Origin of the sequence: Vibrio rotiferianus (assembly GCF_002214395.1) — a bacterium.
In the GTDB taxonomy this organism is placed as follows: Bacteria; Pseudomonadota; Gammaproteobacteria; order Enterobacterales; family Vibrionaceae; genus Vibrio; species Vibrio rotiferianus.
Genome location: NZ_CP018311.1, coordinates 860,633 through 1,783,378, shown reverse-complemented (window position 1 = coordinate 1,783,378; position 922,746 = coordinate 860,633). Strand labels below are relative to the sequence as shown.

Genomic DNA, 922,746 nt, shown 5'->3' with positions numbered 1-922,746 from the left:
CTTGTTCATCTACCTCACGCGCCATTGCGATTTTTAATTAATTATTTTCAATAGGTTAAGTCTAAATAAAATCTCATATCTCGTCTTTCATACAGCCGTTAGCACGCGATCTTCGGCTTAATCCGAATATTCATGTGTTTGAAGCTGAGCAACCTTTTGTTGCAAAACGTATACGCGGGATTGTAATCACGTTTTGTATCACTACAATTCCAAACCAAATGAATAAAGAAACGTTTGTATGCCGAAATTAAATTTAGACAGCGCAAGGAATAGCTCTGCACTCTCCGAGAATGAAACCTGCGAAAAAGTACAATCGGCATTAGAACCGAAATACCACAAGCCAGAAAAGAAACTCTGCCTTAGTGCAGGTCTGACGGAAAAGCACATTGCACGTCGTTGGAAAGTTCTAGAATCCATGACGGACAAAGATCTTCTTCTGGATCCTTTCACTCAATCGAATTACAACCAATACGCCAACAACATTGAGCACTTTATCGGCACGGTGAACCTCCCTGTAGGCGTTGCTGGCCCACTTCGCATTAACGGTTTGTTTGCTAATGACGACTACTTAGTTCCACTTGCTACAACAGAAGCAGCCCTAGTCGCCTCTTATAGTCGCGGTGCGAACTTAATTACGGCCGCTGGTGGCGCAAGCACGCTTTTGATCAGCGAAGGCGTCAGCCGTACACCCGTATTTGGATTCCAATCTCTCGCAGAAGCAGCACAGTTTGTTAGTTGGGTGGTTACCCAATATGACATCTTCCGTAAAGAAGCGGAGTCAACTACGACGCACGGAAAGCTAAAAGACATCAACGTCAACATTGAAGGTAATCATGTTTACTTGGTGTTTGAATACGTAACGGGGGACGCTTCTGGTCAGAATATGGTGACCATCGCAACACATAAAGTGTTCCACTACATTCTTGAACACAGTCCTATCCAACCAATTGATGCTTTCTTAGATGGCAATCTCTCCGGTGATAAGAAGGCAAATGCGCATACTTTACGTTCCGTGCGCGGAAAAAAAGTATCAGCGGAAGTGACCATTCCAAAAGCACTTGTTGAGAAATACCTCCATACTACCCCAGAAGCCATGGTTAAATTTGGCAAAATGACCATGGTTGGTGGTTTACTCAGTGGGTCGATTGGTATCAATGCACACTATGCAAATGCTCTTACCGCACTTTACATCGCGTGTGGGCAAGACGCGGCATGTGTTGCCGAATCAGCCGTTGGTATTACAAGAATGGACGTTGACACTGACGGTAACCTGTACGCTTCTGTGACTCTTCCAAACATCATGGTCGGTACGGTTGGTGGTGGTACTGGCTTGCCAACACAGAAAGCGTGTTTGGATATTCTTGGCTTGCATGGGAATGGCAAAGCGAAAGCCTTGGCAGAAGTTGCTGCCGGTCTATGCTTGGCGGGTGAGCTTTCAATTGTTGGCGCATTCTGTGCCGATCATTTTTCTAGAGCACATCATAAGCTCGCCAGAAAAAGTAACTGATTACTTTGTTGTATAGGTAGCACGCGAAGTGCTGCCTACCTTATCCCTCAGCCTAAAAAATGAGCTATCAGCTAAAGTAATTCATGCTTTGGCATGATGGTTTTTGCCCCCAACACGCCGTTAAATAGCCCGCCAATACTTATTGTTTACATAAAATTAATTAATGCTTAGATCACGTTTTTATACGGCTGTTTCAATCTTTTACCTCGTTTTTTTGAACTAACGAGGGCCTTGATTTTAGTATTTGTCTCACGCACCCGCTAAATCTCCGCTTTAGTTTGTCTATACTCGCTTTGAAACAGTATGTTAGCTTTTTCTTAATTAGCTCAAACGATTTTGCTCTTTCATTGTCACTCACTCCCATACGGCTATACGTAGGTAAGAGAGTTTATATGAAACGTCAGAAACTATATCACTTAACCCTATTTTTCTTCTTCGTGCTTTCAGTTGGTTCCATGCAACCCGTTATGGCTGAATTAACACAGCAACAGATTACGCGCACACTATATCAAGCGACTTTTGGGCCTACTCCTCAGAGTAGAGCGCAGCTTGAGTCGCAAGGCTTAAACCTTTGGCTAGAGAATCAACTCAATTATCCACCCACTCTCCACATAAGCTTGTATCAAACCCCATTTACTCGAGGAGCCCAAGCAAATAGAGAAAATTCTTGGTATCAAATTTCAGTAACGTCTCAAGATCAATTAAGACAACGAACTGCGTTCGCACTAAGTCAAATACTCGTAGTGTCTAGGTATGGAAACAGCCTTTCAGGCAAAGCACTAGGACTCGTGACCTACTACGATCTTTTAGTTGAAAACGCATTCGGTAATTATCGGGATCTACTTTATAAAACGGCCACACATCCAGTTATGGGCAGTTACCTCTCGATGATGGGAAGTAAAAAAGCAGATAGTGCGACTGGCTCCCTACCTGATGAAAACTACGCCAGAGAGCTTATGCAGTTATTTACTATTGGCTTATATGAGTTGAATTTGGATGGTACAAAGAAACGAGACTCCGCTGGAAACGCCATTCCTACCTATAGCCAGTCAGATGTGCAAGAGTTAGCTCGTTCACTAACGGGATGGTTGAAATCAGATAGCGCTTTTACAAAACCGATGCGTGTTGTTGACTGGCGCCATGACGATGGCTCAAAAGCTTTTCTTGGGAGCACGATTCCTTCCGGTTTGAACGCCGATGATGAACTAAATCTAGTCATGGATATTTTAATGGCCCATGACAATATTGCACCTTTCGTGTCAAAACAACTAATACAACGCTTAGTAACATCGAATCCAACACCTGACTATGTCGAGCGAGTTGCGTCGGTATTTAATGACAACGGTAGCGGGACAAAAGGCGATTTAGGCGCGGTTGTTAGTGCAATATTGACTGATCCCGAAGCCTTAGGCTTAAGCACGGTACAACCTATTAAATTAAAAGAGCCCATTATAGTTTTTATGAACTTTCACCGTGCTCTAGGGTTTGAGCCAATCGATAATCGCTATTACGGTGCTGTCGGCCTAATGAACTCAGCTAACCAAGGCGCATTGCGCTCGCGAAGCGTTTTCAATTTCTATTCTCCGGATTATGTGCCTTCTGCATCATTTAGCAATGCAGGTTTAGTGGCCCCTGAGTTTGAACTGCTTGATTGGTCTGTTTACACCGATGTGGTGAACACAATGTACAACGAAATACGCCAAAATGGCGGAAGGACTCATGCTCTGGCACTTAATGAGTACTACCAACTGCTTGATGATCATCCTGCACTCGTTACATTAATCGACCAACGACTGCTTGGTGGTGACGCATCAACTGAACTCAAAGAGACTCTGCTCAACGTTCTAGATGCCTACAAATCCAATTACGTTGCCAAAACCAAATTGTCGTTGGCCTTTTTTACCGTGTTATCTAGCCAAGAATTCTTTGTTCAAGATTAGGAGCTCAACATGGATATCTCTCGAAGAAACCTATTGAAAAGCACTGCCTCCCTTAGCGTCCTAGCATCCATGGGCTTGCCGAGTCTGACGCTTGCCTCACCAAGTAATGATTACAGAGCGCTGATTTGTGTATATTTGTCCGGCGGAAACGATGCAATTAACACCGTACTACCTCTGTCTGATTCCCATTATCAAGCGTATAAAGCGGTGAGAAGTAATTTGGCTGTAGAGCGAGATACGATTCTCTCAACTCACTTAACTGCCACCGATAATTATGGAAATGAAGTCCCTCTGGGCGTACATCCAAGCCTTTCATCACTTCAGCCCCTGTTCGAACGCGGTGATGCTAACGTCGTTTTAAACAGTGGTATTCTTGAACGCCCTCTGAGCAAGTCTGAAATAGAACAAGACAAGGATGTACTCCCTACTCACTTATTTTCTCATAACTCTCAAAGGAATAGCTGGTTATCCGGTGGAATGCCCGTTGATTCAAATTTAGGCTGGGCCGGAAGAATGTTGGATGTATTGAGTTCACAGGCTGATGTAACACCGTTATATAGTATCCATGGAGATTCTCTATGGCTCAGATCTGTCGACCATACACAGACGGTTTTAAAACAAGACAGGGTACTTCAACTAACAGCAATTAATAAGAGTGATTTCAACGAGGCATACGCAAAAATACAGGCCATTAAACCTGCAAGTCTTTTCGGTAACCATTTCAATACGATGACAGAGCAATCTATGTTGATGAGCCAACTTTTAGCGAGTGAGCTTAAATCCGTCGAGCCAGTTGCAGGGTTTAGTAAATCAAGCTTAGGGAAACAGCTTAATATGGTATTTAAGCTAATCTCACGCCAGAGCTCTCTGTCACAACAACGACAAATCTTCTTTGTTAAACATACTGGCTATGACGTGCATGATGCTCAGTTAACAAAACATCCTTCGCTTCTAAAAGATCTTTCGGAGAACCTCAGTGCTCTATATCAAGCCCTTGATGAACAAGGGCTTAGTGACAACGTAACCACCTTTACCATGTCTGATTTTGGCAGAAGAATGACCAGCAATGGTAACGGCACTGACCATGGTTGGGGTGGGCATCAGCTCGTCATTGGAGGGGCAGTAAAAAGCGCTCAACCAATTGGTACTTGGCCTGAACTAGTACTAGGTGGTGAAGACGACTATTCCAAAGGTCGGTTAATTCCTAAGATTGCCGCAGACCAAGTCGGTGCTACTTTGGCTCAGTGGATGGGGATCAGTGATGGCGCGGCACTAGATTACGTATTCCCTAACATTCGAAATTTCTCGACATCAAACTTAGGCTTTATGGCTTAATTTACCAAAACACAAAAGATAAAAAAGGGAGCAAAATGCTCCCTTTTGTTTATCGCATGTATTGCTTCGTTTACGCGTCTTCACCGCGAGGGCGTTCGTTACACAACTTGATTGCGCGCTCTAAAAGCTCCAACGCTGTCTTATCGCTTTCTGGTAGCACCGCGTCGCTTTCAGCAACAGGCGTTACACGGTCACCCCATTTCAATACTGCAGCACCCCATGTCAAACCCGCACCGAATGCCGCTAATAGCATGTTGTCGCCTGGTTTAACACGTCCTTGCTCTAACGCTTCACACAGCGCAATTGGCACTGTTGCTGCCGAAGTGTTACCGTAATTTTGGATGTTCACAAAGGCTTTTTCTTGTGGAATACCTGAAAGGTCACACAGCGTTTGGATGATACGGATATTCGCTTGGTGCGGGATTACCACGTCGATTTGATCTGTGGTTAACTCAGAGGCTTTCAAAACCGTTTTCGCCGCTAGACCCATGCCTTTTACGGCACGTTTGAAGATCTCTTGACCTACAAAATTGAAATCCCAGTAACCGTTGTCTTCCGCAAAACGATCCATGCATGTGCCAAACTTAGGCACAGAAAGGATGTCACGCCCTTTTGCATCACAACCAATTTGCGATTGCAGTAGGCCTGTTTCTTGTTCTGTACGAGTCAGAACTACGGCCCCTGCACCATCGCCGAACAATACCGCAGTATCACGCATTGCCCAGTCAATGTAGAAAGAGAGACGTTCAGCACCAATGATGATTGCGTTACGGTAATTGCCTGATTGAATCAAACGTGTACCAGTTTCCAAACCATAGACAAAACCAGTACATGCCGCGTTTAAGTCGAAAGCCGCTGCAGAGCGAATACCAAGGTTTTGCTGAACTTTAGAAGCAATGTTTGGAATAAGAGAGTCAGGAGAGCATGTAGCAACAATGATAAGGTCGATATCACTCGCTTCTACACCTGCACGTGCCATTGCATGTTGCGCGGCTACCGTTGCCATGTCCGACGTGTTTACGTGGCTAATGCGACGGTTTTCGATACCAGTACGGGTGCGAATCCATTCATCTGAAGTTTCAAGGAAAGTGCTAAGGTCGTCGTTAGAGAGCGTGGCTGGTGGAAGACATTTTCCCCAACCGGTAATTTCAGCGTAGTAATTTGTCATCGCAGACCTATTTATTGTTGTATTTTAATGAAATTTCTTAGAACCTGTTCGGGTCCAAATACAGACTTGCCGTCTTATATATCGGCAGGCTAAAAAAGAAGTATACAAATTATGAGGCTGACTGGTAAGTCATGTTTTCATGAAGTTGTCATAAAGGAAGAAGTCATGTCATCGTTTAAAACTCGTTGTCCGTCTTGTGGCGGTTTAAATCGCGTCCCTAATGAGCGAGTTGCGGAAGCTGCAAGCTGCGGTAAATGCAAGAGTGCTCTATTTGATGGTGCCCCAATAGAAGGCACTGTCGATAATTTCTCAGCGCTGCTAGAAAGCAACACGCCAGTCGTGGTCGATTTCTGGGCACCATGGTGCAATCCATGTGTGGGGTTTGCTCCTGTTTTTTCGGATGTCGCGCAAGAACAGGCTGGAAACGCTCGTTTTGTCAAGATTGATACCGAAGCGCAACAACAATTAGCGGCACAGTTCGGTATTCGCAGTATTCCAACGATTATGGTTTTTAAGAATGGTCAGCGTGTTGACATGATCAATGGTGCCCTACCAAAAACTCAATTTGATCAATGGCTAAATCAAGCACTTAGCAAATAAATCCCTTCGCCAGCCTAACTCTTAGGCTGGCGTTTTTATGCAGCATTCCCTCATAGAATATCGATAAATATCTTTTGTCGAAACGACTTAAATATATCGTTTTACTTGCCTATTAATTAGCCTCATATTCGCGCCGAATAACCCCTGATTTTTACTTAACTTATAGGCGCAAAACATTGGAAAACACAGCCATTCCTGCAACATCACCACGAGTCACAGTTCCTGTCGTAGCACTGTCTCTTTATGCAGTGGCATCAGGCTATTTGATGAGCTTGATCCCTCTTATGCTTGGTGAATACAACATCTCTGCTGATTACGCGAGTTGGTTGGCGAGTGTGTTCTATGGCGGTCTATTAGTTGGTGCTATTTTCTTTGAACGTATTGTTCGTAGTGTGGGCCACCGTAAAGCATTTGTCGGCTGCCTAGCGACTTTCTCATTCACCATCGTCGCACTACCATTAGTTCCAAATGGTATCGTATGGCTTGTTGCGCGCTTCATTGCGGGTATGGCAGTTGCAGGCGTGTTTGTGATTGTAGAATCATGGCTAATGTCCGGTGATGAATCTTCTAGAGCAAAACGCTTGAGCCTTTACATGCTGTCTTTATATGGTGGCTCTGCTCTTGGTCAGTTTGGTATTGGTATCCTAGGAGTAAGCGGCGGTGTTCCTTTTGTCGCGATCACTACACTGATCCTAATGGCAATACTGGTTTTGCTGTTCATTGATTGCGAACAACCAAACAGCCATGAATCAACAGCATTATCGTTCAAACAGATTTCTAAACTAAGTCACGCTGCAATCATTGGTTGTATTGTTTCAGGCCTAACTTTGGGTGCGATTTATGGCCTGATGCCAGTAGAACTCGCAAACCGTAAGATCAGCCACCAAGACATCGGTACATTGATGGCGCTCGTGATCCTAGGGGGCATGCTTGTTCAACCTATGGTTACAGCATTAAACAAGTACATGGCACGTACTGTGTTGATGGCGTTTTTCTGTATCTTAGGTATTTTCTCTATCGGCCTGACTTTTGTATCTTCATCAGCGGTAGTACTTGCAGCGGCACTGTTCCTGTTGGGCATGGCAACTTTTGCACTATACCCAATCGCAATTAACTTAGGTTGCGAAGGATTAGACGAGCGTTTCATCGTATCTGCAACGCAAGTTATGTTGTTCAGTTACAGCGTCGGTTCAGTAGCTGGCCCAGTGGTTGCCGATAAATTCATGGGTCAGATGCACGGCTTGTTGGGTTACTTGTTCGCCGCTCTGCTTGCGACTTGTATCTACATGCTAATCGCAGCAACCAAATCAAAGCACCAAATGGCTGCAGGGTTGTAATATCTGCGAAGCAAAATGCAAAAACGAGGGTCTAGCACCCTCGTTTTTTGTTTTCCATCCGCTTATGGCGATTCGAAGCATTAGCAGCAGGCTTTTCTGGAACATCACGTTTCTCGTGTACTAAATGCCGAATTGCTAGAATTGGGTGCTTAAGCAACATTCTAGGCCCAGAGTAACGCATAATAAGTCGCATTTGCTCTTTAGGTTCCGGTTTGTAGCAGTGAATTGGGCATTTATTACAAGTCGGCTTTTCTTCTCCGTAAGGACAACGATCAAGCCGAACTTCCGCATACTCTAATAATCCGCGACATTCTGAGCACAACTCACCATTTGTGCCATGGTTATCTTTGCAATAGATCTCTACCATCGCCTTGACGGTTTTAAACTCTGTGGCGAGCTTCCCCAATAAAATGTCGCTCATTCTTTTCCTCTAGCTAAATCGCCTTTAGCCGCAACTGCTTTAGTTACGGCTTATCGAGTTACAACTTCATGGTATAAAGCTGTAAATTCCGACCATTATCGTAGGTCTGCTCGATGCGCTCAAACTGAAATCCCAATTTTTCTAGCAAACTTATACTACGTATATTGTCATTATTAGTGATGGCAACCAAGTTTTCTATTTTCATATCCTCACGGGCAAAATCCACGACAACACTCGCTGCTTCACTCGCGTAACCTTTGCCATACGCGCTTGGTAAATAGCCATAACCAATATCAAACGCGGTTAATGTATCGCGCTTGACCAAGCCACAGATACCAATTGGCTGTTGGTCATGCTTGGTTTCGACCACCAGCAAGCTAACCCCTTTAAGCTCTTGCATACGAAGCATGTTTTCTTGGATATAGCGCTTGGCTTCGTCTAAGGTGCGAATTTGCTTATCACCGACGAAACGATAAAAATCGGGTTGGTTGTAGAGTTCTAAAATAAACGGTGCATCTTCTACACTGACAAGACGCAGTGTGAGTCGCTCGGTTGTAAGTGTTTTCATAGGGAATCCATTAGGGTTGTAACTTGGCGGAAAAATCACTATCCTGCCCCGCTAAATTAAAGGACCAACACCATGAACCGCAAGAAGAAAATCAATTCGATCTTAAAAGCGAAGTTGAAAAAGCAAAACGCAAAGCTTCATAAGAGCAACAAGCCACGTTACATCTCTAAAGCTGAACGTGCGAAAATGGAAGCAGAAGAGCAAGCCGCTGCGCAAGCTTCAGAAGGAACTGAAGTAACCCAGCCTGCTGACGAAGCATAAAAAAAGCCGCACAACGCGGCTTTTATTTATCCAAATTTAACGTGCTTATTTGTATCTCAGATACAGACTTTAGGGTCTGTTGGCCTTTCGAGCTGATTTTTGCAGCGAATTGTTGGGTATTTATACAAGACAGAGACTTTGTTGTGTAGTTAGCCTACATGAGAAGTCGATAACGCAGTAGAAATGACCAACAAACGCTGCCCAAAGGGTTCGGCTAAAATCGTTTTATGCTTTGTTAAGGAGTATTTGCTTAGAATGACTAGGCGACACACTCCTTGCCTCACCTAAAACGATTTTATCTCGAACAAAAATTAACCGCGAAAGATCAACAGCCCCTAGTAGTTAAGGCTGTAGTTAAGCGTGAACGTACGACCTCTTCCTTTGTAGTCATAAGCAGCTGAGTCATAGTGACTCGCATATAGGATTTGTGCACGTTGTCCCCACACCGTGGTGTAATCCTCGTTAAATAAGTTTTGGATTCCGAACCCAAGTTGGCCAACTGGCAGCATTACGTTACCCAGTAAGTCGAACGTAGTGTAGCCATCTAGCTTGTTGTCGGCTTCATCTTTGTAATCAAACATGGTTTGACTTTGTAGGCGCAAAGAATAGTCGTTTTGATACCAAGCCGCCCACGCATTTGCCTTTGACGTACTCGCCTTACCAGCACTTAAATCTTCCCACTTGCCATCGGTCTTAAGTTCAGACACAACATAATGGCCCGAAGCACCTAGCAAAATATCACTCGTCACCCAATAGTTGATGTTCGCTTCCGCACCATATACGCGTTGCTCATCATCCACACTGGTGATCAACAAGGTTTTACGGTCGTATTTGATCGAGTTATCGGACTGCGAATAGTAACCTGCCGCCTGCAGTGATAACGAATCTGTATCCAAGCGGTAACCAAGCTCATAACTGTCCGTTTTAATACCGGAGAGTTTCGAATCAGATACGTTGATGCTGTCTTTCAGAGCGTAATGGCCGTTTGCATCCGGCGCATCGTAGCTGCCTTGTCCATAGTATTTCGCTGGGTCAGCCAGTTGGAAGCCTTGAGAAAAGTTCGCCCAGATTTGTGAGTCATCATTCAGCTCATAGATAGTGCCTAGATTAAAAAGACTTACCGAGTAATCTGTGCTGCCACCTGGGACGGCATCTGCAGATGTACCTGTTCCTGCAGCGATCTTCTTCTGTACGCTGTAAGCGACAAAATCATCGATCTTGTTATTCATGTACTGATAACGGTAACCCGCCTGAATAGACCAGTCGGCATTTATCTCGTAATCACCTTGAATAAACAGAGCATATGATGAAACATCGACGCCTGGGTAGCGCCCTACTTGCGCATAAGTCTTGTTAACCAAGTTACCTGAGTCATTCGCGATAGTTGGGTCAAACAGCGCCTGGTTGCTATCAAAACGGTCAAGGTACGCATCAACACCATAAACTAAATTGAGAGCATCCCAGCCTTTAGCAAGTGCTAAACGCCCTGCTAATACTTCGGTTTCTTGTTGAGAGGCACTCTGAAAGTAAGGCGTGAAAGTTTGATTCTCGCTTCGGTAAGAAAGTTCGCCAATCAATTGGTGTCCGAATACAGAATCATGGCTGTAATTGGCACTCAGTAAAATACGCTCTGTGCCTTGTTCACGGTCAGATTCAAATCCCTTACGTACATCAACGAAGTCTCGTCCCACAATATACAAACCGTAAGGAGAGTCCTGCTGACTGTCGTAGTATTGTGCTATAAGGCTTAGTTGGCTTTCATCTGACGTTTGAATCTCCGCAGAACCCATTACATCGAGCGTTGAATTATATTGTAAAGAGCCTTGAGAAATATCTGGAGTGACAATGTCACCATTCCCATCATAGAAACCCTGAGTTTCACCATAGACTACTGAGCCGCGAGCAGTAATTTTTTCATTACCGCCAGAGACAGATTGCGCGACTTTGTAATCGAAATCATCGCTGTTATTAAAGCCAGTTGTACCACTTACATAGGTTTCAAAAGAAAGTTCATCCGACGTCGCTTTCTTGGTAACAATGTTAATGACACCGCCCGTTGCACCAGCACCATAAATAGAAGTTGCACCAGAAAGCACCTCTATGCGTTCAATATTAAATGGGTCGATGGCATCTAATTGGCGACTAATGGGACGTGAAGACTGTAACGACACCCCATCGATCATCACCAACATCGCACGACCGCGAAGATTTTGCGCGTAGTTAGTGCGACCACCAGTACCAACGTCTAATGAAGGGATGGTCGCTGACAAGATGTCACCAAGGCTTTTACCTGCTCGGTATTGTTGAGCGATCTGTTCTTGGTCAACAAACCATACCGTGCCTGGAATGTCAGAAATTGACTTAGGCATAATACTGCCAACAACAACCATCTGTTCGTCGGAGTTGCTTTGTTTGTTTGGGTTCGGTTGGTCAGCGAGTGCGTGAAATGCATAGCCACTGCTCATCGCGAGCACGATGAGATTTAGAGAGAACTTCCTTTTTATCATTGTCTTTATCTTTTTATAAATTAAAAGAATCGACAATAATACTCATTCTCAACGGCAGATCTAGCACTGTTACATATGTTTAATAATTGTTAACAAGAAAGGCTTTTTGATTTCACTAGCCGCTTATTTTCTTCTGTCCTTGGGCAGTCTTTACAGAGCTCCCTTCCCTCACATTTATACACGAGACAACAACTCTTGCGAACGAGCTTTAGGGGCTGATCTTCGCTAAGCTTATGCAAAGATGAAACATTACCTTCATCCAACCCTAAAGCTTGTAGCCAAAGGATTCCGTGGGCATGGATGATGTCATTACTAAACTGAGGGAAGTGCTGTTGGAGGCGTATTAAGCATGCCATCACGCCATCTGACATCAATTGATGAGTAAAACCCGGTCGAATACGTATCCATTCACTCATTTGAAGTTGGTAAAAGTCATAAAGTTCACGTATTTGCTTACCCGCCTCGACAATCAATTCTTCGATATCACCATGAATATGCTGCTCATCTTCAAAACGATAACCAGTGACAAACCCATCTTGCACATATTGCCCCATACCCCTTAAGCGCGGCAGCGTATGAAATCCATAGATAGAAATGAAAGCAACAAACATAGGTTGCCAACATAGTAGATCCCAAGTTCTGGTAAGCCAATAAGCTTTGCCCGCCTCTGGATGGGCGTGAGAAAGCGACTCATAAAGAGACTGAACAATTGGGTTGATATTGTTATCGATATGAATGGCACTGGCATCGATCTCACCGATACTGCCATGTAAAAAAGGGGTGACTTCTTTTGAGTAATGGAAGAGTTGTGGGAAAAACTGAGTAGACATCAATGTTCTTAAATGTATTTAGATTTGAACAGAGTTATACGCATGCAAAGTTAGCAATGCAAATAATTATCAATATTACTTGTGTTTTATCACTTTAGTGGCCTAGTAAACTACCGAAGGTACTAAAAGCCCCAGTTTAACTGGGGCTTAGCCAACTGTTTTCTATACTTTAAAGTACTTCAGCTGGTCGTGCAGTACCTCTGAAGCGGCCGCTAAATGTTGGCTTTCTTCAGCGAGCATTTGAGAGGCATGCTTAACTTCATTGGCAGCTAAATGAATCGTACTGACATTTTCCGTCATTTCATTGGCAACTAACCCTTGTTGCTCTGAAGCTGCGGCTATTTGCGAGACCATGTCGTTTGAGCGAACAAGCTCTTCTACCATGTCTCCCAACTGGTGTTGAGTAGATTGTGAGATACCAACACTCTCCTCCACTTTAGCGTTGCTGCGTTCCATTGCTTTTACAGTGCGATCTGTACGTTCAATGAGCGAGTCTATCGTTTGTTGAACTTCATCTGTCGATTGCTGAGTACGACTTGCTAAATTGCGCACTTCGTCGGCAACGACTGCAAATCCTCGACCTTGCTCTCCAGCTCGTGCCGCCTCTATCGCTGCATTCAGGGCAAGTAAATTGGTCTGCTCCGAGACTTCACGGATCACACTAACTACCGCGCGGATATCATTAACCCCAGCTTGCAGTTCACTTACCAACTGATCGGCTGATGCGATCTCTCTTGAAACATCAGAAATCGTCGTCGCGGTCTGCTCCATCGCCTTACCACTCTGCTCAGCATGTGTGGTTACAAGTGAAGTGCTATGAGCAGTGTTTTCTGCGTTATTGGCCACATCAGCAATAGTGGTACTCATTTCAGTCATGGCGGTAGAAAGAAGCTCTAACTGCGCATGTTGGCTATTTACACTTGTTGCGGCTTCTTCACTCGCTTGAGCAATACTCTGTGCCATATTTGATGATTGCAGCGCCGATTCATGGGCAGCAAGTAATGTACCTTGTAGCTGCTCTAACATACGGTCAATTTCATTACTCATTTCACCTAGTTCATCTTTACGACTCGCATTTAGGCGTACTGTCAAATCACCATCGGCGATCTTATGAGTGTTTTTAATTAGGCGTTGTAGAGGCTCAACAATATTGCTCGAAATAACATAGCCCAAAGCGGTCAACGCGATGATAAGCACGAATGCAACTACCGCCTCTTTTATCGCATTAGCGTAAAACACCTCTTGAATATCGGCGACTAAAATTCCTGAGCCAACAATCCATTGCCATTCTGGGAAAAGTTTCACATAAGAGATCTTGTCTTTTAAGTCTCCTTTAGGGCTTTTCCATTGGTAATCTAAGAATCCTGATTGCGTCGTTTTGGCGATTTGTGCCATTTCGCGCCAGTGATACTTGCCTGCACCATCTCTAAAGCTACTCGCATCGACACCATTTAATTCTGGTTTTGTCGGATGCAACACAACTTCTAGAGTGGGTGTGACGACCCAAAAGTAGTTGCTGTTGTCGTATCGCATTTTGGTGATCGCGCCGATCGCTGCTTGCTTCGCCGCTTCTTCACCCATGGTTTGTCTCTGCTCGTAGTAGTAGCTAAGTAAATTAACCACAACTTCTACTTGTGCACTCAGTTTATTCTCTCGTTCTTGTAACGAAGACTTTCTTTGTTCATTCAGGTTATACGCACATGAAGCGATAAGAAGAAGAGCTGAAAAGACGACGAGTGATAAGAGCTTATATTTGATGGAGAGGTTACTCAATTTCATAGACTAGCCTTTTGTTTATATTTTTACTGACGTAGACCGAATCTATTAAATTGAACGCATAAATTCCTGATGCATATCAATCTTTAAGAAAATTGTTACCGCGAAGTATCCAAATACTCTAATAGCTCACACCCATATAACATACAGTTATTAACAACTGGAATATATATTACCAAACAGCCACTTATTGATAAATTTATGTCTTAGATAAAAGACAACAAAACATTCTATTAACTTTATCGAACAGCGCCCCGCGGTCACATTTTGCGCAAATGTTAACAAATGATGTTGAAGCAAAATAAGCTTACGCAAACCTTAGATATCATCCTGATAACACTTTTCGTTCTGAGCGTGAACTGTCCCAAATAACTGAACATTACCGTTTCTTATAAAATGGAATGTGAACAAGGCAAAGTATTTTTTCCTTGAATATAGAAACAATAGATGTCCCTGTTTCTAATAAGGAAATTAAACATGTTGTATCTTGAGTTTCTCTTTTTGCTCGTGATGCTGTATATCGGTTCTCGGTATGGCGGCATTGGTCTTGGTGTCGTCTCTGGCATTGGTTTGGTGATTGAAGTTTTCATTTTCAAAATGCCGCCAACCTCTCCACCCGTCACCGTTATGCTTATCATCCTTGCGGTAGTCACTTGTGCATCCATTCTTGAAGCTGCTGGTGGCTTAAAATACATGCTGCAAGTCGCTGAACGTGTCTTACGTAAAAACCCAAAACGTGTGACTCTCATTGCTCCTTTTGTTACCTATTCTATGACCTTCTTACTTGGTACTGGTCACGCGGTTTATTCCATCATGCCGATCATTGGCGACGTTGCTTTGAAAAACGGTATTCGCCCTGAACGCCCAATGGCAGCGGCATCGGTTGCATCGCAAATTGCTATCACTGCGTCACCAATTTCAGCAGCCGTGGTTTATTACCTCGCGCAACTGTCTGACATTCAACACGAAATCACACTATTGTCGATTCTACTTGTGACGGTACCTGCAACCTTGTTCGGTACTTTGTTGATGTCGCTATACAGCTTAAAACGCGGTAAAGAACTTGAAGACGATGAAGAATACCAAGAGCGTCTGAAAGATCCGGTTTGGCGCGAGAAGATCTTGAATACAACCGCAACGTCTTTGGACGAAGTGTTACCAACTAGCGCACGTAACTCGGTATTGCTGTTCATTCTTTCAATTCTTGTGATCGTCGTTATCGCGATGTGGCCGGAAGTACGTACCATCGTTGACGGAGCAAAACCAATCAGCATGGCAGTGGTTATTCAGATGATGATGCTCTGCTTTGGCGGTATCATTTTACTTGCGACCAAAACCGATCCACGTGATGTACCAAATGGCGTTGTCTTTAAATCAGGTATGGTGGCAGCGATTGCTATCTTCGGTATTGCTTGGATGTCAGATACTTACTTCCAATACGCAATGCCTCAGTTTAAGTCAGGCATCGTAGAGATGGTAACCAACTACCCTTGGACATTCGCACTAGCACTATTCATTGTGTCTGTTGTGGTGAACTCTCAAGCTGCGACAGCGCGTATGATGCTACCAGTGGGTCTGGGTCTTGGTTTGGAGCCAGCGCTGCTTATCGGCCTAATGCCAGCTGTTTACGGCTACTTCTTTATCCCGAACTATCCTTCAGATATCGCGACAGTAAACTTTGATACGTCGGGTACGACTAAGATTGGTAAGTGGTACTTCAACCACTCATTCATGTCTGTGGGCTTGATTGGGGTTATTGGTGCTTGCTGCCTAGGTTACGTGTTAGGACAAATGATTATCCCATCATAAAGCGAACATAGGTAAGAAAGTTTGGGGCGAGTCATTGTACGTTTGCGTACAGCCTGAAGTGACTCGCCCTTTCTTTATTCTCGAAGCCACATGGCTAGTTGAGTCTAAAGAAGAAAATCATCATCGACTGCAACGAAGTGATCGGCACAATCAATCAGTGTTTGAGACGTTAACTTTGGTACACCATACACAGTAACTTTTTTATTGAATCGTTGCTGAATACGTTCCACCAGCATACTAAAGTCCCCATCGCCAGAGACAAGAACGATCTCATCTACTTCCGGCGCTACTTCAATCGCATCAAGCGTGATACCCACATCCCAGTCCCCTTTAGCACTGCCATCTCGACGTTGAATAAACGGTTTAAGCATCACTTCAAAGCCAACGCCACGCAGAATATGGTGAAATTGACGCTGTTTTGGGTCATTGCTCGCAATAGCATAAGCTCGCGCGCTTACCACTTCTTTCCCTTGTGTTGCAACATACCAAAACTGGTTGTAATCAAAATTGCTGCGGTACGCTTCACGACAGGTGTAATAGACGTTTTGTACGTCGACTAAGATTGCGATCTTTTGTTTGCTATCCGAATTCATCTTCTTAATACACTTTATTTGTTTGTCGTATACCCTATGCCACTTTGAACCAAAGCACAATGAGCTAATTCCACTAAACTTACCGTATAACTTGGTATCCGCGTTTCAAGGAGTGAAGCCATGAGTAAGACGATCATTACCCTGTTGCTTTCATGCCTCTTATCAAGTCCAGCATTTGGATATCCAGCGCATGCCCAATACTGGCCACATCGTAGCGTGCTCTATTTTGCCCCCGCAAACGACGATCACGTTAAGCAATTTTTGCTGGAAGCATTGATGAACGAATGCGAATTGGAAGATCGGGACGTCATCACCTTGGTCATAGCGGAAGACGGCTTTACTGAACCTTCTTGGCTAAAAGAAGAGTTCGATTTGAAAATGCTGGCCGCACTCTACGACGTCAAAGCAGGTCAACACACTGCAATTCTGTTGGGTAAAGATGGCGAAGAGAAACACCGCTGGGGTGCAAAGACCGATTGGCAGTTCATCAATAATCTTATCGATCAAATGCCAATGCGGAAAAGAGAGATGCAACAGAAACGCAGTCCTTGCGCCATTTAGTGCTTAGCGGTTAGGGCTTTCGTTATTTGCCGAACCAATCCAATTTGTTGTGCAGCTGCGTTACGCTGCCCACCACAATTAACGCAGGACTTACAGCCTGTTCCGCCATGCTCGATAGCTCATTTAACTTACCTTGGAAAACACGTTGCTCTGGGCGCGTGCCGTTTTCAATGATTGCGCATGACATTTCAGGGTCCAAACCATGTGTAATCAGTTTATCCATGATATGACCGCTTTGCTTCAATCCCATGTAGAACACAAGTGTGTTGTTGGATTGCGCTAGCGAATGCCATTCAATCTCGCGACCATCTTTTTGTACATGGCCTGTAATAAACTGAACACTTTGAGCATGATCGCGGTGCGTTAATGGGATCCCCGCGTAAGCTGTTGCTCCTGCTGCCGCAGTAATACCCGGAACCACTTCATATTTGATACCGAACTCAGCTAATTCTTCGAGCTCTTCACCACCTCGGCCAAAGATAAATGAATCACCGCCCTTCAGACGCACTACACGCTTACCTTCTTGCGCTTTTTGCACCAAGATTTGGTTGATTTGATCTTGAGGCACACAGTGAAAGTCTAATTTCTTGCCTACATAAATCATCTCTGCTGATACGTGAGCCAATTCAAGAATGTCTTTGGACACCAATCGGTCGTACACCACAACTTCAGCCGCTTGAATTGCTTTTAACCCTTTTACAGTAAGTAAGTCTGGGTCACCAGGGCCTGCGCCAACAAGAGAAACAAAGCCGCTGTTTAAGGATGAGTTAACAGTAGTCATATCAACGCCTATCGAAAAATTTAGATATAAAGAGAGACTCTTGGCAAAGAAGCGCTTTTTATAGCCAAATAGCTTATTCGTAGATGGGAACGAGATTCCCTACTCTGTCGTTCCTCCATCTAGGGAATGACAGACTTATCGCTTTGCTTGTCATCGCATTAGATGAGCAGTCTTTGTTGAATTGCTCCTTTTGAGTCATTCCCGAGAGCGACGAAGGAGCGTAGTCGGGAATCTCTCAGTTCAAGTCCAAAGAGAGTCCCGACTCGTTCATTACCTAATATTGGCAATAAACCTCGATTACTTAGCCATTACAGGCTCTGCTTTTACTTCTTCTTCAGCATTGATAGAAGGCGCAGTTTTTGCGTGAGTTAGGTACAGTGGAATACAAGTCATTACAAGACCACCAACGATGTTACCTAGAATGGTTGGAATAAGGTTGAAGTTCAACCAAGTCGCAATACCGAAATCCGCACCTAGAATCATACCTAGTGGGAATAGGAACATGTTTACTACTGTGTGCTCAAATACTAGCGCGAAGAAGATGAAGATTGGGAACCACATCATTGCTACACGGCCAGACACTGAACGTGCTGTCATGTTGCCGATAACGCCTAGACACACCATCAGGTTACAGAAGATGCCACGTACGAAACACGTGATCCATCCGTCCATACCCATGTTTTCAAAACCAAGGCTACGTGCAGTAGAAACAGCAATAAATTTCTTCGCTACTGCGTTTAGTTCTAAAGAGAAGTTACCTGTTAGAGAGATTGCCACTAGGTAAGCTACGATTAGTGAACCGATTAGGTTACCCAAACCTACAAGACCCCAACAACGGAAGATACGACCCCAAGTGATACCAGGACGGTTTGCGAATTTAGCGAGAGGCGCTAGACCGAAAACACCCGTTACGAGATCGTAACCCATAACGCTAAGAATCACGAAACCAACTGGGAAGACAAGTGCCCCTACAACACCAACACCTGTTTGTACGATTGTGGTAATCGCAACAACAACCGCAAGCGATAGGATGATACCCGCCATAGTACCACGAAGCAGAAGATCGCGAGTGCTGGTATTGGTTTTCGCCTCACCCACGTTGATCATGGTTTGTACGAATTCAGCAGGTTTAAAGTCTGTAGACATGAATGTGTCCTTATTCAAAATTGAAAGTTAAAAGTTGAAATTGAATAGTGAAAGACTCGCTGTTCCTCTGTTCCTCAACTGAGAAACAGCGAATCTTTAAGCTATTAAATCTCCATAGCCTTCTTATTTGTCACCTAGCTGCTGCAACAACGATTTGGGCTATGCTGAATATTTAAGCCGCAATCTCTACTTTGCCCTTTGCGACACGTGCTTTGTACGACTTCACGCTCATGCGCTCGTCTTCCATACATGCACCTGTTGCTAGGTTAAAGCGTTGCTTCTTAAGTGGGCTTGCGACCCATAATTGCTCATCGTGTTCAACAATAAGGCCTCGTGACAGTACATTTGACTGAAAAAACGGGTCCATATTGTTGATTGCAAAGACTTCTTCAGTCGCTCGTGGACGGAAGATCGCGACTTGTTCACCCTCAAACAGTGCCACTACACCAGTACCTGGGATGATGTCTTCGATGTTGCAAACTTTTGTAAATGCCATGATCTTTTCTCCCCTTAAACCACTTCTACGTGAAGGATGTCACCTTTCGCTTCAGGATGTTTTTCAGTGAATGTAGCCGGGCGATGCTGCTCACGGCCATCTGTCACGAACATAACATTGTCGTCACGTTCATCAGAGTTCACGAAGTGTGCAAAACGCTTCAGCTGAGTTTCATCGTTGATAGTGTCAGTCCACTCACAGCGATACTCTTCAACCAACTTCGCTACGTCTGCTTCAAGCTGCTCGTTGATTCCCAGTTTGTCTTCCATGATTACTTCACGTAGGTAATCAATACCGCCTTCTAGGTTTTCGAACCATACCGATGTGCGCTGTAGTGGTGCTGCTGTACGAATGTAGAACATCATGAATCGATCGATGTACTTGATCAGTGTTTCTTGGTCTAGGTCACCGGCTAGTAACGTTGCATGACGAGGCTTCATACCACCGTTACCACAAACGTACATGTTCCAACCTGCGTCGGTTGCGATGATGCCCAAGTCTTTACCCTGCGCTTCTGCACACTCACGAGTACAACCAGACACACCAAACTTCATCTTATGAGGTGTACGGATGCCTTTGTAACGGTTCTCGATCATTACGCCAAGGCCAACTGAATCTTGAACGCCGTAACGACACCAAGTAGAGCCAACACACGTCTTAGCCATACGCAGTGCTTTCGCATAAGCTTGGCCTGTTTCGTAACCTGCTTCGATTAGCTTTTTCCAGATTGCAGGAAGGTCATCTTTCTGCGCACCAAATAGACCGATACGTTGAGCGCCTGTGATCTTGGTGTACAGGTTGTATTCAGCGGCAACATCTGCAAGTGCTGCAAGTGCTTGTGGCGTTACTTCACCACCAGCCATACGTGGAATAACAGAGTAAGTACCATCTTTTTGCATGTTACCTAGGAAGTTATCGTTGGTATCGTGCAGCTTAACCAGAGATGGCTTCAGGATGTGGTCACCCCAGCATGAAGCAAGGATAGAGCCTGCTAGTGGTTTACACACTTCACAGCCGTAGCCTTTACCGTGTTTCTCTAGCAACTCTTCAAACGATTTAATTTCACCGATACGCACTAGATGGAAAAGCTCTTGGCGAGAGTAAGCAAAGTGCTCACAAACGTCTGCTTTTACTTCAACGCCCGCTTTTTCAAGTTCAGCGTTTAGCACTGACGTTACAAGTGGGATACAGCCACCACAGCCTGTGCCTGCACCCGTTACCGCTTTGATGTCACCAATAGTGTGGTGCCCTTGTGCAACAGCTTCAGAGATTTTGCCTTTAGTCACGTCGAAGCAAGAACAGATAACCGCGGAATCAGGCAGAGCATCTGCGCCTAGTGTTGGTTTTTCTGCGCCTGCATGAGCTGGCAGAATCAATGCGTCTGGGTGTTCTGGTAGGTCGATTTCATTCAACATTAGCTGTAGAAGATCACCGTAGTCAGAAGTATCACCGACCATCACCGCACCAAGAAGCTTCTTGTTGTCTTCTGATACGATTAAGCGTTTGTAAACTTCTTGCTCTTCGTTCTGGTAAACATAACTCTTACAACCAGGAGTACGACCGTTAGCGTCACCGATAGAACCAACTTTCACACCAAGTAATTTAAGCTTCGCTGACATGTCAGCACCTTCGAACTTGCTGTCGTTACCTACAATGTGGTCAACCGCTACCGTTGCCATCTTGTAACCAGGAGCAACTAACCCGTAGAAGGTTTCATTCCAAGAAGCACACTCGCCAATCGCGTAGATGTTCTCATCAGACGTCTGACAGAAGTCGTTAATGGCGATACCACCACGTGGTGCAACATCCAACTGCATGTCACGAGCTAGCTTATCTTGTGGGCGAATACCTGCAGAGAACACGATGAAATCGGTCTCTAGCTCAGTACCGTCGGCAAAACGCATAACGTTACGTGCATCTTTACCCTCAGGAGCGATTTCAAGTGTGTTTTTGCTCGTATGAACCTTAACACCCATGCTCTCGATTTTTTGGCGAAGTTGATTACCACCCGCTTGGTCTAGCTGTTCAGCCATCAGCTTTGGTGCGAACTCGACCACGTGCGTTTCAACGCCAAGTGCTTTCAATGCACCCGCCGCTTCAAGACCAAGTAGGCCGCCGCCGATAACAACACCGACTTTACTCTTCTTCGCGCACGCTTCGATCGCTTTTAGATCTTCGATAGTACGGTAAACAAAACAGTCTTTACTTTCACGGCCCTTGATAGGTGGAACGAACGGGAATGAGCCAGTTGCCATAATCAGCTTGTCATATTGAATTTCACGACCAGTGCTTGAATGAACGATACGCTTCTCACGGTTTACGTTAATGGCACGCTCGCCAATTAACATATTCACACCATGCTTCTCGTAGAAACCTTCTTTAACCAAAGATAACTCGTCCGCTGTATGGTGAGAAAAGTAAGAAGAAAGGTGGACACGGTCATAAGCGACACGTGGTTCTTCACAGAAAACTGTGATCTCATATTGAGATGCATCCGTTTTTTCGACTAAGTCTTCAATGTAACGGTGCCCTACCATACCGTTACCGATAACGACCAGCTTCAACTTGCTCATAATACTTCCTAAGGGTTAGGTTCTTATAACTGAGCGCATTGTTAAATGTGAAAGAAAATTAATACATGATGTAAATCAATTACGGAATCAAACTACCCTAAAGGGGTAGATGATAAAAAACCTTAGCTACAAGAGGGTTTAAGAGTAAATTTGCCACACATTTATGTAGTAAACCGTCACCACCTAACCAGACTGTTAATAATTTTTAATAAATCAAGTAAAAGTCGTCAAACTAGGTCGTTTTCGAGACACCAATCAGGCAAAAATGAAATTGATAATATTAATTAAATTGATTTGGCAAATAATAAGAATCGATTTCATAGTTTTCACTTTTGTTTATAAATAATCCGCTCAAATTGACTTGTGTCATATGTTGATCTTCATTCCAAATCTAAACTATTGCTTGAAAATCAACAGTCTGAGTTCTTGCTTTTAGCACAACTCTTCTAACCAACAGTAAAAATAGAACGACTAATATGCTCAACAAGGAATTTAGCGAAGCTGCCAACTTGATCTCCACAACCGATCCTAGCAGTCATATCACCTATGTAAATAGTGACTTTTGTGACATAGCTGGGTATGAAGATCATGAACTCATTGGCAACCCACACAATATGGTTCGTCATAAAGACATGCCGAAAGCCGCATTTAAACAAATGTGGGAATATCTCAAAGCTGGTAAGAGCTGGATGGGGCTGGTAAAGAACCAATGCAGTGACAACGAGCACCACTATTGGGTTTCCGCATTTGTAACGCCAATTCGAGATCCTCAAGGTAACGTGATTGAATACCAATCGGTTCGGTCTAAGCCTTCCCAAGAACAAATCCTACGCGCAGAAAGCCTTTACAAACAAATCTCACACAATAAAGCGAAAGTAAGACCTCGCTTCAAGTATCACCTTATAAATGCTATTGGCTTACCTGCCCTTCTGGCTTCCTTGCTCGCTTTAAGCGTGATGTCAGCAAACTGGTTACTGCTAATACCAGCTCTACTTGCGTTACTACTTTGCGGGAATGCTCTCATGCAAAAGAAACGCTTTGACGACCTGTCTGAGCTAACAAAGCAAGCGTATGAAAATGAGTTGATGGAGCACCCATACACGAATCATAAAGATGACTACTCACGCATTGAGTTGGCTTTAATGATGCGCAAAGCTGAGCTAAGAGCAGTTTCAGGTCGAGCGAGTGAAACTTCAGGGAAAATATTGGCATCAGCAGAAGATGAATTCGGCACCATACAGAGTATTGGTCAAAGCCTTCAGCAACAATGTAGCGAGACTGAACAAGTCGCAGCCGCAGTTGAAGAGCTGACTAACTCCATCAATGAAGTTTCAACGGCAGCTACTGACGCCTCTCAACTAACCGAACAAGCAAATGCTGAATCACAGAAAGGTTTAACGAGCATAGAACAGACAATATCTGAAGTGGACGCCTTAGATGAGGAGCTTACTCGTTCGCAATCTATCATTAATCAGCTTTCCAATGACAGCCAAAAAATAGACAGCATTTTGGAAGTCATTACTGCAATTTCCGAGCAAACTAATCTACTGGCCCTCAATGCTGCAATTGAAGCAGCAAGAGCCGGTGAAGCTGGTCGAGGTTTTGCAGTCGTTGCAGATGAAGTGAGAAATCTTGCGTCGAAGACTGGCTCTTCTGCTAGTGAAATTCACTCTATGATTAAGCAACTGCAAGACACTGCCAACCTTGCGGTCGAAGCAATGCAAAAAGGTAATGAACTGTCGAATAACTGCAAGGAGCGAGCTGACCAAACGGGTGAAGTTCTTCGAATGATTTCGGCTAAACTTGACTCTGTAACTGATAGTAGTCATCAAATTGCTACCGCAGTAGAACAGCAAGCTTGTGTGACACAAGAGATCAACCGAAACGTCATCAACATCAAGCAGTTAGCAGACGACACATCAGAGACGTCAAACACTTCAATTGAGCGAACCAGTCAGCTTGTCGACAGTATCGAAGCAATGCAGCGCTTGATGACTCAATTCAATCGCTAATGAAACGAAGGGCCTGAATCATATAAGGCCCTTCTTTTTTGCCTTCAGAAAACATTCCTATATCTATTGCCTAGCTAGAGACATTGTAATAACGCAAAAGCAAAGAACTACTCAGTTTTGAATGCTGTTGTTTTGGGGCCATCGATGCAACAAAGTTAAGGGTGAAACAAAGTTAATGCTTGATACGTAGCGACAGATCAGTTGGTGAATAAAATGGAAAATTTAGATGGAGGCGCCTCCCGGAATCGAACCGAGGTCCACGGATTTGCAATCCGCTGCATAGCCACTCTGCCAAGGCGCCATCTTTGAGTTTCGTAGAGAAACATTTGAAAGGTTGTCTCGGGACTTCCCCCTAGAACAGGCGTGTACTTTAATGATTTATTTCGTTTAGTCAAAGATTAATTTGTTAAAAAAGAACGTTAGCTAAAAAGACCATCAAAATGGCGGCTTTGCATACAAACTCCGTATGCCTTTAGCACTTTGTCAAACCACTAAGCTTCAACTCTCCCGCCAATAACGATTACGACCACTAAAAATCTGCCGTGCTGTCGTGTGAAAAACAAACGAACAAATGCAAAAAGCCCCGTCATCACTGACGGGGCTTAATAATTCTATATATTCGAATGGAGGCGCTTCCCGGAATCGAACCGAGGTCCACGGATTTGCAATCCGCTGCATAGCCACTCTGCCAAGGCGCCTTACCGAATTTTATTGTTCTCATATAATGAGGGATGGTGTCCCGACCGGAATTGATGGTCCGACACTCGGCCGGTCAACTCGACGGAAGGATTTTCAATCCACACACTAAAACTAGCTGATGGTGCCCCGGGCCGGACTTGAACCGGCACAACGCGAACGTCGAGGGATTTTAAATCCCTTGTGTCTACCAATTCCACCACCAGGGCAACGCAATCAATGCGATGGCAACACCACCTGCTCTAACGACCTTTGCCGCGAGAACGAGGCGTACTTTAACTCAATGAATTTTTAGGTCAACCGTTTATTTTATCTTTTTTATTCATATGTTTAAAAAGCAACCCAGCATGATCGCTATTCATACAATCGGTATAACATTTATCCATCAACTTCTGTTTGAGTTTATGGTGTATTCAGCTTTGACACACGTTCTGTTCAGAGTCAGTTACACTTTGTTCACTCAGTGAACACCCGCACAAGCCCTCCATTTAATTGTTTTTATTCAAGTGCTTAGTACCCCCGTCAAATAGATCCCGTCCGCTTTGGGTAGACAAACTGTGCAAAGGCAAACACACCCAAAATAATTATCCACACAAAAACAACCACTTATACATGGAACACTCTATGCTATGACTCCGGTGCAGTATCGAACTTATTTCTGAAAGAACAACGATGCGGTTGTATAGCTCGCTCTATACCCGCCGGAGGTTTTATGAAAGAAACAAACAATACGCGCTGGTACAATATGGACTTCAGTTGTATCAGTTCTCTAAACACAAAACTGATCAAGTTACTCACTTCGCTTTTGGTCTGTTGTGCGTTTTTAGCATCGCATAACGTCCGAGCCGAAGCTGGTCCTCCTTCAGGTCAAGGCGTTCAACCAGTTCAATACAACGGTAATCCTACCTGTGCTGACTTCTATGGAATACCAGACCTCGAAGAATTCAAAATTGAACCTGTTGCAGATGGTGTTTACTCTGATGGTGAGCTAGAAGTTGCAATATCGGTACAAGAAGGGGCCAAAACGTTTTCTTGGGATCAAGGTTCAAGTCCAGTCATCATTCAAGGCATCTTTGTGAAAGGTGGTCCTACTGGTAACTTGTATGAGTATTTTTCCGATGGCATTTTAGTTAGTAGTGATACAGGATTACATTCTCCAGTACGTCGAGGGGATGATTTTTATGGTTTAAGCCACATCTCTTTTTGTTACACCCCTGGTAAACCAGAAATCAAAATCACTAAAGTCTGTACCTTTAACAACATTGTTAACGGCGACTCCTTACAATATGACTACGAGCTGAAAGTCGAAAATACTGGTCAGTTACCTCTTTACGATATTAAAGCAACAGACACCACAGCCGTTGAAGAAGACCTCGATAACGGTGTTCATATGTTTGAACTTGCGACGCTTGGCGTTGGCGACTATCAAACATTTAACGGCACCTTTAGAGTCGCTCAGAATGGTATTACCAACTACGCAGAAGTAACGGCTGCACTTGCTGGTGGTGGAGAGGTTGCAGTTTCAGACAATGCCGATTGGGAATGTCCAAATCAAAACATTCCTGGCGCGCTAACGCTTCAAAAAGAGTGTAACGTGATTGTCGTGAACCGCTTTGCAAACACAGGTATTCATGAGTACGGTCTTGAAGTCAATTACAATGGTAGTGTTTGTAACACATCAGACATTACAATAAATGACGTTGTTGTAATTGATAACAAAGACTCTGATCCTATCCTTATCGGTACACTGACTCCGGGTCAATGTGCAGACTTCGAAGGTGATTATGAGCCTGTACCGGGCGAAAGTGATGGACTGCCTCTAGCGGGTGGAGATGTTCCGCCATTTGCTGACACGGTGGATGCTATTGGTGAAACCGTCTTTGGTGCAACAGTACAAGCAATGACTGCCTATGCTGAATGTACTCTATGTCCAACTTGCCCAGAACCTGTTCAATGTCCTGAATAAAGACTGAAACTGGTAACCCAAAAGAATAAATGCCCGACATATCATATGCCGGGCATTTTAACTAAGTTACTTATTGTTGCCTTTACCTGGCTTAGATCCATTGCCACCACCATCTGATGACTCTTGCAAAGTGATGCTAACCCATGCGGTGGAGCTACTTTGACCGTCGCTTATGGTGTAGCTGAAGCTGTCCGTATTTTTAAATCGCTTTTCTGGCGTGTAACGGAAGGTTCCATCAGACAATAATTCAACTCGACCCTTACTTGGGCTAGTGTATGAAACAATAGAAGCCTTCGTTTCCTCATCAATCACATCGTTAGCAAGTACATCAATGGTTACTGGCTGCTTTTGTGTTAGCACAACGCTATCGTTAACGGCGCTTAACTCGGGAATTGTTCCAACCTCTTCAATCACAGTGTAAGTCACTGTTCCTGTCGCACTAGCACTAGAGTCTTGGCTATGCAAAGCGGTCATGCCGATCGCATAGTCTTTTGTAGTTGCGTTACTCGCTGAAGTCACAGTCAATAGCAATTGGCCAGACTCCCCCGGAGCTAAGGTTAATTGTCCATTTGTAGCTTGCCAACCACTTGGTACAGTCGCGTTCACGGTAAACGTCGTATTCGCACAATCTGCACTATCTTGGTTAGTGACAGCCACTTGATACTGCACACTTTCTCCAGCATAAACAGAACTGTCTGTTGTTGCTGTTGCTTTGAGTATTGGCATATGGGTAGTACAAACCTTATCATCACCACCATTGCCTGGATTTCCAAAATGAATGTTCACTTCAGCCATACCATTTGCAGCACTATTCAAAGTCATGGTGACACCTGAATCCGGGTCAGTGTATGTTCCACCTACTGGCATTGCTGGATCAAACCAATCATTTCGACCAAATACAGCCTTGTACTCAGAATCTGTTTTAAAATGAAGAAGACTACTGCTACGTGCATCACCATCAGTCGCACTGCGGATAATGATGCCATCCGTCACATCACCACGGTAGAAAGAGTACGAGCGACCATCAAGAAAATCATCAAAACCTACAGACTGACGATATTCAATGTAGAACCAACGCATCATTCCTGTCGTTGAATCTAAACCACGAGGCACTTTTAGTGTAATCGGCTGATCACTTTGCACCTCATAATTTGCGATTGAATAGTTACCGTCTTGTGTTACTTCAATTGTCTTGCTTGAATGCTCACCATCTAACCATCCTAACTGCTCTCGTTGGAATGTGTTGAAGTACCCGATATCAGGGCCACCCATGACATCGTAGGTGTCACCATATTCACGAATTTCACATTGGCTACCCAAGGTTTCATCACCACAATCTAAAGCGCGAGAGTGATGCAAGCCAAAGTTGTGTCCAAGCTCATGCGTAATGTTGGTTGCGGAAAAATCTCCGTTAATGTGAGCTCTTGAAGGTATACCTTGTAGGGTTGCAGAGCCAGCGACACCACATGCTGTTTTTGTCATGAGGTAAATAATGCGGTCGTAGTTCGCCAAAGGAACGCCAGCCGCCACCGCTTTATCATCAGCAGCATTTTGCACAGCTGTAAAGTCACAAACCTGATTTGAAAGCGGTAGAGTGAACCAACCTGCCACCTCACCAGATAACCAAGTTTGTTCAAAAGATGCTTCACGGTAGAAATTGTTTATTTCACCGAATACAAGACTCTCGGCTTGAGCGATGCTAATAGGTTGGTCGTTTGGGTTTTCTTGGAAGTTAACCAGTAGAACCAATGTTTTTTGTTCACCTTTCGTAGGCAGCATATCACCTGCGAACGCCGAAAATGTAGAGATACTAAGTAGTGCAGCAACAGAAACTGCAACTTTTCCTTTTGCTCTCAGCGCTAAGCCTGAAACAAAACTTAAGACATTGGTAGAGTTGAATAAATTCAATTTATTAACCTCAAATTTAGCCTTTTAAATATACAAAGACAGAATGCAACTTTAAATTACCGACAGCATTCATCTCCTTTCAAGAAAAGAAAGTAATGAAGTTCAATAATCACAATTAAAAATGACGCTTTGATTTTTAACGTCAATATAATTTAGAACACTATTCTAATTAGAATAATGATTGTTGTAGAGTTTATATAATTACATCTATTAGATTTCGTCCACCTACGATAAATTTAAGTCGTCAAATAAATATACGAGTACAGAATTCATCGCGTAACAGACGCGAGGTTTCATTAGCCCCAAAATAGACTGTGCTTGGGTGATTTAAGGTATTCAACACGCAAAAAGACCGGACATTCCGATACTACGGGATGCACTGATACACACCAAGCCCTGCTCGACTTGGGAATACGCCTGTAATCACAAAGGTAGGTTTCTAGTTCGAATCGCCTAGAAAAACTGACTTATTCCACCACTTTATATCCATTTATTAGAATGACTGTAATTCGTTGTGAATGCGATACTAGCAAACTAATAGATTAAATTTCAACCAACCTAGTTATCAATTTTGATAGTTTTTAAATAACGCTTTGCAAATCATGCCGATGCCGAAAAATAAATTTACTTTACTTAACTCGTTATGAAATTGAAATAATATAAACAATATTATTATGGCACAGATTTAATATTACCTAAATATAAGCCCATAAAAACATTATGTTAGCGTTTAAAATTAAAATTTTTATCAGCAGCAATGGGGATAGTGAGAGCAATATTCTAAAATTAATTACATCTATACCCAAGTAACCTCGAGATGCCCGAGTATACACAGGGAGAACTGAACATGAGCGTTAGTCAAAAGCCAGCTTTTGAATTGATTTTGCACACAGAATCGGATTTAACTTTTATCCTACCCCGCTTTTTCTCTCATGAATTCGGTTACGCCCGGCAGCTTGAGCAAGGGGTTAAAGCTGGTGAGAATGTAGAGTTTAATCATCAATACAGGGTAACATTGCGTCGAATCCGCTCTCTTAGCCAACTCTTAAAAGATGTACTGCCTGCTTTTGAACGTCGCTTATTAGCCTACAACCTCAGAATAATGATGAAGCAAACCAATTACTTACGTGATTTAGATGTCTTTGTTGCCGAAAAATCGTCTTACTTAGACAAACAACTCAAGTATCAAGGCGCACTAAAATCTATATTCGATCATATACAGCATTCGAGGGAGGTAGAGCAAAAACGAGTCTCAGATTGGCTCGAGACAGATTGCTATAGGAAAACATGTGTAATCATTGAAAATAGCCTGCAAAGAGCAAGCGTGCATGAAAGTCTTGAAACAGAAATGGGGACTTTAGAATATGCCAATCAGAAGATTTCGCTACATGCGGGCAAAATCTATAAGTTAAGCCGCAAACTTGGAACACAAAGCTCTGACGACGACATTCATAAACTACGCATAGAATGTAAAAAGCTGCGTTACTTACTAGACTTTTTCACCAACCTGTATCCAAAGAAAGCACACAACCAGAACATTCATCAATTGAAGCTTATGCAGAATCGCTTGGGCGACTTTAACGACAGCGTAACCCAAATTGTGTTTCTATCTAGCCTCAAATCCAAATATGATCTCGGCAAAAAAGGCAAACAAACGATACGTTCCTTGATAAAACAAAAAAAGTGCTTCGCTCTCAACAAAGAGCGAGCGCTTTGGATGTACTAAAACAGTTTAGAAAACGGGTGGAATCAGTCGATTTCTTGTCCGTTTATAAAAAAAATAAGCCGAGATCAACCGATCTCGGCTTATCGTGAACAACTGAAATTACAACTTAAAACGCGATAGCTCTGACTTTAAGTTATTAGCTAAATGGTTTAGTTGTTGCGCTTGTCCAACGGCCTCTGTCGCATCACTTGCCATCACTTCGCTTACTTCACGAACTGACTCGGTATTGGCGTTAATTTCCGCAGTCACCAACGATTGTTCTTCTGCCGCAGACGCTATCTGCGTCGCCATATCGCTGATCATCTGAATAGCATCACGGATTTGTGACAAACTCTCACCAGCTAAATCAACATCGTGAACACTGGTTTTCGCCATATCATGACTTTGTGTCATCACCTTCACAGCACCGTCTGTCGCTTGTTGCAAACGTTTGATCTTATCTTCAATCTCTTCTGTTGAAGCATGTGTACGTTGAGACAACACACGAACTTCATCTGCCACCACAGCAAAACCTCGTCCCTGCTCACCCGCGCGAGCGGCTTCAATAGCAGCATTTAATGCCAGTAAATTGGTTTGCTCAGCAATTTCTCGGATTGTCGCCAGAATGGTTGCAATCTGATTACCGTGCTCTTCAAGCTCGCTAATAATTGAGACCGCACTAGTCAGTTCATTCGCCAGTTCGTTGATTGATGCTTGGCTTTTCTCCATTTGTTTGAAGCCCTGATCACTCAACTCTACTGAATGGCTTGCACTCTTCGCCGTATTATCCGCATTGGATGCAATTTCAGCCGTGGCTGTCGCCATTTCTGTCACCGCCGTGGCGACCATTGTGATCTCATCTTGCTGCCTACTTACGCTTTCATTACGCTTCGTTGCACTTACGTTGGCATGATCGGCGCCTTGTGTCATCGCCGTCGAAACCTCGCTTACGTTTTTCATCATTTGACGTAAGCGATCCACAAATACGTTAAACTTCTCAGCTAATTGACCAACTTCATCTTGGCTAGTGACCTCCAATCGACGAGTTAAATCTCCCTCGCCTTCAGCAATATCAGCCAGAGCCTCACTTACACGACCAAGCTCTACTAACTGACGCGCAACGAACCAAGATGTCGCAATCGCCATGACGATTAGTACAATCAGCCCTGTTGTAATTTGGCTACTCAGCATGTCAAACAGAGGTTGCTCTAACACGCTTTTGTCCATTTCAATCACGAGTAACCAATCCGTATTTTTGATTGGCTCTGCCATCACAACTTTGTCTTTACCATCAACGACAGTGAAGATTGTAGCGAGATTTTGTGACGCTTGATTTAGGCTATCAATGTTTAGCTCAGGTGCAATCTCAGAGACTTGCTTCAAAATAAAGTCTTTGTTTTTGTGGGCTACGACCGTACCTTGACGATCTATCAGAATAGCGTGACCATCACCAGGGACTTCAATCGCCAATACGTCCTGAATAAGCTTATCCAACGCTAAATTGGACGCTGCAACACCAACGATTTGACCACTTTCTATAACAGGGTCAGTAAGCGTTACGACCAAGGTTTGCATGGTGACACTAACATATGGCTTAGTTGTGATTGCTTTGTTCTCCGCCAATGTTTGTTTGTACCAACCACGAACTCTTGGATCGTACCCCGCTTTATTCAATGATGGATCGTGGCGAAACATCTCTCCTTGTTTGTTTCCGTAATAACTAAGGCCAAATCCCCCAGAGACTAGGGTCTGGCGTAAATGAGGAACAATGTCCAATGATGGATCAAGTTGGATCTGCTGCTTCAAACCATGGACAGCCTGCTTTTTGTCATAGAACCAATCGCCAATACCTTTCGCATTCGCTTGCAAGATATTGCGACTCTCACTTTCTATCGCTTGCCAACTATTACCTTGAAAAGTCTTATAACCAATGAAAAGAAGAATCGCAGATGTGATTGCAATTGCCAAAACCACAGAGAAAACCATTTTTCTCTTTAGACTTAATTGCATAAATAGAACCTCTTATAAAACCACTGACAAAAGATAATCCTCTCATCTATGCCACTGATTTTCAGCGATATAAACCCCATATCAATTCAATCAATTACATATAGTTCACTGGTTTGTGATTTGCATTCAATTACAATCGCTTATGAGCATACCAGCCTGTTTAATCATGCATTAGCCAACACCTTAAAGTGGTTAAAATTTACTCACAGTCATATCTTTTTAATATTTCAGTCTTAGAGTTTGTCATTGACACAAACAAAGAAGTCTTAAGTGAAACCTTTAAAACGATACCAATACGAACGCTACGCTGTACTGTGCAATCTCGCTTACCCTAGAGTGTTTAAGCAGACTCGCTATGGGTTTGATCCTAATGGACAGCGAATCATTAAAAACCAGTTTGGTAAAATCATGGCTCGTGTTTTATGGAATAGAAAGCACACAGAAGTTGTCGTGGTGATCAAAGGCTCGCATAGTATGACTGATTGGTTGTTGAACTTCGCAATGTGGACTCGTAGCTGCAAACGCTTAGGACTTCCCTATCGCATTCATGCAGGTTTTTACTATTTGTTATTTCAAGAAAGCCAACCATCACGAAATGAAGACCGTCTCGGTTTAAGCGTCATTGAACGACTAGAAGCCACTGTTGTTCCACTAATACTTCAAGGCAAGCGAATAACCATTACTGGGCACTCTTCAGGAGGGGCGATTGGAAGTGTGTTTGCCGATTACATTGAACGTAAGTATCCAAAAAGCATTAAACGAGTGGTGACATTTGGACAGCCCGCTATTGGCGATTGGATGTTCAAAAATCACTATCGTTTGGGGCACAAAACCTATCGGATCTGCTGCGACATCGATATTGTTACTTTTATGCCACCAATACCGTTCCTCTATTGGCATGTGGGTAAATTGCTTTGGCTCTATAACGGGAGAATTTACGAGAACACACCAACATTAATACGTTTAGGGCGCTCGTTGGTGAGTTGGTTGATTCGCCCTTTCTCCTATCACCTAATGAGCAAGTATATTCGTAACAAAGACTTTTTTGATGAGCGGTAGTCCAGTATGACACTTCATTGGCACGAGGAGCAGAAACGAAAAGAGCCAGCATTGAGCTGGCTCTTTTTGTCTTAGTAAGAATTACAAGGAAGCAATTTCTTTATCAAGTTGGTACTTGTTGTCGGTAACGATGCGCTCTAATACTTCAACACGCTGTTTGAGCTCAGCAACTTGCTTGTTCAAACCATCTCGCTCTTCTTGACTCATCTGGTTGCGCTCGGAAATCTCAAGCGCTCTTACTTCTTTACGATGATTGAGAATCAGCTTAACGATACCACCACCAAATATTGCACCAAATACAATCGCAACAATCAAAACGTCAGCCATAGATTCCTTTCCTTAATCTGCCTATCGATAATGCTCAGGTATAAAGTTACGCATTTGTTTTATGAATATCAAACAAGACATTGATTAAATGCGAACTATTTTCGAAATTGGTCACAACTGTAATTCAGTCTCAAGCGCTATTTAACGCTCACCCACACAGAAACCGAGCCACCGTTTACCGGGAACTCAGCCCAACCATTTGCGTCAGTCCAAACTTCTTCCGTGCGAATTCCAAGCTTATCAACGTAGCGAGTACTTGGTGAACCAGTGTACATCCATTTCGTTCCACCGGGACCATCACTCATAATGACAGCCATTGAGTTCGGATGTTCTGCGTCTCCTTCGCGCGTCCAACCAATCACATCCCAATGATCTAGGTAAGAGTGTTGTTTACCATAGGCGTAATCTTTACGAGCTTTAACTAGCTCTTCAATGTAAGGCACCTTAGCCATATTGATGTCGTGCCCTTTATCACTGTATTGCGCGCCATAGTAATCGGCGTAGAAAACGGATGGGTAACCTTCTTCACGTAATAAGATGAACGCATAAGCGAGCGGTTTGAACCACCAATCGACTGGAGACTCTAATGCTTGTAGAGGTTGTGTATCGTGGTTCTCAACCAATGTTACCGCTTTCACCGGATTGTCCTTCATTAAGGTACCATCCATGATACGGCGCATATCGAAGTTGCCACCAGAGCGTGAAGCGTTATAGAAGTTCATATGTAACGGAGCATCAAACAGTGACATGCTACCAGAAGTCTTGGTAATAAAATTGTGTAGATTGTTGACGTCGTAGTTCCAGTATTCACCGACCGTAAATAGCTCTTTACCCGTTTTCCAACGTAAGTATTCGATCCACTCTTGCAGGTATTGGTATTTGATGTGTTTGACTGCGTCCATTCGGAAGCCATCAACACCAGTCATGTTTAGGTACCATTCACCCCAATCTTTAAGCTCTTGCTTAACCTCTGGGTGATCCATATCTAAGTCTGCGTACATTAGGTAGTCATAGTTGCCCTTTTCAGAGCTGACTTCCCAATCCCATGCTTTACCATCCCCTTTAAATTTGAAGATCGCCTTTTCTTGGCCTGCATCATCCCAATCGACACCATCAAAGTGGTACCAAGTCCAATGGAAGTCTGAATATTTGTCGTTACGACCAGGAAAAGTAAATTCGACCCAAGCTTCGATCCATTTATCGCCCAGTTCAATATTACGGTTATTCCAGTCTACACGCTTTGTATCTACCCAGGACTTGCCATCGGCACCACCACGGTGGTTAAACACAACATCACCATAGATTTGAATGTTGTTGCTATGAGCGGCTTGAACCGCGCTTAGATACTGATCTTTCGTACCGTACTTGGTGCGTACCGATCCTTGTTGATCAAATTCGCCCAAATCATACATATCGTAAACACCATACCCCACATCATTGCTGCCACCAGCCCCCTTATACGCTGGAGGTAGCCAAAGCGCCGTAAAACCATTATCCGATAAGGCCGGCGCATTGTTTTCTACTTGCGTCCACAGAGCTCCGTCATTGGGTACATACCAATGGAAATATTGCATCATAGTTCCATTTTGTGCCGCCATAACTGGCGAACTGAGCAACAAGGTTAAGGGTAAAAGTGTAGGTTTAAGGTTGAATGTTTTCATTATATTTTCTCTCACGTTTTAAGACGAAGTGCGAGCCGACTTGAGGTAAACATGGCAGTTAGCTTTAAACCCCCCAACTAACCGTCTGTTGTACAACAAAAAGCTCGGACTACAATCGAGAAAAAATTATCATTAATCGACCTCTACAATTGTTGAGAGGTGTAACATTTATAAAACCAATAATTAAATAGCATTATTTTTGGAAGTAAGATCAAATAGTCAGGGTGGAGATGGCTGCCAGAGCGACTGCCTTAAGTTTTTGGGCACGGTTTTGTCTACGCCAAAAACGAAAAAAGCCCGTCATAGTGACGAGCTTTCGAAATAATGGAGGCGCCTCCCGGAATCGAACCGAGGTCCACGGATTTGCAATCCGCTGCATAGCCACTCTGCCAAGGCGCCTTACCGAATTTTATTGTTCTCATATAATGAGGGATGGTGCCCCGGGCCGGAATTGATGGTCCGACAATCGGCCGGTCAACTCGACGGCGGGTTATTAAATCCACGCACTCAATTTGCGGATGGTGCCCCGGGCCGGACTTGAACCGGCACAACGCGAACGTCGAGGGATTTTAAATCCCTTGTGTCTACCAATTCCACCACCAGGGCAACGCAATCAATGCGATGGCAACACCACCTGCTCTAACGACCTTCGCCGTGAGAACGAGGCGTACTTTAACGGAATAAATTTTCAGGTCAACAATAATATTTATCTTTTTGATTCATACGGTTAAAAAGCCATCCCCTCCGAACAAAATACACCCAAAAAGTAAAATAGGGAAACCACATACGAGCTATTTGGGGATAGTGGCATCTATACCCCTCTAGTTTCAGTTCATCTGCAAGTGTCCACCTGTAAACCTGCTAGACACCCTATCTTCTTTTAAATTAAATCAATAACCAATTGATTTTGTTCTTTATTATCAACATCGCAACACCTACTGGTGAACACTCTGTAAACCAAATCTAATTAACTGAACAAAATAATATGTAAAAAACCATAAAATCAGTTAGTTACGTTCTGGTTTGTTTCTTGCTGCTAGTCGGTCGCTGACAAGTACTCCCTACGTTACAAACCAAGCAAGTATTTTGGAGTGCTTGTGTGAAATGGAGGGGCAAGCATTACGTGTGTCCAATGATACCAGATCCAGTGTTGGCATCATTGGGCACTCCCATCGCCCTTTAGTCAACTTTCAATAAAAAAGAAGGTAGATGATGGAACATTTAATATATAGCCGACTTAGCAAAACACTCGGCATAGCTATGCTAAGTACGGCGACCCTATATGGGGTAACAAACTCAACGCCAGCATACGGGACACAACAATACATAGCCCCGAATCTGGAAACCGAGCTTTGTATGGCAGATGCATTTTTAGCCGTTGCCAATTCTGAATCGAGCAGAGAAGTGACTCTACCTCAAGATGCATTGAACTGTACCGCCAACGATGTGGAAATTACTAAGTTAGATAATGAGAGTATTTCCGAATGTAATCTTGGGGAAGTCGTAGAATTCTACGCTGATGTCACTATTCGTACCAACGCAAATGAGCGCTACGATACAACATTTTATAACTCACTCTCAGGTCAGAGTCCTCAATCAGTTCAAGTGGCTGAAAGCGATCCCATCGCAATGCCAGGGGGCGGTACAACAGACTACCCTTACTATTGTAGTGTCTTGCTTCCTCTCGCTTCTGAAGCCTTTGGCCCAGCATATAAGGATCTAGACTTCGATGCGTGTGGTGATATCACCAAGGCTAATGGGGTAGATAGTTACACGTTACCACAACAAAAAATCACTATGTTGTGTGAAGACCCTGATGAAGATAACCTAGCTGATTTCAGATACTGTGCTGCGTGGGATAACACAGATGATAATGTCTGTACAACGGACTACGATCCTGTCCCAGGACAAGTTCCTAATACCAAGTCAAAATGTAACTGTGATGTCCTTACTACAAATATCTTTATTAAACCGAAACCTCCAGTAATTACGAAAACCATCGTATCCCCAGACCCTGCTACTCGCACCGAGCCTGGTGGTGAATACACCTTTAATCTCAGTTTCACTAACCCGAATTCTAGAACTTCTTTGTTCCTAAGTGCCGTTAGTGATGAAATCGATATTAATGGTAATGGTACCTATGATGAGAGTTTGAATCTTTGGAGTGCTGGAGCGCCTGCTGGTACCAGTGATGATGTGTATCTAATTAGTAGTAACTGTGAAGTCGGTACTCCTTTGCTCGAAATAGCTCCGAGTGGTACATACAGTTGTCAATTCACTGTGCATATCGTAGATTCCGACCTACCAGATGATCAAAGCCCTGAGTTTTATAAAGACGTCATCAAGATCACAATGGAAGATAAAAATGGTGATCCAGTGACAAATGGTGAAACTTGTCCACCAGGTGTTGGGTTGGCCGCGAATGGGGAATACTGCAGTAATGAAAAAACTGTAGAAGTGACAAACCTACCACCAACAATTACCGTTGAAAAAACTGCAAGCACCAATGAAGTGTTAGAACCTGGAGCATTCGTCACTTTTTATGTAGCAGTGACCAATACCTCAGCAGAATATGACTCACCACTAACATTAACCAGCCTAACTGATACCATCGACGGAATCGAGACCTCTTTAGATGGCGTAGGTACCTGTGCGACAGGCGGTCAAATTGCTTTCGATAGCACATACAACTGTGAATTCACCCAGTTTGTTGGCGGAGACCAAGGAGAATCGGTCACTAACCTTGTTACTGCTAAAGCAATAGACAACGAAAATGACGAAGCCACCCATTCGGAATCAGAGACAGTTTCGATTCGTGACGTCCCATCAGTGGTAGAGTTAATCAAAACGGCCAATCCAACCGAAGTTGATGAAACCGGTGATGATCCGAACTTGTATCGCGATGTCGACTACACCTTTGAATTTACAGTTTTAACCGTAGATTCATTAGGCAATCCTACTGTCGACGATGTTACGTTTGACGAGTTAGTTGATGTGGTTGACGGTGTCAGTACCGATCTAACCAGTCAATGTGACGCGTTACCTGTCACACTATCTCCTGGAGAGTCCGACAGCTGTACCATTACGCTCTCAATACAAGGTGATGCTGGTGATACTCGACTTAATGTCGCCACTATTTATGGTACTGATGAAGACGGATTGGACGTTTATGATGATGATGATGCTACCGTTACATTCTTGAATGTTCCTTTGCAGCTCACACCAGAATTCGCGATGAAAGCAACCGCATTCGTACGTATCGTCAATGGTGGTGTGGATAACATGACCATCACGACAATGAACTTTGATGGCGTAGCCATTGTAGATAATGCGACCGATGATGTTGTTAACCCTAGCTTCGTCATTCAAGATCTAGCCGCTATTAGTAGCTATGATGACATTGTCTCACCTTTCTTCTGTTCAACTGGCGTAGTGATAGCCCCTGGAGGAGAATATGAATGTAGCTTTACGATTAAGCTATTCCCAGGCTTAGATCCAAATGATGGTAGTATTAACTTCTCGTTGAAAGATCTGGATATTGTAGTGGCAGATAATGATGGAAGTTCTGAGAACGCAACCGTTTCTCTTACTATTCAAACAGCTGAACCAGCATTACCTTAGTCGTAACTACAACGCTTGAATACCACGTTAAGTAAAAGAGTATTCATCTGTTAATTTGTAAAGATAATCAAAAGGCGATGAAATACATCATCGCCTTTATTTTAACTAGTCAATCCAAAACGACGACCAGTTGTTATTTATTGCTTAGCTACTGCTGGAATTAGCTTTTCCCCTTTCCTTTATTGTTACCTGGTCCAGAGGAATCATCCATGCTGATAGAAACTGTAGCAGTCGCCGTCATATCTCCATCACTGATGGTATAGCTAAAACTGTCGCTGCCTTTAAAGTTTTTGGCTGGCGTATATAGCAGCTGCCCATTCGTCGTTATTTCAACCGAACCTTTTGACCCTTGGGTTACAGAGCTAACAATCAGTGTGTCACCATCCGGGTCGCTGTCATTCGCTAACACATCGATTAGAGTTGCTTCTTTAGCCGATAGTACAACAGTATCGTTAACGGCAACCGGTTTGCTGTTAGCAGGGTTAGTTATTACATAATTTACGATCACATCGCTGCTAACACCGCTGTCTTCTGAATCCTGAGCATAAATAGCAATACTATATGTACCATCTGCCGCCACTGTCGAAGAAGTTACGTCCAGTTGTACTGTTGCACTCTGCCCAGACGCCAGGGAAACACTTTTACTACTGCTGTTCCAGCCAGATGGTACGTCAGCAGATAGCATATAGGTTTTAGCGTCACAATCCGTACTATTCTGGTTCGTTACAGTCACGTCATAGGTTACTGTACTTCCGGATGTGACATCACCACTATTGGATGACACAGATAATTTTGGTGCAGACTCCGTACAAACTAGTTCCGGTGCGGCTACCGTATAACTACTTTCTGCGCTACTGTTGTAAGCAAGATCAGCAGTATTATATGTATAAGCTATTACTGGATATACACCTTGTTCAGCGGTAATAGCTGACGTCACATTTAGATTAACGGATACCGACTGCCCCGGTGCTAACGTCACCGTGCTAGCGTCTGAACTCCAACCATCTGGGACACTAGGAACAACATCCACTGTTGCTGTGTCACAACTACTACTATCATTGCTCGTTACTGTCGCGATATAACTAACGGTAGTACCCGCCGAAAACTCTCCACTCTGTTTCGCTGACAAAGACACTGAAGGATTTGCCAGAACGCACTGCTCAGCAGGAGCTTCGATAAGATAACTTGCTACAGCACTGCTACTAACGCTGCTATCTGCACTATTTACAGCATTAAATGTAATGTCATAAGAGCCATCAATAGCCACCTCTGAAGAGGTTACTGCTAGAGTCAACGTATCAGTTGTTCCAGGAGCCAGTTCAAGTGTTGTCGCTGTGCTCGACCATCCCTCTGGAACAATCGAAGATACATCGTAAGCTGTTGAATCACAGCCATAACTATCATTATTGGCAACCGTTAGGTTATAACTAATTGTGCTACCTGGCGCTACAGCGGAACTTTCACTCGACATAACTGATACAACTGGATCAGCATAGGTACAAGTTGCTTCAGTAAAACTAACATGAATGCTAGCGCCTGTCGTATCAGCCCACTCCGTAGAAATAGTGATACCCGCAGCAGCGTCAGTAAAACTACTACCCACAGGTAAGGCTGCATCATCAGTATCAAACAAATTGCTTTGTGGCGTCATATCAAGGAGTTGACTTCCACGCGAACTAGATTCCGGAGAACTATGAATTACAACACCGCTTGTAATTCCTGGTTTCGTACTAAGAAAGTCATCAAACCCTATCGCCTGGCGGTATTCAACATAATACCATTGCTTCTCGCCCGTATTAGGATCAACGCCACGCGGAACCTTTACCCCTTTCACAGAGCCCAATAATGAAGTTTCATAAGGTTCAATAACATAACTACCATCAGTATTCGCTTCTACGATGTTCTCCAAATCAGTAGATAGCCAACCGAGCTGTTCCTTATTAAACGCGTTGAAATGTCCTTCAACTCCATAAGCTCCCATAATGTCCATATTGTCACCGTATGTTACTGCCAGACAATCATCACCGATAATATTGTCTTTACAGTTAAGGTATTCAGCATGATGTAAGCCAAAGTTATGGCCCATTTCATGACCAATGGTATTCATGGTAAACGAGCCATTAATATAAGCACGCGTTTGCGTTCCACCTAGAGTTCCCATCCCAGTCCAACCGCAACTATCATTTTTCGGGAATATATAAATCAGGCGTGTATAACTGCTTACATCAACCCCACTCTCTTCGGCCATTTGCTGCGCACTGACATGGATATTCCACGAATCACAGGTAGAGTCTATTGGTAACGTGTAATACCCGACTACCTCACCCTTAAGCCAAGTTTGGCCATCAGAGTTCTCTTTGTAGAAGTCATTTACTTTACCAAAAACTAAATCTTGCGTTTCTGACGTAGTCCAAGGCTGCTGTATGTTGTCCTGAAAGTTTAACAACATGACTAGCGTACTCTGTTCCCCAACCGTGCTTGTTTCTGCAACACTTGCCGTTGTGGTTGTTGAAGAGCTATCCTGAGCCAGCAAGGATAATGACTCCTGCTCTTCACCTAGCACCAATAAGTCAGTGCTTTCGTCACTGTCAGTGATTTTCCAACCGCGAAGGCGAACTTTTGTACCAGAATGAATCGATCTGAATTTAGATAGAGAAGCGCTGTTGACCTTTACAAATCCCTCAGTGGTTTTTAGTACATGCAGCAGGCGACTCTTACTGTGATCTTCATAATCCTCATAGAAAACTTCAAGCTCACCTTCAAGCGTTCGCTCTTGCTCCAATAAGCCTAGCACTTCTTTAGGAATGCCTTTGCGAGATTCTGCTTTCAGAGCAACCTTTGAAATCGCACTAGGGTCTGACAGAGACAACTCGGAAAGTAGCTCTTGACGGCCATTAGCAAGAGAAATCATTTGTTCTAAATAGCGATGTTTGTTTTTCGCCGACGCGCCACGATAATCAGCCATCGCCTGCTTTAGTGCGTTGGTATTATCTTGTGCCTTTTGACGTTTCCCCTTCATCGCAGATGAAACTGATTTTTCTTCTTTAATCACATGCCCATGATGGGATTCATGTGACTGTGCTGTCGTGTTAAATGTCAGAGATAAGAGGCCAATAAGAGCCGTTGTTGATAGTTTGATCGTATTGGATCTATCAACGTTAAAATGGGTATTAAACATACTTAATTTCTTATGTATTTTTATCTTTGATTCTTAATTTTTACGCAGCATAAGTCCGCAATCATGAAGATTGTTTGATAGTTAATTAGCGCACATAGCTAGCCTAAACACATGAATTTCAGTGCATTTAGAAAAATTTTTATATTAAATATTAGCAATAAAATGCTAAAATTATAGCCCCAAAGATATCTAATAATTAGTCAATAAGACGCGATGCCTTTCAAAAACTCAAAAAGCAAAACTCTAAAAGAGTTGTTTATTATTTAAGTTAAACTTGCATTAGTAACACAAGACAAATTATTTATTCGTATGCAATAAACCTACCCCTCTACCCTATATTGTTAGTCACTGGTTGATTTTTGAATGTAAAATCCTACAAACAATGTGATTAAATTTCAATCAAAAATATACAGATTTAGTATCGAGCTCAAAAATGATCACTTAAGACATGAATATATAAGGATATTTTTAACAAAAATCGAACTTCATCAAAAATATGAGATTAAATTAATATTAATCACCTAGGCTGATATGACTTTTTAGCTTTCGATTTGAAAAATAAGGATTTATTTTTCAAAAGTAGAAACTTGAAAAAACAAATGATAATCATCTATGATTTAAGGAGTTGAATGCATATGGTTTCAATTCAACACCAACCTATTCACCTCTAAGCACAACACTGTTGTAGCGTGTCAATATAAAAGTAAATACTTAACTCATTTATATAAAATAAAAAGGCAACCATATTTGGTTGCCTTTTATTAAAATTAAATAGTGTTATTCCTCTTTATCGCTGTTCGATAACTGCTCTAATAACGATTCAAAAACTGCATACTGCTGCGCACCTACCAAGATTTGTGGCGCTACAAGTTGATCATTCTCAACACGACCAATTAAGAAGCTTGGTGTGCCACGGATACCCAAGGATTTCCCTAAGGTCAAATCTTGCTCAACCTTTTTAGCAATGGATTGATCCTTGATGCATTTATTAAATTCTTCCAAGTTTAAGGATAGGTCTGTGGCTGCTTTTTGATAGAACTCCTCTCCTAAATCTTTGATGTTGCTGAACAGCAAGCCTCGCATAGGCCAGTAGGCATTTTGTTGAAGGCTGCATGCAGCCGCGATGGCTGCGCCCATGGCTTTTGAATGAAAACTTAATGGAAAGTCTCGCGCAATATATTGCACTTTACCAGTATCAATATAATTAGTTTTTATTTGTTTAAATGTACTATCAGTAAACCGTTTACAATAAGGGCATTGGAAATCAGAGAATTCTATAATTGCAATTTTAGCTTCACTATTTCCGAGAAGAGGGCGTGTACCATCTTCGGTAAAGTTTGGTTGATTCGGCAAAGTAGGTCGTTCTTTTTTTGGCGGCTTAAATGCCAAATCTTTCATTTCTTTTACTTCATTATTTAACTTCCCTACTTCTTTGGTTAGTTGACTTATCTCTAGCTTTAAAGATTCAATTTCTGATTTCATCTTCTCGCTTTCATCCGGCTGACAGCCAATCAAAAGCGGTAGTAACATTAACGGTATGATGACTCTTACTATTTGTATAAACATCTTACGCCCTCAATATGAAACAATGCAAATATGATATTCGCACTTTTGCTTTCCCTATCAAAAGATTTGCTGATACAGCATTGGCGCAACAGCTTATTAAAAATAAATGGCTAAAATTAAAACCACGATAAATAACAATAAGCTACCTATCCTGACCAAATATTATTATTTATTACATCCCAATAAAATGCTAACACAGATGATGAAACAGCAATTTCTTTCAAATTGCTAAGAAGTATTGTAAAGGAGTCGCAAGAAGTCAATTTGGTCAATAACATTGTAATAGGAAGGCTGTATATACTCATCTTATAAGACAAATATCAGTTAAGGGCATGTTATATAAGTGATTATTACCTATTTAGAAAGGTGATGATTTATTTGAATCACTTTAATTTATATGTAATATCAACCTATACATTTAATCTTGATATGTAGTTATAATTACTTGGCAAATACTGCATGTGAGGAAAATGCAGTATTTGCTCTCGGAGTCAGGCTTTAAACACAGCAGTTACAGTTGCGCTTGTAGCGGTCCATTTTACCTATACCTGGGTTAAAGGTATTGGTCGGATCAAGTTGGTGGTAGAACTTTTGCAACGAGTTTTCTGCTTCATATAGATGCCCTACGTTGTGCTCGGCTGGGTATTTCGCACCACGACTGTTTAAGTGCTCCAACATCAGGTTCTTCATCAACTTAGTGTCAGTGCCTTTCTTAAAGATATAGTCTTGATGGAAGACATAGCACATAAAGTGGCCATAATAGAGAGACTTAACCAGATTCTTAGTCACCTCTTCTGGTAGCGTCTCTAACCAATCCTCATCGTTGCGTCGCAACGCGATATCTAGAGCAACAATATCTTCAACTTCATCACGGTGAATGGTTTCGTAACGAATTGCTGCACCTGCTGCTGCAAAGCGATGTAGATACGCTTTCTTGCCCTCTTCTGGCGTACATTCGAAGAAATCACTATCGTGCTCAGCCGCCCAAACTTCTATGAGGTATTTCTGCGCTTCTGCAATGCCGCCATCGCTCATTTTGAGTACAAGATGGTGTTCGTACTTATCACGGTATTCCAACATGCGCTTAGGAAGGTGCTGTGGGAATAACTTGCTTGCGTAGTAGAGAATAGTATCTGGCAGGTATTTACTGACTAAAGGTACACGCTCTAAGAAGTTTTCAACCTTAGCTTTGAGCGAGAACATCTTAGGTAGATTATCCGTGCCTAATAAATCGATAGATAGGAAGACATCTTTACCGTATTTCTCCGCCATGTTGAAGATGTCACGGTGAAGGTACTCGCCCATTTCTGGCAAGTTTTCAAACTGCGTAAGGAAATCTTTTCTGAGCTTGGTGAGCTTATCTGGATCATTAGTACCTAAATAGAACACCTGCTCTTTCTCTGGGATTGGATAGCTGTCAACTCGAACAGCGAACACGCCCAGTTTACCCGCACAGCCACTCGCCTCGTACAGACGACGTTCGTCGGCATTGAAGCGCGAAGGGATATCAGAGCTAACGTCGCGGACACGTTCGTCATACTCTTTGTCCGATGCCATGCGCTCATCATGAATCACTTTATCTGGATCGAAGTTACCATCTTGGATGTTCTGCAAAATCTCTTCAGGTGTCGAGCCTAATCCTTCAATACCAAGGTGGTTAACAAGATTGAGCTTACCGTCTTTATCGACCTGAGCGAATATGGCTAACTCAGTGTATGCCGGACCACGTTTAACCAGGGCTCCGCCAGAGTTGTTTGCAATGCCGCCCACCACAGTAGCGCCAAGAGAAGAAGAACCAATCACAGAATGTGGTGCTCGATTTACCGCTCGCAGCTCTTTTTCTAGCGAATGTAAACTTGCTCCCGGAAGGCAAACCGCTTGCTTGCCACCGTCTAACAGATAGATTTGCTTCATCTTGGTAATATTGATCACTACGACATCGCGGTCATAATCACTACCACTTGGCGCAGAGCCTTCAGTAAGGCCGGTCTTGGCCGCCTGCATGATGATGATGCAATTGTTCTCCACACATTGTTGAATCACTTTCCACTGCTCTAGCAGAGTATTAGGGAAAACCACCGCCAATGCCGTACCGCTTCCAGAGCGAAAACCGCTGCGGTAATACTTGGTTTTGATTTCATCGGTAAGGACGTTTTCTTCCCCGACAATGGTGACAAATGCGTCGATGAGCTGCTTCTGTTTCATATCCGTATCTCTAGTTATTATGCCCAACCAATATAAGTAGTCCGAATCTGAACGTCCATTCCACTAAAGTCAGATAACTACGCCCAAGTAAAGCAAACCACAATAATCATTCATAAATTCAGTCAGTTACACTTTTCAAAACCACAAATTCAACAAAGAAACTTATCGTTTCCAAAAAGAAACAATAGCAAAGTACATTGTTAACAAATGTGCACAATATCGAAGAACAAGAAAATCAAAAAGGCTGGCAAGGCTTTATATTCCTTACCTTGACAGAATGCTGAGTCAAACCAAAAGCACAACATGTGAGTGCCGATACGTTATGGCAGCGTTATATAGCTGTGACATTGTAGATCAATAAAGAAAATAGGCGAATGGTAGAGTTTTGGATTCAGCGATGAGCCCTATCCAAAGGGTGGTTCATGCCTTTTGAGTAAAGTGGCCAGCTAGAATTGATGGCTACGATTTTGAAAGCACTGATAAAGATGTTCTATAAAGATCTTGATCTTTTCTGGCTGCTGACGTGTATATGGATACACCGCATAGATGCCTAAGCACTTGGCAGTTTCGTCTTTAAACAACTGAATGAGCTTACCTTGCTGCAAGTCTTCATAAACCAGCACACGAGGTACATAAATAATGCCTTGCCCTAGCAAAGCGACATTACGTAACGCAGACGAGTTGTTGGTACATAGATTTCCATCCACCTTAACCTGATAAGCTTCATTATCACGTTTGAAAGCCCACTCACGCGCCCCCGTCTCTTGATAGGCGTAAACCAAACAGTTGTGCTTGGTGAGCTCGTTCGGCGTTTTGGGTTTACCATGTTTGGCGACGTACTTGGGCGATGCACAGACAATCCAGTTTGCATCAACAAGCTTACGCGCTATAAGGCTTGAATCAGGCAAAACCCCTGTACGAATTGCAAGGTCAAAACCCTCATTGACGATATCTGCAAACCGGTTGTCCAGCTCCATATCAATATTGATATCTGGGTACGCTTGGTTGAACTCAGAAATAACCGTAGGAAGGATGAGCTCACCAGAGATGGTAGGCACCGTAATCTTGATATTGCCAGATAAACTCTTACCTAAGCCAACAATCGACTCTTCTGCGGTAACGACGGCTTGATAGACACTACGTGCATGTTCGAAGAAGGATTGCCCTGCTTCTGTGAGCTTGAGCGTGCGCGTTGTGCGATACAGTAGCTGAACGCCAATCTCCTGCTCCAACTTGGCAATACGCTTACTGACGACCGACTTAGTAAGCTCCATTTGTCTTGCAGCTGCGCTGAACGAACCCTGTTCAACTAAATGATAGAAAATGATGTAATCGTCGGTATTTCTCATGTGTCTTCATTGCTTCCTTGTTGAAGAACATATTGTAAGTCGCTTTGAAGCCAAATGCAGATCGGAAAGTCACACTTGTGTGATTACATCCGATTATGGGCTGATAGAAATTGAGAGGGAACCACACAACAGATACAAAAAAACCAGCTTTCGCTGGTTTGATGTTGATGCTCTTCGCATCTGGATACCGCCGTTGCCATACCCATAATTTGGAGCGACACACGAGGTTCGAACTCGTGACCTCAACCTTGGCAAGGTTGCGCTCTACCAACTGAGCTAGTGTCGCAAAATGGAGGCGCCTCCCGGAATCGAACCGAGGTCCACGGATTTGCAATCCGCTGCATAGCCACTCTGCCAAGGCGCCTTTATTTTCAACGCTTCAGAGCCTTGCCCCGTTGCGTTGGTTGCTACTTTACGGATTCAGAAAATATAGTCAAACAAAAAACTGTACTTTCCTGTCTGTTTGCTTTGTTTTAAACCAATCCGATGTTAATTCGACCTAAACCGTCCAGATTTACTCGTTTTGGTTTAAAGCAAATCAAAACAGATAGACAAAAGAAAAGCGGCAATCGGTGCCGCTTTTGTATCTCTATTCTCGCGATCAACCGTTGGCAACGCGTTTGAACAAGCGCCCCACTACATTTGGATGGTAAGACCAAGTGTGGTCGAACATCGACATTAACGCTGGGTTTCCGTACTTCGACAAGCTAATAGCATGGAAGCGGTTCTTCTTCGCTTTTAACGCATCGACTTTTGCAAGCAATTCATCTTGCTGCTTTGGCGCAATGAAGTCTGAGATAACGACCATGTCGGCGTTTTTGTATTTGTCGCTGCTCATCAAATCGATGGATTTAATCAACGTTGGCTCCAAATCCGTACCACCATGGAAGCTGTAAGTTAAAAAGTCGGCAGCTTCACGTAAGCCATCCTGACGAGTTAGCTCGTAAGTAATGTGCTCAGTGGAAAAGATGATCACATAACAATCACGTTGCTCCGCCAGAGCGATTTGCATCAGTGCATAAGCCATAGCCTTAGCACATTGCTCTGGGAAGCCACTCATCGAGCCTGACGCATCAACACAAACGATAAACGGCCCTTTTTCAACGTCCACCGCTTTGTGATCTGGTTTGTGCGCCTTGACTTTACGCAATGTGCGAGACTTACCTTGCGTGCGGTAGTTCATCAAACGTTTATCAACCAAATGCTTGTAGAACACCACTTCCAGTTCTGGATACGCCAAGAACATGGTTTCATTCGGTAGTAATTTGTTGAGATCGTCACTTTCGTGAATACCGACGATGTCGTCGGTCGCTTCGTCACTCTTTTCCTCGACCATTTGCAGCTCTTCTGCTGGAGCACGGTTGAGGTCTGGATCATTCACTTGCCCCGCCATGCGACCAAGTTGTTCAGCGATTTCTTGTAAGCCTTTGTGCTTTTTAAGGAACTCTGCGTGACGCTTCATCACGGTTAAGTCAGTTTTGCTCAACTTGGCTGACGCCATATCCCACAAGCGCCCTACGCTTTCTTCGTCACCAGACTCCGTCACTTTATCCATGCTACGCATGGTTTCCATACGCTGGTAAAGATCGTTGAGGACTTTTTCTTTGTTCTCTTCAAGCTCAGAGACTTGCGCTTGCTTAATGGCCTCAACAAGGCTTTGATACCACTGGTCACAGAAGTAATGAGGGAACATTGGGTTATTCACGCCCTTGTTCTTCTCCATCATGCGGCGTGCTTGCATGTAAAACGCCGAATGCCATTCAAGCTTCTTGATTACGTCATCAATGCGTTCAAAGAACTCTTCTTCATCCCAATAAATAACTTCTTGGTAGAGCGCGAGTTCTTGTTGGAAACGTTCTGTCTCACAGACTTTCGTCATGCGCTTTTTTACATTGCCACGCCACTTTAGTAGATGACTTTTAACAGAAGATTTCATACCTCGATTCTCTGCCATCATCATGACTTGTGAACGTGCCATTAAATCGTTAACCGCACTATCAATGATGCCAGAGTCCGCCACCATGAGCGCTAGGTTGAGTCCGTCTGCACCTAACATGTCGTCTCCTTAAGAGAAAAACTGATGTAAGTTTTTAAAGCGTTGAATGATCTTCTCGCTTTCACCTTGGATAGACTCAAGTCTCTGGCTCACCTGTTGCAGACTCGACTCCATTAGACGTGGTAACTCTGGATCCACGAAACTGTGTGGCAATGCGCCATGGAAGTTGGCTTTAACCTTACGCATGTGGTGCTCAGCTTCACTCAATTGACTTACTGCTTTCTCGCTTTCAGCCAACCATTTTTGGTAAAGCTCAACGTCTAAACCTTGTTGAGTCACTAAGCTCACCAACACACCGCGGTTTGCAATGTCACGGATCACAAGGTTGTTTGCCGCATCGACATCGAAGCGTAGACGGCACATATTGGTGTTTTGGTTCACGTAGCCATACACATCACCATGACCTTCTTTGATCACTCGATCCAGTTCATCTTTTGGTATGTAGACCCAACGGCTGTCGCCCTTCTCTGATTCGGAAACCGACATGTTGCTTTGCAGAATAACCAGCTTAACCAGATTCACTGCTGCGCCTACTTTGTAGGTTTTTGCTTTAGAGGTATCAAAGCTCATGGTTTCTTTGCGAAGCAGACCTGTTGCCGCTTCTGCATTTAGCGTCATGCGATATTTGTCTTCAAGTTCATGTTGAACATCAACCAAAGATTCACGACAGTATTCGATCTCTTGCTCTGCTTCTTGCTGGTCAAAGGCATGTTTTAGTGCGAACTCTTGAATCACACCGCGAACGACATCGCGTGACTCAGGGCTGTTCCACAAACAATCTTGAAGTAGCAGAAGATCAAGTGGGTTGATTTCGTCGCGCCCATTGAAGAACGCACTTGCTTTAAGCAATTTGACCGCTTTCTTCCAACGGCGGTCAGAAACGTACATATCTGTTAATGATGCGTCGCCAAACTCAGACTCAACTTTGGTTTCCAACATAGTTTTTAGTTGGAATAGCTTTTCGAATGCGTTGTCCGTCAGAGTGAGTTTGTCGAGCTGTTGCTGCCAGCGGTGGTATTCTTCGTCTGTGATCGCCAAGCCTTCTGGAACTTGCGCTTCTTGAGACGTACCCACTGTCAGCATGGATTTGAAATTCTGTTTGTCCTGAATGCGGTTTACAAATACGCGCACTAACATACGGTCATAAAGTGCGTCCAAGCCGCTGTCTTCGTCTGGCAGCTCGTTTGATGCCGAAACCAAAAGTCGCATCGGTACACGTTCGATGTCACTACCATTCTTAAACGTCTTTTCATTCACAACGGTCAACAACGTGTTCAAAATTGCAGGGCCTGCTTTCCAGATCTCATCAAGGAAAACCACTTGCGCCGTTGGCAAGTAACCTTGAGTAAGACGGACGTACCGGCCATTATCTTTCAGCTCTTGAATACTCAGCGGACCAAACACTTCTTCTGGTGTTGAGAAGCGAGTCATCAAGTACTCAAAGTAGCTACTGTTATCAAATGCTTGGATTAGACGTTTGGCAATTAAGCTTTTTGCGATACCAGGAGGCCCCAAAAGGAAGACGCTTTCACCGGATAAAGCAGCAAGAAGACATAGTTTGATGGTGTGTTCGCGCTCGTAAACGCCGTCGGTCAATGCTTTCGCCAGCTTATTGATGCGCTCTGAAAGAAGGGCTTTTTCAGCATTTGATGCAAAAGATGGTTGTATCATACGAGCTCCGGCTTCTAAACATCGTTTGTATATTTAATTTTATACATTTGTTATCACTTTGTTACAAGTGCATTTTTTAGTGAATGTCACTTATATCAGACCGTTTATTGACGCGCGCGCGAGCAAACAAAGTTTTCATTTATGGGAGTTAACTCACTGAAAATGCAATCGCTTTCGTATCTAGACTTCATTTTCTACTTTTGTTTCACGTCAAATATGGTTAATGTTCCAAAACACTCTCTATTCTCGGAGAGGTCGTCTTCAAAGCAGAGCTACAAACGACATGAGCAAAACAATTCATACCTGGAAGCAAATTTCTTTGGTTGAAGAAGAAATTAACCTTCCAACTGGTCGGATGATTACACATACCACTATCCAACACCCCGGAGCTGCCGTTATCTTACCGATCACTCCTGATGGCAAAATCGTTCTTGTTAATCAATTCCGCCCCTCTCTTAATAAATGGTTGCTTGAATTGCCTGCTGGTACACGGGAAGGCGATGAAGAGCCCTTACATTGCGCCCAAAGAGAGTTAGAGGAAGAAACGGGATACAGCGCCGAAAAATTCACATCGCTTGGTCAAGTTACCCCTCTTGCTGGTTTCTGTGATGAAATCCAGTACTTGTTTGTTGCAGAACAACTGAACAAAACCAATCGATACGAGTGTGATGATGACGAAGTGATTGAAGTGGTAACATTGTCACGAGAAGAACTCGAACAAAAAATTATTCAAGGCATTATTACCGATGCCAAAACTATCGCTTGCCTAAGCAAAGCTCGTCTTTGCGGTTATATTTAGGTCTTTTCGACCGAGGAGAGAATTATGGACTTTCGATCAGATACCGTTACGCAACCTACCCAAGCAATGCGTGAAGCAATGTTTACCGCTCCTGTCGGCGATGATGTGTACGGTGATGACCCAACCGTTAACGAGTTAGAGCAATTTGCTGCTGAGCTTGCGGGCTTTGAAGCGGCAATGTTCACAACCTCTGGCACGCAAGCAAACTTACTTGGCTTAATGGCGCATTGTGAGCGTGGTGACGAATACCTATGTGGGCAGCAAGCGCATAACTATAAGTACGAAGCTGGCGGCGCGGCGGTACTCGGCTCTATCCAACCTCAACCGATTGAAAACAACCCAGACGGCACTTTGCCGTTCGATAAGTTAGAAGCCGCTATCAAGCCAGATGATGCGCACTTTGCACGTACTCGCCTACTTAGTCTAGAAAACACCATCAACGGTAAAGTGATTCCTCTTTCCTACCTCGCGGAGGCTCGTGAGTTTGTGAACAAACATAACTTGCAGATGCACCTAGATGGCGCTCGCGTATTCAACGCAGCCGTTGCGCTTGATGTTCCAGTGAAAGAGATTGGTCAGTACTTTGATTCAATGACCATCTGTCTGTCGAAAGGTCTGGCTGCCCCTGTTGGTTCACTGCTGCTTGGTAGTAAAGAGTACATCGCAAAAGCACGCCGCCTAAGAAAAATGGTCGGCGGTGGTATGCGCCAAGCGGGTATTCTTGCTGCAGCAGGCAAACTTGCTCTTACCGAACAAGTGGAACAGCTGAAACAAGACCACATCAACGCAAAAACCTTGGCGGAGGGTTTAGCGGAATTGCCTGGTTTCTCTGTTAATCCAGAATTTGTTCAAACCAACATCGTCTTTGCCAAGCTTGATCCACAAGTGGATATCGCTGGTATTGCAGAAAAGATGAAGGAGCGAGGCATCACGATTACGCCAGGAAACCCAATCCGCTTCGTGACGCATAAAGATATTTCGGCACAAGACATCGATACTTTCCTATCTAGCCTTAAATCTATGCTTTAACTTGATTTTGATCATTGAGCTTCCCCTAAGGGGAAGCTTTATTCTATCTCGAAACCAATATTTTAAATTCGAGAACTATCCATGTTTAGATACGTGCTTCTGACGTCTCTTATTCTCTCTTCCTCTGTTGTGGCGAAACCATTCGGTGACGCAGAAAAAGGCAAACTCAAATCACCAAGCTGTGTCTATTGTCACGGCTCGAATGGCATAACGACTAACGACGTTTACCCTAACCTAGCTGGCCAGAATGCTCAGTATCTGTATGATTCAATGAAAGCCTATCAAGACGGGCTTCGTTTAGGTCCTTTGGCAGAGATGATGGCAGCCCAATTACGCATGTTGAATGATGAAGATTTACGCGATGTTGCTGCATTTTATTCACAGCAGACACCTCATTCAGAAAAGTGAATAGTTATGGGACTTGTGAATCGCCACAAGTCCTAACTCCGTTTTCATTCACACAACATCTCACCAAAACAATTAACCATTAAATCATTGATAAACAACCTAACCCTCTCCAGATCAAATTATTGATGAATTTATAGTTCGCAAACTCGGTTAACATTGACTTTTTATTCTATTTTATCGATATTTCATGCTTTCTATAATTCGACGTGAAATAGGTTATGTCCCACACACACGCTCAGCCATCGGAATCGGCGGCAACCCCTAAATCATGGCAGATGCCTGATACCCTCATTTTGATCTTCATTGTTGGTATTCTTGCTGCGATTCTTACCTACTTAATTCCTGCTGGTCATTTCGATAGCCAACAGGTGACGTACATGGTCGACGGTGCAGAAAAAACTCGCACAGTTATCGATCCATCTTCTTTCTCTTATGCAACCGACGAAAACGGTGAATTGGTTTACAACAAGGTTGGACTGTTCGCTTCAGGCGGTGGCATTGGTCTAATGAACTTCCCATTCGAAGGTCTGGTTTCAGGCTCTAAATGGGGCAGCGCGATTGGCGTTATCATGTTCATGCTGGTTATTGGTGGTGCTTTCGGCGTGGTAATGCGCACAGGCACAATCGACAACGGTATCCTTCGCCTTATCGATAAGACCAAAGGTAACGAAGCGCTGTTCATTCCAGTTCTGTTCTTGCTGTTCTCTTTGGGCGGCGCAGTATTTGGTATGGGAGAAGAAGCCGTTGCATTTGCGATTATCATCGCGCCACTTATGGTTCGCCTTGGCTACGACGGTATTACCACGGTAATGGTGACCTACGTTGCAACTCAGATTGGTTTCGCAACGTCTTGGATGAACCCATTCTCGGTAGCGATCGCACAAGGCATCGCTGGTATTCCCGTTCTGTCTGGTATGACTGTGCGTATGGGTCTTTGGGCTGCGTTTACCGCAATTGGTATTGCTTTCACTATGATCTATGCTGCACGTATCAAAGCAAACCCTGAGCTTTCTTACAGCCGTCGTACTGACAAATACTTCCGTCAGCAAGAGCTTGGTGACCACGACTCTCGTTGGAACCTAGGTGACACGCTGGTTATCCTTACGGTTATCGCAACGACGGTATGGGTCGTTTGGGGCGTAGTGGCTAACGCATGGTACATCCCAGAAATCGCGTCTCAATTCTTCACTATGGGCTTTGTCGTTGCGATTATCGGTACGATCTTCCGTCTGAACGGCATGACGCTAAACTGCGCGGCTGACGCATTTAAAGAAGGTGCAGCAATCATGCTTGCTCCTGCTCTATTGGTTGGTTGTGCGAAAGGTGTATTGCTTATCCTAGGTGGCGGTACTACTGATGAAGCGAGCGTACTGAACTCGATCCTGAACAGCGCTGGTGGCGTGATCAGCGGTCTTCCTGACGTTGCTGCGGCTTGGTTGATGTATGTTTTCCAATCTATCTTCAACTTCTTCGTGACTTCAGGTTCTGGTCAAGCAGCACTAACAATGCCTCTATTGTCTCCTCTTGCAGACATCGCTGGCGTTACACGTCAGGTTGCGGTTCTAGCATTCCAACTTGGTGACGGTTTCACTAACGTTATCGTTCCAACTTCAGCGTCTCTAATGGCAACACTGGGTGTGTGTCGTATCGACTGGGGTGACTGGGCGAAATTCTGCTGGCGCTTTATGCTATTACTCTTTACCCTATCGAGCATTGTCGTCGTCGCAGCTCACGTGATGGGTTTTGCGTAAACTGATTACCAAATAAGTAACAAGGCGAGACAAGTTCTCGCCTTTTTTAATTCAAGCCGTATGGCAAACAAGCATCGAAGTAAGATGTTTTGGAGTGACAACTTTAATGGCAACACAATTTCTGGATGACGTGGTTCAAGGTCATCAAGTCATTCAATCTCTTGACGTAACAGACTTGCCTGCAGGCGAGCATAAGTTTTGGTTCCGTATCGCAACTAACGCCCTATCTCAATGGCAACATTTGCCTGTGTTGGTTTTCAAAGGCGAAAAACCGGGTAAGAAAATCATGATCACAGCAGGTGTTCATGGTGATGAATACAATGGTGTTTTAGCAGCTCAAAAGACCGCTCGTGAGCTGATTGGTAAAGACATCGCAGGTACTGTAACTGTCGTTCCGACCATCAACCTAACTGGCATGCTGAACCACAGCCGTGACTTCTTCTCTGCAGATCCTGATGCATCTCCTGCAAACTTAAACCGTTTCTTCCCTGGGGATGCAAACGGCAACGAAGCAAACCGCTTCCTATTTGCTTTGTGGAATAACCTTCTTAAGCCGAACGCAGAACTGGCGATTGATTTGCATACCCAGACCAGTGGTGCTGCGTACCCGCTGTACGTATTTGCCGATTTCCGTATCGAGCAATCTCTGGAAATGGCTCGCCTTATTAACCCAGATGTGATTCTTAACGATCCGGGAGACGCTGGTGTACTTGAGACCGTCTGGAACAACAGCGGTATTCCGAGCATCACCATTGAAGTAGGCATGGGGCGTTACACAGAACAAGAGCTGATCAACCGTACTGTGACTGGCATCTTCAATATCCTCGCTCGTCATGACATAGTGACTGGTGAAGTTGCAGAAATCACTCCTTGCACAGAAGGCAAAGACATCATCAGCATTCGCGCTGAATTGGGTGGTTTTGTACTGCCACAAGTGAAGATGATGGATAAGGTAGAGCAAGGTCAATTGGTTGCGATTCAATACGACAGCTTTGGTGATGAAATTCAGCGTTACACGGCGCCAACAGAAGGCACGGTGCTGAGCCACAACATTGAATCGATCCGCGCACCAGGCTCTTTGGTTGTTCGACTAATTAAGTAATACCTTTGAATTTAATAGTTCCTAATTTCAGTCTGTTAGACTCAAACCAATAACACAAAGCCCTGCACAACTTGCAGGGCTTTTCTTTGTTATTCTCTTCACCATTTCTTCAGTTAGACTTTGCGTGACAATGTCACCAATAAAACCAAAGCTGCACACGACATAAGAACAAATCCAAGGTTTTGGATCATTCCAGCCAAACCTAGACCCGAACCAATCATCAAGTAGTACATTAATCCTAACACTGCCCCGGCACTACCTGCTTGTTGCTTGTAATCCACTAGAGCAGAACTCAGCACATTTGGAATGGCTATACCAAATGACATAACCACGAACAGCATTGGCGCTAAGAACCAAACCGAGTCTTGAAGCATAAACACACCAAAGCCACCGATAGCCAAGAGTGTTGATGCAATCCAAAGTAGATTCGTTTGAGAGCGACCTTTTGCTAACAATGATTTGTTCATCAGACTACCGATTAACGTGCCAATGCCCAATATCACACCACTGTATCCGAACTGCTCCGAATTTAGTCCTAGTTGTTCAAAGGTGAATGCGCCCAGTTGGTAGTATGCGAACAAAGCAATGTTGTAAAGCGCAACCAACAATGCAGATTGCCAGATTTGAGCGTCTTTCAACATTCGTCCTAGCAAAGAACCGATCTCTAATGGCTGCTTCTGAGTTTGTGTTTCAGGCAGCTTTACCGCGTTGTAGCACAGCAGTACAAGCGCCATGATAAACAAAGCAAAGAAGACAAGTTCATAGCCACCGAGTGCTGTTAACTGACCGCCGATCAGCATGCCAACCACAGGGCTAATAGAAATCCCCATACCCATTACGCTGAATACTCTGCCTAGCTCATCACCAGAAAAACTGTCTCTTAACATGGTTTGTGTCACGACTGATCCAACCGCAATACCAAAAGCACTGCACGCTCGTGCCAGCATTACGACATCAAAGCTTTCTGTTTGCATAGCGACCAAAGCAGAGACACCGTAAACCAACAACCCCGCCAACATGGTTGGGCGCCTTCCCCACTTATCTGCCAAGATTCCCCAAACCACCACGCCAATAGCAAACGCAGAAAAATAGATGGATAGGGTTTGCGCCGCTTGGGAATACGTCACAGCAAACGACTGAGCAATATTGCCTAGTGCCGGGCTGTAAATGGTTTCCACAATTTGGGGAAACATCAGCATAACTACCATCAACCCAATAGAAGGTTTCGTTTTCATTTTTACCTCTCTGTCCCACTCCTATAGATGTTTACGTGGGTAATGAACTTAACTTGGAGTGTAGTATAGAAGGCGTTATGCTTTACCCATTAACAACATTAAAACCAAAAACATTAAGATTCGGACAAATGGCAATTATTGACGATAATACTCGATTTGACGCGGACGCGATTGCCGCGAGTGTGGTTGGCATTGCAGCGGATGTTGGCAAACATGATTCGGGAATGCACGAACACCAGAAAGGACAACTGCTCTATGCGCCACAAGGCTGCATGACGTTCGCACTCGATAACTCAATTTGTATCTTACCTCCAACTAAAGCGGTGTGGATTCCGCCGCATACTTCCCACAGAGCCGTCATGACCAACGTTGTTGCGTACCGTTCGCTCTATTTCGATTGCAGTAAACACACTTGCCCAGATGATATCGTGATGATTGAAGTGAACGATCTTTTAAAAGCACTGATCGACAAAATGGCATTATGGGAGTGGGATATTGAAGAAACGAAAACCCAAGCAACGAGCGCTTTGTTTTGGGAAGAGTTTTACCAAGCGAAGCAATTTGAGTTCTCTTTACCCTTGCCCTCTGATAGGCGTTTAACTGGATTTCGCAAGGCGATGACCAAGTGTGATTTTATAGCACCTGAGTTAAACCAACTTTCCCAAACCGTTGGCGCGAGCAGCAAAACCATCACGCGCCTATTCAAGGCTGAGACTGGGATGTCTTATCAAGATTGGCGTCAACAATGGCGACTGCTTAAAGCTATTGAACTCTTATGTGAAGAAAGACAAGTCAGTGATGTTGCACATTGTCTGGAATTCTCATCAGATAGCGCATTTATTGCGTTCTTTAAGAAACAAACCGGACAGACACCACTGAATTTTATGAAACACAGATCGTTGCTATAGGCCGATTACGTCGTGTTTTATTTGGTTTGGTCTACGAGAATTAATTCGTCCAACGCGAAGCCTTTATCTTTAGCTACTTGTTTGAAGCGCTCAATCGTTGCTTTATCGACGGTTGGTGTGCGTGACAGCAGCCATAGATAGTCGTAATTGAAACCAGAGATAAAGGCGTAGTCGTAGTTCTCGCCTAGCTCAAATACGATGTAAGACGAATAAAACGGACCGAAGAAAGACACTTTTAAATGCCCTGTATTTTCATCATCAACGAAATACGCTTTGCCGTCAGCTTGCGTCCATTCTTTATCTTCTTCTGAATAACCTCGGTTGATAACCGTTACGCCACCATCCTCACGGCGCTCGTATTCAGCCGTCACATTCGATAGACCGCGCTCAAAAGAGTGATCAAGGCGCGCAATTTCATACCACTTACCTAGATATGGTTGAAGTTCAAAGTTGTTGACCGGCTCCACGCCATCCGGTTTAGACGTACAGCCAAACAACGTTGCAAGGGACAAAAGTAAAAATGTTTTAAGAGATTTCATACAGCAACCTGAAATTAAACTAGGGTCTGTTGACCTTTTGCGGTTAAATTTTGTTCGAGATAAAAGCGTTTTAATCGCGGCGAGAGGTTTGTAGCCTAGTTATTCTAAGCAAAATCCTCTCAACAAAGAGTAAAACGCTTTTAGCCGAACCCTTCGGGCAGCGTTTGTGGCTCCTTTCTACTGCGTTATCGGCTTATCAGGTAGGGCAACTACATTTCAAAGCCTCTGCCACTTTCTTAGTTTATAAAGAAGGAAGAACCCACAAACTGCTGCAAAAATCAGCTCAAAAGGTCAACAGACCCTAATGCCTGATTTTACTATAGAAGATAAGAAATCGATCAAAAACGAATGTACCTAAATTCTCCACAGGACAGTCCTACGTCTTGGAAACCTTGCAGTGCTTCAAACACATTAAAGTGGCTCACGACGACAACCTTTCGATATTGACGGTAACGCTCCAACACCAACTCTGCCCGCGCTTTTAACTCGTCAACATGTTCGTAGCGGGTATCAGTCATTGGAATACCTGCTTTTAATAGCTCTCGATATTCGTGCCAACGTCGGTCTCTTTCATTTAACGTAATGTAGCCACCATCTTTGTCAGCACGCCACTCTCTTAAGTCATGCTCGATAAACAATGGTAACCCGCGATGGCGATTGAGAATTTCTGCAGTTTGAAGAGTACGCGTATAAGGTGAGCTGATGATGATATCAGCATCGTCAAATACTGCATGATTGAGTTTCTCCTGCAACGCAGGCAAATGTTCTCGACAAAGTGGCGCATAGTCCTTCTCAAGTTGGGTCATCTGCCGCTCATCCGCTAACGTAAAATCTGGCACGCCATGCCTTACGAATACAATGTCCATATTGTGGTGCTCGTCCTTGTTAAATTGCTATTGAGAAATTGGAGTCAGTTTTAGATAGGAGTGCACTTCTCCATTTTTGTATTCAATCGCAGAGTGGATGGAAGGTTTACGATTTCCCACAACAGAGAGCTCATAAGTGTTTTCTCCTTTGTAGATGGTGATATGAAGTACGCCAGCCTCTAGCTCCCAATGTCCTTTGGTGTGAAGACGTCCAAACAAGGTGTATTCATCAAGTGAACCATCCGCATGCAAGTGCACCTCTGTGATGTAGCCACCTGTGCAGCTCTTGATCCAGCAACGGTCTCTCACCTCCTCCAAGCGTACTTCTCTTTTGCTTGCCTTCCATTTTGAGAAACGTTCGGACTCCGCAAACGACGCTTCGATATCGGAATGTTCTTTGATGGGCGCACCTTCCAGCTCGCGAAAGCAAAGCTGAATCCAATTAGTTATTTGCATGGAATGTCCTCAAGGTTTCAATTGCCCTTTTTACGCCTAAACGCGGGCTGCTTAATACTGGAATGTCGACATCAGCTAATGGTGCCGCACCTGACATCGAAGCTTGTGCTAATACTATTACGTCATAATCACGAGCTTTCTGCTCTATTACCGCTTTGATCTTGTCGTAATAGCCTTGATTATCTTGATCGAGAAAGCGTTCCCATGCACCTTCAACCACAAACGTATCTAACTGACAGATACAATTGCCCTCACTCGTCTCAAGTAACGCCAAGCTCGGCTCTATCGTTGTCGATAATGCCGCAAGTAACAACACTCTCTCATGAGTTACGGCTTGATCACCCATTGCGCGGTCGATACGCTGAACATTGATTCCCTGCTCTGTAAGCGACTCAGCAAAGCGACCAATTGAAGAACAGGTGCAAACCACCAAGTTTGCTTGCTGCGAAAGTTCGCGTACTTTGTCTTGTACTGATTGCTTCACCTTAGACTCGTCCGCCCCAGCAACCAAACGTTCCAACAAGTCAGCATCGGCAAAGTGTGCGACTTTTAAATCAGGTGCGAGCTCTGTCATCAGTTCGGAGAAAGGTTGAATGTGTACGGGTGAAGTATGCAGAAAATAAAGGTCGTATGGCTTCATGCTAAGTTATCGATTTTTAGTTCACTTCCGACAACTTAACACAAGGCAATGGGAATTAATGCGATCAGAGTTATTGTTGTGCTTCCCAAAGGTCGAGAAAATACTTGCCATAAATCACTTCCGTTTGCATATGCATAATCAGCAGAAATGCAATCAGGACTAATACGGTGCGATTGAAATAGCGGCTAACTTTGGTACGGACTTTTATGTCGAATATACCGATGTGAATACCAACATAAGCAAAGGGGTAAACCAACAAAACAACGAGTAACCAACCTAGGTAGCCGGATATCGCCATTTCCTCGTAACCGATCATAATACCTCCACAATAAATACGACGGTAACCATGATAGTATTCATCATTTGAATGGGGTGAGTTTTATAAATTCGCAAAGCTGCGAGCCGTTGCCGAAAAGTCACTTAAATAAGTTAGCTATTTATTTATAAAATCCTGAGAAAGCAAAAAATCTTTTGCCATTTTGGGCGAAGTGATGTGGATGAACTCGACAGGAGAACCTTTTAAGTCCTCCTTCAGTTTTAAATAACGCTTCCGATTCTTTCGGTAATTCTTAACCGACCACCAAATAATCGAATCCTTACTCAAAAACGCTTTTCTAAAACTTTCTCTATTGCCAGTTCCTTCCCAGAACTCTTCTTGAGTCCATGCCCTTTTGATAGCACGAGTGACGGAGCGATAAGTGGTGATAGAACGTGAATAGTCGAGCCAGATGATGGTATCGACTCTTTGCCATTTGTATGGTTGCGTTCGGCTGTAGTTCCCGTCGAGTACCCAAGCGTCTTGTTGAGTTACGTCCACGACTTTATCGAAGAACGTCTCATCATCGAGTTCTTTCCAATCGGGAAGCCAGAACAACCTGTCCATTTCTACGTACGTGACACCTAATTTCATTGTGAGCTGCTTTGAAAACGTTGATTTACCGCTTCCACTGCTGCCTACTACATTGATCCTTTTCATTAAATCCTCCTAGGTGACCGTACCAAATTGACAAAGAGCGACGCACTCCAACTATAGGTAAGTCGGGAAAATGCGGAGGCGAGATACTAATGATTACGCTTTAAAGTTCTAGTGTAGGTTCAATAAGATGTGAAGCAACGCGCATAAAAAAGCCTCCAATTAAGGAGGCTTGCAAATGAACTAATTACAACTTATCCCACGCGTCTGACCAATAAGTGGTTTCACCTGGCGCATAAGAAGGGTTTGAACACCACCCCGTGTATGGCCATGGTTTACATTGATACAAGTTGCCATCTGAACCTGTGACAATGTCACCTGCTTCATACGTTTTTCCAGATTCATACGGAGGGTAACTGCTGCCATCAGAAACAATCACAGAGCGTTGAGCTGTCGTAGTCTGATTTGCACTATCCGTTACTCGGTAAACCAAGTCGTAGACACCTAGCACGTTAACATCTACGCTGCCCTCTACACGTACTTGATCAGTCAAATCACCGTCTTCTGCATCCGTGGCTTTTACACCTGCCATTGGGTCAAATGCATCACCAAGCTGGATAGTTGTATCCGCGACACCTTCAAACTCAGGCACAAGGCTGTAAACAACAACTGTTCTGCTTTGCTTGGTTTCATTGTTGTCGCTGTCTTTTACACTGTAAACCAAAACATATGTGCCAACGGTGTTAACATCAACTGAACCTTCAACAGTAATGCTGTTAGTTAGGTCTCCATCTTCTTTATCAGACGCGGTAACACCTGCATACGGATCAAATGAACTACCGTGATGCACGCGAACATCACTGATGCCGCTAAGCACCGGTTCGCCTTCACTTGGCGGTGGTGGAGTCTGCCCGTGGATAAACGGACCGTAATCCTTCACAAATTTTTCACCGTACTCCTGACCATTCTTGTCTGTGCCCATATCCCAGTTCACCGACCATGTCATTACGCCACGAAGTGCCTGCCCTTGCGCTTTAAGTTGGTCAAACGCGTCGTAAAGATCTTGAGGATCTTGTACAAAGCCTGTTGCTGCTGCATCAATGTTAGATGGAATACCGAACACCAATTTGTCATGCGGAATTTTATGGAAACCACGTGTACCGTTCGATAGAGAGTCTGAAATGTAGTAAATGAATTCTTGTTTTAGCGCATCATTGTTTTGCGCGATCCAACCCACACCTTCAACCCAAATACCATCACCACCTTGGTTGTAAAATTGAGGGTTGATCCAATCGTAGTACCCTTCTAATCCAGTGATATAAGGAACGTATTTGCCACCTTCTGTTAAGTATGGAAACTCAGGCGCCATCGTAATTAGGAAGTTTTTACCCTGCTGTTGATAGTGTTCTTTTACAAGACGAAGTGCAGCTGGGATTACGGTTTGGTTGTCTGACGCGGTTACTGCAGATTGCTCTAAGTCGATGTCCAGACCATCAAAGCCGAACTTGTCAGTCAGGCGAATGATCTCTTGTGCGAATGCTTGTTCATCGCCAGTTTTCAGCTCAACGTGTGCGTCCGCACCACCAAGCGCAATAAGAACGGCGCGTCCTTGTTGGTTTAGTGCGCCAATTTGATCAATAAATTGTTGTTCTGAAAGGCCAATATTTGGATCGAGCTTAAAAGTTGGAATACGGCCTTCGCTGGTATTGAACACCTTCATAAAGGAGACGTTAACCACATTGTACATAGGATCAACTTCATCCAGCGTCACGCACGGTGCATTGCCGCCTTTGTAACCAGCCCCGTCGCACCAGTTATGCCAATAACCGACTACGACACCACTATCTGGATTCACCATCTCATTAGCGGATGCTACGTTTGAAAGACCACTTAAACCCAATGCTACTGCTAGATATAGCGCTTTTTGCTTCATCGTGTTACCTCTCATCCATTTTGCTTCATCACAACAATCATTCAGTACTTTGTATTGGCACTTAATGAATTTCGTTTGGATTATATGGCTGAGATAAGAAAACAGATACACTTACAAAGTTATGTTTTTAATGTCTATTTTATAATTGTGATCTTAATTCACGACGCGAAATGAACCGTAAAGCTACGCTCGCAATTAAGCGTGACGTTCTATCAAAATCCTACAAAAACTTAACCAATCTTCTTTTTTTGGAGCTCGCTCGCAACGATTTCATCAGGATTTAACCCTCTGCATATCAAAAGTTTGCACAACGTAGACATTGTGCTTTAACGCCGAGCTTTATAATACGTGCTTGCAAACAGAGGTTAATTTTATGAAATTAAAAACCGTGTCAGCTTGCGCAATCTTGATTTTGCTTGTCGGATGCCAGCAAAAAACTCAAGATGAAGCGACACAGCCAACAACCTCGGCAGATGTATGTAATACACAAGGAAATATGCCAGGTGGGTGGAATGAATTCGATGCTACCCCAGACGCTCAAAAGGCAATGGCCTTTGTCCTAAACAAAATGGAAACTCTCGCTTCGTTTAAACAGATCTTGTCCGTTCATGCACAAATTGTGAGTGGTGTGAACTACGCGATAGAGTTTGAATTGAATGACGGCTCAGTTTGGAACACGGTTGTTTACCGCAACCTTGATGGTGAGTATGCGATTACACAATCACCGAAAGAAGGTCGCTTCTGCGAACAATAAATGCTTCGAGACTGAGAACCAAAAAGCCCCGCTATTTTACACCGTAATCTAGCGGGGCTTTTTGTTTATCAATGCTTATCGCTACCGTTTACCTTTACCGATTAAGAATCAAATGCCATCTGAGACTTCACAGAAACTGTAGAACCAAGTCGCGACGGTTCAACATCAATGCGTTGCGCCATTTGCTCTTTCAGCTCAGATACGTGAGAAATCACGCCAATCATGCGACCCGTTTGTTGTAAGTCGACCAAGGTTTGAATCGCAAGATCCAAAGATTCCGGGTCTAAGCTACCAAAACCTTCATCAATAAACAGCGTATCCAAGCGAATACCGCCACTGTACGACTGCACAACATCAGATAGACCGAGCGCTAATGCCAACGCTGCCATGAAAGATTCACCACCTGATAACGTCGCAACATCACGCGTTTTACCTGTGTAGCTGTCCTCAACTACCAAATCCAAGCCTCGTCCTGCCGCACCTTTGAAGCCTTCAGTTTTACGAGCCAAGATATAGCGGCCTTTACTCATCAGACTTAAGCGCTGTGACGCTTGAATCAACACGTCGTCTAATAACACACCAAGGACAAATCGGTGCAGACTGATACGACTACCCGTTTTACCGCTAGCAACGTCATACAAGGTACCAAACACTTTATATTCGTCTTCTAACTTAGTGTTCTTATCATGTAACGTCGCGATGTCATTGCGGACTTTCTCTAGACGTTCAAACAAAGAGCGCGTGCTATCAAGCTGATTACGCGCTTCAACGTAACTTTGCTGAACACTGTTTAATTTAACGTTAAGACCTTCTAAATCAGGCAACGCCAAGTCTTTCAACGTGGAACTCAAGTCTGCCAATGTTTGTTCTAGCTTGATTTGAGTCTGTTTGAACGCCTCAATTTCTTGCTGCCAAACCTGCATCTCGGCTTCATCAACTTTACATGCTAGGAATTGCGCTTCATCCTCGAATGCACTCGCCTGCAACGCTTGCGCCCAATCAGCTTTGGCTGCGCTCAAACGATCGAGTGCTTCATTCAACCACTGTTGATTGGTTGTCAGTTGGCTTTCAATATTGGCCTTCGCAAGCACCGCTTGTTGCAAATGATTTTGTGCATTTTCTAAAGCGGAATTTAACTCCGCAATCTGTTTTTGAATCGCAACAATGTCTTGCTCAAGAACTTCAAGAGAAGAGTACTTAGCATCTAACGAAGCTGAGAGTTTAGCCAATTGCTCTTGGTTCACTTTTATCGTCGATTCATTTGCTGCCATCTGGTTTTGCAGATCATTGATCTTACCTTCCCCAGTGATGCAACGCTGGTTTAACTCATTGACGCTTTGTTCCAACTGAGCCAAGTTAATCGATGACAATTGCTGTAAACGTTCGTTGAACTGATGCATGGACGTTTGTAACGTGCCTAAATCCATTGATGCGTTTTGACCAAGCTCAACGGATAGTTGCTCAATCTGCTGCTTGCATTGTCCGATTGCGATATTGTGCTGCTCCAACTGATTGCTCAATTGGTTAAGCACAACTTGTCCTTCTCGCTCTATATTTCGAGCGTTTTGAACTTGATCCTTAGTGACCTCTTCACCAACAAATTGAGCGGGTTGAGGGTGTTCTACACTACCGCACACCGGACACATTTCACCGGCTTGTAAGCGCTGAGCCAATACAGCGGCTTGAGCATTGTGCCAGCTCAATTCAAGTGTATCTGCTGAGCGTTGAAGTTCTACATATCGCGCTTTTGCTTGGTCAACCGAAGCTTGTTTACTAGGTGTCAACGCATCCAATTTCGCTAGCTCTTGGTTTAAGCCAGTGAGTTTCTGTAGGTCTTGCATCAAACGTTGTTGCTGTTTTATCTCAGCCTCTACACTGCCAATACTTGCAACATCGACTCGAGCTTGATCCAGTGACTTCTGACCTTGTTGCGCCTCTAGCGTTAACTTCTCTTTCAGAGCGCTATATTTCTTCAGTGTTGCTTCAAACTCGGATTTTTGCGTCAAACCTGCGTTAATGGCTTTCTCTAGCTCTGACTTTTCAACCAACTTTCCTTTCATGCCTTCAAGTTGGTATTGCTGCTCTGTCAGTTTTGGCAATTGTGCGGCTTGTTCTTTCGCGGTTTGCAATGCGCCTTCTTTGGATTTTACCGCGTCATTTGCCACAGTAAGATCTTGAGATAGCTTAGCCACCTTTTGCTCAAGCTCTTGCGTTTGCTTTGAGGCGTTTTGTAACGTGACATAAGGCAACTCAACCTTGCTTGCCTTCTTCGCATTGTCTAACTGCAATTGACGTGATGAGACAGCATCGCTCTGTTCCAAATGTTGCTTCAATGCAATTTCGGCTTGCTCGCGCTTTTTAAACTCATTGCTCAATGCTTCTGCTTTTTGCAGATCAGTTTTGACCGCATTTAATTGCGCCAGAGATTCTTGCTCTTGCTTTTGTACAGATTCAAATTGAACAGATAACGCTTCACGCTGCTCTGTTAACTCCACTTCGGAAGAAACACCAGCAACCTGCAGTGCGCCTCGAATTTGGTTATCAAACTCGTCTTTGGCTTTGCTAATGGCACTCGCTTTGTCTTTCAGCGCATATTCAATCTTCTTGTAGATATCCGTTTGGAATAGCTGACCAAAGATCTCTTCACGCTCTTTGGACGTCGCAAGTAACAACTCTCGAAACTTACCTTGTGGCAGCACCATCACTTGGCGGAACTGAGTTTCGTTCAAGCCAATAATATTGGTCACTTCTGTCTTTACTTGCGTTGTTTTGCTAGTGATGAGCTTTTCTTCGTCCGTAATCTCATACAAAGCTGCGGTATGCTTACGCACCGTCATACCCTCACCACGCGCCTTTGGTGCTTCTTGTTCTGGTGAGCGAATTACTCGATAAGACTTGCCGTGTAAAGAGAACTCTAGCGTCACTTCGGTCAATAACGTTGGCGCTGCCATATCGCAACGCATTTGAATACCCTGGCGCTCATTACCCGTCGTTTCACCATAAAGAGCAAAACAAATCGCATCGAGGATCGAGGTTTTACCCGAACCAGTAGGACCGTTGATAAGAAACAGAGGGTTAGTTCCCAGCTTGTCGAATTCAATCGTTTCTGTTTGAGCAAACGGACCAAAAGCCTGCATTGTCAGTTTAATAGGTTTCATGTTTGGTCCTTACTGAGCTTGCTGAGAAAGTTGTTTGATGATGTCACTGATCGCTTGATCTTGTTCTTGCGATAATTGGCCGTCTTGCGCTTCTGAAAAGAAGTCTCGGAACATATCTATCTCACTTCTCGCCAATTTCGCTTGCGCCATTTCCTGCTCGACACCAATTAACATGCCCGGTTTTTCTAGGTGCAAAACATTTGGGTAAACAGTACGTAGCTTTTCCATTGGGTTTAAGATTGCGTGCTTATCCATCAAACGTACCAGCAAGTAGTCTTCGTTTTTCGGATCCGTTTTGCCCTGCTCTATTACTTGTTCAAGTTCACCTTCAATGATTCGCATCTCATGAGGTGCGGAAAGATCAACATGCTCTGCCGAGACAAACCCGTTTTGGTCGACTTCTACCAGCGTGAAACCTTTCTTTTGGTTTTGCTCACCAAAGCTGTATTTCATCAGTGAGCCAGAATAACGAATGTACTCTTCGCCTTTTTTCTGTGGCTGATGCAAATGCCCCAACGCTACATAGTCGAATTTGAGGAAATGCTCATGACTGACGCGGTCGGAGCCACCAATCGATAGTGGACGCTCTGATTCAGACTCAATGGCACCATCAACAAAACAGTGGCTGACTAATACGTTGCGTTGCTCTGGTTGGAAATGCTCAGTGATTTTCTCGGCAAGTAACTTGTGCGCTTGATCGTGGGTCGAAACGGGTTCTTGATAGGCAAAACGGACTTGTTCAGGATCGTTATAAGGCATGCCATAAAAAGCCACTTGCCCTGCGCTTTCGGTTTCAATAACAACAGGGGTAAGCATGTCTTCGAAGTTACTGATAATGTGAAGACCCGCATTTTTCATCTGTTCTGAACCAAAACCTAGACGCTCTGCACCATCATGGTTGCCAGAAATCAAAATCATCGGCGTGTTTAGCTCACCACAGATGCGCTTTACTACTTTATTCAGTAGTTCAATTGCGATGGTTGGTGGGACAGAACGGTCATAAATATCACCAGCAACCACCACTGCATCAACTGGGTTGTGTTCAATGTATTGGATTAACTGGTCAAGAACCGCTTGCTGATCGTCAAGTAAAGAGACGTTATGAAACTGTCGGCCAAGGTGCCAATCTGAGGTATGGATAAACTTCATTCGAATTCACTTTCTGCCATCAACATGGCGCTATCTTATTATCCCCCTAGGATATCGTGAGTTCGTATGCTTTTCATGTGGTTTATCAAGTAACACAGCAAATAAAGCTATACGTTTTTCAACACTCAAACCCACGTATATGTTGTACCAACTACGTACCCTCTGGGCTCGATATCTAGCTGTAATTGATGAAAGCCCTTTTCGGGATCCCTAATTTGTTTCTCGAATGCATTTATTGCTTTCAACAAACCACCACATACACCAAGAAAGCCCAATTTAGCATCTAGAAATTCGTAGTTCGTTGCTTCCGTTATCCAAGGAACCAGATACTTTATTGAATTTAACCAAAGTGGCTCATTAGCATCGAGAGATAAGGAGAGCGAGGTAAACAAGGAACTACTTCTGAATGATAGCTGCGACACTACCTTGTCAATCGCGCCTTGATTGGTGGAGTTTGCGAGGTCAACTCTAGCAGGCAAACACTCAAGTCCTGTATCACAAGGGAACGCTCTAGCTAAGATGAGCGCACCGTTATTAAGCTTTGTTTGTGCCTGATTGGTAGCTGGCTGTATAGCCAAAATCCAGCAATCGTTTTGCTTTGTTACTCTTTCAATATGAGAAAGCGCTAGCAAGAAAGATGCATTTCCGTATGGATATATTTGAAATTTAGTATCACTTTCAAATTCAACTGTCGCTCTTAGCATTTGCATCGTGGATTGAACTTCATGCTTTTCAGTATCGGCGGGTAAAAGAACAATCAAAGTTCCTTTAATACAGAAATTCTTAAGCTGTTGCGCATAGGAGCTGATAGTTTCGCTCGGTCTACTATCTAAATGGTGCTGCAGTGGATTCATTGACATTGAGATGTTGGGATCAGCAAAGTCGAAGAGCGATTTAATGCTAGAGAATTCGCGTCCATTTAAACATACCATCTGTGCTTCAAAACCTAACGTCAATTTAACCACCAATGAGTACAGTTGGGTTTCCTATAACTATTCGTCCTCCATGGGAGGTTGCATCACCAGCACGAGCTGCTGCTTTTCCGTTGATTTTTACACTAGATGAACCTGCGGAAATACTGTCTGGCGGTCCAACGCATACCAGCTTGTCTCCTTGTCTTGCGGCGGGAATCCCCCCAATTTTAACATTGGGGGATCCCATCACTACAGGCCCACCAACATGAGGGATCTTTCCTGTTTTTTTAGGACAGACATGAAAACTACCAATCACTGCCGAAGGCTTACCCATGACTCCTCCTTAGTTAAGAGAGATTTGACCCGCTTTTAGTGCAATCGCAGATCCATTAATAGATATCTTGCTCCCTTTGATGTTAATTTCTCCAGAGCTAGACATCTCTATTGATGCTCCTCCGACTTTAATTTCAATGCTCTTACCCGCTTTTAAAGCAAGTGACTTCCCGATATCTCCGGAATAGTTCTCGCCCACTTCAACTGACAGGTTTTTACCTATAGTTTGCATCGAATCATTAGTAACCTGCTCGGTTCGACAGTTTTCTATTGAGATTTCGACATTATCTTCAACAAGCATTTGAAAGAGTTTTTCGGCGTGAAGGTAAATATGTTCCTCACCTGGTTTATCATCAAAGCGTAACTCATTGAAGTTGCTAGCACCTTTCTGGATAGAACGCGATTTATAACCGCTTTGTGAACTCTGCTCTGGTAACGAATAAGGAGGTAACTGACTACCGTTGTATAGAGCCCCAGTAACTATTGGTTGATCGGGGTCACCATTAACAAATTCAACTATTACTTCTTGACCAACCCTAGGGTGAAAAACTGCTCCCCAACCATTGCCAGCGATATTCTGAGCGACCCTAATCCAACAAGAGCTGTTTACATCGTACTTGCCTTTCCTATCCCAGTGAAACTGGACCTTAATTCGACCATGTTTATCAATGTATATCTCACCATCTTTATTACCAGTCACAATTGCGGTTTGTAGCCCTTTTATTTCCGGTTTCACATAGTTTACTGCCGGACGCAAAATCGTTGTCGAATCAACGCAAGTAAATGCAACCCTTACCCCTTGAGAGGCGGTACCACCTTGGCCAGTCTGGTTGAAAACAGAAGCTGATAAGACAACAGACTCTAAAACGTACTCTTTGCCTATTCGAGATTTATCTTCATGTTTTTTAAATTTAAAGCACTTACCAACCGTAAAGGTTCGACATGTTGCTTCTCCACCACATAAGTATATGTTTTGTTGAATTGACTCAATTGCATGCATATTCCTAGAAGCATAATGGTCGGCAGTCTCGGACTCTCCCATATATTCAAAGTGCTCACTGGAGGGAATGGTAAATAACGCCGAAGCACCATTTACACTGTTTTTCGGGAAAGCCGCTGGCTTTAACATGTTAAAACCCGTTTTATGGCTTGCTTTCGTAGCAATAGCTTGGCTTTCACTCCAGGCAGATATGTGACTTGCACTGGCAGTACCACTGTCATGGTCTACCATAAATTCCACCCCTGGCTTGTAATAGCTTACATCATCAAATATTTCAATAGTATGAGAAGATTTCGAATGCACAAAGCAGAATGATAGACCCTCTTCAGCCAATATTCTCTTTACAAAGCTTAAGTCAGACTCTTCGTATTGAACTCTATAAGTATATTTTGGGTAACTTTTATTTAACTTGAAGCTGAATGAAACTCCATGTTCCGACAAAACTTCAGAAATAATTTCTTTCAAGTCTTTGTTTTGGAAAACTCTGCAATTAACACGGTATTGACAAAATATAAATTTAGGTTCAATAAAAATTTCTATGTTCTTATAGTTCTCGCCATCATTTTCTTTACTTATTCTTGTTCCAGTTAGTTTTGCTCTTGAAACAACACCATGAAAATATCTTGGTTGAGAAGAAACATCTTTATTATTCTCAAGTGTGATGACAACCTCATTGCCAATAATACTATTTAGTTCACCTTTTTGACCATTAAAGTAGGCATTGGCACGCAATGAGAAAAGCTCTGAAGCCTTTTCTCTGTATTCAAAGGAATTCAAAATAACGGCATCTTTCCCAAAAGGAGTAGATATGCTTATAAAGTTATTATCTTGTGTCGCTTTTTTCATTACATACTTCTTTAAGAATAGCGGGGACATTTGCCCCCGCAGCCAAATTACATTTGTTGACCTTTAACACCACTATAGCCATATACAAGTGGCGCAGAAGTGTTGTTCTTATCATCCGTCGGTGTCACTGTCATCATCATTTCTGTGTAGGAAATAGTGATTGTTTCCATTGGACGGTCATCTTGAATTGATACTGAGTAGTTTGAAATCATTGCATCTGTAAGTTCGATCTTCATGATTTCTTCTACTTTCTCACCCTGCTTCGTGATGTGGAAAACAGCAGGTTTACCTTTACCGATCGTTGCTTCTTTAAACAAATCTGGTGAAGCACGATCTTGAAGTTTAGTGATAGTAAGATCATACAAACGAGTCGCGCTGGCTTCACGATCCATTGCTGTACCAGTGTATGACGAAATCTCACGGCCCACACTCCAGTCAACAGATAGCAGTGTGATTAAATCCTTGTATTGCTCAGCAGTTGCCTCACCTTTAATATCTGCGTATTTAAGATACGTATTAGACTGCATGCTAATCTCCTATAGCATTAATAATTGACATTTAACTATATTAAAATCATATCAGCTAAGTGAAATGATTATTGATTCATGTATCAAAAGGTTAGTTTTAAATACAAACTTTTATAACTTTATTTTGTTATATTTTTAAGCGCTGAATTACTTAAATTTAATTTAATTCGATTCTCTTCTCAGTTTACTTTTTCAATGAAACAGATGTTAAGAAACTGAGACAATTAATTCATCATTGGTATAATCCACAAAAATATCTTTAATTTTCTTATTACTGAGAACTGACGACAATATTTCATTAGAAATTCGAGGAAGAAGAAGGTTTTCCATCATGGTTTGAATGGCCCTCGCACCACTTTCAGATTCATTGCTACTTTCTACTAGATGTAAGATGTAATCATCTGTAACTGTAAGAGTTGCACCATAATGGTCAAAAACTCGCGCTTTTATCTTATTAATCTTTAGCTGACTAATATTAATCAATACTGATTTGCTAAGTGGTACGTATGGTAAAATATTGACTCGCCCTAAAAACGCTGGTTTGAAATCCTTAAGTAAGTCTTCACGTAGCGCTTCTTTTAGTGATTGAGGATCTGGCGCAAGTTCTGGGTCACTAAACAAAGTGGTAGTCGTATCAGAACCTGTATTAGCAGTCATGATTATAATCGTGTTCTTAAAATCAATATCACGTCCTTCGCCATCTTTAATGATTCCCTTATCAAAGATTTGATAAAAAATATCTTGTACTCCAGGATGAGCTTTTTCCATCTCATCAAGCAAAATTACACTATATGGTTTTCTCCTTACGGCTTCAGTAAGAACTCCTCCCTCACCATAGCCGACATACCCAGGTGGAGCACCCAATAGTAAGGAAACTTTGTGCTCTTCTTTAAATTCAGACATGTTGATTGTCGTGACACTATCTTCACTCCCATAGACCTTCTCCGCGATAGCTAGTGCAGACTCTGTTTTGCCTACACCACTTGGCCCGACTAGTAAGAAGACACCATTAGGTTTAGTCTCATCCATAAGTTGAGCTCGGGCAGTCTTTATTACTTCTGCCATAACCTCTAAAGCATGATCTTGCCCAACGACTCTTTCACACAAACTGTCTTTCAGGTTCAGTACCGCTTCAATTTCATCATTTTGAAGTTTACCAAGTGGAATACCAGTCCAGTCTGATATAACTTCCGCAACTAAGGTTTCATTCACATGCGAGAATACAAGCGGATCTGCGCTAAGAGACAGTTTTTCTTCTATTTCCACTAGCTCTCGTCTATCTTCATCTAAACCATCTTCGGTTATCTTTAGACGTAATGCTTTTGCTTGAGAGACCCACTCAACTTCTTCACGCCAACGTTCTTCTAGCGCTATTATTTCTCCCTTTAACACCTCAATTTCGTGACCAACTTGGCCAACGTTATGTCCGAGATCTGAACCAAATAAAGCTTCCTTAGATAACTGGGTGAGTTCTTCTTCTTTCAAGGTTAATTTCTTGCGTTTAGAATCTAGCAATCCTGGCGTTGATGACTGACTCAACGCAACCCTAGAACAAGCCGTATCAAGAACTGAGACTGCCTTATCCGGGAGTTGACGACCATTGATATACCTAGCAGAAAGTTGAACAGCAGAGGCCAAAGCCTGGCTAGTAATATATACATCATGATGGTCTGCCATAACCGTCAGCAAACCTCGTAACATATCAATCGCTAACTCAGTGGATGGCTCGTCAACTTTAACAACTTGAAATCTCCGAGTTAAGGCTGCATCTTTTTCAAAGTATTTCTTGTATTCTGCCCAAGTTGTTGCAGCAATCGTTCGGAGTTCCCCTCGAGCTAAAGCTGGTTTGAGTATATTGGCTGCATCACCTTGACCAGCTTGTCCGCCGCTACCAATAAGTCCATGAGCCTCATCAATAAACAGAATGACAGGATCAACTGATTGATTAACTTCCTTAATTAGATTTTTTAAACGATTTTCAAACTCCCCTTTCATTCCCGCACCAGCTTGCAAAAGGGCTAGGTCAAGAGACTTGACCGATACATTTTGCAAAGCAGGGGGAACATCTTTATCCACTATTCTCTGCGCTAAACCTTCGACCACTGCAGTTTTACCTACACCAGCCTCCCCAGTTAAAATGGGATTGTTCTGCCTACGCCTTAGAAGAATATCTATCATTAACCTGATTTCATCATCTCGACCTATCACAGGATCAATAAGTCCCAGTCGTGCTTGCTCAGTCAGGTCAATGGTAAACTGCTCTAAAGCTCCACCAGCGGTCTGGCTCACATGTGTTTTGCTTTCGGTATGCTCTCCAAGATTTAACAACTTATTTGGATCGATTTGACTTAATTCAGGGCTCACCGCACTCAACATATTAATCAGCGTATCATCAGACAAATAAGCGTATAGCACATGAATACAAGTCAACTTATCTTGCTTGAACTCAATAGTTGCAGCCATAAATGCATTTTGCATAACGGTCACTGTATGTGCAGATAAACCAGGGACTGTTTCACATCCTGTCTTATATTTTTCCAACTGAGTGAGTAATTCATTCAGTACCGTTTGCTTATCTATATCTAACTTGTCGAACACATCTAAATACAGATCTTCTGGGTGCTGAATTATTGCTGTAAGCCAATGGGATAATTCAATACTATGGTGAGTCCGCGAGCTTGCCAATGCCGCTGCTTGTTCCAATGTTTCTTTAGCATGAGGTGACAACCGCTCAACCAACGCTGATAATGATAACGAAGCCATTTTATTTCCCTTTAAATATTAATTGTTATTTCACGATCTTCTGTACGATCATGTATTTTTAAAACAGAGCCAAAACCTAGCTGCCCTTGTTGCTTAGACAGACGCGCTTTAGGAAGCATGCTATGTTGTGTTGTTAGCTTCCAGTGAAGCTGTTTGTGTTCGCCTATGAATGCTGATGCGGCACGCTTGACTGTTTTTAGCCGAGCATGAAATGGAAGGAGCTCGCTCACTTGTTCTGACTTTTCTGGAAGTAGTTCTATTGTTGCACTGGCATTAATATCCCATGCTCGTTTTCCAATTGATGCGCCATTTCCTAACTGAGAAAACTGCCCCTCTGGATTTGAGTTAGATGTTAAACGAGTCTGCTCTTTCGGCTTCAGATACAGCCATTGCCCTTTAAATTCATGAACCTTTGCGTCGCAACTTGCTAAGGATTCGATAATGCTCTTCAACGCATATTTACTTTTAACTGGTGAAGAATGATAACCGCCAAAGTGTTGCGCTAAATGACTATTATCGCTGGAGATTGAATTCAAGCAGTCTGCATAAGGTGACCTTTCCATTCTCGAGTGAGCTCGTACTTGGACCGTTACCTGACTTAACTGCCAACTTCGATAATACAAAGAGAGCAGGCGATGGTTAAAAATGTCGTAAAAGTCGACCATTGCTGAATCGCTCTCTCGCAGCCTCGCTAGTGCAAGCTCACTATAGTGTTGCGGTAGAACGCCCTGCTCTCCTATCAGCCCAATCAAGTTTGTTTTGACTTGTAAACGGTCGTTGCCTCCCCGTTCAACACAACAAACTTGGTTGTTCTCATACCCTAGTTTTGCATTGACTTTCAGATTAATGCGTTCATTTTTTGGTAGAGCATCGGTTCCAATTTGAGCCTCACGCTTTAATACTTCAAACTCAAGAAGGTGAAGAACCTCAAACAAGGGATGCTTAGTTATTTCGTCAAAGAACGGTTCTGCATTCATAGGAGTGGCTTCTCTCCTGTCATCGCTGGCCATAAATGAAAGCGCTTACCGGTCGACTTAAGTTTTACCTCTAGCTGGGTAAAAATGTTGACTTCAGCGTATTGAGAAAAATAAATAGACAGTACACTTCCTAATAGAAAAATCTGCTCTGGCGGTAAAATTTGGTCGGAAATCATCAGCGTAATTCTGATTCCATGCGCAAAGCCTACTTTGCCTCCAGCGCTTATACGTCCCGTGGTCTTCTCGTATTCAAGATGAACTAATGAATCAACTAGCGCCTTTGTTTCTGCTGTACCATTGAAAGCGAAGAGGTTTAGTGTCTGCTTTAATGTAGATAACCCATCTTCGCCAGAAAAATGATTCAGAGTCAAAAGCTTGGTTAACTGCCAACGGGTGCTTTCATCCATTTCTGCTCTAATGGTTGCAGATAAAGAAGTGAGGCACTTCACACTAGAGAAATTGTCATTTACGTCGGGTAAGGCTACTTCGGGAAGCCCGCCACCGAATGGCAACTTTTGAGGAAGGTTTCGATTGCAACATTTAGCTTGGACATACATCAACCAATTTTCTCTACTTTCGGGAGCGAAGATTTGATGCTTTTTGTCAACGAAAGACAAATAGCTTTCTCGCCCAGGTTCATCATATCCCCCTGCCCAGTTCTTATCTTCTCTCCTCATCAGCCAGTATATTTCACCGCTTCCTAGGTAATGGGTATGCTCACCAGAGTAATAACTAGGGAGGTTTTTATATGCTTTATTCCAGTTTCTTAAGGTCACATCAGAGATAGAAACAACTTCTGTGCTCTCTGCATCTTGGTATTGAGGAACCAAATGATAGTCATAATCCGAAGGTGTTAATCGATGGGGCTCCATCGTACTTTGGAACAAATTGATGATTGGTGTACAACCAAGCATGAGACTATCCTCACCCACTTGTTTAGGTAGCCAATCGTCACTTACATCAAAATAGAAATTGATCTCCAACTCATGAGTGCTACCAATCATGTCGTATTGGAGTTTATCTAGCTCAAAAAACATAAATTTTTGAGGAAAATGTAAGTACTCAACAAGCAAACGCGATCCTGAAAAGCTTCTTTTACTATATGGTACAACTCGATCTGAATCGGAGAATCCGACCTCTTTAATACATCTTTTCGAAACGGAATGAACTTCCTTGCCATTAATAACAAATGAAATCCCAATCAAGTGTTGAAATACCATCTGATAAAGTCGCAAAGATAGTTGAGGTTGGCCATTTAGATAGAACTTTAGAGATTCAACACCTAAATCGGCTAATGAACTTTCCTCATCATTTGATGAGAGACAGACCTTTAGCATAGATTGCGCTTTCGATTCCCATCTCGATCCTACCGGCTTTACCGGTGCGTTTTCGAACGAGCTACTCACCACTTCAACTGGAAACATCTTAGTGAGATAACACGTTCTAAACTCGCATTCTTTAAAACCAGGGGCTCCTATTACTACCTTTTCCCCTACCGGTACTTCAAAATGATCTGTGGTAGAGTCAGAGCAACGCATTTTTATGATCGACATTGATGGAATTGGAGCATGAAAATCCGGAAATAGCTGCCCAGCTAAGGCTTCAGTAAACTGAGGATAACTGTTGTCTAAATTCTGCCTGATTCTAGCGGTTAAAAAAGCACAGCCTTCGAGTAAACGTTCAACATGAGGGTCATCTACTTGTTCTTCACTAATTCGTAGCCTAGAGGCAATTTTAGGGTACTGTTCCCCAAACTCCTGTCCCTTATGGCGTAAATAAGCCAGTTCACGATTATAATACTTTAGAAAATCTTCGCTCATTTTGCTTTACTCAGTTTCATTCCTAGGCTGACTGGTTCAATTGCAGAATTAAACGTAACTTTGTGCATGCTTTTGTCGATCAAGCACACCGCTCCAATTCTTAAACTTAGAGAGCGGTCTATTGAGTTATTTTCATTTGCAATGGATACAGATACCTCTTTCAAACGAGGTTCGAACTCTTTAATTGCAGAGCTTACAATGTCACATAACTGCTTTTGCCCATCTTGGCTACTGTATGGCATTGATGAAAAGTCAGGTAAACCATAGTTCAGTATCGAATAACGCAATTCCAACAAATCATCAGGTAATGCCGTCCAACCAATACGGCTGTTAAGCATTGCTTCTAAATCCCTCAATAAGTTATCAAGAACACATTGCTGTGTGATCGGAAAGTCTTTTTCGATTCGAGATGAAGGCTCACTATCTATTAGCTTATCGATTATTGATGCACCGACCATATTCTACTGTGGTACCTCAACCTGACGCTCCAGAGTAGTTAGATTGCAGATTGGTAACGAATCATCACCGACTAGCCAACATTTTTGCCCCTGACCAAGAAAAACTTTTTCCCCAAACGGTTTCCAATCTGTTTCCCGTCCGAGTTTCTGAGCATTACTCTCAGAGTCAATATAGGTTAAAGGCATATGAGCTTCCCCTTCACCTAATCCTTCAATATCAAATTCTATTGGTCGCCAAATGTTTTCTAGGATTGTTTGGGCGGGTCTCAACTCTAAATACACAACACTACTAAGGGGAACTAGGAAGTAATTCCCTTTACTTGAGAAAAGTTCTAGATAGCCACCTAGTCGGTCATCAATATCTCTAACATCTAATGTTTCAGTACCATTGACTACAAATGGTTCAATGGTTCTGTCTGATTCAAGCTTCCGAGATAGTGCTAGGGCTTGCTCAAAATTGGAGCTAGTAAAAGCAAGGTTTAAATCAACCTGAGACTTAGTCATTTGCTCATTTTTTCCAAGGATTTGCGCCGACGCGGCTCCGAAAGCAAAATCCGCACGTGCCTGCGCGGCTTTCACAAGGTGTCTTAGTTGGCTAGCGCCAGCTAGGTATTCTGGAAATAGCTTTATCGACTGCATCAACTGCTCATCTGCGCGCTCATAATCGCCCTTGATGCACAATAACTCTATAAACACGCTGCGAAGGTTTGCATCTTTTGGTTCACCTTTAATATTATCGGTGATCACATTCAAAGCAGAGTCTAGTTCTGATTGTGCTAATAGATCTTTCCATTGCATCTTTTTTTCCTTATGCAGAGTGTTCTGGTGATAACTCTGTTATTAATTTAATACTTGAGACCATTTGGTCTAACTGAAAATGAGGTCTTAGATGGACAATTGAATAGTAGTGTCCCGGGCTGTCTCGTTTTTCACGCACTCTTATTTGAGCTTCATTTAAAGGGTACTTTGCCCTTAATTCATCTGATGCTTCATCAGAGGCTGTTGTGTATTGGTGCAACCACTTTTGAAAATCTCTCTCAATTGCACTCGCATCTTGGTAACTACCAACTTTATCTCTCCCCATCACTTTAATGTAATGAGCAATTCGTGATACACACAAGGTATACTGCAGCATGGAAGTTAACTTGTCGTTCGCTTCAACTGTTTTGTCTTGGTATTTTGTAGATTGATAAATGGAGACATTGGACATCAACCCAACCATATCTGTTTCAGCTACAGGAGAAATTGGAATAAAGCCACAATCTGAAAGCACTTGCTCTTTCTTTTCAGATAACTTTAAATTTAACGGACAACGCTCGCGGTAGTTTTTGGCGTCTAACTTCAGTTTCGAACGTGCTGGAGCAACAACCAAACCCTGGCTATAGTCCCCTTGCTTAACTCCCCTAATATGAGTAAACCAGCCATGCTCTTGGTATGCTCGGATCGCAACTGCAGCAAAGCAATACGCCCCACTTCCCCATAAAAGCTCTTTGTCTGAAAGCTTTACACGTTCTTCGAAGACGAAATGCTCACCTCTCGAACCATCCGGCTGATAGGGTAAACGGAACAAAACATTGGGAGCTGTCATCCCTATAAACTTAGAGTCATCAGAATTTCTAAGTTCTCGCCACTTTAAATATTCAATTTGCTCAAACTGAGATGAAAACTCTTTTATCGATGACAACTCACAAAACCTGTCGACACCAAATATCTCTGGCGAAGCCGAGAAAATGAACGGGCTAAACGCGGCAGCCGCACTTTGAGAGATCTTACGAACCACCGAGATATCTTTATCGAACTTACTGGCATTGTTTCCAAGCTCATAGTCCCCGATCACTACACCAAAAGGCTCACCTCCCGGCATGGAGTATTCATTTTGGTAAATCAATTTGAAAAGTGCAGATTGATCGAATTCAATTGCTTTCAGTGAATCTTTACTAATCTCATCCCAAGTTGCAGCCATTACCTTTATCTTCACCGTATCTACAGATTGCTTGTCTATCTGCTCGCAAAGATATTGCGTTCCAATCCAAGTGCGCTCTAGCTTTTGAAATGTTGGATGATGAATAATTTCATTCAACTGATTTTGTAATAGCTCATCGATATGATTGATAGTACTCATTAGGCTATGACGAAACATTTCCAAGCTCTCAGATTTTGACCCTTCCAACCACATTCGTGCCGAGAGTATTGAATCAGATGAATCTAAAAAATTAGAAAACCAATAGCTGTCTAGTTCTGCATGACCACTGTCGACAAACTCGTGTTTTAACTGAGTCGGTTCAACAAAATTCAATCCAGATTTCGTATTCATGACCTAATAAGTACTCTTCGATTATTAGTAGAGCTTGTGGCGCACTAGGCTAGTTATCCACCTGATTGGGGAATTTTAGCGACTAAACGTAAAGAGGTCGTTAGCTCTTCCATTTGTAGCCATGGCTTTAACCAAGCGACCGCATTGTATGAACCTGGTGCTCCAGGAATCTCTTTCACTTGTACACGAGCATCCGCTAGAGGGTATTTTGCACGGATCTCTTGCCCACCGCCTTCGGACGCATTGACATAACTGAGGATCCATCGATTTAGCCATGATTCAACATCTTCAGCTTCCATGAAACTACCTATCTTGTCTCGCGCCATCACTTTTAAGTAATGTGCAAAACGTGAAGTTGCCATCATATAAGGTAGTCGAGCTGAGATAGCAGCATTTGCTGTTGCATCCGGTGAGTCATACTTAGCAGGTTTTTGACAGGTTTGAGCGCCAAAGAAAACAGCATAATTGGTATTCTTGTAGTGACACAGTGGTAAAAACCCAAGCTTACCTAGCTCCGCTTCGCGCCTATCAGTAATACCAATTTCAGTTGGACACTTCATGTCCGGATCACCATCGTCACTCATAAAGAAGTGAGTTGGTAGATTTTCAACACGCCCACCGCCTTCAGCGCCTCGAATCGCGGTGCAGAAACCGTATTTTGAAAATGCATCTGTCAATTTTGCACCCAACACATATGAAGAGTTCATCCAACAGTAATCATTGTGGTCCGCATTGACGGCGACGCCTGAAACCGCATCTACATCAAACTCTTCAAAACCAAACTCTTCAACGGGTGATGTTGCTTCGCCATATGGTAATCGAGCAAGTACTTTTGGCATGGTCAAACTTACAAAGCGTGAATCCGCACTTTCTCTAAAAGAGCGCCACTGAGTATACTCAAGTGATTCAAAGACTTTCTCAAGATCACGAGGCTTAGAGAGCTCAGTCCATTCATCGAAACCAAATAAAGCAGGTGATGCTGCGGAAAGGAATGGAGAAAAGCCAGAAGCCGCTACGTTCGACATTAGACGAAGTGTTTCGATATCTTCCGGATGATTTGTAAACTCATAGTCACCGATAAGAGCGCCATATGGTTCGCCGCCTGCACTACCAAACTCTGACTCATAGACTTTTTTAAAGATCTGGCTTTGGTCAAACTCAACCGCTTTACTCAAATCTTTGTGCAACTCTTTCTTGGTTGTACTCATCATTCTAATTTTCAATGAAGAGCTTGTCTCTGAGTTCATCACTAGATAGTTTAACCCACGCCAAGAACCCTCTAACTTCTGTAATTCCGGGTGGTGCATGACTTCAGATAACTGCTCCGAAATCTGCTTGTCTAGTAGAGTTATTGCTTCACGAAAAGTAACTGTTAGGTTTTTATTCCACGAGACGGTACCTTTCATAGCTTCTTCAGTAAGAGTTTTAATCAACTCTTCTGCACGAGAAGCTTCCGTTTGCTTAGTTGCTCCAATCGCTTGCTCCAAAAATGAGTAAGACTGCTCTTCTACTGTTGGATCGAGTTGCTTTTCAAGTTCAGTACTCATTATTCAGCCCCCTCTTTACTTGGTTCCTGCTTACCAAGTTTTAGCTCTCCTGCCAACTTCGTAAGGTTGTCGGTATTATTCAGAACATCTTCGAGGATATTTTCCAACTCTTCAGATCGATCGACTTTGGTCATCAGATCTCTCAATTTATTTCTTGTTTCCATTAGCTTACGCAAGGGATAAACTTGATTAACAATTGCCGCGGGTTCAAAGTCTTGCATCGAATTAAAACTCAAATCTACTGCGAATTCCGAGTCGTCATTCGCTAACTTATTCGCAACCTTGAACCGAACAGATGGACTCATTTTCTTTAGCACATCATCAAAATTATCTCGGTCAATTTGAATAAATCGGCGATCTTTAAGAGGCTTTAACTCCGAAGTGTTCTGTCCAGCAAAGTCCCCCATCACGCCTACAACAAAAGGAAGCTCTTTTTTAAGCGTTGCGCCTTCTGTTTCAACATCATAGGTAATGTGAACACGAGGCTTCCTTACTCGTGATAGTTTCGAGTGGATACTCGTCATACCGTTCTCCCTTTATCCTTCATTGTTTTGATTTGCTATGCCAACCTGACGGAAATAGCTGTTTTTTGCATCCCCATCGGAAATTAGTTCCGCCAATAAATCTGGCAGAGGCATTCCACACCAACGAATCACTTGCTCGATGGTGTAAGAAACTGGTGAGTGAGGTTCCGTTTCACGGAAAAAATCCGCGACATTCTGTAACTGATTGATTGCCTGCTCTCTCGAGCGCATATTGGTTGCTAACAGCTCTGTTGAGTCGACCTGAGAAATAATCTCTTCTGGAACATAATCTTGTTCAAGCTCATCGTTGATGGTTTCTGCCTTTCCCCTTTGGCTTGGGTAACGCCCCCCAAGCACATGCTTAAGTGCCGAGAGTATTGAATCTAACTTTTGATATATGTAAGAGCTAGGTGTTACATCACCAACAGCTTTATCTAACGTTTCAGAAAATTTACTAAATGAAGCAATTGCATACTCGAGGTCGGCTATTAAATCGATATAAAACTCATCAGAGGTCGTTTTTACCGTTTCAAGAATCTTAGCCAGTTCAATCGCTCCCCCATCAACCTTATAACGACGCTTATCTTCATCTAATCGTTCTAAGTCTATGGCCTGTTGATACTCCCAATAGGCAAATGCCTGATCAATGCCCATTTCAGTTAAAGGTATAGAAGCAATTGGAAATATTAGCGTGCCTTCTGACTCAATCCCATTTAGACCAATTAGCGAGGAGATACGCGTTTCCATCCCATCTTCATCAGGCATGGGATAGATATCATCCCAGTAAGTATCTACCAACCCGGTTGCTAGCTCATAGCCGATACCCATCCCTCTAAACCCATACAATCGAGTCAGTGCTTCTATTAGCCAAGCGACAAACTCAAGGTCTTTGGCTTGGTTTGACAAGACATCAGGCACCTCTTCCAAGAATACTCGCCATAACCCGCTATGGAGCAATATGGATTCTTCTTCGATGATTGCATTACGCTCTTCATTTCGGGCAAGCATACGTTGATCTTTTAATCGATAGTATGCGGACTGCGGGGAAACATCTTCTCTGGGATCAATTCCGGTAGCCAAACTACCCTTAATTGGCTCCAATGCAGCCTCATACCAATCAAACAAATGAGAGTTGGTACTCATCTAGAGCCTCCATTCATAAAGACAGGAATCGTCGCATCATTGTTACCATCGACTTCCAACTCGACTTTATCGCTACGCGCTTTTACGATCGTACAAGTGACGTTATCACTCGCCCCTCTCACCAAAGCCGAATGCAATAACGCTAGCCCAGCTTGACTCACCGTATCAGCTTGTAGCGTAGCTTTAATCTCTTGGTCACTAAGTTCTTTCGTTAAGCCATCACTGCATAACAAAAATTGGTCACCGTCCAAAAGTTGACCTGAAACCTGATCAATAGTGACATATTCATCAACACCAATTGCTCTAGTGATTACATTCGCTAGCGGGTGTGATTCTGCATCCTCCAACGCTAGTAAACCTTGGTCAACCAAATCCATTACTTGGCTATGATCACGAGTTTTCTGAGTAAAAATATTGTTCCTGAGTTGATAGATTCGGCTATCTCCAACCCACAGGCAATGAAAGTAACCATCATTGATGAATAACAATGTCAAAGTTGTTCCCATTGTTGCCCCATCCAGTTCCGATTGTGCGTATTGATATATAGCCGCGTTTGCTTGTTGTATTGTGACTCTCAAATCATCAATACTGCTTACATCGTCATCAATAATTCGACGCTCAATATGATCAACTAACATCTGGCTTGCGATATCACCAGCGCAGTGTCCACCCATTCCGTCAGCAACAACCCAGACTCTTTTTTCGGTCATATCCAATAAAGCATCTTCGTTGTATGGTCTTACCTTGCCGGCGTGGCTCTTCGCAAATGTAAAATAATTCCAATTCACTCTACTACCATCCCCACTGTTTCCAGTTTCCATCAAGCATCGCTGAAAACTGGCCAATTGAAGGCAAGCCACTTGTAATAACCATCGAGGACTCCACAGCTTGTGACCCCTCAGTCCACCAAAAACACGGATGATTTCCCACTGTGGCGAGCATGTGGTTTAGCAAAACTCGTTGACCGAACAACTCCGAAAATCTAAACACGGCATTCGCGGTACTCGGATCTAACAACTCTGCGATATAGCTAGTTGGCTCTATGCTTTCTAAACCTTCACCTGTTTCTTTTAAATTGTGATGCCACTTATCAAATTGAAACTCATCACCTAATACCTCAAGGGCCAAGCGTTCTGTCGTTTGAGTCCAATCCCGGCTTTCCCAGTAATCAATAGCCCGGCCGCGAACCGGCCTAACTACAGAAAAGTGAAAATAACGTCCAGCGGCATCGACACTCGGAATCAAAGTGCCGATATAAGTAGCATCTCCAATATAATTTTGGTCTAAGGCAAAGTGCCAAATTGGAGCATTAAGAAATAGCTCAACCCAAGTCTCATTCAACTGCTCTTTGCTCACCGCTAACACGGCTTGTTGCCAATCATGAAACTGTGAAACAAACTCAGATGGTAATCCTTCCTTGATAAAATCCCCTTTAGAAGGAATTTTACCAATATAGCCCCAACTTTCGGTTATAAGGTTTGTGGACATCTAAACCTCTCCATATCGTTGGACCAAAATGGATTAAAAGCACTTTTGGGAATCAATTCGAGTTGCACCTTATTTCCTTTCAAATCAATCATGACAATGTTGTCTTTTCTTGACTCCGGTCTTGCTTTCAAAGATTGGTCCAGTAGCTTAAAGATGCCCCATTCACCTTCATAAGTGTGTGATATCTCACGCTTCGAGTCCGGTGGTGTGAATACAATCCTCGTTTGCGCCGTCTTCGATGGCCACGTGAGGTCTCTCGCTCTTGCTGGCCCATGTTTATAAACTAAGTCTTGCTTACCAAGTTCTAATACAAACCTTGTTATATGCTGATCTAGATAAACAGGTTTCATTCCAAAATCGACTTTTAACGAGTTATCTAATTCAAAGAATGATTGTCTAATTTTTTGAGCTCGTTGAAAGACAAGTAACGTTTGTGTTTTCACTCCAATCTCTTTTTCAAACTTCCAACGCCCCTGAGTAGTATCAACAAATGGTTCTAGGTACTCTTGAAAAAAAGCATCCAAAGTACCGCCGTATCCGAAGAAGCGCTTAAAATCTTTCAAGCGAACTTCTTTGTCAGCACTGGGTTTAAAAGGGTATCTTCCTGCAATAGTTTGGTTGTATGCTTTGACGACTCTGGTTTGCCAAAGTCTGTTGAGGTGATCCTTGGAGCCCGACTCTGCAAACTTGACGGATTCTTGGGAAAGCTCACCCAACCATTTATTAAATGGTTTAGGCAATACGGCCTTCGCTGCAGAAAATGAAGACGCTACTTCTTGAGTAAGAGTGCCGTCCAGTATACTTTTATATGCTATTTTTTGATTATTTCCCGAGCTAGACAAATCAGTGAGGTAAGATCTTAGATTCAACATAGCATCTTGGATGTCGCTATAGTCTTTCTCACTTAAATGCAGAATATCAGCAAAGTGTATTTCTACCTCCTTTCCTGGCAGTGATACGGCGAATTCACTTTCATCGGGTAAATAAAGATCTAACTTATCTGCAGTATTCGAAAACTTGACCTTGGCAACTTTAGCCGTAACCTCTGACGCTGCTTTTTGGTTTTGAGTCAACGTCACTTTAGTTAGGCCAACTTCTTTTTGAATGGCTCGTAACAAAGACTCTATCGGCCTTTCGACACCACTTAAAACACGAGCTTGCTCAGTTGCCATTGACAAGGTTGGCGCTTGCTTTAGTTGAATATCTTCTACGAGTCCCTTCCACTCATTAACATAGTCCTGATAATACCTTTGTTGAACCCCTTTAAGGGCAGCATTCTCGTCAATGCTCCTTACTTCTATATCATCACCATATACCCAGTTTTCCTCCATCAAACTTTTCACAGTTCGACCGAGTTGTATTTGGAAAATGCTATGGAATCCATTGTAAGTATAAAAGCCTGGAATACCCTGAGAGAGAGGCTTTCCACTTCGCCTCTCAAACTGCTCTAAACTCTTCGGGCCAAGAACATCAGTGAGTCGAAACGAAGGAACATGACTCTTAGAGAATTGCATCTTCATTCGCTGATAAGCCCTTTCTGGGAGCGACATTTTCGTTAATACATCCCTCGCATCTTTGACGGAGTTTTCATTAAAATTGAGTCCTCGTTCGCTCGCTACTAGAAATTGTTGTGTATGAACACTTAGTCGCTCTCGTAGTGGTTCATTCAGGGCTCCTGGGAACTCTCGTTGAAAATAGAAATCAAACCAATTCATGACTTGCTGCATGTCAAACTTATCTGAGTCAAATAACATTAAGTATATTTTTAATGTTTCATATAAATACTCGCGATGATGCTTGTTGTCATCCATCTCAGATACAAGTGCGCTCGAAATCAACTCTGAAAAGTAGAACGATAGTGCATCTTTATAGGCTTGATTGGCTGACTGAGAAATTTTATCCCCTTGATACAGACCCAATTTGTTAAAAGGCTGTGAATCTGGGTAGTGGTTATCCGCTCCCAGTGGAAGCATCATTATTCGGTCGAGTGTTGTGACTGCATTTATGATGTCTTTATCAAAATCGAGTCCTTCAGCATTAATCATCACCTCAATATCACGGGTTTGTTGATTAACTTCTTTAATAAGATCAATATTCCAGCGATAGCTAAAAAACCATAATAACGACGCACATACTAATAGGCTTAAACAACCGACAAGCACCCCCTTTCTGAGCCATCGATTCTGTTTTTGATAGTGTTTATTAACACTACCTAGCCATTGCTCCTTAAAAATGACCTTTTCAAACAGACCTCTTACGAAATAGCTATGTGATGCTCGCTTAGTCATTTTTAGTGTTAACCGATTTAACCCTAAGCCACTTGCAGATTCATGCATTAGTCGGTCTACAGGTGCCCCCTCTTGAACGGAGCTTACAATAAAAATACCACGGATCATGGCTGGTTCTTCAAAGCTGTTCTGAGCGAAAATTTCTGACAAAAATTCATCTAAATTCGCTTGCATCATCCTTAACTGTTTTGGGAACTCGAATACCAATGCGCGTTTATCTAAGTCATCCTCTGTTTCTAAAATACGAAGCATTCTCTTATCTAAACGCTCTAATAACCCATAGAACTCTTTATTAAACAATCCAATAGAACCGCGCTCATCAATAACTTCCGTTGGAAACATAAACCCCAACAGTTCGTCACGCTCTTCCTTTGTGACATCAGCAAAAAATTCACTGAATCCCGCCACAAGATCTGCTTTTGTTAGTAACACATAAATCGGAAACTGCATTCCCAGCTGATTTTTAAGTTCTTGCAAGCGAGATTTAATTGCACGAGCATGCAAACTTCTCTCTGTTCGTGTCTGCGACATCACACTTGCCAAACTCACAGTAACAATTGCACCGTTGATTGGCCGCTGTGTTCGATACTTTTTGAGTAGTCCGAGAAAGCCGTGCCATGCCTTAGAATCAACCGCAGCCTGACTGTCCTGCGTGGTATATCGACCAGCTGTATCTATAAGAACGGCCTTGTTTGCAAACCACCAATCACAATGCCTAGTACCACCTATGCCCGCTACTGATTCAGCCCCCATAGTACTGGCTAAAGGAAATTCTAATCCAGATTGTTTGAGAACCGTGGTTTTACCTGTTCCCGGAGGTCCAATTAGTACGTACCAAGGTAGCCTGTATAGGCTTCTCTTTCCTTTATGACTGTGAGTTGCTATCTTTACCGCTTGCTCTATTTTATCGCGCATTAGAGCAATTTCCGATGCAGCCTCTTTATCAAACTGACTGTCTACTTCTAACAGGTTTTGAATACTTGCATCATCCTGAGCTTTTTGCCTATGTTGTTTCAATATAGAAACTAACGCCCATACTAGAACAACAGTAAGAATAGTGATTAACCGTTGAAAGTCAGTCTTTAACGGCTCATAAGATGAAATACTAATAAGCGGGCCAACAAACCAAATAAAGATTGAGAAGGCAAAAACTCCTATCAGGCTAATAAGCCACCTTTGGGAAAAAAACCTGCCAATGTCTTTCATATTCATTTTAATGATCCCAATAGTTATTTGGTTAATAACAAATCAATTTCAATACGACGGTTTATTGACCTGTTTGATTCACTGTCATTTTCCACCAAAGGTCTCGCATCACCTACGCCTTCAGGAATTACCCTACTCTTCAAAGCGCCGCTATCTAAAAGTCTGTCTGTTAGTGCTGTCGCTCTTGCAAGCGATAGATGCCAATTGGATGGAAATTTGCTAGTAAATATCGGTTTATCGTCCGTGTGTCCGGTAATCACTATTTTCCCTTCGACAGACTCCAAAGTCTGGCCAATCTTAAAAATGATCGGGTCAATATACTCAACAAGTTCAGCACTTCCAGATTCAAATAAATCTTGAGCTTTAATGGTGATCCTAACTCTATCCTGCAACGAATCTACGGATACGATGCCTTTCTCAATTTCAGTCGCAAGATAGACTGAGAATTTTTCCGCAATTGGCTTAGTGTTGATAATCGTAGATGTAGAAATAATTGATTGGTCTTTAGAAACAAGGTTCATCAGGTTTGAGAAAGTCTTGTTCGACGCCGAGTTGAGAGCATGGTTAAAGTACATAAAAACACATACCAGAATTGCGACTGTTACAGAGCATAATACCCATATAGGTGCACTCTCTGCTGATTGAGAACCACTTGTGACACTTTCGGTTGGGTCGTAAGCCCATTCGATGTTGTTACAACGGCCAAAATTTTTAAGTATGGAAGTAACTTGTTTTCGTAGCCTCCTGTGAGACTCTAGGCCATTTTGCTCTAAACGGTACTGCCCGACAAAGCCAAGAGACATACATACAAACATTAGCTCTAGCAAATCAAGGTTACTTTCTGCGGTATCCATACATTTTTTCAGATTCTCATAAAATGCCTCTCCTCCCTTTGAAGACGAGTAAAAAGATGACAATAAAGAATCATGACTCCATGCAGATTGCCCGCCCCAATTCGTATTTAATACAGCCTCATCAATAACGCAGCAGAGGCTATAACGAGCAATATCTATCGTTTCTAGACTTACTTCCTGTTGACGCAGACGATTCTCATAGTCACGTAACTTTTGAGCTAGTGACTCCTTTAAGTGGTGAATATCCGAATGAGTCGCCGTGGCTCGGATCTGAGCCACTATAGACAAGATCCCATTAGCTTCCGCGAGAACTGGGTTGCTACCATAAGCAACGATACTGTCATTGTTAATATGTTCAGCATTTGAGCTAAGTACTATCGTACTATCCGATGATACCTCTTTCGTTGTCGGTGGTTTCTTTCGACCAGGGCTCGGCTTGACTATTGTTTGTTCCATTCGTGTCACTCTTATTGACTGATACACCAAAGCTCTAATGCAGCGTTGGGAAAGTTACCTGACAGATGTAACGCCATACCACCACTTTCACTGAGTCGTGTCCAAAAATGTCCTTTCTTTATGACTTCAAAGTAAACATAGCCAGTTTGGTAAGCGATTTGACGAGGAACAACCGATAGAGGCGCAACAGAGATACCGTTAATTTGGTTGTTGATAAGATCACGAATTTGCTCCACTGCACCAAATTTCAATTGTCCAGGAACAAGGCGTCGAATTTCTTCAGTATTAATGTCCGCTTTAACTGCTAGTACGAACTGACAGCTTTCGAGCAACTTTTTATCCGGAAGAGGCGCAACGTGTATCCCATATTGCCTTGACTCTAATGGCAGTTTAGTCGCGGTCTGATCCAAGACAACACTTAGGTATTGGCTTATTGTTTGGTTTAAAGATTGGAAGAAACAGCCCAGTTCTAAATGGTCATATTGCTCAACGCTAGGTAAACGTTTGGACTTATTTGAAAATGTCGCCAACTCTCCAAGATAACTTTGTAACAACATTGAAAAATCGACTGGAGTGATGTGATCTAACTCTTTTATATGGCGAAATTTAGCTTCATATTTGTTCAACATCTGCAGCATAATGAAATCAACCGCAGAGGCTGACGCAGCCTTACCTTGACCTAACCTCTGAGAAATTGAGTCAGCTCGGATCTTTGTCATTGCTGTAACGTTGTCTAAACACTCTGTAAGCTGTGAGTTCTTCTTCACATTCAAACTAGGTGGAATGAAATCCTCATCTAAAACAACTTCTCCTTCGAGCGTCACTTCCTTTATTCGACAAAGTGGAATCTCTACATAACCCGCTAATTTTTCATTAGAACACTTGAGTTCGATATTAAACGTTTTTACTTGGATAGTTTCTTCATCTAAACCAGTATTCGAGTCGATAAGTTCGACATCATCAAGAGAAAACCGTTTAATCTCCTCAACATTATCAGGACTTACACTCTTTTCTTGACAGTTTAATTCCGGCAGTACAATTTTTATCAACGTATTCTCCACACCTCTATCTATAGAGACTGGCTTAGGAGATTTGTGTTTGTTTGGACAGTCTATTACCGTCATATCTGGAAAAATGGCAGTCAAAGAATCGATTCTTACTTGTCCGTCTTTCAAGGCTGCTTCTGACAAATGTAAGTTCCATATTCCCCAGTAATAAGGAGATATGTACTTTGCTAAATCCCTAAATTCAGAGGTTAAAGCCCTATCTTGCTGTTGAAAGTGTTGGGGACGCAAAAACATCCCCTCACACCATGCAGTTAAAGAGTATTCAGTCATTTATTATTGCCAATATTTATTTTACTACTAGTGATAAATCATCAATCAAGACTTCATAAGTGTTATAGCCAGTTTTATCTACTTTGATAACTTGTCGCCAATTAGAGTTTTCTATATCCCTGAAAGCTGCAACTAGCCCAATAAACTCTGTTTTAGGGTTCATACTTGCTTGATAGTTTTCCACTGAGTCTGGTGTCAGCGAAAACTCAAATTTATTAACGAGATCTGGACCAAGTACTTTTTCCGGATTTTCATATAACGAAAAGAAATCCTGATTAGAAAAAATAGTATCAGAAGTAAGCTCAAACACATAAAACACAACAGGTGACGGCCTTCCATTTGAGTCCGGATTGATATTATGCGCTGACTTTACTTCAAAATTAGAATAAGGCTTAACAACAAAATTTGCGGCACTACAACCTACAATAATAATTAACAAAAACAATATTAAAAACATTCTCAACATACTAAATTCCTTCTTCTAATGTTCCCCACGCTGTGATGAATCATAATATTTAGCAAAATCATCCAAATAAAAAGGCGTATCACTATTTACTATCTCATCAAAAAGTTGACGGTGTATATTTTGGAAATTTCTCCAATTGGTGACATATTTTCTTGACGGCTTAATCTTGTTAATTAGCGAACTGCCACTTTGATTTGATATTGAGATTGACTCTGGATCCATGAGGGACATAACACCAAGCACTGAACCTTCAACCCCCTTCATCAAAGCGCTCTCATGTTTTTCGATATCTAGAAATGCTTCTCGAATAGCTGCATTGGGATCTATAAAGCTGGAAGTCTGTCTATTATACAAATTGTGAATTGCGTCTTCTAAGTTAGCAGAGAACTTCAATGGGTTATTTTCTTGCTTTTGAAATGCAGTATGGTTAAGCCGATTGTTTTGCTTAAATTGAGCTCGCTTGTGTAGTGTTTCCATCAAACCGAGTAACATCAGAGAAAATGACTCTCCAAGTTGCTTGTACCAGTCTTCTTTGTTGCTTTGAGGTATCAATTGCGGGTTTATACCAAGCCCAGTAATGAATGCGTTTAACTCCTCGCACCCTCCAACATTAATCGATGATTTGTTATCCCGAAGTCCATCTTCTTCAGGCTTATTCTCAATAATATGTGGCGTGTCACTCACATCAAAAAAGTCGTCGGTCAAACCAATATCTAATTGAGTGCTACATTCCTCTTTTGGATTGGTTTCCAGCACTTCTGGTATACTAAAGCCGAAATCATCGTAGTCCGATTTAGCTGTTGGCACGAGAGTCTTGTGGTGCTTTTCAGCTGCAATATTGTCTAACCTAGTTGATACAATTTCGCTCTCAGAAGTGACTTCCACCGTAACTTGGTAATCACCAATAGATAACGTGTCACCATCATTCAAGAGAGCTTCATTCCCTTGCCCGATCGGGCTTACGGCGTTATTAACAAAAATACCATTGGTGGACATATCGCGAATTAAAAATGTGTCACCAAATTTGACTAGTTCACCATGTAAGCTAGATACTACTCGTTCAGGGTCTGGCAAAGTCCAATCACAACCTTCTGAGCGGCCAAATGTAGCTTTAGCATGTTCACTTCCTTCATTAAATTTGAAATCCGTTTCAATCTCTGGAGTAAACTTGTGAAAACTTGTAATGCTTAAAAGCAACATCAAATAAACCTCGCTGAAAATTCACTTAGAAAAAAATAAAATACAATTAAATCAATAACCATATTTAAAACTAAGTAAATAGTTTAGAAAAGAGCACTAATTAATTACACGAGAAGAATAATGAATCATTTTCAACCCAAAGCAATAAGTGAATTTTGAATTACTCCAATAATACAGCAGAGTTCAAAGTTTTGACGCATTAGATTTCATACGTCAAATTTCTGATGTTAGCTTGACCGAGAAATAGGAATCTAATCATTTTTATGTAGATAGGAAATAATATATTTCACTCATCATTATTTATGGAGCAATTTTGATGGCTGACAGTAATAAAGACAAATCTATTATTAATAGATCTGATGGTGATAAAACGAAAGTTGTAAAGAGTCAAAAGAAAGACAACAATAAAGTTAATAGAAGAAATATAAAAACTGAGGGTAACTTCAAATCGAATAGCATTAGAAGTGAAAATTCATCTCAAATTTGCAACGACGTTGAGAATGCAATTAATAATCAAAATCCCACTAAATCTGCATCTACTCTGGATGCTAACCCTCTGCTCGGAAAGGTCATCAAGAATCGATATGAAATTGAATCTCTGATTGGTCACGGAGGGCTATGTGATGTCTATTTAGCCAAGGATATAATCCTTGATTCTTCCGGTGCAGATAACCCTCACGTTGCATTGAAGATCCTTCAGAATGAGTTCGCTGAACAGCCTGAAACTGCCCGCATGCTGATTAGAGAAGCACAACAAACTCAGAAGCTGAGCCATCCCAATATACTTAGAGTCTATGATTTCGGCGTAGATGCTAACGTGTACTTTTTGGTCATGGAGTATGTCGACGGCGAAACACTAGAGCAATTAATTCAACGTTCTAGGCCAAATGGGTTATCTTTTTCTGCCACTATGAGTATTGTTGGGCAGGCACTCAATGCCCTTGATTACGCTCATACGAAAGGCGTTGTCCATGCCGATCTAAAACCTGCTAATATTATGATCACACCTGAAGGCAACGTTAAGCTACTTGATTTCGGAGTATCCAAGACTCACAGGGTACAACAAGATAAGTATGCGGCTAGGCGACAATCTCAAAGTCTTGACACGTTGGGCTACACTCCAAATTACGCATCAAAACGAGTTCTTGAAGGGAAAGAACCAAAGTTTCAAGATGATTTATTCGCTTTCTGTTGCATTATTTATGAATTGCTATCTTGTAAGCACCCTTATAACAGAACCCCTGTCAATGAAGCCTTAAAGAAAAGCCTAAAAGTTGTAAAGCCCAACAACCTTCCATTTAGCAAGTGGCCTGTTTTAGCCTCTATCCTCAATAGTGGCAGTGTGAAAGAAGATGTAAATGCACGGCTACTATTAGCTAAGCTTAATAAGAACCACTTGAAGCTAATCACTCCACTGGCTGCAACCGTAATTTTAGCTATTGGCGCAGCTTATACCTTCCAGCACCAACAAGATAAAATTTCAGAATTAGCGTTAACCTTAAAGAAAAGTGAAGAGGCATTAAGTGAACAGCTAGACTTACTGAAGCTAACTGCTACTGAAGCTAAACAGCTCATTGACAGTGAAGTAACTGTGCACCCTGTTATCAAGGAAGGCTATTTACGCGTACACAAAGAGAGTATTCTCGGACAGTTTGAATCTGAGATTGATAGTATCCTAAACACAAGCAACACTAGCTATCCAAACTATGATCAAATTGAACTTGTGCTATCTAATGCGAGGAGTTACTACCCTGACTCTCACAAAATAGAAGTTTTGTCCGTAGACATTCAATCTAGCAAGCACTCGACCTTGCTATCAATATCCCGACAAATCAATAGTCACCTCGAAAAGTCACGTTACGTCAAAGAGCCCGATGTACGTTCTATTTACGATCTGAAACACGATTTAAATACGATTCATCGTGAGTACCGTTTTGTACCAAGTTCGCTAGCCTCAGAGGTGTTTGGCCAACAATTAACTGAAGCGCTTAAAGAAAAAGACGCAGCCTCTCTCGTTTCTTTGCTAAAAGTTGGCAACACGTTTTTTTCTGGCGTCGAGGAATATAAAGATAAGTTGGTCACGAGCAACCAAATGAAAGACTCTATACTAGAGATGAAGTTGTATATTCAATCTTTAGATTCAAATACGCCACTACCTTTCCCAACTCACGCTGCAAGAATTTTGTATAAAGAGGATTTTGATGGTTTGCATTTCCGCTTAGAGAAAGCAAAGACAACGGTTCATCTCGACAAACTCGTTGACGACCTCAACGTACTATCTAAGCGGTTTCCTGAAAGTTTCGAAGATATCAACGCATTGAAGTTCCAAATTGCTAATAAGTACCTAGACTTCTCAGACATTCTTTTGAACAAGCGTAAGGCTAAAAGTGCAAGGCGAGCAATGCAAAAAGCCAACGCTCTTATGCAACAGATGGAAAGAAGCTAATAAAAGTCGCTCGTTGAGACATCTTCTTAAGTAAAACGTGCTAACTCACTAAATTAAAAGTGATATGTCTTGCCATTATGCAACTAGATTACTACATTATAAGAAGGAGTTATGACACAAAGGATCGCATTTTGAGTATTAAGAAGGTCCAAGTTAGCCAAATTAATATACTGATAGTTGATGATTGTGAAACAGCCAGTCTGTTGATCAAGCATCAGCTACAATCGCTCGATGTGAGTCAATCCAATATAACTTGTGTCAATAACGCTGCAGACGCGTTTAAAGCCGTGAAATCTCGATTCTACTCTTTCATTATTCTCGATTACCATTTGGGGAATGAGCTTACCGGGGTTGAGCTGTTAAACTTGATGCTACGGTCTAAACTGATATCTCACCTAACCGCAGTTCTGATGATTTCAGGCGATGCTCGGCAAGAGACTGTCGCTACCTCACTGTCGGGACACGTTAGGCACTTCCTTAAAAAACCTCTCCAAACCAAAGCGTTATCCCATAAGATACAGCTAGCACTCCAAGAGCAACAGCAAATCTCCGACGTTGAACGAGAACTTAACCTTTTCAGCCACTTAACGTTACAAAAGGTTATCTCTCTAAAATCAAAATATCAAAATAGCATTTGTGTTGAATCCTTAATTATCGACACGCTCGTCAAACATAACCGCCTCAATTTGCTGAAGCACTTCCTACCTTTTTGCCAACACAAAGATCACGCCAGTTTAGTGTGCGCTCAAGCCTACCTACTTAAAGAGGAAGGGTCAGTTTTCCATGCAATTCAATTACTCGCCGATTATGTTGCAAGAAAACCACTCTGCTTGAGAGCAATGGATAATTTAGCGGGGTTGTACGAGTCTCAGCGGCAATTGTCCAACGCGCTGTTACTTGCAGATAGAGCCTTTTCTCTAACACCAAGTAATAGTTGCCGAATGATCAGCGTGTCCAGAATAGCGAGTAAACTACATAAAAAAGAGAAACTATTTGAAATTGGGTTAACCTACGCTGCGCGTTTATCACCAACCGATCCAAACTGGCTGTTCGCGATCAGTTGTTACGTTGAGTTCGTATCAAACCTCTACGGTCAACTCACTAATATTAGAGAGAAAAGAGAGTTACTAACTAAGCTAAATCACTTTTGTGAAATCGCATTTGGCCAGTTGAATCAGAGTCAGAAAGCAGATTTAAGTGCGTTAAAACAGATCATGCAATGCAACTTGCTTTTGAAAGAATCAAGACCTGAAGAGGCACATCAAAAGCTGTTACTTTCTATTAGCCTTTACTATAAAAACTTACTTGCTTGCCCAGCTATAATATTGCGTTTAGCGATACCTTTGATGGAGTTTTTTGGCGAGTTTGAATTACAGAATTCCCTCCAATTTATTTTGGATTACAAGCAAAGTGAACCCGAGGTTGAGTATATAGCTCGTTGTAATAATCGTGGCTCTGGTGATGGTGTATCAATCGAAGAGTTCCCGTTTTCTATTGAAGCAAAACTCAATTACTTAGTTAAGCAACACTCGCACTCAGGTGTGCATGAGACAACGGCAACACTAAAAAGTCTAACCCAACTTGCACTCCCTCCAAACTGGTTGGTTTGGGTTAAGGACTTTTCTTTAGGTTCTCATGCCCCCCAACTCCCCAAACCTTTTAACTTCGATTTCTCATAAAGGAGAATGAATGCCTGATTTTGGAGTCGTGAATCAATAGGTAGGCAGCGATCTGGAAGTAATAACTGGTGTATTCTGACCTACATGAGCAACTATGAAAACGCTTCTATATTAATCAAACAACTACAGAATGTGGCAAACCGGGCTGAACTTCTTGGTATCTCACAACTCGAAAGATAACACCCAGATAAATAATTACCTATTAGGGATAACTTGAGTATTCAGGATACCACAACCTAAACTCTCAATATCGCCATAGGAGGTAACGAGATGGACGATATTCGTTTCAGAGAACTGCTCGCTAAGTTGGATGACTTAAGCGATACTCAAAAAAGATACCTAATAAATAAAGCGCAACTGTCTTTAGAAGACGCGCACAAACACTCGTCAATCATGGATATCCTCTCTCAAGAAGAGTTAAACGCCCTGCTGTCTATAGATAATAGTAAAGATGATTAAGTGAGCCATGCTAGTTTGAACAATGGAAACTGCTATCAATTGGCGATGCAACACAGGCATATTTCACTAAAGGCAATACTACATGCCTGAATCTAACCTACCCCCATAACTTACCTATCTTCCAAAGCATCCAACTGTCGCGAAATGGCAATCCAGTTCAAGTCTATTTTCCTAAGATAGCCTCAGTTCCCAAATTCAGGTTGAAATTCAACGAGGTTTTTATGCTTAAGAAAACACTTATCGCAACTTCTCTTGCTTTTGTTGCTGGCTCACTGACAGCTGCACCAGTGGTTACCACTTCTCAAACCGAAACGGTTGTCGAGCAACCCCAGGTTACCGTGTTCACTAACGTGAATATCTTTAACGGTACCGATAACAAGCTGTATAAGAACCGCTCGGTTGTTGTAACGGGCAATAAAATCACCGCGATCACTGATGGTCATGCCGACGTACCTAGCGACGCTAAAGTCATTGATGGCGAAGGCAGAACCTTGATGCCGGGCTTGGTGGAATCACACATGCACCTTGCATTGCCAAAAGGCTTATTGGGCACAAACGATATGCGTTGGTCGGAAATCGCGGTTCATGCTCAAGGCTTTGGTGAGATGTACCTAAATATGGGTTTCTCAACAATTCGTGATGTTGGAGGTGCCGAAGGCTCATGGACAGACATGGAGCGCGACGGTCGCTTGAACGCCTTCCCTCGTACTTTTGTTTCTGGCGCGCCTATCGCCCCTATTGGTGGTCACTCTGACGTTGGTCTGCAATCTCGTCGCCTAACGGATTCACCTCAAAACCTAGAGATCCTGAATATCATGTCGACACCTGCTGGTGTGGATGCGATTCATGAACAAGGTCGATACAACTTCCGTCAGGGCGCGCAGTTTTTAAAGGTATTCCAATCTGGTGGTGTGTCGTCTAAGTTCGACCCGTGGCAGTACCAGTCATTGCTAGATTCGGAACTGAAAGCGGCCGTTGATATCGCGAACTCATATGGATCTTACGTATCGACACACGCTTATTCAGAAAAAGCGATTAACCAAGCGCTAGATACAGGTGTGAAGACCATTGAGCACGGCTTTATGTATTCACCTGAGCACCATAAACGCTTTAAAGAAGAAGGTGCATTCTTGGTGACAAACCTAACTGCGTTTTCTCCAGAACTTGCGAAGACGCCTGTAGTGCAAGATCCAATGATCCAAGCGAAGCTGCATTCGGCGCAAAAAGCTTTCGACTCTTACGTTGATAACGTCAATGAGGTGAACCCAGACTATCGCGCGTTTAATACCGACTGTGTTGGCGTTGCATCGACCTGTGCAAAACAAATTGCGCATGAGATTTACCTAAACGCGAAGTTCTTTGGAAACTACAATGCACTTAAAGCAATGACTTCGGTCGGCGGTCGAATCCCAGCAGAGTTGATGGAAGATTGGATTAACCCATATTCAGACGGCAAAATCGGTGTGATTGAGGTTGGTGCTTACGCAGATATCTTACTTATTGATGGTAACCCGCTAGAAGACATTACCTTAGTCGGCGGACGTGAGACTTGGTTTACCAACGATGCGAAGCCAGACGGTTCTCACCTAACAGAAATGGATCTCATCATGAAAGATGGTCAGATCTTTAAAAACAAACTGTAATCAAATACAACTCACCTCGCCTTTGCGGGGTGAGTTTTTATCGAACTAAGACGATTTAATCACCGTAAACTCGTTCCTTCCAGCTTGGCTGCACACCGAAAAACCATCTGTCATTTGAGCGATCAATATCAGCCCTCGCCCAGAAGGCAGCCAACTGTTTTCATCGAACAAGTTGGGCGCTTCAATCTGCTTAGAGATGTGATCTTTGAACGTATCTTCATCAATACCGTTTCCGTAATCAGCCACGCGCAGTTCAACTTTTGTTTTTTCCCCTTGAATCACTTCGCATTCTAACTCAACCGTTTTTCCTGCTTGTTCTTGATAGGCATGAATAAAAGCATTGTTCATCAGTTCTACCACGCATAACTCCAAGGCTTGTGTTGCATGAGAAGAGACAGAATGCAGTGTGAGGAACTCAACCAATTCTAAGCTGGCTTGGCGCGAAACCTCTAAAGATGCTTGATACGATTTCTGGAATACCGCACTCGTCGAATTAAGGGCTTGCGATTGTGCACAGCCCAACCATTGCACTTTCAACAAACTCACATCATCGTCGAGTTCTGGTTTTCCTTGCCAGTTTTGCACTTGTTCTAAAACGGCATTGGTTTGTGCTTTTTCTGGCATCGCTTTACTCCCTTCGATATTGGATAGCAGTCGATCAATGCCGTAAAGTTCCTTGCCTTGCTTGGCTTCCAATAAACCATCGGAGAAAAACCAAAGCGCGTCATTAGGCTTAAGTTGGATACTTCCACCTTGGTACATCATCGGTTCCAATGCCCCGACGATGAAGTTGTTGTCGCCAACAAGTTCCAAGCGGTTTTGTTCCGTCTGTTGCCAAACAAATTTAGGGTGCCCTGCAGTGCAATAATTCAGTTCACCAGTTTCGGTGTTCAACACGGCGTATTCGATAGTGAAATAGAGCTTGCTGTTTTGCGTTTGCTGGTAGCGTCGATTAAGCCTTTCAATCACCGCGGCAGGCTTACTGATGCGGTATTCGTTGTCACTCCAATCTAACGTTATCGACTCCGATTTGTTACGTTGTGACAAAGTTTGTTGAATCGAGAACGCCATCAACGCCGAAGAAATACCGTGTCCGGAAACATCGAAGACATAAAACGCGACGTGGGAATCATCAAGCTCCACATAACCCAACATATCCCCGCCAATCTTGGTACAAGGGACATAAGTAAAGCTGAATTGTGCCGTGTGAATCTCTTCTTCCACGGGTAACAACTGCTCCATTAGTTCCCCAGCAGAATCCAAGTCTTGTTGAATAGTTTGATAGGCCAAGTTGAGTTCTTGGTTTTTCGTGGTGAGCGTATTGTGCAGCTCTAACGTACGAAAGCCCGCTCGAATGCGCGCTTGCAGCTCAGCGACAGAAGTCTTCTTATCAACAAAGTCATCGGCGCCTGCATCCATACCTTTGATGATGGAGTCTTGATCGTTACGCGAAGAGAGAAGCACAAAGAAGATGTAACGTGAAAACGCCGACGACTTAAGCTCACGACAAAGCTCAATGCCACTAATACCCGGCATCATCAAATCGCTGAGTACAAACTGAAGATCAGTTCGGTGAGTCAGCACCTCTAAAGCAGACTCACCATCTTCAACGGCAATGACTTCATATCCTTGCTTTTGCAATGCGCTGGTCATGTAAAGCAGAACCGTTTTACTGTCGTCAACCAACAATATGGACTTCATGCGTCTCCTTGCTTGTTTGCGTTATTGCAGCACGCTACTTATGGATTGTTCATCTCTAAAGCGGTTGTAATCTTCTGCTAAAAGTTGGTGTTGATAACGGGTGTAAGATAACGCCTCATTCGAGATGACAATTTGGTTTTCTTTTTCCATCAATTGCCCGCGCAGCAACTCAATTTGCTGATGTTGCTGAGTGTGACTTTGATACATTGCAACGAGTCCGCATACAGACGCTACGAGCAGTGTACACAGCACGCCATTAAGGGTTTTACTTCGAACACGCATAACCTCTCCTTGTCGCTTGGTGTCCTTCATTACTTGATGAATTCCAATAATGATTGGGACGTCTACAAACTAAGAACGTAACGTTCCAAAACGCCGTGAGAGCCAATTGAGGTTGTTTTATTATCAAAGTTAATTATAGGAGAAAGGCAGAAAAAGAAGAGAAAACCTGAGCAAATTGAATATCTTTGCGTTTAAAACGACAAAAAGCAGCAAGTCTACAAAAGCCTTGCTGCTTGGAAAAATCGCGCTAGAAGTTAACCTTTAAACGCTTTACGCACCGATACTTGTTCAAACCAACGCGCAATATTTGGGTAATTTTTGAACACTTCAATACTCAAACCATTTACAGCAAAACCAACAAAAATGTAGCCGGTAATATCTACGATGGTGAAGTTGTCCGTCGCGATATGCTCGCTCTCTGACAGACGCTTGTCGAGAGTTGGTAGGAATTCTAATACGCGAGATTTCGACTCGTCACCCCACGCAGCAACACAGTTTTCACGGTCTTGGTAAATTGCCGTGATATTGCGAAACGCCTGAAAAGCCGTGTACAAACCTTGGAACTCCACCACACGATGCCACATTTCCACCTGAGCACGTTCGAGCTGGTTCGCACCAAACAGAGCCAGATCATTTTCAAACGCTTCATCTAGGTAACGACAAATCGCCACGCTTTCACAGATTGTCGTGCCATCATCCAATTCCAGTAGAGGTACTTTGCCGTTCACGCTTTTCGATTTAAACGCTTCAGATAGGTTATCGCCCTCTCGAACGTTCAGCGCAATTCGCTCAACCTCGCCTCCGATTTCCTTCAGAAAAATGCTAACTCGCTTACAACTTGGAGTCATTGCGGTTTCATAGAGCTTCATTTCACATCCTTTTATCTTTTTCTAACCGATTGGTTAGGATATACTGTAGCCAGTTTATAAACGATCAGTCAAGAACTTCACTATCAAAAATTTTCAAACAGTTGTGGGTCTGTTTGCTGAGCGAGATTTTTGATGCCGTTTGTGAGTTCACATGAATTTGGGGGCTGATACCCAAGAATAGATGGGTATTCATCATATTGGTTCAGTTCGAACGCTATAGGTTCTCTGTACCATCCCTCCAAAGCAATTTAATTACCCGATAAGCAGACCCAGGCAGGTAATTTATGGCAAGAAAAGCCAACTTCGACCGAGATGAAAAGCTTCTCGTGGCTATGGATGTGTTTTGGCGCAAGGGCTTTGCGAACACGTCTATCTCGGATCTCACCGACGAGTTGAACATCAACCGCTTCAGTCTTTACAACACCTATGGTGACAAGCAACAGCTCTACTACGAAGCGCTCGATACTTACTTGAAAAAGGTCTCGCTACCGTCACTGAATGATTTGGAAAAAGACGACGCGTCTTTACCTGAGTTGGAATCGTTCCTTAAATCTTTTGCTGAGCTGCAGCGCAAACGCAACTGTGGGTGTTTTATTCAAAATGCGTTGATTGAGCATGCAGGTGAAGACGATGACGTACTGCGCAAAGGGCATTTCTTATTTGACCATCTTATCGACATCATTGCGGATGCGCTGACCAATGCGCAAAAAGAAACCTTAGTGCCGAAAACGCTGAAACCAGAAGAACTCGCTCGTTTCGTTCTCAACAACATGCAAGGCATGCGCGTACTTGGCAAAGCCAAACGTTATGCCGACTTAGATACGGCGCTTTCCTGCTTGCTGGTTTTGATTAGGAAGTAATATGTCGATTGAAGTGATAGCAGTACGTCTTACCAAAGGCATGGACTTAAAGCTGAGCCTAGCGAAATTGGTCGCGGAGCACGATATCAAGGCAGGCTCGATTGCTTCATGTGTTGGTTGTGTCTCTGACCTCAACCTTCGTTTGGCAGGTGCAGAAAGCACGTTAACCAAACAAGAGCCATTTGAAATCGTCTCTGTGATGGGAACCCTAACGCCTGAACATCAACACGTTCATATATCAGTCTCTGATCGTGAAGGACGAGTTTGGGGTGGGCATTTGCTAGAAGGCACAGTGATTGATACTACCGCAGAATTGATCATCCATTCTTATCCAGAACTTGAGTTTACCAGAGCGATGGACGACTCGACTGGCTATACCGAACTACAAGTGAACCCTTCCAAATAATTTAAAGCTCCAGAGCCATACTGTGGTGTCTCTGGAGCTTTATTCGCTTATCGCTTACGCTAAGAATTTACTCATATCGAGCAAGCTAATATCGAGGATCATTCTTCGACTAAGTAACAAACCTGATTATCGTCGACCGTTACTTGCCACGTTTTTAGACCGTGCGCTTCGTCTTCCAAACACTGCCCGCTCTTTAAGCTGAAATGCTGTTTGTACAGTGGTGATGCAACACACATCTCACCATCGATATCACCGACAATCCCTCGACTCATCACATAAGCCTTACCAATTGGATCCCAATCTTGAACGGCGTAAACACCGCTATCAGGAATGTAGAATAACGCGACATGCTCGCCTTCAATCAACACCGTGGCACCGATGAACGGCATTAGTTCATCAAGCCGACACAATTTCACTTTGGTTAAAGCTGCCATTTACACCTCCTGTTTCACGGGAATACGCTGACCGCGCACACGTTGGTACGGCAAGACTTTGCTGCCCAACGTGCTGTTCAAGAAAGGACGGAAGCGTTGCAATTTTTGAGGATTATCCAACGTACTCTTCCACTCACATTGATAGGTATCTACGACTCGTGCCATTTGTTCATCCAAAGAATCACATAGGTTGAGAGAGTCATCCAGAATCACTTGCTTAAGGTAATCTAAGCCCCCTTCCATGCTCTCCATCCACACAGACGTACGCTGCAAGCGATCAGCGGTGCTGACGTAGAACATCAAAACTCGGTCAATCATGGTGATCAACTCTGATTTGGATAAGTCGGATGCAAACAAATCAGCGTGTCTTGGTCTCATGCCACCATTACCACAAACGTATAGATTCCAGCCGTTTTCAGTGGCGATCACCCCAATGTCTTTACTTTGTGCTTCTGCACACTCGCGAGTACAGCCCGATACGGCAAACTTAAGCTTATGGGGCGCTCGCAATCCTTTGTAGCGGTTCTCTAACTCAATGGCTAATCCGACCGAGTCATCAACACCATAGCGACACCACGTAGAACCGACGCAAGATTTCACAGTGCGCACCGATTTGCCGTAGGCGTGCCCTGTTTCAAAACCAACATCAATCAAGGTTTGCCAGATTTCTGGGAGTTGCTCTAACTGCGCACCAAATAAATCCACGCGCTGACCGCCAGTGATCTTGGTGTACAGATCGTATTGCTGAGCGACTTCGCCTAGCACGATGAGTTTGTCTGGTGTGATTTCGCCGCCCGGAACACGAGGTACAATCGAGTAAGAGCCATCTTTTTGCAGGTTCGCCATAAAGGCATCGTTGGAATCTTGCAGAGATTGATGCTGTGGCTCCATGATGTGTTCATTCCACAAAGAAGCAAACACAGATGCCGCTGTCGGCTTACAAATATCACACCCATGCCCTTTGCCATGCAGTGCAATTAAAATGTCGAAGTCTTTGATCTGTTCCACTTGGCAAATATGGAACATCTCTTGGCGACTTAACTCAAAGTGCTCACAAAGGTGGTTGTTAACCTCTACCCCCATAGCTGCCAGTTGAGTATCCAGTACCGACTTCACCATATTGCTACACCCACCACAGCCAGTACCGGCTTTGGTGTTGGCTTTAAGATCCGTCAGGTTGGTGGTGCCAGCTTGTATCTCGGCAACTAAGTCGCCTTTTGTGACGTTGTGACAAGAACAGATGATGGCGCTGTCTGGCATCTCTCCATCAAGAATTCCGGTATCAAACAGCAGGTTCGCTGCGTGGTCTGGTAGAACCGTTTTGTTCAAATAACACTGTAAGAGCGCATCGTAGTCACTGTTGTCACCAACGAGAATCGCACCGAGCAATTGGGTGCCGCTCGCATCAACCACCAGCTTTTTGTAGATGCCTGCAACCGCATCTTGCAACACCATTTCTTGTGCGCCTTCGGTTTGCATTTGTGCATCGCCGATAGACGCCACATCCACCCCTAGTAGCTTGAGCTTGGTGCTCATGTCTGCACCTTTAAAACCTTCGCTCGGCATCCCAGTCAAGACATCGGCGGTGGTTCTCGCCATGGTGTAACCGGGTGCGACCAAACCAAAGATCTTCTGCTCCCAAAGGGCACATTCACCAATCGCGTATATGTTCTCATCACTGGTTTGGCATTGGTTGTTAATCACAATGCCACCTCGCTCGCCTACTTCTAGCTCAGCCAGCCTTGCTAACTCATCTTGAGGGCGAATGCCTGCGGAGAAGACAATAACATCCACTTCGAGAGGATCTTTGTCTTTAAACACCATACGATGCTTAGCCGTTTCACCATCGCAGATTCGTTCCGTACCCGTTGAGGTGTGAACGGTTAGCCCTAGCGCTTCAATCTTCTCTTTTAGCACTAAGCCGGCACCATCATCTAACTGTACGGGCATCAGGCGAGGCGCAAATTCAATAACGTGAGTCTCTAACCCAAGTAGTTTGAGTGCGTTTGCCGCTTCTAAACCCAACAATCCACCGCCAATCACGGCGCCCGTTCTTGCGCCTTCACATGCCTTTTTTATTTGTGAAAGGTCATCAAGCGTGCGGTAGACAAACACGTTGTCGCGGTCTTTACCTTCAATTGGCGGCACAAATGGGTACGAACCGGTAGCGAGCACAAGTTGGTCGTAACCCAGCACATCTTCACCATCAAGCAGAATGCGCTTTTGCTCTCTGTCGATGCCTGTTACTTGGCTGCCAAGTACGAGTTGGATGCCATGCATGTCGTACCATTCTTGGTTACTCAGCATCAAATCATCATGAGACTTACCCGCAAATAAAGAAGAGAGCTGTACTCGGTCATACGCAATAAAACGCTCTGCACCAATCACGGTAATTCGGTGCTCCAAATGCGCATTTTTCTGCACTAATTGCTCGACAAGGTGTTGCCCGACCATGCCGTTGCCTACCACAACGATGTGGCTCAATGCATTCTTTACTGGAATCGTTAAAGGACTATTCATCGCTGCCTCCTTATGCCGTTTGCGCTGCGGTTTTGGGTTTGTCTTCTTTCGAAGCAGGAATCTCGACTTTGGATTGCTTCTCGTAAAGGAACTTCAGCACCGCTTGTCGACACTTCTGATACTGCGCATCATCTGCCAGTGCTACACGCTCACGAGGGCGAGGTAGATTTACTTCTAACACTTCTCCAATGGTTGCTGCCGGTCCGTTAGTCATCATCACGATTTTGTCAGATAGCAGCACGGCTTCATCCACGTCATGGGTAATCATGATGACGGTGTTATTTAGCTCAGCTTGGATCTTCATCAGTGCATCCTGTAAGTGCGCACGTGTTAACGCATCCAACGCGCCAAATGGTTCATCCATCAGCAAAACCTTTGGTTGAAGTGCCAGTGCTCTCGCGATGCCGACTCGCTGCTTCATACCACCCGAGATTTCATCCGGCTTTTTGTGCGCAGCATGCTGCATTTGAATCAGCTCCAAATAGTGATTCACTTGTTCCTGAATCCACACTTTGCCCTTTTTACCAGCAACTTGTTTTACTGCGAGCTCAACGTTTTGATACACAGTGAGCCAAGGTAATAATGAATGGTTTTGGAACACCACTGCGCGGTCTGGTCCCGGCCCAGCTACTTCTCGTCCATCGACGATCACGCCGCCGTCTGTTGGCATGTGCAGACCTGCGACCAAGTTCAATACCGTTGATTTACCGCAGCCAGAGTGTCCAATTAGGGATACAAACTCGCCTTTATTGATTTGTAAATCGACGTTCTTGAGTGCGATGAACTCGCCATCTGGCGTTGGGAATCGCATCCCTAAACGTGTTAGATCTAATAATGCTTTTTCCATGATCGTTTCCCTTATCTCAACGCTTGTTGTTTATTCCAAGACAGCCACTTTTGAAGTTGCAGCATGCCTCTATCGAGCATCAAACCGATAAAACCAATGGTGATGACTGCCACCATGATGCGACCCAATGACGCTGAACTGCCGTTCTGGAATTCATCCCAAACGAACTTTCCTAACCCAGGGTTCTGCGCGAGCATTTCTGCCGCAATCAACACCATCCAAGCGATACCTAAAGAGAGACGTAAACCTGTGAAGATCATTGGAATGGCAGAAGGTAAAACGATGGTGCGAATGTGCTGCCACCACGAAAGTTGAAGCACTTTGCTCACGTTGATTAAGTCTTTATCAACGCTCGTTACACCCACAGCGGTATTAATCAGCGTCGGCCATAAGCTACACAGCGCCACTGTGATCAGTGAGTTGATGAACGACTTAGCAAACATCGGGTCATCACTCACATAAGTAGCACTCACCACCATAGTAACGATAGGCAGCCAAGCCAAAGGTGATACGGGCTTGAGCAATTGAATGATTGGGTTGAACGCTTGATACAGCCCTTGATTAAGACCAAGCACGATGCCAAGTGGAATCGCGATAACCGTCGCCAGCAGAAAGCCCGCTGTCACAGTCACTAAGCTCGTCACGATTTGGTCGAAGAACGTCGGTTTACCTGTGTAAGGACGAATCTTCACTTCCGCGTCTGGATTCTTGGCTAACTTCGCAGCATTGCGTTTTTCCTGACGTTCGATAAACGCTTGTTCTTTTTCTCGCTCTTGCCAATGGTCATCGACAAGGTTGCTGAACTGCTGAAAAGTTTGCACAGGTCCCGGTAGCGTACCTAATGAGGTTTGCACTTCTCTCGCTGCTAAGTGCCACATTGCCAAAAAGATCAACAAGCCAATGACGGGCAAAAGCACCAACCGACTTCGGTTCACTACCTGCTTCGCAGGAAAAAGGGAAATGACATTACTAGACATACTCACTCCTAAGAAATTTACATCCTTGTTATTGCGGGCAGACTCTCCTGCCCGCTGTATTTTTAGTAGGACTGCTCATCCTAAACTTTGTCTTTTCCTTTAAGCCCGATAGAGAACTTCTCTAGATATTTGTTTGGCTCGCGACCGTCATAAACGATGTTGTCGATAAAGTGTGTTTGTGGCGCACGAAAACCATCTTCAGCACTGAAATCTGGGAAGTCTTTTTTGCTCAACACACCATCTTCAATTAGCGCTTGAGCCGCTTGTTGGTAGATATCTGGACGGTACACCTCTTTTGCCACATCCATGTACCAATCATCGGATTTTTCGCTAGAGATTTGTCCCCAGCGACGCATTTGGGTCAGATACCAAATCGCATCGCTGTAATACGGATACGTGGCGTTATGACGGAAGAACACGTTGAAGTCTGGTACGTCTCGTTTATCGCCTTTCTCGTATTCAAACGTGCCAGTCATTGAGTTGGCGATAACTTCGGCATCGGCTCCCACATACTCGCTTTTTGATAGCATCTTCACTGCTTCTTGGCGGTTGGCATTGTCGTTTTCATCCAACCAATGTGCCGCTCGAATCAAGGCTTTCACTACGCGAATGTGCGTGTTTGGATACTTCTCAGCCCAAGCTTTAGAAACACCAAACACTTTCTCTGGGTTGTTCTTCCAGATCTCATAATCGGTCACGACTGGCGTACCAATGCCTTTGAATACGGCTTGTTGGTTCCATGGTTCGCCTACGCAGTACCCTTTAATCGTGCCCGCTTCCATTGTGGCTGGCATTTGTGGTGGCGGTGTAACACTCAATAGAACGTCAGCATCCAACTGGCCACTGTTATCGCCTGATTCTGGGGCATAAAATCCTGGATGAATCCCACCTGCCGCTAACCAGTATCGCAACTCATAGTTGTGCGTCGATACAGGGAACACCATGCCCATGTTGAACGGTTTGCCTTTATCCAGATAGCTGTCCACAACTGGTTTTAAGGCATCCGCTTTGATTGGGTGAACAGGTTTGCCATCTGGTTGTTTTGGAATGTACTGCTTCATCTGTTCCCAAGTATCATTGGAAACCGTGATTGCGTTGCCGTTCAAATCCATACTGAACGCGGTAATCACTTCTGCTTTTGTGCCGACACCAATCGTTGCGCCCAATGGCTGACCAGCAAGCATGTGCGCGCCAGCAAGCTCACCGTCGATGACTCGGTCTAAAAGCACCTTCCAGTTTGCTTGCGCTTCTAAAGTGACGTACAAGCCTTCGTCTTCAAAAAAGCCTTTCTCATAAGCAACCGCCAGCGGTGCCATATCGGTTAACTTAATAAAACCAAACTTCAGGTCTTCAATTTCTGGCTCACCCAACTCTGCCTTTACGCTGACCGTGGTGAATACCGATAACGAAATTGCTGACACTTTCAGCATCGAACTCCATTTCATTGGTTTGCTCCCATAAAAAAAGCGCCACTACTCCGAAGAGCAGTAGCGCCGTTGCTAAGTCTACAATTACCGCCGTTGATAATTGAGATAAGCGATTCAACAATAAACCCATACCTAGTAATCCAATTACTGTGCCAACTTATTTTTCACAGTAAATACAATGAATTAGTTTATTCTACCGTTTCTTATTCCCTGCTATTGCTTGCTGATAGTGCAACACGCACCACGTTAGAAAATTCACCCTAACCCCAAAGTGGTAGAGCAACTAATCCAACACTTCCAAAGTTGTTATCAAATTCTTGGCAACTTGTGCGAGCGTTTGGCTCGATTGCATGGCTGAATTTCTAAGCGCTTTATAAGCCTGCTCTTCATCAACGCAGTGCATCTTCATCAGCAGACCTTTGGCTTTTTCCACCAGCTTGCGCTCTTCAATCTTATGGGTCAGTGATTCAATTTCCGATTGCATACTTTCGAATTTCGCTCTCACTAATGTCGCATGTTCAATCCAAGGCTGAAGTGCAAACTCACTATCGTGCGGCATGAGCACATAGTCCATTTTTTCCGATAAACGATTGATATCATTGGATGATAATTGCTTTAAGACGATAAGAAGTGGTGCAGATTTTCTGCGACAGAAATCGACGATCAAACGCAGTTCCGCGGTTGGTTGCTGCCATCCAACCACAACGCTTGCCGACGGTTCTCGTTGCATTAGCGTTTCTAGTTGTGCCAATTGGCAGCCAATGATGTTGTCGTAATCTTTGCTCAATAAGCCGGACAATCGAGCCTGCTCTTGGAGGCTATCACAGCACACTATGATGGGTGTTTTTGACGTTGATTGAGTCATGCACATTCCTTGTTTATATCTCACTCACTAAGAGAGACATAACAAGGAATGTGCCAACTAAAGTTGAAGCGTTTTAACTAGAGGCGAGATGTTCTTTGAAGAAGCCCAGTGTGCGCTCCCAAGCGAGTGCAGCTTCTTCCGGAGCGTAGCGTGCTGTTGAGTCGTTGTGGAAGCCATGGTTAACGTTCTCATACATTAGCGCTTGATACTGTGCGTCGGTTGCAATCAATTGCTGTTCATAAGCGGGCCATGTGTCGTTAACACGCTTATCGAGTCCTGCAAAGTGAATCATCAACGGCCCTTTGACTTGCTTTTGGATCTCTTGTGCCGCTGGTGTTCCATAGAAAGGCACACCTGCATCGAGCTCATCGGGCATCACTGCTGCAAGCATATTGACAATATAACCACCGAAGCAGAACCCTACCGCCCCCAACCTACCGTTCCCACCCTCGTGCTGTTTGATGAAATTAGCCGCCGCAATAAAGTCTTGCTCAATCTTGGCTCTGTCCATCTCTTTCTGCATGGCGCGACCCTCATCATCATTCCCCGGATAACCACCAAGTGGGTATAGGGCATCTGGGGCAAAAGCAATAAAGCCGTCTTTAGCGAGTCGCCTAGCCACGTCTTTGATATAAGGGTTCAACCCACGATTTTCGTGAACCACTAACACCGTCGGTGAATTTAAGGTCTTCTTCTGTGGCATCACCAAATAGCCGCGTCCTTCTCCATGCCCGTTTGGGGATGGGAAGGTTTCGTAGGTTGCTTTGATGTCAGGATCGTTAAATGAAACTTGTTCTGCCAGTGCGTAATTCGGAGTTAACGCATCGACCAGTGCTGTCATGCTAAAGCCAAGCACAGCAAGACCACCTAGCCTATTAAGAAACTCACGGCGCGAGATTTTTCCGTGGGCGTATTCGTCGTACCAATCGAAGGCTTCTTGCGGGATAGGATGAGAAGCCTTTTGTTTGGTAGTGGTATGCTTTAGAACCATTATCCATGTCCTCTACGTCTTACCATATGTTTATTTCAAACTCTCAGCGGCGAAACGAAGTCGAACGCGACTGATTCTTGAACGGTGGTTTCACCCCTGATACGGAACGCGGCGGTGAAACACATCACTGGCGAGCTAGGATCTTTTACCTTCTTCAAACAATAGATAATGGATTCAGATTCAACAACTTTGCGTCGTCGGTTTTACATTCATTGACAATAGTACGTTATTGCTGGCCGCAATAGGCTTGCCAGTAAGAAAAGGCACGTTCAAATGCTTTTTCTCTGTCGTGCATTTGTGCAAATAAGACTACTGTCATGGTAGCGAGAACCGTATTCGCCATTTGGTTCATGTCATCTTCTGACGTTCCAAACGGGCAATTTACTGGCATTGGCACCTCAGACAGCATTTGCTCCGTCCAGTAGTGCGATGTCACGCCACTTGTTTGGCTTAGCCATACGGTTTGGCTTACTTTCGGGTTGTATTCTGACTCACCCGATTGTCCTTTAAATGACACAACGGCGTGAGCGGTTTGACCAATCTCATATTCGACTTCAGCATGAAGTTGTTGGAATCCAGGATGGAAGCTACCACGAATACCGACGGTCGCCTGCCCCGGGTTCAGTGCTCGAACCACGGTATTAATCGGCGTTCTAAGCCCATAACGATTCTTCCAACTAATCATGGTTTCTGCTTGAGGTGCAAACGAACTCAGCGGCAGATACACAATGTTTTGTGTTTCTAACACACGCTTCGCGTCTTCTGCTGATTCCGCTTTGTTGATATCAAACTTGTCGAGGTAATCTTCTGCGTGTGAACGACCAGATTGACGGTCGTGATAGCCGTGCATCAGCACTTTATGACCATTATCGGCGAGAATCTTCGCTGCCAACAGGTGCCAAGGCTGACCTGCCGCTTCACGTTTGCCTGCATAACATGGCCAGTCAATGTCTGCACCAATAGCTGGCATGCGGGATTGGAATGCTTTAACAAAGCCAGCGATTTCTTGTTGAGTCTCGTTCTGTACGCGGATCAGCATCAATAACATCGCCATCTGATCGTCGTCGCACACTCCGTTTAGGTATTCATCCATAACTCGAAACGCTTGGTCAAAGTTCAGTGGTTTTCGTCCACGTTCACCACGACCGACTGTTCTGATACACTCCAAAATGCTGCTCATATTCCCTCGTATTCCGTCACTGACTGTACGGTTTCTATTAGTTGTTCGCGCAGTTTGACAACTTCTCCCATCACAATCAATGCTGGGCTCACGCCCTTAAGTGTAATCGATAAATCATTGAGCTGATTGAGCTGTGTAACGTGCACTTGTTGTTGAGGGCTGCAACCATGAGTGATGATCGCGACAGGGAAATCTGCTCTCAAACCGGAGTTGATTAAACCCGTTTGTATTTGCGATGACTTTTCTAACCCCATATAGAAGACTAACGTTTGTCCGCTTTGCATCAATTGGCTCCACGCCTCAAATGCACCTGTTACCACTTGCCCCGTAACAAAGGTAACGCTGCGAGCAACGCCACGATGAGTCAGCGGAATCAAGCTGTTTGCTGAACACCCAATCGCAGCGGTAATACCGGGTATGACTTCGTAAGCGATTGAGTGTTTGACAAGCGCTAACGCCTCTTCGCCTCCACGACCAAATACGAAAGGATCTCCCCCTTTTAAGCGCACAACTCGCCTTCCTTGTTGAGCGAGCGATACCATCAAGTCACAAATTTCTTCCTGACCAATACTAGGTTGTCCGCATCGTTTGCCCACGTAAATCCAATCGGCTTGTGGCGAAGCCAACTCCAAAATATCTTTGTTAACCAAACGGTCGTACAGCAGAACCTCTGCCGACATAATCGCTTTCACAGCCTTCACGGTTAACAAGTCAGGATCGTGCGGCCCTGCTCCAACAATCGAGACAAAACCTTTGTGGTTCGCGTCTAGGTCTACTGAATGGTCTTCTAAAAGTTGGTTCAGTTTGCTTGCTTGGTCATGCTTAGAAAAGCGAGACGAGCGTTCTTGTTCCTGACTAGCTTGTCCCTTCTTAAACCAAGACTTTTGATAAGGCGCTTCCATGTGCTTATCCTCTTTATGACTTACTTTATTTGAATTGCCAGACTTTGCTGGTTCGCTTGCTGTTTGCCCTTCTGACGCTGATGGCTGTCGACCATTTGTTTGATTTGAGAGACGCACGAACCACAGTTAGTACCGCATTTGAGTTTGTTTTGAAGCTGGGTCAGTGACGTGCAGTCTTGTTTCTCCATCGCGTCATGTATTTGTTTATCGGTGACGCGGAAACAACTACAAACCAGTTTGGCACTGCTTTGCGATTGAGTGATAGTAAGCAGTTGCGATAACTCCATCGGCTTGCCAATCAATCCAGTAAAGTTGGTGTAGTCGGTTTGAATCGGTTCACTAGACACCACCAAAACAGAACGTATGATACGAATGTCTCCAACAAGGTCGTAATCCACCGCTAGCCAGCCTTGGGCAATATCTATCGTAATTCTGCGGCTCTTTTCCGTTCGACAAAAACTCTGCTTCTTTGGTCGCTTGTCGTGTGCAAAGCGCCAGATGCCCAAATTACTTTCTGCCTGAAATGCGCTGTAGAGAAACTTGCCGGAATCAAACTGTGTACCGATGAACATACCGTAGGTTTTTACCGCTGCGCCTTGCACTTCAACATAAGACGACTTAAATGCAGGCTGCCCAGAGATAGGGTCTTTTGCGCTGTTTACTATCGCGTTAACACTGCTTTCACCGCCATATCGGCCCGCCCAGTGCATTGACATAAACAGCTCTTGAAAACCCAAACCTTCATCAATGGCAACTTTGGCATAAATACTGGTGTTTGAAGCAGGCTGAAACAGCTTGGTGAGCTGCCCTGCTTTTAAGCAACTTTGAGTAGCGGAGAGTGTGTTCATGTACACGGTTGGTTCTAACTCAGATGCGGCAAGGTGTGCGATATGCCCTGTTCGCGTCATGGTATGCCATTGGTCGCGTTGCCTGCCCGTATTGAGCCACCAGCCTTTTGTTCTCTCTAAGCGTTGAGACAATTCGCTGGTGACGACAAAACGCGCTTTTCCATCTGGGTGTGAATAGAGTCCATCAGCAAAAGGACGCTCTCCTCCCCATTGTGTTGGCACCCACTCTTCGTATTCTTGCTCGGTTAAGTTCGCGTGTTGAGACAGGTCGAGCTTCAAAGGTGAATCGGCATTCATGCCTGTCATCGCCGTATATTCCCTGAATACCGACCGCTCAGAAGTAAATGCAAAACCATTTTGTGTTTTTTCCAATGCACACAGAGCTTGTCCGACTTGGCTTATCGCCCACCAATCTGATTTTGCTTCACCCGGAGGAGTTTGAAACTGACGCTGCCTTGAAAGTCGACGTTCAGAGTTGGTTACCATACCTTGTTTCTCACCCCAACCAGCGGCCGGCAACAACAGATCCGCGTAATGCGCTACATCCGAATCCGCTGTAATATCGGAAACAATCACAAACGGACAAACCTCTAGTGCACGTTTTACCAATTGGTTATCTGGTAAAGAGACAACCGGATTGGTTGCCATGATCCACAGAACTTTAATCTCACCACGTTCTACCGCCTCAAACAGTTCAACAGCTTTTAAACCGGGCTGAGTGGCAATTTCTGGTGAATCCCAAAACGCCTGCACTTGCTTTATAGACTCTGCGTCAAAAGCGCGATGAACCGCTAACTGGTTTGCCAATCCACCGACTTCTCGTCCGCCCATCGCATTCGGCTGACCTGTAATAGAAAACGGCCCGCAACCTGACTTGGCAATTTTACCCGTCGCCAAGTGTGCATTAATGATTGAATTGCCTTTGTCAACGCCATTTTCGGCTTGGTTTACCCCTTGGCAAAACAACGTAATTGCGGTTGGGCGTTGTGCGAACCATTGGAAGAATGTCGTGAGTTTTTCTTCTGAAATGCCAATGGAATACGTTAAATTAGTGACATCGTAACGCAAATCAGAAACTTCTTCTGTAAGTGCATCAAACCCGTCGGTATAGGAACTTATGTATTCAGAATCAATACATTGCTGCTCGATAAGAAACTTGATCAGCCCATTGAATAACGACACGTCTCCATCGTTTTTGATTGGTAGATGCAAATCCGCTTGTTGCGCGGTGACCGTTTCACGCGGGTCAATGACCACCAGCTTGAGATTAGGATTGTTCTCTCTCGCTTGTTGAATACGTCGGAATAAAACAGGGTGCGTCCAAGCGGTATTAGCACCGCAAATTATCAATAGCTCAGTGTTATCAATATCGTCGTAATTGACGGGAACAACATCTTCACCAAATGCTCGTACATGAGCCGCAACCGCCGAAGACATACATAGACGGGAGTTAGTATCGATGTTTGCGCTGCCAACATAGCCTTTCATAAGTTTGTTGGCGACGTAATAGTCTTCCGTCAACAACTGACCAGAAACATACATCGCGACAGAATCTGGTCCAAACTCCACTTTTGCTTGATGGATCTTTCCAGCAATCAGCTCTGTGGCTTGTTGCCATTGCACTTGTTGCCCTTGAGGTCGCTGCTTGGTGACAAGCTTTGGATACAACAAGCGCGAAGGCATATTCAAGCTCTCTGCCAACGCGACACCCTTTACGCACAATGACCCCGCATTCGCAGGATGACACGCATCCCCAACGATTCCTTTCGCATTGACCTCGACACCACATCCAACACCACAATAGGGACAAGTGGTTTTTTTGCATCCTTGCGACATTCCGCCCCCTGATTCTTTCCTTAGAATGACGAGCTACAAGCGAAAAAAAACCTCTCCCGAAACGAGAGAGGCTGCATTGCCTATAAAAGCTCAAAAAAGTAATACCCCAACCGCTTAACCGCCTGCTAAGGGAAAGCGGCGCATCGAGTTAACGATGAACACAATCTAAATTGCAAACCCGATGCCAATTTTACATTGCACTATATTTCAATAACTTAACAGAACCAGCTTTCACTTTATAATTGGTAATGCACTGATTAGGTGCGAGTTTGAATCACAGAAGTGCAAGATTAACGGGCTAATGCCATGACCATTCTCGGCTCTCCGTCACCGAAATAATCTTCTTCTTTTTCCAGAACCTTAAAGCCTAAAGAAGTGTACAACTTGTAAGCCGGCCCATTGTTTGGATCGACAGTTAACTTAATGACAGAGCCGGAACTTGCCTTTGCGATTACATTCACCACAAGCGAACGTGCAATCCCCTTTCCTCGATGCTGACTATCTACCGCAAGTGACAAGATCCAATGGGTGTTTTGCTCATCGCTTGTCGCCATCAGTACATAACCAGCAATTTGATCTTCTTCTTTAGCAATCAACAGACCTTGCGGCCAACAATCAAATGCTTGCCGAAAGAAAAATTGCGGGTAAGCGTGATGACCAAATAATTTCTGTTCTAGCTTAAAAATAGCGTCAATATCTGACTTTTGGGTAATAACTAATTCCATGGTGTTTTAGTTCTACGCTCTGTTCTAAAGTGTAACATCTAAGTTTATTGCTAAAGTTTAATATTTTTCAGTTAGTTAAACTAATAGTTCTTTATCATCTCGAGTCAAAGGTTAATTGTAAAACCACTCTTCATTAATGGAACGGCATTCTTAATGTGGTTTACTTATTGTCATAATTTTGTAGAATGTTTCGAGCACTTATAGATAGAAATAACAATAATAAAGTGCATAACTGGGTCTACTAAAGGCTCGTTACTTACTCGTTAGTTTTCCTATTATTAGAACCATTGAGCTCAGGATAGCTAACCATTTGTTTTTATTATTCTAATTTTAAGTGTAGTTGAGTAATGTCGTTATACAGTCTCAAACAAGGTCGTTCTGCTTTCGACAATAAACTATCCATTTGGCACTGGCTGGGTATTCAAATCCTACTTTTTGTTGCCGTTCAAGTTAGCTTCAGCATCTCTAGCTTTTTTGTCGTGTCTAAAGACAGCGTTCAGGTACTGTCATTCACGGCTGCTTTAGTCGTTTCCGCTTTAATCCGATACGGCTGGAAAGTACTGCCCACTCTCAGTATGAGTTTGCTTTTTTACTATTTGGTTATCTCAGGGCGCCCGAGCAACGTAGCGCTTTTGTTTTCGTCTCTTCTACCTTGTATCCCACTTGTGTTTGCTGCTTTGTATAAAAGGGCATTAATTTCTATTGAAGACTCAAACTATACATTAAAGCTTGGGTACTATGTGCTTATACTCGGCCTGCTTTATCCGGTAGCGAACACCGTCATACTATGGAGTATGAGCCATATATATATTGAGCACTCTCCACTATCTTTTGACTTTTTCTCTTACTCAATACTCAGTGGCGTACTCACTCACATGACCCTAACTCCTCTATTGAGCCTGGGCTTTAGCTATATTCTTGATGGCAATAAGTCTCCTTATCTCAAACTAGATCTCACTATGCTGAGAAATCAGCCTTCTCAACAAGGTTATCGGATATGGCTCATTATTTGTGGGATGATATTGCTTGGAGCGATTACGTCAAATAACTCACTTTTGATCAATACACTCTGTCTTTCTTTGCTTTGTTTAGTGGGAGTCGGACTTGGTAAGTTTGGCCTCATTAGGCCATTTCTCATTGCCTCTATCACTCTATTGATTTGTGTGGAAAACATTGTCAGTCAATACAATGCAGGCCTAATTCAACAAGAGCACCTATACGGCATGCTTTTGGTCTTATTTGTATTATCAATGCTAATATTTCTGCTTGGCGCTCATACAATCAAGAACTTTATAACTGCCCGTAAAGCAGTAGAAAAAGAACGTGTTGATAGCTTTACAGGCCTGTACACACTGTCTCAACTACAAGAGGACATATCACCAAGAAACAATGTGGTTTTGATATACATAGACTTGAAACCCACGCTTTCTAAATTGAACGGCTTGGGCCACCAAGGCCAAGCGCAATTAATGAGACAATTGAGCCAATACCTCGCACAAAACACCGAGTACTTGCAGCGGGCGTACTTACCACCATTTGCAAACGGCTTGATATGTTTCGCGCCACGTCTTCCTTATATTAATACTGAGCTAAAAAAGCTGATTCAATTGCTTGATGACTTCTACTTCTATTTTGAGGATAGTTCGGTGAGTTTAGTGAAACGAACCATTCAGTGTGTCGATATTGCTGAAAGTGACAATGTCGAAGCTTTAGTTTCCAAACTGTGTCAACAACGACCTCAAAGCAATCTAGCCATTAACTGGCTAGACGCGGCAAGCACAAGCAAAAGTAAACTCAACAAGCTCAGCTTTATTCAATCTTGTTTCAGAGAAAACAAGTTTGAATTGTACTGCCAGCCATATCTAGCGTTGAATACGAAAAATACCGGGAGCTATTTTGAAGTTCTACTCAGATTGAACCAAGATGACTCACGCGTGATGTCGCCAGCTGAATTTTTTCCATTAATTCATGAGTTTGGACTTGAGATTGAACTGGACGAATGGGTAATTACTAATACATTTTGCAAATTGAGCCAGAATATCGTCGACTGGGATAACTTAGGGAAATGCTCCATAAATTTGACAGCAAAAGCATTAAACTCTCCGTCACTGGCACACAATATTCGACTGCACGCTGATATATATGGTGTTCCCCTTAAAAAGGTATGTTTTGAGATCACTGAGTCAGATGCACTTCGAAATGAATCCATAGCTATACAGAATCTTTCTCTATTGAGAGAAGCCGGTTGTACTATTGCGTTAGACGACTTTGGTACTGGCTACGCAAGTTTTGACTATCTGCGCCGCCTGCCACTTGATGTACTTAAGGTAGATGGTTCTTTTGTAAAAGACATTGTTAGTAGTGAAAATGACCGGATTATCGTTCAAGCCATCAGCCAAGTCGCTAACAGTATGAAACTTGTAACGGTAGCCGAGTTTGTGGAATCAGAAGCACATATAGAGACGCTAAAATCACTAAATATTCAGTTTGCTCAAGGGTTTGGCGTTGCTAAGCCACTTCCTTTGCAGGACTACCTTAAAAAGTTATCGAACAAAGCTTAATCGCGACATCTAAAACCAAAAAATCATTAAATTTCGCGATATAGTTTCAATTTACACACAAAAAACCAGAACTATATATCTCTTTTTGCAAATTTTCATGGTTCGATAGTTTACACCTTTGCCTTTTCACTAGCACGATTCACCACCACATCAATGTGATAACAATCACTAAAACATATAACATCCGCGCGATTATTATTTTTATAAAGGCGAGTTTTAAGTGAAAGAATCTCGAGAAACGTTAAATTTTAGTGAATTAAACACAACAACTACTTGGACGAAACATGATACTCATTGGGTATTAAGTCTGTTTGGTACCGCCGTGGGTGCTGGCATTCTATTTCTTCCTATTAACTTGGGCATCGGTGGTTTCTGGCCATTGGTAGTTATGGCAGTCCTCGCTTACCCAATGACTTACTTAGCACACCGAGGCCTTGCTCGCTTTGTTCTGTCATCAAAAATCAAAAACGCAGACTTTACCGATGTAGTAGAAGAACACTTTGGGGCGAAAGCTGGTCGTTCGATTTCGCTGCTGTATTTTCTTTCTATCTTCCCAATTCTACTGATCTATGGCGTTGGTATTACCAACACTGTTGACAGCTTTATGGTCAACCAAGCAGGTATGGAGCCGCTGCCACGCGCCCTACTATCTGGCGTATTAGTATTCAGTTTGATTGCAATCATGATGGCCGGTGAAAAAGTGATGCTTCGTGCGTTCGCTATCATGGTTTACCCATTGGTTGCGATTCTGGCATTTTTATCATTCTACCTAATGCCAAACTGGAGCATGCCTGTCATGGATGCACCAGAAATGTTCTCATTTGCGAGCACGATGTGGCTTGCGATTCCAGTCGTTATCTTCTCATTTAGCCACGCAGCGGCGATCTCAAGTTTTGCAAACGTACAACGCCGACATTACGGTGAAGGCGCCGATGTAAAATCAGAACTGATCTTGCGCCGTACAAGTGTCATGCTGATCGCATTCGTGTTGCTGTTTGTCTTCTCATGCGTACTTGCTCTTTCCCCGGAGCAACTGGCAGAAGCAAAAGCACAAAACGTATCGGTATTGTCTTACTTAGCTAACGCGACGGAAAACCCATTCATTGCAACCTTAGGTCCGCTTGTTGCCTTCGTGGCAATTACTTCTTCATTCCTTGGGCACTTCCTTGGCGCACGCGAAAGCCTTAATGGTTTGATCACTAAACATTCTGATATGCCAAAACGACGTGTTGATCACATTAGTGTTGTCGTACTGTTTGTATCGATTTGGATCGCAGCAATCATGAACCCTAGCATACTAGGCATGATGGAAGCTCTATCAGGTCCAGTCATTGCCATGATCTTATTTATTATGCCGATGTTAGCGGTATACAAAGTGAAAGGACTGCAGAATTATCGTGGAAAAGCATCTACATACTTTGTACTAATGACAGGTATTGTTGCAGTAAGTGCGTTGGTTTTTAGCTTGTTGAGTTAAGAAAAGAGACTTAGGCGAGATTTTCAGGGGAATACCTTATTTTTTATTAAGGTAATTCCCTGAATTTTGCTATGGTTTTCTTGTCAGTGATGATTCGTTACTGTCTCATTGAATGAGAGTGAAAACACCTGCGATCATCAGAACTGAAGCAATACAAGTACGACCGATAATGCCGAAGCGAGAAGGTTGAATCATTTCGTTGTGCATAGGCAATCTCCTTTTTGATGGGAACAGCCAGTTTTTCATGGCTTAATAACACTATGTACAAAAACGACTTTCCACACAATACATACCTGTATTAAATATTTATGACAGTCAGATGAAATTTTAGATGTCGAATGACTTACTCGTTTAATCAGTTGAGTCTATCAAGTAATTTCTGGATAATTTGATCGCATAAAGCGTTGCTCATCGAGCATATTTTTGAAGCTCGGCCCCGCATCAAGTTTTACAATGACTTCCTTCTCTTCCATTCTTATTACGTGTCCGGCTAGAGATAATTCTGTATTGTCATGCAGAGAAAGTTCGCCTCTAACCTTGACTCCAACTGCGTCTAAAGAGTGGTGGGCTTTCAATAACCTTAAACCTTGCTCCGATAATTCACTCACTAAGTATCGAGTACCTGATATCAGTAGACTTGGTCTAGCGCAACTAGGGTACTGTAATCGGTAGTAAGCTCTTTGTTGTGTGGCTTTCCCTGCTATTGCCCCAGATAAAGACGTTGTGGATTTGAGCATAACCACCTCCTTATGTTTATGACTGCATCCATTCTACAAGCGTTTTATATTTCCTCAGATTAACTACGTTCAAACTTGGTTGTCGTAACTACTGCAACTTACATACCACAACTTAATTTTCAAGTAATGCAATCTTATAAATGCTATATTACCAATGTCTTTGCACCACTCTCGGTATTAGTCTCTTATAAATGCGTGTACTTTCTTTCTCAAAGCCCTGTTTAGCCATTCTAACTGCTTTTCTAGTGTCATTATCGCTTCCTTCTGCAGCAAAGGAAGGCAAAAAACACTCGTGTTACTTAATGCAGAATACGGCAGCTGAAGACCTGCCTACACTGCAGTTTTACTTTGAGTCGATCGGTAAACCAAGAGCAATCAAAAACACTGCTCTAGAGCAGCCTAACCGTACTTCCCCTCAGGCTCAGGCACTGTATTATTTCGCTCGTATCTACCTAGAACGATATGAAGGTGTTCCAATATCGGATCTGCCTGATATGGTGGCCTTTGGAAACAAGCACCAACTCCAGTGGGTAATCGCCGAAGCTAAACTTAACAAAGCGATAGAATACATAGAAGCGGATGATGTCTGGCAAGGGGAGTTGTTGTTACACGATGTGATCAATATTAGCCGTGAAATTGGTTACAAGGCTCTCCAAGGCCGTGCCTACCGTTGGCTTGGCAACGCTGAAATTCGTCGCTCACAAGTACAAGCAGGTATGAGGCACTATCGTACCGCTTTTGACCTACTTGATGATTCGCATTTTGAGATTCAAGTTGCAATGACACTGAACAATATCGCTTCAGTTTATATCGAGACATCTGACTGGACGCGAGCTGAGAACTACATTAATCAAGCAATCAAAACCTACCTCGATAAAACCAATAGCTTTGACAACAGCCTTTTTCTTGGCATTCTTTATGCGAACAAAAGTGTGATTGAGTTTGCTCAAGAACGATATGCTGAATCAGAGTATTACTTTGAGCAAGCCGTTAACCTAAGCATGGAAACAGGCTCAGATCGCTTAAAACATACCTCACTAGCCAACCTTTCTCAGCTATTGAGTGCAATGGGAAAAACAACAGATGCTCTTGCGCTTGCTCAGCGTTGCTTAGCACTTCCAACAATCAACTCTAATAGTGGTGTAAAAGTCTCTTGCTATGAAGCATTCTCAGAAGCCTATTTAATTCGCAATGAGTTTAACCTTGCTATAGATAGTGCAAACAAAGCACTGGAGCAAATGGAAATAACCTTAGTCTCGGAGTCTCGAGAACGAATGGACATGCTCTTAGTCCTAGTACAAGCAAGTCAAGAATTGAAACAATACGAACAAGCGTTTCATTACCTATCTAAACTCAGAAGCTTGGAAAAAGACTACGATAGCCACGCAGACGGTGAGGAGATGTTGGACATCAAATTCGATCTAGAAGCTAAACTAGCCCAAAAAGAATTGAAACTATTGGAAGCTCAGAATGCTCTACAAGCATCTAAGCTACAAGCCCAGCGATACAGAGAAATTTTCTATTTCTTATCACTCATTGGTATCGCATCTTTAGGGATAAGGTATGTATCTCGAATCAAAAGAGTCAACCGAGAACTCGCTGAGCAAAACGTTATTGATCCTTTAACCCAAGTTCATAATCGTCGCTACTTACCCCATTGGTTGCGTAACATGGCCAACACCGCACCTGAGAGTATGTTTTCTTTAGCAGTCATTGATATCGACTATTTCAAACAGTTCAATGACACGTACGGTCATGATAAGGGAGATCAAATGCTGAAACATGTATCTTCTGTGATTAAGCGTTCGGTCCGATCTAAAGATTTACTTGCCCGCTGGGGAGGCGAGGAGTTTGTTTTAGTTTTTGAAGCCAAAAACATCGACGAATGCTCAAAAACTTTAGAAAGACTAAGGAAAGCAGTTGAAAACGAAAAGCTTAGCATTAATAGTTTAACCCTTAGCGCGACCATCTCGATTGGTGCGATAAAAACAATGAACGTCACTATGCTCAATACTAATTGGGATGACTGTTTTATGGCTGCCGACCAAGCGCTTTACGAAGCGAAACAAGCAGGAAGAAACCAATACAAAATCAATTCTGGTTAAATTATGAAAAAACATCTATTCGTCACGATCATCGCTAGTTTGTTAGTTAGCGCCTGCTCGAACCAACAAGCCGCAGAAATGGGTATGAGAGGCAGTAGTGTCAATGTGTACGCACAGCAAATGAGCAACATGCAACTATGTGAGACGTTGTTTTATAAACGCCAAACAAACCAGACATTGGCAGCAATTGGCTCTGAGTTCAATCGACGAGGCTTAAACAAAAAGTGGTGCGATAAAGAACGCAATAAGTGGTACATCGAAAAATGGGTCGATACGCTGATTACGAAGAAGGAAGAAAGCCACACTGAAAGCGAGGTTACGATACAACCTGCTATATGAGAACCCCACACCTTTAAGTAGCGAGAATAATCGCTACTTTTTTGCGACTTTTCACATCTCTTCCCCATATCCAATATCTAGAATCTTACGTTCTATCAACCCCTAAGCGTTATTACAACGCGATCCGTCGAAAAATGAAAGTAAAGAGAATGTAAACGGTTTTCGTTTCCATTCTAAGCCGCTAGCTTTGTTTAGACCTGTTTAAAGGAGTATCGAACAGGGACAAAAATTCCAAACAAAGACATGAGGTCACAAATGGAAACACGCATTAATCGCCTATTCGCTGCAATGTTAGCAGTAGGCCTTTCACCTGCCGTCTCGGCTTATGATCCGCTCTACTCTGAGCAATGGCACCTAGACAACACTGGCCAAACTGCATTTGCAGCAAACCCTGCCGTTGCGGGTAATGACTTGAACACCAAACTGACACAAGCCATGGGCATTGCTGGTGTTGGTGTAAAAGTTGCCGTTATTGACTCTGGCGTACAGATCGATCACCCAGACCTTGCAGGTAACGTAGTCACAGGTAGCAGAAACTTCGTTGAAGACTCTTCATTCCCAGCCGATTACCCAGTTGATACAAATGGCCATGGTACCGCTGTAGCCGGCTTAATCAGCGCTGTTGGTAACAACGGTGAGGGCGTTCGCGGCGTAGCTTCTCGCTCTTCTCTAATGGGCTTTAACTGGCTCGCAAACCAAACGCTGGAAGGCTGGTTGATTTCTCACGGCGTGGACGCTGCAACCAGCGATGTTCGCGTTTTCAACCAAAGTTATGGTTTTAGCCCAATCTACCCTATTCCATTCGACGAGAACGATCCGCAGTTCAAGCTTGAAATGGATGTAATGAAAGACGTCAGCGAAGGTAATGCTTGGGGTCGTGGTGCTGTCTTCGTTAAATCTGCCGGTAACGGTTACCGCTACTTCAACACTGGCCGTTTTTTCGTGCTTCCTAGCGACTTTTTCGCAGGCGGTGGCAACAAAGGCCTACCAATGCATAACTCGGCACAGTCTTACGACAATGCGAGTTACTACAACCTTGTAACCAGCGCACTTCGTGCTGACGGAACTCGCGCCAGCTACTCATCAGTTGGTGCTAACGTGTGGGTCGCAGCACCAGCAGGTGAATACGGTCAAGACTTCCCAGCAATGGTAACGACAGATCTAGTAGGCTGTGAAGAAGGTCAAAACACCAGTGCAGATTTAGGTATTAACGGCCTGCACGGCGGTACTGAGCAAGATCCGAACTGTAACTACACCAGCACAATGAATGGTACGTCTTCAGCGGCGCCAAACACGTCTGGTGCAATTGCAGCGATTATGTCAACCAACCATGCGCTAACCGCTCGTGATGTCCGTGCGTTACTGGCAGAAACAGCAAGCGTAACAGACAAAGACCACCCAGGTGTTCAACTTGAGTTCGTTAATAGCCAAGGTGACTTGGTAAGCTACGAAGCGATTTCACCATGGCAGAAAAACGCAGCTGGCGTTGACTTCCATACCTTCTACGGTTTTGGCGCAGTCAACCTAGATGAAGCAATGAAACGTGCTCGTATGACAAACAACGTTCTACCTGCACAAGTTATTACACCTTGGGCAAGCAATGCGACGGAAGTGATTGTTCCAGACGCTAACTTAGCGGGTGGCTCTTCAGCGATTGCTGTTACCGATGACATTACTGTTGAGTCAGTACAAGTGAAACTAACACTTGAACACTCGCGTCTACCGGATTTGGCAATCGAGCTGATTTCTCCATCAGGTACACGTTCAGTTCTGCAAACACCACGTAATGGTCTCGTTGGTCAATCTCTGGATTCAACAGTAGCGGGTTATGAAAACCAATTAATGCTTTCTAACCAATTCTACGGTGAAAACGCAAAAGGCGAATGGACACTACGAGCTATCGATACCAACGGCGATGAAGTGTTCTCATTCATTGCATATTTCAATTCTTCAGCTATCTATGATGTACCGATGGCTAACAACGCAAAACCAGGTGTTATCAAAAACTGGTCTATGCGTATCTTCGGTCACTAAGGAGTCATTCACATGAAATTTATGACATTTTCTATTCTGGCTCTATCGACAATGGCAACGGCTGTACAAGCAGAGCAACAATTGGCTCAGCAACCTACACCTGAACTGTTTGTCGCATCTGATGCTGTACAAATTAATGGTCAAGATTACCGAAAACTTTCTGTTGATAGCCTTGCCGAAGCGGCAGAGCTACACGCTGGTGATGAGGTGTTTAAGAATGCGTTTAGTAACGTATCTAAAGCAACGGGCCTTATCTTTGTTACGGTGAAAAGCCCAGCCGATGCTAAGGCAGTAGCTAAAGAGATCAAACTTGACGTCGTCTTTGCTCAAGGTGAATCAGCCGTGTTCAAAGCAGCCGAAGGCCAAGATCTTCTGAGCATTAGCGATTACCTAAATGCTGACAGTCGCGTAAAAGCGTCTAAAATTGAACTAAACAGCGGTAAATACCGTGCACAATAATTCTCTAACAAGAGAAGTTGGCCTATAAAAAATGCCTCAGCACATGCTGAGGCATTTTCTTTTCACTTACGAGAAACGGACAGTTTAAATCTATTGGGTTGAGATCCTACTGAATAAAACTGATTAACTTCTTCGCGATGTCAGTGTTATTTTGCGAACCAACAAACTTATCCGCACCTTGCCCATAAGCAAACACTTGGACGTCAACAGCGGTATGCCCTTTTGTCGTCCAGCCGGTGTAGCTCTTCTCATTAATGATTCCTTTCACTTCCTTGTAGAGGGCTTTAGCTGGTTCTTCACTCAATTTGGCGTATGCCAGCTTTCGGCCCTGATCTTTAGATAATGACCAATCGACCGACTCATTCCATGTCGCGATCATGTCGTGGGATTGCGCAAGAGACATCGCCAAAGGCCATGCGGTTTTGTGAACACCCTTAATCACCTCGGTATCCCACTGATACTGCCCATTCGCACCAATTGTTAAGCCGCCAGTTGAGTGATCAGCGGTGATCACCAATAAAGTATCAGGGTGAGCATCGACATACGCTTTAGCCAATTCAATTGACTTAGCAAAATCATTCATCTCCGCCATCGCACACGCAATATCGTTCGCATGCCCACACCAGTCGATCTGGCTACCTTCAATCATCACGAAGAAACCATTGTCTTGACGTTGTAATAGAGAAAGCGCTTTGTTGGTCATCTCTTCTAGGCGAGTGGGATTTTCATCTAGTGCGAACGGAAATGCCTTATCCGCGAACAAGCCTAAGGCGGGTAAAGTTTGTAGTGCAGGAAGCTGACCAAAGTCGGCAACGTATTGGTAGCCTTGCTGCTTGAACTCGTCAACTAAATTACGGTCTTCACGCTCGAAATAGCGAACACCACCGCCCAAGAGTAGATCGACTGGTAATTTCTCACCCACTTTATTGTCGATGTAATCATTGGCGATATCGTCATAGTTTCGGCGAGATTCATTATGAGCGGCAAAACTTGCAGGTGTTGCGTGGTTAATTTGCGATGTAGCCACCAAGCCAGTGGTCATGCCCTTCTCTTTCGCCATCTCTAACATCGTTTTGATCGGCTTCTTATCCGTATCCACTGCGATAGCACCATTGTAACTTTTGACACCGGTACTCAGCGCTGTAGCACTTGCAGCACTGTCAGTAACGTAAGTCGCATCATCAGGATACGTTTTCGCCATACCAACCAAAATAGAATCAAAAACCGTCGGCTCTATTTCATCTGTATTTGGATCATCATGATAATAGCGATAAGCGGTCGTAAAGGCTGGCCCCATGCCATCACCGATCATATAGATAATGTTCTTCGGCGCGTCACCTGCGTAAGAATGGGTAGCCAAGAGGCTCGCGGTAATTAGGGAGTATTTAAGTCTCATATCTCATCCATGACATAATGCGATGGCACCATAAAGGCACACATCAACTTGAGTATCGTTCTAATTTGCAAACGAATACTATCATGCACTTAGGATGAAACATGGCGTTGCTTCATAGTTTTACAACGCACATCATTTCTTGAACACAATCACTTCGGTCAACAAGTCTGCTTTGTCAGTGTCATTTGGGTTATTAAGGTAACGTTCAATGCCCAAGGGTTTCGTCTTCACTTTGATGCCATTGTACCTTGTGAGATTCATCGCATACGACCATGCATTACCTAAAAATTGATATTCACCCTTGTGTTCCACTGAATAAGTTTCGCAAGTCGGGATAGTTCCAGCAACAAAATCTCCGGTCGCTACAACACCTGTTTGTACTGGTAAACATGTAATGAACTCGAAATAACCGCGTTTCATGTCCATCGAAAGGTAAAAACAAAACAGTTCGCCAGTCACGGGGAGATTTTCTTTGTCTGCCATATCAAACAAACGCGAGACATGCTCTTGCATAACGGAAGGAACCTCTGAGAGCGTTCCGGCTCCAGTCAAACCAATGTAGCTAATCTCATTTTGTTTACGTAAACCAAGATCCGTGAGCTGTGAAAGGATTTGTCCCGTTTCCAGTTGACTTTTAAGCATACGCAAACCACGCTCATAATCCATTTCTATCATGGACTTAACCATAGTTTTAAAGAAGACGAGAAACCATGGAACACGTGATTGCATCTGCCACTCTACAGTACAACCATTAGAAGACGGCATGACAATAAAGGTAACTTTTGCGTGACTTTGAAAAGGGCGAAAGAAGTGTAACTCCATGTCTAGACGATGTTCTTGGGTACTTTCTAGCACGATCGCACCTGTTCCGATACGCTTACCGTTCCACTGATACCCAGAGCCCACTTTACCCTGCTCTTCACTATAAGTTAATTCACAATTAGGCTCTAAAATCAGCCAAGGGGACCACTCCTGCCAGTTTGTATAGTCCTTCAGATAATCAATCGTTTCACTTTGCGTTCTGCTTATTTCGATGCTTTTACTAACCTCATACGAGAGCATAGCCCCTCCTTAGGTTTAGATTCTAATCTCTTTAAGATTATAGATGCATAAGCAAAACGACACCCATTCACTTCTACAAATAGGTATTAAATCGAAAACATTAAATGAGATTAACTGGTACTGACGGGGTAATCTCCGTTTACCAATTCTTGAACAAAACCAGAACCCGCACCAGTATGAGTAATCCATACCTTTTCTTTTGCTCGTGTTAACGCAACATAGAACAAGCGGCGTTCTTCTGCATATGGGAACTTGTCTTTTGATTCACAAAGTGCACCGTCGATATGCACTTGCTTCTTCTTAGCAGGAAACTGTCCTTCATCGACCGAGAGAATGATAACAAAGTCTGCTTCCCTCCCCTTGCTCGCATGACAAGTCATAAAGCGAACATCAAGATTTGGAAAACGCTTCAACCAATCATCGTATAGATCTGGCTTATGGTAATGGTTACGTCCCAACAACAGTACAGACTTGGTTTTCTTCGCTTGTTGATTAAGTTGATCAAGAATCTTCTCAACTTGATTACTCGGTGTAGTATGCACACTCTTCTGCTTACGTTGCTTATGACTATTAAGTGTCTTCGGCAACTGAGATGGGTTCTCTTGCACAAAAGTATTCGCCACATCACCAATTTGGTTGTTAAAGCGATAGGTCGTATCTAGGTGATGCACTGTCGAATGAATGAAGCGGTCCTGGAAGCCTGTCGTCAAATCAACATCTGCTCCGGCAAACTGATAAATCGCCTGCCAGTCATCTCCGACAGCAAACAAGGTCGCACCGGCTTGCTTTTGTGTTGACTCACACAAGGCTTCAATCAGAGCCAAACGATCAGGGGAAATATCTTGGTACTCATCCACCATGATAAAGCGCCAAGGTGATATATATTTACCTTTGCTCACGTAGTCGGTTGCACGACTGATCATGGTTGGAAAATCAACGTGATTAGTCTCTTTCAGCATCTTTTGCCACGCACTAAAACATGGCCAACACAGCGCCAACTCACTGTTCAAACGCGTGTAGTCTTGATGATTAACCAGCCTCTCTTGCACTTGCTTCTTGGTAAGGCCAACCGCCGCAAGCTGTGACAGTTGTTGATCTAGCCAAGCGATCAGTTTTGGGTTTTCTGAGTGACTGCCTAACTCATCGTCACCTTTCAAATAAGCGATCGGCCATTTGTCCAAGTGCTTTTGCCAACGCTTAAAGTTAGTCGGAGTCATCCAGTGTTTCTTGAGCCAATCGATGCACCATGCTGTACGTTGATTGTCATCCAATGCGAGCGGGCTGATCTCTACAGGTTGCGGCTCAACTTGATTTAGAATGCGCAAACCAAGTTGATGGAAAGTATTGACGCGTACGCCTTCTGCAGCCAATCCCACTTTGTCGACCAAACGATCTTTCATCTCTGTTGCAGCATCACGGCCAAACGCGAGCATCAATAGTTCTTCAGCTTGAGCTTGGTGGCTTTGCAGTAAATACGCCACACGTGCCGTCAGTACGCTTGTTTTACCTGACCCAGCCCCAGCTAAAACAAGGTTATGATCATCATTAAGCAGCACTGCATGCTGCTGCGAAAGATTCAACGGTGAAGACTCAATACGGCTAAATAGCACTTCCCAATTTGGGCGTTCATTCTCCAACCATTCATGATTGCGTTTGCTCAATGCGTTAGAAGTGTCAGAAAGCCATGGTTCAATCTCTGCCATACGATTTGGCATACGCATTTTCGCTTCTGCCAAGCTGGTCTTGATTTCAACGAGCTCAGAATTAAGTTGTTCGACCCAATTTTGCACTTTCGAATGCGGTAGATAAGCCGGTAAATGCTGAAGTTGATACAACTCATCTTCCCACTTAGGAAGGTATTCTGCGAGCTTACGGCACTGATTATTGTGCCACTCTTGATATTTTCTAACCGCCTCGACGGCAAACTTGCGACACTGCGGCCACGGCAAACCTTGCACTAACCAGCTCTGTTGCATACTATCTTGTTCATGAGCGAAGAACTGAAGCGAGCTCCAAAGTAGACCACGTTTAACGCTAACTTTGCCATTCCAAATCGTAAATGGTATGTGTTCTTCACTGCCCACCGAACTCAATAAAACACTGTTTTCTTTTATTTCTACCTGGTAATACTCATTTTGAATAAAAAACTGTGCTTTATTGGAGGCAGTAAGCTGCATGAAAGGTGCGCCTTTTAGTATAGAAGTTCTCGTTTTATATCATTTTAGACGCTCAAATTGTAGCGATGGATGAAGCACAAATCGCCTTCTGTCTGTATTCTTAATTAAAAATCACATTACTGTAGAATTTGTATACACGTATCACTTCTTCTTCGACAACCAACACGTTAAGTCAATGACTATTCTGTTGATTTCCTGACCATGTGACGTTTTTTATTAAAATAGGTCATAAACACGTTATAGTGAGTTTGTTAGAATTCTCTCGTTTTCCACCGGCAACGAAAGGCGCATTGTGCAAGCTGCTTTAAAATTACGCCTCTATTGGGCAAACAAAACCATTAATTACAGCATTCTGATTTTAATTACCTTGTTAGGGGTAGTGATTCCTGCTTGGTACTTCGATCAAAATGTACTAATAACTCCCCTTATATTGGGTGTTATTGCAGCCGCATTGGCGGAAAGTGATGATAGCTTCACTGGTAGGATTAAAGCACTAATTCTTACCTTTATTTGTTTTGCTGTCGCCGCATTCTCTATTGAGATTCTGTTCAATACACCTTGGGCGTTTGCTGTTGGTCTGTTTGTGTCAGCCTTTGGCTTTATTATGCTTGGCGCTATTGGCCCCAAATACGCAAGCATTGCATTTGGTTCACTACTGATAGCTATCTACGCCATGCTCGGAGCGCATGAAAGTACCAACATTTGGTTCCAACCATTACTGCTATTGACAGGTGCTGCATGGTATTACTTTATGTCCATGATTTGGCAAATATTCTGGCCCCTTCAGCCAGTTCAACAAAGCCTTGCAACTGTGTTTTTACAAATTGCCAACTACCTAGACGCTAAAGCAAAGCTATTTCACCCGGTCACGAACCTGACGCCACAGCCAATGCGAATTGAGGCTGCAAAACTCAATGCAGCAACAGTAAATGCACTCAATGCGTGTAAAGCCACGTTATTAAGCCGCTCTAAGCGTGGACACATTGACGGCCCGAGTGACCGATTCTTGAACATCTATTTTATTGCACAAGATATCCATGAGCGCGTCAGTTCAAGCCACTATCGCTATCAAGACTTAGCCACAGAATTCGAACGTTCAGATGTATTGTTCCGCTTTAAATACTTACTGGAATCACAAGCTCAAGCTTGTCGTGATATTGCTCATGCTATTCGATTAGGAAACGAATACACCCACACAGACCAATCTATTTTGGCATTGGCGGAGTTACAAAACTCATTAGGGTATTTGGAAGAGCAGCAACAAAGCCACTGGAAGCGTTTGTTGGCTCAACTTACCTACCTCTTCAACAACCTTGCGACGGTAGAGAAACAGTTAAGCAATATCAACAACCCTGATGCAGAACGTTTAGAAGAAGACGTGCTTGATGACACCAACCCACACACGTTAAAAGCGATGTGGCAACGCATTGCTGCCAACCTACATAAAGACTCAATGCTGTTTCGCCATGCGCTGCGCATGTCGATAGCACTGACCGTAGGCTATGGAATCATTCAAGCCTTCGATATTGACCGTGGCTACTGGATTTTGCTCACCACCTTGTTCGTGTGCCAGCCTAACTACAGTGCAACGCGACAAAAACTAACAGCGCGTGTGATAGGCACATTAGCAGGCTTACTAATTGGTGTTCCGCTTCTCACCTTTTTTCCTTCACAAGAAAGTCAGTTAGTATTCATCGTGCTATCAGGCGTGATGTTCTTCGCCTTCCGCATCAACAACTATGGCTACGCTACAGGCTTCATTACCTTGCTGGTACTTTTCTTGTTCAATCAGCTAGGTGAAGGCTATGCGGTAGTGCTCCCTCGCCTCGCCGATACGCTAATTGGCTGTGTGCTCGCGGTGGGGGCAGTTTTAGTTGTTCTACCAGATTGGCAATCGAAACGCCTACACAAAGTGATGTCAGACGCGATAGATGCAAACAAACAATACCTTGGTCAGATCATTGGTCAGTATCGTATTGGTAAAAAGGATAACCTCAGCTACCGAATTGCCCGTCGTCAGGCTCACAATAACGACGCCAACCTTTCTTCTGCCATCAGTACGATGCTGGCAGAGCCGGGTAAATATCGAACAGCTGTGGATGAAAGCTTCCGATTCTTAACGCTTAATCATGCAATGCTCAGCTACATCTCCGCACTTGGTGCGCACCGTACGAGAATTGAAGACGAGGCAATTCATCAATTGGTGCTCGATGCTCACCGCTGCATCCACCAGCACTTAGATGTTCTTCATCAGCAGTTACATCAACATTGTGAAGAGTGTGATTTGTCATCAATTGACGACTCCAACTTGGAACAACGCCTGAATGAATGGCGCGATGAAGATGACCACTCAGCTCGAATGGTGCTTCAGCAATTACATCTTATCTACCGGATGCTACCTGAACTACACTCTCTCGCCTCAAAGTTTGCAGTCAGGGCAAACTAAAACAGCAAATCCTGCGCCAGAAATATTCTGGCGCTTGTAAGTCATTGATGCCCCGAAAAGTCAGAAAATTCTTACCTTCTGCTTACGTCACCTGACAATTTTCGGACAATAAATCACCGTTCAAAATCTACTCTCAAAATCATTAGACGTGTAATCAACTCCACCTAGCCACTATGACAAAGGGGTTAAACATGGCAGTGATAAAGACGAGAGAGATAAAAGAGATGACGACTCAACAATTTAATGAGCTGATGGATAAACTGGATCTACTAAACTCAAATCAATTGAAAACCTTAAAGAGCCAGATTAATCACCAATTGGATAAGACTAGCGCACCAGTACTGTCCAGCGAAGAAAAAGACATGTTGTCAAAGCTCTTTGTCTAATTGGATATAGACATCAACGTTGCAAGTTAGCTCCTACCCAACTATGCTTCATATAGCATATTAGGTGATGGAGGCGGCGTGCCAGTATCAGGGATTAGTACCGGTAACCAGATTATTCAGCTCTCTCAAAAGATGGCTGAGCAAGCCGTGCAGGAAATACAACAATCTGAAATTGCATTAGATGAAACTCTAAGCTTCAACAAAGTAGAATCACTTAACACCCTAACCGACACCACTCTTCCACCTCCTTCAAGCGATGCTATTGACCCTTTAGTATCACTAACTCAAGCCTCGACCTATAACCGAATCGGTGCGTCAGTTGTTGAAAAAAACAATGAAGTAATCGGCAGTTTGCTCGACATTCATGTTTAAAGTTGATTTTGTCTCACTTTTAAGCCGCTTAATTTATAATTTAATAATTATTTACGAAGACATACCTCTTCAAAAACATGAAAATGCATGTTAATAAAGTGTCATTAAAGACATGTCTTCTCTAGACAATCAATTAACGCTAACTATAAGTCTAAGAGAGTTCTTTAATGTTATTAGTAAGTTTTGCTTCAAAGGGGATTCTAAATGACCGCAAAGAACGATTTCATTCCTCAAGGTGTCGAGAAATACGTTGTCCTTAACAGTAAAGGACAGCTCATCACAGTTTCAGAAAAACAGTTCGCTACTGGGAAATACACACTAGTCGGTTATATTGATGACAAAGGTGAAATGGTCGAGGTATTGGAAACGCAAAGCACACAAACCATTGACTTTACCTCGGACGACGTTGACGAATCCAACAGTCTTGATAACAATCTTCTGCCGGACGATGTTGGCGATATCATTGCTGCCATCGAGCAAGGTAACGATCCGACTCAATTTGAAGATATTGCCCCTGCTGCCGGTGAAGGTTTGAGCTCATCAATTGCTGGCGCGGCAACGGTAGAATTTAATAACCCAGAAGCAGACGTCTCAACATTCTTCGAAACCGGATCTCAAGGTACTCCAACACTTTCCCAGACCGAGCAGTTGGACACAGACCTTACCGCAAATGCCTCCCCACAATCTTTCGCTGACATTATCGAATTATCTGAAGATGACAATATTTCTACAAATGTACCAACAGCAATTGACGACGACGGTAGCATCTCGTCTTACCAACTTGTCGATGATGTAAATAAAGGCATTCTGACATTCAACCCTGACGGTAGTTACTCTTTTGACACAAATGGGGAGTTTGATTCTCTCGCTGAGGGTGAGTCCGAGACTCAAATATTCAGCTATATCTCGATTGATGACCAAGGTGCTCCAAGCGACCCCGTGACTATTACGATAGTCGTAAACGGTGTCAACGATGCAGCGAATATTGGTGGCGTAGACTCGGGAGAAGTCGTTGAAGACGAATCTGCCCCTTTCTTAATTGAAACAGGCCAACTAACCATCTCTGATATAGATGGCAGTAATGAAGCCCAGTTCAACCCTAATTCAGTAACTCCAAGTCAAGGGACACTAGGAACATTAACCATCAGTGATAGCGGGCAATGGAACTACCAAGTTGATAACAACTTGGTACAGTACCTAGATGAAGGTGAGACTAAACTTGAAACCTTTACTGTACAGTCTGAAGACGGAACTCAACATACCATCACCGTAACCATCGTAGGTGTGAACGACACTGCTGTTATTGAAGGTGTCGATACTGGCCTCGTCGTAGAAGACGAAAGTACACCGCTCCTCTTAGAGTCAGGCACTCTGACAATTTCTGATGCTGACGGCTCTGACCAAGAATCATTCAGAGTCGATAGCGTTGTAGCTGAACCTGATGTGTTGGGCTCTCTAACCATTGACGCTAACGGCAATTGGAATTATCAGGTAGACAATAGTTTGGTTCAGTACCTAGATGAAGGTGAAACTAAACTTGAAACCTTTACAGTGCAATCTGAAGACGGAACTCAACATACCATCACCGTAACTATCGTTGGTGTGAATGATAGTGCCGTTATAGCGGGCGTTGACACTGGTACGGTCACTGAGGATCAGTCCGATCCCCTATTATCCGATAGCGGGACTTTAACTATTGTAGACTCTGACGGTTCAGCGCAAGAAGGCTTCGATCCCAACAACATCATCCCCGTTCAAAATGCGCTCGGCACATTGAGCATTGATGCTAACGGAAACTGGAATTACAGCGTTCCCAATGCTGACGTTCAATATTTAGACGAGGGTGAAACTAAAGTTGAAACATTCATTGTTTCCACGCTAGACGGAACTCAACATACGATAACCATAACCATTGTCGGCATTAATGATACTGCGATAATTGGTGGCATTGACACTGGCACAGTTACTGAAGATGAGAGTAACCCTTTACTCACCGAAACTGGTGCCCTTACGATTGCTGATGCCGACGGGCAAGAACAAGAAGCCTTTGACCCTAGCAGTGTCGTGCCAGAGCAAGGTAACCTTGGTTCATTAACTATTGATGCGAATGGCAACTGGGATTACCAAGTTCCTAATGCCGACGTTCAGTTTTTAGGTGAAGGTGAGACTAAAGTTGAAACCTTTACGGTTCAATCTGTCGACGGCTCTCAGCATTCCATTACCGTAACAATAATTGGCGTTAACGATTCTGCGATCATTTCTGGCGATGATATAGGCGCGGTTGTAGAAGACACTAGCACCCCTCTCCTTACCGATAACGGCTCTTTACGAGCTAGCGACGTTGATACCAACAACAGTGGCCTATTTAATATTAATAGTGTGTCAGCTGTCGGAGCCGCTCTTGGCAGCCTTTCTATCAATGAGTTAGGAGATTGGCAATATCAAGTCGACAACGCTTTGGTTCAATACCTAGGTGAAGGCGAAACCAAAATTGAGCAGTTCACGGTTCAAACAGATGACGGTACAGAACAAGTCATCACGATCACAATCACAGGTGTTAATGACGGCGCAATCATCTCCGGTGATGCTATTGGTGCAGTCACCGAAGATGAAAGTGATCCTTTATTGACCGACTTTGGCAAACTAGCTGTGACTGATGTCGACCAAGGGCAAGCTGTATTTGATCCAAATGGCATCACGTCTGCGCCAGGTACTCTCGGCGCCTTAACAATTGACCCTGAAGGGAATTGGAATTACCAAGTAAGCAACGCTGATGTGCAATTCCTAGGTGAAGGTGAAACCAAACTAGAGACCTTCACTGTTACATCTATTGATGGCACCGAACATACTGTAGAGATCACTATCACTGGCGTTAATGACAGCGCAGTTATCGGAGGGGATGATATTGGCCAAGTGATTGAAGACAGCGCCTCCCCTACTCTGCGTGATACTGGACTACTAACGATAAACGATGTAGATGGCTCTGATGAGGAGTCTTTCGACCCATCAAGCGTCGCTACTAATCCTTCCAACTTAGGCGTGCTCACTATTACAGCCGCAGGTCAGTGGGTTTATGAAGTTGACAACTCGCTAGTTCAATACCTTGGTAAAGACGAACAAAAAATCGAAACCTTTACCGTTAGTTCATTGGATGGAACGCAGCATGCTGTCACCGTGACTATTATTGGTGTCAACGATGACGCCATAATTGGTGGTGTAGACTTTGGTGAAGTAACTGAAGATGAGAGCACACCATTTTTGCAAGTCGGTGATACGCTTACTATCAGCGACCCTGATGGCACCGATGAAGCTAAGTTCGATCCATCAACGATAGTGCCTCCGGCCAATGCTTTAGGTACATTGACCATTAGTGAGAGTGGCAACTGGAGTTATTCGGTAGCGAATGATGATGTTCAATATTTGAGGTCTGGTGAAAGTAAAACAGAGATATTTACTGTTTCAACAATTGATGGAACTGAGCATCAAATAACCATTACGATAAATGGCCAAGATGATCCTGCAATAATCACCGGTGATGTTGATGTTCAACTCCTAGAGACCGACGCTATTCTAACAGATAGTGGCAAACTAACTGTTCAAGATGTTGATGGGCCAAACGAATTTCAGGTTGTCACCAACCAAGCCGGGAGCTACGGGGTATTTAATATCGATAAAGATGGTAACTGGACATACGTTACCAACGATGCATTCAACAACCTAAATACCGACAGCGTACCACTCGTAGATCAGTTTGTGGTCAAAGCAGCTGATGGCACAGAGCAAACCATCACAATGACTATATCAGGTACAAACGACCTTCCGGAACTTGTGGCTGATGTTGGCAAAATTACTGAAGATGGTATCAGAGACCCGAATACGAATACCGAAACGGGTTACATTATCGACGCACTTGCGAACGATAGCGATGTAGACGACACGGTTCTAAATATTACAAACGCTCAGGTAGTTTCTGTTAATGGTGATCCAAATAACCTCTTAGGTAGTGTTAGCGTTGTTAACAACCAATTAGTGTTCTTCACTAATGATGAATTTGAATACTTAAACGATAATGAGTCAGCCACTGTCGTTATAAACTATCAGGTCACTGATGATCACGGTGGCGTATCACAGTCCACGGTCACCATTACCGTAGACGGGGTCAATGACCCTGCTATTATCGATGGAGATGACACTAAAGTACTTAGTGAAACCGATGCACCATTGCAAACGTCTGGCAAATTGAATGTATCAGATGTTGATAATACTGATGAGTTTGTTCCTCAAACGGGCTATGTAGGAAAGTACGGTACCTTTTCGATAGATGCTCAAGGTAATTGGACGTTTGTTGCAGACGAGGCTTATGATTACCTCAACGTAAACAGTACACCTTTGGTGAGTGATTTTATCGTTAAATCTGTTGACGGCACTGAGCACACAATTCAGGTTACTATCCAAGGAACCAACGACGCTCCAGTTGCTTTTAATAGTACAGAAAATATCGATGAAAATGACGTTCTAAGCAGTAGTGTTCCGACAGCATCAGACGTTGACGGTACAATTACTGCGTACCAACTCGTTGACGATGTTCCCTCCGGTCAAGGAACACTGAGTTTAAACCAAGATGGGACATTCACCTTTGATACAGGCACTGACTTTGACTATTTAGCCCAAGGCCAGCAAACCTCTGTTTCCTTTACATATATCGCTATCGATAACAACGGTACATCGAGTGAAGTCAAGACAGTTACCATCAACATAACAGGTGAAAATGATAGCCCTAGCCAAATTACGGGCCCTCTGGTTGGTAATGTAGAAGAGGATGGAACACAACTCGCCAATGGGCAGCTTGCAGTGGTCGATGCCGATCAAGGAGCATCACATACATGGTCAGCGCTTGGGCAAACAGACTCAACCTATGGTGACTTTGGCATTACTGCAGACGGTTTCTGGACCTACAACCTTGATAATGACAAAGCCCAAGAACTGGCAAAAGGACAAATCATCACTGAGCGCTTTGTTGTTCAAGCAGACGATGGTCTCGGTGGGACGATTAGTCAGACCGTAACGATTACTATCACTGGTGAGAACGATGAACCTACTATCACCAACATTACGACGAATAATAACGTTGAAGAAGACAACGCCCTAGCGAACATGGTTACGGGTGACTTAGGTGTTACCGATGTGGATTTACAGGATGGGCACACTTGGTCAATTGATGGCCAAGAAGCGACATCCGGAACAGCAGCTTCAATAAATGCAACTTTTGGCACTATTACTCTCGACTCCAATGGCGTTTGGAAGTACACGCTAGATGATACCAAAGTCGACTTTTTAGCAAGTGGCGATATTCGTAAAGAAACATTCACCATCAAAGTAGACGATGGCAATGGCGGTACTGATGAGTTTGACTTGGTTGTCACTATCAAGGGTAGCAATGATGTGCCAGATATCTCAGGTACTCTAACCCAAACTGTCGCAGAAGACGCTAATCAGTTAACCGTTTCGGGAAACCTATCTGATTCCGATCCAGACCTGAGCAATACCCATAGCTGGTCATTAGTCGATCCTAACAGTGCCTCGGGTGAATACGGTCTGTTTAGCATTGATCCAACAACGGGAACTTGGAGCTACACGCTAGATAATGACAAAGCCCAAGAGCTTGCCGCAGGTGCTGTTGTTGAAGAACGATTCACTATCCAAGTAAATGATAATGATGAAGGCATAGACACTGAAGTTATCGTTGTCAGGGTCACTGGTACCAACGACGACCCGGTAATAGACACTACGTTAAGTACTGCGACAGATGATCTCGTAGAAGACGTGACTGTAACTGGTGGTGGTACGCTTATCGCAAACGATATTGATACAGAACTCACACCTGACACCCTCACCTGGTCTATCAAAAACTCAGACCAAGGGCTATTCGGTACAGTTAGCATCGATAATAATGGTAATTGGGTTTATAACCTTGATCCTGCGTTATCTAACCGTATGGAGGAAGGCAAAAATTACCAAGACACATTTACAGCTGTTGTTTCTGACGGCAACGGTGGTACAGACGAAATTCCTATTGTCGTTAACATTGTAGGTAGCAATGATGCACCTGAGATTACCGGCAGAACAAGTCGAACACTGACTGAAGATGTAGAAGCATTTCGCCGTGGTCGCCTTTACGATAATGACCCTGATGACAACAAAGACATCACTTGGACAATAGATGGTGCTGAAGGCAAATACGGTACGCTAACAATCGCAGATAATGGTCGATGGACTTATACTCCTTCAACGACACAGTCGCAGGATGACGCTCTACAAGCATTGTCTGAAGGGGAAGTTGGTACCCTTGAAACGTTTACCGTCCATGCAACAGACCAATACGGAGCAACAGATAATGTCACAGTAACCATTACTGTGATTGGTACCAATGATCAACCTTCAATAGTTGTTAACGAACAGCTCAATGGCTCTGTCACAGAAGACACCCCAGACCCGAGCCAGCCGATTACAACAACGGGTGACCTTTCAGTAACTGATGTGGATACGCTTGACACCCACACTTGGTCTTTAAACTCAGATCAAGGTAAGTACGGAACCATATCCATAGATAATGATGGCAAGTGGATATACGAACTTAATAATTCAAACTCGAGCGTTCAAGGACTGTTACCTAACGAGTCTTTAACCGACACGTTTACCGTCACGGTTACAGACAACAATGGTTTAAGCTCTACCACGGAAACGATCACCGTAACGATACACGGTGACAATGACACTCCATCTTTGTCTGGTGATACTGGTAGCGTAGTTGAAAATACAAACAATAGAGATTCTGCTCAAGGTCAATTAGTCGTCTCTGACATTGATGTAAACGACTCTCATACTTGGGATGTTCTCGATACGGATCCAACAGGTGGCCCTGCTGGGAAATACGGTACACTCACGGTGGATCAAAACGGTAAATGGAGCTACTTGTTAGATAACGATAAGTTTGAAACACAGCAAATTCCACCCGGTGAAACGAGACAAGATATTTTCCAAGTTGAAGTAGAAGACTTAAATGGAGCAACTGCTATTATCGACGTGATAATCAATGTCGCAGGTGTTAATAACCCACCAGATATCATCATTACCGATACTTACTCAATTAAAGAAGATGCCATACCTGATACCATTACAGGTACCATCAATTCGGGAGACCCTGATGAAGGAGAGTCACTCACGTGGAGTATCGTCGGTTCAGCGGGCCAGTATGGCACCCTCACATTCATTGACCCAACCACTGGTGAGTTCTCTTATAAGCTAGATAACTCAAATCCTGCTGTGAATGCGCTAACTGATGAAGACATTGCAGGTCTACAAGATGTCATAACCATTCGAGTTGTCGATCAATACGGTCAATCATCGACCAAAGATCTAACCATCAACATCGACGGAACAAATGACGCCCCAAATCTGTCTGGAAACCTGTCTCCGCACACGACAGAAGATACCGTTACTACCACTGGCAATTTATCCTCAGGTGACCCAGATGCTGGTGATACCCACACCTATTCTGTTGATAACGGGGCTGGTAGCTATGGTAGCTTCAGCATTGATTCCGATACTGGGAAGTGGACTTATACATTAGATACAACCCAAGTTCAGCAACTAAACCCAAATCAAAGTTATCAAGAAACCTTTAATGTCACCGTAATTGACAGTAAAGGAGAAACATCGACGAAGCCCATCACGATTACTATTGACGGTGTTAACGACTCTCCAACTATCACTGGCGATTTAAGCGCAACATTTTTGGAAGACTCAACCGATCTCGTTACCGGCAAACTGAACCTGATTGATATCGACGATGGCGATTCACCAACCTTCAATGTCATCAGTGAAAGCACCCCCTCTCAAGGAAACTACGGCACCTTCTCTATTGATGCTCAAGGTAATTGGAAGTTTATTCCGAACGACTCTGCAATCAACAGCCTTGAACAAGGTGCGATCGTCACTGAAACCTTTAACGTAATTGGTAAAGATAGTTTTGGGGCTGTGATCACTGATCAAGTAGTGATCACCATTAATGGCGAAAATGATCCACCAATCATTAGTGGTGATAACACAGGTTATATCGTTGAGGATGATGCAGGCCGCAATGACGGTTCTTTGTCGATAACCGAAGGCCAGTTGACCGCTACAGATGTTGATGATAACTCATCGATTTCCGGCTGGAGTATAGATAGCAGCCAAAGTACAGGCCTTGGTACATATGGTCAGTTTACTATCACTGACGATGGGAAATGGACCTATCAAGTAGTAGGAAACGCCATTCAAGACCTAGATCCAGGCCAAGTAGTTACAGAGGAATTTTGGGTTATTGGTACCGACGACAAAGGCGAAAACTCACAACCTTACAAAGTAACCGTATTTGTCCATGGTTGGGATGACGATGCTGCGGGCGGTGGTGGTGGTAACCCACCCGACCGAATTGTAGACATTACCGAAGGCGATGAAACTGCTGGCCCAACAGAGTCGGTAGAGATCCCTGTTGGTGGTGGTTTAAATAATTCAGCGACAGCAACACCTCATTCAGGCGGTGCATATGGTGAATTAGTCTACGATGACAGCGCCAATAAATGGTTCTATGTTATCGACAATAACAATCCATTAGTAGATGGCTTACAAGAAGGTGAAACAGTCACTGAGGTTTGGCACATTTCAAACAATGGCGTCACCTTCACAGTTGAAGTCACTATCAAAGGTGTCAATGATGCTCCGCAAATTTCTTACCAACCAATCTCGATATCTGAACCAGATGTCATTGGCGAGGTTACCGAAGATGTCACTCTATCTAGCTCAGGAGTGCTAGAAGATAACGACCCTGACTTCAACGACTCACAAGATTGGGTAATTGTCGATACAAGTAATGGCAACAGCGAAGTAACCCAACTGCAAGGTGACTACGGCACACTAACCCTAAATCCTGATACAGGAGAGTGGGAATACAATATCGACAACAACGCCGTTCAACCGTTGAATGCTGGTGACGTTGAATACGATACCTTCACCGTAAAAGTGACCGACGAAAAAGGTGACTCTGATACGAAAGAAATCAAGATTAAAGTAAATGGCTCTGCGGATGATATCACCGTGGATCCTGATGTTATTTTAGAGCTCGATGCGACAGAGGACCAAAACAACACCTTTATCCAGAGTGGCGACCTTACACCTCCAAGTGAACTTGGTAGCGATCCTACTTGGCAGCTTGTAGATGGCTCAGGCACCTATGGAAGCATTACTATCAATCCTGATGGTAGTTATGAGTACACATTAGATAACAACAGTTCAGCCGTTCAGTCACTCAAGGAAGGTGAAACAGTGACGGATACATTTACCGTATTCGTCACTGATCAATATGGTAAAACGGTTGTAGATGAGAATGGCAACCCGATTCCACTAAAAATCGAAGTCGAGGTGACTGGCACAAACGACGACCCTGTAATTAGTGGAGCTACAACGGGCTCAGTCAGTGCCGATAGCACCAGTAACATCACTGGTCAACTTGCAAGTGGTGACGTCGATACTGGCGATACAGCGACGTGGAATCCATTAACCACGGTCAATGGTCAGTACGGTACATTTACGCTTAATTCAAACGGCAAGTGGACCTACGATCTCAACGAAAACCATCCTGATGTCATTGCATTGAACCCGAACGAAACGCTGACAGAGTCCTTTCCCGTATCTGTGACCGATGGTGCCAATGCTACGGATTCAACAAACGTCGTGATCACAATTACAGGTACCAACCAAGCACCACAGATCGCAGGTGATGTCACGGGAGAAGTTCAGGAAGACATTAAAGTGACCACTGGAGAACTGCAATTAACTTCGAATGATGTTGATAATGCTGATTCAGTAACTTTTGCACCAAAAGACCTTTCTGGTACATACGGCCAGTTTGTTCTCGGCTCCGACGGAAAGTGGAGTTACACGCTATACAATGACCCACATATTCAAGCACTGCCTGAAGGCGCTATTGTAACTGAAAGCTTCTTCGTAACTGCGACCGATAGTTTTGGAGCAGAAGTCACTCAAGAAGTTGTTGTTACTATACTAGGCGACAACGATATCCCGACAATCCAAGGTACAACGACGGGAACAGTAACCGAGGACAGCCCTACGCTTGCAACCGGCAATCTCGGAGCGAATGATGTCGACTTTGGTGATGTACTTAGTTATCAAGTCGTCAATTCAGGCACCTTTGGTTCAACCGTAACCATAGATGGAAATACTTGGAAGTACGAGCTCAATAGTGCTCATCCAGATATCAATGCGCTCCCGAAAGGTGGTTCAACAACCGACACTATCTCCATCATTGCCAAAGATGGAAAAGGAAACTCTGTTCCGCTTGATATTACTATTACCATTAATGGTACGAATGATGCCCCTGAAATAGCGGCCATTGCCACGCAAACCGTAGCCGAAGACGATACAAGTCCACTTACAGGAACGTTCGACAGTGGTGACCCAGATATTGGAGATGCCATCACTTGGAGTGTCACCAATTCTGATCCTAGAGGTACTCTAACGATTGACTCAGCTAGTGGAGATTGGAAGTTTACTTATGACAATAACCTTCCTGAAGTACAAGCGCTTGCGGTAGGTGAATCATTAACCTTACAATATGAAATCAAAGCTAAAGATGAGCATGGCTTAGAGGACACGCAAACCGTTACATTTAAGATAACTGGTACCAATGACTTACCTGAAGTTACCCAAGATTCTGTAACAACCGGACAAGTATTTGAAGCTCCTAGCCAAGGTTCAGGAACTGCAACCGGTAATATCAATATCGATGATGTCGATACATCAGACAATCACCTATTCACTTTTGACAACAATGCAGGCTCTCAGACCAAGCAAGGTCAATATGGTGAGCTCACGATTGATAAGAACACTGGTGTTTGGACCTATGTCATGACGCCAGCACTAGTGGAGTCGTTGACTGATACTGACCAAAACATCTTTGATACCTTTACGGTCACTATTGATGATGAAAATGGTGGAGTGATAACTCAAGACGTCGTTATTCAAGTATTTGGCGATAATGATGCACCATTCGTGGTTGACAACCAAACTGATACTTCAGGGGAAGTTACTGAAGATGGTACAACTTCGGAGCAATCTGCGACTGGCACAATCACTGCTGATGATGCAGAAAACCAAGATTTAACGTTTAGCCTAACTTCAAGTCAATCCCAGTATGGTACTTTCTCTGTCAACAATGATGGAGAATGGGACTACGTACTTGACCCAGTTAAATCTCAAGCATTACCTGCAGGCATAACGACTGAACAGTTTGTTGTTTCGATTGAAGACACCGAAGGTAAATCAGTAAATCAGACCATTACTATCACCTTAAACGGAAACGACGATTCTCCAATCATCGAAAATACAAGCGTAGTATCGGGTAGTGTTACGGAAAATGGCACAACATTAGAGCAACAAGCGTCAGGAAAAGTTGAAGCATCGGATCCTGAAGGCGGCTCTGTTACGTTTGAGCTCAACTCCCCTGCTTCGCCTTATGGTACCTTTATTCTACAACCGAACGGAGAATGGACATACACATTAGACCCTGTGCTATCTCAGGCCTTGCCTGGCGGCATAACTGAAGAAGTCTTCACTGTCGTGGTTAAAGATGGTTCGGCAAATGAAACCAACCAACTCATTACCATCACGCTCAATGGTAACAATGATCCTGCGACCGTTGATGGCGTTGCCGCAGGACAGGTCAAAGCGGGCTTTGTCGACCAAGCTTCGGGATTACTAACTGTTGATGACGTGGATACTAACACCAGTAACTTAACATGGTCCGTTGATGATACCAGCGGTAGCTACGGTACACTCTCGTTTGATGATTCAACCTTGACGTGGACGTATACACTCACTCCAGGAGCAGCTGATACACTATCTGCGGGGCAGACATTTAATGAACTGTTCACAATAAACGTTAGTGATGGAACAACCATCACGGCTAAACAGGTCACAGTGACTGTTCTTGGTACTGCACATATAGGTTCATTGGGCTCCGATATTCTCGTCGCATCTAGTTATGACGAGATCTTATGGGGAGGCCCTACTGATGGTTCTGATATTGGCACCTCAGATACCTTCCTATGGAGTGACAATGTACTGGGTACCAGCGCAACACCTGCAGATGACATCATCAAAGATTTCGATGTCAACGCTGATGTTATCGACTTGGAGCAAGTTTTCAATCTGACCGGCGTATGGGATTCAACCACTCTAAGCAACGAATTAACCATTACTGAGGTAGACGGGAATGCAGTACTGCAAATCACACAAACTGATAGTCAGTTACTTCAATCCATTACGCTTGATGGTGTGAGCTTATCGAACTTATACGGTCAAAATGTTGATAACCTATCTAATCAAGAGCGCGTTAGTTCTCTCGTTGAGACAGGTCAACTCGTTGTTTCTAAGACCTTTGGACATGAGGGCAATGACACCCTTAGTGGAACCTCAGGAAATGATATATTGACTTCGGGAGGAGGCATCGACAGCTTTGTGTTCTTACAAGAGAACTCTGGTAGCACTAATACCATCACCGATTATGACCCAAGTGGTGATGAAATTGATCTCACCGATCTACTCCCAGCGAACACCAGTGTGAGTGATTTACTCGACGCAAACTTAATTCAAGTCACCGTCAATGACGATCCTGCACTGCCAGATAGTTCAGCAAGTTCATCTACAACGATTACCGTAGAGGATACTACTGGTGCGGTAACGAATATTACTTTAGAAGGGATTGGTTGGGATACGCTCAATGTGAATAATGTAAGTGACGTAAGCTCGATCACTACCGAGTCGCTGCTTAGCACCTTACATGTTTTAACAGAGCATAATTAGAGCAATTCAGCCCCATAATAAAAATGCCGTTTACATAAGTAAACGGCATTCTTATAAGATATTATTGTATTTCTAAGCGCTGGGGCTTACGCAAAGTTAAACACGTATTTATCCATCATGTTCACCATGCGACCAATCTCAGGCTTGGTAATGGTATCATTTGCACCAAGAGCAAGAGCTTTTGCTCGGTTATCTTCACTCATCAGAGACGAGAACATAACAATAGGCATTTCCTTGAATGCTTCTGTATCACGTAGGCGCTTAACTAAGTGCATACCATCCATTCTCGGCATCTCAACGTCTGTAACAACGGCATCCAGTAGCTCTTTCACTGGCAAGTTTTCTTCTTTAGCAACTTCAATCAAACTCATCAATTTTTCATGAGCTTCACCGCCGTCTTTACAGGTTATAACGTTATACCCTGCCGATGCTAACGTATCTTGAATTAGCGAGCGAATAAACGCAGAGTCATCCACGACCATAACTGTCTTGCTATTGCGTTTGCCAACCATTCTTTGGTTAAGATCCACAGACTTATCACCTGTAACATCGTATTTTTCCATACTCAGTTCAGGGTTGATATCTGCGATAATCTTTTCGAAATCAAGAATCATGATCAAGTTGCCATCTTTACGCACAACAGCCACGACACAATCTTGTTCACCAGCTTCAAGGAACTGGCTTGGTGACTCAACATCATTCCAAGAAATTCGATGAATACGTGAGATGCTGTCGATCAAAAAGCCATTGGTCATCTTGTTAAAATCTGTCACGATAACGAACTTACGCTCAATATCTTGACGAGTTTGAACACCTAACCAGCCAGCAAGATCAACTAAGGGAGTTAACACCTCACGAGATGAGAATACTCCTATCATGTGTGGCTGAGCGTTAGGATAATCCGTAGTTTCTGGTACACGAATAACCTCACGAACCTTAGCTACGTTGATGCCGTAATAGCATGTCTTCGTCGTGCCATCAGGTAATTTTTTCTCTAAATGAAACTCAATAATTTCAAGTTCATTAGTACCACTTTCTGTCAAAATTGTGCTGGTTACGTTACTCATAAAACCACTTTATCCAAGCTGTAGATCGATCAAGATGAACGATGTCTCCCATAAACATCTGGAAGCAATATTTCCAAGTTTCCTTTTTTAGTCCTTACAATAGGTTTTGTAAATAAATAAAAGGATACTTACTGCACACTTCTCTGCATCGCATTGAAATTTGGTCTCATTTTAGACAAATTCGACCTAGTTTGACTAGCAGAGATTAAGCTCTACATATTTATCGGCATAGAGTTATAAAGCTTTACCTATTAATGCGTTTTAACCACCGACTCATTTTCAACGCGGTGTCGATCTCCATAAATACCTTCAGGAGTTCTCACTCCACAACTGATCACCATGGTAATTTGATCGCTACTACGCAATCCCAGTAACTCCTTTACTCTCTTGGAGTCGAAGCCTTCCATTGGACAAGTATCGTATCCTTTGTCTCGCATCGCGTACATGAACGTCATTGCCGCAAGAGAAACACTTTTATGAAGACAAACACGGAGATCTGATTTACTGACCTCTCGCACCATTGGTTTACTGCGTCCTAACCACCAGCTATAAACCTTCCTAACTGCGCCACGGAAGCCAATCGCATCGTTGTTGTAAACCATAGGGATTAATTTTTCGTAATACTTTAGAGCGCGCTTGGCCGCAACGTCGTCACGGCCTTCGAAAGCTTGACGCACAGTCTCTGCGTTGCGCTTTGCGCGCTCTTTCCAGTTATGGGTCGTCGCTACAAATACGACTAACTCATTTGCCGTCTTGGCTGCATTTTGCCCCATACAATAATCGGCCAGTTTCATTCGCTTATCTTCTGAGATCACACGATGGAACTCCCACATCTGCATGTTGCTACTATTTGGGCTCAAAGCCGTTAGTTCAAGCGCTTCGGCTACGTCATCATGGTTAAACTCAGCATTCGCGTCGTACTTTCGAACTGAACGACGAGAATGAACAATAGATTCAAAAAAAGGCTGGCTCATAGTGGACTCAAAAGATGGCTAAAGGCCGATCATGACGCAAAAACAGCGCTCTATTCAAGTGAAACCTGTTTGTCCTCAAAAAATGTACGAAAATAACTTTTGCTCCAATTCAGATATCCATGTAGGCACAATCTGACCTTCACGATTTTATCTTTAATATTCATATAGATAAAAAAATATGCCCCTATATGCAATTTGACCCTCTCGGTAACATAAGTAAACATACCTCTTATCTAGTAACTGCGTTGTTGAGTTTCTTCATGACAAGCCATTTCTCTTGTTCTACTGCTTGGATAAGCAAGTTCCCCACCGATATGCAGTTGGAAGTATCTGATATTTATATTGAAACCATGAATGAAGACATCTATCAACTTCGCATTCACTTTCATAACCCTACCCGTACAATGCCTTTGGTCCACAAGATCAAAGGTGGCTGTGCGCAAATTGGATTGTCATCCATTTCGACCGAAGCTGAAAACGTAGATCGTTTAGGGAAAGTATCCTCTAACACATATCCCATTGCGTTGAAGAAATTAATTTTAACTATTCAGGCTAGTATTGAGCATGTAAAACAATGGAGAAGCCTTCATAAAACGTCCTTTCCCCCTCACCTACATGACTATTTGATCGATACTAATATCACCGTCCTCGAGATAGGTGAGTAGTTTAAGCCATTAGTTTTGTGTATAACTAATGGCTTTACCACGCAACCCTTTCGGTAGGACGTTTTGGCTTCTTGTTGTCGGATCTGGTATAGAGATTTCGTATCAAGCCTTTTGCAACCTGACAAGTAAAAGCAGGCGCAAGCATAGAATCAATGCGATCTTTTAACGTCTGTCCTTATATACCACTAACCAAAAAGCAATATAAAAAATTAGGAAAAAATCATCTCCCAACTTTTGTTGATATAAAAACACTAATTGTGTATAGAAATTAAAGGTAACTACAGTTATTAGAAGCTGTAGTATACGCCAGTTACAACTGTCATCGACTCGTCAGTAGCCCAATCAGCATCACCTTGTTGGTATTCTGCGAATGCTAGGATATTTGACGCAATAGAGTAATCAGCACCTACTACAAAGTTGCTAACATTTCCATTTTCTACATTAGATTCAACGTCAGCTTTAGCGTAAGTTGCATAGATTCGTGTCTTCTGAATGCTGTACGATGCCGCTAGACCGAATGTACTACCTTCCGCATATGCGCTGGTTTCATAGAAACCGAATCCTTCAGTACCTTTAAAGTCTGCATAGGTTGCAGCTAAGTAAAGGTCGTTGACCTCAGTAGACGCCGAAACACCATACAATTCGTAATCTTTATTCGCGTCTGTTTCGCCTTGAACGAATGATGCTCCTACTGATACTAATTCATTAGCGTAGTCTGCTGAGAAGCCAAAAGTAGCATCTGTGTTTTCATCTTCTGCTGTATTAACATCAGCAACAAACGTCATTGGTCCAAATTTTGTCTTTGCAACAATGCCGTTACCCTTTGATTCGCGGTGATGACCACCTGCCGACCCCATGTAGTTACCTTCATTGGTAATATCGTCTTTCTCAATCGCATCTGTAGAGTCAGCTACATCGCCAACTTCACCAATTGCGACACCCCAGCTATCTGATTTAATACCAATGTAGACATCATCAAATTTTGCCGAATTATTAGTACCGTCGTACCATGAGCCAGATTCAATTTCAAAAGAAGCAAAACTTGTTACGTCTTCCGTAAGTTTTTGCTCCACATCCATTTGAACTTTTGCCCAAACATTTACGTCTAGATCAGTCTTAGTTCCTTGAATATCAGTTGTTGCTAGGTACGCATCAACTTCACCTTTTAACGCTACGTTCGTCGTGTCTGTAGAATAAATATCACCTGCAGCTACCGATGTTGCCGAAGTTGCCATTAAGACTGCTAGAATTGTTTTTTTCATTGCCACTACCAAATATAATATTTTCTTCATATGGTCGCCCCATGGCGACAACTCAGTGCAAATATACTACTTATTTAAAACGCAAAAAAATATATATAACACTTGGTCATTAAAAATTTAAATAGCAGACACAAATAATGAAAAATAGGAATTTTTACTAGTTTACTCCACCAAAAAAAATAACAATTTAAAGTGCAAATGATTACAACACAAATAGACATAAAAAAGCCCGAACACATCGGGCTTTTATCTGATTTAAATTTAGAACCTATAATTCATCATCACGCCAAAGAAATGAACATTTGCACTATACTCCCCGGACAATTGACTTTCAAATATCGAGTCATCGAATGTCGTATATTCAATTTTCGGATGACCTCCGTAGAGGAACTCGTAATACATTTGCATACGCCATTTTGATGTTAATTCATATGTAACACCAGTAGCAAATTTCCATATTTCACCAGTCGGAACATCCGGATACTGAATAGTTGGGTCATCTTGAGGCGACGTTTCGTAATATACCCCTCCTTCCAGTCTGAGCTTTGGCTGTATCTGGTAGTGTGAACCTACACTTATTGAATAGGTATCTTCCCACTCTCGCGCTATGGCTGCATCAATATTTGTCAGGGTAACTGTTATTTCCTGTACTTTACTAAAATCACTCCAACCTATACTCCATAACAGAGCAAGCTCAGAATAAATGCTGTGGTAACCACTTATAAGTGCCATTGATGGCATAATGATATTAAACGATGCGTCGGTAGATCGTTGATTACTTTCTAACTTCCCATCCATATCATGGTTCGTTTCCGAACGATAAACTATACCGTATCGGTTATTTTCGTCTGCCTCGTAGTGAGCACTGATTGTGTAGCCAAATTCCAGGCTATCACCGCTTCCTTGCAATGCTGGTAGCGTTGTGTCTCTGCTCCCTGCAAAGTTTTGTTTTAAATACCCAAGTTCACCTACTAGACCAAGGCCAATTGAAAGCTCATCGTTCACCTTGTAGGCAACACTAGGATTTAGTTGAACAGTCATTAAGGTTGCATCTTGCAATAATAGTGAACCTGAAAAGTTAGGGCCATAATCAATTACCGAGCCACCAGCTGAAGCTAACGCGAAGCCGACAGAAAACTTATCGTTAACTGGTTTTACGTAATAAAAAGAGCCTGCTGGCATTTTAGTACCAGCCGACGTCTTTTCAGCTCCACCATCGAAAATCCCCGTAGAGCCAGTATCCGTGTAGTCTATTTGAGAAACCATCCCCTGAAAATTGAATGCAATTGTATCGGTTTCTAGTCGTGTCATTGCCGCTGGGTTGGCAAACGCGGTCTCTGCACCTTCAGCAACCGCTTGTGCTCCGGCACCCGCAGTACTCACACTCATCATTCCCAATTCTGGGAAGATATAAGCACCTGCCATTGCATTTGACGCCGAAAAAATCGACAAGGCGATAAGTGACTTTCTGTTAAGTAACATTTTTGTTCCTATATTTTAATTTTTCTAATGTGCAAACCTTTAGAGATATCACGAACATCTTGTTCACTAATCGTCCCAACTTGATATTTCAATGATAACTTACTAATAATGTAATCATACTGTGCTTCAGACAGCATTCTATTTGAACTATATAATCGACGACTGGCTTGCAAAACATCGATAATAGAACGTGTTCCAACATCAAATCCCGCCTCTGTTGCTTTAAGCGATTCTTTTGCAGACTTTGTAGACTGGGTATGAGCTTTTATCAGTTCAGAGTTCGAAATAATATCATTGTGCAGTTTATTTATGTTTTGCTCTGTTTTTCGAATCAACGAATCAAATTGCTCTTGAGATTCTACGAGTGCAAATTGTGCTTGCTTAACGCTTGAACTAATCTGACCACCTGTATAAATTGGCACATTCATCATAATTCCCACATTCCATGTATCACCATCATCTGTATATGGGTCTAATACATCACCATTACGATAGTTTGTGTGTTGATAACTTGAATTTAATTTTACATTTGGAGCGTGGCCAGAATTCGCATAATCAATTTTAGCTTTGTGTATTTCCATAGAAATTCGTCCAGCTAACAACTGCATGTTTTTTGTCTTAGCTTGTTGAAATAGTTCATCAACTTTAGAGCTAGGTATTCCGTGACTAAATTTATTTGTATCTAATGGAGACAGTTCGCCATATCTTTGATTGGTTAATAACCATAATTCATGCTTTCTATCTTTAACTCGGTTCTTAGCGGTAATTTCGTTCGCCAACATCTGATCATATTCTGCTTGCGCATCATAAACATCGGTAGCAGTAGACAAACCTAAATCAAATCGCTTCTTGGTATGATTAAGGTGTTCTCTAACCGCTTTCTTTTCTGCCCGTGTTAATGTCAGTTTGTCAATAGCCCTAAGAACATTGAAATAGGATGTCGCTACCGACAATATGAAACTCTGCTTAAGGTCATCAAACTGGACATCTGCATAATGAGCATTTAACTCACTAAGAGACAACCTTTGCCAACTTGATTCATCGTAAATCAACTGTTGCACTGCAATAGAGGCGTTACTTCGTTCAATATCATAACTGTCGCCTTCACTAACAACATAACTCGCAGACAAATTTACCTGAGGTAATAGCGCACCAGTTTGTTGCTCAATGTTCTCATGCAATCGTTCCCGCTTTGCGTTTGCTTGATTCAGCATTGGTGAATTGTTCTTTGCGTCTTCGTAAACTTCTTCGAACGTCACAGCAAGGGCTTGACCACTGCAAAGTAAACTTGTACATAGAACACGAGCAATAACTTTATCCATTTCTATTTCCAGTTGTATTAAAAGGCTGCCCAATAACTATTTGGGAGGTTACGGTTAACTGGATCTTAAATGGCCAAATCACTTACCTAAACTCGAAATTTTCCCAGTTGTTGATAAAGGTTCCATGAGCCATGATCAAAGTCACACATAGACTCTGGTTTCGTTTCTAATTAGACGTGATAATAATCAGTGTTAAATTGAATACACGAGTCGAATCTAATGAATGAACTAGAGAGTTTTTCTGAAATCGAACAATTTACTATCGAAATCTCAAAGTGGTTGCTTGACAATGACACTGCTGATTTACCTGAAGCTATTCAATACTCCTTAAAGTCATTCCTACCTTATATTTACGCACAACGTATGACTTTATTGCGTATTAATGAACATAGCCGATTTGAAGCTGCTTTTAGTTCAGTAGCTGATGGTTACCCTTCTGTTTCAATCCCGGAAGTTGGTGCAGCAAGCTCTTATCTTAATCTTATAGCTAAAGGAGAAGTGGTCGCGGTTACCCACGAAAACCTCCACTCTGTCATGCCAGATAAGGATGATCATATTTTAAACAAATCAGGGATTATTTCTCATATAGCAATCCCTATAAAAGTTCGTGGCGGTATTTGGGGTAGTATCAATGCTAGTCGGTACGAAGGAGAGACGGATTGGGACGAAGCAACAGTCCAGCGTATGCAGAGTTTTGGACAGATCCTCGCGGCCACCCATGAAAGGTACTCATACTGGCAAACCATTCAAAATAAAAACATTGAACTAGAAAAGCTTTCTAGAGATCTTATTCGCAACCAAGAAGTTGAACGTAATTTGCTGTCTAGAGAGTTACATGACAACTTTTCTCAAAAAATGGCGCTTTTGACATTTGAAGCTTCGAACTTAGTTGGCCAAGCTGAAAACAGTCAAATTGAAACTAGTTTGCGTGAGCTTCAGCACCAAATCCAGCTCGTCGCCACTGAAATGCAAGCTTTATCGCGTTCATTACACCCTGCAATATTAGACGACTTGGGCCTTACTCCAGCTATAATCGCTGAGTGTCGTAGGATCTCAGAGTTAAAAGACTTCGAAGTACAAACCTTGATCTCCCCTCTTCAAACACTGAACAAAGACCTATCACTCAACCTTTACCGAATTCTGCAAGAAGCACTGAATAACGTAGCAAAGCATGCTAAGGCCTCCGCAGTATTTGTAATTCTAGAAATTAAAGATTCTGTTCTCCACTTCCAAGTTATTGATGACGGCGTAGGTTGTGATCTTGAAGGTTTGCAAACTAAGACTAATATCGGTCTACGAAGCATCACTGAGCGAACACTTCAATTTAATGGCGAAGTTTCATTCAATTCACCTAGTGATGGTGGTTTTTCCGTAGATATTAAGATTCCAAACATACAGGGGTATTATGAGTAGAATAATTCTGGCCGATGACCACCTTATCGTAGCGCAAGGCGTTGCTGGCATTTTAAATAAAGAGCACGATGTTATCGCTATCGCACAGTCTGGGGAAGAGCTCATAGCGCTCGTTAAACAACACAACCCTGAGCTAGTTATTACTGATGTTAGCATGGGCGATATGACCGGAATTGCTGCTTCAGCCGCGATACAAAGGCTTAATAAGGATATCAAGATTATTTGTTTAACGATGCACGAAGAGCAAGAGTACGCTGAAGGGGCGTTCGCTGCTGGTGCTCTTGGCTACGTTTTAAAGAACGAAGCGGCAAATGAGCTTATTCAAGCCGTTGAGACTGTACTCTCCGGGGAAAAGTATCTCTCTAAATCAATTACTATCAACGAAGATAAGCCTCAACTTACTTCTCGTCAGTTAAGTGTTTTAAGGCTACTGGCACAAGGTAAATCGGCAAAGCAAGTGGCAGATGAACTTTTCATCTCATCCCGCACAGTCGAGTTCCACAAATACACTATGATGAAATTGATTGATGTAAAAACTGGCGCGGCTTTAGTTCAGTACGCATTGAGACATGGATTAGTAAAATAAGGCTCTATTTGGTGCTCAGGCGGTATGTCATATCATCGCCTGAGCATCATAAAAATCAAGCTTCAGTTTAAGAAGTCAACGTTATTATTCAGATAAAACTAAACGAAAGCCAATATCCGCCATCATCGCTGTCTGACTAGCAAAATCTCGACTAGTATTCTTTGACAACTCTGCAGGATACGAGAAACTACCACCTCTTACCGATTTGTACGCAAGGTGATGTTCTGAATCTATATCGTTGATCGGGTCACTGAGTGATTCAAAACGATTGTATCCTGCCTCATACGCATCTTGCACCCACTCGCCTACGTTGCCAGTCATATCATACAAACCCAATTCGTTTGGCAATTTAGATCCCACAGGGTGCGCTTTATTCTTCGCGTTACCTTTGTACCAAGCCACATCATCAATGGTATTAGACCCACTAAAACTTAAACCTTGTGACTGGTTGCCACCTTTAGCCGCAAACTCCCACTCAGCCTCGGTTGGCAATCTGAAACTCTTCCCAGTTCGTCTATTTAGATGTTCTATAAAATACTGAACCTGCTGCCACGTAACATGATTCACTGGCATGTTATCACCACGAAAGTAACTCACATCATTACCAACCACATCAAAGAATATATCCTGAGTCATTTCAAACTTTGATATGTAAAAGCTACTCACTGCTACAGTAGTGGCCGGACAAGCAGTGGCATCTTCTTCACATGACTCGCCAAGCTCATAATCGCCGCCGGCAACATGAACCATTTGCGACATAATTTTGTCCCTAAGCGCGATATCCTCTGCTTCCATAAATAAAGAAGTCGAACAGCCCTGTAGGAAGGCGGCAGCCGTCACGGCCATCATTAAATTCTTCATTACTGGTACCTCTATGCAATATATGTATATTTGAAAGCTATAATCAAACTGTACATCATTGATACGAGCGATTCTGCTCGTAGTTTTACGAGAAAGGCCCAACACTAGGTTGGGCCTTTAACATCACTATAGCGGGGGGAAACGCTATTGTGCTTTTTGTTTAGCTTGAAGCTGCTTCATCACTTTTTGAAGTTGAAGCGTATTGTAGTTGATACCTGCTGCACTGAAGCCCTGACCTTTCTGCATTGGGTAACCTTCTAGTGAACCAAAGAACTTCTGTACTTCTTGTGACATAGGAACAAACAGCCACATGTTATCGATCATCCAACGTAGATACATAGGTGAATCATGCGCTGCAGTTTCGTATGGGTCTGCGTGCAAGTTAGTTAGCTCAGGCCAAGCTGGTGCCATACGTACCGCAGATTGCATATTACCTTCCATTTTTGCGAACGTCGCTTTCCATTCATTCCAGCGAAGTGCGTTTAGCTCACCGTTAGCACTAAAGTAGAATTTGGTCGTACGAGGGCCTTTGTCTTCTTTGCCTTCAAAGAACGGTTTAAAGTTGTGACCGTCTAAGTGTACACGCCACTCTTTGTTGTTGAACTTAGCGCCTTTCTTAAGATCACCGACAACATCATCCATACCAGCAGCAGCAGCAAATGTTGGCAACCAGTCTTCATGAGACATCATTGCATTAACTTTTGTACCCGGTTCAATTGTACCTGGCCAACGCACCAACTGAGGAACACGCATACCACCTTCGAAGGTAGTACCTTTTTCACCATGGAATGGTGTAGTACCGCCATCTGGCCATGTAAATCTCTCAGCGCCGTTATCTGTAGAGTAAACAACGATTGTGTTGTCGTCGATACCCAGCTCTTCAAGTTTGTCTAGAAGCAGACCGACATGGTAATCATGCTCTGTCATACCGTCTGGGTAAATACCCACACCTGTGATGCCATCCCATTTGTCTTGTAGACGAGTGTGAACGTGCATACGCGAAGCATTGACCCAGGTAAAGAATGGCTTGTCTTCTTTAACTGCTTTTTCAATAAACTTAATAGACGCGCCTACAAACTCATCATCCGCTGTTTCCATACGTTTACGAGTCATAGGACCTGTATCTTCTACGCGACCATCAGCAAACGCGTGGATAACACCGCGTGGGCCAAAGTTTTTCTTAAATGCAGGGTCTTTAGGGTAGTAGTATGTTTCTGGCTCTTCTTCTGCATTCAGGTGGTATAAGTTACCGAAGAATTCATCAAAACCATGGTTTGTAGGCAAGTGTTTATCTTGATCACCAAGGTGGTTCTTACCGAATTGACCCGTTGCGTAGCCTTTGTTTTTAAGTACATCTGCAATAGTCGGCGCCCAATCTGGAATACCGTGATCAGAGCCTGGCATACCGATTGTTAAAAGACCCGTTCTGAAAGGGTGCTGACCTAAAATGAAAGAAGAGCGGCCTGCAGTACAGCTTTGCTGAGCATAGTGGTGCGTAAACAGTGCACCTTCATTAGCGATACGGTCAATATTCGGTGTTTCGTAGCCCATCACACCGTTGTTGTACGCGCTGATGTTCGAATAACCAATATCGTCGCCCCAAATAACAAGAATATTCGGACGCTCAGATGTAGCGGCAACAGCAGCATGAGCAGTTGCTAGAACACCCAAGCCTACAGTTACTTGTCCAATTAATTTAGACATAATTGTTCACCTTATCAAGATATTAAAATAACCAAACACATGGTTAAAAATGTTTTCGGACTCATTAAACGACGACAAGAGAAACAAACCTACTAGCAAATTTTCTAGTTATCATTTCAGGTTGATCTATCTCATATACCCATACTGGTAATTTTCCCAGTTTTACTTAACCGGACGAATATTCATTCGAAACAACACCCCGTCGCTGATATATTCACAAGTGAAATAAATGACCTTTAATATTAATACTGGGGGCGCGACATGAACGCCATAACAACTTACCTTCACAATGGTAAAGCTAGCAAACGAATGCATGTAATGACCAAGCCAATTGGGGCTGCGTGTAACATCGACTGCACTTATTGCTACTACTTAAGTAAACAAGACCTACTGGAGTATAAGGAAGGCTGCTCCCCTAAAATGTCTTACGAGGATCTTGAATCCTATATTTCTCAGTATATTGAGCAACAAAATACCCCTGAAATAATATTTTCTTGGCAAGGTGGAGAGCCGACCATGCTCGGACTACCTTATTTTGAGGATATTGTTAGACTACAAAAAAAATACGCCCCTATAGGTGTCAAGATCTCAAATGATTTACAGACTAACGGTACCTTGCTCAATGATAAATGGTGTGAGTTTCTAGCCAAAAACAATTTTTTAGTGGGATTAAGCATTGATGGCCCGCAAATGTATCATGATGCCTTCCGTACAAACAAATCTGGGAGAGGCACATTTTCTCGAGTAATGCAGTCTGTTGAATTACTACACAAACACAATGTCAACTTTGCAACGTTGACTTGTATAAATAGTTTAACGAGCAAGCAACCTGTTGAGATTTATCGATTTCTTAGAGACGTAGTTCGTTCTCCTCAAATCCAGTTCATTCCGATAGTCGAACCAAAATCATTTCGTGAAACTGCTCCACAACACTGGAAATCTCGCGAGATGCCAGTAATGGATTCTAAACAAACCGACCCAGCAGAAAAAAGTTCTGTTGTCGAATCTTGGTGTGTAAAAAGTCAAGACTGGGGTACGTTTTTATGCAAAGTCTTTGACGAATGGTTTAACCACGATTTAGGCCGAGTCAACGTACAGTATTTCGAAGCCGCTTTCATTTCTTGGACAGGTCAAGATAGCCCTCTTTGTACGCAGGGAAGTATTTGCGGTAAGGGTTTAGCGATGGAGCCTAATGGCGATGTTTTCACTTGCGACCACTATGTTTATCCAGAATACAAAATTGGCAATGCATACGAAAATAAACTCGATGACATGGCGTTCTCGATGAAGCAGCAACAATTTGGGTTCAACAAAACGAGAACATTAACTCAACAATGTAAAAAGTGTGACTACGCTTTTGCTTGTTATGGCGAGTGTCCAAAAAATCGTTTCGTTCGCTCTCATGACGGTGAGGCTGGCCACAATTATCTATGTTCTGGTTGGCATAAATTCTTTAAACACATCGACCCTTTTATGTCATACATCGTACGAAGCCTAGGATACGAAGTTAAAAAGCAAAGTAACTTCCGATAACTTAAAGGGCCCATTTCCATACAAAAGTACCAGTTAATAAACGCCTCATCACTAGAACATTCGTCAACTCAAAATGGACGACAAGGAGTTGCCGAAGGAGACAGATTCATTGAATGCTCCTCCCTATATGTAATAGTCCGATAAACACTGTTTATCGGATTTTTTGTTTTCAGCCTTAAACCACCTACTTCAACTGGCTAACACGCCCACTTGCTTACCCAAACTACAGTTGTATATCCGCTGAGCTGAGCTTTTCAAACGTTAACGTTGCGGAAGTGCTCCCCTAATTACTTAAGCAGACACATCGTAAAATCATTGAGATATCACGTGATAGGCCGTGTACTATCGTTCGTTGTTAATTCTTTTCCACAACTTTAAGACCGTAGAAACCTTCGCATTATCAGAGCGAGCGGTGGGCAAGAAATGCTGTTCAGACCATTCGTTTACCGCTTTTTCAGGTACACTCCCCCTGATTTCAACGCGCCCTGTTTTCTTCATATTTTGGTTATACAAATGTCTATGCACTTCTCTCCAATCTCTTGATACAAGGCTGCGCATCAGAAAAAAGATTGGTGGTAAATTCTCTTGGTCAAAGCGACAAATAAAGTAACGTACAGAGGCTGTCAATACTGAAATCAGTAATCCGATAACGATACAATGAACCCAGTACTGCATTAACCAACTTTTAGGAGTGTGAGGTATATTTACTTCCAAACCCGTTAATTCTGCGCTTCTTAGGCTCTGCGTTTTAGTATCCCACCACTCTAACTCTATTGGCGGCACCATTAACGTGCCACTATTGTGGACAATATAAGTATGGACGACCGTTTTTTCTGCAGAATACCGCCCTCGGCTTTGCATGTCTTTTGATGTTAAAACTTCGCTATAACTATTAGTGCCAGCCAGTTCAAGTGCGTTAAGTTCTGGCAATAGAGATACTGTTGTTTCATCGGCCTTGATGTGTAGCGTTCTCGTAATGGCGTCACCGACTTTTAAGTCACCCAATTCGTTCCACGTCTGACCAAATTGAACGTCTGTCGAAGCCGGAGTCTGCGATGAGTTAACACCATTTGATTGCATAACCTCAAAGCTAACACTGGGAGTCTGTATATAGCCTTCTGCACTTCCACCTTCCTCCAAAGACACTGAAGCCGCGAGCGTTAGGTTCGGTATATGATAGCGACCACTATCAAGCGGATAGATGGCGAGTTGCCACTCCTGAACTGACCAGGTTTGACCTTGCAGTTTCTCAGTATAATTGGAGGCAAGCTTATCTCTTTGCTGAACAAGGGCTTGACTCAGGCTTAGAGACGTAACTCGAGTGCCTCGAGTAAACCATCTATCGGTAGACACTTTCACAATGAGATCGATTTGCTCATTGACTGCTGCTGCTCTATATAATTGGTTTGCGCGCTTTGTTTGCCCTTCAACTGATAGAAAGACTTCCACTTTCAATTTGCCCTCATCAAACAAAGCCTTTAGGTCAGTTGATGCCGCAGAAAAAGCGGGGAAAAGTAACGCAGCAACTACTGACATTATCTTTAAGTAAGTCTTTTTAGTCGCGTTCATTAGACGATTCCTTCTGCTGCAGCTGTATTGCAAATTTTGTCGCTAAAAAGGCTTGTTGGTTGCCTTCCACTTGCTTCATCCATGCATCGAACATGGCTTTATTCGCGCGCAGCTGATTTGCGCTAAACTTTTGCTTTTGAACCTGTCTCTTGGCCACTTTTTCTTCAGCACCATCGCTTGTTTGTGGCGCATCTCCAAGCTCTTTACTGGATTCGTTTTCTGTATTCGCTTGGCTTTCACTCTGTCGATTGATGTCTTCGATAATTTTTTCGACGATCACCAAGTTCGTTTTTGCAGCTTCGAAATCCGGGTATTGCCTTAGGATTTGCTTATACATCTGCCTGGCAACAACATACTCTCGGAGTTGGGATGCAGAGTTTGCTGCACCTAACATCCCTTGCTTATTGTTTACCCGTAGATAATACGCATTGGCCAATTCAAAGTTCTCAGCTAAGTAGTAAGCTTGCGCTTTATGCTCCGTTGAGACGAATAGCTCGGCGGCTTTTTGGTAATCACCTCGATTAAAGTACCACTGCGCTTGTTGATCTTTTGTCATCCACAAATCAATAAACTCAAAACTACTCTGTGTACTACCGGTATTCTCTGCACTCACGGGTTGAGCATGCATAACGAGGATAAGTGGCAACAAACACCAATGTACAGTCCACCCTTTCCTAAACCACAATAAAAATATCGCCATAATAATAAATACGAGTGGGTACCCCATATCCTTCCATGGCTGAGCCTGCTCTCCGTTGAGCCGAGTATGGTTAGTTATATGTTTCGATAGCCACTTTATGTCTGAGTCGTCACTCGACATTCTGTGATAATCTCCACTGATTTCCGATGCGAACTGCTTTAACCCTTGTTCATCAAACGGGATGTTACTGGTTCTTGTTTGATCCCCAATACCTAAGATCAACACTTTAATAGAGATGTCATCACGCTGTGCCAACGCCGCATAGAACTCTTTTGCACTACTTCCGACTCCGTCACTCAGTAGGACGATCGTCGCAGAAACCGCTTTCAGAGACATTTTGTTTAACTGGTCTTCAATAATACTCACTGCAAGTTCTGGATACTTACCTTGTAGTGGCATAACTGCAGGACTGAGTGACTGAAGTATAGGAACAAATACGTGTTCATCTTGTGTCAAAGGAACAGCAAGATGTGCACTGCCAGCGTAAGCAATTAATGCCTTATTCTTGCTACTGTTTTCTGCCAACAGATCCTGAACTTTGAGTTTTGCTCTTGAAAGTCGATTAGGTTTAACGTCCGTTTCCAGCATCGACTCTGACGTATCTAAAACAATAAACAACGGTGAATGGTCTTCACTAAATGGCGTGGTTTCCCGTTTCCATGTTGGGCCAGATGCGGTGATAATCACAACGATGCTAACCACTAGCCAAACTTTTATCGGTAATTTTTTACGCCAATGTTTATCACGAGTCCCTAAAGCGAGAGCCAAATGTTTCGGTAATTTTTTTTCCCAAGATGGTTTATTACTTTGCTGCCTTAAAGCAACATAAGCCATTAATAAAAAAGGGATTAACGCCAGTAACCATAGAGGGCGTATAAAATGGAAATCTAATAAACTACTCATTTTACTCGCCCTGCCTTTCTCTACCGAACGACACTCGGATCATAAAGTTAACAATGTAGGCAAAGAGGTAAACCCCCAACCCAAGGCAGATAGGCACATGATGTGCGCTTATTTTAGGTTGATAGCTGAAACTTGCGTATTCCGATGGTTCTAGCTTGTTAAGTGTCGTGTAGATCGCTTGCAACTCTTGATATGACATAGCTTGGAAGGACTCTCCACCACTAAGACGAGCAATCTTTTCAAGCTCTTCAACGTTCATTGCAGACTCTCCCACGGTTTCTGGATCTCCAATTGCGATTGTATGTATGCGAACATTGACATCTCTAGCCAGAGTGGCCGCTTCTATTGGTGGAACCTGACTATCCGTATCATTGCCATCGGTGAGTAAAATAATCACTTTCTCTACTTGATTAGATTCGTCTCCATTCTCTTCAAACACTATCGAATCCTTAGCAATCACTTTCATCGCTAAACCCAAAGCGTCTCCGATGTGGGTGCTTTGACCAGCCATCCCCACCTGTGTTTCCTTTACAAGTGACAGCCAGGTTTTGTGGTCCGCAGTAAAAGGCGCTTGCAAGTACGCTCGGTCTCCGAACAAGATCAAACCCAGACGGTCCCCTTCCCGCTTACCTGAAAACTCGCTCAATACATTCTTTAATGCTTCTAAGCGGGAAATGGGTTCATCACTTCCAGGGAGTTTAAAGTCGCTTGTCTCCATTGAGCCTGACAAATCAACGACAACCATTAGGTCTCGCCCTGCCTTAGTAAAGGTTTGAGGCTCTCCCAAAACAACTGGTTTGCATGCCGCAATAACCAACATTATCCATACAAAAACAAGACACAGTTTTTGCCACCACATTGGCGTAAGGACTTGGCCACCAGTTGTTAGACGCTCTCCACTAAGTTCGATGATTCGACGAAAAAAAGGAACTTTTATGGCCTCATCAGACGTGCGAAAAGCGGGAGCATAGCGGTAAATAATCCAAGGTAGCGGAAGTGAAAGTAATACCAAGGGATACTCAAGCTCCATAGCTGCCCCCTTTTTCCAATTCACCTGTTTTTTCGCCTAAATTACTATGATTCAAGATCCAAAATTCGCAGCACTCCAACAAGTGTTGTTTTTCGTAAGAGGTCATCGCTTCCTCACGCTGGCTAGTCAGAATCTTCATCCATTCGCGACCAATAGTTGAATCGAAGTTTGAACGCTTTGAGCACTGACTATCCATCGCTTTGAGCCACTCTCGCCCAAATAGATGAGCTGTGTAATCTGGGTTATCGGTATTCGAAATTGCTCGGATCTTTGTCATTATTTGAAAGGAATCATATTCAAAAGTATGACTTTCAATGTTTGGTAGTCGGGACATGTATTGTTTTCGATAACGATTTTTTACCCAATGGAGAATACTAGAACGCACTCGTAGACAAACATATAGGCACACTGCGAGCAAAACCACCAGCCAGCCAACGGTTTGAGGTGTAAAAGGAATGGATTGTACGATAAGAGGTTCATGAAAGCCTGTCGGCTCTCCTAATCCATATAAAATCAGGTTTCCAAAACCATTGGATGTCAATTCAGAAATAGACTCGCTCATTACGCTCTCTAAATTCAAAGAAAATAACTGCGAAAGGCTTCAATTTCTTGCCCATCGGTGGTTAGTGTTATGAGTGGAAATTCTGCAGTCGATAATCGTTTAGATAACAGCTTGAACTGCTCTTCTACAGCATCGCTGTACTGTTGCAAAACATCATTATTTGTTAGGCCAAATTGACTCAGTTGCAGCTGATGTTGACCATCGGAAATATTCACACCATCCCAGTCGTGAATATTGGCCTCTATAGGGTCAATGACTTGAACGCCAATAATACGATTGCTTTTTTGTAGGTGTTGTATCAGCCGCATTGAACCCGCTTCAAGTCCATACCAATCGCTAATTATAATAATGGTCGTATTGACCACATTACGCTTCTGTATGCACTTAAGTTGCTTTAAGAAAGATTTGCTCTGATCGACAAAGGCGATATCTTCACCTAATCGGTGATTTTGAGTATGTAGCTGTTGAAGTATTCCCTTTGCATGGCTTTCGCCTTTCTTACAAGGAATAAAAATTGATTCTTCATCTCTTGAGATAAGAGTACCTATTCTGTCACCCTTGCCAATCACGGACCAGATACAGTAAGCAGCCACATTTGCGGCGACAACGGACTTCATGGTATCAACACTACTGAAGAACATGGATTCGCGTTGATCGACACAGACTAGTACGTTTTGCTCTTTCTCTTCGCTATACGCCCTGACGTGAGGTTTACCGGTACGCAGGGTAGTTTTCCAATCTATGTGACGAACATCGTCTCCACGCTGGTAGTGGCGGAGTTCTTCAAAATTCAGTCCTCGGCCTCGGTGATTTGATGAGTGAGCGCCAGAGGGACTGCGCGCATTAACTAACTCCGGAAATCGACTCTTTGTATTCGTAGCGCATTTAATTCGATACAACAGGTCGAGTTGGGTGTACACGCGGCAATCATGCTTCAAACCTTCGTATAACGGATTCATAAGAAATTACCCTATAGAGACGTTCGTTAAAAGGTCATCAATCACCATATCTGATGTCACTTGCTCATACATCGCTTCATGGTTCAGCGTTAATCGGTGTCCTAAAACACTATGAGCTACTGCACGGATATCATCCGGCTCAACGTAGTCACGATTATCTAACCAGGCATGCGCTCGAGCACATTTATCTAACGCTATTGAAGCACGAGGGCTAACACCGACCTCTAGCCATTTCGGGAAAGTGGCATTCGGGTACTCTTCACCATATCGAGTTGCGGTAATAAGGTTGACAATGTACTGTTCCATAGTAGGAGCAATACGAACTAGAGAGACTTCTTTCTGCGCCATCAGTACATCTTCAACACTTGCATGCAACGGATTAACTTTATTTGAAGATTGGGCCTGATATTCTTCACTTCTGACTAAGCGAATGATGTCCAACTCAGCTTCTTTTGAAGGAAAATCCACATTTACTTTCAGCAAAAAACGGTCAAGTTGAGCTTCTGGAAGAGGATACGTTCCCTCTTGATCAAGAGGGTTTTGGGTTGCTAACACCAAAAAGAGTTCAGGCAAATTATGGGTTTGCCCCGCAACAGTTACAGTGCGTTCTGCCATGGCTTCTAACAACGCAGCCTGAACCTTTGCCGGAGCTCGGTTCACTTCATCAGCTAACACTAGTTGATTAAAGATAGGGCCTTCTTCAAAGGTAATTGAAGGCTTGCCATTCACTTCACGATAAACTTCTGAGCCAGTGACATCGGAAGGTAAAAGATCTGGCGTAAACTGAACTCTACCTAGTTGAGCATTTATTGCCTTAGCGAGGGTCTGTATTGACCTTGTCTTTGCTGTCCCCGGCAATCCTTCTAACAACACATGTCCTTTAACCAATAAGCCAATAAAGATAGATTTAATCACTTCCTCTTGGCCAATAACTGAACGACAGACCGACTGATAAGTTCGCTGCAAATTATTGTAAGGTTCACTATTGCTCATGTTAAGCCTCCAATTTATCTGCATTAAATTTATATGGTTGAGCGGGACTAAATAACTCGTAAATATACGAGTTTTTATTTACACCAAATAAAAAAGCCACTTCATCAAGTGAAGTGGCTTTTTATAGATTATAGTTAAATACGTTACATAGCGTTTAGGTATGATTTATATGAATGCAGTCTGACAGTTGCTGCACCGATAACATCAATAAATCCTAATAGACTATGAGGCTTCTTCGCTGAAATCCAAGCAGAACCAGTTGCACCAATCGGAATATACTTACCGTCAGGCTCAATAATTTCCAATATCACCGTTCGGCCATGACTACTCGTATTTGCGCCAACGTGTTGGCGTACACTCTGCGGCCCTTGAATAGGAGAGACTGATGATTCGCCAGTACCAGCTGTAAAACTATGCACTCGCGCACGGAAAACTTCACCTGGATACGCGTCTACGTAAAACTCAGCAAACTGACCAGTCTCAACATATCGGAACGTTTGATCTGGGATTCGCATCTCAACAAATTTACGCGATGTGTCATAAATATGCATATTACCCACACGGCTACCATTTGCTACGTTCACCACTGCTACTTGACCATCAAAAGGCGCTGTCACAGTTTTAAGAGATTGAACAAATTCAACTTTCTTGTAGTCAGCTTGTAATGAATCAAGCTGAGAGCGAGCAATTCTCAATTGCGAAGTGTAATTTTCAACATCTCGTTCTTTAAATATTTCCGGAGAAGTCTTAGCACGTTCAAGATCTCGCTCCATTTGAGCAATCGACTCTTCTTGCTTAGTAATCGCTGCAGTAATTTTCGCAAGCTCCGCGACAGAAGTAGTGTCAACGAGTGTATATATAGGGTCACCCTGCTTCACGATCTGGTTATGATCAACAAGAATCTCATCGATCTGTTCACCAAAAATAGGAGATAATACTGCATGAGGCGCTTTTACCGTAGAAGAGTACGTCATATCTACTGGTGCCCATAATCTAGAAAGTATACCTAAGAATACTAAGATGAACACACCACCAGAAATAATCCAAAAAGCACTCTTAAGAGTCCATTTAATTGCTCCTGTAGATACAAGTATCCACATTAACAAAATATAGGGAATCATAATCTCTTTCATTTTAGTGCTCCGACTTACTCATGTTGATATCTTTATTGTCTGTATCATCAAACTTCATACTTGATATACCATCTCTTATCACTTTACTCAGCGAAGAACCAATGTGCTGCCAATTCGCAAACGCAATGATTATTGCTAATACCCACCACGCTTTATGTATTAGTAGACCACATAAAGAAAGCGCAAATACGAGTTGAACGTGAGTACTCTTTTTCTCTTTGGCTTTATGGACGGCTACTTCATGAATCTCCCATAGCAAGTAGGCTACAAAAAGCGCTAACGCTATAGTTACCGCAAACAAATAACCGCTAAAATATTCACTATTTAAAATGGTCATCATGGTGGGATTTGGTGTATTGGTAAACATGCTCATATCAATGTCTTTAGAATTGACCATTCCCATTGGAGCAAGCACATATGCACCGCCTAACATCACGGCCATAAACGCAAAAAACTTTATAAATACCAATATAATGGCCCAAATGACTCGAACTATGCTCTTTAGAACATTCATAACAGCCCTCGCTGGTCTGGCTAAAAAAATAAGAAGTTTATGGAGTGAATGCTATGGGCTATCTCTCTTTGTAACCACCCGAAAAATTACTAGTCCAATGACAAATATAGGGGCCATCTCATTTTTCGATAAAGTGATTCCTGAATATAGATAATTGTTCGAACGCTGTTCAATTGTAGTATGTGATAAAAATTTAAGGACCATCACATGAACATGAACATGAACATGAACATGAACATGAACATGAACATGAACTCACAACATCTCTGCTTAGTCACGCTTTCTTTAAGTTTGCTTGGTTGTAATCAAGCTTCTACCTACCCCCCAACAGGGACATAGATAGTAAACCGTCAACACCAAAAGCAAGCGCAATGGTAGGGGCAATTACCAGCATCCAGCTTCATCGTTATAACGATATGATTAAATTGCTGGTTCAAGAAGAGTTAGAGAATTGGCAGCATGCCCAGCCTGGGCGCAAAACACACTTTATCGATATCAATCTGACTGACGCTGAAAATCAAAAGTTTATAAATGCGATCCCTACCAACTTCACACTAGAACCCAATCAGGTAGATGTACTGATAGAGCACGGCTACCAAACCATCGCAAAAGAAAAAGCATTGCGCCTATCACGTGATACACATAGCCAGTAAAATTACTGGTTATGTCCTGCAAACCGTTAATTCAATACCAATACACCTCTTGATGCGTATAATAAACAAACAATTCGTTCTACAAATATGAATACTGGCATGAATATAAACGTCAATGTACTGAGGATTTTTCATAGTGTTGTTGAATGCGGTGGCTTTTCCGCTGCAGCAAAAAGCTTAGAGTTACCAGTAACCAATGTCAGTAGAAGAATTATTCAGCTAGAAGAAGAGTTAAATGTTTCTCTTTTTAAGCGAACCACTCGTGTCGTTGTACCCACTGAAGCGGGGGAAATTTTCTACCAACGAACGAAGTCGATATGTTCAAACTTAGACAGTGCTATCGAAGAGTTAACCAGCCGCCATACTGCATTAGAAGGAAAAATCCGAATTCAATTGCTTCCCGCAGCAATACCTCTACTTCCTTATCTCAATGAATTCCAGACAATCCATCCAAACATATCGCTTGATCTTGTGGTAGAAAGCCAAAATATTGGATTAATTGAAAATGGTATTGATTTGGCAATTAAAGTTGGGGATCAAAATGATTCTAATTTGAAGTGTCGAAAGTTACTCACAATGAAGCGGGTAATCGTAGCATCGCCTGATTACCTAAAGTCACACACCTTCCCTCAGTCCATTCAGGATATTCAAGATCATAATTGCTTAAGATTTCGCGATTCCGACAATAAAATAGAATCAATTTGGGAAAGTGCTGACCTCGAAACTGAAAAAAGACAGGGTAATTTTGTTTCAAATGATATCAGTTTAATTCATCAAGCAACATTGCTAGGACAAGGCGTTGCATTACTTCCTTGGATTATATGTGAAGAAGACATTAAACAAGGAAAACTCGTACAACTATTGGAGAAAGAGTACACTTTCAATACAGACATCTGGTTATTGTACCCAAATCACCAATATCAATCTTCATCATTAAAAACACTCATTGAGTTTTTAGTGACTTCAGCTCAAGAGTTTCTACCTAGCTAGCGATACGCTAACTAGGTAGAACCTTAATCCATTATAGTTGGCGACTACCATTCGGACCATTGTCTAATTCAGTGACGTCCATAGATTCTGTTGTTGCCCAGCCAACTTGAACACCATTTTCATCAAACAACTTACCAATAGTTTCCAACATACCACCTGGTTTCCCCATAGCTGGCATCAAGTTTGGACAGCAAGGCTCAACTCTGTATTTTTTACCCTTAACCGGAATCTCAAAGTCCCAGCCATATGACACCCAAATACCTGACTCAAGTTTCGTATAACCATTTTGTTTTTGAGTAAAGCCTACATCCGTTTGCTCACGTGTTCCATCAGCTTTGAACCACGTACACATTTGAAGATCATCGTGGAAGAAATTGTACAGGTTGATACGATCGCCGTCCGCAAATAACAAGCCAGTCCATTCCCATTTGATTGAGTTAGGGTCCACCAAGTCACATACTTGATTATCTAGCCAACCGCGACCATCGAACTCTACACGTGTTTCTTTATCACCTTCACGCTTTACATAGTGGCCATGAGAAGGCATGTTTGGACATGAGTAGTACAATGTTGAACCGGCACCTTCACGCATAAAGCCTTCTTTATCTAACGCTGGATCATTATACCAACGAGCTTCCCCTTTAGCGCTAAGCTCAATTACACCTGATTCATCTTGTGCAGTTAAGTGCATGTTGTCTCCATCCCAACTTAAAGTTGCAGAGAAGTTCTCACCAGAGTAACGCCAAGTCTTCGTTTCAACGTCGTACAAATCGTCGTAGCTGATGTCTGTATATTCCTGATGGTAGAAAACTGTTTCACCAGTATCGACATTAGTTAAGCGATAGAATACCGACGTCAGAGGTGCATCCATTTTGTAGTCTCTACCCGTTTCCGCGTTAATTGGCGCATAGAAGCCATGACCACCTGGTTGGAAAATTAGGTAGATGAAGTATCGAGCACCATCTACACCTACTAGGTTACCCGTGTACCAACGCCATTCTAAAAACCAAGTATCTTGGGGAATATGTGGGCCCCACTCTTCTACTGCGTTTCCACGCGTCCAGTTATTAAAATCATATGGCATAGGGTTAGTAATTTTCATAATTGACCTTTATTGTTGTTTCGTTGATTCAGTAAGGTCAGTATTCAAGATAATTCAGTTATGAAAAATATGAAGAAATGGGAAACACTTTCGCAAATAATGGGAACAACGGCTCCAGTATAGTTTTTTGGGGTTATCGCTAGCGCAGAATGGCTTTATTGTCGTGTTTCTAGTTTGTTGCTCTGTAACGAGATTTTGGCATAAGGCTAAGATGCGTAACTGATGTAGCTGGACGGATAGTAACTTCCTTATTTAGTTCTATCGAATTACGCAACAAAGCCATCGCATAGTGAAGGCGTACACTTTTTGTACAAAAAATTTTAATTTCAATCACTTGGATCAATACAGTTGAGGCAGTACGCTATAACGAAATATTTAGCAGACTTACTTTGAGATCTGTCGACGATTTCACTCCGACAAGCACAGTTTTTGTACACCCGGATAGTGAAACAAGCAACTATACAAGGTCAAACCAACTTTCCGTGTTAGAATTACCTAATTATGCGACGACGTAGCTACCTCTTGTGCTTACGGTATTACCGACGCTCTCTTTATATGTCATAGCAAGATTGAGAATTACTAAAGGTTATATATTCAAATGGTTAACAACTCTATCCAGTGGTTTCCGGGCCACATGCATAAAGCCCAAAAAGAGATTGCAGAAGCGATCCCTCAAATTGATGTCATTATTGAAGTGCTTGATGCTCGTATCCCTTTTAGTAGTGAAAACCCTATGATTGCGGAACTCAAGGGAGATAAGCCTGTAGTAAAAGTGCTTAACAAACGCGATCTTGCAGATCCGGAGTTGACTCAAGTTTGGATTGACCACTTCGAGAAAGAGCACAACGTAAAAGCGATTGCCATTACTACCTCTCAACAGTCTGAAGTCCAAAAAATTATGGAGTTGGTACGTAAACTTGCTCCGCATCGTGAAGAAATTGGTAAGAACATTCGTACCATGATCATGGGTATTCCTAATGTTGGGAAGTCGACCATTATCAATACACTTGCGGGCCGTACCATTGCAGTAACAGGCAACCAGCCTGCAGTAACTCGCCGTCAGCAACGTATTAACCTTCAAAACGGAATAGTACTATCTGACACTCCTGGGATTTTGTGGCCAAAAGTAGAAAACCCGCACAGTGGTTTCCGCTTAGCTGCGACTGGTGCAGTTAAAGATACGGCAATGGAATACGATGAAGTAGCCTTCTACACGGTGGAATACCTAGCGGCTCACTACCCTGAAAAGCTAAAAGAGCGTTACCAAATCGACGAACTGCCACAATCGGATATCGAGATCATGGAAGAGATCGGTCGTCGCCGTGGTGCATTGCGTGCTGGCGGACGAGTAGACCTTCACAAAGTATCGGAAATCCTTCTTCACGAACTTCGTCAAGGCACACTGGGTCAAATTACTCTTGAGCTACCAGAGATGATTATTCAAGAGCTAATCGAAGTAGAAATCGAAACTGCTCGCAAAGAAGAAGAGAAAGCGAAACGTAAAGAAGAGCGTCGTAAGCGTTACCTTCGTAATAAGCGATAAAAATACTCTCAAGTACAATTAAAAGCGCGAGTCATCGCGCTTTTTTTGTCACAATGAAACCCAAAATCAACACTAACCAGTTCGCCTATCTGGCCTCAAAAAGTCACCTTAGACTGCCTGTATAAGTAGATTGCATCCCCACAAGCCTATATGCGATTTAGCATAGTTAAAGCCTTAAATATTGAGTTTGCATGGGCTCTCAAACTTATGCAACTTGGGTAATGACACTTCTCTCACAATACGGATCATACACAGTGTCAGCGCTGACGTTTTCTGTATAACGAAGAGAGTATATTATGAGTGACAAAGCTAAAATAAAACCACTTCCTTCCTTTGTTGAGGAGCGTCTGGACTTTTACATCCATGATTTAATAGCAAAAAATCAAAACAAAAAACACCTTGTACTAGGAAAACGCCCAACGGATAGTTCAGTGGTGATGCAAAGTAACGACTACCTATCCTTGTCAAGCAACCGACAGATTCAATCTGACCACCAGCACGCTATATCAGAAGATGATGATAACGTCGTAATGTCGGCGATTTTTTTACAAGATGAACAATCTAAGCCTAAATTTGAACAGCAACTTGCTGATTTTACGGGAATGGAAAGTTGTTTATTGTCCCAATCAGGTTGGGCTGCAAATGTTGGCTTGTTACAAACGATATGTGCACCACAAAATCCCGTCTATATCGACTTCTTCGCCCACATGTCATTGTGGGAGGGAGCTCGTATCGCTGGAGCTGAAATTCGCCCGTTCATGCACAACAACATGAACCACCTTCAAAAGCAAATCAAGCGACACGGTGAGGGCATTATTATCGTTGATTCTATTTACAGCACTATTGGAACCATAGCGCCCCTCGAAACAATCTACGAAATTGCTTCTGAATCAAACTGTGCTCTTATCGTCGATGAGTCACATTCATTAGGTACACATGGCCCTGCAGGAGCCGGGCTGGTAAAAGCACTTGGTTTAACGAGTAAAGTAGATTTTATTACGGTTAGCTTAGCCAAAACATTTGCTTATCGGGCAGGCGCAATCTTGGGCCCGCAAAAGCTATCTCAATCGCTCCCGTTTGTTGCGTATCCTGCTATTTTTAGCTCGACAATTCTTCCTCAAGAAGTTGTCCGCTTGGAATCTACGCTGAACGTTATTAAAAGTGCGGATGACAAACGAAAAGCTTTGTTTGCACGTTCATCATCTTTAAGAACCGGACTAAAGCAGATTGGATTTCAGATTCGTAGTGAATCACAGATCATTGCTTTGGAATGTGGAAGCGAAGAGAACACGGAAAGAGTGAGGGACTTTTTAGAGGAACATGATGTATTTGGAGCCGTTTTCTGTCGACCAGCTACAGGAAAAAACAAGAATATCATTCGTTTTTCTATCAACGCTGATATCACAACAGCTCAAGTCGAACACGTATTGGCCGTGTGCGAAAAGGCTTTCAATAACCCTGAACTAGAATTTGTCTAAATAACTGTTTTAGTACGAATAAGCTCGGAGCTCAGTTCGCTGAGCTCTATATCCAATGAGCAATTTTGTCAAACAATCGAGCTTTATCAGCTGGCTTGACGATAAAATCAGACATGCCTGATGACTCTATCTTTTCAAGTGTCACCGGTGAGCTATCACCTGTATGTGCAATAATTGGAATCGTCGAGTAAGCACACTTCGAACTACGAATCTTGCGCGATGTTTCAATCCCATCCATCACTGGCATTTCAATATCCATTAAAATTAAATCAATACTTTCAGAACTCAAAGCTTCCAGTGCTTGTTCGCCATCTTCTTTCTGAATAACATCAAACCCCTGCTTTTCTAACAACAACGCGGTGAACTTTCGTAGCGATTCATTATCGTCAACGACCATGATAGTCCTTCTGTTATCGTGCTCTATTTCTCGAATAGGGGCCGCAGCAGACTCATAATCAACATCAAACAATAACCGTTCGATCGTCGTGTAAGTGTTTAGTAACCAAGCTTGAGTCTCCATCCAGATAGGGAAATAACCAGCCTTAATTGGACGAGATGGTGAATGCTGCTGGAATAAGTAAACAATTCGCCCTTCTGTAAATGATAGAAGTGATTCAATTCTATCCAGCTGTGTTCCTCGGATATCAATACTTTCAAGGTCGACAAAAATCACGTCATACTCGAACTCGTACTCTTTCTTATTGAAGACATCCAACGTATTAATAACATCAAACTGAAACCCCATGTGACGACTTAAGTCTGTCGCCTTACTCACTAGGATCTTTTGGTTAGATATCAACAGTATTGATTTCAACTTGATTAACTCATCCTTTATTTCTTCTACTACTGGCGAATTAAGAAGAGGAAATGTCAGCGTAAATTGAGACCACTCTCCAAGCTCAGAGACACATTTAATATCACCACCGAAGGAGCGCATGACCTTCTTACAAAATGGTAAGCCAAGCCCATAATTTCCAGATTTACCAGTTGTATAGAAGTCCCTAAAAATGTTTTCAAGAGCATCAACCGAGATCCCAGCCCCATTATCAGTAACAACAATGCGGTTGGCATTATCGTTCGACTCAACGGTCACGTGAATATGGAAGTCTTCTGAACTGCGATGATGAAATGCATTTTTAAATAGGTTGTAAACTACGTACTTTAACAAAGTGTCACTACCTAAAAAGTCAAAGCTACTCCGGATATCGATTGATATTGCCGCCCTATCTGACGCTCGCTTGTAACTGAAACTTTCAATTGCATTTTCAATCACTTGTTGGACATTATGCTTTTTAAAGGTAGCGCGAGAAACTCTATTCTCATCTATTGATGTCAGCAACAAATCGATAGTCTCATTACCTGACTGAATCATTTTCATTGCGTCATCGCTAATCTCGCGCAATAACTCAATATCTTCAATGGACAGTTGATAAGTGTCTTTTTTCTCTTGTTTTGGATCTGGAATAATTGACTGCATCACATCGATGGAAGAGCAAAGCCCGCTTAACGGGTTACGCATTTCGTGAGCAATCCCCGCTCCAAATGACTTAGCTATTGATACTTTCGCTTCATGTTCAACTTGGTTTCTAAAATAAAATAGATTGCCAAAAAGATAGATAAACAAAAAGATCGGAACATGAGTCCAATCCATCGTTATATGCAGGTGAAACCCTTTCGAGGCCCACGCAAAAAACGTAGCCAGAAAAACCCCAACGAACGTTTGGATAAACATCACTCGAGTGATATGGACCAAAAGGATATGCAAAAAAATCGCCGACATAAATGACATAACCCAAACATTGGACCAATCATTCATCAGCAACATATAGAAAAAGAAAAATGGTAAGCAAAGGGTTATAGCAAACTGATAGTACCAATGCATGTTTGCTTTTAGGCGAGAGCTTAATTTGTTTCTAACGATAATCCCGAGAAATAGAAGTGAGCAAAACAAGCGCAGCGGTAAGTTTTCGTATGGCTGTGGGAACAAGTACTCCCATACAATAAAGTACGTCGGAAAGCCAACAAACCCCATCCAACCAACTAACGTCAGATTCGGCTCTGCATACTGGTATACCTTACGCAATGCATCCATACTATCGTGCCAACGACCCATTTAAACCTATTTCATTGAAATTATAGACATAACAACTCTAGAACTAATTATATATCAGTTAATACAGTGATGCAGCGCAGCGCTCTTTCTTTTGTTTGTGACACGTGTTTTCTATTTGAGAACTATTGTTTATTTGAGTGCTTTTTAAGCAGTAATATTAGATGAGAGAAACAAAAAAAGCAGCTCTTGGCTGCTTTGTTGTTGGGGCAATACTCTTAAAAATCAGGAGTAAACGACGTGCTCTTCTATCCCAGACACTAATGACTGAGCATTCGTCCATCGAAACACTTTTTCTAATACTTCACTACCGCCTGGAGCTCGCCAGTTTCGTTCTTTACATTCCTGACCACCAAGATGTCGATAGAACTCGACTGCTTGCGTATTTTGAGACACGACCTCCAAGTAAAGGCCGCTGTCTTTAAAGTATTGTTGATGCCACTCAGCAACAGCTAACAAAAGCTGCTTTCCTATCCCACGACCGCGATAGCCATCATCAACATGCAAAGCCTCAATAAAACTACCACGCTCAAAGTCGTGATTGCCAAACACACAAACAAAACCAAGAAGAAGACCGCCCTCTTCGGCTAAAACGATATGTTGGTTAAATGGTGGATTGGTTAAGCGCGTTTGCCATATCAACAATTTGTCGTCGATGGCTTCACTATCTAAGTAACTGTCACTCAAAACACCACGGTAGTGACGCTTCCAACTGTCCGCATGTAACTGCGCTATGCGTTCATAATCCTTATATTCCGCTACTCGTAATTCCATTACGTATTCCTATGTTTTCTATTGCTTCTCTAGCTAGCGTTGGCATTTTCCACCTCATATACCGCTAATTATTGGTAGATACTTCAAACCTAACGCCTCAGCTCATTGATTAATACTACTCATTATTCATTTAAAAGCAAAATATCCCACTCTAAGCTGCCAATAATGCGACATTTCTTTTAGTGATAGAACTGTCACATCTCGAAACAAAGTCAAATAACTATGATTTGACTTACACGTGTACGCTGATATTCTAGCGTACAGTTGTTAGCTCAAAGTTAGGGGCACATTGTGAAGCATAATAAACCACCACTCATCTGGTTGAATATTTTGATATTTTCTGCCAGTTTCATTCTCACCTTTGTTGTACTACCTTGGTATGCATACCGCTACAGTTTAGGTTGGGAACATCTAATCTGGGGCATTATTGCCTTTAGTTTCACCAACCTCTCTATTACAGCGGGCTATCACCGCCTTTGGAGTCACAAAACCTACGAAGCTCACCCAGTTTTACGATTCATCTTTGCCATCGGTGGTGCTTTCTCTCTACAAAACAGTGCTATGCATTGGTCATCTGATCATAGAGTTCACCACAAACATGTCGACGACAACGACAAAGACCCCTACTCAGCTAAGCGCGGTTTTTGGTATTCACATATTGGTTGGATGCTTCGTGACTACAATCATTCAAAGGAAAGCGAGTACACCAATTGTCGCGATTTGAAGCGCGACAAAATCGTTGTGTGGCAACACAAGTATTATGTTCTTTTGGCTATCGTGACCAACATCGGCTTCCCTCTTGCGCTTGGGCTTATTTACGGCGATATCTGGGGAATGTTCTTGATCGTTGGTGCCGCTCGCCTATTCTTGAGCCATCACACTACTTTCTTCATCAATTCGCTGGCACACGTTTGGGGCAAGCAGACTTTCACCGACAAAAACACCGCTCGCGATAACGGCATTTTGGCATTCTTTACCTTTGGTGAGGGCTATCATAACTTTCACCACATCTTTGAGAACGATTACCGCAATGGCGTCTACTGGTGGCACTACGATCCAACCAAATGGCTAATCAAATCATGTTCTTGGTTAGGTTTGACGACGAAGCTTCGCACGACCTCGACATTTCGTATTGAGAAAGCACGAGCAACTCAATTATTGAAGAAAGCCAAAGAGAAACTAGAGAGTAAGCCAAATAGCCAATCGATTAGAGATCAGCTTCAGAAGGAATTCGATGCACTTGTACACCACATGCAAGAATATTACGAAGCACGTAAAGAAGTGCTGGGTGAGAAAACAGCAACGGTAGTGAAAAAGTACGAACGTTCAGTATCAAAGCTGAAATACGAACAAATTAAGGAAGAATTTGAACGTCAACAACGCAGTTGGAACCTCTTAGTTCGACGCTACGCATAACGTGTAACTCGCGCTTCAATATAAAGACGTCTAAACAAAAGCTCCGTTCATTCGGAGCTTTTTTGTTCAACCAAGCTTCTTTAACGTGATCCAGCTCGAACTATTGTTTTTCCCACTTTTTAATCATTTCGTGCGATTTTTATTCAACAAATTGTTCATATTTTCGTTTCATTAAAAACAACAAAACCAGTACATAACACCTGAAAAACGTAATTTAAACAATATAATCCAACGCAATTATTTATTAATCTATTATTTGTTTTAGATCATGCTAGCTCCAATTTAGTCTCGTGCCACAGGAAAGAATTCTGTAAATTCCCAGACATAAACTGAAACAGTTTCTTTCTTTTGTTCATAATATTTGGAGACAACCCTATGTTAGAGCTCTTAATTGGCTTAGCAGTGACCATTGCTGTGGGTTATTTCATCGTCAAAGGCTATAAAGCTGCTGGCGTGTTATTAACCGCAGGTATTAGTTTGCTTCTTATGACTGGCATTCTTGGCCATGACGTTCTGCCATCAAAAGTAACCTCAACGGGTAATATGGTGACGGACGCACTAGAGTACGTAAAATACATGCTTCAATACCGTGGTGGCGGTCTTGGTATGCAAATCATGCTACTTTGCGGTTTCGCGTCTTACATGACGCACATCGGCGCAAACAATGTAGTAGTAAAACAGTTCTCTAAACCGCTTTCTGTTATCAAGTCTCCATACGTCCTTTTGGTAGCGGCTTACATCGTGGCATGTTTGATGTCTCTTGCAGTGAGTTCAGCAACAGGTCTAGGCGTGCTATTGATGGCTACCCTATTCCCAATGATGACGGCAATGGGCATCTCTCGCCCTGCAGCCGTAGCAGTGTGTGCTTCACCAGCAGCAATCATCCTTTCACCAACATCAGGTGATGTGGTTATCGCCGCTGAAAAATCTGGTCTGGCTCTTGACGTATTTGCAGTTCAAACCGTACTTCCTGTTTCTATTTGCGCAATCATCGTAATGGCAGCGGCGGCCTTCTTCTGGAACAAATACCTAGACAAGAAAGAAAATACTCCGATGGAGAGAATCGACGTATCTGAAATTAAAGCAGATGCGCCAGCATTTTATGCCGTGCTACCTTTCCTACCAATCATCGGTGTATTCCTATTCAACGGCCGCACAATCCCTGGTCTAAGCCTAGATATTTACACCATCGTAGTTGGTTCAATTTTCTTGGGCGCCATTATTCACTACGTTGTGAACAAGTTCGATGGCAAGAAATCTCTTGAAGATCTAGACTCATGTTACGCGGGTATGGCGGATGCGTTCAAAGGCGTAGTAATGCTGTTGGTAGCTGCGGGCGTATTCGCGCAAGGTTTAATGTCTATCGGTGCAATCGACAACCTACTTCACCTAGCAGATAACGCTGGTGCAGGCGGCGTTGCTCTGATGCTGCTCCTAACTGGCCTTACTGTTGCAGCGGCAATCGCAACAGGTTCTGGTAACGCACCATTCTACGCGTTCGTAGAACTTGCTCCTTCACTGGCTGCGAAGATGGGTTTAAACCCTGCGTTCCTAATCATCCCAATGCTTCAAGCATCTAACCTCGGTCGTACTATCTCGCCAGTATCTGGTGTAATCGTTGCGACTTCTGGTATGGCAAACATCAGCCCGTTTGAGGTAGTAAAACGTACATCAGTGCCAGTTCTAGCGGGTCTGATTACCGTGATCATCGGTACTATGGTGCTTGTACCAATGACGGCATAAGTGCTAATCACAATCATCTAGTTCGTAAAAGCTCGGCAGTTTTGTCGGGCTTTTTTATTTCTACTCCATATACCTCGTCATTACCTTTCTCTTCTCTTTGACACCTCGTACTGAATACGCAACACATCCAATAATTACATAATATTGCACATTATAAGTAAGTCTAATTTGCTTAATATCTCAACTACTTATATAAAGTCCAAATACATTCACAAAATGGAACTTACTATGACTTCACTTATTGTTTTTATCATCATCATTTTGCTTATCGCAGTGTTTGCGGTCAGCATTTACAACAAACTAGTGACGCTACGTAATCGCTTTAAAAACAGCTTTGCTCAGATTGAGGTTCAGCTAAAACGTCGTTACGACTTGATCCCAAACCTTGTGAGCACAGCAAAAGGTTACATGGAGCATGAAAAAGAAACCTTTGAGCGTGTCATCCAAGCGCGTAACCAGGCTATTTCTGGCTTGAAAGCAGCAAGTGATGCGCCAGACAGCGATGCGGCAATTAACCAACTGGCACAAGCAGAAGGCATGCTACAAAATGCGCTAGGTAAGTTGAATGTAGTGGTTGAAGCCTACCCAGAGCTGAAAGCCAACGAAACCATGACCCAGCTGCAAGAAGAGCTGACCAGCACAGAGAATAAGGTCGCTTTTGCTCGCCAAGCTTTCAATGATGCTGTTACCAGCTACAACACTTACAAACAGACTTTCCCACCAGTCTTGTTTGCCAATATGTTTGGCTTCCAAGACGGTAAGTTGCTGGAGTTTGCAGACAGCGAAGCAATCCAAGAAGCGCCAAAGGTTGAGTTCTAATGGATTTTTTCGACCATCAAGATACCGCACGTCAGCGTACCGGGCTTTTGGTGTTTCTGTTTTCCTTAGCGGTATTCGTCATCACGGGTTTGGTCAGCGTCCTATCGATTGGTATTTACTACGGGGTGACCGGTGAGCCATTTAATCAACACACTGCCATTAGCTATGTCTTATTGTGCTTTGCGGGTGTCGTGTTGATCGTTGCAATTAGCTCGATGATTCGCCTATCTGACCTATCTTCGAACGGCGGCCGAGGCGTAGCTGAAAGCATCGGTGGCAAGCTGATTTCCTCTAACACGATAGATGCCAAACACAGGCGACTTCTTAACGTAGTGGAGGAAATGTCGATTGCTTCAGGGATTCCCGTTCCTCCTGTTTATGTGATGCAGGAAGAACGAGGTATCAACGCGTTTGCCGCAGGGATGAGTATCGATGATGCTGTAATCGGTGTCACGCAAGGCGCACTAGACACCTTCACACGCGATGAATTACAAGGCGTGATTGCTCATGAGTTCAGCCACATCTTAAACGGTGACATGCGCATGAACACACGTCTAATTGGTGTTCTGTTCGGCATCACTTGCATTGCCCATTTCGGTCATTTGGTGTTAGATAACACTCACCACACCAGTCGCGTATCAAGAAGCTCTTCCGATTCAGATAAAGGTTTTGCGGTAATCATGCTGATCGCGATCGTGTGTTTAGTTCTTGGTTGGGTTGGTACTTTATTCGGCTCGATGATCAAAGCAGCCATCTCGCGTCAACGCGAATTCTTAGCTGATGCGAGTGCAGTGCAGTTTACTCGAAATGACCAAGGGATTTCAGGTGCGTTGAAGAAGATTGGCGGTCATGCATCTGGCTCAAGCCTAAAAGCGAAAGCAAGTAGCCAAATGAGCCACATGATGTTTGGGCAAAGCAGTTTGTCTGGCTTCACTGGCTTATTCGCTACTCACCCGCCTCTCGAAGAACGAATTCGCCGTATCGAGCCAAGTTGGGATGGCAGCTTTTCGCGCGGAAGTCAGCGCCAAACTTCAGCGTTTGAAACTGGACAAGTCAGTGGGTTTGCGTCGGATGCCGATTTTGGCTCTCAAGATCTTAAGACTCGAGTCGAAACGCCAACTTCTTCGGAGTTGAGTGAAACAGGTAGACTGCTCATCAGCCAATTACCACAAGACTTAGTCGATATTGCACGTGAGCCCTACAGCTCTCGCTTTATTGCATTGCTGCTGATCTTTGATGGCAGTGATGTGCAGCGTGAGATGATCAAAGGTCACATTCCTATGGTTTCACACGCAAAACTTTTACCGTGGTTGGACTACGAACTGCCAACATATCTGCGTCTCCCTCTATTAGAGCTTGCAGTCCCTGCCCTCAAAGCACTCAGTGAAGGTCAAAAGAACAGACTATGCCAAGTGCTACGAGAATTATCCCAAACCGATAATCACTACTCACTTGGAGAGTGGTGTGTCATTAACTTACTGGAAAAGCAATTACTTACCTCATTTGCTTTTACTCGCCAGAGTAAATCACTGATGCAATTGATGGAGAGTGTTCATTGGCTCCTGAGAGAGTTAGCCTGGGTAAGTCACTCAGAAAAAGACAAAGCACAATATGCTTTCAACAGTGCGCTCACCTCTTTAGGCCTACCGAAAACTCAGTTGCCAGACGCTAACCAAGACTGGAGATTAAGCCGAGCAGCGTTAGAACTTTTACTACAACTTAATCCTAAACAGCGTATTTTGTTCGTCAAAGCATGTCGTTTAGCAATTGAGTCTGACGGTCAGATCACCGTTGCAGAAGGCGAATTGTACCGAGTGATAGCGTGCTTCTTGGAAGTACCAGAGCCACCGCTTACTGTGACGCTGTAAACACAGAAAGTAAAACGCCAGCGATGATCGCTGGCGTTTTTGTATTCGGCTATAAGTGACGCTGATTAAGCAGCTTTAAAGCGCTCTGGAATCTTAGTGATGCTTTGACGATAGCTGAACCACAAGTAGGTCACGGCTAGTGAGAAGAACAAGTAAGACAAAGCAAACACGATAGGAGAAGTAATCAGCTCTGCTGACATACCCCACATCACGCCAATTACCGTAATCGTCAATTTAGATAACATGCCACAGATCAGTAAGAACAAAGCAAGCTGTGGGAAACGCGAACTACGGAATGCGAAGAAGTAGCAGCTACCTACTGCAAGCGATGCAATAGAAAGACCTAGCATGAATGAATGGATGTGATCTGCTGATGCGACACCTGCAGAAACAGAAGCCATAAGTAATAGGAACAATTTCATAAGTCACCTCACTACAAGTAGAGAAAAGCATCCTTTCATTAATGAAAACTCATTTTGCGCCCTATTTTGCTCATCTATTTAGCAATTACAAGCACATTTTTCGCTCATTTTATGTTCAACCTCCTTTCTCGAATCAAGTTATTACAACCATTTAACATTCTCTAATTTATAAACCCTTTAGATCCTGAACTTACAGAAAACAGTCTCTATTTTACCCACTTTTGTTACAGAACATTAACACTAAAATATTTTGAAACTTTTTGCTTAAACTGTGAGCCAAACACTTAGCTTCACTCTATAAACCTTGTTTCACTTAGGATCTCACTACCAAGTCAACGATTCTTTACGTTAGATCAACATTTTCTTCATATACAAAACCATCCTATTACAAAAATTTTTAATGTTTCAAATTATTTTTAGTCATAAGGGTAAAAAGAGATTCCAATCACACATTTATTGGTTATAATCCGCGCTCATTACGTTGTGTGTTGAAAAACGCAAACTTATTTTGAGCAAACCATATCTTTAAACCGCCCCCTCTTTGCTATCCGCCAAGAGGTATTACTGAGAACAAAAATGAGCAAGATTGATAAAGCTATGCGCATCCTGCTAGCAGGATTCTGTATCAACCTTTGTCTTGGCATCCTGTATGCTTGGAGTGTATTCAACAAAGCACTAGTGACTGAGTCAGGCTGGAGCGCAGCAGAAGCATCTGCACCTTACGCGACTGCAACTATTACTTTCTCTATCTGTCTTCTTGTTGCAGGTATTCTTCAAGACCGTATGGGTCCACGTTTGATCCTAATCCTAGGTACTGTTCTAACAGGTCTAGGCATGATCGCGTCTGGTTTTGTTAACTCACCACTAATGCTGAACATCACTTTCGGTGTGATCACTGGTGCAGGTATCGGTTTTGGTTACGCGTGTCTTTCTCCTTCAGCAATGAAGTGGTTCCACGCATCTAAGAAAGGTATGGTTAACGGCATCATCGCAGCAGGTTTCGGTCTAGCAGCTATCTACCTAGCTCCTGTGACTTCTGCGCTGATCGACAGCATGGGCATCCAAACGAGCTTCCTAGTTCTTGGTGTTGGTATCCTTGCTATCGCTGTTCCTCTAGCAGCAACAATCAACAACCCACCAGCGGATTACACGCCAGCTGAACCTAAAGTAAAAGAAGGTCAAGCGCCTAAGGTTGTGAAGAAGTCTGACGACCTAACTTGGAAAGCAATGCTTAAAACGCCACAGTTCTACTCTCTATGGATCATGTACGCGTTCGCAGCTTCTGTTGGTCTTATGATCATAGGTAACATCACGACTATCGCAAGCGTTCAAGCGAACCTACCAAACGCGGTTTACCTAGCGTCTATCCTTGCGGTATTTAACTCAGGTGGTCGTGTAGCAGCAGGTATGCTTGCAGACAAGATCGGTGGCGTTCGTACTCTTCTTCTAGCGTTCGTTCTACAGGGCATCAACATGGTTCTGTTCGCAACGTTCAAAACTGAGTTCACGCTGATCATCGGTACAGCAATCGCAGCAGTAGGTTACGGTACGCTTCTAGCAGTATTCCCTACTCTAACGGCTGAATTCTACGGTCTGAAGAACTACGGTACTAACTACGGCGTGCTATACACAGCATGGGGTATCGGTGGTGCAATCGGTGCTGCTGTTGTTGGTTTCTCAATGACTAACGGCGACGGTTACACGCTTGCTTACACTATCTCGGCGGCAATGATGGCGGTATGTATCGTACTAGCGTTCATCACTAAGCCACTGACTGAAGCGAAAGTAGCGCAACTGAAAAACGCTTAATCGCCAGTCCAGTTCTATTTATCTAATAGATCTGCAGAAATTGATTCGAAAAAGGCTTAACCTATGGGTTAAGCCTTTTTTATTGTTAGTTGGTTATGGAAAACACCGTCGAACTCGCGCCAGATTACTATCTCGATAACTTCTTTAAACTCACTCAGCACGCTACAGAATGGTACAGCGACTTACTTTGCTCAGATGAGCACCAATGGCTATCCGCATTTGAGAGCTTGAACAAACCCGCACAGTGCCTTCTTGTTCGCCTATACAGCCGTAAAGGTTGCTGGTTTCGCAGCGACAAACTCAACTATCAAGAAATCGAGAATATCCAGTCTGCTTTGGATGAATTGGCAGCTCATGATTTTGTCTCGCTCTCCCCTGACCTAACAACGCAAGAATTAGCAGCGAATCTACTGACCAAGCCTGAGATCGTCACGCTCTACCCTGAGCATCCCAAATCCCTCAAGAAAGAGGCATTAGTGGCATGCCTGAGTGAAGAGCGTTTCGAGCTATTTGAGGCTCTGGATTTCACGGTGATTAAGCTTAACTCCGCACACATGATTGATGTTTTGCTGACGCTGTTTTTTGCTAATACCCATCAAGACCTCAGCCAGTTCGTGCTCGATGATTTAGGCTTACACCAATTCGAACAATACCAGTTAAGTAAAGCACGTCGATTTTTCGAGAGCAGAGAGCAAATCGACCGTCTTATTGAGCTCAGCCAGCTCTCCAACCTTTATTGGCAATGCGAAAGAAAACAAAAAGATAACCTCGATATTCTTATCGAAGCGATGCCAGAACGGGTTGAACATCGCTACGTCGACCGTAAACGTGAGCACATGATTAACGACATTGCCCGTGATTACGAACGCATAAACGAACTTGGGATTGCAATTGCATTGTTTGAAACAACGACACTCGCCCCTAGCCGAGAACGTCGCGCTCGCATGTATGACAAGCTGGAACGAGATGATTTATTTAGTGACATTGTCACCAAAATGCTCGATCACCCTATTGATGTCTCCGAGCTTGAAGTCGCACAAAAGCTTGAGCAACGCGTTAAGCGTAAACAAGGCTTCAAAATCCCGAGAACTACTAAGCCAAAATGCAACGAATATCACATCGAATTGGATCTCTCCCAGCAACGTGTGGAGCTGGCAACCAAAGCGCATTTCGAAAGTTTAGGTTGGACCGTTTTCTATTCCGAGAATACTCTTCTCAACAGCCTGTTAGGGCTAGCTTTGTGGGATGCGATATTCGCACCAATCGAAGGCGCATTCATAAACGCTTATCAGCATCGACCATTGGATTTGTATCACGCCGATTTTGCCGATAAAAGAAAGCAGCTTATCGACAATGCGCTTGAGCAGGTTCAACAAGGGAATACGCAGGCGTTGTTTGATACATACCGAGATAAAGTTGGGATCAGTAATCCCTTCGTCAGTTGGGCATACATGAACGAAGAGTTGCTGTCCCTAGCTCTTGAACATATCCCTAATGACCTGTTGGTCGAACTGTTTAACGTGCAGTTAAGCGACCTAAAACTCTATCGAAACGGCATGCCGGATTTGATTGCATTTAAAGATGGGAAATTTGAATGGATAGAAGTGAAAGGTCCGGGCGATAAACTCCAAGATAACCAATGGCGTTGGATCAAGGAGTTCAATCGCCTCAATGTACCGTTCTCAGTCTGTTATGTAACGGCAGAGCCAAAAGAGCTTTAGCGGTTTACTTTGGCGTTCTTCTGCCCTTTCTTCTCTTTCAATTGATCAATCACGTAGCTTGGTGCGACTTTCTCTAGTTCGCCCAAGCACTCATCTGTTTTCGGGTTGTCGTAACGAACATAAATGTCGCAAACCGCATAAAGCTGCTCTGGCGCACCAGAGATCAAATACGCTTGCTCAAAAGACTTCACCGATTTGTCTAGGTTGTAGTCCTCTTGCAGTACACCATTAAGGTACCAATAGTAGCTGTTATCTTTCGCCATCTTGGCCGCTTTTTCGATTTCTGTCGCTGCATTCTTCTTCTCATCCAGACGCACTAATGTCAGCGCTTTCGAGTAATGCAAAGAAGCATTATCAGGATGAAGCTTAATTGCAGAATCCAGCGTCTTTACTGCATCGGCATCGCGTTGCTGAGCTCGGTAGTTGTCCGCCAAGCTTAACCAGATTTGTGGATTCTCCGGCTGATTGGTCACTAAAACTTGATAGATTTTATCTGCTTTATTCCATTCATGGTGCCAACGATAGACATCCGCTAACAGCAGTTTAGAGCCGTCGTCTTTCTTGTGCTCTAAGTAGCTGATCAGTTCAGCAATCGGGGCTTCAAGCGTTTGCTGTTGCTCGCTGCTCACGTTAGAAAAGTCACGCACTAAGTTGGTCGCAGCTGTAATACGAACCATCGCCTCTGGATCACTCAACAGTGGCTCAATCATGCGCCAGCGATGTTCAATCGTGTAAGGTTCTGCTCCGACAATCGCAGCCTCACGAACTGCAGGGGCTTGGTCTTGAAGGCTGCGTGCAACCGCCACCAGCGCGTTTTGACTTGGGTATTTCGCCAGCTCATGCAACGCTTCAATGCGCTTTTCTACTGGCTGTTTCACGTCTTGTGCTTGATAAGACCACTTCGCAATCACTTGCTGTGGTGACATCTGTGCCGAGTTTGCTTTTTGAGCGCTTGTCACGATCGCTGAAGAGACTTGGTCTGGTGCGAGCAAGGTTTCATCCTGCGCGGCAACAGATTGGCTTGCGGTGAGACCTAAAGCGACAGCTAATAACGTTTTTGAGAATGTCATATCAATCCCCTTAAAATTTGGTTTCGAATACAGGACGCTTCGCCGCTTGTTGGCGTAACACCGCATCACTGAATTTGCCATGTGCCACAGGGTTCCCCGTAGCGCGAAGAATGTATGCCATAGCCTTATCAGTATGAGAGAAGAACTTTTTCCAACCTGCACACAGGTAGTTCAACCCTGGTTCACCCTCTTTGGTGCGAATGAAACGGTTTTTCGGACACTCGCCGTAGCAAGCGAATTGGTAATCACACTGTTGGCACTGCTTGGTTAGCGAGCGAGTCTTGGCAAAGCCAAACTTTTGCTGCTCAGGACCATACGCCAAGGTGTCTAATTTTTCGTGGTGGATGTTGCCAATCTTGTATTCTGGATAAACGTAGTGGTCACAAGCAAAAACATCACCGTTTGGCTCCATTGCCAAGCCTTTGCCGCAAATCTCGCCCAGTGTACAAAGTGGGTTTTTACGTCCCATCCAAGTCTCTACACTTGCTTCGAAGTACTGGACAAACACCTTGCCAATGTCGTGTTGGATCCACTCATCAAAAATTGCGATAAGGAAGTTACCCCACGCCTCATCTGCCACACACCATGGCTCAACCACAGAGTCTTTGTGACCAGGAATAAGACGCTTGTCGCCTTGTTTCAGCTGTTCTTGCGGCTCCCATGTTTGAGGTGCGGTAGTACGGAAGGTTTTCTGTTCTACGATGGGAATAAACTGCATTTGCGGAGAACGCACTTCATCACGCAGGAATCGGTATACCTCAAGAGGATTGCGGCTGGTTAGGTTGTTGACACAAGTCAGCGTTGCGAACTTCACTTCGTGTTTGTGCAGCAGCTCAACAGCCTTCATCACTTGATTAAACGTGCCACGCCCTGCGCGGTTGGTTCGGTAAGCGTTGTGCATCATTTCTGGCCCGTCGATACTCAAACCGACTAAAAAGTTATTTGCTTTTAGAAATGCACACCAATCGTCGTTGAGCAACGTGCCATTGGTTTGTAAATCGTTAGAAATGACCACGCCTTCAGGCTTGTACTTAGATTGAAGCGCAACAATCTTTTTAAAGTAATCCAAGCCCAACATCGTTGGTTCACCACCCTGCCAAGAGAAGATGATTTCCGGCGTGTTCTGTCCTTCAATGTACTGACGAATGTAGGTTTCTAACGTCTCTTCATCCATCACAGGCGTGCAGCCTTTTTTGTACTCAAGTAAGTCCTGTTTGCTGAGGTAATAGCAGTAAGTGCAATCAATGTTACAAGCTGCCCCAATAGGCTTTGCCATGACATGCAAACGCTTAGAGGCTTTACCGTTGAACTGAGGACCTTGAGTAATGTGCATACGTCACCTTTTTCGTTATGAAATGCAGCTGAGAACGCTCATAAGCCTGCCATTCTCACCTTAATGACCTAATCATAAATCCCATTAATACAAGAGGCTTGTTATACCGTTTATAACCTTTTTTCATAGCGTTTATTGCTAATATTTATCGTGACTTTTTTGGCGAGAAACTATTGATGAAATCATTTAAAAGCAAATCGTTAACCGCACTTTCTATTCTATCATTCAGCGTATTAATAAGTGGTTGTGCGACTCAATCACCGCACCCTATCGCGCTCAACATAGATCAAGACATGGTGTTGGTTGAAGGCGGTTCATTTGTCATGGGGTCGGACAGCGACTCCGCCAAGAAGGCAGAAACCCCAGCACGCGAAGTAAAGGTAGACGGCTTCTACATTTCCAAATTCGAGGTCACTCAAGAATTATTCGAATCTGTCATGGGTTCTTCAATGAGTTACTTCCAAGGTGCAGACATCCCGGTTAACAACTTGAGCTGGCAGCAGGCGAATTACTTCATCGAGAAATTGAACGAGCTGACCGGTGAAAACTACCGCTTACCGACAGAAGCGGAATGGGAGTTTGCCGCAAAAGGCGGTAACAAGAGCCAAGGTTTCACTTACGCAGGTTCAAACAACATTGCTGATGTGGCGTGGTATGCCGACAACTCCAAAAACCAAGCTCACCCAGTTGGTCAAAAACAACCTAATGAACTTGGTCTGTATGACATGACAGGCAACGTTGGCGAGTTCGTTATTGATGCTTATGACGACACCTTCTACCGCTTTGGCCCAACCGAGAATCCGAACAACGCTAAAGACGAAAAAGCAGGCCTAGCACACAAGTCCGTACGAGGCGGCAGCTTTGCCTATGATTCTGATGAATCAGAGAATTTCCGTCGAGACTTCGCCAGCCAGTCTATAATTATGTCGGACATGGGACTTCGCCTTGCTAAAGATGCTGATTAAGCACGACTACGCATGAGAAGCGACGTTACTGCCCCTTTGCGCATTCTTACCAATTAACACGTCTCTTGGTTAGGGAAATGGTTAGGGCAAGAGGCTAAATCCACGTTGTTCTTCTCTATACCCAAATGTATACAAACCATACATTCAAACTTAGGTAAATAATAATATGAAGAAACACATCTGTGCCCTTGCAGTCTTATCTGGTTTATCGTTCTCAGCGATGGCTTTAGATTGCGACCCAAACTTATTGCCCTCTTGGAAAGATGGCGCGAGTAAATCTGCGATTGTGAACTATGTTGATCAATCTACTGATGCTTCGAAAAAAACGTTCGTTGCAGAACAGGACCGCATCGCGGTGTTCGACAATGACGGTACGTTATGGTCAGAGAAACCTTTCTACTTCCAGCTGGCCTATGCGCTAGACGAAGTGAAAATCATGGCAAAAGATCACCCAGAGTGGAAGACGCAAGAACCGTTCAAATCAGTATTGAACGATGACATCGAAGGCGTCTTTAAGGGCGGTGAAAAAGCACTGCTTGAGATCGTTAAAGTCACTCACAGCGGCATGACGGTTGAAGAATACCAAGAGAAAGTCGCACAATGGCTGAAAGCCGCCAAAGACCCACGTTTTGGTAAGGCGTATACCGAGCTGACTTATAAACCAATGCGTGAAATGGTGACCTACCTGCAAGAGCATGGCTTTAAGACCTACATTGTCTCTGGTGGCGGTGTGGACTTCATGCGAGTTTGGGCACCAGAGGTCTACGGCATTCCTGCAGAGCAAATCATTGGTAGCGCACTAAAATACAAGTACGATTACAACGACGGTAAACCAACCGTGACCAAGTTAGGTGAAATCCTTACGATCGATGACAAAGCCGGGAAAGTGGATAACATTCAACACATCATTGGTAAGAAACCTGTTCTCGCGATTGGTAACTCAGACGGTGACCACGCGATGATGCAGTGGGCAACCAGTCAACCAAACTCGATGGCGATGATCGTTCATCACACCGATGAAGACCGCGAGTGGAAATACGACCGAAAATCCAGCGTCGGTCACTTAGATAAAGCGATGGATGAAGCCAATCAACGCGATAATTGGCATCTTATTGACATGAAAAACGAATGGTGCACCGTCTACTAACACCATTACCACTTCTTTAAAGCTCCCCTTCTCGGGGAGTTTTTTTATTCATTTTCAAACGTTAGTCTTTTCTTCACGAACACTTCACGACTCTTCACACACAATGCCTCTCATCAAAACGAAGAGGTAAAAACAGAATGAAAAAAGCAGTCCTGACGATTCTAGCAGCAAGCTCATTTTCGGTAGCAGCAGCGCCTTATGTGGGTTTAGAGTATGGATTCGGCACCACAGACCACGATTTTGAAACATCTTTTGAAGCTGACGGTGTGAATCTAAACCCTGAATTGGAAGACGGTATTTTTGGTGGCTTTGTCGGCTACTCGATCAACGACTCTTGGGCAGTAGAACTGGGTTACAGCCAATTTGAACTAGGCGATAGTCGTTCAAAGAACTTAGGCATCGAGAACATTGATGGCAAAGACTACCACCGCGAGATGGAATGGGATTCATCAATCAAAGCAAAACAAATCACCCTTGCTCCTGTGTTTAGCTACGCATTAAATGATAAATGGACCACAAAAGTGAAAGCAGGTCTGAGCTACACACAATACGAATCTGAAGCAGGTAAGTATGAAGAGCATGAGCTGGTTTCAAATGACGATGTGGAAATGAGCAAAACGCTTTTCCACAGCACAGAAAAGAACAACGAGTTTGGTGCCGTATTCTCTGTTGGTGCTGAATACAAGATCTTCCCTCAGTTGACCATCGGTGCTAACGCAAAATACCAACTTGATAGCTATGCAAACACCGCATCAATCAACGTAGGCTCTACATACTATTTCTAATTTAGGAAGCCATAAGCATGAAAAAACTGATTATTACGACAGCATTAGCTCTAATTTCTGGCTCTGCATTGGCTGCCTTCAACGGTCCTGAAACGGCAGCAATCAATACAGTAAAAGAAGCTCAGAAAGCATCTGACGACAGTTATGTACTTTTAACAGGTAGCATCGTTCAATCACTTGGGAATGAAACTTATCTGTTTAAAGATAATACAGGCCAAATTCAAGTTGAAATCGATAATGAAGATTGGATGGGGCAAGACGTATCACCGCAAGACCGCGTTGCGATTCGTGGTGAAGTAGACTCCGACTGGACAACAACACAAATTGACGTTGATACTATTCAAAAGCTCTAACTTTACTGTCAGTAAGCTGAAAGCCACCACACTAGTGGCTTTCATTTTGTGGATTTAATGCACTACTAAGCATGGGCAGTGAGGTGGGAGCACCAAACGTATACTTTGGGGTTGAACCTCAAAACGGATCTTCTTGGATCGATAAGGCTCACCATCAAGGTTTAATGGCAGCGCTTTCGGAAAGTCAATTTCCAACCAACTTGCCTGAGTGTGCTTCACAAATTGGCCTTTTTCAGTTGGGCTCTGAATTTCTTCAAGCACCTGAGGTAGCTCATGGGGCAAGAATGGATGTACTAATGTGATGTCCATTAAGCCATCATCGATCAATGCACTTGGTGCAAGCTCTTGTCCTCCACCAGCGAGTCGGCTATTGCAAAACGCACCGACTAAAATTTCGCCTTGAAAGCTACCCTGCTCAATCGTCAGCGTTCCATCATAAGGTTTAAAGCCCAACGCTTTCACTAGTCCTGTTAATGTGTAAGCGCCTCCACCAAGAAAGTTCTTTAGCTCTACGGGGGTCTCCGCGGTAATTTCGGCTCCAAAACCTGCTGCTGCAACATTCATAAAGTAGCGCTCATTGGCCTGAACGCTATCCACCGCAACCGCGTCACCATTAACAGCAAGTTCTATAGACTCTCGAATCGTGGTGGGGATTTTCGTCGCAGTCGCGAAATCATTCGCAGTCCCCATAGGGATAATGGCCAACTCAGGCCTAGTATTTGAGTTTACCTGGTTGAGCGCTGTGACGGCTTCATTGACAGTCCCATCACCACCCGCGGCAACAATACGTTTAATGCCTTCATTAACCGCTTCTTTAACTAAGCGTTCCATATCCGCAGATTCCCAAGTGACCCGAACTTGCAGATCCACACCTTGCTCTCGCATTCGCATGATCTCACTGCGAAGCTCCGGTGCTCCAGCCTTCTTACCATTTAGAATGGCGCGTATTGCTTTCATACTCTTCCCTACCTAGTATTCGATTACCTTACCAGCTTTTTTGAGCTGAGTTCTCAACCATTGATGAGCACTTTCATTGTTGCGGCTCGAGTGCCAAATCGCACATAAATCGTGAATTTTGTCACTAAAAGGAAGTGGTACCGCCTTAATGTTATAAGTTTTAGAGAAGTGCTTTATCGTTGACAGCGGTAACATCCCAATATATTCAGAGCCATCAATAACAGGTAGCATCTCCATCGCGCCAGACGCACGATATACGATGTTGCGCTTAGCTAGGTCTTCGATATCTTCTTCACTCATCAGGCTCTTGCGTGCATGCCAACGCGAGACCACGACATGCTCCTCTGCCAAGAATTGCTCGACAGAACAGGTGTCATGAATGCGAGGATGGTCTGCACTGCACACAACCATCAAACGCTCAGAAAATACTGGTTCCATCTTGAGAACGGTGCGTCCTCGCGGTGGCATATCAATGATTAAGTCGTACCTTTGCAAACGAAGATCGCTTTCATAATCTTCAGTAAATAAGGGATGCACTTCCAACCCAATATTTGGTGCGCTCTTACGGATTTGACGTAGCAGTTGAGGCATTAACTCATAGCTGGCCACCGAGACACAAGCAATCGAAAATATACGATTAGACACTTTAGGATCGAAGCTACTAGATGCGGATAAAGTAGACGTAAAGTTTTTCAGCGCTGCGACCATTGCCGGATAGATATCTATTGCAAAACTGGTTGGCTCTACGCCCGATGTGCTGCGGTGAAACAGTGGTTCGTCATAGATATCACGCAAACGAGCGAGTGCTTTGCTCACCGCAGGTTGGCTGATATCAAGACGAGCAGCAGCCCTAGACAGGTTCTGCTCTTCATAAATCGCCACGAAAATGGGGATAAGGTTTAAGTCGGTGCTCTTCATTTTGCAAACATAAAACAGGACATGACCTTATTTTAGCTAACAGTATGATAGTTAACGACTCAGAACACCAGATTTGAGCGTCTATGCATGTTTTCGCGAGTTTTAACCTCGCATTGACGAAGAATATTCTGAAAATCGCTCAGGATTTTCCTAGGTAAGGGCTCAAGAATGCACTCGCCTCTTCACCGCACAAGCCGACTTCGACTTCAACGCCACCTTCTTTTAGGATTTCGATACCAAGACCGGCGTTACGAGGGTCAGGATCGAGCATAGCAACCACCACTTTTTTGATGCCGCAAGTCACTAAGGTTTTAGCGCAAGCTGGCGTGCGACCAACAAATGAACATGGCTCTAGTGTTACATACGCGGTGACGTCACTTAGATCACCGTTGTATGCGTTTAGGGCTTCCACTTCTGCATGATTGCCACCAATCGCTTGTGTGTGCCCTTCCGATACGATTTGACCATCTTTCACTAACACACAACCAACAGGTGGATTTGGCTGGCAAGCAGGGAGTGCGTTCCGTGATACTTCCAAGGCACGGAGCATAAATTTTTGATTCATTTGATATGATTCTCGAGAGTCTGTACTTAGGTGGTCGATTTTAGCGCTGGCATATTATCTCTTCCATACAAATCTATACATAAGTAACCTTAAGGTGCTTCGCTCTTTGACAATGACTTGATTTGTTGGCGCACGCAGATTTAAAGCTCTAGTGGGTCTACATCAACTATCGGCAACAAAATATACAAGACCCACAATATTAGCAAAGAGTACCTAGCCACTGATTTTAGCTTTTAGAGGCTATCTTTTTCGCATGTTCCTGCTCCGTAGCTCATCAAGTTGCGGCAAAGCCTTAGGTATGGCCCACTTAAAGCGTTTTGGCTTCAGCGCTTGTATCCCTTTCCAAAGCGCATTCATCAAGCTTGCGTCCTCCTGCCCCTCTTGTAGGCGCTGTGAACGCTTCTGCCAAATATCAGTGTCACTGGCTTTACTCATTTCAAGACCACCCGTGTTGCTTCTCAGCTGCTTATACAAGCTTGCTCGAGCGGCGCCCCATCGATTCGCTTTCACCATTCGTCTGAACACTAACCATGGTGGCGTAGGACGAGAACGATAATAACGGTGAATGCTCAAGGCGGCGATAACGAGAACAAATAGCGTCACTACGCTGCCAATCAACCAGCCAGAATAAGCTCTAACAAAGGATTTGAATGTATGCTTGGCTTTGAAGGTCTTACCCTCAATCACTACCGTTTCCAGCTTTTTACTCTTGCTATTCCACCATTGGAACTTATGTTCAGGCAAGGTGAACTCACCGCCCTGTTGGATCACATACACGCTTTCTTCTATACGACTTGATTGGTAATCGCCACGCGTTTGCTTATCGTCCAAGCGGTTTGGTTGAGGGTAGGCTTGATAACTGGAAGTAGAATCATTGGATAACAAGTCTGGAAGCAACACTGACAAACTGTCTTGTGCATTGATCGTTATGGTGCGAGTGATTGCATCACCGACTTTCAGCTCATCGTTAGACGTTGTCCATTTCTGATCCACACTCACCTTAGTCGCAGTAAACCATGCAGACTCATCACTGAGCAATCCAGAAGGCATAGACGCTTCAAACTTAATTGGCTGCGTATAAAGCGTACCAGCCACTTTCGAACCATCAGGAGCAGAGACTTGCACACCCACGGCGACAGGTGGAATCACAAACTGCCCTGAGGCTTGCGGATACAAAGTTATTTCCCAACGCTGACGAGACCACGTTTGCCCCCCTTTACGCTCGGTATAGTTAGTTGCTAATTGGTTACGCTGCTTCGCAATCACGTTTGGGATTTCTACGCTGCCAATGCGTGTACCACCGGTGAACCAACGAGGCGTTGCAACTTCGATGTACAAGATTACCTGCTCATTCACACTGAACTTAGGTGCTTCCTTCGCATCTGCCCCTGCTCCCTGCTTGCCAACCCATGCTAATAACTCGACATCACTTTCTTTAGGTAGAGACGGGCGCTGCAAGTCTTGAATATCTTGTGCGTTCGCCAAACCAGTAAAAAGCAAAGTAAACATCATCAAGATAGTGCTTAAACGCCCAACCACGGAGTCAGCGCCAAGTTTGAATGTATTCATCATTGTGCTTGCTCCTCTTCTTGTTGTAGTTGTGGCTGCGGCTCCGTTTTCACGGGCTCACGCAGTTGAATTTGGAATTTGGCGCGCAAGAAGTACTTAGGATCGGCCTCTACGCGTTTTAACCACTTATCCGCCAGTTCTTGGCTGCCAAGGATTTCGTTCGCATTGAGTTTCTCTTTCAGCATTAATTCAGCAGCGGTTTTTTCGTCTGCCCCATCCGCCGTTTGCGGGTTGTCACCCAGTTCAAACGACTCTTCCGGTCCGTCTGTTGTCCCCGCTTGGCTTTCACTGGTGCGGTTAATCTCTTCGACAATGCCACCAATGACTTTTAGGTTGTGCTCGACGTCTGGTCGCAATTGCTCACTCAAGGTGTCTCTGTCTGCCAGTGTTTGCAACAAATTACGCGCGGCCAAGTATTCACGTTGACGTGCCAACGCACTCGCAGCGTTGTACAACCCATAGTCTTTTACCGCATCTGATGGATTGTTTTGCATCTCCAAGAAAGCGGTATGAGCCAGTTTGTATTCGCCTGCGTAGTAATAAGCCGTCCCTTTACGCAACGGATCCGTAAAGTGCTTTGCTGCCTCAAGGTATTCGTTATTGTTGAACAAACGCTGGCCTTGTTGATTTGGCGTGAGCCATAAATCCCACCACCATTGAGACGCTTTATCCCAGGCAGTTATCTCTTGCACCACTTCAGGTTTATCCGCTTTGAGCGAGACCGTTTCCGCCATTGCTTTTGGCGTCATAAACAAAGACGTTGATACCATCGCCACCACACACCATTGCACTAGCCAACCTTTGCGGAACCAAAGCATCATGATGAGCGCAATTGGGAACAACAGTTGATAGCCCATGTCTTTCCAAGGCATTGATGATTCGCCATTGAGTTGCATGTTTCGCTCAACAAAACGGTTCAACTTCTCTATGTCGCTGTTGTCGACCGTCACTTCAACAAGGCGTCCACCAGTCGCGCTGGCAAGATTATTTAGCGAGTCCAAATCGACCGGGTTATTAGAAACAATGTCCGAGTTACCCGCTGCCAAGATAAGCAATTGATAAGGCTTGTCTGCAAAGTAGTTTTTGTAAGCGGTAATGGTTGCGGGGTTCACGCCATCCGTAACCAACAGAACCGTAGAACCCGGTTGGCCTTGTAATTGTTGGTCAATCAAAGGCAACGCCGTTTCAGCAAGTTTACCTTCAACTGGCATGATTTCTGGTGTTATCGCCGCTAGAAACGGTTCGAATACTTTGCTGTCCTGCGTCACAGGCATGGCGACATGAGCAGAGCCCGCATACACAACCAACCCAGTGCTGCCACCTTTTCGTGCAGCCAAGAGGTCACGGATTTTTTGCTTTGAGCGTTCCAAACGGCTTGGCGGAAGGTCTTTTTGTAACATTGAATCGTTGTTGTCCAACACCACCAACATGGAGGCTTTATCTTCGCCGAATGGAGAAGCTTGGCGCTCCCACGAAGGTCCTGCACAGATGATGATGGCAATCGCTACTATCACCATAAGCAGCTTGAGTGGTAGTTGTTTTCGCCAACCATAGTCGCCAATCGTTAAGGCTTTACGTAAATGCTCAGGAAGAATGTCTTTCCAGCTTGGCTTGGATTCCTCTCGCCACCTTAACCAAAGCAAAAGAAACATCGGGATGAACGCTAATAGCCACATTGGACGAATAAAATGGAACTGTGTGAAGAACTGTTCTAGTCCCATGCTAGAGAAAGGAGAGTCAAACATGGCGCTCTCCTTCTACGTTGTCTGTTTGTGCAGAACCTTCACTGTTCACTGATAGTCGACGACGCTTAAATGTTGCCAACGAGAACGCGGTTAAATACATCGCAACCACCAAAGCCATTAAGTAATGATGCAAGCTTTGCTTGGGACGGTAAGTGGTACTTTCATAAAGCTGTGGCTCTAACTTACCAATCTCATCATAGGCTTTAGCAAGTTCGTCACGGTTGAGCGCTTCAAACGCCTCACCACCGGATTCTTTGGCAATACGTTTGATCGTACTCATATCTAGCGCAGTTTCACCCACGGTTTGTGGATCACCCATGGCAATCACGTGGATACGTACATCTTTGGCTTTCGCGACTTTCGCCGCATCAATCGGCTCAACGAAGCTTCCGGTATCATTACCATCTGTCAGAACAATGGCGACTTTCTCTTTACTCTCTTCTAAGTCGGTACGCGACTTTTCGCTTTGCTCAAACACCTTAATCGCCAAACCAATTGCATCACCTAAGTGAGTGCTTTGCCCAGCCATCGCCACATCCGTTTGGTTAAGCAGCTCTAGCCACACTTTTTGATCGGGCGTGAACGGGGTTTGCACAAATGCCGCATCGCCGAACAAGATCAAACCCAATCGGTCACCTTTGCGCGTTTTGGCAAAGTCACTCAATACTTCTTTGGCTGCATCGAGACGAGAGATCTTTTCACCGGTTTTGGATGTGAAGTCTTGCTCTGCCATTGAGCCAGACAAATCGACGACGACCATAACATCGCGGCCTAAGCTTTCACGCACCTGTGGCTCGCCAAGTACTGTCGGCTTTGCCATTGCGGTCACGACCAACAGCCAAGAGATGATGAGCGTTGCACGCTGCCACCAGCTCGGAGTGAGTTGGCTTGCCCCTTCTGATGGCGTTTCACCAATCGCGTCCACAAGCTGACTAAAGAACGGCACTTTGATGGCCATTTGTTTGGTGCGGTAAGCTGGGACGAGGAAATACACCACTAAAGGTAGCGGCAAGATGATGAACCAAAGCGGATGCTCAAATTCAAAGCTGCTCATGCCAAGCCATGAGGCAAGAAGATCACCCATGGCGACCTCCTTTTAATGCACGCGCTTTGTAGGCAAGCGTGCGCTTTTCAATGTTGTGAGCGTTCTCATCGTGCTCTTTCACCCACTCAGTTGCGCGTTCAAGAAGTTGTAAACGCTCTGTTTTTTCCAGTCCAATACTTGGGTCAACGATACTTTGCAGCCATCGCTTGGAGACTTCGTCATCAAACATTTGATGCTTGGGGTTAAGCTCATCTAACTTGCGCAGGAACGCAGTATCAAACAAGCGAGCATGAGAGCTATCAAGGTGAATCAAGACGATTTTCAGAATCGAGAACAGCGCTTTCGGCATGCTGGCATCATCTGGGGTCAAACGAGAAATCGCTTCAATGGCTTCTTTACGGTAACGGTTATCCCACCAATGGTGTGCCAGTCGGTATCCGACATACATGAGTACAATCGCACCCACAATTGCAAGGATCTTCCAACCAATGGTTTGTGGCACCCAGCTGACGCTTTCTGGCACCGCGACATCATGCAGCTCACGCAGAATATAAGTGCTTGGAGGCGTGTGTAAGTCTGTCATTTATCGACCTCCAACGAGTTTTTGGAATTGAGTAATGTGGTCACCTGTTGTATCGATTTCGATATGAGGCAGCTTTTTGATCGCCATGAGTTGTGCCAGTGATTGACGTTGTAACTGAGCTTTCTCAACCAAACTGGCGCTGGCTGCATCGACTTTGGCTTTGCTGTCTAAGTTGAGCTGGTAACGACCGTCACCAATCACCCATTTCACTTTCGCCAAATCTTGAGGAAGCGACTGCTCTAAAGGATCGCTTACCATCACCGCGAGGACATCGTTGTGCTGTTGAAGCTGCTTAAGGTGATCAAGATGGTGCTCTTCGCAATCGCGCCAATCACTGATGAAAATCAGCGTGGATTGCTTTAGCTTCATCCGTTTGATGAGCTCAATCCATTTACTGAACGTCACTTTGTCTGAATCTAGCGAGTCCACATTTAAGCGCTGATTGGCTTGAGAGAGTCGTTTCAGTTGAGCGAGCAAATCGTTTTGGGAACGCTGAGCTTTGCTGTGATATAGAGCGGAGTCAGAGGCGATAACAAATCCCACTCGGTCACCGTCTTTCAATACTCGCCAACCACACATAGCCGCGACTTCAGCAGCGACCACAGATTTCATGACCTCGGTAGAGGCGAAAAACATCGCACTGCGCTGGTCTACACAGACAATCACATTACGGTCTTTTTCTTCGGTGTAGCTGCGCACATGAGGTTTGCCCGTGCGCATAGTGACCTTCCAATCTAGGTTTCGGATGTCGTCCCCTAGTTGGTAATGGCGCAGTTCTTCAAAGTTCAAACCACGTCCGCGAAATAATGAATTGTGACGTCCAGAAAGCACACTGCCCGCTTTTAAGTGAGGCAGCAGGCTGAAAGATTCGGCTTGCGCTTGTAAACGCACCAAGCGTGAGTAATCGCAATACAAGCGAGGGTCGAGCCCTTGGGATTGAGGAGCAAGCGTTGGCTTTGCCATAGTCCCTCCTGCTTATCCGATTTCTACACAATCAAGCAACTCTTGCACTACACGTTGATGATCAACACCATCGGCAAGCGCATCGTAAGATAGTGAGAAGCGATGTCCCAGCACCGAAGGCACCATTGCACGTACGTCATCAGGCGTTACATGGTCACGCCCTTGTAGCCACGCATAAGCTCGAGCACATTTGTCTAACGCAATTGAAGCGCGAGGACTTGAGCCGATTTCGATCCATTTTTGTAGCTGGGAATCGGCGTAGCGCTCTGGTTTACGCGTCGCCATCACAAGCGCAACGATGTAGTTCTCGACCAAATCGGAAACAGTAATATTTGGCAGTTGACGTCGCGCTTCAATCACAAGCTCTGGCTCAATGTGTTTTGGCGTCACTAATTCACTACTGGTTTCTGAACCCAGCTCTTCACTGCGCACTAAACGAATAATGTCACGCTCAGCTTCATCTTCTGGGTAGTCGACGGTCACTTTCATAATAAAGCGGTCCATCTGCGCTTCTGGCAATGGGTAAGTACCCTCTTGCTCAACCGGGTTTTGCGTTGCAAGCACCATAAACAACTCAGGCAAGACGTGCGTCTTATCACCCACTGTAATCGTACCTTCTGCCATCGCTTCTAGCAGTGCTGCTTGTACTTTTGCTGGCGCGCGGTTTACCTCGTCCGCCAATACGATGCTGTTAAAGATTGGACCTGGTTGGAAGTGGAGTTGAGGCTTGCCATCTAGTTCTTGGTACACTTCGGTGCCCGTTACGTCAGAAGGTAATAAGTCGGGGGTAAACTGAATACGACCAAAGCTAGTGTTAAGAAGGTTCGCAAGCGACTTCACCGAGCGGGTTTTTGCCGTTCCCGGTAAACCCTCTAAAAGTACGTGACCATTGGTCAGTAACCCTATCACCAAAGCCTGAACCACATGGCTTTGTCCAATGACGCTTTTTTCTGTCTGTTCGATCAATTCATTAATGGCTTGTTGTGCGTGGTTCATGGTGTGCCCTCAAAATGCATAGTTTTTGCTGTGTACATCCTACTCACTAGCCCTATAACTATTGGTTATAAACTTAATACCTAACTAATTTGTAACCATTTATAGCCAATAGCTTATCGCCAATATTAGTTTGAAATAGCAGCTCGTAGTTGCTCAATCACCTTCGGCGGAGCCACCTCAGCAAGCTGCTTAACACATTGCTCAAAAGCAAAAGCTACGGCCCCTTGTTTATAGTTGCGTGCTAACACTTCACACTCGGCGTACAAATGCTGTGGATTTCCACCCACTTGGTAGGCTGTGTTCAGTGCCTTACTTGCCCCAAGTATGTCGCTCTTCTCTAACGACAATCCATACACATACCAATACTGCGGGTTATGCTCTGCCGTTTCAGCCGCTCGTTTCAAATATTGGTTTGCCTTATCACCATCTCCAACACGAAGCCATGCCAAACCAGCGCTGTAAGGCAATGCACTCGACTTTGGCTGAGCTTCAATCCCTGCCATCAAGGTTTCTAATGCTTTTTTGTCGTTACCTTGTGCACGGTACAAATCCGCTAAGTTGGCGTAGCTGTTCTCAAAGTAAGGCTCTATTTCAATGGCTTTTTGATAAGACGTAATGGCTTTACCTGTTTCTCCAAGAGCTCGATAGACATTTGCTAGGTTGGTTCGTCCAAAACCTCGATCCGCATTGAAACGCTGGATTGCCATGTAGTCTTCCAACGGCTGTTTGATCTTGTCGCGTTGCAGCGGATTCATTTCTGGATAATGACGAACCAAAGCACTCGCTGCTTCCGCGCGAACGGACAACACTGGGTCTGTTAGTAATGGTTCAAGAATTTGCCAGCGGTCGCTGAACTCATACCCAAACGACCCAGCAACAGCCCCAAGACGAATCATGTCGCTTTCATGCTTCACCGCGCGAGCCAGAGATACCAAGGTATTTTGACCGGTATTGCCCCCCATACGCTCCAGCGCGGAGGCACGAATAATGTCACTTAATGATGAATCTTGAGCAGAGTACGCTAACGCATCAGGCGCACCACGATGACCAATAGAATCGGCGTAGAATGCCACCGCAAAGTGCTGTTGGTTACGGTATTTCGAATTCGGGAACCACTCGCCTATTTTCTGATCCGCCCACTGGTTGGTTTCGTCTTCATGGCATGATGTACAGACGTTTGGCGTATTGATGTGTTGGCTTAGGTCCGGACGTGGCACATGCCAGCTGTGGTCACGACGCGGGTCAACTTGCATGTAGGTCGTTTCTGGCATGTGACAAGTGGTGCATTGAGACGCCTCGGTATTTGCCTCATGGAAAGTGTGATTTTCCGGCATGTAGTCAGATGCAATATGGCACTGAGCACAAACCGCTTCTTCAGGGATCTTTAACTCTGCGGTATGAGGGTCATGACAGTTGGTACAGGTTACCCCTTTCTCTGCCATGGCAGACTGCAAAAATGAACCGTAGACGTAATCTTCGTCATAGATCTGACCATCGTGATAATAGAGCTCTGGTGCAATTAAACTGAGGCGATATTTATCTAGGAATGAGCCTTTAACGTGGTCGGCGCTTTCATTTAACTGTGTACGACGACTATGGCACTGCGCACAGGTTTGAACTTGGTGCGTCATCGCGATGTCTTTTGGTTGGAGCGTGCTGTGCCCTTCTTCGTAGACCCACTCTTTTACTGCCATGCCTAAATCTCGGTCAAAACCATAGTGGTTCGCTGGCGTGATGGTATTCCCCGATTTTTCCGCTTGTTTGGCAAGCTCGACGTGTTCACTCGCTGGGCCATGACATGCTTCGCAACCGACGTTGATTTCTGACCATGTCGTCGAATACGTATTGGCTGTTGCATCGTAGTTTTTTTCTAGATTGGTTGAATGGCAATCGGCACACATGAAATTCCAATTCTGGCCAGTGTTCGTCCAGTAAAACTCATCTTTTGGGGTGGTATCGGGATAAAGATGGAACCAGCGCTGTCCACCCTCTTGCTTGGTTCTCGAATCCCAAGCGAAAGGGATTAACTGTACGCGTCCGTCTTCGAATTCCACCATGTATTGTTGAAGCGGCTCCCACGCAAAAGTGTAGCTAATTTTGTAGTCGTGCCACTCTCCGTCTGGACCTTGGATATTGACCCAATACTCGTCCCCTTTTCGATAAAAACGGTTTGGCTTTCCTTCGAATGTAAATGTGTGCTCGTTAAAGTCACCCAATATGGACTGTGCATCAGCATGCCTCATCGCCATATCATGATGAGATCCTTGCCACGCTTTGGTTTCTTTTTGGTGACAATCTACACAAGCGTCACTGCCTATGTAAGTTAACGTTGAAGATTGGTTTGATTGCGGCGTTTCCTGTGCAAACAGAGAAAAACTGACGAGCGCTGCAAGACCGATTAAGGCCTGCTTCCAACTTGCCCACTGAGTCATAGCTATCCTTGTATGATTATTTTTATTCTCTGATCAAAGATAGGAGTGTTTTTTCTTTTTAGACAAGCAATTACATGAGTTTTAAGAAAAACTGAAACGAAGCGCAAAAAAAGAGGCTCCGAAGAGCCCCACGTTTAATTGCAATCAATCTATTTATTATGACTTTCTTGCAGTTTCTCCATCACTTGGTCAAGTGAGAAGCTTGCTGCTTTCTGTCTTGGTGGGAATTCTTGGAACGTCTCTAAGAATTTGCCCACATAAGCCTGCGCAGGAACAAGCATGTACGCATGGTCGATCAACCAATCGTAGTAAGTGTTCGACGTAATATCGGCCACTTCGTATGGGTCCATACGTAGGTTGAAGATCTTAGGCACACGTAATGGAGTAAACGGTTCAGCCCAAATTTGCAACGTACCTTTCGCGCGCTGCTCTAGGAATACGATCTTCCAGTTGCGGAAACGCAGTGAACTCAAATCACCATCATCTGTGAAGTAGAAGATTTCTTCACGCGGCCCTTTCTCTTCTTTACCGGTTAGGTAAGGCAGAAAGTTGTAGCCATCAAGGTGGTTTTTGAATGTCTTGTCACCCGCTGTATAACCTTTCAGGAGCTTCTCTTTGATTTGATCATCACCCGCGGCTGCCAAGAACGTTGGCATCCAGTCCATATGGTGCATGATCTCATTAGAAACACTTCCCGGTTCAATTTTACCCGGCCAGCGAACCATTGCTGGAACGCGGAATGCCCCTTCCCAGTTGGTGTTTTTCTCACCACGGAATGGGGTTGTACCTGCATCTGGCCACGAGTTCATGTGTGGGCCGTTATCGGTGGAGTAAAATACAATGGTGTTGTCTTGAATGCCTAGGTCATCCACTTTCTTTAAAAGCTGACCCACGTGGTTATCGTGCTCAACCATACCGTCGGCATAAAAGCTGATGCCCGTTTTACCTAGATTGCCTTCTTTGACGTGAGTACGGAAGTGCATGCGAGTTGCGTTCCACCAGACGAAAAACGGCTTGTCTGCTTTCACCGCGCGATCCATGAAATCAAGCGCCGCGTCTAACGTTTCTTCATCTACCGTTTCCATACGCTTGCGCGTTAGAGGCCCGGTATCTTCGATTTTGCCGTCAGCGAAGGATTTAATAACACCGCGAGGACCGAATTTCTTACGGAATTCTGGGTCTTTCGGGTAATCCACATTCTCTGGTTCTTCCTCGGCGTTCAAGTGATAAAGGTTGCCAAAAAATTCGTCAAAGCCGTGGTTGGTTGGAAGGTGTTCATCTTTATCACCTAAGTGATTTTTACCGAACTGCCCCGTCATGTAACCGAGTGGTTTGAGCATTTCTGCAATCGTCGCATCTTCTGCTTGTAAGCCCAGATCCGCGCCTGGGAGGCCTACTTTACTCAAGCCCGTTCTCAGAACAGTTTGACCAGTTATAAATGTAGAACGACCCGCAGTACAAGATTGCTCACCATAATAGTCGGTGAACATCATGCCTTCTTTTGCGATCCTATCAATGTTAGGGGTTTTGTAACCCATTAAGCCAAATGTGTAGGCGCTAATATTCGATTGACCGATATCATCACCCCAGATGACCAGAATGTTCGGTTTTTCTGCTGCGATACTGCTACTTGTCGCGCCAATAAAAGCTGCGGCAAGAATCGCTAATCGGCGCTTCACGCCATAATTCGCTGTCATATAAACCTCTGTCCGTATTAGAAAAGTACATCCTGCACACAAACATATAGTTCACAAAATAGACTAATGCGAATCCAATGGCATAAATAAACTTGGGCTAAAACTAAGGTCGATAGAGACTCATTGTAAACAAGATTAACGTGACCCAAGTCTCGCTTCAGTTTTCCATACAAAGAGCAAGGTTTGAATATTAAACTTATAAAACAATGAGTTAATTACCTGCATAACTTATGGTTATAAACACTATAAAGCGACATTCTTCAATTGCATCATTAACTTAATAGCCAACGAAGCGTAGGTAGTAACTGTGCTTCTCTTCCAACTTTCAACCAATTTGGAGTTTTTATGGCTAACCAAATGAGCAAGCTGGCTGTCGGTCTCGGCGTACTGGCAACCTCAAGCGCAGCAGTGGCGGCAGACAAACCAAACATCCTTGCGATTTTTGGTGATGACGTTGGTTACTGGAACATCAGTGCGTACAACCAAGGTATGATGGGTTACGAAACCCCGAATATCGACCGTATCGCAAACGAAGGTGCACTATTTACTGATCACTACGGTCAGCAATCTTGTACTGCCGGCCGTGCATCATTCATCACAGGCCAAGAACCGTTCCGTACTGGCTTGCTTACAATCGGTATGCCAGGATCAACTCATGGTATCCCAGACTGGGCACCAACCATTGCCGACCTTCTAAAAGGGCAAGGCTACATGACGGCTCAGTTCGGTAAGAACCACTTGGGTGACCAAGACCAGCACTTACCAACTAATCATGGTTTCGACGAGTTCTTTGGTAACCTTTACCACCTAAACGCTGAAGAAGAACCAGAAACATACTACTACCCGAAAGACCCTGAGTTCCGTAAAAACTACGGTCCTCGTGGTGTAATCAAGTCATTTGCTGACGGTAAGATCGAAGACACTGGCCCAATGACACGTAAGCGTATGGAGCATGCGGATGAAGAGTTCCTAGAAACGTCATTGGCGTTCATGGAAAAAGCCGTAAAAGCAGACAAGCCTTTCTTCATCTGGCACAACACCACCCGTATGCACGTTTGGACTCGTCTACAAGAAAAGTACCAAGGTAAATCTGGCATCAGTATCTACGCAGATGGCATGCTAGAGCATGATGATCAAGTGGGTGTTCTACTGGATAAATTGGATGAGCTAGGTGTCGCTGACAACACTATCGTGATCTACTCAACCGATAACGGTGCTGAGACCGTATCTTGGCCTGACGGCGGTGCAACACCTTTCCACGGTGAAAAAGGTACCACTTGGGAAGGCGGCATGCGCGTTCCTCAGCTTGTTCGTTGGCCTGGTGTAATCGAACCAGGTACTAAGATCAACGAAATGATGGCGCACCAAGACTGGTTACCAACACTGATGGCAGCAGCAGGCGTTCCTGACGTGAAAGAGAAGCTGGCTAAAGGCTACAAAGCAAATGGCAAAGACTGGCGCGTACATATTGATGGCTACAACTTCATGCCTTACTTCCAAGGTAAAGAAGAGAAAGGTCCACGTGAATCGCTACTGTACTTCACAGCAAACGGTGAACTGAACGCAGTTCGCTGGAACGATTGGAAACTGCACTTCGCTACACTAGAAGGTAACATCACGGATGCGGTTCGTTTCGCGCCAAACTGGCCGAAGATCATCCATCTACGTGCTGACCCATTCGAGAAAGCGCCTCACGAATCTGGTATGTACCTACGCTGGATGGCAGACAACATGTGGTTGTTCGTACCTATCCAAGACGTGCTAGGCGAGTTCTTCCAGACGTTGCCGGATTACCCAATGCAGCAAGGCCAAATGATGAACCCTGCATCAATTAGCTACCAATCTCTTGGCCTACAAGGGAAAATGAAACAGCTAGAACAACTTCAGCAAGAAGTTAAGAAAATGAAATAGTTTCTTTTGCTACTACCGAAAAAACCCACCAGCCTTGGTGGGTTTTCTTTTTTTCACTTTTATCCGTTAGCCGCTTGTTCTTTACTAATTGACCGCCCTATACCACACGTTCGCATCACCTCCCTCTCCGATAACGAAACTTCTAATTAGGTCGCACTTTGACGCTCGATTACTAATAACTGATAGCTTTCTCATTCAGCACATTGATTTTCACTAGCTTATTTTTGATAATGATTCGTATTATCAAACAATGAGTAATGCATCAACATGTTCAGCCCAACGTCAGTCGCTACTACTTCTCATCAAAACTGGTCGTCTAGTGCTCCCTCAACTGCTCCTTCTATTTTGTTAGTTGAAGATGATCCCGATCTCAACCTTCAACTCACCGAACTGCTCAAAGAGCAAGGTTACAGCGTGATTTCTATGTTCAGTGGTGACGATGGTGTAAGTGCCTTTCATCAACAAACGTTCGACTTAGTGATTTTAGATGTGAACCTACCCAACCTTGACGGATTTGAAGTGCTCAATGTGATTCGATCGCAGTCACAAGCCCCCGTTGTCATGCTCACCGCTTACGGTGCGGAAGAGTATCGGATTCAAGGTCTTAAATGTGGTGCGGATGATTACATTACTAAACCCTGTAACTTCACCGAGGTTAGCTTGCGTGTCGAAGCGATACTGCGCCGAACCCAACTGACTCAACAACCTAACTCTGCTACAAAACTCAGTGATAGAGAGCTTCTTCTCAGTAAGCAGACGCATTCCGTTACGCTTCATCACCGCCCAGAAATGGAACCTGTTCAACTCACACCGATTCAGTTCAAGTTACTTTGGACTTTAATCGAACATCGCGGTGAAGTGTTAAGTAAACCCTTTCTCTATCAAACCGTTCTAGAGCGTCAGTTCAGTCAATACGACCGTGCTCTTGATATGCACTTAAGCCGAGTACGCAAGCGCCTCATCGCAGAGGGAATGTCTAACGATCGCATCCAAACCGTTCATAGCAAGGGATACATTTTTAAATGAAAAAAATGCTGTTTTGGCGGCTATTTATCGTCTTATCCCTCGGAGTGGTGATCTTTTTCTCTCTGATTCATAGTGCGGCCATCCTCTCTAACGAGAAAATGAGCTATTTAAAGAAGTCTCATCGTCAACAAATTTTAGATTGGGGCAATACCGCACAAACCTTCATTGACCAACAAGATTGGCACGGACTTGATGTTTGGCTAGAAGAACTTGCTATCAAAGAATCAACTTGGGCGACCGTGTTGCAATCCCACCTTGACGTAAAAGGAGGAAACACGCTCAACGAACGTTTTTGGCAAGGTTATGGAATTGGTCGAAGTGTAGAGTGGAAGATTCACCTCGATTTCCCAGATAACCCAATTATGGAAGTCCCACTCTCTCCATTCGGATACCATTTTTTGATTCTATTACCTGATCGAATGCGGCCGGGAACCTACATGTCTCATGCGTTTTGGCTATTTCGCTTTGTCATTCCCTTTCTTTCTCTACTAGCACTGACTGTGTATTTGTACCGTTATGTTATGCGCCCCTTGCAGCAGTTTCATCGTGCCAGTCAAGCTTTCAGTCAGGGCGATTACTCTGCTCGTATTGGGCATACAATGAAACTAGGCAACGACGAGATTAGCCAAGTCGCTCGTACTTTCGACAAAATGGCAGAACGAACGTCAGATGTGATTCAGCACAACCGCAACCTTATTGCGGACATGTCACATGAGATACGTACCCCACTCGCTCGAATTGAGATGGCAATTGACTGCGTAGATAAAAATATCGAACGCGAGCAAATGCTAGAACGAATCAAAAGCGATACTCAAAAAATGCGAGCGACCGCCGAAGACACACTGACCCTTGCGTGGATTGAAAATGAGCAACCAAACTTAAGAACCGAGTCGTTTGATCTCGCCGAGCTGATTGAAATCATCGTAGAAGATGCGCGTTTTGAATACCCAGATAAACAGGTTTCATTGCTGCAAGAACATTCTCTTCCTCTACAAGACTCAAACCAAATGGCGCTGAGCCAATCTTTGGAGAACATCATTCGTAACGGTCTGCGATACACACAAACAAAAGAAACGTTAGACATTCGCGTTCTCACCAAATCCAATCATTATCAAATCTTGATTACCGACTCTGGTCCGGGTATCGACCCTAGTCTGTATCGACAAATCTTCAAACCCTTCTTTAAAGCAAATAACCAAGTTACATCCCGAAAAGGCTTTGGTGTAGGTCTTGCACTCGCCAAGCGCCACATCGAAGCAGTAGGCGGCATGATCACCGCTTACAACGCAGCACAAAAGGGATTGACGATGGATATTTCAGTACCTAAACGACGCTAATTCCGGCTCCTCAAAAGGATTGTAACAGTTGTAAAAGTCGTTTACTCAAAGAAGAAGAATCACCAAAATCCCACTCGATAATAATTCTCATTAACAATGGAGGTTACGGTGTCTGCTTCAACCGTATTTAAGCTAAGCCCACTCACCATCGCGCTTGTGGTTGCATCACAATCAGCGTTCGCCAAGGATGACATTGAAGTGATGGAGGTGCTAGGACACACCCCGGAAGAAATCGATATTACGATAGACTCCGACCAGCTCGCCAAATCACAAGCTCAAGATTTGAATGACATTTTCCGTAAAGATGCAGAAGTGAGCGTCGGTGGCTCTTCTGGTGTTTCTCAAAAGATCTATGTCCGCGGTCTGGAAGATACCATGCTGAATGTATCTATCGACGGTGCAGAGCAATCCGGAAACCTATTCCACCATCAAGGTCGACTCTCTATTGAACCTGAACTTCTCAAGCAAGTTGATGTGAGTGCAGGTACAGGTCGTGCAACAGACGGACCAGGTGCACTCGGTGGCGCGATTAAGTTCACCACTAAAGATGCACACGATCTCCTTGCCGCAGGTGAAACCTATGGTGCGATGCTAAAGGGCGGTTATTACACCAATAATGAGGGTTACAAGGTTTCAGCAAGTTTATACGGAGAAGTCGCTGATCAGCTTGGTCTTCTGGCTTCATTTGGTTACGTCGACGGTGATAACATCGAAGACGGCAAAGGTCAGGAACAACCCTACACAGCGTTAGAGCAACAAATTGCGCTTCTAAAGCTTTCTGGTCAGTTGAATGACGAACATTACTTATCTGTCAGTTACGACTACCGCAATGATGATGGTCGACGTTTAAATCGCCCTCACTTCCAGCCAAGCTTTAAAAATGCGCCTCTCGATCAAGAAACCGATCGTTCTACTTTTACTCTGAATCACAAATACGCAGCAAGCGAACTATTTAATTTAGACACGACTTTCTACTACACCGATAGCCGCTTAGCCCATAAAGATCATCCTCGTTGGGGCACCAGTGATGGTTCGATCCAGACTACTGGCGTAAAGATATTCAACACTAGTAAATTTACCGACCACACCTTGGTCTATGGCTTGGATTACAAGAAAGACAAATCTGAGTTTGAAACCAACTACGATGGAAAAAAGGATGATGAAGAAAAAGGCACAGTCTATGGTCTGTTTGTCCAAGATGATTGGATGCTAACAGAAACCATCATCCTTACCGCAGGTGCTCGTTATGACTGGTATGAGCTTACTGATAACATGGATCAAGATTTTGATTCGAGCGGCTTTAGCCCTAACGTGGGTATTAATTACAATGCGTTGGAAGGTTTGAACCTATTTGCTAGTTATGCAGAAGCGTTCCGTGGTCAACAAATCAAAGAACTGTTTGTTATCGACTACCGCGAAAACGACCCAAATCGTAAGCCTGAAGAAGCACGTAACATAGAGCTGGGGGCAAATTACCAATACGATGATTTCTTTGCTGGCGTCACCTTCTTTGATAACACCATCAAAGACGTGGTAACAAACCAAGGCGCGGTTTACACCAATGTGGGTGATTTAGAAAACCAAGGTATTACCGCTTACTTAGGTTATGCGATTGCTGATGTCTCTGCCCGATTGAGTTACAACCAATCCCGTCCTGAACTTAACGGTACCCCACTATCAGATGAAGACTCTACATTGGGAACATCGATTGGTGATACTTGGGTGCTTGATCTTATCTACCAACCAATGGAAAACCTTGAGTTTGGCTGGAACGCACGATTTGTTGAACGCTTAACCGATGTAGCGGATCCAACCGTTCATCCAGAAAAGCCAGGCTATGGTGTGCACGATGTTTACGCATACTGGATGCCATTAGCTGATGAAGAACTGTCCTTAACCCTATCGGTGAAGAACGTCTTTGATAAGTACTACTTCGACCATGCCTCATACATGGCATACATCGGAAGCCCAGTAGCACAAGGTTATGCGAGCCCGGGGCGTGATTTCCGATTCAATATTACCTATGCATTTTAAGAGCGAAGAATAAAAAGGAGAGGTTACCCTCTCCTTTTTTTATAGCTCTCTTAAAACCCTGAATCCGGCAAAATTTGCGGCAGACGACGGTGAGATAAACAGTTGAGCTTCAGATTTTGCTTTATCCGCGGAGAAGCTCCATGCCCCACCCTTTAATATACCTTTCGGGTCGGCTGTCCATTCCCAAACATTACCTACCATATCGTACATACCCAAATGGTTGGCTGCGAATGACTTAACAGGAGACGCACTTTGGTTTGACCAAGGTGTACCGCCCCAACCTGTGTTTGCTCTACCTACACCGAAATCACTGCCCCACCAGTACGCATCTGTAGAGCCTGCTCGACTGGCGATTTCCCACTCATCCTCAGAAGGTAGACGGTACTTGTAGCCTGTCTGCTTAGATAACCAATTAGCATAGGCATTAGCATCATTTTTACTCACACAAACCACCGGATAATCGGTATTTTGCTTGTAACCAGGTGACTGCCAATTGTTTCCTGCCACTGGCACAATCGTCGCTTCATCAATGGTTGTACAAATATGAGTCAACTCAGCGTCCGTTTTATAACCCGTTGCTGTCACAAATGCGTTGAACTCTTCGACCGTCACTGGGGCAATCCCCAATGCAAATCCTTTAGACAGGGTAACCTGTTTTGCCGCATTTTCACCGACTAAAAAAGTACCAGCGGTAACCACAGACATTTCTGGTGCATTAGTGTTTTTATTGATGTAGTCGGCAAAAGTCTCCCCAGCCTTTGGTGCATTAGATTTTGCAACTAGGTTTGCACGGATTGTTTGATCCTGCCCAATGGTAAATTGGCGGCTAAATGATTTGTAACCCTCTTTCTCAATAGTAATTTGATGAGTGCCACCTGATAGCATCACCTCTATTGGCGTTGAGCCATAGCGAACACCATCAATTGTCACACGATCATCAAATTGACTAGAGCGAATCATCACCGTATGCCAAGCAATCTCGACACTTTGCGATTGCTCCTCTCCTAGTGATGGTGCAAAACAGTACTTTGAATCAAGGTCTAACAACTTACACGCAGCGTTATCGGCAGGCTTTGATGTCAAGCCCACTTTTAAAGTGGTTTTATACCTGTTCTGGTCAAAGAAACGAGACGACCCCTCTGAGTACTCTGATACATGGATATTCAAAGAAGCCGAAGCTTGATTTTGCAACACGATTTGCGATTCTGAAGTGTTGGATATGACATTTGATTTAAATTGCCCAACCGCTTTCTGAATCGCTAAGTTTAATGTTTGCTTCTTACACGCATCCAATGTCATGTCACTGGCACAGGTATTTACATAACTCACTGTCTCTGTGCCGGTTTTTTGAATCTCTTCTCGAAGCAACGCAACTCGAGCTCGTTTTTTCTTCTCGCTTAACTCATGAATCGTCAACTCGACTTGATGTTGAATTGCCTTGGCTTCTGAAAGCTCGTTCTTGATTTCTTCCTGCTTCTGCTGCGATGCTAATAAATCTGACTGCGCTTTTTTAACGTCATTCCAAGCACTTTGGTAATGTTGCTGGCTAGGAGTAATATCAAGCTCTGGTTCATCAATCATCTTGGCATAATCCGCTGATAATTGTGATTTCGCTTTGGCTAGCTTCGTTTCCAAGCTGTTAATCTGCTTTGAGAGCCTGGAGGTCTCAGCAATTTGATTGTCAAATCGCGTTTGGATTTCAGAAACATGTTCCTTCGCATCCTGCAATTCTGAGTTTTTCTCAAACAACGTACTTTGAATAGCCGTTGGAGTCTGGCTAGGCTCAATTTGAGCGAGAGTTGGCAGTGATGCAAGTGAAGGGACCATCGCCAACACAAGAGCAGATAAACCGTAACGCATTGTTCCTACTTATATTTCTAGTTATGACGCAAAACGCCACTTCACCATATGTATGGTAAAGTGGCGATGATTCAATAGCTTTGAAGACTCTTAGCCTTTGCTGTTTTCGGCAAGCTTAACCCAAACCGTATCACGGTTGTTAAGGTAAATTTCACGATTGTAAGTTTCATAGCCTTGCTTGGATACCGTAACTTGGTGCTTACCTTTCGGCAGCATCAACTCAACGGGTGTGCTGCCATAGCTTACACCGTTAATCGTCACCGCATCACCATATTGATCAGAACGAACTGTCAAGTTAACCCAACTTTTAGGTGGCTGCTTCTTACTTGATGTTTTTGTTGTTGCTTGACCATTTAGACAGTAACGAGTTGATAGCCCCAGTAGCTTACATGCTGCCGTCGCTTCCGGTCTTGCCTGAAGTTGCGCTTGAATATGTGTCGCGTAATCACCGTTACCAGAGAAACCACTTTCAATTACTTGGCTTTCCTGTACGTAGATGTTCAGCTGAACTCCTTGCAAATTCTGACGTACAAGCTCTGATTCAGTTAAATCGTTGATCAACTTACCTTTAAAGGTATTCACCGCTTTTTGCTTTGTCAGGTACTGACCTTGACTACTACACTCGCCCAAAGTCATAGAAGGTGAACAGTTTGTTGTATAACGAGTCTCTAAAACGGCACTTTCTCTTAGCTCTGTTTCCAGACGCTTTACACGAGCATCAAAACGCGACTCTTGAAGGTTTGTGTACTCACTATTCATTCTAGCTAACTTATGCTTAAGCTGTGAAAGGCGAGATTCGGATTCTTCTATAGACTGGGTTAGCTTAAGCTGTTCTGTTTGATTATCTTTTACTGCAGCCCAACTCTCTTGGTACTGCTTTTGGAAAGAGACAAGATCTGTATCAGGGTCTTCTAGCAAGCGGGAATACTGCTTATCAAGCGCTGACTTAGCACGGTTTCTTTTAGCCTCTAGCTCTTCACCCGCAGATGCCAAACGCACTTTATCATTCTGTAATTGACGCAGTGCCGATTTTTGCTCGTCATACTTTGCGTCTAAATCTTGAATCTCTTGATGCTTAATTTCGATTTTTTGGTCAACAGCAGCAACAAGGTCTGGCTGAGCACCGTCTTGGGCTAGTACGTAAGTCGAACCCATAGAGCAAGCTAGCGCAATGGTAAGCGCTGAAACTGAACGTGTTTTCATAATTCCCTGCTAATGTAACGCGGCATCAAACTATACGCCGGGGTAATGGCAATTTACCCAATAGACAACTTATCTCTATTTTTATTTTTGAGCTTTATAGAGAAACCGAGGAGTGGTTAAAATTTGTACTTCAAATCCCCAAACCTATCAAGGCATTGTATAACAAAAAGAAATTTAAAATCCTCCACAAAGGCATATTCAAATCACATTTCTGAGCTTTTTATTAACGGTAAATTAAGTATTCCCAAGAAAACCACCGCACGCAGTTGCACATTTAAATGATACATTCAATCGTGAATTTGGAATCAACCCTGCACAATCAAGCCACTTAGGTATAATAAACATACAATAATCAAAACCTTTAGGCTTCGATGAAATATAAACATTTTTTGATATTGAGCTTTGTGACTCTATTTGCTGGTTGTGCAGCCTACGCTGGATTTAACTTCGACACTCTATTTGGGCCTGAGCAAGTTCAACAACGAACAGCTAACATTAATACACCTCAAGCTGACTTCTTCCAGCATGAAGTTAGGCCTATTATCGATAACCGTTGTGTAGTATGCCACGCCTGTTATGACGCACCTTGCCAGCTTAAACTATCTTCTGTTGAGGGTATCGACCGCGGTGCAAGCAAAGCACTGGTGTATGAAGGCACTCGCCTTACTGCTGCTGTTCCAACGCGCTTGTTTGAAGACGCACAGACCACTCAAGAATGGCGCGATGCTGGCTTTCATCCTGTTCTAAATGAACGAGAACAAAGCCCGGTAGCAAACCTAGATGCGGGTTTAGTTGCACGCTTATTGCAGCAAAAAGAGCGCCACCCTTTACCTGACCAAGTTCAATTAGAAGGGTTCGACTTCTCTATCGACCGAGAGCAGACGTGCCCAACTATCGAAGAGTATGCTCAATACGAACAAGACAATCCTACTTGGGGAATGCCGTTTGGCATGCCGAATCTAACGGCAAATGAATATCAGACCCTAATGCTGTGGTTAGAAAATGGTGCAATGATGAACGCTCATGTGCCTCTCTCTGAGCAAGAACAAGCGGAAGTAGATAAGTACGAAACGTTACTGAACAAAAGCTCGCGGAAAAACCAACTTGCAGCCCGCTACATCTACGAACACTTATTTCTGTCTCACATCTTCTTCTCGGAACTAGATGGTGAACAACCTCGCTTCTTCACTTTAGTTCGCTCTGCAACGCCTCCCGGTGAGCCAGTCCAGCGTATTACCACTCGCCGACCATATGATGACCCACAGGTCGAACGCGTTTACTATCGTATCATCCCCGAGCAAGGCACTATAGTGGACAAAACCCACATGCCATTTGCGCTAAACAAACAGCGTATTGAAAACTGGAATAAGTGGTTCATTGATGCCGATTATCAAGTAGCACAACTCCCAAGCTACGCACCAGAAGTCGCAGCAAACCCTATGACTGCCTTCATTGATCTACCAGTGAAATCTCGCTTCAAATTCATGCTAGATAATGCGCAAAACACGATCATGGCTTATATCAAAGGTCCAGTGTGCCGCGGGCAACTCGCATTGAACGTTATCAACGACCGCTTCTGGGTATTCTTCTTAGACCCAGACAAAGCCGACATTCCTGAGGTTAACGAGTTCTATCGCTCACAAGCGGAAAACCTAAAGCTTCCAGGTGAACTTGAGAGCAATACGCTACCAGTAACAAACTGGGTAAAATACTCACGCCAGCAAGCCCGTTACCTAGAAGCGAAATCTGCCTTCATCAACCAATGGTTTAAGAATGGTGAGCACTTATCCACTGACGTGATTTGGGATGGTAACAGTACTAACCCGAATGCGGCGCTTACGGTATTTCGTCACTTTGATAGTGCGTCTGTGGTACAAGGCTTAGTAGGTGAACAACCAAAGACGGCATGGGTATTAGATTATGCTCTGCTTGAGCGCATTCACTATCTGCTTGTCGCCGGGTTTGATGTTTACGGTAATTTTGGCCACCAGCTTATTACGCGTATGTTTATGGACTTCCTACGTCTTGAAGGGGAAAGCAACTTTATCGCCTTACTTCCTGCAGACATGCGCCACCAAGAGCACTCAAGCTGGTACCAAGATCAACCACGTCAATTAAGTGATTTCTTGCAACGCAACGTCGCACCATTTAGTCAACCAACCAGTGTCGTCTACCACACCGATGATCCGAAATCGGAACTATTAGATATTTTGCGCAAACAGGTATCACCTATCTTGTTACCGCGCTACGACATCATTGATACAACATTGAGCATTGAGAGCGAGCAGATCCTATCAAGCATCAATCAGGTTCGTGGAGAAGCGCTGCAATCCATTCCACAAATAATGATGCTAATGGTGGAAAGTGAAACAGGGGAAGACGAATTGTTCACACTGTTACACAACAATGCTCACATCAACATCTCTAGCTTATTTGATGAAGAGAGCAATCGAGATTTTGCTAACGACGACATGACTATTGTTCGTGGTGTCGTTGGTAGCTATCCAGCCGTATTTTTCTCGCTTAAAGAAAATCAGATAAAAGAATTTGTCGATAATTTCAGCAATCTTAAATCAGAGGACGAGTACGTTAAGTTGTTGGATAAGTTTGCGATTCGCCGCAGCTCTGACGAATTCTGGCCATTTAGCGATCGTTTGCATGATTGGTATCGTGCAAAACAACCGATCGAATTTGGTTTACTTGACTATAATCGTTTTGAGAATCGATGATGATTTAAGGGGGTTCTCATGAGTATCCGAGATAACATTGCCGCTCTCGAGCAACAAATTTACGTTGCCTGCTCAGAGGGAGACTACGATACGGTCAATATGCTTGAGCACCAACTCGAATACTTACGTGGCAAAGTGGAGCATCCGTTGGACGATTATCCATACGCCATAGACACTCGGTTTGAGTGGGATGATAATTTGACCAAATAGAAAAAACCTCCGGATTGAGCCGGAGGTTTTTGTTTATCTACTCAAGTAACCCTAAGGCGCTTGAGTACATACCAGTTGAATGCTGTTGTACTTTCGCTATTGAGCTAGGAACCCGAAGTTAGTCCACCATAAGCTCATCAAGAGCGATGACTGAATCATTAATTTGCTGCTTCAACGCGTCACTAGTCTTTGCGTACGCTTCTAACGGCTCTGGTGCAATCTCGATAACTTGACAAGTATTCATCAACGCCGTCAAGCCTAAGCTACCCGCGCTGCCTTTGAGCTTGTGAGCAAGATCTTTTACCGCTCGGCTGTCACCATTTTTATCAGAGGTCTCAAGTTGGCTCAATACATCCGCGCTCGTTTGTCTAAACAGATCGATAATGTGCAGCATTTTCTCTCTGCCCAAAATCTTCATATCAGACTGAATCACGTTAGGGTTAATGATAACCATCGCTGGCTCCTCTGCTATTGGGTCATCAAGGACCGTTTTTTCATTATTTTCTGTCGTTGTGTTCTGCTCTTGTTGAGCCACGCAATTTTGAGGAAGTAAGAGTTGTCTACCTTCCAGCATATCTTGAATCAGTGCCGCAAGCGCTTCTTTTTCCATGGGTTTAGGTAAGTAGCCATCAAAGCCCGCTGCCAAATAGCTTTCTACTTCTTCTGCAAAAACATGAGCAGAAACGGCCACCATTGGAGTTGGCACCAACGCTTTGTCGGCTGGTTTGTTTCTCTCAATACGTTTAAGGCGGTGGATTAAATCAGCACCGTTGCAATCTGGCAAGTTGATATCGACTAATGCAATGTCAAAATCATGCTTATCAATGATCTGTTCTGCGTCTAAGCCAGTCTCTGCCATCATAACTTCGTGCCCCATGCTCTCTAAGAACCCTTCAGCAACGACACGATTGACCGGATTATCTTCTACAACGAGTACTTTCGCGCGGACTTTACAGCGCGCACTTGCGATAGACACGGTTTCTACAGGTTCACTTTCTTCTAATGGAATAGAGAACCAAAACCTACTGCCTTGCCCTTCATCAGAGTCTACATCCAAGCAGCCACCCATCGCTTGAATAATCCGACGACTGATCGCCAAACCTAAACCTGTACCACCCGTTTGATTCAAGCCACCCTCAGCTTGAGTGAAAGCATCGAACAGTGTCTTCTGATCTTTCTTCGCTATACCTATCCCTGAATCAGAGACTTCAAACAGAACTTGGGATTCATCTTCAGGATTTAAGCTGACGTAAATATCAATCTCGCCTTCTTCGGTGAACTTAATCGCATTACCGACTAAATTGCTTAGAACTTGGTTAATGCGAGTTACATCTCCCTTCCAGTAACGGCCTACATCGCTCTCAATGTGGTAAGAGAAAAGAAGCTTCTTCTCTTGAGCCTTGCCGTTCATTAACTGGAAGGTGTCTTCAATCATTTGATGTAAATCGAAACCTAAACTGCGGATCTCCAAATGCCCAGCTTCAATTTTCGAGTAATCCAGTACGTCATTCAAAATCGCCAGCAGCGTTTTACCACTGCGGTTGATGATTTCGGCATAACGTTTCTGAATAGGATTCAAACCCGAATCAATCAACAATCGAGCCGTTCCTAACACACCGTTCATAGGTGTGCGAATTTCATGACTCATTGTGGCTAAGAACGCCGATTTTGCTCGACTTGCTTGCTCAGCTTGCTTGCGGGCTTCAGCATGATTTAGCACTTCTTCATTCAGACGTCGGTTCGCTTGTTTCAACTGAGAGGTGCGATCTTCAACTAGCTCTTCAAGGTGCTCCTTATGTTCCTCTAAATCACGTTTTGCTTTCGCTTCACCTTCAGCGACGACTTTTAAAGCTTGTGCTGTATTTCTTGCCGTAATAATCGCCTGCCCCATATGAGCAAGTTCATCCTTCCCTTTAACCTCTAACTCTACAGCCAGATTCCCTTGAGCGACAGACAACAGTGCCGCAGAGTATTCAGCCAAACGTTTTACGACCGAGACATAAACGACTCGCCATAAGATAAGCACCACGATAATAAGGCCAACGATAGAAATAACAGTAAGCGACCACTGAGCAAACTTCAGTGTGCTAGTGAGCTGATCAACCGCAACAGTAGTAGTTTGATTTGAGTCATCCACCAATTTGTTAACTGTGCTGTTTAGTTCTGAGAATAACTCCAACGTTTTGTGCATTAACTGCTGAGATTGGTCATTATTTTCATATTGTTGCATTAATATGGTGAACACAACCTGACGCTTACCCAGTTCAGTTAGAAGCTGGGCCATTTGCTTCGAACGAGTCGGGTCTTCAACAGCAAGTACGCGACGCTTCATTATCTTCAGGTTATCTTCAAATGCATGCTGAACTTGCTGAATACGATCCATATTTGTTAGCGTGCGGGCTTCTTCAATCTGGTTGAGCATTTTAAAAGCCAACAAATGTAACTCGTGCAAACGTTCAGAGAGGTCTAGATCCACTTCTACCAAAGCATCTAACGCTTGATAAACTTGTTGTTTCTTATTTGCTTCTAGCAAGTCGTAAATATGGGTGACATTCGCTACTGCAATCGTGCTTGTATTTTGCACTTGGGTACGTGTTAGTTGTTCTAACTCCTCACTCAATAAGCGCATTTCCTCAACACGAGTTTCTATTTCCTTAGCGAGCCAAAGCTTGCGTTCTACCGAGACACCAAGATCTGCCAAGTTATTGATGACATTTTGAACATTCGTCTCTAACTTTTCTAAAAGCCCCGCGTCGAACGACTCCCCTCCCAGCTCTTTAATATGGGAAAGTAGTGATTCGAGCTGCTCAAAAAGCACCTTTCCTGCTTCTTTACGCTCTTTTTCATTTTGTGCATTAGAAAGCATTTGAACAGAAGAAATGATACGCGTACTCAGCTCAGAAACCTGACGAGCCTCAATCATTGCAGGGATAGCGGCATCTACGACATTCCTTTCAGTTTTGGCTACCAAAGAAAACCCTGACACCCCAATTAACGCAGATGCCATCACCAACATCGCCATCGCAATAAAAGACAAAAGTAACTTGCGACCGATGCTCGCTGTTGCTAGCAACATATATTCCTTACCTTAATGTTCGTGTTCGGCGTTAGTTTACGTTATATTTTGCAGTGTTTACTTAATCTATGCCAACGAACTTCATTTCATGGTTATAAATCAGCGCTTAATTCGCACAATTTTCGGACATTCTGCCTTAACACTGTCACTTTTCGCTTCAGTGCCAACGTTCGCAGCTGAAAAAATATGTGCCATTTATCCACATTTAAAGGACTCATACTGGCTATCAGTAAACTATGGAATGGTTTCCGAAGCGGAAAAACTCGGTGTCGACTTACGTGTACTTGAGGCAGGCGGTTATCCAAATAAGTCTCGCCAGGAACAACAACTAGCCTTATGCACCCAATGGGGAGCAGACGCTATTATTCTGGGTACTGTCGATCCGCAAGCTTACGAACACAACCTAAAATCATGGGTAGGTAACACTCCCGTATTTGCAACAGTCAACGAACTCAAGCTAGATAATGAGCAAAGCAAACTTTTAAAAGGTGTTGTTGGGGTTGACTGGTATTGGATGGGTTACAAATCCGGGAAATTCTTAGCTCAGCGTCATCCTAAGGGTAGCGGTCAAACCAATATCGCTTTGTTATTAGGCCCAAAAACTCGCGGAGGCACAAAGCCCGTTACCGAGGGTTTCTATGACGCCATTAAGGGTAGCGACATCCATGTTGTTGATAGCTTCTGGGCTGACAACGATAAAGAACTACAGCGAAACATTGTTCAACGTGTTATTGACATGGGTGACATTGACTACATTGTTGGAAGTGCAGTGGCTATTGAGGCTGCAATTAGTGAGTTACGTAGTGCACAAAAGACAGATGAAATTGGTTTAGTGTCTGTTTATTTGAGTCATGGTGTCTATAGAGGGCTACTTCGAGATAAAGTATTGTTCGCTCCTACCGACAAGATGGTCGAGCAAGGCCGTTTATCTTTGATTCAAGCTGCAAGCTATTTACGAAACCAATCGTACGAAAAACAAGCTAGCCCTAAGATAAAAGCACTGACCCCAAAGACCCTTCATGACGAAACAATTGAAGAATCGTTATCTCCGTCAGAGTATAGGCCGACATTCAGCGTTAAAGCGGTTGAATGAAGATCGAAAAACGTGTTCTATAAGTAACAACAAATTACACAGAATAAAATCGATAACGGAAATAACTTGATGCAAAAAACGATTCGCACCATGCCTACCCACAAGCATATTGCATTGGTTGCACATGACAACTACAAACCTGAACTTCTACGCTGGGTGAAACAGAACAAAGAGAAGTTACAGGGACATTTTCTCTACGCGACTGGCACAACAGGCCATATGTTAAGTAAAGAAACTGGCCTTGCAATCAAAAGCATGATCAGTGGCCCAATGGGAGGAGACCAACAGCTTGGCGCTCTGATCTCAGAAGGGAAAATCGATATGCTTATTTTCTTCTGGGATCCACTTAATGCTGTACCACATGACCCAGATGTAAAAGCACTCCTGCGTATTGCAAGTGTCTGGAACATCCCTGTTGCAACCAACAGAGCAACAGCAAAGTTCTTGTTTGAGTCTCCACTACTTAATCAAGAAGTAGAAGTGGAAGTCCCTGATTACGATGCCTATTTAGCGGAACGTACCTAAATAATAAAACAGCGGCTATGTGCCGCTGTTTTTATATCTCGAATAACAAGGGTTAAGGCTTAGGGTAGAACTTTAGTCCTTCTCCTTCGACCATCACACAATCCATCCCTGCTGCGTGAGCTGCTTTTTTACCTAACTCCGTATCTTCGAATACCACACACTCTTCTGCTCCTAAGCCAAGCTGATCTGCGGCCATTAGAAAAGTGTCGGGGAAAGGCTTATGATTTTCTACGTCTGTCGCGGTTACCACAGCGTTAAGCTTCTTCAAGATGCCTGCTTTAGCTAATAGACGCAGTGCACTTTCACGTTGGCTACCTGTACCTACTGCAATTTTCTTATGGCCAAGATGCTCATCCAAAACGATATTCGTGCATGAAATGATTTCACCGTGTTGTTCCATTTCAGCAAACGTGTCCATTTTAAAACGCGACACAACTTTAGGATCGAGAGATAAACCATGCTGGCGGTTCACTTCACCGACAATTTTGAAACTTGGCATTCCCCCTAAACTGTGAAGCCAATCTTGGTGGAATGGAAAGTTAAAACGATCTGCCGTTGCTTGCCAAGCCGCTAAATGCGCCGGCATGGTATCAATTAAGGTGCCGTCCATATCAAAAATCAGGCCTTTGTAGGGGCTTAAATCAATCGTGTTCATCGCTATTCTTCTACTTTTACATTTCAATATGGTAATTTATCAGTCATCGCAGTAACCCCTATTGGCATTTATCAAATATGCTCAAAATTTCGAACTCCGTCACAATTCAAGACTGGGAAATCCAACTTGCTCCCATAAGAGCTCAAGGTTCTGGCGGTCAAAACGTTAATAAGGTATCGTCCGCGATACATTTACGCTTTGACGTACATCATTCCACGCTTCCCCAGTTCTACAAAGATCGCTTACTCGCTATGCCTGACAGTAGAATATCAAAGGAAGGAGTGGTGGTAATTAAAGCGCAAACGTACCGGACACAAGAGCAGAATCGAGAAGATGCACTAAATAGATTAGCTGCCCTGATTCAATCTGCGAGTCATCAACAAAAGAAGCGAATATCGACTAAGCCAACAAGAGCTTCACAACGACGCCGCTTAGATAATAAAACCAAACATGCGGTCAAAAAAGAACACCGAAAAAAGGTGTCATTCTAAAACGTCAAAAGCTAGAGCCATTACATTTAAAGACCAGCATAGGTCTCGATTTTTAGTCAATTATTCAGGATTAACATTATGACTATTAGGCAAAAGCTCTATTCATTGGGCATCATCGCTATTTTAGGTATCATTACCCTCTTAGGCACCTCGTCACATTTTGCTGAACAAAGCAAAGAACTTAACCACGCCATTAAGCTAGTGGGCGACTTAGAAATCAGACTCTTAAACTTACGTCGCAATGAAAAGGACTTTCTATTAAGAAGTAATGCCAAATATCTTGGCAAGTTTGACCAAAACGTCGAGCAGTTTGTCATTGTGGAAAATGAGCTCGCTCATATTTTGCAATCTCATCAACTCCCTTCTAGCCAACAATTTAAGCAAGACTTGCTTACCTATCAGAAAGATTTTCAAATCTTAGTATCTGCTTTTAAGAAGCTTGGCCTAAACAACGAGCAAGGCTTATTGGCTTCCTATTCACATGCCCTTGAAAATGCAGAGAAATATGCAACCAATGAGCAACTTTTATCTCTTCTCAAATTTGACCAATTGGTTCAAGCTGGTGAAGTCGATACATCATTAGTATCGGGTATCGATAACGCAGAGCTTCTTAGCGCCGCTCAAGCCGTTGCAAGCCAAAGACAACTGATTGGGGTTTCATACAACAAGGGCTTGCTTGGTGAAACTCGCTCAGCCTCTCACGCAGTTGAAGAGCAGTTCAAGAATTTCTCTAGTGCTTTAACGAAAGCTTATTCAGACCGTGAAGCTCAGATGACGCTAATAAAGCAAGGAACAAGCGTTGTTATCTTAGCGATGATTGCATTGATCATACTGCAAATTTCTCGCTCCATTAACTCTCGTGTTGCAACCTTACTTACCACCATCAAGTCTATCAGTGAAACCAACGACATGGGGATTCGTTCTACGCTAGAAGGAAAGGACGAGCTGGTATCAATTAGTCATCACCTTAATGACTTGTTAGATAAGTTAGAGGTTTTGATTAAAGGAACACAAGAAAAATCGGGCGTTCTTTCATCCAGCACGGATAACATGCATCGCGAGCTTGAAGGCGTTATTGAACAGTTCCACAATCAAGCTGACCATACGTCTTCAATGGCGACAGCTGTACAACAAATGGTCGCTACGATCGGTGAAATCTCTCAGAGTACATCTGTTGCTGTCGAAGGCGTTCACCAAGCTTCAAACAATGCAGAAAGCGGACGCGAAGTCGTTGAGTCAACCGTAACAAATGTTGGTCAGCTAACCGGAATTCTGTCTAACAGCCAGCAGTCTATTGCTTCTCTGAACAGTCATGTTGATAAAATTGGTGGCGCCGTAAATATCATTCAAGAAATTGCAGAACAAACTAACCTACTTGCTCTAAACGCTGCTATCGAGGCTGCCCGTGCTGGAGAACAAGGACGAGGATTCGCTGTCGTAGCTGATGAAGTACGCGCCCTTGCAAGCCGTACACACCAATCGACTGAAGAAATCACAAGAGTGGTTTCTGATATTCAGTCTCAGATGTCGACAGTGGTTGCAGACATAGATCAATGTAATGACCAAGGGCAACAAACTTTGCATGCATCGGAGCAACTAGACTCAAGCCTGCAACAAATCATCACCGACATGCATTCGATTCAAGCGAATTCAGAGCGAATCGCTTCGGCAATTGAAGAGCAAGGGATTGTGATGAACCAAGTGAGTGAGTCAATCACTGAACTGAATGTTATCTCTGACAATAATATGCGTTCAGCCCAAGAGTGCTTGCAAGAAGTAGACAGTGTCTCTGCACAAGCCCATGACATGGATGCCGCAGTAGCTGAGTTTAAAACTCGCAATGCTTAACTCAGCCTTTCCAATATTGGAATAATCTTAAGCAAAACAAAAAGCCCGATGCACTCAAATGCTTCGGGCTTTTTTCTATCTGAGATAACTCAGTTCTTATTCATCATCTAAAGGGACGAGCTTAGTGTTGCCACCGTGGATTTTCTCGCGTTTTCTCTGTACCAGTGCGTAGAAGCCTGGGATCAGGAAAGTACCCGCCAGAAGCACACACAACAGACCGCCAATTAGGGAAATACCTAACGAGTTCTGACTTACGTGACCCGCACCGGCTGCAAAGATCAATGGGAAGATACCCAAGATGAACGACCATGATGTCATGTTCACCGCACGGAAACGAAGCTTACCACCTTGTACTGCGGCGCTGTCGATATCCACATCTTTCTCTTCACGCTCTTGCTTGGCGAATTCCACAATTAGGATTGCGTTCTTCGCCGCGAGCGCTATGAGCAGGACGAGACCGATCTGAGCGTACAAGTTAAGCGGCGTTCCGGTTAAGTTCAATGCGAGGAAGGAACCTAACGTCGCCACTGGCACCACCAGAATGATCGCCAAAGGAATACTCCAACTCTCATACTGCGCCACCATGAACAAGTAGATAAAGATCAATGCCAATGCGAACGCGTAAATCGCTTGGTTACCTGCCAATACTTCTTGGTAAGCCATACCCGTCCACTCGTAAGTGTAACCTTGTGGCAATACTTCCGCCGCGACACGTTCCATTGCTGCAATCGCGTCACCACTTGAATAACCCGGTGCAGGCTGACCTTGAATGATGGCACTGCGGTACATGTTATAACGCCATGCAACATCTGGCTCAAACACCTGCTCGTAGCTCACTAGCGTACTCAGTGGCACCATATCGCCGCTCGAAGAACGCACATGGAAACGCTCTAGATCTTCCATGCTGCTGCGATGTTGGCTATCCGCTTGCATGGTTACACGGAAGTTTTTACCAAACATGGTGAAGTCGTTCACGTACAGTGAGCCAAGATTACCTTGTAATGTTTGGAAAATAGACGACAGTGGAATACCTAACTGTTGCGCTTTCTCACGGTCAATATCGACATAGTAATGCGGCACGTTTGCACGGAAGGTACTGAAGGTGTATGCAATTTCTGGCGCTTGGTTAGCAGCCTGAATCATTTCCCCCATTACCATCGACAAATCAGTACGGCTACGACCTAGCGTGTCCTCCAGTACAAATTCAAAGCCTGAGGCTGCACCCATGCCCGGAACTGCCGGAGGCCCCATCGCGAATACTACCGCTTGAGGGAGTTCCATCGCAGCACGGCCGTTGATGCGGTTGGCAATCGCGTTAGCAGCGTGTTCACCGTCAAGCGAGTTACGCGTATCCCAATCATGCAGTTTAATGAACAGAGACGCACCGTTTGATGCTGCGGCACCAGTCATGAATGAGTAACCATTCGCAACCGTCACGCCATCAACACCCGGCTCTTGCTCAACCATCTTCATCAGTTCATTCGTCACTTCCTCGGTACGAGACAATGACGCTGAATCTGGAAGTTGCACGTTCACCAACAAGATGCCTTTATCTTCTTGAGGAACAAACGCCGTAGACGTTGTTTTCGCAAAGAACGTTACTGCTGCAACCGCGACGAAGAAGAAAGCAATCAGCAACATAGACTTCTTAACCAAGAAGCCAGCGATTTGACCGTAGCGCGCTGTTACACGCTCTAGACCACGGTTGAACGCTTGGAACCAGTTTGCCGTGTTACCACCACCCTGCTTCAATACCAACGAACATAGTGCTGGAGACAGCGTTAATGCATTAATAGAAGAGATCACTACCGAGATACAGATCGTCAATGCGAACTGACGATACATGATGCCAGTAATACCCGGAAGCATAGCTACTGGTAGGAATACCGCCAATAGAACCAAGGTCGAGGTAATGATTGGACCCGTTACTTCTTTCATCGCCAGCAAAGTGGCTTTGCGTGGTGAAATGGTTGGGTCTTTCGCCATAGTGGTATCGACGTTTTCGATAACCAGAATCGCGTCATCTACCACGATACCGATAGCAAGGATCAAACCAAACAGAGTTACCGTGTTTATAGTAAAGCCTGTTGCCTGCATAATGGCGAATGTACCGATAAGCGATACCGGAATCGCAACAACAGGAATCAAGGTTGCCCGCGCACTACCTAGGAACAGGTAAGTTACTGCGATTACCAATAAGATCGCTTCAATCAACGTCTTCACTACGCCCTTGATCGATTCAGCAACGAACACCGTGGTATCGTAACTGGTCTCGTAAGCCATGCCTTCAGGGAAGTTAGTGCTTAGGCGCTCAAGCAAGTCCATGACCGCTTGACCGCTTTCCAATGCGTTTGCATCCGATTGAAGTGACAGAGCAACGATCGACGCGTCTTGACCACGGAACTTACCATTACCATCGTAGAACTTCTTACCAAGCTCAACACGAGCGACGTCTTTTAGGTATACCGTAGAGCCATCTGGATTTGCACGAAGTACCACATCCTCAAACTCGCTCACGCTCTCAAGACGACCTTTGGTCACCAAGTTAAACTGAACTTCTTGAGGATTATTGTATGGCGCAGCTCCGATACGACCGGCTGCCACCTGCACGTTCTGCTCAGCCAGTGCCGCGTAAACATCGGTTGTTGTGAGATTCAGGTTAGCCATTTTTTCAGGATCTAACCAAACACGCATTGCGTATTCACCACCGCCGATTACGTTTACTTCACTGATGCCTTTAACACGCGCCAGCTGGTCTTTTACGTTCAAGTTGATGTAGTTGATAAGGAACTTGTCATCGTACTTACCATCAGGTGAGTAGAAGTTCAAAACCATCAACAAGTCAGGAGAACGCTTTTTCACCGTTACACCAACCATGCGCACTTCTTGAGGCAGTTTAGACTCAATCTGTGATACACGGTTTTGCACGTTAACCTGCGCCATATCTGGGTCAGTGCCCACATCGAAGGTTACGTTTAGGCTGTAAGAACCATCATTTGCGCTCTTTGAAGACATGTAAATCATGTTTTCAACGCCGTTCACTGAGGTTTCTATTGGGTCGGCTATCGCCTGCTCCACAACCTCAGCACTTGCACCCGTATAGAATGCGGTCACGCTCACTGATGGTGGACTGATTTTAGGGTATTCAGCAACAGGCAAGATCGCTAATGAGATGGCACCTGCCAACGTCAATATGATCGAAATAACCAGCGCGAATTTGGGTCTTTGAATAAAGAAACGACTTAACATACCGCCTCCTACTGTTTGTTTTCAGCAGGTGATTGAATACGTACTTCTACACCGTTACGCACACGTTGCAGACCTTGGGTAATCACTGTGTCGCCCTTATTTAAACCTTCTTTGATGATGATGCCCTGCTCGACTTGTGGTCCAAGCTCTACGTTACGACGTTCTGCTACGTTGCCTTCCGTCATCACCATGACGAAGTCACCTTCAAGATCCGTTTGCACTGCGCGACGAGGAATGACAATCACGTCTTTCGCGTCCTTGTCACGAAGGTTTACTTTGATGTGCTGACCGGGAAGCAGCTTTTGATCTGGGTTTGGTACCAATGCGCGCATCGCGATCGTACCGGTTTGCGTATTAATTCGGTTACCTAAAAAGTCCAATTGACCTAGATGTTCGAAGTACTCGCCGTTTTCCAGTTCAAGTTGAACCTCAACACCACTCGACTCTGCACTTCCGTCACCCTTGATACCATCCATACCAAGATTTAAGCGTTCACGCTCACTCACGCTGAATGAGGTATGCACTGGGTCTAGGCTCACTAATGTAGTCAGAATGCCAGAAGACGGTGAAAGCAGATCACCTGTACTCACTTTACTGTCACTGATTCGGCCGCTAAATGGGGCACGAATTTGAGTGTAAGAAAGGTTTACTTCCGCAAGCTTAAGCTGAGCGTTTGCCGCTTCAAGCTCTGCTCGCGCGCCAAGTAACGTCGCCGTCAACGCATCGAACTCAGATTGGGAAATACTGCCACGTGGCAACAAGTTTTTACCACGTTGGTGGTCGAGCTCTGCTTTCTTAAGCGCCGCTTTTGCCTGCGCTAACGCTGCTTTTGCACTTGCCACTTGCGCTTCGAAAGAAGAAGGCTCGATGGAGTACAACAACTGTCCTTTTTCAACCATCTGACCTTCATCAAAATGGCGCGCTTCAAGATAGCCGGAAACTTGTGCCGTGATATTCGTATCTTCTACTGCTTCAATGCGACCGATGTAAGACTTGCTCGGTTGGTAGTCGATAATTGCGACATCTTGAGTCACAACAAGAGGAGCTTGTCCCCCCTTCTGGGCGTTGGTTGCTTCTCCGCATCCCGCGAGGATAGCTGTTGCCGCCATTAGTGCGACGAGTGGTTTCTTTTGCATGTATATACCGTCTTTATAGAACAGGATTCATTTGAAAATACCCTAACCTTACAGGTGACTTTGTCCGAAAACTTTAAGAAGAAAAATCTAAAGTGTTGCAAAGTGTAAGGGTATGAAACGACTCGCAATCAGAGTGATAATAGGCCCACAAATATTACAACCATGTAAAGACCCGTTGTTTTTCAGCAACAACTGCAAAACGAAGATTATGTGGTTAATTTACTGCCATTTTCAGTTGGCCTTTACGCAGCAAGTTGTTGTATTGGCGTTTTGACTACTTTTTTTAAATGAATGAGTTATTATGCGAGTAATTCAACGCCTGCTACCTAAGAGGACAAGCATGATTTCTAAATGGGAGAAACGTTTTTACCAAATGGCTGAGTTAGTGGCATCTTGGAGTAAAGATCCATCTACGCAAGTTGGCGCGGTAATTACGAAGCAGAACCGCATTGTATCTGTTGGCTTTAATGGCTATCCACATGGTGTTTCTGACAGTGTGGATACAGATGAGAGAGAGTTAAAATATCTGAAAACACTCCATGCGGAAGAAAATGCTATTTTATTCTCAAAACGTGATTTGGATGGTTGTGAGATTTGGGTAACGCACTTCCCTTGTCCAAACTGTGCCGCAAAGATCATTCAAACAGGTATTTCTCGCGTAAGCTGCCCTGAGCAATCGGAAGACTTCTTATCTCGCTGGGGCGACAAGATTCAAGTGAGCCAAGACATGTTCAACCAAGCAGGTGTAGAAGTGAACTGGCTGCCTATCAATGAAATCGAAGAAAAAAGCGTTCGTTAATCCGTTTTTGGAGTTGATAAATTTCTTAGTCAGGTTTGCTGGATTCCGCCAAACCAAATAAATAAGCCCAGACATAACGTCTGGGCTTTTGTTCATCTAACTCAGAACTAACCGTGCTTCTTCGCTGTGAGTTCCGCTATTTTAACGATCACTTGCACCGATTTCTCCATCATTTCGACAGAGATAAACTCATGAATACCGTGGAAATTGTAACCGCCAGTAAAGATGTTCGGACAAGGTAGGCCCATAAACGACAAACGAGCACCATCAGTACCACCACGGATTGGTTTAATCAGAGGCTCTACATCACATTCTTCCATCGCTTGTTTCGCCAAGTCGATGATATGTGGGTATGGCTCAACCATTTCGCGCATGTTGTAGTAGCTGTCGGTTAGCTTCAGCTCAACTGAACCATGCTTCAGCTCGGCATTCATATCATCGACTAACTTCTGCATGAAGGCTTTACGATTTTCAAGACCTTCGCGGTCAAAGTCACGAATGATGTAGCCTAGCTCACTGCGAGCCACACCAAGTTCACCAGATTTTAGGTGGAAGAAACCTTCGTAGCCTTCTGTGGTTTCTGGCGTTTGATCTTCTGGCATTTGTACTTGGAATTTAGCCGCCAAGTTCATCGCGTTAACCAATTTGCCTTTCGCAGTGCCTGGGTGCACGCTTACGCCATGAAAAACAACATCCGCACTGGTTGCATTGAAGTTTTCGTATTCTAACTCACCTTGAGGACCACCATCGATGGTGTAAGCCCATTTAGCACCGAATTTCTCAACATCAAACAAGTCTGCACCACGACCGATTTCCTCGTCAGGCGTGAAGCCGATACAGATATCACCATGAGGAATTTCTGGGTTCTCAATCAACACAGCAACTGCAGACAGGATCTCAGCAATGCCAGCTTTGTTATCCGCGCCAAGCAGTGTTGTGCCATCTGTTGTTATTAGGTTGTGACCATGAAGCTCGTGCAAATCTGGGTACTGTACTGGAGAAAGCACTTCATCACCCAAGCCAAGCGCGATATCACCACCTTGGTAATCTTCGATAAATTGAGGGTTCACGTTTTTACCAGAAGCATCTGGAGCGGTATCCATGTGCGCAATAAAACCGATAGCCGGCACTTCGTAATCGACGTTAGAAGGGAGCGTTGCCATTAGGTAACCGTTGTCACTGAGCGTCACATTGCTTAAGCCAAGCTCAACCATTTCTTTTTTAAGTTGCTGCGCAAACACCAGTTGCCCGCAGCTACTTGGGCAAGCTGATTCATGGGGATTAGATTGAGTATCAAACGTGACGTAGCGAAGAAATCTATCAACTAAATGCTTCATAATTATTCTCATCGTTTTAGGAAAAGAACACTGCACTATACACATTAGATTGTGCGAGAGTTCTATCCAATATAGTTAGATGAGCCATGTTACGCCCCTGCCACAATAAGAAATTGCTTTGAATCAGTTTTTCATTGAATAACGTCTTAAGGTAAACCTAGACCGCTATTGCATTAACTCTTCTGCTAGCTCTCTCCACTCTCTGATTTCATTGTGGAAATGCTTCCATTGCTTGCCTGTCATAGATTGAGCGATAGCTAGAGTAAAGTCATCAGTCTTATCTATATTTCGCTCGATTTTCTTATTCATCTCTACGCCGTAATAGCTTTCTGGCTGAAACAAAAGATTCATGAACATTCTTTGATAAGTAGAACTATCTTGTTGGCTTTGAAATAATAACTCTAGCTCAGTATAAATTGATGCTCGGTATGTTCTCCAATCCGTGGTGTTAAGCTCAACATTTTGGGCTAATACTTTCGCTATTTGTTTCTGTTTATTCGTCGTGGTTCCAATCCAGTTTTCTAGCGCATCCAATGCTGATTCATAAATTATATTCCGGATTTCTTGTTCCGTTTTATCTGCGTATTTTGCGTCTTTTTCATGGTATTTTTTCTTAACATTTTTAAGAAACTGCTGTTGCTGGTCTTCTGTCAGCAATAAGCTGAGGGAAAACAAGTCCGGGGCCGCTTTGTTTACGACTCTTGAGTAATGTTCTTTCAAAGCTTCTCTATTAGTTTTGAGCTTATCAATAGACAGAGTGTCCTTATTCCAAGACTCTAACTCTTTGAGGTGCGCTATGTAACGGGGTAATTCTTCATTTTTGTGCCACGCAGCCAAGCGGTTGATCCTATCCTCAAGTATTGCCTCTTGTTCTCTGTCTAGCGATACATAATCATCAATGTAGTCGATTACGAACCAATCAATATTTTTATAAAACAAGGTTTTTGCGCATCCAAATAACAAAGTGCAGATAGTAATAACGAATATAACCCTGAGCTGTGTTTTGTTAGTACTTAGCATACTTATAAACCATCCATGTTCTCTCTTTACCAATTTAACTTCTATACTGACGATTAAGTGGCAATTAATCGGCAAAGCGGCAAATTTGTTTGCCGCAACATATAAGTATAGAGTTTTAAATTAACGTTTCGTTCACAGTTGTACGATAATCATCAGATATAAATACAAAAATTAAGTGAAATGCTTCAGAAAATGACGCGCTTACTTGGCATATATATTGCTTAAAATACATTAGGTTAGTTTATGGAGGAGTACCATGGCTGCTGCTGAGCAACTGGACACCAGTGTTGAGTATGAGATTCGTTACTTCGAACAAGGAAAGATACATAGTATGAGAGTGGTAGCGGACAACAAAAAAGCTGCGCATGAATACTATTTGGATTGCGGGAAGCACAATAGCGACTTATATTCTATCCGCCCGGATGAGTAAGTGCATATCAAAAAGCCAGCGTAACGCTGGCTTTTTGATAGTGGGAAGCCTATGGCACACCATGTCCTTTTGAAGCGACCCAAACGCGGTACCACTGTTCACGCGTTAATTCGATATTGAGCGCATTGACTGCCGAGTGAACTCGTTCGATCTTACCAGAACCGATAATAGGCATAGGCTTCGAAGGTAATCGGCGTACCCACGCGTAAATCACTTCATCAATACTATTCGCACCGACTTCTTCACGAATGGTTTCTAACTCATTACGAACACGAACGGCTTGCTCTGTGTCCCCCGTAAAAATTGAACCACCACCTAAACATGACCAAGCCATAGGGCGCACACGTAAAGTTTGCATCAGGTCTAGTGTACCGTCATGCGCAACTTCGAAGTTCAGAGGATTGATTTCCACTTGATTAGTGACAAGTGGTTTGCCCAAGCGCGATTGCAAAAGTTCAAATTGACGAGGTGTGAAGTTAGATACACCAAAGTGTTTCACCTTACCGACTTTATGTAACTCTGAAAATGCTTCTGCGACTTCGTCTGCATCCATCAGGACGTCAGGGCGGTGAATCAAGAGCACATCAATTTCATCAACATTCAAACGCTCAAGCGAGTTATTTACTGATTGGTAGATATGCGCAGCACTGGTGTCGTAATGGTTTATCTTACGCTCTGGCGTTTTATCGCCACACAAGTTGATGTCGCATTTGGTCACGATCTGAATTTGCTCACGGACGCTTTTGTCCAGTGCTAATGCTTCACCAAACAGCGCTTCACATTCATAGTTACCGTAGATGTCAGCGTGATCGACCGTCGTAATACCTAACTCAATGTGTTGCTTTAGGAATGACAAACGTTCTTGCGCCGTCATACCCCAATCTACTGCACGCCAATATCCTTGAACCAGCTCAGAAAACTCTGGACCGTTTGGTGCAGTCACTACTTTTGCAACCATGGGTTTCTCTCCTTTTCTTAATCTGATTTCATCCTAGACTTGTTTAACCGTTCACTCAACGGGTAAACTTTCGCAATTCGAACTGGAGTACGAAATATGTCTTTTGCCCAACGACTCGCCACCCTGATTGGTGAAGAAAGTGTCAGCGGTTTCGCTCGACGCGTCGAGGTATCCGAAGCTTTAATCCGAAAGTACCTTAAAGGAAGCGAACCAAGCTTAACCAAAGCTAACCAAATCGCGATGCGCGCAAACTGTTCACTAGAGTGGCTAGCGACTGGCTGTGGTTACTTATACCGTCAAGCAGAAGTCGTAGATATGGAGGCTTACAAACTGGCCTACCAACATGTGATGAACGGAATGATTTCTGAGGTAGAAGAAGCGCAACACCGTAAATTGGTTGCGGGTTATCAGTATCTGCGCGCACATAAAAAGTCAGATGGTTTTTTGGATGAATCTGCTATGGCAACGTTTCTCGCTCTACACCACGAAAACAAAACTGCAGTTTCTTCGGTTTAGAAACGAATAACCTTTAGCTCAATCATCTCGCCATCGCTGTTCAATGTAACTGTTAATCTTGGCTTTGGCGCATCAAACTCGTTAGCTAAAACCCAACTCATGCTGCGTGGCGCTTTCTGCGAATAACGGTTGATAAAGAGAATAAGCTCTTTGTCTACCGTACGAGATAAATTGTCCTTCAAACGCTCTTTGACATCATATCGGTCACCTTGAATCTCAACTCGTGTTAGTACCAGCCCATCTTTTCTCAAATTGAGAATCAATTCATTTAAATTCTGTACCTGATAGTCTGTCAAAAAGGAAAAGCGAATTTCTTCTCCTGTTAAAATCGCCTCACCATAGAGAGGTTGATGGTAATAGTGAAAATCATCCAAACAGAACGCCACGCCTTGCTGATGCACTTCACAGTCATACCAAATACCGCCATCCTCTATAACTTGCTTAACTTGAGAAATTGGGGCATCAGATAGGATGGTTTGCCACCATAAATCTTGACCATGTACGATCTTGGCGAATAGGCCAAAAGAGAGAAGTATAAAAAGAGGAATACGTGGCATTAACGGCCTTGATGATAACTTGAAAACCCTATAGTTAATGCGCATCGCTCAAGATGCAAGAAAAGAGGTCGAGTTTTTAATACAAAAAAAGCGGACCATCTAGTCCGCACGAATCTTTTAGGGTTTGTTGACCTTTCGAGCTGACTTTTGCAGCGAATTGTTGGGTGTTTATACAAGGAAGAGACTTTGCTGTGTAGCGAGCCTACATGAGAAGTCGATAACGCAGTAGAAATGTCCAACAAACGCTGCCCGGAGGGTTCGGCTATTGTGAGCGGACATTAAAAAGGCGCACTTGTGCGTGCGCCTCTGCCTCGTGACTCAATCGTGAGTATGCGAGTTGGGAATTCTACTGATGCTTCCCGACCATAATACGAGGAATTTCTGTAGGGTTTGAATCCATCCAAATTGTGTGTAAAACCTCACATCCCTCCTTTGAAGCAGTCATGTTGCTTTACACTTAAAGCATGGTTCATTTTTCTCAGAAAACAAGTTTCCAAATAAATAAATATCGAAATATATGGGATCGATAGCACAATATTTACCAATATTTGAGTAGGTGATACTGGAACTGCTCAATAGTGGAAAGCTAAATTGCATCTTTACTGATTAGGTCTAGACTCTCGTGAGCGTATAATTTCTTTCGTCCTTCCAAATCATGCTATCAGGAGAATCTGTTAATGACCAAACGCGAGAGAATTGTGAAATCTGTGTTAGCGCACGTACCGAAAGATGCGATTAACCAGTTTGTCTCTCGAGGGTCCACACCCACTTCATTTTCCGTTCTCTTCATGGCAGCCATCGTTGGTACTTTAGCTGGTCTCGTCGGTACTTACTTTGAAATTGCTGTTCACTTTGTATCTGAAACTCGTACTGAGTGGCTTAAAAGCGAAATCGGTAGTGTGCTTCCACTTTGGTTAGCCGCAATCTTGATCAGTGGCGCATTAGCTTTCATCGGTTACTACCTTGTACACCGTTTCGCTCCAGAAGCATCAGGTTCAGGCATTCCAGAAATCGAAGGGGCAATGGACAATATTCGTCCGGTTCGCTGGTGGCGAGTAATACCCGTAAAGTTTTTTGGCGGTATGGGAGCACTAGGCTCGGGTATGGTTTTAGGTCGTGAGGGGCCGACAGTACAAATGGGCGGTGCCGTTGGTCGAATGGTTACCGACATTTTCCGCGTTAAGGACGATGATACTCGACACTCTCTATTGGCATCTGGTGCTGCCGGAGGCTTGGCCGCTGCATTTAATGCGCCGTTAGCAGGTATCATGTTTGTGGTTGAGGAGATGCGTCCCCAATTTCGCTACTCTTTGATTTCAATCCGTGCAGTGATCATCTCGGCTATTATGGCAAACATTGTATTCCGCGCGATCAATGGTCAAGAAGCCGTTATCACCATGCCGCAATACCAGTCTCCAGAATTGCAGTCACTGTGGTTGTTTCTTCTGTTGGGCTCTTTGTTTGGTGTATTTGGTGTACTCTTCAATAAACTGATCACTATCGCCCAAGACAGTTTTGTCGCTTTGCACAAGAACGACCGTAAACGTTACTTAATCACAGGTACGATTTTGGGTGGCGTGTTTGGTTTGCTTCTTCTGTATGTGCCTCAGCTAACAGGTGGTGGCATCGGTCTTATTCCGGACATTACTAACGGCAATTACTCTGTATCAATTTTAGTGATGCTGTTTGTTGGCCGTGTTATTACCACCCTGCTTTGTTTCGGCTCTGGTGCGCCAGGCGGTATCTTCGCTCCAATGCTAGCTTTGGGCACATTGTTTGGTTATGCATTCGGAGCCAGTGCTGACATGCTGCTACCATCGTTGACCATCGAACCTGGCGTCTTCGCGATTGCAGGCATGGGGGCATTGTTCGCGGCAACGGTACGCGCACCGATTACGGGTATCTTGCTAGTTATCGAAATGACCAATAACTACTACTTGATCCTACCACTCATTATTACCAGCTTAGGCGCGGTAATTGTGGCGCAGTTACTTGGTGGGCAACCGATTTACAGCCAACTGCTACATCGTACGCTTAAAAATGACAAGCTACGTCAACAAGACCTGCCTGAAAACCAAGCTTAAGTTAACATCGGCTCCAACTTATCTTTCACCACAAAGATAAATTTGGAGCCGGAAATTCTACTTTTTTGCAACTCTCTACATAAATCCCCTACCAAACTCACAAAACTCCCAATCTCTGAACTTTACTTATCATAATTAAAGGTAAGAAGACGTTAAACTTGTTAGTATTCGCGCGTCAAATTAGAGTAGTTAACCCATTTCTGGAGTCATTTTGAACTGGAAAAGACTTGTGCAGTTTTATAGTGTTCCGCCATCACAAGCGGCTTTGGCACTTGGCATGATAGGGCTTGGACAAGCTTGGGCTTTGTACATTCCAGAGATTGGAGAACCAATAAGACCATTCCTTGCTGCACTCGGAGCAGTGCTTCTTACTCCGGTTCTGCTCAAATACGCCACTAGCCCTCGCCTGTTTATGGCGGACATCAAACACCCACTGAGCGGTAGCTTAATGGCGCCAATGAGCATGGCTTTACTCATGTTGTGTGACTATCTTGCGGTGGTGACACCAATCATCGCATACCCGTTGTGGTTTATCGCTGTGTTACTGCACTTCACTATGATGGTGTTGTTCTTTGGTTTTCAGATCATGAACTTCAAGATGTCGAACATCGTGCCAAGTTGGTTTTTGTACCCAGTAGGCTTGATCAGCTCTTCTCTTGCAGGCTCTCAATTTGGACACAATGTGTTTTCAGAAACTTTGGCTATGATGTGTATCGGTATTTACTTCTTCATGTTGCCATTGGTGTTATATCGCTTGGTGTTCTTTGGTTCCCTACCGCGCCGTGCTCGCCCAACATTGGCGATCATGGCAGCTCCTGTGAACCTTTCTCTGGCAGCCTACCTAGTCAACTTTGCTCAACCCGACCCGATTCTGACAGGCGCATTGGCAGGCATCGCAATCACCATGACGTTGCTGATTTACCTGTGTTACTTCCGGTTAATGCGTTTGAAGTTCCAGCCGTCTATTGCGGCCGTGACCTTCCCTTCCGTAATTAGTGCTATTGCTATGCATCGTCTCACCACTTTTTTTGCCGAATCTCATCCCCATTGGCATTGGTTGCACGATTTTGGATTTCTTGAATTAAGCATTGCCACTGTGCTCGTAGTCTGGGTGTCTGCTGGTTATGTCAAAATGTACTGGCCAGAACTGGTAAGAACGCCTTCAAAACAAACATAAAAAAACGGCCTCACTGCGAGGTCGTTTTCTTTTGTCTTAAGCGAGCAACGTTACCCGATGAACTTTGCCATAAAGTTGCTGGTGTTGGTCACGCTTGACGCTGCCATTACCACCACAATCGCAATGCCTGTCAGCGTTAAATAGGCCGGGTGTTTGTAGTCGCCAACGATGTCTTTTCTGCGTGTCGCCACCAGCATCATACCTAAAACGATTGGCAGAATGATACTGTTAACTAGGCCAGCCAGCATAAGCAGTAGAATCGGCATGTTCATGGTCACTGTGCCAAGAGACGTGATGATAATGAAGCCAATACACCACGCTTTCTCGTTGCGAGCCACGATTGGGAAGAGTGTTTTGATAAGGGAAATCGCCATGTACGAGTTACCCACAACCGAGGTAATCGAAGCAACAAACAATACCAAACCAAAGATAAAGTAACCTACTTCACCAGCTCCTTGAAGGAACGCGTCTGCGGCTGGGTTTGTAGAATCCAAAGTCGCGCCTGTTGCAATCACACCGAACACTGCCATAAACAACAGGATGCGAATCACCACGGCAATAGAAATTCCTGCCCAAGCTGCGGTTTTGATAGCAGGAACGTTGTCTTTACCTTGCAAACCGATATCAACCAAGCGTTGTGCGCCTGTGTAGTAGCCACCAACTGCGCCACCCACAATGGTTAAAGTTGGCAGCAGTAAGCTACCAATATCTGTCGGCATCACCGCTGCGCTCAAGGTCTCCCCCATTGGCGGTAAACTGGTCATCGCGACATACGCAATTAAGATGATCATAAACAAGCCGAGGTAGCGTGCCATTTGGTCCATTCGCTTAGAAGCGTTGTGCACCACAAACAACAAACAACCGACCACGCCTGTGAAGAGAGCTCCCCAAGTCGTATCCACACCCGTTAGCACATTAATACCGAGCGCAGAACCACTGACGTTACCGAAGTTAAACGCAACCGCACCAAGTGCCAGCAGAATGCCCACCACATAGCCCATCCCCGGAGCGACTTTGTTGGCAATGTCTTGAATGCGCATACCAGACACACCCACGATGCGCCACAAGTTCATCACGATACCAAACGTGATAAACATGGATGCAAATACAGGGAATGCCATATCGATTTTGTAGATGTTGGTGAAGACCGCTGTCTGAGTTAAAAAGCCAGGACCAACAGAGGTTGTCGCCATTAGGAACGCTACGCTAAGAATTGCCTTCTTTTGCCAGCTATTTTCCGAGGATTGGATAGAGGTCGGAATGGAAGATTGAATGGTAGTTTGTGTGGTCATGCCAAATCTCAATATTGTTGCCTTTCTATTATTAGAAAAAAGAAAGACAACTGACCGAGATCAGCTGAACTTGAAGATTCAGATAAGCAAATCAAATAAGAGAGAAAGCCCTCGCAACCGTTTGCTGGGCGCGGATATTAAGGGTAACTCAGATAACTGTCAATACGAAGTTCGATAAATGATTTTTGTCGCCTCCAGTCCGTCTTATCTATGACTTTCAGATAGATACAAAAAAGGATGGCGTTTGCCATCCTCTTAGAAACTTGCTTAGTTACTTAACGTAAACCGTGGAGAAACTCGGCACGTGTCGCTGGGTTGCTTTTGAAAATACCGCCCAATGCTGTTGTTGTCGTTTCGCTAGTTGCATCCATCACACCTCGAGATTTCACGCAGTAGTGGGTTGCGTCAATCGTCACCGCGACATCATCAGACTCGAGCAACGTTTGTAGTGCAACAAGGATTTGCTGAGTCATACGCTCTTGTACTTGTGGACGCTGCGCGAAGAAGCGAACAATACGGTTGATCTTCGATAAACCAATGATTTTACCACGCGGGATGTACGCTACGGCAGCTTTGCCATCAATGGTCACAAGGTGGTGTTCACAGGTACTGGTCACTGTGATGTCCTTCACGCGAACCATTTCGCTCACGTTCATCTTGTTCTCAATCACAGTGATTTTAGGAAAGTTGGAGTAATCCAGACCAGAGAAGATTTCATCAACGTACATCTTAGCAATGCGGTGAGGGGTTTCTTCTAGGCTATCGTCGGTAAGGTCAAGTTGAAGTAGACCTAAGATCTCACGCATGTGGTGTTCGATCTTCTCTTTCTTCTCTTCACGACTTACGCTGTTTGGACGCATTGGCGTTTCCAAACCGCGTTGCTCTAGCGCTTCTTTTACTAACTTCGCTGACTCGCTAAGACCTGACATTCCACTTCCTCTTTTGTTACTTCCGCTTTGATACGAACCCAATCAAAATTGCATTCATACTTTTCGCTTTGAGCTGCTCAGTTTGTGTCTTCACACCAAGGCACATCAAATGTAGGTACTGAGCTGATTTTCTTGAGCTCCGCAGGTTTTTTACCCCTTTCGGATGGCTGACAAGGATACTCGGATTTTTGAATAATTACACCCATATTTTATAGGTGGACATTCTTAGGGTCTGTTGATCTTTCGAGCTGATTTTTGCAGCGAATTGTTGGGCATTTATGCTAGGCAGAGACTTTGATGTGTAGTTAGCCTACATTTGATGTGTAGTTAGCCTACATGAGAAGTCGATAACGAAGTAGAAATGACCAACAAACGCTGCCCAAAGGGTTCGTCTAAAATCGTTTTATGCTTTGTTAAGGAGTATTTGCTTAGAATGACTAGGCTACACACTCCTTGCCTCGCCTAAAACGATTTTGACTAGGCGCCCCCATCCGAACAAAATTTAACCATGAAAGATTAACAGACCCTACTCAGTCCCCTTTTTATGGTAAAGTTGCCACAAAACAAAAGAACACAGGATTTTCTCAATGGGCTGCTGCGACGCACCTGGCTTGATGCCAATTGAAGAAGCGATGGATAAAATGCTATCGCGAATCAAACCTATCCAAACTACGCTTTCTCTTCCACTTGCTGATGCTCTTGGCTTTGTACTGGCAGAAGACATCTTGTCTCCTATTCACGTACCGCCATTCGATAACTCAGCAATGGATGGCTACGCTATTCGCATTCAAGATCTTGAGTCATCTTCTGTTTTGCCTCTGGCAGGTAAATCATTTGCAGGACAACCTTTTGAAGGTGAATGGCCTCAAGGTACCTGTGTTCGCATCATGACTGGCGCAAAAATCCCACAGGGTTGTGATGCCGTTATCATGCAAGAAAACACAGAAGTAACGGATGCTGGCATTCAGTTCAACCAAACTGACGTGAAACCGCAAAACAACATCCGCCCAACAGGTGACGACATCAAACAAGGTGACATCGTACTGGCAAAAGGCGCACGTTTAACACCTCGCGATATTCCGATGATTGCGTCTCTTGGTGTAAGCCATGTGACTGTAGTACGTAAGCCAAAAGTTGCTTTCTTCTCTACAGGTGATGAGCTTAAACCACTGGGCGAATCACTAGACGAAGGCCAAATCTACGACAGCAACCGTTACGGTATTAAACCGCTTATTGAGAACTTCGGTTGTGAAGCCGTTGATCTTGGCATCATTCCAGATTGCCCAGAAACTCTAAAAGCAACCTTTGAACAAGCGCAAACATTGGCAGATGTGGTCGTGACCTCAGGCGGTGTCAGTGTAGGCGAAGCGGATTACACTAAAGACATTCTTGAAGAGCTTGGTGAAATTGGCTTCTGGAAGCTAGCAATCAAGCCGGGTAAACCTTTCGCATTTGGTAAGCTAAGTACAGCTTGGTTCTGTGGTCTGCCGGGTAACCCTGTTTCTGCCGTGCTCACCATGTACGTGCTTGTTCAACCGATGCTGGCAAAACTTTCAGGTCACACTGAATGGAAAGCACCTGAGTCTATTCCTGCAACAACCAAAACCGCCTTTAAGAAAGCACCGGGGCGTACCGATTACCAACGTGGTATCTACACATTAGAAGATGGCAAGTTTGTGGTTGAAACAACGGGCAACCAAAGCTCTGGCGCATTCCGCTCAATGAGCCTAGCGAACTGTTTTGTTGTATTGGAACGCGAACGCGGCCGAGTTGAAGTGGGCGAAACGGTTCAGATTCAACTATTCAACTCAACCCTTTACTAGGAAATCGTTGTGGATATTCTTTCCGATCAGGAAATGCTGCGTTACAACCGCCAAATCATTCTTCGTCAATTTGACTTTGATGGGCAAGAAGCACTCAAACAAGCGTCAGTGTTGATGCTAGGTGCTGGCGGTTTAGGCTGCGCATCAAGCCAATATTTGGCCACTGCCGGTGTCGGTAAAATAACGCTGATTGATGATGATATCGTCGAGTTGTCTAACCTTCAGCGCCAAGTGCTGCATCACGATGCGGATGTTGGCCGTAAGAAGGTAGAATCGGCGGCAGATGCACTACGCGAACTTAACCCGCACATCATTGTAGATACCATCGCAAAGCGTCTTGATGATACAGAGCTAAAAGGCTTGATCGAGCAGCACACAATTGTTGTTGATGCATCAGATAACGTAGATACGCGTAATCAACTTAACCGCTTGTGTTTTGAGACCAAAACACCGCTAATTTCAGGTGCGGCCATTCGCATGGAGGGACAAGTAAGCGTGTTTACTTACGATGACCCAGCGCAACCATGTTATCAGTGCCTGAGTGCCTTGTTTGGCAGCGGTGCACTAAGTTGCGTTGAAGCTGGAGTAATGGCGCCTGTTGTCGGTATTGTCGGTGCAGTTCAAGCGATGGAAACGATTAAAGTGATTGCTAACTACGGGCAACCAAAGAAAGGTAAAATCCTGATTTTGGATGCGCTCAGCATGTCTTGGCGAGAAATGAATCTGATGAAAATGCCAACCTGTCCGGTTTGCGGTTAGTTCTATACCCAAGTCCCCCCAAGATGCTTGGGTATACACTTCAAATCACTCCCAAAAAGCCCAACACCGAGTTGGGCTTTTTCTCATTTTGACAATCATAAATAAAACCCCTTCTCACTTCAAAATCAATTCTTTAAAAATCAAAGCTTTAAAATATGGCACATTCCTTTCATTGCATATATCACAAACCAATGAGAGGGTGAATTATGAAAAAGATGTCACTATTACTCGGGCCGCTACTGGCGAGTGCATACGCACAAGCCGCTCCGTTTGATACATGTCCAAGCAAGGCGTATCTTTTCCAATCAGCTCCAGTTCAAATCTATGGCGTCAACTTAGTGACAGGCTCAACGACTCTTTTAGAGGACGACACGGGGTTAGCTTCGGGCATTAACGGTGTGGGTTTTGACTTTACTGACCGTTACATTTATGGCTACGATACGACAAATAAGAAAATCGTTCGACTGGGTAAAGACTTTCAAGCTGAAACACTGAACGTTTCGGGTTTGCCTACAGACCATACCTTCTTTGTCGGAGACGTCTACAATCACGTTTACTACTTGTATCGCAAAGGTAAAGGCTTATTCTCTATCGATCTCTCCCCGCTTGACTCGGATCCAAACGCAACGCTAAGCGTCGAAAAAATCACATCAACGGCTAGTGTTACCCTAACAGACTTTGCTTTTCACCCAGGCGATGGCTCACTTTACGGCATTGATAATAATTCAGGTGTCCTGTATGAGTTCAATCCTAGCAACGGTAACGCAACAGCTATTGGTGATACCGGCGAAACAGGCACATTTGGCGCTGGTTACTTCGATGTGAACGGCAACTACTATGTTTCACGGAACCAAGACGGTAAGATCTACCGCATCGACTTATCTTCAGATAACTCAGCCAACATTGCTGCAGGTATTGTCCCTGCTGTTGAGTTTGTCTCTAACGGTCCAAGCTCAAACAAAAATGATGGTGCGCGTTGCGCGAATGCCCCTATTATTGATGAAGATGACCCCATTGATTTTGGCGATGCTCCCGATAGTTACAGTACAACGCTTGCTTCGAATGGCCCCCGCCACGAAGTAGACGGCGTAACTTGGTTGGGCCCTTTAGCGCCAGACGGCGACGCTGATGGTCAAGTCGCACCTTCAGGCGATAACAAGGTCGGCATTGCAGATGAAGATGGTGTGGGTTTTGTCTTCGCTCTTGATCCAGGCGTCGGATCTGTAGTGACAGTGAACGCGTCAACTTCCGGTTATTTGAACGCTTGGTTCGATTGGAATCGTGATGGTGACTTTGATGATGAAAACGAACATGTATTCACTGACCAGCTTCTATCACCAGGCAACAATGTCTTGCCATTTACTGTATCCATGACCGCCACTGCTGGTAACAGTTGGAGCCGTTTCCGCTTTAGCCAACAAACTGGGCTCAACTACGATGGAGGTTCGACATCTGGCGAGGTAGAAGATCATCCCATTACGATTACCAATAACGGTTACTCTATTCAGCATTTTCCAAGTGCAAGTGGCTACGCGACTGTTGCTTATGAAGATAACTGGCCGTATACCGCAGACTACGATATGAATGATCTCGTTATGAAATTTAATATCAAGGAAACCAGTTTAAGCGGCGAAGTAAAAAACATTAAGATTGTTGGGGATTTGGCTGCATATGGCGCAAGTTATAGCAACGGTTTTGCGTTTCGACTGCCAGGAATATCTAGAAGTGATATTAACTCATCCATCTCAACGCTCTCTTACAATGACGTTATTCAAGACAGTAACGGTTTGGAAAATGACGCCAGTGAAGCAATTTTTATTATTCACGAAAACTTAAGTGACTATGCTTCATCCAGTTGTAAGTTCTTCCGAACACAAGAAGGATGCAACGATAATACAACATTCTCGTTCACTTTAGATATCTACCTAAATGACGATGTGGATACCAGTAGCCTGCAGGCTATGCCGTATGACCCTTTCATATTCGCAACACCAAACACATATCACGGCGATGGGATTACTTTTCAGCCTGGGCGTAAGTGGGAAGTGCACCTCGCCGATCAAAGCCCTACAGAAAAGTTTGATGGAAACAACTTGTTCGGCATTGGCGTAGATGCTAGCAACCCTTCTACAGGTACCTACTTTAAAACAGCCAACAACCTCCCCTGGGCACTACTCATTGTAGAAAACTGGCAATGGCCTCTAGAAACCGTCGATCTTGTTGAAGCCTACCCCTCATTTGCAGGTTATGCAGAATCAGGAGGAACCCAATCAACAAGTTGGCATCAACTCCCTCAAGCAAGCAAATGTTATACGCCATAGGAGGCCGTAATATGAAACGTTATTTTGCTCTAAATACTATCCTATTACTTGCGGCATGTGGCGGCGGTGACAGTGGTGGTAGCTCAACACCACCGACTACGCCAACTCCTGTGAAGGCACCTACAATGCACGAACTTGAAGTGCCTGATGGATTTGACTATAGCCCAGTGGTTAAGGGGGCGTTAAGCGTAGACATTAGCAACTATTCGACTAAAAGAGCTCATTTAACTATCTACACAAACTTTAAGAGTGATGGTTCAGACCGCTATATAGCAGACTACAACAGTGTTATTGCATCTGCTTCACTCAACCAAGGAGCCACCAAACTTAGGTATTCAACATCAGATAGCCAAGGACAGTTATTAGTAGAAATTTGGTTGCTCGACCAAACTCAACCACTACAGAAAGTCATTACTAAAGAAGAAACAAACTGGGTACTTTAAATTGTTCAAATATTGAACTGGAGCGCATTATCTCTTTGATAGTGTGCTTTTTTTATTGTAAAACAAAGAGGTGTTAAAAAAGGCAAGGACGTAAATGGATAACGCAAAGGTATACATTTGTTCGTTTCTGGCATTGACCGTTGTATTGCTAGTGTTTTTACTGCTTAGCAAGTCAGAAAGTGAGCAAAGTATAGTAACGATGACGGTAGAAAGTAATACTTTGACGCAATCTCTCGACGGTCACAGGCGATACTTAGTTGTGCGATCCGAACAATATGGTCAGCAAAGAGTATCTGTACCACCATCCTCAGACTGCCCTGTAGGTGCCAATGCCTCATTCGAAGTAACGTCTACACTAATTTCTGCTACGCATTTCAAGTTTCTAAGCTGCCGATACGAATAGTTACGAATACATTCATATAATCTCACTGCCCCGTAAAAAAGATAGGTTCACAAAATGAGTAATCTGATTTCAGCAATACAACTTAAAGAGTTAATGGAAACCAGATCGGTAAAACTCCTAGATGCGAGCATCACATTCCAGATACCTTCAGAAGCACCAAAAATAACCGACCAATGGATAGCTGGCTCAATACGATTTGATTACGACCATGACTTTTGTGCACCCGATTCAGACCTACCTCATATGATGCCCAGCGTAACGGTATTTCAAAAAAAAGCTCGAGCGCTAGGGCTAAATAACAGCGATTGTATCGTTGTTTATGACAACTCAGGAACACTCGCGTCACCTCGAGCATGGTGGATGTTATCCGCGATGGGGGCAAAAAATGTATTAGTGTTGAACGGAGGTTTACCCGCTTGGATTGAAGCAGGGTTTGAAACCGTTGAAAAACTTAATGAACCGCAAGATGGTGGAAGTTTTCTGGCCAAAAACAACGCATCTGCATTTATCTCCGCTGCAGAGGTACTCAAATTTTCAACAGAGCAATCTGCCAATATTCTAGACGCGCGATCTAAAGCTCGTTTTTATGGGGAAGTGCCCGAACCAAGAGAAGGTTTACGTAGTGGTCACATACCACATTCAATAAATTTGCCGTTTGGTCGCCTACTCAATAATGGGGCTTTTAAACCGCTTGAAGATCTTAGAGATGCATATGCGGATTTAGATTTAGATGCTGATAAGCCACTGGTGTTCAGTTGTGGGTCTGGCGTAACTGCATGCATTCTATTGCTTGCTGCTCACGAAATAGAGTTTCGTAACCTCTCCATATACGATGGGTCTTGGACAGAATGGGGCGCAGACTCCTCACTACCAATTAAATGCGAATAAGATAACTAAGAAGTAATGTATGGCTGGAATTAAGAAAAATATTTGGACTCTTTACCTAATACTGCTAGCAGCCAGTATCGGATTATTCCTTTTATTTGGCCATTATCATTACGAATCAAATTTAAACAAGTACAAAGACAAGCAACTGCTCCAGCTTGAACTTTTTTCCAACTCTGTTGAATCGCTTTTAAAAGGGCAAGAATCATTACTTGAAGTTGTTGGGTACCAGCTTGTTAACCAAAATGATTTTACTCGCACAGCAGCACTTCAAATTCGCCCAATATTAGACAACTTATTGAATATTCACCCTGTAATCGCAGGGTTCGGCTTGGCAAACCCCAATGGTGACTTTCTTGCGGTTAGTTCAAACTTAAACCTATCCAAACTACATAACCTTAAGCAAGATCCTGTAACAAGAGATACATTTATTGAAGCTTTAGGCTCCGATAGAATGATTCTTGGCAGAACCTACTTTATGCCAGCACTTGACTCTATGGTTATTCCAATAAGAAAAGCCATTCGAGATAGCAGAGGTAATACACTTGCCGTCATGACGGCAGGATTAAAAATGAACTCCACACTGGTTTTTCGAAGTGATGTTCATGCCCATCAGCATAATCAAGTGAGCCTAATACGTGAGGACAGCTACCTCATGTTTACTTCTTCATCTGGAGCTTCTTACAGAAATTATCAACAACCAGTAACGACCTCGAACCAAAAAATTCTAAAATCTTTATTTGAAGAGGAGCTAGGCTTAACCCCGGAGCAAGTAAGAACATCTAATAAGACATACAATATCGTTAGCTCCCATCCAAAAGTAGACAAGCTCATTACACTAAAATATCTCCCGGACTACTCTTTATGGGCAATTTCGTCTACTAGCCTGAGTTATATTCAAAGCACATTTCTAGAGCAATTTTCGCTATATTTCTTAGTTTTCATCTTTATTCAAGCGGGCTTCTATGCGCTGGTTAAGTCCATTGCTAGCAATGAACTGGCGACTAGACAACAACTCTATTTTCAGGCGACTCACGACACATTAACAGCCCTGCCTAATAGAGAGTACTTGAGGGACAATATTCACAAATGGACAGACGGCAAAGCCGAGCCATTTGCTCTCTTATTTGTTGATATGGACAACTTCAAATCAGTTAACGATACGCATGGCCATGAGTTTGGCGATCTTGTTTTGAAGCAAATAGCCAGACGACTCAAACATTTTGACTCTCACAGGCGCCTAATCGTTCGAGAGGCCAGTGATGAGTTCATTATTTTGACCAAAGCGATAGATGAAGAGCAATTGAAACAATTTGCTCGCGAATTAATTATGACTTTATCGCAACCTTATGCCATTACAGACAACCAATTCTTGTTGAGTTGCAGCATCGGCGTTTCTCACTATCCTGAGCACGGTAAAGATTTAGACGCTCTATTGCTTTCTTCCGATATTGCCATGTACAAAGCGAAGCAAGAAAGAAACGCATACTGCCTTTTTAATGAAGAGATGCAGGCTCAACACCTAAGAAAAATGAGAATTGAGCAGCGCCTACGTATTGCGGTTGAGCATCGAGATATCTTTATGGCTTACCAACCACAACTTTGTAAACAAGGTAAAGTGTATGGAGCAGAAGCGTTAGTGCGCTGGATTGACCATGAATTAGGCTTTGTACCACCAAATGAGTTTATCCCAGTTGCCGAAAGCTCTGGGTTAATGGTTAGATTAGGCAGACTGATTCTAGAAAAAAGCATCGAAGATATCGCCAGCTTATACACAAATGTAGAGCAACCAATTCGCATATCGGTAAATATATCGGTCAAACAATTTCTACAAAGAGACTTTATTGAACACCTAGTATCAACACTTAATGCTCACAATGTATCTAGTCACGTTATAACGCTTGAGATTACAGAAAACTTATTTATTGAAGATCTAGATAAGTTTTCACCAATCTGTCAGCAATTACACCTGATGGGTTTCCAAATATCGCTTGACGACTTTGGTACAGGTTACTCCTCTTTGAGTATGCTTAAAGCCTTGCCAATTGATGAGCTGAAAATTGACAAAAGCTTCATCGACAACATTGAAACTGACGAGAAAGCCCTCAACATGGCAAAAAACATCATCGATATTGGCAAAAACTTTGGTATGACTGTACTCGCCGAAGGCGTCGAAACCTTAAAACAGCAAGAAAAACTAACCCAATGTGGATGCGATTTATATCAAGGGTATCTTTTTTCAAAACCAATACCAATTGATGAGTTAGAGAGCTATGTAATGCAAAACCAAAAAACAAAAGAAGCCACCATATAGGCGGCTTCTGCTCGGCTTTAAGTACTGCGCTAGTTTTGCATTTCCTTATACATTACTTCAACAAGCTCGCCTTTCGGGTCACCTGATAACTCCCACGTAAAGATACCGCCAAGATTAGTTTGCTTCGCCCAATCTGCTTTGGCTTTGATAGAACGTTTATCTTCAAATGAGATGAACACTTTCTTGTCTGGATTCCATAAGTAAGGGGCTTGAGACTGTTCATCGTACTTATATTGGTAACCTTGTTTTGCGCTGTAGTTCTTCATAAGGTCCCAGAACATGAAGTAGCCATTCTCACCAGTACCAAACTGTGCGCCTTGTTCAGAAACTAGGTCTTGCGTTGGTAGGTCACCAGAGAAATCTTTAGTTCCTTGCCAACCGCGACCATAAAACGCAGCGCCAATCACCAATTTTTCGCTCGGAATACCCAGCTCAATCATTTGATTAATGAACACGTCAGCGCCCATGCCCCACCAACTGCGGTCAGTCGCATGCAAGTTAGTGGTATGCCCTGTTTGTTGCCCCCAAGCACCAAGGAAGTCATACGTCATGGCAAACATATTGGTCAAGTAAGGCTGGGCGGCTTTCCAGTCAATGCCCGCGGCTTTTGGACCGACACCCACCGCTGTTGAAAGCTCATACTCGCGCTTGGTCTTTTTCGCTAGCGCATCTAGATCACCACGCATGGTTTTAACGAGGTAAGTGAAAGCGTCGCGCTCTAAAGCTTTCTGCTCATCCGTAAGCTTGGTATCTGGATTCCAAGGCGAAGTCGTTAAGCCGCCGCCACCTGGGTATTCCCAATCCAAATCTATACCATCAAAGAAATCGTACTTTGCAATCAACTCGACAGCCGTTTTAGAGAACTGATCCATTGCTTGCTGGTTTTTAGCCATCGCGTGGAAAGGCTCTGACATGGTCCAGCCACCAAAAGAAGGGAGAATTTTTAGATCAGGATGTTGCTTCTTAAGCTCGGCGAGTTGAGCGAAGTGCCCTTTATATGGCACATCAACAGAAACAGGACCAAAGTCTTTTTCTAGTGCCGCCTCGGTATCAACCAGAATCGCGCTATACGGTTCTTTACCTTCACACTGTTTTGCGACCAGTTTTTGTATGGTTTCTGACGCGCCAGTATGAGGACCACACATACTCAAAAACGCGTAGATAATATGAGTCAGGTTGTCAGCTGGAATGTCTTTTACCGTATATGGGTTATCTGCGTTAGCGTACTGCCAGTCAGCAAAATAGCCTGCCACGACTTTTTGCTCGGCTTGCGCCATGCCTGTTAACCCCGTAAATAGCGCAGCTGCGAGAAGTGTCTTTTTCATAGTTTCCTCCAGAGTAATTAACTACAAACTACTCCTGAGGATTATTTTTAACTTGGAAACGAAATCAGGCTGCGAGTCATTTATAAATCCTCGCAGCCGGATTACATAAGTTGCATATTATTTGTGCTAAATCTCTGATGTACTGTTGTCATGCATTTGCTCGTCCAAGTTCAGGACCGTTAGAGCGTTACTTACGCTGGTTGCAATCACGTCGATGGCTCCGGTTCTTAAAGCGCCTAATAACGCCAATGGCTTACTGTTTTCGGCCGCAATCGCAATTACTTCTGCAATAGGCCTAAACTCTTCAATACCTAAGCCGATTACTCGGTCACTCATCACTGTGTTCGCTACGCTACCGTGGATATCAAAGAAGTCGTAACCAGCAAAATCGCCGACAACGCCTTGCATCAAACGAGATTGAACCACTTCGTCTGGTGTGAACCAGCCAAGGTCAACCATGTAGCTGTTTTCACTCATGTCGCCGATACCAACAAGAGCGACATCCGCTTTGCGCGCCAAGTCTAGAGTCTGCTTAACGGTAGCGTTTTGCATAAAGGCGACCTTCTGCTCTCGGTTTTCAGCATAGGCAGGCGCGTATAGGGTTTCTGATGTGCCGCCGTATTTCTTGGCGAATTGTCGGCAAATGTGGTCCGCGTTGAACATACCGCCACGAGGGTGAATCCCGCCGATACCGCATACAAACTTACAATCGCGCGGCGTAATAACACCAATGTGGTGAGCTACAGAAGACACGTTACGCCCTTGCCCAACAGTTACCACCATGCCGTTTTTTAGGGTGCTAGTGAGGTAGTTAGAAACCAACCCAGAAACTTGTAAGCGTTGTGCTTCCTCGTTGGGTTGATCTAATGCCACCAACGCTCGTTTCACACCAAAGCGTTCGATGAGACGCTGCTCTATCTTGGCGCTGAACACTGGGTGGTACTTTACGGTAATTTCAACAATGCCTTCATCACGAGCTTGTTTAAGCATTCGCCCAACTTTGGCTCGTGATATGGAAAACTTTCTAGATATCTCTTCCTGTGTAGCACCATCTTGATAGTAGGCAACGGAAATCTCCGTTAATAAGTCCGTGCTTTCAATAGAAATATCTTGGTTTGAACTGCTCATGGTTTTTCTCGCCCTTTTAGAGGATCGACATTGTATGCATTAGTGAGCATCCGCTCATTGACTTAGCATATGTTCCTTTTCAATTTAACCGCTACATTTGCTCAGTGCAATGACATTTTCTCACGCTATGTTTTGATGTTTTTTGTTGGCGCTCAAGCCTTGAGCAATAAGGGCAAACGTTTATTTGGATTACAGTCTGAACGAACAGTAAAAAAACGTTGATGAAGTTCACTTAAAGTCAGTTTCGACGATTGACATTCGCACTAGATAAGATAAATATGGATTCATCATTTACTCAGCTACCGATCAAATGCTCATAGCAAATGTTCGGTGCCGAAATTTTCCGTAGTTGGCTGAGAAGATGTCTCGTTAATTATGATGAGACGATTAGCCGACACGCTTGCAAATGCACAAGTCGTGGTTATCAAAACCACACTTAAGCCCATTTATATAGGATGATCGATTATGAGCAACAAGTTAGAGCAACTTCGTAAACTAACAACAGTAGTAGCAGACACTGGTGAAATTGACGCTATCAAAAAATACCAACCAGAAGATGCAACAACGAACCCATCTCTTATCCTAAAAGCAGCTCAAATCGAAGAGTACGCACCTCTAATCGACGCTTCTATCGAATACGCAAAAGCGCAAAGCAGCGACAAAGCACAGCAAGTTCAAGACACTTGTGACATGCTTGCTGTAAACATCGGTAAAGAAATCCTAAAAACAATCCCAGGTCGTATCTCTACTGAAGTAGATGCTCGTCTATCTTACGACATGGAAGGCAGCGTAGCGAAAGCACGTCAATTAGTGAAAATGTACAACGATGCAGGCATCACTAACGACCGTATCCTTATTAAATTAGCTTCAACTTGGGAAGGTATCCGCGCAGCTGAGATCCTAGAAAAAGAAGGCATCAACTGTAACCTAACGCTTCTATTCTCATTCGCTCAGGCTCGTGCTTGTGCTGAAGCTGGCGTATTCCTAATTTCTCCATTCGTTGGTCGCATCATGGACTGGTACAAAGCGAAAGAAGGTCGTGACTTCGAAGCTCAAGAAGATCCAGGCGTACTATCAGTTACAACAATCTACAACTACTACAAAGAATACGGCTACAACACAGTAGTTATGGGAGCAAGCTTCCGTAACATCGGCGAGATCCTAGAACTTGCAGGTTGTGACCGTCTAACTATCGCTCCTGCTCTACTTGCAGAGCTAGAAGCAGCGGAAGGCGAAGTTGTTGAGAAACTGGTTGATTCTAAAGGCGCGAAAGAGCGTCCAGCAGCAATGACTCACGCTGAATTCCTATGGGATCACAACCAAGATGCAATGGCTGTTGAGAAACTGGCTGAAGGTATCCGTAACTTCGCTGTTGACCAAGGTAAACTAGAAGCAATGATCGAAGCTAAGCTTTAATTGCTTACCAAAAGCGAGTAGCCAGTCTACTCGCTTTTAGCATCAGCGTTTTACTCAAAAAATTCTATTTGAACTGGTTTCGACGAGTTCCCTCTATTTAAATCAAATATCGAGAAGTAAATACTATGGATCGTAAATATCTAGCTAATGCAATCCGTGCACTAAGCATGGACGGTGTTCAACAAGCTAACTCTGGTCACCCAGGTGCACCTATGGGTATGGCTGACATCGCTGAAGTTCTTTGGCGCTCTCACCTAAACCACAACCCATCAAACCCAGAGTGGGCTGACCGCGACCGTTTCGTACTGTCTAACGGCCACGGCTCTATGCTTATCTACTCTCTACTGCACCTTGCAGGCTACGAGCTATCTATCGACGATCTGAAGAACTTCCGTCAGCTTCACTCTAAGACTCCTGGTCACCCAGAGTACGGTTACGCACCTGGTATCGAGACAACAACAGGCCCTCTAGGTCAAGGCATCACTAACGCTGTTGGTATGGCAATGGCTGAGAAAGCACTAGCGGCTCAGTTCAACAAAGAAGGCCACGACATCGTTGACCACTTCACTTACGTGTTCATGGGTGACGGCTGTCTGATGGAAGGTATCTCGCACGAGGCATGTTCTCTTGCTGGTACACTAGGCCTTGGTAAACTGATCGCATTCTGGGATGACAACGGCATCTCTATCGACGGTCACGTTGAAGGTTGGTTCTCTGACGATACACCTAAGCGTTTTGAATCGTATGGCTGGCACGTAATCCCTGCTGTAGATGGTCACGATGCAGAAGCAATCAACGCTGCAATCGAAGCGGCAAAAGCAGATCCACGCCCTACTCTTATTTGTACTAAGACTATCATCGGTTTTGGTTCTCCAAACAAATCTGGTTCACACGACTGTCACGGTGCGCCACTAGGTGCTGAAGAAATTGCAGCAACACGTAAAGAACTAGGTTGGGAGCACGGTCCTTTTGAAATTCCGCAGGAAGTCTACGCAGAATGGTCAGCGAAAGAAGCAGGCGCAGCTAAGGAAGCAGCGTGGGACGAGAAATTTGCAGCTTATGAAGCAGCGCACCCTGAGCTGGCAGCTGAATTCAAACGCCGCGTAAACGGTGACCTACCTGCACAGTGGGAAGAGAAAGCAAACCAAATCATTGCTGACCTTCAAGCAAACCCAGCGAACATCGCATCACGTAAAGCATCTCAAAACGCACTAGAAGCGTTTGGTCAAATGCTTCCAGAGTTCATGGGCGGCTCAGCTGACCTAGCGCCTTCTAACCTGACTATGTGGTCTGGCTCTAAGTCTCTAGAAGCGAACGACTTCTCTGGTAACTACATCCACTACGGTGTACGTGAATTCGGTATGACAGCGATCATGAACGGTATCGCACTACACGGTGGTTTCGTTCCTTACGGCGCGACATTCCTAATGTTCATGGAATACGCACGTAACGCAATGCGTATGGCTGCTCTGATGAAAGTTCAGAACATCCAAGTTTACACGCACGACTCTATCGGTCTTGGCGAAGATGGTCCAACTCACCAACCAGTTGAGCAAATCGCGTCTCTACGTCTGACTCCAAACATGAGCACATGGCGTCCATGTGACCAAGTTGAGTCTGCGGTAGCTTGGAAACTAGCAATTGAACGTAAAGATGGTCCATCAGCACTTATCTTCTCTCGTCAAAACCTAGCACAACAAGAGCGTACTGCTGAACAAGTTGCAGACATCGCAAAAGGTGGTTACATCCTGAAAGACAGCGATGGTAAGCCTGAGCTAATCCTAATCGCGACTGGTTCAGAAGTTGAGCTAGCTGTGAAAGCGGCAGAACAACTAACCGCTGAAGGTAAGAAAGTACGCGTGGTTTCAATGCCAGCTACTGATACTTTCGACAAGCAAGACGCGGCTTACCGTGAATCTGTACTGCCTTCAGACGTGACTGCACGTGTTGCTGTAGAAGCAGGTATTGCAGACTTCTGGTACAAGTACGTTGGCTTCGAAGGTCGCATCATCGGTATGACAACATTCGGTGAATCTGCGCCAGCAGACCAATTGTTCGAAATGTTTGGTTTCACTGTAGAAAATGTAGTGAATACAGCAAAAGAAGTTCTAGCTTAACCGCTTAGTATTATCAGTTTTCTCTATTGCGAAATTGAAAACTGCAAAGCCCCGCTTAGGCGGGGCTTTATTTTATCTATCCATTTTCAACAATGATTCGCAAAACCAAATTGAATTCACTTTTCTTCAAACTGATTCGCAAGTCGATAAAAGTCTTGAACTTGCTCTTTCAACTGCTTACTGTTTTGCTCTACAGAATGCGTCGCCGCTAGGTTCTGCTCTGCTGTCGAGGCAATAGAATGAATGTGCTGATTCACGTCACTAGATAACTGCAACTGTTTATTGGCAGAGTCCGCGACATTAACCATCAAACCACTCATGGTTTGCATCATCTGCTCTACCTCAGACAAACGCAATGCGCTTTGCTCAGCGACATTTGAGCACGTGTCAGTTTGTTCTTTGTTGGCAATAATATCTTTCTGCCAGCCCTGAATCGTTGTCAACATGGTGTCGATGGATGCTTTAATTTGCTCAGTCGCATTTGAAGTACGCCCAGAAAGCGCTCTTACTTCATCAGCAACAACAGCAAAGCCACGACCTTGTTCACCCGCCCGCGCTGCTTCGATTGCAGCATTAAGCGCTAACAGGTTAGTTTGATCGGCTATCCCCCCAATCTCTTCCATTAATTGACTTACCTTTTGTGCTTGATCGCTCAATTGGTATGTCGTTTCGGTCGCTTTCTCAGCTTGTAAGCTAAGTTGAGCTAAGTTGGTATGGGTTTGGTCGATGGTCTCTTTCGCCATCAGGCATGACTGCAACGTATCATCTATCAATAGATGCGCATCGTTCGTGCTGGATGAAACCGAGTTTGCAGAAGCTTCCATCGACTCAGTCGCGTCTCGAACTTGCCTTATGTCTTTGTTCTGCTGAGTTAACGCCGCTGATACTTCTGCTGTGGTACTGTTAAGCTCTTCCGCACAGCTTTGCAATGGTAGCGCGGAATCGGTCATACGCCCTAGAACGGTACGGATGCGAGCTGAAAGCATCTTGATGTGAAAGTCGGCAATCGAGAATTGATTATTACCGGAATACACGAGGCGGCTAACACTATCGTATTGAGCTTGCAGATTTTTAAACTGTTGGGGTGTATCGATAAGCTCTTGGCGAAATAGTACAGCCAAAACGCTAGCAGGAAGCAATGTCGCAAGCCAAGCTAGTGGTCCTTCTAATGACAGAGCAAAGCTTGTTACGGGTGCAGCTAACGCCCCCAGAAGAATCGCATAGCGCAAGGTGTCATTTAACTTCAATGCCCACGCTCGACCAGATTTCTCTGCTTTTAGAAGCCCTTGGTACGCTTTAGAGGCAATATCTACCCACTCTCGCTTGGGCTTAACACGAACCGATTGATAGCCCACTACTTGGCGGCCTTCATAAATGGGCGTTACATAAGCATCAACCCAGTAGTAACCACCTGATTTGGTGCTGTTTTTTACAATTCCCCGCCACGCTTTTCCTTGTTTTAGGCGCGCCCACATATCACCAAATGCAGCTTTTGGCATATCTCCGTGACGAACGATATTGTGGTTTTGTCCGAGTAATTCATCGTGACTGTATTCAGCAATTCTGCAAAACGCGTCATTACAGTAAGTGATAACGCCTTTGAGATCCGTAGTGGAGACTAGTTCGTCAGAATCTCCTACGAGGGTTTCTTGAGCTTTATTGGAAAGAGTGGCTGACATATATAATTTTCTTTGAAATTTCTATTTTTGTGGCGAGATATATACACAAATATCAAACTTATTACAAAATATTAGAGAAAAAGTCTTAACCAAACGACACTTTTTACTCCGAACTGGTGACTTTTATTACAATCTTTCGCCAAAGATAAGCATATGAGCCAAATAACAAAAATATAACTTACTCAACAAGTGGCATTATTCGTTAATCGTCTCTTGTTGGGCTGTGTTTCTTTCCTTCGCTAAGAATATTGCCATCACCAGTAAAACAAAGGGCAATACATACAAGTTCAATTTCTGCCACCCTACCGTCGACTCCAACCAACCAGATAAAAGTGCGGTAATGGTGACGCAACTGAACACGAAAAACTCGTTGAACGCCTGTGCTTTACTCTTATTCTTTGCTTTATAACTCTGACTAAACAAGCTGGTTGCTGCAATGAACATAAAATTCCATCCAACCCCGAGTAAGATCAACGCCGCACTGAAATGCCAAATAGAAAGCCCATGCATATTAATCGCAATACAAGCAATAAACAGTACACCGCCAGCCAATATCATCTTCTTTGCACCAAACTTCTCAATCAAGCTGCCGGTAAAGAAAGCGGGAACAAACATCCCCAATACATGCCATTCAATAACCCCAGCAGCTCTTGTAAAATCAAAGCCACAGCCAATCATTGCTAGCGGTGTTGCCGTCATTAGTATATTCATTACGGCATAAGCAACCATCGCTGCTAACACTGCGATCATAAAGTTAGGGCGATAGATTATTTCTTTGAGAGTGTCGGGCTTTGCATGGACATTTTGAGCATGCGCTGGCGGAAATCGTATCGTTTGCAGCAATACTAATGCCGTGATGTACAAAACAATGAGTACCGCAAAAGCACTAATATAGAGTCCATCACTTGACCACTTTTGTGAGTAGACTGCAAGGTTTGGTCCTAATACTGCCGCTAATACCCCACCCGCCATTGAAATAGAAATTGCGCGGTGCCTCGCAGATTCATCACAAACTTCAATCGCTGCAAATCGATAGAGTGTGCCGAAGCCAATCCCTACTCCCAATAAAAAAGTAGAAGTACAAAACAAGGTGAAGTTCTCTAACGACAACGCATACATTGCCAATGATGCGCCAAGGATGCCAATAACGTTACCCAAGCTGAAACCTAAACGGCGGCCAAGTTTGCCCATAATTAAAGAAGCAGGAATAGTCGCAGACATCAATCCTAAAAACTGAAATGCGACAGGGAGCGTGATCATACTTGGAGAAGGCGCGATTTGTTTGCCGATAAGAGCAATGACGGAAATAAGAAGTATGTTCCCAGTCATTAATAAAGCTTGGCAAAGTGAGAGTAGCCAGACGTTTTTATTCATCTCAATCCTTGAGTATATTTTAATCTATTCAGACACCATAACGGATTTGAGATTAAAACACATCGGATATGTGCAACAGATTGGCCTATGTTATCGAGTCATTTCGGCTATCAATGGGATAAAACAATTTCGAGCACTAAAAAAGCCAGCTGAGTGCTGGCTTTTCAAGGATTTGAAACGCTTACGTTTACTTGGCGCGACGTGCTTTTACTGCATCGGATAGCTGACGTAGAACTGTTTCTGTATCTTCCCAGCCGATACATGCATCAGTAATCGATTGACCGTATGTTGCAGTTTTTCCATCAACCAAATCTTGGCGACCTTCAATCAGGTGAGATTCAATCATCACACCGAAGATTGCCTCTTCACCACCAGTAATCTGCTCCGATACGTCATCAGAAACCAGCATTTGACGCTTGAACTGCTTAGAGCTGTTCGCGTGGCTAAAGTCGATCATCACTTTCTTCGGTAGACCTGCAGCACCTAGCTCATCTTTGATTTGCGCTACATGAGATGCACTGTAGTTCGGCTCTTTACCACCACGTAGGATAATGTGACAGTCAGGGTTACCTGCCGTTTCGACAATCGCAGAGTGACCATACTTAGTAACAGATAAGAAGTGGTGAGATGCGCTTGCTGAACGGATTGCATCACTCGCGATCTTGATGTTGCCGTCTGTACCGTTTTTGAAGCCAACTGGGCAAGACAAACCTGACGCTAGCTCACGGTGTACCTGAGATTCAGTCGTACGTGCACCGATAGCACCCCAGCTAATAAGGTCCGCTACGTACTGTGGCGTGATCATATCTAAGAACTCACTTGCTGTAGGAAGCCCCATATCTGTTAGATCAAGTAACAGCTTACGACCAATTCGAAGACCATCATTCAGCTTGTAAGTGTCGTTTAGGTAAGGGTCATTAATGAGTCCTTTCCAACCTACTGTGGTACGCGGTTTTTCAAAGTAAACACGCATTACAACTTCCAGCTGCTCGCCGAGTTCATCACGAAGTACTTTCAGTTTTTTACCGTATTCCACCGCAGCGTCTGGATCATGAATCGAACATGGGCCGACAATCACGAGAAGACGGTCATCTTTTCCTTCAAGAATGTTATGAATAGCATTACGACATTCAAAAGTTGTTGTGGAAGCTGTTTCAGTTGCCGGAAATTTCTCTAGTACTGCTACAGGTGGCAATAACTCTTTTACTCTATTAATTCTTACATCATCAGTTTGAAACATTACTTCTACTTCCTAGTTACTATCCCTGTCCCACAAATTGGCGCCTACTTTACTCACTGCAACATCATTCACAACACGAGTAAAATTAAGGGTTGCGGGCACATTTACTTATATCGATAGCCTTAACTTATAGGCTTGCGACATTTGTTGCAAACACTTTTTGTCAAAAAAAGCAAATTAACAACTAACGTTCAAAACAAAACACACCGTAAAAAAATAATTACACCTCAAGGTAAAAATAATCTAATATTTTCAATCGAATGAAAAAAAAGCGTCTACAATGTAAGAAATATCAAAAGTTTGTGGGAGCTTGTAGGACAAAATATGTATCAAGGTATAAGATTTTGTAGCTTGATGTTAAATAGCACGGCTATTAAACTAAGTTCTTATAATCACTAATTCGTAAACAAAGTAGAAGTTAATATGCAATCAATACAAGGAAACATTATGAAAAAAGTAGCAATTGCAGTAGCAGCAGTGGTCGCTGGCAGTAGTGCTTTCGTTAACGTTGCAAATGCTGAGATGTACATCGGGGGCAAACTAGGCATGAGCTCGCTAGACGATGCGTGCTATTTAAGTAGCCCTTGTGATGATGATGGTTTTGCCGCTGGCATGCACATTGGTTACAACTTCACCGATTATATAGCAGCAGAGTATGGTGTCGATTATTTAGGCAACTACAAAGCTAACTTTAAAACCGGTCCATATAGTGCTAATACCATTGACGGTGATCTATGGGCATTAACGCTTGCACCTAAATTCAATCTACCTCTTAACGATACATGGAACCTGTTCGCTAAGATCGGTGGTGCTTACATGATTTCTGGTGATGAGAAAGATCTTGTTCCAACCGGTTCACTTGGTGCAGAGTATGCGATCGATGATAACCTTAGCTTGCGTGCCGAGTACCAACGTTATCAGGGTATGTCTGACGATGTGATTGACGATATGGACGCAAACTTCTTCGGTATTGGTTTGAACTATGCGTTTGGTGCAGCGCCAGTAGCGGCGGCAGTAGTGACAGAAGAAGTGGTAGAAGAAGTCGTTGAGCCAGAACCAGTGATGATGACGAAGACGCACAAAGAAGAGTACGGTACAGGTACGTTTGAATTCGACAGTGCGAAACTAACTGATTCGGTATCTGAGCGTCTAGACAACTTCGTTAACTTCTTGAATGAATACCCACAAGCTCAAGTTGAAATCACTGGTTACACAGATAGCTCTGGTCCAGAAGCTTACAACCAAAAACTGTCTGAGCGTCGTGCTCAATCTGTTGCGGATTACCTAATCGCTGCAGGTATTGACGCAGACCGCTTTACAGTTAAAGGTATGGGTGAAGAAAACCCTGTTGCTGACAACAGCACACATGAAGGTCGTGAGAAGAACCGTCGTGTTGAAGTACTCGTTCCTGAGTTCCAATACGAAGAACTTGTACAACCAGAATAAGAGTTTGTGCTCTAATTCCTAGTCTAAGGGGTGCTTCAGCATCCCTTTTTGTTTGCCTCCTATTTGTATTTACCACTCGAACTTCCCGAACTAGCACATGGTTTAACACAATATAGTTGTTCGCTCTCACACACTCTTGCTTCAAGCTCTTCTTCGTAAACAGCAATGCATAACCTGATGCTCCCATAGCCAATCAGAGAACACTTCAAAGGTTACCAATAGCTAGCGAATAAGCTTAGGTAAGCAGTTTCAAAACGGTGTGGATTCCATAACGTATGGCAATCAATGTGGGATACAAATAAAAACCGCGCCTATTAAGCACGGTTTAATAGCGTTGACAAAGCGCATTTATTACGCAAAGAACAAACTAATGTAGTGATCAGCTAACAAGGCAACAAACAGAGCGAGTAAGTGATAAATGGAGAATTTAAAGGTTTCCATTGCGCTGTTTTGCTCTGGGGAAAACTTCAGCTTCCAAGCGTGATACATAAAACCTGCATTGAGAAGCAGCGAAGAGAAAAGATAAACCGAACCAACCATACCCACCAACACAGGAAGAATACAAACAAGCGTGAGTAGAATCGTGTACAGAAGAATCGAAGTTTTGGTGTATTCAATGCCATGAGTCACGGGGAGCATTGGAATATCCACTTTGCGATAATCTTCAACTCGATGAATCGCGAGCGCCCAGAAATGTGGTGGTGTCCAAATAAAAATAATCATCACCAACAACCAAGCGTGAGCGTGTAACTCTCCAGTTACCGCCGTCCAACCAAGCAATGGCGGCATTGCGCCTGCAATTCCGGCAATCACGATGTTTTGTGGCGTCGCTCGCTTTAGGTACATGGTATAAACCACCGCATAGCCTAGCAAACTTAAGAAAGTCATCCATGCTGTTAGTGGATTAACCAAGGCATAAAGCAACACAAAACCAATAACCCCCAATGCAGTAGCAAAAATCGCGACAGACATAGGATTGGTATCGCCCGAAGGTAATGGTCGTTTGTGCGTTCGAGCCATGCGCGCATCAATACGGCGATCGATGAGATGATTAAACGCTGCCGCCGACCCCGCCATCAAACCAATGCCAATGAGACCTATCGCAGCTTGTAGCCATGGGAAGTCAACAACCGGAGCCAAGCTCATACCAACGACAGCTGTGATAAGCATTAGGGCGACCACTTTGGGCTTTGTCAGTTTTAAATAGGTTGAACCAATCTTTTTCTTACCACTTTCTAGAGGTAATGCGATTTCTTTACTCATAGCGAACTCCTTTCGCTTGATGACTCCAACGAGCCCTTCCTTGCCATAAATAGAACTGACTAACGCAGATAAGTGTAAGCATGATGGCTGCACCGAGATTGTGCGCCACCGCTACATAGATAGGCAGTTGGAACACAACATTGCTAACACCCAGTAAAATCTGGCAAGTCAAAGCACAGCCAATCCAGATACCGAGACGTTGAGAATGATGTGAATCTTGTTTTAGTAGTAGAATGCAATATGCCAACACAACGAACGCAGTAACAATCGCACCAATGCGGTGACTGACATGGATCGTCATTCGAGCTGGATAATCTAATACACCAAATTCATAGTTATCAACCCCTGCCTGCCAGAACGAAAACGCCTCTTTCCATGATAAATAGCTTGTCCAGTTCCCTTCACATATTGGTAAAGCAGTGCACATTAGAGCGGCATAGTTTGATGAGGTCCAACCGCCAAGCAAAACCTGCATCAGCACCACTCCAAAAGCCAGCAAGGAGAAGGTTCTTACATTTTTAGAGGAGGGCGAAAAGTACACGCTGTGTCGAGTTTGTAATTGACAATAGAATACCGCTTGAAGTGCAAGCAGCGTAAAGCCACCCAGTAGATGCAGCATCACAATCACCGGCATCAACTTTAACGTCACAGTCCACATTCCTAATGCCGCTTGCCCAAGGACAAGAATGCAAAGCAAGACCGGAATCGTCGGATCGACTCGCTCTGCTCTCACCGCCATGATTGCCATCATCAGAATGACTATGCCTAAAGTTCCAGCGAAGTAACGATGAATCATCTCTAACCATGCTTTCCCTTGCTCCACTGCGCGCTCCGGAAACAACGCATTTGCCTTCGTGACTTCGGCTTCGGTTTGAGGAACGAATAACTGACCGTAGCAACCCGGCCAATCTGGACACCCCAAACCTGCATCAGCCAGTCGCGTATATGCGCCTAACATGATGACCACAAGAGTAAGACACAGGCTGAACCTAACCAAACCACTTAACGTCATATTGCCCCCTCCCTAGCCTACGCGTGACAACTTCAATAGTTTTCGTAAGTCCGCCAATACGTCCTTACTTAACCGCACCAAATCCTCGTTTGCTTCTGGCGTATAGGACATTACAAGCTGCCCGAGCGGATCGACGATCAACACCTGACCTGCTTTCACTCTCGATGAAAGCGCGTCATTCATTTGCATCACCACAATGCTCTGGTCAACGTCATTCGCCTCTTCCGAGGTCCATATAACAGGCACAACACGCTCCTGATATTTACCTAATGCAATATGGCTTTGCTGCATCAAATGTATTTGTTGCTGACATTGCTCTTTACACTCCGATGGCAACACATAGGCTAACTGCCAACCTTTTTCCTCTAACGGCGATGGCTGACCTAATTGTTCGAGCGTGATATATGGATCAACCAATTCACCTCGATTGGTTACTCCCGTTTCGTACCAACCTTGACTCAATACAACCTTGGCAATAATCGCGGGGAGCGCAAATAGACAAATCAGAGACACCAATACAATTCGTCCTTTCGTGACTGCATTTGTCATTTTTCACCTCCTTGTGAGCGTGGTTGTCGAATCCAACGAATAAAAATCAGGATTGTGATAAGCAAAAATACACCAGCCATAGCAAACCACTGAAAAGCATAGCCAAAGTGCTTTGCACTGGTTAAAGGTAACGGGTTCCAAGGAAATGAATACGGCCATCGCGTTAGATTGTCGGGTTGGAGGACCGTTGGCATTAACTCAATGTTAAGTAGTTGACTAAGTTGATTGATGTTGAGGTTTTGCACTCTGATCGTATCGCCGATTTCAGCCATCAGATCTGAACTTAACGGATTAGTTGATTTACGATACAAACGCCCGGTGATGTCATATGGTGAAGTCAGATGTTCAACCTTCGGTAACACGGCTCTGGAGCGTTCTCCCTTCACAAACCCAAGTTCAAGCAACGTCAGAGTCGCAGGATCATGAGACATCGACACGATTTGAAACGCAAGGTAACCCACTTCGCTCTGATACGTCTGGTTATCTAATAAAACTATTGGGAGTGGTTCAGGTGTCACATTCGCTTTTACTTTAATCCCTATAACACTCTCTTCTCGCCAATCGTTCATTTCCAATACTTCAGACATGTCCTTATATGAGGTATTTGCCCTTGCTAAAATCGCTTGCTCCAAAAACTGCTTTTCATTGCCACGTTCCAATTGCCAATAGCCCAGTTTGACCAATAGAGAAAACACAGCCACAGTTAAAAAGACAGCAACCAAAACCCATTTCGATAATATCGACGACGAAACCGGAGGTGCCATGTCCACCGTATTTCTGTTCAAATTAACGCTTGTCCTTTTGCTGCTTTTCATCATCTTTAACCTCGCAAAAGCGCTTATCGAAATGGTTCGCGAAGACCCTGAAGATTCATCGAAAAAAGGTAAACCAATGAGCCATTACCTCGGTCGTCGTGTCATGTTTTCTGCGTTAGTCGTGATACTCCTTCTGATTGCTCTAGGGGCTGGATGGATTGCCCCTAACCCTCGCCCTTACTAGCTTTACAGCACATAAACGAAAACAAACAAGCATAGCCAAACCACATCAACGAAGTGCCAATACCAACTGCCCGCTTGGAATGCAAAATGGTCTTTCGGCGAGAAATGGTCTTTGGCGATGCGGAACAGCAATACAATGAGAAAAATGGTGCCGAGACAAACGTGCAATCCATGAAAGCCCGTCAGCATAAAGAAGGTGTTTCCGTAAATACCGGATTGCAGCGTTAGTCCAATGTCTTGATAAGCGTGCGCATACTCAACGGCTTGGTAATAAAGGAAGAAGCCCGCCAAGACGATAGTGATTTCCAACCAAACAATCAGTGCGGTTCGTTTGTCTTGTTCTAAGCTGATGTGCGCCATATGTAAGGTAATCGAAGACAATAACAGCAATATAGTGTTGGTTAATGGAATCCCTTGCCATGGCATAGCTTGCGTTGTTTCCCCACCTGGCGTCGTGGTGAGTGGCCATATCGCCTCAAAACTTGGCCACAACACTTCATGGGTCATGAAGTTGTTGTCGGCACCGCCTAACCAAGGTACCGAAATCATTCTTGCGTAAAACAGAGCACCAAAGAACGCGCCAAAGAACATCACTTCTGAAAAGATGAACCAACTCATTCCTTGCCTAAATGAACGCGTGATTTGCGCACTGTATTTTCCGGTAAGGGACTCCGTGATAACGTTACTGAACCACCCTGCTAGCATGTAAAGCAGAAACAGCATACCAACCGCGAGAATAATGCCGCCAAGTGTGCCAACCGCTCCATCACTTTGGGTACCTTGAACCGTCATCCCAGCACCGACCGCAACAAGGAATAACGCAAATGCCCCAACAATAGGCCAGCTGCTCTGTGCAGGAACATAATAGGTCTCAGGCTTGTTACTCATAAGTTCTCTCCTTACAGACGCTCACCCGCCTGTTGCTCACTCCTTGAGAGGCTAACTACCGACGACTCGCCCGATTGAGGAGGAAATTTGTAGAGTGTGTAAGACAAGGTCAATGTATGAATTGAATCCGGCACATCCGGTTCAATGTAGAAAATCAAAGGCATACTCGCTTGTTGCTTACCTTCCAATGGTTGTTGATTGAAGCAAAAACACTCGATTTTATTGAAGTAAGCCGCACCAGTACCCGGCGATACGGATGGGACAGCTTGCCCTACCAAGTCTTCACCACTTTGATTAAATGCAAGATATTCAGTTTGAATCACTTCGCCCGGATGAACATCCATGGATACAACCTTGGGTTTGAATTCCCAAGGCATATCTGGGCTTACGTGTGCCATAAATTCCACGCGAATGGTTCTGGTGATATCTGCTTGCATACCCGTGGGTTGAATCGCTGCCACATCACTGGTTTTGCCGTTAATGCCAAGCGCATCGCACATGATGTCGTAGAGTGGCACAAGAGCAAAACCGAAGCCGAACATCAGCGCAGTCGCTAACAGCAACTTGATAGTGAGTTTCTTATTGGATGAAGTACTTTGCATCTCACTCACCTTACGCTTTCTTAATCAACTTTTGGCGGTGTTGTGAACGTATGATGAGGAGCAGGACTTGGCACCGTCCACTCTAAACCTTCTGCACGTTCCCATGGTTTGGCTGTTGCTTTTTCACCACCATGAATACATTTGATCACCAACCACAGGAAGATAAGTTGAGACAAGCCAAAGGCAAACCCGCCTATCGATACAATTTGGTTAATGTCCGCAAACTGGATGGCGTAATCAGGAATACGTCTTGGCATCCCCGCTAAACCCAAGAAGTGCATTGGGAAGAACAATACGTTGACCGAGATGATGGAACACCAGAAATGCCACAGACTGAGCTTTTGGTCGTACATATTGCCCGTCCACTTCGGTAGCCAGTAATACGCCGCTGCCATAATCGAGAACACCGCACCTGATACCAAGACATAATGGAAGTGAGCGACAACAAAGTACGTGTCGTGGTATTGGAAGTCTGCTGGCACAATGGCCAACATCAAGCCGGAGAAACCACCTATCGTGAATAAGACAATAAAGGCGATCGCAAATAACATCGGCGTCTCAAACGTCATGGCTCCGCGCCACATGGTCGCCACCCAGTTAAACACTTTCACCCCAGTTGGCACCGCAATCAACATGGTGCAGTACATAAAGAAGAGTTCCGCGAATACCGGCATCCCCGTGGTAAACATATGGTGTGCCCAGACTAGGAATGAAAGCAACGCAATACTACAAGTCGCGTAAACCATCGAATGGTAACCAAACAGTTTTTTACCACTGAAAGCCGGAATGATTGCCGAAATAATCCCAAACGACGGCAAGATCATGATGTATACCTCTGGGTGACCGAAGAACCAGAAGATGTGTTGGAACATCACCGGGTCACCGCCACCAGCAGCATCAAAGAAGCTAGTGCCAAAGTACTTGTCGGTTAAAACCATGGTCACCGCACCCGCTAATACCGGCATCACCGCAATCAGTAAGAACGCAGTAATCAGCCAAGTCCAGACAAACATAGGCAGCTTGAACCAAGTCATGCCCGGTGCGCGCATATTTACAATCGTCACGATGACGTTGATGGCCCCCATGATGGAACTGATACCCATGATGTGTACTGAGAATACAAACAATGCCGTGCTGTCAGGGCCATAAGTTGTAGAGAGTGGCGCGTAGAAGGTCCAGCCGAAATCAGGACCACCACCCGGTAAGAACAAAGAGCCGATCAAAATGAGGAAAGCAAAAGGTAAGATCCAAAAACTCAAGTTGTTCATTCGTGGTAACGCCATATCCGGCGCGCCAATCATCATTGGAATCATCCAGTTGGCTAAGCCAGTAAACGCAGGCATGACGGCACCAAATACCATTACAAGCCCATGCACGGTTGTCATCTGGTTAAAGAACTGAGGATCAACCAATTGCAAACCCGGTTGGAATAGCTCAGCGCGAATGATCATCGCCATTGCTCCGCCAGTAAGGAACATGGCAAAGCTAAACCACAAGTAAAGCGTACCGATATCTTTATGGCTGGTGGAGTAGAGCCAACGCGTTAGTCCTTTCGGCGCGTGATGATGGTCGTGATCGTCTTCAATCGCAATGGTGGTATTTGCGGTCGTTTGCGCTTCTGCTGGAGCAGACTTCACCGCTTTTTCAATTGGCTTACTCATATTTCCTCCTTAGCACTGTCTTGTGCCTTAAAGGCGTTAACATCGGATGCTTGAACGGTATCGCCAGTGTCATTTCCCCAAGCATTTCGTTGATAGGTAATAACAGCAGCAATTTCCTGGTCGCTAAGTTGGTTAGCAAAAGCTTGCATCGCTGTCCCTGCACGACCGTTTACTAGTACATCGATGTGAGCCATAACCGGGCCTTTAGCTATTTCGCTGCCTTTAATCGCCGGGAATGCGCCCGGAATGCCTTCACCATTTGCTTGATGGCACACGGCACAACGCGCGGTGTAAATCGACTCGCCTTGCCCCATCAAATCTTCCATCGACAGATCTTGAGTCAACGCTTCTTGTGCGGCCGCTTTTTGTAAAGCAAGCTCTTGCTTCTTGTCTAACATCCACTGGTCAAAGTCGTCTTCTGCCATTGCATGAACAACTACTGGCATAAACCCATGTGCTCGACCACAAAGCTCGGCACACTGACCGCGATAAACGCCCGGCTCATCAATCTTGGTCCACGCTTCATTGATAAAACCTGGGATGGTGTCTTTCTTCACCGCGAAGTCAGGCACCCACCATGAGTGAATCACATCGTCTGAGGTCATTAAGAAGCGAACTTTACGATTGATAGGCAGAACGAGCGGGTTATCCACTTCGAGTAAGTAGTGCGCCCCTTTTGCTTCAATACCATCAATTTCTTTCTGGCTCGTTGCGAGTAAACTGAAGAATTCGACATCCTCACCAAAATAGCTGTAATGCCACTTCCATTGAGAACCAGTAATTTTAACGGTGAGGTCTGATTGGCTAGTGTCTTCCATCGCAACCAGTGTTTTGGTTGCTGGAATCGCCATCGCGACAAGAATAATGACGGGGATGACAGTCCAGATAATCTCCACTTTGGTGCTTTCGTGGAAATTAGCCGCAACTGCCCCTTTTGACTTGCGGTGTCGGAAGATGGAATAGAACATCACACCAAATACAATAAAGGCAATGGCGCAGCATATATAGAAGATCAGCATATGTAATTCATACACTTGCTCACTGATCCCCGTAACACCCCGCGTCATGTTGTAATCATTTTGCTCTGACCAACTTGACGACGAAAATGTGATAAAAATCACATTCGTTAATAAGGCTAGAGTAGTTGCTAATCTTTTCAAAAGATCTCTCCTCTGCTCAGCCGCTGCGCTTACGCGAGCTTCCTTGCTTCCCGATGCAAATATCGAACAAATTTACGAAAAATCACAAAAACTACGATTTCAGCACTCTTTGTTATATTTATGTTAAAAGGCTAGTTATAGTTCAATAGTTCTTCAAGAAATTAACTATGAATAAATTCTGTACAGGTTGAAAAAATAAATTCGGTTTATCGATTGCCCTCTTTGAAATGTAATTGATAACCATTTACATTAGTAAATAGAAAACATTGAGACACTTTCTAGATAAAAGTGTCTAAACAAGTAGGCTCCCCCTGCTAAGGAAAGACGAATATGACAGCACAAATTACCCAATGGCTAGCACGAGACCCTGACCCTAAAACTCGCGAAGAGCTTCAGCAGCTCGTCGATGCTAACAACGAACTGGAACTGACAGATCGATTCGGATCACGCCTAGCTTTTGGTACTGCAGGCCTACGTGGCAAAGTGGGCGCAGGCCCAAATCGCATGAACCGCTTAGTGATTCAAGAAACCGCGACAGGTCTCGGCCACTACCTGATTGAACAAGTGAAAGATGCATCGTCTCGCGGTGTTGTTATCGGCTATGATGGGCGTCCGGATTCTAAACAGTTCGCACACGATACAGCTTCCGTACTGACTGCTTTGGGCATCAAGGTCTACCTGACCTATAAAGTAGCGGCGACGCCGATTGTTGCTTTTGGTGTCCGTGAACTGAATGCAGCAGCTGCTGTTGTCGTTACCGCAAGCCATAACCCGCCTGAGTACAATGGCTTTAAAGTCTACTGGGAAAATGGCGCACAGATTATTCCACCGCACGATTCTGGTATTGCTGCAAAAATTGATGATGCAACAACTAAACCGCTTCCTCTGATGTCTCTAGATGATGCAAAGCAAAAAGGATTGTTGGTTTGGCTTGAAGACGAGTACTACCAAACGTACCGCAAAGCAATGAATGACAACGCACTGCTTACGCCAGATAACAACACAGATATCTCGATCGTTTACACGGCAATGCATGGTGTCGGAGCGGAAATGGCAGAAACGTTACTTGCAGATGCTGGCTTTGAGAAAGTGGCAAGTGTTTCGGAACAGCGTGAACCAGACGGCACATTTCCTACCGTAAACTTCCCGAACCCGGAAGAAGCAGGCGCGATGGACATGGTGATGGCGCTAGGTAAATCTGTCGATGCCGATATTGCCTGCGCAAACGACCCTGACGCAGACCGCTTTGCGGTGGCAGTAAAACGCCCAGATGGCGAATACCAAATGCTGACGGGTGACCAAGTGGGTTCATTGTTTGGTGATTACTTACTGCAAGGTCAACCAAACGCGCTCGTTGGTAATACAATTGTGTCTTCTCGCCTATTGAGCAGCATTGCTAAATCACACGGAGCAGAATACTACCAAACGCTAACGGGCTTTAAATGGCTAACCAACGTAGCAATGACGCAAGAGACAGAGGCTAATCCATTCCTATTCGCTTACGAAGAAGCGCTTGGCTACACCGTAGGAAACAAGGTATGGGATAAAGATGGCTTGTCAGCACTGGTCGCTTTCTCTCAATTGACAGGTAAGCTAAAAGCACAAGGCAAAACGCTTTGGGATAAGTTAGAAGAGTTATACCGCCAACACGGTTTCTACTTTAACGCACAGCGCAGCATTGCTCTTGATCCTAAATCACCACCAATCGGTGACAAGCTTCGCGCAAATCCACCGAAAGAGATCGCCGGTAAGCGTATTGAAGTCATTGAGGATCTAAAGTCATCACTTCGCTTCGTAACCGATGGTCCAACAGAAGCCATCAACTTACCAGCGAGTGACGTACTTATTTACCACCTAGAAGATAAATCACGTGTGATTGTTCGCCCTTCAGGTACGGAGCCTAAGTTGAAGTGTTACTACGAAGTTATCAGCGACTTCCCTGCAGAAATGGATTACGCACAAGCTAACCAAGCAGCGGAAGCGAAGATGAATGCCCTGATCGAAGCACATCAACAAAGTTTGTAATCCAAGCTTGAAGCATCGACTCTGTGACAATAGTAAATAGCAAAAGAGGCGCATCGAGCGCCTCTTTTTGTTCTATTCAAAACGAATCAAACAATCTGCTTTTGCAAGAAGTGTTTATCGATACCCGCGGCAGGGTAACCCGAATACTGACCGACTTTTTCAAAGCCCAGTTTCAAGTAAAAGTCGAGCGCTTGGAAGCTATAAGTATCGAGATACAAATGCGTCACCCCGTGTGGCTTCACTTGCTCTTCTAGTAAAGCAATCAGTTTGCTTCCTACCCCCGACGTGCGCGCATCTGCATCAACCCAAAGGTATTCAACGAACACAGTGTTATTGAACATTTCACCCGTGAGCCCGCCAACAATCTTGCCCTCGTCATTACGAGCAAAACAACCAACAGCGTCTACATCCCCATCCGGAAGGTGCATGTTGTTATAAGCACGGATGCCATCACGGATAAAGTCGAGATCGTTTTGTTCTGGATTGAGTTTAAATTCAAGTTTCATACAGCCACTCCTTGGAAATCAGTGTGATACTAAAACAAAAAGCCAGCGAGTGCTGGCTTTTGTTTAAAAATCTGATTGTTCCTACACCTTACATCGCGAAGCTACTGAGCATCCATACCGCAAGGATAACGAAAACCAAGCCCATTAACTTGCCTTGGTACATGCGGAATTTTTCATTTTCCAGTAACCCTTTGCCTAATGTACCCGCCAGCGCAACCAACAAGATGTTGAATAGCAATCCCAATACGTTTAAAAGCAAACCAAGCGCAAGCATCTGCTCACCCGAGGATGCGGTAATGTTGCTAGATACAAACTGTGGCAAAAACATCACGAAGAACACTAAGGCTTTAGGGTTCAGCAGGTTACTCATCAATGCACGCTGATAGTAAGTCGACGCCATTTTGTTCTTCTGATCTAGCTCTGGTGCAGCTGAAGCGTCCGCTCGTAAGCAGTCCCATCCCATTTTTAGTAAGTACGCGCCACCAAGTAGATGAAGCACTTTTAACGCGATTGGACTCATCGCAATTAAGGTCGATACGCCCATTGCTGCCAGTAAGGTTAAGATTACGCCTGATGTTGCATTGCCTAAACTTGCGAACAAACCGACTTTCTTACCATAACTCATGCTAGAGCTGGCTATTAGCAGCATGTCTGGCCCAGGCAATAGAAGAAGCGCAATAACAGCGGTGAGATAAACAGGAAGTACAGATAAATCGATCATGGTGGAACTAGCTATTCAAAAACAGGCGGCGGATCTTATACCAATGAATAGATAACAACCAGACCAAATACCTTTACCGCAAGATAAAATCAGAAAATACAAAAGGTTTTATGCTCAATTTAAAAACAATTAACCTTTTTGATGTTTATTTTTAATACCGATAGCAATTTTGTACAAAAATAAGCAGGATGTATCCGGTAGACTTCAAAGCAACAAGCCTGACACTTGAGCAAAACAAAAAGAGATGAAAGAAAAGAATAAGGAAATCGCGACTTTTAAAATTGCTCAAGAGCTGGGTGGCTTGGAGCTGCTCGATGCAAAATACGAAAAGCAAAACTTCTCTCGCCATAGTCATGAAGGCTACACCATTGGCGTAATCGAAAAAGGCGCACAACAGTTCTTTCGCACTGGCGGCAACCATATTGCGCCGCAAGACAGCATCATTCTGGTGAATGCAGACGAAGTACATAACGGGCATTCAGCGTCAGAAGGAGGCTGGGAATACAAGGCCATGTACCCCGTGCCAGAGCAATTTCAAACACTCGGTGAAGAACTCGGCGCACCCAATGTAGCTCAACCATACTTCACCCAACCCGTTGTTTACGATCCAGAACTCGCGAACCAACTTCGGTTGGTATTCGATACTCTAGAGAAGTCCGATAACCGCTTACTAAGAGAGACACTTGTCTACGGTACGTTAGTCAAACTTGCCAGCAAGCACAGTACACATCGAGCCCCGCTTCAAGACGCAACAAAAGCACAAAGGCAAGTGCAGCTGGTCAAAGAGTTTCTTGAAGACTTTCCTCAAGCCGATGTCTCTTTAGAAGAACTTGCCAAATTGGCGGGCTTGAGCCCTTTTCACCTGTTGCGTGAGTTTCAAAAGCAGTTTGGCTTTCCACCGCACGCATTTCAAATTCAACAAAGACTAAGAATGGCGAAAAAGCTACTCAAGCTAGGGCAAAAGATTTCCGATGTTGCTCAAGAATGCGGTTTTCACGACCAAAGCCATTTGCATCGTCACTTTAAAAAAGCCATGGGTGTAACACCCGGGCAGTACATCAAGCATTGTTAGCAATTTTGTACAAGGCAACATGCTGAGGTCAGCATACCTTAACAGCATATTTTTCTATTCAAGTTGAAATTATGGATACTACTTTGCCAACGCATCAAGACTCAAAGACCTCGCTCTTTTTACAAGGCACCATCGCAATGATGCCACTGAGCATCGCTGTATTGCCTTGGGGTTTACTCGCGGGCTCATTTGCCATTGATACTGGCTTACACCCTATGGAAGGTCAGGCACTTTCCGCTATTCTGTTTGCAGGCTCCGCACAGCTTGTGGCCATGGGGATGATTAAAGCAGGCGCGGGCTTGACTACCATGTTGCTGACGACCTTTTTCATTACATCTCGACATTTTCTTTATAGTGTCTCGATGCGCAGTAAAATTTCGCCTTTGCCATTAAAGTGGCGTCTTTCACTTGGCTTCTTACTCACTGATGAGCTATTTGCCATCGTCGGGCACCAATCCGATAAACAATTTGATCGATGGTATGCCCTAGGCGCTGGATTAAGTTTCTACTTATTTTGGAACTTCGCAACGCTAGCAGGCATAGTCGCTGGCAGTTTGATACCTGAACTGAATGAGCTCGGGTTGGAATTTGCCGTTGCTGCAACCTTTATCGCGATTGTAGTGCCAACGATCAAAAGTATGCCCGTGTTGTTTAGTGTGCTGGTGGCGTTAGTCAGCTCAGTGGCGCTGAATTATTTCCAAGTGGAAGGAAGCTTGATGTTCGCGAGTGTTCTCGCCATGTTGACGGGCTATTTTGTGGAACCATTGACGACGAAAGCACCAAACCTTGAGGATACCTCGGAGGAGCGCCAATGATCTTTTTGTCTATCTTAGCCATGACAGCCTTGGTATTCACTAGCCGTTATCTATTTCTAGAACCAAAATTGCCGCTTAAGTTAGGGGTTAGAACTCAGAAAGTCTTGAGCTATGCAAGCCCTGCAGTACTCACTGCTATTTGGGCTCCAATTGTTTTTCTACCAGAAGGTGAACTGAGCATCAGTTGGCAAAACCCATTTCTATTGGCTGCGCTATTAGCCGCTGTGATTGCATACCTCACTAAGAATGTATTGCTCACCACAATTGTGAGTATGGTGGCGTTTTTACTGCTTCGAATTTGGTTGTAGGGAGGTTACTAACCCGCTAACCATTCAATCTCTAACAAGGTGATGTCTCCACACTTCAAACGCCCGAGGAAGACATCGCCTTGATGTACTTCTCCCACGCCTTTTGGTGTGCCTGTCATCACAACATCGCCATCTTCTAGCGTTGTGTAGCTCTTCAGTTCGTCGAGGATTTTCATTGGGGGGTAAAGCATCTGTTTAACGTGCCCTTTTTGAACATGAACACAGTTAATCAAAAGCTCTAAGTTGAGATCATCTATATTGACACCATGGAGGGAACGGAAACGACTGAACACTGCAGCTCCATCAAACGCTTTGGCGCGCTCCCAAGGTAATCCTTTTTCTTTGAGGGTAGATTGTAAACCGCGTTTGGTCAGATCCAGACCGAGTCCAACCGCACTGTATTGACCATCTTTGATCAGAAAGCAGATTTCTGCTTCGTAATGCAAAGGCTCTTGATGGAATGCGATGAGTTTGGTTGAAACAGAAGTCGCAGGTTTATTGAATACCACCATTTGCTCAGGCATGGCATTATCCAGCTCTTTAATGTGCTCAACGTAATTACGCCCAACACAAAGAACTTTGCCGACTTTGACTTTCTTCTCTTCAACCTGAATGACGCTCATTGCTCTTCCCTGCAAAACAAAAAACGCATAATAATCCAACACGTTACGTTGTTGACACTAGTTATCTTTTCGAGATGTTAAAAACAAGACATTCAGCCCGTTTTGAGAGAGTATAAATTTAATCGGATTACCCCAATTCTTACAATGGCGAGTATGAAAAAAGCCAGCACGAGGCTGGCTTTTATAGTAACTAGGACAGGTTACTATTATAGGTAGTAACGAGCACCGATTGCCCATTTGTCGTCTGTTTTGCGGTTATTTTCGTTATTAAGATCAAATTGGTAACCAGCAAAACCTACAAACTTAGAAGTGAAGTTGTACTCTGCTTGTACCGCCATCTCTTCACGAGTTGTTTCTGTCTTGTCACCCTTAGCCGCTTCGCCTTCAACCATCTCGTAGTTCAAGCTTAGGTTTAGGCTGCTTGGCAATGCGTAGGCAATTAGAGCTTCGTACGCTTTGCTCTCTTCAAGGCCTGAGTTCATGTTTTCGTTAGAAGCGTATACACCTGCTACGTATAAGCCTTGACCGTAAGAACCGTAAGCCGCAGAGATTAGGTGAGATTCAGCAGTTTCTTTCTTGCTTGCACCAGAGCTTGTGAAATCACCAGTGTTGTATGTGTAGCCAAGCTGCGCACCGAATACAGTGTATGAAAGAGCTAGTTGGTAGCGATCATCGTAATCAGCACCTGAGTATGTTTTCTCATATACTGGCTCACCATTAGCTTCACCTACAATTTCCCATGCTGACGATGCATCGCTGTTGCTGCCTTGCCAACCTAGACCGAAGTTAATAGCGCCAGCTTCACCCAGTTCAATCGCATTACGGTAAGAAAGCATTTTTTCTGCACGACCAGTACCTAGGTTACCGTGGTTGTCGTAAATAAAGTCGTTCGCAAACGCGATTGGCATATCTGCAACGCCAGCGATATCGTAGTAAGGTGCCCACTGAGTACCAGCTACTGCACGGCCATATGTGTCATGAGTAAGACCTAGGTAGCCAAGACGAGTAGTAAAAGAGTTTTCGCCACCTTCTAGATAGTTTAGAGCCCATTCACCACGAGCATCGGCAGTGAAGCCATTACCAATGTCATGAGTTGCATTGAAGTTGATACGAGGTGAGTTTTGGCCCACATCAGTGTCACCTTGCTCTGAACCATTCACATTAACAGAAACGTGACCACCGATAGAGAAAGTAGTGCCGTCGTTATTGTAGAGCTCCACTGCTACTGCTTGAGTACCGAAAGTTGCTGCTGCGATCGCTGCTGCTAATAATTTCTTGTTCATTATAAAATCCATGTATTTATGTATTAGTTTATAAGTCATTTTTATACAAAAGCGGACTGGCTCATCTCTTCCGCCAATGTTGCGTCACTTTTGCTTAACAACTGCCCATCAATGTATTTCAGAAGTTCCCAAGAGCAGAGTGAAAAGATGTAAGAAAAAAGAAAACAGGCAAACGTTTACCTGTTTTTCATATGTAAACTTGGCTACGAGCATTAAACCATAGAAACATTTTGTTACATTTAATGAGCAATAAATAGGTAAGTGATTGTTTATTGGTAAAACAATGAACAGAACTTGAAATTTAATGTTACATTTTGAGGTAAGAAATATGATTAGGAACTTTTTTAAAAATACCCTGTCAATTAGAAAGAACAGAAACATCAAAAAAGCTAAAACCCCTTATCCCTTTACCTTCATGAATAGAATGTGGTTCATGCATTTGAAATAAAAATGCAACCAAATCATAACTTAACGGAAATCTATCTTTCATTTTCACGATTTACCTTAGCGTCATCAATTCATCGGGCAAGTAAGCCCATCGATTACAACTAGGGTAATAAGAAAATGAAAAAGGCAGCACTCTCTACTGCAGTTTTAACAGCATTGGTATCGGCACCATCATTCGCAGCAACTGTTTACGATAACGAAGGAACAACTTTAAAAGTTGGCGGCCGTGCAGAAGCGCGTTTTAATATTTCTGACAAACATGAAAAAGACGGTAACAGCTCTTTCAAAGACAAATCACGAGCTCGTGTTAACTTAAAGGGCAAGTCTCAAATCTCTGACGACTTATATGGCTTTGGTAAGTACGAAGCGGAGTTTGATGATAGCTCAGATATCACAAACCGTTACTTCTTCGCAGGCTTGGGTACCTCTATCGGTGAGTTTTCTTACGGTAAGCAAGACTCTGCTCAGGTAATGCTTACAGATATTACGGATACAATGGCAACATTTGGTGCTGAAGCGGCAGATATCGTTGCTGGCAACAAAGACAAACGTGAAAACAACTTCCTTTACTCTGGTGAGTTTGACGCACTGACTATTAAGGCAAACTTCATCGCTTCTGATGCGAAAGACAAAGATAGCTTTGGTCTTGCTGGCCTTTACAACTTTGGCGCGTTTGATATCGGTGCAGGTTACGTATCTCAAAGCAATGGTGACAATGATGACGACCAATTTAACCTCGTCGGCCAATACTCAATGGATGCGTTCACTCTAGGTGCCCTCTTTACTATCGGCACAATTGCGGACGATGATTACACAGGTTACGAGTTGTCAGCTATCTACAAACCAATGAAAAACCTATCGCTAGTTGGTGTTTATAACTTCCAAGAAGTGGATCCAAAAGCAGGCTCTAAAGAAGACACCGTAGATGAATTTGCTATCGAAGCCGTTTATAAGTTCAATGGTCACCTACGTACATATGCAGGATACAAGTTCCAGCAAATCGACTCGGGTGATGACGAGTTACAAGCAGGTATTCGCTACGACTTCTAAACGAGTTGGCCAGTTCAATAACAATCAGACGGCTAGCATTTGATGCTAGCCTCTTTTATTTCCTCTGACACTTTAACACTGCTCCATTTTAATGCACCGAATCCCGAAGTTAGTGCATTTCCTCTAGTTCCTCCAGAGCAAGACCGCTCTAGCCCTTTAAAATCAATAAATTCAAAGTTGGCACGCTAGCTGCAACAGTAAAATCGAGCAAATGCATGGCAGCGTTTGTGCTTCTCGTTCTTTGTACCTACTTAGGTAGGCACGTCCTTTGAATTGGTAATGTCGCCTCCCTCCGGGAGGCATTTTTTTATTGGCTCCCCCATCAATAGAACGTATGATCCTGCCCATTGTTTAAAACCGGAAATATCCAATTGAACCATCATCCTGTCCAAGGAGCATCTTGGATGCTTACCGCAGGCTTGGCTTTTGCCATCGTTAATAGCTTTGCTCAAATCGCAAGTATTCACTTTGGTGTGTCATCCACAACATTTGCACTCTTCCAATACGCTATCGCATTTTTTGCCATCTTGCCGTACCTGCGCACATTAGGCATTCGTCAATCTTTACGCACTAACCACTTTGGGTGGCACGCATTACGCATTTTCCTAGCGGTCATTGGCATCCAACTATGGCTATGGGCTCTCGCTTACCCCGTCCCAATTTGGCAAGGTATCGCACTGCTGATGACCTCCCCTTTATTTGCGACGGTTGGCTCAGGTTTAATCCTTAAAGAGAAAGTTGGCGTCGCTCGGTGGATTGCGACACTTACAGGTTTTATCGGTGCCATGATTATTCTCGAACCATGGTCAGACTCATTTACATGGGCAACGCTACTGCCTGTCGGTGCTGCTTTTTTCTGGGCATCCTATTCTTTAATGGTAAAGAAGCTATCTGTGAATGATCCACCGTCAACCATGGTGGTATATCTGCTTTTACTGATCACACCATTTAATATTCTATTAGCGGTTCCTACTTTTGCGATGCCAGAAGGTTGGAGTATCTGGGGCATTTTAGTTGCCGCAGGCGTGCTCACTGCTTTAGCGCAATGGGCTGTAGTCAAAGCTTACGCGGTCGCTGATGCATCATTTGTACAACCATTTGACCATGCAAAACTGCCTCTAAACGTCTTCGCAGGTTGGCTAGTATTTAACTGGGTGCCACCTGGTCGGTTATGGCTTGGCGCTGCCATTATTGTCGGCTCAATTGCTTTCATTACCCATTGGGAAGCAAAAAAAAGAAAGTAAGTTGAAAGAAATATTCAAGTTTTAGGTTCTATATTTTCAGGAAAGAAATGAGGAGCAATGTATGACACAGCCAATCAAAATGACACTATATCGTTGGGGCGGAAGCTGGGGACCATTCAAAGTAAATATCCCATGTGGAGAATGCACATTAACCAAAGATATTCTTGCTGACACATTTGAAAATGAACTCGCAGATGTACCCGTTGAGCTAGAAGTGAAAGATTGGTTGTCTCACTGGTGGGAGCCATTAAAACTTGGAGCATGGCACGCCCCGATACTCGTCGTTGAAGGTAAAGTCGTCAGCCAAGGGGAAGCGCTAAACCGAGGCGTGCTTGTTCAATCTGTTATTGCTGAATGGACTAAACGAGACCAGCTGAAAGGAAACATCGTTTACGGGAAAGCGACTTGCCCTTACTGTGTAAAAGCCAAAAAGCTGCTTGATGAAGCCGGTGTTGAGTACAAATACCATGACGTTGTCAAAGACAGTGCAGCACTTTATAGAATGATCCCTGAAGTGAAAGCGATCATAGGAGAGAAAACACCGGTAACTGTACCGCAGATTTGGTTAGATGGTGAGTACATCGGGGGTGCCGATAACTTGGAAAAGTGGTTAGCAGAGAAAGGGTTAGATAGTGTGCCAGATAACGTGGTTGAGATCCCTAGTCAAAGCGCATAAATATCACTCATCGAAAAAATAATACATACATAAAAGCAAAAAGCCCTGATATCACATCAGGGCTTTTCTTATTAATTCGCTAGTTTTTTCATTAGGCGAGTAAACATCGAAGGTTTTTTCTTCTTTGCTTTACCGTAAAGCGCTTTATGCATTGCGTCTTTAGCTATCATTTGGCCAATGTAAGCGCCACCTAGTTCGTTACCCATGACCTTCTCCTAAGATATAATTGACTGGTTTATGTTGTAATTTTACACCTAAAAACCGCAATTACAAGACTCGGATCACACTTTTCTGTAATTAAATTACAAGAACTTCTAACCTTAGCGATAAATTTTGATTATCAACGTTTAGGCTGTTGGTAAGTTTTACCCGCAGCTTTATATGTATCTTTCTGTTTGATTTCAAAGAAAGTTTCAAAGAACCAAGCAGCAAACTTTATCAAGTGCTCGCCTTCATTCATAACATGCTCTACAAACTCTTTTTCTTCACCAGACTCATCAGCTTGGATCGTGATATGGTAAATACGTTTTTCACCATCGACTTCAGCAAGACCAAATTGACCTGTAAGTGATTCTGCAGCTTGTGCGATCTCTTCTTCATCAGATGCTTTTAGCAGTTCAAGGGCTTGAGGTAGGTTCTCTTTCTCACCGATTTCTTTTAGTAGTGCTTCAAATTCGTTCTGTTGCATGGTTTCACCTAACGATTAACTGGTATCTTGCTCACGCGACCCCTTTATGAGTCAACGCAAAGCTAGCGTAATTTATGGCGCATTTTAGAAAGGAGATTGTAAGCTTGCAAGCAGATTCAACGTGAGCTTTCTGGTTCGACAAAGCGATGATAAGGCTTCCGAATCTGACTCAGTAGCAAAACTAGACAACATAGCAGTGCAATCAACATGTAAAAGAAACCTAATTGCTGTTGACTGGTTACCCAATGTTCTACCAAATAACCTCCCAACAAACCTGCGAGACACATTTGTATCGACCCCGACAATGCAGAAACCGCTCCTGCTTGTTTCTTGTGAGGCGACAGCAATAAACTTATCGAGACAGGGAATGACATGCCTTGTGCAAAGCTCAAACAAGTAAACGCAATCAATAGTGAAGTCACTGTAAACGGCAGTAGTAGAAGCATTGCTCCAGAAAACGCTACTATCACAAAACTCATTAACAGTATTTGCTGCTCTTTATACCGAGCGTTAATAAAGTTGAGTACCAAGCTTCCCATTAATAACCCAGCCGAAGGCACAATCATCAAAGTGCCATAGTCTGCCGCTGTAAGCCCAAGCTCTTGCTGCATTAAAAAAGGATACAAAGACAAGGTCACCAAAGCAGATAGATAGCTCAGCCAGTTGTAACTGGCACTACCAATTACTTGTTTATTGGTCAGTAAGTCAATGTAACTTAGTATCACTCGCTTTGGCTCAAAGCGTCGCTTTGGATAAGGTAGTGTTTCTGGCAGCACCGCAAAACCAAGGGCAAAAATCGCCGCAAGATAAAGGAGAACGAACACAAAAACCGCATGCCAACTGATGTGATAGGCAATCCATCCACCAAATAACGGCGCAACAATCGGCATTACAGAAGCGGTCACAGAGATATAAGAAAGTGCTTTAGTCAACTGTACCCCATCATAACTGTCTCGTAATACCGAGCGCCCAAGCACAGAAGCGCTTCCTGCCCCCAAACCTTGCAATAGTCGCCCTACTTCTAGCGCTGCGATATGGTCTGCAAATGCAATACAGATTACCGTCCCAACCAAATAGACGCTTTGACCGATAATAAACACTGGTCTACGCCCTATTGAGTCCGATAATGGACCATAGAACAATTGAGAGACACCAAACCCAACGAGGAATAGTGTGACGAGGTTTTGTATCTCGTGCTGCTGAAGGTTAAGGTCATGACCAATAAGTGGTAAAGAGGGAAGATAAATGCTGACGCCAACTTGACCGGTCGCGATGATCATCATAGCTAACAATAATGGTGTTTTACGCAATATACCCTCCTAACAACATGACAGTTTCACGACAGACAGTGTATATTTGATACTCAAAGATGATAATAAACTAAAATGGAAAGGCATTATTTCCTATTAGGATAGAATAGTATGGATTGGATTCAGAGCGTGCGGAGTTACATTCGTGTGGTAGAAGAAGGAAGCTTCAATGCGGCGGCTAGAAAGCTCAACACGACCAGTTCGGCGATTAGTAAGCGTATTCAATGGCTAGAAGACAAGATTGGCGTGCAATTGCTAAAAAGAACAACACGGTCAATAAGCCAAACCGAAGCTGGTGCGCTTTTTTATGAGCGTGCTAAGGTACAGCTCGATTCTTGGCAGTCGGTGTTAGATGAAACACGCTCAGTAAACCAGTCCCCTGCAGGTCTACTTAAAATCGGAGCCACTCTTGCGGTAGGATCAAAGTTTCTAGTGCATTATCTGGATGATTTTCTCGATCAATACCCAGACATTAAACTTCAGTTGTTTACAACGTTACCAGGGCAACTTCCAGAACTGAGTTTGGATTTATTTATTAGCCGAGAACTGGAACAGCTCAACTCACTTAGTTTCAAAGCAACGCCCCTTTTCGAGCACAAAGCCCAGTTTTATGCGGCACCCAAGTACTTAGAGAAATACGGTTCCCCTCGCTCAATAGAAGAGCTAAGCACCCACAACGTACTTATTTGGGGTGAAAAACCATCTAGAGACGTTAAGACCATTCATGGCCATCGGTTTACTATATCTGGCAACTTCTCTACCACTAATCCTGAAGCCTTATTTCACGGCGCTAAGAGAGGAATGGGAATTATACTGACTAACAATGTCATGATCAGAGAAGAGTTGAAGCAAGGCAACCTTGTCCCTGTATTGCCCGAAATTACAGCAGACGAAGCAACTGTGTATGCATACTACCCCAAGCTAGACTACCAACACACTCGTACTAAATTATTTCTAGACTACCTAAGGAAACGCTTAGAAGATGAAAAAAATGAGCTGCTTGCATTGTAATTCATCGTAGTGCCGATGCTCATACCGATTGATGCCCGTAGTGAAGGAAGTTCTTTTAGGTATTTTCTCAACATTGAGATAAGTTGAATTTGAAAAATATTTAGTTTTCACCGATATTTAACGTGATGCATATCGAAATAATTTGAGATTTAGCGTGTAACAAAAATATCAAAATCACGAACAAAGAGATAACGTCAGATGAAGTATTCACTAGATGAGTCACACATCAGCGTCTCGGATCTAGAAGAAACGTTAAGCCTTGATGGACTCGACTTACTAAATAAAACGACATTAGACCTACATCAGAGGTTTGATAGCTATTGCACATGTGTGGTAGAGGTGGCGCATTTGTACCATCATGCAGTCACCCTATCGTTCGCTGAGAACAATCAAATTATTGACAACAGTACCTACGGACTTGAAAAAACGCCTTGCGAACAGGTATGTGCGGATATTGGCAAACAAGTATTCTATCAGGATGAAGTCTACAAACTCTTTCCAGAAGACATCCTGTTACAAGACGCCGGAATACAGGCTTACATTGGGTTACCGCTAAAGAACCACAATGGTGATGTTCTGGGCATTATTCATTCCACATATCAACGGCCAATACTCGATGAAGAAGCCCAAGAAATAATCAGGCATCATCGATTCTATGCGAGCTTAATCGTCCATAGTTTAAGAGAAAAGTGGATCAGCGAACGATCTGATAAATTGCTCAATCAGCTCAGTTACGAAGTTTCCCACGATAACTTGACTGGCCTTCTCAACCGTAGTTGTTTGGCGGACTCACTAGAAATGCTAACGCAGCAATCAACAAAGCCCTTTCACCTTGCCTACCTTGATATCGACAATTTCAAATCCATCAATGATATCAACGGCAACTACATTGGCGATCAAATCATTAAGTTTACCGCCAATGTCATTCAGCAAACTTTGGGGGAACAAAATAGCGCGTTCAGAGTCGCAGGTGATGAATTTGCTTTTATCACTTTTGAAAAAGACCCCGTGACGATCTGCCAAGAAATACTCGATAAAATTGAGTCCGGATATCAAGACAACGCTAATCGAATCAACTTTACCGTCAGTATCGGATTGGCGAAAGCAAGTACAAGTCTGACAAACAGCGATGAGTTAATCTTGAATGCCAGCCTTGCCTTAAAAGACTGTAAGAAGCATCGAGACATTTCCATTCAACCTTATGACACGCATCTGAGCGCGATATACCATAAACAAACTCAGCTTATTGAAGCACTTAGAGATATTTTACGCCATCCAACTTCTGAAAATGATGAGCTATATGTCGTCGTGCAGCCTATTGTCGATATCACTCAAGAACGATGGGATTACTTTGAAGCTCTTGCACGTTGGAACAGTAGAAATTTCGGTCCAATATCGCCGATGGAATTTATTGGAGCAGCAGAGCAATCTGGTCTCATCGTAGAACTCGGTGAACGGATCATTGAGCTCGCTTGTCAAGCAAAACAGCAATTGGAATCTCAACTTGGCTATCCGATCAAACTTAGCGTGAACTGTTCCGCCTATGAGCTACTCAACTCAAAACGCTATATTAACCATCTGACTGATACAATCGAAAAATACGGGCATCAGCCTTGCGATTTCGTTATCGAGTTAACTGAGACAGTATTGCTTGCTCAATCAGGGCAGGAAAGACTGGTTCTTGACTCACTTCGCTACCTCGGGTTCAAAGTCGCTCTAGATGATTTTGGTACTGGTTACTCAAGCTTAAACTATATCCATAGTTACCCAATTGATAGCATAAAAATAGACGCAACATTTATTCGAAATATGCTAACCAATCAAACGTCAGAGCAGGTGGTTAAGCTCATCACTCAACTAGCACAATTGCTTGGTGTCGATTTGGTCGCAGAAGGGGTCGAAGACGATATTGCACTCAATAAACTTGTAGATATTGGCTGCCATAAAATACAAGGGTATCACTTCTCTAAACCAATGGAAGTAGCAGAAATGGTCTGCATCATAAATGAAAGAGATATTAAAAGCGCATAAAAAAGGCCAAACACTGTTTGGCCTTTTTTAGATTAAAGAGATGCTAATTCTTGTTTATGCAGCAAACGATCCATTTCATCTCGTTTCGCAATAAACGCAGCCATATCTTTCTTAGGTACCGAGCTCGCCATTGGTATATTCGCTCGCATTGCATTCACTGGGCGCCCATATTCAATTAACTCGTAATGAAGGTGCGGTCCAGTTACGCGACCAGTTTTACCCGACAAACCAATTCGTTGACCACGAGATACTTTCTGCCCTTTCTTCACTAAAATTTTGCTCAAGTGTAAGTAGCGCGTCTTATATTTACTGCCGTGTTCAATCACGACATAGTTACCAGCATAAGGGTGTTTACGGGTCATAATCACTGTGCCATCCCCCGTAGCCTCGACAGGAGTACCAATAGGCACTGCCCAGTCTGTACCATTATGCGGCGCAACACGCCCAGTTACAGGATGAAGACGTTTTGGATTAAAGCTTGAGCTTATACGCCAACTGCGACTTACTGGGTAACGTTGGAATGCGCGTTGAAGACTCTCGCCCTTAGCATTATAGAACTGACCATCGGTATGAAGGTATGCAGAAATCTCACGACCACGATTGTAAATCTTGATCGCTTCAATTTCATTCTTACCTGTAGCAATACCATCAATCGTTTGAGAACGGCGAACCACTTCAAAACGATCACCTGCACGCAGGTCCTTTCCAAAATTGACTTGCTCTTTAAGCAAATTGACGACTTGACCTATTTCAGCTGTCGTCAAACCTAATCGGTTGGCAGAAGATGAAAAACTACCATTTATAACACCAACTAAAGGTTGTTGATGCCACACACCAGGAATAGAAACGTCTTTGAAGTCATAGCTACCGTCATTGTTTCTTTGATACACAGCTTTATCAGCAATGGAGAACTGAAGCTCCATTTTTTCTAGGTCACCCGTTTCTTCATTTCGCCAAAAGCGAAGCGTATTACCAGGTTTTAGTGTATCGAGTGCTAAGAAGTTGAGGTCTGTTTCCATGACCTTCATTAAAGAGCTATAACCAAAGCCAAGCTGGCTAAAAATTGAACTTAGATTATCACCAGCTTGAATTTGATACTCAAAACTTGGAGGCGTGGTCACAGCCAGAGATGCCGTTTTGGCATCTAGAATTCTTTCTACAACCTGTGATTCAGGTAAATTGAGGGCGATCGTTTTGGTAAGAGAAGACTCGTTGATCGAGTGAGAAACACCAATCGCAACAAACACAGGTAAGGAGTACAGCAGTAACGCTTTACGGCTTGTGAAGCTAGGAAACCGCTTTGTTGACACATTTTCAGACACGGGAATTACTATCTCCTTATAAATAAGGCTCATAGCTTATGCATTCCCGAATCAGAAATCACTAGCAAATTACGAGATCTAGCGCAGAAAATGCCTATTTTTTACATAAGCAAAAAAAAATCATCACTGTTGCATACTCAAGCTATTACCTACACGAAGAATTGTCGCTGAGATCAATTGATTTGGTTGCTCCGCGAGCGCTTGTTCTTTGCCATGTTCAAGATAAGAAAGCGAAACTTTCGTATCACTCACCCATTCCAGCGATGATATTTTGATGCGGTCTCCAAGAAAAACACTATTGAGCAACACTACTCGACTTGGCACTGCATCAAACTTGAACAATCCGAGATAATAAAATGCGCCTGAACCCTGTGTTGTTACAATCACTGGCGCAATAATCCAAGGTGTACCATTGATGTCTCGTTGAGCAACAAACTCGGTAGGAACCAGCACTTCACCCTTGGTCGCGCCCGCATCGTATTGACCTTTCAATAAGCCATGTTCTTTGTCCCATTCATCTAGAAACGTCACCGCACTTTGTTCAGGGACTTGAACCGTCCACGGATTTCGTGACTGAATCCCAAGTACTTCCGCTACGATTGAATTAGTTTGGGTCTGAGTTTGAGGAAACTTCGCCATGATGTCTTCATCGGAAAGGCTAAAACGGTAAATACCAGCAATCACCACAATGGCCAACAACAGCACAGGGATGAGAAGAATAAGTGGAATAGGTAGAATTCTCTTACGAGTCATGCGGGCTTCCTTGTGTTTGTTCTCATAATTCTGCGATGAGTATATACCAATTCAATCGTTAAGACCGCAGTACGATTTTGACTCAAGTGTTTCAAAGTTAAACTAAACTATACTCAAGTGATTCGCTAGCAGCCTAGTTGCTCCCAGCACTACAACATCACTTCAATCACAATAACTGACATCCAATAGGTAATAACAATGACAACAATCACCCACACATGCGAGTGTGCCTGTGGTTTGGTTCAACTACGTTGTATGGCAGAACCCATTAGGACTTCAATTTGTCATTGCTTCGAGTGTCAGAAACGCACTGGAAGCGTCTTTGGCGTGCAAGCCAAGTTCAATAAAGAGCAAGTGATCTTAGACGGTGACGTGACGAGTTATACGCGATTATGTGATTCTGGCAACCAAGTACAATATGAGTTTTGTCCAGCTTGCGGCACCACAATGCGTTTATTATTGTCAGATGCGACTGACTTTGTCGTCGTTCCGGTAGGTTTGTTTAATAACAATGAGTTCCCACGGCCTACTATCTCTATTTACGAGCAAAGGAAGCATGGATGGGTGCATTTTGAATGTACTATGGAGCATATCGAATAGAAAAGCGTGTAAGGTCGCAGGCCATAATATTTGAATCCGCTCAACAATAGTTGAAATTTTATTGAGAATGATCAACCGAGTATCGTGTGAAAGGCTTTCGTTATAACTTGTAAGCGCTATAATCTGCTCCTAACATTTGGTGAGGCTTCATTGTGATTTCCAGACTTCCTCGTTGGGTGGAATATGGCGCGTTTCTGCTGGCTCTTCTGGCCGGTTGCGTCAATGCCGTAGGACTACTCGGCTTTCAACATCAAGCGATAACACATCTTTCCGGAACGGTAACTCAGCTAGGGAACAGCCTTTTAGTCGGTGTGGACAGTACCATCCACCTACTACTCATTGTATTCAGCTTTTTAATTGGCTCAGCCTTTAGTGGCTTCTTTATTGAAAGTAGCGCGCTAAAACTAGGACGCCGCTACGGTGTAGCGCTTTGTATTGAAGGAAGCTTACTACTTCTAAGTTTGGGCTTCTTAGTGCAGGGCGACGTATACGGCCAATATCTCGCTTCGGCGGCTTGTGGCTTACAAAACGCAATGATTACAACGTTTAGCGGTGCCGTAGTGCGAACAACACACATGACGGGGATTATCACTGATCTTGGGATAATGATTGGCGAAAGTTTGCGTGGACGCCAGTTTGATAGAAGAAAAGCAAAACTATTTATCTTTATCTTCTTAGGTTTTTTACTTGGTGGTACAGCGGGAGCTGCGCTTTTTAACGTCTATGAGCTTTATGCTTTGGTGTTTCCTGCATTATTGGCATTTGTTATTGCTATCGCTTACTGGGGCTACCTTTACTTGCTCAGCCGAAAGCAAGCCGCATAGCACCTATCTCTGATCTAATTTCAATGACGGTTTAAGTAATACTCCTAAGCCGTCCTTCCCTACTCCTTGTGCTCATTTCCAAATATGTTTATCAAAGTCTGATCTGACTCTTTACAATTAGTGCCACCAGGATGAGAAGCTCCTGAGGCACCCTTGAGATCCGAATCACATTTACTATGCTTTTTATTGCTCTAGTCACATTGTGTTGTCTAGCCGAATGCAACGAGCAGTTTGCGTGCTACAATTTTCTAACACGAGCAACAATTTCATATACAAGATTCTAGTTTTGATCAGATTAGCCGAAAAAACGGCTGAATAACTAGATGTATTTAATGAATAGTATTGCAAAGGGTACAGTTTGCGGGTAATCTCCGCACACTGTGATTAAATACGGATGTTTAGTGAATATTTATGTCATGGAATATGGCGAGTATTGACTAGTAGTAACACGAGACAAATATGCATAACAACACTAATGCTGCTGAAGCGCCTAAGGGCAATTTCTGGATGTTCTTCATCCCATCCCTGATTGGTCTTCTACTCTTCATGGCTCCTATCTCTTACGATGGTGGCCTGACAATTCCCGTTGCAGTAATGGCAAAAGTCATTCCAGCAGTTCTTGGCGATACATTAATTGCTATTGTAACCGCTATTATTGCTTTTATGGCTGTCGCTTCTGTTCTTTGTAAAATTTTCAAGCCAGCAGCAATCCTGCGTAACAGTTTCTTAAACGGTTTGTTTAACCCATCACCTCTCTGGTTGTTTGTTCGTCTCATTGGTGCTGCGGCAGTATTGATGACATTCTTCCAAGTTGGTCCCAAAGCAATCTGGGAAGAGAATACTGGTGGTCTTGTTTTAACTGGTCTTCTACCGACATTATTTGCAGTGTTCATTTTTGCGGGTCTTCTACTGCCACTGCTATTGAACTTCGGTCTACTTGAACTATTTGGAGCACTGCTCAGTAAAGTAATGCGTCCAGTGTTTAACCTACCTGGCCGTAGTGCGATTGACTGTATGGCTTCTTGGCTAGGTGACGGCAGCGTCGGTATCCTGCTAACCAGTAAGCAATACGAAAACAACTTCTACACTCAACGTGAAGCGGCGGTTGTTGGTACTACCTTCTCCGCAGTATCCATCACTTTCAGTTTGGTTGTTCTTGCTCAAGTTCAGCTAGAACACCTGTTCCTACCTTTCTACGGTGCAATCTGTTTGGCAGGTGTCATCGCCGCGATCATTATTCCTCGCTTACCACCATTAAGCCTGAAGAAAGATCGTTACATGGACGGAAGTGAACCAAAGAAAGACGCTGATGCAGTTCCAGCAGGTCACACAACATTCTCTTGGGGCATGGATCTTGCGCTAAAACGCGCTGGTCAAGTGACTTCTGTACAGTCGGTATTTAAAGAAGGCGTACATAACGCTATCGATATGGTGTTTGGTGTGCTGCCTGTTGTAATGGGTCTTGGTACCGTGGCTTTAGTAATTGCCGAATACACATCCGTATTTGAAATCCTAGGTCAACCATTTATCCCGTACCTAGAGCTTCTACAAGTACCTGAAGCGGCGGCTGCATCTCAAACTATCGTTGTTGGCTTTGCAGACATGTTTATCCCTGCAATTCTTGCTGCCTCAATTGACAATGAGATGACGCGTTTTGTCGTTGCTGCAATGTCAGTAACCCAGCTTATCTACATGTCTGAAGTTGGTGCTCTACTACTGGGTAGCAAGATTCCGGTAAATATTGTCGAGCTATTTGTTATCTTCATCCTGCGAACATTAATTACACTGCCTGTAATTGCAGGTGTAGCGCATTTGATTTTCTAAAGTTCTTTTTCCTAAGGCCCTGCTTTTGCAGGGCTTTTTATTACGCCCAACTCTGAGATCAACATAAAAAGTAAACACAACAAAATAGAGCTCTAGCCAACACCTCTCCCACTTAGTCTCATAAGTGAAACACACAGATTACATTTAATCGATTCAATTCCCCAATAAGATTGATTTTATAAACCTCACACCATCCCATCTCGATTGACAGCAAGCGACAAACATTTCGTTTTTTGACACTTTTATTATCAAACTTTATCAAGATGACCAAACTCACACATTTAGCTCAATGTTGCTGTGAAAGTTAAAAAACATGAAAAATCCATTCAGGAATCTGATAAAACTGTCGATAACAAAATAACAACAACACGTTTTTTGCTATCTGTTGTCGTAAATCATCCCCCCAATAAGAGATGAATCAGAGATAGTGTAAACAGGGAGACTTGAGGAAAATCTATGAAATTCAGTCATAAAGTAGTAACCGCGTCCTCGATTTTATTGTTAGTGACAGTTTCGCTTCTGTCTATTCAACAGGTAATGACGGTACGTTCAGAAATCGAAGATCATATCAATGAATCACTAGGGGAGATTCTAACGAGTGTTGGGAACACCGTTGAGTCTCAAATGGATGCAAAAAAAGCACTGGCACAATCTCTAACAGAAGTAATTGAGTTAGCTCCTAAAGACCGACAGTATGTAAAAGACATTCTTGAGCAGCCCAAGCCTAAGTCAAGCTTTCTCGCGATAGGTTTCGGTTACCAGGCTGACGGTTCAGTCATCGAAAATGATGACAACTGGGAAGCTGGTTCTGATTATGACCCTCGCCAACGTCCGTGGTTCCAAGCAGCAAAGAATCAAGGTAGCCTTGTCGTTACTGACCCTTATGTCGATGCCTCCTCTAAAAATGTCATTATCTCTATCGGCACCCCAGTAAAAGAGAATGGTCGATTCATTGCAGGTATGTTCTACGACTTAGAGCTTACTAAGCTGGCTGAATTGGTAAACCAGGTAGATGTATTTGATGCGGGATACTTATTCCTTGTAACCAACGACGGTACAACTATCGCGCACCCAGAAGCTGCAAACAATGGCAAAAAGCTGTCGAGTTATCTACCCCAGATTGACTTAGGTAAACGTGAGCAACATATCGAAGTCAATGGCCAAAGCTTTATGGTGAGCTTATCTCACATTAAGATCGAGAATTGGTACGTAGGTGCAATTGTTGATGAGAGTATCGCTTACGCAGCCGTAGATAAGTTACGTACTAGCGCAATCATTTACTCACTTATTGCCGTAGTATTTTCAATTGCTGCGCTTACTATGTTGATTCGATTCTTGATGCGACCATTAGATGAGCTGAATTCCGCTATTCAAGGTGTTGCTTCCGGTAAAGGTGATCTAACTCAACGCTTGTCTACAGAGACAGATAAAGAGTTTTCCGAGTTAGCACATGGCTTCAATACCTTTATGGAGAACCTTCAGCATCAAATTATCGAGTCCAAGCAAATCTCTGATGAGATCTTAACGGGAACTCAGTTAACTGCAGAAGGGGCGAAAGGATCAGCTTCTGCGATGCAAACTCAGCTGCAAGAGCTTGAGCAATTAGCAACAGCTATGCACGAGATGTCTGTAACGGCGACAGAAGTTGCGAATAATGCTCAAGGCGCCGCAAGTGCAGCGAAAGAAGCGGACGAGGCCACCATACAAGGTTCCAATGTAGTTAATGAATCAACTGCAACGATTAACCTACTTTCAGACAACATCGACCAAGCAGTTGAGGAAGTTCAAGGCCTTGAGTCTGCAACAGCGAATATTGAGACAATCTTGAAAGTAATTAACGATATTGCTGATCAAACTAACTTACTTGCACTGAATGCAGCCATCGAAGCTGCTCGCGCAGGCGAATCCGGTCGAGGGTTTGCCGTTGTAGCTGATGAAGTTCGTACCCTAGCACAGCGTACGCAAGAATCTACGACGGAAATTCGCAGCATGATTGAACAACTTCAATCCGGCGCATCTTCTGTGGCGAGTGCGATGCACCAAAGTAAAAATAGTGCCGTTGAGGCGGTTGATAAAGCGGAACAAGCAAACGGCGCTCTGCAACGAATCCGTGATTCAATTCAGCAGATCTCTGATATGAACTTGCAAATTGCCTCTGCTGCAGAAGAGCAAAGCTTGGTTGCTGAAGAAATCAACAATAACACGGTCAATATTAAAGATTTGTCGACACAAGTATCTCACTCAGCTGACCTTGCCGATGAAGCTATGCAGAAACAAAATGAAAACGTTCGTAAACAAGATGAAATTCTAAACCGCTTTACAGTTTAGATACTTCTCTTTTTTAACCGACAAGCAAGCAAACAGCGAGCCCATGTGCTCGCTGTTTTTCTATTTATAGAAAGAAAGCATCATTCCAACGACTTTGAAAGAAAATCGCTTCGACACTCGGTTCCCCTTTACTTTATAACTTGTTCGCCATCATAAAGAGAGTAACAGCAAGTCATGTCAGCCTCTGGCGAGACAATTTCGCATTAACGTCAAATATCATCGCGATTTATCAGGCAATGGGCAGGCCATACACACAGCTAATGCAGCACTAACACCTTCGCATAAAAAAGCCGCTTGCCCAATTGTGGACAAGCGGCTTTCTATAGTTCAATTACTGTGTGTTCGTCGAGTCGATTTATACCGCTTGAGCGAACAGCAAGAAACAGCCGAACAGGAAGATAATGCTCATCCCCATCGCACCACCACCCGCTTCGTACACACTGCTGTCTTCTACAGGTACACGACGCACTTTCATGGTCATCGATAGTGGAACAAACACCGCTAGGAATACAAGGATAATACCTGCGTAGCTAAGGATCGCTAAGAAGTGCTCTGGAGCGAATACCGCACCAAGTAACGGCAGAATAAACGTAGTTACGAATACCACTGGCTTACTTGCTTTTAGAAGGTCTGCATTTTGGTCGTAAAGCGCCATTGCCACACCTAAGAAAGACGTCAATAGTGCCAAGCCAGTAAACATAGACAGGATGAACTCAAGACCTGTGTACTGCTGACCAAGAACAGAGATCAACTCAGACACGTTTGAGAATTGAACAAGTTCATGTGGTGGCAAGTTACCCACTACCGCGAACAACCACAGTATGTAACACACAAGAGGAATCGTAGAGCCAACAATGATCATGTTGCGTAGTTGGTTTTTGCTCGCTTCTTTGTTGTAAGTGACCAAAGAAGGAATCACCACCATGAAACCAAAGCTTGTGAACAGAACTGAGCTTTGTTTGATCAGTGCCATTTTGTCTGCGTTCACTACTTCACTTAGGCCTTCAAACGATACATTTGGCGCAAGAGAGAGCAGCGTTAGAACAAGCGCGACAATCATACCGATGAACAAGCCACGGTTTAGCTTATCAACAACGCCTGTACCAGCTGATACGATAAGACCAACCAAAACGGTAAAGCCAACTTGGCTAGAAATAGTAGAAAGTGGTAGGCCCAATGACGTGGTCACTTTTTGTACCAAGTCACCAGCACCGATGATGTAGGCCATCAATAAGCAAACAAGCAATGCGTACAAAAGACCGTTAGTAACAAGCTGACCGCCTTTACCAAGGGTTTCACGAGCAATGGCGTTCATACTCACGCCACCACCTACTTTACAGCTTGCTTCCAACAGAAGAAGTGCCGCATAAGTCGTACCTGCCCAGATGAACAGCATGAGAAGAGTGCCCCATAGGAGGCCAAATTGAGCTAGCACCATTGGTATAGCGAGCATACCAGCGCCAAGAGCAGTACCTGCAACGATCAGGGAGCTGCCGACAAGTTTTGAGTTCACGGTTAATACCTCTAAATTTAATCCGTTTTGTTGTGACTTATCGTGCTTTTGGTTCGAAGCACGATCTACGGAGACCCCCTACCCTGCAGCCAATAAATTCACTATGAAACAGAAACTCAAGGTGCAAAAAGCCTAAACTCAAGATGGATCTATCCTGTCTGAGTACATTAGGGATGTAGGGAATCATTTCCGGGCAGAGTTCAATTAACGGAATGTCTCACTTTGGGTTCGAAGCAAAATCAGCGCATCCTTTTTCGTCAATCCCATTCTCTGCTGAATGGATTTGGTTCAAAAGGATTGTAAGGCATAAATAGGACGATTGAAAAGCAAAAGCTCCATCTTATAGCCATATGTTTTAACAACTATCAGTTGATGCAACAGATATGTTGTATAACCGCCGATTATTTAGTCTTTTGTTGCTATAGATCGTAGGAAATGAGCTGTAGCGCTCAATTATTAAGGTGTACATGAAAATGTACACTTTGTTAGAAGGTGTTAGAAACCCGGAACATAGCCTAGATTCAGCAATATCGTTATTATTCGCACCGTACCGACACGTTTCGGTTCACATACCTCTAAACACTGATTTACGGTTCGAAAATATAGGTAAATGAGTGTTCCGAATGCTGGGTTTGGTTCCCCAGCATTTTTATTCTTCTTGCTATTCTTTCTCTGGCTAAGCCTATCCTTTCCAGCACCCTGCTACAGCTATTTACACGCGTCCTGTTCCCCTATTGAAGATATATACTCAAGTAACTTCAAGGTGCAGGGTTCAGAGCGTTGTCAATGATTCTCTGTTTACCGAAAGTAAGCAAGGAAAACAACGAAGCGGAATAGCTAGCTCTTTTCAAGTTGTTTGACGAAGCTATTTAGGTGGCAAAGAACGTGCTTCAGTGACACGCTCCCGAAGGGCGAGGTTATTTGAGTATAAAAAAGGCAAGGTGCCTAATGACAACCCTGCCCAACTTCAACAATCGTCTTATATCGCAACTAGGATAATTTGAACTTGCTTAGTTCACCATGTAACTCGGTAGCCTTTCGCGTTAGCTCATTACTGATTTCAACAGAAGATGTCATCGAGTCCATCACATCCATTGCGGTATCGTTGATAGTGACAACGTTGCGATTAATTTCTTCCGACACCGAGCTTTGCTCCTCAGCAGCCGACGCAATCTGATTGTTCATATCATTAATTACTTCGATAGCATGATTGATTTCAGAAAGCGCTTGTTGCGCAGCTTGAGTTTCATCTCGAGTATCGACAGCTTGTTGCTGACTTTGCTCCATCAAAACAACTATTGATTGAGTCTCTTGCTCTAAACGAGCCAGCATAGTACGAATTTCTTCAGTAGAACCTTGAGTCCTTGTTGCCAAATTACGCACTTCATCTGCCACAACCGCAAAGCCTCTACCAGCCTCTCCTGCGCGAGCCGCCTCAATGGCAGCATTTAAAGCAAGTAAATTTGTTTGCTCCGCAATACCGCCGATTTCAGTCAAGATACCTTGGATGGCGGTGCTTGACGCAACAAGGTTTTGCGTTTGGCTCTGTGCATCACTCACTTGACTAGCAAGATGTGCCACCGCGTTGGCTGCGTTGTCCATTCTAGCCATGCCATTCACACTATTGCTTTGCACTTGGCTCGCTGCTGCTGCAGCTTGAACCGCAGAGTTTGCCACTTCATGAGCGGTTGCACTCATTTCATTGATGGCTGTAGCGAGGGAGTTCACCTCATTAACTTGAACGTTTAACTGCTCTTTCGAAATATCAGCACGCGTTTGGCCTTCAGTTGCGCTTTTGTCAACTTGATCAGCCGTTTCAGTGACCGTTAACAGCATTTCCTGTATGCGGGCTAGGAACGAATTGAACCAATGCGCTAATTGAGCCGTTTCATCTTTCCCTTTGACCTCAATTCGATAGGTAAGATCGCCTTCTCCTTGTGCCGCATCTTTAAAACGCTCGACTAAGTTCGTTAGTACTTTGCCTAACGAGTTAGCGATGAATGCCATTGCCAAAATACCGACAAGTGCCGCAATCCCACCAGCCCAAACACCTTTTTCTATGGCTGACTGGTTCTGCTCGTCGCTCCATTGCTCATAGTCAGCCACACTTTTTGTTAGGTGGCTACTAGGAACCGAAACAATCACGACCCATGGTGCATCATTGGTATCAATCGAAGTTATAGCGTACTCATTGCCATCAAACGAAATAATTCCGATCTCTTTTTGTGTCGCTAACGATTGGATATTTTTCCACTGTGATAGTAATTCGGAAGGTACTTTCATCCCTACAGAAGCAGAATCATCACTGTTCGCAAGAACAGCGCCCTTCCAAGAGGAAATTAGAATCTTACCTTGGCCCTCGAATAAACCGCTCGCTAGATTCTCACTTTGTCCTTGTAACTCATTTAGTGATAAATCAAAGCCGACAGAACCAATGATCTCGCCATTCATTTTGATTGGCTGGCTGATTGTAGTAATTAGCTCTTCTCGACCACGAACCGGATACATGTACGGCTCCATAACAAACGTTTTACCCGTTTCATATGGTTTCAAATGCCAGTCATCTTTACGTTCACCACTACTATTGAGTTCAGCGTTGCTGAAGCTTTCCATTGCAACAACATCAAAGCTATTTTTGGAATTAGGAGAGAAAAATGGTGCCAAATAGCCTTTGGTATTGAAGCCGTCTTTTATGTCAAATGCTGTTTCACTAGGCCAAGACATGTCTTGCCACACCATATATCCAGCAAATACAGCTTTATTCTGAGCCTCCAAAGAAGCGATGAACTGTTTTACCACCGCCTGTGGTGTAGCACTAGACTCTGCACTTAATTCGAGAATTGATCGCACTTGTTTCAGGTTGGCAAGCACTGGCTCCAACTGATTTGAAATACTAAGCTCCTGCTGTACAGCGGCATTTCTTAGATCAGAGGTGGTCGCATTTGTCAGTTGGTTTTTTACTTGTGTTGTAATCTGTTGATTTACTTCAGTGAAGGCACTGGTTGTCATCCCCATCGCAATCAATAAAGTGAAAGCCATTGCACCACCGGCGCTCACTGCAATTCTTGTTCGTATACTGTTAAACATACTTGTTTCTCCAACAGGCTAGTAGCTGGATTAATATTTAAATAAGGTAGGAAAGGAAATTGTATCTAACAGGTGTGAATGGAGAATGTCGTGATGTGAATGAAATACGAACTGATTATGAAATTACATGAACAACACTATATCGTTTAAAGTGTACAAGGCGGGAAAGTAAAGATGTTTATTGAGTGTGAATCTATCTATATCTCAACTAACGCAATGATATTATAAATATTTATCAGAATTTAAAGATAGTTACCGGAGATACCGTGATCTCATGACTGAACAACTTGCTGCGGCCTATCTAACAAATTTGGGCAACCAATAACGTGACATTGTTCACACAATATTTTTCTTAAATATCTGTAACTTAGCTGTAAATAAATCCTATTTTCATATAAATACCCTTCTCCACTATGAGGAGAAGAGTATTTAAATCGATCTAGCAGTTTACCAGCATCATAGCGTTAAGAGCTGGTACCTTAATGGGGTGGCCAAGTTCAAACTTTTCACCTGAGAGTAGATCCGTAACTAATGCATCGCCAGGTAGCTCTAACGTCTGGGAGCGTAGAGACTTGTTAAGAACCAAAATCCCCTTATCACCTCGCTGCAGCACAAGCATATCATCATTACCTTCTACCATTCTCATCGGCTCACCATGCGTTAGGTTGTGAAATGCGATCATCTTCGCCATTCGAGGATCACGCCATGAGTTTTGCCAACGAGGATTTCCAAGACGATCTTTGATACCACTTGGGTCAAGATCGGTATATACCAAAGGGACTCCTCCGTCGCGCCCCATGATATACGCATACGCTAACCATTCTTCTTCCTCACCCATTACATGCTCTAAAAATACATCATTGTTTGGGATATCGTGAGTAATGGCAAAGGTGATAGCTCGGCCATTGGATAACGCCTGCCCAAAGCAATACGGATCGATGAGTGACTTGAAGCTACCACTTTTCTTAAGCGCTTTCGAGATTGTTGAAAACAGCGGAAAATCATACGCACCGAGTCGTGTTTCTTTCAAATAAGGTTCAAGAAACAGCTCATATTCTTCTTCAGTCGCGCCACCATCAGTAATTATTTCACCGAAAATGTGGACGTCATGCGTGATATCCTCAGTCCAAACCTGCTTCAAGTGCTCCAGCGTCATGTGCTTTGCTGCATCAATACGGAACCCCTTCACGCCAAGCTGTTTCAAAGCTTGAAGATACAGTCTCTGCTGAGCGACAACATGCTCACACACTCGTAAGGTAGGTAAACCCGGATCGGTCGGCCCCCCTGTGATACGGCCATTTTGTACTTGCCACTTATCTTTCCAATCTTTGATTCCAAAAGCTTCGACAAAATCATTTTCATCAAACAGCGGCTCAGATAAGTCCCCAAATAGAACGAGGTCTTGATACTTATCTGCATTTTGCTGGTACTCGTCCATCACAGGTTGGCGCGGGTACTGCAAATCCGCACGGAGATGGGCTTCATTAGCCATATGGTTAAATACTACGTCGGCATAAACTAATACACCTACACGGTCGAGAGCTTCAACCATGTTTTTGAAATCTGTGGTGTCTCCAAGTGCATTATCGATAACACGGTAATCTTGAGGTTGGTAACGCTGCCACCAGCGTTCGTCTTGTGCACTTTTCATTGGTGGAGAAACCAAAACCGAGCCATAACCTAGCTCGCTAATCTCCGCTGCACGTTGGCCAATATCAGCATACTTCCAATCAAAAGCATGCAAGATTACATTTGCACCCGTCGATTGTGTGTCTTGTAAGCCACTCATGTTTCTCTCCTCGTCGCGTTCGCTCACCCATTTATTGCTCGAATTCGTCGTGAGCGAATCCAATAGCTGAAATTATAAGAAGTATTGGCGCCTCTCCCTCCCCCCTAATATGTTTGTGCTAGGGGGGAAAAACGAGGCGTAGCTCCACCTTGGGTACGGCTTAAAGGAGTACTTGAATACAATGTTCACTAAAAACAAACACCAGAACGACTTAGAGGAACTCATAAGTATTTGTTTTAAAGGCATTTTTAAAATAAACATCGGAAAATAATGATATCGCTATTACGCCTTTCCTTGAGCACTTCGTCTAAGTCGATACGCAAATTCAATATGTAACAAATATTTAAGAAGACGAAACTGTAGCTTATGTCACAGTTGGTGCGGTTTATAAATTGACAGAAAAGAAGAGAAAGACTCGAAAAGATGACGAAAGGGGGACAAATAAGAACGCTAGATACAAAAATAGCGCGATAAACGCGCTACTTTTTAAGTGCGGTACAACACCTTCACTACGTGCCAACCGAATTTGGTTTTGACTAGATGTGGAGTTAGTACCTCTCCTGAAAAACAAACTTTATCGAACTGCGGCACCATTTGACCACGGCGAAATTCACCTAGATCGCCACCACGTTTACCAGATGGGCAAGTGGAGTATTTCTTTGCCAATGCCTGGAATTTAGCACCTTTCTTAAGTTGCTTAATGATGTCTTCAGCTTGTTCTTTGTGCTTTACAAGAATATGCAATGCAGCTGCTGTGTTTGCCATTTGTCTGTCTCTCACTATTTGTGGGGGCGCAAGTTTAACCAATGTATCCACCTACGCTCAAGCGTTAGTACACTTTTGTATGAAAATAAAAGTCAAATGAGATTTGCGATATTTCGTTAAGAGCTCAACTTTCTTCAGCCAATAGTTGAAGAGTAAGGATTATAAGATAAGATATACTACATAAATCAGTAACATTGATAAGGTTATTTCATGGCAAAAGTCGCAAGCAAAGCGAACCAATCTCAAGGCATGTTGGTGTTTAAACTCACCCTGCAACAGAACTTCGCAATTGGCACACTTAAAGTCCGTGAAATTGTTCCTTACATGCCAACGACCAAGATCCCTTATTCACATCACCATGTGATTGGAACCGTAACAATTCGCGATTTAACTGTACCCGTTATCGATATGGCTGCAGCGATTGGATTCCGTCCTATTCAAGAAGAGGAATACCAGAATTGCTATTTAATCGTGACCGACTGCTTACGTACGGTAGTTGCGTTCATGGTTCGAAGTATTGAGAAAATCATTGAATGTGATTGGAAAGCTATTGAAACACCACCAGAAAGTGCAGGTCACAACATCTTTGTAACTGGGATTACTCGTTATGAAGAGAAAATAGTTCAAATGCTGGATGTGGAGCTTTTGCTTTCGAAGATCTACCCTCAATACGAAAACACTAAGATTCCAATGCTGACAGACATCGAACGTGAACGCCTGAAAGCCCTAAGCATCCTTTTAGTGGACGATTCTTCTATTGCACGTAAACAGTTAAGCGATGCATTAGACCGCATCAATATCCCTTATCAGATTTGTAAAAACGGTACTGACGCGCTCGACTTAATGAAACGAGAAGCTGAAGCCAACCGCCCTATTGACCTTCTGGTGAGCGATATTGAAATGCCAGGATTGGACGGTTACGAACTTGCGTTTGAAGTTCAAAATGATGCTTCGCTGAACAATTCTTACCGTATTCTTCACACATCACTCTCTAGCGAGATTTGTGTCGACCGAGCTCACCAAGTTGGCGCGCATGAAGCGTTAGAGAAGTTCAATGCTGGCGAACTGATTGAAGCAATGCTGCGCGGTGCAAAAGAGCTAGAAGCAAAAGCGATGGCTTCTTAACGACTTTAATTTGTCTCGTTATTTACTTGGCATTGTGTAGCTGCGAGACACAAACTCCGTTTCTTCCACTTGATAGATGTGATTGATATAGGAAGCCAAGCTGTAGAGAACGTTGGCAAGCAGGTTTGAATATCGGAACAAAATTGGTGCGGGTTGCTTTTTACCCGAATGCTCTACCGCAACCAATGCACGAACGACCTTTTTGGCTTGGCAGCGACACAAATGCAATTGGCTGGAAGTTGGGTGACCACCGGGAAGTACAAACCCCTTAAAGCCGCCGTCAATGCGCGCTTTGATTTCATCGTAGTCGGCTTTGAGCTCATCAACTTCCGCTTCTGTAATTGCTAGCTTGCCGCGGATAGAACCATTAACATGGTACACGTTTGGCTGCATGCGAGTTAGGACGTCGCGGCTAAAATCATCCAACTCCATCGATAGCACAAGCCCAATTCGACTGCACAATTCGTCTGCCGTAATTTCAAAATCGCAGACCGGGCTGTCTTCATAAATGAATGGGTAACAAATCTCGCCAAGTTCCTTACTTACTGGTCTCATGCTCTTTCTCTGTGCTTTGGTTCTAATAAAAAAGGGAGTTAGTATAACCTAACTCCCTTTGGGCATTCACATCCGTTTAGACGATAATAAGTTAGAAAATCGGCTTATGCGTTTTCGATTTTCTTGTGACCTTCTTGAAGGTGAACGAAATCAACCAGATCATCGCCTGATACTTGGTAAGCTTGACCAAAACCTTTCACGAACAGACCTTGTTCTGCTTTTAGGTTGAACAGAACGAAGTCTTCTAGTTGGCTCAGACCATCAATGATCTCACCGAAACGCTCTTTCATTTGACCAACAACTTGTTGCCACATTTCAGTATCACGCTCAACAACGGTTGCAACCGCATCAAACGTTAGACGCTTACGAGCAAACAACTGCTTCGACGAATCTTCATCTTCAATCATCATCAAAGATACATTTGGATTCTCTAATAGGTTGCGTGCGTGACGAGCAATCTGAGAAATAAGAACGAAGTAACCTTCCTGGTTTTGAACGTATGGCGCGTAACTTACGTTTGGACGACCTTCCGCATCAACTGTTGCTAGTTGAATTGTACGGCGCTCCTGACGAAATTCCTTAATTTCTGGTCCTAGACGACCTTGTAAACGCTCTTGTTTAACTTGCTGATCCATTTTGATACCTAACTTTACTTGTTTTGGGTTTCCGAGTTTAAACTCGGTTATTCTTTGATAAACGACGCCACCCCACCTATTGGCGGATGGAGCAAGCGTCGTATGCATTTAACATTATTAAACTACTGGTTGAACTCAGCTTGCATTGCACGGAATGCTGTTACTTGCTCTTCAATCAGTTCGCGCTTTTCATTACGGCCGAGGTAGATCTTAAAGATGTTGCTGCCGCACTCAGAGAAGAAACCAAAGTAGTGGCTTTCGCGTCCCATAAACGGCTTACTTACTAGCGCGATGTTTTTCACGTTATCCAGTTTAAGGTGGCCATGAAGCTCGCCTTCTTTACCCATTAAGTTATAGTAACCACGTGCTACTTTGCCTTTCGGGAACGGTGCTTTCACTTCAAATATTGAGCCGAAAGAGTGAACAATCGTCGTTACAGGACCAAAGCCAACAAGACCTTCTAAAATGCCTTGTGCTTGCTCACCCGGAGCCACCGCTACCATTTCTTGAGGTAATGCAGCAACCACTTCAAATTCAGATACGCCAAGGCGCTCTGCCATCGCCGCTGGCAGCAGTTGTGGTTCTTGTTCTAGTAGGGCTTCGACCTGTTGCTTAATTGATTCCATTATTTTTTCCATTTCTTTCAGGTTAATTGTTAGATACTTTTGGTACGTTTTCGTTCATTTCCGACGTTAGTACCTGAATACATGCCTGCGCGAGAGAAACAGCCCAGAAGCTCCCTGCAAGGGTTAGCACTAGGCTGCGCTCTTGAAGTTCGACCAAGCCCTTGCCATGCCAGACTTTGAACAGCGGCATTAGGAAGTTAAAGGTATCTTCACCCATGAAGTTTGGCAGTTTATTCCCTTGGACAATGCCACGGTCAAAACCTGACTTAAACGCAGCAAAGAGTGGCTCTAGTGGGCTTTGCTTCATCATCATCGCGATAGTGCTTTGCCCTTCATTAACGGCTTTGACATAAGTGTCTAGCGTGCGGTGTTGCATCATGCCGTAACCACCGATATTACCGCCAGCACCGCAGCCAATAGGAAGCACTTCTGCATACGTCTTCGCTAGGCTGTTGTACAAGCTTCGTTCACGGTTATCGATCGCCCAGTGGTTAACGCTGAGCTGCTTCATGTGGTGCTTCGACATGAATTTCGCACCAAGCTCGTACATGCCAGCTTTTTCTGGTGTAGTTGCTGGTGGTGGCATCTTGCCCTTCTCAACTAGGTTCAGCATAGGAGCGGTACCACCAACAACAAGCTGGTATAAGTCTAAACCGTGCGCCCCAGTAGACATGAAATCATTCAAATCCTGTTCGAGCACTTCTCTGGTTTGATACGGCAAACCGTAAAGTAAGTCGATAATGACGGGAATTTTGTCTTCTTTAGCGAGCTCAGCAACGCGATTCAATACATCTTCACGATCATCTAAACGCTTAGCACTACGGCGAACTTTAGTATCAAAGCTCTGTACACCAAATGAGAAGCGGTTGAACCCACCATCTAGCGCACCTTGATAGAGTTCATCTGAGAACCGGTTGATGCGACCTTCCAACGTAATTTCGCAATCAGCGGCTAAAGGGAAGTAGTCATGAATTGCCTGACCAAGAATACGAACTTGATCTGCAGATAAGTCTGTAGGCGTGCCTCCGCCGATATAAACCGCATGAAAAATGCCACTTTGTGTCCATGGCAGTGCAGCTTTCTCTTTCAGCTCTTTCATTAGAGCATCAAAGTACTCATCAACAAGCTTACGGCTCGCCGCATTTTGGAAGAAGTTACAAAAAGTGCAGCGCACACGACAAAATGGCACATGAATGTACAGGCAACGCTTATTGGTCTTTTGCGTTGTTTCGGAAGTGATCCGTGACAGAATTTCACCTTGTTGTGGCGGTGGCACTGGCATGCTGCTACCACCCGCATGTGCGGAGTGTTTTTTCACAAAAGCAAAGCGCAGTGGATCGGGGCTATCACTCCCAAGAATTGATTCGCCAAATTTATAAATGTCGACGCTCATATTTACTCACTTAAAGCCCACCACACAAAGGATTGAGGCTCATTTCAAAAAAACTGCAAAGATCATAATTTGCGCGTAATGATAATGCAATTGATAATTGATCTTATTTCCTTTTCGCGTAATAATCCCTTCCACTTGATAATGATTCCTACTACCGAGATTTATCCGTGAACGTTAAAAGATATGCCATTGCCGGAGGCGCCTCTTTAGTGGTGCACGCTGCGCTTCTTTTTGTCTCTCAAGAGACGAAAGTGTTTGCAATGCCAGCAGGCAATCCCACCAGCTCGGTAAGCTTGAATTTAGTCTCAGCGCCAAAACCGGTACAAGCGGCTCCAACGCCACAAGAAGTGGTGGAAGAAAAGCAACCGGAGCCAAAGAAACAACCTGAACCTAAGAAACCAAAGCCTGCGCCGGTTAAAAAAACGGTGGAAAAACCGATCGTAAAAAAAGAAGCGGTGAAGAAAAAAACCGTTGAAAAGAAACCTGAACCGGTTAAAAAACCTCAACCACCAAAACCCGTTGCAAAGAAAGATCCGCAACCAAAAGAAAAAGTGGAAGAGAAAATCGCAAAAGAACCTCAACCGCAACAAGCGGCTCCTAATAATCAATCTAAAGGGGCGACATCACAGCCTGTGATGGTTGATCAGCCTGCTTTCGTGTCTCAACCAGTTCAGCCCCGCTACCCACGTTCAGCACGCAAACGCGGTATTGAGGGTGTCGCCCTCTATGAAGTGTGGCTAGATGCAAACGGCAACCAGATTAAACAGGTTCTTATTGAATCATCAGGTGCAGAGATGCTTGATGTTTCTGCTCTACGTGCCATCAAACAATGGCAATTCTCACCACATATTTCTGGTGGGCAAAAAGTTGCTCACCGAGTTCAAATCCCAGTTCGTTTTAAGTTGGATGGATAATGGAACAGCTACAACATTTACAAAACCAATTTGGTCTTATGACTTGGCCTTTAGTTATTTGCTCTGCACTTACAGTCATGATCATTGCGGAAAGACTCTTTCAAGTATTCATTAGCTTAGGCGTCGGAAAACGCGCGATTCGCCAAAAGTTGACCGACCTTGATCCAACCAACAACAAAGACATCGAAGCCCTAGCGGATGAGTTTTCCGGCAAGCGCCCCCTCTTATACCGTGGCGTTGCGATGCTGCTTGCCCACCACTCATTTTCTAAGTCATTACGAGAAGACGCAGCAGGGATTTGGCTACAAGAAAAACGTCATCAGTTGCACTCAGGGCTGCGTTTATTGACCCTGATTGGCGTGATCAGCCCTCTTATTGGTCTGTTGGGTACGGTACTTGGGCTTATCGACATGTTTAAAGGTATTGCTTCTTCTACAGGCAACATCACACCAAACGATCTGGCCGATGGTCTTGGCCTTGCGATGCGCACGACAGCTGCAGGTTTGATCATTGCATTGCCAGCAATTTCTGGCGCACAACTTATTGGTCTATGGGCTGATCGTGTTATCGCAAAGCTTGAACACACTCTGAACTACGTGAATCTATGGCTTGAAGGCATTTCGCTTCAACACGTATCCCCTGAAAACAGCAAAGAAGTCGCGACTGTTGCAAGTCATGTTGAAGCGAGAAGCTCATGATAAAGGCACCGCAAGACAATAACAGCCACGGCTTAACACCAGACTTAACTCCGCTGCTCGACATCATCTTCATCGTTATGGTGTTTTTGATGCTCACCGCCGCGGTGAAGTTAGATTCCCTCGATGTGAACCTACCAAGTACTGATTCCCAAGCAGTGGCTGAAGTAGACAAACAATCGATCACAGTGAACATCCTTAAAGAAGAGCCACATTGGGCGATCAATGGTAAGGCGTACATCGATTGGGAAAACTTCACGATAGCTCTGTTAGAAGAAAGCAAATCAACCGACAAACCCATTGTGATTGGTGCGGAAAAGACCGCAGATATTCAATCACTGGTGAAGCTTCTTGGCTTTTTACAAGAAAACGGAATTCAAGCGACTCAACTGCTCACTGAAGAGTCGCAATAAAAGAACATAGATTGAGAAAAAACTAATGAATAAAACACTCTTGCCCGTTCGTACCGCATTGACAGCCGCTATTACTATGCTTGCAAGTGCGACCCTGTTTGCCAACGAAGCACCATCAAATGAACGTATTGTCAGTGCGGGTAGCGCTGTGACTGAGCTATTGCTTGCTCTTGATGCCAAAGACAGCCTTGTTGCTGTCGACGTAACAAGCCAGCTACCGGAAGGGATGGAGCTACCAAAAGTTGGTTACCACCGCCGCCTGCCTGCTGAGGGCTTGCTAGCACTTAGTCCAACTAAAGTGATTGGCTCAGATGAAATGGGCCCAAACACCACGCTAGACCAATTGAAATCAGCGGGTGTTAATGTCGAGATCGTCAACACAGAAGCAAACGTGGAAGGTTTGGTTGATCGTATCGACCAAATAGCGACCATCATGCATCGTGAAGATCAAGCAATAGCACTGAAAACAAAAGTTGAAACGCAAGTAAAAGCACTAGAAAGCAACCAACCAACAAAAGCTGACAAGAAGAAGGTACTTTTCCTACTGATTCACGAAGGCCGTCCAGCAAACGTCGCTGGCTCAGAAACCACACCGGATGCAATCATTCAACTTGCAGGTGGCGAAAACCCAGCAGCGAGCAAACTATCTTCATACAAACCACTATCAACAGAAGCAATGGTCGAGATGCAACCAGACGTGATCCTTGTGAGTGGCCGTAGCTATCAAACAATGGGCGGTGCAGATGCGATTTTGAAAGCAATGCCACTTCTTGCCGCTACCCCTGCTGGAAAGAATAAAAACATCGTAACGATTGATGGCCATGCTTTGGTTGGCGGTTTAGGACTTAAGAGTCTTTCAGAAGCCAAGCGCCTTAACGAACTACTGTACCCATAGAGAGACTCAATGCTGTTAAGACGTATCCCTTTATCTACTACTCTACTTGCGTTATCGGGCATTTTAGCCTTTATCGCTGTAGCGTCCATTACAGTAGGTCCAATGAATATTAGCCTCTCAGACAGCCTGAGAGGCTTAACAGGATCAGGTTCAGACCTTGCTCCTCATATTCAGCTCGTCATCAACGAAATCCGCCTTCCACGCACCATTCTTTGTATGTTTATTGGTGCGATTCTCGCTATCTGTGGTGTTGTAATGCAGGGGTTATTCCGTAACCCACTTGCCGAGCCAGGCATCATCGGTGTTTCTGCTGGTGCTGCGCTTGGTGGTGCATTTGCAATAGTCGTATTTGCCGACTTCAGCCAAAACTACCCAACACTAATGAACTTAGCTGCATTACCATTCTTCGCCTTTCTAGGCGGTGCGATTACAACGGTATTAGTTTACTGGCTAGGCACGAATAAGTTTGGTACGTCAGTAACCATCATGCTACTAGCGGGCGTAGCAATTAGTGCTCTTTCTGGTGCTGCGATTGGTTTTATGAACTTCATCGCCGATGATCAAATGCTTCGAGACTTAACGCTTTGGTCGATGGGATCACTAGCAGGAGCAAACTGGTCAGGGATTGGCTTAGCCGCTGTTACGCTCATCAGCTTGATGTTCTGGTTCCAGAGAAAAGCCATGTCATTAAATGCATTGCTTTTGGGCGAGTCAGAAGCCAAACACCTAGGGGTGCCGGTACAAAAGCTCAAACGCCAACTTATCCTGCTGTCTGCAGTTGGAGTGGGTATTACGGTGAGTATCTGTGGTGCAATTGGCTTTATTGGTCTGGTGATTCCACACCTTGGCCGTATGCTTGCAGGCCCTGACCACCGTACCCTACTTCCTATTTCAGCGCTGATGGGCGCACTGCTTTTGACCGCCGCAGATATGTTTGCACGCGTCGCTGTTGCGCCCGCAGAATTACCTGTAGGTATTGTGACTGCGCTGATTGGCGCGCCATTCTTTATCTACTTACTGTTCCAACAAAAAGGGAAAATCCTGTAATGAATGACATCGTTTTGTCCGGCAGAAATATCTCTATGAGATACGGGAGCCGAGTAGTACTAGACGACATTAGTATCGATATTCGTGCAGGTGAGGTCACCGCATTATTGGGGCCAAATGGCGCGGGTAAAAGTACGCTGCTCAAGCTATTGTGTGGTGAAATTCCCTCTCAGAGTGACATCCAATTCTTTGGCAAACAAAAAAATGACTGGGAGCCCTCTGAAAGTGCAAAACACGTTGCCATGCTACCTCAACACAGCACGCTGACGTTTCCGTTCTTAGCAAGAGAAGTCGTCGAGCTAGGTGCGATTCCTCTATCGATTTCAAATAAAGAGACCACAGAACTTGCTTTGCAATACATGAAGCAAACCGATGTTTTGCATTTGGCAGATAACCTCTACCCTGCTCTTTCTGGCGGTGAAAAACAGCGCTTACACCTAGCTCGTGTATTAACGCAGCTTCACCTGTCCGGTGATAAGAAAATCTTAATGTTAGACGAACCAACTTCAGCGCTCGATCTTGCCCACCAGCACAACACACTCAAGATCGCTCGCAAGGCTGCGAAAGAAAACAACGCCGCCGTTGTTATCGTATTGCACGATCTTAACTTAGCCTCTCAATATGCCGACAGATTAGTGCTGTTGCATGATGGAAAGCTGGTTTGTGATGACACACCTTGGAACGCCCTGACACCAGAACGCATTGAACGTGTCTATGGCTATCGTTCTATCGTAACGAAGCACCCAAGTATGGATTTCCCGCAAGTCCACTCAGCGGCTTAAACAGAGCGTCTGTGCTACGACCACAGCAAAGTGCTCCAAGAAACAAAAAAACCCGCTCAATAGCGGGTTTTTTATTTGATTCGTGTTATTTGCTCATTTGAATTAGAGACTTACCTATTAACCACTCTAGCTCTCTGTCACTACCAGCGCCAAATTGGCTTTCTGCCATTTTGTACAAACGATCAATGCCGTTTGAAGCAAACTCGTGTGCGCTTTCTGAAGTAACAATATGATGGAATAATAGACGTAGAATTGCTAAGAATTCTTTGTCTTCTAAGGCCTTAACCCAGCTTTGAGAGAACGCATCAACACCTTTGTCAAATTCTAGATGTTCAACAAACATCTTAAAAATTCGACCATCTAGTGCTGCGGTAAAATCCGTTTTCTTCGGGAAATGGTGGCTAATACCTGTACGCGATACACCTGTTTGCTGGCTCAACGTTGTATATGACATTTTGTCATAACCAAGTCTAAGCAACTGATCAACAACAGCATCCATTATTTTTTGGATAGTGATTTCGGTATCTTCTTTACTACGCTTTGGCATATTTTAAGCTCTTCTCTTTTTAAATCCATCTAACTCACAGTTAAATGAGGCCAGAATGAAAATCATCTCAGCATTATCTATTGATGAGCTTTTTCTTCAATATAAGCTCAATCAACTCGAAACCACGCGGCGTAAATCGTGGCTTACATTGACCTTTTTATCAATATCTGTGATTAAAAATATGGCACTTAGTTCAATCCAATAAAAACCAATGCCAGACTATTCATCATGAATATGCTTTTGCCAAGAATGATAATTATGTAAAAATAATCAATCAGGAAATAGTCTTATAAATTAATACTTAGTTCAACTCACCTGACAAAAAACTGACTGCACAATTCATCAATTACTCTTAAATATTGATACACATCACATTTATCAATCAAATTGTAGCGTTTCATCAGTATTAACCTTCGATTAACAACATAGCATGCCGAGCCTTTTTTATCCAAATTCATTCATTTTTGTAGATACAGATCAAATACCTGATAGAATACCCATAGTTTTTACAAGAGGATTCGTTATGAGTGTCGAATTAGAAGAAAACCAAGTATGTGAAGCTTGTGGCTGCGCTGGTGAAATCGGCTTCATCATCAAAGAAGGTGACGATGTTGCTGACGTAACGATTTTTGCTGAGTCTAAAGCGGCATTAGAAGCAGAGTTTGCAAAATACCTAGAGCTAGCAAAAGCAGTATGCGCAGACGTTGAGTACAACACATCTGAACTTACTGAAGAATCGAAAGAGTTAAAAGCTCGCTTCAAGTTTGATGTAAGTGCTGAAAAACTAATCTTTGAACTAAAGACCCGCTCTCTAGCTCGTTAATCAAAGGTCACTCCCTCTACATAAAGCGAGCCTTATGCTCGCTTTTTTTAGTTATTGCTTTCAAACACAACCCATTTTAAAGCACCATTGAGCTCAAAATCTTTCTCCGGGGCGCATTGAATTAAGACACTATCGATTTTAAGTACAGCGCCAATACTGTATGCCTTATCCTCATAATAGCAAACACGTTTACCGGTACTTCCATCTGCAACAATCACTGGCTTTATGTCGGATGTTGTATATGTTTTCGCATGCGCATCATCAGTGACTAATAATGTCCCCGAAACCGCAATAGCGAATAATGGTGTTAAGTAATTCATATTGTTTCCGCCCAGTAAGAAGATGCTTAGAGGTATTGTTCTATTTATAGACTTTATCATTATTTAGGGCCACAAACCGGAAAGAACATCAAGTTACCGAATATTATAAATTGCTAAACAACCTATAAAACTTAATAAGTAATATAATTGCTGATACGCATTTCTTAACGTCGCTATTTCAGTTAAATAGATATAACGTTCTAGCAGATATCTCGTGATTTAGTTATTCTTTCAAGTATGTTGTTGCCACTTGGTTCAAATAATATGTTTCGCGGCTTTCTTCTCACAATTTGTCTACTATGTCCATGGGCAGCAAATTCCTATGAACTCGATTCATACAGTAAGCTCAATCACGTTGATAACTATGGCAATATCGACTTAAGAAACAAGCCATATTCATCTTTGCCAAGTGGCCTTGTTGTTAAAGGCAACTTGAACATATCTAAAACCGCTATAACTAAACTTCCCAAAGGCCTCGACGTTGGGGGAAGCTTAGAAGCGACAAACAGTAGTTTGAAGAAAGTGATGCCCGGCGTATCCATTAAGGGCTATGCCAACCTACTAGGCAGTCAAATTGAGAGTTGGCCTAAAGGCGTCAAATTAGGCGGTTACCTAAACTTAACCGACACACCACTAAAGCGATTGCCTAATAGGCTCAAAGTTAAGGGTGACCTAAGCGTAATCAGAACGCCTATCGAATCATTACCAGAAGGCTTAGTCGTGGAAGGTAACCTATATATTGGAGGGTCTGCGCTAAGAGAGTTTCCCGATACTATGACAGTTAAGGGTAATATTTTCTTAGGTGGTAATCGAATATCTAAATGGCCTACGACGCTTAACTTAGGCGGCGCGGTCGCACCATGAGGTGTTTTTAGACTTCGATGGGAGGAACGAGCTAAGAACCTATAGATAACACGCCTATGTTAAGTTCTTATTTACCTCGTTCCTCTGAACTGGTCAATTTCGGCTAACCGTCTAAGCCTCTTTATTGTTAACCGGATTCGCGTAACTTGCTACGAGAAAACGCTGGGCACCAACTGGTAACATCTCAAGCTTTGCTGCTAGTTGAGACTTGACGTCATCTGTAACACTCTCATCTTCACACCCTGCAGCAAGCAGGTTGATAGGGAATACTCGATACTTATTGTGAATTTGGCGGTCGATTTCGTTTGCTAACTCGTCTGGCGTCTCAAATTCTTGGTCAATTACATCACCAAATGCGACATGCACTTTACCTTTGTAACCCACGATACCTTGGATGATGCTTTCAATGTCTTCAAACTCACCTTTTTCGTAGCTACCGTTCTCTGATTTTTCATACAGCTCTTTGGCTTTCGCAATGTCGCAAGGATCGTTTTGATATGAAATTGATACTGGCACAATCTTCAATGAACGAGTGTATTCACCAAAGCTAATTTTTTGCTTACGACCTTCAACATGAAACATCTTTAAGATCGCTGGGTCGGTGAAATCATTACCGTCTTTAGCTCGGCCTTCTTTTTGGGCAATCCAAATAGAGTTGCCAGTATCTAGAGAGTGTTTGATGTAGCCTGATAGCTGGCCAAGTGCTTTCATCATTTCACGCGGGGCTTTGGCTGAGCGTTTAACAATGAAGCTCTTATTCAGTCTCATTAGCTCTGTAGCACACGGTTTCTTTAGCAGGTTATCACCAATCGCGATACGTACAGTACGATGATCCGTTTGATGTAAACCATAGTTAACGAGCGCAGGGTCCATCGCAATATCACGGTGGTTAGAAACAAATAAGTAAGATGTGTTTTTGTCCAGTTTATCCAAACCAGAGAAGGTGACACCATCAGTCGTTGTATCCAACGTATCTTGAAGGTATTTCTTTACTTCTAGCTGAATGGCTTCCACAGAATCCAGTTTACTCCACTTCGCTTTTAAGTAGACACGGATAATCGGACTCATGAGTGTTTTGAACCACGCCGCTTTGTCTGCAAAACGGTGGTTTAAAATCGCGCTGATAAACTCATCGTCTTTGATCAGGCGGTCCAGCGCTGCTGGAATTTCTTCGTCATTGTATGGACGAATTTCAAAATAAGGATCTGTATTAGAAGTCATTGTTCACTACATTTCAAAAAAAGCTGGCACATTCTACGCGGAGTTTTGCAAGCCCGCAGCATTTCTCCCCATACTTTTAACATGGTCATACCAGTAACATCACAAGATAATCCCCCAATTTGCCTTTATATCTGGTTGGCATTTGGGGGGTTTAGCGTTACCCTTAGCGCCCCGAAAACTCAGGTCTTTCTAATGAACTACGCGATTGAATTTCACAACGAATCATACTCCCTTCTCACCACAACAGCTCGAAAGAAGGCGTTAAAACACAGCTTGTTAACCGTTGTTGAAGGGCTCGCAACCATCAGATTAGGTAAACATGAGTATGCCATTGAGCCGGGTAACTCTTTTTGGATTCCTCAAGGATGTTTGAGTTCCATCACTTATTTTCCAAACTGTATTGTTATTCGTTGCGATTTCTCTGTTCGTTTGCGAGATAACTTTGCTCCGCAGGCTGGTTTTGTTGAGCGCTCTCTTCTGCTTCAAGCCGCACTTGAGAAAATACAAGTATGTGACGCAGAAACGTCACTTCACAATGATCTACTGCGCATTATCAAGCATGAAGTGCTCGGAGTTGAGCCGAAAATCATCACATCTAAAGTAAGCGAAGCCTTGAAGCAATGGAGCCCGCAGAGTAAAGATCAGGCATTAAAAGAACTCCATCTTGCTCTGTTGGTACGAGAAGCTCGAAAGAGAACGCTTTCTGGCATTAAGAAAAGGCAGGTAGTTGAGGATTTGTTTGACGGCAGTGAGCAGCAATGTGATCAGCTAAGTGAACTGTTATTAGGCAAGAAACTGTAACCAAAGAAATTCAAAAGCGTGCACTTGGCACGCTTTTTTATTGGTTCAGAAAGGGACTTCGATTTGCATCATCCAATTGGCGTCATAATAGTCATGCCATCGATAATCAAATCTCATTCGAGGCTCTCCATCCCCTTTGTCTCCAAAACCGACACTAAACATCAACCCATGGCTTTTTAGCCATTCTTCTGTCGTCATGTCTCTTTCAAAGTCTCTCAGCTCTTCAGGCATCCAAACACCTAACCCAAAGTAGTTCTTTTCCAAGCTTTGGGTCAATATTGGAGTATCTTCCGGCTTGATGGCCCATTGTTCCCAATAACTTTCTATCGGCTCATCCAAAAGGACTTTCGGCTTATACCACCTCAGAGCATCGGAACTTAACACACCGACACTATCAAAGAGCTCTTCGCACACTGACATCGTATTATCGGCAAATACAACAGAGCGATCCGATTCGTAGTTACATGCAGAATACGCCTGGCTTATAACAAGCAAGGAGCATGTACTCACTAAAATCGCTCTGAACATAGATCTAAGACCTCTTATTTACCGAACGGCATTGTCTTATATAAACCTTCATCAATCAACATGCGCTTGACCGAAATCGTCGTATAACGGTCTATGCTTTCACCTTGGTTGATTGCATTTCGAATATCAGTGCTTCGGACTTTCAACTTTTCTGGACAAGCCATAACAGACCAACGCTTGGTAATTTCTTCTGCTTTATAAAACTTAGCAAATTTGAAAAAATTATCAGGACCAATAACAAAAGTTATATCGGCCGTCGGATAAATTTCTTGAATTTTTGTCAGCAACGCAAAAGTCGTCACACTTTGCTCAGGTTGGTACAAAGTTTGCTCCAAATCCGAACGTTGAACATTGGAAAGCGCCATATCCTTGATAAATGCATCGACAAGTCTGCACCGAGTTGGGTAATCCAACATGTCTTTGCCCCATGCGTGTGCAATGCTTGGTTCAAGAAGCACAACGTCGAAGTGACTCAATGACTCGATCACACTTTTGTGACCTAAACTCGGCGGGTTAAATGCACTACCAAAAACGGCGATTTTTTTCATATCCGGTGATTACCTGGTTGAAGAGAGTTTTCTAATCCAATGAATTCGGTATGATACTACTAATCTTTAGAGTTTTTTGACACTAATGCGACGTTTGTGAGCATCAAGTGAGTGTTTTATCACCATTTAAGAACCATGATCGCTCGCCTCGGTATGAGCCTCTTTATACTGATTTGGTGTCTAATATATTTGCAGGAAAAGGAACCCGAAATGGAACAATCCATCCGCGATGAAATGCGTGTACTACCTTCTATCGATCCGCATTTCGAAATTGAACGCCGTGTCGCTTTTATTAAGCGTAAATTGCAAGAAGCAGGCTGTAAGTCTCTTGTTCTTGGCATCAGCGGTGGCGTTGACTCAACGACATGTGGTCGTTTAGCTCAACTGGCTGTAGACCAACTAAACGAAGAAGCGAGCGACAATAGCTACCAGTTTATCGCTGTTCGTTTGCCTTACGGCGAGCAACAAGATGAAGATGAAGCACAACTTGCACTTTCTTTCATCCAGCCAACGCACTCTGTATCGGTAAACATCAAAGCAGGTGTAGATGGCCTTCACGCCGCTTCTCACGTTGCATTAAAAGATACTGACCTTCTTCCAACGGATGCTGCGAAAGTTGACTTCGTGAAAGGTAACGTAAAAGCGCGTGCTCGCATGGTTGCTCAATACGAAATCGCTGGTTACGTTGGTGGCTTGGTTCTAGGTACTGACCACTCGGCAGAAAACATCACTGGTTTCTACACCAAGTTTGGTGATGGCGCGTGCGACATGGCGCCACTATTCGGCTTAAGCAAACGTCAAGTTCGTGAAGTAGCTGCAACACTAGGTGCTCCTGAGCAGCTAGTGAAGAAAGTACCGACCGCAGATTTGGAAGAGCTTGCACCACAAAAAGCTGATGAGGATGCACTGAGCCTAACTTACGAACAGATCGATGACTTCCTAGAAGGTAAGCCAGTATCGCAAGAAGTGAGCGATCGTCTTGTAGCAATCTACAAAATGACTCAGCACAAACGTCAGCCAATCCCAACGATCTACGACTAAAATGCGATTTTATTCCTGAGCGATTTCTTTCTGAATCTGCTCTGAAGTAAATAAAGAAAACGCCGCTAAGTTAGCGGCGTTTTTATTTGTTACGGTTTATTTTTTGGAGTTCAGTCCGTAAGTGTCACGTCCGTCTGCGGAATAGCACAACACGCGAGCACTTTACCCATTGCACGTTCTTCTGCGCTTAATGCAGGTACATCCGGATGATCGACCTGCCCTGATTCTAATTGCACCTTACACGCCCCACACAAGCCCGCACGGCAGCTGTTCGTGATACTCTTACCTGAACTCTCAACTTGTTCAAGCAACGTTTGTTGATTGTTCCCCATCAACTTAAAGCCATTGAACTCGACCTCAACACTTTTCTCAGGTTTGGTCGTCGCAACCGAAACGCCAAAGGCTTCTTGATGGTAGTTATCTTCAGGTAGCCCTTTCTTAAGCAGAAGGTTTTTCGCTTTTTGCATAAAACCATCTGGACCACAAACGAACACTTGGCGTTGTTCAACATCTTTAATCTGTTTTATATGAGACAGGCTTATACGCCCTTTCAGACCAAACCAGTCCACCGCAGGCTGAGTTAAGCAGATCTTCACATCTAAGCCTGGATGCTCGCGTTTTAGTTCGTTTAACTCATCTTTGCACGGGATATCAATCTCGCTACTACATTGATGGTAGAACACCACGTCATCGAGCTGGTTGTGATCAGCCAAGTAACGCACCATCGATAGCATTGGCGTTACACCGCTACCGGCAGACAGCAAGAGTAGAGGCTGAACAGAGTGTTCTTTTAAATGAAATTGACCATCTGGCGTTTCCGCTTCCAATACATCCCCCACTTGCAGGTTATCCAGTAACGCGTTAGATACACGACCACCAGAAACACGCTTGACGGAAATCGCATAACGGCCTGGGCGAGATGGGCTAGAAGAAAGCGTATAACGACGCCCAACTTTCTTACCGTCTATATCCACTTCAATTGGTAAATGCTGACCCGGCAAGTATGTTGGCAACTGGCCTTTACTCGGCTCAAGCCATAAGGTGACGAAGTCACGCGCAATCTCTTCTCGCTCGACACAGGTGAGCGACATGCGATTAGGAGAGTTATCTGGATAGAACTCAGCTTCTTTGTATTCCAGCACTTCCACCTTGTCTCCCTGACGAATAATACCTTCGTTAAGGGCAACAAGGTTTTGACCGAAGAACACACCACCACGTTCATTAGCACGGAACTCTTGCAGTGTTTTCAGCGGTTCTTTGCTTTCTCGGAATGTACCGCGTTGAGTGTTAACGGTAGTAAGGATGCAACGCTCACAAGGTTTTACTAATTCAAATTCTACTTCACCAATACGAATGCGCTTCCATGAGTCTTCTTCAAATGGCTTGGTATCGGACACCACAAGGTTGGTTCGAAACTGATCCATCGAGTGCTGTTCAGAGCTTCTGCGATTTAGCTCTTCCAGTGACGCCTCACTAATCACAAGCACTGGATAACCATCGGCAAAGCTAACATTGTGACCCAGCTTCTCTCTCACACGATTTGATTGTTCACCAATAAAAAGCAACTCAACGCGAAGACCTAGTACTTTGCTAAACCAATCATCTGCTTCGTCAGTGGTGGTATATGCGGTAAAGCTGTCTTTCCAAACCGTCGCGGGGGCTTCCTGCATTTTGAAGTCTTGATAACGGATCTTTAATGGCTCTTCCCCAAGACTGGTAAACACCACACCATCTGGCAACAAAGCTGACTTAATGGTCACCATTTGTGGGAATTTACGGGCTGTCACCATTGAGCCGTCTGACGTCGCAATCATAAATCGACGATCAAAACTCAATCCTTGCTTTTCAACCCAAGCCGAAGATAGCGCGACGCCTCCGACGGATTTGACTGGAAAAACATTAATTTGGGATAAAACTGATTGCGACATAACCTACTTCCTACAGGTGCTTTTTTAATTGTTCTACTATCATATCCCCATAAGCTTAGTGACCCAAGTATCTCGAGGTTACTCGGGTATAAAACTCCAAGTTGCATGCGATATGTTCACAAGGGGTTCATTCTTGGCCTTTAGGATATGTGTCAGTGCGTCGCATTTTATGAATAACGTCCCATAAATTTGCATATTATTGACGAAATTAGGATTGCCAAGATGTGACATTGAGCACATAATTCGCCAACTTTTTGACACTAAAAATAACCTATCCGGAGCATAGACCATGGATACTAACAAACTGATTCTAATCCTACTTTGTATCTTCCTTCCACCAGTAGCGGTTTACATGGAAAAAGGTCTAGAGAAAGACTTCTTCATCAACCTTATCCTGACTTTCTTCTTCTTCCTACCGGGCACAATTCACGCGCTTTGGTTGACGATGAAGTAACCAACTGAGCTCCTACCGTAAAGAAATGTGAAAAATGGGGTGAAATGGAAGAGCAATTCCACTATCATCCTGTCGCCTAAGCGCAAGCGTTTGCTCTTGAGGTAAATGCAGCGGTTAGGCTCCAAACATAACTTTTTAATGGTGGGAGCAATTAATGACAACACTGACTATTACTCGTCCTGACGATTGGCACGTTCACTTACGCGATGGTGAAGTTCTAAAAGATACCGTTCGCGATATTAGCCGTTATAACGGTCGTGCACTGATCATGCCGAACACCGTCCCACCAGTGACCAATACTGAAATGGCGCTAGCCTACCGTGATCGAATCCTTGCTGAGCAACACGGCGAGCAATTCGAGCCTCTTATGGCGCTGTACCTTACAGATAACACCACACCAGACGAAATCCGCAAAGCCAAAGCAACAGGAAAGATTGTCGCTGCAAAGCTCTATCCTGCGGGCGCAACCACCAACTCTGATTCTGGCGTAACCGATGCAAAGAACATCTACCACGTTTTTGAAGCGATGGAAGAAGTTGGCATGCTGCTTTTGGTTCATGGTGAAGTGACTCACAACCACGTTGATATTTTTGACCGTGAGAAGGAATTCCTAGACACGGTTCTTGCTCCTATCGTCAACGACTTCCCTAACCTAAAAATCGTTCTTGAGCACATCACGACTGCGGACGCGGCTAATTTCGTAAACAACGCTTCTGATAACGTTGCAGCAACCATCACTGCTCACCACCTGCTGTTCAACCGTAACCACATGCTAGTCGGCGGCATTAAGCCACACTTCTACTGCCTACCAATTCTTAAGCGCAATACCCACCAACAAGCGCTTATCGAAGCAGCAACGAGCGGTAGCAAGAAATTCTTCCTAGGTACAGATTCAGCACCACACGCAAAAGGCGCAAAAGAGTCAGCTTGTGGTTGTGCAGGTTCTTACACTGCACACGCAGCGCTAGAGCTTTACGCTGAAGTCTTTGAGAACGAAGGCAAGCTAGAAAACCTAGAAGCATTCGCTAGTTTGAATGGCCCTGATTTTTACGGTATCGCTCGTAACACAGATACTGTGACGCTAGAAAAAGCATCTTGGGATGTACCAGAAACCATGCCGTTTGGCAGCGACATCGTTGTGCCAATCCGTGCAAATGAAAAGATTGAGTGGGAAGTGAAATAGCCACCCTCAAGAAATGAAAAAGGGTCATGTCACCATATTCGATATGGAAAGGCATGACCCTTTTCTTTTAGCTTCAATAAAACCTCAAAACAAAATTCGAGTTTATTTACCGCGAACCTTCTCCACCACAGTCCAAGCAGCAACCACAACTAGACCGGCAATCACACCAATCACGCCGTTGAGCAGTGTTGGTACAATCGCTGTCGCAACCGTATGACCACGGAAGTCCATAATGATCGGTTCAATAAGGTGATGAATCGCAGGTACGTTATGAACGACAATACCGCCACCAACCAAGAACATGGCCGCGGTACCCACCACAGCAAGCATCTTCATCAACTTAGGTGCAAACGCCACTAGCGCCCCACCTAGCTTCGCTTTCAGACCTTCACCATTTGATGTGCGCTCAAGATAAAAGCCCAAGTCATCAAGCTTAACGATGCCTGCGACCAAGCCGTAAACACCAATAGTCATCAGTACTGCGATTAAACTCACCACCAGAATCTGCGTCACGATGCTTGAACCTGTCACTGTACCCAAAGCAATCACAATGATTTCAGCAGACAAAATAAAGTCAGTACGAATCGCACCAGCCACTTTTCTTTTCTCGTACTCTTCAACCGATTCTCCGGTAGGGACCTCCTCTTCTTTCTCGTCATGTTGGTGCGCATGAGGAAAAAGCTTTTCTAAGATCTTCTCCGCCCCTTCAAAGCAAAGAAATAAACCGCCAATGAGAAGCAGTGGCATGATCAACCACGGAATAAAAGCACTGATCAACAACGCCGATGGCACCAGAATCAATTTGTTTTTAAATGATCCTTTTGCCACCGCCCAAACCACAGGAATTTCTCGTTCTGACGCTACGCCAGAAACCTGTTGCGCGTTTAGCGCTAAATCGTCGCCCAGTACACCAGCGGTTTTTTTCGCTGCCATCTTAGACATCAACGCGACATCATCCAATACAGCTGCAATGTCATCCAACAGTGTCAGTAAACTTGCTCCAGCCATTTATTTATCTCTTTTATGGAATTGAATAAGTAACAAAATGTAACACCATTAAACCACTCAGCAAAGTTATGATTTTGCAAAGAATAAGGTCACAAATTGTGTTTTCTATTGCCGTCACTCTGAGACAGGACTAGTCTTGTCTTACCTTTCAAGCACACAAAAGAAAAAGTATAGATGAAAAGCGGATACACTTACCCAATCGGTACCCCAGGTCAGCCATGGGACGAAGCAGAACGTAAAGCTTGGCGTGAGCAACGTGACGTAAAACGTAGCTACCAAGAAGAAGTCGTGACAAAAATTGACGACCTTCGAGAGCGTTTTGATGTTGAGCAATACGGTGCACTTTCTTACGACGAGGCACGCTTCCCTCTGTTTTGTATCAAGACTCGCAATTGGGATGCAGCAAAACCTGTTGTTTTGGTAACTGGCGGCGTACACGGCTACGAAACAAGTGGTGTTCATGGCGCACTGAAGTTTGTTGATACGCAAGCAGACCGTTATGCAGAACACTTCAATATCGTTGTCGCACCATGTGTCAGCCCTTGGGGTTACGAAGTGATTAACCGCTGGAACCCAAATGCGATCGACCCAAACCGCTCTTTCTACGCAAACAGTCCAGCAGAAGAGTCAGCAAACTTGATTAAGCTTGTTGCGACCTTGGGTGATGTTCTAATGCACATCGACCTACACGAAACAACAGATTCTGACGAGACCGAGTTCCGCCCTGCTCTAGCGGCGCGTGATGGCCTTGAATACATCGAAGGCATGATCCCAGATGGTTTCTACACGGTGGGCGATACAGAAAACCCGCAACCAGAGTTCCAAAAAGCAGTCATCGAGTCAGTAGCGAAAGTAACGCACATTGCACCTGCTGACGATAAAGGCGAAATCATTGGCTCGCCAGTGGTGCAATTTGGTGTGATTAATTACCCAATGGTGAAACTGGGGCTGTGTGGCGGCGTCACCAACTGTACTTACGGCACCACAACAGAAGCTTACCCAGACAGCCCGAAAGTCACTGACGAAGAGTGTAACGACGCTCAAGTGGCGGCGGTTGTCGGTGGTCTAGACTACGTGCTCGCTCAGCTATAACAAGCGGTTCTTATATTGCTCCGGTGTTATGCCGGAGTATTTCTTGAACATAGCAATAAAAGGACTGGCTTGGTTGTAGCCCAGTGTCAACGCCACCTCTTTTACAGTCTGCCCCTTTCTCAGCAACTCCATCGAATGCAGGTAACGCACTCGCAATCGCCACTCGGTAAAGCTCATCCCCAATTCACTTTGGCAATGGCGAGCTAACGTACGCTCTGTAGTGTGCACCTTCTCCGCCCACTCTCCCAAACTAATTTCATCGGTTGGAGCTTCTTCAACAGCTTTTAAGATTGGCTCTAGGTACTTATTGTCAGTGGTTGGCAAGAAGTGATGCTCAACTTCTTGTTTGGCTAGCTGATCGAGAAGGACTTGGACAAGACGCTTATCTTCTTCGTTTTGAGCAACATTAATATCGCGCTGACGGAAATCTTCTACGATCGCCGAGACAATGGGCGTCACTTTGATCAAACTGGTTTTGGAGGGGAAGTGCTTCGTCAACTCAGGTGCAATATTTAAAGAGCAGTATTCCAATGGTTTGCGGTTATAGCTCTTATGTCGAATACCCGCTGGCACCCAAATCGCAAGATGAGGAGGAGCTAAGAAGCGAGTATCTTCCGCATCCATTTCTAAGATACCACCACTGATTAGTTGAACTTGCCCCCATGGGTGGCTATGAATACGAGTTTCCGTATTCGACAGGAAGGCCTCAAAATTCATAAATACATCTGATGGTGCTCTATCAATCGATAATGACGGATGAAGATTCCTAGTGCTCTTTTTCAAATTTGTCTTCCTATCGCTTACTATGTCTTTCCAGAGATACTTTTCATTATAAAGACCTGTCAGACTAGCGCCATCAATTATTCTGCGATGAGGTTCTCATGGTTTATTTGCTTCCGTTTTTTACTGTCATGATTTGGGGTGGGAATTCCATCGTAAATAAAATGGCAGCAAGTGCCATCGAACCGAGCGCAATGAGCTTCTACCGTTGGTTTGTTGCCATGGTGCTACTAACACCATTTTGCTTACCTGCGGTGATCAGACAGCGTCATGTGATTCGTCCATACCTTGCTAAGCTAGCATGTCTTGCACTACTGGGCATGGTACTTAACCAATCGCTAGGGTATTACGCAGGTCTTACTACAACCGCTTCTAACATGGCACTGATCACATCTCTGGTTCCTTTGATCAGCGTTTTCTTGAGTGTGCCTTTGTTGGGCAAGTCAATTTCCATGCTGAGTGTGGCAGGTGGTGTGATTTCATTAGGTGGCTTGGCGTTTATGCTAGGCCACGGCGATATCACCTACTTCTTGCATCAAGATATGACGCAAGGTGATAGTCTGATGCTACTTGCTGCGCTTTGTTACGCGATTTACTGTGTATTGCTTAAACGCTGGAAAATGCCTTTCAACAGCATGACTTTAGTTTACATGCAGGGCTTTTTCTCGTTAATAATGCTAGCACCATTGTGGTTGAGCAGCGATCAACTCCTGCCAAGCCAAAGCGCACTACCTTTAATTGCTTACGCTGGTATTGCTGCATCTATCTTTGCCCCATTAATGTGGGTGAAAGCGATTGATTTGATTGGTGCAGATTCAAGTGCCATGTTTATGAACCTGATGCCAGTGGTTTCGGTAGCCTTAGCTTCGACCATGCTTGGGGAGGAGGTACATGTCTACCACATCATTGGCGGCATGCTGGTTATCTCCGGCGTTATTCTTTCACAAATTAAGATTCGTAAGAAAGCACCTACTACGCCCCCAGAGTTACCCGCAACCTCTCAATAAGCGTTTAAAAAGCCATGGTAATCACCGTGGCTTTTTTCTATCGAACACAAACGGGTGGTAGCGCTGATATAAAAGTTAATATTTTGTTGCATTGCCTATTCCAGATTCAACTCCTTACTGATACATTGAAATCAGTAACAACGCACAAAGGAATGACAGATGAGCAGTGGTCAAAGAGACATTACCCTTCGTTTTCTTGCTGAGCCAGGAGACGTTAACTTCGGTGGGAAAGTACACGGTGGCGCCGTGATGAAATGGATCGACTTAGCCGCTTACGCATGTAGCGCGGCTTGGAGTGGTAAATACTGTATAACTGCTTACGCGGGTGGTATTCGTTTCGTTGCTCCGATTCATGTTGGGAACTTGGTAGAGGTAAGTGCAAAGGTTATTTATACTGGTCGCAGTTCAATGCATATCGCGATTGATGTACAGGCTAGCGATCCTAAAGAACTTAAAAACTGCCTCACTACGCATTGTATCGTTATCATGGTTGCGGTAGATGAGGATGGAAAACCTACTGACGTACCTAAATGGATACCTGAATCAGCTGAAGACAAAGCTCTAGAGCAGTCGGCAATACGTCTAATGAACATGCGCAAAGAAATTGGCGAGGAGATGGAAGCTCACGTCAAGTATCTCAAATAGAGTGTTTAGTGTGGAGCGATAACTTCCTAAGCATACTCGCTCCTTAGCTCTCAAGGTTTTCTTTCTTTATGGCTTCATTTTGAGGGCTCAGCTCAGTTCCCTTCCCTTTCCACTGTCATATTTCTTTCACTTTATTTTGCTTAAATCTCTGCACTGTCAGGAAGCTTGAGTTTAAGCCTTGAAAATAATTACAACTCTCAGTGAAACCACTCTTACTAATCTTAAAGCCGTAGAGTATCAATGGGTAAGAACCATGTATGTCGAAGGGTATAACGATGATGAAATAAACCATTACATCCAAACTTGCTTTGGAGGTGATGCTACTTTTGCCGATCTATTCCGTCGCGTCGCATTGCAACAAACAAGCATGTATACATTGCTTCAATACGTAGGGTGCGCACCATCCAACAAAGAGTTTTAACTTTCTCCTCGCGCTTAACGGAACCGAACAACCTCCCACTATTTATGTGAAGTGCGACGCACAGCGTTCTAACCGTGCTGTGTAATCCTTTGCAAAACGGCTAATCTCACCTGACTAACCAAACGATTTATAGATATAAAAATGCCCGAGCTAAAACTCAGGCAATGGTTACAAAAACTGTTAGTGATTTTCATAGTAAGGAACAAAGCTAACAGCCAGCTATGCGTAACGCCAATATTGCTGATATTACTGATCGGCGGCCAAACCAAAAACGTAATATCGAAGCAAATACAAGGGCGACCAAGCGGTCGCCCTTATTCTTTTTATTCTTAATCCTTAGCAACCCACTAAGATTAACCTTTCACACCACCAGCTGTTAGTCCACCAACTAACCAGCGCTGTGCAAGCAAGAATACTACTGTGATTGGCACTGCAGAAAGAACTGCTGCTGCGGCAAAGTCACCCCACAGGTAGTTCTGAGGGTATAGATATTGCTGCATACCAACCGCTAGAGTGTATGAGTCTACATCAGAAAGCAGTAACGATGCTACCGGAACTTCACCAATCACCATAATAAATGACAAGATGAACACTACCGCTAGGATTGGCACAGACAGTGGTAGTAGTACCAGGCGGAACGCTTGCCATGGTGTCGCACCGTCCAATGCCGCAGCTTCTTCTAGTGAAGAGTCAATGCTCTCGAAGTAACCTTTGATTGTCCATACGTGTAGTGCGATACCACCAAGGTAGGCAAAGATCAAACCACCATGCGTGTTCAGGCCAAGGAACGGAATGTATTGTCCAAGCTTGTCAAACAGCGCGTACAATGCCACCAATGCCAATACAGCCGGGAACATTTGGAAGATCATCATCGCTTGCAGGATGGTGTTCTTGCCCTTGAACTTCATACGAGCAAATGCGTATGCCGACGTAGTAGACAGTGCCACAATCAAGATTGAAGAAATGCCGCCAACCTTAACTGAGTTCCACAACCAAGTTAGAACTGGGAACGGAGGTGGTGTTACCGTGCCATCCGCATTGGTAACAGCAATACCTAAGGCCAGTTTCCAGTGGTCCAGCGTTGGGTTATCTGGGATCAGGCTACCCGTTGCGAAGTTACCTTCACGGAATGAGATAGCGATGACCATTAATAAAGGGAAAATAATCAGTGCTAAGAACGCCCACATTGCGGCGTGCGTAGCCCATACACGATACTTTAATGACTTACCTTGTACCATTGCCATTGTGATGTCTCCTTAATCTTGAGCTACTTTAGTTACACGCAGGTTGATAAGTGCTAGTGCGCCAACCAACAGGAAGATAAGCGTTGCTACTGCACTTGCCAGACCAAAGTCCTGACCGCCCGCACCTTCAAAGGCGATACGGTATGTGTAGCTAACCAATAAGTCGGTGTAACCCGCAGGTTCTGAAGTACCGATCATGTTCGGACCACCACCTGTCAACAATGCAATCAGTACAAAGTTGTTGAAGTTAAACGCGAAGCTGGCAATCAGGAGCGGCGTTAGCGGCTTGATCATCATCGGCAGCGTGATACGCGTAAAGTTAGAAACAAAGTTAGCACCATCAATTGCCGAAGCTTCATACAAGTCTTCAGGTATCGCTTTTAGTAGGCCCATACACAAGATCATCATGTAAGGGAAACCTAGCCAGGTGTTCACAATTAAGATCATGGTTTTTGCCATGAATGGGTCAGAGAACCACGCTGGGCTGATACCAAACAAGCCTTCAAGCAACATGTTGATCTCACCAAAGCTTTGGTTAAACAAACCTTTGAAGATCAGGATAGAGATAAACGCTGGTACGGCGTAAGGCAAGATAAGCAGCAAGCGGTAGATGGAACGACCTTTCAGTTCTTCCCATTGAACCACACTCGCTAATACCAAGCCGATAATCAGAGTAAACAATACTGATAGTGCAGAAAACAAAACCGTCCAGATGAAGATACTGATGAACGGCTCTTTGATGCCATCATCTTTCCATACACGTTCAAAGTTGTGTGAACCAATCGTTACTATGAAACCTGGTGAAACAGTATTACCAACAAATTGACCGCTTTCATCGACTGGTTGGTAGTAACCCACTTCCATGTTAGGCAGTAGAGTTTCACCTGATTTATTGTTGTACAGTGACTGACCATCTTCCTGTAGTGTGAACAGTGGTACCACAGCAGCGAACTTACGTAAGCCACTCATACGGATATCATCACCACTAGGCAAATGCAGATCGACGCTGCTCAGTGCACTACGGTTTTTCACGATCGTTTTGATCGGTTCTTTCTCACCGCTAATCTCTGTCACTGGCGTCAAATCAAGATCTGAGACTGACATACCTTCAAGTTGAAAACTTGGCGTAGCAAGTAGCTCACCACCTTTTTCAACTACGATCTGGTGACCTTGTTCAGTTTTATAAAGGGTAAATGGGTAGCTGTCGCCACTCTGATAAGTTCTGTCTAATAGGACGCTTTGAGCACGTTCCAGCGAGAGTTGGTTTTTCGCGCTGTAGTTGGTAAACGACAAACCAACGGTGTACGCCAATGGGAAAAGGATAAACAGAATCATTCCGGCAATACCCGGATAGATATAACGGTGGGCGTAGGTCTTTTTACTACCAAAGATATACAACGCCAATGCAGTAAGAATGAGCGTAAGCAGTGCAAACGCAATCTCACCACGAGAATACATTAGAATAGTAGCGTAACCATTTATAAAACCGATTGAGCCTAATAGTGCCCACTTGATAAACACTTTTTTGCTGCTCGGAAGGTTTGCATCTGGTGCTGTCATAGCATCTGTACCTTGAACTGACTGCATAGGGAACCTGCTAGCGATATAGAATAAATATAGAAAAGTAAGGAGGAGTTGCCTCCTCCTTAAAAGGTATTACTGAATTATTTTGTCATTTGTTTTTCTGCATCTGCTAGAGCAGCATCTACAGTTTGACGACCGTCTACAACGTTGATGATAGCGTTCTTAGCTGCACCCCAGAATGCGTTCATTTGTGGGATGTTAGGCATGATTTCGCCGTTCATCGCGTTATCCATTGTTGCAGCGATACGTGCATCTGAATCTAGTTCACGCTGGAATGAGTTAAGTGCTACTGCGCCTAGTGGCTTGTCGTTGTTAACCATACGTAGACCATCGTTAGTCAGTAGGTAGTTCTCGATGAACTCTACCGCTAGGTCACGGTTAGGTGATGCTGTGCTGATACCAGCAGTTAGAACACCAACGAATGGCTTAGAAGACTGACCTTGGAACTTAGGAAGAGTTGTTACGCCGTAGTTGATGCCAGATTTCTCGATGTTGCCCCAAGACCATGGACCGTTGATAGTCATCGCAGCAGTACCTTGGTTAAACGCTGATTCAGATACTGAGTAGTCCATATCTGGAGAGATAACTTTGCTGTCAACTAAGCCTTTAACGAAGTTCATTGCGTCTTTCACGCCTTCTTTCGCAATACCAGCGTCTTTCACATCGTAGCCTTCAGACGTGTATTTAAACGCGTAACCACCGTCAGCAGCCATTAGTGGCCATGTGAAGTACGGTTCTTTTAGGTTCCACATGATTGCAGACTTGCCTTCTTTCTTAAGTTTTGCATCTAGTGCTGCAACTTCTTCCCATGTTTTAGGTGGGTTTGGAACAAGGTCTTTGTTGTAGATTAGAGATAGAGACTCAACCGCTACTGGGTAGCCAATTAGTTTGCCATCGTAACGTACTGCATCCCATGCAAAATCAACGATGCCTTCTTGGATTTCTTTCGAAGGTTTGATCTCAGCAAGTAGACCTGCTTCTGCATAACCACCGAAACGGTCGTGAGCCCAGAATACGATATCAGGACCATCACCGGTAGCCGCTGTCTGAGGGAATCGGTCTTGAAGGCCATCTGGGTGAGCCACTGTTACTTTAATACCAGTGTCTTCTTCAAACTTTTTACCAACTTCTGCTAGACCGTTGTAGCCTTTATCGCCGTTGATCCAGATTGTTAGTTGTCCTTCTTCGATGGCAGCATTAGCACCAAAAGAACCCAAAGCAACAAGAGTACCTAGTGCTAGAGCGCTTAATTTTTTCATGTTCGTATCCTTTTTATATTTTTGATGTAGGGCTAGTCCATTGAGGTTCAGCCGTATTTCGACATATATCATCTGAAATTATCCAATATGTCTCATCCTCCTAATCCCTACGCCCTTGTAATTATGACGTATTTTCGTGATCTGAATCGCCAAGGGTTAGCGACCCAAATCACAAAATGAGCACTTCTTGTGATCGAATTCACCTTTGGGTCACGCAATAATGTGATATCCGCCCAACTTGCTCTCTACTCCTCCTTTTTCACTCCTCCCTGCCTACTCCCCCTGCAATTATTTCTATTGGGAGGATGTATCAGTGAACAGAATCTTAGAAACTGCAGTCATCCAAGAGTGGATGGTAAGAACCCTTTCCCAGCAGTACCTACCCTATAGGTTACAAGATTTGCTGGTTTTGCATTGCCATACGAGTGGAATGTCATTATTGGTGTTGTTTGTGGTAATTATTTCACGGGGGAGACAACACGAATAATGTGGGGGAGAGAAACTCGTACTTGGCCTTGGTGGGTAGCGCTCGTTAAGAGTTTTACATGAGCGCTACCCTGTTTTTCTTACCTCCATTAATAACTTACCAATTCCTACTGTTACTGCTCGCTAGATAATTCATATAATGATGAGCGGTGAATAATAAAAATTGATCGAGGACGAGCTACATGGCGAGTGTCACGTTAAAAAATGTTTGTAAAGCGTATGGCGACGTACTGATTTCTAAAAACGTAGACCTAGAGATCAACGAAGGTGAATTCGTTGTCTTCGTAGGCCCATCAGGTTGTGGTAAATCTACCCTGTTACGTTGTATTGCCGGTCTTGAAGACATTACTTCAGGTGACTTGTATATTGGTGACCAGCGCATGAATGACATAGAACCATCTCAACGTGGTGTTGGTATGGTATTCCAGTCTTACGCTCTTTACCCACACCTAAACTTATATGACAACATGTCATTTGGTCTTAAGCTGGCAAAAGCAGACAAAGCAGAAATCGACAAGCGAGTTGAGCACGCGGCAGAAATCCTTCAACTTGGTCACCTACTAGAGCGTCAACCAAAAGCGCTATCTGGTGGTCAACGTCAACGTGTTGCAATTGGTCGTACCTTGGTTTCTCAACCAAACGTATTCCTTCTTGATGAACCACTTTCTAACCTTGATGCAGCATTACGTGTAAATATGCGTGCTCAAATAACAAAACTACAACGCCAGCTAGGCTGTACCATGATCTACGTAACTCACGATCAGGTAGAAGCAATGACAATGGCAGATAAGATTGTAGTACTGGATGGTGGTTACGTATCTCAGGTCGGTAAGCCTCTAGAGCTATACCACTACCCACAGAACCGTTTTGTAGCGGGCTTTATCGGCTCACCAAAAATGAACTTCATGAGTGTGTTCATTGATGAAGTAGAAGCGGAGCGCGTGAAAGTACAGCTTTCGAATGGCGTGTCATTCTGGATCCCAGTAGACGGTACAACTGTAAACCGTGGTGATCGTATGTCTCTAGGTGTTCGTCCTGAGCATCTACTTTCAGCATCTGAGTCTGACGCAACCATTCACGGTGAGGTAATGATTGTAGAGAAGCTAGGTAACGAAACTCAGGTTTACCTAAACCTTGAAGGCGCAGACGCAGACGTTATCTACCGTCAACCTGACACATTACCAGTGGAAACTGGTGATAAACTTGAAATTGGTATCCCAGCTCATCGCTGTCACCTTTTCCATAGTGATGGTCGCGCATGCCGACGCCTATACAAAGAAAATGGCATCGACGTAGAATAAGAATTCAATCACCTTTGCTTGCTACCAATCCCTCTCATTCGAGAGGGATTTTTTATTTTCAAACCAATTAACCATAATCGCTAACTTAGACTCTCTACTTTGTTGTGAGATTGAATAAGTAACAGTAAACCTTAGTCTTTAATGCAAAGTCCTTCCTCTACCACTTTTTCCACTCAACTTTCCAAAAGTACCATTTTTTTCTTAACTCAACTGAATTCAGCTCAAAGCGAAATTTCATGCTTATTTCCACTTAACGAAAGGGTGTGAATTTCTACACTATTTTGCGCTATTCAGCTCCGCCACCCTTAGTTGTGGCACTTAGTAACAAGCCGAACTAGCCCTTCTAAACCACCCTATAAATCACGGATTTTGAGAGACGAAACTCAAGGGCGGTAGCATGCGTAAAAAGGAATTAGCTTATGAAACACAAAGGTTTGATACGCTCTCATGAAATGGAATTCGCCTTTCTATATAGAGTTGCAGACTTATTCGTCATTATTTCTCTTATGATGGTATTTCTCATCACAGGCCCTCAAACTGTCGCAAAAGACTCTATGATCCTATCTGGCGTAGCGAGCCTTTCATTTTTGGTATTAGCCGAGAGCGGCAAACTCTATCGCTCGTGGCGTACCAGTTCGTTTAAAGAGCAAGTCTTCATCGTTTGTATTTCTTGGTTTGTTAGCTGTGCTTTCTTGTTCATCGTTGTTTATTACTCGCAAACTTATACGCTATTCAATAAATCACTCATCACAAGCTGGGTTCTATCAACACCAATCTTCTTAATTTCATGGAGACTGATTGTGCGAAGCTTGCTCTCTTACCTACGTAAGCAGGGATACAATACTCGCACCGCAATTATTGTCGGACAAACACCTCACGGGCTTACGCTAGCTCAAGAACTGAAAAAACATAGCGAGCACGGCGTCGTATTCGATGGATTCTATGATGAACGCACACCGGATCGTCTTCCTAAAACGCCGAACTATCCAATTAAAGGTGACGTAGCCAGTGCGCTTGAGCGCGCTAAAAATGGTGAGGTTGATTACGTCTATATCGCGATGCCAATGCATGCAAACGAACGCATTACGACTTTCTTAAATCAGTTTTCTGACACGACGGCGAACACCTATCTCATTCCCGATTTTTTCACCTACAACTTACTTCATTCACGTTGGGATCAAATTGGTGACGTACAAACATTAAGTGTTTTTGATACACCGTTTTCTGGCTTTGCGACGTGGGTAAAACGAGTAGAAGACATAGTACTATCGAGTCTCATCTTACTGCTTATTTCTCCTGTTCTACTCGCTATCGCTTTAGGGATAAAGCTGACGTCAAAAGGACCCGTTATTTTCAAGCAGGACCGATATGGGTTAGATGGCCGCAAAATCGCCGTTTGGAAGTTTCGCTCCATGACCACCATGGAACAAGGTAGTGACGTAAAACAAGCAACAAAAAACGACCCTAGAATTACACCATTTGGAGGATTTTTACGCCGCACTTCGCTTGATGAATTACCTCAGTTTATCAACGTACTGCAGGGCACTATGTCTATCGTTGGCCCGCGTCCACATGCGGTAGCACACAATGAAGAGTATCGTCAGATCGTTGACCGCTACATGCTTCGCCACAAGGTTAAACCTGGTATTACTGGATGGGCGCAAATTAACGGATACCGTGGAGAAACGGACACCCTAGACAAAATGGAAAAGCGAGTTGAATTCGACCTAGATTATATCCATCACTGGTCAGTATGGATGGACATCAAAATCATCTTTATGACTATTTTCAAAGGATTTACTGGCTCAAATGCGTATTAAATCACTTGCTCTCGCCATGATTTCTTTACTGGTGTCTTACAACCTAAAAGGTGAGCCGATGTCGTACACGACGGAATCAGGAATAGAGCTCACTCCTAAACTAACGTTGGACTACGAGTACAATGACAACATCGCTAGGATCGAGAAAAACCATTCTCCTGCCGTATCGGTTTATTCCGCTATTCCAAGTATCGATATCGCAATTGAACGCAACTTATACAAAAGCTTACTTAGCTATCAGTTGGATTCGGGGATCTCTTCCGATGAAAGTAACGACTTCAATGATCATACCGTTAGATGGTTTAACCATTTCGAGTTCAATCATAGAAACCGATTTAATGTGCGATACCAGTATCAACGCAAACATGAGAATCGCGGTGAAGGTTTGACTGAAGGACAAGGTGACACACTTCCCGACCTTGTTTATTTTCAAACTCATCAGTTGAACACCAAATATCGATTTGGCGCCAACGGCGCACGTGGAAACATCGAGCTAGGTATCAACTACTTTGATAAACGCTATACCAACTACCGTGAGAACCTGCCATTTTCACAAACTAAAAAAGCTAAGTACAACGACTTTCGGTCGCCTTCAATGACAGCTGAGTTCTATATGAGAATGGCCGCTGATACTTATTGGTTGATTGGTACCGAACAAAAGAAAACAACCTACATAACACCTAATCCAAACCAAATCTCTCGTGACGGTTTATCTTCAACGTATTTTACCGGTGTAAGTTGGGCGATTTCCGGAAAAACAACGGGGGTTGCACGCATAGGTGTACAAGACAAACACTTTGATTCAGTGCAGAGAGAAGACTTTACCGGCCTTAGTTGGGATATCGGTGCAGAGTGGACACCACAAAATCAAACTTTAGTCAGCCTATCAACCAAACAAGCGGCAATCAATCCAGATCTATATGGCGACTACAACCTACAAACCCGCGTTCATTTGACGATTGAACACAATTGGAACAGTTACCTTAAAAGCGACTTTTCTACTTCCTACCTCAATGAAGACTATACCGGAGTCGACAGAAAAGAAGACTCATACACATTGAAGGTAGGAGTCGATTACCAGTTTAGACGCTGGCTTAGTGTTAGTGGCCAATGGCAATTCATAGAAAAAGAGTCTAACTGGGCTGGTTATAGTTATGACCAAAATCTGTGGTCTCTCGCTTTTAACCTTTCCCTCTAGCAAGGATGGAACAACATGTTCAGAAATATTTTTATCTTATTTTTCAGCCTCATACTCACCCCCGCACTAGCCGAACCTATCGAGCAAAACTATGTTCTTGATACGGGAGATACTATTTCGATTCAAGTCTACGGTGAGCAAGACCTGTCCATCGAACGCATTCTGATTACTTCTGACGGCTACTTTGACTACCCCTATTTAGGCCGTATCAAAGCGATACAAAAGACACCCAAACAACTAAAGGAGGAACTTGAGGCAGGCTTAAAAGGCGACTATTTGGTCACCCCTAAAGTCATGGTTACCATCACAAGTTTTCGCCTATTTTTTGTCAACGGCGAGGTAAGAAAACCTGGTGGTTTTGCATATCAACCTGGATTGACCATCGAGAAAGCCATCGCGCTAGCAGGAGGCTTAACCGATCGAGCCTCACGAACGCAAATTCACCTAACGCAGCACTCTACAGGAAAAACTATAGAGAAAGCGAAGATGACAAGAGCAGTTAAGCCAGGCGACATTTTGTTTATCGATCAAAGCTTTTTTTAATTCGCAGGCAACACCAATGAATGGAACTCACATGACAAGCCCTCAATCAAATACCGCTGAACTCATTCGCTTTAGCCTGCATTGGCAAACACTAAAAAAGCACTGGTTTAGTATCGCACTATTTACACTGATCTTTTCTTTAGCCTGCACATGGCACATCTACTCAAAAAAGTCCGTTTATCAAGCGACAGCTACTCTACTTATACAAGAGCAGCAAAAAAGTGCTCTCTCCATTGAAGAAGTCTATGGTGTAGACACCACGCAAAAAGAGTATTTTCAAACTCAAATTGTAATACTGAAATCCAATCACATCGCTGAAAAAATCATCAATGAGTTTGAGCTCACTCGCCACCCAGAGTTTACTGGAACAAGCAAAGTCAAAAAGCTGTTTAATCAGCTTAAATCGATACCATTTGTTCAGCAGGCCTTGAATGTATCACCAAACCCTAAAGAAACATCACAGTACTCAAACACGTTTTACCAAGCACTCCATTCATATAAGCGCAAGCTAGATATTGAACCAATACGAAATACACAGCTCGTAAAAATACACTTTCGCTCAACTGACCCACAGCTAGCTACCGATATCGCCAACGCTATAGGACAGGCCTATATCGAATCTAATTTTGAAGCCAAGTTAGTCGTGACACAGAACGCGGCTTCTTGGCTAACAAACAACGCTAGCAAGCTAGAAGACCGTTTGCGCGCATCCGAATTAGCATTACAAAATTACCTTCTTCAAGAAGGTCTGATCGATATCAATGGTATCGATGATATCTACGCTAACGAGCTAGAAGAGCTCAATAAGAAGCTAAACATTGCCGTTAATAAGCGAATTGAGGCACAAACTCTCATCGAGCTACTGCAGAGTAAATCATCACAAAACCTGGATAGCTTATTATCCATCAATGAATTTGCAAACCACGCGCAAATTAGAGATTTAAAACACTCAGAGGCTCAAGTTCAAAAATCGCTGTCTGAGCTTTCACAGCGATATGGGCCAAAACACGACAAAATGATTCAAGCAACAGCACAGCTTAAGTCTATTCAAAGTCGAGTACGTCAGTTGATCCAAGAACTGTCCATGAGTAAGCAACAAGACTTATTGGCAGCACAGGCTCAGGAAAACCTCCTGCGAACGGAACTAAATAACAAAAAGTCTGATTTCCAATCCCTTGGGAAACAAAAAGCAAAATACGACCAACTAAAAAGAGAAGTCGAAACCAACAAAAACCTGTATGAAACATTCTTGAGCCGCCAAAAAGAGACAACGGCAACTAGCGACTATAAGAATGTAACCGCTCGATTTACCGATCAAGCGATCATCCCTCTGCTACCCGTGGCTCCAAAGCGCATCAAATTGGTGGCTATCGCATCAATATTTGGATTCATCATTGCCTGCGTGTTAACCGTTATCATTGAAACACTGAGAAACGTAGTAAGAACACCGCAGGAAGTAGAAGAAAAACTGGGGGTGATTTGCTTAGGCTCGATACCTAAAGTTAAACAGTTTAAATTGCGTAAAAACGGTATTGATCACCGCGCATATAATCATGAGAAAGAGACGCTGTTCAGGGAAGCTTGTCGCTCAATTCGTACTTCCTTACTACTTAAAATGGTGAACAAGAAACAGCAGGTCATCCCTTTCACATCTGCTATTCCGAAAGAAGGAAAAACGTCGACCACCATCAGTATGGCGATGTCACTTTCATCGATGGAAAAGGTCATCATCATTGATTGTGACCTAAGAAGGCCTTCGGTAGCCAAACGCTTTGAGCTACCAGAAGATAGCATAGGCTTAACACACCACCTAACCATGGGGATCCCATTATCAGACTGTATTTATCATATAGATGATACAGAACTAGATGTATTACCAGCAGGTCTCCATGCACCAAACCCACAAGAGCTTCTATCTTCGCCTCAGTTTAAATCCCTGATAGAGCAGCTTTCGACTAAATATGATCGAATCATCATTGATACTCCGCCGCTTCTGTCTGTCTCGGACGCGCTCATTTTAGGCAAAATCGCAGATGGTTTGGTTACTGTCATTCGCTATGAATCAACCAAAGTTTCACTGGTTAAACTCGCCCTTTCAAAGCAGTTTAACCACTCAATTCCTATATTAGGCTCGTTAATTACTCAGGCTCAATTCGATATTGGTGAAACACAATATATAAAACGATACGCATACCAGTAATTATACGGGAACCGTTTACATGAAAATTTTACATATTATTAATGACTTATCAAAAAATGGTGGAGCACAACGATTCCTAATAGACCTCGTATCGCACTATGACCCACATTTCGAGATCAAGGTTTTAATCCTTTCAGATGAAAATGAGTATCAGGCGGAGCTAAAAGAGTGTGGGGTTGAATACCTAAGTTGGAAATCCCTAACTTTTCAACAAAAGTGGAACCTACTGCGTTGGCCAGACCTAGTCCATGGTCACCTCTATCCTTCAATCTATCTGGCCCTACTCGCCATTGGAAAAAAAAGGTTACAGACCGAGCACAACACGACAAATCGCAGAAGAGACTACCCAATACTCAAATTTATGGAGTATTGGTTGTATAAAAGTTTCGACATGACCATTTGCATTACGGGCCGAGTTCAAGAAGAGCTCATTAGGTTCATGCCCCGATACCAAAGCAAATATAGCGTCGTTTACAATGGTGTTGAGTTAAGTAAATTTACAATGCAGCCGAAAATCCGCAGCGCTTTTGCTAAAGATAAGGTTTTCAAAATAGGCATGGCTGGCCGCCTACATAACTATAAGGACCACGAGTCTTTATTACGGGCCATGCAAACTTTGCCGCAGAATTATGAGCTGCATTTAGCAGGTGGAGGCCCTAAGCAGGAAGAGTTGCAAGCACTTGCTACATCGTTAGGAATAGAGCAGCGAGTACACTGGTATGGTGTTATCTCTGATATACCGAATTTTTTAAATAGTTTGGACGTCTACGTCCAGTCATCTTTGGTAGAGGGGTTTGGCCTAGCCTCTGTTGAAGCGATGGCAAGTGGATTGCCCGTATTGGGCTCTGATGTTCCAGGGCTCGATGAAGTAATTGGCGACTCATGCTACCTTTTCCCTACAGGATCGCCCACTTTACTTGCAGATAAAATTCTTACCATCACCAATGATATCGACACATATAACGAGGCGAGCCGTTACTCCGTAGAACGAGCCAGCCTGTATACTATCGATAAGTTTCGGGAGGGATATTATGCAGCCTACGCTCAACTATGTCCCGAGAAGTAAGTCATATAGTTATTTGGCTGCGTTGATCCTGGCTTTATTTTTTATTCCCGTAAAAGTATCAATGTTTGGCGTAAAACTGGCGCTCTCCGATATCGCCAGTCTTGCTTCACTTGGCCTCTCATTGCTTATTATTCTTGAAGGGAAAGCCACAAGGCTCTATCACCCATTTTTTGGCTTTATACTCTGCTTCATTGCCTATATCGGGCTTAATGGTTTATTAAATCAAGTGCCTGCTAGGTTTGTAATAACAGAGGTAATTCAATGGCTAGCTATCTTAAGCCTGCTCAGTGTTCTCTATGCTTACAAGTGCTTTGAAGACAAACTCACCATCATTTGCTTTATTCAATGGCTGTTTTTGATTTGCTTCGTTGTCGCAGCATGGCACTTCATACAAGGATACCAATCTGGCTTTAAGTTACTCGGGACCAGTAAGTATGCATTCGGTGCACTCTGTGCCCTACTTTACATCTATCGCAACCATGTGCCTTGGTTCAAAGTTATGATGCTATGTGCCTTTGCTATGCTGATTCTTTCCCAAGAGCGAAAAGCACTACTCGCATTTTTCTGCATGGTCACTTTTGATCAAGTGATATTACAAAAAGAGCTAAATAAACGGTCAAGCAACTTGCACTTTGTTTTGCTCATATCAACCTTTCTTTTAATCGCTTTGGCCTTCTGGTCTTTTTTCCTTTACTTCGGTTCAGAGCAGTTGTCAGAGCTACTAGAAATTACCCGAGAAGACATCGTTTTTGCTAATCAAAGTGAGGCCCGCTGGGTATCTAACTTACATAGAAAGCTATTGTTAGTTAATGGCACTGACATTTTGATGAATAATATTATGCTCGGCGTCGGTGCAAAAATGCTTCCTTCTTATATGATCAATTACTTTACCTACGACCAACTCGCTATTTATACCCATAACTTTATACTCGACACATCTATTGAGTATGGTGTGATTGGTATTGCTCTGTTATTTGGAGGTTATTTATCTTTCATTTTAAAAGGATTGAAAACACTAGATAAAAACAGATCAACGGTACTACTTTCTGTCTACGCCTTAATAATGGTCTTTTTTGTTGCTGTTAATACAACCATTATTTTACTGCTTTTGATACCGGTAGCCATGAGCCAACACTCACATGTATTTAAAAGCAAATTTACTGCAATCTCTGAATGAGATTACTATTTAAAAATCAAGGAAGAATTAATGAAGTATTCTATTCGTCGACAATTAGAAAAAAATAAATATCTTAATGATGAAAATTTTGTACTTGTTTATCAAATGGGCAAAGTTGGGTCGTCTTCGATCGAGCACTCATTAAACTTAAACAATATCCCTAGTTACCATATCCATACATTTGATGATCATGAAGAGTTTCACATGTATCACAATACCCATGATGTCAAAAAGTTTTTTGAGCCGACCAAGAGATTTGCTTACCGTATGGTTCTTAAGCACCGCAGGCACTTGCTTCAAAAAAGAGATAACTTAAAAATAATCACATTGGTTAGAGATCCTGTTGCTACGGTCTTGTCACGTTTCTTTCAAGACTTACATATACAATTTATCGAAGGAAAAAAGAACGAATCTATCCATAAGGATATGAATGAAACTTATCTTCACCTCGAACATTGCTTTGATAATCACATTAATAAAAGCTACTTTTCAAATTGGTTCGATAATGAACTAAAGAGAAATTTCAACATAGATATCTTCACCGAAGAGACGGACTGTTCACAGCCATCTTTCCGATTCACCCACAACAATCGGGATGTTCTATTAGTTAAGTGCGAATCACTATCAAATCTGAATAATGAATTATCTGATTTTCTTCAGATAGACGACTTTGAATTAAAAAACAGTAATGAAGCCAAAAACAAATGGTATTCAAACATATATGCATACTTTAAGAAAAGGTATGACTTCTCAAAACTATTTTATATGTACGATCTTCCTCTTTATCGCCACCTCTACTCCGCTCAGGAAATAGAACAATTTAAGAATAAGTGGTTAACGGCGATGGAAGGCACTCGATAATGAAAAAGATTCTCCACATAACAGAAGCATTTGGTGGCGGAGTGCAAACCGCACTTTATAGTTATCTTCAATCTTCTCGAGACGAGCCATACCAACATTTTCTCTTTGCCCGTGCTCGCCAAGAAGATATGACTAGAGAAGGAGGCGAAGACGGTTTTAATCACGTTCAATGGAGTCAAGGTAATGTCCTCCAATTTATGATGGATGCAAATAAGTTTATAGATCAAGTTCAGCCCGACTTTGTTCATTTGCACTCAAGCAAGGCTGGATTTCTTGGTCGTTTCCTCCGTTTAGGTAAAGCGCAGCTTGTCTACACGCCACACTGCTACTCATTCGAACGTAAAGACATTACTCCTGTTGAAAGAGCGGTTTATCGGACTCTAGAAAAACTCTTGATTCGGCGTATCGATGTTGTCGCAGGTTGCAGTCAGCGTGAATGTGATTTGGCATTACAGCTAGGGGCCAAAAAGTCAGAGCTGTTAAACAACTTCGTGACGTATACCGATATTGCTAGTTCCCCTTCTATCGATACAGATACCATCAAAATCACAATACTAGGCCGCGTAGCACCCCAAAAAGATCCTCAATTTCTGATTGATACTCTTACAGAGCTAAAACATCTACCGGTAGCTAGGAAGTACACCATTAATTGGATTGGTGGAGGAGACAGTGAGCTAGAAGCGGCGCTTAAAAAATGCGGTATAAACGTCACTGGTATGCTGCCTCGCGATGAAGTAATGATTCGGCTAAAAGAATCCGATTTATATTTACACACTGCTGCTTGGGAGGGGATGCCATTAACGATCCTTGAAGCATCCAAACTGCACGTCCCAATGGTAATCCGCTCTATAGGGGCAACCGAAAATCTTAATTACCCATTTTTGGCTAAAACATCCGTCGAAATGGCTAAGCAAATCGCTCACTGTATAAATAATTATGATGAGATAGATTTCAAGCGTTATTCACAGGAGGTCAATCATTCTTTCAGTGAAAATAATCAACGCCTCGCACTCGTTAACATCTACGGGTAGCAATGCAAATTAGAGCCTTTAGTTATCTAAAAGAATATAGCCGCTACAAAGGTAGGTTATTCAGCTCGCTGGCAATTGCTGGAGCGTTGAGAGTGGTTAGCTCAGCTTGCGCCATTTCACTAACCATTTTGGTGGCGCATATTTCAAATGCTCAAACCACAGGTGAATTTTTCCTTATGTTCAACCTGTTGTTTTTTCTATCTATCGTTGGTCAGCTCGGATATGACCATGCCTTACTGAAAACGAATGCAATTGCTCATAGTCACCAACACAGAACACAGCAATGTCAAAATCTTCACGTAGCTCTACAAAATAGTCTGGTCTTCTGTTTCGTTCTTTGCGGCTTATCATTCATGGCTTTTCGATTGTTTATGTTACAAACAACGATACCGGAATCGGCCTTTATAATGATGCTTTGCGGTGTACCACTGGTCGCTTTCAGCCAGCTTATTAGTCGCGCCTTGCAGGCACAGAACAAGCTGTTTTCATCGTTATTTTCATTTCAACTTGGAATTAACAGCTTAATTGTATTGGCGCTAATCAGCATACCGCTAAAAAGACCATTAAGTAGCGATGAGCTTATGGCAGTTCTGCTAACAGTAATTGCAGTAGTGGCGATGCTCTCCACCATTTTTGGAATTAAATTCGGAGCTCTTACTTCGATAAAGCCAGCACGCAACGGAGCATTGACTAGGTCTGCACGGAAAATATGGGCAGGGAATGTTGTCCTGCACTCTACACAGTGGCTTAGCCTTCCGCTAGCAGCGACGTTAGTGACATCAAGTGAACTGGGCTTACTCGCAACAGCTCAAAGAACATCACTTGTTGTCGGTTTTATACTAGTCACAATTAACTTTGTATTTGCACCGAAATTTGCTTCTTTTTATCAACAAAAAGAACTCAACAAACTCAAAAAATTGAGTCAGGTATCTTGCCGATTAAGTCTAATCGCATCGATACTGCCTGTGCTAGCTTTACTCTTCTATTCTGAGTACATCATGCGATTGTATGGTGACGAATTTGCCTCAGCAGCGTCTATCTTAAAAATACTCTCGCTAGGGCAAATGGTTAATGCGGCTACTGGCTCAACAGGCTGTCTCTTACTGATGACAGGATTTGAAGAAACAGTAAGAAAAATCTCCTTTACTTCATCATTTGTTCTCATACTTTCGCTTGTTATCCTCACCTATCTTTATGGTGTAATCGGCTCCGCGTGGGCAATGACGATTAGTATGACACTGCAAAATCTACTATCCCTTTACTACGTCAGAGTGAGACTTGGATTTTCACCCATAGGCTAACAAATATGTACCTCTCGATTTCACGAATCATTTTTATCATTGTCATTCTCATCGCCTTGTCTCTCACTACATGGAAGAGTTCAAGTTTTTATCATCCAGAATACCTTCACTTCGAGAACTTTTTTGGAGGATCCGTTACATTTCATGCCCTGTTTAGCTTCTTAATTGGACTCACCTCCGTATTCAGTTTTCCGGCTCTCGCTCGTACGACAGGCCATGACCTTTTTGGGATTCGGCTCCTAATCCTTTTACTGCTCATTGTCTCCTTAGAGGAGTTCAGCCAACTATTTATTTCAACTCGCTCTTTTAGTTTTGATGACTTAAGCACTAACTGGATCTGGATTATATTAGGTTATTTCTGTGCCAAACTTATGAAACTCATTGTTAAACAATAATATTTTCGGCGCACTCATACTCTAAAGCGACAAACTACATGCCTCGAAATAGCAACTCAACATAGGTGTCTTTGGTGAGCACTTTTTTGGATATTTTTCTTAAAGGGCGAGATATACTCTCGCCCTATTACATTAATATGAGCATCGGTTATGTCTTCACATCCAACTAAAATCACGTTCTTTGAATTCCTAACGCCACTTATCACTGCAGGTAAAAAGACGATCACGATTCGTGATGAATCAGAAAGCCACTACGTGCCAAACACCGAAGTGGAAGTATTTACCCTAGAAACAGACCGCAAAGTATGTGACATCAAAATCCTATCAGTTGCACCACTAAAATTTGATGACATCAACGAGTTCCACGCAGAACAAGAAGCGATTGAACTGCCAAAACTGAAAGAGCTTATTCGCGAGATCTACCCGAACATCGATGAGCTGTATGTCATTGAGTACGAGCTGATCAAGTAAGAACCACAAATTACTAGACGACTGGTCTAATCGCTTTTATAGTATTGCTCATGAACGCAAAAACGAACGATACACGCCAACACATTCTCGATGTCGGCTACCAATTGGTAGTGACCAAAGGTTTTACCAGTGTTGGGCTCTCAGAACTTTTAAAAGCAGCGGATGTGCCGAAAGGCTCTTTCTACCATTACTTTAAGTCGAAAGAGCAATTTGGTGAGGCATTGATTGAAGATTACTTCTCTCGCTACCTTAAGATGATCACAGCCCACTTTACTGAAAGTGAAGGCTCTGGTTGCGACCGACTTTTGAGCTATTTCGAGCGCTGGATGGCGATTGAAAATGGCCAATGTAACGCCAACAAATGCTTGGTCGTGAAGTTGAGTGCTGAAGTCTCTGATCTTTCAGAAGCAATGCGCGTAAAACTGGCTTCGGGTGCCACTCAAGTGGTGAAAGCCATCGAAGATTGTGTCCAAGCGGGCATTGAAGACAGCTCAATCCAAGTTGAGTCAGCAGAACAAACCGCCCACTTGATTTACCATCAATGGATTGGTGCAAGCTTACTCAACAAACTGTATCAGGATCGTTCCGGTTTAATGCGTAGCTTTGAGAGCACTCAAAGTATGCTAAAAGGCAAATAACGAACCACACTTAATCCGCCTTATCTTTACCCAAAAAGTACGGCGGATTTTTTAGGAATCAAAACTAGACGACTGGTCTAATAATTAATATAGGAACTTACCATGACCCAAACGCTCAACCGTCAAATCGTATTGGCTAACCGTCCAAAAGGTTCGCCAGTCCCAGAGAACTTCCGTTTAGAACAAACTGCCATCCCTACTCCGAGTGAAGGTGAAGTGCTTTTGCGCAGCGTGTATCTGTCTCTTGACCCATATATGCGCGGCCGTATGAATGAAGGCAAATCCTACGCAGATCCTGTAGAGCTAAACGAGGTGATGGTTGGCGGGACCGTTTGTCAGGTGGTGGAATCGAAGAACCCTGATTTCCAAACTGGCGAGTGGGTTGTGGCTTACACAGGCTGGCAAGATTACGCGCTATCTGACGGCGAAGGTCTGTTTAAATTAGGCAGTGAGCCGACGCATCCTTCTTATGCCCTTGGTGTGCTTGGTATGCCTGGCTTTACCGCTTATGTGGGTTTATTGGAAATTGGTCAGCCTAAAGCTGGCGATACCCTAGTTGTCGCAGCTGCAACTGGTGCGGTGGGCTCTATGGTTGGTCAAATCGGTAAGCTAAAAGGTTGTCGCGTAATCGGTGTCGCAGGCGGCGCTGAAAAGTGCCAGTACGCAAAAGAGACCTTAGGCTTTGATGAATGTCTTGATCACACCGCTGAAGACTTTGGAGAGCAACTAGCAGCAACATGTGACAAAGGCATCGATGTCTACTTCGAAAACGTAGGCGGAAAAGTCTTTGATGCCGTATTACCTCTGCTTAACGTCGGTGCTCGCGTGCCACTTTGTGGTTTGATTTCTCAATACAACGCGACAGCGTTACCAGAAGGTCCAGATCGTATGTCGATGCTGATGGGGAACATTCTGGTCAAACGCATCAAGATGCAAGGCTTCATCATTTTTGACCACTACGAGCAAAGCTACACAAACTTCGTCAAAGATGTAAGCCAATGGCTAGCAGAAGGCAAAATCCACTATCGTGAACATTTAGTGGAAGGCTTGGAAAACGCGCCTGAGGCTTTCATCGGTCTTCTGCAAGGCAAAAACTTCGGCAAGCTTGTTATTCAAACGAATCAACCCGTATAAGAAAGGATTCTTCTATGATTAAACTGCATCATTTAAATCAGTCTCGCTCAAAACGCATCATTTGGTTATTAGAAGAACTAGGTGTAGATTACGAGATCGTGCCCTATCTTCGTGACAGCGTCACCTTTCTTGCACCACCTGAGCTAAAAAGCATTCATCCACTCGGCAAGTCACCTGTATTGGAAGATGGCGAAGAGATCGTTACAGAGTCGGGTGCAATCACTGAATACTTAATTGAGAAGTACGCGGACGGGCGTTTTGCACCAGAACGTGGCAGCAAAGCTTACACGCAATACATTCAATGGATGCACTTTGCAGAGAGCTCAGCCATGGTTCCATTGCTTCTCAAAATGTTTGTCGCTAAAGATGGCGCGCAAACGAATTTCCTAGCGGACTATGCAGATGCGGAAACCATGAAAGTCATGGGTTACGTTGATCAAAGCTTAGAGGGGAAAAGCTACTTTGTTGAAGAACGCCTAACCGGTGCTGATTTCATGATGTCGTTTGTCGTCGATGTCCTGAACAAGTTTGGGGTTATTGAGCGTTTCCCTAACATCCAACGTTATGGAGCACAGCTCGCGACTCATCCTGCGTTTACTAAAGCAGAAGAACTTGAAGTGAAATTCGGTTAATCAAGTTGGGACCTTTCAAACCATAGAGAATTTCTGTCTATTTTGAACAATTTAAAATAGACAGAAATTATTCACACAGACCACAGTTAGAAGTTATCTTTAATCCATACGATAAATAATATTAATTGACACAAAGCCATTAATTAACAACCACTTAAAGCATAGGTGATACCTATCACACTGATTGCTAATAACAGTTTTTTTATTCTCAGTTGCAGCGCTATTCTCCTCGCATAACTTTCGAGCAGTTGCCGAAAAGTCGATAAATAATCACTATATTGCAAGGAAACTCAAATGAGCAAAAAACTGACTACAGCAGCAGGTTGCCCTGTCGCCCATAACCAAAACGTTATGACTGCTGGTCCTCGTGGCCCTCAACTACTACAAGACGTTTGGTTCCTTGAAAAACTAGCACATTTTGATCGTGAAGTGATCCCAGAGCGTCGTATGCACGCGAAAGGTTCTGGCGCTTACGGTACATTCACCGTCACTCACGACATCACTAAATACACTCGCGCTAAGATCTTCTCTGATATCGGTAAAAAAACCGAACTATTCGCTCGATTCACTACCGTAGCTGGTGAGCGCGGTGCAGCAGACGCAGAACGCGACATCCGTGGTTTCGCACTAAAATTCTACACTGAAGAAGGTAACTGGGACTTGGTTGGTAACAACACACCTGTATTCTTCCTACGTGACCCACTAAAATTCCCAGACCTAAACCACGCAGTGAAACGCGACCCTCGCACTAACATGCGTAGCTCTACCAACAACTGGGACTTCTGGACATCACTACCAGAAGCATTCCACCAAGTGACTATCGTAATGAGTGACCGTGGTATCCCAGCGTCTTACCGTCATATGCATGGTTTTGGTAGCCACACATTCAGCTTCATCAACGCAGAAAACGAGCGTTACTGGGTGAAATTCCACTTCAAAACTCAGCAAGGCATCAAAAACCTGACTGACCAAGAAGCTGAAGCGATCGTAGGTAAAGACCGCGAAAGCCACCACCGTGACCTTTACGAGGCAATTGAGCGTCAAGACTTCCCTAAATGGAAGATGTACGTACAGATCATGCCGGAACTAGAAGCGGATGAAGTCAACTTCAACCCATTCGACCTAACAAAAGTATGGTCTCAGAAAGATTACCCACTGATCCCAGTTGGTGAGTTCGAACTGAACCGTAACCCAGAAAACTTCTACGCAGAGGTTGAGCAATCAGCGTTCAACCCAGCAGCAGTAGTACCTGGTATCGGCTTCTCACCAGATAAGATGCTACAAGGTCGTCTGTTCGCTTACGGCGATGCTCAGCGTTACCGTCTAGGTGTGAACCACCATCAAATCCCAGTGAACGCACCTCGTTGCCCTGTTCACAGCTACCACCGCGATGGCGCAATGCGCGTTGATGGCAACTTTGGTTCAACACTAGGTTACGAGCCAAACTACAAACAAGAATGGGCAGAGCAACCAGATTACTCTGAGCCACCTCTACGCATCAATGGCAACGCTGATCACTACGATCACCGTGTAGACGAAGACTACTTCAGCCAAGCGGGTGACCTATTCCGTCTGATGAACGAAGAGCAACGTCAAACTCTGTTCGACAACACAGCTCGCGCAATGGACGGCGTGCCAGAGTTCATCCAACAGCGCCACGTTCAACATGCATACCAAGCGGACGAAGCGTACGGCAAAGGTCTTGAGGTTGCGCTAGGCTTAAACAAGTAAGCAAACGCTGTAATCATCACACCGAGTGATTAAAAGACATAAAAAAGGAGGTGCTCTAAAGCACCTCCCGATTACAAATCATTAATCACTAGTCACAGACCATGCTCAAGGAGATTCATTATGATCAACTTAGATTTCTTTAAGCTCTTTGATACCAAAGAACTGTTTATCTATTACTGATTCATCAACTACTGATTTTTAGCTACCGCTTTGATCAGTACTGATGTATCCATGCGACCCAAGCCATCGCGTTGAAGGTCTGCGTATTGCTCATCCACTTTCTTAGTCAGTGGAAGCTCTAGACCCACTCGCTCTGCTTCTTGCAGACAGAAACCCAAGTCTTTGCGCATCCAATCAATAGCGAAGCCAAAATCGAACTTATCTTCCGCCATCGTATTTGCGCGGTTTTCCATCTGCCATGAACCTGCAGCGCCATGCTTCAACGTTTCTACAACTTGAGCAATGTCCAAACCTGATTTTTGTGCCAGCAGCAAAGCTTCACTCAGACCTTGTAAAACGCCACCAATACAGATTTGGTTTACCATCTTACAACGTTGGCCCTGACCGTTTTCACCCAGTAGCGTCATCTGCTTCGCGTACACATCCATCGCTGGAGACACACGGTCAAAAATGCTTTGTTCACCACCACACATGATGGTTAGTACACCATTTTCTGCACCCGCTTGACCACCAGAAACTGGCGCATCAATGAAGTGATTGCCGTACTTAACACACGCTTCAGCCAGCTCAACCGCTAGGTCTGCAGAAGTCGTTGTGTGGTCCACTAACACTGCATCCGCTTTCAAGCCGACTAGAATGCCTTCTTCACCGTAAACAACGCTACGAACGTCATCATCATTACCCACACAGGTAAAAACGATATCACAGCCTTCTGCTGCTTCACGTGGTGTTTCACAAGCTACGCCTTGGTATTCTTCAGCCCACTTGTCAGCTTTCGCCTTTGTGCGGTTGTATACTTTGGTTTCAAAGCCCGCTTTACTTAGGTAACCAGCCATTGGGTATCCCATCACACCCAGACCAATAAATGCTACTCTTAGTTTTTCCATTGCAAGCCTCCTTGAATTCGAAATGAGTTATGTTTTGAAACTGTTACTATTTGAAACATGTTACTAAAGATTTCAGAACATTACTTGCAATAATTTCGTCTTAAATAAGCGCAATAAACTCAATCAAAGGCGAAGCCACCAAAAGTGATAATAAAAGCGTCACCATTGACGGAATCGCATCTTTCCAAGTATCAAAACGAAAATGGAAAAACATCGCACCAACTGAGGTGAAAACAATAAAACTTGCACCTATCGCACTTAATAAGTTGTTCGCCGATAACAAGCCAATTAACATCAAAATTGCACCCGTAGCCTCAATCATTCCAACCAAAAACATAGCCGCACGATTCAAGCCGTATTTATGGAAGAAAGCGAGCTGTGGCTCAAAAATCGGCTTCACCCAACCAATGACTTTGATCGAACTAGCAAACAAGAAAAACGCGATTAATACCCCTTGAATCAACACCATAATTTTAACTCCCGAACAAATGATGGAAGTATTAAAGCATTCCATTAAAAACTTAAGGAGAGTAGTATTTAGCTACTTATCATTCCAAAAAGGAATGCATTATGGATAAATTTGATTGTTTGAAAGTCTTTTCTCGTATTGCTCAATTAGGTTCATTTACTGCCGCGGCCAACGAACTCAATACCTCTCAGAGCGCAGTGAGTAAGAAAATCGCGTGGCTTGAGAGTGAAGTCGGAATCACTTTGTTTCATCGTCATGCTCGCGCTATCAGCTTAACTTCTGGTGGAAAACAATATCTCGAGCTGGCGCAGACACTCACAGAACAAATGGATTCCTTCGAGTCGCAGCTTAGACAAGAGCAAGCGTCAGTCTCTGGCGAGCTCAAGCTTTCAGTGCCGAGTGCGTTTAGCGTTCACTTATTATCTGCGCCACTGAATGAGTTTCTCAACCAACATCCAGAACTTAGCGTTGATGTGTCGGTTTCAGACAAGTTTGTCGATTTAGTTGAAGGCAATGTTGATATCGCGATTCGTGCCGCCTACCTAAAAGACTCGGGGTTAAAAGCTCGTTGGTTGATGGATAACGAATTAGTTTACTTCGCGTCTCCCAGTTACCTCGACAAGAACAAACCTATTCATACCGCTAACGATTTGAGCAAACATCTTTGTTTAACCTACTCACTCTCTAATCCATCTAACTTGTGGCGTTTCAGCGATGGTGATGAAGCCATTAAAGTCAAAGTGAGAGAGCAGGTTCGAAGTGATAGTCCTGAGATGCTGATGCAAATGGCAAAGCTTGGGCAAGGCATCGCTGCAATGCCAAAATGGATGGTAGAACAAGAGCTTAATAACGGTGAGTTAATTCAAGTATTAACTCAATATCAATCAGTTAAGCTACCAATGTACTTGGTTTACAAAGATAGTGAGTACCAACCTCAGCGCATTCGCACCTTTATTGATTTCTTAGTTCAGCACTTTTCTCAGGCATAAAAAAAGCTCCATCAAAAATGATGGAGCTAACTAGCAGATAGCCTTAATGGGATTATCCCCAAGTGACTTCAATATGCAGTATTCAGAGCTTGGTCACTGACTCGAGTTCGAGGAAAACATCGCAGCGTAATAGTGATCTATTTCCAAGGTGTTTGACAAAGAAATCGCTTCAGTGACAAGCTCCCGAAGGGCGAGTTGATTTGGTTTGCATACTTTGTTAACGATTTTTGATTTAGCACCACTAGAACTTCAAATCGTTGCCTCGTCTGAAAACCAAATCATTCTCGCTGAACCATGCATATCGAGGTTACTTGGGGATATGTACTTAAGGGATTCTTTTCGCCTGCAACAGTGCTGCGGCATTGAGCATCGCGTCTTTAGTGCTGACATCCAGTACTTTCATTTTTCTGAATCGTTCTGGCTCTTTGATGGCTACATCGTGAGCGAAAATAACAAACTTCGCCTTAGCGATATCTTTGTCAGTGATGCGGTTGATGATACCGTTCGCTCCTTGCGTTTCGACCTTGATCTTAATGCCTAACGCACAGGCAGCTTTTTCTAATGACTTCGCCGCTAAGAAGGTGTGCGCCACACCTGATGGACAAGACGTCACGGCAAGAATGTCTGCTTCGCCCTCGCCTTGCACAGACGTGTAAGCTTGAGATTGACCAACCGGACTATCGTCTTCTGTGACTGTCTTCTTAAGTGCAATAACAATCAATGCTGTGGTAAACGAGCCTGCGATTGTGCCAACTATGTAGCCAATCTTGCCGTCAACGACTGGCAGTACAATCCAGCCGCCCCACGGAGCATGGTTAATCACATGGAACATAAATCCAATCACGTTACCGACAATGCCCCCAGCAACAATCGCAGGCAGGACGCGAGCTGGGTCACCAGCAGCAAACGGAATCGCCCCTTCACTGATGCCAATCATGCCCATGATGCCCGCCGCTTTACCCGCCTCACGCTCATCACGTTTAAATTTACTTGGCGATAGGAAAGTCGCTAACGCCATGCCCAGAGGCGGGGTACAAATTGCAATACCGACACCACCCATCAGCCACGGCTGAGTATTCACCTGAGTCTGAGCAAACAAAGTCGCCACTTTGTTGATGGGGCCGCCCATGTCAAACGCAGTCATTGCACCCAGTACGGTGCCCAACATCACTTTGCCTGAGCCCGCCATACCCGTGAGCACATCGTTCATGGTCGTCATTGCGCTGGCGATCGGTGAGCCGATCACCCACATCACTGCACCACAGGTGACAAACGTTCCAACCAGTGGGTAGATAAAGATCGAGCCGAGCGAACTCATGCTGTCCGGCAATTGAATCTTCTTCAGCAACCAAACCACAAAGCCGGCGAAAAATCCGACCACAATTGCTCCCAAGAAGCCGGTGTTGTAGTGACTAACCGCAATCCATGAGCCAATCATGCCCGGAGCAAGCCCTGGCTTATCCGCAATCGAATAGGCAATGTAACCGCCTAACACCGCGGTAAACAGCGTCAAACCTGCGATACCCATCTCAGCAATATCTGCCAAAATACCTTCTTTTGGAACGCCGCCATGGCCTGAAATCATCACAGAAAGAGACAGCAACACGCCGCCCGCGACAATAAACGGGATCATGTGAGAAGTACCGAACAGCAAGTGCTCTTTCATTCTACTCAGCTTCTGCGCCCAAGGACTAAGAGGCTCAGGCGCAAACTCCAAAGGGTCTAACCCTGAGTCATTCGCATTCGATTGAATATCAGTGAGTAGCTCGCGAGCTTCATCCACTGACTCCGCTGCTTTTAACTTATTAACGAAACCATCTTCAATGATTTTTGTGGAGATTTGTGCCAAGACTTCAATGTGGTGGTGATCATCCCCATCCGGAGAAGCCAGCATGAAAAATACGTCAGACAGTTCGCCATCATCAGCGCCGTAATCAATACCTTTTCGGCTGATGCCCACTGCGACTGCGGGTTTAGCGACCGCATTACTTTTGGCGTGAGGAATGGCAATACCCTCGTCAAAGCCGGTATTGCCAATCTCTTCTCGTTTCCAAATGTCCGCCAAGAACTGACTTTTGCTAGTGAGCTTGCCCGCCGCGTCCAACAATTCGACGAGCTCTTTGAGCGCTTCATCTTTGGTTTGAGCCTGCAAATCCAAGCAAATGGTTTCCGGCTCAATAAGGTTTAATATGTCCATTGTTTGTACCTTGCAATGTTCACGCTCGTGAGTCATGAGTTAAATTTTTCCATCTATGACTGCGTACAGAGTAACCAACACTCGTCCTTTTCAATACAGGACAAAAAGTGCATTAACTGGATTAATGTAACATGAGATTTAAACTGTGATAGAGCTCTTGTGATTATCTGCTTTAAATCCATCTTTTCAACGACCACTATGCTAATATCCACAAAAATATAAAGTGGATAGAACATGAAAATCGTAGCGGTGACAGCGTGCCCTACAGGCATCGCTCATACCTATATGGCAGCAGATGCTCTTATGAAAGCTGCGCCTAAGCATAACGTACAAATTAAGGTCGAAACGCAAGGTGCGATGGGTATTGAGAATCAGCTCACTCCCCATGACATTGCACAAGCAGATCGAGTCTTAATTGTGTCCGATATCGAGATTGAACAGCCAGCTCGCTTTGAAGGCACTAACAAAATCCAAATCCCAATTGAAGACGTGCTACTTAATGTTGATAAGGTGTTCCTTGTACACTGTCGATGATACTCTTTGCAGATGAACGAATACCAGATTACCTTTTTTGTCGATGATATTAATGCTAGTGCTCATATCGCACAGCCCCTCAATCGCGTCGCCAAAAAGTTCAAAAGCACCTTACACATCATCAACATAACCCAAAACCGCATCGCTGAACTTACCAAGTCAGTCGCGGTTTTACAGGTCGGCTTGCAACAAGGCGACCTGTGCCAAATCACTGCCATCGGTATTGACGCCGAGCTTGCCTGTTTCGTTATCAAAGACATCATCGCCGAAAACTTTACTGTTGTGGGTTCCCACATCAATTACGAGTTCTCAAGCCAACTTGCCGGGCGACTTCCGCAAATTTGTCCGCCGTGTGAAATCCAATGGCATTACGCCAAAGCACACACCGAGCTCACCAAGTTCGAATGCTTGAAAGGCTTGGCTCAGCTTATTCATCCAATTCACCCAGACGAACTCATTCTCGCCTTTATCAAACGCGAAGAACGCTCTTCAACTGCCGTAACTCCGGGTATTGCCCTACCCCATGTGATGTTCGAAGGTGTAGAACACATTTCCATCGCGGTTATCGCCAACGAAATCCCAATGGATTGGGCGTCCAAAATGGGTGAAGTTCATCTCGCCATAGCACTGGTGATGCCAGCTAAGCCCACTCGAGAACAAATCATCGCCGCCACCAACCTAACCCGCAACCTGCTCACTGACCAAATGGCGGAGCGTTTACTGCTAACAAAAAGCAGCGTCGACTTACAGGCGCTTCTGATGTACGCCATGTCGAGGCTGCTTGCTTAATGATTTCCGTCCTAGATTGAACCGCGATATTCCGTCGGCGTTCTGCCCGTTCGGTTCTTAAAGACCCGGCAAAAGTAGTTCACATCTTTGAATCCACAGCGCACCGATACCTCATTCAACTTAAAGTTGTATTTCTTGAGCATAAACTTCGCGCGGTCTACCCGTACCCACGTAATGTAATCGGCTAACGTCATGTGACCTTGCTGACGGAACAAACGCGATAAATGATTAGAAGAGATGCTGAACCTCGACGCAATACTGTCACGCGTTATTGGGCGGTGGAAGTTCTCTTGGATGTAGATACAAATACCCTGATACAGGTCTTGCACTCGGCTGTGCGCCTGCGTCTCAATAGGCGCATCTAAGATCGACTTAGCGTATTGCAACAAGGCTTGCAGCAACAACTCATCCATTGGCTTCTTATTACACTCACGAGCCAATGAACTCAGCGCTTCCAAGATATTATCAATGGCAAATCCAGAACGAGTTTGAATACTGTGCTTTTGGATATCGTAAAAGCTCGCTTCCCCTTTACGTTTGGACACAAGACTCAAACCCAATTGACGGCGACCAAAGAGAATACTCAATACCGAGCAATCTGTGTCCCAGTCAGGTTTATTCCAACAGTTTGGCGGAATAAATATCACATCACCGGTTTTCGCCACGATATGCGTCACTTTGCGATCATGACTTTCCATTTCATTAATATATTCACCAGACAAGACCAATTCTAATCGAGGGAAGTTAACCTGATAACTAAATTCAGGGGGTGTATGAAAATCACCAGCAAACCATATATTGTGGAATGGTTCTCGCTCGTTTAATACTGATGAAATCAAATCATGAAAAATCATTTTACGTACTCTTAAACACGCATCCATGATGCTATACCTATAGATATACACCCTACTGGATTTTTGTGCTATTGAGCAAAATCACACTTCCATTTCAAGGTTACAAAAATCCAGTTAACGCATCAATAATCCAGTCTAACAAATCATCAACAAGGTCCTCAAACCCTTATATATTGGAGCAATAGCACATTTTACTTATCATTCGCCTGCCACCACATAATGTCACAGATATGCAGTAAGTTTATCCAGTAGACGATCTACGTCACACTCTAGTCGGGCGGTTACAATCGTCCAGTAAATGCATTTTTTCTTCACTACTGTCTCCGCTTGGTTAATTTCAAAATACCCCTGAAATAAAAATTATATTTATAGGGGTTCGACAATGATCACCAAACTAATAAATGAAGACTTGATTAAGCTTGATCTTCAAGCGACTTCAAAAGAAGACGTATTTAAAGAACTGGTTGCAGTTCTACACGCCAAAGGTCGTATTTCAGACCAAGAGCAATTTCTAACAGATATAAAAGCACGTGAAGAATTAGGTAATACCGGATTTGAAGATGGCGTAGCTATCCCACACGCAAAAAGTGCTGCAGTCATCGAACCAGCGGTTGTGATCGGCGTAAGCAAATCTGGTATCGAATACGGCGCGGAAGACGGTTTGCCTTCAAAACTGTTCTTCATGATCGCTTCTCCAGACGGTGGCGATAACCACCACATCGAAGTACTTGCAGAGCTGTCTTCAAAATTAATTGAAGATGGTTTCATTGATGCGTTTTTAGGTGCAACAAACAGCCAAGACGCACTGGCACTCCTACTTGCTAAAGAAGAGCCGCAACCAGTGGCAGACGCACCAGCAAACCAAGGCTTCATCATTGGTGTTACTGGTTGTCCTGCGGGCGTTGCTCATACCTACTTAGCAGCAGAAGCGCTAGAGAAAGGTGCAGCGGCGATGGGTTACGAAATCAAGGTTGAAACGAACGGTTCAATCGGTGTGAAAAACAGCCCAACCGCAGAAGAAATCGAACGTGCAGACGCAATCATTGTGGCATGTGACAAACAAGTCGACATGAACCGCTTTGCGGGCAAACGCGTGGTTAAAACTAACGTAAAAGCCCCTATCCGCGATGCTCAAGGTCTGATTAACGAAGCGTTAAGCGCTCCAGAATACCAAGCAGAAGCAAGCAGCAATGCGCAAACTTCTGTTGCAAACAAGGCCTCTCAGGCTCGCTCTGACCTATACCGCTACTTGATGAACGGCGTATCACACATGATCCCATTCGTTGTCACGGGTGGTCTGTTGATTGCACTTGCTCTTGCAGTTGGTGGGCAGCCAAGTGAAGCCGGTATGGCAATTCCTGAAGGCAGCATGTGGAACCAAATCCTCAACGTAGGTGTGGTTGCCTTTACGCTGATGATTCCAATCCTAGCCGGTTACATTGCTTACGCGATTGCTGACCGTCCTGCTCTTGCTCCTGGTTTGATCGGTGGTTGGATTGCAAACAACGGTTCTTTCTATGGCGCAGAAGCTGGTACAGGCTTTATCGGTGCCATCATCGCTGGTCTGCTTGTGGGTTACTTCGTGAAGTGGATTACGTCGATTAACTATCACAAGTTCATTCAACCTTTGGTGCCAATCATGATTGCACCAATCACAGGTTCGCTATTCATCGCTGGTCTATTCATTTTCGTTATCGGCGCGCCAATCGCAAGCCTAATGGACGGTTTGACTGCGCTACTAACGAGCATGAGCACAGGTAACGTCGTTCTACTGGGTATTGTACTTGGTGGTATGGCTGGCTTCGATATGGGTGGTCCATTCAACAAGGTCGCATTCCTATTCTCTGTGGGCATGATTGCGAGCGGTCAAACGCAGTTCATGGGTGCGATGGCGTGTGCAATCCCAGTTGCACCTCTAGGTATGGCACTGGCAACGGCACTGGGTCGTAAGTTCGACCTGTTCGAAGAATCAGAAACCGAAGCGGGTAAAGCAGCAGGCGCAATGGGTCTAGTTGGTATCTCTGAAGGTGCGATTCCATTCGCAGCGCAAGATCCAATGTCAGTGATTCCTGCAAACGTACTTGGCTCAATGGTGGCGGCAGTAATGGCGTTCTCATTCGGCATTACCAACAGTGTTGCTCACGGCGGTCCAGTTGTCGCTCTACTTGGCGCAATGAACCACCCAGTACTTGCTCTGATTTGTATGGCAGCTGGCGCAGTAGTTACCGCAGTAACGTGTGTAACTCTGAAGAAAGTTCGCAAAGCAAAAATGATGCAAGCAGCCGCTTAATCACCCCTACCCCCAATGGCTCCTATGGCTTGGGCAATGTCGCCCAAGCCATGATTTTCTCTCATGGTGACACTCTATGTCTGATTTAACGATGTCCGATACACAAACGATTCAAACTCAAGCTAAGCATCCGATGTTTTTCCTGATGAACAACGTGATTCAAAACTACGCTTGGGGCAGTACTACTTCTGTTAACCAACTGTTTGGCATTGAAAACCCAACGGGCGAACCACAAGCAGAAGTATGGATGGGCGCGCATCCAAACGGTTGCTCATTGGTGATGATAAACGGTGAGGAGACCAAACTCTCTTCACTGATTGCTCAAGACATGAATGCCTTTCTGAGTGAAGAAGTCGCAAACCGTTTTGGTGAACTTCCATACCTATTTAAAGTGCTTGCTGCTGAGAAAGCACTGTCGATTCAGGTTCACCCAAACAAACAACAAGCAGAATTAGGCTTTGCACTGGAAGAAAAACAAGGCATCCCCCTAACCGCTGCAAACCGTAACTACAAAGATCCAAACCACAAACCTGAGTTGGTTTACGCGCTAACCGAATACCAAGCGATGAATGGCTTCCGCCCAACCAGTGAAATCATCAGCTTCTTCTCTGAGCTGGCAATTCCTGAGCTACAAGGCTTGGTGGATGATCTTATCGCAAACCAAACGCCAACGGGCTTAGCAACCTTCTTCTCAGGTCTACTGTCACTAGAAGGCGAACAGAAAGAGATGGCGTTGACGGTGCTATTGGCTCAAGCTCGCATCACAGACTTGCCTCTGTTCAACCTCATTCTTGAACTAGAGAAGCAATACCCTGGTGATATTGGTTTATTTGCACCACTGATGCTTAATGTGATTACTCTACAACCGGGTGATGCCATGTTCTTGGATGCAGAAACGCCACACGCTTACTTAAAAGGTACAGGTCTTGAGATCATGGCGAACTCAGACAACGTATTACGCGCAGGTCTGACACCAAAATACATGGACGTGAAAGAGCTCGTTGCATGTACACGCTTCAACGAGAAGCCGTTCGACAGCTTATTGCTTGCACCCAATGAAATCGACGATATGTTGGAATACCCAATTCCTGTAGACGATTTCAAATTCGCTATCGTTAAGCAAGCTCACCAGCGTACTCTAGAAGTGCAAACCGCTGAGATCCTCATGCCTCTGGATACCAAGCTTGTGCTAACTCACGCAAACGGCGAAACGTGCGTGGTTGAAAAAGGACAATCAGTTTTCATTCCGGCTTACGCAAAACAGGTCACTTTGGATTGTGAAGGTCGTGTCGCACGCGCTTACAGCTAATCGTAATTATTAATAGCACGCCACTAAAACCAACGCCCCGCGACTCGCGGGGCGTTTTGCTTTTAACCCTAGTCTTTTTAACCCTAGTAAAGCAATGGTTAATTGAGCACTATAGTCTTGATCCAAAACAGAAAAATTTCCCTACAAAACCAAGAAACTGTGTAAGACTTATTGAGTAGCCCTGTTGATAAAGGTGGCAAGATGACTCATAGAAACGCTCGCTCTCTTCATGCCATTATCGGCGCACTCGTCGGTGATGCAGCATCTCTCGGATTTCATTGGCTTTACGATCAAGAGCTCATCAGGCAGTTTGGTTCTCCGCATCCGGAATTTCATCAACCTAACCGAACTGAATACCATGACAAAGGTTATTTTGCCCACGGTAGCAAGCAAGTTGGTGACCTCACCCACTATGGCGCACAGCTTATTGCCATGTTAGACGCCCTGGTTCAAACCGGACACTACGACGAGGCGCGTTACATTCGCTCCTTTAGAGAATGGTTTGATTTTGGTGGTAAATGGCAGGGCTACACAGACAAACCCACCAAGCAAACACTACTCAACATTCATGCATTAGAAGACAAAGAATTACGCGTAACTTTGTGCGGGGCTGACGACACACAGAACCCAGCATTATCCAAGCTTCCGCCGTTGGTGGCTTTTCATTCTGATGATGACAAACTCGCTAAACTGGTTGATTCCGCGGTGCGGGTTACCAATAACAACGACACCGCAGTTATGTATGCCCAAGCTGTCGCAGTGATGATTCAGATGGCGTTGCAAGGCGCTGCGCCCAAAGCGTGTGTGATGGCAGCTCAGACGGTTTCTCCGACGATTGCCAACGACATTCAACGTGCAGAAGCGATGAGCGGCAGAACCGCCACCAGCGTTGCGGAGTCGGTTGGGATGCATTGCGGTTTAGACGCTTCGTTTGTGGTGATTTGTCATTTGTTGATGAATTCCGAAAGTTACGAAACCACCATGCGTGAGAACATTTACTGTGGCGGCGATTCAAGTGGGCGGGCTATTCCGCTCGGTGCCATTCTTGGAGCAAGTTACTACGACACACCAATGTCGATTCCAAATCACTGGATGGATAAAACATCGCTTCCTCGTCGTTTATTGCAGTGTTTATAGATGCAAAGAAACACTTATTAACACGATTCCCTGAAGACAGAAAAAAGCGATATCAATATTGATATCGCTTTGGATAAGGTTGCTAGACCAGTAAATATTCCGGAAAAATCGATCGGACCCCTCCATCTCTCTAAACGGATATTAATAGCCCGGTACAAGCAACAAACCTAAAATCACTTTTACTCTTTAACCGTTCCCAACAGCCTCTATGTAAAGAGATACGCTGTTTTAGCTAGCTCGAACGGCCACTAAATTATGTTATAACATAACACTTATTTCATTAGTGAGTAGCGATTGCTTAGTGATAATAGTCACAAAATAAACTCATGAATGACTTAAAGCCCCTACCTCAGAAACAAATAAAGAGCAGAGACGAATCTCTGCCCTTTTACATAGCTTAATGAAAAAGCTTGATAGTAAACGCCTCTTCCCGACAAATTAGCGCTGTATTAACTTCTGTATGCGTTATTTCTTCGTGTGGAACATCGCTTGTCCACTCTTGTCTTTATTCGACCAAAAATTGATGTTGAACTGAGCATCATCACTCATCTCAATACGGTGCCAATATTGCGGAGGGCTGGTAGCAAACTGGCCTGCATTAATCACCACCATCACTTCTGCTTCTGTAGCATGTTCATCAGCAAAGCCGTAGTAAGTCACTTGCCCTTCCATGACGCACAGCTGTCCAAATACACCCTCAGCAGTATTGTGATGAGTCAGTAGCGCTGGTGGTACATTCTCTTTAGTGAAGAAAGGCGTTGAACGTTGAACGGTCCAGTCTTTAGGAATTCGTAAATGCGACATAATGATACCCTCTCTAATTACAATTCTTTTCGTTTAAATCAGTTAAGCCTGACCGGCTTGAGACAACTCTCGAAGTAATGGAAATGCTTGCGTAACTTGTTCTCCCGTCACGACGAAGCCCATGAGTCGGCTATTTTCATCTTCTGCTTTCGCGGCAATGCCAGTTTGAGAAATCTGCACACTCCAACTCGTCACCGAACTGAAATCACCCGCCAATTGAATTGGATAACTCGGTGTTTTGACCTTTACCATCATAGGCGGTAGCTTCAACTCAGCTTCCTGTCCCAATAGTTGCTTGCCTAACACATTGGCGCTTAGCACGATTGGTTGGAGATACGGCATCATTCGGCCTTGAATCTCAGCACAATCACCTAATGCAAACACATTGGCTACTGATGTCTGCAATCGAGCATCCACCTCAATGCCTTTATTGACACGCAACCCACAAGCCTTCGCTAACCAAGTGTTAGCACGTAGACCCGCCGCTGAAATCACTACATCGGCTTCGATTGCTTTACCTTTGCTCAAGCTTGCCACCAGCGAATCATCTGAGTGATTGATCGCGACAACCCCAGTCTCCAAGGCAAGTTGAATACCTTGCAGCTTAAGTTGGTTTTCAAGCGGCAATGCGACGAATTCAGGAATCAAGTTAGCGAGCAAACGGGGATTTGGCTCAACCACCGTGACCGCTTTACCACTGGTTGCGAGATCCATGGCGATCTCGACGCCGATCAAACCACCACCCATTACTAGAATTCGTTTCGCACGGCTGATTTGTTTTTCCGCTAATTGATATTCTTGTAGCGAGTTCAGCGTTATCACCTTCGGTGCTGCATCACCAGATATTGCCGGCACAAAGGCTTTCGCGCCTGTCGCAAACACCAGTTTGGAGTAAGGATAGGTTTGACCATTGGCTACTACTTGCTGAGCTTGCACGTCGACATGCTCAATCAAGGAATGGACGAACAGTTCGATGTTGTGTTCCTGTGCAAACGCCTCACCACTTTTGACCACTAAGTCTTGGGCGGTTTGCTTGTTGCTGAATACATGACTCAAATCAGGCTTGTTGTATTCAGCGCCATCATCGGCAGTAAACACTTGCAATGGAATATCTGCGTCCATTCGACGGACAGTTTTCACCAATTGGTAAGCGGCGAAGCCACTGCCAATAATTACAATAGGTGCTTGCATATTCCCTCCTAACCGTTGTATTCAACGAAAACGTCTTTACCCAAATGGCATTCTGGGCACAAGAAGTAATCTGGCACTTCCGACCAAGCTGTACCCGGTTCAACACCTTGGTTAGGCTCGCCTTGAGCTGGGTCGTATACCCAATTACAAACGGTGCAAACCATGCATTGGCAATCTGCTGGATGCGCCTCTGTACTAGGGTTGCTAGGAGCGGCATCTACTACCGCTTGTGTTGTCGCTGGCGCAGCGGGTTGTGATTGAACTTGTGGTGCGGACGAAGCAATCGCCGGAGCAAGAACAGGACTAGTCAGGTCATGCTTTGCCCACAATTTCGCGATGTTCTGACCATGTTCGCGACATTCACGCATCGCTTTACCATCTGGTCGCCATTTGGTTTTCAGACTGACTGCAGTTTCAAAGCCTGCATCAGTTAATCGAGCGTGGATACGGTCTACCGCACCACCATTCCAACCATAGCTACCAAATGCAGCGGCTTTTTTAGCTTTAAAACGTAGACCAGTAATTTCTTCTAGCATGCCAGCGATCTTAGGCATCATGACGTTATTCATCGTAGACGAACCAACCAAGATGCCTTTTGAGCGGAACACATTAGCTAGGATTTCATTTTTGTCATGTTTAGAGACATTGAAGACTTTAACCGCCACGCCAGGGTCAACATCGTGAATGCCCTGCGCAATAGCATCTGCCATCATTCGAGTGTTGTTTGACATGGAATCGTAGAAAATCGTAATGCGATCTTCTTGATAATTGTCTGCCCACGCTAAGTATTGCTCGATAATTTGAACGGGATTATCACGCCATACAATGCCGTGTGAAGTTGCAATCATGTCGACAGGCAAGTTGAAGCTCAACACTTCTTTGATTTTGGCTGTTACTAAGCTGCTGAATGGCGTTAAGATGTTTGAGTAGTAACGTAGACACTGTTCCATCAACTCATTTTGATCCACTTCATCATTGAATAAGCGTTCATCGCAGTAATGCTGACCAAATGCATCATTACTGAATAACACCGCATCGCCAGTTAGGTATGTCATCATGCTGTCTGGCCAATGCAGCATCGGCGCTTCCACGAACACCAATTGCTTACCGTTACCAATATCGATGCTGTCGCCCGTTTTTACGGTTTTGAAGTTCCACTCAGGATGGTGGTGATGACCCACAATCGAATCAATCGCCGCTTCTGTACAGTAAATTGGCGTGTTCGGAATCTTCTCCATCAAAGCCGATAATGCGCCTGAGTGATCTTCTTCAGCATGGTTTACTACGATAAAGTCGATAGACTTAAGGTCGATTTCCATTTCTAAATTTTGGATGAATTGTTGACTGAATCGATGATCGACCGTATCAATCAGTACGGTTTTTTCTTCACGAATTAGATAACTGTTGTAGCTGGTACCTTTTGTCATTTTGTATTCTGTACCGTGGAAGTCTTGAACTTCCCAATCGCGTTGACCTACCCAGTGGATGTTGTTTTTTACGTGAATTGTCATAATTACTACCTTGAATGACGGGATAAACAAAAATAATTTCTTCTTGTATTGCACTGGGCGTGCCAACTTTTAATTGCTATATATTTCAATGCTTTAATTAAAACTCAACTTTGACAACTGTCATTTAGACACAGTTGAAAATTGTCATTAAGACACTACAATAGTCATATTGACACAATCGGTATTGGCTATGACTTCTTTAATCGCGCAATGGCTACACATCACGCAAGACCTAAACTCGGCGCTCACTCAACAGGCTCGCTTTGATACGTTATTAACCACGATTCGAGAGGTATTGAAGTGTGACTCTTCTGCCCTTCTTTTGTATGAAGACCAGCACTTTAAACCTCTAGCGATCAATGGATTGGCGAAAGAAGTGCTTGGACGCCGTTTCTCCATTGAGCAGCATCCAAGATTAGAAGCCATTGCCCGAGCTGGCGACATCGTGCGCTTTCCCTCTGACAGCGACTTACCTGATCCTTATGATGGCTTGATCCCAAACCACGAAGACAAACTCCATGTCCATTCGTGTATTGGCTTACCTTTGCTGATCGACGATCAATTGATTGGCGCAATAACGATCGATGCCTTCGACCCCAATCAATTTGATGGGCTGCGCAATCAAGAATTACGCTTTGTCAGTGCATTGGCAGCAGGTGGCTTACACACTGCACTCCTGCTAGAGCAATTAGAAACACAAGCGAGCTTGCCACGTGATTCTTACGCTGAGAAACGCACCCTGAGCAATGAAATCATTGGTCATTCTCAAGGCATGAAAAATCTTCAAGAGCAGATTGATGCAGTCGCCGATACTGAATTGTCCGTGCTGATTACGGGCGAGACAGGAGTGGGTAAAGAGTTAGTCGCTAATGCTATTCATCATCGATCCAGTCGCTCTGGTAATACTTTGGTTTACCTAAACTGTGCAGCGTTACCAGAATCGGTTGCTGAAAGTGAGCTATTTGGGCACATAAAAGGCGCGTTTACTGGGGCCATCAGCAATCGAAAAGGCAAATTCGAACAAGCCGATGGCGGCACACTGTTTTTGGATGAAGTCGGCGAACTGTCGTTAGAGCTGCAAGCCAAGTTACTTCGCGCCCTGCAATATGGCGACATCCAACGCGTAGGTGATGACCGCCATATCCGAGTCAACACGCGCATTGTCGCTGCGACCAACCGTGTTTTACATGAGGAAGTCACAGCAGGCCGTTTCCGAGCCGACTTGTATCATCGTTTAAGCGTCTTCCCGCTTCACGTTCCACCTCTTCGTGAACGTGAAGACGATGTGGTGTTACTAGCAGGCTTTTTTGCCGAACACTTAAGAAGCAAACTGGGACTGAACAGCATTCGTTTGTCTCCCACTTTGGTGCAGGCACTCAAAGACTATTCATGGCCTGGAAACGTACGAGAACTTGAACATGTCATTAAACGTGCTGGTGTTTTGGCAAAAGCGCGTACCAACGCTATGAACATTGAGTTAGTTGAGCAAGATTTTGACATCCGAACACCGGCTCAGAACATCAAAAACGTCGAGGAAGCGGAGCAAAACTCTGGGCTAGAGCTGCCAGAAGGCGGATTGAAAGAAGCCACAGATTCATTCCAGAAAGCAATGATTGTTCGAGCACTGGAAGAGAACCAAGGTAACTGGGCAGCAACGGCACGTCAGTTGGAACTGGACAACGGCAACTTACACCGATTAGCGAAGCGCTTAGGTATAAAGTAAAAGGCAAGTAACTAGAATAACCCAAGAAAATTCCGTTAGCTTATGTCAAAATACACTATCTCAACCGACAAGTCGTAAAGTGATGAATTACCAAGCTGCTATATTCGACATGGATGGTCTACTACTCGATACTGAGCGAGTTTGCATGCGCATTTTTAAACAAGCGTGTGAAGTTCAGAACCTACCATTTCATGAAGACGTCTACCTCTCCATCATTGGTCGCAACGCGGCTGGAATCGAGGTAATTTTCCGTAAAGCTTATGGCGAAGACCTTGATCGTCTGCACAAGGAGTGGCGCACTCGCTACAACGCAGTAGTACAACACCAAGCCATCCCAGTAAAGCAAGGGGTCATAGAATTACTGGAATGGTTGAAAAAGAATGGCATCCCAACTGCAGTAGCGACATCAACAGCTAATGAAGTTGCGAAGAAAAAACTGGAACTGGCTGGCCTAAGTAAATACTTTGACAACCTAACTACAGGTTGTGAGGTCACGCACGGAAAACCGGATCCAGAAATCTACTTACTTGCTGCAAGCCGCTTAAACGTTGACCCAACGAAGTGCTTAGCCTTTGAAGACTCCAATAATGGTGTTCGTTCTGCAGTCTCAGCTAAGATGATTACATTTCAGATTCCAGACCTCGTCGAGCCTTGTGACGAAGTCCGCGGGTTTGGTCATGCGATTGTCCCTTCACTGCATCACGTATTAGCTGAGTTAAAACTGGCATAACCAATGACCACTCATCTAACCGACTAAAAACGCTCCGACTTTCGGAGCGTTTTTTGTGAACAACAGTTATCCAAACAATTTTAGAAAGCTTGGGTATCTTTCGTATTACTCTCAAGGATACAAACTGGCGAGCCTATTTCAATTTCAAACCCTGTTGGCTTAAACATCCCACTCTGTTCATCACGTTGGAAACTAACAATATTATTTGAATGCTGATTTGCAACAACTAACCACTTACCATCAGAACTGATCGTGAAATCTCGGGGAAACGCCCCGCCACAATCAATATCATGGATTCTTTCTGGTTGCCCACTCTTCACATCGAATAGCACAATTCTATTTTGGTGCCGACACGATACGTATAAGAACTGCTCACATGAAGAAAGCTTAATTGCAGCCGCCGCCTCTCCTTTCTCGCTATCATTTAAAAGATCACATTCATGTTCAATACACCATTCGTTAGCCTGTTTTTTTAGCGTAACGAGTGTTTCAGACAGCTCGCAAACAATGTAAGCAATGTCTTCGTTCTTATTTAATACTAAATGTCGAGGCCCTGCGCCCGCAGGCAATTCTATTGATTGGCATAACTCAAATTGACTATCCGCATAGCCATAGATGTACACACGATCAGCGCCAAGATCGACAACCCATAACTCGGAACTCTGACGCAAAAACTTGACTTGATGCGCGTGCGGTGAAGTTTGTCGCTGTAAATTTGGGCCACTACCTTCGTTGAATAAGTTTGCTATCAGGTTTAATGGTTTCCCCTCGCTATCAAGTTGGTAAACGCTCACATTCCCTGAACCATAATTGGCTACGGCAAGCAAACTCTCTGAACTATCAGATTCTAAGTGACAAGGATAGTCGCCATTGATATCAATATAATGGGTTTGCTGCTTAGTCAAAAAAATAAGCTGGGCGCCTTCTACTTCTTCCACTTCATTAAAACTATATAAGCCATTTTTGGTTAGGTGCAGATATGAAGGGTTAGAGGTATTCAACAGAGTTGAGTGACTCGATAGTTGACCAGTCGCTGTATCTAATGAAATAAACTCAATTCCTTTGCTCAAGGAATCTGTGTATGTGCCAACCAAAAAACGTAAGCTGTTGCTAACTTCCATGAAAACTAAACCTAAGAGGGACTAAAGAGGTGACTTTGCCTACTCTTAGTAAGGACTACAAGACCATAGTTATGGTTTCATGGCGAAATGTGACAATAAACAAGGGGGAATAAATCTCTAGCATTTCATAGTTAACCACCTTATATTAATAAACTCTAAAATAACTATTTACCTAAATAATAATTGAGCTTATTATTTATATATACATACCCCTTCAACTAAAATAACTAAATATCAATAACTTGATAACCAACTTATTTTACAGCGCATTAAAAAATTTCGAGACACCCATCACACAATATTATTATTCCAAGAATTAGAATCCGATCTTTTACAACCTATACATTCAGTGGAATTATGAATTTATCCAATTTAAGTGTTAGAAAAAAAATCGGAGCGCTGATTTTAGTTATTGCATTCTCAGTTATAGCGCTGTCATTCTTTTTTGCTTCTCAAATACAAACAATTGAAGGCAAGTTGGTTGTATTTTCAGAAACAACAGTACCAAGTGTTATTCTAGTAAAGAATACCGAGATTGAACTTGGCATTCTTAGAAAAGATGAGTTTTCTTTACTTACAAACGTTGATCACCCTGAATTTCAAAGCTGGGTAAAAGGTTTGGAAGACACAGAGAAAAAAATCGACCAGTATTTAGATGAATATGAAAAAGGCTTATGGGACCAACGAGATCATAATGCCTTTAATAAAGTTAAAGATGCTTGGATAAGATATCGCGCATTCAACAATAATTATGCACAATTATTGTTGAATGATAACATAGACGAAGCTAATAGAATTCTCCTCAATGGTTTCTCTACGTTCAATGAGTTATCGCAAGCAATTCGTGGGCTTGTTGAATTAAACCAAACCTATATTTCTGAAGACATTAACGGTGCGCATATTGTTGTCGCCAACGCAATCAAATACAGCATTGCTGCAATTGTTGGTTTGTTAATTTTAATGTTTATTGCAGGCATGTACTTAACCAAACAAATCTGCACACCACTTAATTATGTTGTTGAAATGGCATCAAAAATTGCATCAGGTGATCTGACTTATCAATTACCTCGTGATCAAATCGGCAATGATGAATTAGGTCTATTGGCTGATGCGTGTGTGGACATGCAAGCAAAGCTTCTTAGTCTTGTCGACAGTATTGCTTCAACAACGGCTCAGGTAAGTACCGCGACGGAAGAAGTTAGCGCTATTTCAGAACAAACCTCTTCGGGCATGGATGAGCAACAACAGCAACTGAACTTAATTGCTACTGCAATGAATGAAATGCAAGCCACGGTCAATGAAGTAGCCAATAATACAGAAGCTGCCTCGGAAACAGCGAATGGCGCTTCAAACGACGCTAAACAGGGTTTAGAAGTCGTTCAAGTGTGTATCGATCAGATTCAAGAAGCATCTGTGGCCATTCAGTCTGTTGGCACCATGGTGACCGAACTTGAGCATGACGCATCCAACATCAGCGTTGTAGTTGATGTTATTCAGGATATCGCTGAACAAACCAACCTGCTTGCTTTAAACGCAGCAATTGAAGCAGCACGAGCTGGTGAACAAGGCAGAGGCTTTGCGGTGGTTGCCGATGAAGTACGAACCCTTGCAAGTCGTACCCAATCATCGACAGAGGAAATCGTAGCCATCATTAGTAAGCTGCAAAATTGCTCGAAAAGTGCAGTATCGGCAACCACGAACAGCAGCGATTTAATTCAAATCTGTGTCGAACAAGCCCAAAAAGCTGGCACTACCATCGGTCAGATCGAGCAAAGTGCAGACAACATTGCCGAGAAGAGTATTCAAATCGCAAGTGCATGCAGTGAGCAAAGTTCTGTAACAGAAGAACTGCATCGTAATGTTGAGCACATAAATCAGTTCTCCAGTGAAGTGGCGACAGGCTCTCGCCAGACTGCAATTGCTTGCCAAGACCTAAGTGAACTTGCGGTTGGTCTACAAGAAATCGTTGGCCAATTCAAAACTGCGTAACCCTAGTTTATCTCCCTGATAAACTTATCTCAAAAGCCCGATGTTCCCCCTCCGGGCTTTTTATTTGCTTGTTAAACCGAAAATCGGATCCCGATCTCGATTCTCCAACTAATCCTCTCTAACGCTACCTTATTTAAGCTAAGCCACTATATTTGAATAAGAATATTCTTAGAAACGCATTCAATAGTGAAGCCAATTTCGATAATTAATCAATTGATGAATATTGAAGTAATTATCTTCCTAGTCGAACAAAACTGACTCACGTTACACTGAATGCAGTCCCACACTCTTCTATAGCTTGATACGAATTCGAGCTCACCTTCTTAGAGGAAGCGTCGCATGATGAAGCGAATCATTCTTGGCACCCTAGCCCTGACTCTTTTAACTGCCTGTTCCAAAGATGACGGACAGCAAGCCCTTGGCACACTAGAACGTGACCGCGTAACCTTCACTGCAACCTCTAGCGAGATCATTCGTGCCCTACCCATCAAGGAAGGCAGTCAAGTCACCGAAGGAGAAGTGCTAGTTCAGCTCGATACAAAGAACCAAGAAGCCGTTTTAGCTCACGCCGTAGCCGAACAAGCCAAGGCTGACGCTTACCTTTTGAAATTGACCAATGGTGAACGACCAGAAGACATTGCCGCAGCGCAAGCACGCGTTGCCAGAGCGGAAGCTCAATTGGTTGAAGCGCAAAAGAACTACCAACGTAAAGCGGAGTTAGTTCGCAAGAAACTCATCAGCCAATCAGAGAAAGACACCGCTTTAGCAGCCAGAGATTCTGCCCGTGCAGAGCTAGACTCCTCACAGGAAGAGTTCAGCAAACTGACGGCTGGCTCTCGCCCTGAAGATATTGAACAAGCGAAAGCCGCACTCATGGCAGCAAAAGCCGATGTGGCACTGCAAGAACAGAAACTGGCAGAACTCACCATCACGGCCACGCGAGATGGCTTGTTAGATAACCTACCGTTTAACCTTGGCGAACGCGTCCCTGTCAATGGCGTGGTTGCTGTGATTCAAGCTAGCCGCGTCCCATACGCTCGCGTATATGTACCAGCGAATTACCGCGTCGACTTTGTGCCGGGTAAGACAGTCAAGGTGCATGTAGATGGCGTTGAGCAACCATATAGCGGCACCGTTCGCTGGGTTGCGACTGAGCCTTCATTTACGCCTTATTTCGCGCTTACCGAGGAAGAACGCTCCCGTTTGATGTACCTAGCAGAAGTCGACCTACAAGATTCTGCGCAATCTTTGCCTTCTGGTATCCCTGCGCAAGTGGATTTGGTGGAGTAAGCCAATGACCGAATACGCAATTCAAGCTGAAAATGTGGTGAAAAAGTTTGGTGACTTCACTGCCATCAACAACATCACGCTTAATGTGCCCAAAGGCAGTATTTATGGCTTTCTTGGCCCCAATGGTTGCGGTAAATCGACAACCATTCGTGTGTTAACAGGCCTACTCAGCCCAAGCGAGGGCAATGTGGATGTACTAGGACTGGAGATCCCAAAACAATCTGAGCTTCTGCGCCTTAAGATTGGTTACATGACACAAAAGTTCTCCCTCTATGATGACCTGACCGTTCAAGAAAACCTCGAGTTTATTGGCCAAATCTTTGGTATGGAAACCAAGGCACTGAAAGCTCGTATCGAAGAACAACTATCAACCTACGGGCTCGACCAATTGCGTAAACAGCGCGTCGGCGGAATGAGTGGCGGCCAAAAGCAGCGCTTGTCTCTCGCCGCAGCGACAATGCACAAACCAGAACTGTTGTTTCTCGATGAGCCCACGTCTGCGGTAGATCCAGAGAACCGACGTGATTTCTGGGAGCAATTATTTGATCTCTCTGACCAAGGCACGACGATTTTGGTCACTACGCACTACATGGACGAAGCGGAGCGCTGCCATCGTCTGGCGATTATGGAAGCGGGTGAGATCCGCGCCGATGGTGAGCCTGAAGAGCTCATGGCACAAATGGGCGTGAACATCGTTGAAGTCAAAGCGGATAACTTACGCGAGCTAAAAGAGAAAGTCCTTCAACGTGAAGAGGTGCGCTCAGCCGCACAACTAGGAATCCGCTTGCGCATTTTAATCCGCTTGCGCATCGAACAACCAATCGAATGGTTAACCCAAACCTTTCCCGAGCTTGAAGGCTGCGAAATGAACATTGCTCGTCCTAGCTTGGAAGATGTGTTTGTCAGTGTTACGGGAGAAGGTCGCCAATGATGAAATCTATTGCCCGTATGAAAGCGGTGATGATCAAAGAGATCCGCCAGCTTTCACGCGACCGCATTACCTTTGGCATGGTCGTGATGATCCCGCTGATTCAGCTTTTACTGTTCGGCTTTGCCATTAATACCGATATTCGCAACATTCCCGTTGGTGTCGTCGATCAAAGTGGCAGTACCGCCGGGCGCGTGATCACCGAATCCGTCAAAGTGACTCAAGTGGTCGATGTGGTAGAAACCTTCGCTACCGCAGAGCAAGCAGAACAAGCCATTCAGGATGGTATTGTTCGTGCGGCTTTGATTCTGCCTAGCGATTTAACCCAACGTATGGTGCAAGGTAGAGAGCTTGGGCAGTGGATTGTGGACGGTTCAGACACCATGATCAGCTCTGCGATTCTTTCTCTGCAAACCATGCCGTTGACGGATTTTGATTTTGAGATACGCCCAGCTCCAACCAAAACCTTTGAAGTTGCGCTGTATTACAACCCGAGTCGCCGCTCAGCGGTGAACATTGTTCCCGGTTTATTAGGTGTAATCCTGACCATGACGATGATTTTGTTCACCAGTGCAGCCATTGTTCGAGAGCGGGAGCGAGGCAATTTGGAGCTACTGATTACGACGCCAATCCATTCCATTGAACTCATGGTGGCAAAGATCATTCCCTACATCTTCGTTGGTTTAATTCAGGTGTTCATCATTCTTGGTCTAGGTCACTGGATATTTGGCGTGCCGATAAACGGAGCCATTAGTCAGATCTTGTTCGGAACTCTACTATTTATCGCCGCGAGTCTAACCCTAGGTCTGGTGATCTCAACCATCGCCACTACACAGCTTCAAGCGATGCAAATGACAGTGTTTATTCTGCTGCCATCCATTTTGCTATCAGGATTTATGTTCCCCTATGAGGGGATGCCCGTTGCAGCACAATGGATATCCGAAGCGCTCCCAGCGACTCACTTTATGCGCATCATTCGCGGTGTGGTGTTACGTGGGGCAGATTTGATGGAGCTATGGCGGGATACGGTTTGGCTGCTTGGCTTTACCGTTATCGGTTTAGTTGTCGCCTCACTGCGCTTCAAGAAGTCACTCGATTAATCGACCAGGTTCCAGAACTAAAAACGCCTCCAAATTTGGAGGCGCTTTCTAAAACTACTTTTAGTATCAGTAGTATTCACCCAGTGAGCAATCATGCAAATCGGAAATACTATAGTTTCTCAATGAGTTGATTTTGAAATTAAAAATCACTTCTTTACAGACATTGTGTCCCCGCTCACTATAGGTGATGTACCCTTCACTATAAGCTCTTTGTCCATCAGATGACGTTACATGGGCAGCAAACTCTAAATGCGCAGTATGTGCGTGAACACGTTTTTTACTCTCATACATATCAAGCCATTCTTCTCGATTGGCCATTTGCATCAACATCGACTCAGCTTGCGACTCTAACTGCTGTGGATACACATAAAATCGATTGTAGGCAAAGTACGAGCTCATCAAAAAAAGTATTAACACTGCTGAGGCTGTTCTTGTCATAGAAGCTTCCTCTTATCTTTATGAATTTTTTTATACTCATAAAGTTTAGGTTATGAAACTGACTTGAATAACAGCTTACAGTCAGAATCAGTCAATTCTATGACAAGCAGCCCCTTTATCTAACCTAATTCTAGATAACTAGACACTCAGTACTTACTTATCGATAGGGAACAACTTGCTTTCGAAGACAGTTGCATAAATTGGCACATCTTTTAGCTTGTTGATATCAACTTTGTAAGGGTCTTCTTCAAGTACCGTAAAGTTGGCTACTTTACCTACTTCAATACTACCGAGCGTATCTTCCATTCCCCACGAATATGCTGCTTCAATGGTAATGCCTTTTAGAGCGGCTTCACGAGAGAGCGCAAGATCTTTACGCAGCACATTTCCGTTGTTGGTTTGGCGAGTAGCGGCACTCCATGCTAGCAATAGCGGATCAGCAGGCGCCATTGGCATGTCCGAGTGTAACGACACTGGGATCTGCTCTTTCTCGATCGTCGCCAATCGAACCATAGCGTGCGCACGCTCTTCACCTAACCCGACTTCACCAAAACGGTCACCGAAACCCGTCACGTAATATGGATTAACACTAATAATCGCACCAAGCTCTTTCAGTTCCTTGACTTGTTCGTCGGTCGAATTGGCAAAGTGAACGATCGTAAAACGGTGGTTCTCACGTGGGTATTCAGCTTGACGACGTTTCAAAATTTCAATCAGCTTTTCAACGCCTTCATCACCGTTTACATGAACGAGGATTTGGTAATCCTTCTCCCAGAACAGCTTGGTGATGTCTTCGACTTCTTGAGGGGTTTGAATCCACTCGCCATGGTGACCATCCAGATAACCGTCTTTCATCATCATTAACTGAGAGATGATTGCACCATCGAATAGTAGCTTAACTTGGTTTTTAAAGAAGCGAACTTTGCCTTCATCAGGGAAGGTTTTGGTGATCTCTTCAACCGCTTGAACCACACCCTCTTTGCCTTTCAGGAAGTAAGGTGACTTACTCTCTGGTGTAAAGAAGGAATACATTGGCGTTTCATCAGCACCCAAGATCTCTTTATACAACCCCACCATATCCTCTGGTATAAACGCGCCAGGTTCGTTGTAAGCCGTCACCCCTTTCTCGTGCAGCATCTCTACCATTTGCTCTAGACCTACGCGGAATCGCGCTTCACTGCCAAGATCTTTGTAGATACGTGGTAGCAAGTAAATCAATGCACCGCCTTCCCAGAAATGCCCATTTGCCAAATCTGACTGAGCTGCTACCTCTTTGCCTTGTTTATCGATGTCCGCTTGGTTCAGACCAAACTTCTCAACAAATGCCGTGTTTACGTAGAACTCGTGTGCAGAACGATGCCACACACCAATTGGACGTGTCTTAGAGATCTTATCAAGATCAGCGCGCGTCAATTCACCATGGAAGAAGTTGTTGTAGCCCCATGTCCACAATACTTCATTTGGATCCTGCATCTCTTTTTCAACAGCAGTCAGCGCGGTCAGATACTCTTGATGTCCATTCACCGCAGGCCAAGTACGACTTGGTAACTGCCACTCTTCAGGGGCAATGACCGGCATGCTCAACGTAAGTGCACCAAGGAATGGATGCAGGTGCTGCTCAATAAAGCCAGGCATGATCACCTTGTCTTCTAAATCGACTTTATCCGCATTTGGGAACTGCTTCAGCGCCTGCGCTTCTTGTCCAACAAAGACAATCTTGCCGTCATCGTCCGCTACAACCGCCTCTACACGAGGTTGGTCTTCGTCCATTGTGATGATGGTATCAGCCATATAGATCGTCTCACCGCTTTCCGCAGGCGCAGTTGCTTGAGCTTGCTCTTCTACTTGGGACTCAGGCTTTGGTTCTTGTTGTTTCGCTTCTTCTGCTGGGCTACATCCTGCCATAGTTCCGATAAAGCCTAAGATGGCTCCTGCCACTAACGTTCGCTTGAATGGTTTCATGTGTTTACCTTATATCGCCAGTTTGATACTGCTTTAGTTATGGAACCCCGTTCCAAAAAGAAAGGAGTATGGTGTGTAAAGTAAAGATCGTTTTTGTCAGTATTGAGCAGATTTCACTCACAATCTTGAGAATGAAACAGGAATTAATTCAGAACGTTACCAATCACCGTCGTCACCAAGCGGTGATCAGAACCATTTGGTTGACTTGTCGATAGGCGAGTACAGATTTGCCTGTCCGTTTTTTCTGATTTAAGCCAAAGGTGATCAATCCCAATCATGGCAAAGGATGGGACTGATACTCCTTTTATCGATGTTGGCCAACTGGCCACTGGTCGGGATTGAAAACGAGAGAACAGCTTGTTAAACCTTGGGCTTGCAGCAGAAAGGTTGAAGTCCCCAATCACAATCATTTCCGATGTTGGGTACAATTCGGTAAGGGTTTCTATGGTTCGAATCAACGCATTTCTGCGTTGCCACAGCGGCTCGGTTCTTGGTGATGGAGGATGCGCCGTCATTAAGGTTATAGGCTCATCTACTTGCCATACAGCGCGAATCACCTCTTGTCCATCTGGGGTGTGATAAATCGACACTGGCTCCAATGGATAACGGCTCAAAATCATCTGATTTGACGGGTAACCAACGCCGCGCTGGCCGCCATAATAGAAAGGATAAATATCGTCGAGAAGATGAAGTTTCTCCCCCACTTGAGGCGAGAGCTCTTGCATCACCACCAAATCCGCAGGGTGTTTAAGCAAGTAATTAATGAACTGATTGATATCCGGATTTTCGTAGAAAAGATTGAATTGGACGATCGTCAGCGGATTTTCGCAGGTTTGGTTGTTCGTGATTTGAGTGGGTAAGAGGAATGGAAAAAAAGCACCGCTGATCACGATTGAGGTGAGCGCCTTCGACCAGCGACGAAAGACGAAAAGCACGATAGCGAGACTGAAATAGACAAATAAAATGAGGGCGGGAATCGAGGTCAGATTCTCCGCCCACCAAATATCATGATATTGCCTTGCTAGCAGCCAAATTAATGCAGGTAGAAACAACACAATCCATTTAATGACTCTCAGCACACGCACTGCTCGTTTAGCGATTACATATCATAAGCTTATATGCAGTTTGCTAACTCGCCAGTGCGTCGCTGACCAATACGCAGCTTATAAGCTTAAATGGTATGAACCGCTTCCGTTGCAGGCTCTGCGTTTCGCGCTTTTTCGCTCACTTCCACTTTAACCGCAGCGACCTTGAACTCAGGGATCTTCGCATGCGGGTCAGTAGCCGTTGTCGTTAAACGGTTCACTGGCGATTCAACAAAGTGGAATGGAATGAACACCACTCCTTTTTGCATACGCTTAGTCACAAAGGCATCAATCTCAATGCTGCCGCGACGTGTAGACACCGTGAGACGCTGACCATTGCTGATACCTAGCGCTTCTGCGTCTTCCACGCTCACCATCGCACGTGGGCCAGCAAGGTTATCCAACCCTTTGGTTTTGCGCGTCATGGTACCCGTGTGGAACTGCTCAAGCACGCGACCCGTCGTAAGCACCAGTGGATACTCCTCATCTGGCAGCTCAGCCGCATAACGGAACGGGACGCCCACCATTTGCCCTTTACCACGAGTAAACTGGGTTTGGTGCATGATGCGAGTACCCGCAGGGTTGTTCTTATTGCTCGGCCATTGCACACCGTTTGGCGTGATCGCCTCCCAACGAAGACCTGCGTATTGAGGTGTCACTCGTGCAATTTCGTTAGTGATATCAGACACACAGTGGTAGTCCCAATCACTGCCCATGGCATTGGCGATTTCTTGAATAATCCACCAATCTTCTTTTGCCTCACCCGGTGCCGTGACAACCGGATTCACACGCTGAACACGACGCTCCGTATTGGTGAAGTGCCCCGCTTTCTCTGCAAACGAGCAAGAAGGCAGAACCACATCCGCGTATTGAGCGGTTTCCGTTAGGAAGATGTCTTGAACCACTAAGAAATCGAGCGCTTCTAAGCCTTCAATCACATGCGCTTGGTTCGGGTCACTCAATACTGGGTTCTCACCCATGATGTACATACCACGAACGTCACGATGGCAAGCCGCATCAATGATTTCTGTCAGGGTTAGACCTTGCTCAGAAGGCAGATTTGGCGCGTTCCATTCAATCGCAAACTTCTGACGCACAATTGGGTTGTATACCTTTTGGTAACCCGGGAAACTGTTTGGCAAAGCGCCCATATCACACGCGCCTTGCACGTTTGATTGACCACGTAGCGGATTGATACCACCACCTTCAATACCGATGTTGCCACACAGTAATTGCAGGTTAGCGATAGAACGCACGTTGTCATGACCTGTCGTGTGCTGAGTAATACCCATCGAGTAGTACACAGCGGTACGATCTGCCGTGCCAATCATACGCGCCATTGCTTGAATGTCTTCGGCTTTAACGCCCGTAACCAACTCCACTTTGTCGAGGTTGTAAGCTGGCGACATCACCTCTTGCAACAAGGTATCAAAGCCGTCGACACGTTCTTCGATGTACTCTTGATCGTACCAGCCGTTCTTGATGATCTGCTGCATGACACCGTTTAGGAGCATCACATCCGTACCTGGACGGTGCGCCATGTACAACTCAGCATGCTCTGCCATATCGACACGTTTCGGGTCAGCTACAATCAAGCGAGCACCATGGTGACGAATTGCTTGTTTGATGTGTGAAGCGATGATCGGGTGTGCCGATGTGGTATCCGAACCGATAATAAAGATCACATCCGAGTGCTTAATACTTGGAATGTCGTTGGTCATTGCACCACTACCCAGTGACGCCTCAAGACCCGTTACACTCGATGCGTGACACAAACGCGCACAGTGATCGACGTTATTGGTGCCCAGTTCACGACGGACAAATTTTTGAAATGCGTAGTTGTCTTCATTGGTGGTTTTCGCTGAAGAGAAACCCGCTAATGCGTTGCTGCCAAAATCTTGCTTGATACCAGAGAACTTACTCGCGACGAGTTGGATTGCCTCTTCCCAACTTGCAGGCTGCAACCAACCGTCTTTACGGATCAATGGCGTGGTAAGACGCTCTTCACTGCCAATGAAATCAAAACCAAAGCGACCTTTAACACACAACATGCCTTGGTTCACCGGCGAGTCACCGCCTTTCACGTAACGAATAGTATTGGTTGTCTCGTCCACAAACATAGTCAACTTACAACCCACACCACAGTATGTACAAATGGTGTCGACCGCTTTCAGATCTTCGGTACGACCTTGCGAGCGGTCACGACTATCGACCATCGCGCCTGTTGGACACACTTGAACACACGCGCCACATTGCACACAGTTCGAATCGCCCATTAGGGTTAAGCCATTCTTGTTACTTCCAAAGTGTGGACGATCGTCAGGACGTAATGCCGGACGCCCTTGTTTATCGCACACGAAGTTCAGTACACCGTGCACGGCTTTGTCGCGGCACGCTTGGATACACTGCCCACAGCTAATACAGCGGTTAGCATCAAACTCAATAAACTCAGAGCTACGGTCAACTTCGTACTTATGACGCAAGTCTTTCGCACGAAGATCTAACCAATCTTGATGTGATTTAATCTGCAAGGAGAAGTCAAAGCTTTGCTCGGCTTCATATTCGGTGGAGTAGTCACGCAGCGCACAATCGGTATTGGCCTGACAACCACATTCAAGACAGCGCGCGGCTTCCTTCATCGCTTCTTCGTTATCAAAGCCCAACTCAACTTCAGCGAAGCTTTGCTCGCGTTGTGCTGGAGTCAGTTCAGGCATGATAGAGCGAGCGACTTTTTGGATGTTCTCGAAGTGAAGCGGATCGACTTGAGAGAGTTTCTTCTCTTTGCGCGAGTTGAACGCCGCCTTTGGCATATCCGCCATATCGCCATTCAAAAACAGGTCAATGGCTTTTGCCGCAACGCGACCATCACCCACCGCTTCAACTGCCGTTGCTGGACCACGGCGGAAATCACCAATACTGAAGATGTTGCCCGTGCCGGTGTGCATGGTCTTTTCATCAGCATCAGAGGTGTTCCAGCGCGTAAGCGGAATAGATAAGTCTTCACCTTCTAGGAAGCTCAGATCTGGCTTTTGCGATACTGCTGCAATCACGGTGTCGAACTCTTCGGTAAAGAACTCGCCGGTTGGTTTAGGACTTCGACGACCAGATGCATCCGGCTCACCCAACGCCATGCGCTCTAGGCGAATCGCATTCACGCGTCCGGTTTCATCGGCAAGGTTTTCTGCAGGGTTGGTCAAGAAGTGGAATTTCACCCCTTCGTGTTCCGCTTCGACAATCTCGTAGTCTTCTGCCGGCATTTCGTCACGTGTACGACGATAAATCAACGTGGTGTCTGCACCAGCGCGACGCGCAGTACGAGCACAGTCAATTGCTGTGTTACCACCACCGATCACCGCGACTTTCTGACCCGTGACGTAGTTTTGTTCGGTAACGTAATCTTTTAGGTAATCAACGCCTAAGTAGCAACCTGCAAGATCACTGCCTGTGTAATGCATTTCGACCGCTTGAGACGCGCCGACCGCCAAACACACCGCGTCGTATTCTTCGCTCAATTGAGAAAGCGTGAAATCCACACCCAGCTTTTGATTGGTGTGAACTTGCATGCCATTGCGGCACATCAGTTCGATTTCTTTATCGAGAATATCTTTTGGCAAACGGTATTCAGGAATACCATAACGAAGCCAACCACCCGCTTTTGGCATGGATTCAAATACAGTAACGTCGTAGCCTTCATTCGACAGGTAATAGCCTGCCGTTAGACCGCCAGGACCACTGCCGACGACAGCGATGTTCAAACCTTTGCTTGGTTTCTTTTCCGGTACATAGGCTTCATGCGCAGACAAATCCGCATCCGCGGCATGACGTTTTAGCTGACGAATTGCGATAGGCTCGTCGACTAAAGAGCGGCGACATTCGCTCTCACAGAATGCTGGACACACACGACCAATCGATAACGGCATAGGAAGCGTACGCTTAATCACTTCAATCGCTTTTTGATGATCGTTCTGTGCGATGTGATAAAGGTACGATTGGATATCTACACCCGCGGGACACGCGGTTTTACATGGCGCTTCACAATCGGCGTAATGGTCCGTCATGATGCGGTTGAGTGCTTTTCTGCGGTGTTCACTTAATTGTTCAGATTGCGTAACCACATTGAGACCACGATAAACTTCGAGTTCACACGCGCGTTTAGTGCCGCCACTTTCGACTTCAACCACACACAAGTCGCACGGCACTTTTTCATTACTTTTGTTCATTCCGCACAGCGATGGGATCTCGACCCCACACACTTTTGCTGCTTCTAAAAGGGTCAGCCCCTCTTCTACAATTCTATATTTTCCATCGATGACAATTTCTATCATACAACCTCCGCAGCAAAGCAAATCCACATCTGCCAAAATAAAGCCATGCATTCTATAAGGATAAACATTTGTTAGACAAGGTGGTGTGATACAAAACTTATAAACCACATTTTTTTCGTGTCATAAAAAGCATGAGCTTCTGTCATGAAGTATCACGAGTGAGAACTCAACAAACGTTTTACTCCCTCGATTGTGCGAAAACTGGTGAACTCAACTATTTTGATAAGAAGAGCAATAAAATATTGACCTTCCCCTAAGGTTAACCTTTAGAATCGAAGGGTTTTCATCATTTTCATCAAACACATGGGAAAAGGTATGCACTTAAAATCGCTGCATACAATCTGGTTAACTCTCTTCACAACACTAGTGCTATTAGTCTCTAGTGTGGCGAATAGTGAGCCGTTGATGAATATTCAAATGATGTCTACTGGCATGGCTCACCATCCTGCTATGATGAGTGATAACGAACACTGTGGCATGCCTGGCATGATGGACGTCTCCATGACAGACGTTTCTATGTCCGAAGCGTCCGTAGCAGAAAATGGTGGTGTAAGAGAAACCAGCATGAACTGTGGTGGAGGCTCCGGCATGGTTCATACCTGCTGTACTGCCGCATGTACGATAGTTTTCGTCCCCCTACCGAATCCTATCAATAGCCCAATGCCTCTCGTTTATCGCGCAACCATTACTCCTGAAGTTGCTTCCCCAGTCGTACATGTCAGCCGCGACCTGTACCGACCTCCTATAGCCTAAATCCGTCCTAGCATTCGACCCTGCGCGTGTATCGCAGGTTGTTTTAATGCGCCTGAACGATGAGGTAACAAGGCTTTACTGTTCCCGCAATAAAATCCGCACCTCCATCGATCCGGCGAACACTGGATTTAGATTATGGATATCAAACCATACCGCTTAGCTGCACCTATTTTTATGGTGGCTCTGGTCGCTGCGCCAACCTTGGTTAACGCCGCAGGTAACGAGACGCACGCAGCGCAAAATTCCGCATCAAGTGAGCGAGCTTCAACCAACAAGCTTGCCCAACTGATCAACGTAGCTTTGAGTAATGATGGCAATCGTAAGCAATACTCAGCGCAATCTGCAGCCATGCGTGAAACGGGCGTTGCAAGCTCTACCTTGATGGACCCAAAACTGAAAGTGGGTTTTGGTGGCTTGCCTGTCGACAGCTTCAAATTCGATGAAGACCCAATGACCAACATCTCCGTTGGTTTAATGCAACAGTTTGAGCGTGGCTCTACGCTTGATTTACAGCAGAAGAAAGCCAATCAACAAGCCGACGGCCTTGGACTTCAAGTTCACGCTCGTGAACTTGAGGTGGCTAACAGCATGACTCAACTGTGGTTAGAGCTCGGTTATCAGCAACGTGCGGAGCAAATCATGCTTGAGAACCGCAAGTTGATGAAGGAGATGGAAAACTTTATTCAAACCAACTATTCGATTGGTAAGAGTGAAGCGCAAGACCTGCTCAACGCCCAACTTCAAGTCAGCAAGTTAGATGAGAAACTGCAAGCCAACGCACAAATGCAACGTCGTCTTATCTCTCAACTCTCCGAATGGTTGGGGTCAGATTGGTTGGCAAACGAACAGGCTCTGCACGCGAGTAATCAATTGAACTGGGACACGCTGAACAACAAACTTGCTTCCAGCATCGACTCCACCAAGCACTACCAGCAACTCAGCCAACACCCGATGGTTAAGATGGCCGACATCAGCATTTCTGCCAATAAAACTCAGGTAGAAATTGCTGAGCAAGCCTACAACCCGCAGTTTGGCGTCGAAGTAATGTACGCCTACCGCCAAGCCGACAACATGATGGGAGAGCCAGCATCAGACTTGGTCAGCGCTTACCTAACCATGGACATTCCACTGTTCACCGGTGACCGCCAAGATCGCAATCTTGCTGCCGCTCAATATCAAGTTGGCGCGGCACAATCGCAAAAAGACACCTTACTAACGCAGATGAATGCCAAAGTGAACACTTTGCTGGTTGATCGCGGCAACTTAACCCAGCGTTTAGAACGTTATCAATCCACCTTATTGCCTCAAGCGAAAGCGCGCATTCAAGCCGTTGAGCGGGGTTATCAAAACAACACAGCGCAGTTTAACGATGTGATTTCTGCCACGACTGACGAGTTAGCACTGCAATTAGAGCAACAACGTCTGCTGACCGATCTCAACATCGCAAACAGCAATTTAGCCACCCTACTCGGTGGTTTCGACTATCAAGTGGCTTCACCAGAAGCTCGCTCTATTTCGACATATTAATTTGTGGTTCCCCAAAAGCGTTGGGGCTACAGGTATGTGACGGATATAGAGCAGTCAACAACGTTGTGGCGTCATGCGCAAACGGGAAAATAAGGTAAAACAATGAAAACATTTAAGATTGCAACCATCGCGCTGATTGTTGGTGGTGCTTTAGGGTTTGGTGCTAATCATTTTCTTACGGGCTCGGCTCACGACATGAGTGCGATGGGTGGCGAATCTGCTGCAAGCTCTAATGATCCGCTTTACTGGGTTGCCCCAATGGATCCGAACTACAAACGCGACAAGCCGGGCAAATCCCCAATGGGCATGGATTTAATTCCGGTTTACGCGGAAGATCTATCTGGTGAGAAAAGTGCACCGGGTACTATCACTATCGACCCTTCCGTTGAAAACAACCTCGGTGTAAAGACAGCAAAAGTAACGCTGGAAAAATTATCACCGCGCATTGAGACCGTCGGCTATATCGCCTTCGATGAAAGTCTGTTGTGGCAGACCAACGTACGTGTTGCGGGTTGGGTTGAGAAACTCTACATCAACGCCGTCGGTGAAAAAGTGAAGAAAGGCGATGTGCTTTTCACCCTGTATTCACCAGAGTTGGTTAAGGCACAAGAAGAATTGCTGAATGCTTACCGCACTGGTCGCAACGGTTTAGTGAAAGGTGCGACAGAGCGTTTGGTGACGCTTGGTGTAGACCGTGGTCAAATCAAATCCATCACACGTAGCGGAAAATCCTCTCAAACCATTGAAATTAAAGCACCGGCTGACGGTGTCATTGCAAGCCTAAACGTGCGTGAAGGTGGCTACCTGTCCCCTGCACAAGCGGTAATCAGTGCTGGTCCACTGGAGAATGTTTGGGTTGATGCGGAAGTTTTTGAGCGTCAAGCACACTGGATGAAAGCAGGCTCTCAAGCCACGATGACCCTTGACGCGATTCCGGGCAATGAATGGCAGGGTGTCGTAGATTACGTGTACCCAATCCTTGATCCGAAAACACGTACATTGCGTGTACGCCTTAAATTCCCTAACCCAAATGGCGAATTAAAACCAAACATGTTTGCCAACATCGCGCTGCAACCCGTGACCGACGATGCCGTATTAACCATTCCTAAGTCCTCCGTCATTCGTTCCGGTGGTATGACTCGTGTGGTCCTGGCAGAAGGCGATGGTAAATACCGCTCAGCTCGAATTGAAGTTGGTCGTGAAGCCGGAGAGCAAATCGAGGTATTACAAGGTCTGAAGCAAGATGACAAGATTGTCACCTCTGCGCACTTCATGCTCGATTCTGAATCTAGCCAATCGGCGGATCTATCTCGTATTAACAGTGTCGAACCGGAAGCAGAGACGGCATGGGCAAAAGGTGAAATCACCGATGTAATGAAAGATCACCGCATGCTGACCATCAACCACCAGCCAGTACCAGAATGGGATTGGCCGGGTATGGTAATGAACTTCACTTTCGCAGATGGCGTTGAGATGGGTGACCTGAAAAAAGGTCAGGCTATCGAATTTGAAATGCAAAAGACGGAGTCCGGTCAGTACAAAATCATCGACTATAAGGCTAATGAAAGCGTCATTGCAGCAGAAGTTTGGCTAACTGGTGACATCACGATGCTGATGGCTGATTTTGGCATGATCACTTTAAACCACCTGCCAGTAGCTGAATGGAACTGGGATGCAGGCGAGATGAACTTCTCTGTCGGTGAAGAGGTGGATTTATCCGGTTTTGAAGAAGGACAAAAGGTTCGATTTCTAGTTGAAAAACAAGGTTCTGACTATGTTCTTAAACAGCTAGAGGCCGTTGAGGGGTAATTATGATCAGTGCAATTATTCGTTGGTCGCTCAACAACCGCTTCCTAGTGTTGATCGCCACTCTAGCGCTCGTGCTGGGTGGACTTTACAGTGTAAAGAATACGCCTGTTGACGCAATTCCGGATCTTTCTGATGTGCAAGTGATCATCAAGACAAGCTATCCGGGCCAAGCTCCTCAAGTTGTTGAGGATCAAGTCACTTACCCGCTCACCACCGCCATGCTTGCCGTGCCGGGGGCCGAGACAGTTCGTGGCTACTCTTTCTTTGGTGACTCTTACGTTTATATCATTTTCAACGATGATACCGACATGTACTGGGCACGTTCACGCGTGTTGGAGTACTTAAGCCAAGTAGCACCAAAGCTACCACCAAACGCAAAACCGACGTTAGGTCCTGATGCGACTGGCGTAGGCTGGGTTTACAGCTACGTATTACAAGACAAAACCGGTAAGCACGATTTGGCCGAACTTCGCAGCCTGCAAGACTGGTTCTTGAAGTACGAACTGCAGACGGTTGATGGCGTCTCAGAAGTCGCGACCGTTGGCGGTATGGTTAAGCAGTACCAAGTACAAATTGATCCTGCCAAGCTCCGTGCGTACAACCTCACTTTGCAGCAAGTGAACATGGCAATCCAAAATGGTAACCAAGAAACCGGCGCGTCCGTTATCGAAGTGGCGGAAGCTGAACACATGGTTCGTACCACGGGTTACCTAACCAGCATTGAAGACATCAAATCACTGCCTCTAAAAGTCACCGAGAAAGGCACGCCTTTGCTACTAGGCGACATCGCAGACATTAACCTTGGTCCACAGATGCGTCGTGGTATCTCAGAACTAAATGGCGAAGGAGAAGCGGTAGGTGGCGTTATCGTAATGCGCTTTGGCGAGAACGCGAGTGAAGTCATTGCGAAAGTCAAAGAAAAGCTTGCAGACCTACAGCGCGGTCTACCAGAAGGTGTTGAAATTGTTGCAACTTACGACCGTTCGACTCTGATTGATGCAGCAGTAGAAAACCTATGGAAGAAACTTGCAGAAGAGTTCATCGTGGTTGCGATTGTGTGTGCGTTGTTCCTATTCCACATTCGTTCTTCGTTGGTTATCGCTCTGAGCCTACCTGTCGGTATTCTTACGGCGTTTATCGTGATGCATTGGCAAGGCATTAATGCCAACATTATGTCCCTTGGTGGTATCGCGATTGCCATCGGCGCCATGGTGGATGGTGCAATCGTTATGATCGAAAACGTTCACAAGCACATTGAACGAACGCCACTGACCGATAAAAACCGATGGCAAGTCATCAGTAAGGCGGCCGAAGAAGTTGGCGCTCCGCTGTTCTTCTCATTGCTGATCATTACTCTAAGCTTCGTGCCAGTGTTCGCCTTGGAAGGTCAAGAAGGCAAGATGTTCTCACCACTTGCGTTCACTAAGACTTACGCCATGGCAGCGGCTGCAGGTTTGGCTATCACGCTTGTTCCTGTACTTATGGGCTACTTCATTCGCGGTAAGGTGTTACCGGAACACAAAAACCCAGTCAACCGTGGCTTAGTCGCGTTGTACCGTCCACTGCTGAATACCAGCCTAAAATACCCTAAGACCATGATCGTTATCGCCTTAGGTCTAATGGCATCGGCTTACTACCCAACCAGCAAGCTAGGCAGCGAGTTCATCCCACCGCTGGATGAAGGCGACTTGATGTACATGCCAACAACCTATCCGGGTATCTCGATCGGTAAGGCGCGTGAGCTGCTACAGCAAACCAATAAGCTGATCAAAACCGTCCCCGAAGTACAGACGGTATGGGGCAAAATTGGTCGTGCAGAAACCGCGACCGACCCAGCACCTTTAACGATGATTGAAACCGTGATTCAGTTGAAGCCACGCGATCAATGGCGCGAAGGGGTAACAACCGAGTCACTGCGCAAAGAGTTCGATAAGTTGGTTCAGTTCCCTGGTCTTACTAACGCTTGGGTAATGCCTATCAAAACGCGTATCGACATGCTAGCAACGGGCATCAAAACCCCTATCGGCATTAAGATCGCCGGCCCCGATCTGAAAGTGATTGAGGAGATCGGTTCTCAGTTGGAGCCAATTCTTAATGGCGTTCAAGGTACTGCATCGGTTTACGCAGAGCGTGTGGCAGGTGGTCGCTATGTCACAATCGACATTAAGCGTCGTACGGCGGCTCGTTACGGCTTGAGCATTAAAGACGTTCAGCAAGTTGTCTCCACCGCAGTGGGTGGCATGAATGTGGGTGAAACCATCGAAGGATTAGAGCGTTACCCAATCAACGTTCGTTACCCACAAGACTACCGTGACTCGGTGGTAAAACTGCAAAACCTGCCGTTAGTGACTCCAAATGGCGCTCGCATCGCCCTAGCTGATGTCGCGGATATCCGTTACGAAGACGGCCCTCCAATGATCAAGACAGAAAACGCACGCCCAAACGGCTGGGTGTTTGTCGATATCGATGGTCGAGACCTTGGTTCTTACGTCGTGGAAGCGCAACAGGTCGTGGCCGATCAACTGGAGCTTCCTGCGGGCTACTCGCTGGCTTGGTCTGGTCAATACGAATACATGGAACGTGCGAAAGACCGCTTGAGTGTCGTGGTACCAATCACCATCGCCATCATTATGCTGCTGCTTTACTTCAGCTTCCGTCGTGTCGGCGAAGTGATGATCATCATGCTTACCCTGCCGCTCGCTATGGTCGGTGGTTTGTGGCTCATGCATATCCTCAATTACAACTTCTCGATTGCCGTTGGGGTCGGTTTTATTGCCCTAGCAGGCGTCGCGGTTGAAATTGGGGTCATCATGCTCGTGTATCTCAACCAAGCTTGGCACTACAAAAAGCTGGATGCAGAAGAGAGCGAGCAAAAGCTTGAGGCGAAAGACCTAACCGATGCCATTCGTGAAGGTGCAGGCTTACGTGTTCGCCCAGTAATGATGACGGTACTAACGGTCATTATTGGCCTTATTCCAATCATGTACGGCGAAGGTACAGGGTCAGAAGTAATGCAACGTATCGCCGCGCCAATGATTGGTGGTATGGCATCAGCACTGCTGCTCACGCTATTAGTACTGCCAGCCATCTTCAAGCTGTGGAAACAACGCGAGTTGTGCCAAAGCAATGCGATTAATCACCAAGCTAGCACACAAGCTAGTGATGTAAACAACAACGCTTAATCCCAACTTTCCCCTCAAACGTTCAGTTTTGAGGGGAAACAACCAAATTACTAATGAATTAAAACAAGGATATAAAAGATGAAAAAGACACTAATCACTCTTGCTCTAGCCTTAACAACAACGACTGCTTTTGCACAAATGGATCATTCAAACATGGATCATGGCGATATGGATCATAGCAATATGAAGCATGAAAACATGGACCACGGCAGCATGAAGATGGATCACAGCAAAATGGACCACTCCAACATGATGGATATGCCAGGCATGTCTGCGGTAGGTATGCCAGCAAAAGGCGCAAAGCCAGATAAAGTGGTACACGTACTCTTGAGTGATGACATGACGATCAAGTTCAAGAAAGACGTCAAGATTGAGCCAAACGATGTGGTGCAGTTTGTAGTCATGAACACGGGTAAAATCAACCACGAGTTCACTATCGGTTCTGCCAAAGAGCAGCTAGAACACCGCGAAATGATGAAGAACATGAGTGGTGACCACATGCACGATTCAGGCAACGCAGTCACGGTTGAGCCGGGTAAAGCCAAGCAATTACTGTGGCACTTCCACGGAGACAACAAGGTTGAGTTCGCTTGTAACATTCCAGGTCACGCAGAAGCGGGAATGGTTAAAAAGATTGAACTGTAAATAAGAACCTATAAAAACGAAGGAGCTGACAGTTAAGCTCCTTTTTTCTATTTGAGCCAATAACAGTGAGGGGAAACTCAGAAGTTATAAGCCGCCATCACGCGAATTGCGGTTTCCTCTTCTTCTGAAAGGCTCAGGTCTTCATCTATTTTGTACCCCTCAACAATTAATCCGACCTTGGCAATATCAACTTTAATGCCTACTGTTGGCGTAAAGTTATTCTGGTTGAAAGAGTCCACATATTCACCTGTCTCTTCCTCAAAATACTCAATTTCGACATTGTTGTAGTTCAAACCAATACGAGGGGTGATCGCGAAAGCACTACTCAACCGAACTTCATATCCCAAAGCAGTGTGTAGCCCCCACACTTGCTTTTCAGCCCAATGAGTTCCAACATGTTCTTCCTCTCCATTATCAAAAGGCGCATTAAACCCAATCGACCAATTTAAGTTCGGTAACACTTCTGCTCCAATCTCAATGCTTAAAATCTCATGGTCGTCCATAAATGTCACTCCCCCCGCCACAAAGGGGTCGCTCTCTTCTGCAAATACTGGAGCACTGCTTAAGAGCACCAAAATGAATAAGCCAAATAGATCTTTAAGCATGACACCTCCGGGTAGTGAATACATTAATTTGCCACTATCAGATTACGTGGATTCCATGCGCATTTTTGAAGGTTAAGAAGCTCAAATTTGAACCTTTGAACGCCACACAATGTCGTACCTAACGACAAAAATTTATAATCCAAGGCACGCTGTGAAACACTCGATAGACTTAAATCATTACCGCTTTTTAAACTTGATCTTCGAACAGAAGTCGTTACCTAAAGTGTGCCACACTCTTAACATCAGCCGTGCAACATTTAACCGACAGCTAGCAGATTGTCGGGAACAGTTTGGTAATGAGTTATTTATCGCAACCAAAGGGCTTTATCACCCCACGCTATTTTGTAGTCAGTTAATGCATATTATTGACGAGCCACTAGAACAGCTTGAATCGGCCCAAACTCAAGTCAATGTTCTAGAATCAGCAACTCAGCCAAAAGAGTTTCGCTTTTTTATGCCAAATCCACTCAGTGCTATCCTCACTACTCCATTACTGGAACTTCTCAATCAACACAGCAATATCGCAGATTTCTCGATGGTGGATTGGAACCTAGAAGGCATCGAATTCCCTAAAGCGGGTTCACTTGCTGTTGGCATTTCTGGCTATCCATCAGTAATGAATGAACGCGTGGTAGAACGAAAGATAGGCGAGCTTGGGTTATTCCTCTACACCTCGACAAACAACGCCTTGTCGCAGCAGGAAATCATTGACATACAACAACTGCAAAGAGAAAAGCTAGTAAGAGTATCCATGGGTGGACTAGACGATACCCCCTACTATGACAGGATAAAACGTCAACTTGGCTTCACATTATCAAGACGCTTAACCGTACCGTCAGTTCATGCTGCGCTAGATTGGCTGACGAAGGCTGACTATGTGCTAATTTGCTTGTCACTACCTGATTCAGCCTTACCGAAAAACATAAAAAAAATCCCGCTGATACAAAACAACGTGCAAATGTCCTTCGATATCGGTCTGCAGTTTCATCGGGGTTATTACCAGCACCCAACGATGATGAAGTTAGAAAAGCATTTATCAGAGATTTTGACGGGGTTGTAACCATAATCGCGGTCACAGTCTGGCTCAGAGAAACAAAAGGCCGCCCGTAAAAGGCGGCAAAACAAGCAGAATTATAAAGCAGTGAAATAAGGGGAATGTTAGACGTTAGAAGTTGAAGCTCAGCGTTGCTCTCACTACGTCTTCTTCGAACTTTTTATTGGTCATAGGGTTAATTGCCGAATCATTGATCTTCCCGTAGTCTACAGTTAGGCCAACCATACGCCAGTTAACTGTACCGCCTATTGAGGCATAAATATTATCGATGTTCATGCTCTCGCCAGAGTGCTCGCCACTCTTGATGTCTACATCAGCGTTGAAGTAGTTCAGGCCGATCTTTGGAATAATATCGAATTCAGCGATTTCGAAACGGTAACCAACATTCGCATACATCCCCCATGCGTCTTGGTCATTGCTTTCTGACATATCGACGGCATTGTCACCAAAAAAGACGCCACCGCCAGTCACAATGTTGTTGCCTAGGTCACGGCTGTAGCCTAGAGCGAACATTTCGTTGCCACCAACAAATGTTGCACCTGCCTCAATCGAATTATTGCGGCCTTCAGCCAGTACTTGACCAGAAGCTGCTAGAGTTGCCAATGTCGTTAGCGCTAGAATGCGTTTTGATGTGATAATCATCTTTACTCTCTCGGTTTGGATTACCTAACTACCCTAACCATTTCTGACTATCGAAATTGAGGCTTAAAAAACTCATCACTGAGCTAACCTATTCTTGACACTTAACGCATAATAAATAGCTCTTCGTGATAACTTTTATCAATATTAAATTGATGTGCAGCTAGCTCTTTTTTCAGTGTTTTTGAAAACACTTCTGGCCCACAAAAATACATTTCATACTGGTTCAAATCACCACACTGTTCCGCAATACGTTCAGCATTTAAACGAGGAGAGTGCTGTGTATCTATCACACTAAACTTCACTCCTGCTTCATGCACTAGGTGCCACAGTTTATCCGTCAACTTACCATCAATACCTCGAACACAGTAAAACAGGTGTATATTGCCACGACGTGGTTGGTTTTTTAGGGCTTCTAATGCCGAGAAGAAAGACGCAACACCTACGCCACCAGCAATCCACACTTGCGGCTTGGAGAGATCAAACGTCAAGCGACCATATGGCCCTTCAACTCTTACACTCTCACCCACCGTCACTCGTTCATGCAAGCCAGTGGTAAAGTCCCCCAACTCTTTGATCAAGAATCGTAGTTCACCATCTTCACTGCCGGATACAATAGTAAATGGATGCGGGTCTTCATTTCCGAAACGCAAGTAAGCAAATTGCCCCGCGTTGTGACCTTGCCAAGAAACATCTGGCTTCAGCACCAGTTCCATCACTCCCGCTTGTGGGTAGTAATGAGTGGCAGTCACCGTGGCGAGATGTTGGTTACGACGGCCAACAAAACCAAACAAACTGTAAAGAGCAGCAATTGATCCAACAATGACAAAAGCGACTGTGAGGTAGAAGACAGGCTCTCCCCAGTAAGCACGTTTTATCAATAGAACTGAATGCACTGCGATTAGCAAGTAGACGACCGACATCAAGCGATGAGAGAGTCGAAATGGCTTATACTTCACCACTCCCCATAAAGAAATCGCTACCAAAATCAACAGTAGGTAAAAACCAATTTCACCGAAGCTTTTTCCTAGATCCTTTAAGCTATGAAACCACGCTTCTATGTTGGAAAAGTTGTTGATGCCCAAAGCATTTTGGTGCTTTGCTGGCTTTTCTAGTGCCCCAACCTCAACCAACCATTTAGGTACTTTATACCAAAGCCAATGCACCACACCGAGGCTAGCACCCGCGATCCCCAACCATTTATGAACTCGATACGCTTTATCCATACCATGTAGCCAGTTTTCAACTACAGGCAGACGCATCGCTAGCACCATGGCCATCGACATCATCATCAACGACAAAATCCCTGAATATTGGATCATGCCAGAACGCCATTCAAACACATTGGTTGAAGAGAAAAGCTGTGACTCCATTACAAACCATAATAAGGACATCACAGCGATCATTGCCCAAATAATATTGCGGACTATTTTCATGATTGGTTACTCGGTTAATTGACAACTTTACTTTAGCTATCCACATGTAAAGCAACGTCAATAAACGTAAAAGCTAGTAAAGCTTGACATATACAAAGATTCCTACAGAAAAAAGACAAGAATCTAACAGTGATTAGAGTATTCGCTCGTTATAGTGCTCCTACTTCTCGCAGAGAGCGAGCCTGAATAAATAACACTAAGAAATCGATTATGAAAAAGCTCTTGCTGCTACTTGGACTACTGGCCTCTTCGAACGTAACTTACGCCGCTAAGCTAAATGAAGATCTAGCCGCAATTGAGCAGCACATTGGAGGGCGTATTGGCGTTTCAGTTTGGGATACACAAAACGATGAACATTGGGATTACCGCGGAGATGAACGCTTCCCAATGATGAGCACATTCAAAACGCTTGCGTGTGCGACCATGCTCAGTGAAATGGACAGCGAAAAACTTGATAAAAATGCCACTGCGAAAGTAGAAGAACGCAACATAGTTGTGTGGTCACCAGTGATGGATCGCATGGCTGGGCAAACCACCCGTATTGAACATGCGTGTGAGGCCGCAATGCTGATGAGTGATAACACCGCAGCCAACATTGTTTTACGTAGCATTGGTGGCCCAAATGGTGTCACCAGATTCTTGCGTTCTATCGGGGATGGAGCAACGCGTCTTGACCGTTTTGAGCCGAGATTAAATGAAGCGAAACCGGGCGACAAGCAAGACACGACAACGCCTAACGCCATAGTAAACACTCTACATACCTTGTTAGAGGGCGATGCGCTATCCTACGAATCACGCATTCAATTAAAGATCTGGATGCAGGATAACAAAGTCTCTGATTCTTTGATGCGATCCGTATTACCAAAAGGTTGGTCGATTGCCGACCGTTCTGGTGCAGGCGGCTTTGGTTCACGCGGCATCATGGCAATGATATGGAAAGAGAATCACAAGCCGATTTACATCAGCATTTACATTACTGAGACCGATTTATCCTTGCAGGCACGCGATCAGGTTATCGCTCAAGTGAGCCAGTTAATATTGGATGAGTACAATACTATTTAACGCTCGCTAAATAATAAAAAACGGAGCTTTCGGGCTCCGTTTTTTATTGCGGGTAACCTACCAGTAAGCAGGACTATCCAAGCCTTTCACGCAAGAGGATGAGCCTTGGATTGGCGTCAATTCACCTACAAGTGATTGTGCCAACCAACCATGTGAAAAGCTCAAAGTATGAGGTGCTTTGAACTGCGCTTCCGTCACTTGTTGGAAACCAACGCGCGAATAGAAGTTAGGATCGCCATAGGTAAACACCAACTCGATGCCTTGTTGTTTCAAGTGTTCAAGACCAAAGTTGATCAGGGCTTGCCCTACGCCTTTCCTTTGGCACTCTGTTAGTGTTGCCATTGGAGACAATAAGTAACCCACTTCACCATTCTCAAAGCGTAGCGGTGTAAACAACACGCCTGCGATCAAGCGTTCACCTTGTTTCGCAACAAAGCCTTTCAATTCTTGCTCTGACGTTGTAGTTAACAAATCGCCGACTAATGCGCCAATGGTTTTGCCTTCTGCTTCGCCTTCAGAATCAGAAAAGGTTTGAGTAAACAAAGCAATCATCTCGCTGCTCATACCTCTCTCATATTGAGAAAGTGTGTAGTTAGATTTTTGAATATTCTGATTTATTGTTTCGTTCATTTTTCTATCAATCTTTTTGTAAGATATACATCTGATACGCCACTTCATCACCACGGCGTTTAACGATATCTAATTCAACTTGTATGTCTTTTAATGCTTGTGATACTGGCATCTCAGCTTCCAAACTTTGCACACGCTCATCTAAAGGAACGTAATAGTTATCCCATGCCTGTTGGCTAATTGGGAATGTCTCTAACACTCGGTAGCCTGCTGCTTTCGCTTGCGCAATACGCTTCTCAACACTGCCCATATCTGGGTACTCTTTTTGCCAGAATGCCACCGTATCTTCGCTTGGCGTATCTGTATTCCAAACCAAATCGCTCACCACTAAGATACCGCCGTCTTTAAGCAATGGTCGCCATGCTTTGAATGCGTTTTCCACGCCCATGATGTAAGCACTGCCTTCCGCCCAAATTAGGTTGCTCGTCCCGTCGACGAATGGCAGTTCAGTCATGCTGGCACACACCGTGGTGATATTGTCACTTAGGCCAAGAGCCTGAGCTTTGCCTTGCAAGCGTTGCAAAGACGGCTCGTCATTATCGACCGCGGTGACATGTCCGTGTTTTGCCAAAGTGCGAGTCGCAATGCCCTGCCCACAGCCGATTTCCAATATCTCATCAGATTGAGTTGGTAATAGACTCAACGCTTTCAACGTATCTTGCTCTGAACCAGGCCCCCAAAACTCCAAGGCTTCATATACGCGGAAGAAGTCCGCCATGTAGTCGTCGTGAGTATTCATATCTTTTGATAACCAACGTAAGTGAAGGGCTTCTTTCTCGCTAAAACCTTGCGTCATCAGCCATTTCAAGTGCGCATCCGGCGCGACTTCATCCAACGATTCATGCCAATCGGTTAACGGTGTTTCACCAAGCAGTGCCGCCAAAAGCTGACGCGATTTCTGCTTTTGCTCAATCTCTTCATCGAGCTGCTTGAGCCTTTCCAACATCAACTGGCGATCCACTTTAGCTTCCAAACAGGCTTTACACTCCTTGAGCGTCAGTCCGCCGCTCTGCAATTGCTGGATCAAACGCAAGCGTTGTAGATCCGCATCGCTATACGCGCGGTAGCCGTTACTTAACCGTTGCCCTTTGATGAGCTCAATCTTCTCGTAATAGAGCAATGTGGTGCGAGACAAACCCAGCATCTCTGCCAGTTCCGATATCCGATACATGTAATTTTCCTCAGCGCTGATGAAAGCATCTTAAACTGTAGAGTTATAGATAGGTCAACATGAATTGTAGAAAAAGATACGATGAAGGATAAAACATGGTGAGAAAAGCTTCAGGTTACTAAAAGGTAACTGGTTGAATTCACACTCTTGGTCTCCATATCCATTTTATAACTCGAAAAAGTAAGGTCTGTTTTATGGAATCAGTAATCAAAATCGACGTAGTGTCGGATGTGGTTTGCCCTTGGTGCATCATCGGCTACAAACGCTTAGAACAAGCAATTCAAGAACTAGGATTGGAAGATAAAATTGAGTTGGAATGGCAACCGTTCGAATTGAACCCAAACATGCCAGCAGAAGGTGAAAACCTACGCCAACACCTAGCGAATAAATACGGAACAACGCCGGAAGACAGTGTTCGTGCACGCGATAACCTGACTAATCTGGGTAAAGAAGTGGGATTCGACTTTGACTACTTTGATGACATGAAGATGGTCAATACGCGAGATGCACACGTACTGCTGCAGTGGGCGGAGCAATTTGGTAAGCAAACTGAACTGAAGTTAGCCCTGTTTGAGGCCTTCTTTGGTCAACGCAAAGATGTCTCTGACCGAAACACACTGGCAACGATTCTGACTGACATTGGTTTAGATGCAAATATGGGCATCGCCACCCTAGACGATGCAAGTAATGCTGACTCTATAGAGTATCAAGAAAGCCAATGGCATCAACTTGGCGTGAGCTCAGTACCAACAGTCGTGTTCAATATGGAAAGTGCAGTCACAGGTGCTCAACCAGTTGAAGTCTACAAACAGATCCTGAGCGAATACGCAGAAAAACTGGCTAAGTAACAGATCATAACAAAACGCCCACAATACGTTCGCATTGTGGGCGTTTTTGTATTTTGTTCGTGATTAGACGTTATTTCACTAATCCTTGTTCAACCAAACTCGGGAAGACCTCATTGCGGAAAATCGTGCTTATCGCGATGTCATCCACGTTTGAAGAGTCTACCCATTGGCACTCTTCGATTTCATTACTAGCAACCACCTCGCCCGAATAATCATTAACGAAGAACACATCCATGACCAAAGTAATACCGTCTTTATCGTGTGCAGGCGCCTCAAAGCGACCAAACAGCGTCAAGGCATCTTCCTTCACGGCAATGCTCACTTCTTCTTGAAGTTCGCGACATAACGCTTGCTCTGGTGTTTCACCACTATCCAGTTTTCCGCCCGGCGCATAGAAGGTGTCTTTGCCTTTTGAGCGCAGCACCAACAGTGAGCCGTCTTTAATGATGATACCTGCTGACTTGTGCATCTTGCTTTCCTTCTAGGCGTTAGAGAAACTTCTCGATCATAACTTCATTGATGTATTGGCCATTAACCTTGGCATGCTTCTTAGCGGTGCCGACCACTTCAAAGCCATGTTTCAGATACGTTGCGAGCGCGTTGGGGTTGTCCTCTCGTACATAAGCAAACAACTTTTCATAGCCTTTGGATTTAGCATCAGCAAAGGTGGCGGTAAACAGCGCTGAAGCGACCCCTTGTCGACGGCATTTGGCACCGACGAACGTACCAATAATGCCAACGTGCGCGAATGCCTTGGTATAACTGGCGAAAGGCTCTACGTTTTGGAAACCCAGCACGGCGCTGCCTTCCTCATCCGCTTCTTTTACATTCAATGCCACATTGAACACACCCGTTTCAGGAAAGCTTTCAATGAAGCCTTCTTCCTCTTCTGGGGTGAAGGTGGTATCAAGGATTGTATATAAGCCCTCTTCTATGATGGGATTGAGAACTTCGGAAATGCCTTGAGCGTGCTGTTTTTGTGCCTTTGTGACGACAACTTTCATAGTATTTTCGTTCTTTTTATAGGGATGAAATAGGAGCTCGATTATCTTCTATCTTGATCGTAAAACCAATGACCTAACGATCGTTCGATCAGTAAATACCCACTGGCTCATCCTATAGTTAACGCCCTATAAATAAGCTACCGCTTCAATGTTGTTCCCATCGGGATCATAAAAAAACGCTGCGTAGTAATTCGGGGCATAGTGTTCACGCAAGCCTGGTTCACCATGACAAGTAAAACCAGCCTCAATACCTGCTGTATGAAAGGCCTCGACGGATGCTTTGTCATTGGCTTTAAACGCAATGTGGCAAGGGGCACTTTGGCCACCCTTTTCTATCAGGAAACGCGTATTGGGTTCACCAACTAATCCAAAGCCTGCCGCTGCTTCGTCCGACCATTTTAACTCTATGCCCAAAGGGGTAAGTACCTTGGAGTAAAACGCGACACAGGCACCGAAATCCACAACCTTAATTTCAAAATGATCAATCATTTCTATCCCTACTTGATTGAATTTATTCCATAAAAAAGACCACCTTAGTCAAAGGTGGTCTTGATTGCGACGTCTATCGTTTTAGCGATAATAAACTTGTCGATGATGCCTCAACTTAACTTAAAGGGCGGCCTTCATAATCGCCCGTCAGTGTTTTCAAGAACGCTTTGATGGCATCCACTTCTTCATCCGACATTTCCACTCCGACTTGGTATTTACCCATGTCGTAGATGGCTTTTTCTAGCGTATCAGCATGACCATCGTGGAAGTATGGCGGTGTCAGTTCAATGTTGCGTAAGGTTGGCACTTTGAACTTGTGTTTGTCTTCTTTGTTGCCAGTGAAGTTGTAACGACCAAGGTCTGCGTCCGTCATGTCGGTACCACGGTCCGCAAAGTAATCCGCTTTCATGCCCATGGTTTCAAACGTTTCACCACCCATCGCTTCACCCGCGTGACAGGTTTGGCAGTCGTATTTCTTGAACAACATCAAACCATATTTCTCGTGCGAGTCCAGCGCCTTTGTATCACCCATCATGTATTGGTCGAAGCGGCTGTTTGGTGTGGTTAGGGTTTTCTCAAACTCGGCAATCGCATCCGTAATGTTGTTGCCATTAATCTCACCTGAGTAAACCTTTTGGAACATCGCGACCATATCTGGGTCTTGGCTTAACTTATCGACGATTTCATCCCAATCCATAGAACCCATTTCAATCGGGTTAAACGGAGGACCACCCGCTTGGTCTTGTAGGTCGGCAGCACGACCATCCCAGAATTGCAGCTTGTTGTACACTGCATTAAATACGGTTGGCGCATTTATGCCACCAACTTGGCCATGAATGCCAACAGACGTTACGAGTCGGTCCACACCGCCTGTATCAAGGCTATGGCATGACGCACATGAGACACTATTGTCACCTGATAGTCGCGTGTCGTGATAAAGCACCTTGCCCAGCTCAGCCTTGTCTGCGTCGGTTTCAAACGTAGTGTAAATTGGTTGTAGAACTTTGGTTTTACGTTCTTCAGATACTGGCGATTGTGCGTGGCGCTCAGCACGCTTCTCACGAATCCACTTCAACAAGGTGTGCTTTTCGCCTTTCGACATACTCGCTGCCCAGTGCATCGTGAGGTAAATCGCTGGCGGCATAGAATCGTCGTAAAGCACCTTCTCAAGACGAGCCAAAGCCACTTCAGAAACTGGGTCGTTCTGCTTCACGTCATCCAGCAAGTTGGTCATGTCAAAGTGACGCATCGCCACCTTCACATCTGCTTCCATAATTTGTTTCGCCACTGGCATTTCAGAATAGAAAGGCATTTCACTGCTCGGCGTATGGCAGTAGCCACAACCTTTATCCGCCAATACCTTCATCGCTTGATAATCCAGTGTCGATTGATCTAACGAACTAAATTGCGTTAGATTTTGTTGAGCCACTTTTTTATCGTCTTGGTTCACCATGTAAATGGCACCCAAGTAAGCCACCAAGCCTGCACCTACTATCCCTAGCGCTATTTTCTTTTTATTCATGAAGATTCCCCTTAATCAGTTGCGGCGAAAGGTATTTAAATGAAGCAACTTTTAAAAATGGGAAAAAGGAATTGAAATTAATCGAATATTTAGATGAGTAGCTTATTTAACATCTAACATTTTCTAAATCAGTTACTTGTAGATAAAAGTGAAAAACACAACATAAAAACAACAAGTTAAAAGTGGGTCTTTTGTTGATATGAGTCAAAAATGGTGGGAGAGAAAATATATAACTGGGATTAATTGAAATTGATCAAAAATAAATCAGATCGGATTAGATAAGGAGTTATAGACACAAAAAAAGGCAGCTCATGAGCCACCTTTTTTGTAAGTCAGCAAATTAAATTATGCTTTCTTAACATCTTTAGCTGGGTAAGTCAGAGTTGCTTCACCAGCTTGAACGCGTACGTAGAAACCGCCGCTGCTCAGACCTGTAACAACCATTTCACCTAGATCGATACCTTTAGTAGCTACTACTACGTCACCGATTGAAAACATATTTAATACCTTGTTTATGTAGATTATGACCTTAAGTCGTTGGCGGTATTTAATCTGAAATTACCCCCTTAACCTAATCAGGTTTTTTGTCGTTATGATTAACTTTTGTTATCGCTCTAAGCCTTGTTTTTATTGGTTTTATCAGAGCTTGATGGAGATCGCTTTTACGCATTGCGACTTACATCAGTAAAGGGGAGATTTCCCCCTAATGAGCTAAGATGGAGGAGTCATAATTGCCTTTGATTATGCTTTTGCTCTCTGGAGATAAACGATGAAAAATGGTCTTACTATTCGTGCATTAGAACGTTCAGATCTGCGCTTTATTCACGATCTTAATAACAACCGTAATATCATGACGTATTGGTTTGAAGAGCCATACGAATCGCATGATGAATTGGAAGAGTTGTACCAAAAGCATATTCATGATGACGCTGAGCGTCGCTTTGTAGTGGAAGATGAACACGGCGTATTAATTGGTTTGGTAGAGTTAATCGAGATTAACTACATTCACCGCAGTGCGGAATTCCAAATTATAATCGCACCAGATCATCAGGGAAGAGGATATGCCGAAGAAGTAATCCATCGTGCTTTAGACTATTCATTCTCCATTCTCAATCTTCATAAAATCTATTTGCTGGTCGCGTTGGACAATGAGAAAGCGATTCACCTATACCAGAAATGTGGCTTTATTGAGGAAGGGCATTTAGTACAAGAGTTCTTTATCAACGGAAGCTACCGCGATGTAAAACGCATGTATATCCTGCAAGAGCAGTATCGAGCCACACTGGTAAGCAACGAATGAAAAAACGCAGCCTACAGGCTGCGTTTTTATTTCAGTTCAAGCCTAACTTATAGCTTTTCGACACCCATGTTGAATAGCGTAAAGCTGTAAACATCCGCTGTTTTTTCGATAATTTTACTAGTTGGTGTACCAGCACCGTGCCCTGCATTGGTTTCAATGCGAATCAAGGTTGGATTGGTGCCCGCTTGTTTAGACTGTAGCTGCGCCGCAAACTTGTACGAGTGCGCAGGAACCACACGGTCATCGTGGTCACCCGTTGTTACCATAGTTGCAGGGTACTTAACGCCGGCTTTCACGTTGTGTACTGGCGAGTAACCGTTGAGGTAATCGAACATCTCTTTACTTTGCTCTGCTGTACCGTAGTCATAAGCCCAGCCCGCTCCTGCCGTGAACGTGTGGTAGCGAAGCATATCCAATACGCCAACTGCTGGCAGTGCCACTTTGAACAGTTCCGGACGCTGCGTCATTACTGCACCGACGAGTAAGCCACCATTAGAGCCACCGTTAATCGCGAGCTTATCTGACGAGGTGTAGTTTTTATCGATAAGGAACTCTGCACCGGCAATAAAGTCATCAAACGAGTTTTGCTTCTCTAACTTTGTACCTGCATTGTGCCACTCTTTACCGTATTCACCGCCACCACGAATGTTCGCAACAGCATAGATACCGCCCATTTCTAACCATGCTGCTCGGCTTGGACTAAAGTAAGGCTTTAGACTGATATTAAAACCACCGTAACCATACAAGATTGTTGGTGCGCTGCCGTCCATCGACGTTCCTTTCTTGTAAGTGATGATCATCGGAATCTTAGTTCCGTCTTTCGATTTATAAAACACTTGGCGAGATTCAAATTGAGCAGAGTCGAATGGCGCGTTCGATTTGTGGTAAACCTCGCTGTCACCTTCTTTGATGTCTAAGCGATAGGTCGTGCTTGGCATCTTGTAATTGGTGAAAGAGTAGTAGACTTCAGCGTCTTCTTTCTTGCCCCAAAAACCGTAAGCACTGCCGATGTCTGGCAGCTTGATTTCACGAATGAACTTACCGTCCATATCGTATTGTTTGACCATCGAAAGGGCATCAACAATATAGCTTGCGAACAGGTAACCGCCCGCGGTTGATGGGCTAAGCACATTGTCAGTTTCAGGAATTAAATCTTTCCAATTCTTCGGCTCAGGATTGCTTGCATCCAACGTCACCACGCGTTTGTTTGGTGCATCTAAGTTGGTGACTAAATATAGCTTGGATCCTTTGTTATCTATCACCCAAGTATCAGAATTGGTGTCATCCAAAATGGTTTGTAGCGGACTGTTTGGCGTGGTCAAATCTTTGAAGAACAGCTTATTACCAGACGTTGAAGTGCTTGCTGAGATAAATAGGTAACGTTGGTCGTCCGAAGTGTAACCGCGAACGTATCGGTGCTTCTCTGCCTCTGTACCACCGAAGATAAGCTTATCATTACTTTGCTTAGTACCTAGCTCATGGTAGTAAAGCTTGTGTTGGTCGGTTTTTGCCGAAAGCTCGCTGCCCTCTGGTTTGTCGTAACTTGAGTAGTAGAAACCTTGGTTCCCCAGCCAATTTACGCCGCTGAACTTAATATCCACCAGCGTCTCACCGACGGGCTTTTTGGTTTCTGCATCAAGCACAATCACTTTACGCCAATCACTGCCGCCCTCTGAAATGCTGTAAGCCACTAAAGAGCCATCTTTGGTGAAGCTCACGTTCGCCAACGAAGTCGTGCCATCTTCGCTAAAGGTATTTGGATCGAGGAAAACTTCTGGCTCGCCATCATCAAGTTGTCGGTACAGCACATCTTGGTTTTGCAAACCGTCGTTCTTGTAGAAATAGGTGTATTTACCTTCTTTAAATGGACGCCCTAACTTCTCGTAATCCATCAATTGAGTTAAGCGTTCTTCAATCTGGTGACGATAAGGAATTTGCGCCAAGTAATCGAACGTCACTTGGTTCTGCGCTTTCACCCAATCTGCTGTTTCTTTGCTGCGGTCATCTTCTAACCAGCGATATGGATCACTGACTTTGGTACCAAAAAACTCATCCACCACATCGACTTTCTTTGTCGTAGGGTACTTCACTGCCATTTTATGTACGTGTTCAACCAACTTCTGCGTTGAGTCTTCGGCATAAACCATAGGTACTGCGCCTGTCATCGCAAACGCAGTGACCAGCGCTAACGCTTTCTTTTTCATAGACTTCCTTTTCTGTTTTTGTGCAATGCATCAATCATCTTACCTATATCGAAGTAATGAATCTATTTGCTTTAAAAAAGGTGTGAAATTAAGAAGGCAAAGTAAATCGCTTTGCCCTCTTAGTAAGAAACAAACCTCGATTTATAGACTGACTTGCATTAACTCAGTTCAATGCTTCGAGACACACCCGACTCCTCGGCAAAATCTTGGTCATGACTGATAAGAATAAAGCCGCCTCGATAAGCGCTTAGCGCCTGAGCGAGCATGATTTTCGAATCCAGATCGAGATGATTATCTGGCTCGTCCAAGAGCAGCAAAGGCTGAGTTGTTTGATGGCTGACAATCAACATAGCGAGTTTCATTTTCTCACCGCCACTCAATACGCTGCCCAAACGAAATACACTGTCTCGGCGAAAGCCAATGCCAGCTAGTATTGTTCTGGCATCGCTTTCTTTCATCCCCTCACAATGTTGCATCAGGTTTTCCAACATGGAAATTTCAGGCTGTATCGCCCCAAAGTGCTGGTCGAGGTAATAAAACGGCGTATTGATTTTCAGCTCACCACTGTGCAGTGAGAACTTGCCCAACAGGGTTTTCAGTAAAGTCGATTTGCCGCATCCATTTTTGCCCAACAAATGTACTTTATCATCCGCATGAACTTGCACAATGATGGGTTGAGCCGACCCAAATGGCAACACGGCTTCTAATAACGACACGACTTTTCGTGAGCGACTTTGACTGTCTGCCAAATACAGTTTTTGCCCTTTGATTTGCTCTTTACGCGCTCGCAAGCTTTGATCTTTCTCTTGCAGGTGCGTTTGGCGAAGTTGCTCGTTTTTATTACGACTGGCAGCTCGGGCTGTGGCTTTGTCTTTCATGCCATCAAGTAAGATCTTTGGCTGACTGCCATCCTTTCTTAGCTTGTTACCCTGAGCCGCTCTTTGTTCCGCTTTCTCACGATTGCGCTGAGCTTGCTCTTCCAGGTGTTTCTTTTGCTTTTCAACAGTGGCTAATTGGCGTTCCACCGCTTGTAGCTCTGTTCGCTTTTGCTCGGCATACACATCGTAATTGCCGCCAAACACTTGCAAACCTAACCCTGATAGTTCCCAAATTTCTTCCATCTCACGCAGCAATTCTCTGTCATGACTGATAAGCAGAATCGCGCCTGAAAAATTGCGCATAGAATGAATCAACCACTGCTTGGCATGCCTATCGAGGTGGTTCGACGGTTCATCAAGGATCAGCAATTCCACTTCGCTTTCGAACAATTGCCACAGTCGCAAACGCGCTAACTGCCCGCCGCTTAATTGTGCGCACGGAAAGTCAGGCTGTGGCGGTAAGCCCATCTCTGTAAGCTGCTTAGCAAGTTGGATAGGCAAGTCCCATTGTTCACCCACCACCTCAAAAAGATGCTCTGAGCAATCGCCCATTTCGATCTGCTTGAGCGCGCTGAGCACTTTGTCCTTTGCTAAAAACTGGGCAATAGAAAGGTCACCACCTAACAAGTGCGATGGTTGCTGACGATATACTGCAAATGACGTTGGTAAGGTGACCGTACCGCTGGTCGGGGTTTGCTCACCGCTGAGTATCGATGCAAACACCGATTTTCCAACACCATTACGTCCGACTAACCCAACACGACGTTTGGTCATTGAACATGAGATTTGCTGAAACAGTGTTTCGCCGTTACCAAATTGATGACTGATATTGTAAGCCTGTAAAACTGGCATAATTTGCCTCCTGTATAACAGGGACAACAGCCGTAGCTTGAGATAAATCTAGAGATGAGATCGATGCAAATACACGCGCCCATAGAAGCGCTTCAAACAGAAAAATGGTAACTGCAAAGAAATATCGGAAAGTGAGCTACGCCTACTAACCCTGTAAATCCAAAAAATAAAATGAGAGTTGGATGACAGGTTTAGTTGTTCATGTTGGCGTAATCTCCTAAAGAAGTGATGGGCAAAGTCTAAAGGCTTTCTTGTATAAAAAGCAAGCGACTTCTGTCACAACCTAAAGTTGGAGATATCAGTTTAAGCATATCGAGGTTACTCAGGTATAAGTGAACCAAACTCCGCTACTGACCGTAATAGCCAAAGAGTGACAACACTAATGGGACATGGCTATGAATCTTCTGATTGAATCGGTCGAGGGTGGTATTTACCTCGCATACAACGTAGAAAACCAAACAAGATCATTAATCTTAAATGAGCAAAAAAGTCCGCTAACGTTTGCAAGCCTTTGTGAAGCAAGGGAACATTTTCGTGGTGAAGGCTATTCTTCAGCGAAGTTGGTTCACCTCAACGCATCAGACGAAATGTGCGGCGAGAGAATACGCTGCGACATGCCATTGGAAATTGAATTGAGCTGGTACTAGAGCCAGCTTAGCTATCCCTCCGTTTAACCTGCTGCTCTCCCTTTCCTCCTCATGATAATTTGCCAAAACTTTGAGCGATTTCGGGATCTTATCAACACATTTTTTGCCAAAGGCATACTATGCTAAAGATAACGTATTCCACATAAGGGCGTGGTTATGAAATACAAACATATCCTAGTAGCACTAGAACTATCTGACGAAAGCACTGTGTTGATTGACCGAGCGGTATCGATGGCGAGTTATCTCGGTTCAGAGATTTCATTTATTCATATCGATGGGACTCATGGTGAGATCTATCGTGAACTTGTCGACATCGTTGCTGAGCCAGATCAGAGACCTCTAAACGAGCACTCTATGGAATGCCTAAGAACGTTTAGCGATTATATGGACCATCCTTTAAAACATTTCTTTGTCGGTACCGGTGACCTCGGTGATAAATTGGAAGTGACAATCAAAGAGCAAGAAGTAGACCTACTTATCTGCGGCCATCACCAAGACTTCTGGAGTAAAATCATTTCCTACTCTAGACACCTAATAAATAAATCACCTGTCGATATTCTTGTGGTCCCTATTAGTGACTAGCATAAGCAGGCAAATCATAACCGCCTAATAACAGGCGGTTTTTTATTTCCAAAGTTTTTCGATAAATAAAATTAATCTAGTCGATAACAATATCTATTTGTCTCGACATGTCTCGACTCCTACTATTCCACCCCATATTAACGCCACTAATGCTGTGAAGTAGGTAATGCCCGATGGCAAAGAAGGAATCAAAAGTTAAGATTGGATGGCGCTTCCACAGAAAGCACATTGAAGCACTAGAACAATTGTCAAAAAAGGACGATGTTCCTATGGCCAGGCATGTGGATAAAGCTTTAGAGCAATACCTTATGTCACAGGGGGTGCTTCACTCAGCAAACGGCGATTAATCGTCAAAAAAAGGAACTTTGAAAACTCTAGGGAATTAGTCCAACTATTAACATAGAGAATCAAATGAAAACCCTAACCTTTTTTCTCTTCATCGCACTGAGCATCAGCAATATTGCAGAAGCAAAACAACTTCCGAATCTAAAGTGTATTCAAAAGACAGGCGCATATGTTCTATTCGACTCCACAAAAGAAACTGATGACGAATTTGCGATACACACCTTCACGAAAAGCAACGCAGAACAAACCCCTATCTACATCATCGATGGTGAAGGGTTTCGGGTTCTCAGAAATACCAATGAAAACATCAAAAATGAATTTATCTTAAGTGATGGAATGGAATTTAACTATCATTCCGGAGATTCCTACGTATCAAGAAAGAACGAGCGTACACTATTTTCGTGGATGTTTTTTGAAGACTATTCACGCGCAATACGCACGACATTTGCAATAAACTCCAATAGCACATCAGGAACAACATTAGATACCTACTACTGTGAACCAACCAACATGACTTATTGGAGTTTGAAAGAGCGCTACCCTGTGGCTCAGTAAGCATCACAAGAATACCGTGCCACAACAAGAGTGGGCTAAGTGAAGCTCACTCAAAAACATACGTAGTTTGAAAGGGATAAAGGCGTCATCAAGTCAGCTGCAGTTAACATAGATTAGCCACTCCATCAAACAATATCCGTTGTTGGCTTAAACAATTTATTTTGTTTGTCGCATCCCAAAGCAGCCCATATTATCCGCAACACAAGGGATAACCTTCCTTACGCTCTTTAACAATCAAATGCCGCACTTCCTAATCTGGCCACTGTTCTCCTGCTGTAAAGATTTCCTTTTGATTCCCATTTTCTAATTTTTACAACCACTGAGCAGAGCATTTAACGCTGTGTTCAACATTACAGTCTATTCATGTAGGAAATCATCGTGGATAAATATCAAGCTGCATACGCTAAGCGTCTAGAGAAACTGAAGAGCAATCGTTCACCAAAAACTATTGCACGTATTTCGGCGTGGGATGCATTTTTTAACAAAGAATACGAGATGCAAGATCTAGAGTCTCAAATGGCAGACTCTGCTCGCAAGCACTACGAGCAATCTGACGTTAAAAATGAAATCAGCTTTGGTTCATTCAAACGCGCATTCTATAAAGAGTCTATCGTAATTTATGACTTGACCGATGGCGCTTCAATTCAAAAAGTATTCACACCGCTACTTGTTTTAACAACAGCATGGGTGCTGTTTGTTTACTTTAGTCAGTAATTGAATAACCCGATTTAATAAAAACGATTGGTAGAGAGTTTAAGGATGAAAGGAAGAAACATTGCGGCATTTGCCATTGTGGTGGCAGCACTTGCGTTTGGTTATGGCTTTAAATCCTACCAAGAAGCAAATGGTGTCATTTACCCAACCTTTGAGAAGGAGTTTAATCTCTAATGCCTAAGATTACCCTTCTGCTACTCGCAACGACTGTAGCCATGGGCGTTACCGGTGCTGCATTCTGTGTTGGCATTACGTATGCGTTTACACAACTGCCAATCGAACAAATTCTATCGAGCTTATAAAAAAGTAGAGCATTTCGGTGCTCTACTTTTTGCTATTCGAGACTCAGTATCTGAGTGTAGAAACGAAAAGCGCAATCAAAATTCTTTGTTCATCTTCTGTAAGCAAGCAAACAAAATCGCCTGATGCTCAGGGTCGATATTGCGCGTTAAGTCTTGAACCAAATCTAAATGCAGTTGATTGTGATGATGATGAATCTCTTCACCGGCAGGAGTGAGCTTCACTACAATTGCGCGACGGTCTTCTGGATGAGGACAACGCTCTATTAGCTCTGCTTTCACCAGTTTCTCAATTTGAACCGTTAGTGTACCAGTTGTAATACCGAGCTTTTCCGCCAGCTCCTTCATACGCAACGCACCATGCCCACCTAACACTTCAATCGTGTGGATTTGAGCCAGTGAATAACCGGTGCCTTTTACTACAGATTGCTCCCAAGAAGACATTTTGTCATAGAACTCGGTAAGCGTTTGATTCAGCTTTTCTAATTCGCGCATCACTCAGTCGTTTGTACTTCCAAAGTTAGGTGGTGAATCTTATCAAATTTACTCAATAATTGCTTAAATTCATCCAGCGTTTTGTCGCTGTGATTTTTAAGCGCAATTGCCGCAGAGTAATGGTGACCACTCACCTTCCAGATGTGTAAATCAACAATCTCAGCATAAGGTGCAAGCGTCTCTGTAATCTCATCTTGGTAAGACTTGTTGATGCTCTCATCCAACAAGACTGGTGCGGTTTGTTTCATTAAACCCAAGGTCCATTTACCAATCACAACAGCACCAACAATACCCATCATGGCATCCAACCAAATCCAACCGTAAAACTTACCGACAATCAACGCGACAATCGCCAACAAAGACGTCAACGTATCCGCCAGCACGTGGAAGTACGCTGCAGTTAAGTTGTGGTCGTGATGATGTTCGTGCTCATGATCGTGAGAATGGTGATCATGATGGTCATGCCCGTGATGATGGTGATCTTGTAGAAGCAGCATGCTTGCAAGGTTCACCACTAAACCAATCACCGCCACCATAATGGCTTCATTAAACTGAATGCTTTCTGGGTTGAAGAGACGATGAATTGACTCGACCATCATCATTAATGCCACAATCCCCAACGCAATCGCACTGGTAAAGCCTCCTAACACACTGACCTTACCCGTACCAAATGAGAAGCGGTCATTGTTCGCATTTTTTTTCGCGTAGCGGTAAGCAAAAAGAGTAATACAAAATGCCGCTGCGTGTGTCCCCATATGCCAACCATCAGCTAGCAATGCCATTGAACCAAACATAGTCCCTGCGACAATCTCCACCACCATTGTGGTCACGGTTAGGATCAATACATAGAGCGTACGTTTTTCACCCTTTTGGTTATGAGAAACGAAATCATGTGAATGTTGCGATACAGCCATTGAGACACTTACCTTCTGATTTTAGTTTGATTATCAAATTATTTGATTTTAATTTAGTTTGACAGTCAAACAATGTCAATACAGAAAGACATCATCACCAAAAGATCATGATCGCGGTGTTAAGGAAGAATAAGAATAGGGAAACAAACGAAGAGGGAGATAAAAAAAGAAACACGGGCATTAATGAGAACAATGCCCGCTGTTATTAGTCTAGTCTTAAACCAATTCACAAGAGAGAAGCTTTGCTTCAAATTGCTCATCAATGCTGTCTGCAATCAGTTCAATTCGGCTTTCCGCGCAGTCATCCAACTCCACTTCCTGTAGCCCATCAGGCGTTAGATTGTAGCCATAAATGCCATCGCCAGTAATAAACACCGCTTTCATGCGCTCCACTTCCAGCTCGACCAGAAGAGGGATCAACTTCCGGCGATCGAACACTTTCTCTGGTGAAAAACGCCAACCGACACTCTGGAAACCTTCGCCTGAATTGGTCGCTTTGAGCATGCCACTCTCAGGCATTGGCATATCTGAAGCCAACGTCTTGTCACTTGCGTGATGATGGTGGTGTGGTGGATGTTCATGAATTGTGGTCTCACCTTCAAATTCAGCAAACGGAATCACACCATGCTGAGCAAAAATCACCTTTGTATTCGGGCGCCCAACTTCCGCCACGTAAGCTTCTAACTTCTGGGGATCACCTTCTTGATACAGATCGAGCTTGTTACCCACCACCGTATCGGCAATGGCGATTTGCTGATTGAATGTATCGTGCTCGGTGTAACGAAGATCTGCCAGCTTACGAGCATCAACTAAGGTGATGTTCTTTTGGAGCGAAAGCACTTGGCGATAATGATCAGTAGATAAAACCTGTAACACCTCTTTTGGATGCCCAAGACCAGTTGGCTCAATCAGCAGACGGTCTGGCTTCGCTTCATTAAGCAGTTGGTTTAAGGCGATTTGCATTGGCAACCCCGCCGCGCAACACATACAGCCGCCGGGTACTTCACGAATAAACACTTGCTGTTCTTCGCTTTGTTGCCCCCGAACTAAGCTGCCATCAACGCCGATTTCACCAAACTCATTCACTAATACTGCCCAGCGCTCGTCCTCTGGCTTGTTCGCCATCAAATTCAAAATCGCTGAGGTCTTTCCCACCCCCAGAAACCCCGTAATGATGTTAGTAGGAACACCAAGTATGGGTTGGTTCTCAGAGCTCATTGGCAATTCTCCTGTAGCCTTGCACCAGCTCGTGGTTTGCTGAAACCACAGACTCTGAAAATGCCGAGAACTCTGGTGGCACTTTCGAGATGCTGTTCAAATCAAACTCGGCACCGATATTGGTCATCGGCGGAACATGGAAATTCTCTGGCAAGTCTAGACCATCCACCACGCAGTTATGGCGAATCACACAACCTGTGCCAATCACAGCGTTGAACACCACTGAGTTAAAACCGATGAACACGTCATCACTGACTTCACATGGGCCATGAATAATAGAACGGTGCGCAATCGACGAACGCTCTCCAATGGTCACGGCAGCACCTGCTTTTGAGTGGATGACCACGCCATCTTGAATGTTAGTATCGCGCTTGATGACGATGGCTTCCATGTCGCCTTGCTCGTTCACTTCATCGGCACGAATCACCGCGTAAGGACCAATAAAAACGTTATCTTCAATGATTACTTTGCCACAGATGATCGCCGTCGGATCGATGAACGCGGTTTCCGAAACTTCAGGCATGTGACCAGTAGGATTTCTTCTTAACATATTGATTTCTCTTTATTCGGTGCCTCAAAGACACTCAAGCTACGACAACTATACTTCTACAAATAAAGCCCAAAGAAAGCGGATAAATGTAAGCTTTCGAAAATAAACTGAGCTTTCAAATAATCTAAGTTTTTGAAAAACGTGAGTCCTAGCGATCAAAGACCAATCGCATAGCATGTGCAGCCTGCTCATTCACTTGTTGGTTGGCATACACTAGGCCGCCATTGACCCATGTATTCTTAATTTGAGCCGAGAACTGGTGACCAGCAAATGGCGACCAACCACAGTGGTATAAGCTATTTTCGTTGGTCACTAAGGTCGGCGTATTTGCATCCACCAGCACCAAATCAGCAAAGTAGCCTTCACGGATAAAGCCGCGTTGCTCAATACCGTAGCGCATGGCTGGGTTGTGAGCGGTTTTCTCTACCACTTGCTCCATCGTCATGTGTCCGCGGCTCACTTGATCGAACAACGTCAGTAGTGCGTGCTGCACCAAAGGTAAGCCAGCAGGTGCTTGCTCGTAAGGCACCTGCTTTTCTTCCCACGTATGAGGCGCGTGGTCGGTCGCTATAATGTCAATTTGGCCTGTACTCAACGCTTTTAGAATTGCTTCGCGGTCACTTGAGTATTTCACTGCTGGATTACATTTGATTTGGTTACCGCGCTCTTCATAATCTTCATTGCTAAACCACAGGTGATGAACGCAAGCTTCAGCGGTAATGTTTTTGTTCTCGATAGGGCCAGCTTGAAACAGTGCCAGCTCTTTTGCTGTTGTGATGTGCAGAACATGCAGCTGACTGTTGTGCTTCTTGGCCAGCTCTACCGCATAAGAGGAAGACGCATAACACGCTTCGTCATCACGCAGTACCGGATGATCTTCAATGGTGAATTCCGACTTCTCTTTAAGTAGTCGCTGTTTGTTTTGCGCAATCACAGGCCCGCTTTCACAGTGCGTTACGATAAGCACAGGTGAATCACGGAAAATTTCATCCAAGGCTTGAGGCGCTTCGACCAACAAACCCCCAGTCGACGCACCCATAAACACTTTCACGCCGCAGTGCTTCTTCGGATCAAGCTGTTTGATTTGTTCAAGATTGTCTTCGGTTGCGCCAAGGTAAAACGAGTAGTTGGCTAGCGAGTTCTGCTCAGCAATCGCGAATTTGCGCTCTAGCGCTTCAATGGTGGTCGTTGCCGGGCTGACGTTCGGCATTTCCATATAGCTTGTGATACCCCCAGCAACTGCTGCACGCGACTCCGTCGCAATCGATCCTTTGTGAGTCAACCCCGGCTCACGAAAGTGCACTTGGTCGTCAATCATACCGGGAATAAGGTAGCACCCTTTCGCATCAATCACCGTATCTTCCGGGTTCGCGGAGATATCTACGGCGATGGTTTCGATTCGTTGATCGACAATTCGTAAATCGGTCTCAGTGATACTCGCTTCATTGACGACAAGGGCGTTTTTAATCAGTGTTGCAGACATAGCGGTTCAGTATCTCCTTGCTGAATAGGCTAATGGTGGAAAGGGATAAATAAGTCATGACGTTGTGGGAGTGAATGTGGCGGATAGCTCAGCGCTCAATACCGAGCACCTTTAGTTAGATTTGGCGCAGTCATCACAAACACAATTGATCTCTAATTGCGGGCTGACAACGGTGAAGCCTTCCTCTTTTGCATGGGATTGCAGACCGTGAATCAAGGTGGGGTCGATGGCTTGCTCGCTGATCTTGTTGCATTTGGAGCAGATAAGAAATTGAGGAACGCCGTGTTCGTGTTCGCAGAGAATATGGGAGCAGACGATGTATTTATTGGAGACTTTGAGCTTGTGAGCTAAATGCTCTACTTCAAGAAAATCCAGAATTCGATACACCGACATCGCCTGAATATTCTGCTCAAAGTGGGCTTTACAATAATCCACTAACTCATAAGCGGACAAAGCTTTATCGGCATGAACTAAAGCACGCAGCACCAATTTCCTTTTCGAGGTTAACTGCTTTCCTTGAGCTTTAAAGCTCATCTCTACATGCTTAATAATGGCGTCGACATCGCTCATTCTCACCTCACACAAGACACACGCTACCTTTTAATTATTTGAGTAATTGTTATGTTATAACATAAAAAACAAATTCATCAAGATGACGTCCAAACGAAGACAACTTGGGTATGCGCATTAGATCCGTTACTCTAATTAGTTCGTATCCCAAATCAGAATTATCAAAACGGATGGCAAGGATGAAACATATCGGCTCACGAGCGCTAATTGTAGAAGGCGGCGCAATGCGCGGGGTATTCTCCTGTGGCATACTCGACCACTTTATGGAACAAAACTTCTCCCCTTTTGACAGTTTTTGGGGCGTCTCGGCAGGCGCAAGCAACTTAGCTGCATATCTTGCAAAAATGCCGGGCAGAAACCTCAAGATCTACCTCGACTACAGCCTACGCAAAGAGTTTATCTCACCGACTCAATTGGTGCGCGGAGGCGATATGATGGACTTGGATTGGATGTGGCAGGTCACGCTCAAAGAACTTGGCATTGATAGAAAGGTACTTTCTTCTGATTCTCGACCGTTCTTTTTGGGAGTAACTCGTCAAGACAATGGACAACCAGAATACCTCACGCCTTCCGTAGAGATGCTAGCAGAAACCATGAAAGCCAGTAGCGCCTTACCAATTATGTACCGTAATGGTGTGCCATTAGATGGTGTCAGATACGTAGATGGTGGTGTGGCTGATGCGATCCCCGTTGCCGAAGCAATCAAACGGGGCGCAACCAAAATCATGGTGCTAAGGAGCCGTCCTGCTAGCTATCGTAAATCCAAGCCTAAGTTTGAAAAACTCACTTCACGTTTACTGAAAGATCATCCCGCTTTGATCGAGCCAATGCTCACGCGCCATATTCGTTATAACCAGAGCTTGGAATTGATAGAGAATCCACCAACTGGTGTCGAGATTATTCAAATCTGCCCGCCAGAAGGCTTTAAGTTAAAACGCTTGAGCCGCTCGCCAGAACCATTGCGCAAAGCCTATGAATTGGGGTTGGAATTTGGCAAGCATGCCATAACGCGTTGGGAACAAAGCTAAACACAAAAACAACTTTCAAAACGCAGCAGAACAAAAAAAGCCACACCATGTAGGTGTGGCTGATGCAAATTCGATGGCAGTGGATATCGTCTTTGCTTGCGTATGAGCCCAATTAACGGTCTCCAAATCAGTTAGCATGCTTCTCTGCTACTCATCCTTAATGGGATACCTTCGGATTTTTAGTAGGTTTCAAACACGCCAGAATTGTAGTCTTGAATCGCTTGTTCAATCTCGTCGATGCTGTTCATCACAAATGGACCGTAATGCACAACAGGTTCATTGATCGGTTCACCAATAAAGAGCAGTAGACCGCTGGTTTCATCGGATTGTAGTTCGACCAATTCCGCTTGCGAAAGCAATGCCATCTCGCCTTGCGTGACGACATGTTCACCCACTTTGATGCTGCCTTTATAAACATAGGTCATCATATTGTGATGGTTAGGCGTCATAAGATTTAGCGATGCGCCTGAATGAGCTCGCCAATCGGCAACCGTAACTGGTACACCCGTTTTGCTTAGTGGGCCTTGAATAACCTCATCACCAATGTTCAACTCACCAGAAATAACGCGAACCAGACCATGAGTCTCTCCTCGGTGCTCGGTAATGGTTTCTGGTTGGAAGTCGTGATACTGAGCCGAAGACATCTTGTCTCGCGCTGGCTGATTAATCCAAATTTGGAAACCATGCAGCTCACCGTCTTCCATGATTGGCATTTCACTGTGAATCACACCGCGTCCTGCCGCCATCCATTGCGCGCCGCCGGAGCGCAACTCGCCAACATTATCCATGTGGTCACGATGCTGGAAGTGCCCTGTCAGCATATAAGTGAGTGTTTCGATCCCACGGTGTGGATGTGGAGGGAAACCGCCAACATAGTCTGCTCGTTGGTCTGATTTCAGCTCATCCACCATCAAAAATGGCGAAAAGCTCGTGTTATTGAATCCGGCTACGCGACGAATTTTCACTCCATCACCATCCGCCGTTGCGTGCGATGGAATGATCTGACGAATCTCTCTCACTGTACTCATAATATTGCCTCCCTTATTGGTATGGATTCATTGTAGGAAGGGCGAAAACAAATCATGAGGGGATGAAGTTGTTCTACACCATCAGTTTTTTCGAACAAAAATTTGAAAAATAAAGGTAGCTATTTTTTAAACACCCTGTATAGTGGCGGCTGGCTCTAGAAAAGAGCTGTTAATGCTACATTTAGTTTAAGTTCCCTCTCAGTAACATCCTGAATCATTGATTCAGACTCCTGCGTAAAACTTCCTCTTGATTGCACATTCAATAGCTTAAAAAAGATCCACCACAATTCGTATATTATTGTTTAATTTCAGAGGTTTTTATGTCTGGTAAAGTAACTGGTTCAGTAAAATGGTTCAACGAAACTAAAGGTTTTGGTTTCCTAACTCAAGACAACGGCGGCCAAGATGTATTCGTACACTTCAACGCTATCGTTGCTGACGGTTTCAAAACTTTGACTGAAGGTCAGAAAGTAAGCTTCAATGTAGAAGACGGTAAAAAAGGTCCTCAAGCGACTGAAGTTACTCCTCTATAAGATAGCTTTTCTTGGTGCAGCATTTCCTTGCTGCACCAAACTCTCTCCCCCTTCAAAAATTCCTCACACTTAACAGCCCGCAATTTAAATTTGCTCGGTTTTCTGCTGCCTAAAATAAATGGGTCGCGGATACGATATCCATCGTTGGATCGCTGTATCTATCGTTAGAACACCATAGCCATCGTTGGTATTTCACTTACTTAAAATTAGGAAAAATTATGTCTAAAAGAACAGGTCGTCAAAGACACTGGTATCAACTAATGAATAAAGAAAAGATCACTAAAAAACAGGAGAATAAATGATAGAGATTGAATTCCGTTTAAAACAACCCGACATCTCTTGGTGCGCCAAAATAAATCAACTGAACAGCGATATTTTAAGGCGTCACATATTACCGAAACTCCAATCCGCTTGTTATCTCATTGATTTTAAATATTGCGAAAAAACCTATTCTGGTGACATTCTGTGTGACTCAGGTTCAAAGCTAGGAAGTTTTATTATTAAATAAATCAATTTTAGTGCATTAATAATTAATGCGGATATTTAGGAAGAAACTCCCAAGGTAAAAACATGGCAAAGAAAACGAAAAAGCAGATTGAGCAAGAAAAGAAAGAGTCTGAACAAAACGCAGCTGCGATAAAACAACAAACGCGCCGCCGAATTGAAGACATCATGGAGCAAAGAGAATTTGATAGAATGTTCGAACTATAAACACATTCCCTTTCAGTCTCTCTTCTCTATTCTTCCCAATCTAAATATCGATGTGCAAGGTATCGCCACCCCTTCTCAGTTCACAATGAGCAATGCACAGTAGATTCGATATAACTCCCAATGTTTCTCGCGTGATGATATTCAGTTTTAGCCACTGAACTTCGAAGATCAGCAAGGTGTGTGCTGACAACGAAACCATCATGCGATGAATCAGCCCTTGCGCGATTAATCTATCGCTCAACTACGCCAACACGTTCTCCCTTTTTAAAAATAACAAATTCATCAGCAACTCTAGCCAAGCCTCAGTTTTGGCGTATAATCGCGACCGTTTGCTTCGTATAACCCCAATGATATGGTTTGGGGGTCTCTACCAGTTCCCGCAAAGTGCTGATTACGAAGAGTCGAGATCACTGTGGATCTTACTCTTTGTAATGGCGTTCGATTTTTCTCAATCTATACCTATCCTTAGAGTAATTGCATCCACAACAACCATAAGAAAAAGTGGGAGTTTATTATGAACGCATTTATTCAAGGTCTTCCTAAGGTAGAGTTACACTTACATATCGAAGGTTCACTAGAGCCAGAATTGTTGTTTGAACTGGCACAACGCAACAACATCGACATTCCATACGAATCACCACAGGCATTGCGCAAAGCTTACGAGTTTGAAGATTTACAGTCTTTTCTAGATATCTATTATCAGGGCGCCAACGCGCTGCGTACGGAACAAGACTTTTACGACTTGACTTGGGCATACCTAGAGCGCTGCAAAGCCGACAACGTTATTCATACAGAGATCTTCTTTGACCCACAAACCCATACCGACCGCGGTATTGAGTTTGAAACTGTCATCAACGGTATTTACCGTGCGATGCAAGATGGCAAAGAGAAGTTGGCTATTACCTCTCAAATCATCGCATGCTTCTTGCGTCACCTATCTGAAGAGAGCGCCATTGAAACACTACAATCGATACTTGACCATCAAGACAAAATTATCGGTGTCGGTTTGGACTCTTCAGAGCTCGGTCACCCACCAGAAAAATTCAAACGCGCTTTCCAACAAGCAAAAGAAGCTGGCTTATTGACTGTCGCACACGCAGGTGAAGAAGGCCCAGCGCAAAACATTGTCGATTCTGTCGAGATGCTTAGCGTCAGTCGTGTCGACCATGGTGTTCGTTGTGTTGAGGATGCATCGCTGATGCAAGCGCTGATTGAAAGCAAGATGCCACTGACGGTTTGCCCGTTATCGAATATCAAGCTGTGCGTGTTTGATGAAATGGCGCAGCACAATATTGTCGACTTGCTGCGCAAAGGTGTTGCAGTGACGATAAACTCGGATGACCCGGCTTACTTTGGTGGTTATATGACGGATAACTTCATGGCGGTAAGTAACGCTCACCCAATGACAAAGCTAGAACTGGCTCAGTTTACAATTAATGCCATTGACGCGAGTTTCATTAGCGAAGCGCTTAAAGCGAAGTACCGCGCTCAAGTGACTGATTACTTAGCGAATCACTGATTATAAATACAAATCAATAAGGGCTAGCAATCTAGCCCTTATTTTGTTGTTTGGCATTCCTATTTCGCTACGCACCTCATGATGCATCTCGCTCGGTTTTAACGCAATTCCTACCCGACCTTTTTGCATGATATAGCGCTTTGTCAGCTCGCATAACTAAGCCACTAAATGACTCTTCTTTGCGGTATGTGGCTACGCCAGCACTGACTGTCACCTTAGAAACAGGCTAAAAATCAACATCCTTCAATTACTTAAGAAGGTTAGAAGCGCCAAATTTAGCTTATTCCAACTGCGCTTCGACAACGACAATAACGAACTCTTCACCTCCCAACGCACAAGGACCTTTCTATACTGAGGAATATATCTACAGTCTAGATTGGCATGAATTAGCTTTCCATATGGCATTTGGTAAATCTTCGCTTAAATCTAATAATTGACCGTAAACTTCTCAGCAGCTAAGAAACATTGCTCCCTTAACCACTGATGACTAGGGTCATTGGTACGTGAAGAGTGCCAATACATTGCAACTTCAATAGGCTCTTTTAAGAAGCTCGCTTCTAGCGCTTTTAAGTTATGCATACCCTTATATTGATCTAACAGAATCTGGGGCATCAACGCCAAATAATCGCAATGTTGAACCACAGGTAACATTTCCATAATGCTGCTTGTTTGCCACGCGACCTTTCGTTGCCCCAATATCTCTTCATCCTTGATACCCCTCCCGATCAAGTAACCACTTTGCTGGTCTAATTGAGACAAAGTTACATGCTTTTCAGCTAGGTACTCTTCAATACTGATTGTCTCCCCGGTGAGTCGGGGGTGATCAGCTCGGCACATAACCGTAAGCTTATCTGACATCAAGACCTGAGATCTAAGATGGGGATGTAAATTAGTTTGTGCCTCAATCACCAAATCGCACTGCTGCGTTCTAAGCAAGTTAGTTAAATCCATGGTGTAAAGTGGCTCAATACGTGTCGTTGCCTTGGGGGCTTTTTCACTGATTAACGCAGAGAGTTCAGGCAGAAGCGTGAAACCAAACACACTGAGGGACGAAATCACAAAACGCTTATCGCATTCCGCAGGATTAAACCGGGAGTGCTCAGGTAGCATATAAGCAATATTCTCAACCGCATTTGCCAGCGTAGGATATATATCAATGGCAAACGCTGTCGGAGATACCCCATGGCTACCTCGAACAAATAACACATCTTTAAACACCTCGCGAAGTCTCACTACAGCTTGGCTAACGGCTGACTGGCTGACCCCAAGTCGCTGCGCAGCTTTGGTATAACTTTTCTCTTCCACGATAGCAACAAACGTGGGGATGAGGCTGTAGTCAGAGTGTTTCATATTTTATGCCATATCTAAATATACCCAAGTGATATTAGCTTAACTTATATCGTTTATCACCCTACTTATGACGCTTTTTCGTACAATCATGAGCACGTGATAACACTCAGAATAATAACAATCACGCGCTCAACGTTTTACCCTCACAATATAGACAAAAGGTATAACTATGAACGTCATAAAAGCCATAGGTCGCGTTATTTTTGCGATTTTTATGGTGTTACTAAAGTTCTCAATCTTTATGGCTCTGATGCTTGGTGGTGCGTATTTACTCGCTCCCATGGGCACAATCAATTCGAAAGACATTGATATGAGCATGTTTACCAATACCCCAAACGACACCATGATGGTGATCTTCAACTCCGAATACTTCAGCGGTTACCTCTTCTCTGTCACCATAGCGCTTGCCCTTTTTGTTATCTATTTGCTATGGCAGATCCATGAAGTAGCCCTACATCGAGCTCAAGAGAAGAAAAGCTCTCACATCCAACTAGTGTTTGCCCTTTCCCTTTGTGGTTTGTTCATCCATAAAGCGTGGTGGGTTCTCGCACTGATCATTGCCTTCGCTAACTGGGAGCACATTGGCAGCTCGTTAAGCAACATCATTCGTAATAGTCGCCTGGCTTCAAAGCCCCAAACACCAACCAAAGTGACGGAGGAATAAACCATGAAAGAGGTAATGATTCCATACATTCTGATCATGTGGATTTTGGTCTCAACAGGGGCAATTAAGTGGACGTTTAAAAGCGCTTTTTGGATCATCTCCGGTGGTGCTTTCATTCTTGTGGTGTTAGGGATTCTCTCGCGCCTTTGGGCTCCGGTTGATTTGACTTATTCATCCACAGTGAAAGCGCCTCACTCAGTTCTGTCTCCACTGTTTCGCGAGCAGATTGACCATATCTATGTAGACCACAACCAAGTCGTAAAGAAAGGGGATGTGATTTACACCCTAGTCGATACCACTTCCTTGGCGGACGTCGAAAAAATCAAAGCAAGCATCGTTCAACAAGAAGAGAACGTTGCGCAGTTAAAACGCGACATCGTTCGTGGGAAAACGTCACCAGAGATCTTCAAAGGTCGAGATATTGAGTACTACGAGTCTCAACTCCGCGTAGCAGAAGCGTCACTAAAGTCGTTACACGCAGATCTAGAAAAGACCGAATTTGAGCAAGAACGTAAAACCGTTCGCGCTCCTTATGACGGCCAAGTAGCTGTCGTGAACGTAGCAGACGGCAGCCGCGTAGGTAACATGCACATCTACGACACATCACGTAAATTCCTAGAAATGCGTATTCCAGATCAAAGCTACCGTTACATCGAGAAAGGGCAGTTTGCTGAATTCTACGTTGATGCATACCCAGGTGAAGTCTTCCGTGCTCGCGTCCACAGTATCACTGCGGGTACCGGAGAATCATCCGTTTCACCATTACAGGGGCCGCAAAGCGTGCGTCAACATGTAGGTGCAAACACTAGTAGTCATGGCCGCACCGTGATTCTAGAAATCTTTGAGCCCGAAGGCAAAACCATCCCAATTGGCGCGACAGGCTCTGCTTGGATTGCGGCGAGTAAACCACACAGCCTGTTTGGTTTCATTGATGTGATTGGCGCAGCAACCGTTCGCCTGCATTCGTACAAATCCTACTTAAACGCAATTTAACTTTTTAATAGGCGGTTTTGTCCCCTATCAAAACTGTCTATTTCTTACTTCAAACACCAACAAGCCATTCACTAACTCGAATGGCTCACAGGTTTTACAATGAAAAAAACAAAACTCTCTCTTATCACTCTTTCGTTATTTGCTGCAAATGCATCTGCCGCAGGTTACATGTTCCCTGAACTAGGCATGATGAACATCAGCACTGCGGGCGCCGGAGCACAAGCTATCGCAGAAGGCGCTGAAACAGCGTTTGCTAACCCAGCCGCCATGTCCGAGTTCGAATCCACTGCCATCGCCTTTAATCTACAAGGCATGGTGTCTGATATTGAGTACACTGATGCAGGTTCAACTGGCTTATTCCGTGGAGGTGAAAACTCAACCCAAGCAGGAACAGCGATGCCGGTGAGCTCGTTTTACCTTGTTCAGCCCATTAATGATAAATGGACAGCGGGTTTAGCAATCGCTTCTTCAGGCGGTTCTGTGATTGATTATGGCCCTCAATTTTCTGGCGCTTTATTACTACAAGACGCTCAACTTCTTACGGTTCAGTTCAATCCTAGTATTGCCTATCAAGTGCAAGATAACTTCTCTGTTGGTGTAGGTTTAGTCACTGAATACGGCATGCTCAACCAAACGCTTGCAGGTTCAGGCAGCGGTTTAGTTCCACAAATTGATGCATCAGGCTCTAGTCTTGAGTTCGGCTACACCTTAAGTGCGTTTTACAAATTGGACGAGCATAACCAGTTTGGCTTTGCTTATCGCTCCCAAATCGAACACGACATGGATGGGGAGCTAAAAACTCGTTCAAACAAAGTGGATTCTTCAGTCAACATCATTATGCCTGCTACGGCTCTACTAAGTGGCTATCACAGCCTAAATGAGAAAGTCGCTGCGATGTGGAGTTTAGGTTGGACAGACTTCAGTAAGATCTCTGATACCTCGATCTCATTGACAAACCGCGAAGCTGATATCGCTCGAAACTGGGAGGATACCTTCTCTGCTAGCGTAGGTATGCACTATCAACTAACGGAGCAATGGCGTCTAGAAGGTGGCGTTTATTATGAAACATCACCACAAGATGACCCTCGCTATCAGTATCCAGATGTGCCTACTGGTGAGATATGGAAGTTCGGCACTGGTGCAAGCTATGACATTAATAAGCAATGGCGCATGCAAATGTACTATGAATACTACTACGGTGGAACCCCTAGCATTGAGTATACTCTGTTTGAAGGTTCACCAGCAGAAAGTACACTGCGCGGTGATTACGATGCCGATATTCACTTCTTTGGCGTCTTATTCAACTATCAGTTTTAATCGTCACTGTGAGCTCAGGGAAGCGCTCACTGAATGCACTTTTTCTTAATCAGATTAAACCCTTACATTTCGTCTGTGGTTAGCCCGTAGTTTTGGCGCTAGACTGAGTGAACGATATATACCTAAAAGGAAAGAAGTCATGATTCAACAAGGTCAAACATTGCCTGCTGCAACGTTAAGCGAACTGACGGCTGAGGGCATGGTAAACCACCAAGTAACCGAACTCTTTGCAGATAAGAAAGTGGTTTTATTTGCCGTACCAGGCGCATTTACGCCGACTTGTTCTGAAGCGCACTTGCCTGGTTATGTTGTATTGGCTGATCAGCTCAAAGCGAAAGGCGTAGATCTGATCGCTTGTGTATCAGTAAACGATGCATTCGTAATGCAAGCTTGGGGCGAAGCGCAAAACGCATCTGAGCTTCTGATGCTTGGTGACGGTGACGCAAGCTTTACCAAGGCATTGGGTCTAGAGATGGATACGGGTGGTTTCGGTGGCGTTCGTTCACAGCGTTACGCGATGATCATCGACAATGGTGTGGTTACTACACTAAACGTTGAAGAACCAAAAACGTTTGAAGCGAGCAAAGCGGAAACCATTCTCGCTGCACTTTAAGCTCATCGCTAAGATCACAAAACGGAAGCCTCATCGCTTCCGTTTTTTCTATCTGAACTCACCGATTTAACTAGCTCAGCGCCACACATTTAATAAAGATGAAATTAGGGAACGTCGCCAAGCGTTGGTAATGTTCTTGCGAGATTTCACGAATCTTGTCATTCACCTTACCTTCTGAAATCGCCAGCATCGCCATGCCACTGCCAGTAATTGCATCGGTAATATCTTGCAACGAGCGGCGGTAGAATGCCACAGGAACTGGTTCTCCTACCGTATTCCACATATCTTCTACCAACTCTTTATCGTAGTAATTGCCTGAAGCCGAACATTCGAAATCCGCAAAAGGGTGGTGAGTTGAAAATACAAACTGACCGCCCGCTTTTAAAACACGTTGAATGTCGTCAAACAATGGGCATAAATCTTCAATGTAATGAACCATCAGAGGACAAATCACTAGGTCATACTGTGAATCTTGCTCTTCGGGTAATCCTATAGCAAGGTTTTGGGCGTAAGCCTTTACCGAATCACCGAGCTTGTCTTTGACGATATCAATCATCTCTTGTGAAGCGTCGATACAAGTTACTGAACTCGCACCGAGATCGAAAAGAAGCTGTGCGTAAATACCCGAACCGCAGCCCAAATCCAGAACCTTTTTCCCCGTAACGTCACCGATAAGCTCAAGCGTATTTGGACGCTCAAAGTGTGCGTTGTACAGGTTATCTTGCGCCGCTAAATCGTATTGCTTTGCGTAGGTGGTGTACATTTCTTGCTTCATGGTGACTCCAACAGAAAAAGTGGGATGCGAAGACTAGAAAATACCCGATAACAAGTAAAGTCAAAAGCGCGTTAGAAGCGTGATCTTTCGCGTATATTGGAGAAGATGAGTGACAGGCTGTGAGATCGAGCCTTTCCAACGTGTTGCAAAGGCTCGATGTGTACCAATAAAGCGCTTATTTGAACGATAAGAACAGCACTAGCGCATTCGAACCACATTAGTTTCTTGTTTACTTTTCATTTCTCCAAACGTCAAAACAAACGGCGAAGACTGCTTAACTCGACTAGGCAAAGAAGACAACGCATTGTAGGCGTCCTGCTTACTCTTGAAGTCTCCCACCGTTACCGTGTACCAGCGAGTGCCTCGGCTATTCTTCCAGTTCACCCACACCGGGTGCTTCGGATCAATGTAGCGAATGTACTCTTTTACATCCTTCTCTTTTTTCAGCGCCAATACTTGCATGGTGTAATGGTTTGGGTTGAGGTAGCCATAAGCATCTTGCGATGACATCACACCTACGCACTGCCCTGCCTCTGTTGGTTGATGCTGAGGCATTACACAGCCAGTAAGTGAAATAGCCAATGTCAAAGATAGAATCTTGCGCACGCGTAACTCCGTTTGTTGTTCTGAATGGTTCTCTTACGGATTAGGCGACCATAAATGCAAGAATATGAAACTAAAAACAAAAACGGCAGACTGAACATTTCAATCTGCCGCTTGATTAACAATGGATTCACTAGGGAAGTACCACCTGATTCTTCCCGTTTCGCTTCGCCTCATAAAGGCTTTTATCTGCTCGGCGGAAATACTCATCGTTATAGGTAAATGTCTCTATCAAACCGCCATGGCTGACACCAATAGAAGTCGTGATATGCAGGTTTTCCTCCTCTGCTTCAAACAATACATCATCAATGTGTTGGCGTATGGCTTCAAGGCGTTTCGGCAGGTCATCGGTACCTTTTAATAACATCAAAAACTCTTCCCCACCCCAACGAATCAGCAATTCTTGAGAGCGTAAATGCAATCTCAATCGCTCTGAGAACGCCTCTAGAATGCGGTCTCCAGCCTCGTGCCCATGAACATCATTCACCTTTTTAAAGTTGTCGATATCAAAAAGCACAACACGATACGGGGTTTGCGCATCTAACTGGTGAGGGTGATCAATTTGATCGTAGTAATAACGTCGGTTATGCAGTTGAGTAAGAGGATCAAGCAGAGAAAGTTGTTGAAGCTCTTGGTTTTTACGTTGCGTCACTAAAACTCTAGAAACGGCAAATGCCAATACCACTGCCGAGATCGCAATCCAAAAAATGGCGATCTGAAAACGAAGCTTCTCTTGGTCTAATTCAGATTCCGCCAAGCGTTTCTCTACTTCTAATAGGTCTCTTTCACGTTGAATATGCTCCGTCGCAAAGGCTTGCTCCAAATCATATACTTTACCCAGCAGTTGTTTTTTTCTATTGATGGAAAAGTGCTTGTACGTGTTTAGTGCTTCCTCATATTCGCCAAGCTTTTCAAAAATTTTCGCCTTTTGCTCCGCGACTCTAATAATCCAACGCTCGTGTTTAATCGACTCAAATGCGGCCAAGCTCGCCGCTGCACTTTTCATAGCTTGATCAGGTAGCCCTAACGCAAGCTGGCTCTTGGACATGATCAGATAACACTGTCCATACTCAACAGGGTAATCTGCAGCAGAAGGCAAGGTAACACATTGCTGCGTGGCTTTAAGCGCATCGGTATAGTTTTCTTCGAGCAGCAATAGATCTGCTTTGCCTTTTAACTGAATGAGGTGATAGCGCAAGTTGGTTGAGGTCGGTTTATAGTATTTCTTTGACTCTTCATACGCTTGTCGCGCTAGGTCAACTTTGCCTTGGCGATTGTAAATATGCGCCTCATTCAGGTACATCACTTGAAGCCCTTTGGCTTTGTCACCACGAGCATGACGAGCCAAATAGACTTGCTGTGCTTTTTGAATAAATTCTAGTGCTCTATCCCAACTATCAATATGCAGATAGAGAAGTCCAAGGTTGTTATAAATCGTTCCCTTGTATGCTTCTTGATTAATCTGATTTGCAATATTGAGCCCATCTAAAAAGTAACGTTGTGCATCCACTAATTGATTGGTTGCGTTACTCAATGCGCCGGCAATGTTGTAGAGCTTTGGCAATAGGGAGTGAAGGCGGTCGCGCTCAGCAATCTTGATCGCTAGTTGAATTTCAGTAATACCAAGCTCATTTCGTCCATGTAAGGTATGGTCCATTGCACTATCGGCCAGTAATAAGGCCTCTAACCAAGGTTGCTCGGATGATTGGGTGATGTCTTGTAACTGCTGACGATAACTCTGAGCACGGATAGGCTCGTCATTTGCTCGAGCTAAACGGTATTGCAAATAGAGTGCAAAAGACTTTTCAAGATCTGTGGTAAACGGCATTCCGACGGCTGCCAATACTTCTTGTGCGCGTTTCGAATCCACATACGTTAGCTCACTGACATCAAGCAATACTTGCCCAACGGGTGACTTGGCTAGCAACTCTTCAGGATCTAAAGTGGGTAACTGCTGCACTGACGTATCGTCACGCCAGTAATCGTGTAAAGCAAAAGCAACCACTGCCCAAAGCAGAGCAGCTAGCAACGTGACAACATAGCTTTTTCTCACGAGGTATTACATTCCATCTCAGTTATATTAAGACTTTTCTTTTTAGAAGCATCTGATTCATAAGCGGACAATAACATCAATCAAATGCATTCCCAAGCTTGCATAGGAACTGATAGACATATAAATGTAAAGATTAGGTAATTACTCTAATGGCAACTTTTATTGCCATATGGACAATGACATAGGCGAAAAATCAAAGTCATCTCAAACACAAACTAAAAAGCCGCACCTTAAAACTAAGGTACGGCTTCAGCAAAGCTCAAACTAGAAATGCTAGAACCAGCTTGCTACCAAGCGCTTAAACCAGTCCACCAAGCGTTTGAAGATGCCACCTTCATCGACAGGTTCCAGTGCAACCAACTCGGTTTCCTTCACAACATCGCCGTCAACTTTGTACAGCACTTTACCAACAATTTGGTTTTGCTGAATGGGAGCCATCAAATCGCCATTGTATTCAACCTCTGCTTCGAGTTTGTTTACGTCACCTTTTGGCAGCGTTAAATACACGTCACGATCCACACCCACTTTTAGCTCATCTTGCTCACCCATCCATACTCGAGCCGTCGCGATTTCTTTACCCGCTTGTGTTGGCATTACAGTATCAAAGAAGCGGAATCCATAGCTAAGTAATTGCTTACTTTCTGATTCACGTATGCTTGGGCTTTTCGCGCCCATAACAACCGCGACTAGGCGCATGTCACCATTGGTTGCAGACGTCGCAAGACTATAGCCTGCACCACTGGTGTAACCCGTCTTCATGCCATCCACGTTCATACTGCGATCACGTAGCAAGCCGTTACGGTTGTACTGCGTAATACCGTTGTAAGTAAACGATGTTTCGCTGTAAAGCGGGTAAATATCTGGTAAATCACGAATGATGGCACGGCCTAGTGTCGCAATATCACGTGGGGTTGAGTACAAACCATCGCTGTCCAAACCATGCGGGTTAGTAAACGCTGAGTTCGACAAACCAAGCTGATTCGCCCAGCTGTTCATCAAACCGACAAAGCCAGCCTCACTGCCTGCAACGTGTTCTGCAATCGCTACACTGGCATCATTACCCGATTGAACAATCAAACCACGGTAAAGATCGGAAAGTACGACCGATGTACCGACTTCGATAAACATCTTCGAGGAATCTGGGAAGTTCTTAGCCCATGCATTGCGGCTGATCACTACTTCATCGTCCAAACTGATGTTGCCAGACTTCACTTCTTGACCGGCAACATAAGCAGTCATCAGCTTGGTTAAGCTTGCTGGGTTCAGACGCTTGTCAGCATCACGCTCCACCAACACAGCACCAGTGTGGTAATCCATTAAAACATAGCCACGCGAGCTCAGTTCAGGGGCATTAGGAACAACGGTAGGAGCAGCAAAACTGAATGTGGAAGCAGCAGTCAGGGTGGTCACTAACGTAGCATTGAATAAAGTGTTTTTTCTCATAGCAGCATTCTGTGGCTTACAAACTTAGGGGAGTATATTGAAACGGCGTGCAGTTACAGCAGCTCTGTTACGATTAGTTACGTTTACTCGATATTTGTCGAAAAGAATGCGAAGTCGGTTGAAGTTTGTGTTTATTCGTTCGCCAATTCGATGAAATCATGGCTTGTGACGAACTCTCGCTGCTCACTCATAGTTAACCGAACAAAGACAATACCATTTGATTAAACCATGCATGGTCAACTCAACGCTAATACTTACACATCAAAACATTACACATCATTACACTTTCTACATAAAACCCCGCTAAACATCGAAAAAACGCTCAAAAAACCCTTTGAGTTGCATTGTTTTACATAAAACACTATGATCGCGTCGCATTTTTTAATTTGAACTCAAAATAATTGGAGGGCGGTTTTAGTGTTTTTCTTGTTCAAGAAAGACACATTTAATAAAGCGTATATGTTGTATTTATGGATAATGCACTAAAAAAATATAGTATCGACACTACCGACTATCAGGTTGGTCAAGATAACGTTCAAAAGTGGGGATTTGATATCCACAATCCAGTATTTGGGATTAGTGCTGGTCTTGTTCTTCTCTGTCTTGCTTCTCTTTTAATTGTTGACCCTTCAACAGCCCGTGACGCCTTAAATGGCCTTAAGAACGGCATCATTACCGACTTCGATGTATTCTTCATGTGGTCAGCAAACTTCTTCATCCTATTTGCTCTAGCAATCTTACTTTCACCACTTGGTAAAATTAGAATTGGCGGCAAAGATGCCCGCGCGGAACATTCAACAGTGTCATGGCTGTCCATGCTATTTGCTGCCGGAATGGGTATTGGCCTACTCTTTTGGAGTGTTTCTGAACCTACCGCTTATTTTACTAATTGGTACGGCACTCCACTGAATGTCGAAGCATACACTGAAGAAGCAAAGTCACTCGCGATGGGTGCCACCATGTTCCACTGGGGTATTCACGGCTGGGCGATTTACGCGATTGTTGCCCTTTCACTTGCTTTCTTTACCTTTAATAAAGGCTTACCACTCTCATTACGCTCGGCGTTCTACCCTTTGTTTGGCGATCGTGCATGGGGTTGGTTAGGTCACGTGATCGACATTCTGGCAGTACTTTCAACCTTGTTTGGTCTAGCAACCTCTCTTGGTTTAGGCGCGCAACAAGCAACAAGTGGCATTAATCACGTCTTCGGCTTAGATGGCGGTATTGGTACGCAAATGATTGTTATCGCCTTCGTTACCTTTATTGCAGTACTTTCTGTAATTCGAGGTATCGATGGTGGTGTAAAACTACTGAGCAACATTAATATGGCAGTAGCCTTCGCTCTATTAGCTTTCGTTATGTTCATTAGTTTTGATATTGCGACAACATCCATTTGGGATACCACAGTCGCTTATGCGAAAGACATTTTTGCCCTAAGTAATCCGCACGGACGTGAAGACTCTGACTGGATGCATGGTTGGACTGTTTTCTACTGGGCATGGTGGGTGTCTTGGTCACCATTCGTCGGTATGTTTATCGCACGTGTTTCGAAAGGTCGTACCGTTCGTGAATTCCTGTTTGCCGTTATCGTGATTCCAACCACTGTAACGCTAGTTTGGATGGCAGTATTCGGCGGTATCGCGCTTGATCAAGTGGTGAACAAAGTGGGTGAACTTGGTGCCAATGGCCTTACCGATATCTCGCTGACACTGTTCCATGTTTACGACGCAATGCCATTTAGCTCGCTCATTTCAGTATTGTCTATCGTTCTGATCTTAGTGTTCTTTATCACCTCTTCAGACTCTGGCTCATTAGTTATCGATAGCATTACCGCTGGCGGTAAGATTGATGCTCCAGTACCACAACGTATTTTCTGGGCATGTATTGAGGGCTCTATCGCCGCAGTCATGCTATGGATTGGTGGTAAAGAGGCATTACAAGCCTTGCAATCTGGCGTAGTGGCAACAGGACTTCCGTTCACTCTGGTACTACTGCTGATGTGTGTCAGCCTAATCAAAGGGTTGCGCTCAGAGCTACCTGCTTATCAAGATCCATTAGCAGGCCAAGCCGTCGTTCGCTAAGGCAAACACAAGCAACAACTGACGAAAAAATGGAGCTTACAATAGCTCCATTTTTTTACTGCCAAGACATCACCAAGCCTATTAATGATGCATTTAGTGTGTCATTTTTGTCGCTAACGAAAATCGATTTTATGCTAGAGAGGGTTCCTAAGTTTAATCAATGAAGTGCAGTTCAATGCCTACTTCGGAGCCTTAGCGAATACGGCATCAATATCTGCTGCGCTATGACGTTCTGCCAATTGTTCCCACTCTTCACCCCATGAGCGGTTAACAATACGACCACGTTTTACCGCTTCACGTTCATCAATCGCTTTAGCCCAACGCACAACGTTTTTGTAGCTTGATACGTCTAGGAACTCAGCTGCATCGTAAGCACGACCTAATACAAGGTTGCCGTACCAAGGCCAAGTTGCGATATCGGCAATGCTGTATTCATCGCCACCTAAGAATTCATTGTCTGCAAGGCGCTTATCTAGCACGTCTAGCTGACGCTTAGCTTCCATAGTGAAGCGGTTAATTGGGTACTCGAACTTCTCTGGTGCGTACGCGTAGAAGTGACCAAAACCACCACCTAGGTAAGGTGCAGAGCCCTGCAACCAGAATAGCCAGTTCATTACCTCAGCACGTTTCGCACCCTCTGTAGGTAGGAAGTGACCAAACTTCTCCGCTAGGTAGAACAAGATGTTACCAGATTCAAACACGTTCACTGGCTCGGCACCTGAACGGTCTACCAACGCAGGAATCTTCGAGTTCGGGTTAACTGATACAAAGCCAGAACCAAACTGGTCGCCATCGCCAATCTTAATCAGGTATGCATCGTATTCTGCTGCTGTTACGCCTGCCGCTAAAAGCTCCTCAAACATGATCGTTACTTTCTGACCGTTTGGTGTACCCATTGAGTAAAGTTGAAATGGATGCTCACCAACTGGAAGCTCTTGCTCGTGACGTGCACCAGAATCCGGACGGTTTATGCTCGCCCATTGACCGCCGTTTTCATTATCGTTCGTCCAAACTTTTGGTGGAATGTATTCGTTAGTCATTGTTATACCTTATTGTGTTTGAATGCATCTTCAAACTGACGGCTTTTGCGCGCCAGCAAGCATTATTAAAATCACCACTTCGCCAACTGCGATTGGGCATACTCAAGATATTAGGTCGAATTCGCCAAATAAAAGTCCTGCAATCTCTTTTAGTTAGAACCTTTGGTTATGGGAATTTCTTTCACGCTATAAGTAAAAAAGTACACGTTAATGTGAGCTAGGTTCGAGATGCTAGCAACGAAGAACAGATCAGATTCAACGGTCCATCCATCATCTCTGTTTTGATCAAGCTCGTATCGTGGCAGCAGCTAATCGACAGCGCAAAACCGTGCAAGTAATCCGCCAGCAGATCTAAACAATCTTTCTCCACTTGCTGAGATAAACCCAACGACTGAACAATCAATTGATAACGCTCGGTAAAGACTTGGGCAGGGCCGTGAGATGTCATGCTCAGCATGGTTTGCAATAACCCGTTGTACTCACGCAACAGTTCAATGTAGCTAACACACAAATTTTTGAGTTCGCCTTGCCAATCGTCATCCACTTTCGGTTGATAAATTTCCTCCACCAGCGATGTGGTTAACGCTTCAAGCAACGCATTCTTGTTTTTGAAGTAGTGATAGATCGCCATAGGATCCACATTTAATTGCGTCGCTAACGAGCGAATGCTTGGTACCTTGCCATCCTTTTTCATCAATGACTTAGCCGTATCTAGGATGCTTTCTGCGCTTAACTGCGACTGCTTAGCGGCTGGTCTCCCGCGTTTCTTTTCGTTGACAGACATTTGATCCTCCCGATAAACTCAGAGTTATTCTACATTGTAGAATTAATTTTAAACCATACTTTAGCTTGGCTCAAGCATCGCAATTTTGATGAGGTACTCATGGCAAATATCGTATTTATTGCAACCAGTCTGGACGGTTACATCGCAGATAAGCAGGGCAAACTCGACTGGCTACAATCCGTACCAAATCCCGACAATATTGATACTGGCTTCTTCCCACTAATGGAACGTATTGACGGCTTAGTCATGGGGCGTAATACCTTAGATGTTGTGCTGAGTTTTGATTGCGATTGGCCATACAGCAAACCTGTGTTTGTACTCAGCAACACCATGACAGAAGTACCACAAGGCTACGAAGACAAAGTCTTTCTAGTAAAAGGCGAGCTAAAAGATGTACTTGCGGATCTAAACGCAAAAGGTTTTAACGATCTTTACATCGACGGCGGGGTGACGATTCAAAACTTCCTTAAAGAAGATCTTATCGATGAAATGGTGATCACACGCTTCCCTATCCTACTTGGCGGCGGCGCACCTCTATTTGGGGATTTGGAACAACCGCTGAACTTCAAAGTCACCAAGAGTGATGTTGTTTTGGATACCTTAGTTCAAACCACTTACGTGCGTGAAAGGTAGTCTACCTAGGTAATTTGAACAAAAGAAAAACGCCCTTCATGGAGGTATGAAGGGCGTTTTAATTCAAATTATTCTGGATTTGTGAAGCTCGTTTTTGGACAAAAGTGCGTTACGATCTGAAACTCAAATCAAGTATTTTAGATAAACCATACTCGGGCAAATAAAGTTAATCACGTTTCATCTATCACTTCTTAAAATTGTAGCGGTATCATTACTATTAGGTGTGTTGGAGAATAGATGTCCCCCATGTACTATATGCTATTAAATCAAAGTATTGTGGGTAAGATATGGGGTTTCGGGTTAACAAAATTAGAGAGCATATCCTCTGGGAAAAAGAGGATGATGAAAGTAATGCCTTTACGGTTATCATTGGTAATAATGGGTGTGGTAAAACAGAACTCCTAAAAGACACTTGCAATTACTATCAATCACTTTATGTAGAAGCTCTCGCGAGTAGACGTCGGAATGTTTCCTCAGCGGTGTATTATGCGAGAGAGAATCTATCGTTGTGGCCAATCATTGGTAAAGAATTCAAGCATCCCATTCCCAGAAAACTCATTGCAGCATCGACAAGCCAGTTTGAGAAATTTCAAGATAGCTGGAAGACAAAACGAGATATCATACCTAGTGGTTTCTACGCGTATGTTGGTTCTAAACCCTATCTACCTACCTTATCTCCATCTGTTCGTATTGCATCAAAAGCTATAGAGCAACTTCTCGGAACCGAAGATCGAATTGAACCAAGAAAGCAAGAAGCGCTGACGCGTTTTCTATCTAAGTTCAATTTTGGTCGAAAACTGGCTCTACAGTTTAACCTTACTTTCCCTAAAGCAGATTTAGAGAAATTAGTCACAAGTGAAACACACAACAGTTCAGCACTTGAGCCAGAAACCCAGTTGATATTGAGGAAAGCTTACGAAGAGTACGAAGGCAGTGAGTTGGCAGAAATGCTGCAGACTTGCGAAGCAATATCATATTACCCATCTTTTGTTTTAGACATACTACGGAACTCTTTTGATCTAATCCACATAACTAAAAGTGAGAATTATTCATTTTCTAAACGCATTATTGCTAAACTACTCCGCTCAGGGCTCATTTCTCTAGCAAGTATTCAAACCGTATATGAGAAAGAAACTGGATTTTCAGAAGGCGAGTTGAATTTAGATAACTCTGCGATTACATGTTTATCAAAACGCAGTTCTGGAGAGCAGTGCCTCTTTCTTTTGTTTATGGGGATCATATCTTCTATCGAAGATAATGCGCTAATTTGCATCGATGAACCTGAAATCAGTCTTCACCCACAGTGGCAAGAAAAGTTTGTCGACATTCTCAATGACTCATTTTCGAGTTATAAAGGATGTCACTTCCTCATTGCCACTCATTCCCCTTTGATTGTGTCAGACATCTCCGCCTCAAATTGTTGCGTGTATGATATGGTCAATCGCAAACTAATTGATTCTAACCCTCATAAAGAGCGCTCCGCTGATTACCAGTTGGCTAGGTTGTTTCATAATCCAGGCAACAACAATGAATATTTGATTACTCAAATTATTGAGGTCTTGGATTGTGTCTGTAAAACAGAAAACCCTCCCGAAGAAACCTTGGCAAACGCGAATTGGTTATTGAACTTTGAATCTCAATTGGAAGAACACGACAAAGTTAGAGTGTTACTGGGAATTATGCGCTCGACTTTACTGTCTGGAGGGTACTTATGACACCTTTTGTCCTGAACGAAGACGACAAAGCGATCATCACAGGCGTGCTGGAAAAAAACGTATCCCCAAATGAAAAATGGGGGGGCGATGAGGTAGCAGAGCTCAAAGCTAGAATGAAACAGCATTATATTGAACAACAGGAATATTGCTGTGCTTATTGCAAGGTTCACAAACCTTCCAAACATGGTGGGGACTGGGATTTAGAACACATCATGCACAAAAATGATTTTGATAAATGGATGTTTCACCCAGAGAACCTATGTGTATCCTGTAAAGAATGTAATGGATACAAAGGTACATCGTTAATTACCAAATCCCCTTCTTACACTAGGTTTCCCTCAAAGTCATCTAATTACACTATTATCCATGCACACTACGATAGATACGAAGACCACATCACCGCACTGGTGCCTGGGCTAACCTATAGGCATAAAGGGGGAAAACATGGTAAAGGGTGGAACACTATAGAAGTTTGTGGGTTGTTGCGATATCACGAAGAAGGAGGCCGAACGCATGTTGACCCAATAACCCAAGCAGTGTTGCTCATGGCAGCTAATGACCAGACACCGGAAAACTATAAAATTGCAATCCAAGTGTTACAAGACAAGCTCAATGCCCTTAGTTAGTTTGAGTTATCCCTTTGGTAGACTGTCTCAGATAAGTATTTGGCATTGGGAAATGTTGGTCTATCGAAACGCTCTCGTTTAGTGAAGAGCATCTACTCTAAATGATAATGGGGCAAAAGTGTGCTAACAAAAACGCCCTTCACTCAGATGAAGGGCGTTTGTTATTTGAGTTTTTGTTTTATGTGTTAAAGCACCAAGCCACCGTCAATCTTCAGCACTTGGCCTGTGATGTAGGCGCTCTTGTCGGAGGTGAGGAAGGAGACCCCATTGGCGATGTCTTGCACTGAGCCCATTCGGCCTAATGGGGTTTTGCCTTCCATCATTTGAATCACTTTCTCTGGCAGGTTCTTGGTCATGTCGGTGGCGATAAAACCTGGCGCGACACAATTGACGCGTATCTGTGCGCCCTTTCTTGATAGCTCTTTCGCCCAGCCTTTGCTCATTGAAATCACGCCGCCTTTACTTGCGCCGTAGTTACTCTGGCCTATATTGCCATCCGTTCCTACAATAGAAGAGATGCTGACGATACTGCCTGCGCCCTGCTCTAACATCACAGGAGCAACGCGCTGGGTGAGTAAGAACACCGCTTTTAGGTTCACGTCGATAACGCTGTCCCAATCTTGCTCTAACATGTCTGGCAACAGTGCATCTCGAGTGATGCCTGCATTGTTAACCAACGCATCGATTCTTCCATGCTGCTCTACAATACTGTCTACCACTTCGCTAACAGCTTCGGCATCGCACAAGTTGACTTGATAACTGCTTAGCTGCGCCGACTGGCTCCATTCCACAGGCGATATGTCTAGCCCGACGACGTAGAGTCCATCCTCCAGTAATTGCTCACAAATAGCTTGGCCAATACCACGCGCCGCACCAGTGACTACTGCTACTTTTTCCGGTTTCATCTTGGTCTTCCTTAAATGTTGAGATTACAAATTCGCTTTAATCCCTAGCGTTTGTTGTTTTTATGCATAGTCGCGTTACAGCTGCGCTTCTCGTACGCAGGGTCTTTCATATCTTATAAAAACTATAGAAACAGTCTGGGAGTCGGATGTGAACTAATCAAGACAACTTGATGATGGTTTGCCAAATAGCACGTTTGTGTCACCGTTCTGGTTATGTTTCTCAGTCAATTCATAACTCAAACGTGGATTTACTTTCCTTTCTTTAAAAGCTCACCGGACTAATTCCTAGATTGTGCAGCAAAGTCACAGTAAACCTGCCTGTCTTACATTTTTGTTATCAACATTCTGGATTACGATTTTAAAGATACAACGTGTTTTTAAACAGGACGTAAGAAAACACACAGTACCTGACAATGATAAGAATACCTGCGGGAGATAAAATGAATCAGGCTTACATAGATGCAGCAAGAACGCTGCAACAATGCACGTTCGGGCCATCCCAACGTGACATTAATGACCTTGTTCAATCAGGAAGCATTGAAAACTGGGTTGCTCAACAAACGCTTATTCCCTCCTCTTCTTGGCTCACTCACTTTGAGCAAGATGAACTCAACGTACCCGACTTAGGCCAAGGCTTGTATTACGCGAGCAGTTGGACGCGTATGACGGTGGAAGGAAAAGACATTCTGCGCCAACGCATTGCTTACACGCTTTCTCAGCTGTTTGTGGTCAGTGTGAAGGACCCTGCGTTTAGTGCCGCGTCTAAGCGCCGTTACATGTGCAATTACTTCGATGGACTGCTCGATAATGCCTTCGGAAACTTCCGTGATGTGATTCGTTTTGTATCGAAATCCCCAATCATGGGTGAGTACCTAACCTTCGTGAACAACGTTTCTAATGAGCTCACGGCGCCAGATGAAAACTACGCACGAGAGCTGCTTCAACTTTTTACTCTTGGGCCAGTCAAATTGCAGAACAACGGTGATGTCCGTTTGGATGCAGAAGGTAATGAAATCGCGACCTATACCCAAGAAGACATCGAAGAATTAGCGCGCGTATTTACTGGTTGGAAGTTCATCGATATTCGCGGTAATGACAAATACAGCCAACCGATGGAACCTCGTGGTGAACACGATATGGGCGAGAAGCGCATTCTTGGTAAAACCTTCTCATCGGGTGTAAGCGCAGAGGATGAACTGGAAGCGGTGATTGAGCACTTGATGAATCAAAGTACTCTGTACACTTTTGTGACGAAGTTCTTCATCAACAAGCTGGTCACCAGTAACCCTAGAGCGGGTTATATTCGCCGCGTACGCCGTGCATTCAAACGCTCTGATGGTGATATGCAAACCCTTGTGATTGCGATTCTGACCGATAAGGATGCCCTTCGCTCTGGCAGTACCGTCGGCAAATTGCGTGATCCGCTTTCTGTGTTCACGCATGCGATGCGCGCGCTGCAAGTGAAACGACGTGACGGTGTACTGATGTGGCCAAAACAGTTCAACTGGTATAACCGAACTTTGCCCCTGTCAGCCCCATCGGTATTTTATTATTACCAACCTGACGACGCACCAAACCATCCTGATTTTAATGGTCTGGTCGCGCCAGAATTCAATGTGTATCAATGGCACGACATCTACCAATATGGGATTCAGTTCCGTGAGCTTATTGCTCGTTTTGAGGAAGAAGCCAAAGATTGGTACATGGATGAAAAACTGTTCACCCTATACCTCGCATTCGATGATGAAGGTGTCGTGGATTACCTTAACCAACACTTGTTTGCTTACCAAATGAGTGAGCAAGCGCGTCAATGTTATCTCGATTACCTCGCTCTGTGCTCAAGTCGTCAATCGAAATGGCGCAAGGAGATTAAGAATCTCGTTATGAACGCACTGCTTTCACCAGAATTCATCACACAGGGGTAATCATCATGAACTTAACTCGACGTCGATTTTTACAAGCAAGTTCCGCTGGTCTGGGGATCTCTGCGCTTAACCTTACTGCGCTTCCAGCTTTTGCTGACTCATTTAACCAATGCCAAAGCGGTTATCGTGCCGTGGTCGGCATTGACCTTGCGGGCGGTAACGATGGGTACAACATGCTTATCCCAACCGCCGCTAATGCTAACAGCCAATACCGCGCGCTGCGTGGCAATTTGGCTTTGGATGAAACCAGTTGTATCTACTTAGACGCAGTCAACGATGCTGCTAAGTTGGCACTCAACCCTGCTATGGCGGCCCTTAAGCCCTATTGGGACAGCTCGAACCTAGTGCCTGTGATTAACCTAGGTCCGTTGACACAACGCGTGAACAACATGCTTTATGACGAAAGTACGCGCCCGGCGCACCTGTTCAGCCACTCACATCAATCCACCATGGTTCAATCCCATGCCACCAAGTCACTATCAAAAGAGGGCTTCGGCGCAAAAACATCGACTGAACTAGGCTCGATGCTACGTAACTTAAACGACTTATCACCCATGTTTGATATTGGTGGCACACAAGTGTGGACCAACTGTATTGAGGCACAATCTAACTCGGTGGGATCTAAACCACCAAGCGACATCTTCAATGATCAGCGCTCAAGAGATCTGTTTGATCGGCTGCAAAGCGGGGGCAACTACGGTAACGTTTTTCAGTGTCATTATGCTGGCGTCGCGGTGGATTCAACCAGAATGTATGAGCAGTTCAGTGCAATTCTGAATTCAGAAATCGCCGATGTCTTCCCTGAGACGCGAATTGGTCAACAATTGAAAGCGGTGTTTAAGCTAATTCTACACAAAGATCAGTTCCAACATCCTGCTCAGTACTTCAGTTGCAAGTTGGGCGGATTCGATACCCACTCTGCACAAATCAGCCGCCAAACTGGCCTGTTGCAAGAGTTGGCAGAAGCGATGGCGGCATTTCAGTTAGCTTTAGAGAATCACAGCTTATTTGATCAAGTCACGACCTTCACCCATTCAGAGTTTGGCCGAACCCTGATCCCAAATGGCACCGATGGCACTGACCACGGTTGGGCAAGCCATGCATTAGTGATGGGTGGCAGTGTGGCAGGAAAAACGATTGTAGGTGAGTACCCAGATTTATCTGACGAGAGCCCTTATTTACTCTCCCGTGGGCGAGTGATTCCAACCATTTCTTCAGACCAACTTCATGCGAGCTTAATGGCGTGGTTGGGGCTGTCTGAAATAGGGATAAACCAATTATTCCCTGCGCTGGATAACACTTTGACAGATTCCATCAAGCCTCAGACGCTCCCAATCTTCAAACCTTGCTAAGATAGCAAGAAGTAGAGTAATTCGGGTTTTAGAGCTGAGTTATCAGGCAATCAAGTAACGCATCATGCAGTTACTAATAAGAAAAGCAGTGCTAAACAAAAGGCTCCGTTAACGCGGAGCCTTTTTATCATTGTGCGATTTCTTCTCGCTCTTCACGCTCAGATTGCGCTTTTTGCAACCAAGGCTGAAGCAAGAGATTAAACAACATACCCGCGATAAACAGGGTGATCACGATACTCGCGCCACTTGGTAAGTCGTAACGAGCCGATGCTGCAATGCCAGATATGATCCCAACCATACCAATGCTGATACTGGCGATAAAGAATCGAGTTCCCTTTAATGCCGCTGCACATAGAGCTGGAATCACCAACAAGGCAAATTCCAAATAAATGCCCGTTAACTTGACCGTAATCGGCATTAAGATAGCAAAGATCAGATAGAAACCACTGCCCTGCATAAACGCAGGTTTTAACCATACCAACAGCAACATCGCAGCGGTAATCAATGCCAAAGGCCAAACGTCAGCCCAAGTCGCCCATAACAGCTGCCCATTAAGGATACCTTGAATAAAGTCTCCGCCATGCGGGTCTTTGCTCACCAGCAGTATCGCCAGCGATGCAGACACCACAAACAAGCTACCTATCATGGGTTCCAAATGCTGTTGGTATCGTTTCTCCATCAAAGCAATCAGTCCACAAAGCATCAAAGACATCACCCAAGGGCCAATCATTTCACCAAAGAATGAACCTGAGAACAGCGCGTATTGACTCAACCAATAATGGCTGAGCGCGGCCCCCAATGCCGCGACTTGCGCCACCGCCAAATCAATAAAGATGATCTGACGATTGAGAACTTGCTGCCCCAGTACGATGTTGCCGACTAACGCAATTAAACCACACAAAACCGCGGGTAAAAGCCATGCATAATCTGCCATGGCTTAGATCTTCACTGGTACAGGCGGCACTAACACATCCAGTAAATCATCAATGACTTGATCGTACATTTCATCCAAGCTCTCCCCCTTAGAAACGGTCAATGGCAGTTGAATCACAGGCTTGTTAGTGTGCTGCTGCAACCAGTTCGCAGGGCGCTGATCCTGATGAGATGAGTAAACAATCGCATCAAAGCTGTCGGCATCTAACTTGGTGAGTGATTGCAGGTGAGATGTGGTCGGTGAAATGCCCGGTTTAGGTTCGAGATCGGCAATCTGCTTCATTCCTAGCCAATCGTACAAATAACGATACGTCGCGTGATAACCAACAACTTGCTTACCTTTTAAAGCAGCGGCTTTCTCATTCCATTCATCGAGCTTTTTACGCCAATGAGCGCGGAACTTCATGCCATTAAACTGGTACGTGTGGGCGTTGTCTGGATCGATGGTTTTCAATCGTTCAGTGACCGCACGTGAGAGCGGAATCATATCGTTAGCTGCAAACTGGACGTGTGGATTACCGTGAGCGTGTATATCTCCCATACTACGGTCAACGTGATCATGAGTATCTAACATGCGCACGAAGTCCGTCGCATAGATCATGCTCGGCGCACCATTTTGCACCGCTGCATTGCTGCTACGAACTTGCAGCATCGGTAACCACCCCACTTCTAATTCAGCCCCCGAGCACATAGCCATGTCCGCTTGGCGCATCTTGGCAATCAATGAAGGGCGAGCTTGTACGTAATGTGGGTCTTGCTTAGCCGTTGTCGCTGAATAAATGCTGGCGTCTGGCGCATGACTTTCAAGAAAGGCTTTCCATTCTGGCTCACAAACGAAGATGTTGAGAGCCGAAGCAGGCGAAGCAATGATGGCAGACCCCGCCGCCATCATTGCTAAACTGCATTTACTTAACGTCAGCTTAGAACGCATGTGCACCGTGCGCTCCAAACGTCATCACGTATTGCAGTGTGAATACGTTGTCTGTTTCGCTGTCTTGGTTATCAATGCGAGAGTATTGCGCACGGATAGTACCGAAGTGAGAAGAATCCCATGCGATCATCGCATCCATCTCTTTATCGTTTAGTGCCGTGAAATGCATGTGGTCACCGTGTGCGTGGCCGTCGTAGCTTTCTGCTTCACCGTAACGCAGGCCTGCTGACCAGCTTGGGTTAAAGCGGTAAACACCCGATACGTAGTATGCGGTAAGCTTGTCTGGAGATTCCGCGTCATCTTTGAACTTGCTGTCTACCGCACCGTCTAGCAACATGTATTCAGCAGAAAGCGTGAAGTTGCTGTACTTGTAGTTACCATCTGGCGCCCATTTCCATACAAAGTCAGCGCCGTAAAGGTTCTCACCCGTAACTGCTGCGGCATGGCTATGATCGTGACCATGCTCCTCTGCATGACCGTGGTCGTGATCTTCGAACTCTTTCACTTTGCCATTTTTGTTGTACAAGTAGCTCAAGCCAAACTGCCAACTAGATGATTCAGAGAAATCACTGCCTAGCTTCAGTGTCGTCGTGTAAACGCCAACTTCAGAGCCATCTTCAACTGAAGACATCTTGCTACCGCTTAACGCCTCAGCACCAAACTTTACATACAGATCCGTTGGCAACACGATGTTTGCGCGAACACCATCGTCGTAATAATGCGAACCTAGGAACGTACGGTAAGCGATTGGGCGCTCAACAAAGCTGTCGGTGTGCATGTGTTGATTATTCAGGTAACCAAAGTCAGACAGGAATCGACCAGCACGCACATTCAAACCGTAAGGAAGTGCGAGTGTTTCGATGAATGCCTCTTCCAAAACAAACTCTGTCTCATCACCATGGCTTTCTAGTACTGCCGTCAGTGCACCATGAAACTTGTCATCAATGTTTGCTGACATATTTAATTCAGTATGACCAAGACCAAAACCCTCTTCGCGCTCTGAGTTATGACGCTGTCCATCTTGATAGTAACCGTCTAGTACCACTCCAATCTGAGGATTCGAAAGTGTATCTGCAAACACTGGGGAGACAAACAAACTACCAACCGCTAGAGAGACCAATTTTTTATTCACTGCATTTTCCTTGCTTATTGTTATGTTATAACGTTTAGGCTTGCGCAATGTTATAATATAACAATTCGTATTCAACAAGGAGAATGTAAGAAAATGTAACAGAAAAATACATTTCCTCTTGTGAAAGCGTTATCTACAATTCATTCAATATCATTATGAATCCCACTTGGACTCACTCTTCATAATCACTCGGTATTTCAACATGTTAAATATGGACTTTTCAAAAAGACTGGTTATCAAAACCTCTGAGCAAGATTGGATAGCCAGCCCTGCAGCGGGTGTATGGCGCAAACCATTAGAGCGAGAGGCGAAAGAGTCCGGGCATACCACCAGCTTGGTGAAGTACGAACCAAACTCGAAGTTTGCTACGCACCCTCACCCACATGGAGAGGAGATATTGGTACTTGAGGGCGTATTTTCTGACGAGTATGGGGACTATCCGGCAGGTACTTACCTACGTAACCCTCCAGGAAGTAAACACGCACCTTTTAGCAAGAAAGGCTGCGTGCTCTTAGTAAAACTGAACCAGTTTGATCCTAACGATCTCGAAACGGTGCGTATTAATACCAGTCAAGCTGAATGGTTGCCGGGGATTGGTGGACTGCAAGTCATGCCACTGCACAACTTTGCGCACGAGCACGTTGCATTGGTAAAGTGGCCAAAAGGTGAAAAGTTTCAACCACACCATCATTTTGGTGGCGAGGAGATCCTCGTACTATCTGGAGAGTTCAATGATGAGTTTGGTAATTATCCAAAACACACGTGGCTGCGCTGCCCACATATGAGTGAGCACTTTCCTTTTGTTATTCAAGAAACGGTTATCTGGGTAAAAACAGGGCATCTACCCGTTGGTTAAAACTCAGAAACACAAACGGCCCGAATGTTCGAGCCGCCATTAATGCAGTACTAGGTTATCACTACACGCTCATAATTTTTGAGTAAAGCCAATCTTTCAGCTCTGAACGGTTGTGTTTGAGTGTGTTCATTTGATGATCGTCAATAGGGTTCCCTTGCAATTCGAGTTCTCGGATTTCCTTATCAAGCGTATTGTAATTTTTAGCATTTTCAGCGAAGTCAGCGTCATTCGCCGTAAGTTGAGTGATTGTATCCAAATGTTCCGGAAATTCATGAGTTAGTGAGTGATTTTCGCCTAACATAAAGACCTCTTTGGCTGAGCGTATTTTTGTTAAAGAAGCTGCTCATTTATTGAGCAGCACTTATTCATAACCATAGCATTTCATCCGCCATCAAATCGTCGACTTGAGCACATTTTTACTTAACTCATTGAATCGACAAGTTCTCATTCTTAATCTTGACATAGCCTTTCAATAATCTGGCAATAGATACATTTTTTATCGCTAAATTTCAGCTACATTTATTGAGATTTGTATTAAAAAGGAAATACAAATGAACACTTTTAAAATTAGCCTGATCGGCGCAGCTGTGGTATTTGCACTGACAGGATGTAACTCAGATAGCAGTTCAGGTAGCGCAACTACTCCCGTTACCCTTTCAGTATCAGATGCGCCCATAGATGATGTTTCTGAAGTCGTAGTAACCTACAGCAAAGTCGCCTTTCTTCCTGTTGGTGAGGGCGAGCCTCAAATTTTCAACGTCTACAAAACTGATGAAGATGGCAACTACGTTGATGAAGAAGGTAATCTTCTCCCGGACGATGCAGATCCGCTTCCATTAAGTGTGAACTTATTAGACTTCCAAGGCAGTGATGCTCAGGAGCTCGTTGATAACGAAGTGATTCCTACTGGTAACTACCAACTGTGTGTTTTTGCAAACGACGGTGACCATCCTGAATACCCATCTTACGTCGTTGAAGAAGGCACAGGAAACCAAATGCCATTAACGGTAAAGGGTAACGGTAAGTGCCCACAAGGTGTCGGCGATGAGCCTAATTCTGGCGTACTCTTTTTCAATAACCAATTTGCCGTCAATCCAGACAACAACGATTACGTGGTGGAATTCGATTTACGTCGAGGCTTAAAAGATGCAACGGGTAAAGACGAAGGTTACACGATTCAAAGAACGTCAATCAGCCTAATCAACACGGTTACGACTGGTAATCTTGGTGGCAACGTTAATCTCACAACCTACCAAGGCTGCGAAACTGACACGACATCGGGCAACGGTTATGCGCATGCCGTATACCTCTATGAAGGTGATATCGCGCAAGCAAACATGGGATCGTTTGCCCCAAGTGAGTCTCAAGCCCCTATCGCTTCTGCGAATGTGACCACAGAAGATGAAGGTGCCACTTATCAATATGAGTTTGGTTATGTAGAACCTGGCACTTACTCGATTGGTTACACCTGTACCGCTAATGATGACTCAGAAGAAGGCATTGTGGATGGTGAAACATTCAGTATCTATACGTCCGAAAGTGGGTTAAATGTTACTGAAGGTAGCGATACTAACGCTGACCTATAAAGCAACTATCCTCAAACAGCAAAGCCAGCAATATGGCTTTGCTGTTCCTCGTCAGAAAAAGCTGATCGGTAAATAAAAATCTAACTCGAATGCTTCTTCGTGATTCAGAAAATGATTTTTATGATAATGCACATACGCAGGAGTCGAGCGCTGCTTAAAGCCCGAATCTGGCAACCATTTCTCCAACACCATACTGATTTGAGGCAGCAGCTCACCATACACACCAGTCAACCTGAACACCGCATGTAAACCTCCAGGAATGATCATCTGGTTCACAACACCGCGATACTTAAGGGGTTTATCAATCGCCATGCATGCCACATAGCGGCACTTATCAAGCTCTACCCACGCAGGGTTGGAATGATGCAAACCGTATTGAGTAGAAAAGTCTCGATTCTCTGAATTTGCCCACGCCTTCAGTACCAGCCAAGCATTGCGAATAGAACGATTGTAGCCTTCATGGCGAACATAAGCAGCAAAGCGTTGTGGCACTTCTACAATCTTTGGCTCGGGCAAAATACGCTTCGCCACTCGATGGTAACCCGCCGCCACTTCTGGATCTTTGAGATACGGTTTTTCTGCGACGTGCAAATCATGCTTACGCCAAGCACCGGGCGACATATCAAACGTGGATTTAAAAGCGCGGCTGAATGACGACACCGAACTGAAACCGCACTTATTGGCAATCTCTAATACCGACGATTTGGTATCGAACATCAACTGGTTTGCTGCGTATTCCATTCGCGTGCGACGAATGTATTGATGAATCGACTCCCCCACCACCTCTTTAAAAATACGATGGAAGTGCTGTTCAGAATACGCCGCTACCTCAGCTAGGTCTTTAGCGGATAACTCCCTGCTAATGTCCTGGTGAATGTAGAACAGTACGTCATTGATTCTGGAAACCCGTTGTTGGCTCATAAGTAGGCACTTTACTTAAATAGCATAAATGGACATATTTAACAGCATAAATGGACACACCTAAGTTAGCAATTACCATGTACTATTTCTCGCATAACAATGAGAATTACGAGAAGCACAACACATGGAAATCGCACAGTCACTACAACAAATAAAGTCATCCTATATTCGAGAGATCCTCGCTGCCGCTAGCGATAAAAACGTCATCTCACTTGCTGGCGGTTTGCCAGATGAAAAGACTTTTCCAATCGATTTAATGAAGCCGACATTAGAAAACCTTGCAAACATGCCGGAGGTTTTCCAATACGGTTCGACAGCAGGTTACACTCCACTTCTGAACTTCCTAAACGATTACTTTCAGTTGCCGGAAACGCACTCTGCAATGATCACCACTGGCTCTCAACAAGGGTTAGATTTGATCGCACGCGCTTATGTTAATCCTGGTGACAAAGTGGTAATGGAAGCACCAAGCTACTTAGGTGCAATGCAGGTGTTCGGTTTGGTTCAAGCGAACATCGTTACCGTTTCTCAAACTGAGTTCGGTCCAAACCTAGAAGAACTAGAGCAATGCTTCGCTGAACAAAAGCCGAAAATGTTCTATGCGGTGCCTGATTTCCATAACCCAACAGGGGTTTGCTGGGCGCTAGAAACGCGTCAAAAAGTAGCAGAACTGTGCATTCAATACGAGGTGGCATTTATTGAAGATGCCCCTTATCGAGAGCTTCGTTTCTCTGGTGAAGCACTGCCACTAGTCTCTGATTTCTGTCCACAGAACTCTATCGTACTGCGTTCGTTCTCTAAGATCGCCTCTCCGGGTCTTCGCATCGGTGTGGTAACAGGCAAAAGCAGTTATCTAGAACCACTAATAAAAATCAAGCAAGGTGCAGATCTGCACTCTAGTGTACCAATGCAAGCGCTCCTACATGGGCTACTCCAGCACGACAACTTTGAAACCCACATCAGCACTATTTGTGAACTGTACAAGTCTCGCTACGATGTGATGTATGCAGAGCTAGAAAAACAGCTTCCAGCAAGCTGCGTCCTCAAGCCCGTTGATGGCGGTATGTTCGTGTGGGTGGAGATCCCAGAATGCGATACCTTCGAACTGGCAAAGTCACTGCTTGCGAATGGTGTTGCCGTTGTACCGAGCCCAGTGTTCTACCCTGAGGGCTCAGAAGTAAAAGCGGCATTGCGCCTTAACTTTACTAATGCGACACCTGAAGAGCTAACGATTGCCGTGAACCGTTTAGCCGAGGTGCTCAAGGCATTGTAAAACCTCTTCATTTCCAAATATCTGCCTTTGAGATGCGAATTAAGTCTCAAAGGCAACATTTCAAAAAGTTCCCGAAAAAATATATTTTTTTCTCTCAAAATCAACTCTCTAGCTTAAGTGTCTGTTTTCGCTTTGATCCTCGCCATTTGGCCAATAATAGACTTAGATCACAGATTTGAAGCTTGGAAAAGTTGCGTCTATCTTTCAGAAAAAGACATCACCCTTGCAGCATGATCTGCGAATTCAAGCACTTTTGCGCACGGTACGGCTTATTACTGACGAGAAGTGAAAAAGGCGGATAACTTGGTCATTTTACGAAAGGATGACGGTAGCGAGGACTCAACGACAACCATTCTGAATGTCGCGATACCAATCCACGATTGGCTTTATACACGTCGGCTTAGCGCATCATATTACAGAGGGGTTTATCAGGATGAACAATCAACCATCGAAAGGACTCGTCGTCGTAGGCCTGTCCGCCATGCTTTCACTCGCTGCAATCCAAACCGCATCCGCGAGCGACTCACCAAATTGTAGTGACGTTCTCGCGGGTAACATCACCGCTGTATCTCAGAAAATGACGGTGTTATTAGGTGAGGACATCACCAAATCTAACTTAGTGACAACAGTTGTCCCAGCCGAAAACAATCCGTTCGTAACCGAAGCCCTTATTGCTGTTTCAAACGATGTTTCACCGAGTGGTTCGCTACCGAGCAAGTCGTTGGAAGAGATCAATAAAGTTCGCGCCAACATTGAAAAAGCAGGTGTTGAGGTTGGCAAGCTACAGGGGACTTTTGAGGTTGCATTCGTCAGCCTGATTGACGGTCATTGTCAGTTCTCGACCAACCAGCTAACAACGAATGCGAAGATCGATTTTGACCATTTAGAAGGTCTTTCTAAGTACTCAATCCCTGCACTCCTTGCACTAGTCGACGAATCTTATCGTTTAGCGGAATTACGTATATTAGCGGAAGAAGCTCGTTATGAAGATGCGAATGTTCTGGTTGTCGTCGAAGACTTTGATGGCTCACATGTCACGTTCTCAGTGACTAACTTAAGTTCAAATGGCGAGCTACAACCAAACTTTAATAACTACAGAGCATTTCAAACTGAAGAAGGAGAACTGGTTTTCCAATCAGAATCCTTTTTAGGCTTATCTGATCCAGAAGGGATAGAGCTGACAACATTAGGAATAGCAGAGTTAAATTCTAGTGGCGAAAACAACTCAAGTATCGCAGCGGGCGAGACACGTAAGTTCATTACTAGCATTGAATCTGAAGTCGCACCAGAAACAAAGCTCAGCTTAGAATTCCCTGCAAAGGTGCTCAATACGGATGAAGCCTTCACTCTATACTTCACTGATTCTGTAGCAATGGCGACTGCTGGGCTGAACTAAACGTCACAAACGATGCATATTGCTACGGTTTGAAAACAAAAAGCAGACTCTGACGTCTGCTTTTTGTTAGTTTTGACACTGATACGCGTTGGCGAACATCGTCACTGAGCTAGAAAAACCAAGCGGTTGGTAAAGGTATAGCGTGTCTGCACCAAGATCAGCGGCTTTGATACGCATCTGGTTTAACGTCCCCCACACCATGTCTTTATCTGCGTGTAGCCAGTAATCGTAGAAGTGACCCTCAGAGCCCATTACTGTACCTAAGTGTTGACAGTTCGCAATTGCGCTTACATCGTCCCAAATCACTTTAACTTGCTCAGACTCTTGGGTTGGGAACGTCACGCAACCAGTTAATAACGTTGCTAATGCTGCACCAGTCATTAACTTTTTCATAATTTCATCGCCTTAGAATTAAATAGTCTGCGGATTCTATTTATCGTTCAGGCAATGACCAACAAATTATTTTTATGCTTTACATAACCGCTTGTTTCGGCGTTTTTTTAGGCTTCTTTATTGCTTTTGCATCGCGAATGTTCAGTGTCATCAAAGTCAGGTTAGTGAAACCCGCTATTAGCTCAACTATCTGAACGATATAGAAAGTTGTATCAAACTGTCCGATTGCCGCTAAGTGCTGCAAGTAAATCGCCGCTGGAACTAAAACCAAAACACCGTTCATCGCTACGAAGGGCATGCGCTTTTTCTTTGCAGCTAATGGGCCTTTTTTCACATTAGGTGCCATCTTTGCCCCAGTAATACCAGCCGCTGCCATTAAAGGCACTACCGCCCATATTGCGTAAGAGATATAGGTTTTCACTGCCAATATTGCATGCTGATCACCAAAGAGCTCAACCACTACTGTACTGATAAAAAAGCTCATAATAAGCAGATAAGCACTAATAGAACTGATTCGATGAACTAGACTGAGTTTCTTTTTCATAGCGATATTCTCTTTTTCGATTTGATGTAAGTAGCGGTACAAAACAAAGATTACACAACAATCATTGCATGCGCAATATTTGCGCTCAAAACAAATTATAAACCTGACTAGATATTTGCGCCTGAAGGTTTTAACTTAATGTTTTTAATGAACATTTACTTTCAAACAAAAACAGAGTTGTGATTGGATTTTGTGAAGGAATTGGAGTAAAACTGAAGGGTAGATGAAAAGAGGAACTGAATTTGGCTTCCAAAAACAAACTGATCCGCTATCAATCCACTGAAGTCGCAGATGTTTTCAGTAAAGAAGATGAACTGATCAAACTTGTTCAATCGGATCAATTGTCACAAGTATTGATGCTATGGCAGGTAAAAAGCCCAACGCTAGTGCTTCCAGCAGGTAAGAAGTGGACAATTTCAGAACAACTAGAACAAGGTCTAGCAGACTCAGGTTGGAGGCTGTTTTCACGTAAAACCGGTGGAGCACCTGTCCCACAAGTGCCGGGGATCATTAACCTCTCGCATATCTATCACTGGCCGGAAGATCAGCCTTATGACATCAAAAAAGCGTATCTCGACTTATGTTCAGTCTTAAAGGTTTTCTTTGAACAACTCGGTGTAAAGGTTGATGTGCACGCTACGCCAAACTCCTATTGTGATGGCGAATACAACTTAAATATTGATGGGAAAAAAGTGGTTGGGACAGCACAACGTGTCTTACTGAAAAAAGGCGGAGGACAAGTAGTGCTCTCTCAAGCCTGTATTCTCATAGATGCTGACGTAGAAAAAATCGTTGAACCAGTAAAGCTATGTAATCGCCTTTGCGGGCATAACGATGATATTCGTGGCGACGTTCATACTCCCCTATTCGACCATATAGAACAAAAACCAAGTGTTGATACGTTGTTTCAATTGCTGACTCAAGCGTTTTTGGATCACGCGAAGCGCTAGCCCTATTATGTAAGAGCAAGATACTCACTTCACACCTTGCTCTAACCGGCCTGCAACAACCGTTACTGAGTGTAATCATTTCGTTCGCTGTCTTTGTCTGACAGATACTCGACAAACTCAAACTGCATCCCATGATCTTCCAAGTAATAGACGTTTTTGCGAAATGGATGATCAGTTCCCCAGTGGTCAAGTTCATAGCCAACTTCTTTGAGTCGAGCGACTAACGCTTCTACATCTGACACGACAATGCCGAGGTGCTTCATACCAGTAAAATGTGTCGTCCAATGCCCAGCATCACCATTACCGCCATCCGAAATAGCAATATAAGAGTGTTCATCTCCGACGTGGAACCATTCAATTGGACGGCCAAACCAATCATCTATCTTGCCGCTGCCGCGAATCGTCCACTCAGGGACAGCTGTCGTCAGAAACTCAATGGTTTTACGAGCATCGACGACGGAAATATTGGCGTGTTCAACATAGCTTTTCATAACGTTGTTCCTTATTTGTTAGGGTCTTCCTTTGGCTTGTTAAACACCTTAAAACCTCAAGTTAGCTTTAGGTAAAGCGCTAATTTTTACACCGCGATAAGAAATGAGATCCACATCAAATATCCATACACGACGGAAATAGTTGAAGCCAACGCACAAAAGCCTCAGAATGGCGCACTTTTCGTGTCGAGCATAAATTCGACGCGCCTGTTATTTAAAACGACAATTGAGAATCATACATATGGGTTTTACCTCGTTAGGTCTATCTGCTCCAATCCTTAAAGCTATTCAGGAAAAAGGCTACGACACCCCTTCGCCAATTCAGGCAAAAGCAATTCCAGCTGTTTTGGAAGGGAAAGACGTAATGGCAGCAGCACAGACTGGTACAGGTAAAACGGCTGGCTTTACGCTGCCGATTCTTGAACGTCTGTCTAACGGTCCACGAGTACGCAGCAACCAAGTCCGCGCATTGGTGCTAACGCCAACTCGTGAGCTTGCAGCTCAGGTGCAAGAAAACGTATTCATGTACAGCCGTCACCTACCTCTAACGAGTGCAGTGGTATTTGGTGGTGTGAAGATCAATCCGCAAATGCTTCGCCTTCGTAAAGGTGCGGACGTATTGGTTGCAACACCAGGTCGTCTATTGGACCTATACAACCAAAATGCAGTGAAGTTCGACCAACTAGAAATGCTGGTTCTGGACGAAGCGGACCGCATGCTAGACATGGGTTTTATTCGCGACATTCGTAAGATCCTTGACTTGCTACCGAAGCAACGTCAGAACCTGCTGTTCTCTGCGACGTTCTCTAACGAAATTCGCGACCTTGCAAAAGGTTTGGTAAACAACCCTGTAGAGATTTCAGTTAACCCTGCAAACTCGACAGCACGCACCGTAGAACAATGCATCTACCCAGCAGACGTGAAGAAGAAAGCGCCAATGTTGGTCAAACTGATCAAAGACGGTGACTGGAAACAAGTATTGGTATTTACCAAAACCAAGCATGGCGCAAACCGCTTAGCCAAGTTCCTAATCGACCAAAAGATTACAGCAGCTGCGATTCATGGTAACAAGAGCCAAGGTGCACGTACCAAAGCACTGGCTGACTTTAAATCTGGTGAAGTTCGCGTTCTAGTTGCCACCGACATTGCTGCTCGTGGTATCGATATTCCACAACTTCCTCAAGTGGTGAACTTCGAGCTGCCGAAAGTAGCAGAGGACTACGTTCACCGTATTGGTCGTACTGGTCGTGCTGGTGAAGTGGGTAAAGCGATTTCTCTAGTGTGCGCACTTGAAGCATCAGAGCTGTTTGCGATTGAACGTTTGATTCAACAGCTGCTTCCTCGTAAAGAACTGGAAGGCTACGCACCAACTAACCTATTGCCAGAGTCGAAGCTTGATACTCGTCCTATCAAGCCAAAGAAACCGAAAAAGCCTAAAAAGCCAAAAGCAGAAGGTGAAAACGGTCAAACCGCTGAGAAGAAAAACAGCGGCGGTAACAACAAACCAAAGCGTCGTTTCAACAGCGACAACAAAAACGGTAAAGGCGAAAACAAATCAGGCAAAGGCGGCGCTGGTAAACCAAAAGGTAACCGCGATGGTCAAGCGCGATCCAACGGCAAGCCAAGCGGTAGCAAGCCGAATGCGAATAAGCCAAACGCGAGCAAAAACGGTAACGGTGGTAAACCGTCGGGTAACCGTAAGCCTAACAGCGGCAAACCAGCAGGCGCAAAGCCTTCAAACGGTAAACCGTCAGGCAACAAGCCATCAGGGCAACGTCGTAAGCCTCGTCCGCAAACTGCGTAGTCACTCTTTACTTTGTTAAAACAACAAAGCCGCTGGATAAATCAGCGGCTTTTTCTTAGAACTTCAATTCACGTTATTGAAGCGGTGCTATGCGGATATCAGCAATCTGCGCTTCATTCATCTCGCCATCTACGCCACCTGAGTAAATGTAGGTTTCATTAGATTTCAAGTAACTCATATTGAAATGGTCTTTGAGAACCAGTCGGTATGATTTGCCTTGTTCTAGAGAGACTTCAATCGGTGTTGAGTAACGCATACCTTTGTTCTCACCAATATGGCCCATTTGAATATAACCTTTACCAACTGACTGACCAGATTCGTCGAGAACTTCGAGCTCTTTCACTGCGTTAGTAATACCAGTATTTAGTTGGCCTAGGTTATTGTTATACCACGCCGCCAACTGGTATCGCCCGCTAGTAGGGACGGAGAAAGCACTCAGACCATTTACATCACCACTATCTTTGCTCACAGTGACTACCGATACATCGTCTTTTAGCGGTTGGTAATCACCCTCGAGTTTGACGCGAATATCTTCCCCAACACAAACAGGTTCACTTGGGTTAGAACGGAAGCCTTGTTCATTAATACTCTCAGCTAAATAACACGCAAAACCGCTTAAGGTATCGCTGTATTCTTTTCCGTTAACATTGCTTTGGATCAGTTGACCATTGCGGTACAAGTTAATGTTGTAGTCACTAGTTACACCAATCGTCACATTATTGTTGGTGCGAGCGACATCGAGCTCAGGCTCTTTTGGAGAAAAGACTTTTTCGCTCTCCGTTACGTAAGGTTTAACACCATCCACCACTTTTATACTGCTGTCGTCAGCAACAAGACTACCCAAGGTGACTTGGTAGTGACCATTATCATCAACCGTCACCTCTTCCACTGGATAGTAACCGTTTGACTCACCTTGTACTTCTGGCAGGTGAATCGTCACAGAGTAGCTTTTACCCTTGAAGCTGAAGTTTTCCAATGTAATCTGATCTGATTGAGCAAAAAGTTGATTGCGAACCCATCCTGTAATGAACGGTTTAACTTCCAATTGCCCTGTTTCAGTGTGAATACCAAAGATGGTTTCGACCACCATATTGAGGTAACCACCTACCGACCATAGCTGGCGCTGGGAGTTAATTACTGGGCCATCAAGAGAAGCATCTGCACCATGATCACTGTGAATAATGAACGATTTACCAGACAACCACTCCAAGTTTTCCATATTTGACAAGTTCGTTGCAGTACCGCGCACTAGGGATTGAATCGCATTATTAGCCGCTGCCACGTTTTGGGTATGATGTGCAGCGCGCAAGCTATATGCGGTGACAAATGGCCAAATAGCGCGGTTGTGATAAACAGGAACACCTGGCTGCTGAGGGAAATAAACTGGCACACCAAACTCACTATGAGGATAGTTTTCCATAATTTGTTTCGCCTGAGCATCACTGGCAATGCCACTTATAATTGCAAGCGCTTCACCTAGCATGTCATATTTATCGACCGCAATATCCTGCCCGTTGTCAAACAGGTAGCTGACGTACATACCGCGGTTCTCATTCCAAAAGTGCGTATTGATTGATTGCTTCAACTGATTCGCCCAATCGGTATATTTGACGGCATTTTTAGAGTCAAACTGCTCTGCCAACTTCGCTGCTAAGCGCATTGCTCGATAGTGAACCACGTTTGTTGATAGCGCCTTGCTACTACCAATCGCATTAACATCATCTGGCGTCCAAGTAGAATATGTCTGTTCACGCCAATCCAAGAAAGACTGTTCGCCAGTGTATAAACCTAAGTCTTGATCAAACGCTGCCAATCGATCTGCTTCTAGTGTATTGCTAACCGCATTGTAGGCGCGCTCGGCAAATTGGTTGTAGTCTTCCCCATCAAGTGCAGACAGCAAACGTTCAGCACCTAGCGCCCAAGTTGTTCGGTCAGTACTGATTGGCCAACTGCCACCAGTGCCTGTATCTTGAACAATTTGCTCACCGTCATATTGTTTATCGGTTGAATCACGGAACGCAGACAATTTGAATTCCAAACCATTTTCAACACGAGTAGGGTTCATCAACGCCAAAGACAAATCAGCCGCATAGGCAAGATCACGCGTCCAAACATAGTGCCATTTAGCACCTGTTTCGAACACTTCTGCTTTAATTGGTTTGTTGTAGTTATAGTTGCCATCTTTGATTTCAGAGACAGCGAGTTGATCGAGTTCTTTAAGAGTTAGCGCAAACAACGCGTCAAACGCAGTGTCACCAGATACAACTCGTGGGCCATCCTGCTCGGTAATCACCATACCTTGATCGAGAGCATCTCGTAACTCAGTTGTCGTTGATATACCAAACTCACGTTGTGCCGCTTTTGGATCGTTGACTGAGAAAGTCACCGTTTCATTACTACCGTCGTAATTAGCGAAGAGTTTGACTTCTTTTACTTGGTGACCTTCGTGCACCATGGCGGGATCAATAATGGCATCAGAATAGTACTTCTCGGCTTCGGCCTGCGTCGCTTTGGTGACCGTCATCGTTGCGCTACTTTCACTGGCAAAGTTCACTGAGAACTTGTAGTACCCTTTATCAGCAAACGTAATTTCCGAGTTACAGTCATTGTTCATGCACGCTTCATTCGTCTCTGGCTTAGGCAGATAGTCTTGAGGCTGGTCAAATACCGCAGGATCTGAAAAGTGTGTGTATTCAATTTGCCAACCCGGATCGGCAATCTTGAATTGGTTACTACCACGAGCGACGCGCAGAACCGTCTCATATTCATTGTTGCCTAAATAGTTAAGCTTAGCGTGTTCGCCGGTTCCCCAATCGCCGTTTAAGCCACGTAAGTACAGGTCAGCAGAAATAATTGGTTTGTCCACTACTTCCGGACTATCTGAATCGGAACCGCAGCCCGATAAACCGATACATGACGCGACAGCAAGCGCAATAATACTTGGTTTCATAGTTATCCCTTAGATTGTTATTTTGGGCGATAGTCTAAGAAACCATTGGTTCAACGAAAAATAGGCGAACCGTAATCAGATATAGATAACATCTATATCCACTAAACCGAACGTGACTGAGATCTACGAAAGGCATTTATCTTCGAATAAATGAGGTTTTAAATTTGTGATTTATAAATATTATTGTGCAAAATACTCCCACTTAAACTATGGGTAACACGTATGGATAAATCACTTCAGCAGTTTTTACTTGTAGCTCGCTGCAAAAGCATCAGTGCAGCTGCAAGGCTAGCAGGGTTAAGCCAACCTACGGTCACCCACAACTTGAAAAAGCTAGAAGACAACCTTGGTGTCATGTTATTTGAACGACACGCAAATGGTATGGAGCTAACCGAGTATGGGCGCATCCTCTATCGTCATAGCAATGCAATGCAGCACGAGTACAACCAGATGATGCAAAGCATTGGTGAACGAAAACAATACCAAGTAGGCAAAATTAAAATGGGAACGGGCGATGCATGGTGGCCTTTGTTTGCCAAACGCGCACTCGACGAGCACCTTGCTCAATCTCCCTCCGCATCTACTCACGTAGAGTTTGGTAATCACCTCGCTTTGATGGATTCGTTAATCAACGAGCAAATCGAATTCTTTATTGGCCATGAGATCGTTGGCCTATCAGAAAAATGTGATGTCACGTTTATCCCTTTGTTTCAAACCGCTGATGACTTCTTTGTTTCACCAAGCCACCCTCTTCTCAGTCAAGTCGTCACAGAGCGAATGCTGCATGAATACCCCGCGCTCTCAGTAACTTATGACGCAAAAAAGTTCAATCACGTCATTGATAATCCCATTCCAAAGCAAAATGAAAGAGAACGCCAGCAACTGGATGATAGACCGACGTACGAAATTGACTCATTACTTGCCAGCATTGATACCCTTAAAGACAGCGTTGCTGTAATGTCCTATACCAGCCATCTGAGTGATTATTTGGAGTCGTTCGGTTTGCAGAAACTAACTATGGAAAAAAAAGCTAAACCGGGAACGGTAGGAATTTATCGTCACCGACGAGAGACCTCGGAATCTCACTTAGCTTTGATCGAAAGAATAACCAAACTGGCGCAGAGTTTAAGTTGAAAATGAACGAGGTGTAACGATGACATACGATGAATTTAATCAATTCTGTGGCTCATTCGCTGCCACTTCCCATGTAGTTCAATGGGGCGATGCGCACGTTTGGAAAGTCGGTGGAAAGGTATTTGCCATTGGCGGTTGGAGTAAAGAAAAGCAGCCTGCATTTACGTTTAAGACCTCCCCTTTAAACTTCGACTTTTTAAGTGATTACGAGGGCTATATTCCTGCGCCATACTTTGCAAATCGAGGTATGAAGTGGATTCAACAAACGGAAACCTCCGGACGCCTAGACGAAGAGCTAAAGTACTATTTGTCAGAATCTTATCGATTAGTTGCACTTGGCTTGAGTAAGCGAAAACGCGAAGAATTGGGCATTGAGCTGCCACCAGCGAAGCAATAGTGATGTTTGAAGATAAACTCGTCCAGTTATTGGCGAAGGATCCAATTCGCGTTCAAGCATTGCAATGCGTCCGCTCGCTAAATTTACCAGATTGCTACATTGCTGCTGGCTTTGTTCGAAACTTAGTTTGGGATCACCTTCATCAAAAGCAAAATTCGACACCATTAAACGATCTTGATGTGGTTTATTTCGATCCGAATGAGTTGGACGAACAAGCCTACCTCGAATACGAAGCTCAACTAAACGCCTTAATGCCAGAGCTCAACTGGCAAGTTCGCAATCAAGCAAACATGCACCTAAGGAATGGTGACGAGCCATACCAAAGTACCTTAGATGCAATGAGTTACTGGCCAGAAAAAGAGACAGCGGTCGCTGCCAGATTGAACGAAAAGAACCAGATAGAGTGCATTTCAGCGTTCGGGTTTGAGTCTTTGTTTGAAAGTCAGATTACTTACAATCCCAAGCGAAAATTAGCGCTGTTTCAATCTCGGGTAGAATCCAAAAACTGGCTGATCACATGGCCTCAATTGCAGGTTGCCGTCTAAGTCTTGCTTATTCAGGAAACTGGCTATGGAAGCGCTCAATCAAGAAGTCCAAAAACAAACGAAGTCGCTTGGGTTGATACTGGCGGCTCAGGTAAATCACGTTCAAATCTGCACCTGCAGAAGAGGTCGATGCGTTGAAGTTCTTCATATAGCCATTTAACACCGTCACTAAACGCTGCTGTTTGATGTCTTCTTGTACATCGAGAATCGATTTCAACGCAATACCCGCCCCATCTAACGCCCATTGACGAATCACTTCGCCATCATCAGAAAAACGCTTTGGTACGACGGTAACAACGTTGTGCTGCTCTTCATCTTGAAAGTGCCATGTTTTCAGCTCTTCATTGCTGCGAACCATGGCTAGACAATCGTGCTGAGCTAAATCTTGTGGCGTGATCGGCGTGCCTTTCTTTGCCAAATACTGAGGAGAAGCGCAAAGCACTCGGCGACTGGATGCCAGTTTGCGAGAGATAAGGTTGCTGTCGGCTAGCTCCCCATATCGGATAACGATGTCCAAACCGGACTCAGCTAAGTTGGATAAGTTATCGTTCAAATACAGATAAGGGATCACATCGGGATAGAGCTGACTAAATTCCGACAGTATTGACGAAATATATTGCTTACCAATATCACGAGGAGCCGAGATTTTAAGTGTGCCGCGCACTTCTTTGGTGCCAGTTTGGAGTAAGTTCTCCGTCTCTTTAACGCTGTCGATGATTTCCAAGCATGCCTGATGGTACATAGCACCAGAGTCCGTCAATGAGATATGCCTTGTACTGCGATTAAGTAATTTCACCCCATAACGGTCTTCCAGCGACTGCAATCTTGCCGTTACTGTTGCTGGCGATAAGCCGAGCTCTCTACCCGCCGCTGCCAGCCCTTGGTTCTTCACTATGCTGACAAACAGCGTCATATCCGAAAACTTATCCACATTCCCTCCTCAAATCTCATTATTCGGCTGAGTTGAATAATCAATTCAAATATTACCCAATTATCAAATTTCTTCCAATCAATATACTGGCTCCAACGAAACGAGATTGGAGAAACAAATCATGAAAACAAAAAAAGCTGTTTACGTCGTACTCGGTGGCACATCAGGTATTGGTGCTGAACTTAGCCAACAACTTGCGAGCGACAATGCGGTTGTCCACGTAGCAAGCCGCAAAACAGGGCTAGACATCAGCGATGAACAGTCGGTTTACCACTACTTCGAAACCATTGGTGCTTTTGACCACCTGATCGTCACAGCAGGTTCTTATGCTCCGGCAGGTAAAGTCGTAGACGTGGAAGTTTCCCAAGCAAAATACGCTTTTGATACCAAGTTTTGGGGCGCCATCAACGCGGCGAAACATGGCGCACGCTACATCAAGAAAGGCGGTTCAATCACGCTAACGTCCGGCATGTTATCGCGCAAAGTTGTTGTTAACACCTACGTCAAAACTGCCATCAACGCGGCCATTGAAGCAACCACAAAAGTACTGGCGAAAGAATTGGCTCCGATCAGAGTGAATGCAGTCAGCCCAGGTTTGACCAAAACTGAGGCGTATCAAGGCATGAACGAAGACGACAGAAATGCTATGTACCAACGCACACAAAATAGCTTACCTGTGGGTAAAGTTGGTGAAGCCAGTGACGTTGCAAAAGCTTACTTACTTCTGATTGAAAACAGCTACATGACTGGCGCCGTGATCGATGTTGATGGTGGCGCACTGCTTGGTTAACAACACACGCTTAGCTAACCGCAAATAAAAACAAGGTGTCAGAGTAATAAAAAAGCATGGCACCAATGGGTTCAAACGAAATAAAAAAAGAGACTCCCCCATGAATAAAGAAAAAATGCCGCTGCAGGTATGGATCTTAACGCTTGCAGCTTTTGCTATCGGTACCGCAGAATTTGTTATTGCAGGAATCCTTCCTCAAGTCGCCAACTCTTTGTCCATCACGGAAGGGCAAGCGGGTTACCTAATCAGTGCCTACGCACTTGCCATTGTGTTTGGCGGCCCGCTACTTACGATTTACTTAGCACGCTTTAACAAGAAAGCCGTACTGGCTGGGCTAATGGTGCTGTTTATTATCGGCAACGTACTGTCCGCTTTCGCACCTAACTACTTTGTGTTAATGGTCAGCCGAGTGATCACGGGCTTGGTTCAAGGTCCTTTCTACGGTATCGGAGCCGTGGTCGCGACCAATTTGGTTTCAGAAAAAATGGCAGGTCGTGCGGTCGGACAGATGTTCGCAGGCCTAACATTGGCTAACGTTTTAGGTGTGCCTGGCGGTACTTGGATTGGCTTGCAATTCGGCTGGCACACTACTTTCTTAACCGTTGCCGCTTTTGGTTTAGTGGCTCTGTTCTTCATCACTTCAGTGATCAAATCGACTGGTCATGGGGAAGCAAAAGATGTCAAAGCACAATTAGCTGCGTTCAAAAACCCAATGCTACTTATCAGCCTTGCGATCACCGTATTTGCTTGGTCGGGGTTTATGACTTTGTATGGCTACATCGCCCCTATCGCCATGCACATCACTGGCTTTGGTGAAAGTGCCGTGACTTGGATTTTGGTTATCGTTGGTGTCGGTCTGATTGTCGGCAACACCATGGGTGGTCGTTCATCAGATAAAAACCTACAAAAAGCGTCCATGTTCTGGGCTATCGCGATGATTGTGTCACTGGTACTGGTCGGCCTAACTGTCGACAGCAAAGTGCTGTTTATTGCCACCGCCTTTGTATTTGGTATTGCATCATTCGCTAACGTGCCAGCTATGCAGCTTCGAGTAATGAACCACGGTGGTGAAGGTCAAGAATTAGCAGCGACAGCAAACATCTCGGCGTTCAACTTAGCCAATGCCTTTGGCGGTTTCTTAGGCGGCATGGTGCTCGATAGCCAAATGGGCGCAAGCATGATCCCTTACGCAGCCATCATTGTTCCACTGATTGGTTTGCTATTCATCGCCAAGGCAAACCGCAAAGAAAGCAAACAAACTGAGCTAACACCAAGCTTCAACAACTAATTTCATCCCTACTGGTAGCCCTGACTTAACGCCACCCGAACAAGCGGGGCTACACAATACGAATCGATAGGAAAACACTATGAAACTCTACATTTACGAACATTGCCCATTCAGTGCTCGCGTCCGCTACGTTGCTGGCATGCTGAATATCCAACTCGACGTCATCAATATTGCTTATGACGACGACAAAACCACAACAGACCTGATTGGAACCAAACAAGTACCACTTCTTATCAAAGACAACGGTGAAGTGATGGCAGAAAGCCTAGATATCATCGCTTACTTCCTTGAATTGGCAGCATCAAGCGAAACAAGCCAACCATCTCAACAAGCGCTGGATTGGCAAAAAATTGCGTTTCTTCCACTGCAAAAAGTGGGTTACCCACGTTGGTCAAACATGGATTTACCAGAGTTTGCCACTCAGTCTGCACAGCTCGCTTGGCGCGCGAAAAAGGAAACTGAAGCACTCAATTTTGACACACTTCTGCAAGACACACCAAACATTGCCAAAGAGGTAGAAGCGCTCATCGAACGTGCGAAAAGTGTGTTGAACCTCGACTCTTATCAGCATGTGACTTTGGTAGACGAAGCGATCCTATTTTCTATTTTGCGCGGGTTCTTCAGTGCCACAGAAATCCAATGGGACAACGCCGTGAAAGATTGGATGGAATCGGTAAGCAACAAAACCCAAGTACCACTACTTAAGTAAGGAATCGATCATGAGCAAACTATTTGAACCAACACAGCTGAAACAACTAACTCTGCAAAACCGCGTAGCCATGGCTCCAATGACCCGAGCGCGCACCAGCCAACCGGGAAACATTCCAAACCAAATGATGGCGACTTACTACAAGCAGCGTGCTACCGCAGGCTTAATCATCTCTGAAGCCACCCAGATTTCAGACGATTCGCAAGGTTACTCGTTCACACCAGGCGTCTACACTGATGAACAAGTGGCAGGCTGGAAAACCGTCACTCAAGCAGCAAAAGAGCAAGGCGCAGCGATGTTTTGTCAGTTATGGCATGTTGGCCGTGTATCACACCCGACATTCCAAAGAGGCGAACAGCCTATTGCCCCATCAGCACTAAAACCCATAGAAACCCAAGTGTGGATTGCCGACGAGCAAGGCAATGGCAACATGGTCGATTGTGTAGAGCCACGAGCGATGACTCAAGCCGATATTGACCGTGTAGTGAGTGATTTCGCCTATGCTGCGAAACGTGCGATTGAAGCAGGCTTCGATGGCGTTGAAATCCACGGCGGTAATGGTTACCTGATTGACCAGTTCCTACGTACCAATTCAAACCACAGAACTGATAACTACGGCGGAACTCGCGAAAACCGACTTCGCTTTTTGTTAGAAGTGGTCGATGCGGTTAGCGAAGCCATTGGTGCCAACAAAGTGGGAGTACGACTCGCACCTTTCATCACTTTCAAGGACATGAACTGCCCAGACATTGTGCCAACCATCCTCGATGCATCGAAACAACTTCAAGCTCGTGATATTGCGTACTTACACTTGTCTGAAGCAGATTGGGACGACGCACCAGTGATTCCAGAAAGCTTCCGCATCGAGCTGTGCAAATACTTCACCAATACGATTATCGTGGCTGGCAGTTACACCCAAGAGCGTGCTGACGAGGTGCTTGAGAAAGGCTATGCGGATTTAGTCGCGTTTGGACGCCCGTTTGTTTCTAACCCAGACTTGGTGGCGCGCTTACAGCACAAACAACCTCTGGCTGAACTGGATGGCTCAACACTATTTGGTGGTAATGAACACGGCTATACAGATTACCCAGCGCTTGGTTGAGAGACTTTACCCACTTCTGATAGCGATTAATAGCGTGCCGTATTTCTCAGATTAATCAGTTGCTATCCCATAAAGGGAAAAGCGCAACGCAGCTCAACGTTTTCTTAAGTTTGAGTGTAATAAACTGACTGCATATTAAGAATGCAAGTTTAGGAGAGCGCTCGTGTCTGATGAAACTACAAAACAAGAAGTGACGGTTGTTGATATTAAAATGCCATTTATGTCGATGGTGATCTTTATGGTCAAGTTCGCTATCGCTTCAATCCCGGCGATGATCATTCTAGGTATTATTTTCAGTATCTTAGGGGCACTTTTCGGAGGGATGTTCCACGGTATGGGCCACATGTAACCAACTAATCCAAAAATAAAAACACTCTCCATACTTTACTCATGGAGAGTGTTTCTTTTTAATCCACCAGCACTAAAGAATCTAAGATACCTTTGCCGCTGTGGATGCCACCTTCGTTTTCACTGGCTGGTTTACTGCGAATCAAATAGCCCGCGTAGCCATCCAATTGCGTTACAGGTTCACCTTGATAGTGCGCCGTGAATAAACCAATTTCACTCACAAGGTCCGTCACCACGCTCTGCTGTGCATCACGCACTGCAATCGTTGGTATTTCTCTTTCATGCGGATACAAACGCTGCATCAAGGCCCAAGCACTGTATTGCTCTTGCGGCAGTCGACTCAGCTGTTTAGCAATATCGTCACCAAAGATACAGTGACCACCGCCCTCACCTTGGTTCTTCAATACCCATTCGTTTTTGTTACCAGAAGCAGCAAACCATTTAATCGTGTCAGTGTTAATTGGCTTCATCTCTGCCAATACGCTTTTGACTAACTCGGCTTCTTCAAGATTGAGTCCCCAGCGCTGATACTCACTTGCTGGCATCATGGTTAACAGCATTTGCATTGATTTGCTGGTCGCTAACTGTTGGCTGATAGTTGCATTCATCGCCACGTAGTGCTTTTCCATGAACAAACGAGTCTGACTCAAGGTATGGCAACAGATTGGTTCGTTCAGCTCTGGCGAGAAGTAATCCATATATTGATAACCAGCACGTAAGTACACAACGTCAAGACCGCCAATGTTATCTAACAAGAGGCGTTGCTTGTCGCCGCTCGATAGCTGTGAACTTAGCTGCTCAAAGGTACGTCTTACTGTGCGAACGCCAAGCTTCTGCAATTCCACTTCGAGCAAGTGTTGGTCATACACATTGTCTTCGTTTTTCTGCACCACCATCAGAAACGTCGGCGCGCCTTCTTCATTAAAATGCGCTTTGACTTTTCTCGCGGCAGTGGCAATGCCAAGCGCAAGTTGCTGCATGCCTTGGTTATCGGCTGGTGTTGCCGTTTTATCCTCTAACCATTGTTGGTAAATGCTGTCCCACTGTGAGCTTAAGAATTGATGCAGCTCTGTGGCACGCTGACCAAAAGGCGCCATCCCAGCCGCAATGCCATTAAACTCGATCACTTTCGCACCGTGTTGACGATCATCCATAAAGTCGGTGCGCATTAACAACAGCGGTTGGCGCGCAGCTTCATGGTGAACCTCTTTATGCAGCTCCAATAAACGTTCAAAGAAAGTATCGGCTTTGCCTAGCTCGGCTAGGGAGGTTTGCAGGAATTCATAATCCTCAGACACATGACTGATCAGCTTGGCGATCAACGGCGTCACTTTCTTCAAATGTGCGAATACATCACGCTCTATCGTCATTGGCGCAAAGCTAAAAGGACAGTGTCTTGCGGTGTTATCTGCTTGACGAAATGCCACGCCGTGCATGATTGCCCACTCACAAGCTTCTTCAATCACTTGTTGCGGGATGGTTTGTTTGTCTGAGGTACTCATGTTTTTGCTTCAAAATTTTTCGCCTAATGTACTTAAGACGCTGGAAGTTGCAATAAGACGCACACTTTCTCGATTTATTTTTCGTTTTTTTGCTCAACAAAGCGCCGAGTCATATCCCGCCGTATGCTTATACTCAAGTAACCTCGAGGTGCTTGGTTCAGCGAGAATGACTTGGTTTGAAGGCGAGGCAACAATTTGAAGATCTAGTGATTCTAAATCAATAATTGTTAACGAAGCATACTAACCAAGACAACTCGCCCTTCGGGAGCGTGTCACTGAAGCAATTTCTTCGTCAAACAACTTGGAAAGAGCTAACTATTCCGCTTCGTTGTTTTCCTCGAACTTGAATCAGTGACAACGCTCTGAATCCTGCACCTTGAAGTCACTTGAGTATATCCCTCTTTATTTGCGGCGGATGACTGGTTAAAATGCACAAAATTGCGCACTAACTGGATAGATCATGGCAAAACTTACCCTTCAAGAGCAGATGCTAAAAGCAGGCTTGGTTAACGAGAAAAAACTGAAGAAAGCGAAGAAAGGCTCTAAAAAATCACGCGTTCAAGCTCGCGAAGTAAAAGCGGCGGTTGAAGAGAACAAACGTCAGCAGTTAGAACGTGACAAGCAATTGAGCGAGCAACAAAACGCAGAGCGCTTGAACAAAGAAATTAAAGCGCAAATCAACCAACTGATTGAAATGAACAAGGTTGATTTGAAAGATGGCGACATCAAATACAACTTCACACACGGTACACTTGTGAAGTCGCTTTACGTTGATTCAATCATTCGTGATCAATTGATCAAAGGCATCTTGGCGATTGCGATTGTCGGTGAGAGCTATGTGGTTATTCCTCGTCCTGTTGCGAACAAGATTGCTCAGCGTGATGAATCTGTGATCATCGAACAGAAAGAACCAGAAGCAGACATCCCTGCAGAAGATGACCCGTACGCAGATTTCGTCGTACCAGACGATTTGATGTGGTAAGAGTACCTCAATTTATAATAAGAAAGGCCGCTGTCTAAGCGGCCTTTTTTCTTCCCGAGATGCATTAAAATCTAAAAACAGTGTCTTTACTGCTCTTCAATATCAGCATGAAGTTGCTTGATTCTTGCTTGAAGCCTTGGTGCTAAATTCTGCATCATAGTTTGGCTTAAAATCATCGACTCCTGAGTCACTTGAGGCATCTTCTTCAAAATGCTCTGACCCTCGTCCGTTTGATAGAAAGCCAGCATTGCTGAAATCTCAGCTTCAGTAAACTGTCTCATGTAGACATCCATTGTCATAGGCTTAAGTTTAGCCCAACTCACTTCCTCTCTAAGCATCTGGTTAACATCTTGGTAGTACTGCTCAATGATGGCTTGCTTCGACTCTGAGACGTTGAGCTCTTTGGAGGCTTGAATAGTGACCTCATTCACCTGGGCATGAATTGTTTCAACAATCGCATCCATGTCCATAATCTCTAGCAGTTCACTGAGTTTTTCTAATTTGGTTTCTTCTGAAGCCATTACATGTAACGGCAACACAAGCAACAGAGCTAATACCAACTTCCTCATCACTCTATCTCATCCTCTAAAGCTATTGATATTTCTAAAATATTCACGTAATTGCTTAAACAGGTATGACTTTATAAGTTCGTGAGCAACATTGCACTACTGCTGATCACAATAACGGATTTCCTCACTAAATAAGCCAAGATAAATGACTACCAGCACCGTAAACGTGTTCAATGTGCTCTTTCAAAGCATCTCTGCCTCAAAGCGCGCCGTTCGCGCTTGCGCGATGGTACAGTTTGTTTCTGACATCAACTCTGCCAAAGTAATATTTGGGTTTTCTGATACCAATCTAACGAGCTTGGCTTCCAAAGGTTCGAGCTTATCGCTGTGTTTGGTGAGACCAACTTCTATTTTGCTGATCATAAATCGCATCGGCTCAGCTTCTTCGACCCTAATGTGATCGAGAAACGCTTTCAAATCCAAAGCCTCACCAGTAATTTGCCAATTACGTGAACGTCGGATGCGCTTCAGTTCGCACTTTTTCTCCACCGCAATTGCTTTAGCCCGCTTAGCATTATCACCACCAATTCGGTGTATTAAAGATGGTAGAGGGATGGTAATGGTTGTGTCTTTCAATATATTACACCTCTACTACCGATACATTCTCACCCACCCACTTCAATAACTGTTTTGCGGCTTTGGACAGCACTTGGTTTTGGCGCACTATGTAGCCAAAATCAGTGTTGGGAAAACTGGGTAATGGCGTGACTTCTCGCGAGAGTTTCAACCTTGGGTCGAGGGAGAAATCAGGCACAATCGCCGTTCCAAAGCCAGCTTCGGCCCAGTCGATTTGCGCCTCTACGCTACCGACTTCCATCACCCTGTGTTTAGGTAATTTCAATTCAGGCAAAGAGGCATCAATCAACTCGCGCGTTCGGGTGTCGTGACCGAGCAAGATCAATGTTTGGTTCTCTTCACTGTTTTCTCGCCAATCAAAGATGTTATCGCCGAAAGCGCACCAATGGATTTGTGTGAGCGGAGTGAAGTGCAGTGGTTGGCTTTCTTTCTGTGCAATAACAAAACCAATGTCAGCTCGGGCACTTTTTACTAAATCTACCGCTTGTGATGAAGTGGTGTTGAACAGTGCTAAGTCGATACCAGGATATTCATTTTTAAATTGTTGGAATGGTTTGATAAGCAACAGGCGCGAGACAATATCACTCGCCGCAATCGAGAGTGTCCCTTGCGTTAAGTCATTGATGGCGTTGAGATCGGATTGGCAGATTTGCAGCTCATTCAGCATGTGCTGTGCGGTGTCTAACAAACGCTTTCCGGCTTGGGTCAATTGCACAGGGTTACGTTCAATCAACTTAGCCCGCGTCGCTTGCTCAAGCTGTTTGATATGAAGACTCACATTTGGCTGCGTCATGTGCAGTTCAATCGCTGTTTTTCCGAAATGTTTTACTTCTGCCAAGGTGACAAAGGTGCGTAACCAGTTCAAATCTAACATAGAAAATTACCCGATATGATTTCCTTATTAAGTTAATGAGTATAATTAATTTCTCTTATTCATGCGAGCATCCTAAGATTTTCCGGTCTGTTTTTGGAGAATGAATTATGTCGTCTATCGTTGTTGTGGGTGCAAACTGGGGTGATGAAGGCAAAGGCCGCATCGTTGACTTTTTGGCAGAGCAAGCTTCTGCAAGCATTCGTTTCCAAGGTGGTAACAACGCGGGTCACACCGTAGTTAACGACCTAGGTACGTTCAAGCTGCACCAGCTACCAAGTGGCGTTTTCAACCCTGACTGTTTGGCAGTTTTAGGTCCGGGTATGGTTATCAGCCCTGCGTCGCTGTCTCAGGAGATTGCGGAAGTTGAAGAAGCGGGCGTGAAAGTGAAAATGTGCATCTCTGATCGCGCAACACTGTGTCTACCTCTACACGCACTAGAAGATACGCTAGAAGAACAACGCTTAGGCGACAACGCATACGGTTCAACTCGTCAGGGTATTGCCCCTGCATACGGTGACCGTGTGATGAAAAAAGGCATCCTAGTTGGTTGGTTGAAACAACCAGAAGTTCTGGTAGAACGCATCAAGTTCTGGATGGACTGGAAACTTCCTCAACTACGTGCCCTTTACCCAACATTCGAATTCGAGCAAACCGCTGAAGAAATGGCGAACTGGTTGCTGGAAGTGTCTGCCCCATGGCGTGATGCTATCTGCAACGTAACGCTGCCGCTAAAAGAGCTGCAAGCAAAAGACCAAACTCTACTGTTCGAAGCACAACTAGGTGCGGGCCGTGACCTTGTTTACGGTGAGTACCCATGGACAACATCTTCAAACGTTGTGTCTATGTACGCAGGTATCGGTAGTGGTCTTCCTGCTCTGCGTCCAGAGCGTGTTATTGCAGTAGCAAAAGCGTTCAGCTCATCAGTAGGTACTGGTACGCTAATCACCGCAATGGAAGAGCAAGATGCATTCCGTGAACTAGCGGGTGAGTTCGGTGCAACAACAGGCCGTCCACGTGACATGGGTTACTTCGATGCAGTAGCAACGAAGAACGGTGTTGAGCTTCAAGCAGCGACTGAAATCGCACTGACAAAAGTGGACTGTCTGACTGGTCTTAAAGATCTAAAAATCTGTGTTGGTTACGAAGGCGAGCACAGCGAAAACCCAATTTGGCCTCAAACGGCTGCACTAGCACCAATCTACGAGAAGATGGAAAGCTGGAGCGAAGACATTACTGGTTGTCGTAAATTCGAAGAGCTACCAGTCGCGGCACAAAAATACGTTCTACGTATTGAAGAACTAATGGGCGTACCAGTGAAGATGGTATCGGTCGGTCCTGGTCGTGAACAAATGATTATGCGCTAAGACGTGGAATAACACGTCTATATCCAAGTTACAGTAAGTGCTTGGTTATATTAGCAAGCGGCTTTTATCTTTTCCGGGGTAAAGCCGCTTTTTTTATAACCAAATATCTCTAGCTAAATTTTTTATAAGATCGGGCTCACATTCTACGTAGAATAATTCCTAAATTTGAGACGCTTCATATAGCTTTGTGTAAATTTTCGATTTTGCTTCCAAATTCTTGTGAATTATCATCTTCTTACTCGTACTTATCGCGGCTTTGGTGACAACTTTAAGATGCTTATTGTCGCGGTGATATCTTTCTCCGTTACCATGTTGGCAATGATTCCAATCGCCAATCAACATCACAAGAGCCTCACTTTAACTGCCGTTTCTCAGATAGAATCTGAATTGTTATCGAGTATCGATCAGTTAAGTTATTTACTCGAAGATGATTTCTATGAGCAAAGCTGCGACCACTTAATCTACGAATTACGAAGTAGCATTTTCAGTCTAGGTATGGCTAAGGAAGCGGCTACGTTCGACGCTAATGGTAAAGTGCGCTGCACCAGCAGTGAGCGCGCACCATCCTTCCACATATACAAAACGATACTAGCCCGCCTCGCGGAGAGTGAATCACATGTCACTCTATCGTACACGCGTAGTGCCTTAATCCCAGATAAAACCTTGATTTTATTATTCTCTCGCTACAATGGGAGAGGAGTAAGCGTTCTTTACCCCAAAGAATATCTCGTTGAAATGGTAGAAGATATTTTTAGCTTTGGTGATATGGATTATCGAATCGATGTAATTGGCCGAACGGTGAAAAGCGCGAAAGGCAAAGAGCCAATCAGAATTGAAGAAATTGAGTCATCCGTTTTTCCGCTTAAAGTCTTCTCTTGCGTTGGGATAAATTTCTACTTTACCTACCTCCTGAGTAAGCTTTGGATTGGGTTATTGGCAATGACATTTTGCATGCTTGCTTACCTGATGTATTCCGCGAGAAAAGTGGAGCAAAACAGCTTAGAGTTTTCTTTGGCTAAAGCGATAAAAAACAAAAACCTAACGGTCCACTTTCAGCCTATTGTTGATCAAAGAGACAACAAAGTTATCGGTGGTGAGTCACTGGTAAGATGGATTGATCCAGTTCAAGGGTTTATTTCGCCTGGAATCTTCATACCCTTAGCGGAAAAAGTCGGCCTGATCGACAAGATCACCTACTTAGTGCTAGAGAGAGCGGCCTTGTTAATAGAGAAAAACAAATCCCATTTCCAAGACCGCTACATCAGCGTGAATATTAGCCGATCCCTTATTTTACGAGCCGACTTTATCAATGAAATTGAAGCTCGGCTGAGATTCAGACACTTTATTTGTGAGAGATTGGTATTCGAAATAACGGAAGAGGCGATATTTTCTGAGTCTGAGCTATCAACACTAAAAAAACACCTCAACAGCTTATCTCAGCTAGGGATACGAATCGCGATTGACGATTTTGGAACTGGATACTCAGGGCTAGATTTTATCACTCAGTATTCTTTTGACATCATCAAAATCGATCGCGTCTTTGTCAATAACTTGAATGACAGTCAAACCATACGACCTTTACTCGAATCTATGCGCACACTAGCAACAACACTTAATATGTCTGTTGTTGTGGAAGGGGTTGAGGAAGAATCGCAACTAATGGTTTTACGCCAATTAGGCTTTTACAACATCCAAGGCTTCTATTTCTCGAAACCTATCCCTCACGATAAGTTTATGACATTTGTTGAGCAAAGCGACAAAGTCGCGGACTCAATTAAGAGCGTAAACTGTTAGACAAAAGAGCGCTCTGCGCGCTCTTTTGCTATGGGTCTGATTAACCAAACAAGCGACGCTTCATCCCTGCCCTTTCAAGAATTCGCGTGGTGATCTCTTCCACCGACAAAGACGAAGTGTTGATGTAAGGAATTGCTTCCCGTCTAAACAGCGCTTCTACCGTATCAAGCTCCAATTTACATTGCTCTGTGCTCGCGTATTCACTGCCTGACAATCGGTTCTCACGGATCTCATTCAAACGTTCTGGGTTAATGGTTAAACCAAACAGTTTGTGTCGATGGATTTCAAACTCCGGCAATAAACGCATCATCTTGACGTCTTCAGCGATAAACGGGTAATTCACCACACGTAAACCAAACTGCATCGCCATATAAAGACTGGTCGGTGTTTTGCCACTGCGTGACACGCCAAGGAGAATAATATCGGCCTCATCCAAGCCTTTAAGCGTGATGCCATCATCGTGAGCCAAGGTGTATTCAATCGCCGCAATACGGTCGAAATAGGTGTCCGAATCTTTGCTTACGCTACGTGAGCGCTGCATCTTTGGTTGTGGCGCCATCTGAATGTCATCTTGCACCTTCTGCACAATGCTTTCTAGCACGTCATAGCTGTAGGCTGGAGCTTGTATAAGCATCTCACGGATTTCTGGTACAACAATCGAAAAGAAAACCAAAGGCTTCACGCCATCACGTTGGTAGGAAATCTCGATTTCTTTGATGACATCGGCCACTTTGTCTTCACTTTCAACAAAAGGAAAGGTTTTTTCATTAGGAATAAAGGAAAACTGACCCAGAACAACATGGCCTAATGTCTCACATGTTATCGCCGTTCCGTCAGAAACATAGAATACATCACGACTTTGGTTATTTATTTGCATTTTAGTTTAATTTTTCAAATTCATTTGAGTAGGATGGTTTACATAATATTAATAAATGAGTTTGGCTTGCAATTGCGTGCCCCACAGCTTTGGAAATTCTTCTGAGTTTTTTTAAGCTAAGACGTAATCGTTTGCCTTTCATATCAACCACGAAAAGTGTTGATAGATGTTTGCGTCGGAAAATTCGTTTAAGCCCTAGTTGGGAAGTTGTAGTTAATGCCCCTTATCTACAATGGCTGCTAGTCAGCTCGATACTGCGTCTTCAATGACATTGACCTGCAAGGATGCTCAACTGCTGCTCGAGGTTGGTATAAATCCCTACAAAGCTGCAATGTTTCTGGAGAAAGACATGCAAAAGAACACCCTCTGGTTCAATGGCCTATCCATGGATGATGTCGACAAAGTCGGCGGTAAAAATGCTTCACTTGGTGAAATGGTTTCTAACCTAGCCAATGTTGGTGTATCGGTACCAAACGGTTTTGCGACAACCTCGTATGCGTTTAATCAATTCCTTGACTATGAAGGTTTGGATGAACGTATTCACCAACTACTCGATGAACTGGACGTTGATGATGTAGAAGCCCTGCGTAAGACAGGTGCCACCATTCGTCAATGGGTATTAGAAGCCCCGTTCCCAGCGGATCTTGAACAAGATATCCGTGATAACTATAAAGAACTGACAGACAATCATCCTGAGATTTCTGTTGCCGTTCGCTCTTCTGCAACTGCAGAGGATCTACCGGACGCGTCATTTGCGGGTCAGCAAGAGACGTTCCTAAACGTAAAAGGCATTGATGCCGTTCTAGAAGCGACTAAGCACGTTTACGCTTCCCTGTTCAATGATCGTGCTATCTCGTACCGTGTACACCAAGGCTTTGACCACCGTGGCATCTCGCTATCGGCAGGTATTCAACGCATGGTGCGCTCTGACATTGCATCCTCTGGTGTAATGTTCACCCTAGATACCGAGTCTGGCTTCGACCAGGTGGTGTTCATCACCTCTTCTTGGGGCTTGGGTGAAATGGTGGTTCAGGGTGCGGTTAACCCTGATGAATTCTACGTCCACAAACCAATGCTTGAAGCGGGTCAACACCCAATCGTTAAAAAGACCTTTGGCTCTAAGCAGATCAAAATGATCTATTCAGACCGTCAAGAAATCGGTAAGCAAGTTGAGATCATCGATACCTCAGTGGAAGAGCGCAACGCCTTCTCTCTGAATGATGAAGAGATCAAAGAACTCGCGAAGCAAGCTATGATCATTGAGAAGCACTACCAACGTCCGATGGACATTGAGTGGGCAAAAGATGGTATCGACGGCAAGCTATACATCGTACAGGCGCGCCCAGAGACAGTATGTTCTCAAAGCGAGCAAAACGTGATTGAACGTTACGAGCTCAGCAACAAAGCAGACGTTTTGGTTGAAGGTCGTGCAATTGGTCAACGTATTGGTAAAGGTCCAGTGCGTTTGGTGGACTCTCTAGACCAAATGTCATTGGTCCAAGACGGTGATGTGCTGGTGACAGACATGACCGACCCAGATTGGGAGCCAGTGATGAAGAAGGCGTCTGCGATTGTTACTAACCGTGGCGGCCGCACTTGTCACGCAGCCATCATCGCACGTGAGCTTGGTATTCCTGCAATCGTAGGTTGTGGTGACGCCACCAACAAGCTAACCGACAGCGAGACAGTGACCGTATCTTGTGCAGAAGGTGAAACTGGCTACGTCTACCAAGGCGAGCTAGATTTCGAAATCAAACGCTCTGCGGTCGATGAACTTCCACTGCTACCAACCAAAGTAATGATGAACGTGGGTAACCCAGACCGTGCATTCGACTTCGCTCAGATTCCAAACGAAGGTGTGGGTCTTGCGCGTCTTGAGTTCATCATCAACAAGATGATTGGTATTCACCCGAAAGCGCTGCTGAACTTCGATACGCAAAGTGACGAGCTAAAAGCAGAAATTACTGAGCGTATCCGTGGTTACAAAGATCCAATCGATTTCTACGTTAGCAAGCTTACCGAAGGCATTGCGACTATCGCGTCTGCATTCTGGCCAAAACGCGTTATCGTTCGTATGTCTGATTTCAAGTCGAACGAGTACAGCAACTTGGTTGGCGGTAAAGGTTATGAACCACATGAAGAGAACCCGATGCTGGGCTTCCGTGGTGCATCTCGCTACATTTCTCCAGTGTTTGAAGACTGCTTCGAGCTAGAAACTCAGGCAATCAAACGCGTTCGTAACGAGATGGGTTTGAAAAACGTTGAAATCATGATCCCATTCGTTCGTACACCAAGCGAAGCGGCATCAGTTATCGACTTGCTGGCTAAGTTCGACCTACGCCGTGGTGACCAAGGTCTGAAAGTCATCATGATGTGTGAGCTGCCGTCAAACGCAGTACTTGCTGACGAGTTCTTGAAGTACTTCGATGGCTTCTCTATCGGTTCGAACGACATGACTCAGCTTACACTTGGTCTTGACCGTGACTCTGGCGACGTTGCTCACCTATTCGATGAGCGTAACCCAGCGGTTAAAGCCATGCTGCAAATGGCGATCGACGCGGCAACCAAAGCGGGCAAATACGTCGGTATCTGTGGTCAAGGCCCATCAGACCATGAAGATCTTGCTGAATGGTTAATGGAACAGGGCATCAGCTCTGTGTCACTCAACCCAGACACCGTTATCGATACTTGGTTGCAACTAGGTAACGTGAGCAAGTAAAGCGAGCCTTTCTAACTTGTAATACGAAGCCCTCAAGCTCCTGAGTTTGAGGGCTTTTTCTTTGCTTGCCATGTCAAAGCTATGTGAGTTCGTGACCACAATCCCAAGCTATGTCTTCCTTATATTCTCCCCCTTCCCTTTTTCACCTAAAATTAAAGCACACCTATTTCATAGAAGAATGGATATATGAAAAAGCCTCTTGCTCTTATCACTGCCTTAGTCATGCTCACTTCTCCGGCTTATGCCGACTGGGACGACATTTCTAACAGCCTTTCAGACTTAGGGGAGGCAGTTTCGGATACGGCGAAGGAGACGTGGGACAGCACCAAAGAATTCTCAAAACAAGCATGGGAAGATTTTACTAATTGGTCAGAAGATGCGATTAACACCGCTGGCGAATGGACGGATGCAAGTATTGAAACCAGTAAAGAGTGGATCGACGAAGCCGACAAGAAAATTGATGAGCTGATGGAAGGTGATACGCCAGAAGAAGCGCGCCAAGCGATTGATTTGATGGCGGATAGCACCTTGCTCAAACTGTTTAATGAGAAACCTGAAGCCAAAATGCTCTACGACAAAGCTTACGGTTACGCGGTGTTTGATTCACGCAAACTGTCGCTGATGTTCCATACCAACTCCGGCTCTGGTGTTGCAGTCAACAAGTCGACGGATAAGCGCACTTACATGAATATGTTTGGTGCGGGTGTTGCCCTTGGTGTTGGCGGTAAGTTCTACCAACAAGTCGTGCTGTTTGAGAAAGAAAAAGACTTCAACACCTTTGTTGAGGAAGGCTGGGAAGCATCGAGCGAAGCTTCTTTAGTCGCTGGTGAAGATGGTGAAGAAATGACAGCACAGTTCAACAGCGGCGTGGCGGTATATCAGTTAAACACAACAGGCTTGTTGGTTGATGCTAACATTTCTGGCTCGAAATACTGGGTCAACAAAGAGCTGACCGATTCGCAGTAATCGCTTAGTGACAATGATTTATTGATGGGGAGCACAACGCTCCCCTTTTTGATCACTTTGGGATATTTGTCTATTGCGTTATGCTTATCTCACCCTTTATCGAACTCTCGAATCCCCATGCCGAACGACGCATTCAACACTCAAATTGCAGAAACAATTTCTGCGCTTAACTCAACAAGCTTTACGCCTAAACTGATGCGCGTTATTGCTTCGTTATTGAGTTTTGATTGTGCGGTGATCCTCGGCTACCGCGAAGGCAAGCACCCTATCTATCTGTATGATTCGATTGAGAATGAACGCGAGCTTTTGTTCCAGCGTTATCTCACCACCTCTTTTCAAAACGACCCGTTTTACCAGAAGCTTAACACGAGCAAAGAGCAAGGCATTTTTACGCTCAAAGATGTCGTAGGCAAAGACGTCGCGCGTAACGATCTCGATTACCAAGCCTACTGTGAGCAGTTTTACCATCAAACGGGTTGGAAGGATGAACTCAGCATGCTGATAGAAATCGAACCGACGCGTTGGGTGATGCTCTACTTCGGTTTTATGCAGGACGATAAGCGCTTCACCAAGCCTCAAGTCACCAAGCTTAAATCTTACTTCGCGATTATTCAGTCTTTGTGCCAACAGCACTGGAAACAGACTGAGTTTACACTCGCCGAACCAGTCTTCAGCCCTAACGCTTATTCAGGACAAATGCGTGACGCGATTAAATCTGCACTGGCATCTTTTGGTGAAACTGTCCTCACCAAACGAGAGCAGGAAATCGCGGCATTGATCGTGCAGGGCTATGACAGCAAAGAGATTGCAACGCAGCTAGATGTTAAGGAAGGCACAGTGAAGAACCACCGTAAACGCATCTACGCGCAGCTGAATGTCGCATCGCTAAGCGAGCTCTTTCAGTTGTTTCTCAACCACCTGATCACTCAATCAAGATAACAAACTGTCCCTTTAGGGATATATCTCGATTCCGCATCGCCTTTTAATCTGAATACAACCAAACCAGACAAAGATAAGACGATGACACTGATAGAAGATTTACAAGCTCGCGGTTTGATTGCCCAAGCGAGTGATTTAGACCAAGTTCAACAACTGCTATCTGAGCCACAAACCTTGTACTGCGGTTTCGATCCAACCGCAGGTAGCTTGCACATTGGCCACCTTGTTCCACTGATTATGCTCAAACGTTTTCAAGATGCAGGACACCAAGCCATCGCTCTGATTGGTGGTGCGACCGGTATGATTGGTGACCCGAGTTTTAAAGCCACAGAGCGAAGCTTAAACTCAGAAGAGACCGTAACGGGTTGGGTGAAAGATCTGTCGAATCAAATTCAACAGTTGATGAATAACCAAGTCAGCAAGCCAATGATCATGGTAAACAATGCGGACTGGGTGAAGCAGATTAACGTGATCGACTTCTTCCGCGATGTGGGTAAACACTTCTCCGTGAATACCATGATCAGCCGAGAGTCGGTGAAGCAACGCTTGCAACGCCCAGATCAAGGCATCTCATTTACTGAATTCAGTTACGCACTGCTGCAATCTTACGACTTCGCAGAATTAAACCGTCAGTACGGCTGTCGTTTGCAAATCGGTGGTAATGACCAATGGGGCAACATTGTCAGCGGCATCGACCTTACTCGCCGTCAAAATGGAGAACAAGTATTTGGCTTAACCTTACCTTTGATCACCAAATCTGACGGCACTAAGTTTGGTAAAACCGAAGGTGGTGCAGTGTGGTTAGATCCAAGTAAGACCTCGCCTTACGCTTTCTACCAATTCTGGTTATCCGCGGAAGATGCCGATGTTTACCACTTCCTGCGCTACTACACCTTCTTGAACTGCGATGAGATTGCTGCGATTGAGGCACAAGACAAAGAGAGCAAAGGCAAACCGCAAGCACAACGTATCTTAGCAGAGGAAATGACGCGCTTTGTCCATGGTGAAGAAGGCTTAGCAAGTGCAGAGCGAATCACTCAAGCACTATTTAGTGGCAATGTGCAACAACTAAGTTTGAGCGAGCTAAAGCAGTTGGAACTCGATGGCTTACCAAGCATGCTAAGTGCCGATCAAGACTTGGTCGAACTTCTGGTTGAATCAGGCTTAGCCAACTCCAAGCGCATTGCTCGTGAGCTTATTGGCAACAACGCCATCAGTGTGAACGGCGAGAAAGTTGATGCAGAAAGCCCAAGTTTGAACTTCCCACTGTTTGACCAATACTGGTTGCTTCAACGCGGTAAAAAGCACTTCTGCTTAGTGAAACGCATCGAGGGTTAATCGCTCCCATCTAACTACCTTCAACCTAGCTAGACCAACTAAACGCGAGCCAAAGTGCTCGCATTTTTGATTCCCTATTTTGTGAAGCCAAAAGCTAACTTTAGAGTGCATGCCCGTTATAGTGTTGTTCTTCAAACACAACAAAATATAACAACAGCACAAAACCATGATCAGACACATTCTACTCATCAAATTTCAAGCTTCTGCCACCAGCGACAAAATCCAACAATTGCGAGAACTATTCGAAGCTATGCCAACGAAAGTGGAAGGCGTAACCGACGTTGAATGGGGCTTAAACAACAGCCCAGAAGGTAAAAACAAAGACTACACACACGCTGTGATGATGACGTTTGCCGATGAAGCGGGTCGTCAGAATTATCTGCCTCACCCAGAGCACGATGCGTTGAAAGAGGTGTTTAGACCACTGCTTAAAGACGTCATCGTGTTTGATTACGAAATCTGAATCTCTCAGGTAAGTATCCGGACAAATAAAAAGCCACCACGACAATTTTCATCATGGTGGCTTTTAGGGTTACTTCACGTGTTTAAAGTTTGGCAGAATCGTTTCTGGTTTCTGCTCAACAAACGCCTTGCTTGGTGAGTAAGCACGGAAGTACACAAACCAGTTTTCATCTGGTCGAGTTTGTACCCAGTTTGCTTCATTCACACCTTCTGGCTTAGTTGGTGAGAAATGGAACGTGTAGTTCCCGTCTGCATCTTTCACTGTGCCCGGAACGTTTGAGCCCACATCGGCACGTTGAATATTGTTATCGATGATGGCGCGGTTTTCCACGTTGTACACCGTGATGGTCCAGAACAAATCGGCGTAGTTCACATCGCCATCTAAAGTTAGCGTGTAGTGATTGCTACCATTTAGGCCATAGCCTTCTCCGTCACGATAGTTATCAAGGTATATCTGACCCCAGCCACCATTTTCAAAACCATGCATCGCAATATCGTTCGTCACCGCTTCATAAAACCATGCCGCGCGACCATCGAGATCCATGCCATAAGCGCGATCTTGGTTTGGTGTTGATGCTGTTGCAACTTCCCAACGGTTCCCTTCAGGCCCGTATTCTGATTGATGTAAGCGACCCGTTTTGTTGAAGTCGATATTCTTAGTCATTGCCTCACCAAGCACTACCGCTTCTTTCATGATCTTCACTTGCTCGGCATTTGGTTCGAAAGGTTTATCCTTCTCAATACCCAATGGACGCAACATGTCATGCATCATGCGATCGCGTTCTGCAACAGGTTCTGTTTGAATGGCTTCGTTGAGCACTTGCCAAAACTCCATACCACGTGGGTGTTTCGCATCGAGACCTTTTTTCGGGAAGTTAACACCTCGATCACTAAGGGGTTTGCCATCCAGATGCGTGATAGACATCGACTCCAAGTCCATCATGCGCTGTTTCTCGGTTTTCGCCATTAAACGCACACCAAAGAAGACATAGTTGGTATCCGATTCAAGTACCACCGCATCTTTTGGTAGGTTCTTTGGTGTTTCGCTGCCCTTAGCTTTTATCACGTATGTGCCTGGTTTGGTCATTTGTGCAATGCCAATCTGCCACATGGTATGCACCGCGCCACGCAGTTCATCGGTCGGGATGTTCACCACTACGGGCTCTTTCTCTACGTTAAACCATGTAATCGCGTAAGGCGTTGAGGTGTTGTAAGTTAGGCCGCCCAATTTAGACTGATGCGATGCCACATAAGTAATTTGGCCATCTTCTGAGCCCATTTTTTCATACGCCACCTTCCACGCGTAGTTAGACGTCAGCGGAATAGACCAAATGTAAGCTTGTGTCGCGCGCTGAAAATCCATCAGATTAAACAGTTTCTTTGAGCTTTCCTCTGTTGGAATGCCGTTGAGCACGCTGGTTTCAAAAGCAAAATCACCAGAGCGGGTGTGCATGTTCTCAATCTTGATGTTGTTGTCTGCGTATGCGCTACTGGTTAAAGCGGCAAATATCAAACCAGAGATAAGGGTTTTCGTTACTTTTTTCATGTCTATTCTCTACTCGTCATTTCAGGCGGTATCGGGAGGACGAAGTTGAAATCAGTCATTTCTTGACCAACTCAATATGGCGCAGTATAAAAACAAGCCGAGACTGAAAATTGACATTTTGAGAATATTTGAGTGAAAAACGAATATCGATTGAGTGCGTTATACCTCTCTGCTTTTCCTAGATTGTGCAGACGATATGATGTTGAGCCTCAAACCTTAACCTCAAAGCTCAATATTCAAATCTCAACCTTACACGATGAAAACCAAGAGCTTAGCCATCAGCAATTTTCAGAACTGCTGAACTTGGCCGCCAAAGAGGCCCAAGACCCGCTGTTCGCCCTAGAGCTCAGTACCTTGATTGACTACCAGTCTTTGGACATCGCTATGTTGCTGATTGCCAGTCAGGAATCTCTCGCAAACATCTATCCGGTTTTGTTTGGTCTATACAGCTATCAACAGCGCGCTTCTCGCCATCAACTTGATATTCGTGAAGACATTGCTCGCCACTTTACCCAGTTCTTATTCGAACCCAATGTCGATACAAGCCAACACGCTTTGCTTTCCATCGGAGGCATTATTACAACGTTCAAGATGGTATTGGGCGAACGGTTGAAGTTGCATCAAGTCCATTTCAAAGCGCGCTACCAAGGTGAATCAGGAGCACAGCAGCAAACACAGATAGAACGTCTTGAACGTTTCTTTGAATGCAAAGTGATATTGGGTAGTCAGTTCGATGGTTTTGAGTTCCCCAAAGCCTTACTCGCAGAAAAGCCCGATTTGGAAATGACCATCACCAATCAAATGCGACGCAAAGTCTCTCATGGCCTTCAACATCACAACACGCTATTGGAAATCACCACCAACTCGATTCTGCTATTGCTTCCTCTCGGTGATATCAGTAAGACCTTGGTCAGCAAAATGCTCGGCACCCACCCGAAAACATTGCAGAACTTGTTGAACAAAAATGACCTCACCTACCGAGATATCGTGAATTCAGTGCGCGACACCGAGAGCAAGAAGCTGCTCACCAACAGCGAATATCCAATCGGCACCATCGCTGACATGCTTTGCTACGCTTCTGCCGACTCTTTTATCCGACAGTTCAAACGCACCAATCGCACCACTCCTTTGCAATATCGAAAACAGCATCGCGTGTGACGGCTGGCAATCCGAGCTTGCAATTCGATTTAGTTATTAACTGAATTACATCAATTCATTTCTGTCATCAAAGACATGTCGATAAAGTGAGGTCATCTCTTAATGACGACCTCAAGGTAAGCGACATGAAAAAGACCATCTTAGCGACTCTTATTGCCATCACCTCTATGCAGACCATGGCAGCCGTTAAAGTGACCGACGAAAACTTCGCCCGTGCAGAAACTGACCTGTACTTCACTCAACAACTAGAGCGCCAACCAATCAATGTGTTTGACCACAACCGAGACAGCGTCACCGTTGATAATCAGATGATCATTCGCTCAAATACCGACTTACTCTACTCGACAGCCGTGGTAGATGTATCGAAAGGGGCCACTTTCCGTTTAGCGAAAGGTGATGCTTACCAAATCATGCATTTCTTTAACAACAATCACGACAACCACATGGCGATTTATGGTGGTGACGAGATCTACATTGATTCGAAAATTGCAGGCTCGGATTACATTTACATCTTAATGCGTACCGCTACGACGGCAGGCATGGAAGAAGCACATCGCTTACAAGATGCCGCCGTGATTGATGCAAAATCCGCAAAACCATTTAAGCCAGCGCAAGATTGGGACAGCACCTCTCGTGACGCGGTGCGTGCGAAATGGGAGAAGCAAGTCAACACGATTAAGACAGAAGAAGCCTTCACTACTGGCATTACTGCAACTTCAAAAAATAAAGACTTTATGATTGGCACTGCATCCGGCTGGGCGGGTTTACCGGCAGACTACGCCGTGTACTCTTCACGAGCAGGCTCAGGTAAAGTCCAATGTGCCAGCGTTACCTTTGACAAACCATCGCTGAGCTACGAGAAAGGTGGTTACTGGTCTATTACAGCATACTCTGGTGAAGGCTGGTTGATGACCAACAATAACAGTATGAATTCAACCTCCGCCGTGCCAAATAAAGATGGTTCTTATACCATTCAATTCGCGCCACAAGGCGAGACATGTGGTGATGCTAACAATGTCATTGAGGTTAATGACGCTGAATGGAAATTTGTAACGCGAGCTTATCGCCCAAATAACAAAGCAAAAGTTATCAAAGAGATGTATAACTTTCCTAACGTGACAGCAAAATAACGCAGGACAGGCTGAGTCTATTTAGGACGGTACAGCCTCAAGAAATAAGCCTCTCAACCGAGAGGCTTATTTTTTTCTTCGATGATGGCTTGAGAAGTTGTGATGATTTTTCGCTTGAGCCACTGGTGCATAGGGTGCATACGCTTATTGTGCGATTCCACCAACACAATATTTTTTAGCTCATCCGGTGCGCGGTTTGGGAACGTGACATAGTCAAACTCATCGCAAAGATAACGAGCGAGCTGTTTAGAGCAAGGTAAAATAATATCGCTCTGCTTGATCACATCGAGCAAGGTATGCAGATAGGAACTTCGTGCCTTTACCTTCAACGTTTCACTTGAAAGGTGCTTGGCAATAAAGGGCTGGGTATCGTTCCATCCCGGCACCACCAAACTGGCGTATTCTGCTTGATTGATTTCAGATTGAGACAGAGTCTTTCCCGCCAATGAATGGTTAGTTTTAACTAAACCAACAAAATCATCTTCACCAATGACTTGGTGGGTAAACTGCTTATTGGTTTCAATTGGCGAATAGTTGATGGCCGCTTGAATCTCGCCATCGAGTAGCTTTTTGAGTGTTTGAGAACCCCAATTCACTATGTTTACTTGTGCGCTTGGTGCCTCTTCAATCACCGCAAGACACAAACGTGCACCGAGCCAGTTAGAAATAAAGCCGTTGATTGCAATGGTAATATTGCCTTGATAATCAGAAGGATTAAAGCTTGGGGAATCCAGAATGACCTCATCCAAGCTTTCCATGATCATCGGCAACTTGTCACCCAACTCAAGTGCACGAGGCGTTGGTTTTAAGCCAGAGTGAACGCGAGTAAACAGCTCATCACCAAAGTAATCACGCAACCTTCCCAACGCTTTACTGACTGCAGGTTGGCTAAGAGCCAGTCGGTCCCCAGCAATACGCGTGTTCTTAGTTTCAAGTAACACCAGAAAGATACGAAGTAAGTTGAGATCCAGTTGCTTCATTGTGGTTCGTTTCCCTAATACAACCCTGTTTAGTATCGACTGTTCATCCCAAATCGGTGGGACATATCGTCGTCCATACGACCGCCTTTCCAACCACCCGAACCAAGTAGATTCAAAACATCTTGTGCGGTGTAATCACCACCATCGAAGAAATCGTTGGCAACATCAGAACGCAGAGACTGAATTTGAGCTGCTTCTCCTGAGTTGAGTTCTTCAGGATTAGCATAAAGCGCTAAAGCGATTTGTTGTTGGCGCTTGCTCAACTCGCTTGTGCTGCTTTGCACTTGTCCGATAGAGAAATACTCGCGGCTTCCATAGCCCTTAATCAATCGGGCGGAGAGCAGCTTGATGACCTTCTTAATTCGACGGCGTTGAATGACTCTAAGCACATTAATACCCTATTCTTCTTATAGCAAAATTGACGTTATATTTTGTGCATAACGTTATGATGCTTTAGAGTGTCACGGTTTAATACAGTGTTCAATAAGCATGGAGCGCCATTGTGAAAATCGACGATCTTAAACTCTTCATTAAAGTGGTCGAGCTAGGAAGTTTTACCGCCGCGGCAAACGCATTAGATCTGCCGCGCGCAAATGTGAGTCGACGGATCGGTGAATTAGAGCAGTCCCTTGGAGCCCAGCTGTTTCATCGCACCACGCGCAGCTTATCGCTGACCAACAACGGCGAAGCCTATTATGAGAACCTACAAAAAGCGCTGACGATGCTCGACTCGGCGAACGAACAAGTCAGCAACGACACCAACGAAGTTCGTGGTCGTATCAAGCTTGGATTGCTACCAGAAACTGACGAACTGGTTCGTCCAATTTTGTTCGATTTCCACGACCAATACCCTCATGTTGAGTTAGATATTCGCAACATCAACAACGGGTTTCATGACATGTTCCAGCAAGGGCTAGACATCGCCTTTCATGGCGGTGCTTTGTTTGATTCCGATATCGTCGCGCGCAAGTTACTGACGCTCGACCGCTGCTTGGTCGCTTCCCCGAACTACCTTCAAACCCATGGTACGCCGGAGACTCTCGAACAACTAACCGAGCATAAATGCGTGTGTTTTCGCTGGCCAAATGGTGACGTCGATAATGTATGGCACTTTCAAGAACAAAGCGTACGGCTTAACCCGAAGCTTATCTCCAACAACATCGGCTTTATTAAGAATGCCACTATCTTAGATCGTGGCATTACCTTTATGCCTAAGTTATTGGTGCAAAGAGAACTGGAAGCTGGCAGTTTAGTGCAGCTATTGTCACAGTATTCAGTAACAGAAGAGTCGGGCTGGCTGCTCTACCCTCAACCCAAAACCCTTAGCCAGGCAAGTAGACTACTTATTGAACACCTAATTCAAGAAATACCAAAGCTTGTTTAGTTCAAACAATTGTCTCATTTTATGAGACAGTGAGTCTCAGCGTTGAGTGATTATCTGAACGCTGTTCGATTGTATGATGGCACCAAATTTATGGAGCCAACGTATGAATCGTCTATTCAAAATCACCACTTTGAGTGCTGCGACACTTGCCCTATTGGGTTGCAATCAAAGTCAAGCCACTCTAGAAAAGCCAAAATCTTCACGCCCTATTCAAGTGGTCGAGGTTTCTGCTGAAAACGCTGCATTGAACAGATCTTTCAGCGGCATTGTTCAAGCTAAAGAGAGCGCATCTCTTTCTTTCCGTGTCCCTGGCACCGTTGAGAGTGTTTTGGTAAAGAAAGGCGATCATGTCGAGAAGGGAGAGATCATTGCTACGCTTGACCCTCACGATTACCAAGTTTCTTTGGAAGAACTGCAAGCGCGAATGTTGGAAGCAAAGTCCGCACATAAACTTGCAAAGGCTGAGCTAAAACGCGTGAAACAAGCGACGGCAGACGACGCGATTGCCAGCGTTAATTTAGATCGTGCCATCAGCGGTTATGAACGCAGCTTGTCCGCAGTGAAAGTGGTCGAGAAAAATATCCAACGCGCGGAAGACGCTCTGGCATACACCATACTACGGGCACCATTCACTGGCACCATTGGTGAAATTCGCATTGATGCATTTGAGCAAACTCTGCCAGGAGTGAGTGTTGCTACCATCCAACAAGACGGTCAATGGGAGGTCGATATCGACGTGCCTGAAAACATGATTCGCCAGTTCAGTCTTGGTCAGTCTGCGGCACTTTCTTGGTATGCTTCAGAACACGCTTATGACGCGAAAGTGACTGAAATTGCGCCGAAAAAGCATCTACTCAAGCAAACATATCCTGTCACCCTAGCGATCGACTCGCTTTCTACTGAGTTGTTCAATGGCAAAGCAGTGACAGTGACGACTTCATTCCAGCCTAGCCAATCTAGCCATTGCTTCCCGTACTCTGCAATTTTGGGCGAGAAGAAAACGCTTCACGTTAACGTCGTGCGCGATGCGGTTGTCCATACCGAGCCAGTGAGTTTGGAATCTATCGATGCTCATCAAGCTTGCGTTTCAGGCACTTTCCGCCCAGGTGACTATGTCGTGATCAGCGGAACGCATTACCTCAAACCTGGCGACAACACGCCAAACCTAACCATTAAAACGCTATAGGTCTGAACCATGCTCAATTTAGCTGAATTCGCGATTAGGCAGCGTACTTTCGTGCTGTTTTTCATCGCCTTAAGTGTGGTGGCGGGTATCTACTCTTACTTCGATTTGGGTAAGTTAGAAGATCCAAGTTTCACCGTAAAAACAGCAGTCGTCGTCACATTGTATCCAGGGGCGTCAGCCCAAGAGGTTGAACACCAAGTTACGGATACTATTGAAACCAAACTGCAGGAAATGGCAGAGCTGAACCGCTTGCGTTCATTGTCTCGCCCAGGCATGTCGATGGTATTTGTCGACTTAAAGGAAAGCCTCAACTCCAAGGCATTGCCTCAACAGTGGGATTTGCTGCGCCGCAAAGTCGATGACGTGAAGCTACAACTGCCGTCCACTGCACAAATCAGTATTGTGCAAGATGAATTCTCTGAAGTGTACGGCATGCTTTTCTCTATCCACAGTAACGATGCTGCTCCAGAAGAACTGCGCCGCTATGCAGAAGAGCTTCAACGCCAAATTAAAGCGGTAAAAGGCATTAAAAAGATCGAACTTCACGGTGTACAGCCACGTGTCGTACATATCGATATGCCCGATGAGCGTTTAGCACAATACGGCTTATCTGTTGCGCAAGTGTGGAACCAGCTCAGCACACAAAACATGACTTTCGAAGCGGGTCAATTCGATGCTGGGACAGAGCGTATTCGCGTCACACAAACCAGTGAGTTTCAATCATTAGACGATATTCGAAACTTGGTGATCAAAGGTGGCGTAAGTGAACTAGGAACTGGTTTGATTCGCTTAGGTGATATTGCTGACGTCACCATGGGTTACCAAACGCCAGCGCTGACAGAAAGCCGATTTAACTGTGAAGCTGCGGTGACTCTAGCTGTAAGTCCAGTAGAAGGCATTAACGTAGTGTCATTGGGCGATACCATTCGTGACATTATCCATAGCTACGAGCAGACGCTTCCGCTTGGTGTAGATATTTCTACCGTGGCTTATCAGCCTGAAGAAGTACAAAAAGCGATTGATAACTTTGTCGGCAACCTACTGGAAAGTGTCGCCATTGTATTTGTAGTGCTATTGGTCTTCATGGGCTTTAAGAGTGCGACGATTGTTGGTTCTAGCTTACTGCTAACTATCTTGCTCACGCTGATTTACATGAACATCGCAGGCATTGACTTACATCGCGTCTCGTTAGGAACCTTCATCCTTGCTTTAGGTATGTTGGTGGACAACGCCATCGTGATCACTGACATGATGATCGTAAAACTGAGCAAAGGCATCGAGCGCACACGTGCTGCTATTGATTCGGTCAAGGAAACCGCCGTCCCTCTGCTTGGCGCGACCGTAATTGCCATCATGGGTGCAAGCCCTGTATTGTTCTCCAAAACAGACTCCGCCGAGTTTGCGGGTTCAGTATTCTACATTGTTGCTTCATCGCTACTATTGTCTTGGCTAGTAGCCATGACCTTTACTGTATTGATGTGTTGGATGTTCATTAAACCAACGCCTGTCGATGAAGATGCTAAACCAAGTCGTTATAAGCAATTGGTGTTTTGGACGGTCGATAATCCAATCAAAGCACTGACAACACTGATTCCGCTGATTTTGGTGACTGCATTTGCCGTGCCTTATGTGGCGGTGAACTTTATCCCACAATCGGACCGCCCTATTGTATTCCTTGATTACTGGCTACCGAATGGCGCCAAGATTGAAAAGACCTCGGCTGACATGCGCAAAGTTGAAGAGTGGCTGATAAAGCAACCTGAAGTAGAAAGTATTTCTAGTTACATGGGCGCAAGTGCACCTCGATTCTCAGTCACCGTAGAGCCAGAACCGTTTGATCCTGCATATGGCCAGATCTTGATTAATACCAAAGATTACGCAGGCATCAATAAGCTCGTTGAACGTGGAGACAAATGGCTGCAAAACCAGTTCCCAGATGCAGAGCCACGCTTTAGAGCACTAAAACTGGCGACGTCAGACAAGTACGCGGTAGAAGCTCGCTTCTCGGGTCCAGATGAAGTGGTATTGCACCAGTTGGCGGATCAAGCTAAAGCCATCTTAGCTACTCACCCAGATGCAAAGTACGTTCGTGATGACTGGCGTCAAGAAAGCAAGGTGCTCAAACCCATCATCAACCAAGACAAGATGCGTCAAGCTGGAATTAACCGTGCGGACATCGCCTTTGCTTTAAAACGCGCTTCTGATGGCATGCCGCTAGGTCAGATGAACCTTAATGATGAGCTGATTCCGATTCAGCTGCGTGGCACATCTCAAAACATGGCGTCACTAGAAACTCTTCCAGTGCGTTCATTGCTAGGCATGCACAGTGTGCCTCTCGGGCAAGTGGTTGATGGCTTTGAACTCGTACCGGAAGAGAGCATGATTTGGCGTCGAGACCGAGTCAAAACCATCACTGCACAAGCGGGTGTAGCGCGTCACTCGACGCCGGCAACAGTAAGAAATGCTGTTAAAGAACAGATTGAAGCTATTCACCTTCCTGCGGGTTACAGCATGGAATGGGGTGGCGAGTTCTACGACGAGCACAAAGCGGTCACAGATATCTTCAAGCAGCTACCGAAAGCAATGTTGATCATGGTGATCATTTTGGTGGCGATGTTTAACGGCTTTAAACAGCCAATCATCATCTTTGCGACTTTGCCATTAGCCGCGACGGGCGCCACCTTTGCGCTACTTGGTTTTGATAAACCATTTGGTTTCATGGCGTTAATTGGTGCAGTAACACTAACGGGGATGATCATTAAAAACGGTATTGTACTGATGGATCAAATCGAGCTTGAACGAGCAAATGGGCGCCCGTTGGCAGATGCCATCAAAGAAGCAACCGTTAACCGCACCATGGCGATATCGATGGGTGCTTTGACAACGGCTCTTGGCATGATCCCTTTGCTGTCGGACCTACTGTTCGACCAAATGGCCGCAACTATTATCGGTGGATTAGCAGCGGCAACCGTATTGTCACTGTTCATCATGCCTGCGCTGTATCGCTTGGCATACAAAGACAAACCACAAACGACCCTAACAGACGCTGAATTGAAGGAGGCGTAATCATGAAAAAATTCGTTATTGCGCCACTAGTACTGGCAATGAGTTTGTCTGGTTGTGCGGTTGGTCCAGATTACCAAGCACCGACCACCAGCATGGCAGAGACCTATCTGCATGTTGAGCAAGATGGCGTTAGCCAAAATCGTGACAACGAAGCCTTTTGGTGGACAGAGTTTAATGACCCAACACTGAATGATTTAGTTCTCGATATGCAAAGCCAAAACATCCCGCTCAAGGTAGCGGCAGAGCGTATCAAGATGGCTGACAGCTACAAAACCGTCGTAGAGTCATTCAAAGTACCTACCGTCAATGTAGGTGCAGGTTACTTCAATTACCAACTGAGTAAGAACGACTCACTGCTTGGTCCTGCGCTCAATCCTATTGGCGACTCGGCAGCAGGCTTACCACCACAGATTGGTAACACGACACTGTTGGATAACCAGCATGATGGTGTGTTTGCCGGAGCAAGTATCGCATGGGAATTGGACTTATTTGGTCGTATTGACCGCCAGTCCAATGCTGCAAAAATTCGAGTTGAGCAAGCAGAGATCTATCAAAGCGGGCTTACAACCTTGCTCACCGCAGACTTGATTCATAACTACTTGCAGTATCAAGGGGCAACCGAGCGTCTCGACTTAGCCAAATCGAACCTTGAAGACCAACAGAAAACCATGGCGTTGGTCGAAAAAGTGGTTCGTAGCGGTTATGGCTCGGATCTCGATTTAGCTCAAGCCAAAGCGACACTTGCAGCGATGGAGTCAATCATTCCTCAGTTGGAAATCGCACAGCAAGTTCATAAACATCGCATCGCGGTACTGATTGGTGAGCCGCTGTCAAAAGTCGAGACCAGACTTGCAGACACTCAGGGAGTGCCAGCGATGCAGAACATGGTACCAGTAGGATTACCTTCTGACTTGTTACAACGTCGTCCTGATATTCGTATTGCAGAACGTGAAATGGCAGCCATCAATGAAGAACTCGCGGCAAGTATCGCGAATAAGTATCCGAAGTTCTTCCTAACGGGAGCGCCGGGCGTGTCTGCTTCTAGCTTTGATGATCTATTCAGCAGTGATTCTTTCGGTTGGGTTGGTGCGGCTGGTATCAGTTGGAATGTCTTCGATGGTGGTCGCGGCGATGCGCTTGAAGAGATCAACCAAGCTCGTTTTGATGCAGCAACGCTGACTTACCAACATGCCGTAGATTCGGCCTTTGCTGAAGTGGATTCAACCTTGTTTGCTTATGGCAGAAGCCAAGAAAACCAGCGTCGAATTGATGATGCACTCGTAGCAACAGACAAAGCCGTGAGTAAAGCCAAGTCGCTCTACCGTGCTGGGTTGATTGATCACTTGTCAGTGCTCGATGCTCAGCGCCAACAACGCATGATGCAAGACAGACAAGTCGCGGCCAAGTTACAAACGGCTCAGGTCACGGTCGCGCTCTACAAGTCGCTAGGTGGTGATTGGGAGTTGGAAAAAACGACAATTCAACAAAATTAAATGAACAGTATTTGATTTTGGGGAGCGAGTTACGAATTCATAGGGGACCAAGAATTCAACCGCTCCCCTTTTTTATCCATAGCAATCCGACTAAGTTCAAATTCGTCGCTATGTAACTGGATGAAATGTAAACATGTCAGTATGTTTAGAAGATGAGCATACGGATTGATTCTCATATCGTGTGTATTCACCTCAACAGGAGTGATTATGAATTTTGTCGACGGCGTATTACAAGTCGAATCTTTTCTCGCGGTGACCCTTGGGATCGTCGTTTTATTTTTGGGCAGGCGCTTAACTCAGGCAAGCTCATTTCTCAAAGAGTTTAGCATTCCAGAACCTGTGTCCGGAGGCATTTTGGTCTCTGTGCTATTCACTATTCTCCACTACGTCACTCAGATAGATGTACAGTTCGATCTCGCAACTCGTGACTTACTTTTGGTTTACTTCTTTACCACTATCGGCATCAACGCCAGCCTGCAAGACTTGTTCAAAGGCGGTAAGCCTCTACTGATTCTTCTTTCAGTGACCATCGGCTATATGCTAGTTCAGAACCTAACAGGGATTGGTATTGCTACCATGCTTGGACAACCAGAAGCAGTCGGCTTGTTAAGTGGTACTGTATCGTTAATTGGTGGTCATGGAACAGCCATAGCTTGGTCACCAAGAATTGCTGAGATCTTCGATCTCAATACCGCAATGGAAATCGGTATTGCCAGCGCAACATTTGGTCTAATTTTAGCAAGTTTGATGGGGGGCCCAATTGCGAAATACCTCATAAACAAGCACAACCTCAAACCCACCACAGCGGAAGAGATGGACGTTGGCACCGCGAAAAATGAACCTCAGCCATCCATCAATGCTTACGACTTCTTAGATGCGATGCTCGCGATTCATGTTTGTATCATATTGGGTGCGATTTTGAATGAAGGGGTCAGTAGCTTAGGTCTCGAACTTCCGCTGTTTGTAACCTGTTTGTTCGCCGGTATTTTGATTTCTAACGTTATTCCAGCATCGTACCCTCGTATTACAGGCACACGTTGGCCAGCAAGGAAACCTGCTGTTGCATTAATTGCCGATATGGCGCTTGGAGCATTCCTGGCAATGTCATTAATGAGCATGCAACTTTGGGCTCTGGTTGATTTGGCGGGACCGATCTTTATTATTCTTGGCGCGCAATTTTTGGTGGCAATCTGCATCGCAATCTTCGTTGTGTTCCCATTGATGGGGAAAAACTACGATGCGGCGGTAGTGTGTTCTGGTTTTGGTGGAATATCTTTAGGCTCGACGCCAACTGCGATGGCCAATATGTCTGCGGTAGCGCAAAAGTACGGTAATTCACACCAAGCCTTTATCATCGTGCCACTGGTGTGCGCTTTCTTTATCGATTTAGCGAACGCGCTCATCATCCCCTACTTCATTAAATGGATTGGCTAATTAAAACGCCAAACGGTTAAAAAGAGGTCACTTCGGTGGCCTCTTACTTTATTTGCATAAATATCGCTACCACCTTTCCCCGTACTCAGTTGTATAATGACATCTCTGAAATATTTTGTTACGTACTCGTTCACCCTTGAGAAAACACATGAACAGCAGCAGATGGGCAGGCCTTATGGTTGGCACCCTCTTTTTAATCGGCACTCTTATTCTATTCGGTTCTACCGTGCACTCAGCATGGTACAAAATTCCGTTGGAAGCTGTGAATGGCATTGCCTTCACCCTAGCTTTTGGGTTGGGTTTGAATCACTTCTTTGCTTACGTCTCAGCATTCATCACGCTAGCAGCGCTCTTTTACATTGGATACGCAATCGGCTCTCGCATTTTCAACAAGATAAGATAAGCACCTCCCCCATATATACCTAACTAAAGATAGTGGCTTTAAAACAGCCGCCATCTCCTTCCTAAAGGCACTCGGGCCGAGCTCAAGGTTACATTGGCACCAGTATAGCCGCTCACTTTTTCTATAAGCATATTGAGATCGAGCCATTTTCCCGAAAACCGAATAGTGTTATGCAACTTCGAACAATAAAATGGTTTATAAAAACGGCGGTTTGTATCGAGTAATTCTATAAAGGTCGGTGTAGTGTGCTTGGGAAAATGAAGTGTTAATACAAACCTTTGGCTACCCTTAAAGATAGAATTACCAGCGTATTTCCTTGTTTCATTGGAAAAAAACAAACATCGATACTAGATAAAAATCGACCTCTACTTCGCCTTCGTTGCTCCTCAGAGATGTTTGTATGGAAAGAACTTCCTTAGATAGGGTATTTGCGTTTTACTATGTTTGCTTAACGAGCTTGGGGATTGCTGTTACCTTAGTGGTGAGTGTGTACAGGAATGAACCGACTATCACTTACATTCCTTACCTGCTATCGGCATTTATCTGCAGCTTGTATATTTGGTTTGGACAAGCCTTAAACACCTCTCCGAATCAAAAGTTAATCATCATAGCTCTAATTTTTGGCTACTCGATTTGGTTCTATATCGATTCCATCAAGTCGGCAATGAGTTCATGCAGCCTAGAATTCGAAACCGTGAATACATTTAAAAATGTATGATAAGGGGCGCGACACTGCGCCCCTTATTTGGTTCTGAATCAACGCTATTGCATTAGATGGTAGACGCGTAGCGATTCCGCCATCGTTGCTAAGTCTTCACCCAAGAACTCAACCGTGACAGGTTGGTTCGCCAATAGCGTGATGCTTGAGTCGTCAAAGCGTCCAACCGTATCACATTCAAGATGAACAAAGAACGCTGGCTTATCGGCAACGAGCGTGATTTTATTGGCTTCAATCGTTACTTCAATATTCGCTCTTTCCATCGGCAATGTTTTTAGTTCATGAGTGCTAAACCAAGTATTGGTGATTCGATCTTTCCCTACTTGTGCTTCTACGTAGAAGAAACCCGATGCCAACTCAGACGAATCAAACTGCTCATCCAACTGCCAAACAATGGTGTTGCTGTCATTGGAAACGGTGCGCTCTAACGACCAAGTTTGTTTCACTTCACCTTGCCAGTTCACCCAATGCAATTGCGCACTCACATCAACTGATTCTTTGGCATCATTTAACAAGTGAAGACTCAACTTGCCAGTATGCTCCGAGAACACCAAGTACTGCGGCGCAAAGAAGCGTTTCGCATGGTAATGCAATTGCTTCCAACGGCCGCTGTACTCCAAGCTGGACCATGAACTCACTGGCCAGTTATCGTTTAATTGCCAGTACAACATGCCACGACATACTGGAGAGATCGCGCGCCAATGGTCACAAGCGGTTTTGATTGCCATCGCCTGTTGCACTTGGCTGAGGTACAACATTTGTTCAAAGCCGGAAGGGAAACGGAAGTAGCGAGTAAACATCTCAGTGATGATACTGTTACCGCGCGGGTTCTTTTGGTGCTGCTCAAACGTTGGTGAGGTAACATTCCAGTCCTGCTCTGGTACGAACTGTTTTGTTTCAGCAAACGAAGGCCAAGATTGGAAACCGAACTCGGAACAGAATCGTGGATTGATGTTTAGATAAGCATTAAACGATTTTCCTGAGTGCCAAACATCCCAGAAATGCATGTCGCCTTTACTGTCATCGTGCCACGCATCGCCAAAATCCAGCTCGCCGTTGCAAGGAGAGCTTGGCCAAAATCGACGTGACTCGTCTTGCTGACCGATGACTTGTTCGATCATTCGATTCAAACGATCGTAGTTCACCGTGTATTTGACTTTGTTGTGCTTGGATTCGTCGTACCAACCAATTGCACCAATCACTTCGTTGTCACCACACCACAGTGCAATCGACGGGTGTTCTTTCAAACGCGGGATTTGGAACAGCAGCTCTTGTTCCACGTCTTTTAAGAAATCATCATCAGATGGATACAGCGAGCAAGCGAACATCATGTCTTGCCAGACCAACAGACCCAATTCATCACACAGGTTGTAGAAAATTTCGCTCTCATATTGGCCGCCACCCCAGACTCGAATCATGTTCATATTGGCGTCGACAGCACTTTGCAATAACGCACGATAGCGGCTTTCGCACTCACGCCCCGGCATTGCATCCACCGGAATCCAGTTTGCGCCTTTGGCATTGATTGGTGTGCCGTTGACAACAAACTCCATCGCCGAACCATGTTCGTCAGCTTGGTTGTTTAAGCTCAGCTCTCTCAAACCAATCTTGCGTGATAGCGATTGATCACCACAAGATACTGTCGTTGGGTAAAGGTAAGCTTCACCATAGCCCGCAGGCCACCAGCGTTTTGGCTCGGTAATATGGAACTGGCAGTGATAGTGACCACTTCCTTCGGTTTGAATCGATTGGCGCTGACCATCAAATTCAATCGTGATTTCATGAGGTTGAGTATTGGTTTCTACTTCGGTTAATACATCAACCAACACACTACCGTCAGCTTGCCATTGTTGCTCTGTAGAGAATCCTTTGAGCCACACATCACCTATGACATCGACCTGAATTGGATCATAGATGCCAGACACCATCAAACAAATGCCCCAGTCCCACCCCGAGTGACATTGGGTTTTGCGAATCAAATTCATGTGCGGTATCTGGTTGTTCCCCATCGCCGAAGGAATAGGGAATGGCAATTTCTTCGCGCGTTCTCGCCCTTCTAAATCCACACGGGCAAACTCAACTCGAATCGTGTTATTGCCTTGTTTTAAGTAAGGTTTGATATTAATGCGTTGCTGGGCAAACATGTTGCTGCAAGTTAGTGCTTGCTCATCATTGATATAAAAGGTCGCTAAGGTGTCTACACGGGTGAGCGTCATCCACACTTGTTTGGCAGAGAACACAGAACCATCGACATCAAACTCGCGTGAAATGTGCCAATCGCAAGTTTCAATCCAACGAACTTTCGCTTCATTATCAGCAAAATAGGGATTCGGGATGAGCTCTGCTTGCAATAATGCGGATACATTGTCACCGGGCAAAGTCATAGGAATATCGATATCTGGACGATGTGGCGAGGTAAGCTGCCACGTCCCGTTGAGTTCAATTTGAGCCATAGGGCAAGACCTTTAATTTTTATTAGAACAGGTTGGCTCAATGTAATCCTGAGGTGTCCTTACAAAAATAAGGGAAATGTCATTTACGTATGAAATGCGGCGCACTTCACGCAAATAATCTCATTCCATAAATCAGTTATTTACTTTAGAGATCGACAATTAATCGCGCTCTGCGGTTATATTGAGCTTCTCAACGTGCTAGTATCAGCGGCTTTTTGATCATCCTCACACTTTTCGAGCTATTGGTGTGAGGGAAATGCACGGCTTCCGAGCCCTAAAAAGCGAAGTAATTATGTCAAATATGACGAACGCCGCCTCTCATGCTCCTATTCAGGAGGCAGACTATTCTGCGATCCATCCTCCTTCCCTTCTAAAGCGCCTTGAACTCACTAACCCTGTATTCTGGTTAAGTGGTAGCTTCCTCACTGTATTTGTTCTACTCGCTCTAACGAATACAAAATCTCTGACCACTATGGTCAACGCAGGCTTCGGGTTTGCAACTCAATACTTCGGTGCCTTCTGGCAAGTATTACTCCTTCTGAATTTCCTTATTGGTTTGGCTATTGCGCTAGGTCGTACGGGTTACGTGCGCTTGGGTGGTTTAGCGAGACCAGATATCGATACCTTTAAATGGTTGTCGATCGTACTTTGTACCCTACTCGCGGGGGGCGGTGTTTTCTGGGCTGCAGCTGAGCCTATCGCGCACTTTGTTTCTGCGCCGCCTCTATATGGTGAAGCTTCACCAAAAGCTTCTGCAATCAATGCACTTTCTCAGTCTTTCATGCACTGGGGCTTCCTTGCTTGGGCAATCTTAGGTTGTCTTTCTTCTGTGGTTTTGATGCACCTTCACTACGATAAGGGCTTACCACTTAAACCACGTACTCTGCTATACCCTGTATTTGGCGACAAGGCTATTAACGGTTGGATTGGTGATGTAGCAGATGCATGTAGCATCATTGCCGTTGCGGCAGGTACCATTGGCCCTATCGGCTTTCTTGGTTTACAGATCAGCTACGCATTGAACTCTCTGTTCGGTTTACCTGATACGTTTATCACCCAAAGCATGGTGATTGTGGCTGCAATTCTAATGTACACCTTGTCAGCGCTAAGCGGCGTGAGCAAAGGCATTCAGCTTGTGAGCCGTTACAACATCGTGTTGTCTGTGGTTCTGATCGGTTACATCCTTGTTTTCGGGCCAACCAGCTTTATTGTTGATGGTTATGTACAGGGTATTGGCCGCATGGTCGATAACTTCTTCCCAATGGCACTGTATCGTGGTGACACGGAATGGCTAAGTTGGTGGACCGTGTTCTTCTGGGGCTGGTTCATTGGTTACGGCCCGATGATGGCAATCTTCATCGCGCGTATCTCACGTGGCCGTACCATCCGTCAGTTGATCCTGTCTATCAGCATCGCTGCGCCTTTGATCACCTGCTTCTGGTTCAGCATTGTTGGCGGTAGTGGTTTGGCATTCGAGCTAGAAAATCCAGGCTTGATCTCTTCGGCATTTGAAGGCTTTAACCTGCCTGCGGTTCTGCTTGCGATTACTTCTGAGCTGCCTTTCCCAATGGTGATTTCGGTATTGTTCTTGATCTTGACTACGACCTTCATCGTGACAACCGGTGACTCGATGACGTACACCATCAGTGTGGTAATGACAGGCTCTACTGAACCCAATGCCGTGATTCGCTCATTCTGGGGCTTAATGATGGGTGTCGTGGCTATTGCGCTTATCTCGATGGGCTCAGGCGGTATCTCCGCATTGCAATCTTTCATCGTGATTACTGCCGTACCAGTGTCTTTCATACTGCTACCAAGCATTTGGAAAGCGCCAAGCATCGCCAACCACATGGCTAGAGAGCAAGGCTTGGTTTAACTACGTAACCCAAGTCTTTCTCTCAATTAGATAAGAAAACGGCCCCGACACATAACCTGTGTCGGGGCCGAATATTATGGGTTGGACTCAAACAGCGTCACTACTTTACAGATGAAGTTTACGCAGCTCTTTCTTATCCACTTTACCTACACTGGTCTTGGCAATCTCGTCCACCAGCTTTACTTTGAGTAGTAGCGCTTCTCTGGCAAGGATGCCTTTCGTGATAAAGTCTTTCGCAAAGCCTAACAACGCTTTCTCTGTCACTTCCGCATCTTCTTTCAACGTCACCAACGCTAGTGGCACCTCGCCCCATTTATCGTGTGGCATACCTATCACTGCAACTTCGGAAACCGCTTGGTGTTGATGCAGAATGTCTTCTAGTTCTAGAGAGCTTACCCACTCACCAGAAATCTTAATCATGTCTTTTACACGGTCAGTGATCTTGATAAAACCTTCATCGTCGATATGCGCGACATCGCCCGTATGCAGATAGCCCCCACGCCAAAGCGCTTTAGAGTTCTTGTTGTCCTTGTAATAGTTCGGCGTTAGCCAAGGTGCACGTACGACAATTTCCCCTGCAGTTTCACCATCGTGAGGAAGTTTGTTCATTTCATCATCGACAATATGAGCTTCTACCATCGCGACTTTCTTACCGGTTTTCGAGCGATATTCCGCTTGCTGATCGAGGTCGAGTTCAAGCTGCTCTGGAGTCAATTGAACAATAGACAGAATTGGGCCTGTCTCGCTCATGCCGTACCCCGCAAAGACATCGATATCGCGTTCGAGTGCCGCTTTACACAATGCTTTTGGCAGTGCAGCCCCACCAATCACAACTTTCCAACCCGAGAAATCAATAGACTTGGATTTTGGCGAGCTCAACAGCAGATGCAGGATGGTTGGCACACAGTGCGAGAATGTCACCTTCTCCTGCTCAATCAAGTTAAGCAGAACATCAGGCACATACTTGCCAGGGTAGACCTGCTTAACGCCAAGCATGGTCGCCATGTAAGGAAGTCCCCAGGCGTGCACGTGGAACATCGGCGTAATCGGCATATAAATATCGCCTTGATGCAATCGACCTTGCGACGCATTGGTGCCGATTGTGCTCAGTATGCCAAGTGTATGCAGAACTAGCTGGCGATGAGTAAAGAACACACCTTTCGGGAAGCCTGTCGTTCCCGTTGTATAGAAGGTCGTGGCCACGGTGTTTTCATCAAAATCTGGGAAGTTGTATTCGGTACTTTCTTGCTCAAGCAGACGCTCATACTCACACTCATCGTTATCACGTAAAACGACGTAACGCGTGACCGTATCAATGCGGCCTTTGATCTGATCCAGAATTGGCAGAAACTCTTCGTTAATAAGGAGAATGTCATCTTCCGCATGATCAATGGTGTAAAGGATCTGTTCTGGGGACAAGCGCACGTTGATCATGTGCAGCTTGGCACCAATCATTGGGATAGCAAAGTAGCATTCAAGATAACGGTGAGAGTCATAATCCATGACCGCTACCGTATCACCTTTCTTCACACCCATTTTGGTCAGCGCGTTAGCAAACTGTCTCACACGGTCATGAAACGTTTTGTAGCTGTGACGACGGTGGTTCGCATATACGATTTCTTGCTCGGGGTTGAAAGCTACTGGGGAAAACAGCAAGTTTTTAATGAGTAACTGATAATTGGATGGATCATTTACATACTGGTTCATATCGGGGTTTCTTTTTGTATTTTTCTTAACGTTCGCTTTGCGAGTGACTCTATTATCGCTCAAAAGCGTTACTGTATTCAGTACACAAGAATGAGATTAGATTCGAAAGTTCTATTGTAGCTCTCTAGCCCCAACTCAGAAATGCTTCACCCCTAATCATTGAAACTAAGTTTTGTGATAGTCCGAGAAAATGCAACGAAACCGTCACAGTTTGTCGTTAGCATACCTCACACACTCATAAGCCTCGCTCTATACTGAGCGACAAGTTACATCGAACTCAACCCAACCAGTGAGAAGCCAACTATGTTCAAGCCTTTGTATGTATTTGATATGGATGAGACCTTAATCAACGCTGATTGTACAATGATTTGGAATGAATTTTTGGTGGAGAAAGGCATCGCAACTGAGCCTAACTTTATTGAGGAAGATCTGCGCCTAATGGGCTTGTACGCAGAAGGCAAAATGGACATGGAAGATTACCTAACGTTCTCCATCAAGCCGCTAGAAAACATGCCTATTGAACAGGTAAACGCCTTGGTAGAAGAGTGCGTTGAAAACCATATTCTGGCTAAACAGTACCCTCAAGCCAAAACGCTCGTTGAACAACTGTCTCGTGATGGTATTGATATGGTCATCATATCTGCAAGTGTCACTTTTTTAGTGGCGGCTGTTGGACGACATCTGGGTATTCCGACGGCTCTCGGAATTGACTTAGTGGTGGCTGATAACCGTTATACCGCAGAAATCGAAGGCATCCCAAGTTACCGCGAAGGCAAAGTTACCCGATTAAAACAGTGGCTAGAGGCTCAGTTTGACAGCTATTCAGAAATCCACTTCTATACGGATTCAATCAACGACTTGCCACTGTGTGAATACGCCGATTACGCCTATCTGGTCAATCCATGCCCTCGCCTGAAAGAACACTCAGATAGAACGAATTGGCGTGTGGTGAGCTGGGGAGATTGAATTAAAAGTAGTGAGCATAACTCATGCTAACTTCACTGCTCTTATTATGCTTAACATTTAGTCTCACATCCCAGTCCATTGCATTCCCTAACCTGCTTTCCCAATCTATCAATAATTTCTGTTCTGAATCAGCCCCCAAGCTAGAAGCAGACATCACTTTCAAATGTGTTTTCCAATATTCACTAGCGGTATACAACGCACCAAACGTTATGTTTAGCTCTGAGTCTTTATAGTTTGATAGGTCGACATTTACTCCTGGCATGGCGTAAAAAGAAATGACGCCCTTGAGTTTAGTAGCCTTTCCTAACGCTCCAAACCAACGAGCACGCTCGCAGTCATTGCAGCTTAAGTCTTTCTGTTCAATCGTGAAACGGGTACTCCATGCAAATTGACTATCTTCAAACAAGTCAACTTGTCGGATATTCAATGTTGAAACATTGAATACATCAAATTTATCTAACCAAATGTCTTGATTCGAAAACCTTACATTTCCGTCAAAAAATGTAGCATTTGAATCATTAAAACGAGAAGTCTCAAGATAAAGATAATCGTAATATGCGGCCCTAAAATTGAGTTGACCAAATCCACCCAATTCTGAATTGTAGCCTGTAGATAAACCTATTTTCATCGGATTTTGTGCGAGATGTGGCGGTGCAGATTTGGACATTTCCCATTCCAAATCTAAAGCTGGCAGTTTAAGTCTTTCTTGCATCAGCTTAACTTTTCGACTTTTGGCAAGATTCGCTTCACTTTCACTGCCATCAACTATCGTAAGCTCATAATAGTCAAACATCACGTTTAGCACTCGGCTCTTCTCATAAGATGAGAGCTGGGCGTATGAATTGTTAGTAAAGAGCACTTTATCAATCGTCAAACTTTTAGCAGCTTCTTGCTCACGCCCCGTAAGTGCTAAATATTTATCTTTAATACGAGAGTACTTCGACTCTCTTTTGTCGATCGCTTTCACTAAAGGTTGGTTGTTGTGTTGCTTATTTGGCAGCGCCTTGAAGATATCTAGAGGCATGTCCCAAGGTTGAACATTTTTGAGTAAAGGTTCTTCCAGAACAATGCTAATGAAACTAGCCATATAAGTCGCGCAATTCCCATCTAAGAAGTAATAGCGAAACTCTTTGCCTTGCAACTCCCAAAGGTGAGATTCCAGTAATTTGAGCTCATTTTCCGTTAGGTTTAGTTCATATTCCCAAAGCTCACGCTGCTCTCCTTCAGCATACCCAAACTCATACCGATAATAATCCTCTTGGCTAAAACTCGCACTGTAGCCTCCCAAAAGTCCATAGGTCACATATTTGATTGGATTGTCTCTCTGCCCCGTGTTTGCACCAAAGTTAACGCTACTATCGAGTAGAGGTGTCTTTGAGCTGTAATATTGTCCTTCTTTGTTCAACTTCATCAATAAATGACCAAAGAAAGACGCAGGGTTTCCCATATACCCCGTCACAAAAATCAAGCTAATCGAATCTAGTTGATTCTCTTCCTGCCAACCTTCGAGCTTTTCGCAGCGCACTTTTGGCGCAGAGAATTGAGATCCTAATTGCTTTTTCAACCATAGATATCGTGCAGGGAAACGGCATTGAGCAAGCTCCTGATTTGTTCGATTGGCGTCGTTTTCAAATTCTCCTAATGTTGCAAGCAACTCCGCTTTTGGGTTCACGCGACCTTCAGGCGCAAAGAAAAACGCATCCGACTCAATCAAACTTTCGCCCCTTTGAAAGTGTAGGAGCTTTAACCATTGAGGGTGGTTTCCTAGCTGTTCGACAATTGCAGCCTTTTGGCTATCGATAGGTGAAGCGCTAGCGTTAACAGGGAGAAAAGCAACAAAAGATAAGTAGGCAATAGATGACAAAGGTTTGAGCATGGGGTCTAGTAAACTGCAATTATAAAAAGAAAAGGAGCGCTTTCGTGGCGCTCCTTTAAAAAAGAAAGTAAACGCTATGCAACGTTACATTGATTTGCAAACTGGCTAACTTCTTTCACTACAACGTTGTAGTAGTTTTGCGCTTTCTCAGTTTGAGTAGATCCTACATAGTTTGTATCTTGAATCATTTTGCCGAAATCCTGACGAATTCCATTAACGATTTCTGGGCGTACTGAGTTATCACACTCAAAGATATCTAGCATCGCCATCATATGTTCACCGCTGCCCTGAACTGTATCCTGCTCGATTAGCGGGTAAGTATCATTAATAAATTTTGCTGCAGCCCAAAATGGGCCAGCACAGATTTCAGGCGTAGAAACATGTGAGGTCGTCGCCGTCGTTCCTAAATCCCAAACAATGTTGGTTGTTAGTGCGGGGAATCCTTTCAGAGTTGGGCCAGCTATCCAGTGACCTATACCACAGTCTTTCCAGAGGTTTGAAGCAAGAGAGGGTGTTGCGAATGCGATTAATACAACTGCAAGAAAAATTTTCTTCATATTATCCACTACCGTATGATTATTATAGAAATTTATAAAAAATTTTGAGTGATGAACTCTATTAAATCAATAAGATACAGTCAATTTATTTGTACAACGAATAACATATTCAGTGGCATATGTGACAACAAGCCCCAAATACACTCCTAATTGCAAGTAATCCCATATAGAAAATATCAGTCGTAATGTATCCTTTACTTTCTTAGCAAAAATTAATCACTTGATTAAATACTGATTAATTTTTCGCATGTCGCATGAGAAATCAGCGTCTTATAATTAATCAAATGTTGAATATTTTGAGAGAAGATTGTGACGGAAGCTCATCGCAGGGCGGGAAGACCCACAGACAAAATCGATGCGCGGAAAAAACTCATTTTCCATGCGCGCGAACTCTTCACCATTATGGCTTATGACAAGGTGTCAACTCGCTTAGTCGCACAGAAAGCTGGCGTGAATGTAGCGATGATTCGCTACTACTTCGGCAACAAAGAAGGCTTGTTTGAGACCATGTTGCGCGAAACCCTGTCGCCAATGCAAAAACAGATGCAAGCACTGGTAGCTGACAGCAACGAGCGAAACTTCTTCGATTTAATGCGGACTTACTACCGCGAAATGATCAAAGTGCCACAGTTTCCACGCTTGATTGCCCAAGTCATGCACATGCCCCCCTCCGAGACTCAACGTAAATTACTCGAGAAAGTCTTCGCTGATATCAGCCAGCCAATGCAAGGCGTTCTCTTTGATAAGTTGGTCGAAAGCGGCGTTTTACGAAAAGACGCAGACCCTCAACTTTGTCGCGTCTCTTATATCAGCTTAATGGTATTTCCTTTTATGGCACCACCTGCACTCCTAGCCATTCACGGTATCGAACTCTCAGAAGCCTTCTTGAACCGATTATTCGAACACAACATACAACTGATGAAACATGGATTTTTAGACTCGGGCGACCAATATGAAAATGAATAAAAAATTGCTTTTCTTTCCTGCCCTTGCTGTTGGGGTCGTCATTCTGTTTTTGGCTATTAGCCTTAAGCCTGACTTGCCCGTAAAACCAGCGAGTGATCGTGCAAGATTGGTTGAAACCATCCCGCTAGAACTTAAAGCCATTGCTCCTATCGCTATCGGTTTTGGTAAAATTGCACCGAAAGTCGAGTGGAAAGCGATAGCAGAAGTATCCGGCAAGGTAGTTTACCGCCACCCGCAACTGGAAAAAGGACAAGTGCTGCAAGGAGGAACGGAAATCTTGCGTATCGACCCACTAGATTACGAGTTAAAACTGGTTCAAGCTCAAGCTGACCTCAAGTCTGCACAAACCTCTCTGGCTAAGCTGAACCAAGAAGAAGCGAATCTCAAAAGTACACTAAAAATAGAGGCTAATCGTCTTGTTATCGCCAATAAAGAGTTGGACCGAAAACAAAACCTACGCAAGAAAGGCCTAACTTCCCAATCAGATGTAGACCAACAAGAACAAAGCGCACTCTCTCAACGCAAGGTAGTACTGGATATTGAAAACCAAATCGGATTAATGCCAGATGAAAAGCGCGTCGCTGAAGCCTTAGTAAAGGTTAATGCGTCAAAAGTGGATGAAGCCAAACGCTCGCTCGACAAAACCATCATCACTCTACCTTACGATCTGCGTATTGCTGAGGTAGAAATTGAACAAAACCAAGTGGTCAATCTCCAACAAACCATGGTGACCGGGCATGGTATTGATGTCATGGAAGTTGAGGCTCAACTGTCCATTCATGACATGCAAACCTTGGCAGCTAGCATTGGCGAGTTTGTTCGCGACGAGTCCGGTATTCCACAACCTGATATGAATGCGATTCACGCTAACATTGAACTCAACAGCGGTAATCTTTCTGCAAGCTGGCCTGCTAAAGTTGCACGCATCAGTGAAACCGTCGATCCAAGCCAAGCAACTGCTGGTGTGATTCTAGAGATTGAACAAGACTACCGAGCATTGAACCCAACCTCTGTTCCCCCACTGGTTAACGGCATGTTTGTTCGAGCCTTGATTGAGGGACAAGAAAACCCGAGTTGGGTCATACCGGAGCGTGCGCTTCATGGCGATAAGATTTACCTGATGGGCGATGATAATCGTCTGCAAGTCGTGACGGTTGAAGTGCTATACCGCCGCAATAACCAAGTGGTGATTTATGGTGAACTTGAGCAAGGTCAGAAGCTGATCATCAACGATTTGCTTCCTGCTATTAACGGCATGCTATTGAAAGAGTCACCTGAACAGTCAGAAGCCACTATTGAGGAGTCTGATTCATGATCCGATTCTTCGCCAAGCACCCAACAGCAGCCAATTTGCTGATGCTAACGCTGCTGATATTGGGGATTTCTTCACTTTCCACGATTAAGCGTGAAACCTTTCCTGAGTTTGATCCGCCCTACATCCTAGCTGGTGTGGTATACCCTGGCGCTTCCCCTCAAGAAGTCGAAGAGAGTATCTGTGTCCGAATGGAAGATGCGGTTGATGGCCTTGCTAACATTGAAGAAACTCAGTGTGAAGCAATTGAGGGCTCAGCACGTCTTATCTTAAAACTGAATGAAGAAGCCGACATCGGCCGTATGCTGGTCGACGTTCAAACTCAGATCAACTCGATAAACGATTTCCCACAAGAAATTGAGTCTCCGGTGGTTCAAGAGCTCGACTGGAATGAGCCTGTTGTGGATGTCGCCATCACCGCAGATACCACATGGCCGGAGTTAAAAGCGTATGCTGAACAGCTTAAGCGCACGTTAAAGCTCGACTATGGCGTATCTTTAGTTGACGTTGCTGGCTTCTCAGACCACCAATTCAGAGTAGAGTTAGATACCCAAGCCATTCGCCAACTTGGCTTGAGTGTTGGTGATATTGCTGAGCAGATTGGTCGTCAAAACGTCAAATTACCAAGTGGTAATGTAGAAACGCCAGATAAGAACTTTCTGATCCGCTTTGACGAGCGCCGTGTGACGCCTGAGGAACTTGAGACCATCGTCGTGGGCTCTGGTCCAAATGGCTCGATCATCCGCTTAAGAGACATTGCGACGATTACCGATCGATTTGAATTGGACGAACAAAAAGTCCTCTTCGATGGCCACCCTTCAGCCCTACTAAAAGTCAGCAAAAACAAAGAAGACGATGCACTGCGCATTAAAGAACGTGTTGCTCAATTTGTCGAAGAACAACAAGCCATCGCGCCAGACGGTGTGATGCTACAAATGACCAATGACCTTTCATCCGTGCTTTGGGATCGCCTGACCATGATGGTCAAAAACGGTTGGCAGGGTATCATCTTGGTCTTCGCCACCATGTGGTTGTTCTTTAGTTTTCGCTACTCTTTTTGGGTCGCGGCTGGTTTGCCCGTTGCCTTCTTAGGTGGTTTATTTTTGATGGCACAACTTGGCCTGTCTATCAACATCATGTCTTTGGTCGGGTTACTCATGGCCATCGGTATCATGATGGATGATGCCATCGTTATTGCCGAATCGATCGCCGCTCACCTCGACCGAGGAGAAGAGATCGATGATGCCGTAATTAAAGGCGTGAAAAAGGTACTGCCGGGGGTAATTTCTTCCTTCCTAACCACGGTGTGTATTTTCGGTAGCTTGTTATTCTTGCAAGGTGAAATGGGGGCGGTACTTAAAGCGGTTCCTCAAGTTCTGATCCTCGTATTGAGCTTAAGCTTGGTGGAAGCCTTCTTGATTCTACCTAACCACCTTTCTCACTCCCTGCATAAACAAAAGCAAGAACGAAAGACGCCAAAGTTCAAACAAAAGCTGCTCGCTTCTTTTGAAAATTTCCGCAACACCACATTGGTCAATGCGGTAGATAAAGTAGTTGAATATCGCTATGCCTTTATGGGAGGTGTAATTACCTTGCTTCTTATCTCCGCCGCAACGTTAGTGGGTGGTCTTCTTAAGTTCCAACCCTTCCCTGAATTGGATGGCGATATTGCGGAAGCACGCATTATTCTTCCTCCGGGTTCTTCTCTGTCTCAAACGGAAGCTGTCGTCGATAAGATCGTCGCTTCCGCTCAAAAGCTAGATAAAGAATGGACAGAGAAAGTGGAAGATGGCAATCCATTGGTTCTGCACATCACCAGTCAATTCAACGCTAACGCCGACGCGAATGAATCTGGCCCTCACATTGCCACGGTACGTCTAGATTTACTTGGTGCAGAGAGTCGTAACACACTCATCGATGAATTTATCGATGCATGGCGCGAAGACATTGGTGAACTTGCCGATCCTATCTCACTGGTATTTAAACAACCGACCATGGGCCCGGGTGGACGAGCTATTGAAATTCGAGCGAAGCATGATGATCTGAATGCGCTCAAAGCAGCCTCTATCGACATTCAGCAATACTTGAATGAGTTTGACGGTGTGCATGGCGTGTTGGATGACATGCGTATGGGTAAAGAAGAAGTCTTGGTTAAACTGCGTCCGGGGGCGGAAGCTTATGGGATTAACGGCCAGCTCATCGCCAATCAATTGCGTGCGGCTTTCTTTGGCCAAACCGCAGACGAGATCCAAGTTGGGGTAGAAAACATTTCCATCGAAGTTCGCCTCGATAAAGCACAAGCGGGTGACTTACAGCAATTGGCAAACTTCCCAATTATCTTGTCCGATGGCAGTCAAATTCCACTCGCAACCATTGCGACTTTGGATTTCCAACGTAACTACGTAAGAATCCAGCGCATTGATGGCTTGCGCACTGTGAGCGTATTCGGTGATATCGACAACACAAAAGCCAACTCGACCGCCATCATTCGTCAGTTCCAACAGGATGAAGCGCCAAAGCTTATGCAAAAGTATCCTGGCCTTCGCTTTGATTTTGAAGGCGAAGCCAAAGACACTGCCGAAACTGGCGCATCAATGGGTAAAGGCTTCTTACTTGGTTTGTTTGGCGTGTTTGCGATTCTGAGTTACCAATTCCGCAGCTACCTAGAACCATTCGTGGTGATGCTCGCAATCCCGCTTGCCTTTATTGGCGTAGTGTGGGGACACATTCTGCTTGGCCACTCTTTGAGCATGCCGAGTATGATGGGCTTTGTGTCATTGGCAGGAATTGTGGTGAACGATTCAATTCTGTTGGTTCAGTACATACGCCACCATGTAGATGAAGGGGATAATGTGCATGGCTCAGTAGTCAAAGCAAGTCGAGAGCGTTTTCGCGCCGTATTCCTTACATCGATGACTACTGCAGCTGGTTTGCTCCCATTACTCACCGAAACCAGTTTGCAGGCACAGGTTATCCAACCTCTGGTGATCTCCATCGTGTTTGGTATCTTTGCTTCTACTCTGTTAGTTCTGTTTATGATCCCAGCGGCGTATGCCATTTTGGCCGACTTCGGATTAGTCCATAAGCACGAAGAAATCTAAAACGGCTGATAAGTAAACTTATCAATATGGACAAGAGCGGCTTAGGTCGCTCTTTTTGTTTTCGGCAAATAGCGTTAAAAACAACACAAAGACTTAACAAAAGCATAGTTATTATGTGGAATTAAGTGCAAATATGAACAGTTGAGAATGCAGTATGTCGAGTTTTATATAACCAATTCAAATGATAGACATGGAGTTCATGATGAGTTTTATTATCAAAAGCGGCATTTGGCACAGTAAAAATACACACAAACAACACATTCACAATCTGGACTAACGATAATGAAATCATTGATTGAAGAATTAACATTTTAACAATGATTACAACAATGTTAACTTTATCCCCGTTGGTCGCACTGGTGGTAAGCCTCTCACCAAGCCTATTGTCAGTATGATATGGACGTTCGACCACCTCCAAAATGAATAGACACCAATTTGGTGCCCTTTTTTCGCCCGTGAAGGTATTCTTCGCGGGCTTTTTTCTATCTGCCATATTTTCTCTTAACCTTTACCCCCAGCTTCTAGCTAAACTTCTTCAATTAGCAGGCATAAAAAAGCCAACCCAATTGATAGGTTGGCAAACAGAGCAACAAGGTTGACGCAGACTGCTCACTAGCGCCACACTTGTATCGGATGCACTCTGGTTAATCACTCATCCTTGTGACTAACACGGAATCTTTGTGGTCAGAGGTTATGACTTGGTTGCCCCTGTCTTCTGGCATTTGATCTTTACCAGTTGAGCTTGTTGTTCTTTGATGTGTTTAACAATACGGTCATCGCGTTCATCAATTGCGTCCATGTTCATTTGTTCGATGTCCGCTACTGCCTCATGCTTCATTGTTGTAAATTCTTGACGTAGATCCGCACTCCACTCTTCTTTGTCTAGAGTGTTGGCAGCAGCGATTGGTGATGACATTACAGCAATAAGACCTAGAGTAGATAGAAATACGCTTTGCATAATAAGCTCCTTAAGGATTAGCAGTTCATTGGGTTGCACTTTATACATTGCACATAGGATGCCAACTTTTTAAACCTTAAATATCAACAATTTATGTTTTGGTTAATTTTCCAACCAACTGCTACATGGTGAATTTCACACACACAGTGTTAAATTAACCAAGTAAATCTATGAATATTTAATCATTCACTCAACCTATAGTATAGAGAGTCTATTCCAGTTCGCTTAAGGCATAAAAAAAGCAGCCCGAAGGCTGCTTTAGATTTTCACTTTAGGTGAAACTAGCTTTGCGTACTTTCGTTACCGACAGTATTTGATGACTGTGATTTGAACTTACCAATCAAACGACCAAAGAATCGCTTCACAATGCGGAAGATGTTTTTAATGTCTTCTAACATCAGGTACAAACACGGTACCAAAATCAAGGTAAGGACAGTTGCAAATAGAACGGCAAAACCAAGTGCTACTGCCATAGGGATAACAAAACGAGCCTGCAAACTGGTTTCAAACATGATAGGTAGAACACCTGCGAAGGTGGTAATCGACGTCAGCGTTATCGCTCGAAAACGTGCGCAACCAGCTTCAACGACCGCCTGCTTAATACTCATGCCTTTTTCTCGCACTTGGTTAACGTAATCCGTCATCACCAAGGAATCATTGATAACCACACCCGCTGCCGCTATCAAACCAAACGTCGACATCATGCTGATGTCCATATCCAGCCAGAAGTGTCCCCAAATCGCACCTGTTAAGCTAAACGGAATCACCGACATGACGATAAGCGGCTGGGTGTAACTCTTAAGTGGCACAGCCAGCAAGATATATACGATGATCATGCCTGCAATAAAGAACATGATTTGCTCGTTACGTTGCGCGGCTTGCTCTTCGATATCACCACCCAATTCCGTTTTCACACTTGGGAAGGCTTGCTTCATGTCCGGCAAGATGTTGTCGTCAATTACCTTAACAACTTCTTGAGGTTCAACCAGCTCTTCATCAATAGAACCATAAACGTAAACGGTTTGGTAACCACCTTCTCGGCGAATGCTGCTTACCCCTGGTTGCTCACTAATCTTCACCACATCACCAAGCATGACCTTTTTGCCTGCTGGCGTCGTGATCACTGCATAGCGTAAAGAAGAGAACGCTTCACGCGTCAGTTGCGGGTAACGCACCATAACTTTGATTTCTTCACCGTCACGGATAATACGCTGCGCTTCACCACCATAGAAGCTACCACCCACTTGCTCTGCGATCATGGTGAGATCCAAGCCTAAGTCATAAGCGACAGGAGCAAGGGATAACAACACTTCTTTACTACCAGAATCGATAGACGAGGAGATATCGTACAGACCTTCTTCTTGCTGTAAGCGACCAATCAAGTAGCGACCCGCTTCATTTAGTTCGTTAATGTCCGAACCAAATAGCAGGTAACCAAACTCATCACGGTCACCGCCTCCCGCACTTTGCTCACGGATCTTAAAGCTCTTCATGCCCGGAATCACAGGCATGGCTTCACGCCAACGACGAGCAAGCTCAAAGGTATTGAATGGGCGTAGCTCTTCATCCACGAGTGGCACGAGAATACGACCTTCTGTTCGACTGCGATTGTAGGAAAGTACATCACGAATCATGCCCTGCCCATGTTCATCAATGATCTGATTTTCGATGTCTTGCATTACTCCTTCAATGGTTTTTAACGCATTGATGGTTTGCTCACTCGATACCGTGTCATTCATCTCAATCGTGATCGCTGGGTAATCCGTTGGTACTTTCGGGTTTGGAATCACGCGCACGTAGTTCGAACTCACTAAAGAAGCGCTGATCAATAGTAGGCCACAGAAGAAGGCGAACACCGTCCAGCGCCAATGTGTACAAGCTTTGACAAAGCTACGGTATGGACCATTTACAAAGCCGAAGAAGCGCTTGTTGAAGCCATCACGCCAACCACCTGGCTTGATAGGTGTGAAATTGGTGTGTGCCAAGTGCGCCGGAAGAATCAGCTTAGATTCAATCAGGCTAAAGATAAGACACAGAATTACCACACCCGCAATGCCATAGAAAAATGCACTATCAATACCGCTTGAGAGTAGGAATGGGGCAAATACCGCAATCGTGGTTAACACACCAAAGGTAGCAGGTGTCGCAACGCGCTTAACACCCGTCACAACGTTCTCAACACCACCGCCCTTTTCTTCAATCTCACTGTAGGCACTTTCTCCGGTCACGATGGCGTCATCCACCACGATACCGAGCACCATAATAAAGGCGAATAAGGAAACAATGTTCACTGTGATGCCCAACATTGGCATCATCATCACAGCACCTAAGAAACACACTGGCAGCCCCAGCATTACCCACATTGCCAATCGGAAACGAAGGAACACCGTCAACATGATTGCAACTAGCGCTGCACCTTGAAGCAGGTTTTTCAGCATCATGTCGAGACGACCATTGAGGTAATAGGTCATATCAACCAACACCTTGAGCTGAATGTCGTCAGGTAGGGTTTTGTTCTTCGCTTCGATGTAGTTACGAACCGATTCGGCAACTGGAATGATGTTTTGATCACGCGTGGCTTGAACCGCCATGTAGATTGCGTTTTGGCCCGAGTATTCGAAGTAACGGTCTTCCTCAGTAAAGCCGTCTTTAATCGTTGCTATGTCTTGTAGGAGTACCTTCGCGCCATTCGCCCCAAGCTTGACTGGGATATTGCGGAACTCATCACCATGGTAGTACTGGTTCTCAATACGTACCGCGATCATACCTGCATTGGTTTTTACTTCACCAGCAGAATAGTTCGCAGAATAACGACGAATCGCATTACTCACATCGTTCAACGTCAGGTCATATTTACGCAAAACAAGCGGATCGACTTCAATCGCAATCTCTTCTTCGGGAGCATTCAAGTCCACCAGCATGACGTTTTTCAGTTGCAGTAACTCATCTTCGACTTGCTTGGCAATCGGTTTGAGCTCTTCTAGTGGTCTGTCGCCCACCAAGCCCATCTCTATCACCTCTTGTCGCCATTCAACCTGATAAACGTTGATGGGTTCCATGCCTGCAGGCAGATTAGATAAGGTGTCTACCCGCTGTTTTACATCGTCCAATACACGTTTGATGTCCGCATTCACATCGACTTCAATCGACACGTAAGCGCTACCTCGTGAAGCTCGCGCTACGGTCTTTTTGATCCCAGTAACGTCTTTGATCGACTCTTCCACTTTAACCAGGATACTCTCTTCAATCTCTTGAGGAGACGCACCAGGGTAAGCTGCTCGAATATTGATGTAGTTGACTTCAACGTTTGGAAACATCTGGCGTTGAATGAACATGAAGCTCACGATACCCATCACAATGATGAACACCATCATTAGGTTTGCGGCAACAGAGTTATTCGCAAAATAGGCGATGATGCCTTTTTGTTGATTATCTTCCATGTTTGACTCCTAACTACTGTACGACGGTTTCGGAGTCGTCATTCTTTTTTGCGACTTGAACTGCCATGCCCTGTTGTGGGTACTCAGGCAAAGTCAAAACCAGCTTGTCCGATTGCTCTAGGCCCTCACCGACGAGGAGAAACTCACCTTCTGCACGAAGCACATTAACGGTTCTTGGTTGCAGTTCATTTTCACCGTTCACAACCCAAACTGTGCGATTTTTCACCAACTCTTGAGGAAGGCGGTAAATGTGTTTGAGCTCTTTACCAGTAAAGCTCACTTCAACATACGAACCAAACTTAATTGGTGGCTGATTGTTGTCTAGGCCATATGGGTCTCTAACTTGGATCACCATGTTAATCATGCGCGTCGCACTATCGATCATGCCAAGATCTCGGACGACTTTACCTTCACGAGTGGTAGAGAGAATCCCTTGTTGGGTCACCGTAGCATGTAGCTCTTTCAATGATTCAGGTAAGAACGCACTGTCAAAGCCTGCGATAGGCACATGAATCTCTGCCACTTCGATATTGTTCAACGTTGCAACGCGAGAACCTGAAGAGACAAACTGCCCGACCCCAATTTCACGCTCAACCACTAGCGCATCATAAGGTGCCACTACCTTGCAGTTTTCTAGATCGCGTTTCGCTCGTTTCAACGCAGCTTGAGCAGACTTAACTTGCGCTTGCGCACTAAGTACTTGCGGCTTACGTAGGTAAAGATCGGTCACTTGCTTGTCGCTTAGTTTCTTCGCCTGACGCTTCGCCACTTCCGCTTTTGCCTGCTCTTCAATCAGCGAAGCACGCGCACTCGCTAGTCCCGCTTCAGCTTGTAGAACAGCCGCCTCGTAGTTATCACTCTCTATCGTGAAAAGAACCTCACCACGCTTAACAATACCACCCGTCACGAAGTTTGGATGCCAACTCACCACCTCACCGCTAACTTGAGCAGCTAGGTGTGTCTTTTCAAACGGAACCATTTCGCCATGGCTAGTAATGACAACTTTATGATCGGTAGGAAAGAGTGAAGATATTTGTACTGTCGGTTCACTGATGGTGTCTTTGATTGACTCTTTTTCCGGCGCCGTTGCAGCGATTGCGGCATAACCCGCATAAGAGCCACCAATGACAGCGAAAGGTAAAAGCCAACGTAATACTGGTTTTGCTAACATCGAAAATCCTTTTTATTTTTGTATTCTCCCATTTGTCCCCATTAGGCCTTGCCTTAAAGCCAAGTTAAAAAGCCAATTGCTCAATAACCTTGCTACCTACTCCCCGCGGACAAACAGTGAGGTTTTGCATCTGAAATAGACAACTTTATAAGAGAGCCGTGCTTGCGTTGTTTTTGCAAATATCCATCACAAGTAAACTATCCATGGCAAGTTAATAAAATTAACAAAAAGTTAACCATCTTCGCAAGTTACAGCCTCTCTCGCTCACTCTTTATACGCAATGAGCATGCCAAAGCATTAACCATTAAATATCAACAACTTACTTTGAAAGTGTTATTTTTCACAGTTCAGTGTTGGCAATAACCACCAGATATTAGTGATATTGACCAATTACACCGGAAACATCACCAAAAAACATGATATTGTCCGCCCGAATAATATCGCTTCCAAAATGGCTATCATCCAAACCGGACTCCGTGGTCTATTGAAAAATCTGCGACTTTGCGACAAGCATGCACGTTACTAGTCTTTGAAGCTTGATATATAATCAAAGGGTTGCGTCGTGTATTAACAAGGAAGTGTGTATTGCTACGTTATCTCTCTAAAGCCTTACTTGTCTCTATGCTTGTCCTGATCTCAGCATGTTCGTCGATCCAGCCAAGAGATCCTAGTGAGAAGTCCACCAGCTTTCAGTTTGGCTACCAAGCAGACTCCGCACTGGCTGAATTTTTTGAAAGCTACGATAAAGCTCCTGATTCAGACACTGCTTTCTATCCTCTCAATCAAGGAAATGATGCGCTTTTGGCTCGAATCGCACTAATTGAATCTGCAGAGAAAAGCATAGATCTGCAGTACTATATTTATCGCAGTGACGAGACTAGCCAACTTATCACTTGGCGTTTATATGAAGCCGCTCAGCGTGGTGTCCGAGTTCGTTTATTATTAGATGACATGCAAAAACGTAATGATGCAGGTATGGCGGAGCTGAACGCTCATCCAAACATAGAGATTCGTCTATTCAATCCCCATCATTATCGCGAAGCCCGAGTCTTTGCGTTCGCAAGCGATTTCGGTCGATTAAATCGACGCATGCATAACAAATCTCTAATTTCAGATAGCGTCTCTGCCATAGTGGGTGGCAGAAACATTGGTAATGAGTACTTTTCTTTTGAATCCAATGTAGAGTTTGGGGATTTTGATGTGATGCTATTTGGTGAAGTAGTCATACAAACAGCAGACCAATTTGACCTTTACTGGAATAGCCTTTACGCCGTTCCAATGGAATGGATTGTCCCAAACTCCAACAAAGTCGATGATGACGAAATTCAAACCCAAGTTAAAAAGCTGGGGTTAGAAGCGAAGTTCTCAACCGGTCGGTATAACTTCAAAAAGTTGGATCTATACGAGAAGCTAAAACAGGGTCAACTGAAATTGTATTGGGGTCAAGGTGATGTTTGGTTTGACTTACCCGATAAAATCGAAACTCAAGACAGCCAACTTGTTGCCAATTTAGGTGAGCTATTAGAAAGCGTTGAAGATTCGTTTGTGCTAATTTCCCCTTACTTTGTACCAACAGAATCGGGAACCAAAGCACTTGTCAAAGCAGCGAAGCGCGGCATTGATATCACTATTGTGACAAACAGCTTAGCATCTAACGATGTCTTCGCCGTTCATGGTTGGTATGCAAAATATCGAGAAGATCTCGTCAAAGCAGGCATTAAACTGTGGGAGGTCAAAGCAAGTGCGAACATCAAAAGTAAGTGGAGCTTAACGGGTAGCAGCCGAGCAAGTCTACACGCCAAAGCCATGATGATCGATGGTAAAACCTTATTTGTCGGTTCGATGAACTGGGATCCTCGCTCTGCAGAGCTCAACACCGAAATGGCTGTGGTTATAGAGCAACCAGAGTATGTACAGAAATCTCTAGCACTATTGCCTGAGCAACTCAAAGAAAGTGCTTATCAAATAGCCATTAAAGATGGTGATATCGCATGGCTAGATAAAGAGACTGGCGAAGAATTCAATTCAGAGCCAGAAGCGAGTGTGTGGCGAAAAATGGGCGCTTGGTTTTCGGGAATTCTTCCAATCGAAGACCAACTTTAAGTCACTCACACTATGGTAAATTAAAAGTTCTTTACTCGAAGAAATTGGTTAACCTTTGAAAAATCAAAGCTCTATTCATGGTTGAGTAGCGTTTTTTATAACTAGAAAGGAATCGCAATGTCAGTAACATGGAACGAATACTATCAGAAGGTTGCGAGCCAACCTCACCGACCAAACGTAGAACGAGCCGCCAATCTGCTTACGCTCAACCACAAAATCGCCATTGATGCAGGATGCGGTATCGGTCGAGATTCCAACTATCTTCTCAAACAAGGCTTTACCGTTTACGCGTTTGACACTCATCAAGATGCGGTGGAAACTTGCTTGACGCGTTTCGAAGGCAATCCTAACTTTTCCATATCGCAGTCTTGCTTTAGTGACTTTCATTACCCGAAATGCAGCTTGTTCATTGCCAGTGCCAGCTTGTTCTTTTGCCCTAGCGAACGCTTCGAAAGCGTGTGGCAGAGAATCAACGAAACATTACAGCCGGGTGGTGTATTTTGCGGGGATTTACTGGGGATTCACGATTCTTGGGTTGGCGCAAACACGCATCCAAATATCAGTGCGTTTACTAAGGAAGAAGTCGAAGCATTATTTGAGGATTACGAGATCGTCCACTTTTATGAGAGGGATGAAGATGGCAGCACAGCCGTTGGTAGTACAAAGCATTGGCATATGTTCAGCATCACTGCAATTAAACGTTAGTGCATTATAACAAGGAGCGTTATGTACCATTTTCAAGGTGTCACATTAAGAAGAGCGATTCCGGAAGAAGCAAAGGCACTTTATCAGTTGATCACTGAAGATGAACGATGGGCTGAGTTCAATGGCCCTTACTTTCCATATCAGACACCAACACTAGAGGGCTTTCGCAACAACACCTTACAACGACTGATGAAAGGCGAAGACATGTTGTTGATTGAGTTCGAGGGCAAACCCGTCGGCTCTGTCAGTTGGTATTGGGAATGTGAAAGCACACGTTGGTTAGAAGCAGGCATCGTCATCTACGATTCCGACTACTGGAACAAAGGTCTGGGCTTTTGCGCGCTAGTGCCTTGGATAAGCCACATATTTGATACTCAAGAAATCGAACGAGTCGGGTTAACAACCTGGTCGGGTAATCCAAGAATGATGCGCTGTGCTGAAAAGCTTGGCATGCAGCAAGAAGCTCGCATTCGTAAGGTACGCTATTACCAAAGCGAGTACTACGACTCGATCAAATACGGTGTATTAAGAGAAGAGTGGCAAACTCTTATCCAGCAACTGTATAGTCAAGAACAGTTAGCTTAAGTCATTGTATTTAATGAAAAGGCTTGGCAATGCTCCAAGCCTTTTTTATCAGGTTCATGTCAATTTCGGATAAACCACTTCAAACCGCTCTAGCAGCAATAATCGCTGCTCGTGCCACTCAATGCCTAACTCATCACACTCGGCTTTGAAAAACCGAGTGTGTGCGTCTCGCCACCAAGCCATGGTGCGGTCACCTTCCCCTTCTGCGTGAGCAAAATCCTCACTCACGTCTGCATATCGACAAGTACTAACATCGGTGATTCGAATGATGCACACAGGCTCTCCATCCCAGTTTGTCACAACTTGTAAGTGACCTACTTGCGGCGTTACTTCTCCTTGTTGGCTATACCAAAGTTCCATGCTGCAAGATGCGGTTTTCTGACCAATTCTTACCAACTCAGCACAATTGTTGGCGTTGTACTCATCTGCACAGTAGTAATCCGCACTCACTGACGGGATTGCGTCTTTTTCTTGCTGAGACAGTAATTGAAGGTATTGTTCGAGGTAGGCTTGTGATTTTGCGTCCATATTGCTTGCCATTGGTTTCCAGTGGAGAAAAGAGTATCTATTCACCACAAAAAGAGCAACGCAAAAGCACATCAGAACACTTTATAAAACAATAATTTTTCATGAGTTTTTTGCTAAACCTTACCTCTATTTGCTATGGTTTCAGAGATTCATCCATTCTCGACGCAAAAGGACGTTTTATGCGCTTAATCATCGGCATCTTCTTCGCTGCTCTGCTCTCTTTTCCAACTTTAGCATCAGAAGAAACGTACTCAGAGTCCGACCTTTTAGACCGACCTCTGATGGAGCGTTATATCCTCGATGAGCTGAAGTCACTGCGTCAGGAGCAACAAGATCTAGAACGACGTATGATTGTCGAGATCACGGATCGTGAGTTAACAGTGGCCGACAAATCATTAAACTACGCGAATGTCACCGTCACGTACTTCTTCTACATCATTGCTGGTGTTGCCTCGCTCATCGCTTTTGTAGGTTGGCAATCACTACGAGAATTTAAACACAACACCAAAGAGATGGCAGACAAGCGATTAGAAAAAATAGCCCAAGAGTACGAGAAGAAGTTTTTAGCATTAGAACGCGACTTAAAGCGTAAGACTCGCATCATCAGCGAAAACAATAAAGAAATTGAAAAGATCAACGAAATCCACAACTTATGGTTGCGTGCACAGAGCTCACAAACACCTGAGCAGCGTATCGATATTTACGATGAAATTTTGCTCGTTCGTCCAGGTGATTTAGAAGCGCTAACTTACAAAGCGGATGCAGCCATGGAGATCAAAGAGTATCACTGGGCATTGAGTCTCTGTAACCGCGTACTTGAAGTGGATGACACCAACGGTCCAGCCTTGTATCAACGAGCTTGTGCATACTCTCGTTTAGGGATTGAAGAACAAGCAATTGAGGACTTGGAACGTGCGATTGATACCAGCCCTTCAATCCGTGACTTGTTGGCTGAAGAACAAGATCTCGAGCTGCTTCACGGTCATGAACGATTTGAACGCTTGTTGTATTCTGCCGCAGAGCAATAGTCTCCCTTCAAATAATTCGATGAAGGGGGGGCTCAACCTTCTTCATCTAACGTTAAGTTCGACCCAGCATGATCGTTACCAAGAACGTCTTCTGGGTTTCTTAACGCGCAGGTCTCTAGTGATAAACAGCCGCAACCGATACAACCACCCAAATCGTTTTGTAGCGCTTTAAGCTTTTGAATCTTTTGCTCTAACTGTTTATGCCAATGACTGGCCATGGTTTCCCACTGCTGCTTATTCGGTGCTTGGTGCTTAGGCAGCTCTTCTAGTGCCAATTTGATCTCTTCTAATGATAAACCGACTTGCTGCGCAGCTTTGATCACCGCAACACGGCGAAGCACACTGCGATGATAACGGCGTTGATTACCTTGATTCCGCCAACTTGAAATCAATCCCTTCTGTTCATAAAAGTGCAATGCCGATACCTTCACTCCAGAACGCTTTGCTACCTCGCCTACGCTGATTTCCATTTCTAGCCTCTTTTATCCAATAAAGTGCTTTACCTCAAGTTTGCTTGAGGTTTTAAAGTTACACCACGTTAACAAATTAAGCAGATAAAAACGATGAAAAATAAAACAATTCCCTACTTGGCTGGACGCTTCTTTGATGGCATTTCTTCCGGACTATTTATGATGGCGCTGCCATGGGTTATGTTGGCTGAACCAGACATGGGGACCTTCGTCGCATTGGTCGCTCTCTCTTGTACCGCTATTTCCTTCTTGGCGACCCCTTTCTTTTCCACTTTTATCGACCGCCATTCAAGAAAGCAGCTCCTGGTACTCAATCAATGGCTACAAGCGGGCATGGCATTTATCATTTTTATCGCTTACTGGCTTGAACTTGGTTCACATTGGCTTTTAGCTTTTGCGCAAATGGTTTATTGGGTATCCAGTAATTTCGCATGGACAACCAACAACGCATTCACCCAAGAAAACTACCAACCACATGAATACGCTAAGATTTCAGGTCAGCAAGAAATCATCATGCAATCAACCACTTTAGGCGCTGGGGCGTTGGGTATCATATTGCTAGAGATGTGGGGAATGTTGGAGTTCGCCTTATTTGCTGCCTCAGCCTCTTCCATCGCAGCACTTTTCTACATGGTAACGCCTTACGTACAGCAAATCAGGGAATCCCACTCAATTGCATTCATGACTCAATTGAAAAAGAGCAAACAGATCTTTGCAAGAGAACCGACGTTTTACGCCTTTATTCTGCTATCTTGCTTGTCGTATCCGATCTTAACTTATCTTGGAAAACTGGTACCGATTTGGTTCTCACAACAAGGTATCTCCGGCGATTGGTACGCCGGGTTTAATATCAGCTTTGGATTAGGCTCCCTACTTACTGGGCTTGTTGTCACCAAGATACTGCGTCAGTTTTCTCATACCAACATCATTGTCGTATCGATGAGTGTTTTAGCATTTGCCCTGATTGGTATGAGCTTATCCGCAAGTCCAGTCACCATCCTGATGTTTACGGCACTATTTGGCACCTTTAATGCGCTCAATCGAATAGCAAGAATCAATTGGATGCACCATTCCGTATCTGTACACCAAAGAGGACGAGTGGATGGTGGCATCAGTATGTTTGCAACGACAGTACAATCTCTTAGCTATGTCCTCATTGCAATGCTAAGTCACTATGGCTTAACCCAGTACGGTTTCACGCTCGCGGCTGCCACCGTATTGTTAGCAGTCTTCTTTATGTGGCATTTGCAAGGAAAACTAAACCAACAAGACAACATATATGGGTATAGAGTTAGAGACTGCAATGAAGTAAATTAGGAGCTCTCCTCAATCTCAAACAGCGAAGGAAACCGCAGTGAATTTAAGGCAGTTGGAAGTCTTTTACGCAATCATGCAAACCGGAACTGTTTCTGGTGCCGCACGTCTACTGCATGTCTCGCAACCCAATGTCACTCGGGTACTTGCTCATACGGAACAGCAACTTAGCTTCGCCCTATTTGAGCGCATCAAAGGCCGCTTAGTACCAACCCAAGAAGCCAAAGCTCTGCTTCCAGAAGCAGAGAAAGTCTATCAACAGCTTGGGCAATTTCGCTCTCTCACCAACAAGGTGAAACAAGGCTCTCAGCACTTGAGAGTCGGAGCTCCGCCAGTATTGGCTTCCCAGTTGCTTGTTCCAACGGTTGCGAAACTGTCTAAGCAGCAAGGCATCTCATTTGAACTGTTAACTGCAAACCGTGATGAGCTGTGTTCTGGCTTACTTAAGCACGAGCTCGATGTGGCTATTGCCTTTGGTGAAGAAGCCCCACCCGCGATTTTAAGTGAAGTTTTACTCAAGCAGCAACTTGTCCTGATTGCGCCAAAAGAGGCGCTCAACTCGAATGACGACACGATTTCGTTTGATGATTTGATTCAGCACGAATTGCCGATCATCGGCTTGGACAGTCGTGACCCGCTTGGTTTATTGCTTCATCAAACACTCTCTGCACGTAATGAACATTATCACCATGAGATCACAGTACGCAGTTACGCCGCTGCCGCTGAACTCGTCAAGCACCACTCCGGCTTTGCGATCGTCGATCCATGGACAGCAAAACAATATCAAAATGATACATCAGTAAGCGTGCGCTCACTTTCTCCAGCGCTGTCATTTTCTATCTCTATCATGTTTGCTGAACACACGCCGCAATCCATTTCTACCAAGCTGTTTATAGCGTCGCTAAAGCAGCATGTGAATCAGTAAGTTAGCACTCATGCTCACCTATAACTTCAAGTTATAGGCGTACAACAAATAGGCATTCGGCTTCCCTCTTCAAACTGACTACATTGTCTGAAAACGTATCGAATGAATAAGGGAACCATCATGCAAATCGCTCAACCTTACCTACTTTTTCTTGGCGACGTCACCGATCCACTCGCGGCAAAAACCGCGCGTGGTATTCATCAATGGCGCCCAGAGATTTGTTTAGGCCAGCTCCGTCTAACATCAGAAACTGTTTCCTTAGGTTTAACTGACATGACGCTGCAACAGGCTCAGCAGCAAGGCGCAAAAACGCTTGTCATCGGTACCGCAAACCCTGGTGGTGTAATTCCTGAATCATGGCAGGCGACGTTACTGGAAGCGGCGGAAATGGGGTTTGAAATTGCCTCGGGTATGCACCAACGTCTTTCGGAACTTGCACCTTTGAATGACTTGCAGCAACGTGGCTTAACCAAGTTACACGATGTACGCCATTATGATGAGCCACTTAAAGTGGGCAATGGAAATGCACGCTCGGGTAAACGCCTGCTTACTGTGGGTACTGACTGCTCGGTTGGCAAGATGTTCTCAGCCCTCGCGATCGAGAAAGCACTGCAACAATCTGGCTGTAGAGCCGAATTCAAAGCCACAGGTCAAACTGGCATCTTAGTCGCTGGCAGCGGTATTTCCATTGATGCGGTCGTCGCGGACTTTATCTCTGGCGCGGCTGAAACTATCAGCCCTGAGTTTACTGACCACGAATGGGACATCATTGAAGGACAAGGTTCGCTGTTTAATCCCTCTTTTGCGGGGGTGAGTTTAGGTTTGCTTCACGGCGCACAAGCAGACGCTTTGGTATTGTGTCACGAGATCGGGCGCCCACATATTCGCAACCTTCCTCACGCTAAATTGCCAACGATTGAGCAAACCATCGAGGCAAATTTGCAAGCAGCACGTTTAACTAACCCTAACGCACAACTTGTTGGGATCTGCTTGAATACCTCGGCAATCGATGAAGGTGGTGCCGCCCAGCTTTGCCGCGACTGGGCTGAGAAATACCAAGTGCCAGTGACCGATCCTGTCCGTTTTGGCGTCGAGCAAATTGCTCAACAGATTATTGCGATTTAAGGGTTGTAGACGCAATGAAAATTCATGTAGAGCCCGTCACCATTGCGATGGCGACACCTTTCCGTATCTCCCGTGGCAGTCGAACAGAATGTAATGTGGTGAGAGTGACCATAGAGCAGAGTGGCATCAGTGCCCAAGGTGAATGTACGCCATACCCACGTTACGGCGAGTCAGTGGAATCGGTTCTCAAAGCCATTTCTCAAACGGCTAATGAGCTACAAGCTCTGTTTACCCAAGGGGGCATTAACATTGCCTCCCTAAGAGAAAAGCTGCAAACCCTTCTCCCTGGTGGCGCTGCGCGTAATGCACTCGACTGCGCGATGTGGAACTTACAGGCCAAGCTAGCTGGCAAGCAACATGCTCAAGAATTGTTTGAGTTACCGACGTCGATTGTCACGGCGATGACCGTGTCGATTAACACACCAGAGGCGATGGCAAACCAGACCCGCAGTTACATCGAACAGGGCGCTAAATTGCTTAAAGTAAAGCTTGATGGCGAACAAGTGATTGAGCGTGTGCGCGCTGTTCGCGAAGCAGCTGGCGAGGCGATGATAGTGCTGGATGCAAACGAAGCGTGGCAAGATCTCGACTTAGGCGCCACTTTTGCTGCGCTAGAGCCACTGAATATTGCAATGATTGAGCAACCTTTGCCCTCGAGTGACGATGACAAGCTGAAAGACATTTTGCATCCTATTCCACTTTGTGCTGACGAAAGTTGTCATACACGTCAGCAATTGCATGAGTTAGTGGGTAAATACGAAATGGTCAACATCAAGCTCGACAAAACCGGAGGCTTGACTGAAGCCCTGCTGCTTGCAGAAGAGGCGAAACGCCTTGGCTTTACCTTGATGTCTGGCTGCATGCTAGGCACTTCATTAGCAATGCGTGCAGCGCTACCCATAGCGGCACAATCGAAAGTGGTCGACTTAGACGGCCCAGTCTTACTTGGTCAAGACGTCGACTCAGCTCTGGTTTATGAACAGGGTAAAATTATTCTCTAATGAGTAGGCGATCATCGCATTCCCCATTTCATGATCCAGATTAAAAAACAATCACTTCCAGCATGAAATAAGTCACATAAATTATACTGCTATTACGGCATGCTAGTGTTGTAGTAACCCCTTATCTTATTTCAGCAAGGTGGTGGTTGTATGTATAGAGTCATCCGAAAAATGACATGGAAGACGAAAAGGCGGTAAACCCGCCCTACTCCAATGCAGTTCATGGCCTGATATCAGGTTTGCTTTGGAATCGTTGATGTCTACAAAGACATGTTCGGTTTCGCAAGTCATTTGCAAGGAGGCTCTATGCCTATCAATAAGATCCGCAACGTCGCTTTTGTCGGTCAAACGGGTACCGGCAAAACCACTCTGATAGAAAAACTGCTCTACACCTGCCAAGCCACCAGCCATTTAGGTTGTGTGGAAAAAGGCGATACCGTCACCGATTTCGACCAACAATCCATCCAATATCAACACAGCATCGAAGCCACTCCAGTCACCCTCAGCTGGAACAAACACCGCCTCAATATCATCGACACTCCCGGACAGAGTGAACTGCTCGGACGCACGCTCAGCGTGTTCCCTGCCGTTGAAACTTCAGCGCTGATCATCGACCCACAAATGCCCATCAACCAAACTTCTGACCGTTTATTCGCCTTTGCCAAAGAGCAGCAAAAGTGCCAGATGATCATCATTAACAAGCTCGACAATCACGGTAACCAACTCGAGGCTGTGATGGAAAACATCATCGAGCATTTCGGCGATAACTGCTTACCGATCAACTTACCTGCTGCCGATGGTCAATCGGTTGTAGATTGCTACTTTGAGCCAGAAATCGAGCGCGAAACCTTACTTTCTCAAGTCGATGAAGCTCATGAAACCTTGATTGACCAAGTCATCGAAGTCGATGAAGAGTTGATGGAACTGTATCTCGAACAGGGTTCCGAACTGACACCAGAGCAGCTGCATGATCCATTTGAAGAAGCATTAAGAACCGGGCACGTGATCCCAATCTGCTTTGTGTCTTCCGAGACAGGCGCCGGGGTGGAACTGCTGCTCAGAACCCTAGCGGAAATCATGCCGATGCCAAATGAAGGTAACCCGCCACTGCTTGAGAAAAACGGTAAGAAGGTCAAAGTAAACTGTGAAACTCTAGAGCACAGTGTGGCGCATGTGTACAAAATAAGCGTCGACCCCTACATGGGCAAGCTCGCCTATTTACGTGTTTACCAAGGCGAAATCAACGCAGGCAGCCAGCTCTACATTGGTGAGAGCAACAAAGCATTTAAAGTCGGTCATCTCTACCAATTGCAAGGCAAAGATAGAACGGAAATCCCAAGAGCACTTGCTGGCGATTTCTGCGTACTGGCTAAAGTCGATGAGCTAGAGTTTGACTCCATTGTTCATGACTCTCATGAAGAAGATGGCGTACAACTCAAAACCCTCAACTTCCCGGACTCGATGTACTCGCTATGCCTCAAACCAGTCAAACGTGGGGACGAACAAAAACTCGGTGACGTACTGAACAAAATCGCCAGTGAAGATCCTTCTCTTCGAATCGAACATCGCGCACGCACTAATGAAACCATCATCAGTGGTCAGGGTGAATTCCATCTAAAAGTCGCGCTTGAGAAAATGTCTGCAGTCTACAAACTGGAAGTCGAAACCAGCCAACCAAGCGTTGAGTATTTTGAGACCATTACCAAGCCAGCAGAAGGTCACTACCGCCATAAAAAACAAAGCGGTGGCGCGGGACAGTTTGGCGAAGTACAACTAAAGGTGCGTCCACTTGAGCGTGGTTCAGGCTTTAAATTCATAAATAAAGTAGTGGGCGGCTCTATTCCGACTGCACTGATACCAGCCGTAGAAAAAGGCATTGTTCAAGCACTAGAAGAAGGAGCAATTTCTGGTAACCCAATCAAAGATGTGGAAGTCACGGTTTACGATGGGAAGTATCATTCGGTCGACTCAAAAGAAATCGCGTTTGTCATCGCCGGTAAGAAAGCCTTCTTAGATGCGATCAACAATGCAGATCCTATTGTGCTCGAACCGATTGTTCAAATGGAGCTTCACATTCCAACTGCGAATGTGGGTGATGTCTCCGGCGACCTATCTGGCAATCGTGGACTGATTGAAGGGACTGAACCAATCGATGCTAACTTCACCATGCTAAGAGCGAAATCTCCAGTGAACGAGTTACAAGATTACGCTCGTCGTCTACGATCAATTACTGGCGGTGAAGGCAGCTTTAACATGACGCTCAGCCACTACGAACCAGCGCCACCCGCGGTGCAAAAACAAGTATGTAGTGAATCGACACAGCAAAATTAACCCACCTTTTCACTAACAAAAAGCGCCACTTATTTGATCATAAGTGGCGCAAGTTTAATGAAAGTAGGTCTAACAACATCCGCTGTTCGACATTTTAAGTTCGAGGAATCAATTCCACCTTAAAACACGAGTCTCATTACCCTCTTGTGGCTTCACAGGAATATTCAAAGAAAGCAGTAAGCTTATCGCCGCCATACCTGCCCCGATGTAAAACACACTCGAGGGTGAAACCAACCAAATGACGCCAAAGGTTACCGGAATCACGACCGCGGCAATGTGGTTAATGGTAAACGCAACCCCCGCCGTTGAGGCCATATCCGCAGGATCAGCAATCTTTTGGAAATATGTTTTGATCGCGAGTGCTAAAGCAAAGAACAAGTGATCAATCACGTATAATGCCGCGGCCCACTCTGCCGTTTGCACTAAACCGTAACCTACGAAAACAAAAATCAAACCAACGTATTCAAACATCAGAGCTTTGCGCTCTCCAACAGCGCCGATAAAACGGCCTATACGCTTAGCAAATAGAAAGTTGAACAAGTAGTTGATTAAGAAGAGAAGCGTAATATCTGCTGCCGAGTAACCAAACTTCTCAACCATCAAGAAACCAGCAAAAACCGTAAAGATTTGGCGGCGAGCACCACTCATAAAAGTTAGGGCGTAATAAAGCCAGTAGCGCTTACGCAGAACCAGTTTTTTATTTTGAGGCACTTCTGTTTTGAATTCAGGGAAAGCAAAGGCCATGACGATGATCAAGACGAAACCGACACCACCAGCCAGCAGATAGACGGTTTTAAAATCTAACTTCAATTGCTCTAGCAATACCCAAATTGCACCATAGGTAAACAAAGAAGCAAGCGCGCCTACCGAGATAAACTTTCCTAGCATCTCAGGCGCTTCTTCTTTGGAAAGCCATTGCAAAGACAAAGATTGCTTTAACGTTTCGAAATAGTGGAAGCCAGTCGACATCAACAAGGTAGTAAAAAGAAGTCCAAACAAAGATGGGAAATAACCTGTGATTGCCGTACCCAGTGTCAGCATTGCAAGTGAGACCAACATAAATCGCTGCTCTCTAATAAATAACAATACAAACACTACTGTAAACGCCAGAAACCCAGGAATCTCACGAACACTTTGCAGCAGCCCGATATCTGCGCCATCAAAGTTGGCTTTTTCAATAACAAAGTTATTAAGCAACGCCATCCAAGTAGAGAAAGCAATCGGAACAATAATGGATATCAGTAGAAGAAAGTTTTGCGGCGTTCTCCAGTTTTTCGTTGGCGTGTTCATGGCGAGTCCTTAGAATATGAAGTCGCCATCATACTGCCAAATGTAACAAATTCGCAATATCATTATTACCTCTGCTAAAGAGCAAAAAGTACGCAACAATTTGTAGCGTACTTATTTGATCAGCAAAGAAGAAGAAGAAGCTGAGTGCTATCTAGAAAAACCAATGCCTTAATCGATATTTTTCACATTCAATCGGTTGTGGAATTCAAATACTTTTTCAGGGCAAACATCTATGCAACGACCGCAACTCATACAAGTTTGGTCCATTACACGTCGATCCCCCTCTTTGAGTGGTTGACGCAAAATGTCTGGCTCAGGGCAAACGTAATAACAGTCCATGCATTTAGTGCAGTCTTCTCGTCGAACAGCGGTGACACGCAATAAACTCTTGCTGCCAATGACACCATAGGTTGCACCTAATGGGCACAGGTGACCGCACCAGCCATGCTCTACCAACAATAAGTCCAATACAAATACGAGCAATATCAGTACCCAGCCCGCCCCCATTCCAAATACTAAACCACGGTGAAGAGCAGCAACAGGATCTAACCATGTCCACAGGACCGATCCAGAAATCGCACTACCTAGCATCAAGGCAGGGATCAACCAATAACGGATATTTGGCGACCAACGGTAGCTCGCTTTAAGGTTGAGTTTTCTCCTTAACCAAGCCGCTAAATCAGTCACCATATTCAATGGACACACCCAAGCACAGAAGGCTCGAGGAGCAAGAATTGCGTAAAACACCAACACAATCGCAACACCTAGCAAAGCGTTAAACTCAGGAACATGTCCTGTGGCCAGCGATTGAAGGACAATCAAAGGATCACTCAGCGGCACCGTATTAAGCAACATACTGGAAGACAAATTCCCTTGAAGAATGCCCCATGTCGGCCCGGCCATAAACAACACAATGATCATCAGCTGGCATAAACGACGCAGAATCAGGAAGCGATGCGCTCGCCACCAGCCCAATTTCTCGATAGCTTCTTTGCCTGCATCTTGCGCTAAGTTCTTGGCCATCATTGACCTCCTTTAAGCGACTCAAGCGCTCCACTTGGAACAGGGGTCTCTTCTGGCAACACGTTCTCTAACGGCTTATCGATTTCTTGCCAGCCAAAGTTGTAATGGCTACCGACTTTACCTTTTGCTAAATCAGTCGGCACCACTTTGATGGCAGCGACATCCAACACACAAGCTTGCTCGCACTTACCACAGCCAGTACACACTTCGGAGTTTACTGTCGGGATCAGTTTCGCGTGATAACCCGTACGGTCATTTCTAATGTATTCTAATGTAATCGCTTCATCGATTAACGGACAAACACGGTAACAGACATCACAACGCAAACCTTGCCAGTTAAGGCACGTCTCATGGTCGATGAGAACAGCCGTTCCCATGCGCGCATCGTCGATGTCGGTCAAATCATGATCCAACGCGCCACTAGGACACGCCACGACACAAGGAATGTCTTCGCACATTTCGCATGGAATATCGCGAGCGGTGAAGTAAGGCGAACCAGTCGCGACTGGGGATAATAAACTGGCAAGTTTTAAGGTATCGTAAGGACATGCCTGGACACATAAGCCACATCGAATACAGGCGGACTCGAAGTCGCCTTCTGGTAACGCGCCTGGCGGACGAATGGGTACACCTTTGGTTTCGCGGGCTTGGCTCTGCAATGACTGCAATCCAAGAACACACGCTGCTGCACCAACACCAGCCGCAGTTCGGGCAGTGTCACGCAAGAATCGACGTCGACCTTGCGAGACTTTTGACTGAGAGGATTTCATTATAGTTTTCCTCAAACACGCTCTAATTGCTCTTAAATAAGTTAAGCATAAATAGCGCTAAAAAGGCGTGCTCCCCATACCCCATAAGAGGTAACTCCAACCTGTCTTGATTAAAATCAACTCGTTGCAGATACCAACTTCACACTTTAATAAAAATGACCTTATTTCTAGAAATCAAAATTCACCATTATTCTCCATAAAGGTGAAGTTCCTTAGTACAAAAATTCAACGAAAAATCACTCTCATTAGTGTTTTCAATGATAATTCACTATAAAAAATGAAAGTTAGAGATTCATAACATACTAATTTAAAAGCCATTTGAAGAGTAAAGGCAAAAAATGCTATTCAAAGTAACGTTCTCTGGTTAGATTGAAGTTAATTCCAATAAACCTAAGGAGAGAAGCATGGAAATTATCGTCCGTCCAACCACTGTTGAAGACGCCGCTGCGCTAGTCGAAATTTATTCGCAACCAAAAGCACAACGTGAAACCCTGCAGCTCCCTAAGCCATCTCTCGCAATGTGGGTCGATCGGTTATCAAACATACCTGCCGGTGTGTATAGCTATGTCGCAGAAATCGATGGCAAGGTAGTGGGTAATATTGGGTTTCATCATTCACAGCGCCCGAGAACTTCGCACACTGCTTCATTTGGCATTGGTGTACATGACAACTTCCACGGCTTAGGCATCGGCAGCGCGCTGATCAGTACCGTAATTGAGTTAGCAGATAATTGGTTGAATGTAAGACGCATACATCTTGAAGTGAATGCCGATAACGAGGCTGCAATAGGCTTGTATAAGAAACACGGCTTTGAGATTGAAGGTGAGCTTATCGATGCCTCTTTCCGAGACGGTGAGTTTATTAACACCTACAGCATGGCCCGCATCAGAAAACCGAAAAATTAACCGCTATCCACCAGAACAAACCTCCCTCTTATTCGCTATTGAAATCCAGCGGGAGGTTTTTTTATTGCTTCAAGTCCAAATAGTCTAGCGCTCGTTTCGTTAACGATTCGGTATAAGGGTTTATTTTCCAGTGGCCAGGACTCCAACCTTTCACAAAGCGCTGAAAATCCGCCCATGCAACAGCAAACAACGGGCGCCATTCTTGCTCAACGGCTTCACCATCGAGTTGTGGTTGATAGTGATTCAGCGCATTCGTTAGTGCGGCAAAATAGGTATCCAGTACCCAAGATTCCATCTCCGCACACTCGCTCGGTTCTACTGCGCTACTCATAAACAAAGCAACATCTTTCATTGCACAGCCATGACCCACGTACTGAAAATCTACCGCAGCGACCGCCAAACCGTCATCGTTAAAACAAAAGTTTGCCAGTTTAGCATCACCATGTACCAAGGTTTGAAACTGAGCTTGACGCAAAATGCGATCAATTAACTCAGCATATCGCTTAAGCCTATCATCTTGCAGTACTGCGAGTTCATCTGGTCGTGTATCCAAATGCCAATACGTCCCCGTTTGCCATAACGCATCATGACGGCGACCAACATAACGAGCGTGAAAGTTAGCCAGCCATGCTAAGCAGGCTTGCATCTGAATTTTGCTTGCTTTCTTGACTACGTTTGGAAAACCCGCTTGAGAGAGGTCCTCCATTACAATCAACCACTCAGCTTCGTTTTGAAAACATTTAAGCCCTCGAGGGATCCGGCAGCGATCATCTACTGCTTGGCTAAAATCTTGATACCAACTGACTTCAACTTGGTAAGAATGCAACTTACGTTGATGTGAGCGATCGGTGTTCCAGCCTCGAGGATGCTCTGATGGTTTAGGAAGTTGGACATGTTTGACTACGACAGTTTGCTGAGGAAAAGTCAGTTTAACTAACTCACCGTAGCCACCCCATAGCGATTGGATCACAGTGACATGTTCAAGCTGACCTAGCTCTAATTCGTCACCGATGTTTTGATAGAGAGGATTGATCACTAACTCCATTAAGCCAGTAAGTGTGCCCATTGAGGATGCGTTGCCATGTATTTAATCACATAAGGACAAACAGGCACAACGCGATAACCTAATTCTTCTATTTTCGGCAATATCGCTTCCATCATTACGTTGCCATAACCTTGTCCTCGCAGTACTTCAGGTACCAAGGTAGACGTAATATGCATCTCTTTAGCCTTAAGCTCATAAACCACTTTCGCTTTATGGTCTTTCACCAAATCAACCCAAAAGATGGAATTTTCAGTGTCATGTGTCACTTTATGCATCTTTTACCCCCTATTTTTGGCAAACGTTTTATTGATTCAAACTATATCACTGCATAGAATTATTGCTACGTTTCGGCTTTGTAGCAAAACTTGCCGAAGCGCGTTACACCTAGGGACGAATATAATAATGAGAAATACGACGGCTAGTGGAAGGGACAATCGAGCAGCCCTTCATGAAAAGTCTGTACAACAGCGACAGGCAAGTACATTAAATAGTACCGATGCTATGGGGATGGTAGAACATGGTAGTGAAGTGACATTAAACGTCACCACACCAGTAGGAACTAAGTTTATTACTACTAGCCTTTTTATTGGTTGTCATTCCAACAATAGTGCATTGATAGAAATCCCCAATATCTCTGATGACGACCTTAAGTTCTATTTTCAAGAAGGTTTCTGGGTTAACGTGAAAGCACTATCGCATCGAGGCGAAGGTGCGATTATTCCTTTTAGAGCCCAAATAAAGCACCGTCTTGAAGAGCCATTTCCAGTATTAGTTTTGACCTTGCCAAACACGATGCAGGTGTATCAACTTCGCAAAGAAGTCCGTTATGAAGTAAACCTGCAAGCCAAAGTGCATCTTAATGACTATAAAACTGATTGTGAAATACGAGACCTTTCCAAGAGCGGTTGCCGTTTTATAACCTCGCCTATGAGCAGACAAATACAAGTTGGTGAAATGGTTTCTCTTAATATCGTTCTGGGTGAGCGAGGTCCGATGCTCGCGCCGTTGAAAGGAAAAGTGTGTAATTTACAAAAATCTACTCATTATGCTCGTTATGGCGTTCAATTTGACGACTTTGGTAAAGCCAACGCCAAAAATCTGCTGGGGCAACTGAAGTTTAACGGCACAAAACTTATGCTCAAATAGTGTCAAACTACCAATAAAAAATAAGGCGCCAATAGCGCCTTATTCTTTATATTTTAAAGAAACTCAATTGCTCTTTTTGCTTCTCTGCCAAAAGGGAAAGCTCACTACTCGCGGCCGCACTTTGGCTGATTCCTGCCACATTTTGGTTGACCAGCTCAGACATGTTCACCACGTTTCGGTTAATGTCTTGAGTGACTTGTGACTGTTGCTCAGCAGCCGTTGCGACTTGAGTATTCGAGTCATTAATATCTGCTACTGATTCCGTAATACCGACAAGTGCATGATTTGCTTGTTGGGCAAGCTCATTGTTTTTTGAAAGCATGTCTAGACTCACTTGCATGCTTTCATTCGCCAAACCAGACTGCGCTTGAAGCTCTTCAATGATAGATTGAATCTCTTCCGTTGATTTCTGAGTGCGCGCAGCAAGCATACGCACTTCATCCGCCACAACAGCAAATCCACGTCCAGATTCCCCTGCGCGTGCAGCTTCAATCGCCGCATTTAATGCCAGTAGGTTGGTCTGCTCAGAAACGCCTCGGATTACCTCAACCACATTGCTGATATGCTCAGATTGCGATTGTAGACGCTGCACAACTTGGGCTGCATCTGTTAGCACTTGTGACATGTGCTCACTGGCTTGCGCACTTTCTTTAAACACAGCAAGGCCTGACTTTGCTAACCCATCAGCTTCACGAGCTGTTGAATCAGCAGATGTTGCATTGCTACTAACATTGTCTGCTGTGCTAGCCAATTCATTAACAGCCGAGGCGACTTGCTCTATCTCGATTAGCTCTTGCTGCGCATTGGCTTCTGCTTGAGTCATCACCGCTGCCAGCTCAGTAGAGGCCGATGCAACTTCTTCACTAATCCGCATAAGCTGGTCAACAGTGCTACGCAATTGTTCCGCAGTTTGGTTGACATCTTTACTCAACATTGCCAACTCATTTTTACCATCAGACTCTGCTCGAGCATTCAGATTCCCTTGAGCTAACTCACGCATAACTCGTTGTAAGCTGACGATCGGTGTGACAATTTTTCCTGACAGAACCCAAGCGCATAACAGCGAGAATGCGAATACTGACAACACAATCATTGTCGCATTGCTCTGTACGCGTTGGCTCTCGGCTTCTGTCTGCTTCATACTTTCAGCAGCAACTTCATTGACACGTTTTGAAAGGGCATTCATTACTGCCACCATGTCATTGCCTGCTCGACGATAATTAGTGATTACAGCTTCTCGCTCAGCATTGGATAACAACCCTTGTTCAAAGCGCGACACCGTATCGATCACGTCGTGTGCATGCTTATTGTAAGCGTCCACTTTGTTCTTCATTACCATCGCTTGCTGGCGGTACGCTGGATTGGATGCAATTTGATTCAGCTCTTGATGGATGTCTTTAGATATAGATTTGAGCTCAGACACAAATGCCGATCTACGTTCTGGGATATACATGGCATAGATGCCACTAATTCGAAGGGGGTAAACCTGATTATCTATCGTTGCCAAAAGATCTTTGTAATGAATCACGGACTCGCTATTTTGAGTACTCTTCTCTAATTCAGCTTGTAAATCATTACGAGCAATACCTAGCGCAACCATTACTGCCAATGCGGTTGCCAAAACTGGCAGCAATACTTGCATTCTAACTGACAAGTTTTTTAATAAAGCCTGCATTTTCGCCTCAATATTAGGGTCTGTTGACCTTTTGCGGTTAAATTTTGTTCGAGATAAAAGCGTTTTAATCGCGGCGAGAGGTTTGTAGCCTAGTTATTCTAAGCAAAATCCTCTCAACAAAGAGTAAAACGCTTTTAGCCGAACCCTTCGGGCAGCGTTTGTGGCTCCTTTCTACTGCGTTATCGGCTTATCAGGTAGGGTAACTACATTTCAAAGCCTCTTCCTTGTATAAAGAACCCACAAACTGCTGCAAAAATCAGCTCAAAAGGTCAACAGACCCTAATGCATATTGTTTTATAAAAAGGGCAGGCATCGTATAGAAATGTACGTCAAGCGACTATCAAAATCCCACTATCGTCACGACAACAAAATTCTCTCACTAGCAAGAAGAAAGAAAATGGCTATGCCCAAATAACATTGAGGTGCTTGAGTATATTTTCCTAGATTCAAAAAAAATCCCCAAGCCAATGCTCGGGGATTTTTATTGTTGCTATCAACAACCGCTATTACAGTTTGAAGAAGCTTAGTTGCTCTTTCTGCTTCTCAGCTAAATGAGAAAGCTCTGTACTTGCACTTGCGCTCTGGCTAATACCAGCAACGTTTTGGTTTACTAGCTCCGACATATTCACCACATTACGGTTAATGTCTTGTGTTACTTGAGACTGTTCTTCAGCCGCTGTCGCTACTTGGGTATTTGAGTCATTAATGTTTGCTACCGACTCAGTAATACCGACAAGTGCGTCATTCGCTTGTTGCGTCAGTTCATTGTTTCGAGCCAGCATTTCTAGACTAACTTGCATGCTGTCATTCGCCAGACCCGACTGTGCTTGAAGCTCTTCGATAATCGATGAGATTTCTTGAGTTGAATCCTGAGTACGAGCTGCAAGCATACGCACTTCATCCGCAACAACAGCAAAGCCGCGACCAGATTCGCCAGCACGTGCTGCTTCAATCGCCGCGTTTAGTGCTAGCAGGTTCGTTTGCTCAGAAACGCCACGAATCACTTCAATCACATCGTTGATTTGTACTGACTGGTCTTTCAAGCGCATTACAACTTGTGCAGCGTCGTTTAGTGCTTGCGACATTTGTTCACTTGCTTGCGCGCTTTCTTGGAAGATTGCTAAGCCAGATTGTGCTAAGCCATCCGCTTCACGCGCTGTCGCGTCTGCTGAAGTCGCATTATCGCTTACGTTATTTGCTGTGCTTGCCAACTCGTTAACAGCAGAAGCAACCTGCTCGATTTCTGCTAGTTCTTGTTGAGCATTCGCTTCAGCTTGAGTCATAACTGCCGCTAGTTCTGTTGAAGCAGACGCAACCTCTTCACTAATGCGAGTCAAGTGGTCAACCGTATCGTGCAGTTGAGAAGCAGTCTGGTTTACGTCTTTGCTCAACTGAGAAATCTCGTTATCACCGTCAACGTCTGCACGCACTGAAAGGTCACCGCCTGCCAGCTTACGCATCACTTCTTGCAGTTTTTGAATTGGTGTAACGATCATTCCTGACAAGAACCAGGCACCGACAAGCGAGAATACAAATACTGATAGAACAGTGATCATCGCATTGTTTTGAACGCGAATGTTCTCACGGTTGCTGCTTGCTGTCGCTTCAGTCGCAATTTCGTTAACGCGTTGAGATAACGCATTGATGGTTGATACCATCTCGTTACCTACGCGGCGGTATTGAGAGATAAAGTTACGGTATTCGCTATCCGATACTTGGCCGCGATCATGGCGATTAAAGAACTCTACAGCACGAGTTGAGTAATCAACATAAGCTTCAATCCCTTTACGAACCTGAACGGCTTCTTTACGGAACGTTTCGCGGGCTTCGATCTTGTCTAGATCAGACTCAATCTCTTTCATACCTGCTTTTAACTCATTTAAGAAGCCATCTCGACGAGAAACGTCATAGATCGCGTAAACGGCACTGATGCGCAATGGGTAAACTTGGTCATCAATATGAGCAAGGGTATCTTTATAAAAGACAAGAGAATCTGAGTTTGAAGCGACAACTTCTTGCTCAGCTTGAAGGTTATTTTTTGTGATCCACAGTGCAATAAACAATGCGAATGCGGTAAAGAGTACAGGGACAAGTACCTGCGTTCGTACTGACAGATTTTTCAATGAAAACTGCATGATTAGCCTCGGATAGATTGGTCTTTGCTTCCATGCCTGTGGGATTATTCCCACATGAATAAACAACGCGCCAATATTAGAGGTAGATCACAATTTTGTCTAGGTAAAAGGCACATAATTTCATAAAGTTAGCGACAATATTCCGACATTCCGTCGGAATATTGTCGTTATTTTTATTTATGAAAAATTATGTCTTTATCTCAAAAGATATAGGAATTAATGCAGCTATTTTCGTAGAGAGTTCAGTTTCGCTTGAGCCAAACCGAATATCGTATCAATTGGATATGACCCTTCATCTGTTGGCTCACCAGCGGCTTTCCCTGTAAATAGCTCGATTGCTTCAGTGACGTGATCAATCGCCCAGATGTGGAAGTCTCCCTTCTCTACTGCTTTCACAATGTCAGAACGAAGCATCAAATTGTGCACATTCGAGCGTGGGATGATCACCCCTTGCCCAGCATGACGACCTTTGATTTCACACACATCATAGAAGCCTTCGATCTTCTCATTGACCCCACCGATAGGCTGCGCTTCTCCGAACTGGTTCATCGAACCTGTGATAGCGATGTCCTGACGGTTAGGTTGCTTCGAGAACGCCGATACTACAGCGCAGAACTCAGCCATGCTTGCACTATCACCATCAACGCCGCCATATGACTGCTCAAAGGTAATTGTCGTTGTCAGTGGAACACGTGCCGTCTTCCCAAACACAGACGACAAATAAGCCGATAGGATCATGACCCCTTTCGAGTGAATGCTGCCACCCAGATCCACACTACGCTCAATATCAATCACATCACCGTCACCGTAACAGGTTGTCGCTGTGATTCGATTTGGCGCACCAAACATGTGATCGCTGGTACTCAACACCGATAGAGCGTTCACTTGCCCGATGGCAGAGCCATCAGTGTGAATCAAGGTCGTTCCATTAACGAAGGTTTCCATCACGCTATCTTGCAAGCGGCTCACTCGCATTTCCTGATTGCTCAGCGCTTCTTCCACGTGTCCGATGCGAATCATGTTGGAGTTCGCTTGGCGAGCAACGTAGTTCGATTCTCGCAATAAGTTGGCGATATTCGCAGAGTGAAGTGAAAGCTTGGTTTGGTCACCAGACAATCGTGAGCTATACTCGATAATACGTGCGATGGCTTTCTTATCGCAATGGAGCATGTTGTTATCGTTTACCACACTAGAAATAAAACGAGCATATTGCAGCTCTGAATCCGGTGTGCGTTTCATCTCGTCTTCGAAGTCAGCGGTCACTCGGAATAGCTCACCAAACTCCGGATCATAGTGCTGCAGCAATTGATAAGTACGATAATCACCGAACAAAATGATCTTGATATCCAGAGGAATCGGTTCTGGATCTAACGACACTGCACCCGTTAATGTAACTTCCTTCTCTAGCGAGGTGAAACTTAGCTGGCGAGAACGAATTGCTCGTTTTAATCCATCCCACACATAAGGCTGCTCAAGCACCTTCTGTGCATCCATCAGTAGCACACCACCGTTTGCCTTATGCAGGCTTCCAGCTCGAATCAAAGAAAAATCGGTAAACACTGTACCTTTAAAGGTCGCAGTTTCAATTGAACCAAACAATGAATGGTAGTTAGGGTTTTCTTCAACAACGATTGGAAATTCAGTGTTGTTACGGCTGACCAGTACGTTCACTTTATAGCGACGTGGCAGTTTTTTATCCAACGACGCCGTTGCGATTTCACCTTGCTCACCACTCTGTTCAAGGAAAATGTCGGCGTTTTCAACAATATCTTTTTGCAGATCGGTTAAGTAAGTTTTGATTTCCGAATAATCAGCGTAATCAACTTTCAACTGTTTGATAAAGTGGGTGATCACGTCTAATGTCACGTCATCGTTCAGCTTCTTGATTTTTTCACTAAACGTCTCTTCCCACTCAGTCAGTTCACGTATCATATTACGCAAACTCACTTCTAGCTCATCAATGCTGCTGCTAAAGTACTCTTGTTCTTTTTTACTCAGCTCGTCGAACGATTCTTCGGTATGTAACTCTTCACCGTTCATCGCAACAAACTGATAGTCACCCTGAGTGGTGATAGTTAAGCTAATGCCTTTTTCTTTTGCTTCTTTACTAATGCTATCGAGCTCAAGTTGCTGTTTATTAGCCAACTGGTTCTTCAGGCGATCGGCACGGCTGTAGTACATCTCATTGTCAAATGCGAGGGGCAACGCGTTAAGTAATTTGCCCATCAACTTTTCAATGTCCGCTTTCAGCTTATTACCAATACCACATGGCAATTTGAGCACTTTCGGTATGCGAGTGTCTTCAAAGTTCGCGACATAACACCAATCGAACAGCGCTGCGTCATCATGCTGATGACGATTTAGATAACGCAAAATCATCGTGCGCTTACCTAGGCCATTCTGACCGATGGCGTAAATATTGTACCCTTTCTCCTTGATTGACATAGCAAACTCAACCGCTTTTTGTGCGCGTTCTTGGCCTACGATCTCATCAATTGGAGGTAATTCCTTGGTCGACTTACATGGCATATTTTCCAAATCAGCTGCTGAATACAGCTGTTTAGGTTCCAATCTTTGTACTGCCATACTTGCCTCCTTTTTCTTATTGTCTTTACCTCAGTGTAGAGATAATTTGTTTAAATTTAAGTGATTTATCTTCCACCGCAGTTCAATTGGACATTTTACGAACAGTTATACGCTTTCAAAATGAAAACAAGTCGCACTTGCAATTGATAATTAATTTCATTTAATATCTACTCAAATCGAATTTTGTGGAGACGAAGATGAATATTGAGCAATGCTGGATGCGCTACTTAAAAGCAGAGCAGCTAATGGAGCAAGGCCACTGGCCAGAAGCTCATCGCTTGTACGAAGATGTGCTCAGTCATTTACCAAGCCATATTCATTCTGCACTCGAAAACGAACAAACCAAGCCGTGTCAGTTCGTATGCTTAATTAGTGGTTTGCGCGACGCCAGCGTTGCGCAATCAGAAATACTCAACAAACTGGGACTTCAACAAGAAGCATTTTCAGCACTTAACCAATCTTATGCGTTGTTCCAGTTCTTGCAGCTAGAAAGCCATGATCTAATCAGTAGAGTCAGCCAATTGCTTAGCAAGCAGAGTGAAGATTTGTTAGCTCATATGGCTGCGTTTTGCTCTGCACAACGCAATGCGCAATGGATGATTGAACTTGATAATGTGACTCGCGCCCATGAGCAGTTCTTGTACTTGCAAGCCATGACTGCAGCAGAATCAGGCGTGATTCCACTATACAATTAAGCATCTCGGCATAGGAGTCTGCCGCGACAAAATTCGACAGCAATAAAAGTAATTACAACTCGATACACAAGGAAACGTGATGTCCACACAAACCATTCTTTCGGTGAGCAACCTGTCTGTCAGCTTTACGACAAACGATGGTATCGTCGATGCAGTAAAGAATGTTAGCTTTGATCTACAAGCTGGTGAAACACTGTCTATCGTAGGCGAGTCTGGTTCAGGCAAGTCGGTTTCAACCAATGCGTTGATGAAGCTGCTACCAGATAACGCTATTTTGCACTCCAACTCCTCTATCACTTTTGAAGGTGAATCGATTCTGGATAAATCTGAGCGCCAGATGCAAAGCATTCGTGGCGATCGCATTGGCATGATTTTCCAAGAGCCAATGACTTCTCTTAATCCATACATGCGCGTTGGAATTCAGGTAGCTGAGGCGATCATATGCCATCGCTCAGTGACTAAAAAACAAGCTAAAGCTAGAGTGCTCGAACTGTTTGATTTAGTGCATCTACCAAATCCCCAACAAGCGTACGATAAGTATCCACACGAGTTCTCAGGCGGTCAGCTGCAACGCATCATGATTGCGATGGCATTGATTAACGAGCCAGATATTCTTATCGCCGATGAGCCAACTACGGCGCTCGACGTGACCGTTCAAGCAGAAGTGCTTTACCTGATCAAAGAGATCCAAGCCAAAATGGGCATGGCAATTCTCTTCATTACTCATGATTTAGGTGTCGTGAAGCACTTTGCTGACCGAGTATTAGTGATGTGTAAAGGTGAAGTGGTCGAAGAAGGCATCACAGAAACGCTCTTCTCTGACCCTCAGCATGATTACACCAAGATGCTGATTAACTCGATTCCGAAAGGCAATAAAGACCCTATCGAAGAAGGTGCAACTGAGCTACTCAGAGCAGACGACATTCGTGTTAAGTTTCTTGTAAAACCTCACTTTATTGCGAGCAAAAATGAATACTTTGAAGCAGTGAAAGGGATCTCCTTAGAGTTAAAACAAGGTGAAACGCTTGGTATCGTTGGTGAGTCTGGTTCAGGCAAATCAACGCTTGGTCGTGCATTGATCGGATTGTTGCCGTCAACTGGTAAAATCCAGTTCAAAGGGCAAGACCTAGCGCTTCTGACTGATAAAGAACGCTTTGCACTGAAAAAAGATGTACAAATGGTCTTCCAAGACCCATATGGTTCACTTTCTCCACGTATGACAGTTGGTGAGATCATCACAGAGGGACTCACTGTACATCAACCTCAAATGAGCAAAGCGGAACGAATGCAAAAAGCTCGAGATGTGCTTCGTGAAGTGCGTCTCGACCCTGCATCCATTAATCGCTACCCGCATGAGTTTTCTGGTGGTCAGCGTCAGCGTATCGCCATAGCGCGCGCGCTGATCCTAGAGCCTTCTTTCATTCTGCTTGATGAACCAACATCGGCACTGGACCGCTCTGTTCAGTTAACGGTGATTGATTTGCTAAAAGATCTACAGAAGAAGCACAACATCGGCTACCTGTTTATCAGTCATGATCTTTCTGTAGTAAAAGCGCTCTCTGACCGTGTACTCGTGATGCAAAAGGGAGAAGTGATGGAGCAAGGCACAGCAGAAGAAATCTTCCATAATCCTAAGAGTGATTACACAAGAAAGCTGATTGATGCCTCATTTGATCTTGAAAACAATGAAAATCAACATGATGCTGCTTAAATTTATCACTGTTTCATATACATAAACTAGAGTTATATTGTGACGACAAGTCGTCACAGTCCCGAAAATGGTATAGCTGCCATTCGGTTTGGCCGCCGAGACTGGTTGGTTCAAAGTTAGGCTTAGTCACCCTAACAATCAAATTGAGTTCCCCCAACCATGAAAAATGCCGCGATAGAAATCGCGGCATTTTTTATTGTCATTCTGGTGCATTAAATTTGATGGTTTGCACCAGTAAACGTCCATTAAATATCGAGCTTTTCAATTCCCATATTGTGCAATGCAAACGCATAAACATCGGTAGTAAGGTCGATTTGTTTGCTCAATGGCATACCCGCACCATGACCTGCGTTCACGTCAATACGAATCAGCACAGGATTGTCTCCCTGATGCTTGTCTTGCAGCTCTGCGATAAACTTGTATGAGTGAGCAGGGACAACACGGTCATCGTGGTCTGCGGTCGTTACAAGCGTTGCTGGGTATGAAACGCCCTCTTTCACGTTGTGCACTGGTGAATAGCCTAGGATGTATTTAAACATCGCCTCACTTTGCTCAGAGGTACCAAAATCGTACTTCCACCCCTCACCAGAAGTAAAAGTGTGGTAGCGAAGCATATCCAATACACCAACCGCAGGAATCGCCACTTTAAACAGCTCTGGTCGTTGAGTCATACACGCACCGACCAACAAGCCGCCATTTGAGCCGCCACGAATCGCAAGACGCTCTGAGCTAGTGTAGTCGTGCTCAATCAAGTATTCCGCCGCTGCAATAAAGTCATCAAATACGTTTTGCTTTTGTTGCTGAGTACCCGCATTGTGCCAAGCTTTACCGTACTCACCACCGCCACGCATGTTAGCGACTGCGTAGATGCCACCAAGTTCTAACCAGTTTGCGACATTTCCTGAGAACATAGGAGTCAAACTGATATTAAAGCCACCATAGCCATAAAGCATGGTTGGCGAGCTGTCATCCAGTTTGGTGCCTTTTTTATATGAGATGATCATCGGCACCTTTGTTCCGTCTTTCGAGGTGTAGAACACTTGTTGAGATTCGTATTCTTTACGGTCGAACGGTGCTTTCGATTCTTTATAAAGTACTGACTCACCGCTTTCTACATCAAAAGAGAAGATGGTTGGTGGTGTCACGTAGTTAGTAAAGGTGTAATAAAGCGTCTTATCTTCTGCTTTGCCCTGCAAGCCATATACGGTACCTTGGTCAGGTAGAGTAACTTCACGTACTAACTCACCTTGATAAGTAAACTGCTGAACTTTAGACAAAACGTCGACCATGTAAGTCGCAAACAAGTAACCACCACCTTTGCTGATATCCAGTGGCTGTTCCTGCTCGGCAATGATTTCTTCCCATTGTTGACTTTGGGTGTGGTAACCAACCACCTTACCGTTAGGCGCATCTAAGTTAGTGTAGAAAATCAAGGTATCATCTTGGTTATCAATCAAATACGTATCACCATCGGTTGTATCTCGAAGCGTGATAACTGCCTGTTCTTCCGAAGTGAGATCCACATAAAACAGTCGGTTTCCTGATGTAGATTCCGCACCTGTGACAATCAAGAAACGATCGTCTTTGGTGGTCACTCCCCCTACATAACGGTGCTTTTGTGACTCCAACGCACCAAAGACCACTTTGTCTTGAGATTGTGGTGTACCTAACTCATGGTAGTAAAGCTTGTGCTGCTCAGTACGAGCCGAAAGCTCACTACCCTTTGGTTTGTCATAGCTAGCGTAGTAAAAGCCTTTGTTACCAAGCCAAGAAATAGTGGTGAACTTAGCATCGACAATTTCAGGTTCAAGCTGCTCTTTAGTTTCTACATCAATGACGAAGATCTTACGCCAATCGCTGCCACCTTCAGAAATGGAATACGCCACAAGTGTGTCGTCTTTAGAGAACTTCACTTCTCCAAGCGATGTCGTTCCTTCTTCTGAAAAGGTATTTGGATCTAGGAAGATCTCCGCCTCTTCATCCCCTTTGCGACGGTATAAAACGCTCTGGTTCTGTAAACCATCATTTTTATAGAAGTAAGTGTATTCACCATGAACAAAAGGTTGAGAGTACTTTTCGTAGTTCTGACTGTTCGCTACTAAATCGCGAATTTGTTGGCGAAAAGGGATCTGACCTAAGTAATCGAAGGTCACTGAGTTTTGCCCTGAAACCCACTCTGCGGTTTCTTGGCTGAGATCGTCTTCTAGCCAGCGATATGGGTCTGCAATGTCGTGACCAAAATAAGTGTCGACGACTGAATCTTTACGAGTTTTTGGGTAATGCATAACGTCCGTGTTACTCCGTTTGAAGTTGAGTATTTTGTTTTATTATTTTGTTGAGACTGATTCTCAATCATCTACCTTAGGGCTCAGGTATAGAATTTCAACCAATAGATTGAAACATTTCTTATATTTATGAACCAACTAAAAGTAATGCGAGATAGTGAGGTATCGCTCTCGAATGTGTTCTATCAAAAGCTTCACTTTGTTCGGCGGTTGACGAGTAAAAGGATAAACCGCGTAGATGCCGAGCTTTTTGCCGACCAACTCAGGGAAAATGTCCACCAGCTCACCACTGCGAATATCGTGGTAAACCAAACAACGCGGTACGTAAGCGATACCATGCCCACCCAAGGCTGCTTTTCGCAATGCCGTTGCGTTATCTGTAGAGAAGCAACCGGAGACTTTTACAATATAGTCGCCATCTTTACCTTTGAACTGCCAGTCGGTTGCCCCTGTGGTTTGGTAAGCGTATTGCAAGCAGTTGTGCGTCGTCAGGTCGATCGGTTCAATGGGCTTGCCATGTTTAGCAATATAGGAAGGAGAAGCACACACCACCCACTGAGAGTCCAGAATATGCCTCGCTATCAGGCTCGAATCTTCTAGATAGCCGGTACGAATCACCAAGTCAAATCCACCAGCGACCAAGTCAACAAAGCGGTTATCAAGCGACATATCTACTGTTAAACCAGGATGCATATTACAAAACTCTGCAACCGCGTCCGCCAAGATCAAATCACCTGAGATAGTCGGCACCGACATTTTGATATGACCACTGACATTCTCACCAAAGCCTGAAACTGCATCCATAGCCTCCTGAGTGGCTTGCTTCACATTTTTAGCACTGTGTAACAAAACCTTTCCTGCTTCGGTCAGGGTCAATTTACGCGTAGTTCTATATAATAGCTGAGCGCCAATTTCTTCTTCCAGTCGAGCAATCCTCTTGCTAACTACCGAATTTGTAAGGTTATTTTCTTCAGCTACCTTACTAAAGCTGCCCATTTCAACTACCTGAGAGAACAGGATTAGGTCATCTGCACGCATCGATTATGTCACTTTTGGAATAAATTAATTTCATTATTTCCCTATATCTATAAAAAATAAAGGGGTAAATTCACGCCAAATTAACAAAACCATTACAACAAAAAATCATCTCTACAGCATAAAGCCGTTCGAGAAGTCAGCGTACGAGGATGTACCAATGAGTGAAACCCTACTTGCCCTTGTGGCGTTTTCGCCAATTGTTGTCGCCGCCATTTTATTGGTTGGTCTCAACTGGCCTGCTAAAAAAGCCATGCCTGTTGCGTTCGGTTTAACCGTCGCTATCGCCCTAATGTTTTGGGATATGTCAGCTACTCGCGTACTGGCATCTGTCTTCCAAGGATTAGGTATTACTGTCTCAGTTCTTTGGATCGTGTTTGGTGCCATCTTCTTGCTCAACACTTTAAAACACACTGGCGCGATCACCACTATCCGCAATGGATTTACTGATATTTCAGCCGACCGTCGCGTGCAAGCCATCATCATCGCTTGGTGTTTTGGTTCATTCATTGAAGGCGCATCTGGCTTCGGTACACCTGCTGCTATCGCCGCTCCTCTATTGGTCGCTATTGGCTTCCCTGCTCTTGCCGCGGTACTGATGGGCATGATGATCCAATCTACGCCAGTATCATTTGGTGCGGTTGGTACGCCAATCATCGTAGGTGTGAACAAAGGCCTAGATACACACAACATCGGTGAAGCGTTGGTTGCTCATGGCTCAACATGGGATGCCTACCTGCAACAAATCACCTCAAGCGTTGCAATGATTCACGCAACGGTTGGTACTCTAATTCCTGTACTCATGGCAATGATGCTGACTCGCTTCTTCGGTAAAAACAAAAGCTGGAGCGAAGGTCTAGATATTCTGCCATTTGCACTATTCGCAGGCATTGCCTTCACCGTTCCTTACGCGCTTACTGGCGTGTTCCTAGGAGCTGAGTTCCCATCATTAATCGGTGGTCTAGTTGGTCTGGCAATTGTAGTCACAGCAGCGAAAAAAGGCTTCCTAGTACCAAAAACTAAATGGGACTTCGAGAGCGAAGATAAATGGCCAGCAGAATGGTTGGGCTCCCTCAAGATCAATCTTGATGACAACCCAGGCAAACCAATGAGCCTAACTAAAGCTTGGGCACCTTACGTGATGCTAGCAGTTATCCTAGTGGCAAGCCGCGTAAGCCCAGAGTTTAAAGGTCTACTTAAGAGCGTAAGCCTATCGTTTAGCAACATTCTTGGCGAGACAGGTATCAGCACGGCAATTCAACCTCTATACCTTCCGGGTGGCATCCTAGTCTTCGTTGCACTGCTTGCCGTTCTTCTGCAAGGCGGTGGTGCGAAATCACTAGGGAAAGCGTTTGGCGAGTCGAGCAAGACGTTAATCGGCGCAGGTTTCGTACTCGTGTTCACCATCCCTATGGTTCGTATCTTTATTAACTCAGGTGTCAACGGTGCAGAGCTAGCAAGTATGCCTGTAACGACGGCTAACTTCGCGGCAGAACTCGTTGGCTCAGCATTCCCGGCGTTGAGTGCGACTGTTGGTGCCCTTGGTGCATTCATCGCTGGCTCTAATACTGTGTCAAACATGATGTTCAGCCAATTCCAGTTCGAAGTGGCACAGACACTCACCATCTCAAGTGCTGTTGTTGTTGCATTGCAAGCGGTGGGTGCTGCTGCGGGCAATATGATTGCTATCCACAACGTGGTGGCTGCATCCGCAACGGTTGGCCTATTAGGACGCGAAGGTGCAACGCTGCGTAAGACGGTTATCCCAACGTTCTACTACCTAGTAGTAACAGGCATCATCGGTCTCATTCTGATTTACGGATTCCAAATCACCGACGCTTTAATGAAGTAAGACTAAATGCAGGGTTTCCCCGCCCTGCTCTTTCTCTGGCACAGCGGTCAGCACTACTACCCCGACTTTTGGTGTGGCTTGCTGCATCAATCCCCCCGACCGGTGTGCCAGCCTTTTTCAGTGCAGATAATTGATTGTTCTGTGTATGGAACAGCCCCAGCTCAATCACTTATCTATACTCTAATTCTGACGTCGACTGCCGAAAGGATGGCAGTCAGTGAAACGCTGACAGAGCATGTGCTCATTGACTCAGGACGCAATCTTAGAATAACAGCCAGGACACACTATTATGATTATCTCTGCTTCTACAGATTATCGCGCTGCTGCGAAAGCCAAATTGCCTCCATTCCTTTTCCATTACATTGATGGCGGCTCATACGATGAGCGCACGCTAAAACGCAACACCGATGACTTAGGTGATGTTGCGCTGCGCCAACGTGTTCTGCGTGATATGAGCGACTTAAGCCTAGAAACAGAAATCTTCGGTGAGAAGCTGGCGATGCCAATCGCTCTAGCACCTGTTGGCTTAACAGGTATGTATGCACGCCGTGGCGAAGTACAAGCTGCGAAAGCTGCGGAAAAGAAAGGCATTCCTTTCACCATGTCGACCGTGTCTGTATGTCCAATTGAAGAAGTGGCACCTGCGATCGAACGCCCAATGTGGTTCCAGCTGTATGTTCTGAAAGACCGCGGCTTTATGAAGAACGTTCTTGAGCGCGCGAAAGCCGCTGGCGTAACAACGTTGGTCTTCACCGTTGATATGCCAGTCCCTGGCGCACGTTACCGTGACATGCACTCTGGTATGAGTGGTCCAAATGCAGCGATGCGCCGTGTATTCCAAGCCATGCGTCACCCAAGCTGGGCACTGGATGTAGGCGTGCTGGGTAAACCTCACGACTTAGGTAATATCTCAACTTACCGCGGCGAACCAACGAAACTGGAAGATTACATTGGCTGGCTCGGTGACAACTTTGATCCTTCAATCTCTTGGAAAGATCTAGAGTGGATTCGCGACTTTTGGGACGGGCCGATGGTCATCAAAGGTATTCTAGATGAAGAAGACGCAAAAGATGCGGTTCGCTTCGGCGCTGATGGTATTGTTGTATCGAACCACGGTGGTCGCCAGCTTGATGGTGTTCTATCGACGGCGAAAGCGTTGCCTAGCATCGCCGATGCAGTAAAAGGTGATCTGAAGATTTTCGTCGACTCGGGTATCCGTACAGGTCTGGATGTGGTTCGTATGCTAGCGCTTGGTGCTGACTGCACGCTGCTTGGTCGCTCTTTTGTTTACGCTCTAGCAGCTCAAGGTGGTGCTGGCGTGGAAAACTTGCTCGACCTATATGACAAAGAGATGCGTGTAGCGATGACGCTCACCGGAGCGAAAACCATTTCAGACTTATCACGCGACTCCTTGGTTAAGATGCCATAAACTGACCTCTCACATCCAGAGTAACACCTCTTGTTACTCTGGATATTCCTATTGATTGCATTTAAGCCATTCTCGCTACTGGTTCAAATTGCACCTTACTCGGCTCAACGTGCAATTTAATCGGATAGCAATCACGTCCCATCAACCCAAATCGTTGTGGACATGTCTCGGTGTAAAAGCCGTAACAAGTCGCGCCTGCCGCATCAGCGAGATGAAGTGGGCCTGTATCACAACATAGAAATCCATCAAGATACCGCAGCGTTGCACCCAATACTCTTAAGCTCTTGCAATCAAGAATGTCAGTATCAGGAAACAACGGAGCCCTAACATCCGGACTCAACACCTCAACCCAATGAATTTCTTGATCATGTTGACGTTCAAACTCTCTCAATATGGCTTTCCATTCTTCATCAGTAAGCTGCTTCTTACCTCTTGCTCCCCGGAAAAACGCAAAACTGAGCTTGTTATCTTGTGATAGTCGATGAGCCTGTTTAATACCATCAACAAGCTCTTCGGTCGTAAATAGAATCTCGTGATCGAGTTGCTTGGGAAGCTCGTGTCCCAATCCTTGCAAGATGGACAATGGTTTATAAGCTCCATGATAAAAGTCAGACTGTGTAACGCATGAGTGCTCAAATACGGTTTCTGTTTTCTTGTTCTTAAAAGACACCTTATTTTGAGACGGAATTAACGCAGAAACAAAAATATCACAAGCACCCGGCGAGGGAGCTAACAATAAATCATAGCTATTTTTCGTCAGTTCTTTAATCGATGCGGACGATTGACCAATCGTTTTAAGAGACAGGTGAGAGTAATAAATATGATTGATATTCAGGTTCTGAAAGACTTCACCTTGCCAGGGGAAAGAGAGGACAAGATCAACACGAGCCTTAGGGTAGAGACGAAGAACCTGATGGACGAACGGCAGTAAAAAATACATATTACCAATACGCCCATTATTGCGCACAATTACAATACGCTTCACCTTCTCATTGGGAAGAAGGTGCTCTACAAATTTAGAACGATTATTCAATCGCCGCGCAATTGCAGGCTCTAGTCGGTGAGTTAATCGTCTACGCTTTTTATCTAAGTTTCGGAAAAAAGTTTTCACAGCCATCAATCATTCAAATAAGAAATATGGCTGATAGGTATATCAACACCTCCGTGAATATTTTGTCTTTGACAAAATTTACACAGGTGCCTCTTTGATTAATTCAATCGATGTTCGTACTCGATCACTACCTGATTCCCTTCAATAAAGACATTTTTAATATCTCCATCCACAGAAATACGGTTTTGTAAGTAAACCGAACAAGAAGATGACACATCGCGATCGGTAAGAGATGGTATAACTTGAGCTGGACGCACATGAAGCTGTTCACATAGCTTATTCACAAACCCTAGCGTCAATGGAGCATTGCCTCGCAACAACGCAGAAAACTCATGTAAGTTTAAGCCAAGGCGCTTTGCCATCTCCATCTGAGTAAGGTGCATTTTTGCCTTTTGTGACATCCAAATGTCGTAGAGCGCATTTCTGTCTAGCTCCGTAAATTCCATGGTTTATCTCCGCATTTCAAAGTAACGGTAAAGTCTCATATTTAGCTGTGATAAATGTTAGCGATGAGTCAAAGAACCTACAATTGATGGTTCGAATGATAGCGCTTATCTTTCAATCTACGAGTTTAATCACACCCCGCAGCACCCAATACACATAAATTACATTTCATTATACGTTTCATTGCCTTGTGTTTACACTTTAATCACTAACGCCCAGGTAAACATTATCTCAGTATTTGTGTGAATAGAGAGCTCGAATACGCATCGTGCTAGCAACATCATTTTTCTAGGGCGAATTGATAATTTCTGCTACCTTTCCCCCATTGTTCTATAAAAAGAAACTTTACTTATGCCACAGTGGTTTACAGAACTTCAAACTTACGTCATGGCTAACCATCAAGACTGGAGTAGCAGCGTTTTATTTATCACCATTGCCAGCTTCTTTGCATGGATTGCTTGGCGCGTATTGCACTCGCGCCTCGCGATACTGGTCGAGAAAACCCCATTCCATTGGGACGATCTCTTATTAGAAGCCTTAAAAACACCCGTCAGTACGCTAATTTGGTGCTGGCCAGCAACCGTATCAATAGGCATCGTTCTACAAAGTGAGCTAGGAAACGAGTTCAACTGGCTGAGCACGCTCAAACTCATCTTAGTGATCAGCATTCTAGTTTGGATCGTAATGCGTCTTATCACTAACGTGGAAGACTATGTGCTTGAGCAGAAAACTCGCGATGAAACTACAGTGCAAGCGATCGCTAAAGTCGCACGCCTATTTTTCATTGTGATTGGTGTCCTCACCGTCATGCAAGCGTTTGGATTAAGTCTTTCTGGCCTACTGACGTTTGGTGGTGTAGGTGGCTTGATAGTCGGTTTAGCAGCCAAGGATCTTCTGTCTAACTTCTTTGGTGGCTTGATGATTTACTTCGACCGCCCGTTTAAGGTAGGTGATTGGATTCGTTCTCCGGACAGACAAATTGAAGGTACGGTAGAGCGTATCGGTTGGCGTATGACCAGCATCCGCACATTCGACAAACGTCCTTTGTATGTACCTAACTCTGTATTTAGCAATATCGTAGTCGAAAATCCATCACGCATGCTTAATCGACGTATCTTTGAAACGATTGGCCTACGTTACGACGATGCAGACAAAGTTCCTGCGATCATTAACGACGTGCGTGAAATGCTGAAAAATCACAAAGACATCGACACACGCCAGACGTTGATCGTCAATTTTGACGCGTTTGGTGCGTCGTCACTGAATTTCTTTATCTATACCTTCACAAAAACGGTCAATTGGGTGCGCTATCACGAGGTGAAGCAAGACGTCCTTTTACAGGTAATGGCTATCATTAAACAGCACGAAGCTGATATTGCCTTTCCAACTCAGACACTTAAACTCGATCCTATACAGATGGAAAACGAGCACGCCCAAAGGAGCAGTCAGCTCTAGCGTCCTACCAAAAAACAAAACGCCCTCGAATTTGAGGGCGTTGTTGTATTCATTTGGTGTTTATTTGTCTAACGACATTCCAATCTGATCAAGTTTAGTTTGGAACTGTTCAACACTGTCGGCTTTATAGGTAGGAGAACCATTAAAGTAACGAGGCTTCTCTGGCAACATCGCATTCTTTAGTTCTTGTTCCTGGTCGACATTGTCATGGTACACCGTTACTCGATTTGGAATATCCTGTTTCATAAATGCCATTTTGGTTCTCCTTTGTTAAGACGAATCTTAAGCATAGAAATGAACAACAAATACTCGAACTAATTTGTATGAAAATTAGACAATAGCGACAGTTTTTATTGATTACTTCAAAGCATTATACAAACCGAATGTGAACTGAGTTTTGATACGAATCTATCGAGTTGGCAGCAAATTGATCCGATCCCCTACCAAACGTGCGCCTTTTATCATTTCCATAAATTGTGTCTTTTTTTTGAGATTTTAGTCAGTAATGTGTCGATATAAGTAGCCTCATAGTTGACTTAGTTGGCTCCGGTTATCGTTCTTATTTTTGAGTTTTACTCGACTTGCTGATTCAGATGAATAGACGTGTTTTTAATAAACGCCCAACCATAGGTATCGTACTGCCTATGTTGAGCGGTTTTTATATGGGAGAGCTTAACGCCACGTTGCGCCAAATGGCCAAGCAACATGGGGTTAATTTGGTTTTTATCCGCAGCGGACATCGCCGAGATTTCGATTTACCTGTCGCATTACATCACCTAGACGCTTTACTGGTCGTACTGCATTCAGCTGCCGATCACTTAGTACAAACAGCGTTGAGCCAAGGCGTTCCTGTGCTGTCTTTGGGCGCAAGTTACGCACCACTTGATGTTGAGCAGTTTATCAGCATACAAAGTGATGGAGTAAAGGCGCTATATCGCTGGCTATTGGAACAGGGGCATCAGCGTATTAGCTTTTGCGGTGACTTGTCGGTGAACGATGTTCGAGCAAGATTTAAAGCTTTCCAGCATGCTGCAGTGGAACATCAAGGCGCATTCAGCCCAGAGGACTTTTTCAGTGTCAGCAACTGTTCATTAGCTGGCGGACGAGAAGCGGCCGTGGAGTTCGTACAACGCAATTCACAAAGCACTGCCGTGATTTGTGCGACCGACCACAACGCGATTGGGATGATAGAGCAACTCAAGCACCTACAAGTCCCTGTGCCAAGTAAAGTCGCCGTGGTTGGTATTGATAACGTCTTCTTCGGCCAGCAAACGCAGCCACCTTTGACTACAGCCGATCAGCAGTTAGAGAATCTAGCACGCCAAGCGTTTAGCCGTGCTATCGAACGCATACAAGGCGCAGCCTTTTCTAACACGATTAACCAAGTCCCACAAAAACTGGTTATCCGTCGATCTTGTGGTAATAGTAATCCAACCTCAGAATCAGCAGAATGCCCAAATTCGATTCGTCACGCATTGCTCAATGTTGAAGGCCGTTCCCCTGCGGAGATCTTTGAAAACTTCTACTCACAGGCTCAGAATGGGTTTAACTCCATACTTGATGCGCAGAGCCTCTATGGCAACAACCTTGACTGGGCGTGCCTCGCACGATGCGATCAAGAACAATATCAAATCGAAAGTTGGGTCGAACAAGGGATGACTCAACCAGCCACGCTTCCAAAGCAAAGTACAGCAAACGACGATATTCGCGACTTCCCTTTCCTAGAAGGCTGCGAACACTTTGTCGCAACCGTTATGCCGATAACAACAGGTCAAAAGAATCAATGGCAGTTGATCGCGGTGATTGACTCACTTACCGATCAACAAAACATCGGCACTCAATCGGTGTTTAACAACTATCTCGATATGTTGTCGTTGTTTATTGAACGCGACGCGTTACTTAAAACGAGTAATTTACGCCAGAAAAACTCACAGCAGTTACTGCAACAACTCAAAGTAGTATCCAATAGTTCAAATGACGGTATATGGGATTGGGATTTGACCAGTAACAAGCTGCGTTGGAACAGTCGTTTAGTGAATATGCTCGGCAATGAAAACCTCTCTCACAAACGTTATATCGATTGCGATCAGCTGTTCCAATTTATCCACCCTGAAGATATCGACCAATTAGAAGATAACATCCAAGCACATTTGGCCGACAAGATACCATTTAAAACCGAATTCCGTATTCGCAAACACGATAATAGCTACATCTGGGTGCAAGCCAATGGTTCTGCTGTACGCAACGCTCAGGGCCACGCCGTTCGTTTTATTGGTTCGATGACCGACATTACAGAACAAAGGGAAAGTGCCGCCAAGATCCATCATATGGCGTATTTCGATGCACTAACTGGCGTTGCCAATCGGCGTAAAATCATGGAAGAGATTGTCACACATATAGAAAACAACCCAGGTCAACCGCGTGCTGTGATGTTAATGGACCTTAATCGTTTTAAAATGATTAATGACTCTTTTGGCCATCATGTTGGTGATGCACTACTGTGCCATGTCACCAAAGAGCTGCAAAATAACTTGGTTGAGCCACATACCATAGCGCGGCTTGGCGGAGATGAATTCTTGTTCTTTTGTAATGTACATAACGATGCACAAGCCAATCAAATCGCTAGCATGATCTTACGCACTATCGAAAAACCCATGATTCATGAAGAAATAGAGCTTGTTAGCCAGGGAAGCTTGGGCATTTCTTTCTATCCACTTGATGGTGCATCACCAGAAGAGTTGGTAAAAAAAGCAGATATTGCGATGTACCAAGCTAAGCAGCTAGGCGGGCGTAAAGTGGTTCACTATCATGAGAGTATGGACGCGAGTACGCAAAGCTTAGTAAAACTTGAACATCATTTAAACCGGGCAATTGAACAGGGCGAAATAGAGGTATTTTACCAACCTCAACTTTGTTGCAAAACACGTCGAGTATTGGCTGTAGAAGCTCTCGCGCGTTGGCACTCTGATACCTTAGGTTGCGTACCACCAAGCCAGTTTATCCAAGTCGCGGAAAATGCTGGCTTGATTTCTCGATTAGGGGAGTACATTCTCAACCGCGTGTGTCGTGATGTTCAACAGTCGTCATGGCTGCAATCCATGAACCATATCTCCGTAAACATTAGCGCGAAGCAGCTAGTTCAACCTTATTTTGCTGACGACATCGTACAAACTATCCTCAACTACCGTCTACCCTTATCGTTATTCTGTATCGAGATCACTGAAACCGCCGCTATTAGTGATTATGACCTGTGCGTAAAATCACTTGAGAAGCTTAGGAAAGCAGGTATTGCTATCTCTTTAGACGACTTTGGCACGGGTTTCTCATCGTTGTCGCTGCTGAAGAAACTGCCATTGAGTGAAATCAAGATTGATCGTACCTTCATCGCAGACATCATCAAAGATCAATCCAACTTAGACTTTGTCTCAACGATGATTTTAATGGGTAGAAGCCTAGGTTATCGCGTAGTTGCCGAGGGGGTAGAAACTGCAGAGCATGTATCTAGCTTGAGCGAACTCGACGTGGATTTACTGCAAGGTTACTACTTCAGTAAACCACAACCTATTTCTCAACTAGAGCTGCAATATACGCCACTTAGTATGGCTTGAGATCAAATAAGGCGAGCCGTGGTGCTCGCCTTATTCTTCTTCACTCTATCGTCATCAACTTCACGACATCAATCCAACTTCATTTCCATCAAAGGTCGCCACATCTCGATGATCTCTTCTTCGGATGGCATTTCACTTTGCTTAATGGTCTTCACTACACGGCACGGATTACCGACTGCAACGCTGTCTGCAGGAATGTCTTTGGTCACTACACTTCCAGCACCAATAATTGCTCGGTCACCGATTGTCACACCGTCAAGAATGATAGCACCCGCGCCAATCCAGACGCTGTCACCAATACTAATCGGGTTGCCCGTTGCGATTGGACGAACACGCTCCGCAAGCTCAAATGGGTGCCCCGCCGTACTGATCACGACATTCGGACCAATTTGCACGTACTCACCAATGTGAACAGGCGCAAGATCGAGAATAGTGACACCTGCATTCAGAAAGCCACCTTGAGTAAAGTGGATGTTGTTACCCATGTCACAATAGAAAGGCGGCACAATATTCACACCGTTCGCACTGCCAAGCAGCGACTCGATGATCTCAGCCTTCTTCAAATGTTCGGAAGGTCGTGCATGATTAAAGTCATACAGCTTCTCCTTTACTTCAGTTTGAAACTCAAACAGCTCAGGAGTAATGGGAATATGCACCGAAAAATCAACCAGTTTACTGCTCATCGACAACCTCTTAAGAACATAGAGTACGTCAATAAATAATCCTAAATTCAGCCAGTTAAGTGCTAACTATTCGCATCAGTTCAAGATGTATTTGCGAGCAACAGCGCATTTTGAAGTTGGCAATTGGCTTCCCTATGTTTATCTTGGAGTTTCACTCAGCAAGGAAAGCAGATTGATGTCACGAAAAGAGCTCAGCCAAATGGGCAGTGCCCAAGTTTATCTGGTCGAAATGGAAGGTCGAAAAGTCATTGAGAAGCGCAACCCGACACAAGTTGAAGTGGCCTTTTATCAACAACATTCTGCAACGTTCAACCAGCTAGGCATTCTTGTTCCCGAGTTTGTTGGGTTTGATACTGAGCAAGATACATTGTGGATTGAGTATATTCCTCACCAAATCGAGCAAGACTTCCTCCTGCAAGATCCAAGAATCCTAAGCCGCCTTGTGCAAATTCATCAGACATCACCACCAAGCGATAACGCAATATTTAAAACCCATAACTGGACAGAACAAGCAACCACCTCTGCACTTGAAACTCTCCAACTAGATGCGCGCACCGAGGCTTGCTTGCGCCATTTTCAAACCAAAGCACAATACCTATTCAAGTCCCAAACGCTACTCTCCGGAGACAGTAATGCTGGCAACTGGGGGCTAAGGAACAATGGTGACTTGGTACTTTTTGATTGGGAACGTTTTTCTATCGGGCATCCGGCGATTGATCTTTCGCCGTTAGTTGCGGGAATGGGTACTTTCAAAGACTATGAACAAGTAGCAAAACGATATATAGGGCTTGGCGGTAAAGGCGTAGAGTCAGAGCTCGCTACTGCTATCTTGTTAGCAAAAGCCTGGATCGTGATTGAGGTAACCAATCTGCTGGTTTCCAGAAACAATCCACAAGCCAGCAAATACATAGAATGGTTTCGACAAACATTACCAAACTGGTGTGAGACAGTGGCGTAAGAAGATAGTTTGAGCTAAGCGTTATCTTTTTGGGCTTGGCTCTTGGATCTGATAAAGGCGGCGTTCGTTCTCTGCACAAGTGGTCTCGCAATTACACACTTTATCGACGCCTACGTTGTTCAAGCCACCGCAACTGCCTTGAATGCGCTTGTTATGAAAGATCACACCAAGCGACATCAACAAAATGATGGCTAAGAACCCAACAAAAGTGAACAGCCAAACCATTACTTCACCTCTTTCACATAAGAAGAAACCAGTGCTTTAAGCTTAGTCGGGCGAAGCGTCATAAGCGCGTTTTTTGATTGAGATTTGGGATTTAGCAATACCGAAGGCGCTTTTTTACTACCACAACCGCCGCAACCACCTTTTTTGACATGGTTGATAGAAGGACGCCCTTGTGTCGCCACAGTTAACGCTGAACGAGGAACACCCATCACATCATCCAGTGAACTGCGTGTTGAGAGCTTAAACACCTGCTTACCGCTACTTAGAAGCTTGCCAAGCGCACGCTCGCCTATATTACGAACCAACACCGCATCGACTTTATACTCTTGTAGAGATTGAATGAGTTGTGACTTGGCTTTGCAGCCAGCTTGCGGCATAGCAGCAATATTAGCGAGGTTCTTCAACAACCCTTCCGTATCGGAGTAAATAGCAATATATGGGGCTTTAACAAAGTGATTGGCGACGCGTTCGCCGTCATTTGGAATGGCATAAATCATGAGTTTGACTCCTGGTCAGGAAAAACAAGTGCATGACCCTCAACTAGGCTTTTCGCAACTTTAAAACGCGCGCTCTTAACCGTATTACCAAAGGTCTGGCGAGAGACTCCCATTTGGTCGGCAGCTTGCTGTTGGCTTAAACCTTCTAGATCCGCCAAACGCAATGCTTCCAGTTCTTCTGGCAATATGTCGACTTTCTCTAATTCATAAAACGGCACGCCATTGGGCTTAAAACAATGGTGTGCTGCACGTCCACATATGCGTCTTTCTATTTTTGGTCTCGCCATCACATCCTCTCTACAAAACGCCTTCACCTTACGCCCATTTATGGCATATGCCAATTATAGTTTTTGGCATATGACAATATCTTAGTTTGCAAAAATAACGTTTACAGCGAAATATTCGTTAGACATCTAATAATAATGCAACAACACATACAAACCACCATACGATTCATTGACATACATCGATAAAAAACCTCTCATTTATGAGGGCATTTTCATCAAATATTCACCATCGTTTTCACACCCGTTAACAAATAAAGCTATAATTCATCTAATACATTAGTTTGAACACTAATGATTAATTCGTTACCCTAAGTGAGCTATTTAGAGAAAGGAAACTCAATATGACGTACAAAACTCCCTTACTACTAGCGATTGGTGCGCTAGCAGCGACCAACGCAAACGCAAGTGAGTGTGGAACGGTTACCATTGCAGATATGAACTGGAATTCTGCAACACTGATTGCCAATGTGGACCGTTTTATTCTTGAGCACGGCTACGGCTGTGATGCCGAACTCATCCCTGGCGACACCATGCCAACTGGCACCTCAATGATCGAAAAAGGGCAACCAGATGTGGCACCAGAACTTTGGAGTAACAGCCTCAAAGATGCGCTAGACAAAGGTGTTGAAGAAAAACGCCTTCGTTTTGCAGGCAAAGCGTTAGTCGATGGTGGCGAAGAGGGTTTCTGGATCCCAGCCTACCTTGTTAAGCAATACCCTGAAATGAAAACCATCGAAGGTGTGAAAAAGCACGCGAAGTTATTCTCTCATCCTGAAGACAAAGCAAAATCGGCATTTTACAGCTGTCCTGCTGGTTGGAACTGTCAAATTAGCGCCGGCAATCTTTTCAAAGCGATGAATCTTGCTGACTCAGGCTTCGACATCATCGACCCAGGTTCAAGTGCCGGTCTGTCTGGCTCAATTGCAAAAGCCTACGAGCGTGAAGAAGCGTGGTTCGGTTACTACTGGGCACCTACTGCAGTTCTTGGTAAATACGACATGGTAAAAGTGGATTTTGGTAGCGGCGTTGATGAGAAAGAGTTCGTCAGCTGTACAACACAAACAGACTGTGAAAATCCAAAAGCAACCATGTACCCACCTTCACCAGTTCATACCATTACGACTGAGGAGTTTGCTTCACGCTCTCCAGCCGCTTACGACTACTTCACCAAGCGTGGCTTCACCAATGCGGACATGAACCAGCTATTAGCTTGGATGGAAGACAACCAAGCAGACGGTGAAGAAACCATGTTCCATTTCCTAGAAAATTACCCGCAGATCTGGAACGCATGGGTTCCACAAGACGTAGCTAAAAAAGTGCAAGGTGCACTGTAAGACTTAGACGTTTCGTAAATGGTATAGGAATACCAAAATTGTTGTATGCCGAGGCTCGCTTGAGCCTCGGCAAGAAAAGGAAGTAAACATGTCTGACTCGAATTGGCTTAGCGAATTCCCAGAAATGGATCGCTCAGATCTCAGAGCCATCCGCAAAACCTTAGATGGAGCCTACCGCGATTTCTCTCGCGAATATGGCGACCTTATTGAATCATTCTTCGACCCTCTTCTCTCATTTCTCGTTTGGTTCGAAAAACTCCTCATTTCTACACCATGGATGATCATTCTTGGTGTGTGTACTGCATTGGTTTATGCCGCTAGTCGCTCATGGAAACTGGCTGTCGCGTGTTTCGTGTCATTGATACTGATTGGGTACTTTGGCATGTGGGAAGACACGATGCGGACGCTCAGCATCATCACGGTGTGTACCATGCTCGCTATTGCGCTCGGTATTCCAATTGGTATTGCTATGGCGCGCTCAAATCGTGTGCAATCCGTCGTGACACCACTGCTCGATGTGATGCAAACCATGCCCGCATTCGTTTATCTGATTCCTGTCGTGATGCTCCTTGGTATCGGTAAGATCCCTGGCTTGATTGCGGTTGTGATCTACGCAATCCCACCAGTGATTCGTTTGACCAACTTAGGCATCCGACTCGTAGACAAAGAAGTACTTGAAGCCGCCACGGCCTTTGGTGCAAGTAACAAGCAACGCTTAGTCGGCGTACAATTACCTTTGGCAATGCCAACCATTATGGCTGGTATCAACCAAACCATCATGATGGCGCTGTCTATGGTTGTTATCGCTTCTATGATTGGCGTTAAAGGCTTAGGTCAGCCAGTATTGAAATCAATCACCAACCAGTACTTCACTCTTGGTCTGCTTAATGGCCTAGCGATTGTGGCACTGGCGATTTTGTTTGACCGTGCGTCGCAAGCTTACGCGAAGCGAACCCAAGCACACTTAGGAGATCTGAAACATGACTAAGCCACTTATTGAAATCAGCGGGCTGTACAAGATCTTCGGACCAAAGCCAAAAACAGTCATCGAGCGAGTAAAACAAGGTCAGAGCAAAGACCAAATTCTTGCTGATACGGGTCATACCGTCGGTTTAAAAGACATCAACCTGCAAATTAACAAAGGCGAAATCTTCGTTATCATGGGTCTATCTGGCTCTGGTAAGTCGACCATGATTCGTCACTTCAACCGTTTGATTGACCCAACCATGGGACAAATTTTGGTTGAAGGCGTCGACGTGATGCAGCTGTCTTCAAAAGAGTTGGAAGAGTTTCGCCGCCATAAAATGTCGATGGTATTTCAACGCTTTGGCCTTTTGCCTCATCGCACTGTGGTTGACAACGTCGCTTACGGCTTGGAAATACAAGGCATCAAGAAAGAAGCACGCATTGCTAAAGCTAACGAATGGTTAGAGACAGTCGGCCTTAAAGGTTACGAGAACCAATACCCTGCGCAACTTTCTGGTGGCCAGCAACAACGTGTTGGTTTAGCTCGCGCGCTGGCGACTGACGCTGAGATCCTGTTGATGGATGAAGCATTCTCGGCACTCGACCCACTGATCCGAAGCGAGATGCAAGATCAGCTGATTGAACTGCAAGAGAAGCTACATAAGACCATTATCTTTATCACTCACGATTTGGACGAAGCGCTTCGCTTAGGTGACCGTATCGCTATTTTGAAAGATGGCGAGTTAGTACAGCAAGGTTCTCCAGACGAGATTCTGCTGCACCCTGCCGATGAATATGTAGAAGCCTTCGTTAAGGACGTAAACCGAGCGAGAGCGCTTACGGTAGAAACCGTAATGCAGCCACCAGCATATCGCATTGCAGCTACGACTATCGAAGAAGCCCTTGTCGAGATGAAACGCGTGAAGCAAGACTACGCGTACCACGTGACCGACGAAGGCTATCAAGGTGTCGTTACCAAAGAGAGCTTGCTTGACGCTGCGAAAACCGATGCAGCACAACAACTCGATGAAGAGATCTACGAAGAAGTGCCTGTTGTCTCTCCTGATTCTGTGATTGAAGAAGTGCTACCGGACACTATGTCTTGTGACTACTCACTGCCAGTTGTCGATGACGAAGGTAATCTGCAAGGCGAACTAGAACGAAGCGCCGTAGCTGAAATCTTTACTGATAATACCGAAGAGGTGTCGCCGCCAAAGGAGGTCAAAACGCCTCCAGTAATGGATAAGGCATCTTAATACAGTAAAGGCTCATCGTCGGATGAGCCTTTTTGTTTGCTTTGTTGTCTCTTTACTACTGGTGTTATTGCTATCGCTACAGCCATATAAGCAGTGCAAAGATTAACAGACTCAACACGATACCAAGCAGAACAATCCGTCCCTGCATTTCTGTCGAGACGGGACGATGTGGCTTTTTACCTAACGTCAGAATATACAATCCCGCGTAACCGATACTGTAAGCAACCCTGTCTAAACAAAGTTCGATCAACAACCAACGAATAAGTGCTCCCAATATCCTAAGCGCACCTATAACTAATTCTTCCATTTTTCTTTTCCTATTCCATTTTATTTTCAAACCACTGACGTTAAAGAGTTTTTCTTACAAAGGCTGTTCAATGGTTTGCTTTGTTCTGACGCAGGTTTAGGAAACAGGTCTATTATTATCACGGTATACCCAAGTGACCTTAGCATACAAGCAACGAGATTATTTTGGTATATCAACTCGTTGATTTAGAGAGGAATATTATGAAAAAGACACTATTAGCACTAACTGGTGCAGTCGTTATCTTAGCAGGCTGTCAGGATGAGAAACCCGCGGAGACAACTGCGGTTGAGGTTCCTCAAGCAACAGAAGTTGAAACCACCGTTGATGCAACACCGATTGAAGAAGAGCAAGTGATCACCACAGATACTTTTGTTGATTCTGGTCACAACGCGCAAAATGCACTGGATTGGAACGGCATTTACAAAGGCAAACTTCCTTGTGCTGATTGCGCGGGTATCGATACCACGCTAACCCTGAACGAAGACGGCACTTACTCATTGGTAGAGCTGTACGAGGGTAAAGAAGGCGACCCAATCAAATCAGAAGGTAAGTTCACTTGGAACGAATCAGGCAACACCATCACATTAGTTGATGAGTCTGGTCCAAACCAGTACTTCGTTGGTGAAAACATGCTAATGAAGCTAGATATGAACGGCGAAAAAGCGACAGGCGAGCTAGCGTCATTCTACAACCTAAGCAAGATGCCTTAATGCTGAGTAGCGATTTCATCTAATCCTGATAAAGACCCAATCCGAGCCTCCCCTGCTCGGATTTTTTCATTCTCGTTCATTAGAACTACAATCAAGAATTTTCATTTATTGAGAAAAATAACAATGGCACCAATTGACGCAAACGATTGCTATTGGTGGATTGCGCCATCTTTTTCATTTGTAAGTATGTCGTATGCAAATATTTAAACGTTTCGCTGCACTTATTCCTGCAGTACTTTCCTTCTCTGTTTTCGCTCAAACTCAACCAATTCTTGTTCAAGGTGCGATGGATATTGAAACCAGCACACTAGTTGAAGCTTTAAATGATGCGAAAGAAACCACCGTTGGCTCTTGGACGTTTTGGCAGGGTGACATCGACGGTTACCCAGTGGTGGTATCTCGCACTGAAGTAGGATTGACGAACGCTGCTGCTTCTACAACAATAGCGATTGAGCATTTCAACCCGAAATACGTCATCAACCAGGGCACATCTGGCGGCCACGATCCTAAGCTATACCGTGGTGACATTGTTATTGGTGAAGCAAGTTTTAACATGGGCTCTTACAAGTCTGAATTTGCTGAAAAAGGCAAAGGCATCGATCCAACCAAGTGGCAGAACTTCGACGTAACCATGCGTCTACGTGAAAACGGTGAGTTTGTTGAACATAAACAGTTCAAAGCGGATCCAGCATTGGTTGAAACTGCTCTTTCTTTGTCTGAAGGATACAAAAAGGCCAAGTTGTGAAAGGCTTGATTGGTTCAGCGGACGAATGGAACCGCGAAGTAGACCGTATCAACTGGTTCCATGAAACCTATGGTACGTCTGTTGAAGAGATGGAAACGTCATCAGCAGCATTGGTTGCTCAAGCTTACCAAGTACCGTTTGTCGGCATTCGTATTTTGTCGAACACAGACCAACACAAACAAGACTTCGATCCGCAAACTGCGGTGGATTGTCAGCTGTACACAATTGACGTGATCAAGGCGTTGATCAAAAAGCAGTAACGCCGTAATAGGACAGCAAAGGGAGGCTTAGCATAGCCTCCCTTTTACTTTGAATGTTGAATTAGGGATCATTCCAAATACACAACCAACAAATCGGCCTCAATGGCATTGGCGAGCTTCGGGATTGAGGAGAATAAGCGGCTCATAAACTTATGATGATGGCCACAGACCACTAAATCGATGTTGTGCTCCTTCGCTACACCAGCAAGCTTGATATGCAGATCACCAACCACCACCATGGTCTCGGTAATCGGATAATCACTTTGTTCAGCTAAGGCTTTAAGCTCTTGCATGAGTTTTTGTTCGTCCTTCGATTCCAGCGCCACTCTATCGTGATCAACGAAAACAAAGGACACCTTGCTATTTGCATCTTTTGCCATCGAAATGGCTTTGTCGATGACTGCTCGACTCGAATCTGATAAATCTACTGCAACTAAAATGTGCGCGTAGCTCATGATACTCTCCCAACTGACCTGCCTAAATTAAGTCTAGCACCGCAGCGAGAGTCTTACTGAAATCACCCCAATTACCCTACAAACATTGTTGTTTAAGCCAGTTGGTCAACTTTATGATTTCTGGTTGGCGTGCTCGATTCTTCTTATGCACAAAGTAAAAACTGTCCCCGGTTTCCAATCCGTGGGAGGGGATATAAACCAGATCCTGAGCCTTATCGCGTTCATTCAACATAAAGTCATTGGCGAATGTGATGCCTTGGTCGTAGCGCGCCGCTTCGATCGCCAGAAGCATATGGCTAAAGTGTTGCATATCGATGTCTTTCGGCAACTCAAACCCGCCGGCTTTACACCATTCCGCCCAATCTTTACCCCGCTCACGATAAATAGAATCAGTGGAAAGAACTGGATAGTGCCAAAGTGCATCGGGCATAGGTTGGTCCTGAATTTCCTTCCAGATGTTGAGGCTACACACCGGATACAACGTCTCATCATACAGGCGAACCGCCATATAGTTGCGCTTTGGCTTTTGTACCGTGATAAAGCAATCACCCACGCTGTCAGTTTGCTCTGGATCTCCAGCAACCATGTTAAGGGTTAGATCAATTTCGGGGTGTTGACGCTTAAAGTCTGCCAATCTAGGTATCAACCATTTCACGGCTAGCGAACTGTAAATCGCCAAACGTAGACTGCCCTTTTCTCCTTCACGTACCTTCTGACTGGCCATAGCAATGGCACTAATAGCAGGGCTGATATCTTCGAGGTAACGAAAGCCGGTATCTGAGAGTGACAACTTACGCCCCTGACGAATAAACAAGGCTTCACCAAGATAGTCTTCTAATACTCGAATCTGATGACTCACTGCACTTTGCGTCACATTGAGCTCTTCCGCAGCAAGGGAAAAGCTCAAATTACGCGCAACGGATTCAAAACAGTGGACCGCTCTAAGAGGTGGTAACTTCATTATCTAAAAAACTCATACTTAAACTAATAAATATCATTTCACTTCATCCTATGACATCACCTACTCTTTGGCAAAGAATGAGGAGAGGAATAACGTGAAAGTCACATCTGTCGGTGCAGCGATGCTGCTATTAATTGTTGGTAACTTAGTTGCGGTGCTCTCAGACGCTTTGATCAAAAGTGTCGGTAATGAGGTGCCGGTTTTTCAGTTTGTGTTTTACCGACAACTTTCAGCTGTGATGATGTTGTTACCCGTATACCTGTTCACAAAACAAGCGCCATTAATGGAAGGTTTTAAGTGGCATGCAGTTCGTGCGCACGTCTGGCTAACAGGCGCAATTTTCATGGTGTTTGCCATCTCGTCGATGCCACTCGCCACCGCGAACGCAATCTTCTATGCCGCGCCTTTGATCATGCTACCACTGGCGGCGATCTTCTTCGGAGAAAAACTCTCCACTCAATCAATTGCAGCAGCGGTAATGGGCTTTGCTGGTGTGCTGGTGATTATACGCCCAGACCAAATTGATTGGGCCGCGTTGTCTGCTTTGGTCGTGGCGCTAACACTCGCCATCAACAACCTGTTGATCCGCAAGCTGCCAAAGAATCAATCCGTACCACACACGCTTTTGATGACCAACCTAGCAGGTATGCCTGTATCACTGTTGTTAGTATTTATTGAAGGTGAGGCATGGGATTGGAGCTCATTCCCTGTAGCGGCCGGTTCAAGCTTGTTCATCATGATTTACGCAGCTACCTGTGTATTAGCTTATCGTTCTATCGACAGCAATAAGATTGCCAGCGCAGAATACAGCGGCTTGATTGGTGCCGTGATCGTAGGTTTAATCTGGTTTGGTGAAGTGCCGGATATCTTTATGGCAATTGGTACCGTGATGATTGTCGTGCCTCTGATTTGGCTATCTAAACGCGAGCGCAGAAAGCAAAAACAAGCGCAAGCCGCAAAACTTGCAGAAGAGCAACAGCACCATCAAGCGCCAGCAGCGTAAGTCATCTAAAGAAGCCGAGCACTCATCGCTCGGCTTTTGTATTTTAAAGTCAAAAATTCAAGCTCTAAGCTTTTCTAATGTACGCTACCGCATGGGATAGAAACAGACGAGAAAAGCGATCATTGAAGCGAATCCGATACTCGTGATTAGCTTCTGAAACTCGCTGCCAATTCTGGTCAAAGTAATCATTGATATCATCTACAGCTTCGTCCATGTTCTGGATGTGTTTTTTGTTCCACTGGTAGGTACAAGAAGCAACCAGTATACCGCCAACATTCGTTGCACTTTTTAGCGCATTCACCATTTCTAGTGGAGAGTCGCACTGATCGAGCACGTTTAAACAAACCACTAAATCATGTTTAGTATTGATCGTCCCGCTACTAAATGGCTGATCCACAAACTCAACATCTAAACGCTGACAATCTCCTACCAAATGTTGATTCTCGAACTCGAACGACTTCATCTCATCTAAGCTATAGATGTAATTGAACGCCGCCAGTGGAGGGGTAAATAATATTTGCTTTAACCCTGACAGCAACAAATTGGAAGGCTCAACCAACGTCGCTTTTTGGATAGAGTTCAGTCTAGAGGTGGTCTCATAAAAGTTTCGGCCTAATGCAGCGCCAACCTCAAGCAGGCTTTTCGGCATTATTCCCGCTTTTCTCACAGCATGTTCAATAAAGCTAGCAACTTCAATACAGTGCGAAGACTGAATAAATGAAAAAGGCACTTTCTTTGATTGACTAGTCAGCTCTCCAATCAGTCCTTTTTCTAAAAGATGATCAAGCCACTGAACCTCATAGTAACTCGCTAGCCCTCGTTGATTGAGATAGAAATCTTCCATACATTCTCCTTCCAAAGGCGGGTAATTTTATCTAGCCAAACTAACTCTGTCCGATTAGAGTGCACAGTTTTTGGAGGCAAAAGAATGCAACGAGAGACGAACATCGTCCCTCGCTAACAACCTCTCGCTACTACCTGATCGCATTGATAGTAGCCGCACTCTGTTCCATGGTTTTAAACTCATCACTCTGCTTAATCTGATTCAAGGTGTCTGTTACATCGAACATCCCAACCACCTGCTTCGCTGCCTCAAAGGGAGTCACGCCTTTTTCTAATTGAAGAATGTCGTAGCCTGCCGCTTTTAACGCATAAATTGCTGCTCCACCACTTGGGTAAAAATAGCCCCACCCAAATTGAGATTCCACACTCTCTCGATTCTGGTAATTTGTGGTAAATGCATAGGGCTCTACAAATTTTAAGTCGGAAAAGTTTGGCAACGCATTTCTCAAAGCCATCACTTCAACATACCAAGCGCTACCTTCAAACAGCTCTTGCCCTAACCCCATATTCTTCGCATATTGCTTGCTGCTGTTATCAATATTGATCTGCTCTTGAGTTAGGGCAATGTATTGTTTGAGCATGGATTTGGCTTCATCTTGCGTCATAACTTTAGGCAAAGACTTGAACAAATTGAGTACCGCAAGCTTATATGTAATCTGCTCTACATTCACTGGATAGCCAGTAAGCTCATTGAAGTGGTTGGCAGGATATTTAAAGTGTTCCTCCTGGTAATCATGGAACATCTCATGCACGGCTAATGCAATAGTATTACGTTGATGCTCGCCTTTTATAAAGGTTTCTGAGGGTTTATACACTTGTAGATAGTACTTCGCTCCATTAAACGTATATTGCCTTTCGTACGCCCCGTTACCTCTATTTATCGCATCATGGAAGATGTGCATGTTCGTTTCGTATTTGTAGATGTCCAGAGCCCCACTTTCATTGACTCCTAACTTTTGTGCATCTTCCGGCACTTTGGGAGGATTGACCAAATAGGCGGTGACAGGCGTGCCATTGTTTTCATCCAAGTGCAATAAGTAGGCTGGAGTCTCTGACAAGTAGTCTCCGTAACCACCCCAAACGGATTGGAATTTTAGGGCATTGACAGAGGCATTAACTTGCTCAAGAAGCTTGCTATCAACCTCGCTCGTCAAAGCCGTTTCTCCCCCAGCTGATACAAGCTTACCTAAGCCATACTTCGTGATTTCTTGCGCTGTCATATTGTGTATGTCTTGTGCTGACGCAGCGTTAATCGTGAAGTAGTAGAAACCTTCTGGATCAGGTAAACCCATCTTCTTGTAGTAATCGATGTATGGTTGATGGTATTTGTGGCCAACAGGGAAATCCGTTGCAACTTGGTCTTCGGTTGCCCATGAATGAACACCTATCGTTGCGCCCCTTTCAATAGTTCGGTTGGCTCCCGCCAAGAATAAATCCGTACCTCCCGAGGCAATTGACCCATTCGCGGCAATGTAAGAATCTAGCTGTTTAGCGCGCACTTGATACGCCAGTTTAAGGTTTGACTCATCATCAACAGAGCCATCAATGCTCACAAACTTGAGCAGCTTGATATTGCGATGCTTTGCCATCATTTGTTCGAATGCCTTTGGTGCCCCCTGACAAATAACCCCTTTCAGTTCCGCGACATCCCCCTTTACTACGAATGATAAGCCGGGCTCTTGTGGCGAAAGCTGATCTCCACATTGAGAAGTGAACACGCTCGAGTTATTCGTTACCGTCGAGTCGTTGCTCTTTCCTTCGGAGCCACAGCCTGTTAACGCGATTAGAATACTCATGGTTAATATTTGTTTCTTCATTCCTTACCTCAATAAAACGCCGTTCAAAATTACTAGGAATGATAAACAAAAAAATCCCGTTTTATGTTGGTTCTTACGTGCGCTTACAGAGGCTTAAGAAACCATCATTTTCTTTACTTTTGTAAGCAAGCAGCACAGAACGAAGCTCATAAGTACCAAGGTTAAGAAGTGCACTGGACATCAACTGCTATAGTTAAAACAGTAAATAATAAAATTAGGGCAGTATTGAATTCGTTATCACCTCTCGAAAGTTCTCAACACTCTGCAATTTCTAGCGAGTCTTCGCTATCGATTCAATTCACCGCTGCCTCTTTTTGAGGATCTGCGCATGCTAAGTAGTTTTAAATCGAATCTTCAACCTTTTGTAATTTCAATATTTTTTCTCCTTTCCTTACTCAGCACTCCCTCAAACGCTTCTACACTTAAAGTGGGTACTTACTCCTGCCCTCCCTTCGTTATAGGCTCTGTCGATAATAACCTAAACGGCCTCAGTATTGAGCTATGGGAGCAGATCGCCAAAGAAATGAATGTCGAATTTAGTTTTGAAAACCATCCTTTGGGTGACCTACTCAATGCGATAGAAACAGAAACAATCGATATTGGTGTTTCTTGCATCTCAATCACCCCTGAACGTGAGCTGTTTGCCGACTTTTCTCATTCTTTCTTTGAAACCCACCTCGCGATAGCTGTAAAAAATCAAGGTTATCTGCATACCTTGCAATCTATCTTTTTGAACCCCGCATTGTGGTTTATCGTTGCTGCTATAGTGCTGGTAGCTGGATTAGTCGGGGCGTTTTTCTATGCGATAGAAGAAGGCAAAAATGAAAAACTCTATTCAATGAAAAGCAATACTGGTCGCTGGATTGAAAGCTTTATTCTTGGCCTACTCTTCATCACTCGGGGGCCTTTCAACTACTTCGAATTTAAGAGCTTAACGGGACGAATCGCTACAGTATTTATTGGCGTTTTCAGCATGCTTTTCATCGCCAGTATTACTGCAGTACTAGCCAGTAAACTCACCCTTAGCCAAGGCTCCTCACAAATTAAGGGCATCAATGATCTTGCCAATGTTGAAGTCGGTACCAAAACCGCAACCACCTCTTCTTTACTGCTTACCAGCTTTGGTATTCGTCACAAAGACTATCCAGATATGACGACACTTTTAACCGCGTTAGATAACGGCGAAGTCGAAGCTATCGTTGCTGACGACGTGGTACTCAAATATATGATTGGTAGTGGAAAATTATCAGGAAAATTTGAAGATTTGGAGGTGTTGCCATACCAACTAGAAAAGCAGAACTACGGCTTTATCATTACGGAAAACAATCCTTACGAAGAAGAGATCAATCGTGCTCTACTACAAATTCGTGAATCACGAAAATGGCGTAAAACGCTGGTTGACTATTTCGCGGATAAGTAGCCCTAAACGACAAATACTAAAATTAAAAAAGCCCTTACGTTCAGTGAACAAAAGGGCTTTGTTTTGTATTCAAATTCGTTGGCAATTATTGAGGAAGAACCACTTTTCCATCTTGGATTGGGAATGTCTTACCTGCAGGCTTGCTCTTCATGCGCACAGTAGCTGGGACGCCTGCCACTTCATAAGTGACATCGTAACCGACTACTTTCTCAGAAGTCGTGTATTCAGTGTGGCATTGCTTCTCGGTCGATGTCACAACGTCCCCCTTCTGAACATTGTCTTGAATCTCTCGGCCAGCCATAGCGCCCGCAATCGTGCCAGCTGCAGTAGCAATCACTTTACCTGAACCACCACCAATTTGGTTACCTAGCGCGGCCCCTGCTGCTGCACCACCTACAGTACCAAGGATCTTGTTGTTATCCTTTGGTGCTACTTGGTGAGTAACAACCACGTCCTTACAAACTTGGTGTGGGTTCTTCACTGTTTCAGTTACCGCTTCAACAAGCGTGATGTTCGCTTCTGTTGGTGCTGGTGGCGTCTTATCTTTACAGCCTGCTAATACAGCAACAACAGCTGTAGCGATTGCGATAGATTTCATATTCATGGATTACTTCCCAGTACAGTTATCTTTGCTTGGCGGTATAGTAAATCGTGGACTGAAATTCACATCAGGCGAAATTGAGCCTTCTGTCATTAGCAGGTTAAAAAACGTTGTTTTATTATAGTTACGTCAGCAAAAGAGCAAGCTAAGGTAAATCAGAGCTAGATCACATCAAGATGAGCTATGAGTATTCGACTAACTACATTGCTAGGATGAGTAATAATTACGCAGGAACCATCCATCGCGTCCAGAAAGCAAGCAACATCGAAGCGAACATTACCCAAACAAGCGTCGCCGCTGTTAATGTGCCAACCAAACTCAAGCGATAACTAAAGTAGAAAACCGAAATCAAATACGCCGCGTATGGGATAAGAGAATAGATACCAAACAGTGCCGTTTGACGTAGTGCTTCCATGTCTCGCTCACTCCCTACAATAAAGTGAGCGATCAACGCAAAAGTCGGAAACAAAGGCACCAAACCCGCGATATAAAAACTTTTCGACTTCGATAGCATAGCAATGATCAACACCGCAACTGCACCGAGTAAAGATTTAAGAAAGAGGCTTGTCATCAGTTTTCGCCAAAGCGCTTAGGCCAAACTTAGAAACAGCTCATCATCCGTTAGGTACTTATGACGATGGCTAAGGCTACGCAAGTGCATAAACATAAAGTCAGGAAAACCCGGAGCAATGATGTTGTTTGGCTCCCAGAAAATACCACCAACAAACACGTAACGGCCTTGTTTTTCATCGTCATGCAGAGGGTTGTTAATTGGTGTCGTCAGCTCAGCACGGCAACCTTCAACAACACACACGATCTGACCTTTGAAAATGCCAATCACTCGTTTAACAAGGTTTGCTTTTATTCCGCACTTCCATGCTTGGCGCGTTGCCCACTCATAGCCGTGTTTGTTGATCGCTTTTTTTTGCAGATGCACAACCAGATTCATCATTTATCCCTAGGAAAGTCACTGGTTGTACTATAACCAAATCGCCCTCTAGGTATGCCGATAATAATTTATCGAAACCATAGAGGGCGATGATTGTTTGCTATTGGTGAAGCCCGTGTTTCTTGCTAAGCGTCGATCAGGTAGTTATCACCTTCGTTTTCTAGACGGTCTATCAGTACGCGACACTCATCGAGATCAAGCGGCTGCTCAAAACGACGCTTCAAATTCATCAAAAAGAAGATGTCTTCGCACATCGCTTTCTCTGGCTCATCACTGATTTTCGCTACAGGTGAGCCATTGCATGACACCATCTTAATAACGATAGACAGTGGCTTGTAAGCAGTACCTTGTGCGTTGGTGTAATCACCCATATCGTTTGCTAGCGACGTCCCAATACCAAAACTCACTTGAATGCGACCTTGGAAGCGCTCACAAATATCCAGTGCTTGCTCGAAGTTTAAACCATCGGTAAACACTAAGGTTTTCGTCATTGGATCGATGCCAAATGATTGGTAATGCTTGATCATCTTCTCGCCCCATGCGTAAGGGCAACCACTATCATGACGAACACCCACGTACGCATTACTGAGTTCTTCATCGAAGTCTTTTAAGAAAGCATCAATACCAATGGTATCGGTTAACGCAATACCTAACGCACCATTAAACATCTCTTGCCAACGCTGCAAAGCCACCTTTTGCGAATCACGAACATTCACCAGAGCTTGATGCCCCATGAACCACTCGTGTGCCACCGTCCCAATCGGTGTCAAGCCAAGCTCTTTCGCCAAGTGGTAGTTGCTGGTTCCTGTTAAGCAGTCAGGCAACTCTTTGCTCAGGTACTGCAACATTGAACGTTGTGCTTGGAACGAGAAACGACGACGGGTCGACATATCGGCAAACTTAAAGTTGGTGATATTGCGACGTTTCAGTTCTGCTTTGAGATGACGAACTTTCTCTTCTAAAACAGATTGGAACTGCTCAACTGGAATATCTGCCCAACGAGCACGGCTGCGCACTTCAGACACAATGCTCATGATGATGGTTTCGTAGAGAATGGTTTCTGTCCAAAGACCATTGATGGTGATGCGTAATTGGCTTGTACCATCCGCCATGGTTTTAATATTGAAAGAAACATCGCGTTGAGGGTTAAAACGAAACGCGTGCAGAGCATCAACAAATTCTGGTTTTAGATAAGGCGCAACGCCCTTCATGTATTCAATTTCTTCAGCAGAGAAGGTGATGTCTTGCAGTTTAAGAACTTCCGCTTTCACCTCTGGCAGTAATTCAGACAGGTCTTCTTCACTACGCACGATGAATTTGTAGGACACCATCGCATCAGGATAGAGCGCAGCAGCAGCACTCATCATATTCACTTTGTATACGTCAAAATCTAACGCACTTTGGATGATGCGAGACGAAAATAAATTGGTGGTCATTCGGAGCCCTTCTACATGCCCTTTTTCGTTTATACCCAAATTCCCTCAGTACGGTGTAAACCGCATCTTATTGTTTTTCCAACGAAGTTGGCGGGAAGTTTTCCACAAGGTAAACTTGGGTATATAACTTGTTGTTACTAACTAAATTGCGTAAACAATAAACACCCGCTTATAGTTTGTCAACTTTTGTTACTAACCACTCATTTTTATAAGGTTTTTACGCGCAAAATTCCGACAGTTATTGTGGATAACCCAAATAAATAAGCGCATCCATACCTAAGGCCAATTATTCTGTGGTGGCCGCCATGTTTCTAACAATCGGTTACTTACCCATTGATTGACTACTTGTTATGCGCTAGATTACTTACAAATTATTCTCAGGACCAAATCATGATCGTAACCGTCGACATCATTCCATTCAGACTATCTGGCTGCGCCGATAAAGGGTTGGAAGTGTTGCTGATCAAACGTTCAAATCCAGAGCGCCCTTACCATGGCGTATGGGCTCTACCCGGCGGATTTGTATTTGATAAAGACATGACCCACGAAGGTGGACGCCCAGCAGACGAGAACTTCGAAGCAGCACGACGCCGTATTTGCCGCGAAAAAATCCACACCTACCCTCGTCACTTTAGTGAAGCCTTTGTCGATGGGGACCCAAAGCGCGATCCTGAAGATTGGAGCCTGAACATCACTCACTATGCCTTGGTTGACCGCAACAACAAAGAGCAAATCGATAACGCTGGCGTACCAGAATGTCATCTAAAGTGGTTCCCACTACAAGCAATCCTTGATGGTGATGAAACTCTCGCTTTTGATCACCAAAAAATGATTGAAAAAGCATGGCAGAAACTGCGCGCCTCTATCGAATACACCTCTGTCCTGCTGTTCGCACTTGATAAAGAGTTTCTGGTTGCAGACATCATCGCGGCCTATCAAGAATTTGGCATCGACATCAGCCGCATGACTATCAAACGACGTTTGATTGATTCGGGTGTGCTCAAGCCAACCAACAAAGTCGCTTCCACCAATAAAGGCAAAGGCGGTAAGCCAGCTATGGTGTACACCCTAGCAAGCGACGAAGTGACCTTTTTCCAAAACTGCTTGCGTGGCTAACGTAAGCATAAAGACAGACAAGGAGTCTGCCATGACAGTTCGAGTTAATTACCAAACCACCGCTGTGATCGACGTTGATCCAGAGAAAGGGTTTACCGAACTTTGCCCTGACGAATTGCCAGTTACTGGCGCATTAGACATCGTTCCAGAGCTTCTAAAGAATCACACGAAAGGTCGTTTGAAACTAGTCAGCCGCGACTTGCACCCACCAAAAGCAGCTTGGGATGCGGAAACGCCTGCGAACATGCTTGAACCAGTAGGCCTACCAAACGTGGATATTAAGTGGAACCGCCACTGCGTACTCGGTACTACGGGCGTTGAACTGCTGGATGGTCTACCACCTATTCTGGAGTACGATTTCCAAGTGAACAAAGGCATGGACCCAGACGCACACCCTTACGGCATCTTTTTCCACGACGTAGCTGATACCAAAACCACAGGTGCAAATGAGTTCCTAAAATTCAACCACATCGATACGGTGGTTGTTGGTGGCTTGGCACTCGATTTTTGTGTGAAAAAGTCCGTCACTCAAGCTCTCGATTTAGGTTTCAAAGTGATTGTGAACCTAGCATCTAGCCGTGCGGTCTTGCCAGATACTATCGATGCAGTGATTGCCGAGATGGAAGAGAAAGGCGCAGTGTTTGTTAACAATGCAGATGACATCATCGTAGAAAACTTCGCGTAATTTGCGTCTACAAACCCAGATATTCTCGCTGAACCAAGCGTCTCGAGGTTACTCGGGTATAATCAATAAAACAAAACGGTCCAGCTTATCTGGACCGTTTTTCGTTTGTGATATTTGCATTCAGAAACAGCAAAAACGAGTGCTGGATTGGAGAACATCACCTCAGGAATTATTACACTAATAGTAATGATCTGAGCAGAAAGGACGCCATGATGCACCAACATGAAAAATTAAACTACGTTGAGTTTGGGACAACCAACATCAGCGCAACTAAACAGTTTTTCGAGCAAGCTTTTGGGTGGAGCTTCGTTGATTACGGTCCTGAGTACAGCGCATTTACAGGTCAAGGTTTAGACGGTGGCTTTTATGTAGCGGAGCAAGTCAGCCAAACAACAAATGGGGCTTCGTTGCTGGTGTTTTATAGCTCAGATATTCACGCCACGTTAGCCAAAGTTGAGCAGTTCGGTGGTCAAGTCATCCGCCCGATTTTTGAGTTCCCCGGAGGTTGTCGTTTCCATTTCACCGAACCGAGTGGCAATGAGTTCGCGGTCTGGTCTGAAAGCCATTAATTTATAAGCCACAATCGGAACTGACATTGGATTACTGGTTGATCTCACCTTTGGTTTAAGTCACTGTTAGCGCAACAATTAATCAATGAGGCGCTAGACCTCGACCAAGGGTGTAACATGAGTGCAGCCAGTTTTTTTCGCTTACTTTGTCTCGCTGCTATTTGGGGAGGTTCGTTTCTATTTATGCGAGTCGCCGCCAATACATTTGGACCCGCTTACTTAATTGAGTTTCGGGTAGCCTTCGCAGCAGTAGCATTATTGTTGATTGCCCTCTACCTCAGAAAGAGAGTTGTCTTCTTCAAACACATTAAACACTTTTTCATTATTGGCTTGTTTAATAGTGCCGTACCCTTTCTGCTTTTCGCGTATGCAGCACAGACACTGAATGCATCAACGTTAGCTATTCTCAACTCAACGGCACCGATATGGGGGGCTTTAATTGGCTTTGTTTGGTATCGCAGCCCGTTAAGCGCAAAAGCGATTCTTGGCATGATGATAGGTATTGGCGGTGTCGCCGTTCTTGTTGGCTTGGATTCTTCAACTATTGGCAATGAAGCAATATTTCCTATCGGGGCGAGTTTAATGGCTTCATTCAGCTATGGTATTGCAACCAACTACACCAAGAATGCGCAACAAGTCCCCGCCTTTGATAATGCTCACGGCAGCATGTGGGCAGCCGTGATTTGGGTACTTCCTTTGCTGCCATTCTTGCCTATGCGGGCAGAACCAAGCACCTTTGAATGGAGCTCTGTGATTACACTCGGTGTACTATGTACTGGCTTAGCCTACTTACTTTACTTCCATTTAGTCTCTGAAATTGGCCCGACTTCAGCCCTCACGGTCACGTTCCTTGTCCCTGTCTTTGGCATCCTATGGGGCTATTTAATTCTGGGCGAGCCGATCGGCTTCAATACCATCATAGGTACCATTCTGGTGCTTAGTGGAACGATGTTGGTGACGGGCTTCTCCCCTTCCGCCGTGCTTGCTAAGAGAAGGGCAAAGTAGATTAGTTAACCCAACACCACTTCCACCCCCTGCTTTCTCAACTGTTCGAGGTCGCTTTTCGGAGCGGCTTCGTCGGTTAACAGCACCGAGATTTCACTCGTTTTACCAATCGAAGATGGGTAGATTTGGCCAAACTTGCTTGAGTCCGTCAGTACGATGTTACGGCGCTTTTTCGCAATGATGGTTTCAGCGATTTCTGCACGCATCATGTCTCGGCTAGTAAAGCCTGTGTCTTGATGGAAACCGTCAATACCCAAAAAAGCCGTGCTGAAATGAATGTTCTCAATACACAGCTTAGTCAGCGGTCCAACCAAGCTCTCGCCTTGATGCTGATACACACCACCAAGCAAGATGATGTTGGCTGAAGTGTTTCGGATGAGGTGGGCAATGTACGCCGATGGGGTAATGATGGTAACGTCACCACGTTCAGCCAATGTGCGAGCTAAAAGCGCATTAGCACTGCCGCCTTCGATTAACACGGTTTCGTTTGGTGATACCAAATCTGCCGCTTTGTTGGCTAACGCTTGTTTGATGTCGAAGCGCACTTCGAGTCGCGTATCAATATCGTCACTTTGTAGCGCCGTCGCAGCGCCATGAACACGCTTCAAGTAGCCTTGTTGCTCAAGGAAATTCAAATCCTGCCTGATGGTCACGCCCGACACGCCAATGATGTCAGAAAGCTCCGTCACTTGAACGCGTTTGCGGTCATTAACCAATTGCAGGATTTCATTTTGTCTTGAGTTCACAGGCTCGCTCCTTATAGATGAGCTTGCAGTATACGCCCGAACACTTTCATATGAAAGCAGCCTGTGAACGATGGAAGTAAGCTAAGCTGCGTTACACCGTAAGCTCAAGACGGTTGCCATCCGGATCTAAGATGCAGCTTTCGTAGTAACCGTCACCTGTTTGTCTCGGACCGTCGACCCATTGGTAGCCATCATCTACTAAGGTTTTGGTTAGTTGGTTCACTGCCTGCTCTGATCCTAAGGCGAAGGCAAAGTGTGCCAACCCTGTGACCTGCATTGCATGAGATTTTTCACATGCGGTGACACCTTCCATCGACATTAACTCCAATCGTGCGCCACTTTCAAACGAAAGAAAGTAAGATGAAAACTGCTTGGTTGGATTGTGGTATTTGTCGTTAGACACCGCGTTAAAGTATTTCTCATAGAAGGCTTTTAGCTCTTCCAAACGTTCAGTCCAAATCGCGATATGTTCAATTTTCATTAGGATTCCCCCTAGCACTTAACTGCGTTCAATCTAACGAGGAAAAGCAGCACAAAAAAGAGAGCAAATCACCACCAAGTTGTTCCTGTTTTATGGTTGGAGTTGTGTTTGAGTGAAAGTGATGCCCATAATGGCGCAAAGTTTTTCAGGACAGAATGATGGAAGAAATTTACTTCGCAGGCGGCTGCCTTTGGGGCGTTCAAGAATTTATGCGCCACCTTCCTGGCGTAATCAGCACCGAAGCAGGACGAGCAAATGGCACGACGTATAACACTCAATCCGAATACGATGGCTACGCCGAATGCGTGAAAACCCAGTTCGACCCTGCACAAGTTTCGGTTGAAACTTTAATGGGGTATCTGTTTGAGATCATCGACCCGCACAGTGTAAACAAGCAAGGTGAAGACGTAGGTGAGAAGTACCGTACTGGTGTCTACAGCCAAAACGAACAACACCTAGCCATCGCTAAAGCATTTATCGCAGCAAGACCAGATGCCGAGAAGATCGCCGTAGAAGTACTGCCACTTACGAACTATGTACCAAGTGATGATGAGCACCAAGACCGACTCACGCGCTTTCCAAACGACTACTGCCATATCCCGTTAGGTTTGCTGCACAAGTACAAGAATCAGTCTTAATAGGCTATTCAAATCCAGCGTAACAACCCCTCCTAACCTCCCCTTGACTTCAACTTCGGAGCTTACATTCGCCAATGTGTATCGAGGGGAGTAGCACAAAGCCTCTTTTTTATAGCAAAATTGAACCATATTTGACTCCCTTCTCGTTTATTTTCAAGCTTCATTATTAATTTCAAAATAAATGGAATATAAGTCACAATACTAATTCCCTTCTAGCTCATTGATATTAATGACTTCTATCACACTTAGCTCTCAGTGATACAAAAATATAGTTATTGGATTTTTTTTACTATTTCAGAAAACCGTAACATTAATTAAATTTGCCTCATTACTTCAGTACCAATGAGTCAAAAAATGATTACAGAACTAACAAACGTCAATTTAATTAAAGGCAATCTTCAAGCAAATAATAAAAAAGAAGTCTTTGAAGAGCTAGCACAGATGCTATTCGAAAATAATCGAGTCAGCAGCAAAGAGGCTTTTTTAACCGACATCGAAGCACGTGAAGCATTAAGCGTTACTTCAATGGACGGCATCGCTTACCCACACGCAAAAAGCAAAGCGGTTACAGAGCCTGCAATCGCTGTTGGCGTAAAGCGCGAAGGCATCGAGTATGGCGACGAAGAGGGAGTCAAACCGACCGTATTCTTCATGATTGCTTCACCAGATAACGGTGCCGACCACCATATTTATGTTCTTCAAGAATTATTCGGTAAATTTAGCGAAGAGTTTATTGAAGATATTCATAACGCAAAAGACGAAAACCAAATACTAAATATTTTAATTAATTCATAAGGCGTGAAATTATGAGTACAATCACAGCTCAAGCTAGTAATAATAGCGATTTCAAAAAAATCCTAAGTACCATGAAAGGTCACCTTTTATTCGGTACTTCTCACATGCTTCCATTTATCGTTGCGGGTGGTGTACTACTAGCGCTAGCGGTAATGGCATCAGGTAAAGGTGCGGTTCCTGCGGACGGTTTATTGGCTGATATTTCTAATATCGGTATTAAAGGTCTGGTGCTGTTCCCAATCATTCTTGGTGGCTTCATCGGTTACTCAATTGCAGACAAACCAGCACTAGCTCCAGCGATGATCTCTTCTGGCATCATGGCTGATATGGGCGGCGGCTTCCTTGGTTGTATCGTAGCGGGCTTCATCGCAGGTGGTGTGGTATTCCAACTTAAGAAGATCCCTCTTTCTGCTAACATGACTGCGTTGGGCGCTTACTTCATCTACCCTCTACTAGGTACGCTTATCTCTGCAGGTATCGTGCTATGGGGTATCGGCGAACCAATCAAGATCTTCATGGCTTCTATGAACGAATTCCTAGCTTCTATGGCTGGCGCTTCTAAAGTGGTTCTAGGTACAATTCTTGGTGGTATGACTGCATTCGATATGGGCGGTCCAATCAACAAAGTAGCAACGCTATTCGCTCAAACTCAAGTTGATACTCAACCATGGCTAATGGGTGGTGTTGGTATCGCAATCTGTACGCCTCCTCTAGGTATGGCACTAGCAACATTCCTATTCAAGAAGAAGTTCACTAAGCAAGAGCAAGAAGCAGGCAAAGCAGCAGCAATCATGGGCTCTATCGGTATCTCTGAAGGTGCTATCCCATTCGCAGCAAACGACCCTGTACGCGTTCTTCCTTCAATCGTTGCTGGTGGTATCGTTGGCTGTGTGTTCGGCTTCCTAACAGACGTACTACTACACGCACCGTGGGGCGGTCTAATCACAGCACCTGTATCAAGCAACATCCCAATGTACGTTGTGGGTATCGCACTAGGCTCACTAACAACAGCAGTTATCGTTGGCTTCTGGAAACCAGTAGCTGAAGAAGAAGCAGAAGACGAAATCGCAGAAGCAGCACCTGCACAAGCTCAAGCGGCTCCAGCAGCAGGCGAAGGCGAGTACGACATCGTAGCAGTAACATGTTGCCCATCTGGCGTAGCACACACATTCATGGCAGCAAAAGCACTAGAGAAAGCAGGTGCAGCAGCAGGTCTGAAAATCAAAGTAGAAACTCAAGGTCAAAACGGTATCCAGAACCGCATCACTGACCTAGATGTAGCAAACGCGAAGCTGGTTATTCTAGCTCACGATATCCAAGTAAAAGACGCTCACCGCTTTGCAAAAGCAAACGTTGTTGAGTGTTCAACGAAAGAAGCGATGCGTAACGCAGCGACTCTTGTGAAAGCTTAAACCTTAAGCTCCTCCCCCTAAGAGCCCTTCCCCCTAAGGGCTCTATTTCAAGTTTTCAAGTTTTCAAGTTTTAGCAATACCCGTGATTTTTAATAACCATATAACCCTACATATCACAAGGTCTTAAAAATGAAATTCAAACCTTCCCTACTTGCTTGCGCAGTTCTCAGTGGTCTAGTCGGTCTGACTGGCTGTAACGACGACACAACCAACATTTATGAAGGCGGTGACACCAACCCTGCACTGCCGGATATTCCTGACGGCGGCAAGCCAGTATGTCCTCCAGTTAGCGATGGCGACTGTGATGACAAGCCAAACCCAGAAACACCTGAAATCGACATGGGCGTTCATATCCCAGTAGATTTCGCCGATATGGACGTAACACGCTACGTCAACCCATTCATCGGCACAGGTAACCTAGGCAACACCTACCCTGGTGCAACCACACCACACGGCATGGTGCAGCTTTCTCCAAACAACGGTTCTAACGGCTGGGAATACATTTCAGGCTACTACTACCACGACGCACGTACTTCCGGTTTCTCTCATACCCACCTTTCCGGAGCAGGTGCTGGCGACTTGAACGACATTCTCGTCATGCCAATCAACTCGCGTTCGGATTACATGATTGATGAAGGTTCGGCAACGCTAAACCTAGAAGCGTCTCGCTTCCAACATCGTGACGAACAAGCGACAGCAGGCTACTACAAAGTCGATCTATTGGATTACGACATCAAAGCCGAGTTAACAGCATCTGATCGCGTTGGTGTACACCGTTACACCTTCCCTCGTGATGAGAAGTCAGAAATCATCGTGAACACTGGCTTCAAAATTAACTGGGACTACACCTCAGATTCTTACTTGAAATGGGACAAAGACAATAACCGTCTTGAAGGTCACCGTTTCTCTGACGGCTGGGCACCAAGCCAAAAAGAATTCTTCGTAATGGAATTCGACCAACCAATCAAAAACGTTCGCTTTGCTTACTACGATAAAGAGCAAGGTCGTTACATGGACGTGCCAGAAGGCATTACAGAAATTGGTAACGAAACACGCGGCAAGTACCAATACGCGCGTGCTTACGTTGAGTTCGACACATCCAAAGACGGCTTAACGGTTGAAGCGAAATTGGCGCTATCAAACGTTGAGATCGGCGAGAATGGCAAGTCAGGTGCTTCTCTTAACATGACAGAAGTTGCGGGCATGAACTTCGACCAAGTACGCAAAGCAGCAACGAAGAAATGGGAAGACGAACTCGGCAAGATCCAAGTCTCTGGCGACGAAGATTACAAACAGACGTTCTACACCGCGATGTACCACTCGTACCTAGGTCAAACCATTCACTCTGACTTAGATGGTCGCTACCGCCAAGTTCACCAAGGTCGTAACGCATACCCAGATGGCAACACACCTTGGGGCGATAAGATTGATACGCTGAAAGAGTCAATCCGCACTGCCGATGCTAACAAAGATGGCAAAGCAGACTTCACGCGCTACGACACTTTCTCTTTGTGGGATACCTACCGCGCAGTTCAACCGCTGTCTTCGATTCTTGAGCCTGACCGCCTAGCCGACGTGGTGCTGTCTATGCTTTCTTATGCCGAAGAAGAATGGGTAGATGACAAAGGCAACGTGCGCAAAGGTCGCCTGCCTGAGTGGACATTCAAAGGCAACGAAACAGGCATGATGATGGGCATGCACTCAACACCTGTGATTCATGATGTGTTGTCGAAAGGCTCACTAGAAAAACGCATGATCGACCTTGGCTTCACAGAAGCGGAGCGCAAAGACGTTAAAGAACGTTTAGTTGAAGCGATGATCACAGACGCACGCGCCGCAACGAGCCAAGGCGTAGCATGGATCAAAGAGTACGAAGAACAAGGTTACGTGCCAGCGCAATTGCACGACACTCCACCAGATTCTTACGGCGGTCACTCACCATTTAAAGACTCTTGGACAGCATCTTACTCGCTTGAATACTCAATGAACGACTGGGCAATCGCACAATCGATCAAAGAAGTGTTCGGTGAAGAAGATCCACGCTACACCGAGTTCGCTAACCGTTCTAAAAACTGGCAAGCACAATTCGACTTCGGCGGTAAGCAATACCAAGGTTGGTTCAAAGCCCGTGACTACGATGGCGAGTTTATCGATGCAGGTTGGGTAGACCCAATCACTGGTCGCGCGGTTGGTAAAGACTGGCGTCCAGACATGTTTAACTGGGCATTCTCTGAATCGAATGGCTGGCAATACTCGTTCAGTGTTCAGCACGACATTCATGGCTTGATTGACCTGATGACGCGCTTCGACAAGACACAAAACCCTGAAGCAGAACGCGGTGACTTGTTCGCAGCGCGCTTGGATGAGTACTGGTCAACCTACCCAGACCGCAACGCAGGCGACAACCAATTCCCAGTGTTCAACACAGGTAACGTTGGTCAGCACGTGCAAGGTAACGAACCAGATATCCACGTACCGTACTTGTACAACTACGTAGGTCAACCTTGGAAAGGTCAGGCAGCCATCGCCGCAGCAACCAACATTTGCTACAAGAACACCGCTGACGGCATTTGTGGTAACGACGACTTCGGTACGCTCTCTGCGTGGTTCGTGTTCCGTGCACTTGGCTTCTACCCAGTGAACGCTTCTTCTGGCATCTACGAAATCGGTACTCCGCTGTTTGAAAGTGCGTCTATCGATGTCGGCAACAACCAGAAGTTCACGGTTACCGCGAAGAACGTTAGCCGGGAAAACATCTTCATTCAATCGGCTCGCTACAACGGCAAAGACTTCAACCGCACTTACCTGACTCATGACGAAATCATGTACGGCGGTGAGCTGGAGTTCGTGATGGGCGACAAACCAAATCAACGTTGGGGCTCTCTAGAGCAAGATCTTCCACCAGCACAAGGCATCGGTAAGTTCTTGCATGAAGACGAGATGCCAGCAGGTTCTCGTTAATCCCAATAGTGACAACTCAGCCGGGGGAGCGCATCTCCCGGCTACCCCTACAAGCAAATTTTATAAGCAGTCCTTTATAAACAGTCTCTTATAAACACTTTTTATATACGAATAACGACAAAACGGTATGCACATGTTTAAACGTAATCTTATCTCTTTGGCTATCCTGGTTGGTCTGACGGGTGGCTTGGCTGGCTGTAACAGCGACAACGATTCTTCCTCTTCACTGCCGGGCGATCCAATTGTTGATCTCGCGGTGTTGAAATACGTCGATCCTATGATCGGCACAGCTGCTTCTGGTCATACATTCCCGGGCGCGACGGTACCGGCAGGTATGGTTCAACTGTCTCCAGATACTTTCATCGGCTCTAACACAGACCACGAGTCAGGACTTAACCCTTGGCACTCGGCATCTGGCTACTGGGATTCATCCAACTACGAAACTGGCGAAGTAGTTAACACTGACGTTCCGCTGTACGGCTTCTCCCATACTCACCTTTCAGGTACAGGCGCAACGGACTTAGGCGACATCTTGGTTCTGCCTTACGCAGACATGGCGAACACACAGCTGAATTCTTTCGACAAAGCCAATGAAGAAGCAAGCGCAGGCTATTACAAAACCAAGCTAAACCAAGGTCAAATCGAAGTAGAACTGAGCGCAACCAAACGCGTCGGCTTGCACAAATACACCTTTGCTGATGGCGCAGACCGCAACGTGAAGTTCGATTTGGGTCATACCCTAATGAACAACAACGGCAAGTCTTTGAAGAACAAAGTAGAAGTGGTAGACGAATACACCATTCGCGGTCGTAAAACCTCAACTGGCTGGTTCCAAGGGCAAGATCATCAAGGTCAGGACATCTTCTTCTACGCGAAATTCAACCAACCAATCGCCAAAGCACTGTTAGGCGAACAAGACCTAGAACCAACGCGCGAAATGCGTAATGGTGCGGTTTACTCAGGCGATGATCTGACGGCTTACCTAAACTTCGGCACAGGCGAAGAGCCAATTGAAATCCGCGTGGGTATCTCTCCTGTTAACTGGCAAGGTGCACAGAAAAACTTAGAAGCAGAAGCACCAAGTTTCGATCTAGCAAAAGTAAAAGAAGACGCAGAATACGCATGGGCTGAGAAGCTAGCAAAAATCAAAGTTGAAGGCGGCACAGACGCAGAGAAAACCAACTTCTACACTGGCATGTACCACATGATGATCGCACCAATCGAGTTCTACGATGTGGATGGTCAATACGTGGATATGCTTGGCACAGTGCGCACACTGAAAGATGGCGACACGCCAAACTACTCGATTTACTCAACGTGGGATACGTTCCGCGCCGTTCACCCAATGTGGACCATCATCGACCCAGACCAAGCAACGCTTTACGTGAAAGACTTGATTCGTAAATCCAACGACGAGTTTGGTTTATTGCCGAAATGGGAAGGGCATGGCTCAGAAACCGGCACCATGATCGGCTACCCATCGGCAGCGATTCTAGGCGATGCGGTAACCAAAGGCTTGATTGATGCCGAGCAGGCTTACACCGCATCAGTGAAATCAGCTCGCTACACACCGCATGAATACCCACAGATTCATGACGACATCCTAAGCTCACTCATGGCAGGTCAGTTGAACTACCACGAGAAAGAACAGTGTGTTCGTTACCCGAACTGGAACTCAGTGTCGTACTCGTTGGAATTCTCATTCTACGATTGGACGATCGCAGAAATGGCAAAAGCCGCTGGCGATATGGACGCGTATGAAGAGTTCAAAGCCCGTTCTTACAACTCATTGAAACACTGGGATGCGAAAGCAGGCAACGCAGACGGCACGGGCTTCTTTGTACCGACCGAACTGAAAGAAGGTGACCCATGTGCACTGAAATACGCTTCAACTGACTTCGACCCTTACAAGTCTGACGCGTTCTACTACACAGAAGGTAACGCGTGGCAGTGGCAATGGGCGTTTATGCAAGACTTAGACAAGCTGACTGAAATCATGGGCGGCACGCAAGGTCTGAACGACAAGCTGAATAACCTATTTACTGCCGATCCAAATGGCGGTGAAGCGCACCAAGACATGACAGGCTACATCGGTCAGTACATTCACGGTAACGAGCCTTCACACCACGTCATCTACTTGTACAACCGTACTGAAGAGTCTTACAAGGCGCAGGAATACCTAGACCAAGTTTACGACCAGTTCTACAAACCGACGCCAGACGGCATCATCGGTAACGAAGACGTAGGTCAAATGTCGGCGTGGTACTTGATGTCGGCACTGGGCTTCTACCAAATCTCGCCAACCGATCCAACCTACAGCATCGGTCGTCCAATCTTCGACAAAGCGACGGTAGACATTGGTTCTGGCACGTTCACGGTAACGGCTGAAAACAACGGTCCAGACAACATGTACATCAAAGAAGTAACCATCAACGGTAAGCCTCTGGATATGTACAACACCTTCCAGCACAGCGAATTCAAAGCAGGCGGCGAACTGCACTTCGTGATGACAGCTGACAAGTCTGAAGCAATGCAAGCCAACCTAGGCGAATAATGATTTTGAGGGGACCTTGTGTTCCCTTTTCTCGTGGAATAAAAACAATGAAACTAAAAAGAACCCTACTCTCTACCGCAGTGTTAACCGCCATGCTTGGTCTTGCTGGTTGTGGCAGCGACTCTGATCCAGAAACTCCGGTTATTTCTACCCCTACTTTGGAATTCGTTGATACCTTGATCGGCACTAAAGGTCTTGGCAACGTTAACCCATCTCCAGTTATGCCAGAAGGTATGATTCAACCTTCACCAGATAACTTCGATCCAAACGGTTGGAATGGTAAAGGCTCGCCTGTTGAATACGATCCTGTGCACAGCCTGCTTTCTGGCTTCTCAATGACCCACATTTCTGGCGCAGGTAAAGGCGACCTAAACGACTTCGCCTTCTTGCCATACACAGGTTTTAATACCGACGCCGTGACCATAGATAAAAGCTCGGAAGTGGCAGAAGTTGGTTACTACTCGGTTGACCTTGTAGAAACTGGCGTAAAAGCTGAACTGTCGGCAACCGAGCGCGTGGCATTCCAACGTTACACCTTTAAACCGGGTGAAGATCGTAAAGTGCGTATCGATCTTCAACACGAACTGTTGGAGCAATACGGTAACCACTCTCGCAGCATCTACTACAAACGCGTTAACGACACCACCGTCGTAGGCGCGCGTACCTCAAACGAATGGGGTCAATGGCAAACCGTGTTCTTCGCGGCAGAATTCTCTGATCCAATCATCGAAGAAAACCTGTACACCAAGCTGGCTTCTGAGAGCAAACTGACTCCAACTGACGCTACCGAAGTCGGCTTAGAAGATTACCGCGGCTACGCAGAGCACAAACCAATGCCGGGCGAACCAGAACCTGACCCAGAACGTTTGGCGAAACGCGCAAACGATGTCCTGACGCATTTGAACTTTGGCAAGAGCGATGAGCCATTGGTAGTCAAAGTGGCGATTTCTGGCACTGGCGTTGACGGCGCACTGAAAAACCTGGAAGCAGACACCAACGGCTGGGACTTCGACAACGTCGTACAACAAAACCGCGTGGCTTGGGAAAACATCCTTGGCGAGTTTGAACTGGAAGGCGGTAACAAAGCCGACAAGACCATGTTCTACACCTCGCTCTACCGTACGTTTGTTGCTCCATTCCTATACCAAGATGTGGATGGCAAATACCGTGGCATGGATGGCAAAGTGCACCAAGCAGAAGATGGCTTAGTGAACTACTCAGTTTACTCAATGTGGGATACCTTCCGCGCCGCACACCCACTGAAAACCATTATTGATAAAGACCGCGCAATTGAACACGCACGCGATCTATTGAACAAATACCAAACGGGCGGCGTGCTGCCAAAATGGGAACTGCACTCGGATTACACCGGTGAAATGGTCGGTCATCCTGCGGTCTCGGTTATCGCCGATATCATGGTCAAACACCCAGAAGCCTTTACCGCAGCTGAGTTTGATTTGGCGTTAAAAGCTGCTGACGAAACAGTCAACTTCAACCTTGATAAAACAGAGAGCTGGGTGCCTTACCAAGATGCTTGGAACGGTGACAAACGCTTCACGATCATGACGCGTCACAACGACTACCAAGAAGACGTCGGCTTTATTCCAGCTAACACCAAATGGGCGCCGGATTCTGGTGACAAACCGGGTTACGTAGAAGGCTTAAAAGTCGATAAATACGACGAGCTCGTGAACGAGTCGGTGTCTTACGGTCTTGAGAACGCTTACTACGACTGGTGTATCGCCCAGATCGCTAAACTTGCGGGCAACGACCAGCAGTACGACCGCTACATGGCACGTTCTGAATCGTTCAAGAACTACTTCGATTACAACCCAGAGCAATACGGCAAACTGCAAGACACCAAAGGCAACGCATTGGGTGCAACGGGCTTTATGCGCCCGGCTTACATGAACAGCGGCAACAAGGTTTGGGCAAACAACCTGAAAGCCGAATGTTTGGACGAGAACATGGCGCTGTCTATCCCAGACGGTATGGACTACAACGCCTGTAAAGACCGCAAAGCGCTGAACGAAAGTGACGTGTTCTGGCCTTACCGTGCTGAGCACCGTGGTGAAGACTTTACCGAAGGCAACACTTGGCAATGGACATGGTTTGCACCGCACAACTTGAACGGTCTGGCTAACGTGATGGGCGGCGAGCACATCGACCGCACTGACTTCTCTCTTCCAGAAGATGTAACCGAACAAGGCAAAGCGGCATTCCTCGCTAACTTGAATGCGCTGTTTAATGCGGACTCCAACGCCGATACGAGCCAGTCACACGACATGTCTGGCTACATAGGTCAGTTCGTGATGGGTAACGAGCCTGATCACCACGTACCTTACCTATACAACTGGACAGCAGAACCTTGGAAGACACAAGAAATCGTCGACCAAGCGATGAACGAATTCTACCACCCAACGCATGAAGGTCTGATTGGTAACGAAGACGTCGGTCAAATGTCTGCGTGGTACGTGATGTCTGCATTGGGCTTCTACCAAGTCACACCGGGCGAAGCAAGTTACACCATCGGTCGTCCTCTGTTCGACAAAGCCGTGATTCCAGTCGCGGACGGTAAATTCACCATCACCTCAGAAAACAACAGTCAAGAGAGCATCTACGTGAAGTCGGTGACCATCAACGGCAAACAATTGAGTGACAACTTCAGCTTCGCGCACAGCGATTTGAAAGACGGTGGTGAACTGCATTTCGTTATGACTTCAGACAAATCTGAAGCGATGAAAGCGCAATAACCGACACCTATCCAAATAACGAAAGGGGGCATCTAGCCCCCTAAAAAACTTCACTTCTGTGGAACCATAAAAATGAAACTAAAAAGAACCCTTATCTCTACCGCTATTCTCGCTGCCATGTTTGGTCTTGCTGGCTGTAACAGTGATGACGACAACAGCAACTCTGGTACACCATCCCTCGACACCACTCTGACCCAATACGTCAACCCATTGATTGGTACGGGCGCAGACGGTCACACCTTCCCGGGGGCGGTTGTGCCTTACGGTTTGGTACAACTATCTCCTGATACCGAAATGGAAGGTTGGGGCTCTGCCGCAGGTTACTTCGACCACGGCAAGCTGACTGAAATCCCGGTGTATGGCTTCTCCCACACTCACCTTTCTGGCACAGGCATTACCGACCTTGGTGATATCTTGGTTCTGCCTTTCACCAAGAAAGAAAACGCCGTTTTCAACACCTTCGATAAAGACGACGAAACCGCAGAAGCGGGCTACTACGCAGTTGAACTGAACAAAGGCGAAATCAAAGCCGAGCTAACTACCACGCAACGTGTTGGCTTCCACCGCTACACCTTCAAAGAAGGCACAACGCCACACATCAAGTTCGATTTAGACCACACCCTCAACAAAGGTCACTTCAACAACCGCACCATGAAGGGTGATTTAGAGTTCATCGACGCTTACACCATCCGCGGTTTACGTAGCTCGAATGGCTGGGCGAACAACCAGCACGTCTACTTCTACGCCACCTTCAACCAACCTATCGTAAAAGCCATTGCTTTGGTTGACGGCGCAGAAACGGAAATCGATGTAAACAACGACAACATCGACGCAGTGAAAACCATCGCTTACCTAGAATTCGCACCATCATCAACACCGCTAGAAATCCAAGTAGGCTTGTCACCAACAGGCACAGAAGGTGCGGAGAAAAACCTAGAAGCAGAAGCGAAAGGTGTGTCATTTGATACTGCGCGCGCTCAAGCCAACGACGCATGGCACCAAGAGCTTAGCCGCATGATGGTATCTGGCGGCACAGAAGATCAGAAAGAGATCTTCTACACCGCGCTTTACCACGCTTCTATCGCACCAATGATTTTCCAAGATGTCGACGGTCAATACCCAGCGATGCGTACTCGTATTCAAAAAGACGCGGGCGACACACCAAACTACTCTGTGTACTCCATGTGGGATACCTTCCGCGCTGCGCATCCACTGAAAACCATCATCGACCCAGAACGTGCCGAAGAGTTTGCCAACGATCTAATTCGTAAATACGAAGACGGTGGCATCCTGCCGAAATGGGAACTGCACAGCCATTACACAGGCACTATGATCGGTTTCCCTGCTGTCTCTATCATTGCTGACGCGATGGCGAAAGGCTTAGACATCGACCCACAACTTGCCAAAGATGCGGCTGAGTTTACGGTGCGCTACCACGAGGCTTCTGAGTTCCCAGATTGGACGGAAGACAACAACATCGGCGCCGCAAACGTTGTGCAAGTGAAGGTGTACGAAGAAAACGGCTTTGTTCATCACGGCTACTGGAACAGTGCGTCTTACACGCTTGAGTTTGCATATGGCGATTGGGCAATGGCAGAAATCGCGCGCATGGCTGGCGATGTAAAACTGCAAGAAGAATTTATGACTCGTGCCGACAACTGGCTTAACCATTGGGATGCAGAAACTGGCTTCTTACGTCCAAAGAACCATCCGATGAGTTCATCACCAAACAAACCGCCTTTGGAGTTCAACCAACCGATTGATGAAGAGCGTTTGGATGAGTGTGAAATGGTTGAGTGGCCAGAAGGCTCTGGCGTGATGAAAGAGAAATGCCCACTGCTACCATTCGACCCTTACTACGTGGACGAGTTTGCCTACACCGAAGGGAACGCGTGGCAATGGAAGTTCCAACCAATGCACGATTTCAACCGTCTGAAACAAGAAATCTACCAAGCAGACTTGGCGCAAGGCAAAGACACCACGCCAGAGAAAGCCTTCCGTGAAGACTTGGACGAGCTATTCAATGCGCGTTCTTCAAACACTGGTGAAGAGCTGCCAGATCTAACGGGTTACATCGGTCAGTACATGCACGGTAACGAGCCATCGCACCACATTCCTTACCTATACGCACTAACGGATGAGCCATGGAAAGCGCAAGAGTACCTAGACCGCATCATGTCAGAGATGTACACCAGCGAACCAACTGGTTTGATCGGTAACGAAGACGTGGGTCAGATGAGCTCTTGGTACTTGATGTCGGCAATGGGCTTCTACCAAGTTACGCCTGCGGATCCGGTCTACACCATCGGCCGTCCTATGTTTGATGAAATCACCATTCCGGTGGAAGGCGGCGAGTTCACAGTCATCGCAGACAATAACAGCCCACACAACAAGTACGTGAAGTCCGTAACCATCAACGGCAAACCGCTAGATGCCAACTTCACCTTCAAGCACAGCGAAATCAAAGCGGGCGGCGAGCTTCACTTCGTCATGACGGGTGACAAGCAAGAAGCGCTTCAAGCTCAGTAACGTTTTATGTAATTCGTGTTTAAAGAATACACAGATAGATTAACTCAGTGGCAGGAAGTGATGCGCTTCCTGCCTAAGGAATCAAGATTATGAACTTTACGAAAACCGCTATCGCCACCGCAGTGATTGCAAGTGTTATTGGTTTGGCTGGCTGCAACGATGACGACGATAACACCTCACCAAGCGTCGATACTTCCAACCTAAAATACGTCGACCCATTCATTGGTACCGGCTTTAACGGACACACCTTCCCGGGTCCTGTCGTGCCAGAAGGCATGGTACAACTTTCTCCAGATACCGAGCTGATCGGCTGGCACTCTTCATCAGGTTACCACTTCGATAAAAAGACACTGTTTGGCTTCTCCCACACTCACCTATCCGGCACGGGGATGGGCGGCTTAGGTGACATTCTGTTCCTGCCGTTTACCGAAGATAAAGCTAAATACATCGAAGACAGCGACGACTACCGCGAAGCGATTTCGGTCAAGATGGACAAAACCTCAGAAGTAGCAGAAGCGGGTTACTACTCGGTGAAAATTGCAGAGAACGGTATCAAAGCTGAGCTTACAGCTTCTGAACGTGTCGGCTTCCATCGTTACACCTATCCGCAAGGTCAACCACAACGATTGAAGATTGACCTCAACTCCATTCTTAACAGTGACTGGGGTTCAACCTCTCTGCGCAACAAGCTGACGGTGAGCGAAGACGGTCATACCATCACGGGCGAGCGCGACGCAGCGCACTTCTCTGGTTGGGCAAAAAACCAAAAAATCTTCTTCTATGCGACTTTCGATAAGAAGATCAAAGACGTTTACATCCTTGCCAATGGTGAGCCTGTTGACGGCCTAACGGCAGAGCACGTTTCTGAATTGATTTACGATGACCAAGGCAATGCCATCAAACGTGTCAAAGCGGACGTCACTGCCTATATCGAATTTGAAGATGAAGGTTCACAAGAGTTGAATGCGCAAGTGGCGTTGTCTGCGGTTGACCCACAAGGCGCAGAAAACAACTACGATGCCGAAGCGAATGTCTCTTTCGATACTGCGCGCAACAACGCACGTGAGAAATGGGCAAAAGCGCTCAACTTCTCAATTGAAGGGGGCACAGAAGATCAAAAAGAGATCTTCTACACTGCGCTTTACCACACCAAGATTGCGCCTATGGTGCATCAAGACGTGGATGGTCGATTCCGTGGCATGGGCAAAGGCTCAATTCGTGAAGGCGAAGGGGAATACTCCATCGCTTACGGTCAAGCAACGGAAGAGCAGCCAAACTTCTCGGTTTACTCTCTATGGGATACCCAACGCGCGTTGCACCCTCTAAAAACCATCACTGAACCAACCCGCGCGGTGCAATACGCGAAGAACCTAGTTCAGAAGTACACTGAAAGCGGCTTGCTGCCGAAATGGGAGCACTTAGGTGACGAAACAGGCACCATGGTAGGCTACCCAGCGGTAGCAGTGATTGCGGATGCAATCACCAAATTCCCAGAAGAGTTTACTCAACAAGAGAAAGAGCTGGCGCTGAAAGCCGCGATCGACTCTTCGACTTACGACAACTACCCAGCACTGCAAGCCGATTGGGAGCAGGGCGTATTGGATCGCACTTTAACCAAGCACATCGATTACATTGAGAAAAACGGCTTCACGCCTGCCATCCAACGTGTCGATGGTGAGCCAGTATTTGAAGACTACACGGTTGAGTCTGTTTCTTACGGTCTAGAAAACGCGTTCTACGATTGGGCTATCGCGCAAATTGCCAAAGCAGCCGGTGATACTCAAGCGGAAGAGCAATACCTTGAACGTTCGAAAGGCTACAAGAAGTACTTCGATTACAATCCAACGGAATATGCAGAGCATGGTGTGACGGGCTTTATGCGCCCAGTGATGATTGATGAAACCTTCATGACGCCATTCGACCCATACGGCACAGAACACGAGACAGGCAACTACACCGAAGGTAACGCATGGCAGTGGACTTGGTTTGTACCGCATGACATCGCGGGCTTAAAAACCATCATGGGTGGCGATGCTGAGTTCCAGAAAAACCTAGAAGCAACCTTCACTGCAGAAAGCCAAGGCACAGAAACACCGGATATGTCTGGTTTGATTGGTCAAGTTGCGTTTGGTAACGAGCCTTCGCACCACATTCCTTACCTATTCAACTGGACCGCAGAACCATGGAAGACACAACAAGTCGTCGACCACATTCTTGATGACATGTATTTCGCAGCCCCAGAAGGCGTCATTGGTAACGAAGACGTGGGTGCCATGTCCGCTTGGTATGTGATGTCTGCATTAGGCTTCTACCAAGTGAACGCAGCAGAACCTATTTACACTGTGGGTCGTCCGCTATTCGACAAAGCAGTGATTCCGGTGAAAGGCGGCACGTTCACCATCACCACAGAGAACAACGCCGATGACAACATGTACATCAAGTCCGTCACCATCAATGGCAAAGCTTTGGATAACGGTTTCTTCTTCGACCATTCCGAGTTCAAACCAGGTGGTGAGTTGCACTTCGTGATGACAGGCGATCAATCTGAAGCAATGAAAGCGCCTCAATAAGCCTCTATCACTCTTCCCTCTTCAAAGGTCAGTTCGCGAGAGCTGACCTTTTGTTTTCAAAAAAATGCTTAGTTATTGGGCACACACTCCGCCATTTGGGTTTGCAGCCAATGAACAAATTTTTGCTCCAGTTCAGAACGTGCTTTGTCTTGAGTCAATAAGACATAGTCATGCCCTGACGGCACAAAACCAAATGGCGCAACAAGGTTGCCGCGTTCGAGGTCGTCCATCACTAGAGGATAAGAGCCCATCGCCGCGCCTAAGCCATCGACTGCAGCTTGAATGCAGAAATAGAAGTGTGCAAAAGACTGTTCTGCTTTTCCGTTTATCGACGCTTCACCAGAGCGCTGCATCCATTCGTGCCAAGCTTCAGGTCTGGTTTGGCTGTGTAACAGCTTCACGGAGTTCAAATCACCTTTCACTTGCTGCCAGTAGTCAGGTGAAAACACTGGACCTACCCACTCTTCCACCAACTTGGTTTTTGGGTAGTGATACAAAGGCTCAAAGTCATCTCGACGAATCGCCATAGCAAGCCCCGTCGAGCCAAGCGTTACAGGTCCTCCCGCAGTCGAAAGACGAACATCTGCGTCACAACCATCATTAAACGCGGAAAGCCTCGGCATCAACCAACGCATGGTTAACGTTGGCTCACAAGAGACTTCAAGGTATTGATGCTTTTCCTGCACCAGCTTGTTCACGCCAGTCTCCAACGCTTGGAATGCTTGCTCGGTATAGCTTTTCAGCATTTCCCCCTCTTTAGTGAGCAGCATATTGCGCCCTTGTTTGTAGAACAGAGGTTGAGCCAGATAGGTCTCCAACACTTTGATCTGCTTACTCACTGCGCCATGCGTAATACTGAGCTTATTTGCTGCTTCACTAAAACTCGCAGACGATGCTGCGACATGGAAAACATGGAAGGATTTAAGATGCCTCATCTGTGACTTTTTCTCACACTTAGCGGAATTTGTTTCGATTATAGTCTCCGAACTCTCGACCTACAATTGCCCCATTCATAACAACGAAGAAACAGGAAACACCATGGAGCTTTTCAGCCTTGCCTTATTGGGCATACTCATTGTCATCAGTCCCGGAGCCGATTTTGTATTGGTTCTTAGAAACAGCCTCAACAGGGGCAGACAAGCGGGAATTTGGAGTGCCGTGGGCATTAGTCTTGCGATTTCGGTACACATTACCTATTCATTGCTTGGCATCAGTTACTTAATTTCACAGAACGAATGGTTGTTCAGCTTGATTCGCTACCTAGGTGCGGCTTATCTGATCTATCTCGGATTGAAAGGGATTTTTGGGGCTGATTCTCAACAGAAGATAGAGGGGGAAACACAAGAAAGCATCTCCATTTGGCAGTTCTTTTTCCAAGGCTTTTTGTGCAATGTACTTAACCCAAAAACCATGTTGTTCTTCTTGAGTATCTTTAGCCAAGTCATCGACCCGAATACAGAATCGCAGCACCTAGCTTTGGGTTACGGTGTCTACATGATTGCGCTACACGGGATTTGGTTTTCTATGGTTGCCATCTTATTTACCTCACCGCGATTACAGAGCTTATTACTGCGCGTTAAACACAGGTTGAACCAAGCTTGTGGCGCTGGATTATTGGTGTTTGGTGCCATGTTAGGGTTAAAGTCATAACACGCTGAATTACGACATTTCGACCAATGCCACATCGAAGTTTGATAATCGCACGTATAATCTTCATCAGAACGATTAAGGGCAATTGACCTTGAGGAAAGGAACTCAATGAAAAAACTACTCCCGATCATTTTCAGTTGTTTGAGCTTAGCTTTCACCGCACCATCGGTATTTGCTTCTGAACGTGCAGAGCAAGGTTGGCAATGGATTGAGCAAGGCGCAGTGATTGTCGATGTGCGCACACCACAAGAGTTTGCCGATGGTCACTTGGACAATGCGATTAACTTTCCGCTTTCTGAGTTGGATAAACACTTTGCTAATGTCGAGAAAGATACGCAAATCGTGCTTTACTGCCGCAGCGGCAATCGCTCAGGGCAAGCGTATCAGTACCTACAATCTCAAGGGTTTACCAACCTTCATAACGCGGGTGGCTTGGCTGAGATGCAACAAGCGAAGTAATGCCACTTAGCACCTGCCTAGACTATGGAATGGAAAAGCACACCTCTCGTGTGCTTTTTTGTTTTCTCGACACCGAAAACTAAAGTTGGTACTGCAGCACCAATTCGTGTTTCTCTTGGTAGGTTTGAATCAGTTCGGCTTTACTCTTAGCGGCATTTTGATAAAACAATGCACCTCCTTCAACCAACAAATCATAATGTTGCTGCAGCATATCTAAAACAAACTGCACACGTTTAATTGTGGTTGGCGTGCAACTCTTACCATCCAAATCATCTTCAATATCGAGCACATGCGAACGAAACATCTCAAGCGTAAAAAGATGTTCCAACTGAACGTCAGATTTTAGCGCTGTTTGTATCTTTTCCATCGACGTTTGCACTCGCTCTACGATTTCTGGCACGGCATCGTTTTGAACTAACCAGTCCCGCTTGTATTCAAGCATCTTAAAGCCTTGTTGTTTCACGTTTTTGAATAGCTGCATTGCCTCTTTTCGGGAATAATCTTGCTCCAATAACCAACCAGAGAGGAAGCGCGTTTCAAATCGCTCACAAGCATCAAACAGAGGGTCATGCATACCATTGCTGTTGAACTCTCTTAACGGGTCAAACCGATACATATAACCAAAATCGAACAACTTTAGCTGACCTTGTTTATCCACCAGCAAGTTCCCTGAACACAAATCCCATTCAAACAATCCACTTCGCTCACAGACAAATAGAGTCGAGAATAGCTGCCCTAATAAGTCCTCAGTTAGGGCTTGAATTGACGAACCCTCAATCCAATCTGAAACAATGATTCCTAAACGATAATCAGCATAAACGGTCTCAACAATGTGTTTAAAATCCTCAGTTAAATTCGGATTGTCTTTTTGAGTTTGAAAATCAAGACGGCGTTGAACTTCATTCAGAAAGGAGTACTGACCATCAGGATTTTGCACTTTCGCCTGTGGGCGTTTTTTCTTGAGTGTATAGTCTCGTCCGCCGACACGAATATGAAATACCTGCGCCGTCAGACCACTTTCAAACGTTTCGACAACATACTCTGAGTCCGCTGTCGTAAACGCCAAGATTTCTGGTGGCAATGGACATTGATCCACATTGCCGACAATTAAGTTTTGATCACTTAAGTCAAATGCTTGCTGCTGTAATTGGCGTTGGTTCATGAAGTGCTCCCTGCTAACGATTCAGACATTGTTTACTTTATCGACAATGAAGCACATGACCTCCCCCTTTCTGACCAAAGTCATGGTTGAGTACTTGGGTGGAGTCCCGTTTAAATCGATGAACTGACTCAGATGTTGTAATCTTCAGAGAGCTTGCGAAAGTAGTCTTCCAGTCGATGATGACCATAAGTCGGCGCGATATTGTCACCGCCTAACATGGTCAGGAAGAACTCAGCAGGACCGCCCCATTTCTCCGACAAGTGACGTACTAACGACAGCCCGGCTATGCGCAGGAAGTCCGGTAGGTGCGTGTTTTTCTCCACTTTGTTTTGAGATTTGAACGCGAGCCGAGCAATATCATTGACAGACAAAACATCTGGACCACCAACATCTAGTTCTGTGTCATTTCGTTCAATCGCTTCTACACAAAATCTTGCCAAATCTTTTCCGTGAATGGGATTAAGCAAGTGTTCACCATCACCAAAAGTAAACACTCGACCTGATTTCGCCATGTTGTACACCTCGGTAATATCAGAGAAAAAGCCGTTCGGGCGAATCACACAAGGGGTTAATTTTGTTGATTGTAGAAGCCGACTCGCAAAGCGTTCTTTCGCCTCTAGCAGACGAACTTGAGGATATTTCTGAGCATTAAACGCAGAGATGTAAATGAATTTACCAACACCGGCTCGATCCGCTTCTTCGAGTAAGTTCAAGTTTGCTTGGTAGTCGACATCCAAATAACCTAATCCATCTTGCTGACGAGTAATGCCCAAGCATGAGATAACAACGTCCACACCCTCGCAAACGCCTTTAAGCTCATCGGGCTGAGTTACTTGAACTTCTATTACCTGCGACTCTTGTAGACCCATCGCAAGGAGCTTGGTTTTGTTTCTTGCCAACGCTTTAAATTCGGCTTGCTGCTCCATCAGGGATTCAACAATATTCGAGCCTAAGTACCCCGTTGAGCCCGCAATTAAAATTCGAGGGTGCGTTTTCATAACATGACGTCCTATTCTTGCTCTGGTCGGTATGGCTCTTCACGCAATACGTGGCTCACCAATAACTTTAGGTAGAACAGTGGTAAAAACCATTCCAAACCTTGTGGTGCTTGTGCCCAGTAAATCGAAATAATCACACTCAGAGAATACAGGGTTAGCGCCACAGGGCGTTGTAAATACAACGGTGTTTTCATGACTAGGCTACATGCCAGAACCATGTAACCACCGATCACAACAATCCACATGATATCGAAGTTCAAGAACGCCCAGCTGTAGAGAGAAAGCTGCACGAAATGAGTCAGAATAAAGCTCATGTGCTGCTTAAAGCCTTGCCCTTCACGATGGAACCAGCGCTTTGCCGTAGACGTCGCATTGGTAATAATGCCGCCGATAATATCCACTGTGAGCAAACCCGCGATGACATATTGAGTCGCAGACCAACCTAGTTGTGCAAAGTACGCATAAACCACCATGAAAAAGCCAGCAGCAAAAGGCACATACAGCTGCAAATTCTTTTCTGCTTTCGTTGCACCCGGACCAATCAGCTTGTCAACTCCACCCCAGAGACCCGCTCTTGCTTGAGGAACACTCCAATCAATTTTCATACTAAAACCTTATTTAGACCACCTGGTCTTTTAAATTAGTGCGCTTTGAGCGCCAGGTAAAGATCTTTTTTGTCCAGTTGGACTAAATAAAAGATCTTGTGTTAAACTGCAAGGCATTGCGGTAACAAAAACTGAGAAGAAAACCATGCCGAAGATCGTCGATCATGAAAGCAGACGTAGAGAAATTGCCTTAAAAGCAACCGAAGTGTTCCTTGAGTTCGGTTACAAAAATATTGGTATGAGACAGCTGTGCGAACAGTTAGGAATGAGCAAAAGTGCGGTTTATCACTATTACAAAAGTAAGGATGAACTGTTCAAAGCCGCAACAGAGGCCATCGTCAACTTTGACGCAGAAGTGCTAGCAGACAGACCAAACTCAAGTGAAGCGAGTACAGAGCAACAAGTCGAAAACTTCGTATTGATCTTCCAACAAATGGCTTCGCGTTTCTTCCAAGAAATGAAGCTTGTCTCTGATTACATTGATGTGATTGGACAAGAAAACATTGCCACCGATCCATGCATGTTGCTTGCGAATCAAAAGTACATAACGATGCTAGAAAACTACGTTTCAGCGAAGCACAAAGAATCGCTTTATACCCTAATACTAGGGCTGCTGAACCATCAGTTGATGTTGGGTAAAGCGCTAGAATTGGCTTATGTTATTGAGCAGGTCGAACGTATCTTACACTAGCTCTCTGGCAAGAGTATTCCTTGATACATTTTGATTATCATGTGCCTAGCTTAACACTTCCGTCCAGCACTAGAAACTGCCCCCCCTCTCCTACATTAATAACCCAAGGTTATGACTTGAATAACAACTGGTGCTTAGATAAGCGCCAGTTGATTCGATATATTTTCCCCATCGAATAGTGTCACGCTCTCCCACAGACTTACGGATCAGACTAGCGCGAGAACGGTCATGTAAACCTTATTCCAGAGGAAAAACTGATGAAAAAATATATCGCAATTGCTATCTCTTCCGCTCTGCTCATGGGGTGCTCCTCTTCGGGCTCGTCAGGAGGAAACTCGCCAGAAGCTAACATCCCAGATAATGAATTACCCATCGTTGATGGCGAATGGGGAATAATGCCAATACCAGATAACGATCTACCTATCATAGACGGCGATTGGGACAACCCTATCTGCATTAAATGTGATAACCCAAATGTAAAATGGGAAGTTGATGTTGTGGCTGACAACTATGTCATCATCAGTGAAATCAATGGGGAAGCCATGTACCAAATTAGCTATGTCGAAGGCAGCGAACGTAATTCAGTCCAGATTCAAGGCCCTGATGGCAACATTATTGAAGTACCCGATGTGAAATGGGGTAATGGTGCGGCAGCCGTTCCAATGAGAGATAAAGTACGATCTCTGAGTAAAGAACAACGTCAGAATATCCGCCAAGCTATTAAAACTCGCCGTAACGGATAAAGTTGATTATTGAGCAGTTCAGCGGATACATGGACAGTGTTCTCCGATCTAATCCATGTCGCTTGTGAATTAGCTAGAAGAGCGTCGCATATTCAGATTTGTTGCTGGTAAATACGCCTCACTTCATCTACCAATAGAGTTTTATAAATTCTTAAGGAAGGGTGATTATGAGATGTATTGTCGTTCTTTTGGCTCTGTTTTCATTTTTCTCTAACGCTGCAACAAAAGAGTCTTTCATTGATAAAGGCCAGTTTAAGTATGTGCTTTATTCTGGCGTAGGTGATTCCATTGTCGAACATATTAATCATCGACTTACGAGTAAAACTCCTCAGCTAATTACTGATTTTAAAGTAAAAGAAATGCCAGTGATTACGGTAAGGATCTGGAAAGACCGAAACCAATATTTAGCCTATCAAAAACATCTTTTAGGTCAGAGTTACCCTTGGTCTACGGGCTATATAAGCGAGAATGAAATATTACTCCGCGATACAGGTTCCCAAAGTACAATGGACACCGCATACCATGAATATGTACATCTAGTAACGACTGCAATAAACCCTAATATTATCAACAATCCAAGATGGCTCTGGGAAGCGATCGCTTGTTATGAAGCCGAAAAAGAATATGGCTGGCGTAAACCATCAACAAAAGAGGAATTTAGACAATACGCAAAAATTCTTAAAGAAGGTAACGGTTGGGATAGCCAAGGAGCCGTGTACCATATCGGTTATAGCATTGGTGAGTTTATCCAGCAAAGTTATGGTTCGGATGGGTTAATCACCCTTATTCAAACCAATGGTGACATCTCTAAAGTGACCGATAAACCGCTGGAACAAGTGTTTGATGAGTGGATTGAGTTTACCGAGAATAAGTACTACTAATGCTCTCTACTTCCCTCGCCCGTACATCTTGTCGAAGTTTGGGATGTTCTTCTCCCACAATGGATTTGAGTGTGTCGATGAATAGCTTGGTTTTGATCGGCGCATCACGGTGTGGATAGACTGCATAGAAGGTGCCGAAATCATCAATATTCAAGTGCGTCATGATCGGCACCAACTTGCCTTGTTTGATTTCGTCTTGAACCATTTGTGCGGTCACCACAGCAAGGGTATTTCCTCCTGCTGCGCTTCTTGCCAACATTTCCACATCATTCACTTTATAAGCGACATTAAGCTGAAAGTGCTGTTGTTTACCTTGCTCATCTTGATAGCCAAATTTATCGAATAACAAGCCTGGAGCGGCGTAGATAGTGGCGGGTAGTGATTCCAATTTCTCCAGACTGTTCACCTCACCATGCTTTTCTAAAAACGCTGGGGCGGCAACAATCAACAGGCGACTTCGCGCAATCTTTCGAGTAATCAAGCTCGAGTTTTTAGGTCGTCCGATGCGGAAGCCAATATCAAACCCCTCTTGCACCATATCAACCATGCGATCTTCTAAGCGCAGTTCAAACTCCACATCTGGGTATTGTTGTTGAAACACCGAAATCGCATCTTGAACATATTGACGTCCGAACATGGTTGAACTGGTAATGCGCAAGACACCACGAGGCTCTTCGTGATAATTCTGCGCCAAACGGTGAGTATCACTGAGAAGTGTGCGAAGGGATTTGGCTTGGTTGACCATTTCATTCCCGGCCGCCGTCAATGATAAAGAGCGCGTAGTTCGGTTGAGCAATCGAACACCCAACTCATCTTCCAAACGGCTGATCTGTTTTGAGATCACCGAACGATCCACATTCTTCTGTTCTGATACCTTGGTAAACGAGCCAAGCTCGACCACTTCAAGTAACAGCAATAAACGACTAGAGAAATCCATAACGTCTTACCTAAAAAACTATTGTTGCTTTTATAGCACCAATTATATGCCATTTAGCTTATTTTTCTCATCTTATAACAAATCTATAGTAGCTGCACACAACGGGAGAGAGACAAACCTCCTCAATACCAAGCCAATAAATTCGCGTTACTGAGGTCCGCTGATCTTACTAACGCTGAGGAAACAGCTATGAAAACTTTATCAATCACACAACAAAATGGCATCGCTACTGTTGAAATCAACAACCCACCAGTGAACGTACTGACTATCGATTTGATTAATGAAATCAACGAATTTGTCCTATCACTTAAAGATGACCGCGATACGAAAGTAGTGGTATTCAAATCGCTTCATGAGTCTTTCTTCTTGGCGCATTTAGATTTGAACGTTATCAACGGCACACAAGGCGGTCAGGCAGCATCAATTGAATTCAACCACATGATTGCCAACATCAAAGCGATGAAACAAGTATCGGTTGCTGTGGTTGATGGTGTGGCTCGTGGCGGCGGTAATGAGTTTGTGATGGCGTGTGACTTGGCTTACGGCACTGAAAACGCGGCATTTGCTCAGCCAGAGATTCACGTCAACATCCCAACGGGTGGTCAAGGTGCGGTGCAGTTCGCTCGTCGCATGGGCAAAAACAATGCGCTTCAAGCACTGCTACTTGGTAACGACTTTACCGCACAACAAGCAGAGCAGTTAAACATCATTACTCAGTTTGTTCCTAAAGCAGAGTTGGATGGGTTTTTAGCAACAACATTGGGCGTGATTAGCCAACTAGAAGTGCGTGACATCGTGATGTACAAAGAGATCATCGCAACCTCTATCAAAGATGAAGACGCAGGCGCAGAGCTAGAATTGCGTTACTTCTTAGAGCGTGCAAAAGAGCAAAAAACCGCAGCAATCATCGACGCGTTCCTAAAACACGGTGGTCAAACAGAACGTGAAGCGAAAGACATCCAAGGTATCTTTGTGGATACCGCGGCAGAGCTAAGTCAATAACAGAATTTGGTTCGCCATCGACCTAAGGCACCGGCAGTCCGTTGGTGCCTTTATACCTTCTAGGAAGGAGCCTGTTAGTCTTTTTCAAACGTCGCAACGGTCTTAATCACGCCAGACATCATTTCGTTAGCGTCTGATTTCTTAGCCGAACTTTGCATGGTTTGAGTATTTTGACGCAAGCGCTCACGTAATTCTTCAAGTTCCTTTTGTGTATCCGATAATTCCGCAGATTGGTTGTTACTCATCTTATTCTCTACTTGTACTTAACGATTAATGGAGCGATTGTCATCTAAACTTTTTATAAGATACAGTTAGCTACCATCTAAAAATTAGATACATTGTTATGTTCAACCTTCAACAACTTGAAACGTTAGTCATGTGCGTGGAGTGTGGTTCGTTTTCTGCGGCGGCAAGAAAGCTTGGTAAAGCACAGTCTGCGGTCAGTACTACCATTTCAAACTTGGAAATAGACACAGGGCTGATCATTTTTGATCGTACTTCTCGGTTGCCTACCTTAACGGCACAAGGCGAGCGGTTGCATGCTCAAGCTATCTCGTTATTAGAGCATGCACAACACGTACAAAATATGCTGCAAACGTTCAATGTGGGAGTAGAAGATAGGATCCCGATAGGGATCAATGCGCTTTTATTAACACCACAGTTTTTTGGCGTCATTGAGGAGTTATATCAGCAATTCCCGCACACCGAGCTCAATCTTAATGTATTGAAAAACAATGACATTGTCGATGCTGTCGCGAGTAATGAAGTGGATATCGGTTTTATATTATGGGGAAGTACACAGCCTAAGAACGTGCTTTTAGGTTCGATTGGTTATGTGCCGTTTTCTATCGCTGTACATCAATCACATCCACTATTGGCCGAAGACTCCGTTTCTTTTGAAGCGCTTAAAACGTATCGACAAATCGTATTAAAAGACTACCCTGCTCACTACAACGCGAACTTATCTAATTCAATGACCAAAGTGAATGACTTAGAAGCCCTAGTAGAGTTGATTAAACTGAATAATAACTGGAGCTTGATACCTGACCACCTATTTCAAAAGCACCCAGATATCTTTCCCCTTAAGCGACAAGGGGAAGAGAAAGATTGGCTTTTACAAATTGACCGTGTGACGGGCAAAGCAAAGGAAGCAGGTCCTGTCATGCAGTGGCTTACTGAGCGTTGTTTGGATTTTTATCCTAGCGTACAGCCCAAGTAATAGATCGGAAAGCTAACTGCTAAATATTACGATTAAATTTAAATGTCATCAGCCGTATCTCGATACGTTTCGGATGACATTGTGCTCATTACTAATCAATGGTACTTGGCGAACCAAACCTATTCTCGGCCCACACTTCATTTTTGTGTCTTTATTTGGATACCAAACGCCTTGTTCTAATACCGCCATGCCTTACCTACCTTTCTTGATTGGCTACCCTGATGAATCGCTACTTATGCGAGTATAGATAGCTTACAGAGACTTCTCGAAAGAGGTCATTAACTCACTCAATTCCGCTGAGGTCGCTGTATCAAACTCACCCTCTTGGAACTTGTCGTAGAAGCCGCCTAGGCTGTATGTGCCTTTTACATCGCCACCCCACCAAGGCATCAACTCAGCCATGGTTTTGATGTTAGTTGCGCCGCCGTTTGCACCTGGAGATGTGCTCACTAGCAGAACTGGTTTCTTAGTATCACCAAAGAAAGACGTACCTTGAGGCGCAACGCGTGATAGCCAGTCGATCGCATTTTTCAGGAATGCTGGCATTGAGCCGTTGTGCTCTGGTGATGCAATGATGATCGCGTCGTATTCGTTTAACGTTGCACGCAGTTTGTGTGCGTTTTCTGGAATGCCCTGACCTTCAACATCTAAACCGTACATTGGCAATCCAAAGTCATTTAGGTCAATGGTGTTTACTTCTGTTTGTGTAGCTTGGTTTGCCAACGCTTGAACCAATAGGCTATGGATTGATTGGCTGTTGTTGCTACCAGTAAATGCGACGATCTTTTTCATAGTGGAATCCTAATTACGTTTGCCCCTACTTATGTCGGGCACTCAGTGAATGAGATGATATTAATTAACTCACACCAGTGAATAAACACTATAATAGTGGCCATATAGTTCACCATTAGTGAACAATAAGAGTGTTGAGGAAACCACTGCGTGGATAAGATCAGAGCATTAACCGTATTTCGTCGAGTGGTGGAGCTAGGTAGCTTCGTCGCGGCAGCAGAAGATTTAAACCTCTCAAAAGCCGCCATCAGTAAGAACATCAATGAATTAGAGAGCTATTTAAAAAGCCCTCTAATTAACCGTACTACCCGCAATTTGCACATTACCGATAATGGTCAGCTCTATTATCAGCAAGTGTGTCAGGTTCTCGATGCACTCAACAACGCAGACCGCTCGGTGATTGAGTCTTCCCACACATTAAAAGGCACACTCAAAATCAGTATGCCGATGTCATTAGGGTTGATTGAACTGAATCCCATCATCTGCGAGTTCATGAAGCTGCATCCAGAGCTTTCCATCGAAGTGGTGATGAGCGACGAACATATCGATTTGATTGAGCAAGGGGTCGATATTGCCATTCGTGGCGGGGGCGAATTGGGTAACTCTAGCCTACGTTCACGTAAACTATTGGATATCCGCCGTGTACTTTGCGCTTCCCCTCAATACCTTGAAGAGTCGCAGCCATTTCAATCACCACGTGACGTTATACACCATCGTTTACTTAGCTATAGCCTCTCTTCAACGTCTCGCCGCTGGACATTTCAAAATGGCAGTGAGGTACTGGAAGTTGATCTGCCTGCGAGTGTTTACACCGTCAACAGCGGTTTGGCGCTCACCCAAGCGACATGCGCAGGGCATGGGGTTGCGTTATTGCCAGACTTCTTTGTTGAGCCTCAGTTAGCATCCGGTGAATTGGTCGAGATTACCCCTGAATGGCAGATGGAAAAGCACGCGCTCTATATCGTTTACCCTTACCACAAAGAGCAATCGCAAAAGTTACGTGCTTTTATTGATTATGTCGTGGAAAGCTTCCAAGCGCGATTCAGCCGTCAGTCAGATCCGCAGCAGATGTACTCTTCGATTATTAAGCTAGGGTCTTGATAACAAGGTTTAGCTGAAGAAAAGACAATAAAAAAGCCAAACTGGATAGTTTGGCTTTTCATCAAAATCATCCTTGTACCTGATGCCTACAAGAACAAGAAAACTGAAAGTTTATCGACGGCGGTTGTTAAAACGAGCGCGATCTGCACGCTGTTTAGACGAACGCTCTTTGTGTGCAGACGCAGCCTTCGCTTGTGAAGCCAGAATCGATTCAACCGTCAGTTCCATTGGCTCACGTGGCTCCAGTCCATGACGGAAAGTACGTGCGCGTGGTGGCAGGTTGTACTCGTATTCAGATGCCTTTGGCATACGCTTGTAGCGGTATAGGTAGAAGTTCTCTACACGCTCACGAGCCCATTCTGTTTTCTTCAGGTATTTAACACTGCTCGCGATGCTTGGCTTAGTGTTGAAACAGTTCATACGCATTGCTGTGTCGAGGATTTCCCAACCGTAATGGTCAACAAGCTGCTGCAACATGTCTTCTAATTTAAGACCGTGCAGAGGGTTGTTCTTCTGCAGTTCAATACGTTCTTCGTCGGTCATAAATTCATGGCTCATGAACGGCTCCTTAATTGTGGGTGGCGAGCATGGTACCCACCACCTTACCTCTATTAGGTTTAGATTAATTCATCATAGCGAACAAGCCATCAAAGTCTCTGTTTAACAGATATATCTTCTTGGCTTGTTCACACTTATATGGCTTCGCTACGTTGGTTACGCGGCGCTCAACACTTTTTGCTGATGTGCCATGTACTCTTCAAACGTACCTTGGAAACTCACTAGCTGTTTGTCTTTCACATCAATGATCGACGTCGCCAAAGACGATACGAACTCACGGTCATGACTAACAAAGATCAAAGTGCCAGTGTAGTCTTTTAATGCGCTATTTAACGCTTCAATCGCTTCCATATCCATGTGGTTGGTTGGCTCATCCATGATCAGCACGTTGATGTCTTGCATCATTAGCTTACCAAACAGCAGGCGGTTCTTCTCACCACCCGAGCAGTTTTTCGCCTTTTTGTTGGCATCGTCAGCAGTAAACAACAAGCGACCTAGAATGCCACGCACCATTAAGTCATTGTGTTTCACAGTGCGCCACTGAGAAATCCACTCAAAGATGGTCAGATCATTATCGAAGTCCGCACTGCTGTCCTGTGGACAGTAACCAATTGAAGCGTTTTCAGACCACTTTACTACGCCCTGAGTTTGCTCTAGCTCGTTCACTAGGCAACGCAGCAAAGTGGTTTTACCCACACCGTTTTCACCGATGATCGCAAGGCGAGTGCCTGCTTCAAGTAACAAATTGCCTTTTTCAAACAACAGCTCATCACCAAAGGAGTGACCAAGGTCTTGCAGTTCCAATGCCAAACGATGGAGTTTTTTGCCCTCACCGAAATCAATCGATGGGCTAACACGGCTACTTGCTTTCACTTCGTCGAGTTGGATTTTTTCCATCTTCTTAGCGCGAGAGCTAGCTTGCTTCGCTTTCGATGCATTCGCACCAAAACGGTTTACGAATTCTTGAAGTTCGTTGATCTCAGCAGTTTTCTTTGCGTTAGAAGCCAGTAACTGCTCACGACGAAGACCAGATGCTTCAAGGAAATATTCATAGTTACCAGGATAAATGCGCAGTTCGCCGTAATCGATGTCTGCCATGTGAGTACACACAGAGTTTAAGAAGTGACGGTCGTGCGAGATGATGATCATCGTACACTTACGTTGGTTCAACTCTTCTGCCAACCAGTTGATGGTGTGAATGTCCAAGTTGTTGGTTGGTTCATCGAGCAGCAAAATATCTGGGTTAGCAAACAGAGCTTGCGCCAAAAGCACACGCAGTTTCCAGCCCGGAGCAACTTGCTGCATCAAACCAAAATGCAGCTCTTCTTCAATACCCGCTTGAAGCAAAATATCACCAGCACGGCTTTCTGCTGTGTAGCCGTCCATTTCTGCGAACTCACTTTCAAGCTCAGCGACTTTCATGCCGTCTTCTTCGCTCATTTCAGGTAATGAGTAGATGCGGTCACGTTCCTGCTTCACTTCCCAAAGCTTGCGATCGCCCATGATCACAGCGTCAATCACGCTGTATTGCTCGAACGCAAACTGATCTTGGCTCAATACGCCCAGTTTCAGCCCCGGAGTAATAGAAACGTTGCCCGAGCTTGGCGCAAGTGCCCCACTCAGGATTTTCATGAATGTCGATTTACCACAGCCGTTTGCGCCAATCAGACCATAACGGTTACCGTTGCCAAATTTAGCAGAGATATTTTCGAACAGTGGCTCGGCACCAAATTGAATGGTGATATTGTTTGTACTAATGATAGCGGCGTCCTCGAAGGAAATTTCTTTTAAATAACAAGTTGTTAAATCACTTTCGAGATACGGTGAGACAAGGGCATATTGAAAGTGGCCGCCATTCTATCTGATTCGCTCAATAGGTGATATAGATCACGCTAATGTTGCGAAGGATTTTTATCAAAAAAAGCGCCCCGAAAGACGCTGTTAATATCAATTAGTATGAATCTATGAACGCAAAGCCATTGGGTGGCTTGGACTCATCTCTAGCAAGTCCCACAGGTTACCATAGAGATCTTCAAATACAGCGACTGTACCGTAGTCTTGCTCCGCTGGCGGGCGAACAAACTTAATGCCCTGCTCTACCATTCGGTTGTAGTCGCGCCAGAAGTCATCGGTGTTCAAGAATAGGAATACCCGTCCACCGGTTTGATTACCGATAAAGTCATGCTGCTCTGGCTTAGACGCTTTGGCTAACAATAATGTCACACCGTTAGAACCCGGTGGAGAAACCACAACCCAGCGCTTATCTTGCTCTGGTTGGTAAGTATCTTCCACCAGCTCAAACTTCAGCTTATTTACATAAAAATCAATCGCTTCATCGTAGTCTTTTACAACCAAAGCAATATGGATAATGGATTGTTTCATCGCGTTATACCTTTAGTTTTCCGCTGATTACCGTCTTTGCGGAGCCAATCAGTTTAATGCGCCCGTTTTCAAGCAGTTCGGTTTGTAAATGACCGCCGCGGGATGATGCTTGATAAGCACGGAACTGATTTTGACCGAGTTTTTGCGACCAAAACTGAGTCAGTGCGCAGTGGGCTGAACCTGTTACAGGATCTTCGTTCACGCCCACCCAAGGAGCGAAGTAACGCGAGATGAAGTCGAGATCCGGGGAGTTCGATTGAGCTGTTACCACCACGCCGCGGCCATGAATATTCTTTAATGCGTCAAAGTTAGGCGCGAGTTCCAACACGGTTTGTTCATTGTCGACTTCAATAAAGCCTTTGCTGTCAAACTGAGCGTAAGAAACCACTTGCTCCGCTTTCAATCCAAGTGCCGCTAACAACGCAGCGTCTTGTTCAACATCCATTTCAAGCTGAGTCGAAGGAAAGTCGAGCTCAATCGTCGACTCGTTCACTTTCGCATGAAGCTCACCTGAGAGGGTTTGAAAGGCAATGGTATCGCCAACCTTCGCTAACCCTTGCTCTTTTAAGATTCGCGCTGTAGCTAATGTGCCATGACCGCATAGCGCCACTTCGACTTTAGGTGTGAACCAACGCAGTCGCATGTCTTTCAAACAGAGAAAAGCGGTTTCTGATACCGCCATTTCTTCAGCGATAGAGAACATCAATGCTTCTGGTAACGGTTCTTGTGAAAGGCAAACTCCGGCAGGGTTTCCTTTGAAAGGTTCGGTGGTGAAAGAGTCCACTTGGTAGATATCGAGATCCATGATGCGCTTCCTAACATTGCGATTTTGGCAAGGTGCCAAACAGCTTATCGGTTTCATAGTAAAGCGACAATGCATGCCCTGATTGTTCTTGCACAACACAAATAAAAGGCACCTTTCACGGTGCCTTTTTACATTCTGATTCTTGTTCAGCTCAAACTAATAACGTTCAATTTACCTGAACGAAACTTTAAAATTACTAGATATAATTAACCATTCATATTAGATATCTTATTCCCGTGCTTTGACGGACATCAAAAACAAATCGTTTTTCCTGCCTCTTCAACACTTCTTTGGATGCTCACCCAAAGGAAATAAATAAGAAAAATCAAACTCATAGGTATTTGATATGAAACAGCCTTTAAAAGCGTTAGTGCTGGTTCTGGGGTTATCTCTCGGAGCCGCCAACAGTTACGCACTCTCTCTCGAACCGCTAGACAAAGATTTTACTTTGCAACTTCTTGGCTCTGGCGGACCAATCTCTGATGACCTTCGTGCCTCGTCTGGCGAACTGGTTTGGTGGAAAGGGAAATCACGCGTGATGATCGATGCCGGTGGTGGTGTTTATCTGCGTTTTGGTCAAGCGGGCGGCAAATTGGAAGACTTAGACTTCCTTGGATTAAGCCACTTTCACACCGACCACGTCGCCGACGTTCCTGCCTTATTAAAAGGTGGCTACTTCTTTGACCGTCAAGATCCTCTCGATATCGCAGGCCCAGAAGCAGGCTCTGCATTTCCTAGCTTAACCGGTTACATGAAAGCGCTTTTCGACGGTGATGAAGGCGCGTACGCATATCTGAACGGTTTGTTTGATGGCAGCGATGGCTTGTTCCCTGTCACCATTACCGATGTGCCATACAAAACTTCCCAAGGCACCAAGGTGTACGAGCAAGATGGGTTAACCATTTACGCACTGGGTATCCCACACGGCGACGTTCCTTGTCTCGCTTTTCGAATCGAGAGTGCCGAAGGCGTGATGGTGATTTCCGCTGACCAAAACGGCAGTAACCCTGACTTCATCGACTTCGCTAAAGGTGCGGACATCTTATTGATGCCATTAGCTATTCATGAAGAAGCCGACGGAGTCTCATCGTTTATGCACGCTAAGCCATCGGTTGCCGGCAAGATCGCCGCAGAAGTGAATCCAAAACTTTTGGTGCTTAACCACTGGATGGGCTTAGGTCTAAAACTCAAACCAGCTTCCATCAAGATCGTTAAAGAGTACTACCACGGTCAAGTTATTGCTGGTCACGATTTATCTAGCTACCCAATGAGCGCAGCGAAGGAGATGTCTCATGAACAATAAACTTGCTCTATCTATCGCAATGACGTCTGTCATTACTTTGAACTCAGGCATGGCGTTTGCCGATGCACCCACAGAAGCTCCCGTAGAGGCTCAATCCAGCTCTCAACATGGCGGTAAGTGTGCGGCTGGTAAATGTGGTACAGAGAAACGCTTTGAGAAACAAGAACTAAAGAACGATCCACAAGGTCGCTTGGTACGCGCTCGTGACGGCAAATGTGGCGTGACTGGCGAAGGTATTAACCCTTCAGAAGAAACCATCAAACTCACCAAAAGCAAAGTAACAGGTGGCGTATGCGGACAATAACCGATACATCAAAAGGGATTGGGCTGCGCAGCGAACACGTTGATTTGCTGTGTCAGTTGCCCGAGCACCCAGATATCGATTTCCTCGAATTAGCACCGGAAAACTGGATGAATATTGGCGGCTTGAAACGTGAACAGCTGCAAGACATTGCGAAATATTATCCGCTTGTCGCTCATGGCTTGAGCTTATCGATTGGTGATTGCCAACCGTTAAACGAGTCTTTTGTACGAGACGTCGCACGCTTTCTCGATGAATTTAATATCGACATCTATAGCGAACATCTGAGTTTCTCTAGAGACAATCAGGGCTATTTGTATGAACTGCTTCCGATCCCTCGACATAAAGAGAACATTCCGTATTTGGTCGAACGCATTCAACGCGTGCAAGACATTATTCAGCGTCCATTGGCGTTAGAGAATATCTCTTACTACCACGATTACGGACATGAAATGCCAGAGGGCGAGTTTATCGCTGAAGTGAGTGACCGCAGTGGATGTGAGCTGCTTATCGACATCAACAATGTGTTCGTCAACAGCCGAAATCATCATTTCTGCCCTTACGACATGCTGAGTACTTTACCAAGCGACGCGATTCGTTATTACCACATTGCGGGTCACTTGAAAGAGCGTGATGACTTCTTGCTCGATACCCATGGTAAACCAGTGCCTGATGAAGTGATTGATCTGGCTCGTTACACCTACTCGGTGCATGGCAGCAAGCCTTTGCTTCTTGAGCGCGACCACAATGTGCCGTCGCTGCTTGTTCTGGCCGAAGAGCTTCGCAGCATTCATGGTGAGATCTTGGATTTCAGCCAAACACTCGAAGTGTTGTGTAAGGAGGTGCTCAATGCTTAATCCTCCGAACAAAATGCGCGCGCAAACCGAGTCCCTAACGGCTCTGATTCGCACACCTATGAATCAGCATGCGCTGTGTCGATATAGCGAATTTATCCGCGACAACATCTTGGGTGTCGTTGCGAATACGTTCCCTCTATTTTCTTCGCAGTTCGCTGATGAACAACTTGAGCGCATGGTGGATGACTTTGTGGTGATGCATGGCGCATCCGAGCCTGAGTTTCATCATATTGCCACCGAGTTTGTTCAATTTTTGCAGCAGAAAGTGCATCAAGACTCTAGCTCTATTTCTGCCGATCAGATGGCGTTGTTGGAATATGAATGGGTGGCGTTCAATGTAGAAATTGACACCTTAGTCGCGGCATTCACTTCTTCATCGAATCCGATATTCGAAGAGAGCCAAGTGCTGCAACTCAACCCAACATTAAAGCTGGTCGAAGTGCCTTTCTTGCTGCATCAAGACTCCGTGACCTTCTTAACTGACAGGCGTCACCCTGTGTTTTATGGCGTGTTTCGGAACTCACAGCATCATGTGATATCGCAAAAGCTCAGAGAAGTGGATGTCGCATTGATTCAGCTATTACAACAGCAACCAAACCTGACTCTGGCGCAACTACAACAAATGATTGCTCAGCAACTCGCCAGATTCAGTTTCATGGAGTGGGCTCAACACTTCAGTGAACTAGGACTCGTCAGCGTCCGCCCTTCAGGAGAAAAATTATGATTAAGTCAGCCCTCAATTGGTTCGACGGTCTCGTCGAGAAATGCAAAAGATACGATTACTTAGCGTTGCTTGCGATTCGTCTCTACCTCATTCCGGTCATTTTTGTTGGCGCTCGCTCTAAGGTGCTGGGTTTCTCCGGCACCGTCGCGTGGTTTGGCGCGTCCACCGCAGATGGTGGTTTGAACTTACCATTTCCCGAGTTGTTAGCGTTTCTTGCTGCAGGTACGGAAGTGCTTGGTTGTATTTGTATCGCTTTGGGTTTGTTTACCCGAGTGATGTCGATTCCGATGATTTTCTTGATGAGTGTCGCGAGCGCAATGGTGCACTGGAAACACGGTTGGGATGCCATCGCCACTGGCGGCATGGAAGCAACGGTACGTTTAAACGGCTTTATTGAATGGTTAGCAACCAACTTCCCAGGTCGATACAACTACATCACCGAATTGGGTGACCCAGTGATGCTCAACAACGGTATGGAGTTCGCAGCCACCTACTTTGTGATGTTGCTGGTGCTGTTCTTCTACGGCGGTGGTCGCTACGTAAGCTTGGATTACTGGTTGAGAAAACCTTTCTCTCGCACACCAGCAAAAGCGTAACTCAAGCGCCCAAGCTTTAACGCTTAATTAAACAGACTAATAATAACCTTATCTAACCCGCTACTCTGGTAGCGGGAAGGAGTCCTTATGTTTGCAGATGTCGTTGACCTGTCGCGGTTTCAGTTCGCTAGTACCGCACTCTATCACTTTATATTCGTCCCACTGACCATAGGTTTGTCTTTCTTGCTGGCCGTTATGGAGTCTTTGTACGTCATGACGGGAAAAACCATCTACAAGGACATGACCAAGTTCTGGGGTAAGTTATTCGGGATTAACTTCGCAGTGGGCGTGGCGACCGGTCTTACCATGGAGTTTCAATTTGGTACCAACTGGGCGTATTACTCTCACTATGTGGGCGATATTTTCGGGGCACCGCTCGCTATCGAAGCCTTAATTGCCTTCTTCCTCGAATCCACCTTAGTCGGCATGTTCTTCTTCGGTTGGGATCGATTATCAAAACGCCAACACTTGTCGGTCACTTGGCTGACAGCGCTAGGTTCTAACTTCTCTGGGTTGTGGATTTTGATGGCAAATGGCTGGATGCAAAACCCAGTCGGCGCAGAATTCAATTACCAAACCATGAGAATGGAAATGATCAACTTTGCTGATGTGGTGTTTAACCCTGTCACGCAAGTGAAGTTTGTTCATACCGTGGCTGCCGGTTACACCACAGGTGCTTTGTTTGTGATGGGCATCAGTGCTTACTACTTACTCAAAGGTCGAGATATCTCGTTCGCTCGCCGTTCGTTTGCGGTGGCGTCTGCATTTGGTATGGCTGCGATTGTGTCGACATTGATGCTGGGTGATGAATCGGGTTACGAGCTTGGTGACGTGCAACAGGTAAAACTCGCGGCAATTGAGTCCGAATGGCACACCGAAGAAGCACCCGCCTCGTTCACGCTATTTGGCTTACCAAACCAAGAAACTATGGAAACCGACTACGCCATTAAGATTCCATATCTAATGGGGATCATCGCGACTCGCTCGCTGGATGAACCTGTGATGGGCTTACGCGATCTGATGGTACAGAACGAAGATCGTATCCGCGATGGTATCCAAGCTTACGGCATGCTAGAGGAACTTCGCGCAGGTAACGACAGCCCTGAAAACATCGCTCAATTCGATGAGATGAAGAAAGACCTCGGCTACGGTCTGCTATTGAAGAAATACACCGAGAACGTCACCGACGCGACTGAAAGCCAAATCAAACAAGCAGCGCAAGACACGATTCCTCAAGTGGCACCACTATTCTGGAGCTTCCGAGTCATGGTGGCGTGTGGGGTATTGATGTTCGCCATTATCGGTTTGTCTTTCGTCCAAGTCTGCCGCAGAAAATTAGGTTCGAGCCCTTGGCTATTGAGAGCGGCACTATGGGCGATTCCATTGCCTTTCATAGCTTGTGAAGCAGGTTGGTTCGTTGCTGAGTACGGACGTCAGCCATGGGCAATTGGCGAGGTCCTTCCGGTCAATATGGCAGTATCTAACCTCGCACCAAGTGACATTTGGATTTCACTCGGCTTTGTTTATGTGCTCTACACAGCATTCTTGATTGTAGAAATGTTCTTGATGGTGAAGTTTGCCAAACGTGGACCAAGCGTGCTTAAAACGGGTCGCTATCACCACGAAGAAAACAACAAAAAAGACAAACAATCCGACACATTCAAACTGATTGATCAGCACTAAGGAGGCACTATGTTTGATTACGAAAACCTACGCCTATTTACTTGGGCGATCGTTGGTGTGCTGTTGATTGGTTTTACCATCACCGACGGATTCGATATGGGGGTAGCCGCGCTGCTCCCTGTTATGGGGAAAAAGAACCTAGAACGCCGCGTAATGCTTAATGCTATCGCGCCACACTGGGACGGCAACCAAGTGTGGCTGATCACCGCTGGCGGTACCATCTTCGCGATATGGCCCTTGGTATACGCCGCAGCGTTCTCCGGCTTCTACATTGCCATGCTGTTAGTGCTCGCATCCCTTTGGTTGCGTCCTATCGGTATGGATTACCGAGCTAAAATCGATAATCCGCAATGGCGCAATGTGTGTGATATCGCCTTGTTCATCAGCGGCGTTATTCCACCGATTATCTTTGGGGTTGGCTTCGGTAACTTGTTGGTCGGCGTACCGTTCGAGTTAAACAACTTGCTGATGTTGGACTATCAAGGTGGGTTCTTTGACTTGCTCACTCCATTCCCAATTCTGTGTGGCTTGGTGAGCTTGACCATGGTGGTGACACAAGGTGCTGCTTTCCTTCAAATGAAAACCAAACATGAGCTACGCACACGAGCCCAAAACATCACGCTGTGGGGCGCGGGGGCAACCATGTTGCTGTTTATGTTTGGCGGTTTGTTCGCGGCATCGCAATCGGGTTACATCATCATAGGTGCAATGCTTAAAGATGGCATTTCAAACCCACTCAACAAACAAGTGGTGAGCATTGCGGGTGATTTATTGCATAACTTCAGCGAAATGCCGCTACTTTGGTTGATTCCATTCACTGCGGTAACGAGCTTACTGGTGTGCTTTTGGGCAACGGTCTCTCGCCGTGCTGGGGTGGCGTTTACTATGTCGAGTATTGCGATCGCTTGCATCATCTTAACCGCGGGCGTCACATTGTTCCCGATGATCATGCCATCAAGTATCAACCCATCGCACAGCTTAACGTTATGGGATGCGACATCAAGTGAGAAAACACTCGGCATTATCTCTATCGTTGCCATCATCGTTGTACCTGTGATTCTGGGCTACACCGCATGGTGTTACTACAAAATGTTCGGACGTTTGGATAACAACTACATCCGCAGCAACAGCTCATCGCTCTATTAAGGAGGCACGTATGTGGTACATGTGTTGGGTACTTGGCGTGTTACTCGCCTGCGCCTTTGGTGTCATCAATGGTTTATGGCTAGAGAACACAGGACGCTTTGAAGAGGAAGAGTTCTAAGTTCTCATACCATTTAGAAAATGTTTAAACAGTAAAACGCCCTCAACTCTGAGGGCGTTGTTAAACCAGTCAATGAACAACTAAGTTCGAACAGCCGTCACCGTCACTTCAATCAAGACATCCCCTTCTAAATCGACGCCCAAACACGCTCGTTGTGGCCAATGGTCTGAGTTATCTTCCACCCACTCGCACCAAACCGCATCCATAAGGGGCTTATCTATCATATTCGCGATATAGACTTGCGCACTTACGATGCGCGTTTTATCAGAGCCCAATTCAAGCAGATTGTCTTCAATAGTTCGCAGCGTTAGTTTAGTTTGTTCAACAATACCAAGAGTAGTGTCAGAAGATGTCGCGACAGTCCAAACTAGGTCTTTATAAGCTGACGATTTATTTCTTCCTTGGTAAATACCGCGTTTCCTTTCGATCATTCCTTAATCCTTAAGTAGTTGAGTAGGGACAACGAGGTATCACTCGATAGCGACGCACTTCGTATTGGTCTTGTTCTGAATAGAATGTATTGAGGAACTCGCCACCCGCCTTTTCGATCACGCGCCTTGATGCGGTATTGTTCACATCACAAGTGACGATAGCAAAGTCCTTAATGATTTCGGTTTTCACCCAATTCAACATCAATGTGGCGATGCCTTTGCCTTGAGCATCTGGCGCAGTTTCGTAACCAATGTGCCCAATCACATTTTCAAGGTAGTCGTTATTGCCTTCACGCACTCGAATCGAACCAAGTATCACCCCTTCTTCGATACAGAAGTATGTCGAAGACGGCGTCCAACCTTCCGGCAAACCTTCACCTTTTGCGTATCCAATTCGTTTTTTCAAAAGCGCTTCACTATCGCTTTGGGCGGCGACGTACATCTCCATTCCCGCCTGAGCACACTTTTCAACATACTGCTCAAACGCTTCAAAATGGCTGAGATTGGCTTTGACTATTTGCATTTTCTTCCTTGCGTTAGTTTGAGTGAGCAATTGTTACGAAACCAATGGCTCGATGTTTTCTGCAAATAAGCACTCAAGGGGATAAGGCAAAGCAAGTGCCGGCATATCTGTTTTAGAGAACCAAGCCAGCTCGATAGTCTCGTCATCTAGCTGTTCTACAAAGTGTCCCGTTTGCAGACACTTTAACAAGACAACTGTGTATTCAACTTGGTCGCCGTTTGGATAAGTAAAACCAAACCCCTCTCCACCGAAAATACCTAGCACACGTTCAACTTTAATCTTGAGTCCGGTTTCTTCTCTGACTTCTCGAACCACGGCTTGCGAAGGTGATTCGGCTGGCTCAATCATGCCTGCAGGCAAACTCCAACTGCCATCAGATTTCTTTTGCAAAAGCAGTTTATTACTTTCATTAAGGATCACAGCGGCAACGCCCGGAATCATTAATACTTGATTACCCACTTTGCTGCGTAGCTCTTTTACGTAGTGACTGACACTCATTTTTCATCCTTGAATATAACTTTTTACCAAACATTCATTTTGAAATACAACAAGAAGCAGGTGATGAATAGCAATCCACACCATGCGAAGAATGTCATGGCCTTTTGCTCTACCGATGCCTCTTCAGGGGCCGGTTGCAAAATAAAGTAAAAACAAACGATTGGGACAAGCTCGTAGGTTTTACCTATATATTGATGACCAGCCTCAAGGAATGGTGGGACGTACAAGTACACCACCGTGTACGCAATGAAATAAAGCATACCGAGAATTCGGTTTAAGCCGACGTCTTGCCCTTCTCTGTAAAACCACGCGAACGCCGCTAACCCTGCAAGTATTGCTATGAGTAAAAACATCCGTTCTTCTACCCTTGTTTTGAACTTTCTCCTACCCTATTGAAACAACCCAACTAATCAATCACTTATGCAACTAAATACGATAAAGCTCAAATAGATTTACTAAGCACCTAGCTCGATAATTGATTAGCTTTCTTCCACTGCAAATGAGTAATACCATTCGCACGTTTAAATGCGCAACGAGCACATGGGTAAATAGACGCATTCCAAAACCTAAAAAGGCACCTATTGGTGCCTTTTTGTCTGAGTCAATCTAACATTTTTATCATTGCGTCTGTTGATAAAACCAACTAACTCCAGATAATTGATCCCCTCACTACTTTTAGCCTTTGCTACTATAGTTAAGCGAACTTTTGAATCATTTCTGCCAAGTCCTCTGTACTTTTTCTTACTGTGTCATTCATTTTGTTTGTTTCTGTCATTAACTCATAAGACTCATTGTACTTAAGGTTTATGGTTTGAATATTTTCATTAATTTCATCAGTTACATATACTTGCTCTTCAATTGCGACTGCTATCTGTTGATTACGTTCAACCACATCCTGCACAAGATCTTCAAGCTGTTGAATACAATCTAAAGACGAATTTAGCAAAGATACTGTACCCGTTGATTTCTCGTTCCCTTTCTTGAGCGCGAGTACTGCTGATTGACTACCTTGCTGAATATTCTCTATTACTGTCTTTATTGACGTCGTCGACTCTTGAGTCCGTTTAGCCAATGTTCTTACTTCATCAGCAACAACAGCAAAACCTCGACCTTGCTCACCCGCTCTGGCTGCTTCTATAGCGGCATTCAATGCTAATAGGTTGGTTTGTTCAGCAATATCACTGATTACTTCCACAACTGAACCCACTTGTTCTGTTTGGTTGTTTAAACGCGTGACCACCTCAGATATTTGTCCTAGCTCATCCACGAGATCAAGAACTGAAAGGTTAACTCCATCAATCACAGTGCGGCTTTCTGTCATTGTGTGCTGGGCTTTTAACGTCGCATCTGCCGTCGCTTGAGCATTCACCGATATTTCAGATGAAGATGCTTGCATTTCATTCACAGCGACCGATACGGAATCAATTTGGACTTTCTGTGCGCTGAGATTTTCAGTAACGCTTTCGCTGTTTACTGCAGCTTTATCTGCGTTTTGCTGAGTCGAGTCACATGAATCCTTGACTGAAATACTAATTCTTCCGAGCAAAGCATTTGCGTATTGCTTTCTCATTTTCATTGCTAGCTCAATCTCTGCTAGATCATTAATTTTATTGCAATAAATGTACTCCATTAGAGGATTATCGAAATCCTTTCTTGATTGTTTTGCTAGCTTTTCTAATGGTCGTGTCAAAACATAAATCGCTAATATTGACAACAAAGAAACCGCCATGAAAGCAACCCAAGAGGGCTGACCTAACGTTTCGAGCGTCATACCCAAAGCACTAGATACTAAAATAAAAAATGCGGCTCTCATCCAAAGGCGCGTTCTTGGAAAATACATTTGAATTGGTTTAGAACCTGCATTTAGCTTTGAGTACGCCTTCTCTGCTCTTTTTACATATGCCCGTTCTGGTTTAAACCTAACAGATTGATATTCTACTGTTTTTCCATTGCTCTTTATTGGGGAAGCAAACGCATCCACCCAATAATACCCGCCATTCTTTCTCTTGTTTTTGACCATCCCCATCCAGTGCTTGCCACTTTTCAGGTGCGACCATAAATCTTTAAAAGCCTGTTTTGGCATATCGGGATGCCGAACAACATTATGAGGCTGACCAATTAACTCGCCATCATCAAAGCCTGCGACTTCATTGAAGTTAGCGCTCGCATACTTGATGTAACTAGACGGGTCGGTGATAGAAATTAAGTTATAGCTAGAAGGATAGTCATATTCCATTTCTCTCATATTCATTCCCCATAAAAATGCATCCCCAAATACCCATTAAGTTGCATAATTAATCGTAGGGCATAGGGTTAATATGTGAGAGAGAACTCGATTAATAAGTTCTAAAATGTGATCCACCTTAAAATACACACTAAGTTTCATATTGACTGCACTTAGTTTCCATCATCCATTAAAAAGGCACCCATCGGTGCCTTTTGTTTTACTTAGTGAGTGTACTTACAGTTCGTGCTCGGTACGTGCGATGATGTCGTCTTGCGCGTCTGGTGATAGCGCGGTGAAGAAGGCTGAGTAGCCTGCAACTCGCACGACAAGATCACGATATTGTTCAGGGTTCTTCTTCGCAGCTAGCAAGGTCTCGCGAGAGACGATGTTGTACTGCACGTGCCAACCTTTGTGGTGGTTGAAGAAGGTACGAATCAACATAGAAAGCTTGAGCTTATCCCCTTCAGACTCAACCGCCACCGGGCTTAACTTCTGGTTAAGCAGCACGCCACCAAGGATTTTGTTCGCTTGGATCTTACCGACCGAGTTGTACACTGCCGTTGGGCCTAAACGGTCTGAGCCAGATGACGGGCTTGCACCTTCTGCCAATGGCGTTTTCGCTTTACGACCGTCAGGCGTTGCCATGGTTGAGGCGCCAAATGGGACGTTTGCCGAGATACTTGATGTACCTGCGTAGTAACCTCCACCAATTGGACCACGCCCATGACGCGTATTAACGAACTGCTCTAGCTCATCAATGTACACTTGGTACGCGTCTGCCAGTAGTTGGTCTACTGCGTCATCATCGTTACCGTATTTTGGTGCAAAGTTGATAAGACGTTGGCGAAGCTGTTCGTTCTCCATGCCGTCGAAATCTTCTGCTAGTGCTTTTGCAAGCTGTTGTTGTGAGATAAGAGGCTGGGTGATCTGCGCGTCATCGAAAACAAGGTGTTTGATTGCAGCTAGGCTGTTACCCAAGTTTGCGATACCGACTTGCAAACCAGATACCCAGTCGTATTTCGCGCCGCCTTCTTTCACGGTTTTACCGCGAGCCAAACAGTCATCCACCAGCGTTGAACAGAAGATGTCTTGTGCCTGCTGTTCAAGCACGCTGTCGACTACCGTATCAATCTCAATCGATTTACGGGTGTAGTAGCGGATTTGCTCTGCCCAAGACGCTGTCACTTGCTCAAAGTTCTCAAAATTGCCTTTTGCCAATGACTTATCGTGCGGCAAGAAAGCTTGACCCGTTGTTGCATCCACACCTTCGTTCAATGAAGCGAGCAGAATACGAGCAAAGTTAATGAAACTCATGCCCGTACAACGGTAACCCCACTTGCCCGGAACCGCCGTCTCGATACAACCGATAGATGCGTAGTTGTACGCGTCTTCTTTCTCTACGCCAAGTTTGATGAATTCAGGAATGACAATCTCATCGTTGTTAAACGCAGGCATACCGAAGCCGCACTTAATCACTTCAACACAGCCCATCAGGAATTCTTGGTTTAAACCTTCATGGTAACGCACACTCAAGTTAGGTTGCGTCGAACGCAACTGACCACAAGATTCCAGAATCGCCCAAGAAAGTGGATTCACTGCATCTTCAGGCTCACCCTTTTCATTCAACTTCTGACCGCCGATACACACGTTTTGATACAGCGGAGAACCTGCGGAGGCTTTCGAGTGCGCACCAGAACGAATCTTGTTTACTTCAAGCAGCTTCAACCAACAGCTTTGTAAAAGCTCTAGTGCAAAGCCTTTTTCAATCGCGCCGTTTTCGATATCGCGAACATAAAATTCGTTTAGGAATTGGTCCATACGACCGAAAGAAACCGAGTGACCGTTCGATTCGATTTGTAGCATCAACTGAACAAAGTAGCTCAATTGCAGTGCTTGCCAGAAGTTTTCTGGAGCGTGGCTCGCGACATGACGACAGTTTGCCGCAATGCTTTCTAACTCAGCTTTGCGTAGCGGACGCGTCTCTTCTAGCGCCATTTTTGCCGCCAATTCAGCGTAGCTCACCATGTGGTCTTGAATGGCAAGCAGTACAATTTCGACCGATTTGTAGAACTGCTCTTTCTTCAAGCCTTCAAAGGTCGAAACATCATTGTTAGCACGGTGCTGACGAACATCCTCTAACAAACCGTTCATGCCTAGCTTCAAGATTTTCTCGTTATCCACGGCAAGGTGCGCGTCACCCGAAGTCATGTTGCCTTCAGCTTTAATGATGGTGCTGGCTAAGATTTCTTGCTGCTCATCAGTAAACAAACCATAACAACGGTCTTGAACGGTTTTACCGCGCCAATACGGCGTGATGCTGTGGATGCTTTGCTTATCTTCTTCAGTAACAGCAAAGCCTGCACCTGGGCGATCGGCTAGATCATCAATTTCCGCTTCAATCCAACGTACAGTGTATTCCGGGAAAATAGGCGCAGCACGCACTTTGCTCGCTTGGTTACCGACGATCAACTCATCGTGTTTAATCCAAATAGTACGAGTGCGTAAATGCTCTTGCAGTGCTAGCGCACGTTGGACAATCACAGGTTTGTCTTCGTTTGCTTGATAAGCACGAGTGTATGCCTCTGCACGCTCGGTACAGACAGGTGGCGTTACGATATTTACCAGTGCCAATTTGTGCGCTTTGATACGCTCAGGAAGGTAATTCAGGTCCATAGTTAACCTCTTACAATCACGTTAAGTTGGGTGTTTTCGCTTGCGTATTGCATGGCGCTTTCTAGCAGTTCTGGTTTGTTTAATGGCTTGTGAGAACACTCGTAAGGCATATCGAGCAAACGGTATTTATTGATGCCGAGCGTGTGGTACGGCAGCAAGTGAAGTTCTTGGCAGCTTTCTAGTGAAGCCGCAAAATCGATGATGTCTTTCAACTCTTCGATGGTGTCATTGAACCCCGGCACCACGGGAACGCGAATCACAATGCGTTTCGCGATAGGTGCCAGTTTTCGGAAATTGTCTTTGATGCGTTTTAGTGAACCTTTCGCCCAGCTAAGAAACTTTTCTTCATCAGTGTGTTTTAAATCCGCCAACCAGCAATCGATATGCGGCGCGGCTTTTTCGACGTTCTTCCACGGCACATGCATACACGATTCAATGGCGGTAGAGACTTGGTTGTCATGCAGACGCTGCGCGAGTTCTGCTACCAAATCCGCTTGCATGAGTGGCTCACCACCGGAGAAGGTCACGCCACCTTGGCTTTGGTCGTAAAAAGGTTTGTCTTTCATTAAGGTATCGAACAGCATGTCTGATTTCGCCTCTTCACCGCAGACGGTCAATGCTTGCGTAGGACAGACGTTTCGCAGCGCGATCAGTTGGTTTTCTTTGATGACTTTGCGATTGATGATGATCTGGTTGTCGATACGTTGAATACCATCACCCACCGTTTCACTACCTGCTGTAGATTGAGTTGTGGCTTGATAAGCAGAAACGCACAGCTGGCAATCTTCCATGCAGCTTCGCTGATCAAACAGCAGTGAATGCTTTTCGCTGCGGCTTTCTGGGTTTTGACACCAAGGGCAAGACAAGCTGCATCCTTTAAGAAAAAGAATGGAACGAATGCCATCGCCATCATGGGTAGAGAATCGTTGAATATTGAAATACATCTCTGCTTGCCTCTTGGTCTGTGCTACCGCTGTGTACTTAATTCGTTTCTTGCTGGTTAAGTCTTATGAACAACTTTTCTGCTTTCTAACTGAAAGCTTCATTTGAGCGTTTACAAGTTTCACTCAACTTTCATTTAATGAAATTATTATAGCTTCAAATGAAATTCCAATTGATCAAAATCAAGATCTCGTTCGATTGTCAGATCTATAGTGATCCCATCATCAAAACGAAGATTTTGTTTAAGGTAGAAACCATGATTGAACTTTATTTAGATACTGCTGATGTGGCAGAAGTAAAACGCTTTAACCAATGCCTGCCGCTAAAAGGCGTGACGACAAACCCAAGCATTTTGGCGAAGTCAAAACAGGGACTGAATGAAACTCTAGCAGGCATGCAAGAAGCACTTAGCGGGACACCTCGCTTTCACGCTCAAGTCGTGAGTTCAACCGTCGAAGGCATGGTGGCAGAAGCGCGCCAACTGAATGAATTACCTTACGACATGGTGGTAAAAGTGCCAGCAACAGAAACGGGCTTAGCAGCAATTAAGCTAATGAAAAAAGAGGGAATTCAGGTTCTTGCTACCGCTATCTATTCAGCTCAACAAGGTTTCCTAGCGGCACTGTGCGGTGCAGACTACCTAGCACCTTACGTAAACCGCATTGATGCGATGAACGGCAACGGTGTTGAAGTGGTCGCGGATCTTCAATTGTTGCTCGATCAAAACCAACTACCAGCAAAGATTTTGGCAGCCAGCTTCAAGAACACTCAACAAGCGATGGAAGTGATGAAACTGGGCATCGAAGCCATTACATTGCCAACCGATGTGGCGGCACAAATGTTCGCTCACCCAGCAGTAATACCGGCGGTTGAACAGTTCGATAAAGACTGGAAAGGGACGTTCGGCGATAAACTTTCATTTGAAAGCTAATTAAAAGTAGCAACTAGAAGTCTTAGTTAGGGTCTATTGACCTTTCATGGTTAAGTTTTGTTCGAGATAAAAGCGTTTTAATCGCGGCGAGAGGTTTGCCGCCTAGTCATTCTAAGCAATTACCTCTCAACAAAGAGTAAAACGCTTTTAGCCGAACCCTTCGGGCAGCATTTGTGGTTCATTTCTACTTCGTTACCGGCTTCTCAGTTAGACTAACTATATTTCAAGGCCTCTGCCTAATATAAATTACCCACAAATAGCTGCAAAAATCAGCTTGAAAGGTCAACAGACCCTATTAATAAAGGGAATCTTAACTCACCCTGTGCGCCAGTGAGTTTAAGATTCCCTTTTTCCAACTTTATAAAGGTTTTGGTCATAACAAATACTTTAAGCGTGTCTACGCAGCTTCAGCACAGTGAGTAATTTGATCTTTACCATTCATCTTAGCTTGATACATAAGTTGGTCTGCATACTTAAGCAAATCAGATTCAGTATGATACTCGTTCTTCACAAGTCCACCACTCAGTGTCAGGTAGACCTCACGACTATCCGCTTTCAGTTGGATATTTGAAATCGCTTCTCTCAGCCTATTCGCTTTAGTGATGGCCTCAGGCATATGTTTCGCGGAAATCCAGACACAAAACTCCTCACCACCAACACGAAACACTCTCTCATTACCAACCTCAGTCTTCAAACAGAGTCCTATTTCAGATAGTGCCTTGTCACCAATATCATGACCATGCTCATCATTAATATGCTTGAAATCATCAATATCAAACATCAGTAGATAGTCACCAACGAAACTAGCAAAAGAACTAGTAAAAGCCAGACGGTTACTGGTACCCGTAAGGGCATCAGTCAACGCCAGCTTAGAGAGAGAAGTGTTGGCTTTAGCGCGGCTTAATTCAAAAAAGTGAGTGACACACCAGATCGTTACATAACAGGTGATAAAGTTAATCATAACGGGTGCGTAGTCAAATAACTCATCACTAAAAAGTCTGTATATCAGTACCGAGCCCACTGAAAAAAAGACAATTGCTGTGAGTTTGAAACCAAGGCTTCCTCCCATCAACAAATAAGAAATTATGGGAAAGAAAAAAGCCCAAAGAAAGACAACATCGGTAAGGGGAAGAATCAAGTTCGCCACAAGTATTAATAACGCAATACTCAACAAATAGGCGAATACCACATAGCGATGACAGCCTCCGTTCCTACATTGAAGAAAAACGTAAAGAGATAGCAAGGCAAACAGCGCTTCTATAAACGCAAGCAAATATTGGGAATGATAGAAGACATTAAAAACAACCAGTGCCGACATAACAAACATGAATACAACACTTACAGACCGAAGTACTTTATTCCGGATCTGCTCTGTGTACTCCAAATTTTCCATACTCATAAATCCATTTTCATGCAAATCAAAAAGAGCGAGTTACATATCACAAACATAATTGTGTTTTCAGTTCCATTGATGATAATGATATCAAATTGTTAACAGGATATTTCTCTATTCATTGCACCGAGAAGGAAACTCGACACCTATGTGTACACGCATCTTCAATAATTTAAACCCGTCATTTCCTATGACAGGGAGAAACTTCGATTGGCACAACCCATTAACAACTTATTTATACCGACTACCTGCCGGAGATTCAATCCGGCTTGGAATCAATGATCGTCACCCAGAAGCACAAAAGGCACACCATTGGACAGCCCAGTACTCGAGTGTTTGTACCTATCTAGGCAGCGATAATATTGGCCTAGCGTCTATTGATGGGGTAAATGAAAAAGGTCTCGCCGTAAATGGGGTGGAAGATTTGCTAACATACTTTGAAAATGCGACAGAGATCATAAAGAGTAAAGATTCAGTCTCGAAACTAATACTCGAGATGCTAGAGCAAGACGAGAAAGAACATACAACAACACAAATCATTCCAGATGGCGTCGCCATCATCAGCTCACTTCGCTGGGTACAATTCACATTAGACAATTTTGAAAGTGTTCGCGAAGCGGCGGACTATTTCAGAAATAACCCTGACAACCTATACATCGTCAGTGAATATGTTCCAGATGGAAAGAACGAAACACCGACTAAATTGCACTTAACACTCTCTGATACAAGTGGTAATTCTGCAATTATTGAACTGAGAGGTGGACGTTTCAGTGTAAACGAAAGTGAAAGCTATAATGTCGCGACCGTTACGCCGCGTTTTGAGATTCAGCAGCTGTTATTAAAACCATGGTTAGAAAAATGGAACCATCCTAAGAACCTCGTTGGACTCACTCTCTTCGACGTTCCAGGTGGCACAGCAACTCATCAAAGATTCGCTCGAGCAAGTTATTACTATAAATTTTCCCAACCAGCAGCAGAGCAAACCGAGGTGCTTAGCCAAACAAGAGCATTGATGGCAACGTGCGCAACACCACTTGGTTGTCACTTTGAGCAAAAGCCTGAGTCACCACCCTCTGCGACTACGCTTTGGTGTAGCATCATCGATCACAACAACCTTTGCTACCATACCGTTAATTCATCAACCATGGCCCATAACTGGGTAGAATTAAAGCGCGACTTGCGCGAGCCGCAAAGAACTTTAGTCATCAACGCCCAATCCACTAATACGGAATATGTTGGCGCAAACGTATTTGGTGACTTAAGCGAGCACATGGAAACCTGCCCCTCTCCCTTTGACAACTACTAGTTAGCCCCCCATAGCCTCCTGAACTGGGGGGCTATGGCCTTAATTGTTTTCAATTTGCAATTACATGTATTTATGAGCACTATGATTCCACCCAATAAAATGAACACCGTTCAATTTATATTCTAATGGTCAATTTGATTTCTTTTAAGGACATTTACTGATGAAAAGAGCACTTATTCCGCTTGCTTTACTCACTTTGCTCTCCGGTTGTACCAGTATGTCTCCCGATGAGTGTAAGACGGCTAATTGGTACAAGGTAGGCTACCAAGACGGTCGAGAGGGTGACAACCCAAGCATCATCAACAGCTATACAGAAGACTGCAGTGAAGCTGGCGTTACGCCGGACAGGAAGGAATGGCAAGAAGGCTTCGATAAAGGCACGATTCTCTACTGCTCTCCGGATAATGGTTATACGGTAGGAGTAGAAGGTAAAACATATTATGGCGTGTGCAGTAATAAACAATTCATTGAAAACTACCAGTTAGGTCATCAGGAATATCAGCGCCAGCAACGTATTCAAGAGCTCGATACTCAAATTTCGGTGATCGACAACCAACTGGATAATAATCCAGATAAAGATAATGCCAAGCGCCTAAAAGAGAAGAGAAAAAGGCTGGCAGATGAACGTTCACAGTTGCTAATGCCAACCATCAATTTCAATTTGAATTTCTAAGGAACTTAACCTTAACTCGCTAGAAATACGTGACCCTAGCTCAGTTCTAGGGTCATAAATTGACTGTTCGGATCGAATTCGTAGTCCCCAAACGGATCGCAATACACAAAGCCATGCTTTTCATACAACAGACGCGCAGGTTTAAAAAATTCCATCGACCCAGTTTCTAAACTCAAGCGCTGCAACCCTTTTTGCTGCGCTTGCTCAATAACATGATTCAATAGTTGGGAGGCCACACCTTGGTTTCTTGCTGCTGGTGTGGTGCGCATGGATTTAAGCTCTGCGTGTTGGTTATCCAACTCTTTAATTGCAGCACACCCCAACAGCTGCTCATCTTTCCATCCAGTCCAGAACGTTACGGCTGGTAGTTTTAGTTTATCCAGGTCTAACGCATGTACGCTCTCTGGCGGTGACGTGGCATACATATCTTGTAAGTGTTCTTCTAACAGCGCGATGACTTCGGCTCTTTCTAAATTATCGACTTCAATCTTCACAGGTCTTCCTTGATTTAATCATTTAATTGCATCGAATTTATTTCAAAATCTGAGTGGATACAATCTTTACTCAGCCCTTTTTACAGCGCCTGACGCATGATGTGTTGGGGGCCAACGGGACCACCATGATAGAGCTCATGAGTATCTTCAAAACCAGCTTTAAGGTAACACTGATAAGCGGGCACATTTCGGCAGTTAACCGTTAGGTAGAGAAACTCAAACGTTGGATAGTGCAATTTAACAAAGTCCCCAAACAAGCGAATTGCTTGCTTGGCGATACCTTTGCCTTGATGGCGATGATCCACCAGCAGTGAGCGAACTCCTATACTTCCTTGAGGACAAAAGTCATAATCTTCACTGTACGCAGCATCGAACAAAAAGAACCCGACCACACGATCATTTTCTAGGATCAAATGGGGCAGCTCTGTCGGTTTAAGACTTTCCAATTTCTTACCAATATCCTCAATCGTAAACTGAGCCTGCTCTTCCAAGACTTGTAGCTCAATGGTTTGCTCATGACGGCATGGCGTGTACTTTTCAATGGTAATCATGGTCATCCTTGTTGAATTTCCGTTCGATTTATACAGGGTATGTCGTAAATGGAAATACCTGCGGTCGTAATTCCCACTCGCAGGCAAACGTTTAGCACACTATTATCCTCACCAATTGTTAGTGAGGTTGTCATGTTTCGTTTTCTGCTTTGTAGTTTCTCTCTTGTTTTACTCTATCCTACCGCGATTGATCTTTACCTTGTAGGTTTGCCACAAATTGCAGCCGATCTAAACGCCAGTGAATCACAGTTACACATTGCCTTCTCTATCTATCTTGCAGGTATGGCAACCACCATGCTGTTTGCAGGAAAGATCGCCGATTCCATTGGTCGCAAACCCGTTGCTGTAGTGGGCGCAGCCATCTTTATTACTGCATCATTGCTAGGCGGTACGGCTGAGCAATCCACTACATTTTTAATCGCACGCTTTGCGCAAGGTATTGGGGCTGGCTCTTGCTATGTAGTTGCGTTTGCTATTCTACGAGACACATTGGACGATAAACGCCGCGCCAAAGTTCTCTCCATGCTTAACGGCATTACTTGCATCATTCCTGTGATAGCACCCGTTGTCGGCCATCTCATTATGCTCAAATTCCCTTGGCCGAGCCTGTTCACCACAATGGCAGGTATGGGGATGATGGTTTGTTTGCTTTCTATTTTGGTACTCAAAGAGTCAAAACCTAGCGTCATACCACAACAAAGCACCGCTTCAGCTTCTACCCAAGAAACGTTTGCGGAGCGATTTTTCATCAGCCGACTCATCATTACTGCTATCGGTGTGACCACTATTCTTACCTACGTGAACGTCTCACCAATGCTAGTGATGGGCGAGCTAGGTTTTGATCGTGGTGGCTATTCTTCTGTCATGGCAGGCACGGCACTCGTCAGTATGATCACTTCTTTCTCTGCACCATTGGCTTTGTCTTACTTTAAGCAACGTACTCTGATGCTGACTTCGCAAACCTTGCTTGCCAGTGCTGCAATGGTGATTGGTTTTGCGCATCTAAACCAATGGGGAATCCCATTTTACTTATTCGGATTTGGGCTGATTTGTGCTGGCTTCTCGATTGGCTTTGGCGTGGCCATGAGCCAAGCGCTCAGCCCTTTCTCTCTGCGTGCAGGTGTAGCAAGCTCCCTACTGGGCATTGCTCAAGTGTGTTGCTCTGCTCTCTACATCTGGTTTATGGGCTTAATCGGCGTTAATGCGCTGAATATGTTGGTGTTTGTGTTAGCTATAGGTGGCGCAATCAGCTTGGCTCTAATACTATTTATTCCTAAGCCTGCTCATGAAAGCCACTATGAAGAAATCACTAGCCCGTCTTGATCTCAACCTGTTGTTCACTCTGCAATTGCTGCTGCAAGAGCAGAGTGTCTCCAAAGCGTCGAAAAAATTAAACGTCACGCCTTCAACAGTGAGTAAATCGCTCAATAAACTTCGTGACTGGTTTGATGATCCTCTGTTTGTCAAGACACCGAAAGGACTAGCACCGACTCCACTCGCGCAAAGCATGGAGCAAGATCTGGCGGAATGGCTACAAATTGGCAGCCAAATTGCGGAGAAGCGCAGCGATATAGCGCCAAAAGGCGTGCGCTTTGATCTGACCATTGAGTCGCCTTTGGTGCTGACGATTCTTGATGATCTTCTTGTTGCAATCCACCAGCGCTACCCAGATGCAAAAGTCAAAACCAGTAACTGGGATTACGATTCACTCGATGCGATTGTGCGTGGAGAGGCAGACATCGGCTTTACCGGAAGAGAAAGCCATCCCCGATCGAAGGAGTCACTCGACCTGCTCCCTTACTTCCTCGATTTCGAAGTGCTTTTCTCAGATTTACCTATGGTGTACTTGCACAGGGACCACCCCGTATTAAAGCAGGAATGGAACCTTGAGACCTTTTTGAGTTACCAACACATCAACATTGTTTGGGAAAAGAGTGAAACGTGGGCACTGGATGAAGTGTTGAGCGAACTTGGCTTACAGCGCTCCATTGGCTTAACCATGTCGAGCTTTGAACAGTCTCTGTTTATGGCCGCGCAACCACATCACAATATGCTGACTACAGCGCCACAATACTGTGAGAATTACACCAAGAAGCTGCATCCAGATTTGGTGTGTTTGCCGATTCCATTAGAACAACCACAACAAGAGAAACTGCTGATCCCATTCACCATGATTTGGCACAAACGTAATGCTTACAACCCAAAACTGGTCTGGTTAAGGGATACAATTAAGTCATTTTATGGCTGTTCTTGTAGCACTAATTAACATCAAGAAAGGGCAATATACTTTTAGCGAAACGCCATTGCTCCTTTCCCTACGCCTTCATAAGCGATGACTTGTAACGACTGTCCTTCATCCAATGAAGAGGCAATTTCGTTAGCGATAAATACAGCCAGCAGTTCTACCGTTGTATCCGTGTTCAATACCTCGGTTTCGCAATGTGCGATAGCCAGTTGGAAATCCCCTTGGGATGTGGTGTAACGGAAGCCAAAATGCGTATCGCTGTTGATGAGTGTGGCATGCTCGCTCAATTCCAGATGACCAATCTCGACGAGATCTTCGATTGAAGCAAGGTAAATGTCTTGCCAACGCTGTGCAAAAGCATGTTCACGATCAGTATCATGCTGACCATCGACCAGAATTTGAATCGGCGAGCGATGACCATGCGCAATGCGTTGGCAGTTACCGTCGTGCTTTTTTAAGCCGTGGGTGTAGTGATAGTAAGCGCCATCAAGTTTTTCGTGACGCAAGGTCAAATCAATCGATGCCACGTTACTTGGTAGATTGCCCTGTAACACTTTGTGGATGTGCTGAGTCACGCTCTCTATCGAAATATCTTCAGCATCAACAAAACAAAACGCTTCATCAGGACAATGTAAGTGGATGCTCTTTTCACCACGCATAAGGTCGACTTGGGAATACCCTGTTTTGATACTCGCTACTTCCACCGCTGAGCTCTTCACAGGTATGAGCAAACGGTGATCAACATATTGATCGACCAGTTGTTTGATTTGTTTTTTCACTTTAGAGAAATCCAGCACCATGCTCATCTCATTGAGATCGCCGTGTATTACTACGTCCAGAATCCAACTCTCGCCGACCATGCCTCGTGTTTCACACAGGTACGATGCATCAATAACCGTGAGATCGTTAACAAATAGATTCAATCTGAATTCCTTATTCTATGTTGAGCCTTAAAATCAAATGTTATGTTATAACACTTACCGCGCTCACTCAATTTCGCAAAGTGATGTTCTTTCTGCTCTGTGTTGCGCTATGGTTTCAGCTATAACTAATCACTTTATCAACTAATTGGCCCTTTCGATTTAACGCTACACTGCGACTCTTAATGAGATTTGAGGATAAGGAATGCCAACATTTTTACTGACCACGATTGCCATGTTGGCGTTTGCCGCCAATTCCTTATTGTGCCGTTTGGCATTGGCAGCAGGTTCAATTGACGCAGGCAGCTTCACTCTTATCCGTTTACTCTCTGGCGCCGTTACTCTCATCGTCATCATGCTTTTGCGTGGAAACTGGCGCGGCCAAATCCCAACAACTCGATTCAGCCTGCTCGCTGGCATAGCCTTATTTGGCTATGCAGCGCTATTCTCTTTTGCTTATGTAAAACTAGCAGCTGGAACGGGAGCACTGCTACTTTTTGGTGCTGTACAGCTGACTCTACTTGCACTTTATTGGTGGCAAGGGGAGCGCTTTAAAGCCCTCGAACTGGTCGGCATCATCGTTTCTCTGGTTGGATTTGCTTGGTTAATGCTGCCATCAGCAACGCGTCCAGATGTTTGGTCAGCGATATTAATGGCGCTTTCTGGTATTTGTTGGGCAGGCTTTACGGCTTTGGGTAAGCAAGCGCCAACACCAAGCAGTGGCATTACTTCGGGGTTTATTGCCGCTTCCACTCTTGGGCTTATACTCTCGCCTTTCTTACTGGAATCTGTTCACTTTACTGTACAAGGCATGTTGTTAGCCGTCGCATCTGGTGCCATCGCTTCAGGTTGTGGCTATGTGCTTTGGTATCAGGTGATGCAAAAACTCACATTGCTGCAAGCAGCAATAAGCCAACTTTCTGTACCAGCCATTGCTGTGATTTTGGGCAATGTGTTATTGGGTGAAACCCTTACCCTACATTCGTTGATTACCAGCGCTGTTATTCTTGGCGGCATTGCATTGGTATTTTTATCTCGCTCTCAAAAATCCAAAACTAACCCCGCAAGCCAATAAAAAATAATAACTTTCCTCTCAACTTATCTCCCATCATCTATGCTTTTTGTTAGGCATTTGTTTTCACCGTACTGTGGAAACGAGCAACACCTGACGCAATGGCGGTGAATATCGATTAAAGATTTGGTTTAGTAATTCCGACAAATCCGTCTCAATAGTGAGACTTTCTAGGTAAACGTTTTCTTGCTTATTTTTGCCTCACACCATAAGCAATGGGGGATCTAAGGTGATTTGAGCATTTTGACCCAGTTTGATTTTGACAAAGGATTTACAAACCATCTCGTTTCAATCGCTATATTCCGCCTCCTAATCTTTTTCAGAATGAAATTCTGATTATTGATTGAATAAATTCATCCACTTACAAGCATAAGCCTGAGCTAACGTTGACACTATGAACGAGAAAATCAAATTCGCCACAAAAGTAGCGCTTAGCCTGACTCTGGCTTATCTGATCCCGTTTTCGATGGGTTGGCCACAAGCGTCTACGGCGGCGACCACTGTTATGCTGATCGCTTCAACAGGCAGCCGACGTGAATCTTTAGCTAAAGGTACTTTGCGTGTGCTTGGTACCCTGGTTGGGGCTGTTATTGGTTTATTGCTCGTGGGCATGTTCGCTCAAGACCGCATTATGTACATGCTCAGCGTTTCTGTGGTCGTGTCCTTTATCTTTTATTTCCGTAACGCCTATCAAAAAGACCCTACCTTACTTGCCTTAACTGGCGTAATGGTCTTGATGATGTCTAATGGTGGCGATGCAGAAGGTGCCTTCATGTATGGCGTCGATCGCGCTTACATGACCATCTTTGGCGTAGCGCTTTACACCTTGGTGGGTACTTTCTTATGGCCGACGAAGACAGAACAAAACCTGCGTCAACTCGTTGAGCAACTGAACCAAGCTCAACAAGCACTGTTTAAAGCTATTTTGCAAAACTTCGAGGAAAAACAAGCTCACCAACAAGGATTAGTCCCTGCTTCAAGCACGCAAGAAGGTGAGGAAGACGAAGAACCTAAGCCCACCATTGAAAACCTACTAGACAAAGTATTCGCCGCACAAAACGCTCTAGAGCAACGCTTTGCAACAGTTAGTGTGGAATGCAGTGACGTATCAGCCTACATGAAAGAGTGGCAACTCGCCGTTCACTTCAACAAACAAATCACCCAAGAACTCAGCGTGGCAGCACACAGCCACTTTAGCCATCAGCAAGACCGAAGCTGCATCAACAACTTCGATCAAGCCATCGAAGAAATTCAAACGCTATTCAAAACCTGCCAAGAAATGTGGGACAACGAGGGGCCAGCTTACCGCGCTCAGGAATTTAAGGTTGATTACAACCAACAAGCTTTGTCAGACGCTCCCCATCTAGTCAAAGGCTCCGCCCTGACACTGGGCCACTTACTCAAGCTAATGCATCAGAGCTTATCCCGTCTTGCAGAGAGCATCAGCTGTATTGATTCGGTCACCAATAATGTCTCGTTCAAACAAGATCTGCCGAAGCACAAGAGCAAATTCCTTTGGTGGGATGCAGAGAACTTCAAAACCGCAGTAAAAACCTTCACCACCTATTGGGTAGCAGGATTGATTTGGATTTACTTTAATCCACCGGGTGGCTACTCGTTTGTTACCTTCTCCACCATTTTCATGTCACTGCTGTCGTTTGTTCCGGTTCACCCATTTATGTTGCTGATCTTGTTTACGTTTGGCTTCTTGTTTGCGGTCCCTTCGTACGTCTTCATCTTGCCGGGCTTGGAACTCGGAGGCGAATTGGGCTTGTTCATCTTCATCTACACCTTTATCGGCTTTTACCTGTTTAAAGGGCCGGTGACCATCTTCTATATGATTGGCTTATTTGTCCTCGGTCTCGACAACAACATGACCTATCACTTTGGCATTCTGATGACAATCATGACCTTGTTCTACATGGTGGTGTTCATGATTATTTTTGCGCACTACTTCCCTTTCAGTTCTCGTCCAGAACACTTGTTTTTAACACTGAAAGAGCGCTATTTCAGGCACGTTGGCGGCCTATTTACCAGCTATCATGAACAGTCTGAATCCACATTTAATAAGATGAAACGCTCACTGCACTTGGTGACGCTGAACGTTTCCTCTAAAAAGCTCAAAGTGTGGGGAGCAAAGATCAACCACAAGCTGTTCGACAAGACACCGACAGAAGCAATTGGTGCATTCAGCAAGTCTTGTGACGCATTAAGCAACCACGTCAACATCTTGATTTCCGCCGAACAAAAGCTATTAAGTAACCAACTTATCAAACAGTTACGTAGCAAACATACCGATTCCATATTACCTCTGATGGCCGGTGCATTAGCAAGCCACCAGACGACCGACGAACTCGATTCTGTGTTCGAACAATACAGCCAGGATTACCAATCCTTTGAAAATAAACTGGAAGATTTCTTTAGTGAGTTGGATTTATCTGACTACGCTTATTCAGAGATAGCTGGTTTTTATATCTTGCTGAATTTAAAACGGAACGTGTTCGAAGCGATAAATCAATGCAAGCAAACCTACGAGGATATCGATTGGGTGAACTTACGTCAGAAGCGGTTTTAAAGGTGAGGATATGATGCTTCTAAAACTAACTAAACCAAGCCTCGCCATACTCTCTGTACTCGGATTGAGTGCGTGTACGACTTTGGGTCCGGATTACGTCCACCCAGAGCAAAGCACCTTGCCAAGTGATTGGTCGGTAGAAAAAGCGGCACAAGACACACAGCAATCCGAGCAAAAACTGCAGCAGTGGTGGCAGCAGTTCAACGATCCAACGCTGAACCAGCTGGTTGAAATGGCAAGCCAACAAAACCTCGATCTTGAGGCTGCGGGTTTGCGCATTGTTCAAGCACGTTCGTTATTGGGTATCTCAACTGGATTGCAGTACCCGCAAGTGCAAGCCGTCTCAGGTAACCTAGCCAGAGCTTATGTGAACGACCAAGGTGTGAATAACGCTGCCTTGTCGTTTGATGCAGGCTGGGAAATGGACATCTGGGGCAAATACGCGCGCGGCATTGAATCTGCCGAAGCGGGATACTATGCGTCGATTGCGTCTTACCACGACATCATGGTGACCATCACTGCCGAAGTCGCGCGTAACTACATCAACTACCGCACTTTCCAAGAGCGTATTTTGCTCTCTCGTCGAAACATCGAGATCCAAAAGCGTGTGGTGAATATTACTCAGGTGCAGTTCGATTCAGGCAACGTAACCGAACTCGACGTTCAGCAAGCGAAAAACCAGCTATTCAACACCGTAGCAGCACAGCCAGCCCTCGAAATCGCAATGAAGCAATCGCGAACCACACTGGCATTGCTTTTAGGTGTGCTACCGGAAGAGATGGAGAGCCAGCTGCAATCTGATGGCTTCGTTCAGCGAATGACGGATTACGAGAACCAGTTTAAGTCATCCGGTAGAAAGCCAGCTTTGTCTGGCAGTGACGAACGTTCTATCGTACCTCGCCCACCGCTACTGGATAACAAAGTGGATGCAAACTTAGTCATGCGCCGACCGGATCTTCAAGTATCAGAGATGCAGGCTCGTGCACAAAGCGCCAAGATTGGTGTCGCAGAAACCGCACTTTATCCAAGTTTTTCACTGTTCGGCTCAATCGGTATCGACAGCACAGTGCCAGATGGTAGCAGCTTCAGTTTCAGTGACTCACTGACCATGGTAGTGGGCCCAACATTCAGTTGGAACATCTTCCAATACGGACGAGTGAAGAACAACATCCGCTTTGAAGATGCGCGCTTCCAAGAAATGCTCACCAACTACAACAAGAAGGTACTACAAGCCGTCAATGAAGTGACCAACGCACTGGAAGCCTACGACTTATATCTCGAGCAACAATCACTGCGTCTGCAATCGGTGAACGCTTCAATTCGCGCGTTTAATATCTCGATGATGCAGTACGAAAACGGCCAGATTTCCTTTGACCGCCTCCTCAAGTCCTTGGAAAACATGACGCGATCAGAAGACAGCTACGCAATCATCAAAGGTAACGTCGCCAACCAGGTTGTGGCGCTCTACAAAGCACTTGGCGGTGGATGGGAAACCCAAACTGGCAAGCCATTCTTATCTGAAACCGCTGCCAAGCAGATGCAAGACCGAAGCGATTGGGATGGTTTGCTGGACGAAGAAGAACGCGTTCTGCCGCCACTGCTTCTTGAGCAACCATCAGACAAAGCGCAAACGGACGATACCCAGAAAAATAGTGCTGAGCAAATAAGTGCCGAACAAGATGAGGAGGTGCAGTAATGCCACACGAACTCTCTTGGGGTGACGTTTACTTCTCACCGCTGCTCTTGGTGCTGATTCTAGCGGTCACCGCTACATGGATAACGGTGATCATTTTGAACAAGACACGTTTGTCTCGTTTCATTGCGTTTCCGTCTCTGACATTCATTGCCATCATGGTTTTCTACGTGGTGGCCATCGACAGTTTTTATATACAGTTTTAGGTGCCCAACAAGATGAAAAAACTACTCGTTATTGCACTCAATCTTGTCATTCTTGGTGGCGCGGCATGGTTCGGCTATCAGAAGTTCGAAGAGTATTTTAATAACCCATGGACCCGCGATGGTCAGGTACGTGCGAACGTTATCAAGGTCGCACCTCGTGTATCAGGGCCAATCGTTAATGTCACCGTCATAGATAACCAAGAAGTAAAACAAGGCGATCTGTTGTTTGAGATCGACCCAACCACTTATGAAGTTGCCCTATCACAAGCGGAAGTAGCTTTAGAAAAAGCCATCGTTAGCTCTCGCGGTAAAAAGATCGAATACGATCGTTTGAAAGACATTCGAGCTAAAGACCGCGGCGCCGTTTCTCACAAAGATCTCATTCGTCGTGAAATCACCTACGAAGAATCCCTACTGCAAATCAAATCTGCAGAAGAGCAACTTAAGTCAGCACGACTAAATCTTAGCTACACAAAAGTTTACGCATCGGTCGATGGGTTTGTTTCTAACCTTGATATCCGCAACGGTACTCAAGCGGTAGCAAACCAACCATTAGTAGCACTTATCGATAAAAACAGCTTCTGGGTATTTGGTTTCTTCCGTGAAAACCAATTAGCTCAAATTGCTCCTGGTAACGATGCTCGGGTGACTTTGATGTCTCACCCAGATGCGCCTATCGACGCTACGGTGGACTCCATCGGTTGGGGTATCGCCCCTAAAGATGGCACAGTGGGCTACAACCTTCTTCCTAATGTAAACCCTGTATTCCAGTGGATTCGCTTAGCGCAACGTATTCCCGTTCGCGTGTCATTGCATGAATTACCAGAAGGCGTCGACCTGCGATTTGGGCTTTCTGCTTCCATCATGGTGATGAAGGACTCATCACAAGAGCAAAAATAGGAGTGAAAGAGACAGACCCATGGCTATTGGAAAAAAACTCAAAAACATCAATGAAGAAAACAACTTCTTCTATCTGACCTTAGCGCTTATCGGACTATTAATCGGTGGCGCGTTTGTGCAGGTCGTTGGAGAAGGTGCAATGGAGCATCTGTTGCAAGGTTTCACCATCATCACCTTCATCGTCTGCATGGCGAGCTTGCGCTTTGACAAAAACTGGTCGCGCTTTCTCTACACCTTGCTTGGTACCTGGGTCTTGGTGATCGTCATCAAGACCGCGCTAGGTATTAAAGAGATGGATGTCGTGATGCTAGCCCTCACCTTCGCCTTCTTCTTCGGGACATTCAAATCCATCGCAAGACAGATTCTGTTCACTGGGCATGTGAACACCAACAAAGTCATTGGCTCTGTTGCTCTATTTTTGCTGCTGGGACTGATGTGGGCAATTGCCTATCTCATTCTTCTTGAGTTCTCTCCGAACTCATTCACCGGGATGGAAGCCATCTCTTGGGGTCAGAACTTCTCAAATGCAGCGTATTTCAGTTTCGTCACCTTAACCACGTTAGGTTATGGCGACATCAGCCCTCTAACACCATTGGCACAAGTCGTTGTGTATTTAGAGGCCATTGTAGGCGTGTTTTATATGGCGATTGTTGTTTCAAGTCTCGTCAGTTCCAACATTGAACATCAGGTAAACAAAAATGGATAAACAATCGGAAAAAAATGAGAGTAAGATTTTCATCAGTAACATGGTGGAATCTGCTATACGAATCGGCTTGATTTTAATCTTGCTGATGTTTACGTACGACATCATCAAACCTTTCATTCTTCCTGTGATTTGGGGTGCCATCATCGCGGTAGCATTGATGCCAATCTGTAAGAAGCTGGAAAGGGTGTACGGTGGCAAACGTGGTCTAGCAGCAACGACAATTGCATTGCTGGGTATCGCACTTCTAGTGGCACCTCTAGTCATGGTTTCGGGCTCAATTGTTGATGGTGCAACCCACGCGCTAGAAGTTCTGCAAAACGGCGACATCAAAATCCCTGGTCCAAAACCTTCTGTCGCCGAATGGCCACTTATCGGTGATAAGCTTTACGAAGTATGGACGCTGTTTGCGACCAACTTAGAAAAAGCGATTCAAACCTTCATGCCGCAAATCAAGTCGGGTCTAACGTCTCTACTTGGCATGGTCGGTGGAGCTCTAGGTAGCCTGCTTCTTTCTATCATTTCACTGGCGATTGCTGCCGGCTTTATGACTTATTCAGAGTCAATTGCCTCTGGCTTGCGAACCGTCGCTGTACGTACGGCAGGTGATAACGCGAAGAGTTGGACAACGCTTATTGCCGCAACCATTAAAAGTGTTCTACTGGGCGTGGTTGGTGTTGCTGCGATTCAGGCACTATTAATTGGTGCGGGCTTTTTTATCTTTGGCGTTCCGGCAGCAGGCCTACTCACTCTGATTCTGATGATTCTTTGTATTGCTCAGCTTCCTGCTCTGCTCGCGGTTCTACCTATCGTGGGTTACATGTACATGACTAACGACACAAGCACAGCAACGATGTTTACCGTATGGGTAGTGGTTGCAGCACTGTCTGAGAACTTGTTCAAACCAATGCTGATGGGCCGTGGTGTTGATGTACCAATGCCAGTGATTCTGCTGGGTGCAATCGGTGGTATGTTGTTCTATGGCATTGTAGGCCTGTTCTTGGGTGCGGTTATCTTAGCGATTTGGTACGAGCTATTCGTTTGGTGGTTGAGCATCGAGAAGGCACAGCAGCAAAAAGAAGACTTACTAGAAGAGAAGGAAGAGACACAAGCCGAATCAGACCACGGCGCTGGTATCTAATCTTCATCAGTCACCTCACCACTTGAAACAAACCGCTGCCTTTGCAGCGGTTTGCGCAACTAAGCTCACAGTTTCATTGTTTGATATCCGATTAAAATGACGTTCTTGTTAAATTTTCATACTTCTTACATTCGACGGTTGCAATCAAGCATTTAACGATGCACTCTCGATGACCACAAATGACAGAGCTTAGGATAAAAACAATGAAATTGATCAAGCCTTTAACTTGCGCGCTTGCTCTTGCAATGAGCGGAATGGCATTCGCTGATGTGACAATCCATGTTCCTGACGACGTTTCAGTTTTGGCCGCTAACGGTGAAAAGGTTAAGCTTTCTGGTGGCTTCTTTGCTTCAGAGAAGAGCTTTACGCTTCCTGATGGTGTGAATCAGGTAGTATTTCGATTCTCGCCTTTCTTTAGTAAAGGCAATGATCGCGTCAGCGTTGATAGCGATGTGATCGTAACTCGTTTCGACGCAGCCGATGCGGAGCTTAGCCTACAGGTTCCTGAATACCGAGATCTTCGCCAAGCTGAAGCAAACATCAAAGACCTCGATTGGAAACTGGTTGATGCTTCTGGCAATGCAATTACCGTAGAGCAAGACAAGCTTATCAAACCAGGTATGCAGATCGGCCGCGATTACGTTCGTGAAGTTGAAGATTACAACCGAGCTGGCGGGGTTGCTGCGATTGGCGTTGCAACCGCAGCGGTAGTTCAACCTGTAACACTTCCTGCAAAAATCCCAGCAGACATGAAGCAAACAAAGCCTGCGACAATGAAAGCAGATTCAACCGCTGAAGAAATGCTGCATTTCTGGTACCAAAAAGCGGACGCAGAAACTAAAGCTCGCTTTAAAGAATACGTAAACAAACAATAGCTAATAAAAAAGCCCGCATCATAGCGGGCTTTTACATAGTGACAATCAATTATAGCGAAATAAAGATACCCGCCAAACATGCACTCATTAAGTTCGCTAACGTACCAGCTGCTACCGCTTTCAGCCCCATGTTCGCTACGTCTTTACGACGCTCTGGAGCCATCACACCGATAGAACCAAGCTGGATCGCAATAGAGCCGATGTTCGCAAAGCCACACAGTGCAAAAGTGATGATCACTTGAGTATGCTCACTCAGCGTTGCTTTGTGCTGTACAAAGTCAATAAACGCAACAAACTCGTTCATTACAACCTTCTGACCAATGTAAGAACCAGCCGCTAGAACTTCGTGACTAGGCACACCAATTAGCCAAGCTAGAGGCGCAAATAGGTAACCAAAAATGGCTTGTAGCGTAATACCCGCAAAGCCGAACACCTCACCTAAGTTTTCTAACCCAGTGTTCACCATCGCAATCACACTCACAAATGCGATCAGCATAGTACCTACCGCAACCGCGACTTTCATGCCGCCCATCGCACCACTTGCCAGCGCATCGATCACGTTGCTTTCTTCAGACTTGTCTAGCTCAATGTTGTTGTAATCACTTGGTGTTTGACGTTCCGGTACGATGATTTTTGCCATCAACAAACTACCAGGAGCCGCCATGAAGCTCGCCGCGATTAGGTATTTCAACTCAACACCCAAACCTGCGTAACCGCCTAGTACACTACCTGCGACAGACGCCATGCCACCCGCCATAACCGCGAACAACTCTGAACGAGTCATGTTTTGAAGGAATGGACGAATGAGAAGTGGCGATTCGCCTTGAGATAGGAAGATGTTACCTGTCGCAACCAATGATTCTGCTTTGCTGGTACCCAAGAACTTTTGGATAGCACCACCGATAAATTGAATCACTTTTTGCATGATGCCCAAATAGTAAAGGGCAGAGATAAGAGCGCTGAAGAAGATGATGATAGGAAGGACGCGAATAGCGAAAATGAAACCAGTAGAAGCGAGGTCACCGAAGAGGAACTTGATGCCTTCATCGGCAAAACTTAATAACCCAGCAACACCACTACTCAAACTCGCTAATGCCGCTTGTCCCAAAGGGAAATAAAGCACCAGAGCAGCAAACCCCAACTGGAGTAACAATGCGCGAGAAACAGTTTTCCAATTGATTGAAGAACGGCTCTCTGACAGCAGGAACGCACAACCTAATAGAGCAACAATACCAAATAGACTAAATAGAACACTCATGAATCGGACCTACTGAACGTTGAAAGGGAAAGGAGCGCCAAAAGCATTGGCAGAAGAAAGGGACAACGCATCGAGTGACAACGCACTCGTAGATCCAAATTGGAGACAGAACGGATAGTTCGACATCTTTTTTTACCTTATACAAGCAAATGAACGTAGCTGGTCCAATCCTTGGGGTCATTCACTGCCGATGAGTTACTAACTCATCCTGCTCCTTGTGACGGCTTGTATGGGTAAGGGTCCTGAACAACTGAACCCTAATTCCCGCTTAAACGGGACGCAAGTATAGCCAACAAAAAGAGAGTTTCATCACATTTATTTACGCAAACGTTCAAGCGTTCACTTTTTATGCAAACTTGTCATTTTATGGTCATACTTGTAGTAAAAGTAAGGGTATTGGGAGATTTCTGAATGCCGAAATTATTAAAAATGGACAATAAATGCTCACTTGAACGCCAAAGACTAAAAATGAGCAATTTTACTCTCGCCAACCTATGGATTTTGGATATACAATTTGGAACGCTTCATTTTGAAGCCTCTGTGTATTCAGAGCATCATGATGCCGAGATGGTGAAATTGGTAGACACGCTAGCATGAGGTGCTAGTGCCTTAGGTGTGAGGGTTCGAGTCCCTCTCTCGGCACCATTCCTTTCTTTCAAAGAATTTAGAGTGTAATGCAAAGTTCTAAGCAGGCAAAACAATCCGCGGACGCTAATCAATTACTTAGCGAACTAGCGGTGCACGCCTTATTACACCTGCACTTCAAAATCCACGCATCATCGCGAAGCCTTCCTCTCAAAGAACGTAACGATCTACTGCAAAAGTGGCTTAAGCCTAAGCTCAAAAGCAATCGCTACAAACTGATTAAAAAGCCATTAAAGTCTCTGACTCAACAGGCAAAAGGGGAAAATGGCAATTTAGAAGCTTTACTTGAACGTTGTGTAGGTGCCGATAAACCTGGCAACCCACAGCCTCACCTCGACAGCTACCTGCTGCTGATCAACGAAGTCGAGAAGAAATTAGGTACCACGGTACTGCTTTCTCGTCCTGAAGATGTTGACTTATCCCACGATCAACACGGTTGTTTGCTGTGCGTACTGTCGGATAACTTAAACCAACACTTCGACGATAATAACGCCCTAATCGCACCTATTTCGATGCTTTTCCGTGGACCTATGAGTCAACGCTCTCTGTTCCTTGGTAGTATTTATGCCAGCAACACCTTCAATTACGAAGTGCTGTACCAAGACGAGCAGTTTGTGCGAATCACGCTAGATTTAGCGTAACTCGACACTCAGATGAAATGAAAAAAGCCGTGAAGTTAGCGGCTTTTTGCTTAATTAACGCTATCAATGTCTGGAGTATCGACCCTCAGAGCTATCAATCCAGTTCGCGGAAACGAGCCGTGAAGTGGCGAAGTACTGGTGGTTCGTATTCAAACGTCAATCCTTTCAGTTCATGAGCACGATTCTTCAACTCGATGATCGCATCAGCGATGTAATCCATGTGATCGTTGGTGTAAACACGACGTGGAATGGTCAAACGCATCAACTCAAGTTCCGACGCTTTTTGTTCACCTGTTTCCGGATCGCGACCAAGCAGCAGTGAACCAATCTCTACTGCACGAATGCCTGCCTCTAAGTACAAGGCATTACATAGCACCTGCGCCGGAAATTGATCCGCTGGGATATGAGGTAAGATCTTCGCCGCATCAACGAAGACAGCATGACCACCTGTTGGGTATTGAATTGGAATGCCACCCTCGCGTAGACGCTCACCCAAGTATTGCACTTGGCTAATGCGGTAGTGAAGGTAATCCTCATCCGCACCTTCATACAATCCGCGAGCCAAGGCTTCCATATCACGACCTGCCATACCACCGTAAGTGACAAAGCCTTCCATCGGTACACATCGTGTTTGAACCGCTTGGAAAAGCTCTTGATGATCGCGAATACAACACATACCACCAATATTCACCATCGGATCTTTTTTCGCTGACATGGTGAGCATGTCACCGTATTGGTACATCTCGCGAATGATTTCGAGAATCGATTTGTTCTCATAACCCGCTTCACGCAGCTTGATAAAGTAAGCATTCTCACAGTAACGAGCCGAATCAATCACCACAGGGATGTCGTACTTGGTTGCAATCTCGTACACGCTACGCATGTTTTCCATCGACACAGGCTGACCACCAGAGCTGTTACACGTTACCGTCGTGATGATCGCACAGATATTGTTAGAACCGTGTTCTTCAATCGTTGCTACCAGCTTATTGAGGTCAAAATTACCCTTCCAGTCATATGGCGTTGTAGTATCGAACGCTTCTTCCGTTACCACGTTAATCGCTTTACCGCCATTGAGTTCAATGTGGCCCGCAGTGGTATCGAAGTGATAATTCGAGATAAATACGGGCGTTTCACCACCGCGAACCTGACGCATACGTTCAATCAAAGCAGGGAATAGGATTTGCTCCGCCCCGCGACCTTGGTGCGCAGGCACTGTGAGCTTGTAACCAAAGAAATGCTCTACGGCGTCACACAAGTTGTAATAGTTACGACTGCCTGCATAGGACTCATCGCCCATCATGATACCTGCCCACTGATTGTCACTCATGGCACCTGTACCAGAGTCAGTCAGTAGGTCGATGTAGACATCATCACTACGAAGAAGAAATGGGTTAAAGCCCGCTTGTTTAAGGGCAACTTCTCGGTCAGCCAAGGTCGTCATTTTGATTGGCTCAACCATTTTGATACGGAACGGTTCTGGGATACGTTTCATTGTTAATTTCCTTATACGCATGACCCTACGCATTTAAGCGTAAGATTAAAAACAAACTGATAATCTGCTTTTCAATGCGGGAGCATTGAGGAAATTAACGCGCAGAGATTTTACTAAGAAGAGACAAGCAGTAGTCTAGGTTGTACCAGAACGACAGCACCAAACGGCTATCGAGAATATCCTTAATTCTCATCGTCTTCGTCCTCCTGATAAAAAGAAAAGCCAGAAACCCCATGTCTCTGACCTTTTCAATATAGTGCAGTTTTCAATCAAATTTCAGTGAAGCTTACCTCATTTTACGAAGGTCTCACCCTTTTCATTCTGCGTTTAACGTTGTTCTCTTTGACCATGTAGTCGAACAGCGGTGCGAATAAGTTAGCAAAAAGAATCGCTAACATGATGCCTTCCGGATAGGCTGGGTTTAGCACTCGAATAAATATCGTCATCACACCAATCAAAATACCGTAAGCCCATTTACCACCATTTGTGAAGGCAGCCGATACTGGGTCTGTCGCCATAAAGAAGGTACCAAACGCAACACCACCAATCACAAAGTGCCAGTAAAACGGCATAGAGAACATAGGATTAGTATTCGAGCCAATCGCATTAAGCAGTAGCGATGTCACAGCTAAACCCACAAAGACCCCAGCAACAATTCGCCACGAAGCGATCTTCATAAAGATCAGCACCAGACCTGTGAGTGCGATCAGCAAGGTGGATACTTCCCCCATCGAACCGGGCAGATTGCCAACGAACGCGTCCATCCATGAGATAGGCTGCCCCGTCATGTTGTTCATCAAAGCACTCTGTCCCCCCTCATACCATTGGCTCAGCGGTGTTGCGCCGGAGTAACCATCTGCCGCAACCCAAACCGCGCCGCCAGACATGTTAGCGGGATAAGCGAAGTACAAGAAGGCTCGCCCTGCTAGTGCCGGGTTTAAGAAGTTTCGCCCCGTGCCACCGAATATCTCTTTCGCTACCACGATACCAAAAGTGATACCTAAGGCGGCTTGCCACAGTGGAATGGTTGGCGGCAGAATCAATGAGAACAGAATGGAGCTCACGAAGAAGCCTTCATTCACTTCATGTTTGCGGACGATGGCAAACAGAACTTCCCAAAAACCACCAACGATGAACACCGTCGCGTAGACAGGCAGAAAATAGGTCGCGCCAACAAGCATTTTACTTGCCCAACCTGCTTGGCTCGCGGCTTCTACCGAACCCCAAACCCAGCTTAGCCCCCAAGAGGCATCAATGGCTTGCTGCGCTGCCGCTTGGTCAAGGCCATAGAGCAAAGCGTCACTGGATTGCTGACCAATGTTGTACATACCCCAAAACATCGCAGGAAATACGGCTAACCACACCATAATCATGATGCGCTTTAAATCGATGCTGTCTCGAACGTGTGTAGTGCCATGATTCACTTTACCCGGCGTATAAAAAAGGGTTTCAACAGCTTCAAAGAGTGGGTAGAACTTGTGGTACTGGCCTCCCGGTTCAAACTTTGGTGAGACCTTTTCAAAATAATGCTTCAGACTCATAACGTCTCCTCCTCTAAACAGTGTTACGAGTGCCACTCAAAAGCGATCGTTTTTACCCTTTCACTCTTCTGATCCGTATCTATGAGCTGTTACGTAATACCCTGTGATTATGTAAACCGTGAAAGTCGTGCTTATACTCAATCAATAACCAAACAACGGAGTGAATTATGAAGTTAAGGATGATGTGGACAACCATTATGGCTATTACCGCGCTTCCATTTGCTACCAGTGCCCTAGCGGTCGACAAACAAATGTCACCAGCTTTAAAGAAGAAAATGCAAGCGATATGCGACGCACAAGGTGGTGTCGCGGGAGGTTGGCAAGTGGCGAAAGTCACCCCAGATGCTGAGCGCTCTCTCAGTATGATTCTGCATCAAATGAATGCTACGGATAAGCTAAAACAAATCAATGATGTGAGAACCCAAGTCGTCGGCGGCATTCACTACGCGATGGAGTTTGAACTCAAAGACGGGCAAGTTTGGAATGCGATTGTGTTGCACAGCGCCCGCGGCGATTACATGATTGAGAGGCACGCCAAGAAAGGCGAACTCTGCCCTAAAGGTGGAGAGTCCTAACGGCTCTTCCAAATACAGCAAAGGCGACAGTTTAGTCGCCTTTGTTCTTTTCGGGTTTAGCAACGACTTCAAACGCTCGTGTAAACTGATAACTCATAATCTGGGGGCGAATCAAATCGCATGCTAAATCAGAAGCATCATGCTTGGTGAATGGTAAATGTTCCGATAGAACCTCTTTGGACTCTTTATCAACCGTTTGAAAGGATTCAATAATTCTTAGAGGAACGTGAAACTGACGATCTCTCACAAGAAAGAAATAGTATTGGAGATGCTCGCCATACGTCGCTGCGTTGTTAATCTCGCTACCAATTTTTACCGCTTCAACACGACTGCCTTCACAATCAAATTTAAACACATTGGTAATTTCTGCTTCCATAGAGCCTGGGACATAGACCACATAGTCAACACTGAGATCATGACTAACTAATACATAACTCTCGTCGCGCTCGTGCAGTTGATACGCAAAAGAATAAAATGCACTACAAAGCAAAATGAGCCCCAGCGGTGTCCTCATTCGGTCTTCCACTCATTTATGACTTTACGTACGAGACTCGTCTTAGCATCGGTATATTCTTCGATGGTAATTTCAGCTTGCTTCACCAAAGAAAACTTCAGAGCTAAGTACTCACTTCTAAGCTCAGCATTTCCATTTAGTCTATCTCGAAATTGAATCCAGTCTCGCCACAACTGTCCTTGATACTGAGTGAGGTGCAGATAGTGTGTTTTGACTTGATAAGAATCATCGGTGAACTTTGCAAAGACAATCTCATCTTGCTTTTCCACTTTCAAGCGCAGAAATCCAACACTTTTCAGTGCATCAATCAGCTTTGGAGAAACATGAGGAAAGTGCTCAATACCTAGCACAATATCGATAATGGGTTTGGCAGGCATATCCAAAATAGCAGTACTGCCAATATGCTCGATTTGAGTTGGCGGAATCTCCGTCACTAACGCCAGTTCAGATCGGCTGCGTGCAAACTCCTGTCGCCATGCTGGGTCATGTTTAACGACGTCTACTTTGTGATTGGCTAAACCTAGTTTCATCCATCCCTCTCCTGATAAACCCAAGTATCATAAGAAGGAAGTAATCCAACCACCAAAGTAAAAGCCAAACTTCCGGCACACCCGACAATAATCACCCAACAAATAGAGTCATCTCTGGTGTACTTTTAGTTTGGCTTTCTACTGTTAAACCGTCTCGGTTTTCGCCTCTATCTTCTCATTCACCTTATCGCAAATGTACTCCCCAATCGGCATTGCAGATGTCGCTGCAGGAGAGGGGGCGTTGCAAACGTGCAGGCTTCTTGCGCTCTCGGCAAACAAGAAGTCATGAACCAAAGTGCCATCGGATAACACTGCTTGCGCACGAATACCCGCAGGATATGGTTTGAGATCGTCGACCTTGATGCTCGGGCAATATTTGTTGACCAACTTGAGGTAGCCCGGCTTCCACCACGAGTTCTTAAACTCATCCAGTCCAGTTTTTAGATGCTTTTGTGTCACTTTCCAGAAACCGGAGAAGCTCAGCATTTGCATGGTATCTTGCAAGCTGAAGTTAACCTTGTCGTACCCTTCTCGCTTCCAGCCTTGCACCGCGTTTGGACCAACAGTCACACTGCCATCAATCATACGAGTCAGGTGGACGCCCAAGAATGGCAAATCAGGGTCGGGAATTGGGTAAATAAGATGATTCACCACTTGGTCGTGTTTGCTATCTAAACGGTAGTATTCGCCGCGATAAGGGATGATCTGAAAATCGGTTGGAATACCCATCATCTTAGTCATACGATCCGCCATCAAGCCGCTGCAAGTAACCAAGAACTTGGTATTAAGTTGCATGGTTTGACCGTCTGAAATGCAGGTCAATTGGACTTCTTCGTCCTTCTCTTCGGCAGCCACCACTTTAGTTCTCAGGCTAATTTGCCCGCCGAGCTTTTGGAACTCTTCCGCCATCTGCTCAGTGACCAAACGATAGTCGACAATACTGGTGGTTTTGACATAAATCGCGCCTAAGCCAGTGATGTTTGGCTCAGCCAGCTTGAGTTGGACTTCATCGAGTAGCTTTACGTCAATGCCGTTGACATGACAGCGCTCATAGAGGGCATTCATGCGTTCGACTTCTTGCTCGTTGGTCGCAACCAGTAGCTTGCCACAGTTCTCCACCGGAATATCGTGCTCAGCACAGAACGAAATGGTTCGCTCTACCCCACGCTTACAAAAATCGGCTTTTAAGCTGCCTGGTGCGTAGTACACCCCAGCATGAATCACGCCACTATTGTGTCCGGTTTGATGCTTGGCAAAACCGGACTCTTTCTCAACCAATAAAATGGATTTTTCTGGATGACGTTGCTGCAGTTGCCATGCCGTCGACACACCAACGATACCGCCACCAACAATGATGTAGTCATAGACTGATTTCATACGACCTCTTATAAAACCGATAGTTGAGATTGTTGCAATTTGAACTTGCGACCACTGTAAATAAAAATCGCGACAAATACTGCGCAACTTGCTACACGAACCAACATTGGGATGTCGTGCCAAACAAGCAATGTACCCACCACAATCAACACAAGACGCATCAGAATGTTTAGTGGACCTTCCAAGTAGCCTTCAATCGCACCAATCAATGCATAGGTACCGATGATGGCGAAGAAGCCCACGGTAATTACCGACGTCACATCCCAGCTTACTAAGCCTGTGTAGGCAATAAGTAGCGGTACAAGATACAAACCTTTGGCGATTTTCCACGCCATCAAACCGGTGCGCATCGGTGGTGTTTTGGCGATGGTTGCTGCTGCAAAAGCGGTCAAACACACTGGTGGTGTTACGTTGCTGTCTTGCGATAACCAGAAGATGATAAGGTGAGCAGCCAGCAATGCCAAACCTACTGCTTCCATACCCAAACTTTGCTCTAGTAGAGTTTCCATAAAGTCCGCAGGTACTAGCGCCACCATTTCTTTCGCGGTTTCCAACGCCATTGGTGCATTAAGCAGTTCCAGCTTTTCTGGCGCTGCCAACATAAAGATCGCTTTTGCTTGCTCTGGCAATTGACCCGACACCATCAATTCAAGCAATTGGTTTTCCGCAATCAACTTGTAAAGCGCAGGGGCAGACAGTGTGCCCAATACAATATACGCCGCTGTCACAGGTAAACCCATACCCAAAACAAGAGAAGCGAGTGCAATCAGAACGATCATGATGAACAAGTCGCCATTCGCCCAACCGTCGATCATCAGTGAGAATGTGTTGCCGATGCCCGTTGTGCTGATCACGTTGATCACCAAACCAATACCCACCAGCAATACCGCGGTTGTCGCCATGTTTTTCGCACCTTGTGACAGCGCTTCGATGATCGCTTTTGGTCCCATCTTGTGATCTTTCGAGAACCAAGAAGCCACCACCACAGAAATGATCGACAAGCCCGCAGCGTAAGTTGGCGTAAAACCTTGAACCAACAAAGTAACCAATACAGCCAGTGGGATAAGGTTGTGCCAACCGCTGATCAACACTTTAAGTAATGATTCATCGCTGGTCGTGATTTTTTGAACGCCGCTCCGTTTGGCTTCGATACGCACAAAGAACGCCACAGACAAGAAATAGATAAGAGCAGGAATGAAAGAAACGGCAATAATATCAACATAAGGAATTTGCGTGTAAGACGCCATGATGAAAGCACCCGCGCCCATCACGGGTGGCATCAACTGACCTCCTGTCGACGCCGCCGCTTCAACGCCCGCCGCGAAGCGCGAAGGGAAACCTGCTTTTTGCATCAAAGGAATACTGATAACACCGGTTGAAACCGTATTTGCCACACTTGAGCCAGATACTGAACCCATTAAACCGGAGCCAATCACCGCAATAAAACCGGGACCGCCGATTATTTTGCCAGCCGCGGCACGTGCCACATTGATGATGTAATCACCAACACCAGAGCGAACAAGAAATGCACCAAACAAAATGAACATAAATACAAAAGTCCAGCTGATGCGCGAGATAGAACCAAACATGCCCTCAGAAGAGTAAAAGCTGCGGTAGAGCAAGGTTTCCATGCTCAACCCCGGGAAATGGAAAATGCCTGTTGCCCACTTACCCCAAAGCACAACGTAACTCAAACACACCACAATCAGCACTGGAATAAACCAACCCATGGTCCGTCGAATCAGCTCAATAACAATCAGAATTGCCATGATGGCGAAGACCCAATCGCTGGTCCCAAACTTTACGCCACGCTCATACAGCGCATCTTCGGCATAGGGAATGTAGAGCAAACACGCGACCGCGCCCATGGCAATTAACACATCAATGCCGAGTGCAATCTTACTCTGCTTGAGGGAGATATGAGCCGGATACCAAAGCGCACAAATAACCGCAAAGCCAGCAAAGTGGGTCGCGGAAATCCATAACTCTGGTAACGTCGATAAGGTATTAAACCAAATGTGCAAAGCAGACAACACCACGCCAAACACTGTGATTGTTGTGGTTACCCACGGAAAATCAGTGCGCGTGGGCAGCTCAAATTTCTGCAATTCCTTTTCTATTGAGTCGCTCATCTCATACTCCAAGCTCTGGCGGCTTTTTCCATCTTAGAAATCGGTAAGGATAAAATGCCCCGAGCCGAAACTCGGGGCGAAGTTGGCGTTATTTCGCCATTAGATCTGATGGGATTTCGATGCCCATTTCTTTGTAGTAACGCGCTGCGCCTGGGTGAAGAGGCACTGGCAAACCAGCAATCGCTTTCTCAATCGCCATTGCTTTTGTTGCTTTGTGGATGCCTTGTAGGAAAGGCAGGTTCTCGTAGATCGCTTTGGTTAGCTGGTAAACGTCTTCTTCCGAGATATCTTCACGAACTGCCAAGAAGTTTGGCTGTGCAATGGTGGTGATCGGCTTATCTAGACCCGGGTACGTGTTCGCTGGGATCTCGTACTTCGTCCATAGGTTGTAGTTGCCGTTCGCCTCTTTGATTTGCTCGTCAGTAAACGAGAGAATCGAAATGTCTTTACCCAGCGCAGCAAAAGCTTGGGTTACTGCACCAACTGGCACACCCGCAGGCGTGTTCATGCCGTCAATGGTGCCGTTTTGAAGTGCGCTCGCACTGCCGCCATAGCCCATGTACGCAAGATTGAATTTATCAGGGTCTACCTTCAGACCTTTCATGATTTGGCGACCAGAGTTCTCAGTACCTGAGTTCTTCTTACCGATAGAGAACTTCTTGCCATCTAGGTTGTTCAGGTCAGTCACTGTGCCAGTTTTTGCTAAGTCAGAGCGAACAATAAAGTGCTCAACGTTTTGCCACAGCATAGAGACTGAACGCAGCTGCTCTTGGCGACCGCTTTTCTCATAAGGACCTTCGCCAGACCAAGCCCATGCACCGTAAAGACCTTGTAGAATCGCGAACTGTGCTTCGTTTTCGTTCAGCAGTTTGACGTTTTCACCAGAGCCCGCAGAGCTGATTGCAGAAAGGGAGAAGTGGTGCTTTGGTGCCAATTTCACTTTGCTTAACGTTGCCAGCGCTACGCCCACAGGGTAGTAGGTACCACCTGTCGATGCCGTTGCAAGAATGTAGCTACGATCTTCTGCCGCAGCGTTAGCAGCAATACCAAAAGAAGTCACAGCGACAGCCAAAGCTTTTACCAGCTTATTCATTTTCATTATTACTCTCCGTGTAGTCGTTTCACGATTGGGGATTTACATCATGTTAAATCTTTATTAACAACAAATTCCCTAGAGCAATTGAAATGCCAACTTTTAAGTTATTGTATTTATTGACATAAGTGTAGGAGCACATCAAAAATGAGCAAAATAATGCTGATTTGATAGCAAAGCGATGAGCAAGATCTTGCTTATTCAAGAGGAGAAGGTTGCACGCCTAGATCGCAAAAGGTTAATAAAATGTGACCAACACGAAACAAATGCCTAATTCACTAATAAGCAATATTTTGCCGACGTGATTTTGGATTGAACTGCAGCGAATGAGCGTCTTAACAATAAGAAGAAAAAGCGCATCATTCTAAACTGCTCACTTTATCAGCGGAGGTTTATAGCCTAAACGACTACAAATAGCACAAAAATACAGCAAAACAAGCCATGTTACAGAAATGAAAAGTCATTTATTCTAACTTTGAATTCAGAAAGCAGTTCGATCCACCAGTTAAAAAACAAACATTGACCGTATCAACTTATTTCCTACTTCGGGGTTGTGCCAATAGCCCTATGTTCGTTAGGGTAACAACACGCCAAGGCAAACGTATTCCTTGGTATTTTTCGTCATTAAGGATCACTCATGTCAGCAACTGCGCAATTACAATTCGCTTTAAAACGCCCATCTGGCGTTGCTGCTGCGATCCTCCTGCTCTCTCTGAAACTGATTCAGAGCTGACAGGCTATATCTAAACTTTCTGTCAGCTTGAGAAGAAGCTGACGGGAACACCATATACTCCTCCCATTCCTTTCAGTTTCTTCCAAGCGAAACATAAGAGGAATAACAATGTTAAGCGCACGCAATATCGCCGCTTTGGGCTTCATGACTTTCGCCATGTACTTAGGCGCGGGTAACCTGATCTTCCCTCCATTTTTGGGTTATCAAGCAGGTGAAAACTTTCTGAGCGGGATGTCTGGCTTCCTCTTAACGGGCGTAGGTCTGCCTGCAATGGCACTGGTGATGGTCGCTATCGTAAACGGTTCAGACAAATTAACCGCCGCCCTACCTAAACCTTTGGCGACCAGTTTTTGGGTGATGGTGTTTATCGTAATTGGTCCTGCGTTCGTAATACCACGTGCGATTACCGTCGCTTACCAATTTAGCTTTGCACCAATGTTTGGTGATGCCGCTTTGGTGCCTTTCACAATTGCTTTCTGTGTTATCACAATCTTGTTTGCGCTATACCCGGGCAAATTGGTCGACAACCTAGGCAAGATCTTAACTCCTGCATTGATGGGGATCTTAATCATCATGTCTGTGACTGCTTTGGTTTCTCCAGCAGGCGAGCTTACTACTGCAACGGGACCATATGTATCTGGCGCATTTGCTGAAGGCTTAACCCAAGGCTACATGACCATGGATGCGCTAGGTTCTATCGGTTTTGGTTGGATTATCTTCCGCGCGATTCGTAGCATGGGTGTGGATTGTCCGGAAGCCACAGCAAAATACACACTAATTGCTGCTTTGATGTACGCGGTTGCCATGGCATTTGTTTACATCTCATTGGCTTACATTGGCTCGACAAGCTCATACTTGGGTTCTGAATTCAGCAACGGTGGCGATATCTTAACGGCATTCACCTTCAGCCACTTCGGCGCATTTGGCTCACTATTACTAGGTGCCGTGATGGTATTAGCGTGTTTGACTACTGCTATCGGCGTAACCACCGCAGGCAGTGAGTTTTACGACAACACTTTCAGCAAAGTGAACTACAAAGGCTGCGTTATCACGACTATGGTGTTGGCAGGTTTGATCGCCAACGTAGGTCTGGAGCAACTATTGGCTATCACATTGCCAGCGGTTGTGGCGCTTCACCCAGTAGCGATTGCGTTGATGATCATGGCACCTGTGCGCAACAAGATGTCGCAAATCATGGTCATCGCGACGGCGTTCACTGCTCTAGCGTTTGGTTGTGTTGATGCGTTGCACATCCTAGGTTACATGCCAGAAGCCGCAAACCAATGGTTAGACAGCAACATGCCGCTGTACCACTACTTTGCAAGCTGGATTGTTCCTACGATTGCTATGGTGATTGTGGGTGTAGTCTTTACCCGCAAGGCAAGCCAACAACAAGCCGAGTTGGTAAACCAAGCCTAGATTGGCAAGTAACTTAACAAATAAGTACCTCAACAAAAAAACGGCTTCCTCAGAAGCCGTTTTTTCTATGTATAGTCAGAGCGATTCAAACCAAATTTCTGCATCTTTTGGTTGAGGGTTCGGCGCGGTAAATCTAACTCGACCATCACATCCGTAATTCGTCCTTGGTGTCGAACTAAGGAATCGTGTAGTACCTTACGTTCAAAGTTGTGTAGCTGAATCGCCAACGGAACGCCTGCTTGTGTCTCTTCGGTTGTAGAAGATGGTCGACTGGAGAGAATTTCCATTACGGAGACGGTTTCATCCAGAGCAAAACGCATCGCGACATTCCTTAGCTCACGCACGTTACCGGGCCAAGCGTAAGCAAGAATGGCTTTTCTATCGGCTTCACTCAGCGGACGACTCTCAGGGTTACTTTTCAGAGCAAAGTGTTCGAACAAGATCAACGCGTCTTCTTCTCGCTCACGTAATGGTGGCAAATAGATCTGCGCCACATTGAGTCGATAATACAAATCCTGACGAAACTCATCATGATCATTGAGATCTTCTTTCGCAGCGGCGATCACTCTCAAATCAACCGAGATCTGCTGATTACCCCCAACGCGCTCAACCGTATGTTCCTGCAATGAACGTAAGACTTTCACCTGCATCGACAGCGGCATACTCTCGATTTCATCAAAAAATAAGGTGCCTTTATCCGCGTATTCCAATTTACCAATGCGCTTTTTGCCCGCTCCGGTAAATGCCCCTGCTTCATGCCCAAACAGCTCACTTTCAAATAGATTTTCAGGAATTGCACCACAGTTGATTGGCACAAAATGATGGGTTCTGCGTTGGCTTTCATTGTGCAAACTGGTCGCTACCAGCTCTTTACCACAACCTGTTTCACCGTAAATGATCACATTGGTATCAATGCGCGCTAACTTGGCAACTTGTTCTCTAAGCTGTTGCATCACTCGGCTTCGCCCAATCAACACTTCTTCTAAGCCACTAACGCTAGATAGGTACTCTTGGCGATCTTGAGTAGACGTTTGTGCGCGATAGCTCTCTACCGCTTCGGTCACTCGTTGGGATAAGCGCTCAGGTTGAAAAGGTTTCTCGATAAAATCGAACGCACCGTTTTGCAACGCCCCTACTGCCATATCGACATCACCATGTCCGGTGATCAAGATAACCGGCGTTGGAATGTGATTGGCAATCAGGCTTTCTATTATCGACAAACCATCGGTGTCTGGCAGGCGAACATCACTGACAATCGCATCAAATTCTTGGCTAAGAATGGCGGCTTTGCCCTCTTCGCCTAAACTGAACGCAGTCACATCGAACCCCGCCAGTTGCAGCCATTGGCTGGTAGCCTGACGAACAATGTCATCGTCTTCGATAAGTGCAATTTTAGGGGTGTCGTCAAAAGCCATGAGTTACTGCCTGCTTTATAGGTGGGAAAGAAATCGCTCTTTGTTAACGGTAGCAAAAACCACTGAGGAGAAAAGGAGCTAGATCTCACTTCTTGCTTACAAGTCTTTAACATCCAACCAGTTAGGCGCACTCTTTAAAGACTGTCGGTGAGGACGCATTAGCTGAATGGAGTCAGTATGCAGCGCAAAAGGAATGGCAAAACATGGCTTGTGGTCGCAATTGCGGCAGTGCTGATGTTGTCTTGCTATAGCGCCAGCAGAGAGGTTGCCCGTCAGTGGTTGAGCGTACAAACTCAAACCGAAGCTCAACAAAAGCTGCTCGACTATATTGGTGAAGTTCGTCGAGCACTTAAACGCTTCTACCATCTGCCTTACCTTGTTACCAACAATCCAGAAACCATCGCGTTTGTGAAAGGAAACCGAACTTATTACGAACCGTTGCAAACCCAACTGACTCAACTCGATAAAGCTGCCAATACAGAAGGGTGGTTAATTCTGTCTAACTCTGGTGAAGTATTGGTGTCGAGTTTGATAGAAGAGCGCTTTAGCCTGTCTGACCGAAAAGCCATTGTGGAACAAATTCACAATCAAGGCGGCGGTGTTTCCTTGGTGAACAAAACCAAAGGTTCGAGCCCATTGTATTATCTTGCAGCCCCTATCTACGACGGTCTAGATATCGCAGGCATTGTGGTGGTGCAAATCAACCTGAGCTTATTGACCGAACAGACCATTACTAGCCAAGACATCATTACGTTGCAAAATCGCCAGCAACGCTTTTTCCTATCGAGTAGCTCGCTTTATAGCGCTGACTGGTTTAACGAACCGAGCAATACCGTTCAGTTAGAAACTCAACGCTTATACGACAACACCAATATCAGTGTGTGGACGCTCAACCAACAACGTTATTTTGCGCACACCGTTAAATTGGATGATTTGAATTGGTACGTAAGTTACCTCACTCCTTCCAAACCGATTCAACAAGCCATCAATGTAATTGGTTGGAGCGTGGCGGTGCTGATCTTGTTGGTTGTATTACTCGTCATCATTGGTCTACAGCGTCGCCAGAAACACATCAACCAACAGCGAATTCAAGCTCTGTTGGAAGAATCCCAACGCCGCTTAAAACAAATGATCAATAAGACCCACGTAGGTTTGCTATTGATTGATGAACAAGGGCAACTGTTCGATCTCAACCCAATGGCGAAGCGTTTGTTCTGTTTACCGGAAAGCGTCAATCGACACGCTTTTGCTTGGGAATTATTCGACGCAGGCAATCCCAATTCCACCACACTTAAGTTGCTGAAGGACTTGCCTAAACATAAAGAGCTCGCAGAGATCAGCACGGTCGAAACCATAGCCAGACGCAGTGACGGAAGCGCCTTTCCTGTCCTATTTTCTCTGACCAGTTTTCCATGGCATGGCGAGCAGTATTTCCTTGCGACGATCATCGATATCAGCAAGCGGAAAAAAGCCGAGCAATCACTGCAACAGGTCAACCAAGAACTGGCGCAGCGGGTAGAAGAGCGAACTCAAGCGCTAAAAAAAGCACAAAGCCAATTGATTGAATCGAGCAAAATGGCAGCCTTAGGTCGCATGTCAAGCGCGCTCACTCATGAGCTCAATCAGCCACTAACAGGCTTGCGAACCCTGCTCACAACAAACGAGCTGCTAGCGGAACGTGGCGAAACCGAGATGATGAAAGCCAACAATGTCTTAGTACAGAAACTGATTGATCGCATGGCAAGCATGACCAGTCAGCTAAAGACATTTGCTTACAACAAGCCAGAAAGACTACAAGAGATTTCCCTCACAACCGCTTTAGAAGAAACCCTACGAGTTTATCAATCTCAATTAGAGAACGTTGACGTGCGTGTACGTGTTCCTCACGATTTACCTAACATCATGGGTGAAGAACAACGACTGCTTCAAGTGCTCGGCAATCTTGTGTCAAACGCTTTGGATGCAATGGACCAAACCGACAATCCGCAGCTGAGTTTGATCGTCAATCCAACAGAAAATCAAGTTGAACTGCTTGTCAGTGATAATGGCTGCGGCGTATCAGATGAGATGCTTGAATCCATGTTCGAACCATTCCAAACCTCAAAGAAAATTGGTAAAGGTTTAGGACTCGGTTTAGCGATCACGGCTAATAATATGCGTGACATGGGTGGTAGTATTTCTGTGCGCATAAACCACTCCAGAGGCCTTTCCTTTGAGCTTATTTTTATAGCTGCCTAGAAAGCAATCAATAACCACATATTTTTGCTCAAATATATTTACAAGATAATTGATAAGAGCGTCTAAATAATGAGACAATTTACATAAGTTGCATAAGCAGACAAAAACCAACGTCTGCACACCTATAACAATGCAACTGTAAATCCGATCTATTCAATTGCTTCGGCAACAAAAATATAAAGTAACAATGGAAACGTTATGAACAAATTAGCTTTTGCAGTGGCTAGTGCACTAACCGTGCTTTCAACACAATCAATTGCGGCACCATACGTCGCAGATGCTCGCAGCCATGCGATGGGTAACACTGGTGTGGTTTCAGCAGATTACCTAACAGCCCCACTTCACAACCCTGCTCTTGGTGCGTTATACCGTGAAAACGATGATGTCGGCCTACTTCTGCCTGCATTTGGTATCAATGCGAATGACAAAGATGAAGCGCTTACCACTGTCGAAGATGCGCAAGACCTGTACGATCGCATTAAAGGCATGCCAACACCTGCAGATGAGGCAGAAATGTCTCGCTTACTAGATAAGCTCGATGATAGTGCTCCAGTAGCAATCAACGGTGGTCTAGGTCTGGCTATCGCAATCCCGACTCGCCATGTTTCAATCAACCTATTTAGTACAGGTTATGTTGAAGTGATCGCTGCTCCAGACATTGCTGATTCTGGTACGGTAGAGCAGCGCTACCTGAACTCAAACGTTGAGCTAGTGGCATTTGGCACTGCTGAATACGGCGTTTCATTTGCACGCAACTTTGAGCTAGGCGGCCAAAACATCGCGTTTGGTATCTCTCCTAAATACCAACAATTGATGACCTACTCTCAGCGCACTTCTCTAGATGATTTTGATGTCGAAGATTACGATAAGAGTGAAGTATCAAAGAGTGCCTTCAACATGGATCTAGGCATGGCGTGGCACAAAAATGCATTCCGCGCTGGTATCACTATTAAAGATCTGTTCAAACAAGACATCGATACAGAACTTGGCGGGTACACTTACGAACTCACCCCTCAAGCAACTGTGGGTCTTGGTTATGCAAGCGACTACGTTTCATTTAGCATTGATGCCGACTTAACCAAGCAAAAACGTTTCAAAGAACTAGCAGACGACACTCAATTTGTTCGAGTTGGTATTGAAGGCAATGCTTGGGGTTGGGCACAACTACGAGCAGGTTATGAGATGGATCTAGAAGATACTTTAGAGAACTCAATTACTGCAGGTATTGGCATCAGCCCATTTGATGTCGTTAGCTTAGACATCGCAGGCTCTTATGCTGGTGAAAACCAACTAGGTGCAGCAGCAAACCTAGCATTTACTTTCTAAATGTTATCTCCAGCCTTGCATAAGCGGGGCTGGAACTCTATTTCCAACTATTCTGATTTACCCCCCTTCCGATTAAAAAAATACCAGTTGAGCCATCTTCTCCCGTAGCTTGAGAAAAACACGATCTCAATATCAGAATCCCTCTTTGACCTACACTATTCTCAAATACAGAAAACACATATTTCAAAACAATAAAGAGTGAGAAACATGATTAAGTTTCCTGAACATTTTCTTTGGGGCGGTGCCATTGCTGCTAACCAAGTAGAAGGGTCGTACAACCTTGGGGGGAAAGGGCTATCGACTTCGGACATGCTGCCAAACGGTATTTTGAGTCCGCATCAAACCCGTGAAGACCGTACGCCGGGTATCAAAGACCTGGCAATTGACTTCTACAATCGCTACCCAGAAGACATTGCGCTGTTCAAAGAGATGGGATTTAACTGTCTACGCCTGTCTTTGGCGTGGAGCCGCATCTTCCCGAATGGTGACGAGCTAGAACCGAACGAAGAAGGTTTGGCGTTCTACGATAAAATTTTTGATGAGCTAGCGAAGCACGATATCCAACCTTTCGTGACCTTATCTCACTACGAAATGCCTTACGCACTGGTTGAAAACTACGGCGGTTGGGGCGATCGTCGCGTGATCGAGTTCTTCGAACGTTATGCTCGCACCGTGCTTGAACGCTACAAAGACAAAGTGAAGCTGTGGTTAACGTTCAACGAAATCAATATGTCTCTGCATGCGCCATTTACTGGTGTCGGCTTGCAAGAAGACGCTAACGAACAAGAGATTTATCAAGCGATTCACCACCAGCTAGTGGCAAATGCGAAAGCGGTAAAACTGTGTCAGCAAATCGTACCAAACGGCAAGATTGGTAACATGCTGCTTGGCGCGATCAACTACCCATATACCTGTAACCCTGATGACGTGCTGGCAGCAATGCACGAAAACAACAAATGGTTGTTCTTCGGTGATGTACAAACTCGTGGTCAGTACCCAGGCTACATGAAGCGTTACTTCCGCGAAAATGGCATTAAAATTCAGATGGAAGCAGGCGACTTAGAAGAAATTGCGTCTGCGAGTGTAGATTTCATCTCATTCAGCTACTACGCAAGTGGCTGTGCAAGTGCGGATCCGAAACAGAAAGAAGTGGGCAACATCGTCGATAGCGTACCAAACCCATATCTTGAGAAGAGCCAATGGGGTTGGCTGATCGATCCAAAAGGTCTACGCGTTCTGCTTAATTTCCTACACGATCGCTACCAAAAGCCACTGTTCGTCGTAGAAAACGGCTTAGGTGCACGTGATGAAATCGATGAAAACGGTGAGATTCAAGATGATTACCGCATCGCTTACTTGAACGACCACCTTGTGCAAGCACACGAAGCGATCCTTGATGGTGTTGAGTTGATGGGCTTCACGAGCTGGGGACCAATCGATTTGGTCGCGAACTCAACTGCTGAAATGAGCAAACGTTACGGTTACATCTACGTTGATCGCCACAACGATGGCCAAGGTACGTTAGAGCGTAAACGTAAGAAGAGCTTCTTCTGGTATCAAGATGTGATTCGCACTGCAGGCGGTTCTCTCAAAAGCTAGTCTTAATAAGAAACTCATCAGAAACAACAAAGCCCTGCAAACGCAGGGCTTTTCTTATTCCCGATATTCAGTCGTACAACCTAGTGGCTACACACCAATTTCACCACCGTCTTCACGACGAATAACCACCGTTGCGGCACGTGGGCGCAGTGTCATCCCCGCTGGTGTCTCTTCCGCAGCATTGTCGCTATAAGGCCAGTTACCTGGGTGCTGAATGTTCACGAACAAAGACTTGTAATCTGGGCTGATGGTAAAGCCCGTCACTTCACAGCCGTTAGGACCAACAAAGAAACGCTTCAACTCAGCTTGGTTTTCTGCGCCGATCACTTCTTGCGTGCCGTTTTCATCCGTCAGCTTTGAAGGTACAACCGCAAGCATTTGGTCATTAGTGTAAGACGTCACTTCATCTGCACCGTTATCCGTTTGAATCCACAGAATGCCACGAGGATCAAACGCCAAGCCGTCTGGGCTCGCAAACTGATTGAGCTCGGTCAAACTCGAACGGTTAGTGTCCGCATCACCGTTTGCTGGAGAGCCAAACACGAAGATATCCCACGTGAAGTCTGTTGCTGCTTCGCCTTCGTCCCAGCGAATTACATGACCAAACTTGTTGTTCAAACGTGGGTTTGCAGGGTTAGTTTCCTCTGTGCGCTTGGTGTTGTTCGTTAGCGTCAGGTAAACCGAGCCTGTGAATGGATCAACGGTACACCACTCTGGGCGATCCATTGGCGTCGCACCAACAAGGTCGGCTGCGCCCGCCGTATTGAGGATGATTTCTGCCAACGAATTGAAGCTATCTGCCAAAGTGCCACCAGAAACTGTCGTACTATCTAGTGTCAGTGGCAACCAAGTACCAGAGCTGTCTTCGTTGAAGCGCGCCACATACAGTGTGCCTTCATCCATATATTTATCGCCCGTTGCCAAACGGTTTGCTGGATTAGCATCTGCTGGATCCCACGCTGCTGCAGATTCAAATTTGTATAGGTACTCAAAGCGAGAGTCGTGGCCAGAGTAAAAGACCACAGGCTTACCTTCTTCAAGCTTACCGAAAGTACAACCTTCGTGACGGAAGCGACCTAGTGCAGTACGCTTCTTAGCACGTGAGTTTTGCGTGTAAGGGTCGATCTCAACGATGTAACCATGGCCGTTCGCTTCATTACGGTAATCATCTAATGCACTTGCGCCCGTAGGCTCAACATTGAAGCGCGTAAACTCGTCCAAACGTTCTTCAGCGTTGCCCGCCAACGTTTCCCATAAGTAGCGAGTGCGTTCATCATCTACACCAATACGATCTTGCTCTTCAGTGCGAACACCTGCATTGACGAAGTAGCCCGGCCAGTTCTCTTCACACGTTAGGTACGTACCCCAAGGCGAGAAACCATTACCACAGTTGTTCAGTGTGCCTCGTGCTTGGCTGCCATCTTGAGAGAAGCGAGTCACAGCCAATTCTGTATTTGCCACAGGACCAGATAAGTCCATAACCGTAGCACCGGTGTAACGGCGGTTTAGTGGGTCAGTATCCACCAGCTTCCACATGTTGTCTTCAAGTTGAACGCGAACCACAGAAACACCATGTGCGTTAATTTCTTTACGAACTTCGTCGACGATAGTGCGCACACCGCCCACAACGGTTGGACCACTTGGATGCAATGCTGAAGTATCAATGTACTCGTGGTTAATACACAACAAGCCATCAGTATCACTGTCATTTAGTGAGAAGAAATGCATGCCGTCATGATGCATACCAAGCGCATTGAGCTGATCAGCACTCGTATTGCTGCCATCGTCTTTCCAAGCATTACCTTGTGCATTTAGAGGTGTCCCCCAAGGCACTAATACCTGTGCCATATAACCTTGCGGAATCGAAACTGCATCCGTCAGAGAACCTGGTATCGAATCAAAATTGAGGACTGCACTTGAAACGCCAGAGCCATTCCCAGCTGAAGTACCCGAGCTAGACGAGTTGCACCCAGATAAACCAAATGCACCAAAAGCGGTCATTGCACTAATACCTAAACCACCTTTCAGGATACTGCGTCGAGAGAGGCTCGCTTCCAGTACTTCTTCAAAAGGCTTGTTATTACTCTGGTTGTAACGCTTCGCGTCGAAGGTTTCCTTACTCATGGTGTTGCTTTCCCAGTGTTAGGTTGAATTATAGGTTTGTAAAGCGAGGGGAAGTTTGGAAGATAAAAGTGACAGATTTAGTCTATCTTTATGAAGTTTGCGTTTCGGAAATGTTATAAGATCATCATCTATTCTACCTAATCCCGATTTTGCTTGGGCTAAGCTAGATTTGGGGGTATAAGGTTTATACTCAAGTAACTTCAAAATCCCCCTAAAGGGCGAGGTTACTTAAGAACATTTAAATCATCCACGAGAGATAATCATGAAACTAGATAAAATCGATAACAAAAATCGTCGTCTGCGTAAAAAGCTATTCCTAGGCGAATTCGCTATCCTAGGTTTTGAAATCAGCTGTGAAACAGACATTAACGACTTCGACCGTTACGATGCATTCGTTGATGAGTTTATCGACTACATTGATGGCCTAAACCTTTGTTTCGGCGGCGGTGGTCTTGAGCTGTTTGAAGGCTTCCTATGTTCAACTGGGCGTTACGAGAGCGCGACTGAAGAACAAAAAGCACAAGTTTTGGCTTGGTTACAAGCTCGTCCAGAAGTTAGCAGCGCAAAAGCTGGCGAATTGGTTGACGCAAACTACCTGTAATTACAGAGTCATTCCGTAATACACAGAATTGAGCAAATAATTGAGAAAGCTGGTCTTCGGACTGGCTTTTTTGCGTTTTAGGCAATGATTTTGTACTGAATGCACTAAGGCTTGGAAAGCGGATAATTTCTGGGGTATTGGGAAACTTTGGTATTTGGAAAGAGTTAGTGTGCTAGATAATTTTAGAGCTGGCATTTTATGGAGGGTCATCCGTCCATTGCCAGCTCAGTGTCACGAGTGTGGTTAACTATGCTTTTTTAGCAGCGTCAGTTTTTGTGTCTTTCCAATATTGAATACGTACACGATGCAACTGTGCTCTTCTCATCTTTTTCATAGTAATCTCCCTCATCTATATAGGTAGCGCTCATCATGAGCTTATTGTCTAAGGTTGTTTTCCCCTTCAATCTATCGGGGAATGGACAAATTAACCGTGATTGAAATCACAACATAATGACAAAACATGCCGTGTTGCAGTCAATTTTTGAACAGTTCGACTGTGTTTTATCGTATGGCAAGGGTTAACCTATCCACTGAATATGACAAATTAATGGCAATCAAGTTCCCTATTTCATCTGTCATTGAATCTTAATAATGATTCTTGAATAACCTAGCAAATAATATACCAGTTGCACATTAATTCCCGTTCAGCGCTCAGCTATAATACTCATTAACTCTGGCTAAGGCTGAATCCGCTGCTGATAGTGTTGGCGGTAATCTCTCGGAGTAAGCCCTTTATAAGTCTTAAAATGGCGATTAAACAAGGCTTGGTTTCGATACCCTACTCGTTCAAACACTATCCCAATCGGTAACTCTGTCGATTGCAGTAAGTCCGCTGCGTGATTAATACGTAGCTTCATCAAGCGCTGGCTAAAGGGTTCTTTAAAGTGCTTTTGAAATAATCGAGTCACGGCACTTTCACTAAGCGATAAATCGTTCGCTAAGTCGGCAAGGGTTATTTTACGAGCAAAGTGCTGCTCAAGGTACGCATTGACCTTAGCAACCCGCTCTCTTTCTTGTTGCTCATGTTCACTCAGCGAGAGGTAAGAATGCGTCATCAGTGTTTTTGCGGCTTCATCATGAGCAAGCAAAGAGAGAACGTGAATAAAACGAGCAAGTTGTTCGATTGCAGGAACTTTCATCAGCTCATGCATCAAGTCCACCACTTGTTGGGCCGTTCCCTCAGAAAAGACCACACCTTTATTGGCCGCTTTTAATAACGGGTCCAGTTTACGTAGCTCCGTGCAATAAAACATGAGATTGGAAATCCACTCACGCTTGAACCAAACCACGTGAGTCTCACAATTGTCTTTCGAAGACGTAGAGCAAAAAGAATGCGGAACGCCAGGGGCAATCAACAACATCTGATTATGTTCGATATCCATCTCGCAATGGCCGACATTTAGCACTCCATGAAAATGACGATGAATAACCAACTCATACACATCATCATGAAAGTGTAAATCAGACTGCTTTGTTGACTCATCAATTCGACGATAACGCCAAGAAAAGCCTGGTCTCTGAGGTATTTTTTCAATGTACGCCATTCATCACCCTACTAGATAATATTGCTCTACGCGTAAATAGTATCAGTAATGCAGGTCGATTCTTCATTACGCCTCAATAGTATTGATATTAAGCGGCATACTATCAACTTAGCCTCGTCTCGCTCCTTATTCTTGCCTCATAAAGACGCTAACTAAAGGAGCTGTTATGAGTAACTTCAAAACCAAGATACGCCGGATCATGCAGAAAACTCGCGATGAATGGGCCATGTTTGCAGTACAAGAGATGGGGATTTCATCAGAAACAATCGCTAAATCTTATGGCTACAATTCGAGTTGTGATCTTGAGCAAACTCTCAGACAAGGCGAAAAAGACAACGATTCGTACATTCGCTCGGTATCTTGTGCGAGATCTCTTACAAGCAATGTAAGTAAAACGACCATCTTTGACTAAGAACAAGTAGAATAACAACCTTAAGCAATTGAAAAATAAAACTTATATCTTTTTAAGCAATATCCGCTGCCAAAGTTTTTTTACCTAGCTGATTGAGAGTAATCAGCAAAACAACAATACTAAACATGTCGACAGGATGTTGGCGGGAACAGGAAAAAAGCCTAAAGGATTGGGTATCTTCAGGATGAAGATTTGGTAGCTTAGGATGAGTTATCAGCAAGGATGTAGTTAAGCTCTAGGATAGAGTTCGCCCGTCAGGATGATAGGCAAGAATGGACACCGCTAGGAAGGCGATGAACAAGGAACTCGGTTAAAGGACTTAGCCACAATCAAGGATAGATGCAGGGAGCACCTATTAGTAGCCGGATTGCTGCGAAAAAGAATAAGCCCCGTCTGGGAAACCAGGCGGGGTTTTATTTTGCCTGTCATTTATCTGCACCTCTGCGCTCAGCTATGCATCATGCTATTATTTCAGCAATTTCTCTAGCAGACGATACCCTATGCTGAATCCAGTTTGGTTACATACGTTTAAAACCCTTGTCGAAGTCGGTCACTTTACTCAGACGGCTGAAAAGCTCTATATGACACAACCCGGTGTCAGCCAACACATCAAAAAGTTGGAACAAGCTTGTCAGCATCCCTTAATTAAACGCGAGAACAAAAGCTTCGAACTCACCGAGCAAGGCCGCATGGTATATGCCTACGCGTTAGAGCTAGAAGAAAAAGAGAAAAGCCTACTAGAAGATTTGAGCTTTGACGATCCGCACGCTGGATACTGCAAGCTCGCATGCTCTGGGGCGCTTGCCTTAAGGTTGTTTGATCCTCTACTTGAAAAGCAGAAACAACATAAAGGCTTATCGATTCACCTAGAAGCTGCGCCTAACCAATCCATTCTTAATGGCGTTGCTGAGGGTCGAATTGATATGGGCATCGTGACCTACTCACCAAATAAAAGTGTGTTTCAAAGTGAACAAATTGGTCGAGAAACATTGTGTCTGATCTTACCGAAATCCCACCAAGGAAAAGCACTAACGCCGGAATTGCTGAGAAACTGTGGCGTCATAGGGCATCCAGATGCAGAGCATTACATGACACTGTTTTTCGACCAGTGTGCCGAACCTTTGTTGAAAGAGATAAAAGTCAGTGACATGCCACTATCCGGATACGTTAACCAGCTAAGCCAAATCTTATTGCCTGTGAGTAAAGGTCTCGGCTTCACCGTTTTGCCACGCAGTGCGGTAGAAAGTTTTTCATTAAGAGAAGAGTTGTATGTCGCTGAGTTAAAACAGCCCGTATATGAAGATCTGTTTTTGGTGAGAAAGCGCAGCCGCGCATTACCGTTACGCTACCAGACTATTAAAGAAGTGCTATTGGATGTGATTGGTAGTGCTCATCAATGATGTTAGCCACTCTTCGCTGGTAATGCGTTTTTCTTGGCAATCCACCCAATATGGTTTGCCAGATAACCAGCTCTTCGAAGCGACTTCCTTTATAAACACATCCACAGAATCAACGTCGTCTTTGGCGTAATCCCATTTATTGCGCATGTGTTCTGCCGCTTCTTGATTAGTGTACGTCTTGCCATTGCGGATAAAGGTGCAGGAGGATTGTTCAACTCGCTTTATTAACGTCGAGATATCTTCCTCTACTCCAGCTAGTACAAAAGTAGGCAGAATGCTTAATGTAAGTAACAACGTACACTTTGCTTTCATCACATCTTTGTCCTTATCTCTAGCCACGTAACTACTACCAAGTAATTACTAATAAGTGACTTAACTATTCTGGTGTTTGGCTGTTTAGCTCAGCGATTATTGCCACCATGCCTTAGCAGGCTGAGGCTCCGCAATCGCCAAGCGTTGGCCAATCTCAGGGCTCACTAACATTACACCGCGCTCTTCACTGATGTCTAACGCGCGCTGCATTGGTTCATTCCAATCATGCATCGATAAATCAAACGTACTGTTGTGAATCGGCATCATCACTTTGCCCTGTACATCAATGTGTGCTTGAACGCTTTGCTCAGGGAACATATGAATATCTGACCAGAGATCGTTATATGCGCCTGTTTCGATCATAGTGAAATCAAACGGGCCGTACTTTTCGCCAATCTCTTTAAAGCCATTGAAGTAACCCGAGTCACCACTGAAGAACACTTTATGTTGCTGTGCATTAATAACCCAACTCCCCCACAACGTCGCATCACGGTCTGTCAAACCTCGACCAGAAAAATGCTGAGTCGGAGTCAGTGTATATTCAATGCCGTCGACAGAATGTGACTCCCACCAATCTAGCTCGATCACTTTCTCCTTAGGCACGCCCCAGTTCACCAGCAAATGCCCCACTTTTAACGGCACCAAGAAAGTGCCTACTTTGTCGCCTAGCACTTTGATAGAAGCTTTATCTAGGTGATCGTAATGGTCATGGCTGATCACCACTACATCAATATTTGGCAAATCTTGCAAAGTGATTGGTGTTTGGTGGAAACGCTTTGGTCCTGCCCATTGCACAGGAGATGCTCGGTCACTAAAGACAGGATCGGTCATCACCAATTTTCCATCAAGCTTCATCAACACGCTCGAATGACCAAGACGGTATATGACCTCATCTTGTTCTTCTAGTAGTTGTGTCGCCGTCATAGCATGCACTGGAACTTCAATCGTTGGCGTTGGATTTGCACGCTCAGTCGTGAAGTACGCTTTCATGATGCCGAACATATCACCCAAGCCGCTTTTGTATTCCAACTCTGTGTTTGCAAATTTGTCCGGGTATGTTGGCGCTTTTTCAGTATCAACATTAGAACAAGAAATCATTGATGTACCCATCGCGAACGCTCCTACTGTGGCTAGCAAAGTTTTTTTCATAAAAAGTTAACCCGAACAAAAGTAAACTACACGGTGCAGTTTACATTCAAATTATCAAAAGTAAACTACTTAGTGTAAAATAGATCCAGAAATGATCTTCTTAACTCGGCAAATTTATGAATGTAAAAAGAAAAGGTCGTAGTGAGACCAAAAGAGAAGCGATCCTGTGCGCAGCAAAGCAAGCGTTCCAAGAGTTTGGGGTTCAGAATACCAGCATGGATAAGCTCTCTGCTATTGCGCAAGTCTCTAAGCGCACCGTCTATAATCACTTCCCTTCTAAAGAAGCGATCGTGACCGAGTTACTGACCGAGCTTTGGCGCTCGTCAATGATGGACAGCGATATTGAGCGCTTACCCTCGTTGCCACTCAAAGAGCAATTGATTGAATTGCTCTATAGCGAGATCATAGTGGTCACAGAACCTAACTATATTGAGTTAGCGAAAGTAGCATTTGGCCACTTCTTATTTAAGCCGGAAGAGCTCAAAGAGCAAGCAGAGCAAATGTCGAAGCAAGAAACCGCGTTGTATCGCTGGCTTATTCAGCAATCAGAGAAAAACACGTTGAAGATTGATGATGTGGACTTAGCAAGCATTCAATTGCACAACTTACTCAAAGGCAGTGCATTTTGGCCACAACTGATGGGGATTCGTGCTTCCTTAACGAACGAAGAGTCCAGATACCTAGCCACCCAAACGGCCGAACTCTTCTTAAGTCACTACCAAAACAGCTAAAAGAAAGCGGTCAAATGGCCGCTTTTTTCAGTTTTGTCACATCAAAAAATGATGAATTTTTGACTCAATTTTCTTTTTCTCACCCTTGACAGTCGCACACAGCAAGGCTTGAGAGTTCGATAAATTATTTTTGTCGTATCGACGATATTTTTTCGTTTTCATCAAATGAGAAAACGCCCTAAGGTGCGCACCTCTGACGACGTGGTTGTCCAACCACAATTCTAAGTCGCTGATGAGAGTGGATTCTGTCACATCAATTAAACCCACTCACTATACTCTATATTTATATTTTTAATTTGGTACTGACTTACTAAGGAATTGCCATGCGTATTGCTATTCTTTCTCGTAATGAGAATCTATATTCAACCATGCGCCTAAAGCAGGCGGGTGAAGAGCGCGGACATCAAGTTGATGTGATCGATACTCTGCACTGTTATATGGATATTACGAGTAACAACCCTAAGATTCGTTACATGGGTGAAGAATTGCCAAAGTATGACGCGGTTATTCCTCGCATCGGTGCATCTATCACTTTCTACGGTACAGCGGTTGTACGTCAGTTTGAAATGATGGGCACATTCTGTGTGAACGAGTCAGTAGCAATCAGCCGCTCTCGTGACAAGCTACGCTCTATGCAGCTGCTATCGCGCAAAGGGATTGGTCTACCTCGCACAGGTTTTGCTCACCATCCTGACAACATTCAGGACGTGATCAAAAACGTTGGTGGCGCACCTTTGGTTATCAAGCTACTTGAAGGTACTCAAGGTATCGGCGTTGTACTTGCTGAAACAACAAAAGCGGCAGAAAGCGTAATCGAAGCATTCATGGGTCTAAAAGCGAACATCATGGTGCAAGAGTTCATTGAAGAAGCAAACGGTGCTGATATCCGCTGCTTCGTTGTAGGTAACAAGGTTATCGCAGCAATGAAACGTCAAGCTAAAGAAGGTGAGTTCCGTTCTAACCTTCACCGTGGTGGTTCTGCTGAGCTAGTAAAACTAACCAAAGAAGAGCGTGCAACCGCGATCAACGCAGCAAAAGTCATGGGTCTAAACCTATGTGGTGTTGATATTCTTCAATCGAAAAACGGCCCTGTAGTGATGGAAGTGAACTCTTCTCCAGGTCTTGAAGGCATCGAAAACGCAACAGAAAAAGACGTTGCAGGCATGATCTTCGACTTCATCGAGAAGAACGCAAAACCAAACGCTAACCGTACTCGCGGTAAAGGCTGATAATTGTTTGAGTGAGAGCCTATAAACTGGGCTCTCTTTATCACTCATCGCTAGGATGACACTATGAATCAGAAAATGATCATTGGGAACGCCGAAGCAATTTGCTTACCTGAGTTAGGGATTACTCACCTTGAAGCGCGTATTGATACAGGCGCACAGACTTCTTCTCTGCACGTAGATAACCTAGAGTGCACAGAGCAAGACGGTCAGTCATACGTAGAATTCGATCTACACCCAGATGTTTACCACTTAGAGCAAGTGGTTCGCTGTAAAGCTCCACTGAAGGCGAACCGCAAAGTGAAATCATCAAACGGGACCTTCGAACACCGCTGCGTGATCACGACGATGCTGCGCATGGGCGACCAAGAGTGGCCTATCGACATCACGCTGACTAACCGTGAAAAGATGACCTACATGATGTTGCTAGGTCGTCAGGGTATGGCAGACAAAGTTCTGGTAGACCCGAGCCAATCTCACTTATTGGCTCCATAATCCCCGTAGCTTCAGATGAGCGAACTCCGTGGTCGCTCATCTGGCTCTTCTAGCTATCCTTTTCCTTTTTATCCCTCTCCTTTTTCACATTCTTACTTCTCAGTACAGAACGCATTAATCCTTTAAGTTTTATCTTCGTCACTCGCCAATGCGTAATCGGTCTAACCGGTGCAGTATTGATGATGTGTTGATAAGCATCTTCATCAAACTCAACTTCACCGCCATGAGCCGCTAACAAACACCTCGGATTCATCTCAAAAACGCGCTTTAACGAACTGCGATACTTATTGGGATGAAAGATAGGAAACGGCGCAATCAAATGGCTTTTCACCTGCACCATTAAGTCCGCGACATAAAGTACATCTTGATCGGCATGATAAACCGACAAATCTCTATCAGTATGTCCGGGGGTTTCCAAAATTTGCCAATCAGCAAATCCGGGGACGGCGTCTCCATCCACCAGCTCAATATCCGGTCTTAGTTTCCGCGAATACCATAGATTCCGCTTAGGTTTACGCATTCGGTTCGCCATCCAACGCGCCAAAATCAAATCCGTAAGATGCATCAACCAACCATCAAAACCACCATACCAATGCGTGTCTCGTTTTGCTGCCAGAAGCTGACAACCAGTGAGATCTCGTAACTTGTGCGCTGCACCAGCGTGGTCTGGGTGCATGTGGGTGACGACGACCAGTTTTAGGTCAGTGAACGAGCGATTAAGCTGATGCTCAATAAAATCTTTGAGGTGAGGAATGTCTGCTCGACTTGCGCCATCAAGCAACATTAATTTGTCTGGATACTCGGCAAGATACATGGTTTGGATGTATCCCTGAATTCTATGCAGCTGCAAAACATATCCTTGTTTTGTTGAGTCTTAGTTCTTTTTTTCTTCGACCAAATCCTTACTGGTCAGACCAACTATAACAGCAGAATGGACACTCTGTTAAATAAATGTTTACACCACAACTCAACAACGATTATTAATCGAAAGAACAAATTTTAATCATTAGACACTAGTGGGGTTTTATCCGTTAATGCGCGCACACGGAGTTCGTGTCAGGGTATGAGGTTAGCGCCTCATGATTTGCTTTTTTGTATTTTCTCCTCTACTTCCTATGAGGGCTTAAATACATTTTTGTGAGAATCGAGTTGGAAAAAGCAACTAAATTAGACCGCATCCGCGCGGACTACAACGTTCACTACTGGAGCCAAGGCTTCTACGGAATTGATGACCAAGGCGAGGTATACGTATCTCCTCGTAGTGACCGTGCACACCAAATCCCTTTCAGTGCGATTGTTAATGAGCTAGAAGCTAAGCAGTTGAATCTGCCTGTATTAGTGCGCTTCCCGCAAATCGTGCACCAGCGCGTGCATGGCATTTGCCAAGCTTTCAACCAAGCAATTGAAGAATACCAATATCCAAACAAATACCTGCTGGTATACCCAATTAAAGTAAACCAACAGCGTGAAGTGGTTGATGAAATCTTAGCGAGCCAAGCACAGCTAGAAAACAAACAGCTGGGCCTTGAAGCAGGCAGTAAACCAGAGTTATTGGCCGTATTGGCATTGGCTCAACAAGGCAGCTCCGTGATCGTGTGTAATGGCTACAAAGACCGTGAATACGTGCGTCTTGCACTGATCGGTGAAAAGCTAGGTCACAAAGTATTTATCGTACTAGAGAAGCTATCTGAGCTTGATCTGGTACTTGAAGAAGCAAAAAGCTTGGGCGTAACACCACGTCTTGGCTTGCGTATCCGCCTTGCATCTCAAGGCGCTGGTAAATGGCAAGCAAGCGGCGGTGAAAAATCGAAGTTTGGTCTATCGGCATCTCAAGTATTGAGCGTGATTGATCGTCTAAAACGCGAAGACAAGCTGGATACCATGCAATTGGTTCACTTCCACCTTGGCTCACAGATGGCGAACATCCGTGATGTACGTAATGGTGTAAATGAATCTGCACGTTTCTACTGTGAACTACGTGCCATGGGTGCAAACATTGATTACTTCGATGTTGGCGGTGGTTTAGCAGTAGACTATGACGGTACACGCAGCCAATCTTCGAACTCGATGAACTACGGTCTTGCAGAATACGCGCGTAACATCGTGAATACGGTCGGCGATGTATGTCAGCACTACGAACAACCGATGCCAGTGATTATCTCTGAATCAGGTCGTTCTCTGACTGCACACCACGCTGTATTGATTTCTAACGTTATTGGTACCGAAACATACCAACCGGAAGAAGTGTTCGAGCCGGCAGAAGACGCACCAATCTTGCTACAAAACATGTGGCGTAGCTGGGAAAACTTGCAGAATGGTACCGATGCGCGTGCATTAATTGAAATTTACAATGATACCCAAAGCGATTTGGCTGAGGTTCACTCACAATTCGCAACTGGCGTACTGAACCTTGAACAACGTGCGTGGGCAGAACAACTGTCGCTACGTATTTATTTCGAGTTAAGTCGTCAAATGAGTACCAAGAACCGTTTCCACCGTCCTATTTTGGATGAGTTGAGCGAACGTCTTGCGGACAAGTTCTTCGTGAACTTCTCTCTTTTCCAATCCCTGCCAGATGCATGGGGCATTGATCAGGTGTTCCCTGTTCTGCCACTTTCTGGCCTTGGCGATGTGGAAGAGCGTCGTGCGGTGATGTTGGACATCACTTGTGACTCCGATGGCGCGATTGACCACTATGTTGACGGTCAAGGCATTGAGAGCACGCTACCAGTACCAGCATGGAGCAACGACAAACCGTACCTAATGGGCTTCTTCCTAGTAGGCGCATACCAAGAGATCCTTGGTGACATGCACAACCTATTTGGTGACACCCACAGTGCAGTAGTCAATGTTGATGAAGACGGTCAATTCGAGATCAGCTACATCAACGAAGGTGATAGCGTAGAAGACATGATGCGCTACGTTCACATCGACGTAGATGCGATTCGTGACAATTACAAACAATTGGTTTCAGCGCGCGTTGAAGCCAGTGAACAAGAACAAATCCTAGCTGAACTGGAACAAGGTTTGGCGGGCTACACCTATTTAGAGGACTTCTGATATGAATGATTTGTTTACGAAAACCGATTATTCGCTTTACTCCAACTCTATGTCGTTTCTACGTCGACCGTACATCAAAAATCCAGTATCGGCAGACGCAGACGTTGTGGTGCTAGGGGTTCCTCTGGACATGGCGACTTCTGGTCGTCCTGGTGCGCGTATGGGGCCAGATGCTATCCGACGTGCGTCAGTAAACCTTGCTTGGGAAGGCAAGAAGTTCCCTTGGGACTTCAACGTATTTGATAAATTGAAAGTGATCGACGCAGGTGACCTTGTGTTCGATTGTGGTGACGCGGAAGATTTCACTTACCGCCTAGAAGCGGCAACAAGTGAGATTCTAAAGAGCGGTAAGACAATGCTAGGCTTGGGTGGTGACCACTTCATCACGCTACCAATCCTACGAGCTTACGCAAAACACCATGGTCAAATGGCACTGATTCACTTCGATGCGCACACGGACACTTACGCGAACGGCAGTTCTTACGACCACGGTACTATGTTCTACCACGCGCCAAAAGAAGGTCTGATTTCTGCGAAGAACTCAGTTCAAATTGGTATTCGTACTGAATATGAGCAACAAGATCACGGCTTCAATGTCATCAACGCGATGCAAGCAAACGACATGTCAGTAGAAGAGATTCTGGCAGAGATTCGTCGCACGGTTGCGGATAAGCCAGTGTATGTCACTTTTGACATCGACTGTCTGGATCCTGCGTTTGCACCAGGTACAGGTACGCCTGTTTGCGGTGGCTTGAACTCAGATAAAATTCTGAAGATCATTCGTGGTTTCGCTGGCATGAACATCGTGGGTATGGATGTGGTGGAAGTCTCTCCTCCTTACGACCACAGCGATGTAACAGCATTGGCTGGTGCGACCATCGCACTTGAGCTACTTTACGCCTACGCGTCAGGTCGCGAATAACGTAAATTTGTTCAAAGTCATCACGGTATTTAAAAGGGAGCTTCAGCTCCCTTTTTTGTGCTCTACTCCTTACAAAAAATGGATTAGTTTTTCTAATCCAAACCATAGATTTTTATCTTGCTCAACTTCACATTTTTTGATTGCTAAGTCGGCACTCAAGCTCTAATATCTCGCGCCTAGATTCCCTAATTACTTTGTTTATTTGGCTCTCCTATATGGAGCGCTAAGGCTTTTTACGTCTTAAATTTCTGGAGAGATACGCAAATGTCTGCCTCGTTTCCATTAGCGAAACTTACCTTTTTAATCGCAATTCTGACTGCCGTAGGTCAAATGACTCAAACGATGTACGTGCCTTCTATCGGTCATATGGCGGGTGAGTTCTTGGTATCAGCGTCTTCACTTCAAGCTGTGATGGCTTGTTACCTGATCCCTTACGGTTTATCACAATTTGTGTACGGTACGCTTTCTGATCGTCTTGGTCGCAAACCAATCATCGTTGCAGGCTTGATCATCTACATTCTTGGTACCTTGGTGGCGTTGTTCGCTCATGAGTACGAATGGTTCCTAGCAGGTAGCTTTATCCAAGGTTTAGGTATCGGCTGTGGTGGTGCAATGTCTCGTACATTGACTCGTGACTGCTTTGAAGGCGCAGAACTGCACCGTGCAAACAGCTTGATCAGCATGTGTGTGATTTTCTCACCATTGATCGCGCCGGTATTGGGCGGCTACCTAACAGAAGCTTTCGGTTGGCGTTCAAGTTACCTGTTCCTAGCACTATTTGGTATCGCGGTAGTGATCACCATGATGACAAGCATGATGGAAACTTTGCCGAAAGAGCGTCGCAAACATGAATCTGTTGCGCAGAGCTACAAGTTCGTACTTTCAGACAAACGCTTCCAAGGTTTCTTATTGGTGTTGGTTGCTACCTTCGCAGGCGTTGCAGTATTTGAAGCGGCAGCAGGTGTACTACTGGGTGGTGTACTTGGTTTACCAGCAACCACAGTAAGCTTGCTGTTTGTCTTGCCGATTCCGGGTTACCTAGTTGGCGCAGGCTTATCTAGCTACATAGCACAACGTCGCTCTGAGCGCCGAGCCCTGAATGTAGGTCTAGTGGCTATCTTAGTTGGCTCTGCAGTCGTGTTAATTCCAGGTCTGTTTGGTCTAACAACGGCATTGACCCTGATTGGTGGTGCAACCATCTACTTCTTGGGTGCTGGCATTTTGTTCCCAGCAGCAACAACTGGTGCACTTTCACCATTCCCATACCATGCCGGTACGGGCGGTGCGATTTTGGGTGGCATGCAGAACCTAGGTGCGGGTATCGCGACGCTATTGGCTTCTTTCTTCCCAGCACAAGATCAAATGCCACTTGGTTGTTTGATGATGGCAATGTCGATCATCGCTATGCTTGGTCTACGTTGGGTTAATCGCAAGCACGACCATTCCAACGAAATGCCTTTGGCGATTTAGAATCGAGGTCTCATCCTCCCCACAATAAAGAGAAGGGACATGCTGAAAAGTGTGTTCCTTTTTTTGTTGTATATATCTTGTCCTTTGGATCCCATCCATCAGCAATTGCATTTAACATCCCACCTAATCTTTGCTAAAAAGAACAATTGCTTATACAAAAATTATTCGTTGGCCATTCGATATAAAAATATTCACTGGAAGAACACAAACGTACTTTTACTCACACTATAAATGAATGGCAAAGCGACACGAGAAGAGTACACAAAAAGGACACATAGATGCGTTTCACTTTAACCACGTTGGCCGTATCGGTCGCGCTAGTCACCGGATGCAGCAATCAAGGATTACCAACCATGAACCATTACTCCCAATCGCAACTCGTTGCTCAACAAACCCAAGCACCCGTTGCTAAAAAAGTCCCTCATGCAATGAATATTCATGGTGATACACGAGTCGATAACTACTACTGGATGCGTGATGATGAACGCCAAGATCCAGAAATCTTGCAACACCTTGAGCAAGAGAATCAGTACGCTGAAACCGTACTGAAACACACCGAAGCACTACAAGAACAGCTATTTGAAGAGATCAAAGGTCGCATTGCGAAAGATGACAATTCGGTTCCAGTTCGTAAAGGAAGTTACTACTACTCAAATGAAGTGACGGGCGACAACGAATACGAAGTACATCTGCGTGCAAAAGACTTTGCTGGTACAGATAAGCAAGTCATCTTGGATGTTAACGAACTGGCAAAAGAGCATGAGTTCTTCAGTATTGGCGGCCTATACGTAAGCCCAAATGAAAACATGCTGGCCTACGGTGAAGACACACTGAGTCGCCGTATTTACACCATCAAGATCAAAGACCTCACGACAGGCAAATATCTAAAAGATGAGATTGAAGGCGCATCAAGTGCAATTGCGTGGCAAAACGATAACCAAGCCTTCTACTACATCAAAAAAGACCCTCAAACACTGTTGGGTTATCAAGTTTATCGCCATGTATTGGGCACTCCTCAGACTAGCGATGAGCTAATCTACGAAGAAACCGACAGCGCTTACTACACCTTCTTAAGTAAGAGTAAAGACGGTCAGCAAGTTTACATTTGGCACTCAAGTACAGAGACAAGTGGCGTTTCTGTGATTGATGCCAACAATCCGAACGCTAAAGCCGAAGCTTTCTATCCTAGAGAGACTGGCATTGAATACAGCATCGCTAAACTAGGTGATTGGTATTACATCTACACTAACTACCAAGCCGTAAATTTCCGCTTGATGAAAGTAAAAACGGAAGAGATGCACGACCGCTCTAAATGGGTTGATGTCATTGCTGCCGACGATAACACTCAGCTTGTCGATTTCGACTTGTTCGACGACCACCTTGTCTACGAGCAACGCGCAAACGGTTTATCTACCGTTAAGGTTCGCCAACTATCGACGGGCGAAGAGTTCCCACTTGAATTTAATGACAGCGCGTTTGCGGCTTACCTAACAGGCAACTATGAATTAGATAACTCAAAAGTTCGCATCTATTACAGCAGCTTGACCACACCGGGAACTTACTATGATTTCGACCTGAACTCTGGTGAATCTGAAATCATGAAGCAAACGCCAGTACTGGGTGATTTTGATGCCGATAACTATCAATCAGAGCGTATCATGGTTACTGCTCGTGATGGTAAGCAAGTGCCAGTCTCATTGGTTTACCGCAAAGACCTCTTTAAGAAAGACGGCACCAACCCAATCTACCAATACGGTTACGGCTCTTACGGTTCCACCATCGAGCCAACGTTCCGCTCAACTCGCCTGAGCCTACTTGATCGCGGTTTCGTGTACGCAATCGCTCATATTCGTGGCTCAGAAATGCTTGGCCGTCCTTGGTATGAAGATGGTAAAAAGCTAACGAAGCAGAATACCTTCAATGACTTCATCGATGTGACTAAGGGACTTGTAGAAGAAGGCTACGGGGCAGAAGATAAAGTATTTGCGGTTGGTGGCTCTGCGGGCGGTCTACTGATGGGCGCCATCATCAACCAAGCACCAGAGCTTTACCGTGGTATTGGTGCGCATGTGCCTTTTGTCGACGTTGTAACAACTATGCTGGATGAGTCGATTCCTCTCACCACCAACGAATACGATGAATGGGGTAACCCGAACGACAAAACCTACTACGATTACATGCTGAGCTACTCACCATACGATAATGTGAAAGCTCAGAAGTACCCGAACATGTTGGTGACAACAGGTTTGCATGACTCACAGGTGCAATACTTTGAGCCGATGAAGTGGATCGCTAAACTTCGTGAAATGAAGACCGATGACAATGTACTGCTGTTCAAAACTGATATGGAAGCAGGTCATGGTGGCGCATCTGGTCGATTTAAGCGATTGAAAGAAGACGCATTAGAATACGCATTCTTCTTAGATTTACTAGAAACGAAATAGTACCAGCGTAAATAGCAGTACTCACAAAATTCAATGCCCGCTTAATGCGGGCATTTTTAATCCAAACACAAGCTATGTCATCCTTTCGAGCTTAACAGAAAGAAAAACGCCTACTCACAACGAGTAGGCGTTAACACAATAAATGTGTTTAGGCAGTAGAAACTGTCCTATTGGTTAGAAGTAGTAACGAGCACCAAGTGACCATTCGTCATCAGATTTATCGTCGCCCATGTGCGTTCTAAAACCAGCGAAAGTTTTCAGCTTCGAAGTCACAGAGTACTCGACTTGAGGAGCTAAAACATCGCGGTTAGGGTTTAACACATTGTCATCGCGATCAACATTTTCATAGTAAAGGATAAAGTTAAGGCCATTATCTAGACCATATGCTAGAAGACCTGAGATTTGATCTGAGTCCGTCATACCATACAAGTTCTCGTTCAAACCATATACACCCGCCACATAAATACCTTTGCCATAAGAACCATAGCTTGCAGCAATAGCTGTCGAGGTTAGTTTTTCCGAATCAACATCACCACCTGTATATGCAAGACCGACATTGAAATCTGAGAAGCTTAAACTTGCTGCAATCTGGCCACGATCATCAAACTGAGAACCTCCAGCTTTAGTTTCACCTTGCCAACCAACGCCAAAGTACAACGACATATCATTACCAAAATCGAAGTTGTTTGAATAACTTAGCATTTTGTTTGCACGGCCCGTACCAATCGAACGCCATGAACCCGAACGACCGCCATCGTAAAGAAAATCGTTTGCATATTTAATTGGGATATCCGTTAAACTTGCAACACTGTAGTAAGGAGACCATTGCGTGCCTACGGTCACTTTACCCATTTCGCTGTGTAAAGCTAAGTAACCTAAACGGGTTGAAAATGTTGTATCACCACCGTCAACAAGGTTGGTTTGCCATTCTCCTTTTGCTTCTACAGTTAGGCCATTCCCCAAATCTTGTTTACCGACAATATTGATACGAGGAGATACTTCTCCGACTTCTACATTGTCGCCGTTATCACCAATATCAGTGGTAAAGTGACCACCAATCGACATTGATGTGCCATCGCTGTTGTAAACTTCTGCTGCGAAAGCTTGAGAACCACATGCTAGTGCCGCCACTGCAACGGCTAGAGTTTTCATTTTCATTGTTAACATCCGTATAGTTGTTTGTACTGGTTCGTCCCGACAGCAAAATCAGCAACCAGATCGCAACGAACAGATAACAAAGTAGTAATGAAACATAAATGAAACAAATGCTTTCTTATGCAATTGGTGGTATTTGTGGTTAATTCTTAAGCAAGATCACATAAAAAAAGGGAACTTTTCAGTTCCCTTCATAATTTGTGTGGAGTTTTGCGTGTTACAACTGCCAGCGTGCGAGTGGCTTCTCAGTTTTGATACCTTCGCTTCCCCAACGGTCAATAACGTCAATTTGCAGTATGCGATCCTGTGATACTAATGAAATCAGTGTTTTTGACGGACGCTTATCTGTGATCAACCACAGAGTTTTATCTTCCTCAAATTGAGCTTTTAAAGATAGTTTCTCTTTGTCAGTCCATTCCAATTCAGGTTTGAATTGACGATCGACAACAAACAATTGATTACCTGATGCGAAATCTTCTAACGATTTTCCCAACAATACCACCGAATCGATCTCTTTTCCGAAAATGACTTCTTGTTGTTGATTAATAAGCTCTCGTACATTCAACATCAATGCTTGTTGGTTCTTCTCAATTCGCTCTTGATATTGAGGGTATATTTTTTGCAGATCCTCACCGACAATCGCAGCCATCCGAATCAAGTTGGTCGGGTTCATCCAGGCAAATTTAGACGTTTCGCCGTTTTCTAGTTTCAACGCCGCAACCCCTTGCGCCCTTGGAGAAATAGCTTGGGAAGCATCAATCTCAATTAGGCGAACATTCCCCTGACGAGCGTAAACAAAGGTAGGATCTTGATGCCAAATAGCCCCCAACGTGATCGCCACCGTTGCATCCTGTCCCGCTTTAATCACTTGTTGCTGACCCTTGCTCCCAAACCAGTTAACTAAACGCTCAATACCATATCGCTTAGGTGGTAAGTAACTGGTTTCAATGCCTGTGCCTTGCATCAACTGCTGTGACAGCATGTAAGTGACAGGGGTACTGGTGAGAATGTCTTTAGCAACAGTAAGTGGCGTATATGCACTCGCTGCTATTATGCCCAACCCGATGATTAGCTTTTTCGTATTCATATTTAGATACCTGACTAGGCTTTACGTACGATGCGGTACATCGTTGCGGTTAAGAAGAAAATGGCAGAAACGATAATGATCGAAGCGCCAGATGGCACCGGAAGTTCCAACTCCATCGGTAAGACCGTCCCCACCAAGCACGCGATGGTTGCGAGTAAGGACGAGAGCAACACAAAGCTACCCATTCGCTTAGTGAGTAGACGTGCTGTAGCCCCTGGGATAAGTAGCAACGCACCCACTAACACGGCACCAATGATCTTCACTGCTGCAATGGTGACAAGCGTGATCATCATAACGAATAGGTAGTCGTAGAAGCTGGTGTTAAAGCCTCGAACACGAGCAATATCTGGGCTGATGCAAGTCAACAAAATGCGGTTAAATGTCGGGATCAGCAGTAATAAAATGATCAAGCAACTCACCGCCAAAATCGTAATATCTCTGTCTGTCACCGTCAGGATTGAGCCAAACAGAACGTTCTCTAACATGTGGATATTGATTTTTCGTGCCACATACATCAGCAAGGCAGCACCAACTGCCAAAGCCAGCGCGAGGAATACCCCGACGAGTGTATCGTATGGAACATTGGTTCGATTTCGCACGAAATGCAGCAATAAAGCGAAGATCATGCAGAAACTAAACAGTCCAATAAATGGATTTTCTGGTGGCTCGCCCAGCAACACACCAATCGCAATACCAGTCAGAGCTGCGTGACCGACGGCTTCAGAAAAGAACGCCAAACGCTTAGCAATCACTAAAGTGCCCAAACCGCCCAACAAAGGCCCCAGAATTAACGCAGCGACAATCGCGTTAACCATAAACGCATAAGCAAAACTGTCGCTTAGCCAACCCGCTTCAACGCCATGCAGAGCCAGTTCTCTCAACCAATCCATTATGCAGCCTCCACTTTCGCAGTGTAGTGCTTAAACAGCGATTCGATGCGTTCTGGACTCAATACTTCTGAGTGGTGCCCTGAGGCCACAATTTGACGATTCACAACATGAACTTGGGCATCCAAACGACGCACTGCTGTCACATCATGATGTACAGCAAGAACCGTCTTCCCTTCTGCGACCACTTCATGAATCAAACCCTCTAGGTAACGAACCCCTTGCTCATCCATGCCTGTTGTTGGCTCATCTAGGACAAGTAAACTTGGGTCGTCTAGCAAAGCTTGAGCAAACAATACCCGCTGTTGTTCACCACCTGATAGTTGTCCCATGCGACGGTCACTGCGCGCTGCCATCCCCACACGCTCTAACTGAGCCAGTGCTTGTTGAGTTTGCTTAGACTTACGTCGCCAAAACAGCGGAACGCGTGTTTGATTCAGCAATACAAAGTCCATGACTGTAAGTGGCAGACTGGCTTCAAACATAGCCTTTTGAGGCACATAACCAATTTTACCTGCTTGTTGCGTCTGCTTTGGATCTGGCCAATGAACCGAGATATCACCCGTAAAAGGCGTTAGGCCCAACACTGAACGCAACAGGGACGTCTTACCACCACCGTTAGGGCCCATAATGACGTGGCATTGTCCCGCCTCGAACTGGGTTTGAATACCTTGCAGAATGAGGTTGTCACCATATTTCAGGCCTACCCCGTTAAGAGAAATAAAAGGACCTGGCATCACGCTTTCTCCTGCGCGTGTTTGCTTGCGACGAACTTCATTGCTTCAATAAGCGTTGCGACGTTTTCACGCATTTCAACTTCAACCTTATTGGCTTCGTACTCGCCATGGGTCATATGAGAAAAACGGTAAAGCTGTACACCTGTCGCTTCTTCGATCGTATCGACAAAGCGGTTAGGCATATTGAGTTCGTAAAACAGCACGTCAATACCGGATTGACGAATCTTCTCGATGGTTTCTTGAAGTTGGCTAGCACTTGGCTCAACACCGTGTGCTGGTTCAATCACCGCTGCAACATCGACACCGAACTCCTGCAAAATATAACCGTAAGCATTGTGCGTGGTCGCAACCTTCATGCCCGCCGTATCTAACTGCCCAAGTGACAACATGGCATCACGCTTTAGAAGGCGAAACGCTTTGGCGTACTTCCGTGCATTTTTACGGTAAAAAGCAGCATTTTCAGGGTCAAGTTTGCTCAGCTCACTCGCAATGGTGTAAACCTTTTGAATCGTAGTCGATAGGCCAACAAACGTATGTGGATTCACCGCGCCTTTGCCGACTGATTGCCCCATTGCTGGTAACAGCGGTACTTCTTTGTTTGCTTCTATCACCACTAGATCATCACGTTGAGCCGCTTGGATCACTTTTAGTGCAAAATCGTCATGGCCAATCCCATTCACGACAATCACATCCATTTGGTTCAAACGCTTAAGATCATTCGGTTGCGGCAAGTAGTTATGAGGATTAAAGCCCGCATCGACCAAAGGAATGATCTCCGCTTTATCTCCGACCACCGCTTTGACATAGCTGTAGTAAGGCTGCAAGGTAATACCTATGTTCAGCTTCTCTGCGAAGGTTGAAGTGGATACGGCCAGTAATGTACATGCCGTTAGAATTCGACGTAAGAAGGCGCGTTTCTTGATAGTTGTTATCATATTGATGGTTACTTATTGAACGTGATGGCTTGTTGATCGCAATATTGATGGTTCATAACGACTTAGTGGGCATGCGTAGCAGTAGATGAAGGCATTAAGACAACCTGATACCAGCCATTTTGCTTTCGCTCGTCTTGCTGGATAAGGTGACTCAATTGCCCCAGTGACTCTGATGCAGAGAGCCAAATATCGGCTTGCTCATGACGACTATCTAGGAGCATCGAAGCCGAGCCCTTTTCACCTTGTCTCACACCAATGTAAAGACCCGTATCCAGCTTTTGCCACTGATGAGAGCCTTTGCGCTGCCAGCTTTGGTCTTTAACAAATGGAGCAACCCAAAATTCTTCCAGCTCACTGATTTCTGGCCATTGGCCTTCATCAATATGAAGATCACGGATTTCCTCATGAGCAAGTTTGAGCTCAGCAATCATGGCAAGTTCTTCTTGTTCAAGATCGGTAATCAATACTTGATGTGCGAGTGCTTCAGTATGTTCTGACTCGGTTTGATGATAAGGCAGCAAAAGCGTTGATATAGCGAGAATGCCAGCAATGGTCAGAGCAACCCATTTGCCTTCACGACTGCCATTATCTGGGCGAACTTTCTGCGTAATCATTTCTCTTTTAACTCAACCACATCCACTTCTACTGGGTTTTCATGACCAGCATCGAAGACAAGGTAGAAGTCCGTTTGAGGATGAGTAAATTCAGCAATCGAACGCTTGTCTGTAGTTACTTTGGCAATCAAGTTGTCATCGTAATCGTACATCTCAACATCGTAATCCACTGCAGTTGAACCATCAGAGTAGCCCGCTTCGCAGATCACTTTTTCTTGTTCTAGATGGCAACTCATCAATGGAAAATGCGCCGCTGCTTGAAAGGAAATAAAACCAGCAAAAATAGCTGAGACTTTAAGAATTGAAAGGTTTTTCATGGTGTATCCAAAATGGCTCAGTGTTTCACTGAGCCAAGCTTTGATTAGTTAAGTTGCGTTTCAAAAGTCAGGTGAACATTCGCACTGGCTTTATCTGCTAGTGGGTCATTTTTCAGCTCACCTTTGTAGTTGGCTTTCATTAGGTAACGGCCCGCCACTTCCGGCGTGAACGTAATTTTGCCGTCTTTATCACTCACTACATCGATTTGCTCTTGATGGTTGCGGTAAAGCGTACCTTCACGAGTAATTTCCGCAGTCACACCTTGTTGAGATTCTCCATTGAAGAAAAATTGGAAGATCACTTCTTCACCTTCAATGATGTCTGAAGGGTGCGTAAGCGGCTTCATCTCAAGCAATTTGCCTTCAATTTCCAATGCTTTTTCTGTTGGCATGCCCACTGTTACGTAGCTTTCTGCGCGGGTGTAGCTTAGCTGAGTCACCACATCACGCGCTTTTTCCGGAATAACGCTCGCACGGTCAGCTTTACTCGCTTTTGCCCATTTAACCGTGTCACGACGGCCTGCTTTGTATTGGGTGTAATAGCTAGGTTGATTGTTGATCGCGACCTTGTGTGTGCCTTCCTCTTCGAAATAGAAGTCAAACATCGAGCGGCGTTTGCCACGCACAACAAAGTTAGGACGCTCAGAACGACCATCCGGCATGATCACAAACGCTTGCTCACTGCCTGCTGGTTTATCAAAAACAAACGTCCCGTGAGATGCGGTCACATCGAACGTGAGCCAATCACCACCTTCTTTCGATACAGTGAAATGAGAAGGTAGAACCCAACGTGGGTGCGCTTGTGCCGTTGTCACCGCAGCTAAACCCATCGCCATTACGCTTGCTAGTGCCACCGCTTTCATTTTGGTTTTCATTATTATTCCTTCTCTATCACTTAACTTGGTAATTGACGGTGATTACACCCGTCTCTTCCGTTGGTTTTATTTGGTAGCGCACTTCACTGTCCGCTAACTGCATTTTTTGACGTAAATAATTGCGGCCACCGTGTTCACGTACCACTTCTACGTGCAGCGTGTAGTTACCTTGTTTGAGTCGTTGGCCATCATCATTAGTACCATCCCAAACGAATCGGTATTGGCCCGCTGGACGGGTGGCTGACGTTACAGCATCGACGAGTTCACGATCATAGCGACCCACTTTGCGCCACCAGCTACGAAGGTCTTTTAACCACTCATCTTTACCGACCCAAAGTTGAATGGTTTTGACTGGTTTACGCTTTTCATCTTCGATCCACACTGCGACATAAGGTCTTGCATACATCGAGGTATCAATCTTTGGTAACTCAAACTCAAAGTCGACTTTGGCGTTATCAGGAAAAGGAGCAGCCAATAGAGGCAAAGGTGCTAAGGCAGCAATCAAAGCTACTTTGCAAAAGGAGTTGTGACGAAAGAATCGACCTTTGTTTAACATCGGGTTTTCTCTGAATAGGCCGCTATGGCACAGCAGCAAAATAAATAATAAGTGACAACACAGTGCCAAAAGACATCCACTGCATTGAGGTTCTAAAAGTCTTTTTCTTTGGAAGTAGCAGACACACACCAGTCAAAACAAAAAAGACCATCAGCAAAGCCGTGATGTCAATAAACCACTTCCAAACATCTCCGCTATTGCGACCTTTATGTAGATCGTTTAATAGTGCGACAATGCCGTAATTGGTGGTTTCTACTTCAGCTTCACCGGTCGTCATGTCAACGAATACCGTCGCGTTGTAACCTGGGCCTTTGAAATCCAAAGAAAGCTCACCAATGAGCAGCTCGCCGTCCTCAACCTCGGTGTACACATCAAGTGCTGATGGCGTGCCTCGTAAGTCTGTTTCTTGGGTGAGGAAACTCAGTAGTGCTGCTCGATTAGGTTGAAAACTTCCCTCGTTAGCAAAGAGTTGTGCATTTGGAATGGTCAGCGTGTGTTGCTGAATGATGGGTTCACTGCGCTCGAACAGTTCTGGGCGATTTAGTGTGATGCCAGTTAACGCAAAGAACAGCGTCACCAATAAAAGAGCCATAGAAATGTAAATGTGCAGACGGCGTGCCCAAGTTTGCACACCTTTGCTTTTGAGCAACATAGGAAACAATCATCACCAATAAATGAGGGCTTAATTTAGGTGATAATCATTCGTATTGGCATTTAATTTACATTGTTTACGTTTAGAGTAAACGTCAGGCTCCCGCTAAAAACAACGGGAGCAGATAAAGAGAAGTTTATCGAGCTAAAATGGGATAAGTGAAGAACACCAAATGGCAGAAGTTAAATAAGAAATGGGCTAACACCGCGCACCATAAACGGCCAGTGAAATGAAATACCAGTCCGTAGCCCAGTCCCGCCAACGTTGCGAATACAATAAGTAGAGGACCACCAGCAAAGTGAGCCAGGCCGAACAAGATGCTAGCGATGACCAAACCTAGTCGCCAATCAAAACGGCGCGAAAATGATTGCTGTACAAACCCTCGGAACAGCGCTTCTTCAGCCACACAAGTGAGTATTAGGTTGTTCAACGCAAATAGCCACCACCATGATGGCAGACTCAACTCCGGCTTTAATGCACCAAGCATAGCGGCAATAGGCAGCAGCGAAAGCAGCAGAATCATCACCGGCAATGCAGGCTTTACTCTGCCTTTAGCCTCTCCGCCCAGCAAAAAAGGATAAGCGAGAAAGAGAGCAAAGAGAGCCAGCGGCTTGTCTAAATTCAGATACATCGAGAAAGGTGCGCTCAGTGGACCTGCCGTCACTTTGTCAAGAACTTGCAGATTATTGAAACCCGGAATGACATGCACAAAGAGCATGACACACCAAATGATCACAACACTCCAGCCCAAATAATAAACGGGCTTCGTTTTTTGGTTCGACGCCAACATGGGCAGTCGATACGCAACACCCAAAACCACCAAAGTACTTACGAATGCGGTGAGCTCTATCCGACCGATAAACAGAGCACTCAGCAAAGTGAGTCCAAGTAAAACCAGAGCAACCACCTTTTGCCGAAAAAACACCGCACCTATCGCTAGAATAAGTGGGCCCCATAGCCAGATAGCTGAATCGAGATTCATAGTACTGTCCTTATAAGAAAAACTGACGTTCCAGTCTTAACGCTGAATGGAGGTAATATAACGTTATGATATTTAAAAACAGATCGAACCAGATTCACTGTTTACAAACAAAAAGACCCGAGAGTTATCCCGGGTCTTTCGAGCACCAATACGTGCCTATTTACAATTGGACTTAGCTATTCTGGCTCGCTTTTGCTTTGCGCAGTTGAGACAAGTATTTCACCCAACTCTCTGCTTGAGTTGATGGCTCAATCTCGTTCGCACGCTTGGCATTCGCTAGCGCATCTTCTAGACGTTTCAGCTTATAGTAAGCACGAGTCTTCACTAATGCCACATCAGCTTTACGCCCAGAAACCTCGTCCAAGGCAACTAGCGCGTCTTTGTATTGACCTTCTTGAACAAGCAGTTGAGACAAGTTCCAGTAATATTGACGGTCCAACTTTGCAGCCACGCGCCAACTTGCAATCGACTTATCCCATTCCTTGGCCATCTGCCAGTACGTTGCTTGTTGTGCTTTCAGTTTGCTGTCTGAGTTTATGTCATTCAGCTCACCTAATATTTGTGCAGCTCGCTCTGGAATACCACGCTTGCCATAAAGCTGAGCAAGAAGTCTTAAGTCATCTTGGTTCAACGCGACGCCTTGTAATTTAGCAAGAGCGAGAGAATCCAGTGCACGCTTGTCATCATCAACACGTAAATACAGAGCAACAAGCTGTCGCCACCATTCCACACGCTCAGGCTCAATCGCAATCAGGCGTTTAATCGTAACAATGGCAGGTTTCCACTTTTTCAGCTCAAGCTCTGCAGACAATTTGATCGACAGAGGCGCCATCTCATCTGGATGGCCCAATTTCTCATAACGAGCCATTGCAGAGAGCACTTTGTTCCATTGACTCAACTGATAGTGAGACTGCGCGATGCGCAACCAAATATCGTGCGCTTTTTGAGTCTTTGGCACCGATTTGCTCAAGTCGTAGTAGTGAGGCAGAGCTTTAGAAAACTGCTGCTCATTTAACAGCATATCCGCTAACATTTTCCGTGTTTGCCAAGCTTGCTCGTCATTCAAAAGATCGCTATTTACTGCGACCTCCAATTGTTTGATAGCAGGCTTAACTTGCTCATTCTGCCAGTAGAAAATACCCAGCATGCGAGCAACAAACGCTTGATCATACTCACGAGATAAGTCGAGACCTTCGAGCGTGGAAATGGCTTCTTGCAGCTTTTCTTCTTGCGCCAGGTTGTGAGCACGTTGAACACGAGTCGCCGTGTACTGACTCAGTTCATTCGCGACAGTGGTAAAAGCGCTCAGGCTTAATACCGCTCCGATTAAGAATTGCTTCATCATTTAGCTAACTTGAACTCCACTCTTCTGGTTTGCCCAAAGCGCTCGACCGCTACACCATTTTCAACCTTCGGCTGATACTTCGACTTTTTCAATGCACGAATGGCTTCTTTCTCGAACATTCTCTTAGGTTTAGCATCTATCACTTCAATGTCTTTAGGACGACCTGTCGCATCAATAGTAAAGCGCATCGTCACGTAGCCTTCGATCTTCCGCTTAACCGCTTTACTTGGGTAACGAGGCTCTGGGCTGTAAAGCATTATCGCCTGTTGGTTGCCCATGCTGCCTTTTAAGTTCGGCGCACTGATCGCGATACCATCCAGTGCGGTATTCAAACCCAATGCGCTGATTGGCGTGACTTGGCTTATGGGCTCTACTTGAGTTTCCGCTTGAGACACGTCCATCGGCTCTGGCGATTCTGGTGGTTCAGGCTGCTCAGGTACAGAGCGTTGACGACGTTGAACATCAGCATCATTCTCTACCATCACCATATCAAAGCGCACCGCCTCCGAAGGTTTAGGTGCACGTTGATTGCCCTTATCGACCATCCACGCCATAAAGCTAAACAAGCTCACCGCGATCAAAACTGATGCTGGTAGCGCGAGTAATAGCCTTTTCATTAAGGTTTCTCCGCCGCCAAAGCAATGTTCTTCACACCAGCGCCCTTCGCCGCATCCATGACTTTCACAACCGTACCATTGTAAGCATGCTCATCAGCTTGAATCACAAGAGATGCATCTGGCTGCTCAAGCAATAGGTGCTCAATGGTGGCTTCCACACGCTCGATATCCACCAAACGTTTATCGATGTACACATCATTTGCAGCAGTTACCGCAATAAAAATGCCCGCATCTTTTTGGCTAACGACATTCGATGCTTGAGGGCGATTCACTTCTACACCAGACTCACGCACAAATGAGCTAGTCACAATAAAGAAGATCAACATGATGAAGACAATATCCAGCATCGAGGTTAAGTCGATCTGTGCTTCATCCTGTCGATTGGTTCTACGTCCGAGTCTCACTTCTGACTCCTTAAAGATTGTTCTAACTGGAGGGCTTTGCGTTCACACACTTTACTTAAGCGCGCATGCACAAACATGCCCGCAAGTGCTGCGACCATACCTGCCATGGTTGGCAACGTCGCAAGTGAAATACCAGAAGCCATCAATTTTGGATTGCTGCTACCTTGTGTGGCCATCACATCAAAAACCGTAATCATACCTGTTACCGTTCCTAATAGACCTAGCATTGGACAAATGGCCACAAGGACTTTAATCGTTGATAGGTTTTGACGCAGTTCAATGTGCGCTTTAGCTATCCATCCTTCGCGGATTTGATGCGCGTACCAAGAGTGATGATCGGCTCTTGCTAACCACTGCGCACAAAGCTGTTTCTTCACCTTTGGAAATTCCATTGTTAGGTAAAGAACACGCTCCATAACCAGTAACCAGCACACCGCAACTACGGCTGCCAACCACCATAGGATTTGGCCACCTTGCTGCATAAAGCGCATCAAGGTTGAGGCCCAATCCTCACTGATCAAACCCAATGTGTTGAGTAGGATCTGCTCCATTACGCTGCGTTCTCCGCTACTGTATTCGGTGCTTTTTGGCCTTTTGGCATATCACGCTCAGCTTGTTCTGCCACAAGGCCAATGCCTTGCTTCTCAAGAATATTGCGAATGTTCTCTGCTTGAGAGCTTAATACGTTGTGTGCCAGAAGCAGCGGCATTGCTGCAACGAGACCAAGTACAGTGGTCACCAATGCCATTGAGATACCACCAGCCATCACTTTCGGGTCACCGTTACCAAACTGAGTGATCACTTGGAACGTTTCGATCATGCCTGTTACTGTACCCAGTAGACCAAGCATCGGCGCCAGAGCCGCAAGCAGTTTCAGCATTGATAGGCCTTTCTCAAGGTGCGTTTGCTCATCCACGACAGCTTCTAGTAGACGAAGCTCAAGCGCTTCTACACTGCGGTGCTTGTCTTTGTGGTAAACCGCTAAGATACGACCGAGTGGGTTATCTTCTGGTTGAGCTGGATTCTTAAGCTGTTTGGCGATTTTCTGACGAGCAATCATTAGTGACACACCGCGAACCAACGCGATGATCAAACCAATCACTAACAAGCCAAGAATGATCTTACCAACCACACCACCTGCGTTCAGGCGATCGGCCATGGTTGGTGAATTTGCTAATTGCTCAAGTAGAATGCCACGAGATGGGTCAATCACTACGGCATCGATTTCACCAGCCTTTACGCTGCTTGCCGTTGGACCATTTTCTGGTTGGCGGAGATAGCTAACTGCATCACCGCGTTGACCATTCCATTTTACGTAACCCGCATCGTTCAACAGCGCCATTGAGCCAAGGCGGACACCATCAACGGTTTGCTCACGCCCTTCACCATCAAGCAATGAGAAGGACACGTTCGCTATCTCGCCACTTGCTTTGACTTGCTCTTCCATACTGCGCCACATTGCTTGAAGCTGTGGCAATGTTGGTAGTGATTTAGCGGCAACAATGTCGGCGATATTTTGCTGGTAAGAGTTTGCGTCTACACCAGTAACAGAGTGCTTAAGTTCTGCTTCCAGTTCTTTTGCATTTTGGCGAACCACACCAAACAACTCACCTAAGCTGCCTGTTTCAAGGCGCAGTTTTTCTTCTAGCTGTGCAAGCTCTGCTTCATTTTCACTGAACGTCACGCCAAGCGTGTCAGCTTCTGCCTGTAACGCTACACGCTCTGCTACAAGCTTGTTTTTCATTGCTTGCAGCTCTTGTTGAGTTTGCTTAAAGCCAGACTCACGAGCCACGTTGTGTGACTGCTGTTGGCGGTTCTCTTGCTGTGCTTTCTGCAGCAAAGTATCGCTTGCAAATGTGGTGTGCGGTAGAAGCGCAGCGCTAGAAATCAATGCGACTGATAGCCATTTCTTCATCATTTATTTGCCCTCCGCAACGTTTAGAGACACAGGCAAAGTAAGCATGCTCGGTGCTATCTGTTTGTTCGCCATAGCAAATGCGTTATCGAGTTCTGCTTTCTGTTCCGTAGCAACGGCTTGCCATGCTTTTTGTTGCTGAGACCAACTCCAGAAATGCTCACCAGACAGGCTGCGCGCAATAAGTGACACACGGCCTAAGTAGAGAATATCGGCTTCAACTTGGTCGTTGCTGTCCAAAGCGATCTTACCTTGGTAAACACCGATCTTAGTGCCGTAGTCCATTTCAATTTGGTACGCTTCTAGAATTCGACGGAATTTTTCAGCATCCGCGACGTCAGCTCGGGTCATCATGGCATCAAGTTTTTCAATACGCTCTTCACGCTGTGCTTTGCGGATAGGTTTATCATTCGCCACAATCGTTTTAAGGCCATCGAGCATGTGGTACATCAAAGGCACTACGCCTTGACGAGTCTGAGCGATCTGCTCAATTTGCTCATTCAAACTTGCGACTTCGTCATTCTGACTGTCGACAAGATTTGACAGGTGATCACGATAAATCTTCAAGTTGCTGACTTCTTCTTGTAGCTGCTCAATTTCAGCTTCTAGAGACAAAGACTTCTCTGCACTTGCATCAATGCGCTTTTGGCTCACTGCCGACGCTTGGTTTGTTTTACTCTGCACTGCTTGTGCATCGTTAAGATTTTCCGCGTGAACGGGAATCAAAACCGATGAGATCAACAGAGCGATACTTGATTTCATTAGATTCATACGAGTTATATTTCTGTTTTCCAAAAACGACTAAAGGGGAAGACTCTTCTTCCCCTTTAAAAATCAGATTGTTATCAGTATTTGAACTGGATTGTCGCCATGTAGTTTCGACCCTCACCTATCACTACATTACTCGCTCCCGCTTGATTACCATTTGTGCTACCACCACCTGCTAAGTAGTCAGTATCGAATAGGTTTTCCACGTTGAATCGAGTTACTATGTCCAACTTCTCATCATACTTGTGTGTGTATGACACGCCCATATCAATACGTGCATACCCATCTTTCTTAAATGTGTTCGCCGCGTCGCCGTAGCGTTCACCTTCATAAATCAATCCCAGGTTTACGTTGGTGTTATTCTGAACTTTGTAGCTCGACCAAACACTTGCTGAAAACTCTGGAACGTCTGCCGGACGGTTGCCTTGGTAGTACTTACTTCTGGTCAATTCTGCGTCCAAGTACATTGCAGAAGCAGTCAGAGATAGCTCATCAGTAACGAAACCTTGCGCTAGGATCTCCGCACCTCGGTGCACTTGCTCACCATCTTGCGTCGCTAGTTCCATGCCAGGATTGTTTGGATCGTTAACATCTATTCGAACATTTTCCAAAGTAATGTCAAACAACGCACCAGTTAGGTATAAACGCTCATCAAACAGTTCCCATTTAGTACCTACTTCGTAAGAAATACCGCGCTCAGCTTCTAGCTCCTCACCATCATTGGTAAAGTCAGTATCACTCACCGCACCTTGTGGCATAAAGCTTTCAGAGTACTGGACATAGATTGAACCGTTGCTCGCAGGATGAAAGATAACGCCCAGCTTTGGTGATACTTGGCTCTCAGTTAATGTATCACTACGCTTTTCATCGTAACGAACACCCGCTAGTACTTGCCAATAATCGTTGATTGTCATCATGTTTTGCGCGTAGATACCCCAAGTATCATATTCGCTGGTCGGCCACTTTTTAGAGCTTGTTGGCTCTGGCTTAACAACGGTTTCGCCCGCAGGGACGTATGCTTGGTCATGGAAAGCCATAAAACGGTCGTAGCTGTAATCTAGATAGTTTGCGCCAACTAAAAGCGTGTTTTCTGTGCCAAATAGTGAAAAATCTGTCGTCACATCTACGTACGCAGTATCAAATACCCAGTTATCAGAACGCTCGTTACCTTTGTGCTTAACCGTACCGTCTTTTTCGTACATATCGAATTTCGGGTAAGACTCCACATCAAAACGTTTGAAATCTTGACGGTTATAACCCGCTTTCACATTTACGTTATCTGTAACTTGCGCGTTAATGTCGATACCGTAGTTTTCTACATCGTTATCGATCTTCGACCATTGTGCATCCCAAATATACTTGTCTCCAAGCACAGGCTTACCGTCTACGATGTAAGCACCTGAATCCACACTGCCTTCATCTTTGGTACGGTCATAATGTGCAGAAACCATCACGTTTTCAGTGATGTCGTACTCCACAACTAAACCACCAACAGCACGGTCCGTTTCTGGCTCGGTACCGTCACCGTATTCGCGCCATGAGCCGTAGCTTTCTTTTGCAAGAATGGCGCGAGCACGTAGCGTCTCTTCTTCATTCAATGCACCACTCACGTCTAGTACTGTACGAGAATGATCGTTTGAACCGATATCTTGGCTCAAGCTTGCTTGCGTTTCTGTTGTTGGCTTCTTCGAGACCATGTTCACAAGGCCACCCGGCTCAGACTTACCGTAAAGTAGGCCTGAAGGACCCTTAAGAACTTCAACTCGCTCTAAAAGCTCAATTGGTTGACGGTAGTGAGACCAGTGCTGACGACCATCGCGTAGGAAGCCATCTGAGCTGCTTAGTTCAAAACCACGTAGTGAGAAGCGCTCACGGTTACGGCTTGTACCGCCCGCACTAACACTCGCGTCATTTTGTAGAACTTCACCTAGTGTGCTTGCACGTTGCTCATCGATTACTGCTTCATCAATAACAGCAACTTGCCCTGGAGTTTCCAGTTGCGTCATTTCCATACGCATTGCTGTTGTGTTGGTATCCGCTTTGTAACCAAATTCACGGCCTTCAACTACGAGGTGTTCATCTGTTGTTTGAACTTCTGCCACTGCAGGCGCTGCTAACACCGCACCGATCACTAATGCCAATTGGCTCTTAGTAAACATATCCTTTCACTCCGACTATTTTCGGGTCGCATCTTAAACAACGCGATTCCCTTTTAATTATTTCGGCAGTGAATATAAATGACAACCATTACCATTTGCATTAAATTTACATTCTTTGCATTCGTAAAGGTTTGTAAAGAGGTCGTGTTCAATTTGCTTCGTGAACTAGATGTAAATCACATTTTTCCCTTTACTATGATTTAGCCTACTGTCTGAACAGCAAGGTAACTGCAAGTCCACCTTCAGGGCGATTAGATGCAATGACTTTGCCCCCCATCATTCTCATCGACTCTTTTACTATCGCTAGCCCTAGGCCATAACCACCGAGCTTTTTGTCGCGAGATGCATCTAAGCGGGTAAATGGGTCAAATATATCTGACAGTTTATCTATTGGGATACCAGGACCATCATCAGAAATGGTCACCGCCAAATAACTATGCTTATCGGCGGTTTTATTCGATAACGAAACATCAATCTGAGCAGTATCCCCTGCGTACTTGATCGCATTACCAATCAGATTGTTTAAACATCGAACCACTAAAGTGTCATCACACTGTGCCTTTGTTCTTGTTGCTTCACAATCAAATGAAAGCTTCTGCTCAGCTTTCAAATCTATTTTGCAACGCTCTACTTGAGGGGCAAGCAAGAGCTCCAAGTCACTGCGTTTTAACTCCGTATCGTAGCGTGCATTTTCTAACCGACTGAACTCCAGAATCTCTCCTATCAGATGATTCAGCTCATTGGCTTCTTCTTCCATACGATTCACTAAACTCTGTTCACTATCACCGACACGCTTTCTTAACAGGTGTAATACCAAATTCTGACGGGCAAGAGGCGTACGTAACTCATGAGACACGTCGCGAATTAGACGACGTTGCTTTTCCGCCAACGAGTGGATCTCTTTGGTCATGTGATCAAAGTCTCGAGCCAGTTCATTGAACTCGCGCGTGTTTGATTTCAGTTCAGCAACCACGCTCACGTTGAAATCACCAGCCGACAGCTTCTTGCTGGCTTCTCTAAGTCGATCCAAAGGCTGTTGTAGATTCCTTGCCATCAACAGCGAAAAGAGGGCTAAAATGACCGCAGCAATGATTACCTTAAGTATTGAAAAGTAGAGAATGAAATCATGGGCTGGGTGCAAACGGTGCGGTAGCTGAATGACCAAGCTATTGTTACCAATAAGAGGAATACTGAAAATAGGTCTACTGACTTTACCTTCTAGCTGCTCGTCTAAAGTCCTTTTGAATTTCAACTTAAACTCAAAATGAGGATGCATTAGGCGATGCGTTATTGGGTGTTGGTTTTCATTTAAAACGAACAAATAAAAATGCTGGGCATTGGCCCAATCCGCCAATTCATCCATGTCCCCCTCTTCAATCAACACGTTGGCTTGATGAGCCAAATCCAGCATTTCAGTTTTGACTGCTGCTGGCACTTTAAGCATCGCTTTAACCAATGCTTGCTCAGCAACAGCTTGGACGGCCAAAATGCTAATGACGATGGCCGTCATATAACTAAAAAGTTGAAATGCAAGGCTGTCTCTGCGCTTAGCGATGTAGGATGGGCACACAAACTTCATTAGCTCGTCACAGCCTCTAGGTAGCTATAACCTTTACCACGAAACGTTTTAATATGCTGTTTAGACAAACCAGCTTCCACCAGTTTTCGACGTATATTACTGATATGCATATCCAGATTACGATCAAACGGGCTTAGTTCTTTCTTTAAAACTTCGGTTTGCAGCTCAGCTTTAGAGACCACAATACCCTGATTTTTAACCAGATAACCAAGCAAATCAGCTTCAGTACCTGTCAATGGCAAGCTATTTAGTTGACCACTAATACTTTGCACAGTGCTGCACATCGCTTGTCGCTGACGTTCCAAACCTACTCGGCGAAGAATCGCTTTTATGCGCATCAACAGCTCAGCGACATTAAATGGCTTACCGATGTACTGGTCGGCCCCAGCTTGATAGCCATCTAACATTGAATTCTCATCATTTAGCGCGGTGAGCATCAGAATCGGAGTGGCAAAGCGTTGACAAATACGACGAGCAACTTGCATACCATTTAAGTTTGGCAGCATCACATCAAGAAGAACCAAGTCAACTGGTGTTTTTTCCATATACTGCAACGCACTTTCACCGCAATGCACAGAAGAAACGGTATAACCCTCTTCTTGCAATACTGCCTCTAACAATTCACACAACGGAACGTCGTCATCTACGATCAAAACTCGAGACATGTTCAATTACCACTCAAATAAAAATGGTTCGCATTCTATTACTCATTTACACATTAAACAACCATAGTTTTTGTGGTTTTTATTTCGAAAAACAGCACAAATAAGCCCACTTTTCAGTGAGCTAATTCAAGTTTTGTTCGTTATATATAATATCTGCTAAATCAGCACTTTAGACCTGTCACTTTAGCAACATCTTCTACGATACCGCGCAAGTTGCTACCAATGGAATACAAGGTTTCCAATTCTTCATCTGTAAATGGGTGAGTAAGTACTGACTCTGCACCTTTTTTACCAACAATTGTCGGTAAGCTGAGCACCACACCTTCTACCCCATATTGCCCGGTCATCATGGTACCGACAGGAAGGACGGAACGCTCATTAATCTTAATAGCCTGAATAATACGAAATACACTCGCGGCAATACCATGAACCGTATTTTGTTTACGGCGAAAGATCTCGTAACCAGCTTGTTTGACAGCTTCGAGTAATTCATCGGCATCAATACGCGCTATATGGTGTGTATCACAATAGTAGTCTGCGGGTTGCCCTGCGATGGAAATGAGACTTTTAGGCGTGAAGCAGTTACTACCGTGTTCACCAAGAACGTAGCCAAAAATGTTCTTAGGATCCAAATCAACACGATTTGCGACGATACTCATCAAACGTGCCGTATCAATCACACAGCCACTGCTAATGACTCTGTTGTTATCGAAACCAGTATTAGCCGCGATGAAGTGTGCGACAATATCACAAGGATTAGAAACAACAATCAATGTTGCTTTAGGAGCAACTCGCTCAATCTTTCGAGCAATTTCAACACCAATCTTAGCGTTAATTTCCGCAATATCGATTCGAGTCTGGCCTTGTTTAATCTGCGCGCCTGCAGTAATCACAACAATATCAGCACCTAGGAGATCTAGATAATCATCGGTAGGAATAATGTGAGTGTTTTTAGAGAACGTAAGTGCAGCAGTATGACGGAAGTCGAAAACCTCCCCTTCGGCACGCTCTAAGTTCTGATCCAGTAGAACCAATTCACTTACGCTACCCATGGTCAGTAAGTAGTTACATACTCCAACACCAACGGCACCAGCGCCAATTACACCAATCTTCATACTTCTCTCCCTGAAAATATAGTTACACCCTCTCTTAATATTCACCCTAAAAGCGTGGGCTGCGAGAGCATAAAAGTCCAATGACTTTATGATACCTAGAATACTTATCTAAGCTAGTCTTTCTCTATTCGATCGAGTTTAAATGATGGCCATTTCTTCTTCGTGTTCATAAATAAAAAATAATCCCATACATTTCGACTCTAGAAACGAAAAAGGAGTACAATTCTTTGCAGTTTCTTATTGAGAATAGACGTATATGACAACGCTATTGATTGGCCACCGAGGTGTGGCAGGTAAGTATCCAGAAAACACGAAAGCCAGTATTCAAGCCGCCATTGATATGGGACTGCATTGGGTTGAAGTAGATGTTCAACCAACCAAAGACAACGTACTGGTAGTTTGTCATGATCACACAGTAAACCGTTGTAGCAATGGTCGAGGTCGAGTTGACCAAATGACCTTATCAGAACTTCGAACGTTGGATTTTGGTCGCTGGTTTAGCGATGAGTTTGTCAATGAATCCATCATGACATTATCAGAGCTGCTAGAGCTCGCAGCAGAAAATAACCTGAACCTCAATATTGAAGTAAAAGTCGATCACCATTCCGCAGAAGATGTTGCTCAAATAGTCGCTCAAACGCTCTCTGAAAGTCCATTAGCTCATGAGCGCATCCTTTTATCAAGCTTTAGTCATGATGTGATTAGAGCACTACACAAGCACTGTACTGGCTATCGGTTAGGAGTATTAAGTGAGTTCTTTACTCGTCAAGATAAGCTGTTGCTGGAAGAGGTAAATGCTTACAGCTGCAACCTCAATATTAACTGGGTGCGTTCACGCCAAATCAATAAACTACAACAAGCGGGCTATAAGGTGATGTGCTATACGGTCAACAACCCAAATAAGCTAAAACACTTACCAGCCTTGGATGGCATCTTTAGCGATCACCCTAGCCGATTCATGTCTAATTCATAATATTGGAATCTGGAACTTCATTACCATTCAATGGTAATTGGGGTTCCCATTTTGACCAACTTGATAAACTCATCCATCTCTTCGTTGGTAATAGCGATACAACCATTGGTCCAATCAAAGCTTTGAATAAACTGAGGGGATTGCGTCTCACCATTCTTGAGACCATGAACCTTTATGTCTCCACCAGGAGATACACCTCGTCGATGGGCCTCCAAACGGTCAATCGCATCTGGGTAACTGATGTGGACAGAACGATAGAAAGCAGAATCATTAATCACATAATCTAGGGTGTAATCACCTTCTGGGGTTCTATTATCCCCTTCTTGCTGTTTGTGTCCTTTGGGATTAGCGCCTAACGCAATTCGGTATTCTTTCACCACCTCGCCATTTTCCATTAGGTACATTCTGCGCTTAGATTTGTCTACTTTGACCAAATCTACAGCAGCCTGCGTAAGAGGGATAAAAAAACAACACAAGATTAAAGACAACCATTTTACTGACATCGCCAGAACGCCTAACTCTTACAACTTAAGGGAACACCAAAGAGCAGCCATGCTAATCATAAGGTAATACCAAAGCAAACTTAATATGTACAAATATCACTACTTATTGCAACCAAGTTATATTACTTTATAAGGAGATTACTTTATAAATTCAGCACAAATAGAGAGGGTATTATGCTTAACATCGCTTTTTTCAGTGCAAAATCCTATGACGAAGCCTCTTTCAATAAAATCAAAAATCATCGGGACTTCGAGTTCCACTATCACGATTTTCGATTGACCTCTAAAACAGCGAAAATGGCGCAAGGTTGTGAAGTGGTATGTGCCTTCGTTAACGATGACTTATCTGCACCTGTACTTAAACAGCTTTCTCTAAACGGTACTAAGCTTATCGCTATGCGCTGTGCTGGTTTTGACAAAGTAGATTTAGAGGCTGCAAAGGAGCTAGGCCTGCAAGTAGTTCGCGTTCCAGCCTATTCCCCAGAAGCCGTCGCTGAGCATACGGTCGGTATGATGATGTGCCTGAATCGCCGACTACATAAAGCGTATCAGCGTACACGTGATGCAAACTTCAACCTAGAAGGCTTGGTCGGTTTCAACTTCTATGGAAAAACCGTAGGCATTGTTGGCACCGGTAAAATTGGTATCGCGACTATGCGTATCTTCAAAGGCTTAGGCATGGAACTGCTTTGCTATGACCCTTATGAAAACCCACTTGCACTAGAAATGGGCGCTCGCTACTGTTCTCTCGAAGAAATTTACGCCAACGCAGACGTCATTTCTCTCCATTGCCCTATGAGCGAAGAAAACTACCACTTATTGAATGAGCAAGCCTTCTCTCAAATGAAAGATGGCGTCATGATCATTAATACTAGCCGTGGTGAATTGCTTGATTCAGTCGCCGCTATTGAAGCACTAAAACAGGGCAAAATTGGCGCACTAGGTTTAGACGTGTATGACAATGAAAAAGACCTATTCTTCCAAGACAAATCAAACGACGTAATTGTCGATGACGTGTTCCGCCGCCTATCCGCTTGTCACAACGTATTGTTCACAGGGCACCAAGCCTTCTTGACTCATGAAGCGCTGAACAACATAGCTTCAGTAACTTTAAACAACGTTGATGCTTTCTTTGCGGGCAATGCGTCAGGCAATGAACTGATCAACTAAATCCTTTGATCGAGCAGTATAGTAGAGCGTTGAATTTCAGCTATGCTATACTCCTCGACCAATAAAAATTTGAGCCTAATTACCATGAGCATAAAAACTGATATTCAAAAGCTGCACAACCGTTTAGATACTTGCCAACGTAAACTTGATGCGGCTCGCTCTCGTGGTGATCACGAAATGATTACTAAGTTCACGAATGAAGTTGAAGATCTAACAAAGAAACTGAACCAACTTAAGCATAAGCAAACTTACGAGCTAAACAAAGAGCGTAAGAGCCTGCTTGATATGCCATTCTCTCGTGAAATCACTAAAGCGGAACAAGCGGATATCGGCAAACTTAAGAAGCGTGTGAAAGGTCTTGTTATCGTTCACCCACTGACTAAAGTTGGTAAAGAGCTTCGCCTAGACGTAATGACAGGTTTTGCTCCAAAAGAGTTCTAATAACTCGACCAAGCAACGATTACTGAAAAGCCCGAGCTGTTAGCTTGGGCTTTTTTGTACCTAAAATTCATAAAGTTAAGCTTAGGGCAATCACCATTATAGATAATAGGTGACACTGCAACCTGTTCGTTTTCAAATTCCCGTTATGGTAAGGCTTTAGCTAATTTTCAAATACTGAAAACGACAAAAGCCCCGCTATTTCTAGCGAGGCTTCTTAATCGTTCTGAGAGTTGGGACTCGATCGACTAGAGATTTGATGCAAATCCCGTCTAATTCTCAAACGTCAGAAATGACGAAAGCCCGTTGATTTCTCAACGGGCTTTCTGTGTAGTGGCGGAGAGATAGGGATTTGAACCCTAGATACGCTATTAACGTATGCCGGTTTTCAAGACCGGTGCTTTCAACCACTCAGCCATCTCTCCACAAATTGTTACTAAAATTTAGTCTTACTTAAATAATGCTAAATTTCAGTTTTGCCTTTAGATTTATCTAAAAGCGATATTAAAGCCTGGCGATGTCCTACTCTCACATGGGGAAGCCCCACACTACCATCGGCGCTAATTCGTTTCACTTCTGAGTTCGGAATGGAAGTCAGGTGGGTCCAAATCGCTATGGTCGCCAAGCAAATTCTTTAATCTGGAAAGCTGTTTTTCGTTCTTAACACATTCAATGTTCTTACATTGAGTCCATCAAAACCCCTTGGGTGTTGTATGGTTAAGCCTCACGGGCAATTAGTACAGGTTAGCTCAACGCCTCACAACGCTTACACACCCTGCCTATCAACGTTCTAGTCTCGAACAACCCTTTAGGATACTTAAAGTATCAGGGAAGACTCATCTCAGGGCTCGCTTCCCGCTTAGATGCTTTCAGCGGTTATCGATTCCGAACTTAGCTACCGGGCAATGCGTCTGGCGACACAACCCGAACACCAGAGGTTCGTCCACTCCGGTCCTCTCGTACTAGGAGCAGCCCCCTTCAATCTTCCAACGCCCACGGCAGATAGGGACCGAACTGTCTCACGACGTTCTAAACCCAGCTCGCGTACCACTTTAAATGGCGAACAGCCATACCCTTGGGACCGACTTCAGCCCCAGGATGTGATGAGCCGACATCGAGGTGCCAAACACCGCCGTCGATATGAACTCTTGGGCGGTATCAGCCTGTTATCCCCGGAGTACCTTTTATCCGTTGAGCGATGGCCCTTCCATTCAGAACCACCGGATCACTATGACCTGCTTTCGCACCTGCTCGAATTGTCATTCTCGCAGTCAAGCGGGCTTATGCCATTGCACTAACCTCACGATGTCCAACCGTGATTAGCCCACCTTCGTGCTCCTCCGTTACGCTTTGGGAGGAGACCGCCCCAGTCAAACTACCCACCAGGCACTGTCCGTAACCCCGATAAGGGGTCGACGTTAGAACATCAACACTACAAGGGTGGTATTTCAAGGACGGCTCCACCAACACTGGCGTGCTGGTTTCAAAGCCTCCCACCTATCCTACACATGTAGGGTCAATGTTCAGTGCCAAGCTGTAGTAAAGGTTCACGGGGTCTTTCCGTCTAGCCGCGGGTACACTGCATCTTCACAGCGATTTCAATTTCACTGAGTCTCGGGTGGAGACAGCGTGGCCATCATTACGCCATTCGTGCAGGTCGGAACTTACCCGACAAGGAATTTCGCTACCTTAGGACCGTTATAGTTACGGCCGCCGTTTACCGGGGCTTCGATCAAGAGCTTCGACCGAAGTCTAACCCCATCAATTAACCTTCCGGCACCGGGCAGGCGTCACACCGTATACGTCATCTTACGATTTTGCACAGTGCTGTGTTTTTAATAAACAGTTGCAGCCACCTGGTATCTGCGACTCTCAATAGCTCCATCCGCAAGGGACTTCACCGTCGAGAGCGTACCTTCTCCCGAAGTTACGGTACCATTTTGCCTAGTTCCTTCACCCGAGTTCTCTCAAGCGCCTTGGTATTCTCTACCCGACCACCTGTGTCGGTTTGGGGTACGATTCCTTACAATCTGAAGCTTAGAGGCTTTTCCTGGAAGCATGGCATCAATGACTTCACTACCGTAGTAGCTCGACGTCGTGTCTCAGCCTTAAGAAGAGCCGGATTTACCTAACTCTTCAGCCTACGCACTTGAACCTGGACAACCGTCGCCAGGCCCACCTAGCCTTCTCCGTCCCCCCATCGCAATTGTAAGAAGTACGGGAATATTAACCCGTTTCCCATCGACTACGCCTTTCGGCCTCGCCTTAGGGGTCGACTTACCCTGCCCCGATTAACGTTGGACAGGAACCCTTGGTCTTCCGGCGAGGAGGTTTTTCACCCCCTTTATCGTTACTCATGTCAGCATTCGCACTTCTGATACCTCCAGCAAGCTTTACAACTCACCTTCAACGGCTTACAGAACGCTCCCCTACCCAATGAAGTAAACTTCATTGCCGCAGCTTCGGTTTATAGCTTAGCCCCGTTACATCTTCCGCGCAGGCCGACTCGACTAGTGAGCTATTACGCTTTCTTTAAATGATGGCTGCTTCTAAGCCAACATCCTAGCTGTCTAAGCCTTCCCACATCGTTTCCCACTTAGCTATAATTTGGGACCTTAGCTGGCGGTCTGGGTTGTTTCCCTCTCCACGACGGACGTTAGCACCCGCCGTGTGTCTCCCGGATAGTACTTACTGGTATTCGGAGTTTGCAAAGGGTTGGTAAGTCGGGATGACCCCCTAGCCTTAACAGTGCTCTACCCCCAGTAGTATTCGTCCGAGGCGCTACCTAAATAGCTTTCGGGGAGAACCAGCTATCTCCAGGTTTGATTGGCCTTTCACCCCTAGCCACAAGTCATCCGCTAATTTTTCAACATTAGTCGGTTCGGTCCTCCAGTTGATGTTACTCAACCTTCAACCTGCCCATGGCTAGATCACCTGGTTTCGGGTCTATATCCAGAGACTGAACGCCCAGTTAAGACTCGGTTTCCCTACGGCTCCCCTAGATGGTTAACCTTGCCACTGAATATAAGTCGCTGACCCATTATACAAAAGGTACGCAGTCACACCACGAAGGTGCTCCTACTGCTTGTACGTACACGGTTTCAGGTTCTATTTCACTCCCCTCACAGGGGTTCTTTTCGCCTTTCCCTCACGGTACTGGTTCACTATCGGTCAGTCAGTAGTATTTAGCCTTGGAGGATGGTCCCCCCATATTCAGACAGGATATCACGTGTCCCGCCCTACTCGATTTCACTGAATGTGCGTTGTCAACTACGGGGCTATCACCCTGTATCGCCGGACTTTCCAGACCGTTCGTCTAACGCATATAAAGCTTAAGGGCTAGTCCAATTTCGCTCGCCGCTACTTTCGGAATCTCGGTTGATTTCTTTTCCTCGGGGTACTTAGATGTTTCAGTTCCCCCGGTTCGCCTCCTGTTGCTATGTATTCACAACAGGATACTTGCTTATGCAAGTGGGTATCCCCATTCGGAAATCCCAGACTCAAATGGTTTTTACTACCTAATCTGGGCTTATCGCAAGTTAATACGTCCTTCATCGCCTCTGACTGCCAAGGCATCCACCGTGTACGCTTAGTCACTTAACCATACAACCCGAAGGAGTTTCGAGTTGATGAACAAGTCACCAAAGTTGTCTGCAATTTTTATACATGATGCAGACTCGATTTTGCCGGACTCAAATTCCAAGAACACTTGAATGTGTTTTATTGGTGTTTGTCATAAAGACAAACATTGAGAACTTTACAATCAACAATAAATTGTTGATTTGTCAGCTTTCCAAATTGTTAAAGAGCAGATTTTCTAATGAAAACCATTTTTAAAAACTCTCAAGAGAGAATGTTTAAAGATGGTGGGCGATACCGGGCTCGAACCAGTGACCCCCTGCTTGTAAGGCAGGTGCTCTCCCAACTGAGCTAATCGCCCACATTAGTTTTACTTCTTGTGGAAGAAGGTTTTCAAGATGGTGGAGCTATGCGGGATCGAACCGCAGACCTCCTGCGTGCAAGGCAGGCGCTCTCCCAGCTGAGCTATAGCCCCAGCTTGAAATGGTGGGTCGTGCAGGATTCGAACCTGCGACCAATTGATTAAAAGTCAACTGCTCTACCAACTGAGCTAACGACCCAATGGTATCCCGTAGGGGAGTCGAACCCCTGTTACCGCCGTGAAAGGGCGGTGTCCTAGGCCTCTAGACGAACGGGACACTGGATTGAAGATATTGGGATATCTTCGTCTCTTTTACTTATAAACCGTATCAATCTGTGTGGACACTCATCGTGAGTAATCATCGTATAAGGAGGTGATCCAGCGCCAGGTTCCCCTAGCGCTACCTTGTTACGACTTCACCCCAGTCATGAACCACAAAGTGGTAAGCGTCCTCCCGAAGGTTAAACTACCTACTTCTTTTGCAGCCCACTCCCATGGTGTGACGGGCGGTGTGTACAAGGCCCGGGAACGTATTCACCGTGGCATTCTGATCCACGATTACTAGCGATTCCGACTTCACGGAGTCGAGTTGCAGACTCCGATCCGGACTACGACGCACTTTTTGGGATTCGCTCACTCTCGCAAGTTGGCTGCCCTCTGTATGCGCCATTGTAGCACGTGTGTAGCCCTACTCGTAAGGGCCATGATGACTTGACGTCGTCCCCACCTTCCTCCGGTTTATCACCGGCAGTCTCCCTGGAGTTCCCGACATTACTCGCTGGCAAACAAGGATAAGGGTTGCGCTCGTTGCGGGACTTAACCCAACATTTCACAACACGAGCTGACGACAGCCATGCAGCACCTGTCTCAGAGTTCCCGAAGGCACCAATCCATCTCTGGAAAGTTCTCTGGATGTCAAGAGTAGGTAAGGTTCTTCGCGTTGCATCGAATTAAACCACATGCTCCACCGCTTGTGCGGGCCCCCGTCAATTCATTTGAGTTTTAATCTTGCGACCGTACTCCCCAGGCGGTCTACTTAACGCGTTAGCTCCGAAAGCCACGGCTCAAGGCCACAACCTCCAAGTAGACATCGTTTACGGCGTGGACTACCAGGGTATCTAATCCTGTTTGCTCCCCACGCTTTCGCATCTGAGTGTCAGTATCTGTCCAGGGGGCCGCCTTCGCCACCGGTATTCCTTCAGATCTCTACGCATTTCACCGCTACACCTGAAATTCTACCCCCCTCTACAGTACTCTAGTCTGCCAGTTTCAAATGCAATTCCGAGGTTGAGCCCCGGGCTTTCACATCTGACTTAACAAACCACCTGCATGCGCTTTACGCCCAGTAATTCCGATTAACGCTCGCACCCTCCGTATTACCGCGGCTGCTGGCACGGAGTTAGCCGGTGCTTCTTCTGTCGCTAACGTCAAATAATGCAGCTATTAACTACACTACCTTCCTCACGACTGAAAGTGCTTTACAACCCGAAGGCCTTCTTCACACACGCGGCATGGCTGCATCAGGCTTGCGCCCATTGTGCAATATTCCCCACTGCTGCCTCCCGTAGGAGTCTGGACCGTGTCTCAGTTCCAGTGTGGCTGATCATCCTCTCAGACCAGCTAGGGATCGTCGCCTTGGTGAGCCATTACCTCACCAACTAGCTAATCCCACCTAGGCATATCCTGACGCGAGAGGCCCGAAGGTCCCCCTCTTTGGCCCGTAGGCATTATGCGGTATTAGCCATCGTTTCCAATGGTTATCCCCCACATCAGGGCAATTTCCTAGGCATTACTCACCCGTCCGCCGCTCGACGCCGTTATCGTCCCCCGAAGGTTCAGATAACTCGTTTCCGCTCGACTTGCATGTGTTAGGCCTGCCGCCAGCGTTCAATCTGAGCCATGATCAAACTCTTCAATTTAAAGTTTTTGATTCCCTAAATAAATAGGGAGAGGCTCAATGAATACTGACTTCAAAACTACTTATGTAATTTTAAAGCTATTATCGTTCCAACAGAACGATAATGAATTGACTGTGCTGAGTCTTTCGACTCAATGGTCACTTCGTATCATTGAAACCTAATTTGAAACCGCTCTTTATATAAGAGAAATTTCTAATTGGATTATCATCAACGAGTGCCCACACAGATTGATAGGTCTATATTGTTAAAGAGCTTGCTTCGTAAGCTTTGCTATCGAAGCGGAGGCGTATTCTAAGGAATTAATTCTTAGTGTCAAACACTTTTTTAAATTAATTTTTAGAAGCTTTTCTTTCGCCTCATTGCCAACCGCTTTTGCGTTTCCGCTTTGCCCTGACAACGGAGGCGCATTATAGGGAGATGATTTTTCTTGGCAACCCTTTTTTAGAAAAAAACTCAAAAAAAAGCGTCGAGTGATGAAATCTCACTCAAACGCTTATTTTTAGTACTTAGTTGTTAACTTCAAGTAGCAAATAGGCAATCAATATGTGTCTACCCAAGACTCTTCAAAGCACGTGATATCCAGATCCAGTGATTGCGCCGCTTCTATTTGTTCAATTGCCTCTAATTCTTTACTTACACTGCTCATCGTTAATGTGTTGTTGTCTAACTCAAACACCTGACTTTGAGTCGTATAGTAGAACTTAAGTATCGTCAGCGCTTTTACATCGTGCTCAGCAGAAGCGGCTTTAATGCTTTTCAGTTTGCGAAAGATCTTGTTGTGAAGCTGCTTGAGTTTCCAGACATACAGCACTTCTTCCATATAAGGGCGTGTTTTGAATTGGTTCAACAAAGACAGTGAAGTGGCTAAGGCGAGCACAACACCAATTAAGTTCCAGTGAAAGTTCCCCGTCGACTGTTCAGGTACTACATCTGTATTACCGAACAAAACGATCAATAGCGTACTAAAAGCAAGAGAAGAGATAGCAAGCAAGGCAACAAAGCCACCAATCACTAGGTTGACCTTCTTTCTATAGACTTGTTTGTTTATTTTTTTGAATTCCATATACCGCTCCTAACAGGTTGCCTCTATTCTAACCAGCACACTCCGCACGACAATCGAAGCTTTGTAAGTAAGTTCACATTTGCTATTAAACTCGCATCCCTTCCCTGCTTGGGTATATACTTCCGCGCATTCACTCTTCCTATATAGAGGCTAAATTCATGCGCTCTTTTGTTTTACGAGCTCGCGCGGCACCAACCACCAGCAAAGCACTGTTAGAAGGTGTTGGTAATGAAGCGCATACAGAGATTCTTGCTCATACCATGATGAACACTATGTTCGTTGCTCAATCACACCGCGAAGATGTGGTTGTTCACTTGGTTTTAGAAAGCACAAAAGACTTCTCACGCACCATTACTATTCGCTCTAACGACATCACCAACATTGGCGGCTTCCATGAGTCAACCTTGATTGCAGCAGTGGCTCGCGCTTTGGATGCTTCTGTTGGTATGGGCAAAGAGCAACTTCGTGAAGTCGAACCTGGCATCACCGTTCGTACAGTCAGCTTTGAACGCCTAGTGCAAGAACTGGCGGAAGATCACCAACTATATATGTTGGATAAAAAAGGCGAATTTGTTCGTGATGCAGAAATCGGTGGAAACCCTTGTTTCTTGCTAACTGACCATATTCCGATGCCGAAGAAGTCTTATAACAGCTTGAAGCGCCTTGGCACAGAGAAGATCAGCTTAGGTCCTAAGATGCTTTTCGCTTCTCAGTGTGTGGTACTGATCCACAATGAGTTGGACATTCGCGAATTTTAATTCTCGCGAGTTAATCACTCTATAAAAGAAAGAGGACTCAGTTGAGTCCTCTTTTTTGTTTCTATAGGAATGCTGGGGTTATTTACCACCAATGCTCAAACGAGCAAAACGAACATCTGGCGAGAAGAAAGTTCGGCTATCGTTAATTAGCTGAGTATCACCCACAGCCTCAACTTCTTGCAGCATCTTGTAGAAGTTACCCGCTACCGTGATACCACGTACTGGTTGAATGCGCTCACCATCACGACACAAGAAGCCACTCGCACCAAACGAGAAATCACCACTCACTGCATCCGCACCAGAATGGACACCTTGAAGTTCGACTAACTCTAGATATTCACCCGCTTTTACTTCTGACGCACTGCTGTTGCCTGTCGTAATCACTTTGTGATTCGCTGATACGTCTAAGCTCGATTTAGCACCGCGAGCGGCACTTGCTGTCGAGATTGCGCCCAAGTAACTTGCAGTCTGGCTGTTGTGTAGCAAGGTTTTCAATTCACCATTAGCAATCATGACATTGTCTTGAGTAGCGAAACCCTCGCTATCAAAGCCCGAAATTGCCATACCATTTGGCATGTAAGCCGCGTCGGTAAAGGTAATCAAATCACTCGCAACACGTTGGCCAAGCTTGTCACCCAATGGCGTAATGCCTTTCATCGCGCTTACGCCAGAGAAAGCACTGCCAAAAGCACCGAACAAGCTTGCTAACGCATTGATATGGAAGATTGCTGGGTAGTTCCCCGTAGCCACTGGTGCGCCTTCAAGAAGATCGCGTGCAAGGTTGTAACCACCTTCGATACAGTAAGCTGGATTCAACTCATCAAAACGACGACCCAGTGACATTCTACCCGCCATCGACTGTTTACCGTCTTTTTCAAACAAGGTGTACGCGTAACAAGTAAACGAGCGTTCGAAGTGTTGGCACAACGAGCCTTGTGTATTGGCGATGATTAATTGCGTTTCGCCATCACTATAACCATTGTAAGGTGCGCTAGAAGCGTGAGGCAAAGCGACTACGCCTTGCTCAAGAGCGAGAGACATTTCAATCTTTTCATCAACCGAAGTTGTGTCTTCTTGCGCAATCTCAGCTATGTCAGTCGTGATCTGGCTGTTTGCGCAACTAATGGTCTGATGTTCGTCTTGCTTGGAAAAACGAGCGCTTTGCAGTGCATTAGTCAGCATCAAATCTAAGCTTGGTTGCTCTAACGATTCAGAGTAGCTTGTTGCAACGCGCGCATCTTTCACAACACGAACACCCAGAACTTGGCTTGAGCTTACTTTGTACTCATCCAACTGCCCTTGGTTCGCTTTCAGAGAAAAGCTGCTGTTGCGGTTTACAATGACGTCCGCTTCTGCGCCTTGACGCTTTGCTTCTGATAGGACGTAATCAACCGCATTAAGAAGTTGTTGTTCTTGGCTCATTAGTTACCGCCTCCTACCAGAATGTTATCGACTTTCAGCGTTGGCTGACCGACTGTTGTTGGCACTGAACCACTCACGGAACCACACATGCCCGGCGCAAGCGCCATGTCTTTGCCGACCATGCTGATTTCTTTCAACACTTTTGGCCCCGTGCTGATCAGCGTTGCTGTTTTCAGAGGCTTGGTGATTTTGCCATTTTCAATGAGGTAAGCTTCACGAACGGCAAAGTTGAACTCTCCCGTACCCGGTTGAACCGAGCCGCCGCCCATCTTCTTCGCATAGATACCGCGTTCGATGCCAGCCAGCATGTCATCAAGTGAATGCTCGCCTTCTTCGATAAAGGTGTTACGCATACGCGAGGTTGGTGCGAACTTGTAGTTTTGACGACGACCAGAACCCGTAGGTTCGTAACCTGTCTTCATGCCACCCATTTTATCGACCATAAAGCTGGTTAGCTTACCGTCTTTGATCAATTGGGTGCGCTGAGTCTTCATGCCTTCGTCATCAACATGAATCGAGCCCCATTCGTTGGTCATGGTGCCATCATCGACAGCATTCACAGCGGTGTGAGCAATCATTTCGCCCATCTTGTCGTGGAATACGGACGCTTTCTTCGCAACCGAAGTAGTTTCGAGCAGGTGTCCACACGCTTCATGGAAGATAACGCCGCCAAAACCATTACCAATCACTACTGGCATTTCACCCGATGGACACGCATCGGCACCAAGTTTTACTAACGCTTGTTGCGCGATAGTTTGACCTAGCTCTTTCGCATCAAGCTGTTCACTGAATTCCCAACCCGCAAGAGCGCCAGGACCTTCCATACCAGAAGACTGCTCATTACCTTTTTGAGCGACGGTATTACCAGCAACTCGGATGTAGTGGCGAGTATCGTCAACGTGTAGACCTTCTGAGTTGAAGATAGACACTTGCTGTTCACGCTGAAGCACACTGCCAATGAACTGGCTGATATGTTCACTCTCTGCACGTGCAGCTTGGTCAACTTGCAATAGGAAAGCGATTTTAGAATCTAGATTAGCGTCTTTGCCAAGTGGCATACGACAACCATGTTGAATTGGGTAGCAGTTCAGATTGAGAGAACCTGCTGACGCGATTTGCTCACGCTTGTCTTTTGCTGCAAGCAGTGAGGTTACGCGTTTAAGTTCGGCTTCATCGGTGCTGTTGGTGTAACCGTAAAGCACTTTATGACCGAAGAAGAGACGAATACCGATACCAAAATCGATACCCGAGTTCACCTTATCCACCTCACCAGATGCGATCTGGACAGTGTTGGTTTGATGGTGTTCAACGAATAGCTCAGCGAAATCAGCCCCTAAAAAGAGGGCATGATCGATCACCGCTTTCGCTGTTACAGAATTAAGCATGAAATCTCCTTGCTCGTTGATCGTCCTAGCCTTCCCCACCTCTGAGTTAGACTCTGTTTATAACAGTCACAACCTAAATTGGATGACTCAAAAGCATATTGGCAACGCGTTAAATATTAACACTTTTTTAACCTTGTTTTATGCTAATCCTTGCTAAATCAAAGAACGATTCGTTACGTATTATGTCGATATCTCATTATTAGATAGTGTCTTGAACTGCCACTTTCAATACAGCACGTTATTTATACCCAAGTGACTTCAAGATGCAGGATTCAGAGCGTGGTCATTGATTCGAGAGCAAGGAAAACAACGAAGCGGAATAGCACGCTCTTTCCAAGTTGTTTGACGTAGCAATCGGGTCAATGACACGCTCCCAGAGGGCGAGTTGCCTTGGCTTGTATACTTTGTTGCCGATTCTTGATTTAGACCCACTAAGCCTTCAAATCGCCGCCGCGCCTACAAACCAAGTCATTCTCGCTGAACCAAGCATCTCGAGGTTACTTGGGTATACACTAAATTCTGTTCTCTCGTTACCGCTCTCAAGTCTCATATTTAATCGATTGCCCCCTCTTGGCCGGAAAAAACACGTGCACCGTAACTGAGTGAACTGCTATTATCTTGACGAAATAGTCGGGGGGCCCATGCAGTGAATGCGTCGGCTGAGATCGAAATTCGAGACCCGTTGAACCTGATTCAGTTAGCACTGACGTAGGGAACTATCATCACTTTGCCACTAGCCTGCCTCAAGTCTGTATCGACGCAGCTAGCCTCTACGGATCCATACACCGATCTTCAATGGCCAAGTCAGTTCCTTTACGTCTGTAATAGGAGCGACCATGGCGCAGCAGTCAAGCCAAGAAAAACCATTAACACAGCCACAAGCAGCAACTTCAACAGACACACCGATTGTGTTGACAATTGCAGGTTCTGATAGTGGCGGCGGCGCAGGCATTCAAGCCGACATCAAAGCGATGTCCGCAACCGGCAGTTTTGCTTGCTCGGTAATCACGGCGATTACTTCGCAAAATACCCAAGGCGTTTCTGCGATTTTCCCCATTCCTCTCGACCATGTAGAGAGCCAACTTGATGCGGTATTTACCGACCTCAACATCGTTGCAGTCAAAGTGGGCATGCTGGCCGACTCCAACATCATCAAGGTTGTTGCCAACAAAATTAAACAATACCAGCCAAAACACCTCGTGATTGACCCTGTAATGGTTGCCACCAGCGGCGATCTATTACTGGAACAGTCAGCAATCAGCACTTTAAAAGAAGAATTGATTCCGCTCGCAGACATCATTACCCCTAACCTACCAGAAGGCGCAGCCTTGACGGGTAAGCCAGTGCCTCAGTCAGAATCTGAAATGAACGATATGATTGCTGATTTACGCGCACTCGGTGCAAAGGCGGTACTGTTAAAAGGCGGCCACTTAGAAAAAGACGAAAACAGCAACGATCTGCTGATCATGCAAGACAGCGCCGAGTTAATCAGCGCTAAACGCTTTCCAACCAAAAACACCCATGGCACAGGCTGCACGCTGTCTTCTGCTATCGCGTCTTACCTTGGCCAAGGCAACAACCTGCACAAAGCGGTGCACCTTGGTAAGCAGTACATTAGCCAAGCTATCGCGCACGCAGACGAATTGGATGTCGGTAAAGGTCACGGCCCTGTGAACCACTTTTTTGCAGGGCATACGCATGTGCGCTAATGCACTCGGCATTCAGCTTACCGAAGCAAGTCTGCAATACAAAGACAGCCAAACACCAACATTAGCAGGGTTGAGTATGACCATCCCTGCCAATCAATGGACAGTATTACTTGGCCGCAGTGGTTGCGGAAAAACGACGATCCTGCGTTATCTAGCGGGTTTGTTAGACGACAAAGTCGAATGGCATGGTGAGTTAACCACCATGGATGGCATCGCCCTACACGAACGTATTGCCTACATGGCACAACAAGACTTGTTGCTACCATGGCTAAATGTGTTAGACAACGTCTGCCTCAGCACTCGATTTTCTCAAGGGCAAGCACCAGAGAAAGATAAACAACGTGCACTGACTTTACTTAACCAAGTAGGGCTCGCAGATTACGCGGATGCTAAGCCAGCTCAGCTCTCTGGCGGTATGAGGCAGCGTGTTGCCCTTGCTCGCACTCTGATGCAAGACAAACCTCTAGTTCTGATGGATGAGCCTTTCTCTGCACTGGACGCGGTTACTCGCCATAAGTTGCAAACCTTGTCTGCCGAATTACTGAAAGACAAGACAGTTGTTCTTATTACCCACGACCCACAAGAAGCGGTGCGATTAGCTCACCAACTCTATGTGTTGCAAGGCACGCCTGCACAAGCTCAGCACTTGGTCGTTCCAGACTCCAAGCCGCCACGAGTTCTCGATGGAGAGTGCGCGACGCTACAACAAGCGATTTTGGATCAACTGGAGAAAGACTATGAGTGATATGACTCAGTACAACTCCGTTTCAGCACGCATTAGTAAAAAAGAACGCGTGACCCATCCGGCTCTGCGCTTGGTAATTAGCACAGCGGTGATCTTGGGATTGTGGCAGTTGGTTGTTGTGGTATTCGACATGCCAAGCTTCATCTTACCTTCACCAATTGAAGTGCTGGATAGGTTGGTCACTCGTTACGATGTCCTGCTCAAACATACTTGGGTTACCGCGCAAGAGATCTTACTTGGTTTGGCGCTTGGGTTATCGATGGGTTTGCTGTTCGCATTGCAAATGCTGATGTTCGAGCCGCTGAAGCGTTGGTTGCTGCCAATTCTGATTGCTAGCCAAGCGATCCCTGTGTTCGCCATCGCGCCAGTGCTGATGCTTTGGCTGGGTTACGGCATTGCATCGAAAGTAGTCATGGCGGCGATCATCATCTTTTTCCCCGTCACGACATGTTGCTACGATGGCTTACGCAATACACCAACAGGTTACCTAGATCTTGCCAAGACCATGGGCGCGTCTAAATGGCAGCTACTTCGTCATATTCAATTGCCAGCCGCACTACCAACTTTAGCTTCAGGTATTCGTGTTGCCGTCGTTATTGCGCCAATTGGAGCTGTGGTCGGTGAGTGGGTAGGTTCAAGTGAAGGCTTGGGTTATCTGATGCTCCAAGCTAACGCTCGCATGATCATTGATGAGATGTTTGCGGCGCTGTTTATCCTCGCCGTGCTGTCTATCGCACTCTACTTCATCACCGATAAATTATTGAAAAAAGCCATCCCTTGGGAAAGCAAGTAATTGCCGAAAATAACCAAAGGAAATTGGGAAAGAAAAGGAAGAACCCCGTGAATAAAAACAAACTTATGAGCGCTGCTGCTCTACTCGCTTCAGTGGTATCAACCAACGTCCTTGCCGCTGAAAAAGAGATAACACTGATGTTGGATTGGTTCGTCAATCCAAACCATGGTCCTATCGTGATTGCCAAAGAGCGCGGTTACTTCAAAGAACAAGGTTTGAAGGTCAACATTCAAGAGCCTGCAGATCCAAGTACACCACCTAAGTTGGTCGCTGCTGGCAAGGTCGACATGGCGATTTCATACCAACCGAGCCTAACGATCGATGTCGCAGCTGGTTTGCCACTAATCCGCTCTGCGACTTTGATTGCTACGCCACTCAACACGTTGATGGTGTTGGACAACGGTAAGAATGAAAACCTTGGCGACTTGAAAGGCAAGAAGATCGGTATTGCGATCGCAGGCAACGAAGAAGCAACAATCGGCACCATGCTAGCTCAAGAGAACGTGAAGTTTTCTGACGTACAAATCATCAACGTAGGTTGGGCGCTGTCTTCGTCTCTTGCGTCTGGCAAGGTGGATGCGATTTGGGGTGGTCTACGTAACTTCGAAACCAACCAACTTGCACTAGAAGGTTATAAAGCTAAGGCCTTTTTCCCTGAAGAACACGGCGTGCCAGCGTATGACGAGTTAGTCTTCGTAGCCAATGCAAAAACCTACGACAAAGAAGCCATCAAGGCATTCAACAAAGCACTAGAGCAAGCGACCACTTACATCGTTAACCATCCAAAAGAATCTTGGAACGAGTTTGTGGCTTATTCACCAGATACCCTCAACAACGAGCTTAACCAACGCGCTTGGAATGACACGCTAACTCGTTTCGCTCTTCGTCCATCTGCAGTAGATCTGAAACGCTACGATGATTATGCCGAATTCATGTATTCACAAAAAATCATCGAAACACTGCCAAAAGCGAAAGATTACGTACCAAGCTTTGACTAATTCTACTGACCTTAGGATCTAAGCCTAGGGTCTTTTGATAACGAGATACCCATAATGAAATACCAAGATTTGATCGACGCTTGCCGCCAAGATTGGCAAGAATACACTGAGCATGCTTTCGTGCAGCAATTGGCGCAAGGCACTCTGGCTCAGCCTTGTTTTCTGCATTACCTAAAGCAGGATTTTCTTTTCTTAAAACAGTACGCACGAGCTTACGCATTAGCGATCTACAAAGCGCGTACTTTGGATGACATGCGCCGCGCTCTCCCAAGCGTACATGCATTGCTCGATTCTGAAATCGCCCACCACGTGACTTACTGTGAGCAATGGGGACTGACAGAATCCGACTTAGAAAACGAGCCAGAAGATTTCGGCACGGTAGCTTACACCCGTTATGTATTGGATGCTGGCATGACGGGCGATCTTGTTGATCTTTACGCAGCACTTGCTCCTTGCTCTATCGGTTATGCCGTTATCGGTAAGATGCTGATTGAAGATGAGAACACGGTAATCGAAGGCAATCCATACGCAAGTTGGATTAACCTCTACGGTGGTGAGGAATTCCAATCTGGTGTCGCAAAAGGTGCAGAACACTTTAATCAGTTATTGGCGGAAATCGATATCAATAGCCAGCGCGGTCAAAACCTGATTCAGGTATTCAAAACCGCAACGCGTATGGAAGTGGCATTCTGGCAACAAGGTCTGAATGCTCAGCAAGATTAATCGGAGAGTCTCATGTTAATTGAACAAATCACCCAAGCATTAACCGCAGTACGCCAGCAAAAACCATTAGTCGTCAACATCACTAACTACGTGGTGATGAACAACACGGCAAACGCGCTATTGGCCATCGGCGCTTCTCCAATCATGGCGCACTCCAAGCAAGAAATGGCCGAGATGATCTCGTTCGCTGGCGCACTGGTTATCAACATCGGTACCCTAGATAGCGTTTGGACACCGCGTATGAGCTATGCCGTAGAGCAAGCCAATGCCAATGGTAAAGTCGTTGTGCTGGATCCTGTCGGTTGTGGAGCAAGCTCACTACGTACCGAGACATCACGTGAGATCGCACGCCTTGCAGACAAACTCATCATCCGAGGTAACGCTTCAGAAATCATTGCACTCGCTGGCGAGCATGCACAAAGCAAAGGCGTCGATGCGTTAGACAGCAGCGACGCAGCACTTGGCGCAGCGAACTTCTTAGTCGCAGAGTATGGTGCAAGTGTGGTGATTTCTGGCGAGACTGATTACATCGTCACGAAAGAGCAAACTGTGCAGCTAAACAACGGTCACGAGATGATGCCATACGTAACCGGAATGGGCTGTACACTAACGGCTCTAACAGGCGCTTTTGCTGCTGTTGGTGATAACACCGGGCTTGCTGCAGCGGCGGTACTGGGCGTTGTTGGTGAGATTACAGCGGAACAAGCTCGCGGTCCAGGTAGCCTGCAAATGAACCTGTTGGATGAGCTTTACCAGTTGGATGAAGAAACGCTGGCAAAACGCTTAAAACTGCAAGTGAGCTAAGCTTTTCTCTAACAAATATCGGCCTCTCATTCCCACTGGATGAGAGGCCCAAAGGAAACAAAATGAACGCCTATCGTTTATATTTGGTCACCGATGACCAACAAGATTTAGCCACACTAAAGCGTATTGTGAGAAAAGCCGTGGAAGGTGGCGTGACCATGGTACAAGCCCGCGAAAAACACGGCGATGTGCGTGCGTTTATCGAACGTGCTCAAGCCATCAAAGACGTCCTTAAAGATACCGATGTGCCTTTGATCATCAATGACCGTGTTGATGTCGCACTGGCTGTCGATGCTGATGGGGTCCACCTCGGGCAATCAGATATGCCAGCAACCATCGCTCGTGAGTTGATTGGACCAAACAAAATTCTCGGCTTATCTATCGAAAATGAACAGCAGCTTGCAGAAGCAGACTCTCTTCCGATTGATTACATCGGTTTGAGCGCTATCTTCGCAACACCAACCAAAACCAACACCAAGAAGCACTGGGGTATTGATGGTTTGAAGATGGCGTTAGAGGCGACTTCACTACCGATTGTTGCCATTGGCGGCATTAACGAAAGTAACATTCCGCAGCTCAGTATTACTGGTGTTCATGGCTTGGCTTTGGTTTCAGCAATTTGCCACGCAGAAGATCCCAAAGCGGCATCGGAATATTTATTAGGGTTGATGAGCTAACCTCGCTCACTCCAGAACAAAGCGCTTATGGATGAGCGCGTTTGCCTTTCAGTACTTTCAACAGTCCCTCCTTTCACAACCAAGACCTGCGATGTCACTTTCACGCTCGAATTGACAGAGCGTTGATGAGTTTTTCACATCGATTGTCGTAAGATAGCCGCCTATTTTCGACTGCTGTATGACTTTTCATGAAAACTAAAAAATACGGTTTGATGATGCTCGCCTTGTTCATTCTTGGCATCATCCCACTTTCGCTGTTTGCCTCGTATCACGATCTTACTTCTCATGTTTCTGATGGCACTGGCATTCTCTTTACTCTGCTAACTGATTCTGCGGGCAGTAAAGGCTTTTTGATCACTCTAACGCTGCTGGTGTTATCACTTTACCGCTTCAAGCCAAGCCAGTCTGACTGGATGCAAAAACTCTCCATGCTGGGATTGTTACTGGTGATTGGTTTTGCCAGCAAAACAGGCTTAAAGCTGATGACAGAAAGCCCGCGTCCCTACACAGAGCTGCTTGCCGCAGAGCAATTAATTGAACACCCAGAAGCGTTTTATCAGTTGGAGACTGAACAGCAAGCGAGTGTGATCGGAGAGATCTCCGAAAAAGTCAGTGAATGGCGCACTCGTCACTGGCAAGGTGAAAAAGACTATTCCTTCCCATCTGGTCATACGATTTTCGTTTCTATCTGTTTAGCCTTCTTTGGTGGGTTATTTTTGCAGAACAAATGCTATTTCTCTGCTGCTACCTTATGGGTGTGGGCAATGGGCGTGGCGTACAGTCGCTTGTGGCTAGGCATGCACAGAATTGAGGATTTGGTTGGTTCAGTGGTATTTGTCGCCATCGTGTTTAGTTTACTTCCAGTATTCAAAGTGACAAAGAAAGCACCTTTTATATCGCTAGCCGCGAAATAAAGCCTCCTAATCACAGGTAAAAAGAAGCCAGCAATTGCTGGCTTCTTCTTTATCCGGGCCTGAAAAAGCAGTTTATGAAACAAAAGCTATTGTTTATCAAAGCTCTTTTGGTATGTTTGTATGAGATATGTGAACTCACATGGAGGTGAATCAAACGTGTTATTTCTCCCTATTGCCACCCCAAGAACTGAGCTTAAACCGCTAACGAAAAGTGATTGGGATCTGTATCGCCGCTTGAGTAGCGAACCACAAATCATCGCACTTTGTTTTGACCCGCCGACCGAAGACGAAATGCGCCAAAAATTCGAATCACGCCTACCTGCATGGACACCGCAAAGCGAGCATTGGTTGTGTTTGGTGATTTATGAAAAACAAAGCGCACGACCAATCGGCATCACAGGCTTTGTATTGCAAGATGGTATTGCTGAAGTCGGGTATTTATTGCTGCCAGAATTTTATGGCCAACAGTTTGGTACGGAATCCCTTACCGGTGTGATTGAGTGGGCGTTTGAGCAGCACAAGATTTCTCAGTTTTCCGCCACGGTCACAGAGGGCAATATTGGCTCTGAACGAGTGCTGGAAAAATGTGGCTTCAAACTCACTGAGACCATCCCTGAAGCCTATGAAATAGGTGGGAAAAAGTACGCAGATAAGCTCTATTCATTACAAAAATAAGGACGTGTTTTGCAGAAAGTAGTCATCATCACAGGCGCAAGCCGAGGCATTGGAGCCGCAACCGCCAAATTACTCGCCAAACAAGGCTATGCCGTATGCGTTAACTATCGCGCAAAAGCCAAGGCTGCTGCGAAAGTTGTTCGTGAAATTGAGGAAATTGGCGGTAAAGCCATTGCCATCAAAGCGGATGTTTCCGATGAGCAGCAGGTGCTCTCATTGTTTGAACAAACCGAACAAGCACTCGGAAAAGTCACTCACCTCGTCAACAACGTGGGCATCTTATTCACCCAATCTCGTCTTGCGGACATGAGCCTTGAGCGATTCCAAACTGTGATGAACTCTAATGTGACGAGCTGTTTTCTTTGTTGTCGAGAAGCAGCAAAACGATTTGAATCTGGCAATGCGATTGTTAATGTTTCTTCTGCCGCATCCCGCTCTGGTGCACCATTTGCATACGTTGATTACGCCGCCTCTAAAGGCGCAATGGACTCGCTAACCAAGGGGTTATCTTTGGAATTAGCTGAGCATAACATCCGCGTAAACGGTGTTCGCCCAGGCTGCATTTATACCGATATCCATGCCGATGGCGGCGAGCCGAATCGAGTCGACAGGCTCAGTGAAAAAATTCCCCTCAAGCGAGGTGGTACGGTAGATGAAGTAGCCAATGCGATCGTGTGGTTACTCAGTGATGAAGCTTCTTATGTCACCGGATCGTTTATCGATCTTGCTGGCGGAAATTAAGGAGCAACAATGAAAATCAGACCAGCGACACCCGACGATCTCAATGCGCTCTTTGTATTAAACACGCAAATTAGCGAACTTCACTTTCGTCACGCGCCACAAACTTTTGTTCCGCCTTCTGAAGAAGACAGAACCTTTCTCGCAGATGCGCTGGCCGATGATGCTCGATTGGTGCTCATTGCCGAAGAAGACCAACAAGCACTTGGCTTTATCACTGCGACCATTACCCAAAATGAAACCGTCAGCTTTTTAATCAAAGACCCGATTTGCCGCATTGGCACCATCGTCGTCGATGAAAACCAGAAGTCAAAAGGCGTTGGTCGAGCCTTAATGACGGCCGTTGAGCAGTGGGCACGCGAGTCAGGTGCAACTCAAGTCCGCTTGGAAGTGATGGAGTTTAACCACAATGCGCAGCAGTTTTACGACTACCTGGGCTTTGTTCCCAACTCCCGCCTTATGATGAAATGTTTGTAACGATCACGACATTTAAGCGAATTTCACCGTTAAAGCTAACGTGAATCGCATTTATCTTTCGCGCTTTTCTTCCCTTTTCGAAAAGACGATATGATGTACGGATATACCCAAGTGACTTCAAGATGCAGGATTCAGAGCGTTGTCTTGGCTTGTATACTTTGTTGTCGATTCTTGATTTGGGCCCATCAAACCTTTAAATCGCCGCCGCGTCTACAAACCAAGTCATTCTCGCTGAACCAAACATCTCGAGGTTACTTGGGTATAAAGGAGATTCGAACATGATTTATCTTTTCGATTGGGGAAACACCTTGATGGTCGATTTTCCTCACGCACAAGGAAAAATGTGCGATTGGGAACACGTTGAAACCGTTCCTCAAGCCAAAGAGACTCTGGCGGAGCTCACACAGCATCACCAAGTTTTTATCGCGACCAGCGCATCAGATTCAGCGATGGAAGATGTGCAAAAAGCCTTTCAACGAGTTGGACTCGACCAATACCTCTCTGGCTACTTTTGCTTTGCAAACCTTGGTATTGCCAAGAACCAGCCTGATTTTTATCTTGCGGTCGCAGAGCAATTGAGTGCTGAACCAAGTCAACTCATCATGGTAGGTGACTTGCCTGAAAAAGACATTTACCCAGCAATAGACGCAGGCTTAAACGTCATTTGGTTCAACCCTAAAAACCTCCCTGCGCCAAGCAAACCAATCCCAAATCAAATACGTTGTTTGTCCGAGTTACTACGTACCTGACCAACATATACACAAATACACTTAAGCCGCTAAACTTTATGCACCAATCAAGGAAGATAAATGCAGATAAGACCGATTACACTCAACGATATCGAACACTTTATTGCGCTTTGGAATAGCGTTTATGAGGAAGGCGAATACTTACGTTCTCCAGCGCCAAAAAAAGCGATGTTAAGCAAGGTAATTACTCGTGTAGAAAAAGAATCCATTCCCCAGTTTGTGGCCTTTGATGAAAAACGCTTAGTCGGCAGCATTGAAATTTTCCCAGCTGAAATGTGTGGCTACGAAGGTGGTGAATTTGCCAAAACTGGCTTCCTCGGCATTCATATAGACCAACAATATCGAAACCAAGGGCTAGGAAAGAAGCTACTTGAGACTGCTATTCAAAGCGGCTGGGGATATGGCTATGACACCATCGCGCTTCACGTTTATAAGAGCAATCGGCGAGCGATTACCTTGTATGAAAAATTTGGCTTCGAGCATTGTGGCGAGCTGGGTGAAGTGCTGCTGCCCAACGGCAAATATCTGATGAGTCAGAAAATGGTTTTAAAGCACCCGTAAGTTGATATTAGGAACGGGGACGTTTGGTTATCAACTGACTTACTATCAACGATTGGGTTTCAGGGTAGAGAGCGTGGATAAAGATCACTTCTTACTCCACTACCCAGAACCAATTTGGGAGAACGGTATCCAGCACAAAGACATGTTGCGTCTGTATCTAGACCTTTAAACATAAAGGCTTAGCTAGCTTTTCATATCCAACTTTTTACCCAAGTATTCAATTTCAAAAGTCGCATAGCCAAGCTGTACCGCTTCAAAAGAGTACATCAGGTTCTGCGCCTGTTGGGCATCTTTCGCCAATACGGCGACGGAGTAAATCGGACGCTCAACACCATTGTCCAACACTTGGGTATTGATGTAAGACGACGTGACTAAACCAGAGTTGTTCAAGCTGATCACTCGCTGCAAATCGACACCCAATACACGGTCCATTTCTAACGCCTCAATGCCCTCTTTCCAACGCAACGTCACACTGTAGTTATCACTTTCTGGCGTGTTGTCTAACCATTTGGCGCCTAGTGGTTGAATGCTCGCGATCTTCACCAAATCTTGCTGATACATAGGTAAGTCCTGCAATTTAGTGGCGACTTCTGCTTCGTTATCTGCCGACAACACGAAACGCAAAATCTGTACTGGTTTACCATCAATACTGCTTGGTAAAACAAACATGTCTTTCACGTCACCTTGTTCGATCAGTTGGCTAAAGGCGGCTTTCTGCTCTGGCAGTGTTTTGAGAACCTGCTCCGAATCATTGGTGTTCCAAGCCAGCTCCACACCGTAATCAGCAGCAAAGCTAGAGAAAGAAGCCACAGTAAGCGTGCTTAATAGAATAAGTTTTTTCATAAGGTTACCTTTTACTTAACGATTTTCTTTTTTGCTTCAATATAAATTCAATGTTGTGGATCGCTTGATTACCAACGACTGCGGTATGCGCGATGACAGCTGCGGCAAGTGCTCTGAGCCTGCTTAAGTCCTGCTTCAGCCGATGAAGCTTGTTGGTTCTGCGCTGCTTGATACAACTGTGCAAACCCTTCATCCATTTGCAGCATCAAGCGATTGAAGTTATCTGGTTTGCTCCACACTTCTTTCTTCGCTTTGCTCTCAGCTTGGCTTCCCTCTGGAAACGCGTGTTGCAGTTGTGCGCTGTGGCGAGTGAGCTCAACACCAATCTGTTCTAGCGCGTGCCAATCGGTATTGCTGCCTTTCAATGTTTTATCGGCTTGTTTCGACAGCGACTCTATTTGCTCAAATGCATTCTGACGCGATTCAATTTGAGCACTGAAGTCTTGGGCAAACACTGTTGTTGATACAAAGATGGTCGGTAAAAGTGCAATCAGTGCCAATGTCTTTTTCATTTCATACTCCTGGTTTTTCGTTATTGCTGTGTGGCTGCAAATAAATTTACACAACAATCATTGCGCACGCAACTATTGTTGTGTAAATTACCGTAAAGAAGATCATCACACCGAGAAAAGATCGAGGTAATTATGAAAATTTGGGATTTGGCAACGCGACTTTATCACTGGGCTCAAGCCTTACTGTTTATAGCCTTGATGGCATCTGGATTGTCTGGCAATGGGCCCCATGTTCAATTGGGATTAGCGTTATTCACTTTGTTGTTATGGCGATTGACTTGGGGAGTTATCGGCAGCGAAACCAGTTTGTTTCGCCAGTTTCTACGCTCGCCAAAAGGTGTCATTACATACTTAAAAGGCAAATCGGCGGCGACTGTGGGTCATAATCCTGCTGGCGGCTGGATGGTGGCAGCACTACTGACGACATTGCTGCTTCAATGTATCTCTGGAATGGCGCTTGGCGGCTTATTCGATACGTGGCCATATTCCGATGTTTGGCTTAACGACAACGTGTTTGCAGGGCTTGAGTGGTTACACCTGACCTTGGCCGATCTTTTGCCTTTACTGATCGCCTTACATGTTGGTGCGATCCTTTTCTATAAACTAAGAGGTAAACCCTTGTTGAAAGCGATGATCACAGGTAAACAAACCCAAATGAACAAGCAAGCGCTCACCACGGAACAGAAAATTGTCTATCTCGCGCCGCAAAGCCGTGCTTTAGGGGTGCTAGTTGCTGCAACATTGGTTACCATGGCAATCGTTGCTTTATCATAAGAGTAAGAAAATGAGCGAACAGTTTGACAGACAAGACAGCTTTGGCTGGATGATCAATGTCGTTGCACACGATGCAGCGAAGCGATTTGAAGCCGAGCTCAAAAAGCACGGACTTACCGTTGCACTTTGGCCGACCATGATGTGTTTGTGGGAAGAAGAAGGCGTGACGCAGCGCGATATCGCAGCGAAATCTAAGGTAGAAAACTCGACCACGACTCGTACCTTAGACAAGTTGGAGAAGTTAGGTTTGGTAGAGCGCCATCCAGATCCAAACAGCCGCCGCTCGTTCCGTATTTATCTAACGGAAGAAGGACGAAGTCTAAAAGAAACCTTGGTCCCAATTCCACTGGCTGTTAATAAAGAGCTGATGAGTCCGTTAGAGCCAGCAGAGCAAAAAGAGATGCTTCGCTTGCTAAAAAAGTTGGTCGCAGAGATTTAGTGGTAAACTAAACCAGTAGCTGGTTACTGTGCAACCAGCTACTACTATGAGTTTAGTGAACGAATATACTCAAAAATATCATTAATTTCTTTCTCGCTCAGTATAGCTTTGAACGGTGGCATTATCCCGCCTTGGCCGTTGTCGCCTTCCAAAACAGAATCTATCAGCTCCACCTTTGTGCCGAATGGATTCAATAACTCGGCATAAATATTATCGGGTTTAATATTCAGTGTGTTAGCGGCGAGTCCATCCCCATGACCTTTGTCACCATGACAAGAAATGCAATAGGATTCAAAACGTTGTTTACCTACCGTAAGATCGGCTTCACCATATTGGTTATCGGTAAACCATTTGTATCCAGCAAATCCAGTACTGGTAGCAAACAATAAGAAAGCAACCGAGAAAAAGAGTTTACGCATAGATGCTCCTTGTCTTTATTCATCGATGAGTTGATAAACACAAGGTAGCTTAGATGATGTCGAAAAAGTGTTGTTCACGTATTCAACAAAGGCACGTTATTACGGATTAAGCCTCGGCGCACGCTGGTGCACATTTTGCCAAAGCGACGGATTTCATCAAACTGAGGGGTAATACCTCGATCCATTGCTGACTCCCAATAGCTCAGCTCGGTATCCACCATTTCTAACAGCTTCTTAGGACAACCGATACATTTACCCTCTGGGCCGCAAACAAAGGTCTCTGACTCATAAAGAGGCAGCTCTGCTTTAACTTGTTCAATGATATTGCGCATCGCGCTCATTCGATCTGGCTTGACGGTCATCATCCGACTCCACAAACATGTAAGGAGCCGGATTGTACTCTCTGGCACGCAAATGTCCCTACCTAATTTAGGTATATTTTACGTTTCTGCTTTGTAGCCTTTGATTTAAGCATTGAAAATTCTGGCTTTTTCACCACTAAGTAAACCGCTGTAGCAGCCAACCCAAAGCCAACAATGCCCATCCAATCAAACGACTCACCGAAGGCCAACCAAGCTTGAAGCGCCGTAGTCGGAGGCACTAGGTAGAACACCGAAGCAACGCTCGATGCCGCGCCATTCTTCACCATGTACAGCAACAACAGAATCGCCACACAAGACAGCACGACCACAAGCCAAACTAAGGTTAGAATGAATTCCGTCGTCCATTGCACCTGCATGTTTTCAAACTGCATCGCGATTGGCAGGAACATGGCCAACGCCGCTAAATACTGCACGGTCGCGCCGCCTACCATATCCACTTGCTGGCAATATTTCTTTTGATACAAAGTGCCAATGGTAATACCAAACAACGACGACAAGCACACACCAATCGCTAAGGTTTTGTGCAAATCAGATTGCCACTCCATCTTACCCATGAGCACCATCGCAATGCCGACAAAACCCAAGGACAAACCAATCCACTGTGATGGTTTGAACTGCTCAGAAGCGAACGCCACCAGCAATACGGCCGTTAAAATAGGTTGTATCCCGACTAGTAGGGAACTCAAGCCCGCTGGCATCCCCAAACTGATGGCAAAGTACGTCCCGCCTAGGTAAAAGCCGTGAATCAATATCCCGACAACGCAGCTGTGCCAAAAGTCTTTTCCCGTTGGAATGCGACGACGCAGAAAGGCGACAATCACCAAAAACAACAGGACATTGAACGCCATGCGAATCGACAACAAGGTCGCAGGCTCGGCGTACTGCAAACCAAATCGCGCACCAACAAATCCAGAAGCCCAAAGGATCACAAATACAAAAGGAATGGCTCTGATTAACATGATTCGCCCTCACTCTACTTATTTTTAAATCTTGAATGTTGCTAATGTAGTTAGGTACAGTGTTTTCAAAAAGTGACAGATGGAAGTGTTTTTATGGGTACAGATTTAGCAAGTACACTTGATGTCAATAAGTATTTGATCGTCGAGAAGCATCTCAAACAAGCGATCAGCAATGGGGTTTATCAGCCGAACGACAAGTTGCCTTCCATCCGTCAATTGAGCACTGAACTCAAGGTAAGCAAGAACACTGTGATCCGCGCTTATCAAGAACTAGAAGCACAAAGCATGGTTTACTCGGTGCCAAAATCCGGTTATCGAGTAAAGCCAACCGAGCGACATGAAGCCAAGATTGCTAAGCCTACGCGCGTGGATTTGCTCTCGGTATGCAAACAAATCCTTACCTACCCCGAGTATCAAGAGCTGATTCCGACTGGCTCAGCACACCCAAACATTGATGCGCCAGCCATCAAAAGCCTGTACGCCGAAATTGGCCGCCAGAGTCGCCAACAGAGTCATATTTCCAGCCATTATCAACTGCCACCGGGTGATGACTTATTGGTCAAACAGCTGGCGAAGATCACCCAAGATCTGGGAACGCCGGCAAACGTGGATGATCTTTTGGTCACCCATGGTGCGCAGCAAGCGATCAGTCTTGCCCTTAGAGCAACAACACAGACAGGGGACATTGTGGCAGTGGAATCGCCCTGCTATTTCGGCAACTTATTGATGCTCGAATCTCTCGGTTTACAAGTGGTTGAGATCCCTAGTTGCCCTCGTGATGGTATGGATCCAGATGCGCTAGAAAAAGCCATGGCGACGTGGGAGATCAAAGTCATTATTGTCACGCCAAACTTCACCAACCCAACAGGCTCAATGATGCCCCTTGAAAGGCGCGAGCGACTGCTTAAGGTTTCTGGAGATATTCCAATCATTGAAGATGACGTCTTTGGCGCGTTGAGTTACGACGAACCCTTGCCAAGCTTGCGCAAATTGGACGAGAAACAAAGGGTGATTTACGTCAACTCCTTGTCGAAAACGCTCGATTCTCGCCTTCGTATTGGTTGGATGCTAGCGGGACGTTATCGCGCTCAAGTCGAGCAATACCTGTTATGTGAAAATATGGGCAGTTTGAACTTGATGCAATCAGCTGTGGGCACTTTCCTGACCTCAGGCAAATACCGAACTCACACTGCGCGTATGTGCCGTGTTTACCAATCCAACGTGAGACGATATTTGCAGATGCTCAACCAATGCTTGGATGCACACTTTGAACTCAAAAACCGCTACCAAATCAATGCAGTACAAGGTTCATTCTTGCTTTGGTTACGCTTGCCACCCAAGACTGACAGCTATGCGCTTTATCAAGCCTGTAACGAACACAAAATCAGTATTCTGCCCGGCTCGGTATTTGGCACTCAGGGACAGTATCAAAACTGCATTCGTCTTAGCGTGGCGAACTTTGGAGCGGAGAAAAACTGGCTCCCTGCAATGGAAACGCTAGCAACACTGATTGCTCAACACGCCAAGTAATCGCTCCAGACATCCGTTCCAAGCATTCAGCACCAGAAACAACAAAGCCTCCGCAATTGGGAGGCTTTGATATGTGTTTTCTGGGTTATCTGCTCAACCAAACACGGAGTGTTAGCGAGGTAATTGCCACAATCTGGCTACATTTTCAGCTAAGTTCGCAAGGTTCACCTCCGCCTCTTCCAAAGCTTCTGGCAAGCTCATTGCACGTGGTACACATACAAATACCGCGTCAATGCCGCACTCGTAGACTGCTTGGAAGTTATCACCTGTGCAACCTGCTAGGGCAATGACAGGCAAACCATATTCTTTCGCCACTTTCGCCACACCCATTGGTGTCTTGCCATGCACAGTTTGATGATCAATACGACCTTCTCCAGTAAAGACAATATCAGCGTCTGCTACGTGCTCTGCGAGCTTTACGGTTTCTAGCACAATCTCGATACCCGGCTTCAGTCGTACTGGTAGGTAACCAAGCAAAGCTGCGCCCATACCACCGGCGGCGCCTGCGCCTTTTTGAGTCAGCACATGCTTGCCCGTCACTTGCTCTGTCAGTTCACCGTATTTGCTTAGAGCAGAATCTAACAACTCAACATCCGCCGGCGTCGCACCCTTCTGCGGACCAAAAATCGCTGACGCACCTTTCTCGCCACATAATGGGTTGTCCACATCACATGCCACCAGCACTTCGCAGTCCGCTAAGCGAGCGTCGAGCCCAGACACATCAATGCTGGCTAGCTCAACTAAACCGCCACCGTTAGGAGTGATTGGCTGACCAGCACTGTCCAGAAACTTAACACCCAAAGCCGCCAGCATACCCGTGCCGCCGTCATTGGTTGCGCTGCCACCCAAGCCGATGATCAAGCGTTGAATACCGCGATCAAGCGCATTCAGAATTAACTGGCCAGTACCAAAGCTGCTGGTGTTTTTTGGGTCTCGTTGCTCACTTGGCACAAGGTGTAAACCACTCGCCTCTGCCATCTCGATAACTGCGGTTTCACTGTCACCTAGAATGCCGTAAAACGCCTCAACATCATTGCCAAGTGGGCCTTTTACGGTCACGAAAACCTGTTCACCCTCAGTCGCATCAATCAATGATTGAACTGTCCCTTCGCCACCGTCGGCGACAGGTAGAGTGACAAATTCGGCATCTTGCCAAACACGAGACAAACCGCTCTTGATCGCGTCACTCACTTGTTTGGCGGTCAAGCTCTCTTTAAACGAATCTGGGGCAATCACAACTTTCATTTCATTCTCCTGAGAACACGGTATCCTCCTACTTTGTTTAACCTTAACGGGTAGGAGCTCAATTCGTCACCCTTTGCCTACTGTAATCATGACGTTAAACCACATTTCATAATAGGGATTAATCCACCTTCTTTATATCCATAATATTTTTATGGCTTTAAAGCATCACCCTCGATAAAGGGATATATACTTACTACTGAAACTGGTACCGGAGGGAGACTTATGGAACTACGCAACAAAGCAGGGGATACTGCAAAAATTGCAGATAACCTCACCCTTAAAGAGCTGACTGAAATGGGTTATACCGTCGATTTATGTGACGAAGCATTTGATCCAAACGAACATTGGAAAGCAGAAGGAAAAACTCAAGGCATGGGTGAATACCCAGAGGAATAGTACCCAACTGTATAGAAGATCACACTTCAAGCCGAGTGGTTCTACACTCGGCTTGTTCATTTATTTATTCGAAGCTTGAGTTTCCTTTACAAACAAATACATCTCTTCTAGGTAATTACCGTTTGCGCAGCCCCAGTCACTCACTTCAACAAATTCCTTTATTAGTTGACCACTTTCATCATGTATCACTTTTTGACGAAAGGAGTTCCAACGCGCCAGTTCAATACGATTATTGTTGTCCACATAATAGTCCCCATAACTTTCAATAAGCTTATTATAAGCATTCCAACGCTGCTCCGGCGTCACGCCTTCACTCATGATGACAGTACAGTTCGTTTCGATATTTTGTACTTGAACATTAGTTGGTGTCGTCGTTGAACATCCCGCTAAAACCAGCCCCATCAAACCCACTGCTATTCTTGTTTTCATTATTGTTTCCCTTACTTTCAGCACCACTGCGAAAGACCGAATTTTATAAACTGCGCTCCACGATTTCTAATCAAAAACGGAAAAACTTTGTGACTGACGTCTGCACATGTAAAAAGTGCGGTAAATTACTGTTTACAAGCCATAAAGAAGACAAATGGGTTTCGCATTCCTTTCTGCTACTTAGACGTGCCATAATCAACGACGATAAAAACCTCAATAAAGCAAACATTTGAAGGATCAAAATGACTGCAACGGAATACCTAAACGACCTCAACCAACGTTACCTCGCTATCCATCGCACCAAAGAAGATTTCTTTTGGGAAACGTACATGGGCATCAGCGACGACCACGATGGTTCGACAAAAGCACAAACCGCTTGGACCAATTTCTTAAGCAACGCTGAACAAATCTCAGCCATCAAAGTGCAACTTGAAGCAGCTGAAACGATCGCTGATCCACAAGAGAAGCAGCAAACGCAAATTGGTCTGCAAGGCTGGTTGGCAACATTTGAATCGCATGCGATTGAAGGCGAACAAGCTCAAGCACAAAAGAATGCTCTGATTGCATTTGAAGCCGAGTTGTTCGAGAAAAAGCAAAACCACGCTCTGACGTTTACCAATGAAAACGGTGAACAAACCGAGGGCTCGTTGCCAGTACTATCTTCGACTATTCGCGCCAATAATCACGAAGAAGTGCGTCAATCTGCGCACCAAACGCTGCTCGACCTTGAACAGTGGTTGCTACAAAACGGCTTTATTGAGCTGATCAAACTGCGTAACCAATTCGCACGCTCTTTGGGCTTCGAGACCTTCTTTGACTACTCAGTGAAGAAGACGGAAAAGATGAGTTCAGAGCAACTGTTCAGCATCTTAGATGACTTTGAAAAGCGCACGCGCGATGCTCACCTAAGCAGCTTGGCAAACCTTGCTGAGCAAAAAGGTCAAAGCGCACTGACTGGCTATAACTTTGTGTACTCGTTCGCCGGTGACGTCATGCGTGACCTAGACCCGTACGTACCGTTCTCAAAATCACTACGTCGCTGGGTAGAATCATTCGGTCGCCTTAACATCGAATACGCAGGCGCAGAACTGACGCTGGATCTGCTTGATCGTAAAGGCAAATACCCGAACGGTTTCTGTCATGGCCCTATCCCATCGTTCTACAACCAGGGCGAATGGGTTGCCGCGCAGGTGAACTTCACCAGTAACGCGAAGCCAGACCAAGTTGGCAGCGGCTATGATGGCATCAATACTCTGTTCCACGAAGGTGGTCACGCAGCGCACTTCGCTAACGTGAAGATGAACGCACCGTGTTTCTCTCAAGAGTTCGCACCAACTTCCATGGCATACGCAGAAACACAATCCATGTTCTGTGACAGCCTGCTGACCGATGCCGATTGGCTAAAACAATACGCGTTGGACGCAGAAGGTAACCCAGTACCGGATGAGATCATCCAAGCGATGATCAACAGCCGTCAGCCATTCAAAGCGTACGAAGAGCGCAGCATTTTGGTTGTGCCGTATTTTGAACGTGCGCTTTACCAATTAAGCGATGAAGAACTGACGCCAGAGCGCATCACTAAACTGGCGCGCGATTGTGAAAAGCAAATTCTTGGTTTGGAATGCAGCCCACGCCCATTGATGGCAATTCCACACCTTCTGTCTGATGAAGCAGCGTGTGCCTACCACGGTTACTTGTTAGCGCACATGGCGGTTTACCAGACTCGCGCTTACTTCCTCGACAAGTTTGGCTACCTGACTGACAACCCAGAGATTGGTCCGCTACTGGCGAAACATTACTGGCATGCGGGTAACCACCTATCACACAACGAGACTATCGTTAGCCTAACGGGTGAGGGCTTTAACGCTAAGTATCTGGCGGACGTGTGTAATCTATCCCCAGAACAAGCATGGAAAGTTCAGCAGAAGAAAATTGCCTCGCAGCAAACTCGTGAACGTGCCCCAGTGGCGTCTTTAAATGCCAGCATAAAAGTGGTGGATGGCAGCAAAGAGCTTGCAAGCAATACAGTCTCAGACGAACAGATGTGCGATCAGTTTGAGCGCTACATCCAAGAGACTTACGGTCGATAAGCGAAACCGAGAGCTGGGGGGTATACCCAAGTAACCTCGAGATGCTAGGTTCAGCGAGAATGACTTGGTTTGTAGACGCGGCGGCGATTTAAAGGTTTAGTGGGCCTAAATCAAGAATCGGCAACAAAGTATACAAGCCAAGACAACTCGCCCTTTGAGAGCGTGTCATTGACCCGATTACTGCGTCAAACAACTTGGAAAGAGGTGGCTATTACACTGCGTTGTTTTCCTTGTTCTCGAATCAATGACAACGCTCTGAATCCTGCATCTTGAAGTCACTTGGGTATATACTCCTAGCTCTTTTTCTATCAGGGAAGCAACCATGTACCAAGATATCCTGACTTTCTGGTTTGAAGAATTGGAACCAAAAGACTGGTTTGTGAGCAACGCCGACGTCGATAAACAAATCGAAACCCGCTTTCTCACTACCTTAGAACAAGCCGCTCAATCTGAGTTGTTTGGCTGGCGAGACACAGCGCAAGGCCGTCTGGCAGAGATCATTGTGCTCGACCAATTCTCTCGCAACGTTTACCGCAATACGCCGAAAGCGTTCGCTCAAGATGCCCTCGCACTTGCCTTGGCACAAGAGACGATTCGTTTAGGGTTGGACCAAGAATTGACCGACGTTGAACGCAGCTTCTTGTACATGCCATTTATGCACAGTGAGTCTAAGCGGATTCATGAAGAGGCAGAGAAGCTGTTCAAAGCTCTGGGGCGAGAATCTAATTACGAGTTCGAACTAAAGCATAAAGTGATCATTGATCGCTTTGGTCGCTACCCGCACCGCAATGCGATTCTAGGCCGAGATAACACCGCAGAAGAAGTGGAATTCTTACAACAGCCGGGATCAAGTTTTTAAAGAGTATCAGAACTATTTACATCACTCCCTTGTTAATAGCCCGTGATGTAAATAGTTCTACGATTGCCTCGCAGCAACCATTTAAAAGTTGCTGCTATAGCCACAGAGGTAAAAAGTACTAATCCCGTCATAAATATGAAAAGTGCAATGTTGTTTTCTTCAGTACGATCATTGATCAAATATCCGAACTGGTTACCAAGGTGGAATAAAACAAGAATAACCCAAGGATGAATAAGATATATTGAAAAACTAAATTTTGACAATGCCGTAATTATATAGTTGTTAAACGTATGCTTTTCAAAAATAAAAAATAACACTGAAATAAAAGCAACCTTCTGCAAGAACTGAAGATCCATCCCATCATAATAAAATAGTGGCTTGGTATAATTACCGACATCTCCTAGGTAAACTTGTGCACTTATCAACATGATTACTATAAATATTAATAATTTTATTTTTGACCTTATAAAGGAAATCATTTCATCCTTATAAATTGAGAAAACAATACCGTACAGATAGAAAGGAGTATAAAACAAGTAAGAGTGAAGAGGGTTAGTAACAGATACTGGCCTATGGGCAAAAAGTGCCAAAATTGAAAGAAATACGACTACGTAAACTTTAGTTTTTAAACTTGCCTCTATAAATTTCACATGTAAAGGAGAGCTTAGAAAAAGTAATATAGCAAAAGGAATATACCAATATGCCGTCATCATTCTTCCACTAGCATAATATTTAAATATAATTTCAAAAGTACTATCACCCGGACTAAAGATATTGCCATTCCTAAAAGCTTCGATTGGATCTCTCATATTTTCTATTGGCGTGAAGTAACCCATATTAAAGTTCCACAACAAAAATATCGCCAATGTAGAAAGAACAAAATATGGTATCGCTATGGCCTTTAGTTTTTTAACCATAAACCATCTATACTTAAATCGTTTGTAAAAAACATAATGAAACATATAACCAGAAATGAATACATACAACGCAGATGTTCCGACCAATGTGTTTTTTATAAACGAAATCGTTAAATCATTATCCACCAAACCAAATTTAAACAAATGGCATGATACGATAGCGATGATTGCTATACCTCTTAAGTTTTCTATCGATTTTAGATACATAAAGACTTAGCAACCATTAAATTTAGATTACAAAAATATACAAGATTAATGAGCCTCAATACCATTAGTTAAAGTTGACTTTCTCTTAACGAAGCTTCATCCAAAATAAGGTTGAAAAAAGTACCAGTTCCTCTTAATTTGAAGCTCAGAATGAGAACAAGATCTGATTATCTTCACACTAAGACTGGCAAGATTTAAAGCCAATCATCCTTCGTTGTATCAAAAGGTTTTGCATGAAGTTAGACGCCGTATTGTGGGATTACGATGGCACCCTAGTAAATTCTGTTCCGAAAAATATCGACATCACCAAAGCGATATTGTCCGTTGTAGCACCGCATCTTACCGGGGATAACTTGCCGAAATACCTGCGCAGTGAAGCGGATTATCATCATGCCAATCACGCGGCGAAAAACTGGCAAGATCTGTACGTAAACTACTATGGTCTGTCCTGTGATGAGATGCTCATCGCGGGCACCATGTGGGCTGAACACCAAGAGCAAAACCAAACACCAGTGAATCTATTCAGTGGCATTACCGATGTAGTGAACGCGTTCGAACACCTGCCACACGGAGTCTGCTCCCAGAACTCACAATCCAATATTCGCAACGTACTCAGCACCAACCAAATTAACGCGCCATTCAAAGCTATCGTGGGCTACGATGATGTATCTAATGGACATCAGAAGCCGGATCCTTTTGGTGGCATCAAATGCATTGAATCCATCTTTGGACACACCGATAAGCAACTGCTGATGTACATTGGTGATCACGAAGCGGACACGCAGTTTGCACGCAACATTGAGCAATACTTAGGTGGTAGCTGCAAAGTGATTGCCGTAGCAGCAGCGTATAGTGGCGCTCAACCGGAGCGTTGGAACGCCCAGCCAGATTATGTGGCACATCAAGTAGAAGACTTGCTCAGCATCATTGGCAAATACGCTTAGCCTCAGAAAACCTGCAGATTTGCGATAAGACAGAAAGCCTTTTGCTCTCTTAAGGCTTTGTGTATCGTACTTGTGTTACGCTGACTTACTCGACTTACGCGCAGCTCCAGATAATTCACTCTCAATACCTAAGGTAACGCAATGATCACATGGCCTTGTTTACTTAAACTCGATGGCGACGATGAATTAGTGTATTTGGCTTCACCAAAACAGCTAAATACAGAATGCCAAGCGTTAATTTGGGGGCAGGATGACATAGTGATAGATACGCAAGGTTACTGCTTTGCATTACAAACGGGCTCTGACAACGTGGTGGAATTAAACCTTTTGCCACAGACGTTAAACGTACAACAAGTGACAGAGCTGATTCAAAAACACGAGTTTGCTCAAGCACAACGTTGCATCATCAAAATCCATTTTGTGTCGGTGCAGCAAGCGATTGAAGCATTAGCTGATTGACCTGTGAAACTCTGCTCGCGAACAAAACATTGCCGTGATTGATGCATACACTCCGAAATACCTATCGGAAGCAGAGCTAGATATTCGGGAAAAGCTTAGCCAATACCTCAACAATTTGGTTTATTAAGTGGGCAACGAGTCAGTATTTCTGGCTCAATTCAATTAAGTGATATAGTTTCTATTCATACCCCTCAATTTGTAAGTTGAATGATAGGAATATCATGATAAATCTATCCCACTTAATCAAAAATGATATGAACCTGCTGATTTGTCTGTACGTTTTACTGCAAGAGCGCAGCGTGAGCAGAACCGCAGAAAAGCTATTCTTATCTCAATCGGCCGTCAGTAAACAGCTTACTAAATTACGCCAGGAGTTTGATGACCCCTTATTCGAGCGAGAATCCAAAGGTTTATTGCCGACCCCAAAAGCGTTGGCATTGGAGAGCAAACTGCAACAAATCCTGATGCAAATTGATCAGCTTCGTGAACCCGAAGAATTTGACCCAGAACGCTCGACTCGCATTTTTAGTATCGATCTAATCGAAACCGCTTACTCCACCATTTACCCACGTTTTCTGCCTCAGGCGTTATCCAGTGCACCGAACATCACCATCAAAAGTGCCGATTGGAGCCACAGCAGTATTATTCGATTACAAAGGCGAGAAATCGATTTTGGTGTCGGTATTTTTGAGTTTGATGATCGTTCGAAAACCCATGTCGACACCATCCCTGACACACTGAAGTACGCGGAACTGATGCGCGATACTTCGGCATGTATATTGAGAAAAGGACACCCAGCATTAGAGGAAGAATGGAACCTCGACGCGTTCTTGAAGTACCGCCATATACAAGTCATCACAGGAGGCGTGTCTAGCTGGCTACTGCACGAGGTTCTTGACACAAAACGACTGCGCATTGATAACGCCGTCAACATGTCCGACATTTCCAGCGCGGTAAAACTGTGTGAAAGAAGCGACTTGGTACTGACCTACCCCTACAAAAGCATCCGCGAGTTCGAAGGTAAATCAGACATTGTGATCAAACCGCTCCCGATAGAGATGGAGCCCGGCGGGTTCTTCCTACTTTGGAACAAGCAACTCGACAACGACCCAAGCCATAAATGGCTAAGAGAGCTAATCGTCAGTCAGTCTTATGCTTAACTGAAAATGAAATAAACAATACCGAGAACGATAATAACAAAAAATTATTATTATAAAAATTATTGATAATTTCATGTAATTAGAAATTCTCCATATACTCTCCTCCATCGAAACGAAACACGAATTAATCATCACAGTTTTTGGAGCAGAATTATGAAAATGAATCACGTAGGCATCATGGTTGGCGATATGGACAAAGCAGTAGAGTTCTACACTAAAGCGCTTGGTCTTCGCATCGTAATGAACAACACAAAAGTTATCGAAGAGCGCGAATCGGCAATCGGTCGTATGTGTATCGCCGTATTCGGTGAAGGCTTCAAAGGCTTCAACATCGCTCACCTAGTGACATCTGACGGCATCGGTGTAGAGCTGTTTGAAATGAAAGAGCGTCAAGAGCGTCACGAAGTAGATTTCTCTCGTTTAGGCATCTTCCACTTCTGTCTACAAGTAGCGAAAGAGCAGTTCCCACAAACAATCAAACGTATTGAAGAGTTTGGTGGTAAAGCTCGCATGGACATCATGCGCTACCACCCAGAAGACGACAGCAAACAAGCTCAAATGATCTACATGGAAGACCCGTTTGGTAACCTATTCGAGCTTTACTCACACACTTACGAAGAGACTTACGCGTCTGATTACGAATAATTAAACGTCTAAGAACAAAAAAGGACTGGCACTAAGCCAGTCTTTTTTTGCAATAAAATCAGTTTATTAAGCTCAACCAATCTATATTACTTCTTTTTTAACTCCCACGTTAATATTGCTAGCACATAAAGATTCCCGATATTCGCTTTCTATTTCCCGATATTGCTATTGTTAAAACAACGCTTAGATGAGAATACCTCCCATTAAGGAGTCATCTATGCATCTAACGGACAAGATGAGCGTCACTCAAGCACTCATCTCATTATTAAAAACGGAAAAAAAACGCATCACTTATACCGGTGTTAGCGCTGTGTTGTGTGTGTTCGCAGAACTCGCCACTTGGATTTGCTTATACGCCGCATTGAGCAAGTACCTAAATACCCAAAGTCTCTATTTCTACTTAGCCCTTATGACCATTGCAGTCTGTGTGCGCTATTTTTTCTATACGATTTCGGTATGGCAGGCGCACCTTGCGGCTTATCAAATTATTCAGACCATTAGGCAGAAGCTCGTTCGTGCTCTGTCCGAAATGCCAACCGCTAAACTGATGCAATACCATCGTGGAGATATAGAAAAACGACTCAGCGACGATTGTCAGAGCCTTGAACCTCTTATTGCTCATCATACGACCGATATTATTACTGGTACTTTACTTCCGTTTGTTTTGCTTGGTTTTATGGTCAGCATCGACTGGCAACTAGGCTTAATCGCATTAAGCCCTCTCCCCCTCGCCGTGATTGCCCAAACAGTCATGATGCGTGGCTTTTCAGATAGACAAAAAAAGTACAATCAAGTCGTTGCGAATATGCACAAAGCGCAACTAGAGTTTTTGCGTAGCATCGGCGTGATGAAACTATTCGGCGTTGACGCGGACTCTTATCGCCAGTTAAGCAATAATATGACCAAGCACCACAAGCTGGTTTACGCTTATACCAATCAAATGGTTGGAGCATGGGTCACCTTTACCACCTTAGCTCAGGCGTCTTTGGTTCTTGTTATTCCATTCGCCATCGTCAAATTGACCCAAGGTTCATTAAGCCCGGTCGAGCTCGCGATGATCGTGATTCTTTGTGCCGGCATCCTTAAACCATGGTTGGACCTAACACAGATATTTGGGCAAGTGCAGCAATCCTTTTCTTCTCTAGAGCGAATACTACCTCTGTTCCCAGCAACGTCGGAGCAACATTTCAAATCCATTGCAACGCCTTATGCCGAGCTTTGTTGTGAAAACCTGACAGTCAAACGTGACTCACTCGATATCGTCAGTGGACTGAACCTTCAGTTATCTCATGGCGAGTGCATCGTGATTCAAGGCGCATCAGGCTCAGGGAAAAGTAGTCTACTGGCAACGCTTTACGGAGAATTAGAAACATACGAAGGCGATTGGTTTATTAACCAAAAAGCCGTGTCTTCGATGTCCGATAGAGAACGAAGCCAATTGATCTCAGTTGTCGACCAACACCCTGTTTTCTTCAGCGCATCAATACGCGAAAACTTGGTCTTAGGAGATCGATTGATACACGACTCCGTGATTATCAAACTCCTCGATATGCTTGGACTTTCTGCACTTATCGAACAGCTTCCAAATGGTTTGTATTCCAGTATGGATGAAACCGAATGCAATTTTAGTGGAGGGGAACTACAGCGGTTAGCCATCGCTCGCGCCATGCTAGTACGCCCTGCCATTCTGGTTTTAGATGAAGCGGCTTCTCATCTAGATAAGGTGACAGAAAATCGTGTTCTAGAAGCAATACGTCAACATGCACCGCAGCAAATCCAATTGGTCATCAGTCATGGTTCACAAGCATTAACCATCGCTAACCGAGCGTTTTCATTGTCACACGGGCAGCTTAAACAAATTCATCTTGAGGAGACCGTCTGTGCGTAACATTCTCAAGCTACTCGATCACGCAGATATCAATCCAAAAACGTTTTTGGTTGGCATTGCTGGCAAAGTGTTCAGTGAGATTCTGCCATTATTTTGTTGGCTACTGATATTCGGAGCCCTTACCCAAACATGGTTACTTTCTCTTGAAGCCCTATTCGCAGTTTCACTTATCACGGTTGTCGTTCAGTGGCGGTTAGGACAATCCGCCAAACAGAGCTTCTTAGGCGCTTATGACATTACTCACCAACTGAGGAAAGTGTTACTACATGACATTCGTAGCCAACCGTTTTCCAAGATCACGGGGCAAGGTCTGGGAGAGCGCATTAAGCTAATCACTCGTGATTTAAAAGCATTCGAAGACATTTTTAGTCACCTAATTGCTGACTTGATCGCAGCTTTGGTGGTTCCGTTCGCGATGCTTTGTGTACTGCTATTTTGCTCACCTTACCTAGCCTCACTTATGCTGATTGTTATGGTGATCGCGAGCCTATTGCTGTGGAAATTCGAAGATAACTTTTCCAAACAAGCACAACGCCATGTCAATAAAAACGCTTCTTGCACCAACAAACTGCTCGAATACATAGCTTGTTTACCAACGCTAAAACGCTTTGGTCGCAGTGAAGTATTAGCGACTCCACTTAATCAAGAATTAGCAGACTTGTGCAAAACAGGGTTAGGGGTTGAATGGGCTGGTGGAATTGGCGTCATTTTAGCAAGCTTGTTGCTTGAGCTTTCTATTCCGATGGTTGCGGCGCTCGGCGCTTACTTAATGAGCCTGGGCAACCTTACGCTCGGGGAGTGGTTAGTTTCAATCATTGCTGCCGTCGCTTGTATCCGACCATTTATACGCATGACTATTTTCTCTACGTTACTCAGATACATGGCTAAATCTGCCGATCGTCTATATGCCCTGAGCCAAGAACCACAACAACCTGTGCATGGTGTTCAGCCGCATCACCACGATATCGAATTCAAAGCGGTTGAGTTAACTCTGGATGGCAACACCATTCTTAAAGACATCAATTTGCAGGTTCCATATGGGCAACATATCGCGCTCATCGGTACCAGTGGAGCGGGAAAAACCACCTTGTTAGATTTACTTGCTGCATTCCACATCCCCACTCATGGAGCGGTAAGAATTGGTGGTTGCACGGTAGAAGCGACAGGGACAATGCACTGGTATCAGCACATCTCCTACGTAACCCAAAATGTGCAATTGTTCGCAGGGTCGCTAAAAGAAAACTTGCTCATCGCAAAGAAAGACGCGAGCACCCAAGAGTTAGAAGCTGTAATCACTACCGCAGGACTTGATGAGCTGATCGCTCGTTTGCCACAAGGACTAAACACCGAAATAAACGAGAATGGCAAGGATTTATCGGGTGGAGAACGTCAACGCTTGTCCCTCGCAAGAGCGTTGCTTCATGATGCGCCCATTGTGCTTCTTGATGAGTTTACATCCGCACTCGACCAACCCAAACAACGGGAAATACTGCATAGCATTACCGAGTGTTTTGCCTCTAAAACCATGATCACAGTAGCGCATCGATTGGACACCATTGCTGATGCAGATTGCATCTATTTGATGAACCACGGTCGCATTGAGGATTTTGGCTCGCACGACCAATTAATCGCAACCTCTTCCCACTACCAGTCTCTGTGGGAAGCTCAACATAACAATTAAAAATTCAGCGCTGTGAGTAGTGCTAACTTATTCAGATTCAAGGAAAACAGTATGTACAAGATTTCTTCACCGCGCACCGTCATTGCGAGCGCTATCCTCACAATTTTGGGTACTTCATACTCCTATGCCGAAGAGACGCCACCAACAATGGAAGTGGTTATCGTTGAAGCAACCAAGTTCGATACTCCTTTATCGCAAGTGAACAATTCAGTTGTGGTCAAAACGGGAGAAGAACTCGAAAAAGCAGGCATTTATCAGGTCAAAGATCTCGAGATGGTATTCCCTGGACTGCTTATACAAACTCGCGGGAACCGAACTTACGCCAACACCACCGTTCGTGGGATTAGTTCACCTGACTACTATTCGCCAACCGTGAGCATTTATGTTGATGGCGTCCTGCAAGATAACGCTTTTGTCACTCAACCGCTGATTAACGTGGAAAAAGTCGAATTGCTGCGCGGTCCGCAAGGCACACTTTACGGTGGGAACGCGCAAGGCGGTGTCATTAACATCGTGACTCGTCGTGAAACTGACGCCACCGAAGTTAAAGCTTCTGCTTTATATTCTAATTTGAGTCAGCAAGTTGATGCTGTCGCCGCTACCCGTTTATCTGACTCCATTTCAGCGGATATTGCAGCTAGATATATCTACGATGAAGGTGATATTAAACACGCCACCAGCGGGAAAAAAGACGCAAACGATGCCGATGAGCAAGCATTAAAAGTTCGCTTTCACTACTTACCAAATGACTCAAAACTTAGCGCAACCCTATCAGTCGCCGCAGATAAGCTCGACAGCCATGAGGAGTGGTACCTCACTGAGAGTGAACATGACTCTGGTGTAAAAGACGCACCAATCCCCAAACTTAAGCGAGACGTTAATACTTTCGCGCTGAATCTTGGTTACGATTTAGATTCCTCTCAAATCACAAGTATCACCGCTTATCAAACACGCGAGATAGACCGCGAATATGTCTATGGCTACTACCAAGAAGATCAAAACAAGTTCAGCCAAGAGCTACGTCTAAACCAACAATACAACGATCGTTTTAGCTACGTAGTTGGCGGCTACTTGGAATATCGCCGTTTGGACGTTTCAGCCAATAACGCACGAAATAAATTGGACTATGACACGTACGCGTTGTTTGGGCAGACAAACTACCAGTTTGCACCACAGTGGGATGTCACTCTTGGCGTCCGAGCTTCATACCTAAAAGTAAACTCTGACTTCAACGGTAACCCGGCATGGTTTATCAATCCTTATAACAAGGAACAGACAGAATCGACGGTTTCACCAAAAGCTGCAATTGGTTGGCAAGCGAATGAGGACACTCGACTTTACGCTTCCATAACCAGTGGTTACCGACCGGGGGGCTACAACGTTGTTCCTCTGAGCAATGCAGATGCAAGCGGTTACGACGCGGAAAAATCACTGAATGGCGAGCTAGGCTGGCGCACCAACTTTGCGAATCAAAAAATCGATTTTAGTGGCGCATTGTACTGGATTAAAACGGATGATATTCAACTATATACCGGTACGCCAGGGCATCAAACTCTTAAAAATATGGGTGAGGCTCTAAGTAAAGGTATCGAAGCTGAGTTCGCTTTCTACCCAACCGATGATCTGACCATCACTGCTGCCGGGACTTTTGGACGTTCAACATTTGAATCAAACAACAGTACCTTTGAAGGGAATCGACTGCCTTACGCGCCAGACACCACGGCAACGTTGGGCTTTAACTATTACCTACCAGTAACAGGAATCAAAGGCGACATTTCGATCAACTCTCAAGCTCGTTATAACTCTAAAATCTACTTTAACGAAGCTAACTCACTATCACAAAGTGCGTACACTCTCGTCGATCTATCCATTAACTACGACTATAGCGAAGCTCTGTCTATCTCGCTCTTTAGCAACAATATTACTGACAAAGACTACACCACTTACGCATTCTCTTATGGTCAGACATACAGCAATTACGGAACAGGTAGAGAAGTTGGTGTGAAAGCGAAGTACGAGTGGTAATGAAACCTATGGTTAGCGCTCAAGGAGTCAAACTCAAACCATTGCTCGCCGTTCTGGCGAGCGTTTATACCATCCAAAGCTTAGTCAGTATGTTCACACTTCAAGGCTTGCCAGCGATAATGCGACATGAGGGCATAGATACCTCCCAAATAGGGTTGTTCTACCTTGCAATGCTTCCTTGGGTCGCTAAATTTTTGTGGTCACCTTGGATCGAACGGCAACGCAAAAAGGGAGCGAGTTTACAAAATCACGCCATCATTATTTTTGGTTCTCAGCTAGTTTTAATTGCCATACTCGTTGCGCTTTGCGTCATTGGAACGATCGAGAATCGAATGACCCTGTTTGCTGGCGTTTTGGTTATCAGCTTATTTTCCAGCTTCGCTGATATCGCTACAGACGGTCTGGCGATTGACCAGTTGGAGGCAAAAAGAAGATACCTAGGCAACGTCATGCAAGTTGGTGGTTCGTATCTAGGGGCTGTTTTTGGCGGTGGATTATTTATCTATGCGACTTCATTGCTCGATTGGCAAACCGCATTATTCGGTCTGGCTCTTCTAACTTTATTATTCAGTATGCCAACGCTTTGTTTATTCTGGAATCACGGCGCCAATCAGAAAAGCGCGCCAACAGCTCGTACTCCCTCCCTTAAAGCTGCATTTTCTAACCCTGAAGTAAGGATTGGACTGCTCCTTGTGACCGTATCGCAGCTCGGAACGAGAGGGGTTTTATCAATGATGATGCCTTTCTTAGTCGACAGCGGTATACAGCTAGAAAGTTTGGGTCTTTTGGTTGCAGGTGGAGGAGTGATTACCGGTTTAATTGGCGTAGTGCTAGGTGGCTGGTTAATAAAAAAAAGTCTAGCACTCAATGTTTTACTACTAATGATGGTCTTTGAAGTTGTGTTTTTTAGCTTCTATTTAGCATACGACTTAAATATTGCTGAGCAGGGATGGTTAATCGCGGGTATCTTTGTCGTTAATGGCATCATTACGTCGGCTAAATTTGTTGCGCTTTATACTCTAATGATGGGGTTTGCCTCCGGACATCAGTCAGGTGTGAACTTCTCTCTTTTCCAATCGATGGATATGTTCATTGCAATCGTGATGGCTATCATTTGCGGGGCACTGATCGGCGCTTTCGGGTATTCAGTGCATTTTATGTTAATGATCGCTTTTAGCCTCATCGCTATCTTCATAATCCCAGTCTTAAAACCAAATGAGAAGGCGAGCCTCATCTCACAAATCTAACCAAGCCCTATCGTTAAAGATGCTCTAGGTATATCCAGAGCTTCTTTCTCTGTGAACTCGACTTAGTTCAATATTCTCTACAAATGATATCTATTATCATTTATATTAATTGCTCAGGGAAATGCTCACGAGAAAACGACGAAGGCTGAAACAATGAGTAATATCGTGAATAGCTTAAACTTAGTAGGCGGCGTAGATGGAACGTTTGATGTTGTTGCCCTCGATGATGGTGTGAATGCCTACATCGTTAACTGTACAGCAACTACAGACATTCAGTTCAATGATCCTGCAGACGCGGGGTTCTATATCAGCTTTGCTGGTATTAACCACGCCTACAGCCCTAAATATCCTGATTACCCTGCCGCATCTTTTGCTTCTCGATGCATAGCATCACTTTTGCCGAAGCCTGAACCTGTAAACCCTATTGAGCTAGGAGAAGGAGGTCGAATTGAGAACATTCGAATTCATTTCCCGTTACACCATAGCTTGACTAAAAATCTTCTTCCTCAAAATAGGGGCTCATCATTCAAGCCTTTCGATCTTTATGAAACAGGTTGGCAAATGCCACTTACAGGAGATATTCTTAACGTTGCCAAATCGATTTGGAACAATGACTTCCAAGGTATAGCCCGAACTGTATGGCTAAGAGGAAAAATCTTAGAGCTGCTTGCGTTACTCATGGTGCATAAAGAGCCTAAGTCTCTCGCCGAGCAAGCGTGCGACCTCATTGCAACGCAGCCCCATATTGATTGGAACATACCGGGCTTATCTAAAGAACTCGCAACTAATGAATGCTATCTAAAGCAATCCTTTAGAGAGCAGTTCAATATGGGCGTCGCAAGCTGGATCCAAGCTTATCGCATCAGCCTTGCCAAAGAACGTTTAGCCAACCCTAATGAGTCCATCACCAAAATCGCCTTAGATTTGGGTTATCAAAGTGGTAGCTATTTTTCGAAGGTATTCAAACAACACACCGGACTTACGCCCAAAACATTTCGCAGCCGCTCTCCAAAACAGTAATCGGTGCCGTATAGCGACACCTCACAAACACGAATTCAGCCCCCTAGTATCGCCGAAACACTTCAGCATGACGGGAGGATTAACCATTTAAAATGGCTAGCTTTCACTTAGCCATCTTGTAAGAGATTGTATTGAACTGTCCAATACCACTCGCTATCAAACAAAATAAAACAACGTTCAATTACATTAGTGGTTCAATGTAAAAAAGCGAGACTAATGATGAAAACAATACCTCTCACCATTTTAGCTTCAGCCATATTACTTTCCGGCTGTAACAGCTCGGACAATACGAAGCCAACAACTCCCCCTACTACTGAACCATCCTCTTCTGTTGTTCATGGCATCAAGGTTGAGCCTGTTCCAAGTCAATTTTCTGCTTACTCAAAAGCGGGTTACAACCGATATGTTGCGGTCAAGGCGCCGAACGGAAAATCAATCCATATATTGATCATGAATCGATTATCAAATTATCAGATAGTCAAAGCCGTCAATGTCTTGAATCACTACCTAACACCCATCGAAGGCAGCAAATACGGAACAGTCGAACAAAAACACAAGATCGCAAACGCGATGGCAAACAATGGTGCCATTCTTAAACTGATGAACTATCACGACGAGCCAAAATACAACGATGACTTAGATGGGCAACCATTGTTTGAAGAGGAAATCCAGGTCGAGGGAGGAGCTTGGTACGTGAACCAAGATTATGCGAACCACCGCGATGCTTCTTATGAGGAGATTCTTCACTTGGTACACGATTACGGCATCGGAGTACTCAATGCTCCCGAGGATGGTGTTACTGCTTTACCTGAGTTCCAGAGAGAGTTAAACGCAATTCAAAAACAGTCTTTGCACAACGCATATAATCCATCCGCTGAGACATTAGAAGAATGGCAACAAGAAGTCAGTGTGGATCAAGAGTATTTCGCAGCGGTGATTGATAGCTATTACGGACTTTGGGGAGCATACGATGGCGCTGGTATGTGGGGGATGTACAACGTTAAACACCGTCAAGACTTTGCGACTGATGATCCGAACGCTCAATACATCACGGAGCAAATCTTCTCGCCAGTGTTAACGTACGATGCTTATATCTCAGATTCGTTTGAAGGGACGTTTAAGATGATCCTCGATGCTACAACACCCTATACCTATCATTCACAATATCTGACGAAATTGACGCTATCAGGTTCGAAAAACAGCAATATTGAAATCAACCATCACGATAACACCATTACTGGCAACTCTGGGTCAAACACCGTCATAGTACATGGCCCAAAAACTGAGTACACAATAGAAAAACTAGGAAATAACAGAACTCAACTTGTCGATCGCATCGATAACCGCGATGGCTCTAATATCCTATCAAATATAGAGAAAATTCAGTTTACTGATCAGACAATTACTCTTTAACTCTGTTGTCGCTAAGAAACTTACGCATCCAGTTGGAGCAATTGAATGCTTAAGCATCAGAAAGGGTTGGCCTAGTACCAACCTTTTTTTTGTTAATTTTTATGAGCCCCCTCCCTAGCGTCCATGGGTTTCAGCTTCGAAGATCAAAACACATAAGAACTGTTTGAGCGCGTTAAAAAGAGATTCCTGATGTCGCCTAGGCTCCTCGGAATGACGATTTTAAGGTACTCAACTGCAGCCTTGTCAATCGCGAGTCTTCTTAGTCCAAAATTGGCCCCCCTCCTAATTAACTTCGGAGGCTACAAAACTCACTCAGGTAAAGGGGAGGGAGCAACTGCATTCGCTGCTAGAAATTGCGAAAGCTAGAAAGTCCGCAAGGCAAAGGCACAAAAATAACCACATAAAAGAAAAGCCCTCCCCCTTAAAAGCGAAACTTCAATGCCAAGCAAACCATATCAATACAAGGGGGAGCTGGAGGGGGTTGTGAACACGAAACAACAAACTCGCTCTCTAAGGCTAAACCCATCTTCAAACTGCACATGCAAAAAAGGCTTGGTCCTGAACCAAGCCTTTCACTTACGCGATTACTTTTTAATGTGGCAAGTACTTTGAGATATCTCGTTGACGATCAAAATGGCTTCGTCACCTTTGGTGTGAAGGACCAACATATGGTCATCGGATAGGTACCTCGCGCCAGAAGCAGAGCGAACCTGTTTTAGCTCTATAACGCTTCCGTTGATGGCTTTGATCAGCGCTGCATCCTCCGTAAAGCTAGCAGCGAACTGTTGACCATCATTACATTGATATTGGAATTCAGGCGCAGACGATGAACAACCCGCTAACACTAACAAGCCACTTAAAATCAGAGCCGCTTTGCTAGGCTTCAAGATCACTCTTCGGGAGCCCATACGCGAATATCGACATCCAAATCAGCTGGAGCGTAAACCACGACTGGTAGCTTGCTGTTGTAACGGTACAAATCACGAGTCGGCATTTGCACGAACGTTTCTACCTTCTCCATCTCTTCAGGACAAGCCATTAGCGTTGAAATAGCACCACCCGCTGAAGAATCTACTTGGTAATAGGTGTAGCCCCAACCTTCCAATGTATGTTCAGTTACAGAGCCGCCTAAAGATACACGGTTACAGTCTGTTTCCATCATTTTACCAACCACCAGCTCTACGCGCTTATCTGCTTCGTTGATTGCTGGGTCTACATAGAAAACATGTTTTGTCATGTTCTCCATTTCTGGAAACATCTCTGCTGATGGGCGAGATACATCATTTGCTGGATTCATTGCAGAACATCCGCTCAGTGCCATTGCACCGGCAGCTAACCAAACTGCTTTCATCGTTTTTCCCTTATTCATATGGACGTGCATATTGTAACTGGTAACGCCAGATTAGGGTAAATACACGATGCAAATTGATCGCAACTCTCACAATTACGACGCCTCAACGCCATCAAACAATTTTAGTAAGTCTCTGTTCTGTGCCTTGCAGCAATTTGCCGACAAGGTTATGGTTTGAAGCCTGATTTGGTCACAATTCAAGGAAGAGAAAATGACCACCTATCTTGCGGGCTTTACGCTGGGCATTTCCTTAATTCTGGCTATTGGAGCGCAAAATGCCTTTGTTTTAAAGCAAGGCATCAAACAGCATCATGTATTCTTGGTGTGCTTCTTATGCGCCTTGTCTGACGCCATTTTAATTTCTCTTGGTGTCGCGGGTTTCGGTTACTTGGTAACTCAGTTTCCTTTGATCGAGACAATTGCGCGTTACGCTGGCGCAGCGTTCTTAACCTGGTACGGCATCAGTAGCTTACGCTCTGCATTCACACAAAGACACGTAATGAACCCTGAAGGTGATGCCTCAAAAAGTGCATGGCAGACAGCACTGATTTGCTTGGCATTCACATGGTTAAACCCGCATGTTTACCTTGATACAGTGGTATTGCTGGGCTCTATTTCCACTCAATATGAACCGCATAAATGGCAGTTTGCGATAGGTGCTGTTTGTGCCTCTTTCGTGTTCTTTTTCAGCCTAGGCTATGGCGCCAAACTGCTTATCCCGATCTTCAAACATGCGCGTTCTTGGCAGATTTTGGAATTCATCATTGGCTTTGTCATGCTTGCTCTGGCGATCAGCTTATTGATTTAGTGCGTATACTTTTCTCATCAAAGAAAAAAGGGCAACGTCATGGCAAATACAAGCAATCCAATTGAAGTAAAAGCGCTCGACCACGTGGTACTAAGAACAGACAATCTCGACGCGATGCTGCACTTTTATCGAGATATATTAGGATGCCCAATAGAGCGTGAGTTACCAGACTTGGGGTTAACTCAGCTTCGTGCAGGGATGGCGATCATTGATTTGGTGACGGTCGATAGTGAACTTGGGAAACTAGGCGGAAAGTCGCCCAGCCAAAATGGTCGTAACCTTGACCACTTTTGCCTTCAGATTGCACCTTTCGAAGAAAAAGAGCTGCTGTCTTACTTACACCAATACAATGTGCATGTTGCAGAGTTTACTGAAAGATATGGTGCTCAAGGCTTTGGGCGATCTGTCTATTTGGAAGATCCAGAAGGCAATGTGGTCGAGCTAAAACCACAGAAATAATGCACCAGAAAGCCATCAGTTTTCTACTAAAAATCCCCCTCAATGAACCCGAATCGCTGCGCGTTACGTATGTGTATGTCCAACAGCAAAACAGGATTAGCGAATGACCTTTAGCGATGACATGCTATCAAGAATTATTGAGATGGCATGGGAAGATAGAACCCCGTTTGAAGCCATCGAGCATCAATTTGGTTTGGACGAGAAAGGGGTGATCAACTTAATGCGCCGCCACTTACAACCGAACAGTTTTAAGCTTTGGCGACACCGAGTCACCGGCAGGAATACCAAGCACTTAAAACTGCGCTCACCAGGTGTGAACAGAGGCTATTGCCCAACGCAGTACAAACAACGTTGAGCCTCTCTTAAATTTCAAATGCGATGTGCTTAAACCATAAAATACGGCGCACTATCACGCATAAACTCAGCCATCGAAGCTAGATAGTCCCAAGTTTCTCGATAAGTGTGGTTCATGCATTGAGTGAAGGCTTGGCACAGTGAAGGATCTTCTTCCAGCCACTGACTAACATGTTGAGCCGTGTAGGAGACCTGCTTCATCTCATCATCCAGTATCTTCTGGATCGTTGGGCGCATCTCTTTCAGGTAAGGCACATCGGATTGATCGATAAAACTCAGTTGAGAAACCAATAAACACCAAGAACGAAGTTCGACAGAGTGAGCTCGGAAAAGGTGGATTTTAATATCATCATGAAAGTGGCTCACATTACTAAAATCACTCGATTTGGCCTCCTGATAGACTTCGGTTTGATAGCCCGTCAACGGAATTAAGCTGGCATACATCGCGGAGTGATTTCTGTCGTTTTGATAGTGGAGCATGATCTGTTGCTTCATTTCTCCTTGCGCATAACGATTGGCAATCATCTTGAGACGCTCAGCCCCTTCTTCCTCGTTAATCGCGTTGTGCAACAGATAATACGCCATGGTTTGCTTGCTCTGGAAAATCTCTTGGGTGAGATCCCTCATTGCTTGTGGCGTTAGAGAAGAATCTGAGTAAAGATAATTTTCGATTGAGGCTTTGTACTCATTAGATGGCACAAAGTTATTATCTTCTAGCAAGTTATAAAGGCTGGTCTGTAAACAGTTCATGTCACCTTCCTGGATGGTGTTGCATCGCAACACGTCATGCTGACAACGTAGAAAGTGAGGTATTTATCAATACGCTCTTAAGGGTGAGGAAGATTCAAGGGACAGAATAGAGTGTTGGAAAGACGTTGGCTCAGTACCATTGAATAACGGCGAGATTGGAAGTAACTCTAATACTTTTGCATGAATGTAAATGACCTCACTAATACTTGCAGCATATGCATTGTTACAAGATGGTTAAACAATCATTTTATAAATGTTATTTATTGAAAATAGACAGAACGAAATGCGGAGAGATAAGCCATTAGGTTTTAAAGAGAAGTGGTGTTGTAGCGCAGTTTTTATCGCATACAACTTTTAGAAAAACAGATAAAAATAGTGCTTTAACTCTATAAAAACCGGGCAGTTTTCACTGTCCGGTTTGATCTTATTGAGCCTAATTGAAGGGAATTAAGCAGTTGCAGATGCTAGGGGGGTCATCTGCAACGCTCAAATCTTCACGCTGTAAGTAACAAGCGAGTCTTACTTGCCAACAAAGCCGTTGTACAACATGTATAAGTGCGCCGCACTCCAAGAGAAGTTGTTTGCACCCTGTACAGCACCCGTTTCAGGGTTGTAGTTTTCCTGAATCGGCGTTGTTTCCGTTAGACCTTGTGCGTTTTGGAATAGCTTATCAACCATTTGACGCGCTTCTACACCGTAACCGTAGTTGTCCATACCACGTACGCCAAAGTAGAACTGATCCAGCCACACACGACCACGCCAGTAAATATCCGGACCATATGCTGGGTTATCCATTGATGCAGTACCTAGCGGGATCTTAGGTGAGTTAAACTTGCTGGTATCGAGCATGTTCTTCACAACCTTGTCTGCGTGCTCTTGCGTCGCTGCATTGTTGAATAGTGGCGACCAACCTTCAGGGCCCATACCACGCTTCACTAGCATTGGACCAGCACACTGGTTGCTTAGACCGCCCGGTACCACTTCAATGTCATAGTAGAACCCTGTCGCGTCGTCGAACATACAACGATTGATGTACTCTTTAGTGTCATCCGCTTTCGCTTTAAACTCAGCAGCTTTGTCTGCTTTACCCAGCACCTCTGCAATTTGCGATAGGTACAGGTTGTCAGAGTACCAGTAAGACGCTTGGTCAACTGATTCTTGCATCAGCGAGTAACCAGATAGATTGTTTGACTCATCCGTGTTCTCATTGAATTTCACTTCCCAGTCTTTCTTCGCCTGAGCCAGTTTATCCATGTTCACAGCCGAATCATCACGGTAAGTCACAACAGAACCATCTGTACCCATTACCATATCGTAGGTGTTATCAAATCCGTTGGTGTTGTGTGCGTAGCGCCCCATTTGGTCGATCACTTCAGCTTCTTCTTGCGTTGGCAACTCAGGCTTATCTTGTAAGTCATCGATGGTATCGATAAAGCCGAATACGCCCGCATTGTCACGACCCGATTCCCAACCAGCAGCCTCTTTCGCAGGGATGCTCATCGCGGTGTAGTCACCCGACATAAGCAACTGGTTGTATTTCTCGATGCCAGTCTCTTTGATCCACTTGTCACCATTCGCTTCATCTTTGTAATAGAACTTCATATCATCGATCGAAGCATCTGGCCCCCAAGAGCCGTCGTTCAGATCCTCTTCAAATACAGTATGAATTGGGTCTTTTGCTGCACCGTATTCAGGGATGCCGTTTTTGTTTGTATCGCGAGCGCGTAGCCACCAATCATGGAATGCCACTAGCTTCGGATACATCTCTTCTAGCCACTTTTTAGCTTCTTCGGGACGGTTATGCTCATCTTTTAGCGCGGTATACACTTCCCAAACAGCCCATGCAGCAAGTGATGGTTTAGTATTACGCTCATTCCAGTTCAGGCCATCGGTAGCTTGAGGGAATACTTTTTTGTATTCCGCCGACATACCCTCCCAGCGCTCTGCTGGTAAGTTGTATGTCACTACGTCAAGCAGGTAACCTTCATCCCAAGGACGAACAGGATCATCAGACTGTACTTGATATTGGAACACAGTACGGATGTTTTCCATCGCCACATCAGGGTTGAAATGTGACATTGCATAAGCTTGCTTCCACGTATCCCACGGCCAAGTCATGTTACCTGAGAAATAAGGAGCGGTTACCGATGGTGTCACCGTGTCATGGTCAATTGCACCCGCTGCGCCACGCCAGTTTGCATTAAGTGTTTCCATCGCTTTTACTGCAACGAACTCATGCTCTTTAGAAGCAGCATCGTTGGTCAAACCATTTTCTAAGTACTCTTCCCAACGCATTGCCGACTCATGCATGTAGCCTTTTGGATCGGCCATCACGTCGTCTAATTTCGCAAACTCAGACGCTTGCTCTTGGGTGTTTTGAACGTGCGTGTAAGCCGTATATAGCGTGATTTCTTCGCCATTTCCTAGCTCAGCCGTTTGGACGAAGCCTTTCTTATCATCATCAATGGTAGATGTTTCTGGCTTAACAGAGCGTGTCACTTCAAACTTAGAATCGCCCGAAGTCAGTAGAGACCAAGAGTCACGAACCGCGCCAAAAGACACTTCTACGCCATTTTCTGTCGCGGCAATTTCACGTGAGTAAGTAGGGTATGCATCTTCAACACTGCGTACTGTGCTGTCGCTGTTTTTGTATAGTTCACCATCGTCAGCGCGGTAATCCGCCATCAACTCACCGTCCCACTCACCTTGAATAGCCAGCTTGTTCGGGTTCTTGATCGTCGTTTTCACAAGAGACGTACGATCTGTCACAAAGCGCATTTCCAATTCTGCTTCGATGCCATCATCACCCGTATACTTTTGAATCAGCGCGCCAGGTTGTGAATACGCTTCTGTCAGCTTAAGCGGCATAGCTTCGCCATCCACCGTTAGCGCCAAGCGGTCGAAACGTGCTGCCATGAATGACACGTACTCTTCAGTTAACAACGCCGTACCACCTAGTGTAATTTCACCACCCTTGGTGTCTAGCGTGTGTCCATGCCAAGAACCGTTATCGAACATAGGAATGTAGCGAAGGTGACCACCATGCAAATCACGCAGTGCCACTGGCACACCAGCACGATCAATGGTGTTATGGAATTCAGCCGCTTTCAATGGTGCATCCACGTTAGAGTCATTATCACTACTGTTGCATCCACTAAGTGTTAGAGCAACCCCGACAGCAATCGCACACAAAGAAGTCTTAAAGTGCATGTTATATCCCTCATTTATTGGCTTTTGGTCTTAATCAGGCGAAAAAAGGTCGAGACGTGCCCTGCCGAGTTTCGATGATGAAGATTCAGCCTTATTTATTTCACTTTTGGATTTGAGAAGAGATCGGTTAATTTGTCTCTTCTTCGTTTGGCCTATTTAAATAACAGGTCATTAATTTTGGGTAATAGTGGGTCTTTGATGCATTCATTATCAAACACACCCACTTCATATAAATTCTTTATTTTGTGATTAAATATTCACTATTTTTCATTCGCCATCGATATGGCTTTTAATAACTCACCGTCAATGTTTGGAATAGTATCTGAGAGAAAAATTTGCTTACCTGGCGTATAGGTCATCAACACGTTTCGGAGTCGCTTGCTGCCTTCCCCACTCTTGTTCTGTACATCAAACTCAATCAGCTTGTTGTATACCTCGTTAGCCAGTTTCTCTTCTTGTTCCTCAGTAATGGCTATGCGTCCCATGCAGATTGGTGGTCGCACGTCATGGCTAAACACTTCGTCTCGAAAACGCTTAGCGAACAAAGTATCGAGCGTGGAACCCTCTTCAAAAATAAAACGACCTTGGTCTTTAAAACGGTATTGATCATCACCTTTTAACTCAATGTAACCCATCATTTCCAAGGCTCTTAAATACAAGGTAAGAGATGTATGAGTAAGTTGGTATTTACTCAAAATATCTTGTAGTGACCACTCTTTACGACGCAACAAATATAAGAAATCAAACAAATATGGATACTGATTAAATATCTCGCTATTAATTTCAGTAATGAATTGTTCATTCTCTTGTTGAAGCTGTTTCGCTCGCATAGATAATTCAACCAAATCCGTATCTAAATGAGTAGCAAACGAGAGTATTTTATCCAATCCAAGAGACGTGTTATGAAGTTGTCTTTTGATAGTTGATAGCGGAATCCCCATTCCAGCAGAGAGATCGGAATAACAAATCCCTTTCTCTTTAATTTTTTCTCGTAAAGCAGCAAGTAAATACGTTGCAGAATTATTCATCTAACAATGCCTGTTTAATTTTTCAGCATCCCTGATGATATATTCAAGAGAGTCCTACTCTTGTGATGCCGGTTCCAAATAATTCCAGCAATTTCTATCTATTAAATGTGTTTCAATGATGAGACTTTTTACTAAGCGTTAACCGATGGATTTTTACCCATATAGATTAAGCTTCAACCAGTTATTGCAAGCCTTATCAGTATGCGATGAGTATAATTGTTTTGATGCGTAAAATTAAGTTCGCTAGGTTTTTTAGTAAAAGTTTTCTATTGAAAGGCTACTTTATTAGGTGGCAAGTATCAAAAAATTGTACTTAGAAATTTAGTCACGCGAGAGATCACAGAAAAATAACGACTTACTGGAATTATAATAAATAAATGACCAGTAAAATTCTTGTTATAAGGAGCAAGAGAGTTAGTTAAAGAGAGAGGAATATTATTGAAGCGTCATCATATTATACCTTTATTTTTCTATCTTGCTCACATATTTTTCTACGGCTAATTTTTTCACTCCATATGCAACATTAAGTTCTCTTTCAACGCATCGACTCCTACTTGTAAAGGAGAAACGGTGATCTTAAAGATAGGCTGGTATGTTGTGGTTTACTTGGGAAGTCCTCCAATTAGGCGTAAAATAGAGAGTAGGCTTCATAGATGAGTTCTTACCCTTTATCGGTCTGATAAAAGAGAACGAAAGGAGAAAGTTATGGTGACATGTAGTCAATATGATTTTATTGAAATCGCCTGTATGTTTAAGTTACCAGTTGAGATTACCTTGAAGAATGGTGAGACACACCAAGGTAGCGCATTCGATACCGGTTACGATATGGAGCGACAAGAATGCTTATTTTTGGATGTTGCAGGTGAGCGGACTTCGTTCCCAACCGAGCAGTTGATCGCAATGAGAGCACTCACCGACAACCCACATTTCAGCGAAGTAACTTTCAGTTAATTGCCTATTCTCATACGCAGACGTCAAATAGAAAAAAGCGCCTTCAACCAGAAGAGTTAAAGGCGCGTTTGTTTAGCTTCAGTTTCAACGCTACCTTGAGCGGATAAACACCAGCATCGGCATCATGATTACGAACATCACCCCCACCAACTGGAAAGTATGCACAAACGCGACCATTTGCGATTGCTGATGGAGCATACTTTGGTACTGCTCCAAGGCGGCAGGATCGGTGATCGATAATCCTTGTTTCGCAGCCCAGTCATGCAACACTGGGTTGTAAGGATTAAAGCCTTCTCCCAAAGCGTGCCATTGCTGCTGACCATCACGATACTGGTATGTGGTAGCGATGGAAATACCAAATGAGCTACCAATAGTTCGAAACAAGTTAAAGATACTCGCCCCAGCCACCGACTGCTCTTTTGGCAACGTCATGTAAGCCAGCGTCGACAAAGTCGAGAAGGTTAAACCTAAGCCCATACCTTGAATCATACTTGGCATCACAATCCAGAAAGTGTCTATTTCTGTCGAGTACAAGGTCATCAAGTAGCTGCCAATACCGATGCAAGTTAAGCCAAATACAATCTTCAACCTTGGGTCAAATTGTGGGTTAATCACAATCACCAATATCAACATACAAGCGGACGCTAACCCCCTTGGAGCCATCAACATACCCGTGGTCGACACTGGATAGTTCAACAAGCTTTCGAGCAACATCGGCTGCTGGGTGGTCAAACCGAACATCGCCATCGAAACAACAGCAATCATCAAAGATGACACCATGAGGTTTCTGTCTTTGAGTAACCACAACGGTGCAATGGGGCTCTTTGTCTTCCAACTGCGGTATACCCACATGATCAAACCCATTATCGCTAGCAGTGCTGCGGTTTGAATAATGCGCGAGTTAAACCAATCTTCATCGTTCCCTTTATCAAGCACAAACTGCAACGCACCGACGCCGAGGGCCATATAACCAATGATCCACCAGTCGAAGTTCGGTTTGGATTTGTTGCTAATGTGGATGTAGCGGTAAATCAGCGCAGTACACACCAAGCCAAATGGCAAGTTGACGTAGAAGATCCAACGCCAGTTGATGTTGTCAGTAATCACACCACCCACTACCGGGCCTAAAATCGGACCAAGCAAGATACCGATGGAGAAGATCGCCATCGCCTTGCCTTTTTGCTCGGAAGGGTAAATCTGAACCAATGTAGATTGTGCAAGTGGAATAACCGAGGCACCAAACGCACCTTGGATAATACGGAACACCACCATCTCTTCGAGTGAACCCGCTTGTCCACAGAAAGCACTGGCAATCACAAAGCCGATTACTGCCACCAGCATGACTTTGCGCTCACCAAATCGCGATACCCAGAAACTGGTCATCGGAATGAAGATCGCCTCAGCCATGCTGTAGCCAGTTAGCACCCATGTGATTTGGTCTGCCGTTGCGCCCAACGCGCCCATCATGTGTGAAAGCGACACGTTAGCAACGGTCATGTCTATCAGCACCATGATGGCCGAAAGCATCACGGCGACGGTGGCTATTCCCCGTTTGTCGGCCGTAATCTGGTTACTCATTGTGCGTTACTTTTCAGATCAACAGTCACTTCAGAACTCGCACCCACACGTAATTGTGGTGCACCTTCAGGTACTTCAAGTGTCAAACGCACAGGGAAACGTTGTTTGATTTTCACCCAGTTACCGGTTGCATTTTCTGGTGGCATCAAAGAGAAAGAAGTGCCACTTGCTGGCGACAACTCTTCCACTTTCGCATCCCAAACCACATCTGGGTACATGTCGATCACGACTTCAGCGTGCATGCCTGCTTTGATGTGTGTTAGGTCTGTCTCTTTGAAGTTTGCACGTACCCAGTAACTGTCTTTCACAATCACAGGGAACAGAGTTTGGCCAATACCGACAACAGAACCAGTATGTGTGTTGATTTCACCCGCGATACCATCGACAGGAGAAGTGATGTCAGTGTAGCTAAGGTTCAATTCCGCTTGTGCAAGTTGCGCCGCCGCTTGTTGAACAACTGCTGCCTCTGCACCTTCTTCACCGCGGTTTGCGATTGCTTTCTCTACCGTTGCACGTGCTTGTTCTAAGCTTGCTTGAGCGTTCGCGAGTTTGTTCTTCGCAGTATCCAAATCTTGATCAGACGCTAATTTGCGTTTCACTAGCGAGTTAGTACGTTTGTACTCCAACTGCGCTTCGGTCAGGTTAGAACGCGCCGCATCCAATCCCGCCACCGCTTCAGTCACTTGCTTGTCGGCCACATCGTGTTGTTGAACCGCCAATTGGTAAGCCGCTTTAGCTTGTTTGACTGCTAGCAGATAAGGACGAGAATCAATCTTTAATAGCAGGTCGCCTTTGTTCACCACTTGGAAGTCTCTGGCTTCTACTGAGATAACTTGGCCTTGAACCTGTGGAGCGACCGATAGGATTTTTGCTCTTACATAGGCATCTTCCGTACTCGGGTGGCCGTCGGAATATTGCCAAGACCAGTACATCGCACCAAAAGCGATAGCACAAACGAGAAGGAAAAGGATTTTGGTCAGTTTGGATTTCGAAGAGGATTTCTTCGCGATATCGTCGCTCATTTATATTGTCCAAGTGTTCAATTTTGTGATCAGTGTAGGATTTTTCTATCTTCGGACAATAAGATGATCTGCAAGGTTAAGATCCGATTTTGAGCGTTGATAATTTGTTCAGAAGGTGCGCAAAGATATTCACACTCTTTAATAGCCAAGCAACCTCGAAATGCTTGGCTATGAACGTACATAAAGTATAGGGAACGCTAATCATTCCATGACATGGAAATAAAAACGACGAATATTCCAGCCAAAAAAAAGCCCCGTTAGTCTTAACTCTAACGGGGCTTTATGGTTATTTATCTTTAACTATCAATGTGCTGAAGCAAGCTGCGCTGTTACTCTTCGACGTTGTAGCCAAATCACAACACCAAACAACACCATTGCTGGAATCCACATCCACTCTTTACGATAACGCTCAACTGGCACACGCACATCGACAATCTGTTGGTCGAACTGCAATCCTGCCGCCTCTGCTGGGCTAGCAAAGCTAACGATATCAATCAGAGTTTGTTCACCATGCTGATAAGTCACTATGCCAAGTGCGTCTAGCTTATCTTGTCCGGTTTCCCCTTCAGGAACCGAAAGCAGCACCGAGAACTCTCGCATCTTACCGACCGCATCTTCACCGCTGATGCGCATTCTGAGTACACCGCCCTCTTCGAGCGGCTCAAGCGTTTGTGCCAACTGGGAAGGATTGCTCGATTGGTACGGATCCACCACCATGTCGATCCAGAATCCCGGACGGAACAGGGTAAAGGCCACCAGCAATAGCAGAACGCCTTCGTACCAACGGTTACGAGTCAGGAACCAACCTTGCGTCGCCGCAGCGAATATCAACATCGCGATAGTAGAGATAACAAAGATGGCAATGCCGTGCGCCCAATCGACATCAATCAACAATAAATCCGTATTGAAGATAAACAGGAACGGCAAAGCCGCGGTTCTCAAACTGTAGTAAAACGCGGTTAAGCCCGTCTTGATTGGATCCCCTTTCGACACCGCCGCAGCAGCAAACGAAGCCAGACCCACTGGCGGCGTTACATCCGCCATGATGCCGAAGTAAAACACAAACAAGTGCACCGCAATTAACGGTACGATCAACCCGTGTTGTTGACCCAACGTGACAATAACAGGAGCTAGCAAGCTCGATACCACAATGTAGTTCGCCGTAGTTGGTAAGCCCATGCCTAGGATCAAGCTCAATACCGCCGTAAGCATCAGCATTAGTAGCAAGTTGCCCATCGACAACATCTCAACCAAATCAGCCAATACTAAGCCAACCCCCGTTTGCGATACCGCACCAACAATTACGCCTGCGGTGGCGGTCGCGATGCCAATGCCGATCATATTGCGCGCGCCAGCAATCAAGCCTTCACGCAAATCGATACAACCGTCTTTGAAGTTACCGTAATCGTGTTTGCCGTCTTTACGCATCCAAGTCAGCAGAGGACGTTGAGTCAGAACGATCACCACCAGAATCACGCTGCCCCAAAAAGCAGACAACCCTGGAGACAAGCGCTCGATCATCAAACACCACACCAAAACCACCACAGGCAGTAGGTAGTGCAAGCCAGACAGCAAGACTGCACGCGTATTTGGTAACTGTTCTAGCGGAGCATCTGGATCTTCTTCTGATAGCGGCTCATTACTTGCGGCGACTTTTAGCAGCGCCAAGTAAACCGTTGCCAGAATCAACGCCATCCCCGGCAGTACAAAGTCACCCAATACTGGCTTCAACCATCCTAAACCATAGTAGACCGCCATCGACAATCCAGAAATCAACGCCGCGCCAAATGCAAATCCCGTTAGCCTTGCTAGCCAAGGCTTTGAGCGTGCGGCATCAATTGGCTGCATGCCCAACTTGAGCGCTTCTAGATGGACAATATAAAGAAGGGCGATGTAAGAAATAGCGGCAGGTAAGAAGGCATGTTTGATGATCTCAACATAAGGAATGCCAACGTATTCCACCATCAAAAATGCCGCAGCGCCCATAACAGGAGGCATGATTTGCCCATTCACCGATGAAGCTACTTCCACCGCACCCGCTTTGTCTGCAGAGAAGCCGACTTTGCGCATCATCGGAATGGTGAACGTACCTGTAGTCACTACGTTGGCGATCGACGATCCCGAAATCAAACCCGTTAAGCCCGAGGCAACGACGGCGGCTTTTGCTGGGCCACCACGCAAGTGACCCAACATGCTAAATGCCAATTGAATAAAGTAGTGCCCTGCTCCAGCACGTTCCAATAACGCACCAAACAGAACAAACAAAAATACAAAGCTGGTCGATACGCCAAGTGCAATACCGAACACACCTTCTGTAGTGATCCATTGGTGGTTAGCCAACGCGTCCAACTGCACGCCACGGTGGGACAGCAATCCCGGCATGTATGGACCTGCCAAGCTGTAGCCGATAAACACCAACGCAATCACCGGCAAAGCAGGGCCTAACACTCGGCGCGCCGCTTCTAGAAGCAGAGGTAAGCCAATCAATGCGGTAATAAAGTCTTCAGTGGTTAAGCTGCCCGGACGTTGTGCTAGTGCTTCGTACATAACAAACAAGTAAAGCGAAGACGCACAAGCAATCAAACCCAACATGATGTCAAAGGCAGGAACACGATCGCGCGGGGAGCGCTTAAAAGCCGGGAAGACAAGGAAGGCAAGCAACAAGGCAAAACCAAGGTGAATGGCGCGCGTTTCGGTATCGTTCATCACACCGAAACCGACAATAAATGGCAGCGGAGACGCGATCCAAAGTTGAAACAAAGACCAAAGTAACGCCAAGCCCGCAATCAGCTTTTCCATGATTCCGGTTGGCAAGCGAGCACCCACATCTTGGGCAATCAGTTCTTCTGCCGACAGCTCACTCGGATGCGTGTCAGCATGGGACGTGGAGATCGTCTTATCCATAATTTTCTCACAAACAACAGAGAAGCAAGCGCTGCGAATCCATCACAGCGCTTGCTAAAAATCGAAGGTTCTAAGAATTACAACCAGCCGCGCTCTTTGTAGTAGCGCACCGCACCTTTGTGCAGTGGTGCAGACAGACCCACTTCAATCATTTCTGATTCTTTCAGGTCTTTAAATGCTGGATGTAGACGCTTGAAGCGGTCTAGGTTATCGAACACAGATTTCGTCAGTTGGTACACCAACTCAGGATCCGTCTCTGCCGTGGTTGAGAGCACCGCTTTGCCGCCGATAGATTGCGTATCGTTAGGGTTACCACGGTACATTCCGCCCGGAATGGTTGCTTTGGTGAAGTACGCACGCTCGGCAAGTAGCTTGTCGATTTCCGGACCAGTCACTGGTACTAGCACAGCATCAGTGGTGGTTGATGCTTCCTGAATCGCACCGTTTGGGTGACCGACAAAATAGCTCATTGCATCGATGTTATTGTCACTCATTGCAGAAGCTTGTTCTGCTGGTTTTAAGTCGGACACCAAACTGAATACATCTTGCGACCAGCCTTTTGCTTGCATCACTTGTTCAAATGTATCGCGTTGACCAGAACCAGGGTTACCGATGTTGACGCGCTTGCCTTTCAAATCGTCGAAATTGATGATGCCTGCGTCTTTACGCGCAAGAATCGTGAACACTTCACTTTGTAGTGAGAAAACGGCACGAATATCCGTCATTGGTTGGTTATTTTGGAAAGGAGCCACACCTTCTAGGGCTTTGTATTGGTGGTCTGACTGCATGATGCCGAAGTTATACTCGCCACTGCGCAAACCATTGACGTTTGCCACGCCACCACCACTGGCTGGTGCATTACATTTAATGCTGTGGTCTGCAGCACCACGGTTTACGAAACGGCAGATCGACTGTCCAGCGACGTAATAAACGCCCGTTTGACCACCGGTGCCGATAGTAATAAATTTCTCTGCCGCACTTATTTTCTCACTGTATGAGAACAGTGAAACTGCCGAAGCAAATACCGCAATGAGTGTGGTTCCTTTCATTTTAAGTTCTTCCTGTCTATCGATTGAAAAATAAAGATATTTTTCTCAGCTAAAGACAGCAAAACCGAAAAATACTCGTGTAAAAATTCCATGCTTCACGAGCAATTTTCCTTAGTCAGCTAATCCTTAGCTTCATTTTGTAATTTTTATTCCCGTATTCGATTAATATTTAACCGAGCACTTGCAATCGAATTTATCAGAACAAGTTCAAAACCTAGCTATAGTAAATTTTCGCTTTTCTCAACAATCGAGAATTAACAGAAAATTCATTTTTTAAGCGATACATTTACAAACAGGAAGATTGGTCGAATGAGAGAAAATAGGAAGGAAATGTTGCGCAAGAAAATGACATAAAAAAAGAGGGGCAATCCCCGCAACTGCCCCTAAAAGTCATGCCAATAATCTTATTGCTCTTTTACTACTGCTTTCTCTTAGAACTTGTAACCGCCACTGATCATGAATACCCAAGGGTTGATCTTCACATCAGTTTTTTGTGCTGCACCACCAAACTTGTACGTCGCTTCAGTTTCAATATTCGCATACCAGGCAGAAGCGTTTACAAACCACTTGTCATCAATCATGTAATCGACACCCACGTTAGCCGCTAGACCAAACGAGTCATCCAGTTTTAGATCTGTAAGGCCTACATCTTTCGCTTTACCGTTAAAGCCTTCATCGAAGAAGATGGTGTAGTTCAGACCGGCACCCACGTATGGGCGGAACTTGCTTTGTGCGTCGCCAAAGTAGTACTGAACCATTACGGTTGGTGGTAGGTGTTTAGTATCTGCAATATCACCCAAGCCAAGAAGGTCTGTTGAAATGTCGTGACTAAATGGAGTTGCTGCAAGCACCTCTAAGCTGATGTTGTCAGTAAACATGTAACCAAACGTCAAACCGAGCTGAGTGTTGGAATCCACTTTAAGCTCTTCTTGAGAACCTAAGATCTTGTCACTGCTGTCATTTGGCACAACTGAAGCCGCACCGACACGTAATACAAAATCACCTTCTTTGTGAGCTAAAACTTGAGGTGATACTAGCGCAGCAACCACTGCTAGACTGCAGATTGTTTTTTTCATTGTTATTTCCTTTTGTAGGGCTTAATAGTTTTTATATTCTTGAGCTGCGCGCAATCTAGCACATAGAAACCCTACTTTTTTGATGGAAATCAATTTGTAAAAAATATCACTTTTTCGCATACAAAATCGCCATACTGATCAACAAATTATGCAAATAGGACACAATTCTGTAATGCAAACTGTGCGTGTGAGAAGAGTGCGTCGCAGTTCTCATTCCCCCTCCTATGTACGCCTCTGTATTCAACAAAACTATTTTCTCGATATGCTCGGATTATTTTCAAAAAACATCGCCCTCAAAAAGCCAGTTTGACCGCTTAAATTGGCGATTTTCGGCCTTTGTAAGGCATTGAAATACAACAAGTTATATTTCTGGAAAATCAGTCACTTAGAGTGGTAGTCTGCTTCCAACGAACAAAGAAAAGATAAAAAGCCATGATTAAGACCAATCTCACTTTCGAACACGAAGACTTTTCTCACCAAGATTTGCAAAACGCCACCTTTGAAAACTGCCGCTTTTATCAGTGCAATTTCGACCATGCCGATCTCAGTGATGCAAAGTTTATTGATTGTCGCTTTATCCAATCGAGCGACATAGAAGGCTGCAGTTTCCGCTATGCCAAACTCAAAGATGCAAGTTTCAGCAACTGTATGTTGGCCATGTCTCAGTTCAATGGTGCAGACTGCGTCGGCATCGAACTGCGTAAGTGTGATTTGAAAGGCGCAAACTTTCAAAGTGCTAACTTCGCTAATCGTGTCAGCAACACTGTGTTCTTTTGTATCGCTTACATTACGGGCTGTAACTTGGCTTACACCAACTTTGAGCATGCATTAATCGAGAAATGCGACCTGTTTGAGAACCGATGGAACGGCGCCAATCTGATGGGCGCAAGCTTTAAAGGCTCTGACTTATCGAGAGGAGAATTCAGTCGAGAACAATGGGGCAGCTTTAATATAGAGGAGAGCGATCTTACCCACGTCGATTTAGAAGGCTTGGACATTCGCCGCGTCTCTTTATACGGTGTTAAGATCTGTGACTGGCAGCAAGAACAACTGCTCGCACCATTTGGACTGATCGTTATTTAGGAAGCGCTATGAATCTGTTTAAAGACCTGCCCAGTGATCTGAGTGAAGAAGTGTTCGAAGATTTACTCACACATAAACAACTGCGCATCGAGCGTATTGTCTCAAAAGGGCAAACCACGCCAGAGGGCGAATGGTATAATCAAGAAGAACATGAATGGGTATTGGTTCTGCAAGGCGCAGGCGAACTGACTTATGAAGATGGTTCTGTAAAACGTTTAGAGACGGGCGATCACGTCAACATTCCTGCCCATACCAAGCATCGCGTGAGCTGGACTGATCCCGAGCAAGAAACAATTTGGCTGGCGGTTTTCTACCGCTAGATTTTCGACTTCCGTGTTATTCCGAGGAACAAGTTAAGAAAAACGGGGGAAAGAAATACTAACTTTCCCCATGTGCGCAATAAAGGGTCTAGGTGGAGCGCAAAAGAAATTGAAGTCATGGCCTCTGAGCGAGTCTCCCAACTGTTACTCAGAAATAGATCTGACCATGACTTCAATAATTCATAAAAAACTATTGGATTGAGAGGGTGTTCTGTTTGCGGTTGTATTCAAATAGTTCGCGATGAGAGATAACATCATGACTCTGCCATCCATCATAAGCGCTGCTCCCTTTCTCAAGTCGTACAGCATCCCCATTTAGCTCAATGGAAATTTGTTCAAGCTGACTTTTTCCGTCAACTTCCTTGCTTTCAAAACGAAGTTGGTAAGAATCACTCTCTTTGAAGTAATGCGCCCGGTATAGTTCACCAAAAATCTCCAGAGAAATCCCTTCAGGGTAAACGGCTAAAGCGATATCAGTATCGGATTCACTCAGATAGTATTCACTAATCCCTTTCCTAGACTCCAGGATATTTGCCGAGTATTGCAAATGTGCCACTTGATGACTTGTCGATACGACGAAGGCGTCAGGGGAAATACGCATCAGTTGATAGCCCATTATGGGAGCCGTTAACGTATCGCCTACCTCTGGAGCTAGCTGCCCTAAATGGATAAGATCTCTCGCATTGAAAGACCAGAGAATATTGGTCGTAGTCTGATCAATCGTAAATGTAATTTTTCTCGATAGATTTTCAACTTCCCAACCTCGAACATCAAGGCTAATCGCATCGGTAATTGCAGTCGCAAGAAAATCCACCGATTGAATTTCGTATTCTGCTCTAGGGTCTTGAAAGTCGTCGAGTCTCTCTGTGGTAAAACCATCGTCATCACAACCGATCAAACCCAACGCACATATAATGGAGAACAGCAGTTTTCGCATCCATTTCTACCCTATAACAAATTAAAGCCGGACGGGAGTGTATCTGCTGAGCTCATATTGAGTTGTAAGCGTATGTAATGCCAATTATTACAAATGAGTAAAAGTAATTTGATAGTCGACGGGATTATCATTTCATTTAACACCAATATACTAGCCGCACTCCACAACAACCGAAGACGAATGATAACAATGAGCTGGTTTTTCTTACTTTTAGGCGTGGGCGCAGAAGCCCTTTCACATGTTGCACTTAAAGCCACTGACGGTTTCAGCAAACCACTGCCTGCAACACTTGTTTTACTTGGTCACTTGGCAGCATTCGTCTGTTTAGCACAAGCAATGAAAGGCGGTATGCCCGTGGGTATTGTTCACGCACTGTGGGCCGGGTTGGCTATTGTGTCTGTGACCTTAATTTCTCAATTGGTGTACCGTCAGCATATGGACACCAGCCTTTGGATTGGCATGGCGCTTATCGCAGCGGGCGTGATGGTGATAAACTTCTCCCACGGACATGCACATTAAACTCTAAGGAAACAGATTGTCAGATTCTCGGAAGCCCGCTTTAGCACTGTTTGATTTTGATGGCACCATCACCGATGAGGATATGTTTAGCCTGTTCCTTCACTACTCGGTTTCCGGTCCACGCAAATGGCTGGGCAACATCTTAATCTCGCCATTTTATGCACTATACAAATCCGGGCTACTCCCTGCGAAACGAATGCGCCCAATCGCCAGTTTTATCGCCTTTTCGGGACGAAAAACCGACGACGTGAAAACATTAGGAGCACGGTTTGCACGAGAAGTGATCGTTCAACACATTCGCCCCGAAGCCAAAACCAAACTAGATTGGCATCATACTCAAGGTGATACTATCGTAGTCGTTTCTGCTTCACTTAACGCCTACTTAAAACCTTGGTGTGATACTCATGGTTATCACTTACTTTGCAGTGAGTTACTCGGTAGTAGCGAACGCATTACCGGCCTCTATCACAGTAGAGATTGCAGTCTGGAAAGAAAGGTAGAACGTGTTCAAGCGGCTTTTGACTTGAGCCAACATCAAGCTATCTACGCTTATGGTGATACCCATGAAGATATCCCCATGCTCAAATTGGCAGATCATGCCACGATGAATTGGCAACCTTGGTCCTACAATAGCTCCGTCGATTAAAACAAGAAACCCTTCTCACCAGAGAAGGGTTTTATTTATATAGAGCGGCTCATGACTAACGCCAAACGCCCCATTCTCCTGTGGTTCCTGGCTCTTCACCAGTTGTCCACCACTGCGCAGTCCATTCACGGCCGCTGTGCGTCACAACATCGCCTTGGTTGTAAACCGCATCTTTGTTCCACAAGTTGGTTGAATCAACCGGTGGTTGGGTATCACCTTTAATCAATGATAACGCATAGCTAAAGTTAGCATTCGGAGCCAATACTTGGTTTGCGTAGATATTACTGCTATCGAACATGTAGTGCTTCATCGCTTCATGCCAAATACCTACATACCAATCACCGGTTTGTTGTGAGTTAAATTGATCCGCTAGCTCTGCAGCCCACGTAGTGGTGTTGTTAGTACTGATTGGCAGTGACAGATCGACGATCTCGCTACCTGTTGCATTAAAGGTGCGGAAACGCACCGTATCACCCGACTCTACTGGGCCAAAGCCTTGTACCACAAAGTAGCCAAGAGAAGTCAGGTTGTTTGCGGGATCGGTAGGGTCAACTGGATCAGTTGGTGGTGTGGTGCCATTGCCGTTTAGCGTAATGTCACTACAGTTGTAGAAGCCTTCACCAGCCACATCGATGCGTTGCCAACGAGTGTAAAGAATCGCATCACCCGAGCGGTCTGCTGGGAAAGTTACCTGCATGCGATAGCGCTTCTCGGCATCTACATACACGTCACCAGCAGTATCGATCAGTTCTAAATCGTCCCAAGTAAGGGGCTGCGTATCGTCATAAGTGGGTTTAGAAAGATAGAACTCCCAATAAGAAGGGTTGTGCGGCGCTTTACCAAAGAACACCAATTCGATTTGGTTGTTCGCATCAGGAGTCACGCTAGTACGCTGCCAATTTGGCGATGGGATATTCAAACCTTTCTTGGCGGCATCACCTGCAGAACAAAGTTCGCCATCACGAACAATGGCTTTCACGTGTGCCATATCGCGGTAGTTCGGCACGTTGGCAGCAATCTCACTACGTTGTACGAAAGGGTAAGCCCCCGACTCGTCATAAGCGGCCTGACATGCTTGGTTTGGAATTTCATTGGTCCAAAATCCACCGTCTAAATAACAGGTGTTTTGGCGTGCGCTTGGAAACTCGACCCAACCGTGGGCACTAACGTTAAAAGAACTTAAAGCAACAATTGCGCCCAAGCTTGCAAGAGGAAGCGTTACGTATGATTTCATCATTCATCCTTAAATTTTCTGACTCACTGCTCACGGACCGAACAGCGACTTAGAAAAATTAGCAGGATGCGATTATTTAGAAGGTGAGAATAAATGCTGGAATTGTCAGATTGACGACTGCTTTCCAGCATTTTATGTGGACTTTACTCACACTCGACTGACTCTTTCGAGTCACTTCAAAATTGGCGTGCTACAAAATCGTAGGCTAAAGAATTAACGCTCGTCTTTTGGCGTGTCCATCACCACCATGGTCGTGATGGCTTTGACGTGTTCGCATTCTCCCAACACATCGGCATGGAAGGCTTTGTATGCTGCAAGATCTTGGGTTTCGACCCTTAATAAGTACTCGTTGGCACCAGTGATGTTGTGGCACTCCACTACCTCGTCAACAAAGCGCACGTGGTCTTCAAAACCAAGCTGTGCCTGTTTAGAGTGAGAAGCTAGACCAATCGACACATAAGCAACAAAACCGACGCCCATTTGCTGATTATCTAACACCGCCCGATAGCCTTTGATCACGCCCTTACGCTCCAAATCTTGCACACGACGCAAAGTCGCGGATGGCGATAATCCAACTCGCTCAGACAGCTCCACGTTGGAGATTCTTCCGTCTAATTTCAGTGCTTGCAATATTCTTTCGTCAAATCTATCCATGGTGACCTTTTGTTGTTTATCTTACGTATTTTCATCAAATAAAAGCACAAAATTGATGGCACTTCTACCTATCATTGTTCTCGACTAGTCAAGACAACCATCTTTCGCCTGGGTGCACGCAGGCAATACAAAAATGCAGGAACACACTATGGAATACCATCAACTTGGTGCGCTGGCACTGTTTGCGTTTGTCTCGACTTTCACTCCGGGGCCAAACAACATCATGCTTATGACTTCTGGCGCAAACGTCGGCTTTAAGCGCACTATCCCACACATGTTAGGTATCACTCTGGGCTTTGGTGCGATGCTGATTTTGGTTGGCATTGGTCTTATGAGCTTGTTTCACACGTATCCGATCACCCATAAGATTCTTAAGGTTTTGAGCCTGACATACTTGGTGTACCTCACTTACAAAATTGCCACCAGCAGCAAAACAGAAGTCAAAGATGATTACCGCCCAATGAGCTTTTTAGGTGCAGTTGCATTCCAATGGGTGAATCCGAAAGGTTGGTCAATGGCACTTACCGCCATCACCGTATACAGCAGCGGTGGATCTTGGCTAGAACTGGCTTTCATCGCTGGCATCTTCTGCTTAGCAAACCTACCTTCTGTGACTTTTTGGACCGCCGCTGGTATCCAACTTCAACGCTGGCTCACCACACCAAAACGGGTAAAAGGCTTCAACTATGGCATGGCTGCGCTTTTGCTTTTATCGACTATCCCAATGATATAAATGATAAAAAGCACGGATAAATGTGATTGATACCAAGTTTTGGCTAGTCCTTTGTTCGGTAAGTACAAATAATCGCCACTTCCATGGATAGATTGGGTCATAGTAGCAACGGCAGTGACAAGAATATTAAAAACCCTCAAACATAAACCCTATCGATATATTCGATTTTGGCTTCTCTTTCACTGCTTTGTCGCTTTCGTTCTTTAATAGCGACTATCGATTCACTATGACCGACAAGCACGATGCTGACTGGTCCGTCACACAAGGAGCGTTATACAATGCGTACTCGCAAGCTTATTCTTGCTACCGCTTTTGGCCTACTACTCACGGGTTGTAGCCAAACTTCGACCACGACGACTGCCGAAGTTATCCCACCGGAATATCCTGTAGATTACTTCTTCCGTAATGCTGAAGTCTCTAGCTACCAAATCTCTCCAGCTGGTGATTACATTTCAATGATGAAACCATGGCAAGACCGTAAAAACGTCTTTGTACATCCTGTAGGCAAGCCAGAGGATGTTAAACGCATTACGTCAATCACTGGTCGTGACATCGCATACTACTACTGGGTTGGTGATGACACCGTAATTTACTCACGCGATACTGGCGGTGATGAGAACTTCTACCTCGTCACGGTGAACGTTAAAACAGGTGAAGAGAAAACCATCACACCAACATCTGGTGTTGTGGCTTATGTCATTGACACTTTAGAAAGCCAGCCAGACGACATTCTTATCACGACTAACGAACGTAACCCGCAAGTGTTCGATGTTTACCGCCATAATTTGAAAACTGGCGAGAATACACTGGTGGCGCAAAACCCGGGCAATGTCCGTTACTGGGGTACCGACCACGATGGTAATATCCGTGTCATTTCAACCTCTGACGGTGTCAATACTGCGGTACTGTATCGTGATAGCGTGGATGAAGAGTTCCGCCCATTAAAGAACCTCACTTTCAAAGAAAGCTTCTCACCGATTTCCTTCACACCCGACAACAAGAATCTATATGTCGCCTCGCGCATCACACGCGATAAGTCTGCGATCATCGAATACGATGTGAAGGCAAATAAAGAAGTACGCGAGATCTTCTCTCATCCAGAAGTAGACGTCACTAATGCGAGTTACTCCAATGTACTTAACAAGCTCACGACGATCTCTTATGTAACGGACAAGCGTCAGTATCATTTCCTAGATAAGAGCTATGAAGAGACTTTTGAGCGTCTACAAGAGAAGTTACCTGGAGTTGAAATCTCAGTAAACAACTCAACTCGAGATGAAAGTAAAATGATCGTTGTAACCTACAGCGATGTCGACCGCCCAAATTACTATTACTACGATCGTAATACGGATACGCTCGAGAAACTGGCAGCAAATGCTCCTTGGCATAAACCAGAACACATGGCACAGATGAAGCCAATCACTTACACCGCTCGTGATGGCGAAACCATTCACGGTTACTTAACGCTGCCAAAAGGTCGTGAGGCAAAAGACTTACCACTGCTTGTACTGCCGCATGGTGGTCCTTGGGCTCGTGATCACTGGGGCTTCCAACCTGAAGTTCAATTGTTTGCAAACCGTGGTATCGCCGTCCTACAAATGAACTTCCGTGGTTCAACCGGTTACGGCCGTGAATTCTGGGAGAAATCATTTAAGCAATGGGGTCAATCAATGCAAGATGACATCACTGATGGTGTTAAGTGGACGATTGACCAAGGCTACGCACGAGATGGTGAAGTCTGTATCTACGGTGCATCATATGGTGGTTACGCCACATTGGCTGGTGTGACGTTCACACCAGACCTATACAAATGTGGTATCGACTATGTTGGCGTTTCTAACCTGTTCACCTTCATGGATTCTATTCCACCATACTGGGCACCTTTCCTAGCTATGCTGCATGAGCAAGTGGGTAACCCAGAAGATCCTGAAGATGCGAAGATGATGAAAGCCTACTCACCAGTGTTCCATGTCGACCAAATCAAAGCTCCTCTATTGGTTCTACAAGGTGCGAAAGACCCACGCGTAGTGAAGAGTGAATCTGATCAGATCGTTAATGCTCTGCGCGACCGCGGTGTTGAGGTGGAGTACATCGTCAAAGAGAACGAAGGTCATGGCTTCCGCTCTCTTGAAAATCGTCTTGATGGTTACCAAGCGATGGATCGATTCCTGAAGACACATTTGTTAGAGCAAACGCAGTAAACAAGCTTCATTCTTCTATCAAGGGCACTTCGGTGCCCTTTTTTATTCTCCCACCACTATCTTATAAAGCGGGACGACGAAGTGTTCATTTGAGCGAGGCGTACCGAAATTAAATCGCCGATTCTCAGATCAGAGTGTAAATTTAGATAAAGACACTATCTGCCTTATTGAGATGCTGTTAATCTTAGATGAGAAAGAGAATAGTTATCATACGTAGTGAAATGTGAATTAAAATGAAAAAGAAACCACAACCAAAAAGCCTCGTTGTCATCAACACACAAGCGGTAACACCGAACATGCAGCGCATTACCCTGCAAGGTGAGGCACTAGGCAACTTCCCACAAGATTGTGAAGGCAGCTACATCAAGCTGCTGTTCAACGAAACTGGTGGCACGGACATTCAAGGCTTCTCTGAAGAGAACCGTCCGGTTATGCGTACCTACACCATTCGTCGCTTCGATCCACAAGCGTGCACGATTGAGGTCGATTTCGTGCGCCACATTACTAAAGACTTACAATGTGGTTTTGCCGCGCGTTGGGCGATGTCTGCAAAAGAAGGCGACACCATCAATATCGCCGGTCCTGGCAGTATCTCGAACCTAAACATTGAAGCGAATTGGTTCTTTATGGCTGCGGATATGACGGCATTGCCAGCGCTATCAGCGAAGATTCGCACTCTGCCGGAAGACGCAAAAGGCTATGCCGTGATCAGCGTGATTTCTGAAGCGGATATCCAAACTATCGAAGCACCAGCAGGCATGGAGCTACATTGGGTTACTGAGCAACCTCTCGCAGACAAAGTTCGTGAACTTGAATGGCAACAAGGTGAAGCCGCTGTGTGGTGTGCTTGTGAGTTCGACTCAATGCGCGCGCTACGCCAATACTTCCGTAACGAAAAAGAAGTGGAACGTGAAAACCTTTACCTCAGCAGTTACTGGAAACAAGGCGTATCAGAAGATGGCCACAAGGTCATCAAACGCGAAGATGCGGAATTAAACGAGCAGTAACGTCCACTTGCCACAAAAAATAAAGCCAAGTTGCTACATGCAAACTTGGCTTTTTTCAATGTATTGAATTCATCGCTCAGCTCATATTTTCAGCTAAGAAATCAATCAGTAAGCGTACTTTTGGCGACAGGTTTCGGTTTTGCGGATACAGCGCCCAAATACCTTCGCGATCGTCTCGGTAATCGGTTAACACTTCCACCAACTCGCCATTGTCTAACGCTTCTTGTACGTAGTAGTCCGGCAACTGTACCAAGCCCAAACCACGCTTTGCCGCATCAACCAAAGCAAAACCACTGTTGCACTTAATACGACCAGAAACACGAAGAGACTTCTCACGCTTCTGCTCTTTGAAGTGCCAATAGTCAGCGGTACCCACCAAGCATTGGTGATGACTCAGTTCAGACAAGGTATGCGGCTCACCAGATCGCTCTAAGTAAGCGGGGCTGGCACACACATACAGCTGACGCGATGACAGTCGCTTGGCGATCAAACTTGAATCTTGCAAACGTCCCAGACGAATCGCCACGTCGACGCCTTGCTCAATCAAATCTAACTTTTGGTTAGTCAGATTCAAATCCAAATTCACTTGCGGGTACTTTTCTAAAAATTGGTGCAGCAAGGGAGCAAGATTCATTTCTCCATAGGTCACAGGTGCCGTGACTTTAAGCAGACCTTTCGGTTCTGCCTGCATCTGCGTTACCGCTAACTCTGCTAGCTCTAAGCCTTCGACAAGATGCTTACACTGTTGATAATAAAGCTGCCCCGCTTCAGTTAGCGACACTTTACGCGTAGTACGGTGAAGCAATTTCACAGCAAGACGCTCTTCCAGTGCTGATACACGACGGCTGATTTGTGCGACCGATGTTTTCAGCTTATTGGCTGCGCCAGTGAAGCTGTTGGTTTCTGCGACGGCGACAAACTCGCTGACGCCTTCCCAATTCGCCATGGTTTGGATCCTATGGAATTCTACTTATTGTGTATTCTCACACAAACTGAAATGTGGAGAAAACCTGTTTAAAAAGGATAGCCGACTAAATGAACTGTCTGTTGTGGCCAAATGATTTTGAGAGAGCATACCATGGTCTCATCAGTACTGACCCAATGATTCGCGGTAACTTCCATCTTCAAGTTATTGATGGGCTGATAACCACTGGATTGATAAACCGAGGTGAGACCAAACAGAACTGAAAACGCATCGCCTCTTTCTAACGCGTCCTTATGAACAGCCTCAAGCAATATTTTTACTAACCCCTGCCCCCGTGAACCCGGATCGACGCAGACTTCAGCAATACCACAAATAGGAAAGGATTGGTCATCAATCATGACTTGCTTTTCATGCACAGCAACATGGGCGGCAAGTCTATCGCCATCCCAAAGTAGGTAGCGGTGGCGAGGCATTTCATTAAAATAGCGTTGGATTTGAAAGATTTTGTCTTGCTCCTTGGTGAAGCAAGTGGACAGCAAAGCTCTTAACTTAGCATCGAGTTCTGGGGTGACTTCATCATCAAGCAAGTATTCAAAGCGCATGATTTACCTCATTTATTTCGCATAGTTAAAGGTAAACTTTTGATTTGTGCCTTACCGAGAGGCAGCGCAAATAAAAAAGCACAGACTGAGCTGTGCTTTACATTTTTGAGCCACTAAGTAAGGAAATTGGAGCTAACGCGATGTTTGAAGTCTCAATTAGAGTGCGATTCGTCCACAGTTACGACTCTTTCAATGGTTTTAAAGATGAGTAATCAGCATCAAGATCGATACCAAAGTGGGTTTTGAGCGCAGATAGATACGTTTGTCCGGCTTCTAACTCAATTTCAACCACTTCACCATTTGCTCGGTACTTTAAACTGTAATTGAGCAAAGTAATGATTCCGCTATCTGTCGCCAGCGCTGCCACTCGGCTGGAAGTAAAATGTGAGTTAGGCGATGTGGAGGTGTAATGATTGCCACACACGATGTCTCCATCGAATACGTGTTCAAAGTCTAAGCTGTATAAATCAATCCATTGTTCCGCGTCGTCATAGAATTGAACTTGCAACATGTAGCCGACCAACTCATGTTCGACAAAACGGAACGTTTGTAGGTCAGTATGAATGGCTTGATTTAGTACAAATGGCAGCGGTGCACGTGGCGTGTTCGAACCGAACCCTACATCAACAATCCACTTATCTTCTCCCATGGTGACCAAAGTGAACTGATGAGTTCTGCCCGATGGCGTGCCAGACAAATGAACGCGCCCCAATAACGGTCGCGCATCAAAACCGATGGTCTGCAACACCTTCAACAACAGCGCATTCAACTCAAAGCAGTAGCCTCCGCGTTCTTGATAAATCAATTTGTCGATAATCTCTTGCTCTGAAATAGAAATGCCGCGCCCAAGCGCAATATCAAAGTTCTCAAAAGGCAAACGACGATGCTGAGCATTATGCAGCATTAACAAGGTATCACTGCTGACATCCAGTGATTGGGTGACACCCATTTTATCTAAGTAAGCCTGTAGTTGTGTTTGGTTCATACCAATCCTAATTCAATATTTTGCAGTGACAGGTACACTAAACCCTCAACCGCACTTAAGGTCAAACCCCCAATATAATTTTTCTCGTGCTTCTTAATCTCACTCGCACTAACAATCACGTTATTACATTGATTATTACACGTGCGTAAAAATCATTTTCAATTTAGCCGGATTATCATTTTTCATGAAACACCTAAAATGGGCACCAACAAAACGACGCAGCGCAGTGAACAAACCTCAACTACGCTTATGACGTCACTCCATATACTGAGAATATAAAGGAAACATCCAATGGCACTTGAAATCAAACCAGGTCAAACTCACATTAAATCAAAGGCAATGGTTGCATGGGCTGCAGGCGAGCCACTTAAAATGGAAGAAGTTGATGTACAACTTCCTAAAGCTGGCGAAGTACTTGTGCGCATCGTTGCTACTGGTGTTTGTCACACTGACGCATTCACTCTATCAGGTGACGATCCAGAAGGTATCTTCCCTTCAATCCTTGGCCACGAAGGCGGCGGTATCGTTGAAATGGTTGGCGAAGGCGTAACAAGCGTTGAAGTTGGCGACCACGTAATTCCGCTTTACACAGCAGAATGTGGTGAGTGTAAGTTCTGTAAATCTGGCAAAACAAACCTATGTCAGGCAGTTCGTGAAACTCAAGGTAAAGGCCTAATGCCAGACGGCACAAGCCGCTTCTCTGTAAACGGTGAGACAATCTTCCACTACATGGGTTGTTCTACTTTCTCTGAGTACACAGTACTTCCAGAAATCTCACTAGCAAAAGTAAACAAAGAAGCACCACTTGAAGAAGTTTGTCTTCTAGGTTGTGGCGTAACCACCGGTATGGGTGCGGTACTAAACACAGCTAAAGTTGAAAAAGGCGACACAGTTGCTGTATTCGGTCTAGGCGGTATCGGTCTTTCTGCAATCATCGGTGCTCGTATGGCTGGTGCAAGCCGCATCATCGGTGTAGACATCAACGAAAGCAAATTCGACCTAGCGAAACAACTTGGTGCTACAGACGTCATCAACCCAATGAAGTTCGATAAGCCAATCCAAGACGTTATCGTTGAGATGACAGACGGTGGTGTTGACTACTCATTCGAATGTATCGGTAACGTAAACGTGATGCGTCAAGCACTTGAATGTTGTCACAAAGGTTGGGGTGAGTCAGTAATCATTGGTGTTGCTGGTGCAGGTCAAGAGATCTCAACTCGTCCATTCCAACTAGTAACTGGTCGCGTATGGCGTGGTTCTGCTTTCGGTGGCGTTAAAGGCCGCTCAGAGCTTCCAGAAATCGTAAACCGTTACATGGCTGGTGAGTTCGGTCTACAAGAATTCATCACTCACACTATGGGTCTACAAGACGTGAACGAAGCGTTCGAATTGATGCACAAAGGTGAATCTATCCGTACTGTTCTTCACATGGATAAATAATCCAAGATAACGGTTCACGTAATGTGACTGATTATTTGAAATAAACTCTCTTCTCTCTTGAACACGTTTTCTTTTGGGAAGAGAGTCATCCGCTGTCTTTAACGGTCTTGTCCGCCGTTAGAAAATCATTGTTTTAAATATTCACTGTTTTAATTAAAGATTACTTTAACTAAACATTGTTTTATCGAGAGATTATCCATGACCATTGAAAGCCTAAGCCAAGCCAAAGTATTCGGTGGTTGGCATAAACAGTACACTCACGAATCTCGCGCTTTGAACTGCAACATGCGCTTCGCGATCTTCTTGCCACCAAATGCAACCAAATCAAACCCAGTGCCTGTTGTTTACTGGTTGTCTGGCTTGACGTGTACCGATGAGAACTTCATGCAGAAAGCCGGTGCGTTTCGCATGGCGGCTGAGTTAGGTATCGCCATTGTGGCACCGGATACCAGCCCACGTGGTGACGACGTTGCAGACGACGAAAACTACGATCTGGGTAAAGGCGCAGGTTTCTACCTAAACGCCACTCAAGAGCCATGGTCACGCCACTACCATATGTACGATTACATCACCAAAGAATTGCCTGCGCTCATCGAGAGTAACTTCCCAGTCTCTGACGTGAAGTCGATCTCGGGTCACAGCATGGGTGGTCACGGTGCAATCACCATTGGGCTGAAAAACTCAGATCAGTACCGTTCAATTTCAGCATTCAGCCCAATCAGTAACCCAATGCAATGTCCTTGGGGCCAAAAAGCGTTTACCGCTTACCTAGGCACTGATATCGAAAGCTGGAAGCAGTACGACGCAAGTGAGTTGCTAAAACAAGCGAAATCACCATTACCTATCCTAGTCGACCAAGGTGATGCTGATAACTTCCTTGCTGAGCAATTAAAACCTGATGTGTTGCTGGCGGCAGCAAAAGCCCACGATTCAGAAGTCGAACTGCGTATGCAGCCGGGTTACGACCACAGCTACTTCTTTATCTCGAGCTTTATCGCTGATCACTTGAACTTCCACGCCAAGTACTTATTTGCTTAAGGCCGATTTTAACACCGCAAGCAAATAGAAGAGCGCGGAAAACCAAACGGTTTAATAATCTTCTCTATACAAAGCCATCCAATTATTGGGTGGCTTTTTGTGTTCTAAAAACACTCACTTTACCTTTACATAACCCCATTGAAATTTACCGAAATGACGTCTAACTTGTAATTGAACATCATTCAATTACTGCTAGTACGCTATGAAAAAAACAACGTCAGTCCTGCTAACCTCGACTTGCTTCGGGTTGTTAGCGACCTCTCCTATTGCCGAGGCGATAAGCTTTTTCGATCCCATCGATGGGCAATTGGATATGGGCGAATACCTTGCTGAAAACGCCTACGGCTTTCTACCCGTCCCGATTGTGATTACCGAGCCTGCTGTTGGCTACGGCTTGGGTTTTACTGGCGTGTTTTTGCATGAATCCGATGAGCAACGAGAGAAAAGACGCAAACTGGCGGAAACATCACTCGATGGTGGCGCCCAACTTTTGACTCCTGCTATTACCGCTGTGGGTGGCTTCGCAACCGAAAACGGCACTTGGATGGGGTTTGCTGGCCATCGCCGCACTTGGGCACAAGACACGGTTCGTTACCTTGGTGGCATCGGTTATGGCGACTTCAACATGACTTTCTACCCGCAGTCCGCGCTGCCGGGCTTAGACGGCGTATTCAATGGTCAGGGATTAGATTTCGAGATTACTGGCGGCGGCATGCTCAACCATCTTCAATACCGCATTATTGATGCGCCGCTGTTTGTTGGTGTGAAACAGCTCTATTTTGTCACCGACCAAAAAATCACTAACTCACCAGTGGCCGATAAGTTGTTGCAAACCCTGACCAATACCGCTCCGACCATTTCAGGGGTGGGACTAACACTGGAATGGGACAACCGAAACAACTTCTTTAGTCCCACTCAAGGCTACAACTACAAAGCCGAGTTCTTATGGTACAACGACGCCATTGGTAGTGATTACGAATACGAACAATTGGATGTGGAAGGAATTAACTATTGGGAGCTGACTGACGATTGGTCGCTGGCGCTGCGGGGGCACTACAAATCCCTTTACACCGATGAACGCTTTCTGCCACCAGCCTCTTACCCTGATATCGAACTGCGTGGCGTAGCGAGAAATCGCTATCAAGGTGATGAAACCCTATCAGTAGAGTCTCAGCTGACTTACCAATGGAGTCCCCGTTGGTCGACGAATGTGTTTGGTGGTTTTGGGTACGCCTCAACGAATACATCGCTGTTTGAGAACGATGCAGAGTATGCGTATGGCGTGGGCTTTCGTTACCTCATCGCCCGACGTTATGGCTTGCAAGCAGGCATGGACTTCGCGTTCAGTGATGAGGATAACGCAGTGTATTTCCAAGTGGGCTCAGGCATCTAAACCCACTCGATTCAAACCATCACGGTTGTCATTATCACGACTGATATTTAGGGCTCACACCGTATTGGTTCGAGCCCTCTTCACTGTCTTGAATCAAGAAGTACAACAGCACCAAAATACCGATAACTGGCACAAAGGCTATCAGAGCCCACCAACCTGTTCTTCCTGAATCGTGCAAGCGACGCACAGTAACCGCAATCGAAGGAATCATAATAAACAGCGCATAAATCACACCGAAGAAGCCAAAATTGTCCATTTGCATCACGCTGCCAATGACCCGATCGATGATCCCCATAACCAAATTGACCAACACATTCACCAGCGTAAAGTACCAATACTCTTGGCGTCTCGCTCTGCCATTAAAGTTGGTGTAATTGAGGATAACCTTGTAATACCAGTCAAACATATTCCCTCTCTTAATTCACTTAAAGTGTCACGAAAGTTAGACAAACTGAAGCGAACTGCACACAAAACAAGCCAAATAATATTTTCATCCAATAGTTGTAATTTTAACTGTGTTATTAACCTTGACGTATATTTCACCAGCGGTTACTTTTCACTCAAAACATATTATATAAAATCATCAAGTTGGCTCTATTATTAATAAATATATAACCATAGCTTTAGCTAGCGATTAATGCGCTAGCTGAGACTAGGGGAACAACTCAAAAGGGCACAAGATGAGAAAAATAGTAGCACTCACTTTGTTTTTGTTTGCGCCGACACTTTTCGCGAACACAATACAGTTTAGCAGTCCGGAAAAAACCAACCTCGTTATTGCACTCGAAGATATAGAAACACTGCCTATTACCTCCTATGTTACCGAATTACCTTGGTTAGATAGTCCGGCGGTGTTTGAGGGAGTAACTCTCAGTACGCTTCTTCGACAAGCATTCGGAGAGGTCCCAAAGCGTGTCGAATTACGAGCTTTAAATGACTATCATGCCAATATAAATCGTGAAGATATTCTGCGTTACGAACCTATCGTCGCCTATAAAAAAGACAAGAAATACATAAAGATAAGAGATAAAGGACCATTTTGGTTAATTTATCCTATCTCTCGTTTTCCTGAGATCGATGTTAGCCACTACCATTCACAAATGGTATGGCAACTTAATAGTGTGAAAATAGAAGAAAAATAATGAATTCAGATATATCTCCCCCGAAAACGGGACCTTTTTCATTGAGAAGTAAAGTCTTGCTCATCGCGGTTGCCACGACTTTACTACTGGCAAATCTCGCTTTGTTTAAGCAAACTCGGGATCTAGCTCGCTCATACTCCGATCAACAAAACCAAGCTACTTGGTTCCTATTTCATTTATCTAAAGAACTATCAGAACTTGTCAGTGAAGCAAGAAGACTCAACGAAAGCGTCATGAATATTGATGGTGCAGAGTTGCAATATGAGCTTGCTTGGAGCCGTTTTGACTTATTGATAAACAACCGTGAGGCTGACTCCTTTCTCTCTAGACATGAAGTCAGACGCTATTTCTCTGGGTTGTTTACCCGCTTCCAAAAACTAGAACCAACACTTGTTGAAGCAAAAACTGGCAGCAGTATAGCGGCGAACCAATTTTACCGAGGTGCACAAAACCTATATTTAGAAATGATTGACTATGTAACTCAAAATTTTAGGGTTGCTAGCCCCCTCTATCAAAAACAGCAAAATCAAGCTAAACAGCTAATGTTTGCACAATACGTTCTGTTAACGATATTCGTTATGACCGTAGCCCTTCTGGCGTACTTCTATCAAAGTGAATCCAAATACCACAAGAAGATGGCATTAAGTGATAGTTTAACTGCCCTCCCTAACCGCAGTGCGATGTTTTTCGAGCTACGCCGTCTTGAGAGCGCCAAGCTGCCATTTTCATTGCTTCTGCTTGATCTCAATGGCTTCAAAACCATCAACGATACCAAAGGCCATCAAGCGGGCGATATTGCGTTAAAAGAGGTGGCGAATAGATTGAAACTAATGGAGTTACATCAGTTCTCAACGTACCGAATGGGCGGAGACGAGTTCGCTGTCATTATTGAGTCGAATGAGGACTGTGGAATCAAAGATGCAGAACATCGCATTCACGCCGTTTTTGAGCGACCAATAATGGTGTCTAATGAACCGCAAACACTTTCAACCAGCTTAGGTGCAGCAAGCTACCCTAATGACGGCGACAACATTGACTTCCTGATCAATTTAGCGGATAAGCGCATGTACAAAATGAAATTCCAACGATAAACGGATAACCATGATGAAAAACTTCATGCGAGCAGTGCTATTACTGCTAGTGATCGCGATAGGTGTGTTGGCTTGGGTGTTCATCCCATCTCACGAAACTGTAGGTGCACAAACCCTCGAAGAAGCACTCAACGATAATTACACGCTGGTTGGGCACCGGATTCACTCTACTGACCCTGACGCCGGTAACATGTTTGGTTACTTCCTAGTGTACAAGGGTGCAAGTACAGAAGACCTAGAGCCGTTTTTGGTAACTTCTGACCAGTTTATTCGCATGGAACAAACGGGTGAGAACACGCTTGCTCTAACCGTGAATGGCCGCATCTACCGCTACCATAACGACCTGTGGGTAGAAAACCCGAATGGTAAACTGCAACATTGGCTTGTTAGCGCAACGGCTAAGTACGTACGCTAATTTGCCTCTACGTTTAGACTCACTAAGTTTCAAATGAACAAAAGCCCCGCTCATCACATGGCGGGGCTTTTATGTTCACAGGATGAGCAAAATGCGACTAAAGCACTTTCTCTCTGATCACTTTCATCACTCCAGAGTCGCGGTTGCTTGGTGCTGAGAAACGGGCGATTTTCTTCACTGCTTCATGCGCGTTTTCCATTGCATATGAGTGCTCGCTCACTTGTAGCATTTCGAGATCATTTAAGTAGTCGCCAAATGTCATCGTCTCTTCAGGTCCAAAGCCCATAGTCTCTTGAAGGTGCTTGATTGCTGAGCCTTTTGACGCTTCTGCGTTCATCACATCCAACCAAATCTTCGCACTCACCACAACCTGATGCGTGTCATCAAACCTTGCTTTCATGGTTGGATAAACCAACTCTTCTGAGCCACCAAAGTGACAAATTGCGACCTTGATGAACTCATCTTCTACTTCTAACAAGTCAGGCACATATTCACAGCGATGGTAGTACTTCTGGAACTCTTCTAAGGCTTTAGGATCTTTGGTTTCGATGTAAGCCGAACGCTTACCACACAATACTAAGTGGGTGCCTTCTACTGCACGAGCCGCTTTTATAATTTCATCAATTTCCGATTTTGGAATGGTACAGCTGTAGAGCTCTTTGTCTTGGTACATAACCAAGGTGCCATTTTCCGCCACATAAATCATGCGATCTTGGATCGGTGCAAACGTATCGCGCAAACTGTAGTACTGACGACCTGATGCTGCCGAGAACAAAATACCCTTCTCTTCGAGCTGTAAAAACAGGTCAAAAAACTCTGGGTCTAAACGACCATATTGGTCAAGTAAGGTGCCATCCATATCGGTGGCGATGAATTTGATGCTAGCTTGTGACATGACTTCAACTCAAAAATAAGCAGCACAGGTCACTCTGCGAATGAAAACAGGCTGCAAAAAACAATCTTGGTAAGGTACAGGATCTTGAGTGAATCTCAAGCTGAAATGAGCAGGGTGAACTAGGTTCAAGATAGCAATCCACTTTAAAACAGGTACAATCCGTGCTCGATTTTTATTTCATGCGGACTCACAATTATGCACTCGCCTGAACATTGCTTTACTCGTTTTACTGCAGATATTTCTGGTTATGATTTACCGGCGCAGTTTACGTTTCCGTTCTACTACACACCTCACCCATTGTGTGTGTTGGCTGCTGAACAATTGCAGCAACATCTGATGGCACAAACCGACTTCGAACATGATTTTGGTCTTGAGGATGAACAAAGTGGACGTGGCAAAATGTTCGGCGTTTTATTGGTGCGTAGCCCACAGGGTGAGCTTGGCTACTTCAGCGCTTTCTCAGGCAAGATTGCCGATCAAAATTTACTACCTGGTTTTGTTCCACCTGTATTCGACATGCTGACAGAAGAAGGTTTCTTCCGTGGCGAGACAGATGCTATTAACGCGGCGAATGCGCAATACAAAGCCTTTGCTGCTAATCCAGAACTGACACAACTGAAAGCGGAAATCAAAGCTGACCGCGAAGCGTATCAACAAGAAGAAAATACCCAGCGCCAAGTGATGATTGCGGGGCGTGCAGAGCGTAAACAGCAGCGTAAGCAAGGCGAACAAACGCTAAGTCCCGAAGCTCTAAAAGTGCTACTGGATGATTTAGGCAAGCAAAGTGTCGCTGAAAAGAATGTGCTCAAGTACCTCAAACAAGCGTGGGATGAAAAGCTGGCAGTAAAAGAAGCACGCCTTGCTGAGCTAGAGCAAAGATTGGCAGAGCTAAAAGAGCAGCGCAAAGATCTGTCTAATGCTCTGCAGCACAAACTGCATAAGCAATACCGCTTCTTGGATAACCACAGCGCAGAGCGCGATTTGGTGGACATTTTTGCTCCTACTACCAACCCAGTACCACCAGCAGGTGCAGGTGAGTGTGCTGCTCCGAAACTGCTTCAGTTCGCATACAGGCATGGCTACCAACCGCTGGCATTAGCAGAGTTTTGGTGGGGCGTATCGCCAAAATCAGAAGTGCGCCAGCACAAAAAGTTTTACCCATCTTGCAACAGCAAATGTCAGCCAATTTTAGGGCACATGCTGCAAGGCTTGGATGTGGAGCCAAACCCGTTGGCAGAAAACTGGGCAGAAGATAAAGAGTTAGAAATACTGTTCCAAGACGAAGCCATGGTGATCGTCAACAAGCCTTCGGGTCTGCTTTCCGTTCCGGGCAAAACCATCAAGGATTCGGCGTACACACGCCTGCAAGCGATGTTCCCAGATGTCGAAGGGCCGTTCGTTATTCACCGCTTGGATATGGCAACGTCGGGGATTTTGGTGTTTGCTTTAACCAAACGATCAAACAAGAGCCTGCAAAAGCAGTTCATCACACGCGGTGTACAAAAGCGCTACATGGCACTGCTAGAAGGTGTATTGACCGAGTCCGAAGGTGAAATCTCGCTACCGATGCGTGGCGATCCGGATGACCGTCCACGTCAACTAGTATGCTTTGAACACGGTAAGCCTGCTGAAACTTACTGGCAGCTGATTGAAGTGAAAGACGGACGCAGCAAGGTGTACATGTACCCGAAAACAGGACGAACCCACCAGCTACGTGTACACAGCGCGCACCACATGGGGTTGAACATGGCAATGGTTGGCGACGGCTTATATGGCGAAAAAGCCAACCGTCTGCATTTGCACGCAGAGATGTTGGAGTTGGACCATCCATATAGTAAGGAACGCATGTGCTTTAAAGCGGAGTGCGAGTTCTAGCCCAACAGCATCTAGAAGACCATTGTTCCAAGGCGCTGAGTTTCAGCGTCTTTACTCATGGCCCGACAACACTAAAGTGTCCCTAGGAGATCTGGGTTAACACCTCGACCAACTTTATGCTCTTCTATTACGACTTCACTTCGGGTTTGAATAACACCAGGTAGAGTCCCTAACTTACTCGACATAAACTCCTGATAAGCTTTCATACTTTTGACTCGCACTTTTATCATGGTATCGAAATCCCCTGACAGCGAATAACATTCCTCTATTTCTGGCATCAACTCGACCGCCTTCGCAAACTTTTCAAAGATAGAGAAACTGGTTTGGTCTAAACGAATATGAATAAATACTTGGACATCTAGCCCAAGTTTTTCAGCATTAAGCTCTGCATGGTAGCCATTAATATAGCCACCTTTTTCCAACCTTTTGACTCGTTCCGAGCATGGTGACGTCGTGAGATTAACCAGCTTGGCTAACTCCACAACAGGTATCCGCCCCTTAGAATGCAAAATACTTAATATCTGCAAGTCAATCCTATCCAGGTGATAACTCATCAATTACATCCTCGCAACAACTTAGCATCCATACCTTAATCGCTGCCATTTGTTTTGCAAATAGACAAATCAATAACGTGTGAATTCATCATTATTTTAACGTTTGCACAGCACAAAAATTCAGCAAAAAAAACAAAGTAGCTAAATCCACACAACTTTAATTTATAAAATATAGTTATTTTGCTAGGAGTTTATAGTCACAATAATAATGTTAATGAAAAAACTTATTCCTGAACTTTGCAGAGAATAAAATGAGCCAAATAGGAAAGAACTGAGCCAAATTCTAAGGCAATAATGAGGAAAAATAATTAGGAGAAAGCAATGTTAACCCTACAACTTGCGTACAAGCCGTTCGGTCTTGGGGAGTGGACTTATACAACAGTATCACACGAAGTCGCAAAATCATTGGCCGCTGAGTATGCCTCATATGGTTGGCCAGTGATGATTGACGGATTACCGTTCGCTACGCAAAAAGAACTCGTTGCGTAATAAGCTCGATCACATGATCGCTGATGTCTGTCGCGCTGGATGCTGAATAACTTCACCTATAGCGCGATGGTTACAGCATCGACAGTAGTACTGTGGTTCCATCTCATAGTAGTGCTCACCTGTCACAAACTTTGCCATCAACTGAGTAAAGCTTACCACTTTGCCTGTCAGTGTTTCGATTTGATCAGATTCACAACGCTTCATGATCACTTTATGCTGCGTTGCTCTTCTGCAGGCTGAGCAATAAATATCCGGCATTACACCTCTCCCTGTTTTTACTGTACTACTGACAATTGACATATTTTGTTCAAAAAAATTCCACAATAATAAATGCCCTTTGTTTTTTTGTGCTCTTCCTCCAAAAATTTCTGCATATATGCCTGAAAACTGAGACCTAAGTCGGTCTCATTTTGTGGCACCACCTGTGCAAAAATAATACAAACGTATGTAATATGACGCTATCAGTGATTACGCAAATACTTTCATTAGCTGCAAGTATTTCGCCACGATGCCGATAGATGCATAGTAAGCACGTATCGGGTTGAGGAAACTAATACAAAACAAGGAAGTTAGATGATTCATATCACCTTTGTCCGTCATGGGCGTTCACAAGCCGACGACCTGAAAGTACACGAAGGACGATTCGACAGCCCACTGACTGAAGTAGGTATTCAGCAAGCACAAAATAGAGCAAAACAGTTTATTGAAGAAGGGCGCCAGTACGACGCAATCTTGAGCAGCTCAATGCAGCGGGCGCGACACGTCGCCGAGATCTTTTCTGAACAGCTAAATGTCAGCATAACGACTCATGATGAGTTGATGGAGCGTGACAACGGACCATTACAAGGTTTGCCATTTAGTGAATCTAAGCACAAATATCCTATGGCTGATTTCGTCAACCCATATCAACCTTGCGTTGTCTCTGCCAATGAGGGGGAGAGTGGCGTTGAACTATATGCACGCGCGAGCCTTGCCCTACAATCGATAATAAGACGCGGAAGCGGTCGTTACTTGGTGGTGTCTCACGGACGCTTCCTCAGCACGATGTTTAATGTGATTTGTGGCAACCAACCAAGAGCCAACGAAACTGGCGTCCGATTTGCGTTCGATGATTTGGGCTACTTCGACACTACTTACCGACCTGATCTCGATGTGTGGGTCATTCAATCTGTAAGGTGATTCCGTTATGCCAACACAACCAAAACTCTTTACTGAACGACTCATTCTGCGACCTTTCCAGCATGAAGATAGTGAACGCGTCGCGTTGCTCGCCGGAGAAAAAATCATTGCAGAAATGACAGCAAATATCCCACACCCTTATGAACAGCCAATGGCAAAAACATGGATAGATGGGCATGGTCCTATGTTTAATGATCAAAGAGGCGTAGCGTATGCCATCACGCTACGTAGCACCGGAGAACTGCTTGGCGCGGTAAGTTTACCAAGAATTGAGGACGGTTATGGCACTCTAGGTTATTGGGTTGGCGTGCCTTATTGGGGGAAAGGTTATGCATTCGAAGCATCTCAAGCGCTGATTGAGTTTGCTAAATCTTATTTCCAACTCATCGGTATTCGAGTGATGCACTTGGTAGAAAACCAACGCTCAAAATCCGTGATACAAAAATTAAATGTGCCTTATGTAGGAAACAAAACCCTCTCCATGCAAGGAGCAGACCGCGAAGTTTGCGTCTACCAATGCAGATTTGATGCAAATAACTAAACCTGAAAGCGTTCCGCAAACTAAAGAAAGCATTGAGTGTACGGTGGGACTTGCCTCTTAGATTTGTCGTTCAGCGAAACTAAGCGGCTCTCATCGTGACATTATGATGTGCAAAAGATAACTAGATAGAACATGGAGTCATTGGCATGGAAAGCCTCGCAAAATCTCTCAATCAACAAGGGTTCCGCTGTCATGCGCTAGATAGAAAAGTCAAAGTAGAACTCGGTAGCTTTGGGCAATACGTTTACGTGATTAAGGACTACCAAACAGGTCACTATTTGGTTCAGCGCCATTTAACCATCAAAATGGCGACGTTTATCCTTATGCTGAGTACCGGTCTGTATGGCTTAGTGACCAAAGGAAGTGGCATCAGCGCGGTCCTTGCGGCTATCTCAGTTGGTGGGCTAATAAACCTGATTTTAATTGAAGTGAAATCTCAGCCGCTTACACAAGCTCTGCGTAAGCTGTCGAACATAAGCAGCGAGGAAATTCGAAGTGATCATTCATGAGACCTCACAAAACCTGCCAAAGAACAATCCGTTCTTATTCAGCATTTGGTTTCTATCACTCACCTACTTTGCTTATATAGGCGGTTACTTATGGTTAATAGGGGCAGGAATGGCTGTATTTGTCCTATTACTGTTCGTATTACATCTATCTAAGCGTAAGTGGTTTACGCCAAAATCGATCAGCATTGAGTCCGCTTCTAATAGTTTGAAGTACCATCAAGATTCTACTGTGTATTTTCGTATTCCATTGAATGAAATCAGCAAGGTTCAAATTGAGAAAGAACCTTTCAATGGTAACTGCTTGATGCTCTACACCGCTAAAGATTCTTATCAGGTTCCAAATTCCAACAACTTCGATAAACTGCAATTAGCGCAATTAATGAGACAGCTCGAAGAGAAGATTGATGATAGAGATAGTCAAAGCGCAAACGAATGACATTATACAAGTGGCGGGTTTGGTTTCTAAAGTGACACAGCGCCACATACTTGAGCACTTTACCGAAGAAGGAAAACGGCGCTTTCTCGCAAGAATCGGACAAGATGTGACACAAGCAATAACGCATCCAGACTTCTTTGCCTTAGCGGCATTCCGCGACAGTAAAGTGGTTGGTTTTGCCGCTTTAAAAGATGATAACTATCTCACCCACTTGTTCGTAGCAACCGAAGTTCAAGGTCATGGCTTGGGTAAACAACTTCTCGATACGATATTGGGCTCAACCCAAGATAAACCAAGAGGTTATGTGCGTCTTCGCTCAGCACCCAACGCAGTGTCGTTTTATCAAAAGCACGGTTTTGAACGCACCGATGATCTCTGCGAGAAAGAAGGAGTTCGTTATGTGCCAATGCGATTAGCTCTCCCTTCCTCTCTTGAAATACAAAAAAGCCAGCAGTGAGGCTGGCTTTTCTCTATCTTAGTCTTGAGCGACTTTCACACGAATCTTGCTTTTCGCTACGTTGCTCAAGTTCAGCGCTTCCAGAGCAGCAATCGCTTCTGCTTCATCTGGCATGATCACAAAACCGAAGCCTTTTGATAAACCGGTTTCTTGATCAAGAACCAATGTACAAAGCTCTACTTTGCCGTGTGCAGAGAACAGTGCACGCATGTCTTGCTCAGTCGTTTGACGAGCCAAGTTTCTTACTAAAAGTTTCATAGTGAACCTAGTGGTTTGAATAACCATACAATTCTCTCAGGTTCTTCAAAACAAACCAAGTGAATAATATTTTATACCCAAATGACTTCATGATGCAGGATTCAGAGCGTTGTCATTGATTCGAGGTCAAGGAAAACAACGCAGCGTAATAGCCAGCTCTTTCCAAGTTGTTTGACGTAGCTGACACGCTCCCAAAGGGCGAGCTGCCTTGGCTTGTATACTTTGTTGCCGATTCTTGATTTAGACCCAATAGACCTTTAAATCACCGCCGCGTATACAAACCAAGTCATTCTTGCTGAACCTAGCATCTCGAGGTTGTTTGGGTATACGAACAACTAGATCATTCTAAGTACATCTGTTTAAATGATTTTTCGTTCATTTTTCACCCAAAGGAGAGTCGATATGGAAACGAAACGTCTTAAGCTAATCCCTGCTTGTTTAGATCGTGCAGAAGAAGCGCACCAAGCAGTATTGCGTAGCCAGAAGACACTCGAAGTGTATCTTCCTTGGGTGCCACATGTGCTCACACTAGAAGCAATGATTGAGGGGACAGCAAAAGCCATCGCCAACTTTGAGAGTTTTGAAGGGGAGTTACGTTACTTCATCATTGAGAAAGAAAGCGACCGCTTAATTGGTGCGGTAGGCTTAATGATTCGTGATCAAGAAGTGCCATCGTTTGAAATCGGCTACTGGCTGGATGATATCGCTGTTGGTAACGGCTACATTTCCGAAGCGGTGTTAGAACTAGAGCGCTACGCGTTTGAAGATCTTGGGGCGAGGCGCATTGCTATTACCGCAGATTCAACCAACCTAAAAAGCCGCGCCGTCGCAGAGCGTTGTGGTTATGACTTTGAAGGCGAATTGAGACACGACCGCCTCTCTACCTCAGGGGAATTGAGTAACACTGTGGTTTACTCAAAAATCCGTAACTAGGCAGTTTGTTATTAAACTTTTTTATTAAATATAGCGCCACAAAAAATAAGCCTCACAAAGAGGCTTATTTTTATTTAACCGGTTTTTAAGACGCTGTTTAAACGCTAATTATAGAGCGCGAATGCGCCCAATTTCGTCTTGCTCAATACCCAAAGATTCAAGGAACTTTTGGTGTTCAGCAGGCTCCATCTCTTCGAATTTCTGGTGCCATGTCACCATGTCATTTTCAGAAAAACCCGCCGCTTGCATGATTTGTACCCAACGTTCTTTAGTCACAATATTATCCTCTATCAGTTGTGGTTCTTGTAGTAGCACCACGATCGCTTTTTGTTGCGCTCGCAGATTCTGAATCTCGCGTTCGAGTTCATTGAAATGGTCTTTCAAGATCTCCGCTTGAGATTTGCCTTTCTGTGCCAACAAAGTGCGTATGCTGGAAATCGGTAACCCGTAAGAGCGATATGACGAGATGGTTTTTAAACGCTGAATCTCGTTTTCTCCATACCAGCGATAACCGTTTTCTGAGCGATGCGCAGGCGCTAGCAAGCCTTCGCGTTCATAGTAGAGAATCGTAGTACGAGAGAGTCCACACTCTCTGGCCAGTTGGGTTACGGTTAGCATAATGGCTCCTTTTGTCGCTACAGACATAGCATCAGCCCTACACTGATAGACGGGTCAACACGTTTTTCACTATACCTCAGAAATTCTTTCATTGAGGTATTGGTGCGTCATTCAAATTGCTATCGAACAAACACAAAAAAGCCCGCGATAAACGCGGGCTTTGTTTTCACTTGAGAATGATTAGTCTAGCTCAACCAATTTCTTCTCGTATTCTTTGTGTTGCTCAAGTACTTCTTGTGCTGCACCGCCAGTCAACTTACTTACGACAATAATCGCAATCGTTGAGAAGATGATGCCCGGTACGATTTCGTACACATCGAACCAACCACCTGATAGCTGTTTCCAAACCACGATAGTCACACCACCGATTAGGATACCTGCTAGTGCACCGTTACGGTTCATACCGCTCCAGTAAAGGCTAAGTACAACTGCAGGACCAAACGCAGCACCAAAGCCTGCCCATGCGTAAGATACAAGACCTAGAACAGAGCTGTCTGGTGTCATTGCTAGGAATAGCGCGATAAGAGAAATCACGATAACGCCAATACGACCAATCATCACGATTTCTTCAGACGTCGCATCCGGCTTAATCACTTGCTTGTAGAAATCTTCAGCTAAAGCAGATGAAGACACAAGAAGTTGTGAATCCGCAGTACTCATTACCGCCGCTAGGATTGCCGCCAATAGGATACCTGCAATCACTGGGTGGAATACCGTGTTCACCAATAGCATGAAGATTTTTTCGCCATCTTCTAGTTGCGTGCCTGGGTGACCCGTTACCCACACTAGACCAACAAGACCAACTAACATTGCACCCGCCATAGAAAGCGCAGTCCAACCCACAGCGATACGACGCGCTGTTGTTAGGTCTTTGTTTGAACGAGAAGCTTTAAAACGCGCTAGGATGTGTGGCTGACCAAAGTAACCTAGACCCCATGCCACCAACGAGATGATTGCGATAGCCGATAGAGGCTCGCCTTTCACGTCGTTCCATAGCGTTAATAGCTCTGGGTTAATGTTGTGCATGTCCGTCGCTAGTTGACCTAGACCACCGTCCATTACTGCTACAGGCACGATCATTAGTGCTGCCGCCATCAGTAGACCTTGCACCAAGTCTGTCCAAGATACCGCTAGGAAACCACCAAATAGCGTGTACGAAACCACACACACCGTACCAATGATAACGGCAATGCTGTAATCCAAGCCGAATACGGTCTCAAACAATTTACCCCCTGCTACCAAGCCTGAGCTGGTATAGAAAAGGAAGAATAGAAGAATGAAGAACGCAGAGATTGTCTGAATCAGTTTCGACTTATCGTTAAAGCGACGCGACAGGAACTCAGGCAGCGTTAGCGCATCAGTTTGGATGCTGTAAGTACGTAGACGTTTTGCACTGATTAACCAGTTTAGCCATGTACCCACAAGCAGACCACCTGCTAGCCAAAACGCTTCAATACCTGCTGCATACGCATACCCCGGAAGACCAAGTAGCAACCAGCCACTCATGTCTGATGCGCCCGCAGAAAGTGCCGCTGGCCATGGACCAAGGCTACGACCACCTAGGAAGTAGTCAGATGAATTGGAAGTCCTCTTATACGCGTAAACGCCAATGGCAACCATAATTAGTAAATACGCCACAAAAGTGGTCGTGATAGCAAAGCTATTTTCTATCATTTGATAGTCCTCGTTATAATTATTTCCTTCCTTGCCCTCTTTGATATTTTGCCATCGCAGCAATACATCAAAGCAAGAGATACCAACCCAAATGAGCTCTACGACTCTTTGTGATTAGGTTGGCATCACAAGTCAGGTTAGTGGGAGTCGCTTCCCAACTCGAGTAGAGTCGCGTTACCGCCCACCGCTGTAATATTTATCGTTCGTGTACGCTCAGTAATAAAGCGCAACGATAGATGAGGATCATGAGTCAATGTCGGTGACTCTAAATCCGTTTCAGAAACTAAGCCGACGATAGCACCGTCACGCTTAGCCAGTTGCAGGTTAAGCGCATGCTCAACCTGTGAATGCCCAACATAACCCACACTACGTACGTCACTGTCTAACAACGGGGAAGACGCATCGTACGCAACCACTTGGACTAAGTTAGATGGGAAGTTTGCTGACGCTACAGCCTGCTTAACCAATTGGGTAAGCTCTGTATTGTCACTGCAAATCACCACACTGTTGCCTGCAATCAGAGCACAGGTGATCATTGCAAAGGTGCTGTACAAAGCGTTCTCGGTATTTGCTAGGTTGTTTTCACAAACGACCAAAGCCACACCGCGACCTGCTGCGTACAGCTCGTTAGTTTCACCCGTAGGGCCCACTAACTGATGAGTTTCTGCCAACAGAGCAGACGCTTGCTGCAAGTGGTAAGACACCACTTTGCCCGCCACGCTATGCTGCTCTTTAATCGCAGATTTAAATGCCAGCAAATGCTCACATTTGTAATCAAAATCGGTCAGATTCCACTGCTCCCACGCAGAGAATGCATCTTTAAAATACGTGATCTGATGAACCATAATGCGACTCCTTACGCCTTCTCTGCTTGAACAAGATGTTGTTTAGTAAAGCGGTATAGGTAGTGAGGACCACCAGCCTTCGGACCCGTACCTGACAAACCTTGACCGCCAAATGGTTGAACGCCAACCACCGCCCCAACCTGGTCGCGGTTGATGTAGCAGTTACCCACGCGAGCGTGTTTTTCAATCCAACGGTAAGTGGTTTCGTTACGGCTGTGGATGCCCATTGTGAGACCAAAACCGGTTCGGTTGATTTGCTCAACCACGTTTGGCAACTCAGACGCTTTAAAGCGAACAATGTGCAAGATAGGACCGAATTGCTCTTCTTTCAGAACATCAATGCCCGAGATTTCGAACGCACTTGGCGACACAAAATCCCCGTGCTGACAAACTTCATCCAATTGCAATTGAGCAACTTTGGTTTGCGTGCTTGTCATGTTTTCTAGGTGAGCAAGGAGTTTGTTTTTTGCATTGCTGTCGATAACCGGACCCACATCGGTTTTGTGTAGGTAAGGAATACCGACATGCAGTTCATTCATCGCACCTTGGATAAGGTTGATGATGCGATCCGCCACGTCTTCTTGAACGAACAAAACGCGCAGGGCAGAACAACGTTGACCTGCAGAAGCGAAAGCGGAACGAATCACGTCACGCACAACTTGCTCTGGCAGTGCCGTACTATCCACAATCATCGCGTTTTGACCGCCAGTTTCAGCGATAAACGGTACTGGCTTCGCGCTGCGCTCGGCAAGCGTCACGTTGATGCGCTGCGCCGTTGCTGTCGAACCAGTAAATGCCACGCCTGCAATCGCATCGTGAGACGTTAGTGCATGACCAATTTCACCACCACGACCTGGCAATAGCTGAATCACACCAGCCGGGAAACCAGCTTCTAACATCAATTCAATCGCACGCGCCGCAATTAAGCTGGTTTGCTCAGCAGGCTTAGCCACAACTGTGTTACCTGCCACCAATGCCGCTGTGACTTGGCCAAGGAAGATCGCCAGAGGGAAGTTCCATGGGCTGATACAAACGAATACGCCTAACCCTTCGCGGCTAGAAATGCGTTTTACGCCATCAAAGCCTTCTAGCTCAAACGGCTGAAGGTTTTGTGCTTGCTTCGCGTAGTAACGACAGAAGTCGACCGCTTCACGCACTTCATCAATGCTGTCATGAATCGTCTTGCCCGCCTCTTGATGACAAATCGCCACCAGCTCAGCAAGGTTGGCTTCCATTAGGTCAGCCAAAGTTTCTAAACACTGCGCTTTTTGTTCTATCGCGGTGCCTTTCCACTCAGGGAATGCAGCATCAGCCGCTTCGATTGCAGCGGAAACATGATCAAGGCTTGCGAAAGCCACCTGACCTACTTCGATACGGCGATCGTAAGGTGCGGTAATGATTTCAGCAGCACTCTCCTTGATCATGCTTTCGGCATGTTTTTCGCCGTTGATGATCGGACCCGCAGTCCACTTCTGTGTAAGGAAGCTTTCAACCTGCGCTTCAAACGGCTTCGCTTCGCTGTCGATATCAACGTTGACGCCGTATGAGTTTTTACGCTCCGGGAAAATACCTGTTGGCATTGGAATTTGACCGTTGTGTAGCGTCTCAAACGAGGTCAGCACATCAACAGGATGATGCGTCAGCTCTGAAATAGGACAACGCGCATCCACCAAACGGTGCACAAACGAACTGTTTGCGCCGTTTTCTAGTAAGCGACGAACCAAGTAAGGCAGTAGATCCGCATGGCTACCGACTGGCGCGTAAATACGAACTGGCTGACCATAAGTGTCCATCACATGGTTATAAAGCGAATCGCCCATACCATGCAGACGTTGGAATTCGTAATCTTTGTGTTCTGCCATTACAGCAATCGCAGTAACAGTGTGTGCGTTGTGGCTAGCAAACTGCGGGAAGATATTACCGCGCACGCCTTCACTTAGTAGGAAGCGTGCACACGCTAGGTAAGCAACATCCGTCGCTTCTTTGCGCGTGTAAACTGGATAGTTCTCGTAACCTGCTTGTTGTGACCACTTGATTTCGCTGTCCCAGTACGCGCCTTTTACTAGACGAAGCGGGATCAAATCACCCAGCTCTTTCGCTAGACCGTTTAGCCATACCAATACAGGCAATGCACGTTTCGAGTAGGCTTGAACTACCAGACCAAACTTGCCCCAGCCTTTCAAAAGGTCGCTGCGGTACAGTTTTTCAAACAGTTTTAGTGACAGCTCAAGACGGTCCGCTTCTTCTGCGTCAATCGTAATGGCAACATCCACTTCGATAGCGCGCTTAAGCAGTTGCGTTAAGGTGCCGTAAAGCTCTGTCATCACGCGTTCTTCATTCGCCACTTCATAACGTGGGTGAAGTGCAGAAAGCTTGATAGAAACAGAAGGTGCAGGACTTGTATCGCTACCGTACGTTTCACGACCAACGGCTTCAATCGCCATTAGGTAGTCTTTGAAGTACTTGCTTGCGTCTGCCGTAGTCAGCGCCGCTTCACCCAACATATCAAAGGAGTAAGTGAATCCTTTGTCGCGCATTGGGCGACCGTTTTTCTGCGCTTCTTCAATCGTACGACCACGTACAAACTGATGGCCCATGATCTTCATTGCCTGATACATGGCTTTACGAATCACAGGCTCTGAGAATTTGTTCACCAGACGGTTTACAGCCTGACCTGGGCTCTGGGTTTCTTGCTCACCAAGACCAATCACTTTACCCGTTAGCATTAAGCCCCAAGTTGACGCGTTTACGAAGACCGAATCAGAACTCTTTAGGTGAGATTTCCAGTCAGCAACGCTTAGCTTATCTTTAATCAGTGCATCCGCCGTTGCTGAGTCAGGAATACGCATCAATGCTTCTGCAAGACACATCAGCAAGATACCTTCATGAGTATCTAAGCTGTATTCCAGCAGTAGCGCATCAATCATCTGAATTGACTTCTTGTCCGCACGGATGGCTTCGATAAGCTGGGTTGTTTGGGTCGTGATTGCCGATTTTTCTTCCGCTGTCGGCGTTGCTAGTGGCAATAATTGCTCTAGCCATTGAGACTCGTCCACCATGTACAATGGCGAGATCAGTGACCACAACTTATCAAGCGGCTGCTCGATAAATTCCGGTGTTAACACGTTCGTTGCTGTAAACATGCGTTTTCCTCAATCTCTCTCCTCGAAAACCGCTTCGAGGATCATCAATGGCTGGCAGTGTATTTTGAGCCCGAGAAGAATACTTGTCAAAAACTCCGAGCTTTTTGCTAAAAACTCGCTTTTATAACAAAACATCTACATAGTCACACGCAATTACATAATATATTGTGTTGTAAAAATTCATCTTTGCATGTCATTTACAACAAAAAATGACGATTTTTCGAGAATTTTTATTTGAATAAGAAGGATTTAGATTGCCATTTTGCGAGGAATGGACAAAAAAGTGGAAAGTTATCGGGGAAATAAACAAAAAAGTTCAGCTTGGTGACAAAAATACATGCACAAAAAAACCGCGATCCATGCGCGGCTATTTCTCAATAAGCAATTTAATGAATAAAAATAGAAGCATAATATTAATGCTGTTTCTTATACTGGGAAGGTGACAATCCTTGTAAACGAGTAAAAGTATGCGTGAAAGTACTTTGGCTCGAGAAACCTGTAAACTCAGCAATCTGTCCAAGCGTTAAGTTACCTTGCTCAATCAAATCACGCGCCATATCGATGCGTTTACCTAGCACATACTGATGCGGTGTAATGCCCATCTGATCTTTAAACAAGCTGTGGAACTGGCTTTCGCCCAAGAACACACTCCCTGCCAACTGTGCCACACTGATTTTATGACTAAGATGCTGCTCGATATAGCGGTCAATCGCTTCCAAATCAAAGCGAGACTCTTTCCTAGACGTTTCAAATGCCGATATATGACGTTGCATCAGAGCAATCACAGTGTCATTACAAGCACGGCTAAGCAGTAAGTCGTCGGGATGATTGCGCATCTCTTGCACCAGCATCTGAATCAGCTTTTGGATTTGGCCATCCAACTGGAAATAAAGGTGAGATCGCTCTAGGTTATTGATTTTCTGAAGCATCTCTGGTTCGTCACTCGCTGGTTTTGGCATGTTGAGCACCAAAATATCAGACTGATGAATCACGCCACCGAAAGCATGATCAGAAGACGCCGTTACGATGCATCCTTGTCCAGGACCAACCAAGTTACCCTGTCCGCGGACTTCAAATTCTGCTTGTCCTTTCAAGCCGATCACAATCTGGGTGTAAGCATGATCATGACAATCCATATAAGACGGAAGCGTGATCAGCTCTGCTGGCTTAGGCAGCATGATCTCTTTATATAGCGGGGCTTTCGGGTTATCTGAATCACTCATTTCGAACTGTCGTCTTTACACGGTCGGCTTACACCTTGGCATCATATACCTTCTCGGTTGGGTTGCAAATCTTCCCCAATTCAATCGCACAAGATCAAATCAACATGATCAAAGCACTCAACATGATCATAGTTCCGGAACGATGATCATGCGAGCGTAACCTACGGTCATTGCTCAACCAATTTTATTAACAAAAACCGAAAGATAGATAAATATCTATCATTTGGCCGCGCACAGGACGAAGATCCTCATTCCCTATAACTCACACTTCTGACGCTATATAGCCGAAATGACGATAAATTCATGGATAGCACGAATCTGGCAAGGGAAATAATCGCTTAAAAAGAAGATTTTTTCTTTAAAACAGTAGCATAGAGGGATTTCCCCCCTTTCGAATATGCCTCTAATTCAATACATTAGATCTCGAGCTTCGGAGGCATACGACCCGGAGCTCATCGGTATCTTATTGATACCTCTAATTTACTTAGCAGACCCTCGCTATGTAATTTAGAACCTCTTCTACACGTCGACAAGATTTATCTTGTGTTGCCAGCCCGTCTTCAGGCTGGCTTTTTTTTTGTCTCAAGCCAATGAAAACAATGGCATAAGCTGATAGTATGGCCGCACTTAATTCCATCCCAGTGTAATGAAACTCGAGGCTTCACCTCACGAACTCATATTCGCTCATTACACAAATCACGAAAGCATGATCAAGGTTAGTACCTGTAATACCAATCAATGTTATCTGTTGGGATAAGCCTGCTGGATCACATACCAAACGTATGTTGCTTCTTTGTTCAGCAGTATAATAAGCAGTAATAAGTGAGCCATCTTGTGAATATTCCAGTCAATGCCATAGAACAGTCGCTTCTCCGACAGCTACCGGGTTGTTGGGGATGTAAAGATAAAGACTCAGTATTCCGCTATGTAAACCAAGAATACGCGGAGCTTTTGGGGCATACTTCTCCCGACGAGTGCATAGGGAAAACCGATTTTGATATGGTGAGCCCAACGACCGAGTGTGCACTTGAGTTTCAACGTCAAGACCACTACGTAATTGAAAGTGGTGAATCTCTTAAGATTCTCGATATACACCCATACCCCGACGGCCGTTGGCGGGCGCACATTTTTACCAAAACACCTTGGCGCGATGATGACGGTAATATTGTCGGCACCATTTTTTATGGACGAGAGTTGACGGATACCGCAATCATAGAGGTTGGATATTGGGTATGCCGAGCAATCGGCGTACATAATGATGAAAAATCTATTTTCCGCTTCTCTAACCTAAAACCAGAGCCAGAAAAACTGACCAACAGAGAGCAAGAAACACTATTTTTGCTCCTGTATGGAAAGAAGCCTCAGTACATCTCTCAAGTAATGGGCATTTCAACTAAAACAGTAGAAGGCCACGTAGCACGCTTACGCACAAAATTTGAGGCAAACAGTAAAAATGAGTTGATTGATAAGGCAATGGAAGCTGGCTTCGGCTCAATCGTGCCTCAGACTCTCCTGAAAAGGCAACTCTCCGTAGTATTAAACGGAGAACGATAGACATTTAACCACAGCGAGCCATAACGTTTGGCTCGCTACTATTAGCACTTCACCTCTCCTCATCATTCCACTGTCGTTAGAGCTTTCGTGACTTCACACATACAAAATCTTAAATATGAAACAAAATATGGGATCGATATCACAATAGTTGTGGTATTATACCGCCCCGTTGCGTAATCGTAAGCAGTGGACACAACGCAGAGTCATACGCTGGATCGTTTGTAATTTCACTTTTTGAGAAACAGCTATACTCATTAAATGGCTTAGTTATTACATTAATAATAAGGTGATTAGCTTATGTGTAAATGTGGTTCAATGCAGATCGTACAAGTAAAACAAAGTTGGGCTGACAAGCTTTTCGGCTATTCAGAACGATGGAAATGCCAACTTTGTCGTAAGATCTTCCGCATCTAAAACGTTGCGAAACCAACAAACTACTTAAACCCTATATTAATAGGGTAGATAAAAGCAGTGGCCCGACAATGATTGTCGGGTTTTGTTTTTTCTAGTAATCCCCTAAAATCTCCCCTCATAAATCTATTACTTATTCGAAAGTTCCATTTCATGAACAAGAGCTTAATGACAAATATTCTGGCCCTAGCGTTAATGGGGGCTGGCTACCATATTCAAAATGATTACCTTTGGTTCGCGGGGCTGTTTGCATTTTCTGGTGCAATTACAAACTGGTTAGCCATACACATGCTGTTTGAGAAAGTACCTGGATTATATGGTTCAGGCGTAATTCCCGCTCGTTTTGAAGAATTTAAATTCGCCATCAAACAATTAATGATGGAGCAATTTTTTACTGAAAAAAACATCGACCGATTCCTGAATCAGGAAATGTCAGGTGGGGTTAACATCGACTTAGAACCTGTCATTGAGAAAGTAGACTTCGAGCCTGCTTTTGACAAGCTTGTTGGCGTAATCGAAACTTCGTCATTCGGCGGTATGCTTGCAATGTTTGGCGGCTCAGAAGCACTTCAACCTTTAAAACAGCCGTTTGTTGAGAAAATGCAGGAGTCGATGGTTGAGCTCAGTCAGAGTGACACCATCAAACAAGCTTTAAAAGAACAGCTTGAATCACCAGCAATGATGGATGAAATTAAACAGAACATCGAGGGCATCATAGATCAACGCCTAAGTGAACTGACGCCAAAATTGGTAAAAGAAATCGTACAAAAGATGATTCGTGAACACCTAGGCTGGCTTGTTGTTTGGGGCGGTGTTTTTGGTGGTCTAATTGGTATAGCCACCTCAGCTATTAGTGCTTAACCATTAAATGATTAGGGCCCTTACTCAGGGCCCTTTTTGATTTTAGCTGACTCGAAACTTAGTCCACACTTGTGAACGCCAACGCCTTGCCATAATTATCCCACGTACCCACTCATCAAGCGCCATCGCCATCCAAGCACCGAACACGCCGTAGCCCATATGAATACCGAAGACATAGGAAAATAACACCCCCAGTCCCCACATGCTTAAAATACCCATTTGTACCGGGAATTTGATATCACCAGCTCCCTTCAGTGCCGAAATGAAGATCAAATTAAACACGCGTCCCGCTTCCAGCAAGATAGACCCCAGAATCAAAGCACCGGTTAATGCCAAAATTTCTGGCTGATCGGTGAAGACGGTTAAAATTTCATCTCGGAACAGGTAAATCAACGTCGTCGCCGTTGTTGATGCGATAAAACCAACTAAAAAGTAAATTTGAACACGTTTTAGAATACTTGTTATCCAACCTTTACCGATGTAGTAACCAGTCTGAATCTGCGACGCCTGGCCAATGGCTAAGGCAAATGCAAAAGAGAAACGGGCGATATTTTGCGCATAAGTTAATGCCGCAAGTGATGATGTTCCCATCTGCACTACAAAATAAACGATGCAGATTTGCGCCATATTGTAAGACAAAACTTCACCAGCGTTCATGCCACCGATTTTCAAAATCTTCTTGTAAACATCACCCGACACTTGTTTTAGCTTTGACATTGGCACGTCAATGCTACTTCGAGTCAGGATCACACCAAGCATCAATGTACCGATCAGTTGGCTAACAACCGTCGCAACCGCAACCCCTTCGACTCCGTACACAGGTAGGCCAAACGGCTGATAAAGCGCAATGTAGTTACCGATGATGTTGAACACGCCAGAGATGAGGTTCACCACCATTGGTGATCGCGAATAACCGTGGCTCCTCAAAATCGTAGTAAAGACGATACCGATGGTCACGTTAAACGTCATTGCACCACTGATCAGCAAGTATTCTCGAGCGTACTGCTCAACTTGGGCTTCTAAGCCGTAGTATGGCAAGAAGAACACCGCCCCGATCACAGCCAGCACACTCAAGAATACGCCGACAAGCACGGATAAAGCGATACTTGCAACGCCCACATCAACCGAGTCTTTCTCGCGACCTGCACCATTATATTGCGCAATCAGAATCCCCGTACCACTGCTTACAAAGGTGGATACAATAATTAGGAAAAATGTTAATTGTGTGATTACCCCAACGGCGGATACCGCTTTGTCTGAGTAACCACTCAACATAAATACATCGCTGGTTCCTAAAGCCGTCCGTAGCAAAATTTCCACAAGTATTGGCCAAGCTAATGCCACAATGGACATACGCTGGTTGATATTCTGGCTTTTAGGCATGTGTTTTGGACCTTTCCTACAACTAAAACTGCCCCACAGAAAACTGTGAGGCAGCTAACATTATTGATTTATTTTGTGGCGCGGATTGTATATCTTTTGCACAAAATGTCACGTGACTTTTTGAGGAATTTTGAAGAAATTTATCCAGTAAATCACACTATTATTTGTACTTATCAATCCACGCCAATCATTCACCATTACTCTCTGATAATCGTGATTTTTTCCAGCTCTAAACCCGGCTTAACAAAGTTAATATCCAAGGTGTAGAACCCAGGATTCAACTTCACCTTCAAACCTTCGACCGTAATCAGTTCACCGTCCGTGCCATGCATTGGTAACGTCATACTGAAGTCTCCATTGAGGAATAGACTGCAAGAAGATTGAGCCAGAGAATCACGCTCGTACTTCATCATGCCATTGAACTGGTATACACCTTCCTCGTCCACCTTAAGCACAACCGAAGCGTTCACTTTCGTATTCAAGGTAATTTCCTGTTCAACGGAATGCGTTTCTTCACTTGGTTGCTCAGTTTGTGCAATAAAGGTTTTAATTGGCTCGTAAGCTTTCAGCGGTCGTTCCATGACTGGAGCGGCCATGATGAAGCGACAGATATTCATCGCAGAGCGTTGCAACTCCCCAATAGTCAGCGTGCCGTTTTCTAGCGCTTGTAGCGTGTCATCGCCCATCGCATTGCTCTCTGCACCATCGTTCTCGACCACCATGTAAAGATCGTTTTGTGCACGCACCATGAATGAAGTAAAGGTTTTACTCTCTTCTCCCGCTTCGATTGGGTCATTCATCTTCGCCCACCAATCCGTCATCACAATACCGGTGTAGCCCCACTCATTACGCAGAATAGTGGTGTTTAAGTCGTAGTTGGATGCCGCCCAATGTCCATTCACTGGGTTATAAGACGTCATGATGGTGGTCGCATTACCTTGCTTCACTGCCATCTCAAACGGCTTGATGTGGATTTCACGCAGTGCACGCTCAGACATGATGCTGTCCACATCCACACGAGCGGTTTCCTGATCGTTCGCCGCATAGTGTTTGATGGTGCCCGACACACCCGCTTTGCTTAAACCACGAGTCTGCGCTGCCGCCATTACGCCCGTCATAAACGGATCTTCAGAGAAGTACTCGAAGTTACGTCCATTCAAAGGGTGTCGGTGAATATTGATGCCAGGGCCAAGCAAGGTATCGATATGGTTGGCACGCAACTCTTCACCAATTAGGAAGAACAGCTCTTCGTTTAGGGCGGAGTTCCAAGTACAACCAAGCAAAGTGCCAATTGGTACCTGCGTTGCCTTATGTCCACTGTCCATGCGAATACCTGACGGGCCATCTGCTGCCGCTGCCGTTGGAATACCAAGTTCAAACAGGCTGTCCGACACACCACCAAACGCGGCTGCCGTTCCCGGCGTCACTTTCGGGCTGCACATACCTTCACCACGAACGATAGTGGCAAGTTGTTCCGGTGACATCTGCGCGACAAAGTCCTCTAGACTCGCTTTGCCTTGTTTCACGTCCATCAACTTGATGCCTTGGTTGCCGGTCAGTTCGAACGTGCGAGGCATATTAGCTTGGATACGCTCAGCTAAAGAAACGCTGCGTTGTGGCGTCATTTCATGGCTCAACGCATACGTACCATTGTCGCTCTTTTGTGCAGGCTTCATGCGTTCAAATTCATGAATTGGCGCGCAAGCTTCACTCAATACTTCAACGACTAATGTGTCATCCAATTGGTACGTCGCCGCAACTGGCTTAGCGTGACGTACACTTTCACCGATACAGAACTGGTAGCAACCCGCTTCCAGCACATAACAGCTGCGATGTCCGGTCACGCCGCTGTCATCGTAAGAAGCGAGCGAAGCAACAGGTACTGAGATACGAACCAACTCACTCGCGCCCGGCTTAAGTGTTTGTGTTTTAGCAAAGCCCGCCAACACGCGAGCAGGTTTACCTAGCTTGCCTTGGGGCGCTTCAACATAAAGCTGTACCACTTCTTTGGCGGCAAATTCAGAGCCAACGTTGCTCACTTCAACATCAAAGTGCAGCACAGCATCTGCACCTTGACCTTCAGTTGTGAACTCGACCAAATCACGGCTGAAATCGGTGTACGATAGGCCAGCGCCAAACTCAAACTGCACCACTTCAGGATTGAAGGTTTCAAAGTAACGGTAGCCCACGTAGATATCTTCAACGTAGATGTTGCGGTCTTTACGCCCGAAGTTCGCCGATGATGGGTAGTCGGCAAGATCGTAAGCAATCGAGTCGGTCAAACGTCCGCTTGGTGATTGATCGCCAGAAACTATATCCGCCAAACCATGACCGCCTTCCATACCCGCAGCCCAGCTGTAGAGCACACCTTTGATGGATTGATTGCCTTCGATGGTGTTTAGCCACGCCATATCCATGATGTTGGTGACGTTCATCACTACGATCACGTCGTTGAAGTGGCGATTGACCTTAGCGATCATGTCCGCTTCTTCTGCAGTTAAACGGTAGCTGCCCGGCTCGTCGGCGTTGTCTTGGTCTTCACCAGCGGTACGACCAATAAACACCATGGCTTTGTTGGAACTCGATGCCGCTTTGGCAACAAGTTCATCAGTCAGTGGCATTTCCTGTTGGAACCAAGGTTCCGCCGCCCAACCACCGCCACCATCGTCAAATGGGTGCTCAGCAATCCAATCTTGATAGACCGCAACCAACTCTTCATTCAAACGAACCTTTGCATTAGCGCGCAAACCGTCTAGCGCACTGATCGCATAAGGCACATTCACTGCCCCGCCCGAACCTGTGCCGCTGCGGTGCGTATCAATTTGGCAGCGACCAAACAGAGAAAGAGTATCTTGCGCGGTCAGAGGTAAAACTGCGTCATTGTTTCTGAGAAGTACAATCCCTTCTGCTGCCGCTTGTCGGCTTACAGGGACGAGGTTCTTTTGCGCTTGGCTAATTTGTTTATTGTTCATACACAACCCACAACCGTTCATTTTTATTTCGTATTTCAGCGCGCTGAATGACAAAGGATCACTAAAGTCGCGCAAGTCGTTATTGGCATCGTGCTTTTCACCAGCTAAACAGGCATTGAAGGCAAGTTAAAAAAACGTCGCCAGCCCAGCAAAAACGGGCAAAAAACGTCGATGAGAATTCGTTTTTCTATGGGGAAATAGTATGCTGACCGGATGCGCCATTCTACCAAAATGGCGACAGTAAAAAGGAATATCGCGACATGAGCATCATCTATCAACTCAAAGCACATCAGAAGCACAGTCATCTCAAGTTTGCCTACGTCGACGGACATCACCATTGTGATTTTGCCGCCCACAAACATGACTTTTCTGAACTGTTTTTAGTGGTCAGTGGCAGCGGTAAGCACACAGTCGCGGAATACGAATACCCGCTACATAAAGGCGATGTATTTGTGATTAATGGCGACATCGAGCATGGCTTTCGAGACGTAAACAAACTCAAGATCATTAATTTGATGTTTGATTCCAACACGCCGTTTTTTGAAATCCCTTCGATGCGCCAGTTGTCCGGCTACCAAGCCATGTTCAAGGTCGAACCAATCGCGAGACAAACCACCGAATACAAAGCCAAACTGACCCTCGACCGTCAGCAATTGCCAGAAATCGAGCGCCTGTTATCGGTTTTAAAAACGGAATATGAAGCCTCGCAGCCTGGGTTTGAAGTCATGCTAACCAGCTTAATGCAGCAGTTGGTGATTGCTCTTTCCCGAATGTATCAAGACCAAAGCCAAGAGTTGCCACAAACCACACTTGCACTCAGCCGAGCCTTGGTATTTATTGAGCAGCACTTCAGTGATGTCGGCGTAAACAGCGATGCAATTGCGAAGGCAGCCTTCATCAGTAAACGTCAGCTAGAAAGGCTATTTCGCCAGTTTTTAGACACATCACCGAACCAGTATTTACGTGATGTGCAGTTGAACTACGCGACAAAGTTATTGTGTGAAGAGAACGAGCGATCGGTACAGCACATCGCCGAACAGTGTGGGTTTTCGGACAGCAACTATTTCTCTAAGTGCTTTAAGCACAAGTTTCAGCACAGTCCAAGAAGTTACCGCAAAGAACATTTCTTACAGGCATAAAAAAAGCCGCTATGCCAGCGGCTATGAATGGGCAACCATCCACTGCAATATAATCGAGCTCCCCCGTTATGTACTTAGTCACTTACAACGCCATAATGTTAAGTAAACTATGTATGTTCTCGCATATTGCTAAAGGGATTTGATGCGGCTCCCCAAGAACCGCATCTGAGTTAAGAACTAAAAGGTGATTACCACCAAGCTTCAAACATTGCGCCAACCGTAAGCGTATCTACGTCAGTTGCCACTTTTTCACCGCTGTCATTAAAGCCAGTGTACTCGTTATCTGCATTACCCACTGTTGCGTAGAAACGTAGCATTGGACGAGACCAGGTTTCAGGACCGATCGCCATATTTTGTGACAGTGTCATTTTCCAAGAGCTATTCGTAGCATCAAAGTCATCGTAATCCACAACGCTGTAACCTGCTTCCAGCCAAGTAGAGTGGATGTCGTTCCATTGGTAAGTAGGACGAACGATCGCGTTGTAGTTTACGCGGCTATCTGTACCTTCAACTTCAAGCGATTGGTATGCAGCCAAGTATTGCACACCTAATTTATCAGTAAGAGAAGTGCCGCCATCAAAACTCACTAGCAGGGCATTCTTGCCTTCTTCTAACATATGGCTGTAAAGAACACTGTCTGTGGTGTTATCAGAGTAACGAACAACTAAACGTTGACCAGCAACGGATAACTCACCTGCAACTTGGTAAGCCGTCAAGTCATCACCATCGAGCTTTTCTGATGCAAAGCCGTAGTTCGCATATAGGCTTAGATTCGCAGATTCACCTAGCTGAATACCGTGTAGCTTACTGGTGATTGCGTAACGGCCTGTATCGCCAACCATATCACCTTCGATTTCTCCTACAGCACCGAAGTCCAGTTTCGCCCCACCTAGGTTAAGGTTGTAGAAACCCGCACCCTGGCCATCGTGTGTCATCCAAAAGTAATCGTTCAAATCTGTTTGTGGACGTTGGTGAAAGTCACGACCAGCCCAAACGTAAAGGTCTGGCTGCGACTCAAATAGGTTTGTTGCACCAGCATACATCTTCTTCACGTTTACGCCGCCATCATCAGCCCAAGAAGAGTCAGCCCAATGGTCTAGCATCAAAACGATATCCCAAATCGCACCGCCATCACTCTTAAACGCTTTCGCTAATTGGAACTCACCACCGTTGCCTTCGTTACCTAAACGGCCTGTTGCATTCGCATTCAATGCACCGAACGTACCTACGGTTTGAGCGTCGCTGCCTTGGTAATGCGCGCCGTAACGAGCGTAACCAGAGAACACTATACCCAGAGGAACTTCTGTTTCTGGTGTTAATACGGCAGGTTGTTGATCGTAAACGTAGCCAGATTCGATTTTCGTTTCTAGTTCTTGAATTCGTTTTTCAAGCGCTTCTACATCAGAATTTGCAGCAAGAGAAGGTAGAGAAGCAAACGAAGCCGCCACTGCTAAGGTAAGAGGTAAAACTTTAAAGTTTTTCATGATAACTCCATCATTATTATATTTTGCATTTCCAAGAAAGCGCTTTCTTAATGAGGCAAAATTTTTTGCCTAAAATGAGCAAATTGAGCCAGATTTGAGAGAAAAAGACAGAAATCCTCAAACCATTAGCAAAAAAGCCATTCCCTAACGCTTTTGACGGCATTATATGGACAAAAATCGAGCCAAAAAGTGATCAAACTCACCAAGAAAGCGTTTTCTTAGTGTGTAGATCACACCATTGAAAGGTTTGATCATTGAGTTGAATGATTGATCCGTCAATTAACAAAAAAGCTCATCTCGTAAGATGAGCTTTGATTCATAATCTCACTTCAATCCTGTCAATTAGGGTGCAACAAAGCGAATATTGCGTAATTTAACGTGTAGGTTTTCTCCACCTAGCCCTTCTAAAACAAATGGGTTGGTTACGCTATTCACATCAAATTGACTTCCTGGTGAGAAACGATTCTCCGCAGCAATAAAGTCAACAACTGGAATAGCGTATGTATGCCATTGCCCATCAGCCAGTAGCCCTTGAGGGGAATCAGCTAACGCAATATCACTCACATTTGGCCAACCGCTATCCATCTTTATCAAGACATCTGAATTACTGCCTAAATCAACAATATTGATATCAAACTTTAACACCCAGTTTGCGTATCGACTCATATCCAGTGCTGACTCAGCGGTAAAAAATAGGTTTCCTGCACCACTAAACTGCGCATCGAGCACCCCATCTGAAAAGTTACGACTGTCAGGAGCATCAGCGGTATAACCATCCAATGTAAACCCTTCTACTATGCTGTCAGTCGCGATAATCAAAGGCTTGGTAAAAACAAGGTTGTCGACTTTAAACGCGAGATCAACATTGTTGACAGGTTCAAATACCACGGGGTTGCTTACGCCAGTGATGGAAAAACCATTGGTACCTGCAGCAATAAAGTCATTAACGGAGAAAACAAATGACTGCCACTCGCCTACCGCTGGTAAATGAGCGAATGGGATATCAATAGGAGCTAACGCTGGATAACCACTATCCATTTTTACCGACAATGCGCTAGCGTTCCCCGACACCAAGCTCAAATCAAAACTCAAATCACCATCAATAAACTCACTCATATCGAGTGCACCATTAAGTGATTCGATGTATGCATTGCCGTTATCAACAATCGAGATATTAATCAGGTTATCAGCAATGGTTCGGGTATCATTACTGCCGTCATCCCAACCATTTAAATTAAAGCCATCTAGCAAGTCACCACTTGCAAATAATGGCAGCGACATAGCAGAAAGATCCACTTCCTTCGGGAAATTTGGTTCTACAACGCCCTCATTCGTAACCGCGTCGTCAGACGCCGGCGTCGCACAACCTTTACCTGTTTCAGGGTCGACACTGCATTGATAAATGCGTACGTAATCTACCTGCATTTCCGCTTGTTCAATGCTTGCATCAATCCCACCATCATTGACGGATGACGGCCAACTTCCTCCCATAGCAAGATTTAAAATCAGGTGAAACTTCTGGTTGTATGGCGCATCCTCAGCACCACTTATCCAATTACCTTCATCATCCTGGTAGTGGCTCCACCAGCCTTCACTGGTTTGTGTCGCATAGTGGACATCATCCACATACCAGCGGATTTCACCCTGTTCCCACTCAATGGCGTAAGTATGAAAATCATCGGCCGGGCTAATGTTCTCATCACCAAAATCGTACTCTTCACCCGAGTAAACATTGTTCGGCCACGCTTTACCATAATGAAGGGTACCATGGACACGATTTTCTCTTTTCTCGACCCCTTCGTGCTGATAAGTGGTACCCAGGTTGACGGCTTCCATGATGTCAATTTCCCCTGATGCAGCCCATCCCCCATACACATAGTCTGTTGGTAGCATCCAGATTGCAGGCCAGGTGCCTTGTCCTAGGGGTAATTTCGCACGAACCTCAAAGCGCCCATATTTCCAATCACCTTTATTCATCGTTCGTAAACGAGCGGAAGAATAAGGTAGTGTCGTCAACGTTTCGCCATAACCATCCGACCCTTCTACGCTGTCTGGCCCCGTGGTATCACCTTTTATCACTCGAATGGTCAGCTTGCCATCTTGAACAAATGAATTTTTAGCATCATCGACATAACACTGCTGCTCAGCATTGCCTCCTCCCCAACAGTTCTTCTCGTGATTCCACTTTTCACTGTCAATTTCTTCGCCATCAAACTCATCACTCCAAACTAATGCCCAGCCGTTCCCAACACTCGGCTCCACCGTGTCACTAGAACTACTGTTACACCCAACTAGAGACAGAGACAGCAAGCTGGTGGTAACAACCAATACGTCCTTTTTCATTTTCATTTCTCCTATTCCGCACGCAAAAGAAAGCGCTTTCTTGTTTGCGCAATAAAAAAGATGGATAATCCATCTAACAATAAACGTTAAAGGTATGGTTTAATTCCATAAGCATATGAATAACCATACAATGACTTTCAATTAATAGAGTCTAGTAATGGTTTGGCTTGGTGTATGTGATCTCAACACCTATGAAAGCACTTTCTATTGCCGCAGTTCACATTTGAGCTTAATTTATAAACCGATTATCCCCAAGCAACCTCAAGGTGCTTGGGGATATCACTCGCACAGAGCGCGATCAAGTCGACAAATGTGATGTACTCCCTATGAGGAATAGGGAACGGCGAGTAACATAGTTCAATAATTAAAATGGATAAGGTACTTCCCATTGATCACGATTAAAGAAGTCTCTGAGCTGGCAAAAGTTTCTCAATCTACCGTCTCACGAGCACTAAATGGTCACCCAACGGTAAAAGAAGCAAACCGAAAAAAGGTATTTGCAGCAATAGAAAAGCTTGGCTACAAACCAAATGCGTTTGCTCAGGCCTTGGCATCTAGCCGATCAAATAGCATCGGTATGCTGGTTGGCTCTTTAGACGGCCCTTTCTATGGCCCTTTAATGCACCATGCGGAAAACACCGTTAGAGAAAGCAACAATCACCTAATCGTGACCAGCGGTTTAGAATCACATTCACGTGAAATCGATTCAATTAACTTCCTGCGTTCTAAGCAAGTCGACGGTTTGATCATTCATTCAGACATGCTGTCAGACGATGAATTGATTGAGGTTATTGAGAAGACACCATCTACCATCGTACTCAACCGTTACATTCCCGAGGTTGCAGATAAGTGCATCTTTATCGATAACGAATTAGGTGGCTACTTAGCAACAAAACACATGCTTGAAAATGGCCACACCAAAGTGGCTTGTATCACAGGTCAGTTAAGCAAAATTGATAGCCGAGATCGCTTACAGGGTTATCGAAATGCTCTTAGTGAACACGGCATTGCGTACGACAGCAACTTAATTGTCGAAGGTCGTTTTGACCATGAAGACCGTGGTTTAAATCATACTTGTGCACGACGATTGCTTGACCGTGACCCTGAAATTACCGCCATCTTCTGTCATAACGACAACATCGCTCTCGCGGTGTATGACGTCGCGTACGAACGCGGCTTGGAGATTGGTAAGGACATTTCTGTTGTCGGCTTCGATAACGACAGCCACAGTCAACATATTCGACCAAAACTGACCACAGTAAACTTCCCTGTTCAAGAGATGGGATATGAAGCAGCTCAAGGAGTGATTGCTTTAGTCCACAAGCAAGAGCGCGTAATAAAGCACAAGTTAACACCTGAGCTGGTTGTACGAGAGTCCGTCGGTAAACGTTAATTTCTTTGTATCTGCGGCAGATACTCTTCCAACTTAAAGCAAATACAAAAAGGCCCCGAATAGTATCGGGGCCTTCGTTTATCAAGTGTATTACGCTCTCAAGAAAGAGCTTGGAATCGACACAATCACTTTCTCAATCTCACCTGAGCGAGCAAAGATCGCATTACTTTGTGCTTTCGGGATAACCAAACCTTCAATTACTGACTGCTTGCCATTTGAATGAGTGAAAACCATGCCCGCTTGAGCTTTAGACTCGACTAGTTGATAAATAATCGGCAATTGACAAAGCGTAAATGCCAACTGATCTTTCTCAACCACATAGCTTTGCGTTTGACCCGACACACTTTGGCAAGAGAACGATGCCGATTCGGTCAAGAACTCATGACGATGAAGCAAACGTGGGTCGATACGAATCTCGCCCTCTTCAACCAAAATACCCAGTTCAACAAAGCGCGTGATCACTTCTTCTTTCACCTGCCCCGTCATACCTGGTTGCTGCGCACCAGCATGCTTTGGTGTGTGAGAGTACGGGTCTGTTGGGAATGCGCCGTAGTTTTCTGGCGTTTTGTTGAAACCAATACCAGCGCGAACTCGGTAGTAGTATTCCGCTAACTTTTGCGTCTCTTCGCTATCAGCATCCAGTTCACGCGCTGCCAAGTAGTTTTCTTGTACCGCAAGCAACAGCTTAGAAACCATGTGCCAGTAGATACAACCCAAACCTTCGTAGCCAAACATAGTGCCTGAGCGGCCAGTAAACGCTTTGTGGTTGAACACATCTTCGTATAGGGCTTCAATCGCTTCCCATTCTTCTTCAGCCACATCAGCATACTCACCACGGAGTTGCTGAATCTGCGCTTTAAGATAACCGTTGTTCTCTAAGCTTGCATGGAAGTGGAAATGACCTTGCTCATCCGCATTCACTAGGCGTTGATCGCCCTTACTCAGCATCGAACTTAACACCGGCACCGCATTGATTTGCGCGTCCGTTAAGCTGTTCTTGTTCATGAATGCACTCAAGTCACGATCTGGATACAGCATGAAGCTCTGTTGATCTTCGCGGTACATCTCGCTGGCAAACAGATTATCCAGCAAGTTCACCGCTTGCGCTGGTGTCAGCACGCCGGCGCTCAGGGCTGCTACTTGGCCTTCCAACATTGGATACAACTCTTCCACCTGCAAGCTTTCCGCTGAGTACGTCAGGATGTTGTAGGCGTTAAACAGACCATCTTCACGCAAGTTGCTAGCAATGCTCGAATCCAGCACAGTCAAACTCACCTCAAGTAGCTGCTTGATCGCCGATGCTTCAACGGTGGTTTTGCCCGAGAAGCCATTCACACGGTATACGCGTTGACGGAAATCTTCGGCGGCTTTCTCCAACTGAGTCAGGATCGCTTTGCGAGTTTGGCGAGTTACGGTTTCTTGGCGAATCTCTTTTGCCGCTTCCGACAAGATACGAGTGGTTGAAAGTAGCCATTCAAACACTTCTTTCGACATACTGACCGACGCAGGTGCATCTGCCAACAGTTGCTGTAAGAATGCGACATAGCGACGCATGTAGTACAGCGTGACCATCGACAAGCCATTGCCCACAATCGCGTTGTTCGCATCATTCCACTCTGGTCGCTGAGTATTGAGCCAAATGCCGCCATCAAGTACCAAGTTGCTCAGTTTCGCCAACAGTGGTACTAGAACTTTCTCAGTCAGATTGACCATGTACACGTCGTTGTCGCTACCAAGCACCAATCGACCATCGCTGCCCATTGCTGATACGCGTTGTTCGATGTTGTGTTGCAACTCATCATTGAACGTCACGGTGTCTTTTGGATTGACGAACAGCTTCTCAACATCACACAACTCGTAAGGTACGTTCGCGTAGCTGAACACATCCGTTTGCATCATCGCTAACAGATCGTCGCGCTGATACTTGTCCGCCAGTTCTAGGAACTTCAGTAAGTAAATGATTTGATGGTCGCCCCAGTAGCCGATATTGCTCCATGGGTCATCTGGCTCCAGCATTTCCCAGTCAATACCATCTTTGGTGATGCGGTATGGGTTGTAACCATCCATCGTGGAAGCATTCACAAACTTGGCTAAGAAAGATTGAATAAAGCCAGGATAGCTCAGCGCAATCGCCTCCCAGTTTTGGAAGATATCGCGCCAGTTACCTTGGTAAGAAAGCAAACGCTCGCCATTGTCATCTTTCAGCTTGATTTCGTAGTGGTTCCAAGGACGACTTGGATCACCGTGGCGACGACCAAACGTCAGCGGCAGATATTCATAACTTAAGCGGATTAACTGTGCGTCTTCACTCTGCTTAGCAAGGCTCACAAGCTCAGCATGGGTAAACTGCTCCGGCAGGTCATTAAACAGCGCAACATGACGTTCAAACACAAGGCGGTTGGCATTGCGAATCGTCGCCAACACATCTTTTTTGTCTAATGTGTAGTTGTTCTCAAATACCCCACCACGCATGTTATTGAACAGCACATTCGCGTAGTGGTGCACACTGGTCTCTTCTTCTGCGGTGATTTGCCACGCGTCAGCGCCAGACATCAAACTGATCAGTTCTTGTTGGTTGGCAGCGATGCTCTGTTCAACTTGTTGTGTCATGTTCACTGGCTGCGCAAGGCGATTACGCATCGACGTCACATCGCTATGGCTCTTATCGATATCCGCGATGATTAACCAAGACTTGTTCTGGTTTGCTTCTAGCTTGATAGGCTTGTGAATCAAGTAGCTACCACGTACGCCTTTAGTCAAAGTTTCGTTTTGGATTTCACGACCTTGACGGAACGCGCTCACTTGGCTGCTGCTCAATAAGCGCTGGCCGTAATCGTTATCGACACTGAACACGGTCGTTGCGAGCAAAGATTCCGCTGGCTCAGCGCGATCACTCAGTTTTGCGTACATGGTAAAGAGCGCTAGTGAACTGCCATCAAGCAACTCATTCCATTTGTAGGCATCGACCAAAGCGCTACGAGTTTGCAACGCAGACAGTGGCGCGCCCGATGGCAATAGGTTCTGCAGGCCATCAATCAACTCAATCTCTCGAGTTGTGCCTGACAGATCGGTGATTTGCGAGCGACGAACAAAGCCAAACTCTTCACTGGTGTTCCAGCTGTATTGGAATTTTAGCTTTAACGTGTGGTTAAGCTCTTCGAAAACAATCTTGTCGCCAATGGTGTTTTTATACAGATGACGCTCAACTTGGTACAGGCCATCATGATGGCGGTTGAACGGTTCCCACATCGCCACGCCTTGTCCACTAGCGACTTTAATGATGGTTTTTGAACCCGTGTTTTCTGCGTTCTCGTGGATATGATCGACGGATTTGTATGGGAACAGCGCGTTCTCGGGACGAATACGCCCCGCCGACAAGCTGCCCGTGGATGAAATAAACAGCCAATGATCACTGGCTGACACGACACTGATGAAAAACGGGTTCATTTGGTCGACATGAGAAATCTTGTAGTATCGCTCGCCGTCCAAATCGACGAAGCTTCCCTCTACGGTTGGGCAAGAATAATGTTCAAAAGTCATAATGTTCTTCCAATAATTATGAAAGCGCTTTCTTTCTACGCTTTTTTTAATAAGCTAATTCGAGTTTTTATCCTAAGTGGTGACAACGTGCGTAATGGTTCTCCGCCACTTTTGTTGCGTCAGGCACTGATTGAGTACACACCTCTGTCGCCTTTAAACAACGAGTCGCAAATGGGCATCCCACGCTACTTGGTTTCCAAAGCGGAATGTCGCCTTTTTTCGCCATCAGTTCACGCTTACCTGAATTTCCTACTTCTGGCACTGCTGAGAGCAATAACTGGGAATATGGGTGTTGCGGATTTTGTGTCACGCTATCACTGTCACCCCACTCGACCATATGACCCACGTACATGACGGCAGTTTTTTCCGCGAAGTAACGCGCGGTCGCGATGTCATGGGTGATGTACATGAAAGAGATGCCGTGCTTGTCTTTCAGATCCGACATCAAATTCAAAATGCCTAAGCGAACTGACACGTCGAGCATTGAGATAGGTTCATCCGCCAGAATCACTTCAGGATCGACGGCAATCGCACGAGCAATCGCAACACGTTGGCGCTGACCGCCACTTAGCTCATGTGGGTATTTTTCTGCGGTTTCTTTCACCGGAGACAGACCAACCAGCTCAAGCAATTCGTAAACCAGCTTTGGGATCGCGTCTTTTTCCGCACGTTTGTGGATCAGAAGCGGACGTGCAATGTGGTGATAAATAGTATGAACTGGGTTCAGCGAGCCAAATGGGTCTTGGAAAATCATCTGCACTTGGCGCGCGTATTCCAGCTCGCCGTGCTCTTGAATGTATTCACCCAACTCTTGGCCTTTGAACGTTACCTCACCATCGGTTTTGTCGTAGATGCGCGTCAAAACGCGTGCGCCAGTGCTTTTGCCTGAGCCAGATTCACCCACAATAGCCAGTGCTTCCCCTTTGCGCAGTTCAAACGTAACGTCATTCACCGCTCGCATCAGGTTGCTTTTTGCAGACTGACCAATAGGAAAGTCTTTCACTAGATTCTTAACTGAGAGAATCACTTCTGGGTTTGTTACGTTATCCATTATTCTCTCCCGTTTACATCAAATGACATGACACTAGGTTGCCGTTTGTGACTGGCACCAAGGTTGGATCGCTCTTCTGACACTCTGCAAAACACGCATTGCAACGCGCTTGGAAGTTACACCCTTGCGGGATTTTCAGTAGGTTCACAGGGTTACCCGGAATGCCGTATAAACGCTCTTTCGGTCCATGAATGGTTGGGAATGAAGAAATCAAACCTTTGGTGTATGGGTGTTGAGGATCACCAAACACGTTCTTCGCGTCCCCAAGTTCAATTAAGTTGCCCGCATACATCACACCAATGCGGTCTGCGATTTCACCCATCAAGCTCAAGTCATGGCTGATGAACAGAATCGAGAAGCCAAATTTGCTCTTCAGCTCGTAAAGTTCATTAAGGATTTCACGCTCTACCACCACATCGAGCGCGGTGGTTGGTTCATCCATGATGATCAGTTTTGGCTCTAACGCGAGCGCAACAGCAATCACCACACGTTGACGCATGCCGCCACTCAATTGGTGCGGGAAGCTCGCCATGCGGTCGCCGTGAATGCCTACCACGCCAAGCAGCTCAACCGCACGGTCATACGCTTCTTGGTAAGTCACTTTTCGGTGCGCAAGAATCACGTCGGTTAACTGCTCACCAATGGTGATCACTGGGTTTAGAGAGTTCATTGCACTTTGGAACACCACGGACACATCATTCCAGCGGAAGTTGCGCAGCTGTCTATCGTTCATCTTCAACACGTCCTGACCTTTGTAGAGAATTTCCCCTTCAGAGATCAGAGCCGGTGCTTTATGCAGACGCGAGATAGCAAATGCCAAGGTACTTTTGCCGCAACCAGACTCACCGGCGATACCAAGCGTTTCACCTGGAGCAATGCTGATGCTGACGTTGTTCACCGCACGCGCTACGCCGTTTGGTGATACATAATCGACGCATAGGTTGTTAATTTCTAATAAGTTGCTCATCTTAGACCTCGGCGCTTATCTGCTTCTTTTTTCAGTTTGTGCCACAGCTTAATGTGTGGACCAGTACGAAGTTTCGGGTTACTCACTTGGTCAATCGACATGTTGATCAGAGCCAGTGCACCACCTGTGATTGCGAGAGCCATCGCAGGGACTAACATCTCCCACCAAGCGCCGGTGTATAGAGACGAAGACGTTTGTGCCCAGTACAACATCGAGCCCCAGCTCACTTCTGTTGCGTCACCCAAACCTAGGATGCCAAGGCCAGCTTCTGAGCCCATTGCGTAAATCACTGTGCCCAAGAAACCACCAAATACAATCGAGACAAGGTTCGGTAGGATTTCGACTAGGATGATGCGGATTTTTGATTCGCCCATTACCTCTGCCGAGATAATGAATTCTTTATTTCGAATCGCCATGGTTTGCGAACGAATGACACGAGCGCCCCAAGGCCAGGAGGTTATCCCGAGCAATATGGTGATGACGAGGGACCCCACCTGCCCTAAGAAAGCGGCGAGCACAATCAGCAACGGGAGCTGAGGGAACACCAAGAAAACGTTAGTTAGGAAGTTAAGACGCTCATCGATTTTGCCGCCGAAGTAACCCGCAGAGACACCGATAATGACGGCTAAGCTCATCGCAATCACACCAGCTGAAATCGCAACCGTGAGTGACTTTCTTGCACCGTGCAACACTTGGCTGTAGACATCACGGCCACTACGAGTAGTGCCAAGTACGTGCTCTGCATTCGGAGCGACGTGCGGTCTTGCAACACGACGATCAGGGTCATGCGTTGCTAGCACAGGAGCGAAAATCGCACCAGCTAAAACAATCGACAGTAGCAAGCCACCGATAATGGCAGGCGGGTTGCCGTAGAAAAAAGCGTACACTTTGCCGAAGCTTTTTTTGATTCGCTTCCAAGAGAATTTCGACTCACGAGTCATTAACTCATCGTGCTCTGAAGGCGTTGGGGTTTTGATTATTTTTTCCATGATGCACCTTAGTTCGAAATTCGTGGGTCAAGCCACACGTACAGCAGATCGGCAATGAAGTTGGCAGTCAGAACCGCCGTTACTAAGATAAGTAAGATGGCTTGGATAAGTGGGTAATCACGCGCCACGATGCCTTTAAGCAGGATGTTGCCCAAACCCTGATAGTTGAACACCACCTCTGTCATGATTGAACCCGCGAACGAGAAGCCAATCGCCATCGCAATCGCCGTTGCAACAGGCAAGATCGCATTACGACCCGCGTAGCGGCTCATCACTTTGTAGCTGCTTAAGCCTTTCGCTTCAGCCATGGTGACGTAGTCCTCACCCAGTACGTTGATCATTGCGTTACGCATGTTGAATACCCATGTCGAGATACCAACCACGACCATTGAGCCCATTGGCAGTACCGCGTGTTTCGCTACACTGCTGATGAATTCCCAGTTAAAGCCAGGCTCCAACGACGGGTCATAGGTGTAAGCCAACGGCAGCAGTTCCATCTTCAGACCGAAGAAGTAGAACAGCAATAAAGCGGTCACGATGTAAGGGAAGTTACTGATAAAGGCCAGCACTGGTGGTACGATTTGGCCGAACAGTCCTTCGCGACGGTAAGAGGCGTAAGTACCAATACTGACACCAATGATCAGCGCCACAATAAGAGAACCAAGCGCTAGGAACATGGTCCATGGCAGTGCCATCGCAATCACTTCAGATACGCTAACAGGGAACATCAAAACCGATGGACCAAGATCAAGTGTGAAGACACTTTTCATGTAAGCGATGTATTGCACAAAAATGTTGCCATCAACGAAGCCATACATCTCACGTACAGCATCCATCTGAGCAGGATCCATTCGACCTTGCGCCGCAGCAAACAAGGCATCAACTGGGTCACCTGGCATTAAGCGCGGCAACATGAAGTTGAAAGAGATCGCAATCAGAAAGGCAGTAAAATAAAAGCCAAATCGGCGAGCTAGAAACGACATATCAAACCTTTAACTTACGAGCCACAACACGCACTTACTTTTGCAATTACGGTTGCGGCTCCGATGTTAATTAAAAAACCTACCTACAAATTGAAACTGCTAGTTATTTCAGGTGTAGGTTGTTCAGGATGATCACGCGCTTGCCGCCGTCATACCAAACCGGTTGGATGTAAGGGTCTTTTTCACTTGGCCAACCAACGATGTTTTTCGTGCTGTATTGGAACCAAGTTGGGTTTGAGAACAGCGGAATAAATGGCATGTTCTCTGCCGTGAACTCTTGAAGTTCAGAGATGATCGCTTCCTGTTTCTCTGCATCACCAATTTTACCGAAGCTGTCGATCAGCTTATCGATTTCAGGAGAGTGCACACCGTGGCCAGCATGGAAGCCTTTACCGATACGTGAAGTGTGGTAGTACTCTTGGAACGCAAGGATTGGGTTATCCGACACCATTGACCAGTTGATTGACATAGTGAACGCACTGTCTTTCAAGTTCTTGTCGTATACGGCCCAGTCAACGGTTTTCACGTTGGCTTTGATGCCCACATCCGCGAAGTATTCCGTCACCATTTGCACGACTTGAATCCAATCCGTCCAGCCATTTACCACTTCGATATCGAACTCAACCGTTGAGCCATCAGCATTGTCACGGAAGCCGTCGCCATTGCGGTCAACAATGCCCGCTTCATCTAGCAAGTTCTGCGCTTTCTTCGCATCGTATTGCGTTAGATGGCCGTACTTTTTGTTCACATTTTCGTCAATGTGATTTTTGTACAGCTCAGCAATACCACCGACGTTATAGTTCACCGTTGGGTAACCGTAAGCCGCAATATCAACAATCGCTTCACGGTCTAGCGCCATAGACAAGGCTTGGCGTACACGCAGATCATCAAACGGGGCTTTCTTGGTGTTCACGTACAAGTGAATCGCATCGTTCGCTGGGTACCAGAAGTGGTTGTTTTCTTTGTCTTGCCCAACAAAGGTTGACTCAACGTCAGCAATAAAGTTTGAACCCCAGTCAATTTCACCTTTGATCAGAGCTGGCTGGATCTGCGAGTTGTCGTTGTAAGAACGGAAGTTCACGCAGTCTAGGTAAGGGCGATTTTCTAGGTAGTAGTTAGGGTTACGACACAGCTCCATTTGTTGTGGTTTCACATACTTAACGGTTGTCATTGGACCGCTACCCACCGGGTTTGGGTTGGTGAACGTTGTGTAATCCGATACCGTTGACCAAGTGTGTTTAGGGACAATGTGATAAGCACCAATGCTCCAAAGGAAAGTAGAATCCGGCTCTGCTAAATCAAATACAACTGTCTGCTTATCCGTCGCTTCAATACTTTTTAGGTTACCCGTTGGCCAAATCGCTTTGACATCAAATGCTGGAGATTTTTTGGTTAACTCAAAGCTAAACACCACGTCTTCCGCCGTTAATGGCGCACCATCAGACCATTTCAAGCCGTCACGTAGTTTTAGCGTAATGGTTTTTAGATCATCGGAATATTCAACCGACTCAGCCAAACGATAGTGTGTTTCCCCCGTCATGTTGTTCAACACAAACAGTGGTTCGAACATAATGCCGTGTAACGTGTCCTTAGTAGTGTATGGGTTAAAGTTTTCAACAAACCCGGTGTTGATGATTGGCACCGTTAGCGTACCACCTTGTTTGATGGTGTCCGCTTGAGCGGCAGTAGCAAGCATCATGCTGGCAGCAAATGTAGCGAGCAGAGTTTTCTTATGCATCACATTGTCCTTTTATAATGTTGAATACGAAAAGAAAGCGCTTTCTTAGATTCTCAAAAAATAAAGCAACTTTAAGATGTGGTGTCATCAGCAAAATAATCTCTTACTCGCATCGACGGGCTCAAAACCACAAACAAGAAAGCGCTTTCTTATCAGGAGCAATATTCGTCAAAAAGTTCTTCTTGTTCAATATAGACCCATAAAAACAAAGCTCGGATCACAATCAAATAAAACCAATATATTCAACAAGTTAAAAACAACCAAGATCTCACTTTTATTTTTTATATATAAAATTCAAAAACTTACAAACAAAGGCATGTCCTTATATTTTGTGAGCTCATGCAAGTTTAAACCTTCACTCAACTTACTCAGAAACAGAGGCCCAAAAGTCGCCATTCACTATCCCATCATCGCAGCGGTGTCGTGCGCAAGTGCACAAATACTCATGACACAACAAGAAAGCGCTTTTAATTAGAAATTGGTAATGGAATCATAATCTAACCTAGGTAAATTCGAGGAAGAGGTAATGGTACAATTTTGGAATGGCAATAAATCCACTATTCGACAACAGTTTGAATGGAAAGTATTGCAACTCGCACTACAGAAAATTAAGCCAAACCTTAAGCTAAACAATGATGTAACGGATTATCCAAAGGCTGAACAAGAGGGACAAGTATTCTCCCAAGGAACCGATGTTTTAGTAACGGTCGCTGGAAACAAGAAATTCGAGCAGGGCTCGTATTTGATGTTGCCACAACCTTTGTGTCGAGGCTTGTTAGGTTGCCGTGTTTTGATCATCCATAAAAGTAGGCTGAATGAATTTAAAGCATTAAATGAAATCCAGCTTAAACAGCTAAGTATTGGCATTCCAGCGACGTGGGCTGATGCCGATTTATTTCGCACTAATCAATACCATGTTATTGAACAAGGCAGTTTAGAAGACAGATTGCTAGCGGTGCAAAATGGAGAATCGGATTACATGGCACTGGGAGCAAACGAAGCCGAAGCCATCGTGACGCAATACGCGCACCTTGTACCTGATTTAGTTGTAGAACCTACTCTTTTACTCTACTACCCATTTCCCTTGGTATTTTATTGTCATCCAGAGCAAGCAGGCTTATTGGCGGATATTGAACAAGGCTTAGCGCAATGTAAAAACAGTGGGGAGCTAGATACTCTGTTTGAAAATACCTATGGCACTGATGTACGAGCAGTCAAGCTCCACCAGCGCCGTGTATTCCATTTAACAAATCCAATACTCCCTAGTGAACTGGCTTATTATCAATCGGACTTACTACCTATCTGAGACTCCTTAGGGCGGAATTTAGATACTGTAGACTCCCTTACGATAAGATCTATCGGGGGGAGTCGCGTACTGCGTTTCTCGCCAGTCAGTAGGCTTAAAATTGACTCCGCACAGACAACACCAATTTCCTCTACGGGCTGGCGCAATGTTGTTAAGCCAGGAGTGAAAAACTTGGAAGTGGGTAAATCATCAAAACCGATCACCGAAACATCTTCCGGTACTTTTATCCCATGATCGTGTAATGCTTTTATTGCACCATAGGCGGTCTGATCATTGGCTGCAAACAGTGCGGAAAAATGCACTTTCGATTCAATCAACTCTACCGTTCGGTCATAGCCAGTCTCGCTGCTAAAGTCGCCCTGCTTTATTAAATTGTTTCGTACTTTAATTCCCGCTTCGGTGAGTGCTTTCTTATAACCGACGAAGCGAGCAACCGCATCTGGCTGATTAAGTAAGCCTTTAATATGTGCGATGTTCACGTGGCCTTGTTGCAACAGATGCAACGTTGCCATATGGCCGCCAAGCACATTATCAATATTCACTGATTGAAGCTTTTCACTGGTAAAGTTATACCCCACAGCAACGACCGGAATCTTTCTTGAGTACTCGACTAACTCCTGCTCTGTCAGGCTGCCTGCCACCACAATAACGCCGTCTACGTTACTCTTTTCCAAATACTCAAGCGCATGTAGCTGCATACTGTGCTGCCAATACCCAGAAGCAATGATGAGTGAGTAACCTTTTGGTCCCAAAAAGCGCTCCATATCGTTAAAAATACGACTAGTGAACGGACTTTCCGGATTTTGAACCAACACACCTATCGTCATGGTGCGAGCATTTAAGCCCTGGTTCATGCGGTAATTCGGTTTGTAATCGAGAGTTTTGATCGCGCCTTCTATAGCGACCGTTTTTTCTTGAGAAATGAAGGTAGTACGATTCAAATAGCGTGAAACAGTACTCGGAGACACACCGGCTAATTTGGCCACATCATAAATGGATGGAGAGCGTTTTTTCTTATTCATAATCATCCGCAAAGTCCAACATGCTAATAACAAAAATATAATTGACGAACTCGGTCCACTCAATGTTATTAAGTAATTACTTATAGACAAAAAGAGCCAGTGCGGAAACACTGGCTCTTCGCTTATCTAGTCCATATTGGTTAGAACGTAGCGAGTGAGTTTTCACTCAGTGCATCAAACAGGTGAATCGCATCTAAGTCCAAGTATAGAGTCAGCGTATCCACATCCACTTCCGCAGCTTGTGTTTCAACCATTAATGGCTGACCCGCAATTTCCGTTTTCAATAGAATGCTTGCACCCAATAGCTCTTTGTCTTTGATTTTCACCGGGAACGGCAGAACACGGTCGTGATCCACTTGCTCTGATCGAAGGTGAATGTCCGTAGGACGTACACCAAAGTGCAGCGCTAGGTTCTTAGAAGCGTGAGCTTTGAAGCGCTCTGGCAGAGGAATACGAACATCACCCAGTTCTACTTCCCAGTTGCCTTCTTCACCCACGAGCTTCGCATCCAGCATGTTCATTGATGGGTTACCGATGAACTGAGCCACGAACTTGTTTGCAGGACGTTGGAACACTTCTGTTGGCGTGCCAACCTGAGCCACATAACCGTCTTTCAGAATCACGATACGATCCGCCAATGTCATCGCTTCAATCTGGTCGTGGGTTACGTAAATCGTCGTCGTTTTCAGTTCACGGTGAAGGTGTTTGATCTCTTCACGCATCACACCACGCAACTTGGCATCAAGGTTGGATAATGGCTCATCAAACAAGAATACTTTTGGCGTACGCACCATCGCACGTCCCATAGCCACACGTTGACGCTGGCCACCAGACAGCTCTTTCGGCTTACGATCCAACAGTGCATCCAGCTCTAGCATTTTCGCCGCTTTGCGCACTTCAACGTCGATTTGATCTTTCGGCATACCCTTTAACTTAAGCGCAAAAGCGATGTTCTCGTAAACCGTCATGTGTGGGTAAAGCGCGTAGCTTTGGAATACCATCGCAAGGTCACGGTCTTTGGCATCGATTTTGTTCATCAGCTTATCGCCAACGTAAATCTCACCAGCTGTGATGCTCTCTAAACCCGCCAACATACGCAGTGTGGTCGATTTACCACAACCTGACGGACCAAGGAAAACCACAAATTCGCCATCTTGCACGGTAAAGTCGAAGTGCTTGACGACTTCTACATCATCGTAAGACTTTTTGATGTTTTTGAATTCTACTTTAGCCATTATCTGTTCTCCTCAGCTCGCTCTAGCAGCATGTTTCGGTACGCAATCGCACTCTGCTTTAAGGTGCGCTCTTGAGTTTGGTAGTCAACGTGTACGATGCCAAAACGTTGTTTGTAGCCATACGCCCACTCAAAGTTATCCATTAGGCTCCAAGCGAAGTAACCATTCACATTTACGCCTGCTTTGATCGCTTCATCCAGCGCTTCTAAATGCGATTGGAAGTAGCGCACACGTTGTTCATCATTCACTTGACCGGCAACATGGTGATCATCACCCGCTGCGCCGTTTTCAGTGATGTACAGTGGCGGTAGGTTTGAGTAACGCGCTTTTAGACGCAGCAATAGATCAGTTAGCGCTTGTGGGTAGATTTCCCAACCAATAAAGGTGTGCTCTGCTTCTGGTTGAGGAATGCTCTCTAGCATGCCGTTCGCATCAAATCGCACCACACAGCGGGTGTAGAAGTTGATGCCAATGAAGTCTAGGTCAGTACGGATGATATCGAGGTCACCCTCTAGAATCATCGGCATGTTGTGCGCTTGGCGCTTAAGTACGGTTTCTGGGTATGTCCCTTTCAACACTGGGTCCATAAACCAGTGGTAACCTTCTGCATCGCTGTACTCTGCCGCTTCTGCGTCTGCCTCTGTGTATGGGTATGCAGGCGTCGCATTGAACACACAACCGTGCATTGCATTTGGTGCGTTCTTACGCATGTGTGGAATCGCCAAGCCATGACCTAACATCAGATGGTGTGCTGACAAGAAGCCTTCACGCTCACCTTTGATACCTGGCGCATGCTCACCCCAACGGTAACCTAGGTAAGCAGAACAGAAAGGTTCGTTCAGTGTTGCGTAAGAATCAATCTTGTCACCGAAGTAAGCACTAACTACATCCGCGTACTCTGCAAACTTGTAAGCCGTTTCGCGATTAAGCCAGCCACCTTTATCTTCAAGGTATTGAGGCAAGTCCCAGTGGTAAAGGGTGACAAACACTTTCAAACCGCGAGCATGACATTCATCGATGATTTGCTCGTAGAACTTCAGCCCTTCTTCATTCACTTTGCCATCTTCTGGCAGAATGCGAGGCCATGCCATCGACAGACGGTAGGCATCTACACCAAGACCTTGAATCATCTCAATGTCTTGTTTCCATAAATGAAAGTGATCGCACGCCACATCACCGTTATCAGCATTGTCGACGGCGCCTGGTTTGTTGCAGAACGTATCCCAAATCGATGGTGTGCGTCCGCCAAGTTGTGCACCTCCTTCAATTTGGTAAGAAGACGTCGCGACACCAAATAGAAACTCTGGGCGGCGCATTTTAGAATCTTGGGGGAATTGGAATTTATTCATTATATTTTTATGCCTTAAATTTCTCTTAACCTTTCACAGCGCCTGATGTCAGACCGCTAATCATCTGTTTCGAAGCAAATAAGTAAGTAATTACTAACGGGAGAATAGAGATAGTGGTGCCTAGCATCACCGCGCCCCATGGCGTATTTGGAATGCCCTGCACGCTTCGCAGTGCCTGAGTAATCACGTAGTTCTCTGGCGTCGTCAGTACTACCAGAGGTTGCATGAACATGTTCCAGAAGAAGACGAACTGCACGATAGCAAGCGTCGCTAGCGCTGGTTTCATCAGTGGCAATACCACACTCCAGTAAGTTCTAAATTCCCCCGCACCATCCAGTTTCGCCGCTTCTAACAGCTCTTTCGGAATCGATGCCACCACGTGCTGACGCATCAAGAAAATACCAAATGGCGTGGTGGTGAATGGTAGCCAAACCGCTAAGTGGTTATCGAGCAAACCAAGGAACTTCACGATCATAAAGTAAGGGATCAGGCTCAATACTGGCGGAATCATCATCGAGCCAACCAGCATGCCAAACAGCACGTTTTTACCTTTGAACTTGTAGACTGCAAACGCATAGCCACCCATGCTACAAAATAGCAATGAGATCGTGGTGCCTAGGAACGCGATGTAGATGGAGTTAAACATCGCCTGCCAGAAAGGCATAATTTCCAATAGCTTGGCGTAGTTGACTGCTAAACTATCACCAATGGCAAAGCTGATGCCTGTACCAAAAATTTCGGTACGGTCACGGGTTGAAAGTAACGCCGACCAAATGAACGGGAATACCGTCATGATGGCAGAAACAATCAGTACGGAGCCGAGCATCACCATCAATACTTTGGTGAAGATCTCGATGCTGCGATCGCTTGGACGCCAACGCTGCGCCGCAGGTAAAGTGTTAGTACTCATCTTATTGCTCCCCTAGACCTTTCTTACCGAAGAAGAAGAATTGAACCGCTGTACAGCCTGCAATCAAGGTAAAGAGCAGCCATGAAATTGCTGACGCTGTACCCATTTCTAACCATTCCCAACCCACTTTGTAGAGGTACATAGAGATGGTTAAGCCAGACTGACCCGTACCACCAGTACCGCGCGTTAGAACAAATGGTTCTTCGAACAACTGCAAGTTACCGATGATGGTCATGGTGACCGCAAAGAAGATGAATGGACGAATCATTGGTAGTGAAATGCTCCAGAATCGACGCCATGCGTTTGCACCGTCCATACGTGCCGCTTCTAGGATGTCTTTAGGAATCGTCATTAAGCCGGTGGTGTACAACACGATGTTGAAACCGGTGTATTTCCAGAACACCATGATGGCGATGGAAGGCTTCACCATGGTCGCGTCATCTAACCAACGGATTGGCTGGAAGTCGTTCACCCAAGAGAATGCCCAACCAAACAAGGTGCTGTCTGCCAGTGCCATCAAGCTTTGGTTGATGATGCCCGAGTTTGGCGAGTACATGTTGAAGAAGATAAGCGACGCTGCCACCGTAGATGTGATGAACGGTAGAAAGTACGCCGATGTCAGCCAATGACGGAAACGGTCACCCAGCGACACCAAGATGTACGCCACAGGTAAAGCAACTAAGTGCTGAGCCACACCTGATGTGATAGCTAGCCAAAGCGTGTTTTTCAGTGAGCGCCACAGCCACGGGTCTGTCAGTGCAATGTGGTAGTTTTCGAACCCCACATAGTCCATTGCCCCCAAACCCTCGACTGGGTTCCACTCATGAAAAGAAAGAAAAATAGAAAACAGCAACGGAAAAATTCCGAATACTGAAAAGATAATCAAAAACGGCAATAGGAATCCATACGGTGTAAGCGCTTTCAAATTTAGACGAGAAAAAATGCTCTCACGCTGTGATGTTTCCATAACCTTGCTCGCTGCCTGATTCATAGTAACGACCTCTTACCTAGAAGGGGGACATGCCCCCTCCTTGCCTTAAGTATTGGCAAAAATTACAGATTACGCGTACGACGTTTAATCATGCGCTCAGCTTCTTTCAGCGCTGTCTTAATATCTTTACCTTCATCCAGCACTTCCATCAGTGCGTTTTCTAAGATGATTGAACGAGCAACGTGATCGCCTTTCGCTGGTGCCACTGGCTTGATGTTCTGCGCCACTTCAGCAAACAATAGGCGTGCTTGCTGACCACCTAGGAATTCGATTTTCTCTTCGAACATTGGGTCGTCGTAAGTCGTGGTGTTAGCAGGGAATGCTGCAATGGTTTCGAAGTGTTTAAGCTGAATATCACGCTTGGTTGTCATGTATTCGATCAGCTTCCACGCTTCATCTTGGTGTTTAGATTGGGTTGGAATCGATAGGAATGAGCCACCCCAGCTTCCGTAAATACCATCAGGAAGATTAGACACGCCCCAGCTGCCTGCTGTTTCTGGCGCAATCCAGTTGTTTAGGTGACCAAGTAGCCAAGCACCAGAAAGCTGAGTGGCAAATGTGCCGTTACGGAAGCCTTCGTACCATTCGTTTGACCACGCCAGAATACGACCGTCCAAGCCTTTATCACGGATCTCTTTTGCCACTTCGAATGCGTGCACAAAGCGCTCAGAAGTCACAACTGGGTTGCCATCTTTGTCGAAATACAGACCTTCACCTTCAGGAACTGTGGTGAAAATGATCGCTTGAGCAACGTCCGCTGCCGAAGCGATTAGCTGTACATTTTGCTTTTTCAGCGTTTCACCTGCGGCGATATAAGAATCCCAATCTTTGATCGCTTCGTTAATATCAATGCCCGCTTTTTCAAAGATGTCTGTGCGGTAGTACATAACGCCAGGACCTAAATCGACAGGCATGCCGTACACATCACCGTCAGCACCTTTGCCTTGCGCCCATGCGTAAGGAGCAAAGCTCTCTGCGTACTTATCAGCGCCATAATTCTCAGACAAGTTCACCAAACCGCCTGACGCCACAAATGGGCCAATCTTCTCTACATCAACAACAATCACATCACCTGCACCAGAACCCGTCGCCAAGTTGGTTGTCAGCTTCGTATGGTGGTCGCCATGATTATTCATTAGGTAATCAACTTTAATACCCGTCTCTTTCTCAAAATCAGGTAGTAGAACTTTCAAGCTACTATCGAAGTCAGGAAAGCCATCGAAGCGGATTTTAGTTTCGTCGGCAGCGTTTACCGTCGCAGCAACACCAAGTGCAGCAGTCATGGCAAGCGTCAAAGTTTTCAGTTTCATGTTGTTGTCCTTAATTATTGTTCTAGAGAGTATTCAGTTCCTTGACCGAACTTCTTGGCACTAAGTTAGGAGTGAGTTTGAAGTTCACATCACGTTTGTTCTTGTTCAGCGCTTGGATGACAAGTTGCACCGCCTCTGCGCTCATCTGTTCTATAGGGAAGTTAACCGTGGTAAGGGCTGGCGTTAGGTAACGTGCAAATAAGATGTCATCAAACCCGACAAGCGAGATTTGCTCAGGCACCAGTATTCCTTCTGCTTTTAAGACTTCATAAGCACCAAATGCCATGTGATCATTACACGCAAATACTGCAGTGAAACCGCTTTCACGTTTAAGCAATTTACGCATAGCACTGATGCCAGATTCTTCTGTAAAACCGGCCTCGGACACTAACGCTTCGTCATACGCAATTTCCGCTTCTTCAAGAGCCTTGCGGTAACCTTGTAGACGCCCCCGTGCGTCAGATCTGTCCAGAGGTCCGGTTATACATGCAATGTTGCGATGCCCCATTCGCAACAAGTATTCGGTCGCCATTCGGCCACCAAATTCGTTATCGATCTCGATGCAGCTGTGTGCCATTTCAGGGATATAACGGTTGACTAGAACCACCGGTATCCCCTTGCTATCAAGATCGATCAAATAATCATCTGAAAGACTCTGTGTGTGCAGAATCATGGCGTCCACTCGGCGCCCAAGCAGAAACTCTACCGATTCACGCTGACTTTGTTCCGTGTTGGAGCCTGCCGTTACAACCACGTGGTAACCCATGCGGCGCAGACGCTCTTCAATACTGTGCAAAATGCCTGAGTAAAATGGGCCACCCAATTCAGGAACGATGATACCAATGCTGCCAGTGCGGCTTGAGGCTAATGCCTGTGCAATAGAGTTGGGACGATACCCTAGCTCTTTGATTGCTTTTTCGACTTTTAGCTTTTTGTCATGGCTAACTCGGCATGAGCCATTTACAACCCTAGAAACCGTAGCCTGAGAAACGCCAGCGTATTCAGATACATCTTTAATCGTCGCCACAAGAAACCTCTTTACTGACTGCACATCACGAGTTTCATTACTCTCGAAACCGCTTTCATAAAGCAATTATTCAATATCCATTGGATGGTTAGCGTGAGAGAGTTCACAACAAGTTTGGGGCTAAATTGAGTAATTTGATAAATAATGAGGCTACTTGCAGTTTTCTTTTCACCCATGAAACTGTTTCATGAGACAACACAGACCGCAGCCTTTTAACGAAAAAAAGCCTCCACGAGGGAGGCAAAAACATAAGAGTTAAGAGATGAATAGATGGTAAACACCTGATACTTCTGCCTTAAGTGTTTACCATCTTTACATGGACAGTAATTAACTAGGTAGGGCTTACCACCAAGCTTCAAACATTGCACCAACCGTTAGAGTATCTACATCGGTTGCCACCTTGTCGCCATTGGAATCAAAGCCTGTGTATTCGTTGTCTGCATTACCGACTGTTGCGTAGAAACGTAGCATCGGACGAGACCAGGTTTCAGGACCGATTGCCATATTTTGCGATAGCGTCATTTTCCAAGAGCTATTAGTTGCGTCAATATCATCGTAATCCACCACGCTGTAGCCAGCTTCTAGCCAAGTAGAGTGAATATCGTTCCATTGGTAAGTAGGGCGAACAATCGCGTTGTAGTTCACACGGCTTTCATTGCCTTCTACTTCCAATGACTGGTATGCCGCTAAGTATTGAACACCCGCTTTATCTGTGATTGAGGTACTACCATCAAAGCTCACTAATAACGCGGTTTGGTCTTCAGCTAAGTCAAACACACTGTCTTTTGCATTGTCTGAGTAACGAACAATCAAACGCTGGCCTGCAGCAGATAGTTCACCTGCCACTTGGTAAGCGGTAACATCGCCCACATCCTCATCTTTTAGTTTTTCAGACGCAAAACCGTAGTTCGCATAAACACTGAGATTTGCAGATTCACCTAGCTGGATACCGTGTAGTTTACTGGTCAGTGCATAACGGCCATTGTCTCCCACCATGTCACCTTCCACTTGACCTACTGCACTAAAGTCAAACTTCACGCCGCCTAAGTCTAGGTTATAGAAACCACCACCTTGGCCATCGTGCATCATCCAGAAGTAATCGTTTAGGTCTGTTTGAGGACGTTGGTGAAAATCACGACCTGCCCACACATACAAATCAGGTTGGGATTCAAATAAATTAGAAGCTCCAGCATACATCTTCTTCACGTTTACACCGCCATCGTCAGCCCATGAAGCGTCCGCCCAGTGATCTAACATGAAGACCAAATCCCAAATCGCACCACCATCGCTCTTGAATGCTTTTGCTAACTGGAATTCACCACCGTTTTGTTCATTACCAAGACGACCAGTTGCATTTGAGTTCAATGCCCCCGCGGTACCGACGGTCAGAGCATCACTGCCTTGATAACCCGCTCCGTAGCGAGCGTAGCCTGAGAAAACAATTCCAAGTGGGACTTCTGTTTCAGAAGAGAGAACGGCTGGTTGCTGATCAAAGACGTAACCCGTTTCCAGTTTCGTTTCCAGCTCTTGGATGCGTTTTTCTAATGCATCAACATCGGCATCAGCAGCAAAAGAAGGTAGAGAAGCAAGCGAAGCGGCCACAGCAAGAGAGAGAGGTAAAACTTTAAAGTTTTTCATTTTATATCCCTAAAATTTGTATGTGTTGTTATTTCAATAGGGATATTAAGGAATGAAAGGGGTGAAAAGCCGCTACCGCTTCACAGGTCAATAGCGAGCCAAATGACATGAAACAACACATGAAACCCAACTTCAGATTCATCCTTAATAAACAAGTAGATAAAAGTAAAACAAAGATAAATCACAATTTGAAATCGCTTTCATTTCATCAAATACCCATGATTGCATCACAACCTTTTCGAGTATTTCATGAGCAAAAGCATCTGCACCGTTGAAACTTTTCAGCATTGTGAAAGATTTCAATAACAGTAATTAATTTACAGATTGAACAGAAATCACCAAGCTAAATATGACCACCTTCACAGTTAACTACTGATACTCAACACATCACACAAAGTACTTCTAGACTTTCCATGTGGCCGCTGCATCAAGTGGTAAGCCATTGGGTATCCAAACACCCTATTCATCGATAAGAGAAGCCAAATAAAGTCTTTATAAGGATATTTGATGTCAAAGCTGGCCGGAGCTCGCCTTGAAGAAATGGCGGACATTCACTTAACTCGCCAAAAGAAGATCACTTTTATGTGCTCTTTTCTCGCGTCAATGTTTATGTCATACGGCTTGGTAGCGCACTACAATCAAGGCAGCTATGGGTTGAGCGTACTAAATGGCATCTGTGCCTTAGGATGTTTGATCAACTGTTATGCTATTCGATGCCATGATAGCCATAGTCATTCCGATCTGATACTCAGTGCTCTATTAATATGTGATGGGCTGCTGCTGTTTTTCTATAACGATAGCGAGACGGGTAAGTTATTGTGGTTATACCCAATACTGGCAACGCTAATTCTCATCAATGAATTTAAACTAGGATTAATCTTAAACGGCATATTTGTAGGTTTAATCATTATTGCTTCCAACCTTCCTCTATCTATTTTTGAAGGGGAAAGTTACTCATACCAACGATTTGTTTTTTCGTTGATCGCCGCTAGTGTTATCTGTCACACCTTTGCTTATTACTATTCAAAAGTCATACTTTACATACAAAATCTATATCGTGAAGGCATTGAAGAGCTCGCATACCTTGACCAACTAACGGGGCTAGCGAACCGTTGGAGCTTCGAGAAGTGGGCAAGATCAAAACTGGAAGAGGTAGACGCGCAAGGCAGAGATAAAGTAACCGCTTTAGTTTTTCTTGATATCGATAACTTTAAGTTAATTAACGACAGCTACGGTCATGATGTGGGTGATCAAGTATTACAGCACTTCGCCACCCGGCTAAAAAATAGCATTAGAAACAAAGACAGAAACACAAACCAACACGATTATTCTATTGCAAGATTTGCTGGGGATGAATTTGTCATCATGCTCTATGACGTACGGAGCAAAAAGGATCTAAACAATATCCTCTCTCGCATCGTTAACTTGTTTCATGGGGGGTACCACAATTGTGACTCCATAAATGAAATCACAATGAGTGTCGGCGTCGCTATCTATAGACAAGATGCACATGATCTCTCTGAGCTCACCCGATGCGCAGATAAAGCAATGTACACAGCTAAACACACAGGTAAGAATCGATTCGCTTTCTATGAAGATTGCTCTCAAAACATCCAAGCACTCAAGGAATCACACAGCCTACTTGGCACGATGACACAATGCTCAAATGTAACACCGTTAAGTAGAAAGTCCGTGAAATGACTAGGCGTCCCCATCCGAACAAAATCTAACCGCGAAAGAGCAACAGACCCTAGCTACGCGTACATATACATGAACCACAGACCAACGACCATCATAACGACAAGCCAAATAGCCTGACGCATTTTTCCGGGCTTTTCAGACTTAGGTTGTATTACAGGTTTAAGAGCTCGCTCCTTGACCTTTCCAACCAAACTTTTTTCTAGCGCTTTCTTGTAAAAGTCACGCCTCTTTACTGCTGCATTGGCAACAGATGTATATCGCTGTCTCTGATCTTTCGTGAAGTCTGTAGCCTCATAACGTGGAGGTAGATCAGAGTGTTTAGGTTGAACTGCCATATCTGCCCCCTCTGTTTTGTAAACGTAAGTTTATTAATAAGTATATACCTAAGTTACAAACAGTTAAGTGACCGAGTCACAAATGTGTGTGGAAGTTCGATACAAGGGATAAGAAAACAGCCACTAAGTAGTGGCTGTTTTCAACATTAGAGGTATTCACAAAGATAGGCTGTTGAGTCTTTTACTTCTACATCAAATGATGAGTTACCCGCGACTTCAAACGACTCCCCTGATTGATATGTATTCCAATCACTTTCATCCGCTAACTTAACGCGCAGTGCCCCTTTGATCACTGTCATTCGTTCTGGCGCTTGGGTTCCGAAGGTGTATTCTCCAGTTTCCATTACCCCTACACTTACGTCTTGGTTTTTTTGTTGAAAACCCAAAGACTTCACCATTCCAGCAAAGTAGCTATTTTCCTTAATAGTCATTATTTTTCGTTCCTCTTAATAACGTCGCCTTCGTTGTACCTTGTTTTTATCCTTCACTCAAGCTTTTACCGTCAATATGAAAATGGCTGTTTTCACTATACACTTGTAAAAATTATTGTGACTGAATGTAAAAATGGGCAAGGAATCATAAAACACACATTCAAGTGGCGAGATTGTTTGTTTTTTATCTCTGTGCTTTCCACGATATAAAGAAACCAAAAGGAATTGGAACCATGACCTCAAATACTCGGCGAAGAAAAATTGAGAAAAAAGAAGCCCCACCTTCTTTCTTTCAACGCAATAAGTTCGCGTTGATCAAGAGTATCTTCTTGACCGTTGCTTGCGGGGTCTTGGGCATATTTGGCTACCTATTGCATCTGTCTTATTTAGATTACATCGATCCTGACAAAATCTATGGTGAATGGATCGAGATTGGTGCACCGCCCTATCAAACAGAAGTATTACTGTTTTCCGCAGATGGCGTATTCAGAAACAATCGCTTTGTTGCAACCAATTTTGAATTTGATGGAAAGCTCATAACTCTCAATACAGGCTTGGGTAAAACGGTTTATCAAATCTCGGGATCACACCTATCTCCTCAAATTCGACGTATTGAACCCCGAATTCCGGATCAACGTTTTATTCTCAAAGGGTTTGAGCACACAGTTCAAGGTTCAGATATTGGCTCAGCATCAAAACGCCGAGCAGCATTAAGTGAGCACTTTGGCAACAAATAGCCACATTTCAATTGAGTCAGATCTTGAACTATTAACCAAACAGCTCAAGGTCTGTCGCCCTCCTTTTGATTCCCCTCTATTTTTGCGAAGAATATTGATAAACATCTCATTTTTAACCACCGACATTAACATAACAATTATTAATAGCTTTGCATGAAATTTATAAATTCTTGACTCGATATTCAATTTTGACTGCAACAAACTGTTGAATGGATAGAAAGTTCTCGCAAGTGACTCGAAAAGCGTTTTAATTTTTTTTGACGAAAAAAAAGACTCTGAAATGCTGAATATGATGTTTTTGCGCATCAACAGCAGTGATCTATTTTCTTTGCGCAGAAACAGCTTGTGCTCACTCGCGAGCATGAATTCAAGGATTGAGAGAAAAGTTATGATTCGATTTAACCTATGCGCAGTAGGGGTTGCCCTCGCACTTTCTAGCGCTGCACACGCGGCTCCAACCGCACCAAGTATCGATATGTACGGTTCCAATAACCTGCAGTTTTCTAAAATTGAGCTGGCAATGGAAACCACATCTGGCTACAACGACATGGTTAAGTACCATGAGCTAGCTAAGATCAACGTGAAATTTAATCAGTGGAGTGGCACTTCTGGCGACACTTACAACATCTACTTTGATGGCGTAAAAGTGGCAACAGGCCCTATCACTGGTAGCCAAACCACGGCATCATTTGAATACGGCCAAGGTGGCTTGTACCAAATGGAAATCGAAGCGTGTGACGCAACTGGTTGTGCTAAGAGCGCACCAGCAGAGATCACTATCGCGGATACCGACGGTTCTCACTTACCGCCTCTAACCATGAATATTGACCCGAACAACAAAACCTATAACACAGACCCAAGTGTCGTGATGGGTACGTACTTTGTTGAATGGGGTATTTACGGCCGTAATTACACGGTTGATAACATGCCTGTCGACAACTTGACTCACATCCTTTACGGCTTCATCCCAATCTGTGGTCCAAACGAGTCGGTGAAATCAGTTGGTGGTAACAGCTTCAACGCTCTACAAACCGCCTGTCGCGGTGTGAATGACTACGAAGTGGTTATCCATGACCCATGGGCAGCATACCAGAAGAGCTTTGCTCAAGCGGGTCATGAATACAGCACACCGATCAAGGGTAACTACGCAATGCTGATGGCATTGAAGCAACGTAACCCAGATCTAAAAATCATCCCATCTATAGGTGGTTGGACGCTTTCTGACCCATTCTACGACTTCGTTGATAAGAAAAACCGTGACACATTTGTCGCGTCAGTTAAGAAATTCCTAAAAACTTGGAAGTTCTACGACGGTGTGGATATCGACTGGGAATTCCCTGGTGGTGGCGGTGCTGCAGCAGATAAAGGCGACCCAGTAAACGATGGCCCAGCTTACATTGCATTGATGCGTGAACTGCGTGCAATGCTGGATGACCTAGAAGCGGAAACAGGCCGCACCTACGAACTAACTTCAGCAATTGGCGTTGGTTACGACAAAATTGAAGACGTTGATTACGCAGATGCCGTGCAATACATGGATTACATCTTCGCGATGACTTACGACTTCTACGGCGGTTGGAACAACGTTCCTGGTCACCAAACGGCACTTTACTGTGGCTCATTCATGCGTCCTGGTCAGTGTGATGGTAGCGGCGTTGATGAAAACGGCGAACCGTACAAAGGCCCAGCTTACACGGCTGACAACGGCATCCAACTTCTCCTAGCGCAAGGCGTTCCTGCGAACAAACTGGTTCTAGGTACTGCAATGTACGGTCGTGGTTGGGAAGGCGTAACACCGGATACGCTGACGGATCCAAACGACCCAATGACAGGTACTGCGACAGGTAAACTGAAAGGCAGCACGACTCAAGGCGTTTGGGAAGATGGCGTGATTGACTACAAAGGTATTAAGTCATTCATGCTAGGCGCCAACAACACAGGCATTAACGGCTTTGAATACGGCTATGATGATCAAGCAGAAGCACCTTGGGTGTGGAACCGTTCAACGGGTGAACTGATTACATTTGACGATCACCGCTCTGTATTGGCAAAAGGTAACTACGCGAAAACGCTAGGTCTAGCCGGTCTATTCTCTTGGGAAATTGATGCCGATAACGGCGACATCCTTAACGCAATGCACGAAGGCATGGCTGGTGGTGTGGCTGTTCCACCAAACCGCAAACCAACGGCAGCAGCTGGTGCAGACCAAGCAGTAACAGGTCCTGCAAGTGTTGTTCTTGATGGCAGCAACTCAACTGACTCTTATGGCACAATCGCAAGCTACGCATGGGAGCAAGTATCAGGTACTGCAGTAGCTCTATCTGGCGCGAACACTGCGACAGCAAGCTTTGATGTAGCGAAAGTGACTGCAGAAGAGCAGCTAACGTTCAAACTAACGGTAACTGATAACGAAGGCGCTACCGCTTCTGATCTCGTTGTAGTAACAGTTAAGCCAGCAGGCGTGATTGACCCACCAAACACAGCGCCAGTTGCAAAAGTTTCAGCACCTGCAACAGCGAAAGCTGGTGACGTAGTCGTGATTGATGCTTCAGCTTCTAGCGACGCTGACAACGACACCCTAACGTTTGATTGGACGCTACCTCAAGGTCTAAACGCAACAGTTAACGGCGCGAAAGTGACGTTCACAGCAGCAGAATACTCACAAGACACAAGCCTAAGTTTCACTGTCAGCGTGAGCGATGGTCAGGCAGCGTCTTCAGCAAGTGCAACCGTTGTTGTATCGAAGTACAGCACAGGTGGTGGCACTTGTACTAACGCATGGGATGCAACGGCTGTTTACACTGGCGGTGACCAAGTAACACACGCAGGTAAAACTTGGGAAGCGAAGTGGTGGACACAAGGTCAAGATCCTAGCAAATCTGGCGAATGGGGTGTTTGGAAAGAAGTTGGCCCAGCTAACTGTAACTAAGCACTGCTAAGGTGTTGTGATTCAACATCACTCGCTTTGAATATTGTTAAAACAAGAAAAGGACAGCTTCGGCTGTCCTTTGTTGTTGTAACGATTTCAATTCATAAGACCCATCGCAGCAATGGCCGTTTAACGTCGATTTAAATCATGCTTACTAGGGTCTGTTTATCTTTCGTGGTTAAATTTTGTTCGAGATAAAAGCGTTTTAATCGCGGCGAGTCGATTGAAGCCTAGTGGTTCTAAGTAAAATTGACTCAACAAAGAGTAAAACGCTTTTAGCCGAACCCTTTGGGCAGCGTTTGTAGGTGCTTTCTACTGCGTTATCGGCTTATCAGGTAGAATAGCTACATATCAAAGCCTCTGCCTTGTATAAAACACCTACAAATTGCTGCAAAAATCATCACGAAAGGTCAACAGACCCTAGCTGGAGGCACCCCGAAAACTCGCCCGTTTTGTAAAGAGTCCGACCTCTCTTTGGTCCGGTGTCATGCACATTGCCACCCATTTTAGTAAGTGCTTGAAATCGCACACTCTGGTGTAACTCGGTATTCGCTTTTTTCCAGTTCGAACGCGTTACCGGAAATTAAATCAGTTGGAATCGAGATGATCCCCCAGTCAATCAAAAGGTTTGCCCAAATCCAACCGTCTAAACTGGTATCAGTTGTTTGAAATGCCGTTTTGCAACCCTTTTTCGTCACTTTGATTTCATAGTCATCGCCTCGCTCCAAGTCGGTACGAATGCGATCAATACCAATATATTGGCCATCGATATAAATACGCGAACCTGGCTCACTTGACGCCACTGTTACACGGTCTGAGCCGCCGCTCATGATACCAGCACAACCCGTTAGTGTTGTTGCAAACAGTGAAAGAGTGGTGATTGATGCGATTGTTTTTAATTTCATAGTTTTTGGTCGTCTACTTGTCAGTGGGGTTAAGAATTAAAAAGCCTAGTTTTCTAGGGACAAGCAGCGGTATCCCTGCTTGATACGCTAGCGCCTATCGTGAGCGGCTTTTTAAATACATTGGACTTACAAAATTTTGATGAAATCTAGGCGTGCGGACACCATCGGGTCAATATGAAACACCCTAATTCGTCGCGCTTTATCAATATTTATAGTTTTTGGTCAGGCTCCATTCAGCAAGAGGGCTAAATGGGTAGAACCTCAGCAATACGACTGTGAGTTTCACTCGTATTTCGTCAAAAGCGACCAAGGTAATTTTTCGTCATATCTGTGAAGGCGAAGCAACGTTCTGGATCTGAACCAATGTGACAAGTTTTAGCCCTGCATTGAATGTCAGTCTGCCACAAAGTAATAGATGAACGAGAAAGACTCCTTTGTGGAACCTTTCTCGTTCTATGCATAACTTTTGTTATCTACTCGACGGGGCTCGTTGCAAATAAAAGCTAACAAGCGAGCTTTGAACTGTTCAACGAAATGAGCTCAAAGCGCCACTAAACGGTCGAAACTCTGGAATACCTCATCACACTTCATCACGCGGCCATGACCTTGCCCCTGCGTCGTAACAAGTTCAACTCGTTCAATCTCGTCCGCTGCTTTAGCAGACACACTGTGTTTGGTGAACTTATCTTGCTCATCATGAACAATAATGGTTTTCGCTTCTCGCTCAGCTAGGCGTTTCTCTGGGTCAATGGATTGCAATGGGTAGCCAAACTGGTCTTCTACTTCCGAAACCACCGCTTTGAATAACTTCATTGAGTAACCCGAACGCGCGATGCTGCCAAACAAGTTCTCTACGTAGTTAAGAACCGGGGCAATCAACAACAAAGGCTTGTTTTCCAATTTACTATGACGACACTCTAATGCAGATGCTGTGCCCATGCTGTGCCCCACCAAGCCTGCAACGTCATCGACGGAATCCAATACTTCCTCAAGGCCACGAACAAACGCAGGGATGTGTCCATACTGACCATCACTTTCACCATGCGCAGGATGATCGTAAGCCAATGCGGTGTAACCCGATGCCGCAATATGCTCCATCAGCGGATAGAACTGGCTCGCTGTCCCTGACCAACCATGAGTAAGTACCCAAACCGGACCGCTGCCAAGCTGATAGGTCTTGATTGCGCCAGCGTGGCCTTGCACTTCGCTTTTGATAAGCCCCTGTGGCTCGGCATTTTTGGGCTGAGTACGAGCAGGGGTAAGCAGCAGTTTACGTGCCGTCTTTTTTGCGTGTGATGGCGCCAGAGTATGGTGCAGACGCGTACTGATGTTGACCAAACTGCGTTTAACACTGAATTTCTGCGAAGTATTGAAGTAAATTTTCTCACTCATGATTTTTCCTTAGCTATCAGTCTTGCACAAAATAGAACGGTCGTGCTTTTTACGCTGATAAGAAAGAGCGCTCTGTGTCGCTCTTCGTTATGAATCTTGTACTATGCCCGTTACCGCGGAGCTAGCGCTTCCATCGAGTAAACAAATTATCGATGCCTTGCCAGAACAACCTCTGGCTTTCTTCTTGTCCTTTGATTGAGTAAAACACATGCGCACTTAAGTACTGCCCATATAAATCAAAGGTCGCTTGTCGCGCGTCTAAATCGGCGACAAACTCTTGGTTTTCTTTGCCTTTATTGATCTGAATTTCTAGATAATTCAACCACGTATCAATCGACTTGCGTAATGCAGCTTGCAACGCACAACCTTCTTCTGCGGTGTCGTTCCAAGCATCAAGGAACATGCAGCTGCCTTGAAAAGAGTGATTCCATGTCATCCAAGTGTCCAACAAGCCACGCACTTTACGTTCGATGTTGCTATCGCCTAGCTCGCGTGCAGGCGCAATCACCCTCTCTGCGAATACCTGGTTGGCGAACTCCAACACCGACAACTGAAGGTTCAACTTAGAATTAAAGTGAGCAAACAAGCCACTTTTCGACATGCGACACTGCTTAGCCAGCTCACCAATAGTGAGACTCTCCAACCCGTTTTCACTCGCGAGTTGGAATGCACGCTGAAGTATCAGCTCTTTGGTTACTTTTCCTTTTTTCATAAAGCCATTTTTAGCACGATCGTCCTATTTTTCAATGTTAAGTTTACTGGTCAAACCAACTATTTGTAGGCAAGTGTTTCATTGGAACTTTTTTCCAGCAAGTTGAAACTCTCGTGAAATACGGTCAATAATTCTAATTTGAACATTTACGAACTACGAATCATAAGCAATTCTGACTTGTGGGATTACTTCAGATATAGCAACCAACCTACATGTTGCTGGACAAACTCTTTCATGCTCCACACCGATTGATCATCTGAGAACGTTTTGTAACTTGTGTGAGCCTTACACGTGACATACATTGGACGAAAGAACATAGCTGCAAAATTGTCACATATAGAGATTAAGGTTATGCCTCTGCAAACATTTGGAGATAAGATAAATTCTCTTGAACCTGAAGAAATATTCAACAGAACATCACATAAACCATGACATTTCCACAACTTAAACGCGCAATTATTCAATTGAACACATTGCAGTTAGTTGATATGTCTCACACTTTATAAAACATAACTAAACTTTATAGCTAACCCTCCTTGATTCAATTGCATGATGCCTGTAACAATTCTAAACAAAAAAACACCCACTAATAATAATTTCATCAGTAAGCAAGGTTTTCTATGGACGGCTCTAAATCAGATCATTTACCACCCCCAATTCCCCCTGCGACTGATCACTATTAATACTGCTTAGTCACAATAAAAATGAGTTTAAAGAAGGTCTTACTGCCGATAGCAACGCTAACCGCTATTGCCATTGGTTATGTCTTTTTTGCGCCTTTTCCCGCGCCTGATTGTCGCCACTATTCGGGCGAAATGCGCATGGGCGAAGAAGTCACAACGTTCAACTTTTCGCTTGGCACAAAGATGGTCAACCTGATGACCACTTTTAACCAGCCTTTACAAGCATTAGGGATGCCTAGTGACATAAGTTATCAATTTCAAATTCTCGCCGTGATGCAAGAAGACAACCTTTGGCGCTATCACCTAAAAGAGCCTCAAAGTGGCTTGCAGCAAGAGCTAGAAATCGCGCCTGATGGCGACCAATATTCAATTCGTTGGGTCAATGACCGAGCAAATAACATCGTTTATAAATGCATGGAATTAGATGATGCAGAACTTTAAGAAAGTAGCCATTGCGGTCAGTATCTCGTTGGCCGTGACCAGTTGTTCAAGCACTGGCGATTATGGTGGCATTAGTACCACCACTCTGATCGGCTGTGCTGGCGGGATGATCGTTGGTGGTCTTGCAGGTAAAGCTATTGGTGGTAAAGAAGGAACATGGATCGGTGCTGGTGTTGGTGCACTTGTCGGTTGTTCTGTAGGTTATTACTGGGCACAACGCGAAGCAAAACTGGCGGAAGCCGCAGCCAAACAAGACGTTGAAGTCGAATTTGAGCGCATCGGTTCACCAGACGATGACGAAGTCGACAGCATGGTAGTGGTGCAGTCTAAAGCGATTATTGAAGCTGAAGCATCCGGCAATACTGAAAAAATAGAGCAAGTTGTTGGTGACTCTGAGGTCGTTGGTCTCTCTGCCACGGTTAAGGGTGATATCTTCCGTTCTGGGCAAACCAGCATCTCAAGCCGCAAGCACAAGCGCTTCTTTAGCCAGTATGCGGAAACCGTTAAACCAAGCGGTAGCGCAGTATTGATCGTCGGCCATACTGATAATACGGGCTCAGCCAAGGTCAACGCAGATGTGTCGCTAAAACGCGCCAGCAGTGTTGCCCGCGAGTTAATCCGTAACGGTATTCCAAAAGAGAACATCTATATCTACGGTGCAGGTGAGTCGCAACCTATTGCCTCCAACAACTCTGCAAAAGGTCGTGCTGAAAACCGACGCATAGAAGTGGTGACCTTGGACAACAAACCAGAGTACGTGACCAACTACGTTCGCTACAAAGCAACGGAACCAAGCTACGCGAAACTCAGAACCACCGATAACATCGCTAAGCGCAGTAAAACCGTTAGCCAGCAAGTGGCGAAAGGCCAAGCGACGTCCACACAAAGTACAGCAGCCATGCATGACATGATCGATAAAAACAATCGTCGTAGCAGCAATAGCCGCTCTTTTGTTGACTTTGGTGGTGAAGCGTATCGTGGTACGGATGAGAATCTGTTCGTCTACATTGGCGCGCGTGAAAGCAACAGTTTCTCAATTATCGGCCAAGCAGTTGCTAATACGCTGGAAGAGTCATCCTGCGTTTATGATGAGCCAAGTGTCACTACTCCAGTGTTCAAAATCAGTGACGATACACGCCGTACCACTGACTACTTACCCGGTATGAACCGCACCGCTTGGGGTGGCGAAGTCAATGATCATCTGGTCGCACTGGCTCCACTGGCGGTTGACCGTAGCACACTAGAAGCAACAGAAAGCCCATCTATTTATGTTTATGAGGATTACGCTTCGAATAAGAAAGTGAAGCCTCAAAAAACACTCAAAGCCGTTGATGTCAACATCTACAACGGTTCTGAAGGCGTTATCTACCGAGCATTCGTGCAAGACAAAAATTACCCAATCAAATGTATCGACATCGCTGTAGACAAAAAACACAACCAAGGTGTGTTTAGTGCGTTCGCGGGCAAAATCTACTATCAAGGTCCTAAAGGCTTGATGATTGCAGACTACAAACCAGGAAAAATCAAATCATGAGTGAACTAACAACTTGGCTATTACTCAACCGCATGCTTGTGGCGGGTATCAGCTCAATTATTGTTGCTATCGTTGTTTACCTAAGCAATCGCGATATCATCAATCTATATTTAAAAGCGATGTACTACCGTCTGCCATTAATTGGTAAAAACGCACGCCTATCAAAAAGACTGGGGCTTGATGATCAGCGTTGGTTTAACTCAGAACGCGAAGTCTGCAACAGCTTTCTACCTTTTTACGACCAGTATAATGCAGACGAGTACCACTACGAGCAATCAAGCCGCTACCTAAACAAAGTCGGCGATACAGGTATTTCGCCAATGAAATGGTATACCTGGCTTGGTCTATCAATCATGGTACTCATCGAAGCGGCTGGTTTTGCTTATGTTCTAGCCGGCTTCACCATTCAAGACGGCAGTGAGTCAATTCAAATCCAAGCCGCTGTGGGTATTGCCCTATTGATCAGTGTGCTGTTGGTTGGCTTTACCCACGCAATGGGTGGTGAACTCTACCGCAACCAACAAATCGGTAAAGTACGTCTGCATTGGAAGCATGATCCACAAAAACCAGGTGTGATTGCCCCAGATCTTAACATCGGCTTAAAATCAAAAACCAATGCGCTTGATGATAACCAGCCAAGCTGGCGTCAAATGGCGAACCGTTTAGCGAAAGCAAACGCTGGTTTTACTAAATCTTGGACAATGAGCATCGTTACAGTTGTGTTCATTTCTATCGTCGCAGTAGGTGCTACCTACGTGCGTGGTCAAGTTCTTGAAAAACTGGCGATCGAAGAGATCAGCGGTCATGAACAAGAAGGCATGGGTAGCCCATTTGATGTGCAAGACCCATTCGTTGAAAACGCACCAGCTGAACTAACTGCTTACAATGACGAAGCAGAAGATAAAGCGTTTAGAGATGCAATCAATGCTCACAAACGTGGCGGCTGGATGACGTTTATCATGCTGGCGGTTATTTTTGCCGCGATGCAAGCATACAGTATCTACCTTGGTTTCAAGTCGACCTTCTCGGGTAAAGAATCACCAGCAGCGTACGATGCAACGTATAAGTTCTCTAACGTCAATGCATACATTGAGTACTACGCAGCGCAGCAGGCTAACGTTGAGCGCGTGGCTCAAAGTGTGCTTTCACACTTACAAAGCAAAATCGCAATTAACGCGCAAAGAAGTGCTGGCGAACAACATGTTATTTACGCAGCAAATAATCCTTCAAGCCGCAACTTCTTGAACTACTACAAGTTACGTGCTTTGAAGAACGCCGAAACACCGGAGTTGATTAAAACTCAATATCCAGAGTATCAGCCAGCACAGCAAGCTGCGCAAGCAGCGGTAGAGCCAGCTTACCAACCAGTTCCTCAACCGGAAGTGGCACCAACGGCAGAATCGTTCCTAAGCGACGTTGATATTATCAATAAAGTGAAAAACAACGATCTTGACGGCTTAACTGACGAGCAAATTGTTGCTGCGCTAAAAGCCATCAGCAATGAACCTAAGCCAGAAACGGCAGAAGAACGCATTGCTCGCCTGCAAAAGCAAGCAATGACGTCATAAAAAGAGAGAATCATGAAAAAAGTAACATTAGCCGTATGCGCAGCGCTGGCACTTGTGAGTCAAATCTCGAATGCCGCGACACTGCGTAACGACGTACCAAGCTGTACCAATGACGTACCCGCAGAATACTACCAGCTACCAAACGAGCGCGAATTGGTTATTCTGGTTGATAAAACAATGGCTCACTCGCTGGCTCAAGGTATTAAGTCTGAGTTGTACCAGAGCGTGAAACGCTTTATTCAACCAGGTGACAAGATACAACTGGTCGAGTTTTCGTCATTCGCACAAGACAGTTACACCAAAGTGGCATTTAATGGTCAGCTTGATACTCAGCTAAGCGATGATCATCGCAGCCAGATCAAGAAGTCAGTGCTAAAGTCACTAGATAAGTGTCTGGATAAGCAGCATAACTTTATGCTGAACAAAGTGGGCATTTCGCTAAAAGCAGCGTTTCAACCGCAAGAAAAGCCGACCAACACCGAGCTAATTGGTACGTTGAGTGACATCAGCAACCAAGTGCTAACGCACTCAACAGCCAAACGGAAAGTCGTGCTTCTAATCAGCGACATGTTGGAAAATTCAGACATTACTTCGTTCTACAAGAACAACCAGACTCGCGTGATCAATCCGCAACAAGAGCTGGATCGCGTCTCAACGTCACAAATGTTTGCCAACTTCAATCAGGCGGATATTTACGTTATCGGTACGGGTGTCATTCCGGGCAACCAACAATACATCTCAGCGCAAAAGATGAACAAGTTGGAGTCTTTCTGGAAAGATTACTTTAAGCAAAGTAATGCCACCCTACGCGGCTTTGGTAAGCCAATGCTACTTGGTGACATACGTTAATTTCTCTCATTCTAAGGGGCAACGTAATTTGCCCCTTTTTTCTATTCAAATAGGGACATAACATGAAACATTGCCAAAGCACGATATTTCATGGCGATAAATTTTGTGCTGACTGTGGAGAAGCACTCAGCAGCGTGCCAAAAAAAAACAGCGTAGAAGATGTCTGCCCAGACATTTTCGATGAAGTTAGGCAGTACTACAAAGAAGCCGAGGCAAAAACTGGCCGAGTACTCGAGTCGAGGCTTTATAAGCGCTTCTCTAAAAACTCTTCAAGAAACCTCGAATACTCATATTGGTGGATCAAGCTCGAAACCAACCAAGGTGAGATAATCGAAACCTCGATTTCAGCAGAACACAAATATACCTCATCCATTGGTCGTGGCGATATTCTTACGCTCTATTACCCAACGACTATGAACCTGTTATATAAAAAAAGCCGCGATGCGAAAAAGTTTGTCAAAGATGACCAAGCGGCACCCTGCGTCGTTGTTCATGGTGATGACGGGCAGTGCTATACGGTTGAAAATCTCTACCCAAGCCCGCATAAAAAAACGGCTTGGCTGTGGATTGTCGCCGGTATTTTATCTGCCATTCCACTATTTAGTTCACGCTCGGGGTCTGAGGCTGCTTGGGTGGTAAGCATCGCCGTCGCATCCATCGTTCTGTTTCTGGAACTTAAACGAAATAAAAAGAAATTTGCTTTCGCCACTGCGCAATATGAAGCGTTAAACGCATCATTCAACAAGCTATTAAAAGTGACCAAATATCAATTGGGTTACAACAATATTGAGCGACCTAAGCAATCTTCAGATGTGATTTGCATTCAGTGTAATACGCGCTTACCTGAGAACAGCGGATACTGCATATGCTGTGGTAATCAAAGTGCGGTGCAAGAGCCACCAGCGATCACCGCGCAACATAGCTCAAGTGCAGAGTTTGGCGCGATTAGCTCAGTAGAACCAACTCTTGAAGCAAGCCATACCCATCACGAAGTGGCACAACGTGAGCATGCACAAGTCGCATCCGCGCCAACCTCGGTCTCTGTAAGCGATATTCAACGACGACTCGACGAAATATACTCTTACCACTCTCAAGGTCAATATACCCATTACTATGCGTTGAGTGGCGCACGTCATTGGACATTAACCAATGAATTTATCTTGGCTCGAGTTCAATCTAAATCGGTCAATGCTGATGTCTCTGATGTCACTCATCACACAACGACGACGACCGAAACCAAACATTATCGTGGCAACAACTATCAATATTCTACCTATGATACGCAACACTCTAGTTACCGTAATCGCTCGTCAACGTTGAAAGGCAAGGTAACTCTCGAGTACGTATCGGGCAAAACGGCAACCTTTACTCTTTCTGAAGATATCTTAGGTGACGTTGATGTGGGGGATTGGTTAGCAATTGCCGATAGCTACCTTGAGCGCGAAGATAACTACCACTATTACTTTGAGTATGCTTACAACATTTCCAAAGATAAAGAGTACAACGATCGATCATTCGCCAACTACTCTGATGCACAAGGAACTAACGCTTGGTGGGGATGGAACTTGCTGTTTTTCATCGCCAGCATTGCGGGGATGTTCGCCAATTCAGAGGCTCTGCTCTCCATCAGTGCCATTGGTGCCATCTTGTTTAACGTTTTTGCTTTATGCAAACGAATCACTTCATCGAGCAAGAATAAGCGCCAGCGCAAAACGCTACTCAAACCGCTGCAAGCTAAGGTCTCTGAATTCAAAGAGTCCCTGCAACAGTTGAAAAAACAACTCAACGTACTTGGCTAAGCCGATCAAACTATCAAAGAAGACTATCCCAACTATGTACACACGACAAATTTTGATGACATGCCAACAATAAATTCTGTAAGCGTTTCTCATGCTCGGCATGTATTGAAAAAAAGGGGATGTCATAATTTGTCGTGTTGGTACCCGTGTTCTTGGAAAAACGAAAGAGTTTCAAGGAAACGATGTTATTTTTTCGGATTGCATTTACCGTATTAGATTTAATAACGACCAAGACAAAAAAGCTTTTCTGAGCTATATCTGAACTAAAGAGTTTTCGATTCTGATTGGCGTCTTGTAGTTCATAGATTTCTAACTTTTACCTATCACCCACCTTTCTCAGGAGAAAGTTAGCTACATGGCTAGCATTCAACTCTTTCAATCGCATGTTAGCCATATAGCTAACATGCTCCGTAAACTGCCTTAGGCAGATTGTGAGTATTTCATTCTCCAGCAACCAATCATTAAACGTTTATACCCAAGTGACCTCAAGATGCAGCCTACCCTATAGAAAATTGGTAGACATATAATCCTATTTAATTACTTTTAGATTCTCTTTCAAAGGTGTTAAAAACATCCCTCTTTGGGTCAGTTTCAGTTTTAAGTGGAAAAATGACCATGAGTTCTAGCTGCTAAGTGGAATTTACTGCTTTCCCCTAACTTTCTTAACTGGAAATCAGATCATAAATTATTGATTTGTTTAACTCGCCAGTTCTATTCTTAAGTGAACACTACAATTACGATCAGGCACACTCTCGATCGCAATACATTGAGCAACTCAATGAATACGAATTTTCGAAATTTGAGATGGGTCTGAATTTCGGAAACTGGTTACCATCAATTGCACATGAGTTGATTTTTTACCACGATGAGTGGGCTATTAGCTGCTAATTTCTCAGCGATTTTTCACTTTTTAGGTAAGTATTTATGGCAAACACAAAGAAAATTGCCAGTTTAGAGTTCGCTCGGATCATCGCAATGTTTGCGATCGTTGGGCTTCACTGTCAGATGGCTCTCACTTATTGGCAGTGGGATGGAGTGCCTTGGATTGGCTACATACTCAACCAGTTGGCTCGCTTTGCTGTGCCACTTTTTTTCCTCATCTCCGGCTATCTAATCCAACCTAAGCTCAGCACACATCCTGTTGAAACACTGAAAAACTACGCCAAACCTCTGCTTAAGATATGGCTGGTTTGGAGTGCGATCTGTTTGTTAGTACCCTTCCGTTGGCAAGTAGTTGCTGAAGCAGGCTATCTCACTGAGCGACAGGGTTACTGGGGTTATCTAATGTCGAACCCAATTAATTCGCTATTGGAGGGTGGCTTAGTCCATTTATGGTTCCTACCTGCCCTTGTGGTTGCGGTAGCATTCATTGCGTTTCTGGTTCGAATTGGCATGACACAGCTACTGCTTCCCACAGCAGTACTGCTTTATGTCTATGGTGTATTCGCCGGCAGTTACATCACGCTCACTGAGCTACCAGCCCCCTTCTTCACTCGTAATGGTCCGTTCTTCAGCACTTTGTTGGTGGTGCTTGGTTATTTAGCGAGACAACATCAATGGCAATGGTCACGCAATAACACCATTCGTTTGATTCTTATCGGTATGGCACTGCATTTTGCCGAAGCCTATTACTTAATGGATTACGAGATCGCCTTTAACTCACACGACTTCTTATTTGGCACGGTGATTTGGTCTTTAGGCGTATTCATGTGGCTGCTTGCACATCCAAACTTTGGCAATATGCCGTGGGTGTTTAAGTGGTCACCGAGCATTCTAGGCATCTACGTGAGCCACTTATTGGTGATCATCATGATGATGAACGTCGCAGGTATATTAGGATTGGAAAACCTAGCCAAAGACGCCTTTATTTATCCAGCAACGATTGTGGTGACACTGCTGCTTGTAAAGGCTATTGAAGCAACACCACTACAAAAACTATTACTCCGCTGAGTCCGTATGCCCAAGCAACCTCAAGGTGCTTGGGCATAGATATACCTCTAACACTCAAGGGGTAAAGCAAGCCAACCAAAAATGAGAGCTCTCTCTCACTCATCAAAATTATCATTTCTAATACTGCGTAATTTGCTATCACTCACAAAAAACATTGTTCATTTACTTTAGATTCATTCGACATCAACAACGTGCTCATTAAACGGAGGCTGTATGTGGGCAGGTCAAGGACTCGTTCCTTTTTTAGAAATTAGCCATTGGTTAACCTATGGTTTATATGCTGCTGCAATCCTATTTGGCGCGGCAAGTATTGCGTCACTCAGAAAGTAGTGGCGCAAGCTACATCAATTCAAAACTCCTATCGTTAATTCGAGCTTTCTCACACTTAACCCTCTAATATGTGACTAAAATTTCTCCAGTCGGACAAGGAGAAATGTCTATGCCAATCTATCCAATTGTCGCGTTTTGCTGTTTGATGTTTTCTAGCTCTACATTTGCAGCTGCGACCAGTGATCTTAATCTCGTCAATTCCACCGTCGGCTATGCCGCGCTCATTTTCTTCACCATTGCCTACATTCTGGTGATGCTGGAAGAATACCTGCAAATGCGAAAGTCTAAACCCGTGTTGCTCGCTGCAGGGTTAATTTGGATCTTGATTGGTTACACCTTTGCCCAGCACAACCAAGCAGACATCGCCAAAGCCGCACTGGAACACAACCTTTTGGAATACGCTGAACTTTTATTGTTCCTACTGGTGGCGATGACTTACATCAACGCAATGGAAGAGCGCAGACTGTTTGACGCACTACAAGCGTGGATGGTCGGAAAAGGCTTTAACTTTAAAAAACTATTTTGGTTAACGGGAAGCTTAGCGTTTGTGATTTCCCCTATCGCAGACAACTTAACGACCGCCCTTTTGATGTGTGCAGTGGTGATGAAGGTTTCAGGTGATAATCCCCGCTTTGTCAATCTAGCATGTATCAATATCGTCATTGCTGCCAACGCCGGTGGGGCGTTTAGCCCATTTGGTGACATTACTACTCTGATGGTCTGGCAGGCAGGGCACGTCAGCTTCGCTGAATTTATGCCGCTGTTTGTACCTTCACTGATCAACTACGTCATTCCTGCTTTCATCATGTCGTTGTTTGTACCAAATACGAAGCCAGATACGGTTCACGAACACATTGAACTTAAGCGAGGTGCAAGGCGCATCGTTGGTTTGTTTATCCTTACCATTGCGACAGCGGTTTCCTTCCATGCTGTTTTGCACTTCCCTCCCGTGGTCGGCATGATGATGGGACTCGCCTATCTACAATTTTTCGGCTACTTCCTGCGTAAAACGCTCAAACATTCTCTTGCCAAAAAAGCTGCAATGGCGATTGCCAATGGTGATGATTACGCGTTGAAACGGCTAGGCTCGGTAGTACCATTTGACGTATTCAATCGTATATCACGTGCCGAGTGGGACACTCTGTTGTTCTTCTATGGCGTGGTAATGTGTGTCGGTGGGCTTAGTTTACTTGGCTATCTAGGATTGGTTTCTAACGTGATGTATACCGAGTGGAACCCAATTTGGGCAAATATTATGGTGGGTGTCCTTTCCGCGATCGTCGATAACATTCCGGTGATGTTTGCTGTCTTGACCATGGACCCAAGCATGTCGATGGGTAACTGGCTACTCGTGACTCTCACCGCTGGTGTCGGTGGTAGCTTGCTGTCGATTGGCTCTGCTGCTGGCGTTGCACTCATGGGCGCAGCAAGAGGGCAATACACCTTCTTTGGGCACCTTAAATGGGCACCGGTGATTGCGCTAGGTTACGTTGCGAGTATTGCCGCGCATCTATGGATGAATGGCAGTTTGTTTACTTAAACTGCCTTAATCGATTCTAAGATTTCTTATCGGTCTGATGGGTGGTTTACGCCATCCATTACTTCTATCTCTCCCAATTCATATGGGTTTACACCTTCTAAACAGCCAACGTTGTAACCGTATTCGCTTGGGTTAGAGCGGCGCTGATGGTGAGTATAAATGCCACATTCACCACAAAAGAAATGCTTAGCCGTATTGGTATTAAATTGATAAAGCTTGAGTGCTTCCTCACCTTGAATGATGCGAATCCCATTCAAAGGTACCGACGCCGCAATCGCACCACGACGTCGACACATGGAGCAATCACAGCGCCGAGGCTTCTCGATTCCATTTGGTAATGACAGTTCGATTTGCACTTTTCCACAGTGACAAGAGAGCTTATGCAAAGGCTGAATTGTGGTGCTACCCACTTGTTTAATCATGACTTTTCCTTGTTCCTTCCGTGTTCGCTCAGTTTAATGTGTAAAGTCTGTTAAACAGTTAACATCTGCGTAATCTAGGTCAAAAACTCGACATCAATCACTTTTCGCGACATTTTATTTAGCGTTTTATCACTCTTTGGTTGGCGTTTTGCTGACCGCATCCGTTTTGGTTGCGTGCTCGCAGCTAAGACGTTTTTAAAACCTAGGAAAATACTTTTATGGATAAAGAGCATAGCCTTAGAGAGAACCTCTTAGCGCTGACGCTCGGAAGTGCGTTAGTGTCACTTGGGGTTATCTTCTTCAACAAGGTTGGACTACTTACTGGCGGTACGGCAGGGTTGGCAATCTTCCTCACCAAAATCAGCGACTTCAGTTTTGGTCAGGTGTTCTTCGCACTGAACCTACCTTTCTACATTCTGTCTGTGATGCGCATGGGTTGGCGTTTTACAATCAACACTTTTATCGCGGTTTCGATCGTGTCCTTTGCAGTAGACCACTTGCACCATGTGATTGAGATTTCTCGTATTGAGCCCGTGTACGCAGCCCTACTAGGCGGTGGCTTGATTGGTATGGGGATGCTGGTGATTTTCCGCCACAAGATGAGTTTAGGTGGCTTTAACATCTTGGCGCTTTACCTTCAGGAGCGCTTTGGTATTCGTGCAGGTAAAGTACAAATGGCGCTCGACTGTACTATCGTTGTGATGTCGCTGTTTATCGTCGATGTTTACTTGATCGCCCTTTCTGTACTTGGCGCGATCGCGACCAACTTAATCTTAGCGATGAACCACAAACCTGGGCGCTATCAGCCGAAGCCACAAGTTGTGTGATAGCACTGAGTCACGAACAAAACAAAGCCCCGAGCCATTAATTAACTCGGGGCTTTTTGTTTGTTCTAGTTCGCTAAAGAAAAGATTACGCCAATGGCGAGTTCTCACAATACTTCTGGTCATCCACCGTCAGTGTTTGCTTACTCGCTTGGCTTAAGTGATAGTGCACTAACATCAACAAATCATGCGCGTAGAAGAGCTCAAAAGCATCTTCACCATTTTGGCGACAGATTGCCTCACAGCGATCAGCGTGTACTTTGGCTTTGAGTGGTTGTCCTGCTTTAAGTAGGCTCATGGCTAAGCGATATTCTGCGCGCTCTTCTTGCATCCAACCACCAGCAACCTTCCAATACTCAAGAGCCAGTGTCGCCGCTTCTAACATGTGTTCTATTTGCGCTTCAGAGCGCGCCTCAAGCTCTTCATATTGGCAAGCAAGATTGTTACCCGTAATGGCAATCGAACGCGCTAACGGCTCTACAACCTTGTCTGACTCTAGACCAGCAGCTGCATTCACTAACCATGTGCTCGCTTGCTCTAGCTCATTCATCGCCGATAGCTCGTTGGCAATCTGAGCAAACACGCGGCGCTGGTCGACATCGTCTAAATCAGCGATGTGGTCCGTATTTCGGTCAATAAAATACTGCGCTACCGCTTTAGCTCTCTGGCGTGCCAAACATTGAGTTGCAACGCCGTTTTCGAGTTTATCTAAACTAGTAAGAAACTGCTTTGGATCGTGTAAATGACCAATGGAGGTGTGCAGCATTAAAGGCAAAATGCGTTCAGCATGATTAGTATCTTCCACCTCACTAATCGCTTGTTCTAGTTGGTTGTATGTTTGTTGTGGCTGCGCTTCATGCTGTTGCCAGCTTTGGTTTATAAATGCATCAAAATCCGTATTGAAAGACATATCCTTATTATCCTTTTTCATTGCCCTGGATTGCTTATTAGCACAACAACCCTACACAAAATTTAGCCAAATAAGGTAAAACTTGCCGGATTCTGAGAATGGTCTCACTTAAAGTGGTGTACCCTTCTCCAACGCTAATAATCGTTGTTTGCGGTCTACCCCGCCCGCATAGCCAGTGAGCTTGCCACTTTTACCGATCACTCGATGGCATGGCACCACAATCGAAATTGGGTTTTTACCATTAGCCAGCCCCACTGCACGCACAGCTTTGGGGTTGCCGATCGCATTCGCAAGGTCTTGGTAGCTCCACGTTTCGCCATAAGGAATGGTCGTCAGCGCATACCAAACTTGGGTTTGGAAATCAGTACCCGTTGCCGCAAGTGGCAAGTCGAATTCGTTACGCAGCCCAGCAAAGTATTCTTCCAATTGGGTAACGGTTTGGCTAAGCACGATATGCTGATCATCACGTTCACCCAAATCGTCTGGTTTGGTGGTACACGTTTCAAACCAAATCCCCAGCAAACCTTGCTCGTTGGCTTGGATGGTCACTGCGCCTAACGGACTTGGCATTACCGTATAAAGTGATTTCATGATTGATTCCATAAGTGAAAAGTCGCGTAGCTGCCCCAAGGCGACGCAGTATGAGTATTCAATGACGGATAGTTTGGCATGGCTTTCTTCACCACCAAGTCTTTATCTAAAAAACAATCCGGTTGAGACTGACCACGCAGTTGCGCATAGCTCACCGTCCACGGGCCTATGCCTTTCAACTCCAGCCATTGTTGTGGGTCCGCTTCTGGATTCTGCTGCATGTACTGAGCAAATCGCACCAATGTGTCTTTACGACTTTGCGGCATACGCAAAAAACTGACATCGGCACAGGCAATTGCTTCTGGCGTTGGGAAGTGACGTACTTGCTGGTCGTTGCTGAGCGTTTCTACCAACAAATTAAGCTGCCCAATCGCCGCTTTGACCGATACTTGCTGCCCTAACACAGCACGAACTCCGGCTTCCCATGCACTCCACACGCCTGGAATACGAATACCCGGTGTTTTGACTAATCCCGGCGCAATGTATTCAAGGTACTGCTCCACCGTACAGATATCCGCATCGAGGTCGAACATACGACGCACACCAGTCACGAGACTCAGCAGCTTGGTTACGTCTTCAATATCAAACTCCATCTCAAGGTAACCTTCTCCCTGTGTGACCTTGAATCGCGCCTGACCGTCATCCAGAGCAACGTTGCGCAGGTATGCATCTTCAGTAACTTGCTCCACTCCCTCAATTGCACGTAAGCGATAGAAATCAAGCATATGTTGCCAATTCAACGCTCCGCGATAAGGCAATACAATTCGATTCGTCCCCATGCCATCAAACTCTTTTCGGCGTATTTGAGATGGCGTTAGTTGCAGGATTTTTTGAAACGCATCATTGAAACGTCGCGTACTATTAAACCCCGCGGCAAACCCAATTTCAGTGACTGACATGGAGCTCGAGTGTAGCAACTGCTTGGCAAACATCAGTTGTTGGTATTGAGCGTATTGCTTGGGTGACATTCCAAGATATTGCTCGAACAGCATGCGCAAATAACGATCTGAGATCCCTAGGCGCTTCGATAATGCAGCAAGGGACTGGTTCTGCAACTCTCCGCGATCGATCATTGTGATCGCGCGTTGAAATGTTGTCTCGACACCTTTCCACGCCCAAGAGCCTGGGGCGCTATCGGGTCGACATCGCAAACAAGGGCGATACCCAGCCTTCAAAGCTTGAGTTTTATCGGTGAAATACTCGACATTTTCTTCTTTCGGTAAGTTGGCGGGACAGATAGGGCGACAAAAGATGCCGGTGGTTTTCACTGCAATGTAAAAGCGTCCGTCAAAACGACTGTCTCGTGCCATACGCGCTCTCTGGCACTGCTCCCTGGTTAAAGAAGCGTATGGATTGATGGTCATATTAGTGTTCCCTTTTCATCCTTCATTTAGAACCAACATTAGGGCTCAATCAGTACACATACATTGTAGATTGCAATGCAGAATGAGGTTAGCCATTTTCGGAACTCAATAATGAGAAAATGTGGCATTAGTCAATTTGTGCACTAAGGTTAGGTAAGAACAACACAACAACGTCGGCTAAAGGGAATTGGCATGGACTTACATACGTGCGTGATTGTACTTAGAAATCACAAGGTTATTACTAGCAGATCGGTGGAACACTCTATAGGCATTATTGAGCGTGACTCGGATAATGAAATTTCAGAAATTCAAATTAATACAACTGATGGCACCAGCATAAGGACTTATCACTACAATTGTGTGGAAGATTCACTCGAAAGTTTAATGAACCTGTAATTACTCCTATCTCCCTTGTAAAAGCAAAAGAGCACAATTGACTGTGCTCTTTTTTTGTCGTTCATCTACCTAGCTTAATAGAACAGCATTGGATGCATTCTGCCGTAACTCTAGGTTCAGGAAGATCCAAATAAAAAGCTCTCGGTTTTATACCAAGAGCTTTTCTTAATCTCACTTAGAAGATGACAAATCATCTCTACTCGTCGACAGGAATGTCTGCAATTTGCTGCAAGCTATACGCGGTGAGAGGGTCGATGTCTTTAACCAGTTCTTCAACCTGTTTAATCGCCTCTACAGACGTGCTAGCTTTGCGATAACTCAAATAAATAGGACGGTACCAATCTTCTACGCCAGACACCTTGTAGAGCTGCCCGCTTGCGATAAATGGCTCAACCAAAGATGCTGGTAGGTATGCGCTACCACCTTTCTCTAAAACGAAGTCTAATGCGATACGCGCGGTAGAAGTGCGAAGGTAAGGGGCAGGGCTTTTTGGATGACGTTCCGCATGCTCAGAAGCGAAGCGTGTACCCCAATCCACATACACGTATTTCTTACCAAATACTGTATCAAGAGAATCGGGCTCAGTAGATACCAACACAAGCACCACATCCGCTACTTTTTTGCAGTTGAGCTCATCCGCTTTGATTTGGTCAAAGGCAAACGCCATATCGAGAGTACGCTCTAAAAGACTGCGGCTGAGCATTTCACGACCCATGACTTCCGCCATAAAGCCGTAACCACCAAATGAGTCTGTTACTACGCTCAAACAGTTTTGTAGGTAAGCATCCCAAATGTTCGGCGTACCACCCATTGTGAGCTGTAAGGCTTTACCATCTTCGAGGGATAATTCGAGCTTAGCTTGCTGCAAAGTGGTGACCATCACCTCGGCATAGCCGATTAAACGCTCACCTGCAGAGGTCAACTTTATGTTATTTCGATCACGAATAAACAACTGCGTATCGAAATAACTTTCGAGTTGTTTGATGCGTGCGCTCACTGCGGCTTGAGTAATGTACAAGTTCTCAGCAGCTCGTCCGAAGTGACGAACCTTTGCCAGCTCTAAAAATGTTCTAAAAACCTTTACATCCATAAACCATCTCCTGGTCAATATAAAACCAGATTAACAACTAATTAAAATTTTGACGACAAAAAAGTTTTGTTTTTCTTTTGTTAGCTTTGCGCCTAATTTCGCCGTAATTCATCACATTCATCAATAACGGTTACAGAGGCTGTTGATATGTCTGACACTGAATTTCGTCATGGCAAAAAACGTTTTTACGACAACGTAAAATTTCCGCGCGGCTTTGCAAAGTCTGGCGATTTTACTCTCTCAGAAGAGGAAATCCTAACAATTTATGGGGATACTATGCTTGGCCTAGAGTCAGGCGAGTTGACACCTGAGAACTCCGAAGAAAAACACTTCGTGAAAGTTCTAGAAAACCCAGGCAAAGCGAAAACAAAAATCGAACGCACTTGGTTGAAGTACGTCCAACTGGCTCGTGGTCGCAAACGCTTTCACACGCTAAATGGCCGCAACAAACCAGAAGCGTCAGATGACTATGCAGAAGAGAGCTTAGCAGAAGACGATTAATTCCAGCCCCTCACCAAGTGTTCACGCTTGGATGAGTCAAAGAAAAGCCCTTAAGTAATTTCTTTAAGGGCTTTTTCAACTCAATAAGCTCACTTCCCACTATTTGGCCAGCATTGCAACCTTCTTCAGGAAGCTGTCTTTTAGGTGTTCTTGGTCATACTCCAAGTGATAGGTGTTATGGAATCCCACTTTCAATTCCACGCCATTCCCTCGCATAAAAACGTTGTAGCCATCATAATCAGAGAATGCTTCAACCCCTTCATATATTTTACCGAATTCCGTTGGCGTGCCTTTGTTCATGACACATTCATATGCTTGCAGCACTTTGGTGGCGTCTAGTTCATTTCTCATTGCGATTTTCCTCAGCAATAAACTCGATTTAAGTATGGTTAAAGAAAAAACACCGTGCCACACCATAGGTTGCGTAAGATCATAACTTCCGTATTTTCTTGTTACTTTCTCTTACAGAACAACCCTCTATTCAACGTATCAGTTACATGAAAAACTTAATTTCAGTCATAAATTTTAAACACTAAACAGCTAGTCTAGCGACACAAACGCCTTCTATGTAAGTGAGCTATTATCGTAAGCAAACGTGAAAACTGCTGAGAAAAGCAACATTGATTAAAGAAAAAGCAAATTTTTGACCTAAAACAATAGCAGTTCGCCATTACTTATTTTATAATGCGAATTAATGTTTCAGGACATCTTAAATTCCAATAACTAGGGGCACAAAATGAGACTTATCCCGTTAGCTCAGGCAGCACAAGTAGGCAAGTGGGCAGCAGCACACATCGCTAAGCGTATTAACGACTTCAAACCAACTGCTGAGCGTCCATTCGTTCTGGGTCTACCTACTGGTGGCACTCCTCTAGCAACTTACAAAGCATTAATCGAACTTTACCAAGCTGGTGAAGTAAGCTTCGAACACGTTGTAACATTCAACATGGATGAATACATTGGTATCCCTGCGGATCACCCAGAATCATACCGTTCATTCATGTACAGCAACTTCTTCAACCACGTAAACATCCAAGAAGCGAACATCAACCTTCTTAACGGTAACGCGGAAGATCACGAAGCGGAATGTCAGCGCTACGAAGACAAAATCAAATCTTACGGCAAGATCAACCTATTCATGGGCGGCGTGGGTAACGACGGTCACATCGCATTCAACGAGCCAGCATCTTCTCTGTCTTCACGCACTCGCATCAAGACACTGACAGAAGACACTCGTATCGCGAACTCTCGTTTCTTCGATGGCGACATCAACCAAGTGCCTAAGTACGCACTGACTATCGGTGTTGGTACGCTACTAGACGCTGAAGAAATAATGATCCTAGTAACAGGTCACAACAAAGCACTTGCTCTAGAAGCAGCAGTAGAAGGCAGCGTAAACCACCTATGGACGGTTTCTGCACTTCAGCTTCACCCTAAAGCAGTGATCGTTTGTGATGAGCCTTCACAACAAGAACTTAAAGTGAAGACAGTTAAGTACTTCTCTGAACTAGAAGCGGAAAACATCAAAGGTTTCTAATCCTTCGGATGACGACCAAAGATAAACGCTGAATAGACAAAACCCGTGACTGCTCACGGGTTTTTCGTTTCTAGATGACAGTGTGGCTAATAGGCTTGAATACCAAACTGGCGCAGGCGTTTCGGTAGCACTTCATCTAACCTATCTACCTCACTCGCTTCAACTTCAATTAAGTTGAAATTGTGATTTTTGTACACTGCACGAATCTTCTCTTGCTCCGATTCTGACATCTCGCCGGTGTCACTGCCCCAAAATTGCAAATAAACTTTGCCACTAGGCAGATAGAAATCACTGGTCACGTCTTGGGCAATTGGTAGTTGGCGTTCGTACGCATGCACTACGCCCGCTAGATATAACCAATTATCGATTAACAGTTCCCCTTTGGAGCGAACGTAATGCCCGTCTAAAGTGCGGTGTTTGGCTTCAAACTTTTGACGAAAGTTGGAAAGGGACTTATCCGTGGAATGAGACTCGGCATCTTGCCCCAAAAACTCAATCACTGACTGCTTAAGGCGCTTGTTACGCAACACTATGTCATGCCACACCACAAAGGTATGATTCGATTCCTTATCGACACGCAGGTGACCTCCAGCACGTATGCCCGCTTCGGTCAGGCTCCAACCTTCGTCAGATTTGCTAATCCAACCTAACTCGCTTAACAACTGGTTCATGCGTTTGGCATTGAGTTTGAGCTTCTCGCCCAGTTGGGTAGCGCTGTAGGTTTTGCCAGAGGACGTCGCAAGTTCTATGTGCAAATTGGTTGGCCAAACGATGAACGGCCCAAATTTAGGGTGATCGACATACTCACCACCGTACTTGGTGCCCTCTTCGGTCAAAATCCAATGGTCGTCTTTACGCACGATGTAACCCGCGCGTTTCAGATCAGCAAACAACAGCTTGGCTTCTATCTGGCGCATTTTTGCTAACGCCGATGTGGAAATTTTCTCTGACATAACGCGCTAACTCCTAAATATCGCGAATAAAGAACCCTAACTCTGACATTGCTACCCGTTAATCTTATCGTTCTATGAACAACATATGCATATTAACGCATTGATTTCATTGCTTGAAGTAAGAATAGGTTAGATTTTCTATCCACTGCAAAAAAGAGCCACTTGGTAGGGTTAACTTGGTAAATAAACGCAAAACGGTAACAATTTTCTAAAACAGAGACTTAAGGCCAATGATGACGCTGACGATTAATGCTCTCTATCAAGTAAAACTGACAATCTTCAATTCAGCTCACTTTTTCACCACCCCAAAATACAACTGAGCCCCTCTGGGCATTTGAAAATGCGCTAACTTCGCTTCGATGCAAGCTCAATATCAGCAAAACCATCAGACTCACTGAAAGAAAAACCATTTATAATTTATAAGGTTAGCTCTGTTTTAGTAACAAAAATCATTTGATGTACTGCTAATAAGTCGAATGTTAAATTGGTTTTGGTTAGTACATCCGGGTGTAATGTATGACTGCGCTCGATGTCGCTTAAGTGTCAAATCTCCAAGGATGGAGTCCCCATCAGGCACTTGAGTTCCACTTGATGTATGCTCTTATTTTTAATATCAAAAAGGACTCGTTAAGAGTCCTTTTTTTCGTTTAAACAACTATGTATCGCAGATAGCGCGCAAAACGCTTCAGACTACGAGCTATCATTGATGATTATTTGATGATGAGTCGAGCGTTAATCGGCTGAATCGGGCGATTATTTTTGCCCATGATATCCATAAACGCTTTCACTTGCGCTTCAGATACCGTTTCAACATCTTTCAAAACCAGCCAACGAACGCCTTCAGAACATGGTGGTGTGGTTAGCGAGCCATTGAATCGGTAGTAGCTGTGCTTAGAAGGAATGAGCGATTTGATACTCACAGGCTCAACGCTGGTTGTTTTGCCCTCTTCAAACTCTTGCTTTAACAACTTGCTCAGCGCTGGATTCTCATCCCCGAGCTTATAGAAAACGGCCACAACAGCGAGATTGCCATCTTTATCGGTATGAACAAAGTGTGCCTCAAGCGGGTACTCTTTTCCGTCAACATGGTTTTCAGATGGTGTGTGGAAGTGGAATTGAGAAAGCGTGAATTTTTTACCGTCAACCAGAAGGGTATTATTGCCCTCAACATTGGCTTGCAGAGTATGGCCGTTATCAATGGCAGAAACGGCATTGCCTAGGTAGTTGATGTTTATCTCACCCATAATGCCCAACACGGTTGATTGAATATTTACCGGGCTTTGGTTCTTACCTTGTTGGCAATCTTCAGAGAATTTACCCCAAAATTCAGGCCCATTCTCACCTTCGTATCCCCAATGCGCAGCATGTGCTGTAGAGCTCAATAACAGGCCTATCGCTAACAGTGATTTCTTCATCTTATCCTCATTTTAATAAATTAAGAAAAATCAGATAATTAGTAAAACGTCAAAGTCATCACAGTGTCAGATAAATACAAACACACCCATAATCAACATTTATCAAAATGAATTAAGCAAATATTTAAATGGATTTAAAAGAAATACAATAGTGAGATTTGTATTTCATCATTAGACTAGACTATTTCAACATCAAGAAATTCGAACAAAATAAGTTGAAGAGATTTTCTTATGCACTAATAATCCAACCATAAAGCGACCATCGTCTAAAACCCCATCTCTTTATTAGAAGCATATCTCTATTAATAACAATTTACTTTTAGAGTCCAATGCTCAACAAAACCATCATTGAAAAAGACATACAATTATGAGTGAATATATTTACGTTTATGATGACAAAATATTGGATGAATACTTAGATAAACTGAATGCCAGTAAAAGTATTGTAAACAGATCGACGCTAAGATTACTTGCTAATGAGCTCAAGATTGAGCTTTCTGTCGGGCGACTGAAAACTATAGAATTCTATGACTATATAAAAAAACCAAAGAATCTAACTAGGTTATTAAAGTAACGACTATTTAGCTATACGCTCCAGGTGTTTAGATTCAAACTCAACATCCGCTATATATATTGAACTAAAACACTGGTCATATACTATAGCTTTGATCAAACGTTACTATTGTTTGATTTCACTTTTTGTTCCGTAGATTTAATCTACTTATTCTGCACAATGATCCTTCAGCAGCTTTAACTCTTTAAAGCTGCTTTTTTTTATTGTTTTCAGTGCATATCAGACATAGAAGCGACTGTGGATAAGCGCCATTGTTGATGCGTAATGTCTATGATGTATTTGCCACTATCTCTTTTCTAGCATGCCTTTGTCGACAATGAAGTCTATGATTTCCGGCAAGCCTTGCCCTTCTTTTAGGTTGGTAAATACATATGGCTTTTCAGGGCGCATTCGAGCGGTATCGGCTTCCATGACTTCTAGTGACGCACCAACATAAGGCGCAAGGTCTATTTTGTTGATAACAAGCAGATCAGAGCGTGTGATGCCCGGTCCGCCTTTGCGTGGGATCTTCTCTCCTTCCGACACATCAATCACATAGATCATTAAATCAGCCAACTCTGGACTAAACGTGGCACTAAGATTATCACCACCACTTTCGATAAATACCACATCTAGGTTTTTGTGCCGCGTAGAAAGCTCTTCCACCGCTGCTAGGTTCATTGAGGCGTCTTCCCTAATCGCGGTATGCGGGCAACCACCTGTCTCGACCCCAATAATACGGTCTGCATCTAAGGCTTCCGCTTGAGTCAAGATTTTTGCATCTTCTTGTGTGTAGATATCGTTGGTGACCACTGCAATTTGATACTGGTCTCGGATGGTTTTGCAGAGAACCTCCAGCAATGCCGTTTTACCAGAACCAACAGGTCCACCAACGCCAATTCGCAAAGGTTGTTTGTAGTCTTCTTGCATAAGAATTTTCCAAAATAATGGATAGGAGTAAATATTTGATGTGTTTTAACTAACGATGAATAAGCCGAAAGTTATTGAAAGACAAATGAGCAATAATCATCAATGAGTAATTGATGACTAGGTATATGGCGTATTAGAATTTTCAGTAAGGTACTAGGTTTTGAACAAGGTACTAAGTTTTGAATAGTTTGAGAGTGATTAGGCAAACTCATTGGCCAAGCTTTAGACTAACTAACCCGTAAATATTGATAACGAAGGATTGCAATTTTTATCATCAACAATAGCTACATGATTCGACTGGTAGGTTATGTCTCCTAACCACTCTCGACACAAAATATACAATAGAAACATCGCTATTCCATTCCGATATCAGCCCATAAACTTTAGATATAAACCTCAAAGCAAATCATCTAAACATTATGGTCCAATATCTATATCTACTGGTATTCAAGATTATTTAAGCACCTCTTCAGCATGAAGAATATCACCGCCAACTGGTCTCATAACAAAGAACTTATCAGCTGACTCTTAATCTTAATTTCGACTACTGATAGAAACACCATCATTACCCTTTACTTTCAATTACTTAATCAAAAAATCAATAGCACACATTTAGAAATTAGCTCAAATTACTAAGATAATGCACTTTCTTTGATGAATTTATGAAAAGTAGGAGTGAGTAGCGTTATACTGTGCATTGTACCGTCGCATGGATGCTTTTCTTTTAGCCCAACTTACTGCATGTAGTAAGCCCAATTATGAGATAAGCAATAGTGGAATATAGATATATTGAAATGTACAAGCCTGTGAAACTTGAGGAGTTTTACGTAGAGTATCACTACATTGTCAACATCGCCTTTGCGAAAGGGACGGTCTATATCAATGATCAGCAAATCACCATCGATGGCCCATCAACATTAATCATTCCGCAGTTTACTTGCCTGTCATGTCATTTGACTCAGAAGTCGTCATTCTCGCCCTTACAAATTCAGCTGTTAATCGTGACTGATGAGATGCTAGAAGGCTCGCTACTTCAACTTCCTCAAAAACGTAGCTTTATTAAAAACACTGTCGCCCATCAACTGCCAACACCAGTGGATGTGGACAATAACTTTCAGCTACTCAAAGAAGTGTATGACTCCTTAAGTAGAGATGCGTTAAAGATCATGTTCTTAGAGCAAACGCTTTACTTCATACTGCTCTCTCTTTGCGAATCGGGTATCGATGTTTTCAATGTCTTTCAGTTCAATTACGAAGAAAGTAAGCGAGAAGTGATCGCTAGAATGATCACGAAAGAACCACAAAGAAAGTGGCAAATACAGGATGTCGCCAAACAACTGTTTACTTCAACTTCTACATTGAGAAGACATTTACAAAAAGAAAATTTATCGTTTAGCCAGCTATTAGTCGACGTAAGAATGGGGCTCGCACTGAACATGTTAACGTTCACTTCCTATAACGTTTCACAGATCAGCAACCGATGCGGGTTTGGCAGTGCCGCTTACTTTTGTGATGCCTTTAAACGCAAGTACCACCTGACACCATCACAGTTCCGAATCCAGTCTAAAAAGACCAGTGATGCGTCTCTTGTATCAACAAGAAGTAACGAGGTGAGCTAGAGACTCTAAATTGAAGTCTAGGTGCAGGGCTTAGCAAGCAAACATTAAGATTTACGACCATTTAGTTCTGATTTTCACTTAAATAACCAATCCTTGAGTTTAGGTAACATTTTCTCTAACCATGCATGAGTATGGTATCTCGCTTTATGCAATAGAAAATTTCACTATATACCCGAGCCACCTCAAGGTGCTTGGGCATGGAAATTAGATTTAGGGAAATATTATGTCTAATTCGATCACCGTTACATCTGATGACTACAACAATATCTGTCGATTACTTGATAACATTCCGAATTTCACCGACGAGCTGCTTAAATTAGAAGAAGAAATTGACCGTGCTTTGATTGTCGAGCCACATGAGATTAGTAGCGATATTGTCACGATGAACTCTAAAGTGACGTTTAAATTCCTTGGTGAGGAAGAGCAGATTCAGAAAGTGCTCGTTTACCCAAACCAAGTGAAAGATAACTCTCACATCTCCATACTCGCTCCGATTGGCATGGCGCTTATTGGGCTATCTGTCGGTCAACGCATCGATTGGATACTGCCAAACGGCAACAAGAAGACCATTGAGATCTTGGATGTCGTTTTTCAACCAGAAAGAAATATAGAGTAGAGATAATCCAACGAGCAATTGAATCATTAGCCATCACTCCTTACCAGAGTGATGGCTTTGTATTTGATTACACTTGTGGCGGTGTGCCTTCTGCATTTGACAGAACACAATCCATTTGAACTTTTGCACCTAGCGCGATGTTAGATACGGCAATCACGGTTCTTGCTGGCAAATCGCCATCAAAGAAAGTGGCGTACACCTCGTTGATTGCATCAATATCAGTAATGTCAGTCACTTGAATATTGACCTTAACCGCATCATTCATCACGTGGCCAATACTCTCAACGATCGCTTTAATGTTATTCAAACATTGCTTAGCTTGCTCTTTTACCCCACCTTGAACCAGTTCATGGTTCAAGGCATCCATCGGTAGTTGCGCGGAAATATGGTTATAGTGAGAAAACGCCACAGTTTGTGTCGCAAGCGCATCAAGAGGAGCGTTCAGCGTGTTGTTTGCCTTAATCACAATGCCATGGCGATCTTCAACTTCTTGCGGCGGCGTGCCGTCACCATGAGAAATCACAGCATCAATTTGTACCGCTGCGCCCATTGGCAGCACAGATGCTTGAATAACTGAGCGCGCAGGCACGTAAGCTACCGCTCTTGCAATCGCAGAGTCGGGGAAGAAAGTACGATACACTTCGTTCACTGACTCGATATCAGCCAGATCTTGTAGGTAAACGGTCGTTTTTACGATGTCATCCAGCGGAACATCAATGCTCTCTAGGATGTTCTTGATGTTTTGCAGACATTGCTGAGTTTGTTCTTTTACACCACCTTCGACCAAGCTTCCTGTCGCGGTATCAATAGGCAACTGTGCTGAGATATTATTGTAGTGTGAGAATGCGACAGTCTGGGTAGAAAACGGACTCGTTGGTGCCAGTTCAGTATCACGCGACACCTTGATTAAATCACATGGCTTTTGTGGTGTGGTTCCCTCACCATTTGAAATAAGCGCATCCATTTGTAGCAACGCCCCTTCAAAAGGTACCGCCTCAATCGCCAAGACAGTGCGTGTTGGCAGAAGGTTCGTAAAGAAAGTCGCATACACCTTGTTCACTGCTTCTGCGTCATCAATATTGGTCAAGTAGACATTCACTTTAACCACATCATCCATTACGTGATCAATGCTCTCTACAATTCTTTTAATGTTCAAAAGACACTGTTTGGCTTGTTCCTGAATGCCACCTTCAACAAGTTGGTTGGTTTGAGGGTCAATAGGCAGCTGAGCAGAGATATTATTGTAATGAGAAAACGCAACACTTTGCGTTGAGTGACTATTCATTGGTGCACTATTTGTATTTCTCGAGCATTTTATAATGGTGCCAGTCATTTTAATGTTACCTTTAAATTAATGATAAGGACATTTAACTTACGTGAACATCATTTAGGCTAGAAAAGGGAGTCATTAGTTATATTTCATTCCAATTCAATATCGAATCATAATAGAATTAACCGCTTCTTTTATATCCATCTTTTAAACCATAGATAAATAGAGCAAGGATCAACAAAGAAGCGGTGACAATCAGAATAGTACCTAATATATCGACTTTATTTAAAGAGAAGGTAATCATCCCGGATAGAACCCCGACAAGGATGATTAAATCAATTAATATGCCTCTAAATATTTTCATACCTCTCCTTTCACAAACAATCCACATCGTAAGTAAAACTATAAGATTATGCTGATTATTTAGACGCACTTCATTACAACATGCGCGCATTATGTTTAATTTTTACGCGCAGTACTCTTTAACTATCTTCACCCTTCTATAATCTTTTACCTACTCACAACTTCACATCCCATATCATTAATAAAAAAGCCAAACTGAACAAGAAAAGACTTTGTTTTTATTTTATAAATTAAACAATTAAGTCATAATGTTTTGAAATAATAAAAAACATTTCATGCCTACTTGTCGTTATAAAGCCCAGTTTGATAAAGTCCTCTCGCTCATATGAGATAAGTAACCTATTTAAAAATAACTTTATTCCGCTCTTGCACAACTTAGCCCTATCCAATTTTGGTTAGGGCTTTTTTTGAGGTAGAAAATGAACTTAGAAAGGATTGACTATTCATCTATTGAGGACTTTGAGATTAGGTTAAAACCTTTCGATGCCACATACTGGAATAAGATATTAAGTTTTCTTGACTCTATTGATGATGTCACGTCCTTTTCTTTCGATTCAGAAGATAACGTCTTTGTTGAACTGGACTCTAGTTTGCTCTTCTATAACTGTGAAAATTCAAATAAGTATAAGTTTAATTTCGATAACGTTTTTATTTGTAAGTTCAAGTCTATCGCCAATGATGGATATAGCATCCGCTTATATTCCAATGGCATTAACTTTTTATCTCTCTAACTGATAATAAGCCAAAGAAATATGTACGAAAAAACAGACAAATTATGTCCAAATTGCTTTCGTTGGCTACTAAAAAACACAGCCAAAGCCGAGATATATTGCCCCGATACGATGTCATGCAGGGTAAAAGGGCCTTTGAGTATGCCTCCTCTAACCGTCACTAAAGCACAACTAAGAAGAACCTTAGTTAACGAGATTAGAAAAGACAAAAACTATCAAAATCTAACGGTCATCAAGCGAATAAATAAACTATTGGGTTTAACATGAAAAAAGATATTCTCTCAGGGCTAACCGTTGCATTGGCGTTAATTCCTGAAGCCGTCGCATTTGCTTTTGTGGCTGGCGTGGATCCGATGGCTGGCCTGTATGCAGCCTTCATTGTAGGGCTTGTCACCTCTATCATTGGTGGGCGTCCTGGTATGATTTCTGGTGCAACCGGAGCGATGGCAGTCGTCATGGTATCCCTTGTGGCGATTCACGGCGTCCAATATCTCTTTGCTGCGATTATGCTGGCAGGCATCATTCAGCTCACTGCGGGGTTATTCAAACTAGGGAAATTCATCCGAATTGTACCTCACCCGGTGATGATTGGTTTCGTAAACGGTCTGGCGATTGTTATCTTCCTAGCGCAGTTAGGTCAGTTTAAAGCGCCGGATATCAATGGCATACTGACTTGGCTACCACAAGATCAAATGCTGCTAATGATAAGCCTAGTTGCATTAACCATGGCAATCATTCACTTTCTACCAACGCTCACTACTGCTGTACCATCTTCTTTGGTCGCAATCGTCACCGTTACAGCACTTGTTGTAGGATTAGATCTCGAAACACGCACAGTCATCGATTTCCTGCGCACCATGTCTGTTGACGAAACCGCTACACTAGCAGGCTCACTACCTAGCTTCTCCATTCCAGCGGTACCATTTACGGTAGAAACACTGCAAATCATTTTGCCTTACGCTGTCATCCTTGCCGCAATTGGTCTGATCGAATCACTACTCACACTGACAATACTGGATGAAATAACAAGCACACGTGGTCAACCTAATCGCGAGTGTATCGGGCAAGGCATCGCGAACTTAACCTGTTCAGTGTTTGGAGCAATGGGTGGTTGCGCAATGATTGGTCAGTCCATGATCAACGTAAATTCAGGTGGACGCGGGCGTCTATCGGGCATCGTTGCCGCTATCTCGCTCTTGCTGTTCATCCTATTCGCTTCTTCACTGATTGAGATGATTCCTCTCGCAGCCCTTGTTGGTGTGATGTTCATGGTGGTGATTAGTACATTTGAATGGGCGACATTCAAGCTGGCACGTCGAGTACCTAAACAAGATTTCTTCGTTATTGTGTTAGTTACCGTGGTAACCGTGTTGACGGATCTTGCTGTTGCAGTAGCGGTAGGCGTTATTACCTCGGCATTAATGTTCGCATGGGAACACGCGAAGTATATTTACGCAGAGACAAGTACCAAAGAAGAAGGCATAAAAGAGTACAAAGTCTATGGGCCGATCTTCTTCGGTTCTGCGGCAAACTTCCTAGAGCTATTCAACGTACATGACGATCCGCAAGACGTAGTTGTCGACTTTGCCAACACTCGAGTGACTGACCATTCCGCCATTGCCGCCATCGTGACTTTGACTGAGCGCTATCAGGCTCAAAACAAGCAGATTCACTTAAAGCATTTAAGCCCTAGTTGCCGTCAACGCTTGGATAAAGCGAGTAATCTAAACCAAACCAATATAAATGAGTCACCAAACTATACGCTTGTGGTTGAAACGCTGAATCGCCAAGCCTAAGGCTTCCAATACTGATGAACACGACCACCACCGAGTATGCACATGCTCGGTGGTGCTACTTTATTTAAGCCCTAACAACGTAGAAAACAAAAGGACAAACAACAGATGAAAACTGTTATTCATGAAACCCTACTACGCTTATCTTCAGCCCCAAAAGAGTCTCATGTTCTAATTAGGCAGGAGCTCTACAACACTCTAAAACTGCCATTCGAGAAGCAGTTAGCGTTATATACCCATGTTCTTGGTCCGGTAAGTTCCGGTCAGCTGTCCAGCAACCAGAGCTTAACCAGAGCGGTAGGCGATGCGGAAAGAATCATCCTAAGCAACAAATAATCGACGGCGAGTAGTAGCTTTCTCACACCTCCCTTAACCAAAAAAGTCGGCCTCACCACTTTAAACGGTGAGGCCGACTGTTATGTTGCAGAGTTAACTCCAAGCCCTTGGAATTCTATCTCGCCTTATTTCTTTCTAAGTACGAAAAACAGAATAAACATAGAGCCAATTGCTGAAGTCATCAGACCTATGGGTAACTCCTGACCAGGGATCAGTACTCGGCTCATCAAGTCACTGGCTGAGAGCAGCATCGCGCCAATAAAAGCACATAAAGGCAATAGATAACGATGACTTGGTCCGGAAAATGGTTTCGCGAGATGCGGCACGATAAGTCCAACAAAGCCAATCACGCCACTTAAAGAGACAAAGATGGCTGTAGAGAGTGCCGATAAAATAAACACGGTCACGCGGAGGAATTTGACGCTTACACCCAGTGAGTTACTGGTGTCCTCGTCCACCAACATAGCATCAAGCGAACGCCAGCGCAGCATGGTAAACAGTGCAAGCACAATAACCCCAACAGAGGCAAACGGTAGATTCTCCCATTTTGCCAGCCCTAATCCCCCCATCGACCAAAAGAGAATATTGCTCGCCGAACGTTGATCGCCGGTATAAATCAAGTACCCAGTAATGGCACTAAACAGGAACGAAACCGCCAACCCAGATAAGATCAGACGCTCAACCCCTTGAGACTTTTGCAAAAAGAACACCAGGATGACCGAAGCTGCCGATAAGGTTGCCCCAGCAAATGCTGCCACCGGTAAAGACCATTGACCTAACGCTAAATCGAAATGGCTGATAACCGCAACAACGCCAGCCGATGCACCCGCGGAAAGCCCGAACAAAAATGGATCAGCCAAGTCGTTCTTGGTCACGGTCTGCAATAGCGCCCCCACCATGGCAAGCCCAGCACCAACTAAAATCGCGAGCAGAAATCTAGGAATTCGAATCTCCCTCAAAATAACGTTGGTCATTGCAGGTAGCGAGGCGTGGTCAAAGGTAAAAAACTGATAAACAGCGGAAAAGGGGATGTTTATTGTTCCGTAAGAGAGCGAAAGGAACAGTATGACCGATAGCAGCATCAGGCTTGCCACGATAGCAAGCCAAAACTTTACATTCGAATTACTCATGAATCACGATACCAGCCTCGGGATGGAGCTTGGCTGCAATCTTCTTGATGGCAACTACATTGTTGGGACCTGGCGTCAGCTCGCTGTACTTCAGCCGCAAAAATTGACCATTTTTCACCGCATTCGTTTGGCGCATTAGAGGGTTGTCACTCAGGGCTTTTATCGAGCTGTTGATCGCTGCATCATCTGATCTGCCATAATCCACCAAAATGATCATATCGGGATTATGAATGGCAACTTTTTCCCATGGCGCGGTGCCCCAACTAAAACTCTCACTGCCCATCACGTTGACGCCACCAGCCGCTTTGATCAGCGCATGAGGCATGGCAAAGCGCCCACTGGTAAAGGGCTGATCAATACCTGAATCGTAAAGGAACACCTTCTTGGTTGGATAAGCTGCTACCTTTGCCTCTATTTCGTTGAGGTCTTTTTTCCAATTCTCGACTAAGCTCTGTGCTTTATCACTCTTATCAAAGACTTTGCCCAGCTTAAGGACATCGCCGTAAAGTAGATCCATGGAGGCTTCTTGCTTCTTCTTGGTAATGTGAGCGCAGCTTTCGCTGAGCACCAGCGTCTTTACTCCAAAGTGAGCCAAGTTTTGTGGCGTCAGATCCGAGCCAAATTTAAGACCATAGTTCCAACCAGCAAACAGGAAGTCCGGATTCTTTTCTAGTAAAGGTTCTAGCGTTAAGTAACGCCCAGAGATTTCGGGAATATCGCCTAAGTCTGCCTTGAATTGATCGGATACTTGATACCAGCCTGTAATACCATTTACCGCCACCATGTTAGGTTGCAGCCCCAATGCGAACGCCATTTCCGTCATATTGAGGTCTTGGAATACCGCCCGTCTTGGTGCTTGTTCAAACGTCAACATCTCCCCACAGCTTTCAACACTGACTGGGTAATGTGATTCCGTCGGTGCATTGGTGTTTGCGTAAACAGAGACAGATAAAAACAATGGCATCAAGCATATTTTTTTCACGGTAACTCCTTAATCTATTTCAAAAAAACGGATCGCTTTTCCTGTTGTAGGATGTAAGAAATGAAGGGTATTCAAATCAAAAGTATCTTTTATCCAGTGAGCGTTGAGCGTGTTTTCGACCGTATCGCACACCTGCATTTTGCCTCGATTAATGATCATCACTTGGTCGGCAAAGTATTCGGCAAGGTTTAAATCATGTAACACGGCAATCGTTGTAATCTGCTTATCCTTAACGATTTTGAGGAGCTCTATTCTCGCTTTAGGGTCTAAGTGATTCGTTGGCTCATCTAAAAGCAGCAACTTGGGCTCTTGCACCAACACTCGCGCTAAGTTGACGCGCTGAAACTCTCCACCAGAAAGCTGTCCAACTTTTTGCTCTCTTAACGTCTCCAGTCCAAGCTCATCGATCACGCGGGTAATGCATTCGTTGTCGTATTGGCGTGTGGAATAGTGAAAATGAGGAAATCGCCCCAGTGAAATATAATCAAGCACTCTCATTTGTGGGTCGACGGTATTATTCTGCCCCATAAATGCAATATATCTTGATCGCATTTTATGGTTATAACTCGAAAGTGGTTTACCAAGAAAACTCAATTCACCAGAGAATATATTCACCGTTCCCATAATGGTGCGAATAAAGGTCGATTTTCCGCACCCATTAGGACCAACAACCGCTAAGAACTCTTTCTCTTTTAGACTAAAGCTAATATCCCTAACTAACTCCGTTTTAATGCCCAGTGACAATCCCTTAATGGTTAACACTTCTTTCACATTAATAAGCCTTGCTAGTTAATATTTAGCCATTATCAAATAAAAAAAACCTTAGTCAATAAAAACAGAAAATAAAAAATATGTTTTTAATTATGATTTAGAAATATATTCATTTTACTTAGAAATAGAGCCCTATCCTTTATTCATGTGAAACGAATAGCAAAGTTAATTGAAAAACTACTATATCAAATAGCTAAATTTCCAATCGTGATAATAGATATGAAGTATAGAAAAGTAATTGACTGTAAAACGATAACACTCAGGGAGTTTTATGTGGAACATCATTACATAATATATCTCTCTGAAGCCAAAGGACTGGTGTCCATCAATGACAGTAAGATCGCCATTACCTCTCCAACTATCTTGATGATTCCTCAATACAGCCGAGTTTGGTGTGACTTACGCAGCGAGAGCCCATCACAGTGCATTGAGGTTCAAATACTGACTGTATCCAACCATACGATCGACTCTCTGATTGCTAAAGTTCCACAGAGGGCATTTGGTGCCAATAATATCTCTTACGCTATCAGTGACAACTTCGAGATAAAAGACAGATTCAAAATACTAAAAGAGGGGCATGACACCTTAAGCAACCACGCATTAAAGACGTTACTGGTTGAAGAGTCTCTATTTTTTATATTCTTAACAATGAGTTACTACGAAATGGATATTATTCGAATGTTCAAGTCCGATCATTACCAATCAAAGCGAGAAGTCATCACTCGGATGATAAGCCAAGATCCGACTCATAAGTGGCAAATTGAAGAAGTCGCCAGCAAGCTGTTCATCTCCTCTTCTACGCTAAGAAGACACTTGAATAAAGAAGACGTCTCTTTCAGCCAATTGCTGTTAGACGTAAGAATGGGGATCGCACTCAATATGCTGACGTTCACTTCCTACAATGTCAGTGAGATCAGCCATCGTTGTGGCTTTGGTAGTTCGGCTTACTTCTGTGATGCATTCAAACGAAAGTACAGTTTAACACCCTCAAAATTCAGGCAATACTCTAGAGAAAACAACGGTTCATCACTGCTGACACTCAAGTACTGATCACTCCCTCAAAGTCAAACAAACACAATCGAAACTCATAATCCACAAAACCTAAAAAAGCCCAATATTGGTATTAATATTGGGCTTTATATTTTGTCTATAAGAACTGAAGCTTAGCCTTCCACTTTAGCTGGCTCGCCTTTGAACTTGTTTAGCACGGCAGTATGCAGACCATTCTGATACGCCACCGCAACGAGTACAATCACCACACCGATTGACTGCAATAGCGTCACCGACTCACCACTTGTAAATGGTGCAACAAGAACGGTAGTAATTGGGCTTAATAGCAATAGACCAGCAACAACGGTTGGGTCCAAGTTTACCGAACCAATTTGTACAAATACCCAAGCAACCGCATGACCAACAACACCTAAGATTACAATCCAGATCCAGTTGCTCATATTAATCGCATCACCTGCAATAGAACCATCGGCTGCAGTTAGTGGCAGTTTACCGTCGACAAGAACACCCGTGGTAATGTTGAAACCGTGTGTCGTCGCCATAACAATCGCTGCAGGGATAAGCTGAGCAAGGAATACCCACATTAGCGGCTGGAAGTAGCGACCTGCGTTGAGTGTGCCCGACTTACGGCTAGTGTAGAGGTATAGCGCGTAACAAATACCCGATTTAATACCTAATATCGTACCCACTAGCGCAATAGGGTAGCCCCACATGGTGCTTGGACCTTCAGATGGGCCACCTTCTAGCACACCACCCGCTAGTACAATACCGAACAACATAATCGGAACAAGGAACCAGAAGCTTTTCTCTGGCTTAAATTTATCAAACGTCATGGCAAGCAATGGCATGATGATAATTTGTAGGTTAAGCAGGATAGATGAGATGCCCGCACCAATAAAGAAGATCGCAAAGTTCCAAGAGGTCATATCAAGACCAAGGAAAATACCGGCAACAATAGCGAGAGCAAAACCAGATTTATTAATTAAGCCTTTCTTTTTAATTTCGGCAACGGCAAATGGAATCAAAACCAAGAAGCCGACAAGACAACGTAAGAATGCGTTGGTTGCAGGTTCAAAGTTTGCTTCTTTTACCATGATTGCAGAAAACGCCAAGGCGAAAATACCAATCATAATAAACATATAAGCAAGTGGTTTGCTCATTTTCTTCTCTGGTCCAGATGTGGACGCGGTTCTAACTTCAGACATAAATAGCCCCAGAATGTAAATAAAAGTAATATTGGATTTTTTAGTCAACGCATATTGTTATTTAGCAAAATAAAAATATGCGTTAATAAGCCATACCAGCACTCAATGACTGGTATGACTTAATTAATACAGAGTTAAAAATTTGCGTAGGGAGACGCTAGAGTAAATATCGTTTTTATATTAAAAGTAGATTGATGCTATCTACGGTCAGGTAGCATGCCTTCTTTCAAAATAAAGCTAATGATTTCTTCTAAACCAACACCGTCATGTAAGTTCGCGAAAATAAATGGACGATCGCCACGCATCTTCTTCGCATCACGGTCCATAATATCGAGAGACGCGTGTACATATTCAGCAATGTCGATTTTATTAATGATCAATAGATCTGACTTAGTGATACCCGGACCGCCTTTACGTGGGATCTTGTCACCTGCAGACACATCAATAACGTAAATCGTTAGGTCAGACAGCTCTGGGCTGAATGTCGCAGCTAGGTTATCACCGCCAGATTCGATCATCACGAGCTCAAGATCTGGATGACGCGATTGTAAGTCGTTCACCGCAGCGAGGTTCATCGAAGCATCTTCACGGATAGCAGTATGTGGACAGCCCCCCGTTTCTACACCAAGAATACGATCTGATGGCAGCGCGTCATGCTTTAGCAAGAAGTCCGCATCTTCACGGGTGTAAATATCGTTCGTTACAACCGCGATGTTGTAATGATCTTTAAGTGCTTTACACAATTTACGTAGCAGCGCTGTTTTACCAGAACCAACAGGACCGCCTACACCAACACGTAAACACTGTGTCATATTAATTTTCCTTTTGTTCTTTAAAGCAAATTAGCTTCGAAATAGTCTTGAATATTGCGTTTCATGTTTTGCACTGCCTAGCGCTAAGCCAGGAAGCGTTGGACCTAGCTCCCAATCCTCTAAACTGAGGGCTGCTTCAACCGCTTCAACAAGCTTAGGTTGCAGTCGAATACACAGACGCTGTGCTGCGGTATGCCCCAGCGGTAGTGCTTTACATGCCACTGCCAATTGGTTTTCTAACCATCCCCATGCAAAGCCAAGCAGGCTTTGTCGAACAGGAATATGGTTAAGCTGTGCCACCCACGCAAACATGGTCACGTATCCAGGTTCTTGAAGCTGTTTTGCACCCTCAACATGCAGTTGAGGGTGCATTTCAAGATTGGTCAGTAAGTCTATTAATGCTTGACCAAGACGGATGTCTTCTTCACATAACTCAGACGTTTCACGATTCGCTAACAGCCAATCGTTCCAAAACGTTACTTCTTGGCAATCACGATTCGCCCACGAGTAATACAAGCGCGCTAACACAGGCAATTCACAACGCGATAAACCGTCATCAAGCACGCCTTCCAGCCATGCACCAAGCTCTTCTTCGTTTTTCACCCAACCAAGCTCAAAAGCGCTTTCTAGCCCTTGCGACCAAGCAAACGCACCAATAGGAAGCGCTGGGCTAATAAATTGCATCAAACCAAGTAATGCTAGATCACCGACTTCACGATCAGAAGTATTAGTGTTCATGCTGATGCCCGTGGTGATGGTGACCATGAGAGTGACCATGAGATTGCTCACGACCAACATGCGCGTATGCACCCGATTCTGGGTCAAAAGGCGCTTGATGATGCGTCAATGTTGCACCAAGCAGCAGTGCCAATTCTTCAAGCACATGGTCCGGCGTCATTCGTACCCAGCAACGTCCGTCTTCATCCTGACCAACCGCGAGCAACGTGTGGCGGTTGCCTAAGTGATAACAAAGACGAGCGAGAGGAAGCGTACCGTTGATGTAAGCCGTCGTGACGGGTTCGTTCGCAGCATGGACACGAATCACTTCACCCGTTTTCGCTTCTAGCAGGTCGCCATCACGTAATACTGGTCCACGATCGAGAAACAAACCGACATCATGTCCCTTTTCCGTCACTCCTTTTAGGCGTCCTCGGATACGCAGCTCATAAGGAAGAATAAGACTATCGAATACCTCACATTCCGTATTGGCATCTAATCGTTTTGTTAGTTCAAGCATTGCAAGCCCTTACTGTTAATTAGAACAAATGGTAGCGTTGAGCCAACGGAACTTCTGTTGCTGGTTCACACGTCAATAGAACGCCGTCTGCACTTACTTCATAAGTTTGTGGATCTACGGTCAATTCAGGACACACGTCGTTGTGCTTCATGTCTTGTTTGGTCTTGTTACGAACGTCTTTACACGCAACAAGCGGACTGTTCAGACCCAGTTTTTCTTCTAGACCTGTGTTCATCGCAGCTTGGCTAACAAACGTCATGCGCGTCGCTGATACTGCACGACCTAATGAGCCAAACATGTTGCGGTAGTGAACTGGCTGAGGCGTTGAGATCGCCGCGTTTGGATCGCCCATCGCAGCGCCTGCGATCATGCCACCTTTCAAGATGATGGATGGCTTAACGCCGAAGAATGCTGGTTTCCAAAGCACCAAGTCAGCGAATTTACCTACTTCAATCGAGCCCACTTCGTGTGCGATACCGTGAGTGATGGCTGGGTTAATGGTGTATTTCGCGATGTAGCGCTTCGCACGGAAGTTATCTGCGCCAAGATCTTGGTCTTCAGGAAGTAGACCGCGCTGGACTCGCATCTTGTTTGCTGTCTGCCAAGTACGACATACCACTTCACCCACACGTCCCATTGCTTGTGAATCTGATGACATCATCGAGATCACGCCCATATCGTGAAGAATGTCTTCTGCGGCAATACTTTCGCGACGAATACGAGAGTCTGCAAACGCAACGTCTTCAGGGATGTTTGGATCTAGGTGGTGGCACTCCATCAACATATCCAAGTGCTCATCAACGGTATTGATGGTGTACGGACGCGTTGGGTTTGTTGAAGACGGCAGTACATTTGGCAGTGCACACGCTGCAATGATGTCTGGAGCGTGACCACCGCCCGCACCTTCCGTATGGTAGGTATGGATACAACGATCTTTAAATGCAGCCAGCGTATCTTGTAGGAAACCTGATTCGTTCAAGCTATCTGAGTGAAGCGCAACCTGAACATCGTAGCGATCTGCAACATTCAAGGCGTTGTGAATACATGCAGCAGTCGCACCAAAGTCTTCGTGAATCTTCAGGCTCATCGCGCCTGCTTTTACTTGCAGCTCAAGCGCTTCAGGCGTACTTGCACTGCCTTTACCCAGTAGACCGATGTTCATTGGTAGATCATCGACCGCTTGCATCATCTTACCGATGTGCCAAGGACCCGATGTGCTGGTTGTCGCTAGACTGCCCGTTGCAGGACCCGTACCGCCACCAATCATGGTCGTTACACCGCTCATCAGCGCTTCATCAATCTGTTGCGGACAGATAAAGTGGATGTGTGTATCGATACCACCTGCGGTTAGAATTTGGTTCTCACCTGCGATGATTTCAGTACCCGGACCAATGATGATATCAACGTTAGGCTGTACATCTGGGTTGCCTGCTTTACCAATGGCTGCGATACGACCTTGCTTAAGACCAACGTCAGCTTTAACGATGCCCCAGTAATCCATGATGATAACGTTAGTAATAACCGTATCCATCACTGCGTCATCACAACGCTGGCTCTGACCCATACCGTCGCGAATAACTTTACCGCCACCAAATACGACTTCTTCACCGTAGTGCGTGTGGTCTTTTTCAATCTCAATCCATAGCTCTGTATCACCCAGACGGACTTTGTCGCCCGTTGTAGGACCGTACATGTCTACATACGCTTGTCTAGAAATCTTCATTACTGTTACCTTTACTTAGAATTGTTATCTAGTGAGCCCATCACGTCGCCACGGAAACCGTAGACTTGACGTAAGCCAGCGAACGGAATCAGCTCCACTTCGCGGGTTTGACCTGGTTCGAATCGGATTGACATGCCAGCGGCGATCGCTAGGCGGTGACCGTAAGCAAGCTCTCGGTCAAAAGATAAAGCGCGATTCGCTTCAGCAAAGTGGTAGTGCGAGCCAACCTGAACAGGGCGGTCACCCGTATTAGAAACTTTCACTGGGATCGTTGTGCGGTCAGTACACAGCTCAATGTCATCCGCTTTTAGTTGGTATTCACCTGCAAACATGGAGGTCTCCTTAAATAATCGGGTTATGCACAGTCACTAGCTTTGTGCCGTCAGGGAAAGTTGCTTCTACTTGTACTGTTTCAATCATTTCAGCAATGCCAGGCTGAACATCGGCACGAGTTAAGATTTCACGACCTGCACTCATCATTTCTGCAACGGTGCGCCCTTCACGTGCACCTTCCATGATTGCGCAGCTGATCAGCGCAACAGATTCTGGGTAATTCAGCTTGATGCCTTTTTCTTTGCGTCTTTCAGCAAGCAGACCTGCAGTGAACAAAAGTAATTTGTCTTTATCTCTAGGTGTTAATTCCATCGTTTACTCCGTTTCATGATTTTCAATATAAAATCGCGTTATTAGGTGTTTAATAAGGCGTTATAATTCGATTTTGATTAAGTTAGCCAGATTCTTGGTATCACCGGTTCCATGCCAATGAGCAGCGGACGCAATACTTCTCTCGCTTGTTGGAATAAGTCCCAAACTTCGTTTCTTTCGGTACCGAGATAACGAATGACCAACACGCCACGTCGCTCACTCACCGCCCAGCGATCGGACGCTGGCATGTGCTCTCGAAGTGCCAAAATCGCTTGTTTTGGATCGTCTAGACCCACCGCCCACATATTGGCGTGAACCGTTGAACCACCTTGCCCCCACTTACCGGTAAAACGCGGATGAGTCGGGTCGACCGTTTGTCTTTCAAGCCACAGCGGTTTGCCATTTTGGTAGAGGTTAAATTGTTGAGTGATGCATCCACTGTTGAATGGCAACTCGCTGGCAGGTCGCCCAAGAACGGTAATTTCCCAGCCAAGACACTTGGCATTTGTACCCAAGTTGATCGTGCAGGTTTGGTCACCAATAGAACCATCAAAAGCAATCGACTCTTGAGGAAGCCACTCTAAAATGGCGTTATCCTCAACATCCAAGTTGGTGTGTTGTTTCCACGGCACCAAGTTGCGGTCGGCTTTGTACAGCTTGTTTGCGGCGGGGGTTGTCACTAAAGCGTGAGCGTCACTTTGGACACCGATGTTGAAGTTCAGCTCGTCACCACTCACCAGGCCACCAGGCGGGTGCAGAATGTAGACATGGCAACAGCCGTCTTTACCCTCAGGATAGAAAGGTCTTTGGACAATCAGAGGTCCAAAGTGTCGTAGGGTATTTAATCGCGTGACACTGGAATTGCCTTCGGCATGCGCACCAAATTTTAATGTCAAAGACGCTAACCACTGACGATTGAGACCAAAACCTTGTTCAACACGAGGTGTATTGGTTTTGTCAGTCGTTGTCGTTTGGAAATCTGTCATATGAACATACCTTTCTACCTACCTTTAAATAAAAAATTAGGATTAAAATGCTTATTACTGTTTCACTGGTAACGAGTGAAATAGGTCAAACTTCAACGAATAACGCTGAATAGGAATAGAAATCATGAGTAATAAATAGCGCCTAGTGAAAAAAGAGATACTTAATAATTCTCATCTTTAATTTCACCCATAGCGTCACTATTAATAAACTTACACAATTACATGGATTTCTATATCGATGCTGTAACGAATGGACACAATATACAGGAATCAAGCGGAGTCTAAATTAGACATTTTGCCCAAAAGATTACAATATAAATGTCAGCACCACTTCGTTATTAATGGAATGTTTAAAACTATTTCTGCATTACTAAATAAAAAATATAAACAGTGAATTTACTCACAATTTCTATCATTGCTAAACGATGAGATAAGAGTGAATTACCGGAAACCGACAAACTTAAACAATGGATTTTCTGAAGCGGCTTCTGAACTGTTGAGGGGTGGTCTGCATATTTTTTTTAAACACAGTGCAGAAATAGGCAGAGCTCTTAAATCCACTCAGGTTGCTTATCTTCAATATGCTGAAGTTACTGAACTTCAGATACCGAATCGCGACATTGAGCCTAACCTCGTTGAGGATGCAAGAGAAAGACTTCTGATCTGCTGATAACCCTCTCCTCAAGGTAGAGATGCTGGTCGCCATAGACAGAGCCGCCGCCTCAAGCGTCCAATGCTTCCTCGGTTCACGCATAAGCAGATTGGATAATCTCTCAGAAACCGACAGATCAGTTTTCATGTTTAAGACAATATTGATGTCTTTGTTTTCCAGATGTAGGTGAATCAGAAGTTCAACCACACTCTGTCTAAGCAGTGCTTTGTTCAACCGCCCCATACAACGGTGCCCATCAACGACCCGATTCATTAAAAAAACATCACAAAAATCTTTGTTATGAGCTTTTAAGAAATTTCCGCCATCACTTGAACGACACAATTTTCTATTTCTCTTATCAAAGATAAACTTGTTTAACTCATAAAGTTCTTGCTTAATAAATCCAATATCAAAATCATTTAAGCTAATGAAATCTAATTCAGACTGATCAGTTAATTTTGATATATTAACGTGAACAAAAGAGTTTTTTGGAATGATAATTAAGCTATTGTTAAACTCCTGAACGGGAGAACCATTAATATTAATCTCTCCTTGATAACCTGAGACTCTGGCAAATATCGTCTTTTTAGTTCTGTAATTGTGTAGCCTAAAATTGCTGGCATTAATATTATGAAAAAACATTGCTATCAAATAATTAACATCTATATACTGTCAAGCATACTAGCAAGATAGTCGATTCTTTGTGCGACATGTATAGATAATCAATCCATAAATGAAGTTATATGACTTCAAATCTAAATCACTCCCCTACCCTTGTAGAAAACTGGTCGCAGTGCCATCGTGAAGATGGCGTGATTTGATAGGAAAAGATCACCGTTCCGCTAAAAGCAAGAAACTCAACTAGCATAAGTGGTACTTCTTGATGTTAGCCTCAGTTAGGCTTTTGACCACCCCTTCTTCTTCAAGCAGAGTGAGCGCTTTTTCAATAGGCAGTCTTAACAACCCTAGCTTTATCATTAACGTATCGACCGATACTGAAACGTCGCCGATGGAAGACAAGCACTGAACAATGCAATTTCTGGTCTTACGCTTTGACTCGTAGTTGCTGATAAACCGCCTTTTGACGGCGACCTTCTCTTGCTTGCTCTTACATTGATTACCCAAATCCATACGAAACCAATTTAAGTCTTCCCATAACACGTTATATGGGTCGCCCAAGTTATCAATGACAACAAACTGATCATCCGTTGAGTTGATCACGGTGTAATCCACGCCCTCCGATATTCTTGTCTCGCTCGGTGTTTTAATACTCGAGTAAAAGCGAATGGTGTCACCAAGCAAGCTATCACTCTCTTTCTCCAACTTACCCGTAGCGACAGCCAAACCAACATCAATCAACTTATAGAATTCACGCACGATTTTGTGTTTTGGCTGATAGGCACAGTCCAAGTTCAGCTCGCAGGTTGCACAGTGATAATGACATTTACATTGGATGTAGGATTGGTTGTCACCATCATAGACCCAGTTATTGCGATAATTAATGTAATACATACTGCCCAGAGCCATGTGGGTCACATTCACCTTGTTACTTTTTACCAACCGACTCATGGTGGTAACGAGCATCTCTTGGTCATAAACACCCTTGATATAGAGGTTTTGAGAGAGCTCTTTTAGGTTCACCTTTTGCTCAGAGTTAAATAAATAACCAATGATTTGGTTCTCTAAAGCATCAAGGGTGTCGTTTTCTTTTTCCTCGAATTCTTTTTTGAATTTTCGGACTAATATTTTCAGTTTATCTTTCGCCAAACGTATCACTTGAGCCTTGGAGATATCATGTGTTGGTTCTAACAAGGAATAGAGCTCAAACCCCGCGCCTTCAAACTGTAGGGTGCGACATAAACCTTGCCTTAACATTCTAATTTCTTTCTTTTTTCTCCCATCCACAGCATGAACACGCAAGATAAAGTGATTAATCTCTTTCGCAAAAAATACCAATTTCATAATCGTCATTTAAAAATAAAAACCTGAGGAGCTCACCATTTCAAGTGAGCGTTAAAAAAATCAGCAAGGTTAAATACGCCAGAAACAAGGAGACAAAACGACCACGATGGTGAGGATCTCTAAGCGTCCCATCAGCATTCCGAGGCTCAAAATCCACTTCGCTGCGTCTGGCAGTGTCGAGAAATTACCAGTAGGGCCAATAATGGAACCAAGACCAGGACCAACATTCGCCACCGAAGTAATGGCACCGGACAAGCTAGTGACAGGGTCTAAGCCAATGATTGCCAATAGCATTGCGATAAAAATAATCGTTAATGCATAAACAAAAGCGAATGCCGTTACACCTTGCACAATACTGTCTGACAAGCGCGCTTTGTTGTAACGCAAGGTAAAGACGCCAGAAGGGTGTACCAACTGAAAAACCTGCTTTTTAAGGAGTGAGGTCGCTATCTGAATTCGGAAGATTTTGAAGCCCCCTGACGTTGAACCAGAGCACGCGCCCATCAACAGAACGAAGCAAAACAAAATGGTTGGTAAACTACCCCAACTGGAGAAATCGTCTAATGCAAAACCCGTGGTGGTCATCACTGTAACGATATTAAAGGTCGCAATACGAATCGCGTCGATAAACGGATAATCGAGCTTCAATGCCAACCAGCAAGCAACAACCAAGCTCAACGCAACGACCAACTTAAAATAAGCTCTGATTTGAGCGTCTTTCACTAAACAAGAGAGACTCTTTTGGTTGATTGCTGCCACAAACTGAATGAATGGCATACCACCCGCAAACATAAAGATGATCGCCACCCAATGAGCCATTGGCGAGAAGCCGTTCATGGAGGCATCGGTCGTTGAGTACCCTCCGGTAGAGACGGTGGTCAGTGCGTGGTTGATTGCATCAAATACAGTCATGCCAGATAGCAAGTAGCTCATCACACAAAGAAAAGTAAGCTGCAGATAAACCGATAGAATACTCTTGGCAACACTCTTCATTCGAGGCGCACTTTTTGTAGACCAATCAGAGGATTCGGTTTGGAAAAGTCGCATTCCACCAACATTGATCATAGGCAGGATGGCGATAGCCATCACGATGAACCCTACGCCACCAAACCACTGAAGCAGCGAACGCCAAAGCAATATGCTGGGTGCCATGTTATCAAGACCAGCAAGAACCGTAGACCCAGTTGTGGTGATACCAGACATGGTTTCAAAATAAGCATTGGTGAAGCTAATTTCATTGATGAATACAAAGGGAAGTGACGCAAACGCGCTGCCTAGAACCCAGACTAGCGTGGTGATCAAAAACGCATCTTTTACCTTGAGAGCGAGTGACGTTTTTCCGCCAATCGCCACGCACACTAATCCCCCTACATGGGTAACGATTGCTGATAAACCAAAATCTAACGCCCCTTGAGTCCCTGTCACTACAGCCATCAAAAAAGGGATATACATAAATAATGCGAGTTTAGATAACAGGAATCCCAAAACGAGAAACACTGGTTTATAGCTAATCATTAAAAATCAGTTCATTTATTCTTACCAATAACTTTATTATTTATTCAATTTTCTCAATTAAATTCAATTGATATATAAGGTTTAGTCAATGACAGATACAATATGAACAAAAATATAAATCATGCCATTTATTAGCAAGAAACATCAAAACACAATAGGCAGATAGCGCAATGACTTATTCCTATACTTTCGTTACATTGATATAAACAACTGATAAAAAAACATCTAAATTAATATTTATAACTTTATGTTTCTTCCTAAAAAGATCCCTCTATTACCTAGTTATTCGATGTCGAGTAACTGCTATATAAACGCAGACTTTTCATCCCCCTTGAGCAATTGCAGTGAAAAGATTCAAATTACATCATGTTTAACAACGGTTTATATCAAACTATACAAAACCACCACTGATTTATATCTCTCGACGTTTTGTTTGCCAATAAGCTCCATCATGAGCAATGGACTCATCAATTCACTCGACATTCTGCTTAAGAAAAATGACGATACTCTATCTTCCATGGATAAAGATTTACTAACCCATGCCATCTACTTTTTTAGGTCTCAGTTCTCAAACTAACGTTGAGCTACCATATAAGCATCGCCATTAGACATTGTTTTCTTTGGAGTTTTTTCTGAATTCCTGAGGCGTTACACCATACTTCTTCTTAAAGATCGTACAAAAGTACGCCGAGCTATTGAAACCACTGAGTTCACTGATTTTTAAAACATTGTATGACGTGAATGTTAAGTAGTTGATGGAGATACCTAACCTTACATCATTGAGAATGTGCGAGAAGGCGCCCCCTTCCTTAGAGAGGTTTCTACGTAACGTAGAAGGGCTGGTAAACATACAACTCGCCGCCAGGTCTAACGTCCACTTCTTCGTTGGTTCAGACATAAACAGCTTGGCTAAACGAGAAGACAGCGATATGTGATAATCACTGTTAAACAATATGCTGACATCCACACCTTTTTTGTACAGCAATAATACCAAGTGAAAGATACTCTGCTTCAATGCAATATTTTTAATGCTTTTCAGTTTTTGGCAGTTATTAAGTTGTCTATTTGAGTAAAAAATTTCACACAATTCTTTACTCTTATACAGAATAAATGACTCATTCTTGTTTTTGTTTAAGATGAGATCATTCAGCTTTTCGAGCTTCACCTTCATCTTTTTGATGTCAGTCTTGTTGAGAGTCACGACCTCAAATGAGCTCTCATCACCCTGCCTAAGCAGATCGCACTCAACCATCGCCCCTTCTGGGATAACCAGTAAGCTATTGTTAAACAATGACACTTCGTTTCCATTGATGGCGATGAACCCTTGGTAATTGGAGATCCGAACGAGTAAGCTCCTTTTCGAACGGTAGGGCTTCAGTGTGACTTTCTTTGATTGAACTTGATGGAAAAACATATGCGAATGACCTGATGCTTTTTTTCTGAGAGTATCACTCCTCCCACTGAAAACTTCATGAGCCATAATCAATGAGATATTTTCAAAATAATATGATGGTATTTCTACATTTCGTATTTATTGATGTATTTTCTGGTAAAAAAACACAGTTAACATGATAATCGACTGTTTATTATATAAAACAGACAGAAAATCCTGCTCTTGTTATTTAACACCTCATAATAACAACCATTTAATTATTCGCTCATTCGATATAACACAGCTAGGTTGGTACACTATCCGGGTTTCTGTTTTTATTTTTTAAATCACCTGATATATACCACTATTTTCGAAGGAATTATGGAGCGAATTATTCGATTTTTTACTTTCGGTCTTTGGGGAACGAAAGAAGAGCGCCACCTTTCAAGAAAGATCAATCATTCTTACACATCATTAAAAGTCGTTGGCAGAGGGACCGTGTTTATATCTGCCAAAGAGGTTCATCAAGACCTAATGACGAACAATATTTATGAAAGAGCTCGGTTACTCGTTGAGGAGAAATAGTTGTTTTTGTTGCTAATCTTACCAATCTTGGTAAGTGGTTTTTTGGTTTGCCATATCCATCCGTTCTATCGATACAAGGTGCACCGTTATGAAGGACAGTACCTGTACTTAAAAAGCGCAAACTTAGGCATGATATGTTTGTTTATCGCCTTAGGCTTAGTCTTGATCGTTAATCGCTACGCGTATTTTTTCGCAGCCATCACACATGTCGCTCCGATAAAATGGTTACCTGACGCATTGTTGGCACAGACACCTTATGAGTTTACATCGAACCTACTCTATGAACTTGATGCCTTTACCAATCAAGAGGTTATCAATCTCACCTGGGTAACCATGATTACGTTTTCGATGTTGCTTGTGCCTGTGTTCTGGTCTCTACTCGCCTACATCAAATATTGCATTCGCTACATGACGTTTAGCCCAAAAGAGCGACTGAATGCGAGAGTCTTTTCCGACAGCTCACTGGATGACTTTCTCTTTAAATCTGCGTTAGAAAAAGGGGACAAAATGGTCATGCTGACGCTATCGGATAGAAGGTTATATGTGGGGAAAGTGCTCAGCTTAGGCGAGCCCAACGAAGCAGAAGGACTCAACCAGGAGATATCGATAAAACCGGTAATGAGTGGGTATCGAGACAAGGGTACGCTAGAAATTCACTTTACTAAACACTACGCCAATAGTGATGCAAATGCCGTCACCATCATCAAGCAAGATCTGATCTCCTCAGCTTGCGCTTTTAGCTTTGCAACCTATGAGAAATTGCATCGAAAAGGCTAGAACTTGTGAAAGCGTATCACCCCACCTTCGGTTGATACGCTTGTCATACATCTACGCTAGCTTAACGTTTAAAAGAAACTGCTCTAGAGAACCGATTCCCGCCAGCTCAAAAATCTGATTGAGCACGTTCTGATGGTAACTGTGCATATCATGGATTTCCTCAATCACCTCTCGCTCCATGCTACCGAGAAAAATGCCCGCTAATATCGCGTCAAACCAGCGAAAAGTACACCGAGCAACGACGTTTTTTATGTTAAGTTCATTTGCCCTAATCGTGATATCCAGCAGCAGTTGGTACTTATAAAAATACAACTCGCTACCATATTCCTCCGTAATAGGAAACGCCTCCGCTTCGTCGCCAAATATCAATAAGCGATCTTCTATCATTTCTTGATGCTTGGTTTGCACATTGCGTTTGAAATTACTGACTTCCACACCCAACCATGAACCGACCAGCAAGATGTAGCTGTCCATACCTTGAAGGCTCTCAAGTACTTCCTGCTGCTTTTCATAGATGACCTTTCTCACCGCTGGCACTTGAGCCTTCGGGCATAAACCACGCCAAGCGAGGTCCAATAAGGTCACAAGTTCATTGGGGTCTTCGTTATCCGAGTAATAAAAGGTCGAGCGGTTGATGAAGCGATCTGCCAAACGTTGATGTTTATCCCTGTAGAGATGAATCAGACAAGCATCCGTCGTTTTACAATAAGCTTCACAAGGTATAGACACATAGTGTGATTGGACGCGGTTGACTTGATAGTGCGTGTTCTCGCACGAATGTCCCAGAATGCGTTTTAAGAGGCCCATAAATCTCCTAAAGACCTACAAGAGGTTGATATCCTTAACAAACAAACTTAATGGTGACTCTGCACCCTAGCACGTTGGTTTTTTATTTGGGTCTCATACCGGAAATTGACGGTTTTTCACTGTAACTTGCTTGAGAATCTAAAGGAGAGAAGCCCTGCGCCGTGACTCATTCAAGAGAAGAAGTACGTCAGATCAAAAAAGCCAGTCTCTCGGGACTGGCTTTTGTTTTATGGAGCGAGGTTGGTTACTTAATAAATGAAATACAGCCCTGCAGAATCACTAGGTTGACGATGTCGATAAAGAACGCGCCAACAATAGGCACCACCATGAAGGCTTGTGGTGATGGACCGAAGCGGTTAACGATAGAGCCCATATTCATGACTGCTGTTGGCGTTGCGCCCAGACCAAAGCCACAGTGACCACTTGCGATGACTGCTGCATCGTAGTTGCTGCCCATCACACGGAATGTCACGTAGTAAGCGAAGACCGCCAAAATCACCGATTGCACCGCAAGAATGATGAGGAACGGGATTGCTAAGTCGAAGATGTTCCACAGTTTTAGGCTCATTAGCGCCATCGCTAGAAACAAAGACAGCGAAACCGTACCAAGAATATCGACCGTCTCAACATCCACTTTGCGTACCTTGGTCACTTCCATGATGTTGGTGATCACCACACCGATAAACAGCGCGTAAACGAAATCTGGAATCATCAACCATTTGATGCCGAAACTGCTCACCCAGCCTTCTAAGTAATCGGCACCAGTAACACACAATAGAATGATCGATAAACTCTCGACCACTTTCTTCGCGGTTACGCGGTCTTCTTCGTGCTCGTTGTAGGTCACCAATTCAGGGAAACGCTCGTGAGTCTGGTTGGTGCGTCCGTATTCAGATTCAAGGTTACGTTTATCGATCAAGCGCTGCGCTACTGGGCTGCCGATGATGCCACCAATCACCAATCCGAAGGTAGCGGATGCCATTGCCACTTCTAGTACGTTGTGTAAGCCATACATGTCTTGGAAGGTTTGCGACCATGCTGCGCCCGTACCATGACCGCCCGACAACGTAATCGAGCCTGCAATCAAGCCCATAAGCGGGTCTAAGCCAAGAGCGGTTGCCAGAGAGACACCGACCGCGTTTTGGATAAGAATGTACACCGATGCCACGGCTAAGAAGATAAACACCTTAGCGCCGCCTTTAATCAACTGGGTGTAGTTCGCAGCTAAGCCAACGGTAGCGAAGAACATCAACATGAAAGTGTTTTGCAGCGGTAAATCGAAAACTAAGTCCACGCCATTGAAGTGCATCGCGGTGATCGCACAAGCGACAATCAAACCACCCACGATTGGCTCGGGAATATTGAATTTCTTTAAGATCGGTAATTTAGCGTTAACGAATTGTCCCAAGAACAACACACAAATAGCGACGAGAAACGACTCTTGTGGACCGACAGAAATGACCTGATTCATAAAACCTCTTTGCCTCCTTTTTCTCATCCTTTGAGTAACAACTCGCAGGTTGAGCGGTATTTAGGCAGGTCAGAGTGCCTACTGAACGTGTGGTTTTCTAGGGGCCAAACCCACTAAATTCTCATTAAATAAGAAAGTAATGGCTCGGATATTTACCCAATTCTCACCCAGTGAAAAAACACACTTTTTCACCAAGTTTTGTGGCGCAATTTTCTCGTTTTTTTCGCACTTCTCAACTTATGAGAAGTGAACAATTTTTTGCCATTTTTTAAGGGCAAAAACGTATGCGATTGCGTGCAAATTTTGCGTGAAACTCTGATGCAAAAACCAGCTCGAAAGGTCAACAGACCCTAATGAAAATTCATCGGCAAAAGTGATTAAGAAAACAGCGCTAGAAGATTGGTGCTTTCTATCCCAACGCCTAGGTGTTATACATATGTATAACACCAACTCAGCCAAGGAAACCAATCATGACGCATTGGCATGATCGCCAACCGATTTTCCGTCAGTTGGCTGACCAGATCACCCAGCAAATATTGCAAGGTATCTGGCAAGAGGGCGAGGCTTTGCCTTCGGTACGCAGTGTCTCTGCGGATATGAAGATCAATCACCTGACGGTCATGAAAGGCTATCAGTTATTGGTTGATGAAGGATTGGTTGAGAAGAAACGTGGGCAAGGCATGTTTGTCGCCCAAGGTGCAAAAAAGCAGCTGCTTGCTGATGAAAAAGCACGTTTCCTTGAGCAACAAATTCCGCAGATCGCCGACACACTACAACGTCTGGATATGTCTCTTGATGAATTTATCCAACAAATCCAAACACATATTGAAGGTGACCAATGAGCGCATTAGTCAGTGTAAAACACGTCTCCAAGCAATATCGTCAGCAGGGTGAAGCGCTGCATGACGTGAGCTTTGATCTACAAGCGGGTCAAATACTTGGCTTGCTAGGTCATAACGGTGCGGGTAAATCGACTCTCATTAACGCCCTACTCGGTGCACACGAATATCAGGGCACCATTCGCATCAACGGCTTTGAGCCAATCATGCAACGCGACAAAATCATGCAGAGCTTATCTTACATTTCGGATGTGAACGTTCTGCCAAACTGGCTGACGGTTGCTCAGCTGCTCGATTACACCGAGGGCGTACACCCAGGTTTTAATCGCAGCAAAGCCGATGCCATGCTTCGTCAAACCGATATCAAGCCGCGTGCACGCATCAAATCCCTATCGAAAGGCATGAAGGTGCAATTGCACTTGGCCGTCGTCATCGCGACCAATACACAAATTCTAATTCTGGATGAGCCAACGCTTGGCTTGGATTTGGTTTATCGCGATACCTTCTACCGTCATTTGCTGGAATGGTTCCACGATGGCGAGCGTGTGCTGATCATTGCTAGTCATGAAGTATCGGAAATCGAACATCTACTGACGGACGTGCTAATTCTTAAACACGGCCGACCTGTCCTGCAAACCTCAATGGACAGCATCAGCGAAGATTACTTCATTCTTGATGCCAGTGATGAGCATCGCGCACAAATCGAAGCGCTGAAACCACTGTCATCGCAAAAGGGCTTAGGCACGACTAAATGGTTGCTGTCTTCCCAATACGCAGAGCAAGTTGCTGGGCTGGGTGATGTGTATGGCGTCAAGCTTGCGGATCTGTTCTTGGCATTGCAGAAGGAGGCAGCATAATGAAATCGATTGTCGCGATGTTGCGTAAAGAATGGCTAGAGAACCCATTGGTTACACGCGTGCCGTTATTTATGTTTGCCTGTGGTGTGCTGCTGTTCGTCAGCTTAATGAGCAGCTCGACACTGCAACACAATATGTTCTTCCAAATGAGCTTTGGCGGAGATGTCAGTGACATCCACAAAGAGCTCGGCGATGACGTCAACATGCTGATCACCGGTGGCATTGGTTTATTGTCTATCCTACTTGGCACTCAATACTTCCCGAGAACGCTGCGTAAAGAGCGCTCAGAGGGCAGTATCATGTTTTGGCGCAGTATGCCTGTCAGTGACGTGAAAACCCATCTGGTGAAGCTGACGTTTGGTTTATTGGTGATTCCATTCGTGTGTTCGGTATTGGTTTTCGCTGCCGACTTTATGCTGTGGATGTTGAATGTTTCAACCGACCACCAGCTGGCGTTATTGTATCGCCAGGCATCATTGGGCTTCGTGCTGCTGAACTGGATTGAATTCTTGCTTCGAATGGTGGTGGCCGGGGTGTTGTTATTGCCGCTCGCACTGACTGCAATGGCAATCTCACAGAAAGTGAACTCACCACTGTTGGTGATCTTGATTGGTATTTACGCGCTACGCTGGATGCCGATTGCGATGTTCAACTTCTATGGTCTGGATGATTTCTTCTCAGCGATTTTCTATCTACCACTGCACGCGATTCTTGCGCCAAACCCGTTCAGCGCAATTCCAGATGCAGGTTGGATGAACGTTGGGATTTACACCTTCATCGGTGTGCTTGCTTGGACAGCTAGCATCAAATTCAGCCGTACTGTGAACTAACAAACACAAGCAAAACAAATCCATCAAAAGCGAGGTACTGTCCTCGCTTTTTTCATTTTCAGCACCATCAATCTTCATTCTCTTTGCTTCAACGCAAAAATAATCAGCCTATAGCAATAGCGCTTCGGCGTGGTTAAGTTCATAATCCCCCGCTTAATGCGCCTAGCGCTGTTATTAAGAATTTTTGAAAAGCAGAACATCAACCATGACCACCAAGCCAACAGCCATTATTGGACTGTACAATCCAAAGAGTCCAACCAACGTTGGCGCTGTATTGCGAGCCGCAGGCTGCTACGACGCTGCGCAAGTTCGTTACAACGGCACACGCTACAGCCGCGCAGTCAAATTCCAGACCGACACCCAGAACTCACAAGAGCGCATTCAATTAGTGGAGATGGAAGACCTCACTGCTAATGTTGCCGACGATGTGGAAATCGTTTGTGTTGAGTTAGTGGTCGGTGCAACGGCGCTACCGCATTTCACTCATCCAGAGAACGCGATTTATGTGTTTGGGCCGGAGGACGGCTCACTGCCGCAAGAGATGGTCGATAAGGCGCATCACGTGGTGTACGTACCGACTCATGGTTGTATGAACCTAGCCGCGACGGTGAACGTTGTGCTTTACGATCGCATGGCGAAAACATTGGGGGCAATTGATGACCACCAGAAAGTTCTTGCTAATCGCGACAACAAGAACCGCTTGAAAATGAAAGCTTGCGTATAGACAGATGAAGCTCGTCGTTGGCAAACGCCAGATACAAAAAAGGTCACAGCAACACTGTGACCTTTTGTTTTATTTGGCGTCTTAATCTATCTAGCCAAGGAACGAAATGTAGCCTTGTAGAATGATCAAGTTAACGATGTCGATGAAGAAGGCACCAACAATCGGCACAACCATGAACGCCTGTGGTGATGGACCAAAGCGGTTTACGATAGAACCCATGTTCATTACCGCCGTTGGAGTAGCACCCAAACCGAAACCACAGTGACCACCTGCGATAACCGCAGCATCGTAGTTGCTGCCCATCACCTTGAACGTTACGTAGTAGGTGAAGATAGCCAGAATCACTGACTGCACGCCCAGAATCACCAAGAATGGGATCGCTAGGTCGAAGATGTTCCATAGTTTCAAGCTCATCAGAGCCATCGCTAGGAACAGAGACAGCGACACCGTACCTAACATGTCGACCGTTTCGGCATCCAACTTACGAATCTTGGTCACTTCCAAGAAGTTAGTGATGATCACACCAATGAACAACGCATAAACGAAGTCTGGAATCATCAGCCATTGAATGTCGTAAGTGCTCACCCATTGTTCTACGTACTTAGCACCTGTTACACAGATCAATAGGAAGAACAGTTTCTCAACCACTTTTTTCGCGGTTACTTTGTCTTCTTCGTATTCGTTGTACGTCACCAACTCCGGGAATTTCTCGTGGGTTTTGGCATCTCGACCACCACGACCATACTCAGATTCGATGTTGTTCTTTTCGACCAGACGCTGCGCAACCGGACTACCGATGATACCACCGATGATCAAACCGAATGTTGCTGACGCCATCGCGATTTCCAATACGTTATTCAAACCGTAAACGTCTTGGAAAGTTTGTGACCACGCCGCCCCCGTGCCGTGACCACCTGATAGAGTAATCGAACCAGCGATAAGCCCCATCAGCGGATCTAAACCCAATGCAGCTGCCAGTGAAACACCGACACCGTTTTGAATGATGATGTAGAACGACGCGACTGCTAAGAAGATGAAAACCTTCGCGCCCCCTTTCATTAACTGAGTGTAATTTGCTGCCAAACCAACGGTAGAGAAGAACATCAGCATGAATGTATTTTGCAACGGCAAGTCGAATTCCAAATCGATGCCGTTAAAATGAAGAGCAGTAATGATGCAGGCCACAATCAAGCCACCTACAATCGGCTCAGGTATGTTGAATTTCTTTAAGATCGGTAGTTTAGCATTAATAAAATGCCCCAAAAAAAGCACACTAATCGCAACCAAAAAGGATTCCAGTGCACCTACAGATATTAAATGATTCATATCGCCTCTTATTATTGTTCTCTTCATCCTCCGTAATGATTGAGTGTTAGTTTAAGCTCTGTTCAATAGCAAATTTTCTCGCCAAATTTTTCCGAAAATACTCAAAAGGTTGTGTTAAATGCGCCTTAGGCTAGTTTAAGGGACGGTCGTTAAGCGATGTTCTGATTTACGCGCTATTCGCAAGCCCTAAAATGTAAAAGGAGCCTGTTAAGCTCCTTCTTATCCCCTTCATAGACAAGCAAAAATGACTGCTTGTACGAGACGGATATCATGTTGTGAGTATTGTTCGAGTGACACTTTCTGAACCGCTATCGGGCTCCCTTACATAAACAGAAAGTGATCATCACTATCGAGCAAAGTTCCTTCCCGTCATAACGAATAGAGCGCCGAAATGGCGCCCTAACATTTGGGTTTGCTTGTATCCCATCGTAGTTTAAAAACTCTGACTCATGGAATTTTGAACGAGCCGAATCCAGGGAAATTCTCAAGCTTGCAACAAGTGTTCTCGTTACAACGGAGCGGGATTATAACATATCGCTGAAAATTTTCCTCATTTCAGTGTTATTCGCCACCTTCATAGTTTGCTTCCGCAACGATCAACTGTTCAATATTATTGCTACAGATGAAAGCACGAAGCGCCTCGAACTTAGCCTCATTCCACGAATAGATTTGCAGATCAAGCAACTTATCAATGGTGTCTTGCTCGAAACGAAGCTTAACAGGCTTTGCCGGAGATCCTGCGACCACGGTGTAAGGCGGGACATCTTTGGTCACAACGCTGTTTGCGGCAATCACTGCGCCTTCCCCAATGGTGACACCGGGCATGATCATCGCACGCATGCCAATCCAAACTGCGTCACCAATCACGGTATCGCCTTTGCCTTGGTAAGATTGCTCAACGTCATCAAGGAACGGATACAGACAGAACCAGTCCGTCCTGTGATTATGATTACCGCCCATCAAAATGACCGCTTCAGCCGCGATACAAACGTAGTCACCAATGTAAAGCTGATCGACTTCCCACCTTGGCTGCCACGCTTTACTGACTTCATCGCCATGCAGATAGCGCACGACCGAATCTTCAAAGCCGTTATCCCAACAATCGCTGTAGTAACTGTGGGTGCCTTTGATGTGGATATTTTGGTTTTGCACCACCTGGTGCAGGTACTGAAATTTGGACCAGTGTTTTTTCATGGCAGTTACCTCAATAGAGTAAATGCATGCCACGGAACGATTTCTCGTGGCGTTGTTGCTGCGTTCTCAGTCAACGACGCCTATTGGATGCGGGGTTGCAGTAGTAATGGATTATTCATGAATGTGCCCTCCAGCGCGCACACTATAAAAAGCATGTATAATTTTCAAGCAAACCAAACAAATAACAAGATTCCGAAAATGAAAAGTCACTCTGCCTTTGCCTCTCTGCTGCTGTTTGCTGCCACAGCGTCTGCGAGCGAAAACATTAAAATCGAATACCTCCCAACGGAAACGGCCGACGATCGCTTTGCTGCGCAAGTAATTGAAAACAGTGAAGTGAACGACATCTTTGTCCAACTTTCTGATGATTACTTCCCGTTTGATAACACATTAACGCTGACCTACGGTGGTGAAGATGGTCCGCTTTACGATCCAGAATCCCACACCATCCACATTCCCTACACCTTCTATCTGGAATCATTTAACTACTTCACCAACAACAAATACCAAGAGCGTTCCGGTAAAGCACCGAAAACGGGCGCGCTCGATACTTTGCTGCACACGCTATTGCACGAAGGTGGACACGCTTACATTGCCGATCAAAACATTCCTGTATTGGGTAAAGAGGAAGATGCGGTCGATAACTTCGCCACCATCTTGCTGATTGATTACGTTGATGACGGTGCCGATGTGGCGATCAGTGCTGCGGACATGTTCGCGTTCGAATCCGACGACAGACCGGACTACTACGATTTTGGCGAGTACATTGATGAGCACAGTTTCGATCTGCAGCGTTACTTCTCTACCCTGTGTCTGGTTTACGGCAGCGATCCTGAGCAATACAAAGCCTTGCTCGATGAAGTAGAAAAAGATTACTTACGCGATCGCAAAGAGTTCTGCCAATTCAATTACGGCAACATCCGTGATAATTGGCAGCATTACTTGCAAGACAATGAACTAAAAGAAAAATAATCGCGTAAAAGGGATAAGAACAGCCAACAATGAGCTCAATCATGACCAAACTGACCATATTTTACGATGGCACTTGTCCCTTGTGCGCCAAAGAGATGAACGCACTAAAACAGCGCGATACCAAGCAGCAGATCAAAACCGTCGACATCTACAGCGACGCATTTGCCGATTATCCGCAAATCGACCCTGAGCAAGCCAACACCATTTTGCACGCCCTCAACGAGAAGGACGAACTTCTGCTTGGGTTAGATGTAACTCATCGAGCATGGCAGTTGGTTGGACGTGGTTGGTTATACGCCCCACTGCGTTGGCGCATTATCAAACCTGTTGCGGACTGGCTTTACCTCAAATTTGCCAAAAACCGCTACCGCGTCTCCTACTGGTTAACGGGCACTTCTCGCTGCAATAACGGTTCGTGTTCACGTTAAATGTGATCGGTTACCAGTTTAGATAATACCTTAGTCTTAGATTTGCAATTTCCAATACTTCTCTCAGTTTAGTTCGGGTAGTCTTTAACCATAACAAGAACAAAATATGAACATAACAGTTGTGGGGACAAGCCCATAACGCTGTATCGCAGAGCCGAGAAGTAAGGAAGTCTACATGAATCTAACCATAAGAAAGCGACTCTATATTCTTTCCATCATACCTGTTCTAACCATAGCCATAGGTATGATGTGGTTTACCTATTTACAAACCACCGCCTACAACAAACACGAAATTGAGCAGACGCGAAGTCAGATGATGGAGATGAAAAAAGCCGAGCTCAAAAACTACGTCCAAATGGCGCGTTCCGCTGTCGAACCGCTACTCGCTCAAAACGCCTCACTTGAAGAAGCACTGCCTACCTTGAAACAGTTAGAGTTTGGTCAATCCGGTTACATCTTTGGCTACGATTCAAAAGGCGTGCGTGTCGTGGTGGGTAAAAACACTAAAGGCATCGGGGAAAACTTCTATAACTTGCAGGATAAGAAAGGCAACTACCTGATTCAGGACTTGCTCAAAAACTCCAAAACTGGCGAGTTCACCACTTATTACTTCCCGAAACTCGGTCAGAGCGAAGCCCTACCAAAACTAAGCTACTCCGTCTTTATTCCTGAATGGGATCTAATGCTGGGTACGGGCTTCTACACTGACGATATCGATGCCATTGTGGCAAACATGGAAGAAGCCGCGCACCAAGCTCTCAACACAACACTGACTGCTATCGCTCTGTTCTGTGTCTCGATTGCCGCCATCGTTGCGGTCTTCGCTGTGTTTGTTAACCGCAGTATCATGAAGCCTATTGAGCAGTTTGATGCTTCAATTCACTCTTTCGCACAAGGCGATGCAGACTTGACTGCGCGTATGGAAGAATCAAATGTGCCAGAGTTCAAACAGCTCGGTAACAACTTCAATAAGTTTGTAGAAAGCCTACAGGGTATTATTAAGAGTGTGAGCCATGTTGGTGAAGAAGTCGTTTCTGAAACCAACAATATGTCTCAGCGAGCTTCTCAAGTTGACGAACTTGCCTCTGGTCAGCGAGAAGAAACCGAGCAAGTCGCTGCGGCAATGACCGAGATGACAGCAACGGCGCACGAGATTTCCAGCAACGCTAACCAAGCTGCGCAATCAGCAAAAGATGCCGATGAGAATGCACAACAAGCGAAGCACATCGTAGACTCCGCAGCGAACTCTGTTGAAGCATTGGCTGTAGAAGTATCTGAAGCAGGCTCAGTGATTTCTCGTTTAGAGAGCGATGTACAAAACATATCGTCCTCTCTAGAAGTTATCCAAGTCATTGCCGAACAAACCAATCTACTGGCATTGAATGCTGCAATCGAAGCAGCGCGTGCGGGTGAGCAAGGACGCGGTTTCGCAGTCGTAGCTGATGAAGTTCGTCAGTTAGCGAGCCGCACTCAAGACAGCACTGGTGAGATTCATCAGATGATTGAACAGTTGAAGTCAGGGTCAGATGCCGCTGTGAAGGCAATGGAGTCCAGCCAAGCGCGTGGTGAAGCAACCGTTGAAGAAGCTCGTGCTGCCTCCTCTGCATTACAAGAAATCCAAGCGTCCATCGCTAATATCATGGATATGAACACGCTGATCGCTACGGCAACTGAAGAGCAGAGCCAAGTTGGCCAAGAGATTTCACAACGCATCGAAGTGATCTCTCAACAAAGCAGTCAGTCGGCAAGCCTTGCGAATCAAAACCGTGCAGGCAGTGGCAACCTTAACCACAAAGCCAACGAACTGTACGACTTGGTCGGTCGCTTTACGGTCTAGAGCTTTCCCCAACCATTCAACATGTAAACAGCGACGCCAAAACGTCGCTGTTTTTATTTCTGCTATCCTCAGAAGTCTTAGCTATAATGCCGCCAACTTAGCACCTACAAGGGCAAAACCAGATGATTATTATGACCACCAATTTCGGTGACATCGAGATTGAACTGAACCTAGAACGAGCGCCAGTTAGTTCAAAGAACTTCAAAAAATACTGTGAAGATGGCTTCTACGACGGCACCATTTTCCACCGCGTTATCGATGGCTTTATGATTCAAGGTGGCGGTCATACCGAAGACATGGCAGAAAAGCCAACACGCGCACCGATCGCGAACGAAGCAAACCGTGGTCTAAAGAACCTTGTTGGCACTATCGCAATGGCGCGTACCGATGCACCGCACTCTGCAACGGCACAGTTCTTCATTAACTTGGAAGACAATGATTTCCTAGACCACACCGCAACCACCAACCTAGGCTGGGGTTACGCGGTGTTTGGTAAAGTGACCGCGGGTATGGATGTTGTAAATCGCATCGCGAAAGTAAAAACGACCTCTAAGCTTGGTCATGATGATGTGCCATGCGATCCAATCATTATTGAGAAAGTGACAATCAGCGAATAAGCACACTCGCCTCTTCGGAGAGGTCATCACTATAAAACGAAAAAAGCGCCTAATGTCTGATGACTTAGGCGCTTTTTGTTTTTATGACTGGCTTGTGCCGGAGTTATTGATAGAAGAGCTCGGCTTTTGCTCCGACTAAATCAAGCTCAGAGCCTTGAAAATCAGCCAGATATTCAGCAACAAGGTTGTACCCAACCCAATACCCCATGTATTTCGGCCAGCGGCTTTCATCACTGCCAAGAAAGTAAGCGTCGAAGTTGTAATCTAAGCTGGTCAGCTTGTCTTTCATCTCAGCATAGAAAGGACGCCAATCTTGATCTTTGATTTGCTCAAACAAGCTCGGAGTGATGCCTCCATTCACCTTACGTTCGAAATGACAAGCTAACCCTTCCATAATCAGCACATCACCAAGCGCAACGCCATTCTCTCCCGATCGCATACGGAACAGGTGATGCAACTCATGCGCTAGCACCGCGGCTAGTTCTCTCTCAATAACGTTTTTAATATCTGCACGTTGAGTATCAAGCAGAATCTCTACACGATAGGCGCTTAAGCAATAGCCACCAATCCCCGTCTGCGGTACGTCATTGCGATCAAACGGGCTAATGGTCAGGTCAACGTTACTTAAATCGTTGTTACTTAAATCAAAGTAACTAGAAAGCTGTGAGCTCAGATCATCAAGTTTCTGATGTAAATACTCAGCAAGTGGAGACAACTCTCCCGTTGCATTTAACAGGGTTATGCGATAACTCATTTATCTTCCTTGATAATGTGGGTTAAGAGCAGCGAGTTTACAGTGTAAAGAGTGAGCAGTTCTAGCGATTACATCCCTTTGAACAAACTTTGGGATGCACGGCTCACGGGGAGCTTGTTTTCCCCAACATGCACAAACATTCTTCCAGCAAAGTCTTTGTTTACTTTGTTAATTTTGCACACTTGCACCACGCTTGAACGGTGCACTTGCCAGAACTGTTCTGGGTTAAGCTGCCCTATCAACTCTTTCAATGATGTGCGAATCAAATACTCCTGCACTTTGCCTTGTCCTTGTTGGGCATACACAGAAACGTATTTTTCTTCCGCTTTGAAATACAACACATCAGATGTGGCGATCAGATGAATATCTTCCCCTAGCGTCGCTTTGATCCACTGTAAATACTGCGGCGTTTGTGGCGCGGATAATTGCTGTAACTGTTCTAACAAGCTGCTCATCTGCACATTGCTACTTTCTTGCTCTCGCTTAGCAAGGCATGCTTTCACTCTTTCACACGTCGTCAGGAGACGCTCATCCGAGATAGGCTTGAGCAAATAATCGGCGGCATTTTGTTCAAAGGCTTTAATGGCGTAATCATCGTACGCGGTGACAAACACTATCAAAGGTGGATTGGCGAGTTGATTGAGTTTTTGCGCTAGTGTCATGCCATCCAAAACTGGCATACGAATATCGAGAAACGCAATGTCAGGTTGGTTGTGCTCAATGGCTTGCAATGCTTGTTCACCATCCGCAACTTTGGCAATTACCTCTAGCTCAGGCCACACTTCAGCTAGGCTTTTATCTAGATGATGCCTCAATAACGGTTCATCATCAGCAATAATCGCAGTAAACCCAGTATTCATTTATATCTTTCCCTAATCACGATTCAATTGGCCAACTCAAGCGAATACAAACGCCACCTTGAGCAGACTCACTAATGGAGACCTCTCCCTTACCTAAAAACAAAGCCTCAACTCGCTGCTTGAGATTACTTAAACCCACGCCTGAACCCATGTGCCCACTAACGTGATTCAAGCCAACACCAGTGTCTCTGACTTCAATCTGCAAGTTCTGTTGTTCGCGCTTAATGAGTAAGCTGACTTCGCCGCCCTCTCGCTTCGGCTCAATACCATGGATGATGGCGTTTTCGATTAAGGGTTGAAGCATCATCGGCGGTAACTCGGTTCTACCTAGCCCCTCTTCCACCTCAATCTTGTAACTGAGTCGCTCACCTAAACGGGTTTGCTGAATACCTAAGTACGCCTCAATTAACGCCGTTTCATTGTCTATGGTGGTGTGTTCTTCGCGTGAGCTTTTTAGCGTTGCACGCAGTAGCGCGGTTAACTGTTCTAGCATCAGCTTGGCTTTATCGACATCTTGCGACATGAGCGCACTGATATTTGCCAAAGTATTGAATAAGAAATGCGGTTCAATCTGGCTTTGCATCTGCTTAAGCTGACTCAGTAATAGTGCACGATCTTGCTCTGCTTTCTCACGTTTGATGCTTTCCAACTCTCGCTGAGCAACCGCCTCTTTCTCGCGCGAGTAAAAATAGAAATAACACATACCGCTAAACAGTAATCCCATTAAACCAACAGGGATCATATCGGAGATACCAAAATACTCTCCGAGCCAAAATTGCGCATTAATAACCCCAAACAATAAACAGGCAACAAGCGAACACACCACTTCTATCATACGTGGAATGGTTGGAAACAAACGGTCAATCAACCATGAGAAGAAGATAGCCGAGTAGCCAAACCCAAAGCTCACCAGCACATGCACATAGTAGGGGCCGCCCCAAACTGAGAGCGTCATTGCTGAGATAAAGAGACAAAATACTGTGGTCACTAATAAACTACGTAACCACCCACTCTCAACTACTGATTTTGCTGAACACATTTAAAACTTCCCTTTGATATTAAATACAATCATATGCTTATCATTGATTTGTGCGTAAGCAGATTGGTCGTCTCCGGTTAAAAAGCGTGCGGCAACTTCCACTTCTATACTTTGATCGCCGGTATCAATCCATTGGTAGTTAAGCCACTGCGTGACAATCACACCGCCATCTTGTGGCGACAGCATCACATCCAACGTGGGGGTTACATCACTTAGCCAGCCCATATCTGCTTTGCCGTTCCATGCAGCCCACGCTTCCACATCCCAACTCCAGTGCAGCATTACGTTATGCTGAACGATATTGGCATGCTGAAACCCTTGGGCGTAGCTTGTCGCAAGTAGAGATACATTAGGATCAGGGATCTGAGAAAGTAATTCGCCACGCTCTATTGCTTGTTGCCATTCGCTTTTCGACCATGCTCGGCTGTCGTACCAATATTCAGCAATCACGTTGTGTCCGGCTTGGTTTGCCCAGTTCAATCCAATTAAGGCTTGGAATGCACTGCCCTTGTCCTCAACCGAAACGGGTTGGTAAAGATCAGCCTGCTGAAACTGATAGCCGACACTTTGTTTTTGCCACAGCATGGAACCGTGCATGGCGATGGATTCATCCCACACCGCAATGGTACTGGCGCCAAGCAAACCTCGGCGCACATCATCGTAATAACCAATAAGTTGATACTCGGTGTCACCCACCAGCGCATAACGACGAATACCAACACCTTGCTGCTCTGCGGCTTGATCAAGTGCACTTTGGTCTTGTTGCCCCCAACTTGAATCGGTCGCAATCACCGTCCACTCGCCGGCCATATCGTAGTGTGAAAGTGAAAACACACCCGCCCCCTCTTCTGCGACTAAGCCAACAGGGTTTTGTCGATACGGCTTAAACAGATCCAATGGTCGGTAGCCATAACCCACACCCCAATCCACGCGCAACTTACCCAAACTCACATCAAGAGTGGTATCACCGACTTGCCACTCCCCTAGCCAGGCCAGCTCTCTAATCAGCAATTGGTTATCAGCCTCACTCCACCAATCACTCTTTCCTTGTTGATTGAGGTACAAACCTTGGCTATACAGAGCGAACAAACCACTGAAGTTCTGATAATTCACCTGCACATCCAACAGTGCATTAAGTGAATCACGAGAACTGCCCTGCGCCTGCATAAATGCGCTATCACGCTGCTTGGCAGTTTCGTAACTGACAGCCCAATCCCACTCAAAACTCAGCTCATCATTGGCAAAAGCTGGGGCTGCCGCGCCCACACACAATGACGCAGCAATCAACAGACTGGTGCTTTTGTTAAGGTTAGGCTGGTACGATTTCATGTGACTTCCTTGCTCGTTTTCATGGTTCTATTTACGAAGCTCAGACTAAAGCTGAGTCGTGTTGGCTTTCGGCAAATAACTTGGGTTGTAGAACTTGTTATCCAGCTGCCAAGGCACGATTTCTTGATACTCAATAACGGTCTTTTTGCTCGGCTGAATGCTATCAAGCAAGGTCATCTCACTGACGTAGTCTTCGCCGTTGTCGCTTGCACGTCCATATTGCGCTTGCTTGGCGAGCTTGCCAGAGCGCAAGTAAAGATCAGCTTTAATTGGAAACGCATCTTGCTCAGACAACCACAAGTCGATCTTCTGATAGCTCGCCCCTTTGGTTTTCGCGGTTAAAGCAAGGTGATAAGCCGCGACACTCTCTCCGTTCACCGAGACGGTTTCTGTCGCTTTCCATTCACCTTGATAATCTTGGCTCCACGTCAGGGTTGAGATGTCGCCGATAGACGCTTCACCAAGCAGCTTTTGCATCGGCGTAATGCGAATCGGACGGCGGCTCTTTGGCATTTGCAGCCAGTAGTTGTCGCCCATCATCAGCATCTTTTGCCCGGCTTCAACTGCCGATTTGAACACCACCAGCGATTCACGATTTGGACGTGTGTACACGTGGTAAAGGCGGGTTTTATCTAACTCTTGGTCTTGATATAAACGCACCAATGACACCACTTTGGAGGAATCATCTTGCAAGCGGTAGCTGTCCGCTTTTTCAATCAATTGCGCGACTTGCTGTGCATCTAGCGCTGTTTCATTCGCACTGACATTCATGCTTGCCATACCGCTTACCGTCAGCAGTGCAATTGGTAATAGTGATTTGAAATTAAACATAAATCAGTGCCTCCGTAATTGGCTTGTTCACTCCTTTGCGCGCCGAGAAAAACGCCGCAACCAAACAAATCATCAATACTGCGAATCCTGCGACAGCCACCAACTCCCAAGAGAAGTAAATCGTCAATGGATAACCTTCTGTGCGTCCTGGTGGCGGCGGCATTTGCACATCCACAACCATCAGTAAGACGGTAACGAGCCCAGTAAACAAAGCGCCGATTAAGCTGCCAATCACCGCAAGTAACCCTGCTTCACGCAAGAACCCAGCAATGATTTCGCGAGGGTAGCTACCAAGTGCTGACAAGGTGCCGATTTCACGTGTACGCTCGGTGACCGACATGGTCATGGTGTTGAACAGCGCAACAAAGACCACCAGTGCCATCACTGCACCCATGATGCCGAAGATACGGTCGTACAAATCTTTCACTTTGAGATAGAAGAACGCGCGTTCCTGCCAAGGCGTAATCTCAATATCTTGATCGCCAAAGTTCTGCTTTTGCTTACTCAGAACCGAAGCCACTTGTTGCTCGACTTGGCTAGTTAAACTGGTATCAAACAGGAAGACAGATAACGCACTGACTTTGTCTGAACCGAGCAGCGATTGCGCACTGTTGATGTGCACGTAAAGCTGGCGTTTATCAAGCTCTGGTACACCGGTTGAGTAGATACCACGGACTTTGAAGTCATACGCGTTCAATGCGCCGTCGGTTGTGGTCGCCAGCAAGGTAATCCAATCGCCAGCGTGCACGCTTAAGTTGTTCGCCAAATCAACGCCGAGCATCACTTCTGGCTCTGCTGGGTCATAACGCGATGCATGAATGTTGGAAAGTGTTTGCCCTTCGCGCACATCCAAAAACGGTCCTTTCATATCGAATTCGCGCTCGTTCACGCCAATGCCGATAAAGATCGATGACTTATTGCCGTTGGAAATCAAACCACTGAATTCAACTCGTGGCTGCACGCCTCGCACTTCATTCAACCCAATCAATTGCTTGGTGATGTCGTCTGCATGAGTTAACCCATTACTCAGTGGCATCTCTTCTTCTTTAGCGAAGTAACCTGGCGTGGTTAACGTCAGATGCCCCGTGTCACGAGCTGTCGACTCTTTCAAACTGTCGTAGGTGTACAGACCAAAACCACCCGCACTGGTTAAGGCAAACACGGCAATGGCGATGATCAGCATCGACAACAAACTGCGGCGGCGATTGCGTTGCAGGTTCAACCAAGCAAGGCGAACGGAAACAGGAATTAGCTTGCCCATGAAACCTCCTCCACACTTGCGTGCGTTTTGGTGATCTTGCCATCCACCAATTCAATGGTTCGATCGCAGCGAGATGCCATGCGAGGGTCGTGTGTAGCGACGATAAAAGTGGTGCCAAGCTCGTGTCCGAGCCCTTTCATAATGTCGATGACCTTGTTGGCAGTTTGGCTATCAAGACTTGCGGTTGGCTCATCAGCAATCACCAGCGCCGGTTTGTGCACTAAGGCACGCGCAATTGCCACGCGTTGTTGCTGACCGCCTGATAGGTTATCGGGCATGTGATGAATAAACTCGCCCAAACCAACGTGTTCTAGCATTTGTGTGGCGAGCTCGGTTTGTTCTGCTTTTGAAAAGTCGTTGAGGTGTAACGGATACGCCACGTTCTCCAACGCTGTCATCACAGGCACAAGATTGAATTTTTGGAACACAAAACCAAGCTTTTCACGGCGCATTTTCGCAGCCTGCATTTGTCCGGTTGGGTATGGGCGGCCTGCAAATGTCACCTGACCTTGGTATTGAGTATCCAGCATGCCAAGCACGTTAAGTAAGGTGCTTTTGCCTGAGCCAGACGGTCCGCATAATGCCACCATTTCGCCCGCAAATACTTCACCAGAAACGTCTCGCAATGCACGCACGGTTTGGCTGCCAAGGGCGTAATCGCGACTAAGTTGATTAAAAACGATCATGACGCCTCCCTAATATTTCGCTAGCAGCGCTTTCGCGGTTTGCGTTTCTAAATTGCTGTCACCCAATTGCTCCATTTGCGCTAACCATGTTTTGGCTTGTTGAACATCTTCAGCTCGTAGTGCTGCTTCAATGGCGTAGCGATAAATCCAAGACGTTGCCGCGAAAGGTTGTTGGCTAAAACTCGGCTCATCGAGCAATGAAAGGTACAGCTCGTAGCCACGCTCAAAGTGATTGAACATGTCAGGTAGAGAAGTAAATGTGGTGGCTGCCATAGCGGTGGCTAGTTGGTATTCCGGCAAACCTTGTAAGCGTTGTTGCTCTTGCAGTGGTACTGGCTGATTCGCCATTAAATCCAAACCTTTTTGGATTGTGGCAAGACCGCGCTCGGTGAACTTCATCTTGTTCCAAGGCATAAACGCCTCACGACCTTGCAACGTTTCAGCACTGCCTAAATACACCAAGGTCAATGGCGTTGCGCCCTGCTCTTCGAGTTGTTTGGATAATTCGCCGTAAACAGTATCAACTAAGCCAGAATCACCTTGCGCCGCTTGGTTGAATTGACTGAGTGTGCGCTCGCTTGGGTTAGCCAGAGCCAGATTGCTGCTGAGCGCAAATGCGGCGATAAGCGTACTTGCCAGTTTAAGAGCTTTGATTGAGCGAGATTGAGAAACCATCATGTACTGTCCTTAATTGAACGTGATTAGATGGTTTCAGATTAAGGAAGAAGATCGCACGCTGCTTTTGCATGCGACCAATGGCAGTTATATGGAGTGAATGGTATTGAGAGAGGATGAATGGTTTTGCATTTCGGCTGCCTGTAATATCGCCTCTATCATTAAGCTGAGTGCCTTAGGCTGGTAGTTGCGTTGACGATAAACCAAATAGGCTTGACGATCCCCGCGGCTGTAGGACTGCGCGACCTGCACCAGATTCAATTCAGGCTTAACGTGGCGTAAAGGGATTGACGCAATTCCTAAACCGTTCTCCACGGCTTTAATCACTGCGGTTATGTCATTGACCACTAAGCGCGGCTTGCAATTGAGCATGTCCACCAGCTTGTCTTGTTGGTAGATAGGCACTTGTGTAGTGTGCGTGCTGGCTACCCAATCTTGCTTGGCTAAATCCTCTAAGCTTTCAATGCTGCCGCCCGCTTGCGCTAAGTACTCTGGGCTAACAAAAAAGGCATGTTCCGCTTTAAACAACGGGCGAGCGATCATGTCGTCTAACCCATCCAATTCGAATGTCACCACCAGATCACGATCGGTTTCTGGAATCGAATTCACTTGGCTAAGCAGAAGATCAATGGTCACTTTTGGATAGGTTTTGATGTAATCCTCAACCACCTTGTCGACCAAGTCATTGTAGAAGCGGCTTGGCATCACCAATCGAATTCGCCCTTCGACTTGTTGGCTTTGCTGGTTGAGCTGCAAGATGCCGGATTCAATCTGCGCCATCGCACTGCTGAGCTGATCAAACGCCTGTAAGCCTGTCTCGGTTGCCACCAACTCACGGCCTTTCTTCTCCAGCAATCTCAGCCCTAGACGCGCTTCCAGCGCCGATAAACGACGAGACATAGTAGAGACCGGCAGTTCGAGCTTTTTCGATGCCGCGAGCAAAGAGCCTTGCTCAACCACTGAGCAAAACAGGTACAGATCATCAACGTTTCCAAATATGGAATTCATACTTCTTCTATTTGTTATTTTTTCCAATTTTAGATGAGTATAACCTAGCCCACGTAGAAAAGAGACCCGAATATGCCGTGAATGCGGCGCGTAATAACGAATGAATACTAGGTACAGACGTGAAAGAAAATATTTATAAATACGCGATATACACTGTTTTTTCAGCGGCAGCTTTGTTCTCCGCTTTTTTAGTCACCTCAGACAATGTTTCTCCCTTCACCACCCAAGCGACGCTGCATCGTAATGTCGCAACCATTGCGCCGGAGGTATCTGGCGTGATTACGGATGTGATGGTGAATAACGGTGAATTGGTTGAAAAGGGTCAGCCACTGTTTGCTATCGATGCCAGCAGCTACCAATTGAAAGTGGCACAAGCGAAAGCCGAACTGCGCCAAGCACGCGAATCAGATTCCGCAAAATGGCAACAATTGGCAGCAGCGAAACAAACCCAAAGCCAACGCGAGTTCGAATACCACAACGCGAAGCAAAAACTGACGCGTAACCAGAAACTGCGCAACAAAGGGCTGGCAACCGAGCAAGAGCTTGATGACGCGATCACCAATACACAAGTCGCCAGTAGCGCGGTGGAAGCGGCAAACGCGGAAGTGAAACGCATTGAGGCAGAGCTTTCTACTCAAGACCGTACGGCAGCGATTGAGCTAGCAGAAGCAAAACTCGCCAGTGCGGAGCTGGATTTAAGCCACACCCAAATCGTGGCGCAAACCGAAGGCGTGGTAACTAACTTGCAATTGCAATCAGGCAGCTACATTACACAAGGCACAGCGTCATTGATGCTGGTGGACGAAGCTCATGCGTGGATCAGTGCAGACTTCAACGAAAAAGGCATTGATAAGCTAATTAATGGTCGCGAAGTGTTGGTGTCCTTCGATGCGCTACCGGGCAAAGTATTTACTGGTGAAGTCAGCAGCCAAGAGCGTGCGATTTACGATACCAACAATGCTAATGGACAGCTTTCTAGCGTGACCAATGATACTCGTTGGATCCGTGAACAACAGAAAGTGCGTACACGCATTACGGTTCACGAGCTGGATCCTTCGATGATTTCTGGTTCACGAGCGAGTGTGATCGTTGAAAGCGGCAACCCTGTTATGGATGTCATTAGCTCGGCTTGGATTCACTTGGTGGCGATGTTCCGCTACATCTACTAGGAGGTGAACCATGTGGACCTTCGAAAGCCCGTTTCAAAGTCGTTCTGAGCGCAATGAAGCACTGCGTGTTGCCCTTACTGTGACAATTTGTATGGTGCTGGGCAAACTGCTGAACCTTGATTCTCCAGTTTATCTGGCGCTGTACCCAACCATCATCATGACCAAGAACAAAGACTACTCTTGGCTTGGTCTGCTTCGCACCTTGCTACCTACGCTATTAGCAGCAAGTGCAGCGCTGGTGGTGACCGAAGTGTTTTCACAGCATCCGTTTGTGGTGTGGACCATTAGCTTGTTCTTCTTCGACTTTATGCGCCGCAGAGCGACCACGCCGCCGAAGAAAGGTCAGATGCTAATGCCAACCTTCAACTGGATTCTGATTGTGGTGTTTGCTCAGCATACCACCATGGACATGCCAATGCGCATTCATGAAATCTTGCTGTCGATGCTGATTACCATGATCGTCGCAAAAACCATGGTGACTCTGTTTCCTGTTGAACGTGGCGGCAAGCCTCCAGTATTTGAAGAAGAGCCTGTTACGTTTGAGAACCGAGCGATTTCACTCTCGTTGATTGGTCTTGGTGTGGCGTTCTTGATGATTGTCGACATCATCTCAGCAACGTTTTGTTTGGTACCTGTGATTGCCGCCGCAACGCAAACCACACACAAAAGCTTTATCGACGTGGTTGACCGCCGTTTTCAAACTCAAGTGGGTGGCTGTGCATTAGCGGTAGTGTTCACCTTGTTGATGGCAGGGCATCAATCCACATTCGGTTACTACACCATCGTATTAGGTCTGCTTGCTTTTATGATCACCGCATCAATGGCAAAAGCGAAAGGCCCAGCCAAAGACGTCCATGCCGATGCGTTATTGGCGACCATGTTGCCGATTCAACTCTACATGACCAGTAACGAGTTAGGCTTGGAAAGCACCTTCCTTAGAGCTTGGGAGCTCGCCGTGACTTTGTTTGTGCTTTGGGCGCTGTACCATTTCACGCATAAAGCAGACAAAGCCCAAGCGTAATCACGCCATCGCCTTAAGTGTTCAATACTTAAGGCGACTCTTGTTCTTATCGCGCTCATTTCATTGCGCTGTCTGTACCAATTTCCATTTCAACCTTATAAAAAGTGTGGCGTAAAACCTCAGCCTGGTGTATTTATCCATCCCACAGCTTTCCAGGTCAGCTTACCCATAACAGGCGGCGTCGCACACTCCTCTCTTGCACACCCTTGCGTAGTGTCTGTTATTTCCAAATTGGATTCTTAGCATCGGAATAGTTTGAGCTCGCTGAGTTCTGGTTGTTTTCGCCCCACTTGGGGCGTTTTTAGGTTATAGAAGATGAACAAGCGTTTCTTCCCTAGGATTGACTTGCCACTTTTGATGGCGATCATTCCGATCATGCTGTTGAGTTCGCTCACTCTATGGAGTGCCAGTGGATTCAATGAAGCTATGCTATATAAACACCTCGCTCGATGCGGTTTGACGCTGGTGTGTATTTTGGTGATGTCGTCGATTCCTGCGTCCAGTTATCAACGCTCAGCACCATATTTATATGTCATTGCCGTTTCTCTTTTGGCTGCCGTTGCCTTGTTTGGTGATAGTACTAATGGGTCACAGCGCTGGCTCGATATTGGCTTCTTTCGTTTTCAGCCCTCTGAGCTAATTAAGCTTTCGATCCCTATTATGATTGCATGGATGCTACATATTGAAGGTGGACGTCCAGACTTTAGAAAAATCGCCTTCTGTCTGTTGATCACTTTTATTCCTGCAGGATTGATCGCGTTACAACCAGATCTAGATGGGGCGATCTTCACCGTCATTTACACGCTATTCGTTCTGTTTTTTGCAGGCATGAGCTGGAAGATAATTGGTGGATTTTTAGTGAGCGTCCTTACACTAGCTCCAATACTCTGGTTCTTTGTCATGGAGTCGTATCAAAAAAGCCGTGTCACCCAGTTCCTAGATCCTGAGTCGGACCCTCTGGGTTCAGGCTACCAAATCATTCAATCATTGATTGCGATTGGCTCTGGCGGCATGAAGGGCAAAGGGTGGATGAATGCGACTCAAGGCACGCTAGGCTTTATTCCAGAAAGCCATACCGACTTTATCTTTTCGACCTATGCAGAAGAATGGGGCTTTATTGGCTGTGTGGTGTTGTTGGGATTGTACTTGTTCATTACCGCACGTGTAATGCTGCTGGCGTGCCAATCTGAGCACTTTTTCAGTCGTTTAGTGAGCGGTGCATTGGCGATGAGCTTCTTCCTTTACGCCTTCATCAACACAGGCATGGTAAGTGGCTTATTGCCGGTTATGGGGAGCCCATTGCCGTTCTTTAGCTACGGTGGTACGGCGATGCTAACCCAAGGTATCTGTTTTGGCGTGATCATGTCACTGTGTTATTCCAAGTACCGAAACACCTAAACGCTAGTCACAATAAAACAGGCAAACTATACGATCAAAAAAGGCTTCCCTCGGGAAGCCTTTTTTACAACTGGAAAACCGAATTATAGTTCGCCGTTGTGGTATACCTGTTGAACGTCGTCACAGTCGTCTAGAAGATCTAGGAACTTCTGGAATTTCTCTGCATCTTCACCCGCAACTGGCGTGTGAGTTTGAGGAACAAATGTGATTTCTTCAACGTCGATCGTTAGATCTGGGAATGCACCGTTAAGCGCAGTTTTTGTTTTGAAGAACTCAGTATGAGGTGCGAATACAGTGATAACACCGTCTTCTAGCTCAACGTCAGTAACGTCCACGTCTTCCATCATTAGCGTTTCTAGGATGATTTCATCATCTTCGCCTTTGAATTGGAATACCGCTTGGTGATCGAACATGTGAGAAACAGAACCTTCAACACCAATTTTCGCACCCACTTTAACAAAGCATTGGCGAACGTCTTGGAATGTACGGTTACCGTTGTCTGTTAGACAGTCTACGATCACGCTTGTGCCGCCAGGGCCAAAGCCTTCGTAACGTGCTGGTGTGTAGTCTTCACCACCGCCGCCGTTCGCTTTGTCGATCGCTTTATCGATAACGTGTGCAGGAACTTGGTCTTTTTTCGCTTTTGCGATCAGGTGCTTCAGAGACAAGTTCATGTCTGGATCACCACCACCGTTTTTCGCGCACATGTAAATTTCTTTACCGTATTTGGAATAAACTTTAATTTTTGCGCCTGCAGTTTTCGCCATAGAGGCTTTGCGCACTTCAAAACTTCTTCCCATCGGGATGTCTCTCTAAATTCAAATTTAATGCGAAGGATTTTAGCAAAGAGTGAAGAATTTTACCTTTTCACTCTGCAAAGAAATGGGGAGAATACCTCATTCGCCGCTGTGATTTGCACCATAGCCACGTTCCGCTCTACGCGACACCCATCACTCGTTTGTACTTATCGACTGCCTGTTGAAAAAACACTTTCTCATCAGCATCGTTAATCTTAGACAACTGTTCTTCTATTACCTCAGGACCAGATTTCGCCTCTTTAAGCTTCCAAACTAAAAACGACGCTTGCTTATCAAGTTCGATTTTGTTTTTCTCGTCAGGCGGCAATAGGGATAGATTGAACGACATGTACAGCCTCAAGGTACTTAAATACTAGCCGCGCACTATAACACACAGATTTAGCATTTAAGAAGTGAAACACACTTTACTTGATCAATTTCAAGTTGCATGTTTGGGGTTGGATCGCGTTTGCAATGATTCCGGCAGGTATTGCTCAAAAATTTGCTTCAAGCGTTCTTTTGTCACTGGTTTAGCAACAAATTCATTCATCCCAATAGCAAAACATCGACGCTGATCTTCTTTGATAACGTTCGCACTCAAAGCAACAATCGGTACTTGCTTACCCCAAACGCCCATCTTGCGAATGTTCTCTGTAGCAACAAAACCATCCATCACTGGCATTTGGCAGTCCATCAGAATCAGATCGAATTGATGCTCTTGGCACAGTCTAAGTGCTTCCTCACCGTGTTCAGCTACTCGAACTTGCATACCGAGCTTCTCCAACATAATACGCACTACTTTCTGATTGACCTCAGTATCTTCAACCACCAGTACCCATGGTTTTCCACTGTCAGGCTTTAGCTCAGTATTTTCAGAGGTATTGGTGTCACCTTTTGGAAACTCAAGGACATTAATCGTATTGGAGGCGATCAGCTTGTCACTGACGATATTGAGTGGAATGGTGAATTCAAAACAGCTTCCTAGGCCGGGTTCACTGGTCAGGCGAATATTCCCCCCCATGACTTCAACTAAACTGCTACAAATCGCTAAACCAAGACCTGTGCCTCCGTATTTACGCGTGGTACTACCATCTGCTTGTTGGAACTTCTCAAATACCGCTTGTTGATTTTCTTTGGCGATGCCTATACCAGAGTCCACCACTCGAAAACACACGCTCGCAACCCCCTCTTCTCGGCTCACTTGTGACACCATCAACTTAACGTGCCCGCGCTCAGTGAACTTTACCGCGTTACTGAGCAGGTTGCTCAACACTTGTTTAAGTCTGCCAACATCCCCTTCGACTTCTAGCGGTAACTTAGGATCGATATCGCAAACCAGTTGTAGCCCCTTCTGTTGGGCTTTGACAGTGTGAAGGCGTCCAACCTCCTGCAACAAATCGAGTAGGCTATAAACCGTGCTTTCCAGTTCAATCTTGCCCGCCTCGATTTTGGAGAAGTCGAGTATGTCGTCGATGATTACCATCAGCGAGTTTGACGAGCTGTTGATAATGGAGACCAAGTCTTTTTGTTGTTCATCAAGCTTGGTATCACTGAGTAAAGAGGCAACACCGATAATTCCATTCATTGGTGTACGAATCTCATGACTCATAGTGGCAAGGAATTCGCTCTTCTTACGGTTTGCGATTTCGGCTTTGTCGCGCGCAGCTTCGATTTCTACTTGGTGCTCACTAACACGCTCAACACTGCGGTTGTATTTGCATTCTAACAAACCCACTTCGTCGAGAAACCAACGCTTAGGAAGCTGCACCTTGCTTGGTACATGGCCACCGCTGAAATCACTCACCGCGCCAGAAAGCAACTGCAATGGTTTCACCATCAAACGAAACGTGACCCATAAAACACCTAGGATGAGTAAAAAGATCTTGATCGCTTCCGCGATCACGAGAAAAAAGAAGGTTTGCCATAATCCTTGGTAGATCGGGCTGAGATCAGATTGCACCGTCACTTGAGCAAGATCATACGTTTTTACCCCTGTGTCATATTGCAATGGCCATTGTCGCTCGATCCGATCTTCAGTCAAAGCAGTGCCTAGTTCGAAGATCACTTCATCTGGCGTCGCAATTCTTAAATAATCCACCGAGGGCAAACGCATGACCCCTTCTGCCTGAGTGCGTAACAGCTCACGATCTTCGACCCACAAACTGGCAGAAAAACTGGATAGGTAGCTGGTTTTCACTTGTTCAAGCTGGGTATCTAGACGAACAAGATCATCGTTGAAATCACGATATAAACTGATGAAAGAGCTGATCATGGTAAAGATTAAACTCAACGCAAAAATCGCCAACATCAATTGATTCCCGATGCTGACTCTGGGTTGAACTCGCTCTTTTGCATCCATATGAAATCGATTCCTTAAACTTGCGCTACTATAAATATAGTCAGGTCACGACAATAATCGAGGTGAGAATGAAAGGACTCTTACGTACATTAAGCTTAAGTTTTTTAGCAATAAGTACACATTCGGTGGCAAGTAAAGTGAATTATTACGTCATCGCTGATCAAGCCCGACCATTCCAAATAGAACAACAAGGTAAGCAGCATTCAGGCATCGTAACCGATATCATCAATGCCATCTTTGCTGAATCCGATTATGACGTGAAATACCATACTTACCCTTTCAAGCGAATGATTTCAGTGCTCGAAGCGGGAGGAGAAGAAAACTGGGTAACTTACGGTAGCCCGAATTGGGGTAAAGTTCAGTCTGAAAATCTGTCTACACTTCCTATTTACACTGTAAAGCATGTACTGGTTTCTAGCAGCAAAGCCCCCTTCAAATTCAGCGACATGCAGCACATGCAAGGTCGTTCAATTGTGCTGCTGCTTGGCTTTGATTACCCGAACTTGAGCCCTTTCTTTGAAAACGGTACCGTCAATGAAATGCGCGTCAAAGACTACAACGCCGCATATCGCGTTCTGCAACGAACCCCTGGCGATACCGCGTTTGTCGAAATGGAATCGCGCGTGGTGTACAACATAAAACGTTTAGAGCTGCCAATGGAAAACTTCCAAATTCAATCTTTCAGTGCTGTGATTCCAGACTACCCTATCTATTTAGCTTTCTCTCCAAAGATGAATCCAAAAGTACAGAGCTTTATCAATAAGCGCTTGGCTGAACTAAAAAGTTCGGGGAAAATCGACGATATCATCAAAAAATACATCTAGTCGTTCACACCCAACCAGTCATGAAAAAACCGCCAGCTTGGATAAGCTGGCGGTTTTATTTTTATATAGTTTCAGCAATTAATCTTGTTCTACAAACTTAGGGTCGAACATGTGGCCGAGCTTGTTGGCTTTGGTTTGTAAGTAGTGCTGGTTATTGGGGTTATTGCCTTCTTGTAATGGCACTCGCTCAACTACGTTGATGCTCACCTTCTTCAGCGCTGCAAGCTTACGTGGATTGTTAGTCATCAAACGCACTTCATCGATTCCAAGATGCTCCAGCATCCCCTTACAAAACGCGTAATCACGCATATCGGCAGCAAAGCCAAGACGCTCATTGGCTTCAACAGTGTCAGCACCTTCATCTTGAAGATGATACGCACGAATCTTGTTGATTAAGCCAATCCCCCTGCCCTCTTGACGAAGATAGAGCAGCACACCGCAGCCTTCTTCCGCAATATTTTGCAATGCACGATTAAGCTGAAAACCACAATCACAACGCGTACTGAACAGCGCATCACCGGTTAAACATTCTGAGTGCAAACGAATCAGTGGCGCTTCTCTTTTTGAGGGCTCACCATACACCAACGCAAGATGCTCTTTTCCTGTCGCATTCTCGATAAAGCCATGCATAACAAATGTCCCCCATTGAGTGGGCAGTTTGGCTCTATCGACAAAGCGAACCAAGTTGTAAGGTTCTCGGTGTTTAAGTTCAGCACGTACGTTCATTAAAATCTCACCTAAATGATTCTGACCGGAACCATCACCGCCGTCGCCCCAAAAGGCATCTTTGTGCGAATGCTCTGTTAGACATGCACTCCCTGTCTGCATCAACTTTTTAGCAAGCTGAGGGTTTTGCAGAAACTTCTCACGTACGATAAACGCCATCACAGAGAGCTTGTCTTCATCCCAATCTTCACGCACTAAGTGCTGATGTTTGCGGCTTAAAGCAAAGGCTTCATCGGGACTTTTAGCAATGAGAATCTTATTTTTTAGTTCGGGGTCGCTGAACTTCTGAGCTTGATAATAATGTTCGCTGGTGGGCCAAAATTGGGTAGAGACTTTGATCGGAACTTGGCAAAAGTTGGAGAGGAAACCGTGAGATTCATCGGGTTCATAAAAAAGGATCTGATCAACCATAATCGTACTCCTGACATTGCTATTCAATAGTCAACAAAAAGCATATCGCTATTGATATAATGTTTAGTAACGCAGGATAAGAAAGTCAAACAACTTGGTGTAAATCAGAAAATGAAAAGGGCAGCCTTATGACTACCCCAAGGTTTTATTCCGCAGTGTGAGAATTAGTGAATTAAGCCAAGTTCCCTTGCTTCTTCGATGCTTAAGCCGCTTTCACGGATTTCACGAAGTGCTTCAATACGACGTCTTGCTTCGGCAGACTTCACAGTTTTCTCAGGTCTCACAACGGATTCTTCTTCTGGGAGTTCCCACTTGTGAGCGATGTTGCTCATCTCTTCATGGTCGATAGAATTAATGGACATATTTCCTCCGAACACACCATGTTTTCGATGGCTAATCTATAGCAAACCCCTACCGCTGAGGTAAGAAAAACTGTGGGGAAATGTGACCCCTTTCGACCTTTCATCAACTCGTTAATAGATTCATCATTTAGTTTTTGCAAACCACGTTTATAGCGATTAGATTTGAAGAATTCCCCCTACGAAAAGTAAGCTGATCCAGCTCTCATTTTTCCCTCACAAGTTCACACTTCCATAACGGAAAGAAATCTTTTTATTACACTCAACTTTCGAGTCACTTCACTGATTAGACGGTTTTATCTTTCGTAAACCTCATACACCTGATAATGATAATAATTATCTTTTGTATTAGTAAGGTGTAATGATGAGTGAACTTAACCTGAGCCAGGCATTCCACTCTGATCCCGTCATTCAGATCAGAGATTTATGCGTGGATTACATCACCGATAATGGCGACTTCAATGCTGTTAAATCGGTGAGCTTTGATATTGGCAAAGGTGAGATATTTGGTCTCGCTGGCGAATCTGGCTGTGGAAAAAGTACCATTGCTTTCTCTATCAACCGTCTACACAAGCCGCCCGCGTTTATCTCTGGTGGACAAATTCTATTTGAAGGCAAAGATATCCTTCGCCTACCTGATAGTGAGCTAAATACGCTACGCTGGAGCGAGATTGCCATGGTATTCCAAAGTGCCATGAACTCGCTAAATCCAGTACTCACGGTTCAGGAGCAATTTGCCGACGTATTACGTCACCATCAAGGGTTAACCAACGAGCAAGCGAAGGACCGTGCCGAGAAGCTTCTCGATCTCGTCAATATCCCCCGAAACCGCTTGGGCGAGTATCCACACCAGTTCTCTGGTGGTATGCGTCAGCGATTGGTGATTGCGATTGCCCTTTCTCTCAATCCCAAACTGATCATTATGGATGAACCTACTACCGCTCTCGATGTAGTAGTACAACGCGAGATTTTGCAGCAAATTTATCAGCTACGTGATGAATTTGGTTTCTCGGTACTCTTCATCACTCACGACTTAGCGCTAATGAGCCAATTGTGCGACCGCATTGCGATTATGCGGCATGGCAAGATTGTCGAAGTAAACGGCTCCTACGAAATCCGTAACCACCCTCAACACGAATACACCCAAAAACTTTGGGCTTCATTCCCGAATATCCACGATGTGCATAAACAGCCGCAAACTGAAGGAGCGCCAGCATGAGTGAACCGATCATCCAAATGAAAAATGTGATCAAAGAATTCAAAGTCGGTGGTGGCTTTGCCAAAGAAGAAACCTTCCGCGCGCTTCAAGGCGTGAGCTTTGATCTTTATGCAGGTAAAACGCTCGCGCTAGTGGGCGAATCTGGCTGCGGGAAGAGTACGTGTGCGCGATTAATTACCAAGGTGTATCCAGCCAGTGATGGCGAGATCCTTTTTAACGGAAAAAACATCAACGACATTACTGCTCGCGCTGAAATCCAGGACTACCGCAGTAAGGTTCAAATGGTATTCCAAGACCCGTTTGGCTCTTTGAATCCAACCCATACCATTCGTCATCACTTAACTCGCCCACTGAAGATTCATAAGCAAGTGAAGAGTGACAAAGAAATCCCAGCTAAGCTGCTAGATCTGCTGGATTTAGTCGAGCTGCCAGAGGAAACTCTGAACAAGTTCCCCCATGAACTTAGTGGCGGTCAACGTCAACGCGTCAATCTAGCACGCGCGCTTGCAGTTGGTTCGCAGCTCATTCTTGCTGATGAACCGACATCGATGCTGGATGTTTCGATTCGTTTGGGTGTATTGAATCTAATGCAACGTATGAAGCAAGAGCTGGGTATCGGTTTCTTATACATCACTCATGACCTCGCAACAGCACATTACATCGCTGAAGAAACCGCCGTAATGTACAAGGGACAGATCGTAGAGTGGGGGGATACGCAAGCGATCCTAAAGAACCCTCAACACCCATACACTAAGTTATTGATCTCGGCAGTGCCGGATCCTGATCTTCCATTTGGCAACCTAGTAGAAAGTGAACCAAACTATTCCATAGATGCCGATGAGATCCGAAGTCGCAGCAGTATTGTGGTAGAAGACTACGATCAAATTGGGCCAAACCACTTTGTAAAACAATGGACTGAGGCAGCTTAATGGACTTAATGACCTGGCAAGATCAGATTTCAGGTTGGTATGAAAACCGGAAGTATGATCAAGTAGAAACCTTAGAAGCGATCTTATATCAAGCACCTGTCTCGGTGTTTGGCCCAGAGCTAACTGATGAACAGAGTAAAGCCATCGCCTGTTGGTTAGATGGTGGGCTTAGAGTGTTTCAACATGCCAGGCATCAGGACCCATATAAAGCATTTCAAACATTGCAGTACATTAGCGCTAATTTAGAGCATACGGCTTGTGATGCAATGACTGATGTTTTAATTAAAGATTGGTGCTTAAAACGGCTACAGCATGTCACCGTACTGTCGCTAGAGTTTTGCAATCAGCAAACTGAACAAACGTTATGGGGAACTAATGCGACTTCACTTATTAAGGCGCACGTAAAATTGATGGCTTATTTGGGTTGGAATGAAAAGCATAATATGGCTAAAGAAAATCGAAGATAGAGTAAAGAGAGGGCTTGGAGAACCCTCTCTCTAAGCGCAGTAGCTGTTGGAGGCAGCTTCTACTTTTCATGAAATGGTAGACATTGGAATCTACGAGACAAAGATTACGCTCATTAGTGTCACTTTTGTCAATAAGAAGTCAGCTAACTGCCAATTTATAAATAAGTTTGAATTTTATTTCCAATGAATAGCCACATATTGCATAAAAAACCAAATATTAAGGTTTTAAAACCATAGAAAAGTAAATGCCGCATTGCCTATTACAAGAAATCTATATTAAAAATGACAAATTTTAGGCAAAAAAAAGCGAGTCCCCAAAAGGAAACTCGCGAAGTCTATTCAGAATGAATGTAACAATATGAGCCAATCTATTAATCATCAGAAAGGACAAAAGGTTGTCTATTCGAGATAGATATTAGTCATTGAATTGCACTGCAATGTCAGCCCCTTGTAAGAGTTAAGTCTGGATTCTATCAGCGAAAATCATTGTTACATTTAGAATCAATCAGTCATACTTATTGCTCAAATAACACTTTAATGCCGGCAATTAGATTGCCATTTCATCAAGCGCTCTAATTACCATCTCATCCACATGACCTTCAAACACCTGCCTACATACTTTTCGACGAACCGCCAAACCGGCAATCAAGCGTTCAATAGTGAGATGCTTGATATCATTTTGACCATTATATAGTTCAACGGTCTTACTCAATGTCTCGTATGGAAGTGGTTCCTCTCCAACTCTCAGCCAATCAAGCTTATCAATGAACTCAGAACACTCTTCTTTAATTGAGGCATAGGAGTGCCCTGTCATTGCCGATAGAGCCGTTATGCTGCGTTCTAGCGCCTCTGGGGAGGTGTATTTGGATAGAGTAATGGTGATCTCATCTGCGTTGATCTCTACTAGATGCTTTTTCTGCTTTACTCGGCGGCCCAAATTGCCCCGTGGAGAAGGCGCCTTACGTTGAATAGGCTCAAATTCGCCGTCTATGATACCTGAGAGCTCGTCTAACTGCTGTCGGGTAACCATCTCATTGCGAAGTGGGTTTGGCAGCGTAGGCGCCATATTACGCTTTCCTGCATTGGTGGTTCGGGCGCGAGAGTAGCGTAACACCTCTTCCACATCGCATTTGATATCGATTTGGTAATCCGTGACTTTTCCACTTTGGATCATCGTTTCGATCGTTAAGTGGTATCCCCAAAGATTTACGACGAAAAGATCTTCCGTTCCCTTACCATCTGACAAGAGTTTCAACTCTCGGATCAGATCCATAGAAAATCTTCGCCATTCAATGTTACGAGCAAGTTTTTGATTTAACTCACTTAGCAACATGCAATCGGTGTGTCTTCGTACCATTCGACTACGGAAGAACGAATACAACTGGAATACCAAGGTATGCTGCTTCAGAATTTCTGGTGGGAACAAGAAGAAATAATCACGTGTCAGCAGTTCTTCGTAGAACGATGGTTCCCACACTAGGATGTATAAGTTTGGCTTAATTCGAATTTCGCCGTCGGCACCTTCAACAGGCGCTTCTTCCGATGCGGTAATGGTTCGGGCAATGAAGCGAAAACGATCACTCTTAAAGCCTTCTGGCATGTTCTCACTTAGCCAGCGACCAGTCAGTTCATGCAGTTGAAAATCTGTAAATTCAATACGATCAATACTGTCGCGGATTGAATCCCGAGCGGGGCCGCTGTCTTTCTTGCCACGTAAAGATAGGATATCAGTAATGTACAAAGGCGTTTTATTTGGCACATGAGCTGCTTCCATGTGGTACTGATCTTTATGGTGATCATGGTATTGTACAGTAAGCGTAAACAACGCAAACAGCGTCATCAGATCGTCCACCGTCATGATGTTTTTCGACGATCGCGTTTCAATCACTGCTTTAGTCCCAGAGATCGACACCATCGATTTCTGATAGCTTTTACGAGTACGAGGCGGTGCTAGTGCTTGGTCGATGATCCCGGCCCAGTTAGTTGGCGAGACAACAAATTGATCCGCTTCATCTTTCATCATGGGTGGTGTGTTAAGGCCATGCTCATTAAGTAAGCGTTTGTTTACTTGCGTTTGTGCCAATGCCTTAGAGCGTTTTTGCTTCTCATTTTGACGAACTTTCTCCGTTACCAAGCTGGTGGCTCCCAAGGCAGAAATCAGTTGGTTAGGATTGACAAACTTATGAAGCATGGTTTTTCCAGCAAGGCCTTCTTCAAAGCGAACAGGGGTTTGCGTAAATAAACCAATACCTACAGCTGCACGTAAACGTTGCTGTAATGCTGCACGTGTCAGCTGACCATCTGTGGCCTCTACAATTTCTGTCGTAGAAACTAAGCCATCTTTGCTACTGAATCCACGTAATGAAATTAGATTAAGCAGTTCTAAGATACTTTTAGTCACCCCTTTGAAATGTTGGTATTGTTCTACCCAATCTGCAGAAGATTCGTGTACCTCAAAAAGATGTCCATCCTTATGGCTTCTTGGTGCTTTAATCAGAATTTTTTCATCAGCTGTCATTTTAGATCCAGATCACACTAGCCGTAGTTTTGCTATGGTTCCGAAGAATAAAGAAAAACAGATCATAAATAAAGAAAAAATCTTTGTTTTTAAATAACTGATCTTTTTGATTAAACTGATCTTATTTGATTATATGATCTATTGATCTGGTGATTTTTATCTCTGTAACTTGCTGTTTTATTTAGCTATTGTTTGTTGCCTCTTCGGAACTATGATCATGTTTTTATCGAAACAATGATCAACGAAATGCAGAAAGCATGATCAGAGAATGTCGCAAGCATGATCATTAAATCACTGAAAAGATGATCAAAACACTCATGAAACGATGATCATCATCTTTCTACAACTTATCCACAGAAGATCGAGTCAATCCAAGAGAACTCTATAGCAACTATCGCTTGTGTGGACTCATTTTGTCTCCGGATCGATGATCAAGAGAGAGGTATTTCATCGTTCAGTTCTCAATATTGAGCGTAAAATGTTCAATTGGTGAAAACTTGGCTTTTTCATTTGAATGTTGTTACCTGCAAAGGTTTCTTAAGGATTCGTCGAAAGCATGATCATGATTGTCTTTGCTACATTTTGTATGATGCTTGATTTCATCGTTCCGCGTTTTACGTCTTTATTTTGTTGCAATCCCCCAGTCTATCTGCATTCTGCCGTAAATTGACCGTGAAAAGTCATGCTTCCGAGGTCAAAACGCGCTTGATCATTTTTCCGGTAATTTGATCGCAATGAAAAATTGATATGTCGCGCGCAAGGACACATAAGTTCCTTGATCATGCTTTCGTATTTTCTGTTCTTACTGGAAGTATGATCATGAAGAACCCTTGATCATACTTCCGTTTAATATTGCCCTTTTACATACTTAAACGTACTGGACGCATGATCAAGGCGGTTCTTTTTGTGTTTTTAAATAAAAAAGCTGAATCATCATCAAATACTAGATTCATCTCGCACTATCCGTAATTTAGTACCTTTTTATAATCGTTCCGGTAAAACGTTATATTTACATTGTAAATAAGTGACGTCGTAACACTTTAAAACCACACAAGTATCAATCGCTTTATTCGCTAATATTCGATTAATTTTTGTTATATTTTTATGACGAAATCATAAAACAGTCGTTTGTTAGTGTTTTATGTGTGATGATTGTTCAAAATGTCTGTGCACCTTTTTGTTGTTTTTGGATTGTAGTGCTGTACAATAAAATGCAGATATCCTTCCAACGGAATTTGGCATGAAAAGAGAAACAACAATTGAAAATCTCCAAGAGTTAGCAGAACTTACGCAACAAGTTCAAGCTGACCGTATTGAGATTGTTTTGGAAGAGCGTAGTGACAACTACTTCCCACCAATGTCTAAGGCAATGATGGAAACCCGTTCAGGTTTGACTCGCCGTAAGCTGGATGATGCTATCGGTAAGATGGAAGCGGAAGGTCATCAATTCACAAAGAATAATGCCAACCATTATTCAATTACGCTTGAAGAAGCACACATGCTAATGGATGCGGCAGAAGTGCCAAAATTCCACGAACGCAAAAAGAATTCTGAGAATAAACCCTGGATCATCAACGTACAAAACCAAAAGGGTGGTACGGGTAAATCGATGACAGCGGTTCACTTAGCGGCGTGTCTGGCACTAAACCTAGATAAACGCTATCGTATTTGTTTGATTGACCTTGACCCTCAAGGCTCTCTGCGTCTGTTCTTGAACCCACAAATCAGTGTGGCTGAGCACGACAACATCTACTCAGCGGTTGATATCATGCTTGGCAACGTTCCTGACGGCGTTGAAATCGATCGTGAATTCCTACATAAGAACGTGCTGTTGCCGACGCAATACCCGAACTTGAAGTCAATTTCAGCGTTCCCAGAAGATGCAATGTTCAACGCTGAAGCGTGGCAGACTCTGTCTGAAGACCCATCACTAGACATCGTTCGTCTTTTGAAAGAGCAGTTGATTGATAAAATCGCGAATGATTTCGACGTGATTATGATTGATACAGGTCCACACGTTGACCCGCTGGTTTGGAATGCAATGTTTGCTTCAAACGCGCTATTGATTCCTTGTGCAGCTAAGCGTCTTGATTGGGCTTCAACAGTAAACTTCTTCCAACACCTACCTACGGTTTATGAGATGTTCCCTGAAGATTGGAATGGTCTCGAGTTTGTCCGTCTGATGCCAACCATGTTTGAAGACGACAATAAGAAGCAAGTTTCTGTTCTAACTGAAATGAACTATCTTTTGGGTGACCAAGTTATGATGGCAACCATTCCTCGTAGTCGAGCATTCGAAACCTGTGCTGACACCTACAGCACTGTGTTTGACTTGACCGTAGGCGACTTCGAAGGTGGTAAGAAAACACTCGCAACGGCACAAGATGCGGTTCATAAGAGTGCATTAGAACTAGAGCGCGTACTGCACTCTAACTGGCCGTCATTAAATCAGGGGTAATGAATAAATGGCATTGAAAACGTCTGAATTAAACGCGAAATTATTTGGTAAAACCAATAAGCGTCGTGTTGCGACACCTCAAGAAGCGCAAACGGCGGCAAAAGATAAAGCACAAACGATCGAACTTGCCGTTGCGGGTGAGAACACAGTTCAGTTTGAATTGGTTCGTATCCCAGCAGATAAAGTTGCATCAGATACCACGGTATTTGCAGATAATGCACGTGAGCAGTCCTTCTTAAACGAACATGCGCTGTCGGATGTTTTGGTCACATTGAAAGAGCGTGGCCAGCAGTATCCCGCGGTTGGTCGTCGTACTCAAGAAGGAAAGATTGAAGTTCTTGATGGTAGCCGTCGACGTATGTCTTGTATCTTGGCTGAACAAGACTTCTTGGTTTACGTTGCTGATGGTATCAATACCGATCATGCTAAGTTCCTTTCTGATGTAGCGAACGCGCACAAACCTCTGTCTCTCTACGAAAAAGGTAAAGAGATGCAGGCGAAGCTCGAAAGCGGTGAAGCAGAAGACCAGAAAGCGCTAGCTAAAATGTTCCAGTGTAGTGAAGCCTTAGTGAGCGGTGCATTAAAAGCGGCTGCTCTGCCTCTAGAACTATTGCAAGCTTACCCAAATGTAGGTGACTTAGGTCGACCAACTATCGTGAAACTGCATAAGCAATTTTCGTCATTGACGGGTGAACAGCAGCGAAATCTATTGGATAAGTGCCGCACGTCCGAAGGCTACTTGTGGCAGCGAAGCACGGCTCAAGGCGTGGCTCGCTTAACTAAAGACGTGACAGAAAGCATTGAAAGTTGGATTGTAGAATTAGCACCTGCGAAGCCGACTAAGAAAGCTGAAAAAGTCGACCTTGTTAAAGGTCGTGCAAGCTACAGCCGCAAAGGTAACAACCTTGCTCTTAACTTGAAGAAAGTTGACGACAGCTTGATGGACGAGATTCTAGCTTTCGTTGAGAGCAAAATGAAGTAAATCTCTTCTTCTTTGAAACCGCCTTCGGGCGGTTTTTTTATGTCTGTAATTGGGCAAAGTCTCCATGCATCGAGATGTGATAACATGGCGTCAGTTTAATGCTCGTTAATGCTCGGATATACCTAATGCTCGCTCAATCTGAATTCCTTTCTCAACTTCAAACTCAATCTCATGATACGTTTCATCGTCGTGGCGTGGTTATCTATGGTGAACCCGAATGGCAAGATGCGCTAATTGCTGACTTTTACAAACATCAATCGAATCAGACCTGGTTCTGTGTCGGTGATTGCTCTCTTGAAGGGGCTTTTTGTGTCTCTGGCAAACAAGGCAATATGCTGCTTGGTCGTGAGTGCGATGTTTTATTGTTTGATGCGAGAAGCGGAGTTGATGCCAACAGTTTTACCGCTGCTCTTGGTGCTTTGGTTGGCGGTGGATTGCTGCTTGTTATCGCCAATAAACCAGAGCATCCAAGCGAAGCTGATTTGTGGATGCAAATGCATTGGCAAAAACTAACTGTGATAGACCAGAGCCGTCCGTTGCCGAAGTTATCGAGTGTGCAATCTGGTGCGAAGGAAAACCAGTTCGAGCAACAAATAGAAGCGGTAGCTTTGGTTGAGAAAGTTGTAACTGGACATCGCAAGCGTCCATTGGTGCTGACTGCTGACCGTGGTCGAGGTAAAACCAGCGCTTTAGGTATTGCTTGCGCGGAATTACTTGAACGAAAGCCAATGCGTATTTTGGTTACTGCGCCAAACATTAAAGCAGTTGAACCTGTTTATCAGCATGCTTTGCGATTGCTTTCAACCGCACAACGAGTTAAGAAAGACCGATTGGAAGCAGGGCAAGGGTACATCCAATTTATTGCCCCCGACGAGTTATTTTGTTCTTTACCAGATTGTGATTTACTGCTGATCGATGAAGCCGCAGCGATCCCTGTGCCAATGCTCAAGCAAATCACGGAACATTATCATCGTTTGGTCTTTTCGAGCACGATACATGGCTATGAAGGGTGTGGTCGAGGGTTTACGCTTAAGTTTGTTGAATGGTTGAAAGAACAAAGACCGGGAATGAAGAGTCTCCATCTTCAACAACCTATCCGTTGGAGCGCCAATGACAAACTAGAGACATGGTTATATGAGGCGTTTCTTTTGAATGCTGAGCTTGAACCGATTAATGTGGCTGAGATTGGCGAGATTGCATTGGTCAATCTCCGTAAATCAGAATTGATTTCTAATCCTTCCGTGTTGAATACATGCTTCGCGCTATTGGTTAATGCGCACTATCAAACTTCTCCTAGCGATTTACTGCATCTATTGCAAGATGAATGTAGCCAAATTTACGTTGCTCTACATGACAGTGATGTGGTCGGTGTGATGATGACAGTGGAAGAGGGCAATCTTGATGAGAACCTAGTTAAAGAGATTCAACTTGGTAGACGCCGTCCCAAAGGGCATTTGGCTCCAGTTAGCATTATTAATCAACTCGGGTATCCAGAAGTTGGGGCGCTTTCTACCCTTCGTGTGATGAGAATTGCTGTTCATCCCGAGTTTCAAGGACAAGGTATTGGCCAGCAGATGCTGGCAAAACTGGAAGAGGATGCTCCATCTCATATCTCTTATCTTTCCACCAGCTTTGGAGCGACGTCTGAGCTGATTCGGTTCTGGCAACGTTCTGGTTTTGACGCCATTCGCCTCGGGACTATGCGTGATGCAGCAAGTGGTTGCTATTCACTTTTGATGATTCGTCAATGCCGTCCCCAACCTTATCAAGGCTGGATTGAGGAGGCCAAAGCTCTATTC

At 44.8% G+C, this 922,746-nt stretch carries 798 protein-coding genes, 13 tRNA genes, 3 rRNA genes, 4 pseudogenes and 2 riboswitches (1 of these 820 running past the window's edge); of the genes and pseudogenes, 390 read left to right on the top strand and 428 right to left on the bottom strand.

Annotated features, from left to right (window positions below):
- Positions 1 to 238 precede the first annotated feature (238 nt).
- The 3 genes from BSZ04_RS08230 to BSZ04_RS08220 all read left to right on the top strand — a co-directional run bounded on the left by BSZ04_RS08230 (position 239) and on the right by BSZ04_RS08220 (position 4,782).
- The gene (locus tag BSZ04_RS08230) at positions 239 to 1,507 is read left to right on the top strand and encodes a hydroxymethylglutaryl-CoA reductase (protein ID WP_088880132.1); all 1,269 of its coding nucleotides are present in this window, start codon (positions 239 to 241) and stop codon (positions 1,505 to 1,507) included.
- 392 nt (positions 1,508 to 1,899) lie between these two features.
- Complete coding sequence (locus BSZ04_RS08225; protein WP_088880131.1) at positions 1,900 to 3,447, top strand: DUF1800 domain-containing protein; 1,548 nt, start codon at positions 1,900 to 1,902, stop codon at positions 3,445 to 3,447.
- Positions 3,448 to 3,456: 9 nt separating this feature from the next.
- Positions 3,457 to 4,782 (top strand): DUF1501 domain-containing protein, encoded by a 1,326-nt coding sequence (locus tag BSZ04_RS08220; protein ID WP_088880130.1) that lies wholly within the window; start codon positions 3,457 to 3,459, stop codon positions 4,780 to 4,782.
- Positions 4,783 to 4,852: 70 nt separating this feature from the next.
- Here the strand turns inward: BSZ04_RS08220 and BSZ04_RS08215 are convergent, their stop codons facing one another.
- Positions 4,853 to 5,950, bottom strand: coding sequence for a ketoacyl-ACP synthase III (locus BSZ04_RS08215; RefSeq protein WP_088880129.1), 1,098 nt, complete (start codon positions 5,948 to 5,950; stop codon positions 4,853 to 4,855).
- 165 nt (positions 5,951 to 6,115) lie between these two features.
- Here BSZ04_RS08215 and trxC point away from each other — a divergent pair, with 165 nt between their 5' ends.
- Positions 6,116 to 6,550 carry a thioredoxin TrxC gene (gene trxC / locus BSZ04_RS08210; RefSeq protein ID WP_088880128.1) on the top strand — a complete coding sequence of 145 codons (435 nt, stop codon included), beginning with the start codon at positions 6,116 to 6,118 and terminating at the stop codon, positions 6,548 to 6,550.
- Positions 6,551 to 6,726: 176 nt separating this feature from the next.
- Positions 6,727 to 7,887 (top strand): MFS transporter, encoded by a 1,161-nt coding sequence (locus BSZ04_RS08205; RefSeq protein ID WP_010451697.1) that lies wholly within the window; start codon positions 6,727 to 6,729, stop codon positions 7,885 to 7,887.
- A gap of 31 nt (positions 7,888 to 7,918) precedes the next feature.
- On the opposite strand, the gene BSZ04_RS08200 is transcribed toward BSZ04_RS08205, so the two are convergent.
- Together BSZ04_RS08200 and BSZ04_RS08195 are read right to left on the bottom strand one after the other, a co-directional pair.
- Positions 7,919 to 8,308, bottom strand: a complete 390-nt coding sequence (locus tag BSZ04_RS08200; RefSeq protein ID WP_010451695.1) for a nitrous oxide-stimulated promoter family protein — start codon at positions 8,306 to 8,308, stop codon at positions 7,919 to 7,921.
- A gap of 58 nt (positions 8,309 to 8,366) precedes the next feature.
- Entirely contained in the window at positions 8,367 to 8,876 is a 510-nt protein-coding gene (locus tag BSZ04_RS08195; RefSeq protein WP_038883169.1) for a GNAT family N-acetyltransferase, read from the bottom strand.
- A 72-nt stretch (positions 8,877 to 8,948) separates the two neighbouring features.
- Between BSZ04_RS08195 and BSZ04_RS08190 the strand changes: the two genes are divergently transcribed.
- Complete coding sequence (locus BSZ04_RS08190) at positions 8,949 to 9,137, top strand: DUF2986 domain-containing protein (protein ID WP_010451691.1); 189 nt, start codon at positions 8,949 to 8,951, stop codon at positions 9,135 to 9,137.
- Positions 9,138 to 9,472: 335 nt separating this feature from the next.
- Here the strand turns inward: BSZ04_RS08190 and BSZ04_RS08180 are convergent, their stop codons facing one another.
- From BSZ04_RS08180 to BSZ04_RS08170, 3 genes are all read right to left on the bottom strand, one after another.
- Positions 9,473 to 11,644 carry a TonB-dependent receptor gene (locus BSZ04_RS08180; RefSeq protein WP_088880127.1) on the bottom strand — a complete coding sequence of 724 codons (2,172 nt, stop codon included), beginning with the start codon at positions 11,642 to 11,644 and terminating at the stop codon, positions 9,473 to 9,475.
- 89 nt (positions 11,645 to 11,733) lie between these two features.
- On the bottom strand, positions 11,734 to 12,474 hold the full coding sequence (locus tag BSZ04_RS08175) for a siderophore ferric iron reductase (RefSeq protein ID WP_088880126.1): 741 nt from the start codon (positions 12,472 to 12,474) through the stop codon (positions 11,734 to 11,736).
- Between the two features lie 162 nt (positions 12,475 to 12,636).
- Positions 12,637 to 14,253, bottom strand: a complete 1,617-nt coding sequence (locus BSZ04_RS08170; protein ID WP_038883174.1) for a methyl-accepting chemotaxis protein — start codon at positions 14,251 to 14,253, stop codon at positions 12,637 to 12,639.
- Between the two features lie 474 nt (positions 14,254 to 14,727).
- Here BSZ04_RS08170 and BSZ04_RS08165 point away from each other — a divergent pair, with 474 nt between their 5' ends.
- Positions 14,728 to 16,059 carry an anaerobic C4-dicarboxylate transporter gene (locus BSZ04_RS08165; protein ID WP_010451687.1) on the top strand — a complete coding sequence of 444 codons (1,332 nt, stop codon included), beginning with the start codon at positions 14,728 to 14,730 and terminating at the stop codon, positions 16,057 to 16,059.
- A 104-nt stretch (positions 16,060 to 16,163) separates the two neighbouring features.
- On the opposite strand, the gene BSZ04_RS08160 is transcribed toward BSZ04_RS08165, so the two are convergent.
- The gene (locus BSZ04_RS08160) at positions 16,164 to 16,652 is read right to left on the bottom strand and encodes a LabA-like NYN domain-containing protein (RefSeq protein WP_010451686.1); all 489 of its coding nucleotides are present in this window, start codon (positions 16,650 to 16,652) and stop codon (positions 16,164 to 16,166) included.
- Between the two features lie 120 nt (positions 16,653 to 16,772).
- On the opposite strand from BSZ04_RS08160, the gene BSZ04_RS08155 reads away from it, so the two are divergent.
- Positions 16,773 to 17,213 carry a DUF4174 domain-containing protein gene (locus BSZ04_RS08155; RefSeq protein ID WP_010451685.1) on the top strand — a complete coding sequence of 147 codons (441 nt, stop codon included), beginning with the start codon at positions 16,773 to 16,775 and terminating at the stop codon, positions 17,211 to 17,213.
- Positions 17,214 to 17,235: 22 nt separating this feature from the next.
- Here the strand turns inward: BSZ04_RS08155 and cobA (BSZ04_RS08150) are convergent, their stop codons facing one another.
- The 4 genes from cobA (BSZ04_RS08150) to nirB (BSZ04_RS08135) all read right to left on the bottom strand — a co-directional run bounded on the left by cobA (BSZ04_RS08150) (position 17,236) and on the right by nirB (BSZ04_RS08135) (position 22,209).
- On the bottom strand, positions 17,236 to 17,994 hold the full coding sequence (gene cobA, locus BSZ04_RS08150) for a uroporphyrinogen-III C-methyltransferase (protein WP_088880125.1): 759 nt from the start codon (positions 17,992 to 17,994) through the stop codon (positions 17,236 to 17,238).
- Between the two features lie 297 nt (positions 17,995 to 18,291).
- Positions 18,292 to 19,140 (bottom strand): formate/nitrite transporter family protein, encoded by an 849-nt coding sequence (locus BSZ04_RS08145; protein WP_010451683.1) that lies wholly within the window; start codon positions 19,138 to 19,140, stop codon positions 18,292 to 18,294.
- A 172-nt stretch (positions 19,141 to 19,312) separates the two neighbouring features.
- Positions 19,313 to 19,636 carry a nitrite reductase small subunit NirD gene (gene nirD, locus BSZ04_RS08140; protein WP_005473845.1) on the bottom strand — a complete coding sequence of 108 codons (324 nt, stop codon included), beginning with the start codon at positions 19,634 to 19,636 and terminating at the stop codon, positions 19,313 to 19,315.
- Between the two features lie 14 nt (positions 19,637 to 19,650).
- The gene (nirB, locus tag BSZ04_RS08135) at positions 19,651 to 22,209 is read right to left on the bottom strand and encodes a nitrite reductase large subunit NirB (protein ID WP_088880124.1); all 2,559 of its coding nucleotides are present in this window, start codon (positions 22,207 to 22,209) and stop codon (positions 19,651 to 19,653) included.
- Positions 22,210 to 22,685: 476 nt separating this feature from the next.
- On the opposite strand from nirB (BSZ04_RS08135), the gene BSZ04_RS08130 reads away from it, so the two are divergent.
- Positions 22,686 to 24,221, top strand: a complete 1,536-nt coding sequence (locus BSZ04_RS08130; RefSeq protein ID WP_088880123.1) for a methyl-accepting chemotaxis protein — start codon at positions 22,686 to 22,688, stop codon at positions 24,219 to 24,221.
- 227 nt (positions 24,222 to 24,448) lie between these two features.
- Here the strand turns inward: BSZ04_RS08130 and BSZ04_RS08125 are convergent.
- The 3 genes from BSZ04_RS08125 to BSZ04_RS08115 all read right to left on the bottom strand — a co-directional run bounded on the left by BSZ04_RS08125 (position 24,449) and on the right by BSZ04_RS08115 (position 25,126).
- Positions 24,449 to 24,522 (bottom strand) — tRNA-Cys (locus BSZ04_RS08125).
- Positions 24,523 to 24,845: 323 nt separating this feature from the next.
- Positions 24,846 to 24,919: transfer RNA gene (locus BSZ04_RS08120), tRNA-Cys, on the bottom strand.
- Between the two features lie 120 nt (positions 24,920 to 25,039).
- A tRNA-Leu gene (locus BSZ04_RS08115) sits at positions 25,040 to 25,126 on the bottom strand.
- 503 nt (positions 25,127 to 25,629) lie between these two features.
- Here BSZ04_RS08115 and BSZ04_RS08110 point away from each other — a divergent pair.
- Positions 25,630 to 26,883 (top strand): hypothetical protein, encoded by a 1,254-nt coding sequence (locus BSZ04_RS08110; RefSeq protein ID WP_088880122.1) that lies wholly within the window; start codon positions 25,630 to 25,632, stop codon positions 26,881 to 26,883.
- A 66-nt stretch (positions 26,884 to 26,949) separates the two neighbouring features.
- Here BSZ04_RS08110 and BSZ04_RS08105 read toward each other — a convergent pair whose 3' ends face one another.
- Complete coding sequence (locus BSZ04_RS08105; RefSeq protein WP_088880121.1) at positions 26,950 to 28,791, bottom strand: Ig-like domain-containing protein; 1,842 nt, start codon at positions 28,789 to 28,791, stop codon at positions 26,950 to 26,952.
- A gap of 847 nt (positions 28,792 to 29,638) precedes the next feature.
- On the opposite strand from BSZ04_RS08105, the gene BSZ04_RS08100 reads away from it, so the two are divergent.
- Complete coding sequence (locus BSZ04_RS08100; RefSeq protein WP_161493756.1) at positions 29,639 to 30,517, top strand: CHAD domain-containing protein; 879 nt, start codon at positions 29,639 to 29,641, stop codon at positions 30,515 to 30,517.
- 99 nt (positions 30,518 to 30,616) lie between these two features.
- Here the strand turns inward: BSZ04_RS08100 and BSZ04_RS08095 are convergent, their stop codons facing one another.
- A complete protein-coding gene (locus tag BSZ04_RS08095; RefSeq protein WP_456154941.1) occupies positions 30,617 to 32,506 on the bottom strand; it encodes a methyl-accepting chemotaxis protein in 1,890 nt (629 codons plus the stop codon).
- 270 nt (positions 32,507 to 32,776) lie between these two features.
- Between BSZ04_RS08095 and BSZ04_RS08090 the strand changes: the two genes are divergently transcribed.
- On the top strand, positions 32,777 to 33,565 hold the full coding sequence (locus BSZ04_RS08090; RefSeq protein WP_088880118.1) for a lipase family protein: 789 nt from the start codon (positions 32,777 to 32,779) through the stop codon (positions 33,563 to 33,565).
- 81 nt (positions 33,566 to 33,646) lie between these two features.
- Here the strand turns inward: BSZ04_RS08090 and BSZ04_RS08085 are convergent, their stop codons facing one another.
- The 4 genes from BSZ04_RS08085 to BSZ04_RS08070 form a co-directional block, all read right to left on the bottom strand.
- Positions 33,647 to 33,892, bottom strand: coding sequence for a hypothetical protein (locus tag BSZ04_RS08085; protein WP_010451657.1), 246 nt, complete (start codon positions 33,890 to 33,892; stop codon positions 33,647 to 33,649).
- A gap of 137 nt (positions 33,893 to 34,029) precedes the next feature.
- Positions 34,030 to 35,553: an alpha-amylase gene (amyS, locus tag BSZ04_RS08080; RefSeq protein WP_071235960.1), complete on the bottom strand. Its 1,524-nt coding sequence runs from the start codon at positions 35,551 to 35,553 to the stop codon at positions 34,030 to 34,032.
- Positions 35,554 to 35,878: 325 nt separating this feature from the next.
- Positions 35,879 to 35,952: transfer RNA gene (locus tag BSZ04_RS08075), tRNA-Cys, on the bottom strand.
- A gap of 120 nt (positions 35,953 to 36,072) precedes the next feature.
- Positions 36,073 to 36,159, bottom strand: a tRNA-Leu gene (locus BSZ04_RS08070).
- A 603-nt stretch (positions 36,160 to 36,762) separates the two neighbouring features.
- On the opposite strand from BSZ04_RS08070, the gene BSZ04_RS08065 reads away from it, so the two are divergent.
- Complete coding sequence (locus BSZ04_RS08065) at positions 36,763 to 39,174, top strand: hypothetical protein (RefSeq protein ID WP_088880117.1); 2,412 nt, start codon at positions 36,763 to 36,765, stop codon at positions 39,172 to 39,174.
- 160 nt (positions 39,175 to 39,334) lie between these two features.
- On the opposite strand, the gene BSZ04_RS08060 is transcribed toward BSZ04_RS08065, so the two are convergent.
- The 8 genes from BSZ04_RS08060 to BSZ04_RS08025 all read right to left on the bottom strand — a co-directional run bounded on the left by BSZ04_RS08060 (position 39,335) and on the right by BSZ04_RS08025 (position 51,199).
- Positions 39,335 to 42,352, bottom strand: coding sequence for an Ig-like domain-containing protein (locus BSZ04_RS08060; RefSeq protein WP_088880116.1), 3,018 nt, complete (start codon positions 42,350 to 42,352; stop codon positions 39,335 to 39,337).
- A gap of 777 nt (positions 42,353 to 43,129) precedes the next feature.
- Positions 43,130 to 43,918, bottom strand: coding sequence for a DsbA family protein (locus BSZ04_RS08055; protein WP_088880115.1), 789 nt, complete (start codon positions 43,916 to 43,918; stop codon positions 43,130 to 43,132).
- A 498-nt stretch (positions 43,919 to 44,416) separates the two neighbouring features.
- The gene (gene dld / locus BSZ04_RS08050; RefSeq protein ID WP_088880114.1) at positions 44,417 to 46,123 is read right to left on the bottom strand and encodes a D-lactate dehydrogenase; all 1,707 of its coding nucleotides are present in this window, start codon (positions 46,121 to 46,123) and stop codon (positions 44,417 to 44,419) included.
- A 446-nt stretch (positions 46,124 to 46,569) separates the two neighbouring features.
- Positions 46,570 to 47,472, bottom strand: a complete 903-nt coding sequence (locus BSZ04_RS08045; protein ID WP_010451650.1) for a LysR family transcriptional regulator — start codon at positions 47,470 to 47,472, stop codon at positions 46,570 to 46,572.
- Between the two features lie 210 nt (positions 47,473 to 47,682).
- Positions 47,683 to 47,758 (bottom strand) — tRNA-Gly (locus BSZ04_RS08040).
- Positions 47,759 to 47,762: 4 nt separating this feature from the next.
- Positions 47,763 to 47,836 (bottom strand) — tRNA-Cys (locus BSZ04_RS08035).
- A 237-nt stretch (positions 47,837 to 48,073) separates the two neighbouring features.
- Complete coding sequence (gene viaA, locus BSZ04_RS08030; RefSeq protein WP_088880113.1) at positions 48,074 to 49,528, bottom strand: ATPase RavA stimulator ViaA; 1,455 nt, start codon at positions 49,526 to 49,528, stop codon at positions 48,074 to 48,076.
- 9 nt (positions 49,529 to 49,537) lie between these two features.
- A complete protein-coding gene (locus BSZ04_RS08025; protein WP_071235956.1) occupies positions 49,538 to 51,199 on the bottom strand; it encodes an ATPase RavA domain-containing protein in 1,662 nt (553 codons plus the stop codon).
- A 283-nt stretch (positions 51,200 to 51,482) separates the two neighbouring features.
- Here BSZ04_RS08025 and BSZ04_RS08020 point away from each other — a divergent pair, with 283 nt between their 5' ends.
- The 5 genes from BSZ04_RS08020 to BSZ04_RS08000 all read left to right on the top strand — a co-directional run bounded on the left by BSZ04_RS08020 (position 51,483) and on the right by BSZ04_RS08000 (position 56,288).
- Complete coding sequence (locus BSZ04_RS08020; protein WP_010451644.1) at positions 51,483 to 51,998, top strand: NUDIX hydrolase; 516 nt, start codon at positions 51,483 to 51,485, stop codon at positions 51,996 to 51,998.
- A gap of 24 nt (positions 51,999 to 52,022) precedes the next feature.
- On the top strand, positions 52,023 to 53,027 hold the full coding sequence (ltaE, locus tag BSZ04_RS08015; protein WP_088880112.1) for a low-specificity L-threonine aldolase: 1,005 nt from the start codon (positions 52,023 to 52,025) through the stop codon (positions 53,025 to 53,027).
- 81 nt (positions 53,028 to 53,108) lie between these two features.
- Positions 53,109 to 53,435 (top strand): c-type cytochrome, encoded by a 327-nt coding sequence (locus BSZ04_RS08010; RefSeq protein ID WP_088880111.1) that lies wholly within the window; start codon positions 53,109 to 53,111, stop codon positions 53,433 to 53,435.
- Between the two features lie 218 nt (positions 53,436 to 53,653).
- Entirely contained in the window at positions 53,654 to 55,186 is a 1,533-nt protein-coding gene (gene yfcC / locus BSZ04_RS08005; protein ID WP_005426784.1) for a putative basic amino acid antiporter YfcC, read from the top strand.
- A gap of 106 nt (positions 55,187 to 55,292) precedes the next feature.
- Positions 55,293 to 56,288 (top strand): succinylglutamate desuccinylase/aspartoacylase family protein, encoded by a 996-nt coding sequence (locus BSZ04_RS08000; protein WP_088880110.1) that lies wholly within the window; start codon positions 55,293 to 55,295, stop codon positions 56,286 to 56,288.
- Positions 56,289 to 56,401: 113 nt separating this feature from the next.
- On the opposite strand, the gene BSZ04_RS07995 is transcribed toward BSZ04_RS08000, so the two are convergent.
- On the bottom strand, positions 56,402 to 57,523 hold the full coding sequence (locus tag BSZ04_RS07995; protein WP_088880109.1) for a multidrug effflux MFS transporter: 1,122 nt from the start codon (positions 57,521 to 57,523) through the stop codon (positions 56,402 to 56,404).
- Positions 57,524 to 57,651: 128 nt separating this feature from the next.
- Here BSZ04_RS07995 and BSZ04_RS07990 point away from each other — a divergent pair, with 128 nt between their 5' ends.
- Positions 57,652 to 58,431 carry an AraC family transcriptional regulator gene (locus tag BSZ04_RS07990; protein ID WP_088880252.1) on the top strand — a complete coding sequence of 260 codons (780 nt, stop codon included), beginning with the start codon at positions 57,652 to 57,654 and terminating at the stop codon, positions 58,429 to 58,431.
- Between the two features lie 17 nt (positions 58,432 to 58,448).
- Here BSZ04_RS07990 and BSZ04_RS07985 read toward each other — a convergent pair whose 3' ends face one another.
- From BSZ04_RS07985 to BSZ04_RS07950, 7 genes are all read right to left on the bottom strand, one after another.
- On the bottom strand, positions 58,449 to 58,970 hold the full coding sequence (locus BSZ04_RS07985; RefSeq protein ID WP_088880108.1) for a lipocalin family protein: 522 nt from the start codon (positions 58,968 to 58,970) through the stop codon (positions 58,449 to 58,451).
- Positions 58,971 to 59,308: 338 nt separating this feature from the next.
- On the bottom strand, positions 59,309 to 59,836 hold the full coding sequence (locus BSZ04_RS07975; protein ID WP_088880107.1) for a histidine phosphatase family protein: 528 nt from the start codon (positions 59,834 to 59,836) through the stop codon (positions 59,309 to 59,311).
- A 27-nt stretch (positions 59,837 to 59,863) separates the two neighbouring features.
- Entirely contained in the window at positions 59,864 to 60,292 is a 429-nt protein-coding gene (locus BSZ04_RS07970; RefSeq protein WP_088880106.1) for a hypothetical protein, read from the bottom strand.
- Positions 60,279 to 60,932, bottom strand: coding sequence for an aspartate/glutamate racemase family protein (locus tag BSZ04_RS07965; RefSeq protein ID WP_088880105.1), 654 nt, complete (start codon positions 60,930 to 60,932; stop codon positions 60,279 to 60,281). The genes BSZ04_RS07970 and BSZ04_RS07965 overlap by 14 nt, the downstream gene beginning before the upstream one ends.
- A gap of 70 nt (positions 60,933 to 61,002) precedes the next feature.
- Positions 61,003 to 61,248 (bottom strand): hypothetical protein, encoded by a 246-nt coding sequence (locus tag BSZ04_RS07960; protein ID WP_010451622.1) that lies wholly within the window; start codon positions 61,246 to 61,248, stop codon positions 61,003 to 61,005.
- Between the two features lie 117 nt (positions 61,249 to 61,365).
- Positions 61,366 to 61,908, bottom strand: a complete 543-nt coding sequence (locus BSZ04_RS07955) for a P-loop NTPase family protein (RefSeq protein ID WP_088880104.1) — start codon at positions 61,906 to 61,908, stop codon at positions 61,366 to 61,368.
- Between the two features lie 184 nt (positions 61,909 to 62,092).
- Positions 62,093 to 63,778, bottom strand: coding sequence for an immunoglobulin-like domain-containing protein (locus BSZ04_RS07950; protein ID WP_088880103.1), 1,686 nt, complete (start codon positions 63,776 to 63,778; stop codon positions 62,093 to 62,095).
- 373 nt (positions 63,779 to 64,151) lie between these two features.
- Between BSZ04_RS07950 and BSZ04_RS07945 the strand changes: the two genes are divergently transcribed.
- Entirely contained in the window at positions 64,152 to 64,532 is a 381-nt protein-coding gene (locus tag BSZ04_RS07945) for a cystatin domain-containing protein (RefSeq protein WP_010451617.1), read from the top strand.
- A 101-nt stretch (positions 64,533 to 64,633) separates the two neighbouring features.
- Here the strand turns inward: BSZ04_RS07945 and BSZ04_RS07940 are convergent, their stop codons facing one another.
- The 22 genes from BSZ04_RS07940 to tagH form a co-directional block, all read right to left on the bottom strand.
- Positions 64,634 to 67,690 carry an AAA family ATPase gene (locus tag BSZ04_RS07940; protein WP_088880102.1) on the bottom strand — a complete coding sequence of 1,019 codons (3,057 nt, stop codon included), beginning with the start codon at positions 67,688 to 67,690 and terminating at the stop codon, positions 64,634 to 64,636.
- 9 nt (positions 67,691 to 67,699) lie between these two features.
- The gene (locus tag BSZ04_RS07935) at positions 67,700 to 68,839 is read right to left on the bottom strand and encodes an exonuclease SbcCD subunit D (protein ID WP_088880101.1); all 1,140 of its coding nucleotides are present in this window, start codon (positions 68,837 to 68,839) and stop codon (positions 67,700 to 67,702) included.
- A 125-nt stretch (positions 68,840 to 68,964) separates the two neighbouring features.
- A complete protein-coding gene (locus tag BSZ04_RS07930) occupies positions 68,965 to 69,795 on the bottom strand; it encodes a hypothetical protein (RefSeq protein WP_151899061.1) in 831 nt (276 codons plus the stop codon).
- A 1-nt stretch (position 69,796) separates the two neighbouring features.
- Positions 69,797 to 70,087, bottom strand: coding sequence for a PAAR domain-containing protein (locus BSZ04_RS07925; RefSeq protein WP_010452246.1), 291 nt, complete (start codon positions 70,085 to 70,087; stop codon positions 69,797 to 69,799).
- 9 nt (positions 70,088 to 70,096) lie between these two features.
- Complete coding sequence (gene tssI, locus BSZ04_RS07920) at positions 70,097 to 71,932, bottom strand: type VI secretion system tip protein TssI/VgrG (RefSeq protein WP_088880099.1); 1,836 nt, start codon at positions 71,930 to 71,932, stop codon at positions 70,097 to 70,099.
- Positions 71,933 to 71,979: 47 nt separating this feature from the next.
- The gene (locus BSZ04_RS07915; RefSeq protein ID WP_038886696.1) at positions 71,980 to 72,459 is read right to left on the bottom strand and encodes an Hcp family type VI secretion system effector; all 480 of its coding nucleotides are present in this window, start codon (positions 72,457 to 72,459) and stop codon (positions 71,980 to 71,982) included.
- A 207-nt stretch (positions 72,460 to 72,666) separates the two neighbouring features.
- Entirely contained in the window at positions 72,667 to 75,222 is a 2,556-nt protein-coding gene (gene tssH, locus BSZ04_RS07910; protein ID WP_088880098.1) for a type VI secretion system ATPase TssH, read from the bottom strand.
- Between the two features lie 11 nt (positions 75,223 to 75,233).
- Positions 75,234 to 76,199: a type VI secretion system baseplate subunit TssG gene (tssG, locus tag BSZ04_RS07905; protein WP_088880097.1), complete on the bottom strand. Its 966-nt coding sequence runs from the start codon at positions 76,197 to 76,199 to the stop codon at positions 75,234 to 75,236.
- Positions 76,196 to 78,019 carry a type VI secretion system baseplate subunit TssF gene (gene tssF, locus BSZ04_RS07900; protein ID WP_088880096.1) on the bottom strand — a complete coding sequence of 608 codons (1,824 nt, stop codon included), beginning with the start codon at positions 78,017 to 78,019 and terminating at the stop codon, positions 76,196 to 76,198. Before tssF ends, tssG begins: the two co-directional genes overlap by 4 nt.
- The gene (gene tssE / locus BSZ04_RS07895; RefSeq protein WP_088880095.1) at positions 78,016 to 78,477 is read right to left on the bottom strand and encodes a type VI secretion system baseplate subunit TssE; all 462 of its coding nucleotides are present in this window, start codon (positions 78,475 to 78,477) and stop codon (positions 78,016 to 78,018) included. Before tssE ends, tssF begins: the two co-directional genes overlap by 4 nt.
- A gap of 3 nt (positions 78,478 to 78,480) precedes the next feature.
- A complete protein-coding gene (locus tag BSZ04_RS07890) occupies positions 78,481 to 79,275 on the bottom strand; it encodes a type VI secretion system accessory protein TagJ (protein ID WP_088880094.1) in 795 nt (264 codons plus the stop codon).
- A 10-nt stretch (positions 79,276 to 79,285) separates the two neighbouring features.
- Positions 79,286 to 80,791, bottom strand: a complete 1,506-nt coding sequence (gene tssC / locus BSZ04_RS07885; protein ID WP_088880093.1) for a type VI secretion system contractile sheath large subunit — start codon at positions 80,789 to 80,791, stop codon at positions 79,286 to 79,288.
- Positions 80,792 to 80,844: 53 nt separating this feature from the next.
- Positions 80,845 to 82,338, bottom strand: coding sequence for a type VI secretion system contractile sheath large subunit (tssC, locus tag BSZ04_RS07880; protein WP_010452260.1), 1,494 nt, complete (start codon positions 82,336 to 82,338; stop codon positions 80,845 to 80,847).
- Positions 82,338 to 82,862, bottom strand: coding sequence for a type VI secretion system contractile sheath small subunit (gene tssB, locus BSZ04_RS07875; protein WP_088880092.1), 525 nt, complete (start codon positions 82,860 to 82,862; stop codon positions 82,338 to 82,340). The genes tssC (BSZ04_RS07880) and tssB overlap by 1 nt, the downstream gene beginning before the upstream one ends.
- A 12-nt stretch (positions 82,863 to 82,874) precedes the next feature.
- On the bottom strand, positions 82,875 to 84,005 hold the full coding sequence (gene tssA, locus BSZ04_RS07870; RefSeq protein ID WP_088880091.1) for a type VI secretion system protein TssA: 1,131 nt from the start codon (positions 84,003 to 84,005) through the stop codon (positions 82,875 to 82,877).
- Positions 84,002 to 84,793, bottom strand: a complete 792-nt coding sequence (locus BSZ04_RS07865; RefSeq protein ID WP_088880090.1) for a PP2C family protein-serine/threonine phosphatase — start codon at positions 84,791 to 84,793, stop codon at positions 84,002 to 84,004. Before BSZ04_RS07865 ends, tssA begins: the two co-directional genes overlap by 4 nt.
- Positions 84,794 to 84,797: 4 nt before the next feature.
- Entirely contained in the window at positions 84,798 to 85,493 is a 696-nt protein-coding gene (gene tagF / locus BSZ04_RS07860; protein ID WP_088880089.1) for a type VI secretion system-associated protein TagF, read from the bottom strand.
- Positions 85,475 to 88,993 (bottom strand): type VI secretion system membrane subunit TssM, encoded by a 3,519-nt coding sequence (gene tssM / locus BSZ04_RS07855; protein WP_088880088.1) that lies wholly within the window; start codon positions 88,991 to 88,993, stop codon positions 85,475 to 85,477. The genes tagF and tssM overlap by 19 nt, the downstream gene beginning before the upstream one ends.
- Positions 88,994 to 89,010: 17 nt before the next feature.
- Positions 89,011 to 90,297: a type VI secretion system protein TssL, long form gene (tssL, locus tag BSZ04_RS07850; protein WP_088880087.1), complete on the bottom strand. Its 1,287-nt coding sequence runs from the start codon at positions 90,295 to 90,297 to the stop codon at positions 89,011 to 89,013.
- Positions 90,298 to 90,308: 11 nt separating this feature from the next.
- A complete protein-coding gene (gene tssK, locus BSZ04_RS07845) occupies positions 90,309 to 91,634 on the bottom strand; it encodes a type VI secretion system baseplate subunit TssK (RefSeq protein ID WP_269456887.1) in 1,326 nt (441 codons plus the stop codon).
- Between the two features lie 16 nt (positions 91,635 to 91,650).
- Positions 91,651 to 92,100: a type VI secretion system lipoprotein TssJ gene (tssJ, locus tag BSZ04_RS07840; protein ID WP_088880085.1), complete on the bottom strand. Its 450-nt coding sequence runs from the start codon at positions 92,098 to 92,100 to the stop codon at positions 91,651 to 91,653.
- Positions 92,101 to 92,115: 15 nt separating this feature from the next.
- Entirely contained in the window at positions 92,116 to 93,303 is a 1,188-nt protein-coding gene (tagH, locus tag BSZ04_RS07835) for a type VI secretion system-associated FHA domain protein TagH (protein WP_167381304.1), read from the bottom strand.
- A 313-nt stretch (positions 93,304 to 93,616) separates the two neighbouring features.
- On the opposite strand from tagH, the gene BSZ04_RS07830 reads away from it, so the two are divergent.
- The 4 genes from BSZ04_RS07830 (at position 93,617) to BSZ04_RS07815 (ending at position 99,527) form a co-directional block, all read left to right on the top strand.
- Positions 93,617 to 95,746, top strand: coding sequence for a serine/threonine-protein kinase (locus BSZ04_RS07830; RefSeq protein WP_088880083.1), 2,130 nt, complete (start codon positions 93,617 to 93,619; stop codon positions 95,744 to 95,746).
- 131 nt (positions 95,747 to 95,877) lie between these two features.
- Positions 95,878 to 97,425 (top strand): response regulator, encoded by a 1,548-nt coding sequence (locus BSZ04_RS07825; protein ID WP_167381303.1) that lies wholly within the window; start codon positions 95,878 to 95,880, stop codon positions 97,423 to 97,425.
- 270 nt (positions 97,426 to 97,695) lie between these two features.
- Positions 97,696 to 97,884 (top strand): hypothetical protein, encoded by a 189-nt coding sequence (locus BSZ04_RS07820; protein ID WP_010452277.1) that lies wholly within the window; start codon positions 97,696 to 97,698, stop codon positions 97,882 to 97,884.
- A 221-nt stretch (positions 97,885 to 98,105) separates the two neighbouring features.
- On the top strand, positions 98,106 to 99,527 hold the full coding sequence (locus tag BSZ04_RS07815; RefSeq protein ID WP_088880081.1) for an amidohydrolase family protein: 1,422 nt from the start codon (positions 98,106 to 98,108) through the stop codon (positions 99,525 to 99,527).
- 45 nt (positions 99,528 to 99,572) lie between these two features.
- Here BSZ04_RS07815 and BSZ04_RS07810 read toward each other — a convergent pair whose 3' ends face one another.
- From BSZ04_RS07810 to BSZ04_RS07800, 3 genes are all read right to left on the bottom strand, one after another.
- Positions 99,573 to 101,228, bottom strand: a complete 1,656-nt coding sequence (locus BSZ04_RS07810; protein WP_088880080.1) for a SpoIIE family protein phosphatase — start codon at positions 101,226 to 101,228, stop codon at positions 99,573 to 99,575.
- A 21-nt stretch (positions 101,229 to 101,249) separates the two neighbouring features.
- Positions 101,250 to 101,510, bottom strand: coding sequence for a hypothetical protein (locus BSZ04_RS07805; protein WP_071235930.1), 261 nt, complete (start codon positions 101,508 to 101,510; stop codon positions 101,250 to 101,252).
- Between the two features lie 254 nt (positions 101,511 to 101,764).
- On the bottom strand, positions 101,765 to 102,379 hold the full coding sequence (locus BSZ04_RS07800; RefSeq protein ID WP_088880078.1) for a glutathione S-transferase: 615 nt from the start codon (positions 102,377 to 102,379) through the stop codon (positions 101,765 to 101,767).
- Positions 102,380 to 102,663: 284 nt separating this feature from the next.
- Here BSZ04_RS07800 and BSZ04_RS07795 point away from each other — a divergent pair, with 284 nt between their 5' ends.
- Complete coding sequence (locus BSZ04_RS07795) at positions 102,664 to 103,239, top strand: TetR/AcrR family transcriptional regulator (protein WP_005375904.1); 576 nt, start codon at positions 102,664 to 102,666, stop codon at positions 103,237 to 103,239.
- Position 103,240: 1 nt separating this feature from the next.
- Complete coding sequence (locus BSZ04_RS07790; protein WP_038886796.1) at positions 103,241 to 103,645, top strand: PPC domain-containing DNA-binding protein; 405 nt, start codon at positions 103,241 to 103,243, stop codon at positions 103,643 to 103,645.
- Between the two features lie 98 nt (positions 103,646 to 103,743).
- On the opposite strand, the gene nirD (BSZ04_RS07785) is transcribed toward BSZ04_RS07790, so the two are convergent.
- The 11 genes from nirD (BSZ04_RS07785) to BSZ04_RS07730 form a co-directional block, all read right to left on the bottom strand.
- Entirely contained in the window at positions 103,744 to 104,079 is a 336-nt protein-coding gene (gene nirD, locus BSZ04_RS07785; RefSeq protein ID WP_038889324.1) for a nitrite reductase small subunit NirD, read from the bottom strand.
- Complete coding sequence (gene nirB, locus BSZ04_RS07780; RefSeq protein WP_088880077.1) at positions 104,080 to 106,599, bottom strand: nitrite reductase large subunit NirB; 2,520 nt, start codon at positions 106,597 to 106,599, stop codon at positions 104,080 to 104,082.
- Positions 106,600 to 106,609: 10 nt separating this feature from the next.
- On the bottom strand, positions 106,610 to 107,446 hold the full coding sequence (locus tag BSZ04_RS07775; protein ID WP_088880076.1) for an ABC transporter ATP-binding protein: 837 nt from the start codon (positions 107,444 to 107,446) through the stop codon (positions 106,610 to 106,612).
- Positions 107,447 to 107,457: 11 nt separating this feature from the next.
- Positions 107,458 to 108,423 (bottom strand): ABC transporter permease, encoded by a 966-nt coding sequence (locus tag BSZ04_RS07770; RefSeq protein WP_012842517.1) that lies wholly within the window; start codon positions 108,421 to 108,423, stop codon positions 107,458 to 107,460.
- Between the two features lie 80 nt (positions 108,424 to 108,503).
- A complete protein-coding gene (locus BSZ04_RS07765) occupies positions 108,504 to 109,868 on the bottom strand; it encodes a CmpA/NrtA family ABC transporter substrate-binding protein (RefSeq protein WP_005387573.1) in 1,365 nt (454 codons plus the stop codon).
- Positions 109,869 to 110,133: 265 nt separating this feature from the next.
- Entirely contained in the window at positions 110,134 to 110,715 is a 582-nt protein-coding gene (locus BSZ04_RS07755; RefSeq protein WP_162531037.1) for an ANTAR domain-containing response regulator, read from the bottom strand.
- A 73-nt stretch (positions 110,716 to 110,788) separates the two neighbouring features.
- Positions 110,789 to 111,706 carry a dienelactone hydrolase family protein gene (locus BSZ04_RS07750; protein ID WP_088880074.1) on the bottom strand — a complete coding sequence of 306 codons (918 nt, stop codon included), beginning with the start codon at positions 111,704 to 111,706 and terminating at the stop codon, positions 110,789 to 110,791.
- Positions 111,707 to 111,932: 226 nt separating this feature from the next.
- Positions 111,933 to 112,886, bottom strand: coding sequence for a glycosyl transferase family protein (locus BSZ04_RS07745; protein ID WP_088880073.1), 954 nt, complete (start codon positions 112,884 to 112,886; stop codon positions 111,933 to 111,935).
- Complete coding sequence (cobA, locus tag BSZ04_RS07740) at positions 112,883 to 113,788, bottom strand: uroporphyrinogen-III C-methyltransferase (protein ID WP_088880072.1); 906 nt, start codon at positions 113,786 to 113,788, stop codon at positions 112,883 to 112,885. Before cobA (BSZ04_RS07740) ends, BSZ04_RS07745 begins: the two co-directional genes overlap by 4 nt.
- A gap of 20 nt (positions 113,789 to 113,808) precedes the next feature.
- Positions 113,809 to 116,472 carry a nitrate reductase gene (locus BSZ04_RS07735; protein ID WP_088880071.1) on the bottom strand — a complete coding sequence of 888 codons (2,664 nt, stop codon included), beginning with the start codon at positions 116,470 to 116,472 and terminating at the stop codon, positions 113,809 to 113,811.
- Positions 116,473 to 116,762: 290 nt separating this feature from the next.
- The gene (locus BSZ04_RS07730) at positions 116,763 to 117,197 is read right to left on the bottom strand and encodes a GNAT family N-acetyltransferase (protein ID WP_088880070.1); all 435 of its coding nucleotides are present in this window, start codon (positions 117,195 to 117,197) and stop codon (positions 116,763 to 116,765) included.
- A gap of 347 nt (positions 117,198 to 117,544) precedes the next feature.
- Here BSZ04_RS07730 and BSZ04_RS07725 point away from each other — a divergent pair, with 347 nt between their 5' ends.
- Complete coding sequence (locus BSZ04_RS07725; RefSeq protein ID WP_088880069.1) at positions 117,545 to 119,758, top strand: EAL domain-containing protein; 2,214 nt, start codon at positions 117,545 to 117,547, stop codon at positions 119,756 to 119,758.
- 220 nt (positions 119,759 to 119,978) lie between these two features.
- Positions 119,979 to 121,235 carry an aromatic amino acid transport family protein gene (locus BSZ04_RS07720; RefSeq protein WP_088880068.1) on the top strand — a complete coding sequence of 419 codons (1,257 nt, stop codon included), beginning with the start codon at positions 119,979 to 119,981 and terminating at the stop codon, positions 121,233 to 121,235.
- Positions 121,236 to 121,603: 368 nt separating this feature from the next.
- On the opposite strand, the gene BSZ04_RS07710 is transcribed toward BSZ04_RS07720, so the two are convergent.
- Positions 121,604 to 121,972, bottom strand: coding sequence for a PilZ domain-containing protein (locus BSZ04_RS07710; protein WP_010452320.1), 369 nt, complete (start codon positions 121,970 to 121,972; stop codon positions 121,604 to 121,606).
- A gap of 302 nt (positions 121,973 to 122,274) precedes the next feature.
- Between BSZ04_RS07710 and BSZ04_RS07705 the strand changes: the two genes are divergently transcribed.
- The 4 genes from BSZ04_RS07705 to BSZ04_RS07690 all read left to right on the top strand — a co-directional run bounded on the left by BSZ04_RS07705 (position 122,275) and on the right by BSZ04_RS07690 (position 126,909).
- Positions 122,275 to 124,077 carry a tetratricopeptide repeat-containing diguanylate cyclase gene (locus BSZ04_RS07705; RefSeq protein WP_088880067.1) on the top strand — a complete coding sequence of 601 codons (1,803 nt, stop codon included), beginning with the start codon at positions 122,275 to 122,277 and terminating at the stop codon, positions 124,075 to 124,077.
- A 3-nt stretch (positions 124,078 to 124,080) separates the two neighbouring features.
- Positions 124,081 to 124,416: a hypothetical protein gene (locus BSZ04_RS07700; RefSeq protein ID WP_038886775.1), complete on the top strand. Its 336-nt coding sequence runs from the start codon at positions 124,081 to 124,083 to the stop codon at positions 124,414 to 124,416.
- Positions 124,417 to 124,671: 255 nt separating this feature from the next.
- Entirely contained in the window at positions 124,672 to 126,450 is a 1,779-nt protein-coding gene (locus BSZ04_RS07695; RefSeq protein WP_088880066.1) for a S8 family peptidase, read from the top strand.
- Between the two features lie 12 nt (positions 126,451 to 126,462).
- Entirely contained in the window at positions 126,463 to 126,909 is a 447-nt protein-coding gene (locus BSZ04_RS07690) for a hypothetical protein (protein ID WP_088880065.1), read from the top strand.
- Between the two features lie 106 nt (positions 126,910 to 127,015).
- On the opposite strand, the gene BSZ04_RS07685 is transcribed toward BSZ04_RS07690, so the two are convergent.
- The 3 genes from BSZ04_RS07685 to helD all read right to left on the bottom strand — a co-directional run bounded on the left by BSZ04_RS07685 (position 127,016) and on the right by helD (position 131,544).
- Positions 127,016 to 128,305, bottom strand: coding sequence for an alkaline phosphatase (locus tag BSZ04_RS07685; RefSeq protein WP_088880064.1), 1,290 nt, complete (start codon positions 128,303 to 128,305; stop codon positions 127,016 to 127,018).
- Positions 128,306 to 128,437: 132 nt separating this feature from the next.
- Positions 128,438 to 129,367: an SRPBCC family protein gene (locus tag BSZ04_RS07680; protein WP_088880063.1), complete on the bottom strand. Its 930-nt coding sequence runs from the start codon at positions 129,365 to 129,367 to the stop codon at positions 128,438 to 128,440.
- Positions 129,368 to 129,477: 110 nt separating this feature from the next.
- Positions 129,478 to 131,544, bottom strand: a complete 2,067-nt coding sequence (gene helD, locus BSZ04_RS07675) for a DNA helicase IV (protein WP_088880062.1) — start codon at positions 131,542 to 131,544, stop codon at positions 129,478 to 129,480.
- A 292-nt stretch (positions 131,545 to 131,836) separates the two neighbouring features.
- Between helD and yccS the strand changes: the two genes are divergently transcribed.
- The 4 genes from yccS to BSZ04_RS07655 all read left to right on the top strand — a co-directional run bounded on the left by yccS (position 131,837) and on the right by BSZ04_RS07655 (position 147,669).
- The gene (gene yccS / locus BSZ04_RS07670; protein WP_088880061.1) at positions 131,837 to 133,990 is read left to right on the top strand and encodes a YccS family putative transporter; all 2,154 of its coding nucleotides are present in this window, start codon (positions 131,837 to 131,839) and stop codon (positions 133,988 to 133,990) included.
- 191 nt (positions 133,991 to 134,181) lie between these two features.
- Entirely contained in the window at positions 134,182 to 134,376 is a 195-nt protein-coding gene (locus tag BSZ04_RS07665) for a hypothetical protein (RefSeq protein ID WP_088880060.1), read from the top strand.
- Between the two features lie 78 nt (positions 134,377 to 134,454).
- Positions 134,455 to 134,748: a hypothetical protein gene (locus BSZ04_RS07660; RefSeq protein ID WP_088880059.1), complete on the top strand. Its 294-nt coding sequence runs from the start codon at positions 134,455 to 134,457 to the stop codon at positions 134,746 to 134,748.
- Positions 134,749 to 134,952: 204 nt separating this feature from the next.
- The gene (locus tag BSZ04_RS07655) at positions 134,953 to 147,669 is read left to right on the top strand and encodes a VCBS domain-containing protein (RefSeq protein WP_088880058.1); all 12,717 of its coding nucleotides are present in this window, start codon (positions 134,953 to 134,955) and stop codon (positions 147,667 to 147,669) included.
- 86 nt (positions 147,670 to 147,755) lie between these two features.
- Here BSZ04_RS07655 and BSZ04_RS07650 read toward each other — a convergent pair whose 3' ends face one another.
- Positions 147,756 to 148,736: a chemotaxis protein gene (locus tag BSZ04_RS07650; RefSeq protein ID WP_088880057.1), complete on the bottom strand. Its 981-nt coding sequence runs from the start codon at positions 148,734 to 148,736 to the stop codon at positions 147,756 to 147,758.
- Positions 148,737 to 148,987: 251 nt separating this feature from the next.
- Positions 148,988 to 149,710 (bottom strand): nitroreductase family protein, encoded by a 723-nt coding sequence (locus BSZ04_RS07645; RefSeq protein WP_088880056.1) that lies wholly within the window; start codon positions 149,708 to 149,710, stop codon positions 148,988 to 148,990.
- Positions 149,711 to 149,970: 260 nt separating this feature from the next.
- Here BSZ04_RS07645 and BSZ04_RS07640 point away from each other — a divergent pair, with 260 nt between their 5' ends.
- Positions 149,971 to 150,375, top strand: a complete 405-nt coding sequence (locus tag BSZ04_RS07640) for an Hpt domain-containing protein (protein WP_151899060.1) — start codon at positions 149,971 to 149,973, stop codon at positions 150,373 to 150,375.
- Here BSZ04_RS07640 and BSZ04_RS25435 read toward each other — a convergent pair.
- The 4 genes and pseudogenes from BSZ04_RS25435 to BSZ04_RS07625 form a co-directional block, all read right to left on the bottom strand.
- A pseudogene (locus tag BSZ04_RS25435) lies at positions 150,328 to 150,441 on the bottom strand (IS66 family transposase); the annotation flags it as partial. The gene BSZ04_RS07640 and the pseudogene BSZ04_RS25435 overlap by 48 nt on opposite strands.
- 221 nt (positions 150,442 to 150,662) lie before the next feature.
- Positions 150,663 to 151,637 (bottom strand): porin, encoded by a 975-nt coding sequence (locus tag BSZ04_RS07635; RefSeq protein ID WP_088880054.1) that lies wholly within the window; start codon positions 151,635 to 151,637, stop codon positions 150,663 to 150,665.
- 261 nt (positions 151,638 to 151,898) lie between these two features.
- Positions 151,899 to 153,119, bottom strand: a complete 1,221-nt coding sequence (locus tag BSZ04_RS07630; RefSeq protein WP_088880053.1) for an OmpP1/FadL family transporter — start codon at positions 153,117 to 153,119, stop codon at positions 151,899 to 151,901.
- Between the two features lie 8 nt (positions 153,120 to 153,127).
- The gene (locus tag BSZ04_RS07625) at positions 153,128 to 154,441 is read right to left on the bottom strand and encodes a TolC family outer membrane protein (RefSeq protein ID WP_088880052.1); all 1,314 of its coding nucleotides are present in this window, start codon (positions 154,439 to 154,441) and stop codon (positions 153,128 to 153,130) included.
- A gap of 219 nt (positions 154,442 to 154,660) precedes the next feature.
- Between BSZ04_RS07625 and BSZ04_RS07620 the strand changes: the two genes are divergently transcribed.
- Positions 154,661 to 155,854 carry a GAF domain-containing sensor histidine kinase gene (locus tag BSZ04_RS07620; protein WP_088880051.1) on the top strand — a complete coding sequence of 398 codons (1,194 nt, stop codon included), beginning with the start codon at positions 154,661 to 154,663 and terminating at the stop codon, positions 155,852 to 155,854.
- A complete protein-coding gene (locus BSZ04_RS07615; protein WP_088880050.1) occupies positions 155,847 to 156,440 on the top strand; it encodes a response regulator transcription factor in 594 nt (197 codons plus the stop codon). Before BSZ04_RS07620 ends, BSZ04_RS07615 begins: the two co-directional genes overlap by 8 nt.
- An 84-nt stretch (positions 156,441 to 156,524) precedes the next feature.
- On the opposite strand, the gene BSZ04_RS07610 is transcribed toward BSZ04_RS07615, so the two are convergent.
- Positions 156,525 to 157,301 (bottom strand): formylglycine-generating enzyme family protein, encoded by a 777-nt coding sequence (locus tag BSZ04_RS07610; protein ID WP_197697118.1) that lies wholly within the window; start codon positions 157,299 to 157,301, stop codon positions 156,525 to 156,527.
- Between the two features lie 144 nt (positions 157,302 to 157,445).
- Positions 157,446 to 159,005, bottom strand: coding sequence for an arylsulfatase (locus tag BSZ04_RS07605; protein WP_088880049.1), 1,560 nt, complete (start codon positions 159,003 to 159,005; stop codon positions 157,446 to 157,448).
- A gap of 261 nt (positions 159,006 to 159,266) precedes the next feature.
- Between BSZ04_RS07605 and BSZ04_RS07600 the strand changes: the two genes are divergently transcribed.
- Positions 159,267 to 160,538 (top strand): anaerobic sulfatase maturase, encoded by a 1,272-nt coding sequence (locus BSZ04_RS07600; RefSeq protein WP_088880048.1) that lies wholly within the window; start codon positions 159,267 to 159,269, stop codon positions 160,536 to 160,538.
- A gap of 342 nt (positions 160,539 to 160,880) precedes the next feature.
- On the opposite strand, the gene BSZ04_RS07595 is transcribed toward BSZ04_RS07600, so the two are convergent.
- The 8 genes from BSZ04_RS07595 to BSZ04_RS07560 form a co-directional block, all read right to left on the bottom strand.
- Positions 160,881 to 162,107 (bottom strand): BatD family protein, encoded by a 1,227-nt coding sequence (locus BSZ04_RS07595; RefSeq protein WP_088880047.1) that lies wholly within the window; start codon positions 162,105 to 162,107, stop codon positions 160,881 to 160,883.
- A complete protein-coding gene (locus BSZ04_RS07590; RefSeq protein WP_088880046.1) occupies positions 162,094 to 163,710 on the bottom strand; it encodes a vWA domain-containing protein in 1,617 nt (538 codons plus the stop codon). Before BSZ04_RS07590 ends, BSZ04_RS07595 begins: the two co-directional genes overlap by 14 nt.
- A 1-nt stretch (position 163,711) precedes the next feature.
- On the bottom strand, positions 163,712 to 164,740 hold the full coding sequence (locus BSZ04_RS07585) for a vWA domain-containing protein (RefSeq protein ID WP_088880045.1): 1,029 nt from the start codon (positions 164,738 to 164,740) through the stop codon (positions 163,712 to 163,714).
- The gene (locus BSZ04_RS07580; RefSeq protein ID WP_088880044.1) at positions 164,730 to 165,302 is read right to left on the bottom strand and encodes a DUF4381 domain-containing protein; all 573 of its coding nucleotides are present in this window, start codon (positions 165,300 to 165,302) and stop codon (positions 164,730 to 164,732) included. Before BSZ04_RS07580 ends, BSZ04_RS07585 begins: the two co-directional genes overlap by 11 nt.
- A 14-nt stretch (positions 165,303 to 165,316) precedes the next feature.
- The gene (locus BSZ04_RS07575; protein WP_088880043.1) at positions 165,317 to 166,261 is read right to left on the bottom strand and encodes a DUF58 domain-containing protein; all 945 of its coding nucleotides are present in this window, start codon (positions 166,259 to 166,261) and stop codon (positions 165,317 to 165,319) included.
- Between the two features lie 6 nt (positions 166,262 to 166,267).
- Complete coding sequence (locus BSZ04_RS07570; protein ID WP_088880042.1) at positions 166,268 to 167,254, bottom strand: AAA family ATPase; 987 nt, start codon at positions 167,252 to 167,254, stop codon at positions 166,268 to 166,270.
- 143 nt (positions 167,255 to 167,397) lie between these two features.
- On the bottom strand, positions 167,398 to 168,387 hold the full coding sequence (locus BSZ04_RS07565; protein WP_088880041.1) for an efflux RND transporter periplasmic adaptor subunit: 990 nt from the start codon (positions 168,385 to 168,387) through the stop codon (positions 167,398 to 167,400).
- Position 168,388: 1 nt separating this feature from the next.
- Entirely contained in the window at positions 168,389 to 168,901 is a 513-nt protein-coding gene (locus BSZ04_RS07560; RefSeq protein WP_231896271.1) for a magnesium transporter, read from the bottom strand.
- A gap of 207 nt (positions 168,902 to 169,108) precedes the next feature.
- Between BSZ04_RS07560 and BSZ04_RS25365 the strand changes: the two genes are divergently transcribed.
- From BSZ04_RS25365 to BSZ04_RS07550, 3 genes are all read left to right on the top strand, one after another.
- Positions 169,109 to 169,240: a hypothetical protein gene (locus BSZ04_RS25365; RefSeq protein ID WP_269456886.1), complete on the top strand. Its 132-nt coding sequence runs from the start codon at positions 169,109 to 169,111 to the stop codon at positions 169,238 to 169,240.
- A gap of 32 nt (positions 169,241 to 169,272) precedes the next feature.
- Complete coding sequence (locus tag BSZ04_RS07555; RefSeq protein ID WP_088880040.1) at positions 169,273 to 169,554, top strand: hypothetical protein; 282 nt, start codon at positions 169,273 to 169,275, stop codon at positions 169,552 to 169,554.
- A 99-nt stretch (positions 169,555 to 169,653) separates the two neighbouring features.
- Complete coding sequence (locus BSZ04_RS07550) at positions 169,654 to 170,544, top strand: LysR family transcriptional regulator (RefSeq protein WP_161493755.1); 891 nt, start codon at positions 169,654 to 169,656, stop codon at positions 170,542 to 170,544.
- Between the two features lie 31 nt (positions 170,545 to 170,575).
- On the opposite strand, the gene BSZ04_RS07545 is transcribed toward BSZ04_RS07550, so the two are convergent.
- The gene (locus tag BSZ04_RS07545) at positions 170,576 to 171,646 is read right to left on the bottom strand and encodes a lipocalin-like domain-containing protein (protein ID WP_088880038.1); all 1,071 of its coding nucleotides are present in this window, start codon (positions 171,644 to 171,646) and stop codon (positions 170,576 to 170,578) included.
- A 598-nt stretch (positions 171,647 to 172,244) separates the two neighbouring features.
- On the opposite strand from BSZ04_RS07545, the gene ylqF reads away from it, so the two are divergent.
- The gene (gene ylqF, locus BSZ04_RS07540; protein ID WP_088880037.1) at positions 172,245 to 173,189 is read left to right on the top strand and encodes a ribosome biogenesis GTPase YlqF; all 945 of its coding nucleotides are present in this window, start codon (positions 172,245 to 172,247) and stop codon (positions 173,187 to 173,189) included.
- 296 nt (positions 173,190 to 173,485) lie between these two features.
- Positions 173,486 to 174,667 (top strand): alpha-hydroxyketone-type quorum-sensing autoinducer synthase, encoded by a 1,182-nt coding sequence (gene cqsA, locus BSZ04_RS07535; RefSeq protein ID WP_088880036.1) that lies wholly within the window; start codon positions 173,486 to 173,488, stop codon positions 174,665 to 174,667.
- Positions 174,668 to 174,713: 46 nt separating this feature from the next.
- Here the strand turns inward: cqsA and BSZ04_RS07530 are convergent, their stop codons facing one another.
- Together BSZ04_RS07530 and BSZ04_RS07525 are read right to left on the bottom strand one after the other, a co-directional pair.
- Positions 174,714 to 176,759, bottom strand: a complete 2,046-nt coding sequence (locus tag BSZ04_RS07530) for a hybrid sensor histidine kinase/response regulator (RefSeq protein ID WP_088880250.1) — start codon at positions 176,757 to 176,759, stop codon at positions 174,714 to 174,716.
- 243 nt (positions 176,760 to 177,002) lie between these two features.
- The gene (locus tag BSZ04_RS07525; RefSeq protein WP_010452170.1) at positions 177,003 to 177,551 is read right to left on the bottom strand and encodes a GNAT family N-acetyltransferase; all 549 of its coding nucleotides are present in this window, start codon (positions 177,549 to 177,551) and stop codon (positions 177,003 to 177,005) included.
- A 291-nt stretch (positions 177,552 to 177,842) separates the two neighbouring features.
- Between BSZ04_RS07525 and BSZ04_RS07520 the strand changes: the two genes are divergently transcribed.
- The 4 genes from BSZ04_RS07520 (at position 177,843) to BSZ04_RS07505 (ending at position 183,397) form a co-directional block, all read left to right on the top strand.
- On the top strand, positions 177,843 to 178,967 hold the full coding sequence (locus BSZ04_RS07520; RefSeq protein WP_088880035.1) for an acyl-CoA desaturase: 1,125 nt from the start codon (positions 177,843 to 177,845) through the stop codon (positions 178,965 to 178,967).
- 375 nt (positions 178,968 to 179,342) lie between these two features.
- Complete coding sequence (gene dcuC, locus BSZ04_RS07515) at positions 179,343 to 180,710, top strand: anaerobic C4-dicarboxylate transporter DcuC (RefSeq protein WP_010452174.1); 1,368 nt, start codon at positions 179,343 to 179,345, stop codon at positions 180,708 to 180,710.
- 228 nt (positions 180,711 to 180,938) lie between these two features.
- Positions 180,939 to 181,529, top strand: coding sequence for a LemA family protein (locus BSZ04_RS07510; RefSeq protein WP_071234391.1), 591 nt, complete (start codon positions 180,939 to 180,941; stop codon positions 181,527 to 181,529).
- Positions 181,529 to 183,397, top strand: coding sequence for a M48 family metallopeptidase (locus BSZ04_RS07505; protein ID WP_088880033.1), 1,869 nt, complete (start codon positions 181,529 to 181,531; stop codon positions 183,395 to 183,397). The genes BSZ04_RS07510 and BSZ04_RS07505 overlap by 1 nt, the downstream gene beginning before the upstream one ends.
- A 65-nt stretch (positions 183,398 to 183,462) precedes the next feature.
- Here BSZ04_RS07505 and BSZ04_RS07500 read toward each other — a convergent pair whose 3' ends face one another.
- A complete protein-coding gene (locus BSZ04_RS07500) occupies positions 183,463 to 183,819 on the bottom strand; it encodes a hypothetical protein (RefSeq protein ID WP_005447150.1) in 357 nt (118 codons plus the stop codon).
- A gap of 576 nt (positions 183,820 to 184,395) precedes the next feature.
- Between BSZ04_RS07500 and BSZ04_RS07495 the strand changes: the two genes are divergently transcribed.
- Together BSZ04_RS07495 and BSZ04_RS07490 are read left to right on the top strand one after the other, a co-directional pair.
- On the top strand, positions 184,396 to 185,628 hold the full coding sequence (locus BSZ04_RS07495) for an L-lactate MFS transporter (RefSeq protein WP_010452181.1): 1,233 nt from the start codon (positions 184,396 to 184,398) through the stop codon (positions 185,626 to 185,628).
- Positions 185,629 to 185,723: 95 nt separating this feature from the next.
- Positions 185,724 to 187,349, top strand: a complete 1,626-nt coding sequence (locus tag BSZ04_RS07490) for a VRR-NUC domain-containing protein (RefSeq protein ID WP_088880032.1) — start codon at positions 185,724 to 185,726, stop codon at positions 187,347 to 187,349.
- Here the strand turns inward: BSZ04_RS07490 and BSZ04_RS07485 are convergent.
- Positions 187,346 to 188,419, bottom strand: a complete 1,074-nt coding sequence (locus BSZ04_RS07485; protein ID WP_088880031.1) for a tetratricopeptide repeat protein — start codon at positions 188,417 to 188,419, stop codon at positions 187,346 to 187,348. The two genes, BSZ04_RS07490 and BSZ04_RS07485, sit on opposite strands and share 4 nt — an antisense overlap.
- 10 nt (positions 188,420 to 188,429) lie before the next feature.
- Complete coding sequence (locus BSZ04_RS07480) at positions 188,430 to 189,752, bottom strand: anaerobic sulfatase maturase (RefSeq protein ID WP_088880030.1); 1,323 nt, start codon at positions 189,750 to 189,752, stop codon at positions 188,430 to 188,432.
- A gap of 176 nt (positions 189,753 to 189,928) precedes the next feature.
- Here BSZ04_RS07480 and BSZ04_RS07475 point away from each other — a divergent pair, with 176 nt between their 5' ends.
- The 4 genes from BSZ04_RS07475 to BSZ04_RS07460 all read left to right on the top strand — a co-directional run bounded on the left by BSZ04_RS07475 (position 189,929) and on the right by BSZ04_RS07460 (position 193,002).
- Positions 189,929 to 190,717, top strand: coding sequence for a formylglycine-generating enzyme family protein (locus tag BSZ04_RS07475; protein WP_088880029.1), 789 nt, complete (start codon positions 189,929 to 189,931; stop codon positions 190,715 to 190,717).
- A 166-nt stretch (positions 190,718 to 190,883) separates the two neighbouring features.
- Positions 190,884 to 191,864, top strand: a complete 981-nt coding sequence (locus BSZ04_RS07470; protein ID WP_088880028.1) for an HAD family hydrolase — start codon at positions 190,884 to 190,886, stop codon at positions 191,862 to 191,864.
- 137 nt (positions 191,865 to 192,001) lie between these two features.
- On the top strand, positions 192,002 to 192,649 hold the full coding sequence (locus BSZ04_RS07465; RefSeq protein WP_088880027.1) for an AcfA family outer membrane beta-barrel protein: 648 nt from the start codon (positions 192,002 to 192,004) through the stop codon (positions 192,647 to 192,649).
- A gap of 17 nt (positions 192,650 to 192,666) precedes the next feature.
- On the top strand, positions 192,667 to 193,002 hold the full coding sequence (locus BSZ04_RS07460) for a YgiW/YdeI family stress tolerance OB fold protein (RefSeq protein WP_010452195.1): 336 nt from the start codon (positions 192,667 to 192,669) through the stop codon (positions 193,000 to 193,002).
- Between the two features lie 54 nt (positions 193,003 to 193,056).
- Here the strand turns inward: BSZ04_RS07460 and yegS are convergent, their stop codons facing one another.
- The 11 genes from yegS to BSZ04_RS07405 all read right to left on the bottom strand — a co-directional run bounded on the left by yegS (position 193,057) and on the right by BSZ04_RS07405 (position 206,472).
- Positions 193,057 to 193,959 carry a lipid kinase YegS gene (gene yegS, locus BSZ04_RS07455; RefSeq protein ID WP_088880026.1) on the bottom strand — a complete coding sequence of 301 codons (903 nt, stop codon included), beginning with the start codon at positions 193,957 to 193,959 and terminating at the stop codon, positions 193,057 to 193,059.
- 12 nt (positions 193,960 to 193,971) lie between these two features.
- Positions 193,972 to 194,877 carry a LysR family transcriptional regulator gene (locus tag BSZ04_RS07450; protein ID WP_088880025.1) on the bottom strand — a complete coding sequence of 302 codons (906 nt, stop codon included), beginning with the start codon at positions 194,875 to 194,877 and terminating at the stop codon, positions 193,972 to 193,974.
- 139 nt (positions 194,878 to 195,016) lie between these two features.
- On the bottom strand, positions 195,017 to 195,442 hold the full coding sequence (locus BSZ04_RS07445; protein WP_010452201.1) for a bifunctional diaminohydroxyphosphoribosylaminopyrimidine deaminase/5-amino-6-(5-phosphoribosylamino)uracil reductase RibD: 426 nt from the start codon (positions 195,440 to 195,442) through the stop codon (positions 195,017 to 195,019).
- A 240-nt stretch (positions 195,443 to 195,682) separates the two neighbouring features.
- Positions 195,683 to 197,014 (bottom strand): BatD family protein, encoded by a 1,332-nt coding sequence (locus tag BSZ04_RS07440; protein ID WP_088880024.1) that lies wholly within the window; start codon positions 197,012 to 197,014, stop codon positions 195,683 to 195,685.
- On the bottom strand, positions 197,011 to 198,756 hold the full coding sequence (locus tag BSZ04_RS07435) for a vWA domain-containing protein (RefSeq protein ID WP_088880023.1): 1,746 nt from the start codon (positions 198,754 to 198,756) through the stop codon (positions 197,011 to 197,013). The genes BSZ04_RS07440 and BSZ04_RS07435 overlap by 4 nt, the downstream gene beginning before the upstream one ends.
- Entirely contained in the window at positions 198,749 to 199,840 is a 1,092-nt protein-coding gene (locus BSZ04_RS07430; protein ID WP_088880022.1) for a vWA domain-containing protein, read from the bottom strand. The genes BSZ04_RS07435 and BSZ04_RS07430 overlap by 8 nt, the downstream gene beginning before the upstream one ends.
- Positions 199,833 to 200,384, bottom strand: a complete 552-nt coding sequence (locus BSZ04_RS07425) for a DUF4381 domain-containing protein (protein ID WP_088880021.1) — start codon at positions 200,382 to 200,384, stop codon at positions 199,833 to 199,835. Before BSZ04_RS07425 ends, BSZ04_RS07430 begins: the two co-directional genes overlap by 8 nt.
- On the bottom strand, positions 200,385 to 201,347 hold the full coding sequence (locus BSZ04_RS07420; RefSeq protein ID WP_038896274.1) for a DUF58 domain-containing protein: 963 nt from the start codon (positions 201,345 to 201,347) through the stop codon (positions 200,385 to 200,387). It abuts the gene before it with no gap.
- A 12-nt stretch (positions 201,348 to 201,359) separates the two neighbouring features.
- Positions 201,360 to 202,343: an AAA family ATPase gene (locus BSZ04_RS07415; RefSeq protein ID WP_038892350.1), complete on the bottom strand. Its 984-nt coding sequence runs from the start codon at positions 202,341 to 202,343 to the stop codon at positions 201,360 to 201,362.
- Between the two features lie 125 nt (positions 202,344 to 202,468).
- Entirely contained in the window at positions 202,469 to 204,775 is a 2,307-nt protein-coding gene (locus BSZ04_RS07410; protein ID WP_088880020.1) for a multiheme c-type cytochrome, read from the bottom strand.
- Between the two features lie 149 nt (positions 204,776 to 204,924).
- Entirely contained in the window at positions 204,925 to 206,472 is a 1,548-nt protein-coding gene (locus tag BSZ04_RS07405; protein WP_005431765.1) for an arylsulfatase, read from the bottom strand.
- A gap of 345 nt (positions 206,473 to 206,817) precedes the next feature.
- On the opposite strand from BSZ04_RS07405, the gene BSZ04_RS07400 reads away from it, so the two are divergent.
- The 4 genes from BSZ04_RS07400 to BSZ04_RS07385 all read left to right on the top strand — a co-directional run bounded on the left by BSZ04_RS07400 (position 206,818) and on the right by BSZ04_RS07385 (position 212,780).
- A complete protein-coding gene (locus BSZ04_RS07400; protein WP_038886403.1) occupies positions 206,818 to 208,383 on the top strand; it encodes an arylsulfatase in 1,566 nt (521 codons plus the stop codon).
- 267 nt (positions 208,384 to 208,650) lie between these two features.
- Positions 208,651 to 209,409: a response regulator transcription factor gene (locus BSZ04_RS07395; protein WP_088880019.1), complete on the top strand. Its 759-nt coding sequence runs from the start codon at positions 208,651 to 208,653 to the stop codon at positions 209,407 to 209,409.
- The gene (locus BSZ04_RS07390; protein ID WP_088880018.1) at positions 209,406 to 210,746 is read left to right on the top strand and encodes a sensor histidine kinase; all 1,341 of its coding nucleotides are present in this window, start codon (positions 209,406 to 209,408) and stop codon (positions 210,744 to 210,746) included. Before BSZ04_RS07395 ends, BSZ04_RS07390 begins: the two co-directional genes overlap by 4 nt.
- 108 nt (positions 210,747 to 210,854) lie before the next feature.
- Positions 210,855 to 212,780: a TonB-dependent receptor domain-containing protein gene (locus BSZ04_RS07385; RefSeq protein WP_088880017.1), complete on the top strand. Its 1,926-nt coding sequence runs from the start codon at positions 210,855 to 210,857 to the stop codon at positions 212,778 to 212,780.
- 39 nt (positions 212,781 to 212,819) lie between these two features.
- On the opposite strand, the gene BSZ04_RS07380 is transcribed toward BSZ04_RS07385, so the two are convergent.
- Both BSZ04_RS07380 and BSZ04_RS07375 read right to left on the bottom strand, forming a co-directional pair.
- Complete coding sequence (locus tag BSZ04_RS07380; protein WP_088880016.1) at positions 212,820 to 214,640, bottom strand: SUMF1/EgtB/PvdO family nonheme iron enzyme; 1,821 nt, start codon at positions 214,638 to 214,640, stop codon at positions 212,820 to 212,822.
- Positions 214,641 to 214,730: 90 nt separating this feature from the next.
- Positions 214,731 to 215,843 (bottom strand): PEGA domain-containing protein, encoded by a 1,113-nt coding sequence (locus BSZ04_RS07375; RefSeq protein ID WP_010452337.1) that lies wholly within the window; start codon positions 215,841 to 215,843, stop codon positions 214,731 to 214,733.
- A gap of 371 nt (positions 215,844 to 216,214) precedes the next feature.
- On the opposite strand from BSZ04_RS07375, the gene BSZ04_RS07370 reads away from it, so the two are divergent.
- Both BSZ04_RS07370 and BSZ04_RS07365 read left to right on the top strand, forming a co-directional pair.
- A complete protein-coding gene (locus BSZ04_RS07370) occupies positions 216,215 to 218,572 on the top strand; it encodes a fatty acid cis/trans isomerase (RefSeq protein ID WP_088880015.1) in 2,358 nt (785 codons plus the stop codon).
- A gap of 18 nt (positions 218,573 to 218,590) precedes the next feature.
- Positions 218,591 to 218,782, top strand: coding sequence for a hypothetical protein (locus BSZ04_RS07365; RefSeq protein WP_088880014.1), 192 nt, complete (start codon positions 218,591 to 218,593; stop codon positions 218,780 to 218,782).
- Positions 218,783 to 218,900: 118 nt separating this feature from the next.
- Here the strand turns inward: BSZ04_RS07365 and torS are convergent, their stop codons facing one another.
- Positions 218,901 to 221,858 (bottom strand): TMAO reductase system sensor histidine kinase/response regulator TorS, encoded by a 2,958-nt coding sequence (gene torS / locus BSZ04_RS07360; RefSeq protein ID WP_088880013.1) that lies wholly within the window; start codon positions 221,856 to 221,858, stop codon positions 218,901 to 218,903.
- Positions 221,859 to 221,946: 88 nt separating this feature from the next.
- On the opposite strand from torS, the gene torT reads away from it, so the two are divergent.
- Both torT and BSZ04_RS07350 read left to right on the top strand, forming a co-directional pair.
- A complete protein-coding gene (torT, locus tag BSZ04_RS07355; RefSeq protein WP_088880012.1) occupies positions 221,947 to 222,951 on the top strand; it encodes a TMAO reductase system periplasmic protein TorT in 1,005 nt (334 codons plus the stop codon).
- A 69-nt stretch (positions 222,952 to 223,020) separates the two neighbouring features.
- On the top strand, positions 223,021 to 223,476 hold the full coding sequence (locus BSZ04_RS07350) for a methylglyoxal synthase (protein WP_010452347.1): 456 nt from the start codon (positions 223,021 to 223,023) through the stop codon (positions 223,474 to 223,476).
- 52 nt (positions 223,477 to 223,528) lie between these two features.
- Here the strand turns inward: BSZ04_RS07350 and BSZ04_RS07345 are convergent, their stop codons facing one another.
- Positions 223,529 to 224,131: a beta-phosphoglucomutase family hydrolase gene (locus tag BSZ04_RS07345; RefSeq protein ID WP_088880011.1), complete on the bottom strand. Its 603-nt coding sequence runs from the start codon at positions 224,129 to 224,131 to the stop codon at positions 223,529 to 223,531.
- Between the two features lie 77 nt (positions 224,132 to 224,208).
- Between BSZ04_RS07345 and arfB the strand changes: the two genes are divergently transcribed.
- Both arfB and BSZ04_RS07335 read left to right on the top strand, forming a co-directional pair.
- Entirely contained in the window at positions 224,209 to 224,622 is a 414-nt protein-coding gene (arfB, locus tag BSZ04_RS07340; RefSeq protein ID WP_088880010.1) for an alternative ribosome rescue aminoacyl-tRNA hydrolase ArfB, read from the top strand.
- Between the two features lie 78 nt (positions 224,623 to 224,700).
- Positions 224,701 to 226,470, top strand: a complete 1,770-nt coding sequence (locus tag BSZ04_RS07335) for a methyl-accepting chemotaxis protein (RefSeq protein WP_088880009.1) — start codon at positions 224,701 to 224,703, stop codon at positions 226,468 to 226,470.
- A 96-nt stretch (positions 226,471 to 226,566) separates the two neighbouring features.
- On the opposite strand, the gene vmeZ is transcribed toward BSZ04_RS07335, so the two are convergent.
- Together vmeZ and vmeY are read right to left on the bottom strand one after the other, a co-directional pair.
- Complete coding sequence (gene vmeZ / locus BSZ04_RS07330) at positions 226,567 to 229,719, bottom strand: multidrug efflux RND transporter permease subunit VmeZ (protein ID WP_010452503.1); 3,153 nt, start codon at positions 229,717 to 229,719, stop codon at positions 226,567 to 226,569.
- Positions 229,720 to 229,727: 8 nt separating this feature from the next.
- Positions 229,728 to 230,855, bottom strand: a complete 1,128-nt coding sequence (gene vmeY / locus BSZ04_RS07325) for a multidrug efflux RND transporter periplasmic adaptor subunit VmeY (RefSeq protein WP_088880008.1) — start codon at positions 230,853 to 230,855, stop codon at positions 229,728 to 229,730.
- A 340-nt stretch (positions 230,856 to 231,195) separates the two neighbouring features.
- Here vmeY and BSZ04_RS07320 point away from each other — a divergent pair, with 340 nt between their 5' ends.
- Positions 231,196 to 231,654, top strand: coding sequence for a dCMP deaminase family protein (locus tag BSZ04_RS07320; protein WP_010452507.1), 459 nt, complete (start codon positions 231,196 to 231,198; stop codon positions 231,652 to 231,654).
- Positions 231,655 to 231,761: 107 nt separating this feature from the next.
- Here the strand turns inward: BSZ04_RS07320 and pepT are convergent, their stop codons facing one another.
- Both pepT and BSZ04_RS07310 read right to left on the bottom strand, forming a co-directional pair.
- Complete coding sequence (gene pepT / locus BSZ04_RS07315; protein ID WP_088880007.1) at positions 231,762 to 232,991, bottom strand: peptidase T; 1,230 nt, start codon at positions 232,989 to 232,991, stop codon at positions 231,762 to 231,764.
- Positions 232,992 to 233,156: 165 nt separating this feature from the next.
- Positions 233,157 to 234,011, bottom strand: coding sequence for a DUF6279 family lipoprotein (locus BSZ04_RS07310; RefSeq protein WP_088880006.1), 855 nt, complete (start codon positions 234,009 to 234,011; stop codon positions 233,157 to 233,159).
- A 256-nt stretch (positions 234,012 to 234,267) separates the two neighbouring features.
- Between BSZ04_RS07310 and BSZ04_RS07305 the strand changes: the two genes are divergently transcribed.
- Complete coding sequence (locus BSZ04_RS07305) at positions 234,268 to 234,441, top strand: hypothetical protein (protein ID WP_010452514.1); 174 nt, start codon at positions 234,268 to 234,270, stop codon at positions 234,439 to 234,441.
- Positions 234,442 to 234,490: 49 nt separating this feature from the next.
- Here the strand turns inward: BSZ04_RS07305 and BSZ04_RS07300 are convergent, their stop codons facing one another.
- Complete coding sequence (locus BSZ04_RS07300) at positions 234,491 to 235,399, bottom strand: aldo/keto reductase (protein ID WP_038882953.1); 909 nt, start codon at positions 235,397 to 235,399, stop codon at positions 234,491 to 234,493.
- Positions 235,400 to 235,495: 96 nt separating this feature from the next.
- Between BSZ04_RS07300 and BSZ04_RS07295 the strand changes: the two genes are divergently transcribed.
- Positions 235,496 to 235,915 carry a hypothetical protein gene (locus BSZ04_RS07295; RefSeq protein ID WP_038882952.1) on the top strand — a complete coding sequence of 140 codons (420 nt, stop codon included), beginning with the start codon at positions 235,496 to 235,498 and terminating at the stop codon, positions 235,913 to 235,915.
- Here BSZ04_RS07295 and BSZ04_RS07290 read toward each other — a convergent pair.
- Positions 235,912 to 236,472 (bottom strand): hypothetical protein, encoded by a 561-nt coding sequence (locus tag BSZ04_RS07290; RefSeq protein ID WP_088880005.1) that lies wholly within the window; start codon positions 236,470 to 236,472, stop codon positions 235,912 to 235,914. The two genes, BSZ04_RS07295 and BSZ04_RS07290, sit on opposite strands and share 4 nt — an antisense overlap.
- Before the next feature lie 677 nt (positions 236,473 to 237,149).
- Here BSZ04_RS07290 and clcA point away from each other — a divergent pair.
- Together clcA and BSZ04_RS07275 are read left to right on the top strand one after the other, a co-directional pair.
- Entirely contained in the window at positions 237,150 to 238,556 is a 1,407-nt protein-coding gene (gene clcA, locus BSZ04_RS07280) for a H(+)/Cl(-) exchange transporter ClcA (protein WP_010452523.1), read from the top strand.
- Positions 238,557 to 238,767: 211 nt separating this feature from the next.
- On the top strand, positions 238,768 to 239,733 hold the full coding sequence (locus tag BSZ04_RS07275; RefSeq protein ID WP_086026610.1) for a TDT family transporter: 966 nt from the start codon (positions 238,768 to 238,770) through the stop codon (positions 239,731 to 239,733).
- A 50-nt stretch (positions 239,734 to 239,783) separates the two neighbouring features.
- Here the strand turns inward: BSZ04_RS07275 and BSZ04_RS07270 are convergent, their stop codons facing one another.
- Both BSZ04_RS07270 and folE read right to left on the bottom strand, forming a co-directional pair.
- Complete coding sequence (locus BSZ04_RS07270) at positions 239,784 to 241,025, bottom strand: NRAMP family divalent metal transporter (protein ID WP_088880003.1); 1,242 nt, start codon at positions 241,023 to 241,025, stop codon at positions 239,784 to 239,786.
- Positions 241,026 to 241,300: 275 nt separating this feature from the next.
- Complete coding sequence (gene folE, locus BSZ04_RS07260) at positions 241,301 to 241,954, bottom strand: GTP cyclohydrolase I FolE (protein ID WP_071236493.1); 654 nt, start codon at positions 241,952 to 241,954, stop codon at positions 241,301 to 241,303.
- A gap of 587 nt (positions 241,955 to 242,541) precedes the next feature.
- On the opposite strand from folE, the gene moeA reads away from it, so the two are divergent.
- The 6 genes from moeA (at position 242,542) to BSZ04_RS07220 (ending at position 250,902) form a co-directional block, all read left to right on the top strand.
- Entirely contained in the window at positions 242,542 to 243,777 is a 1,236-nt protein-coding gene (gene moeA, locus BSZ04_RS07250) for a molybdopterin molybdotransferase MoeA (protein WP_071236492.1), read from the top strand.
- Between the two features lie 9 nt (positions 243,778 to 243,786).
- On the top strand, positions 243,787 to 244,536 hold the full coding sequence (gene moeB / locus BSZ04_RS07245; protein WP_088880002.1) for a molybdopterin-synthase adenylyltransferase MoeB: 750 nt from the start codon (positions 243,787 to 243,789) through the stop codon (positions 244,534 to 244,536).
- Positions 244,537 to 244,742: 206 nt separating this feature from the next.
- Positions 244,743 to 246,857, top strand: coding sequence for an LruC domain-containing protein (locus BSZ04_RS07240; RefSeq protein ID WP_088880001.1), 2,115 nt, complete (start codon positions 244,743 to 244,745; stop codon positions 246,855 to 246,857).
- An 11-nt stretch (positions 246,858 to 246,868) separates the two neighbouring features.
- Entirely contained in the window at positions 246,869 to 247,300 is a 432-nt protein-coding gene (locus BSZ04_RS07235; protein ID WP_088880000.1) for a hypothetical protein, read from the top strand.
- Between the two features lie 457 nt (positions 247,301 to 247,757).
- Complete coding sequence (locus BSZ04_RS07225; protein ID WP_088879999.1) at positions 247,758 to 248,591, top strand: sulfurtransferase; 834 nt, start codon at positions 247,758 to 247,760, stop codon at positions 248,589 to 248,591.
- Positions 248,592 to 248,610: 19 nt separating this feature from the next.
- A complete protein-coding gene (locus BSZ04_RS07220; RefSeq protein WP_088879998.1) occupies positions 248,611 to 250,902 on the top strand; it encodes a bifunctional diguanylate cyclase/phosphodiesterase in 2,292 nt (763 codons plus the stop codon).
- Positions 250,903 to 250,931: 29 nt separating this feature from the next.
- On the opposite strand, the gene BSZ04_RS07215 is transcribed toward BSZ04_RS07220, so the two are convergent.
- Positions 250,932 to 252,227, bottom strand: a complete 1,296-nt coding sequence (locus BSZ04_RS07215; protein ID WP_088879997.1) for a glycoside hydrolase family 18 protein — start codon at positions 252,225 to 252,227, stop codon at positions 250,932 to 250,934.
- A 126-nt stretch (positions 252,228 to 252,353) separates the two neighbouring features.
- Positions 252,354 to 253,355: a sugar-binding transcriptional regulator gene (locus BSZ04_RS07210; protein ID WP_010452549.1), complete on the bottom strand. Its 1,002-nt coding sequence runs from the start codon at positions 253,353 to 253,355 to the stop codon at positions 252,354 to 252,356.
- 465 nt (positions 253,356 to 253,820) lie between these two features.
- On the opposite strand from BSZ04_RS07210, the gene tal reads away from it, so the two are divergent.
- Both tal and tkt read left to right on the top strand, forming a co-directional pair.
- A complete protein-coding gene (gene tal / locus BSZ04_RS07195; protein ID WP_010452552.1) occupies positions 253,821 to 254,771 on the top strand; it encodes a transaldolase in 951 nt (316 codons plus the stop codon).
- Positions 254,772 to 254,896: 125 nt separating this feature from the next.
- The gene (gene tkt, locus BSZ04_RS07190) at positions 254,897 to 256,888 is read left to right on the top strand and encodes a transketolase (protein WP_010452553.1); all 1,992 of its coding nucleotides are present in this window, start codon (positions 254,897 to 254,899) and stop codon (positions 256,886 to 256,888) included.
- 116 nt (positions 256,889 to 257,004) lie between these two features.
- Here tkt and BSZ04_RS07185 read toward each other — a convergent pair whose 3' ends face one another.
- The 3 genes from BSZ04_RS07185 to aroG all read right to left on the bottom strand — a co-directional run bounded on the left by BSZ04_RS07185 (position 257,005) and on the right by aroG (position 261,181).
- Positions 257,005 to 258,567, bottom strand: a complete 1,563-nt coding sequence (locus BSZ04_RS07185) for a methyl-accepting chemotaxis protein (RefSeq protein ID WP_088879996.1) — start codon at positions 258,565 to 258,567, stop codon at positions 257,005 to 257,007.
- A 195-nt stretch (positions 258,568 to 258,762) separates the two neighbouring features.
- Complete coding sequence (locus BSZ04_RS07180; protein WP_162531036.1) at positions 258,763 to 259,941, bottom strand: MFS transporter; 1,179 nt, start codon at positions 259,939 to 259,941, stop codon at positions 258,763 to 258,765.
- Positions 259,942 to 260,128: 187 nt separating this feature from the next.
- Complete coding sequence (gene aroG / locus BSZ04_RS07175; RefSeq protein WP_088879994.1) at positions 260,129 to 261,181, bottom strand: 3-deoxy-7-phosphoheptulonate synthase AroG; 1,053 nt, start codon at positions 261,179 to 261,181, stop codon at positions 260,129 to 260,131.
- A 447-nt stretch (positions 261,182 to 261,628) separates the two neighbouring features.
- On the opposite strand from aroG, the gene BSZ04_RS07170 reads away from it, so the two are divergent.
- Complete coding sequence (locus BSZ04_RS07170; RefSeq protein WP_088879993.1) at positions 261,629 to 262,627, top strand: OmpA family protein; 999 nt, start codon at positions 261,629 to 261,631, stop codon at positions 262,625 to 262,627.
- 351 nt (positions 262,628 to 262,978) lie between these two features.
- On the opposite strand, the gene cyoE is transcribed toward BSZ04_RS07170, so the two are convergent.
- Genes cyoE through BSZ04_RS07150 form a run of 4 tightly spaced genes read right to left on the bottom strand, consistent with a single transcriptional unit; the run spans position 262,979 to position 266,215 of the window.
- Positions 262,979 to 263,890 carry a heme o synthase gene (cyoE, locus tag BSZ04_RS07165; protein ID WP_088879992.1) on the bottom strand — a complete coding sequence of 304 codons (912 nt, stop codon included), beginning with the start codon at positions 263,888 to 263,890 and terminating at the stop codon, positions 262,979 to 262,981.
- A complete protein-coding gene (locus BSZ04_RS07160; protein WP_088879991.1) occupies positions 263,883 to 264,902 on the bottom strand; it encodes a COX15/CtaA family protein in 1,020 nt (339 codons plus the stop codon). Before BSZ04_RS07160 ends, cyoE begins: the two co-directional genes overlap by 8 nt.
- Positions 264,903 to 264,914: 12 nt before the next feature.
- Complete coding sequence (locus tag BSZ04_RS07155) at positions 264,915 to 265,451, bottom strand: cytochrome oxidase biogenesis cluster protein (RefSeq protein ID WP_088879990.1); 537 nt, start codon at positions 265,449 to 265,451, stop codon at positions 264,915 to 264,917.
- On the bottom strand, positions 265,448 to 266,215 hold the full coding sequence (locus BSZ04_RS07150) for an SURF1 family protein (RefSeq protein ID WP_088879989.1): 768 nt from the start codon (positions 266,213 to 266,215) through the stop codon (positions 265,448 to 265,450). The genes BSZ04_RS07155 and BSZ04_RS07150 overlap by 4 nt, the downstream gene beginning before the upstream one ends.
- Here BSZ04_RS07150 and BSZ04_RS07145 point away from each other — a divergent pair.
- Positions 266,214 to 266,450, top strand: a complete 237-nt coding sequence (locus tag BSZ04_RS07145) for a DUF2909 family protein (protein WP_005425979.1) — start codon at positions 266,214 to 266,216, stop codon at positions 266,448 to 266,450. The genes BSZ04_RS07150 and BSZ04_RS07145 overlap by 2 nt on opposite strands.
- A gap of 2 nt (positions 266,451 to 266,452) precedes the next feature.
- On the opposite strand, the gene BSZ04_RS07140 is transcribed toward BSZ04_RS07145, so the two are convergent.
- Genes BSZ04_RS07140 through coxB form a run of 4 tightly spaced genes read right to left on the bottom strand, consistent with a single transcriptional unit; the run spans position 266,453 to position 270,760 of the window.
- Positions 266,453 to 267,337 carry a cytochrome c oxidase subunit 3 gene (locus BSZ04_RS07140; RefSeq protein ID WP_010452572.1) on the bottom strand — a complete coding sequence of 295 codons (885 nt, stop codon included), beginning with the start codon at positions 267,335 to 267,337 and terminating at the stop codon, positions 266,453 to 266,455.
- Between the two features lie 11 nt (positions 267,338 to 267,348).
- Positions 267,349 to 267,939, bottom strand: coding sequence for a cytochrome c oxidase assembly protein (locus tag BSZ04_RS07135; protein WP_088879987.1), 591 nt, complete (start codon positions 267,937 to 267,939; stop codon positions 267,349 to 267,351).
- A gap of 20 nt (positions 267,940 to 267,959) precedes the next feature.
- The gene (ctaD, locus tag BSZ04_RS07130; RefSeq protein ID WP_088879986.1) at positions 267,960 to 269,600 is read right to left on the bottom strand and encodes a cytochrome c oxidase subunit I; all 1,641 of its coding nucleotides are present in this window, start codon (positions 269,598 to 269,600) and stop codon (positions 267,960 to 267,962) included.
- Entirely contained in the window at positions 269,597 to 270,760 is a 1,164-nt protein-coding gene (gene coxB / locus BSZ04_RS07125) for a cytochrome c oxidase subunit II (RefSeq protein WP_088879985.1), read from the bottom strand. Before coxB ends, ctaD begins: the two co-directional genes overlap by 4 nt.
- Positions 270,761 to 271,090: 330 nt before the next feature.
- On the opposite strand from coxB, the gene BSZ04_RS07120 reads away from it, so the two are divergent.
- Complete coding sequence (locus BSZ04_RS07120; protein ID WP_088879984.1) at positions 271,091 to 272,785, top strand: phospho-sugar mutase; 1,695 nt, start codon at positions 271,091 to 271,093, stop codon at positions 272,783 to 272,785.
- 86 nt (positions 272,786 to 272,871) lie between these two features.
- On the opposite strand, the gene BSZ04_RS07115 is transcribed toward BSZ04_RS07120, so the two are convergent.
- Both BSZ04_RS07115 and BSZ04_RS07110 read right to left on the bottom strand, forming a co-directional pair.
- Positions 272,872 to 273,291 carry a GNAT family N-acetyltransferase gene (locus tag BSZ04_RS07115; RefSeq protein WP_005426015.1) on the bottom strand — a complete coding sequence of 140 codons (420 nt, stop codon included), beginning with the start codon at positions 273,289 to 273,291 and terminating at the stop codon, positions 272,872 to 272,874.
- 88 nt (positions 273,292 to 273,379) lie between these two features.
- Complete coding sequence (locus BSZ04_RS07110) at positions 273,380 to 274,012, bottom strand: LysE family translocator (protein WP_010452582.1); 633 nt, start codon at positions 274,010 to 274,012, stop codon at positions 273,380 to 273,382.
- Between the two features lie 244 nt (positions 274,013 to 274,256).
- On the opposite strand from BSZ04_RS07110, the gene BSZ04_RS07105 reads away from it, so the two are divergent.
- From BSZ04_RS07105 to BSZ04_RS07095, 3 genes are all read left to right on the top strand, one after another.
- Positions 274,257 to 275,084 carry an AraC family transcriptional regulator gene (locus tag BSZ04_RS07105; protein ID WP_038882926.1) on the top strand — a complete coding sequence of 276 codons (828 nt, stop codon included), beginning with the start codon at positions 274,257 to 274,259 and terminating at the stop codon, positions 275,082 to 275,084.
- A 71-nt stretch (positions 275,085 to 275,155) separates the two neighbouring features.
- Positions 275,156 to 275,899, top strand: a complete 744-nt coding sequence (locus tag BSZ04_RS07100) for an AzlC family ABC transporter permease (RefSeq protein ID WP_088879983.1) — start codon at positions 275,156 to 275,158, stop codon at positions 275,897 to 275,899.
- Positions 275,896 to 276,207, top strand: coding sequence for an AzlD domain-containing protein (locus BSZ04_RS07095; protein ID WP_088879982.1), 312 nt, complete (start codon positions 275,896 to 275,898; stop codon positions 276,205 to 276,207). Before BSZ04_RS07100 ends, BSZ04_RS07095 begins: the two co-directional genes overlap by 4 nt.
- 8 nt (positions 276,208 to 276,215) lie before the next feature.
- Here the strand turns inward: BSZ04_RS07095 and BSZ04_RS07090 are convergent, their stop codons facing one another.
- Positions 276,216 to 276,830 carry a fumarylacetoacetate hydrolase family protein gene (locus BSZ04_RS07090; RefSeq protein ID WP_088879981.1) on the bottom strand — a complete coding sequence of 205 codons (615 nt, stop codon included), beginning with the start codon at positions 276,828 to 276,830 and terminating at the stop codon, positions 276,216 to 276,218.
- Between the two features lie 206 nt (positions 276,831 to 277,036).
- Positions 277,037 to 278,113 (bottom strand): porin, encoded by a 1,077-nt coding sequence (locus BSZ04_RS07085; RefSeq protein ID WP_088879980.1) that lies wholly within the window; start codon positions 278,111 to 278,113, stop codon positions 277,037 to 277,039.
- Between the two features lie 564 nt (positions 278,114 to 278,677).
- Here BSZ04_RS07085 and BSZ04_RS07080 point away from each other — a divergent pair.
- The 3 genes from BSZ04_RS07080 to BSZ04_RS07070 all read left to right on the top strand — a co-directional run bounded on the left by BSZ04_RS07080 (position 278,678) and on the right by BSZ04_RS07070 (position 281,530).
- Positions 278,678 to 279,610: a porin gene (locus tag BSZ04_RS07080; protein WP_088879979.1), complete on the top strand. Its 933-nt coding sequence runs from the start codon at positions 278,678 to 278,680 to the stop codon at positions 279,608 to 279,610.
- A 404-nt stretch (positions 279,611 to 280,014) separates the two neighbouring features.
- On the top strand, positions 280,015 to 280,854 hold the full coding sequence (locus BSZ04_RS07075; protein WP_050568910.1) for a DMT family transporter: 840 nt from the start codon (positions 280,015 to 280,017) through the stop codon (positions 280,852 to 280,854).
- A 61-nt stretch (positions 280,855 to 280,915) separates the two neighbouring features.
- Complete coding sequence (locus BSZ04_RS07070; RefSeq protein WP_045394546.1) at positions 280,916 to 281,530, top strand: glutaredoxin domain-containing protein; 615 nt, start codon at positions 280,916 to 280,918, stop codon at positions 281,528 to 281,530.
- Between the two features lie 71 nt (positions 281,531 to 281,601).
- Here BSZ04_RS07070 and BSZ04_RS25360 read toward each other — a convergent pair whose 3' ends face one another.
- From BSZ04_RS25360 to BSZ04_RS07055, 3 genes are all read right to left on the bottom strand, one after another.
- Positions 281,602 to 281,736: a hypothetical protein gene (locus tag BSZ04_RS25360; RefSeq protein ID WP_010452602.1), complete on the bottom strand. Its 135-nt coding sequence runs from the start codon at positions 281,734 to 281,736 to the stop codon at positions 281,602 to 281,604.
- A 134-nt stretch (positions 281,737 to 281,870) separates the two neighbouring features.
- A complete protein-coding gene (locus BSZ04_RS07060) occupies positions 281,871 to 282,218 on the bottom strand; it encodes a hypothetical protein (RefSeq protein ID WP_010452604.1) in 348 nt (115 codons plus the stop codon).
- A gap of 116 nt (positions 282,219 to 282,334) precedes the next feature.
- Positions 282,335 to 283,528: a multidrug effflux MFS transporter gene (locus BSZ04_RS07055; RefSeq protein ID WP_088879977.1), complete on the bottom strand. Its 1,194-nt coding sequence runs from the start codon at positions 283,526 to 283,528 to the stop codon at positions 282,335 to 282,337.
- 111 nt (positions 283,529 to 283,639) lie between these two features.
- Between BSZ04_RS07055 and BSZ04_RS07050 the strand changes: the two genes are divergently transcribed.
- Entirely contained in the window at positions 283,640 to 284,539 is a 900-nt protein-coding gene (locus BSZ04_RS07050; RefSeq protein WP_088879976.1) for a LysR family transcriptional regulator, read from the top strand.
- 198 nt (positions 284,540 to 284,737) lie between these two features.
- Positions 284,738 to 286,570 carry a putative bifunctional diguanylate cyclase/phosphodiesterase gene (locus BSZ04_RS07045; RefSeq protein WP_088879975.1) on the top strand — a complete coding sequence of 611 codons (1,833 nt, stop codon included), beginning with the start codon at positions 284,738 to 284,740 and terminating at the stop codon, positions 286,568 to 286,570.
- Between the two features lie 32 nt (positions 286,571 to 286,602).
- Here the strand turns inward: BSZ04_RS07045 and BSZ04_RS07040 are convergent, their stop codons facing one another.
- Both BSZ04_RS07040 and BSZ04_RS07035 read right to left on the bottom strand, forming a co-directional pair.
- Positions 286,603 to 287,892 carry a peptidoglycan DD-metalloendopeptidase family protein gene (locus BSZ04_RS07040; RefSeq protein WP_071235019.1) on the bottom strand — a complete coding sequence of 430 codons (1,290 nt, stop codon included), beginning with the start codon at positions 287,890 to 287,892 and terminating at the stop codon, positions 286,603 to 286,605.
- 123 nt (positions 287,893 to 288,015) lie between these two features.
- Entirely contained in the window at positions 288,016 to 288,645 is a 630-nt protein-coding gene (locus BSZ04_RS07035; RefSeq protein ID WP_088879974.1) for a hypothetical protein, read from the bottom strand.
- A gap of 198 nt (positions 288,646 to 288,843) precedes the next feature.
- On the opposite strand from BSZ04_RS07035, the gene BSZ04_RS07030 reads away from it, so the two are divergent.
- The 4 genes from BSZ04_RS07030 (at position 288,844) to BSZ04_RS07015 (ending at position 294,221) form a co-directional block, all read left to right on the top strand.
- A complete protein-coding gene (locus BSZ04_RS07030; protein ID WP_088879973.1) occupies positions 288,844 to 289,245 on the top strand; it encodes a GFA family protein in 402 nt (133 codons plus the stop codon).
- Between the two features lie 152 nt (positions 289,246 to 289,397).
- Positions 289,398 to 290,069, top strand: coding sequence for a YoaK family protein (locus BSZ04_RS07025; protein ID WP_038882723.1), 672 nt, complete (start codon positions 289,398 to 289,400; stop codon positions 290,067 to 290,069).
- A 459-nt stretch (positions 290,070 to 290,528) separates the two neighbouring features.
- Complete coding sequence (locus BSZ04_RS07020) at positions 290,529 to 291,893, top strand: YjiH family protein (protein WP_010452623.1); 1,365 nt, start codon at positions 290,529 to 290,531, stop codon at positions 291,891 to 291,893.
- Between the two features lie 456 nt (positions 291,894 to 292,349).
- Complete coding sequence (locus BSZ04_RS07015) at positions 292,350 to 294,221, top strand: methyl-accepting chemotaxis protein (protein WP_088879972.1); 1,872 nt, start codon at positions 292,350 to 292,352, stop codon at positions 294,219 to 294,221.
- Between the two features lie 355 nt (positions 294,222 to 294,576).
- Here the strand turns inward: BSZ04_RS07015 and BSZ04_RS07010 are convergent, their stop codons facing one another.
- The 4 genes from BSZ04_RS07010 to ppiC form a co-directional block, all read right to left on the bottom strand.
- Positions 294,577 to 295,734, bottom strand: a complete 1,158-nt coding sequence (locus tag BSZ04_RS07010) for an amino acid permease (RefSeq protein ID WP_088879971.1) — start codon at positions 295,732 to 295,734, stop codon at positions 294,577 to 294,579.
- A 990-nt stretch (positions 295,735 to 296,724) separates the two neighbouring features.
- On the bottom strand, positions 296,725 to 298,821 hold the full coding sequence (locus tag BSZ04_RS07005; protein ID WP_088879970.1) for a methyl-accepting chemotaxis protein: 2,097 nt from the start codon (positions 298,819 to 298,821) through the stop codon (positions 296,725 to 296,727).
- Positions 298,822 to 299,260: 439 nt separating this feature from the next.
- Positions 299,261 to 300,610, bottom strand: a complete 1,350-nt coding sequence (locus tag BSZ04_RS07000; protein ID WP_088879969.1) for an alpha-amylase family protein — start codon at positions 300,608 to 300,610, stop codon at positions 299,261 to 299,263.
- Between the two features lie 486 nt (positions 300,611 to 301,096).
- Entirely contained in the window at positions 301,097 to 301,375 is a 279-nt protein-coding gene (gene ppiC, locus BSZ04_RS06995; protein WP_010452635.1) for a peptidylprolyl isomerase PpiC, read from the bottom strand.
- Positions 301,376 to 301,585: 210 nt separating this feature from the next.
- On the opposite strand from ppiC, the gene BSZ04_RS06990 reads away from it, so the two are divergent.
- A complete protein-coding gene (locus BSZ04_RS06990) occupies positions 301,586 to 302,500 on the top strand; it encodes a chemotaxis protein (protein WP_010452636.1) in 915 nt (304 codons plus the stop codon).
- An 18-nt stretch (positions 302,501 to 302,518) separates the two neighbouring features.
- On the opposite strand, the gene BSZ04_RS06985 is transcribed toward BSZ04_RS06990, so the two are convergent.
- The 4 genes from BSZ04_RS06985 to hutW all read right to left on the bottom strand — a co-directional run bounded on the left by BSZ04_RS06985 (position 302,519) and on the right by hutW (position 305,709).
- Entirely contained in the window at positions 302,519 to 303,055 is a 537-nt protein-coding gene (locus BSZ04_RS06985; protein WP_045394566.1) for an ATP:cob(I)alamin adenosyltransferase, read from the bottom strand.
- Between the two features lie 104 nt (positions 303,056 to 303,159).
- The gene (gene hutZ / locus BSZ04_RS06980) at positions 303,160 to 303,690 is read right to left on the bottom strand and encodes a heme utilization protein HutZ (RefSeq protein ID WP_010452640.1); all 531 of its coding nucleotides are present in this window, start codon (positions 303,688 to 303,690) and stop codon (positions 303,160 to 303,162) included.
- A 122-nt stretch (positions 303,691 to 303,812) separates the two neighbouring features.
- Entirely contained in the window at positions 303,813 to 304,316 is a 504-nt protein-coding gene (gene hutX / locus BSZ04_RS06975; RefSeq protein ID WP_010452642.1) for a heme utilization cystosolic carrier protein HutX, read from the bottom strand.
- Between the two features lie 22 nt (positions 304,317 to 304,338).
- A complete protein-coding gene (gene hutW / locus BSZ04_RS06970) occupies positions 304,339 to 305,709 on the bottom strand; it encodes a heme anaerobic degradation radical SAM methyltransferase ChuW/HutW (protein WP_088879967.1) in 1,371 nt (456 codons plus the stop codon).
- A 167-nt stretch (positions 305,710 to 305,876) separates the two neighbouring features.
- On the opposite strand from hutW, the gene BSZ04_RS06965 reads away from it, so the two are divergent.
- Genes BSZ04_RS06965 through BSZ04_RS06940 form a run of 6 tightly spaced genes read left to right on the top strand, consistent with a single transcriptional unit; the run spans position 305,877 to position 310,455 of the window.
- Entirely contained in the window at positions 305,877 to 306,623 is a 747-nt protein-coding gene (locus BSZ04_RS06965) for an energy transducer TonB (RefSeq protein ID WP_088879966.1), read from the top strand.
- A complete protein-coding gene (locus BSZ04_RS06960) occupies positions 306,623 to 307,321 on the top strand; it encodes a MotA/TolQ/ExbB proton channel family protein (protein ID WP_088879965.1) in 699 nt (232 codons plus the stop codon). The genes BSZ04_RS06965 and BSZ04_RS06960 overlap by 1 nt, the downstream gene beginning before the upstream one ends.
- Positions 307,318 to 307,731, top strand: a complete 414-nt coding sequence (locus BSZ04_RS06955) for an ExbD/TolR family protein (protein WP_038882707.1) — start codon at positions 307,318 to 307,320, stop codon at positions 307,729 to 307,731. The genes BSZ04_RS06960 and BSZ04_RS06955 overlap by 4 nt, the downstream gene beginning before the upstream one ends.
- A 25-nt stretch (positions 307,732 to 307,756) precedes the next feature.
- Entirely contained in the window at positions 307,757 to 308,626 is an 870-nt protein-coding gene (locus BSZ04_RS06950; protein WP_088879964.1) for a heme/hemin ABC transporter substrate-binding protein, read from the top strand.
- Positions 308,627 to 308,635: 9 nt separating this feature from the next.
- Positions 308,636 to 309,673 (top strand): FecCD family ABC transporter permease, encoded by a 1,038-nt coding sequence (locus tag BSZ04_RS06945; RefSeq protein ID WP_088879963.1) that lies wholly within the window; start codon positions 308,636 to 308,638, stop codon positions 309,671 to 309,673.
- Positions 309,673 to 310,455: a heme ABC transporter ATP-binding protein gene (locus BSZ04_RS06940; protein ID WP_088879962.1), complete on the top strand. Its 783-nt coding sequence runs from the start codon at positions 309,673 to 309,675 to the stop codon at positions 310,453 to 310,455. Before BSZ04_RS06945 ends, BSZ04_RS06940 begins: the two co-directional genes overlap by 1 nt.
- A gap of 85 nt (positions 310,456 to 310,540) precedes the next feature.
- On the opposite strand, the gene BSZ04_RS06935 is transcribed toward BSZ04_RS06940, so the two are convergent.
- Positions 310,541 to 311,002: a TetR/AcrR family transcriptional regulator gene (locus BSZ04_RS06935; protein WP_010452658.1), complete on the bottom strand. Its 462-nt coding sequence runs from the start codon at positions 311,000 to 311,002 to the stop codon at positions 310,541 to 310,543.
- Between the two features lie 523 nt (positions 311,003 to 311,525).
- Between BSZ04_RS06935 and BSZ04_RS06930 the strand changes: the two genes are divergently transcribed.
- Positions 311,526 to 311,825, top strand: a complete 300-nt coding sequence (locus tag BSZ04_RS06930) for a YfcZ/YiiS family protein (RefSeq protein WP_010452661.1) — start codon at positions 311,526 to 311,528, stop codon at positions 311,823 to 311,825.
- A 47-nt stretch (positions 311,826 to 311,872) separates the two neighbouring features.
- Here the strand turns inward: BSZ04_RS06930 and BSZ04_RS06925 are convergent, their stop codons facing one another.
- A complete protein-coding gene (locus BSZ04_RS06925) occupies positions 311,873 to 312,145 on the bottom strand; it encodes a YnjH family protein (protein WP_088879961.1) in 273 nt (90 codons plus the stop codon).
- A gap of 264 nt (positions 312,146 to 312,409) precedes the next feature.
- Here BSZ04_RS06925 and BSZ04_RS06920 point away from each other — a divergent pair, with 264 nt between their 5' ends.
- Entirely contained in the window at positions 312,410 to 313,009 is a 600-nt protein-coding gene (locus BSZ04_RS06920) for a hypothetical protein (RefSeq protein ID WP_045394585.1), read from the top strand.
- A gap of 111 nt (positions 313,010 to 313,120) precedes the next feature.
- Here the strand turns inward: BSZ04_RS06920 and BSZ04_RS06915 are convergent, their stop codons facing one another.
- Positions 313,121 to 314,230 carry a 1-acyl-sn-glycerol-3-phosphate acyltransferase gene (locus BSZ04_RS06915; RefSeq protein ID WP_088879960.1) on the bottom strand — a complete coding sequence of 370 codons (1,110 nt, stop codon included), beginning with the start codon at positions 314,228 to 314,230 and terminating at the stop codon, positions 313,121 to 313,123.
- Positions 314,231 to 314,422: 192 nt separating this feature from the next.
- On the opposite strand from BSZ04_RS06915, the gene BSZ04_RS06910 reads away from it, so the two are divergent.
- The gene (locus BSZ04_RS06910; RefSeq protein ID WP_088879959.1) at positions 314,423 to 315,031 is read left to right on the top strand and encodes a cupin domain-containing protein; all 609 of its coding nucleotides are present in this window, start codon (positions 314,423 to 314,425) and stop codon (positions 315,029 to 315,031) included.
- A gap of 45 nt (positions 315,032 to 315,076) precedes the next feature.
- Here BSZ04_RS06910 and BSZ04_RS06905 read toward each other — a convergent pair whose 3' ends face one another.
- Both BSZ04_RS06905 and BSZ04_RS06900 read right to left on the bottom strand, forming a co-directional pair.
- The gene (locus BSZ04_RS06905) at positions 315,077 to 315,559 is read right to left on the bottom strand and encodes a hypothetical protein (protein ID WP_010452671.1); all 483 of its coding nucleotides are present in this window, start codon (positions 315,557 to 315,559) and stop codon (positions 315,077 to 315,079) included.
- A gap of 14 nt (positions 315,560 to 315,573) precedes the next feature.
- On the bottom strand, positions 315,574 to 316,107 hold the full coding sequence (locus BSZ04_RS06900) for a nicotinate-nicotinamide nucleotide adenylyltransferase (RefSeq protein WP_010452673.1): 534 nt from the start codon (positions 316,105 to 316,107) through the stop codon (positions 315,574 to 315,576).
- Between the two features lie 210 nt (positions 316,108 to 316,317).
- Here BSZ04_RS06900 and nadE point away from each other — a divergent pair, with 210 nt between their 5' ends.
- Positions 316,318 to 317,148, top strand: a complete 831-nt coding sequence (gene nadE, locus BSZ04_RS06895; protein ID WP_038882690.1) for an ammonia-dependent NAD(+) synthetase — start codon at positions 316,318 to 316,320, stop codon at positions 317,146 to 317,148.
- Positions 317,149 to 317,258: 110 nt separating this feature from the next.
- Here nadE and BSZ04_RS06890 read toward each other — a convergent pair whose 3' ends face one another.
- Positions 317,259 to 319,076, bottom strand: coding sequence for a hybrid-cluster NAD(P)-dependent oxidoreductase (locus BSZ04_RS06890; protein WP_088879958.1), 1,818 nt, complete (start codon positions 319,074 to 319,076; stop codon positions 317,259 to 317,261).
- Between the two features lie 289 nt (positions 319,077 to 319,365).
- On the opposite strand from BSZ04_RS06890, the gene BSZ04_RS06885 reads away from it, so the two are divergent.
- Positions 319,366 to 319,530: a YqaE/Pmp3 family membrane protein gene (locus BSZ04_RS06885; RefSeq protein WP_005453437.1), complete on the top strand. Its 165-nt coding sequence runs from the start codon at positions 319,366 to 319,368 to the stop codon at positions 319,528 to 319,530.
- Positions 319,531 to 319,684: 154 nt separating this feature from the next.
- Positions 319,685 to 320,713, top strand: a complete 1,029-nt coding sequence (pyrC, locus tag BSZ04_RS06875; protein ID WP_010452697.1) for a dihydroorotase — start codon at positions 319,685 to 319,687, stop codon at positions 320,711 to 320,713.
- 102 nt (positions 320,714 to 320,815) lie between these two features.
- Here pyrC and BSZ04_RS06870 read toward each other — a convergent pair whose 3' ends face one another.
- Positions 320,816 to 321,721, bottom strand: coding sequence for a DUF808 domain-containing protein (locus BSZ04_RS06870; protein ID WP_088879957.1), 906 nt, complete (start codon positions 321,719 to 321,721; stop codon positions 320,816 to 320,818).
- A gap of 174 nt (positions 321,722 to 321,895) precedes the next feature.
- Between BSZ04_RS06870 and BSZ04_RS06865 the strand changes: the two genes are divergently transcribed.
- Entirely contained in the window at positions 321,896 to 322,813 is a 918-nt protein-coding gene (locus tag BSZ04_RS06865) for a M14 family metallopeptidase (RefSeq protein ID WP_088879956.1), read from the top strand.
- Here BSZ04_RS06865 and BSZ04_RS06860 read toward each other — a convergent pair.
- Positions 322,808 to 323,596, bottom strand: coding sequence for an AraC family transcriptional regulator (locus tag BSZ04_RS06860; RefSeq protein WP_010452704.1), 789 nt, complete (start codon positions 323,594 to 323,596; stop codon positions 322,808 to 322,810). The genes BSZ04_RS06865 and BSZ04_RS06860 overlap by 6 nt on opposite strands.
- Positions 323,597 to 323,694: 98 nt before the next feature.
- Between BSZ04_RS06860 and BSZ04_RS06855 the strand changes: the two genes are divergently transcribed.
- The 3 genes from BSZ04_RS06855 (at position 323,695) to BSZ04_RS06845 (ending at position 325,666) form a co-directional block, all read left to right on the top strand.
- Positions 323,695 to 324,600: a DMT family transporter gene (locus BSZ04_RS06855; RefSeq protein WP_071235034.1), complete on the top strand. Its 906-nt coding sequence runs from the start codon at positions 323,695 to 323,697 to the stop codon at positions 324,598 to 324,600.
- A gap of 159 nt (positions 324,601 to 324,759) precedes the next feature.
- The gene (locus BSZ04_RS06850; protein WP_088879955.1) at positions 324,760 to 325,245 is read left to right on the top strand and encodes an acyl-CoA thioesterase; all 486 of its coding nucleotides are present in this window, start codon (positions 324,760 to 324,762) and stop codon (positions 325,243 to 325,245) included.
- 178 nt (positions 325,246 to 325,423) lie between these two features.
- Positions 325,424 to 325,666 carry a hypothetical protein gene (locus tag BSZ04_RS06845; protein WP_088879954.1) on the top strand — a complete coding sequence of 81 codons (243 nt, stop codon included), beginning with the start codon at positions 325,424 to 325,426 and terminating at the stop codon, positions 325,664 to 325,666.
- A 353-nt stretch (positions 325,667 to 326,019) separates the two neighbouring features.
- Here the strand turns inward: BSZ04_RS06845 and malG are convergent, their stop codons facing one another.
- From malG to malE, 3 genes are all read right to left on the bottom strand, one after another.
- Positions 326,020 to 326,910 carry a maltose ABC transporter permease MalG gene (gene malG, locus BSZ04_RS06840; protein WP_010452709.1) on the bottom strand — a complete coding sequence of 297 codons (891 nt, stop codon included), beginning with the start codon at positions 326,908 to 326,910 and terminating at the stop codon, positions 326,020 to 326,022.
- A 12-nt stretch (positions 326,911 to 326,922) separates the two neighbouring features.
- Positions 326,923 to 328,497 carry a maltose ABC transporter permease MalF gene (gene malF / locus BSZ04_RS06835; RefSeq protein WP_010452712.1) on the bottom strand — a complete coding sequence of 525 codons (1,575 nt, stop codon included), beginning with the start codon at positions 328,495 to 328,497 and terminating at the stop codon, positions 326,923 to 326,925.
- A 77-nt stretch (positions 328,498 to 328,574) separates the two neighbouring features.
- The gene (gene malE / locus BSZ04_RS06830) at positions 328,575 to 329,753 is read right to left on the bottom strand and encodes a maltose/maltodextrin ABC transporter substrate-binding protein MalE (protein WP_010452714.1); all 1,179 of its coding nucleotides are present in this window, start codon (positions 329,751 to 329,753) and stop codon (positions 328,575 to 328,577) included.
- Between the two features lie 668 nt (positions 329,754 to 330,421).
- On the opposite strand from malE, the gene malK reads away from it, so the two are divergent.
- The 16 genes from malK (at position 330,422) to katE2 (ending at position 347,738) form a co-directional block, all read left to right on the top strand.
- On the top strand, positions 330,422 to 331,540 hold the full coding sequence (gene malK, locus BSZ04_RS06820) for a maltose/maltodextrin ABC transporter ATP-binding protein MalK (protein ID WP_010452716.1): 1,119 nt from the start codon (positions 330,422 to 330,424) through the stop codon (positions 331,538 to 331,540).
- 419 nt (positions 331,541 to 331,959) lie between these two features.
- Positions 331,960 to 333,360, top strand: coding sequence for an undecaprenyl-phosphate glucose phosphotransferase (locus BSZ04_RS06815; RefSeq protein ID WP_088879953.1), 1,401 nt, complete (start codon positions 331,960 to 331,962; stop codon positions 333,358 to 333,360).
- Positions 333,350 to 334,558 carry an outer membrane beta-barrel protein gene (locus BSZ04_RS06810; RefSeq protein ID WP_088879952.1) on the top strand — a complete coding sequence of 403 codons (1,209 nt, stop codon included), beginning with the start codon at positions 333,350 to 333,352 and terminating at the stop codon, positions 334,556 to 334,558. Before BSZ04_RS06815 ends, BSZ04_RS06810 begins: the two co-directional genes overlap by 11 nt.
- A gap of 15 nt (positions 334,559 to 334,573) precedes the next feature.
- Positions 334,574 to 335,101, top strand: coding sequence for a polysaccharide biosynthesis/export family protein (locus BSZ04_RS06805; RefSeq protein ID WP_045394610.1), 528 nt, complete (start codon positions 334,574 to 334,576; stop codon positions 335,099 to 335,101).
- Positions 335,102 to 335,117: 16 nt separating this feature from the next.
- Positions 335,118 to 337,301 (top strand): GumC family protein, encoded by a 2,184-nt coding sequence (locus BSZ04_RS06800; protein WP_088879951.1) that lies wholly within the window; start codon positions 335,118 to 335,120, stop codon positions 337,299 to 337,301.
- 19 nt (positions 337,302 to 337,320) lie between these two features.
- A complete protein-coding gene (locus tag BSZ04_RS06795; protein WP_088879950.1) occupies positions 337,321 to 338,367 on the top strand; it encodes a glycosyltransferase in 1,047 nt (348 codons plus the stop codon).
- On the top strand, positions 338,333 to 339,544 hold the full coding sequence (locus tag BSZ04_RS06790; protein ID WP_088879949.1) for an O-antigen ligase family protein: 1,212 nt from the start codon (positions 338,333 to 338,335) through the stop codon (positions 339,542 to 339,544). The genes BSZ04_RS06795 and BSZ04_RS06790 overlap by 35 nt, the downstream gene beginning before the upstream one ends.
- 30 nt (positions 339,545 to 339,574) lie before the next feature.
- On the top strand, positions 339,575 to 340,405 hold the full coding sequence (locus BSZ04_RS06785; RefSeq protein WP_088879948.1) for a putative capsular polysaccharide synthesis family protein: 831 nt from the start codon (positions 339,575 to 339,577) through the stop codon (positions 340,403 to 340,405).
- Positions 340,405 to 341,436, top strand: a complete 1,032-nt coding sequence (locus BSZ04_RS06780) for a glycosyltransferase (RefSeq protein WP_088879947.1) — start codon at positions 340,405 to 340,407, stop codon at positions 341,434 to 341,436. The genes BSZ04_RS06785 and BSZ04_RS06780 overlap by 1 nt, the downstream gene beginning before the upstream one ends.
- Positions 341,437 to 341,438: 2 nt before the next feature.
- Entirely contained in the window at positions 341,439 to 342,737 is a 1,299-nt protein-coding gene (locus BSZ04_RS06775; protein WP_088879946.1) for a lipopolysaccharide biosynthesis protein, read from the top strand.
- A gap of 5 nt (positions 342,738 to 342,742) precedes the next feature.
- Positions 342,743 to 343,132, top strand: a complete 390-nt coding sequence (locus BSZ04_RS25190) for a hypothetical protein (protein WP_010452734.1) — start codon at positions 342,743 to 342,745, stop codon at positions 343,130 to 343,132.
- 150 nt (positions 343,133 to 343,282) lie between these two features.
- Positions 343,283 to 343,603 carry a N(4)-acetylcytidine aminohydrolase gene (yqfB, locus tag BSZ04_RS06765; protein ID WP_005432046.1) on the top strand — a complete coding sequence of 107 codons (321 nt, stop codon included), beginning with the start codon at positions 343,283 to 343,285 and terminating at the stop codon, positions 343,601 to 343,603.
- Positions 343,604 to 343,653: 50 nt separating this feature from the next.
- Positions 343,654 to 344,241, top strand: a complete 588-nt coding sequence (locus tag BSZ04_RS06760; protein ID WP_039839911.1) for a TetR/AcrR family transcriptional regulator — start codon at positions 343,654 to 343,656, stop codon at positions 344,239 to 344,241.
- Between the two features lie 102 nt (positions 344,242 to 344,343).
- Entirely contained in the window at positions 344,344 to 345,375 is a 1,032-nt protein-coding gene (locus tag BSZ04_RS06755; RefSeq protein WP_071235046.1) for an NADP-dependent oxidoreductase, read from the top strand.
- A 14-nt stretch (positions 345,376 to 345,389) separates the two neighbouring features.
- The gene (locus BSZ04_RS06750) at positions 345,390 to 346,007 is read left to right on the top strand and encodes a glutathione S-transferase family protein (protein WP_005432051.1); all 618 of its coding nucleotides are present in this window, start codon (positions 345,390 to 345,392) and stop codon (positions 346,005 to 346,007) included.
- A 294-nt stretch (positions 346,008 to 346,301) separates the two neighbouring features.
- Positions 346,302 to 347,738 (top strand): catalase KatE2, encoded by a 1,437-nt coding sequence (gene katE2 / locus BSZ04_RS06745; RefSeq protein ID WP_088879945.1) that lies wholly within the window; start codon positions 346,302 to 346,304, stop codon positions 347,736 to 347,738.
- 188 nt (positions 347,739 to 347,926) lie between these two features.
- On the opposite strand, the gene BSZ04_RS06740 is transcribed toward katE2, so the two are convergent.
- Together BSZ04_RS06740 and BSZ04_RS06735 are read right to left on the bottom strand one after the other, a co-directional pair.
- Positions 347,927 to 348,805, bottom strand: coding sequence for an NAD(P)-dependent oxidoreductase (locus BSZ04_RS06740; protein ID WP_010452745.1), 879 nt, complete (start codon positions 348,803 to 348,805; stop codon positions 347,927 to 347,929).
- A 100-nt stretch (positions 348,806 to 348,905) separates the two neighbouring features.
- On the bottom strand, positions 348,906 to 349,274 hold the full coding sequence (locus tag BSZ04_RS06735) for a DoxX family protein (protein ID WP_088879944.1): 369 nt from the start codon (positions 349,272 to 349,274) through the stop codon (positions 348,906 to 348,908).
- Between the two features lie 101 nt (positions 349,275 to 349,375).
- Between BSZ04_RS06735 and BSZ04_RS06730 the strand changes: the two genes are divergently transcribed.
- Positions 349,376 to 350,263 carry a LysR family transcriptional regulator gene (locus tag BSZ04_RS06730; RefSeq protein WP_088879943.1) on the top strand — a complete coding sequence of 296 codons (888 nt, stop codon included), beginning with the start codon at positions 349,376 to 349,378 and terminating at the stop codon, positions 350,261 to 350,263.
- Positions 350,264 to 350,588: 325 nt separating this feature from the next.
- Here the strand turns inward: BSZ04_RS06730 and BSZ04_RS06720 are convergent, their stop codons facing one another.
- Entirely contained in the window at positions 350,589 to 352,460 is a 1,872-nt protein-coding gene (locus BSZ04_RS06720; protein WP_088879942.1) for a fructose-specific PTS transporter subunit EIIC, read from the bottom strand.
- 234 nt (positions 352,461 to 352,694) lie between these two features.
- Here BSZ04_RS06720 and BSZ04_RS06715 point away from each other — a divergent pair, with 234 nt between their 5' ends.
- Entirely contained in the window at positions 352,695 to 352,994 is a 300-nt protein-coding gene (locus BSZ04_RS06715; RefSeq protein ID WP_005432059.1) for a PTS fructose transporter subunit IIB, read from the top strand.
- A 12-nt stretch (positions 352,995 to 353,006) separates the two neighbouring features.
- Positions 353,007 to 353,783: a PTS sugar transporter subunit IIA gene (locus BSZ04_RS06710; RefSeq protein ID WP_038885481.1), complete on the top strand. Its 777-nt coding sequence runs from the start codon at positions 353,007 to 353,009 to the stop codon at positions 353,781 to 353,783.
- Between the two features lie 11 nt (positions 353,784 to 353,794).
- Here BSZ04_RS06710 and BSZ04_RS06705 read toward each other — a convergent pair whose 3' ends face one another.
- Positions 353,795 to 354,637, bottom strand: a complete 843-nt coding sequence (locus tag BSZ04_RS06705; protein ID WP_088879941.1) for a helix-turn-helix domain-containing protein — start codon at positions 354,635 to 354,637, stop codon at positions 353,795 to 353,797.
- Between the two features lie 382 nt (positions 354,638 to 355,019).
- Between BSZ04_RS06705 and BSZ04_RS06700 the strand changes: the two genes are divergently transcribed.
- The 3 genes from BSZ04_RS06700 to BSZ04_RS06690 all read left to right on the top strand — a co-directional run bounded on the left by BSZ04_RS06700 (position 355,020) and on the right by BSZ04_RS06690 (position 359,373).
- Positions 355,020 to 356,927 carry a PTS fructose transporter subunit IIABC gene (locus tag BSZ04_RS06700; RefSeq protein ID WP_088879940.1) on the top strand — a complete coding sequence of 636 codons (1,908 nt, stop codon included), beginning with the start codon at positions 355,020 to 355,022 and terminating at the stop codon, positions 356,925 to 356,927.
- A gap of 76 nt (positions 356,928 to 357,003) precedes the next feature.
- Entirely contained in the window at positions 357,004 to 358,236 is a 1,233-nt protein-coding gene (gene manA / locus BSZ04_RS06695; RefSeq protein ID WP_088879939.1) for a mannose-6-phosphate isomerase, class I, read from the top strand.
- Positions 358,237 to 358,437: 201 nt separating this feature from the next.
- Entirely contained in the window at positions 358,438 to 359,373 is a 936-nt protein-coding gene (locus tag BSZ04_RS06690; protein ID WP_010452764.1) for an ADP-ribosylglycohydrolase family protein, read from the top strand.
- A 465-nt stretch (positions 359,374 to 359,838) separates the two neighbouring features.
- Here the strand turns inward: BSZ04_RS06690 and BSZ04_RS06685 are convergent, their stop codons facing one another.
- The 3 genes from BSZ04_RS06685 to norV are packed head-to-tail and all read right to left on the bottom strand — an operon-like array spanning position 359,839 to position 362,879.
- Positions 359,839 to 360,177, bottom strand: coding sequence for a TehB family protein (locus BSZ04_RS06685; protein ID WP_010452766.1), 339 nt, complete (start codon positions 360,175 to 360,177; stop codon positions 359,839 to 359,841).
- A gap of 42 nt (positions 360,178 to 360,219) precedes the next feature.
- Positions 360,220 to 361,368, bottom strand: coding sequence for an NADH:flavorubredoxin reductase NorW (gene norW, locus BSZ04_RS06680; RefSeq protein WP_088879938.1), 1,149 nt, complete (start codon positions 361,366 to 361,368; stop codon positions 360,220 to 360,222).
- An 8-nt stretch (positions 361,369 to 361,376) separates the two neighbouring features.
- The gene (norV, locus tag BSZ04_RS06675) at positions 361,377 to 362,879 is read right to left on the bottom strand and encodes an anaerobic nitric oxide reductase flavorubredoxin (RefSeq protein WP_088879937.1); all 1,503 of its coding nucleotides are present in this window, start codon (positions 362,877 to 362,879) and stop codon (positions 361,377 to 361,379) included.
- 190 nt (positions 362,880 to 363,069) lie between these two features.
- Here norV and norR point away from each other — a divergent pair, with 190 nt between their 5' ends.
- Both norR and BSZ04_RS06665 read left to right on the top strand, forming a co-directional pair.
- Positions 363,070 to 364,602, top strand: coding sequence for a nitric oxide reductase transcriptional regulator NorR (norR, locus tag BSZ04_RS06670; protein WP_088879936.1), 1,533 nt, complete (start codon positions 363,070 to 363,072; stop codon positions 364,600 to 364,602).
- A gap of 82 nt (positions 364,603 to 364,684) precedes the next feature.
- The gene (locus tag BSZ04_RS06665; RefSeq protein WP_010452773.1) at positions 364,685 to 365,332 is read left to right on the top strand and encodes an HAD family hydrolase; all 648 of its coding nucleotides are present in this window, start codon (positions 364,685 to 364,687) and stop codon (positions 365,330 to 365,332) included.
- 80 nt (positions 365,333 to 365,412) lie between these two features.
- Here the strand turns inward: BSZ04_RS06665 and BSZ04_RS06660 are convergent, their stop codons facing one another.
- Positions 365,413 to 366,453 (bottom strand): lactonase family protein, encoded by a 1,041-nt coding sequence (locus BSZ04_RS06660; protein WP_088879935.1) that lies wholly within the window; start codon positions 366,451 to 366,453, stop codon positions 365,413 to 365,415.
- Positions 366,454 to 366,810: 357 nt separating this feature from the next.
- On the opposite strand from BSZ04_RS06660, the gene BSZ04_RS06655 reads away from it, so the two are divergent.
- From BSZ04_RS06655 to BSZ04_RS06640, 4 genes are all read left to right on the top strand, one after another.
- Positions 366,811 to 368,442 carry a methyl-accepting chemotaxis protein gene (locus BSZ04_RS06655; RefSeq protein WP_088879934.1) on the top strand — a complete coding sequence of 544 codons (1,632 nt, stop codon included), beginning with the start codon at positions 366,811 to 366,813 and terminating at the stop codon, positions 368,440 to 368,442.
- Between the two features lie 339 nt (positions 368,443 to 368,781).
- A complete protein-coding gene (locus tag BSZ04_RS06650; RefSeq protein ID WP_409583066.1) occupies positions 368,782 to 369,732 on the top strand; it encodes an HlyD family secretion protein in 951 nt (316 codons plus the stop codon).
- Positions 369,733 to 369,736: 4 nt separating this feature from the next.
- Positions 369,737 to 370,663: an ABC transporter ATP-binding protein gene (locus BSZ04_RS06645; protein WP_088879933.1), complete on the top strand. Its 927-nt coding sequence runs from the start codon at positions 369,737 to 369,739 to the stop codon at positions 370,661 to 370,663.
- The gene (locus BSZ04_RS06640) at positions 370,663 to 371,760 is read left to right on the top strand and encodes an ABC transporter permease (RefSeq protein ID WP_162531051.1); all 1,098 of its coding nucleotides are present in this window, start codon (positions 370,663 to 370,665) and stop codon (positions 371,758 to 371,760) included. Before BSZ04_RS06645 ends, BSZ04_RS06640 begins: the two co-directional genes overlap by 1 nt.
- A 66-nt stretch (positions 371,761 to 371,826) precedes the next feature.
- Here BSZ04_RS06640 and BSZ04_RS06635 read toward each other — a convergent pair whose 3' ends face one another.
- The 4 genes from BSZ04_RS06635 to fdhF all read right to left on the bottom strand — a co-directional run bounded on the left by BSZ04_RS06635 (position 371,827) and on the right by fdhF (position 379,570).
- Positions 371,827 to 372,198 (bottom strand): hypothetical protein, encoded by a 372-nt coding sequence (locus BSZ04_RS06635; RefSeq protein WP_010452786.1) that lies wholly within the window; start codon positions 372,196 to 372,198, stop codon positions 371,827 to 371,829.
- A gap of 153 nt (positions 372,199 to 372,351) precedes the next feature.
- Positions 372,352 to 374,160: an amidohydrolase gene (locus BSZ04_RS06630; protein ID WP_088879931.1), complete on the bottom strand. Its 1,809-nt coding sequence runs from the start codon at positions 374,158 to 374,160 to the stop codon at positions 372,352 to 372,354.
- Between the two features lie 143 nt (positions 374,161 to 374,303).
- Positions 374,304 to 375,239, bottom strand: coding sequence for an endonuclease/exonuclease/phosphatase family protein (locus tag BSZ04_RS06625; protein WP_088879930.1), 936 nt, complete (start codon positions 375,237 to 375,239; stop codon positions 374,304 to 374,306).
- Positions 375,240 to 375,331: 92 nt separating this feature from the next.
- Complete coding sequence (fdhF, locus tag BSZ04_RS06620) at positions 375,332 to 379,570, bottom strand: formate dehydrogenase subunit alpha (protein ID WP_088879929.1); 4,239 nt, start codon at positions 379,568 to 379,570, stop codon at positions 375,332 to 375,334.
- Between the two features lie 315 nt (positions 379,571 to 379,885).
- On the opposite strand from fdhF, the gene BSZ04_RS06615 reads away from it, so the two are divergent.
- The 5 genes from BSZ04_RS06615 (at position 379,886) to copI (ending at position 387,486) form a co-directional block, all read left to right on the top strand.
- Positions 379,886 to 380,323: a hypothetical protein gene (locus BSZ04_RS06615; RefSeq protein WP_010452792.1), complete on the top strand. Its 438-nt coding sequence runs from the start codon at positions 379,886 to 379,888 to the stop codon at positions 380,321 to 380,323.
- Between the two features lie 135 nt (positions 380,324 to 380,458).
- The gene (locus tag BSZ04_RS06610; protein ID WP_088879928.1) at positions 380,459 to 381,850 is read left to right on the top strand and encodes a TolC family protein; all 1,392 of its coding nucleotides are present in this window, start codon (positions 380,459 to 380,461) and stop codon (positions 381,848 to 381,850) included.
- A gap of 102 nt (positions 381,851 to 381,952) precedes the next feature.
- Complete coding sequence (locus BSZ04_RS06605; protein WP_088879927.1) at positions 381,953 to 383,659, top strand: efflux RND transporter periplasmic adaptor subunit; 1,707 nt, start codon at positions 381,953 to 381,955, stop codon at positions 383,657 to 383,659.
- A gap of 2 nt (positions 383,660 to 383,661) precedes the next feature.
- The gene (locus tag BSZ04_RS06600; RefSeq protein ID WP_088879926.1) at positions 383,662 to 386,841 is read left to right on the top strand and encodes an efflux RND transporter permease subunit; all 3,180 of its coding nucleotides are present in this window, start codon (positions 383,662 to 383,664) and stop codon (positions 386,839 to 386,841) included.
- Positions 386,842 to 386,919: 78 nt separating this feature from the next.
- The gene (copI, locus tag BSZ04_RS06595) at positions 386,920 to 387,486 is read left to right on the top strand and encodes a copper-resistant cuproprotein CopI (protein WP_005425081.1); all 567 of its coding nucleotides are present in this window, start codon (positions 386,920 to 386,922) and stop codon (positions 387,484 to 387,486) included.
- 77 nt (positions 387,487 to 387,563) lie between these two features.
- Here copI and BSZ04_RS06590 read toward each other — a convergent pair whose 3' ends face one another.
- Complete coding sequence (locus tag BSZ04_RS06590) at positions 387,564 to 388,091, bottom strand: outer membrane beta-barrel protein (RefSeq protein WP_088879925.1); 528 nt, start codon at positions 388,089 to 388,091, stop codon at positions 387,564 to 387,566.
- 151 nt (positions 388,092 to 388,242) lie between these two features.
- Here BSZ04_RS06590 and BSZ04_RS06585 point away from each other — a divergent pair, with 151 nt between their 5' ends.
- Positions 388,243 to 389,151, top strand: coding sequence for a LysR family transcriptional regulator (locus tag BSZ04_RS06585; RefSeq protein ID WP_088879924.1), 909 nt, complete (start codon positions 388,243 to 388,245; stop codon positions 389,149 to 389,151).
- A 105-nt stretch (positions 389,152 to 389,256) separates the two neighbouring features.
- Here the strand turns inward: BSZ04_RS06585 and BSZ04_RS06580 are convergent, their stop codons facing one another.
- Both BSZ04_RS06580 and BSZ04_RS06575 read right to left on the bottom strand, forming a co-directional pair.
- The gene (locus tag BSZ04_RS06580) at positions 389,257 to 389,787 is read right to left on the bottom strand and encodes an autotransporter outer membrane beta-barrel domain-containing protein (RefSeq protein ID WP_088879923.1); all 531 of its coding nucleotides are present in this window, start codon (positions 389,785 to 389,787) and stop codon (positions 389,257 to 389,259) included.
- 101 nt (positions 389,788 to 389,888) lie between these two features.
- Positions 389,889 to 391,220, bottom strand: a complete 1,332-nt coding sequence (locus BSZ04_RS06575) for a ferredoxin reductase family protein (protein WP_088879922.1) — start codon at positions 391,218 to 391,220, stop codon at positions 389,889 to 389,891.
- 210 nt (positions 391,221 to 391,430) lie between these two features.
- Here BSZ04_RS06575 and blaCARB point away from each other — a divergent pair, with 210 nt between their 5' ends.
- The gene (blaCARB, locus tag BSZ04_RS06570; protein ID WP_088879921.1) at positions 391,431 to 392,282 is read left to right on the top strand and encodes a CARB/PSE/RTG family carbenicillin-hydrolyzing class A beta-lactamase; all 852 of its coding nucleotides are present in this window, start codon (positions 391,431 to 391,433) and stop codon (positions 392,280 to 392,282) included.
- Between the two features lie 57 nt (positions 392,283 to 392,339).
- Here the strand turns inward: blaCARB and BSZ04_RS06565 are convergent, their stop codons facing one another.
- Both BSZ04_RS06565 and BSZ04_RS06560 read right to left on the bottom strand, forming a co-directional pair.
- Positions 392,340 to 392,912, bottom strand: coding sequence for a GNAT family N-acetyltransferase (locus BSZ04_RS06565; RefSeq protein WP_088879920.1), 573 nt, complete (start codon positions 392,910 to 392,912; stop codon positions 392,340 to 392,342).
- Between the two features lie 7 nt (positions 392,913 to 392,919).
- Entirely contained in the window at positions 392,920 to 394,083 is a 1,164-nt protein-coding gene (locus BSZ04_RS06560) for a MerR family transcriptional regulator (protein ID WP_088879919.1), read from the bottom strand.
- Between the two features lie 194 nt (positions 394,084 to 394,277).
- Here BSZ04_RS06560 and BSZ04_RS06555 point away from each other — a divergent pair, with 194 nt between their 5' ends.
- The gene (locus BSZ04_RS06555) at positions 394,278 to 394,931 is read left to right on the top strand and encodes a DsbA family oxidoreductase (RefSeq protein WP_088879918.1); all 654 of its coding nucleotides are present in this window, start codon (positions 394,278 to 394,280) and stop codon (positions 394,929 to 394,931) included.
- Between the two features lie 70 nt (positions 394,932 to 395,001).
- On the opposite strand, the gene BSZ04_RS06550 is transcribed toward BSZ04_RS06555, so the two are convergent.
- The 5 genes from BSZ04_RS06550 to BSZ04_RS25020 all read right to left on the bottom strand — a co-directional run bounded on the left by BSZ04_RS06550 (position 395,002) and on the right by BSZ04_RS25020 (position 398,444).
- Entirely contained in the window at positions 395,002 to 395,400 is a 399-nt protein-coding gene (locus BSZ04_RS06550) for an NUDIX hydrolase (RefSeq protein WP_088879917.1), read from the bottom strand.
- Between the two features lie 19 nt (positions 395,401 to 395,419).
- Positions 395,420 to 395,935, bottom strand: coding sequence for a GNAT family N-acetyltransferase (locus tag BSZ04_RS06545; RefSeq protein ID WP_088879916.1), 516 nt, complete (start codon positions 395,933 to 395,935; stop codon positions 395,420 to 395,422).
- 126 nt (positions 395,936 to 396,061) lie between these two features.
- Entirely contained in the window at positions 396,062 to 396,424 is a 363-nt protein-coding gene (locus BSZ04_RS06540; RefSeq protein WP_088879915.1) for a VOC family protein, read from the bottom strand.
- Positions 396,425 to 396,539: 115 nt separating this feature from the next.
- Positions 396,540 to 397,946, bottom strand: a complete 1,407-nt coding sequence (locus BSZ04_RS06535; RefSeq protein ID WP_088879914.1) for a cytochrome c peroxidase — start codon at positions 397,944 to 397,946, stop codon at positions 396,540 to 396,542.
- A 345-nt stretch (positions 397,947 to 398,291) separates the two neighbouring features.
- Complete coding sequence (locus BSZ04_RS25020) at positions 398,292 to 398,444, bottom strand: hypothetical protein (RefSeq protein WP_005426336.1); 153 nt, start codon at positions 398,442 to 398,444, stop codon at positions 398,292 to 398,294.
- Positions 398,445 to 398,715: 271 nt separating this feature from the next.
- Here BSZ04_RS25020 and speG point away from each other — a divergent pair, with 271 nt between their 5' ends.
- Positions 398,716 to 399,246 carry a spermidine N1-acetyltransferase gene (gene speG / locus BSZ04_RS06525; RefSeq protein ID WP_038882997.1) on the top strand — a complete coding sequence of 177 codons (531 nt, stop codon included), beginning with the start codon at positions 398,716 to 398,718 and terminating at the stop codon, positions 399,244 to 399,246.
- 47 nt (positions 399,247 to 399,293) lie between these two features.
- Here the strand turns inward: speG and BSZ04_RS06520 are convergent, their stop codons facing one another.
- Both BSZ04_RS06520 and BSZ04_RS06515 read right to left on the bottom strand, forming a co-directional pair.
- A complete protein-coding gene (locus BSZ04_RS06520) occupies positions 399,294 to 401,450 on the bottom strand; it encodes a prolyl oligopeptidase family serine peptidase (RefSeq protein WP_088879913.1) in 2,157 nt (718 codons plus the stop codon).
- A gap of 158 nt (positions 401,451 to 401,608) precedes the next feature.
- Positions 401,609 to 403,180: an ABC-F family ATP-binding cassette domain-containing protein gene (locus BSZ04_RS06515; RefSeq protein WP_088879912.1), complete on the bottom strand. Its 1,572-nt coding sequence runs from the start codon at positions 403,178 to 403,180 to the stop codon at positions 401,609 to 401,611.
- A gap of 395 nt (positions 403,181 to 403,575) precedes the next feature.
- Here BSZ04_RS06515 and BSZ04_RS06510 point away from each other — a divergent pair, with 395 nt between their 5' ends.
- The 7 genes from BSZ04_RS06510 (at position 403,576) to BSZ04_RS25350 (ending at position 406,325) form a co-directional block, all read left to right on the top strand.
- The gene (locus tag BSZ04_RS06510; protein ID WP_088880247.1) at positions 403,576 to 403,827 is read left to right on the top strand and encodes a DUF6482 family protein; all 252 of its coding nucleotides are present in this window, start codon (positions 403,576 to 403,578) and stop codon (positions 403,825 to 403,827) included.
- A 156-nt stretch (positions 403,828 to 403,983) separates the two neighbouring features.
- Positions 403,984 to 404,409, top strand: a complete 426-nt coding sequence (locus tag BSZ04_RS06505; protein ID WP_010452822.1) for a universal stress protein — start codon at positions 403,984 to 403,986, stop codon at positions 404,407 to 404,409.
- Positions 404,410 to 404,582: 173 nt separating this feature from the next.
- Positions 404,583 to 404,756 carry a ribbon-helix-helix domain-containing protein gene (locus BSZ04_RS24765; protein WP_110422313.1) on the top strand — a complete coding sequence of 58 codons (174 nt, stop codon included), beginning with the start codon at positions 404,583 to 404,585 and terminating at the stop codon, positions 404,754 to 404,756.
- Positions 404,757 to 404,820: 64 nt separating this feature from the next.
- Positions 404,821 to 405,309 (top strand): hypothetical protein, encoded by a 489-nt coding sequence (locus tag BSZ04_RS06500; RefSeq protein WP_088879911.1) that lies wholly within the window; start codon positions 404,821 to 404,823, stop codon positions 405,307 to 405,309.
- Positions 405,310 to 405,687: 378 nt separating this feature from the next.
- Positions 405,688 to 406,023, top strand: coding sequence for a hypothetical protein (locus tag BSZ04_RS06495; RefSeq protein WP_010452828.1), 336 nt, complete (start codon positions 405,688 to 405,690; stop codon positions 406,021 to 406,023).
- A 45-nt stretch (positions 406,024 to 406,068) separates the two neighbouring features.
- Positions 406,069 to 406,197 carry a hypothetical protein gene (locus BSZ04_RS25355; protein ID WP_010452830.1) on the top strand — a complete coding sequence of 43 codons (129 nt, stop codon included), beginning with the start codon at positions 406,069 to 406,071 and terminating at the stop codon, positions 406,195 to 406,197.
- Positions 406,197 to 406,325: a hypothetical protein gene (locus tag BSZ04_RS25350; protein WP_005426395.1), complete on the top strand. Its 129-nt coding sequence runs from the start codon at positions 406,197 to 406,199 to the stop codon at positions 406,323 to 406,325. Before BSZ04_RS25355 ends, BSZ04_RS25350 begins: the two co-directional genes overlap by 1 nt.
- Before the next feature lie 75 nt (positions 406,326 to 406,400).
- Here the strand turns inward: BSZ04_RS25350 and BSZ04_RS06490 are convergent, their stop codons facing one another.
- The 6 genes from BSZ04_RS06490 to BSZ04_RS06465 form a co-directional block, all read right to left on the bottom strand.
- Positions 406,401 to 406,817, bottom strand: a complete 417-nt coding sequence (locus BSZ04_RS06490) for a MarR family winged helix-turn-helix transcriptional regulator (RefSeq protein ID WP_010452835.1) — start codon at positions 406,815 to 406,817, stop codon at positions 406,401 to 406,403.
- A complete protein-coding gene (gene dmeF, locus BSZ04_RS06485) occupies positions 406,817 to 407,731 on the bottom strand; it encodes a CDF family Co(II)/Ni(II) efflux transporter DmeF (protein ID WP_088879910.1) in 915 nt (304 codons plus the stop codon). Before dmeF ends, BSZ04_RS06490 begins: the two co-directional genes overlap by 1 nt.
- A gap of 216 nt (positions 407,732 to 407,947) precedes the next feature.
- Positions 407,948 to 408,949: a CobW family GTP-binding protein gene (locus tag BSZ04_RS06480; protein ID WP_088879909.1), complete on the bottom strand. Its 1,002-nt coding sequence runs from the start codon at positions 408,947 to 408,949 to the stop codon at positions 407,948 to 407,950.
- Entirely contained in the window at positions 408,939 to 409,499 is a 561-nt protein-coding gene (locus BSZ04_RS06475) for an LbetaH domain-containing protein (RefSeq protein WP_088879908.1), read from the bottom strand. The genes BSZ04_RS06480 and BSZ04_RS06475 overlap by 11 nt, the downstream gene beginning before the upstream one ends.
- Positions 409,500 to 409,647: 148 nt before the next feature.
- A complete protein-coding gene (locus BSZ04_RS06470; protein WP_088879907.1) occupies positions 409,648 to 410,982 on the bottom strand; it encodes a dihydroorotase in 1,335 nt (444 codons plus the stop codon).
- A gap of 111 nt (positions 410,983 to 411,093) precedes the next feature.
- A complete protein-coding gene (locus BSZ04_RS06465) occupies positions 411,094 to 411,552 on the bottom strand; it encodes a Fur family transcriptional regulator (protein ID WP_088879906.1) in 459 nt (152 codons plus the stop codon).
- Positions 411,553 to 411,731: 179 nt separating this feature from the next.
- Between BSZ04_RS06465 and BSZ04_RS06460 the strand changes: the two genes are divergently transcribed.
- Positions 411,732 to 412,580: a patatin-like phospholipase family protein gene (locus BSZ04_RS06460; protein WP_088879905.1), complete on the top strand. Its 849-nt coding sequence runs from the start codon at positions 411,732 to 411,734 to the stop codon at positions 412,578 to 412,580.
- Positions 412,581 to 412,759: 179 nt separating this feature from the next.
- Here the strand turns inward: BSZ04_RS06460 and BSZ04_RS06450 are convergent, their stop codons facing one another.
- The gene (locus BSZ04_RS06450; protein ID WP_010452848.1) at positions 412,760 to 413,608 is read right to left on the bottom strand and encodes a pirin family protein; all 849 of its coding nucleotides are present in this window, start codon (positions 413,606 to 413,608) and stop codon (positions 412,760 to 412,762) included.
- A gap of 320 nt (positions 413,609 to 413,928) precedes the next feature.
- Here BSZ04_RS06450 and cspE point away from each other — a divergent pair, with 320 nt between their 5' ends.
- The 4 genes from cspE (at position 413,929) to BSZ04_RS06430 (ending at position 416,371) form a co-directional block, all read left to right on the top strand.
- Positions 413,929 to 414,141 (top strand): transcription antiterminator/RNA stability regulator CspE, encoded by a 213-nt coding sequence (gene cspE, locus BSZ04_RS06445; protein ID WP_005426339.1) that lies wholly within the window; start codon positions 413,929 to 413,931, stop codon positions 414,139 to 414,141.
- Between the two features lie 298 nt (positions 414,142 to 414,439).
- Positions 414,440 to 414,649, top strand: a complete 210-nt coding sequence (locus BSZ04_RS25185) for a hypothetical protein (protein WP_010452854.1) — start codon at positions 414,440 to 414,442, stop codon at positions 414,647 to 414,649.
- Positions 414,650 to 414,711: 62 nt separating this feature from the next.
- Positions 414,712 to 414,852: a PA3496 family putative envelope integrity protein gene (locus BSZ04_RS06435; RefSeq protein ID WP_010452856.1), complete on the top strand. Its 141-nt coding sequence runs from the start codon at positions 414,712 to 414,714 to the stop codon at positions 414,850 to 414,852.
- Positions 414,853 to 415,166: 314 nt separating this feature from the next.
- Positions 415,167 to 415,266, top strand: a riboswitch (purine riboswitch).
- 100 nt (positions 415,267 to 415,366) lie between these two features.
- Entirely contained in the window at positions 415,367 to 416,371 is a 1,005-nt protein-coding gene (locus BSZ04_RS06430) for an adenosine deaminase (protein ID WP_088879903.1), read from the top strand.
- Positions 416,372 to 416,447: 76 nt separating this feature from the next.
- Here BSZ04_RS06430 and BSZ04_RS25180 read toward each other — a convergent pair whose 3' ends face one another.
- Entirely contained in the window at positions 416,448 to 416,585 is a 138-nt protein-coding gene (locus BSZ04_RS25180; RefSeq protein WP_231896270.1) for a diguanylate cyclase domain-containing protein, read from the bottom strand.
- A gap of 212 nt (positions 416,586 to 416,797) precedes the next feature.
- Positions 416,798 to 417,721 carry a LysR family transcriptional regulator gene (locus BSZ04_RS06420; protein ID WP_088879902.1) on the bottom strand — a complete coding sequence of 308 codons (924 nt, stop codon included), beginning with the start codon at positions 417,719 to 417,721 and terminating at the stop codon, positions 416,798 to 416,800.
- A 169-nt stretch (positions 417,722 to 417,890) separates the two neighbouring features.
- Between BSZ04_RS06420 and BSZ04_RS06415 the strand changes: the two genes are divergently transcribed.
- The 4 genes from BSZ04_RS06415 (at position 417,891) to BSZ04_RS06400 (ending at position 421,308) form a co-directional block, all read left to right on the top strand.
- Positions 417,891 to 418,385 (top strand): hypothetical protein, encoded by a 495-nt coding sequence (locus BSZ04_RS06415; protein WP_010452866.1) that lies wholly within the window; start codon positions 417,891 to 417,893, stop codon positions 418,383 to 418,385.
- A gap of 3 nt (positions 418,386 to 418,388) precedes the next feature.
- Positions 418,389 to 419,378, top strand: a complete 990-nt coding sequence (locus tag BSZ04_RS06410) for an efflux RND transporter periplasmic adaptor subunit (protein ID WP_010452867.1) — start codon at positions 418,389 to 418,391, stop codon at positions 419,376 to 419,378.
- 99 nt (positions 419,379 to 419,477) lie between these two features.
- Positions 419,478 to 420,695 carry an OmpP1/FadL family transporter gene (locus BSZ04_RS06405; RefSeq protein ID WP_088879901.1) on the top strand — a complete coding sequence of 406 codons (1,218 nt, stop codon included), beginning with the start codon at positions 419,478 to 419,480 and terminating at the stop codon, positions 420,693 to 420,695.
- Between the two features lie 139 nt (positions 420,696 to 420,834).
- Complete coding sequence (locus tag BSZ04_RS06400) at positions 420,835 to 421,308, top strand: peroxiredoxin (RefSeq protein ID WP_038883011.1); 474 nt, start codon at positions 420,835 to 420,837, stop codon at positions 421,306 to 421,308.
- A gap of 70 nt (positions 421,309 to 421,378) precedes the next feature.
- On the opposite strand, the gene BSZ04_RS06395 is transcribed toward BSZ04_RS06400, so the two are convergent.
- The 4 genes from BSZ04_RS06395 to BSZ04_RS06380 all read right to left on the bottom strand — a co-directional run bounded on the left by BSZ04_RS06395 (position 421,379) and on the right by BSZ04_RS06380 (position 426,182).
- Positions 421,379 to 422,083 carry a class I SAM-dependent DNA methyltransferase gene (locus BSZ04_RS06395; protein ID WP_088879900.1) on the bottom strand — a complete coding sequence of 235 codons (705 nt, stop codon included), beginning with the start codon at positions 422,081 to 422,083 and terminating at the stop codon, positions 421,379 to 421,381.
- 198 nt (positions 422,084 to 422,281) lie between these two features.
- Complete coding sequence (locus tag BSZ04_RS06390) at positions 422,282 to 422,689, bottom strand: SPOR domain-containing protein (protein WP_010452876.1); 408 nt, start codon at positions 422,687 to 422,689, stop codon at positions 422,282 to 422,284.
- A 130-nt stretch (positions 422,690 to 422,819) separates the two neighbouring features.
- Positions 422,820 to 424,739, bottom strand: coding sequence for a tetratricopeptide repeat-containing diguanylate cyclase (locus BSZ04_RS06385; RefSeq protein WP_088879899.1), 1,920 nt, complete (start codon positions 424,737 to 424,739; stop codon positions 422,820 to 422,822).
- Between the two features lie 273 nt (positions 424,740 to 425,012).
- On the bottom strand, positions 425,013 to 426,182 hold the full coding sequence (locus BSZ04_RS06380; protein ID WP_010452879.1) for a D-alanyl-D-alanine carboxypeptidase family protein: 1,170 nt from the start codon (positions 426,180 to 426,182) through the stop codon (positions 425,013 to 425,015).
- A gap of 470 nt (positions 426,183 to 426,652) precedes the next feature.
- Here BSZ04_RS06380 and BSZ04_RS06375 point away from each other — a divergent pair, with 470 nt between their 5' ends.
- Positions 426,653 to 428,263 carry a BCCT family transporter gene (locus BSZ04_RS06375; protein ID WP_088879898.1) on the top strand — a complete coding sequence of 537 codons (1,611 nt, stop codon included), beginning with the start codon at positions 426,653 to 426,655 and terminating at the stop codon, positions 428,261 to 428,263.
- A 179-nt stretch (positions 428,264 to 428,442) separates the two neighbouring features.
- Here BSZ04_RS06375 and yghU read toward each other — a convergent pair whose 3' ends face one another.
- Positions 428,443 to 429,303 (bottom strand): glutathione-dependent disulfide-bond oxidoreductase, encoded by an 861-nt coding sequence (yghU, locus tag BSZ04_RS06370; protein WP_071235101.1) that lies wholly within the window; start codon positions 429,301 to 429,303, stop codon positions 428,443 to 428,445.
- A gap of 217 nt (positions 429,304 to 429,520) precedes the next feature.
- A complete protein-coding gene (locus tag BSZ04_RS06365) occupies positions 429,521 to 430,087 on the bottom strand; it encodes a TetR/AcrR family transcriptional regulator (RefSeq protein WP_088879897.1) in 567 nt (188 codons plus the stop codon).
- A 99-nt stretch (positions 430,088 to 430,186) separates the two neighbouring features.
- On the opposite strand from BSZ04_RS06365, the gene BSZ04_RS06360 reads away from it, so the two are divergent.
- From BSZ04_RS06360 to BSZ04_RS06350, 3 genes are all read left to right on the top strand, one after another.
- Positions 430,187 to 430,720: a dihydrofolate reductase family protein gene (locus BSZ04_RS06360; protein ID WP_088879896.1), complete on the top strand. Its 534-nt coding sequence runs from the start codon at positions 430,187 to 430,189 to the stop codon at positions 430,718 to 430,720.
- A gap of 287 nt (positions 430,721 to 431,007) precedes the next feature.
- Positions 431,008 to 432,435: an ATP-binding protein gene (locus tag BSZ04_RS06355; protein ID WP_088879895.1), complete on the top strand. Its 1,428-nt coding sequence runs from the start codon at positions 431,008 to 431,010 to the stop codon at positions 432,433 to 432,435.
- Positions 432,432 to 433,061, top strand: a complete 630-nt coding sequence (locus tag BSZ04_RS06350; protein ID WP_088879894.1) for an HNH endonuclease — start codon at positions 432,432 to 432,434, stop codon at positions 433,059 to 433,061. Before BSZ04_RS06355 ends, BSZ04_RS06350 begins: the two co-directional genes overlap by 4 nt.
- A 185-nt stretch (positions 433,062 to 433,246) precedes the next feature.
- Here BSZ04_RS06350 and BSZ04_RS06345 read toward each other — a convergent pair whose 3' ends face one another.
- The gene (locus tag BSZ04_RS06345; RefSeq protein WP_088879893.1) at positions 433,247 to 433,966 is read right to left on the bottom strand and encodes a beta-ketoacyl-ACP reductase; all 720 of its coding nucleotides are present in this window, start codon (positions 433,964 to 433,966) and stop codon (positions 433,247 to 433,249) included.
- A 440-nt stretch (positions 433,967 to 434,406) separates the two neighbouring features.
- Between BSZ04_RS06345 and BSZ04_RS06340 the strand changes: the two genes are divergently transcribed.
- Both BSZ04_RS06340 and BSZ04_RS06335 read left to right on the top strand, forming a co-directional pair.
- Positions 434,407 to 435,891: a DUF1800 family protein gene (locus tag BSZ04_RS06340; protein WP_088879892.1), complete on the top strand. Its 1,485-nt coding sequence runs from the start codon at positions 434,407 to 434,409 to the stop codon at positions 435,889 to 435,891.
- 5 nt (positions 435,892 to 435,896) lie between these two features.
- A complete protein-coding gene (locus tag BSZ04_RS06335) occupies positions 435,897 to 437,243 on the top strand; it encodes a DUF1501 domain-containing protein (protein WP_088879891.1) in 1,347 nt (448 codons plus the stop codon).
- 127 nt (positions 437,244 to 437,370) lie between these two features.
- On the opposite strand, the gene BSZ04_RS06330 is transcribed toward BSZ04_RS06335, so the two are convergent.
- Genes BSZ04_RS06330 through BSZ04_RS06320 form a run of 3 tightly spaced genes read right to left on the bottom strand, consistent with a single transcriptional unit; the run spans position 437,371 to position 440,239 of the window.
- The gene (locus BSZ04_RS06330; RefSeq protein WP_071235114.1) at positions 437,371 to 438,177 is read right to left on the bottom strand and encodes a metal ABC transporter permease; all 807 of its coding nucleotides are present in this window, start codon (positions 438,175 to 438,177) and stop codon (positions 437,371 to 437,373) included.
- Positions 438,178 to 438,180: 3 nt separating this feature from the next.
- On the bottom strand, positions 438,181 to 439,107 hold the full coding sequence (locus tag BSZ04_RS06325; RefSeq protein ID WP_162531050.1) for a metal ABC transporter solute-binding protein, Zn/Mn family: 927 nt from the start codon (positions 439,105 to 439,107) through the stop codon (positions 438,181 to 438,183).
- Positions 439,097 to 440,239, bottom strand: coding sequence for a hypothetical protein (locus tag BSZ04_RS06320; protein WP_088879889.1), 1,143 nt, complete (start codon positions 440,237 to 440,239; stop codon positions 439,097 to 439,099). Before BSZ04_RS06320 ends, BSZ04_RS06325 begins: the two co-directional genes overlap by 11 nt.
- Positions 440,240 to 440,441: 202 nt before the next feature.
- On the opposite strand from BSZ04_RS06320, the gene BSZ04_RS06315 reads away from it, so the two are divergent.
- Positions 440,442 to 441,095, top strand: coding sequence for a cupin domain-containing protein (locus BSZ04_RS06315; protein WP_088879888.1), 654 nt, complete (start codon positions 440,442 to 440,444; stop codon positions 441,093 to 441,095).
- A 61-nt stretch (positions 441,096 to 441,156) separates the two neighbouring features.
- Here BSZ04_RS06315 and BSZ04_RS06310 read toward each other — a convergent pair whose 3' ends face one another.
- Positions 441,157 to 441,396: an HP1242/YdcH family protein gene (locus BSZ04_RS06310; protein WP_010452898.1), complete on the bottom strand. Its 240-nt coding sequence runs from the start codon at positions 441,394 to 441,396 to the stop codon at positions 441,157 to 441,159.
- Between the two features lie 250 nt (positions 441,397 to 441,646).
- Between BSZ04_RS06310 and BSZ04_RS06305 the strand changes: the two genes are divergently transcribed.
- On the top strand, positions 441,647 to 442,681 hold the full coding sequence (locus tag BSZ04_RS06305; RefSeq protein ID WP_088879887.1) for a DUF4382 domain-containing protein: 1,035 nt from the start codon (positions 441,647 to 441,649) through the stop codon (positions 442,679 to 442,681).
- A 51-nt stretch (positions 442,682 to 442,732) separates the two neighbouring features.
- On the opposite strand, the gene BSZ04_RS06300 is transcribed toward BSZ04_RS06305, so the two are convergent.
- Positions 442,733 to 443,602 carry an AraC family transcriptional regulator gene (locus BSZ04_RS06300; RefSeq protein ID WP_088879886.1) on the bottom strand — a complete coding sequence of 290 codons (870 nt, stop codon included), beginning with the start codon at positions 443,600 to 443,602 and terminating at the stop codon, positions 442,733 to 442,735.
- Between the two features lie 124 nt (positions 443,603 to 443,726).
- Between BSZ04_RS06300 and BSZ04_RS06295 the strand changes: the two genes are divergently transcribed.
- Together BSZ04_RS06295 and BSZ04_RS06290 are read left to right on the top strand one after the other, a co-directional pair.
- The gene (locus tag BSZ04_RS06295) at positions 443,727 to 444,875 is read left to right on the top strand and encodes an aminotransferase-like domain-containing protein (protein WP_088879885.1); all 1,149 of its coding nucleotides are present in this window, start codon (positions 443,727 to 443,729) and stop codon (positions 444,873 to 444,875) included.
- A 433-nt stretch (positions 444,876 to 445,308) separates the two neighbouring features.
- Complete coding sequence (locus BSZ04_RS06290; protein ID WP_088879884.1) at positions 445,309 to 446,271, top strand: hypothetical protein; 963 nt, start codon at positions 445,309 to 445,311, stop codon at positions 446,269 to 446,271.
- 66 nt (positions 446,272 to 446,337) lie between these two features.
- Here the strand turns inward: BSZ04_RS06290 and BSZ04_RS06285 are convergent, their stop codons facing one another.
- Together BSZ04_RS06285 and BSZ04_RS06280 are read right to left on the bottom strand one after the other, a co-directional pair.
- A complete protein-coding gene (locus BSZ04_RS06285; protein ID WP_088879883.1) occupies positions 446,338 to 446,664 on the bottom strand; it encodes a DUF4156 domain-containing protein in 327 nt (108 codons plus the stop codon).
- A gap of 79 nt (positions 446,665 to 446,743) precedes the next feature.
- A complete protein-coding gene (locus BSZ04_RS06280) occupies positions 446,744 to 447,208 on the bottom strand; it encodes a hypothetical protein (RefSeq protein WP_088879882.1) in 465 nt (154 codons plus the stop codon).
- A 242-nt stretch (positions 447,209 to 447,450) separates the two neighbouring features.
- Between BSZ04_RS06280 and BSZ04_RS06275 the strand changes: the two genes are divergently transcribed.
- A complete protein-coding gene (locus BSZ04_RS06275) occupies positions 447,451 to 448,158 on the top strand; it encodes a lipoate--protein ligase family protein (RefSeq protein ID WP_088879881.1) in 708 nt (235 codons plus the stop codon).
- 62 nt (positions 448,159 to 448,220) lie between these two features.
- On the opposite strand, the gene BSZ04_RS06270 is transcribed toward BSZ04_RS06275, so the two are convergent.
- Entirely contained in the window at positions 448,221 to 448,649 is a 429-nt protein-coding gene (locus BSZ04_RS06270; protein WP_088879880.1) for a VOC family protein, read from the bottom strand.
- A gap of 241 nt (positions 448,650 to 448,890) precedes the next feature.
- Here BSZ04_RS06270 and BSZ04_RS06265 point away from each other — a divergent pair, with 241 nt between their 5' ends.
- Positions 448,891 to 450,453 carry a DEAD/DEAH box helicase gene (locus BSZ04_RS06265; protein ID WP_088879879.1) on the top strand — a complete coding sequence of 521 codons (1,563 nt, stop codon included), beginning with the start codon at positions 448,891 to 448,893 and terminating at the stop codon, positions 450,451 to 450,453.
- 73 nt (positions 450,454 to 450,526) lie between these two features.
- Here the strand turns inward: BSZ04_RS06265 and BSZ04_RS06260 are convergent, their stop codons facing one another.
- Positions 450,527 to 453,403: an MGH1-like glycoside hydrolase domain-containing protein gene (locus BSZ04_RS06260; RefSeq protein WP_088879878.1), complete on the bottom strand. Its 2,877-nt coding sequence runs from the start codon at positions 453,401 to 453,403 to the stop codon at positions 450,527 to 450,529.
- Between the two features lie 222 nt (positions 453,404 to 453,625).
- Between BSZ04_RS06260 and BSZ04_RS06255 the strand changes: the two genes are divergently transcribed.
- From BSZ04_RS06255 to BSZ04_RS06245, 3 genes are read left to right on the top strand one after another with little or no spacing between them, the layout of a single operon-like run.
- Positions 453,626 to 454,537 carry a LysR family transcriptional regulator gene (locus BSZ04_RS06255; RefSeq protein WP_010452915.1) on the top strand — a complete coding sequence of 304 codons (912 nt, stop codon included), beginning with the start codon at positions 453,626 to 453,628 and terminating at the stop codon, positions 454,535 to 454,537.
- 19 nt (positions 454,538 to 454,556) lie between these two features.
- Complete coding sequence (locus BSZ04_RS06250; RefSeq protein ID WP_038890775.1) at positions 454,557 to 454,934, top strand: MmcQ/YjbR family DNA-binding protein; 378 nt, start codon at positions 454,557 to 454,559, stop codon at positions 454,932 to 454,934.
- 2 nt (positions 454,935 to 454,936) lie between these two features.
- A complete protein-coding gene (locus BSZ04_RS06245; protein ID WP_088879877.1) occupies positions 454,937 to 455,479 on the top strand; it encodes a nucleotidyltransferase family protein in 543 nt (180 codons plus the stop codon).
- Positions 455,480 to 455,486: 7 nt separating this feature from the next.
- Here the strand turns inward: BSZ04_RS06245 and BSZ04_RS06240 are convergent, their stop codons facing one another.
- The gene (locus tag BSZ04_RS06240) at positions 455,487 to 456,410 is read right to left on the bottom strand and encodes a LysR family transcriptional regulator (RefSeq protein ID WP_071235128.1); all 924 of its coding nucleotides are present in this window, start codon (positions 456,408 to 456,410) and stop codon (positions 455,487 to 455,489) included.
- Positions 456,411 to 456,531: 121 nt separating this feature from the next.
- Here BSZ04_RS06240 and BSZ04_RS06235 point away from each other — a divergent pair, with 121 nt between their 5' ends.
- From BSZ04_RS06235 to BSZ04_RS06215, 5 genes are all read left to right on the top strand, one after another.
- Entirely contained in the window at positions 456,532 to 457,200 is a 669-nt protein-coding gene (locus BSZ04_RS06235) for an SDR family oxidoreductase (protein ID WP_088879876.1), read from the top strand.
- Positions 457,201 to 457,300: 100 nt separating this feature from the next.
- The gene (locus tag BSZ04_RS06230; RefSeq protein ID WP_088879875.1) at positions 457,301 to 458,488 is read left to right on the top strand and encodes an MFS transporter; all 1,188 of its coding nucleotides are present in this window, start codon (positions 457,301 to 457,303) and stop codon (positions 458,486 to 458,488) included.
- 79 nt (positions 458,489 to 458,567) lie between these two features.
- Positions 458,568 to 459,197, top strand: a complete 630-nt coding sequence (locus tag BSZ04_RS06225; RefSeq protein WP_088879874.1) for a GrxB family glutaredoxin — start codon at positions 458,568 to 458,570, stop codon at positions 459,195 to 459,197.
- A gap of 10 nt (positions 459,198 to 459,207) precedes the next feature.
- Positions 459,208 to 460,299, top strand: coding sequence for an alkene reductase (locus tag BSZ04_RS06220; protein ID WP_088879873.1), 1,092 nt, complete (start codon positions 459,208 to 459,210; stop codon positions 460,297 to 460,299).
- A 163-nt stretch (positions 460,300 to 460,462) separates the two neighbouring features.
- Positions 460,463 to 460,648: a hypothetical protein gene (locus BSZ04_RS06215; protein ID WP_009706309.1), complete on the top strand. Its 186-nt coding sequence runs from the start codon at positions 460,463 to 460,465 to the stop codon at positions 460,646 to 460,648.
- A 58-nt stretch (positions 460,649 to 460,706) separates the two neighbouring features.
- Here the strand turns inward: BSZ04_RS06215 and BSZ04_RS06210 are convergent, their stop codons facing one another.
- On the bottom strand, positions 460,707 to 462,149 hold the full coding sequence (locus tag BSZ04_RS06210) for a glutathione synthase (protein WP_088879872.1): 1,443 nt from the start codon (positions 462,147 to 462,149) through the stop codon (positions 460,707 to 460,709).
- A 460-nt stretch (positions 462,150 to 462,609) separates the two neighbouring features.
- On the opposite strand from BSZ04_RS06210, the gene BSZ04_RS06200 reads away from it, so the two are divergent.
- Positions 462,610 to 463,131 carry a DUF2058 domain-containing protein gene (locus BSZ04_RS06200; RefSeq protein WP_017819376.1) on the top strand — a complete coding sequence of 174 codons (522 nt, stop codon included), beginning with the start codon at positions 462,610 to 462,612 and terminating at the stop codon, positions 463,129 to 463,131.
- Between the two features lie 86 nt (positions 463,132 to 463,217).
- Here BSZ04_RS06200 and BSZ04_RS25175 read toward each other — a convergent pair whose 3' ends face one another.
- From BSZ04_RS25175 to BSZ04_RS06185, 3 genes are all read right to left on the bottom strand, one after another.
- Positions 463,218 to 463,700 carry a DUF2059 domain-containing protein gene (locus BSZ04_RS25175; RefSeq protein WP_071235136.1) on the bottom strand — a complete coding sequence of 161 codons (483 nt, stop codon included), beginning with the start codon at positions 463,698 to 463,700 and terminating at the stop codon, positions 463,218 to 463,220.
- Between the two features lie 183 nt (positions 463,701 to 463,883).
- Positions 463,884 to 464,276, bottom strand: a complete 393-nt coding sequence (locus tag BSZ04_RS06190; RefSeq protein WP_010452947.1) for a ribosome recycling factor family protein — start codon at positions 464,274 to 464,276, stop codon at positions 463,884 to 463,886.
- A gap of 4 nt (positions 464,277 to 464,280) precedes the next feature.
- On the bottom strand, positions 464,281 to 465,150 hold the full coding sequence (locus tag BSZ04_RS06185; RefSeq protein WP_088879871.1) for a LysR family transcriptional regulator: 870 nt from the start codon (positions 465,148 to 465,150) through the stop codon (positions 464,281 to 464,283).
- A gap of 107 nt (positions 465,151 to 465,257) precedes the next feature.
- Between BSZ04_RS06185 and BSZ04_RS06180 the strand changes: the two genes are divergently transcribed.
- A complete protein-coding gene (locus BSZ04_RS06180; protein WP_088879870.1) occupies positions 465,258 to 466,514 on the top strand; it encodes an adenylosuccinate synthase in 1,257 nt (418 codons plus the stop codon).
- 219 nt (positions 466,515 to 466,733) lie between these two features.
- Positions 466,734 to 468,308 (top strand): EAL domain-containing protein, encoded by a 1,575-nt coding sequence (locus tag BSZ04_RS06175; RefSeq protein ID WP_476726719.1) that lies wholly within the window; start codon positions 466,734 to 466,736, stop codon positions 468,306 to 468,308.
- A gap of 40 nt (positions 468,309 to 468,348) precedes the next feature.
- Here BSZ04_RS06175 and ppsR read toward each other — a convergent pair whose 3' ends face one another.
- Positions 468,349 to 469,185, bottom strand: coding sequence for a posphoenolpyruvate synthetase regulatory kinase/phosphorylase PpsR (gene ppsR, locus BSZ04_RS06170; RefSeq protein WP_010452955.1), 837 nt, complete (start codon positions 469,183 to 469,185; stop codon positions 468,349 to 468,351).
- A gap of 349 nt (positions 469,186 to 469,534) precedes the next feature.
- Here ppsR and ppsA point away from each other — a divergent pair, with 349 nt between their 5' ends.
- From ppsA to BSZ04_RS06140, 5 genes are all read left to right on the top strand, one after another.
- A complete protein-coding gene (gene ppsA, locus BSZ04_RS06165; protein ID WP_162531034.1) occupies positions 469,535 to 471,904 on the top strand; it encodes a phosphoenolpyruvate synthase in 2,370 nt (789 codons plus the stop codon).
- A 186-nt stretch (positions 471,905 to 472,090) separates the two neighbouring features.
- Positions 472,091 to 472,870 carry a lipid-binding SYLF domain-containing protein gene (locus tag BSZ04_RS06160; protein ID WP_088879868.1) on the top strand — a complete coding sequence of 260 codons (780 nt, stop codon included), beginning with the start codon at positions 472,091 to 472,093 and terminating at the stop codon, positions 472,868 to 472,870.
- A 117-nt stretch (positions 472,871 to 472,987) separates the two neighbouring features.
- Complete coding sequence (locus BSZ04_RS06155) at positions 472,988 to 473,809, top strand: LuxR family transcriptional regulator (RefSeq protein ID WP_088879867.1); 822 nt, start codon at positions 472,988 to 472,990, stop codon at positions 473,807 to 473,809.
- An 81-nt stretch (positions 473,810 to 473,890) separates the two neighbouring features.
- On the top strand, positions 473,891 to 475,147 hold the full coding sequence (gene tyrS, locus BSZ04_RS06150) for a tyrosine--tRNA ligase (protein ID WP_088879866.1): 1,257 nt from the start codon (positions 473,891 to 473,893) through the stop codon (positions 475,145 to 475,147).
- Positions 475,148 to 475,313: 166 nt separating this feature from the next.
- On the top strand, positions 475,314 to 475,610 hold the full coding sequence (locus BSZ04_RS06140) for a Dabb family protein (protein WP_088879864.1): 297 nt from the start codon (positions 475,314 to 475,316) through the stop codon (positions 475,608 to 475,610).
- 69 nt (positions 475,611 to 475,679) lie between these two features.
- Here the strand turns inward: BSZ04_RS06140 and BSZ04_RS06135 are convergent, their stop codons facing one another.
- Positions 475,680 to 477,155 (bottom strand): DUF1214 domain-containing protein, encoded by a 1,476-nt coding sequence (locus tag BSZ04_RS06135; RefSeq protein ID WP_088879863.1) that lies wholly within the window; start codon positions 477,153 to 477,155, stop codon positions 475,680 to 475,682.
- 132 nt (positions 477,156 to 477,287) lie between these two features.
- Here BSZ04_RS06135 and BSZ04_RS06130 point away from each other — a divergent pair, with 132 nt between their 5' ends.
- Together BSZ04_RS06130 and BSZ04_RS06125 are read left to right on the top strand one after the other, a co-directional pair.
- Positions 477,288 to 478,313 carry an AraC family transcriptional regulator gene (locus BSZ04_RS06130; protein ID WP_088879862.1) on the top strand — a complete coding sequence of 342 codons (1,026 nt, stop codon included), beginning with the start codon at positions 477,288 to 477,290 and terminating at the stop codon, positions 478,311 to 478,313.
- Between the two features lie 125 nt (positions 478,314 to 478,438).
- Positions 478,439 to 479,443: a DUF1214 domain-containing protein gene (locus BSZ04_RS06125; RefSeq protein ID WP_088879861.1), complete on the top strand. Its 1,005-nt coding sequence runs from the start codon at positions 478,439 to 478,441 to the stop codon at positions 479,441 to 479,443.
- 53 nt (positions 479,444 to 479,496) lie between these two features.
- Here BSZ04_RS06125 and BSZ04_RS06120 read toward each other — a convergent pair whose 3' ends face one another.
- Positions 479,497 to 480,423, bottom strand: coding sequence for a LysR family transcriptional regulator (locus BSZ04_RS06120; RefSeq protein ID WP_088879860.1), 927 nt, complete (start codon positions 480,421 to 480,423; stop codon positions 479,497 to 479,499).
- Between the two features lie 29 nt (positions 480,424 to 480,452).
- Positions 480,453 to 480,812: a DUF6559 family protein gene (locus BSZ04_RS06115; RefSeq protein WP_045385591.1), complete on the bottom strand. Its 360-nt coding sequence runs from the start codon at positions 480,810 to 480,812 to the stop codon at positions 480,453 to 480,455.
- 113 nt (positions 480,813 to 480,925) lie between these two features.
- On the opposite strand from BSZ04_RS06115, the gene BSZ04_RS06110 reads away from it, so the two are divergent.
- From BSZ04_RS06110 to BSZ04_RS06085, 6 genes are all read left to right on the top strand, one after another.
- Complete coding sequence (locus tag BSZ04_RS06110) at positions 480,926 to 481,807, top strand: LysR family transcriptional regulator (protein ID WP_071235144.1); 882 nt, start codon at positions 480,926 to 480,928, stop codon at positions 481,805 to 481,807.
- Positions 481,808 to 481,910: 103 nt separating this feature from the next.
- A complete protein-coding gene (locus BSZ04_RS06105; RefSeq protein WP_088879859.1) occupies positions 481,911 to 482,993 on the top strand; it encodes an efflux RND transporter periplasmic adaptor subunit in 1,083 nt (360 codons plus the stop codon).
- A 9-nt stretch (positions 482,994 to 483,002) separates the two neighbouring features.
- On the top strand, positions 483,003 to 486,059 hold the full coding sequence (locus tag BSZ04_RS06100; protein WP_088879858.1) for an efflux RND transporter permease subunit: 3,057 nt from the start codon (positions 483,003 to 483,005) through the stop codon (positions 486,057 to 486,059).
- A gap of 2 nt (positions 486,060 to 486,061) precedes the next feature.
- Entirely contained in the window at positions 486,062 to 487,552 is a 1,491-nt protein-coding gene (locus tag BSZ04_RS06095) for an efflux transporter outer membrane subunit (RefSeq protein WP_088879857.1), read from the top strand.
- A 207-nt stretch (positions 487,553 to 487,759) separates the two neighbouring features.
- The gene (gltS, locus tag BSZ04_RS06090) at positions 487,760 to 488,986 is read left to right on the top strand and encodes a sodium/glutamate symporter (protein WP_088879856.1); all 1,227 of its coding nucleotides are present in this window, start codon (positions 487,760 to 487,762) and stop codon (positions 488,984 to 488,986) included.
- Between the two features lie 148 nt (positions 488,987 to 489,134).
- Positions 489,135 to 489,389, top strand: a complete 255-nt coding sequence (locus BSZ04_RS06085) for a hypothetical protein (RefSeq protein ID WP_038886516.1) — start codon at positions 489,135 to 489,137, stop codon at positions 489,387 to 489,389.
- A gap of 762 nt (positions 489,390 to 490,151) precedes the next feature.
- On the opposite strand, the gene BSZ04_RS06075 is transcribed toward BSZ04_RS06085, so the two are convergent.
- Positions 490,152 to 492,560, bottom strand: coding sequence for a beta-mannosidase (locus tag BSZ04_RS06075; protein WP_088879855.1), 2,409 nt, complete (start codon positions 492,558 to 492,560; stop codon positions 490,152 to 490,154).
- 292 nt (positions 492,561 to 492,852) lie between these two features.
- Between BSZ04_RS06075 and BSZ04_RS06070 the strand changes: the two genes are divergently transcribed.
- Positions 492,853 to 494,436, top strand: coding sequence for a BCCT family transporter (locus tag BSZ04_RS06070; protein ID WP_162531033.1), 1,584 nt, complete (start codon positions 492,853 to 492,855; stop codon positions 494,434 to 494,436).
- Positions 494,437 to 494,541: 105 nt separating this feature from the next.
- Here the strand turns inward: BSZ04_RS06070 and BSZ04_RS06065 are convergent, their stop codons facing one another.
- Complete coding sequence (locus BSZ04_RS06065) at positions 494,542 to 496,143, bottom strand: long-chain fatty acid--CoA ligase (protein WP_088879853.1); 1,602 nt, start codon at positions 496,141 to 496,143, stop codon at positions 494,542 to 494,544.
- Positions 496,144 to 496,446: 303 nt separating this feature from the next.
- Between BSZ04_RS06065 and BSZ04_RS06060 the strand changes: the two genes are divergently transcribed.
- Positions 496,447 to 497,109, top strand: coding sequence for an HAD family hydrolase (locus BSZ04_RS06060; RefSeq protein WP_088879852.1), 663 nt, complete (start codon positions 496,447 to 496,449; stop codon positions 497,107 to 497,109).
- A gap of 1 nt (position 497,110) precedes the next feature.
- Here BSZ04_RS06060 and BSZ04_RS06055 read toward each other — a convergent pair whose 3' ends face one another.
- A complete protein-coding gene (locus tag BSZ04_RS06055) occupies positions 497,111 to 498,985 on the bottom strand; it encodes an Lnb N-terminal periplasmic domain-containing protein (protein ID WP_088879851.1) in 1,875 nt (624 codons plus the stop codon).
- A 74-nt stretch (positions 498,986 to 499,059) separates the two neighbouring features.
- Entirely contained in the window at positions 499,060 to 499,542 is a 483-nt protein-coding gene (locus BSZ04_RS06050; protein WP_010452997.1) for a DUF3015 family protein, read from the bottom strand.
- Positions 499,543 to 499,851: 309 nt separating this feature from the next.
- On the opposite strand from BSZ04_RS06050, the gene BSZ04_RS06045 reads away from it, so the two are divergent.
- Genes BSZ04_RS06045 through BSZ04_RS06035 form a run of 3 tightly spaced genes read left to right on the top strand, consistent with a single transcriptional unit; the run spans position 499,852 to position 504,921 of the window.
- Positions 499,852 to 500,508, top strand: coding sequence for a TetR/AcrR family transcriptional regulator (locus BSZ04_RS06045; protein ID WP_088879850.1), 657 nt, complete (start codon positions 499,852 to 499,854; stop codon positions 500,506 to 500,508).
- A complete protein-coding gene (locus BSZ04_RS06040; RefSeq protein ID WP_088879849.1) occupies positions 500,495 to 501,823 on the top strand; it encodes an efflux RND transporter periplasmic adaptor subunit in 1,329 nt (442 codons plus the stop codon). Before BSZ04_RS06045 ends, BSZ04_RS06040 begins: the two co-directional genes overlap by 14 nt.
- Entirely contained in the window at positions 501,820 to 504,921 is a 3,102-nt protein-coding gene (locus BSZ04_RS06035; protein ID WP_088879848.1) for an efflux RND transporter permease subunit, read from the top strand. The genes BSZ04_RS06040 and BSZ04_RS06035 overlap by 4 nt, the downstream gene beginning before the upstream one ends.
- A gap of 691 nt (positions 504,922 to 505,612) precedes the next feature.
- On the opposite strand, the gene BSZ04_RS06025 is transcribed toward BSZ04_RS06035, so the two are convergent.
- From BSZ04_RS06025 to BSZ04_RS06015, 3 genes are all read right to left on the bottom strand, one after another.
- On the bottom strand, positions 505,613 to 505,879 hold the full coding sequence (locus tag BSZ04_RS06025) for a hypothetical protein (protein ID WP_010453008.1): 267 nt from the start codon (positions 505,877 to 505,879) through the stop codon (positions 505,613 to 505,615).
- A gap of 281 nt (positions 505,880 to 506,160) precedes the next feature.
- Positions 506,161 to 509,319, bottom strand: coding sequence for an efflux RND transporter permease subunit (locus BSZ04_RS06020; protein ID WP_088879847.1), 3,159 nt, complete (start codon positions 509,317 to 509,319; stop codon positions 506,161 to 506,163).
- Positions 509,320 to 509,332: 13 nt separating this feature from the next.
- Positions 509,333 to 510,490, bottom strand: a complete 1,158-nt coding sequence (locus tag BSZ04_RS06015; protein WP_045385548.1) for an efflux RND transporter periplasmic adaptor subunit — start codon at positions 510,488 to 510,490, stop codon at positions 509,333 to 509,335.
- A 585-nt stretch (positions 510,491 to 511,075) separates the two neighbouring features.
- On the opposite strand from BSZ04_RS06015, the gene BSZ04_RS06010 reads away from it, so the two are divergent.
- From BSZ04_RS06010 to BSZ04_RS06000, 3 genes are all read left to right on the top strand, one after another.
- Entirely contained in the window at positions 511,076 to 512,593 is a 1,518-nt protein-coding gene (locus tag BSZ04_RS06010; RefSeq protein ID WP_088879846.1) for a phospholipase D family protein, read from the top strand.
- Between the two features lie 117 nt (positions 512,594 to 512,710).
- Positions 512,711 to 513,298, top strand: coding sequence for a class I SAM-dependent methyltransferase (locus BSZ04_RS06005; protein ID WP_088879845.1), 588 nt, complete (start codon positions 512,711 to 512,713; stop codon positions 513,296 to 513,298).
- A gap of 21 nt (positions 513,299 to 513,319) precedes the next feature.
- On the top strand, positions 513,320 to 513,883 hold the full coding sequence (locus BSZ04_RS06000) for a GNAT family N-acetyltransferase (RefSeq protein WP_088879844.1): 564 nt from the start codon (positions 513,320 to 513,322) through the stop codon (positions 513,881 to 513,883).
- Between the two features lie 54 nt (positions 513,884 to 513,937).
- Here the strand turns inward: BSZ04_RS06000 and BSZ04_RS05995 are convergent, their stop codons facing one another.
- Positions 513,938 to 514,411, bottom strand: a complete 474-nt coding sequence (locus tag BSZ04_RS05995) for an ASCH domain-containing protein (RefSeq protein ID WP_088879843.1) — start codon at positions 514,409 to 514,411, stop codon at positions 513,938 to 513,940.
- A 179-nt stretch (positions 514,412 to 514,590) separates the two neighbouring features.
- Here BSZ04_RS05995 and BSZ04_RS05990 point away from each other — a divergent pair, with 179 nt between their 5' ends.
- Positions 514,591 to 515,439, top strand: coding sequence for a tetratricopeptide repeat protein (locus tag BSZ04_RS05990; RefSeq protein WP_088879842.1), 849 nt, complete (start codon positions 514,591 to 514,593; stop codon positions 515,437 to 515,439).
- Positions 515,440 to 515,471: 32 nt separating this feature from the next.
- Here BSZ04_RS05990 and soxR read toward each other — a convergent pair whose 3' ends face one another.
- Positions 515,472 to 515,909: a redox-sensitive transcriptional activator SoxR gene (gene soxR, locus BSZ04_RS05985; protein WP_088879841.1), complete on the bottom strand. Its 438-nt coding sequence runs from the start codon at positions 515,907 to 515,909 to the stop codon at positions 515,472 to 515,474.
- A 93-nt stretch (positions 515,910 to 516,002) separates the two neighbouring features.
- Between soxR and BSZ04_RS05980 the strand changes: the two genes are divergently transcribed.
- The 5 genes from BSZ04_RS05980 (at position 516,003) to fusA (ending at position 522,605) form a co-directional block, all read left to right on the top strand.
- Positions 516,003 to 517,226: an MFS transporter gene (locus tag BSZ04_RS05980; RefSeq protein ID WP_088879840.1), complete on the top strand. Its 1,224-nt coding sequence runs from the start codon at positions 516,003 to 516,005 to the stop codon at positions 517,224 to 517,226.
- Positions 517,227 to 517,263: 37 nt separating this feature from the next.
- Complete coding sequence (locus BSZ04_RS05975; RefSeq protein WP_088879839.1) at positions 517,264 to 518,148, top strand: LysR family transcriptional regulator; 885 nt, start codon at positions 517,264 to 517,266, stop codon at positions 518,146 to 518,148.
- A 120-nt stretch (positions 518,149 to 518,268) separates the two neighbouring features.
- Positions 518,269 to 519,273, top strand: a complete 1,005-nt coding sequence (gene dgcN / locus BSZ04_RS05970; protein WP_088879838.1) for an N-acetyltransferase DgcN — start codon at positions 518,269 to 518,271, stop codon at positions 519,271 to 519,273.
- A 14-nt stretch (positions 519,274 to 519,287) separates the two neighbouring features.
- Complete coding sequence (gene dgcA, locus BSZ04_RS05965) at positions 519,288 to 520,274, top strand: N-acetyl-D-Glu racemase DgcA (RefSeq protein WP_088879837.1); 987 nt, start codon at positions 519,288 to 519,290, stop codon at positions 520,272 to 520,274.
- A 306-nt stretch (positions 520,275 to 520,580) separates the two neighbouring features.
- The gene (fusA, locus tag BSZ04_RS05955) at positions 520,581 to 522,605 is read left to right on the top strand and encodes an elongation factor G (RefSeq protein ID WP_088879836.1); all 2,025 of its coding nucleotides are present in this window, start codon (positions 520,581 to 520,583) and stop codon (positions 522,603 to 522,605) included.
- A 108-nt stretch (positions 522,606 to 522,713) separates the two neighbouring features.
- On the opposite strand, the gene BSZ04_RS05950 is transcribed toward fusA, so the two are convergent.
- The 3 genes from BSZ04_RS05950 to napG all read right to left on the bottom strand — a co-directional run bounded on the left by BSZ04_RS05950 (position 522,714) and on the right by napG (position 525,688).
- Positions 522,714 to 523,895: an MFS transporter gene (locus tag BSZ04_RS05950; RefSeq protein WP_088879835.1), complete on the bottom strand. Its 1,182-nt coding sequence runs from the start codon at positions 523,893 to 523,895 to the stop codon at positions 522,714 to 522,716.
- A gap of 168 nt (positions 523,896 to 524,063) precedes the next feature.
- Entirely contained in the window at positions 524,064 to 524,918 is an 855-nt protein-coding gene (napH, locus tag BSZ04_RS05945; protein WP_038887451.1) for a quinol dehydrogenase ferredoxin subunit NapH, read from the bottom strand.
- Positions 524,918 to 525,688 carry a ferredoxin-type protein NapG gene (gene napG, locus BSZ04_RS05940; RefSeq protein WP_088879834.1) on the bottom strand — a complete coding sequence of 257 codons (771 nt, stop codon included), beginning with the start codon at positions 525,686 to 525,688 and terminating at the stop codon, positions 524,918 to 524,920. Before napG ends, napH begins: the two co-directional genes overlap by 1 nt.
- A gap of 404 nt (positions 525,689 to 526,092) precedes the next feature.
- On the opposite strand from napG, the gene BSZ04_RS05935 reads away from it, so the two are divergent.
- On the top strand, positions 526,093 to 526,593 hold the full coding sequence (locus BSZ04_RS05935; protein ID WP_010451010.1) for a GNAT family N-acetyltransferase: 501 nt from the start codon (positions 526,093 to 526,095) through the stop codon (positions 526,591 to 526,593).
- A 61-nt stretch (positions 526,594 to 526,654) separates the two neighbouring features.
- On the opposite strand, the gene BSZ04_RS05930 is transcribed toward BSZ04_RS05935, so the two are convergent.
- Together BSZ04_RS05930 and BSZ04_RS05925 are read right to left on the bottom strand one after the other, a co-directional pair.
- Positions 526,655 to 527,638, bottom strand: a complete 984-nt coding sequence (locus BSZ04_RS05930; protein WP_088879833.1) for a phosphotransferase — start codon at positions 527,636 to 527,638, stop codon at positions 526,655 to 526,657.
- Entirely contained in the window at positions 527,638 to 527,913 is a 276-nt protein-coding gene (locus BSZ04_RS05925) for a GNAT family N-acetyltransferase (protein WP_038887457.1), read from the bottom strand. The genes BSZ04_RS05930 and BSZ04_RS05925 overlap by 1 nt, the downstream gene beginning before the upstream one ends.
- A 127-nt stretch (positions 527,914 to 528,040) precedes the next feature.
- Between BSZ04_RS05925 and BSZ04_RS05920 the strand changes: the two genes are divergently transcribed.
- On the top strand, positions 528,041 to 528,784 hold the full coding sequence (locus BSZ04_RS05920; protein WP_038887458.1) for a flagellar brake protein: 744 nt from the start codon (positions 528,041 to 528,043) through the stop codon (positions 528,782 to 528,784).
- 46 nt (positions 528,785 to 528,830) lie between these two features.
- On the opposite strand, the gene BSZ04_RS05915 is transcribed toward BSZ04_RS05920, so the two are convergent.
- From BSZ04_RS05915 to BSZ04_RS05900, 3 genes are all read right to left on the bottom strand, one after another.
- Positions 528,831 to 530,459: a methyl-accepting chemotaxis protein gene (locus BSZ04_RS05915; protein WP_088879832.1), complete on the bottom strand. Its 1,629-nt coding sequence runs from the start codon at positions 530,457 to 530,459 to the stop codon at positions 528,831 to 528,833.
- 506 nt (positions 530,460 to 530,965) lie between these two features.
- Positions 530,966 to 532,594 (bottom strand): methyl-accepting chemotaxis protein, encoded by a 1,629-nt coding sequence (locus BSZ04_RS05905; protein WP_045391040.1) that lies wholly within the window; start codon positions 532,592 to 532,594, stop codon positions 530,966 to 530,968.
- Positions 532,595 to 532,819: 225 nt separating this feature from the next.
- A complete protein-coding gene (locus tag BSZ04_RS05900; RefSeq protein WP_010450984.1) occupies positions 532,820 to 535,180 on the bottom strand; it encodes a Lon protease family protein in 2,361 nt (786 codons plus the stop codon).
- Between the two features lie 197 nt (positions 535,181 to 535,377).
- Between BSZ04_RS05900 and BSZ04_RS05895 the strand changes: the two genes are divergently transcribed.
- Positions 535,378 to 535,875 carry a hypothetical protein gene (locus BSZ04_RS05895; RefSeq protein ID WP_088879831.1) on the top strand — a complete coding sequence of 166 codons (498 nt, stop codon included), beginning with the start codon at positions 535,378 to 535,380 and terminating at the stop codon, positions 535,873 to 535,875.
- Between the two features lie 79 nt (positions 535,876 to 535,954).
- Positions 535,955 to 537,586, top strand: coding sequence for an ABC transporter ATP-binding protein (locus BSZ04_RS05890; RefSeq protein ID WP_071234170.1), 1,632 nt, complete (start codon positions 535,955 to 535,957; stop codon positions 537,584 to 537,586).
- A 245-nt stretch (positions 537,587 to 537,831) separates the two neighbouring features.
- Here the strand turns inward: BSZ04_RS05890 and BSZ04_RS05885 are convergent, their stop codons facing one another.
- Together BSZ04_RS05885 and BSZ04_RS05880 are read right to left on the bottom strand one after the other, a co-directional pair.
- Complete coding sequence (locus tag BSZ04_RS05885) at positions 537,832 to 539,871, bottom strand: prolyl oligopeptidase family serine peptidase (protein WP_088879830.1); 2,040 nt, start codon at positions 539,869 to 539,871, stop codon at positions 537,832 to 537,834.
- A gap of 138 nt (positions 539,872 to 540,009) precedes the next feature.
- On the bottom strand, positions 540,010 to 540,909 hold the full coding sequence (locus BSZ04_RS05880) for a LysR family transcriptional regulator (protein WP_010450976.1): 900 nt from the start codon (positions 540,907 to 540,909) through the stop codon (positions 540,010 to 540,012).
- A 157-nt stretch (positions 540,910 to 541,066) separates the two neighbouring features.
- Here BSZ04_RS05880 and BSZ04_RS05875 point away from each other — a divergent pair, with 157 nt between their 5' ends.
- Positions 541,067 to 542,758, top strand: a complete 1,692-nt coding sequence (locus BSZ04_RS05875; RefSeq protein WP_045457497.1) for an L-lactate permease — start codon at positions 541,067 to 541,069, stop codon at positions 542,756 to 542,758.
- A 289-nt stretch (positions 542,759 to 543,047) separates the two neighbouring features.
- Positions 543,048 to 544,187 (top strand): FMN-dependent L-lactate dehydrogenase LldD, encoded by a 1,140-nt coding sequence (gene lldD, locus BSZ04_RS05870; protein WP_045391029.1) that lies wholly within the window; start codon positions 543,048 to 543,050, stop codon positions 544,185 to 544,187.
- A 61-nt stretch (positions 544,188 to 544,248) separates the two neighbouring features.
- Here lldD and BSZ04_RS05865 read toward each other — a convergent pair whose 3' ends face one another.
- Both BSZ04_RS05865 and BSZ04_RS05860 read right to left on the bottom strand, forming a co-directional pair.
- Positions 544,249 to 545,304 carry a glycosyltransferase family 9 protein gene (locus tag BSZ04_RS05865; RefSeq protein WP_071234166.1) on the bottom strand — a complete coding sequence of 352 codons (1,056 nt, stop codon included), beginning with the start codon at positions 545,302 to 545,304 and terminating at the stop codon, positions 544,249 to 544,251.
- 92 nt (positions 545,305 to 545,396) lie between these two features.
- Positions 545,397 to 545,744, bottom strand: a complete 348-nt coding sequence (locus BSZ04_RS05860; protein ID WP_010450966.1) for a helix-turn-helix domain-containing protein — start codon at positions 545,742 to 545,744, stop codon at positions 545,397 to 545,399.
- Between the two features lie 349 nt (positions 545,745 to 546,093).
- Between BSZ04_RS05860 and BSZ04_RS05855 the strand changes: the two genes are divergently transcribed.
- Entirely contained in the window at positions 546,094 to 547,197 is a 1,104-nt protein-coding gene (locus BSZ04_RS05855) for a mechanosensitive ion channel family protein (protein WP_088879829.1), read from the top strand.
- 60 nt (positions 547,198 to 547,257) lie between these two features.
- On the opposite strand, the gene BSZ04_RS05850 is transcribed toward BSZ04_RS05855, so the two are convergent.
- Complete coding sequence (locus tag BSZ04_RS05850) at positions 547,258 to 547,452, bottom strand: hypothetical protein (RefSeq protein ID WP_005429524.1); 195 nt, start codon at positions 547,450 to 547,452, stop codon at positions 547,258 to 547,260.
- Positions 547,453 to 547,790: 338 nt separating this feature from the next.
- Here BSZ04_RS05850 and BSZ04_RS05845 point away from each other — a divergent pair, with 338 nt between their 5' ends.
- Positions 547,791 to 550,805, top strand: a complete 3,015-nt coding sequence (locus BSZ04_RS05845) for an EAL domain-containing protein (RefSeq protein ID WP_088879828.1) — start codon at positions 547,791 to 547,793, stop codon at positions 550,803 to 550,805.
- A 68-nt stretch (positions 550,806 to 550,873) separates the two neighbouring features.
- Here BSZ04_RS05845 and BSZ04_RS05840 read toward each other — a convergent pair whose 3' ends face one another.
- Positions 550,874 to 551,488, bottom strand: a complete 615-nt coding sequence (locus BSZ04_RS05840) for a sugar O-acetyltransferase (protein WP_010453057.1) — start codon at positions 551,486 to 551,488, stop codon at positions 550,874 to 550,876.
- A gap of 175 nt (positions 551,489 to 551,663) precedes the next feature.
- On the opposite strand from BSZ04_RS05840, the gene BSZ04_RS05835 reads away from it, so the two are divergent.
- Positions 551,664 to 552,446 carry a phosphotransferase gene (locus BSZ04_RS05835; protein WP_088879827.1) on the top strand — a complete coding sequence of 261 codons (783 nt, stop codon included), beginning with the start codon at positions 551,664 to 551,666 and terminating at the stop codon, positions 552,444 to 552,446.
- A 21-nt stretch (positions 552,447 to 552,467) separates the two neighbouring features.
- On the opposite strand, the gene nqrM is transcribed toward BSZ04_RS05835, so the two are convergent.
- From nqrM to BSZ04_RS05820, 3 genes are read right to left on the bottom strand one after another with little or no spacing between them, the layout of a single operon-like run.
- Positions 552,468 to 552,671: a (Na+)-NQR maturation NqrM gene (gene nqrM / locus BSZ04_RS05830; RefSeq protein WP_010453062.1), complete on the bottom strand. Its 204-nt coding sequence runs from the start codon at positions 552,669 to 552,671 to the stop codon at positions 552,468 to 552,470.
- On the bottom strand, positions 552,671 to 553,168 hold the full coding sequence (locus tag BSZ04_RS05825) for a NifB/NifX family molybdenum-iron cluster-binding protein (protein ID WP_088879826.1): 498 nt from the start codon (positions 553,166 to 553,168) through the stop codon (positions 552,671 to 552,673). Before BSZ04_RS05825 ends, nqrM begins: the two co-directional genes overlap by 1 nt.
- On the bottom strand, positions 553,165 to 553,455 hold the full coding sequence (locus BSZ04_RS05820) for a DUF134 domain-containing protein (RefSeq protein WP_038888023.1): 291 nt from the start codon (positions 553,453 to 553,455) through the stop codon (positions 553,165 to 553,167). The genes BSZ04_RS05825 and BSZ04_RS05820 overlap by 4 nt, the downstream gene beginning before the upstream one ends.
- 341 nt (positions 553,456 to 553,796) lie before the next feature.
- Between BSZ04_RS05820 and BSZ04_RS05815 the strand changes: the two genes are divergently transcribed.
- The 3 genes from BSZ04_RS05815 to BSZ04_RS05805 all read left to right on the top strand — a co-directional run bounded on the left by BSZ04_RS05815 (position 553,797) and on the right by BSZ04_RS05805 (position 557,011).
- A complete protein-coding gene (locus BSZ04_RS05815) occupies positions 553,797 to 554,789 on the top strand; it encodes an ABC transporter substrate-binding protein (RefSeq protein ID WP_088879825.1) in 993 nt (330 codons plus the stop codon).
- 88 nt (positions 554,790 to 554,877) lie between these two features.
- A complete protein-coding gene (locus BSZ04_RS05810; RefSeq protein ID WP_005429511.1) occupies positions 554,878 to 555,777 on the top strand; it encodes an ABC transporter permease in 900 nt (299 codons plus the stop codon).
- Entirely contained in the window at positions 555,770 to 557,011 is a 1,242-nt protein-coding gene (locus BSZ04_RS05805) for a quaternary amine ABC transporter ATP-binding protein (protein WP_088879824.1), read from the top strand. Before BSZ04_RS05810 ends, BSZ04_RS05805 begins: the two co-directional genes overlap by 8 nt.
- Positions 557,012 to 557,087: 76 nt before the next feature.
- Here BSZ04_RS05805 and BSZ04_RS05800 read toward each other — a convergent pair whose 3' ends face one another.
- On the bottom strand, positions 557,088 to 557,318 hold the full coding sequence (locus BSZ04_RS05800) for a hypothetical protein (protein ID WP_045454342.1): 231 nt from the start codon (positions 557,316 to 557,318) through the stop codon (positions 557,088 to 557,090).
- Positions 557,319 to 557,518: 200 nt separating this feature from the next.
- Here BSZ04_RS05800 and BSZ04_RS05795 point away from each other — a divergent pair, with 200 nt between their 5' ends.
- Together BSZ04_RS05795 and BSZ04_RS25345 are read left to right on the top strand one after the other, a co-directional pair.
- Positions 557,519 to 558,028 carry a copper resistance protein NlpE gene (locus tag BSZ04_RS05795; RefSeq protein ID WP_012129984.1) on the top strand — a complete coding sequence of 170 codons (510 nt, stop codon included), beginning with the start codon at positions 557,519 to 557,521 and terminating at the stop codon, positions 558,026 to 558,028.
- A 193-nt stretch (positions 558,029 to 558,221) separates the two neighbouring features.
- Positions 558,222 to 559,033, top strand: a pseudogene (locus tag BSZ04_RS25345) (5'-methylthioadenosine/S-adenosylhomocysteine nucleosidase).
- 68 nt (positions 559,034 to 559,101) lie between these two features.
- Here BSZ04_RS25345 and BSZ04_RS05785 read toward each other — a convergent pair.
- Positions 559,102 to 559,488, bottom strand: coding sequence for a universal stress protein (locus tag BSZ04_RS05785; protein WP_010453080.1), 387 nt, complete (start codon positions 559,486 to 559,488; stop codon positions 559,102 to 559,104).
- A 76-nt stretch (positions 559,489 to 559,564) separates the two neighbouring features.
- Positions 559,565 to 560,449 (bottom strand): LysR substrate-binding domain-containing protein, encoded by an 885-nt coding sequence (locus tag BSZ04_RS05780; RefSeq protein ID WP_010453082.1) that lies wholly within the window; start codon positions 560,447 to 560,449, stop codon positions 559,565 to 559,567.
- Positions 560,450 to 560,543: 94 nt separating this feature from the next.
- Between BSZ04_RS05780 and BSZ04_RS05775 the strand changes: the two genes are divergently transcribed.
- Positions 560,544 to 561,452, top strand: coding sequence for a DMT family transporter (locus BSZ04_RS05775; protein WP_038885574.1), 909 nt, complete (start codon positions 560,544 to 560,546; stop codon positions 561,450 to 561,452).
- 64 nt (positions 561,453 to 561,516) lie between these two features.
- Here BSZ04_RS05775 and BSZ04_RS05770 read toward each other — a convergent pair whose 3' ends face one another.
- A complete protein-coding gene (locus BSZ04_RS05770) occupies positions 561,517 to 562,296 on the bottom strand; it encodes a class I SAM-dependent methyltransferase (protein WP_088879823.1) in 780 nt (259 codons plus the stop codon).
- A 130-nt stretch (positions 562,297 to 562,426) separates the two neighbouring features.
- On the bottom strand, positions 562,427 to 564,112 hold the full coding sequence (locus tag BSZ04_RS05765) for a hypothetical protein (protein WP_088879822.1): 1,686 nt from the start codon (positions 564,110 to 564,112) through the stop codon (positions 562,427 to 562,429).
- Positions 564,113 to 564,440: 328 nt separating this feature from the next.
- Here BSZ04_RS05765 and BSZ04_RS05760 point away from each other — a divergent pair, with 328 nt between their 5' ends.
- Positions 564,441 to 565,532, top strand: a complete 1,092-nt coding sequence (locus tag BSZ04_RS05760; RefSeq protein WP_088879821.1) for a transporter substrate-binding domain-containing protein — start codon at positions 564,441 to 564,443, stop codon at positions 565,530 to 565,532.
- 85 nt (positions 565,533 to 565,617) lie between these two features.
- On the opposite strand, the gene BSZ04_RS05755 is transcribed toward BSZ04_RS05760, so the two are convergent.
- The 4 genes from BSZ04_RS05755 to pncB all read right to left on the bottom strand — a co-directional run bounded on the left by BSZ04_RS05755 (position 565,618) and on the right by pncB (position 568,518).
- Entirely contained in the window at positions 565,618 to 566,136 is a 519-nt protein-coding gene (locus BSZ04_RS05755) for a glycine zipper 2TM domain-containing protein (protein WP_088879820.1), read from the bottom strand.
- Positions 566,137 to 566,356: 220 nt separating this feature from the next.
- Entirely contained in the window at positions 566,357 to 566,704 is a 348-nt protein-coding gene (locus tag BSZ04_RS05750; protein WP_005436374.1) for a GlpM family protein, read from the bottom strand.
- An 18-nt stretch (positions 566,705 to 566,722) separates the two neighbouring features.
- On the bottom strand, positions 566,723 to 567,082 hold the full coding sequence (locus BSZ04_RS05745) for a hypothetical protein (protein WP_010453094.1): 360 nt from the start codon (positions 567,080 to 567,082) through the stop codon (positions 566,723 to 566,725).
- A 125-nt stretch (positions 567,083 to 567,207) separates the two neighbouring features.
- On the bottom strand, positions 567,208 to 568,518 hold the full coding sequence (pncB, locus tag BSZ04_RS05740) for a nicotinate phosphoribosyltransferase (protein WP_088879819.1): 1,311 nt from the start codon (positions 568,516 to 568,518) through the stop codon (positions 567,208 to 567,210).
- Between the two features lie 390 nt (positions 568,519 to 568,908).
- Between pncB and BSZ04_RS05735 the strand changes: the two genes are divergently transcribed.
- The 4 genes from BSZ04_RS05735 to BSZ04_RS05720 all read left to right on the top strand — a co-directional run bounded on the left by BSZ04_RS05735 (position 568,909) and on the right by BSZ04_RS05720 (position 571,893).
- Positions 568,909 to 569,634: an NUDIX domain-containing protein gene (locus BSZ04_RS05735; protein WP_088879818.1), complete on the top strand. Its 726-nt coding sequence runs from the start codon at positions 568,909 to 568,911 to the stop codon at positions 569,632 to 569,634.
- Between the two features lie 31 nt (positions 569,635 to 569,665).
- The gene (locus BSZ04_RS05730) at positions 569,666 to 570,319 is read left to right on the top strand and encodes a nicotinamidase (protein WP_088879817.1); all 654 of its coding nucleotides are present in this window, start codon (positions 569,666 to 569,668) and stop codon (positions 570,317 to 570,319) included.
- 212 nt (positions 570,320 to 570,531) lie between these two features.
- Positions 570,532 to 570,888 (top strand): VOC family protein, encoded by a 357-nt coding sequence (locus BSZ04_RS05725; protein ID WP_088879816.1) that lies wholly within the window; start codon positions 570,532 to 570,534, stop codon positions 570,886 to 570,888.
- Positions 570,889 to 571,005: 117 nt separating this feature from the next.
- Entirely contained in the window at positions 571,006 to 571,893 is an 888-nt protein-coding gene (locus tag BSZ04_RS05720) for a DMT family transporter (protein ID WP_088879815.1), read from the top strand.
- Positions 571,894 to 571,898: 5 nt separating this feature from the next.
- Here the strand turns inward: BSZ04_RS05720 and BSZ04_RS05715 are convergent, their stop codons facing one another.
- Entirely contained in the window at positions 571,899 to 572,639 is a 741-nt protein-coding gene (locus tag BSZ04_RS05715) for a DeoR/GlpR family DNA-binding transcription regulator (protein ID WP_005436345.1), read from the bottom strand.
- A gap of 91 nt (positions 572,640 to 572,730) precedes the next feature.
- Positions 572,731 to 573,120, bottom strand: a complete 390-nt coding sequence (locus tag BSZ04_RS05710; RefSeq protein ID WP_088879814.1) for a VOC family protein — start codon at positions 573,118 to 573,120, stop codon at positions 572,731 to 572,733.
- 158 nt (positions 573,121 to 573,278) lie between these two features.
- Here BSZ04_RS05710 and BSZ04_RS05705 point away from each other — a divergent pair, with 158 nt between their 5' ends.
- From BSZ04_RS05705 to BSZ04_RS05670, 8 genes are all read left to right on the top strand, one after another.
- Positions 573,279 to 573,758, top strand: a complete 480-nt coding sequence (locus tag BSZ04_RS05705; RefSeq protein WP_088879813.1) for a peptide-methionine (S)-S-oxide reductase — start codon at positions 573,279 to 573,281, stop codon at positions 573,756 to 573,758.
- A gap of 354 nt (positions 573,759 to 574,112) precedes the next feature.
- Positions 574,113 to 574,553, top strand: coding sequence for a PTS sugar transporter subunit IIA (locus BSZ04_RS05700; RefSeq protein ID WP_021018112.1), 441 nt, complete (start codon positions 574,113 to 574,115; stop codon positions 574,551 to 574,553).
- Positions 574,554 to 574,564: 11 nt separating this feature from the next.
- The gene (locus BSZ04_RS05695; protein WP_010453114.1) at positions 574,565 to 575,965 is read left to right on the top strand and encodes a PTS fructose transporter subunit IIBC; all 1,401 of its coding nucleotides are present in this window, start codon (positions 574,565 to 574,567) and stop codon (positions 575,963 to 575,965) included.
- 129 nt (positions 575,966 to 576,094) lie between these two features.
- Positions 576,095 to 578,926, top strand: a complete 2,832-nt coding sequence (locus BSZ04_RS05690) for a GH92 family glycosyl hydrolase (RefSeq protein ID WP_088879812.1) — start codon at positions 576,095 to 576,097, stop codon at positions 578,924 to 578,926.
- Positions 578,927 to 579,059: 133 nt separating this feature from the next.
- Positions 579,060 to 581,480, top strand: a complete 2,421-nt coding sequence (locus BSZ04_RS05685; protein WP_088879811.1) for a GH92 family glycosyl hydrolase — start codon at positions 579,060 to 579,062, stop codon at positions 581,478 to 581,480.
- A 47-nt stretch (positions 581,481 to 581,527) separates the two neighbouring features.
- On the top strand, positions 581,528 to 584,233 hold the full coding sequence (locus BSZ04_RS05680; protein WP_088879810.1) for a GH92 family glycosyl hydrolase: 2,706 nt from the start codon (positions 581,528 to 581,530) through the stop codon (positions 584,231 to 584,233).
- A gap of 72 nt (positions 584,234 to 584,305) precedes the next feature.
- A complete protein-coding gene (locus tag BSZ04_RS05675) occupies positions 584,306 to 586,762 on the top strand; it encodes a GH92 family glycosyl hydrolase (protein ID WP_088879809.1) in 2,457 nt (818 codons plus the stop codon).
- Positions 586,763 to 586,851: 89 nt separating this feature from the next.
- Positions 586,852 to 589,332, top strand: coding sequence for a GH92 family glycosyl hydrolase (locus tag BSZ04_RS05670; RefSeq protein ID WP_088879808.1), 2,481 nt, complete (start codon positions 586,852 to 586,854; stop codon positions 589,330 to 589,332).
- Positions 589,333 to 589,400: 68 nt separating this feature from the next.
- Here the strand turns inward: BSZ04_RS05670 and BSZ04_RS05665 are convergent, their stop codons facing one another.
- The gene (locus tag BSZ04_RS05665; protein ID WP_088879807.1) at positions 589,401 to 590,267 is read right to left on the bottom strand and encodes a LysR family transcriptional regulator; all 867 of its coding nucleotides are present in this window, start codon (positions 590,265 to 590,267) and stop codon (positions 589,401 to 589,403) included.
- A gap of 103 nt (positions 590,268 to 590,370) precedes the next feature.
- Here BSZ04_RS05665 and BSZ04_RS05660 point away from each other — a divergent pair, with 103 nt between their 5' ends.
- Entirely contained in the window at positions 590,371 to 590,982 is a 612-nt protein-coding gene (locus tag BSZ04_RS05660) for a LysE family translocator (RefSeq protein ID WP_012130014.1), read from the top strand.
- Between the two features lie 108 nt (positions 590,983 to 591,090).
- On the top strand, positions 591,091 to 591,441 hold the full coding sequence (locus tag BSZ04_RS05655; protein WP_088879806.1) for a rhodanese-like domain-containing protein: 351 nt from the start codon (positions 591,091 to 591,093) through the stop codon (positions 591,439 to 591,441).
- Between the two features lie 79 nt (positions 591,442 to 591,520).
- On the opposite strand, the gene BSZ04_RS05650 is transcribed toward BSZ04_RS05655, so the two are convergent.
- From BSZ04_RS05650 to BSZ04_RS05640, 3 genes are all read right to left on the bottom strand, one after another.
- On the bottom strand, positions 591,521 to 592,603 hold the full coding sequence (locus BSZ04_RS05650) for a protein kinase family protein (protein WP_088879805.1): 1,083 nt from the start codon (positions 592,601 to 592,603) through the stop codon (positions 591,521 to 591,523).
- 128 nt (positions 592,604 to 592,731) lie between these two features.
- A complete protein-coding gene (locus tag BSZ04_RS05645) occupies positions 592,732 to 593,601 on the bottom strand; it encodes an SDR family oxidoreductase (protein WP_088879804.1) in 870 nt (289 codons plus the stop codon).
- Between the two features lie 11 nt (positions 593,602 to 593,612).
- On the bottom strand, positions 593,613 to 594,206 hold the full coding sequence (locus BSZ04_RS05640) for a hypothetical protein (protein ID WP_088879803.1): 594 nt from the start codon (positions 594,204 to 594,206) through the stop codon (positions 593,613 to 593,615).
- A gap of 145 nt (positions 594,207 to 594,351) precedes the next feature.
- On the opposite strand from BSZ04_RS05640, the gene BSZ04_RS05635 reads away from it, so the two are divergent.
- The 3 genes from BSZ04_RS05635 to BSZ04_RS05625 all read left to right on the top strand — a co-directional run bounded on the left by BSZ04_RS05635 (position 594,352) and on the right by BSZ04_RS05625 (position 596,521).
- The gene (locus BSZ04_RS05635; RefSeq protein WP_088879802.1) at positions 594,352 to 594,897 is read left to right on the top strand and encodes a TetR/AcrR family transcriptional regulator; all 546 of its coding nucleotides are present in this window, start codon (positions 594,352 to 594,354) and stop codon (positions 594,895 to 594,897) included.
- Positions 594,898 to 595,154: 257 nt separating this feature from the next.
- The gene (locus BSZ04_RS05630; protein ID WP_088879801.1) at positions 595,155 to 595,640 is read left to right on the top strand and encodes a hypothetical protein; all 486 of its coding nucleotides are present in this window, start codon (positions 595,155 to 595,157) and stop codon (positions 595,638 to 595,640) included.
- A gap of 167 nt (positions 595,641 to 595,807) precedes the next feature.
- Positions 595,808 to 596,521, top strand: a complete 714-nt coding sequence (locus BSZ04_RS05625) for a hypothetical protein (RefSeq protein WP_088879800.1) — start codon at positions 595,808 to 595,810, stop codon at positions 596,519 to 596,521.
- 6 nt (positions 596,522 to 596,527) lie between these two features.
- On the opposite strand, the pseudogene BSZ04_RS05620 reads toward BSZ04_RS05625, so the two are convergent.
- Positions 596,528 to 597,458, bottom strand: a pseudogene (locus tag BSZ04_RS05620) (LysR family transcriptional regulator).
- Positions 597,459 to 597,647: 189 nt separating this feature from the next.
- Between BSZ04_RS05620 and BSZ04_RS05615 the strand changes: the two are divergent.
- Positions 597,648 to 598,460, top strand: coding sequence for an enoyl-CoA hydratase/isomerase family protein (locus tag BSZ04_RS05615; RefSeq protein WP_088879799.1), 813 nt, complete (start codon positions 597,648 to 597,650; stop codon positions 598,458 to 598,460).
- A gap of 74 nt (positions 598,461 to 598,534) precedes the next feature.
- On the opposite strand, the gene BSZ04_RS25015 is transcribed toward BSZ04_RS05615, so the two are convergent.
- On the bottom strand, positions 598,535 to 598,705 hold the full coding sequence (locus BSZ04_RS25015) for a hypothetical protein (RefSeq protein ID WP_167381301.1): 171 nt from the start codon (positions 598,703 to 598,705) through the stop codon (positions 598,535 to 598,537).
- 98 nt (positions 598,706 to 598,803) lie between these two features.
- Between BSZ04_RS25015 and BSZ04_RS05610 the strand changes: the two genes are divergently transcribed.
- On the top strand, positions 598,804 to 599,679 hold the full coding sequence (locus BSZ04_RS05610; protein WP_088879798.1) for a LysR family transcriptional regulator: 876 nt from the start codon (positions 598,804 to 598,806) through the stop codon (positions 599,677 to 599,679).
- Positions 599,680 to 599,931: 252 nt separating this feature from the next.
- On the opposite strand, the gene BSZ04_RS05605 is transcribed toward BSZ04_RS05610, so the two are convergent.
- Complete coding sequence (locus BSZ04_RS05605; RefSeq protein ID WP_088879797.1) at positions 599,932 to 600,471, bottom strand: NADPH-dependent FMN reductase; 540 nt, start codon at positions 600,469 to 600,471, stop codon at positions 599,932 to 599,934.
- Positions 600,472 to 600,621: 150 nt separating this feature from the next.
- Here BSZ04_RS05605 and BSZ04_RS05600 point away from each other — a divergent pair, with 150 nt between their 5' ends.
- A complete protein-coding gene (locus tag BSZ04_RS05600; protein ID WP_088879796.1) occupies positions 600,622 to 601,572 on the top strand; it encodes a LysR family transcriptional regulator in 951 nt (316 codons plus the stop codon).
- A gap of 111 nt (positions 601,573 to 601,683) precedes the next feature.
- Here BSZ04_RS05600 and BSZ04_RS05595 read toward each other — a convergent pair whose 3' ends face one another.
- The 4 genes from BSZ04_RS05595 to BSZ04_RS05580 all read right to left on the bottom strand — a co-directional run bounded on the left by BSZ04_RS05595 (position 601,684) and on the right by BSZ04_RS05580 (position 605,317).
- The gene (locus tag BSZ04_RS05595) at positions 601,684 to 602,115 is read right to left on the bottom strand and encodes a VF530 family protein (protein WP_038885589.1); all 432 of its coding nucleotides are present in this window, start codon (positions 602,113 to 602,115) and stop codon (positions 601,684 to 601,686) included.
- 171 nt (positions 602,116 to 602,286) lie between these two features.
- Positions 602,287 to 603,891, bottom strand: a complete 1,605-nt coding sequence (locus BSZ04_RS05590) for an ABC-F family ATPase (protein ID WP_088879795.1) — start codon at positions 603,889 to 603,891, stop codon at positions 602,287 to 602,289.
- Positions 603,892 to 604,092: 201 nt separating this feature from the next.
- On the bottom strand, positions 604,093 to 604,512 hold the full coding sequence (locus BSZ04_RS05585; protein WP_088879794.1) for a VOC family protein: 420 nt from the start codon (positions 604,510 to 604,512) through the stop codon (positions 604,093 to 604,095).
- 4 nt (positions 604,513 to 604,516) lie between these two features.
- Positions 604,517 to 605,317, bottom strand: coding sequence for a PhzF family phenazine biosynthesis protein (locus BSZ04_RS05580; protein WP_088879793.1), 801 nt, complete (start codon positions 605,315 to 605,317; stop codon positions 604,517 to 604,519).
- A gap of 346 nt (positions 605,318 to 605,663) precedes the next feature.
- Between BSZ04_RS05580 and BSZ04_RS05575 the strand changes: the two genes are divergently transcribed.
- The 8 genes from BSZ04_RS05575 to cydX all read left to right on the top strand — a co-directional run bounded on the left by BSZ04_RS05575 (position 605,664) and on the right by cydX (position 612,045).
- Positions 605,664 to 606,620: an MBL fold metallo-hydrolase gene (locus BSZ04_RS05575; RefSeq protein ID WP_088879792.1), complete on the top strand. Its 957-nt coding sequence runs from the start codon at positions 605,664 to 605,666 to the stop codon at positions 606,618 to 606,620.
- Positions 606,610 to 606,924 (top strand): hypothetical protein, encoded by a 315-nt coding sequence (locus BSZ04_RS05570; protein ID WP_005453102.1) that lies wholly within the window; start codon positions 606,610 to 606,612, stop codon positions 606,922 to 606,924. The genes BSZ04_RS05575 and BSZ04_RS05570 overlap by 11 nt, the downstream gene beginning before the upstream one ends.
- Positions 606,912 to 607,778 carry an MbnB/TglH/ChrH family RiPP precursor modification enzyme gene (locus BSZ04_RS05565; RefSeq protein ID WP_010453176.1) on the top strand — a complete coding sequence of 289 codons (867 nt, stop codon included), beginning with the start codon at positions 606,912 to 606,914 and terminating at the stop codon, positions 607,776 to 607,778. Before BSZ04_RS05570 ends, BSZ04_RS05565 begins: the two co-directional genes overlap by 13 nt.
- On the top strand, positions 607,771 to 608,502 hold the full coding sequence (locus tag BSZ04_RS05560; RefSeq protein ID WP_088879791.1) for an HvfC/BufC family peptide modification chaperone: 732 nt from the start codon (positions 607,771 to 607,773) through the stop codon (positions 608,500 to 608,502). Before BSZ04_RS05565 ends, BSZ04_RS05560 begins: the two co-directional genes overlap by 8 nt.
- Positions 608,499 to 609,098, top strand: coding sequence for an HvfX family Cu-binding RiPP maturation protein (locus BSZ04_RS05555; RefSeq protein WP_005429408.1), 600 nt, complete (start codon positions 608,499 to 608,501; stop codon positions 609,096 to 609,098). The genes BSZ04_RS05560 and BSZ04_RS05555 overlap by 4 nt, the downstream gene beginning before the upstream one ends.
- An 87-nt stretch (positions 609,099 to 609,185) precedes the next feature.
- Positions 609,186 to 610,781 carry a cytochrome ubiquinol oxidase subunit I gene (locus BSZ04_RS05550; RefSeq protein ID WP_088879790.1) on the top strand — a complete coding sequence of 532 codons (1,596 nt, stop codon included), beginning with the start codon at positions 609,186 to 609,188 and terminating at the stop codon, positions 610,779 to 610,781.
- A gap of 9 nt (positions 610,782 to 610,790) precedes the next feature.
- Positions 610,791 to 611,927: a cytochrome d ubiquinol oxidase subunit II gene (cydB, locus tag BSZ04_RS05545; RefSeq protein WP_088879789.1), complete on the top strand. Its 1,137-nt coding sequence runs from the start codon at positions 610,791 to 610,793 to the stop codon at positions 611,925 to 611,927.
- Between the two features lie 10 nt (positions 611,928 to 611,937).
- Entirely contained in the window at positions 611,938 to 612,045 is a 108-nt protein-coding gene (gene cydX / locus BSZ04_RS05540; protein WP_010453186.1) for a cytochrome bd-I oxidase subunit CydX, read from the top strand.
- 80 nt (positions 612,046 to 612,125) lie between these two features.
- Here cydX and BSZ04_RS05535 read toward each other — a convergent pair whose 3' ends face one another.
- The 7 genes from BSZ04_RS05535 to BSZ04_RS05505 form a co-directional block, all read right to left on the bottom strand.
- Complete coding sequence (locus BSZ04_RS05535) at positions 612,126 to 612,476, bottom strand: RidA family protein (RefSeq protein WP_038891792.1); 351 nt, start codon at positions 612,474 to 612,476, stop codon at positions 612,126 to 612,128.
- A gap of 10 nt (positions 612,477 to 612,486) precedes the next feature.
- Positions 612,487 to 612,999 carry a GNAT family N-acetyltransferase gene (locus BSZ04_RS05530; RefSeq protein WP_088879788.1) on the bottom strand — a complete coding sequence of 171 codons (513 nt, stop codon included), beginning with the start codon at positions 612,997 to 612,999 and terminating at the stop codon, positions 612,487 to 612,489.
- Between the two features lie 33 nt (positions 613,000 to 613,032).
- Positions 613,033 to 613,497 carry an NUDIX domain-containing protein gene (locus tag BSZ04_RS05525; RefSeq protein WP_088879787.1) on the bottom strand — a complete coding sequence of 155 codons (465 nt, stop codon included), beginning with the start codon at positions 613,495 to 613,497 and terminating at the stop codon, positions 613,033 to 613,035.
- Between the two features lie 23 nt (positions 613,498 to 613,520).
- Positions 613,521 to 613,850, bottom strand: a complete 330-nt coding sequence (locus BSZ04_RS05520) for a hypothetical protein (RefSeq protein WP_088879786.1) — start codon at positions 613,848 to 613,850, stop codon at positions 613,521 to 613,523.
- Positions 613,851 to 614,191: 341 nt separating this feature from the next.
- The gene (locus BSZ04_RS05515; RefSeq protein WP_162531032.1) at positions 614,192 to 615,742 is read right to left on the bottom strand and encodes a methyl-accepting chemotaxis protein; all 1,551 of its coding nucleotides are present in this window, start codon (positions 615,740 to 615,742) and stop codon (positions 614,192 to 614,194) included.
- Between the two features lie 216 nt (positions 615,743 to 615,958).
- Complete coding sequence (locus BSZ04_RS05510; protein WP_088879784.1) at positions 615,959 to 618,397, bottom strand: formate C-acetyltransferase/glycerol dehydratase family glycyl radical enzyme; 2,439 nt, start codon at positions 618,395 to 618,397, stop codon at positions 615,959 to 615,961.
- A 2-nt stretch (positions 618,398 to 618,399) separates the two neighbouring features.
- Complete coding sequence (locus BSZ04_RS05505; RefSeq protein WP_088879783.1) at positions 618,400 to 619,341, bottom strand: glycyl-radical enzyme activating protein; 942 nt, start codon at positions 619,339 to 619,341, stop codon at positions 618,400 to 618,402.
- Between the two features lie 254 nt (positions 619,342 to 619,595).
- Between BSZ04_RS05505 and BSZ04_RS05500 the strand changes: the two genes are divergently transcribed.
- Positions 619,596 to 620,270 carry a fructose-6-phosphate aldolase gene (locus BSZ04_RS05500; protein WP_088880245.1) on the top strand — a complete coding sequence of 225 codons (675 nt, stop codon included), beginning with the start codon at positions 619,596 to 619,598 and terminating at the stop codon, positions 620,268 to 620,270.
- A 397-nt stretch (positions 620,271 to 620,667) separates the two neighbouring features.
- Here the strand turns inward: BSZ04_RS05500 and BSZ04_RS05490 are convergent, their stop codons facing one another.
- Positions 620,668 to 621,663, bottom strand: coding sequence for a GGDEF domain-containing protein (locus tag BSZ04_RS05490; RefSeq protein WP_231896269.1), 996 nt, complete (start codon positions 621,661 to 621,663; stop codon positions 620,668 to 620,670).
- 148 nt (positions 621,664 to 621,811) lie between these two features.
- Between BSZ04_RS05490 and BSZ04_RS05485 the strand changes: the two genes are divergently transcribed.
- Positions 621,812 to 622,969, top strand: coding sequence for a linear amide C-N hydrolase (locus BSZ04_RS05485; protein WP_088879781.1), 1,158 nt, complete (start codon positions 621,812 to 621,814; stop codon positions 622,967 to 622,969).
- Between the two features lie 160 nt (positions 622,970 to 623,129).
- Positions 623,130 to 623,642: a DUF2799 domain-containing protein gene (locus BSZ04_RS05480; RefSeq protein ID WP_038885515.1), complete on the top strand. Its 513-nt coding sequence runs from the start codon at positions 623,130 to 623,132 to the stop codon at positions 623,640 to 623,642.
- Between the two features lie 35 nt (positions 623,643 to 623,677).
- On the opposite strand, the gene BSZ04_RS05475 is transcribed toward BSZ04_RS05480, so the two are convergent.
- Positions 623,678 to 624,136 carry a GNAT family N-acetyltransferase gene (locus BSZ04_RS05475; protein ID WP_088879780.1) on the bottom strand — a complete coding sequence of 153 codons (459 nt, stop codon included), beginning with the start codon at positions 624,134 to 624,136 and terminating at the stop codon, positions 623,678 to 623,680.
- An 80-nt stretch (positions 624,137 to 624,216) separates the two neighbouring features.
- The gene (locus BSZ04_RS05470) at positions 624,217 to 624,687 is read right to left on the bottom strand and encodes a GNAT family N-acetyltransferase (protein WP_029561157.1); all 471 of its coding nucleotides are present in this window, start codon (positions 624,685 to 624,687) and stop codon (positions 624,217 to 624,219) included.
- Positions 624,688 to 624,819: 132 nt separating this feature from the next.
- On the opposite strand from BSZ04_RS05470, the gene BSZ04_RS05465 reads away from it, so the two are divergent.
- Both BSZ04_RS05465 and yidZ read left to right on the top strand, forming a co-directional pair.
- Positions 624,820 to 626,010 carry an MFS transporter gene (locus tag BSZ04_RS05465; protein ID WP_088879779.1) on the top strand — a complete coding sequence of 397 codons (1,191 nt, stop codon included), beginning with the start codon at positions 624,820 to 624,822 and terminating at the stop codon, positions 626,008 to 626,010.
- Positions 625,985 to 626,953 (top strand): HTH-type transcriptional regulator YidZ, encoded by a 969-nt coding sequence (gene yidZ / locus BSZ04_RS05460; RefSeq protein ID WP_088879778.1) that lies wholly within the window; start codon positions 625,985 to 625,987, stop codon positions 626,951 to 626,953. The genes BSZ04_RS05465 and yidZ overlap by 26 nt, the downstream gene beginning before the upstream one ends.
- Before the next feature lie 23 nt (positions 626,954 to 626,976).
- Here the strand turns inward: yidZ and BSZ04_RS05455 are convergent, their stop codons facing one another.
- The gene (locus tag BSZ04_RS05455; RefSeq protein WP_088879777.1) at positions 626,977 to 627,855 is read right to left on the bottom strand and encodes a 6-carboxytetrahydropterin synthase; all 879 of its coding nucleotides are present in this window, start codon (positions 627,853 to 627,855) and stop codon (positions 626,977 to 626,979) included.
- Between the two features lie 202 nt (positions 627,856 to 628,057).
- Between BSZ04_RS05455 and BSZ04_RS05450 the strand changes: the two genes are divergently transcribed.
- The 8 genes from BSZ04_RS05450 to BSZ04_RS05415 all read left to right on the top strand — a co-directional run bounded on the left by BSZ04_RS05450 (position 628,058) and on the right by BSZ04_RS05415 (position 637,017).
- Positions 628,058 to 628,927 (top strand): DMT family transporter, encoded by an 870-nt coding sequence (locus tag BSZ04_RS05450; protein ID WP_088879776.1) that lies wholly within the window; start codon positions 628,058 to 628,060, stop codon positions 628,925 to 628,927.
- 391 nt (positions 628,928 to 629,318) lie between these two features.
- On the top strand, positions 629,319 to 631,499 hold the full coding sequence (locus tag BSZ04_RS05445) for an FUSC family protein (RefSeq protein ID WP_088879775.1): 2,181 nt from the start codon (positions 629,319 to 629,321) through the stop codon (positions 631,497 to 631,499).
- 10 nt (positions 631,500 to 631,509) lie between these two features.
- Complete coding sequence (locus tag BSZ04_RS05440; RefSeq protein WP_088879774.1) at positions 631,510 to 633,195, top strand: TolC family protein; 1,686 nt, start codon at positions 631,510 to 631,512, stop codon at positions 633,193 to 633,195.
- Positions 633,195 to 633,398: a DUF1656 domain-containing protein gene (locus BSZ04_RS05435; RefSeq protein WP_005453214.1), complete on the top strand. Its 204-nt coding sequence runs from the start codon at positions 633,195 to 633,197 to the stop codon at positions 633,396 to 633,398. The genes BSZ04_RS05440 and BSZ04_RS05435 overlap by 1 nt, the downstream gene beginning before the upstream one ends.
- Positions 633,399 to 633,410: 12 nt before the next feature.
- Positions 633,411 to 634,298 carry an HlyD family secretion protein gene (locus BSZ04_RS05430; protein WP_088879773.1) on the top strand — a complete coding sequence of 296 codons (888 nt, stop codon included), beginning with the start codon at positions 633,411 to 633,413 and terminating at the stop codon, positions 634,296 to 634,298.
- Positions 634,299 to 634,317: 19 nt separating this feature from the next.
- Complete coding sequence (locus tag BSZ04_RS05425; RefSeq protein ID WP_010453220.1) at positions 634,318 to 635,004, top strand: potassium channel family protein; 687 nt, start codon at positions 634,318 to 634,320, stop codon at positions 635,002 to 635,004.
- Positions 634,997 to 636,142 (top strand): AI-2E family transporter, encoded by a 1,146-nt coding sequence (locus BSZ04_RS05420; protein WP_088879772.1) that lies wholly within the window; start codon positions 634,997 to 634,999, stop codon positions 636,140 to 636,142. The genes BSZ04_RS05425 and BSZ04_RS05420 overlap by 8 nt, the downstream gene beginning before the upstream one ends.
- Positions 636,143 to 636,345: 203 nt before the next feature.
- Positions 636,346 to 637,017 carry a DUF2057 domain-containing protein gene (locus BSZ04_RS05415; protein ID WP_010453225.1) on the top strand — a complete coding sequence of 224 codons (672 nt, stop codon included), beginning with the start codon at positions 636,346 to 636,348 and terminating at the stop codon, positions 637,015 to 637,017.
- 49 nt (positions 637,018 to 637,066) lie between these two features.
- Here BSZ04_RS05415 and BSZ04_RS05410 read toward each other — a convergent pair whose 3' ends face one another.
- Positions 637,067 to 638,275: a NupC/NupG family nucleoside CNT transporter gene (locus tag BSZ04_RS05410; protein WP_010453227.1), complete on the bottom strand. Its 1,209-nt coding sequence runs from the start codon at positions 638,273 to 638,275 to the stop codon at positions 637,067 to 637,069.
- Between the two features lie 411 nt (positions 638,276 to 638,686).
- Here BSZ04_RS05410 and BSZ04_RS05405 point away from each other — a divergent pair, with 411 nt between their 5' ends.
- The 3 genes from BSZ04_RS05405 (at position 638,687) to BSZ04_RS05395 (ending at position 639,561) form a co-directional block, all read left to right on the top strand.
- The gene (locus BSZ04_RS05405) at positions 638,687 to 638,872 is read left to right on the top strand and encodes a hypothetical protein (protein ID WP_081469199.1); all 186 of its coding nucleotides are present in this window, start codon (positions 638,687 to 638,689) and stop codon (positions 638,870 to 638,872) included.
- Positions 638,837 to 638,920 (top strand) — tRNA-Leu (locus BSZ04_RS05400). The genes BSZ04_RS05405 and BSZ04_RS05400 overlap by 36 nt, the downstream gene beginning before the upstream one ends.
- Before the next feature lie 29 nt (positions 638,921 to 638,949).
- The gene (locus BSZ04_RS05395) at positions 638,950 to 639,561 is read left to right on the top strand and encodes a DUF2913 family protein (protein WP_010453229.1); all 612 of its coding nucleotides are present in this window, start codon (positions 638,950 to 638,952) and stop codon (positions 639,559 to 639,561) included.
- Positions 639,562 to 639,655: 94 nt separating this feature from the next.
- On the opposite strand, the gene BSZ04_RS05390 is transcribed toward BSZ04_RS05395, so the two are convergent.
- Both BSZ04_RS05390 and BSZ04_RS05385 read right to left on the bottom strand, forming a co-directional pair.
- Positions 639,656 to 641,056, bottom strand: a complete 1,401-nt coding sequence (locus BSZ04_RS05390) for a tryptophanase (protein WP_088879771.1) — start codon at positions 641,054 to 641,056, stop codon at positions 639,656 to 639,658.
- Positions 641,057 to 641,352: 296 nt separating this feature from the next.
- Positions 641,353 to 642,597: an NADH:ubiquinone reductase (Na(+)-transporting) subunit B gene (locus BSZ04_RS05385; RefSeq protein ID WP_088879770.1), complete on the bottom strand. Its 1,245-nt coding sequence runs from the start codon at positions 642,595 to 642,597 to the stop codon at positions 641,353 to 641,355.
- 167 nt (positions 642,598 to 642,764) lie between these two features.
- Here BSZ04_RS05385 and BSZ04_RS05380 point away from each other — a divergent pair, with 167 nt between their 5' ends.
- Positions 642,765 to 643,172, top strand: a complete 408-nt coding sequence (locus BSZ04_RS05380; RefSeq protein ID WP_088879769.1) for a cystatin — start codon at positions 642,765 to 642,767, stop codon at positions 643,170 to 643,172.
- 31 nt (positions 643,173 to 643,203) lie between these two features.
- Here BSZ04_RS05380 and BSZ04_RS05375 read toward each other — a convergent pair whose 3' ends face one another.
- From BSZ04_RS05375 to BSZ04_RS05355, 5 genes are all read right to left on the bottom strand, one after another.
- Positions 643,204 to 643,686 (bottom strand): hypothetical protein, encoded by a 483-nt coding sequence (locus tag BSZ04_RS05375; RefSeq protein WP_088879768.1) that lies wholly within the window; start codon positions 643,684 to 643,686, stop codon positions 643,204 to 643,206.
- Positions 643,683 to 644,216, bottom strand: coding sequence for a GrpB family protein (locus tag BSZ04_RS05370; RefSeq protein WP_088879767.1), 534 nt, complete (start codon positions 644,214 to 644,216; stop codon positions 643,683 to 643,685). The genes BSZ04_RS05375 and BSZ04_RS05370 overlap by 4 nt, the downstream gene beginning before the upstream one ends.
- 144 nt (positions 644,217 to 644,360) lie before the next feature.
- The gene (gene lhgO / locus BSZ04_RS05365) at positions 644,361 to 645,593 is read right to left on the bottom strand and encodes an L-2-hydroxyglutarate oxidase (protein WP_088879766.1); all 1,233 of its coding nucleotides are present in this window, start codon (positions 645,591 to 645,593) and stop codon (positions 644,361 to 644,363) included.
- Between the two features lie 8 nt (positions 645,594 to 645,601).
- Positions 645,602 to 647,725 carry a TRAP transporter permease gene (locus BSZ04_RS05360; RefSeq protein WP_088879765.1) on the bottom strand — a complete coding sequence of 708 codons (2,124 nt, stop codon included), beginning with the start codon at positions 647,723 to 647,725 and terminating at the stop codon, positions 645,602 to 645,604.
- Positions 647,726 to 647,813: 88 nt separating this feature from the next.
- Positions 647,814 to 648,824 carry a TAXI family TRAP transporter solute-binding subunit gene (locus BSZ04_RS05355; RefSeq protein ID WP_005374185.1) on the bottom strand — a complete coding sequence of 337 codons (1,011 nt, stop codon included), beginning with the start codon at positions 648,822 to 648,824 and terminating at the stop codon, positions 647,814 to 647,816.
- Positions 648,825 to 649,659: 835 nt separating this feature from the next.
- Between BSZ04_RS05355 and brnQ the strand changes: the two genes are divergently transcribed.
- On the top strand, positions 649,660 to 650,970 hold the full coding sequence (gene brnQ, locus BSZ04_RS05350; protein ID WP_088879764.1) for a branched-chain amino acid transport system II carrier protein: 1,311 nt from the start codon (positions 649,660 to 649,662) through the stop codon (positions 650,968 to 650,970).
- Between the two features lie 65 nt (positions 650,971 to 651,035).
- Here the strand turns inward: brnQ and BSZ04_RS05345 are convergent, their stop codons facing one another.
- On the bottom strand, positions 651,036 to 652,385 hold the full coding sequence (locus BSZ04_RS05345) for a sigma-54-dependent transcriptional regulator (RefSeq protein WP_088879763.1): 1,350 nt from the start codon (positions 652,383 to 652,385) through the stop codon (positions 651,036 to 651,038).
- Positions 652,386 to 652,562: 177 nt separating this feature from the next.
- Between BSZ04_RS05345 and BSZ04_RS05340 the strand changes: the two genes are divergently transcribed.
- The 3 genes from BSZ04_RS05340 (at position 652,563) to BSZ04_RS05330 (ending at position 657,548) form a co-directional block, all read left to right on the top strand.
- Positions 652,563 to 654,623 carry a sensor histidine kinase gene (locus BSZ04_RS05340; protein WP_088879762.1) on the top strand — a complete coding sequence of 687 codons (2,061 nt, stop codon included), beginning with the start codon at positions 652,563 to 652,565 and terminating at the stop codon, positions 654,621 to 654,623.
- Between the two features lie 198 nt (positions 654,624 to 654,821).
- Complete coding sequence (locus tag BSZ04_RS05335; RefSeq protein ID WP_010453246.1) at positions 654,822 to 655,949, top strand: conjugal transfer protein TraF; 1,128 nt, start codon at positions 654,822 to 654,824, stop codon at positions 655,947 to 655,949.
- A gap of 207 nt (positions 655,950 to 656,156) precedes the next feature.
- The gene (locus tag BSZ04_RS05330; RefSeq protein ID WP_088879761.1) at positions 656,157 to 657,548 is read left to right on the top strand and encodes a glycoside hydrolase family 1 protein; all 1,392 of its coding nucleotides are present in this window, start codon (positions 656,157 to 656,159) and stop codon (positions 657,546 to 657,548) included.
- An 87-nt stretch (positions 657,549 to 657,635) separates the two neighbouring features.
- On the opposite strand, the gene BSZ04_RS05325 is transcribed toward BSZ04_RS05330, so the two are convergent.
- Entirely contained in the window at positions 657,636 to 659,672 is a 2,037-nt protein-coding gene (locus BSZ04_RS05325; RefSeq protein WP_088879760.1) for a PhoX family protein, read from the bottom strand.
- Positions 659,673 to 659,934: 262 nt separating this feature from the next.
- Between BSZ04_RS05325 and BSZ04_RS05320 the strand changes: the two genes are divergently transcribed.
- Entirely contained in the window at positions 659,935 to 660,273 is a 339-nt protein-coding gene (locus BSZ04_RS05320) for a YggL 50S ribosome-binding family protein (protein ID WP_010453251.1), read from the top strand.
- 677 nt (positions 660,274 to 660,950) lie between these two features.
- Here BSZ04_RS05320 and BSZ04_RS05315 read toward each other — a convergent pair.
- Complete coding sequence (locus BSZ04_RS05315) at positions 660,951 to 661,817, bottom strand: helix-turn-helix domain-containing protein (RefSeq protein WP_088879759.1); 867 nt, start codon at positions 661,815 to 661,817, stop codon at positions 660,951 to 660,953.
- A 166-nt stretch (positions 661,818 to 661,983) separates the two neighbouring features.
- On the opposite strand from BSZ04_RS05315, the gene BSZ04_RS05310 reads away from it, so the two are divergent.
- Positions 661,984 to 662,229, top strand: coding sequence for a hypothetical protein (locus BSZ04_RS05310; RefSeq protein ID WP_010453253.1), 246 nt, complete (start codon positions 661,984 to 661,986; stop codon positions 662,227 to 662,229).
- 500 nt (positions 662,230 to 662,729) lie between these two features.
- On the top strand, positions 662,730 to 663,629 hold the full coding sequence (locus BSZ04_RS05305; protein ID WP_071235237.1) for a LysR family transcriptional regulator: 900 nt from the start codon (positions 662,730 to 662,732) through the stop codon (positions 663,627 to 663,629).
- Here BSZ04_RS05305 and BSZ04_RS05300 read toward each other — a convergent pair.
- Complete coding sequence (locus BSZ04_RS05300) at positions 663,597 to 663,941, bottom strand: DUF5329 family protein (RefSeq protein WP_088879758.1); 345 nt, start codon at positions 663,939 to 663,941, stop codon at positions 663,597 to 663,599. The genes BSZ04_RS05305 and BSZ04_RS05300 overlap by 33 nt on opposite strands.
- A gap of 96 nt (positions 663,942 to 664,037) precedes the next feature.
- Complete coding sequence (locus BSZ04_RS05295; protein WP_088879757.1) at positions 664,038 to 665,051, bottom strand: MBL fold metallo-hydrolase; 1,014 nt, start codon at positions 665,049 to 665,051, stop codon at positions 664,038 to 664,040.
- A 155-nt stretch (positions 665,052 to 665,206) separates the two neighbouring features.
- Here BSZ04_RS05295 and BSZ04_RS05290 point away from each other — a divergent pair, with 155 nt between their 5' ends.
- The 3 genes from BSZ04_RS05290 to BSZ04_RS05275 all read left to right on the top strand — a co-directional run bounded on the left by BSZ04_RS05290 (position 665,207) and on the right by BSZ04_RS05275 (position 667,542).
- Positions 665,207 to 665,821 (top strand): TetR/AcrR family transcriptional regulator, encoded by a 615-nt coding sequence (locus tag BSZ04_RS05290; RefSeq protein ID WP_088879756.1) that lies wholly within the window; start codon positions 665,207 to 665,209, stop codon positions 665,819 to 665,821.
- Positions 665,822 to 666,144: 323 nt separating this feature from the next.
- Positions 666,145 to 667,050: a 30S ribosomal protein S6--L-glutamate ligase gene (gene rimK, locus BSZ04_RS05280; RefSeq protein ID WP_045417109.1), complete on the top strand. Its 906-nt coding sequence runs from the start codon at positions 666,145 to 666,147 to the stop codon at positions 667,048 to 667,050.
- 63 nt (positions 667,051 to 667,113) lie between these two features.
- Positions 667,114 to 667,542, top strand: a complete 429-nt coding sequence (locus tag BSZ04_RS05275; RefSeq protein WP_005432588.1) for an ATP-dependent zinc protease family protein — start codon at positions 667,114 to 667,116, stop codon at positions 667,540 to 667,542.
- A 49-nt stretch (positions 667,543 to 667,591) separates the two neighbouring features.
- Here BSZ04_RS05275 and BSZ04_RS05270 read toward each other — a convergent pair whose 3' ends face one another.
- Positions 667,592 to 668,356 carry an MBL fold metallo-hydrolase gene (locus BSZ04_RS05270; protein ID WP_162531049.1) on the bottom strand — a complete coding sequence of 255 codons (765 nt, stop codon included), beginning with the start codon at positions 668,354 to 668,356 and terminating at the stop codon, positions 667,592 to 667,594.
- A gap of 335 nt (positions 668,357 to 668,691) precedes the next feature.
- On the opposite strand from BSZ04_RS05270, the gene speA reads away from it, so the two are divergent.
- From speA to BSZ04_RS05250, 4 genes are all read left to right on the top strand, one after another.
- Positions 668,692 to 670,602, top strand: a complete 1,911-nt coding sequence (gene speA / locus BSZ04_RS05265; RefSeq protein ID WP_010453264.1) for an arginine decarboxylase — start codon at positions 668,692 to 668,694, stop codon at positions 670,600 to 670,602.
- A 1-nt stretch (position 670,603) separates the two neighbouring features.
- Positions 670,604 to 671,524, top strand: coding sequence for an agmatinase (speB, locus tag BSZ04_RS05260; protein ID WP_010453266.1), 921 nt, complete (start codon positions 670,604 to 670,606; stop codon positions 671,522 to 671,524).
- A 264-nt stretch (positions 671,525 to 671,788) separates the two neighbouring features.
- Entirely contained in the window at positions 671,789 to 672,994 is a 1,206-nt protein-coding gene (gene emrD / locus BSZ04_RS05255) for a multidrug efflux MFS transporter EmrD (RefSeq protein WP_088879753.1), read from the top strand.
- A 278-nt stretch (positions 672,995 to 673,272) separates the two neighbouring features.
- Positions 673,273 to 675,438 (top strand): S9 family peptidase, encoded by a 2,166-nt coding sequence (locus BSZ04_RS05250; protein WP_088879752.1) that lies wholly within the window; start codon positions 673,273 to 673,275, stop codon positions 675,436 to 675,438.
- A gap of 174 nt (positions 675,439 to 675,612) precedes the next feature.
- Here BSZ04_RS05250 and BSZ04_RS05245 read toward each other — a convergent pair whose 3' ends face one another.
- The 21 genes from BSZ04_RS05245 to BSZ04_RS05145 form a co-directional block, all read right to left on the bottom strand.
- Positions 675,613 to 676,596, bottom strand: a complete 984-nt coding sequence (locus BSZ04_RS05245) for a porin (protein ID WP_010453269.1) — start codon at positions 676,594 to 676,596, stop codon at positions 675,613 to 675,615.
- 214 nt (positions 676,597 to 676,810) lie between these two features.
- Entirely contained in the window at positions 676,811 to 677,680 is an 870-nt protein-coding gene (locus BSZ04_RS05240) for a metal ABC transporter substrate-binding protein (RefSeq protein WP_088879751.1), read from the bottom strand.
- A 14-nt stretch (positions 677,681 to 677,694) separates the two neighbouring features.
- Positions 677,695 to 678,570, bottom strand: coding sequence for a metal ABC transporter permease (locus BSZ04_RS05235; protein WP_005432612.1), 876 nt, complete (start codon positions 678,568 to 678,570; stop codon positions 677,695 to 677,697).
- The gene (locus BSZ04_RS05230; RefSeq protein WP_088879750.1) at positions 678,570 to 679,304 is read right to left on the bottom strand and encodes a metal ABC transporter ATP-binding protein; all 735 of its coding nucleotides are present in this window, start codon (positions 679,302 to 679,304) and stop codon (positions 678,570 to 678,572) included. Before BSZ04_RS05230 ends, BSZ04_RS05235 begins: the two co-directional genes overlap by 1 nt.
- A complete protein-coding gene (locus BSZ04_RS05225) occupies positions 679,304 to 680,239 on the bottom strand; it encodes a metal ABC transporter solute-binding protein, Zn/Mn family (RefSeq protein WP_050909151.1) in 936 nt (311 codons plus the stop codon). Before BSZ04_RS05225 ends, BSZ04_RS05230 begins: the two co-directional genes overlap by 1 nt.
- 62 nt (positions 680,240 to 680,301) lie before the next feature.
- Positions 680,302 to 680,853, bottom strand: coding sequence for a DUF6162 family protein (locus BSZ04_RS05220; protein ID WP_088879749.1), 552 nt, complete (start codon positions 680,851 to 680,853; stop codon positions 680,302 to 680,304).
- Complete coding sequence (locus tag BSZ04_RS05215) at positions 680,850 to 681,170, bottom strand: hypothetical protein (protein WP_005432620.1); 321 nt, start codon at positions 681,168 to 681,170, stop codon at positions 680,850 to 680,852. The genes BSZ04_RS05220 and BSZ04_RS05215 overlap by 4 nt, the downstream gene beginning before the upstream one ends.
- Positions 681,171 to 681,214: 44 nt before the next feature.
- On the bottom strand, positions 681,215 to 682,045 hold the full coding sequence (locus BSZ04_RS05210) for a DUF4198 domain-containing protein (protein WP_088879748.1): 831 nt from the start codon (positions 682,043 to 682,045) through the stop codon (positions 681,215 to 681,217).
- A gap of 16 nt (positions 682,046 to 682,061) precedes the next feature.
- On the bottom strand, positions 682,062 to 682,601 hold the full coding sequence (locus BSZ04_RS05205) for a DUF2271 domain-containing protein (protein ID WP_038890581.1): 540 nt from the start codon (positions 682,599 to 682,601) through the stop codon (positions 682,062 to 682,064).
- Between the two features lie 22 nt (positions 682,602 to 682,623).
- Positions 682,624 to 683,253 (bottom strand): PepSY-associated TM helix domain-containing protein, encoded by a 630-nt coding sequence (locus BSZ04_RS05200; RefSeq protein ID WP_088879747.1) that lies wholly within the window; start codon positions 683,251 to 683,253, stop codon positions 682,624 to 682,626.
- A gap of 136 nt (positions 683,254 to 683,389) precedes the next feature.
- Positions 683,390 to 684,235, bottom strand: coding sequence for a CPBP family intramembrane glutamic endopeptidase (locus BSZ04_RS05195; protein WP_088879746.1), 846 nt, complete (start codon positions 684,233 to 684,235; stop codon positions 683,390 to 683,392).
- Between the two features lie 172 nt (positions 684,236 to 684,407).
- Positions 684,408 to 685,580, bottom strand: a complete 1,173-nt coding sequence (locus tag BSZ04_RS05190) for a tetratricopeptide repeat protein (protein WP_088879745.1) — start codon at positions 685,578 to 685,580, stop codon at positions 684,408 to 684,410.
- A complete protein-coding gene (locus tag BSZ04_RS05185; protein ID WP_045387226.1) occupies positions 685,577 to 686,197 on the bottom strand; it encodes an energy transducer TonB in 621 nt (206 codons plus the stop codon). The genes BSZ04_RS05190 and BSZ04_RS05185 overlap by 4 nt, the downstream gene beginning before the upstream one ends.
- Positions 686,197 to 686,601: an ExbD/TolR family protein gene (locus BSZ04_RS05180; RefSeq protein WP_005432634.1), complete on the bottom strand. Its 405-nt coding sequence runs from the start codon at positions 686,599 to 686,601 to the stop codon at positions 686,197 to 686,199. The genes BSZ04_RS05185 and BSZ04_RS05180 overlap by 1 nt, the downstream gene beginning before the upstream one ends.
- Entirely contained in the window at positions 686,598 to 687,152 is a 555-nt protein-coding gene (locus tag BSZ04_RS05175) for a MotA/TolQ/ExbB proton channel family protein (protein WP_071235250.1), read from the bottom strand. The genes BSZ04_RS05180 and BSZ04_RS05175 overlap by 4 nt, the downstream gene beginning before the upstream one ends.
- Entirely contained in the window at positions 687,152 to 688,519 is a 1,368-nt protein-coding gene (locus tag BSZ04_RS05170; protein WP_088879744.1) for a MotA/TolQ/ExbB proton channel family protein, read from the bottom strand. The genes BSZ04_RS05175 and BSZ04_RS05170 overlap by 1 nt, the downstream gene beginning before the upstream one ends.
- A complete protein-coding gene (locus BSZ04_RS05165; protein WP_045387235.1) occupies positions 688,520 to 689,287 on the bottom strand; it encodes a DUF3450 domain-containing protein in 768 nt (255 codons plus the stop codon).
- 74 nt (positions 689,288 to 689,361) lie between these two features.
- Entirely contained in the window at positions 689,362 to 691,443 is a 2,082-nt protein-coding gene (locus tag BSZ04_RS05160) for a TonB-dependent siderophore receptor (RefSeq protein WP_088879742.1), read from the bottom strand.
- 205 nt (positions 691,444 to 691,648) lie between these two features.
- On the bottom strand, positions 691,649 to 693,022 hold the full coding sequence (locus tag BSZ04_RS05155) for a sensor histidine kinase (RefSeq protein ID WP_038890574.1): 1,374 nt from the start codon (positions 693,020 to 693,022) through the stop codon (positions 691,649 to 691,651).
- Entirely contained in the window at positions 693,022 to 693,687 is a 666-nt protein-coding gene (locus tag BSZ04_RS05150) for a response regulator transcription factor (RefSeq protein WP_010453303.1), read from the bottom strand. Before BSZ04_RS05150 ends, BSZ04_RS05155 begins: the two co-directional genes overlap by 1 nt.
- A gap of 161 nt (positions 693,688 to 693,848) precedes the next feature.
- Positions 693,849 to 694,802: a lactate/malate family dehydrogenase gene (locus tag BSZ04_RS05145; RefSeq protein ID WP_088879741.1), complete on the bottom strand. Its 954-nt coding sequence runs from the start codon at positions 694,800 to 694,802 to the stop codon at positions 693,849 to 693,851.
- Positions 694,803 to 695,058: 256 nt separating this feature from the next.
- Here BSZ04_RS05145 and BSZ04_RS05140 point away from each other — a divergent pair, with 256 nt between their 5' ends.
- Entirely contained in the window at positions 695,059 to 695,775 is a 717-nt protein-coding gene (locus BSZ04_RS05140; protein WP_038883185.1) for a glycerophosphodiester phosphodiesterase family protein, read from the top strand.
- A gap of 20 nt (positions 695,776 to 695,795) precedes the next feature.
- On the opposite strand, the gene BSZ04_RS05135 is transcribed toward BSZ04_RS05140, so the two are convergent.
- Entirely contained in the window at positions 695,796 to 696,278 is a 483-nt protein-coding gene (locus BSZ04_RS05135) for a L,D-transpeptidase family protein (RefSeq protein WP_010453309.1), read from the bottom strand.
- Positions 696,279 to 696,452: 174 nt separating this feature from the next.
- Between BSZ04_RS05135 and BSZ04_RS05130 the strand changes: the two genes are divergently transcribed.
- Together BSZ04_RS05130 and BSZ04_RS05125 are read left to right on the top strand one after the other, a co-directional pair.
- Entirely contained in the window at positions 696,453 to 697,448 is a 996-nt protein-coding gene (locus BSZ04_RS05130; RefSeq protein WP_010453311.1) for a 2-hydroxyacid dehydrogenase, read from the top strand.
- Between the two features lie 84 nt (positions 697,449 to 697,532).
- Complete coding sequence (locus BSZ04_RS05125) at positions 697,533 to 697,889, top strand: YibL family ribosome-associated protein (protein WP_071235255.1); 357 nt, start codon at positions 697,533 to 697,535, stop codon at positions 697,887 to 697,889.
- Between the two features lie 331 nt (positions 697,890 to 698,220).
- Here BSZ04_RS05125 and BSZ04_RS05120 read toward each other — a convergent pair.
- From BSZ04_RS05120 to BSZ04_RS05075, 9 genes are all read right to left on the bottom strand, one after another.
- A tRNA-Ser gene (locus BSZ04_RS05120) sits at positions 698,221 to 698,311 on the bottom strand.
- An 84-nt stretch (positions 698,312 to 698,395) separates the two neighbouring features.
- Positions 698,396 to 698,512 (bottom strand): 5S ribosomal RNA (rrf, locus tag BSZ04_RS05115).
- Between the two features lie 87 nt (positions 698,513 to 698,599).
- A 23S ribosomal RNA gene (locus BSZ04_RS05110) occupies positions 698,600 to 701,489 on the bottom strand.
- A 261-nt stretch (positions 701,490 to 701,750) separates the two neighbouring features.
- Positions 701,751 to 701,826: transfer RNA gene (locus BSZ04_RS05105), tRNA-Val, on the bottom strand.
- Positions 701,827 to 701,864: 38 nt separating this feature from the next.
- Positions 701,865 to 701,940: transfer RNA gene (locus BSZ04_RS05100), tRNA-Ala, on the bottom strand.
- A 9-nt stretch (positions 701,941 to 701,949) separates the two neighbouring features.
- Positions 701,950 to 702,025: transfer RNA gene (locus tag BSZ04_RS05095), tRNA-Lys, on the bottom strand.
- A gap of 2 nt (positions 702,026 to 702,027) precedes the next feature.
- Positions 702,028 to 702,103 (bottom strand) — tRNA-Glu (locus BSZ04_RS05090).
- Between the two features lie 89 nt (positions 702,104 to 702,192).
- Positions 702,193 to 703,745: ribosomal RNA gene (locus tag BSZ04_RS05085) — 16S ribosomal RNA — on the bottom strand.
- Together the 16S, 23S and 5S rRNA genes with 5 tRNA genes alongside form the textbook arrangement of a ribosomal RNA operon.
- Positions 703,746 to 704,283: 538 nt before the next feature.
- Positions 704,284 to 704,808 (bottom strand): DUF3087 domain-containing protein, encoded by a 525-nt coding sequence (locus BSZ04_RS05075; RefSeq protein WP_088879739.1) that lies wholly within the window; start codon positions 704,806 to 704,808, stop codon positions 704,284 to 704,286.
- Between the two features lie 158 nt (positions 704,809 to 704,966).
- Between BSZ04_RS05075 and trmY the strand changes: the two genes are divergently transcribed.
- Positions 704,967 to 705,566 (top strand): tRNA (pseudouridine(54)-N(1))-methyltransferase TrmY, encoded by a 600-nt coding sequence (gene trmY, locus BSZ04_RS05070; protein ID WP_038890998.1) that lies wholly within the window; start codon positions 704,967 to 704,969, stop codon positions 705,564 to 705,566.
- A gap of 78 nt (positions 705,567 to 705,644) precedes the next feature.
- Here trmY and BSZ04_RS05065 read toward each other — a convergent pair whose 3' ends face one another.
- The gene (locus tag BSZ04_RS05065) at positions 705,645 to 706,988 is read right to left on the bottom strand and encodes a TldD/PmbA family protein (RefSeq protein ID WP_088879738.1); all 1,344 of its coding nucleotides are present in this window, start codon (positions 706,986 to 706,988) and stop codon (positions 705,645 to 705,647) included.
- Complete coding sequence (locus BSZ04_RS05060) at positions 706,988 to 708,373, bottom strand: TldD/PmbA family protein (RefSeq protein ID WP_088879737.1); 1,386 nt, start codon at positions 708,371 to 708,373, stop codon at positions 706,988 to 706,990. The genes BSZ04_RS05065 and BSZ04_RS05060 overlap by 1 nt, the downstream gene beginning before the upstream one ends.
- A 621-nt stretch (positions 708,374 to 708,994) precedes the next feature.
- A riboswitch (TPP riboswitch) is annotated at positions 708,995 to 709,105 on the top strand.
- A 104-nt stretch (positions 709,106 to 709,209) separates the two neighbouring features.
- Between BSZ04_RS05060 and thiD the strand changes: the two genes are divergently transcribed.
- The 14 genes and pseudogenes from thiD to BSZ04_RS04980 all read left to right on the top strand — a co-directional run.
- The gene (thiD, locus tag BSZ04_RS05050; RefSeq protein ID WP_162531031.1) at positions 709,210 to 710,082 is read left to right on the top strand and encodes a bifunctional hydroxymethylpyrimidine kinase/phosphomethylpyrimidine kinase; all 873 of its coding nucleotides are present in this window, start codon (positions 709,210 to 709,212) and stop codon (positions 710,080 to 710,082) included.
- Positions 710,072 to 710,827: an ABC transporter ATP-binding protein gene (locus BSZ04_RS05045; RefSeq protein ID WP_088879736.1), complete on the top strand. Its 756-nt coding sequence runs from the start codon at positions 710,072 to 710,074 to the stop codon at positions 710,825 to 710,827. The genes thiD and BSZ04_RS05045 overlap by 11 nt, the downstream gene beginning before the upstream one ends.
- Complete coding sequence (locus BSZ04_RS05040; RefSeq protein ID WP_050918773.1) at positions 710,820 to 711,620, top strand: ABC transporter permease; 801 nt, start codon at positions 710,820 to 710,822, stop codon at positions 711,618 to 711,620. The genes BSZ04_RS05045 and BSZ04_RS05040 overlap by 8 nt, the downstream gene beginning before the upstream one ends.
- A gap of 47 nt (positions 711,621 to 711,667) precedes the next feature.
- Positions 711,668 to 712,618 (top strand): ABC transporter substrate-binding protein, encoded by a 951-nt coding sequence (locus tag BSZ04_RS05035; RefSeq protein WP_088879735.1) that lies wholly within the window; start codon positions 711,668 to 711,670, stop codon positions 712,616 to 712,618.
- A gap of 54 nt (positions 712,619 to 712,672) precedes the next feature.
- Positions 712,673 to 713,341, top strand: a complete 669-nt coding sequence (gene tenA / locus BSZ04_RS05030; RefSeq protein ID WP_033907186.1) for a thiaminase II — start codon at positions 712,673 to 712,675, stop codon at positions 713,339 to 713,341.
- Positions 713,342 to 713,353: 12 nt separating this feature from the next.
- Positions 713,354 to 714,145 (top strand): hydroxyethylthiazole kinase, encoded by a 792-nt coding sequence (gene thiM, locus BSZ04_RS05025; RefSeq protein ID WP_088879734.1) that lies wholly within the window; start codon positions 713,354 to 713,356, stop codon positions 714,143 to 714,145.
- 62 nt (positions 714,146 to 714,207) lie between these two features.
- Positions 714,208 to 714,822, top strand: a complete 615-nt coding sequence (gene thiE, locus BSZ04_RS05020) for a thiamine phosphate synthase (protein WP_088879733.1) — start codon at positions 714,208 to 714,210, stop codon at positions 714,820 to 714,822.
- A 188-nt stretch (positions 714,823 to 715,010) separates the two neighbouring features.
- The gene (locus BSZ04_RS05015) at positions 715,011 to 715,736 is read left to right on the top strand and encodes a phosphatase PAP2 family protein (protein ID WP_088879732.1); all 726 of its coding nucleotides are present in this window, start codon (positions 715,011 to 715,013) and stop codon (positions 715,734 to 715,736) included.
- Positions 715,737 to 715,892: 156 nt separating this feature from the next.
- Complete coding sequence (locus BSZ04_RS05010; RefSeq protein ID WP_088880243.1) at positions 715,893 to 716,411, top strand: GNAT family N-acetyltransferase; 519 nt, start codon at positions 715,893 to 715,895, stop codon at positions 716,409 to 716,411.
- Positions 716,412 to 716,420: 9 nt separating this feature from the next.
- Positions 716,421 to 717,152, top strand: coding sequence for an SDR family oxidoreductase (locus BSZ04_RS05005; RefSeq protein ID WP_088879731.1), 732 nt, complete (start codon positions 716,421 to 716,423; stop codon positions 717,150 to 717,152).
- A gap of 9 nt (positions 717,153 to 717,161) precedes the next feature.
- On the top strand, positions 717,162 to 717,626 hold the full coding sequence (locus BSZ04_RS05000; RefSeq protein WP_088879730.1) for a GNAT family N-acetyltransferase: 465 nt from the start codon (positions 717,162 to 717,164) through the stop codon (positions 717,624 to 717,626).
- 278 nt (positions 717,627 to 717,904) lie between these two features.
- Positions 717,905 to 718,375, top strand: a complete 471-nt coding sequence (locus tag BSZ04_RS04990) for an HAD family hydrolase (RefSeq protein WP_088879728.1) — start codon at positions 717,905 to 717,907, stop codon at positions 718,373 to 718,375.
- 60 nt (positions 718,376 to 718,435) lie between these two features.
- Complete coding sequence (locus BSZ04_RS04985) at positions 718,436 to 718,936, top strand: GNAT family N-acetyltransferase (RefSeq protein ID WP_005428385.1); 501 nt, start codon at positions 718,436 to 718,438, stop codon at positions 718,934 to 718,936.
- Positions 718,926 to 719,105: pseudogene (locus BSZ04_RS04980) on the top strand (GNAT family N-acetyltransferase); the annotation flags it as partial. The gene BSZ04_RS04985 and the pseudogene BSZ04_RS04980, both read left to right, overlap by 11 nt.
- A gap of 14 nt (positions 719,106 to 719,119) precedes the next feature.
- On the opposite strand, the gene BSZ04_RS04975 reads toward BSZ04_RS04980, so the two are convergent.
- Positions 719,120 to 719,779, bottom strand: coding sequence for a hypothetical protein (locus BSZ04_RS04975; protein WP_039974316.1), 660 nt, complete (start codon positions 719,777 to 719,779; stop codon positions 719,120 to 719,122).
- A 68-nt stretch (positions 719,780 to 719,847) separates the two neighbouring features.
- Entirely contained in the window at positions 719,848 to 720,291 is a 444-nt protein-coding gene (locus BSZ04_RS04970; protein ID WP_088879727.1) for a c-type cytochrome, read from the bottom strand.
- A gap of 132 nt (positions 720,292 to 720,423) precedes the next feature.
- Between BSZ04_RS04970 and BSZ04_RS04965 the strand changes: the two genes are divergently transcribed.
- Complete coding sequence (locus BSZ04_RS04965) at positions 720,424 to 721,065, top strand: cytochrome b/b6 domain-containing protein (RefSeq protein ID WP_088879726.1); 642 nt, start codon at positions 720,424 to 720,426, stop codon at positions 721,063 to 721,065.
- 10 nt (positions 721,066 to 721,075) lie between these two features.
- Positions 721,076 to 721,504, top strand: a complete 429-nt coding sequence (locus BSZ04_RS04960; protein WP_005435347.1) for a MarR family winged helix-turn-helix transcriptional regulator — start codon at positions 721,076 to 721,078, stop codon at positions 721,502 to 721,504.
- 44 nt (positions 721,505 to 721,548) lie between these two features.
- Here BSZ04_RS04960 and BSZ04_RS04955 read toward each other — a convergent pair whose 3' ends face one another.
- From BSZ04_RS04955 to BSZ04_RS04945, 3 genes are all read right to left on the bottom strand, one after another.
- Positions 721,549 to 721,923 (bottom strand): c-type cytochrome, encoded by a 375-nt coding sequence (locus tag BSZ04_RS04955; RefSeq protein WP_010453377.1) that lies wholly within the window; start codon positions 721,921 to 721,923, stop codon positions 721,549 to 721,551.
- A gap of 74 nt (positions 721,924 to 721,997) precedes the next feature.
- Complete coding sequence (locus BSZ04_RS04950; RefSeq protein WP_010453379.1) at positions 721,998 to 722,285, bottom strand: hypothetical protein; 288 nt, start codon at positions 722,283 to 722,285, stop codon at positions 721,998 to 722,000.
- Positions 722,286 to 722,347: 62 nt separating this feature from the next.
- Positions 722,348 to 723,265 (bottom strand): DMT family transporter, encoded by a 918-nt coding sequence (locus tag BSZ04_RS04945; RefSeq protein ID WP_088879725.1) that lies wholly within the window; start codon positions 723,263 to 723,265, stop codon positions 722,348 to 722,350.
- Positions 723,266 to 723,358: 93 nt separating this feature from the next.
- On the opposite strand from BSZ04_RS04945, the gene BSZ04_RS04940 reads away from it, so the two are divergent.
- Positions 723,359 to 724,795: an aminotransferase-like domain-containing protein gene (locus BSZ04_RS04940; protein WP_162531030.1), complete on the top strand. Its 1,437-nt coding sequence runs from the start codon at positions 723,359 to 723,361 to the stop codon at positions 724,793 to 724,795.
- A gap of 111 nt (positions 724,796 to 724,906) precedes the next feature.
- Here the strand turns inward: BSZ04_RS04940 and BSZ04_RS04935 are convergent, their stop codons facing one another.
- Complete coding sequence (locus BSZ04_RS04935) at positions 724,907 to 726,040, bottom strand: glycerate kinase (RefSeq protein ID WP_088879723.1); 1,134 nt, start codon at positions 726,038 to 726,040, stop codon at positions 724,907 to 724,909.
- Between the two features lie 222 nt (positions 726,041 to 726,262).
- Between BSZ04_RS04935 and BSZ04_RS25010 the strand changes: the two genes are divergently transcribed.
- Entirely contained in the window at positions 726,263 to 726,436 is a 174-nt protein-coding gene (locus BSZ04_RS25010; protein WP_010453386.1) for a hypothetical protein, read from the top strand.
- 60 nt (positions 726,437 to 726,496) lie between these two features.
- Here BSZ04_RS25010 and BSZ04_RS04925 read toward each other — a convergent pair whose 3' ends face one another.
- Positions 726,497 to 726,865 (bottom strand): hypothetical protein, encoded by a 369-nt coding sequence (locus tag BSZ04_RS04925; RefSeq protein WP_088879722.1) that lies wholly within the window; start codon positions 726,863 to 726,865, stop codon positions 726,497 to 726,499.
- A gap of 242 nt (positions 726,866 to 727,107) precedes the next feature.
- Here BSZ04_RS04925 and BSZ04_RS04920 point away from each other — a divergent pair, with 242 nt between their 5' ends.
- Together BSZ04_RS04920 and BSZ04_RS04910 are read left to right on the top strand one after the other, a co-directional pair.
- Entirely contained in the window at positions 727,108 to 728,955 is a 1,848-nt protein-coding gene (locus BSZ04_RS04920) for a M3 family metallopeptidase (protein WP_088879721.1), read from the top strand.
- Positions 728,956 to 729,277: 322 nt separating this feature from the next.
- A complete protein-coding gene (locus tag BSZ04_RS04910; protein ID WP_088879720.1) occupies positions 729,278 to 729,814 on the top strand; it encodes a DUF924 family protein in 537 nt (178 codons plus the stop codon).
- 32 nt (positions 729,815 to 729,846) lie between these two features.
- On the opposite strand, the gene BSZ04_RS04905 is transcribed toward BSZ04_RS04910, so the two are convergent.
- The gene (locus tag BSZ04_RS04905; RefSeq protein WP_088879719.1) at positions 729,847 to 730,938 is read right to left on the bottom strand and encodes an acyltransferase family protein; all 1,092 of its coding nucleotides are present in this window, start codon (positions 730,936 to 730,938) and stop codon (positions 729,847 to 729,849) included.
- A 233-nt stretch (positions 730,939 to 731,171) separates the two neighbouring features.
- Here BSZ04_RS04905 and BSZ04_RS04900 point away from each other — a divergent pair, with 233 nt between their 5' ends.
- The 10 genes from BSZ04_RS04900 to BSZ04_RS04855 all read left to right on the top strand — a co-directional run bounded on the left by BSZ04_RS04900 (position 731,172) and on the right by BSZ04_RS04855 (position 743,420).
- A complete protein-coding gene (locus BSZ04_RS04900; protein WP_088879718.1) occupies positions 731,172 to 731,882 on the top strand; it encodes an HAD family hydrolase in 711 nt (236 codons plus the stop codon).
- Between the two features lie 141 nt (positions 731,883 to 732,023).
- Positions 732,024 to 732,341, top strand: a complete 318-nt coding sequence (locus tag BSZ04_RS04895) for a DUF4144 family protein (RefSeq protein WP_088879717.1) — start codon at positions 732,024 to 732,026, stop codon at positions 732,339 to 732,341.
- 221 nt (positions 732,342 to 732,562) lie between these two features.
- Positions 732,563 to 733,501, top strand: a complete 939-nt coding sequence (locus BSZ04_RS04890) for a LysR family transcriptional regulator (RefSeq protein ID WP_088879716.1) — start codon at positions 732,563 to 732,565, stop codon at positions 733,499 to 733,501.
- Positions 733,502 to 733,654: 153 nt separating this feature from the next.
- Positions 733,655 to 734,146, top strand: coding sequence for a VOC family protein (locus tag BSZ04_RS04885; protein ID WP_005428296.1), 492 nt, complete (start codon positions 733,655 to 733,657; stop codon positions 734,144 to 734,146).
- Positions 734,147 to 734,363: 217 nt separating this feature from the next.
- Positions 734,364 to 736,034 carry an ABC transporter ATP-binding protein gene (locus BSZ04_RS04880; protein WP_088879715.1) on the top strand — a complete coding sequence of 557 codons (1,671 nt, stop codon included), beginning with the start codon at positions 734,364 to 734,366 and terminating at the stop codon, positions 736,032 to 736,034.
- On the top strand, positions 736,027 to 737,715 hold the full coding sequence (locus BSZ04_RS04875; protein ID WP_088879714.1) for an ABC transporter ATP-binding protein: 1,689 nt from the start codon (positions 736,027 to 736,029) through the stop codon (positions 737,713 to 737,715). The genes BSZ04_RS04880 and BSZ04_RS04875 overlap by 8 nt, the downstream gene beginning before the upstream one ends.
- A gap of 51 nt (positions 737,716 to 737,766) precedes the next feature.
- The gene (locus tag BSZ04_RS04870; RefSeq protein ID WP_088879713.1) at positions 737,767 to 739,740 is read left to right on the top strand and encodes a TonB-dependent receptor; all 1,974 of its coding nucleotides are present in this window, start codon (positions 737,767 to 737,769) and stop codon (positions 739,738 to 739,740) included.
- Complete coding sequence (locus BSZ04_RS04865; protein WP_088879712.1) at positions 739,740 to 740,987, top strand: MFS transporter; 1,248 nt, start codon at positions 739,740 to 739,742, stop codon at positions 740,985 to 740,987. The genes BSZ04_RS04870 and BSZ04_RS04865 overlap by 1 nt, the downstream gene beginning before the upstream one ends.
- Before the next feature lie 153 nt (positions 740,988 to 741,140).
- A complete protein-coding gene (locus BSZ04_RS04860; protein ID WP_088879711.1) occupies positions 741,141 to 742,007 on the top strand; it encodes a helix-turn-helix transcriptional regulator in 867 nt (288 codons plus the stop codon).
- 219 nt (positions 742,008 to 742,226) lie between these two features.
- Complete coding sequence (locus BSZ04_RS04855; RefSeq protein WP_088880242.1) at positions 742,227 to 743,420, top strand: hypothetical protein; 1,194 nt, start codon at positions 742,227 to 742,229, stop codon at positions 743,418 to 743,420.
- 584 nt (positions 743,421 to 744,004) lie between these two features.
- On the opposite strand, the gene BSZ04_RS04850 is transcribed toward BSZ04_RS04855, so the two are convergent.
- Together BSZ04_RS04850 and BSZ04_RS04845 are read right to left on the bottom strand one after the other, a co-directional pair.
- Positions 744,005 to 744,313, bottom strand: coding sequence for an MliC family protein (locus BSZ04_RS04850; protein ID WP_231896268.1), 309 nt, complete (start codon positions 744,311 to 744,313; stop codon positions 744,005 to 744,007).
- Entirely contained in the window at positions 744,310 to 744,771 is a 462-nt protein-coding gene (locus BSZ04_RS04845; RefSeq protein WP_088879709.1) for an ecotin family protein, read from the bottom strand. The genes BSZ04_RS04850 and BSZ04_RS04845 overlap by 4 nt, the downstream gene beginning before the upstream one ends.
- 211 nt (positions 744,772 to 744,982) lie before the next feature.
- Here BSZ04_RS04845 and BSZ04_RS04840 point away from each other — a divergent pair, with 211 nt between their 5' ends.
- From BSZ04_RS04840 to BSZ04_RS04830, 3 genes are all read left to right on the top strand, one after another.
- On the top strand, positions 744,983 to 745,579 hold the full coding sequence (locus BSZ04_RS04840) for a LysE/ArgO family amino acid transporter (RefSeq protein ID WP_071235840.1): 597 nt from the start codon (positions 744,983 to 744,985) through the stop codon (positions 745,577 to 745,579).
- Positions 745,580 to 745,618: 39 nt separating this feature from the next.
- Positions 745,619 to 746,038: a VOC family protein gene (locus BSZ04_RS04835; RefSeq protein WP_088879708.1), complete on the top strand. Its 420-nt coding sequence runs from the start codon at positions 745,619 to 745,621 to the stop codon at positions 746,036 to 746,038.
- Positions 746,039 to 746,141: 103 nt separating this feature from the next.
- Positions 746,142 to 746,393 carry a TIGR03643 family protein gene (locus BSZ04_RS04830; protein ID WP_088879707.1) on the top strand — a complete coding sequence of 84 codons (252 nt, stop codon included), beginning with the start codon at positions 746,142 to 746,144 and terminating at the stop codon, positions 746,391 to 746,393.
- 29 nt (positions 746,394 to 746,422) lie between these two features.
- Here BSZ04_RS04830 and BSZ04_RS04825 read toward each other — a convergent pair whose 3' ends face one another.
- The 3 genes from BSZ04_RS04825 to BSZ04_RS04815 all read right to left on the bottom strand — a co-directional run bounded on the left by BSZ04_RS04825 (position 746,423) and on the right by BSZ04_RS04815 (position 751,380).
- The gene (locus BSZ04_RS04825; RefSeq protein ID WP_010453417.1) at positions 746,423 to 747,142 is read right to left on the bottom strand and encodes a hypothetical protein; all 720 of its coding nucleotides are present in this window, start codon (positions 747,140 to 747,142) and stop codon (positions 746,423 to 746,425) included.
- 519 nt (positions 747,143 to 747,661) lie between these two features.
- Positions 747,662 to 750,352, bottom strand: a complete 2,691-nt coding sequence (gene ygjK / locus BSZ04_RS04820) for an alpha-glucosidase (RefSeq protein WP_088879706.1) — start codon at positions 750,350 to 750,352, stop codon at positions 747,662 to 747,664.
- Between the two features lie 260 nt (positions 750,353 to 750,612).
- Positions 750,613 to 751,380, bottom strand: a complete 768-nt coding sequence (locus tag BSZ04_RS04815) for a helix-turn-helix domain-containing protein (RefSeq protein ID WP_071235837.1) — start codon at positions 751,378 to 751,380, stop codon at positions 750,613 to 750,615.
- Between the two features lie 705 nt (positions 751,381 to 752,085).
- Here BSZ04_RS04815 and BSZ04_RS04810 point away from each other — a divergent pair.
- A complete protein-coding gene (locus tag BSZ04_RS04810; RefSeq protein WP_010453422.1) occupies positions 752,086 to 752,331 on the top strand; it encodes a Rho-binding antiterminator in 246 nt (81 codons plus the stop codon).
- 90 nt (positions 752,332 to 752,421) lie between these two features.
- On the opposite strand, the gene BSZ04_RS04805 is transcribed toward BSZ04_RS04810, so the two are convergent.
- The 5 genes from BSZ04_RS04805 to ompW form a co-directional block, all read right to left on the bottom strand.
- Positions 752,422 to 753,909 (bottom strand): MDR family MFS transporter, encoded by a 1,488-nt coding sequence (locus tag BSZ04_RS04805; protein WP_088879705.1) that lies wholly within the window; start codon positions 753,907 to 753,909, stop codon positions 752,422 to 752,424.
- Positions 753,906 to 754,931 carry an HlyD family secretion protein gene (locus BSZ04_RS04800; RefSeq protein WP_088879704.1) on the bottom strand — a complete coding sequence of 342 codons (1,026 nt, stop codon included), beginning with the start codon at positions 754,929 to 754,931 and terminating at the stop codon, positions 753,906 to 753,908. Before BSZ04_RS04800 ends, BSZ04_RS04805 begins: the two co-directional genes overlap by 4 nt.
- Before the next feature lie 303 nt (positions 754,932 to 755,234).
- Positions 755,235 to 757,835, bottom strand: a complete 2,601-nt coding sequence (locus BSZ04_RS04795) for a TRAP transporter permease (RefSeq protein WP_088879703.1) — start codon at positions 757,833 to 757,835, stop codon at positions 755,235 to 755,237.
- 77 nt (positions 757,836 to 757,912) lie between these two features.
- On the bottom strand, positions 757,913 to 758,884 hold the full coding sequence (locus BSZ04_RS04790) for a TAXI family TRAP transporter solute-binding subunit (protein ID WP_088879702.1): 972 nt from the start codon (positions 758,882 to 758,884) through the stop codon (positions 757,913 to 757,915).
- 431 nt (positions 758,885 to 759,315) lie between these two features.
- Positions 759,316 to 759,960, bottom strand: a complete 645-nt coding sequence (gene ompW, locus BSZ04_RS04785; protein ID WP_010453431.1) for an outer membrane protein OmpW — start codon at positions 759,958 to 759,960, stop codon at positions 759,316 to 759,318.
- A 432-nt stretch (positions 759,961 to 760,392) separates the two neighbouring features.
- On the opposite strand from ompW, the gene BSZ04_RS04780 reads away from it, so the two are divergent.
- Complete coding sequence (locus BSZ04_RS04780) at positions 760,393 to 761,043, top strand: Qnr family pentapeptide repeat protein (RefSeq protein WP_088879701.1); 651 nt, start codon at positions 760,393 to 760,395, stop codon at positions 761,041 to 761,043.
- An 8-nt stretch (positions 761,044 to 761,051) separates the two neighbouring features.
- The gene (locus tag BSZ04_RS04775) at positions 761,052 to 761,363 is read left to right on the top strand and encodes a cupin domain-containing protein (RefSeq protein ID WP_088879700.1); all 312 of its coding nucleotides are present in this window, start codon (positions 761,052 to 761,054) and stop codon (positions 761,361 to 761,363) included.
- Between the two features lie 190 nt (positions 761,364 to 761,553).
- On the opposite strand, the gene BSZ04_RS04770 is transcribed toward BSZ04_RS04775, so the two are convergent.
- Positions 761,554 to 762,300 (bottom strand): hypothetical protein, encoded by a 747-nt coding sequence (locus tag BSZ04_RS04770; RefSeq protein WP_088879699.1) that lies wholly within the window; start codon positions 762,298 to 762,300, stop codon positions 761,554 to 761,556.
- Positions 762,301 to 762,489: 189 nt separating this feature from the next.
- Here BSZ04_RS04770 and BSZ04_RS04765 point away from each other — a divergent pair, with 189 nt between their 5' ends.
- Together BSZ04_RS04765 and BSZ04_RS04760 are read left to right on the top strand one after the other, a co-directional pair.
- Positions 762,490 to 762,819 (top strand): DMT family transporter, encoded by a 330-nt coding sequence (locus BSZ04_RS04765; protein ID WP_005428450.1) that lies wholly within the window; start codon positions 762,490 to 762,492, stop codon positions 762,817 to 762,819.
- Positions 762,820 to 762,835: 16 nt separating this feature from the next.
- Positions 762,836 to 763,465, top strand: coding sequence for an HAD family hydrolase (locus BSZ04_RS04760; RefSeq protein ID WP_088879698.1), 630 nt, complete (start codon positions 762,836 to 762,838; stop codon positions 763,463 to 763,465).
- A 55-nt stretch (positions 763,466 to 763,520) separates the two neighbouring features.
- Here BSZ04_RS04760 and BSZ04_RS04755 read toward each other — a convergent pair whose 3' ends face one another.
- Together BSZ04_RS04755 and BSZ04_RS04750 are read right to left on the bottom strand one after the other, a co-directional pair.
- Positions 763,521 to 764,699, bottom strand: coding sequence for a lytic polysaccharide monooxygenase (locus BSZ04_RS04755; RefSeq protein WP_088879697.1), 1,179 nt, complete (start codon positions 764,697 to 764,699; stop codon positions 763,521 to 763,523).
- A 213-nt stretch (positions 764,700 to 764,912) separates the two neighbouring features.
- Positions 764,913 to 765,353, bottom strand: coding sequence for an Lrp/AsnC family transcriptional regulator (locus BSZ04_RS04750; protein WP_088879696.1), 441 nt, complete (start codon positions 765,351 to 765,353; stop codon positions 764,913 to 764,915).
- Between the two features lie 148 nt (positions 765,354 to 765,501).
- Between BSZ04_RS04750 and BSZ04_RS04745 the strand changes: the two genes are divergently transcribed.
- The 3 genes from BSZ04_RS04745 (at position 765,502) to BSZ04_RS04735 (ending at position 769,294) form a co-directional block, all read left to right on the top strand.
- Positions 765,502 to 766,086, top strand: coding sequence for a LysE family translocator (locus BSZ04_RS04745; protein ID WP_045392585.1), 585 nt, complete (start codon positions 765,502 to 765,504; stop codon positions 766,084 to 766,086).
- 278 nt (positions 766,087 to 766,364) lie between these two features.
- Positions 766,365 to 768,287 (top strand): S9 family peptidase, encoded by a 1,923-nt coding sequence (locus BSZ04_RS04740; RefSeq protein ID WP_088879695.1) that lies wholly within the window; start codon positions 766,365 to 766,367, stop codon positions 768,285 to 768,287.
- Positions 768,288 to 768,520: 233 nt separating this feature from the next.
- Entirely contained in the window at positions 768,521 to 769,294 is a 774-nt protein-coding gene (locus BSZ04_RS04735) for a siderophore-interacting protein (RefSeq protein WP_088879694.1), read from the top strand.
- A gap of 76 nt (positions 769,295 to 769,370) precedes the next feature.
- Here BSZ04_RS04735 and BSZ04_RS04730 read toward each other — a convergent pair whose 3' ends face one another.
- The 3 genes from BSZ04_RS04730 to BSZ04_RS04720 all read right to left on the bottom strand — a co-directional run bounded on the left by BSZ04_RS04730 (position 769,371) and on the right by BSZ04_RS04720 (position 771,806).
- On the bottom strand, positions 769,371 to 770,240 hold the full coding sequence (locus BSZ04_RS04730; RefSeq protein ID WP_010453456.1) for a LysR family transcriptional regulator: 870 nt from the start codon (positions 770,238 to 770,240) through the stop codon (positions 769,371 to 769,373).
- A gap of 68 nt (positions 770,241 to 770,308) precedes the next feature.
- Positions 770,309 to 770,821 carry a GNAT family N-acetyltransferase gene (locus tag BSZ04_RS04725; RefSeq protein WP_088879693.1) on the bottom strand — a complete coding sequence of 171 codons (513 nt, stop codon included), beginning with the start codon at positions 770,819 to 770,821 and terminating at the stop codon, positions 770,309 to 770,311.
- A 178-nt stretch (positions 770,822 to 770,999) separates the two neighbouring features.
- Positions 771,000 to 771,806, bottom strand: coding sequence for an arylamine N-acetyltransferase family protein (locus BSZ04_RS04720; RefSeq protein ID WP_088879692.1), 807 nt, complete (start codon positions 771,804 to 771,806; stop codon positions 771,000 to 771,002).
- A gap of 291 nt (positions 771,807 to 772,097) precedes the next feature.
- Between BSZ04_RS04720 and BSZ04_RS04715 the strand changes: the two genes are divergently transcribed.
- From BSZ04_RS04715 to BSZ04_RS04705, 3 genes are all read left to right on the top strand, one after another.
- The gene (locus tag BSZ04_RS04715; protein ID WP_010453462.1) at positions 772,098 to 773,246 is read left to right on the top strand and encodes an S-(hydroxymethyl)glutathione dehydrogenase/class III alcohol dehydrogenase; all 1,149 of its coding nucleotides are present in this window, start codon (positions 772,098 to 772,100) and stop codon (positions 773,244 to 773,246) included.
- Positions 773,247 to 773,444: 198 nt separating this feature from the next.
- The gene (fghA, locus tag BSZ04_RS04710) at positions 773,445 to 774,284 is read left to right on the top strand and encodes an S-formylglutathione hydrolase (protein WP_088879691.1); all 840 of its coding nucleotides are present in this window, start codon (positions 773,445 to 773,447) and stop codon (positions 774,282 to 774,284) included.
- Positions 774,285 to 774,486: 202 nt separating this feature from the next.
- Positions 774,487 to 775,677, top strand: coding sequence for a BamA/TamA family outer membrane protein (locus BSZ04_RS04705; RefSeq protein WP_088879690.1), 1,191 nt, complete (start codon positions 774,487 to 774,489; stop codon positions 775,675 to 775,677).
- A 34-nt stretch (positions 775,678 to 775,711) separates the two neighbouring features.
- On the opposite strand, the gene BSZ04_RS04700 is transcribed toward BSZ04_RS04705, so the two are convergent.
- A complete protein-coding gene (locus BSZ04_RS04700) occupies positions 775,712 to 776,083 on the bottom strand; it encodes a DUF805 domain-containing protein (protein WP_010453468.1) in 372 nt (123 codons plus the stop codon).
- A 274-nt stretch (positions 776,084 to 776,357) separates the two neighbouring features.
- Between BSZ04_RS04700 and BSZ04_RS04695 the strand changes: the two genes are divergently transcribed.
- Genes BSZ04_RS04695 through BSZ04_RS04685 form a run of 3 tightly spaced genes read left to right on the top strand, consistent with a single transcriptional unit; the run spans position 776,358 to position 778,325 of the window.
- Positions 776,358 to 776,819: a putative pterin-binding protein gene (locus BSZ04_RS04695; RefSeq protein ID WP_038887042.1), complete on the top strand. Its 462-nt coding sequence runs from the start codon at positions 776,358 to 776,360 to the stop codon at positions 776,817 to 776,819.
- Positions 776,819 to 777,910, top strand: coding sequence for a GGDEF domain-containing protein (locus BSZ04_RS04690; RefSeq protein WP_088879689.1), 1,092 nt, complete (start codon positions 776,819 to 776,821; stop codon positions 777,908 to 777,910). Before BSZ04_RS04695 ends, BSZ04_RS04690 begins: the two co-directional genes overlap by 1 nt.
- 10 nt (positions 777,911 to 777,920) lie before the next feature.
- Positions 777,921 to 778,325 carry a hypothetical protein gene (locus tag BSZ04_RS04685; RefSeq protein WP_088879688.1) on the top strand — a complete coding sequence of 135 codons (405 nt, stop codon included), beginning with the start codon at positions 777,921 to 777,923 and terminating at the stop codon, positions 778,323 to 778,325.
- A gap of 97 nt (positions 778,326 to 778,422) precedes the next feature.
- Here BSZ04_RS04685 and BSZ04_RS04680 read toward each other — a convergent pair whose 3' ends face one another.
- Positions 778,423 to 779,220, bottom strand: a complete 798-nt coding sequence (locus tag BSZ04_RS04680; RefSeq protein ID WP_038887037.1) for a Cof-type HAD-IIB family hydrolase — start codon at positions 779,218 to 779,220, stop codon at positions 778,423 to 778,425.
- Between the two features lie 195 nt (positions 779,221 to 779,415).
- Here BSZ04_RS04680 and BSZ04_RS04675 point away from each other — a divergent pair, with 195 nt between their 5' ends.
- Positions 779,416 to 781,095 (top strand): RluA family pseudouridine synthase, encoded by a 1,680-nt coding sequence (locus tag BSZ04_RS04675; RefSeq protein ID WP_088879687.1) that lies wholly within the window; start codon positions 779,416 to 779,418, stop codon positions 781,093 to 781,095.
- A gap of 71 nt (positions 781,096 to 781,166) precedes the next feature.
- On the opposite strand, the gene BSZ04_RS04670 is transcribed toward BSZ04_RS04675, so the two are convergent.
- Positions 781,167 to 781,649, bottom strand: coding sequence for an Lrp/AsnC family transcriptional regulator (locus BSZ04_RS04670; RefSeq protein ID WP_010453479.1), 483 nt, complete (start codon positions 781,647 to 781,649; stop codon positions 781,167 to 781,169).
- 321 nt (positions 781,650 to 781,970) lie between these two features.
- Between BSZ04_RS04670 and BSZ04_RS25005 the strand changes: the two genes are divergently transcribed.
- Complete coding sequence (locus BSZ04_RS25005; protein WP_010453481.1) at positions 781,971 to 782,138, top strand: hypothetical protein; 168 nt, start codon at positions 781,971 to 781,973, stop codon at positions 782,136 to 782,138.
- A 9-nt stretch (positions 782,139 to 782,147) separates the two neighbouring features.
- Here BSZ04_RS25005 and BSZ04_RS04660 read toward each other — a convergent pair whose 3' ends face one another.
- A complete protein-coding gene (locus tag BSZ04_RS04660) occupies positions 782,148 to 782,396 on the bottom strand; it encodes a hypothetical protein (protein ID WP_010453484.1) in 249 nt (82 codons plus the stop codon).
- 315 nt (positions 782,397 to 782,711) lie between these two features.
- On the opposite strand from BSZ04_RS04660, the gene BSZ04_RS04655 reads away from it, so the two are divergent.
- From BSZ04_RS04655 to BSZ04_RS04635, 5 genes are all read left to right on the top strand, one after another.
- Positions 782,712 to 783,317: a histidine phosphatase family protein gene (locus BSZ04_RS04655; RefSeq protein WP_045394726.1), complete on the top strand. Its 606-nt coding sequence runs from the start codon at positions 782,712 to 782,714 to the stop codon at positions 783,315 to 783,317.
- 7 nt (positions 783,318 to 783,324) lie between these two features.
- Positions 783,325 to 783,858, top strand: a complete 534-nt coding sequence (locus BSZ04_RS04650) for a GNAT family N-acetyltransferase (protein WP_088879686.1) — start codon at positions 783,325 to 783,327, stop codon at positions 783,856 to 783,858.
- Positions 783,859 to 784,004: 146 nt separating this feature from the next.
- On the top strand, positions 784,005 to 784,367 hold the full coding sequence (locus BSZ04_RS04645; protein ID WP_045394722.1) for a hypothetical protein: 363 nt from the start codon (positions 784,005 to 784,007) through the stop codon (positions 784,365 to 784,367).
- Entirely contained in the window at positions 784,354 to 784,803 is a 450-nt protein-coding gene (locus tag BSZ04_RS04640; RefSeq protein WP_088879685.1) for a hypothetical protein, read from the top strand. The genes BSZ04_RS04645 and BSZ04_RS04640 overlap by 14 nt, the downstream gene beginning before the upstream one ends.
- Positions 784,772 to 785,260, top strand: a complete 489-nt coding sequence (locus BSZ04_RS04635; RefSeq protein ID WP_088879684.1) for a GNAT family N-acetyltransferase — start codon at positions 784,772 to 784,774, stop codon at positions 785,258 to 785,260. Before BSZ04_RS04640 ends, BSZ04_RS04635 begins: the two co-directional genes overlap by 32 nt.
- A gap of 18 nt (positions 785,261 to 785,278) precedes the next feature.
- Here BSZ04_RS04635 and BSZ04_RS04630 read toward each other — a convergent pair whose 3' ends face one another.
- Positions 785,279 to 785,518 (bottom strand): RNA recognition motif domain-containing protein, encoded by a 240-nt coding sequence (locus tag BSZ04_RS04630; RefSeq protein WP_010453495.1) that lies wholly within the window; start codon positions 785,516 to 785,518, stop codon positions 785,279 to 785,281.
- Positions 785,519 to 785,920: 402 nt separating this feature from the next.
- Between BSZ04_RS04630 and BSZ04_RS04625 the strand changes: the two genes are divergently transcribed.
- Positions 785,921 to 786,451 (top strand): GNAT family N-acetyltransferase, encoded by a 531-nt coding sequence (locus tag BSZ04_RS04625; RefSeq protein WP_162531029.1) that lies wholly within the window; start codon positions 785,921 to 785,923, stop codon positions 786,449 to 786,451.
- Positions 786,452 to 786,559: 108 nt separating this feature from the next.
- Here the strand turns inward: BSZ04_RS04625 and BSZ04_RS04620 are convergent, their stop codons facing one another.
- The 5 genes from BSZ04_RS04620 to BSZ04_RS04600 form a co-directional block, all read right to left on the bottom strand.
- Positions 786,560 to 787,069 carry a MerR family transcriptional regulator gene (locus BSZ04_RS04620; RefSeq protein ID WP_088879682.1) on the bottom strand — a complete coding sequence of 170 codons (510 nt, stop codon included), beginning with the start codon at positions 787,067 to 787,069 and terminating at the stop codon, positions 786,560 to 786,562.
- A gap of 180 nt (positions 787,070 to 787,249) precedes the next feature.
- A complete protein-coding gene (gene putP / locus BSZ04_RS04615) occupies positions 787,250 to 788,743 on the bottom strand; it encodes a sodium/proline symporter PutP (RefSeq protein WP_038887026.1) in 1,494 nt (497 codons plus the stop codon).
- A 137-nt stretch (positions 788,744 to 788,880) separates the two neighbouring features.
- Positions 788,881 to 789,588, bottom strand: coding sequence for a 1-pyrroline-5-carboxylate dehydrogenase (locus BSZ04_RS04610; RefSeq protein WP_088879681.1), 708 nt, complete (start codon positions 789,586 to 789,588; stop codon positions 788,881 to 788,883).
- A gap of 11 nt (positions 789,589 to 789,599) precedes the next feature.
- Positions 789,600 to 792,731, bottom strand: a complete 3,132-nt coding sequence (gene putA, locus BSZ04_RS04605; RefSeq protein WP_088879680.1) for a bifunctional proline dehydrogenase/L-glutamate gamma-semialdehyde dehydrogenase PutA — start codon at positions 792,729 to 792,731, stop codon at positions 789,600 to 789,602.
- 413 nt (positions 792,732 to 793,144) lie between these two features.
- Positions 793,145 to 793,954, bottom strand: coding sequence for an AraC family transcriptional regulator (locus BSZ04_RS04600; protein WP_071235806.1), 810 nt, complete (start codon positions 793,952 to 793,954; stop codon positions 793,145 to 793,147).
- A gap of 834 nt (positions 793,955 to 794,788) precedes the next feature.
- Between BSZ04_RS04600 and BSZ04_RS04595 the strand changes: the two genes are divergently transcribed.
- Complete coding sequence (locus tag BSZ04_RS04595) at positions 794,789 to 795,508, top strand: helix-turn-helix transcriptional regulator (RefSeq protein WP_038887021.1); 720 nt, start codon at positions 794,789 to 794,791, stop codon at positions 795,506 to 795,508.
- A 564-nt stretch (positions 795,509 to 796,072) separates the two neighbouring features.
- A complete protein-coding gene (locus BSZ04_RS04590) occupies positions 796,073 to 796,780 on the top strand; it encodes a DUF445 family protein (RefSeq protein ID WP_010453508.1) in 708 nt (235 codons plus the stop codon).
- A 42-nt stretch (positions 796,781 to 796,822) separates the two neighbouring features.
- Here BSZ04_RS04590 and BSZ04_RS04585 read toward each other — a convergent pair whose 3' ends face one another.
- Positions 796,823 to 798,163, bottom strand: coding sequence for an MATE family efflux transporter (locus tag BSZ04_RS04585; RefSeq protein WP_088879679.1), 1,341 nt, complete (start codon positions 798,161 to 798,163; stop codon positions 796,823 to 796,825).
- 197 nt (positions 798,164 to 798,360) lie between these two features.
- Complete coding sequence (locus tag BSZ04_RS04580) at positions 798,361 to 801,135, bottom strand: glycoside hydrolase family 3 protein (protein ID WP_088880241.1); 2,775 nt, start codon at positions 801,133 to 801,135, stop codon at positions 798,361 to 798,363.
- Between the two features lie 260 nt (positions 801,136 to 801,395).
- Between BSZ04_RS04580 and BSZ04_RS04575 the strand changes: the two genes are divergently transcribed.
- Positions 801,396 to 802,274, top strand: coding sequence for a helix-turn-helix domain-containing protein (locus tag BSZ04_RS04575; RefSeq protein WP_088879678.1), 879 nt, complete (start codon positions 801,396 to 801,398; stop codon positions 802,272 to 802,274).
- 188 nt (positions 802,275 to 802,462) lie between these two features.
- Here BSZ04_RS04575 and BSZ04_RS04570 read toward each other — a convergent pair whose 3' ends face one another.
- Both BSZ04_RS04570 and BSZ04_RS04565 read right to left on the bottom strand, forming a co-directional pair.
- Entirely contained in the window at positions 802,463 to 803,758 is a 1,296-nt protein-coding gene (locus BSZ04_RS04570; protein ID WP_010453515.1) for a carbohydrate porin, read from the bottom strand.
- 342 nt (positions 803,759 to 804,100) lie between these two features.
- Positions 804,101 to 806,101 (bottom strand): glycoside hydrolase family 16 protein, encoded by a 2,001-nt coding sequence (locus BSZ04_RS04565; protein ID WP_231896266.1) that lies wholly within the window; start codon positions 806,099 to 806,101, stop codon positions 804,101 to 804,103.
- Positions 806,102 to 806,489: 388 nt separating this feature from the next.
- Here BSZ04_RS04565 and BSZ04_RS04560 point away from each other — a divergent pair, with 388 nt between their 5' ends.
- Positions 806,490 to 807,494 carry a LacI family DNA-binding transcriptional regulator gene (locus BSZ04_RS04560; protein ID WP_010453519.1) on the top strand — a complete coding sequence of 335 codons (1,005 nt, stop codon included), beginning with the start codon at positions 806,490 to 806,492 and terminating at the stop codon, positions 807,492 to 807,494.
- Between the two features lie 90 nt (positions 807,495 to 807,584).
- On the opposite strand, the gene BSZ04_RS04555 is transcribed toward BSZ04_RS04560, so the two are convergent.
- From BSZ04_RS04555 to BSZ04_RS04530, 6 genes are all read right to left on the bottom strand, one after another.
- Positions 807,585 to 811,034 (bottom strand): hypothetical protein, encoded by a 3,450-nt coding sequence (locus BSZ04_RS04555; protein WP_088879676.1) that lies wholly within the window; start codon positions 811,032 to 811,034, stop codon positions 807,585 to 807,587.
- A 67-nt stretch (positions 811,035 to 811,101) separates the two neighbouring features.
- Entirely contained in the window at positions 811,102 to 812,085 is a 984-nt protein-coding gene (locus BSZ04_RS04550) for an ABC transporter ATP-binding protein (RefSeq protein ID WP_038887921.1), read from the bottom strand.
- 13 nt (positions 812,086 to 812,098) lie between these two features.
- The gene (locus BSZ04_RS04545) at positions 812,099 to 813,052 is read right to left on the bottom strand and encodes an ABC transporter ATP-binding protein (RefSeq protein WP_009706762.1); all 954 of its coding nucleotides are present in this window, start codon (positions 813,050 to 813,052) and stop codon (positions 812,099 to 812,101) included.
- On the bottom strand, positions 813,049 to 814,041 hold the full coding sequence (locus BSZ04_RS04540; protein WP_088879675.1) for an ABC transporter permease: 993 nt from the start codon (positions 814,039 to 814,041) through the stop codon (positions 813,049 to 813,051). Before BSZ04_RS04540 ends, BSZ04_RS04545 begins: the two co-directional genes overlap by 4 nt.
- Positions 814,042 to 814,049: 8 nt before the next feature.
- A complete protein-coding gene (locus tag BSZ04_RS04535; protein WP_045392224.1) occupies positions 814,050 to 815,024 on the bottom strand; it encodes an ABC transporter permease in 975 nt (324 codons plus the stop codon).
- Positions 815,025 to 815,127: 103 nt separating this feature from the next.
- The gene (locus tag BSZ04_RS04530) at positions 815,128 to 816,762 is read right to left on the bottom strand and encodes an ABC transporter substrate-binding protein (protein ID WP_071235802.1); all 1,635 of its coding nucleotides are present in this window, start codon (positions 816,760 to 816,762) and stop codon (positions 815,128 to 815,130) included.
- A gap of 526 nt (positions 816,763 to 817,288) precedes the next feature.
- On the opposite strand from BSZ04_RS04530, the gene BSZ04_RS04520 reads away from it, so the two are divergent.
- Positions 817,289 to 818,068 carry a type 2 periplasmic-binding domain-containing protein gene (locus BSZ04_RS04520; RefSeq protein ID WP_010453532.1) on the top strand — a complete coding sequence of 260 codons (780 nt, stop codon included), beginning with the start codon at positions 817,289 to 817,291 and terminating at the stop codon, positions 818,066 to 818,068.
- On the opposite strand, the gene BSZ04_RS04515 is transcribed toward BSZ04_RS04520, so the two are convergent.
- From BSZ04_RS04515 to BSZ04_RS04480, 8 genes are all read right to left on the bottom strand, one after another.
- A complete protein-coding gene (locus tag BSZ04_RS04515; protein ID WP_088880240.1) occupies positions 818,044 to 819,090 on the bottom strand; it encodes a LacI family DNA-binding transcriptional regulator in 1,047 nt (348 codons plus the stop codon). The genes BSZ04_RS04520 and BSZ04_RS04515 overlap by 25 nt on opposite strands.
- Positions 819,091 to 819,230: 140 nt before the next feature.
- A complete protein-coding gene (locus BSZ04_RS04510) occupies positions 819,231 to 820,325 on the bottom strand; it encodes an ABC transporter ATP-binding protein (protein ID WP_010453536.1) in 1,095 nt (364 codons plus the stop codon).
- On the bottom strand, positions 820,325 to 821,674 hold the full coding sequence (locus tag BSZ04_RS04505) for a GH1 family beta-glucosidase (protein WP_088879673.1): 1,350 nt from the start codon (positions 821,672 to 821,674) through the stop codon (positions 820,325 to 820,327). The genes BSZ04_RS04510 and BSZ04_RS04505 overlap by 1 nt, the downstream gene beginning before the upstream one ends.
- 25 nt (positions 821,675 to 821,699) lie before the next feature.
- Positions 821,700 to 822,584, bottom strand: coding sequence for a carbohydrate ABC transporter permease (locus BSZ04_RS04500; RefSeq protein WP_009706754.1), 885 nt, complete (start codon positions 822,582 to 822,584; stop codon positions 821,700 to 821,702).
- A 1-nt stretch (position 822,585) separates the two neighbouring features.
- Positions 822,586 to 823,575, bottom strand: a complete 990-nt coding sequence (locus BSZ04_RS04495) for a carbohydrate ABC transporter permease (protein WP_010453544.1) — start codon at positions 823,573 to 823,575, stop codon at positions 822,586 to 822,588.
- A 62-nt stretch (positions 823,576 to 823,637) separates the two neighbouring features.
- The gene (locus BSZ04_RS04490) at positions 823,638 to 824,885 is read right to left on the bottom strand and encodes an ABC transporter substrate-binding protein (RefSeq protein WP_038886126.1); all 1,248 of its coding nucleotides are present in this window, start codon (positions 824,883 to 824,885) and stop codon (positions 823,638 to 823,640) included.
- A gap of 22 nt (positions 824,886 to 824,907) precedes the next feature.
- On the bottom strand, positions 824,908 to 825,912 hold the full coding sequence (locus BSZ04_RS04485) for a LacI family DNA-binding transcriptional regulator (RefSeq protein ID WP_010453548.1): 1,005 nt from the start codon (positions 825,910 to 825,912) through the stop codon (positions 824,908 to 824,910).
- A 342-nt stretch (positions 825,913 to 826,254) separates the two neighbouring features.
- Complete coding sequence (locus BSZ04_RS04480) at positions 826,255 to 827,550, bottom strand: carbohydrate porin (RefSeq protein ID WP_010453550.1); 1,296 nt, start codon at positions 827,548 to 827,550, stop codon at positions 826,255 to 826,257.
- A 507-nt stretch (positions 827,551 to 828,057) separates the two neighbouring features.
- Here BSZ04_RS04480 and BSZ04_RS04475 point away from each other — a divergent pair.
- On the top strand, positions 828,058 to 829,251 hold the full coding sequence (locus BSZ04_RS04475) for a GGDEF domain-containing protein (RefSeq protein ID WP_088879672.1): 1,194 nt from the start codon (positions 828,058 to 828,060) through the stop codon (positions 829,249 to 829,251).
- Between the two features lie 53 nt (positions 829,252 to 829,304).
- Here BSZ04_RS04475 and BSZ04_RS04470 read toward each other — a convergent pair whose 3' ends face one another.
- Both BSZ04_RS04470 and ppnP read right to left on the bottom strand, forming a co-directional pair.
- A complete protein-coding gene (locus BSZ04_RS04470) occupies positions 829,305 to 829,586 on the bottom strand; it encodes a hypothetical protein (protein WP_010453556.1) in 282 nt (93 codons plus the stop codon).
- Between the two features lie 146 nt (positions 829,587 to 829,732).
- On the bottom strand, positions 829,733 to 830,017 hold the full coding sequence (ppnP, locus tag BSZ04_RS04465; protein WP_010453558.1) for a pyrimidine/purine nucleoside phosphorylase: 285 nt from the start codon (positions 830,015 to 830,017) through the stop codon (positions 829,733 to 829,735).
- A 233-nt stretch (positions 830,018 to 830,250) separates the two neighbouring features.
- Between ppnP and BSZ04_RS04460 the strand changes: the two genes are divergently transcribed.
- Both BSZ04_RS04460 and BSZ04_RS04450 read left to right on the top strand, forming a co-directional pair.
- Positions 830,251 to 830,754: a DUF2850 domain-containing protein gene (locus tag BSZ04_RS04460; protein ID WP_010453559.1), complete on the top strand. Its 504-nt coding sequence runs from the start codon at positions 830,251 to 830,253 to the stop codon at positions 830,752 to 830,754.
- A gap of 388 nt (positions 830,755 to 831,142) precedes the next feature.
- Entirely contained in the window at positions 831,143 to 833,683 is a 2,541-nt protein-coding gene (locus tag BSZ04_RS04450) for a glycosyl hydrolase family 18 protein (RefSeq protein ID WP_088879670.1), read from the top strand.
- A gap of 506 nt (positions 833,684 to 834,189) precedes the next feature.
- On the opposite strand, the gene BSZ04_RS04440 is transcribed toward BSZ04_RS04450, so the two are convergent.
- From BSZ04_RS04440 to BSZ04_RS04430, 3 genes are all read right to left on the bottom strand, one after another.
- On the bottom strand, positions 834,190 to 834,588 hold the full coding sequence (locus tag BSZ04_RS04440; protein WP_088879669.1) for a PEGA domain-containing protein: 399 nt from the start codon (positions 834,586 to 834,588) through the stop codon (positions 834,190 to 834,192).
- 540 nt (positions 834,589 to 835,128) lie between these two features.
- On the bottom strand, positions 835,129 to 835,980 hold the full coding sequence (locus BSZ04_RS04435) for an alpha/beta fold hydrolase (RefSeq protein WP_010453566.1): 852 nt from the start codon (positions 835,978 to 835,980) through the stop codon (positions 835,129 to 835,131).
- 121 nt (positions 835,981 to 836,101) lie between these two features.
- On the bottom strand, positions 836,102 to 836,692 hold the full coding sequence (locus BSZ04_RS04430; protein WP_088879668.1) for a TetR/AcrR family transcriptional regulator: 591 nt from the start codon (positions 836,690 to 836,692) through the stop codon (positions 836,102 to 836,104).
- Between the two features lie 704 nt (positions 836,693 to 837,396).
- Between BSZ04_RS04430 and BSZ04_RS04425 the strand changes: the two genes are divergently transcribed.
- The 7 genes from BSZ04_RS04425 (at position 837,397) to nhaD (ending at position 847,386) form a co-directional block, all read left to right on the top strand.
- Positions 837,397 to 837,816: a hypothetical protein gene (locus tag BSZ04_RS04425; RefSeq protein WP_151899059.1), complete on the top strand. Its 420-nt coding sequence runs from the start codon at positions 837,397 to 837,399 to the stop codon at positions 837,814 to 837,816.
- Positions 837,800 to 839,350, top strand: coding sequence for an OmpA family protein (locus BSZ04_RS04420; RefSeq protein WP_088879666.1), 1,551 nt, complete (start codon positions 837,800 to 837,802; stop codon positions 839,348 to 839,350). The genes BSZ04_RS04425 and BSZ04_RS04420 overlap by 17 nt, the downstream gene beginning before the upstream one ends.
- Positions 839,347 to 840,918: a hypothetical protein gene (locus tag BSZ04_RS04415; protein ID WP_231896295.1), complete on the top strand. Its 1,572-nt coding sequence runs from the start codon at positions 839,347 to 839,349 to the stop codon at positions 840,916 to 840,918. Before BSZ04_RS04420 ends, BSZ04_RS04415 begins: the two co-directional genes overlap by 4 nt.
- 12 nt (positions 840,919 to 840,930) lie before the next feature.
- On the top strand, positions 840,931 to 841,767 hold the full coding sequence (locus BSZ04_RS04410) for a hypothetical protein (protein ID WP_088879665.1): 837 nt from the start codon (positions 840,931 to 840,933) through the stop codon (positions 841,765 to 841,767).
- A gap of 62 nt (positions 841,768 to 841,829) precedes the next feature.
- The gene (locus tag BSZ04_RS04405; protein ID WP_088879664.1) at positions 841,830 to 843,566 is read left to right on the top strand and encodes a hypothetical protein; all 1,737 of its coding nucleotides are present in this window, start codon (positions 841,830 to 841,832) and stop codon (positions 843,564 to 843,566) included.
- A gap of 924 nt (positions 843,567 to 844,490) precedes the next feature.
- Positions 844,491 to 845,516, top strand: a complete 1,026-nt coding sequence (locus BSZ04_RS04400) for an acyltransferase (protein WP_088879663.1) — start codon at positions 844,491 to 844,493, stop codon at positions 845,514 to 845,516.
- Between the two features lie 439 nt (positions 845,517 to 845,955).
- The gene (gene nhaD, locus BSZ04_RS04395) at positions 845,956 to 847,386 is read left to right on the top strand and encodes a sodium:proton antiporter NhaD (protein ID WP_110422311.1); all 1,431 of its coding nucleotides are present in this window, start codon (positions 845,956 to 845,958) and stop codon (positions 847,384 to 847,386) included.
- Positions 847,387 to 847,412: 26 nt separating this feature from the next.
- On the opposite strand, the gene BSZ04_RS04390 is transcribed toward nhaD, so the two are convergent.
- On the bottom strand, positions 847,413 to 847,808 hold the full coding sequence (locus tag BSZ04_RS04390; protein WP_010453571.1) for a GFA family protein: 396 nt from the start codon (positions 847,806 to 847,808) through the stop codon (positions 847,413 to 847,415).
- A 218-nt stretch (positions 847,809 to 848,026) separates the two neighbouring features.
- Between BSZ04_RS04390 and BSZ04_RS04385 the strand changes: the two genes are divergently transcribed.
- On the top strand, positions 848,027 to 848,635 hold the full coding sequence (locus BSZ04_RS04385; protein ID WP_088879662.1) for a DUF6198 family protein: 609 nt from the start codon (positions 848,027 to 848,029) through the stop codon (positions 848,633 to 848,635).
- An 85-nt stretch (positions 848,636 to 848,720) separates the two neighbouring features.
- On the opposite strand, the gene BSZ04_RS04380 is transcribed toward BSZ04_RS04385, so the two are convergent.
- The 3 genes from BSZ04_RS04380 to BSZ04_RS04370 form a co-directional block, all read right to left on the bottom strand.
- A complete protein-coding gene (locus BSZ04_RS04380) occupies positions 848,721 to 849,542 on the bottom strand; it encodes a hypothetical protein (RefSeq protein ID WP_071235791.1) in 822 nt (273 codons plus the stop codon).
- A gap of 108 nt (positions 849,543 to 849,650) precedes the next feature.
- Entirely contained in the window at positions 849,651 to 850,133 is a 483-nt protein-coding gene (locus BSZ04_RS04375) for a methylated-DNA--[protein]-cysteine S-methyltransferase (RefSeq protein ID WP_088879661.1), read from the bottom strand.
- Complete coding sequence (locus tag BSZ04_RS04370) at positions 850,130 to 851,497, bottom strand: DNA-3-methyladenine glycosylase 2 family protein (RefSeq protein WP_088879660.1); 1,368 nt, start codon at positions 851,495 to 851,497, stop codon at positions 850,130 to 850,132. Before BSZ04_RS04370 ends, BSZ04_RS04375 begins: the two co-directional genes overlap by 4 nt.
- 192 nt (positions 851,498 to 851,689) lie before the next feature.
- Here BSZ04_RS04370 and BSZ04_RS04365 point away from each other — a divergent pair, with 192 nt between their 5' ends.
- The gene (locus tag BSZ04_RS04365; RefSeq protein WP_081469201.1) at positions 851,690 to 851,893 is read left to right on the top strand and encodes a hypothetical protein; all 204 of its coding nucleotides are present in this window, start codon (positions 851,690 to 851,692) and stop codon (positions 851,891 to 851,893) included.
- Between the two features lie 196 nt (positions 851,894 to 852,089).
- Here the strand turns inward: BSZ04_RS04365 and BSZ04_RS04360 are convergent, their stop codons facing one another.
- Positions 852,090 to 852,983 (bottom strand): LysR family transcriptional regulator, encoded by an 894-nt coding sequence (locus tag BSZ04_RS04360; RefSeq protein WP_088879659.1) that lies wholly within the window; start codon positions 852,981 to 852,983, stop codon positions 852,090 to 852,092.
- Positions 852,984 to 853,130: 147 nt separating this feature from the next.
- Here BSZ04_RS04360 and BSZ04_RS04355 point away from each other — a divergent pair, with 147 nt between their 5' ends.
- Positions 853,131 to 853,484 (top strand): MaoP family protein, encoded by a 354-nt coding sequence (locus BSZ04_RS04355; RefSeq protein WP_010453583.1) that lies wholly within the window; start codon positions 853,131 to 853,133, stop codon positions 853,482 to 853,484.
- 99 nt (positions 853,485 to 853,583) lie between these two features.
- Here the strand turns inward: BSZ04_RS04355 and BSZ04_RS04350 are convergent, their stop codons facing one another.
- Complete coding sequence (locus tag BSZ04_RS04350; protein WP_010453585.1) at positions 853,584 to 853,835, bottom strand: DUF3081 domain-containing protein; 252 nt, start codon at positions 853,833 to 853,835, stop codon at positions 853,584 to 853,586.
- A 385-nt stretch (positions 853,836 to 854,220) separates the two neighbouring features.
- Here BSZ04_RS04350 and nagB point away from each other — a divergent pair, with 385 nt between their 5' ends.
- Positions 854,221 to 855,021: a glucosamine-6-phosphate deaminase gene (nagB, locus tag BSZ04_RS04345; protein ID WP_010453588.1), complete on the top strand. Its 801-nt coding sequence runs from the start codon at positions 854,221 to 854,223 to the stop codon at positions 855,019 to 855,021.
- Between the two features lie 86 nt (positions 855,022 to 855,107).
- Here nagB and BSZ04_RS04340 read toward each other — a convergent pair whose 3' ends face one another.
- From BSZ04_RS04340 to ureG (BSZ04_RS04325), 3 genes are all read right to left on the bottom strand, one after another.
- The gene (locus BSZ04_RS04340; RefSeq protein ID WP_088879658.1) at positions 855,108 to 855,974 is read right to left on the bottom strand and encodes a glycerol kinase; all 867 of its coding nucleotides are present in this window, start codon (positions 855,972 to 855,974) and stop codon (positions 855,108 to 855,110) included.
- 710 nt (positions 855,975 to 856,684) lie between these two features.
- A complete protein-coding gene (locus tag BSZ04_RS04335; RefSeq protein ID WP_088879657.1) occupies positions 856,685 to 857,389 on the bottom strand; it encodes a carbonic anhydrase in 705 nt (234 codons plus the stop codon).
- 859 nt (positions 857,390 to 858,248) lie between these two features.
- Positions 858,249 to 858,872, bottom strand: a complete 624-nt coding sequence (gene ureG / locus BSZ04_RS04325) for an urease accessory protein UreG (RefSeq protein WP_010453596.1) — start codon at positions 858,870 to 858,872, stop codon at positions 858,249 to 858,251.
- A 794-nt stretch (positions 858,873 to 859,666) separates the two neighbouring features.
- Between ureG (BSZ04_RS04325) and BSZ04_RS04320 the strand changes: the two genes are divergently transcribed.
- Both BSZ04_RS04320 and rnk read left to right on the top strand, forming a co-directional pair.
- Positions 859,667 to 860,491, top strand: coding sequence for an AraC family transcriptional regulator (locus tag BSZ04_RS04320; RefSeq protein WP_088879655.1), 825 nt, complete (start codon positions 859,667 to 859,669; stop codon positions 860,489 to 860,491).
- Between the two features lie 223 nt (positions 860,492 to 860,714).
- Positions 860,715 to 861,107, top strand: a complete 393-nt coding sequence (gene rnk, locus BSZ04_RS04315) for a nucleoside diphosphate kinase regulator (protein WP_010453599.1) — start codon at positions 860,715 to 860,717, stop codon at positions 861,105 to 861,107.
- Between the two features lie 67 nt (positions 861,108 to 861,174).
- Here rnk and BSZ04_RS04310 read toward each other — a convergent pair whose 3' ends face one another.
- Positions 861,175 to 862,440: a RidA family protein gene (locus tag BSZ04_RS04310; protein WP_088879654.1), complete on the bottom strand. Its 1,266-nt coding sequence runs from the start codon at positions 862,438 to 862,440 to the stop codon at positions 861,175 to 861,177.
- A gap of 118 nt (positions 862,441 to 862,558) precedes the next feature.
- Positions 862,559 to 862,741, bottom strand: coding sequence for a hypothetical protein (locus BSZ04_RS04305; protein WP_010453603.1), 183 nt, complete (start codon positions 862,739 to 862,741; stop codon positions 862,559 to 862,561).
- 993 nt (positions 862,742 to 863,734) lie between these two features.
- On the opposite strand from BSZ04_RS04305, the gene BSZ04_RS04290 reads away from it, so the two are divergent.
- A complete protein-coding gene (locus BSZ04_RS04290) occupies positions 863,735 to 865,267 on the top strand; it encodes a SulP family inorganic anion transporter (RefSeq protein ID WP_088879653.1) in 1,533 nt (510 codons plus the stop codon).
- A 105-nt stretch (positions 865,268 to 865,372) separates the two neighbouring features.
- On the top strand, positions 865,373 to 865,600 hold the full coding sequence (locus tag BSZ04_RS04285) for a PAS factor family protein (protein ID WP_088879652.1): 228 nt from the start codon (positions 865,373 to 865,375) through the stop codon (positions 865,598 to 865,600).
- A 125-nt stretch (positions 865,601 to 865,725) separates the two neighbouring features.
- Here the strand turns inward: BSZ04_RS04285 and BSZ04_RS04280 are convergent, their stop codons facing one another.
- From BSZ04_RS04280 to BSZ04_RS04270, 3 genes are read right to left on the bottom strand one after another with little or no spacing between them, the layout of a single operon-like run.
- Positions 865,726 to 866,730, bottom strand: a complete 1,005-nt coding sequence (locus tag BSZ04_RS04280; protein WP_088879651.1) for a FecCD family ABC transporter permease — start codon at positions 866,728 to 866,730, stop codon at positions 865,726 to 865,728.
- Positions 866,723 to 867,712 (bottom strand): ABC transporter substrate-binding protein, encoded by a 990-nt coding sequence (locus BSZ04_RS04275; protein WP_088879650.1) that lies wholly within the window; start codon positions 867,710 to 867,712, stop codon positions 866,723 to 866,725. The genes BSZ04_RS04280 and BSZ04_RS04275 overlap by 8 nt, the downstream gene beginning before the upstream one ends.
- A gap of 9 nt (positions 867,713 to 867,721) precedes the next feature.
- Complete coding sequence (locus BSZ04_RS04270; protein ID WP_010453614.1) at positions 867,722 to 868,483, bottom strand: ABC transporter ATP-binding protein; 762 nt, start codon at positions 868,481 to 868,483, stop codon at positions 867,722 to 867,724.
- 273 nt (positions 868,484 to 868,756) lie between these two features.
- Here BSZ04_RS04270 and BSZ04_RS04265 point away from each other — a divergent pair, with 273 nt between their 5' ends.
- Entirely contained in the window at positions 868,757 to 869,533 is a 777-nt protein-coding gene (locus BSZ04_RS04265) for a helix-turn-helix transcriptional regulator (RefSeq protein WP_231896294.1), read from the top strand.
- A 113-nt stretch (positions 869,534 to 869,646) separates the two neighbouring features.
- Here BSZ04_RS04265 and BSZ04_RS04260 read toward each other — a convergent pair whose 3' ends face one another.
- The 12 genes from BSZ04_RS04260 to BSZ04_RS04205 all read right to left on the bottom strand — a co-directional run bounded on the left by BSZ04_RS04260 (position 869,647) and on the right by BSZ04_RS04205 (position 881,528).
- Positions 869,647 to 870,699, bottom strand: coding sequence for a DMT family transporter (locus tag BSZ04_RS04260; protein WP_071235780.1), 1,053 nt, complete (start codon positions 870,697 to 870,699; stop codon positions 869,647 to 869,649).
- A gap of 197 nt (positions 870,700 to 870,896) precedes the next feature.
- Positions 870,897 to 871,511 carry an urease accessory protein UreG gene (gene ureG, locus BSZ04_RS04255; protein ID WP_009696564.1) on the bottom strand — a complete coding sequence of 205 codons (615 nt, stop codon included), beginning with the start codon at positions 871,509 to 871,511 and terminating at the stop codon, positions 870,897 to 870,899.
- 30 nt (positions 871,512 to 871,541) lie between these two features.
- Complete coding sequence (locus tag BSZ04_RS04250) at positions 871,542 to 872,276, bottom strand: urease accessory protein UreF (protein ID WP_231896293.1); 735 nt, start codon at positions 872,274 to 872,276, stop codon at positions 871,542 to 871,544.
- The gene (ureE, locus tag BSZ04_RS04245) at positions 872,239 to 872,748 is read right to left on the bottom strand and encodes an urease accessory protein UreE (protein WP_088879648.1); all 510 of its coding nucleotides are present in this window, start codon (positions 872,746 to 872,748) and stop codon (positions 872,239 to 872,241) included. Before ureE ends, BSZ04_RS04250 begins: the two co-directional genes overlap by 38 nt.
- 19 nt (positions 872,749 to 872,767) lie before the next feature.
- Positions 872,768 to 874,471, bottom strand: a complete 1,704-nt coding sequence (gene ureC, locus BSZ04_RS04240; RefSeq protein WP_010453624.1) for an urease subunit alpha — start codon at positions 874,469 to 874,471, stop codon at positions 872,768 to 872,770.
- A gap of 11 nt (positions 874,472 to 874,482) precedes the next feature.
- A complete protein-coding gene (locus tag BSZ04_RS04235; RefSeq protein ID WP_009696560.1) occupies positions 874,483 to 874,803 on the bottom strand; it encodes an urease subunit beta in 321 nt (106 codons plus the stop codon).
- Positions 874,804 to 874,813: 10 nt separating this feature from the next.
- Complete coding sequence (gene ureA / locus BSZ04_RS04230; protein WP_009696559.1) at positions 874,814 to 875,116, bottom strand: urease subunit gamma; 303 nt, start codon at positions 875,114 to 875,116, stop codon at positions 874,814 to 874,816.
- A 77-nt stretch (positions 875,117 to 875,193) separates the two neighbouring features.
- Positions 875,194 to 876,102 carry an urease accessory protein UreD gene (locus tag BSZ04_RS04225; RefSeq protein ID WP_010453627.1) on the bottom strand — a complete coding sequence of 303 codons (909 nt, stop codon included), beginning with the start codon at positions 876,100 to 876,102 and terminating at the stop codon, positions 875,194 to 875,196.
- Positions 876,103 to 876,562: 460 nt separating this feature from the next.
- Positions 876,563 to 877,396 carry a helix-turn-helix transcriptional regulator gene (locus BSZ04_RS04220; RefSeq protein ID WP_088879647.1) on the bottom strand — a complete coding sequence of 278 codons (834 nt, stop codon included), beginning with the start codon at positions 877,394 to 877,396 and terminating at the stop codon, positions 876,563 to 876,565.
- Between the two features lie 219 nt (positions 877,397 to 877,615).
- Entirely contained in the window at positions 877,616 to 878,629 is a 1,014-nt protein-coding gene (locus tag BSZ04_RS04215) for a hypothetical protein (protein ID WP_231896292.1), read from the bottom strand.
- A 156-nt stretch (positions 878,630 to 878,785) separates the two neighbouring features.
- Positions 878,786 to 880,231 carry a TrkH family potassium uptake protein gene (locus tag BSZ04_RS04210; protein ID WP_088879645.1) on the bottom strand — a complete coding sequence of 482 codons (1,446 nt, stop codon included), beginning with the start codon at positions 880,229 to 880,231 and terminating at the stop codon, positions 878,786 to 878,788.
- A 604-nt stretch (positions 880,232 to 880,835) separates the two neighbouring features.
- Positions 880,836 to 881,528 (bottom strand): helix-turn-helix domain-containing protein, encoded by a 693-nt coding sequence (locus BSZ04_RS04205; protein WP_226982138.1) that lies wholly within the window; start codon positions 881,526 to 881,528, stop codon positions 880,836 to 880,838.
- 660 nt (positions 881,529 to 882,188) lie between these two features.
- On the opposite strand from BSZ04_RS04205, the gene BSZ04_RS04195 reads away from it, so the two are divergent.
- Positions 882,189 to 882,965 (top strand): hypothetical protein, encoded by a 777-nt coding sequence (locus BSZ04_RS04195; protein WP_088879644.1) that lies wholly within the window; start codon positions 882,189 to 882,191, stop codon positions 882,963 to 882,965.
- A 51-nt stretch (positions 882,966 to 883,016) separates the two neighbouring features.
- Here the strand turns inward: BSZ04_RS04195 and BSZ04_RS04190 are convergent, their stop codons facing one another.
- Positions 883,017 to 883,772 (bottom strand): hypothetical protein, encoded by a 756-nt coding sequence (locus tag BSZ04_RS04190; RefSeq protein ID WP_088879643.1) that lies wholly within the window; start codon positions 883,770 to 883,772, stop codon positions 883,017 to 883,019.
- Positions 883,773 to 884,016: 244 nt separating this feature from the next.
- Positions 884,017 to 885,243 (bottom strand): sodium/glutamate symporter, encoded by a 1,227-nt coding sequence (gltS, locus tag BSZ04_RS04185; protein ID WP_005428834.1) that lies wholly within the window; start codon positions 885,241 to 885,243, stop codon positions 884,017 to 884,019.
- Positions 885,244 to 885,713: 470 nt separating this feature from the next.
- On the opposite strand from gltS (BSZ04_RS04185), the gene BSZ04_RS04180 reads away from it, so the two are divergent.
- From BSZ04_RS04180 to BSZ04_RS04165, 4 genes are all read left to right on the top strand, one after another.
- Positions 885,714 to 886,085 (top strand): GntR family transcriptional regulator, encoded by a 372-nt coding sequence (locus BSZ04_RS04180; RefSeq protein WP_005428840.1) that lies wholly within the window; start codon positions 885,714 to 885,716, stop codon positions 886,083 to 886,085.
- On the top strand, positions 886,082 to 886,939 hold the full coding sequence (locus BSZ04_RS04175; protein WP_088879642.1) for an ABC transporter ATP-binding protein: 858 nt from the start codon (positions 886,082 to 886,084) through the stop codon (positions 886,937 to 886,939). The genes BSZ04_RS04180 and BSZ04_RS04175 overlap by 4 nt, the downstream gene beginning before the upstream one ends.
- On the top strand, positions 886,939 to 887,769 hold the full coding sequence (locus BSZ04_RS04170; RefSeq protein WP_162531028.1) for a hypothetical protein: 831 nt from the start codon (positions 886,939 to 886,941) through the stop codon (positions 887,767 to 887,769). The genes BSZ04_RS04175 and BSZ04_RS04170 overlap by 1 nt, the downstream gene beginning before the upstream one ends.
- Positions 887,770 to 887,974: 205 nt before the next feature.
- Complete coding sequence (locus BSZ04_RS04165; protein WP_088879640.1) at positions 887,975 to 888,493, top strand: RNA methyltransferase; 519 nt, start codon at positions 887,975 to 887,977, stop codon at positions 888,491 to 888,493.
- 90 nt (positions 888,494 to 888,583) lie between these two features.
- On the opposite strand, the gene gltS (BSZ04_RS04160) is transcribed toward BSZ04_RS04165, so the two are convergent.
- Both gltS (BSZ04_RS04160) and BSZ04_RS04155 read right to left on the bottom strand, forming a co-directional pair.
- On the bottom strand, positions 888,584 to 889,819 hold the full coding sequence (gltS, locus tag BSZ04_RS04160; protein WP_010453649.1) for a sodium/glutamate symporter: 1,236 nt from the start codon (positions 889,817 to 889,819) through the stop codon (positions 888,584 to 888,586).
- Between the two features lie 561 nt (positions 889,820 to 890,380).
- On the bottom strand, positions 890,381 to 891,013 hold the full coding sequence (locus BSZ04_RS04155; protein ID WP_038883343.1) for a CatB-related O-acetyltransferase: 633 nt from the start codon (positions 891,011 to 891,013) through the stop codon (positions 890,381 to 890,383).
- 198 nt (positions 891,014 to 891,211) lie between these two features.
- Between BSZ04_RS04155 and BSZ04_RS04150 the strand changes: the two genes are divergently transcribed.
- The 4 genes from BSZ04_RS04150 to BSZ04_RS04135 all read left to right on the top strand — a co-directional run bounded on the left by BSZ04_RS04150 (position 891,212) and on the right by BSZ04_RS04135 (position 894,867).
- Positions 891,212 to 891,985: a DUF4344 domain-containing metallopeptidase gene (locus BSZ04_RS04150; protein ID WP_088880237.1), complete on the top strand. Its 774-nt coding sequence runs from the start codon at positions 891,212 to 891,214 to the stop codon at positions 891,983 to 891,985.
- A 41-nt stretch (positions 891,986 to 892,026) separates the two neighbouring features.
- Complete coding sequence (locus BSZ04_RS04145) at positions 892,027 to 892,413, top strand: thiol-disulfide oxidoreductase DCC family protein (RefSeq protein WP_088879639.1); 387 nt, start codon at positions 892,027 to 892,029, stop codon at positions 892,411 to 892,413.
- A 175-nt stretch (positions 892,414 to 892,588) separates the two neighbouring features.
- Positions 892,589 to 894,250, top strand: coding sequence for a methyl-accepting chemotaxis protein (locus BSZ04_RS04140; protein ID WP_045385747.1), 1,662 nt, complete (start codon positions 892,589 to 892,591; stop codon positions 894,248 to 894,250).
- 122 nt (positions 894,251 to 894,372) lie between these two features.
- Positions 894,373 to 894,867 (top strand): peptidylprolyl isomerase, encoded by a 495-nt coding sequence (locus BSZ04_RS04135; protein WP_005374458.1) that lies wholly within the window; start codon positions 894,373 to 894,375, stop codon positions 894,865 to 894,867.
- Between the two features lie 103 nt (positions 894,868 to 894,970).
- Here BSZ04_RS04135 and BSZ04_RS04130 read toward each other — a convergent pair whose 3' ends face one another.
- From BSZ04_RS04130 to BSZ04_RS04090, 9 genes are all read right to left on the bottom strand, one after another.
- On the bottom strand, positions 894,971 to 895,621 hold the full coding sequence (locus tag BSZ04_RS04130) for a DUF2268 domain-containing putative Zn-dependent protease (protein WP_088879638.1): 651 nt from the start codon (positions 895,619 to 895,621) through the stop codon (positions 894,971 to 894,973).
- Positions 895,622 to 895,689: 68 nt separating this feature from the next.
- Positions 895,690 to 896,481 (bottom strand): LytR/AlgR family response regulator transcription factor, encoded by a 792-nt coding sequence (locus BSZ04_RS04125; protein ID WP_088879637.1) that lies wholly within the window; start codon positions 896,479 to 896,481, stop codon positions 895,690 to 895,692.
- 16 nt (positions 896,482 to 896,497) lie between these two features.
- Positions 896,498 to 897,520, bottom strand: a complete 1,023-nt coding sequence (locus tag BSZ04_RS04120; protein WP_088879636.1) for a sensor histidine kinase — start codon at positions 897,518 to 897,520, stop codon at positions 896,498 to 896,500.
- The gene (locus BSZ04_RS04115) at positions 897,521 to 898,849 is read right to left on the bottom strand and encodes a hypothetical protein (RefSeq protein WP_088879635.1); all 1,329 of its coding nucleotides are present in this window, start codon (positions 898,847 to 898,849) and stop codon (positions 897,521 to 897,523) included.
- Positions 898,850 to 898,894: 45 nt separating this feature from the next.
- Entirely contained in the window at positions 898,895 to 899,680 is a 786-nt protein-coding gene (locus tag BSZ04_RS04110) for an outer membrane lipoprotein-sorting protein (RefSeq protein WP_088879634.1), read from the bottom strand.
- The gene (locus BSZ04_RS04105; RefSeq protein ID WP_088879633.1) at positions 899,673 to 900,941 is read right to left on the bottom strand and encodes an ABC transporter permease; all 1,269 of its coding nucleotides are present in this window, start codon (positions 900,939 to 900,941) and stop codon (positions 899,673 to 899,675) included. The genes BSZ04_RS04110 and BSZ04_RS04105 overlap by 8 nt, the downstream gene beginning before the upstream one ends.
- Entirely contained in the window at positions 900,929 to 901,627 is a 699-nt protein-coding gene (locus BSZ04_RS04100; RefSeq protein WP_088879632.1) for an ABC transporter ATP-binding protein, read from the bottom strand. The genes BSZ04_RS04105 and BSZ04_RS04100 overlap by 13 nt, the downstream gene beginning before the upstream one ends.
- Positions 901,628 to 901,636: 9 nt before the next feature.
- The gene (locus BSZ04_RS04095; RefSeq protein WP_088879631.1) at positions 901,637 to 902,305 is read right to left on the bottom strand and encodes a hypothetical protein; all 669 of its coding nucleotides are present in this window, start codon (positions 902,303 to 902,305) and stop codon (positions 901,637 to 901,639) included.
- Positions 902,306 to 902,389: 84 nt separating this feature from the next.
- A complete protein-coding gene (locus BSZ04_RS04090; RefSeq protein WP_088879630.1) occupies positions 902,390 to 903,310 on the bottom strand; it encodes a LysR family transcriptional regulator in 921 nt (306 codons plus the stop codon).
- 119 nt (positions 903,311 to 903,429) lie between these two features.
- Here BSZ04_RS04090 and BSZ04_RS04085 point away from each other — a divergent pair, with 119 nt between their 5' ends.
- The 3 genes from BSZ04_RS04085 (at position 903,430) to rodA (ending at position 906,898) form a co-directional block, all read left to right on the top strand.
- The gene (locus BSZ04_RS04085) at positions 903,430 to 904,479 is read left to right on the top strand and encodes an HlyD family secretion protein (RefSeq protein ID WP_088879629.1); all 1,050 of its coding nucleotides are present in this window, start codon (positions 903,430 to 903,432) and stop codon (positions 904,477 to 904,479) included.
- A 10-nt stretch (positions 904,480 to 904,489) separates the two neighbouring features.
- Positions 904,490 to 905,500, top strand: coding sequence for a DUF2955 domain-containing protein (locus BSZ04_RS04080; protein WP_088879628.1), 1,011 nt, complete (start codon positions 904,490 to 904,492; stop codon positions 905,498 to 905,500).
- 315 nt (positions 905,501 to 905,815) lie between these two features.
- Positions 905,816 to 906,898: a rod shape-determining protein RodA gene (gene rodA / locus BSZ04_RS04075; RefSeq protein WP_010453683.1), complete on the top strand. Its 1,083-nt coding sequence runs from the start codon at positions 905,816 to 905,818 to the stop codon at positions 906,896 to 906,898.
- A gap of 83 nt (positions 906,899 to 906,981) precedes the next feature.
- Here the strand turns inward: rodA and BSZ04_RS04070 are convergent, their stop codons facing one another.
- From BSZ04_RS04070 to BSZ04_RS04060, 3 genes are all read right to left on the bottom strand, one after another.
- Entirely contained in the window at positions 906,982 to 907,698 is a 717-nt protein-coding gene (locus BSZ04_RS04070) for a YebC/PmpR family DNA-binding transcriptional regulator (protein ID WP_005428886.1), read from the bottom strand.
- A 136-nt stretch (positions 907,699 to 907,834) separates the two neighbouring features.
- Complete coding sequence (locus BSZ04_RS04065; protein ID WP_005428896.1) at positions 907,835 to 908,044, bottom strand: DUF3283 family protein; 210 nt, start codon at positions 908,042 to 908,044, stop codon at positions 907,835 to 907,837.
- A gap of 90 nt (positions 908,045 to 908,134) precedes the next feature.
- Positions 908,135 to 910,054: an ATP-binding protein gene (locus BSZ04_RS04060; RefSeq protein WP_088879627.1), complete on the bottom strand. Its 1,920-nt coding sequence runs from the start codon at positions 910,052 to 910,054 to the stop codon at positions 908,135 to 908,137.
- A 68-nt stretch (positions 910,055 to 910,122) separates the two neighbouring features.
- On the opposite strand from BSZ04_RS04060, the gene BSZ04_RS04055 reads away from it, so the two are divergent.
- The gene (locus BSZ04_RS04055; protein WP_088879626.1) at positions 910,123 to 910,878 is read left to right on the top strand and encodes a substrate-binding periplasmic protein; all 756 of its coding nucleotides are present in this window, start codon (positions 910,123 to 910,125) and stop codon (positions 910,876 to 910,878) included.
- A 78-nt stretch (positions 910,879 to 910,956) separates the two neighbouring features.
- Here BSZ04_RS04055 and ribA read toward each other — a convergent pair whose 3' ends face one another.
- Together ribA and BSZ04_RS04045 are read right to left on the bottom strand one after the other, a co-directional pair.
- The gene (gene ribA, locus BSZ04_RS04050) at positions 910,957 to 912,015 is read right to left on the bottom strand and encodes a GTP cyclohydrolase II (RefSeq protein WP_083388942.1); all 1,059 of its coding nucleotides are present in this window, start codon (positions 912,013 to 912,015) and stop codon (positions 910,957 to 910,959) included.
- A gap of 164 nt (positions 912,016 to 912,179) precedes the next feature.
- Complete coding sequence (locus BSZ04_RS04045; protein ID WP_010453691.1) at positions 912,180 to 912,377, bottom strand: PA3496 family putative envelope integrity protein; 198 nt, start codon at positions 912,375 to 912,377, stop codon at positions 912,180 to 912,182.
- A 361-nt stretch (positions 912,378 to 912,738) separates the two neighbouring features.
- On the opposite strand from BSZ04_RS04045, the gene BSZ04_RS04040 reads away from it, so the two are divergent.
- The 3 genes from BSZ04_RS04040 to BSZ04_RS04030 are packed head-to-tail and all read left to right on the top strand — an operon-like array spanning position 912,739 to position 914,989.
- A complete protein-coding gene (locus BSZ04_RS04040) occupies positions 912,739 to 913,593 on the top strand; it encodes an ABC transporter ATP-binding protein (RefSeq protein WP_088879625.1) in 855 nt (284 codons plus the stop codon).
- Complete coding sequence (locus BSZ04_RS04035; RefSeq protein ID WP_088879624.1) at positions 913,590 to 914,522, top strand: ATP-binding cassette domain-containing protein; 933 nt, start codon at positions 913,590 to 913,592, stop codon at positions 914,520 to 914,522. Before BSZ04_RS04040 ends, BSZ04_RS04035 begins: the two co-directional genes overlap by 4 nt.
- Positions 914,522 to 914,989 (top strand): transcriptional regulator, encoded by a 468-nt coding sequence (locus tag BSZ04_RS04030; RefSeq protein ID WP_088879623.1) that lies wholly within the window; start codon positions 914,522 to 914,524, stop codon positions 914,987 to 914,989. Before BSZ04_RS04035 ends, BSZ04_RS04030 begins: the two co-directional genes overlap by 1 nt.
- A 547-nt stretch (positions 914,990 to 915,536) precedes the next feature.
- Here the strand turns inward: BSZ04_RS04030 and BSZ04_RS04025 are convergent.
- Positions 915,537 to 917,507, bottom strand: a complete 1,971-nt coding sequence (locus BSZ04_RS04025; protein WP_088879622.1) for a replication initiator protein RctB domain-containing protein — start codon at positions 917,505 to 917,507, stop codon at positions 915,537 to 915,539.
- Between the two features lie 1,240 nt (positions 917,508 to 918,747).
- Here BSZ04_RS04025 and BSZ04_RS04020 point away from each other — a divergent pair.
- The 3 genes from BSZ04_RS04020 to BSZ04_RS04010 form a co-directional block, all read left to right on the top strand.
- Positions 918,748 to 919,965 (top strand): AAA family ATPase, encoded by a 1,218-nt coding sequence (locus BSZ04_RS04020; RefSeq protein ID WP_010453700.1) that lies wholly within the window; start codon positions 918,748 to 918,750, stop codon positions 919,963 to 919,965.
- A 7-nt stretch (positions 919,966 to 919,972) separates the two neighbouring features.
- Complete coding sequence (locus BSZ04_RS04015) at positions 919,973 to 920,947, top strand: ParB/RepB/Spo0J family partition protein (protein ID WP_088879621.1); 975 nt, start codon at positions 919,973 to 919,975, stop codon at positions 920,945 to 920,947.
- 125 nt (positions 920,948 to 921,072) lie between these two features.
- Positions 921,073 to 922,746: the 5' portion of a GNAT family N-acetyltransferase gene (locus BSZ04_RS04010; RefSeq protein WP_088879620.1), read on the top strand. The gene runs 351 nt beyond the window's last position; only the first 1,674 of its 2,025 coding nucleotides appear in the window; its start codon is at positions 921,073 to 921,075; its stop codon lies beyond the right edge, outside the window.

Coding starts and splice junctions, on each gene's coding strand:
- BSZ04_RS08230 (WP_088880132.1), top strand. CDS start 239: ATGCCGAAATTAAATTTAGACAGCGCAAGGAATAGCTCTGCACTCTCC.
- BSZ04_RS08225 (WP_088880131.1), top strand. CDS start 1,900: ATGAAACGTCAGAAACTATATCACTTAACCCTATTTTTCTTCTTCGTG.
- BSZ04_RS08220 (WP_088880130.1), top strand. CDS start 3,457: ATGGATATCTCTCGAAGAAACCTATTGAAAAGCACTGCCTCCCTTAGC.
- BSZ04_RS08215 (WP_088880129.1), bottom strand. CDS start 5,950: ATGACAAATTACTACGCTGAAATTACCGGTTGGGGAAAATGTCTTCCA.
- trxC (WP_088880128.1), top strand. CDS start 6,116: ATGTCATCGTTTAAAACTCGTTGTCCGTCTTGTGGCGGTTTAAATCGC.
- BSZ04_RS08200 (WP_010451695.1), bottom strand. CDS start 8,308: ATGAGCGACATTTTATTGGGGAAGCTCGCCACAGAGTTTAAAACCGTC.
- BSZ04_RS08195 (WP_038883169.1), bottom strand. CDS start 8,876: ATGAAAACACTTACAACCGAGCGACTCACACTGCGTCTTGTCAGTGTA.
- BSZ04_RS08190 (WP_010451691.1), top strand. CDS start 8,949: ATGAACCGCAAGAAGAAAATCAATTCGATCTTAAAAGCGAAGTTGAAA.
- BSZ04_RS08180 (WP_088880127.1), bottom strand. CDS start 11,644: ATGATAAAAAGGAAGTTCTCTCTAAATCTCATCGTGCTCGCGATGAGC.
- BSZ04_RS08175 (WP_088880126.1), bottom strand. CDS start 12,474: ATGTCTACTCAGTTTTTCCCACAACTCTTCCATTACTCAAAAGAAGTC.
- BSZ04_RS08170 (WP_038883174.1), bottom strand. CDS start 14,253: ATGAAATTGAGTAACCTCTCCATCAAATATAAGCTCTTATCACTCGTC.
- BSZ04_RS08165 (WP_010451687.1), top strand. CDS start 14,728: ATGTTGTATCTTGAGTTTCTCTTTTTGCTCGTGATGCTGTATATCGGT.
- BSZ04_RS08160 (WP_010451686.1), bottom strand. CDS start 16,652: ATGAATTCGGATAGCAAACAAAAGATCGCAATCTTAGTCGACGTACAA.
- BSZ04_RS08155 (WP_010451685.1), top strand. CDS start 16,773: ATGAGTAAGACGATCATTACCCTGTTGCTTTCATGCCTCTTATCAAGT.
- cobA (WP_088880125.1), bottom strand. CDS start 17,994: ATGACTACTGTTAACTCATCCTTAAACAGCGGCTTTGTTTCTCTTGTT.
- BSZ04_RS08145 (WP_010451683.1), bottom strand. CDS start 19,140: ATGTCTACAGACTTTAAACCTGCTGAATTCGTACAAACCATGATCAAC.
- nirD (WP_005473845.1), bottom strand. CDS start 19,636: ATGGCATTTACAAAAGTTTGCAACATCGAAGACATCATCCCAGGTACT.
- nirB (WP_088880124.1), bottom strand. CDS start 22,209: ATGAGCAAGTTGAAGCTGGTCGTTATCGGTAACGGTATGGTAGGGCAC.
- BSZ04_RS08130 (WP_088880123.1), top strand. CDS start 22,686: ATGCTCAACAAGGAATTTAGCGAAGCTGCCAACTTGATCTCCACAACC.
- BSZ04_RS08110 (WP_088880122.1), top strand. CDS start 25,630: ATGAAAGAAACAAACAATACGCGCTGGTACAATATGGACTTCAGTTGT.
- BSZ04_RS08100 (WP_161493756.1), top strand. CDS start 29,639: ATGAGCGTTAGTCAAAAGCCAGCTTTTGAATTGATTTTGCACACAGAA.
- BSZ04_RS08095 (WP_456154941.1), bottom strand. CDS start 32,506: ATGCAATTAAGTCTAAAGAGAAAAATGGTTTTCTCTGTGGTTTTGGCA.
- BSZ04_RS08085 (WP_010451657.1), bottom strand. CDS start 33,892: ATGGCTGACGTTTTGATTGTTGCGATTGTATTTGGTGCAATATTTGGT.
- amyS (WP_071235960.1), bottom strand. CDS start 35,553: ATGAAAACATTCAACCTTAAACCTACACTTTTACCCTTAACCTTGTTG.
- BSZ04_RS08065 (WP_088880117.1), top strand. CDS start 36,763: ATGATGGAACATTTAATATATAGCCGACTTAGCAAAACACTCGGCATA.
- BSZ04_RS08060 (WP_088880116.1), bottom strand. CDS start 42,352: ATGTTTAATACCCATTTTAACGTTGATAGATCCAATACGATCAAACTA.
- BSZ04_RS08055 (WP_088880115.1), bottom strand. CDS start 43,918: ATGTTTATACAAATAGTAAGAGTCATCATACCGTTAATGTTACTACCG.
- dld (WP_088880114.1), bottom strand. CDS start 46,123: ATGAAACAGAAGCAGCTCATCGACGCATTTGTCACCATTGTCGGGGAA.
- BSZ04_RS08045 (WP_010451650.1), bottom strand. CDS start 47,472: ATGAGAAATACCGACGATTACATCATTTTCTATCATTTAGTTGAACAG.
- viaA (WP_088880113.1), bottom strand. CDS start 49,528: ATGTTAGGTGCAGACGGACTCAACCTAGCGCTCATGGTGGCGGACTCT.
- BSZ04_RS08025 (WP_071235956.1), bottom strand. CDS start 51,199: ATGATACAACCATCTTTTGCATCAAATGCTGAAAAAGCCCTTCTTTCA.
- BSZ04_RS08020 (WP_010451644.1), top strand. CDS start 51,483: ATGAGCAAAACAATTCATACCTGGAAGCAAATTTCTTTGGTTGAAGAA.
- ltaE (WP_088880112.1), top strand. CDS start 52,023: ATGGACTTTCGATCAGATACCGTTACGCAACCTACCCAAGCAATGCGT.
- BSZ04_RS08010 (WP_088880111.1), top strand. CDS start 53,109: ATGTTTAGATACGTGCTTCTGACGTCTCTTATTCTCTCTTCCTCTGTT.
- yfcC (WP_005426784.1), top strand. CDS start 53,654: ATGTCCCACACACACGCTCAGCCATCGGAATCGGCGGCAACCCCTAAA.
- BSZ04_RS08000 (WP_088880110.1), top strand. CDS start 55,293: ATGGCAACACAATTTCTGGATGACGTGGTTCAAGGTCATCAAGTCATT.
- BSZ04_RS07995 (WP_088880109.1), bottom strand. CDS start 57,523: ATGAAAACGAAACCTTCTATTGGGTTGATGGTAGTTATGCTGATGTTT.
- BSZ04_RS07990 (WP_088880252.1), top strand. CDS start 57,652: ATGGCAATTATTGACGATAATACTCGATTTGACGCGGACGCGATTGCC.
- BSZ04_RS07985 (WP_088880108.1), bottom strand. CDS start 58,970: ATGAAATCTCTTAAAACATTTTTACTTTTGTCCCTTGCAACGTTGTTT.
- BSZ04_RS07975 (WP_088880107.1), bottom strand. CDS start 59,836: ATGGACATTGTATTCGTAAGGCATGGCGTGCCAGATTTTACGTTAGCG.
- BSZ04_RS07970 (WP_088880106.1), bottom strand. CDS start 60,292: ATGCAAATAACTAATTGGATTCAGCTTTGCTTTCGCGAGCTGGAAGGT.
- BSZ04_RS07965 (WP_088880105.1), bottom strand. CDS start 60,932: ATGAAGCCATACGACCTTTATTTTCTGCATACTTCACCCGTACACATT.
- BSZ04_RS07960 (WP_010451622.1), bottom strand. CDS start 61,248: ATGATCGGTTACGAGGAAATGGCGATATCCGGCTACCTAGGTTGGTTA.
- BSZ04_RS07955 (WP_088880104.1), bottom strand. CDS start 61,908: ATGAAAAGGATCAATGTAGTAGGCAGCAGTGGAAGCGGTAAATCAACG.
- BSZ04_RS07950 (WP_088880103.1), bottom strand. CDS start 63,778: ATGAAGCAAAAAGCGCTATATCTAGCAGTAGCATTGGGTTTAAGTGGT.
- BSZ04_RS07945 (WP_010451617.1), top strand. CDS start 64,152: ATGAAATTAAAAACCGTGTCAGCTTGCGCAATCTTGATTTTGCTTGTC.
- BSZ04_RS07940 (WP_088880102.1), bottom strand. CDS start 67,690: ATGAAACCTATTAAACTGACAATGCAGGCTTTTGGTCCGTTTGCTCAA.
- BSZ04_RS07935 (WP_088880101.1), bottom strand. CDS start 68,839: ATGAAGTTTATCCATACCTCAGATTGGCACCTTGGCCGACAGTTTCAT.
- BSZ04_RS07925 (WP_010452246.1), bottom strand. CDS start 70,087: ATGGGTAAGCCTTCGGCAGTGATTGGTAGTTTTCATGTCTGTCCTAAA.
- tssI (WP_088880099.1), bottom strand. CDS start 71,932: ATGAAAAAAGCGACACAAGATAATAACTTTATAAGCATATCTACTCCT.
- BSZ04_RS07915 (WP_038886696.1), bottom strand. CDS start 72,459: ATGCAGTCTAATACGTATCTTAAATACGCAGATATTAAAGGTGAGGCA.
- tssH (WP_088880098.1), bottom strand. CDS start 75,222: ATGGCTTCGTTATCATTATCAGCGTTGGTTGAGCGGTTGTCACCTCAT.
- tssG (WP_088880097.1), bottom strand. CDS start 76,199: ATGAATGCAGAACCGTTCTTTGACGAAATAACTAAGCATCCCTTGTTT.
- tssF (WP_088880096.1), bottom strand. CDS start 78,019: ATGAGCGAAGATTTTCTAAAGTATTATAATCGTGAACTGGCTTATTTA.
- tssE (WP_088880095.1), bottom strand. CDS start 78,477: ATGGTCGGTGCATCAATAATCGATAAGCTAATAGATAGTGAGCCTTCA.
- BSZ04_RS07890 (WP_088880094.1), bottom strand. CDS start 79,275: ATGCAATGGAAAGATCTATTAGCACAATCAGAACTAGACTCTGCTTTG.
- tssC (WP_088880093.1), bottom strand. CDS start 80,791: ATGAATACGAAATCTGGATTGAATTTTGTTGAACCGACTCAGTTAAAA.
- tssC (WP_010452260.1), bottom strand. CDS start 82,338: ATGAGTACTGAACTTGAAAAGCAACTCGATCCAACAGTAGAAGAGCAG.
- tssB (WP_088880092.1), bottom strand. CDS start 82,862: ATGACGAGTATCCACTCGAAACTATCACGAGTAAGGAAGCCTCGTGTT.
- tssA (WP_088880091.1), bottom strand. CDS start 84,005: ATGAGTACCAACTCTCATTTGTTTGATTGGTATGAGGCTGCATTGGAG.
- tagF (WP_088880089.1), bottom strand. CDS start 85,493: ATGTCCACAAACCTTATAACCGAAAGTTGGGGCTATATTGGTAAAATT.
- tssM (WP_088880088.1), bottom strand. CDS start 88,993: ATGAATATGAAAGACATTGGCAGGTTTTTTTCCCAAAGGTGGCTTATT.
- tssL (WP_088880087.1), bottom strand. CDS start 90,297: ATGGAACAAACAATAGTCAAGCCGAGCCCTGGTCGAAAGAAACCACCG.
- tssK (WP_269456887.1), bottom strand. CDS start 91,634: ATGACTGAATACTCTTTAACTGCATGGTGTGAGGGGATGTTTTTGCGT.
- tssJ (WP_088880085.1), bottom strand. CDS start 92,100: ATGTTGAGAATGTTTTTAATATTGTTTTTGTTAATTATTATTGTAGGT.
- BSZ04_RS07830 (WP_088880083.1), top strand. CDS start 93,617: ATGGCTGACAGTAATAAAGACAAATCTATTATTAATAGATCTGATGGT.
- BSZ04_RS07820 (WP_010452277.1), top strand. CDS start 97,696: ATGGACGATATTCGTTTCAGAGAACTGCTCGCTAAGTTGGATGACTTA.
- BSZ04_RS07815 (WP_088880081.1), top strand. CDS start 98,106: ATGCTTAAGAAAACACTTATCGCAACTTCTCTTGCTTTTGTTGCTGGC.
- BSZ04_RS07810 (WP_088880080.1), bottom strand. CDS start 101,228: ATGAAGTCCATATTGTTGGTTGACGACAGTAAAACGGTTCTGCTTTAC.
- BSZ04_RS07805 (WP_071235930.1), bottom strand. CDS start 101,510: ATGCGTGTTCGAAGTAAAACCCTTAATGGCGTGCTGTGTACACTGCTC.
- BSZ04_RS07800 (WP_088880078.1), bottom strand. CDS start 102,379: ATGAAGCTCTATGAAACCGCAATGACTCCAAGTTGTAAGCGAGTTAGC.
- BSZ04_RS07795 (WP_005375904.1), top strand. CDS start 102,664: ATGGCAAGAAAAGCCAACTTCGACCGAGATGAAAAGCTTCTCGTGGCT.
- BSZ04_RS07790 (WP_038886796.1), top strand. CDS start 103,241: ATGTCGATTGAAGTGATAGCAGTACGTCTTACCAAAGGCATGGACTTA.
- nirD (WP_038889324.1), bottom strand. CDS start 104,079: ATGGCAGCTTTAACCAAAGTGAAATTGTGTCGGCTTGATGAACTAATG.
- nirB (WP_088880077.1), bottom strand. CDS start 106,599: ATGAATAGTCCTTTAACGATTCCAGTAAAGAATGCATTGAGCCACATC.
- BSZ04_RS07775 (WP_088880076.1), bottom strand. CDS start 107,446: ATGGAAAAAGCATTATTAGATCTAACACGTTTAGGGATGCGATTCCCA.
- BSZ04_RS07770 (WP_012842517.1), bottom strand. CDS start 108,423: ATGTCTAGTAATGTCATTTCCCTTTTTCCTGCGAAGCAGGTAGTGAAC.
- BSZ04_RS07765 (WP_005387573.1), bottom strand. CDS start 109,868: ATGAAATGGAGTTCGATGCTGAAAGTGTCAGCAATTTCGTTATCGGTA.
- BSZ04_RS07755 (WP_162531037.1), bottom strand. CDS start 110,715: ATGACTCAATCAACGTCAAAAACACCCATCATAGTGTGCTGTGATAGC.
- BSZ04_RS07750 (WP_088880074.1), bottom strand. CDS start 111,706: ATGGTTCTAAAGCATACCACTACCAAACAAAAGGCTTCTCATCCTATC.
- BSZ04_RS07745 (WP_088880073.1), bottom strand. CDS start 112,886: ATGAGCAGCATTTTGGAGTGTATCAGAACAGTCGGTCGTGGTGAACGT.
- cobA (WP_088880072.1), bottom strand. CDS start 113,788: ATGGAAGCGCCTTATCAAAAGTCTTGGTTTAAGAAGGGACAAGCTAGT.
- BSZ04_RS07735 (WP_088880071.1), bottom strand. CDS start 116,472: ATGTCGCAAGGATGCAAAAAAACCACTTGTCCCTATTGTGGTGTTGGA.
- BSZ04_RS07730 (WP_088880070.1), bottom strand. CDS start 117,197: ATGGAATTAGTTATTACCCAAAAGTCAGATATTGACGCTATTTTTAAG.
- BSZ04_RS07725 (WP_088880069.1), top strand. CDS start 117,545: ATGTCGTTATACAGTCTCAAACAAGGTCGTTCTGCTTTCGACAATAAA.
- BSZ04_RS07710 (WP_010452320.1), bottom strand. CDS start 121,972: ATGCTCAAATCCACAACGTCTTTATCTGGGGCAATAGCAGGGAAAGCC.
- BSZ04_RS07705 (WP_088880067.1), top strand. CDS start 122,275: ATGCAGAATACGGCAGCTGAAGACCTGCCTACACTGCAGTTTTACTTT.
- BSZ04_RS07700 (WP_038886775.1), top strand. CDS start 124,081: ATGAAAAAACATCTATTCGTCACGATCATCGCTAGTTTGTTAGTTAGC.
- BSZ04_RS07695 (WP_088880066.1), top strand. CDS start 124,672: ATGGAAACACGCATTAATCGCCTATTCGCTGCAATGTTAGCAGTAGGC.
- BSZ04_RS07690 (WP_088880065.1), top strand. CDS start 126,463: ATGAAATTTATGACATTTTCTATTCTGGCTCTATCGACAATGGCAACG.
- BSZ04_RS07685 (WP_088880064.1), bottom strand. CDS start 128,305: ATGAGACTTAAATACTCCCTAATTACCGCGAGCCTCTTGGCTACCCAT.
- BSZ04_RS07680 (WP_088880063.1), bottom strand. CDS start 129,367: ATGCTCTCGTATGAGGTTAGTAAAAGCATCGAAATAAGCAGAACGCAA.
- helD (WP_088880062.1), bottom strand. CDS start 131,544: ATGCAGCTTACTGCCTCCAATAAAGCACAGTTTTTTATTCAAAATGAG.
- BSZ04_RS07665 (WP_088880060.1), top strand. CDS start 134,182: ATGGCAGTGATAAAGACGAGAGAGATAAAAGAGATGACGACTCAACAA.
- BSZ04_RS07655 (WP_088880058.1), top strand. CDS start 134,953: ATGACCGCAAAGAACGATTTCATTCCTCAAGGTGTCGAGAAATACGTT.
- BSZ04_RS07650 (WP_088880057.1), bottom strand. CDS start 148,736: ATGAGTAACGTAACCAGCACAATTTTGACAGAAAGTGGTACTAATGAA.
- BSZ04_RS07645 (WP_088880056.1), bottom strand. CDS start 149,710: ATGAGCCAGCCTTTTTTTGAATCTATTGTTCATTCTCGTCGTTCAGTT.
- BSZ04_RS07640 (WP_151899060.1), top strand. CDS start 149,971: ATGACAAGCCATTTCTCTTGTTCTACTGCTTGGATAAGCAAGTTCCCC.
- BSZ04_RS07635 (WP_088880054.1), bottom strand. CDS start 151,637: ATGAAAAAAACAATTCTAGCAGTCTTAATGGCAACTTCGGCAACATCG.
- BSZ04_RS07630 (WP_088880053.1), bottom strand. CDS start 153,119: ATGTTACTTAACAGAAAGTCACTTATCGCCTTGTCGATTTTTTCGGCG.
- BSZ04_RS07625 (WP_088880052.1), bottom strand. CDS start 154,441: ATGGATAAAGTTATTGCTCGTGTTCTATGTACAAGTTTACTTTGCAGT.
- BSZ04_RS07620 (WP_088880051.1), top strand. CDS start 154,661: ATGAATGAACTAGAGAGTTTTTCTGAAATCGAACAATTTACTATCGAA.
- BSZ04_RS07615 (WP_088880050.1), top strand. CDS start 155,847: ATGAGTAGAATAATTCTGGCCGATGACCACCTTATCGTAGCGCAAGGC.
- BSZ04_RS07610 (WP_197697118.1), bottom strand. CDS start 157,301: ATGAAGAATTTAATGATGGCCGTGACGGCTGCCGCCTTCCTACAGGGC.
- BSZ04_RS07605 (WP_088880049.1), bottom strand. CDS start 159,005: ATGTCTAAATTAATTGGACAAGTAACTGTAGGCTTGGGTGTTCTAGCA.
- BSZ04_RS07600 (WP_088880048.1), top strand. CDS start 159,267: ATGAACGCCATAACAACTTACCTTCACAATGGTAAAGCTAGCAAACGA.
- BSZ04_RS07595 (WP_088880047.1), bottom strand. CDS start 162,107: ATGAACGCGACTAAAAAGACTTACTTAAAGATAATGTCAGTAGTTGCT.
- BSZ04_RS07590 (WP_088880046.1), bottom strand. CDS start 163,710: ATGAGTAGTTTATTAGATTTCCATTTTATACGCCCTCTATGGTTACTG.
- BSZ04_RS07585 (WP_088880045.1), bottom strand. CDS start 164,740: ATGGAGCTTGAGTATCCCTTGGTATTACTTTCACTTCCGCTACCTTGG.
- BSZ04_RS07580 (WP_088880044.1), bottom strand. CDS start 165,302: ATGAGCGAGTCTATTTCTGAATTGACATCCAATGGTTTTGGAAACCTG.
- BSZ04_RS07575 (WP_088880043.1), bottom strand. CDS start 166,261: ATGAATCCGTTATACGAAGGTTTGAAGCATGATTGCCGCGTGTACACC.
- BSZ04_RS07570 (WP_088880042.1), bottom strand. CDS start 167,254: ATGAGCAATAGTGAACCTTACAATAATTTGCAGCGAACTTATCAGTCG.
- BSZ04_RS07565 (WP_088880041.1), bottom strand. CDS start 168,387: ATGAAAGAGATTATGATTCCCTATATTTTGTTAATGTGGATACTTGTA.
- BSZ04_RS07560 (WP_231896271.1), bottom strand. CDS start 168,901: ATGAATGTTCTAAAGAGCATAGTTCGAGTCATTTGGGCCATTATATTG.
- BSZ04_RS25365 (WP_269456886.1), top strand. CDS start 169,109: ATGAACATGAACATGAACATGAACATGAACATGAACATGAACATGAAC.
- BSZ04_RS07555 (WP_088880040.1), top strand. CDS start 169,273: ATGGTAGGGGCAATTACCAGCATCCAGCTTCATCGTTATAACGATATG.
- BSZ04_RS07550 (WP_161493755.1), top strand. CDS start 169,654: ATGAATATAAACGTCAATGTACTGAGGATTTTTCATAGTGTTGTTGAA.
- BSZ04_RS07545 (WP_088880038.1), bottom strand. CDS start 171,646: ATGAAAATTACTAACCCTATGCCATATGATTTTAATAACTGGACGCGT.
- ylqF (WP_088880037.1), top strand. CDS start 172,245: ATGGTTAACAACTCTATCCAGTGGTTTCCGGGCCACATGCATAAAGCC.
- cqsA (WP_088880036.1), top strand. CDS start 173,486: ATGAGTGACAAAGCTAAAATAAAACCACTTCCTTCCTTTGTTGAGGAG.
- BSZ04_RS07530 (WP_088880250.1), bottom strand. CDS start 176,759: ATGGATGCATTGCGTAAGGTATACCAGTATGCAGAGCCGAATCTGACG.
- BSZ04_RS07525 (WP_010452170.1), bottom strand. CDS start 177,551: ATGGAATTACGAGTAGCGGAATATAAGGATTATGAACGCATAGCGCAG.
- dcuC (WP_010452174.1), top strand. CDS start 179,343: ATGTTAGAGCTCTTAATTGGCTTAGCAGTGACCATTGCTGTGGGTTAT.
- BSZ04_RS07510 (WP_071234391.1), top strand. CDS start 180,939: ATGACTTCACTTATTGTTTTTATCATCATCATTTTGCTTATCGCAGTG.
- BSZ04_RS07505 (WP_088880033.1), top strand. CDS start 181,529: ATGGATTTTTTCGACCATCAAGATACCGCACGTCAGCGTACCGGGCTT.
- BSZ04_RS07500 (WP_005447150.1), bottom strand. CDS start 183,819: ATGAAATTGTTCCTATTACTTATGGCTTCTGTTTCTGCAGGTGTCGCA.
- BSZ04_RS07495 (WP_010452181.1), top strand. CDS start 184,396: ATGAGCAAGATTGATAAAGCTATGCGCATCCTGCTAGCAGGATTCTGT.
- BSZ04_RS07490 (WP_088880032.1), top strand. CDS start 185,724: ATGGAAAACACCGTCGAACTCGCGCCAGATTACTATCTCGATAACTTC.
- BSZ04_RS07485 (WP_088880031.1), bottom strand. CDS start 188,419: ATGACATTCTCAAAAACGTTATTAGCTGTCGCTTTAGGTCTCACCGCA.
- BSZ04_RS07480 (WP_088880030.1), bottom strand. CDS start 189,752: ATGCACATTACTCAAGGTCCTCAGTTCAACGGTAAAGCCTCTAAGCGT.
- BSZ04_RS07475 (WP_088880029.1), top strand. CDS start 189,929: ATGAAATCATTTAAAAGCAAATCGTTAACCGCACTTTCTATTCTATCA.
- BSZ04_RS07470 (WP_088880028.1), top strand. CDS start 190,884: ATGAAGAAACACATCTGTGCCCTTGCAGTCTTATCTGGTTTATCGTTC.
- BSZ04_RS07465 (WP_088880027.1), top strand. CDS start 192,002: ATGAAAAAAGCAGTCCTGACGATTCTAGCAGCAAGCTCATTTTCGGTA.
- BSZ04_RS07460 (WP_010452195.1), top strand. CDS start 192,667: ATGAAAAAACTGATTATTACGACAGCATTAGCTCTAATTTCTGGCTCT.
- yegS (WP_088880026.1), bottom strand. CDS start 193,959: ATGAAAGCAATACGCGCCATTCTAAATGGTAAGAAGGCTGGAGCACCG.
- BSZ04_RS07450 (WP_088880025.1), bottom strand. CDS start 194,877: ATGAAGAGCACCGACTTAAACCTTATCCCCATTTTCGTGGCGATTTAT.
- BSZ04_RS07445 (WP_010452201.1), bottom strand. CDS start 195,442: ATGAATCAAAAATTTATGCTCCGTGCCTTGGAAGTATCACGGAACGCA.
- BSZ04_RS07440 (WP_088880024.1), bottom strand. CDS start 197,014: ATGATGAATACATTCAAACTTGGCGCTGACTCCGTGGTTGGGCGTTTA.
- BSZ04_RS07435 (WP_088880023.1), bottom strand. CDS start 198,756: ATGTTTGACTCTCCTTTCTCTAGCATGGGACTAGAACAGTTCTTCACA.
- BSZ04_RS07430 (WP_088880022.1), bottom strand. CDS start 199,840: ATGGGTGATCTTCTTGCCTCATGGCTTGGCATGAGCAGCTTTGAATTT.
- BSZ04_RS07425 (WP_088880021.1), bottom strand. CDS start 200,384: ATGACAGACTTACACACGCCTCCAAGCACTTATATTCTGCGTGAGCTG.
- BSZ04_RS07420 (WP_038896274.1), bottom strand. CDS start 201,347: ATGGCAAAGCCAACGCTTGCTCCTCAATCCCAAGGGCTCGACCCTCGC.
- BSZ04_RS07415 (WP_038892350.1), bottom strand. CDS start 202,343: ATGAACCACGCACAACAAGCCATTAATGAATTGATCGAACAGACAGAA.
- BSZ04_RS07410 (WP_088880020.1), bottom strand. CDS start 204,775: ATGACTCAGTGGGCAAGTTGGAAGCAGGCCTTAATCGGTCTTGCAGCG.
- BSZ04_RS07405 (WP_005431765.1), bottom strand. CDS start 206,472: ATGACAGCGAATTATGGCGTGAAGCGCCGATTAGCGATTCTTGCCGCA.
- BSZ04_RS07400 (WP_038886403.1), top strand. CDS start 206,818: ATGGCTAACCAAATGAGCAAGCTGGCTGTCGGTCTCGGCGTACTGGCA.
- BSZ04_RS07395 (WP_088880019.1), top strand. CDS start 208,651: ATGTTCAGCCCAACGTCAGTCGCTACTACTTCTCATCAAAACTGGTCG.
- BSZ04_RS07390 (WP_088880018.1), top strand. CDS start 209,406: ATGAAAAAAATGCTGTTTTGGCGGCTATTTATCGTCTTATCCCTCGGA.
- BSZ04_RS07380 (WP_088880016.1), bottom strand. CDS start 214,640: ATGCGTTACGGTTTATCTGCTCTTGTGTTGGCGATGGTCCCTTCACTT.
- BSZ04_RS07375 (WP_010452337.1), bottom strand. CDS start 215,843: ATGAAAACACGTTCAGTTTCAGCGCTTACCATTGCGCTAGCTTGCTCT.
- BSZ04_RS07370 (WP_088880015.1), top strand. CDS start 216,215: ATGAAATATAAACATTTTTTGATATTGAGCTTTGTGACTCTATTTGCT.
- BSZ04_RS07365 (WP_088880014.1), top strand. CDS start 218,591: ATGAGTATCCGAGATAACATTGCCGCTCTCGAGCAACAAATTTACGTT.
- torS (WP_088880013.1), bottom strand. CDS start 221,858: ATGTTGCTAGCAACAGCGAGCATCGGTCGCAAGTTACTTTTGTCTTTT.
- torT (WP_088880012.1), top strand. CDS start 221,947: ATGGTTATAAATCAGCGCTTAATTCGCACAATTTTCGGACATTCTGCC.
- BSZ04_RS07350 (WP_010452347.1), top strand. CDS start 223,021: ATGCAAAAAACGATTCGCACCATGCCTACCCACAAGCATATTGCATTG.
- BSZ04_RS07345 (WP_088880011.1), bottom strand. CDS start 224,131: ATGAACACGATTGATTTAAGCCCCTACAAAGGCCTGATTTTTGATATG.
- arfB (WP_088880010.1), top strand. CDS start 224,209: ATGCTCAAAATTTCGAACTCCGTCACAATTCAAGACTGGGAAATCCAA.
- BSZ04_RS07335 (WP_088880009.1), top strand. CDS start 224,701: ATGACTATTAGGCAAAAGCTCTATTCATTGGGCATCATCGCTATTTTA.
- vmeZ (WP_010452503.1), bottom strand. CDS start 229,719: ATGTTAAGTCGTTTCTTTATTCAAAGACCCAAATTCGCGCTGGTTATT.
- vmeY (WP_088880008.1), bottom strand. CDS start 230,855: ATGCAAAAGAAACCACTCGTCGCACTAATGGCGGCAACAGCTATCCTC.
- BSZ04_RS07320 (WP_010452507.1), top strand. CDS start 231,196: ATGATTTCTAAATGGGAGAAACGTTTTTACCAAATGGCTGAGTTAGTG.
- pepT (WP_088880007.1), bottom strand. CDS start 232,991: ATGAAGCATTTAGTTGATAGATTTCTTCGCTACGTCACGTTTGATACT.
- BSZ04_RS07310 (WP_088880006.1), bottom strand. CDS start 234,011: ATGCTAAGTACTAACAAAACACAGCTCAGGGTTATATTCGTTATTACT.
- BSZ04_RS07305 (WP_010452514.1), top strand. CDS start 234,268: ATGGCTGCTGCTGAGCAACTGGACACCAGTGTTGAGTATGAGATTCGT.
- BSZ04_RS07300 (WP_038882953.1), bottom strand. CDS start 235,399: ATGGTTGCAAAAGTAGTGACTGCACCAAACGGTCCAGAGTTTTCTGAG.
- BSZ04_RS07295 (WP_038882952.1), top strand. CDS start 235,496: ATGTCTTTTGCCCAACGACTCGCCACCCTGATTGGTGAAGAAAGTGTC.
- BSZ04_RS07290 (WP_088880005.1), bottom strand. CDS start 236,472: ATGCCACGTATTCCTCTTTTTATACTTCTCTCTTTTGGCCTATTCGCC.
- clcA (WP_010452523.1), top strand. CDS start 237,150: ATGACCAAACGCGAGAGAATTGTGAAATCTGTGTTAGCGCACGTACCG.
- BSZ04_RS07270 (WP_088880003.1), bottom strand. CDS start 241,025: ATGACCACACAAACTACCATTCAATCTTCCATTCCGACCTCTATCCAA.
- folE (WP_071236493.1), bottom strand. CDS start 241,954: ATGTCAGGTCTTAGCGAGTCAGCGAAGTTAGTAAAAGAAGCGCTAGAG.
- moeA (WP_071236492.1), top strand. CDS start 242,542: ATGGGCTGCTGCGACGCACCTGGCTTGATGCCAATTGAAGAAGCGATG.
- BSZ04_RS07240 (WP_088880001.1), top strand. CDS start 244,743: ATGAAAAAGATGTCACTATTACTCGGGCCGCTACTGGCGAGTGCATAC.
- BSZ04_RS07235 (WP_088880000.1), top strand. CDS start 246,869: ATGAAACGTTATTTTGCTCTAAATACTATCCTATTACTTGCGGCATGT.
- BSZ04_RS07225 (WP_088879999.1), top strand. CDS start 247,758: ATGAGTAATCTGATTTCAGCAATACAACTTAAAGAGTTAATGGAAACC.
- BSZ04_RS07220 (WP_088879998.1), top strand. CDS start 248,611: ATGGCTGGAATTAAGAAAAATATTTGGACTCTTTACCTAATACTGCTA.
- BSZ04_RS07215 (WP_088879997.1), bottom strand. CDS start 252,227: ATGAAAAAGACACTTCTCGCAGCTGCGCTATTTACGGGGTTAACAGGC.
- BSZ04_RS07210 (WP_010452549.1), bottom strand. CDS start 253,355: ATGAGCAGTTCAAACCAAGATATTTCTATTGAAAGCACGGACTTATTA.
- tal (WP_010452552.1), top strand. CDS start 253,821: ATGAGCAACAAGTTAGAGCAACTTCGTAAACTAACAACAGTAGTAGCA.
- tkt (WP_010452553.1), top strand. CDS start 254,897: ATGGATCGTAAATATCTAGCTAATGCAATCCGTGCACTAAGCATGGAC.
- BSZ04_RS07185 (WP_088879996.1), bottom strand. CDS start 258,567: ATGTCAGCCACTCTTTCCAATAAAGCTCAAGAAACCCTCGTAGGAGAT.
- BSZ04_RS07180 (WP_162531036.1), bottom strand. CDS start 259,941: ATGAATAAAAACGTCTGGCTACTCTCACTTTGCCAAGCTTTATTAATG.
- aroG (WP_088879994.1), bottom strand. CDS start 261,181: ATGTTTCAAACTGATGATGTAAGAATTAATAGAGTAAAAGAGTTATTG.
- BSZ04_RS07170 (WP_088879993.1), top strand. CDS start 261,629: ATGAAAAAAGTAGCAATTGCAGTAGCAGCAGTGGTCGCTGGCAGTAGT.
- cyoE (WP_088879992.1), bottom strand. CDS start 263,890: ATGAGTAAAGAAATCGCATTACCTCTAGAAAGTGGTAAGAAAAAGATT.
- BSZ04_RS07160 (WP_088879991.1), bottom strand. CDS start 264,902: ATGACGTTAAGTGGTTTGGTTAGGTTCAGCCTGTGTCTTACTCTTGTG.
- BSZ04_RS07155 (WP_088879990.1), bottom strand. CDS start 265,451: ATGACAAATGCAGTCACGAAAGGACGAATTGTATTGGTGTCTCTGATT.
- BSZ04_RS07145 (WP_005425979.1), top strand. CDS start 266,214: ATGTCCACCGTATTTCTGTTCAAATTAACGCTTGTCCTTTTGCTGCTT.
- BSZ04_RS07150 (WP_088879989.1), bottom strand. CDS start 266,215: ATGGCACCTCCGGTTTCGTCGTCGATATTATCGAAATGGGTTTTGGTT.
- BSZ04_RS07140 (WP_010452572.1), bottom strand. CDS start 267,337: ATGAGTAACAAGCCTGAGACCTATTATGTTCCTGCACAGAGCAGCTGG.
- BSZ04_RS07135 (WP_088879987.1), bottom strand. CDS start 267,939: ATGCAAAGTACTTCATCCAATAAGAAACTCACTATCAAGTTGCTGTTA.
- ctaD (WP_088879986.1), bottom strand. CDS start 269,600: ATGAGTAAGCCAATTGAAAAAGCGGTGAAGTCTGCTCCAGCAGAAGCG.
- BSZ04_RS07120 (WP_088879984.1), top strand. CDS start 271,091: ATGACAGCACAAATTACCCAATGGCTAGCACGAGACCCTGACCCTAAA.
- BSZ04_RS07115 (WP_005426015.1), bottom strand. CDS start 273,291: ATGAAACTTGAATTTAAACTCAATCCAGAACAAAACGATCTCGACTTT.
- BSZ04_RS07110 (WP_010452582.1), bottom strand. CDS start 274,012: ATGATCGATTTATCTGTACTTCCTGTTTATCTCACCGCTGTTATTGCG.
- BSZ04_RS07105 (WP_038882926.1), top strand. CDS start 274,257: ATGAAAGAAAAGAATAAGGAAATCGCGACTTTTAAAATTGCTCAAGAG.
- BSZ04_RS07100 (WP_088879983.1), top strand. CDS start 275,156: ATGGATACTACTTTGCCAACGCATCAAGACTCAAAGACCTCGCTCTTT.
- BSZ04_RS07095 (WP_088879982.1), top strand. CDS start 275,896: ATGATCTTTTTGTCTATCTTAGCCATGACAGCCTTGGTATTCACTAGC.
- BSZ04_RS07090 (WP_088879981.1), bottom strand. CDS start 276,830: ATGAGCGTCATTCAGGTTGAAGAGAAGAAAGTCAAAGTCGGCAAAGTT.
- BSZ04_RS07085 (WP_088879980.1), bottom strand. CDS start 278,113: ATGAACAAGAAATTATTAGCAGCAGCGATCGCAGCAGCAACTTTCGGT.
- BSZ04_RS07080 (WP_088879979.1), top strand. CDS start 278,678: ATGAAAAAGGCAGCACTCTCTACTGCAGTTTTAACAGCATTGGTATCG.
- BSZ04_RS07075 (WP_050568910.1), top strand. CDS start 280,015: ATGCTTACCGCAGGCTTGGCTTTTGCCATCGTTAATAGCTTTGCTCAA.
- BSZ04_RS07070 (WP_045394546.1), top strand. CDS start 280,916: ATGACACAGCCAATCAAAATGACACTATATCGTTGGGGCGGAAGCTGG.
- BSZ04_RS25360 (WP_010452602.1), bottom strand. CDS start 281,736: ATGGGTAACGAACTAGGTGGCGCTTACATTGGCCAAATGATAGCTAAA.
- BSZ04_RS07060 (WP_010452604.1), bottom strand. CDS start 282,218: ATGCAACAGAACGAATTTGAAGCACTACTAAAAGAAATCGGTGAGAAA.
- BSZ04_RS07050 (WP_088879976.1), top strand. CDS start 283,640: ATGGATTGGATTCAGAGCGTGCGGAGTTACATTCGTGTGGTAGAAGAA.
- BSZ04_RS07045 (WP_088879975.1), top strand. CDS start 284,738: ATGAAGTATTCACTAGATGAGTCACACATCAGCGTCTCGGATCTAGAA.
- BSZ04_RS07035 (WP_088879974.1), bottom strand. CDS start 288,645: ATGACTCGTAAGAGAATTCTACCTATTCCACTTATTCTTCTCATCCCT.
- BSZ04_RS07030 (WP_088879973.1), top strand. CDS start 288,844: ATGACAACAATCACCCACACATGCGAGTGTGCCTGTGGTTTGGTTCAA.
- BSZ04_RS07020 (WP_010452623.1), top strand. CDS start 290,529: ATGCATAACAACACTAATGCTGCTGAAGCGCCTAAGGGCAATTTCTGG.
- BSZ04_RS07015 (WP_088879972.1), top strand. CDS start 292,350: ATGAAATTCAGTCATAAAGTAGTAACCGCGTCCTCGATTTTATTGTTA.
- BSZ04_RS07005 (WP_088879970.1), bottom strand. CDS start 298,821: ATGTTTAACAGTATACGAACAAGAATTGCAGTGAGCGCCGGTGGTGCA.
- BSZ04_RS07000 (WP_088879969.1), bottom strand. CDS start 300,610: ATGAGTGGCTTACAAGACACACAATCGACGGGTGCAAATGTAATCTTG.
- ppiC (WP_010452635.1), bottom strand. CDS start 301,375: ATGGCAAACACAGCAGCTGCATTGCATATTCTTGTAAAGCACAAAGAA.
- BSZ04_RS06990 (WP_010452636.1), top strand. CDS start 301,586: ATGGCAAAAGTCGCAAGCAAAGCGAACCAATCTCAAGGCATGTTGGTG.
- BSZ04_RS06985 (WP_045394566.1), bottom strand. CDS start 303,055: ATGAGACCAGTAAGTAAGGAACTTGGCGAGATTTGTTACCCATTCATT.
- hutZ (WP_010452640.1), bottom strand. CDS start 303,690: ATGGATCAGCAAGTTAAACAAGAGCGTTTACAAGGTCGTCTAGGACCA.
- hutX (WP_010452642.1), bottom strand. CDS start 304,316: ATGGAATCAATTAAGCAACAGGTCGAAGCCCTACTAGAACAAGAACCA.
- hutW (WP_088879967.1), bottom strand. CDS start 305,709: ATGAGCGTCGACATTTATAAATTTGGCGAATCAATTCTTGGGAGTGAT.
- BSZ04_RS06960 (WP_088879965.1), top strand. CDS start 306,623: ATGGAACAGCTACAACATTTACAAAACCAATTTGGTCTTATGACTTGG.
- BSZ04_RS06955 (WP_038882707.1), top strand. CDS start 307,318: ATGATAAAGGCACCGCAAGACAATAACAGCCACGGCTTAACACCAGAC.
- BSZ04_RS06950 (WP_088879964.1), top strand. CDS start 307,757: ATGAATAAAACACTCTTGCCCGTTCGTACCGCATTGACAGCCGCTATT.
- BSZ04_RS06945 (WP_088879963.1), top strand. CDS start 308,636: ATGCTGTTAAGACGTATCCCTTTATCTACTACTCTACTTGCGTTATCG.
- BSZ04_RS06940 (WP_088879962.1), top strand. CDS start 309,673: ATGAATGACATCGTTTTGTCCGGCAGAAATATCTCTATGAGATACGGG.
- BSZ04_RS06935 (WP_010452658.1), bottom strand. CDS start 311,002: ATGCCAAAGCGTAGTAAAGAAGATACCGAAATCACTATCCAAAAAATA.
- BSZ04_RS06930 (WP_010452661.1), top strand. CDS start 311,526: ATGAGTGTCGAATTAGAAGAAAACCAAGTATGTGAAGCTTGTGGCTGC.
- BSZ04_RS06925 (WP_088879961.1), bottom strand. CDS start 312,145: ATGAATTACTTAACACCATTATTCGCTATTGCGGTTTCGGGGACATTA.
- BSZ04_RS06920 (WP_045394585.1), top strand. CDS start 312,410: ATGTTTCGCGGCTTTCTTCTCACAATTTGTCTACTATGTCCATGGGCA.
- BSZ04_RS06915 (WP_088879960.1), bottom strand. CDS start 314,230: ATGACTTCTAATACAGATCCTTATTTTGAAATTCGTCCATACAATGAC.
- BSZ04_RS06910 (WP_088879959.1), top strand. CDS start 314,423: ATGAACTACGCGATTGAATTTCACAACGAATCATACTCCCTTCTCACC.
- BSZ04_RS06905 (WP_010452671.1), bottom strand. CDS start 315,559: ATGTTCAGAGCGATTTTAGTGAGTACATGCTCCTTGCTTGTTATAAGC.
- BSZ04_RS06900 (WP_010452673.1), bottom strand. CDS start 316,107: ATGAAAAAAATCGCCGTTTTTGGTAGTGCATTTAACCCGCCGAGTTTA.
- nadE (WP_038882690.1), top strand. CDS start 316,318: ATGGAACAATCCATCCGCGATGAAATGCGTGTACTACCTTCTATCGAT.
- BSZ04_RS06890 (WP_088879958.1), bottom strand. CDS start 319,076: ATGTCGCAATCAGTTTTATCCCAAATTAATGTTTTTCCAGTCAAATCC.
- BSZ04_RS06885 (WP_005453437.1), top strand. CDS start 319,366: ATGGATACTAACAAACTGATTCTAATCCTACTTTGTATCTTCCTTCCA.
- pyrC (WP_010452697.1), top strand. CDS start 319,685: ATGACAACACTGACTATTACTCGTCCTGACGATTGGCACGTTCACTTA.
- BSZ04_RS06870 (WP_088879957.1), bottom strand. CDS start 321,721: ATGGCTGGAGCAAGTTTACTGACACTGTTGGATGACATTGCAGCTGTA.
- BSZ04_RS06865 (WP_088879956.1), top strand. CDS start 321,896: ATGAAAAGCGGATACACTTACCCAATCGGTACCCCAGGTCAGCCATGG.
- BSZ04_RS06855 (WP_071235034.1), top strand. CDS start 323,695: ATGGTTTATTTGCTTCCGTTTTTTACTGTCATGATTTGGGGTGGGAAT.
- BSZ04_RS06850 (WP_088879955.1), top strand. CDS start 324,760: ATGAGCAGTGGTCAAAGAGACATTACCCTTCGTTTTCTTGCTGAGCCA.
- malG (WP_010452709.1), bottom strand. CDS start 326,910: ATGGCAATGGTACAAGGTAAGTCATTAAAGTATCGTGTATGGGCTACG.
- malF (WP_010452712.1), bottom strand. CDS start 328,497: ATGCAGTCAGTTCAAGGTACAGATGCTATGACAGCACCAGATGCAAAC.
- malE (WP_010452714.1), bottom strand. CDS start 329,753: ATGAAAAAATTAAGCGCTCTAGCACTAGGTACTCTTGTTGCTTTGGGT.
- malK (WP_010452716.1), top strand. CDS start 330,422: ATGGCGAGTGTCACGTTAAAAAATGTTTGTAAAGCGTATGGCGACGTA.
- BSZ04_RS06815 (WP_088879953.1), top strand. CDS start 331,960: ATGAAACACAAAGGTTTGATACGCTCTCATGAAATGGAATTCGCCTTT.
- BSZ04_RS06810 (WP_088879952.1), top strand. CDS start 333,350: ATGCGTATTAAATCACTTGCTCTCGCCATGATTTCTTTACTGGTGTCT.
- BSZ04_RS06805 (WP_045394610.1), top strand. CDS start 334,574: ATGTTCAGAAATATTTTTATCTTATTTTTCAGCCTCATACTCACCCCC.
- BSZ04_RS06800 (WP_088879951.1), top strand. CDS start 335,118: ATGAATGGAACTCACATGACAAGCCCTCAATCAAATACCGCTGAACTC.
- BSZ04_RS06795 (WP_088879950.1), top strand. CDS start 337,321: ATGAAAATTTTACATATTATTAATGACTTATCAAAAAATGGTGGAGCA.
- BSZ04_RS06790 (WP_088879949.1), top strand. CDS start 338,333: ATGCAGCCTACGCTCAACTATGTCCCGAGAAGTAAGTCATATAGTTAT.
- BSZ04_RS06785 (WP_088879948.1), top strand. CDS start 339,575: ATGAAGTATTCTATTCGTCGACAATTAGAAAAAAATAAATATCTTAAT.
- BSZ04_RS06780 (WP_088879947.1), top strand. CDS start 340,405: ATGAAAAAGATTCTCCACATAACAGAAGCATTTGGTGGCGGAGTGCAA.
- BSZ04_RS06775 (WP_088879946.1), top strand. CDS start 341,439: ATGCAAATTAGAGCCTTTAGTTATCTAAAAGAATATAGCCGCTACAAA.
- BSZ04_RS25190 (WP_010452734.1), top strand. CDS start 342,743: ATGTACCTCTCGATTTCACGAATCATTTTTATCATTGTCATTCTCATC.
- yqfB (WP_005432046.1), top strand. CDS start 343,283: ATGTCTTCACATCCAACTAAAATCACGTTCTTTGAATTCCTAACGCCA.
- BSZ04_RS06760 (WP_039839911.1), top strand. CDS start 343,654: ATGAACGCAAAAACGAACGATACACGCCAACACATTCTCGATGTCGGC.
- BSZ04_RS06755 (WP_071235046.1), top strand. CDS start 344,344: ATGACCCAAACGCTCAACCGTCAAATCGTATTGGCTAACCGTCCAAAA.
- BSZ04_RS06750 (WP_005432051.1), top strand. CDS start 345,390: ATGATTAAACTGCATCATTTAAATCAGTCTCGCTCAAAACGCATCATT.
- katE2 (WP_088879945.1), top strand. CDS start 346,302: ATGAGCAAAAAACTGACTACAGCAGCAGGTTGCCCTGTCGCCCATAAC.
- BSZ04_RS06740 (WP_010452745.1), bottom strand. CDS start 348,805: ATGGAAAAACTAAGAGTAGCATTTATTGGTCTGGGTGTGATGGGATAC.
- BSZ04_RS06735 (WP_088879944.1), bottom strand. CDS start 349,274: ATGGTGTTGATTCAAGGGGTATTAATCGCGTTTTTCTTGTTTGCTAGT.
- BSZ04_RS06730 (WP_088879943.1), top strand. CDS start 349,376: ATGGATAAATTTGATTGTTTGAAAGTCTTTTCTCGTATTGCTCAATTA.
- BSZ04_RS06720 (WP_088879942.1), bottom strand. CDS start 352,460: ATGGACATATTAAACCTTATTGAGCCGGAAACCATTTGCTTGGATTTG.
- BSZ04_RS06715 (WP_005432059.1), top strand. CDS start 352,695: ATGAAAATCGTAGCGGTGACAGCGTGCCCTACAGGCATCGCTCATACC.
- BSZ04_RS06710 (WP_038885481.1), top strand. CDS start 353,007: ATGAACGAATACCAGATTACCTTTTTTGTCGATGATATTAATGCTAGT.
- BSZ04_RS06705 (WP_088879941.1), bottom strand. CDS start 354,637: ATGATTTTTCATGATTTGATTTCATCAGTATTAAACGAGCGAGAACCA.
- BSZ04_RS06700 (WP_088879940.1), top strand. CDS start 355,020: ATGATCACCAAACTAATAAATGAAGACTTGATTAAGCTTGATCTTCAA.
- manA (WP_088879939.1), top strand. CDS start 357,004: ATGTCTGATTTAACGATGTCCGATACACAAACGATTCAAACTCAAGCT.
- BSZ04_RS06690 (WP_010452764.1), top strand. CDS start 358,438: ATGACTCATAGAAACGCTCGCTCTCTTCATGCCATTATCGGCGCACTC.
- BSZ04_RS06685 (WP_010452766.1), bottom strand. CDS start 360,177: ATGTCGCATTTACGAATTCCTAAAGACTGGACCGTTCAACGTTCAACG.
- norW (WP_088879938.1), bottom strand. CDS start 361,368: ATGCAAGCACCTATTGTAATTATTGGCAGTGGCTTCGCCGCTTACCAA.
- norV (WP_088879937.1), bottom strand. CDS start 362,879: ATGACAATTCACGTAAAAAACAACATCCACTGGGTAGGTCAACGCGAT.
- norR (WP_088879936.1), top strand. CDS start 363,070: ATGACTTCTTTAATCGCGCAATGGCTACACATCACGCAAGACCTAAAC.
- BSZ04_RS06665 (WP_010452773.1), top strand. CDS start 364,685: ATGAATTACCAAGCTGCTATATTCGACATGGATGGTCTACTACTCGAT.
- BSZ04_RS06660 (WP_088879935.1), bottom strand. CDS start 366,453: ATGGAAGTTAGCAACAGCTTACGTTTTTTGGTTGGCACATACACAGAT.
- BSZ04_RS06655 (WP_088879934.1), top strand. CDS start 366,811: ATGAATTTATCCAATTTAAGTGTTAGAAAAAAAATCGGAGCGCTGATT.
- BSZ04_RS06650 (WP_409583066.1), top strand. CDS start 368,782: ATGATGAAGCGAATCATTCTTGGCACCCTAGCCCTGACTCTTTTAACT.
- BSZ04_RS06645 (WP_088879933.1), top strand. CDS start 369,737: ATGACCGAATACGCAATTCAAGCTGAAAATGTGGTGAAAAAGTTTGGT.
- BSZ04_RS06640 (WP_162531051.1), top strand. CDS start 370,663: ATGAAATCTATTGCCCGTATGAAAGCGGTGATGATCAAAGAGATCCGC.
- BSZ04_RS06635 (WP_010452786.1), bottom strand. CDS start 372,198: ATGACAAGAACAGCCTCAGCAGTGTTAATACTTTTTTTGATGAGCTCG.
- BSZ04_RS06630 (WP_088879931.1), bottom strand. CDS start 374,160: ATGAAACCATTCAAGCGAACGTTAGTGGCAGGAGCCATCTTAGGCTTT.
- fdhF (WP_088879929.1), bottom strand. CDS start 379,570: ATGATAGAAATTGTCATCGATGGAAAATATAGAATTGTAGAAGAGGGG.
- BSZ04_RS06615 (WP_010452792.1), top strand. CDS start 379,886: ATGCACTTAAAATCGCTGCATACAATCTGGTTAACTCTCTTCACAACA.
- BSZ04_RS06610 (WP_088879928.1), top strand. CDS start 380,459: ATGGATATCAAACCATACCGCTTAGCTGCACCTATTTTTATGGTGGCT.
- BSZ04_RS06605 (WP_088879927.1), top strand. CDS start 381,953: ATGAAAACATTTAAGATTGCAACCATCGCGCTGATTGTTGGTGGTGCT.
- BSZ04_RS06600 (WP_088879926.1), top strand. CDS start 383,662: ATGATCAGTGCAATTATTCGTTGGTCGCTCAACAACCGCTTCCTAGTG.
- copI (WP_005425081.1), top strand. CDS start 386,920: ATGAAAAAGACACTAATCACTCTTGCTCTAGCCTTAACAACAACGACT.
- BSZ04_RS06590 (WP_088879925.1), bottom strand. CDS start 388,091: ATGCTTAAAGATCTATTTGGCTTATTCATTTTGGTGCTCTTAAGCAGT.
- BSZ04_RS06580 (WP_088879923.1), bottom strand. CDS start 389,787: ATGATTATCACATCAAAACGCATTCTAGCGCTAACGACATTGGCAACT.
- BSZ04_RS06575 (WP_088879922.1), bottom strand. CDS start 391,220: ATGAAAATAGTCCGCAATATTATTTGGGCAATGATCGCTGTGATGTCC.
- blaCARB (WP_088879921.1), top strand. CDS start 391,431: ATGAAAAAGCTCTTGCTGCTACTTGGACTACTGGCCTCTTCGAACGTA.
- BSZ04_RS06565 (WP_088879920.1), bottom strand. CDS start 392,912: ATGAACGAAACAATAAATCAGAATATTCAAAAATCTAACTACACACTT.
- BSZ04_RS06560 (WP_088879919.1), bottom strand. CDS start 394,083: ATGTATCGGATATCGGAACTGGCAGAGATGCTGGGTTTGTCTCGCACC.
- BSZ04_RS06555 (WP_088879918.1), top strand. CDS start 394,278: ATGGAATCAGTAATCAAAATCGACGTAGTGTCGGATGTGGTTTGCCCT.
- BSZ04_RS06550 (WP_088879917.1), bottom strand. CDS start 395,400: ATGCACAAGTCAGCAGGTATCATCATTAAAGACGGCTCACTGTTGGTG.
- BSZ04_RS06545 (WP_088879916.1), bottom strand. CDS start 395,935: ATGAAAGTTGTCGTCACAAAGGCACAAAAACAGCACGCTCAAGGCATT.
- BSZ04_RS06540 (WP_088879915.1), bottom strand. CDS start 396,424: ATGATTGATCATTTTGAAATTAAGGTTGTGGATTTCGGTGCCTGTGTC.
- BSZ04_RS06535 (WP_088879914.1), bottom strand. CDS start 397,946: ATGAATAAAAAGAAAATAGCGCTAGGGATAGTAGGTGCAGGCTTGGTG.
- BSZ04_RS25020 (WP_005426336.1), bottom strand. CDS start 398,444: ATGTTTTCAATCGGTGACGTAGTAGTAGCTACTAAAGGTATCGATCTA.
- speG (WP_038882997.1), top strand. CDS start 398,716: ATGAAAAATGGTCTTACTATTCGTGCATTAGAACGTTCAGATCTGCGC.
- BSZ04_RS06520 (WP_088879913.1), bottom strand. CDS start 401,450: ATGAAAAAGAAAGCGTTAGCGCTGGTCACTGCGTTTGCGATGACAGGC.
- BSZ04_RS06515 (WP_088879912.1), bottom strand. CDS start 403,180: ATGCCAGTTTTACAGGCTTACAATATCAGTCATCAATTTGGTAACGGC.
- BSZ04_RS06510 (WP_088880247.1), top strand. CDS start 403,576: ATGAATCTTCTGATTGAATCGGTCGAGGGTGGTATTTACCTCGCATAC.
- BSZ04_RS06505 (WP_010452822.1), top strand. CDS start 403,984: ATGAAATACAAACATATCCTAGTAGCACTAGAACTATCTGACGAAAGC.
- BSZ04_RS24765 (WP_110422313.1), top strand. CDS start 404,583: ATGGCAAAGAAGGAATCAAAAGTTAAGATTGGATGGCGCTTCCACAGA.
- BSZ04_RS06500 (WP_088879911.1), top strand. CDS start 404,821: ATGAAAACCCTAACCTTTTTTCTCTTCATCGCACTGAGCATCAGCAAT.
- BSZ04_RS25355 (WP_010452830.1), top strand. CDS start 406,069: ATGAAAGGAAGAAACATTGCGGCATTTGCCATTGTGGTGGCAGCACTT.
- BSZ04_RS25350 (WP_005426395.1), top strand. CDS start 406,197: ATGCCTAAGATTACCCTTCTGCTACTCGCAACGACTGTAGCCATGGGC.
- BSZ04_RS06490 (WP_010452835.1), bottom strand. CDS start 406,817: ATGCGCGAATTAGAAAAGCTGAATCAAACGCTTACCGAGTTCTATGAC.
- dmeF (WP_088879910.1), bottom strand. CDS start 407,731: ATGGCTGTATCGCAACATTCACATGATTTCGTTTCTCATAACCAAAAG.
- BSZ04_RS06480 (WP_088879909.1), bottom strand. CDS start 408,949: ATGAGCTCTGAGAACCAACCCATACTTGGTGTTCCTACTAACATCATT.
- BSZ04_RS06475 (WP_088879908.1), bottom strand. CDS start 409,499: ATGTTAAGAAGAAATCCTACTGGTCACATGCCTGAAGTTTCGGAAACC.
- BSZ04_RS06470 (WP_088879907.1), bottom strand. CDS start 410,982: ATGTCTGCAACACTGATTAAAAACGCCCTTGTCGTCAATGAAGCGAGT.
- BSZ04_RS06465 (WP_088879906.1), bottom strand. CDS start 411,552: ATGAGCGATGTCGACGCCATTATTAAGCATGTAGAGATGAGCTTTAAA.
- BSZ04_RS06460 (WP_088879905.1), top strand. CDS start 411,732: ATGAAACATATCGGCTCACGAGCGCTAATTGTAGAAGGCGGCGCAATG.
- BSZ04_RS06450 (WP_010452848.1), bottom strand. CDS start 413,608: ATGAGTACAGTGAGAGAGATTCGTCAGATCATTCCATCGCACGCAACG.
- cspE (WP_005426339.1), top strand. CDS start 413,929: ATGTCTGGTAAAGTAACTGGTTCAGTAAAATGGTTCAACGAAACTAAA.
- BSZ04_RS25185 (WP_010452854.1), top strand. CDS start 414,440: ATGATAGAGATTGAATTCCGTTTAAAACAACCCGACATCTCTTGGTGC.
- BSZ04_RS06435 (WP_010452856.1), top strand. CDS start 414,712: ATGGCAAAGAAAACGAAAAAGCAGATTGAGCAAGAAAAGAAAGAGTCT.
- BSZ04_RS06430 (WP_088879903.1), top strand. CDS start 415,367: ATGAACGCATTTATTCAAGGTCTTCCTAAGGTAGAGTTACACTTACAT.
- BSZ04_RS06420 (WP_088879902.1), bottom strand. CDS start 417,721: ATGAAACACTCTGACTACAGCCTCATCCCCACGTTTGTTGCTATCGTG.
- BSZ04_RS06415 (WP_010452866.1), top strand. CDS start 417,891: ATGAACGTCATAAAAGCCATAGGTCGCGTTATTTTTGCGATTTTTATG.
- BSZ04_RS06410 (WP_010452867.1), top strand. CDS start 418,389: ATGAAAGAGGTAATGATTCCATACATTCTGATCATGTGGATTTTGGTC.
- BSZ04_RS06405 (WP_088879901.1), top strand. CDS start 419,478: ATGAAAAAAACAAAACTCTCTCTTATCACTCTTTCGTTATTTGCTGCA.
- BSZ04_RS06400 (WP_038883011.1), top strand. CDS start 420,835: ATGATTCAACAAGGTCAAACATTGCCTGCTGCAACGTTAAGCGAACTG.
- BSZ04_RS06395 (WP_088879900.1), bottom strand. CDS start 422,083: ATGAAGCAAGAAATGTACACCACCTACGCAAAGCAATACGATTTAGCG.
- BSZ04_RS06380 (WP_010452879.1), bottom strand. CDS start 426,182: ATGAGAAAAAACACTTTATTCAATGCTACGTTAGTGACCACCCTGACT.
- BSZ04_RS06375 (WP_088879898.1), top strand. CDS start 426,653: ATGGATAATGCACTAAAAAAATATAGTATCGACACTACCGACTATCAG.
- yghU (WP_071235101.1), bottom strand. CDS start 429,303: ATGACTAACGAATACATTCCACCAAAAGTTTGGACGAACGATAATGAA.
- BSZ04_RS06365 (WP_088879897.1), bottom strand. CDS start 430,087: ATGTCTGTCAACGAAAAGAAACGCGGGAGACCAGCCGCTAAGCAGTCG.
- BSZ04_RS06360 (WP_088879896.1), top strand. CDS start 430,187: ATGGCAAATATCGTATTTATTGCAACCAGTCTGGACGGTTACATCGCA.
- BSZ04_RS06355 (WP_088879895.1), top strand. CDS start 431,008: ATGGGGTTTCGGGTTAACAAAATTAGAGAGCATATCCTCTGGGAAAAA.
- BSZ04_RS06350 (WP_088879894.1), top strand. CDS start 432,432: ATGACACCTTTTGTCCTGAACGAAGACGACAAAGCGATCATCACAGGC.
- BSZ04_RS06345 (WP_088879893.1), bottom strand. CDS start 433,966: ATGAAACCGGAAAAAGTAGCAGTAGTCACTGGTGCGGCGCGTGGTATT.
- BSZ04_RS06340 (WP_088879892.1), top strand. CDS start 434,407: ATGAATCAGGCTTACATAGATGCAGCAAGAACGCTGCAACAATGCACG.
- BSZ04_RS06335 (WP_088879891.1), top strand. CDS start 435,897: ATGAACTTAACTCGACGTCGATTTTTACAAGCAAGTTCCGCTGGTCTG.
- BSZ04_RS06330 (WP_071235114.1), bottom strand. CDS start 438,177: ATGGCAGATTATGCATGGCTTTTACCCGCGGTTTTGTGTGGTTTAATT.
- BSZ04_RS06325 (WP_162531050.1), bottom strand. CDS start 439,107: ATGCGTTCTAAGCTGACGTTAAGTAAATGCAGTTTAGCAATGATGGCG.
- BSZ04_RS06315 (WP_088879888.1), top strand. CDS start 440,442: ATGTTAAATATGGACTTTTCAAAAAGACTGGTTATCAAAACCTCTGAG.
- BSZ04_RS06310 (WP_010452898.1), bottom strand. CDS start 441,396: ATGTTAGGCGAAAATCACTCACTAACTCATGAATTTCCGGAACATTTG.
- BSZ04_RS06305 (WP_088879887.1), top strand. CDS start 441,647: ATGAACACTTTTAAAATTAGCCTGATCGGCGCAGCTGTGGTATTTGCA.
- BSZ04_RS06300 (WP_088879886.1), bottom strand. CDS start 443,602: ATGAGCCAACAACGGGTTTCCAGAATCAATGACGTACTGTTCTACATT.
- BSZ04_RS06295 (WP_088879885.1), top strand. CDS start 443,727: ATGGAAATCGCACAGTCACTACAACAAATAAAGTCATCCTATATTCGA.
- BSZ04_RS06290 (WP_088879884.1), top strand. CDS start 445,309: ATGAACAATCAACCATCGAAAGGACTCGTCGTCGTAGGCCTGTCCGCC.
- BSZ04_RS06285 (WP_088879883.1), bottom strand. CDS start 446,664: ATGAAAAAGTTAATGACTGGTGCAGCATTAGCAACGTTATTAACTGGT.
- BSZ04_RS06280 (WP_088879882.1), bottom strand. CDS start 447,208: ATGAAAAAGAAACTCAGTCTAGTTCATCGAATCAGTTCTATTAGTGCT.
- BSZ04_RS06270 (WP_088879880.1), bottom strand. CDS start 448,649: ATGAAAAGCTATGTTGAACACGCCAATATTTCCGTCGTCGATGCTCGT.
- BSZ04_RS06265 (WP_088879879.1), top strand. CDS start 448,891: ATGGGTTTTACCTCGTTAGGTCTATCTGCTCCAATCCTTAAAGCTATT.
- BSZ04_RS06260 (WP_088879878.1), bottom strand. CDS start 453,403: ATGAAACCAAGTATTATTGCGCTTGCTGTCGCGTCATGTATCGGTTTA.
- BSZ04_RS06255 (WP_010452915.1), top strand. CDS start 453,626: ATGGATAAATCACTTCAGCAGTTTTTACTTGTAGCTCGCTGCAAAAGC.
- BSZ04_RS06250 (WP_038890775.1), top strand. CDS start 454,557: ATGACATACGATGAATTTAATCAATTCTGTGGCTCATTCGCTGCCACT.
- BSZ04_RS06245 (WP_088879877.1), top strand. CDS start 454,937: ATGTTTGAAGATAAACTCGTCCAGTTATTGGCGAAGGATCCAATTCGC.
- BSZ04_RS06235 (WP_088879876.1), top strand. CDS start 456,532: ATGAAAACAAAAAAAGCTGTTTACGTCGTACTCGGTGGCACATCAGGT.
- BSZ04_RS06230 (WP_088879875.1), top strand. CDS start 457,301: ATGAATAAAGAAAAAATGCCGCTGCAGGTATGGATCTTAACGCTTGCA.
- BSZ04_RS06225 (WP_088879874.1), top strand. CDS start 458,568: ATGAAACTCTACATTTACGAACATTGCCCATTCAGTGCTCGCGTCCGC.
- BSZ04_RS06220 (WP_088879873.1), top strand. CDS start 459,208: ATGAGCAAACTATTTGAACCAACACAGCTGAAACAACTAACTCTGCAA.
- BSZ04_RS06210 (WP_088879872.1), bottom strand. CDS start 462,149: ATGAGTACCTCAGACAAACAAACCATCCCGCAACAAGTGATTGAAGAA.
- BSZ04_RS06200 (WP_017819376.1), top strand. CDS start 462,610: ATGGCAAAACTTACCCTTCAAGAGCAGATGCTAAAAGCAGGCTTGGTT.
- BSZ04_RS25175 (WP_071235136.1), bottom strand. CDS start 463,700: ATGAGGAAGTTGGTATTAGCTCTGTTGCTTGTGTTGCCGTTACATGTA.
- BSZ04_RS06185 (WP_088879871.1), bottom strand. CDS start 465,150: ATGTTAGATTTGAACTGGTTACGCACCTTTGTCACCTTGGCAGAAGTA.
- BSZ04_RS06180 (WP_088879870.1), top strand. CDS start 465,258: ATGTCGTCTATCGTTGTTGTGGGTGCAAACTGGGGTGATGAAGGCAAA.
- ppsR (WP_010452955.1), bottom strand. CDS start 469,185: ATGCAAATAAATAACCAAAGTCGTGATGTATTCTATGTTTCTGACGGA.
- ppsA (WP_162531034.1), top strand. CDS start 469,535: ATGCAAAAGAACACCCTCTGGTTCAATGGCCTATCCATGGATGATGTC.
- BSZ04_RS06160 (WP_088879868.1), top strand. CDS start 472,091: ATGAAAAAGCCTCTTGCTCTTATCACTGCCTTAGTCATGCTCACTTCT.
- BSZ04_RS06155 (WP_088879867.1), top strand. CDS start 472,988: ATGCCGAACGACGCATTCAACACTCAAATTGCAGAAACAATTTCTGCG.
- tyrS (WP_088879866.1), top strand. CDS start 473,891: ATGACACTGATAGAAGATTTACAAGCTCGCGGTTTGATTGCCCAAGCG.
- BSZ04_RS06140 (WP_088879864.1), top strand. CDS start 475,314: ATGATCAGACACATTCTACTCATCAAATTTCAAGCTTCTGCCACCAGC.
- BSZ04_RS06135 (WP_088879863.1), bottom strand. CDS start 477,155: ATGAAAAAAGTAACGAAAACCCTTATCTCTGGTTTGATATTTGCCGCT.
- BSZ04_RS06125 (WP_088879861.1), top strand. CDS start 478,439: ATGAAAAAGACCATCTTAGCGACTCTTATTGCCATCACCTCTATGCAG.
- BSZ04_RS06120 (WP_088879860.1), bottom strand. CDS start 480,423: ATGAAGCAACTGGATCTCAACTTACTTCGTATCTTTCTGGTGTTACTT.
- BSZ04_RS06105 (WP_088879859.1), top strand. CDS start 481,911: ATGAATCGTCTATTCAAAATCACCACTTTGAGTGCTGCGACACTTGCC.
- BSZ04_RS06100 (WP_088879858.1), top strand. CDS start 483,003: ATGCTCAATTTAGCTGAATTCGCGATTAGGCAGCGTACTTTCGTGCTG.
- BSZ04_RS06095 (WP_088879857.1), top strand. CDS start 486,062: ATGAAAAAATTCGTTATTGCGCCACTAGTACTGGCAATGAGTTTGTCT.
- gltS (WP_088879856.1), top strand. CDS start 487,760: ATGAATTTTGTCGACGGCGTATTACAAGTCGAATCTTTTCTCGCGGTG.
- BSZ04_RS06085 (WP_038886516.1), top strand. CDS start 489,135: ATGAACAGCAGCAGATGGGCAGGCCTTATGGTTGGCACCCTCTTTTTA.
- BSZ04_RS06075 (WP_088879855.1), bottom strand. CDS start 492,560: ATGGCTCAAATTGAACTCAACGGGACGTGGCAGCTTACCTCGCCACAT.
- BSZ04_RS06070 (WP_162531033.1), top strand. CDS start 492,853: ATGTCAAATATGACGAACGCCGCCTCTCATGCTCCTATTCAGGAGGCA.
- BSZ04_RS06065 (WP_088879853.1), bottom strand. CDS start 496,143: ATGAACCAGTATGTAAATGATCCATCCAATTATCAGTTACTCATTAAA.
- BSZ04_RS06060 (WP_088879852.1), top strand. CDS start 496,447: ATGTTCAAGCCTTTGTATGTATTTGATATGGATGAGACCTTAATCAAC.
- BSZ04_RS06055 (WP_088879851.1), bottom strand. CDS start 498,985: ATGCTCAAACCTTTGTCATCTATTGCCTACTTATCTTTTGTTGCTTTT.
- BSZ04_RS06050 (WP_010452997.1), bottom strand. CDS start 499,542: ATGAAGAAAATTTTTCTTGCAGTTGTATTAATCGCATTCGCAACACCC.
- BSZ04_RS06040 (WP_088879849.1), top strand. CDS start 500,495: ATGAAAATGAATAAAAAATTGCTTTTCTTTCCTGCCCTTGCTGTTGGG.
- BSZ04_RS06035 (WP_088879848.1), top strand. CDS start 501,820: ATGATCCGATTCTTCGCCAAGCACCCAACAGCAGCCAATTTGCTGATG.
- BSZ04_RS06025 (WP_010453008.1), bottom strand. CDS start 505,879: ATGCAAAGCGTATTTCTATCTACTCTAGGTCTTATTGCTGTAATGTCA.
- BSZ04_RS06020 (WP_088879847.1), bottom strand. CDS start 509,319: ATGGAAGATAATCAACAAAAAGGCATCATCGCCTATTTTGCGAATAAC.
- BSZ04_RS06015 (WP_045385548.1), bottom strand. CDS start 510,490: ATGTTAGCAAAACCAGTATTACGTTGGCTTTTACCTTTCGCTGTCATT.
- BSZ04_RS06005 (WP_088879845.1), top strand. CDS start 512,711: ATGTCAGTAACATGGAACGAATACTATCAGAAGGTTGCGAGCCAACCT.
- BSZ04_RS06000 (WP_088879844.1), top strand. CDS start 513,320: ATGTACCATTTTCAAGGTGTCACATTAAGAAGAGCGATTCCGGAAGAA.
- BSZ04_RS05995 (WP_088879843.1), bottom strand. CDS start 514,411: ATGGACGCAAAATCACAAGCCTACCTCGAACAATACCTTCAATTACTG.
- BSZ04_RS05990 (WP_088879842.1), top strand. CDS start 514,591: ATGCGCTTAATCATCGGCATCTTCTTCGCTGCTCTGCTCTCTTTTCCA.
- soxR (WP_088879841.1), bottom strand. CDS start 515,909: ATGGAAATCAGCGTAGGCGAGGTAGCAAAGCGTTCTGGAGTGAAGGTA.
- BSZ04_RS05980 (WP_088879840.1), top strand. CDS start 516,003: ATGAAAAATAAAACAATTCCCTACTTGGCTGGACGCTTCTTTGATGGC.
- dgcN (WP_088879838.1), top strand. CDS start 518,269: ATGCAAATCGCTCAACCTTACCTACTTTTTCTTGGCGACGTCACCGAT.
- dgcA (WP_088879837.1), top strand. CDS start 519,288: ATGAAAATTCATGTAGAGCCCGTCACCATTGCGATGGCGACACCTTTC.
- fusA (WP_088879836.1), top strand. CDS start 520,581: ATGCCTATCAATAAGATCCGCAACGTCGCTTTTGTCGGTCAAACGGGT.
- BSZ04_RS05950 (WP_088879835.1), bottom strand. CDS start 523,895: ATGAACACGCCAACGAAAAACTGGAGAACGCCGCAAAACTTTCTTCTA.
- napH (WP_038887451.1), bottom strand. CDS start 524,918: ATGGCCAAGAACTTAGCGCAAGATGCAGGCAAAGAAGCTATCGAGAAA.
- napG (WP_088879834.1), bottom strand. CDS start 525,688: ATGAAATCCTCTCAGTCAAAAGTCTCGCAAGGTCGACGTCGATTCTTG.
- BSZ04_RS05935 (WP_010451010.1), top strand. CDS start 526,093: ATGGAAATTATCGTCCGTCCAACCACTGTTGAAGACGCCGCTGCGCTA.
- BSZ04_RS05930 (WP_088879833.1), bottom strand. CDS start 527,638: ATGGAGTTAGTGATCAATCCTCTCTATCAAAACATCGGTGACGAATTA.
- BSZ04_RS05925 (WP_038887457.1), bottom strand. CDS start 527,913: ATGCATAAAGTGACACATGACACTGAAAATTCCATCTTTTGGGTTGAT.
- BSZ04_RS05920 (WP_038887458.1), top strand. CDS start 528,041: ATGAGAAATACGACGGCTAGTGGAAGGGACAATCGAGCAGCCCTTCAT.
- BSZ04_RS05915 (WP_088879832.1), bottom strand. CDS start 530,459: ATGCAGGCTTTATTAAAAAACTTGTCAGTTAGAATGCAAGTATTGCTG.
- BSZ04_RS05905 (WP_045391040.1), bottom strand. CDS start 532,594: ATGCAGTTTTCATTGAAAAATCTGTCAGTACGAACGCAGGTACTTGTC.
- BSZ04_RS05900 (WP_010450984.1), bottom strand. CDS start 535,180: ATGGCAGTACAAAGATTGGAACCTAAACAGCTGTATTCAGCAGCTGAT.
- BSZ04_RS05895 (WP_088879831.1), top strand. CDS start 535,378: ATGAATATTGAGCAATGCTGGATGCGCTACTTAAAAGCAGAGCAGCTA.
- BSZ04_RS05890 (WP_071234170.1), top strand. CDS start 535,955: ATGTCCACACAAACCATTCTTTCGGTGAGCAACCTGTCTGTCAGCTTT.
- BSZ04_RS05885 (WP_088879830.1), bottom strand. CDS start 539,871: ATGCATTACCCAAAAACTCGTAAAGATTCAGTCGTCGACACTTATTTT.
- BSZ04_RS05880 (WP_010450976.1), bottom strand. CDS start 540,909: ATGCGTGCAGATGACCTAATCCTGTTCTCTCAGGTAGTTGAAATGGGC.
- BSZ04_RS05875 (WP_045457497.1), top strand. CDS start 541,067: ATGAGTGAAACCCTACTTGCCCTTGTGGCGTTTTCGCCAATTGTTGTC.
- lldD (WP_045391029.1), top strand. CDS start 543,048: ATGATTATCTCTGCTTCTACAGATTATCGCGCTGCTGCGAAAGCCAAA.
- BSZ04_RS05865 (WP_071234166.1), bottom strand. CDS start 545,304: ATGGCTGTGAAAACTTTTTTCCGAAACTTAGATAAAAAGCGTAGACGA.
- BSZ04_RS05860 (WP_010450966.1), bottom strand. CDS start 545,744: ATGGAATTTACGGAGCTAGACAGAAATGCGCTCTACGACATTTGGATG.
- BSZ04_RS05855 (WP_088879829.1), top strand. CDS start 546,094: ATGCCACAGTGGTTTACAGAACTTCAAACTTACGTCATGGCTAACCAT.
- BSZ04_RS05850 (WP_005429524.1), bottom strand. CDS start 547,452: ATGGCATTTATGAAACAGGATATTCCAAATCGAGTAACGGTGTACCAT.
- BSZ04_RS05845 (WP_088879828.1), top strand. CDS start 547,791: ATGAATAGACGTGTTTTTAATAAACGCCCAACCATAGGTATCGTACTG.
- BSZ04_RS05840 (WP_010453057.1), bottom strand. CDS start 551,488: ATGAGCAGTAAACTGGTTGATTTTTCGGTGCATATTCCCATTACTCCT.
- BSZ04_RS05835 (WP_088879827.1), top strand. CDS start 551,664: ATGTCACGAAAAGAGCTCAGCCAAATGGGCAGTGCCCAAGTTTATCTG.
- nqrM (WP_010453062.1), bottom strand. CDS start 552,671: ATGGTTTGGCTGTTCACTTTTGTTGGGTTCTTAGCCATCATTTTGTTG.
- BSZ04_RS05825 (WP_088879826.1), bottom strand. CDS start 553,168: ATGATTTATGCCATTCCAAATGACGGCGAACGCGTCGCCAATCACTTT.
- BSZ04_RS05820 (WP_038888023.1), bottom strand. CDS start 553,455: ATGGCGAGACCAAAAATAGAAAGACGCATATGTGGACGTGCAGCACAC.
- BSZ04_RS05815 (WP_088879825.1), top strand. CDS start 553,797: ATGACGTACAAAACTCCCTTACTACTAGCGATTGGTGCGCTAGCAGCG.
- BSZ04_RS05810 (WP_005429511.1), top strand. CDS start 554,878: ATGTCTGACTCGAATTGGCTTAGCGAATTCCCAGAAATGGATCGCTCA.
- BSZ04_RS05805 (WP_088879824.1), top strand. CDS start 555,770: ATGACTAAGCCACTTATTGAAATCAGCGGGCTGTACAAGATCTTCGGA.
- BSZ04_RS05800 (WP_045454342.1), bottom strand. CDS start 557,318: ATGGAAGAATTAGTTATAGGTGCGCTTAGGATATTGGGAGCACTTATT.
- BSZ04_RS05795 (WP_012129984.1), top strand. CDS start 557,519: ATGAAAAAGACACTATTAGCACTAACTGGTGCAGTCGTTATCTTAGCA.
- BSZ04_RS05785 (WP_010453080.1), bottom strand. CDS start 559,488: ATGAGCTACGCGCACATTTTAGTTGCAGTAGATTTATCAGATTCGAGT.
- BSZ04_RS05780 (WP_010453082.1), bottom strand. CDS start 560,449: ATGAAGTTACCACCTCTTAGAGCGGTCCACTGTTTTGAATCCGTTGCG.
- BSZ04_RS05770 (WP_088879823.1), bottom strand. CDS start 562,296: ATGGAAGATTTCTATCTCAATCAACGAGGGCTAGCGAGTTACTATGAG.
- BSZ04_RS05765 (WP_088879822.1), bottom strand. CDS start 564,112: ATGAAGAAACAAATATTAACCATGAGTATTCTAATCGCGTTAACAGGC.
- BSZ04_RS05760 (WP_088879821.1), top strand. CDS start 564,441: ATGCTAAGTAGTTTTAAATCGAATCTTCAACCTTTTGTAATTTCAATA.
- BSZ04_RS05755 (WP_088879820.1), bottom strand. CDS start 566,136: ATGAATATGAAATCTATCGCAATCGCTACAGCTGTTGTTGCTGTATTA.
- BSZ04_RS05750 (WP_005436374.1), bottom strand. CDS start 566,704: ATGACAAGCCTCTTTCTTAAATCTTTACTCGGTGCAGTTGCGGTGTTG.
- BSZ04_RS05745 (WP_010453094.1), bottom strand. CDS start 567,082: ATGAATCTGGTTGTGCATCTGCAAAAAAAAGCGATCAACAAACACGGC.
- pncB (WP_088879819.1), bottom strand. CDS start 568,518: ATGACCACCAATTTATTTTCGTCTCGCATCATCCAAAGTGCGTTAGAT.
- BSZ04_RS05735 (WP_088879818.1), top strand. CDS start 568,909: ATGATCGTAACCGTCGACATCATTCCATTCAGACTATCTGGCTGCGCC.
- BSZ04_RS05730 (WP_088879817.1), top strand. CDS start 569,666: ATGACAGTTCGAGTTAATTACCAAACCACCGCTGTGATCGACGTTGAT.
- BSZ04_RS05725 (WP_088879816.1), top strand. CDS start 570,532: ATGCACCAACATGAAAAATTAAACTACGTTGAGTTTGGGACAACCAAC.
- BSZ04_RS05720 (WP_088879815.1), top strand. CDS start 571,006: ATGAGTGCAGCCAGTTTTTTTCGCTTACTTTGTCTCGCTGCTATTTGG.
- BSZ04_RS05710 (WP_088879814.1), bottom strand. CDS start 573,120: ATGAAAATTGAACATATCGCGATTTGGACTGAACGTTTGGAAGAGCTA.
- BSZ04_RS05705 (WP_088879813.1), top strand. CDS start 573,279: ATGGAAGAAATTTACTTCGCAGGCGGCTGCCTTTGGGGCGTTCAAGAA.
- BSZ04_RS05700 (WP_021018112.1), top strand. CDS start 574,113: ATGATTACAGAACTAACAAACGTCAATTTAATTAAAGGCAATCTTCAA.
- BSZ04_RS05695 (WP_010453114.1), top strand. CDS start 574,565: ATGAGTACAATCACAGCTCAAGCTAGTAATAATAGCGATTTCAAAAAA.
- BSZ04_RS05690 (WP_088879812.1), top strand. CDS start 576,095: ATGAAATTCAAACCTTCCCTACTTGCTTGCGCAGTTCTCAGTGGTCTA.
- BSZ04_RS05685 (WP_088879811.1), top strand. CDS start 579,060: ATGTTTAAACGTAATCTTATCTCTTTGGCTATCCTGGTTGGTCTGACG.
- BSZ04_RS05680 (WP_088879810.1), top strand. CDS start 581,528: ATGAAACTAAAAAGAACCCTACTCTCTACCGCAGTGTTAACCGCCATG.
- BSZ04_RS05675 (WP_088879809.1), top strand. CDS start 584,306: ATGAAACTAAAAAGAACCCTTATCTCTACCGCTATTCTCGCTGCCATG.
- BSZ04_RS05670 (WP_088879808.1), top strand. CDS start 586,852: ATGAACTTTACGAAAACCGCTATCGCCACCGCAGTGATTGCAAGTGTT.
- BSZ04_RS05665 (WP_088879807.1), bottom strand. CDS start 590,267: ATGAGGCATCTTAAATCCTTCCATGTTTTCCATGTCGCAGCATCGTCT.
- BSZ04_RS05660 (WP_012130014.1), top strand. CDS start 590,371: ATGGAGCTTTTCAGCCTTGCCTTATTGGGCATACTCATTGTCATCAGT.
- BSZ04_RS05655 (WP_088879806.1), top strand. CDS start 591,091: ATGAAAAAACTACTCCCGATCATTTTCAGTTGTTTGAGCTTAGCTTTC.
- BSZ04_RS05650 (WP_088879805.1), bottom strand. CDS start 592,603: ATGAACCAACGCCAATTACAGCAGCAAGCATTTGACTTAAGTGATCAA.
- BSZ04_RS05645 (WP_088879804.1), bottom strand. CDS start 593,601: ATGAAAACGCACCCTCGAATTTTAATTGCGGGCTCAACGGGGTACTTA.
- BSZ04_RS05640 (WP_088879803.1), bottom strand. CDS start 594,206: ATGAAAATTGATTGGAGTGTTCCTCAAGCAAGAGCGGGTCTCTGGGGT.
- BSZ04_RS05635 (WP_088879802.1), top strand. CDS start 594,352: ATGCCGAAGATCGTCGATCATGAAAGCAGACGTAGAGAAATTGCCTTA.
- BSZ04_RS05630 (WP_088879801.1), top strand. CDS start 595,155: ATGAAAAAATATATCGCAATTGCTATCTCTTCCGCTCTGCTCATGGGG.
- BSZ04_RS05625 (WP_088879800.1), top strand. CDS start 595,808: ATGAGATGTATTGTCGTTCTTTTGGCTCTGTTTTCATTTTTCTCTAAC.
- BSZ04_RS05615 (WP_088879799.1), top strand. CDS start 597,648: ATGAAAACTTTATCAATCACACAACAAAATGGCATCGCTACTGTTGAA.
- BSZ04_RS25015 (WP_167381301.1), bottom strand. CDS start 598,705: ATGAGTAACAACCAATCTGCGGAATTATCGGATACACAAAAGGAACTT.
- BSZ04_RS05610 (WP_088879798.1), top strand. CDS start 598,804: ATGTTCAACCTTCAACAACTTGAAACGTTAGTCATGTGCGTGGAGTGT.
- BSZ04_RS05605 (WP_088879797.1), bottom strand. CDS start 600,471: ATGAAAAAGATCGTCGCATTTACTGGTAGCAACAACAGCCAATCAATC.
- BSZ04_RS05595 (WP_038885589.1), bottom strand. CDS start 602,115: ATGACCGACGAAGAACGTATTGAACTGCAGAAGAACAACCCTCTGCAC.
- BSZ04_RS05585 (WP_088879794.1), bottom strand. CDS start 604,512: ATGAAACAATCCATTATCCATATTGCTTTGGTTGTAAAAGACTACGAT.
- BSZ04_RS05580 (WP_088879793.1), bottom strand. CDS start 605,317: ATGGATCTCGATATCTACCAAGTGGACTCTTTCACCACCGAACCTTTC.
- BSZ04_RS05575 (WP_088879792.1), top strand. CDS start 605,664: ATGAAACAGCCTTTAAAAGCGTTAGTGCTGGTTCTGGGGTTATCTCTC.
- BSZ04_RS05570 (WP_005453102.1), top strand. CDS start 606,610: ATGAACAATAAACTTGCTCTATCTATCGCAATGACGTCTGTCATTACT.
- BSZ04_RS05565 (WP_010453176.1), top strand. CDS start 606,912: ATGCGGACAATAACCGATACATCAAAAGGGATTGGGCTGCGCAGCGAA.
- BSZ04_RS05560 (WP_088879791.1), top strand. CDS start 607,771: ATGCTTAATCCTCCGAACAAAATGCGCGCGCAAACCGAGTCCCTAACG.
- BSZ04_RS05555 (WP_005429408.1), top strand. CDS start 608,499: ATGATTAAGTCAGCCCTCAATTGGTTCGACGGTCTCGTCGAGAAATGC.
- BSZ04_RS05550 (WP_088879790.1), top strand. CDS start 609,186: ATGTTTGCAGATGTCGTTGACCTGTCGCGGTTTCAGTTCGCTAGTACC.
- cydB (WP_088879789.1), top strand. CDS start 610,791: ATGTTTGATTACGAAAACCTACGCCTATTTACTTGGGCGATCGTTGGT.
- cydX (WP_010453186.1), top strand. CDS start 611,938: ATGTGGTACATGTGTTGGGTACTTGGCGTGTTACTCGCCTGCGCCTTT.
- BSZ04_RS05535 (WP_038891792.1), bottom strand. CDS start 612,476: ATGATCGAAAGGAAACGCGGTATTTACCAAGGAAGAAATAAATCGTCA.
- BSZ04_RS05530 (WP_088879788.1), bottom strand. CDS start 612,999: ATGCAAATAGTCAAAGCCAATCTCAGCCATTTTGAAGCGTTTGAGCAG.
- BSZ04_RS05525 (WP_088879787.1), bottom strand. CDS start 613,497: ATGAGTGTCAGTCACTACGTAAAAGAGCTACGCAGCAAAGTGGGTAAT.
- BSZ04_RS05520 (WP_088879786.1), bottom strand. CDS start 613,850: ATGTTTTTACTCATAGCAATACTTGCAGGGTTAGCGGCGTTCGCGTGG.
- BSZ04_RS05515 (WP_162531032.1), bottom strand. CDS start 615,742: ATGAGAGAAATGGAATATGACTATCCTTCTAGCTATAACTTAATTTCT.
- BSZ04_RS05510 (WP_088879784.1), bottom strand. CDS start 618,397: ATGGACCTGAATTACCTTCCTGAGCGTATCAAAGCGCACAAATTGGCA.
- BSZ04_RS05505 (WP_088879783.1), bottom strand. CDS start 619,341: ATGTATTTCAATATTCAACGATTCTCTACCCATGATGGCGATGGCATT.
- BSZ04_RS05500 (WP_088880245.1), top strand. CDS start 619,596: ATGATTGAACTTTATTTAGATACTGCTGATGTGGCAGAAGTAAAACGC.
- BSZ04_RS05490 (WP_231896269.1), bottom strand. CDS start 621,663: ATGGAAAATTTGGAGTACACAGAGCAGATCCGGAATAAAGTACTTCGG.
- BSZ04_RS05485 (WP_088879781.1), top strand. CDS start 621,812: ATGTGTACACGCATCTTCAATAATTTAAACCCGTCATTTCCTATGACA.
- BSZ04_RS05480 (WP_038885515.1), top strand. CDS start 623,130: ATGAAAAGAGCACTTATTCCGCTTGCTTTACTCACTTTGCTCTCCGGT.
- BSZ04_RS05470 (WP_029561157.1), bottom strand. CDS start 624,687: ATGATTACCATTGAAAAGTACACGCCATGCCGTCATGAGCAAACCATT.
- BSZ04_RS05465 (WP_088879779.1), top strand. CDS start 624,820: ATGTTTCGTTTTCTGCTTTGTAGTTTCTCTCTTGTTTTACTCTATCCT.
- yidZ (WP_088879778.1), top strand. CDS start 625,985: ATGAAGAAATCACTAGCCCGTCTTGATCTCAACCTGTTGTTCACTCTG.
- BSZ04_RS05450 (WP_088879776.1), top strand. CDS start 628,058: ATGCCAACATTTTTACTGACCACGATTGCCATGTTGGCGTTTGCCGCC.
- BSZ04_RS05445 (WP_088879775.1), top strand. CDS start 629,319: ATGAACGAGAAAATCAAATTCGCCACAAAAGTAGCGCTTAGCCTGACT.
- BSZ04_RS05440 (WP_088879774.1), top strand. CDS start 631,510: ATGATGCTTCTAAAACTAACTAAACCAAGCCTCGCCATACTCTCTGTA.
- BSZ04_RS05435 (WP_005453214.1), top strand. CDS start 633,195: ATGCCACACGAACTCTCTTGGGGTGACGTTTACTTCTCACCGCTGCTC.
- BSZ04_RS05430 (WP_088879773.1), top strand. CDS start 633,411: ATGAAAAAACTACTCGTTATTGCACTCAATCTTGTCATTCTTGGTGGC.
- BSZ04_RS05425 (WP_010453220.1), top strand. CDS start 634,318: ATGGCTATTGGAAAAAAACTCAAAAACATCAATGAAGAAAACAACTTC.
- BSZ04_RS05420 (WP_088879772.1), top strand. CDS start 634,997: ATGGATAAACAATCGGAAAAAAATGAGAGTAAGATTTTCATCAGTAAC.
- BSZ04_RS05415 (WP_010453225.1), top strand. CDS start 636,346: ATGAAATTGATCAAGCCTTTAACTTGCGCGCTTGCTCTTGCAATGAGC.
- BSZ04_RS05410 (WP_010453227.1), bottom strand. CDS start 638,275: ATGAGTGTTCTATTTAGTCTATTTGGTATTGTTGCTCTATTAGGTTGT.
- BSZ04_RS05405 (WP_081469199.1), top strand. CDS start 638,687: ATGCCGAAATTATTAAAAATGGACAATAAATGCTCACTTGAACGCCAA.
- BSZ04_RS05395 (WP_010453229.1), top strand. CDS start 638,950: ATGCAAAGTTCTAAGCAGGCAAAACAATCCGCGGACGCTAATCAATTA.
- BSZ04_RS05390 (WP_088879771.1), bottom strand. CDS start 641,056: ATGAAACGTATCCCAGAACCGTTCCGTATCAAAATGGTTGAGCCAATC.
- BSZ04_RS05385 (WP_088879770.1), bottom strand. CDS start 642,597: ATGAGTCTGAAGCATTATTTTGAAAAGGTCTCACCAAAGTTTGAACCG.
- BSZ04_RS05380 (WP_088879769.1), top strand. CDS start 642,765: ATGAAGTTAAGGATGATGTGGACAACCATTATGGCTATTACCGCGCTT.
- BSZ04_RS05375 (WP_088879768.1), bottom strand. CDS start 643,686: ATGAGGACACCGCTGGGGCTCATTTTGCTTTGTAGTGCATTTTATTCT.
- BSZ04_RS05370 (WP_088879767.1), bottom strand. CDS start 644,216: ATGAAACTAGGTTTAGCCAATCACAAAGTAGACGTCGTTAAACATGAC.
- lhgO (WP_088879766.1), bottom strand. CDS start 645,593: ATGAAATCAGTCTATGACTACATCATTGTTGGTGGCGGTATCGTTGGT.
- BSZ04_RS05360 (WP_088879765.1), bottom strand. CDS start 647,725: ATGAGCGACTCAATAGAAAAGGAATTGCAGAAATTTGAGCTGCCCACG.
- BSZ04_RS05355 (WP_005374185.1), bottom strand. CDS start 648,824: ATGAAAATGAATAAGCTGGTAAAAGCTTTGGCTGTCGCTGTGACTTCT.
- brnQ (WP_088879764.1), top strand. CDS start 649,660: ATGTTAAGCGCACGCAATATCGCCGCTTTGGGCTTCATGACTTTCGCC.
- BSZ04_RS05345 (WP_088879763.1), bottom strand. CDS start 652,385: ATGGCTTTTGACGACACCCCTAAAATTGCACTTATCGAAGACGATGAC.
- BSZ04_RS05340 (WP_088879762.1), top strand. CDS start 652,563: ATGCAGCGCAAAAGGAATGGCAAAACATGGCTTGTGGTCGCAATTGCG.
- BSZ04_RS05335 (WP_010453246.1), top strand. CDS start 654,822: ATGAACAAATTAGCTTTTGCAGTGGCTAGTGCACTAACCGTGCTTTCA.
- BSZ04_RS05330 (WP_088879761.1), top strand. CDS start 656,157: ATGATTAAGTTTCCTGAACATTTTCTTTGGGGCGGTGCCATTGCTGCT.
- BSZ04_RS05325 (WP_088879760.1), bottom strand. CDS start 659,672: ATGAGTAAGGAAACCTTCGACGCGAAGCGTTACAACCAGAGTAATAAC.
- BSZ04_RS05320 (WP_010453251.1), top strand. CDS start 659,935: ATGAAACTAGATAAAATCGATAACAAAAATCGTCGTCTGCGTAAAAAG.
- BSZ04_RS05315 (WP_088879759.1), bottom strand. CDS start 661,817: ATGGCGTACATTGAAAAAATACCTCAGAGACCAGGCTTTTCTTGGCGT.
- BSZ04_RS05310 (WP_010453253.1), top strand. CDS start 661,984: ATGAGTAACTTCAAAACCAAGATACGCCGGATCATGCAGAAAACTCGC.
- BSZ04_RS05305 (WP_071235237.1), top strand. CDS start 662,730: ATGCTGAATCCAGTTTGGTTACATACGTTTAAAACCCTTGTCGAAGTC.
- BSZ04_RS05300 (WP_088879758.1), bottom strand. CDS start 663,941: ATGAAAGCAAAGTGTACGTTGTTACTTACATTAAGCATTCTGCCTACT.
- BSZ04_RS05295 (WP_088879757.1), bottom strand. CDS start 665,051: ATGGGTACATCAATGATTTCTTGTTCTAATGTTGATACTGAAAAAGCG.
- BSZ04_RS05290 (WP_088879756.1), top strand. CDS start 665,207: ATGAATGTAAAAAGAAAAGGTCGTAGTGAGACCAAAAGAGAAGCGATC.
- rimK (WP_045417109.1), top strand. CDS start 666,145: ATGCGTATTGCTATTCTTTCTCGTAATGAGAATCTATATTCAACCATG.
- BSZ04_RS05275 (WP_005432588.1), top strand. CDS start 667,114: ATGAATCAGAAAATGATCATTGGGAACGCCGAAGCAATTTGCTTACCT.
- BSZ04_RS05270 (WP_162531049.1), bottom strand. CDS start 668,356: ATGTATCTTGCCGAGTATCCAGACAAATTAATGTTGCTTGATGGCGCA.
- speB (WP_010453266.1), top strand. CDS start 670,604: ATGAATGATTTGTTTACGAAAACCGATTATTCGCTTTACTCCAACTCT.
- emrD (WP_088879753.1), top strand. CDS start 671,789: ATGTCTGCCTCGTTTCCATTAGCGAAACTTACCTTTTTAATCGCAATT.
- BSZ04_RS05250 (WP_088879752.1), top strand. CDS start 673,273: ATGCGTTTCACTTTAACCACGTTGGCCGTATCGGTCGCGCTAGTCACC.
- BSZ04_RS05245 (WP_010453269.1), bottom strand. CDS start 676,596: ATGAAAATGAAAACTCTAGCCGTTGCAGTGGCGGCACTAGCATGTGGT.
- BSZ04_RS05240 (WP_088879751.1), bottom strand. CDS start 677,680: ATGAATACGAAAAAGCTAATCATCGGGTTGGGCATAATAGCAGCGAGT.
- BSZ04_RS05235 (WP_005432612.1), bottom strand. CDS start 678,570: ATGGATTGGTTGAGAGAACTGGCTCTGCATGGCGTTGAAGCGGGTTGG.
- BSZ04_RS05230 (WP_088879750.1), bottom strand. CDS start 679,304: ATGCCAGGTCCTTTTATTTCTCTTAACGGGGTAGGCCTGAAATATGGT.
- BSZ04_RS05225 (WP_050909151.1), bottom strand. CDS start 680,239: ATGATAACAACTATCAAGAAACGCGCCTTCTTACGTCGAATTCTAACG.
- BSZ04_RS05220 (WP_088879749.1), bottom strand. CDS start 680,853: ATGATTACGCAGAAAGTTCGCCCAGATAATGGCAGTCGTGAAGGCAAA.
- BSZ04_RS05215 (WP_005432620.1), bottom strand. CDS start 681,170: ATGAAAAACCTTTCAATTCTTAAAGTCTCAGCTATTTTTGCTGGTTTT.
- BSZ04_RS05210 (WP_088879748.1), bottom strand. CDS start 682,045: ATGAAAACCAAAATGAAAGCGGTGGCACTAGCAAGCGTAATGGCGATG.
- BSZ04_RS05205 (WP_038890581.1), bottom strand. CDS start 682,601: ATGTTAAACAAAGGTCGATTCTTTCGTCACAACTCCTTTTGCAAAGTA.
- BSZ04_RS05200 (WP_088879747.1), bottom strand. CDS start 683,253: ATGTTGCTCAAAAGCAAAGGTGTGCAAACTTGGGCACGCCGTCTGCAC.
- BSZ04_RS05195 (WP_088879746.1), bottom strand. CDS start 684,235: ATGAATCTCGATTCAGCTATCTGGCTATGGGGCCCACTTATTCTAGCG.
- BSZ04_RS05190 (WP_088879745.1), bottom strand. CDS start 685,580: ATGATGAAGCAATTCTTAATCGGAGCGGTATTAAGCCTGAGCGCTTTT.
- BSZ04_RS05185 (WP_045387226.1), bottom strand. CDS start 686,197: ATGAAAAGGCTATTACTCGCGCTACCAGCATCAGTTTTGATCGCGGTG.
- BSZ04_RS05175 (WP_071235250.1), bottom strand. CDS start 687,152: ATGGAGCAGATCCTACTCAACACATTGGGTTTGATCAGTGAGGATTGG.
- BSZ04_RS05170 (WP_088879744.1), bottom strand. CDS start 688,519: ATGATGAAGAAATGGCTATCAGTCGCATTGATTTCTAGCGCTGCGCTT.
- BSZ04_RS05165 (WP_045387235.1), bottom strand. CDS start 689,287: ATGAATCTAATGAAATCAAGTATCGCTCTGTTGATCTCATCGGTTTTG.
- BSZ04_RS05160 (WP_088879742.1), bottom strand. CDS start 691,443: ATGTTTACTAAGAGCCAATTGGCATTAGTGATCGGTGCGGTGTTAGCA.
- BSZ04_RS05155 (WP_038890574.1), bottom strand. CDS start 693,022: ATGAAGTTTGTGTGCCCATCCTACATCGCTAAGCGCAGAGACAGCCTT.
- BSZ04_RS05150 (WP_010453303.1), bottom strand. CDS start 693,687: ATGTCTCGAGTTTTGATCGTAGATGACGACGTTCCGTTGTGTGAATTG.
- BSZ04_RS05145 (WP_088879741.1), bottom strand. CDS start 694,802: ATGAAGATTGGTGTAATTGGCGCTGGTGCCGTTGGTGTTGGAGTATGT.
- BSZ04_RS05140 (WP_038883185.1), top strand. CDS start 695,059: ATGACAACGCTATTGATTGGCCACCGAGGTGTGGCAGGTAAGTATCCA.
- BSZ04_RS05135 (WP_010453309.1), bottom strand. CDS start 696,278: ATGTCAGTAAAATGGTTGTCTTTAATCTTGTGTTGTTTTTTTATCCCT.
- BSZ04_RS05130 (WP_010453311.1), top strand. CDS start 696,453: ATGCTTAACATCGCTTTTTTCAGTGCAAAATCCTATGACGAAGCCTCT.
- BSZ04_RS05125 (WP_071235255.1), top strand. CDS start 697,533: ATGAGCATAAAAACTGATATTCAAAAGCTGCACAACCGTTTAGATACT.
- BSZ04_RS05075 (WP_088879739.1), bottom strand. CDS start 704,808: ATGGAATTCAAAAAAATAAACAAACAAGTCTATAGAAAGAAGGTCAAC.
- trmY (WP_038890998.1), top strand. CDS start 704,967: ATGCGCTCTTTTGTTTTACGAGCTCGCGCGGCACCAACCACCAGCAAA.
- BSZ04_RS05065 (WP_088879738.1), bottom strand. CDS start 706,988: ATGAGCCAAGAACAACAACTTCTTAATGCGGTTGATTACGTCCTATCA.
- BSZ04_RS05060 (WP_088879737.1), bottom strand. CDS start 708,373: ATGCTTAATTCTGTAACAGCGAAAGCGGTGATCGATCATGCCCTCTTT.
- thiD (WP_162531031.1), top strand. CDS start 709,210: ATGGCGCAGCAGTCAAGCCAAGAAAAACCATTAACACAGCCACAAGCA.
- BSZ04_RS05045 (WP_088879736.1), top strand. CDS start 710,072: ATGTGCGCTAATGCACTCGGCATTCAGCTTACCGAAGCAAGTCTGCAA.
- BSZ04_RS05040 (WP_050918773.1), top strand. CDS start 710,820: ATGAGTGATATGACTCAGTACAACTCCGTTTCAGCACGCATTAGTAAA.
- tenA (WP_033907186.1), top strand. CDS start 712,673: ATGAAATACCAAGATTTGATCGACGCTTGCCGCCAAGATTGGCAAGAA.
- thiM (WP_088879734.1), top strand. CDS start 713,354: ATGTTAATTGAACAAATCACCCAAGCATTAACCGCAGTACGCCAGCAA.
- thiE (WP_088879733.1), top strand. CDS start 714,208: ATGAACGCCTATCGTTTATATTTGGTCACCGATGACCAACAAGATTTA.
- BSZ04_RS05015 (WP_088879732.1), top strand. CDS start 715,011: ATGAAAACTAAAAAATACGGTTTGATGATGCTCGCCTTGTTCATTCTT.
- BSZ04_RS05000 (WP_088879730.1), top strand. CDS start 717,162: ATGAAAATCAGACCAGCGACACCCGACGATCTCAATGCGCTCTTTGTA.
- BSZ04_RS04990 (WP_088879728.1), top strand. CDS start 717,905: ATGATTTATCTTTTCGATTGGGGAAACACCTTGATGGTCGATTTTCCT.
- BSZ04_RS04985 (WP_005428385.1), top strand. CDS start 718,436: ATGCAGATAAGACCGATTACACTCAACGATATCGAACACTTTATTGCG.
- BSZ04_RS04975 (WP_039974316.1), bottom strand. CDS start 719,779: ATGAAAAAACTTATTCTATTAAGCACGCTTACTGTGGCTTCTTTCTCT.
- BSZ04_RS04970 (WP_088879727.1), bottom strand. CDS start 720,291: ATGAAAAAGACATTGGCACTGATTGCACTTTTACCGACCATCTTTGTA.
- BSZ04_RS04965 (WP_088879726.1), top strand. CDS start 720,424: ATGAAAATTTGGGATTTGGCAACGCGACTTTATCACTGGGCTCAAGCC.
- BSZ04_RS04960 (WP_005435347.1), top strand. CDS start 721,076: ATGAGCGAACAGTTTGACAGACAAGACAGCTTTGGCTGGATGATCAAT.
- BSZ04_RS04955 (WP_010453377.1), bottom strand. CDS start 721,923: ATGCGTAAACTCTTTTTCTCGGTTGCTTTCTTATTGTTTGCTACCAGT.
- BSZ04_RS04950 (WP_010453379.1), bottom strand. CDS start 722,285: ATGACCGTCAAGCCAGATCGAATGAGCGCGATGCGCAATATCATTGAA.
- BSZ04_RS04945 (WP_088879725.1), bottom strand. CDS start 723,265: ATGTTAATCAGAGCCATTCCTTTTGTATTTGTGATCCTTTGGGCTTCT.
- BSZ04_RS04940 (WP_162531030.1), top strand. CDS start 723,359: ATGGGTACAGATTTAGCAAGTACACTTGATGTCAATAAGTATTTGATC.
- BSZ04_RS04935 (WP_088879723.1), bottom strand. CDS start 726,040: ATGAAAGTTGTGATTGCCCCAGATTCGTTTAAAGAGAGCTTGACCGCC.
- BSZ04_RS25010 (WP_010453386.1), top strand. CDS start 726,263: ATGGAACTACGCAACAAAGCAGGGGATACTGCAAAAATTGCAGATAAC.
- BSZ04_RS04925 (WP_088879722.1), bottom strand. CDS start 726,865: ATGAAAACAAGAATAGCAGTGGGTTTGATGGGGCTGGTTTTAGCGGGA.
- BSZ04_RS04920 (WP_088879721.1), top strand. CDS start 727,108: ATGACTGCAACGGAATACCTAAACGACCTCAACCAACGTTACCTCGCT.
- BSZ04_RS04910 (WP_088879720.1), top strand. CDS start 729,278: ATGTACCAAGATATCCTGACTTTCTGGTTTGAAGAATTGGAACCAAAA.
- BSZ04_RS04905 (WP_088879719.1), bottom strand. CDS start 730,938: ATGTATCTAAAATCGATAGAAAACTTAAGAGGTATAGCAATCATCGCT.
- BSZ04_RS04900 (WP_088879718.1), top strand. CDS start 731,172: ATGAAGTTAGACGCCGTATTGTGGGATTACGATGGCACCCTAGTAAAT.
- BSZ04_RS04895 (WP_088879717.1), top strand. CDS start 732,024: ATGATCACATGGCCTTGTTTACTTAAACTCGATGGCGACGATGAATTA.
- BSZ04_RS04890 (WP_088879716.1), top strand. CDS start 732,563: ATGATAAATCTATCCCACTTAATCAAAAATGATATGAACCTGCTGATT.
- BSZ04_RS04885 (WP_005428296.1), top strand. CDS start 733,655: ATGAAAATGAATCACGTAGGCATCATGGTTGGCGATATGGACAAAGCA.
- BSZ04_RS04880 (WP_088879715.1), top strand. CDS start 734,364: ATGCATCTAACGGACAAGATGAGCGTCACTCAAGCACTCATCTCATTA.
- BSZ04_RS04870 (WP_088879713.1), top strand. CDS start 737,767: ATGTACAAGATTTCTTCACCGCGCACCGTCATTGCGAGCGCTATCCTC.
- BSZ04_RS04865 (WP_088879712.1), top strand. CDS start 739,740: ATGAAACCTATGGTTAGCGCTCAAGGAGTCAAACTCAAACCATTGCTC.
- BSZ04_RS04860 (WP_088879711.1), top strand. CDS start 741,141: ATGAGTAATATCGTGAATAGCTTAAACTTAGTAGGCGGCGTAGATGGA.
- BSZ04_RS04855 (WP_088880242.1), top strand. CDS start 742,227: ATGAAAACAATACCTCTCACCATTTTAGCTTCAGCCATATTACTTTCC.
- BSZ04_RS04845 (WP_088879709.1), bottom strand. CDS start 744,771: ATGAAAGCAGTTTGGTTAGCTGCCGGTGCAATGGCACTGAGCGGATGT.
- BSZ04_RS04840 (WP_071235840.1), top strand. CDS start 744,983: ATGACCACCTATCTTGCGGGCTTTACGCTGGGCATTTCCTTAATTCTG.
- BSZ04_RS04835 (WP_088879708.1), top strand. CDS start 745,619: ATGGCAAATACAAGCAATCCAATTGAAGTAAAAGCGCTCGACCACGTG.
- BSZ04_RS04830 (WP_088879707.1), top strand. CDS start 746,142: ATGACCTTTAGCGATGACATGCTATCAAGAATTATTGAGATGGCATGG.
- BSZ04_RS04825 (WP_010453417.1), bottom strand. CDS start 747,142: ATGAACTGTTTACAGACCAGCCTTTATAACTTGCTAGAAGATAATAAC.
- ygjK (WP_088879706.1), bottom strand. CDS start 750,352: ATGCACTTTAAGACTTCTTTGTGTGCGATTGCTGTCGGGGTTGCTCTA.
- BSZ04_RS04815 (WP_071235837.1), bottom strand. CDS start 751,380: ATGAATAATTCTGCAACGTATTTACTTGCTGCTTTACGAGAAAAAATT.
- BSZ04_RS04810 (WP_010453422.1), top strand. CDS start 752,086: ATGGTGACATGTAGTCAATATGATTTTATTGAAATCGCCTGTATGTTT.
- BSZ04_RS04805 (WP_088879705.1), bottom strand. CDS start 753,909: ATGAGTAACCAGATTACGGCCGACAAACGGGGAATAGCCACCGTCGCC.
- BSZ04_RS04800 (WP_088879704.1), bottom strand. CDS start 754,931: ATGAGCGACGATATCGCGAAGAAATCCTCTTCGAAATCCAAACTGACC.
- BSZ04_RS04795 (WP_088879703.1), bottom strand. CDS start 757,835: ATGGATAAGACGATCTCCACGTCCCATGCTGACACGCATCCGAGTGAG.
- BSZ04_RS04790 (WP_088879702.1), bottom strand. CDS start 758,884: ATGAAAGGAACCACACTCATTGCGGTATTTGCTTCGGCAGTTTCACTG.
- ompW (WP_010453431.1), bottom strand. CDS start 759,960: ATGAAAAAAACAATCTGCAGTCTAGCAGTGGTTGCTGCGCTAGTATCA.
- BSZ04_RS04780 (WP_088879701.1), top strand. CDS start 760,393: ATGATTAAGACCAATCTCACTTTCGAACACGAAGACTTTTCTCACCAA.
- BSZ04_RS04775 (WP_088879700.1), top strand. CDS start 761,052: ATGAATCTGTTTAAAGACCTGCCCAGTGATCTGAGTGAAGAAGTGTTC.
- BSZ04_RS04770 (WP_088879699.1), bottom strand. CDS start 762,300: ATGCGAAAACTGCTGTTCTCCATTATATGTGCGTTGGGTTTGATCGGT.
- BSZ04_RS04765 (WP_005428450.1), top strand. CDS start 762,490: ATGAGCTGGTTTTTCTTACTTTTAGGCGTGGGCGCAGAAGCCCTTTCA.
- BSZ04_RS04755 (WP_088879697.1), bottom strand. CDS start 764,699: ATGAAATCATACGTAACGCTTCCTCTTGCAAGCTTGGGCGCAATTGTT.
- BSZ04_RS04750 (WP_088879696.1), bottom strand. CDS start 765,353: ATGGATAGATTTGACGAAAGAATATTGCAAGCACTGAAATTAGACGGA.
- BSZ04_RS04745 (WP_045392585.1), top strand. CDS start 765,502: ATGGAATACCATCAACTTGGTGCGCTGGCACTGTTTGCGTTTGTCTCG.
- BSZ04_RS04740 (WP_088879695.1), top strand. CDS start 766,365: ATGCGTACTCGCAAGCTTATTCTTGCTACCGCTTTTGGCCTACTACTC.
- BSZ04_RS04735 (WP_088879694.1), top strand. CDS start 768,521: ATGAAAAAGAAACCACAACCAAAAAGCCTCGTTGTCATCAACACACAA.
- BSZ04_RS04730 (WP_010453456.1), bottom strand. CDS start 770,240: ATGGCGAATTGGGAAGGCGTCAGCGAGTTTGTCGCCGTCGCAGAAACC.
- BSZ04_RS04725 (WP_088879693.1), bottom strand. CDS start 770,821: ATGCGCTTTGAATACTTGCTTGATGATGAAGTCACCCCAGAACTCGAT.
- BSZ04_RS04720 (WP_088879692.1), bottom strand. CDS start 771,806: ATGAACCAAACACAACTACAGGCTTACTTAGATAAAATGGGTGTCACC.
- BSZ04_RS04715 (WP_010453462.1), top strand. CDS start 772,098: ATGGCACTTGAAATCAAACCAGGTCAAACTCACATTAAATCAAAGGCA.
- fghA (WP_088879691.1), top strand. CDS start 773,445: ATGACCATTGAAAGCCTAAGCCAAGCCAAAGTATTCGGTGGTTGGCAT.
- BSZ04_RS04705 (WP_088879690.1), top strand. CDS start 774,487: ATGAAAAAAACAACGTCAGTCCTGCTAACCTCGACTTGCTTCGGGTTG.
- BSZ04_RS04700 (WP_010453468.1), bottom strand. CDS start 776,083: ATGTTTGACTGGTATTACAAGGTTATCCTCAATTACACCAACTTTAAT.
- BSZ04_RS04695 (WP_038887042.1), top strand. CDS start 776,358: ATGAGAAAAATAGTAGCACTCACTTTGTTTTTGTTTGCGCCGACACTT.
- BSZ04_RS04690 (WP_088879689.1), top strand. CDS start 776,819: ATGAATTCAGATATATCTCCCCCGAAAACGGGACCTTTTTCATTGAGA.
- BSZ04_RS04685 (WP_088879688.1), top strand. CDS start 777,921: ATGATGAAAAACTTCATGCGAGCAGTGCTATTACTGCTAGTGATCGCG.
- BSZ04_RS04680 (WP_038887037.1), bottom strand. CDS start 779,220: ATGTCACAAGCTAGCATCAAATTCATCGCCACCGATATGGATGGCACC.
- BSZ04_RS04675 (WP_088879687.1), top strand. CDS start 779,416: ATGCACTCGCCTGAACATTGCTTTACTCGTTTTACTGCAGATATTTCT.
- BSZ04_RS04670 (WP_010453479.1), bottom strand. CDS start 781,649: ATGAGTTATCACCTGGATAGGATTGACTTGCAGATATTAAGTATTTTG.
- BSZ04_RS25005 (WP_010453481.1), top strand. CDS start 781,971: ATGTTAACCCTACAACTTGCGTACAAGCCGTTCGGTCTTGGGGAGTGG.
- BSZ04_RS04660 (WP_010453484.1), bottom strand. CDS start 782,396: ATGCCGGATATTTATTGCTCAGCCTGCAGAAGAGCAACGCAGCATAAA.
- BSZ04_RS04655 (WP_045394726.1), top strand. CDS start 782,712: ATGATTCATATCACCTTTGTCCGTCATGGGCGTTCACAAGCCGACGAC.
- BSZ04_RS04650 (WP_088879686.1), top strand. CDS start 783,325: ATGCCAACACAACCAAAACTCTTTACTGAACGACTCATTCTGCGACCT.
- BSZ04_RS04645 (WP_045394722.1), top strand. CDS start 784,005: ATGGAAAGCCTCGCAAAATCTCTCAATCAACAAGGGTTCCGCTGTCAT.
- BSZ04_RS04635 (WP_088879684.1), top strand. CDS start 784,772: ATGATAGAGATAGTCAAAGCGCAAACGAATGACATTATACAAGTGGCG.
- BSZ04_RS04630 (WP_010453495.1), bottom strand. CDS start 785,518: ATGAAACTTTTAGTAAGAAACTTGGCTCGTCAAACGACTGAGCAAGAC.
- BSZ04_RS04625 (WP_162531029.1), top strand. CDS start 785,921: ATGGAAACGAAACGTCTTAAGCTAATCCCTGCTTGTTTAGATCGTGCA.
- BSZ04_RS04620 (WP_088879682.1), bottom strand. CDS start 787,069: ATGCTAACCGTAACCCAACTGGCCAGAGAGTGTGGACTCTCTCGTACT.
- putP (WP_038887026.1), bottom strand. CDS start 788,743: ATGATAGAAAATAGCTTTGCTATCACGACCACTTTTGTGGCGTATTTA.
- BSZ04_RS04610 (WP_088879681.1), bottom strand. CDS start 789,588: ATGGTTCATCAGATCACGTATTTTAAAGATGCATTCTCTGCGTGGGAG.
- putA (WP_088879680.1), bottom strand. CDS start 792,731: ATGTTTACAGCAACGAACGTGTTAACACCGGAATTTATCGAGCAGCCG.
- BSZ04_RS04600 (WP_071235806.1), bottom strand. CDS start 793,954: ATGAGTGATTCAGATAACCCGAAAGCCCCGCTATATAAAGAGATCATG.
- BSZ04_RS04590 (WP_010453508.1), top strand. CDS start 796,073: ATGAACAAGAGCTTAATGACAAATATTCTGGCCCTAGCGTTAATGGGG.
- BSZ04_RS04585 (WP_088879679.1), bottom strand. CDS start 798,163: ATGCCTAAAAGCCAGAATATCAACCAGCGTATGTCCATTGTGGCATTA.
- BSZ04_RS04580 (WP_088880241.1), bottom strand. CDS start 801,135: ATGAACAATAAACAAATTAGCCAAGCGCAAAAGAACCTCGTCCCTGTA.
- BSZ04_RS04575 (WP_088879678.1), top strand. CDS start 801,396: ATGAGCATCATCTATCAACTCAAAGCACATCAGAAGCACAGTCATCTC.
- BSZ04_RS04570 (WP_010453515.1), bottom strand. CDS start 803,758: ATGAAAAACTTTAAAGTTTTACCTCTTACCTTAGCAGTGGCGGCTTCG.
- BSZ04_RS04565 (WP_231896266.1), bottom strand. CDS start 806,101: ATGAAAAAGGACGTATTGGTTGTTACCACCAGCTTGCTGTCTCTGTCT.
- BSZ04_RS04555 (WP_088879676.1), bottom strand. CDS start 811,034: ATGACTTTTGAACATTATTCTTGCCCAACCGTAGAGGGAAGCTTCGTC.
- BSZ04_RS04550 (WP_038887921.1), bottom strand. CDS start 812,085: ATGGATAACGTAACAAACCCAGAAGTGATTCTCTCAGTTAAGAATCTA.
- BSZ04_RS04545 (WP_009706762.1), bottom strand. CDS start 813,052: ATGAGCAACTTATTAGAAATTAACAACCTATGCGTCGATTATGTATCA.
- BSZ04_RS04540 (WP_088879675.1), bottom strand. CDS start 814,041: ATGGAAAAAATAATCAAAACCCCAACGCCTTCAGAGCACGATGAGTTA.
- BSZ04_RS04535 (WP_045392224.1), bottom strand. CDS start 815,024: ATGTCGTTTCTAGCTCGCCGATTTGGCTTTTATTTTACTGCCTTTCTG.
- BSZ04_RS04530 (WP_071235802.1), bottom strand. CDS start 816,762: ATGCATAAGAAAACTCTGCTCGCTACATTTGCTGCCAGCATGATGCTT.
- BSZ04_RS04520 (WP_010453532.1), top strand. CDS start 817,289: ATGGTACAATTTTGGAATGGCAATAAATCCACTATTCGACAACAGTTT.
- BSZ04_RS04515 (WP_088880240.1), bottom strand. CDS start 819,090: ATGAATAAGAAAAAACGCTCTCCATCCATTTATGATGTGGCCAAATTA.
- BSZ04_RS04510 (WP_010453536.1), bottom strand. CDS start 820,325: ATGGCTAAAGTAGAATTCAAAAACATCAAAAAGTCTTACGATGATGTA.
- BSZ04_RS04505 (WP_088879673.1), bottom strand. CDS start 821,674: ATGAATAAATTCCAATTCCCCCAAGATTCTAAAATGCGCCGCCCAGAG.
- BSZ04_RS04500 (WP_009706754.1), bottom strand. CDS start 822,584: ATGAGTACTAACACTTTACCTGCGGCGCAGCGTTGGCGTCCAAGCGAT.
- BSZ04_RS04495 (WP_010453544.1), bottom strand. CDS start 823,575: ATGAATCAGGCAGCGAGCAAGGTTATGGAAACATCACAGCGTGAGAGC.
- BSZ04_RS04490 (WP_038886126.1), bottom strand. CDS start 824,885: ATGAAACTGAAAACTTTGACGCTTGCCATGACTGCTGCACTTGGTGTT.
- BSZ04_RS04480 (WP_010453550.1), bottom strand. CDS start 827,550: ATGAAAAACTTTAAAGTTTTACCTCTCTCTCTTGCTGTGGCCGCTTCG.
- BSZ04_RS04475 (WP_088879672.1), top strand. CDS start 828,058: ATGTCAAAGCTGGCCGGAGCTCGCCTTGAAGAAATGGCGGACATTCAC.
- BSZ04_RS04470 (WP_010453556.1), bottom strand. CDS start 829,586: ATGGCAGTTCAACCTAAACACTCTGATCTACCTCCACGTTATGAGGCT.
- ppnP (WP_010453558.1), bottom strand. CDS start 830,017: ATGACTATTAAGGAAAATAGCTACTTTGCTGGAATGGTGAAGTCTTTG.
- BSZ04_RS04460 (WP_010453559.1), top strand. CDS start 830,251: ATGACCTCAAATACTCGGCGAAGAAAAATTGAGAAAAAAGAAGCCCCA.
- BSZ04_RS04450 (WP_088879670.1), top strand. CDS start 831,143: ATGATTCGATTTAACCTATGCGCAGTAGGGGTTGCCCTCGCACTTTCT.
- BSZ04_RS04440 (WP_088879669.1), bottom strand. CDS start 834,588: ATGAAATTAAAAACAATCGCATCAATCACCACTCTTTCACTGTTTGCA.
- BSZ04_RS04435 (WP_010453566.1), bottom strand. CDS start 835,980: ATGAGTGAGAAAATTTACTTCAATACTTCGCAGAAATTCAGTGTTAAA.
- BSZ04_RS04430 (WP_088879668.1), bottom strand. CDS start 836,692: ATGAAAAAAGGAAAAGTAACCAAAGAGCTGATACTTCAGCGTGCATTC.
- BSZ04_RS04425 (WP_151899059.1), top strand. CDS start 837,397: ATGAGTTTAAAGAAGGTCTTACTGCCGATAGCAACGCTAACCGCTATT.
- BSZ04_RS04420 (WP_088879666.1), top strand. CDS start 837,800: ATGATGCAGAACTTTAAGAAAGTAGCCATTGCGGTCAGTATCTCGTTG.
- BSZ04_RS04415 (WP_231896295.1), top strand. CDS start 839,347: ATGAGTGAACTAACAACTTGGCTATTACTCAACCGCATGCTTGTGGCG.
- BSZ04_RS04410 (WP_088879665.1), top strand. CDS start 840,931: ATGAAAAAAGTAACATTAGCCGTATGCGCAGCGCTGGCACTTGTGAGT.
- BSZ04_RS04405 (WP_088879664.1), top strand. CDS start 841,830: ATGAAACATTGCCAAAGCACGATATTTCATGGCGATAAATTTTGTGCT.
- BSZ04_RS04400 (WP_088879663.1), top strand. CDS start 844,491: ATGGCAAACACAAAGAAAATTGCCAGTTTAGAGTTCGCTCGGATCATC.
- nhaD (WP_110422311.1), top strand. CDS start 845,956: ATGCCAATCTATCCAATTGTCGCGTTTTGCTGTTTGATGTTTTCTAGC.
- BSZ04_RS04390 (WP_010453571.1), bottom strand. CDS start 847,808: ATGATTAAACAAGTGGGTAGCACCACAATTCAGCCTTTGCATAAGCTC.
- BSZ04_RS04385 (WP_088879662.1), top strand. CDS start 848,027: ATGGATAAAGAGCATAGCCTTAGAGAGAACCTCTTAGCGCTGACGCTC.
- BSZ04_RS04380 (WP_071235791.1), bottom strand. CDS start 849,542: ATGTCTTTCAATACGGATTTTGATGCATTTATAAACCAAAGCTGGCAA.
- BSZ04_RS04375 (WP_088879661.1), bottom strand. CDS start 850,133: ATGAAATCACTTTATACGGTAATGCCAAGTCCGTTAGGCGCAGTGACC.
- BSZ04_RS04370 (WP_088879660.1), bottom strand. CDS start 851,497: ATGACCATCAATCCATACGCTTCTTTAACCAGGGAGCAGTGCCAGAGA.
- BSZ04_RS04365 (WP_081469201.1), top strand. CDS start 851,690: ATGGACTTACATACGTGCGTGATTGTACTTAGAAATCACAAGGTTATT.
- BSZ04_RS04360 (WP_088879659.1), bottom strand. CDS start 852,983: ATGGATGTAAAGGTTTTTAGAACATTTTTAGAGCTGGCAAAGGTTCGT.
- BSZ04_RS04355 (WP_010453583.1), top strand. CDS start 853,131: ATGTCTGACACTGAATTTCGTCATGGCAAAAAACGTTTTTACGACAAC.
- BSZ04_RS04350 (WP_010453585.1), bottom strand. CDS start 853,835: ATGAGAAATGAACTAGACGCCACCAAAGTGCTGCAAGCATATGAATGT.
- nagB (WP_010453588.1), top strand. CDS start 854,221: ATGAGACTTATCCCGTTAGCTCAGGCAGCACAAGTAGGCAAGTGGGCA.
- BSZ04_RS04340 (WP_088879658.1), bottom strand. CDS start 855,974: ATGTCAGAGAAAATTTCCACATCGGCGTTAGCAAAAATGCGCCAGATA.
- BSZ04_RS04335 (WP_088879657.1), bottom strand. CDS start 857,389: ATGAAGAAATCACTGTTAGCGATAGGCCTGTTATTGAGCTCTACAGCA.
- ureG (WP_010453596.1), bottom strand. CDS start 858,872: ATGCAAGAAGACTACAAACAACCTTTGCGAATTGGCGTTGGTGGACCT.
- BSZ04_RS04320 (WP_088879655.1), top strand. CDS start 859,667: ATGTACAAGCCTGTGAAACTTGAGGAGTTTTACGTAGAGTATCACTAC.
- rnk (WP_010453599.1), top strand. CDS start 860,715: ATGTCTAATTCGATCACCGTTACATCTGATGACTACAACAATATCTGT.
- BSZ04_RS04310 (WP_088879654.1), bottom strand. CDS start 862,440: ATGACTGGCACCATTATAAAATGCTCGAGAAATACAAATAGTGCACCA.
- BSZ04_RS04305 (WP_010453603.1), bottom strand. CDS start 862,741: ATGAAAATATTTAGAGGCATATTAATTGATTTAATCATCCTTGTCGGG.
- BSZ04_RS04290 (WP_088879653.1), top strand. CDS start 863,735: ATGAAAAAAGATATTCTCTCAGGGCTAACCGTTGCATTGGCGTTAATT.
- BSZ04_RS04285 (WP_088879652.1), top strand. CDS start 865,373: ATGAAAACTGTTATTCATGAAACCCTACTACGCTTATCTTCAGCCCCA.
- BSZ04_RS04280 (WP_088879651.1), bottom strand. CDS start 866,730: ATGAGTAATTCGAATGTAAAGTTTTGGCTTGCTATCGTGGCAAGCCTG.
- BSZ04_RS04260 (WP_071235780.1), bottom strand. CDS start 870,699: ATGTCTGAAGTTAGAACCGCGTCCACATCTGGACCAGAGAAGAAAATG.
- ureG (WP_009696564.1), bottom strand. CDS start 871,511: ATGACACAGTGTTTACGTGTTGGTGTAGGCGGTCCTGTTGGTTCTGGT.
- BSZ04_RS04250 (WP_231896293.1), bottom strand. CDS start 872,276: ATGGTCACCATCACCACGGGCATCAGCATGAACACTAATACTTCTGAT.
- ureE (WP_088879648.1), bottom strand. CDS start 872,748: ATGCTTGAACTAACAAAACGATTAGATGCCAATACGGAATGTGAGGTA.
- ureC (WP_010453624.1), bottom strand. CDS start 874,471: ATGAAGATTTCTAGACAAGCGTATGTAGACATGTACGGTCCTACAACG.
- BSZ04_RS04235 (WP_009696560.1), bottom strand. CDS start 874,803: ATGTTTGCAGGTGAATACCAACTAAAAGCGGATGACATTGAGCTGTGT.
- ureA (WP_009696559.1), bottom strand. CDS start 875,116: ATGGAATTAACACCTAGAGATAAAGACAAATTACTTTTGTTCACTGCA.
- BSZ04_RS04225 (WP_010453627.1), bottom strand. CDS start 876,102: ATGACAGATTTCCAAACGACAACGACTGACAAAACCAATACACCTCGT.
- BSZ04_RS04220 (WP_088879647.1), bottom strand. CDS start 877,396: ATGTTTTTTCATAATATTAATGCCAGCAATTTTAGGCTACACAATTAC.
- BSZ04_RS04215 (WP_231896292.1), bottom strand. CDS start 878,629: ATGTTAAGGCAAGGTTTATGTCGCACCCTACAGTTTGAAGGCGCGGGG.
- BSZ04_RS04210 (WP_088879645.1), bottom strand. CDS start 880,231: ATGATTAGCTATAAACCAGTGTTTCTCGTTTTGGGATTCCTGTTATCT.
- BSZ04_RS04190 (WP_088879643.1), bottom strand. CDS start 883,772: ATGGGCCTCTTAAAACGCATTCTGGGACATTCGTGCGAGAACACGCAC.
- gltS (WP_005428834.1), bottom strand. CDS start 885,243: ATGAATCAGGTCATTTCTGTCGGTCCACAAGAGTCGTTTCTCGTCGCT.
- BSZ04_RS04180 (WP_005428840.1), top strand. CDS start 885,714: ATGACGCATTGGCATGATCGCCAACCGATTTTCCGTCAGTTGGCTGAC.
- BSZ04_RS04175 (WP_088879642.1), top strand. CDS start 886,082: ATGAGCGCATTAGTCAGTGTAAAACACGTCTCCAAGCAATATCGTCAG.
- BSZ04_RS04170 (WP_162531028.1), top strand. CDS start 886,939: ATGAAATCGATTGTCGCGATGTTGCGTAAAGAATGGCTAGAGAACCCA.
- BSZ04_RS04165 (WP_088879640.1), top strand. CDS start 887,975: ATGACCACCAAGCCAACAGCCATTATTGGACTGTACAATCCAAAGAGT.
- gltS (WP_010453649.1), bottom strand. CDS start 889,819: ATGAATCATTTAATATCTGTAGGTGCACTGGAATCCTTTTTGGTTGCG.
- BSZ04_RS04155 (WP_038883343.1), bottom strand. CDS start 891,013: ATGAAAAAACACTGGTCCAAATTTCAGTACCTGCACCAGGTGGTGCAA.
- BSZ04_RS04150 (WP_088880237.1), top strand. CDS start 891,212: ATGAAAAGTCACTCTGCCTTTGCCTCTCTGCTGCTGTTTGCTGCCACA.
- BSZ04_RS04145 (WP_088879639.1), top strand. CDS start 892,027: ATGACCAAACTGACCATATTTTACGATGGCACTTGTCCCTTGTGCGCC.
- BSZ04_RS04140 (WP_045385747.1), top strand. CDS start 892,589: ATGAATCTAACCATAAGAAAGCGACTCTATATTCTTTCCATCATACCT.
- BSZ04_RS04135 (WP_005374458.1), top strand. CDS start 894,373: ATGATTATTATGACCACCAATTTCGGTGACATCGAGATTGAACTGAAC.
- BSZ04_RS04130 (WP_088879638.1), bottom strand. CDS start 895,621: ATGAGTTATCGCATAACCCTGTTAAATGCAACGGGAGAGTTGTCTCCA.
- BSZ04_RS04125 (WP_088879637.1), bottom strand. CDS start 896,481: ATGAATACTGGGTTTACTGCGATTATTGCTGATGATGAACCGTTATTG.
- BSZ04_RS04120 (WP_088879636.1), bottom strand. CDS start 897,520: ATGTGTTCAGCAAAATCAGTAGTTGAGAGTGGGTGGTTACGTAGTTTA.
- BSZ04_RS04115 (WP_088879635.1), bottom strand. CDS start 898,849: ATGAAATCGTACCAGCCTAACCTTAACAAAAGCACCAGTCTGTTGATT.
- BSZ04_RS04110 (WP_088879634.1), bottom strand. CDS start 899,680: ATGTTTAATTTCAAATCACTATTACCAATTGCACTGCTGACGGTAAGC.
- BSZ04_RS04105 (WP_088879633.1), bottom strand. CDS start 900,941: ATGGGCAAGCTAATTCCTGTTTCCGTTCGCCTTGCTTGGTTGAACCTG.
- BSZ04_RS04100 (WP_088879632.1), bottom strand. CDS start 901,627: ATGATCGTTTTTAATCAACTTAGTCGCGATTACGCCCTTGGCAGCCAA.
- BSZ04_RS04095 (WP_088879631.1), bottom strand. CDS start 902,305: ATGATGGTTTCTCAATCTCGCTCAATCAAAGCTCTTAAACTGGCAAGT.
- BSZ04_RS04090 (WP_088879630.1), bottom strand. CDS start 903,310: ATGAATTCCATATTTGGAAACGTTGATGATCTGTACCTGTTTTGCTCA.
- BSZ04_RS04080 (WP_088879628.1), top strand. CDS start 904,490: ATGTGGACCTTCGAAAGCCCGTTTCAAAGTCGTTCTGAGCGCAATGAA.
- rodA (WP_010453683.1), top strand. CDS start 905,816: ATGAACAAGCGTTTCTTCCCTAGGATTGACTTGCCACTTTTGATGGCG.
- BSZ04_RS04070 (WP_005428886.1), bottom strand. CDS start 907,698: ATGGGAAGAAGTTTTGAAGTGCGCAAAGCCTCTATGGCGAAAACTGCA.
- BSZ04_RS04065 (WP_005428896.1), bottom strand. CDS start 908,044: ATGTCGTTCAATCTATCCCTATTGCCGCCTGACGAGAAAAACAAAATC.
- BSZ04_RS04060 (WP_088879627.1), bottom strand. CDS start 910,054: ATGGATGCAAAAGAGCGAGTTCAACCCAGAGTCAGCATCGGGAATCAA.
- BSZ04_RS04055 (WP_088879626.1), top strand. CDS start 910,123: ATGAAAGGACTCTTACGTACATTAAGCTTAAGTTTTTTAGCAATAAGT.
- ribA (WP_083388942.1), bottom strand. CDS start 912,015: ATGGTTGATCAGATCCTTTTTTATGAACCCGATGAATCTCACGGTTTC.
- BSZ04_RS04045 (WP_010453691.1), bottom strand. CDS start 912,377: ATGTCCATTAATTCTATCGACCATGAAGAGATGAGCAACATCGCTCAC.
- BSZ04_RS04040 (WP_088879625.1), top strand. CDS start 912,739: ATGAGTGAACTTAACCTGAGCCAGGCATTCCACTCTGATCCCGTCATT.
- BSZ04_RS04035 (WP_088879624.1), top strand. CDS start 913,590: ATGAGTGAACCGATCATCCAAATGAAAAATGTGATCAAAGAATTCAAA.
- BSZ04_RS04030 (WP_088879623.1), top strand. CDS start 914,522: ATGGACTTAATGACCTGGCAAGATCAGATTTCAGGTTGGTATGAAAAC.
- BSZ04_RS04025 (WP_088879622.1), bottom strand. CDS start 917,507: ATGACAGCTGATGAAAAAATTCTGATTAAAGCACCAAGAAGCCATAAG.
- BSZ04_RS04020 (WP_010453700.1), top strand. CDS start 918,748: ATGAAAAGAGAAACAACAATTGAAAATCTCCAAGAGTTAGCAGAACTT.
- BSZ04_RS04015 (WP_088879621.1), top strand. CDS start 919,973: ATGGCATTGAAAACGTCTGAATTAAACGCGAAATTATTTGGTAAAACC.